General features: G+C 72.8%; 611 protein-coding genes, 9 tRNA genes, 7 pseudogenes and 1 riboswitch (2 of these 628 running past the window's edge). Of the genes and pseudogenes, 259 read left to right on the top strand and 368 right to left on the bottom strand.

All coding sequences use genetic code 11. From position 1 onward, the window contains the following. Positions 1 to 260: the 3' portion of a PTS sugar transporter subunit IIA gene (locus tag CP984_RS35610; protein ID WP_003987090.1), read on the top strand. Its footprint begins 190 nt before the window's first position; the window shows 260 of its 450 coding nt (coding positions 191-450); its start codon lies beyond the left edge, outside the window; its stop codon occupies positions 258 to 260. 76 nt (positions 261 to 336) lie between these two features. Next, positions 337 to 2007, top strand: coding sequence for a phosphoenolpyruvate--protein phosphotransferase (gene ptsP, locus CP984_RS35605; RefSeq protein ID WP_003987089.1), 1671 nt, complete (start codon positions 337 to 339; stop codon positions 2005 to 2007). Positions 2008 to 2127: 120 nt separating this feature from the next. Here the strand turns inward: ptsP and CP984_RS41625 are convergent, their stop codons facing one another. Beyond that, positions 2128 to 3054: a hypothetical protein gene (locus CP984_RS41625; protein ID WP_003987088.1), complete on the bottom strand. Its 927-nt coding sequence runs from the start codon at positions 3052 to 3054 to the stop codon at positions 2128 to 2130. Between the two features lie 141 nt (positions 3055 to 3195). After that, positions 3196 to 5226, bottom strand: a complete 2031-nt coding sequence (locus CP984_RS35595; RefSeq protein WP_030181505.1) for an acetoacetate--CoA ligase — start codon at positions 5224 to 5226, stop codon at positions 3196 to 3198. 310 nt (positions 5227 to 5536) lie between these two features. Here CP984_RS35595 and CP984_RS35590 point away from each other — a divergent pair, with 310 nt between their 5' ends. The 8 genes from CP984_RS35590 to glpK (CP984_RS35555) all read left to right on the top strand — a co-directional run bounded on the left by CP984_RS35590 (position 5537) and on the right by glpK (CP984_RS35555) (position 16386). Then, complete coding sequence (locus tag CP984_RS35590) at positions 5537 to 7948, top strand: glycoside hydrolase family 31 protein (protein WP_030181508.1); 2412 nt, start codon at positions 5537 to 5539, stop codon at positions 7946 to 7948. A gap of 95 nt (positions 7949 to 8043) precedes the next feature. Continuing rightward, positions 8044 to 9042, top strand: a complete 999-nt coding sequence (locus tag CP984_RS35585; protein WP_003986084.1) for a methyltransferase — start codon at positions 8044 to 8046, stop codon at positions 9040 to 9042. Between the two features lie 57 nt (positions 9043 to 9099). Further along, positions 9100 to 9939, top strand: coding sequence for a M15 family metallopeptidase (locus CP984_RS35580; protein WP_003986085.1), 840 nt, complete (start codon positions 9100 to 9102; stop codon positions 9937 to 9939). A gap of 241 nt (positions 9940 to 10180) precedes the next feature. Then, positions 10181 to 10666 carry a Zn-ribbon domain-containing OB-fold protein gene (locus tag CP984_RS35575; protein ID WP_086026285.1) on the top strand — a complete coding sequence of 162 codons (486 nt, stop codon included), beginning with the start codon at positions 10181 to 10183 and terminating at the stop codon, positions 10664 to 10666. Further along, positions 10663 to 11853, top strand: coding sequence for a lipid-transfer protein (locus CP984_RS35570; protein WP_003986087.1), 1191 nt, complete (start codon positions 10663 to 10665; stop codon positions 11851 to 11853). Before CP984_RS35575 ends, CP984_RS35570 begins: the two co-directional genes overlap by 4 nt. Before the next feature lie 227 nt (positions 11854 to 12080). Further along, positions 12081 to 13760 (top strand): GGDEF domain-containing protein, encoded by a 1680-nt coding sequence (locus tag CP984_RS35565; RefSeq protein ID WP_003986088.1) that lies wholly within the window; start codon positions 12081 to 12083, stop codon positions 13758 to 13760. Positions 13761 to 14038: 278 nt separating this feature from the next. Further along, positions 14039 to 14806, top strand: coding sequence for an MIP/aquaporin family protein (locus CP984_RS35560; RefSeq protein WP_003986089.1), 768 nt, complete (start codon positions 14039 to 14041; stop codon positions 14804 to 14806). A 50-nt stretch (positions 14807 to 14856) separates the two neighbouring features. Further along, positions 14857 to 16386, top strand: a complete 1530-nt coding sequence (glpK, locus tag CP984_RS35555; protein ID WP_003986090.1) for a glycerol kinase GlpK — start codon at positions 14857 to 14859, stop codon at positions 16384 to 16386. A gap of 90 nt (positions 16387 to 16476) precedes the next feature. Here glpK (CP984_RS35555) and proS read toward each other — a convergent pair whose 3' ends face one another. The 8 genes and pseudogenes from proS to CP984_RS35510 form a co-directional block, all read right to left on the bottom strand. Beyond that, positions 16477 to 17889: a proline--tRNA ligase gene (gene proS / locus CP984_RS35550; RefSeq protein WP_003986091.1), complete on the bottom strand. Its 1413-nt coding sequence runs from the start codon at positions 17887 to 17889 to the stop codon at positions 16477 to 16479. 158 nt (positions 17890 to 18047) lie between these two features. Then, the gene (locus CP984_RS35545; protein ID WP_003986092.1) at positions 18048 to 18659 is read right to left on the bottom strand and encodes a GTP-binding protein; all 612 of its coding nucleotides are present in this window, start codon (positions 18657 to 18659) and stop codon (positions 18048 to 18050) included. 120 nt (positions 18660 to 18779) lie between these two features. Continuing rightward, the gene (locus tag CP984_RS35540) at positions 18780 to 19190 is read right to left on the bottom strand and encodes a DUF742 domain-containing protein (RefSeq protein ID WP_003986093.1); all 411 of its coding nucleotides are present in this window, start codon (positions 19188 to 19190) and stop codon (positions 18780 to 18782) included. Positions 19191 to 19216: 26 nt separating this feature from the next. Then, positions 19217 to 19666 carry a roadblock/LC7 domain-containing protein gene (locus CP984_RS35535; protein WP_003986094.1) on the bottom strand — a complete coding sequence of 150 codons (450 nt, stop codon included), beginning with the start codon at positions 19664 to 19666 and terminating at the stop codon, positions 19217 to 19219. Beyond that, positions 19663 to 22353, bottom strand: coding sequence for a sensor histidine kinase (locus tag CP984_RS35530; protein WP_030181516.1), 2691 nt, complete (start codon positions 22351 to 22353; stop codon positions 19663 to 19665). The genes CP984_RS35535 and CP984_RS35530 overlap by 4 nt, the downstream gene beginning before the upstream one ends. Before the next feature lie 654 nt (positions 22354 to 23007). After that, entirely contained in the window at positions 23008 to 23385 is a 378-nt protein-coding gene (locus tag CP984_RS42330; protein ID WP_003985852.1) for an oxidoreductase C-terminal domain-containing protein, read from the bottom strand. Positions 23386 to 23410: 25 nt separating this feature from the next. Beyond that, positions 23411 to 24370: pseudogene (locus CP984_RS42325) on the bottom strand (IS481 family transposase). A 150-nt stretch (positions 24371 to 24520) separates the two neighbouring features. Beyond that, a complete protein-coding gene (locus CP984_RS35510; RefSeq protein ID WP_003985854.1) occupies positions 24521 to 25381 on the bottom strand; it encodes an SDR family oxidoreductase in 861 nt (286 codons plus the stop codon). A gap of 88 nt (positions 25382 to 25469) precedes the next feature. On the opposite strand from CP984_RS35510, the gene CP984_RS35505 reads away from it, so the two are divergent. Further along, entirely contained in the window at positions 25470 to 26192 is a 723-nt protein-coding gene (locus CP984_RS35505) for a TetR/AcrR family transcriptional regulator (protein ID WP_030181521.1), read from the top strand. A gap of 61 nt (positions 26193 to 26253) precedes the next feature. On the opposite strand, the pseudogene CP984_RS35500 reads toward CP984_RS35505, so the two are convergent. Next, a pseudogene (locus CP984_RS35500) lies at positions 26254 to 27193 on the bottom strand (NAD(P)/FAD-dependent oxidoreductase); the annotation flags it as partial. Continuing rightward, on the bottom strand, positions 27141 to 27485 hold the full coding sequence (locus CP984_RS35495) for a bifunctional 3-phenylpropionate/cinnamic acid dioxygenase ferredoxin subunit (protein ID WP_003985858.1): 345 nt from the start codon (positions 27483 to 27485) through the stop codon (positions 27141 to 27143). The gene CP984_RS35495 and the pseudogene CP984_RS35500, both read right to left, overlap by 53 nt. 172 nt (positions 27486 to 27657) lie before the next feature. Here CP984_RS35495 and CP984_RS35490 point away from each other — a divergent pair, with 172 nt between their 5' ends. The 5 genes and pseudogenes from CP984_RS35490 to CP984_RS35470 all read left to right on the top strand — a co-directional run. Further along, positions 27658 to 28464, top strand: a complete 807-nt coding sequence (locus CP984_RS35490) for an IclR family transcriptional regulator (RefSeq protein WP_003985859.1) — start codon at positions 27658 to 27660, stop codon at positions 28462 to 28464. A gap of 318 nt (positions 28465 to 28782) precedes the next feature. Beyond that, positions 28783 to 29868, top strand: coding sequence for an S-(hydroxymethyl)mycothiol dehydrogenase (locus CP984_RS35485; RefSeq protein ID WP_003985860.1), 1086 nt, complete (start codon positions 28783 to 28785; stop codon positions 29866 to 29868). Next, the gene (locus tag CP984_RS35480) at positions 29865 to 32321 is read left to right on the top strand and encodes a GcvT family protein (protein WP_003985861.1); all 2457 of its coding nucleotides are present in this window, start codon (positions 29865 to 29867) and stop codon (positions 32319 to 32321) included. Before CP984_RS35485 ends, CP984_RS35480 begins: the two co-directional genes overlap by 4 nt. A 42-nt stretch (positions 32322 to 32363) precedes the next feature. Next, positions 32364 to 33572: an N-methyl-L-tryptophan oxidase gene (solA, locus tag CP984_RS35475; RefSeq protein WP_003985862.1), complete on the top strand. Its 1209-nt coding sequence runs from the start codon at positions 32364 to 32366 to the stop codon at positions 33570 to 33572. Beyond that, positions 33569 to 34708: pseudogene (locus tag CP984_RS35470) on the top strand (aromatic ring-hydroxylating oxygenase subunit alpha); the annotation flags it as partial. The gene solA and the pseudogene CP984_RS35470, both read left to right, overlap by 4 nt. Here CP984_RS35470 and CP984_RS35465 read toward each other — a convergent pair. The 7 genes from CP984_RS35465 to CP984_RS35435 form a co-directional block, all read right to left on the bottom strand. After that, complete coding sequence (locus CP984_RS35465; RefSeq protein ID WP_226048734.1) at positions 34686 to 39422, bottom strand: coiled-coil domain-containing protein; 4737 nt, start codon at positions 39420 to 39422, stop codon at positions 34686 to 34688. The pseudogene CP984_RS35470 and the gene CP984_RS35465 overlap by 23 nt on opposite strands. 81 nt (positions 39423 to 39503) lie before the next feature. Further along, complete coding sequence (locus CP984_RS35460; RefSeq protein ID WP_032921873.1) at positions 39504 to 40400, bottom strand: hypothetical protein; 897 nt, start codon at positions 40398 to 40400, stop codon at positions 39504 to 39506. 130 nt (positions 40401 to 40530) lie between these two features. Then, positions 40531 to 42072 carry a hypothetical protein gene (locus CP984_RS35455; RefSeq protein ID WP_003985615.1) on the bottom strand — a complete coding sequence of 514 codons (1542 nt, stop codon included), beginning with the start codon at positions 42070 to 42072 and terminating at the stop codon, positions 40531 to 40533. Between the two features lie 56 nt (positions 42073 to 42128). Continuing rightward, positions 42129 to 42782: a pyroglutamyl-peptidase I gene (gene pcp / locus CP984_RS35450; RefSeq protein ID WP_003985616.1), complete on the bottom strand. Its 654-nt coding sequence runs from the start codon at positions 42780 to 42782 to the stop codon at positions 42129 to 42131. Positions 42783 to 42856: 74 nt separating this feature from the next. Beyond that, positions 42857 to 43825: a DUF979 domain-containing protein gene (locus CP984_RS35445; protein ID WP_003985617.1), complete on the bottom strand. Its 969-nt coding sequence runs from the start codon at positions 43823 to 43825 to the stop codon at positions 42857 to 42859. Then, positions 43822 to 44532: a DUF969 domain-containing protein gene (locus tag CP984_RS35440; protein ID WP_003985618.1), complete on the bottom strand. Its 711-nt coding sequence runs from the start codon at positions 44530 to 44532 to the stop codon at positions 43822 to 43824. The genes CP984_RS35445 and CP984_RS35440 overlap by 4 nt, the downstream gene beginning before the upstream one ends. Before the next feature lie 121 nt (positions 44533 to 44653). Then, positions 44654 to 45379 (bottom strand): GntR family transcriptional regulator, encoded by a 726-nt coding sequence (locus CP984_RS35435; protein ID WP_003985619.1) that lies wholly within the window; start codon positions 45377 to 45379, stop codon positions 44654 to 44656. A 253-nt stretch (positions 45380 to 45632) separates the two neighbouring features. Between CP984_RS35435 and CP984_RS35430 the strand changes: the two genes are divergently transcribed. Genes CP984_RS35430 through CP984_RS35420 form a run of 3 tightly spaced genes read left to right on the top strand, consistent with a single transcriptional unit; the run spans position 45633 to position 47955 of the window. Further along, the gene (locus tag CP984_RS35430) at positions 45633 to 46409 is read left to right on the top strand and encodes a LamB/YcsF family protein (protein ID WP_003985620.1); all 777 of its coding nucleotides are present in this window, start codon (positions 45633 to 45635) and stop codon (positions 46407 to 46409) included. After that, positions 46406 to 47077 (top strand): 5-oxoprolinase subunit PxpB, encoded by a 672-nt coding sequence (gene pxpB / locus CP984_RS35425; protein WP_003985621.1) that lies wholly within the window; start codon positions 46406 to 46408, stop codon positions 47075 to 47077. Before CP984_RS35430 ends, pxpB begins: the two co-directional genes overlap by 4 nt. Then, positions 47074 to 47955: a 5-oxoprolinase subunit C family protein gene (locus tag CP984_RS35420; RefSeq protein WP_003985622.1), complete on the top strand. Its 882-nt coding sequence runs from the start codon at positions 47074 to 47076 to the stop codon at positions 47953 to 47955. The genes pxpB and CP984_RS35420 overlap by 4 nt, the downstream gene beginning before the upstream one ends. Before the next feature lie 21 nt (positions 47956 to 47976). Here the strand turns inward: CP984_RS35420 and CP984_RS35415 are convergent, their stop codons facing one another. After that, entirely contained in the window at positions 47977 to 51603 is a 3627-nt protein-coding gene (locus CP984_RS35415; RefSeq protein WP_003985623.1) for a hydantoinase B/oxoprolinase family protein, read from the bottom strand. Positions 51604 to 51938: 335 nt separating this feature from the next. Between CP984_RS35415 and CP984_RS35410 the strand changes: the two genes are divergently transcribed. Genes CP984_RS35410 through CP984_RS35400 form a run of 3 tightly spaced genes read left to right on the top strand, consistent with a single transcriptional unit; the run spans position 51939 to position 54314 of the window. Further along, entirely contained in the window at positions 51939 to 52802 is an 864-nt protein-coding gene (locus CP984_RS35410; protein WP_003985624.1) for an isocitrate lyase/PEP mutase family protein, read from the top strand. 14 nt (positions 52803 to 52816) lie between these two features. Beyond that, complete coding sequence (locus tag CP984_RS35405; protein WP_003985625.1) at positions 52817 to 53263, top strand: hypothetical protein; 447 nt, start codon at positions 52817 to 52819, stop codon at positions 53261 to 53263. After that, a complete protein-coding gene (locus CP984_RS35400) occupies positions 53256 to 54314 on the top strand; it encodes a bile acid:sodium symporter family protein (RefSeq protein WP_003985626.1) in 1059 nt (352 codons plus the stop codon). The genes CP984_RS35405 and CP984_RS35400 overlap by 8 nt, the downstream gene beginning before the upstream one ends. On the opposite strand, the gene CP984_RS35395 is transcribed toward CP984_RS35400, so the two are convergent. The 3 genes from CP984_RS35395 to CP984_RS35385 all read right to left on the bottom strand — a co-directional run bounded on the left by CP984_RS35395 (position 54211) and on the right by CP984_RS35385 (position 58159). Further along, complete coding sequence (locus CP984_RS35395; protein WP_078575382.1) at positions 54211 to 55509, bottom strand: glycosyltransferase; 1299 nt, start codon at positions 55507 to 55509, stop codon at positions 54211 to 54213. The genes CP984_RS35400 and CP984_RS35395 overlap by 104 nt on opposite strands. Beyond that, the gene (locus CP984_RS35390; RefSeq protein ID WP_030181540.1) at positions 55506 to 56633 is read right to left on the bottom strand and encodes a glycosyltransferase family 4 protein; all 1128 of its coding nucleotides are present in this window, start codon (positions 56631 to 56633) and stop codon (positions 55506 to 55508) included. The genes CP984_RS35395 and CP984_RS35390 overlap by 4 nt, the downstream gene beginning before the upstream one ends. Positions 56634 to 56734: 101 nt before the next feature. After that, positions 56735 to 58159, bottom strand: coding sequence for a hypothetical protein (locus tag CP984_RS35385; RefSeq protein ID WP_030181543.1), 1425 nt, complete (start codon positions 58157 to 58159; stop codon positions 56735 to 56737). Between the two features lie 323 nt (positions 58160 to 58482). Here CP984_RS35385 and CP984_RS35380 point away from each other — a divergent pair, with 323 nt between their 5' ends. Further along, a complete protein-coding gene (locus CP984_RS35380) occupies positions 58483 to 59943 on the top strand; it encodes a PP2C family protein-serine/threonine phosphatase (RefSeq protein WP_003987065.1) in 1461 nt (486 codons plus the stop codon). 175 nt (positions 59944 to 60118) lie between these two features. Here CP984_RS35380 and CP984_RS35375 read toward each other — a convergent pair whose 3' ends face one another. Continuing rightward, entirely contained in the window at positions 60119 to 61627 is a 1509-nt protein-coding gene (locus tag CP984_RS35375) for a DNA-binding protein NsdB (RefSeq protein ID WP_003987064.1), read from the bottom strand. Between the two features lie 259 nt (positions 61628 to 61886). Between CP984_RS35375 and CP984_RS35370 the strand changes: the two genes are divergently transcribed. Together CP984_RS35370 and CP984_RS35365 are read left to right on the top strand one after the other, a co-directional pair. Beyond that, a complete protein-coding gene (locus CP984_RS35370) occupies positions 61887 to 63020 on the top strand; it encodes an aminoglycoside phosphotransferase family protein (protein ID WP_030181548.1) in 1134 nt (377 codons plus the stop codon). A 257-nt stretch (positions 63021 to 63277) separates the two neighbouring features. Then, complete coding sequence (locus tag CP984_RS35365) at positions 63278 to 65275, top strand: N-acetylmuramoyl-L-alanine amidase (protein WP_030181549.1); 1998 nt, start codon at positions 63278 to 63280, stop codon at positions 65273 to 65275. Positions 65276 to 65373: 98 nt separating this feature from the next. Here the strand turns inward: CP984_RS35365 and CP984_RS35360 are convergent, their stop codons facing one another. From CP984_RS35360 to CP984_RS35340, 5 genes are all read right to left on the bottom strand, one after another. Beyond that, entirely contained in the window at positions 65374 to 65874 is a 501-nt protein-coding gene (locus tag CP984_RS35360) for a hypothetical protein (RefSeq protein ID WP_003982045.1), read from the bottom strand. 42 nt (positions 65875 to 65916) lie between these two features. After that, positions 65917 to 68847 (bottom strand): ATP-binding protein, encoded by a 2931-nt coding sequence (locus CP984_RS35355; RefSeq protein WP_003982044.1) that lies wholly within the window; start codon positions 68845 to 68847, stop codon positions 65917 to 65919. A gap of 262 nt (positions 68848 to 69109) precedes the next feature. Then, the gene (locus CP984_RS35350; RefSeq protein ID WP_003982043.1) at positions 69110 to 70486 is read right to left on the bottom strand and encodes a protoporphyrinogen/coproporphyrinogen oxidase; all 1377 of its coding nucleotides are present in this window, start codon (positions 70484 to 70486) and stop codon (positions 69110 to 69112) included. A 150-nt stretch (positions 70487 to 70636) separates the two neighbouring features. Beyond that, positions 70637 to 71824 carry a terpene synthase family protein gene (locus CP984_RS35345; protein WP_125530634.1) on the bottom strand — a complete coding sequence of 396 codons (1188 nt, stop codon included), beginning with the start codon at positions 71822 to 71824 and terminating at the stop codon, positions 70637 to 70639. Between the two features lie 16 nt (positions 71825 to 71840). Next, the gene (locus tag CP984_RS35340) at positions 71841 to 73358 is read right to left on the bottom strand and encodes a cytochrome P450 (protein WP_003982041.1); all 1518 of its coding nucleotides are present in this window, start codon (positions 73356 to 73358) and stop codon (positions 71841 to 71843) included. Between the two features lie 587 nt (positions 73359 to 73945). Between CP984_RS35340 and CP984_RS35335 the strand changes: the two genes are divergently transcribed. The 5 genes from CP984_RS35335 (at position 73946) to CP984_RS35315 (ending at position 78449) form a co-directional block, all read left to right on the top strand. Further along, on the top strand, positions 73946 to 74197 hold the full coding sequence (locus CP984_RS35335; RefSeq protein ID WP_125520974.1) for a hypothetical protein: 252 nt from the start codon (positions 73946 to 73948) through the stop codon (positions 74195 to 74197). 65 nt (positions 74198 to 74262) lie between these two features. Then, complete coding sequence (locus CP984_RS35330) at positions 74263 to 75054, top strand: DUF2637 domain-containing protein (protein ID WP_003982039.1); 792 nt, start codon at positions 74263 to 74265, stop codon at positions 75052 to 75054. A gap of 429 nt (positions 75055 to 75483) precedes the next feature. Continuing rightward, on the top strand, positions 75484 to 76167 hold the full coding sequence (locus CP984_RS41620; protein ID WP_003982038.1) for a hypothetical protein: 684 nt from the start codon (positions 75484 to 75486) through the stop codon (positions 76165 to 76167). A 249-nt stretch (positions 76168 to 76416) separates the two neighbouring features. Then, entirely contained in the window at positions 76417 to 77631 is a 1215-nt protein-coding gene (locus tag CP984_RS42695) for an RICIN domain-containing protein (protein WP_003982037.1), read from the top strand. 68 nt (positions 77632 to 77699) lie between these two features. Beyond that, a complete protein-coding gene (locus CP984_RS35315) occupies positions 77700 to 78449 on the top strand; it encodes a leucine-rich repeat domain-containing protein (RefSeq protein WP_003982036.1) in 750 nt (249 codons plus the stop codon). Between the two features lie 16 nt (positions 78450 to 78465). Here the strand turns inward: CP984_RS35315 and CP984_RS35310 are convergent, their stop codons facing one another. After that, positions 78466 to 78693, bottom strand: coding sequence for a DUF397 domain-containing protein (locus CP984_RS35310; protein ID WP_032920786.1), 228 nt, complete (start codon positions 78691 to 78693; stop codon positions 78466 to 78468). A gap of 341 nt (positions 78694 to 79034) precedes the next feature. Continuing rightward, positions 79035 to 79772, bottom strand: coding sequence for an SDR family oxidoreductase (locus CP984_RS35305; RefSeq protein ID WP_003982034.1), 738 nt, complete (start codon positions 79770 to 79772; stop codon positions 79035 to 79037). Positions 79773 to 79916: 144 nt separating this feature from the next. Between CP984_RS35305 and CP984_RS35300 the strand changes: the two genes are divergently transcribed. The 3 genes from CP984_RS35300 to CP984_RS35290 all read left to right on the top strand — a co-directional run bounded on the left by CP984_RS35300 (position 79917) and on the right by CP984_RS35290 (position 82471). Then, positions 79917 to 80489, top strand: a complete 573-nt coding sequence (locus tag CP984_RS35300; protein WP_003982033.1) for a TetR/AcrR family transcriptional regulator — start codon at positions 79917 to 79919, stop codon at positions 80487 to 80489. A gap of 390 nt (positions 80490 to 80879) precedes the next feature. Beyond that, positions 80880 to 81632 carry an HNH endonuclease family protein gene (locus CP984_RS35295; protein WP_003982032.1) on the top strand — a complete coding sequence of 251 codons (753 nt, stop codon included), beginning with the start codon at positions 80880 to 80882 and terminating at the stop codon, positions 81630 to 81632. Between the two features lie 305 nt (positions 81633 to 81937). Beyond that, the gene (locus CP984_RS35290) at positions 81938 to 82471 is read left to right on the top strand and encodes a hypothetical protein (RefSeq protein WP_030181559.1); all 534 of its coding nucleotides are present in this window, start codon (positions 81938 to 81940) and stop codon (positions 82469 to 82471) included. 12 nt (positions 82472 to 82483) lie between these two features. Here CP984_RS35290 and CP984_RS35285 read toward each other — a convergent pair. The 5 genes and pseudogenes from CP984_RS35285 to CP984_RS35265 all read right to left on the bottom strand — a co-directional run bounded on the left by CP984_RS35285 (position 82484) and on the right by CP984_RS35265 (position 87329). Then, positions 82484 to 83001: pseudogene (locus CP984_RS35285) on the bottom strand (IS5 family transposase). A gap of 95 nt (positions 83002 to 83096) precedes the next feature. Next, entirely contained in the window at positions 83097 to 84296 is a 1200-nt protein-coding gene (locus tag CP984_RS35280) for a thiolase domain-containing protein (RefSeq protein WP_003982029.1), read from the bottom strand. Further along, complete coding sequence (locus CP984_RS35275; RefSeq protein ID WP_003982028.1) at positions 84293 to 85393, bottom strand: thiolase domain-containing protein; 1101 nt, start codon at positions 85391 to 85393, stop codon at positions 84293 to 84295. The genes CP984_RS35280 and CP984_RS35275 overlap by 4 nt, the downstream gene beginning before the upstream one ends. Next, positions 85393 to 86475 carry an OB-fold nucleic acid binding domain-containing protein gene (locus tag CP984_RS35270; protein ID WP_003982027.1) on the bottom strand — a complete coding sequence of 361 codons (1083 nt, stop codon included), beginning with the start codon at positions 86473 to 86475 and terminating at the stop codon, positions 85393 to 85395. The genes CP984_RS35275 and CP984_RS35270 overlap by 1 nt, the downstream gene beginning before the upstream one ends. A gap of 53 nt (positions 86476 to 86528) precedes the next feature. Next, positions 86529 to 87329 carry a crotonase/enoyl-CoA hydratase family protein gene (locus tag CP984_RS35265; RefSeq protein WP_003982026.1) on the bottom strand — a complete coding sequence of 267 codons (801 nt, stop codon included), beginning with the start codon at positions 87327 to 87329 and terminating at the stop codon, positions 86529 to 86531. 218 nt (positions 87330 to 87547) lie between these two features. Here CP984_RS35265 and CP984_RS35260 point away from each other — a divergent pair, with 218 nt between their 5' ends. Beyond that, entirely contained in the window at positions 87548 to 89182 is a 1635-nt protein-coding gene (locus tag CP984_RS35260; protein WP_003982025.1) for an acyl-CoA synthetase, read from the top strand. A 346-nt stretch (positions 89183 to 89528) separates the two neighbouring features. Beyond that, on the top strand, positions 89529 to 90788 hold the full coding sequence (locus CP984_RS35255; RefSeq protein ID WP_003982024.1) for a cytochrome P450 family protein: 1260 nt from the start codon (positions 89529 to 89531) through the stop codon (positions 90786 to 90788). Here the strand turns inward: CP984_RS35255 and CP984_RS35250 are convergent. The 6 genes from CP984_RS35250 to CP984_RS35225 form a co-directional block, all read right to left on the bottom strand. Further along, entirely contained in the window at positions 90783 to 91400 is a 618-nt protein-coding gene (locus tag CP984_RS35250; protein WP_003982023.1) for a chorismate mutase, read from the bottom strand. The genes CP984_RS35255 and CP984_RS35250 overlap by 6 nt on opposite strands. A gap of 126 nt (positions 91401 to 91526) precedes the next feature. Beyond that, positions 91527 to 93173: an adenosine deaminase family protein gene (locus CP984_RS35245; protein ID WP_003982022.1), complete on the bottom strand. Its 1647-nt coding sequence runs from the start codon at positions 93171 to 93173 to the stop codon at positions 91527 to 91529. 164 nt (positions 93174 to 93337) lie between these two features. Beyond that, positions 93338 to 93772, bottom strand: a complete 435-nt coding sequence (locus CP984_RS35240) for a hypothetical protein (protein ID WP_003982021.1) — start codon at positions 93770 to 93772, stop codon at positions 93338 to 93340. 162 nt (positions 93773 to 93934) lie between these two features. Then, positions 93935 to 95008 (bottom strand): RNA polymerase subunit sigma-70, encoded by a 1074-nt coding sequence (locus tag CP984_RS35235; protein ID WP_226048733.1) that lies wholly within the window; start codon positions 95006 to 95008, stop codon positions 93935 to 93937. A 142-nt stretch (positions 95009 to 95150) separates the two neighbouring features. Next, entirely contained in the window at positions 95151 to 95393 is a 243-nt protein-coding gene (locus CP984_RS35230; protein ID WP_003982019.1) for a hypothetical protein, read from the bottom strand. A gap of 175 nt (positions 95394 to 95568) precedes the next feature. Then, on the bottom strand, positions 95569 to 96267 hold the full coding sequence (locus tag CP984_RS35225) for an alpha/beta fold hydrolase (protein ID WP_003982018.1): 699 nt from the start codon (positions 96265 to 96267) through the stop codon (positions 95569 to 95571). Positions 96268 to 96521: 254 nt separating this feature from the next. Here CP984_RS35225 and paaK point away from each other — a divergent pair, with 254 nt between their 5' ends. Further along, entirely contained in the window at positions 96522 to 97805 is a 1284-nt protein-coding gene (gene paaK / locus CP984_RS35220; protein ID WP_003982017.1) for a phenylacetate--CoA ligase PaaK, read from the top strand. Positions 97806 to 97984: 179 nt separating this feature from the next. On the opposite strand, the gene CP984_RS35215 is transcribed toward paaK, so the two are convergent. The 3 genes from CP984_RS35215 to CP984_RS35205 form a co-directional block, all read right to left on the bottom strand. Then, positions 97985 to 98539, bottom strand: coding sequence for a GNAT family N-acetyltransferase (locus CP984_RS35215; protein ID WP_003982016.1), 555 nt, complete (start codon positions 98537 to 98539; stop codon positions 97985 to 97987). Between the two features lie 153 nt (positions 98540 to 98692). Further along, positions 98693 to 99487: a VOC family protein gene (locus CP984_RS35210; RefSeq protein WP_003982015.1), complete on the bottom strand. Its 795-nt coding sequence runs from the start codon at positions 99485 to 99487 to the stop codon at positions 98693 to 98695. 214 nt (positions 99488 to 99701) lie between these two features. Further along, positions 99702 to 101303 (bottom strand): acyl-CoA synthetase, encoded by a 1602-nt coding sequence (locus tag CP984_RS35205; protein WP_030181581.1) that lies wholly within the window; start codon positions 101301 to 101303, stop codon positions 99702 to 99704. A gap of 213 nt (positions 101304 to 101516) precedes the next feature. On the opposite strand from CP984_RS35205, the gene CP984_RS35200 reads away from it, so the two are divergent. Beyond that, complete coding sequence (locus CP984_RS35200) at positions 101517 to 103931, top strand: penicillin acylase family protein (protein ID WP_003982014.1); 2415 nt, start codon at positions 101517 to 101519, stop codon at positions 103929 to 103931. Between the two features lie 7 nt (positions 103932 to 103938). Here CP984_RS35200 and CP984_RS35195 read toward each other — a convergent pair whose 3' ends face one another. The 3 genes from CP984_RS35195 to CP984_RS35185 form a co-directional block, all read right to left on the bottom strand. Continuing rightward, on the bottom strand, positions 103939 to 105504 hold the full coding sequence (locus tag CP984_RS35195; RefSeq protein ID WP_003982013.1) for an acyl-CoA synthetase: 1566 nt from the start codon (positions 105502 to 105504) through the stop codon (positions 103939 to 103941). Between the two features lie 16 nt (positions 105505 to 105520). Continuing rightward, entirely contained in the window at positions 105521 to 106624 is a 1104-nt protein-coding gene (locus tag CP984_RS35190) for an NAD(P)H-dependent flavin oxidoreductase (RefSeq protein WP_003982012.1), read from the bottom strand. 125 nt (positions 106625 to 106749) lie between these two features. Further along, a complete protein-coding gene (locus CP984_RS35185; protein WP_003982011.1) occupies positions 106750 to 108309 on the bottom strand; it encodes a phytoene desaturase family protein in 1560 nt (519 codons plus the stop codon). A 154-nt stretch (positions 108310 to 108463) separates the two neighbouring features. On the opposite strand from CP984_RS35185, the gene CP984_RS35180 reads away from it, so the two are divergent. Beyond that, the gene (locus CP984_RS35180; RefSeq protein ID WP_003982010.1) at positions 108464 to 109777 is read left to right on the top strand and encodes a glycoside hydrolase family 27 protein; all 1314 of its coding nucleotides are present in this window, start codon (positions 108464 to 108466) and stop codon (positions 109775 to 109777) included. 42 nt (positions 109778 to 109819) lie between these two features. On the opposite strand, the gene CP984_RS35175 is transcribed toward CP984_RS35180, so the two are convergent. From CP984_RS35175 to CP984_RS35160, 4 genes are all read right to left on the bottom strand, one after another. Continuing rightward, positions 109820 to 112063, bottom strand: a complete 2244-nt coding sequence (locus CP984_RS35175) for a serine/threonine-protein kinase (protein WP_003982009.1) — start codon at positions 112061 to 112063, stop codon at positions 109820 to 109822. 126 nt (positions 112064 to 112189) lie between these two features. Further along, positions 112190 to 113404, bottom strand: coding sequence for an acyl-CoA dehydrogenase family protein (locus tag CP984_RS35170; protein ID WP_003982008.1), 1215 nt, complete (start codon positions 113402 to 113404; stop codon positions 112190 to 112192). Positions 113405 to 113624: 220 nt separating this feature from the next. Further along, positions 113625 to 114476, bottom strand: a complete 852-nt coding sequence (locus CP984_RS35165) for an SAM-dependent methyltransferase (protein ID WP_003982007.1) — start codon at positions 114474 to 114476, stop codon at positions 113625 to 113627. 207 nt (positions 114477 to 114683) lie between these two features. Beyond that, the gene (locus CP984_RS35160) at positions 114684 to 115097 is read right to left on the bottom strand and encodes a PPOX class F420-dependent oxidoreductase (protein ID WP_003982006.1); all 414 of its coding nucleotides are present in this window, start codon (positions 115095 to 115097) and stop codon (positions 114684 to 114686) included. 130 nt (positions 115098 to 115227) lie between these two features. Between CP984_RS35160 and CP984_RS35155 the strand changes: the two genes are divergently transcribed. Next, on the top strand, positions 115228 to 115773 hold the full coding sequence (locus tag CP984_RS35155) for a TetR/AcrR family transcriptional regulator (protein WP_003982005.1): 546 nt from the start codon (positions 115228 to 115230) through the stop codon (positions 115771 to 115773). 21 nt (positions 115774 to 115794) lie between these two features. Here CP984_RS35155 and CP984_RS35150 read toward each other — a convergent pair whose 3' ends face one another. The 8 genes from CP984_RS35150 to CP984_RS35115 all read right to left on the bottom strand — a co-directional run bounded on the left by CP984_RS35150 (position 115795) and on the right by CP984_RS35115 (position 124543). Further along, a complete protein-coding gene (locus CP984_RS35150; protein WP_050498879.1) occupies positions 115795 to 116859 on the bottom strand; it encodes a polyprenyl synthetase family protein in 1065 nt (354 codons plus the stop codon). Between the two features lie 142 nt (positions 116860 to 117001). Beyond that, complete coding sequence (locus CP984_RS35145; RefSeq protein ID WP_030183409.1) at positions 117002 to 117430, bottom strand: MarR family winged helix-turn-helix transcriptional regulator; 429 nt, start codon at positions 117428 to 117430, stop codon at positions 117002 to 117004. 30 nt (positions 117431 to 117460) lie between these two features. Next, the gene (asnB, locus tag CP984_RS35140; protein ID WP_003986895.1) at positions 117461 to 119305 is read right to left on the bottom strand and encodes an asparagine synthase (glutamine-hydrolyzing); all 1845 of its coding nucleotides are present in this window, start codon (positions 119303 to 119305) and stop codon (positions 117461 to 117463) included. Positions 119306 to 119665: 360 nt separating this feature from the next. Further along, positions 119666 to 120424, bottom strand: coding sequence for a hypothetical protein (locus CP984_RS35135; RefSeq protein WP_003986896.1), 759 nt, complete (start codon positions 120422 to 120424; stop codon positions 119666 to 119668). Between the two features lie 153 nt (positions 120425 to 120577). Next, complete coding sequence (locus CP984_RS35130; protein ID WP_030183406.1) at positions 120578 to 121090, bottom strand: DinB family protein; 513 nt, start codon at positions 121088 to 121090, stop codon at positions 120578 to 120580. Between the two features lie 80 nt (positions 121091 to 121170). Then, positions 121171 to 121542, bottom strand: coding sequence for a transcriptional regulator (locus CP984_RS35125; protein ID WP_003986898.1), 372 nt, complete (start codon positions 121540 to 121542; stop codon positions 121171 to 121173). Beyond that, positions 121539 to 121958, bottom strand: a complete 420-nt coding sequence (locus CP984_RS35120; protein ID WP_003986900.1) for a hypothetical protein — start codon at positions 121956 to 121958, stop codon at positions 121539 to 121541. Before CP984_RS35120 ends, CP984_RS35125 begins: the two co-directional genes overlap by 4 nt. A 137-nt stretch (positions 121959 to 122095) precedes the next feature. Then, on the bottom strand, positions 122096 to 124543 hold the full coding sequence (locus tag CP984_RS35115) for a SpoIIE family protein phosphatase (RefSeq protein WP_030183401.1): 2448 nt from the start codon (positions 124541 to 124543) through the stop codon (positions 122096 to 122098). Positions 124544 to 125044: 501 nt separating this feature from the next. Here CP984_RS35115 and CP984_RS35110 point away from each other — a divergent pair. Then, entirely contained in the window at positions 125045 to 125872 is an 828-nt protein-coding gene (locus tag CP984_RS35110) for a LolA-like protein (RefSeq protein ID WP_003986191.1), read from the top strand. A gap of 58 nt (positions 125873 to 125930) precedes the next feature. Here CP984_RS35110 and CP984_RS35105 read toward each other — a convergent pair whose 3' ends face one another. Next, positions 125931 to 128537 carry an alpha-L-arabinofuranosidase C-terminal domain-containing protein gene (locus tag CP984_RS35105; protein ID WP_003986190.1) on the bottom strand — a complete coding sequence of 869 codons (2607 nt, stop codon included), beginning with the start codon at positions 128535 to 128537 and terminating at the stop codon, positions 125931 to 125933. A 250-nt stretch (positions 128538 to 128787) separates the two neighbouring features. Between CP984_RS35105 and CP984_RS35100 the strand changes: the two genes are divergently transcribed. From CP984_RS35100 to mmsB, 6 genes are all read left to right on the top strand, one after another. Beyond that, positions 128788 to 129948, top strand: a complete 1161-nt coding sequence (locus tag CP984_RS35100; protein WP_003986189.1) for a mandelate racemase/muconate lactonizing enzyme family protein — start codon at positions 128788 to 128790, stop codon at positions 129946 to 129948. Beyond that, positions 129945 to 130967 carry a zinc-dependent alcohol dehydrogenase gene (locus CP984_RS35095; RefSeq protein WP_003986188.1) on the top strand — a complete coding sequence of 341 codons (1023 nt, stop codon included), beginning with the start codon at positions 129945 to 129947 and terminating at the stop codon, positions 130965 to 130967. The genes CP984_RS35100 and CP984_RS35095 overlap by 4 nt, the downstream gene beginning before the upstream one ends. A gap of 85 nt (positions 130968 to 131052) precedes the next feature. Further along, positions 131053 to 132018 carry a hypothetical protein gene (locus tag CP984_RS35090; protein ID WP_003986187.1) on the top strand — a complete coding sequence of 322 codons (966 nt, stop codon included), beginning with the start codon at positions 131053 to 131055 and terminating at the stop codon, positions 132016 to 132018. Continuing rightward, positions 132015 to 133130: a multiple monosaccharide ABC transporter substrate-binding protein gene (gene chvE / locus CP984_RS35085; RefSeq protein WP_003986186.1), complete on the top strand. Its 1116-nt coding sequence runs from the start codon at positions 132015 to 132017 to the stop codon at positions 133128 to 133130. The genes CP984_RS35090 and chvE overlap by 4 nt, the downstream gene beginning before the upstream one ends. Before the next feature lie 14 nt (positions 133131 to 133144). Next, the gene (locus CP984_RS35080) at positions 133145 to 134737 is read left to right on the top strand and encodes a sugar ABC transporter ATP-binding protein (RefSeq protein WP_050498880.1); all 1593 of its coding nucleotides are present in this window, start codon (positions 133145 to 133147) and stop codon (positions 134735 to 134737) included. Between the two features lie 7 nt (positions 134738 to 134744). Beyond that, on the top strand, positions 134745 to 135986 hold the full coding sequence (mmsB, locus tag CP984_RS35075; protein WP_003986184.1) for a multiple monosaccharide ABC transporter permease: 1242 nt from the start codon (positions 134745 to 134747) through the stop codon (positions 135984 to 135986). Positions 135987 to 136025: 39 nt separating this feature from the next. On the opposite strand, the gene CP984_RS35070 is transcribed toward mmsB, so the two are convergent. The 5 genes from CP984_RS35070 to CP984_RS35050 form a co-directional block, all read right to left on the bottom strand. Further along, complete coding sequence (locus CP984_RS35070) at positions 136026 to 136670, bottom strand: dihydrofolate reductase family protein (RefSeq protein WP_003986183.1); 645 nt, start codon at positions 136668 to 136670, stop codon at positions 136026 to 136028. Positions 136671 to 136859: 189 nt separating this feature from the next. Then, positions 136860 to 137213, bottom strand: coding sequence for a DUF5133 domain-containing protein (locus CP984_RS43070; protein ID WP_030183395.1), 354 nt, complete (start codon positions 137211 to 137213; stop codon positions 136860 to 136862). 101 nt (positions 137214 to 137314) lie between these two features. Continuing rightward, the gene (locus tag CP984_RS35060; RefSeq protein WP_003986039.1) at positions 137315 to 138172 is read right to left on the bottom strand and encodes an SMP-30/gluconolactonase/LRE family protein; all 858 of its coding nucleotides are present in this window, start codon (positions 138170 to 138172) and stop codon (positions 137315 to 137317) included. Next, entirely contained in the window at positions 138169 to 138942 is a 774-nt protein-coding gene (locus CP984_RS35055) for an IclR family transcriptional regulator (RefSeq protein WP_003986040.1), read from the bottom strand. Before CP984_RS35055 ends, CP984_RS35060 begins: the two co-directional genes overlap by 4 nt. Before the next feature lie 158 nt (positions 138943 to 139100). Beyond that, complete coding sequence (locus CP984_RS35050; protein WP_003986041.1) at positions 139101 to 140030, bottom strand: zinc-binding dehydrogenase; 930 nt, start codon at positions 140028 to 140030, stop codon at positions 139101 to 139103. Between the two features lie 112 nt (positions 140031 to 140142). Here CP984_RS35050 and CP984_RS35045 point away from each other — a divergent pair, with 112 nt between their 5' ends. Next, positions 140143 to 140826 (top strand): TetR family transcriptional regulator, encoded by a 684-nt coding sequence (locus tag CP984_RS35045; RefSeq protein WP_003986042.1) that lies wholly within the window; start codon positions 140143 to 140145, stop codon positions 140824 to 140826. Positions 140827 to 140869: 43 nt separating this feature from the next. On the opposite strand, the gene CP984_RS35040 is transcribed toward CP984_RS35045, so the two are convergent. Both CP984_RS35040 and CP984_RS35035 read right to left on the bottom strand, forming a co-directional pair. Next, entirely contained in the window at positions 140870 to 141619 is a 750-nt protein-coding gene (locus CP984_RS35040; protein WP_003986043.1) for an SDR family oxidoreductase, read from the bottom strand. Positions 141620 to 141673: 54 nt separating this feature from the next. Continuing rightward, entirely contained in the window at positions 141674 to 142096 is a 423-nt protein-coding gene (locus CP984_RS35035; RefSeq protein WP_003986044.1) for a cupin domain-containing protein, read from the bottom strand. Positions 142097 to 142729: 633 nt separating this feature from the next. Here CP984_RS35035 and CP984_RS42310 point away from each other — a divergent pair. The 3 genes and pseudogenes from CP984_RS42310 (at position 142730) to CP984_RS35030 (ending at position 150322) form a co-directional block, all read left to right on the top strand. Continuing rightward, positions 142730 to 144340 carry a beta-ketoacyl synthase N-terminal-like domain-containing protein gene (locus CP984_RS42310; RefSeq protein WP_226048732.1) on the top strand — a complete coding sequence of 537 codons (1611 nt, stop codon included), beginning with the start codon at positions 142730 to 142732 and terminating at the stop codon, positions 144338 to 144340. 42 nt (positions 144341 to 144382) lie between these two features. Beyond that, positions 144383 to 145309: pseudogene (locus CP984_RS42690) on the top strand (acyltransferase domain-containing protein); the annotation flags it as partial. Further along, entirely contained in the window at positions 145283 to 150322 is a 5040-nt protein-coding gene (locus CP984_RS35030) for an SDR family NAD(P)-dependent oxidoreductase (RefSeq protein ID WP_255304258.1), read from the top strand. The pseudogene CP984_RS42690 and the gene CP984_RS35030, both read left to right, overlap by 27 nt. On the opposite strand, the gene CP984_RS35025 is transcribed toward CP984_RS35030, so the two are convergent. Continuing rightward, positions 150261 to 151142: an alpha/beta fold hydrolase gene (locus CP984_RS35025; protein ID WP_030183393.1), complete on the bottom strand. Its 882-nt coding sequence runs from the start codon at positions 151140 to 151142 to the stop codon at positions 150261 to 150263. The two genes, CP984_RS35030 and CP984_RS35025, sit on opposite strands and share 62 nt — an antisense overlap. Positions 151143 to 151297: 155 nt before the next feature. Here CP984_RS35025 and CP984_RS35020 point away from each other — a divergent pair, with 155 nt between their 5' ends. After that, positions 151298 to 153331, top strand: coding sequence for an AfsR/SARP family transcriptional regulator (locus CP984_RS35020; RefSeq protein WP_030183391.1), 2034 nt, complete (start codon positions 151298 to 151300; stop codon positions 153329 to 153331). Positions 153332 to 153415: 84 nt separating this feature from the next. Here CP984_RS35020 and CP984_RS35015 read toward each other — a convergent pair whose 3' ends face one another. Beyond that, positions 153416 to 154807 carry a glycosyltransferase family 2 protein gene (locus tag CP984_RS35015; RefSeq protein ID WP_003987186.1) on the bottom strand — a complete coding sequence of 464 codons (1392 nt, stop codon included), beginning with the start codon at positions 154805 to 154807 and terminating at the stop codon, positions 153416 to 153418. A 793-nt stretch (positions 154808 to 155600) separates the two neighbouring features. Between CP984_RS35015 and wecB the strand changes: the two genes are divergently transcribed. Genes wecB through CP984_RS34985 form a run of 5 tightly spaced genes read left to right on the top strand, consistent with a single transcriptional unit; the run spans position 155601 to position 162100 of the window. Continuing rightward, a complete protein-coding gene (wecB, locus tag CP984_RS35010) occupies positions 155601 to 156797 on the top strand; it encodes a non-hydrolyzing UDP-N-acetylglucosamine 2-epimerase (protein WP_003987185.1) in 1197 nt (398 codons plus the stop codon). Continuing rightward, positions 156794 to 157450: a hypothetical protein gene (locus CP984_RS35005; protein ID WP_003987182.1), complete on the top strand. Its 657-nt coding sequence runs from the start codon at positions 156794 to 156796 to the stop codon at positions 157448 to 157450. The genes wecB and CP984_RS35005 overlap by 4 nt, the downstream gene beginning before the upstream one ends. Positions 157451 to 157470: 20 nt before the next feature. After that, the gene (locus tag CP984_RS34995; protein ID WP_226048731.1) at positions 157471 to 159777 is read left to right on the top strand and encodes an NHL repeat-containing protein; all 2307 of its coding nucleotides are present in this window, start codon (positions 157471 to 157473) and stop codon (positions 159775 to 159777) included. A 17-nt stretch (positions 159778 to 159794) separates the two neighbouring features. Beyond that, complete coding sequence (locus CP984_RS42305; RefSeq protein WP_003984751.1) at positions 159795 to 160511, top strand: NHL domain-containing protein; 717 nt, start codon at positions 159795 to 159797, stop codon at positions 160509 to 160511. Further along, the gene (locus tag CP984_RS34985; protein WP_003984753.1) at positions 160445 to 162100 is read left to right on the top strand and encodes an NHL repeat-containing protein; all 1656 of its coding nucleotides are present in this window, start codon (positions 160445 to 160447) and stop codon (positions 162098 to 162100) included. Before CP984_RS42305 ends, CP984_RS34985 begins: the two co-directional genes overlap by 67 nt. Positions 162101 to 162191: 91 nt before the next feature. Here the strand turns inward: CP984_RS34985 and CP984_RS34980 are convergent, their stop codons facing one another. Further along, on the bottom strand, positions 162192 to 162587 hold the full coding sequence (locus tag CP984_RS34980; RefSeq protein ID WP_003984754.1) for a RidA family protein: 396 nt from the start codon (positions 162585 to 162587) through the stop codon (positions 162192 to 162194). 137 nt (positions 162588 to 162724) lie between these two features. On the opposite strand from CP984_RS34980, the gene CP984_RS34975 reads away from it, so the two are divergent. From CP984_RS34975 to dhaM, 4 genes are all read left to right on the top strand, one after another. Next, positions 162725 to 163699, top strand: coding sequence for a helix-turn-helix transcriptional regulator (locus tag CP984_RS34975; protein ID WP_003984756.1), 975 nt, complete (start codon positions 162725 to 162727; stop codon positions 163697 to 163699). A 247-nt stretch (positions 163700 to 163946) separates the two neighbouring features. Then, positions 163947 to 164939, top strand: coding sequence for a dihydroxyacetone kinase subunit DhaK (dhaK, locus tag CP984_RS34970; protein WP_003984757.1), 993 nt, complete (start codon positions 163947 to 163949; stop codon positions 164937 to 164939). 133 nt (positions 164940 to 165072) lie between these two features. Then, a complete protein-coding gene (gene dhaL / locus CP984_RS34965; protein WP_032921742.1) occupies positions 165073 to 165654 on the top strand; it encodes a dihydroxyacetone kinase subunit DhaL in 582 nt (193 codons plus the stop codon). Continuing rightward, the gene (gene dhaM / locus CP984_RS34960) at positions 165651 to 166085 is read left to right on the top strand and encodes a dihydroxyacetone kinase phosphoryl donor subunit DhaM (RefSeq protein WP_003984759.1); all 435 of its coding nucleotides are present in this window, start codon (positions 165651 to 165653) and stop codon (positions 166083 to 166085) included. Before dhaL ends, dhaM begins: the two co-directional genes overlap by 4 nt. 40 nt (positions 166086 to 166125) lie before the next feature. Here dhaM and CP984_RS34955 read toward each other — a convergent pair whose 3' ends face one another. The 7 genes from CP984_RS34955 to CP984_RS34925 all read right to left on the bottom strand — a co-directional run bounded on the left by CP984_RS34955 (position 166126) and on the right by CP984_RS34925 (position 170663). Next, on the bottom strand, positions 166126 to 168060 hold the full coding sequence (locus CP984_RS34955) for a complex I subunit 5 family protein (RefSeq protein ID WP_003984760.1): 1935 nt from the start codon (positions 168058 to 168060) through the stop codon (positions 166126 to 166128). Next, positions 168057 to 168404, bottom strand: a complete 348-nt coding sequence (locus CP984_RS34950; protein WP_003984762.1) for a sodium:proton antiporter — start codon at positions 168402 to 168404, stop codon at positions 168057 to 168059. Before CP984_RS34950 ends, CP984_RS34955 begins: the two co-directional genes overlap by 4 nt. Further along, on the bottom strand, positions 168401 to 169186 hold the full coding sequence (locus CP984_RS34945; RefSeq protein WP_003984763.1) for an MnhB domain-containing protein: 786 nt from the start codon (positions 169184 to 169186) through the stop codon (positions 168401 to 168403). Before CP984_RS34945 ends, CP984_RS34950 begins: the two co-directional genes overlap by 4 nt. Next, on the bottom strand, positions 169183 to 169488 hold the full coding sequence (locus tag CP984_RS34940; protein ID WP_043979764.1) for a Na(+)/H(+) antiporter subunit B: 306 nt from the start codon (positions 169486 to 169488) through the stop codon (positions 169183 to 169185). The genes CP984_RS34945 and CP984_RS34940 overlap by 4 nt, the downstream gene beginning before the upstream one ends. Further along, a complete protein-coding gene (locus CP984_RS34935) occupies positions 169481 to 169969 on the bottom strand; it encodes a monovalent cation/H+ antiporter complex subunit F (RefSeq protein ID WP_032921745.1) in 489 nt (162 codons plus the stop codon). The genes CP984_RS34940 and CP984_RS34935 overlap by 8 nt, the downstream gene beginning before the upstream one ends. Then, the gene (locus tag CP984_RS34930) at positions 169966 to 170181 is read right to left on the bottom strand and encodes a hypothetical protein (RefSeq protein ID WP_003984766.1); all 216 of its coding nucleotides are present in this window, start codon (positions 170179 to 170181) and stop codon (positions 169966 to 169968) included. Before CP984_RS34930 ends, CP984_RS34935 begins: the two co-directional genes overlap by 4 nt. 125 nt (positions 170182 to 170306) lie before the next feature. Beyond that, positions 170307 to 170663 carry an ArsR/SmtB family transcription factor gene (locus tag CP984_RS34925; RefSeq protein ID WP_003984767.1) on the bottom strand — a complete coding sequence of 119 codons (357 nt, stop codon included), beginning with the start codon at positions 170661 to 170663 and terminating at the stop codon, positions 170307 to 170309. Positions 170664 to 170820: 157 nt separating this feature from the next. Here CP984_RS34925 and CP984_RS34920 point away from each other — a divergent pair, with 157 nt between their 5' ends. Further along, positions 170821 to 171207 carry a nuclear transport factor 2 family protein gene (locus CP984_RS34920; RefSeq protein ID WP_003984768.1) on the top strand — a complete coding sequence of 129 codons (387 nt, stop codon included), beginning with the start codon at positions 170821 to 170823 and terminating at the stop codon, positions 171205 to 171207. 25 nt (positions 171208 to 171232) lie between these two features. On the opposite strand, the gene CP984_RS34915 is transcribed toward CP984_RS34920, so the two are convergent. Then, positions 171233 to 172903, bottom strand: coding sequence for a CocE/NonD family hydrolase (locus CP984_RS34915; protein WP_003984769.1), 1671 nt, complete (start codon positions 172901 to 172903; stop codon positions 171233 to 171235). A 179-nt stretch (positions 172904 to 173082) separates the two neighbouring features. Here CP984_RS34915 and CP984_RS34910 point away from each other — a divergent pair, with 179 nt between their 5' ends. Continuing rightward, entirely contained in the window at positions 173083 to 173772 is a 690-nt protein-coding gene (locus CP984_RS34910; RefSeq protein WP_003984770.1) for a TetR/AcrR family transcriptional regulator, read from the top strand. Between the two features lie 154 nt (positions 173773 to 173926). Beyond that, positions 173927 to 174514, top strand: coding sequence for an AAA family ATPase (locus CP984_RS34905; protein WP_078575386.1), 588 nt, complete (start codon positions 173927 to 173929; stop codon positions 174512 to 174514). Positions 174515 to 174529: 15 nt separating this feature from the next. On the opposite strand, the gene CP984_RS34900 is transcribed toward CP984_RS34905, so the two are convergent. Continuing rightward, on the bottom strand, positions 174530 to 174970 hold the full coding sequence (locus CP984_RS34900) for a lysozyme family protein (protein ID WP_003984772.1): 441 nt from the start codon (positions 174968 to 174970) through the stop codon (positions 174530 to 174532). A gap of 249 nt (positions 174971 to 175219) precedes the next feature. On the opposite strand from CP984_RS34900, the gene CP984_RS34895 reads away from it, so the two are divergent. The 3 genes from CP984_RS34895 (at position 175220) to CP984_RS34885 (ending at position 176626) form a co-directional block, all read left to right on the top strand. Beyond that, positions 175220 to 175735 carry a DUF5949 family protein gene (locus tag CP984_RS34895; protein WP_003984773.1) on the top strand — a complete coding sequence of 172 codons (516 nt, stop codon included), beginning with the start codon at positions 175220 to 175222 and terminating at the stop codon, positions 175733 to 175735. Between the two features lie 112 nt (positions 175736 to 175847). Then, the gene (locus CP984_RS34890) at positions 175848 to 176036 is read left to right on the top strand and encodes an antitoxin (RefSeq protein ID WP_003984774.1); all 189 of its coding nucleotides are present in this window, start codon (positions 175848 to 175850) and stop codon (positions 176034 to 176036) included. A 236-nt stretch (positions 176037 to 176272) separates the two neighbouring features. Beyond that, on the top strand, positions 176273 to 176626 hold the full coding sequence (locus tag CP984_RS34885; protein ID WP_003984775.1) for an STAS domain-containing protein: 354 nt from the start codon (positions 176273 to 176275) through the stop codon (positions 176624 to 176626). 11 nt (positions 176627 to 176637) lie between these two features. Here CP984_RS34885 and amaB read toward each other — a convergent pair whose 3' ends face one another. The 5 genes from amaB to CP984_RS34860 all read right to left on the bottom strand — a co-directional run bounded on the left by amaB (position 176638) and on the right by CP984_RS34860 (position 182317). After that, the gene (amaB, locus tag CP984_RS34880; protein WP_003984776.1) at positions 176638 to 178188 is read right to left on the bottom strand and encodes an L-piperidine-6-carboxylate dehydrogenase; all 1551 of its coding nucleotides are present in this window, start codon (positions 178186 to 178188) and stop codon (positions 176638 to 176640) included. Between the two features lie 52 nt (positions 178189 to 178240). Then, complete coding sequence (gene hglS / locus CP984_RS34875; protein WP_003984777.1) at positions 178241 to 179650, bottom strand: 2-oxoadipate dioxygenase/decarboxylase; 1410 nt, start codon at positions 179648 to 179650, stop codon at positions 178241 to 178243. A 24-nt stretch (positions 179651 to 179674) separates the two neighbouring features. Beyond that, positions 179675 to 180892, bottom strand: coding sequence for an NAD(P)/FAD-dependent oxidoreductase (locus CP984_RS34870; protein WP_003984778.1), 1218 nt, complete (start codon positions 180890 to 180892; stop codon positions 179675 to 179677). A gap of 123 nt (positions 180893 to 181015) precedes the next feature. After that, a complete protein-coding gene (locus CP984_RS34865) occupies positions 181016 to 181732 on the bottom strand; it encodes a hypothetical protein (protein WP_003984779.1) in 717 nt (238 codons plus the stop codon). Between the two features lie 3 nt (positions 181733 to 181735). Then, positions 181736 to 182317 (bottom strand): RNA polymerase sigma factor, encoded by a 582-nt coding sequence (locus CP984_RS34860; RefSeq protein ID WP_003984780.1) that lies wholly within the window; start codon positions 182315 to 182317, stop codon positions 181736 to 181738. Between the two features lie 358 nt (positions 182318 to 182675). Between CP984_RS34860 and CP984_RS34855 the strand changes: the two genes are divergently transcribed. Further along, on the top strand, positions 182676 to 183500 hold the full coding sequence (locus tag CP984_RS34855) for an SAM-dependent methyltransferase (RefSeq protein ID WP_003987470.1): 825 nt from the start codon (positions 182676 to 182678) through the stop codon (positions 183498 to 183500). Between the two features lie 12 nt (positions 183501 to 183512). On the opposite strand, the gene CP984_RS34850 is transcribed toward CP984_RS34855, so the two are convergent. Together CP984_RS34850 and CP984_RS34845 are read right to left on the bottom strand one after the other, a co-directional pair. Beyond that, complete coding sequence (locus CP984_RS34850) at positions 183513 to 183713, bottom strand: hypothetical protein (protein ID WP_125521029.1); 201 nt, start codon at positions 183711 to 183713, stop codon at positions 183513 to 183515. 89 nt (positions 183714 to 183802) lie between these two features. Beyond that, entirely contained in the window at positions 183803 to 184003 is a 201-nt protein-coding gene (locus tag CP984_RS34845) for a CsbD family protein (RefSeq protein WP_003987468.1), read from the bottom strand. Positions 184004 to 184216: 213 nt separating this feature from the next. Between CP984_RS34845 and CP984_RS34840 the strand changes: the two genes are divergently transcribed. Next, positions 184217 to 185305 carry a ligand-binding sensor domain-containing protein gene (locus CP984_RS34840; protein ID WP_030183357.1) on the top strand — a complete coding sequence of 363 codons (1089 nt, stop codon included), beginning with the start codon at positions 184217 to 184219 and terminating at the stop codon, positions 185303 to 185305. Positions 185306 to 185458: 153 nt separating this feature from the next. Continuing rightward, entirely contained in the window at positions 185459 to 186046 is a 588-nt protein-coding gene (locus tag CP984_RS34835) for a hypothetical protein (protein WP_003987397.1), read from the top strand. 15 nt (positions 186047 to 186061) lie between these two features. On the opposite strand, the gene CP984_RS34830 is transcribed toward CP984_RS34835, so the two are convergent. The 3 genes from CP984_RS34830 to CP984_RS34820 form a co-directional block, all read right to left on the bottom strand. After that, complete coding sequence (locus CP984_RS34830; RefSeq protein WP_003987398.1) at positions 186062 to 186541, bottom strand: NUDIX hydrolase; 480 nt, start codon at positions 186539 to 186541, stop codon at positions 186062 to 186064. Between the two features lie 86 nt (positions 186542 to 186627). Beyond that, the gene (locus CP984_RS34825; protein WP_003987399.1) at positions 186628 to 187242 is read right to left on the bottom strand and encodes a hypothetical protein; all 615 of its coding nucleotides are present in this window, start codon (positions 187240 to 187242) and stop codon (positions 186628 to 186630) included. Positions 187243 to 187302: 60 nt separating this feature from the next. Continuing rightward, positions 187303 to 188103, bottom strand: coding sequence for a glutamate racemase (locus tag CP984_RS34820; protein ID WP_030183352.1), 801 nt, complete (start codon positions 188101 to 188103; stop codon positions 187303 to 187305). Positions 188104 to 188232: 129 nt separating this feature from the next. On the opposite strand from CP984_RS34820, the gene CP984_RS34815 reads away from it, so the two are divergent. Further along, positions 188233 to 189387, top strand: a complete 1155-nt coding sequence (locus tag CP984_RS34815; RefSeq protein ID WP_003986891.1) for a glycosyltransferase — start codon at positions 188233 to 188235, stop codon at positions 189385 to 189387. A gap of 7 nt (positions 189388 to 189394) precedes the next feature. Here the strand turns inward: CP984_RS34815 and CP984_RS34810 are convergent, their stop codons facing one another. Beyond that, the gene (locus tag CP984_RS34810; RefSeq protein ID WP_003986890.1) at positions 189395 to 190786 is read right to left on the bottom strand and encodes a TerD family protein; all 1392 of its coding nucleotides are present in this window, start codon (positions 190784 to 190786) and stop codon (positions 189395 to 189397) included. Between the two features lie 260 nt (positions 190787 to 191046). Between CP984_RS34810 and CP984_RS34805 the strand changes: the two genes are divergently transcribed. The 4 genes from CP984_RS34805 to CP984_RS34790 all read left to right on the top strand — a co-directional run bounded on the left by CP984_RS34805 (position 191047) and on the right by CP984_RS34790 (position 193935). Further along, positions 191047 to 191502 (top strand): DUF6643 family protein, encoded by a 456-nt coding sequence (locus CP984_RS34805; protein ID WP_003986889.1) that lies wholly within the window; start codon positions 191047 to 191049, stop codon positions 191500 to 191502. Between the two features lie 93 nt (positions 191503 to 191595). Beyond that, the gene (locus CP984_RS34800) at positions 191596 to 192435 is read left to right on the top strand and encodes an MOSC domain-containing protein (protein ID WP_003986888.1); all 840 of its coding nucleotides are present in this window, start codon (positions 191596 to 191598) and stop codon (positions 192433 to 192435) included. A 229-nt stretch (positions 192436 to 192664) separates the two neighbouring features. Next, positions 192665 to 193483: an MEDS domain-containing protein gene (locus tag CP984_RS34795; RefSeq protein ID WP_231512713.1), complete on the top strand. Its 819-nt coding sequence runs from the start codon at positions 192665 to 192667 to the stop codon at positions 193481 to 193483. Positions 193484 to 193497: 14 nt separating this feature from the next. Continuing rightward, complete coding sequence (locus tag CP984_RS34790; RefSeq protein ID WP_043978060.1) at positions 193498 to 193935, top strand: ATP-binding protein; 438 nt, start codon at positions 193498 to 193500, stop codon at positions 193933 to 193935. A gap of 50 nt (positions 193936 to 193985) precedes the next feature. Here CP984_RS34790 and CP984_RS34785 read toward each other — a convergent pair whose 3' ends face one another. Further along, a complete protein-coding gene (locus CP984_RS34785) occupies positions 193986 to 194711 on the bottom strand; it encodes a CBS domain-containing protein (protein WP_003986885.1) in 726 nt (241 codons plus the stop codon). A gap of 242 nt (positions 194712 to 194953) precedes the next feature. Between CP984_RS34785 and CP984_RS34780 the strand changes: the two genes are divergently transcribed. Together CP984_RS34780 and CP984_RS34775 are read left to right on the top strand one after the other, a co-directional pair. Then, positions 194954 to 195559: an Rv1733c family protein gene (locus CP984_RS34780; protein ID WP_191094850.1), complete on the top strand. Its 606-nt coding sequence runs from the start codon at positions 194954 to 194956 to the stop codon at positions 195557 to 195559. A gap of 212 nt (positions 195560 to 195771) precedes the next feature. Continuing rightward, positions 195772 to 198219, top strand: a complete 2448-nt coding sequence (locus CP984_RS34775) for a right-handed parallel beta-helix repeat-containing protein (protein WP_030185601.1) — start codon at positions 195772 to 195774, stop codon at positions 198217 to 198219. A gap of 7 nt (positions 198220 to 198226) precedes the next feature. On the opposite strand, the gene CP984_RS34770 is transcribed toward CP984_RS34775, so the two are convergent. Continuing rightward, entirely contained in the window at positions 198227 to 200680 is a 2454-nt protein-coding gene (locus tag CP984_RS34770; RefSeq protein WP_409350680.1) for a hypothetical protein, read from the bottom strand. A gap of 168 nt (positions 200681 to 200848) precedes the next feature. On the opposite strand from CP984_RS34770, the gene CP984_RS34765 reads away from it, so the two are divergent. Beyond that, complete coding sequence (locus tag CP984_RS34765) at positions 200849 to 201691, top strand: DeoR/GlpR family DNA-binding transcription regulator (protein WP_003984475.1); 843 nt, start codon at positions 200849 to 200851, stop codon at positions 201689 to 201691. 37 nt (positions 201692 to 201728) lie between these two features. Here CP984_RS34765 and CP984_RS34760 read toward each other — a convergent pair whose 3' ends face one another. Next, positions 201729 to 202886: a PLP-dependent cysteine synthase family protein gene (locus CP984_RS34760; RefSeq protein ID WP_030185599.1), complete on the bottom strand. Its 1158-nt coding sequence runs from the start codon at positions 202884 to 202886 to the stop codon at positions 201729 to 201731. A gap of 243 nt (positions 202887 to 203129) precedes the next feature. Here CP984_RS34760 and CP984_RS34755 point away from each other — a divergent pair, with 243 nt between their 5' ends. Both CP984_RS34755 and CP984_RS34750 read left to right on the top strand, forming a co-directional pair. Then, entirely contained in the window at positions 203130 to 203420 is a 291-nt protein-coding gene (locus CP984_RS34755) for a hypothetical protein (RefSeq protein ID WP_003984472.1), read from the top strand. A 171-nt stretch (positions 203421 to 203591) separates the two neighbouring features. Beyond that, complete coding sequence (locus CP984_RS34750; RefSeq protein WP_078575388.1) at positions 203592 to 204140, top strand: ATP-binding protein; 549 nt, start codon at positions 203592 to 203594, stop codon at positions 204138 to 204140. A gap of 70 nt (positions 204141 to 204210) precedes the next feature. Here CP984_RS34750 and CP984_RS34745 read toward each other — a convergent pair whose 3' ends face one another. Further along, positions 204211 to 204525: an SHOCT domain-containing protein gene (locus CP984_RS34745; protein WP_003984470.1), complete on the bottom strand. Its 315-nt coding sequence runs from the start codon at positions 204523 to 204525 to the stop codon at positions 204211 to 204213. Positions 204526 to 204745: 220 nt separating this feature from the next. Between CP984_RS34745 and CP984_RS34740 the strand changes: the two genes are divergently transcribed. From CP984_RS34740 to CP984_RS34720, 5 genes are all read left to right on the top strand, one after another. Then, complete coding sequence (locus CP984_RS34740; RefSeq protein WP_003984469.1) at positions 204746 to 205327, top strand: TetR/AcrR family transcriptional regulator; 582 nt, start codon at positions 204746 to 204748, stop codon at positions 205325 to 205327. A gap of 54 nt (positions 205328 to 205381) precedes the next feature. Continuing rightward, positions 205382 to 205774 (top strand): (R)-mandelonitrile lyase, encoded by a 393-nt coding sequence (locus CP984_RS34735; protein ID WP_003984468.1) that lies wholly within the window; start codon positions 205382 to 205384, stop codon positions 205772 to 205774. A 35-nt stretch (positions 205775 to 205809) separates the two neighbouring features. After that, positions 205810 to 206394, top strand: coding sequence for a DUF4865 family protein (locus CP984_RS34730; RefSeq protein ID WP_003984467.1), 585 nt, complete (start codon positions 205810 to 205812; stop codon positions 206392 to 206394). After that, the gene (locus CP984_RS34725; protein WP_003984466.1) at positions 206388 to 207416 is read left to right on the top strand and encodes a phosphotriesterase family protein; all 1029 of its coding nucleotides are present in this window, start codon (positions 206388 to 206390) and stop codon (positions 207414 to 207416) included. Before CP984_RS34730 ends, CP984_RS34725 begins: the two co-directional genes overlap by 7 nt. 80 nt (positions 207417 to 207496) lie before the next feature. Then, entirely contained in the window at positions 207497 to 208225 is a 729-nt protein-coding gene (locus CP984_RS34720; RefSeq protein ID WP_003984465.1) for an aspartate/glutamate racemase family protein, read from the top strand. A gap of 12 nt (positions 208226 to 208237) precedes the next feature. Here CP984_RS34720 and CP984_RS34715 read toward each other — a convergent pair whose 3' ends face one another. Then, complete coding sequence (locus CP984_RS34715; RefSeq protein WP_003984464.1) at positions 208238 to 209482, bottom strand: ROK family protein; 1245 nt, start codon at positions 209480 to 209482, stop codon at positions 208238 to 208240. Between the two features lie 348 nt (positions 209483 to 209830). Here CP984_RS34715 and CP984_RS34710 point away from each other — a divergent pair, with 348 nt between their 5' ends. The 3 genes from CP984_RS34710 (at position 209831) to CP984_RS34700 (ending at position 211402) form a co-directional block, all read left to right on the top strand. After that, complete coding sequence (locus CP984_RS34710) at positions 209831 to 210214, top strand: SCO4225 family membrane protein (RefSeq protein ID WP_003984463.1); 384 nt, start codon at positions 209831 to 209833, stop codon at positions 210212 to 210214. Next, positions 210201 to 210956, top strand: a complete 756-nt coding sequence (locus CP984_RS34705) for a maleylpyruvate isomerase family mycothiol-dependent enzyme (protein WP_003984462.1) — start codon at positions 210201 to 210203, stop codon at positions 210954 to 210956. Before CP984_RS34710 ends, CP984_RS34705 begins: the two co-directional genes overlap by 14 nt. A gap of 200 nt (positions 210957 to 211156) precedes the next feature. Then, positions 211157 to 211402, top strand: coding sequence for a DUF6332 family protein (locus tag CP984_RS34700; RefSeq protein WP_003984461.1), 246 nt, complete (start codon positions 211157 to 211159; stop codon positions 211400 to 211402). Between the two features lie 133 nt (positions 211403 to 211535). Here the strand turns inward: CP984_RS34700 and CP984_RS34695 are convergent, their stop codons facing one another. The 3 genes from CP984_RS34695 to CP984_RS34685 form a co-directional block, all read right to left on the bottom strand. Further along, positions 211536 to 212201, bottom strand: a complete 666-nt coding sequence (locus CP984_RS34695) for a response regulator transcription factor (protein ID WP_003984460.1) — start codon at positions 212199 to 212201, stop codon at positions 211536 to 211538. Beyond that, positions 212198 to 213577 (bottom strand): sensor histidine kinase, encoded by a 1380-nt coding sequence (locus CP984_RS34690; RefSeq protein WP_003984459.1) that lies wholly within the window; start codon positions 213575 to 213577, stop codon positions 212198 to 212200. Before CP984_RS34690 ends, CP984_RS34695 begins: the two co-directional genes overlap by 4 nt. Before the next feature lie 111 nt (positions 213578 to 213688). Next, positions 213689 to 214894 (bottom strand): geranylgeranyl reductase family protein, encoded by a 1206-nt coding sequence (locus CP984_RS34685; protein ID WP_003984458.1) that lies wholly within the window; start codon positions 214892 to 214894, stop codon positions 213689 to 213691. A gap of 188 nt (positions 214895 to 215082) precedes the next feature. On the opposite strand from CP984_RS34685, the gene CP984_RS34680 reads away from it, so the two are divergent. Beyond that, entirely contained in the window at positions 215083 to 216450 is a 1368-nt protein-coding gene (locus CP984_RS34680; protein ID WP_003984456.1) for a dipeptidase, read from the top strand. Between the two features lie 137 nt (positions 216451 to 216587). On the opposite strand, the gene CP984_RS34675 is transcribed toward CP984_RS34680, so the two are convergent. The 5 genes from CP984_RS34675 to CP984_RS34655 form a co-directional block, all read right to left on the bottom strand. Then, positions 216588 to 217622 carry an NUDIX hydrolase gene (locus tag CP984_RS34675; RefSeq protein WP_003984455.1) on the bottom strand — a complete coding sequence of 345 codons (1035 nt, stop codon included), beginning with the start codon at positions 217620 to 217622 and terminating at the stop codon, positions 216588 to 216590. Positions 217623 to 217695: 73 nt separating this feature from the next. Next, positions 217696 to 217989: a hypothetical protein gene (locus CP984_RS34670; protein ID WP_003984454.1), complete on the bottom strand. Its 294-nt coding sequence runs from the start codon at positions 217987 to 217989 to the stop codon at positions 217696 to 217698. A gap of 121 nt (positions 217990 to 218110) precedes the next feature. Further along, positions 218111 to 219016, bottom strand: a complete 906-nt coding sequence (locus CP984_RS34665; RefSeq protein ID WP_003984453.1) for a carbohydrate ABC transporter permease — start codon at positions 219014 to 219016, stop codon at positions 218111 to 218113. Beyond that, positions 219013 to 219963 carry a carbohydrate ABC transporter permease gene (locus tag CP984_RS34660; protein ID WP_371282356.1) on the bottom strand — a complete coding sequence of 317 codons (951 nt, stop codon included), beginning with the start codon at positions 219961 to 219963 and terminating at the stop codon, positions 219013 to 219015. The genes CP984_RS34665 and CP984_RS34660 overlap by 4 nt, the downstream gene beginning before the upstream one ends. Before the next feature lie 13 nt (positions 219964 to 219976). Next, entirely contained in the window at positions 219977 to 221281 is a 1305-nt protein-coding gene (locus tag CP984_RS34655) for an ABC transporter substrate-binding protein (RefSeq protein ID WP_043978004.1), read from the bottom strand. 212 nt (positions 221282 to 221493) lie between these two features. Between CP984_RS34655 and CP984_RS34650 the strand changes: the two genes are divergently transcribed. Further along, the gene (locus CP984_RS34650; RefSeq protein ID WP_003984450.1) at positions 221494 to 223563 is read left to right on the top strand and encodes an NPCBM/NEW2 domain-containing protein; all 2070 of its coding nucleotides are present in this window, start codon (positions 221494 to 221496) and stop codon (positions 223561 to 223563) included. Between the two features lie 63 nt (positions 223564 to 223626). Here CP984_RS34650 and CP984_RS34645 read toward each other — a convergent pair whose 3' ends face one another. Both CP984_RS34645 and CP984_RS34640 read right to left on the bottom strand, forming a co-directional pair. Beyond that, a complete protein-coding gene (locus CP984_RS34645; RefSeq protein ID WP_371282287.1) occupies positions 223627 to 225450 on the bottom strand; it encodes a serine/threonine-protein kinase in 1824 nt (607 codons plus the stop codon). An 80-nt stretch (positions 225451 to 225530) separates the two neighbouring features. Then, entirely contained in the window at positions 225531 to 226487 is a 957-nt protein-coding gene (locus CP984_RS34640) for an ROK family protein (protein WP_003986230.1), read from the bottom strand. Positions 226488 to 226831: 344 nt separating this feature from the next. Between CP984_RS34640 and CP984_RS34635 the strand changes: the two genes are divergently transcribed. After that, the gene (locus CP984_RS34635; RefSeq protein WP_003986229.1) at positions 226832 to 227875 is read left to right on the top strand and encodes a LacI family DNA-binding transcriptional regulator; all 1044 of its coding nucleotides are present in this window, start codon (positions 226832 to 226834) and stop codon (positions 227873 to 227875) included. A 428-nt stretch (positions 227876 to 228303) separates the two neighbouring features. Here CP984_RS34635 and CP984_RS34630 read toward each other — a convergent pair whose 3' ends face one another. The 4 genes from CP984_RS34630 to helR form a co-directional block, all read right to left on the bottom strand. Next, positions 228304 to 228807, bottom strand: coding sequence for a hypothetical protein (locus CP984_RS34630; protein ID WP_003986228.1), 504 nt, complete (start codon positions 228805 to 228807; stop codon positions 228304 to 228306). Beyond that, positions 228804 to 229547, bottom strand: a complete 744-nt coding sequence (locus CP984_RS34625; RefSeq protein WP_003986227.1) for an alpha/beta fold hydrolase — start codon at positions 229545 to 229547, stop codon at positions 228804 to 228806. Before CP984_RS34625 ends, CP984_RS34630 begins: the two co-directional genes overlap by 4 nt. Positions 229548 to 229608: 61 nt before the next feature. Further along, positions 229609 to 230802, bottom strand: a complete 1194-nt coding sequence (locus CP984_RS34620; RefSeq protein WP_003986226.1) for a TolB-like translocation protein — start codon at positions 230800 to 230802, stop codon at positions 229609 to 229611. Between the two features lie 135 nt (positions 230803 to 230937). Next, positions 230938 to 233109, bottom strand: coding sequence for an RNA polymerase recycling motor ATPase HelR (gene helR, locus CP984_RS34615; protein WP_003986225.1), 2172 nt, complete (start codon positions 233107 to 233109; stop codon positions 230938 to 230940). Positions 233110 to 233336: 227 nt separating this feature from the next. Between helR and CP984_RS34610 the strand changes: the two genes are divergently transcribed. Then, positions 233337 to 234500, top strand: coding sequence for a TolB family protein (locus tag CP984_RS34610; protein ID WP_003986224.1), 1164 nt, complete (start codon positions 233337 to 233339; stop codon positions 234498 to 234500). A gap of 5 nt (positions 234501 to 234505) precedes the next feature. Here CP984_RS34610 and CP984_RS34605 read toward each other — a convergent pair. Beyond that, positions 234506 to 235791: pseudogene (locus tag CP984_RS34605) on the bottom strand (DUF6986 family protein); the annotation flags it as partial. A 308-nt stretch (positions 235792 to 236099) separates the two neighbouring features. Between CP984_RS34605 and CP984_RS34600 the strand changes: the two are divergent. Beyond that, positions 236100 to 239858: an nSTAND1 domain-containing NTPase gene (locus CP984_RS34600; RefSeq protein WP_050498786.1), complete on the top strand. Its 3759-nt coding sequence runs from the start codon at positions 236100 to 236102 to the stop codon at positions 239856 to 239858. Positions 239859 to 239978: 120 nt separating this feature from the next. Next, positions 239979 to 240497, top strand: a complete 519-nt coding sequence (locus CP984_RS34595; protein ID WP_003987324.1) for a DinB family protein — start codon at positions 239979 to 239981, stop codon at positions 240495 to 240497. A 26-nt stretch (positions 240498 to 240523) separates the two neighbouring features. On the opposite strand, the gene CP984_RS34590 is transcribed toward CP984_RS34595, so the two are convergent. The 3 genes from CP984_RS34590 to CP984_RS34580 all read right to left on the bottom strand — a co-directional run bounded on the left by CP984_RS34590 (position 240524) and on the right by CP984_RS34580 (position 242773). Further along, positions 240524 to 241474, bottom strand: a complete 951-nt coding sequence (locus CP984_RS34590) for a PP2C family protein-serine/threonine phosphatase (RefSeq protein ID WP_129820925.1) — start codon at positions 241472 to 241474, stop codon at positions 240524 to 240526. A 61-nt stretch (positions 241475 to 241535) separates the two neighbouring features. After that, on the bottom strand, positions 241536 to 242192 hold the full coding sequence (locus CP984_RS34585) for a hypothetical protein (protein WP_030177975.1): 657 nt from the start codon (positions 242190 to 242192) through the stop codon (positions 241536 to 241538). Next, positions 242111 to 242773 (bottom strand): FUSC family protein, encoded by a 663-nt coding sequence (locus CP984_RS34580; RefSeq protein WP_030177977.1) that lies wholly within the window; start codon positions 242771 to 242773, stop codon positions 242111 to 242113. Before CP984_RS34580 ends, CP984_RS34585 begins: the two co-directional genes overlap by 82 nt. 293 nt (positions 242774 to 243066) lie before the next feature. Here CP984_RS34580 and CP984_RS34575 point away from each other — a divergent pair, with 293 nt between their 5' ends. Beyond that, complete coding sequence (locus CP984_RS34575) at positions 243067 to 243273, top strand: DUF5133 domain-containing protein (protein WP_003986788.1); 207 nt, start codon at positions 243067 to 243069, stop codon at positions 243271 to 243273. Positions 243274 to 243349: 76 nt separating this feature from the next. Here the strand turns inward: CP984_RS34575 and CP984_RS34570 are convergent, their stop codons facing one another. The 6 genes from CP984_RS34570 to CP984_RS34545 form a co-directional block, all read right to left on the bottom strand. Then, on the bottom strand, positions 243350 to 244207 hold the full coding sequence (locus CP984_RS34570; RefSeq protein WP_003986787.1) for a SigB/SigF/SigG family RNA polymerase sigma factor: 858 nt from the start codon (positions 244205 to 244207) through the stop codon (positions 243350 to 243352). Further along, on the bottom strand, positions 244204 to 244539 hold the full coding sequence (locus tag CP984_RS34565; protein ID WP_003986786.1) for an ATP-binding protein: 336 nt from the start codon (positions 244537 to 244539) through the stop codon (positions 244204 to 244206). The genes CP984_RS34570 and CP984_RS34565 overlap by 4 nt, the downstream gene beginning before the upstream one ends. Positions 244540 to 244736: 197 nt before the next feature. Beyond that, positions 244737 to 245699 (bottom strand): electron transfer flavoprotein subunit alpha/FixB family protein, encoded by a 963-nt coding sequence (locus CP984_RS34560; protein ID WP_003986785.1) that lies wholly within the window; start codon positions 245697 to 245699, stop codon positions 244737 to 244739. A gap of 59 nt (positions 245700 to 245758) precedes the next feature. Then, positions 245759 to 246547, bottom strand: a complete 789-nt coding sequence (locus CP984_RS34555; protein WP_003986784.1) for an electron transfer flavoprotein subunit beta/FixA family protein — start codon at positions 246545 to 246547, stop codon at positions 245759 to 245761. Between the two features lie 260 nt (positions 246548 to 246807). After that, positions 246808 to 247332: a flavin reductase family protein gene (locus tag CP984_RS34550; protein ID WP_003986783.1), complete on the bottom strand. Its 525-nt coding sequence runs from the start codon at positions 247330 to 247332 to the stop codon at positions 246808 to 246810. A gap of 210 nt (positions 247333 to 247542) precedes the next feature. Then, positions 247543 to 247833: a thioredoxin family protein gene (locus CP984_RS34545; protein ID WP_003986782.1), complete on the bottom strand. Its 291-nt coding sequence runs from the start codon at positions 247831 to 247833 to the stop codon at positions 247543 to 247545. Positions 247834 to 248173: 340 nt separating this feature from the next. On the opposite strand from CP984_RS34545, the gene CP984_RS34540 reads away from it, so the two are divergent. Further along, entirely contained in the window at positions 248174 to 248887 is a 714-nt protein-coding gene (locus CP984_RS34540) for a lysophospholipid acyltransferase family protein (RefSeq protein WP_003986781.1), read from the top strand. A gap of 18 nt (positions 248888 to 248905) precedes the next feature. Here CP984_RS34540 and CP984_RS34535 read toward each other — a convergent pair whose 3' ends face one another. The 4 genes from CP984_RS34535 to CP984_RS34520 form a co-directional block, all read right to left on the bottom strand. Beyond that, positions 248906 to 249607: a B3/B4 domain-containing protein gene (locus CP984_RS34535; protein WP_003986780.1), complete on the bottom strand. Its 702-nt coding sequence runs from the start codon at positions 249605 to 249607 to the stop codon at positions 248906 to 248908. A 224-nt stretch (positions 249608 to 249831) separates the two neighbouring features. After that, entirely contained in the window at positions 249832 to 250902 is a 1071-nt protein-coding gene (locus CP984_RS34530; RefSeq protein ID WP_003986779.1) for a threonine aldolase family protein, read from the bottom strand. Beyond that, positions 250899 to 251660 carry an SDR family NAD(P)-dependent oxidoreductase gene (locus CP984_RS34525; RefSeq protein WP_030177986.1) on the bottom strand — a complete coding sequence of 254 codons (762 nt, stop codon included), beginning with the start codon at positions 251658 to 251660 and terminating at the stop codon, positions 250899 to 250901. The genes CP984_RS34530 and CP984_RS34525 overlap by 4 nt, the downstream gene beginning before the upstream one ends. A gap of 47 nt (positions 251661 to 251707) precedes the next feature. Beyond that, positions 251708 to 253105: a DUF6421 family protein gene (locus CP984_RS34520; protein ID WP_030177988.1), complete on the bottom strand. Its 1398-nt coding sequence runs from the start codon at positions 253103 to 253105 to the stop codon at positions 251708 to 251710. 741 nt (positions 253106 to 253846) lie between these two features. Here CP984_RS34520 and CP984_RS34515 point away from each other — a divergent pair. Beyond that, a complete protein-coding gene (locus CP984_RS34515) occupies positions 253847 to 254530 on the top strand; it encodes a glycerophosphodiester phosphodiesterase (RefSeq protein ID WP_003985729.1) in 684 nt (227 codons plus the stop codon). A gap of 31 nt (positions 254531 to 254561) precedes the next feature. Here the strand turns inward: CP984_RS34515 and CP984_RS34510 are convergent, their stop codons facing one another. After that, positions 254562 to 255095 carry a GNAT family N-acetyltransferase gene (locus tag CP984_RS34510; protein ID WP_003985730.1) on the bottom strand — a complete coding sequence of 178 codons (534 nt, stop codon included), beginning with the start codon at positions 255093 to 255095 and terminating at the stop codon, positions 254562 to 254564. Positions 255096 to 255290: 195 nt separating this feature from the next. On the opposite strand from CP984_RS34510, the gene CP984_RS34505 reads away from it, so the two are divergent. The 5 genes from CP984_RS34505 to CP984_RS34485 all read left to right on the top strand — a co-directional run bounded on the left by CP984_RS34505 (position 255291) and on the right by CP984_RS34485 (position 259080). Then, a complete protein-coding gene (locus CP984_RS34505) occupies positions 255291 to 255683 on the top strand; it encodes a VOC family protein (protein WP_003985731.1) in 393 nt (130 codons plus the stop codon). Between the two features lie 208 nt (positions 255684 to 255891). Beyond that, positions 255892 to 256479 (top strand): DUF5134 domain-containing protein, encoded by a 588-nt coding sequence (locus CP984_RS34500; protein WP_003985732.1) that lies wholly within the window; start codon positions 255892 to 255894, stop codon positions 256477 to 256479. A gap of 163 nt (positions 256480 to 256642) precedes the next feature. Then, positions 256643 to 257581: a M56 family metallopeptidase gene (locus CP984_RS34495; RefSeq protein ID WP_003985733.1), complete on the top strand. Its 939-nt coding sequence runs from the start codon at positions 256643 to 256645 to the stop codon at positions 257579 to 257581. 88 nt (positions 257582 to 257669) lie between these two features. Next, positions 257670 to 258353, top strand: a complete 684-nt coding sequence (locus CP984_RS34490; RefSeq protein ID WP_003985734.1) for a phosphatase PAP2 family protein — start codon at positions 257670 to 257672, stop codon at positions 258351 to 258353. 31 nt (positions 258354 to 258384) lie between these two features. Then, positions 258385 to 259080, top strand: a complete 696-nt coding sequence (locus CP984_RS34485; RefSeq protein WP_003985735.1) for an HAD family hydrolase — start codon at positions 258385 to 258387, stop codon at positions 259078 to 259080. Positions 259081 to 259086: 6 nt separating this feature from the next. Here CP984_RS34485 and CP984_RS34480 read toward each other — a convergent pair whose 3' ends face one another. Beyond that, entirely contained in the window at positions 259087 to 259605 is a 519-nt protein-coding gene (locus CP984_RS34480) for a hypothetical protein (RefSeq protein WP_003985736.1), read from the bottom strand. 120 nt (positions 259606 to 259725) lie between these two features. After that, positions 259726 to 261084, bottom strand: coding sequence for a peptidase C39 family protein (locus CP984_RS34475; RefSeq protein WP_003985737.1), 1359 nt, complete (start codon positions 261082 to 261084; stop codon positions 259726 to 259728). 295 nt (positions 261085 to 261379) lie between these two features. Between CP984_RS34475 and CP984_RS34470 the strand changes: the two genes are divergently transcribed. Further along, a complete protein-coding gene (locus tag CP984_RS34470; RefSeq protein WP_003985738.1) occupies positions 261380 to 262024 on the top strand; it encodes a uridine kinase family protein in 645 nt (214 codons plus the stop codon). A gap of 455 nt (positions 262025 to 262479) precedes the next feature. After that, positions 262480 to 264387: an AAA family ATPase gene (locus tag CP984_RS34465; RefSeq protein ID WP_003985739.1), complete on the top strand. Its 1908-nt coding sequence runs from the start codon at positions 262480 to 262482 to the stop codon at positions 264385 to 264387. 17 nt (positions 264388 to 264404) lie between these two features. Here CP984_RS34465 and CP984_RS34460 read toward each other — a convergent pair whose 3' ends face one another. Further along, the gene (locus tag CP984_RS34460; RefSeq protein ID WP_003985740.1) at positions 264405 to 265067 is read right to left on the bottom strand and encodes a TetR/AcrR family transcriptional regulator C-terminal domain-containing protein; all 663 of its coding nucleotides are present in this window, start codon (positions 265065 to 265067) and stop codon (positions 264405 to 264407) included. 81 nt (positions 265068 to 265148) lie between these two features. On the opposite strand from CP984_RS34460, the gene CP984_RS34455 reads away from it, so the two are divergent. Then, positions 265149 to 265586, top strand: a complete 438-nt coding sequence (locus tag CP984_RS34455) for an ester cyclase (protein WP_003985741.1) — start codon at positions 265149 to 265151, stop codon at positions 265584 to 265586. Between the two features lie 45 nt (positions 265587 to 265631). Here the strand turns inward: CP984_RS34455 and CP984_RS34450 are convergent, their stop codons facing one another. From CP984_RS34450 to ribD, 10 genes are all read right to left on the bottom strand, one after another. Further along, positions 265632 to 266807 carry a hemolysin family protein gene (locus CP984_RS34450; RefSeq protein WP_003985742.1) on the bottom strand — a complete coding sequence of 392 codons (1176 nt, stop codon included), beginning with the start codon at positions 266805 to 266807 and terminating at the stop codon, positions 265632 to 265634. Continuing rightward, on the bottom strand, positions 266804 to 268150 hold the full coding sequence (locus CP984_RS34445) for a hemolysin family protein (protein ID WP_003985743.1): 1347 nt from the start codon (positions 268148 to 268150) through the stop codon (positions 266804 to 266806). The genes CP984_RS34450 and CP984_RS34445 overlap by 4 nt, the downstream gene beginning before the upstream one ends. 222 nt (positions 268151 to 268372) lie before the next feature. Further along, on the bottom strand, positions 268373 to 268837 hold the full coding sequence (locus CP984_RS34440) for a PH domain-containing protein (RefSeq protein ID WP_030177994.1): 465 nt from the start codon (positions 268835 to 268837) through the stop codon (positions 268373 to 268375). 85 nt (positions 268838 to 268922) lie between these two features. Next, positions 268923 to 269771, bottom strand: coding sequence for an ATP phosphoribosyltransferase (gene hisG, locus CP984_RS34435; protein WP_030177996.1), 849 nt, complete (start codon positions 269769 to 269771; stop codon positions 268923 to 268925). Positions 269772 to 269836: 65 nt separating this feature from the next. Beyond that, positions 269837 to 270106 carry a phosphoribosyl-ATP diphosphatase gene (locus CP984_RS34430; RefSeq protein WP_030177998.1) on the bottom strand — a complete coding sequence of 90 codons (270 nt, stop codon included), beginning with the start codon at positions 270104 to 270106 and terminating at the stop codon, positions 269837 to 269839. 35 nt (positions 270107 to 270141) lie between these two features. Further along, on the bottom strand, positions 270142 to 270627 hold the full coding sequence (gene ribH / locus CP984_RS34425) for a 6,7-dimethyl-8-ribityllumazine synthase (protein ID WP_003986918.1): 486 nt from the start codon (positions 270625 to 270627) through the stop codon (positions 270142 to 270144). 60 nt (positions 270628 to 270687) lie between these two features. Then, a complete protein-coding gene (locus CP984_RS34420; RefSeq protein WP_003986919.1) occupies positions 270688 to 271989 on the bottom strand; it encodes a bifunctional 3,4-dihydroxy-2-butanone-4-phosphate synthase/GTP cyclohydrolase II in 1302 nt (433 codons plus the stop codon). Next, complete coding sequence (locus CP984_RS34415; protein ID WP_003986920.1) at positions 271986 to 272639, bottom strand: nicotinamide mononucleotide transporter family protein; 654 nt, start codon at positions 272637 to 272639, stop codon at positions 271986 to 271988. The genes CP984_RS34420 and CP984_RS34415 overlap by 4 nt, the downstream gene beginning before the upstream one ends. Next, positions 272636 to 273271 carry a riboflavin synthase gene (locus tag CP984_RS34410; RefSeq protein ID WP_003986921.1) on the bottom strand — a complete coding sequence of 212 codons (636 nt, stop codon included), beginning with the start codon at positions 273269 to 273271 and terminating at the stop codon, positions 272636 to 272638. The genes CP984_RS34415 and CP984_RS34410 overlap by 4 nt, the downstream gene beginning before the upstream one ends. A gap of 1 nt (position 273272) precedes the next feature. Next, positions 273273 to 274367 carry a bifunctional diaminohydroxyphosphoribosylaminopyrimidine deaminase/5-amino-6-(5-phosphoribosylamino)uracil reductase RibD gene (gene ribD, locus CP984_RS34405; RefSeq protein WP_030178013.1) on the bottom strand — a complete coding sequence of 365 codons (1095 nt, stop codon included), beginning with the start codon at positions 274365 to 274367 and terminating at the stop codon, positions 273273 to 273275. 189 nt (positions 274368 to 274556) lie between these two features. Further along, positions 274557 to 274687: riboswitch (FMN riboswitch) on the bottom strand. 187 nt (positions 274688 to 274874) lie between these two features. Between ribD and CP984_RS34400 the strand changes: the two genes are divergently transcribed. Continuing rightward, complete coding sequence (locus tag CP984_RS34400; RefSeq protein WP_003986923.1) at positions 274875 to 275663, top strand: SDR family oxidoreductase; 789 nt, start codon at positions 274875 to 274877, stop codon at positions 275661 to 275663. 47 nt (positions 275664 to 275710) lie between these two features. On the opposite strand, the gene CP984_RS34395 is transcribed toward CP984_RS34400, so the two are convergent. Beyond that, complete coding sequence (locus tag CP984_RS34395; RefSeq protein WP_078575390.1) at positions 275711 to 276967, bottom strand: ROK family transcriptional regulator; 1257 nt, start codon at positions 276965 to 276967, stop codon at positions 275711 to 275713. Positions 276968 to 277063: 96 nt separating this feature from the next. Between CP984_RS34395 and CP984_RS34390 the strand changes: the two genes are divergently transcribed. Next, on the top strand, positions 277064 to 278326 hold the full coding sequence (locus CP984_RS34390; RefSeq protein ID WP_003986806.1) for an MFS transporter: 1263 nt from the start codon (positions 277064 to 277066) through the stop codon (positions 278324 to 278326). A gap of 10 nt (positions 278327 to 278336) precedes the next feature. Here the strand turns inward: CP984_RS34390 and CP984_RS34385 are convergent, their stop codons facing one another. Continuing rightward, positions 278337 to 278807 carry an acyl-CoA thioesterase gene (locus CP984_RS34385; protein ID WP_003986805.1) on the bottom strand — a complete coding sequence of 157 codons (471 nt, stop codon included), beginning with the start codon at positions 278805 to 278807 and terminating at the stop codon, positions 278337 to 278339. Positions 278808 to 279058: 251 nt separating this feature from the next. On the opposite strand from CP984_RS34385, the gene CP984_RS34380 reads away from it, so the two are divergent. Beyond that, entirely contained in the window at positions 279059 to 280480 is a 1422-nt protein-coding gene (locus CP984_RS34380) for a uracil-xanthine permease family protein (protein WP_003986804.1), read from the top strand. A gap of 10 nt (positions 280481 to 280490) precedes the next feature. Here CP984_RS34380 and CP984_RS34375 read toward each other — a convergent pair whose 3' ends face one another. Beyond that, entirely contained in the window at positions 280491 to 280943 is a 453-nt protein-coding gene (locus tag CP984_RS34375) for a phospholipase (protein WP_003986803.1), read from the bottom strand. Positions 280944 to 281162: 219 nt separating this feature from the next. Between CP984_RS34375 and CP984_RS34370 the strand changes: the two genes are divergently transcribed. Beyond that, positions 281163 to 281915, top strand: a complete 753-nt coding sequence (locus CP984_RS34370) for a DUF5995 family protein (RefSeq protein ID WP_221773167.1) — start codon at positions 281163 to 281165, stop codon at positions 281913 to 281915. Positions 281916 to 281967: 52 nt separating this feature from the next. Here the strand turns inward: CP984_RS34370 and CP984_RS34365 are convergent, their stop codons facing one another. Both CP984_RS34365 and CP984_RS34360 read right to left on the bottom strand, forming a co-directional pair. Next, positions 281968 to 283653 carry a flavin monoamine oxidase family protein gene (locus CP984_RS34365; RefSeq protein ID WP_003986801.1) on the bottom strand — a complete coding sequence of 562 codons (1686 nt, stop codon included), beginning with the start codon at positions 283651 to 283653 and terminating at the stop codon, positions 281968 to 281970. Between the two features lie 122 nt (positions 283654 to 283775). Next, positions 283776 to 284573 (bottom strand): carbon-nitrogen hydrolase family protein, encoded by a 798-nt coding sequence (locus CP984_RS34360; RefSeq protein ID WP_003986800.1) that lies wholly within the window; start codon positions 284571 to 284573, stop codon positions 283776 to 283778. Between the two features lie 398 nt (positions 284574 to 284971). Here CP984_RS34360 and CP984_RS34355 point away from each other — a divergent pair, with 398 nt between their 5' ends. Together CP984_RS34355 and CP984_RS34350 are read left to right on the top strand one after the other, a co-directional pair. Then, positions 284972 to 285601, top strand: coding sequence for a hypothetical protein (locus tag CP984_RS34355; protein WP_226048729.1), 630 nt, complete (start codon positions 284972 to 284974; stop codon positions 285599 to 285601). 142 nt (positions 285602 to 285743) lie between these two features. Beyond that, complete coding sequence (locus CP984_RS34350) at positions 285744 to 286754, top strand: YdcF family protein (protein WP_003982693.1); 1011 nt, start codon at positions 285744 to 285746, stop codon at positions 286752 to 286754. A 477-nt stretch (positions 286755 to 287231) separates the two neighbouring features. On the opposite strand, the gene CP984_RS34340 is transcribed toward CP984_RS34350, so the two are convergent. The 3 genes from CP984_RS34340 to CP984_RS34330 form a co-directional block, all read right to left on the bottom strand. Next, positions 287232 to 287681 (bottom strand): Lrp/AsnC family transcriptional regulator, encoded by a 450-nt coding sequence (locus tag CP984_RS34340; RefSeq protein ID WP_003982694.1) that lies wholly within the window; start codon positions 287679 to 287681, stop codon positions 287232 to 287234. Between the two features lie 19 nt (positions 287682 to 287700). After that, a complete protein-coding gene (locus CP984_RS34335; RefSeq protein WP_003982695.1) occupies positions 287701 to 289176 on the bottom strand; it encodes an amino acid permease in 1476 nt (491 codons plus the stop codon). A 367-nt stretch (positions 289177 to 289543) separates the two neighbouring features. Continuing rightward, positions 289544 to 290983 (bottom strand): GuaB1 family IMP dehydrogenase-related protein, encoded by a 1440-nt coding sequence (locus CP984_RS34330; protein ID WP_003982696.1) that lies wholly within the window; start codon positions 290981 to 290983, stop codon positions 289544 to 289546. A 484-nt stretch (positions 290984 to 291467) separates the two neighbouring features. Between CP984_RS34330 and CP984_RS34325 the strand changes: the two genes are divergently transcribed. Next, on the top strand, positions 291468 to 292607 hold the full coding sequence (locus CP984_RS34325; protein ID WP_003982697.1) for a PP2C family protein-serine/threonine phosphatase: 1140 nt from the start codon (positions 291468 to 291470) through the stop codon (positions 292605 to 292607). Positions 292608 to 292674: 67 nt separating this feature from the next. Here the strand turns inward: CP984_RS34325 and CP984_RS34320 are convergent, their stop codons facing one another. From CP984_RS34320 to fmt, 9 genes are all read right to left on the bottom strand, one after another. Then, entirely contained in the window at positions 292675 to 293727 is a 1053-nt protein-coding gene (locus tag CP984_RS34320) for a hemolysin family protein (RefSeq protein ID WP_003982698.1), read from the bottom strand. Continuing rightward, the gene (locus CP984_RS34315) at positions 293724 to 295064 is read right to left on the bottom strand and encodes a hemolysin family protein (protein WP_003982699.1); all 1341 of its coding nucleotides are present in this window, start codon (positions 295062 to 295064) and stop codon (positions 293724 to 293726) included. Before CP984_RS34315 ends, CP984_RS34320 begins: the two co-directional genes overlap by 4 nt. A gap of 159 nt (positions 295065 to 295223) precedes the next feature. Continuing rightward, entirely contained in the window at positions 295224 to 295640 is a 417-nt protein-coding gene (locus CP984_RS34310; protein WP_003982700.1) for a ribosomal maturation YjgA family protein, read from the bottom strand. 11 nt (positions 295641 to 295651) lie between these two features. Further along, entirely contained in the window at positions 295652 to 296101 is a 450-nt protein-coding gene (locus CP984_RS34305; protein WP_003982701.1) for a barstar family protein, read from the bottom strand. Then, positions 296098 to 296544 (bottom strand): ribonuclease domain-containing protein, encoded by a 447-nt coding sequence (locus CP984_RS34300; protein WP_003982702.1) that lies wholly within the window; start codon positions 296542 to 296544, stop codon positions 296098 to 296100. The genes CP984_RS34305 and CP984_RS34300 overlap by 4 nt, the downstream gene beginning before the upstream one ends. A 100-nt stretch (positions 296545 to 296644) precedes the next feature. After that, on the bottom strand, positions 296645 to 297634 hold the full coding sequence (locus CP984_RS34295; RefSeq protein WP_003982703.1) for a sugar-binding transcriptional regulator: 990 nt from the start codon (positions 297632 to 297634) through the stop codon (positions 296645 to 296647). A 245-nt stretch (positions 297635 to 297879) separates the two neighbouring features. Continuing rightward, the gene (gene rpe, locus CP984_RS34290) at positions 297880 to 298563 is read right to left on the bottom strand and encodes a ribulose-phosphate 3-epimerase (RefSeq protein WP_003982704.1); all 684 of its coding nucleotides are present in this window, start codon (positions 298561 to 298563) and stop codon (positions 297880 to 297882) included. An 87-nt stretch (positions 298564 to 298650) separates the two neighbouring features. Beyond that, positions 298651 to 300081: an RsmB/NOP family class I SAM-dependent RNA methyltransferase gene (locus CP984_RS34285; protein ID WP_003982705.1), complete on the bottom strand. Its 1431-nt coding sequence runs from the start codon at positions 300079 to 300081 to the stop codon at positions 298651 to 298653. A gap of 252 nt (positions 300082 to 300333) precedes the next feature. Then, positions 300334 to 301266, bottom strand: coding sequence for a methionyl-tRNA formyltransferase (gene fmt / locus CP984_RS34280; RefSeq protein WP_003982706.1), 933 nt, complete (start codon positions 301264 to 301266; stop codon positions 300334 to 300336). A gap of 245 nt (positions 301267 to 301511) precedes the next feature. On the opposite strand from fmt, the gene CP984_RS34275 reads away from it, so the two are divergent. Continuing rightward, on the top strand, positions 301512 to 302054 hold the full coding sequence (locus CP984_RS34275; protein ID WP_003982707.1) for a hypothetical protein: 543 nt from the start codon (positions 301512 to 301514) through the stop codon (positions 302052 to 302054). 276 nt (positions 302055 to 302330) lie between these two features. On the opposite strand, the gene CP984_RS34270 is transcribed toward CP984_RS34275, so the two are convergent. Next, positions 302331 to 304511, bottom strand: coding sequence for a primosomal protein N' (locus tag CP984_RS34270; RefSeq protein ID WP_086026243.1), 2181 nt, complete (start codon positions 304509 to 304511; stop codon positions 302331 to 302333). A gap of 144 nt (positions 304512 to 304655) precedes the next feature. Between CP984_RS34270 and CP984_RS34265 the strand changes: the two genes are divergently transcribed. The 4 genes from CP984_RS34265 to CP984_RS34250 all read left to right on the top strand — a co-directional run bounded on the left by CP984_RS34265 (position 304656) and on the right by CP984_RS34250 (position 309953). Further along, positions 304656 to 305945: a helix-turn-helix domain-containing protein gene (locus CP984_RS34265; RefSeq protein ID WP_003982709.1), complete on the top strand. Its 1290-nt coding sequence runs from the start codon at positions 304656 to 304658 to the stop codon at positions 305943 to 305945. Between the two features lie 75 nt (positions 305946 to 306020). Continuing rightward, complete coding sequence (locus CP984_RS34260) at positions 306021 to 306797, top strand: toll/interleukin-1 receptor domain-containing protein (RefSeq protein WP_003982710.1); 777 nt, start codon at positions 306021 to 306023, stop codon at positions 306795 to 306797. Further along, on the top strand, positions 306794 to 308752 hold the full coding sequence (locus CP984_RS34255) for an nSTAND3 domain-containing NTPase (RefSeq protein ID WP_003982711.1): 1959 nt from the start codon (positions 306794 to 306796) through the stop codon (positions 308750 to 308752). The genes CP984_RS34260 and CP984_RS34255 overlap by 4 nt, the downstream gene beginning before the upstream one ends. A 19-nt stretch (positions 308753 to 308771) precedes the next feature. After that, on the top strand, positions 308772 to 309953 hold the full coding sequence (locus CP984_RS34250; RefSeq protein ID WP_003982712.1) for a hypothetical protein: 1182 nt from the start codon (positions 308772 to 308774) through the stop codon (positions 309951 to 309953). Positions 309954 to 310059: 106 nt separating this feature from the next. On the opposite strand, the gene metK is transcribed toward CP984_RS34250, so the two are convergent. From metK to pyrR, 13 genes are all read right to left on the bottom strand, one after another. Further along, positions 310060 to 311268, bottom strand: a complete 1209-nt coding sequence (gene metK, locus CP984_RS34245) for a methionine adenosyltransferase (RefSeq protein WP_003982713.1) — start codon at positions 311266 to 311268, stop codon at positions 310060 to 310062. Between the two features lie 204 nt (positions 311269 to 311472). After that, positions 311473 to 312756 carry a bifunctional phosphopantothenoylcysteine decarboxylase/phosphopantothenate--cysteine ligase CoaBC gene (coaBC, locus tag CP984_RS34240; RefSeq protein ID WP_003982714.1) on the bottom strand — a complete coding sequence of 428 codons (1284 nt, stop codon included), beginning with the start codon at positions 312754 to 312756 and terminating at the stop codon, positions 311473 to 311475. A gap of 240 nt (positions 312757 to 312996) precedes the next feature. Further along, a complete protein-coding gene (gene rpoZ / locus CP984_RS34235; protein WP_003982715.1) occupies positions 312997 to 313269 on the bottom strand; it encodes a DNA-directed RNA polymerase subunit omega in 273 nt (90 codons plus the stop codon). A 39-nt stretch (positions 313270 to 313308) separates the two neighbouring features. Beyond that, positions 313309 to 313902 carry a guanylate kinase gene (gene gmk, locus CP984_RS34230; protein ID WP_043978020.1) on the bottom strand — a complete coding sequence of 198 codons (594 nt, stop codon included), beginning with the start codon at positions 313900 to 313902 and terminating at the stop codon, positions 313309 to 313311. A gap of 38 nt (positions 313903 to 313940) precedes the next feature. Then, positions 313941 to 314264: an integration host factor gene (locus CP984_RS34225; RefSeq protein WP_003982717.1), complete on the bottom strand. Its 324-nt coding sequence runs from the start codon at positions 314262 to 314264 to the stop codon at positions 313941 to 313943. 192 nt (positions 314265 to 314456) lie between these two features. Further along, on the bottom strand, positions 314457 to 315317 hold the full coding sequence (pyrF, locus tag CP984_RS34220) for an orotidine-5'-phosphate decarboxylase (RefSeq protein ID WP_003982718.1): 861 nt from the start codon (positions 315315 to 315317) through the stop codon (positions 314457 to 314459). Further along, positions 315314 to 316423, bottom strand: coding sequence for a quinone-dependent dihydroorotate dehydrogenase (locus CP984_RS34215; protein ID WP_003982719.1), 1110 nt, complete (start codon positions 316421 to 316423; stop codon positions 315314 to 315316). The genes pyrF and CP984_RS34215 overlap by 4 nt, the downstream gene beginning before the upstream one ends. A gap of 91 nt (positions 316424 to 316514) precedes the next feature. Further along, a complete protein-coding gene (gene carB / locus CP984_RS34210) occupies positions 316515 to 319826 on the bottom strand; it encodes a carbamoyl-phosphate synthase large subunit (RefSeq protein WP_003982720.1) in 3312 nt (1103 codons plus the stop codon). Then, a complete protein-coding gene (gene carA, locus CP984_RS34205; protein WP_003982721.1) occupies positions 319819 to 321000 on the bottom strand; it encodes a glutamine-hydrolyzing carbamoyl-phosphate synthase small subunit in 1182 nt (393 codons plus the stop codon). The genes carB and carA overlap by 8 nt, the downstream gene beginning before the upstream one ends. Beyond that, positions 320997 to 321578, bottom strand: coding sequence for a PH-like domain-containing protein (locus CP984_RS34200; RefSeq protein ID WP_003982722.1), 582 nt, complete (start codon positions 321576 to 321578; stop codon positions 320997 to 320999). The genes carA and CP984_RS34200 overlap by 4 nt, the downstream gene beginning before the upstream one ends. Further along, on the bottom strand, positions 321575 to 322864 hold the full coding sequence (locus CP984_RS34195; RefSeq protein WP_003982723.1) for a dihydroorotase: 1290 nt from the start codon (positions 322862 to 322864) through the stop codon (positions 321575 to 321577). Before CP984_RS34195 ends, CP984_RS34200 begins: the two co-directional genes overlap by 4 nt. Next, a complete protein-coding gene (locus CP984_RS34190; protein WP_003982724.1) occupies positions 322864 to 323850 on the bottom strand; it encodes an aspartate carbamoyltransferase catalytic subunit in 987 nt (328 codons plus the stop codon). Before CP984_RS34190 ends, CP984_RS34195 begins: the two co-directional genes overlap by 1 nt. Positions 323851 to 323944: 94 nt before the next feature. After that, the gene (pyrR, locus tag CP984_RS34185) at positions 323945 to 324520 is read right to left on the bottom strand and encodes a bifunctional pyr operon transcriptional regulator/uracil phosphoribosyltransferase PyrR (RefSeq protein ID WP_003982725.1); all 576 of its coding nucleotides are present in this window, start codon (positions 324518 to 324520) and stop codon (positions 323945 to 323947) included. A 220-nt stretch (positions 324521 to 324740) separates the two neighbouring features. Here pyrR and bldD point away from each other — a divergent pair, with 220 nt between their 5' ends. Beyond that, on the top strand, positions 324741 to 325241 hold the full coding sequence (bldD, locus tag CP984_RS34180; protein WP_003982726.1) for a transcriptional regulator BldD: 501 nt from the start codon (positions 324741 to 324743) through the stop codon (positions 325239 to 325241). Between the two features lie 147 nt (positions 325242 to 325388). Here the strand turns inward: bldD and nusB are convergent, their stop codons facing one another. The 14 genes from nusB to CP984_RS34100 all read right to left on the bottom strand — a co-directional run bounded on the left by nusB (position 325389) and on the right by CP984_RS34100 (position 339325). Further along, the gene (nusB, locus tag CP984_RS34175; protein WP_003982727.1) at positions 325389 to 325823 is read right to left on the bottom strand and encodes a transcription antitermination factor NusB; all 435 of its coding nucleotides are present in this window, start codon (positions 325821 to 325823) and stop codon (positions 325389 to 325391) included. Positions 325824 to 325825: 2 nt separating this feature from the next. Beyond that, a complete protein-coding gene (efp, locus tag CP984_RS34170) occupies positions 325826 to 326392 on the bottom strand; it encodes an elongation factor P (RefSeq protein WP_003982728.1) in 567 nt (188 codons plus the stop codon). A gap of 68 nt (positions 326393 to 326460) precedes the next feature. Continuing rightward, positions 326461 to 327567 (bottom strand): aminopeptidase P family protein, encoded by a 1107-nt coding sequence (locus CP984_RS34165; protein ID WP_003982729.1) that lies wholly within the window; start codon positions 327565 to 327567, stop codon positions 326461 to 326463. A gap of 410 nt (positions 327568 to 327977) precedes the next feature. Then, positions 327978 to 328817 (bottom strand): Pro-rich N-terminal domain-containing protein, encoded by an 840-nt coding sequence (locus tag CP984_RS34155; RefSeq protein WP_030178041.1) that lies wholly within the window; start codon positions 328815 to 328817, stop codon positions 327978 to 327980. A 254-nt stretch (positions 328818 to 329071) separates the two neighbouring features. Beyond that, positions 329072 to 329509 carry a type II 3-dehydroquinate dehydratase gene (gene aroQ, locus CP984_RS34150; RefSeq protein ID WP_003984694.1) on the bottom strand — a complete coding sequence of 146 codons (438 nt, stop codon included), beginning with the start codon at positions 329507 to 329509 and terminating at the stop codon, positions 329072 to 329074. Then, a complete protein-coding gene (gene aroB, locus CP984_RS34145) occupies positions 329506 to 330597 on the bottom strand; it encodes a 3-dehydroquinate synthase (RefSeq protein WP_003984693.1) in 1092 nt (363 codons plus the stop codon). The genes aroQ and aroB overlap by 4 nt, the downstream gene beginning before the upstream one ends. Beyond that, positions 330594 to 331175 carry a shikimate kinase gene (locus tag CP984_RS34140; protein ID WP_003984692.1) on the bottom strand — a complete coding sequence of 194 codons (582 nt, stop codon included), beginning with the start codon at positions 331173 to 331175 and terminating at the stop codon, positions 330594 to 330596. The genes aroB and CP984_RS34140 overlap by 4 nt, the downstream gene beginning before the upstream one ends. Then, positions 331172 to 332356, bottom strand: coding sequence for a chorismate synthase (gene aroC, locus CP984_RS34135; protein WP_003984691.1), 1185 nt, complete (start codon positions 332354 to 332356; stop codon positions 331172 to 331174). Before aroC ends, CP984_RS34140 begins: the two co-directional genes overlap by 4 nt. Before the next feature lie 116 nt (positions 332357 to 332472). Continuing rightward, the gene (locus CP984_RS34130; protein WP_003984690.1) at positions 332473 to 333312 is read right to left on the bottom strand and encodes a shikimate dehydrogenase; all 840 of its coding nucleotides are present in this window, start codon (positions 333310 to 333312) and stop codon (positions 332473 to 332475) included. Positions 333313 to 333414: 102 nt separating this feature from the next. Beyond that, on the bottom strand, positions 333415 to 335256 hold the full coding sequence (gene mltG, locus CP984_RS34125) for an endolytic transglycosylase MltG (protein WP_003984689.1): 1842 nt from the start codon (positions 335254 to 335256) through the stop codon (positions 333415 to 333417). 125 nt (positions 335257 to 335381) lie between these two features. Continuing rightward, positions 335382 to 335846, bottom strand: coding sequence for a Holliday junction resolvase RuvX (gene ruvX, locus CP984_RS34115; RefSeq protein ID WP_003984688.1), 465 nt, complete (start codon positions 335844 to 335846; stop codon positions 335382 to 335384). Positions 335847 to 335859: 13 nt separating this feature from the next. Further along, positions 335860 to 338529, bottom strand: coding sequence for an alanine--tRNA ligase (alaS, locus tag CP984_RS34110; protein WP_003984687.1), 2670 nt, complete (start codon positions 338527 to 338529; stop codon positions 335860 to 335862). After that, positions 338529 to 338882, bottom strand: a complete 354-nt coding sequence (locus tag CP984_RS34105; protein WP_003984686.1) for a DUF6167 family protein — start codon at positions 338880 to 338882, stop codon at positions 338529 to 338531. The genes alaS and CP984_RS34105 overlap by 1 nt, the downstream gene beginning before the upstream one ends. Before the next feature lie 8 nt (positions 338883 to 338890). Then, on the bottom strand, positions 338891 to 339325 hold the full coding sequence (locus CP984_RS34100) for a DUF948 domain-containing protein (protein ID WP_030178044.1): 435 nt from the start codon (positions 339323 to 339325) through the stop codon (positions 338891 to 338893). A gap of 169 nt (positions 339326 to 339494) precedes the next feature. On the opposite strand from CP984_RS34100, the gene CP984_RS34095 reads away from it, so the two are divergent. Beyond that, entirely contained in the window at positions 339495 to 341723 is a 2229-nt protein-coding gene (locus tag CP984_RS34095) for an ATP-binding protein (RefSeq protein WP_003984684.1), read from the top strand. 53 nt (positions 341724 to 341776) lie between these two features. Here CP984_RS34095 and rpsD read toward each other — a convergent pair whose 3' ends face one another. Further along, the gene (gene rpsD / locus CP984_RS34090; protein WP_003984683.1) at positions 341777 to 342388 is read right to left on the bottom strand and encodes a 30S ribosomal protein S4; all 612 of its coding nucleotides are present in this window, start codon (positions 342386 to 342388) and stop codon (positions 341777 to 341779) included. 185 nt (positions 342389 to 342573) lie between these two features. On the opposite strand from rpsD, the gene CP984_RS34085 reads away from it, so the two are divergent. Further along, positions 342574 to 343332 carry a DUF2470 domain-containing protein gene (locus CP984_RS34085; RefSeq protein ID WP_003984682.1) on the top strand — a complete coding sequence of 253 codons (759 nt, stop codon included), beginning with the start codon at positions 342574 to 342576 and terminating at the stop codon, positions 343330 to 343332. Between the two features lie 140 nt (positions 343333 to 343472). Here the strand turns inward: CP984_RS34085 and CP984_RS34080 are convergent, their stop codons facing one another. From CP984_RS34080 to CP984_RS34065, 4 genes are all read right to left on the bottom strand, one after another. After that, positions 343473 to 344828, bottom strand: coding sequence for a replication-associated recombination protein A (locus CP984_RS34080; protein ID WP_003984681.1), 1356 nt, complete (start codon positions 344826 to 344828; stop codon positions 343473 to 343475). Between the two features lie 88 nt (positions 344829 to 344916). Continuing rightward, complete coding sequence (locus tag CP984_RS34075) at positions 344917 to 345561, bottom strand: vitamin K epoxide reductase family protein (RefSeq protein ID WP_030178049.1); 645 nt, start codon at positions 345559 to 345561, stop codon at positions 344917 to 344919. Between the two features lie 209 nt (positions 345562 to 345770). Beyond that, positions 345771 to 347033, bottom strand: coding sequence for a histidine--tRNA ligase (hisS, locus tag CP984_RS34070; protein WP_003984679.1), 1263 nt, complete (start codon positions 347031 to 347033; stop codon positions 345771 to 345773). A gap of 10 nt (positions 347034 to 347043) precedes the next feature. After that, complete coding sequence (locus tag CP984_RS34065; RefSeq protein WP_003984678.1) at positions 347044 to 347763, bottom strand: MBL fold metallo-hydrolase; 720 nt, start codon at positions 347761 to 347763, stop codon at positions 347044 to 347046. Between the two features lie 155 nt (positions 347764 to 347918). Between CP984_RS34065 and CP984_RS34060 the strand changes: the two genes are divergently transcribed. Together CP984_RS34060 and CP984_RS34055 are read left to right on the top strand one after the other, a co-directional pair. Continuing rightward, positions 347919 to 348746 (top strand): peptidylprolyl isomerase, encoded by an 828-nt coding sequence (locus tag CP984_RS34060; protein ID WP_003984677.1) that lies wholly within the window; start codon positions 347919 to 347921, stop codon positions 348744 to 348746. 252 nt (positions 348747 to 348998) lie between these two features. Then, on the top strand, positions 348999 to 350228 hold the full coding sequence (locus tag CP984_RS34055; RefSeq protein WP_003984676.1) for a DUF349 domain-containing protein: 1230 nt from the start codon (positions 348999 to 349001) through the stop codon (positions 350226 to 350228). Positions 350229 to 350288: 60 nt separating this feature from the next. Here the strand turns inward: CP984_RS34055 and CP984_RS34050 are convergent, their stop codons facing one another. From CP984_RS34050 to CP984_RS33995, 12 genes are all read right to left on the bottom strand, one after another. Next, the gene (locus tag CP984_RS34050; RefSeq protein WP_003984675.1) at positions 350289 to 352805 is read right to left on the bottom strand and encodes a RelA/SpoT family protein; all 2517 of its coding nucleotides are present in this window, start codon (positions 352803 to 352805) and stop codon (positions 350289 to 350291) included. Positions 352806 to 353095: 290 nt separating this feature from the next. Then, the gene (locus CP984_RS34045; RefSeq protein WP_030178051.1) at positions 353096 to 353644 is read right to left on the bottom strand and encodes an adenine phosphoribosyltransferase; all 549 of its coding nucleotides are present in this window, start codon (positions 353642 to 353644) and stop codon (positions 353096 to 353098) included. Then, positions 353641 to 354795, bottom strand: coding sequence for a protein translocase subunit SecF (gene secF / locus CP984_RS34040; RefSeq protein ID WP_030178054.1), 1155 nt, complete (start codon positions 354793 to 354795; stop codon positions 353641 to 353643). Before secF ends, CP984_RS34045 begins: the two co-directional genes overlap by 4 nt. Before the next feature lies 1 nt (position 354796). After that, positions 354797 to 356587, bottom strand: coding sequence for a protein translocase subunit SecD (gene secD, locus CP984_RS34035; protein ID WP_030178056.1), 1791 nt, complete (start codon positions 356585 to 356587; stop codon positions 354797 to 354799). Positions 356588 to 356737: 150 nt separating this feature from the next. Continuing rightward, complete coding sequence (gene yajC, locus CP984_RS34030; protein ID WP_003984807.1) at positions 356738 to 357301, bottom strand: preprotein translocase subunit YajC; 564 nt, start codon at positions 357299 to 357301, stop codon at positions 356738 to 356740. A 162-nt stretch (positions 357302 to 357463) separates the two neighbouring features. Next, the gene (gene ruvB / locus CP984_RS34025) at positions 357464 to 358546 is read right to left on the bottom strand and encodes a Holliday junction branch migration DNA helicase RuvB (protein WP_003984808.1); all 1083 of its coding nucleotides are present in this window, start codon (positions 358544 to 358546) and stop codon (positions 357464 to 357466) included. 100 nt (positions 358547 to 358646) lie between these two features. Beyond that, positions 358647 to 359267 (bottom strand): Holliday junction branch migration protein RuvA, encoded by a 621-nt coding sequence (gene ruvA / locus CP984_RS34020; RefSeq protein ID WP_003984809.1) that lies wholly within the window; start codon positions 359265 to 359267, stop codon positions 358647 to 358649. After that, entirely contained in the window at positions 359264 to 359887 is a 624-nt protein-coding gene (gene ruvC / locus CP984_RS34015; RefSeq protein WP_003984810.1) for a crossover junction endodeoxyribonuclease RuvC, read from the bottom strand. The genes ruvA and ruvC overlap by 4 nt, the downstream gene beginning before the upstream one ends. A 152-nt stretch (positions 359888 to 360039) precedes the next feature. Continuing rightward, positions 360040 to 360792: a YebC/PmpR family DNA-binding transcriptional regulator gene (locus CP984_RS34010; protein ID WP_003984811.1), complete on the bottom strand. Its 753-nt coding sequence runs from the start codon at positions 360790 to 360792 to the stop codon at positions 360040 to 360042. 111 nt (positions 360793 to 360903) lie between these two features. Then, the gene (gene pdxT / locus CP984_RS34005; RefSeq protein ID WP_003984812.1) at positions 360904 to 361491 is read right to left on the bottom strand and encodes a pyridoxal 5'-phosphate synthase glutaminase subunit PdxT; all 588 of its coding nucleotides are present in this window, start codon (positions 361489 to 361491) and stop codon (positions 360904 to 360906) included. A gap of 46 nt (positions 361492 to 361537) precedes the next feature. Next, entirely contained in the window at positions 361538 to 362467 is a 930-nt protein-coding gene (pdxS, locus tag CP984_RS34000; protein ID WP_003984813.1) for a pyridoxal 5'-phosphate synthase lyase subunit PdxS, read from the bottom strand. Between the two features lie 111 nt (positions 362468 to 362578). Next, positions 362579 to 363124, bottom strand: a complete 546-nt coding sequence (locus CP984_RS33995; protein ID WP_003984814.1) for a hypothetical protein — start codon at positions 363122 to 363124, stop codon at positions 362579 to 362581. 155 nt (positions 363125 to 363279) lie between these two features. Here CP984_RS33995 and CP984_RS33990 point away from each other — a divergent pair, with 155 nt between their 5' ends. Continuing rightward, positions 363280 to 363984 (top strand): VC0807 family protein, encoded by a 705-nt coding sequence (locus tag CP984_RS33990; protein ID WP_003984815.1) that lies wholly within the window; start codon positions 363280 to 363282, stop codon positions 363982 to 363984. Between the two features lie 34 nt (positions 363985 to 364018). Here CP984_RS33990 and CP984_RS33985 read toward each other — a convergent pair whose 3' ends face one another. From CP984_RS33985 to pgsA, 3 genes are read right to left on the bottom strand one after another with little or no spacing between them, the layout of a single operon-like run. Further along, positions 364019 to 365179, bottom strand: coding sequence for a glycosyltransferase family 4 protein (locus CP984_RS33985; RefSeq protein WP_003984816.1), 1161 nt, complete (start codon positions 365177 to 365179; stop codon positions 364019 to 364021). After that, positions 365176 to 366201, bottom strand: coding sequence for a phosphatidylinositol mannoside acyltransferase (locus CP984_RS33980; RefSeq protein ID WP_003984817.1), 1026 nt, complete (start codon positions 366199 to 366201; stop codon positions 365176 to 365178). The genes CP984_RS33985 and CP984_RS33980 overlap by 4 nt, the downstream gene beginning before the upstream one ends. Continuing rightward, entirely contained in the window at positions 366198 to 366854 is a 657-nt protein-coding gene (gene pgsA, locus CP984_RS33975) for a phosphatidylinositol phosphate synthase (RefSeq protein ID WP_003984818.1), read from the bottom strand. The genes CP984_RS33980 and pgsA overlap by 4 nt, the downstream gene beginning before the upstream one ends. Before the next feature lie 321 nt (positions 366855 to 367175). Between pgsA and CP984_RS33970 the strand changes: the two genes are divergently transcribed. Together CP984_RS33970 and CP984_RS33965 are read left to right on the top strand one after the other, a co-directional pair. Further along, a complete protein-coding gene (locus tag CP984_RS33970; RefSeq protein ID WP_030178061.1) occupies positions 367176 to 369371 on the top strand; it encodes an elongation factor G-like protein EF-G2 in 2196 nt (731 codons plus the stop codon). A gap of 130 nt (positions 369372 to 369501) precedes the next feature. Next, positions 369502 to 371172, top strand: coding sequence for a hypothetical protein (locus CP984_RS33965; protein ID WP_030178063.1), 1671 nt, complete (start codon positions 369502 to 369504; stop codon positions 371170 to 371172). 58 nt (positions 371173 to 371230) lie between these two features. On the opposite strand, the gene CP984_RS33960 is transcribed toward CP984_RS33965, so the two are convergent. The 6 genes from CP984_RS33960 to CP984_RS33935 form a co-directional block, all read right to left on the bottom strand. Next, a complete protein-coding gene (locus CP984_RS33960; protein ID WP_003984821.1) occupies positions 371231 to 372436 on the bottom strand; it encodes a YncE family protein in 1206 nt (401 codons plus the stop codon). Continuing rightward, positions 372436 to 373212 carry a polysaccharide deacetylase family protein gene (locus CP984_RS33955; RefSeq protein ID WP_003984822.1) on the bottom strand — a complete coding sequence of 259 codons (777 nt, stop codon included), beginning with the start codon at positions 373210 to 373212 and terminating at the stop codon, positions 372436 to 372438. The genes CP984_RS33960 and CP984_RS33955 overlap by 1 nt, the downstream gene beginning before the upstream one ends. Before the next feature lie 111 nt (positions 373213 to 373323). Continuing rightward, positions 373324 to 373881, bottom strand: a complete 558-nt coding sequence (locus CP984_RS33950; protein WP_003984823.1) for an HIT family protein — start codon at positions 373879 to 373881, stop codon at positions 373324 to 373326. Positions 373882 to 373970: 89 nt separating this feature from the next. Further along, positions 373971 to 375953, bottom strand: coding sequence for a threonine--tRNA ligase (gene thrS, locus CP984_RS33945; RefSeq protein ID WP_003984824.1), 1983 nt, complete (start codon positions 375951 to 375953; stop codon positions 373971 to 373973). Between the two features lie 157 nt (positions 375954 to 376110). After that, on the bottom strand, positions 376111 to 377301 hold the full coding sequence (locus CP984_RS33940; RefSeq protein ID WP_030178065.1) for a hypothetical protein: 1191 nt from the start codon (positions 377299 to 377301) through the stop codon (positions 376111 to 376113). Continuing rightward, positions 377301 to 377867 carry a DUF4365 domain-containing protein gene (locus tag CP984_RS33935; protein ID WP_030178067.1) on the bottom strand — a complete coding sequence of 189 codons (567 nt, stop codon included), beginning with the start codon at positions 377865 to 377867 and terminating at the stop codon, positions 377301 to 377303. Before CP984_RS33935 ends, CP984_RS33940 begins: the two co-directional genes overlap by 1 nt. Before the next feature lie 186 nt (positions 377868 to 378053). On the opposite strand from CP984_RS33935, the gene CP984_RS33930 reads away from it, so the two are divergent. Further along, positions 378054 to 378779, top strand: a complete 726-nt coding sequence (locus tag CP984_RS33930) for a 3'-5' exonuclease (RefSeq protein WP_003987210.1) — start codon at positions 378054 to 378056, stop codon at positions 378777 to 378779. 74 nt (positions 378780 to 378853) lie between these two features. On the opposite strand, the gene CP984_RS33925 is transcribed toward CP984_RS33930, so the two are convergent. The 4 genes from CP984_RS33925 to CP984_RS33910 all read right to left on the bottom strand — a co-directional run bounded on the left by CP984_RS33925 (position 378854) and on the right by CP984_RS33910 (position 380230). Beyond that, positions 378854 to 378925, bottom strand: a tRNA-Val gene (locus CP984_RS33925). A gap of 131 nt (positions 378926 to 379056) precedes the next feature. Continuing rightward, positions 379057 to 379518, bottom strand: a complete 462-nt coding sequence (locus CP984_RS33920) for an SRPBCC family protein (RefSeq protein WP_003987209.1) — start codon at positions 379516 to 379518, stop codon at positions 379057 to 379059. A 101-nt stretch (positions 379519 to 379619) separates the two neighbouring features. Continuing rightward, positions 379620 to 379691 (bottom strand) — tRNA-Val (locus tag CP984_RS33915). A 74-nt stretch (positions 379692 to 379765) separates the two neighbouring features. Then, positions 379766 to 380230, bottom strand: a complete 465-nt coding sequence (locus CP984_RS33910; protein ID WP_030178069.1) for a TIGR02611 family protein — start codon at positions 380228 to 380230, stop codon at positions 379766 to 379768. A gap of 190 nt (positions 380231 to 380420) precedes the next feature. Here CP984_RS33910 and CP984_RS33905 point away from each other — a divergent pair, with 190 nt between their 5' ends. Both CP984_RS33905 and CP984_RS33900 read left to right on the top strand, forming a co-directional pair. Further along, positions 380421 to 380834 carry an SsgA family sporulation/cell division regulator gene (locus CP984_RS33905; RefSeq protein WP_003987206.1) on the top strand — a complete coding sequence of 138 codons (414 nt, stop codon included), beginning with the start codon at positions 380421 to 380423 and terminating at the stop codon, positions 380832 to 380834. A 237-nt stretch (positions 380835 to 381071) separates the two neighbouring features. Continuing rightward, positions 381072 to 381638: a CGNR zinc finger domain-containing protein gene (locus tag CP984_RS33900; protein WP_030178072.1), complete on the top strand. Its 567-nt coding sequence runs from the start codon at positions 381072 to 381074 to the stop codon at positions 381636 to 381638. Positions 381639 to 381664: 26 nt separating this feature from the next. Here CP984_RS33900 and CP984_RS41615 read toward each other — a convergent pair whose 3' ends face one another. Together CP984_RS41615 and CP984_RS33895 are read right to left on the bottom strand one after the other, a co-directional pair. Then, positions 381665 to 381838 (bottom strand): hypothetical protein, encoded by a 174-nt coding sequence (locus CP984_RS41615; protein WP_003987204.1) that lies wholly within the window; start codon positions 381836 to 381838, stop codon positions 381665 to 381667. A 166-nt stretch (positions 381839 to 382004) separates the two neighbouring features. Next, positions 382005 to 382457, bottom strand: coding sequence for a hypothetical protein (locus tag CP984_RS33895; RefSeq protein WP_030178074.1), 453 nt, complete (start codon positions 382455 to 382457; stop codon positions 382005 to 382007). A gap of 187 nt (positions 382458 to 382644) precedes the next feature. Between CP984_RS33895 and CP984_RS33890 the strand changes: the two genes are divergently transcribed. Next, entirely contained in the window at positions 382645 to 383169 is a 525-nt protein-coding gene (locus CP984_RS33890) for a DsbA family protein (protein ID WP_003986844.1), read from the top strand. Positions 383170 to 383202: 33 nt separating this feature from the next. Here the strand turns inward: CP984_RS33890 and CP984_RS33885 are convergent, their stop codons facing one another. Genes CP984_RS33885 through CP984_RS33875 form a run of 3 tightly spaced genes read right to left on the bottom strand, consistent with a single transcriptional unit; the run spans position 383203 to position 385960 of the window. After that, on the bottom strand, positions 383203 to 384033 hold the full coding sequence (locus tag CP984_RS33885; protein WP_003986845.1) for a GNAT family N-acetyltransferase: 831 nt from the start codon (positions 384031 to 384033) through the stop codon (positions 383203 to 383205). A 35-nt stretch (positions 384034 to 384068) separates the two neighbouring features. Continuing rightward, positions 384069 to 384893, bottom strand: coding sequence for an aminotransferase class IV (locus CP984_RS33880; protein WP_003986846.1), 825 nt, complete (start codon positions 384891 to 384893; stop codon positions 384069 to 384071). Beyond that, on the bottom strand, positions 384890 to 385960 hold the full coding sequence (locus CP984_RS33875; protein ID WP_030178077.1) for a chorismate-binding protein: 1071 nt from the start codon (positions 385958 to 385960) through the stop codon (positions 384890 to 384892). The genes CP984_RS33880 and CP984_RS33875 overlap by 4 nt, the downstream gene beginning before the upstream one ends. Positions 385961 to 386139: 179 nt before the next feature. On the opposite strand from CP984_RS33875, the gene CP984_RS33870 reads away from it, so the two are divergent. From CP984_RS33870 to CP984_RS33850, 5 genes are all read left to right on the top strand, one after another. Further along, positions 386140 to 386212: transfer RNA gene (locus CP984_RS33870), tRNA-Gly, on the top strand. A 35-nt stretch (positions 386213 to 386247) separates the two neighbouring features. After that, positions 386248 to 386321, top strand: a tRNA-Cys gene (locus tag CP984_RS33865). Between the two features lies 1 nt (position 386322). Then, a tRNA-Val gene (locus CP984_RS33860) sits at positions 386323 to 386394 on the top strand. Positions 386395 to 386441: 47 nt separating this feature from the next. After that, positions 386442 to 386513 (top strand) — tRNA-Val (locus CP984_RS33855). Positions 386514 to 386546: 33 nt separating this feature from the next. Next, positions 386547 to 386618, top strand: a tRNA-Val gene (locus tag CP984_RS33850). 71 nt (positions 386619 to 386689) lie between these two features. Here CP984_RS33850 and CP984_RS33845 read toward each other — a convergent pair. The 4 genes from CP984_RS33845 to CP984_RS33825 all read right to left on the bottom strand — a co-directional run bounded on the left by CP984_RS33845 (position 386690) and on the right by CP984_RS33825 (position 389166). Continuing rightward, positions 386690 to 386968: a TFIIB-type zinc ribbon-containing protein gene (locus tag CP984_RS33845; protein WP_003986847.1), complete on the bottom strand. Its 279-nt coding sequence runs from the start codon at positions 386966 to 386968 to the stop codon at positions 386690 to 386692. A 62-nt stretch (positions 386969 to 387030) separates the two neighbouring features. Then, positions 387031 to 388149, bottom strand: coding sequence for a phosphotransferase family protein (locus CP984_RS33840; RefSeq protein WP_078575392.1), 1119 nt, complete (start codon positions 388147 to 388149; stop codon positions 387031 to 387033). A gap of 348 nt (positions 388150 to 388497) precedes the next feature. Beyond that, the gene (locus CP984_RS33830) at positions 388498 to 388707 is read right to left on the bottom strand and encodes a hypothetical protein (RefSeq protein WP_003986849.1); all 210 of its coding nucleotides are present in this window, start codon (positions 388705 to 388707) and stop codon (positions 388498 to 388500) included. A gap of 189 nt (positions 388708 to 388896) precedes the next feature. Next, positions 388897 to 389166: a hypothetical protein gene (locus CP984_RS33825; protein ID WP_003986850.1), complete on the bottom strand. Its 270-nt coding sequence runs from the start codon at positions 389164 to 389166 to the stop codon at positions 388897 to 388899. Positions 389167 to 389369: 203 nt separating this feature from the next. Here CP984_RS33825 and CP984_RS33820 point away from each other — a divergent pair, with 203 nt between their 5' ends. Both CP984_RS33820 and CP984_RS33815 read left to right on the top strand, forming a co-directional pair. Continuing rightward, complete coding sequence (locus CP984_RS33820) at positions 389370 to 390881, top strand: serine/threonine protein kinase (protein WP_050498790.1); 1512 nt, start codon at positions 389370 to 389372, stop codon at positions 390879 to 390881. A gap of 106 nt (positions 390882 to 390987) precedes the next feature. Further along, positions 390988 to 391419: a Cif family virulence factor gene (locus tag CP984_RS33815; RefSeq protein ID WP_003987048.1), complete on the top strand. Its 432-nt coding sequence runs from the start codon at positions 390988 to 390990 to the stop codon at positions 391417 to 391419. Positions 391420 to 391455: 36 nt separating this feature from the next. On the opposite strand, the gene CP984_RS33810 is transcribed toward CP984_RS33815, so the two are convergent. The 9 genes from CP984_RS33810 to CP984_RS33770 all read right to left on the bottom strand — a co-directional run bounded on the left by CP984_RS33810 (position 391456) and on the right by CP984_RS33770 (position 403973). Further along, on the bottom strand, positions 391456 to 392295 hold the full coding sequence (locus CP984_RS33810) for a TrmH family RNA methyltransferase (protein WP_003987051.1): 840 nt from the start codon (positions 392293 to 392295) through the stop codon (positions 391456 to 391458). 54 nt (positions 392296 to 392349) lie between these two features. Further along, positions 392350 to 393573, bottom strand: a complete 1224-nt coding sequence (cobA, locus tag CP984_RS33805; protein ID WP_003987052.1) for a uroporphyrinogen-III C-methyltransferase — start codon at positions 393571 to 393573, stop codon at positions 392350 to 392352. 202 nt (positions 393574 to 393775) lie between these two features. Next, positions 393776 to 397639, bottom strand: coding sequence for a nicotinate-nucleotide--dimethylbenzimidazole phosphoribosyltransferase (cobT, locus tag CP984_RS33800; protein WP_030178087.1), 3864 nt, complete (start codon positions 397637 to 397639; stop codon positions 393776 to 393778). Positions 397640 to 397877: 238 nt separating this feature from the next. After that, positions 397878 to 399092 carry a precorrin-6y C5,15-methyltransferase (decarboxylating) subunit CbiE gene (gene cbiE / locus CP984_RS33795; protein WP_003982538.1) on the bottom strand — a complete coding sequence of 405 codons (1215 nt, stop codon included), beginning with the start codon at positions 399090 to 399092 and terminating at the stop codon, positions 397878 to 397880. A gap of 228 nt (positions 399093 to 399320) precedes the next feature. Next, positions 399321 to 399956 carry a GNAT family N-acetyltransferase gene (locus tag CP984_RS33790; protein ID WP_003982539.1) on the bottom strand — a complete coding sequence of 212 codons (636 nt, stop codon included), beginning with the start codon at positions 399954 to 399956 and terminating at the stop codon, positions 399321 to 399323. 188 nt (positions 399957 to 400144) lie between these two features. After that, a complete protein-coding gene (locus CP984_RS33785) occupies positions 400145 to 401005 on the bottom strand; it encodes a MetQ/NlpA family ABC transporter substrate-binding protein (RefSeq protein WP_003982540.1) in 861 nt (286 codons plus the stop codon). A 104-nt stretch (positions 401006 to 401109) separates the two neighbouring features. Then, positions 401110 to 401880, bottom strand: a complete 771-nt coding sequence (locus CP984_RS33780) for a methionine ABC transporter permease (protein ID WP_003982541.1) — start codon at positions 401878 to 401880, stop codon at positions 401110 to 401112. Beyond that, a complete protein-coding gene (locus tag CP984_RS33775; RefSeq protein WP_003982542.1) occupies positions 401877 to 402938 on the bottom strand; it encodes a methionine ABC transporter ATP-binding protein in 1062 nt (353 codons plus the stop codon). Before CP984_RS33775 ends, CP984_RS33780 begins: the two co-directional genes overlap by 4 nt. A gap of 387 nt (positions 402939 to 403325) precedes the next feature. Further along, a complete protein-coding gene (locus CP984_RS33770) occupies positions 403326 to 403973 on the bottom strand; it encodes an HAD family hydrolase (protein WP_003982543.1) in 648 nt (215 codons plus the stop codon). Positions 403974 to 404132: 159 nt separating this feature from the next. Between CP984_RS33770 and CP984_RS33765 the strand changes: the two genes are divergently transcribed. Beyond that, positions 404133 to 404501 carry a hypothetical protein gene (locus CP984_RS33765; RefSeq protein WP_003982544.1) on the top strand — a complete coding sequence of 123 codons (369 nt, stop codon included), beginning with the start codon at positions 404133 to 404135 and terminating at the stop codon, positions 404499 to 404501. Then, on the top strand, positions 404494 to 404937 hold the full coding sequence (locus tag CP984_RS33760; RefSeq protein ID WP_003982545.1) for a hypothetical protein: 444 nt from the start codon (positions 404494 to 404496) through the stop codon (positions 404935 to 404937). The genes CP984_RS33765 and CP984_RS33760 overlap by 8 nt, the downstream gene beginning before the upstream one ends. 40 nt (positions 404938 to 404977) lie before the next feature. Here the strand turns inward: CP984_RS33760 and CP984_RS33755 are convergent, their stop codons facing one another. Then, positions 404978 to 405496 carry a GNAT family N-acetyltransferase gene (locus CP984_RS33755; RefSeq protein WP_003982546.1) on the bottom strand — a complete coding sequence of 173 codons (519 nt, stop codon included), beginning with the start codon at positions 405494 to 405496 and terminating at the stop codon, positions 404978 to 404980. A gap of 318 nt (positions 405497 to 405814) precedes the next feature. Next, positions 405815 to 406963, bottom strand: coding sequence for a glycerophosphodiester phosphodiesterase (locus CP984_RS33750; protein ID WP_003982547.1), 1149 nt, complete (start codon positions 406961 to 406963; stop codon positions 405815 to 405817). 251 nt (positions 406964 to 407214) lie between these two features. Here CP984_RS33750 and CP984_RS33745 point away from each other — a divergent pair, with 251 nt between their 5' ends. Continuing rightward, entirely contained in the window at positions 407215 to 407883 is a 669-nt protein-coding gene (locus CP984_RS33745; RefSeq protein ID WP_003982548.1) for a lysophospholipid acyltransferase family protein, read from the top strand. Between the two features lie 82 nt (positions 407884 to 407965). Here CP984_RS33745 and CP984_RS33740 read toward each other — a convergent pair whose 3' ends face one another. The 6 genes from CP984_RS33740 to CP984_RS33715 form a co-directional block, all read right to left on the bottom strand. Continuing rightward, a complete protein-coding gene (locus CP984_RS33740) occupies positions 407966 to 409897 on the bottom strand; it encodes a bifunctional metallophosphatase/5'-nucleotidase (protein ID WP_003982549.1) in 1932 nt (643 codons plus the stop codon). A gap of 172 nt (positions 409898 to 410069) precedes the next feature. Beyond that, entirely contained in the window at positions 410070 to 411656 is a 1587-nt protein-coding gene (locus CP984_RS33735; protein WP_003982550.1) for an MFS transporter, read from the bottom strand. Further along, positions 411653 to 412204: a TetR/AcrR family transcriptional regulator gene (locus CP984_RS33730; protein ID WP_003982551.1), complete on the bottom strand. Its 552-nt coding sequence runs from the start codon at positions 412202 to 412204 to the stop codon at positions 411653 to 411655. Before CP984_RS33730 ends, CP984_RS33735 begins: the two co-directional genes overlap by 4 nt. 139 nt (positions 412205 to 412343) lie before the next feature. Beyond that, the gene (gene argH / locus CP984_RS33725; RefSeq protein WP_003982552.1) at positions 412344 to 413771 is read right to left on the bottom strand and encodes an argininosuccinate lyase; all 1428 of its coding nucleotides are present in this window, start codon (positions 413769 to 413771) and stop codon (positions 412344 to 412346) included. Between the two features lie 98 nt (positions 413772 to 413869). Then, positions 413870 to 415063 carry an argininosuccinate synthase gene (locus CP984_RS33720; RefSeq protein ID WP_003982553.1) on the bottom strand — a complete coding sequence of 398 codons (1194 nt, stop codon included), beginning with the start codon at positions 415061 to 415063 and terminating at the stop codon, positions 413870 to 413872. Between the two features lie 112 nt (positions 415064 to 415175). After that, the gene (locus CP984_RS33715) at positions 415176 to 415544 is read right to left on the bottom strand and encodes a DUF488 domain-containing protein (RefSeq protein ID WP_030178094.1); all 369 of its coding nucleotides are present in this window, start codon (positions 415542 to 415544) and stop codon (positions 415176 to 415178) included. Positions 415545 to 415697: 153 nt separating this feature from the next. On the opposite strand from CP984_RS33715, the gene CP984_RS33710 reads away from it, so the two are divergent. Then, a tRNA-Pro gene (locus CP984_RS33710) sits at positions 415698 to 415771 on the top strand. A 158-nt stretch (positions 415772 to 415929) separates the two neighbouring features. Here the strand turns inward: CP984_RS33710 and CP984_RS42300 are convergent. Further along, on the bottom strand, positions 415930 to 416307 hold the full coding sequence (locus tag CP984_RS42300; protein WP_139679704.1) for a hypothetical protein: 378 nt from the start codon (positions 416305 to 416307) through the stop codon (positions 415930 to 415932). A gap of 766 nt (positions 416308 to 417073) precedes the next feature. Between CP984_RS42300 and CP984_RS33705 the strand changes: the two genes are divergently transcribed. From CP984_RS33705 to CP984_RS33685, 5 genes are all read left to right on the top strand, one after another. Beyond that, positions 417074 to 417814, top strand: a complete 741-nt coding sequence (locus tag CP984_RS33705; RefSeq protein ID WP_043978085.1) for a Crp/Fnr family transcriptional regulator — start codon at positions 417074 to 417076, stop codon at positions 417812 to 417814. A gap of 71 nt (positions 417815 to 417885) precedes the next feature. Continuing rightward, a complete protein-coding gene (locus CP984_RS33700) occupies positions 417886 to 418683 on the top strand; it encodes a hypothetical protein (protein ID WP_003982556.1) in 798 nt (265 codons plus the stop codon). Positions 418684 to 418939: 256 nt separating this feature from the next. Further along, a complete protein-coding gene (locus tag CP984_RS33695) occupies positions 418940 to 419695 on the top strand; it encodes a hypothetical protein (protein WP_003982557.1) in 756 nt (251 codons plus the stop codon). Then, complete coding sequence (locus CP984_RS33690; RefSeq protein ID WP_003982558.1) at positions 419692 to 420000, top strand: helix-turn-helix domain-containing protein; 309 nt, start codon at positions 419692 to 419694, stop codon at positions 419998 to 420000. Before CP984_RS33695 ends, CP984_RS33690 begins: the two co-directional genes overlap by 4 nt. A gap of 5 nt (positions 420001 to 420005) precedes the next feature. Next, entirely contained in the window at positions 420006 to 421121 is a 1116-nt protein-coding gene (locus CP984_RS33685) for a hypothetical protein (RefSeq protein ID WP_202480844.1), read from the top strand. 144 nt (positions 421122 to 421265) lie between these two features. On the opposite strand, the gene CP984_RS33680 is transcribed toward CP984_RS33685, so the two are convergent. Further along, on the bottom strand, positions 421266 to 422501 hold the full coding sequence (locus CP984_RS33680) for a helix-turn-helix domain-containing protein (RefSeq protein ID WP_003982560.1): 1236 nt from the start codon (positions 422499 to 422501) through the stop codon (positions 421266 to 421268). Positions 422502 to 422633: 132 nt separating this feature from the next. Between CP984_RS33680 and CP984_RS42860 the strand changes: the two genes are divergently transcribed. Further along, entirely contained in the window at positions 422634 to 423215 is a 582-nt protein-coding gene (locus CP984_RS42860) for an ATP-binding protein (protein ID WP_043978052.1), read from the top strand. Between the two features lie 26 nt (positions 423216 to 423241). Here the strand turns inward: CP984_RS42860 and CP984_RS33670 are convergent, their stop codons facing one another. The 7 genes from CP984_RS33670 to CP984_RS33640 all read right to left on the bottom strand — a co-directional run bounded on the left by CP984_RS33670 (position 423242) and on the right by CP984_RS33640 (position 430331). Then, entirely contained in the window at positions 423242 to 424411 is a 1170-nt protein-coding gene (locus CP984_RS33670; RefSeq protein ID WP_003982562.1) for a metal-dependent hydrolase family protein, read from the bottom strand. Between the two features lie 121 nt (positions 424412 to 424532). Beyond that, the gene (locus CP984_RS33665; protein WP_003982563.1) at positions 424533 to 425075 is read right to left on the bottom strand and encodes an arginine repressor; all 543 of its coding nucleotides are present in this window, start codon (positions 425073 to 425075) and stop codon (positions 424533 to 424535) included. Between the two features lie 8 nt (positions 425076 to 425083). Next, positions 425084 to 426325, bottom strand: a complete 1242-nt coding sequence (locus tag CP984_RS33660) for an acetylornithine transaminase (protein WP_003982564.1) — start codon at positions 426323 to 426325, stop codon at positions 425084 to 425086. After that, positions 426322 to 427284: an acetylglutamate kinase gene (gene argB / locus CP984_RS33655; protein ID WP_003982565.1), complete on the bottom strand. Its 963-nt coding sequence runs from the start codon at positions 427282 to 427284 to the stop codon at positions 426322 to 426324. The genes CP984_RS33660 and argB overlap by 4 nt, the downstream gene beginning before the upstream one ends. Continuing rightward, the gene (gene argJ / locus CP984_RS33650) at positions 427281 to 428435 is read right to left on the bottom strand and encodes a bifunctional glutamate N-acetyltransferase/amino-acid acetyltransferase ArgJ (protein WP_003982566.1); all 1155 of its coding nucleotides are present in this window, start codon (positions 428433 to 428435) and stop codon (positions 427281 to 427283) included. Before argJ ends, argB begins: the two co-directional genes overlap by 4 nt. Next, positions 428432 to 429460, bottom strand: a complete 1029-nt coding sequence (gene argC / locus CP984_RS33645) for an N-acetyl-gamma-glutamyl-phosphate reductase (RefSeq protein WP_003982567.1) — start codon at positions 429458 to 429460, stop codon at positions 428432 to 428434. The genes argJ and argC overlap by 4 nt, the downstream gene beginning before the upstream one ends. A gap of 310 nt (positions 429461 to 429770) precedes the next feature. Next, positions 429771 to 430331: an HD domain-containing protein gene (locus CP984_RS33640; RefSeq protein WP_003982568.1), complete on the bottom strand. Its 561-nt coding sequence runs from the start codon at positions 430329 to 430331 to the stop codon at positions 429771 to 429773. Positions 430332 to 430521: 190 nt separating this feature from the next. Between CP984_RS33640 and CP984_RS33635 the strand changes: the two genes are divergently transcribed. Both CP984_RS33635 and CP984_RS33630 read left to right on the top strand, forming a co-directional pair. Further along, positions 430522 to 431916, top strand: coding sequence for a Fic family protein (locus CP984_RS33635; RefSeq protein WP_030178109.1), 1395 nt, complete (start codon positions 430522 to 430524; stop codon positions 431914 to 431916). 99 nt (positions 431917 to 432015) lie between these two features. After that, entirely contained in the window at positions 432016 to 432651 is a 636-nt protein-coding gene (locus CP984_RS33630) for a class I SAM-dependent methyltransferase (protein ID WP_226048728.1), read from the top strand. A 24-nt stretch (positions 432652 to 432675) separates the two neighbouring features. Here the strand turns inward: CP984_RS33630 and CP984_RS33625 are convergent, their stop codons facing one another. Further along, positions 432676 to 433080, bottom strand: a complete 405-nt coding sequence (locus CP984_RS33625; RefSeq protein WP_030178113.1) for a DUF5997 family protein — start codon at positions 433078 to 433080, stop codon at positions 432676 to 432678. Positions 433081 to 433138: 58 nt separating this feature from the next. Between CP984_RS33625 and CP984_RS33620 the strand changes: the two genes are divergently transcribed. Beyond that, entirely contained in the window at positions 433139 to 433927 is a 789-nt protein-coding gene (locus CP984_RS33620; RefSeq protein WP_078575426.1) for a LysR family transcriptional regulator substrate-binding protein, read from the top strand. 238 nt (positions 433928 to 434165) lie between these two features. On the opposite strand, the gene CP984_RS33610 is transcribed toward CP984_RS33620, so the two are convergent. Both CP984_RS33610 and CP984_RS33605 read right to left on the bottom strand, forming a co-directional pair. Next, positions 434166 to 435287: a hypothetical protein gene (locus tag CP984_RS33610; protein ID WP_003982573.1), complete on the bottom strand. Its 1122-nt coding sequence runs from the start codon at positions 435285 to 435287 to the stop codon at positions 434166 to 434168. A 164-nt stretch (positions 435288 to 435451) separates the two neighbouring features. Next, entirely contained in the window at positions 435452 to 436078 is a 627-nt protein-coding gene (locus tag CP984_RS33605; protein ID WP_003982574.1) for a TetR/AcrR family transcriptional regulator, read from the bottom strand. Between the two features lie 134 nt (positions 436079 to 436212). Here CP984_RS33605 and CP984_RS33600 point away from each other — a divergent pair, with 134 nt between their 5' ends. Beyond that, positions 436213 to 437325, top strand: coding sequence for an FAD-dependent oxidoreductase (locus CP984_RS33600; protein WP_003982575.1), 1113 nt, complete (start codon positions 436213 to 436215; stop codon positions 437323 to 437325). Positions 437326 to 437364: 39 nt separating this feature from the next. On the opposite strand, the gene CP984_RS33595 is transcribed toward CP984_RS33600, so the two are convergent. The 5 genes from CP984_RS33595 to CP984_RS33575 form a co-directional block, all read right to left on the bottom strand. Continuing rightward, positions 437365 to 438039, bottom strand: coding sequence for a response regulator (locus tag CP984_RS33595; RefSeq protein ID WP_003982576.1), 675 nt, complete (start codon positions 438037 to 438039; stop codon positions 437365 to 437367). Then, positions 438036 to 439514 (bottom strand): sensor histidine kinase, encoded by a 1479-nt coding sequence (locus CP984_RS33590; RefSeq protein ID WP_003982577.1) that lies wholly within the window; start codon positions 439512 to 439514, stop codon positions 438036 to 438038. Before CP984_RS33590 ends, CP984_RS33595 begins: the two co-directional genes overlap by 4 nt. A gap of 10 nt (positions 439515 to 439524) precedes the next feature. Continuing rightward, complete coding sequence (locus CP984_RS33585) at positions 439525 to 440727, bottom strand: acyltransferase family protein (protein ID WP_003982578.1); 1203 nt, start codon at positions 440725 to 440727, stop codon at positions 439525 to 439527. Further along, positions 440720 to 441685 carry an alpha/beta hydrolase gene (locus CP984_RS33580; protein WP_030178120.1) on the bottom strand — a complete coding sequence of 322 codons (966 nt, stop codon included), beginning with the start codon at positions 441683 to 441685 and terminating at the stop codon, positions 440720 to 440722. The genes CP984_RS33585 and CP984_RS33580 overlap by 8 nt, the downstream gene beginning before the upstream one ends. Before the next feature lie 232 nt (positions 441686 to 441917). Beyond that, on the bottom strand, positions 441918 to 444140 hold the full coding sequence (locus tag CP984_RS33575; protein ID WP_003985834.1) for an NADP-dependent isocitrate dehydrogenase: 2223 nt from the start codon (positions 444138 to 444140) through the stop codon (positions 441918 to 441920). Between the two features lie 381 nt (positions 444141 to 444521). Here CP984_RS33575 and CP984_RS33570 point away from each other — a divergent pair, with 381 nt between their 5' ends. Next, a complete protein-coding gene (locus CP984_RS33570) occupies positions 444522 to 445736 on the top strand; it encodes a beta-ketoacyl-[acyl-carrier-protein] synthase family protein (protein WP_003985835.1) in 1215 nt (404 codons plus the stop codon). Positions 445737 to 445768: 32 nt separating this feature from the next. Beyond that, positions 445769 to 446113 (top strand): hypothetical protein, encoded by a 345-nt coding sequence (locus CP984_RS33565; protein WP_003985836.1) that lies wholly within the window; start codon positions 445769 to 445771, stop codon positions 446111 to 446113. 55 nt (positions 446114 to 446168) lie between these two features. On the opposite strand, the gene CP984_RS33560 is transcribed toward CP984_RS33565, so the two are convergent. Beyond that, the gene (locus CP984_RS33560; RefSeq protein WP_003985837.1) at positions 446169 to 446762 is read right to left on the bottom strand and encodes a CGNR zinc finger domain-containing protein; all 594 of its coding nucleotides are present in this window, start codon (positions 446760 to 446762) and stop codon (positions 446169 to 446171) included. An 80-nt stretch (positions 446763 to 446842) separates the two neighbouring features. Between CP984_RS33560 and CP984_RS33555 the strand changes: the two genes are divergently transcribed. The 3 genes from CP984_RS33555 to CP984_RS33545 all read left to right on the top strand — a co-directional run bounded on the left by CP984_RS33555 (position 446843) and on the right by CP984_RS33545 (position 449930). Next, the gene (locus tag CP984_RS33555) at positions 446843 to 448273 is read left to right on the top strand and encodes an MFS transporter (RefSeq protein ID WP_078575424.1); all 1431 of its coding nucleotides are present in this window, start codon (positions 446843 to 446845) and stop codon (positions 448271 to 448273) included. 10 nt (positions 448274 to 448283) lie between these two features. Continuing rightward, a complete protein-coding gene (locus CP984_RS33550) occupies positions 448284 to 448913 on the top strand; it encodes an AAA family ATPase (protein ID WP_003985839.1) in 630 nt (209 codons plus the stop codon). A gap of 117 nt (positions 448914 to 449030) precedes the next feature. Further along, positions 449031 to 449930: a sigma-70 family RNA polymerase sigma factor gene (locus CP984_RS33545; protein WP_003985840.1), complete on the top strand. Its 900-nt coding sequence runs from the start codon at positions 449031 to 449033 to the stop codon at positions 449928 to 449930. A gap of 205 nt (positions 449931 to 450135) precedes the next feature. Here CP984_RS33545 and CP984_RS33540 read toward each other — a convergent pair whose 3' ends face one another. After that, positions 450136 to 450543: a VOC family protein gene (locus CP984_RS33540; RefSeq protein ID WP_030178126.1), complete on the bottom strand. Its 408-nt coding sequence runs from the start codon at positions 450541 to 450543 to the stop codon at positions 450136 to 450138. A gap of 150 nt (positions 450544 to 450693) precedes the next feature. Further along, positions 450694 to 451671 carry an AsnC family transcriptional regulator gene (locus CP984_RS33535; RefSeq protein WP_003985842.1) on the bottom strand — a complete coding sequence of 326 codons (978 nt, stop codon included), beginning with the start codon at positions 451669 to 451671 and terminating at the stop codon, positions 450694 to 450696. A gap of 158 nt (positions 451672 to 451829) precedes the next feature. Here CP984_RS33535 and CP984_RS33530 point away from each other — a divergent pair, with 158 nt between their 5' ends. The 10 genes from CP984_RS33530 (at position 451830) to melA (ending at position 461502) form a co-directional block, all read left to right on the top strand. Then, positions 451830 to 452654, top strand: coding sequence for an inositol monophosphatase family protein (locus CP984_RS33530; RefSeq protein ID WP_003985843.1), 825 nt, complete (start codon positions 451830 to 451832; stop codon positions 452652 to 452654). Positions 452655 to 452735: 81 nt separating this feature from the next. After that, positions 452736 to 453593 (top strand): hypothetical protein, encoded by an 858-nt coding sequence (locus CP984_RS33525; RefSeq protein WP_050498787.1) that lies wholly within the window; start codon positions 452736 to 452738, stop codon positions 453591 to 453593. After that, positions 453590 to 453982, top strand: coding sequence for a hypothetical protein (locus CP984_RS42855; protein ID WP_306464371.1), 393 nt, complete (start codon positions 453590 to 453592; stop codon positions 453980 to 453982). Before CP984_RS33525 ends, CP984_RS42855 begins: the two co-directional genes overlap by 4 nt. After that, the gene (locus CP984_RS42850; RefSeq protein ID WP_306464370.1) at positions 453979 to 454410 is read left to right on the top strand and encodes a GNAT family N-acetyltransferase; all 432 of its coding nucleotides are present in this window, start codon (positions 453979 to 453981) and stop codon (positions 454408 to 454410) included. The genes CP984_RS42855 and CP984_RS42850 overlap by 4 nt, the downstream gene beginning before the upstream one ends. Before the next feature lie 20 nt (positions 454411 to 454430). After that, a complete protein-coding gene (locus tag CP984_RS33515) occupies positions 454431 to 455501 on the top strand; it encodes an IPT/TIG domain-containing protein (protein WP_078575423.1) in 1071 nt (356 codons plus the stop codon). Positions 455502 to 455666: 165 nt separating this feature from the next. Next, the gene (locus CP984_RS33510; RefSeq protein ID WP_003985847.1) at positions 455667 to 457067 is read left to right on the top strand and encodes an extracellular solute-binding protein; all 1401 of its coding nucleotides are present in this window, start codon (positions 455667 to 455669) and stop codon (positions 457065 to 457067) included. Between the two features lie 56 nt (positions 457068 to 457123). Continuing rightward, positions 457124 to 458194, top strand: coding sequence for a carbohydrate ABC transporter permease (locus CP984_RS33505; RefSeq protein ID WP_226048726.1), 1071 nt, complete (start codon positions 457124 to 457126; stop codon positions 458192 to 458194). Further along, the gene (locus CP984_RS33500) at positions 458191 to 459084 is read left to right on the top strand and encodes a carbohydrate ABC transporter permease (protein ID WP_030178134.1); all 894 of its coding nucleotides are present in this window, start codon (positions 458191 to 458193) and stop codon (positions 459082 to 459084) included. Before CP984_RS33505 ends, CP984_RS33500 begins: the two co-directional genes overlap by 4 nt. Before the next feature lie 52 nt (positions 459085 to 459136). Next, positions 459137 to 460162, top strand: a complete 1026-nt coding sequence (locus CP984_RS33495; protein ID WP_003987253.1) for a carbohydrate kinase family protein — start codon at positions 459137 to 459139, stop codon at positions 460160 to 460162. Continuing rightward, complete coding sequence (gene melA / locus CP984_RS33490; RefSeq protein WP_003987252.1) at positions 460159 to 461502, top strand: alpha-glucosidase/alpha-galactosidase; 1344 nt, start codon at positions 460159 to 460161, stop codon at positions 461500 to 461502. The genes CP984_RS33495 and melA overlap by 4 nt, the downstream gene beginning before the upstream one ends. A gap of 31 nt (positions 461503 to 461533) precedes the next feature. On the opposite strand, the gene CP984_RS33485 is transcribed toward melA, so the two are convergent. Both CP984_RS33485 and CP984_RS33480 read right to left on the bottom strand, forming a co-directional pair. After that, complete coding sequence (locus CP984_RS33485) at positions 461534 to 462019, bottom strand: GNAT family N-acetyltransferase (protein WP_003987251.1); 486 nt, start codon at positions 462017 to 462019, stop codon at positions 461534 to 461536. 94 nt (positions 462020 to 462113) lie between these two features. Next, a complete protein-coding gene (locus CP984_RS33480) occupies positions 462114 to 463574 on the bottom strand; it encodes an aminotransferase-like domain-containing protein (protein ID WP_030178143.1) in 1461 nt (486 codons plus the stop codon). Between CP984_RS33480 and CP984_RS33475 the strand changes: the two genes are divergently transcribed. Together CP984_RS33475 and CP984_RS33470 are read left to right on the top strand one after the other, a co-directional pair. Next, positions 463573 to 464550 carry a DMT family transporter gene (locus CP984_RS33475; protein ID WP_003985521.1) on the top strand — a complete coding sequence of 326 codons (978 nt, stop codon included), beginning with the start codon at positions 463573 to 463575 and terminating at the stop codon, positions 464548 to 464550. The two genes, CP984_RS33480 and CP984_RS33475, sit on opposite strands and share 2 nt — an antisense overlap. A gap of 121 nt (positions 464551 to 464671) precedes the next feature. After that, positions 464672 to 464875, top strand: a complete 204-nt coding sequence (locus CP984_RS33470; RefSeq protein WP_003985522.1) for a DUF1918 domain-containing protein — start codon at positions 464672 to 464674, stop codon at positions 464873 to 464875. Positions 464876 to 464891: 16 nt separating this feature from the next. On the opposite strand, the gene CP984_RS33465 is transcribed toward CP984_RS33470, so the two are convergent. Then, on the bottom strand, positions 464892 to 466193 hold the full coding sequence (locus CP984_RS33465) for a glycoside hydrolase family 10 protein (RefSeq protein ID WP_030178146.1): 1302 nt from the start codon (positions 466191 to 466193) through the stop codon (positions 464892 to 464894). 178 nt (positions 466194 to 466371) lie between these two features. Between CP984_RS33465 and CP984_RS33460 the strand changes: the two genes are divergently transcribed. Continuing rightward, positions 466372 to 467229, top strand: coding sequence for a 3-hydroxybutyryl-CoA dehydrogenase (locus CP984_RS33460; protein ID WP_003985524.1), 858 nt, complete (start codon positions 466372 to 466374; stop codon positions 467227 to 467229). A 527-nt stretch (positions 467230 to 467756) separates the two neighbouring features. Further along, positions 467757 to 468014 (top strand): hypothetical protein, encoded by a 258-nt coding sequence (locus CP984_RS33455; protein ID WP_003985525.1) that lies wholly within the window; start codon positions 467757 to 467759, stop codon positions 468012 to 468014. A gap of 42 nt (positions 468015 to 468056) precedes the next feature. Here the strand turns inward: CP984_RS33455 and CP984_RS33450 are convergent, their stop codons facing one another. From CP984_RS33450 to infC, 10 genes are all read right to left on the bottom strand, one after another. Next, positions 468057 to 468587: an NUDIX domain-containing protein gene (locus CP984_RS33450; RefSeq protein ID WP_003985526.1), complete on the bottom strand. Its 531-nt coding sequence runs from the start codon at positions 468585 to 468587 to the stop codon at positions 468057 to 468059. Positions 468588 to 468636: 49 nt separating this feature from the next. Further along, positions 468637 to 469974 (bottom strand): hypothetical protein, encoded by a 1338-nt coding sequence (locus tag CP984_RS33445; protein ID WP_003985527.1) that lies wholly within the window; start codon positions 469972 to 469974, stop codon positions 468637 to 468639. 132 nt (positions 469975 to 470106) lie between these two features. Further along, entirely contained in the window at positions 470107 to 471330 is a 1224-nt protein-coding gene (locus CP984_RS33440) for a PP2C family protein-serine/threonine phosphatase (protein WP_003985528.1), read from the bottom strand. A gap of 239 nt (positions 471331 to 471569) precedes the next feature. Further along, entirely contained in the window at positions 471570 to 474098 is a 2529-nt protein-coding gene (pheT, locus tag CP984_RS33435; RefSeq protein ID WP_003985529.1) for a phenylalanine--tRNA ligase subunit beta, read from the bottom strand. Next, a complete protein-coding gene (gene pheS / locus CP984_RS33430) occupies positions 474098 to 475222 on the bottom strand; it encodes a phenylalanine--tRNA ligase subunit alpha (protein ID WP_003985530.1) in 1125 nt (374 codons plus the stop codon). Before pheS ends, pheT begins: the two co-directional genes overlap by 1 nt. Positions 475223 to 475363: 141 nt before the next feature. Beyond that, positions 475364 to 476512: a sensor histidine kinase gene (locus CP984_RS33425; protein ID WP_003985531.1), complete on the bottom strand. Its 1149-nt coding sequence runs from the start codon at positions 476510 to 476512 to the stop codon at positions 475364 to 475366. A gap of 44 nt (positions 476513 to 476556) precedes the next feature. Continuing rightward, the gene (locus CP984_RS33420; RefSeq protein WP_003985532.1) at positions 476557 to 477411 is read right to left on the bottom strand and encodes a TrmH family RNA methyltransferase; all 855 of its coding nucleotides are present in this window, start codon (positions 477409 to 477411) and stop codon (positions 476557 to 476559) included. Positions 477412 to 477524: 113 nt separating this feature from the next. After that, positions 477525 to 477908, bottom strand: coding sequence for a 50S ribosomal protein L20 (gene rplT, locus CP984_RS33415; RefSeq protein WP_003985533.1), 384 nt, complete (start codon positions 477906 to 477908; stop codon positions 477525 to 477527). Positions 477909 to 478012: 104 nt separating this feature from the next. Beyond that, on the bottom strand, positions 478013 to 478207 hold the full coding sequence (gene rpmI, locus CP984_RS33410) for a 50S ribosomal protein L35 (protein WP_003985534.1): 195 nt from the start codon (positions 478205 to 478207) through the stop codon (positions 478013 to 478015). Between the two features lie 121 nt (positions 478208 to 478328). After that, the gene (gene infC / locus CP984_RS33405) at positions 478329 to 479024 is read right to left on the bottom strand and encodes a translation initiation factor IF-3 (RefSeq protein WP_078575433.1); all 696 of its coding nucleotides are present in this window, start codon (positions 479022 to 479024) and stop codon (positions 478329 to 478331) included. Between the two features lie 304 nt (positions 479025 to 479328). Between infC and CP984_RS33400 the strand changes: the two genes are divergently transcribed. Further along, a complete protein-coding gene (locus tag CP984_RS33400) occupies positions 479329 to 479727 on the top strand; it encodes a DUF1844 domain-containing protein (RefSeq protein WP_003985536.1) in 399 nt (132 codons plus the stop codon). A gap of 265 nt (positions 479728 to 479992) precedes the next feature. On the opposite strand, the gene CP984_RS33395 is transcribed toward CP984_RS33400, so the two are convergent. From CP984_RS33395 to CP984_RS41610, 4 genes are all read right to left on the bottom strand, one after another. After that, entirely contained in the window at positions 479993 to 480721 is a 729-nt protein-coding gene (locus CP984_RS33395; protein WP_003985537.1) for an MIP family channel protein, read from the bottom strand. 132 nt (positions 480722 to 480853) lie between these two features. Then, positions 480854 to 481588: an SseB family protein gene (locus CP984_RS33390; RefSeq protein WP_003985538.1), complete on the bottom strand. Its 735-nt coding sequence runs from the start codon at positions 481586 to 481588 to the stop codon at positions 480854 to 480856. Positions 481589 to 481997: 409 nt separating this feature from the next. After that, positions 481998 to 483158, bottom strand: a complete 1161-nt coding sequence (gene mycP, locus CP984_RS33385) for a type VII secretion-associated serine protease mycosin (RefSeq protein WP_003987438.1) — start codon at positions 483156 to 483158, stop codon at positions 481998 to 482000. After that, complete coding sequence (locus tag CP984_RS41610; RefSeq protein WP_094777490.1) at positions 483155 to 484486, bottom strand: hypothetical protein; 1332 nt, start codon at positions 484484 to 484486, stop codon at positions 483155 to 483157. Before CP984_RS41610 ends, mycP begins: the two co-directional genes overlap by 4 nt. Positions 484487 to 484711: 225 nt before the next feature. On the opposite strand from CP984_RS41610, the gene CP984_RS33375 reads away from it, so the two are divergent. Further along, positions 484712 to 485929, top strand: coding sequence for an amino acid deaminase/aldolase (locus tag CP984_RS33375; protein ID WP_003985331.1), 1218 nt, complete (start codon positions 484712 to 484714; stop codon positions 485927 to 485929). A 29-nt stretch (positions 485930 to 485958) separates the two neighbouring features. Here CP984_RS33375 and CP984_RS33370 read toward each other — a convergent pair whose 3' ends face one another. The 4 genes from CP984_RS33370 to CP984_RS33355 form a co-directional block, all read right to left on the bottom strand. Next, positions 485959 to 487260: an HAD family hydrolase gene (locus CP984_RS33370; protein WP_003985330.1), complete on the bottom strand. Its 1302-nt coding sequence runs from the start codon at positions 487258 to 487260 to the stop codon at positions 485959 to 485961. 128 nt (positions 487261 to 487388) lie between these two features. Next, on the bottom strand, positions 487389 to 488174 hold the full coding sequence (locus CP984_RS33365; RefSeq protein ID WP_003985329.1) for a 3-oxoacyl-ACP reductase: 786 nt from the start codon (positions 488172 to 488174) through the stop codon (positions 487389 to 487391). Beyond that, a complete protein-coding gene (locus CP984_RS33360; protein ID WP_030178156.1) occupies positions 488175 to 489542 on the bottom strand; it encodes an aldehyde dehydrogenase family protein in 1368 nt (455 codons plus the stop codon). It lies immediately after the preceding gene. Positions 489543 to 489555: 13 nt separating this feature from the next. After that, on the bottom strand, positions 489556 to 490923 hold the full coding sequence (locus tag CP984_RS33355; protein WP_003985327.1) for a glutamine synthetase family protein: 1368 nt from the start codon (positions 490921 to 490923) through the stop codon (positions 489556 to 489558). Positions 490924 to 490996: 73 nt separating this feature from the next. Between CP984_RS33355 and CP984_RS33350 the strand changes: the two genes are divergently transcribed. From CP984_RS33350 to CP984_RS33340, 3 genes are all read left to right on the top strand, one after another. After that, on the top strand, positions 490997 to 491764 hold the full coding sequence (locus tag CP984_RS33350) for a FadR/GntR family transcriptional regulator (protein ID WP_226048725.1): 768 nt from the start codon (positions 490997 to 490999) through the stop codon (positions 491762 to 491764). Positions 491765 to 491883: 119 nt separating this feature from the next. Continuing rightward, complete coding sequence (gene eat / locus CP984_RS33345) at positions 491884 to 493356, top strand: ethanolamine permease (RefSeq protein WP_003985325.1); 1473 nt, start codon at positions 491884 to 491886, stop codon at positions 493354 to 493356. A 39-nt stretch (positions 493357 to 493395) separates the two neighbouring features. Next, on the top strand, positions 493396 to 494088 hold the full coding sequence (locus CP984_RS33340; RefSeq protein WP_003985324.1) for a gamma-glutamyl-gamma-aminobutyrate hydrolase family protein: 693 nt from the start codon (positions 493396 to 493398) through the stop codon (positions 494086 to 494088). Positions 494089 to 494107: 19 nt separating this feature from the next. On the opposite strand, the gene CP984_RS33335 is transcribed toward CP984_RS33340, so the two are convergent. Beyond that, on the bottom strand, positions 494108 to 495055 hold the full coding sequence (locus CP984_RS33335) for a LysR family transcriptional regulator (RefSeq protein ID WP_003985323.1): 948 nt from the start codon (positions 495053 to 495055) through the stop codon (positions 494108 to 494110). 70 nt (positions 495056 to 495125) lie between these two features. On the opposite strand from CP984_RS33335, the gene CP984_RS33330 reads away from it, so the two are divergent. Beyond that, the gene (locus tag CP984_RS33330) at positions 495126 to 496304 is read left to right on the top strand and encodes a TDT family transporter (protein WP_003985321.1); all 1179 of its coding nucleotides are present in this window, start codon (positions 495126 to 495128) and stop codon (positions 496302 to 496304) included. Here the strand turns inward: CP984_RS33330 and CP984_RS33325 are convergent. The 3 genes from CP984_RS33325 to CP984_RS33315 form a co-directional block, all read right to left on the bottom strand. Beyond that, positions 496276 to 496977: a helical backbone metal receptor gene (locus tag CP984_RS33325; RefSeq protein WP_235209375.1), complete on the bottom strand. Its 702-nt coding sequence runs from the start codon at positions 496975 to 496977 to the stop codon at positions 496276 to 496278. The two genes, CP984_RS33330 and CP984_RS33325, sit on opposite strands and share 29 nt — an antisense overlap. A 138-nt stretch (positions 496978 to 497115) precedes the next feature. Next, entirely contained in the window at positions 497116 to 499713 is a 2598-nt protein-coding gene (locus tag CP984_RS33320; protein WP_003985319.1) for an ABC transporter permease/substrate binding protein, read from the bottom strand. Further along, positions 499706 to 500905: a quaternary amine ABC transporter ATP-binding protein gene (locus CP984_RS33315; RefSeq protein ID WP_003985318.1), complete on the bottom strand. Its 1200-nt coding sequence runs from the start codon at positions 500903 to 500905 to the stop codon at positions 499706 to 499708. Before CP984_RS33315 ends, CP984_RS33320 begins: the two co-directional genes overlap by 8 nt. Before the next feature lie 255 nt (positions 500906 to 501160). On the opposite strand from CP984_RS33315, the gene CP984_RS33310 reads away from it, so the two are divergent. Together CP984_RS33310 and CP984_RS33305 are read left to right on the top strand one after the other, a co-directional pair. Beyond that, positions 501161 to 502084, top strand: a complete 924-nt coding sequence (locus CP984_RS33310) for a 5'-3' exonuclease (RefSeq protein ID WP_003985317.1) — start codon at positions 501161 to 501163, stop codon at positions 502082 to 502084. 69 nt (positions 502085 to 502153) lie between these two features. Continuing rightward, positions 502154 to 503011 (top strand): siderophore-interacting protein, encoded by an 858-nt coding sequence (locus tag CP984_RS33305; RefSeq protein WP_003985316.1) that lies wholly within the window; start codon positions 502154 to 502156, stop codon positions 503009 to 503011. A gap of 611 nt (positions 503012 to 503622) precedes the next feature. Here the strand turns inward: CP984_RS33305 and pdxR are convergent. Further along, positions 503623 to 505164 carry a MocR-like pyridoxine biosynthesis transcription factor PdxR gene (gene pdxR, locus CP984_RS33300; protein ID WP_094777491.1) on the bottom strand — a complete coding sequence of 514 codons (1542 nt, stop codon included), beginning with the start codon at positions 505162 to 505164 and terminating at the stop codon, positions 503623 to 503625. Between pdxR and CP984_RS33295 the strand changes: the two genes are divergently transcribed. Beyond that, positions 505163 to 506077, top strand: a complete 915-nt coding sequence (locus tag CP984_RS33295; protein ID WP_003981620.1) for a methyltransferase domain-containing protein — start codon at positions 505163 to 505165, stop codon at positions 506075 to 506077. The genes pdxR and CP984_RS33295 overlap by 2 nt on opposite strands. An 81-nt stretch (positions 506078 to 506158) precedes the next feature. Here the strand turns inward: CP984_RS33295 and CP984_RS33290 are convergent, their stop codons facing one another. The 11 genes from CP984_RS33290 to CP984_RS33240 all read right to left on the bottom strand — a co-directional run bounded on the left by CP984_RS33290 (position 506159) and on the right by CP984_RS33240 (position 517734). Then, complete coding sequence (locus tag CP984_RS33290; RefSeq protein ID WP_003981619.1) at positions 506159 to 508978, bottom strand: DEAD/DEAH box helicase; 2820 nt, start codon at positions 508976 to 508978, stop codon at positions 506159 to 506161. A gap of 270 nt (positions 508979 to 509248) precedes the next feature. After that, complete coding sequence (gene tatC, locus CP984_RS33285; RefSeq protein ID WP_003981618.1) at positions 509249 to 510172, bottom strand: twin-arginine translocase subunit TatC; 924 nt, start codon at positions 510170 to 510172, stop codon at positions 509249 to 509251. A 112-nt stretch (positions 510173 to 510284) separates the two neighbouring features. Then, positions 510285 to 510569 (bottom strand): Sec-independent protein translocase subunit TatA, encoded by a 285-nt coding sequence (tatA, locus tag CP984_RS33280; RefSeq protein ID WP_003981617.1) that lies wholly within the window; start codon positions 510567 to 510569, stop codon positions 510285 to 510287. Between the two features lie 207 nt (positions 510570 to 510776). Further along, complete coding sequence (locus CP984_RS33275) at positions 510777 to 510980, bottom strand: hypothetical protein (RefSeq protein ID WP_003981616.1); 204 nt, start codon at positions 510978 to 510980, stop codon at positions 510777 to 510779. Positions 510981 to 511073: 93 nt separating this feature from the next. Beyond that, positions 511074 to 511334, bottom strand: coding sequence for a CpXC domain-containing protein (locus CP984_RS33270; protein ID WP_003981615.1), 261 nt, complete (start codon positions 511332 to 511334; stop codon positions 511074 to 511076). 26 nt (positions 511335 to 511360) lie between these two features. Beyond that, positions 511361 to 512311, bottom strand: coding sequence for a helix-turn-helix transcriptional regulator (locus CP984_RS33265; protein ID WP_003981614.1), 951 nt, complete (start codon positions 512309 to 512311; stop codon positions 511361 to 511363). A gap of 21 nt (positions 512312 to 512332) precedes the next feature. Then, positions 512333 to 513322, bottom strand: coding sequence for a helix-turn-helix transcriptional regulator (locus CP984_RS33260; RefSeq protein WP_003981613.1), 990 nt, complete (start codon positions 513320 to 513322; stop codon positions 512333 to 512335). A gap of 182 nt (positions 513323 to 513504) precedes the next feature. After that, a complete protein-coding gene (locus tag CP984_RS33255) occupies positions 513505 to 513879 on the bottom strand; it encodes an FKBP-type peptidyl-prolyl cis-trans isomerase (protein ID WP_003981612.1) in 375 nt (124 codons plus the stop codon). Between the two features lie 57 nt (positions 513880 to 513936). Continuing rightward, on the bottom strand, positions 513937 to 514923 hold the full coding sequence (locus tag CP984_RS33250; protein WP_003981611.1) for an FKBP-type peptidyl-prolyl cis-trans isomerase: 987 nt from the start codon (positions 514921 to 514923) through the stop codon (positions 513937 to 513939). A 171-nt stretch (positions 514924 to 515094) separates the two neighbouring features. Next, positions 515095 to 516456 carry a Pup--protein ligase gene (gene pafA / locus CP984_RS33245; protein WP_003981610.1) on the bottom strand — a complete coding sequence of 454 codons (1362 nt, stop codon included), beginning with the start codon at positions 516454 to 516456 and terminating at the stop codon, positions 515095 to 515097. Between the two features lie 9 nt (positions 516457 to 516465). Continuing rightward, positions 516466 to 517734 (bottom strand): MFS transporter, encoded by a 1269-nt coding sequence (locus tag CP984_RS33240; RefSeq protein ID WP_003981609.1) that lies wholly within the window; start codon positions 517732 to 517734, stop codon positions 516466 to 516468. Positions 517735 to 517862: 128 nt separating this feature from the next. On the opposite strand from CP984_RS33240, the gene CP984_RS33235 reads away from it, so the two are divergent. Continuing rightward, entirely contained in the window at positions 517863 to 518909 is a 1047-nt protein-coding gene (locus CP984_RS33235; protein WP_003981608.1) for a LacI family DNA-binding transcriptional regulator, read from the top strand. Between the two features lie 81 nt (positions 518910 to 518990). On the opposite strand, the gene prcA is transcribed toward CP984_RS33235, so the two are convergent. The 5 genes from prcA to arc all read right to left on the bottom strand — a co-directional run bounded on the left by prcA (position 518991) and on the right by arc (position 525036). Further along, positions 518991 to 519776: a proteasome subunit alpha gene (prcA, locus tag CP984_RS33230; protein ID WP_030178178.1), complete on the bottom strand. Its 786-nt coding sequence runs from the start codon at positions 519774 to 519776 to the stop codon at positions 518991 to 518993. A gap of 64 nt (positions 519777 to 519840) precedes the next feature. Further along, complete coding sequence (gene prcB, locus CP984_RS33225) at positions 519841 to 520686, bottom strand: proteasome subunit beta (RefSeq protein ID WP_003981606.1); 846 nt, start codon at positions 520684 to 520686, stop codon at positions 519841 to 519843. Between the two features lie 399 nt (positions 520687 to 521085). Then, positions 521086 to 521304: a ubiquitin-like protein Pup gene (locus tag CP984_RS33215; RefSeq protein ID WP_003981605.1), complete on the bottom strand. Its 219-nt coding sequence runs from the start codon at positions 521302 to 521304 to the stop codon at positions 521086 to 521088. A 177-nt stretch (positions 521305 to 521481) separates the two neighbouring features. After that, complete coding sequence (gene dop / locus CP984_RS33210) at positions 521482 to 522993, bottom strand: depupylase/deamidase Dop (protein WP_003981604.1); 1512 nt, start codon at positions 522991 to 522993, stop codon at positions 521482 to 521484. A gap of 276 nt (positions 522994 to 523269) precedes the next feature. Further along, entirely contained in the window at positions 523270 to 525036 is a 1767-nt protein-coding gene (arc, locus tag CP984_RS33205; RefSeq protein WP_003981603.1) for a proteasome ATPase, read from the bottom strand. Between the two features lie 241 nt (positions 525037 to 525277). Here arc and CP984_RS33200 point away from each other — a divergent pair, with 241 nt between their 5' ends. Next, positions 525278 to 525565: a ferredoxin gene (locus tag CP984_RS33200; protein WP_003981602.1), complete on the top strand. Its 288-nt coding sequence runs from the start codon at positions 525278 to 525280 to the stop codon at positions 525563 to 525565. Positions 525566 to 525580: 15 nt separating this feature from the next. Here CP984_RS33200 and CP984_RS33195 read toward each other — a convergent pair whose 3' ends face one another. From CP984_RS33195 to CP984_RS33185, 3 genes are all read right to left on the bottom strand, one after another. Next, positions 525581 to 526168, bottom strand: coding sequence for a hypothetical protein (locus CP984_RS33195; RefSeq protein WP_003981601.1), 588 nt, complete (start codon positions 526166 to 526168; stop codon positions 525581 to 525583). Positions 526169 to 526352: 184 nt separating this feature from the next. Then, a complete protein-coding gene (locus tag CP984_RS33190; RefSeq protein WP_003981600.1) occupies positions 526353 to 527261 on the bottom strand; it encodes a tRNA (adenine-N1)-methyltransferase in 909 nt (302 codons plus the stop codon). 566 nt (positions 527262 to 527827) lie between these two features. Next, positions 527828 to 529138, bottom strand: a complete 1311-nt coding sequence (locus CP984_RS33185) for a site-2 protease family protein (protein ID WP_003981599.1) — start codon at positions 529136 to 529138, stop codon at positions 527828 to 527830. 192 nt (positions 529139 to 529330) lie between these two features. On the opposite strand from CP984_RS33185, the gene CP984_RS33180 reads away from it, so the two are divergent. Continuing rightward, on the top strand, positions 529331 to 530476 hold the full coding sequence (locus CP984_RS33180) for a RecB family exonuclease (RefSeq protein WP_165417077.1): 1146 nt from the start codon (positions 529331 to 529333) through the stop codon (positions 530474 to 530476). A 13-nt stretch (positions 530477 to 530489) separates the two neighbouring features. Then, on the top strand, positions 530490 to 531161 hold the full coding sequence (locus CP984_RS33175; protein ID WP_003981597.1) for a response regulator: 672 nt from the start codon (positions 530490 to 530492) through the stop codon (positions 531159 to 531161). A 117-nt stretch (positions 531162 to 531278) separates the two neighbouring features. Here the strand turns inward: CP984_RS33175 and CP984_RS33170 are convergent, their stop codons facing one another. The 4 genes from CP984_RS33170 to metH form a co-directional block, all read right to left on the bottom strand. Then, positions 531279 to 532871: an ABC transporter substrate-binding protein gene (locus tag CP984_RS33170; protein WP_003981596.1), complete on the bottom strand. Its 1593-nt coding sequence runs from the start codon at positions 532869 to 532871 to the stop codon at positions 531279 to 531281. Between the two features lie 158 nt (positions 532872 to 533029). Beyond that, on the bottom strand, positions 533030 to 534640 hold the full coding sequence (locus tag CP984_RS33165; RefSeq protein ID WP_003981595.1) for an ABC transporter substrate-binding protein: 1611 nt from the start codon (positions 534638 to 534640) through the stop codon (positions 533030 to 533032). Between the two features lie 373 nt (positions 534641 to 535013). Beyond that, positions 535014 to 535715, bottom strand: a complete 702-nt coding sequence (locus tag CP984_RS33160; RefSeq protein ID WP_003981594.1) for an HAD family hydrolase — start codon at positions 535713 to 535715, stop codon at positions 535014 to 535016. 160 nt (positions 535716 to 535875) lie between these two features. Next, positions 535876 to 539385: a methionine synthase gene (gene metH / locus CP984_RS33155; protein WP_003981593.1), complete on the bottom strand. Its 3510-nt coding sequence runs from the start codon at positions 539383 to 539385 to the stop codon at positions 535876 to 535878. Between the two features lie 269 nt (positions 539386 to 539654). Between metH and CP984_RS33150 the strand changes: the two genes are divergently transcribed. From CP984_RS33150 to CP984_RS33135, 4 genes are all read left to right on the top strand, one after another. Beyond that, complete coding sequence (locus CP984_RS33150) at positions 539655 to 540428, top strand: IclR family transcriptional regulator (RefSeq protein ID WP_003981592.1); 774 nt, start codon at positions 539655 to 539657, stop codon at positions 540426 to 540428. Positions 540429 to 540655: 227 nt separating this feature from the next. Beyond that, positions 540656 to 541444 carry an MIP/aquaporin family protein gene (locus tag CP984_RS33145; RefSeq protein ID WP_003981591.1) on the top strand — a complete coding sequence of 263 codons (789 nt, stop codon included), beginning with the start codon at positions 540656 to 540658 and terminating at the stop codon, positions 541442 to 541444. Between the two features lie 42 nt (positions 541445 to 541486). After that, positions 541487 to 543028 carry a glycerol kinase GlpK gene (glpK, locus tag CP984_RS33140; protein ID WP_003981590.1) on the top strand — a complete coding sequence of 514 codons (1542 nt, stop codon included), beginning with the start codon at positions 541487 to 541489 and terminating at the stop codon, positions 543026 to 543028. Positions 543029 to 543040: 12 nt separating this feature from the next. After that, complete coding sequence (locus CP984_RS33135; RefSeq protein ID WP_003981589.1) at positions 543041 to 544651, top strand: glycerol-3-phosphate dehydrogenase/oxidase; 1611 nt, start codon at positions 543041 to 543043, stop codon at positions 544649 to 544651. A 74-nt stretch (positions 544652 to 544725) separates the two neighbouring features. Here CP984_RS33135 and CP984_RS33130 read toward each other — a convergent pair whose 3' ends face one another. Beyond that, positions 544726 to 546258 carry a GMC family oxidoreductase gene (locus CP984_RS33130; RefSeq protein WP_129820922.1) on the bottom strand — a complete coding sequence of 511 codons (1533 nt, stop codon included), beginning with the start codon at positions 546256 to 546258 and terminating at the stop codon, positions 544726 to 544728. 165 nt (positions 546259 to 546423) lie between these two features. Between CP984_RS33130 and CP984_RS33125 the strand changes: the two genes are divergently transcribed. The 6 genes and pseudogenes from CP984_RS33125 (at position 546424) to CP984_RS33105 (ending at position 551503) form a co-directional block, all read left to right on the top strand. Then, positions 546424 to 547020 (top strand): 1,2-dihydroxy-3-keto-5-methylthiopentene dioxygenase, encoded by a 597-nt coding sequence (locus tag CP984_RS33125; protein WP_003981587.1) that lies wholly within the window; start codon positions 546424 to 546426, stop codon positions 547018 to 547020. After that, a pseudogene (mtnC, locus tag CP984_RS33120) lies at positions 547017 to 547717 on the top strand (acireductone synthase); the annotation flags it as partial. The gene CP984_RS33125 and the pseudogene mtnC, both read left to right, overlap by 4 nt. Next, positions 547715 to 548362: a methylthioribulose 1-phosphate dehydratase gene (mtnB, locus tag CP984_RS41605; RefSeq protein WP_043978977.1), complete on the top strand. Its 648-nt coding sequence runs from the start codon at positions 547715 to 547717 to the stop codon at positions 548360 to 548362. The pseudogene mtnC and the gene mtnB, both read left to right, overlap by 3 nt. 269 nt (positions 548363 to 548631) lie before the next feature. Then, entirely contained in the window at positions 548632 to 549390 is a 759-nt protein-coding gene (locus tag CP984_RS33115; RefSeq protein WP_003981584.1) for a nucleoside phosphorylase, read from the top strand. After that, positions 549387 to 550715: an amidohydrolase gene (locus CP984_RS33110; RefSeq protein WP_003981583.1), complete on the top strand. Its 1329-nt coding sequence runs from the start codon at positions 549387 to 549389 to the stop codon at positions 550713 to 550715. The genes CP984_RS33115 and CP984_RS33110 overlap by 4 nt, the downstream gene beginning before the upstream one ends. A 116-nt stretch (positions 550716 to 550831) precedes the next feature. After that, positions 550832 to 551503 carry a FadR/GntR family transcriptional regulator gene (locus CP984_RS33105; RefSeq protein ID WP_003981582.1) on the top strand — a complete coding sequence of 224 codons (672 nt, stop codon included), beginning with the start codon at positions 550832 to 550834 and terminating at the stop codon, positions 551501 to 551503. 32 nt (positions 551504 to 551535) lie between these two features. On the opposite strand, the gene CP984_RS33100 is transcribed toward CP984_RS33105, so the two are convergent. The 9 genes from CP984_RS33100 to CP984_RS33060 form a co-directional block, all read right to left on the bottom strand. Continuing rightward, on the bottom strand, positions 551536 to 552282 hold the full coding sequence (locus CP984_RS33100; protein WP_003981581.1) for an SDR family NAD(P)-dependent oxidoreductase: 747 nt from the start codon (positions 552280 to 552282) through the stop codon (positions 551536 to 551538). Between the two features lie 154 nt (positions 552283 to 552436). Next, a complete protein-coding gene (locus CP984_RS33095; RefSeq protein ID WP_003981580.1) occupies positions 552437 to 552832 on the bottom strand; it encodes a hypothetical protein in 396 nt (131 codons plus the stop codon). Between the two features lie 52 nt (positions 552833 to 552884). After that, on the bottom strand, positions 552885 to 553715 hold the full coding sequence (locus CP984_RS33090) for an amidohydrolase family protein (protein ID WP_003981579.1): 831 nt from the start codon (positions 553713 to 553715) through the stop codon (positions 552885 to 552887). Then, entirely contained in the window at positions 553712 to 554728 is a 1017-nt protein-coding gene (locus CP984_RS33085) for an aldo/keto reductase (protein ID WP_003981578.1), read from the bottom strand. Before CP984_RS33085 ends, CP984_RS33090 begins: the two co-directional genes overlap by 4 nt. Before the next feature lie 13 nt (positions 554729 to 554741). Beyond that, entirely contained in the window at positions 554742 to 555773 is a 1032-nt protein-coding gene (locus tag CP984_RS33080) for an ABC transporter permease (protein ID WP_003981577.1), read from the bottom strand. Further along, the gene (locus CP984_RS33075; RefSeq protein WP_106968204.1) at positions 555770 to 557428 is read right to left on the bottom strand and encodes a sugar ABC transporter ATP-binding protein; all 1659 of its coding nucleotides are present in this window, start codon (positions 557426 to 557428) and stop codon (positions 555770 to 555772) included. Before CP984_RS33075 ends, CP984_RS33080 begins: the two co-directional genes overlap by 4 nt. A gap of 11 nt (positions 557429 to 557439) precedes the next feature. After that, a complete protein-coding gene (locus CP984_RS33070; protein ID WP_003981575.1) occupies positions 557440 to 558462 on the bottom strand; it encodes a sugar ABC transporter substrate-binding protein in 1023 nt (340 codons plus the stop codon). 81 nt (positions 558463 to 558543) lie between these two features. Continuing rightward, a complete protein-coding gene (locus CP984_RS33065) occupies positions 558544 to 559329 on the bottom strand; it encodes an SDR family NAD(P)-dependent oxidoreductase (RefSeq protein ID WP_003981574.1) in 786 nt (261 codons plus the stop codon). Continuing rightward, complete coding sequence (locus CP984_RS33060) at positions 559326 to 560702, bottom strand: enolase C-terminal domain-like protein (RefSeq protein ID WP_003981573.1); 1377 nt, start codon at positions 560700 to 560702, stop codon at positions 559326 to 559328. The genes CP984_RS33065 and CP984_RS33060 overlap by 4 nt, the downstream gene beginning before the upstream one ends. A gap of 327 nt (positions 560703 to 561029) precedes the next feature. Here CP984_RS33060 and CP984_RS33055 point away from each other — a divergent pair, with 327 nt between their 5' ends. Together CP984_RS33055 and CP984_RS33050 are read left to right on the top strand one after the other, a co-directional pair. Beyond that, positions 561030 to 562163 (top strand): PAC2 family protein, encoded by a 1134-nt coding sequence (locus tag CP984_RS33055; RefSeq protein WP_003981572.1) that lies wholly within the window; start codon positions 561030 to 561032, stop codon positions 562161 to 562163. A 159-nt stretch (positions 562164 to 562322) separates the two neighbouring features. Beyond that, complete coding sequence (locus tag CP984_RS33050) at positions 562323 to 563492, top strand: serine hydrolase domain-containing protein (protein WP_030184479.1); 1170 nt, start codon at positions 562323 to 562325, stop codon at positions 563490 to 563492. Positions 563493 to 563726: 234 nt separating this feature from the next. Here CP984_RS33050 and CP984_RS33045 read toward each other — a convergent pair whose 3' ends face one another. The 6 genes from CP984_RS33045 to CP984_RS33020 all read right to left on the bottom strand — a co-directional run bounded on the left by CP984_RS33045 (position 563727) and on the right by CP984_RS33020 (position 569569). Then, complete coding sequence (locus CP984_RS33045; RefSeq protein ID WP_003986297.1) at positions 563727 to 564761, bottom strand: NHL repeat-containing protein; 1035 nt, start codon at positions 564759 to 564761, stop codon at positions 563727 to 563729. Continuing rightward, entirely contained in the window at positions 564758 to 565717 is a 960-nt protein-coding gene (locus tag CP984_RS33040) for an SMP-30/gluconolactonase/LRE family protein (RefSeq protein ID WP_003986298.1), read from the bottom strand. Before CP984_RS33040 ends, CP984_RS33045 begins: the two co-directional genes overlap by 4 nt. 149 nt (positions 565718 to 565866) lie before the next feature. Then, a complete protein-coding gene (gene mshC, locus CP984_RS33035; RefSeq protein WP_003986299.1) occupies positions 565867 to 567096 on the bottom strand; it encodes a cysteine--1-D-myo-inosityl 2-amino-2-deoxy-alpha-D-glucopyranoside ligase in 1230 nt (409 codons plus the stop codon). A gap of 122 nt (positions 567097 to 567218) precedes the next feature. After that, positions 567219 to 568154, bottom strand: coding sequence for an SCO1664 family protein (locus CP984_RS33030; RefSeq protein WP_078575429.1), 936 nt, complete (start codon positions 568152 to 568154; stop codon positions 567219 to 567221). Beyond that, the gene (locus tag CP984_RS33025) at positions 568154 to 568744 is read right to left on the bottom strand and encodes a DUF3090 domain-containing protein (protein WP_003986305.1); all 591 of its coding nucleotides are present in this window, start codon (positions 568742 to 568744) and stop codon (positions 568154 to 568156) included. The genes CP984_RS33030 and CP984_RS33025 overlap by 1 nt, the downstream gene beginning before the upstream one ends. 126 nt (positions 568745 to 568870) lie before the next feature. Then, positions 568871 to 569569 (bottom strand): histidine phosphatase family protein, encoded by a 699-nt coding sequence (locus CP984_RS33020; RefSeq protein ID WP_003986306.1) that lies wholly within the window; start codon positions 569567 to 569569, stop codon positions 568871 to 568873. Positions 569570 to 569724: 155 nt separating this feature from the next. Here CP984_RS33020 and corA point away from each other — a divergent pair, with 155 nt between their 5' ends. Continuing rightward, positions 569725 to 570720 carry a magnesium/cobalt transporter CorA gene (gene corA, locus CP984_RS33015; protein WP_003986307.1) on the top strand — a complete coding sequence of 332 codons (996 nt, stop codon included), beginning with the start codon at positions 569725 to 569727 and terminating at the stop codon, positions 570718 to 570720. Positions 570721 to 570780: 60 nt separating this feature from the next. Here the strand turns inward: corA and CP984_RS33010 are convergent, their stop codons facing one another. Further along, positions 570781 to 571569: a hypothetical protein gene (locus CP984_RS33010; RefSeq protein WP_003986308.1), complete on the bottom strand. Its 789-nt coding sequence runs from the start codon at positions 571567 to 571569 to the stop codon at positions 570781 to 570783. A 236-nt stretch (positions 571570 to 571805) separates the two neighbouring features. Next, complete coding sequence (locus CP984_RS33005; protein WP_003986309.1) at positions 571806 to 572861, bottom strand: LLM class F420-dependent oxidoreductase; 1056 nt, start codon at positions 572859 to 572861, stop codon at positions 571806 to 571808. 196 nt (positions 572862 to 573057) lie between these two features. On the opposite strand from CP984_RS33005, the gene CP984_RS33000 reads away from it, so the two are divergent. Next, the gene (locus tag CP984_RS33000) at positions 573058 to 574041 is read left to right on the top strand and encodes an aldo/keto reductase (protein ID WP_003986310.1); all 984 of its coding nucleotides are present in this window, start codon (positions 573058 to 573060) and stop codon (positions 574039 to 574041) included. Next, entirely contained in the window at positions 574038 to 576587 is a 2550-nt protein-coding gene (locus CP984_RS32995; RefSeq protein WP_043978947.1) for a helix-hairpin-helix domain-containing protein, read from the top strand. Before CP984_RS33000 ends, CP984_RS32995 begins: the two co-directional genes overlap by 4 nt. A 296-nt stretch (positions 576588 to 576883) precedes the next feature. Here the strand turns inward: CP984_RS32995 and CP984_RS32990 are convergent, their stop codons facing one another. Further along, a complete protein-coding gene (locus CP984_RS32990) occupies positions 576884 to 577591 on the bottom strand; it encodes a hypothetical protein (protein WP_003986761.1) in 708 nt (235 codons plus the stop codon). Positions 577592 to 577638: 47 nt separating this feature from the next. Between CP984_RS32990 and CP984_RS32985 the strand changes: the two genes are divergently transcribed. Further along, on the top strand, positions 577639 to 577827 hold the full coding sequence (locus tag CP984_RS32985) for a DUF5703 family protein (RefSeq protein ID WP_003986762.1): 189 nt from the start codon (positions 577639 to 577641) through the stop codon (positions 577825 to 577827). Between the two features lie 227 nt (positions 577828 to 578054). On the opposite strand, the gene CP984_RS32980 is transcribed toward CP984_RS32985, so the two are convergent. From CP984_RS32980 to CP984_RS32970, 3 genes are all read right to left on the bottom strand, one after another. After that, on the bottom strand, positions 578055 to 578915 hold the full coding sequence (locus tag CP984_RS32980) for a chaplin (protein WP_030178743.1): 861 nt from the start codon (positions 578913 to 578915) through the stop codon (positions 578055 to 578057). A gap of 145 nt (positions 578916 to 579060) precedes the next feature. Continuing rightward, a complete protein-coding gene (locus CP984_RS32975) occupies positions 579061 to 579294 on the bottom strand; it encodes a chaplin (protein ID WP_003986764.1) in 234 nt (77 codons plus the stop codon). 188 nt (positions 579295 to 579482) lie between these two features. Beyond that, a complete protein-coding gene (locus tag CP984_RS32970; RefSeq protein ID WP_003986765.1) occupies positions 579483 to 580808 on the bottom strand; it encodes a M20/M25/M40 family metallo-hydrolase in 1326 nt (441 codons plus the stop codon). Positions 580809 to 581043: 235 nt separating this feature from the next. On the opposite strand from CP984_RS32970, the gene CP984_RS32965 reads away from it, so the two are divergent. From CP984_RS32965 to CP984_RS32945, 5 genes are all read left to right on the top strand, one after another. After that, positions 581044 to 581128: transfer RNA gene (locus tag CP984_RS32965), tRNA-Leu, on the top strand. A 121-nt stretch (positions 581129 to 581249) separates the two neighbouring features. Beyond that, a complete protein-coding gene (locus CP984_RS32960; protein ID WP_003986766.1) occupies positions 581250 to 582188 on the top strand; it encodes an NAD-dependent epimerase/dehydratase family protein in 939 nt (312 codons plus the stop codon). A 324-nt stretch (positions 582189 to 582512) separates the two neighbouring features. Continuing rightward, positions 582513 to 582953 (top strand): helix-turn-helix transcriptional regulator, encoded by a 441-nt coding sequence (locus tag CP984_RS32955; RefSeq protein ID WP_003986767.1) that lies wholly within the window; start codon positions 582513 to 582515, stop codon positions 582951 to 582953. Between the two features lie 56 nt (positions 582954 to 583009). Beyond that, entirely contained in the window at positions 583010 to 583531 is a 522-nt protein-coding gene (locus tag CP984_RS32950; RefSeq protein WP_003986768.1) for an ImmA/IrrE family metallo-endopeptidase, read from the top strand. Next, the gene (locus tag CP984_RS32945) at positions 583528 to 584736 is read left to right on the top strand and encodes an MAB_1171c family putative transporter (RefSeq protein ID WP_050504573.1); all 1209 of its coding nucleotides are present in this window, start codon (positions 583528 to 583530) and stop codon (positions 584734 to 584736) included. Before CP984_RS32950 ends, CP984_RS32945 begins: the two co-directional genes overlap by 4 nt. 57 nt (positions 584737 to 584793) lie before the next feature. On the opposite strand, the gene CP984_RS32940 is transcribed toward CP984_RS32945, so the two are convergent. From CP984_RS32940 to CP984_RS32920, 5 genes are all read right to left on the bottom strand, one after another. Continuing rightward, positions 584794 to 585645 (bottom strand): SMP-30/gluconolactonase/LRE family protein, encoded by an 852-nt coding sequence (locus CP984_RS32940; protein WP_030178751.1) that lies wholly within the window; start codon positions 585643 to 585645, stop codon positions 584794 to 584796. Positions 585646 to 585709: 64 nt separating this feature from the next. After that, positions 585710 to 586744, bottom strand: a complete 1035-nt coding sequence (locus tag CP984_RS32935; protein WP_030178754.1) for a DUF1611 domain-containing protein — start codon at positions 586742 to 586744, stop codon at positions 585710 to 585712. A gap of 182 nt (positions 586745 to 586926) precedes the next feature. Beyond that, complete coding sequence (locus CP984_RS32930; RefSeq protein ID WP_003982165.1) at positions 586927 to 588387, bottom strand: aldehyde dehydrogenase family protein; 1461 nt, start codon at positions 588385 to 588387, stop codon at positions 586927 to 586929. Between the two features lies 1 nt (position 588388). Continuing rightward, positions 588389 to 589486 carry an acyl-CoA synthetase family protein gene (locus CP984_RS32925; protein ID WP_003982164.1) on the bottom strand — a complete coding sequence of 366 codons (1098 nt, stop codon included), beginning with the start codon at positions 589484 to 589486 and terminating at the stop codon, positions 588389 to 588391. 329 nt (positions 589487 to 589815) lie between these two features. Further along, positions 589816 to 590640 carry a class I SAM-dependent methyltransferase gene (locus CP984_RS32920; RefSeq protein WP_003982163.1) on the bottom strand — a complete coding sequence of 275 codons (825 nt, stop codon included), beginning with the start codon at positions 590638 to 590640 and terminating at the stop codon, positions 589816 to 589818. A 188-nt stretch (positions 590641 to 590828) separates the two neighbouring features. On the opposite strand from CP984_RS32920, the gene CP984_RS32915 reads away from it, so the two are divergent. Continuing rightward, a complete protein-coding gene (locus CP984_RS32915) occupies positions 590829 to 592103 on the top strand; it encodes a DegT/DnrJ/EryC1/StrS family aminotransferase (RefSeq protein WP_003982162.1) in 1275 nt (424 codons plus the stop codon). A 293-nt stretch (positions 592104 to 592396) separates the two neighbouring features. On the opposite strand, the gene CP984_RS32905 is transcribed toward CP984_RS32915, so the two are convergent. Next, positions 592397 to 592588 carry a hypothetical protein gene (locus tag CP984_RS32905; RefSeq protein WP_078575419.1) on the bottom strand — a complete coding sequence of 64 codons (192 nt, stop codon included), beginning with the start codon at positions 592586 to 592588 and terminating at the stop codon, positions 592397 to 592399. A gap of 162 nt (positions 592589 to 592750) precedes the next feature. Between CP984_RS32905 and CP984_RS32900 the strand changes: the two genes are divergently transcribed. The 3 genes from CP984_RS32900 to CP984_RS32890 are packed head-to-tail and all read left to right on the top strand — an operon-like array spanning position 592751 to position 594359. Then, on the top strand, positions 592751 to 593005 hold the full coding sequence (locus CP984_RS32900) for a hypothetical protein (RefSeq protein WP_003982161.1): 255 nt from the start codon (positions 592751 to 592753) through the stop codon (positions 593003 to 593005). Then, positions 592977 to 593492, top strand: a complete 516-nt coding sequence (locus tag CP984_RS32895) for a DUF6879 family protein (protein ID WP_003982160.1) — start codon at positions 592977 to 592979, stop codon at positions 593490 to 593492. The genes CP984_RS32900 and CP984_RS32895 overlap by 29 nt, the downstream gene beginning before the upstream one ends. 15 nt (positions 593493 to 593507) lie before the next feature. Beyond that, positions 593508 to 594359, top strand: coding sequence for a helix-turn-helix domain-containing protein (locus CP984_RS32890; RefSeq protein WP_003982158.1), 852 nt, complete (start codon positions 593508 to 593510; stop codon positions 594357 to 594359). 32 nt (positions 594360 to 594391) lie between these two features. Here CP984_RS32890 and CP984_RS32885 read toward each other — a convergent pair whose 3' ends face one another. Beyond that, entirely contained in the window at positions 594392 to 594880 is a 489-nt protein-coding gene (locus tag CP984_RS32885) for a DUF6314 family protein (protein ID WP_003982156.1), read from the bottom strand. 154 nt (positions 594881 to 595034) lie between these two features. On the opposite strand from CP984_RS32885, the gene CP984_RS32880 reads away from it, so the two are divergent. After that, positions 595035 to 595739, top strand: coding sequence for an HAD family hydrolase (locus tag CP984_RS32880; protein WP_003982155.1), 705 nt, complete (start codon positions 595035 to 595037; stop codon positions 595737 to 595739). Positions 595740 to 595821: 82 nt separating this feature from the next. Then, positions 595822 to 596178: an NUDIX domain-containing protein gene (locus tag CP984_RS32875; protein ID WP_231512706.1), complete on the top strand. Its 357-nt coding sequence runs from the start codon at positions 595822 to 595824 to the stop codon at positions 596176 to 596178. 42 nt (positions 596179 to 596220) lie between these two features. Here CP984_RS32875 and CP984_RS32870 read toward each other — a convergent pair whose 3' ends face one another. Together CP984_RS32870 and CP984_RS32865 are read right to left on the bottom strand one after the other, a co-directional pair. Then, on the bottom strand, positions 596221 to 597846 hold the full coding sequence (locus CP984_RS32870) for an ABC-F family ATP-binding cassette domain-containing protein (protein WP_003982153.1): 1626 nt from the start codon (positions 597844 to 597846) through the stop codon (positions 596221 to 596223). A gap of 393 nt (positions 597847 to 598239) precedes the next feature. Next, positions 598240 to 599613 carry a cytochrome P450 gene (locus CP984_RS32865; RefSeq protein WP_003982152.1) on the bottom strand — a complete coding sequence of 458 codons (1374 nt, stop codon included), beginning with the start codon at positions 599611 to 599613 and terminating at the stop codon, positions 598240 to 598242. Positions 599614 to 599647: 34 nt separating this feature from the next. Here CP984_RS32865 and CP984_RS32860 point away from each other — a divergent pair, with 34 nt between their 5' ends. After that, positions 599648 to 600049 (top strand): hypothetical protein, encoded by a 402-nt coding sequence (locus CP984_RS32860; protein ID WP_003982151.1) that lies wholly within the window; start codon positions 599648 to 599650, stop codon positions 600047 to 600049. 370 nt (positions 600050 to 600419) lie between these two features. Here CP984_RS32860 and CP984_RS32855 read toward each other — a convergent pair whose 3' ends face one another. Next, positions 600420 to 600665: a hypothetical protein gene (locus tag CP984_RS32855; protein ID WP_003982150.1), complete on the bottom strand. Its 246-nt coding sequence runs from the start codon at positions 600663 to 600665 to the stop codon at positions 600420 to 600422. Positions 600666 to 601053: 388 nt separating this feature from the next. Here CP984_RS32855 and CP984_RS32850 point away from each other — a divergent pair, with 388 nt between their 5' ends. The 6 genes from CP984_RS32850 (at position 601054) to CP984_RS32825 (ending at position 606308) form a co-directional block, all read left to right on the top strand. After that, positions 601054 to 601989 carry a hypothetical protein gene (locus CP984_RS32850; RefSeq protein ID WP_003982149.1) on the top strand — a complete coding sequence of 312 codons (936 nt, stop codon included), beginning with the start codon at positions 601054 to 601056 and terminating at the stop codon, positions 601987 to 601989. Positions 601990 to 602096: 107 nt separating this feature from the next. Next, a complete protein-coding gene (locus tag CP984_RS32845) occupies positions 602097 to 602654 on the top strand; it encodes a DM13 domain-containing protein (RefSeq protein ID WP_003982148.1) in 558 nt (185 codons plus the stop codon). 4 nt (positions 602655 to 602658) lie between these two features. Beyond that, complete coding sequence (locus CP984_RS32840; RefSeq protein WP_003982147.1) at positions 602659 to 603477, top strand: response regulator transcription factor; 819 nt, start codon at positions 602659 to 602661, stop codon at positions 603475 to 603477. Continuing rightward, entirely contained in the window at positions 603474 to 604598 is a 1125-nt protein-coding gene (locus CP984_RS32835; RefSeq protein ID WP_003982146.1) for a sensor histidine kinase, read from the top strand. Before CP984_RS32840 ends, CP984_RS32835 begins: the two co-directional genes overlap by 4 nt. 81 nt (positions 604599 to 604679) lie before the next feature. Beyond that, positions 604680 to 605576 carry a phosphotransferase family protein gene (locus CP984_RS32830; RefSeq protein WP_030178782.1) on the top strand — a complete coding sequence of 299 codons (897 nt, stop codon included), beginning with the start codon at positions 604680 to 604682 and terminating at the stop codon, positions 605574 to 605576. Positions 605577 to 605735: 159 nt separating this feature from the next. Beyond that, the gene (locus CP984_RS32825) at positions 605736 to 606308 is read left to right on the top strand and encodes a dihydrofolate reductase family protein (RefSeq protein WP_003982143.1); all 573 of its coding nucleotides are present in this window, start codon (positions 605736 to 605738) and stop codon (positions 606306 to 606308) included. Between the two features lie 19 nt (positions 606309 to 606327). Here CP984_RS32825 and CP984_RS32820 read toward each other — a convergent pair whose 3' ends face one another. The 6 genes from CP984_RS32820 to CP984_RS32795 all read right to left on the bottom strand — a co-directional run bounded on the left by CP984_RS32820 (position 606328) and on the right by CP984_RS32795 (position 614471). After that, entirely contained in the window at positions 606328 to 606969 is a 642-nt protein-coding gene (locus CP984_RS32820) for a cytochrome b/b6 domain-containing protein (RefSeq protein ID WP_003982142.1), read from the bottom strand. A 22-nt stretch (positions 606970 to 606991) separates the two neighbouring features. Beyond that, positions 606992 to 607780 (bottom strand): molybdopterin-dependent oxidoreductase, encoded by a 789-nt coding sequence (locus tag CP984_RS32815; RefSeq protein ID WP_003982141.1) that lies wholly within the window; start codon positions 607778 to 607780, stop codon positions 606992 to 606994. Positions 607781 to 607859: 79 nt separating this feature from the next. Further along, complete coding sequence (locus CP984_RS32810; RefSeq protein WP_003982140.1) at positions 607860 to 609845, bottom strand: primary-amine oxidase; 1986 nt, start codon at positions 609843 to 609845, stop codon at positions 607860 to 607862. A 3-nt stretch (positions 609846 to 609848) separates the two neighbouring features. Further along, complete coding sequence (locus CP984_RS32805; RefSeq protein WP_003982139.1) at positions 609849 to 611435, bottom strand: APC family permease; 1587 nt, start codon at positions 611433 to 611435, stop codon at positions 609849 to 609851. 143 nt (positions 611436 to 611578) lie between these two features. Next, on the bottom strand, positions 611579 to 612532 hold the full coding sequence (locus CP984_RS32800; protein ID WP_003982138.1) for a hypothetical protein: 954 nt from the start codon (positions 612530 to 612532) through the stop codon (positions 611579 to 611581). A 274-nt stretch (positions 612533 to 612806) separates the two neighbouring features. Next, positions 612807 to 614471, bottom strand: a complete 1665-nt coding sequence (locus tag CP984_RS32795) for an FAD-binding dehydrogenase (protein ID WP_003982137.1) — start codon at positions 614469 to 614471, stop codon at positions 612807 to 612809. Positions 614472 to 614691: 220 nt separating this feature from the next. Here CP984_RS32795 and CP984_RS32790 point away from each other — a divergent pair, with 220 nt between their 5' ends. The 10 genes from CP984_RS32790 (at position 614692) to CP984_RS32745 (ending at position 623128) form a co-directional block, all read left to right on the top strand. Continuing rightward, a complete protein-coding gene (locus tag CP984_RS32790) occupies positions 614692 to 615582 on the top strand; it encodes a DMT family transporter (protein ID WP_003982136.1) in 891 nt (296 codons plus the stop codon). A 211-nt stretch (positions 615583 to 615793) separates the two neighbouring features. Beyond that, positions 615794 to 616669, top strand: a complete 876-nt coding sequence (locus CP984_RS32785; protein WP_003982135.1) for an MBL fold metallo-hydrolase — start codon at positions 615794 to 615796, stop codon at positions 616667 to 616669. 62 nt (positions 616670 to 616731) lie between these two features. Next, positions 616732 to 617385, top strand: a complete 654-nt coding sequence (locus tag CP984_RS32780; protein ID WP_003982134.1) for a TetR/AcrR family transcriptional regulator — start codon at positions 616732 to 616734, stop codon at positions 617383 to 617385. Positions 617386 to 617422: 37 nt separating this feature from the next. Further along, on the top strand, positions 617423 to 618205 hold the full coding sequence (locus CP984_RS32775; RefSeq protein WP_003982133.1) for a glucose 1-dehydrogenase: 783 nt from the start codon (positions 617423 to 617425) through the stop codon (positions 618203 to 618205). 73 nt (positions 618206 to 618278) lie between these two features. Further along, positions 618279 to 618812, top strand: a complete 534-nt coding sequence (locus CP984_RS32770; RefSeq protein WP_003982132.1) for an NUDIX hydrolase — start codon at positions 618279 to 618281, stop codon at positions 618810 to 618812. 109 nt (positions 618813 to 618921) lie between these two features. Beyond that, positions 618922 to 619332: a YidH family protein gene (locus tag CP984_RS32765; protein WP_003982131.1), complete on the top strand. Its 411-nt coding sequence runs from the start codon at positions 618922 to 618924 to the stop codon at positions 619330 to 619332. 3 nt (positions 619333 to 619335) lie between these two features. Continuing rightward, positions 619336 to 619764: a DUF202 domain-containing protein gene (locus CP984_RS32760; RefSeq protein WP_003982130.1), complete on the top strand. Its 429-nt coding sequence runs from the start codon at positions 619336 to 619338 to the stop codon at positions 619762 to 619764. A gap of 136 nt (positions 619765 to 619900) precedes the next feature. Continuing rightward, positions 619901 to 620974: a phosphotransferase family protein gene (locus CP984_RS32755; protein ID WP_003982129.1), complete on the top strand. Its 1074-nt coding sequence runs from the start codon at positions 619901 to 619903 to the stop codon at positions 620972 to 620974. Between the two features lie 9 nt (positions 620975 to 620983). Next, positions 620984 to 622198, top strand: coding sequence for an acyl-CoA dehydrogenase family protein (locus tag CP984_RS32750; protein WP_003982128.1), 1215 nt, complete (start codon positions 620984 to 620986; stop codon positions 622196 to 622198). Positions 622199 to 622237: 39 nt separating this feature from the next. Beyond that, positions 622238 to 623128 carry a bifunctional helix-turn-helix transcriptional regulator/GNAT family N-acetyltransferase gene (locus CP984_RS32745; RefSeq protein ID WP_003982127.1) on the top strand — a complete coding sequence of 297 codons (891 nt, stop codon included), beginning with the start codon at positions 622238 to 622240 and terminating at the stop codon, positions 623126 to 623128. A 261-nt stretch (positions 623129 to 623389) separates the two neighbouring features. Here CP984_RS32745 and CP984_RS32740 read toward each other — a convergent pair whose 3' ends face one another. The 3 genes from CP984_RS32740 to CP984_RS32730 form a co-directional block, all read right to left on the bottom strand. Next, positions 623390 to 624022 (bottom strand): TetR/AcrR family transcriptional regulator, encoded by a 633-nt coding sequence (locus CP984_RS32740; RefSeq protein WP_003982126.1) that lies wholly within the window; start codon positions 624020 to 624022, stop codon positions 623390 to 623392. A gap of 63 nt (positions 624023 to 624085) precedes the next feature. Further along, positions 624086 to 625741: a class I adenylate-forming enzyme family protein gene (locus tag CP984_RS32735; protein ID WP_003982125.1), complete on the bottom strand. Its 1656-nt coding sequence runs from the start codon at positions 625739 to 625741 to the stop codon at positions 624086 to 624088. After that, positions 625738 to 626559, bottom strand: coding sequence for an SDR family oxidoreductase (locus CP984_RS32730; protein ID WP_043978939.1), 822 nt, complete (start codon positions 626557 to 626559; stop codon positions 625738 to 625740). Before CP984_RS32730 ends, CP984_RS32735 begins: the two co-directional genes overlap by 4 nt. 208 nt (positions 626560 to 626767) lie before the next feature. Here CP984_RS32730 and CP984_RS32725 point away from each other — a divergent pair, with 208 nt between their 5' ends. From CP984_RS32725 to CP984_RS32700, 7 genes are all read left to right on the top strand, one after another. Next, positions 626768 to 628156, top strand: a complete 1389-nt coding sequence (locus tag CP984_RS32725; RefSeq protein ID WP_003982123.1) for an exo-beta-N-acetylmuramidase NamZ family protein — start codon at positions 626768 to 626770, stop codon at positions 628154 to 628156. Between the two features lie 691 nt (positions 628157 to 628847). Continuing rightward, positions 628848 to 630158, top strand: a complete 1311-nt coding sequence (locus CP984_RS32720; protein ID WP_003982122.1) for an MFS transporter — start codon at positions 628848 to 628850, stop codon at positions 630156 to 630158. 169 nt (positions 630159 to 630327) lie between these two features. Next, a complete protein-coding gene (locus tag CP984_RS32715) occupies positions 630328 to 631644 on the top strand; it encodes a hypothetical protein (RefSeq protein WP_003982121.1) in 1317 nt (438 codons plus the stop codon). Between the two features lie 353 nt (positions 631645 to 631997). Beyond that, entirely contained in the window at positions 631998 to 632615 is a 618-nt protein-coding gene (locus CP984_RS32710; protein ID WP_030178798.1) for a hypothetical protein, read from the top strand. Between the two features lie 94 nt (positions 632616 to 632709). After that, entirely contained in the window at positions 632710 to 634116 is a 1407-nt protein-coding gene (locus tag CP984_RS32705) for an OFA family MFS transporter (protein WP_030178800.1), read from the top strand. Then, positions 634113 to 634226: an MFS transporter small subunit gene (locus CP984_RS43120; RefSeq protein ID WP_003982118.1), complete on the top strand. Its 114-nt coding sequence runs from the start codon at positions 634113 to 634115 to the stop codon at positions 634224 to 634226. Before CP984_RS32705 ends, CP984_RS43120 begins: the two co-directional genes overlap by 4 nt. Before the next feature lie 62 nt (positions 634227 to 634288). Further along, positions 634289 to 635731, top strand: a complete 1443-nt coding sequence (locus CP984_RS32700) for an amidase (protein WP_030178804.1) — start codon at positions 634289 to 634291, stop codon at positions 635729 to 635731. Positions 635732 to 635735: 4 nt separating this feature from the next. Here the strand turns inward: CP984_RS32700 and soxR are convergent, their stop codons facing one another. From soxR to CP984_RS32680, 4 genes are all read right to left on the bottom strand, one after another. Beyond that, positions 635736 to 636269 (bottom strand): redox-sensitive transcriptional activator SoxR, encoded by a 534-nt coding sequence (gene soxR / locus CP984_RS32695; RefSeq protein WP_003985099.1) that lies wholly within the window; start codon positions 636267 to 636269, stop codon positions 635736 to 635738. Between the two features lie 74 nt (positions 636270 to 636343). Further along, positions 636344 to 636805, bottom strand: a complete 462-nt coding sequence (locus CP984_RS32690) for a MaoC family dehydratase (protein ID WP_003985102.1) — start codon at positions 636803 to 636805, stop codon at positions 636344 to 636346. A 110-nt stretch (positions 636806 to 636915) separates the two neighbouring features. Further along, entirely contained in the window at positions 636916 to 637545 is a 630-nt protein-coding gene (locus CP984_RS32685; RefSeq protein WP_003985103.1) for a TetR/AcrR family transcriptional regulator, read from the bottom strand. A gap of 129 nt (positions 637546 to 637674) precedes the next feature. Next, positions 637675 to 638829 (bottom strand): acyl-CoA dehydrogenase family protein, encoded by a 1155-nt coding sequence (locus CP984_RS32680; protein WP_003985104.1) that lies wholly within the window; start codon positions 638827 to 638829, stop codon positions 637675 to 637677. Between the two features lie 106 nt (positions 638830 to 638935). Here CP984_RS32680 and CP984_RS32675 point away from each other — a divergent pair, with 106 nt between their 5' ends. The 6 genes from CP984_RS32675 (at position 638936) to CP984_RS32650 (ending at position 643954) form a co-directional block, all read left to right on the top strand. Next, complete coding sequence (locus tag CP984_RS32675) at positions 638936 to 639580, top strand: TetR/AcrR family transcriptional regulator (RefSeq protein ID WP_030178811.1); 645 nt, start codon at positions 638936 to 638938, stop codon at positions 639578 to 639580. A gap of 84 nt (positions 639581 to 639664) precedes the next feature. Next, positions 639665 to 640642, top strand: a complete 978-nt coding sequence (locus tag CP984_RS32670; RefSeq protein WP_003985106.1) for an urea transporter — start codon at positions 639665 to 639667, stop codon at positions 640640 to 640642. Between the two features lie 288 nt (positions 640643 to 640930). Further along, positions 640931 to 641620, top strand: a complete 690-nt coding sequence (locus CP984_RS32665) for a hypothetical protein (RefSeq protein WP_129820921.1) — start codon at positions 640931 to 640933, stop codon at positions 641618 to 641620. A gap of 8 nt (positions 641621 to 641628) precedes the next feature. Next, positions 641629 to 641928 carry a hypothetical protein gene (locus tag CP984_RS32660; protein ID WP_003985108.1) on the top strand — a complete coding sequence of 100 codons (300 nt, stop codon included), beginning with the start codon at positions 641629 to 641631 and terminating at the stop codon, positions 641926 to 641928. Next, complete coding sequence (locus CP984_RS32655; RefSeq protein WP_003985109.1) at positions 641925 to 643232, top strand: putative T7SS-secreted protein; 1308 nt, start codon at positions 641925 to 641927, stop codon at positions 643230 to 643232. Before CP984_RS32660 ends, CP984_RS32655 begins: the two co-directional genes overlap by 4 nt. Then, positions 643232 to 643954 carry a hypothetical protein gene (locus tag CP984_RS32650; RefSeq protein WP_003985110.1) on the top strand — a complete coding sequence of 241 codons (723 nt, stop codon included), beginning with the start codon at positions 643232 to 643234 and terminating at the stop codon, positions 643952 to 643954. The genes CP984_RS32655 and CP984_RS32650 overlap by 1 nt, the downstream gene beginning before the upstream one ends. Before the next feature lie 86 nt (positions 643955 to 644040). Here CP984_RS32650 and CP984_RS32645 read toward each other — a convergent pair whose 3' ends face one another. The 6 genes from CP984_RS32645 to CP984_RS32620 form a co-directional block, all read right to left on the bottom strand. Continuing rightward, positions 644041 to 645123 carry a Zn-dependent alcohol dehydrogenase gene (locus CP984_RS32645; protein WP_003985111.1) on the bottom strand — a complete coding sequence of 361 codons (1083 nt, stop codon included), beginning with the start codon at positions 645121 to 645123 and terminating at the stop codon, positions 644041 to 644043. A 76-nt stretch (positions 645124 to 645199) separates the two neighbouring features. Continuing rightward, entirely contained in the window at positions 645200 to 646618 is a 1419-nt protein-coding gene (locus tag CP984_RS32640) for an aldehyde dehydrogenase family protein (protein ID WP_003985112.1), read from the bottom strand. Positions 646619 to 647413: 795 nt separating this feature from the next. Then, a complete protein-coding gene (locus tag CP984_RS32635) occupies positions 647414 to 648325 on the bottom strand; it encodes an NAD(P)-dependent oxidoreductase (RefSeq protein WP_003985113.1) in 912 nt (303 codons plus the stop codon). A 137-nt stretch (positions 648326 to 648462) separates the two neighbouring features. Continuing rightward, entirely contained in the window at positions 648463 to 649233 is a 771-nt protein-coding gene (locus CP984_RS32630) for a class I SAM-dependent methyltransferase (RefSeq protein WP_003985114.1), read from the bottom strand. 67 nt (positions 649234 to 649300) lie between these two features. Further along, complete coding sequence (locus CP984_RS32625; protein WP_003985115.1) at positions 649301 to 650593, bottom strand: MFS transporter; 1293 nt, start codon at positions 650591 to 650593, stop codon at positions 649301 to 649303. Between the two features lie 3 nt (positions 650594 to 650596). Next, positions 650597 to 652099, bottom strand: a complete 1503-nt coding sequence (locus CP984_RS32620; RefSeq protein ID WP_003985116.1) for a CitMHS family transporter — start codon at positions 652097 to 652099, stop codon at positions 650597 to 650599. Positions 652100 to 652355: 256 nt separating this feature from the next. On the opposite strand from CP984_RS32620, the gene hmgA reads away from it, so the two are divergent. From hmgA to CP984_RS32605, 3 genes are all read left to right on the top strand, one after another. Then, positions 652356 to 653681: a homogentisate 1,2-dioxygenase gene (gene hmgA / locus CP984_RS32615; RefSeq protein WP_003985117.1), complete on the top strand. Its 1326-nt coding sequence runs from the start codon at positions 652356 to 652358 to the stop codon at positions 653679 to 653681. A 78-nt stretch (positions 653682 to 653759) separates the two neighbouring features. Continuing rightward, a complete protein-coding gene (locus tag CP984_RS32610; RefSeq protein ID WP_003985118.1) occupies positions 653760 to 654509 on the top strand; it encodes a GntR family transcriptional regulator in 750 nt (249 codons plus the stop codon). Positions 654510 to 654578: 69 nt separating this feature from the next. After that, positions 654579 to 655448 (top strand): poly-gamma-glutamate hydrolase family protein, encoded by an 870-nt coding sequence (locus tag CP984_RS32605; protein ID WP_030178821.1) that lies wholly within the window; start codon positions 654579 to 654581, stop codon positions 655446 to 655448. A gap of 51 nt (positions 655449 to 655499) precedes the next feature. On the opposite strand, the gene CP984_RS32600 is transcribed toward CP984_RS32605, so the two are convergent. Further along, on the bottom strand, positions 655500 to 656861 hold the full coding sequence (locus tag CP984_RS32600) for an MFS transporter (protein ID WP_003985120.1): 1362 nt from the start codon (positions 656859 to 656861) through the stop codon (positions 655500 to 655502). Positions 656862 to 657098: 237 nt separating this feature from the next. Here CP984_RS32600 and CP984_RS32595 point away from each other — a divergent pair, with 237 nt between their 5' ends. Beyond that, positions 657099 to 658301 carry a type ISP restriction/modification enzyme gene (locus tag CP984_RS32595; protein WP_226048849.1) on the top strand — a complete coding sequence of 401 codons (1203 nt, stop codon included), beginning with the start codon at positions 657099 to 657101 and terminating at the stop codon, positions 658299 to 658301. 73 nt (positions 658302 to 658374) lie between these two features. Beyond that, complete coding sequence (locus tag CP984_RS32590) at positions 658375 to 659604, top strand: CaiB/BaiF CoA transferase family protein (RefSeq protein ID WP_003987402.1); 1230 nt, start codon at positions 658375 to 658377, stop codon at positions 659602 to 659604. A 24-nt stretch (positions 659605 to 659628) separates the two neighbouring features. Here the strand turns inward: CP984_RS32590 and CP984_RS32585 are convergent, their stop codons facing one another. From CP984_RS32585 to sigK, 3 genes are all read right to left on the bottom strand, one after another. Then, positions 659629 to 659892: a hypothetical protein gene (locus tag CP984_RS32585; protein ID WP_030178836.1), complete on the bottom strand. Its 264-nt coding sequence runs from the start codon at positions 659890 to 659892 to the stop codon at positions 659629 to 659631. A gap of 134 nt (positions 659893 to 660026) precedes the next feature. Continuing rightward, positions 660027 to 660869 (bottom strand): anti-sigma factor, encoded by an 843-nt coding sequence (locus tag CP984_RS32580; protein ID WP_050504572.1) that lies wholly within the window; start codon positions 660867 to 660869, stop codon positions 660027 to 660029. Next, the gene (gene sigK, locus CP984_RS32575; RefSeq protein WP_030178838.1) at positions 660866 to 661432 is read right to left on the bottom strand and encodes an ECF RNA polymerase sigma factor SigK; all 567 of its coding nucleotides are present in this window, start codon (positions 661430 to 661432) and stop codon (positions 660866 to 660868) included. Before sigK ends, CP984_RS32580 begins: the two co-directional genes overlap by 4 nt. A 217-nt stretch (positions 661433 to 661649) precedes the next feature. Here sigK and CP984_RS32570 point away from each other — a divergent pair, with 217 nt between their 5' ends. Genes CP984_RS32570 through CP984_RS32555 form a run of 4 tightly spaced genes read left to right on the top strand, consistent with a single transcriptional unit; the run spans position 661650 to position 667709 of the window. Beyond that, positions 661650 to 663245, top strand: coding sequence for a DUF4331 domain-containing protein (locus CP984_RS32570; RefSeq protein WP_030178841.1), 1596 nt, complete (start codon positions 661650 to 661652; stop codon positions 663243 to 663245). After that, complete coding sequence (locus CP984_RS32565; protein ID WP_030178843.1) at positions 663245 to 664597, top strand: tetratricopeptide repeat protein; 1353 nt, start codon at positions 663245 to 663247, stop codon at positions 664595 to 664597. The genes CP984_RS32570 and CP984_RS32565 overlap by 1 nt, the downstream gene beginning before the upstream one ends. Then, the gene (locus tag CP984_RS32560; protein ID WP_003986771.1) at positions 664594 to 666120 is read left to right on the top strand and encodes a hypothetical protein; all 1527 of its coding nucleotides are present in this window, start codon (positions 664594 to 664596) and stop codon (positions 666118 to 666120) included. The genes CP984_RS32565 and CP984_RS32560 overlap by 4 nt, the downstream gene beginning before the upstream one ends. 44 nt (positions 666121 to 666164) lie before the next feature. Continuing rightward, the gene (locus CP984_RS32555; RefSeq protein WP_003986772.1) at positions 666165 to 667709 is read left to right on the top strand and encodes a serine/threonine-protein kinase; all 1545 of its coding nucleotides are present in this window, start codon (positions 666165 to 666167) and stop codon (positions 667707 to 667709) included. An 8-nt stretch (positions 667710 to 667717) separates the two neighbouring features. Here CP984_RS32555 and CP984_RS32550 read toward each other — a convergent pair whose 3' ends face one another. Beyond that, positions 667718 to 668524, bottom strand: coding sequence for an SGNH/GDSL hydrolase family protein (locus CP984_RS32550; protein ID WP_003986773.1), 807 nt, complete (start codon positions 668522 to 668524; stop codon positions 667718 to 667720). Positions 668525 to 668971: 447 nt separating this feature from the next. Here CP984_RS32550 and CP984_RS32545 point away from each other — a divergent pair, with 447 nt between their 5' ends. The 6 genes from CP984_RS32545 (at position 668972) to CP984_RS32520 (ending at position 677593) form a co-directional block, all read left to right on the top strand. Then, on the top strand, positions 668972 to 669466 hold the full coding sequence (locus CP984_RS32545) for a hypothetical protein (protein ID WP_003986774.1): 495 nt from the start codon (positions 668972 to 668974) through the stop codon (positions 669464 to 669466). Between the two features lies 1 nt (position 669467). Then, positions 669468 to 670562: a GNAT family N-acetyltransferase gene (locus tag CP984_RS32540; protein WP_003986775.1), complete on the top strand. Its 1095-nt coding sequence runs from the start codon at positions 669468 to 669470 to the stop codon at positions 670560 to 670562. Positions 670563 to 670949: 387 nt separating this feature from the next. Further along, positions 670950 to 671765, top strand: coding sequence for a glycosyltransferase family 2 protein (locus CP984_RS32535; protein ID WP_030178849.1), 816 nt, complete (start codon positions 670950 to 670952; stop codon positions 671763 to 671765). Then, the gene (locus CP984_RS32530; protein WP_030178851.1) at positions 671762 to 672901 is read left to right on the top strand and encodes a glycosyltransferase family 2 protein; all 1140 of its coding nucleotides are present in this window, start codon (positions 671762 to 671764) and stop codon (positions 672899 to 672901) included. Before CP984_RS32535 ends, CP984_RS32530 begins: the two co-directional genes overlap by 4 nt. After that, positions 672898 to 673710 (top strand): polysaccharide deacetylase family protein, encoded by an 813-nt coding sequence (locus CP984_RS32525; protein ID WP_030178852.1) that lies wholly within the window; start codon positions 672898 to 672900, stop codon positions 673708 to 673710. Before CP984_RS32530 ends, CP984_RS32525 begins: the two co-directional genes overlap by 4 nt. Further along, positions 673703 to 677593: a lipopolysaccharide biosynthesis protein gene (locus tag CP984_RS32520; protein ID WP_030178856.1), complete on the top strand. Its 3891-nt coding sequence runs from the start codon at positions 673703 to 673705 to the stop codon at positions 677591 to 677593. The genes CP984_RS32525 and CP984_RS32520 overlap by 8 nt, the downstream gene beginning before the upstream one ends. 33 nt (positions 677594 to 677626) lie before the next feature. Here the strand turns inward: CP984_RS32520 and CP984_RS32515 are convergent, their stop codons facing one another. Then, positions 677627 to 678907 carry a GH39 family glycosyl hydrolase gene (locus CP984_RS32515; protein ID WP_106962931.1) on the bottom strand — a complete coding sequence of 427 codons (1281 nt, stop codon included), beginning with the start codon at positions 678905 to 678907 and terminating at the stop codon, positions 677627 to 677629. Positions 678908 to 679232: 325 nt separating this feature from the next. On the opposite strand from CP984_RS32515, the gene CP984_RS32510 reads away from it, so the two are divergent. Continuing rightward, complete coding sequence (locus CP984_RS32510; protein WP_032922011.1) at positions 679233 to 680345, top strand: DUF5925 domain-containing protein; 1113 nt, start codon at positions 679233 to 679235, stop codon at positions 680343 to 680345. Between the two features lie 15 nt (positions 680346 to 680360). Here CP984_RS32510 and ddaH read toward each other — a convergent pair whose 3' ends face one another. The 3 genes from ddaH to CP984_RS32495 are packed head-to-tail and all read right to left on the bottom strand — an operon-like array spanning position 680361 to position 681957. Further along, positions 680361 to 681137, bottom strand: coding sequence for a dimethylargininase (gene ddaH / locus CP984_RS32505; protein WP_003986000.1), 777 nt, complete (start codon positions 681135 to 681137; stop codon positions 680361 to 680363). Further along, positions 681134 to 681562, bottom strand: a complete 429-nt coding sequence (locus CP984_RS32500) for a VOC family protein (RefSeq protein ID WP_003986001.1) — start codon at positions 681560 to 681562, stop codon at positions 681134 to 681136. Before CP984_RS32500 ends, ddaH begins: the two co-directional genes overlap by 4 nt. Next, positions 681559 to 681957: a GntR family transcriptional regulator gene (locus CP984_RS32495; RefSeq protein ID WP_003986002.1), complete on the bottom strand. Its 399-nt coding sequence runs from the start codon at positions 681955 to 681957 to the stop codon at positions 681559 to 681561. Before CP984_RS32495 ends, CP984_RS32500 begins: the two co-directional genes overlap by 4 nt. A 221-nt stretch (positions 681958 to 682178) precedes the next feature. Here CP984_RS32495 and CP984_RS32490 point away from each other — a divergent pair, with 221 nt between their 5' ends. From CP984_RS32490 to CP984_RS32470, 5 genes are all read left to right on the top strand, one after another. Continuing rightward, positions 682179 to 683102 carry a GNAT family N-acetyltransferase gene (locus CP984_RS32490; RefSeq protein ID WP_030178860.1) on the top strand — a complete coding sequence of 308 codons (924 nt, stop codon included), beginning with the start codon at positions 682179 to 682181 and terminating at the stop codon, positions 683100 to 683102. Between the two features lie 200 nt (positions 683103 to 683302). Then, positions 683303 to 683692, top strand: a complete 390-nt coding sequence (locus CP984_RS32485) for a hypothetical protein (protein ID WP_003986004.1) — start codon at positions 683303 to 683305, stop codon at positions 683690 to 683692. Further along, positions 683689 to 684486: a hypothetical protein gene (locus CP984_RS32480; RefSeq protein ID WP_003986005.1), complete on the top strand. Its 798-nt coding sequence runs from the start codon at positions 683689 to 683691 to the stop codon at positions 684484 to 684486. Before CP984_RS32485 ends, CP984_RS32480 begins: the two co-directional genes overlap by 4 nt. Positions 684487 to 684562: 76 nt before the next feature. Next, the gene (locus CP984_RS32475; protein WP_003986006.1) at positions 684563 to 684955 is read left to right on the top strand and encodes a roadblock/LC7 domain-containing protein; all 393 of its coding nucleotides are present in this window, start codon (positions 684563 to 684565) and stop codon (positions 684953 to 684955) included. Positions 684956 to 685010: 55 nt separating this feature from the next. Then, a protein-coding gene (locus CP984_RS32470; RefSeq protein WP_003986007.1) for a hypothetical protein crosses the window boundary here: on the top strand, positions 685011 to 685112 show its 5' portion. 273 nt of this gene lie beyond the right edge of the window; 102 of the gene's 375 nt are visible here — the first part of the coding sequence; the start codon lies at positions 685011 to 685013; its stop codon lies beyond the right edge, outside the window.

Raw genomic sequence — 685112 nt, 5'->3', positions numbered from 1 at the left:
GCGAGGGCCACGGCGTGCTGACGCACCTCGGTATCGACACCGTCCAGCTCAACGGCGAGGGCTTCGAGCTGCTCGTCAACAAGGGCGACACCGTCACCCGCGGCCAGGCCGTCGTGCGCTGGAACCCGGCCGCCGTCGAAGAGGCCGGCAAGTCGCCGGTCTGCCCCGTCGTCGCGCTGGAGGCGACCGCCGACTCCCTCGGCGAGGTCGTCGAGGACGGCGAGGTCAAGGCGGGCGAGCAGCTCTTCAGCTGGCAGTAGGCCCCCGCCGTCCTGACGGCACGTACGACAACCACCGCGGCGGCAGAGACCGCCGCACCAACCGGAGACGGGTGAAATGGAGACAACGCTGCGAGGCGTCGGCGTGAGCCACGGTGTGGCGATCGGCGAGGTGCGGCACATGGGCACGGCGGTGCTGGAGCCGCCGGCCAAGCAGATCCCGGCGGAGGAGGCGGAGCGCGAACAGGGGCGTGCCCGCAAGGCCGTGGAAGCTGTGGCTGCCGATCTGATCGCGCGGGGCAACCTGGCGGGCGGCGAGGCGCAGGCCGTGCTGGAGGCCCAGGCCATGATGGCCCAGGACCCCGAGCTGATGGCCGACGTCGAGCGGCGCATCGCCGTGGGCAGCACCGCCGAGCGCGGTGTGTACGACGCGTTCGCCGCCTACCGGGCGCTGCTGGCGGGTGCCGGTGAGTACCTGGCCGGGCGGGTCGCCGACCTCGACGACGTGCGCAACCGCATCGTCGCGCGCCTGCTGGGCGTGCCGATGCCGGGCGTGCCGGACAGCGACGAGCCGTATGTGCTCATCGCGCGGGACCTGGCGCCCGCCGACACGGCGCTGCTGGACCCGACGCTGGTGCTCGGTTTTGTGACCGAGGAGGGCGGCCCGACCAGCCACAGCGCGATCCTCGCGCGGGCGCTGGGAGTGCCGGCCGTGGTCGCGCTGCCGGGCGCGGGTGAGCTGGTCGAGGGCACCGTCGTCGCCGTCGACGGCAGCACCGGCGAGATCTTCGTGAACCCGAGCGCCGAGAAGCGCGCGGAGCTCGAGCAGGCCGCCGAGGCCCGCAAGGCCGCGCTGGCCGCCTCGACCGGTCCGGGCGCCACCTCGGACGGGCACAAGGTGCCGCTGCTGGCGAACGTCGGCGGTCCCTCGGACGTGCCGGCGGCCGTGGAGGCGGGTGCCGAGGGCGTCGGACTGTTCCGTACGGAGTTCCTCTTCCTCGACGACAGCAAGAAGGCGCCGTCGCAGGAGAAGCAGGCCGAGGCGTACCGCAAGGTACTGGAGGCCTTCCCCGAGGGCCGGGTCGTGGTGCGCGTGCTGGACGCGGGCGCCGACAAGCCGCTGGACTTCCTGACGCCGGGCGACGAGCCGAACCCCGCTCTGGGCGTGCGCGGTCTGCGGACGCTGCTGGACCACCCCGAGGTGCTCCGTACGCAGCTGGCCGCGCTGGCCGAGGCCGCCGCCGGACTGCCGGTCTACCTTGAGGTCATGGCCCCGATGGTGGCCGACCGTACCGACGCGAAGGCTTTCGCCGACGCGTGCCGCGAGGCGGGGCTGCAGGCGAAGTTCGGCGCGATGGTGGAGATCCCGTCCGCCGCGCTGCGCGCCCGGTCGATCCTTCAGGAGGTCGAGTTCCTGTCGCTGGGGACCAACGACCTGGCGCAGTACACCTTCGCCGCCGACCGTCAGGTCGGTGCGGTCTCGCGGCTGCAGGACCCGTGGCAGCCGGCGCTGCTCGACCTGGTGGCGGTCTCGGCCGAGGCCGCGAAGGCCGAGGGCAAGAGCTGTGGTGTCTGTGGCGAGGCGGCCTCCGATCCGCTGCTGGCGTGTGTGCTGACGGGTCTGGGCGTGACGAGCCTGTCCATGGGCGCCGCGTCGATTCCGTATGTGCGCGCGACGCTGGCCAAGCACACGCTGGCGCAGTGCGAGCGTGCGGCGGCCGCGGCGCGGGCCGCGGACACCGCCGAGGACGCGCGCGCCGCCGCGCAGGCGGTGCTTTCCGGAGAGTGATCACCGGACAGCCGCGCGGCTGAGCTGGTACGGACGGCCGTCCCGCCCTTGTGGCGGGGCGGCCGTCCGGCGTTTTCGGCGTGGTGCCGGGAACCGGCCGCCCCTCCCCCGCGGCTGCCGTCACCGGTGGTCGTGGCCTTCTGTCGGTGGTGGGTCGGGCAGGGTGAGCCCCGCGTGGTAGTCGACGCCGTGCTCGGGCGGGACCGGTTCGCCGGAGTCGGCGTCGGTGCAGTAGGCCGTGAAGACCTCGGCGGCGGTGAGCGGGTGCAGCCAGGCGTCGCGCAGGATCCAGCCGCGGACCGCGTCGCGGTCGTCGGTCCTGCTCGTGCGCGACACGATGCCGCCGGGACTGCGCAGGGCGACGCCCACGGCGAGGACCGTGCAGAAGAGCAGTGTCGCGGCCTCGGACAGCTCCAGCCGTCCGTCGTCGTCGGAGGCGGCGTGCAGGACGGCGAGGAGCGGGGCGCCGCTCGCGGGGACACTGCACACCAAGTGGTGGGTGCCGTCGCCGAGCGTGTCCAGCAGCGAGGTGACCGCGCGGGAGGCGCGGGCGAAGGCGGCGCGGGCCAGGTCCTCGCCGCAGTCGGCGCAGGCGCCGGTGCGGGCCAGGAGGCCGGTGGCGCGCTCCCAGGTCGCCTGGCGCTCCGCCTCGTCGATGAGCAGGGGCAGCAGACGGGTCAGGGTTTCGCCGCGATACGGCACGGTGGCGCCCGTGCAGGCCAGTTCGGCCGTGTACCGGGAGCGGCTGTCGGGGCGGTCGGGGTCCAGGTCGGCGTCGGTGCAGAACGTTTCGTACGCGACCGGGTCGAAGAGGGTGACGGTGGTGTGGATGCCCTGGGCGGTCAGGGAGCGCAGCAGGGTCTCCATCTGCTGGAGGTAGGCGGTGTGGTCGTCGAACGGGAAGGTGCGGTAGCGGCGCATGGCCGCGAAGTCCTGCGCGTCCGCCAGGACGGCGGCGGTGCTGGGGACTTCACGGCGCAGCATGCGGCGCGCGGCGGCGGGGCCGCTCGGGTCGGCGGGTGTGGTGTGTCGGGACGGTGCTGCCATGACTCCCCCTCGGTCGGTGCGTGCGACTCGCTCCACGAGCTGCACTGGTGACTGAGAGTAGTCGGGGGGTCTGACAACGGCCGTCCGGGACGGCCCGCTGCGGCTACGTCATGGAGCGGGCGGAACCCTCCACCCGCGCGGCTACCCCTCCTGGGCCGCGGGCCCCGCCGCCCGCTCCGCCGCGATCCGCTCGTAGAACCGCAGCAGTTCGATGTTGTCCACCGACCCCGGGTTGACCGCCTTCTCCAGTGGCGTGCCCTGGAGGAGCCGCTTGACCGGGACCTCGATGCGCTTGCCCGTGAGGGTGTGGGGTACGCCGGGGGCCTCGATGATCTCGTCGGGGACGTGGCGCGGGGAGCACTGTTCGCGCAGGGTGCGCTTGACGCGGTCGCGCAGCGCGTCGTCCAGGACGGCGCCGGGCGCGAGGTGGACGAACAGCGGCATCCAGTAGCCGCCGTCGGGCAGTTCGAGGCCGATGACGAGGGACTCGCGGATCTCGGGGAGGCGTTCGACGGCCTCGTAGATGTCGGCGGAGCCCATCCGTACGCCCTGGCGGTTCAGGGTGGAGTCGGAGCGGCCGTGGATGACGACCGAGTTGCGCGAGGTGAGGGTGATCCAGTCGCCGTGCCGCCAGACGCCGGGGTAGGTGTCGAAGTAACTGTCGTGGTAGCGGGTGCCTTCGGGGTCGTTCCAGAAGCGGACGGGCATGGACGGCATGGGGTTGGTGACGACGAGTTCGCCGACCTCGTCGATGAGCGGCTTGCCGTGCGGGTCCCATGCCTGGAGGTCGGTGCCGAGGCAGGGGGCCTGGAGTTCGCCGATGTGGACGGGCAGGGTCGGCGCGGCGCCGGCGAAGCAGCTGCACACGTCCGTACCGCCGCTGACGGAGGCGATCCACAGGTCGGCGGCCACCTCGTCGTGCAGCCAGCGGAAGCCGTCGGGCGGCAGCGGGGAGCCCGTCGTGGCGACGCATTTGACGGCGGAGAGGTCGAGGTCGCGGCCGGGGTGCACGCCGGCCTTGCGGCAGGCCATCACGTACGCGGCGGAGGTGCCGAAGAGGGTGGTGCCGGTGCGTTCGGCGATGCGCCACTGGGCGGCGGTGTCCGGGTGGCCGGGGCTGCCGTCGTACAGGACGATCGTGGCGCCCACGAGGAGGCCGGAGACGAGGAAGTTCCACATCATCCAGCCGGTGGAGGTGTACCAGAAGAAGCGGTCGTCGGGGCCGAGGTCGCAGTGCAGGCCGGTCTGCTTGAGGTGTTCCAGGAGGATGCCGCCCTGGGACTGGACGATGGCCTTGGGCAGTCCGGTGGTGCCGGAGGAGTACAGGACCCACAGGGGGTGGTCGAAGGGGACCTGTTCGAAGACCGGCTCGGTGGCGGCGGAGGTGAGGTCGGCCCATTCCAGGGCGCCTTCGGGGGCGGGGGTGCCCAGGAGGGGGATGTGCACGACGGCCCTGAGGGTGGGCAGTTCGCGGCGGAGTTCGGCGACGGTGTCGCGGCGGTCGTGTTCCTTGCCGCCGTAGCGGTAGCCGTCGACGGTGAACAGGACGACCGGCTCGACCTGCTGGAAGCGGTCCAGGACGCTGCGGGCGCCGAAGTCGGGCGCGCAGGAGGTCCACACCGCGCCGACGGCGGCGGTGGCCAGGAGGGCCACGACGGCCTGCGGGACGTTGGGGACGTAGCCGCTGACGCGGTCGCCGGGGCGTACGCCGAGGCGGCGCAGTTCGGCGGCGAGGGAGCCGACCTGGGTGCGCAGCGCGGACCAGGTGACGGTGGCCGGTTCGTGGGTCTCGTCCACGTACAGCAGCGCGGGGGCGTCCGCGCGGTCCGGGTCCTCGGCGGCGCGCAGGGCGTGTTCCGCGTAGTTGAGGGTGGCGCCGGGGAACCAGCGGGCGCCGGGCATGGCGCGGTCGGCGAGCACGGTGTCGTACGGGGTGGCGAAGCGGACGTCGAACCAGTCGGCGACGGCCTGCCAGAAACGGGACAGTTCGGTCACCGACCAGCGGTGCAGCGCGGCGTAGTCCGCGACCGGGTCGCCGGAGTCGCGCGCGGGGGCGCCGTGCCTGTCGGCCGCCCAGTCGTGGAAGCGGGTGAGCCGGGCGCCGGCGATGCGGTCCGGGCCGGGCTGCCAGAGGGGTTCCGGCTGCGGGACGGACTGCGGTGCGGTGGTCATGATCGGCTCCCGGCTGTACGCGGCGTTGCGTGGACGCGGTGTGGGCGTGCGGTACGCGGTGGTGTCCCCGTACGGCCGGAGGGTCGCCCCGGCGCAGCGCGGGGGCGCGTGCGTGTGACACGGCTGGGCAGGACGATGCCACGTGATCGACTTGTGCGCCAGGGTCGGCCGCACATTCTGGGCGGCGGCGGGCGGGCCCGGGTGCGCTCCGGCGGCACCGGTGTGCCGTGGGTGGGCTTCCGGTTCTTCCTGGGTGAACGGGAGTTGAACGGTGCCCCCGCGCCGCACCGTCGATGGCAGGCTGAGCAGCATGGACGGGCATGATCAGGTGCGGTCGGTGCGGTGGGACAGGGTGGCCGGCGCGGTCCGGGCCCTCGGCTCGGTACGGGGGCTGCGGACGTGGCGGTGGGCGTGGCGGCGGCGCCGGGCGGACGCGCTGGGGCTGCCGCGGCGCGGCCCGGAGCGGGCGCGGGTGCCGGGCGCGGCGGTGCGCATGGAGCCGCAGCCGGGCGGCGGGGTGATCCATTTCGCGCGTTCGTCGCTGCGGGTGCGGGTGGCGGCGGGCGGCGCGGTGTTCTGCGGCTGGGACGGCGCGGCGCCGGAGCCGTCGTACGCGCTGGCCGGCGGGTGCCCGGAGCCGGACGCCCGGGTGGTGCTGGAGCCCGATACGGAGGGCGGCTGGCGGGTGGTGGCGGAGCGGGTGACGGTGACGGTCTCGCGGCACGGCGCGGTGGACGTCCGGACGCCGGGCGGCGTGGTGCTGCGGCGGGAGCTGCCGCCGCGCTGGTGGGACCGGGTGCCAGGGGACGACGGTGACATGCCGGGCGAGCGGCCCGTGGACTCGCGGTGGGTGCAGCGTGCGGAGGTGGCGGCCGACGCGCGGTTCTTCGGGCTGGGCGGCCGGTCGGCGGGGCCGCGGCTGCGCGCAGGAACGTACCGGCTGTGGAACACCGACCCGGGCGGCGCGTTCGTGCCGGGCGACGATCCGCTGTCCGTCACGATGCCGGTGCAGTTCGTGGTGGCGGACGCCGGTACGCATCTGGTCTTCCACGACAACTCCTGGGACGGCGCGGTGACGCTGCGCGAGGGCGTGGAGGGGGCCGGGTCCGGGCACGACCGGCCGGGCTGCGCCGAGCTGCGGATGGACGGCGGCCCGTTGCGCTACTGGATCCTGGTCGGCACACCGGCCCGTGTCCTGCAGTGCTGGACGGCGCTGACCGGGGCGCCCGCGCTGCCGCCCGGGTGGGCGCTGGGCCCGCAGCACGCCCGGTGGGGTTTCGGCAGCCAGGCGGAGGTGCGGCGGGTGGTCTCCGGCTATCAGGAGCGCGGGCTGCCGCTGTCCGCCGTGCACCTGGACATCGACCACTTCGACGGCCACCGCGTCTTCACCGTGGACCGCACGGCGTTCCCCGACCTGCCCGGCCTGGCGCGCGAGCTGCGCTCGGAGGGCGTGCGGCTGGTGTCCATCGTCGATCCCGGGGTGAAGGCGGAGCCGGGCAACGCGGTGTACGAGGGCGGGGCGGCGGCCGACGCGTACGTACGGGACGCGCGGGGCCGGGAGGTGCGCGGGGTGGTGTGGCCGGGCGAGGCGGTCTTCCCGGACTTCACGGACGCGCGGGTGCGCAAGTGGTGGGGCGGGCTGTACGCGGAGCGGGTGGCGCAGGGCTTCTCCGGGGTGTGGCACGACATGAACGAGCCGGTGTCGTTCGCGGCGTTCGGCGATCCGTCGCTGCCGCGCTCGGCGCGGCACGCGCTGGAGGGCCGGGGCGGCGACCACCGGGAGGCGCACAACGTGTACGGGCTGGCGATGGCGCGCGCCGGGCACGACGGACTGCTGGAACAGCGTCCCGAGGAGCGGCCGTTTCTGTTCTCGCGCTCCGGGTGGGTGGGCATGCAGCGGTACGGGGGCACGTGGTCGGGTGATGTGGCGACCGGCTGGCCGGGGCTGCGGGCGTCGCTGTCGCTGGTGCTGGGGATGGGTCTGTGCGGCGTGCCGTACAGCGGTCCGGACGTCGGCGGGTTCTCGGGGGTGCCGTCGCCGGAGCTGTATCTGCGGTGGTTCCAGATGGCCGCTTTCCTGCCGCTGTTCCGTACGCACTCGGCGATGACCGCGGGGCGGCGGGAGCCGTGGGAGTACGGGCCGGAGGTGCTGGAGCACGCGCGGGCGGCGCTGCTGGAGCGGGTGCGGCTGCTGCCGTATTTCGTGACGCTGGCGCAGTTGGCGCGGCTGGCGGGGGCGCCGTACGTCCGTCCGGTGTGGTGGCACGCGCCGCGCGACCGGAAGCTGCGCGACTGCGAGGACGCCTTCCTGCTGGGGGACGCGCTGCTGGTGGCGCCCGTGCTGGGGCCCGGGGTGACGCGGCGGACGGTGCGGCTGCCGCGCGGCCGCTGGTACGACACGGCGAGCGGGCGCGCCTACGACGGCCCCGGGCAGGTGCTGGTGGACGCCCCGCTGTCCCGGATTCCGGTGCTGGCGCGCGCGGGCGCGGTGCTGCCGGTGGCGGGTGCGGACGGTGCCACGGAGCTGGAGGTGTGGGCGCCGAAGCCCGGCCGGCACGGCGGCGGCCTGGTCGTGCCGGACGCCGGGGACGGCTGGGAGCATCCGGAGGTCGAGCGCTACGAGACACGGCTGGAGGACGGACGGGTGGTGGTCGAGCGGCAAGGTGGCGGTGAGGTGGGCTACCGCGTACGGGTACGCGGTCTGCCCGACGGCACCTCATAGGCCGCTGTTTATTCATTGGTTGATCCGTCGGCCGATTACGTAGATTGCTGCGTTCGCACAGCGGAACCGGAGCGTACGACGGAAGGGCGGACACGATGGCCGATGGCGAAGACCGGGGGATCGGGTCGATCGCGGACCTGGTGACACCGATGGCGGTACGGGTCGCGGCGACGCTGCGGGTGGCCGATCATCTGGCGGGCGGGGTGCGGACGGCGCGGGAGCTGGCCGCGGTCACCGGGGCCGACGCCGGTGTACTGGAGCGGGTCCTGCGGCACCTGGTGACGGTGGACGTGTTCAGCCGGGACGCCCAGGGGCGGTACGGGCTGCTGCCGCGCGGCGAGGAGCTGCGCGACGGCCATCCGTCCGGCGTGCGGCGGCGGCTCGACGCGGAGACCGCGCTCGGCCGGGGCGATCTCGCGTTCGTGGCGCTGCTGCATTCCGTACGGACCGGGGAGGCCGCCTACCCCCGGCACTACGGCCGTTCCTTCTGGGAGGACCTGCGGGCGGACCCGAAGCGGACCGCCGACTACGACGCGGAGATGGGCGCCGACGCGACGGCGTGGGCCGAGGCCGTGGTGCCCGCCTTCGACTGGGGCACGCTCGGGCGGATCATGGATGTCGGTGGTGGCAACGGCACGCTGCTGGCTGCGCTGCTCACGGCGTACCCCGAGATGCGGGGCACCGTGTTCGACCAGCCGGAGACCGTACGGGCGGCGCGCGCCGCACTGGCCGCGGCCGGGCTGGCGGACCGCGGGGACGCCGTGGCGGGCGACTTCTTCGGGGCGCTGCCCTCCGGGGCGGACGGCTACGTCCTGTCGGCGATCCTGCACGACTGGGACGACGACGCGGCGCGCACGATCCTGCGGCGGTGCGCGGAGGCGGCGGGCGCGCACGGCCGGGTGCTGGTCGTGGAACGGGTCGGTGCGGACGGCGAGTCGGTGCACACCGGCATGGACCTGCGGATGCTGGTCTACTTCGGCGCGCGGGAGCGCGGGGTCGCGGAGCTGACGGAACTGGCGGCGGGGGCCGGGCTGCGGGTGGCCGGAGTGCATCAGGCGGGCGATCTGGCCGTGGTGGAGATGGTGGCTGCCTGACCGGGCCGTCCGGCCGGGTCCTTACACGCCGCGCGGTGCCGGTGGTAGACGAGTGGCATGACGAGACTCGCTGCCGCGCTGCGCGGCCTCACCGTCACCGCAGCCGCCGTCGCCCTGACCACCGCCGCCGTTCCGGAGGCGACCGGTACCGTACCGAAGGCCAGCACTGCCGTACGCGGCGCCGCGGAGACGGCGCCGCCGGAGTTCGTCGCGCTGCGCGACGTGGATCCGACGATCCGCCAGGAGATCCGCTACTTCACGCCGCACACCTTCATGGGCGTGCCGGTCACCGGCTACCGGCAGCCGATGTGCATCCTGACCCGGGACGCCGCCCGCGCTCTCCACCGCGCCCAGCTCTCCTTCCTCCGCCGCGGCTACACGCTCAAGGTGTACGACTGCTACCGGCCGCAGCGCGCCGTGAACCACTTCGTGGACTGGGCGAAGGACCTGAAGGACCAGCGGATGAAGGGCGAGTTCTATCCCCGGATCGACAAGTCGACCCTCTTTCGAGACGGCTATATCGCCGAGAAATCCGGGCACAGCCGCGGCAGCACCGTCGATCTGACACTGGTCCGCCTGCCGGGCCCGCCCACCCGTCCGTACATTCCGGGCGAGCCCCTGCGGAAGTGCTACGCGCCGAAGGCGCAGCGCTTCCCCGACAACTCGCTCGACATGGGAACCGGCTTCGACTGCTTCGACACCCTGGCGCACACCCTCGACCCCCGGGTGCAGGGCCGGCAACGCGCGAACCGCCTGCTGTTGAAGCAGGGCCTGGAGAACGCGGGATTCCGCAACTACGACAAGGAGTGGTGGCACTACACCTTCACGCCGGAGACCTTCCCTGACACATATTTCGACTTTCCGGTGTGGCGGCGGGCGCTGAGCGGTGGGCACTGAGCGAGGCACCGCAGAACCGGGGCGCGGAACCACCCCCGTCGGTCCCGCGCCCCGGCTCCGCCTTGGTGGACGCCGTACGGGTGCATCCGGTTCACACGGATTCGGGGGGAAAGGCATGATCCTTTCTGTGCGGTGGGGCGTGGGCGGGTGGGGCGGGGTTCCGTGGCGCGGCTGGGGCGTGGCAAACTCCTGACGGTGCGTCAGTTCGTGTTCTGAGATTGCCTGTTGCCGGGAGGTGCTCGTGGCACGTACGCGCAGGCCGGTGGTGCCGGGGTGGTTCACCGGGGGCGGGGACACGGATGGGGGCGGGCCGGGCGCCGAGAACTTTCGGCTGCTGGGGACCCGGTGCGGTGCCTGTGGGGCGGTGTTCTTCCCGCGGGTGGACTCCTTCTGCCGCAACCCGGGCTGCGCCGGTACGGAGCTGATGGAGGTGCCGCTGTCGCGGCGCGGCACGGTGTGGTCGTACACGGACGGGCGGTACCGGCCGCCGCCGCCGTACGTCTCGGACCCGGAGGTGCCGTGGCAGCCGTACACGCTGGTGGCGGTGGAGCTGGCGGCGGAGCGGATGGTCGTGCTGGGGCAGGCGGCGCCGGGGGTGACGGTCGCGGATCTGCGGGTGGGGATGCCGGTCGAGGTGGTTCCCGGGGTGCTCGGGGAGGACGCGGAGACGGTGTGGACGACGTGGTGGTGGCGGCCGGTGCCACAGGATGACCGGAGGCGGGCGTGACCGCTGATGTCGCGGTGCTCGGGACGGGGATGCACGCCTGGGGCAAGTGGGGCCGCAGTTTCGTCGAGTACGGGACGGTGGCGGCGCGGGCGGCGCTCGCCGACGCGGGCCTGGAGTGGGGCGATGTCCAGTCGGTCGTCGGAGCCGACACCGTGCGCGGCGGCTATCCCGGGTACGTGGCCGGCGCGACGTTCGCGCGGGCGCTGGGCTGGCAGGGCGCGCGGGTGACGAGCGTCTACGCGGCGTGCGCGTCCGGGGCGCAGGCGATCGCCGCGGCGCGGGCGCAGATTCTCGCGGGCCTGGCGGATGTGGTGCTGGTGGTGGGCGCGGACGCGGCGCCCAAGGGTTTCTTCGCCCCGGCGGGCGGCGACCGGCCCGACGACCCGGACTGGCTGCGCTTCCGGCTGCTGGGCGCGACCAACCCCGCGTATTTCGGGCTGTACGCGCGGCGCCGGATGGCGCTGTACGGGGACACGGCCGAGGATTTCGCGCGGGTGAAGGTGAAGAACGCGGCGGCGGGCGCGCTCAATCCGTACGCGCGCTACCGCAAGCCCGTGACGGCGGCGGAGGTCGCCGCGTCGCCCGTGGTCGCCGACCCGCTGCGGCTGCTGGACATCTGCGCCACGTCGGACGGCGCGGCGGCGCTGGTGCTGTGCGGTCCGGAGTACGCGCGCCGTCGCGGGGTGGCCGATCCCGTACGCATCCGGGCGGTCTCCACCGTGACGCCGCGCTATCCCCGTACGGACCTCGACCTGCCGGACATCGCGACCGATTCGGCCGCCGCCGTCCCGGAGCCGCCGGTCGCCTTCCGGCCCTCCATCGCCCGCGCCGCCTACGAGGAGGCGGGGCTCGGGCCGGACGATCTGTCGCTGGCGGAGGTGTACGACCTGTCCACCGCGCTGGAGCTCCAGTGGTACGAGGATCTGGGGCTGTGTGCCGAGGGCGAGGGCGCCAAGCTGCTGCGGGACGGGGCGACCGCGCTCGGCGGGCGGCTGCCGGTGAACCCGAGCGGCGGACTGGCGTCCTTCGGAGAAGCCGTGCCCGCGCAGGCAATCGCGCAGGTCTGCGAGCTGACCCGGCAACTGCGCGGGCAGGCGGGGGCGCGGCAGGTGCCGGGGGCGCGGGCGGGGATCGCGGTGAACCAGGGGCTGTTCGGGCATGGCTCGGCGGTGGTCGCGGTGCGGTGAGGGCGGACTCGGTGACGCGTGGGCGCGGACCGCTGCCCGACGGCTGCGCGGCCAGGCCGGGGCCCAGTAGGTGCCGGACGCGCGGGCATGGCTCGGCGGTGATCGCGCTGCGGTGACGGCAGCCCCCTGACGCGTGGGCGCGGGCCGTCCTCCGAACGTGCCGGAAGCGTGCGTGAACAGTGCGTGAATCGCGCTCCGGTGGTGTTTCCGGTGGGCATGCTGCTGCCGTGCCTGCCTGGACGGACCAGCTCCGATTCGCCTTCCAGCCCGTCGTGAACCTGGCGACCGGCTCGGTCGCCGCCCTGGAGATACTCGCCCGGCCCGAGCGCGGCGACGTGCTGACGGCGGCCCGGCGGTCCGCCGACCTGGATGCCGAGCTGGCCGGGCTCGGTGTACGGGCCGCCGGGCAGCAGGAGACGCTGCTGCCGCTGCACGTCAACGTGTTCGCGGCGACGCTTGCCGAGCAGCCGGGGCTGACCGCGCTGCGCAAGGCCGTACAGGACGTGGGCCGCCGGCCGTGGGAGATCACGGTGGACATCGGCGGGCCGTTCACGCACGTACCGCGGCGGGCGCTGCTGGACGCGGTGGCGGGGCTGCGGCAGGACGGCTACCGCATCTGCGCGGACGGGGTCGGTGACGGCGATCTGCCGCTACGGCTGCTCGGGGACCTCGGTCCCGACCTGGTGAAGCTGGACGCCTCGCTGTGCGCAGAGCCGGCCGAGGACCTGGGCGGGCGGGCCGCCGTGGCGGCGATGCGGCAGTTGTGCGAGGTGCTGGGGAGTCTGCTGGCGGTGGAGGGGGTGGAGACGGAGCGGCAGTACGCGGCGGTGCGCGCGGCGGGCGCGCAGCTGGCGCAGGGGTTCCTGTTCGCACCGCCCGCGCGGCGTGCGGCGGCCGATGTCTTCCTGCCGGAGCCGTCCGACGGGTACGGGCCCGTGCCGAGCGGGTACGCGGGCGGCGCGGCGGCGCTCCTGCCGCCGGCCGGGCCGCCGGTGACGCAGTTCCTGCAGCCCGCCGCGCTGCTGCCGATGTCCGCCTCGGCGGGCGCGGTGCACAGCCATCTGACGGGCTTCCCCGGCGTCTCCGGCGTGCTGCTGGTGGACCCGGACGGCGTGCCCGTACGGGCCATCGACCGCGACCGGTTCCTGCTGTCGCTGTCCGGCCGCTACGGTCACGCGCTGTACGCCGACCGCCCGGCGCTGCGGCTGGCCGACCGGCCGCGGACGGTGGGCGCCGACGCCACCGCCTGGGAGGTGCTGGACGTGGTGACGGACGGCGACCGGGACCGGACCGGGGACGATGTGGCGGTGGTGGACGAGCAGGGCCGGTGCGTGGGCGTCGTCCATCTCGCGGACATTCTGCGGGCGCTGGCCGAGAGCCGGGTGGAGGAGGCCGCGCGGCTCAACCCGCTGACCCGGCTGCCCGGTTCGGACGCGGTGAACGCCGAGGTGGACCGGCGGATCGCGGACGGCCGGGCGTTCGCCCTGAGCTGGCTGGACGTGGACCGGTTCAAGCAGGTCAACGACGGGGCCGGGTTCGCGGCGGGGGACGCGCTGATCCGCGCCGTGGGCCAGGCGCTGGCGCGTACGGCGGCGGAGCTGCCCACGGCGCGGGTGGGGCACATCGGCGGTGACGACTTCCTGGTGCTGGCCGGGCCGGACGAGCTGGAGCCGTTCGCGGCGGCGCTGCTGGACGTGCCGTGGTCGGCGGGCGGGCTGCCGGTGACGCTGTCGCTGGCGACGGTGGTGTGCGCGCCGGGCAGCGTGACCGGGCACGGGCCGGCCGCGGCGGCCCTGGCGCCGCTGAAGAAAGCGGCCAAGTCGTACGCGGGCGTGAGCAGTTGGGTGCTGGGGCGGCCCGGCACGCCGGGTCACGAGGTGCGCCGGGGGCGGCGGCGCGGCGACTGACGTCTCCCGCTCCCGGGTACCTTGACGCCCCGTCACCTGCGGTGAACACTTCCGGGTGTCCGTCGGAACACCGCCGCAGCCGGGGTCCCCGGCCGCGTGGCAGCGCTGCGCGCTGCCCGACTCCCCAGGGGCGGCTCCGGCGCACCGGCACGCTCGACGCGGACGCCGCGCGGGGCACGGCGGCCGAGCGCCCGCCGTCTCCCCGTGGCACGGGAAGTACCCACCCTGCACGGAGGACCGGGGGTTCGCTCCCCCGGGCCGGGGACAAGGAGCCAGCCATGTATTCCAACGGGGACATCTTCGTCGGCGAGGTCATCGGAACGGCCCTGCTGATCCTCTTCGGCGCCGGCGTGTGTGCCGCCGTCACCCTGCATTACTCCAAGGCGCGAGCGGCGGGCTGGGTGGTCATCGCGTTCGGGTGGGGCTTCGGCGTGCTCGCCGGTGCCTACACCGCGGCGCCGCTGTCCGGCGGGCACCTGAACCCGGCGGTGACGCTGGGCTCGGCGGTCGCGGGCGGTACGGAGTGGTCGAAGGTGCCGCTGTACATGGCGGCGCAGATGGTGGGCGCGCTGATCGGCGCCGTTCTGGCGTGGGCGCTGTACTACGCGCAGTTCGCGGCCAACGCGGAGGCGGACAAGGCGCAGCCCACGCTGGGGATCTTCTCGACCGCGCCGGAGGTACGCAACCCGGCCGCCAACCTGGTCACCGAGACCATCGCCACCATGGGGCTGGTGCTGCCGCTGCTGTTCTTCGGCCAGAACCAGGGCATCGGGATCGGGCAGGTGCCGGGCGCCGACGTGGGCGTCTACGGGTCCGGCATCAACGTCCTGCTCGTCGCGCTGCTCGTGGTCGGCATCGGCCTCTCGCTCGGCGGGCCCACCGGCTACGCCATCAATCCGGCCCGCGACCTCGGGCCGCGCATCGCCCACGCACTGCTGCCCATCCCCAACAAGGGCACCTCCGACTGGTCCTACGCCTGGATTCCGGTGGCCGGCCCGCTGCTCGGCGCGGTGCTCTCCGGCCTGGTGTTCAACGCGGTCTTCTGACCGGCCACGGCAGGCGGCCCGGACCGGCAACGACGAGTCAGGAGAGGCACATGACGGACGGCACCGCGCAGAAGTACGTCGCCGCGATCGACCAGGGCACGACCTCCAGCCGCTGCATCGTCTTCAACCAGGACGGCGCGGTCGTCGCCGTCGACCAGCGCGAGCACCGGCAGATCTTCCCCAAGCCCGGCTGGGTGGAGCACGACGCCGAGGAGATCTGGGCGAAGGTGCAGGCGGTGGTGGCGGGCGCGCTCGCCAAGGCGGGGCTGCGCGCCGACCAGCTGGCCGCGCTCGGCATCACCAACCAGCGCGAGACGACGGTGCTGTGGGACCGCGCCACCGGCAGGCCGGTGCACAACGCCATCGTCTGGCAGGACACCCGTACCGCGCGGCTCTGCCACGAGCTGGGCGGCACGGACGGCCAGGACCGCTTCCGCGCGGCCACCGGGCTGCCGCTGGCCAGCTACTTCTCCGGGCCCAAGGCGGCCTGGCTGCTGGACAGCGTGCCGGGTCTGCGGGCGCGGGCCGAGGCCGGGGAGATCGCCTTCGGGACGATCGACTCGTGGCTGATCTGGAAGCTGACGGGCGGTACGGACGGCGGGGTGCACGTCACCGACGTGACCAACGCCGGGCGCACCATGCTGATGAACCTCCACACGCTCCAGTGGGACACCTCGATCCTGTCCGCGATGCGGGTGCCGGAGGCGGTCCTGCCGGAGATCCGGTCCTCGGCGGAGGTGTACGGCACGGCGGTGGGCCAGCTGAACGGGGTGCCGGTGGCCGCGGCGCTGGGCGACCAGCAGGCGGCGGTGTTCGGGCAGACGTGTTACCGGGTCGGCGAGGCCAAGAACACCTACGGCACCGGATCGTTCCTGCTGCTGAACACCGGGCAGCGGCCGGTGCCCTCCAAGAGCGGGCTGCTGACGACGCTGGGCTACCAGCTCGGCGGGGAGGCCCCGGTCTACTGTCTGGAGGGCTCGATCGCCATCACCGGGGCGCTGGTGCAGTGGTTCCGGGACCAGCTGGGCATCATCGGGTCGGCGGACGAGATCGAGGATCTGGCAGCGCAGGTCCCGGACAACGGCGGCGCGTACATCGTCCCGGCGTTCTCCGGGCTGTTCGCGCCGTACTGGCGCTCCGACGCGCGCGGCGTAATCACCGGCCTGACCGGTTACGTCACCAAGGCCCACCTGGCCCGCGCGGTGCTGGAGGCCACCAGCTGGCAGACGCGCGAGGTGGTGGACGCCATGTACCAGGACTCGGGTGTGCAGATCACCGCGCTGAAGGTGGACGGCGGCATGACCGCCAACAACCTGCTGATGCAGCACCAGGCGGACGTGCTGGGCGTACCGGTGATCCGGCCGGTGGTCCCGGAGACGACGTGTCTGGGCGCGGCGTACGCGGCGGGCCTGGCCACCGGCGTGTGGCAGGACCTGGACGAGCTGACGGCGCACTGGAAGCGGGACACGGAGTGGACGCCGCGGATGGACGGGCCGACGCGGGAGCGCGAGTACGGCAACTGGCGCAAGGCGGTGGAGCGGAGCTTCGGGTGGCATGAGGGGGGTGCGGAGGGCGCGTAACGGGGTCCCCGCGTACCGGGGTCGCCGCGTGCCGGGGCCTGGCAGCCGCTGCCGGTGCCAGGCCCCCGCCGGTCAGCGGGACTCCGCCGGTCAGTAGGCGCGCGCCACGACGGCGACGTTGCCCGGCTGGTCGTCGCTCCCGGGGACCGAGCCGTCCGCGGCGACCAGGCAGCGTACGGACACGCCCCGCTCGGCCAGCTTCGCCTCACCCTCCGGGCCCAGCGCGGCCCAGGGGATGCGCGCCCAGCCGGTGCCGGCGGCCTCCACGGCTTCCTCGATCGTGGTCACCTCGGCGGTGCGGTCCTCGCGGTGTGCGCGGGACTGCGCCAGCAGCAGCGCCTGCTCGGCCTCCAGCACTCCGGGCAGCTTTCCGGGCAGCGCCTCGATCGCCGTCGGCTCCTTGCTGCCCGTGGCGCGGCGGACCAGTACGGCGGTGCCGTTCTCCAGGTCGCGGGGTCCGATCTCGATCCGTACGGGCACGCCCTTGAGCTCCCAGTCGACGGCGCGGCGGCCGAACGGCGTGTCCGTACGGTCGTCGACGTGGACGCGGACCCCGGCGGCCGTCAGCCGGTCGCCGATCCCGCGCGCCGTGGCCAGGACCTCCCCGTCGTCCCTGACGGCGACGACCACCGCCTGCACCGCGGCCAGGCGCGGCGGGACGCGCAGGCCGTCGTCGTCCCCGTGCGACATCACCAGCGCGCCGATCATGCGCGTCGTGGAGCCCCAGGAGGTCTGCCAGACGTACTCCTGCCGCCCGTCGCCCGTCAGGTAGCGCGTGCCGAAGGCCCTGGCGAAGTTCTGGCCGAGTTCGTGGCTGGTGGCCAGCTGGAGGGCTTTGCCGTCGCCCATCATCCCTTCCAAGGTGAGCGTGTTGACCGCGCCGGCGAACCGCTCCCCGGCCGTCTTGCGTCCCGGTACGACGTCCATGGCGAGGACGTTCTCCATGAAGTCGGCGTACACGTCCCGGTGGATGCGCGCGGCGTAGTCACGGGCGTCCTCGTAGGTGGCGTGCGCGGTGTGGCCCTCCTGCCACAGGAACTCCGTCGTGCGCAGGAACACGCGGGGGCGCAGTTCCCAGCGCACCACGTTCGCCCACTGGTTGATCAGCAGGGGGAGGTCGCGGTGGCTCTGCACCCACCGGGAGAAGGAGTCGTTGACGATCGTCTCGGAGGTGGGCCGGACGACGACGGGCTCCTCCAGCTCCTTGCCGCCGCCGTGGGTGACGACGGCCAGTTCGGGCGCGAAGCCCTCGACGTGCTCGGCCTCCTTGGTCAGGTAGGACTGCGGGATCAGCAGCGGGAAGTACGCGTTCTGCGCGCCCGCCTCCTTGATCCGGGCGTCCAGCTCCTGCTGCATCCGCTCCCACAGGCCGTAGCCGTACGGTCGGACGACCATGGTGCCCCGCACCGGCCCGTTCTCGGCCAGTTCCGCCTTGCCGATCAGATCCTGGTACCAGCGCGGGAAGTCGTCCGCGCGGGGCGTGAGAACGGGTGTTTTCGCCATGGCGCGCAGGGTAGGGCGCGCGCCCGTGCGCGCGCGACCGGAATTACGCCCTGTTCAAGCCTGTTCGGATCACCGGCGGCGCGCTACACAGCCACGTAGGAGCACGGCCCGTACCCCGGACGGCGGGGTACGGGCCGTGCTCGCATGCGGCGGCTCCGCTACGGAAGGGCCGGCTCGCGTTGGCGGGTGGTGAGGTGCATCGCGTGTTCCACGACGGCGATCAGCACGTCGCGCACGGAGTCCTTCTCGCGGGCGTCGCACAGCATCACCGGTACCTCGGCGTCCAGGTCCAGCGCTTCGCGCACCGTTTCCGCGGGGTAGCGGTCGGCGCCGTCGAAGCAGTTGACGGCGACCATGAACGCGATGCCGCGGCGTTCGAAGTAGTCGATGGCGGCGAAGGAGTCGGCCAGGCGGCGGGTGTCGGCCAGCACGACCGCGCCCAGCGCGCCGCGGGCCAGTTCGTCCCACAGGAACCAGAAGCGGTCCTGACCCGGTGTGCCAAAGAGGTAGAGCACCAGGTCCTCGCGGAGCGTGATGCGCCCGAAGTCCATGGCGACGGTGGTGGTCCGCTTGCCCTCCACGCCCACCAGGTCGTCGACCGGACGGCCCGCCTCGGTCAGCCGCTCCTCGGTACGCAGCGGTTTGATCTCGCTGACCGCGCCCACCAGGGTCGTCTTGCCCACCCCGAAGCCGCCCGCCACCAGGATCTTGAGGGTGACGGGGTCGGGGGCGTCGTGCTTGCGGCGTCGTTCAGAGCGCCCGAAGACCATGGCCGTCTTCTCCCGGTTCGCCGCTGGTGCTGATCTCTCGCATCTCTCGGTCCTTGCCGTTCGTGGGTCCGCGCGGCCCGCCCGGTGACGGGCCGGCGGCGCGCCGTCCTCCGGGTGCCGTCACAGCGCCCGGAGTCCGTCGATCACCTCGCGCAGGATCTTCTCGTCGGGCAGCTCGGCCGGTGGCACGGGCCGGCTCACATGGACCAGCTCCGCGTCCAGCAGATCGCCGATGAGGACCCGTACGACGCCGAGCGGCAGGTCGAGTTCGGCGGCCAGTTCCGCGACGGACAGCGGCGCGTCGCGGCACAGGCCGACGATGTCCACGTGCTCCGGCGACAGGGTCTGGTCGTCGAGTGGCTCCTCCTGCCGGTCCTCGGCGATCACCAGCGCGATCAGGTCGAGCCGCTCCTCGGCCTCGGTGCTGGTGCGCCCGCGGGTCATCGCGTAGGGGCGCACCACCGGGCCCGCGTCGTCGTCGTACCAACTGGTGTCCGGCCGCCCGGTCCGGGCCGGGCCGTCCGTGGTCATGGCGTCACCGTGCCGTCATCCTCCGGTCAGCCGCCGGCGGGCTGCCCGGCCCGGGGCGCGGTGCCCAGGTGGGCGCCCACCCGCTTGACGAGCAGCGTCATCTCGTACGCGACCAGGCCCACGTCGGAGTCGGCGTCGGCGAGGACGGCCAGACAGCTGCCGTCGCCCGCCGCGCTGACGAACAGAAACGCTTCCTCCAGCTCGACCAGTGTCTGCCGCACCCGGCCCGCCTCGAAGTGCCGGCCGACGCCCTTGGCGAGGCTGTGGAAGCCGGAGGCGACCGCCGCGAGGTGTTCGGCGTCCTCCCGGGTGAGGTCCTGGGACGCGCCGGTGGCCAGGCCGTCGCTGGAGAGGATGAGCGCCTTGCGGATGCTGCCCACCCGGTCGACCAGCTCGTCGAGGAGCCAGTTCAGCTCGCCCGACCCCTGCGGGCCCTTCGACTCGGCACTGGCCGCTGCTGCCTTCGGTGCGGTCATCGACCGTCCCCTCCCGATGTGGTTCCTGGTGCTGTGTCCGGGCTGCCGTCCCGCCCGTCGTCCTCGCCGCCCTCCCGGCGGCCGCGCTGCCAGCCGCGCTGGAGCGAGGCCATCCGGGCGCGCACGTCCTCGGCGTCCCGGTCGTCGGCGGGGCCGGCCGGAGCGCCGGGCCCGTCCTCGGCGGCCGGCTCCGCCTTGAGCTGGGGGGCGAGGCTGGCCTGCCGTACGCGGCGGGGCAGTCCGCCCGCCGTCGTCGCGGGCCGGCCGGCCGGGGCGCGGCCCGCGTCCGTCGTCGTACCGGTGTCCATGTCCGCATCCGTGTCGCCGTCGGTTTCCGCGTCGGAGCGTACGTCGGCACGTGCCGTCGCGTCGACCGGCCTGCCGTGGTCGGAGACCAGCACGGGCGGGCGGTGCCGGCGCGGCAGCGGCGCGGGTCCGTCGCCGCCGGGCGCCTGGTCGCGGGTCTGCTGGTGCTGTTCCGGGGCGCCGGGCGACGGTACGGGGGCGACCGGCGCCGCGCCGTCGCGGCGGGGCCGTGCCCGGCCGGTGCCGCGGAAGACGCTGTCCTCGTCGGTGCCGTCGGAGTCCGCCCGCCGTATGCGGTCGGCGGGGGTCAGCGGGGGCTGCGGTTCGGCGGGCCCGTCGATGACCTCGGGACGGCGGTTGTCCGGTTCGGGCAGCGGTACCGGCACCTGGGCCAGCGCGGCCAGTTTGCCGCCGGGCGCCTCGATCTCCCCGGTGCGGCGGCCGTCGATGCGCCGGCCGCCGGTGTCCGGGCCGTCCTCGCGCTCGCCCTCGGTCAGCAGGGCGGAGGGGATGAAGACGACGGCGGTGGTGCCGCCGTACGGGGAGGGCTGGAGCGAGACCCGTACGCCCTGGCGCTGGGCGAGGCGGCTGACCACGAACAGGCCGAGCCGGTCGGTGTCGGACAGTTCGAACTCGGGGGTTTCGGCGAGCCGCAGGTTGGCGTCGAGGAGCACGTCGGGGGCCATGCCCAGGCCCCGGTCGTGGATCTCCAGGGTGAAGCCGTTGGAGACCCGCTCGCCGACCACCTGGACCGCGGTGTGCGGGGGCGAGAAGACGGTGGCGTTCTCCAGGAGTTCGGCGATCAGGTGGGTGAGGTCGGAGACCGCGGGGCCCTGGACGGCCAGCCGCGGCAGCCGGCGCACCTCGATGCGCTCGTAGTCCTCCACCTCGGCGACCGCCGCGCGCACCACGTCCATCAGCTGGATGGGCTTGCGCCACTGCCGCGAGGGGGCGGCGCCGGAGAGGATCACCAGGCCCTCGGCGTGCCGCCGCATGCGGGTGGTGAGGTGGTCGAGGCGGAACAGGTCGGCCAGTTCCTCGGCGTTCTCGGTGCGCCGTTCCATGGCGTCCAGCAGGGTCAGCTGGCGGTGCAGCAGGACCTGGCTGCGGCGGGCGAGGTTGACGAAGACCTCGGAGACGCCGCGGCGCATGTCGGCCTGCTTGACGGCGGCCTCGACGGCGGCCCGCTGGAGGGTGTTGAGCGCCTGGCCGACCTGCTCGGTCTCGCTCTGGCCGAACTCCAGGCGCGGCGCCTCGGCCTCGACGTCGACCTGTTCGCCGGCGGCCAGGCGGCGCATGACGCTGGGCAGCCGGACGCCGGAGACCTCGTGGGCGGCCTTGCGCAGCCGGATCAGGTCCCGTACGTGCTTGCTGCCGATGCGGACGGAGACGATGACCGAGACCAGCAGGGCGACGAAGCCGAGGACGCCCGCGACGCCGGCCTTGAGCAGGACGCTCATGGCGACCGGCTCGACGCGTTCCTTGTAGCGGTCGCCGGCCTCCCGGCCCATGCGCTGGAGGTCGCCGAGGACCTTGCCGGCGGCGGAGTTCCAGCGTTCGGCGTTGACGGCGCGGGGGGCCGCGGCCGGGCCGGCGCCGATGATGCGGTCCTCGTAGGAGGTCAGTTCGACGCCGGGCGCCGAGCGCCAGTAGTCGGCGAAGGTGCTGCGCTCCTCGCCGGGCAGCAGGGGCAGGCTGGTGTCGTACAGCACGCGGCGTTCGGCGACCCGGTCGGAGAAGGCGCGCAGGCCCTCCTTGTCCATGGTGCCGGAGACCAGCGCCGCGGACATCAGCGCGTCCTCGCGGGCGACGGCCTCGCGGGCGCGGGTGACGTTGACCAGGGCGCGGCCCTGCTTGTCCATCTCCACGTTCTCCAGCGCGTGCAGGGCCGCGAGGAATTCGTAGTTGGGGTCGACGAGGTCGTTGTACGCCTCGAACGCCGCGTCGCGGGAGATGGTGTTGTCCTCGATCCGGGCGCGCAGCGAGGAGAGCCGGTTCAGGCCCCGAACGATGTCGTCCATCCGGGCTCCGGCGATGCCGTCGAGATCGTCGCGTACGGCCGGGTCGTCGGCGTTGTCGCGCAGCTTGGCGACGACCTTGTCGGTCTCGCGGGTGCGCTCGCGCAGGGCGGCCAGTGAGTTGGCGCCGCGCCGGTCGGCCAGGAAGACGAGACTTTGCCGGCGCTCCTGCTGGAGCGCCTGGACGGCGTCCTCGGCCGGGTAGCCCAGTTTGGCGACGACGTTGCCGACGCCGAGCAGCTGGTTGGCCTCGCGCCCCGTCAGGTACGTGGCGAAGGCCCACATGGCGGTGAGGGACACCAGCGGCACCAGCAGCAGCGCTGCGATCTTCCGAGTGATCGTCTTCCCTCGAAAGCTGCGCATGGCCTCCCCTACGTCAACCCCGGCGCACGGGGATGGTGTTCCGTCAACAAACGGCGCGAGCCTACTACTGACGAGGGACTGGGCCGAAGTCTTGTCCGGACACCGGATGCGCAGGTCAGGGGCGGATCGTCCGCAGTTGTCGGCTGATTCCCGGACAACCCGCCCGCACATGTGGCCTCGAACACCTCCCCGGCGCACGCGGGTGCGCCGGAGCGGTTGGCCGAAAATCACAGCGGCCGGGAACCTGGCGGCGTTCCCGTTCGTGACCATGGTGGGTGGTGGTGTCGGCGCGGGTGGGGCCACGGCGTGCGGACAGCAGACATGTGCCGGGTGAAAGCCGGGCAGGGACCTGGTGTGACAGGCGGGTACGTGCGGGTACGGGGAGAGTGACGCCGACGATGGATCACGAGGACGGTGGCGTCTACCTGGGCAGCAGGCGCCCGCTGTGGGTCGAGGAGCCGGTGGCCCGGCGCCGGATGCCCGATCCGGTCCGTACGGCCGCGGTGCGCGCCGTCATCATCGCGGCGGTGACGCTCATTCAGGCCATGGTGGCGTTCTTCTGCGCGATGGCCGGTGCCTGGTTCGCCTTCCCCGCGGTGCTCAGCACGGTCGCGAGCACGGTCGTGGCGACCTGGGCGGTGCTCGACGTATGGGTCACGCGCCAGGTGTGGGTGCAGCGCAACGGTGTGCGCTCGCAGCCGAGCAGCACGGCCAGAAGGCTGCGCCGGGAGCGCCGGCAGGCTCGGCGGGCGGCCCGGAGAGCCCGTGCGGCCCGGGAGGGCCCGTCGCGAGTCGGCGGCGCAGCCGCATGAACGGCCGCGGCCGGTCGACGGCGAACACGGCCGTGGTGCGCCCGTCCCGTTCGTAGACGGCCAGGAAGCCGCGGTCGCCGGGGTCGCCCTCGACGACGCGTACGGCGTCCTGCGGCCCGGGCCGGCCGGCGAGCTGGAGGCGCGCTCCGTACTGGTCCGACCAGAAGTACGGCAGCGCCTCGTGCCGCGCGACGGTGCGGCCCGCGAGCAGGTTGCGCACGGCGGTGTCGGGCTGTTCCGTGGCGCTAGTTGTATTGACCCGCTGGGTTGTTGACGCGACTGATGGGTGGTTGGCCGTCGAGTGCGGTGTGGCACCGGTGGCAGTTGAGGTGTGGAGGAAGTCCGTCAGGGCTTCGGTGCGTTCGGCGTTGCTGGAGTACGGGCGCACGTATGCCCATTCGTCGAGCAGGGTGCGATTTAGGCGCTCCACCTTGCCGTTCGTCTGCGGGCGATAGGGGCGCGTGCGCTTATGGACGATGCCGGCGGCGCTGAGAGGCTGGCCGAACAGGTGGGATCTGCAGCAGGAGCCGTTGTCCGTGAGGACGCGCTCGACGTTGATGCCGCGCGCTGCCAGAAGGAGGCCGCGGTCTCTTTGCGTTCGTCGGTCAGAACCTCGCTGTACGCGAGCCGGGAGTGATCGTCTACGGCTGTGTGGACGTGACTGCAGCCGATGACGGGACTGCCGCCCCTGTGCGCATCGGTGGTGGCCTGCCGATTGCCGGCGGCCTGCTGGCGGGGCATGATCCGATGTCCGCCGCCGTCGGGAATGTTGCCGAGCTTCTTGATGTCGACGTGGACCAGTTCGTCGGGACGCGATCGTTCGTAGCGGCGGATGATCTGACCGGTGGGCCGGTTCGTCCAGCGCAGCCGGTTCAGGCCGTGGCGGGTCAGGACGCGGTGGACCGTCGAGCTGGGTGAGCCCAGGTCGGGCCGATCCGTGCAGGGCTGAGCTTGCAGTCGCGCCGTAGTTCGCAGATGCGGTTCTCGACATCGGCAGGGGTTCGGTGCGGTGTCGTCAGGGGGCGACTGGAGCGGTCATGCAGACCCGGATCGCCTTCGGCTCGCCAGCGGCGGACCCCTGTGTGGGCTGTGGTGCGAGAGATGCCCATTTCTTCGGCGACCTGCGCGACGGGTCTGCCGGCACGGACCCGCTCGACGAGGAGCCGTCTGCCGTGGACGGTCAGCCGGGCATGGGGGTGGGGCACGGCAATCCTCCAGGGCGGTGCGGAATTTGATGCGGAGCCTGGGTTTGCGCCCGAGGCCGCCGATCTGGTGAAAGGCGGCCTCGGGCGGCAGAGGACGAGCCTTCGTGGGCGGCGAGCCAGGCCGGGGCCGTCTCCGGGGCCCCACGGGATCTATTCGGCCCAGGCCCGTTCCAGTAGGGCGCCGAAGGTGGCGGGCTCTCGCCCGATCAGCTCGGCCATCGTCGGGTCGACAGCGGTGAACTCGCCATTGCGCGCCGCGGCGAAGATGCTCAGCATCAGGTCGGCGACCGGAGCCGGGGCGCCGTGCGCCAGAGCCTGCTCACGGAAGACGTCGCCGGGGACGACGGTGCGGGTGATGGGCCGCCCGGTGACCTGGGACGCGAGTTCGGCGACGGTGTCGAAGTCGAGCGCCACCGGACCGGTGAGCGGCGGAGTGGGTCCCTCGAAGCGGCCCTCGTCGGCGAGGATCACTGCGGCGGCCTCGGCGAGGTCGTCGTGTCCGGTCCAGGCGACCGGGCCGTCGGCGGGCAGGGCGATGTCGCCGGTGTGCCGGGCGGACTCAAGGAACTGCAGGGCGCTGGCCGCGTAGAAGCCGTTGCGCAGCGCGGTCCAGGGCAGGCCGGTGGCGCGCAGCAGGTCCTCGGTTGCCGCGTGGTCGCGGCACGGCTGGAAGCGGGAGTCGTGGGCGGCGCCCATCTGGCTGGTGTAGAGGATGCGGCCGGCGCCGGCCTGCACGGCGGCGTCGATGGCCGCGCGGTGGCCGCTGACGCACTCCTCGCCCGTGCGGTCGAGCGAGACGAGGAGCAGCTGCTCGGCCCCCTCGAAGGCGTGCACGAGCGAGGCGGGGTCGTCGAAGCTGCCCTGGCGGACGCGGACGCCGCGGTCGGCGAGGTCCTTCGCCGTGCGGGGGTCGCGGACGCTGACGCCGACGCGGTCGGCGGGGACGCGCTCCAGCAGGCGCTCGACGGTGCGGCGGCCGAGCTTGCCGGTGGCTCCGGTCACGATGATCATGGGGTCTCCCAATGCTGCTTCCAGTGGAATCACTATAACGATAACACTGGAAATATCGATGGAATCAAATCTCCGATACCATCGGTTCATGGCTATGCGCGACACCACCGACAGCCCCCGCAACCGCATCGTCGAAGCGGCCGTCGACCTCCTGGAAAAGGGCGGGCCGGACGCGGTGAGCACCCGCGCGGTCGCCGCCGCGGCCGGCATGCAACCACCGGCGATCTACCGCCTCTTCGGCGACAAGGAGGGACTCCTCGAGGCCGTCGCCGAGCACGGCTACACCCAGTTCCTCCAGAGCAAACGCGACCAGCTCGACCCCGACCCGCAGGACCCGGTGGAGGAGCTGCGCCGCGGCTGGGACATGGTGGTGGAATTCGGCATCTCCCGCCCCGAGCTGTTCGCGGTGATGAACCAGGCCACCGGCCGGGGATCGGAGGCAGCACACCGCGCGGGCCTGGAGATCCTCCGTGGGCGGGTGCGCCGGCTGGCGGCCGGCGGGTGGCTACGGGTCGACGAGGAGCTGGCCGCCCAGATCATCCAGGCAACCGGCCGGGGCGCGGTCACCACCTGGCACTCCACCCCCGCGGAGCGCCGCAATCCGGCACTGTTGACCGTCCTGCGCGAATCCATGGTCGCGGCCATCACCCGCGCCGAACCGACACTCCCCGCCGCGGAGTCCGGTCCCGCCGCAGCGGCCCGCGCACTGCGCGCCGCCCTCCCCGACAACGCCGATGTCCTGAGCGACGCCGAGCAGCGCCTGCTGCGCGAGTGGCTCACCCGCCTGGCGGCGGACGGTGACGCGCCTTGATCACGTCTCCGCCGCCCACCGTCGACAACGCTCGTGGTCAATACAGCTAGTCCAGTGCTCGGTTAGTCCAGTGCTCGGTTCGGATGCCCGCGCAGCGGGCCACATCGCCCGCGGCGACGACCTGCGGCACCGTCCGTCACACCGCCCGCGTCGCACACCACCCCGCCCTCCAGGCTCATCCCGGACACGGCCGGCCAGTCGGTGGCAGGGCGCACCCCGATACCGACGATCACGAGGTCCGCGTCCAGCAGCCGCCCATCGGCGAGTTCCACGGCCCGGACGCGGCCCGTGCCGCCGTCGCGCAGCCCGGCGACTCCGGTGCCGCACAGCTGCCGCGCCCCGTGATCCGCGTGCAGGTCCGCGCAGATCCGCGCCAGTTCGGTGCCGAGCTGGGGCGCCGGCGGCAGCGGCGCGGCCTCGACCACCGTCACGGGCAGGCCGAGCGCGGCGCAGGACGAGGCGGCCTCGGCGCCGATGAAGCCGCCACCGATGACGACCACGCGGGGCGTGCCGTCGTGCAGGGCGGTGCGCAGTGCGTAAGCGTCGTCGTAGGTGCGCAGTACGTGTACGCCGGCGAGCGGCGGCCCCGGGAGGGTGCTCGGGACGGCTCCGGTGGCGATGACGACGCCGTCGGTGCGCGGGGCGCGGACCGTACGGCCGTCGTCGACGGTGACCGTGCGGCCCGCGGTGTCCAGTGCGGTGGCCCGGGTGCCGAGGTGTCATTCGGCGGCGAGGGCGTCCTCCTCGTCCCCGTCGCACAGCCGGAGGTCTTCCAACTCCGTTGATGTGGGCGGGCGTCGAGCGAGGAAGCTTTTGGACAGTGGCGGCCGGTCGTACGGGCGGTGGCGCTCGGCTCCGACGATCACCAGCCGGCCGTCGAAGCCTTCGGCGCGCAGCGCCCGCGCCGCGTACAGTCCGGCGAGGGAGGCGCCGACGACGGTGACGCCCTCATGCGTAGGCGTCTTCCCGTACGTCGGTCCCCCGCGCGGCGGGCCGGACATGGATCATGCCGTCCGCCTCGGTGACCTCGTGGGTGCGCACGGGGCGGCGCGCCGGGAGGCAGCTGGGCCGTCCGGTGCGCAGGTCGAACAGGGCGGCGTGCAGCGGGCATTCGACCTGGCAGTCCTCCACCCAGCCCTCGGAGAGTGAGGCGTCCTGGTGGCTGCACCGGTCGTCGAGGGCGTAGAGGGCGCCGTCGCTGCGGAAGACGGCGATGGCGGGTGTGGTGGCGTCGATCTCGATCCGTACGGCCCCGCCTTCGGGCAGGTCCTCGGTGCGGCAGACGGGAATCATCTGGCCCCCTCAGCGGTGATCGGTATCATGGCGTTCTGAATAACGCATCGCGTAGCGCAGTGCGCAACAGAATCCAGTCCGGGGAGTGTGCCGTCAAGGGGCCGCCGACGCTTCTTGTCCGGGCCCCCGCCGACGCGCCCCGCCGGGGCAACGGGTGGTGACGCCAGAACCCATGCCGAAGACGACCGAGGCGGCCGACGACCGGTCCGAGGAGAAGCGGGGAGCGGCCGGATCCGTCCAGTCCGTGGACCGCGCGGTGAGCGTCCTGGAGATCCTGGCCCGCCTCGGCGAGGCCGGAGTCACCGAGATCGCCGAGGAGTTGGGGGTGCACAAGTCCACCGCCTTCCGCATCCTGGGCGTCCTGGAGCACCGCGGACTCGTGGAGCAGGAGCACGAGCGCGGCAAGTACTACCTGGGCGCGGGGGTGCTGCGGCTGGCCGGCGCCGCCGCCATCCGGCTGGACATCTCGCAGGAGGGCCAGCCGGTGTGCCGGGCGCTCGCCGACGACACCGGGGAGACCGCCAACATCGCCGTCCTGGACGGGGACGCGGCGGTCAACATCATGCAGGCGCGCGGCGCCGCGGCGGTCACCGCGTACAACTGGCTGGGCCGGCGGACGCCCCTGCACGCCACCGCGAGCGGCAAGGTGCTGCTCGCACACCTGCCGCGGGAGCGCCGCGAGCGCCTGGTCGAACGCAAGCTGCCCCGCTTCACGCCGAACACCCTGACCGTGCCGGGCGAACTGCGCCGTCAGCTGACCGCCGCGGCCGAGGAGGGTTACGCCTGTTCCTGCGAGGAACTGGAGGTCGGGCTGAACGCGGTGGCGGCGCCGGTGCGGGCGCACGACGGCGCGGTGATCGGCGCGATCGGCGTGTCCGGACCGGCGTACCGGATGGCGCAGGCGCTGCTTCCGGACCTGGCCGGGCGGGCGGTGAAGGCGGCCGCCGAGCTGTCCCGGCGGATGGGTTTCGCGGGGTGAGAGGCCGGCCGGGCGTCCGCCGCCCGGCCGGGGTTCGGACACCGGCTCCGCGGCTACCCGGTCACCCCTTGACGGATCGCCCACGGACTTCCAGCATGTCTCTCATGGCGCAACGTAGCGCGCCATGAGCAACACAGGGGATTCCCAGGGGCGTTGCCCGGCCTCCCGCGGCTCCCTGCGCCTCCCCCGGTTCCCCTTTCGTCCCGTGCGGTCGCCTGCCTCCCGCCGGTCCCGTACGTCGCGCCATCCCCCATAACGGCATCCGTGCCGGCTCCACACACCCGCCCCTGCCCCGCAGGCGCTGTTTAGGAGTGAGTCATGCCGCACGAAGCACGCGCCGTCGTCGCCGCCAAGAAGGGCGCGCCCGTCGAGGTGCTGCCGATCCTCGTCCCCGATCCCGGACCGGGGGAAGTCCTCGTCACCGTGCAGGCATGCGGGGTGTGCCACACCGATCTGCACTACCGCGAGGGCGCGGGCGGCGACGCCTTCCCCTACCCGCTCGGCCACGAGGCCGCCGGCGTCGTCGAGGCCACCGGCCCCGGCGTCACCGGCCTCGCGCCGGGCGACTATGTGGTGCTCGCCTGGCGCGCGCCCTGCGGCCGGTGCCGCTCCTGCCGCCGCGGCCGCCCCTGGTACTGCTTCGACTCGCAGACCGCGGACCGGCCCATGACCCTGCTGGACGGCACCGCCCTGACCCCGGCGCTGGGCATCGGCGCGTTCGCGGACAAGGCCCTGGTCGCCGCCGGGCAGGCGGTCAGGGCCGATCCGGCGGCCCGCCCCGAGGCCGCGGGCCTGATCGGCTGCGGGGTGATGGCCGGGTACGGGGCCGCCGTGCACACCGGGGGCGTGGGCAGCGGCGACACCGTGGCGGTGATCGGCTGCGGCGGCGTGGGCAGCGCCGCCATCGCCGGGGCGTCCCGGGCCGGGGCGCGCCGGGTGATCGCCGTGGACATCGACGACGGCAAGCTGGACGCCGCCGAGCGCTTCGGCGCCACCGACACCGTCAACTCCCGTGGCACCGACCCGGTCGAGGCGGTACGCGCGCTGACCGGCGGGCACGGCGCGGATGTCGTGATCGACGCGGTGGGCCGTCCGGAGACGTTCCGGCAGGGCTTCTACATGCGGGACCTGGCGGGCACCCTGGTCCAGGTCGGTGTCCCGGAGCCGGACCTGAGCATCGAACTGCCGCTGCTCGACGTGTTCGCGCGCGGCGGGTCCCTGAAGTCCTCCTGGTACGGCGACTGTCTGCCCAGCCGGGATTTCCCGGTCCTGATCGACCTGCATCTGAGCGGCAAGCTCAACCTGGACGCGTTCGTCTCCGAGACCGTCGGGCTGGAGGACGTGGAGGAGGCGTTCGCGCGGATGCGGCGCGGTGAGGTGCTGCGTTCGGTGGTGGTCCTGTGACCGGCGCGGGCGGCCCGGCGCGCCGCCGTATCGTGATCATCGGCGCGGGCATCGTCGGCTGCGCGCTCGCCGACGAGCTGACGGCGCGTGGCGCCCTGGACGTCACCGTGCTGGAGCAGGGCCCGCTGCACGCCCCCGGCGGCTCCACCTCGCACGCGCCCGGCCTGGTCTTCCGTACCAACGCGTCGAAAACGCTCAGCGACTTCGCCACGTACACCGTCGAGAAGTTCACCGCGCTCACCGAGGACGGACGGCCGTGCTTCGACGCGGTCGGCGGGCTGGAGCTCGCCGCCACCGAGGAGCAGTGGGCCGAACTGCACCGCAAGGCGGGGCTGGCCGCCTCCTGGGGCATCGAGGGCGAGCTGGTCGACGCGCGCCGGTGCGCCCGGCTGTGGCCGATGCTGGACGCCGCGAAGGTGCTGGGCGGGTTCCACACCCCCGGCGACGGGCTGGCCAGGGCGCTGCCCGCGGCCCGCGCGCAGACCGCACGGGCGCGGACCCGGGGTGCCCGCTTCCTGGAGCGGCACACCGTCACGGGCATCGAACGGGAGGCGGACCGGGTGACGGCGGTCGTCACCGACCGGGGCGCCTTCCCCGCCGACGTGGTGATCTCGGCGGCGGGCTTCTGGGGCCCGGTGATCGGGACGATGGCGGGCGTGTCCGTACCGCTGCTGCCGCTGGCCCACCAGTACGCGCAGACCTCCGTGCTTGCCGGTCCGGACGGCCGGCGGCCCATCCTGCGCTTCCAGGAGCGCGACCTGTACTTCCGCGAACATGGGGAAGCCAGTGCTGACGGCACGGGCCGGATCGGCATCGGGTCGTACGCCCACCGTCCGCTGCCCGTCGACCCGGCCGCCGTGCCCGCCTTCGACGACGCGCCGGTCATGCCCTCCTCCCTTCCCTTCACGTCCGACGACTTCGCCCCGAGCTGGGAGGACAGCCGCCGGCTGCTGCCCGCCCTGCGGGAGGCGCGGATCGAGGAGGGCTTCAACGGGGTCTTCTCCTTCACCCCCGACGGCATGCCGCTGCTCGGCGAGGTGCCCGGGCTGCGCGGCTTCTGGCTGGCCGAGGCGGTGTGGGTGACGCACTCGGCGGGCGTGGCGAAGGCGGTGGCCGAATGGCTCACCGAGGGGCGGACCGCCACCGACGTGCACGAGTGCGCCGTCTCCCGCTTCGAGGAGGCCCAGCTCTCCCCCGCCTATGTCGCCGAGCGCGGCAAGCAGCAGTTCGCCGAGGTCTACGACGTGATCCACCCGCTCCAGCCGCTGCGCCGCCCGCGCCCGCTGCGTGTGAGCCCCTTCCACGAGCGGCAGCGGGAGCTGGGCGCGTACTTCCTCGAAGGCGCGGGCTGGGAGCGCCCGCAGTGGTACGAGGCCAACGCGCCCTTGATGGACGGCCTGGCGCTGCCGGAGCGGGACGCCTGGTCCGCGCGCCACTGGTCGCCCATCGCCGTGGCCGAGGCGCACGCCACCCGTGAGCGGGTCGCGCTGTACGACATGACACCGCTGCGGCGCCTGGAGGTCAGCGGGCCGGGCGCGCTGGACTTCCTCCAGCATCTGACCACCAACCAGCTCGCGAAGAAGCCGGGCTCGGTGACGTACACCCTGATGCTGGACGACGCGGGCGGCATCCGCAGCGATCTGACCGTGGCCCGGCTGGCGGCCGACCGCTTCCAGGTCGGCGTCAACAGCGGCATGGACCTCGACCACCTGACCCGGCACGCCCCCGACGGCGTGCGGGTCCGCGACCTCACGCCCGGCACCTGCTGCATCGGCGTCTGGGGCCCCCGCGCCCGCGATCTCGTCCAGCCGCTGACCCGTACCGACTTCGGGCACCGCGCGTTCGGCTACTTCAAGGCGCGGCAGGCGTTCATCGGCGAGGTGCCGGTGACCGCGCTGCGGTTGTCGTACGTCGGCGAGCTGGGCTGGGAGCTGTACACGAGCGCGGACCTGGGCCTGCGTCTGTGGGACACGCTCTGGGCGGCCGGGCAGCGGTACGGCGTGATCGCGGCCGGGCGCGGCGCGTTCGACAGCCTCCGCCTGGAGAAGGGATACCGCGCCTGGGGGAAGGACATGACCACCGAGCACGACCCGTACGAAGCGGGCCTGGGCTGGGCCGTCCGGAGGGACAAGGGCGACTTCGTGGGGCGCGCGGCCCTGGAGAGGCGGTCGGCGGACACCGCGCGGCGCAGGCTGGTGTGCCTGACGCTGGACGATCCGGCGGCGGTGGTACTGGGCAAGGAGCCGGTGTTCGTGGACGGCGTGCCCGCCGGCTATGTGACGAGCGCCGCTTACGGCTGCTCCGTCGGGCGGACGGTCGCCTACGCATGGCTGCCCCCGCGGGCCGCGGTGCCCGGGACCGCCGTGCACATCGAGTACTTCGGGGAGAAGGCCGCGGCGACGGTGGCCACCGAGCCGCTGTTCGACCCGGCGATGGAACGTATCCGCAGGTAGCCCGCAGCCCGTCGGGTGTTCCCACCGACCCGGGAGGTCCGCTTGTCCCCCACCTATGACGTGATCGTGCTGGGCCTCGGCGGCATGGGCAGCGCCGCGGCCCACCACCTGGCCGCGCGCGGCGCCCGCGTACTGGGCCTGGAGAAGTTCGGGCCGGTGCACACGCACGGCTCCAGCCACGGCGGCTCGCGCATCACGCGCCAGTCGTACTTCGAGGACCCGGCGTACGTACCGCTGCTGCTGCGCGCTCACGAGCTGTACGAGGAACTGGAGCGCGCCACCGGGCGGCGGATCGCCACGCTGTGCGGCGGGGTGATGCTCGGGCGGCCGGAGAGCCGTACCGTCGCCGGGTCGCTGCGCTCCGCCCGCACCTGGGACCTGCCGCACGAGATGCTGGACGCGCGGGAGGTCCGGCGCCGCTTCCCGACGCTGACGCCGGCCGCCGGCGAGGTCGCGCTGTACGAGGCCCGCGCCGGGTTCCTGCGCCCGGAGAACACCGTGGCCGCACAGCTCCAGCTCGCCACCCAGGGCGGTGCCGACCTGCGTTTCCAGGAGCCGGTCACCCGGTGGGAGGCGCTGCCGGGCGGCCGGGGCGTGCGGGTGCACACACCTGAAGGCGCTTACACAGCGGGTCAGTTGGTGATCTGCCCCGGTGCCTGGGCGCCGGAGCTGCTGTCCGGTCTCGGGGTGGCGTTCTCCGTGGAGCGCCAGATCATGCACTGGTTCGAGCCCGCGGGCGGCACCGGCCCGTACGTCCCGGAGCGGCACCCCATCTACATCTGGGAGGACGCCGCGGGCGTACAGATCTACGGCTTTCCCGCGATCGACGGGCCGGGGCGCGGCGCGAAGGTGGCGTTCTTCCGCCGGGGAACGGTCTGCACGCCGGAGACCATCGACCGGACCGTGTACGAGGACGAGGTGCGGGCGATGGCCGGGCAGGCGGCGCGGCTGCTGCCGTCGCTGCCGGGCCGCCACCTGAAGTCCGTCACCTGTATGTACACCAACACCCCCGACGAGCACTTCGTCCTCGCCCGGCATCCCGCGCACCCCGACGCCGTGACCGTGGCCTGCGGCTTCTCCGGGCACGGCTTCAAGTTCGTGCCGGTGGTGGGCGAGATCCTCGCCGATCTGGCGCTGGGCGGGGACACCGCGCACCCGGTCGGCCTGTTCGCGCCCGAGCGCCTGCTCGCCGCCACCCCGGCCACCACCCCTTCCTCTCCCGCACCGTCCGCCCCAGGAGGCGTCCGATGACCCTCGCCCCCGAGACCGCCGGGGACACCCCGGCCGCCGGCCTCACCGCCACCCTGCCCGGCGCCTTCTACACCGACCCGGAAACCTTCCGCCGGGAACAGCGGCACATCTTCGAGTCCCGGTGGTTCTGCGCGGTACGCGCCGCCGACCTGCCACGGCCGGGCGCCTTCCGTACGGTGCAGGTCGGCCGGGAGAGCGTGCTCGTCGTCCGCAACCGGCGCGGCGGCTTCGGCGCGTACCTCAACGTGTGCCGCCACCGGGGCGCCCGGCTGTGCACCGAGGAGTCCGGCGAGGTGCGGCGCAACCTCCAGTGCCCGTACCACGCCTGGACCTACGACCTGGACGGGCGGCTGGTGGCCGCGCCCAACCTCCAGCGGATGCCGGACGTGGACCGCTCCGAGCGCGGGCTGCTGCCGGTCGGGCTGCGGGAGTGGCTGGGGTACGTGTGGGTGTGCCTGGCCGACGAGCCGCCGTCGTTCGAGGAGACGGTGACCGGCGCGGTCGGCGAGCGGCTGGGCGGCGTCGAGGCGATCGAGCGGTACGGGATGGCGGGGCTGGACCTCGGGCGGCGCGTCACCTACGACGTGCGCGCCAACTGGAAGCTGATCGTCGAGAACTTCATGGAGTGCTATCACTGCGCCACCATCCACCCCGAACTGACCGACATGATCCCGGAGTTCGCGGACGGGTACGCCGCGCAGTACTACGTCGGGCACGGCGCGGCGTTCGCGGAGGAGGCCGAGGGGTTCACCGTCGACGGCAGCGGCGGCTTCGCCCGGATCGCGGGGATCGAGGAGAGCCAGGACCGCCGCTACTACGCCATCACCATACGCCCGCAGGTCTTCCTCAACCTGGTGCCCGACCACGTCATCGTGCACCGGATGTTCCCGCTGGCCGCGGACCGCACGGTGGTGGAGTGCGACTGGCTGTACGCCCCCGAGGTGGTGGCCTCGGGGGCCGACCTGTCGCGGTCGGTGGAGCTCTTCCACCGGGTCAACACGCAGGACTTCGCGGCCTGCGAGCGGACCCAGCCCGCGATGGACTCGCGGGCCTACCGGGCCGGCGGGGTGCTCGTCCCGAGCGAGCACCACATCGCCGGCTTCCACCGGTGGGTCATTCGGCTGCTGTCGGAGGCTCCGGATGCTCCCGAGCCTCCTGGTTCTCCTGAGGCTCAGGGGACTCCGGCCGGTCCTGCGCCCGCTCGTCCTCGGGACGGCGGTACATCCGCGTCGCCGTGATCTGCCCGTGCACCGGCTCCGCATCCGGGTCCTGCTGCGGCAGACCGGGGCGCAAGTGCTCCTCGACGCTGATGTACTTCAGCCCGGCCCGCAGGTCCGCGTCGTTGCGCAGGCGGATGACCAGCGGGAACTCGGCAAGTGCGGTGGTGTCGAAGAGGCCGGTGGTGTAGAGCAGCTGGACGCCCAGCGCGTCGGCGACGGCGCGCTGGAGCTCCAGCAGATACGTCGCGTTGGCACGGCCGATGGGGTTGTCCAGGAACAGCGTGCCGGCGTGCCGCTGCTTGTCGCGGCCGCGGTCGTTGCTGCGCAGCGCCGCCATGGTGCAGTACAGGGCGATGGCCGCGGTCAGCAGCTGGCCGCCGGAGAACACGTCGCCCATCTGCCCGACCGGGACGCGCTCGGCGCGCAGCACCGCGTCCGGCTTGAGGATCTCCACCGCCACGCCGCGCGGCTGGAGCGCCGCGCTGACACCGCGCAGCAGCAGGGACATGCCGTCCCGGCGCAGATCGCTGTTCTTCTTGACCGCCGAGCGGGTGGCCTCGTCGATCACCTCGCCCAGCCGCTCGGTGAGCGTGGCCTGGTCCGGGTCGTCGAAGCGGATGCGCAGGAACTCCTGCCCGGACCACTCCCCCAGGCCCCCGGGCAGCTGGGAGAGCCGCTGGGCGGAGCGGAGCGTCGCCAGCGACGATTCCACCAGGCCGCGCAGCCGGTCCACGATGCTGTCGCGGTTGCGCTCCAGCTGCTCCAGCTCGTCGGTGAGCACCCGCAGGCGGGGCGCGAAGGCGTCGGCCCACTTGGCGGCGTGGTCGGGCAGCGCCGCCGCGGGCAGTTCGCGGATCTGCTGCCGGGCGGGCGTGCGGACCTGCTCGTACTTGGTGGAGTTGGCGTGGCGCACGAGCACGTCGCTGGCCTCGCGGACCGCCGACTCGGCCGCCGACAGATCGCTCGCGCAGCCGCGCAGCGAACGGCGGGACTCGGCAGCGGCCTGCCGCGCGTCCTCCAGGCGCCCGGCGTACGGCTCGGGGCGCTCGCCCTCGTCCTCCTGGGTATCGCGCAGCAGATCGCGCAGCATGGCGGCGATCTCGTCGAAGCCGGTGGCGGCGTCCTCGGCGGCGCGGTGGGCGCGCAGCAGCTCGGTGTGGGTGGCGCGGGCGGTCTCCAGCGCGTCGTCGGCGGTGGCCAGTTCGGCGTTCGCGGTGCGCAGCAGTTCCTTGGCGCGGTCCGCGTCGGCGGGGATCATGTCCTCGGGCAGCTCGGTGTGCGCCTCACCGTCGGCCGGGGCGAGCCGCTCGGCCTCGCCGCGCAGGCGGCCGAGCTGTTCGCTGGCGGCCGAGGCGCGCGACTCCAGCCGGGAGACCAGGGCCTCGGCGCGGGCGGCGGCGGCCTGCCGGGACGGGCCGTCGGCGGCGTCCGGACTCTCCAGGAGCTGTTCGGCGCGCGTGCGCACCTTGTTGGTGAGACGGTTCAGCTCGGCCAGCGCGGCGCTCTCGTCGCCTTCCGCGCGGGCCTGTTCGGCGCGCAGGTCGGCGCCGACGCCCACCTTTTCGTAGAGCTGGGAGGCGGCGCGGTACGCCTCGCGGAGCGCGGGCAGGGAGGCGGCGGCGGGCTCGGTGCCGTCCTCGCCGATGTCGTCGGGCACGCCCGCGATCTCGGCGCGCTCGGCGCGCAGCGCGTGGGCCGTGCGCCGGGCGTCGTCGGCGGCGCGCTGGGCGGTGCGGCGGTCCTCGTCGGCGGCCCGCGCCCGGTCCACGCACTCCTCGGCGCGTGCTTCCAACTCGGCACTCTCGTCGGCGAGTTCACGCAGCCGGGCCTGCCAGTTGGCGCGCTCGCGCAGCCGGTGGGCCAGCCCGGCGAGGGCGTCGGCGACCCGGCGGGCGCGCTGCGCGGCCTCCTGCCGCTGGTCGCGCACGCGCGCGGCTTCGGCGGCCTCCTCGTCGGCCTCGGCCCGTACCGCACGCACCTCGGCCAGCTCGGCGGCGGCGGTGTCCGCGGCCGTACGGGCTTCCTCGGCGGCGGTGGCCAGTTCGGCGAGGCGGCCGGGCGGACAGCCCGTACGCCAGGAGGAGAGGCGGGCGGCCAGCGCGCGGTCACCGGCCAGCCGGGCGGCCAGGGCGCGGATCTCCTCGTCGCGCTCTATGGCGCGCGCCCGCAGCGCCTGGCGCTCCTCGTCGGCGGCGGACTCGTCGTGCATGGCCGGGTTCGGCGGGACGAGGAAGACTCCGCTGTCCTGGGCGTCCGGCGCGGGGGTGGGTGCGAGGAGGGCCGCGGCGGTGCCGACGGCGACGGTGGAGCGGGGCAGCAGCGCGGCCTGCGCGAGCACGTCCCGGGCCCGTGCGTGGGTCTCCGGGTCGGTGATGATCACGCCGTCGACCAGCTCGGGGCGGGCTGCCAGCACGCGGTTGTGGTCGGCGGGGTCGACGGACTGGGCCAGATAGCGCCAGCCGGGCAGCGCGGGGACGCCGTGCTCGCCCAGGTACTCGACGGCGGCCAGCACATCGGGACCCGGCGGCAGCAGGCCGCCGTCGCCCAGCGCGCCGAGGATGCGGGCGTCATCGGCGGCGGCGGTGCGCAGGTCGAAGAGCTGGCGCTCGGCGGAGGCCACGCTCTCGTCGAGCAGTTCGCGCAGGTCGTCGGCGTTGCGGTCGAGTTCTTCGGCGGTCAGGGGGCCCTCGGAGGCGGGGCGGCGGACGCGGGATTCCTCCGCGGTGTCCGCGGGCTGTCCCGAACGGGGGCCGGGCACGCCCGCCTTGGGCACCGCCTGCGGCAGTCCCAGCAGGTCGGCGAGCCGCTGCTCGGCGCCGATCGACTCGGCGGCCCGGCGCTCGGCCTCGTACGCCCGCTCCGCGGCCTGGGCGGCGTCCTCGGCGCGGGCCGCGGCCAGTTCGGCGGCGGCGAGCCGGGTGGCGGCCTCCCGGGCCCGGTCGGCGGCGCCGGTCGCGGCCTCGCGCGCCGCGTCCCAGCCCTCGACCGTGGATTTCTCCGCGTCCGCGGCGGCGAGCGCGGCGCGGGCCGGGTCGGCGTCCGGCGCCGAGTCGTCGAGCCAGCCGGCCTTGACGGCCTCGGCGGTCTCCTGCTCGACCTCGGCGAGCCGCTGCTTGAGGTGTTCGGCCTCACTGCGGGCGCGCTGGGCGTGGGTGGCGGCGGCGGTGGCGTCGCGGTGCGCGGTGTCGCTGGTCTCCTGGAGGGCGGCGGAGCGTTCCTCCTGCTCGTTGGCGATGCCCTCGCTGACGTCGGCGGCGGCCTGGAGGGCGCGCACCAGCTCACCGGCGGCCTTCGAACGGGCGGCGAGCGCGGGGGCCGCGTCCCGCTCGGCCTCGCGGATCGCGGCGGCGACACGGGTGGCCCGGTCGGCGGCGACGCGGTGGCGCAGCACCGTTTCGGCGGCCTGCCAGGCGGAGTGCAGCGTACGGGCGTCGTTCAGCTCGCGGCGCTGGGCCGCGGCGCCCTTCTCGGCGGCGGCCAGCGCGAGCGAGGCGTGCCGGTAGGCGATCTCGGCGGAGATCAGGGCGCGGCGCTCGCGCACCCGCTCGGCGTCGGTGACCGCGTGCGCGGCGGTGGCGACCTGCTCGGCGAACTCGGCGGCCCGGCCGCGCTCCTCGGTGCCGCGGGCGTGCAGCCGCTGGGCGAGGGTACGGGTGCGGCGTTCGGCGCCGGCGTGCACGTCACGGGCGGTCTCGCGCTGCTCGGCGGCGTCCGCGATGCGGGACAGCAGGTCCAGCGAGCCGGCGGTGAAGTCGCGCTCGGCGGTCAGCTCGGCGCGGCGGCCCAGCTTGTGCGCGAAGCCGTGCACGAGGTCGGCGAGCCCGTCGGTGTCGCGGGTGTCGGTGACCGCGCGCAGCAGCAGGTCGGTGAAGTCGGAGTCGTTCTTGACCGCGAAGAGGCCGGCCGCCTCGCCCTCGTCGGCGTTCATCTCCCGCTGGTAGCGGAAGAGTTCGGGGTCCAGGCCCAGTTCGCCGAGGTGCTCGTTCCACCGCTCGTGGATCTCGACCCAGGAGACGTCCAGGTTGGGGTAGTTCTTGCCGGCCTCGACCAGGGCGTCGCGGAAGCCCTTCATCGTACGGCGGCGGCCCCGGGCCCCCGAGGCGCCCTCCGCCGGCTCACCGCGCGGCCGTACGACGGTGGCCTCGGCGACCGGCAGCGAGTCCAGGCTCATGCCGGGGCCGGGCCGGAAGCTGTACCACGCCTCGGCGAACTTGCGCGGGTCGTTGGAGACCTGCCGGCCGCGCCACTCGCTGACCTTGCCGACCACGATGGACTCGCCGGTGAGGGTGTGCTGCCACTCCAGGGCGACATGGCCGCAGTCGTCGGCGAGCAGGAACTTGCGCAGCACGCCGGAGCTGGCGCCGCCGAGCGTGTTGCGGTGGCCCGGCAGCATCACCGAGAAGATCAGCTTGAGCAGGACGGACTTGCCGCCGCCGTTCTCCAGGAAGAGGACGCCGGCGGGGGCGGGCCGGCGCGGCGGGCCGACCGGCTCGTCCTCGAAGAAGTCCGCCTGCGCCGGGGCCGGATCGGGCACCGGTGCGCCGACTCCCCGCAGGTCCAGCACGGTGTCGGCGTAGCGCGCACCGGCGGGCCCGATGGAGTAGAGGCGGACCCGGGACAGCTCGTACATGGCGGCGGACTCTCGTTGTGTGGGCGGACGGTGGTCGGTGGACGGGAGGTCGGTGGGGCCGGTGCGCCCGGCCCCGGGCGGTCAGGAGGAGTGGAAGGGCAGTCCCGCGTCGGAGACCAGCTCCAGGTCGTCGGTGTCCTCGGCGGGCAGCAGGGTGGCGCCGCCGTCGCTGACGGGGACCACGCCCAGCTCCAGCAGCTCGGCCATGGCGGCGCTGCCCGCCATGTCGCGCACCTGGAGCTGGTAGCGGGCGGTGGTGCGGTAGGCGCCGCCGGCGTCGTCGCCGGTGCGCTGGAGGAAGCCGGAGTCGACGAGGAAGGCGACGGCCTTGGCGATGATGCCGGTGGTCGAACCGGCGAGCCGTCGCGCGTCCTTGGTGGCACCGGTCGCGCTGCGCCGCGCGTACGTCCGCCAGGCGGCTTCGAGGCCGGGCGCGTCGGTGGCCGGGTCGGTGTTCTCGCCCTGCTCCTCGGCGCGCTCCTCCAGGCGGCGGCACGCCTGCCGGACGAAGGCGTCCACGCCGTTGACGGTGATACGGCCGATGTAGCCGTCGTCGGCGAGGTCCTCGGGGCGGGGGAAGGCCAGCGCGGCGACGGCGAGGTGGGCCAGGCCGTGCAGGAAGCGGTCGGCGGAGTCGGCGGAGGCGCGGCGGGCGTAGTCGCCCATCCGTACGGCGAAGACGGAGTCCTCGTCGGCGGTGACGGCCATGCCGACGCGCGGCGACACCTCCAGGACGACCAGGCCGAGCCCGGTGGCGACGGCGTCGGCCAGGCGCGCGAACGCGGGCTCGTCGCGATACCTGCGGAGCAGTTCGCCGTATTCGGCGTCGCGGGCGGGCAGCAGCTTGGGCTGGAGCCCGAAGGAGACGAGGCGGGCGGCGTCCGCGGCGTCGGCGGGCGTCACGGGTGCGGGGCCCGCGGGCTCGGCCGGGCCGGGTCCGGGCGCGGACCAGGCCGGATGGTCCGCCGCGCCGGTCAGGTCCCCCTGCGCCGGGGCCTCGGCGCCGTCCCCAGCACCGGTTCCGTACTCACTCACGCCCGTACCTCCAAGACAACTTCCTTGTGACGCCCTGCCGTTGACGTCCTGTGCGCGCTCCGCCCGGCCGGCATCACGCCACCTCCGAGCGGTCCGCCGCCATGCCCGCCGCGTCCAGCAGGGCCTTGCCGACGATCAGGTCGGCGCCGCCGAACTCCGGGTCGTCGAGCACGGTGCCGTCGTCGACAGCGAAGAGCAGCTGCTGCTCACCCTGGCGGTAGGCGGTGCCGACCGGCGGGCTCGCCGCGTGCACCGCCATCAGGGCGACCAGATACGGCAGGTCGGGGTCGCTGCGGCGGGCCTCGGCCAGCAGGCCGGACAGCCGGCGCGGCGCGTCGGCGGGCAGGTCGAGCAGCGCGGTGGCCGCTTCGAGCTGCTCCTCGGAGAAGCGGCTGTCGTCCGGGGTGGCGATCAGGTCGGGCTCGGGCATCTCGGCGCCGAGGTGCTCGCGCTCGACGGGCGGCTGGAACAGCAGGCCGACGAGGTCGCCGAGCCGTACGGAAGTGCCCGTACGAAAGCCGGTGCCGCGCGCGAAGAAGGCGTCGGTGACCCGGATCGCCTGCTCCACGGGCAGCGGCAGCACCGGGGCGACCAACTGGCCGTACAGGTCGAGGCCGGAGCGGCCCGCGGGCGGCGCGAACGCCTGGCGGTCCTGCTCGGCGCGGAAGAGCGGGCCGGCCTCCAGCAGCCGGGACTGGAGCTGGGTGTGCCGGCGGATGCAGTCCTTGACGATGTCGACCAGCTCGGCGGCGCGGCGCTTGTGCTCGTGGTCCTCGGCCTCGTCGCGGGCCTTGCGGATGTTGGTGAGGATGGCGTTCTCGTGGCGGTAGCGCTCGGCGACATGGTCGAGGGCTTCGGTGATCATGTCGGGGACGGCGCGCAGCCAGTCCACCGCGCGGACGTTGCGCCGGGTGGCGTCGAGGGTGCGGCGCAGCGTTTCGGCGTACTGCACGGTGCGGTAGCGGGCCTGCTCGGCGGCGAGCTGGGCGTCCGCCAGCCGGCCGCGGCTGATCAGCACCTCCAGCTTGACCTCGGCGGCGATCTGGGCGCTCGTCACGTCCGTGTCCAGCGCGCCGACCAGGACGTTGACGGCCTCGTCGGTCGTACGGAGGTAGACACCGCCGCCGGGCCCGGGGACCTCCTCGATGAGCTTGAAGTCGTAGTCGCGGCGGACGTACTCGCCCTCGGGGCCGAAGGTGCCGTACACGGCGCGGAAGCCGCGGTCGACGCTGCCGACGTTGATGAGGTTCTCCAGCACCCAGCGGGCGACGCGCTCGTGCTCGGCGGCGGGGCGGTGCGGGGCCTGCGCGGCGACGCGCGGCAGCAGCCTGGCCACTATCTGCTCGTGGTCGGCGCCGGTGTCGAAGTCCATGTGCAGGGTGACCAGGTCGATGGCGGCGAGCGCCACCTCCGCCATCGCATACACCCCGTACTCGCCGGCGAGGTTGGCCTTGCGCGTGTCCAGGTCGTGCAGCGGGGCCGTGCACGCGAGGGCGCGCAGCCGGCGGGCCAGGCCCTCGTCGGCGGCCGGGCCCGGCGCGGGCCGGGTGGCGCCTTCGGGCCGGGCCGGGCCGTTGAGCTGGGACGCAGCGGTCCCCGGAGCAGGAAAAGTCACGTCGCACAGAGTAGGCGCTCACACTGACAACGGACGAAACGGCACGGGCTCCGGCGTCAGTGCGTGGCGCCGCCGACGACCTTGATGTCCGTATTTGTGCGCGCGGCGGTGGCAGCGATCACACGCAGCCCCTCGGCGACGGCGCTCACCGGGAGTGAGGGCAGCGACCGGCCGGTGACCTGTCCGGGCGCGTACGGCACGTGCACGAAGCCGCCGCGCAGCGTGGGCCGCTCGATGGCGATCAGGTGCATCAGGTCGTAGAAGACGTGGTTGCAGACGAAGGTGCCGGCGGTGTTGGAGACCGAGGCGGGCAGTCCCGCCTCGCGCACGGCGGCCACGCACGCCTTGACGGGCAGCGCCGCGAAGTACGCGGCGGGGCCGCCGGGGACGACCGGCTCGTCGATGGGCTGGGCGCCGGAGACGTCGGGGATGCGGGCGTCGTCGATGTTGACGGCGATCCGTTCCACGGTCAGGTCGGGGCGCCCGCCCGCCTGTCCGACGCACAGCACCAGGTCGGGGTCGTGCGCCGCGACGGCCTCGCGGAGCGCGGTGCGCGAGCGCCCGAAGACGCAGGGCAGTTCGACGGCGGCCATCTCCAGCCCGTCGGGCGGGGTGGCGGCGGCGTCGCGCACCGCCTCCCAGGAGGGGTTGGTGCGCTCGCCGTCGAAGGGTTCGAATCCGGTGAGCAGGACTCGGGTCGTCCGCGTCATGGGCTGTTCCTGTGGTTCGTGTGTGCGCGCCTGCCAGGAGGTGCGCGCGGTACGGGCGGGGCGGGAGGAGGACGTCAGAAGGCGAACAGGGCCATGACCACGATGTTGCAGCCGAGCAGGATGCCCGCGGTGGGGAGTTGGGCCTTGATCGGGCCGTACTGGTCCTTCAGTTCCAGCAGGGCCGCCGGGACGATGTTGAAGTTGGCCGCCATCGGGGTCACCAGCGTGCCGCAGAACCCGGCGAGCATGCCGATGGCCAGGACGGCGGGCGCGCTGCCGTGGAAGTGCTCGATGAGCACCGGCCAGCCGACGGCCGCGGTCATCACCGGGAAGGCGGCGAACGCGTTGCCCATGATCACGGTGAACAGGGCCATGCCGACGCAGTAGACGATGACCGCGACGTACAGGGAGTCCTTCGGCAGGATCGAGGTGGTCACCTTGCCGACCTGGGTGCCGACGCCGGAGAGCTGGAAGATGGTGCCCAGGGTGGCGAGCAGCTGCGGCAGCAGCATCGCCCAGCCCATCGCCTCCAGCATGGAGCGCCCGGCCTGCACGGGCACCGCTATCCGCTTCTCGCGCAGCATGATCATGCCGACGACGAGGGCGACGACGGCGCCGATGCCGAGCCCGAGGATGGTCTCGCTGCCCTCCTGGAGGATCGGCTCACCGCCGATCGAGAGCTTCTTGACGACGACCGCACACAGCAGCGCGACGACCGGGATGGCCAGCGCGGGCACGAACAGCTTGTTGCCCAGCTTCAGGGCGCTCGCCTCGCGCTGCTCGGGCGTGGTGGTGCGCGGCGTGCCGCGCCCGGTGAACCCGAAGCCGGCCAGCACGATCATGACCAGTACGGCCGCGCCCAGCGGTTCGGCGGGGGCCTTCTTCTCGACCACCCAGCTGCTGTAGATGAAGCCGGCGCCGAGCAGGCCCCAGAAGGCGGTGGTGCCGAAGCGCTTGGGGTTGCTGCGGTCGGTGAGCATCTGGGAGGCCATCACCAGGAAGCTCAGGCCGACGAGCCAGTAGAACCACTCTGCCTTGATCACTTGGCTGCTCCCTCGACGGCGACGGGCTCGATGTTCGCGGCGACCAGCTCGCGTTCCAGGTGCCGGTCCAGGCGCAGCAGCCGCCAGCCGTGCACGGCCAGGGCGCACAGCGCGGTCGGTATGGCCCACAGCGCCAGGTGCAGCGGCTCCAGATGGGTGTTGTACGTGGTGTTGACGAAGCTGGTGATCAGCAGGATGGAGCCGACCGCGAGGAAGACGTCCTCGCCGAAGAACAGCCCCACGTTGTCCGCGCTGGCGGAGAACGAGCGGATCTTCTCCCGGGACTTCTCGGTCAGCCGCCCGTGCTTGCGCTCGGCGGCGCCCTCGGCCATCGGCACGGCCAGCGGGCGCACGGTCTGCGCGTGCCCGAAGACATGGGTCAGGCCGACGGCCGCGCCGATCTGCCGCATGCCCAGGTACAGGGCGAGGAAGCGGCCGGTGGTGAGCTTGGCGAAGCGGGCGATCAGCCGGCGGGCCTGCTCCTGGAGGCCGTAGCGCTCCAGGAGGCCGATCACCGGCAGCGTGATCGCGAAGATCGTCACCGCCCGGCTGCTCGCGAAGCCGGAGCCGAAGGCCGCCAGGACCTCCCGCGGCGACAGGCCGCCGAGCAGGCCGGTGACGATGCCCGCCACGCCCACGACGAGCAGGGCATTGCGTTTGGTGGCGAAGCCGACCACGACCACGAGCACGCCGAGAAGCACGATCATGGGTCCGCCTTCCGCATACGGGACCTCACGCGGACCGTGAGGAGGATGCGAGGAGGCTAGGTTATTGTTCAACGATCCGACAAGGGGTTGACAGGAGCGAAATACGAGGCGTCCGAGCGCCCTATCGAGCGGCGATGCGCTGGGCGTACGCCCCTGACAACTGGGCCCGCGAATCCTCCAGATAGGACTCCAGCAGCCGCTCCGCCTCCGCCGCTTCACCCGCCTCGAGCGCTTCGATGATCTGCCGGTTGCGGGTCAGGTACGGCGCGTGGAAGCGGCGGGGATCGTCCATGACGTGGAAGACCAGACGCAGTTCCGCGAGCACGCCGCGCATCAGCTCATCCATCCGCGGGCTGCCCGCCAGACCCACCACCGCCTGGTGGAAGCGCAGGTTCGCGGTGCCCAGGTCGCGCCAGGCGCGCTCCTCGAAGGCGGTCTCGCCGGCCAGCACGGCGGCCTCCATCGCGCCCACCGGGTACGGCGGCTCGCCCAGGCTGCGGACCGCGGCGCACTCCACGAGCGTACGGACGCGGTAGATGTCGTCCAGGTCGGCCACCGTCACGATGCGCACGAAGACCCCGCGGTTGAGCTGGTGCACCAGCAGGCGTTCGTGCGTGAGCAGCCGGAACGCCTCGCGCAGGGTGTTGCGGGAGACCCCCAGGGCCCCGCCGATGCTCTCCTCGGACAGCCGCGCGCCGGGCGGGAAGTAGCCCTCGGTGATGCGGTCCCGGAGAATGTCGGCGACCCGCTCCGCGGTGCTGGAGCGCCCCAGCAGCACCCGGTCCCCCGCCAGCTCCGAGACCTCGGCGAGCCGCCGCTGATCGTCCTTCGCCACCTTGCCCGCCATCGCCGTCCCCGCCTTCCGCCCCGGTGTGCACCCCGTGTGCCGTGAGCGGCAGTCAATCCCAGATGGCAGAACGAGACAACACACCTCTTGTCGGATCGTTGAACAATCGCCTACGTTGGCCCCATCGCCGGTCGGCCCGAAGTGCCCTCAGGGGGAGAGTCACTACGGATACGGGCCGACCGGTCCCCTCAGTCAGTGACCCGCCGCCCGTGCGCCAGCGCGCGGCCGCTTCCGGAACGGACGTACGACTTACATGAGCGACCCGGTGACCGCCCCCCTCGTCGACCTCAACGCCGATCTCGGGGAAGGCTTCGGACGCTGGCAGCTCACCGACGACGAGGCACTGCTGTCCGTCGTCACCAGCGCCAACGTGGCCTGCGGCTTCCACGCCGGGGACCCGAGCACCATGCGCCGGGTCTGCGAGCTGGCCGCCGGGCGCGGCGTCGTCGTCGGCGCCCAGGTCTCCTACCGCGACCTCGCGGGCTTCGGGCGGCGCGCCATGGACGTGCCGCCGCGCGAGCTGGCCGACGAGATCGCGTACCAGATCGGCGCGTTGGAGGTCTTCGCGCGCGCCGCCGGAACCCGGGTCGGCTACGTCAAGCCGCACGGCGCGCTCTACAACCGCTGCGTGCACGACGAGGCGCAGTCCGCCGCCGTCCTGGAGGGCGTACGCACCGCCGGCACCCCCCTGCCCATCCTCGGCCTGCCCGGCTCCCAGCTGCACGAGGCGGCCCGCCGCGTCGGCCTGCCGGTCATCGGCGAGGCGTTCGCCGACCGCGCCTACACCCCTGAGGGGACGCTGGTCTCGCGCCGCGAACCGGGCGCCGTCATCCACGACCCCGACGAGGTCGTCAAGCGCGCGCTGGGCATGGCGACGGAGGGCACGGTGACGGCCATCGACGGCAGCACCGTACGGATCGAAGCGCGCTCCCTGTGCCTGCACGGCGACACCCCCGGCGCGGCGGACCTCGCCCGGCGGGTGCGCGACGAGCTGACCGCGGCCGGCGTGCGGATCGGCAGCTTCGCATGAGCACCGGCAACGCCGCCCGTACCCGGCTGCCGCTGCGCCCGCTGCCGGTCGGCGACCACGGGCTGCTGGTCGAGCTGGACGACGCGGCGGCCGTCGAGGCGTTCCACGCCGAGCTGCTGCGCCGCGCCGCCGCCGGCACCCTGCCCGCGGTCCGCGAGATCGTCCCGGCCGCGCGCACGGTCCTGCTCGACGGCCTGGCCGACCCCGGGCGGCTGGCCGCCGAACTGCCCGGCTGGGACGTCCCGCCGGCGACCGCCGACGACCGCCCGGCCGTCGAGATCCCGGTGCGCTACGACGGCCCGGACCTCGCCGACGTGGCCGCCCTGTGGGACACCACTCCCGAGGACGTGGTGCGCATCCACTCCGGTACGGAGTTCCATGTGGCCTTCTGCGGGTTCGCGCCCGGCTTCGGCTATCTGACGGGCCTGCCCGAGCGCCACCACGTGCCGCGCCGGGCCACGCCGCGCACCAAGGTCCCGGTCGGCTCGGTCGCGCTGGCGGGCCCGTACACCGGCGTCTATCCGCGCTCCTCCCCCGGCGGCTGGCAGCTCATCGGCACCAGCGATGTCGAGCTGTGGGACCCGGACCGCGAACCGGCGGCGCTGTTCTCCCCCGGCACCCGCGTCCGCTTCATCCCGGTTTCGACGGAATCCCAGGAGGCCCGATGACCGACCGCGCCTTCTGTGTCATACGCGCCGGCGCCCTGACCACCGTCCAGGACCTCGGCCGCGCCGGACACGCCCACCTCGGTGTGCCGCGCGCGGGCGCCCTGGACGAGCCGGCCCACCGGCTGGCCAACCGCCTCGTGGGCAACCCCGAAACGGCCGCGACCCTGGAGACGACCCTGACCGGCTGTGCCGTACGGGTCCGCACGGCCACCGCCGTCGCGGTGACCGGCGCCCCGTGCCCCGTCACGGTGGACGGCCGTCCCGCCCCCTGGGGCGCGCCGGTCCCGGTCCCGGCGGGCGCGGTGATCGACACCGGTCCCGCCACCGCCGGGCTCCGCTCGTACCTCGCCTTCGCCGGCGGCGTCGCGGCGGAGCCGGTGCTCGGCAGCCGCGCCGCCGACCTGCTGTCCGGGCTCGGTCCCGCGCCGCTGTCCGACGGCTGCGTGCTGCCGCTCGGCGACCCGTACGGACCGCCTGCGCGCGTGGACGCCGTCGTACGCGCGAGCCTGCCGACCACGGAGCTGGTACTGCCGTGCGTCCTGGGACCGCGCGACGACTGGTTCACCGAAGCGGGCCTGCGCACCCTGGCCACCGGGCGCTTCCGGGTGTCCTCGGCGAGCAACCGTATCGGGCTGCGTACGGAGGGCCCGCCCCTGGAGCGGTTCAAGGACGGCGAACTGCCCAGCGAGGGCATGCCGCTGGGGGCGCTCCAGGTGCCGCCGAACGGCCTGCCGGTGCTGTTCCTCAACGACCATCCGACGACCGGCGGTTACCCGGTCGTCGGCGTCGTACCGGAGCGGTTCCTCGCCGCGGCGGCGCAGGCCGCACCGGGCACGCCGGTCCGTTTCGTGCCCCGCCGCCCCCGCGCCACCGCCTGAGCCGGGCGGGGAGCCGGAGAGCTACGTCCCGGGCTCCCCGTAGCCCCCGCCCCCCGGCGTCCGGATCACCAGGACGTCCCCGGCGCCGATCTCCGCCACGTCGCAGCCCTGGAGCACTTCCTCCGTGCCGTCCGCCCGGCGGACCAGGTTGGCGCCGGTCGCGCCGGGCCCGCCGCCCGCCATGCCGTACGGCGGCACCCGCCGGTGGTTGGTCAGCAGCGCCACCGTCACCGGCTCCAGGAAGCGCAGCCGGCGTTCGGCGCCCCGGCCGCCGCGCCAGCGCCCGTCGCCGCCGCTGTCCTCCCGTACGGCGAAGCTCTCGACCCGTACGGGATAGCGCCACTCCAGCACCTCGGGGTCGGTCAGCCGGGAGTTGGTCATATGGGTCTGCACGGCGTCCGCGCCGTCGAAGCCGTCGCCCGCGCCCGAGCCGCTGGCGACCGTCTCGTAGTACTGCACCCGGTCGTTGCCGAAGGTGAGGTTGTTCATCGTGCCCGAGCCCTCGGCCTGGACGCCGAGCGCGGCGTAGAGCGCGCCGGTGACCGCCTGCGAGGTCTCCACGTTGCCCGCGACGGTGGCCGCGGGATATTCGGGCGCCAGCATCGAGCCGGGCGGGATGCGGACCTCCACCGGCTTCAGGCAGCCGCTGTTGAGCGGGATGTCCTCGGCGACGAGCGTGCGGAAGACGTAGAGCACCGCGGCCATCACCACCGAACTGGGCGCGTTCGCGTTGCCGGGCAGCTGCGGCGAGGTTCCGGCGAAGTCCAATACCGCGCTGCGCGCTTCGCGGTCCACGGTGAGCGCAACCTGGATCACCGCGCCGCCGTCGGTCTCGTAGCGGTACGCCCCGTCCTCCAGTCGCGCGATGATGCGGCGTACCGATTCCTCGGCGTTGTCCTGGACGTGTCCCATGTAGGCGCGCACCACGTCGAGCCCGAACTCGCCGATCATCTTGCGCAGCTCGCGGATGCCCTTCTCGTTGGCGGCGATCTGGGCGCGCAGGTCGGCGATGTTGGCGTCCGGGGCCCGCGAGGGGTACGGCCCGGCGGCGAGCAGGGCGCGCGTCTCCTCCTCGCGCAGCTTCCCGTCCCGTACCAGCAGCCAGTTGTCGAAGAGGACGCCCTCCTCCTGGATGGTGCGGCTGAAGGCGGGCATGGAGCCCGGGGTGATGCCGCCGATCTCGGCGTGGTGGCCGCGCGAGGCGACCAGGAACAGCAGCTCCCGCCCCGCCTCGTCGAAGACGGGGGTGACGACGGTGACGTCCGGCAGGTGCGTACCGCCGTGGTACGGGTCGTTGACCGCGTACACATCGCCCGGCCGCAGGTCGCCCGTGCCGCGCCGCCGCTTGAGCACCTCCTTGATGGACTCCCCCATCGACCCGAGATGCACGGGAATGTGCGGGGCGTTGGCGATGAGGTTGCCCTCGTGATCGAAGAGGGCACAGGAAAAGTCCAGCCGCTCCTTGATGTTGACCGAGTGGGCGGTGTTCTCCAGGCGCACGCCCATCTGCTCGGCGATCGCCATGAAGAGGCTGTTGAAGACCTCCAGCATGACCGGGTCGGCGTCGGTGCCGACCGCGGGGCCGCCCGCGCGCGGCCGGGTCCGGGTCAGCAGCAGATGGCCGCGCTCGCCCGCGCGCGCCTGCCAGCCCGGGTCGAGGACCGTCGTCGCGTCGTCCTCGGCGATGATCGCGGGGCCGGTGAGCGTGTCACCGGGACGCAGGTCGTCGCGGGCGTACAGCGCGGTGTCCTGCCGGCGCCCCTGCGCGAACATCTGTACGCGCGCGACCGGCGCCAGCTCCCCGGCCCGCTCCCCCGTCGGCATCTCGTGCCCGGCCGTGCCGCCCGGCGCGCCGACCGCCTCGACCGAGACCGCCTCGGCGATCAGCGGCTTGTCCATGGTGAAGGCGTAGCGCGCGCGGTGCGCCCCGACGAACTCGGCGGCCATCGCCCGCGGCGTGTCCAGCGCCACGGCCAGGGCGGAGTCCGTGCCCGCGTAGCGCAGCATGACGCGGGCCCGGGTGGTGATGCTCTCCTCCGGCACGCCGTCGGCGAGCAGGTCGCGGCGCGTCCGCCCGGCGAGCAGGTCGCACACGCCGTGCACCTCGGCGACGGCCGTGGCGCCCGACTCCGGGTCGATCTCCACTTCGACGGCCTGCTCGCGCATGGCCGTCGCGTCGGCGACCCCGATGCCGTACGCGGACAGCACCCCGGCCAGCGGCGGTACGACGACCGTGCCGATGCCCAGCGCGTCGGCGACCGCGCACGCGTGCTGGCCGCCCGCACCGCCGAAGCTGGTGAGGACGTAGCGCGTGACGTCGTAACCACGCTGCACGGAGATCTTCTTGACCGCGTTGGCCATGTTCAGCACGGCGATGTCCAGGAACCCGGCGGCGACCTCCTCGGGGCCGCGCCGGTCGCCGGTGGCCTCGGCCGCCTCCTCGGCCAGCCGGACGAAACGCTCCCGTACCGTCGCGGCGTCCAGCGGCTGGTCGCCGTCCGGGCCGAACACCGCGGGGAAGTGCGCCGGCTGGACGCGGCCGAGCATCACGTTGGCGTCCGTGACGGTCAGCGGGCCGCCGCGGCGGTAGCAGGCGGGCCCCGGCACCGCACCGGCGGAGTCGGGGCCGACCCGGTAGCGCCGCCCGTCGAAGTGCAGGACGGAGCCGCCGCCCGCCGCGACGGTGTGGATGTTCATCATGGGCGCCCGCATCCGTACGCCCGCGACCTCGCTGCCGAAGATCCGCTCGAAGGAGCCCGCGTAGTGCGACACGTCGGTGGAGGTGCCGCCCATGTCGAAGCCGATCACCCGGTCGTAGCCGTCGTCCGCCTCGGCGGAGGAGCGGGCCATGCCGACCACGCCGCCCGCGGGGCCGGAGAGCACCGCGTCCTTGCCGCGGAAGTGCGCCGCCTCCCGCAGCCCGCCGTTGGACTGCATGAACATCAGCCGCACGCCCGGGAGTTGGCGCGCGATACCGTCCACGTACCGGCCGAGGATCGGCGACAGATAGGCGTCCACCACCGTGGTGTCGCCGCGCGGCACCAGCTTCATCAGCGGGCTGACCTCGTGGGAGCAGCTGACCTGCGTGAAGCCCGCCTCCTTGGCGAGGGCGGCCACCGCCTTCTCGTGGTCCGCGTGGCGGTAGCCGTGCAGGAGCACCACCGCCGCGCTCCGCAGCCCGTCGGCGTACGCCCGGGCCAGCTCCGCCCGTACCGCGTCCGTCTCCAGCGGCCGTACCACCGCGCCCCGCGCGTCCACCCGCTCCGGGACCTCGATCACCCGCTCGTACAGCGCATCGGGCAGCACGATGCGGCGGTCGAAGATCCGCGGCCGGTTCTGGTAGGCGATGCGCAGCGCGTCCCGGAAGCCCTCGGTGGTCACCAGCACGGTCGGCTCGCCCGTGCGCTCCAGCAGGGCGTTGGTCGCCACGGTGGTGCCCATCTTGACGACGGCGATCCGCTCGGCGGGTACCGGTGCGCCGGGCGCCAGGCCCAGCATCATCCGGATGCCGGCCACGGCGGCGTCCTCGGCCTCGCCCGGGCGGTGCGAGAGCAGTTTGCCGGTGACCAGTCTTCCGTCGGGCCGCCGGCCCACCACATCCGTGAACGTGCCGCCCCGGTCGATCCAGAACTCCCAGCGTCCCGTCATACCGCCATTGTGGCAGCGGACTTGGCAGGTCCGGCGATTTCCACGCGCCCGCGTGCCCGCCCGGTCCGGCGCGGTGGCGCGCCCGGCACCGGCGGCAGCCTCCGGCGTAATTCATCTCATCTCTTTTACGCCCCCTTGACTTTCCGCGGAAACGTCACTTCAGCAGTGTTTCCATCACTCCATACTAATTCCATAAACAGCGCCATGACCTGCTGCTTTTCCTCGAAAGAGTGCCGCTGCCCGGATTCCTTTTACTCGCTCTTGGTTTCCTGGGACCGTCGGTTCCACGACACCCCAACGGCTCGCGACCGGCGAGTCCGGGAGGCGGGAGAAGCATGCAGTACGGCAGCGTCTTGCGCGAGGCGGTCCGATCGCCTCGTACGACACCGCTCATCGGCATCTACGACATGTATTCGGCTTCCATCGCGGCACAGCACTACGACGGGATGTTCGTCTCGGGGTTCGGCTTCGCCGCTTCCCATTACGGTCTGCCCGACATCGGGTTCATCGCCTGGCCCGACATGGTGCAGTTCGTGGAACGGCTGCGCCTGGCCTTTCCGGCCCACCATCTGCTCGTGGACATCGACGACGGCTATGTGGACCACGAGGTCGCCTGCCACGTGGTCCAGCGCCTGGAGCGCTGCGGCGCCTCCGGAGTGATCCTGGAGGACCAGCGCAGACCGCGCCGGTGCGGTCACGCGGAAGGCAAGCTGATCCTCCCCCTGGAGGAATACCTGGACAAGCTCAACCTGGTGCTCAGCAGCCGCAAGGACCTGGTCGTGGTGGCGCGTACGGACGCCACGGAGGAGTCGGAGATCGTCCGGCGGGCGGCGGCGCTCGCCGAGACCGACGCGGACGTGGTCCTCGTGGACGGGGTGCGCAGCGTGGAGTGGATCGCGAAGATCCGGTCCGTGGTGGGCGGCAAACCCCTGCTGTTCAACCAGATCGCGGGCGGCAAATCACCCCGCCTCTCGCTCACCGAACTGACCGAACTCGGCGTGGACGTGGCGATCTACAGCACCCCGTGCCTGTTCGCCGCGCACGGCGCCATCGAAGGCGCACTGGTCGACCTGAAGGCGGCCGACGGACGGCTGCCGGACACGGGCCACACCGGCAGCGTCGAACTGGCGGCGGCCACCGAGCTGTTGGAGCGCAACATCAGCCGGCGTCGGGCGCACCGCGAACCGACTCCCGTCTGAGACGAGGCTCCCGAATGGCACCGAACCCCTCCCGGGGCGGCGCCGGACGGCTCCGGGACCGTGCCCAGCGGTCCCGGGCCGTGCGCCCGTCCACCCTGGCCCTCGCCGTCGCGGTGGTCACGGGTGTCCTGTGGGGCGGCAGCGCCGCCCAGGCCGCCCAGTCCCCGCCGCACCCGCCCGAGAAGCCGTGCGCCTCCCCCGACGATGACGAGGACGAGCCGCCTCCGCAGCCCCGCGGCGGCACGTCCGTCGGCCTACTGGTGGTCGACAACTCCTCGGCGGACTCCTGGCTGGAGGTCGACCGGACGCTCAACACCCTGCTCGCCGGCAAGGGCACCGCGGGCAGCGACCACGACGGTGGCGGCGGCGCCATCGACGTACGGACCCGCGACGCGACCGGCCCCGGCGCCGACCCTGCTCGCGTCGGGCACCCGCCCTGGCAGACCGGTGACGATGAGTAAGGGGGCGCGAGCCCGCCCGGGGCGGGCGGACCGGCTGCGGCGGGCGGTCGACCCGTATGTCGCCGCCCTCCTCGGCACGGTCCTGCTCGCCACCGTGCTGCCCGCGTCCGGACGCGGCGCCGAGGCCGCCGGCAGCGCCGCCGACCTCGCCATCGGACTGCTGTTCTTCCTCTACGGAGCGCGGCTGTCCACCCGGGAAGCGGTGCTCGGGCTGCGGCAGTGGCGGCTGCACCTGCTGACCGGGGCGAGCACCTTCGTCCTGTTCCCGCTGCTCGGCCTGGCCGCCCACGCTCTCGTCCCGTTCCTCCTCACCGACCGGCTGTACGTGGGACTGCTCTTCCTGTGCGTTGTCCCCTCCACCGTCCAGTCCTCGATCGCCCTGACCTCCACGGCCCGGGGCAACGTCCCGGCCGCCATCTGCGCCGGCACGTACTCCAGCCTGGCCGGCATGGCCGCCACCCCGCTGCTCGCGGCCTGGCTGATCGGCTCGGCCCTCAGCTTCTCGGCGGCCGGGCTGGCGGCCATCGCCACCCAGCTCCTGCTGCCGTTCGCGGCCGGGCAGGTGCTGCGCCGCCGGGTCGGCGGCTTCCTCGCCCGGCACCGCAAACCGCTCGGTCTGCTGGACCGCGCCTCGATCCTGCTCGTCGTCTACACCGCGTTCAGCAAAGGCATGGCCCAGGGCATCTGGCACCAGGTCACCCCCGTCCGGCTGCTGGTCCTGCTGCTCCTGGCGGCGGGCCTGCTGGGCACGGCGCTCGTCACGACCTCGTACGCCGCGCGCCGGCTGGGGTTCCGCTGGGAGGACCGGATCACCATCGTCTTCTGCGGCTCGAACAAGAGCCTGGCCACCGGACTGCCCATGGCGGCGGTGCTGTTCGGCGGCGCGGCGGGCCCGGTGATCCTGCCGCTGATGCTCTACCACCAGCTCCAGCTGATGGTCTGCGCGGTCATCGCCGCCCGCTGGGCCCGACGGCCGGAGGCACCGGCCGTACCGGAACCGTCCCCACGGCTTCCGGTCCGCCCGGTCGGCCCGGAGGAGTCACTGGGGTGACGAGGGGCCGTACGGGCTCCGCCGCGGCGTCGTGCGCCGCGAGGAAGGCCGCGACCGCGGGCTGCCATCCGTACCCTTCCGCGCGCTGCCGGGCCGCCGCCCGGCGGTGCGCCTCGGGGCGGGCGAGGACGCGCAGCACCGCATCGGCATACGAGGCGCCGTCGTCGAGAGCGGTGTCGCCGCGGCCGACCAGGCTGGCGAGGGCCGAGGCGGCGCTGGCGACGACCGGAGTGCCGCAGGCCAGGGCCTCCAGGGCCGCCAGACCGAACGTTTCCGCCGGTCCGGGCGCCAGCGCCACGTCCGCGGCGGCCTGGAGGGCGGCGAGTTCGGCCGGATCGGCGAGGTGCCCCAGGAACACCACGGGCAGCCGCTCGACCCGCGCGCGGGCCGCCAGACGGGACCGCAGCGGCCCGTCCCCGGCCACCACCAGCGCCGCGTCCACACCCCGCCACCGCAGCTCCGCCAGGACGTCCAGCGCGCGTCCCGGCCGCTTCTCCGGCGACAGCCGCGAGCACAGCAGCAGGAGCACACCGGCCCCGCCCGCACACCTGCGCCGCAACTGCACGCTGCGCAGCCCTGGGTGACGGTACGTCAGGTCGACACCGAGCGGGGCACGTACGACATTGCGCGCACCGAGCCGGGCGAACTCGGCCGCGGCCCACTCCGTCGTGCAGACCACCCGGCTGTAGGCGTGCGCGGTCCGGAGGTTGACCCGGTCCGCGGCGGCGCGCGCCGGTCCGCGCGGGACACCCCAGGCCCGCAGCACGCCGTCCACACTTTCGTGGGACACCATCACCGCCGGGACACGGGCCCGCCGCGCCCACTCGCCGGTCCACCGCAGCGTCGTACGGTCCGAGACCTCCAGGCGGTCGGGGGCCAGCACCTCCAGGACGCGCCGTACGCGGCGCCGGTCGGCCAGTACGCGGTAGCCGCCCGTCCCGGGCAGCACCGGGCCGGGCAGGGTGATCACGCGGCCCTGGTCGGTGGTCTCGTCGCGCACGGCGGGGCCGGGGACGACCAGGACCGGTTCGTGGCCCGCGGCGCGGTAGCCGGCGCCCAGGGCGCGCAGAGCCGTGCGCAGCCCGCCCGACTCCGGGGTCACGAAGTTCGCGAGCCGTACGATGCGCAGCCCGGCGCCGGTGCAGCGGGCCTGATCGGGGACGTAGGCCGCGGACGTGGCCGGTCGCGCCGTCATACGGGCACCGCCGTCCGGCGCGCGAGCACGTCCTCGTAGTGGCCCAGCAGCTCGTCGCCGACCGCTTCCCACGTGCGGTGCTCGACCGCCGCACGGCCCGCGGCGCCCAGCCGTGCCCGTGCCGCCGGCTCCCCGGCCAGCAGCCCGACGGCGTCCCGCACCGCCTCCCCGTCGCCCGGCGGCACCAGCAGGCCCGTACGGCCGTGCTCGACGAGGTCCAGCGGGCCGCCCGCGGCCGGGGCCACGACGGGCACCCCGGCCGCCATCGCCTCCTGGACGGTCTGGCAGAACGTGTCGTGGCGGCCCGTGTGCACGAAGACGTCCAGCGAGGCCATCAGGCGGGCCAGCTCGTCACCCGTACGGCGCCCGAGGAAGCGCACCCCGGGCAGCGCGGTGCGCAGGCCGGGGCCGCTGGGCCCGTCCCCGATCACCACGGTGCGTACGCCGGGCAGCCGCGAGACCGGGGCCAGCAGGCGCACCTCCTTCTCCGGCGCGAGCCGCCCGACGTACCCGACCAGGAGCTGCCGGCCGGCGGCGAGCGAACTGCGCAGCACCTCGTCGCGCCGGGCGGGGTGGAACCGCGCGGAGTCCACCCCGCGCGGCCACAGCCGCAGCCGGGGTACGCCGTGCGCGGCGAGATCGCGCAGGGCGGAGCTGGACGGCGCCAGGGTGCGGTCGGCGGCGGCGTGCACGGCCCGCAGGCGCCGCCAGGCCGCGCCGCTGCCGGTGCCCAGGTAGGCGCGGGCGAAGCGGGCGAGATCGGTCTGGTAGACGGCGACGACGGGCACGCCGCGCCGGGCGGCGGCCGTCATGCCGCGCGCGCCGAGGACGAAGGGGCTCGCCAGGTGCACGACATCCGGGCCGTGCCCGTCCAGCGCGGCGGCCAGCCGGCGGCCGGGCAGCGCCACCCGGACCTGCGGATAGCCCGGCAGCGGCACCGAGGGCACCCGGACCACCGGGCAGGGGCCGTCCCGCCCGGCGTCCGGCGCCCCGTCGGCCCCGAGCGGGGCGACGACGAGCAGGTCGTGGCCGCGCCGCACCAGATACCGGGCGGTTTCCAGGGCACAGTGCGCGACGCCGTTGACGTCGGGCGGGAAGGACTCGGTGACGATGACAACACGCATGGACCTTTTGTCGGCCCGCCGGGCGTGGCCCCGGCCACGTGGATCTGTCCAGCCGGGGAACGTCCCATGAGCGTTGGAGCGCGCGCCGGGGCGGCGCCCGCTCAGACCGCCGGCGCGTCCGGCCCGAACCGGGCCCGTACCGCCGTCTGCACCTCGGCCTCCTCGGCCGGATCGGCGGCCAGCCGGCGCAGCTGCTCCACGACCCGGTCGTCACCGGTCGCCGCGTGGCGGGCGGCCAGCTCTCTGGTCGTCTCCTCGCAGTCCCACAGGCACTCGACGGCGAAGCCCGCGGGGAAGCCAGGGTCGGTGACGGCCAGCGCGGCAGCGGCGCGGCCCCGGAGGTGGGACGAGGAGGTCTCGCGGTAAATATGGCGCAATACAGGCGCCGCGCAGACCACGCCCAGGCGGCCCGCCCCGTCGACCAGCTCCCACAGCCCGTCCGCGTCCGGGCCCTCCATACGGACCGTACGGCGCAGCGCGGCCAGGACCAGGTCGGCGTCGGCGCGCCCGCCGCGGCGGGCCAGCATCGTGGCGCCGGCGGCGCCCAGGCGGTCCGGGCGCGGGGCCCACCGGCGGGCCCGCTCGACGGCGGCCACGGCGCGCATCCGCTCGAAGGCGGCGACCGCGGCCTCGGCGAGCGGCCTGCTGGAGAGGGGGTCGGCGGCCGCGGCCTCGATGAGATCGAGGGCCTCGGGGTCGCCGCGTTCGGCGAGGTGGCGCAGGGCGGCGGCGCGGGCGGCGTCCGGTCCCGTACGCGCGGCGCGCAGCAGCTCGGGGCGGTCCTCGGGGCCCGCGACGGCCGCCAGGCAGCGCGCGGCCGGCACCTGCCGCCACTCCTCGGGGTGCAGCTCCAGGCCCTGCTGGGCCCAGTCCAGGATCTCGGTGACGCTCCAGCCGGGACGCGGCACGCTGGGGCGCATCTGGCGCTGCCAGCGGTCGAAGCAGCCCTGCTCCTGGGCGGCGCGGATGCGCTCGCCGTAGCGGGGGTCGTCGGCCCACAGCCGCCACGGGCGGGGCTCGAAGGCGTCCCGGACGGCGGCGGCCAGCTCGGCGTCGCCCTCGGGGGTCTGCGGGAAGCGGGCGAGGACGGCGGGGGCGAGGGTCGCCAGGCCCGCGTCGTCGTCGCGCAGGGCCAGCTCGTCCAGGGCCCAGCGCCAGTTCGTACCGGCCGCGGCGTAGCTGCGCAGCAGCAGGAGGGCGGCGCCCCGGCCGTACGCGGCGAGGTGGCCGAGCACGGCGAGGGCGAGTCCGGTGCGCTCCTCGCCGGGGTCGGTGAGGTCGTCGGGGTGGAAAAGATGCCGTTCGATCTCTTCGAGGCCGCCGTCGAGCTGCATGTACAGGCGTGCGTAGTACAGGGAGCGGTTCTCGACCTGCCAGTCGCGGCGGGGGTCGCGCAGCACACTGTCGTTCAGTGCCGCGAGCGCCTCGGCCCGCGGCGCCGCGAGGGCATGCAGGGTCCCGTCGCCGCGGCCTCGCTGCAGGAGGCCGAGCAGGGTGCCACTGGGCGCTATGTCTGGATCGAACATGAGGTCAGCATCCGGTGCGGGGGACAGGCTGGCAACGGGATTTCCGCTGACCGGCATTCTTGCCGGTGACCACGGGTCGTATGCGTCGTTCCCACCATGGATCGGTGGAGCCCGAGCGCGCTACGGCGGCGGAAGCCTAGCCTGGAACGCTCCATTCCGCCGATTCGGCGGAGGGTTGCTCCAGGGAGGCCGGGGGCATATGCCGAGTGCACCACCGTATCGGGTAATGCCAAATCCCTTACGGGCGGTCGCTGCCTGTGCAACAGTCGTTACCGGCCCTTCCGTCAGACCTGGCCCCGGCGCCGCCTGATATCGGAGTACGTATGCCGTCCCACCTCTTCGCGGACCGTTCAGCCGCCCAGCCCCCCGAGCGCGACGTGGTCGAAGCGCTGATCACGCAAGCCCGCCGGCTGCGCGGCGGTCTGGACGCCGTACGCCGGGAGACTTCGGGGGACGGCGAGGAGCACCCGGACCCGCGGCTGCGCTGGCAGCGGGCGCTGTGCGACCTGGCCGTCCACCACCTCGACGACCTCGGCGGGCACCTGGACCAGCTCCGGGAGGGCCTGCCCGCCGACCCCGACGCCCTGCCGGACGAGGAGCCGCTGCCCGCGGCCCCGCCCGAGCCGGCGGACCACCCGGGCTCGCTGCTCAGCCGGGTCGGCAGCGCCGAGTGGAATCTGCTCACCGACGGGGTGAGCTGGTCGGACGAGCTGTTCGGGATCTTCGGCCGGGACCCGGCCGAGGGCCCGCTGACCCTGGACGAGCTGCCCTCCCTGGTCTTCGCCGAGGACCAGCAGCTGCTGACCACGATGGTCACGGACTGCCTGGTGGACGGCCGGCCGATCGACGGCGAGTTCCGCATCGTACGCGCCGACCAGTGCGTGCGTACGGTGCACATGGTGGGCGAGCCGGTGCTCGACGCGGACGGAAGCACCGCATGCATGTGGGCCGTGCTGCGGGACGTCAGCGAGCTGCGCCGGAGCCAGCGTGCGGTGCGCGAGACCCGTGACTCGCTGCAGCGCCAACGGCACCGGGCGCAGACCGAACACCGGCTTGCGGTCGAACTGCAGGAAGCCGTGCTGCCGCCGTGGCGCGGCTCCCTGCGGTTCCCGCAGGGCGGGCCGGTCGCACTCGACCTGGCCGCCCGCTACCTCCCTTCCGGCACCAGCGCCCTGATCGGCGGCGACTGGTACGACGCCCTGCAACTCCCGGACGGTAAGACGCTGTTGAGCGTCGGCGACCTCACCGGCCACGGCGCCACCGCCACCTCCGGCATGGCCATGGTGCTCGGCGCGCTGCGCGGTATGGCGGTGTCCGGTCAGGAGCCGGGCCCGCTGATGGGCTATCTGAACCAGCTGCTGGACAGCTCCGCGCAGCCCGCCCTGGGCAGCGCGGTGTGCTGCCGCTTCGACCCGGCCACCCGCCAACTGGTCTGGGCGCAGGCCGGGCATCCGGCGCCGCTGCTGTTCCGCGACGGCACCGGCAGCCCGCTGAGCCCGCCGGAGGGCGTGCTGCTCGGCGCCACGACGGGCGCCCACTACACCCAGCGGTGCGAACAGCTGGCGCCCGGCGATCTGCTGGTCCTGCACACCGACGGACTGGTGCCGCGCCGCTCGCACGGCCCGCTGGCCTCCCACGAAGGCTCCGAGCGCCTCCTGTCGCTGGCACCGCGGTTCGCCGCGGCCCGTAACGCGCAGGACTGCGTCCGTATCATCGCGGAAGAGTTCGGCGGCGCCGAGCGCGAGGACGACGCGTGCGTGCTGATCGCCAGGGTGAGCGGCTAGCGGAGCGGCGGCACCGTACGGAGTACGGGGCACCGGACGCCCGCCAGGGGCCCTGGGCATGAACAAGCTGGCTGGGCATGAACAAGCTGGGCATGGGCAACTACGCTTCAGGAGCGTTCCGTTCACGTACACGGGCACCGCGGGGTCCGGGCGGCCCGTGGACGTCACACCGGCATCAGATCCGCACGCTCTTGCCCGCCGGACCCAGTCCCGGCCCCAGCCCCTGGCCCTTGGCCCTGGGCATCACCCGCTGGATCTCCTCCCGCAGATCCTGGATCTTGGCGTAGTCGGAATACTGGTTGGTGAGCCGGTACATCTCGCGCAGCCGGTCCCAGGTGCGGTGGGAGGAGTTCTCCTTGATGGACACCAGCGCCAGCCGGGCGTAGCGGTCGGCCTGTTCGGGGTCGTTGCCGATGAAGCAGGCCGAGGCCATCGAGAGGTAGTCGAAGATCGTCGACCGCTGCCGGCCGGCGTCCCGCAGCCGCAGCGCCTGCTTGGCGTGCACCTGCGCGATCCTGGCCGCCTTCGGGTCGTGCTCGGCGAGCGTACGGAAGGCCAGCGCCTGCATGCCGTGCAGGTCCGCCTCGTCGAACATCTGCATCCAGCTCGGCGGCGGAACGTCTCCCCGGTCGGAGACGAACAGCTCCTCCGCCTCGCCCAGCGTGCGGCGCATGGCCTGGCCCTGGCCCTTGGCCGCCTGGGCCCATGCCTCGATCGTGTAGAGCATGGCGCGGGTGCGCGGCAGGGTCTCGCCGCCGGAGCCGGACTTGGCCAGCTTCATCAGGTCCAGGGCGTCGTCCGGACGTCCCAGGTGCACCATCTGGCGGGCCGCCCTGGAGAGCGCCTCGCCCGCGCGGGGCCGGTCGCCGCCCTCTCGTGCCGCGTGGGCCGCGATCACGAAGTACTTCTGGGCGGTGGGCTCCAGGCCCACGTCGTGGGACATCCAGCCGGCCAGCACGGCGAGGTTCGCCGCCACCCCCCACAGCCTGCGCTGCAGATGATCGGGGTGGCGGTAGGCGAGCATGCCGCCCACCTCGTTGAGCTGGCCCACCACGGCCTTGCGCTGGAGCCCGCCGCCGCGGGCCGCGTCCCAGGCGCGGAAGACCTCGACCGAGCGCTCCAGCGCGTCGATCTCCTGCGACCCCACGGGGGCCGCCTCGTAGCGGTCGAAGCCGATCTGGTCGATGGTGTGGTCGGCGAAGGGGTCGTCGAATCGGGGGGCGTCGGCTGCCAGCGCCGGGTCGGTGTGCAGCCAGTCGTGCATGGCGCTGCTGAGTGCGGAGCCCGCGGCGAGCGCCGCGCCCGCGCCCACCAAGCCGCGTCGGTTGAGCATGAGGTCCATTCCCGTGAATTCCGTGAGGACCGCCGCCGTCCGCTCGGGCGGCCACGGGAGGCCGTCCGTGGCCTGTTTCCGCCCCGCGCGCCCGGAACGATCGAATCCTAGGTCCTCGATGGTTACGACACGGCCGAGACGCTCGGTGAACAGGGCGGCGAGCACCTTGGGCACCGGGTCCCGCGGGGTCTCCCCCGTGTCGATCCAGCGCCGTACCCGCGAGGTGTCGGTCGCCAGCTGCGGATGCCCCATGGCGGCCGCCTGCCGGTTGACCAGTCTCGCGAGTTCGCCCTTGGACCAGCCGGCCAGGCCGAAAAGGTCCGCGAGACGGGTGTTCGGCTCCCTGTCCACGTCAAGCCCCCAGGTTCCTCGACTGGCTTGACAGTAACGGCCCGTCCCGGACGCTTGCGAGCATTCGCCAGGGTTCGCCAGGGTGCGCCAGATGGTCTGCCACCCGCGCCCGCGTGTTCCGTTAGGAGTGCAGCCCCCGGCCCGGTGTCGGTACCGCATTCCCCAGGGTGCGGACACCGGATCCGGGCCCTCGGGCCCGGCCATCCGGGCCGGGAGCCGCACCGCAACTCGTCGGCGCACGAAGGGATCAGTCTCACCCATGTACGCAGCATCGTCCGCCGTGAGCGCCCCGAACCGGCCGTACCGCCCGCAGCCTCCGGGAAGCGGGCCGTATCTGGATCCCTCCCAGTCTCCGGGGGCGGTGTCCGGCCTGGCCGGCGGAAGAAACCGGCGGACGCAGGGGGGAGGCCCCCAACCGCTCAGCGGGAGACTCGACTTGTCCGGCCCCCAGGGCGCCCAGCTGCGCGCCGCGGTCGCCTCCGTGCACCGCATCTGCCCCGAGTTCCATCCGGTCCAGGTGCTCCGCCGCAGCGGCAAGTCCGTCCTGCTGGTGGGCACCACCGGCCGCACGACCGCGGTCGCCAAGTGTTTACTGGACCACTCCCCCGCGTGGACCGAGCGGTTCCGGCACGAAATAGCTGCTTACCGGGCCTTCGTCCGCCACCGCCCGCCGGTACGCGTACCGAGGCTCATCGCCGCGGACCCGGACAACTGCACTCTGGTCGTCGAGCGGATGCCCGGCCGGATCGCCTGCATCCAACGGCATCCCACCGAAGCACCACCCCGCGCGGACGTCCGGGCCGCGCTCGGCGCGATCTGCCGGGTCAACCTCTGGCGGCCGCCGGCCGGGATGTTCGACATGCCGCTGGAGTACGGCAAGCGCATCGCGCACTTCCACGGTCTCGGCCTGCTGACCGACCGGGACCTGGGCGACCTGCAGAAGCTGCTGCACGGCCTGTCCCACACCCAGGGCCAGTTCTGCCACGGTGACGCGCTGCTGAACAACGTCCTGCTGTCCCCCGCCGGGCCGGTGCTGCTCGACTGGGACCACGCCGGCTGGTACCTGCCGGGCTACGACCTCGCCACCCTGTGGTCGGTGCTCGGTGACGCCCCCGTGGCGCGCCGCCAGATCAGCCAGCTCGCGCAGGCCGCCGGGCCGGCCGCGCGGGACGCCTTCCTGGTGAATCTGATGCTGGTGCTCACCCGCGAAATACGGCGTTACGAGACCGCCGTGCAGCGCACGATGCGCGAGCCCACGCCGACGGGCACGCCGGGGCCGGGACACCCCGGTGCGCTGGCGGCGGGTGAGGAGCAGCGGCTGCTGCTGCGCCGGCTGCACGACGACTGCCAGATGGCACGGCGCGCGGTACGGGCGGCGGTCGGCACCCGCTGATCCGTCAAGGGGGGTATGTGAGCGGCACGCCGCACCGGGCGTGCCGCTCACGTGTGTGCGGGCTCCGCCGCGTCCGCTCGTACGGGGTTGCGGCACACGCGCTGACATGCGAAACCCGTGGGGTCCACGGTGATTGACGGATCGTCGGCCAGGCGATAGCTGTATTCGGGTCCCCTCCCGCGCACGCCCGTACGCGCACCGTATGCACACCATCCGCCAGACGCCCCGGCTCGCCCGGTCGGCCCCAGGAGGCTGCATTGCGAGGATCCGACGAGAAGAGAACCCACCGCTCCAGAGCGCGCAGGGCCGCCACCGCCGTCGCGGCGGCGGCCTTGCTGGTGCCCCTGGTCTCCGCAGCGCCGTCCGGCACGGCCGGGCAGCCGCGCGCCGCGACGGCACAGCCCGCCGCCGACGCCCTCCAGCGGGCCTTCGCCGACGCCGCCGCGCAGTACGGCGTACCGCAGAACGTACTGCTGGCCGTCTCCTACCTGGAGTCGCGCTGGGACGGGCACGGCGGCGCGCCCAGCGTCTCCGGCGGCTACGGCCCGATGCACCTGACCGACGCCCGTACGGCGCTCGCCGAACGGCCGCACCACGGCGAGGGTGACGAGGACCCGCGCGGCGACGATTCCCGGGCCCGCAAGCGGGTGCGCGCCCAGTTGCCCGCCCCCGCCGCGCTCCCGGCCCGGCTGCGGACCCTGGACCGGGCGGCGCGGCTGACGGGGCTGCCCGCCGAGCGGCTGCGCCGCGATCCGGCGGCGAACATCCGCGGCGGCGCGGCGCTGCTGGCCGCGGAGCAGCGCCGTCTCGGCCCGCTCTCCGCCGACCCGGCGCGGTGGTACGGCTCCGTGGCGCGCTATTCGGGCGCGGACGACGCCCGTACCGCGGCCGGTTTCGCGGACGACGTGTACGACGTCCTGCGGCAGGGCCAGTCCCGTACGACCGACTCGGGCCAGCGGGTGACGCTGCCCGCTTCCCCCGGGCTGACGGCCGACCGGGCGCAGCTCGGGCGCCTGGGGCTGCGGTCCCCCGCCGCGCCCGCCGGGTCCCGGCTCGAATGCCCGTACACGGTCTCCTGCGTGTCCGTACCGGCGCCGTACGAGGAGTTCGGCGACGGTGACTACGGCAACCACGACAAGGCGGACCGCCCGCGGGACCAGCGGGTGGACGCCATCGTCATCCATGACACCGAGGGGTCGTGGGAGACGACGCTGAAGCTCATCAAGGACCCGACGTATGTGTCGTGGCACTACACGATCCGGTCGGCGGACGGGCTGATCGCCCAGCATGTGCCGACGAAGGACGTCGCCTGGCACGCGGGGAACTGGTATGTGAACGCGCACTCCGTAGGGATCGAGCACGAAGGTTTCCTCGCGGCTCCGGACGCCTGGTACACCGAGGCGATGTACCGGGCCTCGGCGCGGCTGGTGCGCTATCTGGCGCACAAGTACGGCCTGCCGCTGGACCGCCAGCACATCATCGGCCACGACAACGTGCCCGGCACGACACCGGCCACCATCAAGGGCATGCACACCGACCCCGGTCCGTACTGGGACTGGGCGCACTACTTCCGGCTGCTGGGCAGCCCGTTCGTCCGTACGGCGGGCCCCCGGGGCGGCCTGGTCACCATCCGTCCCGACTACGACCGCCACCGGCCCGTCTACACGGACTGCGTCAAGCCGGGCCAGCCGTGCGCGCCGCACGGCTCCACGGCGGTCCGCCTGCACACCGGGCCGAGCGAGAGCGCGCCGCTGGTCCAGGACATCGGCCTGCGGCCGGACGGCGGCCCCTCGACGACCGGCGTGAACGACACCGGCGCCCGCGCCACCACCGGCCAGCGGTACGCGGTCGCGGAGCGCCGCGGCGAGTGGACCGCCATCTGGTACCTCGGCCAGAAGGCGTGGTTCCACAACCCGGCGAAACAGCCCACCGCGGTCGACGCGAAGGGCTTGGTGATCACCCCGAAGGCCGGCCGGACGGACATCCCGGTCTACGGCCGCGCCTACCCCGAACAGGCCGCCTACCCGGCAGGCGTCCCCGTACAGGCCGTCACCCCGCTCCCGTACAAACTCCTGGCGGGCCAGCGCTACGCGGTCGGCAACCGGGTGCGCGGCGAGTACTTCTACGCCCCGACGTACGACGTGTCCAAGCACGCGGTCGTCCGCGGCAAGGACGTGTACTACGAGATCCAGGTGGGGCACCGGGTGGGGTATGTGCGGGCGGCGGATGTGGAGGTGCGGTCCTCGGACGGGTAACGGGGGTGGTGGCGCGAGGTACGCCGCCCTTCAGGACAGGGCGGCGTACAGCGGGACGTCAGCCGGGCGCCGTGCCGGGAACCGGTGCGCCGGACGGCTCACCCCTGCTGGAACATCTCCGCCGGCAGCGGCTTCAGCAGGGCGTAGAGGTCGTCCGTGATCGGGCGGTCCCAGCTGGCGATGGTGACCAGGACGCCGTCGCTGCGGTCGAACTGGGCGCAGGAGATGCGGCCCTCGGAGCACTTGATGCGCTTGACGATCAGCAGGTTGTCGTCGTGCATGACCGGGGTGTCCTCGGTCTCGACGACGGTGACCGGCTCGTCGTTGCCGAGGGCGGCGAGCAGCTGGGCCACCTCGAAGGGGACCTGGTCGTCCGCGAGGTCGCGGGCCGGTGAGCCCTCCGGGAGATTGCCGATGATCATCGCGGGGCCGCGCCCGCCGAACAGGTCGTAGCGCAGGAAGACCCCCTGGCAGCTGCCGTCGGGGGCGGGCAGCAGCCCGGCCCCGAGGTTGCCGGGCCAGTCCCCGGGGTCCATGGCGAGGACGTCGAAGTCAGGCCCGGCGGGCGTGGCTGCGCTGCGGCGGCGGAGGAAGGACATACCGCCATCGTACGTGGCCGCCGGGGGCCGGCGGGCCCGGCGTCAACGCCGCGGCGGCCCGTCCGGCACGGTGGCCGGGTCGGCCGTCTCCAGGAGCCGCGGCAGCCCCGCGTAGTCCGTGCCCATCTTGCGGCAGACGCTGGACAGCAGGCGGGTGACGACCGTCTCCGGGGTGGCCAGCTCCTCGGCGATACGGCCGGTGTCCCAGCCCAGGGCGAGCCGTTCGGCGGCCACCCGCTCCTGGGAGGTGAGCGCGTCGGTGCCGGTGCTGTGGAGCTGCAGCGGGCGCAGGCCGGCCGCGGACAGTTCGTCGCGGGCGCGCTCCGCCAGCGCGTCGGCGCCGCAGTGGACGGCGCCCTCCAGCCCGCGGTACAGGCGCTCGGCGGCGTCCTGCGGCAGGCCGGCCCGGCGCAGGGCGGCGCCGTGGTCGACCAGGGCTTCGGCGAGTGCGTACCCGGCGGGCGAGTGCTCCAGTTCCCGTACGGCCTCGGCGAGCAGTTTCAGGGCCCGGCCGCCGCCGATCACGTTGGCGGCGCAGTGCAGCGCCTCGCCGATCGCCGTGGCGGTGCCGAACCTGCGGGCGCGGCGTACGCCTTCCTCGGCCAGCTCGATGGCGTGCGGGCTGTCGGTGAGCGCGGTGGCGCGGGCGAGGAGCAGCTGCCAGGGGCACCAGGCGGGGTTGCGCATGCCGCGGGCGTCCAGGCGCCTGCCGACCGCCTTGAGGTGGTGTTCGGCGTGCCGGTGCAGGCCGCGGGCCAGCAGCAGTTCGCTGTAGACCGTACGGGAGTCGGGGTAGACCACGGCGTTGGGCACCACTTCGCCGTAGCCGAAGTGGTCGGCGATCTCCTGGGCCTCTTCGATGCGGCCGCGGGCGAGCAGGATCTCGATGAGGATGCCGATGGCGTACCACTGGGCGGGTACCGCGCCGCCGACCCGCTCGGCGATCCGCAGCCCTTCGCGGACCAGCGCCTCGGCCTCGACGAGCGCGCCGCGGCGGTAGCGGATGTAGCCGAGCAGGGCGTGGCCGAAGGCCAGGTGGGCGCCGCGCCAGCCCTTGCGTTCGCACTCGGCCATGCCGCGGGTGAACAGTTCCTCGGCGCGGCCTGGCTGGTCGCAGTACATGAACGTCATGGCGACGGCGACCGGGACCTCGAAGCCGCGGTTGTCCTCCGTCCAGCTCAGCCCGCCGACCAGGGCGTCTTCGGCGTAGCGCAGGGCGGTGGCGGCGGGCTCGCCGTGCACCACGCAGTCCCAGGCGCGCAGGCCGAGGATGTAGCGCTCGGCGGGGCCGTCGCCGGTCAGGTGGTCGGCGAGCCGGGCCAGCCTGCGGGAGCGGGCAGCGGAGTCCGGTTCGTCGGCCCGGAAGGCGCTCCATACGAAGTTCTCGGCCTGCATGCGCAGCCGGGTGGCGGGGAGGCTGGTGCGCCGGGCTTCCTCGGCGGCCACCGCCGCGGCCTCGGCCACCTGGTCGGTGTGGGCGAGGGCCTGGGCCAGCCGGTAGGTGATGGCCTCGCGCAGCTCGGGCTCGACGTCCGGTTCGGCCAGCGCTTCGCGCAGGTAGTTGACGGTGACCTCGGGCGCGGCGAGGAAGGTGGCGGCGCCCAGTTCGAACAGGACGGCGGCGCGGTCCTCGGGCGAGGGCGGTTCGCGCAGGGCGCGGGTCAGGAAGCGGCGGGCGGCGTCGGGGGCTCCGGCGCGTACGTATTCCTGCGCGGCCTGGCGCAGCCGCTGGACGACCCAGTCGTCGCCCTCGCAGGGCACCTCCAGCAGGTGCCGCGCGGCGACCGTCGGCCCGAGCCCGGCTTCCACCACGGCTTCGGCGGCGACGTTGTGCATGCCGACGCGCAGTGCTGTCGGGATCGCCCGGTGGACGGCGGTGGCGATGAGCGGGTGGGCGAACTGCAGGATGCCGTCCGGGCCCTCGTCGGGCGCCAGGATGCGCGCCTCGCGCAGCTGGGCGACGACGTCCACCCCGGACTCGCTGCCGAGCGCGGCGACTCCGGCGGTGACCTCGGGGGTGGCCGAGGTGCCCAGGACGGCGACGGCCCAGGCGAGGCGGACGGCGGCGCCGCCGAGCCGGTCCAGCCGCTCGACCAGGCCCTTGCCCTTGACGGCCGAGCCCAGTTCGCGCAGCGCCGGCAGGTCGTCCCGGCAGCCCTTGAGGCCGCGCTCGCGCAGTCCGGCGGCGAGTTCCACGGCTTCGAAGGGGTTGCCGTCGGTGACCGCCCAGCATTCGGTGCAGAACTTCTCCTCGGCCTCGTCGCCCACCGCGTCGCGGATGATGCTGCTGACCGCGTCGCAGGTGAGCGGGGTGAGGACGTAGGGCCGGGAGGCGTGGCGTTCGGCGGGCTTGCGGAAGGCGGCGGCGCTGCGCGGCAGTTCGTCGGGCCGGTAGGCGACCACCACGAGCATCGGCAGGTCCTCGGCGCGTGGCGCGAAGGCGGTCAGCCAGCTCAGCGACTCCTGGTCGGCCCACTGCGCGTCGTCCATCACCAGTACGGTGGGGGCCTGCTGTACGGCCAGGCGGGTCACCAGCCAGTCCAGGCCGTCGCGTACGCCGGTGGGGTCGGGTGAGCTGCCGCCCGCGTCGGCCACCAGGCCGAGGGCCGGGGCGACGATGTCGTACCAGCTGCCCAGGACGGTGCGGCAGGTGGCCTCGTCGTATCCGGCCAGGACCGGCTGCACGAGCTGGCGTACGACGTGGAAGGCCATGCCGTGTTCCTGCTCGTTGCCGCGTGCGGAGAGCACGGTGCAGCCGTGGGCCGCGGCGCGGGCGCGTACCTCGGCGAGCAGCGCGGTCTTGCCCATCCCGGCGGATCCGGCGAAGGAGAGCAGGCCGCCGCGCTGGGCGGCCACCGGGCCGCCGGCGGTGCCGCGGAGCCGGGACAACGCCCGTTCCAGCGCGTCCAGTTCGGTGTTGCGTTCGAGCAACTCCCGCCGTACGTCGCGTACGTGTTCCCAGCCGTGATTCATGACCGAATCCGTTCGCCGCGCTGCGTCTCCCGCCCGCCGCGAGTGCGGGCCCGTCCGGCCGCACTCTGCCTGCGATAGCGCAGAGCGTACGCCCATACGGACCCGCGGTAACCAGGATGAGTGACTTGTCGCGCGCCGCGGGCCGGAGCGTGCTACGCGCGCCCGTGAATAGCCGTTCCGGCGCGCCCGATCCACCCGTAAGCAGCCACTCTTACGGGTGAATCGGTTGCGAGAGCGGGCAGTTGCGCCGCCGGGGTGCGCATCAGTGGTGCACCGGCGCGAGCGCTCCTTCGCCGCGCAGCCGGGCTAGCAGGTTGCGGGCGGCCCGCTCGCCCGAGCAGACACTGCTGTTGGTGGTCGAGTGCCCCAGGTGGTCGCCGCCGGCGAGCTGGACGCGGCCGCGGGGGTCGAATCCGGCCGCGAACCGTGCGATGGCGCGGTAGTCGCCCGGCCGCCGGCCGATCAGGCACGGCGAGACGCGCCAGACGTGCGTCATCGTGGTGTGGCGCTCCAGCTCGGGCAGGACCCCCAGCCGCCGGACGCCCGCCAGGACGTGGTCCACCACCTTGTCGTCCCCCAGGTCCCAGTTACGGTCCGACCACGCGCCGCGCAGATGCGTCATCACCAGCCCGGTCCCGTCCGGCACACGCTGCGGGGAGAGGTTGTGCTCCAGGACGAACGCGCAGAGGTCGTGGTGTTCTACGCGGGACGCCTGCACCAGCATCGCCCGCTCCCGCGTGGGCCGGTCGAGCCCGAAGGCGACGTGGATGCTGCGGGCGTACGGCGCGTCGTCCAGGAACTCCCGCTGGTCGTGCGTGAGTTGCGCGTACAGCGGCGGTACTTGCGGTGGCGGCACGGCCAGTACGCAGGCCGCCGCCGTCTCGATGCGCTCCGGCTCGCCCGGCCGCTGCCAGGTGACGGCCACCTCGTCCCCGCGGTCCTCGACCGAGGTGACGTGGGCGCGGTACTCGACGGTCAGCTGCCGGGCCAGCCCTTTGGGCAGGAAGCCGACGCCCTCCTTGGACGTGAAGAAGCCGCCGCCGCACAGGATCACGTCGATGAAGACGAACGGCATCGCGGCGGAGACCTCTTCGGGCTCGCCCAGGCAGAGCCCCGAGACGAGCGGGTCGAGCAGGTACTCCAGCGTCTCGGGCCGCAGGCCGCGGCGGGTGGCGTACTGGGTCACGGACTCGAAGTCGGCGGCGGCCATCGGCGACATGTCGTGCGGGGTCAGCAGCGGGCGCATCCGCCGGTAGTCGCGCAGCAGCTTGCCCACGTCGCCGAGGGGGAAGCTGGTCAGCAGGCCGCCGGTGGCCAGCTGGCGGCGCGATCCCAGGCGCACCCGGCGGACCTGCCCGTCGCGTACCAGCCCGAAGAGGTCCGAGCCGGGCACGACCTCGCCCGCCAGGCCGGCCGCGGCGATCAGGCGTATCAGTTCGCGGTAACTGTGGATGAGGATGGTCGCCGCCCGGTTGACGGCGAATCCGGAGACCTCGACGGTGGCCATCCGGCCGCCGATCATCTCCGGCCCGGCACTCTCCAGGACGACGGCGTCGCAGCCGGCCTCCTGGAGCCGGAAGGCCGCGGACAGGCCGGCGATACCGCCGCCCACCACGACGACACGGGGCTGTGCACTCACACTGGTTCACCCTTCCTGCCGGTGCCGGGCCGGGCTGCCACGGGGCGCCCCGGCGCCGGTACCGGAACGTTGCGACAAGAGCGAGAGGCCGAGGGGCCCGCCGGGAACGGGCCCCTCGGTAACCGCGGGCGGGGTGGCGTCACCGCCGCCTCACGCCGCGGGGCTCAGCTGGTCCCACCACCACGCCACCGTGCGCAGCGGCAGCGGTTCGAGACTCCCATCACTGGGCGAGTCCGCCCAGACGCCGAAGGCGGGCGCCGGGTCGGGGGCGGCGCCCGGGTCGTCCCGGTAGCGGGGACTGACGGCGCTGTAGTCCAGGTTGCCGCGGATGAAGTGGTCGAGCTGGCCGAGGTAGCAGCGCACCTCGGGGGTGGCCCGCCGGGCGATCCGCTCCCGCAGCGCGAGATAGAGGCACATCAGCCGGTCGTGCAGCGCCGCCGCCCGGGTCATGGCCTCCTGGGGCGGCACGCGCAGTTCGTGTTCCAGGATGCCGACGAGGTTCGACTCCAGCGACTGCTCCTTGACCTCGCGGTGGTAGGAGTAGACGTCGTTGGCGAAGGTGACCAGGGCGGACGCGACCTGGGTCAGCGCTCGTATTCGGGGTGTCTCCGACTCCTCGCTGGGCAGCGAGGTGCCCTCCGCCATCTCGATGACGGCGATGGACGCCTTGGTGCCGCGGTCCCGCGGGCCGATGACGAAGTACTCCTCCAGGCTCGGCACGGTGCCCGACGCCCGCTGGCCCATGCCGACGCACGCGGCGAGAAACCATTCGGCAACGCCGTCGACCCACCGCCGTACGACCGTGCCGGTGGCGTGCCGCCGGTAGCGGTACGAGACCTCGCCGAACGCCACGGTGTAGGGGTCGGCCTTGCCGCCGTCGGTGGTCTCGGGGTGGTCGGCACCGTGGATGACCTGGACGGCCATCGGGAGGAAACGTTCCGGGTGCCGGCTGAAGAGCCCGCCGTCCAGATAGACGTCGTCCAGCAGCAGGCCCAGGCAGGACCAGTCGGCGCCGATCTGCAGCAGCCGGCTGCTGCCGTCGGGGGCGATCCGGCACGCCCACTCGGCCGTGCGGTTGGCCAGGACCTGGGCATGGTGGAAGTCGTTGTCGCAGAAGCCGAACCGCGCCATCCACTCCACGACGCGCCGCTCGATGCCGGCGGTCTCGTGGTGCGGCGCCGCCGGGATGGGGCAGTACAGCTGGGGGATGACGACGGTGGCGCGCACCGCCATGGCGTCGTCCGCGTCACGCCCCGGGCCGGCGCCCGTTAACGGGTCGTGACCCCAGCGGTCGGCCGGTAGCTCGGATTCGGGGACGCCGTAGCCTGTTGCCTGCATGGTTCTCTCTCCATGATCACGGTGCTTCAGATGGCACGGCCGGCGCTGGGCCGTCCGGTCCGCGGCGTGAGGCGCAGACCATGGGCAGCGGGCCCGGGCTCAGCACGGCCGCCGGGACCGGTCGTACGGTCCTGGGGGACGGCGGGCGCAGGCGCCAGCGCGCGGCGATGGCGGCAAGGACGAGCACGGCTTCGGTCATCGCGAAGTGGTCGCCGATGCACTTGCGGTTGCCGGCGGCGAACGGGAGCATCGCACCGCCCGGAACGCCCCCTGCCCGTTCCGGCAACCATCGGTCGGGGTCGAAACGCTGGGGGTCGGGGAAGGCCACCGGGTCCTGGTGGAGCACGTACGCGCTGTACAGGACGGTGCTTCCCGGTGCCAGCCGGTGGCCGGCCAGCGTGGTCTCGGTGGTGGTCACCCGGGTCAGGGCCCAGCCCGGCGGGTACATGCGCAGGGCTTCGGTGACCACGCGCCGGGCGTGGCCGAGCCGGGGCAGATCGTCCGGCGCGGGCGGCCGGCCGGCGAGCACGGAGTCCACCTCGGCGTGCAGCCGGCGTTCTTCCTCGGGGTGGGCCGCCAGGAGGTGGAGCGTCCAGGCGAGGGCCAGCGCGGTGGTCTCGATGCCGGCCACGAGGAAGGTCATCAACTGGTCGTGCGCCTCTTGGTCGGTGAGCGGTTCCTGATCGTGGGGTGCCTCCTGGGGGGTGGGCGCGGCGGTGGCGTGGGGGCAGTCCTGGGCAAGGCCTTCGGGTACGGCGCGGCCGTCCGGTCCGGGGGCGTCGTCCGTGGCTCCCAGGAGGGTGTCGAGCAGGTCGCCGTGCCGGGCGGTGCTGCCGCGGCGTTCGGCGATGATCCCGTCGATGATGTGGTGCAGCCGGGCGAGAGCCCGGTCGAAGCGGCGGTTGCCGGGCGTGGGGAGTCTGTAGAGCGGGCCGAGCGGGACGACCGCGCGCAGCAGGACGCCGCGCATGACGGTCGACAGGCAGGCGCGTACCTCGGCGGCGAGGCCCGGGTCGAGGGACGTGGACATCAGCACGCCGGTGGTGACCCGGGCCGAGAGGTCCATCATCGCGTCGGTGACGTCCAGCGTCTGTCCGGGCCGCCACTTTCCGACGGCGGCGTCGATCTCGGCGCTCATCACCTGCGCGTAGTCGGCGATCCGGGACGGGCGGAAGCAGGGCTGGGCCAGCCGGCGCTGCCTGCGGTGCACGTCCTGGGTGCAGGTGACCAGCCCGTTGCCGAGCACCATGCGCATGGTGTCGTAGAGCGGACCGCCCTTGTCGTACGTGCGCGGGTCCATGAGGATCTGCTGCACCAGCGCCGGGTCGCAGGCGAGCCACACGCGCTGCGGTCCGAGGCGGATCGCGACCAGGTCGCCGTGCGCGGGCAGCGAGGCGAGGAAGTCCAGCGGGCGCCGCCACAGCGGGAGCGCGTGTCCCAGCAGCGGTACGCCGCCGGGTGCCGTCGACACGGTCCAGCTGTGCGGGGCGGGACCGCGGGCCGCGCGGACGCCCGCCGCACCACGTATACCCATCGGGAATCCCCTCGTCGGGCCGGGGTTCCGGCCACCGCGGAACGGCGTCCGGATACCGGAACGGACAGGTAGGTGAATCGGACCATTACCTACCCGGGCCACCCTGGAGGTCCCGTGGTCACACCTTCTTGAGGGGGCGCGTCGGAGCGGGATTCAGCTCACCGGTGCGCATACGCTGAAACGGTCCGCCGTGCGCCGGAGCCGCTCCCATGGCGGCAGTAACGATTTGCCTCCGAGGTGAGCGCCCTGGGGCGGACAACCGTTCGCGCGAAGGAGGTGGCGGGCCGGACCCGTCCCCGGCAAACTCGCCGCTCGGTGCCGTGGTGACGCGTGGCGGGTGCCGGTGGTATAGGCCCCCGTCCCGGTGACACCGGTCCGTGTACCGGCGGGCGCCCCCGGCAGGACCCGCCCGGCGGCGTCCGCGGGAGCTCACCGGCGCCCCGCGCCGCGCCGCGGGAACGGCCCGCGGAACCGGGCTGATTTTTCCACCTTTCCGATCACCGCCTCTTCGTACCCTCCACCTCTTCTTGAGTTCATTCGCACCCGGTACCCGTCCCCTTGTGTCCGGCCTATTCGTTCCGCAATGTATGCCTGACTCTCCTGTGGAACAGCCGGTACGACGCATCGGCCGGCGCTTCTTCAAGCCCGTTGGCATCCCCGACTCCCCCGCGTCCGACCGGCCGCAGGCCGCACCGGAATGCGAAAGGGAATACTTCCGCCCGGAACTCTCCGCGGACCTGCTGGACCGGCTCGGCGCGGAACTGGACCGGATCAAGGCGACGTTGTGGTCGCAGCAGCACGGCGAAGCCGAATGCGGCGCGGGGCCCCGGCGGTGCTGAAGGCGGCCAGCGCAGCCTGACCGCCAGGGCCCCGACGCCGCCGCCCAGCCCGCAGGGAAGTTGCCGTGTACGATCCTCCCACCCTCCACCTGCTGATGCCGTCCTCCGCTGACGGGTACCGGATCCCCGCCCAAGTCACCACCGAGCCCGACCTGACGGCCGCCTTCGGCCTCGCCGACGGACCGCTCTTCCGCGACCAGCCGGCCCACGAGAGCCTGGCCGACGCCTACGGCCACGACGTGCCGATGCGGGTCCCCGACGACCTCGACGCCGAGCTGGCGCAGCTGCTGGACACCGCCGAACAGCCCGCCGTCGTCGATGAGCTGCCGGCCGACGGGCCGCACAGCCACCGCAAGCCGACCCTCCTGCACCCCGCCCGCGCCGCCAAGGAGGGCGGCACCCGGTCCTGGCGCCGCACCCTCAGCGTGGTCACCGTCGCCCTCACGTCCGTGATCGTGGTGGCGGTCGGCCTGCTCGCCGCGGTGGCGTCCTACCCACCGCTGCGGGCGCTGGCCGGGGAGGCCACGTCGCCGCGCATCGCGCAGCTGTGGCCGCTGCTGGTCTACGGGCCGTGGATGGCCGCCATCCTGTCCATCCTGCGGGCCCGCACCCACCGGCGGCGCACCGCCCACTCCTGGTGCGTGGTGATCTTCTTCGCCGCCGTGGCCACGGTGCTGTGCATCGCCAAGGCCCCCACCACCCCGGCGGGCATCACGGTGGCGGGCCTGCCGCCGGTCACCGCGCTGCTCTGTTTCCACCAGCTCATCCGCCAGCTCGAACCCGGCCCTTCGGTGACGCCCGCCACCCGGCACGCGTACTCGAACCGCGGCGCGCACCGCCACCGTTCCGGCCGCTGAGATCCGGCGGCCTCCCTGCGGCCCCGTCGGCCGGCCCCACAGGGAGGCCGCCGGGCCGCGGCGGTCCCGTTCCGCATCCGGCCCGTTTTCCGGGGCCATCGCCCCGGGCGGCGGACGAATATCCCCGATCCATGGCCGCCGTTTTTCCGGAAGTGCCATTTCCGGAAAAGCTGTTGATCGCCGCACAGGTGAACCGTCAGGGGGATTTTCCGGCGCCGCCGGGCGCATTCGGCGGCGTTTTTCCGCGGCGGCGTACGCAGGTGTGCCGCGACCCCGCCGGGGTATACCCCGAATGCGCCCGGCCGTCCGAAGGAATTTCTTCAGCAGAAACGTTGCTTGACCTTATCGAGCGTATCCGGGAATTCCCTTGTTCGTTGGTGGAGGTGATGTGGCCTTGCGTCCGTGCCCCCGACGAAGGAGTGAGTAGCGATGGCCGTGAGCTGGGCGAAAAGGATCGCCGTCACGGAACCCGCCCCGAAACCCGTCCGCTACGCCCGCTATCTGGCGCCCCACTGGCAGGGGCTGCTCCGGGTGGACAGTGAGAACGGCATCGGCATCGTTCCGGCGGTCGCGTTCTTCGGCGTACTCGCCACGGTTCTCTTCGGCGCGGGCGGCGCGGCCGTGGCGCTGCTGGTCGGCGCGGCCGTGGAGCGCGACCATATGGCGCGCACCTGGCTGACGTTCGACCTCGTGGCGGCCGTGGCGCTGTCCCTCTCGTACTGGCTCGTCGGCCGGTACGGCCTGCGGTTCTACGACACCGACCCGGCCACCAACGACCTGTGGCGGAGCATCACCGTCGCCAACACCGCCTGGCGTTCGCTGCCCCGGGCGCACCGCGCGGCCCAGAAGCCCCGGCTGCGCGCCGTGAACACCGCCGCCCGCATCCTGCTGGCCGATCCGGCGGACACCCGCACCCACCAGATGCTCCACGCCCACGCGGACGTCCTGCGGCACCTGGCGACCACCGTCCTGGCCGATCCCCACCAGGGCCAGCCCGCGGAGCCCGCCACCGCGTACGCGACCCGGGCCGCCGACGCGGGGCTGCGCGCCGAGCACGGCGTCCCGCTGTCGACCTCGCTGGAGCGGGCACCGACCATCCCCAATCAGCAGTGAGGCGCGGCCTGCCGCGCGGGTGACGGCCGCCGTCGCGGCGTGCTGTTCCGGTCGTTGCTGATGCGGGCGGCCGGATCGGCGGAAGGCGCCTGCCGGGAATCCGGCCTTGTGGGCGGTGCGTACCCGGGCCACGGCCGGGACCTGACCTTGGCCGGGTCTGATGGCCGTACCGTCGCGCCCTCGGGAACGGGCTCATAGGGTGAGAACGCCGGAATCGGAAATTCTTCCGAACGTTCCCAGGAGGTTCCCGTGAGCGTCAGCGCCAAGGGCACGTACCTGATCAAGAACGCGAACAGCGGTCTGTACCTGACCGTCAAGGGCCACGCCAAACAGTCCCCCGCGGACATCGTCCAGGACCGGCTGCAGGACTGGCCGCAGCGGGCGGCCCAGGCGTGGCGGCTGGAGTCCGCGCCGGGCGGCGAGCGCACCTTCCGGATCCAGAACCAGCACAGCGGCGGGTACCTCCAGGTCCGCAGGTGGAGCAAGGACAAGGGCGCGCCCCTGGTCCAGGAGCACCTGGAGGAGAACACCCCGGCGTACCGGAGCCAGTCGTGGCAGCTCACCGACGAGGACCCGTACCGCATCTCCAACCTGCACAGCGGCCTGTGGGTGAAGGTCCGCGACCACTCCGCCGCCGCGGGCGCGGTGATCGAGCAGTCGACGGAGAGCACGGGCACCTACCGGGGCGCCGAGCAGTGGACCTTCGAGCCGGTCGAGCCGCGCGGCGGCGACCCGGTCTTCGACGCGCTGTCCGGACTCCTGGTGGAGCCGGGCGGCGGCATCGTCTCCACGGTCACCCATGTCTTCAAGGCGTCGCTGGAGGCCGCCGGCGGAGTCTTCGGCACGTTCGCCAAGTACGTGCCGGGCGACACCACGCCCTTCGTACGGTTCGAGGGCTTCCGCGGCGACGAGGTCATCCGGTTCTCCTCGCGCAACCGCGTCGAGGCGGGGCCGCGCAAGATCAGTACACAGTTCCCGCACCTGCCCAAGGAGTTCCACGGCGGCTTCGACTTCGTCACCCGGGCCCCGCGGCACCGCGAACACACCTACCTGGGTGTGAAGGGCGATCTGACCATCGCCTTCTCCGACAAGGGCAACGGCGGCATCGACCGGTCCGAGGAGTACTTCCCGTCCCGCGAACTGGAGCCGTACGGGCGGGTCCTGGAGGCGGCGCCCGCCCGCCCCGACGACTCGCAGTACCTGCTCTTCTGCGAACAGGCCACGGTGCTGATCGACGGCCGGTTCCGCGCGCCGGACCTGCGCGAGGTGCAGCCGATGCCGCTGGGCCAGCTGCCCAAGGGCTGGGAGAAGCCGGACGCGGTCGCCTCCGCGACGGTGGGCGACGAGGTGCACTTCTTCGCCGTCAAGGGCACCGAGTACACCGTCTTCACCCTGCGCGATCTCGTCCAGGGACCCGCGCCGGTGCTGAACGCCTATCCGTTCCTGCTGGGGCTGTGGGCGTAACGGGGCCGCGCACGGCCGGGTGGCCGGCGGCCGTCTCCGCCGGCCACCCGGCGCCGTAACCTGCGTCCATGACCACCGGCACCGATTCCTCAGCGGCACCGCCCGCCACCCTCGACCTCTGGAAGGCCGGGCTGCGTTCGGTACCCGCCGAGATCTGGACAAGGACCGGGCTACGGACACTGATCCTCGCCGACAACGACCTGGCCTCCGTACCATCCGACATCGCCCGTCTGCGGAATCTGCACACCCTCGATCTCGGCCACAACGCCCTGACCCGGCTACCCGAGCAGATCGGAGACCTCACCGGACTCACCCGCTGCCTCTACCTCCACGACAACCGCCTCACCGAACTCCCCGCCACCCTCGGCAGACTGAACCGCCTCGGCTACCTCAACATCGGCGAGAACCCGCTGGGCCAACTGCCCGAGTCCCTGGGCGCCATGACCGGGCTGCACGAACTCCGCGCCCAGCACGCCGCCCTGACCGGGCTCCCCACTTCCCTCGGCCGCCTCGCGGGCCTGCGGGAACTGTGGCTGCGCGGCAACCAGCTGACCGGCCTGCCCGCCACCGTGAGCGGCCTCCACGCTCTACGAGAGCTGGAACTACGGGAAAACGCCCTGCCCGAGATACCGGACGCCCTGCGCGGCCTCCCCCTGCTGCGCCGGCTCGACCTGCGCGGCAACAAGCTGCACGACGTACCGCACTGGCTGGCCGACCTGCCGGCCTTGGAGAAGCTGGACCTGCGCTGGAACTCCGTGGACCACGACGCGGCGCCGCTACGAGCGCTGCGGGAACGCGGCTGCGTCGTCCTGGCGTGAGGCTCCGGGGGCGACCTCAGGTGAGATCGAACTCCCCGTCACGCGCCCCGAGGACGAACCCCCGCCACTCGGCAGGCGTGAAGACCAGCGCGGGCACCTCCGGCGTACGCCGGTTGCGCATGGCGATCCAGCCCTCGACGAAGGCGACCTGAACGTCCCCCGCCCCCTGACTGCTCGACTGCCACGCGGCCCCCGTCAGATCCAGTTCCGGCCCGGCCCCGCCCGCGACCCGCTGCTCAACCATGCCCTCACTCACGCCACCGCTCCTTCCGGCCCTTGCGATCCCCCTGGTTCGACGTCGCGGTCAGCCTAGCCACCGGGGGCGATGGCGGACAGGGGGCGGTGAGGCGGGGGCGGCTCAGGGCCGGACCCGTAAGGCCCGGCCCTGAGCATGTGCGTCACGACTGTGCGACGGCTTCCAGTGGGCTGAGGGCGGCTGCCCGGCGGGCGGGGACCGCTGCGGCCAGCGTGCCGATGGCCAGGGACACCAGGCAGACGAGGAGCAGCGTGCCCCAGGGCAGTGCGGGGCCTGCTTCGTCGCCGTACGCACGTACCCGCGGAGCGGCCCCTCCGGACCGGCAGCGATCACGCCTGCGCAGTCGGCCGAACGGCGATCTCCCCGACATCAACCCCCTCGGGCTGTTCGATGGCATAGCCGATGGCGGAGGCGACAGCGGAGGGCGGCATGGCGATCTCGTCGCGCTGTTGGATCAGCGCGGCCGCGACCTCCGGGCCGGCGCCCTTGCCGACGCCCTCGGTGTGGGTGAAGCCGGGCGAGACGAGGGTGACGCGCAGGTCGGGTCCGGCTTCCTGGCGCAGGCCCTCGGTGAGGACCTTCACCGCCGTCTTGGTGGCCGCGTAGACCGCCTGCGGGGATTTGACGACGTAGGCCGCGGTGGAGCCGACATTGACGAACTGGCCGGAGCGCTGCCGGCGGAAGACGGGCAGGGCCGCCCCGATGCCGTTGAGGAGGCCGGTGATGTGGGTGGAGACCATGGCGTCCCAGTCGTCCTGGCGCAGCTCGTCGAACGGCGAGACGGCCATCGTGCCCGCGTTGGAGACGAGGACGTCGAGCCGTCCGTACCGGTCGAGGGCCGTGTCCGTCAGACGCTGGAGGTCTTCGCGGCGCGTGACGTCGACGATGACGCCCTCGGCGGCGCCGCCCCTCGCCGTGATGCCGTCCACGACAGTGTTCAGCCTGTCCTCGCGCCGGGCCCCGAGCACGAGCCGGGCGCCCCTTTCGGCGAGGTGGGCCGCGGTCGCCTCCCCGATGCCACTGCTGGCACCGGTGATCGCGATGACTTTGCCCTGAATACCCGACATGATCGGCTTCCTTTCACGGGTGCGCGCAGGTCAGCACGGTGACCTACAGTAAAAGCGGGGATGTCCCCGCTTAACTCCACACTAAGTGGGGGCTCCCCCACTTAACAAGCCCGAGAGGCTTCCGAGAGAGGACGGCGAGCACTGATGACCGACGGAGCGCCGCGGCCGATGCGGGCCGACGCACGGCGCAACAGGGAGAAGATCCTCACGGCCGCGGTACGCGTGTTCACGACAGAAGGGCTGGACGCGCACCTGGAACGCATCGCCAAGGAGGCGGGCGTGGGCAGTGCGACCCTGTACCGCAACTTCCCCACCCGCGAAGCCCTGGTCGAGGCCGTCTACCGCAACGAGGTGGCCCACCTGTGCGACGCCGCCCCCGCCCTCCTCGCACAGAAGCCGCCGACCGAGGCCCTGCGCGCGTGGACCCGCCTCTTCCTGGACTACGTGACCGCCAAATACGGCATGATCGACGCCCTGCGCGCCATCGCCGCGCAGGGAAGCAACCCCTATGGCCACAGCCGGGAAATGATCCAGGCCGCCATCGCCTCACTCATGGACGCCTGCACGGCCGCAGGCGAAATCCGTACCGATATCCGGCCCACCGACCTCAGCGCCGCCCTGGAAGGCATCGCCCTCACCTCGGCAGGCACCGAACACCGCCAGCAAGCGGAGCGCCTGCTCGACCTCACGCTGGATGGCCTTATGGTCCGGCGTTGAGAATTCGCGCGTGGGTCCGTCCCATCGCCAACGGGCCCATTGCACAGACCAAAGACGCGGCAGTGACCCGTTCCCGCACGCAGGCATGCGTCGCCGTACGGGAACGGGCCACACCGCACAACGAGGCTCGAAGAGCACGAGCGTTTCGACAACCGTGGCGGCCATTTTCGTAGCCATGGCGGCCATTTCCGTGCTGCTTCTTCGAAAACGGCCGTGTTACTTCCGTACGCGGAGTGACCGGCCACCTGGGCGAGTGACTTGACCGGAGCAGCCGGCGCAATGGGCCTGCCGTATCCGCACCGGGGCCTTCTGCTCGAAAGCAGGCGGCGCCCTGGCTCCTTGCGGTGTGCGAGCCGATCCGGACCTGTGCCCGTTGCTCCTGGAGTCTCGATGACACGCCTCTTCCTTCGCGCCGGCCGGGCCGTCCCGGCGGCCTGCACGCTCGCGCTGACCACGGGACTGGCCGCGCAGCCGGCCCACGCCTCCCCTCTCGACCATCGCGCACCCACCGCAACAGCGGGCCGGGCAGCCGGGCCGGGCGCACTGCCCGACCTGCCGACGAAAGCCGAGGCCCTGGAGCGGCTCGACTCACTGAAGGTCGACAAGAGCAGAGGCAAGTTCACCGCTTACGACCGCAAGGACTTCGGCATCTGGGGCGAGCACACCGTGAACGGCAAGAAGTGCACCGTTTTCGATGCCGTCGTCCACCGCGACCGCCTCAGCGGCACCCCCAACGGATGCAAGATCGCGGGCGGCACCTGGCCCAACCCCTACAACGCCACCGGCACCATCACATCCGAACGGGTCAGCGTCGATCACATCGTCGCGCTGCGCGACGCCTTCGAATCCGGCGCGAACAAGTGGGGCAAGCCCAGGAAGCGTCAGTTCGGCAACGACCTGTCCCGGCCCCAGCTGCTCGTGGTGGCCCAGGCGGACAACAGCAGCAAGGGCAACAAGAGCCCGGGCGAGTGGCTGGTGCCGAACAACTACGGCGGTTTCGCCTGCGATTACGCGCGCGCCTACGTCCAGGTCAAATACCACTACGGCCTGAGCATCCTGGAGACCGACCCGAAGAACACCAAAATCAAAAAGCAGATCCACGACAAAACCGCACTGCAGAAGGCTTTGAACACCTGCCCCTAGAAGCGGGCAGTGCAACATCGCTCCAGCGAGGCTCGTGGCAGCACGGGCGCGGTGTCCAAATGCTCTGTGCCGTCGCCATGGATGACGACTACAACGTCCTGTACGCCGTGGACGACAGCAGTAACGACAACACCAGAATCCTCATCGCCTCCGTCTTGCGCGCCCGGCCCAACAACTAGGGCGTGTCCGGCAGGTCGTCTTGCCAGGTGATCATCCTTGGGGGTCATGCGCCTCCGCCGCTCGGCTGAGCGGTGCTGCCTCGTTGGAAGGATGTGCCGGCAGGAGCTGTTGGCAAGCATGGAGCGGTGACTGAGCAAGGGAATTTCGCACCAGCTTCCGCTCTCGGATCCCCGTCATTGGACGTGCCGCGCTGGGCGCGGATCGCGGCGCACACGGTGCCGTTCACCATTCTGCCCTCGGGGCTGTGGCGGATGGGCGTGATGCTGGCCGTGCCGGGCTTCGGCACGGCCGAGGCGCGGGAGCAGGGTGCTGGGCTTGATCTGTATCTGATCGTGCTCTTCGCGGTCTCTGAGGGGCTCGGATTGCTCACCTTGGGGTTGATCCAGCCGTGGGGGGAGGTGGTGCCGCGATGGATCCCGTTGCTGGGCGGACGCCCGGTGCGCCCGCTCGCCGCAGTGGTCCCGGCCATGCTGGGTGCCCTCGCCTCGATGGGCGTCGTGTACTACTTCTTCCTCAGCATCCTCTTCGGCGGGTTTCCTCCCGGCCACACGGTGACCGAAGAAGCCGTCCTGACGGCGTGCTACCTGCCGTTGCTCGCCTGGGGGCCGCTGCTGGGGCTGGTGACCTACGCCTACTACCGGCGCCGCACCGGCCGGTGAGAGCCCAACGGGTCACGGGCGGAGCCAGCGGCGAAGTGCGGCGACCGTGACGGTGCCGTGGAAGACGTAGGCCCTCTTGTCGTAACGAGTGTCCATGGCCCGGGAGTTTTTGATCTGTGCCGACGCCGCAGGTAGCGACGGTTGCGGCGGGAGCTGTACGCCTTGTCGCCGCTCAGATGGTCGGGGCAGGTCCGCGGACGGCCGCCTGCGGGGCGGTGCTGCGCAGGCCGGATGCGTGTACGTGGTTTCCGCGGCGCCTTCCTGCGGGCGCCGGCGGCGTGCTGGTGGGCTCGGCAGACGGTGGAGTCCACACTGACCATCGACCAGTCAATGCGGCCCTCCGCCAGCACGGCCCGGAGCATGCGTTCCCAAGTGCCGTCTGCTGACCACCGCCGATGCCTCTCGTACACGGTCTTCCAATTCCCGAACCGGGTCGGCAAGTCTCGCCACGGAATCCCGCCGCGCAGCCGGAAGAGGATTCCGTTGACGACTCGGCGGTGACTCTTCCACCGCCTGCCCCACCCCACCATGACCGGAACGATCCACACCTGGATCCGTCATCGACCTGCCGGATACCCCCTAGCACCCGAGCCATCGTGAGCACCCCAACCAGGCACAGGCCCCCTCAACCAGTAGGCGGTTCGCCACCCACCACCCACATCGAGAAGAACTGCGAGCCGCCCCCGTACGCGTGCCCCAGCGCCCGCCGCGCGCCGGGGACCTGGCGTTCCCCCGCCTCCCCGCGGACCTGAAGTGCCGCCTCCGCGAAGCGGATCATGCCGGAGGCGCCGATGGGGTTGGCGGAGAGTACGCCGCCGGAGGGGTTGACGGGGAGGTCGCCGTCGAGTTCTGTTGCGCCGGATTCGGTGAGTTTCCAGCCCTCGCCAGGGGCGGCGAAGCCCAGGTTCTCCAGCCACATCGGCTCGTACCAGCTGAACGGTACGTACATCTCGACCGCGTCGATCTCCCGGCGCGGATCGGTGATCCCGGCCTGTCGGTAGACCGCCGCCGCGCAGTCCTTGCCCGCCTGCGGGGAGACGAAGTCCTTGCCCGCGAAGAGGGTGGGTTCGCTGCGCATCGCGCCGCCGTGCACCCATGCGGCGGGGCGGGGCGCCCGCCGCGCGCCCGCGCGGTCGGTGAGCACCATGGCGCAGGCGCCGTCGGAGGACGGGCAGGTCTCGGAGTAGCGGACGGGGTCCCAGAGCATCGGGGACGCCTGGACCTTCTCCAGGGTGATGTCGTGTTCGTGGAGGTGGGCGTAGGGGTTCTTCAGCGCGTTGCGGCGGTCCTTGTACGCGACGAGGGAGCCGATCGTGGCGGGCGCGCCCGTACGGCGTATGTAGGCGCGTACGTGCGGGGCGAAGAAGCCGCCCGCCCCGGCCAGCAGCGGCTGCTGGAACGGCACCGGCAGCGACAGTCCCCACATCGCGTTGGACTCGGACTGCTTCTCGAAGGCGAGGGTCAGTACGGTGCGGTGCACGCGGGCGGCGACGAGGTCGGCCGCGACCAGGGCGGTGGAGCCGCCGACCGAGCCGGCGGTGTGCACCCGCAGGAGCGGTTTGCCGACCGCGCCGAGCGCGTCGGCGAGGTACAGCTCGGGCATCATCACGCCCTCGAAGAAGTCGGGGGCCTTGCCGATGACCACCGCGTCAATGTCCTGCCATGCCAACTCGGCGTCTCGCAGAGCCCGGTGGGCGGCCTCGCGGACGAGTCCGGCCATGGAGACGTCGCGGCGTGCCGCGACGTGCCGGGTCTGGCCGATGCCGACGACGGCGACGGGTTCTTTGGCGGTCGCGGCCCTCGGTGTTCCTCCGGTCCTGCTCATCGCGGGTCCCCTTCCAGTACGGCGACCAGGTTCTGCTGGAGGCAGGGCCCCGAGGTGGCGTGGGCCAGCGCCCGTCGCGAGTCGCCGCGCCGGATGCGCTGCGCGGCCTCGCCGATGCGGAGCAGTCCGGTGGCCATCATGGGGTTGGCGGCGAGGGCCCCGCCGGACGGGTTGATCCGTACTCCGTCGTCCAGCCGCAGCGCCCGGCGGAGGATCACCTCCTGGGAGGTGAAGGGCGCGTGCAGTTCGGCGGTGTCCACGGGCCGTTCGAAGACTCCGGCGCGTTCCGCGGCCAGCCGGGCGGACGGTGAGTCGGTGAGGTCCCGTACGCCGAGTCCGTGGGCTTCGGTGCGGTGGTCCATGCCGCGGATCCAGGCGGGCCGGTCGCACAGCCGCCGCGCGGTGTCCCCGGCCGCGAGGATCACGGCGGCGGCACCGTCGGTGACGGGCGGGCAGTCGCCGGTGTGCAGTGGCCGGACGGCGTACGGGCCGTGCGGCACGGAGCCCGTGAGCTGGGCGTACGGGTTGGCCGCCGCGTCGGCGCGGCTGCGTGCCGCGACCCCGGCCAGCGCCGCTTCGTCCGTGGCGCCCGCGTCGATGAGGGCCTGGGCCTGGAGGGCGGCCAGGGCGACCGGGTCGGGCCACAGGGGTGCGACGTAGTACGGGTCGAGCTGGCGGGTGAGCACGTCGCGCACCTCGCCGGACGAGGACTTGCCGTACGCGTACACGAGCGCGGTATCGGCGTCGCCGGTCAGCAGCTTGACCCATGCCTCGTACAGCGCCCAGGCGCCGTCCATCTCGACGTGCGACTCGGCGATGGGCGGCCAGGCGCCGACGCTGTCCAGTGCCATGGTGAAGGAGAAGGCCCGCCCGGCGAGGTAGTCCGACGATCCGGAGCAGGTGAAGTCGATCTCCCCGGCCCGCAGTCCGGCCTGGCCGAGTACGTCCTGGAGGACCGGCAGCAGCAGTTCGGCCTCGGAGACCTCGGCGGAGTCGCGGGTGTGGCGGCTCTGCGCGAAGGCGACGACCGCGACCTCGCGCGCGGGCGGTGCGGCCGGGACCGGCGGCGTCCCGGCGGGATCGGGGGTCGCGGACATCAGATCAGCTCCTTGTAGCTGTCGTAGTCGGCGTCGGGTTCGCCGGTGGGCCGGTAGTGGTCCGGGTAGCGGCTGCCGTCGCGCCATACCGGCTCGACGCGCAGGCCCATCCGTACCCGGTCGTACGGGATGCCGCCGATGCGCGCGTGCAGGGCCAGGTCCGCGCCGTCCAGGGCGATGTGCGCGTACACGTACGGCACCTCGATGTCGAGGTTCTTCGCCTTGATGTTGACGATGCAGAAGGTGGTGACCGTCCCCCTGGGGCCGACCTCCACCTGGTCGCGGGTGGCGACGCCGCAGGTGGGGCAGGCGCCGCGGGGCGGTACGTACACCTTGCGGCAGGACGGGCAGCGCTCGCCGACCGTCCGGCGCTCGGCGAGGGCGGCGAGATAGCGGGACTGGGCGCGGCCGGGCGTGTAGGTGTAGTCGAGGCGGGCAGGGGCGGTGATACCGGTGACGGGGTCGGCGAACTCGCCGCTGTGCGGGACCGGTTCCACAGACCCGCCGCTTTCCGGGGCCGGTTCCGCGGACTCGCTCCTGTGCGGGACCGGTTCCGCGGACGCCCTCCTGCGCGGGGCCGATTCCGTGGACTCGCCGCTGCGCGGCACGGCCTCCCCATCCGCACCGCCCTCGTACGGCTCGAAGCACGCGATGTCCGTGATCGCCCCCGTGCGCTCCCCCGCCCACCGCACGCGCACCCGCATCCCGGTGTGCACCGCGTCCGGACCGGCCGCGTCCAGGGCGTGCAGCAGCGCCGTGTCCGCGCCGTCGAGGCGCACCAGTATCCAGGCGAACGGTGTGTCCAGCGGCTGGCCGCGGCGCGGGGCCGGGTTCCAGGCCCAGGTGGTGACGGTGCCGGTGGTGCCGACCTCGACGAGGTCGCGTATCTCCTCGGCGGTGGCCGGGTCGTACTCGACGGGCGGCACCAGTACCCGCCCGTCCGCGGTCCGCACCCCGAGGACGGTCCGCTCGCGCAGCCCGGTGAGGAAGGCGCTCTGTACGGGCCCGAGCGACCGGGTGAAGGGGAACTCCACGACGAGCGGGGCCGACAGCGCCTCTGGAGTACCGGAGATCGGTGGCATTCGGGCTCCTCGCTTCCGTACGGGTCGGGCGGGGCGGCGATCAAGTGCGGGGCTCAGGCGCGCCGGAAGACCGGCGGGCGCTTCTCGGCGAAGGCCCGGGAGCCCTCCTTGGCGTCGGCGGTGCCGAAGATGGGCCAGCCGCGTTCCAGTTCGGCCTTCAGCCCGTCCTCCTCGGTCATCCCGGCGGTCTCGTAGACGGACGCCTTGACCGCCTCGACGGCAAGCGGGCCGCACGCGTTGATCCGTTCGGCGATCTCCAGCGCCGTGCCGAGCGCGTCACCGTCCGGTACGACATGGCCGATCAGGCCGATACAGGCGGCCTCCTCGGCGGTGTACGGGCGCCCGGTGAGCAGCATCTCCAGGGCGTGGGTGCGCGGGATCTGGCGCGGGAGGCGGACCGTCGAGCCGCCGATGGGGAACAGTCCGCGCCGCACCTCGAACAGCCCGAACGTGGCGCTCTGCCCGGCCACCCGGATGTCGGTGCCCTGGAGGATCTCCGTACCGCCGGCGACGCAGGCGCCCTCGACGGCGGCGATCACGGGCTTGCGCGGGCGGTGGTGGCGCAGCATGGCCTTCCAGTGGAGGTCCGGGTCGGCCGCCAGGCGCTCGCGGTACGGTTCGCCGTCCATGCCGCGGCCGGCCAGCGCCTTGAGGTCCATGCCGGAGCAGAAGGCGCCGCCCGCGCCGGTGAGCACGATGGAGCGCACGCCGTCGTCCTCGTCGGCCTCGGTCCAGCCGTCGTACAGGCCCACCAGCATCGGCAGCGACAGCGCGTTCTTCGCCTCCGGCCGGTTGAGGGTGAGCACCAGGGTCGCGCCGTCGCGTGTCACCGTCAGATGTTCGGTCCCGCCCATGCGTCCTCCCGTCCGTACGGTCGCGTACCGGACCCGTCCGCCGCCGTCCGGCCGGAGCCGGTCCGCCGCGGAACGTAGAACAGGTTGCAGGAGCCCGGGGCCGACTTCAAGAGTTTTCTGACAGGCAGTCAGTTTCCGGTGTCCCGCCCCCTTCCCCCGTACGCCGCGCGGCGCTCTAATGACCGCGGACCGACGCCGCCGCCCGCCCTGGAGGAGACGTGGAATACAACCTCGCCGATCTGTTCGAGTCGGTCGTCGACACGGTTCCCGGCCGGGAGGCGCTGGTCCACCTGGATCATCCGGGTACGGGCGCGGAGCGGCGCCTGACGTACGCGGAGCTGGACCGCGCGGCCAACCGGCTCGCCCACCACCTGCGCGATCACGGGGTCACCCCGGGCTCGCACGTCGGCCTGCACCTCTACAACGGCGTCGAATACCTCCAGGCCCTCTACGCCTGCCTGAAGATCCGCGCCGTCCCCGTGAACGTCAACTACCGCTACGTAGAAGACGAGTTGGCCTACCTCTACCGGGACGCCGATCTGGTCGCGCTGGTCTTCGACGCGGAGTTCACCGGCCGGATCGCCGCCGTCCTGCCGCGTACGGAGCGGCTGCGCCATCTCGTACGGGTGGGCACCCCGCCGCCGGGCGCGCCGGAACCCGCCGTCGCGCCGGTGCCGTTCGAGCAGGCCGAGGCGTCCGGTTCGCCCGACCGGGACTTCGCGCCGCGCTCCGGCGGCGACCGGCTCGTCATCTACACCGGCGGCACCACCGGCATGCCGAAAGGCGTGATGTGGCGGCACGAGGACATCTTCTTCTCCGGCATGGGCGGCGGCGCGCCCACCGGCGAGCCGGTACGGCGCCCGGAGGAACTGGCCGAACGCGTCGCCGCGGGCGGCGAGGGCCTGGTCTTCTTCCCCACTCCCCCGCTGATGCACGGGACCTCCACCCTCACCGCGTTCATCGCCTTCCACTTCGGCCAGAAGGTCGTCCTGCACCGCAAGTACGTGCCGGAGGAGGTGCTGCGCACCATCGAGCGCGAGAAGGTGACCAGCGTCTCGCTGGTCGGCGACGCGATGCTGCGCCCCCTCGCGGACGCGCTGGCGGGCCCGCTGAAGGGCACCGACTGCTCCTCGCTGTTCAGCGTCAGCAGCTCCGGGGCGATCCTGTCGGAAACCGTACGGGCCCAGTTCAGCGCGCTGGTGCCGGGCGCCCTGCTGCTCAACAACTTCGGCTCGTCGGAGTCGGGCTTCAACGGCACCGCCACCGAGGACTCGGGGCCGGACAAGGGGTTCCGGTTACGCGTCAACGCGCACACGGCGGTGGTCGACCCGGCGTCCCCCGTGCACGCCCCGGTGGCGGCCGGCGAGGTCGGGCGGCTCGCGCTGCGCGGGCATGTACCGCTCGGCTACTACAACGACCCGCGCAAGACCGCCGAGACGTTCTTCGAGGCGGACGGCGAGCGGTGGGTGCTGCTCGGTGACATGGCCACCGTCGACGAGGCGGGTATCGTCACCGTCCTCGGGCGCGGCTCGCAGTGCATCAACTCCGGCGGCGAGAAGGTCTATCCGGAGGAGGTCGAGCAGGCGCTGAAGGCGCATCCTGATGTCTACGACGCGCTGGTGGCCGGGGTGCCGGACGCGCGCTGGGGCAGCCGGGTCGCCGCCGTCGTACAGCTGCGGGAGGGTGCCGGGCCGCTGGGCCTTGAGGCGGTGCAGGAGCACTGCCGGGCGCGGCTGGCCGGCTACAAGGTCCCCCGGTCCGTCGTCTTCACCGAGCGCATCCGGCGCTCCCCGAGCGGCAAGGCGGACTACCGGTGGGCGAAGGCGGTGGCGTCCGGCACGGGCACCCCGTAAGTCCGACGCCTCCGGCACGGACCGGGCTCCGGCCGCCGCCCCGACGGCGGCCGGAGCCCCTGACCGGCAGGTTCATCCGGTACGGCGGTGGAGATGGCGCGGCCCACACACCCGGGAACGGATGTGCGCCGCGCCGGGCCGGGGTATGACGGCGAGATTCTTGGCCATAAGGGTTCTCCTGGATGGGAAGAAGGGGACACCCGCACGGTTGCCCACACCGTGCGGCGGGACGTCAACCGGTCCCCACGCTTCACCCGCTTGGCACACGCCGCGCCGCCCGAATGCAGCAAGCCGGGGCCGGTGCCGGGGGCTGGGAAGTCGCCCGGCGGCCCCACTAGGCTGAAGCATGGACATCGATGGCGCGGAGCCCGGCGGCGGCCCTTCCGGTGAGTACGGCTCGTGTGTGCGCCTCGACCCGGAAGCGCGCGATCCCCGCTCCCGCCCGGACCCGCTGTGCGCCGCGGGCCCTGTGGTGCCCGTCCTGCTGCCGGGTGGGGTGACGGCCTGGCTGGTGACCCGGCATCAGGCCGGGAAGGCGGTGCTGGCGGACGGCCGCTTCGTCAAGGACATCGGGGCCTGGCGCGCCTGGCGCGGCGGCGAGGTCCCGCGCTCCTGGCCGCTGGCGCCGCTGCTGACCGTCGCGAACATGACCACCGCGACGGCGGGCGACCACACCCGGCTGCGCGCGCCGCTGGCCCGCGCGTTCACCGCGCGCCGCGTGGCGGGGCTGCGGCCGCGCGTCGAGGAGCTGGCCGGGGAGCTGCTGGACGGCCTCGCCGCCGAGGGGCCGGCGGGCCCCGTCGAGCTGCGGGCCCGCTTCGCCCACCCGCTGCCGATACGGGTCATCTGCGAGCTGTTCGGCGTGTCCGACGACCGCCGTCCCCGGCTGCAGTCGCTGTGCCAGGCCCTGTTCGCCGCCCCGGCGGGCCCGGCCGATGCCCTGGCCACCCACCGCGAGCTGCGGGCCGCGCTCGCCGATCTGCTCCGCGCCAAGCGCGAGGACCCCGGGGACGACCTGACGAGCGCGCTGGTGGCCCCCGGCCACGGCCTCAGCGGGAGCGAACTCGTCGACACGCTGTTGCTGATGATTGTCGCGGGCCATGAGACCACGGTGAACCTGCTGGTCAACGCGGTGTACGCGCTGCTGACCCACCCCGGTCAGCTCACTCTCGTACGCGGCGGGCAGGTGCCCTGGAGCGCGGTGGTCGAGGAGACGCTGCGCTGGGACCCGCCGGTCGCCAACTTCCCGTTCCGCTACGCGCTGTGCGACGTGGACCTGGCCGGCCGGACCATTCGCGCGGGCGATCCGGTGATGCTGTCGTACGCCGCCTTCGGCCGCGACCCGCGGCAGCACGGGCCCGGGGCCGACCGCTTCGACGTCACCCGGCCGCCCACCCGCCATCTGGCCTTCGGGCACGGCATCCACCACTGCCTCGGTGCGCCGCTCGCCCGCCTGGAGGCGGCGGTCGCCCTCCCCGCGCTGTTCGACCGCTTCCCCGGCCTCGCCCTGGACGACCCCGGGCAGCGTCCGCTCCGCCGCCCGTCCATGGTCTTCAACGGCCTGCGGGAGCTGCCGGTCGTCCTCGGCCCGCCCGGCGGTTCATGATGCCGGACGCGCCTCGTCCGCCCCGCACACCGACCGTACGGAACGGGCCAGCGCCACCGTGTGCAGGGTGTCGAGGCCCCGCTCGTGACGTACGTCAGCGGTGTCGTGCACCAGGGAACGGAGGCAGCGCGGCGATGTACGGGCCGCGCCGGAGGCGGCGATCGCCCGTACCAGAGCGTCGTTGACGCGGTTGATCTCCTTGCGCACCTCACCGAGATCCGGGCGCCGGGTGGGTGCCTGCGCCGGGTCGGCGGTCCAGCGGCGGTGCAGCGCGCGCTGCACGGTCTTGTTCGCCTCGATCTGGTCCCGGAAGATCCGCGCGGTCCGCCGCGGATCGGTGCCCAGCTCCGCGGCCTGCCGCGCCACGGCCTCCAGCACCTGCCGCTCGCGCACCGGATCGTCGACCGGGCTGCCGGTCCCCCACTTCGCCGCGGCCACCAGGTCGGCGGTGGCGAGGCGTTGGGCGGACAGGTCGGCGAGGGGGCGCAGGGCGTGCGTCTCGCGGGGTGCCGCCGGGGCCGCGCCGGCCGTCGGGGCGGCGGTGAGAAGAGCGGTGACGGCGGCGCCCGTGGTGAGCAGCCGGCGCAGAGAGGTACGTATGGTGCGTGCCACGATCGGCGCTCCTGTCCCCGGGGGTTGGCCAGGCCGATCGTACTGACGGATGCGGCCGGGGCGGGAGTGCTGGTATCTGCCGCACTCCCGCCCCGGCCTTGCATTCCGCTCCCTCTCAGTTCCCTCTCAGTGCCGCGCCTTCAGGATGCGGTGCTCGAAGCGGGCGAAAGCTTCCTCCTGCTTCCATTCGAGGGCGGCCTTGAGGTCCTTGGCGAGGAACCGTTTGCAGGCCGTGTGCGGCGGGCGCACGCCGGGGCGTTCCGTACGGCACGCGTTCGAAAGCTCGTAGTGGCGCGCCCCGTTGCCCCCGTCGGCCCACAGGCCGCGGCCCGGCAGGAAGGAGTGCTCCAGCGAGGCGCGGGCCAGGTCCTTCAGCTCGCGGTACCGCAGGCCGTACGTGGTGGCCGCATAGCGGTAGTCGGTGCTGATGTCGCTGCGCGAGACGCCCGGGTCGTCGGTGGCGAGCACGACCGGCACCCCGAAGCGCCGGTAGAGCGGGAACGGGTGGTCGGCGCCGGTGACGCCGAGGATCTGCCGGTTGCTCGTGAACGGCACCTCCACGGCGATGTCGCGCTTGGCCATGGTGCGCAGCAGTCCGGCCGCGTTGTCCTCGTGGGCCACGTCCACCCCGTGCCCGATGCGCTCCGCGTGCCCGGTGCGCACCGCCTCGTTGATGTGGAAGCGCAGGTCCTCGGGCTTGACCAGGCCGGGGACGAGTTCCCCGGCGTGCAGGGTGATGTGGGCGCGCGGGTAGACGCGGTGCAGGTAATCCAGCATCCGCATGTGGAGCCGGTAGTTGCGCAGCGCGTTCGCCTCGTCCTCCGGCTGTACGAGGTTGACCGCCACGTACCGGTGGTCGCGTTCGGCGAGGCGCATGGCGAGGGCCATCTGCGTGAAGACGCGTGCGGGCGTGCTGCCGCGCGACACCTGGGAGATGTACCGGATGGTCATCCGGCAGCCGGGGCCCGGCTTGTGGGTGCCGCAGCCCGCCGCCTTGCGGAACTCCGCGTTGCCCTTGTCGGCCTCGCGCCCCGCCTCGCGTACGAGCTTGTCCAGCTTTCCGCCGGCCACCAGCGCGTGGTGCATCCGGCTCAGTTCCGCCTGGTAGCCGACCTGGTCGGCGAGCTTCTTGGCGCCGGACGACGCGGGGGTGAGCATCGTCTCCAGGTAGAACTGGTTCTGCCGGGCCGCCGTGTTGGCCACATCGGCCAGCAGCGTGCCGTTGTGGCGCCAGGTGACCTCCCCGAACTTCCCGAAAGTGGCGAAGAAGTGGTCGTGCCCGGACTCGCCGGAAGCGGACGAGAAGTCCTGCATCGACCACGCGCGCAGGATCTGCCGGTGGAAGGCGCGGTCGGTGCGCGCCTGCGCGGCCGGGCGGGTGCCGGGCCCGCACGGGCCGGTCCTGGCCGTCATCGTCTTCGTCTCGATGCACAGCCCGTCGTCGCCGGCCAGCTTGATCAGCAGCTCGGTCGAGGCCGCGCCGGAGAGGTGGTTGTGGAGGTCGCCGCCCTTGGGCAGGTCACGGAAGAAGGAGCGCAGCGCGGCGGGCCGGTTCCTGATCGCGGTGAGGTAGGCGTCGACCCGGCGTTCGGTGCCGGTGGAGGCGGCGGCCGTACGCTCCGGGGCGGACGTGTCCGCGGTGGCCGTACCCGGACCGGGCGGGGCGGCGAGCGCGGGGGACGGCAGCAGTGACAGTACGGCCAGCAGGCCCGTACCCGCCGCGAGCGGGGCGGACCGGCGATGCCGTCGGCGAGGGCGAGTGTTGGTGATCACGCGCTCATCTTGGCCACTCCGGCGGCCTCCACGGCAACGGCAGGCGGGCCTGCGTCTCCTTGAGTGAACAGGAATCCGCCAACCTGCCGTGGCGGTGCCGTACGGCGGGGACGGGCCCGACGCCCCCGGGGTCCGGTTACCGCGACCGGACCCCGGGCCGCCGGTCACCTCACCCTGGTCATCACGGAGTCGTAGCCCCCGCCGCCCGGGTAGACCCACGCTCCGGAAAGGCTGTTCCCGTCCGCGGCGAAGGTGCCCCTGAAGTACGCGGGCGAGCCCTTCTCACCGCCCCAAATGGTCAGGGTGCCCCCCTCCAGCTCGTACACGTAATCGAACGTCTCCCCCTGGCTCCCGTAAAAACGGGACCTGATCTCGTCCCCCGGTGTTTCCGCCCCGAAGGGCAGTTCCCGGCCGATCACTTCCATGCCGGTGACGCACCGCCCGGACTGCGCCAGATCGACGTCCTGCACGAGGAAGTGGCCCCCGTCCAGCCACCGGTAGGTGACGGTGCCCTCCGTACCGCCCTCGACCCGCCAGTGGCCCACCAGCCGGTCCAGGGCCTTGACCTGCTCGTCCGGACCCACGCTCTGTTCCGTCATGCCGTCTCCGTCTCTCCGTCCGCGCCTGTCGCGGTGCCGCGGCGCGCCGTGACAGTGCGGGCTTCGCGCTCTGCCCGCCACGACGCCTTACGGCACATACGACCGGCGGTCCCTCGAAAAGGAATCGGCGCACAGATGTGACGTGGACCACTCGCCGACGGGTCATCCGTGGACGTCGTCGGGCGCCACGCTGTCCGGGAGCCCGAGGGCGGGCAGCAGGTCCGGCGCGAAGGTGGTGATCTCCGCGATCCGGCCGTCCTCGACGCGCAGCACGTCGATGTTGACCGCGGTGTACGCGGGCGCCCCGGACAGCCGCACGTAGTTCGCCACGGCCGGCTGCCGGTTCACCGCGACCGGTACGGAGTGCCAGTCGCCCCACGCCTGGTCGCCCTCCAGGGCCGCGCGCCACATGGCGATGACGGCCGTACGCCCGTCGAACACGAGGTGGGCGGGCGGCATGGTCTGCCGGACGTCCTCGCGCAACAGGGCGGCCAGTGCGGGGATGTCGGCGGCCTGGGAGGCTGCGACGAACCGCTGGAGGAGCGCGCGTTCGGACTCGCTGGGGCCGGTGGCTCCCCGGCCCCAGTCGGCGCGCCGCTCGGGCAACTGCTCCCGCAGCGTGGCGCGGGCGCGTTGCAGCGCGCTCTTGACCGCGGCGGTGCTCAGATCGAGCATCCCGGCCGTCTCCGCGGCGGGCAGGCCCACGACATCGCGCAGGATCAGCACCGCCCGCTGCCGGGGCGGCAGATGCTGGATCGCCGCCAGGAAGGCCAGCTCGATGGTCTCCCTCGCGATCGCCGCGGCTTGCGGACCGCCGTCGGCCGGTGCGGCCAGGTCCAGCAGGGCGTCCGGATACGGCTGGAGCCAGGTGACCTCGGCCGGTGCGGAGCGCTTCGCCGCGCCCGTACTGTCGACCGCCACCGCGATCTCCCGCGAGCGGGCGGGACCGGCCAGCGCGTCCAGGCAGGCGTTGGTGGCGATCCGGTACAGCCACGCCCGGAACGTCGCCCTCCCCTCGAAGCTCCGCCGCTTGCGCCAGGCCCGCAGCAGCGTCTCCTGCACCAGGTCCTCGGCGTCGGTGAAGGAGCCGAGCATGCGGTAGCAGTGCACCCGCAGTTCATGCCGGTAGCGCTCGGCGAGCCGCGCGAACGCCTCCTCGTCCCCGTCCCGGACCGCGGCCTCCGCCCGCGCGTCCACCCCGCCCGGCCCAGCGCTCCCACGCCCCCTCGTTCCCACGGCTGCCCCCTCCCCGGAACCATGCGCGCACCGCCGCCCGCCCGGTGACCTTACGGCCGGGCGGACGGCGGTGGCAGTGACACCTGGGAGTATCCAGGGCCATGGGGTAGGGGGCGGAGCGGGCCGGTTGCGGCCGGTTCCCTCAAGTACGGTCGGAGACGCTGTTGACGCCTACATTGGCGTTGTTCGGGAGGCCGTCGAGCGGGAAGAGGAACCCGCCCTTCGAGGGGTGTCGGACCTGTCCGTGGCTGCCGACGGCGGGGCGCTCGCCCGGCTCGTCGTCCGATTCGGAGTGGGCCACGGCGGGCAGGACCGCGCCGGACAGGGCCAGGGCGGCGAGGAGACCGAGCGCCGCCCGCGCGGTCGTACGAAGTGATGGACGCATGGTGATCCTTTCGGAGGTTGCGGTCAGCGCACCACGGAAGGACGGCACCGCTGCGCCATTGGGCCGGTCGTGGGCGCGGCGGCCGGCGCCCGGCGCCCGTACGGGAGGGCTGCCCCCGACACCCGTACGGGGCAGGACCGCCTCCGCCCCTGCCCCGCCCCAGGCCCGTCGCGGCTCAGGGTGCGGGGACCAGGAAGGTGCGGACCGCGTCCAGGTACTCCAGCGGGCGTTCCTCGTGGACGAGGTGCCCCGCGCCCTCGACCGTGACGAGGCGGCAGTCCGGGATGCGTTCGGCCATGTCGTGGAGGTGCTGCTGCGGGATGTGACTGGTGGGGCCGCCCGCGATCACCAGGGTCGGTGCGGTGATCTTCGCCAGGGCTTCCCACCACGCCGGGTCCGGCGCGTTGCGCAGCGCCACCACGGCCACCTTCGCCTGCCAGTCGAACGTCTGCGGCCCCGGCGGCGGCTCCGGCACCTCCTGCGGCGGATCGCCCGGCCGGGGCGGCGCCGCTTCCTCCACCACCAGCCGCTCCACGAGCTCCGGCCGGGCGGCGGCCAGCAGCAGCGCGACCATCGCGCCGAGCGAGTGGCCGATGAGCGCCACGGGCCCCAGACGCAGCTCCTGGAGGAACCCGGCCACGTCGTCGCACCAGCTCTCGAAGCCGTACTCCCCCGGCCGGTCGCTGGCGCCGTGCCCGCGCAGATCCAGTGCGTACACCCGGTGGGTGGTGGCGAGCTGGCCGACCACGCCGCGCCAGTCCTCACCGTCCTCGCCGAGGCAGTGCAGCAGCACCGCCGGGGGCGCATCCGCGTCACCCCAGCACCGGTACGCCAAGCGGACGTCGCCGACCTGCACCTTCTGAACGTCACTCATGCGCTCGAAGCTACCCGCGTGCGAACGCGTCACGCCCCTTGACGCGTTCGCCGCCCGCTGATTACTTGGACCGCATTCAGCAACCGAATGATCGGTCGGGACACGGAACGGTGACGGACATGCCGGATGCGGACAGCAGGGGTGAGCGGCGGGGGACGGGGGCGGAGGCGGGGACAGGGGCGGGGACGTCAGCTGAAGTGATCGCTGCCGGTACGGGAACGGTCGGCGGCGGTACAGGATCGGTCGGCGGCGGTATGGAACCGTTCGACGCGGTGCGGCGGCTGTCCGCCGAGGAGCTGCGGGTCCGCCAACTGGAGCGGCTGCGCGCCACGTTGCGGCATGCGTACGAGAACGTACCGTTCTACCGGCGGTCCTTCGACCGGGCCGGGGTCCGCCCCGACGACTGCCGGTCGCTCGGCGACCTCGCGCGTTTCCCGTTCACCGTCAAGGACGACCTGCGGGCCAACTACCCCTTCGGCATGTTCGCCGTCCCCCAGGACGCCGTGCGCCGCATCCACGCCTCCAGCGGCACGACCGGCCGCCCGACGGTCGTCGGCTACACCGAACGCGACCTGTCCGTATGGGCCGACGTCGTGGCGCGCTCGATCCACGCGGCCGGCGGCCGGCCCGGCCACAAGGTGCACATCGCGTACGGCTACGGCCTGTTCACCGGCGGCCTCGGCACGCACTACGGCGCCGAACGCCTCGGCTGTACGGTCGTCCCGGCCTCCGGAGGCATGACCGTCCGGCAGGTGCAGATCATCCGGGACTTCCGGCCCGAGATCATCATGGTGACGCCGTCCTACATGCTCACCCTCCTCGACGAGTTCGAGCGCCAGGGCGTCGATCCCCGTACCACCTCACTCAAGGTCGGGATATTCGGCGCGGAGCCGTGGACGGAGGAGATGCGCCGGGAGATCGAGGAGCGCTTCGCCATCGACGCGGTGGACATCTACGGCCTCTCGGAGGTCATGGGCCCCGGCGTCGCCCAGGAGTGTGTGGAGACCAAGGACGGGCTGCACATCTGGGAGGACCATTTCTATCCGGAGGTGGTCGACCCGGTCACCGGCGAACCGCTGCCGGACGGCGAACACGGGGAACTGGTCTTCACCTCGCTGACCAAGGAGGCCATGCCGGTGGTCCGCTACCGCACCCGGGACCTGACCCGGCTGCTGCCCGGCACCGCCCGCCCCGCCTTCCGCCGGATGGAGAAGGTCACCGGCCGCTGCGACGACATGATCATCCTGCGCGGGGTGAACCTCTTCCCCGCCCAGGTCGAGGAGGTCGTGCTGCGCACCCCGGGCGTCGCACCGCACTTCCAACTACGACTGACCCGCGAAGGCCGGATGGACCACCTGACCGTACGGGCCGAAGCACGCCCCGACGCCACCCCCGAGGCACGCACAGCCGCCATCGCCCACATCGCCCGTGGCGTCAAGGACAGCATCGGCGTCTCCGTAGCCGTCGAAATCGTCAACCCCGAAACCCTTGAACGCTCCGTCGGCAAGCTGAAGCGCATTGTGGATATGCGGACGTGAGGTGGGGGGCAAGGGACTTCCCCGCTCAGGGGGCCGGGGGCTCCCCCGCCGTAAAGCCCCGGGTCCCCGCCAATCGGCCAGAGGGCCCGATGGTGGCTTCCCCCCCCGCCCCGCCCCCACCCCTCCCCCTCTCACCCGGGCCCCAGCACAACGCCGCCCCCCCCACCCATCACCCCCGCTCAAAACCCCCGTCCATCACCCCACCCACCACGCCCCACCCGATACACCACACTCGGCCGCAGCGGGCCCTCCGGCGCAGACGGGTCGTCGAAGTCGTCGGCCGGATTCCTGGTCATGCCGATGCGGCGCATGACGGCCTGGGAGCGGGTGTTGGTGGCGGTCGTCACCGCCAGGATCTCCGGGAGTTCGAGCGTGTCGAAGCCGAAGGCCAGGACCGCCAGGGCCGCCTCGGTGGCGTATCCATGACCCCATGCCGAGCGTGCGAGTCGCCAGCCGATCTCCACCCCCTTGAACGGCATGTCCTCGTCCGTGTCGTCCAGGCCCGCGAAGCCGATGAATTCGCCCGTGGCCCGTACATCGACCGCCCACCATCCGTAGCCGCGCCGGTCGAAGTCGGCCTCGAACCGTCGCACGGAAGCGTCGCTCTGTTCGCGGGTGAGCAGGTCGCCCAGGTGCTCCCGTACTTCGGGGTCGGCGTTCATCGCGGCCCACGGTTCGAGGTCGGACTCCCGCCACCGGCGGAGGACGAGGCGTTCGGTGTGCAGTTCGGCCATGCCGGACAGCCAACGTGAGCGCTGATCCCGAAGCAACTTCTTTACGGCGCGGTCGCTTCAGGGCTCCGGCCCCCCGGCAACCGGGCTGCCCCGTACGGCACCCCGCCCGCCTCACCGACTCCCCCGCCTCATCGCCTCACCGACTCACCCGCCTCACCCCACACTCGGCGTGATCACCGCGAACACCGCCCCGAACGGGTCCCGCAGCATGGCCAGCCTGCCGACGCCCTCGGCGTCCACGGGCGGGTGGATGGCTATCGCGCCGCGTTCCGTGGACTTGGCAACCGTCGCGTCGCAGTCCTCGACGGCGAAGTACGGATGCCATTCCGGCGTGGAGCCGCCGGCGACGTTCTCCGGTGCCATCTGCATGATGCCGGCGTGGCCGGCGTCGCCGTCCGGGTCGGTGCCGGCGGGCGAGGCGATCGTGTAGACCACCTCTCCGCCCATCTGCCTGTCGACCGTCTCCCACGAGAAGACCGAGCGGTAGAACGCCTTCGCGGCGGCCGCGTCGGTGGTGTACAGCTCGGTCCAGCACAGTGCGTGCGTCGCGCCGGCCACCTCCATGCCCGGGTTGTCGCCGGGCTGCCAGGCGGCGAACTCGGCGCCCGCCGGGTCCGTGAACCCGGCCAGCCGGCCGGCGGTGAAGACGTCGCACGGGCCGAAGCGGACCGTGCCGCCGGCCTGCTCGACGGACTTGGCCAGGGCGTCCACGTCCGGTGTGTGGAAGTGGACCGTCCAGGCCGACCGGGCGCCCTCCTCGGTCAGCGGTCCGGCCCCGGCCACGGTCTTCCCGTCGAGCTGGAAGAAGCCGTACCCGCCGGCGTCCGGCCCGGCCGAGCGGAAGGTCCAGCCGAAGACGGCGCCGTAGAACGCGGCGGCCGCTTCCATGTCCGGTGCGCCGAGGTCGAGCCAGTTCGGTGCGCCCGGGACGTACTGGGTGGTGAGCATGTTGATCTCCTTCGGCGTCCTGTCGTCGCTGCTCGTCATCGCACGACGCGGGCGGCCGCCGAGCGAGCACGTACGCCCTCGTCACCAGGGAGGATGCGGTACCGCTCAATGCTTCTCCCCCGGCACTTCCCAGCATGGCAGGGGGGTCTGACAATCGCCCTCGGCGCAGGCCGGGACGGCCCCGCGAACGCCGGCGGGCGGGCCTGGCGGGCCTTCACTCCCGGCCGGACTCGGACCCGTACCGTTCCCGGAGTTCCCGCTTGAGGATCTTGCCGCTGGCATTGCGCGGCAACGCCTCGGCGAACAGCACCCGCTTGGGCACCTGGAACCCGGCCAGCCGCTCCCGCACCGCCGCGATCAGCTCCGCCTCGTCCGGCGCCGCCGTGCCCGCGCGCGGTACGACGACGGCCGTCACCGCCTCGATCCAGCGCTCGTCCGGCAGGCCGATCACCGCCACCTCCGCGACCCCCGGATGTGCGTACAGCGCGTCCTCCACCTGTCGCGGGGCCACCAGCACACCGCCCGAGTTGATGACGTCCTTGACGCGGTCGACGATGGTGAAGTAGCCCGCCGCGTCGCGCACGGCCAGGTCCCCGGAGCGGAACCAGCCGTCCCGGAACGCCGCCGCGGTCTCGTCCGGCTTGTCCCAGTAGCCCGTGCACAGTTGGGGCGAGCGGTAGACGATCTCCCCGCGCTCGCCGTCGGGCACCTCCGTGCCTCCCGGGTCCACCACCCGCGCCTCCACGAACAGCACCGGCCGGCCGCACGAGTCCATCCGCTCCTCGTGTTCGTCCGGCCCCAGGACGGTGGCCAGCGGCCCGATCTCGCTCTGTCCGAAGCAGTTGTAGAAGGCGAGGCCGGGCAACCGGGCGCGCAGCCGTTCCAGGACGGGCACCGGCATGATGGACGCGCCGTAGTACGCCTTGCGGAGGCCGCGGAGGTCGCGGGTGGCGAAGCCGGGGTGCCGGGAGAGGGCGATCCACACGGTGGGCGGCGCGAACAGGCTGTCCGCCCGCCCCGCTTCGACCAGGTCGAAGACCCGGTCCGGGTCGGGCGCGTCGAGGATGACGTTCTCGGCGCCCACGGCGAGGTAGGGCATCAGGAACACGTGCAGTTGCGCCGAGTGGTAGAGCGGCAGGCTGTGTACGGGCCGGTCGGTCGCCTTCAGGTCGAGGGCGACGATGGCCGAGGTGTACGCGTGGACCAGCGCGCCGTGCGTCATCATCGCGCCCTTGGGCAGCCCGGTCGTGCCGGAGGTGTAGAGGAGCTGCACCAGGTCGTCGGAGCCCGAGCCGTACGCGCCATCCGGGTCACCGGCTTCGTGCGCCTCCCCCGACCCACCCTCATCACCTGTCCGGAGGACCGCCGATTTCACCCCCCGCCCTTCCTCCGCCCGCTCCACCAGCGATCCCGCCGCGTCCCGCAGCGGCATCGTCCGGACCCCGGGCGGCAGCCGGTGCTCCAGCGCCGGGTCGGTGAGGACGAGGGTGCTGCCCGACTGCTCGATGATGTAGCGCAGTCCGTCGCCGGTGAGGTGGTGGTTGACGGGTACGTGCACCAGCCCGGCGCGGGCGCAGGCCAGGAAGCCGATCACGTACGCGTCGGAATTGTGGCCGTACGCGGCGACCCGGTCCCCTGGCTCCGCCCCGTTCACCAGCAGGGCGCACATGGCGGCCGTCACCGCGTCGTCCAGTTCGCGGTAGGTCCAGGACCGGTCGCCGTAGCGCACCGCCGTGCGGTCGGGCGTCCGGTGCGCGCTGCGCCGCAGGACCCCGTCGACCGTGTTCGTCCGTACTCCCGCCGTGGCTCCCGTCATGGCGTGATCCTGTGCCCGGCCCCGGGCCCGGTCAAGAGAGCGGGGCGGCCGGGCGCACGGGGCGTTCGCGCCAAAGACCGCGGCGCCGGACCCGTCGCGACCGGTCACGGTTATGCTCAGCCTTCCGCTCACCGCTCAACCTCCTCCCCGTCCCCGCGAGTTGGCACGTGTTCGTGTACCGCACCTTCAGGACTGCAAGGAGGATCACCCGATATGCGCGACCGTTTCAGAAAGCTCGCCGCGGCCGGGATGGTGCTGCTGACCGCGGCGGGGCTGTCGCCCGCCCCGGACGCGGCCGCGGCCAAGGCGTCCCGCCCGTCGGGCGGCGGACTCTCGGCCGACATCCGCTACACCGAGTACGGCATTCCCCACATAATCGCCGACGACTACCCCGACCTGGGTTTCGGCGTGGGCTGGGCGCAGGCCGCCGATCAGGTCTGCACGCTCGCCGACGGCTTCGTCACCCTGCGCGGCGAACGCTCCCGGTACTTCGGCGCCGCGGGACATCCCGACGGCACCCACTCCTCCGCGAGCACCAACCTCGCCAGTGACCTCTTCTTCAAGGGCATACGCCAGACCCGCACCGTCGAGAAGCTGCTGCGGCAGCCCGCTCCGGCCGGGCCGGGTGACGAGGTGAAGGAGCTGATGCGCGGCTGGGCGGCCGGGTACAACGCCTGGCTGGCGCAGCGGAAGATCACCGATCCGGCCTGTGCGGGCAAGGAGTGGGTCAAGCCGGTCACCGCGCTCGACGTGGCGGCCAACGCGTACGCCCTCGTGATCACCGCGGGGCAGGCCGATGTGGTGGACAGCCTCGTCGCGGCCCACCCGCCCACGGCCGGCGCCCCACCCGCCCCCACCGCGCCGCAGAGCCCGCGGAAGTCCGTGGCGTCCGTCCGCTCCCACCTCGCACGCGACGACGGGGGCCTGGGCTCCAACGCCGTCGCCTTCCGCGGTGACACCACCGCCAACGGCCGCGGCCTGCTCCTGGGCAATCCGCACTACCCGTGGTCCGGCGGCCGCCGCTTCTGGCAGGCGCAGGTGACCATCCCCGGCGAACTCGACGTCGCGGGCGGACTGATCCTCGGCTCCCCCACCCCCAACATCGGCCACAACGCCCGCATCGCCTGGAGCCACACGGTCTCCACCGGTGTGCCCATGAACTTCCACCAGCTCACCCTGGACCCGGCGGACCCGACCGCGTACCTGGTGGACGGCAAGCCGGAGCGGATGACGCGCCGGACCGTGACGGTGCCGGTCAAGGACGGTCCGGATGTGGTCCGTACGCAGTGGTGGACGCGCTACGGCCCGGTCGTCACCGAGTACGGCGGCCTCGACCTGGCGTGGACGAGCCGTACGGCGTACGCGCTGGGTGACCCCAACGCGGCGCAGCTGCGGATGTCCGACACCTTCCTGGGCCTGGGCAAGGCCCGGAACGTGGCGGACGTCCGGCGGGTGCTGCGCCGGACGCAGGGCCTGCCCTGGGTGAACACCGTCGCCGCCGACTCGGCCGGCCGCACCCTCTACACCCAGTCGCAGGTGGTGCCGCGCATCACCGACGACCTCGTGGAGCGCTGTTCCACGGGCCTGGGGCGGCTGCTGTACCCGGCGCCCGGCCTGGCCGTACTGGACGGCGCGCGCTCCGGCTGCGCGCCGGGCCGCGACCGGGACGCCGTGCAGCCGGGCATCTTCGGCCCGTCCGCGATGCCCACGCTCACGGACGCCCCGTATGCGGAGAATTCCAACGACAGCGCCTGGCTGGCCAACGCGGACCGGCCGCTGACGGGCTACCCGCGCGTTCTCGGCGACATCGGCACCCCGCGCTCCCTGCGGACGCGCGGCGCCGTCGAGGACGTGTCCGCCCTGGCGGACCGGGGCGATCTGACCCCGGCCGATCTCCAGCGCCAGCAGTTCACCAACCGGGTGCCCGCCGGTGACCTGGCCGCCGCCGACACCGCGCGGGCCTGCGCCGCGCTCCCCGGCGGTACGGCGACCGGGAGCGACGGCAAGGCCATGGACGTCTCGGAGGCGTGCCGGGTGATCGCCGCCTGGAACCGTACGGTACGGACGGACAGCAAGGGCGCACTCCTCTTCGACCGGTTCTGGCGCCGGCTGACCGCCACGGTGCCGCAGACCGATCTTTGGAAGACGCCTTTCGACCCGAATGATCCGGTGCGGACCCCGCGCGCCCTGAACACCGCCGTCCCTGGCCTCGCGACCGCGCTCGCCGACGCCGTGTCCGAGCTGCGCGCCGCGCGCATCCCGCTCGCCGCGCCGCTCGGCGAGCACCAGTTCGTCATACGCAACGGCAAGCGCATCCCGGTCAGCGGGGGCGTGGACGGGCTGGGCGTCTGGAACATGACCGTGGGCCGGTGGAACCCGGCGAGCGGTGGCTACACGGAGGTGCGGCACGGCTCCAGCTACATCCAGGCGGTGAGCTTCGCGGACGACGGCTGCCCGGTGAACGCCCGTACGCTGCTGACGTACTCGCAGTCCTCCAACCCGCGCTCGCCGCACTACAGCGACCAGACCGAGCTGTACTCGGCGGGCCGGATGATCCGGTCCCGCTTCTGCGAGCGCGATGTGCTCGCCTCGCCGCAGCTGCGGGTGGAGCACGTACGCGAGCGGTAGGTAGACCTCACACGGCGCGCTCCCGGCCCGCCCAGTACGGGTCGCGGAGCCGCCGCTTGTAGAGCTTGCCGTTGGGGTCGCGCGGCATGGCCGCGGTGAAGTCGACGGACCTGGGGCGCTTGTAGCCCGCCAGCCGCCGGGCGCAGTGCTCCAGGAGCTCGTCGGCGAGGGCCGGGCCCGCCGGGTAGCCGTCGGCGGGCTCGACGACGGCCTTGACCTGCTCGCCCCAGTCGTCGTGCGGGATGCCGAAGGCGGCCGCGTCGGCGACGGCGGGGTGGGAGAGCAGGACGGACTCGATCTCGGCGGGGTAGATGTTGACCCCGCCCGAGATGATCATGTCGATCTTGCGGTCGCGGAGGAAGAGATACCCGTCCGCGTCCAGGTATCCGAGGTCGCCGACGGTGAAGAAGTCCCCGATGCGGTTCCTGCGGGTCTTGTCCGCGTCCTTGTGGTAGCTGAAGCCGCCGGTGGTCATCTTCATGTAGACGGTGCCCAGTTCGCCGGGCGGCAGCCGGTTGCCGTCGTCGTCGAAGACCGCCAGTTCGCTGATCGGCCAGGCCCGGCCGACCGTACCGGGCTTCTTGAGCCAGTCCTCGGCGGTGGCGAACGCGCCGCCGCCCTCGCTCGCCGCGTAGTACTCCTCCACGCAGCTCCCCCACCAGTCGATCATCGCCCGCTTGACGTGGTCGGGGCAGGGCGCGGCGCCGTGGATGGCGTGCCGCATCGAGGTCACGTCGTAGCGTGCCCGTACCTCCTCCGGGAGGGCGAGCAGCCGGTGGAACTGGGTGGGCACCATGTGCGTATGGGTGCAGCGGTACGTGTCGATCAGCCGCAGCATCTCCTCGGGCGTCCACTTGTCCATCAGGACGACCCGGTGCCCCATGTGCAGGGAAGCGCCCGCGAACTGGAGCACGGCCGTGTGGTAGAGCGGCGAGCACACCAGATGCACGTTGGCGTCGAACGGCCGGATGCCGAAGATGCCGAGGAAGCCGCCGAGGTGGGACTCCTCGGGCGGGCGGCCGGACAGGGGGCGGCGGATGCCGCGGGGGCGTCCGGTGGTGCCGGAGGTGTAGTTCATGACCCAGCCGAGGGTGCGGTCCTCCGGCGGCGTTTCCGGCTGTCCTTCGAGGAGCGCCGCGTACGGCCGGAAGCCGGTCACCGTGCCGACGGCGTACCGCTGTTCCGGCGGCAGCCCCGCCTCGTCGGCGGCGGCGCGGGCGGCGTCGCCGAACCGTTCGTGCGCGATGAGCGCCTTCGCCCCCGAGTCGGCGACGATCCAGGCGATCTCCGGGCCGACGAGGTGGTGGTTGACCGGTACGAGGTACAGGCCCGCCTGGGTGGCGGCGAGGTGGGCGGTGAAGAACTCGACGCCGTTGGGCAGCACCACCGCGAAGGCGTCGCCGCGCTCCAGTCCGGCCGCGCGCAGCCCGTGCACCAGGCGGTTGCAGGCGGCGTGCAGCCGGGCCGCGGTCCACTCCTCGCCGTCCGGGGCGATCAGGACCGTACGTCCCGGATCGGCCGCGGCCTGGGCCCAGAAGCCGTTCGGGGATGGTGACGCCATGGATGCCGACATGTGTGTCCTCCTCGGCTCAGCCGCGTCCGGCGATGCGGTTGATGCGGTCGACGGCCCGCTCGAAGCCGCGGGTGAGGTCGTCGAAGACCGCCCGCACACTGCGTTCCGCGTTCATCTGCCCGACGATCTGGCCGACCGGCGTGCCGAGCAGCGGCTCGACCTCGTACTTCTGGATACGGGAGACGGCCTCGGCGACCAGCAGCCCTTGCAGCGGCATGGGCAGCGGGTCGGGCCCCGACGGGTCGTCCCAGGCGTCCGTCCAGGCCGTACGGAGCTGGCGGGCGGGCTTGCCGGTCAGCGCGCGGGAGCGGACGGTGTCGCCGGGGCCCGCCGCGAGCAGCTTCTCGGTCAGGCGCCTGGAGTGCAGACCGGCCTCCTCGGTGGTCAGCCAGACGGAGCCGAGCCAGACACCCTGGGCGCCCAGGGCCAGCCCGGCGGCGATCTGTTCGCCGGTGCCGATGCCGCCGGCCGCGAGGACCGGCAGCGGGTCCACGGCGCGGACGACCTCGGGGGTGAGCACCATGGTGGCGATCTCCCCGGTGTGGCCGCCGGCCTCGTACCCCTGCGCGACGACGATGTCGATCCCGGCGTCCTTGTGGTGCCGGGCGTGCCGGGGGCTGCCCGCGAGCGCGGCGACGAGGATGCCGTGCGCGTGGGCGCGCTCGACGACGTCGGCGGGCGGTGAGCCGAGCGCGTTGGCCAGCAGTCTGACCGGGAAGTCGAAGGCCACGTCGAGCTGCGCGCGGGCGACCTGCTCCAGCCAGCCCGTGATGCGCCAGCCGGACGCCTCGCCGGGCGGCAGTTCGGGGACCCGGTGCGCGGCGAGGGTCTCGGCGACGAACCGGCGGTGCCCTTCCGGGATCATCGCCTCGATGTCGGCCTCCGTGACGCCTTCGACCTTCTTGGCGGGCATCACCACGTCCAGCCCGTACGGCGCGCCGTCGGTGTGCCGGTCGATCCATTCCAGGTCGCGGGCCAGTTCGTCGGCCGCCGCGTAGCGGACCGCGCCGAGCACGCCGAAGCCGCCGGCCCGGCTGATCGCGGCGGCGACCGCGGGGAACGGGGTGAACCCGAAGACGGCGTGCTCGACTCCCAGCCGGTTGCTCAGCTCCGTCTGCATGGGCGCAGGATGCCGCAGGGCGCCGTACGAGGGAAGAGATTTTCTGATGCCGCGTCAGCGAATGCGCCGGGGACGGCGGGGCCGCCTGGTGCGTACGGCCGTGTACGGAAGTGGCCGCCGGCCGGTCACCCCCGCTCCAGCACCGCCATGGCCGCGTTGTGCCCGGGAATTCCGCTCACCCCGCCGCCCCGGACCGCGCCCGCACCGCACAGCAGCACATTGGCGTGCCCGGTCCCCACGCCCCACCTGGCCGCCGCATCGTCCTCGTCGGCCTCCTCGGTGCCGTACGGGAACGCCAGGTCCCGGTGGAAGATGTGCCCGCCCGGCAGTCCGAGGTCGCGTTCCAGGTCGAGTGGGCTCCTGGCCTCGATGCACGGGCGGCCGTCCGCGTCGGTGGCCAGGCAGTCGGTGAGCGGTTCGGCCAGGACGGCGTCCAGCTGGGCGAGGGTCGCCGCGAGCAGGCGCTCGCGGGTGGCGTCGTGGTCGCCCGTGAAGAGGCGGGCCGGGGTGTGCAGGCCGAAGAGGGTGAGCGTCTGGTAGCCCTGCCGGACCAGGTCGGTGCCGAGGATGGAGGGGTCCGTGAGGGAGTGGCAGTAGATCTCCGAGGGCGGTACGGCGGGCACCTCGCCCGCCGCAGCCTGCCGGTAGGCGGTCTCCAACTGGCCGTAGCCCTCGGCGACATGGAAGGTTCCGGAAAAGGCGAGGCGCGGATCGATGTCCGGGTCGCGCAGCCGGGGCAGCCGCTTCAGCAGCATGTTGACCTTGAGCTGGGCGCCCTCGGCGGGTTCCGGCGGCCGCTCGCCGAGGAGCCCGGCGAGGGTGTGCGGGGCGGCGTTGACCAGTACCTGGCGCGCGCCGACCGTACCCTCGGCGCAGGTCACCTCGGCCGCGCTGCCGTCGGTGGCGATCCCGGTCACCGGGCAGCCGGTGACGATCTCGGCGCCTGCCGCGCGGGCGGCGGCGGCCAGCGCGTCGGTCAGCGCGCCCATGCCGCCGACCGGCACGTCCCAGTCGCCGGTGCCGCCGCCGACGACGTGGTAGAGGAAGCACCGGTTCTGCGCCAGCGACGGGTCGTGGGCGTGCGCGAACGTGCCGATCAGTCCGTCCGTGAGCACCACGCCGCGCACCAGGTCGTCGGCGAACGCGGCCTCGACGCTCTCCCCGAGCGGCCGCTCGAACAGCGCCTCCCAGGCCGCCGCGTCATCGATACGGGCGCGCAGCGCGGCCCGTGTCGGCAGCGGTTCGGTGAGCGTGGGGAAGACCCGCTCCGCGACCCGGCGCGTCATCCCGTAGAAGCGCTGCCAGGCCGCGAACTCCCGGTCCGAGCCGGTGAGCCGGGCGAACGAGGCGCGGGTGGCGCCCTCGTCGGAGCCGACGAACAGGCCCGTGGGACAACCGCCGCGCACGGCCGGGGTGTACGAGGACACCGAGCGCTTGCGGACCGCGAAGCGCAGGCCGAGATCCCGCACGATCTTCGGCGGCAGCAGGCTGACGAGGTAGGAGTAGCGGGACAGCCGCGCGTCCACGCCGGGGAATGCCCGCGTGGAGACCGCGGCGCCGCCGGTGTGGTCCAGCCGCTCCAGTACCAGCACACTGCGCCCCGCGCGCGCGAGATAGGCGGCGGCCACCAGGCCGTTGTGCCCGCCGCCGGCAACGACCACGTCATAGGAAGTCCGTTCGGGCATGGCCCTTTCGTAGCATGCGGTGATCACCGCCGCCAGGTACGGACGGCTGAAATCCGGGAACCGGCGGGCGCGGCTGCTTGCTCCCTTGCTCGTACGTTCCTACGGTCCGACGATGCGTTGTATCGGCCCGTTCTCTCCCCCCACGAGGTGCCCCGTGCACAGTTCGTCGGCCCCGCGTCCCCCGAGACGCACCCTGATCGGTCTGAGCACCGCCGCCCTGTGCGCGGCGGGCGCCCTCTCCGCGACCGCCGCGTTCCCGGCCGCCGCCCTCCCCGCCACGGCAGGCGAGGACGGCGCACGCGCCGCGGCCGCCTACCCGAACCTCGCCCCGAAACCCCCGATGGGCTGGAACAACTGGTCGTACTACATGTGCGACATCAACGAGAAGGTGATCCTCGGCAACGCGCGGGCGCTGGTGAAGTCCGGCCTGGCGGCCAAGGGCTACGACACGGTCACCGTAGACGACTGCTGGATGAGCAAGCAGCGCGACGCCCGGGGCAACCTCGTACCGGACCCGGCGAGGTTCCCGCGCGGCATGGCGTACGTGGGCCGCGAACTGCACCGGATGGGCCTGAAGTTCGGCATCTACGAGGACGTCGGCAACCTGACGTGCGAGAAGTACCCCGGCAGCTTCGGCCACTACCAGCAGGACGCCGACCTCTTCGCCAAGTGGAAGGTCGACTACCTGAAGATGGACGGGTGCAACCTGTCCACCGCCCCCGGCAAGACGAAGGAGCGGACCTACCACGACGCCTACCGGGCGGTCAGCCGGGCCCTGCGCAACACCGGCCGCGACATCGTCTTCTCGGTCTCGGCGCCCGCGTACTTCCAGTACGACGGCGACCAGGTCTGGCACCAGGTGATCCGCTGGTCCTCGCAGGTCGGCAACCTGTGGCGGGAGGGCCGCGACATCGCGGTGGAGAAGCACAGCGGCGCCAAGAAGTGGTCCTCGATCAAGTACAACTACGCGTACAACGCCAAGCTGGCGCCCTTCCAGCGGCCGGGCCGCTGGAACGACCCGGACTTCCTGCTCGCCGGCGACTCCGGACTGTCCACCCGGCAGATGCAGAGCCAGATGTCGCTGTGGGCCGTGATGGCCGCCCCGCTGATCTCCAGCACCGACCTGACGAAGATCTCCCCGGCCGCGCTCAAGGTCCTCGGCAACCGGGACATCATCGCCGTGGACCAGGACCCGAAGGGCGTCCAGGGGCGCGTCGTCCAGCAAGGTACGGGCTACGACGTGCTGTCCAAGCCGCTGCAGGGCGGGGACCACGCGGTCGCCCTCTTCAACTCCGGCGACTCGGCGCAGACACTCACCACCACGGCGAAGGCGGCCGGCCTGCCGCAGGCCCGCGCGTACGAGCTGCGCGATCTGAACACCGGGCGCACGACCCGGACCGCGGGCAAGATCTCGGTACGCGTACCGGCGCACGCGACGGTGCTCTACCGGGTGCACCCGCGGCGGTGAGCGGACGCCGGGCCGGGTGCGCGAGGGACGTTCAGCCCGCCCTCAGCCCCGGCCCGGCGTACGCCGCTGCCGTAGTTCGGCGACTCTCCGGTACAGCGCCACCGCCTCGGCGGAGCGCCCGAGCTGCTCCAGGCACTGGGCCTCGTCGCTGCGGCTGGCCAGAGTGTCGGGATGATCGGCGCCCAGCACCCGTTCGCGGGCCGCGGCCACCTGCCGGTAGACGGCCAGCGCGTCGGGCCAGCGGCCCAGCCAGCCCAGGGCCACGGCGATCTCCCGGCGGCTGACGAGCGTGTCGAGGTGGCCGGTGCCCAGCACCTGTTCCCGGAGCGCGGCCACCGAGCGGGCCTCGGCCAGCGCTTCCTCCCAGCGTCCGAGGCGCCCGAGGTTGACGCCGAGGCCGTGCCGGGCCCGCAGCGTCTCCGGGTCGGCGGGCCCCTGCGCGGCCGTACGGGCCCCGACGAGATCCCGGTACAGCTCCAGCGCCTCCTTGCTGCGCCCGAGCCGCCCGAGGCTTATACCGACCTCGTACCGGGCGGCGAGGGTGTCGGGATGCCCGGGCCCGAGCGCCTGCGCACGGTCGCCGGCCACCTCCCGGTACGTCTGCAACGCCTCCGCCCACCGCCCCAACTGCCCGAGCAGGTACGCGACTTCATACCGGGTGACCAACGTGTCCGGATGCTGCGGCCCCAGCACCCGGGCCCGCGCCGACGCCACGTCCCGCGCCATCCGGTACGCGTCCTCCAGCCGGCCGAGACGGCTCAGGTTGAAGGCGAGGTTGTGCCGGCAGCGCAGCGTGTCCGGGTGCTCGGGGCCCGTCGTGCGCTCCCGGGCCGCGAGGACGGACACATACACCTGGTGCGCCTCGAAGTGCCGCCCGAGCCGCCCCAGCGCGTACGCCGTCTCCTGGCGCGCGGCCAGGGTGTCCACGTGATCGGGCCCCAGGCTGCGTTCCCGCCCGGCGGCGACCCGCTCGTACTCGCGCAGCGCGTCGGCGGGCCGCCCGGACCGGGCGAGGGTGAAGGCCACCTCGAACCGGCTGGCGAGGGTGTCGGGGTGGTCGGGGCCGAGCGCGTGCTCCCGCTCGGCGGCGACCGCGCGGTGCACCTCCCCCGCCTCCGCCCAACGGCCGAGCCGCCCGAGGCTGAGCCCGGCGTTGTGCCGGGCGGCGAGGGCGGCGAGATGTTCGGGCGACGGCGCGGGCCGTTCGGAGACGTACGGCGCCGGGGTGTCGCGGCTGAGCGGCGGCAGCCCGCTGGTCCACGCCCCGGTGAGCCCGGCGGCCCGGTCGGCGCCGCCCGCCCGCCGCGCACGGGGCTCGGCCCGCGACCCGACGGTCATTCCCTGCGTCCAGGACGGCAGGGACCGCACCACCCGCGTCGCCGTCCGCCCGCCCGCCTCGGCGGGGCCGCCCTCGGCCCCGTACGGCGCCCCCTGCGACCGCCGGGCCGAGACAAGTCGTTTCACCAGCTCGGCGGCGTCCCGCGGCCGGTCGTCCGGCACTTTCTCCAGCAGATCCAGCACGATCCGCTCATACGCCTCCGGCAGGTCGGGGCGGCGGGCGCGCGGCGGTTCCGGGGCCGTGTCGCGATGCCCGACCAGCACCGCCCAGGCGTCATCGAGATCGAACGGCGGTGCCCCCGTGACCAGTTCGTACAACACGCACCCCAGCGAATACAGATCGCTGCGGTGATCGACCGTACCGGCGCCGATCTGCTCGGGTGACATGTAGTGCGGTGTGCCCATCGCTATGCCGGTGCCGGTCAGCCGGGCGGTGAACCCGATGTCGTGCCCCAGCCGCGCGATCCCGAAGTCGCAGATCTTCACCGTCCCGTCGGCGACCCGCACGATGTTCGCCGGCTTGAGGTCGCGGTGCACGACGGCCTGCTCGTGGGTGTACGCGAGGGCCGCCGCGACCTGCTCGGCGATGTCGGCGAAGTCCGGCAGGGGCAGCGGGTCGTGCCGGTTGTCCTCCAGCAGCTGACTGAGATTGCGCCCGTCGAGCAGTTCCATCACCAGGAACAGGATTCCGTCGTCCTCACCGAAGTCATGAACGACCGTGATCCCGCGGTGCTGAAGGGCCGCCGCCACCCGCGCCTCCCGCCGGAAGCGCTCCCGCAGCACCCGCATGAACGACGGATCGTGCTGCGGCCCCAGCGGCTTGAGGCACTTGACGGCGACCTGCCGCCCCAGGGACTCGTCGCGCGCCCGCCACACCTCGCCCATGCCGCCGCGCCCGATCAGGTCGAGCAACCGGTAACGCCCCTGCACCAGCCCGCTCTCCGCCATCACCCGCCCGCGCCCCCGTCCCCACCGCGCCCGGCCCCTGCCCCGCCCGAACAGTATGGCGGGGCAGGGGCGGGGGGTGTAGGGCGCTGGAGGGGGCGGTGGGCGGTGGGGTTGGGGCGCCGGACACTACCTCCGCACCCGCGGCATCCCCAGTCCGATCCACGAGATGATCTCGCGCTGGATCTCGTTGTTGCCGCCACCGAACGTGAAGATGACCGCGGAGCGGTAGCCGCGTTCGAGGTCGCCGTGGAGGACCGCGCCCGCCGAGCCGTCCTTCAGGGGGCCGGCGGCGGACAGGATCTCCATCAGCCAGGCGTAGGCGTCGCGGCGGGCCTCGGAGCCGTAGACCTTGACGGCGGAGGCGTCCTGCGGGGTGAGCGTGCCGTGCTGGAGGGCGTCCACCATCTGCCAGTTCAGCAGCTTCATGGCGTCCAGGCGGGTGTGGGTACGGGCGAGCCGGCCGCGGACCCAGCCGAGGTCGATGACGCGCCGGCCGTCGGCCAGCTTCGTCTCCGCGGCCCAGCGCTGGACGTCGTGCAGGGCGCGGATCGCCATCGTGCCGTGGGCGGCCAGGGTGACCCGTTCGTGGTTGAGCTGGTTGGTGATGATCCGCCAGCCCTGGTTCTCCTCGCCGACCCGGCGGGTGACCGGGACGCGGATGTTCTCGTAGTGGCTGGCGGTGGTGTCGTGCGAGGCGAGGGTGTTGATACGGGTGCAGGAGTAGCCGGGCTCGGAGGTCGGTACGAGCAGCAGGCTGATGCCCTTGTGGGGTGGCACGCCGTCCTGGACCGGCGCGGTCCGTACCGCGAGCCAGACCCAGTCGGCCGTGTCGCCGTTGGTGGTCCAGATCTTCTGGCCGTTGACGACGTAGGCGTCACCGTCGCGTACGGCCTTGGTGCGCAGCGACGCGAGGTCCGTACCGGCGTCGGGTTCGCTGTACCCGATCGCGAAGTCGATCTCCCCGGAGAGGATGCGCGGCAGGAAGTACGCCTTCTGTTCGTCGGTGCCGTACCGCATGAGCGTCGGCCCGACGGTGTTCAGCGCCATCAGCGGCAGCGGCACGCCCGCCTGCGCGGCCTCGTCGAAGAAGATGAACTGCTCCATCGGCGTCATCCCCCGCCCGCCGTACTCCTCGGGCCACCCCACCCCCAGCCAGCCGTCCGCGCCGAGCCGGCGGATGGTGGCGCGGTAGAAGCGCTTCTGGGCAGTGGGGCCGTCGCCGTCCGGCGGCCCGTCGGGGCCGCGGAAGCGCGTGTACGCGTCGTCGGGGACCAACGCGGCGAAGTACTCCCGCAGTTCGGCCCGCAGCCGCTGCTGTTCCGGGGTGTATTCGAGGTGCACGGCCCCTCCTGGTCCGACGGCGCCCGACCGGCCCGGGTGGCACCCGCGGTCGGCGCGCGGGGTCGGCCTGCGTTTCTGACGGGCCGTCGGGTCAAGGGTCGTGGGGCACAGTAGAACGTGTTCCATTGATAGGGAAGGGCGCGGACCGGGCGGGCGGCGGCTTCGAGTAGGCCGGCCAAAGTGTGGCTCAGCACGCTGATCAGTGACTGTCAGTGGTGCGTCACTCCTCCCCGGTACGGCGGAAAGCGAGGTGGGCCGCGGAGAGTCGGCCGGTGGTGAACGTCTCGCGTTCCAGGGCGAGGTAGTGAATTGTCGCGTCGTAGGCTTTTGCTCCCCAGCGGGCACTGATGGCCTCGCGGGCGCCGGTCGCCCGCGAGTGCCACGCATCCAGCGTCCGTACCCAGTCCTGCCGGTGGGTCCGCACCGACAGCAATTCCCAGAGCCCCTGCGCGGCAGCGAGGATATTCGGCAGAGCGGGAGGCCTGCCGGAGGACTGTTGCGTCGCCTCCTCCAGCATGTCTCTTCCCTTCTGTTGTGTCGCGGCGTCCAGCCCTTTCGGGCCGATGACGACAACTTCCACAGCGAGCCCCGCGTCCGGCTTCGTCCACTGGTGCGCCCGCAGGAAGAAATCCCTCAGCGCAGTGACTTCTTCGCGCTGCCCCTGCACCCCGGAGCCGGTGACGTATTCGAGCGCGCTGATGCTCACCACCGCGTCGAACCGACGAGTCGGACGGAATGCCGCGTAGGGAAGACAGTCGACACTGACTCCGGGCGTCGCGCGCCGTAGAATCTCACGGCACTGATATCCATCGGGATCGATGCCGTGGGCGGAACGTGCCCCGCCGTGCCGGACAAGATGATCGAGCATGCCCCCGAAACCGCACCCCACGTCCAGGACGTCCATGCCCGGGCGCACACCGGCCAGTTCAGCGATTCGTTCGAGCTTGCGTTCCTGCGCCTTCTCCAGGTCGGCAGTGTCCTGCCAGAGAGCACAGCTCAGGGTGGGCCGGCTGTCGGCCCACGCCCGGAGGTAGTCGACATCTTCCTGAGGCGTTGAGTCGGCCTGAGCCATCGGCGCTCCTTACGGCCTGGCACGTTCTGGCTCTTTCAGCCTTTCCGCGCATGGCCCCGCTATCCCGACTCCGCATTTCCCATATCGTCATAACACCAGCACTCCGGCACGGCACCGAAATACCGGTCGGCGCGTTCGCCGACGCATTACCGAGACCGTCGGTACTGCCAGTGACAACGAGGGCCTTCGTCGTCCGGACTTCCGCGCTCACAGGAACCGGGACGCGATCTTCTCGGGCGTGACACGGACGGTGACCAGATCGGGAAGGGTCGCCGCCGACTCCGGGTGGTGTTCGGCGTACGGCTTGCCGCTGTATTTGACGGCCAGTTCGTCCATCCGGTCGCGGCTTCCCGGGCCTTCGAACCGCGCGGTACCGCTGATCACGGCGTACGCGTACGGCTCGTCCCGCGGGTTGACGGCGATGCTCAGCCGCGGATCGCGCCGCAGGTTGCGGATCTTGAGCTTGTCGACACCCGTCACGAAGAACAGGTCGCCGCCGTCCCGGCCCACCCAGACGACGGACTGGTGCGGACTCCCGTCGGGCCGGAGGGTCGCGACGGTGACGAAGACCGGCGAATCGAGGACATGGCGCAGCTTCTCCGACAGTTCGGCTGTGCGCATGGGGCAGCTCCTGGATGAGGCAGCGAGAGAAGAAGTGACACAACTATGTGACAGTTGAGGCACCAAGCGCAATGGCTCTGGGGCGCAACATTGGCCGTTCGGTCACGGCTCCGCGTATGCTCCGCTCACGATGAGAGCTGACGCGGCACGCAATCTGGACGCCGTCCTGCAGACCGGCGCGCGTCTGCTGGCGCGGGACCCGGGCACGAGCATCGCGGCCATCGCCGCTGCGGCAGGCGTCGACCGGCGCACCGTCTACCGTCGGTTCGACAGCCGCGAGGCGCTGATGGCAGCGGTGTACGTGGCGAAACTGGACGCCTGCGACGAGGTGTTCGCCCAGGCCCGGTTGGCCGAGGCGCCGGTTCCGGTGGCGCTGCACCGGTACGTGGAAGGCACCATCACCGTCAGCCGCCGGTGGCCCGTGGATCTCGGCCGGGCGACCGACGAGACGGCCGCCGCGCGCCTTCGCCACCTCCTCGAACGCCTCGATGAATTCATGGCCCGTGCTGCCCGCGAAGGCTTCGTCCGCCCGGGGCTGCCGGACGGGTGGGCCCGCTCGATGCTCGTCCACCTGACCAACGTCGCGTCCCACGACATGCCGGAACTCACCCCGGCCCAGGGCGCCGATCTCGTCAGCCAGTCCCTGTTCCAGGGTGTGGGGGCCGCGCCCAGGTAGCGCGCCCGGGCGGCGCCGGGGTCAGAAGGCGGTCGACGTGGGGCGGCCCGCCGCGGCCGAGGGGCGGCTCGCCCAGGCCGTTCCCTCCGTGCGTCCGTCGGCCGCCGGGCCCACCGCGGCCGGCCTGGCGGCGGCGTCGGCCAGGGCGCGCAGCGCCGTCGTGTGGTCCGAGGGGACGGCCAGGCGGTCGAGCAGGTCGTGGGCCTGGCGGAGCAGGCTGTCGCGCGTCGCGAGTGTCGCGGCCTGGACGGCGGGGTCCAGGAGCATGGCCTTGATCTCCGCTCGGCTGCCGGGGCTGTCGGCCGCCTCCGCCAGGAGCCGCAGCGCCCGCCGCCGCTCGGTGCCGGTGAGCCGCCGCACGGCGCAGACCAGGCGGTAGGTGGCGGTGCCGGAACGCAGTTCCGCCGCCCGCTCGTCCCGCAGGTCCTCCTCGTCGATACGGAACTGCAGCAGCGTGCCGACCGTGTACCCGAACTCGCGCCACGCCGCGGTCACGGCGTCGGCGCAGCCCGCGATGCGCGCGGTCATGCCGCAGGCCATCGCGTACGCGGAGCCGCCCTTGTGCTCGTACGTCGTCAGCACGGACTGCGGGTCGACCGTCGCCACGGTGTTGACCAGGTCCCTGATCCGGCCGTCGTTGGTCAGGGTCCAGCCGTCGAGGTAGTCGCTGATCAGGCTCTCCCGCAGGGCGGCCGGGAGGTCGAGGGCGGCGAGGGCGCGCAGCGGCAGGCCGTGGCCGCATTCGAGCGCGGCCATCAGGGCGGGCCCGGTGCCGAGGCCGTACAGGGTGGCGTCCGCGTGTCCGTCGGCGATGTCGTCGAAGGCGTTGGCGGCCCGCCACCACAGCAGGTGGGCGGCGGCGACCGGTACGGCCGGCTCGGGGACGCCGGTGATGGCCGCGTGGGTCAGCAACGGCAGCGCGGTCTCGTTGCGTTCGCAACGGCCGCGGTCGATCACCTTCCGTACGGTGGTGCGCAGCGGTCCGCAGGCGTCGGGGTAGTCGTCCAGCTGCCGTTCGATGAACGCGGTCACTTCGGGCAGCAGCCGGGCGGTCGCCTCGTCGGCCCGTACCGTCGTGCTGGACATGCGTACCTCCGGTGCGGCGTTTTCGGAAGGTGCTGTTCCGTCAACTGGGTCAGGATGTGCGCCGCTTGAGTACCTGGGCAGGCGGGGTCCATGCCCGGGTACGTACGCATGTCACCGTGAGCCGCCTGGTGGCGGCAGATCCTCAGTCCGCCGCCTCCGCCAGCCGCCGCAGCAGCGGGCCCGCCTCGGCGAGCCGGCGGATCTCGTCGGGGCGCAGCGAGGCCAGGCGCTTGGCCAGCACCTCGGCCTCGCCGCGTGCGATGTCGGCGAGTGCGGCCGCGCCGCGTTCGGTGGCCAGGATGCGGCTGGCCCGCCCGTCGGTGGGGTCGGGTTCGCGGCGGATCAGCCCGGCCGACTCCAGGCCCAGTACGGCCGAGGTGGCGGTCGGCTGGGAGCAGGGGACCCAGGCCGCGATCTCGCCGATCCGGGAGGGGCCCTGCTGGGTCAGCAGGGCCAGTACCGCGAGCTGGGTCGGCCCGATACCGCCGGCCGCCGCGGCTCTGCGCAGGCTCCGGGTCAGCCGGTGCAGGGAAATCACCAGTTGCAGTGCCGCGTCGTCACCGATTGTCATCGCCCAGCCCATCGCGCCGCCCGGTTCGGGTCAGGAAAGCGTAAGGCGGGGCCGGTACATGTCCAACCACAGGGCCAGGTCCAGCGTCTTTTCGAGGCCCTTGCGGGACGCCTGGGTGATCTGCGGCGCGTCGTGCTCGACCGCCCGCTTGAGCCAGGCACGGTCGACGATGTCGAAGACCGGGTGCGAGGAGCTGGCGAGCAGGTCCTTGGCGTGGTGCTGGAGCGCGATCGCGTACTTGGGGTCCTGCGTGGACGGGTACGGGCTCTTGACCCGGTCGTAGACCGACTTCGGCAGCACATCGGCGGTGGCCTCGCGCAGCAGGCTCTTCTCGCGCCCGTCGAACGACTTCAGCGCCCACGGCGTGTTGTAGACGTACTCCACCAGCCGGTGGTCGCAGAACGGCACCCGCACCTCCAGGCCGACGGCCATGCTCGCGCGGTCCTTGCGGTCGAGCAGGATGCGGACGAACCGGGTCAGGTGCAGGTAGCTGACCTTGCGCATCCGGAACTCGAAGTCGCTCTCCCCGTCCAGGCGCTGTATCTCCTTGACCGCGGTGCGGTAGCCGTCCCGGACGTACGAGCGCAGGTCGAGGGTGTCGGCCAGCGCGGGGATGAGCACGCTGCCGTCGTCACCGAAGTGCTCGGCGAAGCGCACCAGCCACGGGAACGTTTCGGCGCGGCGGGCCTCCTCGTCGAAGAACTGCTTGTAGCCGCCGAAGACCTCGTCGGCCGACTCCCCCGACAGGGCGACGGTGGAGTGCTCGCGGATCGCCTTGAAAAGCAGGTACAGGGAGGCGTCCATGTCGCCGAAGCCCACCGGTATGTCCCGCGCCCGGATGACCTTCGCGCGCACCTCGGGGTCGGCCAGCGAATCCGAGTCCAGGACGATGTCCTGGTGGTCGGTGCCGGAGAGGCGGGCCACGTCGTGGACGTACGGCGTGTCGGGGGTGGCGCGCAGGTCGTCGGCCACGAAGTGCTCGGTCTGGCCGACGAAGTCGACGGCGAAGCTGCGGACCGTCTCCCCCACCTCGCCGAGCTGCCGGGCCGCCAGCGCGGTCATGGCCGAGGAGTCGAGCCCGCCGGAGAGCAGGGTGCAGCGCGGCACGTCGGAGACGAGCTGCCGGCGGACGATGTCGTCGAGCAGCGACCGTACGTGGGCCACGGAGGTGTCCCGGTCGTCCTCGTGGGCCCGGGTCTCCAGCGACCAGTACACGTGCCGGCGCAGCCCGCCGCGGTCGACGGTGACCACCGTGCCGGGCTCGACCTCGTACATGCCGTCCCATACGGCGTGGCCGGGCGTCTTGACGAACGCGAAGAGCTCGCGGACGCCGTCCAGGCCGACGGTGCGCTCGGCGAGCGGGTTGGCGAGGATCGCCTTGGGCTCGGAGCCGAACAGCACGCCGTCGGGCGTCTCGTAGTAGTAGAACGGCTTGATGCCCATCCGGTCGCGGATCATGACGAGCCGCTGGCGCTGCTCGTCCCAGACGGCGAACGCGTACATGCCGTTGAGCCGTTCGGCGACCCCTTCGCCCCACTCCAGGTATCCCCGCAGGACCACCTCGGTGTCGGAGTCGGTGGCGAACCGGTGGCCGCGGCCGGCCAGTTCCTCACGCAGCTCGCCGAAGTTGTACGCCTCGCCCGAGTAGACGATGACGACCGGGCTGCCGTCCTCCCGGTATACGGTCATCGGCTGGCGGCCGCCCGGCAGGTCGATGATCGCGAGACGGCGGTGGCCGAGGGCGGCGGGCCCCTGCACCCACGTACCGCGGTCGTCGGGCCCACGGCAGGACATCGTCTCGGTCATCGCGTCCACGGTCTCCTGCTCGGAGCGCAGGTCACGATCGAAGGAAATCCAGCCGGTGATACCACACATGCCATGTCCTCCTGCTCCGGCCCGGGAAGGCGGTCCGCCGGACACCGGCGCGGCGCGCGCGGGCACGGCGCGGCCCGGCGGCCCGACACCTCCACGGGTCAGTTGTATCGAGCACCTATATAACGAGGGTGTTCCTCGGACGCCGCGCCGTCAACCTGGCCGTAACAGACCGTCGGCGCGCGCAACGGCGCGTGAGGGACCGGGTATTGGGCCGCATTCGGGGCCTTGATCTGCGGATTTGGGAGTGTGGGAGTGCGACCGGGCGCGGGTGTGGATGGGCTGGGGCTTACGGGGATGTGGGGAAGGCTTTACCTGGGGCTGGTGCGGAGGCTCGGGGTGGGTCGGAGGCTGAGTCGCCCCCTATCGCCGCCGGGACATTCCCAAGGCCGCGGCCAGCGTCCTCCCCAGCCGACGGAAGAAACCGCGTCGGCGGCGCGGCAAGGTGATGTCGCCGGCCGCCCGCCAGTCGGCCGTCTGTGCCACCATCGCGGTCAGGCTGCGGTAGAAGGCCGAGGACCGGTCGACTCCGTCCAGGTCGGACCAGGTGAGCACGTGCGAGAGGACGCCGTCGTACTCGTGGTACGGGCGGGCCCGCATGTGGTCGGTCAGTTTGGTGCGTATCGCCCGCTGCCGTTCGGCCGGGAGGCCGGAGCCGCGCAACTCGTCCAGCAGCCGCTGGACGTTGCCGATGACCAGATCGACGTAGGCGTCACGGCGCCGGGCGTCCGCCCGCCGGAGGGCGGCGTTCTGAAAGTCCTCCTCGCGCCCCGGCGTCTCGTCCCGCACCCGGTTCTCCTCCGCCGCGGACAGCGGGGGCACCGGGAAGTTCAGCATGCGCGAGCCGTACGCCTGGTTGACCGCGACGTGGGTCAGCTCGTGGACCAGCACCGCGAGGTGGTCGGCGCGGGTCGTGTCCGGTGTGTAGGCGTAGGAGACGGCGTACTGGCCCTGCCCGAGGTCGCGTGTGTTGCCGCCGCCCGCGCCCGCCGTCCGCTCGAAGCCCGCCCGGTTGACGTGGCCGAGCAGCTCCGCCAAGAGCCGCTGGACGTACGGGTCGCGGGTCTCGCGGGAGTAGTCGTGCAGCAGTTGCCGGTCCTGCGCCGTCGAGTCGTTCGTCACGGTGCCCTCCGCTCGGTGCGGCCTGCGGTGCGGTGACGCGTGCTCCGGCGCCAGTCTGCGTACTGCGGTCCGCCGCGCGGTATACGTAAACCCGCCGCACCGCGCGACTGCCGGACCGCCGGTCTGCGGGACTGCCGGGCCCCCGGACCCGGCTCAGACGCCCGTGCTGCCGTCGATGCGCTCCCGTATCAGGTCGGCCTGGCCGCAGTGGCGGGCGTACTCGGCGGTCATGTGGGTGTAGATCCAGCGCAGGGTGACCGGCCCGCCCCGGTACACGCCGGTGTCCTCCAGCGCGCGGGAAGCGCAGTTCTTCCGGGCGTGCTCGATCTCGGCCTGCCATATGCGCCGGGCGTCCTCGTAGGTGGCCGACTCGTCGAGGTCGAAGCCGCTGTTGGCGGAGCTGGCGTCCGGGTCGGAGCTGAAGAGCGTCGGTGCGTCCTCCTGGACCAGCACCCTGCGGAACCAGAACCGCTCGACCGCCGCCAGGTGCCGGACCAGGCCGAGCAGGGTCAGCGTCGAAGGCGGCGCGGACGCCTCGCGGAGCTGCTGCTCGGTCAGGCCGTCGCACTTCAGGGCGAGGGTGGTGCGGTAGAAGTCGAGCCAACTCTCCAGTGTGGTCCGCTCGTCGGCGTCCATCGGGGGCAAAGTACGTCCAGGTGTGCTCATGTCCCACATCGTGACACGGGGGTCTGACAACGCGCCCGGGCGACGGCCCCGCCCACCACCCACCACGTGCAGACCCCCGCTTACATCCCCTCGTCAGAGCCGCCCCGCACCCGCGCCGCCGCCCCGGCCCCCTCCGCGATCGCCCTCAGCGCCGTCAGGTGCCGCTCGTACACGACCCGCCCCTCGGCCGTGAGCGACAGCCAGGTCCGGGCGCGACGGCCCACCCGGCCCTTGGTGACGGCCACCCAGCCCGCCGCCTCCAGTGCCGCCACCTGCTTGGACAGTACGGAGTCGCTCACCTCGACCAGTTCTCGTACGAGGGCGAATTCGGCCTTCTCGACCGGCGCGAGGGCCGCCACCACGGACAGTCGTACGGGCGAGTTGAGCAGCGGGGCGAGGGCGTGCCGTGGATGGCTGCCCGGAGAGCCGGACGCGGTCCGCTGCGCCGTCACGACGACCGCCGCGTTTCGAGCGACGCGCCCACGGCGAGCGGCAGCGCGCACACTGCAGCCGCCACGACCGCGAAGACCCGGCTGTCCTCGAATGCGGACTTCCCGAGAAAGACCGCGGCGGTGTACAGCACGGCCCAGGCGCCGATCAGCACCCCGTGCCGCGCCCCGAACCCGCGGCGCACGATGCGCTGCCGCGCCGCGTACACCGAGAGCCCGGTGACCAGCCCTCCGTTGACCAGGGTGAAGAGCAGCGCGGCGACCGGTCCGTGCCCCAGCAGGGCGGTCGGCACGAGCACCAGCTGGCCGGCGGCGTACACCCACAGGTACCGGGCGTACCAGCCGCTGCGTAACCGCGCCGCCTTCTCCACCGCGGCGGCCCGCCCCAACGCGTCCACCGGGTCGGTGATGTCCCGCACAGCTCCCCCTCGATCGGCAGTACAGCCGTCAGCGCCACGTCGTCATTGCCAAGATGCCAATCACCTTCCAACTTGGCAAGTAAAAGGGCGGCAGGAGGACGGCATTTGACCATCGCTCGACAAACTGGCTCCCCACCTCACCCACCCTCCCCGCCCACCGCCAACGGCAGCTCCGTCCACACCGTCTTGCCCTCGCGGGTGTGGCGGGCGCCCCAGCGGTCCGTGAGTTGGGCGACCAGGAGGAGGCCGCGGCCGCCCTCGTCGGTGCTGAGGGCGCGTCTGAGGTGGGGGGCGGTGCTGTTGGGGTCGGAGACCTCGCAGATCAGGGTGCGGTCGCGGATGAGACGCAGGGTGATCGGTGTGCCGCCGTACCGGTAGGCGTTGGTGACCAGTTCGCTCACCACCAGTTCGGCGGTGAAGGCCAGTTCCTCCTGGCCCCATTCGGTCAGCGTGGCGGACGTCAGTTCGCGCGCCTCGGCGGCGGCGGTCGGTTCCGCGGGCAGTTCCCAGGTGGCGACCGATTCCGGGGGCAGCGCGCGCGTACGGGCCAGGAGCAGCGCGACATCGTCCTGCGGGTGCACCGGCAATAGCGCCTCCACTGCCGCCTTGCAGCGGTCCTCCAGGCGGCAGGCGGGCTGCTCCAGCGCTCCGCGCAGCAGCGCCAGGCCCTCGTCGAGGTCCCGCCTGTGCACTTCCAGCAGCCCGTCCGTGTAGAGCGCGAGCAGGCTGCCTTCGGTGAGTTCGAGTTCGGCGGACTCGAACGGCAGGCCGCCCAGCCCGAGCGGCGGCCCGGCCGGCAGGTCGGGGAGGGTCATCCGGCCGTCGGGGCCGACCACGGCGGGCGGTACGTGGCCCGCGCGGGCCATGGTGCAGCGGCGGGAGACCGGGTCGTACACCGCGTACAGGCAGGTGGCGCCGATGATCTGGGGGCTTTCCGGGCCGCCGCCGGCCGACTCCTGCTCTTCGGCCAGGCGGTTGACGAGGTCGTCCAGGTGGGAGAGCACTTCGTCGGGGGCGAGGTCGAGATTGGCCAGCGTGTGCACCGCCGTACGCAGCCGCCCCATGGTGGCCGCGGCGTGCAGCCCGTGGCCGACGACGTCGCCGACGACGAGGGCGACGCGGGCGCTGGAGACGGGGATGACGTCGAACCAGTCGCCCCCGACGCCCGCGGCGGGGTCGGCGGGCAGATAGCGGTGGGCGACCTCGACGGCGAGCTGTTCGGGCAGTTCGCGCGGCAGCAGGCTGCGCTGGAGGGTCAGCGCGCCGTAGTGCTCCTGGGTGTAGCGGCGGGCGTTGTCGATGCAGATGGCGGCGCGGGAGACGAACTCCTGGGCCAGGAGGAGGTCGTCCTGCTCGAACGGCTCGGAGCGTTCCGCGCGCCACAGGCTCACCAGGCCGAGCACCAGGCCGCGGGCGGCCAGCGGCACGACGATCAGCGAGTGGGCGCCCAGGCGCAGGGCCTGTTCGGAGCGCTCCGGGTCCTGGATGTGCCAGCCGGTGCTGTGCGCCAGGTCCGGTTCGAGGATCGGCTGCTGCTCGACGAGGCACTGCGCCTGTGGTGTCCCGGGGGCGAAGCGGAACACCTCGCCGACCGGGTACATGACGTCCAGACCCGCCGCCACGACGGACCGTACGGCCGTACGGTGGACGGGCACGTCCGTCCCCCGGGTGGGATCCTGGCCGCGGGTGACCGGCTCCAGCAGGTCGACGGAGACCGCGTCGGCGAGGTCGGGCACCGCGACCTCGGCCAGTTCCCGTGCGGTCTGTGCGACGTCCAGTGTGGTGCCGATGCGGGCGCTCGCCCGGTTAAGGACGGCGAGCCGGTGCTGGGCCCGGTGCCGGTCGGTGACGTCTTCCACCATTTGGGTGACGCCGAGCACCTCCCCGGAGGAGGAGTCCCGCATCCGGAACGCGGACACGGACACGACGCGTTCCCGGCCGGGGTCGATGCGCAGCCGGCACGACTGCTCGGTGAAGATCAGCGGGCGGCCGGTCTCCAGTACCCTGCGCAGCCGCTCCTCGATGGTGGCCACGTCCGGGCCGATGAGGAAGTCCTCCATGCGCAGGCCCCGGTGGGCCGGGGCGGGGCGCCGGCTGATGCTCGCGATGGCCCGGTTGATACGGAGGATGCTCAGGTCGGGGGCGTGTACGGACAGCCCGATGGGAGAGTTGCGGAACAGGCCCTGCAGTACGGAGCGGTCGATCTCCCACTGGGCGACCTCGGCCGCGCGCGCGGCGACGACGAACCACTCGTACGCGTCGTCGCCCCGGACGACGGGCCGGACCCGGAAGCCCAGCTCGACGCGTTGTCCGTCGCGGTGCAGCAGCGGCAGGACGCCGGACCAGCCCCCGTCGCGGCGTGCCGCGGCGGCGGCCTCGGCGGCCGCTGCCCGGTCGTCGTCGTGCAGCAAGAAGGTGTCCGCGCGCCGCCCCAGCACCTCCTGCGGCCGGTAGCCGAGCAGGTCCTCGGCGCATCTGCTCCAGCCCGCGACCGTGCCCCGCTCGTCGAGCACCGCCGAAGCCGCCCGGCGCAGCGCGAACGGGTCCTCCGGGCACTCGGCGAACTCCGGCACCGGTGCGTCCATCGCTTCGCCCCTTCGACTCGCCGACGTGCCCGGGCCGCCGTCCTACGGCGACTCCCGAGGAGGACGACCCGAGCCCCTGACTCGCGCGGCTCTGCCCCAGTATCGTTTCGCCTCGCCCGCCCCGCGCCCCGGGCCGGGGGCGGGAGGCCGGGCACTCGGCCGATTGGGGGCCTCCTGGCCTCGCATGGGCCCTGGCCCCCTCTCGGACGTGCCGAGCCGGCCCGCGAAGCCTTCGTCGCCGCGGTGCGGGAGGAGACCTGCCTGAGTGGGTCCGGAACGACGGTGCTGTGAGCGCACGCGTGAGTACTTCATGCGCGACTACGCAGGCCCCTGACCTGGATGCGCACCGGGCGTGGTGGTCCGCCTGCGCCCGGCCGACCGCCCTGCCCCGGGCCCCGGCGTCCACCCGTCGCACATCCGCTCGATAAGTTGGGCGTAAGGTCCCATTCCCGGCATGAGCGTCATGTCGGAGACTCGGTCATCACCCTTCTCGGAGAAACCATGCGACGTGCCCTCATCCCGCTCGGTGCCGTGGCCCTGCTGTGCGCCGGCTGCTCCGGAGGGACCGCGGATACGGCCGGGCAGTCCCCGAAGGCGTCCGCCTCCGCGTCGGCACCGGACGTCGATCACGGGGCGGCGGTGAAGGCCGCCGTCGCCGCCACCGTCAAGGGCAGCGCCCGGGTCGACGAGACGGTCGAAATGGGCGACGGGACCAAGGCGTACACCCTCACCGTCAAGGGCGACTTCGACTGGGCGGGTGCCAAGGGGCGGCTCAAGACCGGTCTGCACATGGGGCGTGCCTCGGACGCCGCCGCGGGCGGGCCGGAGATGGAGCAGATATTCTCCGGCGGCACCGTCTACATCGGCGGGTTCGCCGACCAGCACGGCGCCTGGGGATCGGTGCGCCGGGACAAGGCGGAGGTCCAGCGGATCCTGCGGGCGCCGCTGAACGACCCCGAGCACGTCCTGAAGCAGGTCTCCCTGATGCGCGGGGCGAAGAAGGCGGGCGAGGAGAAGGTCGGCGGCGCACCGGCCGTGCACTACCGCGGGCGGCTCGACAACGAGACGATCATGCTGCGGATGTCGGAGCGCGGCCGGTCGAAGGTCGCCCAGGTGCGGCAGGCGATCGGTGAGCTGGTCGTGTACGCGGACGCCTGGGTCGGCCGCGACGGCCGGATCGTCCGTACGCGGCTCTCCTGGCCGCTGGGCTCCGGGGGCGGCACGGCGACGATGAACCTCACCGATTTCGGCAAGGCGGTGAAGGTCACCGTCCCCGCGTCCGGCAAGGTCACCCCCATGCCGTCGGCCGACGGTCCGATGCTCAGCTGAGGACGGGTGGCGGGCCCGGCCCGTCGTACGGCCGGGCCCGCCACCGGCCCACCGGGCGTCAGCCGCCGTGCAGCCGCAGCACGGTGACCGAGTACGCCGGGAACGTATACGTGAACCGCGTCCCGAGCCCGTTCAGCGGCACCGACCGGGGCACGACCGCCGTCGGATCGCTGAGCGTGTTGGTCGCTTCCGGGCCGGGCCCGGACAGAATCTCGGCCCGCCCGCTGGGCTCAATGGTCCGGATGCCGTCGATGCGTACCGACGTGGTGCGCGGTGTGCCTCCGGTGTTGACGACGGCGACGTACAGCCGTCCGGTCCGGTGGTCGCGGGTGGTGACGGCGCTCAGGCCGGGCAGGGCGCGGACTTCGGTGGGCAGCACGGTGTCGCCCCGGTGGGAGCGCAGCAGTTGTTGCGCGTAGGAGCTGGGCGAGTGGTAGCTGGTCAGGCCGTCGTACGCGATCAGGTTGGTGGCCCAGATGTTGTCGCGGACGTGGCTGAACAGGGGCGCGTAGCACGACATCACCACGTGGTCGCTGTTGCGGAGGATGCCGGTGAGCCAGGCGGCGTCGCCGAGCGCGGCCCGCAGGTTGGGGGTGGGGCGTCCCTCCTGGGCCGCCCACTCGCCCACGAAGACCTTGGGGGTGGCGCGGTCGCGCCGGTCGTAGAGGTGGGCCCCGGCCGCGAAGGCGGCGGGTGAGCGGTAGTAGTGCTCGTCGATGAGGTCGTAGGGGCGGCTGCGGACGGGGGTGGTGGCGATGAGCTTGAGGTGCGGGTACGTCCGGGTGAGCGCGTCGTGGAAGGCCGCGTAGCGCTCCTCGTACGAGCCGGAGGTGTCGAACCAGTCCTCGTTGCCGACCTCCACGTACGTGAGCGGGTACGGCGCGGGGTGGCCGTCGGCGGCGCGCCGGGCGCCCCAGGGGGAGGTGGCGGGCCCGGTGATGTACTCGATCTGGTCCAGCGCGTCCTGGACGAAGGGGCGCAGGGCCTCGCCGGTGACGTGCTCGCCCTTGAGCGAGTAGCCCGCGTACACGCACAGCACCGGCTCGCAGTCCAGGTCCTCGGCCATCTGGAGGTATTCGGGCAGGCCGAGGCCGTCGGTGGACCAGTAGCCCCAGGCGGAGTTGCGGTGGCCGGGGCGCCGTTCGACGGGGCCGATGGTCTTCTTCCAGTCGAAGCGGTCGGCGATCACGTTGCCTTCGAGGTAGTTGCCGCCGGGAAAGCGCAGGAAGGCGGGGCGCAGCGCGGCGAGCGCGGCCATCAGGTCGGGACGCAGGCCGTTGGGGCGGTTCCGGTAGGTGGGCGGGAAGAGGGAGACCTGGGTTAGCCACAGGGTGCCCGTGGTGCCGGTGGTGCCCGCGGTGGTCACCGTCAGGCGCGCCTCCATGGTCGCCGGGGCGGTGGGCGGGGTGCGCAGGGTCAGGTCGTAGCGGCGCCAGTCGCGGCCCGGGGCCGGTGCGGCGGTCCGTGCGTACACGGTGCCGTCGGTGCCGGTGAGGGCGAGGGTGAGCGGCCCGGTGTGGCCGTCGGCCTTGGCGAAGTACGAGGCGCGGTAGGTGGTGGCGGGGCGTACGGGGATGCCCCAGTAGCCGTCGTTGGCCGCGCCGGAACCGGGGCCGCGCACGGTGATCCGCAGGGACCGGGTGAGCGCTTCGTTGAGGGGCGCGGTGGGGTCCAGGGCGATCGTGGCGCCGCCGAGTGCGCTCCAGTGCAGCGGGGCGCGGGGATCGGCCATGAAGCTGCGGTTGCTGACGAGTTCGGCGTACAGGCCGCCTTCGCCGCTGTGGTTGATGTCCTCGAAGAAGATGCCGCCGAGCCGGGACGGGACGGTGGGGCCGGGGCGGCGGGCGTCGATGGTGAGCAGCGGCGTGGTGTCCCGCTCCGGTACGCCGGCCAGCCGGGCGATCTGCGCGCCGCTCAGGGCGGTGTCGTAGCAGCGTACGTCGTCGATGCCGCCCTGGAAGTGGTCCGCCTCGGCGCCGCCGAACAGGCCGCGTCCGACGGTGGTGGCGCCGGTGGCCCGCCAGCCTCCCGGGGCGGGCACTTCGCCTTCCAGTACGCCGTCGACGTACAGCCGTAAGAGGCCCGCCGCCGCGTCGGCGACGCCCGCGAGGTGGTACCAGCGCCCGGCCTCGGGGGCGAAGCCCGCGCCGGCGATCACGGCGGCCCCGTTGGCGTCGGCGGCGTCCCTCGGCAGCCGGGTGAAGGCGAACGCCCGGGTGTCGTCGCGCAGTTGCAGGTAGCAGGCGCTGACGGCGGTACCGTCGAGGGCGACGGCGGTATGGAAGCCGTCGGTGGCCGTGAGGCGGACCCGGGCGGTGAGGGTGAAGCCGTGCGCGGTGTCGACGGCGGGCCCGGCGGCGGTGGCGCAGGCGCGCCCGGCCAGGGCGAGGCCGTGGCCGGTGTGGCCGTCGCCCCAGGCGGCCCCGCCGCGCAGGGTGAGGGTGCGACCGTGGCCCGAACTGTCGGCGGCGGTGGTGCCGCGGCCTTCCTCGAAGGTCCAGTGGGCGGCGGGGGCGGGCAGCGCGGGGCCCGGTTCCGCGGCGGCGGGCGGCGCCGCGCCGGTGCGCAGCGCTTCGGTCAGGGCCGTCGCGCCCAGTGCGGCGATCACGGTTCTTCGGCCGGGCCCGCCCGGGACCGCTCCCGGGCGCTGGTCGTCGCTCGCCATGAGGTACCCCTCCACTCGGCTGCGTACGGGATATCGAACGCCGTGCGGTATACCGCCCGGCCTCCGAGGGAGGATGCGCCCCGCACGCCGCCGCGTCAACACCCGTCACACACACCGCGCGTGAACCGCCCCGGCCGATCGGCGGCAGCTCACCGCGCCCCCATTGACACCGCCCGGCGGCGCTCATTACGGTCACGCCACCATTTCGGACGCGTGACGAAATATCGAACACGATGGAGGGTCAGCTCCCGTGCGCATCAGCGGTATCAGCACGCATGTCGTCGGCACCCCCTGGCGCAACCTCACCTACGTACAGGTCCACACCGACGAGGGCCTCACCGGCGTCGGCGAGACCCGCATGCTGGGCCGCACCGACGCCCTCCTCGGCTATCTCGCCGAAGCGGCGGACCACCACCTCACCGGCTCCGACCCGTTCGACATCGAAGACCTCGTGCGGCGCATGAAGTACGGCGACTACGGGCGCGCCGGCGAGATCGTGATGTCCGCCGTCGCGTGCGTGGAGACGGCCTGCTGGGACATCAAGGGCAAGGCGCTGGGCGTACCGGTGTGGCAGCTGCTCGGCGGCCGGGTGCGCGATCGCGTCAAGGCGTACGCCAACGGCTGGTACACCACCGAGCGCACACCGGAGGGCTATCACGCCGCCGCCCGCGCCGTGGTCGAACGCGGCTACCAGGCGCTGAAGATAGACCCGTTCGGCACCGGCCACCTCGAACTCGACCCGGCCGGCACCCGCTACGCCGTCTCGCTCATCGAGGCCGTACGGGACGCCATCGGCCCGGACCGGGAGCTGATGGTGGAGATGCACGGGCGGTTCAGCCCCGCCACCGCGGTACGGCTCGCCCGCGAGCTGGCGCCCTTCGACCCGGCGTGGCTGGAGGAACCCGTACCGCCGGAGAACCTGAAGGCGCTGGCCAAGGTCGCCGGCAAGGTGGACACGCCGATCGCGACCGGGGAGCGCATCCACGACCGGATCGAGTTCCGCGAGCTGTTCGAGTCGCAGGCGGCGGACATCGTCCAGCCGGACGTGGGCCACTTCGGCGGCATCCTGGAGACCCGCAAGCTCGCCGCGACCGCCGAGACGCACTACATGATGATCGCGCCGCACAACGTGGGCGGCGGGGTGCTGACCGCCGCCTCCCTGCAACTCGCGGGCTGCACTCCGAACTTCAAGATCCTGGAGCATTTCAACGACTTCGCCGACTCCGAGATCAAGCGGGTGGTCAAGGGCGCGCCCGAGGTCGTGGACGGCTACTTCACCCTGCCCGACGCGCCCGGCCTGGGCGTCGAGCTGGACACCGACGCGGCAGCCGAGTTCCCGCAGCAGCCGGCCCGCTTCGACCTGTGGGCCGAGGGGTGGGAGCGGCGCGAAGCGGGCGGCGGGCACCGGTGACCGCGCCCGCGCGCACCCGGTCCGTCCTGGTCGAAGGCCCAGGACAGCACCGCCTCGTGAGCGCGCCCACCCCCTCACCCGGGCCCGGCGAGGCGCTGGTGCGGGTGGCCGCGGCGGGCCTGTGCGGCAGTGACCGCGAGGTGTACGACGGCGGGCGGCCCGCCCCGTACGTTCGCTACCCGATCGTCCCCGGCCACGAGTGGGCGGGCACGGTCGCCGCGGTCGGTGACGGGGTGCCGGACGCACTGACCGGCCGCAAGGTCGTCGGCGAGAACTTCCGTACCTGTCTGGCCTGCGACCGCTGCCGGGCCGGCGAGACCTCGCTGTGTGCCGCGGCCTACGACGAGACCGGGTTCACCCGCCCCGGCGCATTCGCGGACACCCTGGTCGTGCCCGCCCGGCTGCTGCACCCGCTCCCCGACGACGCGGACCTCGACGCGGCCGCGCTGTTGGAACCGGCCGCGGTCGCCGCCGCTGCCGCGCTGGCCGCCCGCGCGGTGCCCGGCGAGCGGATCGCGGTGCTGGGCGCGGGCACCCTCGGGCTGCTGGTCGTACGGTTCCTGGCCGCCGTCTCCCCCGCCGAGCTGATCGCCGTCGATCCGCGCCGGGCCCGGGCCGAACAGGCCCTGGCAATGGGCGCGACCGGCACCCGCTCCCCCGGTACGGGGCCCGGCGGCTTCGACGTGGTGGTGGAGACCGCGGGCGCGCCGGACACCGCCGCGACGGCGGCGGAACTCGCCCGCCGGGGCGGCCGGGTGGTCCTGACCGGCCTGCCGGGCTCCGGCGCCCGCGGCCTCGACCCGGTACGCCTGGTCACCGACCACCTCACCGTACGCGGCGTCTTCGGCGCGCCGTCCGCCGCCTGGACCCATGCCGTACGGGCCTTCACCACCGGCCTACTGGATCCCGCGCCACTGATCACGCACACGTTTCCGCTGGAGCGCTGGGGCGAGGCCGTGGCGCTGGTGGGCAGCGGCGATCCGGGGGTGGGGAAGGTGCTGGTGCGGCCGGAGGCGTAGGCGCCGCCCGCGCACCACCGAACAGCTCGGCCGCCTCACGACCATCATCCCGAACGTCGTCCGACATCCCGAACAGAGGAGCCCCATGTCCCTCGCCCCTCCCGGTACCGGCCCCCTCCTCCGCCACCCCGCACACCACGCCCTCGCCCCGCTCGGCCACGCCGCCCCCGCCGACGACCCGGCCGACGCCTCCCCGTACGCGTTCCCCGACGGCGGCACCTGGCGGACCGAGATCCCCTCCGTGGAAGGCCCGGAGGTCTTGTCCGCGGTCCTCAAGGAGGCCGTGCGGCTCGGCGTGCCCGTCCACCGCGTCAGCCAGGGCAGCGGTGTCTGGATGCTGACCGACACCGAGATCACCGACATGCTCGACGCGTGCGCCGCGCACGGGGCGGAGCTGTGCCTGTTCACCGGGCCGCGCGGCACCTGGGAAGCCGGCGGTGCCGCCGGGCCGCGCGCCCGGGGCCAGGAGGCGGTGGCCGGCTGCGTCGAGGACGCGCTGCGCGCCACCGACCTGGGCGTGCGCTGTCTGCTCGTCGCCGACGAGGGCGTGCTGTGGCTGCTGCACCGGCTGCGCGCCGCCGGAACCCTGCCCGCCGGCACCACGTTCAAGGTCTCCGCGCTGGTCGGGCCGGTCAACCCGGCCGCGTACGAGATCTTCGAGCGGCTCGGCGCCGATTCCCTCAACGTGCCCAGCGACCTCACCCTGGACCAGCTCACCCAGATCCGCCGCGTCTCCCGCGCCCCGATGGACTTCTACGTCGAGGCGCCCGACGACCTCGGCGGCTATGTGCGGATGTACGACGTGGCGCAGCTCGTACGGCGCGGGGCGCCGCTGTACCTGAAGTTCGGCCTCAGCCGCTCCCCCGCGCTGTACCCGTACGGCGCCCAGCTGCGCGCCGCCGCCCTGGACAGCGCGCGTGAACGGGTGCGGCGGGGCAGGCTGGTGCTGGACCTGCTGGCCCGGCTCGGCGGTGACGGCCGCATGTCGCCGCCCGGTTCCCGGCTGCCGGGCGAGCTGCGCCGCTTCCCCGTACCCGAGGAGGGCCGGTGAGCGGCCCCGCCCACATACCCCGCCGCACCGTCGTCGCGGCGGCACTCGCCCTCGGCCTGACCGCCTGCGGCCAGGAGGCCAAGGGCGGCAGCCGCTACCGCCCCGGCGGCTCCGGAGGCGGCACGGTCGGCATCGCAATGCCGACCAAGGCGTCCGAACGGTGGCTGGCCGACGGCCGCAACATGGTCCGCGAGTTCGCGGCCAAGGGCTACCGCGCGGACCTCCAGTACGGCGACGACCGGGTGGAGAACCAGGTCGCGCAGCTGGAGAACATGGTCGCCAAAGGGCACCGGCTGCTGGTCGTGGCGGCGATCGACGGCTCCGCGCTCACCGATGTGCTGCGCCGCGCGAAGGAGGCGGGCATCGGGGTGATCGCGTACGACCGCCTGGTCCTCGGCACCCCGGACGTCGACTACTACGCCTCCTTCGACAACGCCCGCGTCGGCCGGCTCCAGGGCCGCTACATCGTGGCCAAGCTGCGGCTCGAGGCGCGCGCTGACGAGCGGTTCACCATCGAGCTGTTCGCGGGATCGCCCGACGACAACAACACCCGGTACTTCTGGAACGGCGCGCTGGCCGAGCTACGCCCGTACCTGCGACGCGGGCAGCTCGTCGTCCGCAGTGGCCAGACCGCGCTCAACCAGGCGACCACGCTGCGCTGGGACGGCGGCACGGCGCAGAAGCGGATGGACGACCTGCTCAGCACGTACTACGGGACGGCCCGGCTGGACGCGGTGCTCTCCCCGTACGACGGCATCTCCCTCGGCGTCATCTCGGCCCTGAAGAGCGTCGGTTACGGCGGTGCCGGCCGCCCGTACCCCGTCGTGACCGGGCAGGACGCGGAGCTGGCCGCCGTGAAGTCCATCCTGGCCGGGCAGCAGACGCAGACCGTCTACAAGGACACCCGCAAGCTCGCGCGGCAGGCGGTGCTGATGGGCGACGCCGTGCTGCACGGCAGGAAGCCGCAGGTCAACGACGTGAAGACGTATGACAACGGGGCGCGGGTGGTGCCCGCTTTCCTGCTCGACCCGGTCAGCGTGGACCGCGGCAACGCCCGGATCCTGGTCGAGGAGGGCTATCTGAAGGCCGCGGACCTGGGCGGCGCCCTGTGAGCGGGCTCAAGGTGATGCGTGCGGACACGCCCGTCCTGGAAATGCACGGCATCACCAAGAAGTTCGGCGGCGTCACCGCGCTGGACGGCGTACGGCTGTCGGTGCGCGCCGGGGAGATCCACGCCGTCTGCGGGGAGAACGGCGCGGGCAAGTCGACCCTGATGAAGGTGCTCAGCGGGGTGTATCCGCACGGCAGTTACGCCGGTGAGATCCGCTTCGGCGGTGAGCGCTGTGCGTTTGGGGACGTACGGGCCGGTGAGCGCCGCGGCATCGTCATCGTGCACCAGGAACTGGCACTGGTGCCGTGTCTGTCGGTGGCGGAGAACATCTTCCTCGGCAACGAGCGGGCCCGGCGCGGGGTCATCGGCCGGTACGAGACGCTGCGGCAGGCGTCCGCGCTGCTGGCACGGGTCGGCCTGGCAGAGGACCCGCGCACCCGTGTCGCCGATCTCGGCGTCGGCAAGCAGCAGTTGGTGGAGATCGCCAAGGCGCTGGCCAAGGACGTACGGCTGCTGATCCTCGACGAGCCGACCGCCGCGCTCAACGACGCGGACAGCGACCACCTGCTGGACCTGGTGTGCCGGCTGCGCGACCAGGGCGTGGCCTGCGTACTGATCTCGCACAAGCTGGGCGAGATCCGGCGGGTCGCGGACAGGGTGACCGTGCTGCGCGACGGGCGCACCGTCGAGACGTTCACCGTACGGGACCGGCCCGGCGCCGCGCCGTCCGTCCCCGAGGAGCGCATCATCCGCGCCATGGTCGGCCGCGATCTGGACCACCGTTTCCCGCCGCGGACGCGCTACGAGGGCCCGGACGCGGGCGCACCGGCGCTCGCCGTCGAGCGGTGGACCGTGCGCCACCCCGTCGATCACCGGCGCACGGTGGTGGACGGGGCGTCCCTGCACGTCCGGCGCGGTGAGATCGTCGGCCTCGCGGGGCTGGTGGGCGCGGGCCGCACCGAGCTGGCGATGAGCGTCTTCGGCCGCTCCTACGGGCGGTACGCGGGCGGCACCGTACGGCTCGGGGGCCGGCCGGTCGTGCTGCGCACCGTGCCGCAGGCGGTGGCGAGCGGCCTCGCGTACGTCACGGAGGACCGCAAGACGTACGGCCTGGACCTCCTGGACACCGTGCACCGCAACCTCTCGCTGGCCGCACTGTCCGGGCTCGCCCGGCGCGGGGTGGTCGACCGGCACGCGGAGCGCCGGGCCGCCGAGGAGCTGCGGACCTCACTGGGCATCAGGTCGCGCACCGTCTTCGAGCCCGTCGGGCGGCTCAGCGGCGGCAACCAGCAGAAGGTGCTGCTGGGCAAGTGGCTGCTCGCCGGGCCGGAGGTGCTGATCCTCGACGAGCCGACGCGGGGCGTGGACGTGGGCGCCAAGTACGAGATCCACGCGGTGATCGGGCAGCTGGCCGCGCGCGGCAAGGCGGTGCTGCTGATCTCCTCCGAACTCCCCGAGCTGCTGGGCCTGTGCGACCGCCTCTACACGATGGCGGCCGGGCGGGTGACCGGTGAGCTGCCCCGCGCGCGGGCGTCGCAGGAGGCGCTGATGCGCCTGATGACCGTCGAACCGCCGACCACCCGCCCCTCCCCCACGGACGAGAGCTGAGGCCGCCATGACCACCGCAGTCCAACCGTCCGCCGACCATCCGGCGGGCCCGCCGTCCGGTGACGGGCCCGGCCCGTCGGCCGCCGCCGTGCTGCTGGACGCGGTGCGCGGCAACCTGCGCCAGTACGGCATGATCATCGCGCTGGCGGTCATCGTCGTCCTCTTCCAGATCTGGACCGGCAACGCCCTGCTGCTGCCCAACAACGTCTCCAACATCGTCCAGCAGAACAGCTACATCCTCATCCTCGCCATGGGCATGATGATCGTGATCGTGGCCGGGCACATCGACCTGTCCGTCGGCTCGCTGGCCGCGTTCACCGGCGCCGTGGCGGCCGTCCTGATGGTCCAGCACCATCTGCACTGGCTGCCCGCGCTGCTGCTGTGCCTGCTCATCGGCGCGGCGACGGGCGCCTGGCAGGGCTTCTGGATCGCGTACGTCGGGATACCGTCCTTCATCGTCACCCTGGCCGGGATGCTGCTGTTCCGCGGCGCGACCCAGATCGTCCTGGCGGGGCAGTCCCTCTCCCCGTTCCCCGGGCCGTTCCAGGACCTCGCCCAAGGCTTCCTCCCGGAGGCCGGGCCGTACACCCGCTACCACAACCCGACCCTGCTGATCGGTCTGGTGGTGGTGGCCGGGCTGCTGCTGCGCGAACGGCGCGACCGCCGGAGGCGGGCCGCGCACGGCCTCGAAGTGCTGCCGCGCTCCCTGTGGCTGGCCAAGTGCGCCGCGATCACCGCGGCCGTGGCGGTGTTCACGCTGACCCTGGCCAGCTACCACGGCGTCCCGGTGGTCCTGCTGATCATGTGCGTGCTGCTGCTCGGGCTGGGTTTCGTGATGCGCGACGCGGTCGTCGGCCGCCATGTGTACGCGCTGGGCGGCAACCGGGCGGCGGCCCGCCTGTCCGGGGTGCGGGACGGGCGCGTCACGTTCCTGGTCTTCGTCACGATGGGCGTCCTCGCCGCGCTCGCCGGCTGCGTCTACGCGGCCCGGCTCAACGCGGGCACCCCGCAGGCGGGCATCAACTTCGAACTGGAGGCGATCGCGGCGGCGTTCATCGGCGGCGCCTCCATGAGCGGCGGTATCGGCACCGTGTTCGGCGCCGTGACCGGCGCACTGGTGCTCGGCGTCCTGAACAACGGCATGTCCCTGGTCGGCATCGGCACCGACCACCAGCAGGTCATCAAGGGCCTGGTCCTGCTGGCCGCGGTCGGCTTCGACGTGTGGAACAAGCGGCGGACCGGTACGTAGCGCGGTGGCCGCACCGGTCCGCCGGGGTGGCGCCGCGTGTCACCGCCGCCAGAACAAGTGGTGCACGACGCCGCTCGCGCTGGGCACGACCTCAAGATGGAACCGGTCGAGCAGCTCGTCGGGGGAATCCCACAGCCGTATCCCGGAGCCGAGTTCCACCGGCGCGACCGCCACATGCAGGGTGTCGACGAGGCCGGCGTCCAGGAACTGCCGGACGGTGGTGACCCCGCCGCCGAGCCGGACGTCCTTGCCGCGCGCCGCCTCCCGCGCCCGTTCGAGGACCATGGCCGGGTCGCCGCCGACAAAGTGGAACGTGGTGTCGGAGAGCGTGATCGAAGGGCGTTCGTGGTGCGTCATGACGAACACCGGGGTGTGGAACGGGGGCTCGTCACCCCACCAGCCGCGCCAGTCGTGGTCGCGCCAGGGCCCGCGCTGGGGGCCGAACTTGTTGCGGCCCATGATCTCGGCGCCGATGTTGCGTGCGAAGTCCCGTGTGAAGTAGTCGTCCAGGCCCCGGCTCCCGCCGGGGTCCGTGCGCATCGGCCAGCTCGCCGTGGCGCCAGCCCAGGCGAACAGCCTCTCCGGGTGGGGGAGGCCGAACGGGCTCTCCAGGCTCTGCTGCTCGCCGGCGCCGATGCCGTCCCGTGAGACGTTGAAATTCATGACTCTCAGCAGCTGGTCCACGTGTCTCCTCGTCAGGTCCGATCGCATCCGGTGCGGCGGGATGCCCCGCACCAGGACGTCGAACGGGACGCCGCCGGATCGACAGTGGTCCGCGCTTTTCTTTCAAGACCGCCCATACGCCTGGGCCCCGCCGTCGTCCGGCGGGGCCCGGGCCGGCCGGGGTGCCCGGCGTGGCGCCTCCGTGGGGCGCTACGCGGCGGGCAGCACCGCCCCGTCCCCGGCCGCCGCGGCGGGCAGTACCGCGCCGGCCCGGTCGGCGGGCGCCCCGCCGTCCTCCCCGGCCGCCGCCGGGTGTCCGGTGCCGTCCCGGGCGGGCAGCTCGGCGAGCAGGGAGTCGTCCTCCACCCGGGCGCCCGGCAGCCGGTGCCGGGCCGCGATCAGCGCGGCGTCGACATCACGGGTGCCGGTGGACACGCACAGGGTGTAGGCGACATCGTCCATCCGCTGCCGGACCTCCGGGCTCCCGTTCTCCGCGTCCAGTACGCGCAGCGTCGTGTACTGCTCGACCAGGTCACGCAGTACAGCGGGGTGCGCCAGCAACATCAGGGCCTCCTCGTTCAACACCGTCCGTGAACAACTGCGCTCCGTGTACCCGACGGCCCCACCCGTATGCCCCCCGCTTTTCTTCTCGTCGCGCGCCCGCCTCACCCGGCGAATTCAGGCTGCGCCAGCCCCCGCCCGGCGTCCGGCACCACCAGCAGCGAGCCGCCGAGCGGCGCTGCGCCCGGCCCGCCGCGCGCCGTGGTGACATACAGGTCGGTGAGCGCGGCGCCGCCGAACGCGCAGGCCGTGGGGCGGGCGACCGGCATCGGCAGCACCCGCTCCAGCACCCCGCCGGGCGTGTAGTGCCGTACCTGCGCGCCCTCGAACATCGCCACCCACACACCGCCCTCGGCGTCCACGGCCAGCCCGTCCGGATAGCCCGCCGTCTCCGCGGGCTCCTCGATCTCCACGAAGGGACGGCGGCCGGTCACCAGCCCCTCGTCCGTGACGTCGAAGACATCCACGCGCCGGGTGGGGGTGTCGATGTAGTACATCCGCCGGCCGTCCGGGCTCCAGCCCGTGCCGTTGCTCACCGTGACGTCCGACAGGACACGCGTGGCGCTGCCGTCCGGCGCGATCCGGGTGAGCGTGCCGCGGCCCGGCGCCTCGTCGTACGCCATGGTGCCCGCCCACAGCGCCCCGTCCGGCGCCACGGCCGCGTCGTTGCCGCGCCGCCCCGCCACGGGCTCGCGGTGCAGCCACGCGAACGCGCCGTCCGCGTCGTACGTGCCCACCCCGTCCCGCAGGTTGACGACCAGCCCGCCTCCCCTACGGGGCTTGGCCGCGCCGACGTGCTGTTCGGTGGCCAGCACGGTGCGGCGGCCGGTGGCGGGGTCGACGGTGTGCACGCGGGCGGAGAGGATGTCGACCCAGATCAGCCGCCCGGCGCGGGCGTCCCAGGTCGGCCCCTCGCCGAGCCGCGCCGGCGCGGCGACGGCGACCTCCCAGGCCCGGGTCACGGCTGCCCCCGGTGGCCGAGCCGCGCGGACAGCTCGTCGGCGCCCTTGCGGGCCAGCCCGGCCAGTTCGGCGCACCGCTCCTCGCTCCACCGGATCATCGGCACCGAGACGCTGAGCGCCGCCACGACCCGCCCGGCGCGGTCCCGTACGGGCGCGGCCACGCAGCTCACGTCCGGGTTGGACTCCCGCTGCTCCACCGCCACGCCCCGGTCCCTGATCAGCGCGAGCTGGGTGTGCAGTTCGGCGGGCGAGGTGACGCTGTGCTCCGTCATGGCGGTCAGCTCGCCGTCCGCCGGGATGCGTTCGGCCAGCGCGGCCTCGGGCAGCGAGGCCAGCAGCATCTTGCCGACGGCGGTGCAGTGCGCGGGCAGCCGTCGCCCCGCCGCGGACACCATACGTACCGCGTGGGTGCTGTCCACCTTGGCCACGTAGATCACATCGGTCCCTTCGAGGAGCGCGATGTGCACGGTCTCCCCGCAGGTCTCGGCGACCTCGCGGGCCACCCGCTGCCCCTCGGCCGCCAGGTCGAGCTGTTCGGCGTACCGGCTGCCGAGCTGGTAGGCGCGCACGCCGAGCCGGAAGCGCCCCGGCTGTTCGGGCACGTGGGCGAGGTAGTTGCGCGCGACGAGCGTGCTGACCAGTTCGTGCACGCTGGTGCGCGGCAGGCCGAGCCTGCGGGTGATGTCGGGGGCGGACAGCGTGCCGTCCCCGTCGAGGAAGAGCTCCAGTATGTCCAGCGCCCGCGTCACCGCGGGTACGAGCCGTCCCATGCGCTGCCGCCCCTCATCCGTCACCGGACCGGCCGGCCGGGCCGGTCGTTCGTGATACCGGCCGACCGCCGGTATCACGGACGAACCCTAGTGCGCACCCCCACCGTGGGCAACGGAATCACCGACTACTACCGGCCGCAAGCGCGCGCTGTTCCTCATCAGGTGAGGTCCAGTACGGCCTTCCCGTGCAGGCGCCGCTCCAGCAGAGCGGCCACGGCCTCGGGCGCCTTGTCCCAGCCGCCGCGCCAGGAGATCTGCGGGTCGAGCTCCCCGTCCGCCACACGTGCGGCGAGCCAGGTGAGGTCGGGCGACAGCCCCGGGCATTCCAGCAGGTGGAAGGTGGCCAGTGAACGGCCGTGCCGGCCCTCGTCGCCGTAGAGGGCGCCGACGGGGAAGTGCTCGGGTACGTTCGCGGCGTGGCCGACGGCGACGAGGGTGCCGCCTCCGGCCAGCATGCTGAACGCGTCCACGAGCTGCGGGCCGCCGACCATGTCCAGCACGCCGTGCACGAGCCCGGTGAGCTCGGAGGGGCCCGACAGCACCTGGTGCGCGCCCAGTTCGCGCAGGCCCGGGCCCTGTGTCTCGGGCGAGCCGGTCGTCGCGATGACCTCGGCGCCGCCGCGCCGGGCGAGCTGGACGGCGTACCGGCCGACGCCGCCCGTGGCGCCGGTGATCAGGACGCGGCGGCCCAGGATCGGGCCGAGCGCGTGCAGGGCCCGCAGCGCGCTGGTGGCCGCGACCGGGATGGTGCTGATGGCGCCGAGGTCGGCCCCGTGCGGCACCTCGCCGAGCAAGTCGGTGCTCACGGCGCGCAGTTCCGCCCAGCCGCCGTCGGGGCCGAGCGTGACGACGGGCGTGCCGGCAGCAGGGCCGGAGCCGTCGGCCGCCGCCCGCTCCACGATCCCGGCCGCGTCCCAGCCCAGCACCGCACCGTCGGCGGCGCGCTCGGCCACGACCTTGACCTCCCCGTAGTTCAGCGAGGTCGCCGTCACCCTGACCAGCGCCTGGTGCGGGGCCGGCTCGGGGTCAGGGGCCTCGCCGAGGCGCAGTCCGGAGGGGGTGGAGTGGTCGATGAGCAGCGCGCGCATGGTCGTTCGCCTTTCGTGAGCGGCAACGTACGGCCTCAGAATGCCGGTGACCGGCATTTGCCGTCAACCGGCAAATGCGGTTCGCCAGCGTACGGCTGATACGCTGACCGCCATGGCGGGAACGGTGAAGGCAACGGCGGCGACCACGAATCTGCGCGAGCGCAAGAAGCAGCGCACCCGGCAGCGGCTGATCGACACCGCGCTCGAACTGTTCACGGAACGCGGCTTCGACGCGACCACGCTCGACGACCTCTGCGACGCCGTCGAGATCTCCCAGCGCACCTTCTTCCGCAACTTCGCCGGCAAGGAAGACGTCGCCCTGGCCCCGACCCACGACCTGTGGCTGGCCTGCCTCGACAGCCTGGAGACCCGCCCCCTGGCCCCGCAGGGCACGACCGTGCTGGAGCTCCTGCGGACGGCATTGCTGGACGCGCTGGAGCAGGTGTCCGACGACGGGTGGACGCACCGCGTCGCGCTCAGCCGCCGGCTGGCCGAGAAGACGCCGTCCATGGACGTACGCGGGCGGCAGTTCTGCGACCGCACCAGCCGCTCCATCCTCGACGTCCTGCACCGCCGCCTGGAGCTGCCGCCCTCCACCGACCCCCGTTCCCTGCACGCGCGGCTCGCGCTGGACATGGCGGTCGCGGCCTTCCACCAGGCACTCGGCGACTGGTCGGCCCGCCAGGGACAGCAGGGCACCCCCACTCGCCGTCAGCTCGCCGCCGACCTGCGGACGGCGTTCGCGGCCCTGCCCGAAGCGCTTGCCCTGGAAGCCCGGCCGGTGGCCGAGTCCTAGTACCGCTCATCGCGGCCGGCTCCCGGCCCCGTCCCCCCCGGACTCAGGCCGACGTCCGCAGCCAGTCCTCGAAGCGCGTCGTGGCCAGGCGGGCGTGGCCCTCGGCGGGGACGAGGCTGCGTTCGGACAGTTCGGAGCCGAAGTAGCGGGCGTGCGGGTCGGCGACGACCTTGCGCGGATCGTTCCTGGCACGCAGCGCCCGGGAGACCAGTTCGTCGAAGCGGAACAGCTGGGGGCCGGCCACCTCGGTGGTCCCCTTCAGCGAGGCTTCCACGGCGGTCCCGGCCACCGCCTCGGCGACGTCGTCGGCCGCGATCGGTTGGAAGAGCACGGGCGGTACGCGCACGGTGTCGCCCTCGGTGGCGGTGTCGGCGATGCCCTGGACGAACTCGAAGAACTGCGTCGCCCGGATGATCGAGTACGGGATCGGCCCCTGTTTGATCAGACGCTCCTGGGCCGCCTTCGCCTGGAAGTAGCCGTTGTCGGGGAGGTCGTCGACACCGACGATCGACAGGGCCACATGGTGCGTCACGCCCGCCTTCGCCTCGGCGGCCAGCAGGTTGCGGGTGGAGGTGGTGAAGAAGTCCCGTACCGCCGCCGCCTCGAAGGAGGGCGAGTTGGCCACGTCCACGGCCACCTGGGCTCCCGCCAGCGCGGCGTCGAGGCCCTCTCCGGTGAGCGTGTTCACGCCGGTGCCGGGTGCGGCGGGCACCGCCTTGTGCCCGCGTTCCCGGAGCCTGCCGACCACCTTGCCGCCGATGAGGCCGGTGCCTCCGATGACCACGATCTTCACGTCGGGTACTCCTTGGGTCGCGTACTCCTTGGACCGAGGGCTCCGGGGAACGCGTCAGGACGGCCGGGGCGCCCGCAGGTGGGCGCGCCGTTTCAGCTCGTCCTCGTCGACCGGGACGAGCATGGGCTGTCCCGGAACGCAGAGCATGGTGACGAGGAAGCGCAGGCGCGTGTCGGTGAGGTTGTTGCCGTCCTGGTAGTGGATGACGTCCCCGCCGGGCTCCCAGAACGTCTCCCCGGCGCGGATGATCCGCTCCCCCTCGCCTTCCAGCTCGAAGCGCATCTCACCCTCCAGCACGTACCCGAAGGCCGGGCCGGGGTGGCGGTGCGGCGGTGCGCCCCCGTCTCCGGGCGGGTACTCGATCTGTACGGTCGTCACGTGCGCGCCCTCCGGAATGGCGGGCGGGGCGACTTCCTGCAGCACGGTGAGCGCGGTCTTCCACGCCTCCGAGTGCGGGTGCTCACGGGGGTCCGGCATGACGAGTCCTCCTGCGAAGAGAGGCCCCATTGTGCTCCGGGCCCGGACGTGCCCGGTGAGCGCCGAACCGGACACATCCGGGTACGGCCGTCCGCACGACGGGTCCGTACGGTGGTCCGGCCGGCCCGGCGGAAACTCCCGCTCAGCGGCCTTCCGCGGGGCCTTCCGACGCGCCCGCCACCCTTGCCACCGCACCCACAGCTCGTACGCCCTCCTGAAGGCCGACAAGGCGACCGCCAACAGCAGGGCGGAGAAGAACCGGCTCACCGAACCCCCACGATTTTGCGCAATCACGCCACACGGCGTCCCTTCAGCTTTCCCGTTTTCCGGCCGGGAGAAGAATTCCGGCCCCCGCCCCGGAAAGCGTCCGGGACGGTGTCGTGCAGGTGCGCGGGCGCGCCCCCGGACATCGGAGGCGAGAAGGAATCGGACACACGATCCGAATATCTGTCTAGTCGTGCCGATGTGTAGCTCGTTAGAGGGACGGCGTCCTTGCCGTGCCCCTGGGTTGTGGTCAGGATGCGCTGACGTCGGCCAAGAAGCCCAGAGGGGGCACCGGCACGCGGTGGGCTCTTCTCGGCGCCCGGCGGGTGCGTTGCCGCTGCCCTCGCGTGCACCCGCAGTGAGAGGCCTATGACAGTCAACTCCCCTGCCGTGTCCCCCCTCGACCGGCGCATCGCGGTGATCGGGGCGGCGTGCCGGCTGCCGGGCGGCATCACCGACCTCGGCGGGCTCTGGTCGGCACTGTCGGACGGCGCGGACCGGGTGACGGAAATTCCGGAGAGCCGGTTCGAGGTGGCCAGGTTCGTCGATTCCACCATGCCGCGGCCCGGGAAAAGTTATACGCGTGCGGGTGGTTTCCTGGGAGATGTCAGCACGTTCGACGCCGCCTATTTCGGCATTTCGCCCAAGGAAGCGGCGCAGATGGACCCGCAGCACCGGCTGCTGCTGGAGCTGGCCGTCGAGGCGTGCGACGACGCCGGCGTGGCACCCGCCCGGCTCGCGGGTTCCGACACCGCCGTGTACGTGGGGATCTCGGACCAGTCCTACGGCGCACTGCAGATGACGATGCCGGAGAGCGTCAACGCGTACACCATGTCCGGGTCCGCTTCGTCCATCGCCGCCAACCGGCTGTCGCACTTCTTCGACCTGCACGGTCCGAGCCTGATCGTCGACACCGCGTGCTCGTCGTCGCTGGTCGCCCTGGCGGAGGCGTGCCGGACGCTGCGGGACGGCACCAGCCGCGCCGCCCTGGTGGGCGGCGTCAACCTGCTGCTCAGCCCCTACCACTTCGTGGGCTTCTCGCAGGCGGCGATGCTCTCGCCCAGCGGGCGCTGCCGTTCCTTCTCCGCGGACGCCGACGGCTATGTCCGGGCCGAGGGCGGCGGCATGGTCCTGCTCAAGAGGCTTCCCGACGCGCTGGCCGACGGGGACCGGATCGACGCGCTGCTCGTCGACTGCGCCGCCAACAGCGACGGGCGCACGCCCGGCCTGGCGCTGCCCCGGATGGAGGCCCAGCGCGCTCTGCTGGAGGACGTCTACACCCGCGCCGGGGTGCACGCGGACGACATCGCGTACATCGAGGCGCACGGCACCGGCACTCCTGTGGGGGACCCCATCGAGGCCGAGGCCATCGGGCGGGCGCTGGGCGTCCACCGCACCATCGGCGCGCTGCCGATCGGCTCGGTCAAGTCCAACCTGGGCCATCTGGAGCCCGCTTCGGGCATCGCGGGTCTGCTCAAGGCTCTTCTGGTGCTGCGCCACGACGTCATTCCCCCTTCGCTGCACGCCGCCGCCCTCAACCCGCACATCGACTTCGACCGGCTCCGGCTCCGGCTGGCCGATCGCGCCTGTCCCGCGGGCCTCACGGAGCGCTCGGTGATCGGCGTCAACTCCTTCGGGTTCGGCGGCGCCAACGCCCACGCCGTCCTGGCCCCCGCCCCGGCCATCGACCGGGTGAACGCCGCGCCGCCTGCCGCGGTCCCGCTGCCCGTGGTCGTCTCGGCCCGGTCCAGTAGCGCGCTCGACGAGGCGCTGCTCCGGACCGCCGAGCAGTTGGCGTCAGCCGACGCGCGGCAGTTCTACGACCTCGCGTGGACGTCGGGCAACCGGCGCGGTCTGCATCCTCTGCGCGCGGTGGTGCTGGCATCCTCACCGGACCAGGCCGCGGCCGCACTGTCGCAGCTCGTCGAGAAGCCGGAGGCCGCCCCTCCGCCGGAACCGGCACCGGCGCCGCAGGCATAGCGGGCCGAGGCGGTCCACGACGGGCGTCCGGTCTTCGTCTACTGCGGCAACGGCGCGCAGTGGGCGGGCATGGGCACGGACCTGCTGCACAAGGACGCCACCTTCCGTTCCGCGTTCACCGCCGTGGACGCGGCCTTGCGACCGGAGCTGGGCTGGTCCGTACTGGGCGAGCTACAACTGCCCGCAGCGCAATGGAGTTTGGCGCGGACCGAGGTGGCGCAGCCCCTGCTGTTCGCGGTGCAGATCGCCGTGACGGCGATGCTGCGCCACCAGGGCATCGAGCCCGCGGCCGTACTGGGGCACAGCGTCGGCGAGATCACCGCCGCGTACGTGTCCGGGGCCCTGTCGCTGCCCGAGGCCGCGCGCGTGATCGCCGTCCGCGGACGCGCCCAGGCCGCCACGGCGGGCCAGGGCCGGATGGCGGCCCTCACCCTGTCCGCCGCGCAGGCCCGGGAGTTGCTGGACGGCCGCCCGCAGGTGGAGATCGCCTGTGTGAACACCGCCCGCGACGTGACGGTGGCCGGCCCGGCCGCCGACGTGGAGGCCCTGGTCGGGCACTGCGCCGACCGGAACGTGGCCGCTGTCCTGCTCGACCTGGACTTCGCCTTCCACAGCCGTGCCATGGACCCCGTCCGCGAGCACATCCTGACCGGCCTGGCGGAGCTGCGGCCGCGCAGGACCGGCATCCCGATGATCTCCGCGGTGACCGGGCGGCAGGTGGCGGACGGCGAACTCGACGCCGCGTACTGGTGGCGCAACGTGCGGGACACCGTACGGTTCGAACCCGCGGTGGCGGGCCTGCTGGCCGAAGGCCACGACGTCTTCGTCGATGTCGGGCCCCACCCGATCGTGCAGCCGTACCTGCGGCGTACGGCGGCCGCCGCGCCCGGCCCGGTGGCCGTCGTCCCCACGCTCTTCCGCGACGGCGACGGCATACGGCAGATGCGGGCCGCCACCACCCGCCTGATCGCCGCCGGGGCCCGTACCGATCAGAGCGCGCACTTCCCCGTCCCCGGCACGGTCGCCCGCCTGCCCGCCTACCCCTGGCAGCGCGAGCGCCACTGGCACGGCGAGCGCTGCGCCTGGACCGGCGGCCTCGGAGAGTACGAGCACCCGCTGCTGGGCGTGCGCACCGCCCACGCCGAACCGACCTGGTACGGGACGGTGGAGCCCGCCCTGGTTCCGTGGCTGGCCGATCACCGCCTCGCGGGCGCGGTGCTCCTGCCCGCCACCGGGTACGTGGAACTGGCGCTGGCGGCCGGACGGCGGGTCCTGGACGCCGCCTGCGAGATCGAGAACCTGGAGCTGTACCGGCCGATCGTGGTCCCCTGGGACGACCCGGGCCAGGTGCGCCTGGAGCTCGCCTGGTCCACCGAGGACGGTGTGGTGAGCATCGCCGCCGGTGAGGGGCGGGCGGGGCGCGCGCGTCGGCATGCGCGCGGACGCGTCCGGCAGTTGCTGCGCCGCCCGTGCGCCGATCTCGACGTACCGGCGCTGCGGGCGCGGTGCCCCCAGCACATCGATGCCGGCCGGCACCGCGCCGCCATGTGCGCCGTCGGCCTCGACTACGGTCCCTCCTTCCAGGTGCTGCGGGAACTGCTGGTGGGGGACGGCGAAGTCTTCGCCCGCTACCGCCTGGACGCCGACGCGAGTGCCTACGAGGTGCATCCGGCCCTGTTCGACGGGGCTCTGCAAGCCGGACTGCCCCTGGCCCAGCAGGTACTGGACGAGGAGCGCGACGCGTACCTGCCCGTCGGGTTCGGCGCCGTACGGGTCTGGCGTACTCCCCCGGCCGACGGGCTGGTGCACGTACGTCAGCGCAGTCGTACCGCCACCGAGCTGTGCTGGGATGTCCTGGTCGCCGGTACGGACGGCACGGTGCACGCGCAGCTCGAAGGCTGCCGGCTGCGCCGCTTCGACGGGATGCGCTCCGCCCCGTTGAGCCATCACCGTATGGTGATGCGCGCCGCCCCGCACGTGGACCACGGCGTCGCGCCCAGTCCGCTGCCGCCCACCCCGGACCTGCTGGCAAGCGCGGAGCGGCAGATCACCCCGCTCCTCGCCCACGACCCGAGGACCGCGGCGGCGCTGCGCGGCTTGAAGAACGTTTCGGCCCATGGTGCCGCGGATCTCTACACGGAACTGCTGCCCGATCCGAGCACCCCGTTCACCCTCGATGACCTGGTCACCGCGGGCATGCTGGACCGGCACCGGAAACTGGCCCGGCTGCTGCTCGGCCTCCAGGAGCGGGCGGGCCTCGTGGAACGCCTGGACGGCGAACGGTTCCGGCTGACCACCCCGTGTTCCCGTACCGCGGAGACCCTGCGTTCCCTGATCGACGGCAATGCGGCGGGCCCGGCCCAGACGCTGCTGTACAGCCTGTGCCTGCGGCACGGCCTGGCGCTGCTGCGCGGCGGGAGCGAGCTGCTGGAGAAGGTCGTGGCCGACGGCGCGGCCCCCGCCATCGAGCAGTTCTACGACATCGAGTTCCCCTGCCGCCGCTACAACCGGCTCATGCAGACCGTGGCCGCCCAGCTGGCCGACCGGTGGCCGGCGGACCGTCCGCTGCGCGTCCTGGAGATCGGCGCCGGTACGGGAGGTGCCGCGGCGGCCCTGCTGCCCGTGCTGCCGCCCGACCGTACGCGCTATGTCTTCACCGACATCTCACCGCTGTTCCTGGGCCCCGCGCAGAAGCGCTTCGCGCACTACGACTTCGTGGACTACCGCACCTTCGACCTCAACCAGGACGGCGGCGGCCAAGGCTTCACCGACCACGGCTTCGACCTGGTCATCGCGGCCAACGCCCTGCACACCGCCGCCGAGGTGGCCCCGGCGCTCCGGCGCGTGCGGCGCCTGCTGGGTCCGGGCGGGCGGCTGGTCTGCCTGGAGACGCACGACCTCGAACTGCTGGCTCCGCTGTTCGGAACGCTGGAAGGGTTCTGGAACTTCACCGATCACGAACTGCGCGGCGACTCCGTGCTGCTGCCCGCCGACGCGTGGCTGCGGCTGCTGCCTTCCTGCGGCTTCACCGACGTCACGGCGGTCGGCGGCGCGGGCGAGGGTCCACACGAGGGCTTCTCCGTCTTCGTGGCCACCGCCGACCCGGCCACGCCACCGGCCGCTCCGCCCGTCCTGCCCGCGCCCGATGCCGATACGGCCTGGGTCGTGATCGGCGAGGACGACGGTCCGGGCTCCCTCTCCGCGGCGGTGGCCGACGCACTCGGCACCGCCGGCGCCGCCCCGGTCCACCGGCACGCTGCCGCGGAGGTGGTCGACTCCGTACAGAACCAGCTCTCCCCGCACTCCAAAGTGACTGCCGTGGTGGTGCTGGCAGATCCCGGCACCTTGACCGCAGCAGACGCCCCGGCTGCGTGGGCGGCACAGCATGCGGCCCGGCGCGCGGACTTGCTCCGTTCCGTCGCCGAAGCGTTGGACACGCTCCCCGCCGGAACGGAGCGGACGCTGTGGCTCGTGTCCCGGCCCAGCGGGGCCCTGCCCGCGCCCGAAGCGCCCGCGCATCCGGTGGACGCCGCTGCCTGGGGCGTGGCACGCACCGTGGGAAACGAATATCCGGATCTGGCCGTCAAGCGGCTGTCCCTGCACCGGACCGGGGACACCGCCGTGGACGGGCAACGGGTCGTCCGCGAACTGCTCACCGCGACCGACGAGGACGAACTGGCCCTGACCGCATCCGGCCGTTTCGTTCCGCGTCTGACCGAACTTCCGTCCCCTGTCGGCTGTCGGCCGGGGAGCGACCTTCCCGGTTACGCCCTGGAGGTACGCCATCCAGGGCTCTCCTACGAACTCGCCTGGCAGGAGAGCACGCCACCGCCGGTGGGCGCGGGGCAGGTGGCCATCGCCGTACACGCCGCGGCCCTCAACTACCGGGACATCATGCAGGTGGTCGGTCTGCTGCCCGCCGAGGCGGAGGAAGCCGCCGGCGGGCAGGCCGGGCTGGGCCTGGAATGCGCGGGCGTGGTCACCGCGGTCGGTGACGGGGTTACGTCACTGCGCCCGGGTGACCGGGTCCTGGCCCTCGCTCCCCACTCCCTGGGCACCCACACCGTCACGTCCGAGCACGCGGTGGGCCGCATCCCGGACGGCATGCCGTTCCCGGACGCCGCCACCGCCCCGGTGGCCTTCCTCACCGTCCACTACGGCCTCGGCCGGCTGGCCCGCCTGGCCGTGGGCGAAACCGTACTGGTACACGGCGGCGCCGGGGGCGTGGGACTGGCCGCCGTACAGTTCGCGCAGCGACACGGAGCCCGCGTCATCGCCACCGCCGGGTCCGAGGCCAAGCGCGACCTGCTGCGCCGACTGGGCGTGGAACACGTCCTGGACTCCCGCACCCTGGCCTTCGCCGACGACGTCCGCCACCTGACCGACGAGCGGGGCGTGGACGTCGTCCTCAACTCGCTCGCCGGTGAGGCCGCCGTGCGCAGCCTCGAACTGCTCGCCCACGGCGGCCGCTTCGTGGAACTCGGCAAGCGCGACATCTACGAGAACCGTCCGCTGCTGCTGCGCCCGTTCCGTAAGAACATCGCCTTCTACGGAGTGGACCTCATCGGCCTCCTCCAGGACCCCCGGCTGGCCATGGAACAGTTCGCGGAGGTCGCCGAACTCGTCCGCAACGGGGCCTACCGCCCGTTGCTGCACAGCGTCTACCCGGCCGCCCGCGTCACCGAGGCGTTCCGGCTGCTCCAGCACTCCCGGCACGTCGGCAAGGTCATCGTCACCTTCGATCCTCACGACGAGGCCCCCCGCGTCGAACCGCGCACGCACCGCCCGGCTCTCGGGGCCGGCGCCACGTACCTGGTCACCGGCGGTCTGACCGGCCTGGGAGCACTGACCGCCCGGCATCTGGCCCGGTGCGGGGCGGGCCACCTGGCGCTGGTCGGGCGGCGGGGCGGCGACACACCCGAAGCCGATGCCCTGCTCGCCGGCCTCGCGTCCCAGGGGGTGCGGGTGTCGGTCCACCGCGCGGACGTCAGCGACTTCGAAGCCATGCGGCAGATCGTGTCGCAGGCGGACGCGGCGGGGCGTCCCCTGCGCGGCGTCGTCCACTCGGCCATGCACCTGGACGACGGAGCGCTGGCCGAGCTGACCGAGGAGCGGTTCTCCGCGGTCCTGACCCCCAAGGTGACCGGAGCGGAAGTTCTGCACCGCCTCACCGAGGGCCTGGACCTGGACTTCTTCCTGCTGTACTCGTCGGCCACCGCCACCCTGGGCAACGTTCGCCAGGCGAACTACGTCGCCGCCAACCTCTATCTGGAAGCGCTCGCCCGCCGGCGCCGGGCCATGGGCCTGCCCGCGACAGCACTGGCCTGGGGCGCCCTGGGGGAAACCGGCTATGTCGCCCGGAGCGCCCTCACCGACGCCATGAGCCGCATGGGCATCGAACCGGTCAGCCCCCGCCAGGCCCTGCGCGCCGTCGACGCCGCCCTGACCTCCGGTCCCGACGTTCTCGGGGCTGGCTGCTACAACTGGGGGCGGCTGTCCCGCCTGTTGCCCACGACGATGGCTCCCCGCCTCGCCGGGCTCCTGTCCGTCCCCACCGAGGGCGGCGGTCGGAGCAGGGACGAGCTGGTACGCGAACTGGCCTGTATGGCGCCGGAGGAAGCCCGCGGTGTCATCGCCGAGACCGTCGCCGCACTGTTCGCCGAGGTTCTGTACATGTCACCGGACCAGATCGACCACCACCGGCGGCTGGACGAGTACGGCATGGACTCCCTGATGGGCACCGAACTGCTCGTCACCGTACGGCAGCGCTTCGACCTCGACCTGCCGCCCATGGAACTGCTCAGGTCCGAGGGCACCATCGCCGATATCGCCCGCATCGTGTACGTCCGGCTGGGCCTGTCCCGCCCGGCCGAGGCCGCGCCGGCCCCGGGCGGCCGGGTTCCGCCACCTCGCGACGCCGTCAGCGGCCCACGAGAGCCCGGATCTCAGAGGCGATCAGCCGAGGGTCCTCCTCCGCCATGAAGTGACCGCACGAGACCGTACGGTGCCGCAGGTCCTCGGCCCAGGCGCTCCACAGGCCCTGGGCGTGGTAGCCGAGGGCCGCGCCCCAGTCCTGCTGGAGGACGGTGACCGGCATGGTCAGCCGGTTGCCCGCGTCCCGGTCGGCGGTGTCGTGGTCCACGTCGATCCCGGCGGAGGCGCGGTAGTCGGCGACGATGGAGGGCACGGCCGCGGCGGACGCGGCGAGGTAGTGGGCGCGTACGTCGGCTGGGATCGCGTCCGGGGTGCTGGTCCAGGCGTCGAGGAAGTGGGCGAAGAAGGTGTCGGCGGACGCCTGGATCATCCGTTCCGGCAGGCCCGGCGGCTGGGCCATCAGGTAGAGGTGGAAGCCGACCGCGGCGGACACGCCGTGCAGGGCGTCCCACATGTCCAGGGTCGGCAGGATGTCGAGGAAGAGCGCGTGGGAGACGGTCTCCGGGTGGTCCATCGCGGTACGGAAGGCGACCAGGGCGCCGCGGTCATGACCGGCCAGCGTGAAGCGGTCGTGTCCCAGCGCGGCGGCGAGCCGGACGATGTCCCGGGCCATGGTCCGCTTGGCGTAGACCTCAGGGCCGCTCTCGGCCGGCTTGTCGCTGGCACCGTAGCCGCGCAGGTCGGGGCAGATGACGGTGTGGTCGGCGGCGAGGTCGGACGCGACATGCCGCCACATCACATGGGTCTGCGGGAATCCGTGCAGCAGCACGACCGGGCTGCCGGTGCCGCCGACGGCGGCGTTCAGCGTGACGCCGTCGTCGACCGGCACGCGGTGCTCGGTGAATCCGGGGATGCTCGGGTGTGTCACAGCGGCTCCTGTGGCTCGTGGCAGAGTGGACGGTCCCGGACCCCGCGGTCCGGGTCGTCCGGGGACGTCACCAAGGGTGCGGGCGCCGGATCAGCGATCGATGAGTGACCGCGCGGCACCCCGGGAGACGGCGCCGCCCGCGAAGGGACCGTGCCGTGGGCGTGGAGTTCGGACTGCTGGGACCGGTCGCCGCCTGGGACTCCGACGGCACGCCCCTCCCGCTCGGCGCGCCCCGCCACCGGGAGGTGCTCGGCCGGCTGCTGATCGCCCGCAACCGGGTGGTCCCGGTCGGCCGGCTCGTGGACGACCTGTGGCCGGACGGCCCGCCGGCCGGTGCGGTCGGCGCGGTCCGCACCTTCGTAGCGGCGCTGCGCCGCGCCCTGGAGCCCGGGCGCCCGCCCCGGCAGCCGTCGCGGCTGCTGGTCACCGACGGCCCCGGCTACGTCCTGCGCGCCGGGCGCGACGCGGTGGACGCCTGGCGGTTCGAGGACACGGCCGCGCGGGCCGCCGGGGCGCCGCCGCACGCGGCGGTCGCCCTCTGGGACGAGGCGCTCGCCCGGTGGCGCGGGCCGGTCCTGGCCGACTTCCCCGCCGCCGCGTGGGCCGCCGCCGAACAGGCCCGGCTGGAGGCGCTCCGTCTCGACGCGGTCGAGCGCCGCGCCGACTCCCTGCTGGCCACCGGCGCCGCCCGGGACGCCGTCGCCGATCTGCGGGCCCATGTCGCCGCGCACCCGGGGCGGGAGGACGGCTGGGTGCTGCTGGCGACCGCGCTGGACCGGTCCGGCCGGCACGGCGAGGCCCTGGAGACGCTGCGGCATGCCCGTACGGCCCTCACCAGCGCGTACGGCTCCGGGGCCGGGGCCGCCCTGGCACGCGCCGAGACCCGCATCCGCAGCGGCACCACCGATTACGCTGCCGAGCCGGGCGGGGTGGCGGACGGCGTCTGGGGCCGGGCCGCCGCCGCGTGGGACCGCTCGGTGCCCGCCCGGTCCCGGGCCCGGCTGCACGCCACCGCCGGTCTGCTGCGCGACCTCGCGGTGACCGGCGCCGACGGCCTGGAGGAGGCGCGCGAGCACCGGCGGGAACTGGTCGCGGCGGCCGAGACGACCGGGGACGCCGAGCTGGCCGCCGGGATCATCGGCTCGTACGACGTCCCGGCGGTCTGGACCCGCGCCGACGACCCCGGGAACGCGGGCGAACTCGTCCGGGCCGCCGCCCGCGCCGCCGCCCGGCTCGGCCCCGACGGCCCGCCCGCGCTGCGGGCCCGGCTGCTGTCGGTCATCGCCGTCGAGTCACGCGGCGACGCGGCCGCCGACGCGCCGCTCCCCCGGGCGGCCGGCGCCCCCGCCGCCGAACCGTGGCGGCTGCGCGCCGAACGCGCCGCCGAGGAGGCCGTACGCCTCGCCCGCCGCCTCGCGGACCCCGCGCTGCTCGCGTTCGCCCTCAACGGCGCCTTCATGCAGTCCTTCGCCACCTGCGGATCGGCCGCCCGCCGCGACGCACTCGGCACCGAACTGACCCGGCTGGCCATCGGCCACCACCTTCCCGGCCACGAGGTCCTGGCCCGCCTCATCCGCCTCCAGGCCCTCGCCGGCCTCGGCGACCTCGCGGCGGCGGACGCGGAGGCCGAGGAGATCGACCGGCTGGCGCACCGCAACGAACGGCCGCTCGCCGCGGTGTTCACCTCCTGGTACCGGGCCCTGCGCACCTGCGAGACCGACGGCTGGCCGGCGGCCCGCCCCCAGTACGCGAAGGTCCTCGCGGACACCGCGAACTGCGGCATGCCCGGACTCACCCGGGGAGCGGCCGCCCTCGTCGCGCTCGTCCCCGTCATGCGGGGCAACGCCCTGCCCGACCCGGACGACTTCACCGGCCTCGACACCGGCCCGTACCAGCCGTGGCTGGCCCCGATGCTGCTGGCCGCCTCCGGCGCCACGGAACGGGCCCGGCACGCACTCACCACCGTTCCCCGCCCGCCCCACGACCTCCTGCAAGAGGCACTCTGGTGCGTACTGGCCCGCACGGCCGCCGCCGTGGGACACGAAGGGGTCCTGCGACGCGCCCGCGACGAACTCGCCTGCGCCAAGGGGGAGTTGATCGGCTCCGGGAGCGGACTGATCTCCTTCGGTCCGGTCGCACGCCATCTGGAGGCCGTTGAGGGGGCCCTCGGTGCGGGCGGTCCGTCCTGAGCGGGGGCACCATTCAGATCTACGAACACATCGCCGTGACCGAGGGCGTCTTCGTCCCCGAACTCCGGGAATCACCCACATGCCTCAGGCCGCCGACGGCACACCTCCGGCAGCCACCCCCACCCCCTCCGCCTCGCGGGTCGTCTTGGTCCAGCCCGTCTGTCCGCGCAGCATGCGGAACAGGGCCCGCCAGGCGCAGAGGAACGACATGTAGTTCATGACGACGAAGGAGTGGCCCAGGAGCAGGGCGCGGGGCAGGCCGACGTTCTTGTCGCGGCGCAGGTAGGTCCAGGAGGTGGCCAGGGCGGGGGCGAAGGCCAGCAGGTACCAGGCGAGGAGGTTGAGGGGCAGGCGCAGCCGGGTGCCGTTGACGGCGGCGGCCGGTCTGCCCCGCAGGACCAGCACGTCGGGGCTGCGGAGGAACCAGTACAGGCAGTACTGGAAGAGCAGGGACCAGGGCAGGTCGAGGACCCAGGGCACCAGCAGGTACGCGAACATCTCCAGGGCCGCCAGGTGCCCCATGCGCGGGGCGCGCCAGATCTCGCCCATGCGCCCGATCGCGGTCATGTGGCCCTGGTACCAGCGGGTGCGCTGGCGGATGAGGCGGCGCAGGTCGCTGACGCCCTGCTGGTCGACGGATGCGTGGGCGGTGGTGCGCAGCCGCCGGCCGCGCACGGCGAGGCTGATGGCCAGGTCGAGGTCTTCGGTGAGGGACTGGGACCAGGGGCGTTCGCCGAGGCTGTCGAGGGCGGAGAGGCGGGTGAACTGGCCGTTGCCGCCGAGGCTGACGGTCTTGGTGAGGTTGCGGCCGAACTGGGTGACGGCGGCCATCGCCCAGAACTGGTAGTCCTGGAACCAGGTCAGGAAGTTGGAGCGGCGGTTGCGTATCCGGACGCCGAGCTGGACCCCGCCGACGCGTGGGTCGTCGAAGAGCGGCATGACGTGGGACAGTGCCCGGTCGGAGAGGCGGCCGTCGGCGTCCATCACGCACACCACGGTCTGTGCGGGGTCCTGCCCGCGTGCCGCGACGCGCTCGCGCACCACGCGGATGGCGTGGTTGAGGGCTTCGCCCTTGCCCTGCCGGGCATGGGGCGGCTCCCGCCGGAGCACGGTCACCTCCCCCTGCTGTCCGGCCGCGTGGGCCGCCGCGCCCGCCTGCCCGGCGGCCGCCCTCGTGGTGTCGTCCGAGCCGTCGTCGACGACCACGACGGTGGTGCGCGGGCCCAGGAGGCCGCCGACCGTCGTGCCGATCACCGACTCCTCGTTGAGGCAGGGAACGAGGACGTAGAGGTGGTAGGGGTCGCGGCGGCCGAGGTGCGGGCGGCCGTAGGAGGTGTCGCCCTGGGACCGTAACTTCGCTCTCTGGCGGCGCAGTTCGAGCAGGCCCGCGCCCATGGCCAGGGCGAGGTAGCCGGCGGACAGTCCGATGACGGTGCAGCCGATGGTGTCAACGGTCTTGAGCAGGGCGTTTTTCACCAGGGCGTCCCCCCTTGTGACGTCGGACCCCGGCGGCTCGGGCGGGCACGGAGGGCGCCGGCCGGGTGCGGATCGGCGCGTCCGGGCGGCCCGGGCCGGGCAGGTGCCCGGGCACGGCCCGGCCACCGCGCCCCACCCTGCGCTGGATCTCCCGCCCCAGGACGAACCCCAGCGGCACCACGGCCGCGCCGATGGCGGCTGTGAGGACACCGCGTCCGCCGGATGTTCCGGCGCGTGCCGCCGCCATGCCGCCTGCCAACGGCCAGGTGGGTCCCAGGTACATGGATGGGCGGCACCTCCGGGCGGCAGGACATGAAGTGCGCAGGCCAGCGGGTGCGCAGGGCAGGCAGCGGGTCGAGCGGCGGGGCGGGCAGTGACCACTGTGAACCACCGGGCGGGCGATGGCCAGCCCCCTCCGTGGCGTTCCGGCGGTGCCCGGAGACCGGCGGAGACGGTTTTGCGTCGATGGTCCGGGCACGCGAAATGGCGGGCGCCCGTTTGCACCAGGGCTTTTCCTACCGCTCAGCGGGCACATTGTTCCGATCCGGCCAATCACATGTCCCGGGAACCATTGCCCCCCGTTATGTCCGGCGCCTAGCGTCGGCTGACGCGAGTGATTGCGGGAACATCCCTGCATTCCCTCGCCATCGTCTGCCACAGGTGTCACACGTCGCATGTTCAACGTCTGTGAGCTGTCTCGCCCTTACGCGAACCTGTCGTATACCGACGCGATGAATGGTGTCCCTATGCGCCTGATCCTTTCTCCTGCCCCCGCCACGAAATCGACTCGGCATTGAGCGGCCGGCAGCGCATCGCCATTGTCGTGGGCACGCGCCCGGAAGCCGTCAAACTCGCCCCGGTCGTACGGGAATTACAGCGCACCCGCTGGGCCGAGCCGGCCGTGCTCACCACCGGCCAGCACGGCACGGTGGTACGGAACACCCTCGCCTGCTTCGGACTGCGCGCCGAAGCCGCACTGGACCCTCCCGCCGGTACGGGCGGCACGGCCGCCGCGGGGCCGGTCACCGAGCTGACGGCCGGTCTGCTCAGCGGGCTCGGCAGCCGGCTGAGCGCACCCGACGTACGCGCGGTGCTCGTCCAGGGAGACACCTCGTCCGCGCTGGCCGGGGCGATGGCCGCGTTCTTCGCCAAGATCCCCGTCGTGCACGTGGAGGCCGGGCTGCGCTCCGGCGACGCGCGCAGTCCGTTCCCCGAGGAGGCCCACCGCCGGATGATCGCCGAGCTGAGCGATCTCCATCTGGCGCCCACCCATGCCGCCCGCCGCAACCTGCTCGCCCAGGGGGTGGCGGCCGACCGGATCGTGGTGACCGGGAACACCGTGATCGACGCCGTCGTCGCCGCGAGCCGCGGCCCGCGCCACCGCGCCGTACCCGAACTCCGCGGACTCGAACAGAATTCCGCTCCGCTGGTCGTCGTGACCGCACACCGGCGGGAGAACTGGGGCGAGCCGATCCGGCGGGTGGGCCGGGCGGTGGCGGCACTGAGCCGTCAATACCCCGATGTGACGTTCGTCGTCGCCGCGCATATGAATCCCGCGGTCCGTACCGCGATCGAGGAATCGCTGCGGGGCCGGCCGAATGTCCATCTGCCGGGCCCGATTCCGTATGACGCCTTCGCCCGTCTGCTGTCCCGGTCCGTTCTGGCCATCACCGATTCCGGCGGAATTCAGGAGGAGACGGCGGCCTTCGGACTGCCGATTCTGGTGACCCGGGACAACACCGAGCGGACCGAAGGGATCGATTCCGGTCTGGCCCGGCTCGTCGGTACGGACGAGACGGAGATCGTGGCGGCGGCCGAAAAGGAATTCGCCCGCGAAGGCGTGCTGGACGCCGGGAAGCCGAACCGGGCGTTCCCCCGGCCCAATCCGTACGGCGACGGACGGGCCGCCCGGCGCTGCGCCGCCGCCTGCGGCTGGCTGCTGGGCCTGGCCCCCAGGCCGCCCGACATCACCGGTCAGGAGACGCGATGACCACTCCCGCCACCGTGCCCACCGGCACGATCACCACGGTCGCCGGCACCGGCGCGGCCGGCTTCGACGGGGGCGGCGGGCCTGCTGTCCGGGCCGAGCTCAACGGCCCCCGGATCGCCTTGGACCGGTCCGGGAACCTCTGTGGCTCAGAGACCAACAACCACCGCGTCCGCAAGGTCGGCACCGGCGGCATCGGCCGGCACACCCCCGTACAGATCCCGGCCGAGATCACCGGCGACTCGCAGGACGAGCCGGCGCTGCGCCCGGCCCAGGAGAGCGTGCCCGAGGCGAAGCCGGGCGACAGCGTCTCGTTCAACGTCGAGATCCGCTCGCTGAACAACCAGCCGGTCAACCCGGGCACGCCGGCCCAGCGCTGCACCGCCCCCACCGGCTTCGCGTTCACCGGGGGCGCCTCGTACGGCTACCACCCCGCTGTGACCGGCAATCTGCGGACGCAGCTCGAAGACGGCGGCCGCACAGTGATCATGTCCTCCGATCCGCACGTCAACATGGGCGCCACCGCCCGGACCGCGCTGATCCACACCATCGGCATCCGCGCCCTGCCGGACGCGGCACCCGGCTCGCGGCCCGCCGACGGCAGCGCCGCCATCGGGCGCCCGGCACCCGTACCGCTGTCCGCCCACGTCCTCTGACCACGACAGGAGCAGTGATCATGACCACCGCATCCAGCGCAGGAACCGGCCCGCAGCCCGCAGGCCTGCTCGACGGCTCGATAGCCACCGTCGCGGGCAACGGCGTGGCCGGATTCATCTCCGACGGCGGGCACGGCGCGCTGACCCGGGTCTATTACCCCCAAGGGGTGACCGTCGACAAGAACGGCAACCTCTTCATCGCCGACCGGTACAACCACCGCATCCGCAAGGTCACCCCGAACGGCACCATCACCACCGTCGCGGGGGACGGCAACGCCGGATACATCTCCGACGGCGGCCCCGCGCTCGCCACCCGGCTCCACTACCCCGCGGACGTGGCCGTGGACGACGCGGGCAACCTCTACATCGCGGACACCAACAACCACCGCATCCGCAAGGTCACCCCGAACGGCATCATCACCACCGTCGCGGGCAACGGCGAGGCCGGGTACATCTCCGACGGCGGACCCGCCATCGCCACCCGGCTCCACTATCCGCACGCGCTGACCGTCGACCGCTCGGGCAACCTCTACATCGCGGACCACAACAACCACCGCATCCGCAAGGTCACTCCCAACGGCATCATCACCACCGTCGCGGGCAATGGCGAGGCCGGGTACATCTCCGACGGCGGACCCGCCATCGCCACCCGGCTCTACTACCCCATGGGGCTGGTGGTGGACGCCGAAGGCAGTCTGTACATCGCCGACCGCTACAACCACCGCGTGCGCAAGGTGACCCCCAACGGGCTGATCACCACCGTCGCGGGCAACGGCACCGCCGGATACGTCTCCGACGGCGGGCCCGCCCTCGGCACCCGGCTCCACTACCCGTGGGGCCTGGCGCTGGACGAGGCCGGGAGCCTGTACATCGGCGACGGGCACAACCACCGTATCCGCAAGGTCACGTCGGACGGCATCATCACCACCGTGGCGGGCAACGGCACTGCCGGGTACGTGGACGACGGCGGCCCCGCCGCCGGCACCCGGCTCTACTACCCCTACGGCATCGCGCTGGACCGGGGCGGCAACCTGTACATCGCCGACTGCAACAACCACCGCGTGCGCGGCGTGACGGCCGTGGCGCAGATGACGCCGCCGCCCCCGCCGACCGCCGACCTGTACGGCGAGGTCATCAGCCCCTACCGGGTACAGCGCGACCAGGAATTCGACCTCGGCGCGCGGATCCGCAACCGCGGCCCCAACCCGGCCGACGGGCAGTACGTCACCGTCGTACTGAACCTGGCCGACGGCCTCGTCGGCGGACCCGGCACCAGCGGCCGGCGGCTCACCCGCACCTTCTCCGGACAGCAGCTGCTGCCCCAGCAGGGCACGCTGGACGGCACGTTCCGGGTCAGCGCTCCGGCAAGCACTCCGCCCGGCACCTACCTTTCCACGCTGGAGATCCAGTACGGCGGCGACCTCAACCTGAAGGACAACGCGTACACCCTGCCCGTCACGATCGTGGTGCCCGACCCCGTGGCGGACGAGACGGCCCTGACGGTCCTCCAGGACACCGTCCCGCAGGTCGCGCCGGGCCAGCGCACCTCCTTCAACCTGCGCTACACCTCGCCCACCGGACAGCCGGTCAACCCGGGCACGATCGTCCAGCGCTTCACCGCACCGACCGGGTTCGTCTTCACCGGCCAGCCGACCTACGCGTACTACGAGACCATCCACGGCGTCATCTCCGGAAACCTGAGCCACCGCATCCTGGACGACGGGCGAACGCTGCTCATCACCGCCAACCCGCACGTCAACACCAGCACCAGCGACACCGGTTCGGTGATCTACACCATTCCGCTGGAGGCCCGCACCGACGCCGTGCCGGGACGGTACGACAACGGCTCGGCGAGCATCGGCCGGCGCACCCCGGTCCAGCTCTCCGGCGTCATCTCGGGCACCGCGCAGGACGAGACGGCGCTGCGCGTGGTGCAGGAATCGGTGCCCGCCGCCGCGCCGGGCCAGCACACCACGTTCAACCTGGAGCTGCGGTCGCTGGGCAACCAGCCGGTCAACCCCGGCACCGTCGGGCAGCGCATCACCGCCCCCACCGGCTTCGCCTTCACCGGCAGCGCCTCCTACGGCTACTACTTCGTGACGCCGTACGTGACCGGGAACCTCGACGCCCAGCTGGAGGACGGCGGCAAGACCCTCGTCATCTCCTCCAACCCGCACCTGAACACGGGGACCACCGACAAGACGGCGCTGATCTACACCCTCGGCATCCGCGCCCTGCCCAGCGCGACCCCCGGTACGCAGTCCGACGACGGCCGGGCCGTCATCGGCCGCCTCGCGCCCGTACCGCTGTCCGCCCGCGTGCTCTGACCACGGAAGGAGCTCCCATGACAACCCAGAACAGCCCGGGAAGCGGGCCACAGCCCGCGGGCATCGCGCAAGGCTGCATCGCCACGGTGGCGGGCAACGGCACCGCCGGGTACCTCTCCGACGGCGGGCCCGCGACGCTGACTCAGCTCAACTGGCCGCACGATGTGGCCCTGGACGAGCACGGAAACCTGTACATCGTCTGCCGGAGCAACAACCGGGTACGCAAGGTGACCCCGCAGGGCATCATCACCACCGTCGCGGGCAACGGCATCGCCGGGTATGTCTCCGACGGCGGTCCCGCCACCGCCACCCAGCTCAGCAGCCCGTGCGGGGTGGCGGCCGATGGCGCAGGAAATCTCTACATCGCGGATCTCGGCAACAACCGGGTCCGCAAGGTGGACACCAAGGGGATCATCACCACGGTGGCGGGCAACGGCACCGGCGGGTACGTCTCCGACGGCGGGCCGGCCACCGCCACCCAGCTCAACGGGCCGCACAGCGTGGCGGTGGACCGCGACGGCAATGTGTACATCGCCGACTACCACAATCACCGGGTCCGCAAGGTGGATTCCAAGGGGTTATCACCACCGTCGCCGGCACCGGCCAGGCCGGCTACGTCTCCGACGGCGGCCCCGCTGTCGCGACCAAGCTCTATCACCCGACCGGCGTGGCGGTGGACGCCGCCGGGAACCTCTACATCGCGGACAGCGCCAACCAGCGCGTCCGCAAGGTGACCCCGCAGGGCACCATCACCACCGTCGCGGGCACCGGCACCGCCGGCTACACCTCCGACGGCGGCCCCGCGACGTCCTCGCAGCTCAACACCCCCGCGTACGTCACGCTCGACGACGCGGGCAACCTCTACATCGCGGAGAGCGGCAGCCAGCGCATCCGCAAGGTCACCACGGACGGCATCATCACCACCGTGGCGGGCAACGGCACCGCCGGATATGTGGACGACGGCGGCCCCGCCACCGCCACCCGGCTCTACGGCCCGCGCGGCGTCGCACTGGACCGTGCCGGAAACCTGTACATAGCAGACGGCGACAACAACCGCGTGCGCGGCGTGACCGCCGTCGCCACCATGACACCGCCACCCCCGCCCACCGCCGACCTCTACGGCGAGATCGTCAGCTCCCCCTCCGTCCAGGCGGGCCAGGAGTTCGACCTCGGCGTCCGGATCAAGAACCGCGGCCCCGACCCGGCCGACGGCCGGTACGTCACCGTCGTCCTGACCCTCGCCGACGGGCTGCGCGGCCCCGCGGGCACCACCGGAAGCCGTCTGTCCCGCACGTTCCCCGGGCAGCAGCTCCAGCCCCAGCAGGGTTCGCTGGACGGCGTGTTCCGCGTCACCGTGCCCGGCGACACACCCCCCGGCCAGTACACCTTCACCCTGGAGATCCAGTACGGCGGCGACCTCAACCTCAAGGACAACACCTACACGCTGCCGGTCATCGTCGTCGTCCCGCCGCCGCCCACCGACGAGCGGGCGCTGACCATCACCCAGGACACCGTCCCCCAGGTGGCTCCCGGCCAGCGCACCGCGTTCAACGTGAAGTACGACTCGGCCGGCAGCCAGCCGGTCAACCCCGGCGACATCGTCCAGCGCTTCACCGCCCCGAGCGGCTTCGTCTTCCCCAGCCAGCCCACGTACGCGTACTACAACACCGCCCAGGGCGTGATCTCGGGCAACCTCGACTACCGCATCGAGGACGGCGGCCGGACGCTGATCGTCACCGCCAACCCGCACGTCAACACCACCATCAGCGACACCGGGCCGCTGTACTACACCATCCCGATCCAGGCCCGGCCGGACGCCGCGGCCGGGACCTTCCAGAACGGCTCGGCCAGCGTCGGCAGGCATACGCCCGTCCAGCTCACCGGCACCGTCACCGGTTCCTCGCAGAACGAGACCGCACTGCGCGTCAGCCAGGAGAGCGTGCCGCAGGCAGCGCCCGGCCAGGCCGCCACCTTCAACCTGGAGATCCGCTCGCTGGACAGCCGGCCGGTCAACCCCGGCACCATCGAGCAGCGCGTCACCGCCCCCACCGGCTTCGCGTTCACCGGCGGCGCCTCGTACGGCTACTACTACGTCCAGCCCGCCGTCACCGGGAACCTCGACACCCGTCTGGAAGACGGCGGCCGGACACTGATCATCTCCTCCAACCCGCACGTCAACACCGGAACCACGGACAAGACCGCGCTGATCTACACCATCGGCATCCGTGCCCTGGCCGACGCGAAGCCGGGCACCCGGTCCGACGACGGCAAGATCGCCATCGGCCGCCTGGCGCCCGTACCGCTGAGCGCCCGCGTCAGCTGACCGTCCTGCCACCGCAGCCCAGGGCCCCGACCGAGGCACGGACGGGGCCCTCGGGCCTGCCCGGCGGTCACCGCGAGGCGGCGAGGTCGCGTCACGCCACGGCGGTGCCCTCAAGCTCGACCAGCTGGCCGGGGATCGCCAGTCGCGTCACCCCGAGCATGGTGGTGGTCGGCGCCACCTCGGCGGCGCCCAACCGGGCCGCCAGCACGCCGTAGTGCTGGAAGAGCAGGTCGACGTCGGTCGTGTAGACGTTGAGCCGGACGAGGTTCGCGAGAGTCATGCCGGCCTCGCCGAGCACGGCCTCCACGTTGTCGACGCTCAGCGCCAGCTGCGCCGCCATGTCACCGTCATGCTCCGGCTTGCCGTCGCCGTTCATCGCGGTCTGCCCCGATATGTACAGGGTCCGGGTGTGCCCGGAGACCACCTCGCCCTGGTTGAAGCCCATCTCCACCGACCACGAGACCGGGTTGACCGCCGTTCGCTGCATTGCCACATCGGCTCCATTCGCATCATCGAGAGTACGTACGACCATCGGCTCGGTGGCCACCTTCGGCGACGTCGTCAGGACAAGCCTCCCCGCCAATCACGACACCCTTGGTCATGTATTCCTGTACAACTCTCCGTATGCGCGCCGACCGATTGGTCTCGCTGGTGCTGCTCCTGCGCCGGCGAGGACAGCTCACCTCGACCACGCTGGCCCGTGAGCTGGGGGTTTCCACCCGCACCGTGCTGCGCGACATCGAGGCACTGTCGGCGGCGGGCGTCCCGGTCTACGCCGAGCGCGGCCGGCAGGGCGGTTTCGCGCTGCTGCCCGGATTCCGTACCGAGCTCACGGGGCTGAACCACGACGAGGCCCTGGCCCTGCTGACCGCCGGATCGGGCCACGGCGACCAGGTCTTCGGCCTCGGCTCGGCGCTCGCCTCGGCCATGCGCAAGGTGGTCGACGCGCTGCCCGAAACCCACCGGGCCACCGCGAGCGACGCGGCCCGGCGCTTTCTCGTCGACCCGGAGACCGATCTGCTCTCCCGCCGTCTGGGCGGCGACGAGGTGCTCGGCACCACCATGATCGAGGTACGGCGCGCGGTACTCGCCGGACACCGGCTGCGCATCCACTACGCCGCGACGGACCAGGCCCCGCAGTGGCGCACGGTGGATCCGATCGGCCTCGTCACCGTACGCGGCCGGGTCTACCTGCTGGCCACCAGAGACGGCGCGGACCGCACCTACCGGCTGTCGCGGGTGCTGGCCGCCGAAGAACTCCCCGAAGCGGCGCAGCGGCCGCACCAGGTCGACCTGGACCGGATCTGGCGGGAACGCTCCGCGCGGTTCCTCTCCGGCAGCGACCACATCACCGTGCTGATACGGCTGAACCCGGCGCGGCGGGAAGAACTGCTGGACACCGCGCTGGCCGTCCGCGCGGAAGAACCCGACGCGGACGGCCGGCTCCGGCTGGAGGTGACCTTCCAGGACACCCGGCACGCCGAATGGGCGCTGTGGCAGCTCGGCACGGACGCGGAAGCGCTGGCCCCGAAGTCGTTGCGGATATCCCTGCGGGACCGCGCCGCCGCGATGGCGAAGCGCTACGAAGATCCGGCCTGAGGGCCGGCCGACCTTACTTCCGGCCTTACTTCGGAAACAGGTCCTCGCACTGGACCGACCGCTTCTTCAGCTCGGCCGCATCGTGCGTGTTGTTCTTGCTTCCGCCTCGGCGTCGATTCGACGGAGCGAGGCAGTGACCGTCAACGAAATGCCCTCATGATGGTGAGACCCGGAACCTATCCTGAAGCCGTCACGCTAAGTAACCCACACAGTAGCTGGACGCATCGGCACCATCCGAGGAGCCCTCATGAAGATGCTCATCAACACCCCCGAATCCGTAGTGACCGACGCACTCCGCGGCATGGCGGCGGCCCACCCCGATCTCGTGGTGGATGTGGAGAACCGGGTGATCGTGCGGCGGGATGCGCCGGTTTCGGGAAAGGTGGGGCTGGTTTCGGGGGGTGGCAGTGGGCATGAGCCGTTGCATGGGGGGTTCGTGGGGGCGGGGATGTTGGATGCGGTTTGTCCTGGGGCGGTTTTTACGTCGCCGGTGCCGGATCAGATGGTGCGGGCGGCCACGGCCGTGGACAGTGGTGCGGGGGTGCTGTTCGTCGTCAAGAACTACACCGGTGACGTGCTGAACTTCCGGATGGCCGCGGAGCTGGCGGAGGACGAGGGGGTGCAGGTCGCGACGGTGGTCGTGGACGACGATGTCGCCGTGACGGACTCGCTGCACACCGCCGGGCGCCGCGGAACCGGGGGCACGCTCTTCGTGGAGAAGATCGCGGGTGCGGCGGCCGCCGAGGGGGCGCCGCTGGACCGGGTGGCGGGGCTGGCGCGCCAGGTCGTGGAGTCGTCGCGGAGTTTCGGCGTGGCGCTCAGTTCGTGTACGACCCCGGCCAAGGGCGGTCCGATGTTCGACCTGCCCGCGGGTGAGCTGGAGCTGGGGGTGGGCATCCACGGGGAGCCGGGGCGCGAGCGGCGGCCGATGATGACCGCCGGTGAGATCGCGGACTACGCCGTGGACGCGGTGCTGACGGACCTGCGGCCCCGGCATCCGGTGCTGCTGCTGGTCAACGGGATGGGCGGCACTCCGCTGCTGGAGCTGTACGGGTTCGGTGCCGAGGTGCACCGGGTGCTCGGCGAGCGGGACGTGCCGGTCGCTCGTACGCTGGTCGGCAACTACGTCACCTCGCTCGACATGGCGGGCTGCTCGGTGACGCTGTGCCAGGCGGACGAGGAGCTGCTGCGGCTGTGGGACGCGCCGGTTCGGACGCCCGCACTGCGTTGGGGGTGCTGACCGGGGCCGTCGCCGAAGATTCGCGCGCACCATGGCGGGGACGTTCTCTCGTACACGTATATCCGCACACGTACGACCAGAGGAGCAGTTCGTGTCCGAAACGGCACTGGATGCCGGGTTCTTTCTGCGCTGGATGACGGCGGCCGCCGCCTCCGTCGACCGGGAAGCGGCCCGTCTCACCGACCTCGACTCGGCCATCGGCGACGCCGACCACGGCAGCAACCTCCAGCGCGGCTTCGCGGCCGTCGTCAAGGTGCTCGAAGCGGAGCCGCCGGGGACGCCGGGTGCCGTGCTGACGACGGCGGGGCGGCAGCTGATCTCCACGGTGGGCGGCGCGTCCGGGCCGCTGTACGGGACGCTGCTGCGGCGTACGGGCAAGCAGCTCGGCGACGCGGACCGGGTCACCGCCGACGAGCTGCGCGCGGCGCTGCGCGCCGGGGTGGACGCGGTGGCCCAGCTGGGCGGTTCGGCGCCCGGTGACGCGACGATGCTCGACGCGCTCGATCCGGCCGTCGAGGCGCTGGCCACGTCCTTCCGGGCCGCCGCCGAGGCCGCCGTACAGGGGGCGGAGGCCACCGTTCCGCTCCAGGCCCGCAAGGGCCGGGCGAGCTATCTGGGCGAGCGCAGCATCGGTCACCAGGACCCGGGGGCGACCTCGTCGGCCCTGCTGTTCTCGGCGCTGGCGGAGACGGCGGGCGAGGGGGCGGCGCGGTGAGCGGCGCGGAGACCTCCCACGAGGGGCACGAGGGACATGTGGGCATCGTGCTGGTGTCGCACAGCGGGCCGGTGGCCGAGTCGGTGGCGCGGCTGGCCGTCGGCCTGGCGGGCGGTGACGTCAAGGCGCCGGTGGCGGCCGCGGGCGGCACACCGGACGGCGGTCTCGGGACCAGCGCGGAGCTGATCACGGAAGCGGCGCGGAAGGTGGACGGCGGTGCGGGCGTCGCCGTCCTGGTCGACCTGGGCAGCGCCGTACTGACCGTCAAGGCCCTGCTCGCCGAGGGCGACGAACTGCCCGAGGGCACACGGCTGGTGGACGCGCCGTTCGTCGAAGGCGCGGTGGCGGCCGTGGTCACCGCTTCGACCGGCGCCGACCTGGACGCGGTGGCGGCGGCCGCCGGAGAGGCGTACTCCTATCGGAAGGAGTGACGGAAGGGGGTGACGGGGCTGGTGGCTGCGGGGCGTCCGCTCACCACAGCCCCGGCACGACCAGCCCCGCCACCAGCACCACCCCCGCCAGCACCCACGCGACGTAGTCCCCGATGTGTCCGGAGTGCAGTCGGCGCACCGGCGCTGCCCAGCTGGCGGGTTGGGCCGGGCCGTGGGGACGGCGTACGGCCCACCAGGCCAGGCCGCAGGCGAGGGCGGCGGACAGCAGGCCGAGGGCCACGCCTGCCGCGGTCCAGTGCGGGCCGGGCGTCGGTACGGGTGCGGCCGACGGGGTGTGCAGGACCGCGGCGGCGTAGCCCGCCCGGTCGAGGAAGGCGTCCGCGGCGCGGCCGACCGCGGCGTGCAGGCCCGGTACGACGCCCACGGCCAGCGCGCCCGCCAGCAGTGCGACCGGCACGGCCAGCATGGTGTCCGGGATGCGGCTCAGCTGGCCGGCGGTTTCCGGCTGTTCGTCCTTGCCGCTGGTCTCGTCCGCGCGGTTCGCCGCCTCGTCGGCCGCCTCCGGCCGTACGCCCAGGCCCAGGAAGACCCGCGCCACGGCGCGCAGCACCGCTCCCCCGGTGACCGCCGACACGATCACGAACACGGCGGCGGGCCAGCCTCCGGCCGCCTCCTCGGTGACCGCTTTGCCCAGGCCCGTACCGAACGGCGGCAGCCCGGCCAGCGCCAGTCCGCCCGCCGCGCAGACCACGCCGACCAAGGGCAGTTCCCTGCCGCGCCCGTGCAGTTCGCGTTCGTCGACGCTGCGGAAGCGGTCCAGGAGGATGCCCATGGCGGCGAAGAGCGCGGCCTTCACGCCCGCGTGCCCGAGGATGTACAGGGCCGTGCCGCCCGCGCCGTCCGGTGTCATGGTCGCCAGCCCGATCAGGAACAGGCCGGTGTGCGCGACGGTGGAGAACGCCAGCAGCCGTTTGAGGTGGCGCTGCTGCCAGCACATCAGCGCGCCGACGACGGCGGTGAGCGTGCCGAGGGCGAGCAGTGTGCGGTGCGCGTCGGCGGTCGGGATGCCGCCGGGGCCCGCGAAGACGGTCCAGTAGACGCGGGCCGTGCCGTACACGCCCAGTTCGACCATGACGCCGGACAGCAGCATGCACACGGGGGTGGGCGCGACGGCGTGCGCGTCCGGGAGCCAGAAGTGGAAGGGGACCACGGCGGCCTTGACGAGCAGGCCGGTCAGGACGAGGACGAAGGCGGTGAGGACGAGCAGGTCGGGGCCCTCGGCGAGGCCGGTGGAGGGGCCGGTGGGCGGGCCGGCGGAGGACGCGCCGGGGTGGGTGGCCAGGCGGGCGCCGATCTGGGCGAAGCCGAGTTCCCCGGTGCGCCCGTACAGCAGGCCGACGCCGAGCAGGGTGGCGTAGCCGCCGAGGGAGTTGACGACGCCGAAGGTGAGCGCGCCCTGTACGGCGCGTGCCCCTTCGACGCGGTAGCCGGTGAGCGCGTACGCGACGACGCCCATCAGCTCGAAGAAGACGAACGCGTTGAAGAGGTCGCCGGTGAGCGCGAAGCCGCACATGGCCGCCTGGAAGATCAGGACGAGGGCGGGGAAGGTGCCCGCCTGGCGGTGCGGCGGCTCGTCGAAATAGCGCCAGGCGTACGCGAGGACGGCGACGACCAGGAGCGAGGCGACGGCGGCCAGGCCGACGCCGATCCGGTCGCCGACCAGGACGATGCCGACGCCCACGCCGCCGTGCGGGTGCCAGCCGCCCAGCCATTCGACGGCGCGCCCGCCCGGCCCGCCCGCCGACGCCCCGCGCAGCAGGACGGAGAAGGCGAGGGCGGCGGTGCCCGCCGCGAAGACGGCGCCCACGATCTCGGCGGCCCGGCGCGGCATCCGGCGGCCCGCCGCCACCAGGAACGCGGCCCCGAGCAGCGGGGTGGCCACGATCAGCGGCAGGGTGGCGGCCGGAGTGAGGGTCACGCCCGCGGCGATGGTGAGGGTGTCCGCCGCCGTCACCCGCGCAGCTCCGAGAGTTCGTCGGGGTCGACGGTTCCGTGCCGTTTGCCGACCTGGACGACGAACGCCAGCAACAGGGCGGTGACCGTGGCGCCCACCACCACATCGGTGAGGGTCAGCGCCTGCACCACGGGGTCGACGACCGGCCGGGTGCCGGGTCGCAGGTCGGAGAAGACCGGTGCGGTGCCGCCGTCGCGGTAGCCGACGGCGAGCAGCAGGACGTACGTGGACGCCTGGCAGACGGCGAGGCAGCCGACGGCGTGGATGAGGTTGCGGCTGGTGGCCAGCCCGTAGCAGCCGATCAGGAAGATCCAGCCGGCGACGAGGTAGGGCAGCACGCTCATGTCGGCTTCTCCTCGGGCGGGGTGTGGTGGTCGGGGCTCCGGTCGGAGGTGTCGTCCGCGTCGACGATTTCCACCGCCTGGTCGAGGAAGGAGGCCAGCAGCACGACGACGCCGCTGGCGACCTCCACCCCGACGGCGGCGTTGAGCAGCGGCACGGTGCCGCCGGAGGCGAGGGTGTTGAAGGTGCCGTACGGGAGGACGTTGGCCAGGTAGGCGGTTCCGGCGACCAGGCCGGCGGCGCCCAGCAGCAGGTAGGCGGCCTCCCCCGCCGCGTCCGCCATCGCGTACAGGCCGACGGGCCGGATGCGTTCCAGCGCGCGGTAGTCGACGGCGATGTAGAGCAGGTGCAGGGCCGTCGCGACGACCACTCCGCCCTGGAAGCCGCCGCCGGGGCTGAGCTGGCCGTGGGCGATGACGTACAGGCCGATGAGCAGGGTCACCGGGAGCGCGACGAGCGCGTAGCGGCGTACGGGCGGGGCGACGCGCGCGGGTTCGGGCCGTACGCGGCGCTCGTCGCTGGTCTGGCGGAGCAGGACGACGGTGCCCAGCGCCGCGCAGAACAGGATCGATTCCTCGCCCAGGGTGTCGAAGGCCCGCTGGTCGAAGTTGACCGCCGCGATGACGTTGGAGGTGTGCCGGGCGAGGGCCGCCTCGACGGCCCGGGCGCCGTACGGGTGCCGGTCGCCGCCGAAGCCGGGCAGTTCCAGGCTCGCCGCGAACAGCAGGACGGCCAGGCCCAGGCCGCCGACGGCCAGCACCCACAGCCGGGCGCGCCTGCTCATCGGCGCCCCTCCCGGTCCGTGCTTCCGGGCCGGTTCCCGGTGTTGCGGTGACTGCCGCCCTCCCGGCCCCTGCGCCGTACCTTCCGTACGGAGAGCAGCAGCATCAGCGGGGTGAGGGCGGAGCCGACCGCGAGCTGGGACAGGGCCACGTCCGGCGCCTGGAGGACGGCGAAGAGGAGGGCGAGGCTGAGGCCGAGCAGGGCCAGTACGGTCGATTGCCGGACCGGGTCGCGGGCCAGTACGGCGGCGGTCGAGGACGCCGCGACGAGCGCCAGGGCCAGCACGATCAGCACGTCAGCCACCGGCCGCACCGCCCTCCTGACCGGTGGCGCGCCGGGCGGACAGCGCGCGCGTGGACACGATGTTCCCACCGATCAGCAGCGCCCCGATCACCAGGAGCTTGACCATCGCGCGGCCCGGTCCGGTCGCGACGCACAGCGGCAGCACCACGAGCGGTACGGAGATCGCGGCGAACGGCGTCATGGCGCGGCCGAGGGCGCGGGCGACCGGGTCGCGGGCCGGGCGCTCGGCCAGTTCGTCGGCGAGCAGCCGGGCGTAGACGAGGGTTCCGGCGGGGCCGAGGACCGCGAGGACCAGGGCGAGATCGACGTACGAGGGCCGCGCGTAGCCCTGTGCGAGGAGCAGCAGGACCAGACAGCACGTCAGTGTCGCGAGGTTCTGCGCCATCACCCGGCGCCGTACGGGGCCGCTCGCCGCGCCCCATACGGTGGGCGCGAAGCCGATGACGAGCAGGAGGGCGGCGGCCGGCAGCCAGCCGTTCACCGCGGCCACCCACGGTCGGCATCGCCTGCCGCGGCTCTGCGGGCGGCGCGGGCAGCGAACGCGCCGAGCAGCGCGGCTGCCGCGCCGACCAGATACTCCAGCGTGTCCAGACTGCTGACGAGCACTAGCCACAGGCCGGTCAGCGCGGCCCACCAGACGGCCACTTCGACGGCGGTCGCCGCCGCGCCGGACGGCTTCACGGCACCGGACATCCACTCACCTCCGGCCTCGCCCGTACCCGGCCGTCAGGCTCTCATGCGGCACCGGCCGGACGGCCGAACCGCGCCGGACGTGCCCTCCGGACGGTGCAGCCGCCGGCCCCGGGGCGCCGGGCCGGTCACCCCTGGCGGGCCCCGGCCATCGCCCCGTCGGCCGCCGCCACCTCGGGATCGTCACCGGCGGCGGCCAGCACCACGTCCAGCAGCCCGGGGAAACGCGCCTCAAGGTCCTCGCGCCGCAGGTGCATCATGAGGCGGCGGCCCTCCCGCCGCTGGTGGAGCACACCGCTTTCGCGCAGCACGCGCCAGTGGTGGCTGGCGGTGGACTTCGACACCTCGGGCAGCAGTTCGCCACAGGAGCGCTCGGCTCCGTGGGCGAGACGGTGCACGATGCGCAGCCGGATCGGATGCGCGAACGCTTCCAGCACATCCGCGAGGCGCAGTTCGGCGCGGTCGGGGTGACTCAGTACAGCCATGCTCCGAGCGTACGCGGAGGCACCGACACCCGGGCCGCGTCCCCACCCCCCTCCCCGCGGCCCGACGCATTGATTGCTACTGTTCTAGAACATACGAACTGACACACGGCAGGTCGTTCGAACCGCCCTGCCCGGTCCCTCTCACGAAGGAGTCCCCATGCCCGTCCACCAGGACAACTACTCCCTCGGCAAGCAGTTCCACGCCGCGCTCGTCACCGCCGACTGGGAGGCGATCCGCGCCCTCCTGCACGAGGACGCGGTCTGGGAACTGCCCGGCGACAACGCGATCTCCGGCCCTGCGGAAGGTGCGGACGCGGTCGTCGAGCGCGCCCGCAAGATCGCCGGATACGGCGTGAACTTCACCCTGCTGCACATCCTCGTCAGCCGCCGCAACATGGCGCTGTCCCTGCACAACACCGCACGGCGCGGGGACGTGGTGCTGGACGAGCACCTGTCCACGGTGTGCACGGTGCGTGACGGCAAGATCGCGGCCATCGAGACCTACCTGTCCGACGTGGACGGCATGAACGCCTTCTTCGTCTGAGGTCTCCCGAGCCTCCGAGGGCCCGTCACGGGTTCGTCTGCGGCAGGACCAGCGCCGACGGGTGGTGCACGGTGATCTCCGTCGGCACCAGCCGGGTGGCCGTCGCCGGCGGCTCGCCCGTACCGGTGTTGCGGGCGAAGCGCGGGTGGGCGCCGCCGCTGACCTGGAGGCGGATGCGGTGCCCGGCGGCGAAGGAGTGGGCGGTGGGGCTCATTTCCACCGTCACCTCCGCCGGGCCCGCCGCGGCCGTGGCGGGGTCCAGGCGCCGTATCCCGTCGCAGACGTTGACCGAGCGGCCCCGTTCGTCCACGTCGCAGAGCCGTACGAACACGTCGGCGTGCCCGGTGTCGGTGCCGACCCGCAGGTCCACGCCGACCGTGCCGAGCACGTCGGCCGGTTCGGTGAGCGGCGGGGTGGTGAAGGTCAGCACGTCGCCCCGGGCCTCCAGGGCGGCGTTGTCGCGGGGGCCGGCCGTCCGGGACAGCAAGGGGCCGCCGACGGACGGCGTCGGGTCGGCCGGGTCGTAGCGGAAGGACAGCGGCGGAGCGGCTTCGGGAGCCCGGTCGCTCAGCAGGCCGTCACCCGTCAGGTACCAGCGGCGGTCCGTCGCGGCCGGTGGCCAGTCGGGCAGGTCGCGCCATTCCTGACGGCCGCCTACGTGCACGCGGGCCCGCGCCTCGCGCAGGCCGGACGGGTCGTCGCACAGGTGGGCCCGCAGCCAGGCGAGGCTTTCGGCGAAGACCTCGGGCCAGCCCTGCTGCATCGCGGTGTTGTGCGTCCAGGGGCCGACGAGCAGCGCGGCATCGCAGCCGGCGCGGCGCAGCCGGTCGTACTGCTGCATTGTCTGGTCGAGGCACACGTCGTACCAGCCGGTGATCAGGCTGGTCGGTACGGTCGAACGGACGGCCGCGACGCCCGCGTCGGCGCCCCGCCAGTGGGCGTCGTCCGGGTCGGGCCGGGACAGCGCCTCGTCCAGGAACGGCACCCGGCCGCCCAGCCCGGGCACGTACGCCTCGCCGAGCGGCAGCGTACGGGCGATCCGGGGCAGCTGGCGTTGCAGCCGCAGCGCGGCCCGCACCATGGCCAGGGCGCCGCGTCCGTAGTGCAGCCGCCCGACGGCGGAGACAAGGGAGTTCTCCAGGGCGAACGGGCCCGAGGGATAGAAGAACCCGTGGATGTCGTGCAGCCCGACCTGGACGACCATCGCGCGCAGTTCCGGCGGCGGGTCGGCGGCGAGGGCCCACTGGGCGTAGCCGAGGGCGCTGGGCCCGATCGTCCCGAGGACGCGGGTGAACCAGGGCTGTTCACGCAGCCACGCGACGGCCGCCTGCCCGTCGGCGGCCTCGTGCTGCCACAGGGCGTACTCCCCGCCGGATCCGCCGGTACCGCGGGCGCTCTGCAGGACGACGTGGAAGCCCTGTTCCGCGAAGAGCAGCCCGAACATGGGCGCCCAGGGGATGCCCCGGCCGTACGGGGAGCGGACCAGCAGCGTGGGGAAGTCGCCGTCGGCGCGGGGGAAGTAATGGTCGGTCAGCAGGGGGCTGCCGTCCGCGGCGGGCACCACGAGGCCCCGCTCGCAGAGGACGTCGTACTGCCGGGGCGGCAGGCCGCGCCAGGTGCGCCGCACGGCCCGAGCGAGCAGGGGCGGTTTCTTGGCGGCGGAATGGGCGGAGGTGTGGTGGGTCGCCGTCGTCACGGTGCCTCGATTCCTGGTGCGGACCGGTTCGTTGCCCGGCCCGGCCGTCTCCCGGCCGGGGTGGCGCGCGGCCGGATTATTTCCCGTACGACGTACGACAATAGCGGATGGTTGGATGGAGCGGACAGCGAAGAGAGGTTGCCGTGACCCGTACAGGCACATCAGGCCGGGCTGCCGGGGTGGATCCCGAGGCGCTGTGGGCCCCCGCCGCACGGCCGCGGCGCGGGCGCCCGCCGGCCCACAGCCGGGAAGCGATCACCGCGGCGGCCGTCGCCCTCGCCGACGCCGAAGGGCTCGGCGCCGTCACGATGCGCGCGGTCGCGGCCCGGATCGGAGCCGGCACGATGTCGCTCTACAGCTATGTGCCCAACAAGGAGACACTGCTGGAGCTGATGATCGACGAGGTCAGCGGCGCGCACCGGCTGCCCGAGCCGTCCGGCGACTGGCGCGCGGACCTGCGCCGCCTCTTCCACGAGCAACGCGCGATCATGCGGCGCCACCCCTGGCTGCCCGCCGCGCTGCCCGCGCGGCAGACGTTCGGCCCGAACACCCTCGCCGCCCTGGAGCACGCGCTCACCGTCCTCGCGCCCGCGGGCCTGGACGCCCGCGCCGGGCTGGAGGTCTTCAGCCTGCTCTCCGGTTTCGTGGCCAGCCACGTCACCCACGAACTCGCCCAGGAACAGGCCGCCGACACCACCGGCCGCGCGTTCCACGACGCCCAGACCCGCTACCTGCGCTCCCCCGCCGTCACGGACGCCTACCCGGCCGTCGCCCACGCCCTGACGGAACCGGACGCCGCCACCTCCCCCGACGCCACCTTCGACCGCCTGCTCGACCGTATGATCAACGGCCTTACGGGGGCGGGCTGAGCCGGACAGGCGGCGTATCGGGCGGACGCGGCGGCAGGAGCGCGGGGGCACGGAATTCAGCTGCCCGGCATGATCACCCGACGCTACGATGCTCCGGCAGGCGGCCCCCGCGGCCCCGTCCCGTACCGCCCCTCCTGCGGAAAGGCAGCCGACCATGAGCGCTCACTCCACCGGAACCGGTGCCGTCACTCCTCAGGGGCCGTGGTCGGGCCCGGGGGTCGTGGTGCTGACCGGCATTCAGGCCGCGGGGAAGTCGACCGTGGCGCAGGCGCTCGCGGAGCGGCTGGAGCGGTCGGTGCATCTGCGCGGGGACGCGTTCCGGCGGATGGTCGTGCGGGGGCGGGCGGAGATGACGCCGGACGCCGGGGAGACGGCGCTCGCCCAGCTGCGGCTGCGGCACCGGCTGACGGCCGCCTGTGCCGACCAGTACGCGCAGGCCGGGTTCACCGTGGTCGCGCAGGACATCCTGCTCGGCGAGCACCTGACCGAGATGGCCGAGCACATCAGGACCCGCCCGCTCGCGGTGGTCGTCCTCGCACCCGACGCGTCGGCGGTCGAACGGCGGGAGGCGAACCGGTCCAAGACCGCCTACGGGCCCGACTGGAGCGTGCGCGACCTCGACACCGCGCTGCGCGAGCACACCCCGCCGATCGGGCTGTGGCTGGACACCACGGAGCAGACTGTCGACGAGACCGTGGACGAGATCCTCGCCCGCGCCTGGACGGAAGGCGCCATCACCTAGACGATGGACGGCCCGTCAGTACCCTTTCGGCGGCCGTGTCGGATCGGCCTGCTGCACCCGCTCCGCGAAGTTCGAGCCGGAGGTGTTGACGCCGTAGCGGTCGCGGACGTAGCCGATGGTGGCGCTCATGCACGCGACCACGTCGTACGGGGTGCGGGCGGTGCCGTCGAGGTGGTACGCGGCGAAGGTCGGCGGGATGCACTGGGTGGCGCCGCGCGAGCAGTTGCGCGGGTGGCCGTCCGTCATGACCGGGCCCCAGGCGTTGTCGTCGGTGGTGTTCACCCGCCAGCGCGGGTGGTTGTACGAAGACTCCCGCCGCGCGATGGTGACCAGCGCCGGAATGCCGTACCGCGGGTCCATGCCGGTCAGGCCGCACGCCACCCGGGCGTACTCGCGCATGGCCCCCTTGCCCGACGCGTCGTCGGGGTCGTCGTACTCCACCTCGGAAAGCTCCACCGGCCCACGCTCCCCTCCGCCCCGGCAGGCCACCGGCCCGCCGCAGGTCCTGCCCCCATGGTGCCCGTCCGCCCGGCGCGCGAACCGGCCCACCGCCCCGCCGGCCGCCGCTTCCCCGGTCGTACGGAGCCGGTGCGTTCGCCGTACGGGTGACCGGGCCGGACTCGTTCGGCTGGGATGCCGGCGAGGCTCGTCCGACCGGGTGAAGCCCGCGCACGACGGCCCCCCGAGGTCACTAAGGTGCCCGCCATGACCACATCCCAGACCACCACCGGCACCCCTGCGAACAGTCAGCTGGGCACCCTCATGATGATCGGATGGAGCGGCGCCCACCCCGAGGACGGTCACGATGTGCCCTTCCTGCTCTCCTACTCCCTCGGGGACGGCAAGGACGGCCCGGAGGCCGGGTCGGAGGCCATGGGCAGGATGCTCGGCCAGGCCGGGCTGCTGGTCGGCGGCGAGTTGCAGGACGCCTCCCGTACGCCCAGCCTGCCGCTGACGCTGATCGTCGAGGCCGGGCAGGCGGTGCTGACGATGCCGGTCTTCACGGCGCAGTGCCCGGTGCCGCCGGAGTGGCTGGCGGCGGCCGACCACCGCAAGCAGGTGTACGGCATGTTCGCCACCCGCCCGTGGCCCGAGGCGCGGCCGGGCGGTCCGGTCAGCGAGGACATGCTGCGGGCCTACGCGGGCGACGAGGGTGTGATCAGGAGTTCCGCGCACTGCCTCATCCCGGTACGCACCCTGCGGGGCTCCACCTCGTCCTGAGCCCGCCGCGTCCGGCCCTCCCCCGTACGGCCGCGCGCCATCCCGGATGCGGATCCGTCCGTCGGCGGTGACCCTGGAGACGTGGGGGCGACAGTGGCGAGGAGGACGACTCATGTCCGTGTTGGACAAGCTCAAGCAGATGCTGAAGGGCCACGAGGACCAGGCCGGCAAGGGCGTCGACAAGGCCGGCGACTTCGTCGACGACAGGACCCAGGGCAAGTACAGCGGTCAGGTCGACACGGCCCAGGACAAGCTCAAGGAGCAGTTCGGCCGGGACCAGGACCAGCCGCCGCAGTCCTGAATTCTGATCACGCAACGTCCCGGGCCGGACGCCGCCTGTCAGGGCGTCCGGCCCGGGATGCTTGCCACAGTCCCGCCCGCTCGTCAAGAGCGCGGACACGCCTTCACCCGTTCGAGGGACACAAGCTTGCCTGATCGATTCTCCTCGGGCGCATCCCGCTACCGTTTTTCCGCACCCCGGTCCCCGGTGCCAACAGCGATACGCCGCTCTGCGGCCTGCGCACCGGTGGGGGCGACATGGTGGAACGCACCGTCGACACGGCAATGCACACATACACGGTCGGCGACCAGTTCGTGCTGGCACTGCGCGGCGAGCTGGACCTTGCGCTGGCACTGACCCTGCAGCCCGTCATGGGCGAGGCGCTGCCACCCCGGCCGGGCACGGTCGTCGTCAATCTGTGCCAGGTCTCCTTCATGGACTGCAGCGGCCTGGCCCTGCTGTGCCGCCTCCGCGAGCGGGTGAACGACCGCGGCGGCCGGCTGATGCTGCTGAGCCCGCGGCCCGTGGTCCGCCGTCTGCTGCGCCTGGCGCCGCTCGACGAGCGCTTCGTCGTGATCGACCGGCTGCTGCCCGCACGTACGCTCAACTGACGCGGACGGTCTCAGCCGAACGTCACCCCCTGCGCCAGCGGCAGCGCGTCCGAGTAGTTCACGGTGTTCGTCGCCCGCCGCATGTACGAACGCCAGGCGTCCGAGCCGGATTCGCGGCCGCCGCCGGTCTCCTTCTCCCCGCCGAACGCGCCGCCGATCTCCGCGCCCGAGGTACCGATGTTGACGTTGGCGATGCCGCAGTCGGAGCCGTCCGCGGCCAGGAAGCGTTCCGCCTCGCGCTGGTCGCGGGTGAAGATGCTGGACGACAGGCCCTGCGGAACGCCGTTGTGCAGGGCCAGGGCCTCGTCGAAGGTGCGGTAGGTGAGGACGTACAGGATGGGGGCGAAGGTCTCCGCGCGGACGATGGCGGTCTGCGCCGGCATCCGTACGACCGCCGGGCGCACATAGACGGCGTCCGGCGCCAGGTCGGCGAGCCGGCGGTCGCCGCCGGTCAGTACGGTGCCGCCGTCGGCCCGCGCGGCGTCCAGGGCCTTGTCCATGGCGGCGTGGGCGCCCGGCCCGATGAGCGGGCCGACGAGGGTGGCGGCGTCGAAGGGGTTGCCGACCCGGAGTTGGCCGTAGGCGTGCGCGATCTTCTCGGTCAGCCGGTCCGCGATGTCCTCGTGGACGATGAGGCGGCGCAGGGTCGTACAGCGCTGGCCCGCGGTGCCGGCGGCGGAGAAGACGATGCCGCGTACGGTGAGGTCGAGGTCGGCGGACGGGGTGACCACCGCGGCGTTGTTGCCGCCGAGTTCGAGCAGGCAGCGGCCGAAGCGGGCGGCCACCCGCGGCCCGACCTGGCGCCCCATCCGGACCGATCCGGTGGCGCTGAGGAGCGCGATGCGCGGGTCGTCGGCGAGCAGTTCGCCGATCTCCCGGCCGCCGAGGAGCAGCCGGTGCAGCGCGGCCGGGGCGCCCGTGTCGGCGATCGCGCGGGCCAGCAGGGCGTCGCAGGCCAGGGCGGTCAGCGGGGTCTGTTCGGAGGGCTTCCAGACGACCGGGTCGCCGCAGACCAGGGCCACGGCGGTGTTCCAGGCCCAGACGGCGACGGGGAAGTTGAAGGCGGTCAGCACCCCGGCGACGCCGAGCGGGTGCCAGGTCTCCGCGAGGCGGTGACCGGGGCGTTCGCAGGCCATGGTGCGCCCGTAGAGCTGCCGGGACAGCCCGACCGCGAAGTCGCACATGTCGGTCATCTCGCGTACTTCGCCGAGCGCTTCGGAGCGGATCTTGCCGGCCTCGACGGTGACCAGGTCGGCGAGGTCGTCCTGGTGCTCCGTCAGGAGTTCGCCGAGCCGCTTGACCAGGGCGCCGCGCCGGGGCGCGGGGACGGTGCGCCATTCGCGGAACGCCGCTTCGGCGGCGGTGACGGCGGCGTCGGCCTCCTCGGTGGTGGCGGCGGGCAGCCGGTACAGGACGCCGCCGGTGAGCGGCGTACGGGCGGTGATGCCGGTGCCCTCCGGGGCGGCGTCCTCCCCGATGGTGCCGACGCCGCAGCGGCGCAGCCGGTCGGCGGCCAGGTCACGGAGTTCCTCGGTGCTGGGGAGCTGGGCGGGGGTGCTCACGGCGGGGTGGCTCCTAAGGTCGCGGGCGGTGGGGTGTGGCGGTACGCGGTGGTCAGGAGGGGCACAAGGTGCGCAGGGCGTCGTCCGCGCCCAGTGCCTCCAGTGCGTGCCGCAGCGAGGCGTCCTGCTGGGCCGCGTAGATTTCGAAGGGGTCGTGCACGGGGCGCCCGACGGCTTCGGAGAGCCGGTGTTCGTCGTACGGCGTACCGGTGCGCGTGGCGTCCCTGGTGCCCTGCCCGGTCAGGTTGGAGCGGAAGATCCCGGCGGCCGAGCGGGGCAGGAAGTCCTCGTAGACGATGGGGTGGGCGGTCAGCCAGCCCTGGGCCAGCAGCCCGGCGAGGTCGGCGGGCGGGCGCCTCCTGTCGCGCGGGCGCGTGGGGGACGGTTCGTACGTGAAGTAGCCGAGTCCTTCGGCGGCCAGCCGGTGTTCCGAGCGCGGGAAACCGGCCTCCCAGAGGGCGCGGGCCACGTCCTGCCGCGCGGGGCCGCCGGGCCCGGACGCGGCGAGCCGCCGGTCCGTCTCGGTGGTGAGCGCGTCGTAACGGGCGCGGCCCGCGCGGCTGAGCGCGATGCCGCGCGCTTCGACCTCGCCGAACCGCACGCGCAGGGCGCCGGTGGTGACGCTGCCGTCCGGTTCCCGGAAGGTACGGGCTTCGTCGAGCGCGCGGAAGGAGGTCTGGCGCAGCAGGACGTCGGGCCCGTCCCAGCGGGGCGGCCCCTGGATCTCGTCGATCATGGTGATGCCCCGGTCCGCCATCCGCCGGTAGAGCGCGTCGATGTCCAGCACGCGCGGTGTGAGGTGGTTGATATGGGTGCTGGTGACGCCGCCGATGTCGGCGGCAACGGCGGAGATCCGGGCGAGTTCGGTGTACCAGGCGCGGTCGACCGGCTCCGGGGACAGTTCGAAGGCGGCGACCGCCAGGGTGAGGAGGCGTTCGGCCTCGTCCGGTTCCAGGCCCCGCTCGCGTTCGGCGCGTTCGGCGAGTCTGAGCAGCTCCGGCGGGAAGAGGGTGCGGCGCTCCAGGAAGGTTTCCAGCCGGGTCTGGAGGCCGGCGTCGAAGAACCGGCGGTCGGCGGTGGTGAGCAGGGAGGTGAAGACGCGGAAGGGGTTGCGGGCCAGTTCCTCGGGCTCCACGGGCCGGAAGGCGGTGGAGACCACCGGGACCGCGCTGGTGGTGGCGTCCCGCAGATCGTAGAAGCCCACCGGGCGCATGCCCAGGGCGGCGAAGATCTGTGCGGCCTGGCACAGTTCGCGGGGCGTGCCGACGCGGATGGCGCCGTGCCGCTCCGCGGTGACCCGGGCCAGCGCACCGAGGCGCCCGGCGTCCGGATCGCGGCGCGCCACCTCGTCGTTCACCTCGCCCGCCACCTCCAGGAGCGTGGTGTACGCGGGGACTTCGGCACCGTACATGCCGGACAGCCGGCGGGCGAAGGCGGCGCGCAGCCGCCAGGTGGGGATCATGCGTCCTCCCGACGCGACGGGCGTTCAGATGATGTGGGCCTCGGGGCGGGCACCGGTGTGCCCCGCGCTCCCCTCCTCCTCCGCCGGGCCGTCGAACCGGCTCGCCGCCAGCGGCCCGATGTCGAGGAACGGTTCCCGGCCCAGGTAGAGGTCGCGGACCAGCTCCCCCACAGCGGGTGCCTGGAGGAAGCCGTGGCCGGAGAAGCCGGTGGCGTACAGGAAGCGGCGCACGTCCGGGGCCTCGCCGATGAGGGCGTTGTTGTCGGGGGTGGCCTCGTAGAGCCCGGCCCAGCCGTGGCCGGCCGGGACGGTGGCGAGGGCGGGCGCCCGGCGGGCGACGGCCGCTCGGAAGGGTTCCAGCCACTCCCGGCTGTAGTCCCGGCCGAAGCCGGGTTCCTGGCGCGGGTCCGACAGGCCCAGCAGCAGCCCGTCCGCGCCGTCGTTGTGGAAGTTGGCGGTGGAAGCGAAGTCGAGGGTGAAGGGGATGCGGGGCGGCGGCGGGTCGAGCGGCCCGGTCAGGGCGATCTGGCGGCGCAGCGGGGTGACGGGCAGCCGTACGCCGGCCATCGCGCCGACCTCCCGCGACCAGGCGCCCGCGCAGCAGATCACCGTGCCGGTGCGCACGGTGCCGTACGGCGTACGGACCGCGCCGAGGGCGCCGCCGGAGGTGTCCACGGCGGTGACGGGGCAGTGCGTACGGACGGCCGCGCCGTGCCGGACGGCGGCGTGCAGATAGCCGCGTACGGCCGGCTCCGGGAGCGCGTAGCCGTCGGTGGGGCAGTACGCGGCGGCGATGACGCGGTCCGGGTCCACGTACGGGCAGAGCGCGGCGGCCTCGTCCGGGCGGACGATCCGGCTGGGCACCCCGAGCCCGTTCTGCGTCGCCACGCCCTCCTCGAACAGGGCGAGTTCGGTGGCGTCGCCGAGGAGGAAGAGGTAGCCGACGCCCGCGAAGCCGATGTCGGCGCCGGGGCGTGCGGCGAACGCCCGCCACGCCTCCAGGCTGCGCCGGCCGATCCGGATGTTGAGCGGGTCGGAGAACTGGGCGCGGACGCCGCCGATGGGCTTGCCCGAGGAGCCGGCCGCCGGCCGGTCGCGCTCCAGCAGCAGGACGCCGGGCACCCCGGCCTCCGCGAGGTGGAACGCGATGCTCGCGCCGATGATGCCACCGCCGATGATCACGACCTCGGCGCGGTCGGGGACGGAGACCGTAGCGAAGTCCGTGGCCGTACTGCGCTCCATGCGAGACGCCTTCCGCCGGGGACGGGACGTGTGGTGCCGCTGGTTTTGACGGTGACGGTCATGGTCATGGTGACGCCCATGGGCCGCCGCGTCCATGTGCCGTCCGCCCCGGCGGGCGCCGGATCACTGGCCGAGATCGTCCACGAGCGTCGGCGACGGATGGGGGATCTCGCCGAAGTCCTCGTCGTCGTCGGCGACGGTGAGGCGGTTGATGACGTTCTCCAGGACGGCGGGGAGGGTGGGCGCGAGGCCGCTGTGCCACTGGACGAGCAGGGCGTGCCGGGCGGCGTCCGGCAGCAGCTGCCTGCCGTCGCACGCGGTGGGCGGCGGCGGTTCTTCCTCGGGGTCGTGGGCGGCCTGCGTACGCCAGTAGGCGGCGTCGCGGAACTCACCGTGCCGCCGGTGGGAGAGGTACAGGCAGTACGCCGCGGTACGGCTGCCGCCGCCGGCGCCGAACCGCCACCAGAAGTCGGCGGCCTCGGCGCGCCCGGTGATGTGCAGCAGGCAGGCGAAGACCAGGGCGCCCTCGGGGTCGATCCGGTGGTCGTTGACCAGCCGGGCCAGGCTGTCCGCCGCCGCGGCGGCGTTGACGACCAGGGCACAGGCCAGGTCCAGTTCGTGGGTGGCCTCGTCGTGGGCGCTCGGGTAGGCGGTGGGCGCCGGGGCGCCGGGGCGGGGCGCGGCCGGGTACGCGGCGCCGCTCTCCTCGTACGTGTCACCGGCCAGCCGGTCGCGGGCCGCCGCGGTGTCGTAGGAGCCGTAGGACTCGGCGAGTACGCCCGCGGCGGCGGCCAGCAGGGATTCGACGGTGTCCGGGCCGGCCTGACGGGTGTGCGGCATGGGTCACTTTCCCTTCGTGGGGCACGCGGCGATGCCCAGTGCGGCGGCGAGCCGGCGCTTGCCCCGGCTCGCGTGGGAGCGGACGGTGGCCTCGTCGACACCGAGCAGGGAGGCGATCTGGGCGTCGGAGTAGCCGACGACATGGCGCAGCACGATCACGTCGCACTGCCGCTCGGGCAGCCGGGATATCGCCTCGTACAGGCCCAGCTGGCTTTCCAGCAGCGCGAACTGCTGCTGGCACTCGCGCAGCAGGGCGCGGGTGACGACGGCGAAGGCGGCGCTCTGCGTCAGTGCCGTGACGCGGCCGTTCGCGCTGAGCCAGTCGACCACGGTCTCCTTGAGGACGGCCCACGCGTAGGAGTCCACCGAGGACTGTTTGAGTGCGTACGGCCAGCACAGCCGTAATCTCCGGTAGGCGGCGCAGGTGACCTCCAGGGCCGCCTCCTCGCTGCCGGTGTGGAGGTGGGCGTAGGCCAGCCACTTGCGGTAGTGCGTCTCGTGGAACGCCTCGAAGGCGACGGCCAGCCGCCGGCCGGCCTGCCGCAGCGGATCGCCGGCCGCGGGCGGCAGCCGGTCGCGGGTCATGGGCGCACCTGTGCGCCGGGGCGCCGGGGGCCGAGGGAGCGGGCCGCGGCGGACGGCGGCAGGGGGCTGTCCCGGTACGTGCTCACGTGAGTTCCTCGATCCGTTCACCGCGGTCCGGGGGCCGGGCAGGCCCCGGCATCGGCGGGAGGGCAGAAGCCCTCCCTTCCAATGAACCGGAAAACCCGCCCCGTTGTGGCACCGACCGCCAAGAAATCTCGCGGTACGCGTTCCTGTGATGACGTGAATCCATCAGCGGGACCGGAGCGCCGGGCGTACGGCGCGCCCCGGAGCATGACCGGGATCGTGGCGGGTAGGGCTCCGGCGGCGGCCCGGCGGCCGTACAGGGAGGCGGAGGGCGATGGGTGACGAGCACGGCGAACCGGTGGTGGACCTCCAGCTGGACCGGGCCCACTCGGCCCGCATCTACGACTACATGCTCGGCGGCAAGACCAACTTCCTCGCCGACCGCACAGCCGCGGGCAGCGTGCTCGCCGTCTTCCCCGCGGCGCTGGTCGCCGCCCGGATCAACCGGGAGTTCACCCACCGCTCCACGCGCGACCTCGCGCGCGCCGGGCTGCGCCAGTTCCTGGACATCGGTACGGGCATCCCCACCCCGCCCAACCTCCACGAGATCGCCCAGGGCGTCGCGCCGGACGCCCGTGTGGTCTATACGGACAACGACCCGATCGTGCTGGCCCACGCCGCGGCGCTGCTGCGCAGCACGCCGCAGGGGCGCACCGCCTACCTCCAGGCGGACGTCACCGACCCGGGCGCCATAGTCACCGCGCCCCAGGTCCTGGCGACCCTGGATCTGAGCCGCCCGGTCGCGCTGAGCCTGAACGCGCTGATGCACTTCGTGCCCGACGGGGACCGGAACCGGGCGCACGAAGTGGTCGAGGAGCTCAAGGCCGCGCTGCCCAGCGGCAGCGCGCTGGCCATGAGCCACGCCACGGCCGACTTCTCCCCCGAGGCGATGGCCCGGATCTCGGACATCTACGCGGCGGCGGGCACGACGGTGACCTACCGGACCAAGGCGGAGTTCGCGCGGTTCTTCGACGGCTGGGAACTGTGGCAGCCCGGCATCACCCTGCCGCACCAGTGGCGGCCCGACGACCCGGGCGACGCCACGCATGTGACGGACGCCGAGGCCGCCTGTTACGCGGCCGTGGCGCGCAAGCCCTGACGCCCGCCCCGGCTACCCGGCGTTGCCGTGCTGGACCGTGAAAGCGGGCGGTGGCTCCACGTCGTGGACGTGCGGGAGTTCGGAGACCAGCTCCGAGGTCATCGCGACGGTCGCGGCGAGGGCTTCGGGGACTTCCACGGCCTGCGCGGTGGCCGGGGCGGTGGCGGCGGCCGAGCCCGCCAGCAGGGCCGCGGCGGCAATCTTCTTGATCATGCCCTGCACAACGAGAGTCCCCGCGCACGGGTCACCCCGCCGCCCGCACCGGTGTGCGGACGGCGGGGTGCGGCGGGGATCCGGCCCGGTCAGGTCCGCCGGTCGCCCTTGCCCTTCAGGGAGTCGCGCATCCCCTGGGCGTTCTCCTTGGCCTCGTCCATCGCGCCCTTGGCCTTGCCCTTGGCGCGGTCGGTCTTCCCCTCGCTCTTCATCCGGTCGTCGCCGGTGGCCTTGCCCGCCATCTCCTTGGCCTTGCCCTTGACCTTGTCCATGGCGCTCTCGTCGCCCATGACCTGCTCCCTCGGTCCGGTTGGTGGGACAGCACCACGCTGCCGCAGCCGGGCGGCGGGCGCATCCGGAGGGAACTACCGGTAGTCCCGGCACCGGCCGGTCCCGCGCGCCCGCCCCGCCGCTGCCATTGACCTCTCCGGCGCCCGGCGCCACCGTGTTCCCCCGCCGGTTCCGTCTCCTGCCTTCCCTCACCGACCCCAAGGACGGCACTCATGCGAAGACGCACTTTCGTCAGCGGCCTGGCGGGCACCGCCGCGGGCCTCGGACTGGCCGGTACGGCGCGCCCCGCGGCCGCCGCCCCCACGGCCGCCCCCGGCTGGTCGGCCGTCCCGGTCCCGGACGCGCGGCCGGGCGCCCGGCTGTACGGCGTGGCCGCCGCCCGGCCCGACCTCGCCTGGGCCGTCGGCGTGGAAGGGCTCGGCGGCAGCGGCGACGGGAACGCGGTCGCGCTGCGCTGGGACGGCGCCGCCTGGTCCCGTACGGATCTGGGCGCGCTCTCCTCCGCCGGGCCGCTCACGGCGGTCACCGCGGCCGGCGCCGGGGCCGCCTGGGCGGTCGGCGCGGGCGGCCTGCTGCTGGCCTGGGACGGTACGACCTGGCAGCGGACTCCGTACCCGGGCCACGGCGAGGCCGGGACCACCGTCACCGACGTGGTGGCCACGCACGACGGCCGGGCGTGGGCCAGCGGGCGGCACGACGGCCGCGCCGGGCTCCTGCACCGGGACGGCCGCCGGTGGCGCTGGTGCACCCCGCTGCCGGACGCGGCGGCGCCCACTCCCGGGCACGTCCATGTCACGCCCGGCGGCGAGGTGTGGGTGTACGGCGAGGTCATCGCGCGCTGGGACGGCGCCTGGACCGTGCTCCCGCACAACCCCGGCATCCGCTCGACCGTCTCCGGGCTGCTGCCGGTGGCCCACGACGACATCTGGCTCACCGGATACGGCTACGGGGTCGGCGGCCCGCCCGGGAAGCCGCCCGGCGTCATTCTGGAGCGCTGGAACGGCACCGAGTGGACGTGGGTGAAGGCGCCGTACTCCGTCGGCCTGCTCAGTTCGGTCGCCGGGGACGAGCGGGGCCGCCCCGACCGGATCACCGGCTGGGACTTCTGGGACCATAACCGCTCCCACTACCTGCGCTGGGACGGCACCGCCTGGGTGAGCGAGCGCGGCCCCGAGATGCCGGAGACGGCCCTGATGACGGACCTGACCCGGATACCCGGCACGGCCGGTTACTGGTCGGTCGGCACCACGTCCTTCTCCGCGGGCACCACGGCCCGGATGCACATCGAACGGTACGGGTGAGCCACCGGCTCCCGGCCCCGGGCGGACGGGCCGGGCGGCGGCCCCGCCGTTCACCCGTTCGCCCGTTCCGGATCGCAGCGCGTGCCCGGGGCTCCTAGCGTCCGTACGACGGAGTGTCCCCTCCTGTGCGACCCGCGGCCGAAGGAGTTCGACATGCGCCGGCTCATCGCCGTACCGACCGCACTGCTCGCCCTCGCCGTCGCCGGGTGCGCCGGCGGCGGACCGGACGATCCCACGGAGTCCTCCGCCGCCTCCGGCTCCGCGCCGGGCGCGAGCCCCACGAAGAGCCTGGAGGGAAGCCCGTCCGGGGACCCGGGCCCCAGCGGCGGCGCGAGCCCGTCCGGCTCCGCCGTCCCCGGCCAGCCGCTGGACTGCGGGGCGCTGCCGGACGCGATGGGCGAGGGCCTGACCGCGCGGCTCTTCTCCGGCCCCGGCGCCGGGCCGACCGCGGGCTGCGCGGAGGCCCGCGGCGTGATGGGCGAGTTCTTCCGCAAGGCCACCGCGGACAAGCCGGCGCTGACGGTGCGCGGCTGGGAGTGCCAGTACGAGAACGGGCCCACCGGCACCTGGCTGAGCAGCTGCCGCAAGGACGGCGGCCGGCAGCAGATGCACACCGAGGAGGCGGGCGGGTCCGCGCCCCCGGACGACCCCGGCCAGTCCGAGAAGCCGGAAGGACCCGGGCTGCCCGGCGGGGGCGAGGAGTCGCAGACCTCGATCCACCTCCCGTGGGCCCACGTCTGACGGCGGCCCGCCCCGTTACGCCCGGTCGATCCCCGCGAACCAGGCCGGTCCGTCGTCCAGCGCCATCTTGATCCGCGCCACCGCGAACTCCTCCATCTCCGGCAGCGCGTCCAACGCGAACCAGCCCACCTCCAGCGACTCGTCGTCGTTGACGACGGCGGTGCCGCCGACCGCGCGGCAGCGCAGCGAGATGTCCATGAACTGGCACTGGTCGCCGTTGGGGTAGCGCACCCGCTGGAGGGCCTCGACGAGGATCACGCGCTCGGGGACGACGTGCACCGCCGTCTCCTCGAAGACCTCGCGCACCGCGGTCTCGGCCGGCTGCTCCCCCGGCTCCGGGATGCCGCCGATGATCGACCACATGCCGTTGTCCACTCTGCGGCCGAGCAGCACCCGGCCGCGGTCGTCGAAGACCACGGCGCTCACGCCCGGCAGCCACAGGAGCTGGTGGCCGATGCCGGCCCGGATGTCACGGATGAAGTCGGGTGTCGCCATACCCGCACCCTAACGACCACCGGGTAAGGAGCATGGTGACCGCACCCGTCGTACTCGCGTACGGGACGGTCCGGACGCGGCGCGGCTCAGCGGCCCGCGGCCCGCTTGCGGTTCCGGTCGCACCGGCCGCGGATGCAGCGCACCGCGCTCTCGGCGTCGTCGACCGTGACCGTGAAGCTGCGGCCGTCGCCGAGCCGGAGCACCACGGCCTCGCCGCGGCGTACGACCACGGCCGTGCCCTGCTCGGGGCGCCAGCGGTAGCCCCAGCCGCCCCAGTGGCGCGGGGTGACGCGGGGCGCGAAGTCGGCGCCGACGACGTGGTCCAGGGGGATCCGGCGGCGGGGCAGGCCCATGTGCCCGCAGCGCACCTCCAGGCAGTCCTGGTCGACGCGGACGGCGACGTGCACGAAGGCGAGGGTGCCGAAGAGCACCAGCAGACCGGCCAGGACGCAGCCGACCACCGACATCACCAGCGGCGCCAGCCCGGACGTCCAGGCGCTGTCGACGGCCAGCTCGACGCCGAGCGCCATGCAGGCCGCCCCGGCGCCCGCCAGGAGCCACTGCACGCGGTTGGTCGCGCGGCCGTGCCACACCTCGGGGACGTCCGCGGGGTCCGCATGACTGCCGGAACCCCCGCCGTCACCGACCGGGCCGCCGTGCTCGCCGGGGGCTGTCGCCCCCTCGTGGGGGTGGTCCCTCATGACTCGCAGCGTACGCGCCTTTGCCCGTCCTGGCAGCGTGTCGCGCGTACTCCCGTGGCCTCAGTGACGCACGGTCCCGCCGGCCCGGGCCGGGCCGGCCAGCAGGCGACCCTCGGCGTAGGCGAGCGCGGCCTCGGGCAGGCGCCCCGGGCGGCCGCTGAGCAGGACGGTGACGGTGCCGGTCGGCTCGGCCGAGGGGTCCGGCTCCGCGCCGATGCGGCGCAGCGCCTGGGCGGCGACCGCCTCGGCGGAGCCGAGCAGGACCAGGGCGGGGGCGCCGGGCTGCTGGAGGGCGGCGCGGATACGCTCGGCGACCAGCTCGTAGTGGGTGCAGCCGAGGACGACGGTCCGTACGTCGCGCGGGGTGTGCGCGGCGGCGGCCGCGACGGCGGCGTCGATGGCTGCCTCGTCGGCGCCCTCCACGGCGTCCGCGAGGCCGGGGCACGGCACGCCGGTGACCTCGACGTCCGCGGCGAACTTCGCGATCAGGTCGCGCTGGTAGGGGCTGCCGGTGGTGGCGGGGGTGGCCCAGATGGCGACCGGGCCACCGGTGGCGGCGGCGGGCTTGATGGCCGGGACGGTGCCGATGACCGGCAGTGCGGGCTCCAGCTCGGCGCGCAGCGCGGGCAGCGCGTGCACGGAGGCGGTGTTGCAGGCGACGATCAGGGCGTCCGGGCGGTGCGCGGCCGCGGCGCGTGCGACGGCGAGCGCGTGCGCCGCGATGTCGTGCGGCGGGCGGGGTCCCCAGGGCATGCCGTCCGGGTCGGAGGAGATGACCAGGTCGGCGTCGGGCCGCAGCCGCCGTACCGCGGCCGCCGCCGCGAGCAGGCCGGTTCCGGAGTCCATGAGCGCGATCTTCACCCGGACACTTTACGCCGGGCCGCTCGGTACTTGTCATACCGGCGGGTTCCGTCCGGCGCTCCCCGGGCCGCCTGCGACGGGTTCCGGCCGCGCCGGGTGCCGGTGCGGCAGACTGCGGGCGTGGGAGCGATGGAGTGGATCGGTGCCGGGTCGCTGGCGGCCTGGGTGTGGCTGGCGCTGGCGCAGGGCTTCTTCTGGCGGACGGACGTCCGGCTGCCCGGGCGAACCGACCCGGAGCGGTGGCCGCCGGTCGCCGTCGTGGTCCCGGCGCGGGATGAGGCCGAGGTGCTGCCGGTGAGCCTGCCGTCGCTGCTGGCGCAGAAGTATCCCGGCCGGGCCGAGGTGATCCTCGTCGACGACGGCAGCACGGACGGGACGGGCGGGCTGGCCCGGGAGCTGGCCGCGCGGGGCGGGCTGCCGCTGACCGTCACCGCGCCCGGCGAGCCGGAGCCGGGCTGGACGGGCAAGCTGTGGGCGGTACGGCACGGCATGGCGCTCGTGCGGGAGCGCGGCGACGCGGAATACGTCCTGCTGACGGACGCGGACATCGCCCACGCGCCGGACAGCCTGCGGGAGCTGGTGGCCGCGGCGCACTCCGCGGACCTGGACCTGGTGTCGCAGATGGCGCGGCTGCGGGTGGTGTCGTTCTGGGAGCGGCTGATCGTCCCGGCCTTCGTGTACTTCTTCGCGCAGCTGTACCCGTTCCGGTGGGTCAACCGGCCGGGGGCGCGGACCGCCGCGGCGGCGGGCGGCTGTGTCCTGCTGCGGCGCGCCGTGGCCGAGCGGGCCGGGGTGCCCGACAGCATCCGGCACGCGGTGATCGACGATGTGACGCTGGCCAGGGCGGTGCAACGGGCCGGGGGCCGGATCTGGCTGGGGCTGGGCGACCGGGTGGAGAGCGTGCGTCCGTACGCGGGGCTGGGCACGCTGTGGCGGATGGTCTCGCGCAGCGCGTACGCCCAGCTGCGGCACAACCCGCTGCTGCTGGCGGGGACGGTGGCCGGGCTCGCGCTGGTCTATCTGGCGCCGCCCGTCGCGCTGGCGGCCGGCCTGGCGGCGGGCAGCGCGACGACGGCGGCGCTGGGCGGTGCGGCGTGGGCGGTGATGGCCGGTACGTATCTGCCGATGCTGCGCTACTACCGGCAGCCGCTGTGGCTCGCGCCGCTGCTGCCCGGCACCGCGCTGCTCTATCTGCTGATGACGGTCGACTCCGCCGTCCAGCACTACCGGGGGCGCGGGGCCGCCTGGAAGGGCCGGACGTACGGGGCGCCGGGCGCGTCCTGAGGGTCGCTCACTTGCTGGCCGGGGACCAGTTCAGCCCCCAGCCGTACGCCTCGTCGACGGTGCGCTGCGGGCTGACGCCGGGCGCGGGCACCAGGAAGCGGGACTCGCGCTGCACGACCAGTTCGCTGCCGGTGTTGGTGATCAGGGCGAGGGCGCAGACGTTGGACGGCACGGTGCACTCGTCGAGGGAGAAGTCGACGGGGGCGCCGTACTGGGGCTGGAGGGTGACGGTCGCGTGCAGCCCCTCGAAGCTCCGGGCGCCCGCGTAGACCGTCACGAAGACCAGGATGCGCCGGAAGCGGGCCTGGTGGTCCAGATTGATCGTCAGGTTCTCGCCCGCGGCGACGGCGCCGGTGCGGTCGTCCTGGTCGAGCTGGATGTACGGCGGGGCGTGCAGCGAGCCGAAGTTGCCGCCGATGGGGTGGATGACGCCCGCGCCGCCGTCGGTGAGTTCGTACAGCGCGCACAGGTCGAGGTCCAGGTCGCCGGACTGCGGCAGCAGCGCGCCGCGGGCGCCCAGCGCCTCCATGGTCTTGCGGCCCAGCTTCTTGCCGAGGCGCTTGGCCTGCCCGCCCGCCTGCTGCCAGTTCAGGTTCACCCGCATCGCTCCGGAGGTGCCGCCCTGTTTCGTCAGGGAGACGGCGGGCGCCTCCTTGGTGAGGGTGACCTTGGACAGGCTCACGGGCGGGGCGGGGGCGGGCACGGGTGCGGTGGCGTACGGCTGGGCGGGAGGCGGCGGGTACGCGCCGTAGGGCTGGGCGGGCGGGGCCGGAGGCGGCGGGTACGCGCCGTACGGCTGGGCGGGCGGGGCGGTGGGTGCGGCCGGGGGCGCGGCGGGCGGCGGAGTCGGGGCCGGGGCGGTGGCCGGGGGCTCCTCCTCCACGCTGATGCCGAAGTCCGTGGCGAGTCCGGCCAGCCCGGTGTCGTACCCCTGCCCGACCGCCCGGAACTTCCAGGCGCCCTGCCGCCGGTACAGCTCCCCGAGCACGAAGGCCGTCTCGGCGGTGGCGTCCTGGCTGTCGAAGCGGGCGAGTTCGGCGCCACTGTCGGCGTCGAGCACCCGGATGTGCAGCCCGGCGACCCGGCCGAAGGCGCCCCCGTCGGCCGAGGCGGCGAGCACCACCTTGTCGACGGCGGGCTCCAGCCGGGCCAGGTCGACGGCCAGACTGTCGGTCACCGTGTCACCGGCGGGGCGCTTGCCCTCGTGGCGGACGGCTCCCGAGGCGTGCGCGGGCTGGTTGTAGAAGACGAAGTCCGCGTCGTCGCGGACCTTGCCCGCCGTGGTCAGCAGCAGTGCGGACGCGTCCACGTCCGGAGTGCCGGGCCCGGTGCGCCAGCCCAGTTCCAGCCGTACCGACGTGGCCGGTACCGCGACGTTGCTCCCCTTGGGCATCGACATCGTGGTGCCCTTCCTCTCGCTTCGCTCGCCGGGCCGCTGCGCGGCGCCCCCTTCCGCACGGGGACAGGTTCCAACCTACTTGCCGAAAAATGTCCGCCGTTCGTCTGATGTGGACACGTCCTTTACACGATTCCTACGCGTGTTCGCGACCGATTTTGCCAAGTTCGCTCACATTGCGGATCGCGGGCTTCACGCGACACGTGAAACAACCCTCTTTTCAGGCTCCCCAACCGGCACATCGTGGGCTTAACTTATGAGGTATGACCTCCCCCCGCTCTACCTACGGCGGCGGCTACTACGCTTCGCCGTCCTTCCCGGACACCCCGATCTACGACTCCCTCGTCGCCGAGCGCGGCACGCCGCAGATTGCCCCGATCCGCGTCGAGTTGCCCTACGACTCGGGCTCCTCGTACATGCCGGCCCTCCCGTCGGCCCTGCCCGCGCTGCCCGCCGCGCCGTCCCACCCGCAGCCCGGCCCCGGTTATCCGGGTGCCGCCGCCCAGCCGGTGGCGCCGCTCCAGAGCACCCCGGCGCCGTACATCCCGCAGCAGCAGACGGGCACCCGCGGCTATCCCGCCCAGCAGCAACAGCCCCAGCGCCCCACCGGGAACAACGTCGGCTACGACGCCATGCGCCCGGCCGGCCCGGTCGCGCCCCGGCCCGCGCCGTCCCCGTACGACGACCCGTACGGCCGCCAGTACCCGCGCGGGTACTGACCCGGCCGAACCGTACGCGGGCGGAGAACCGGTCCCGTACCCCGGTACGGGACCGGCCACCGGGGCGCCGGGGGCGGCTGGCAGGATAGGGACGTGCTGAAACCTTTCCTCTGCGCCATCCACCGCTATCCGGTCAAATCCGTGGCGGGGTCCGGCCCCGGCGAAGCGGTCGTGGAACCGTGGGGGATCGCCGGGGACCGCCGCTGGATGCTGGTCGACGCCGCGCACCGGTTCGTCACCCAGCGCGCCCGGCCGCGCCTGGCGACCGTCACCGCAGCGGAACTCCCCGACGGCGCGCTCCGGCTGACCGCGCCGGACATGCCGCCGCTGACCGTCCCGGTACCGCAGCCCGGCGCCACGGTCACGGTCGAAATCTGGCGGGACGAGGTCGAGGCGGTGCCCGCGTCCGGCGCCGCCGCCGAGTGGTTCAGCACGTATCTGGACGTGCCCGTACAGCTGGTCCACCTGGACGATCCGGCCAAGAGGCGGCCGGTGGACCCCGACTACGCGCGCCCCGGCGAGACGGTCGGCTTCGCCGACGGCTTCCCGCTGCTGCTCACCACCACCGCCTCGCTCGACGCCCTCAACTCCCTCGTTGCCCGGGGGCGGCACCCGGACGAGGGTCCGCTGCCGATGGACCGCTTCCGGCCGAACGTCGTGGTGGAGGGCACCGAGCCCTGGGACGAGGACGAGTGGCAGCGGGTACGGATCGGTGAGGTCACCTTCCGCGTGGTGAAGCCGTGCGGCCGGTGCGTCATCACCACCACCGACCAGCGCACCGGGCACCGCGGCAAGGAGCCGCTGCGCACCCTGGCCGGCCACCGCCGCTTCGGTGACCAGCTCGTCTTCGGCCAGAACCTGATCCCGGAGGGCACCGGCACCCTCCGTGTCGGCGATCCCTTCGAGGTGCTCGCCCGCCGCCCGCGCGCCTGAGGGGCCGTCTCCCGCCTCCGCGCGGCGGCCCGCTGACACGTCGTCCGGCCCCGGCGCCCGCCCGCCGATGGTGGCGCGCGGGCCGCATTGCGGGCGCGTGTCCGGCTGCCTACAGTGAGCGCACGGCGATGCCGACAGCGGGAGTGACCAGGTGACGATGCCGTCCTGGGAAGTGCCCGGGGACCATCTCATTCCGGTGCAGCACATGCGTCCCGGGGACCACGCCTTTGTGAGCTACGACGATGACGAGGTGCGCTGGGAGGTCCTGACGGCCTTTGTACGCCTCGGGCTCGCCCGGGGCGAGAAGGTCATCCTCTTCCCCGATCCGTGGGTGCCGGAGGCCGAGGTGCTGGCCCGGCTCGACTTCACCGGACGCAGCACGGTCACCGCCCGTGAGCGGGGGCAGCTGGTGCTGAGCAGCATGCGGGGGCTGATCCGCCCGGACGCCCGGTTCACGCCGAAGCGGCAGCTGGGACGGCTGTCCGCGGAGACCGCGCGCGCCGCCGACGAGGGCTTCACCGGCCTGCGGGCCTTCATCGACATGCGGTGGGTGCCCGATCTGAACGCCGACGTACGGGTGATGATGCACCGTGAAACGCACGCGGACGCCCTGTTCGAGGGCCGTCCGTACAGCGAGATCTGCGCCTACGACCGCCGCTGGTTCGCCCGCGAGGTGCTGTACGCCATGGACCGGGCGCATCCGCGCAGCCTCGTCGAGCGGCTCGGCACCCTGCGGACGGTGCGGAGCGCCGACGGCAGCCTGTGTTTCGTCGGCGAGGCGGACACCGGGGCGCGGGCCGACTTCACCGTCGCGCTGGAGCTGGCCCTGTCCGGCAGCGCCGGCACCCGCCGGCTCACCGTCGACCTGACCCGCCTGCACTTCCTGTCGGTCAGCTGTGCCACCACACTGCTCACGCTCGCCGGACGGGCCACCGGGCACGACCTGGTCGAGATCCGCTGCCATCGGCCGCTGGCGCGCACCCTGCACCGGCTCGGCGCGGGCACGGTGCGGCGGCTGCTCATGACGGAGGTGGTACGCCCGTGCTGACACCGGAACCGGCCATGTCCGAGGATGGCCCCGTGGACACGCGGACCGCCACCCGCCTGCTGCAGCGGCGCTTCACCGCGCGCCTGCTGCCGCAGCTGCGGCTGCTGGTGGAGGAGTGCGCCCTCCGGGAGGGCCTCACGGAGCCGCGGCGCGGCGAGTTCGTGCTGGCCGTCGACGAGATCGCGGGCAACGCGGTCGAGCACGCCGGCGGTTCGGGGCGGCTGGTGCTGCGGCGCATCGGCGACGAACTGGAGTGCCGTATCAGCGATTCCGGCCCCGGTTTCAGCGAGACGGTGATCCCCGAACTGCTGCCGGGGCTCGACGGAGCGCACAACGGGCGCGGGCTGTGGCTCGCGCGCCTGGTGGCGGACCGGTTCACGGTCCGGGCGGGCACCGACGGGACACCGGGCGCCCGGGGCTCGGAGGTCATCCTGGCGGTACGGGTGCGATAGGGCCGCGCGCCCGCCCCGGCCGGGCGCCGGTCAGCGCGTACGAGGCCCGGTCAGATCCGCCGCAGCCACTCCTGCGCCCGGTCCCGCACGGTCTGTTCGCCCTGCTGCTCGGCCGTGTCGTCGTGCTCGTACTCCAGCTCGTCGATCACGGCCACCACCCCGTCGATACGGCCCGCCAGCCGCAGCGCCAGGGGCACCTCGCTGCTGCGCCTCAGCCGCCCGGACAGCGTGACCACCCCCGCCCGCACGGACACGCCGATCGCGCCGGGCCTGAGGGCGAGGGTGCGTACGAGGACCTCGGTGACCAGTTCCTCGCGGATCTCCTCGTCCGGGCGCAGGAAGACCTTCAGCAGGTCGGTGCGGGTCACCAGCCCGCACAGCCGGCCCTCCGCGTCGACGACCGGCAGCCGGTCCAGCTTCCCGGTCACCATCAGCCGGGCCGCCTCGGTGACGCTCTGGTGGGGTCCGATGGTCACCGGTGGCGAGGTCATCAGCTCGCCTGCGCGCAGGCCGCGCTTCCTCGCGCGGGCCGCGCGGGCGCTGCCGGTCAGCCGGCGGCGGTTGTACCAGCGGTTCTGCAGGATGTCCTGGGCGGCCTGGCGGAACATCAGGTCCGTCTCGGAGATCACGCCCAGCACCTTGCCGTCCGCGTCGACGACCGGCAGCCCCGTCTTGCGGTGCCTGCCGAGCAGGTTGACGACCTCCCGGAACGAGGTGCCGGACCGGGCCTTGACGACCTCGGTGTTCATCAGCCGGCCGACCTGTCGGTGATCCATCGCGGGGCCTCCCTCAGGCAGGGATACAGTGTCGGCCGCCGCCCGGGGTCCCTGAAGGTCGCGCACACGGCGATACGGCGCACGCCCGGCAGGTGACGGAGTGCCGTACGGGCCGGTGACCGTACGCGGCCCGCCCCCTCCCCCACGGCGGCCCATTGCGTGCCGAACCGATGATCTGCCGCCCGTTCCGTGCATGACGTGGGCCCGACGAGGTACCTGCGGACAGGGAGAGGGGGTACGAAGTGGTACGTGTCATCGCCGGGCTGTGGCGCTGGCGGCGCAACCCGCTGCGCCGGACGACGGATCTGCTGGAGGCGTGGGTGGCGCTGGCCGCCGTCGCGCTGATGGTGCCGGGCGGCGTCCTCGCCGGCCTGGCCGTGGGCGGCGTCGCGAAGGACGCGCTGCTCAGGTCCGTACGGACGCAGGCGCAGGAGCGGCACCGGGTCTGGGCGACGGCGGACCGGGCCCTCCCCCACGCCTCCCTCGACCCGGACTCCGAGACGTCCTCCGGACGCAACGCGCACCGCAGGGTGGAGGCCCACTGGACCGGGCGGGACGGCAGCGGCCACAGCGGCCGGGTCGCCGCGCCGCACGCCGTGCGCATCGGCGAGCGGTTCCGCATCTGGACCGACGACCGGGGCCGGGTCGTGCCGCGGCCGATGGACGCCGGGACGGCCGGGGCGCACGCGGTGCTCGCCGGGCTCGCCGCGGCGGGCGTCGCGGCGGGCGCGGTCGAGGGCGGCCGGCGGCTGGCCGTACGACGGCTGCTGACCTGCCGGTACCAGCGCTGGGAGCGGGAGTGGGAGCGCGCGGGCCAGGACTGGGGACGGGCCGGAGCGGGCAGCTGAACGGCCGCGGCGGGCACCGGAGCGGGCCGCCGGACGCCCGTCCGGGAGCTGCCGGACATACAGGCTGACCATGTCATCCGGCGCCCGCCGGGCGCGCTACGGTGGAGCGTCCAGCCTCCCGGCTGGGGTCCCGGGCATACGAACGCGGACATACGCGGACGTACAACTGCCGGGCCGGTAACAGCCGCACGAGGTGGGGGCACGACAGCGCCATGGCACAGGGCTCGGTCCAGGTGACGCACACGGGCACATCGCGGTGGCGGCGCCGCACGGGCGAGTACAGCTCGCTGGCCGCGGCCCTGGACGCCGCCGGGGACGGTGACGTGCTGACCGTGGGCGCCGGCACGTACCGCGAGAACCTGGTGCTGGCGCGCGCGGTGACGCTGCGGGGACCGGACGGCGCGCGCGGGTCGGTGCGGATCGCGCCCGCCGACGGCGTCGCGCTGACCGTACGGGCCTCCGCGACGGTCCAGGACATCCAGGTGGAGGGGCAGGACTCCACGGTGCCCGCGGTGCTGGTGGAGGACGGGGCGCCGGAGCTGGACGGGCTGCGGGTGGTGACGCGCTCGGCCTCCGGCATCGAGGTGCGCGGGGGCGCGCGCCCGACCGTGCGCCACTGTTCGGTGGACAACCCGGGCGGCGTGGGCATCAGCGTGCTGGACGGAGCGGGCGGCATCTTCGAGGAGTGCGAGGTGGTGGCCGCCGGGCAGACCGGGATCGCGGTGCGCGGCGGCGCCCATCCGCGGCTGGAGAACTGCCGGGTGCGGCACGCCTCGGGCGCGGGCCTGTCGGTCAACGACGAGGGCAGCGGCGTCGAGGCGGTCGGCTGCGAGCTGTACGAGATCAAGGGCGCGGGCGTGCAGGTGGCCGCGCGGGCGAGCGGCCAGCTGACCGACTGCACGGTGCACCGGACCTCGGCCGACGGCATCACCCTGGACACCGACGCGGTGCTCACGCTCGCCGACTGCGACATCCACGACATCCCGGAGAACGCCGTGGACCTGCGGTCCCGTTCGGTGCTCACGCTGACCCGCAGCACGGTGCGCCGCTTCGGCCGCAACGGGCTGTCGGTGTGGGACCCGGGCACCCGGGTGGACGCCAACCAGTGCGAGATCCACGACAGTACGGGCGACTACCCGGCGGTGTGGGTCAGCGACGGCGCGACCGCCGTGCTGGACGCGACGCGGGTGCACGACGTGCCGGACGCGCTGTTCGTGCTGGACCGGGGCTCGCGCGCGGACGTGGTGGACTCCGACCTGTCGCAGGTGCGCAACACGGCGGTGTCGGTGAGCGACGGGGCGACCGTGCAGCTCGACGACTGCCGCATCCGGGAGGCGGCGACCGGCGCCTGGTTCCGCGACCACGGCAGCGGCGGCACGCTCGCCAACTGCACCATCGACGCGGCGCAGACCGGCGTGATCGTGACCAAGGGCGCCGATCCCACCGTCGAGCGCTGCACGGTCGCCTCGCCGGTCGAGGCGGGCTTCTACGTCTCCGCCGAGGGCCGCGGCACGTTCGACTCCTGCCGGGTGACGGGCAGTTCCGGGTACGGGTTCCACATCATCGACGGGTGCCGCGCGACGCTGACGCGCTGCCGTACGGAGCGGTGCGCGCGCGGCGGGTACGAGTTCGCGGACGGCGGCGCGGGGCACGCGGGCGGGCCGACCGTGCGGGACTGCACCAGCGACGAGAGCCGCGCGGTGGGCGAGCCGCTGGTCCCGGCCCCTGCGGTGCGGGCGCCTGCGGCCGTGCCGGAGACGCGGACGGTGGGGCTGCTGGGGGACGTACCGGTGCGGAGCGCGCAGTCCGCGCCGCCCGCTGCCGAGCCCGCGGCGCCCGCCGCCGGGCACCGGCCCTCCGACGAGGTGCTCGGTGAACTGGACCGGCTGGTCGGCCTGGAGAGCGTCAAACGCGAGGTGCGCAGCCTGATCAACATGATCGAGGTGGGGCGGCGGCGCCAGGAGGCCGGCCTCAAGGCCGCGTCGGTCCGCCGCCACCTGGTCTTCACCGGCTCCCCCGGCACCGGCAAGACCACGGTCGCCCGGCTCTACGGCGAGATCCTGGCCTCGCTGGACGTGCTGGAGCGTGGGCACCTGGTCGAGGTGTCCCGGGTGGACCTGGTCGGCGAGCACATCGGCTCCACGGCGATCCGTACGCAGGAGGCGTTCGACCGGGCGCGCGGCGGGGTGCTGTTCATCGACGAGGCGTACGCGCTCTCGCCGGAGGACTCCGGGCGGGACTTCGGGCGCGAGGCGATCGACACGCTGGTGAAGCTGATGGAGGACCACCGGGAGGCGGTGGTGGTGATCGTGGCCGGGTACACGGCCGAGATGGAGCGCTTCCTCGCCGTCAACCCGGGGGTGGCCTCGCGCTTCTCCCGCACCATCACCTTCGCCGACTACGTGCCGGAGGACCTGCTGCGCATCGTCGAGCAGCAGGGCGAGGAGCATGAGTACCGGCTGGCCGAGGGCGCGGGCGAGGCCCTGCTCAAGTACTTCACCGCGCTGCCCAAGGGGCCGTCGTTCGGCAACGGCCGGACCGCCCGGCAGACGTTCGAGGCGATGGTCGAGCGGCACGCGGGCCGGGTCGCCCTGCTGGCCGACCCGGACACCGACGATCTGACGCTGCTGTACGCGGAGGATCTGCCCGATCTGCCGTGACGGTACGTCAGCAGAGCGCGGTGGCCCCCGGTTCGCCGCGCTGGCGCGGCAGCCCGGACCCGAGCCGGGCGATCAGTTCGGCGCGGGTCTCCTCGAAGACCGGGTCGGACTGGTAGTCGCCGTGGCCCAGGATCTGGGCGGGCAGCGGGTGTTGCAGGGTCCGCCCGAAGGCGAGCGGGTCGCGCATCGGGCCGAGGTCGATGTCAGGCCCGCCGTCGCAGGTGAGCCGGATGGGGCCGCCGATGGGGTCGGTCAGCCGCCACAGGTTGCGCCAGTCGTCCATCTCCCGGTGCAGCCCGGTGAGCGCCTCGGGGCCGAAGCAGGCCGGGAACCACCGTCCGTACAGGCGCTCCAGCGGTGATCCGTAGGTGAGCAGCGCGACCCGGCTGCGGGTGACCAGGTCGAGCTGCCAGACGGCCGCCGCGGCCAGCACGCTGCCCTGGGAGTGGCCGGAGATGACCAGGCGGCCGTCGTTGTTCTCGGTCCAGGTGGCCATCCGCCACGTCAGGTCGGGGACGGCGCGCTCCGCGTAGCAGGGCGGGGCGAAGGGGTGCGCGGCGCGCGGCCAGAAGGTGCCGACGTCCCACAGGATGCCGATGGTGCGGCGGGTGGACCGGTCGCGGTAGGCGCGCCAGCCCATGATGGCGAGCAGCAGCACCCCGGCGCCCATCAGCCAGGAGCCGAGCGATTCGGCGGTCGCGGCGGCCGTGTGGACGAGCACCGGTGTGCCTTCGGTGGCCCGGCCGGGCGCGCGGTCGGTGAGCCAGGCGCCGGCCACAGCTCCGGCGCCCAGCACGAGGGTCACCACGCAGACGGCGCCGACCAGGACGGGCGCGGAGTCGGTGAGCCCGGCCCGCGCGATGGTGCCCGCGATGCGGCGCGCGCGCTGCTCGTCGGGCCGCTCCTGCTTGTCGTACAGCCCGGGGATGTCCGGCTCGACCTTGCGGCGTACGAGCAGGATCTGCACCCCGGCCAGGAGTGCGAACGCCACGACGACCACCAGCAGCACCGGCAGCACCGACGCCTGCCAGGACAGCAGGACGGGCGGGCCCGCGATCGGTGCGCCCGGGCGGCCAGGGGTCGAGCCGCCGTCCAGCCAGTCCGCCAGCCGCTGTGCCGCTCCCCCGGTGAGCACGCCGCCCAGCGCGCACCCCAGCAGCGCGACGGCAGCGCCGTGCAGGCCCTTCAGCGCCGCGCGGCCGTCGCCGTGTCCATGGCGGCGGGCGGCGGCCTGGAGGAGGGCCGCGGTGCCGAGCAGCCCGAGGACCAGCAGGCCCTGGAGGACGGCGATGCCGCCGAAGGCGCCGGTGCCCGGCAGGCGGTTGCCGCTGGTCCAGCCGGGCCGCGCCCAGGCCGTGTGGACGGCGGACAGCAGCAGCGCGCCGAGCGCGGCGAACGGCAGGGCCCTGACGAGGAAGCGGTCGCGGTGTTCGTCCGGTTCGGCCTCGGAGCGGGCGGTGCGGCACACGACGCAGACGGTCACCGCGGCCAGCAGCAGCACCAGGGTGAGCAGGACCCACCCGGCGGCGGACAGGAAGCCGCCGGCGCCCGCCCGCCGGTCGTGGTCCACTGCCGCCGTGAGCAGGGCGGCGGCGATGGTCAGCAGTCCGGCGGCGGTGTGCGCGGCGCGCAGCCGGGCCACCACCCGGCGGCCGTACCAGAATCCGGGGCGGGTCAGCGCGGGACGCTGGTCGGGCGGTACGTCGCGGGAGGTGCCGGGGCGGCGCGGCGGCGGCGAGGCGGATTCGTACGCGCTCCACGTACGGCGGGAGAGCCACCACAGGAAGCCGACGAGCAGCAGCGGGAAGAGGGCGGCGATCACGATGCGGCGGCCCGGTCCGCTCCAGGCGCCGCCCTGGCCGGGACTGAGGAAGCCCATCCAGGACTTGCCCGCCGAACAGGCGGCGCTGCCCGCGCACTGCCAGGCCGTCAGGTCCAGCGCCACCTCGCAGGCGGCGGCGACGAGCAGCACGGTCAGGCTCAGGGCGAGGAGGCGTACGAGGATGTCGTACAGGCGGTGGCCCTTGTGCCGGGAGGGTGCGGCGGGGCGCATCCAGTGGGCGAGGTTGGCGACCATGAAGGGCAGCAGGACGAGCCACAGGGCGCGGGCTCCGTTGCCGGAGGTGAGGTTGCACCAGCAGTACGCCTCGCGGACCGGTTCGGCGCGGTAGTCGTCGGGGCGCTGTTCGGCGTCGGCGTCGACGGCCCGGCGGTACACCGCGGCGGTGTCGTCGCCGGTGACCAGCACGGTGCGCGGGTCGCCGAGCATCTTCTCGGGCGTGGTGCCGCCCACGCCGTGTACGAGGAGTTCCAGGGCCGGTTGCCGCCGCGGCGGCGGCGCCTTTGGCCCCTCCGCGGTGGCCGCGGCGGTATCGCTTCCGCTGTTCACGTGGTCCTTCCCCCGATGCCGTGCGGTGCCGCCCGGCGCCTGCACGGTACCCGGCGGCGAAGCGGCTGTCATGTCATGTTCAAGGGCGCACGAGGACCCGCGTCCGCGGCCCAGGCGTCCCTCGCGCCTGCTTCTTTCCCCCTTCCGCTGCCGCGCACCCCACCCCATCGGGGCTGATGCCCCGCAACCGCGTGCGAGGATGAGGGCGAAACGGCAGCCGGGCGGAAGGGACAGGCCGGGGTGAGCGACAACCAGAACCTCCTCGCGGAGCAGCGTCGCGCTCTGATCCTCGACGAGGTCAGACGGCGCGGGGGCGTCCGCGTGAACGAGCTGACCCGCAGGCTCAACGTCTCGGACATGACGGTCCGGCGCGACCTGGACGCGCTCGCCCGGCAGGGCATGGTCGAGAAGGTGCACGGCGGGGCGGTGCCGGTCAGCGAGCCGAGCAGCCACGAGCCGGGCTTCGAGGCCAAGTCGGGGCTGGAGCTGAGCGCCAAGGAGGACATCGCCAAGGCGGCGGCCCGGATGGCCGCGCCCGGCGGCGCCATCGCCCTGGCGGGCGGCACCACCGCGTTCGCGCTGGCCCAGCAGCTGCTGGAGGTGCCGGACCTGACGGTGGTCACCAACTCGGTGCGGGTGGCCGATGTGTTCTACAACGCGCAGCGGGCCGCGGCCGGCGGCGCGGCGCCCCGGGCGGGTGCGGCGACGGTGGTGCTGACCGGCGGCGTGCGCACCCCCTCGGACACCCTGGTGGGGCCGGTCGCGGACGCCGCGATCCGCTCGCTCCACTTCGACGTGCTGTTCCTGGGCGTGCACGGCATATCCGTGGAGGCCGGGCTGTCCACGCCCAACCTCGCCGAGGCGGAGACCAACCGCCACTTCGTGCGCTCCGCCCGCCGCGTCGTGGTGGTGGCCGACCACACCAAGTGGGGCACGGTCGGGCTCAGTTCCTTCGCCTCGCTGGAGGACGTGGACGTGCTGGTGACGGACCGGGGGCTGTCGGCGCAGGCCCGCGAGGAGATCGCGGAGCTGCCGCCGGAGCTGGTCGTCGCGGGCGAGCCGGGCGACGGTACGGACCTCTGAGGCACCGCCGCCCCGGGCCCCCGCCCCGGGGACCGCCTCAGCCGGGCCAGACGCCGGTCTCCAGGAAGTGGTCGATCGTGGCCGCGTACGGCGCGATGTCCAGGCCCTGGTCGGCCAGCCAGTTGTCCGAGTAGTACTTGTCCAGGTAGCGGTCGCCGGGGTCGCAGAGCAGCGTGACGACCGAGCCGGTGCGCCCCTCGGCGACCATCTCCGCGACGATCTTCAGCGCGCTCCACAGCCCGGTCCCCGTCGAGCCGCCCGCCTTGCGCCCGATGGCCCGCTCCAGGGCCCGTACGGCCGCCACGCTCGCCGCGTCCGGGACCTTCATCATCCGGTCGATGGCGCCGGGCACGAAGCTGGGCTCCATGCGCGGGCGCCCGATGCCCTCGATGCGCGAGGCGGTGGCGCAGTCCGTCTTCGCGTCGCCGGTGCGCCAGCCGTCGAAGAAGCAGGAGTTCTCCGGGTCGGGCACGCAGATGCGGGTGTCGTACTGCATGTAGTGCACATAGCGGGCGATGGTCGCGGAGGTGCCGCCGGTACCGGCCGTGGCGACGATCCAGGCGGGCTCCGGATAGCGCTCCAGCCGCAGCTGCTGGTAGATCGACTCGGCGATGTTGTTGTTGCCGCGCCAGTCCGTCGCCCGTTCGGCGTAGGTGAACTGATCCATGTAGTGCCCGCCGGATTCCGCCGCGAGTTCGGCGGAGACCGCGTAGACGGTCCGCGGATCGTCCACGAGGTGGCAGCGGCCGCCGTGGAACTCGATCAGCCGGGTCTTCTCGCGGCTGGTCGTGGCGGGCATCACCGCGATGAAGGGCACGCCGATCAGGCTCGCGAAGTACGCCTCGGAGACCGCGGTGGAGCCGCTGGAGGACTCGATGACGGGCTTGCCGGGCCGGATCCAGCCGTTGCACAGACCGTAGAGGAACAGCGAGCGGGCCAGCCGGTGCTTGAGGCTGCCGGTGGGATGGGTCGACTCGTCCTTCAGGTACAGGTCGATGCCCCACTCCTCCGGCAGCGGGAAGCGCAGCAAATGGGTGTCCGCCGTCCGGTTGGCGTCCGCCTGGACCTTGCGGACGGCTTCTTTCAGCCAGGACCGGTAGTCCGGATCACTGCGGTCGACGTCCACGGTCGGCATCGGGCAGCCGCTCCCGTGCACCCGCTCCGGGCGGTCGGCTGGTGACTGTGCGGTGCTCATCGGCGTGCTCCCGACGTCGTACGGAGCCCGCGCTGACCGCCGGGCCTGTCCCGACTATAACCACCCGCAACACGCTTCTCACCTGCATAAACAACCCTTTGGGCGACCCCAAGCAGAGCCTGGGGAAAAGCTGGCGGCGAGCTTTGGCCAAGGGGTACTGGTGCGCAGGGCACGACGGAGGCAGACTGCGCACCGAGGGTGCGGGTGCGGACCGCACGCCGTCGTGCCAAGGAGGAGATCGCCATGGCGGAGCCCGAATTCAACGCCACCGGGGTGCGGATAGAGAGAGGGCTGCTCCGGTCGCTCACCCGGGCGGGCCAGGTAGTGATCAAGGACGGCAGGCTGGCCCTGCTCACGAGTTACGGCACCGAGATAGACAGCGCGCCGGTCCAGGCCGTACAGGCGCACAAACCGCTGTTCGCGGCCCGCGACCGGGCACTCGCCATGATGAACGGACACCGTTACTCGCTGACGCTGGGCACCCCGGACCGCTTCCTGGATGCCGTACGCGCGGCGCGCTCCGCGCGCGCCTGACAGGGTCTTTCGGGGGACGGTGCGGTTGCGGGAGCGCACTGGTGGGACGACCCTGGACTCGTATCACTGAGGGTTCACCAGCGGTGACACTGTGGTGGAAGGCGGCATCGCTGGATCCGATCTTCGCCCCCGTCGCACGAGGGCGCCCGACCTCATCAGGGAGTCGCGGTCGTGATCAGGCAGCCCAGCAGACACTGCACGGTGGAGCTACAGGCCCTTCCGGCACGGATCGGCCAGGTGCGCCGCATCGTATCGGCGCAGCTCCGCTACTGGCGTCTAGACGCCTTGATAGACCCGGCCGCGCTCGGGGTGACCGAGCTACTGGCCAATGTGCACCAGCATGCCATGCCCAGCAAGCAGTGCACCGTCGAACTGCTCGTCCTCCTGGATCAGTTGACGGTCTCGGTGCGCGACCTGGATCCGCGGCTGCCCCGGGTACGGACGGCCGGCGCCCTCGACACCGAGGGCCGCGGGCTGTCGCTGATCGCGGCCCTCAGCGAGAGTTGGGGGGTGCGCCCGGACGGCGGCGGCAAGGTCGTGTGGTTCACACTCCCCACGCTCACGCTCGCGCCCGAGGAGTCCGTACGCCGTGCGGCGGCGGGGCGCTCGTCGTGCGCCCGCGGCGCGCTGCCGCGCGAACCGGCGCACTCCCCCGTCGAACCGCCCCTGCGCGCACCGCTGGACACCCGTACGCGGGTACGGGGCGCCGGGGTCGTTTGAAGGGGTCCGGCCACCGGTCCGGTCCGCCGCGCATCGTTGCGGTGCGCGGCCGACCTCCGGGGCGCGGCGCTCACATCGCGCTGCCCTTGCGTCCGGCGCCGAACCGCTCGTCCAGTACGGAGAGCCGGCGCCAGTACTCGTCCTCGTCGATCTCCCCCGTCGCGAAGCGCCGGGCGAGCAGGTCGATCGGCGACGGGTCCGCGCCGCCCGCCGGCCCCGGCGCGGTGCCCCCGGGGCCGCCGAACCGCTGCCAGGGGCCGCGCCCGCGCCACACGGTGCGCCGCAGCAGCGTGATCACGCCGAACACGACGGCCGCCCAGAACAGCGGGAAGAGCAGGAACCAGGGGCCGGGGCCGCCGGTCCACGGGTGTGCCAGTTCGAACATGGGGTCAGCTCCTTCTCGGTAGGTGCCGCGCGCCCGGCGCCCGTCGTGCGCACGGGCCCGGCGCGGTCCGGTGTCGTCCCTGTCGAGCCTGCTCCGCCGGGGGCCGCGGGGCGTCGTACGGCCGACGGCACCGCGTGTACCACCAGGGAAGTACACGCGCGGCGCCTTCCGTCCGGCCCCTCTGTTGATCTCTGTAACTACTGGTATGTACAGTGAGGTCATGACCACCTCCGAACGGCTCATCGAGAGCACCCGGGAGCTCCTGTGGGAGCGCGGTTTCACCGGCACCAGCCCGAAGGCGATCCTGCAGCGCGCGGGCGTCGGCCAGGGCAGCATGTACCACCACTTCGCGGGCAAGTCCGACCTCGCGCTCGCCGCCATCCGCCGGACCGCGCAGACCATGCGGGCCACCGCCGAGACGGCCCTGTCCGGCGAGGGCGGCGCGTACGACCGGGTGCGGGCCTACCTGCTGCGCGAGCGCGACGTGCTGCGCGGCTGCCCGGTGGGCCGGCTGACCATGGACCCCGACGTCATCGCCGACCCGGCGCTGCGGCAGCCGGTGTTCGAGACGCTGGACTGGCTGCGCGGCCGGATCGCCGGAATCCTCCGGGAGGGCCTGGAGCAGGGCGAGTTCGACGCGGAACTGGACCCGGACGGCACGGCCGCGGCCGTGGTCGCCACCGTGCAGGGCGGTTACGTACTGGCCCGCGCCGCGGAGTCGCCCGCCCCCTTCGACACCGCCGTACACGGCGTGCTCGCCCTCCTCACGGCGCGCACCACCCGTACCCCGCACGGCGCCTGACGGCCCGCCGACTCACCGGCTCACCGGCTCACCGAGAACGGAACGACATCACCCATGGAGATCACCCGTAGCCGCCCGGACAGCCGTCCCGGCCCGGCCGAGCACTTCACCGGCACCGTGTGGCTGGACGAACTGGCGGCGCCGCCCGCGCCGTCCCGGCTGCGCATGTTCAGCGTCCATTTCGCGCCCGGCGCCCGTACCGCCTGGCACCGCCACCCGCACGGCCAGGTCCTGTACGTCACCGAGGGCACCGGCCTGGTGCAGCGCCGGGGCGGCCCGGTCGAGGAGATCAGGGCCGGCGACACGGTGTGGACCCCCGCGGGCACCTGGCACTGGCACGGTGCCGCGCCCGGCACGTTCATGACCCACCTCGCCGTGGTCGAGGCGGCGGCCGACGGCACGACCACGGAATGGGGCTGCCTGGTCGACGACGCCCGCCCCGAGTGAAGCCCGCTCTCCCCTGCCCACCTTCAGGAGCTTTCGTGCACGCCTTGCAGTACGCCGTCACCCTGCCCGCCGACTACGACATGGACATCATCCGCGACCGGGTACGCACCCGGGGCCATCTCCTCGACGCCTACGACGGCCTCGGGATCAAGGCGTACGGCATCCGCGAACGCGGGATCGACGGTTCGCCCGTCAATCAATATGCGCCGTTCTACCTCTGGGCCGACGCCCCGGCGATGCACCGCTTCCTCCTCGGTGACGGATTCCGTGGCGTCATCCGCGACTTCGGGCGCCCCGTCGTGCAGCACTGGATGGGCGTCCACCACGAACGCGGCCCGTCGGCCGGGGCGGTCCCCCGCTGCTTCGTACGTCATACGCACACGCTCGCCGAGGGTACGGATCCGGCCACCGCCGTCGAGGAAGCGGTGACCGAGCAGCGGCGGCTGGCCCGTACGGACGGCGTGCACACGACAGCACTGGGGATCGACCCCCGGCACTGGGAACTGGTGCGCTTCACCCTGTGGGAGGACGCCGCCCCCGAGGCGGACGGGGAGCGCTACCAGGTGCTCCACCTGTCCGCGCCCGGCGCCGACCGGCTTCCGGCGGGTACCCAGTGGTGACCGAGCTGCCGGAGAACGCCGGCGCCCGCCCGGAACCCACCGTCCGTACCGTCTCCGGCGACGTCTCCCCCGCCGGCCTCGGCATCTGCGACGCCCACGACCACCTCTTCCTGCGCAGCCCGATGCTCCCCGGCCAGGAACTGGCCGACACCGGCGCGGCGGCGGCCGAGCTGCGCGCCTTCCGGGAGGCGGGCGGCGACACGGTGATCCAGTGGACGCCGTACGGAATGGGGCGGCGCGCCGCGGAACTTCCGCGCCTGGCCGCGGAGTCGGGCGTACGGATCGTCGCCGCGACCGGGATGCACCAGGCGGTGCATTACGCGCCCGAGGTGCTGGAGCGGGTGCGGGGGACGGCGGCCGGTGCTGCCGCACCGGGCGACCTCGCCGAGCTGTTCGTGACGGAGCTGACGGTGGGGATCGGCAGGTGGGGAGGGGGTTCGGGCGGCACCTGGGGTGACGGCCCGGAAACTGCCGACGGGGCTGCCGTGCGGGCCGGCATGATCAAGGTCGCCGGTGGCTTCCACGGCCTGGACGCGCACGCCCGCCACACCATGGCCGCCGCGGCCGAGGCCCACCACGCCACCGGCGCCCCCATCGGCATCCACCTGGAGCTGGGCACCGGCGCGTTGGACGTACTCGACCTGCTGTGCGGCCAGTTGGCGGTGCCGCCGGAGCGCGTGCTCCTGGGCCATCTCAACCGCTCGCCCGACCTCGTCGTCCACCGGCAGGCCGCCGCGGCCGGGGCCTACCTGGCCTTCGACGGGCCCTCGCGCGCCAACCACGCCACGGACTGGCGGCTCCCGGACGCCCTGGCCGCGCTCGCGGACGCCGGGTTCGGGGACCGGCTGCTGATCGGCGGCGACACGACGACCGCGGCGGCCCGCTCGGTGAACGGCGGCCCCGGCATGCCCTACCTGCTGCGCCGGTTGCGTCCCCGGCTCGAACTCGATCTGGACGAGGCGCTGGTACAGCGGATCTTCACGACGAACCCGGCCCGCGCGTTCGCGGTGGCGTGGGAATGAGCGTACGGACGGGGAGTGTCCCGGCGCCGCGTACGGGGTGACAATGGCGGCGGGCACACCCACCGGCCCCGGGAGGCACCGTGCGGCACCTCGGCATCCTCGCGCACAGCACCGAAGGGGCCGCCCTGTGCTTCCGGGCGTTCTGCCAGGAGGGCTTCGCCGAACTGGGCCCGTACGACCATCCGGACGTGACACTGGACTGCATCAGCATGGCCCGCTCCATGCCCGCCTGGCAGGCCGGTGATCACCCCGCGGTCCGCGGGATCCTCCTGGAGAGCGCGGCCCGGCTCGCCCGCGCGGGCGCGGACTTCTTCGTCTGCCCGGACAACACCGCCCACATGGCGCTCGGGCTGCCCGGCGCGGAACTGCCGCTGCCGGGCCTGCACATCGCCGAGGTGGTCGCCGAACGCGCCGCCCATGAGGGCTACCGGCGCGTCGGCGTGCTGGGGACCGCGTACACGATGGAAGGGCCGCTCTACCCGGACGCGCTGGGCGCCCGGGGCATCATCGCCGACGTGCCGGACGAGCGGGACCGCCGCACCGTCCACGAGGTCATCTTCGCCGAGCTGGTGAACGGCGTGTTCTCCGCGGCCGCGCGCGAGGAGTACGGCCGCGTCATCGAGCGGCTGGCGGCGCGCGGCTGCGACGCGGTCGCCCTCGTCTGTACGGAGATTCCGCTGCTGGTGACCCCGGAGGCGGCGCCGCTGCCCACGCTGGACTCGACGCGGCTGCTGGCGCGCGCGGCCTTCGAGACCGCCGTCGGCCGGCGGCCCGCGCCGGTGTGGCGCGGGGGGCCGTCGGGCGGCTGAAGTGCGGGCCGCTCAGCCGTTCCCGGCCCCCGCCTCCTCCCCCTCCAGGACCACCAGCGGATCGTCCAGCACCGGCTGCCAGGCCAGTTCCGCCGCGCCTACCAGGCTGTTGTGGTCGAGCGAGCACGGCAGGATCGGCACGCCGCCGCTGCGCCCCCACAGGCTGCGGTCGGCGACCACGGCCCGCAGCCGCTCCGGCTCGGCCTCCAGGAGTGCGCGGTGCAGGCCGCCGAGGATGATGCGGTCCGGGTTGAGGATGTTGACGAGCCCGGCGATCCCCAGGCCCAGCCGGTCGATCAGCAGGTCGGCGGCGGCCCGTACGGACGGGTCGTGGTACTCCTCGCGCAGCAGGTCGGTGGCCTGGCGCAGCAGCGAACCCTCGGGGCCCGGCGCGCGGCGCGCGGCGCCGAGGAAGGCGAGCGGGTCCGCCTCGACGTCCAGGCAGCCGCGGCTGCCGCAGTGGCAGGGCGCGCCCTCCGGGTTGACGGTCAGGTGGCCGACCTCCAGGGCCAGGCCCGAACTGCCGCTGTGCAGCCGCCCGTCCAGGACCAGCGCGCCGCCGACGCCCCGGTGCCCGGAGGCGACGCACAGCAGGTGGCGGGCGCCGCGGCCGGCGCCGTGCCGGTGTTCGGCCAGGGCGACGAGGTTGACATCGTTGCCCGTGAAGCCGATGCCCGCGGTGACCCCGGGGATACCGGCCTCGGCGAGCGCGCGCCGGAAGAGGCGGCGTACGGGGGCGCCCGTGGGCCAGGCCAGATGCAGCGGGTTGAGCGCCTCGCCGTCGGGTTCGGCGACGGCGGACGGGATGGCGAGCGCGGCGCCCAGGCAGCGCCGCCCGGTCCGTTCGAGCATCCCGGCCCCGGACGCCACGACTTCGGCAAGTACGTGGGCCGGGTCGGCGGGGATGGTGTCGCAGCCGCTCTCGGTGGCCACGATCCGCCCGCCGAGGCCGACCAGCGCGGTGCGGTAGCCGTCGGCGTGGATCTGCGCGGCGAAGACGACGGGGCCGTTCTCGTCGAGGAACAGCCGGTGCGAGGGGCGGCCCTGGGACCCCGCCGAGGCGGTCGGGCGGGAGTCGACGATGATCAGACCGAGCGCTTCCAGCTCCGCCGCCACCGCGCCCGCGGTCGCCCGGGTCACGCCGAGTTCCGAGGTCAGTACGGCACGGGTGGGGGCGCGCCCGGTGTGTACGAGCTCCAGCGCGGGGCCGAGCGCACCGCGGCCCCGCTCCAGCCTGGTTGTCCGAGTGTGGGTCACGCCCCCATTCTGGCTTTGTACCGGCGGTGAACAAAACACGGGCCGCCCTTCCGCGTGCCCGGACGCGGAAGGCCGGGCCGCTCACAGCGGGCGCGGCGGGCATCGCGTACGGCCGGGAGCGGGGCGGCGGGTACCGCCGGGGGCCGGGTACGGCTACCGCACGGTGCGTACCGCCCCGTACGCGGGAGTCGATACGCGGACGCCGGGTACCCGGCCTGCCGAAAGGGACCGACGGCGGACCATAATGGGCTACTTGGTCACGGATTCGGCCAGGGCATCCGGCCGGAGGGCGCCGGCGTGCGCGGCGCGCGCCACCGCCGTCCGGCCACCCCGACACCTGGGGGCGGCATGAACACCACACCCCGGCTGCGCGGCCTCGCGCGGCTGACGTTCGGCAATCCGGTTTCGCTGGTCTACCTGGCCCTGGTGGCCGCGGCGGTGCTCTTCGCCCTGGTGGACCTGGTCTTCGTCGAGCATCAGGACGCCTCCTTCGCAGGCATCTGGGCGGTGCTGCTCACCGCGCCCACGATCTTCCCGCTGTGGTTCGCCGGTGACGCGCTGTGGAGCCGGACCGGCTCGCCGTCGTGGTACCTGGTCCTGACCCTGGTCGTCGCCGCGCTGGTCAACGCGCTGCTCCTCGGGCTGGTCCACCGGGGGCTGCGCGGCCGGCCGGCGCAGCGCGGGGCCGTTGTCAGTGGCGGCTGGCACACTCAGCGGCATGGAGACCACTGACTTCATCGACACGCTCGCGCACGACGGCCAACTCCTCGCCGACGCCGCCGAGAAGGCCGGGGCAAACGCCCCGGTCCCCACCTGTCCCGAGTGGCGGGTGCGCGACCTGCTCGTCCACACGGGCCGGGTGCACCGCTGGGCCACGAACTACGTGGCGAACGCCGTCCAGGAGCGGGTGACGCCGCCCGAGGGCCCGCAGCCGCCCGACGAGGCGCTCGCCGAGTGGGTGCGCGACGGCTGCCGGACGCTGGTGTCGACGCTGCGCGCCGCTCCGGCGGACCTGTCCTGCTGGACCTTCCTGCCCGCCCCGTCCCCACTGCATTTCTGGGCGCGGCGCCAGGCCCACGAGACGGCGATCCACCGCGCCGACGCGGAGTCCGCGCTCGGCGCGGGCATCACCCCCTCCGCGCCCGCCTTCGCCGTGGACGGCATCGACGAACTGCTGATGGGCATGGTCGCGCGCAGGCCCGAAGCGCTGCGGACGGACACGCCGCACACGCTTCGTATACGGGCCACCGGCGAGGCCACCGGGGCCTGGACGATACGCCTGTCGGACGCGCAGCCGCAGGTTGAACGCACGGCGGACGCCCAGGAGTCGACCGCCGCCACACCGGACTGCGAGATCGAGGGCCCGGCACCCGACCTCTACCTGACCCTGTGGAACCGCCGCCCCCTGGACGACCTGACGATCACAGGCGACACCACAGTGGCCCAGCTGTGGAGGGAGCGCTTCACGATCTGAGGAGCGGAGAGGGAAGCACAACCGCCAGGGGTGGGCAGGGCTGCACGGCTGCCGGGGTGGCCGGGGCTGCATGACTGTCGGGGTGGGGTGGGGTGGGGTGGGGTGGGGGGCGGGGGGGAAGGAGGGATCGCAGCCGCGGCCAAGAAAGCCCTCAACCGACCAACCGCCCACCACCCCCCACCGCATGACAAACTGCCACCATGTCTCCGACCCGTTCCCAGGCCGAGCGTGACGCGATGACCGTCGAGATCGGTTTCGCCCTGCTGACCGGCGTGTTCGTGGCCGCTCTCGCCTTCGGTGCCGTGCTGAGCCCGCTGCTGTTCACGGACCCGGGCCGGACCGGGACCGGTGTGCTTCTGGCGGCGGCCGGCAGCGCGGCGGGCGTGGCATTCGTGTGGCGGGTGGTGCGTGTGCTGCGCCGGTTCACCGGGCGCCGGGCCGGATAGCGGGCTGCTGCCCAGCGAGTACGTTCTGTCCGCCGTTTACGCTGCGCCCTGCGGTCACGCCCTCCCCGCGGTCACGACCTCCTCGCCGGTCACGCCCCGCCCGGCGGCCTCGCGGCCCGTTACGCCGGCCGCCCTACCCCAGCCACCCCGGCCGCACCAGCCCCGACTCATAGGCCAGCACGACCAGTTGGGCCCGGTCCCGGGCGCCCAGCTTGGTCATGGTGCGGCTGACGTGGGTCTTGGCGGTCAGCGGGCTGACGACCAGGCGGCGGGCGATCTCCTCGTTGGACATCCCCAGGCCGACCAGCGCCATCACCTCCCGCTCCCGTTCCGTGAGCACGGAGAGCGTGCCGTCCGCGGCCGGTTCCTTGGAGCGGGCGGCGAATTCGGCGATCAGCCGGCGGGTGACGCCCGGTGAGAGCAGCGCGTCGCCGTCGACCACGGCGCGTACGGCCCGTACCAGTTCCTCCGGTTCGGTGTCCTTGACCAGGAAACCGGCGGCGCCCGCGCGGATCGCCTCGAAGACGTACTCGTCCATCTCGAAGGTGGTGAGCATGACGACCTTCACGACGGACAGCCGGGGGTCCTCGGTGATCTGCCGGGTCGCGGCGAGCCCGTCCAGCACCGGCATCCGGATGTCCATCAGCACCACGTCGGGGCGCTGCTCGCGCAGGGCGATCAGTGCTTCTTCCCCGTCCGCCGCCTCGCCGACGACCTCGATGCCGGGCTGGGCGTCCAGCAGGGCCCGGAATCCGGCGCGGACCAGCAGCTGGTCGTCGGCGAGCAGTACCCGGATCACGACTCCTCCTCGATGGCGGTGGGATTCACCGTATCCGCAGCGCGGGCTGAGCCGGTGGCGTCCGGCGCCGGTGTCGCCGTGCGCAGCGGGAGGCGGGCGTGCACCCGGAATCCCCCGTCCGGCCGCGGGCCCGCCTCGACGGTGCCGCCGAGGGCGGCGGCCCGTTCCCGCATCCCGACCAGGCCGTTGCCGCCTCCGGCGACGGCTCCGGCGTCCCCGGTTCCGCGCACGTCCCCGGCGGTCGCGGGCCCGTCGTCGTCGACCGTGATCTCCAGCGTGCCGGGGAGGTGGACGAGCCCGACCCGGGCGGTGCGGGAGCCGGAGTGCCGGACGATGTTGGTCAGCGCTTCCTGGACGATCCGGAAGGCGGCGAGGTCGGCGCCCGGCGAGAGCTTGGGGCGGCGGCCCTGCTCGGTGACCTGCACGGCGAGCCCGGCGTCCTTGGCCTGCCCGCAGAGTTCGGGCAGCCGGTCCAGGCCGGGCGCCGGGGCGCGCGGGGCGTCGCCCGGTGTCCGCAGCGTGGCCAGGACCTGCCGTACCTCGCCCAGTACCTCCTTGCTGGCGGCCTTGATGGTGGTCAGGGCCGTACGCGCCTGCTCGGGGTCCTCGTCCAGCAGGGCGAGCCCGACGCCCGCCTGGACGTTGATGACGGAAATGCTGTGCGCCAGCACGTCGTGCAGTTCGCGGGCGATCCGCAGCCGCTCCTCGTCGGCCCGCCGCCGCGCGGCGGCCGCCCGCTCGGCTCGCATACGCGCGAACTGTTCACGCCGTACGCGCGCCAGCTCGGACACCGCCACGACCGCCACCACCAGGACGGTGACGAACAGCTGCTCTCCCCAGGGTGCGGGCCCGTCGCCCGAGGGCGGCAGCCAGCGGTAGAGCCAGTGGCCTACCAGCAGGTGGCTCGCCCAGACCAGGCCGACGGCCGTCCAGGCCGCCACGCGCTGCCCCGCGACGACGGCCGCGAAGCAGCCGAGGGCGACGGAGAGCAGGAAGGGGCCGTACGGATATCCGGCGGCGAGGTAGACGGCGGTGGCCACCGCGGTACCGAGGGCGACCGTACGCGGGAAGCGGTGCCGCCAGAGCAGCGGCACCGTGCCCGCGAGCAGCAGTGCGTACGCGAGCGCGTCGAGATCAACGCGTTCCGGCTGGTTCCGCCCCGCGAACCGCGTGCCGACCAGCACGAACACGGTGAGGACGGCCGTGGAGGCCCAGGGCAGCCGCGTACCGGCCGGGGAGCCCCGGAACAGCCACGCGCCGAACCGGCCGCCCGGCGGCATGTCACCGTCGTCGTCCCGGGGCCGCCACCGGTCCGGGCCGAGGCCGCGACCGGGGCCGCGGCAGGGCCGCGCCCACGGCGGCCGTCCGTTCTCCATTCCGCCACGCTAGACCGCAACGCCGTACGGGGCGTCAGCCCGGCGCGGTGATCGGACGTACTCCACAGGGAGTAGCCGACGGCGGAGGCACCGCCCCGGGGGCCTGTCCCCTCACGGCCGGTCCATCGCCCCCAGCGCCCGCCGCGCGACCGGATGCGTCCGTACGATCTCGGCCAGCGTCGTCGTGCCCCGGACGATCTTCGCGAAGGCGTGCCAGGCGGGCCGGAAGCCGGTCAGGGCCGCGTGGATCATGCCGGGACGGCGCGAGAAGACGGTGAGCATCCGGCGGCCCACCCCCATCTCCACGCCCAGCCCCGCCTTGATCGCGAAGGCGTAGTTCAGCGCCTGGCGCCGCGCGTCCACCGCGTCGTGGGCCTCCGAGACGCGGACCGCCCACTCCCCCGCGAGCCGCCCGGAGCGCAGCGCGAAGGAGATGCCCTCGCGGGTCCACGGCTCCAGCAGCCCGGCCGCGTCGCCGCACACCAGGACCCGGCCGCGGGAGAGCGGCGAGTCGTCGGCGCGGCAGCGGGTCAGGTGCCCGGAGGAGATGCTCGGCTCGAAGCCCGCCAGGCCGAGCCGGCCGATGAAGTCGTCCAGATAGCGCTTGGTGGCGGCGCCCTCGCCGCGGGCCGAGATCACGCCGACGGTGAGGGTGTCGCCCTTGGGGAAGACCCAGCCGTAGCTGCCCGGGATCGGGCCCCAGTCCACCAGCACCCGCCCGGCCCAGTCCTCGGCGACCGTCGGCGGCACCGGGATCTCCGCCTCCAGGCCCAGGTCGACCTGGTCCATCTTCACTCCGACGTGCGCGCCTATCCGGCCGGCGCTGCCGTCGGCGCCGACCACCGCGCGGGCCAGCACCACCTCGCCGTCGCCCAGCACCACGGCGACGGTCCGCCGGTCGGGCACCGCCGAGCCGTGCTGTTCGACCCGGGAGACCGTGACGCCGGTGCGCAGCTCGGCGCCGGCGTCCTGGGCGGTCTTGACCAGCTGGGCGTCGAACTCGGGGCGGTTGATGAGCCCGAAGAGCATGTGCTTCGAGCGGCGGGTGCGGGTCAGCTTCCCGTTGAGCGAGAAGGTGACCGCGTGCACCCGGTCGCGCAGCGGCAGGTCGAAGCCGGGCGGCAGGGCGTCGCGGGACGGCCCGATGATGCCGCCGCCGCAGGTCTTGTACCGGGGCAGTTCGGCTTTCTCCAGGAGCAGGACGCGGCGTCCCGTACACGCCGCGGCGTAGGCGGCCGAGGCGCCGGCGGGTCCTGCGCCCACCACCACGACGTCCCACACCTGCTGGTTCCCCTCGGCTGCGTTGTCGCTGCTCACCTGTGCTTCTGCTCCCGTTCGATGCCGTGCCGCGTACCGCCCGCATCCTACGGCTCGCCCTCCGGCGAGCGTCCTGTGGGAAGATCGGCCCCACAATCGCCCGTACGTACGGTTGGTCCGGTGCGGCGCGCCGGACGGACCCGCACGTGAACCCACGTGTACAACGCCGCGCCCACAAGGAGCGTTCCATGCCTGACAGCCCGCTCGCGCACACCGTCGCCTCGCTGCAGTCCCGGGCCAGGACCGAGCTGGCCGAACTGGTGGCCTTCAAGTCCGTCGCGGATCCGGCGCAGTTCCCCCGCAGCGAGTGCGAGGCCGCAGCACAGTGGGTGGCGGGCGCGCTGCGGGCCGACGGCTTCACGGACGTGGCGCTGCTGGACACCCCGGACGGCACCCAGTCCGTGTACGGCTATCTGCCGGGCCCGGCGGGCGCACCGACCGTGCTGCTGTACGCCCACTACGACGTGCAGCCGCCGCTGGACGAGACGGCCTGGATATCGCCGCCCTTCGAGCTGACCGAGCGGGACGGCCGCTGGTACGGGCGCGGCGCCGCCGACTGCAAGGGCGGCCTGATCATGCACCTGACGGCGCTGCGGGCGCTCAAGGAGCACGGCGGCATCCCGGTCAACGTCAAGGTGATCGTCGAGGGCTCGGAGGAGCAGGGCACCGGCGGCCTGGAGCGGTACGCCGAGGCCCACCCCGAGCTGCTCACCGCCGACACCATCGTGATCGGCGACACCGGCAACTTCCGCGTCGGCCTGCCGACGGTCACGGCGACGCTGCGCGGTATGACGCTGGTCCGCGTCCAGGTGGACACCCTGGCGGGCAACCTGCACTCCGGCCAGTTCGGCGGCGCCGCCCCGGACGCGCTGGCGGCGCTGATCCGCGTACTGGACTCGCTGCGCGGCGAGGACGGCTCGACGACGATCGACGGGCTGGAGGCCGACGCGACCTGGGAGGGCCTGCAGTACCCGGAGGAGGAGTTCCGCCAGGACGCCAAGGTGCTCGACGGCGTCGGCCTGACCGGCGGCGGCACGGTCGCCGACCGTATCTGGGCCCGCCCGGCCGTCACCGTCCTCGGCATCGACTGCCCGCCCGTGGTCGGCGCCACGCCGTCCGTGCAGGCGGGCGCGCGGGCGCTGGTGAGCCTGCGGATTCCGCCGGGCACCGACGCGGTGAAGGCGACCGAACTGCTCACCGCCCATCTGGAGAACGCCGCCCCCTGGGGTGCGCGGGTCTCGGTCGAGCAGGTCGGTCAGGGCCAGCCGTTCCGCGCGGACACCAACAGCCCGGCGTACGCGTCGATGGCGTCGGCGATGCGCGAGGCGTACGACGGCACGGAGATGCAGACGTCCGGTATGGGCGGGTCGATCCCGCTGTGCAACACCCTGGCGGCGCTCTACCCGGAAGCCGAGATCCTGCTCATCGGTCTCAGCGAGCCGGAGGCGCAGATCCACGCGGTCAACGAGAGCGTCTCGCCCGAGGAGCTGGAGCGCCTCTCGCTCGCCGAGGCGCTGTTCCTCCAGCGGTACGCCGAGCAGTACGCGCAGCGGTAGCAGCCGCCGGCAGCGAAGCCGTACGGCACCGGCAGCCCGTACGGCACCCGTGGCCCGTACGCCACCGGCCGGGAGCCCTCCCTGCCGTCGCCCCGGAACCTGCAGCTGATCCCCGGCCGGGAACCAGCCGCAGGCCCTCATCCCACAGGGACGCCCGCCTCGAGATTGAGCGGGCGCCCCTGTTCGCGTGCGCGCAGGGCCCAGCGGAGCCGGTTCCAGCGCACCGGGGGCAGCATGTCCGCCGCCTCTTCCTCGGTGGCGAACCGCCAGCCGCGCAGTTCCGGTCCCGGCAGGAGCAGGTCGCGGATCTGCTCGCCGGCCAGCCGGCCGCCGTCGAAGAGCATCCGCAGCCCGCCGAAGCCGGGCGGCACGGGCGGTTCCCAGTCGAGCACCAGCAGGCGGGGCGGGCTGTGCAGTTGGATGCCCAGTTCCTCGGTCACCTCGCGGAGCCCGGCGCGGGCCGGCGGTTCGCCGGGCTCCACCACACCGCCCGGGAACTCCCAGCCCGGCTTGTACGTCGGGTCCACCAGCAGCACCCGGTCGGCGTCGTCGAAGAGCAGCACCCCGGCCGCCAGGGTCTCCGCCGTGGGTTCGGGTGTCTGCACGATGTCGCAGGCCCCGGCCCCGGACCGGACCGCCTCCGCGATCCGCTCGGCGGTTTCCCTGGGCGTCAGCCGGGCGGTGTCGATGACGTGCGCGTCCTGCTTGAGCCAGCCGAGCGCGTCCTCGTACGACTCCAGATGGGCCAGGTCCCGGCCGCGCGCGGCCCGGCCGCCGGCGCCGTCCCCGGTGTGGTCCGTACGCCGCGCCAGTCGCTCGCGGAGGATCGTTTCCTCGGCGTGCAGCAGAACGTGGCGCACGGGCACCCGGCGCGAGGCGAGGCCGCCGAATATCTCGTCCCGGTACTCCTGGCGCAGCAGCGGCATCGGCGTGACGAGCGGCCCCGGCACCTCGTGGAGCAGGGCCGCCGCGGTGTCCACGACGAGCCGGCGCCAGGCCGGCAGGTCCTGGTAGTCGCCGATCTCCTCCAGCCGCGCGGCGGGCAGCATCAGCCGCAGTTCACTTCCGACCAGTTCGGGGTCGTAGAGCGTGCTTCCGGGAAGCAGGTCCAGCAGGTACCGGGCCGCGGTGGACTTTCCCGCACCGGACGCGCCGTTCAGCCAGACGATCACATTGCCCCCTTGTCCCTAGACCCCAGTGAGTTGCCCGTAACACCCTGCCACGGAAACTTTTGCGGGGCCCTGCCTAGCCGCGGGCGGCCGGGGACGTGGCCTTTTCCACCTTCGGCGCGATCCCGGCAGGTTTGAAGACGCCCTTGTACGCGCTGATGGCGGCGACGGCGGCGACCAGGATGCTGGTCACCACGTCCTTTCCGGCGAAGTCCCCGGCGAAGAGCGCGCTCCCCAGACCCACCAGCACCGACACCACCACCTGCACCAGCGTTCTGGCGGCCTGCGACCATTCGGGCCGGTTGATGACCGAGATGAGCATGGGCGACGCGAATCCCACGATCAGCGCCCACATCTGTGCGTTCGTCATGACGGTTCCCTTCCCGCTCGGGATGTAGCCGGAGCGTCGCCGCCCCGGGCGCACCCGGCAAGGGCCCGCGCGCGGTTTTCCCCTGCGCGCTGTTTTCCCGTACGCGGGCGCGCCCCTTCCGTCACCCTTTGTTCGCGCCCAGGGTGAGTCCCGCGATGAAGTGCCGTTGCAGAAGGAGGAACACGACGATCGTGGGAAGGGCGACGATGACGGAGCCCGCGGCCAGCAGGTTGTAGTCGGTGAAGAACTGCCCGCGCAGATTGTTCAGGGCCGAGGTGACCGGGAGTTTGTCGCCGGTGGACAGGAAGACCAGACCCCAGAGGAAGTCGTTGTACATCCAGGTGAATTGCAGGGTTCCCAGGGCGGCGAGGGCCGGGCGGCACAGCGGGAGCGTCACGTGCCGGTAGCGTGTCCACACCCCGGCGCCGTCCACGATCGCGGCCTCCAGGATTTCCGGTGGCAGGGTCCGCAGGAAATTCGCGAGCACGAAGACGCAGAAGCCCAGTTGGAAGGCGACCTGTACGGCGAGCACCGCCCACAGCGAGTCGTAGAGCGTCAGCGAGTCGGACATCCAGTACGGCAGCGGCACCTTGTTGAAGAGCACGTAGAGCGGGGTGACGATGACCTGTTGCGGCAGCAGGTTCCCGGCCGTGAAGACCATCAGCAGGAGCAGGGAGCCGCGCAGCCGCAGCCGGGCCACCGCGAAGGCCGTGAACGACGCCAGGAAGAGCGTGATCAGCACGCCCGGCACGGTGATCAGCAGCGAGTTCAGGAAATGCCGTCCCATGCCGGAGTCGGTGAACGCCTGCCGGTAGTAGCCGAGGGAGAGCCGGTCCGGCAGGGAGAAATAGCCGTCCCGGGCGGTCTCCTCGTACGGGCGCAGCGAGGCGTAGACGGCCAGCAGCAGCGGGGCGAGGAAGGCGAGCGAGACGGCGAGCAGAAAGGCGTGCACGCCGAAACGGCCGCGGCGGCCGGGCGGGCCGCCCGGGCGCGCCGGGCGCCGGACGCGTACCGCGGAAACGGTCATCGCCGCTGTTCCCCCCTCAGTTCCTGGACGAGATAGGTGATGATGAATCCGAGGGAGACCAGCAGCAGGACGACGGCGATGGCCGAGCCGAAACCGATCCGGCTCGCCTCGCCGATGATGTTGTCGGTCACCAGCACGGACAGCAGTTCCAGCCCGTTGCGGCCCTTGTTGACGGCGTAGACGATGTCGAAGGCGCGCAGTGCCTCGATGACGGTGATGACGCCGACGATGACATTGACCGGGCGCAGCGCCGGCAGCACGACCCGGAAGAACGCCTGCCGTTCGTTCGCACCGTCGATCGCCGCGGCCTCCTTGAGTTCCGGGTCGACGGATTTCAGCCCGGCGAGATAGAGGATCATCACGTATCCGGTGTGCCGCCAGCAGGCGGCCAGCAGGATCATCCAGATGTTGAGGTCCGGGTCGCCGAGCCAGTCGACGGGATGGTCCTGACGGCCCAGCAGGGCATTCAGCGCGCCCTGGTCGCGGGAGAGGATCAGCTGGGCGATGAAGCCGACGACGGCGAGCGAGAGCACCACCGGCATGTAGAGCGTGGACTGGTAGAGGCGGCTGAACCGCACGCCGCGGTCGATGAGGACGGCGAGCAGCAGCCCGAACGGCGTGGCGAGCAGCCCGAGGGCGGCCAGCCACAGCAGGTTGTTGCGGACCGCCGGCCAGAATTGCGGGTAATCGGCGAAGAGGTCCGCGTAATTGTTGAGGCCCGCCCAGTGGATGTCGCCGACGCCGTCCCAGGTGGTGAAGGACAAAGCGACGGAGGCGAGGGTGGGGCCCCAGACCAGGGCGAGGTCGAGCAGAATCGGCAGGCCCAGGAGGACGCACAGGACGGCGAGGTCGCGGTGGGTGTGGCGGCGCGGGCCCCGGCGCCGTGCGGGGCGCGGCGTCACGGTCTTCGGCGGGGTGGCCGGCCGGGTGCCGGTCGTCCGGTTCACGGTGGTCACGGCGTCAGTCCGCGGCGAATATCTGCTTCTTCTGCCGTTCGATGCCGTTCACCAGCCCGTCGATGTCGTCCGGGTCGCCGATGAACTGCTGGATCGCCTGGATCAGTACGGTCGAGGCGAAATCGGGGCGGGTGTCGCGGTCCATGAACTGCGATATCTGCCGGGCCCCGGACACCAGCCGGACGGCCTTCTTCTGCAGGGCGTCGTAGGAGCCGGTGCCGGCCCCGCTGTTGACCGCCACGTTGTTCGGGTCGCTTTTGAGGTAGATCAGTTCGGCCTGCGGGGTGGCGAGGAATCTCAGCAGGTCCTCGGCCCCGGCCCGGTTGCGTGCCTTCTTCGCCAGGAGGAATCCGTCCACCGGTGCCTCGACCGCCTCCTGGCCGAATGCCGGATCGATCTCGGGGAACGGGAAGAAGTCCAGGTCCGCGCGGTTCTGCACGGTGAACTGCTGGCCCGGGTGCGGCAGTCCGAGCACCGCCATGCCGGTCTTCTTCTGCTGGAGGGACTGCGCCGCCTCCTGCCAGGTCCGCCCGTTCGCGCCTTTCTGGTGGTACGGCAGCAGGCCGCGCCACAGGTCGAAGACCTGCCGTACCTGGGGGCTGGTCCAGGATTTCTCCCCGCGCATCAGCGCGATGTGGAAGTCGTATCCGTTGGCCCGCATGTCCAGGTAGTCGAAGGTGCCCATGGCGGGCCAGCCTTCCTTGTCGCCCAGGGCGAATGGGGTGAGGCCGTCCTTCTGCATCTGCCGGGCGAGTGCGCGGTATTGATCGAAGTTCTTCGGGATCTCATAACCCCGCGTCCGGAAAACGCTCTTACGGTGGAAGACCGCCCACGGGTAATAGTAGTACGGCACGAAGTACTGCTTGCCGTCCTCGCCCGTGGACTGTTTCTTGACCGCGTCGGAGAACCCGTCGAACCCCCTCCAGAGATCACTGATGTCGGCGAGCAGGCCCTTTCGCGCGAAGTACTGCATGCGGTAACCGGCGAACCATGTGAAGACGTCATCGGGCGTGCCCTGGAGGTAGCGGTTGATGTTCTCGTGGTTGACCGTGTTGACCTTCACGTCCTTCTTCGACTTCTTCTCGTACGCCGCGAAGGCGTCGGCGTACGCCCGTTTCGGCACCGCGTCGGAGGCGTTGGACCCCAGGGTGACGCCGCCGCCCGGACCGCTGCCGCACGCGGTGAGCAGCGCGGGTACGGCGACCGCCCCCGCACCGGCTGCCGCGCCGCGCAACAGGGACCGCCGGGTTACCCCGCGTGCCGCCCGGTGCGCGCACCCGCCCGGACCGCTTCCCGGTGAGTGGACCATGTCTCCCCCTCCTCAGCGATGGAACCGAACAGAACCGAACGCGAGTGCTGGGATCTCACTCCCAACGGGTGTATCCGTCAAGGCTTTTGGCGGGCTGCTCCCCGACCGCCGCCTTTTGTCTTCCAACACAGTCCAACAAGCCTTACCGTAAACACTCGCTATTGACCGGTACATGACTTCACTGCTCTCTCCGAGAACGGAGGACGCGCATCATGCACCCGCACACCCCCCTCATCCCTCGGCGCGCCCGGCGAAGAGTCGTCGCGGCACTGTCCGCGGCGTTCCTGTGCACGGCGGGCATGACGGCCCTGCCCGCCGCGGCCCGTACGGGCGACACCGGGGCCGCGCCCGCCACCACGCCCGCCGGAACAGCCGCGTCCGCCGCCCCGCGGCTGCCCGACGGCCTGGCCAGGACGCCTCCGATGGGCTTCAACAACTGGAACTCCACCCACTGCGGAGCCGACTTCAACGAGGCGATGATCAAGGGGATCGCCGACCTCTTCGTCGAGAAGGGCCTCAAAGCCGCGGGCTACGAGTACGTCAACCTCGACGACTGCTGGGCCCAGAAGGACCGGGACGCGAACGGCAAGCTCGTCCCGGACACCACCCGCTTCCCCAACGGCATCAAAGCGGTGGCCGACTACGTCCACTCCAAGGGGCTGAAACTCGGCATCTACACCAGTGCCGGTACCACGACCTGTGCCAGGGCCATGCCCGGCGCGCTGGGCCATGAGTACTCCGACGCCCGGCAGTTCGCCGACTGGGGAGTGGACTACCTGAAATACGACAACTGCAACAACCAGGGGGTGGACGCGAAGCAGCGCTACACCACCATGCGCGACGCCCTGAAGGCGACGGGCCGCCCCATCGTCTACAGCATTTGCGAGTGGGGCGAGAACAAGCCGTGGGAGTGGGCGGCGGACGTCGGGCACCTGTGGCGCACCACCGGCGACATCGGCGACGTGTGGGACAGCGCGGTGGGGATCTTCAAGGAGAACGCGCCGCTGGCCAAGTACGCGGGTCCCGGCCACTGGAACGACCCGGACATGCTGGAGGTCGGCAACGGCGGCATGACGGACACCGAGTACCGCAGCCACTTCTCCCTGTGGTCGATGATGGCCGCGCCGCTGCTGATCGGCACCGACCTGCGCAAGGCGTCCCGGGCCACGTACGACATCCTCGGCAACCGCGAGGTCATCGGGCTCGACCAGGACCCGCTGGGCAAGCAGGCCGAGGTGCTGAAGTCGGACGGCGGCCGGTGGGTGCTGAGCAAGCCGCTGGCCGACGGCGACCGGGCGGTGGCGCTGTTCAACGAGTCCGACCGGCCGCAGCGCATCGCCACCACCGCCAAGGAGGCGGGCCTGCCGCAGGCGAGCGGCTACCGGCTGCGGGACCTGTGGAAGCACGAGGACACCCACACCGCGGGGGAGATCGCCGCGACCGTACCGGCACACGGCACGCTGGTGTACCGCGTCTCCCCCGACCGCCGCTGGGCGCACTACCCGCCGGCCGTCGAGACCGGCGCCGACGGCATCGAGCCGATCGAGGTCGGTGCGGAGGCCCGGGTCGCCACGCTCACCCGCAACCTCGGCCGGACCCCGGCGTTCGACGTCAAGGTCTCCCTCAAGGGCCCGCAGGGCTGGCGCGTCGAGCCGGTCACGTCCACCGGGTCACCCGCCCTGCCGCCGGACAAGGAGCTGGTCACCGCCTGGAAGATCGCACCGCTGGCGGGGACGAAGCCCGGCGCGTACGAACTGGCGCTGACCACCGACTACCGCTCGGCCCGCGGGCAGCAGGTCACGCAGACGCTGCCGCTGCCGGTCTTCGCCGTCCAGGCGCCGCCCGCCGGCACCTCGTACGCCAGCGATCTGACCTGGATCACCGCCACCAACGGCTACGGGCCGGTCGAGCGGGACATGAGCGTGGGCGGGCCGCGGGCCGGTGACGGCACACCGCTCCGTATCGGCGGCGTGACCTACCCCAAGGGCCTGGGCGCCCACGCGCCCAGTGAGATCACGTACTACACGGGCAACAAGTGCTCGGCGTTCAGCGCGCAGGTCGGGGTGGACGACGAGACCGGCGACCAGGGCTCGGTCAGCTTCGAGGTGTGGGCCGATGGGCAGCGGGTCGCCGAGAGCGGCAAGCTGACCGGCAAGGACCCGGCGAAGGCGGTCAGCGCGTCGGTCGCCGGGGCGCGCACCGTACGGCTGGTGGTGCAGGACGTCGGTGACGGGTACCAGTACGACCACGGCGACTGGGCCGACGCCAAGTTCAGCTGCTGACGCGCCGTCACGGCCGGGCGGGCCTCCGGGTCCGCCCGGCCAACGGCGTACAGCCGTCCGGTGTCAGCAGGTCGGCAGCCCGGGCACCGGCCCGTCGTTCTTGCCGCCCTTGACGTAGACGACGCTGACGTAGACGCCCGAGTTGCCGCTGTCGTCGTCCGTCTTCGCCCACCAGGTGTTCGTCCAGCGGCTGAAGGTCTCGCGGCGGCCCAGGTCCGCCTGGCAGTAGAAGTAGTTGGTGCCCGCGTTCAGCGTGCCGACGCGCTGGAAGGAGGCGGTGTACGAGGCGGCGGTGCGCCACACCTGGCAGTCGAACTTGCCCCCGCCGATGGACGCGCACGCGCGGGGCTCGGGCCCGCCGCCTCCGGGGGCGGTGGCGCCGCCGGTACCGCCCGGCCCGGCGGAAGCGCTGCCGCCCGTGCCCTTTCCGGGGCTGCTGCTGTTGCCGCCGGGCTTCTCCGATGCGGCGCCTCGCGTCGGCTTGGCGGAGTCGGCAGGCCCGGCACTCTCCTTCCCCGCACCGCCCCCGGTCGCTTTCCCGTGCCCCTCCGGCTTCGCCTCCCCCGTCTCCTTCGGGGCACCCGACGCACCGGCGCGCCCCGCCTGTTCCTCCGGGGAGCCGGTGGACGGACGCTCGGCGACCGTACGGCCGGAGTCCTGGTTCATCAGGGCGTACGTCACTCCGCCGCCCGCCAGCAGTACGGCGGCCACGGCGGCGGCGAGCACGGCGGGACGGCGCCCGCGCCCGGCCGGACGCGGGCGGTCGCCCGGGGCCGGTACGGCGCTGGTCTCCCGCTCCCCAAAGCCCGCCGCGGCGGACGCCGGTACGCCAACCGGCCCGGTCACTGCGGGACTTGATCCCCCACCGACGGGCGGCGGAGGCGGCGGCGCGGACCGTACGTCCGGCGCGGTCGGCGTCCGCGCGGCGCCCAGCGCCATCGTGTCCCGACCGTCGGCCACCGCCGCCAGCATCGCCCGCGCCTCGGCCGCGCTCGGCCGGACGGCCGGGTCCTTGGCCATCAGCGCGTGCAGCACCGGCGTCAGCGGACCGGCCCGGCGCGGCTCGGGCAGCGGTTCGGAGACGATCGCCGTCAGGGTCGACCACACCGACGTCCGGCGGAACGGCGCGCCGTCGCCCTCCACCGCCGCGTACAGCGTCATGCCCAGCGACCAGATGTCCGAGGCGGGCGACGGCGGCTGCCCCTGGGCCCGCTCCGGCGGCAGATAGTCGAGCGAGCCGACCAGTTCGCCGCTGCGGGTCAGATGGGTGGTCGCCCCGTCGTCCGGCGCCTCGATGCTGGCGATGCCGAAGTCGGTGAGCACCACGCGGCCCACCCCGGCGTCCGGGCGGCCCGCGCGCCGCGCCCAGCCCTCCAGCAGGACGTTGCCGGGCTTGACGTCCCGGTGCAGCACGCCGACCTGGTGCGCGGCGTCCAGCGCGTCCATCACCTTGGCGCCGATGGCGGCGATGTCGCGCGGGCCGATGGCGCCGTACCGGTCGAGGGCGTCGTCCAGCGAGGGGCCGTCGACCAGCTCCATGACGATGACCGGGCGCCCGTCCTCGTCGATCACGTCGTGCACGGTGACCACGCCGGAGTGCCGGACACGGGCCGCGGCGCGCGCCTCGCGCTGCATACGGGTGCGCAGGTCGGCCAGTTCCGGCGCGGACGCGTCGGTGTAGGCGCGCAGCACCTTGACGGCGACCTCCCGGCCCAGCACCTCGTCCACGGCCCGGCACACGACGCCCATGCCGCCGCGTCCGATCTGCCCGGTGACCCGGTAGCGCCCGCCGAGCACCCGCCCGGTCAGGTCCCCGCCGCCGGAGGACCCGCCACGGGCCCCGCCACCCACGTCACCCACGTCACCCGGCTCGTCCACACCGTCCACGCCCCTCGCCCCGTCCGCACCACTCGTCCCCGGTCATGGTCGGCAACAGCCTAGAGGTGGCACCGGGCCGCGCGAACCGTTCAGACCGTGGGGACGAAGGCATCGAGACGGGACTGTTGCGCGGCCGCCGCCGCGGCGCCCACCACCCCGGCGTCCGTCCCCATCTGTGCCGGTACGACGGTGATGCCGCGCACGAAGGAGAGCGTCGCGTAGTCGTCCAGGGCGCGGCGCAGGGGTACGAAGAGGGTGTCGCCGGCGCCGGCCACGCCGCCGCCGATCACCGCGATCTCGATCTCGACGAGCGCCGCGGTGGCCGCGATCCCGGCGGCCAGGGCCTGCGCGGCCCGCTCGAAGGAGTGACGGGCCACCGGGTCGCCGGCGCGGGCCGCCGCGGCCACGGCGGCGGCGCTGGTGTCGCCGCCGAGGCCGGGCCGCCAGCCGTTCTCCAGGGCGCGGCGGGCGATGTTGGGGCCGCTGGCGATGCGTTCGACGCAGCCGCGGGCGCCGCACGGGCACGGGTCGCCGTCGAGGTCCACGCTGATGTGGCCGATGTGCCCGGCGTTCCCGGTCGGGCCGGGGTGCAGCTGGCCGTCCAGCACCAGGCCGCCGCCGACGCCCGTGGAGACCACCATGCACAGGGCGTTGGTGTAGCCGCGGGCGGCGCCCTGCCAGTGTTCGGCGGCGGTCATCGCCACGCCGTCGCCGACCAGGACGACCGGGAGCGCGCCGACCAGCGCCTGGACTTCCGCGACGACCGGGAAGTCACGCCAGCCGGGGATGTTGACCGGGCTGACCGTGCCGCGCCGGGCGTCCACCGGCCCCGCGCTGCCGATGCCGACGGCCGCCACCCCGGCCCACTCGGGGCGCGCGGTCAGGTCCGTCACGACCTCGGCGAGCGCGCGCAGGACGGCGGCGCCGTCCTGGTCGGCGGGGGTGGGTCGGGTGGTGCGTACGAGCAGTGTGCCCCGCTCGTCCACCAGCGCTCCGGCGATCTTGGTGCCGCCGATGTCCAGCGCTGCGCTGAGGTCCGTCTGCATCGGTGTGGAATCTCCTGGTGGCGCGGGGGCCGGGGGGTGTGGGTCCGGCACGGGAACGCCAGTCTCGTCGCGTTTGACAACGTTGTCCAGAGGTTATGCTCGTCGCCGTGCCGCGCACCGTCGCACGGCACCGCCGGGCGCTCCGCCCGGCCGGTCCCACACACCGGCCGCCCGGTCGCGCCCTGTCCCATCATCGGCGTACCGGACCGGGAACCGCCACACCCGCCCCGCCCGTCTCTCCAGCGACAGCCGGAGCGCGTGCCGGAGCCGCCGTGGCCGCACCAGGGCCGGCCGCCGCGCCCGCCCGGCGCCCGCCGCCGCCGACAGAATCAGGACCGCGCACCGTGACCGACACCGCCCGGGGCACTTCCCGCCGCTACGGCAGCCGGCCGACGATGAAGGATGTCGCGGCGCGCGCCGGGGTCGGCCTGAAGACGGTTTCCCGGGTGGTCAACGGCGAACCCGGCGTCACGCCCGACACCGAGCGCCGCGTCCAGGACGCCATCACCGCCCTCGGCTTCCGCCGCAACGACTCGGCCCGCATCCTGCGCAAGGGCCGCACCGCCAGCATCGGCCTGGTCCTGGAGGACCTCGCGGACCCCTTCTACGGGCCGCTGAACCGCGCCGTCGAGGAGGTCGCCCGCGACCACGGCGCGCTGCTGATCAACGGGTCCAGCGCCGAGGATCCCGCGCGCGAACAGGAGCTGGTGCTCGCGCTGTGCGCGCGCCGGGTGGACGGACTGGTGATCATCCCGGCCGCGGACGACCACCGCTATCTGGAGCCGGAGATCGCGGCGGGCGTGGCGACCGTCTTCGTGGACCGCCCGGCGGGCCGGATCGAGGCGGACACGGTGCTCTCCGACAGTTTCGGCGGCGCCCGCGACGCGGTGGCGCACCTGATCGCGCACGGCCACCGCCGCATCGGTTTCCTCGGCGACCAGCCGCGTATCCACACCGCCGCCGAGCGGCTGCGCGGCTACCGCAGCGCGATGGCCGCGGCGGGGCTGCCGGTGGACGAGGCGTGGGTGTCCCTCGGCTCGACCGCGCCGGACCGGGTGCGCTTCGCGGCCACCGCCATGCTCGACGGGCCGCGGCCGGTCACCGCGCTGTTCGCGGGCAACAACCGGGTGACGGTCACCGCGGTCCGGGTGCTCGCCGAACGCCCGCGCCCGGTCGCCCTGGTGGGCTTCGACGACTTCGAGCTGGCCGATCTGATCTCCCCCGCGATCACGGTCGTGGCGCAGGACGCGGCGCGGCTCGGCCGTACCGCCGCCACCATGCTGTTCCGCCGCCTCGACGGCACCGACGGGCCACCGCGGCGCGAGGAAATCCCCACCCGCCTCATCCCACGCGGCTCAGGCGAACTGCCACCCCCGGCAGACAGCTGAGCGGCGCCGCCGCCCGCACCGCCGCCCACGGGCATCAGCCGCCGTCGCCCGGATCATCCCTGGAAGCCCGCCGCCCCCGGGTGAACGCGAGGACGCTGCCGCTCCACCGCCTCGACGGCGACGGGCCACCGCAGCGCGAAGAGATCCCCACCCGCCTCATCCCACGCGGCTCAGGCGAACTACCGCCCCCGGCAGACAGCTGAGCGGCACCGCCGCCCGCGCGCATCAGCCGCCGTCGCCCGGATCATCCCTGGACGCCCGCCGCCCACGGGTGAACGCGAGGACGCTGCCGCTCCACCGCCTCGACGGCGACGGGCCACCGCAGCGCGAAGAGATCCCCACCCGCCTCATCCCACGCGGCTCGGGCGAACTGCCGCCCCCGGCGGACAGCTGAGCGGCGCCGCCGTCCAAGCCGCCGCCCACGAGCGTCAGCCGTCGTCATCCGCATCATCCCTGGAAGCCCGCCGCCCCCGGGTGAACGCGAGGACGCTGCCGACGACGGCGATCAGGGCGATGGCCAGGGCGATGCTGATGCCGCCCTCGGTGTCCCAGTACACGTCCTCCAGGCTGATCAGGAGTGCCGCCTCGTCGACGACCAGGGCCAGGCCCACCCCGTAGGCCAGGCCCAGCCAGGCGCGTGCCCGCGCCGAGCGTTCGGCCAGGCTTGCCGCGCCCACCACCGCGAGCAGCAGGATGCCCCATACGTAGTGGTGCAGGTGTACCCCGCCGGCCTGTACGTCGCCGACCCCGGCCACGTCGATGTGGATGAGCCAGGTCAGCAGGCGCATCCCGCCGAAGGTGAGCGCGAACCCCCACCAGGCCAGGATGAAACCGCGGCGCTTCGGGGAGATGCCGGGCAGCACGCGCAGCCACAGCGAGCGGCGCCGCTTGCGCCCGGACGGTGCCCGGCCGGATGTCTTCGCGGAGTTCATCCGACCCCTCCCACCGTGAACTTCTCGATCAGTGCGGCCATGGCGTCCGGCGCGCCGTAGTGGGCCGCGTGGGCGGTGCCCGGGAGGTCCGTGGCGCGCCCGTCGGCGACCAGGCCCGCCACGCGCCGGGTCCAGGTGCCGGAGGCGATGGTGTCACCCGCTCCCCGTACGACGAGCGTGGGCGCGCGGACGCGGGTGAGGTTCCCCTCGAATGACCCGGCCGCGTCCCGCAGCGCGTGGCGGAAGGAAGCGGCGCAGCGCAGGGGGCCGGTCACCAGGTAGTCGAAGGCGGCCAGGCCGAGCAGGCCGAGGAGCTCCTTGGGGGCGTCCGCGACGAGCCGGGCGAACTGGCGCCACCCGGAGGCCCCCGGTTCGAGCGCCGGACCGACCAGTACGAGACGGCTGACCAGGTGGGGGTGGCGGGCGGCCAGGGAAGCGGCCACCTGGCAGCCGACCGAGTTGGCGACCAGCACACTCGGGCCCGGGAACAGCCGCTGGAGCAGGCGGGCCAGGGCATCGGCGCACTGTGCGACGTCGGGTGCGCGCCGCGCGGCGGCCCGCGAGCGCGCGTTGCCCGGCAGATCCGGCACCAGTACGGTCGCCCCGCCCGCGGCCAGCCGGCGCGCGAGCGGCACGAAGTACCGCCCCGAGAGTCCGAGGCCGTGGACGAGCACCATGGCCGGGCGGTCCTCGCGTGGCGGAGGCCCGTAGCCGCGGATGAAGAAACCGGCGTGAGTCATGTGATCCACATGCCCGCCATCGCCGCCCGTACAACCCGGCTTCAACCGGGCGCAATCACCCTCAACCGCCGGCCCCGGCATCGAACCGCCGTACGAACACGTCGTACGTGCCGTTGGTGTCCCCGGGCACCAGGTCCCGCAGGACCGAGCCGAAGACCACGCTGCGGCCGTCCCGGCTCAGCGCGTGCTGGGCGGCGTGGTTCAGATAGCCGTCCGCGACCGGGTACTGCTCGCCGGTGCGCAGGTCGTGCAGGGTCAGCCGGCCGTCGTAGTTCTCCAGCACGCGCCGCCCGTCGCCGCTGACGGCCGTGGGGAAGCCGCGCTCCCGGCCCACCTGCCGGGTGTGCCGGGCGCGCAGGTCGTGTACGTAGCCGTACCAGCCGGGTGCTCCGGACCGGACCGGTGTGCGCCGGGAGTCCGCGCTGAACGTCACGGCGCGGCCGTTGTCGCTCAACTCGCCGAGCTGCAGGCGCCGTTGGTTCATCTGCGTGCCGTCGGGGTTCAGGTCGGCCCGGCGCACGGTGCCCGTCCGGCGGTCCCGTACGAAGAGGTCCTGCCCGCCGCCCTCCGGCTCGTCGAGCACGTACGCGACCCACCGGCCCGTCCCGCTCAGCGAGACACCCCGCACGATCCCGTACTTGGCGTTGTCGCCCGGCGCCTTGGGGGTGATCAGTTCGGTGCGGCCGGTGAGCGTGTCGTGTACGTAGTCGAGCACCGGGCCGTCCGGTGCGGGGCCGGTGGCCCGGAAGGCGACCGAGCGGCCGTGTGCGCTCAGCGAGGTGACCTCGCCGCTCCCGCCGCCGGCCGGGGAGCCGGGCGGCGGGGTCAGGTGGATGGTGCGGCCGGTGCGGCGGTCGTGCAGGTACGCGGAACGCTGCCCGATGTATCCGGTGGAGTACGCGACGAAGCGGCCGTCGGCGCTGATGCGCGGGACGTTGTCGATCCCGGCCCCGTCCTCGCGCCGTGCGCCCGGTATCCGCCCGACCCGTCCGGTACGCACGTCCTTGACGGCCAGTACGTGGATCGAATCGCCCTCGCCGCCCAGCTCCGGCGCCCCCGTCCAGAAGGCGACGTACCGGCCGTCGGCGCTGATCGAGGCGATGTGTGACGGGCCGGTCAGCTGGCCGCCGTCCGCCGCCGTACTCACCCGTACGACGGTGGACGCGTCCCCCTCACCGGCCCACGCCGCCTCCCCCGACAACAGCATCCCGACCGCGACGGCCACGCTCAGCCCCGTACGTATCCGCTTCGCCATGTTCCCCCCTGGTCTCCGCCACCCCGCCCGTACGGGGTACGCGCATACAAGCGCGCCCTGTGGGACGCCCGCAATCAGCCGTTCTCCGTACAACGTCCGGTACGGGTGGAGCGTCCGCGACCCGGCCGCCCGGCCTCAGGCGCTCGTCAGGATGACGAGCTGCTGCGTCGCGCGGGACATCGCGACATAGCGGTCGACCGCTCCCTGGACGCCGTCGCCGAAGTCGTCCGGATCGACGAGGACGACCAGGTCGAACTCCAGGCCCTTCGCCAGCTCCGGGGACAGCGACCGGACGCGCGGCGTCGCCCGGAACGTGGGGTCGCCGATGACGCAGGCGATGCCGTCGTCGTGGGCGGCGAGCCAGTCGGCGAGGACCTTGTCGCGGTCGGCCACCGGGCCGTGGGTGACGGGGATGCCGCCGCGGCGGATGGAGGTCGGCACGTTGGCGTCCGGGAGCGCGGCCCGGATGACCGGCTCGGCCGCCGCCATGACCTCTTCCGGCGTGCGGTAGTTGATGTTCAGGGAGGCCACCTCGATCCGGTCCAGGCCGATCCGTTCGAGCCGCTCCCGCCACGACTCGGTGAAGCCGTGCCGGGCCTGGGCGCGGTCGCCGACGATGGTGAAGCTGCGGGACGGGCAGCGCGACAGCAGCATCTGCCATTCCGCGTCGGTCAGTTCCTGCGCCTCGTCCACCACGATGTGCGCGAACGGGCCGGCCAGCAGGTCCGGTTCCGCGACGGTCAGTTCGGCCTCGTCCACCAGGCTGACCTGGGCGTCCTGGCCGCGCAGCATCGTCACCAGGCCCTCGCCCTCGTCGAGGTCGGCACCGGAGGCGGCCGCGGCGTCTATCAGGTTGTCGACCACCTGCGTCATGCGCTCACGCTGGGCGGCGAGCATGGCCGCGTGTCGGCGCTTGGTGCGGGCCGCCTCCGGGTCGCCGAGGCGCTGCCGTGCCGCGTCCAGGAGCGGCAGGTCGGACACCGTCCACGCCTGGGGCGCGTCCTTGCGCTGGAGCCTGCGCACCTCGTCGGTGCTGAGCCAGGGGGCGCACAGCCGCAGATAGGCGGGGACCGTCCACAGGTCCGAGACCAGGTCGGTGGCTTCGAGCAGCGGCCAGGCGCGGTGCAGGGTGGTGACCAGTTCCTCGTCGTACCGCAGCGACCGCTCGAAGGCGTGGCCCGGGACGTCGCCGTCGAGCTTGTCCAGCAGGATCGCGACGAGCTCCTCCCAGATCTGCTCGCGCGCCTCGTTGTGCGGAGTGCCCTGGTCCGGTGCCTCGAACGCCTCGGCCCAGTCATCGGCGGTCAGCCGGACGTCGCCCCAGTCGGTCGAGACCGTCATCCCCCTGGTGGGCGGCTCCTCGTAGATGCCGACGGCCTTCTCGATGGCCTTCACCATGCCGGCGGACGCCTTCAGGCGGGCCACCTCCGGGTCGCTCTCGTCCGCCGCCTCGGCCCCCTCGGCGACGAGGTCCCGCACGACGCAGGTCTGCACGCCTTCCTCGCCGAGACTCGGCAGGACGTCGTCCACGTAGGACAGATAGGGCCGGTGCGGGCCGACGAACAGCACGCCGCCGCGGCGGTGGCCGAGGCGCGGGTCGGAGTAGAGGAGGTAGGCGGAGCGGTGGAGGGCGACGACGGTCTTGCCCGTACCGGGGCCGCCGTCGACCACGAGGGCACCGCGGGAGCCCGCCCGGATGATGGCGTCCTGGTCGGCCTGGATGGTGCCGAGCACGTCCCGCATCCGTGCCGAACGGTTGCCGCCCAGGCTGGCGACGAAGGCGGAGTGGTCGTCGAGCGCGGCGTGTCCTTCCAGGCCCTCGGCGGTGAAGACCTCGTCCCAGTAGTCGGTGATCCGGCCGTCGGTCCAGCGGTACCGGCGGCGGCTCGCCAGCCCCATCGGGTCGGCGTGGGTGGCGCCGAAGAACGGCTCGGCGGCGGGGGACCGCCAGTCGACCAGCAGCCGGCGGCCCGTGCTGTCGGTGAGGCCGAGCCGTCCGACGTACACGGGCTCGGCGCCGTCCGCGCCGGCCATGTGGCCGAGGCACAGGTCGAGGCCGAAGCGGCGCAGGGCGCGCAGCCGTCCGGTCAGCCGGTGGACCTCGGCGTCCCGGTCCATCGCCTGCCGGCCGGTGCCGCCGGGTGCCTTGAGTTCGGCGTCGAGGCGGTCGGACAGTTCGGTGATGGTCCGGTCCAGGCTCTCCGCGATGGCCGCGAAGTGCCGTTCGTCGGCCGCCGTCAGCTTCGGGTCGGCCTTGGCGGACAGGCGGTCGGGAAGGTCGAACACGCTGGTGGTCAGGGAATGCATGGTGTCAGCTCCGATCCTGGGCCGCCCTGCGGAGTCCTGCCGCGCGTACGCACGCGCCGCGGCGCGTGCTGCGCGTGTCTCCCGTTACCGCAGGTCCTGGCCTCGGCGAGCGATTGTGCGGCACGACCGGGGCCTTGCCGCAAGCCCCCCTGTGCGCTATACATTGAGAGTGGCAAGGAGTGGGGACTCCTTGCTTTTTCTTTTTGGGGGCGGGCATGGGGTGGGGCATGTCGCGGTCGGTACGTGCGCTCGCCGGAGCCGGTGCGGTGGGCGCTGTCGTGGCGGGGCTGTGCGCCCCGGGCCAGGCGCGGGCCGCCGGGCCCACGACGGCCCGACCCGCGTCCGCGGTCCAGCGGGTCAGCACGGCCTCCGACGGCGCACAGGCCGACGGGGCGTCGGGGCCCGCCGCCGTCAGCGCCGACGGGCGCTACGTCGTCTTCTGGTCGGCCGCACCGAACCTGGGCGCCGGCTACTTTCCCGCGCTGCTGGTCAAGGACACCGTCACCGGGCAGCTCGCGCAAGTGCCGAAGCCGCAGGGCTACGGCGGCGGGCCCCTGGCGATCAGCGCGGACGGCCGCTACGTCGCGTTCTCCACGGGGACGCGCTATCCGCTCCCGTACGTCCACGACCGCCGCACCGGCACGACGGAGCCGGTGCGTCCGAAGGACCCGCCGATCGGCAGCGAGATCAGCGACGTCGCCGGGCTCAGCGCCGACGGGCGGCACCTCGCGTACACGATCACCAACCGGCACGGCAACGCCCCCGTCCTGCTGTACGTCCGCGACCTGGACAGCGGCGCCGACGAACTCCTCACCCCCGCCGGGCCTTCGGGCCATCCGTTCGCGGCCGGTGGCTCGCTCTCCCGGGACGGCCGGGTGGCGGCGTACGGCATCCACCGGCGCGGCGGCAGCGACCCGGACACGGGCGATGTGTTCGTGCGCGACCGGGACACCGGCGAGGTCGAGCAGGCGGACATCACGCACGACGGCTCCCCGGCCGACGGCCCGGCGCGGCTCGCGCAGCTCAGCGCCGACGGCCGGTACGCGGCCTACACGTCCACCGCCACCAACGTCGTGCCCGGCGGCACCGCGCCCGGCTCGCACGCCTACGTCCGCGATCTGCGCGCCGGGCGGACCTGGCGGGTGGCGGGCGACGGCGCGGTGGCGAAGGCGGTCAGCGGGGACGGCCGGTGGGTGCTGGTCGCGGAGGGCGGCCGGCTGGTCCTCGTGCACGCGCGGAGCGGACAGCGCCGGGACGTGGGCCCGGGTGACCGGGCGGACAGCGGGGCGGTGGACGGCGGGGGCCGGGCGGTGGCGTTCAGTTCGGAGGCGGCCGATCTGGTGCCCGGGGACACCAACGCGGCGTACGACGTGTTCGTACGCCGCTGGTGACGGGGCGTCAGGCGGCCGGCGCGGGGCGGCCCGCGAGGGCGTCCAGGTCGGCGCGGGTGAACCCGGTCAGGCGGGCGACCTCGCCCGGGTCCACCGCGCCGCAGTCCAGGCCGCGCAGCAGGTAGCCGCTGAGCGCCTTGGCGGTGGCGGGCTCGTCCAGCACGTCGCCGCCGGCCTTGGAGACGTACGCGGTGAGCCGGGCGGCGGCCTGCTCCAGGCCCCCGCGGTAGAAGGCGTAGACGGCGGCGTAGCGGGTGGGCAGGTGGGCCGGGTGCATGTCCCAGCCCTGGTAGTACGCGCGGGCCAACGAGCGGGTCACCAGGCCGTGGTGCAGCCGCCAGGCGTCGTGCACCCGGGTGGTCGCGCCGACCGGCAGGACGTTGGTCGAGCCGTCGGACAGGCGCACCCCGGTGCCGGCCGCGGCGACCTGCATGACGGCCTTGGCGTGGTCGGCCACCGGGTGGTCGGGGGCCTGGTGGGCGGCGCTGACGCCGCAGGAGGCGCTGTAATCGAAGGTGCCGTAGTGCAGGGAGGTGGCGCGGCCCCCGGCGGCCTCGATCATGCGGGCGACGGTGGCGCGGCCGTCTGCGCCCAGGATCGACTGGGTGGTCTCGATCTGGATCTCGAAGCCGATCCGCCCGGCGGGCAGGCCGTGGGTCTTCTCGAACGCCTCCAGCAGCCGCGCCATGGCGGTGACCTGCTCGGCGTAGCCGACCTTGGGCAGGGTCAGCACCAGGCCGCCGGGGAGGCCGCCGGCCGCCATCAGGCCGGTGAGGAAGATGTCGAGGGTGCGGATGCCGCGGTCGCGGACGGCGGCCTCCATGCACTTCATGCGGATGCCCATGTACGGCGCCGCGGTGCCGTCCTTGTAGGCGGCCGCGACCAGGGCGGCGGCGCGGGCGGCGGCTTCGTCCTCCTCCGCGTCCGGGCGCGGCCCGTAGCCGTCCTCGAAGTCGATGCGCAGGTCCTCGACGGGCTCGCGCTCCAGCTTGGCCCGGACCCGCTCGTACACCGGCTCCGCCAGCTCGTCCGGAAGGCCGAGGACGCCGGCGAACGCCTCGGCGTCCGGTGCGTGCTCGTCGAGCGCGGCGAGGGCGGCGTCGCCCCATTCACGGATGGTGCCGGCGGTGACGGCGTCGCCGGGGACGTAGACGGTGTGGACCGGCTGCCGGGTGCCGGGGTCGCCCGGGTAGCGCCGCGCGAGGTCCGCGTCCACGTCCGCGAGAGCGGTTGATATCTCCTCGCGTACGGTGGGCGCGAGGCTCGTCGCCACCGTCTCGTGCTGCCCCATCCGACACCCTCCCAGTTGTTCGTACCGGCCCGCAGAGTTTCCGCGTTACGGAATCAACAATCCGTATAGCGAAGTTATCCGGGCCGAGATCGCAGGTCAACACCCTCCGGGGGACCGGATCGGGCGGGCCTCACATGGGGAGCGTTCCCCATCGCGCGCGCCGTGCGCCCACGCGCCGGGCATCCCGTTTCATCCCTTTCGGTACTTCTCCGCCGATCCACGACTGAGCCGGAACCGCCGTGCGTAGCCTTCCGGCGCGGTGCGGGCGGCCGGGAAGCCCGGCCCGCCGCACGAGGCATGGGGGGCTGATGCCGGAGGAGTTCGGGGACGCGCTGCGGCGGCTGCGGCGGGAGCGGGAGGTCTCCCTGCGGTCCCTCGCCCAGCTGGTGCACTACAGCAAGGGCTATCTCAGCAAGATCGAGAACGGGGAGAAGCCGCCGACCGCCGACGTGGCCCGCCGCTGCGACGCGGCCCTGGCCGCCGAGGGCGCGCTCAGCCACCTGCTGGCCGCCCGTACCCCCGGCGACCGCTGCCCGTATCCGGGGCTGGCCGCCTACACCGCGGCGGACGCGCCCTGGTTCTTCGGCCGGGAGCGGGCCACCGCCGCCCTGGTCGGCCGTCTCGCCGAACGCATGGACAGCGCGGGCCCGCTGGTCCTCGCGGCCCCGTCCGGCGCCGGGAAGTCCTCGCTGCTGCGGGCCGGACTGCTGCCCGCCCTGCGCGCCGGGGCGCTGCCCGGCTCCCGGCACTGGCCGGTCCGCGTCCTGACGCCCGGCGCGCACCCGCTCACCGAACTGGCCGCGGCGCTGGCCGGACCGGGCACCCCTTGCGCCGCCTCCGCCGAAGAACTGGCCGAGGCCCCCGAGCGCTGCGCCGCCGCCGTCCGCGCCGCGCTCGGCCCCGGTCCGCGCCTGGTCCTCGTCGTCGACCAGTTCGAGGAGGTCTTCACCGCCTGCGAGGACTCCCGCGAGCGGCGCGCCTTCGTCACGGCGCTGTGCACGGCCGCCCGGGACGCCCCGTGCGCCGTGGTCATCGGAGTCCGCGCCGACTTCTACGGCCCGTGCCTGGACCACCCCGCGCTCGCCCCGGCCCTGTCCGCCGGGGTCTTCGCGCTGCGTCCGATGTCCGTACGCGAAGTCCGCGCGGCGATCACCCGCCCCGCGCGGGAGGCCGCGCTGGAGCTGGAGCCGGGCCTCGAAGAGCTGCTGCTGTCCGACCTGGGCATCCACGGGGACGACGAGCCGGTGGCCGGCGGCACGCTGCCGCTGCTGGCGCACGCCCTGCTCGCCACCTGGCAGCAGCGCTCCGGCCGCACCCTCACCGTCGCCGGGTACCGCCTGACCGGTGGCCTGCACGGCGCCGTCGCCACCACCGCGGAGCGGGTGCACGCCGGGCTGGACCCGGCGGAGCGGCGCACGGCGCGGCAGGTGCTGCTGCGGCTGGTCCAGGTCGGTGAGATCGCGGGCGAGACGCGCCGCCGGGTGCCGCACGAGCGCCTGCTGGAGCATCTGCCGGACCCGGAGAAGACCGCCGCCGTGATCGACGTCTTCGTCCGCGCCCGGCTGCTGACCCTCGACGCGGACACCGTGGAGATCACCCATGAGGCGCTGCTGCGGGCCTGGCCGCGGCTGCGCGGCTGGATCCGCGCCGACCGGGCCGGGCTCGTCGTCCACCAGCGGCTCACGGAGGCGGCCGGGGCGTGGAAGCGGGAGGGGCGGGACCCCGCGGCGCTGTACCGGGGCACACGGCTGGCGGTGGCGCGCGAGTGGGCCGGGCAGCAGGGGGAGAACGCCGGTCTCAGTCCACTGGAGGAGGAGTTCCTGCACGCCTCGCAGGAGCGCGAGGCGGCCGCGGCCCGTGCCGACCGCCGCCGGGTGCGGCGGCGCCGCAGGCTCGCGGGCACCCTCGCCGTGCTGCTCGTGCTCGCCGTGTGCGCGGGGGTGCTGGCGGTGCAGCAGTGGCGTACGGCGGAGGCCGGGCGCCGTGACGCGTACGCCGGTGAACTGGCCGCCCGCTCGGCTCAGGTGGCCACCGGGCAGCCCGAGGCGGCCATGCTGCTCGCCGCCGAGGCGTACCGGCTGCACCCTTCCCCCGCCTCCCGCAGCGCGCTGTTGAGCACCCAGGCCCGGCCGTTCGCCGGGCGCCTGACGGGGCATCACGGGCCGGTCAACGGCGTCGCGTTCAGCCCCGACGGCAGGCTCCTGGCGGGCGGCGGTTCGGACGGCACGGTCCGGCTGTGGGACCGGCGCAGCCGCCGCCCGCCGGTCACCGCGCTCGCGTCCGGTGCGCCGCGGATCCGCGGCGTCGCCTTCAGCCCGGACGGCCGTCTTCTGGCCGCGGGCGCGGCGGACGGCTCCGTACGGGTCCGGGACGCCGCCCGCCGTACGCCCGCCGTCACCGTGCCCGGCGGCGGTGACGGCGGCGAGGTGGCCTTCGCGCCCGCGGGCCGGGGCGGTGCGGCCGGTGGCGACGTGCTCGCCGCCACCGGACCCGGCGGCGGCGTGACCCTGTGGGACGCGCCCCGGATGCGGCCGATGGCGCGGCTGCCGGGCCTCGGGGGTGCCGGGACCGGCAAGGTGGCGTTCAGCCCGGACGGCCGGCTGCTCGCCCGCGGGGACGCCAACGGCCGGGTCCGGGTCTGGCGGCTGCCGCCGTCGCTGACCGCGTCCGCCCCCGGAAGTGCCCTGTCCGCCACCGCCCGCCCCGCCGCCCCCAGCGTCCTCGCCGACCGCTCGGGGCACGGCGACGGCGTCGTGGCCGTGGCCTTCAGCCCGGACAGCGCCACGCTGGCCGTCGGCGGCACGGACCGCACGGTCACGCTGTACGACACCCGCCGGATGACCGTCCGCGCCCGGCTCACCGGCCACAACGACGACATCAACGCGCTGGCGTTCTGCCCCGACGGCGACACCCTCGCGTCCGCGTCCGGCGACGGCTCCGCGCGCCTGTGGGAGGTCGCCACCCTCCGTACCGTCGCCGCCTTCACCGGCCACAGCGACTACGTCCTCGCCGTCGCCTTCTCCCCGGACGGCCACACGCTGGCCACCGGCAGCTTCGACCGGACGATCGCCCTGTGGAACCCGGCCGGCGCCGCGCTGACCGCCCGGCCGGTGTCCGGCCGCTCCGCCGTCGCCTTCGCCCCCGGCGGGCGGCGGCTGGCCGCCGCGGGCGTCGACGGCACGGTCCAGCGCTGGGACGTCCGCACCCGTACGCAACTGGGGCCGCCGCTGCGTGCCCACCACGGGCCGGTCCGGGACCTCGCCTACGGCCCGGACGGGCGGACGTTCGCCACCGCGGGCGCCGACGGGAGCGTACGGCTGTGGGACGCGGCGAGCGGTGCCCGTGAACGGCTGCTGACAGGCGCGGGCGGTTCGGTGTTCGGGGTCGCCTTCGCCCCGGGCGGGCGGCTGCTGGCGGGGGCGAGCGAGGACGGCACGGTACGGCTGTGGGACACCGCACGGGGCAGCTCCGCCGTTCTGACCGGCCATGACGACTTCGTCAACGCCGTGGCGTTCAGCCCGGACGGGCGGTTGCTGGCCAGCGCGAGCGACGACCGTACGGTACGGCTGTGGGACGTCGCCACGCACCGTCGGGCCGGGGTGCTGCGCGGGCATTCGGGCGCGGTGTGGGCGGTGGCGTTCAGCGCGGACGGGCGCACGCTCGCCTCGGCGGGCAACGACCGGACGGTGCGCCTGTGGGACGTGCGCAGCCGGCGGGGTACCGGAGTGCTGCGCGGCCACACGGGTTCGGTGCGGGGCATCGCGTTCGCGCCGCGCGGGCGGCAGCTGGCCACGGTCGGCTTCGACAGCACCGTACGGATCTGGGACACCGCCGCCCGTACACAGACCGCCACACTGACCGGGCACACCGACGTGGTGTGGTCGGTGGCCTACGCGGCGGACGGCGGGACGCTGGCGACCACCGGCGCGGACGGCTCGGTGCGCCTGTGGGATCTGGACGCGGGCCGGGTGGCCGGGCGCATCTGCCCGCTGGTGGGCAGGACCGGTCCCGCACGCTGGCGCGAGCTGCTGCCCGATGTGCCGTACGAGCCGATCTGTGACCGCTGAGAGCCCGCGTGCACACCCGGCCAAGGCCCGGTACCCAGGTTGTCGACGCCACGGCAGCCGGGCCGCGCGAAGAGTAAATCTTGTGGCGTCCCCCGCACCTGCCGGGTGACACTCTGCGGCATGACATGGACCGCACCAGAAGTTGACCGCCGCACCGAGCCGTACGTGGCGGACGAACGCACGATGCTCCAGGGCTGGCTGGACCGGCACCGCGACACCCTGCTGAGCAAGTGCGCCGGCCTCACGCCCGAACAGCTCGTCCGGCCGAGCGCCGAACCGTCCAACCTCACGCTGCTCGGCCTCGTCCGGCACATGGCCGAGGTGGAGCGCAGCTGGTTCCGCTTCCGGGTCGCGGGCCAGAAGATCGGGCCCTTGTACTACACCGAGGAGCAGCCGGACGCGGACTTCGAGGTGCTGGACACCGCCACCGCCGAGGACGCGATCGCCACGCTGCGCGCCGAGATCGACGCCGCCGACCAGGCGGTGGCCCACCGCGGCCTGGACGACACCTTCACCACGAAGGACGGCCGGACGATCAGCCTCCGGTGGGTGTACGTCCACATGATCGAGGAGTACGCGCGGCACAACGGCCACGCGGACCTGCTGCGCGAGCGGATCGACGGCGCGACCGGCGACTAGGGCCGGCCCGGCGGGGACGGCGCGGCTCACCGGGGCTCGCGCTCGACGGCGAGCAGCGCCGCGTCGTCCCGCGGCTCCCCGCCCGTGTGCCGGACCAGGTCCGCGCGGAGCCCGTCCACCAGGTCGTCCAGTGGGGCGGCGGCCCGTTCCGCGACCCGCTCGGCGAAGGGCTGGAAGCGCCCCGCCGCGTCGCGCGCCTCGGTGAACCCGTCGGTGTACAGCACCAGCCGGTCCCCCACGCGGAACGGCAGCGTATGGACCGTGTGCCCGGTCCCCACCAGGTCGGCCATGCCGATGGGGGCGCCGGGCCGCTCCGGCGGGCACACCCGTACCAGCCCGTCCCGGATCAGCAGGGGCTCCGGGTGCCCGCAGTGGACCACCCGGGCCACCGGCCCGGACGGGATTTCCACCAGCAGGGCGGTGGCGAACCGTTCCGGCGTCTCCGCGCCCGGCAGCCGCGCGATATGCCGCCGCGCCTCCCCCTCCAGCCGCCGGGCCACCCCGGTCAATGTCTCCTCCTGGTACGCCGCTTCGCGGAACCCGCGCAGGAGTACGGCCGACGCCTCCACCGCGAGCATCCCCTTGGCGCGTACGTCGCCGATGAGCAGTCGGACGCCGTACGGGCCGCGTACCGCGTCGTAGAGATCGCCGCCGCTGCGGGGCGCGGTGCGGGCCGGGAGGTAGGTGCCGCGCAGGCGCAGGTCCCCGATCCGGCCGGGGAGCGGGCGCAGCAGGACCCGCTGCGCGGTCGCGGCCGAGCTGTCCGCCCGGCTCAGAGCGCGCCGCCGCCGCTGCCGTATCGCCTCGCCGACGGCGGCCACCGGCGCGGCGGCCAGTGCCGTGCACACCGCCGCTCGGGACGCCGGCCCGGCCGCGCCCCGGTTCGGCGAGCCGATCGACACGGCCGCGATGGCCAGGACGAACAGGGCGAAGGCGAGGACGAAGAGCGCGCGCGACAGCAGGCGCGCACACCGCACGATCCGGAGGCGTCCGGCCGTGGGTCGTCCGGTCCGGCGGCGCCCCTTCCCGGTGGGACGTTCAGCGGTGCTCGGCGGCGGCTTGGGCATGGGCTTCTTCCCCGGCGACGGCGGTGAGTTCGGTGGTGGCGGTACGGTTCCGGGCAGCCTGCGCCGTACGGTGGCGTCCGCCCGCCACGTGCTGGAGCGACCGGTCGAGGAGCATCAGCAGGCGCCACTCGGCCAGCCGCGCGTCCAGGCTGCCGCGCCGGTCGCCGCAGCGTTCGGTGAGTTCCCGCCACACGCGGCGGGTGGCGGGCAGGACGGGGTGCGGGCTGCCGCCCCGGCAGCCGCGGACGCACAGCGCCAGACAGGTCAGCAGCCGCGCGCAACCGGCCCGGAACTCCCGGTCCCAGGCGTCCGTCTCCGCCGTGCCGTCCGTGTCGTACGCGTCGGGCCGCACGGCGGCCGGGCGCTGCGCCGCGAGGTCGCCGAGCGCGGCGACGACCGCTTCCGTGTCGTGCGCGACGCGCTCCAGGCTTTCCAGGACCCGCCGGTCCAGGTGCCAGACGGTGTGCCGGTCCGGCGCGCGCACGTTCCAGCGCAGACTTTCATGCGCCTGGCCGAGCGCGCCGCGGGCCCGGGCGACGAGATCCGTCAGGCGGTCGCGCCGGCCCGGGTCCAGAACCTCGTCCGGGTGCCGGGCCTCGCGTACCGCGTCGGCCACCCCGTCCAGCACCGCGCCAGTTCCGCGCGCAGCCGGTCGAGGGCGGCCTCGGCGGCGCGCAGCCGCAGCGGCGGGGGCAGCAGGGCGTTGAAGAGCACCGCGACGCAGATGCCCACCCCGATCTGCAGCAGGTGCGGCCCGATCTCCCGCGCGTGGCTCGGTCCGAGCAGCAGGACGAAGACCGCGGTGATCGGTACGTGCAGGCCGTGCGCGCCCAGCCGCTCGTGCCCGGCGGCCAGCAGGGACAGCAGGAGTACGGCGCCCATGCTCAGCCAGGTCGGCCCGACGAGGACCGCGGCGGGCAGCGCGATCAGCGCGCCGAGCGTGCACCCGGCCGCGTACTGGAGGCCCGCCGTGCAGGACCGGAACACCGTCGGGTGGACGACGAGCAGCGCGGCGACGACCGCCGGGGCGGGCCGCGGCGTCCCCCACACGCTGGAGCACAGCTGCCAGGCCAGGGCGGCCGCGACGCTCGCGCGGACCGCGACCAGCCACCGCACGGCCCAGGGCCCGTCCCGCAGGCGCGACGGGCGCACGGCCGCGAGCGCGGCGCACGCGCGGCGCCCGGCCGTCCCCGTGTTCTCCTCACGCACCTGCTCCCCTTCCGTCCATCGCACCGGCTGTTCCGGCCATTCCGGCCTGTGACGGCCGCCAGAATCTTGTGATGTCCGTTACTGACACCGGATATGCGGCCCTAGGTGACGAAATTCGGGCGCGGCGGAAAAAGGGGCCGTTGGACCGTTCCGAACCGGCGGAAGTCCCGTACATCAAAGGCCGTAGATCCCGCCGCTCCCGCATACTGCGGGGCACCGAAAAGGCAGCAGGCGAATGAATCGGCATTCCCCGGCGACGATCACCCGGTTCCCCGCACAGAAAAGGCCACCCCATGCGACTGATCAATTACCAGGTGCTGCGCGACCTCGTCCATGAACACCAGCGCCTCACCCGGAACGGCACCCCGGAAGTCGCCCGCCTCGACGACATCTCCTACACGCTCGGCGTCTACACCGGCCACCGCGATCCGGCCGCCGCTCTCCGCGAGGCCCGCCGTCTGCTGCGCACGCATGACGCGGAGTACCGGCGGGCGGCCTGAACCGACGGCGAAGGCCCGTCTCCCGCCAATCCGCGGAAGACGGGCCTTCGCCGTATCGGGAGGCGCCGCGCTTCTCTCAATTCACCTCCAGCATTCCTTCCCGCAGTTCCGCGAGAATGCGGGTGAGCAGGCGCGACACCTGCATCTGTGAGATGCCCAGGGCCTCGCCGATCTGCGTCTGGGTCATTTCCGCGCCGAAGCGCAGGTGCAGAATCTGCCGGTCCCGCTCTTCCAGGCCGTCCAGCAGCGGTTTGAGCGCCTGGACGTTCTCGGCCTTTTCCAGGTCGGGGTCCTCGCCGCCCAGACGCGCGGCCAGGGCTGCGCCGGCGGTCTGTGCGTGGCCCTCCTCCGGCGGCGCGTCCAGGGAATCGGCGGAGTAGCCGTTTCCGGCGTACAGGCCCTCGATGACGTCTTCCTCGTCCATTTCGAGGTGCCGGGCCAGTTCCGAGGTGGTGGGCGCGCGGTTCAGTTCGTGGGCGAGTTTCTCGCGGGCCCTGGCCAGGTCGATACGGAGTTCCTGGAGGCGGCGCGGGACGTGCACCGCCCAGCTGGTGTCCCGGAAGAAGCGCTTGATCTCGCCGACGATGTACGGGACGGCGAAGGCGCTGAACGGGGTGCCGCGCGCGGGGTCGTACCGGTCGATCGCCTTGATCAGTCCGATGGTGCCCACCTGGACCATGTCCTCCGTCTCCTCGGCCCGGCTGCGGAACCGGCGGACCGCGAAGTGGACCAGGGACAGGTTCATCTCGATCAGGCAGTCGCGCGCGTACCGGCGGGCGGGGTCGCCTTCGGGAAGCCCGGCCAGCCGCTCGAAGAAGAGCCGGGACACCTCGCGGGCGTCCTCCGGGGTGACCGCGCCGGCGTCCTCCAGCAGGGGCAGCCCGGCCGGTCCGGCCCCGGGTCTCTCCCGTACGGACGCGAATCCGGTGTTCACGCGGCCACCTGCCTCTCGGCGGTGTCCGAGCGCGGGTGGCGCACGCGGAACCACACCCACTTCCCGGACCGCGTCCGGTCGAAGCCCCAGCCGTCCGCGAGCGCCCCCAGGACCTCCAGGCCCCGGCCGTCCTCGGCGAAGGGTCCGCCCACGGTGGCGTTGGCCACCACCTCGGACAGGCACGCCCGGCCGTCGCCGAGCGCGTAGCGGTGGGGGTCCAGGACGGCGCTGACCGATTCGCGGGCCGGGCGGGGCTCCCGGGGACTCGTCGGCAGGCGCATCCGCGGGGCACGGACGCAGGGGTCGGTCGGGGCGTGGGGCAGCGGCATCATGGGGGTCTTCCTTCGGTTCCGCGGTCGGGTTCCGGCACCCCCGTTGTGCCCGCCGGGCGACCCGGAACCCGGGGCTTACGTCCCCGCGTGCGGGACGTAAGCCCTCGCGCCCCGGAACAGGCCCAGGGCCCGTACGCGGGTGCGTACGGGCCCTGGGCTCGTCACTGGCGCGGCACGGTCCCGCCGTGCCCGGCGGATCAGCCCTTGCGGGCCTTGACCTCGTCGGTGAGGGCCGGGACGACCTCGAACAGGTCGCCGACCACGCCGTAGTCGACCAGGTCGAAGATCGGAGCCTCGGCGTCCTTGTTGATGGCGACGATGGTCTTCGAGGTCTGCATACCGGCGCGGTGCTGGATCGCGCCGGAGATGCCCGCCGCGATGTACAGCTGCGGGGAGACCGACTTGCCGGTCTGGCCGACCTGGTTGGTGTGCGGGTACCAGCCCGCGTCCACCGCGGCGCGCGAGGCGCCGACGGCCGCGCCGAGCGAGTCGGCGAGGGCCTCGATGACCGGGAAGTTCTCGGCGCCGTTGACGCCGCGGCCACCGGAGACCACGATCGCGGCCTCGGTCAGGTCCGGGCGGCCGGTGGACTCGCGCGGGGTGCGCGAGACGACCTTGGTGCCCTTGGAGGTCTCGGCCACGGTCACCGCGAGCTGCTCGACCGTACCGGCGGCCGGGGCGGCCTCCGGAGCGGCGGAGTTGGGCTTGACGGTGATGACCGGGGTGCCCGTGGTGATGCGGGACTTGGTGGTGTACGAGGCCGCGAAGACGGACTGGGTGGCCACCGGGCCCTCGTCGCCGGCCTCCAGGTCGACGGCGTCGGTGATGATGCCGGAGCCGATGCGGACCGCGAGGCGGGCGCCGATCTCCTTGCCCTCGGTGGAGGACGGCAGCAGCACCGCGGCCGGGGAGACGGCCTCGTAGGCAGCCTGGAGCGCGTCGACCTTCGGCGCGACCAGGTAGTCGGCGAACTCCGGCGCGTCGGCGGTCAGGACCTTGACCGCGCCGTGCTCGGCGAGCGTCGCCGCTGCGGTGTCGGCGCCGGGGCCGAGGTGCACCGCGACCGGCTCGCCGATCCGGCGGGCGAGGGTGAGCAGTTCGAGGGTGGGCTTGCGGACGGCGCCGTCCACGTGGTCGACGTAGACAAGGACTTCAGCCATGGGATTGCTCTCCTGCGGGAAGAATGCGGGCGGGGGAAAAGGACGGGAATCCGCCGGGCTCAGATGAACTTCTGGCCCGCGAGGAACTCGGCGAGCTGCTTGCCGCCCTCGCCCTCGTCCTTGACGATCGTGCCCGCGGTGCGGGCCGGACGCTCGGCCGCCTCGTCGACCTTCGTCCAGGCGCCCGCCAGGCCGACCTCGTCCGCCTCGATGTCCAGGTCGTCCAGGTCCAGGGACTCCACCGGCTTCTTCTTGGCGGCCATGATGCCCTTGAAGGACGGGTAACGGGCCTCGCCGGACTGGTCGGTGACCGACACGACGGCCGGCAGCGACGCCTCCAGCTGCTCGGTGGCGGTGTCGCCGTCCCGGCGGCCCTTGACGGTGCCGCCCTCGACGGAGACCTCGGACAGCTGCGTCACCTGCGGCACACCCAGGCGCTCGGCGAGCAGCGCGGGCAGCACGCCCATCGTGCCGTCGGTGGAGGCCATACCGCAGACGACCAGGTCGTAGCCGGTCTTCTCGATGGCCTTGGCGAGGACCAGGGAGGTGCCGAGCGCGTCGGTGCCGTGCAGGTCGTCGTCCTCGACGTGCACGCCCTTGTCGGCGCCCATCGACAGGGCCTTGCGCAGCGCGTCGCTCGCGTCCTCCGGGCCCACGGTGAGCACCGTGATCTCGGCGTCGTCGTCGGCGGCTTCCTTGATCTGCAGGGCTTGCTCGACCGCGTACTCGTCGAGCTCCGAGAGCAGGCCGTCCACGTCGTCGCGGTCGACGGTCAGGTCCTCGGCGAAGTGCCGGTCGCCGGTGGCGTCGGGCACGTACTTCACACAGACAACGATCCTCAGGCTCACGCCGGCTCTCCTACCTGCTTCGACTCTTCCGAACTGCCTTGTGCTGGCAGCATAGGCGCCTGTTGGGGCGGCATCCGGCCGGATGGGGTTCCCGCGCCGACCGAAATATTACTCGCCAGTACACCCACCCTTTTCCCCGTAAGCAAGGCCGTTGAACTGTGACGTTGCCAACGGATACGGATGGGGCGCGAGAGCCCCCGGCGCGGAACCGGCGGGCCGTGCGAAGCGTTGAATGAGCCGCGTTGCGCAGCCCGGCGGGGTCAGTCGCGCAGCGCGTTGAAGCGGCCCTCGTGGTACAGCAGCGGGCGGCTGCGCCCGGCCGTCCCGGCGTAGCCCTCCGGGTCGCCCTCGACGACCTGACCGAGCACGATCCGGTGATCGCCGGCCGGCACCCGGGCCACCACCTTGCACACCAGCCAGGCCAGCACGCCGTCCAGCAGCGGCACCCCGTGCGGCCCCGGACGCCAGGAGGTCGGCGGCGCGAAGCGGTCGGCGCCGCTGCGGGCGAACGTGGTGGCCAGCTCCTGCTGGTGCTCGCCGAGTATGTGGACGCCGATGTGTCCGGCCTCGGAAACCGCGGGCCAGCAGGAGGAGCCGGTGCTGATGCCGAAGGAGAGCAGCGGCGGGTCGGCGGCGACCGAGGTCAGCGAGGTGGCGGTGAAGCCGGCCGGGCGGGGGCCGGGCGCGGTGATCACGGCGACGCCGGCGGCGTGCTGCCGGAAGACGGAGCGCAGCAGGTCGGGGGTGGCGGCACGGGGCGTACCGAGATCGGTCGGTACCGTCATGGTGGTGTCCTTCTGCCGTGGGGTCCGGGCCGGCGCGGCGCCGTCACCGGCACCGCGGGAGTCGTCGCCGCTCACGTACGGGGACAGCGCTCGCCGGCGGCGTACGGAGGGTCCGCGGGCGCGCGTCCGTGAAGAAGGGGTCCTGGCCGCATGACGTCACCCTGACGATGCGTGTGGCGGGCAGTCAAGTAACGCCGGAAATCTGGGAGATCAATCACGGACGGCGGCCCCCAGCGCGGCGATGACGTCGGCCTTGCGGGGCTGTCCGGCCGCGCGGCGCACCAGCGCGCCGTCGCCGTCGAGCACCAGCACCGTCGGCGTGCGCTCGATGCGCAGCGTCCGTACGAGGTCGAGGTGCGCCTCGGCGTCGATCTCGACGTGGGTCACCCCTTCCACCATGTCCGCCACCTCGGCAAGAGTGCGCCGGGTGGCACGGCAGGGCTGGCAGAAGGCGCTGGAGAACTGCACGAGCGTGGCCCGCTCCCCCAGCTCCGCGCCCATTCCGGCGGCCCCCAGCCGCGTCCCCACGTCCTGCCCTCGCAAACCTCGCCCTCCCGTTCACACCCGGTTCTCTCGCCGACGGGTGCAGCGTCCGCCGGGCCGCAATCATTCCCGCCGCCGGGTGCCCGGTGTACCGCGCGGAGTGCCCGGTGTACCGTCCGCGGTGAGGGGAAATCGCACCGAGTGACCATCACGTGACGAGGATCTCCCGGCGGCGGGGGCCCGTACGGTGGCCCCCGGGCCGCCGATCGGGCACGATCTCCCGAAAGCCGCATACTTACGGCTGCGTAACGTCTTCGCCGGGAGAACCCTCCCCAGGCACAGAAAAGGGGTCCCCGACATGGCAGAGCTCGTCTACCCGCCCGTCATCGGCGCCGCCCGCGCGGCGTTCAAGGCGCTCGACCTGAAGTTCGACATCGCCGGGGCCGACCACATACCCCGGCGCGGCGGCGCGGTCCTGGTGAGCAACCACATCGGATACCTGGACTTCATCTTCTGCGGCCTGGCCGCCCGCCCGGCCAAGCGCCTGGTGCGCTTCATGGCGAAGGAGTCGGTCTTCCGGCACAAGGTGTCGGGCCCGCTGATGCGCGCGATGAAGCACATCCCGGTGGACCGCACGCAGGGCGTCCACGCCTACAAGCACGCGCTGAGCGCGCTGCGCGGCGGGGAGATCATCGGGGTCTTCCCGGAGGCGACGATCTCGGAGTCCTTCACGCTGAAGACCTTCAAGTCGGGCGCGGCCCGGCTGGCGCAGGAGGCGGGTGTGCCGCTGCTGCCGATGGCGCTGTGGGGCACCCAGCGGCTGTGGACCAAGGGCCACAAGCGGGACCTGGGCCGCAACCACTTCCCGATCACCATCCGGGTCGGCGAGCCGGTGGAGGCGTCGCCGGACGAGCAGACCGAGAAGATCACCGACCGGCTGCGCTCCCGTGTGCAGGACCTGCTGGAGGCGGCGCAGCGCGCGTATCCCGTACGCCCCAAGGGCCCCGAGGACACCTGGTGGGTCCCGGCGCACCTCGGCGGCACGGCACCGGCGCCGGGGGCCACGGCCTGACCGGCCGGGAGCCGCGGCTCAGCCGAAGAGCCGCGGCTCCCCCACCTCGATCCGCGCGTCGGGGCAGGTCTTCTCCAGCGTCCCGGCGAGTTCGGCCCCCGCCGCGGTCAGTTCCCCGGCGGTCATCGGCGCCATCCGCTCCAGCAGGAACAGCGCGTTCACGGACGTGTCGGTGAGCCGCGTCCGTACGCCCTGGCGCCAGTTCCAGCGGCGGCAGGTCACGCCCTCGTCGTCGCACCACACCACCTCGCCGGGCTCCGGGTGCTCGGTGACCCGCTCGCCGCCGGCCGCGGTCACGAACGGCTCGGTGCCGGTGGCCCGCACCAGCCGCATGCCGCCCCGGATGTGGTCCAGGTCCTCGCCGCCGACCGGGATCAGGTGGGCCACGCTGATGGCGTTGTAGAGGTCGACGAGGCGGTTGATGCGCGGCAGCCCGCCGTCCGCGAGGGCCCGCTTGGCCAGCGCCTCGGCGGAGTTACGGGTACGGGACGGCTTGGAGCCGAAGGCGGTGTACGCGGCGCGCCAGGCGGCGATGTGCGGGTCGTCCTGGGGCGCCCGGCCGTCCAGCCGCTCCGTGAGCCTGCGGGCGGCGGCGTCCAGGAGGGCCGAGGAGGCTTCGTCGCTGGGCCCGTTGGTCAGGCCGTGCGCCTCGACGGCGAGGTATCCGAAGCCGGGCGCGAGGGCGCGTACCTCGTCGGAGACGTGCAGGGGGAGAGTCATCGTCGCGTGCCTCGGGAATCGTCGGGCGCAAGCGCGGGGCGGCGGGGATGCGGCCGCCACGGGCTTCGGGACCGGTCGGCGGCCTCCGGGGGGCATTGCAGCACAGCGGGCCACGGTTCAGCAAACCGTACCGAGGAGTCCAGCACAGTGCACTGCGCACCGGACGGCAATGCGCCGGGCAGCTGACCGCGGTCAGCTGCCCGGCGCGCCGTTCGTCGTGCGGCCTACCGCCCCATCTCCTCCCGCAGGGCGTCCACCAGCCCGTCCACGTCCTCCACGGTCGTGTCGAAGGAGCACATCCAGCGGACGTCGCCGGCCGCCTCGTCCCAGAAGTAGAAGCGGTAACGCTTCTGCAGACGCTCGGTGACATCGTGCGGCAGACGCGCGAAGACGGCGTTGGCCTGCACCGGGTAGAGGATCTCCACACCGTCGACCGAGCGGACGCCGGCGGCGAGCCGCTTCGCCATCGTGTTGGCGTGCCGGGCGTTGCGCAGCCACAGGTCGCGGGCCAGCAGGGCCTCGAACTGCGCGGATATGAAGCGCATCTTGGAGGCCAGTTGCATGGACATCTTGCGTACGTGCTTCATCGCGCGCACCGCGTCCGGGTTGATGACCACCACGGCCTCGCCGAACAGCGCGCCGTTCTTGGTGCCGCCGAGGGAGAGCACGTCCACACCGACCGCGTTGGTGAACGCCCGCATCGGGACGTCCAGCGACGCGGCGGCGTTGGCGAGCCGCGACCCGTCCAGGTGCACGAGCATGTTGCGCTCGTGGGCGTGCTCGCAGATGGCCCGCACCTCGTCGGGGGTGTAGACCGTGCCCAGCTCGGTGTTCTGGGCGATCGAGACGACCTGCGGCATGGCGCGGTGCTCGTCGTCCCAGCCGTACGCCTGCCGGTCGATCAGCTCGGGCGTGAGCTTGCCGTCCTCGGTCGGCACGGTCAGCAGCTTCAGCCCGCCGACGCGTTCGGGGGCGCCGCACTCGTCGACGTGGATGTGGGCGCTCTCGGCGCAGATCACCGCGCCCCAGCGGTCGGTCATCGCCTGGAGGGCGACCACGTTGGCGCCGGTGCCGTTGAAGACCGGGAACGCCTCGGCGGTCTGCCCGAAGTGGCTGCGGATGACGCGCTGGAGGTGCTCGGTGTACTGGTCCTCGCCGTAGGCGACCTGGTGACCGCCGTTGGCGAGCGCGATGGCCGCCAGCACCTCCGGGTGCACACCCGCGTAGTTGTCGCTGGCGAAACCGCGCACCGTCGGGTCGTGGTGCCGCTGGGCGTCGGTCTTGCGCTCGGTCACGCTTCGGGGGTCAGCCACAGACGCTGTCCATTCACTTCCTGGGCGGGCCGCTCCCAGACGCCGCTGACGGCCTGGGCCAGGTCCTTGACGTCCGTGAAGCCCGCGAACTTGGCATTCGGGCGCTCGGCGCGCATCTGGTCGTTGACGAGCGCCTTGACGACCAGGATGGCAGCCGCCGCCTTGGGCCCCGCCTCGCCCCCGGCCTTGCGGAAGGCGTCGCCGAGGGCCAGCGTCCACGCCTCGGCGGCGGCCTTGGACGCGGCGTACGCGGCGTTACCGGCCGTCGGCTTGCTCGCACCCGCCGCGCTGACCAGCAGGAACCGCCCGTTCCCGGAGCGCTCCAGCGCGGCCTGGAAAGCCAGCGAGGTGTGCTGGACCGTACGGATGAGGAGCTTTTCCAGCACGTCCCAGTCGCCGAGGTCGGTCTCCGCGAACGACGCGGAGCCGCGCCAGCCGCCGACCAGGTGCACCAGCCCGTCGATCCGGCCGAACTCCTTCTCCGTACGGTCGGCCCAGGCGCGTGTCGCGTCGAGGTCCAGCAGGTCGACGGTGTCGCCGGTGACGGTCGCGCCGCCGTGCGCGTACCGCGCGGCGTCCACGGCCTCCGCCAGCCGCGCGGCGTCCGCGTCGGCGGCCACCACGGTCGCGCCCGCCTCGGCCAGCCGCAGCAGCGTCGCCCGCCCGGCGGGCCCCGCCGCCCCGGCCACCGCGATGACCGCGCCTTCCAGTGACCCCTGGCCATTGGTCGCAGTACTCATGTCCCTCGTCTCCTCGTGCTCCGGCCTGCCCTGGGTGCCGCCGGCGCTCACACCGCCACCGGCATGTCGCTGTGGGCCGTGATGCCCTTGGTGGAGGCAATCACGCCGCGCAGTTTCTTGGCGAGGGCCTCGTAGAACATGCTGAGCGGAAATTCGTCCGGCAGGACGTCGTCGACGAGCTTGCGCGGCGGCTTGTCGAGGTCGAGGGCGTCCGGCCCCTTGGCCCAGGTCGAGCCGGGGTGCGGGGCGAGGTAGGTCGAGACGAGATCGTAGGCGGCGAACCAGTGGACCAGCTTGGGCCGGTCGATGCCGTCCCGGTACAGCTTCTCGATCTCGCCGCACAGCTGGTTGGTGACCTGCGGGGCCCGCTCCCAGTCGATGTGCAGGGTGTTGTCCGTCCAGCGTACGACGTCGTGCCGGTGCAGGTAGGCGAAGAGCAGCTGGCCGCCGAGGCCGTCGTAGTTGCGCACCCGGTCACCGGTGACGGGGAAGCGGAACAGCCGGTCGAAGATGACCGCGTACTGGACGTCGCGGGCCTGGCGGACGCCTTCCGCCTCCAGCTTGACGGCCTCCTTGAAGGCGGTCAGGTCGCAGCGCAGCTCTTCCAGGCCGTACATCCAGAACGGCTGCCGCTGCTTGATCATGAAGGGGTCGAAGGGCAGGTCGCCGTGGCTGTGGGTGCGGTCGTGGACCATGTCCCACAGGACGAACGCCTCCTGGCAGCGCTGCTGGTCGGCGAGCATCGCGCGGATGTCGTCGGGCAGTTCGACGCCCAGCGTCGCCACCGCGGCCTCGCTGACCCGGCGGAAGCGGGCGGCCTCGCGGTCGCAGAAGATGCCGCCCCAGGTGAAGCGCTCGGGCGCCTCGCGCACGGCGATGGTCTCGGGGAAGAGGACCGCGGAGTTGGTGTCGTATCCGGAGGTGAAGTCCTCGAAGGTGATGCCGCAGAACATCGGGTTGTCGTAGCGGGTGCGCTCCAGGTCGGCCAGCCAGTCGGGCCAGACCATGCGCAGCACGACCGCCTCGAAGTTGCGGTCCGGGTTGCCGTTCTGCGTGTACATGGGGAAGACGACCAGGTGCTGGAGGCCGTCGGAGCGCTGGCGCGCGGGGTGGAAGGCCAGCAGGGAGTCGAGGAAGTCCGGTACGGCGAAGCCGCCGTCGGCCCAGCGGCGCAGGTCCGCGACGAGCGCCCGGTGGTAGGCGGCGTCGTGCGGGAGCAGCGGCGCCAGCTCTTCGATGGCCGATATCGCGCGCTCGACCTCGTGCCGGACGGTGCCGGCCGCGGGCGCGCCCTCGGCGGTGAAGTCGATCGAGCCGTCCTTGGACTGCCACGGGCGGATGGTCTCGATGGCGTCCTTCAGCACCGGCCACGCCGGATGCCGCACCACACGCTCTGCGGTGGCGGTGGCGCCTGGGGCACCCACAGGCGAAAGAATTTCCGTCATGACTACCCTCCGGCAGGAGATCCTGTTGTGCCGCCACGGTATCCAGGGGGTCTTCGACTTCTCAAGAGCTCCAGAGGAAAATGTTCTGCCCGACCCCCATGGTCACGCACTTTTTTCCTGTCCGTCTGAGAAGATGCGGAAGTTTCTGTCCGGCGGGACCATGCCTGCCGCGCATCCTGCAGCACGTACCCGGAATCGGCCGCCGTATACGGGACGCGGCGTGGCGACTATGGGCGCGGGACGCTCAGCGGTGGTCGGGAAGCGACCGGATCCGGTCGAAATCCGGCCGCCCGACGGGCAGCCGCCCCGGCGCCCGGCTGTTGCCCCTGACCGGTTCCGTGCACCCGGCGACCGGGGAGCCCTCCTGGGGCCGCGACGGCCACACCGTCGTACGGGCGCGTCAGCCCCCGGCGGACGCGCCCACGCACGGGTGACGACGACGCGGCACCGGACACCCCGGACGGATCGGACGGCACCGCCCGCCGAACGGCAGCCGCGGCACCCGAACACCCGTGACCGGCAACGGATTTCCGGCGCTCCCCCGGCACTCGTCCCAGGCGTGGCAAGCCCCCGTTCCGGCCATGTCGCAGGGCTGTCCGACACCGTTCCGGCGCCTTCGGGTGCCCGTTAGGCTGTGCGCCGTTTCGAGAGCAGCCGGTGGTACACGCGCGGCGCAGGCGGGGCAGCCGTGGCCGGCGGGCGGCACCGGTCCGGCAGCACACCGACAGAAACGAGGCAGCCTTGTCCTTTCTCACCATCGGACACCGCGGGATGATGGGCGTCGAGCCGGAGAACACCCTGCGCTCGTTCGTCCGCGCCGAACGCGAAGGTCTCGACGTCATCGAGCTGGACCTGCACCTGAGCAAGGACGGCGCGCTCGTGGTCATGCACGACGCGGACGTGGACCGCACGACCGACGGGACGGGACCGGTCGCCGACCGCACCCTCGCCGAACTGCGCGACCTGGACGCCGGCTACGGCGAGCGGATCCCGGTGTTCGAGGAGATCGTGGACGCGGTGCGGGCGCCGCTCCAGGCGGAGATCAAGGACGTGGCCGCCGCCCGGGCGCTCGTGGACGTGCTGCGCGCCCGCGACCTGACCGCCCGGGTCGAGGTGATCTCCTTCCACGACGCGGCGCTGGCCACGGTCGGCGAGCTGCTGCCCGGCGTACGGACCGCGCTGGTCGCCGAGCACTACGGCACCGACGTGGTGGACCGCGCGCTGGCCGTCGGCGCCTCGGCGCTCTCCCTCGACATCCGCCGGCTCACCCTGGAACTGGTGGAGCGGGCCCACGCGGCGGGCCTGCGCGTCCTGGGCTGGACCGTGAACACCCACGACGAGCTGCGGCTCAGCCGCGGGCTCGGGCTGGACGGCGTGATCACCGACTTCCCCGAGATCCGGCGGGCGGTGCGGTTCACGGCGTGAGACGGGCCGGGCAGCGAACCGCCCGGCAGCTCTAGCCGAGGTCCTTGACCAGCAGCTCGAACTCCAGGTCGGGGCGCCGCGGAATGCCGAACCGCTCGTCGCCGTACGGGAACGGGAACATCGTGCCGGTGCGCCGGTACCCGCGGCGCTCGTACCAGGCGATCAGGTCGGAGCGCTGCCGGATGACGGTCATCCGCATCTCGGCGGCGTTCCACCGGGCGCGCGCGGTGCGTTCCGCCTCGGCCATGACGACCTTGCCGAGGCCGCCGCCCTGGAGGCCGGGACGGACCGCGAACATACCGAAGTACACATGATCGCCGCGGTGTTCGAGCTGGCAGCAGGCCACGATCCCGCCCGCGTTCTCGGCGACCAGCAGCACGCTGTCCGGGGCGCCCACCACCGCGGCGACACCCTCCGGATCGGTGCGCTGCCCCTCCAGCAGGTCCGCCTCGGTGGTCCAGCCCTCCCGGCTCGCGTCGCCGCGGTAGGCGGACTCGATCAGCGCGACGAGCGCCGGGACGTCGGCCTCGGTGGCGGCTCGGTAGGTCAGCTCGACGGTCGTCATGGGCGGGCGTCCTCTCCGGTGGCTCGGCGCGGCGGTACGGACCGGGGTGCGGGGCGGCGCACGCGTACGGCCGTACCGGAGGCTAACAAGACCCACGGGCCCGCCGCGCGGTCCGGTCCGCGTGCGGCGGCTCGGGCGGGCCGGATGCGGCCCCGGGACCCTACGCCGCCCGCCCGGCGGCGTAGGGTCCGCAGCATGGTGCATGTACTGAGCAGCAGGGTGCTGGTGCGGCCGTCCGACCCCGAGCGGTCGCGGGACTTCTACGGGCGCGCGCTGGGCCTGGAGATCTACCGCGAATTCGGTACCGGCCCCGAGCGCGGCACGGTGTACTTCCTCGGCGGCGGCTTCCTGGAGGTCTCCGGCCGCTCCGCAGAGCCCCCGACCGCCACGCTCCAGCTGTGGCTCCAGGTCGCCGATGCCGCAGCCGCGCACGAGGAACTGAAGGCTGACGGCGTGGAGATCCTGCGCCCGCCGGTACAGGAGCCGTGGGGACTGATCGAGATGTGGATCGCGGACCCGGACGGCCACCGGATCGTGCTGACGCAGGTCCCTGCGGACCACCCGCTGCGGTACCGCCCCGGCATCTGAGGGCGCCGAGGGGACCCACCCGTACCCACGGCCCCTCCCCGGCCGCCGTGCTCCCCTCTTGCGCCCGTGCGCTCCCCGTTCCCGGTTTCCGGCGGGGGTTTCCGGGCCGCCCGCGGGGCACCATGCGGCTGTACCGGGCTCCGTGTGACGCCGCGCGCCGTGTGCGTGGTCCGCACGCGACCGCCCTACGGCTTACGGGGAGGACGCCGTGCACGGACCGTCATGGGTCGGCTGGCTGCTGGTGCTGTTGTGCGCCGGGGCGGGCGCGTACTGCCTGTCGAGTGTGCGCCGGGGTACGGCCGCGCAGCGCCGGGAAGCGCGCGGCGAGGCGCTGATGGGGCTCGGCATGGCGGTGATGGCGCTGCCCGCCGCCACGGTGGTGCAGCCGTCCTGGACGCCGTGGGTGTTCGCCGTCGTCTTCGGCGCGGCGGGTCTGTGGGCGCTGCTGCGGCGGCACCCGCACCACGCGGTGGGCGCGGCGGCGATGGTCTACATGGCGCTGGCGATGGTGGCCGTCCCCGGCGGCGGCCCGCTGAGCGGCGGGCACGCAGCGCACACAGGAAGCATGGAGGAGATGGATTCCATGGGGCCTGGCGGGCTGCCGCTGCTCACCGGGCTGCTGCTGGCGTACTACGCGGTATACGTCGTCGCCGCCGGAGTCCGCCTGGCTCCCTCGGCCGCCCCGGGCACGGCGGACACCGAAATCGCGCCCGTGCGGGCCGCGTGGCCGGAGGTGGTGGGCGCGTGCCGGGTGGCGATGGGCATCGGGATGTTCGCGATGCTGTTGACGCTGTGACGTCTCGCTGCCGACTCCGACACCCCGACCCGGCGCGCGCCAGGGCCGGTTGGGCGGCCGTCCGTCCCTCGCGCACCGCCCGCACCACCGGCGCCGGTGGTATACGTCACTTCCGGCGCCGTTCCATACCTGGCGGCAGCCGCGCGCTCATAGGCTGACGTCCATGATGGTCCCCCTCGCGCTGATGATGCTCGGCGCGCTGGCTGCGGCGATGGCGCCGCGCCTGATGGCCCGCGCCGACTGGCCCGACCGCGAACCGGTGCTCGCCCTGTGGGTGTGGCAGTGCGTGGTCGCCGCCGTTCTCCTGTGCTGTGTCCTGGCGATGTCGCTGAGCGGCGCCGCCGCCTGGGAAGCCGTACGCAGCCACCTGTTCGGCCACGCACCGCGCGTCGTCGTCGAGGCGTACGCGCTCAAGGCGTACGGGCCCTGGTCCGGCGTACTGGCCGGAGTACTGGCGGGCGGCGGCGCCTGGACGGCCGTCATGCTCACCCGGGAGGTGCGCGGCGCCCGCGCCCGGCGGCGGCAGGAGCGTACGGACCTGGTGCGGCGCGCTCCGCTGCTGCCCGGCGAGGAGCGGACCGGGGACCGGCTCGTCGTCCTGGAGGGCGACCGCCCCGAGGCGTGGTGGCTGCCCGGCGCCACACCCCAATTGGTCATCACCACCGCCGCGTTGCGCCGCCTGAAGGGCCGTCAGCTCGATGCGCTGATCGCCCACGAGCAGGGCCACGCGCGGGCCCGGCACGACGTCCTGCTGCACTGCGCTTCGGCGCTGGCGGCCGGTTTCCCCCAGGTCCCGGTCTTCGCCGCGTTCCGCGACCAGGTGCACCGGCTGGTCGAGCTGGCCGCCGACGACGTGGCCTCGCGCCGCTTCGGACGGCTGACGATCGCCCTGGCCCTGGTCGAACTCAACGAGGACCGCGGGGTGTTCGGCCCGTGCCCCGCCCATCACACCGAGGTCCCGGACCGCGTGCACCGGCTGCTGGCCCCCGCGCCCCGCTTCACGCCCGGCCGGCGCCTGCGGATGACGGCGATCGCGGCGCTGGTCCCGGCGGTTCCGCTGCTGGTGACGTTCATGCCGGGGCTGAGCGCGCTGACGTACTGAGGGAGGGCGGAGGCGCGCGCGGACGTACGAACGTACCTCCATACGGGGCTCCCTGGCCCTCCCCGCTCCCCTCGGCGAAGATTTCCCCATGCTCTCCAGGCCCGCCCCCGCACCGCCCCGCGCCCTCCCCTTCTCCCCCCTCCTCCCCCTCCTTCTGCTCCTCCCCTTCGCCGCGCTCCTCGCCCTCGTCGCCGCCCGCTGGAGCCCTCTGCTCGCCCTCGACCGGACGCTGGCCACGGCCTTCCACCGCACGGCCGTCGCGGACCCCGGCCTGACGCAGACCAACCGGATCTTCTCCGACTGGGTCTGGGACCCCTGGACCCTGCGCGCCCTCCTGGCCGTCGCGGTCATCGCACTCCTGTGCCGCCGGCAGTGGGTGCTCGGCTGCTGGGTGGCGGCCACGGCGGCCCTGGGCACCGCGCTCCAGCAGACGCTGAAGGCCCTGGTGGACCGGCCCCGCCCGGTGTGGCCGGACCCCGTCGACTCGGCGGGCTACGCGGCCTTCCCCTCGGGCCACGCGATGACGGCGGCGGTCGCGGGCGGCCTCGCCCTGTGGCTGCTGCGGCTGTACGGGGCGCGCCGGGCCTGGCGGCGGGCCGCCGCGGCGCTGATCGCGGTGTCCGTGGCGGGCGTCGGCCTGACCCGGGTGTATCTGGGGGTCCACTGGGCCACGGACGTGCTCGGCGGCTGGCTGCTGGGCGGCGCTTGGGTGGCGGTCGCGGCGCTCGTGTACGTCCGGCGGTACGGAACCCGGCACGAGGCCCGTCGATGACGGCGGGCCGTCGGAACGACAGGATGGCGGTATGACGATCAAGGGTGTGCTCTTTGACTTCTCCGGGACGCTGCTGCGCATCGAATCGCCGGAGAGCTGGCTGCGCGCGGGGCTCGCGGAGACCGGGACGCGGCTCCCGGAGGCGGAGACCGTCCGTCTCGCGGCGGAACTGGGCCGGGCGGGCGCGCTGCCCGGCGGCCCCTCGCCGGAACGGCTGCCGCCCGGCCTGTCCGCCCTGTGGGAGGTCCGGGACCGCAGCGCGGACCGGCACCGCGAGCTGTACACCGGCCTGGCCCGGCAGGTGCCGCTGCCCGACGACAGGCTGTACGACGCGCTGTACGAGCGCCATATGACCGCCGCCGCGTGGGCGCCGTACCCGGACGCCGCCGAGGTCCTGGGCGGACTCCGGCAGCGCGGCATCCGCATCGGCGTGGTCAGCAACATCGGCTGGGACCTGCGCCCGGTGCTCCGCGCCCACGGCCTCGACCGCTTCGTCGACAGCTGCGTCCTGTCGTACGAGCACGGCATGCAGAAGCCGGATCTGCGGCTCTTCGAGATCGCGTGCGAGGAGCTGGGGCTGGCGCCCACGGACGTGCTGATGGTGGGCGACGACCGTACGGCGGACGGCGCGGCGACGGCGCTGGGCTGCGCGTACCTGCCCGTCGACCACGTGCCGGTGACCGAGCGCCCGGACGGCCTGCGTCCCGCGCTCGGCCTGGTCGACTGATCCGCCCTAGGGCCGCACCACGTCCGTGTGGATCGCCAGCTTGAACTGCGCGTGGGTGATCGCGGTGGGGACCTTGGCGTCGCCGTCCCCGCGCGCGGAGATCTTCAGCCCGACCGACGTCCCCCGGTGGACGAACATCTGCCAGACGTACGTCTTGTACTGGCCGCCGCCGGTCTTCCACGTGTCGGTGGTGGCCGTCGAGTCGTAACCGGGCCCGAGCGGATCGCGCACGAACCGGGCCCGGTACTCGTTCGGCCGGTCGTCCGCGTCCCAGAACACCATCGCGGACAGCACGCCCCAGCCCTCGTGGCTCGGCCAGATCAGCCCCGACCGCGCGTCGGGGAACGTGGACGGCGTACTGCCCCCGTTGGCCGGATCGTGCATCTTCCACGGGTCGTAGGACTCGGCTTCCGCCGCGTACGGGAAGCGCACGAGGTGGTACCCGTCGCTGTCGTACGAGATCTTCTGCGTCCCCGCCCCGTGCTTCGCCGCGTCCCAGAGCAGCGAACACACCGCTACGGACATGGGCCCCTCCCCCAACTCGTCACCATCGGGGCCCCGTCGGCCCCGATGGTTCCATTGCGCCACAGGTTCCGCACGATCGGCCAGACGGCGAACACGGGCCGGAGGAGGGGTGCGACGGGATCAGCTGATCCCCACCGCCGCCAAGGCGGCCCGCTGAACAGCGCTGATCTCCCTCGGGAAGTACACGTAACAGATCCCGCCGGTGCCGCTGACGACCTTGCCCTCGGCGTTCTTGCGCTTGGTGCGGAGCCAGATGTTCTCGAACTGGCGGCGTTGGTAGACGCGGCGGACGGCGGCGTTCGTCGGGGAGTTGGGGTCGTTGGCAATCACGTCGCCGGACTTGGTGAAGCCGATGACGGTCATCAGGTGGCCGGCCGTGCCGTAGCCCGCGCCGGTCAGTTCGGTGGCCAGGAAGGACTGCGAGGTGATGACCGGGATGCCGGCCCGGATCAGGGTCTCGGCGTCGGAGAGGGTGCCGAGGCGGGTGACGGCGGCCTCCATGTCGCGGTACGTGGCCGCGTAGGCGGTGTTGAAGGGCCAGTTGCCGCAGCCCTGGTACTGGTAGTCGTAAGTGAAGCGGGCGGCGTGGCAGACCTGGGGGTCGGCGTAGGCCGGGTTGACCCAGGCCAGATCGGCGGCGGTGGGCTTGCGGCCCCAGTACTCGATGATCATCTGGGAGGAGGTGGGGCTGCACCACGCCTCGCCGCCGTTGTCGTACTCCGGGTACTGGCCCTTGTGGATCTCCTGCGAATAGCGCGGCACGGTGAGTTCCCGGCCGGTCGCGACGCCCGGCTTGGAGGCCGGTACGTCGAAGCGGTCGGGGACGGCGGACCCCATCAGGCCCAGGCGCCACACGGTGGGGGTGAGGGTGGTGCCGGGCCTGCGGTGGAGGGTGACGCGCAGTTCGTAGGAGGCCAGCCGCAGGCCGCTCGCCGGGTTGTCGATGGCGAAGGTGTCGGTGGAGATGTTGCTCTTCCCGTCCTTCTGGCCGTCGACGGAGGTACGGCGGATGTCGCCGTCCCCGGCGGCCCAGCGGCCCATCACGTACCACGGGGTGCGCCCGCCGTCGCTGTACGTGCCGCGCATCTCGACGGTGATCCAGGTGCCGGCCGGTGTGTGGGCGTTCCAGGAGACGACGGCTTCCGTGGACGGGACCTTCAGGGTGCGGGCCGGGGACGTCCAGACCGCGTACTCCCAGGTGGCGGTGGTACCGGTGTGCGGATCGCGGTACTCGGCCGAGCCGGCGGGGCGGTCGATGGCCACCCCGGGGCGGCTCCCGTTCACCACGCGGGTGCCGTTCGCGATGCCCTGTTTCCAGTCGGCTGCGGTGTGCCAGGCTCGGTAGTCCACGAGACGCTTCGCCTTCGGTGCGGCGGACGGTTCGGAAGGGGAGGCGGCGTGCGCCAGCGGGGTGGCCGCGCCCGCCGCCACGGCGAGGGCGGCGGCCAGAACGGTACGCCGGGGCGTGGGTCTGTTCATCGGTGGGTCCCCCAGTCGGATGCGATGGAGTGAGCCGGTGGAGCGGGAGGCGGACGGTGCGGTGGGCCGGGCACGGGCGGGTCCGGGAGGCTGCCCGTACAGCGGCCGTGGCTCAACTATTGCCCCGCGCACGCCCTTCGGCCAGCGGTTCGCCGCGCGTCGCGAAAGGGATCATCTGATTGCGGCAGCCGGGGCACACCCGGGGCGGGGTGCGCGGCCGTGACGCCCGCGGGGCCGAAAGCCCCGTAACGGTAATCTTGCCGCGTTCCCCCAGCCCCGTCAGACAGGCAGCAGCGTGAGTCAAGAGCCGATCCGGCCGGTCCCGTCCGGCCCGGCGCCGTCCCGCGCGCCGGACGGGCTGGAGGCCCTCGCCGCCCGGCTGCGCGCGCTGCCCCCGTCCTGCGGTCCGGTGCGCCTGATCGCGGTGGACGGGCACGCCGGGTCCGGCAAGAGCACCTTCGCGCGGCATCTGGCCGCGGCGCTGGACGACGCCCCGGTCGTCCAGCTGGACGACATCGCCACCCACGACGAACTGTTCGCCTGGGCGGACCGGTTCCGGGCCGAGGTCCTGGCGCCGCTGTCGCGCGGGGAGCCCGCCCGGTACCGGGTGTACGACTGGGAGCGCAGGGAGTTCACCGCGCGCCGGGAGCTGGTACCGGCGCACGCCGTCATCGTGGAGGGCGTGGGCGCGGGCCGGCGCGCCCTGCGCCCGTACCTGGCGTGCCTGCTGTGGATGGACCTGACGGCCGGTCACTCCTGGGAACGGGGACGGCTGCGGGACGGACAGGCCCTCGAAGGGTTCTGGGATGACTGGATCCCTGCGGAACGCGGCCATTTCGCGGCGGACCCCACGCGTCCGCACGCCGGCCTGCTGGTACGCGCGAGCACCGAGGGGTACGAGGTGCTGCCGGGGCCGGATGGGACGCACGGTACCCCCTGAATCGTCACCGTCCGTGACGGACCACCGGCGGTACGCAGATCGTCGCCGTGCGCGTACCGCCGACTGCCTCAACTCGGCTTGACCTGGGGGGCGTACAGGACTTACGTTCTCAATGTGCGGTTCTGACGGACCGCCCGCAGACGCGAAGCCCCCGGTTGTTCCCCCGTGATCGGGGGCTTCGTTCTGTGGCCCGCGCTTCCGGCGCGCGTCGACGCCGTCCGTCCCTCACCCTATGTCACCGCTCCCTTCGCGCCGCGGAGCCCCGTCTTCCCCCCTGCCGCCCCCTTCGGGCCGCACCGATACCGCAGGTACGATGCGAGTCCGTGCCACCGAAGGACGCACATCGAAGAGCCCGGACGGCGAGCAACGCCCGTCCACGGTACGACGGTTCGAACACGCTGCGGCCTGGCACTCGCCCGGCGGCACACCACGGGGGACGTTTTGTGGGGGACGTGATGGATTTCGGCACCCAGGGCACACACGCCCCGGCCGAACTCGCCTGGCTGCGCGCGGTGGACGCCTACACGGTGGGCGCGTACCCGCAGGCGGAGGAGGAGTTCCGGGCCGCGGTGCGGATGGATCCGACGATGGCCGACGGCTGGCTCGGCCTGCACGCGCTGCGTGCGGACACCTCGACCGCGCTGCTGCGCATGCACCGGCACCGCGACCGTTTCGGGGAGCAGCGGGCCCGCCACCGGCGCACGCTCAATTCCTGGTACTGGCTCGGATGGTGGGTGCAGCCGGTGCTGGAGACCGGCCGCGACCTGCTGCTGGCGCACGCCTCGCACTGGCTCGACGGCCGCCATGTGGCCGAGCTGGACCAGGCGTTGGCGGGCTGCCCGCCGGTGGACACCGACCCGCAGGTGCGCTTCCTGCACGCCTGCCGCGCCTATCTCGTCAAGGACTGGGACCAGCTCGTGCGACATACCGAGCCGCTGCTGGACGATCCGCTGCTCGGCATCGAGGCCGGGCTGTTCGGCGGCATGGCGCGGGTGCGCCAGGAGATGTACGGCCAGGCCGAGCCGCTGCTGGCGGCCGCCCTGATGCGCTGCCGCAGTGAGCAGCCGCAGCGCAAGGAGCTGCGGTACTGGCTCGCCCGGGCCCACGAGGGCACCGGCCGCAGCGCGGCGGCGCTGCCGCTGTACCGCGCGGTGCACCGCGTCGACCCGGCGTTCATGGACACCTCGGCCCGGCTGGCGGCCATAGCCGAGGGCGACGGCCTGGAGGAGGGCGCGGGCCTGGCGGCCGTGTCCGCCTCCGGCCTCGGCCAGGAGGCGGGCGGCGACCTCGATCCGCTCTCCCCGCTCGACCCGGTGGACGGGCGGGAACTGCTGGCCACGACCGAGCCGGAGGGCCCGGACGGTGATCTGGCGGGCGGCTCGCCGGGGGACGCCGGTCCGGCCGTACGGGAGAAGGCCGCGCTCGGCGGACCGCGCGGCGCCGACCAGCTGCCGGCCGGCCCTTCCGACCCGGTGCTGCTGGAGAAGGCGCTCGCCGAGCTGGAGCGGATGGTCGGGCTGGAGCCGGTGAAGCGTCAGGTCAGGGCGCTGTCGGCGCAGTTGCGGATGGCGCGGCTGCGGGCGGGCCAGGGCCTTCCGGTGCAGCCGCCGAAACGACACTTCGTCTTCTCCGGGCCGTCCGGCACCGGCAAGACCACCGTGGCCCGGATACTCGGCCGGGTGTTCTACGCGCTCGGCCTGCTCGGCGGTGATCACCTGGTCGAGGCGCAACGGGCCGACCTGGTCGGCGAGTTCCTGGGGCAGACCGCCGTGAAGGCGAACGAGCTGATCGACTCGGCGCTGGGCGGGGTGCTGTTCGTGGACGAGGCGTACAGCCTGTCGAACTCGGCGTACACCAAGGGCGACGCGTACGGCGACGAGGCCCTTCAGGTGCTGCTCAAGCGGGCCGAGGACAACCGCGACCGGCTCGTCGTCATCCTCGCCGGTTACCCGGAGGGCATGGACCGCCTGCTGGCCGCCAACCCCGGCCTGTCCTCCCGCTTCACCTCGCGCGTCGACTTCCCGAGCTACCGGCCGCCGGAGCTGACCGCCATCGGCGAGGTGCTGGCCGCCGAGAACGGCGACCACTGGGACGAGGAGTCGCTGGAGGAGCTGCGCAGCATCAGCGCCCACGTCGTCGAGCAGGGCTGGATCGACGAGCTGGGCAACGGCCGCTTCCTGCGCACCCTGTACGAGAAGAGCTGCGCCTACCGGGACCTGCGGCTGTCCACGTGGTCCAGCGCCCCGTCCCGCGACGACCTGGCCACCTTGCGCCTGCCGGATCTGATGCAGGCGTACGGCGAAGTCCTCTCCGGGCGCGGCCCGGCCATCGGACCGGGCCCGGACCTGCCGCCGCCGCTCTGACGGAACGCCCGGCTCCTTCAGGCCCCGCCGTCGAAGCCCGCCAGCAGCGCCCGCACGGCGTGGTCGAAGCGCGCCGCGTCGTCGGCCCCGTGGCCGCCCCGCCCGGCCTCCACGAGCAGCGGGAAGCGGTCCGCGTCCAACTGCGCAAGGTACGCCGTTGAGCCGGGCGCGCCCTGTTCGTTGACGCGGGCGGTGGCCGCTTCGACGGCGGCGTGCCCGATGACGAAGACGGTGAGCGCGTTCAGTACGTCCAGCGCCCGGCCGAGCGGGAAGCCCGCGTCGCGCAGCATCCGCAGGCCGCTCTCCACCGCACCGAGGGTCTGCGGTGTCACCGCGGGGCGGCTCATCGCCAGGGGCAGTACGGCGGGGTGGCGCAGCAGCGTGCGGCGCAGCGACCCGGCGTACCGCTCCAGTGCGGGCCGCCAGCGCGCGCCGTCGGCGGTGAGCGGCGCCGCCTGCTCGAAGACCCGCTCCACCAGGCCGTCCAGCAACGCGTCCTTGTTCGGCACATAGTGATAGAGCGTCATGGCCTCGACGCCGAGGTCGGCGCCCAGCCGGCGCATCGAGAGGGCGGCGAGTCCATCGCGGTCGACCAGCGCGAGCGCCGCGTCCAGCACCCGCTGCCGGGACAGCCCGGCCCGTTCCCCCCGCGCGCGCTTCGGCCCCTTGGTCACGTCCATCCCTCCTTGACTTTCTTACGACGTAAGGCGATTCTACCGGGCAGCCCGCCACTTACACCGTAAGAAAAGAGGAACGGCACCATGGACGCGACCCGCACCGAGCGGAACAAGCAGCTCGTCACCGGCCTGTTCGCGGCGATCAGCGCACGGCGGACGGCGGATCTGCCGAGGTACCTGGCGGCGGACGTGATCGACCACAACAAGATCATCCATGGCGAGCCGGACGCACCGGGCGCCGCCTTCGACGGCTTCCGGCAGCAGCTCGACGCCTTCTCCGAAGCGCGGATGGAGCCGCGCGAGCTGATCGCGGAGGGCGACCGGGTGGTGGCCCGGCTGCTGGTCAGCGGGGTGCACACGGGGGCACATCCGCGGATGCCGCGGCCCACCGGACGGCGGTTCGCGGTGGAGCAGATATGGATCTTCACCGTACGGGCCGGGAAGATCACGGAGATCCGGGCGGTCAGCGACCGGCTGGGCATGTTCGCGCAGCTCGGCTGGGACTGGCCGGAAACGGCGTGAGCCCGCGGACCGGCCGCGGGCTCACCCCATACGTCACGGGCGTTTTCAGCCCGCCAGCGCCCGGTCGTCCCGGGCCGGGCCCGGCTCGCTCCGCGGCCCGGACAGCCGGTCCCCCGGCGTACCGGTGAGCCCCGGCACCTCGGGCACCCGGGTGCCCTGCGCGCCGAACGCCGCCACGGGCACCAGGTCCTCCTGCCGGTGCGCCGGATCGCGCACCTCCCCCACCAGCTTCTCCAGTACGTCCTCCAGCGCCACCAGGCCGAGTACCCGCCCGGTCGCGTCGGCGACGGCGGCCAGGTGGGAGGCGGACCGGCGCATCGCGGTCAGCGCGTCGTCCAGGGGGAGTTCGGCGCGCAGCGTCGTCATCGGGTGCCAGATGTGCTGCGGCACCGCACGGTCGCCCTCCTCCAGGTCCAGTACGTCCTTGACGTGCAGGTAGCCCATGTACGCGCCGCCAGGCGCGGACACCGGGAAGCGGGAGTAGCCGGTCTTGACGGTCAGCTCCTCGACCTGGCGCGGGGTGACCGCCGGATCGACCGTCACCAGCCCGGCCGGATCCAGGAGCACGTCGGTGACCGGGCGGCTGCCCAGCTCCAGCGCGTCGGACAGGCGCTCCTGCTCGGCGGGGGCCAGCAGCCCGGCCTGCTTGGAGTCCTCGACGAGGTGGGTGAGCTGTTCGCTCGTGAAGACCGCCTCGACCTCGTCCTTCGGCTCGACGCGGAACAGCCGCAGCACACCGCGCGCGCACGCCCCGAGCAGGGCGGTGACCGGGCGGCACAGCCGGGCGAAGGCGACCAGGCCCGGGCTGAACCACAGCGCGGTCTTCTCCGGCGCGGCCATCGCCAGGTTCTTCGGCACCATCTCGCCGATGACGAGGTGGAGGAAGACCACCGCGGCCAGGGCGATGACGTAGCCGAGCGGGTGGATCAGCGGCGCGGGCAGATGCGCCGCGTGGAAGAGGGGCTCCAGGAGGCGGGCGACGGTCGGTTCGGCGACCGCGCCGAGCGTCAGGGAGCAGACGGTGATGCCGAACTGGGCCGCCGCCATCATCTGCGGCAGGTTCTCCAGGCCGTGCAGCACCTTGCGGGCCCGCTTGGAGCCCTCGGTGGCCAGCGGCTCGATCTGGCTGCGGCGCACCGAGACGAGCGCGAACTCGGCGCCCACGAAGAAGCCGTTGACCAGGACCAGGAAGGCGGCGAACAGCAGCTGCAGGAAACTCACCGGGCCACCTCCGCGAGCAGCGGGGCGGGGGCGGCGGCGCCGGCCGTCCGTATGATCCGGACCCGTGCGGCACGGTGGTGGGACACCAGCCGCACCCGCAGCCGCCAGCCGTCCAGTTCGGCGGTGTCGCCGGGGGCGGGCACCCGCCCGAGTATGTGCGCGACCAGTCCGGCCACGGTCTCGTACGGGCCGTCCGGCGCGTCCAGGCCGATCCGGCGCAGCGTGTCGACCCGGCAGCCGCCGTCCGCGTCCCAGGACGGGCGGCCGTCCTCGGGCGGCGCCTGCGCCAGCTCGGGCAGGGCCGCCCGGTCGTGCTCGTCGCGGACCTCGCCGACCAGTTCCTCGACGATGTCCTCCAGGGTGACCACGCCCGCCGTGCCGCCGTACTCGTCGACGACCACGGCTATCGGCTGTTCGCTGCGCAGCCGCTCCAGCAGCGGCTGCACCGGCAGTGTCTCGGGCACCAGGAGCGGCGGTACGGCGATCCGTCCGGCCGGGGTGCGCAGCCGCTCGTGCTCGGGCACCGCGAGGGCGTCCTTGAGGTGCACCATGCCCACGACCTCGTCGAGCCGGGTGTGGTAGACGGGGAAGCGGGACAGGCCGGTGGCGCGGGTGAGGTTGAGGACGTCCTCGGCGGTCGCGGACGCCTGGAGGGCGCTGACCCGTACCCGCGGGGTCATCACGTTCTCGGCGGTCAGCCCGCCGAGCGAGAGGGTGCGCACGAACAGGTCGGCGGTGTCCTGCTCGATCACCCCGGCGCGGGCCGAGTGGTGGGCGAGCGAGACCAGTTCGCCGGGGGTGCGGGCGGAGGCCAGCTCGTCGGTCGGCTCCACGCCCAGGGCCCGTACGAGCCGGTTGGCGACCGTGTTCAGCAGGGAGATCACCGGGCGGAAGAACCGCGAGAAGGCGCCCTGCGGGCCGGCCACGAAGCGGGCGACCTGGAGCGGCTTGGAGACCGCCCAGTTCTTGGGCACCAGCTCGCCGAGGACCATCTGCACGGCGGAGGCCAGCAGCATCCCGATGACGACGGCGATGCCCGGTACGGCGCCGGCCGGCAGCCCGAGGGCGGTCAGCGGCCCGGACAGCAGGTGGGCGAGGGCGGGCTCGGCGAGCATGCCGACCACCAGGGAGGTGATGGTGATGCCGAGCTGGGTGCCGGAGAGCTGGAAGGAGAGTTCGCGCAGCGCACAGACGACGGTGCGGGCGCGCCGGTCGCCCGCGGCGGCGGCCCGTTCGGCCTCCGCCTTCTCCACGGTCACCAGGCCGAATTCGGCGGCGACGAAGAAGCCGTTGGCGAGGATCAGGACGAGTGCCGCCGCGAGCAGCAGCAGACTGGCGGTCATGCCGCCGCCTCCGTCAGGAAGGGGAAGTGCCCCGTATGCGGGGGTTCCGAGGAAGGGGCGGCGCAGGTACTACCGGACGATCCGTCCATTGCTGGAGGGAGTCACTCCTCAGGTCGCTGGGGCCCCGGGCCGGGGCGGGGCGCGGGCGCGCCCTGGGCACCAGGGTAATCAGCCGGACCCCGGTGCGGGCAGGTCATCCGCCCGGCTGACTGTGCGGGCAGGTCATTTGCCCGGCTGACTGCCGGTGCCGTGGCTGTCGGCGAGCGCCCGGAGCGTACGGGCGTCCCGGATCGCCTGGTCGCGCGCGATGCCGGGCTGGATGCCCATGGCGGGCAGGCTGGTGCCGTCCGCCAGGTCGAGGTGCACCCACGGGTCGCCCTGGCGCAGATTGACGCGCAGCACCTGGGCCCAGGCCAGCTCGCGCTTCTTGGTGAGGTTGACGACCGTGATGCCGTCCTGGTGGGCGACCACCTTGGGGCGGGCGAGCAGCAGGAGCACGCCGAGCACGATCAGCCCCGTGAACACGAAGCTGATCCGCTCGCCGGGGCCGAGCTTCGGCAGCAGCACGGCGATCACCGTGAGCACGGCGAGCTGGGCGATGCCGACGCCGTACAGCACGGCCCGGGTACGGCCGGGCCGGAACGTCACCGGGAGGGCGGGCAGGGGCGCGGATGCGGGCGCGGACACGTCGCTGGGCTCTTTCGTACGGGCCGCCGGCGCGGGCCGGCGGCGGAGGCGGCCGCCGCCCGTCGGCGGCGGCCGGGCCGCCGGGTCAGAGGCGGCAGGCGTGGATGCCGGTGGTCAGGATGGCGCGGGCGCCGAGCTCGTACAGCTCGTCCATGATGCGCTGGGCGTCCTTGGCGGGGACCATCGAGCGGACCGCGACCCAGCCCTCGTGGTGCAGCGGGGAGACGGTCGGCGACTCCAGGCCCGGGGTGAGCGCCACGGCCTTCTCGACGTGCTCGACGCGGATGTCGTAGTCCATCATCACGTAGCGCCGGGCGACCAGGACGCCCTGCATGCGGCGCAGGAACTGGCGGACCTTCGGGTCGTCCCCGGGCGCGTCCTTGCCGCGGATGACGACCGCCTCGGACTTCAGGATCGGCTCGCCGATGATCTCCAGTCCGGCGTTGCGCAGGGTGGTGCCGGTCTCCACCACATCGGCGATGATCTCGGCGACGCCGAGCTGGATGGCGGTCTCCACCGCGCCGTCCAGGTGGACGACGGAGGCGTTCACGCCGTTGTCGGCGAGGTGCTGGGTGACCAGGCCGGAGAAGGAGGTGGCGACCGTCATGCCGTCGAAGTCGGTGACCTCCTTGGCGGTGCCCGGGCGGGTGGCGTAGCGGAAGGTCGAGCCGGCGAAGCCGAGCTGCATGATCTCCTCGGCCTGCGCGCCGGAGTCCAGCAGCAGGTCCCGGCCGGTGATGCCGATGTCCAGCTTGCCGGAGCCGACGTAGACCGCGATGTCGCGCGGGCGCAGGAAGAAGAACTCGACCTCGTTCTCCGCGTCGACCAGGACCAATTCCCTGCGGTCCTTGCGCTGGCGGTAGCCGGCCTCATGGAGCATCGCCGACGCAGGCTCGGACAGTGAACCCTTGTTCGGGACGGCGATGCGCAGCATGAGAGGTGACTTCCTTCGTACGAGGGATGACAGGGAAAGGGGGTGGTGCGGGCGAGCCGGGCGGCTCAGAGGTGGGCGTAGACGTCGTCGAGGGTCAGGCCCTTGGCGACCATCATCACCTGAAGGTGGTACAGGAGCTGGGAGATCTCCTCGGCGGCGGCCTCGTCGGATTCGTACTCCGCGGCCATCCACACCTCGGCGGCCTCCTCGACGACCTTCTTGCCGATCGCATGGACGCCGGACTGGACCAGTTCGGCGGTGCGGGAGGTGGCGGGGTCGCCGGCGGCCTTCTGCTGGAGCTCGGTGAACAGCTCCTCGAACGTCTTCTTGGACATGATGGGCCCCACCCTACGCGGTCGCGGGGCGCCGCTCAGCGCCAGGGCTCGGCGACGGTGCGCAGCGTCGCGGCGGTGGCGACGGCGGCGGTCACCGCCTCGTGGCCCTTGTCCTCGGTGGAGCCGAAGATTCCGGCCCGGTCCAGTGCCTGCTCCTCGGTGTCGCAGGTCAGCACGCCGAACCCGATCGGTACGCCGGTGTCCACGCTGACCTGCGTCAGGCCCTGGGTGACGCCCTGGCAGACGTAGTCGAAGTGCGGGGTGCCGCCGCGGATGACGACGCCGAGCGCCACGATCGCGTCGTAGCCCCGGCCGGCCAGCACCTTGGCGACCACCGGCAGCTCGAAGCTGCCGGGCACGCGCAGCAGCGTCGGCTCGTCGATGCCCAGCTCGGACAGGGCGCGCAGGGCGCCGTCGACCAGGCCGTCCATCACCTTCTCGTGCCACTGGGCGGCGATGACGGCCACTCTCAGGTCGCCACAGTTCTTCACGGACAGTTCGGGTGCGCCCTTGCCGCTCACGGTTCTCCTCGTGGTGTTCGTGTACGTAACGGGTGGGACGGCCGGGGTCCGGCCGCGGTGCTACTGGTTGCCGCAGGCCGACGCGCGTTCCGCGTCGAGCCAGGGCAGGTCGTGCCCCATCCGGTCCCGCTTGGTGCGCAGGTACCGCAGGTTGTGCTCGCCCGCCTGGACGGGCATCGGCTCGCGGCCGGTGACCTTGAGGCCGTGCCGGACCAGCGCCTCGGTCTTCTCCGGGTTGTTGGTCATCAGGCGCAGCGACCGTACGCCGAGATCGGCCAGCACCTGGGCGCCCGCGCCGTAGTCCCGGGCGTCGGCGGGCAGGCCCAGCTCCAGGTTGGCGTCGAGGGTGTCGCGGCCGCGCTCCTGGAGCTCGTACGCGCGCAGCTTGGACAGCAGCCCGATGCCGCGCCCCTCGTGGCCGCGCAGGTAGATCACCACGCCGCGGCCCGCCTCCTGCACGCGCCGCAGCGACTCCTCCAGCTGAGGGCCGCAGTCGCAGCGCAGCGAGTGGAAGATGTCGCCGGTCAGGCACTCGGAGTGGACCCGTACGAGGACGTCCTCGCCGTCGCCGATCTCCCCGGCCACCAGCGCGACATGCTCGACGCCGTCGACGGTGGAGCGGTAGCCGTACGCGGTGAACTCGCCGTAGCGGGTGGGCAGCCGGGTCGTCGCCTCGCGGCGGACGGTCGGCTCGGAGCTCTTGCGGTAGGCGATCAGGTCCTCGATGGAGATGATCGACAGGCCGTGCTTGCGGGCGAACGGCACCAGCTCGGGCAGCCGCAGCATCGTGCCGTCCTCGCCGGCGATCTCGACGATGGCAGCGGCGGGCCGCAGCCCGGCCAGCCGGGCGAGGTCCACGCCGGCCTCGGTGTGGCCGTTGCGCTCCAGCACGCCGCCGTCGCGGGCGCGCAGCGGGAAGATGTGGCCCGGCCGGACGAAGTCGGCGGGGGCGGCCTCGCCGGAGGCCAGCAGGCGCAGGGTGGTGGCGCGGTCGGCGGCGGAGATGCCGGTGCTGACGCCGTGCGCGGCGCTCGCGTCGACGGAGACGGTGAACGCGGTGCGCATCGACTCGGTGTTCTGCTCGACCATCTGCGGCAGCGCCAGGCGGTCCAGTTCGGCGCCGTCCATGGGGGCGCAGATCAGGCCGCGGCACTCGCTCATCATGAAGGCGAGGATTTCCGGGGTGGCCCGTTCGGCGGCCACCACGAGGTCGCCCTCGTTCTCCCGGCTCTCGTCGTCCACGACCACGACGGGGCGGCCCGCGGCGATGTCCGCGACGGCCTGCTCGATGGGGTCCAGGGCCAGGGCCGCGTCGCGCGCCGCCGTGTCCTCGGAGTCGTACCAGCTCTGCAGTGCGGTCATGCCGCCGCTCCTTCCAGGACGGGCTGCGGGTTCGTACGGGAACGCAGCCACCAGTCGCGCATGCCCCACAGGACGAGGCCGAGATAGACGACGTAGACCAGGCCGGAGAAGGCCAGGCCGCTGCTGAAGGCCAGGGGGACGCCCACGATGTCGACGAGCAGCCAGGCGAACCAGAACTCGACCAGGCCGCGGGCCTGGGCGACCATCGCCGCCAGGGTGCCGACGAAGATGTACGCGTCGGGCCAGGGGTTCCAGGACAGCTGCGGTACGAGGGCGAACAGCGAGCCGACGGCGACGGTGCCGGCGGCGGTGCCCGCGACGAGCAGGGCCCGTTCGCGCCAGGTGGCGAAGCGGACGGCGATGGAGCCGTCCTGGGCCTGCCGCCGCCCGCGCTGCCACTGCCGCCAGCCCCACAGCGCCACGCCGATGACCAGCAGCTGCTTGCCGACGCCGCCGCTGAGGTGGGCGTAGGCGTACGCGGAGACGAGGATCAGACCGGACAGGAACTGGGCGGGCCAGGTCCATATGGAGCGCCGCCAGCCGAAGGCGAGGGCGGCCAGGCCGATGCTGTTGCCGACCATGTCGGACCAGATGACCTGCTGTCCGAAGGCGGTGAACGCCGGGCCGTTGAGCCAGTCGAGGAGGTTCACCGCAGGCTCTCTTCCACGGCAGCGGCGGCCGTCCCGGTGCTCCGGCCCTGGCCCAGCAGCCGCTCCACGTACTTCGCCAGCACATCGACCTCCAGGTTGACCGGGTCGCCGGGCTGCTTGATGCCGAGGGTGGTCAGGGCGAGGGTGGTGGGGATCAGGCTGATGGTGAAGTGGTCGTCGGCCGCGTCGACGACGGTGAGGCTGACGCCGTCGACGGTGATGGAGCCTTTCTCCACAACGTAGCGGGCGAGGTGGGCGGGCAGCGCGATCTTCACGATCTCCCAGTGCTGGCCGGGCGTCCGCGAGACGATCGTGCCGGTGCCGTCCACGTGTCCCTGGACGAGGTGGCCGCCCAGCCGCCCGCCGAGCGCCAACGGGCGTTCGAGGTTGACGCGGGAGCCGGCGGCGAGGGCGCCGAGGCTGGAGCGGTTGAGCGTCTCGGCCATCACATCGGCGGTGAAGGTGCCGTCGCCGGTGTCCACGACGGTCAGGCAGACGCCGTTGACGGCGATCGAGTCGCCGTGCTTCGCGTCCTGGGTGACGAGCGGGCCGCGCAGGGTGAACCGGGAGCTGTCGCCGAGGTGCTCGACGGCAGCGACCTCACCCAGTTCTTCGACGATTCCGGTGAACACGTCAGTTCTCCTCGTTCAGGGCGTGGCGGGCCGGTACGGCGGTGATGCGCAGGTCGGGGCCGAGCCGGTCGGTGGCGGTCACATCGAGGCGCAACGCCTGGTCGATCGTGCCGATTCCGGCGTCGCCGAGGGCGGCGGGACCGGCGCCGAGCAGGACGGGCGCGAGATAGCCGACGACCTTGTCCACGGCGTGCGCGGCCAGGAAGGAACCGGCCAGGGTCGGACCGCCTTCCAGGAGCACGGACCGCACGTCGCGTGCGTACAGGGCGTCGAGCAGGGCGGGAATGTGCAGTCCGGTGCCGGCGGCGGTACGCGGCAGGCGGACGATCGGGGCGAGTCCTTCGAGGTGGCCGGCGTCGGCGTCCTCGGCGACCGCGATCAGGGTGGGCGCGGTGCCGTCCAGGACCCGGGCGCCGGGCTTGACGACGGCGGCGGCGGTGTCGATCACGACCCGCAGCGGCTGGCTGACCTCGGCGTCGGCCAGGCCCGCGATCCTGGCGCCCAGGTGCGGGTCGTCGGCGCGCGCGGTGCCGGAGCCGACGATCACGGCGTCCGCCTGGGCCCGCAGCCGGTGCACATCGGCGCGGGACTCGGCCGAGCTGATCCAGCGGCTGGTGCCGTCGGCGGCGGCGATCCGGCCGTCGAGGGTGGCGGCGTACTTCCACAGGACGAACGGGCGGCGGCGCAGTACGGCGGTCAGCCACGCCTCGTTGCCGGCCGCGGCCTCGTCGGCGAGCAGCCCGCCCTCGACCTCGATCCCGGCCTCGGCGAGGGTGGTGGAGCCGCCGGTGGCGGTGGGGGTCGGGTCCGGGACGGCGTAGTGCACCCGGGCGATGCCCGCCTCGATGAGGGCCTGCGCGCACGGTCCCGTACGGCCGGTGTGGTTGCAGGGTTCCAGGGTGACGAAGGCGGTGCCGCCGCGGGCCCGGTCGCCCGCCTCGCGCAGCGCGTTGACCTCGGCGTGCGGACCGCCGGCCCGCTCGTGCCAGCCCTCCCCCACGGTGTGCCCCGCGGCGTCGAGGATGACACAGCCGACGACGGGATTGGGGCTGGTGTGCCCGAGGCCGTGGGCGGCAAGCTGGATGGCTCGGCGCATCGCCGCGGTCTCGGCGGGAGCTGAGGTGGCCACCGGGTCCTCCTGCCTGTGAAGGCACGGACTCCGGGGCTGTCACGAAGGACAGGAAAACGGGAACGGAACAACGGGGACACCGGTGCCGGAAAGGGGGCCGCCACTCGTGGACACGAGGACGACCGCCGCCGACGGCGGTATACCGCTGCTCGCCCGCCGCGCACTGCCTCCCATCCGGACTTTAACCGTCGGTGCAGGAATTCCACCTGCTCAACCGGCCGCTGGAGGCGGCCGGGTCGCGGACTGTTACCGCCGGTTCGGACTTTCACCGACCCCGGAGTGCGCTGCGTATGTCAATTCAGTACGGCTTCAGTCTGCCACGTCTGATCGTCGGCCATGCGGGCGGCGGCCTGTGGGGTGCCTCACAGGATGCGGCGTGCGTGTCACGTTCCGGCCCGGCGCCCTGTCGATACGGTGCCGGGCCTCCCCGGCCTCGGCCCGGCACCCCTCCCCTACCTGCGAGGACTGATCGCGATGACGACGATTCTGGTGACCGGCGGCACCGGCACGCTCGGCCGCGCCGTGGTCGAACGGCTGCTCGCCGACGGCCATGTCGTGCGCTCCCTCAGCCGTCGTCCGCGCACCGGCGCCGAGCGGCCCCGGCTCAGTTCGTACGCGGTGGACCTGCGCGACGGCTCGGGGCTGGCCCCGGCGCTGGCAGGCGTGCACACCGTGATCCACTGCGCGTCGTCGCCGACCGGCGACACCGAGGCCGCGGGGCGGCTCATCGAGGCGGCGCGGGCGGCCGGGGTGCGGCATCTGGCCTATATCTCCATTGTCGGCGTGGACCGCGTACCGCTGGGCTACTACCGCGCCAAACGCGACGTGGAGCGGCTGATCGCGGACTCCGGGCTGGGCTGGACCGTGCTGCGCACCACCCAGTTCCACGATCTGGTGCTGCGGATGGTCAAGGCCGGGGCGCGACTGCCGGTGGTCCCGGTGCCGGCCGGTGTCCGGCTCCAGCCGGTGGATGTACGCGAGGTCGCCGACCGGCTGGCCGCACTGGCCTGCGGCGAACCGGCGGGCCGGGTCCCGGACATGGGCGGCCCGGAGGTCCGCAGCGCCCACGCCCTCGTACGGGACACCCTGCGGGCCGGCGGGCGGCGGCGCCTGCTCCTGCCGCTGTGGCTGCCGGGCAGGCTGTTCGGCGCCCTGCGGCGGGGCGAGAACCTGGCGCTCGATCATGCGGACGGGACGGTGGGGTACGGGGACTTCCTGGCGGAGCGCGGCGGGAAGACCGGGAAGGCGGCCGCGGGGCGGTAGGCGGGGACCGGTCAGCAGGCGGGGCCGGCGGCGCAGCGGACGGTTGCTCAGCCCGCGGGCCCGAAGAGGTCGTCCTGCGCCGCGTCCATCGCGGCGAGCACCGCGCCGCGCAGCACCGCCCGGCCACCGACCGTCCCCGCGCGCACCTCGGTGTGCAGCGGGGACATCCGGGCGAGGTGGTCGGCGACCCGTTCGGCCAGCGCGTCACCGCCCGCACGGCCGGTCTCGCCGCCGAGGACGACGCAGCCGGGGTCCAGTACGGCGCAGACGGCCGCGACCCCGAGGGCGATACGGGCGGCCAGCGCGTCCAGGAAGGCGGCCCCGGCCTCGCCCGCATGGACGGCGGCGCGGACCAGCGCCTCGGCGGGGGGTGCGCCGGGGTCGGACCCGCCTGGGTCACCCGCCTCGATCCCGTACTCGGCGGCCAGTTCGCACACCGCCGCCGAGCCCGCCAGCGAATGGAAGCCGCCGTCGCAGCCCGCGGCGGTGGGCAGTCCGCCCGTGCCCGGTACGGGCAGGAAGCCGATCTCGCCCGTGCCGCCCGAGGCACCGCGCCGCAGCCTGCCGTCCAGGACGACGGCGGCGCCGGTGCCGTGGCCGAGCCAGAGCAGGACGAAGGTGTCACGGCCGCGCGCGGAGCCGTCACGCTGTTCCGCGATGGCGGCGAGGTTGACCTCGTTCTCCAGCAGGACGGGCGCGGCGGGCAGGGCGCCGAGCGCCGTGACGAGCGCGGCGTGCCAGGCGGGCACCCCCTCGGTGCCGCGGAAGCGCCCGGTGGCCGGGTCCACCAGGCCGGGCGCGCCGACGGCGACGGCGTGCGGCCGGGCCGCCCCGGCCGCGCCGAGCAGTTTCTCCAGGGCGGCGACGCCGTTCGCCGCCGCCTGCGCGGGGTCCGTGTCCGGGCCGACCGGGACGGCGGTCTCGGCCTGCACCCGGCCGAGCAGGTCGGCGACCGCGATCGTGGCACTGTCCGTACGCAGGTCCACGGCGGCCAGGTGGGCCCGGTCGGCGACGATCCCGTACAGCCGGGCGTTGGGTCCGCGCCGCCGCGCGCCGGACTCGCCGACCACCGCGATCAGTCCGGCGGCCTGGAGGCGCTCGACGAGGTCGGCGACGGTCGGCCGGGACAGGCCGGTACCGGTCTTCAGCTCCCCGGCGGTCAACGGGCCCTCGTTCTGGAGGAGTTGGAGGGCCAGCCGGTCGTTGATCGCCCGTGCGGTGCTCGGTGAGGCGGTGCGCGGGGTGGCGCGTGCGGCGGCCGGTGCGGTGGGGCGACCGGGAGCGGTTCCGCGCGTCTCGTCCATGACCGGATCCTTCCAGACCTCTCCGGACGGGCCGCGGCGCGGTGCGCCGGAGAAATCTTCTTTTTATCAGGCAGGGTTCCTGATAATTTAACGCGCATGGATGGCACCGGCGTTCCCGACGCGGCTTCCGCGGCCGCCCCACCCCCCGAACCGGCCTCCGGACAGCGCTTCACCCCGGCCCGGCTGCGCCGCGCCCGCTGGTCCGTGGCCGTGGTCTTCCTCGTCCACGGCTCGGTGGCCGGCAGCTTCGCCACCCGCGTGCCCTGGATTCAGGACCATGCCGGGATCGGCGCGGGCCAGCTGGGCCTGGCCCTCGCCTTCCCGGCGATCGGCGCGTTCCTCGCGATGCCCCTGGCCGGCCGGATCAGCCACCATCTCGGCGCCCGCACCGCACTGCGCCTGCTGCTCGCCCTGTGGACGCTCTCCCTCGCCCTGCCCGCCCTCTCCCCCAACCTGTACGGACTGTGCGGCGCCCTCCTCGTATACGGCGCGACTTCCGGCACGGCGGACGTGGCGATGAACGCGCTGGGGGTGGAGACCGAGAACCGGCTCGGCAAACCGATCATGTCGGGGCTGCACGGCATGTGGAGCGTGGGGGCCCTGCTCGGCTCGGCGGCCGGTACGGCCGCTGCGCACGCCGCCACCGACGCGCGGGTGCACCTGGCCGTCGCCGCGCTGGTCTCCACCACGCTGGGCGCCCTGGCCTGCCGCGGCGTGCTGGACCTGCGCAGCGCCGCCGACGAGCACCCGCCGCCGCGCTTCGCGCTGCCCCCGAAGTCCGCGCTGATCATCGGCGCCATCGGGTTCTGCGCGGTGTTCGCTGAGGGCGCCAGCCTGGACTGGTCGGCGGTCTACCTGCGCGACGTACTGGGTACCGACCCGGGCCTGGCGGCGGCCTCGACCACCGCCCTGACCTGCACCATGGCCGTGGCCCGGCTGGCCGGGGACGCGGTGGTCGCCCGGTTCGGGCCGGTGCGCACCGTACGGGCCGGCGGCGCGCTGGCGACGGCGGGCGGCCTGCTGATCGTGCTGGCCCGGCACCCGGCGATGGCGGTGACCGGCTTCGCGCTGATCGGACTGGGCATCGCGGTCGTGGTGCCGCTGGCGTTCGCCGCGGCGGGACGCAGCGGCCCGGCGCCCAGCCAGGCCATCGCGGGCGTCGCCACCATCACGTACACCTCCAGCCTGATCGCCCCGTCCGCCATCGGCTCGATCGCCCAGGCCACCTCGCTGACCGGCTCGTTCGTGCTGGTCACGGCGCTGGCCTGCGGGCTGGTCCTGGGCGCGGGGGTGCTGCGGGTGCCGGGCCGGGACGCCGCGGGACGCGACGCGGTACCGGCCGGCGACCTGAAGCCGTGACCGGAACGGCTCAGGCGGCCTGCGCCTCCGGGTGCAGCAGCTCGGCGGCTATCTCGCGGGCGCGGTCCGACCAGGGCGTGGGCCGCAGCGCCTGCGGGTCGACGCGCACCAGGACGCGGTGGCCGCGCGCGTAGGTCTGCTCGCCGTCCGCGGAGCAGAGCCGGAAGCCGTACGTCAGGCCGGTCCGGCCCAGGCGCTCGACCCACAGGTGGGCGGCGTAGTAGCCGGGCCGGGTGACCGGCTGCTCGTACGAGACCTTCATCTCCTTGATGACGTTGCACATGTCGCCGGCCGCCGCCCAGTCCCCGTCGAAGCCGAAGCCGCGGGCGTGCCAGAACTCGGCCCAGGCGCGCTCGACGAGCAGCGGGTAGCGGGAGTTGTGGAGCATGCCGAGCGCGTCGAGGTCGTCGAAGTGCACGGTGACGGGGACCAGCTGTCCGTACGGGACGGCGGGGGCGGCCTCAAGGGCTTCGACGCTCACGGGGTGGTGCTCCTGGTTCTGCGGCGGTCGGCGGCGCGGTACGGCGGACGCCGCCCGATGCTGTTGACTGTTCAAGAAGTGGACCCGGCCATCGTAAGCGGCTGCTTAAAATGCTCCGGCCGCCGGGGCGGGCACACCGTCCCACGGGTCGGTCCGCAGGCCGCGAGCGGTCTTATCCCGACTTAACATGGCCCGGCCGGCCCCCGTCCGGCCGATCCCCCCCGCGACGTACGTGAAGAAGTGGAGCACTCATGGGCCTCGGTGTGCGCTGGACCGTGCACGGCGACGGGCGCACCCCCGCCCCCGGAGCCGTCGTCCGCCCGGACGAACGGCTGTCCTGGCCGCGCACCGCCGGCCTGGGCGCGCAGCACGTGGTGGCCATGTTCGGGGCCAGCTTCGTCGCGCCCGTCCTGATGGGCCTGGACCCGAACCTCGCCATCATGATGTCGGGCGTCTCGACCGTCATCTTCCTGCTGGCGACCCGCGGCCGGGTGCCGTCCTACCTCGGCTGCTCGCTGTCCTTCGTCGGCGTCGCGGCCGTCATCCGCGCGCAGGGCGGCAGCAGCGCCACCGTCACCGGCGCGGTCTTCGTCGTCGGCGTCGCGCTCTTCCTCGTGGGCCTCGCGGTCCAGCGGTTCGGCGCGCGGATCATCCACGCGGCGATGCCGCCGGTGGTCACCGGCGCGGTCGTGATGCTCATCGGCTTCAACCTGGCGTCGGTGACGGCCAGCACGTACTGGCCGCAGGACCAGTGGGTGGCGCTGCTGACCATGCTCTTCACCGGCCTGGCCGTGGTCTGCCTGCGCGGCTTCTGGTCGCGCATCGCGATCTTCCTGGGGCTGGTCTTCGGGTACGGCATCTCCTGGGTGTTCGACCTGGTCTTCGGCAAGATCCACGCGGCGGACGGCGCCGGGCGGATCACCGACCACTGGCGCCTGGACCTGTCGGGCGTCGGCAAGGCCGAGTGGATCGGCCTGCCGTCCTTCCACGCGCCGTCCTTCCAGTGGTCCGCCGTCCTGGTCGCGCTGCCCGTGGTGATCGCGCTGGTCGCGGAGAACGCCGGGCACGTCAAGGCGGTCGGCGAGATGACCGGCGACCCGCTCGACGACAAGCTGGGCACCGCGATCTCCGCCGACGGCGCGGGCTCGATGCTCTCCACCGCGCTCGGCGGCCCGCCCAACACCACGTACTCCGAGAACATCGGCGTGATGGCGGCGACCCGCGTCTACTCCACCGCGGCCTACTGGGCGGCGGCCGCTTTCGCCCTGCTCTTCGGCCTGTGCCCGAAGTTCGGCGCGGTGGTGGCCGCGATCCCCGGCGGCGTGCTCGGCGGCATCACCGTCATCCTGTACGGCATGATCGGCCTGCTCGGCGCGCAGATCTGGGCGCACAACAAGGTGGACCTGCGCAATCCGCTGAACCTGGTGCCGGTCGCCGCGGGCGTCATCATCGGCATCGGCGGCGTCAGCCTGAAGATCGGCGACAACTTCGAGCTGGGCGGCATCGCGCTCGGCACGATCGTGGTGCTCTCGGGCTACCACGTACTGCGCGCGCTGGCCCCCGCGCACCTCAAGGGGCAGGAACCCCTGCTCGACGAGGGGACCAGCGCGTACGACGAGGAGGCGGCGCCCCGGAAGCCGGCGGGGCCGCAGAAGCCGGGGACGACCGCCTGAAGCTCCCGGCTCAGCCGAGGTTCTTGACCGCCTCGTAGTAGGTCCACGCGAGCGCGTTGCACGAGGTCTTCTTGGCGCCGGTGTACTTGGCGCAGACCCGCTTGAGGTCCTCGTACAGCGCGCTGTCCAGGCGCGGCTTGTTCGCGGCGAAGGTGCCGGCCTTCTTGTGGTTGCGGTAGCCGAAGTCGTGACGGGCGCAGGACGTCTCGAAGGGGAAGCCGAAGGGATTGTCGGGCGACTTGGAGCAGTAGTCGGTGCTCCAGTCGAACCGGTACGCCGCCCACTTCGCCTGGTTGCCGCGGGCCGCGAGCCAGCTGTCGTAGCTGCCGGCGTCGGTCTGCGTCCAGCCGGCCAGCACCTTCGCCTTGTCGGCGGGGACGGCCTGGGCCGGCGCGGCGGCCGCCACCAGCGCGGTGACGGTCATGGCCGAGGCGGACAGAGCGGCGGCGAGTCTTCGGTACATCCTTCAACCTCCGGGGACACGGCGGCCCTTCGGCAGGATCGGGCCGCTGCTTGAAGGCTGAAAATATTCAATTCGAACGACCGGCGGTGGTGTTTTGGCTGAACAGTGATCAGCGGCCGGGCGGCGCACGGACAAGGGGGCGCGCCGCCGGTTACCCCGATCCGGTCATCCGCCGCCGGGCCGCCTCTGCGGTGGGTACCCGACTGTCACGCTGTGCGCATGACGACGACTCACCAGGCCCCGGGCGGTCCGGCGGTGCGCCCCGACGCGGCCCGGCCGGGCCCGGCCGCCGAGCACGTTCCCGCGCCACCGGCGTCCGTGGCCGCGGTCCTGGCGCGGATGCGCGTACTGGAAGCCACGCTTCCGCCCGCCGACGGCATCGCGGTCTTCAACCGGGTGTACCTGTCCGTCACGGAGGAGATCGCCCGGCGCCTCGGCGCGGGCGGCTTCCAGGACTCCGCGGCGGCGGGCGAGCTGGACGCGGTGTTCGCCCGGCGCTACCTCGCCGCGGTGGACGCGGCCGGCGCCGGCCTGACCGTCCCGGCCTGCTGGCGCCCGCTGTTCCAGCTGCGCCGCCACCCGGGCGTACGGCCCCTGCAGTTCGCGCTGGCCGGGATCAACGCCCACATCGGGCACGACCTGGCGCTGGCCGTGGTGGACACCTGCCGCGCCCTGGACTGCGAACCGGGCGCGCTGGCCGCAGACTTCGACCGCGTGGGCGATCTCCTGACGGGCCTGGAGGAGCGCATCCGGGAGAGCCTGATGCCCGGCCCCGACCTGCTGGACATCGCCGACCCGCTCACCCACCTGGCCGGTTCCTGGAGCCTGGAGATGGCCCGGGACGGCGCCTGGGCGGCGGCCCGGGTGCTGTGGAGCCTGCGCGGCCTGCCGGAGACGGCCGAGGAGTTCACCGAACGGCTCGATTCGGGCGTGGGCCTGGTCGGCCGCTGCCTGCTGACGCCCCTGGGCTGAGGGGCGGTCGCCGCGGGTCCCGTACGGCGCGCCGTACGGGACCCGTTTCCCGTCAGTCCTCCGGCAGCTCGACCGGCGCGATCTCGTCGTACACGTCGCCGGGGCCCGGGTTGGCCGCGTCCGTGCTGCCGCCGAAGTGGGTCATCACGCCCCACACCGCGTTCAGCGCGGTCTGTACGGCGCCCTCGGCCCAGCCGGCCGTCCAGGAGATGTCGTCGCCCGCGAGGAAGAGGCCGCGCTTGTCCTCGGGCAGCCGGTCCTGCATGAAGTGGGTGAACAGGCGCCGCTGGTAGCGGTAGTGGCCGGGCAGGTTGGCCTTGAACGCGCCCATGAAGTACGGCTCGTTCTCCCAGGAGACGGTCACCGGGTTGCCGATGATGTGCTTCCTGATGTCGACCTTCGGATAGATCTCCGAGAGCGACTTGAGCATGACCTCCATACGGTCGTTGGCGTTCAGCGGCAGCCACTTGAGGCTGTCGTCGCACCACGTGTACGAGAGGCAGATGACGGCCGGCTTGTCGGGGCCGTCGTCGAGCAGGTAGGTGCCGCGGGTCATCCGGTCGGTGAGCGTCATGCTCATGACGTCCCGGCCGGTCTCCTCGTCCTTGTCCAGCCAGAACGGCCGGTCCACGGGGACGAACAGCTTGGACGACTCCATGTAGTGGGTGCGCTCCATCGCCGTCCAGTGGTCGATGGGGAACAGCGCGTCGTCACAGGCGATCTTCGACAGCAGCATCCAGGACTGCGCGGTGAAGACGGCCGCCTCGTACGTACGGATGTCGCCGTCGGCGTCGGTGACGGTGATGCGGTTGCCCGCCGTGCGGTGCAGCCGGGTGACCGCCGGGCGCGGCGTACCGTCGTGCAGGGAGGACAGCGAGGTGCCCGGCGCCCAGTGGACGAGCTTCTCCGGCTCGCGCTCCCACAGGCGCAGCGGCAGCTGCTGGCTGCCGCCGACGATGCCGCGGTGGTGGTCGTCGGCCTCGGTGTAGACGACGCGCAGGATCTCCAGGATGGAGTTGGGGAAGTCGGTGTCCCAGCCGCCGGTGCCGAAGCCGACCTGGCCGAAGATCTCGCGGTGCCGGAAGGACTTGAAGGCGGTGGAGTCGCAGAGGTACCCGTAGAAGGTCTGGTTGTCGAGCTTCTCGACCAGGCGCGACCAGATCTCCCGGATGCGCGGCACATCGCGCTCGCGGATGGCGCGGTTCATGTCGGAGAAGTCCGCGCCCTCCTCCAGGCAGGCGTTCCAGGCGTCCATGACCTGGTGGTAGACCTCGGGCAGGTCCTCGACGGTGCGCGCGTAGTGGGTCTCGCCCTTGAGGTCGACGACCGTGGAGGGGGTGTCGGGCGCGAGCGGGTTGGGGAACGGCTTGGTCTTCAGGCCGACGAGGTCGATGTAGTGCTGGAGCGCCGTGGAGGACGGCGGGAAGCGCATCGCGCCCATCTCGGCGGTCAGCTCCGGGTCGCAGCCCTCGAAGCCGACGGTGCGCAGCCGGCCGCCTATCTGGTCCGCCTCGTAGACGACGGGCTTGAGGCCCATCTTCATCAGCTCGTACGCCGTGATGATCCCGGACAGGCCGCCGCCGATGACGGCGACCTCCTTGCCGTGCTCGGTCGCGGGCACCTGGCCGAGGCCCGCCGGGTGGGCGAGGAAGTCGTCGTACGCGTACGGGAAGTCCGGCCCGAACATGGTGATGGGCGGCTGGGCGTCCGCGTGCTGGGCGGCGGTGGGCACGGTCATCGGTACGGGCTCCTTGCAGGCGGGTGCTGAGGGGGGTGTGGGTGCACGCGGGCAGGCGTGGGGGCGGCGCGGTGGCGCCGCTGTGGGGGGCTTTCGTCAGGCCGGTGCCAGAGGCGGCGTGGTCAGGTCAGCGCGCCGTAGAGGCCCGGGCGCCGGTCGGCGAGGTACGGATTGTCCTCCCGCGACCGCTTGAGGAGAGCGGCGTCCACGTCGCCGAACACCAGCTCCTCGCCGCGTCCGGCGCGGGCGCGCACGGTGCCGTCGGGCCCGGCCAGGCAGCTCAGCCCGACGAACTCGAAATCGCCCTCCGGGCCGGTCCGGTTGACGTAGGCGATGTAGAGCTGGCTCTCGAAGGCCCGTACCGGAATGAGCGATTCGGCGACGAACTGGAAGGGGTGCAGCTGGGCGGTGGGCACCAGCAGCAGGTCGGTGCCGGCCAGCGCGTGGGCGCGGACGTTCTCCGGGAATTCCACGTCGTAGCAGATCATCAGGCCGATCCGGAGACCGTCCAGCTCTGCCTGGACGACCGGCTCGTCCCCGGGCGTGAACCACTCGCGCTCGAAGCAGCCGAAGAGGTGGGTCTTGCGGTAGTTGGCCAGCGGCTGCCCATCGGGGCCGATCAGCTGTGCCGAGTTGTAGACCGTCGCGCCGTCGCGCTCCGGGTAGCCGTAGAGCACCGCGATGCCGTGTTCGGCGGCCATTCGGGCCACCGTCCGGGCGGCCGGGCCGTCGGCGGGTTCGGCGAGCCTGTGCAGGTCCTCACCGATGGCGTAGCCGGTCAGGAACAGCTCCGGGCAGACGAGCAGCCCGGCACCGCCCGCCGCCGCCTCGCGCGCCGCGTCCTCGACGGCCCGCAGGTTCCGCGCGACGTCGCCGGGCCGTCCCGAACTCTGGAGCAGGGCGGTGCGCAGCGACGACATGGGACCCCTCGGAGGACACGTGCGGACGAACGGCGGCCGGCCCGGCACCGTTGCGGTGCGGCCGTGGCCCGGCGATCGGCGGGACGCCTAGACGGTACGGTCCGCCGAACCCCCCGTACAAGACGTCACCATTGCGTGCCGATGGCTGTTTCGTTGCGTGTTGTACGGCCGGTACGGCGATTCGTTGCGCCCGGCGCCCCGGGGCGTGCCGCGGGTTGCACGCCGCCGTGCGGAGGGCATCCGCTCCCCCGGTACGCCTCCGGTCGCAGGGCGGTCCCCCGCGCGGCGGAACGGGGATCGCTCCCGGGCCCGATGTGGCGCACCCGGCCGGACGGCATCGTACGAGGCGCCCGGAGAGTCCGGGTGAACGCTCACGATTGCGTCGGGGGAAGATCCTCATGAACCGTTCGGACCGCCGTCACCGCACCCACACCACTCGCAGCACCGCCCGCAGATGTCTCCGGCTCGTCGCCGTTTCGGCGGCGGTCCTGCTGGCCGCGGGGGCGGGCGGCTCCGCGCTCGCCGTACCCCCGCCCGACGCGGCGCACCCGGTGCCGCGCGCCACCGCCGCGCAGAGCGCCGCCCACCAGCCCGCCGACGCGCGGCTGACCGGGTCGGCGAAGCTCCGCCGGGCCGACGGCGACGATGTCCGCTTCTCCTTCGACGCGCGCTTCCGCCAGGACGAGATGCCCGACAAGGCACGTGGCACCTTCGCGTTCCGGCACGTCGGCAAGACGACGAGCGGCTGGGCGAAGGGCCGTATCGACTGCCTGGTGACCGGTGGCAAGGTCGCGGTGGCCAGCGGCATCGTCACCGCGACCGACGTGGCGGGCCTCAAGGGCAAGCGGGTCGGCTTCTCCGTGCACGACCGGGGGCCGGGCCGGGCCGACCGGCTCGGCTACAGCTGGGCGTCCACCAACGATCCGACGGCCACCAAGGATCTCCCCAAGTGCGTCAGTTCGGCGCCGTTCGAGACGGTGGAGCGCGGGGACTTCACGGTCGTGCCGTGGGAGGTGCCGGGGAACTGACCGCGGCCTGCCGCGGGGGCCGGGCACGCCGGCCGGTGCCCGCGGCAGGCGGCACCGGCACCGGCACCGGCACCGGCATCGGCATCGGCATCGGCATCGGCATCGGCATCGGGCCCATGATCGCCCGACTTACGATGTGGCCATGCTCGCGTACGCCCTGCCGGCCCTCTTCTTCGTCCTGTTCCTCGTCGGTGTGCTGCGCGACCGGCGCCGCTTCAGCAACGCCGTCCACTTGGGCCTGACCGTCGTCTTCCTCGTCCCGGCCCTGCTCATACAACTGCGCCACCTGCCGATGCCGGTGGCCGTGGCGGCCGCCGTGCTCATCCTCCTGCTGCCCACGCTCGGCATCCTCGTCCTCGGCGTCTTCCTGATCCTCAACGGCGTGAAGATGGTCCGCAAGGAAGGCCGCAGCCTGGCGAACCTGCTGTCGCTGCTGGCCGGGCTGGGGATCTTCGCGGTGACCGCCCTGCTGATCACGGCCGCCGGCACCGGGTCGCGCACCCTGATCGTGGTCTCCGCCACGACCCTGCTGGTGCTCGGCTACGTCTCCTTCCTCTTCCTGTGCTTCGTCGGCTACGCGTTCCTCTACGGGCGGCTGCGGGTGCGCCGCAACGCGGACTTCGTGGTGGTGCTGGGCTCCGGGCTGATCGGCGGTACGCGCGTACCGCCGCTGCTGGCCAACCGGCTGGAGCGGGCCCGCGCCGTGTACGAGCGCCAGGCGCGGCGCGGCAACCCGCCGCTGCTGCTCACCTCCGGCGGCCAGGGCCCGGACGAACAGCTCCCGGAGTCCCGGGCGATGGCGGCCTACCTGACCGAGCGCGGCTTCCCCGCGGACCGCATCCTGTGCGAGGAGCAGTCCCGCACGACGGAGGAGAACCTGGCGTACAGCAAGGAGATCATGGAACGTACGGTGCCGGACCACCGCTGCGTGATCGTCACGAACAACTACCACGTACTGCGCGCCGCGATCCTGGCCCGCCGCGCCGGCATCAACGGCCAGGTCGTCGGCGCCCCCACCGCCGCCTACTTCTGGCCCAGCGCCACCATCCGCGAATTCGCCGCGGTCTTCCTCTCCTACAAACTCGTCAACCTGGGCATCTGCGCCCTGCTCGTACTGGGCGGGGTGCTGGCGTGGTTGAGCGGGCGGGGGTGAGGATCGGGGCGCAGCCCGGGTGCCACCGGTCGGGGAACGCGGGCTGCCGGCTCACGTCGACGAGTTCGAGGCGGGCTCCGACGCTGTCCATACGGTGATAGGCGAACGGCCGCCCGTACAGACAGCCGGAGAAGTCGACGGGCATGCCTTCTTCCGCCGGCCGCCGTGAGCCGGCCCGCACATCGGCCGTCCAGAATCCGATGTGATCGAATCGCGCCCCCGGAGGCGTCCCAGAGGCTGCCCTGGAGCCCTTCGATGAGTTCGATGAACGGCGGCCCGCCGCTGGTGAAGACGGTACGGAAGTCCCCGCGCCGATCCGGTCGGACACCGGGTCGCGCCACCTGGTCCCGGTCGCGCGGCGGCGGAAGTCCCGCAGGCCCAAGCCCCGGAGCCCGGTTCAGGGGCCCGGAACCGAAAGCCCGGCCCGGGAGCCCGGCCCCGTACCGCCCGCAACCGGTTACGGCAACCGCCGCCCCCTCACCCGGGCGACCCCGAGCTGAACCGCCGCAGCAGTGGTGAGAGGACCAGCACCGACTTGGTGCGTTCCACGAACGGCTCGCCCGCGATGCGTTCCAGTACGCGTTCGAAGTGGCGCATGTCGGAGGCGAAGACCTGGACGATGGCGTCCGCCTCACCGGTGACGGTGGAGGCGGACGCCACTTCCGGGTAGCGCGCCAGACCCCGGTGGATGGCGTCCGGCGAGGTGTTGCGGCGGCAGAACAGCTCGATGAACCCCTCGGTCTCCCAGCCCAGCGCCGCCGGGTCCACCCGGACGGTGAACCCGGTGATGGCGCCCTCGGCCCGCAGCCGGTCCACCCGGCGTTTGACGGCCGGGGCGGAGAGTCCGACCTCCGCCCCGATGTCGGCGTAGGAGCGGCGGGCGTCCTCCGCCAGGGCATGGACGATGCGCTGGTCGAGTTCGTTCATCTGTCGCACTGCGGGTGGATCACTTCTCTGCGGTGGCCAATCGGGAGCGGCGCATGCCGTAGACGAAGTAGACCACGAGCCCGACGACCATCCAGACACCGAAGACCACCCAGGTGACCGGACCGAGGCTGCTCATCATGTACAGGCAGAGCAGGAAACCGATCGCGGGGAAGACCGGCGCCAGCGGTGTGCGGAAGGAGCGCGGCATGTCCGGCTTGGTGAAGCGCAGCACGATCACCGCGATGTTGACCAGCGCGAAGGCGAAGAGGGTGCCGATGCTGGTGGCGTCGGCGAGCTGGCCGAGCGGGATGGCGGCGGCCAGGATGCCGCAGAACAGCGAGACGAGGACGGTGTTGGTGCGCGGCGCGCCGCTCTTCGGGTGGACCTTGGAGAACACCTTCGGCACCAGGCCGTCGCGGGACATCGCGAACAGGATGCGGGTCTGGCCGTAGAGCACCGTCAGGACGACGCTGGCGATGGCGATGACGGCGCCGGCGGCCAGCAGCACGGACCAGAAGCCCTGCCCGGTGACCTCCTTCAGGATGCCGGCGAGCGCGGCCTCCGAGCCCTCGAAGTTCTTCCAGGGGCGGGCGCCCACGGCCACGGCGGCGACCAGGCAGTACAGCGCGGTGACGATGATCAGCGAGAGCATGATCGCGCGCGGCAGGTCGCGCTGCGGGTTCTTGGCCTCCTCGCCCGCGGTGGAGGCGGCGTCGAAGCCGATGTAGGAGAAGAAGAGCGTGGCCCCGGCGCCGCTGACGCCGGCGATGCCCAGCGGCATGAAGTTGGCGTAGTTGCCGGAGCTGATGCCCTGGGCGGCGACGCCGCAGAACAGCAGCAGCGCGACGATCTTGACGGCCACCATGATCGTGTTGGCGCGGGCGCTCTCCTTGGCGCCGCCCAGCAGGAAGACCATGGCCAGCATGACGACGATCAGCGCCGGGAGGTTGAAGATCCCGCCGCCGCCGGGCGGCGCGGACAGCGCCTCGGGGAGGGTGACGCCGATCGTGCCGGACAGCAGCTCGTTGAGGTACTGGCCCCAGCCGACCGCGACGGCCGCGACGGAGACGCCGTACTCCAGGATCAGGCACCAGCCGCAGACCCAGGCGACCAGCTCGCCGAGGGTCGCGTAGGCGTAGGAGTACGACGAGCCGGAGACCGGGATGGAGCCGGCCAGCTCCGCATAGGACAGCGCGGAGAACAGGGCGGTGATGCCGGCGATGACGAACGAGAGGATGACGGCCGGGCCGGCCTTGGGCACCGCGTCGCCCAGGACGACGAAGATGCCGGTGCCCAGCGTGGCACCGATGCTGATCATGGTCAGCTGCCACATGCCCATCGAGCGGCGGAGGGTGCCGCCCTCGCCCTGCCCGCCCTCGGCCACCAGCCGTTCGACGGGCTTGCGCCGCATCAGGCGGGCGCCGAGGCCCCCGGTGGGAACGGGTGGCCGGGGGTCGCTGCCCGCCGCGGGCGGGGCTGCGCCGTGCTCCAACACAGGGGTGGCTCCTTCATCGCTGCCGGTCAAGGTGGCGGACGACCGACAGCGGGCCCCGTGCGCGGGTACGACGAAACAACCCGCGACAAGGAAGGGGGGACCGCCGAGCAGGCGGTCCCCGCCACTCCACGTACAGCGCATGACTGTACGGGGCGGTCATGAGATGCCGTAATGCAGGTTCCTTGCGCAACCGTGAACATTCGTTGCGCACCTGGTCCGCGAGCGGTCGTTCGTTGCACACAAACGACAAATCTCATCGGTTGGACGTTCCCGCACATCCCGCCGCACAAACGCGTCCGGCCCCGCACCGAGGCAATCGGTGCGGGGCCGGACGGCCGTGTCCCCCTGGCTCGGGGGCGGCGGGAGATCAGCTCCAGCTGGCGTGCAGCGGCTTGCCCTCCGCGTAGCCGGCGGCACTCTGTACACCGACGACGGCCTTCTCCGCGAACTCCTCCAGGGAGGCAGCGCCCGCGTACGTGCAGGAGCTGCGCACGCCCGCGATGATCGAGTCGATCAGGTCCTCGACGCCCGGACGGGCCGGGTCGACGAACATCTTCGAGGTGGAGATGCCCTCCTCGAAGAGCGCCTTGCGCGCCCGGTCGTACGCCGATTCCTCACTCGTACGGTTGCGGACCGCACGCGCCGAGGCCATGCCGAAGCTCTCCTTGTACGGACGCCCGTCGGCGGTGTGCTGGAGGTCGCCGGGCGACTCGTACGTACCGGCGAACCAGGAGCCGATCATGACGTTGGAGGCGCCGGCGGCCAGCGCCATCGCCACGTCGCGCGGGTGGCGCACGCCGCCGTCCGCCCAGACGTGCTTGCCGTACTTCTTCGCCTCGGCGGCGCACTCCAGGACGGCGGAGAACTGCGGGCGGCCCACGCCGGTCATCATGCGGGTGGTGCACATGGCACCCGGGCCCACGCCGACCTTGATGATGTCCGCGCCGGCCTCGATGAGGTCGCGCACGCCGTCGGCGGCGACGATGTTGCCGGCGACGATCGGCACCTGCGGGTCCAGCGCCCGTACGGCCTTGACCGCGCTGATCATCGACTCCTGGTGGCCGTGCGCGGTGTCCACCACGAGGGTGTCCACACCGGCCGCCAGCAGGGCCTTCGCCTTGCCGGCCACATCGCCGTTGATGCCCACGGCGGCGGCGATGCGCAGCTTGCCGTCGGCGTCCGTGGCGGGCTTGTACAGCGTCGCGCGGAGGGCGCCCTTGCGGGTCAGGATGCCCGCCAGCATGCCGTCCGCGTCGACCGCGGGGGCCAGCTTGCGGTTGGCGGCGTCGAGCCGGTTGAACGCCTCGCGCGGGTCGATGTCCGCGTCCAGGACCAGCAGGTCCTTGGACATGACCTCGGCGACCTGCGTGAAGCGGTCCACGCCGGTCAGGTCGTGCTCGGTGACGACGCCGACCGGGCGGCCGCCCTCGACGACGATCCCGGCGCCGTGCGCCCGCTTGGGCAGCAGCGCCAGGGCGTCCGCGACGGTGGAGACCGGGGACAGCACGATGGGCGTGTCCAGGACCAGGTGACGGCGCTTGACCCAGCCGACGACCTCGGTGACGACCTCGATCGGGATGTCCTGCGGGATGACGACCAGGCCGCCGCGGCGGGCCACGGTCTCGGCCATCCGGCGTCCGGCGATGGCGGTCATGTTCGCGACCACCAGCGGGATGGTCGTGCCGGTGCCGTCCGGCGAGGCCAGGTCCACGCCCTGGCGGGAGCCGACCGCGGAGCGGCCGGGCACCATGAACACATCGTCGTACGTCAGGTCGTACGGCGGCTTGGCATCGTTCAGAAACTTCATACTGGCTCTCTCACCTGCGGATTCACTGCTCGGGCGGGTGGGGAGTCAGCCAACGGACCGGCACCGGTCAGGCAGCGGCTCCTAGGACATCATCCCTGATGAGTGCGGCTCGGGGCGAACCGGTGTTCCCACCGCCCCGCCCGCCGGCCTCCGCCGGAGCGGCGCCGAAGCCCGCGACGGGAACTCTCACACACCGCGATTTCATTACTCTGCGTAGCGAAGATTGCTGGGGTTCGACGGCGCGGACGGCCGGTCACCTGCGGTTCGACATCGATCCGACCATATGACAGATCCGTAGGTTCTCCCTGGCCAGCAGGTGGGTAGAACCGTGTACAGGCCGCTTCGGGTGTCGATCCGCCGGGGCCACCGGGCCGACGGGAGCCTGGGCGATCACTTCGCAAATGAATACGTACAGTAACCGCGACGCGAGGGAGCGCCGGCCGGCCGAGGCGGGCCCGCCTCGGCCGTGGGGAAAGGGGAGGACATGCGCGAAGTCCGACAGGGCGCCCTGCTGCTGCTCACGGCCCTGGCCGGAGCCGCCGTCGCGGCCGGGGACCTGGCGCTGGGACCGGACATCAGCCTGACCGGGCTGCTGATGATCGGCCCGCTGGTCGCCGCCACCAGACTCGAAGGAGCGTGCACCGCCGCGGTCTCGTTCGCCGCCCTGCTCCTGGGCGTGGCCGTCGCCGCACACGAACACACCCTGAGCCGCACCGACCAGCTGCTGTCCCTGACCGTGCTCGCCGCCGCCGCTGCCTACGCGACCTGGGCCTCCGACCGGCAGGCCGTCCTGGACAGTCAGCTCGCCGGGGTCGCGGCCGCCGCGCAGCGCGCGATCCTGCGGCCCACCTCGTTCCGGGTCAGCGGCGCGTCGGTGTGCGCCCGCTACCGCTCCGCCGCTCCGCGCGCCGTCATCGGCGGCGATCTGTACGCCTTCGCCGACACCCCGAGCGGTCTGCGGGTGCTGATCGGCGATGTACGCGGCAAGGGCCTGGAGGCGGTCCGCCTGTCCGCGGCGGCCATAGGGCACTTCCGCGACTGCGCCTACACCCGCAGCAACCTCGCCGAGGTGGTCGAGGAGGCCGACCGGCGGCTGATCGACGACCTCGGCCCGGAGGACTTCATCACCGCCGTGATCGCCGAGATATCCCCGGGGCGGCTGCGGCTGGTCAACTGCGGCCACCACCCGCCCCTGCACCTGCCCGCCGCCGGCCCGCCGGTCTTACTCACCCCGGCCGAGCCGACCACGCCCATCGGGCTGTATCCGATGCCCCGCGTCCAGGAGGTGGAACTGTCCCCCGGCGACCGCCTGCTGCTCTACACCGACGGCCTCGCCGAGGCCCGGGACCCGCACGGCACGATGATCGATCTGGCCGGCCTGCTGCCGGCCTGCTCGCTGCCCGATCTCAACGACGCGATCGAGGCCGTGCTGTCGACGATGTGCCGGCACACCCACGGCGCCCAGGACGACGATGTCGCCCTCGTCCTGATCGAGCTGGAGCCCAGCCTGCCCCGCCAGCACCACGCCCACACCCCGCCCGCCGTCACGGCCACCAGCGCCGAGCGGCCCGGTGAGCCCCGCGAAACCGCCTGCCCCTCGCCCTCGGCCGCGGTGTCCGACTGACGCCCGGCCGCCGCTCCGCCACCGTGCTCCGCCCATCGATCCGCCCATCGATCCGCCCATCGACCGCTCATTGATCCGCTCCTTCGACCGCGCCCCGGGCCCGGTCCGGGGCGGGCGGGCCCACCAGCTCCCCGAGTACGTCCGTCATCGTGACAAAGCCGAGCACCTCGCCCTGCTCGCCGCCCACCGCGGCCAGCTGGGTGCCGGCCGCCCGCATCGTGGTCAGGGTGTCGTCCAGCGGGGTGTCGCGGTGCACGCGTGGCATGGGGCGCAGCGCCTTCCGGGGGAACGGCCGGTCGCGCTCGACGACGCCGAGGGTGTCCTTGATGTGCAGGTAGCCGAGGACCGTACCGGCCGGGCCGGTGACCGGCAGCCGGGAGAACCCGGCGCGGGCCGCGGTCCGTTCCAGCTCGTCCGGGGTCACACGCTGATCGACGGTGACCATCTCCGACAGCGGTACGAGCAGATCGCCGACCGGCCGCTGCCCAAGCTCCAGCGCGTCCCGCAGCCGCTCGCCGCCGGTGTCGGAGAGCAGCCCGGCGTGCCGGGAGTCCTGCACGATACGGGCGAGTTCCTCGTCCGTGAAGGCGGCGGCGACCTCGTTCGCCGGCTCGATCCGGACGAGCCGCAGCAGCGTGTTGGCCAGGGCGTTGATGCTTACGACGACGGGGCGCAGCGCGCGGGTGAGGGCCACCATCGGCGGCCCCAGCAGCAGCGCGGAGCGTTCGGGCGCGGCCAGCGCGATGTTCTTGGGGACCATCTCCCCTACGAGCATGTGCAGATACGTGGCCAGGGACAGCGCCAGGACGAACGCGACCGGATGCACGAGTCCGTGCGGGACGCGCACCGCCGCGAACAGTGGCTCGGCGAGGTGCGCGATGGCGGGTTCGGCCATCGCGCCGAGCACCAACGAGGAGGCAGTGACGCCCAGTTGGGCGGTGGCGAGCATCTCGGAGAGGTGTTCCAGACCCCACAGCGCCCGTTCGGCCCGGCGGTCCCCGTCTTTGGCACGCGGCTCGATCTGACTGCGCCGTACGGAGATCATCGCGAATTCTCCGCCGACGAAGAAGGCGTTGCTGACCAAAGTCAACGCGGCGACCGCCAGCTGAACCAGCGTCATGCCCGCTCCCTCCCGCCGTCGTCGGCCCGGGCCACCGGCGAGGACGCACCGGCGGGCGCGGTCAGCCGTACCCGCTCGGCCCGGTGCCTGCGCACGTCCAGCACCGTCAGCCGCCAGCCCCCGGCGCACACCTCGTCGCCGGGCTCCGGAATCCGCCCCAGCCGGGTCGCGAGCAGTCCGGCCAGCGTCTCGTACGGCCCGTCGGGCGCCTCCAGGCCGATCCCGGCCAGCCCGTCCAGGCGCAGGGTGCCGTCCGCCTCCCAGGACCGCGCCCCGGTCCGCAGCAGGTCAGGACCCTCCACCGGGTCGTACTCGTCCCGTACGTCGCCGACCATCTCCTCGACGATGTCCTCCAGGGTGACGATCCCGGCCGTACCGCCGTACTCGTCGATCACCACCGCCATCGTCCGGACGGTGCGCAGCCGGTCCAGCAGCCGGTCGACGGGCAGCGACTCCGGCACCCGTACGGGGTCGGTGGCCAGCTGAGCGACCGTGGTGGCGGTCCGCACCGCGGGGTCGAGGGCGAGCACGTCACGGATGTGGACGGTGCCGATCACCTCGTCCAGGCCACCCCGGTACACGGGAAAGCGGGACAGGCCGGTGGCCAGGGTGAGGGTGGCCGCGTCGGCGGCGGTGGCCCGCGCCTCCAGGGCGACCACGTCGACCCGCGGCGTCATGACGCTCTGGGCCGTCAGCTCGCCCAAATGCAGGGTCCGTACGAACAGTTCCGCCGAGTCGGCGGGCAGGGCGCCCTCCTCGGCCGAGTACCGGGCCAGCGCGACCAGTTCGGCCGGGCTGCGGGAGGACGCCAGTTCCTCGGTGGGCTCCAGCCCGAAGCGCCGGACGATCCGGTTGGCGGACCGGTTCAGATGGCGGATGAACGGCGCGAAGACGGCGCTGAAGGCGCGCAGCGGGCCGGCCACCAGCCGGGCCACGGCCAGCGGCCGGGAGATCGCCCAGTTCTTGGGCACGAGTTCGCCGACGACCATCAGCACCACGGTGGACACGCCCACCCCGAGCGCGGACGCGACGCCGGGCACCACCGTGCCCGGCAGTCCGGCCGCCGCCAGCGGGCCGCGCAGCAGCGCCGCCAGCGACGGTTCCGCGAGCATGCCGATGACCAACGAGGTGACGGTGATGCCCAGTTGCGCGCCGGACAGCTGGAACGCGAGCGCGCGCACCGCGCTCAGCACCCCCTCGGCGCCCCGCTCCCCCGCCTCCGCCGCGCGCTCCACCTCGCTGCGCTCGACCGTCGTCAGCGAGAACTCCGCCGCCACGAACACGGCACAGGCCAGCGTGAGCGCCAACGCCACCAGTAGGAGCAGCACCTCGGCCACCGCGTCACCTCCCGCCGCACCTCGGTGCCCGGAGGGGGGCGGGTGAAACATCGGGGGGTGGCGGGGCGGACGGCGGGCTCGGGGGGCGGACGTCCGTAGGTTCAGGCCGCGACTGTACGTCCGTACCAGTTGGGGCCGCGGCCGTACGTCCGCACCGGTTCACCCCACGGCCGTACGGCTCCGCCCCCGCAGCCACCCGTGCACCGCCCAGGCGCACCCGGCGCCCACCGCGTACCAGAACAGATCCGGCGCGTTGAAGGTCGAGCCGAGTACCAGGCGCGCCACCACGCTGCGCCGGGACAGCTCCGCCGGTACGTCGCTGAGCTGCGCGAACTCCACGGCCCAGCTGATGGCCAGGGCCACACCGGCCGCGACCGGCGGCCGGACGCGCGGCGCGGCCAGCACCACCAGCGTCTGCACGAGCACGGTGTAGAGCGCGTCCCCCGCGTACTTGGCGACCTCGGGTCCCAGTCCCGTGCGGGCCGCCCCGGCCCGCACGCCGAGCCCTGCGGCGACGGCCAGCAGCGCCGCGACGCACGCCACCAGGCGCGTACGAGCCACGCCGTACCCCCGCATCCCCCCGTTCGTCACTCCGCCGAAGCCCCCGGCTTCCGACCGCGCGCCATCACGACGGCCAGCCCGGTGTCCGTGTCACGCCAGAAAGCCACCGCGTCCGCGATGACCTCCTCGGCGACACTCCAGTCATCTGGTGCGGCAGCCGCGTACCCCTGCCAGCCGCACACCACCAGCACCCGGCCGCGGTCCGCCGGACACCACGACAGGTCGGTCAGGCAGTCCGCCAGCGCGTCCCAGTTACGGCCGAACCAGTCGGGCAGCCGCAACGCCCGCGCGCAGCGGTCCATGAACTCCGCCTTGTCCGTGACGCCTTCGAGGTCGAGCAGCGCACCGCTCCACCCGGCCGCGCGCGCCGCGTCCAGCGCTTCCTGCGCGGGCCGGTCATGCGGCCAGGGCACCACCCCGGGGGGCGTACCGCCGTCGAGCACCGCCGCGAGCGGCCGGGGCACGGGAGCCGTCATCGGAGCACCGCCTTGAAAGTCCGGTAGTGGTCATCGGTGTAGTACGTCTCGTGGCTGTCGCCGGTCACGATCCGGCGCGCGCCACGGTCCTTCGAGCCCGGGGTGGGAACCGTGTATTCGTGGTAGTAGCCCCGCTTCTGCCGGGGCAGCAGCCGCTCGTTGTTGCCGAAGACCGTGCCGTCCTTCGGATACGGGAACGGGCCCTTCGCGTCGATCAGCCGCAGCGTCTCACGGGCCTGCGCGGGCAGCCGGCCGGCCGGTACGGTCGCCATGCCGCGCGCCCACTCCGGCGCGGTGGCGCTCCCCGAGGGCGCCCCGTGCGTGGGCTTCGCGCTCCCCTGCCCGCCACCGCCTCCGGAACAGCCGGACACCAACAGCAGAACGCAGGCCAGCAGCGCGGCGAGCACGCCGACGGCAGCACGGGGAGCGGAACGGATCACCATGCGCCGATGCTGTCACAGGGCGGCACGGGGTGCGCGCCCGCGTCCGCACAAGATCACGTCTCGCGTCCCTGCAAGATCAGCCAGTGGCCTCCCGCAGGGCTCACGAGCCGTCCGGGTCCGCCCGCTCCAGCGCCGGACGCGGGCCGGGGCCCGTCTCCAGCAGCAGATGATCGGCGGCGGCCGTGTCCGTCACCAGGCTCGTCACCAGCCCGGACCGCAGCACCGCGCCGATCGCCGCCGCCTTGCGTCGGCCGCCCGCGATCGCCACGACCTCGGGGATACGGCGCAGCCGGTCCGCCTCGACGGTGATGCACCGCTCGCCCAGGTCCCGCCCGATCCGGCGCCCCTCGGCGTCGAAGAGGTGCGCGGACATCTCGGCGGCGGCGCCCAGCGAGGCGTAGTGCTCCCGCTCCTGCTCCGTGAGCATGTCGTAGACGGTGGAGATGCCCGGCGCCCAGGAGCCGATGGAGACACAGGCGACGGTGACCTTGTCGAAGTACTCGAACGCGCGGGCGATGCCGGTCTGGCCGCGCAGGGCGGCGGCGGTCGCCGGATCGGGCAGCAGCATCGGCGCGTAGATGGGGTGCGCCTCGCCGCCCGAGACGTCGGCGGCGCGGCGGACCGCCTCGACCGACCCGCGGTCCGCGGTCCCGGCGTCGTACACGCCGGTCAGCTGCACGACCGTGCACGGCGGGAGGCGGTGCAGCGCGGCCGCCATGTGGATGGTGGACCGGCCCCAGGCGAGCCCGAGCACGTCCCCCTCCGTCACCAGTTCCCCCAGCAGGTCGGCCGCGACCTCGCCGAGGTTCTCCGGGTCCGGGGCGTCGTCGGCCGCGTCGGCGGGCGACTCCACCACGACCGCGTGCCGCAGGCCGTAGCGGGCCCGCAGCGCGTCGGACCGTTCGGCGTCCAGCTCCGCCGGGACGCGGATCTCGATCCGTACGAGGTCGCGCTCCAGCGCCGTCTCCAGCACCCGGGCGACCTTGAAGCGGCTGACGCCGAACTCCTCGGCGATCTGGATCTTGGACTTGCCCTCTAGGTAGAAGCGGCGGGCCATGGCCGCGGCCTGCACCAGCTCGGCGGGGCCCATTGCGGACTGCGGGCGGCTGGCAACCACGAGATTCTCCCCTTGTGCGCACCTGATCGAGTCTTTGCTCATCCTTGCAGAAACCCGAGGTGGTCGGGGACCATCACCGCCCTGGTCATCGTGAACGCTCGGTGGCGGTGACACCAAGAAACACCGGCGTGCGGGCCCGTGCGCGGGGCCGGTCACACCACGTGCGGCGCCGGTGCCCGCGGCCGGTCCGCGGGCACCCCTGCGTCGAAGGCGCTACGTCAGTGCGCGCAGGCCCAGCCGGCCCCGGCCGTCGCGGCCTCGGCCTGCGCGCGCAGCTCGCGCACCGCCTTGGCCGGGTCGTCCGCCCCGTACACCGCCGAACCCGCCACGAAGACGTCCGCGCCGGCCTCCGCACACCGCTCGATCGTGGACGCCGAGACCCCGCCGTCCACCTGGAGCCACATCTGCAGGCCGTGCTTGGAGATCAGCTCCCGGGTCCGGCGGATCTTCGGCAGCATGATGTCCAGGAACGCCTGCCCGCCGAAGCCCGGCTCCACGGTCATGATCAGCAGCATGTCCAGCTCGGGCAGCAGATCCTCGTACGGCTCGACCGGCGTGGCCGGCTTGAGCGCCATCGAGGCCCGCGCCCCCTTGGCCCGGATCTCCCGCGCCAGCCGTACGGGCGCGGCCGCCGCCTCCGCGTGAAAGGTCACCGACCCGGCACCCGCCTCGATGTACTGCGGCGCCCACCGGTCCGGGTCCTCGATCATCAGATGCAGATCGAGCGGGGTGTCCGTCGCCTTGCTCAGCGCCTCGACGACCGGAGCACCCAGCGTCAGATTCGGCACGAAGTGGTTGTCCATCACATCGACATGCAGCCAGTCGGCGCCCTCGACGGCCTTCGCCTCCTCGGCGAGCCGGGCGAAGTCTGCGGACAGGATGCTGGGGTTGATCAAGGCCATGCCTCCAGTATGTCCCCTTGCCGACGGGGGGACTAAGGGGGTGGGTGGGGCATACGGCCGTGGCCCGGCCCCCGCCGCCTCGACGCCCTACGCCGTCCGCCGCAACAGCGCCAAGTACATCGCGTCCGTACCGTGCAGATGCGGCCACAGCTGTACGTCCGGGCCGTCGCCCAGAGCGGGTACGCCGGGCAGCAGCGGGCGGGCGTCGATCCACTCCGCGGTCACGTCCGCGCCGCCCCGTGCCTTGAGGACGTCCTCCACCACGGCGCGCGTCTCGGCCAGGTGCGGTGAGCAGGTCGCGTAGCCGACCACGCCGCCGACGCGGACCGAGAGCAGGGCCTGGCGCAGGAGTTCGCGCTGGAGGGGGGCGAAGCCTTCCAGGTCCTCCGGGCGGCGGCGCCAGCGGGCCTCCGGGCGCCGCCGGAGGGCGCCGAGGCCGGTGCACGGGACGTCCATCAGGACGCGGTCGAAGGAGCCGGGGCGCCACGGCGGGCGGGTGCCGTCGGCCGCGATGACCTCGTACGGGCCGGGGTTGCCCGCCAGCGAACGCGCCACCAGGCGGGCACGGTGCGGCTGCTTCTCGGAGGCGAGCAGCCGGGCGCCGCGCTGCGCGGCGAGCGCGCCCAGCAGTGCGGCCTTGCCGCCCGGGCCGGCGCAGCCGTCGAGCCAGGTGCGGTCGGCGCCTTCGAGGGGAGCGTTGGCCAGGGCCACCGCGACGAGCTGGCTGCCCTCGTCCTGGACACCGGCCCGGCCCTCCCGTACGGCGTCCAGGGCGCCGGGCTCGCCGCCCTCGGCGAGCCGTACCGCGTACGGGGACCAGCGGCCGGGCAGGGCGCTCTCCTCCCCCACGGCCTCGATCAGTTCCTCGGGGGTGGACCGCCCGGGCCGGGCCACGAGCGTGACCTCGGGCCGCTCGTTGTCGGCCGCCAGCAGGTCCTCCAGGCCCGCGCGCCCGCCGCCGAGGGAGTCCCAGAGCGCCGAGACGACCCACCGGGGGTGCGCGTGCACGATCCCGAGATGCTCCTCGGGGTCGTCGTCGTACTCCGGCGCGACCCGCTCCAGCCACCCGTTCAGGTCATCCGCGGCGATCTTCCGCAGCACGGCGTTGACGAACTTCGCGCGCCCGTCGCCCAGCACCACGCGGGCCAGCTCGACGCTGGCGCTCACCGCGGCGTGTGTCGGGATGCGCGTGCCGAGCAGCTGGTGAGCGCCGAGCGAGAGCACGTCCAGCACCGGCGGGTCCACCTCGCGCAGCGGCCGGTCCACGCACCGCGCGATGATCGCGTCGTACGTGCCCTGCCACCGCAGCGTGCCGTACACCAGCTCGGTGGCCAGCGCCGCGTCCCGCCCGTCGAAGTCCCCGGTCTCCCGTGCCTTGCGCAGCATCGGCGGGAGCACCAGGTTCGCGTACGCGTCCCGCTCGTCGACGGCCCGCAGCGCCTCGAAGGCGAGTATCCGAACCGGGTCCTTACGGGGGCGGCGATAGGGCTTGCTGGGACGACGCGACTGGCCACTCACGGGAAATGTGCTCCGCTGCTGTACGGGAAGAAGTTCGGGCCCAAGCCTACGTGGCGGAGAGGAGGGGGTGGGGGTGCTGGGCCTGTGACCGGCCGCGACGGCCTCGGGGCCTGGGGACGTGACCTGGGTGCCCGGGTCCGAGCCCCGCGTTCCGGGGCCGAGCCCGGGAGCCCTGAGGCCGAGCCCTGGGGCCCTGGGTTCCTGGGTTCCTGGGTTCCTGGGACCGAGCCCTGGGGCCCTGGAGCCGAGCCCTCAGTCCCCCAACCGCTCCGCGTCCCCGATCCGCACCCCGCGGGCCCAGTCCGCGCCGCGCATCGGCTTCTTGCCCTGCGGCTGGACCCACAGCAGTTCCACCGCGTGGCTGCCCGTACCGGCGTACACCGCCTTCTTGGTGACGGCGAGTTCGCCGGGCGCCAGGTCCGTACGGTCGGCCACCAGACCCACCGACATCAGCTTCAGCCGCTCGCCGCGGAACAGCGTCCACGCGCCGGGCGCGGGCGCGCACCCGCGCACGACCCGGTCCACCCGCAGGGCGGGCGCCGTCCAGTCCACCTTCGCGTCCTCGACCTCCAGTTTCGGCGCGAGGGTGATGCCTTCGCCCGGCTGCGGCACCGGCTGCAGCGTGCCGTCCTCGATGCCGTCCATGGTGGTGGCCAGCAGCCCCGCCCCGGCGAGGGCCAGCCGGGTCAGCAGGTCGCCGCTGGTGTCGGTCGGCCGTACCTCCTCCGTGATCACCCCGAACACCGGCCCGGAGTCCAGCCCTTCCTCGATCTGGAACGTGGAGGCGCCGGTCACCTCGTCACCGGCCAGCACCGCGTGCTGCACCGGCGCCGCGCCACGCCACGCGGGCAGCAGCGAGAAGTGCAGGTTGACCCAGCCGTGCGCGGGGATGTCCAGGGCCGCCTTGGGCAGCAGCGCCCCGTAGGCGACGACCGGGCAGCAGTCCGGCGCGATCTCCCGCAGCCGGGCGAGGAAGTCCTCGTCGCGCGGCTTGGCGGGCTTGAGCACCTCGATGCCGGCCTCCTCGGCGCGCTCGGCGACCGGGCTGGCGACCAGCCGGCGGCCGCGGCCGGCGGGGGCGTCGGGCCGGGTGACGACGGCGACGACCTCGTGCCGGTCCGAGGCGATCAGGGCATCCAGGGCGGGTACGGCGACCTCGGGGGTGCCGGCGAAGACGAGCCTCATGGGTGGCGTACTACCTCTCACACGCTGCGGAACGGCGCACCAGTCTATGGGCCACCCCTTCGAGGGGGCGCGCGAACAGACGCGCGCCCCACATTGGAGCCCGTACGCCCCCATACCGTGACCAGAGCCACTGCTGTTGCGTTGGTCAAGCAGCATTGACCGAGCCGGGCCGCCCTCGCGGCCCGCTCGTTTACCTGCTTGTCACGTTCCTCTGCACATCCAACGCCGGTTCGAGAGGCTTGTTCATGGCCGACCACGCAACCCACGACGCCCAGGCGCGCGCCAGCCTGCACCTACTGGTACGGGACATCGAGCGGGTCCGCCGTCAGGTGGACGCCCTGCGCACCCTGACCGCTCAGCTCGGCAACGTCTACCGGCCGCGGCGCACCGGCCCGTCCGCGGGCTTCGTCGTCTACGGGCGCGCCCCCGCCCCGACCGTACGTCTCGCCCAGGAACTGCGCGACAGCGTCGAAACCCTCGTCACGGCGGCGGTGGACTTCGACCGCTCGCTGGGCTTCTCCTGGGATGCGGTGGGATCGGCCCTCGGCGTCACGAAACAAGCCGTGCACCGCCGTTACGGCGCCCGCCGCTCCACGGCCCAGCCCGGCTCCGAGAACAGCGAGGCCGTCCGAACGGCCGAACCGTCCGGCGCCCGCAGCCTGGCCGTCTCCCCCGGCCTGCCGGCCGCGCCGTCGGTGCCCGCCGCCCGTACGCTCCCGGGCCAGTCCCCGGTCCCGTCCCGCGAAGAGGCCCGCCCCGGCGCCTTCCCCGGCCCCCGCAACGGCTGACCACCCCCACACCCCGCCCCGGCTCCTCCCCCGGGGCGGCTTTTCCTCATCTGCGCTTTCGCCTTTGCCTTGCAGCCCGGCAGGCTTTACCCGGGGCCCGAGCCGCCACTAGAGCCCCGGGCCCCAGCCGAGCTCCTCGGACCCGGGCCCAGGATTGCCGGGCTCCCCCAGACTCCCCGGGTCCCAGCCGAACTCCTCTGACCCGGACCCAGGCTCCCGCACTCTCCCCTCCGCTCCCCCAAGCTTCCCGGCCCCTCCTCCGAACCCCCCAGCCCCTCACCCAAGGTCCGGCGGATCCACCCGCACCCAAACCGCCTCCCCCTCCCGCTTGACCAGCCGCGCAGCCTGCGCCGTCTTGAGCGCCGCCGCCAGCGCGGCACCCTGGCCGGGGCGTACTCGTACCAGCGCCCGGTCCCATTCCTCCCCGGGCGGCGGGTCCCCCGGCCGGCGCGGGCGTCCCGCGTCGGGCGCCGGTACGGGTACGGGTCCCAGCACCTCGGCGCCCTCCGGGAGCGCGGCCGCGGCCAGCATTTCGGCCACGTCCTCGGGGCGGCCGGTCACCGACGCCATCCGGGACACCGGCGGAAAGCCCAGCTCGGCGCGTTCCGCCAGCTCGCGGACCGCGTGCCCGGCGGGGTCCCACCGCACCAGCGCCTGTACGGGGCGCAGCGTCGCCTCCGCGATGACCGCGACCGTGCCGCCCTCGGCGTGGCCCCGTACCAGCGCCGCGGCCTGGAGCCAGCGCCGCAGCGCCTCCTCCCCGGCCCGCAGGTCGGGGCGGCTGAGCAGCGCCCAGCCGTCCAGCAGCAGCGCGGCGGCGTACCCGCCCTCGGCGACCGGCTCCGCGCCCGGCGTACTCACCACCAGGGACGGCACGCCGGGCACCGTGTCCAGCACATGATCGCGCCCCGACGTCCGCACCGGCACGGCCGGAAACGCCCGCCCCAGCTCCTCCGCCGTCCGCCGCGCGCCCACGATCCGGGCCCGCAGCCGCGTGCCCCCGCACTCCCCGCAGTGCCAGTCGCCCTCCTCGCGCCCGCACCAGCCGCACCGCAGCTCGCCCGCGTCGCGCGCCTCCAGCGGACCCGCGCACGCCCGGCACCGCGCCGGCTCCCGGCAGCGCTCACACGCCAGGCGCGGTACGTAACCCCGTCGCGGCACCTGAACCAGCACCGGCCCGTGCTTGAGTCCCTCGCGCACCACCTGCCACGCCAGCGTCGGCAGCCGCGCGGCCCGCGCCGCCGCGTCCCGGGCCTCGTCGGCGTCACCGACCGTACGGACCAGCGGCGCCGCGGCGCGCACCTGCTCACGGTCGGCCGTCAGCGGACGCGCCCAGCCCGTCTCCACCAGCTGCGCCGCCTCGACCGTGCAGCTCAGGCCGCCCAGCAGGAATCCGGCCCGCTCGGTCACGGCCCGCTGCAGCAGCACTTCACGGGCATGAGGGTGCGGCGCGCGCTGATCACTGTGACTGCCGTCCCCGTCGTCCCAGATGACCGCCAGCCCCAGGTCCCGCACCGGCGCGAACATCGCCGCCCGCGTCCCGATCACCGCCCGCACCGCGCCGCGGCTGACCGCCAGCCACCGCCGGTACCGCTCCTCGGGCCCGGCGTCCGCGCTCAGCACCACATGCCGCCCGGCCCCGACCAGCTCCTCCAGCGCAGCGTCCACCCGCGCGGCGGCGCGCCCGTCCGGCAGGACGGCCAGCGCCCCGCGCCCGGACGCCATCACAGCGGCCATCGCCCGCGCCAGCTCCTGCGGCCACTGCGGCCCCGGCAACGCCGTCCACACGGCCCGCGGCGACTCCCCCCGCCCCAACGCCTCCAGGAAGCCGGGACCCGCCGCATATCTTCCCCAACTCCCCACGTCGGGCATCGCGTTCGGCGGCAACGGCGCCCCGGAATCCTTCCCCTCCACCTTCGCCCGCCGCGGCGGCACCGCCAGCTGCACCACATCCGCGAGCGTGCCCGCATACCGGTCGGCAACGGCCCGGCACAGCCCCAGCAGCTCCGGCGTCAGCACCCGCTCGGGCGACAGCACCTGCGCGATCGGCGCGAGCACCCCACGGAACTCGCTCTCCGCCACCCGCTCCACCACGAACCCGTTGACCAGCTTCCCCCCTTCCCGCCGGCCCCCCTTCTCCCCGGCCCCGAACCGCACCCGCACCCGCACCCCGGGCTGCGCCTCAGCGTCCATGGCCGCCGGCACCGCGTAATCGAAATACCGGTCCAGATGCACCAGCCCCTTGTCCACCAGCACCCGAGCCACCGGCAACTCCTCCGCCAACTCGGCCCCCCGCCAAGTCCGCGGCCGCGCCCGCTCCCCCTTCCGCCCCCGCACCACCTCCCGAATCAACGCAAGCTGCTCCGCGCCCGCGCTGTGGTCATCGTCTTTCCTGGTCACGGGTTCAGGTTTAGCAGATGGGGGTGACAGCGGCGCCGGGGCCGGGGCCCGTTCCATGGTCTCGACAGCCGTCGCCCCATCCGGTTCGCTCCCAGGTGGAAACGGGAAACAGCCCTTTTCGCCTTGTTCCGCCGTGCCGCCTGCCGCACGCTGACACGCAACGCTCGCCGGCTGCCCGGACGGACAGTTACGGAGGATCGCATGCTTCCGCAGCAGCCCCACGCGTTCGGACCGGAACTCCGCAGACGCCGCCTGGCAGCGGATCTCTCACTGGACCAGCTGGGCCGACGGGTCCACTACAGCAAAGGGCAGCTGAGCAAGGTGGAACGGGGCCTGAAACTCCCGACTCCGCAGCTCGCCCGGCTCTGCGACGAAGAACTCGGTGCACGAGGGGCGCTGGCCGGCCTGGTGCCGGCGCCCGCACCGGCACAGGGCATTACGCCGACGAGTCACGAAGGTGAGGTATGGCTGATGCACTTGGACAAGGACGGGTCGGGATCGTTCCAGCCGGTGGGCCGCCGGCGCGTGATCAGCGCCGGAGCGGCCTCGGTCCTGGGGATCGGGGTGGGCGGCATGAACGTCACCACCGGTACCGGGGCCTCGACGCTGGTCGACGCTTCACGGGCGCTGTTCGGCCAGTACCGGCGGCTCGGACAGGTCTCGGGCCCCGGCGCGTTATTACCGCAGCTGATCTCCCAGACCCACAGCCTGCAACAACTGGCCGCCCGCAGCGGCACCCGCACCCGTCAGGCACTTCTGGTACTCGCGTCCCGGTTCGCCGAGTACACGGGCTGGATGGCCCAGGAATCGGGGAACGACGATGCCGCACTGTGGTGGACCGACCGCGCCGTGGAACTCGCGGAGGCGGGCAACGACGACAGCCTGGCCGCGTACGCGCTGGCCCGCCGTTCGCTGATCAGCCTCTTCCGGGGAGATACGGACCGCGCCGTCGACCTGGCCACACACGCGCTCGACAGCCAGGCCCCGCCACGGATCAAGGGCCTGGCCGCACAGAAGCTGGCCCAGTGCCAAGCCGTCAAGGGCGACTACGACGCCTGCATGCGCAGTCTCGACCGGTCCCGGAACCTCCTCGCACTCGAACGCCGCGACCCGCACGAACCCGTCATCGGCGCCTCCCACCTGCCCGACGTGGTGGCGATGTTCACCGGCTGGTGCCTCTACGAACTGGGACGGCCGCGGCAGGCCGCGGAAATCCTCGGCAGGGAGACCGCGCGGCTGCCCGGTCACGCACTGCGCACCCGCTCGCGCTACGAACTCCGGCGCGCCCTCGCGCACGCCGCCGCGGGCGAGATCGAACTCGCCTGTGAAGTGACCCGAGGTCTGCTCCCCACCATCAGCCTCGTCCAGTCCGCGACGATCACCGCCGACCTGCGACGGCTGGCCCGCACATTGGGGCGCCACCCCCGCAACGCATCCGTACGGGAACTCAGCCCGGAACTCTCCACGACGCTGGCCGCGGCCCCCCGGTAGGAACCGCCCGCCGCGCCGCGGCCTGCCACACGTCCCCCAGCTCATCCACCTGCAACTCAGGAAGGTCACTCAGCCATGCCCGAAATCTTCATCAACTACCGCACCGGCGACGGCAAGGACACCGCACAACGGCTCAAGGAGGCGCTGTCCGACCGCTTCGGGAAAGACAGCACCTTCCTCGCCGGGGCATCGATCCCTCTCGGCGCGCGCTACGAACGTGACATCATCAACGCCGTCCGGCGCAGCTGCGTCCTCCTCGCTCTCATAGGCGAACGCTGGCTGGACGCCCCCGACCGGCAACGTCCGGACCGGCGGGCGCTGGACAACGAGGACGACTGGGTACGCCGTGAGATCGAGGAGGCACTCACCTGCGGGATCCTGGTCGTGCCGCTGCTGCTGGGCCGGCGTGTGGAACAACTCGACCCCAAGTCACTGCCGCCCTCCCTCGCCGAGCTCGCGGAGTGCCAGTACGAGCGGCTGTGGCTGCGGGACGGCGGTGAGCGGGAGATCGCGCGGCTCGGTGACCGGCTCGTCGCGCAGGTACCCGAGCTGGCGCCGCTGGACACGGCAGCGCCGTCCACGGAGCGCGCCGGCCAGGAATCGCCCCACGAGCCCGTCCCGTCGGTGCGCAACGAGGGACAGCGTGGCGGCATCGGAAACCTTCGCGGCACCGTCGGCACCTTCGTCAACGAGTCCAACGCGCCGATGCACACCGGGTCCGGCGACCAGATCGGCACCGGCGGAACAAAGATCAACGGCGACGGAACGACACAGGTCTCCACTGACTACGCACACATGCCGATCAGCCACCGGTTCGGTCCGTCTCCCCGCCGCCGGGACGGCGAGCGATGACCGAGCGCGTCGCAGGCCATTTCGGCTCCTACGTCCACCAGGCACACGCCCCGCTGAACTCCGGGGACGGCCCCCAGTACAACTTCTACGTTCACGAAGCCGTTTCACGCCTGGCCGCACGGGTGCGGACATCCCTCGCCATCGCGGAGGACGACCGCCGCTGGCTCTACCAACGATTCGTCTATCCGTCTGGATTCCGCCGGGCGCGGAGCCTGTTGCACGACCACGGCACCGTCCTGATAGCCGGGCAGCCCGGCAGCGGCCGGCGGGCCGCCGCGCTGATGCTGCTGCACGAACTCTCCGAGGGCGCGGGCAACTTCCACGAGCTTCCCGACACCCAGGACGACACCACGGACCGGGCTCTCGACACCGCGCTGATCGGCGAGCGCGACCGGATGCTGCTGGATCTGTCGAGCAGCGACGCCGAGCGCTACAACGCCGTACAGGCCGAGCTCTCCGACTTCCGGTCCGTGGTCGCGACCCGCTCGGCACGGCTCGTCGTCGTCCTGCCCCAGCAATTCGACCACCTGCAACGCCAGGACCTGCACTGGCTCACGGCCGAGATCGAACGCCCGAATGGCGGCAGGCTGCTGATGCGGTACCTCCGCCGGGACGGCATCCACCCGGACCCCGCCGACCTCGCCACCCCGCAGTTGACCCAGTACACGGCAGACGCCACGATGGAGGACCTCGCCAAACTCGCCGGTCAGATCCGCCGCGCCCGAGACGCGGATGGCGCGGCCGGCGATTTCCGCCGCTGGTGCGACCGGGCGATGGCCGAGCGGGCCGACAGCCGCAAGCCCCGGGTCGCCGACTTCATGGCCCAACTCACCGGCCGCCAACGCGCCCTCGCCCTCTCCCTGGCGATGTTCCACGGTCGCGACCCCGCCATCGTGCTACGGGCGGCCAACACCCTGCAGGACATCCTCGGCCATCCCGGTGACGACCGCCCCCGCCTCGACCACACCGACCTCGCGGCCGAGTTCAAGGCCGTCGAAGCCGGTACGGGCAAGGACGGCGGTGTCCGGTTCCGCGTCCTGGGATACGACGCGGCGATCCGCGCTCACTTCTGGACGTACTTCTCGGACCTTCGCCAGCAGTTCCGCGACTGGGTGCGTGACTGTGTCGCCTGGCACGAGCTGCCCCAGGAGACCCGGAAGGAGCTGATCGGCTGGTTCGCGGAACAGTGTCTGGCCAGTGGGCGCCCCCAGGATCTGTGGTGGCTGGCCGAGCAGTGGGCCGGGCGCCACGCCGGACGGCTGCTCGCCGACATCTCCCAAGCGCTGACGGAGGGCCTGAATCACGACGGCTTCGGCCGCGCGTTCCGCCAGCGGATCTACGAGTGGTCTCTTGTGGCGGGCCTGCCGAGGGACCTGCGCCAAGCGCTCGTCGTGGTCTGTTCCCAGGTCATGGCCGTGCGGCACCCGGACCAGGCGTTGGTACGGCTGCATCACCTGGCGCGGGCGTCCGGCTCCGGCGACGACCAGGCGTTCGAAGCGCTGCTCGGCCTCGCGCGCAAGGGCGGCCGGCTCTTCCGGATGCTGCTGGGCCGACTGCAGCCGGAACGGTGGCCGACCGACGCGGCGCTCCTGCTGGCCATGGCCGCGGTGGCTGTCCGCACCCGCGGTCTGTTCCGCAGTACGGCGGTCCGGGAACGGCTGACTGCCGGCTGGGCCGCCGTGTTGCGCCATCGTCCGTACGAGGAGTGGCGCGAGCCTCTGGCGGACTGGCTGACGGCGGCGCTGGCCACCGGGCCGCACCTGGAATCACTGCTCGATGTCGTGGTGGACGCCGCCGCCCGGGCTCCGGGCGTCCTCGCCCGCCTGCACACCGTCGCCCGCGACTGGGTTCCGGCCGTGCCCGCCGAGGCGGTGGAGCGCCGGACGCTGTTCGCGGCGCTCGAGTGCCGGATCGACGCCGCGCACGGTATCGAGCCGCCCGTTCCCAGCCTGTGACCCGCTCCCGGAGATCGTCATGAGTTCTGGCCACAAGACCGCCACGGTCTTCCTCACCGTCATCTGCGCTCTGCTCCTGGTCATCGCCGGGCTTAGCCTGCAATGGCCCGTCTGGGCCTGGTCCGCGTCGGCGGCCGTCCTGGTCACCGGCTCGGCCGCGGCCTTCTGGTCCGATTCCCGGCGCCGGCCCTCCGGGCCGTGGGAGTATCCCGCTCACCCGGATCTCCCGGTACCGCCCGTCGAGCGCTGGGAGAGGACCGTGGCGGGGGTGGCGCTCCCCAGCTCCGTACCGGACTACGACTTCCTGTTCTCCGCCACGATCCGCTGGCGTCCGCTCGCCGCCGCGGTGGACGCCCCTCGCGTGAACGCGGGCGGGCTGGCGGTCGACGCCGTCCTCGCCCGGGCGCGAGCCGTCACCGCACGGCAGAATCCGCACCACAGCACGTTGGCCCAGCACCAGCTCGACGGGGCGCTGGGCACCATGGAGCCCGACGTGACGGACCGGGTCGAGGCGATGGCCGAGAACGTCACGCTCCAGCTGTCCGACGCGGACCGGGAACGTCTCACCAAGCTCTCGACGGTCCGCAAGGACGAGGACGTCTGGGAGCACGAACGCAACTACGAACGCAGCAAGCGCACGTATCTGGGCAACGAGGTACTGAAAGACACCGGCAGTGCCGTGGTCTGGTGGATGGCCAAGCACGACGACCGGATCGAGAAGACCGTGGACCTCATAGGTCCGTTGGCGCAACTGTCCTCTGCCGCCAACAACCAGGAGGTGCCGGAGCTGTTCCGGCACCTGGTCGCGCGCCCCGACGCGCCCGGAGAGCGGGTGAACGGGGAGTCGGTGAACGGCAGCACCGCACCGCACGGCGCGTACTTCTCGTCGTTCGCCGCCCCGGACGGGCAGCCGTTCCGGGACGGTGACGGTGAGCGGGAACCGGAGGAGCCGGACGTCCCCACGGTGCTGGGGTCGTTCATGGATGACGCCGGGCTGGCCCGTGACGAGTACGTACGGGCTCTGTTCGCCCGTCGGATCGCGGACTGCCTGGCCGCCGAGGGGTGCGAGGAAGCGGCGTCGGCCATCCGCCGGCGGTTCGACTCCCCCGGGACCGCAGGAGACGAATCCGCCGGAGACTCCGACGAGGAGGCGCCGGGCGAAGCAGGCGGAGCCGGTTACGGGACGTCCGAGGGCGGGTGACGCCCCGGAGTGTGTGGGGGACGCGCTCGCGCGTCGTGCACGCAAACGCCCCGGCCCCGCCCCGCCGAAGCGGGCCGGGGCCGGGGCCTTCAAGCGCAGCGCAGGACTACAGCCCCGCAGCCTTCTTCAGCGCCTCCACCCTATCCGTCCGCTCCCAGGTGAAGTCCTCCAGCTCGCGGCCGAAGTGGCCGTAGGCGGCGGTCTGGGAGTAGATGGGGCGGAGGAGGTCGAGGTCGCGGATGATGGCGGCCGGGCGGAGGTCGAAGACCTCGGTGATGGCGGTTTCGATCTTGTCGACGTCGACCGTGGCAGTGCCGAAGGTCTCGACGAACAGGCCGACCGGCTCGGCCTTGCCGATGGCGTAGGCGACCTGGACCTCGCAGCGGGCGGCCAGCCCGGCCGCTACGACGTTCTTGGCGACCCAGCGCATGGCGTAGGCGGCGGAGCGGTCGACCTTGGACGGGTCCTTGCCGGAGAAGGCGCCGCCGCCGTGGCGGGACATGCCGCCGTAGGTGTCGATGATGATCTTGCGGCCGGTCAGACCGGCGTCGCCCATCGGGCCGCCGATCTCGAAGCGGCCGGTGGGGTTGACCAGCAGGCGGTAGCCGTCGGTGTCCAGCTTGATGCCGTCCTCGACGAGCTGGTTGAGGACGTGCTCGACGACGAACTCGCGGATGTCCGGGGCGAGCAGGGAGTCGAGGTCGATGTCCGAGGCGTGCTGCGAGGAGACCACGACGGTGTCGAGGCGGACGGCCTTGTGGCCGTCGTACTCGATGGTGACCTGGGTCTTGCCGTCGGGGCGCAGGTAGGGGATGGTGCCGTTCTTGCGGACCTCGGACAGGCGCCGGGACAGGCGGTGCGCGAGGTGGATCGGGAGCGGCATCAGCTCCGGGGTCTCGTCGCAGGCGTAGCCGAACATCAGGCCCTGGTCGCCCGCGCCCTGCTTGTCCAGCTCGTCCTCATCGCCCTCGACGCGCTTCTCGTAGGCGGTGTCGACGCCCTGGGCGATGTCCGGGGACTGCGCGCCGATGGAGACCGAGACGCCGCAGGAGGCACCGTCGAAGCCCTTCTTCGACGAGTCGTAGCCGATCTCGAGGACCTTGTTGCGTACGAGGTTGGGGATGTCGGCGTACGCCTTCGTCGTCACCTCGCCGGCCACGTGGACCAGGCCGGTGGTGATCAACGTCTCGACGGCGACCCGGGAGGCCGGGTCCTCCTTCAGGAGGGCGTCGAGGATGGTGTCGCTGATCTGGTCAGCGATCTTGTCGGGGTGACCCTCGGTCACGGACTCCGAGGTGAACAGGCGGCGGGACACATCGCTCCCTGGGGTTGCAGCGGCTGCTGGCTGATCATTGGCGGAAGGGCCGAGAGCTGCGCTCGGCACGATCCGCGGCCAGTTTATCGGTCATGAGAGGCGTTCGGGCACGCAGTCTCGATTTATGGACCCGCCGTGACCTGGGACACCGCGCCGGAGAGAGGAAGATCTCGTTCCGGCGGAGACCGGGGCGGCGGGTTCCGATCATGAGGTAGGAGGGGTGGAAGAGGGCTGCGGGGTGGGCAGGCGGGGGGTCACGAGGTCCCAGACCGTGTCGGCGAGGGCCTCCTTCGGTCCGTACGGTACGGGCGTCTCGGCGCCGTCGGCGGCCAGGATCACCGCCTCGTTCTCCGCCGAGCCGAACGCCTTGTGGTCGCCGACCTCGTTGACGACCAGCAGATCACAACCCTTTCGAGTGAGTTTCGAGCGTCCGTTGGCGAGGACGTCGTCGGTCTCGGCGGCGAAGCCGACGATCACCTGGCCGGGGCGGGGGCGGTCGGCGGAGATCTCGGCGAGGATGTCCGGATTACGGACGAGGGCGACCGGCTCGGGCTCCTGGCCGTCCTTCTTCTTGATCTTTCCGGTGGCGTAGGCGGCGGGCCGGAAGTCGGCCACGGCGGCCGCCATGACCACCGCGTCGGCGTCCGCCGCCGCCTTCAGCACGGCCTCGCGCAGTTGGACGGCCGTACCGATGTGCACCACGTCCACCCCGGCCGGATCGGGCAGCTCGCTGTTGCCGGCGACGAGGGTGACGCGGGCGCCGCGGGCCACGGCGGTGCGGGCGAGCGCGTACCCCTGTTTGCCGGAGGAGCGGTTGCCCAGGAAGCGGACCGGGTCCAGGGGCTCGCGGGTGCCGCCGGCGCTGATGACGACGTGCCGGCCCGCGAGGTCCTGCGTCAGGCCGAGCGGGCCGCGGGCCAGGACGCGGCGGCAGGTCTCGAAGATCTCGGCGGGGTCGGGGAAGCGGCCCTTGCCGGTGTCCACGCCGGTCAGCCGCCCGACGGCGGGCTCGATGACGAGGGCGCCGCGGCGGCGCAGCGTGGCGACGTTCTCCTGGGTGGCCGGGTGCTCCCACATCTCGGTGTGCATCGCCGGGGCGAAGATCACCGGGCAGCGCGCGGTGAGGAGGGTGTTGGTCAGCAGGTCGTCGGCCAGGCCGTGGGCGGCCTTGGCGAGCATGTCGGCCGTACAGGGGGCCACCACGACCAGGTCGGCGGACTGGCCGATGCGGACGTGCGGGACCTCGTGGACCGACTCCCACACCTCGGTGGAGGCCGGGTTGCCGGACAGTGCGGCCCAGGTGGCCTCGCCGATGAAGTGCAGGGACGCCGCGGTCGGCACCACCCGGACGTCGTGCCCCGACTCGGTGAGGCGGCGCAGCAGCTCGCACGCCTTGTACGCGGCGATGCCGCCGCTGACCCCGAGGACGACCCGGGGGCGGCGCGCGGGACCGTTCCCCTCCATCGCCTCGGGCCCGTCCCCCGCCATCCCGGCCGAAGCTCCGCCCGCCGCCTCGACTCCATCCGCCCGCTGCGGCTGTGTCGGCTTGCCCATCGCGTTCTCTCCCCACTCCGTGGGTTCCGCCCCAGGTGGGGTGCGGACCCCGGTCGGCCAGGTCGGCCCGGTCGTTACTCCCCCATGACACACCAAGGGCCCGGCAGCGGCGCTGCCGGGCCCTTGGTCAAGGCGCCGTGCCGGGGTCCTCCAGACGCCGGGGCGCCCGGATGCTCACTGAGCCGGGCCCTCGACGGCCTCGGAGGTCAGCAGACCCGCGTTGATCTCGCGGAGCGCGATCGACAGGGGCTTCTCGTGGACGTGGGTGTCGACCAGCGGGCCGACGTACTCCAGCAGGCCCTCGCCGAGCTGCGAGTAGTACGCGTTGATCTGACGGGCGCGCTTGGCGGCGTAGATCACGAGGCTGTACTTCGAGTCGGTGGCCTCGAGAAGCTCATCAATCGGCGGGTTGATGATGCCCTCGGGCGCGGTGATGGAAGAGGACACTCTCTGCCTTCCGAAGGGGGGTGTAAACAGGTGTAAAGATCAAAGAACCTTCATCAAGGCTAGCAGCTCACGGCTGACGTCCTCGACGGAGGTGTTGACCAGGGTCTCGTCGAACTCGGGCTCGGCGGCCAGCTCGACCTTTGCGGCCGCCAGGCGGCGCTCGATGACCTCGGGCGCCTCGGTGCCGCGGCCGGTGAGCCGGCGGACCAGCTCGTCCCAGCTCGGCGGGGCCAGGAAGACCAGCTGGGCCTCCTTCATGGACTCGCGGACCTGCCGGGCCCCCTGGAGGTCGATCTCCAGCAGGACCGGCTCCCCGGCCTCCAGACGGTCCTGGACGGCCTTGCGGGGGGTGCCGTAGCGGTTGCCCGCGAATTCGGCCCATTCCAGCAGTTCGCCGTTGGCGACGAGCTTGTCGAATTCCTCGTCGTCCACGAAGAAGTACTGGACGCCGTGCCGCTCCCCGGGGCGCGGCTTGCGCGTGGTGGCCGACACCGAGAGCCAGACCTCGGGGTGGACCTTGCGCATATGGGCGACGACCGTGCTCTTGCCGACCCCGGAGGGGCCGGAGAGCACGGTCAGCCGCGGACGGGCGTCCGGGGATACGGGGGACGTCCCCCGGGGTGTTGCAGCCATGCGGCGATTATTCCAGTTCCCCGGCGCTGCCAGGAAACTCAGCCGGCTTTCTCGCCGAACTCGCGCTCCAGGGCGGCGATCTGGTTCGTGCCCAGGCCGCGGACCCGGCGGCTCTCGGAGATACCCAGCCTCTCCATGAGCTGCTTGGCGCGGACCTTGCCGACGCCGGGCAGGGACTCAAGGAGGGCGGAGACCTTCATCTTGCCGATGACGTCGTTCTCCTGGCCCTGCTTGATGACGTCATGAAGGGAGGCGCCGGAATTTTTGAGCCGATTCTTGACCTCGGCGCGCTCCCGGCGAGCCGCGGCGGCCTTCTCGAGCGCGGCTGCGCGCTGTTCAGGGGTAAGGGGCGGAAGAGCCACGCCTACGTCACCTCGGATGTCGAACTGTCGGATACGGACCGGTGTGGAACCTAGTCGCCCCGCACCTGCGGAGCAACGAGCAACGCGCTTACGTGCACTGCTCTCGTCGGAGACTAGCGGCCAAGGCGCTCGGAGTCAGCGAGAACAGACGAAAAGTCCTGGTCAGACTCAGCTGACCAGGACATTTCGGGACTAAAGTCCCCGTCGTTCGACCGCTGTCCGCACCTCGTCGGCACATCGGAGGGCGGCCTCGCGAAGTGCGGCGACGTCCGGACCGTGCCGCAGCACCCCCCGGCTGACGCTCGGCACGACGTTGCGGACGGCGTCCCCGAAGACCCGCGGGAGGTCCGCTGGGGTCGCGCCCTGGGCTCCGATGCCGGGCGCGAGCAGCGGCCCGCCGGTCGCCAGGTCGTACGCGGACAGGTCGCCGAGCGTGGCGCCGACGACGGCCCCGTACGAGCCCAGCTCACCGCGGGCGGCGGCGTCGGCGTTCGCGTCCTTCAGGTGGCCCAGTACGGTCGCGGCGACGGTGCGGCCGTCGGCCCGTACCGCGTGCTGGACCTCCTGACCCTCGGGGTTCGAGGTCAGCGCGAGGGCGAACAGGCCGCAGCCGTTCGCCGCGGCCAGATCGACGGCCGGGGCGAGCGACCCGAAGCCCAGGTACGGGCTGACCGTGACCGCGTCCGAGAACAGCGGCGAGGCCGGGTGCAGGTAGGTGGCGGCGTACGCGGCCATGGTGGAGCCGATGTCGCCGCGCTTGGCGTCCATCAGGACCAGGGCACCGGCCTCCCGGGCCGCCGCGACGGTCTCCTCCAGGACGGCGATGCCGCGCGAGCCGAAGCGCTCGAAGAAGGCGGACTGCGGCTTGAGGACGGCGACACGGTCGGCCAGCGCCTCGACGACGGTCCGGGAGAAGGCCGCCAGGCCCGCCACGTCGTCGCTCAGGCCCCAGTCGGCCAGCAGTGAGGCGTGCGGGTCGATGCCGACGCAGAGCGGGCCACGGGCGTCCATGGCGGCCCTCAGACGGGCACCGAAGGGGGTCGGGGCCGTCATGCGGTCACCTTCTTGTGCTCGGCGCCGACCGCGTCGGCGAGGGTGGCGTACGGGCTGTTGCGCAGGCGCGCGGCGAGGCCCTTGTGGATGGCGCGGGCGTAGAACGGGCCCTCGTAGATGAAGGCGCTGTAGCCCTGCACCAGGGTGGCGCCGGCGAGAATGCGCTGCCAGGCGTCCTCGGCGGTCGCGATGCCGCCGACGCCGATCAGGGTGACCCGGTCGCCGACGCGGGCGTACAGGCGCCGCAGCACCTCCAGGGAGCGTTCCTTGACCGGGGCGCCGGACAGGCCGCCGGTCTCCTGGACCAGGGCCGGGTCGGAGACCAGGCCGAGGCTGTCGCGGGCGATGGTGGTGTTGGTGGCGATGATGCCGTCCAGACCCAGTTCCACGGCGAGGTCGGCGACCGCGTCCACGTCCTCGTCGGCGAGGTCCGGTGCGATCTTGACCAGCAGCGGGACGCGCCGCCCGGTGACGGTGCGGTCGGCCGCCTCGCGGACCGCGCTGAGCAGCGGGCGCAGGTGGTCGACGGCCTGGAGGTTGCGCAGGCCGGGGGTGTTCGGCGAGGAGACGTTGACGACCAGGTAGTCGGCGTGTCCGGCGAGCCGCTCCGTGGAGGCCACGTAGTCGGCGATCGCCTCGTCCTCGGGGACGACCTTGGTCTTGCCGATGTTGACGCCCAGCGTCGTACGGAAGACCGGGTTGCGGGCGGCCAGGCGGGCCGCCACGGCCGCCGAACCGTCGTTGTTGAAGCCCATGCGGTTGATGAGCGCGCGGTCCGGTACGAGGCGGAACAGGCGCTTCTTGGGGTTGCCGGGCTGCGGCTCGGCGGTGACCGTACCGATCTCGACGTGGTCGAAGCCGAGCATGGCCATGCCGTCGATGGCGACGGCGTTCTTGTCGAAGCCGGCGGCCAGTCCGAAGGGGCCGTGCATGCGGCGGCCCAGGGCCTCGACGCGCAGCTCCTTGTAGCGGGGGGCCAGGACGGCCGCGGCGAAGGTGCGCAGCACCGGGATGCGCGCGGCCAGCCGGATCCAGCGGAAGGCCAGGTGGTGGGCCTTCTCGGGGTCCATGCGGCGGAAGATCAGGTTGAAGAAGAGGGAGTACACGAGCGGGCGGGGCCTTCCGCGGGTCGAGGGGACGGAGGAGACGGGGCTCATGAAGAGGGGGACACCGCTGCCGGTGTCCCCCTCAGGGCCCTTACTCCTCGCGGGCCGCGGTCAGCTGCCGCGCGTGTTCCTGGAGGGAGCGCACGCCCACGTCGCCGCGGGACATCGCTTCGATGCCCTGGACCGCGGCGGCCAGCGCCTGGACCGTGGTCAGGCAGGGCACGGCGCGGGCGACGGCGGCGGTGCGGATGTCGTAGCCGTCCAGGCGGCCGCCGGTGCCGTACGGCGTGTTGACGATCAGGTCGACCTCGCCGTCGTGGATGAGCTGGACGATGGTCTTCTCGCCGTTGGGGCCCTCGCCCTCGCTCTTCTTGCGGACGACGGTGGCGTTGATGCCGTTGCGGCGCAGCACCTCGGCGGTGCCGGAGGTGGCCAGCAGCTCGAAGCCGTGGGCGACCAGCTCCCGCGCCGGGAAGATCATCGCGCGCTTGTCGCGGTTGGCGACGGACACGAAAGCGCGGCCCTTGGTGGGCAGCGCGCCGTACGCGCCGGACTGCGACTTGGCGTACGCCGTGCCGAAGACCGAGTCGATGCCCATGACCTCGCCGGTGGAGCGCATCTCCGGGCCCAGCACGGTGTCCACGCCCTGCCCGGTGACGTCGCGGAACCGCGACCAGGGCATCACGGCCTCCTTGACGGAGATCGGCGAGTCCAGCGGCAGGGTGCCGCCGTCGCCGCTCTTCGGCAGCATGCCCTCGGCGCGCAGCTCGGCGACGGTGGCGCCCAGCGAGATACGGGCGGCGGCCTTGGCCAGCGGCACCGCGGTCGCCTTCGAGGTGAAGGGGACCGTACGGGAGGCGCGCGGGTTGGCCTCCAGCACGTACAGGATGTCGCCGGCCATCGCGAACTGGATGTTGATCAGGCCGCGGACGCCGACGCCCTTGGCGATGGCCTCGGTGGAGGCCCGCAGGCGCTTGATGTCGTAGCCGCCGAGGGTGATGGGCGGCAGCGCGCAGGCGGAGTCGCCGGAGTGGATGCCGGCTTCCTCGATGTGCTCCATGACGCCGCCGAGGTAGAGCTCGTGGCCGTCGTAGAGGGCGTCCACGTCGATCTCGATGGCGTCGTCCAGGAAGCGGTCGATGAGGACCGGGTGCTGGTCGATCAGGCCGGCGTGCCGCTCCAGGTACTCGCCCAGCGACGGCTCGTCGTAGACGATCTCCATGCCGCGGCCGCCGAGGACGTAGGACGGCCGGACCATGACCGGGTAGCCGATCTCGGCGGCGATGCCCTTGGCCTCGGCGAAGGAGTAGGCGGTGCCGTACTTGGGGGCGGGCAGGCCCGCCTCGGTCAGCACCTGGCCGAAGGCGCCGCGCTCCTCGGCGAGGTCGATGGCCTCCGGCGAGGTGCCGACGATCGGTACGCCGTTGTCCTTGAGCGCCTGCGCCAGGCCCAGCGGGGTCTGGCCGCCGAGCTGGACGACGACGCCCGCGACCGGGCCCGCGGCCTGCTCGGCGTGCACGATCTCCAGCACGTCTTCGAGCGTCAGCGGCTCGAAGTACAGGCGGTCGGAGGTGTCGTAGTCGGTGGAGACGGTCTCCGGGTTGCAGTTGACCATGACGGTCTCGTAGCCCGCGTCGGAGAGCGCGAAGGAGGCGTGGACGCAGGAGTAGTCGAACTCGATGCCCTGGCCGATGCGGTTCGGGCCGGAGCCCAGGATGATCACCGCGGGCTTCTCGCGGGGCGCGACCTCGCTCTCCTCGTCGTAGGACGAGTAGAAGTACGGGGTCTTCGCGGCGAACTCGGCGGCGCAGGTGTCGACCGTCTTGTAGACCGGGCGGACGCCGAGCGCGTGCCGGACCTCGCGGACGACGTCCTCGGTCAGGCCGCGGATCGCGGCGATCTGGGCGTCGGAGAAGCCGTGCCGCTTGGCGTACGCCAGGACCTCGGGGCCGAGCTGGTCGGCGGCCGCGATCTCGTCGGCGATCTCCTTGACCAGGAAGAGCTGGTCGACGAACCACGGGTCGATCTTCGTGGCGTCGAAGACCTCCTCCGGGGTGGCGCCGGCCCGGATCGCCTGCATGACGGTGTTGATCCGGCCGTCCGTGGGGATCTCGGCCTTGACCAGCAGCTCCGCCTTGTCGCCCGGGTCGCCGGTGAACTCGAACTGGCTGCCCTTCTTCTCCAGCGAGCGCAGCGCCTTGTTCAGCGCCTCGGTGAAGTTGCGGCCGATGGCCATCGCCTCGCCGACCGACTTCATGGTGGTGGTCAGCCGGGCGTCCGCCGCCGGGAACTTCTCGAAGGCGAAGCGCGGGACCTTGACCACGACGTAGTCGAGGGTCGGCTCGAAGGACGCCGGGGTCTGCTCGGTGATGTCGTTGGGGATCTCGTCGAGCGTGTAGCCGACGGCCAGCCGGGCGGCGATCTTCGCGATCGGGAAGCCGGTGGCCTTGGAGGCGAGCGCCGAGGAGCGCGAGACGCGCGGGTTCATCTCGATGACGATGACCCGGCCGTCGACGGGGTTGACGGCGAACTGGATGTTGCAGCCGCCGGTGTCCACGCCGACCTCGCGGATCACGGCGATGCCGATGTCGCGCAGGGTCTGGTACTCGCGGTCGGTGAGCGTCATCGCCGGGGCGACGGTGATGGAGTCACCGGTGTGCACGCCCATCGGGTCGAAGTTCTCGATGGAGCAGACGACCACGACGTTGTCGTTCTTGTCGCGCATCAGCTCCAGCTCGTACTCCTTCCAGCCCAGGATGGACTCCTCCAGGAGCACCTCGGTGGTCGGCGACAGGGCCAGGCCCTGGCCGGCGATGCGGCGCAGCTCCTCCTCGTCGTGGGCGAAGCCGGAGCCGGCGCCGCCCATGGTGAAGGACGGGCGGACGACGACCGGGTAGCCGCCCAGCTCCTCGACGCCCTTCATGACGTCGTCCATGGAGTGGCAGATGTAGGAGCGCGCGGACTCGCCGTGGCCGATCTTGCGGCGGACCGCCTCGACGACCTCCTTGAACAGGTCGCGGTCCTCGCCCTTGTTGATCGCCTCGACGTTGGCGCCGATCAGCTCGACGCCGTACTGCTCCAGGGTGCCGGACGCGTGCAGCGAGATCGCGGTGTTCAGCGCGGTCTGGCCGCCCAGGGTGGGCAGCAGGGCGTCCGGGCGCTCCTTGGCGATGATCTTCTCGACGAATTCCGGGGTGATCGGCTCGACGTAGGTGGCGTCGGCGATCTCCGGGTCGGTCATGATCGTGGCCGGGTTGGAGTTGACCAGGATGACCCGCAGGCCCTCGGCCTTCAGGACCCGGCACGCCTGGGTGCCGGAGTAGTCGAACTCGGCTGCCTGGCCGATGACGATCGGGCCGGAGCCGATGACCAGGACGGACTGGATATCGGTGCGCTTAGGCACGCTGGCCCTCCATGAGCTGGACGAAGCGGTCGAACAGGTAGGCCGCGTCGTGCGGGCCCGCGGCGGCCTCGGGGTGGTACTGGACGCTGAAGGCCGGCCGGTCGAGGAGCTGGAGCCCCTCCACCACGTTGTCGTTCAGGCAGACGTGGGAGACCTCGGCGCGTCCGTAGGGGGTCTCGGAGACCTTGTCGAGCGGGGCGTCGACGGCGAAGCCGTGGTTGTGCGCGGTGACCTCGACCTTGCCGGTCGTACGGTCCTGCACCGGCTGGTTGATGCCGCGGTGCCCGTACTTCAGCTTGTACGTGCCGAAGCCCAGCGCGCGGCCGAGGATCTGGTTGCCGAAGCAGATGCCGAACAGCGGCGTGCCGCGCTCCAGCACCGCCCGCATGACGGAGACCGGGTGGTCGGCGGTGGCCGGGTCGCCCGGACCGTTGGAGAAGAACACCCCGTCCGGGTTGACGGCGTACACATCCTCGGCGGAGGCGGTGGCGGGCAGCACGTGCACCTCGATGCCGCGCTCGGCCATCCGGTACGGGGTCATGCCCTTGATGCCCAGGTCGACGGCGGCGACCGTGAAGCGCTTGGTGCCCTGCGCGGGAACCACGTACGCCTCCTTGGTGGCGACCTCCGCGGACAGGTCGGCGCCCTTCATCTGCGGGGCCGACTGCACCTTGGCCAGCAGCGCCGCCTCGTCGGCGAGGCCGGAGCCGGCCGGGCCGTCGAGCGCCGGGCCCGAGAAGATGCCGACCCGCATCGCGCCGCGCTCGCGCAGGTGGCGGGTGAGCGCGCGGGTGTCGATGCCGCTGATGCCGACGACGCCCTGGGCGGCCAGCTCGTCGTCGAGGGTGCGGGCCGAGCGCCAGTTGGACGGGGTGCGGGCGGGGTCGCGTACGACGAAGCCGGAGACCCAGATGCGGGCGGACTCCGGGTCCTCGTCGTTGACGCCCGTGTTGCCGATGTGCGGGGCGGTCATGACGACCACCTGGCGGTGGTACGAGGGGTCGGTCAGGGTCTCCTGGTAGCCGGTCATGCCGGTGGAGAACACCGCTTCGCCGAAGGTCTCCCCCACGGCCCCGTAAGCACGGCCGCGGAAGGAGCGGCCGTCCTCCAGGACGAGTATGGCGGGAGACGCCGCCCTCCTCTTCGAGGCGTTCCCCTGGATGGAGGTCGTCATCGTGCGCCTTCCGTTTCGGTGGTCTTGCTGTTCTTGCTGGTCAGGTCGGTCAGGGCGGTGACCCAGGCGGTGTGCTCGGCGGCCTGGTCGGACCGGAAGCCGGAGTCCAGCTCCCGGTCGCCGTGCGCCCAGGTGATCACCAGCAGGCCGCCCTCGGGCAGGACCTTGCCGGCGATGCCCTTGTCCAGGCGGGCGCCGCGCAGCGCGGCGGCCGGGACGAAGAAGTCCTCGGCGCCGGGCCGTACGACGTGCACGCCGACGTCGGTCAGGGTCAGCTCGGCGCGGCTGCGGGTGCCCAGACCGCGCGCGACGACGCGGTCCAGCCACTGCCCGGCGGTGGTGGAGCCGTGGTAGCGGCCGGTCATCGTCAGCCGCGGCTCGCCGGCGTCCTCGGGGGCGGCGGGCAGCTCGGGCAGGTCGCCCTGGAGGGTGCCGCGCCACTTCCAGCCCTCGCGCATCAGCCAGTAGAGGAGCGCGACGAACAGGAGCAGTCCGACGACCCAGCCGATCCGGGCCGCCCAGTCGGTGACCTCGGCGGACTTCTGCTCGGCTGCCAGTTGGATGATGGAAGATGTCACGCCAGATTCCCGTCCACGACCGTTGCCCGGCCCCGCAGGAAGGTGTGGGTCACGCGACCCGGCAGCTCACGGCCCTCGTAGGGCGTGTTGCGGCTGCGGGAGGCGAAGCCCGCGGGGTCCACGGGTCCACGGTATGCCGGATCGACCAGCGTGAGGTTGGCGGGCTCGCCAGGCGAGACGGGGCGGCCGTGGCTCTTGAGACGGCCGATCTCCGCGGGGCGGAAGGACATCCGGTCGGCGACGCCGGCCCAGTCGAGCAGGCCGGTGTCGACCATCGTGTGCTGGACGACGGACAGCGCCGTCTCCAGGCCGACCATGCCCATGGCGGCCGCGCCCCACTCGCAGTCCTTGTCCTCGTGCGGGTGCGGGGCGTGGTCGGTGGCGACGCAGTCGATGGTGCCGTCGGCCAGCGCCTCGCGCAGCGCGAGCACGTCGGCCTCCGTACGCAGCGGCGGGTTCACCTTGTAGACGGGGTTGTAGGACCGTACGAGCTCGTCGGTCAGCAGCAGGTGGTGCGGGGTGACCTCGGCGGTGACGTTCCAGCCCTTGGACTTGGCCCAGCGGACGATCTCGACGGAGCCCGCGGTGGACAGATGGCAGATGTGCACCCGCGAACCGACGTGCGCGGCGAGCAGCACGTCCCGCGCGATGATCGACTCCTCGGCCACCGCGGGCCAGCCGGCCAGGCCCAGCTCGGCGGAGACGATGCCCTCGTTCATCTGGGCGCCGGCGGTCAGCCGCGGCTCCTGGGCGTGCTGGGCGATCACGCCGTCGAACGCCTTCACGTACTCCAGCGCGCGCCGCATGATCACCGCGTCGTCCACGCACTTGCCGTCGTCGGAGAAGACCCGTACGCCCGCGGCGGAGTCGTGCATGGCGCCCAGCTCGGCGAGCTTCTTGCCCTCCAGGCCCACGGTCACCGCACCGACCGGCTGCACGTCGCAGTAGCCGGACTCCTTGCCCAGGCGCCACACCTGCTCGACCACGCCGGCGGTGTCCGCGACGGGGAAGGTGTTGGCCATGGCGTGTACGGCGGTGAACCCGCCGACGGCGGCGGCCTTGGTGCCGGTCAGGACCGTCTCGGAGTCCTCACGGCCCGGCTCGCGCAGGTGGGTGTGCAGGTCGACCAGGCCGGGCAGCAGGATCCGGCCCGCGGCCTCGACGACGGTGGCGTCCTCGGTGCCGGTCAGGTCGTTGCCGACGGCGGTGATCACACCGTCGGTGATCAGGACGTCCTGCGCCTCGCCGCCCAGGATCTTCGCCCCGCGGATCAGGGTCTTGCTCATTACTTGCTCTCCTCGGTGCGGGTGCCGGTGGGGGCGGTGGTGGTGACGGCGGGCTCGTTGCCGCCCAGCAGCAGGTACAGGACGGCCATGCGGATGCTGACACCGTTGGCCACCTGCTCGACGGCGGTGCAGCGCGGCGAGTCGGCGACCTCGGCGGTGATCTCCATGCCGCGGTTCATCGGGCCGGGGTGCATCACGATCGCGTGGTCGGGCATCCGGGCCATCCGGTCGCCGTCGAGGCCGTAGCGCCGGGCGTACTCCCGCTCGGTGGGGAAGAAGGCGGCGTTCATCCGCTCGCGCTGGACGCGCAGCATCATGACCGCGTCGGACTTGGTCAGCACCGCGTCGAGGTCGTAGCTGACCTCGCAGGGCCACCGCTCGACGCCGATCGGCACCAGGGTGGGCGGCGCGACCAGCGTCACCTCGGCGCCCAGCGTGGTCAGCAGGTGGACGTTGGAGCGGGCCACCCGGCTGTGCAGGATGTCGCCGACGATGGTGATGTGGCGCCCCGAGAGGTCCTGGCCTGCGCCGTCGGTCAGGTGGCGGCGCATGGTGAAGGCGTCCAGGAGGGCCTGGGTGGGGTGCTCGTGCGTACCGTCACCGGCGTTGACGACCGAGCCGCCGATCCAGCCGGAGGTGGCCAGGCGGTGCGGGGCGCCGGAGTCGCCGTGCCGGATGACGACGGCGTCCGCGCCCATCGCCTCCAGGGTCAGGGCGGTGTCCTTCAGGGACTCGCCCTTGGAGACGGACGAGCCCTTGGCGGAGAAGTTGATGACGTCCGCGGACAGCCGCTTCGCGGCGGCCTCGAAGGAGATGCGGGTGCGCGTGGAGTCCTCGAAGAAGAGGTTGACGACGGTGCGTCCGCGCAGCGTGGGGAGTTTCTTGATCGGCCGGTCCGCCACCCGGGCCATCTCCTCGGCGGTGTCGAGGATCAGGACGGCATCGTCGCGGGTGAGGTCGGCGGCCGAGATGAGATGACGCTTCATCCGGTTTTCTCCGTGATTGATGGAGGTGTACGGGTATGTCCGACGAGCAGGCAGGGGCACGGGCCCGGCGGCACCGGGTCCGTACGGGGGTGTGCTACTGCTCGCCGGCCGGGGCGGCCGGCTTCACGCCGAGCAGCACGGCGTCCCGGCCGTCCTCCTCGGTGAGCTGGACCTTGACCGTCTCCCGCAGCGACGTGGGGAGGTTCTTGCCCACATAGTCGGCGCGGATCGGCAGCTCGCGGTGGCCGCGGTCGACCAGGACGGCGAGCTGCACGGCACGCGGGCGGCCGATGTCGTTCAGAGCGTCGAGGGCGGCACGGATCGTACGGCCGGAGAAGAGCACGTCGTCGACGAGGAGGACCACCCGGCCCTCGATGCCGTCACCGGGGATCTCGGTGCGGGCGAGCGCGCGGGCCGGGCCCAGGCGCAGGTCGTCGCGGTACATGGTGATGTCGAGCGAGCCGACCGGGACCGGGCGGCCGGTGATCTCTTCGAGCTTGGCGGCCAGCCGGCGGGCGAGGAAGACGCCGCGGGTGGGGATGCCGAGGAGCACCACGTCGTCGGCGCCCTTGGCGCGTTCGACGATCTCGTGGGCGATGCGGGTGAGCATGCGCGTGATGTCCGGTCCTTCGAGGACCGGACGCGCAGCGTTGGAGCTGGGGGCGTCCATGACGAACGGACCTCCTTCTCCGCCTCACAGGACGGACTTTAAAGGACGTCGGAATTACGCCGTCCACGGTATCAGCACCCGCGGCGGGGTCCGACAACACCCCTTCGGGACCACCGTGTGACTCATTCGGCTTGACGATGCCGAATTACGCTGCGTAACCTCACAGTGAGTTACCAGCGCGCGGCCGCGCCGCACGCCTACACAGCGTCCGGGGAGCTTTATGTCCAGCGAATACGCCAAACAGCTCGGGGCCAAGCTCCGCGCCATCCGCACCCAGCAGGGCCTCTCTCTCCACGGTGTCGAGGAGAAGTCCCAGGGCCGCTGGAAGGCCGTGGTGGTGGGCTCGTACGAGCGCGGCGACCGTGCCGTGACCGTGCAGCGCCTGGCCGAGCTGGCCGACTTCTACGGCGTGCCGGTGCAGGAACTGCTGCCGGGCACGACCCCGGGCGGTGCCGCCGAGCCGCCGCCGAAGCTGGTCCTGGACCTGGAGCGGCTGGCCCACGTCCCCGCCGAGAAGGCCGGCCCGCTGCAGCGCTACGCCGCCACGATCCAGAGCCAGCGCGGCGACTACAACGGCAAGGTCCTCTCGATCCGCCAGGACGACCTGCGCACCCTCGCGGTGATCTACGACCAGTCGCCCTCCGTGCTGACCGAGCAGCTCATCAGCTGGGGCGTGCTGGACGCCGACGCGCGCCGCGCGGTGCAGCACGAGGACATCTGACCGTACCGGCGTCACCTGCAGAAACGTACCGCCGCTCCGGAGGCTTCCGGGCGGCGGTTTTCTGTGTCCCGCCACCCCCGGGGCGAAGGGGGTGTGCGAAGGGCCCGGAGCGTCCCGCTCCGGGCCCTTTCACGATCCACCGCTGCCTTACCGCGCCTCGCGCCGCAGGCTCGGCTTCAGTTCCTTCAGACGGGCGAGGAGGCCGTTGACGAAGGCCGGCGACTCGTCCGTGGAGAATTCCTTGGCCAGCTGTACCGCTTCGTCGATGGCCACGGCGTCCGGGGTCTCGTCCTCCCAGATCAGCTCGTAGGCGCCGAGCCGCAGGACGTTGCGGTCCACCGTCGGCATCCGGTCCAGCGTCCAGCCGACGGAGTAGGTGGCGAGCAGTTCGTCGATGCGCTCGACGTGCTCCGCGTACCCCTCGACCAGTTGCAGGGTGTACTCGTTGACCGGCGGCTGCCGCGGGTCGGTCCGGGCGTGACGCATCCAGTCCGCCAGCACGGACTGCACGTCGGCACCGCGCTGGTCGGCCTCGAAGAGGATCTGGAAGGCTCGCTTGCGGGCCTTGTTGCGGGCGGCCACGGTTAGCTGTTCACCCGGCCGAGGTACTCACCGGAGCGGGTGTCGACCTTGATCTTCTCGCCGGTCGTGATGAACAGCGGGACCTGGATCTCGTAGCCGGTCTCCAGGGTGGCGGGCTTGGTGCCGCCGGTGGAGCGGTCGCCCTGGACGCCGGGCTCGGTCTCCTTGATGGTCAGCTCGACCGCGGCCGGCAGCTCGACGTAGAGCACCTGGCCCTCGTTCTGCGCCACGACCGCCTCGAAGCCTTCGAGCAGGAAGTTGGCGGCCTCACCGACGGTCTTGCGGTCGATGTGCAGCTGGTCGTAGGTGTCCATGTCCATGAAGACGAAGTAGTCGCCGTCCATGTACGAGAACTGCATGCCGCGCTTGTCGACGTTGGCCGTCTCGACCTTCACACCGGCGTTGAAGGTCTTGTCCACCACCTTGCCGGACAGCACGTTCTTGAGCTTGGTGCGGACGAAGGCCGGGCCCTTGCCGGGCTTGACGTGCTGGAACTCGACGACGGACCAGAGCTGGCCGCCTTCGAGCTTGAGCACCATGCCGTTCTTGAGGTCGTTCGTGGATGCCACGGTTGCGGAATCTCCTGGACTGCAGGTGGTGGGGACCCGGAAGACGCACGCTCCGAGCCCGTCAAGGCTCAGAGGGCGAGCAGCTCCTTGGTCGTGATCGTGAGTAGCTCGGGCCCGCCGTCCGCCTCGGGGCGGACGACGAGTGTGTCGTCGATCCGGACGCCGCCGCGGCCCGGGATATGAACCCCTGGATCGACGGTGACCGGCACGCAAGCGTCCAGTTTACCCATGGCCGCAGGTGACAGCCGAGGGTCCTCGTCGATTTCCAGGCCCACACCGTGTCCGGTACCCGGCCCGAGCCGCTCCCCGTGCCCCGCGCCGACCAGCACCTGACGCGCCGCGCGGTCCACCTCACGGCACTCCACACCGGGCGCCAGCGCCTCCCGCCCGGCCCGCTGGGCTGCGAAAACGAGGTCGTACAGCTCGATCTGCCAGTCCGCCGGCGTGGTGCCGATGACGAATGTACGGCCGATCTCGCAGCGGTAACCCCGGTAGTTCGCACCCAGGTTGACGGAGAGGAAGTCGCCCTCCTCGACGCGCCGGTCGGTGGGCGGATGTCCGGGGCGGCCGGCGTTCGGGCCGGTGCCGACCGAGGTGGGGAAGGCGGGGCCGTCCGCGCCGTGGTCCACCAGGCGGCGCTCCAGCTCCAGGGCCAGGTGCCGTTCCGTACGGCCCACCAGAATCGACTCCAGCAACTCGCCGAGGGCCTGGTCGGTGATCTCGGCTGCGATCCGCAGACAGGAGATCTCCTCGTCGTCCTTGACGACCCGCTGCGCCTCGACGGCGCGGGCCAGGTCGGCGAGCCGCAGGCGCGGGGCGACCTGGGCGAGCGCGCGGTGCCGGGCGACGGTCAGATGGTGCTCCTCGACGGCGAGCGTACCGGCCCCGGCCCGCGCGGCCTCGTCGGCGGCGGCCACGACCGGATCGCCGTCCCGGGTCGGCAGCTCCGAGACCCGCAGGTCCTCCGCCGGACGCCCCTCCGACGGGTCCCCGCTCAGCGGCCCCGCGGTCAGCAGCAGGTCGTCGGCCGGGCCGAGCAGCAGGGCCGCGCCGGGCGGCGCGCACCCGGTGAGGTAGCGGACGTTGGCGGGACGCGAGATCAGCGCCGCGGCGCTTCCGGCGGCGACGCAGCGGTCGCGCACCCGCGTACGCCGGGCCGAGTACAGCTCGGACATGCACCGAGCGTACGGTCCCCGGTCTCCCCCGGCCGGTCGGGCGGGTCCGGCCGGGGGATCACGGGGGTGCTGCCGGCCGGGCGGGCGGAAGGCGGCGGCCCTACAGGGCAAATCGAACGTGATCGTTCCCCCGGCGGGGGGATACCCGGAGGGGGCGGCGGGAACCGTGGGGAGCCGGCGGAATTCGGGGCCTGGCGGGTGCGAGGGGCGCGGGCGGCGCGCTCCGTACGGGCGTCGGGGGTCACGCCCGTACGGGTGTGGGGGGCGGCGCGCCCCGTATGGGTGCGGGGGGCAGCACGCCCCGTACGGGTGCGGGGGCGCAGGGCCGGGGACGGCGCCCCCGTACAGCAAGGCTCTGGCCCGCCTTTCGCCCCGCTCCTCCTGCCGGCCCCTGCCCTCCCCGCCTCCGGCTACCAGCTGGGCGGGCTGGCGATACTCCGGGCCACCACATCATCCAGCAGACGCGCCGTGGTCGGCACATCCTGCGCGGAGTTGTCGATGATCGGCAGGCCGGAGCCGTACCAGCCCGCCATCCGGCCGTGTATCCGGGCGACCTCTTCGTCGGACAGGCGGCGGTTGCCCGTGCGGCGGGCGTTGCGCTCCAGGACTATTTCCAGGCCGGGGAGCAGCACGATCGGCAGCAGGCCGGGGCCCACATGGCGTTTCCAGCCGCCGAGGCCGATGACCGGGCGGTCCGGGAAGACGGCGTCGTCCAGGATGCAGGAGATGCCGTTGGCGAGGAAGTTGCGGGCGGCGAAGCCGCAGGTGCGGCGGGCGAGGCGGTACTGCGCCTCGGAGTGGTCGTTCCAGCCGGTCTGCGGGTCGGCGAAGCCGGACCGTACCCATTCGCGCACGTCGTCGAGGCTGATGTGCGCGGTGGGCACCCGGCGGGTGTCGGCCCAGTGCCGGGCGACGCTGGTCTTGCCGGCCCCGGCCGGGCCGATGAGCAGCACCGCGACGGCGGCGTGCGCGGCGTCCGGCGCGGAGGCTCCGGTGGGTGGGCTGGGCAGCGCCACGGGCGCGCCGGGCGGCAGCTGTACGTGCCCGGTGGCCTCGGCAGGGGGCGGCGCGGTCGGCGCGCCGTGCGGCGGGGCGGTGGGCGGCGGGGCCGTGGGCCAGCCCTGCGCGGGCGGTGCGGCCGGCGGCTGCTGCGGTGGTACGGGGTGGCCCGGGGTCCAGCTCATCGCGGCCACGGGGCCCGGCACCGGTCCGTGAGGCGGTGGCAGCGGCGCCCCCACTGCGTGCTGCATCCGGTGGCTCTCCGTCTCGTGCGGTCGATCTCGTGGGCCGCCCGCGGTGCACGGTGTTCGCCGTACGGGCGGGGCTGTCGTCCGTACGGCGCTCGGGTGCGCGCCGGGCGTCCGGCCCGGGTGGGCCGATTGGTTGTCCGGCGAACGGTACCCGCAGAAGGTGACCGCAGTCCTCCCCCGGCGGGGCGGCCGACGGGCCCGGCCGTCGCCGGGGCGACGGCCGGGAGCGGCGCGGGGTGCGCGGGGTGCGGCGGTCAGCCGGTGGGTTCGGCGGCCAGCGCGCGCAGCGCGAGTTCGTACGAGCCGATGCCGAAGCCCGCCACCGTACCGCTGGCGACCGCCGCGATCACCGAGGTGTGGCGGAACTCCTCGCGGGCGTACGGGTTGGAGATGTGCACCTCGATGAGCGGGGCGGTCCGCTGGGCGGCGGCGTCCCGCATCGCGTACGAGTAGTGGGTGAACGCGCCGGGGTTGATGACCACCGGGATCGAGCCGTCCGCCGCCTCGTGCAGCCAGCGGATCATCTCGCCCTCGTCGTTGGTCTCCCGGACCTCCGCCTCGAACCCCAGCTCCTTGCCGAGCGCGGTGCAGCGTTCGACCAGTCCGGCGTAGGACGTGGAGCCGTACACGTCGGGCTCGCGGGAGCCCAGGCGGCCGAGGTTGGGCCCGTTGAGGACCAGGACGCGCCTCATGCGGCGATCTCCGCGTGCGCGGCGAGCAGCATCGCCGGGTCGGGGCCCTCCAGGACGGTGGGCTTGGCCAGGCCGTCCAGGACGATGAAGCGCAGCCGGTCGCCGCGCGACTTCTTGTCGACCTTCATCGTCTCCAGCAGCTTGGGCCACTGGTCGCCGCGGTAGGTCAGCGGCAGGCCCACCGACGCCAGTACGGCGCGGTGCCGGTCGGCGGTCGCGTCGTCCAGGCGCCCGGCGATGCGGCCCAGTTCGGCGGCGAAGACCATGCCGACGGAGACCGCGGCGCCGTGCCGCCAGTTGTAGCGCTCGTTCTTCTCGATGGCGTGGCCGAGAGTGTGACCGTAGTTGAGGATCTCGCGCAGCCCGGATTCCTTCAGGTCCGCGGAGACCACCTCGGCCTTGACCCGGATGGCCCGCTCGATCAGCTCGGTGGTGTGCGGGCCGTCGGGGCGCTTGGCGCCCTCGGGGTCGGACTCGATCAGCTCCAGGATGGCCGGGTCGGCGATGAAGCCCGCCTTGATGACCTCGGCGAGACCGGAGACGTAGTCGTGGACCGGGAGGGAGTCCAGCGCGGCCAGGTCGCACAGCACACCGGCCGGCGGGTGGAAGGCGCCGACGAGGTTCTTGCCCTCGGCGGTGTTGATGCCGGTCTTGCCGCCGACCGCGGCGTCCACCATGCCGAGCACGGTGGTCGGTACGGCGATCCAGCGCACGCCGCGCAGCCACGTCGCGGCGACGAAGCCCGCCACGTCCGTGGTGGCACCGCCGCCGACGCCGACGATCACGTCGGTGCGGGTGAAGCCGGTCTGGCCCAGCGCCTTCCAGCAGTAGGCCGCGACCTCGGCGGTCTTGGCCTCCTCCGCGTTGGGCAGTTGGACGGCGATGGCCTCGTATCCCTGGCCGGCCAGGTCCTCGCGCAGCGCCTCGCCGGTGGCGGCCAGCGCCTCCGGGTGCAGCACGGCGACCCGCTGGGCCTTCTCGCCGATCAGGCCCGGCAGCTCGCCCAGCAGTTGCCGGCCGACCAGGACCTCGTACGGGTCGGTGCCCGCGGTGCCGCCGACCTGGATTCGGGTGGGCTGCTCCGTCACGGGTGTTCCTCTCTCCCGGGCGTGCCGGGCGCCGCGGCGTCCGCCGTCCGCGCTCCGGCCTCCGGGGGTGTCTGTAGCTGCAATGCGTCCAGTACGGCGTCGGCGACCTCTTCGGGCGTGCGGCCGTCCGTGGCGACCACGGCGCGCGCGACTTCCGTGTACAGCGGGCGGCGCGCCTCCATCAGCTCGCGCCAGCGCTGCCGCGGGTTGACGGCGAGCAGCGGGCGGGGCGCGTCGAGGCCCACGCGCCGTACGGCGTCGGCCAGTTGGACGTCCAGGAAGACGACGGGCAGGCCGGCCAGCAGGGCGCGGGTGCCGTCGTCCATGACCGCGCCGCCGCCGAGCGAGAGCACGCCGGGGTGGGTCTCGACCGCGGCCCGTACGGCCTGCCGCTCCAGTTCGCGGAAGTGCGGCTCGCCCTGGTCGATGAAGATCTCCGGGATCGGCTTGCCCGCGCCCGCCTCGATGTCCGCGTCGGTGTCGCGGTAGCCGGCGCCGAGCCGTTCGGCCAGCAGGGCCCCGACGGTGGACTTCCCCGCGCCCGGGGGGCCCACCAGCACCACGAGCGGCGGCGTCACTTGATCGCCAGGCTGTCGAGGAAGGACCGCACGTTGCGGCGGGTCTCCGGCACGCTGTCGCCGCCGAACTTCTCCGCCACCGCGTCGGCGAGCACCAGCGCGACCATCGCCTCCGCGACGATGCCGGCCGCGGGGACCGCGCACACGTCGGAGCGCTGGTGGTGGGCCTGGGTCGCCTCGCCGGTGGTCACGTCGACGGTGGCCAGGGCGCGCGGCACGGTCGCGATCGGCTTCATCGCGGCCCGTACGCGCAGCAGCTCACCGGTGGTCAGACCGCCCTCGGTGCCGCCGGAGCGGCCCGTGGTGCGGCGGATTCCCTCGTCGGTGGAGACGATCTCGTCGTGCGCCTGGGAGCCGGGCACCCGGGCCAGGCCGAAGCCGTCGCCGACCTCGACGCCCTTGATCGCCTGGATGCCCATGAGGGCACCGGCCAGCCGCGCGTCCAGCCGCCGGTCCCAGTGCACGTGCGAGCCCAGGCCGACGGGCACGCCGTACGCCAGCACCTCGACCACGCCGCCGAGGGTGTCGCCGTCCTTGTGGGCCTGGTCGATCTCGGCGACCATCGCCGCGCTCGCCCCCGGGTCCAGGCAGCGCACCGGGTCGGCGTCCAGCCGCTCCACGTCCGAGGGCTTGGGAACCACGCCGTACGGGGCCTTGGCAGCGGCCAGCTCGACCACGTGCGAGACGATCTCGATGCCGGCCGTCTCCTTGAGGTAGGAGCGGGCGACCGTGCCGAGCGCGACACGCGCCGCGGTCTCGCGGGCGGAGGCGCGCTCCAGGACCGGGCGGGCCTCGTCGAAACCGTACTTCTGCATGCCGGCCAGGTCGGCGTGGCCGGGGCGGGGGCGGGTCAGCGGGGCGTTACGGGCCAGTTCGGCCAGCTCGGCGGGGTCGACCGGGTCGGCCGCCATGACCTTTTCCCACTTGGGCCACTCGGTGTTGCCCACCATGACCGCGACGGGCGAGCCGAGGGTGAGCCCGTGCCGGACACCGCCGAGGAAGGTGACCTCGTCGCGCTCGAACTTCATGCGGGCACCGCGGCCATAGCCGAGCCGGCGACGGGCCAGGGCGTCCGCCACCATGTCCGTGGTGATCGGGACGCCGGCCGGGAGGCCCTCCAGCGTCGCCACGAGTGCGGGGCCGTGCGACTCCCCCGCCGTCAGCCAGCGCAACCTGCTCAACGATGCTCCTCATGTCCTGCTACTGCGCGAACAGTCTTCCCCTGATCCTCCCACGTCCGCCCCGGCGGACCGCTCCCCGTCCAGGAAGCGGACCGGCGGTGGACACACCGGGCGGGTCACCGTCCGCCGAGCGCCGCCTCCCCCGCCGCGCGCATCGCCGCCAGCGGGGCCGGGGAGCGGCCGGTCATCTGCTCCACCTGCAGTACGGCCTGGTGGACGAGGAGGTCCAGGCCGCCCACGACCGCGCCGCCGCGGGTGCTCCAGGCCGCGGCCAGGGCGGTCGGCCACGGCTCGTACAGCACGTCGAAGAGGGTGCCGGGCCGCTCCGGCACGGCGGCGGCCAGCGCGTCGGTGGTTCCGGCCGGGGTGGTGGCGATGACCAGCGGCGCATCGAAGGCCGCGGCCGCCTTCGACCAGTCGGCCGTACGCACGGTGACGCCCAGCCGTTCGCCCCAGCCGCGCATCTCCGCGGCCCGCGCCTCGCTGCGTACGTACGCGGTCACCTCGCCCGTGCAGATCCGGGACAGCGCGGCGAGCGCGGAGGAGGCGGTGGCGCCGGCGCCCAGCACGGCCGCGCCTTCGACCTCGTGGACACCGCGCTCGCGCAGCGCGGCCAGCATGCCGGGGATGTCGGTGTTGTCGCCGGTGCGCCGCCCGTCCTCGGTGAAGACGACGGTGTTCACGGCCTCGACGGAGGCGGCGGTGTCACTGATCGCGTCCAGCAGCGGGATCACCGCCCGCTTGAGCGGCATGGTCAGGGACAGGCCCGCCCATGTGCCGTCCAGCCGCTCCATGAAGCCGGGCAGTGCGGCCTCGTCGATCTCGTGGCGGCCGTACTCCCAGTCGGCCAGGCCCAGTTCGGCATAGGCGGCCCGGTGCAGCACCGGGGACAGGGAGTGGGCGATGGGCGACCCGAGGACCGCCGCCCGGCGGCGGACCTGGACTTCACTGGACATGGTGCTCCTCAGCTCGGACCCGCGAAACGATAGACGAACCGTCCCGCGGCGGCCGGGGCGCCCCGGGCCGGCCGCCGCCCCGCGGCGGCCGGACACCGGGGCCTACGACTGGCGCTTGCGCTTGTTGAACTCCTGGACCAGTTTCTCGTGGTCCTTGAGGTTGGTCGTGAAGTCCGTCTTCTTCCCGTCGATGGAGATGAAGAACAGCCACTTGGCGCTCTGGTCCGGGTCGATCGACGCCTTCAGCGCGTCCTCGCCGGGGTTGCCGATCGGTCCCGGCGGCAGGCCCTTGTAGAAGTACGTGTTGTACGGGTCGTCGTAGTTGCGGATCTCGCGCGTACCGATGTCGATCTTGCTCTGGTTCTTCAGGTAGTTGTACGTCGAGTCGAATTCGAGCTTCTGATTGGTGACCGTGTTGCTCGTCGCGAGCCGGTTGTAGACGACCGCGGCCATCTTGCGGAAGTCGTCGTGGGTGATGCCCTCGGCCTGGGTGAGGCTGGCGACCGTGATGAGGTCCAGCGGCGACTTGAGGCCGAACTTCTTAGCGTTCTCCTCCAGGTCGTACTTGGCGTACTCCCGGTTGGCCCGCGCCACCATCTCCCTGAGGACCTCGGCCGGCTTGGCCTTGCCGCTGACGCTGTACGTGGAGGGGTAGAGGAAGCCCTCCAGCGGGTCCTTGATCTTCGGATTGCTGTTCGCCCAGGAGGGCAGCCCCAGGTTCTTGGCCTCGGAGCGCGCCACGTCCTTGGTCGTACCGGGGTTCAGGTGCAGCTTCTTGTCGATCAGGTCGTAGACGGCGCCGTTGCGCAGGCCCTCGCGGACGGTGAGGCCGTTGCGGCTCTTGGGGTCCAGCATCAGCTTGACCGCGGACGCCGCCGACATCTGCTTGCGCAGCGAGTAGGCGCCGGCCTGGAGCCGCTTGCCCTGGCCGTTCTCGTTCGCCGCCTCGGTGAAGGCGTCGGCGCTCTTGACCACGCCCGCGCTCTTGAGGATCAGGCCCATCTTCATGATGGAGGTGTCCGGCGGGATCTGGACCTGTACGTCCCCGCTGCCCTCGCCCTCGTAGTCGGGGGCCGGGCCGAAGTGGCTCATCAGGAAGTCGTAGCCGAAGTAGGCGACCGCGCCGCCGCCGACGAGGAAGACGCCTGCGACGACCAGGCAGGCCGTACGGCTGCGCTTCTTGCCCTTCTTGCCGCCCTTGCCGCGGCGCTCCCGGCCGGCCCGGCGCTCCTCGCGCGGGTCGTCGTCATCGTCGTCGCCGTCCGGGTCGTCCTTGAAGAACGAGTGCGCCGGGTCCCGGACCTGCTCGTCCTGCTCGGGTCCGGGAGCGGCCCGGAAGTCGTCGCCGGGCGGGGAGGGGTGCGGGGGCTGGCGCAGCTGCTCCGGGCGCACTGCCTCGAACTGCGCCGTCTGGCCGACCTGCTCGCCCTGCTCGCCCTGGCCCTGCGGGTCGTGCTGCCCGCCCTGCTGCCGGCGCAGGTGCTGCGGCTGCGGCGGCGGGTACGCGTCCTGGGTGCCGTAGTAGTCGGGGCTCTGGCCGCTGTACGGGTCGACGGGCGGCTGCTGGCCGTACGGGTCGTACGGGGCACCGCCCTGGGAGGCGTCCCAGCCGCCGTTGTACTGCTGCTGGGCCGGATACGGGCCGGACAGCTCATCCCACTGGGGCTGCTGCTGGCCGTGGGGGTGCTGCCCCTGGTGCCGCTGGCCCTGAGGGTGCTGCCCTTGGTGCTGCTGGCCGTGCGGCTGCTGACCGTAGTGCTGCTGCTGGCCGCCCTGCGGCTGGCCTCCGTAGGCGGCCTGCTGCTGGTGCGGGTCGCCGTACTGCCCTTCGTAGGAACCCTGCTGGGGCCGTTGCGGCCGGCCTCCGTATCGACCCTGGTCTCCGTAGAGAGGGTCGTCCGGATGCCACGGTTCGGAGCCGTAGCCCCGGCCATACTCAGTCATCGATCCCCTAGAGCCGCGAGGCGGTGCGCTCCTGGGTGGCAGCGCCTGCGGTACCGACCGCCTCTTTCTGCACGTGCGGTTGTTCGATCCGCCGCGACGTCGCGCGGAACGTTACCGTACCGCGATCAGATGACCACTTCGACGCTCTCGCCGGGTGGGTGACCGGACACCCGTTCGGTCTCCAGTGCACTCTGGAGAATGACCACCGCAGCGGCCTGATCCACCACGGAGCGGCCCTTCTTGCTGCGCACCCCGGAGGCCCGCAGGCCCTGCGTGGCTGTGACGGTTGTCATGCGCTCATCGACCAGGCGTACCGCCACCGGAGCGATCCCCCGCGCCATCTCCTGCGCGAAGGCCCGCACCTTGGCCGCGGCCGGCCCCTCTCCCCCGTTCAGGGAGCGGGGCAGGCCGACGACGACCTCGATGGGCTCGTACTCCTCGACGATCGCCTTCAGGCGCCGGTGCGCGGCCGGGACGTCCCGGCCCGGCACCGTCTCCACGGGGGTCGCGAGGACCCCGTCGGGGTCGCACGAGGCGACCCCGATCCGGGCGTCACCGACGTCGATGGCGAGGCGCCTGCCGCGCCGCATCTCACTCACGCGCTCAGGCCGCCTCGGCCACGAGGCGCTCGACGGCCTCGATGGCCTCGGGCACCGCGGCGGCGTTCTGGCCGCCGCCCTGGGCCACGTCCGGCTTGCCGCCGCCACCGCCGCCGAGCGTCTTGGCGGCCGTACGGACCAGGTCACCGGCCTTGATGCCGCGCTCGCGGGCGGCCTCGTTGGTGGCGATCACGGTCAGCGGGCGGCCGTTGGCCACGGTGAACAGGGCGACCACGGCCGGGCGGTCGCCCGGGATGCGGCCGCGCACGTCCAGCACCAGCTTGCGCAGGTCGTCGGCGGAGGTGCCGTCGGCGACCTGGGCGGCGGCCAGCGCGACGCCCCGTACGTCCTTGGCCTCCTGGGCCAGCCCGGCGGCGGCCTGGAGGACCTTCTCGGCGCGGTAGCGCTCGATCTCCTTCTCGGCCTCCTTGAGCTTGGCCAGCACGCCGGAGATCTTCTCGGGCAGCTCCTCGGGGCGGCCCTTGACCAGCTCGGTCAGCTGCGAGACGACGGTGTGCTCACGGGCGAGGAAGTTGTACGCGTCCACGCCGACCAGGGCCTCCACGCGGCGTACGCCGGAGCCGATGGAGGACTCGCCGAGCAGCTTGACCAGGCCCAGCTGGGCGGTGTTGGCCACGTGGGTGCCGCCGCACAGCTCCTTGGAGAAGTCGCCGATGGTCACCACGCGCACCCGGTCGCCGTACTTCTCGCCGAACTCGGCGATGGCGCCCTGCTTCTTGGCGTCCTCCATGCTCATGACCTCGGCCTGGACGTCCAGTTCGCGGGAGAGCACCTCGTTGATGCGCTGCTCCACGTCGGTCAGGACCGTGCCGGGCACGGCGGCCGGCGAGCCGAAGTCGAAGCGGAAGCGGCCCGGGGAGTTCTCCGAACCGGCCTGGGCGGCCGTGGGGCCGAGCGCGTCGCGCAGCGCCTGGTGGGTCAGGTGGGTGGCGCTGTGGGCGCGGGCGATGGCCCGGCGGCGCTTGACGTCGATGGTGGCGTACGCGGGCGAGCCGACCACGACCTCGCCGACCTGGACGACGCCCTTGTGCACCGTGACGCCGGGCACCGGCTGCTGCACGTCGCGGACCTCGACGACGGCGCCGGACTCCAGCTTGATCCGGCCGGTGTCGGCGAGCTGGCCGCCGCCCTCGGCGTAGAAGGGGGTGCGGTCCAGGACGACCTCGACCTCGTCGCCCTCCTGGGCCGCGGGGGCCGACACGCCGTTGGCCAGCAGGCCGACGACGGAGGACTCGCCCTCGGTGTGGGTGTAGCCGGTGAAGACGGTGGAGCCGGAGCGGTCGGCCACCTCGCGGTAGGCGGACAGGTCGGCGTGGCCGTGCTTCTTGGCCTGGGCGTCGGCCTTGGCGCGCTCCCGCTGCTCCTTCATCAGCCGGCGGAAGCCGTTCTCGTCCACCGAAAGGCCCTGTTCGGCGGCCATTTCGAGGGTGAGGTCGATGGGGAAGCCCCAGGTGTCGTGGAGCAGGAACGCCTTGTCGCCGGGGAGCACCGTGCTGCCGGCGGCCTTGGTCTCGGTGACGGCGGTGTCGAGGATGTTGGTGCCGGCCTTGAGCGTCTTGAGGAAGGCGGCCTCCTCGGCGAGCGCGACCGTCTCGATGCGCTTGCGGTCCTCCAGAAGCTCCGGGTACTGCTGGCCCATCGTCTTGATGACCACGTCCAGCAGGTCGGCGACGACCGGGCCGGTGGCGCCGAGCAGGCGCATGTTGCGGATGGCGCGGCGCATGATGCGGCGCAGCACATAGCCGCGGCCCTCGTTGCCGGGGGTGACGCCGTCGCCGATGAGCATGGTGGACGTACGCATGTGGTCGGCGACCACGCGCAGCGACACGTCGGTGTCGGCGGCGGCGCCGTAGCTCACGCCGGTCAGGTCGCCGGCCTTGTCGATGACGACGCGCAGCGTGTCGGTCTCGTACATGTTGCGGACGCCCTGGAGGATCATCGCCAGGCGTTCCAGGCCGAGGCCGGTGTCGATGTTCTTGCTCGGCAGTTCACCGAGGATCTCGAAGTCCTCCTTGCCGGTGCCCGCGCCGCGCTCGTACTGCATGAAGACCAGGTTCCAGATCTCCACGTACCGCTCGTCGTTGACGGCCGGGCCGCCCTCGACGCCGAATTCCGGGCCGCGGTCGTAGTTGATCTCGGAGCACGGGCCGCAGGGGCCCGGGACGCCCATGGACCAGTAGTTCTCCTTCTTGCCCAGGCGCTGGATGCGCTCCTTGGGCACCCCGACGACCTCGTGCCAGATGCGCTCGGCCTCGTCGTCGTCCAGGTAGACGGTGATCCAGAGCTTCTCCGGGTCCAGGCCGTAGCCGCCGTCGTCCTGCGAGCTGGTCAGCAGCTCCCAGGCGTACTTGATGGCGCCTTCCTTGAAGTAGTCGCCGAAGGAGAAGTTGCCGCACATCTGGAAGAACGTGCCGTGCCGGGTGGTCTTGCCGACCTCTTCGATGTCCGGCGTGCGCACGCACTTCTGGACGCTGGTGGCGCGCGGCCACGGCGGCTTGACCTCGCCGAGGAAGTACGGCTTGAAGGGCACCATGCCCGCGGGGACCAGCAGCAGCGTCGGGTCGTCCGCGATGAGCGACGCCGACGGCACGACGGTGTGCCCGCGCTCCTCGAAGAAGCGCAGCCAGCGGCGGCGGATTTCAGCCGACTCCATCAGTGGTCCTCTTTTCCGGTCGGTCCGGTCGGGCCGGGGGTAATCGTTCGGTGCTGCGTGATCTGGTACTGCGGCGTTTCGAGTGCGGCGCGGGAGCGCGCGGCGGGCAGCTCGCGTGCGTCGCCCCGGTCCGTCAGGCCCAGGGCTTCGTACAGCTGCCCCTCACGGTCCGACATTCCCGTGCGTACGTCCACTGCAAATTGGCGCAGCCGGTGTCCGGTCTCGACGGCCTTGTCGGCGGCCTGCGCCGCGAGGCTGTCGGGCTGGAGCTTGCGCAGCTTGCGGTTGACCTTGGTGGTGGCCCACACCCCGGCGGCGGCGCCGGTGGTGAACCAGAATGCGCGGCGGAACATCGCGGCGATCAGTCCTTGGAGCGACGGTTGCGGCGCCCGCCGCGGCGGGCGGCGGGCAGGGTACGGCCGACGACGGTGCGCTTCGGCTCGGGCGGTGCGCCCTTCCTGCCGATCGCGCGGCGCACGCCGTAGCCGAACGCCGCGACCTTGACCAGGGGTCCGCCGAACGCGGAGGAGACGGTCGAGGAGAGCGCGGAGGCGTTGGCGGTGACCTCCTGGACGTCGGAGGCGATGGCGTCGACCCGGGCGAGCTGGGTGTGCGCGGAGCGGACGGTCGCGGACGCGTCGGCCAGCAGCGGTACGGCCTGCTCGGACACCTCGGCGACCATCCTGGTCGTCGCCTTGAGCGTCTGTGCGAGCCTCACCAGCACGAGGGCGAGGAAGGACACGAGGATCGCCCAGAAGACGGCCACGAGGATCCCGGCCACCTCTCCACCGGTCACGTTGGCACCACTCTCCGACTGATTCTGTTCCGGTTGCGTCCTGCTCGAACGGCAGGTCCCGAGCCTATCGCGCCGCGGGCGCGCGCCCGTACCGCCTTCCCCGTGCGGCGCGGGGCCCACCGCCGGGCGATTGTACGGTCCGCACACCTACGAGTACGCTCCGTGTCCCATGCGACGCTCCCTGCCCCGTCCTTCCTCCGCGCGCCTGCGGGTGCCCGGCAATCTGCCCGCGGAGCTGACCCGGTTCATCGGCCGCGACGGCGAACTCGCCGCGCTGGCCGGGCATCTGGATTCCGCCCGGCTGGTGACGCTCACCGGGGTCGGCGGCGTGGGGAAGTCCCGGCTCGCCAGGCACGCTGCCACGATCTTGCAGGATCGCTTCTGCGATGGGGTGTGGCTGGCCGAACTGGCCCCGCTGCGCCACGGGCACCTGCTGGACCACGCGGTCGCCGAGGCGCTGGGCCTCGCCGACCACACCGGACGGCCGCCGCGCGCCGCGCTGCGCGACCACCTCGCGGGCCGCGACCTGCTGCTCGTCCTGGACGGCTACGAGCACCTGGTCGACGACTGCGCCGACCTCGCCGCCGACCTGCTGCGGCGCGCGCCCGGCCTGCGCGTACTGGCCGCGGGCCGGCGCCCGCTCGGCCTGCCCGGCGAGCAGAACCTGCCGCTGCCCCCGATGGACGGCCCGGACGCGGCGGACCTGTTCCACGACCGGGCCGCGGCCGTGGTCCCCGGCTTCACCACGGACGCGTCGGGCGAGGCCGCCGTCGCCGAACTGTGCCGCCGCCTGGACGGCATCCCGCTCGCGCTCGAACTGGCCGCCGGGCGGCTGCGGGCCCTGTCGGTGGAACAGGTGCTGGCCCGGCTCGACGACCGCTTCCGGCTGCTGACCGGCGGCTACCCCGGCACCCGCGCGGGCCTCTCGCCCCCGCGGGGCGCGGCCGAGTGCCGCCACCGGACGCTGCGGACGGCCATCGGCTGGAGCCACGAGCTGTGCACGCCCGCCGAGCGCCTGCTGTGGGCACGGCTGTCGGTCTTCGCCGGACAGTTCGACCTGGACGCGGCCGAGTACGTCTGCTCGGGCCCGGACCTGCCCGCGGACGAGCTGGTCGACGTGCTCGGGGAACTGGTGGCCCAGTCGGTCGTCGTACGGGAGGAGACCCCGGCGGGCGTGCGCCACCGGATGCTGGACACCGTCCGGGAGTACGGGGCGGGCTGGCTGGACGCGGCGGGCGACGCCGAGCGGCTGCGCCGGCGGCACCGCGACTGGTACGTGGGCCTGGCGACCTGGTGCGAGCTGGACTGGTTCAGCCCGCGGCAGGCCGAGGTGGCCGCCCGTATCGAGTGCGAACTGCCGAATCTGCGGGTCGCGCTGGAATACAGCCTCGACAGCACCGGGGACGCGCACCTGGGCCAGTACCTGGCGGGCACGCTGTGGTTCTACTGGGTGGGGTGCGGGCGGCTCTCGGAAGGGCGGCACTGGCTCGACCGCTCCCTGGAGCTGGAGGGCGACCACGACGACGCCCGGCTGAAGGCGCTGTGGGTGGCCGGGTACGTGGCGGTGCTCCAGGGCGACGTGGTCGGCGCGACGATCGCCCTCCAGGAGTGCCGCGAGGGCGCGGAGCGCACCGACAACGCCACCGCCGCCGCGTACGCCCTGCACCGCACCGGCTGTCTGGCGCTGGTCCGCGACGACATGCCCCGCGCCGAGCGGCTGCTGCGCGACGCGCTCGGCCGCTACCGGGAGATCGGCGAGCTCAACAGCAACGTGCTGATGGGACAGGTCGAGCTGGCGATGGCGGTGGCGTTCCAGGGCGACCTCGGACAGGCGGTGCGGCTGTGCGAGGACGTACGGCAGGTCTGCGACGACCACGGGGAGCGGTGGACCCTGGCATACGCGCTGTACGTACTGGGCTACGCGGCCTGGAGCCGTGACGATGCGGCGCGGGCCCGTGCCCTGCTGACCGAGTGCCTGGCCATCGACCACGCCTTCCACGACCTGCTGGGCGCGGTGCTGGCCATCGAGCTGCTGGCGCTGGTCACGCTCGGCGAGGGCGATCCGGCGGAGGCGGCGCTGCTCCAGGGGGCCGCCGGGCGGATCTGGCCCTCGGTGGGGCTGCCGCTGTTCGGCTCGCACCATTTCAACCAGCCGCACCGGCTGTGCGAGGAGCGGGCGCGGGAGGCGCTGGGGGCCGAGCGGTACGGGCACTGTCTGCGGGAAGGCGCCCTGCTCGACCTGGACGCGACGGCCGCCCGGATCCTCGGCGGTGACGCGTCGTCCCGGCCGGACGGTCCCGTCTTGGGTCCGCGCTCCGGTACGGGACCGGAACCGCCCCCGGAAACGGACGAACCCGCCGCCTCCCCGTCCGCGAACGGCGGGGAGACGGCGGGCTGAGCACGCGGCCGGCCGCGCGCGGGGCGCGCGGCCGTGCGGTGACTACGCCTGGATCAGCGGGCGTAGTACTCGACGACGAGCTGCTCGTCGCAGATCACCGGGATCTCCTTGCGCTGCGGGTCACGGTCCAGGCGGAAGGCCAGGGCCTTGAGGTTGACCTGCAGGTAGCGGGGGGTCTCGCCCTCGGGGGCGTAGCCACCCTCACGCGCGACCTGGAAGGGGTGCTTCTCGCGGCTGCGCTCGCGGACCATCACGACGTCGTCGGGACGGACGCGGAAGGACGGCTTGTCGACCTTGCGGTCGTTGACCGCGATGTGGCCGTGGACGACCATCTGACGGGCCTGGTAGATCGTCCGGGCGATGCCCGAACGCAGGACGAGCGCGTCCAGACGGCGCTCAAGCTCGATGATCAGCGCTTCGCCTGTCTTGCCTTCGACCTTCCGAGCGCGGTCGTAGGCGCGCACCATCTGACGCTCGCTGATGTCGTACTGAGCGCGCAGACGCTGCTTCTCCAGCAGACGGACCTTGTAGTCACTGTTCTGCTTGCGGCCACGGCCGTGCTCGCCGGGCGGGTAGGGACGGGCCTCGAAGTACTTGACGGCCTTCGGCGTCAGCGCGATGCCGAGCGCGCGCGACTTCTTGACCTTGGGACGCGACTGGTTCACGTGGAACAGACCTCCGTGTAAGTTAGGTTAGGCTTACCTTACTGCGAGGAGAACGCATGTTTCGACCTGGGATCCCCCTCCCCGGTGCTGGTCAGAGCACTGGGATGGGTCAGCCGCGTCCCGTGGAAGACGCCCAGCAACCTACCGCCGCCGAGCGCGTACGAACCCTCGTCGAGTCCAATGGTATGGCCTCGCTCGGCATCCCCGGAATCGAGGACCCCGACGACGCCGGACTCTCCGCACCAGTATGCCGTACGGTCACCGGTGCCGGTGACGTGCTCCTGCTGGTTCCCGGGGACTCCGCGGCCGCCCGGGCCGCCGCACACGCCCAGGACGACGACCTCACCGCCGTGATGGAGATCACCGACGTGGCACCCGTCTCGGTGCCGCACCGCATCCGCGGCCGGGCCTGGATCGCCGGCTGGCTCACCCCCGTACGCAACGACGAGCGCGCCCGCGCCGCGATGCTGCTCGCCGAGCGGCACCCCGTCGGCGAACTGCTCGGCATCGGCGAGGCCCTCCAGCCGGACCCGGCGCCGGGCATGTTCGGGCGGCCCGCCTGGATGATGCTGCGCATGGAGGTCGGCGAGGCCGCCGTGGACGACCTGTGGGGCGCGCAGTCCGTGGAACCGGAGGAGTTCGCCGCGGCCGAGCCGGACCCGCTGGCGGCCCACGAGGCGGAACTGCTCCAGCACCTCCACTCGGCCCACAGCGACCAGGTACGCGGCCTGTGCACCCTGCTCGGCGAGCGCTCCCGGCGCGCCTGGGACTTCCGCGACCGCGCCGTACCGGTGGCCCTGGACCGCTTCGGCCTGCGCGTCCGCTTCACCGACGCCGCCCACCGCTCCTTCGACGCCCGCTTCGACTTCCCGACCCCGGTCCGGGACGTCTCGGAACTGCGCCGCGCGATGCACACGCTGTTCGACGCGGCGGCTTCCGGGTGAACCGTAGATCCGCCATCGCCGGACGGGCTCGGTTCGCCTCGAGCCCGTGCGCCGCCAGCCCGTCCGGCGCTTGAGGACGGCCGTCAGCCGCGACGGGCCCGACGCCCGGCGACGGGCCGAAGCCCCGGGGGCACGGCCGACTACGGCTCCTCGCCGCGCAGGCGGCTCCGCACCCGCTCGGTCACATCGGCGTACCGCGCCTCGGAGCCGTACCGCGTAGGCGTGTAATACCGCTTGCCGTGCACCTCGTCGGGTGCGTACTGCTGGGCCGCGATGCCACCGGGCAGGTCGTGGGGGTACTGATACCCCTTGCCGTGCCCCAGTTTCTCGGCGCCCTTGTAATGGCTGTCGCGCAGGTGCGGCGGCACGGGGCCCGCGAGTCCGGCCCGTACGTCCGCGAGGGCCGCGTCGATCGCCAGATAGGCCGCATTGGACTTGGGGGCCAGCGCCAGCGCGATGGTGGCCTGGCTGAGCGTGATCCGGGCCTCCGGGAAGCCGATCATCGCGACGGCCTGGGCGGCGGCCACCGCGGTCTGCAGCGCCGACGGGTCGGCCAGCCCGATGTCCTCGCTCGCCGAGATCATCAGCCGCCGGGCGATGAACCGCGGGTCCTCCCCCGCCTCGATCATCCGCGCGAGATAGTGCAGCGCCGCGTCCACGTCCGAGCCGCGGATGGACTTGATCAGGGCGCTGGCGACGTCGTAGTGCTGGTCACCGGCCCGGTCGTACTTCACGGCGGCCCGGTCGACGGACTCCTCCAGGGTCTGGAGGGTGATCTCCTTCTCGCCCTTGGAGATCGCGGACCCGGCCCCGGCCTCCAGGGCCGTGAGCGCGCGGCGGGCGTCGCCGCCGGCGATGCGCAGCAGATGCGCCTCGGTGTCCTCGGGCAGCGTGACCGCGCCCGCCAGCCCCCGCGCGTCGGTCAGCGCGCGCTTGAGCAGGCCGCGCAGGTCGTCGTCGGTGAGCGGTTCGAGCGTCAGCAGGAGGGAGCGGGAGAGCAGCGGGGAGATCACCGAGAAGTACGGGTTCTCGGTCGTCGCGGCGATCAGCGTCACCCAGCGGTTCTCGACCGCGGGCAGCAGGGAGTCCTGCTGGGCCTTGCTGAATCGGTGGATCTCGTCGAGGAAGAGGACGGTCTCCTTGCCGTAGCCGCCGGAGGCGCGGCGGGCGCCGTCGATGACGGCGCGCACCTCCTTGACGCCGGCGGTGATCGCCGACAGCTCCACGAAGCGCTTGTTGGTGGCCTGGCTGACCACGTACGCGAGCGTCGTCTTGCCGATGCCGGGCGGGCCCCACAGGAAGACGGAGGACGGTCCGGCGGGGCCGCCGTTGCCCTCGCCGACCAGGCGGCGCAGGGGCGAGCCCGGCTTGAGCAGGTGCTGCTGGCCGACGACCTCGTCGAGGGTGCGCGGACGCATCCGTACGGCGAGGGGCGACCCCGCGGGGTCTTTCTCCTGGCGGTCTTCGGCAGCGGCGGTGAACAGGTCGGGCTCCACGGTTTCAGAGCCTAATCCACCCCACTGACAACGCGGCCGGGGGCCGATCGGCACCCGCGCCGATCGGCCCCCGGCCGCGTGCGGTGGCTCAGATCAGGCTGCTCCAGTAGGACCACCACTTGGTGAGGATCAGCAGCGCGATCACGCCGTACCAGAGCACCGGCACGACCCAGTGGAACTCCAGCACCGCCTTGCGCAGCCCCTCCGGCGCCGGGATGATCCCGTGCTTGAGGTTGTGCACGGTGGTGTACCAGAACATCAGGATCGTGACGCACCAGGTCAGCGTGCACCACAGGCACAGCGAGTTGATCACGTACAGCGACTGCGACATCAGCCACATGCAGAAGACGGAGCCCGCGAGGGTGCCGATGTTCAGGCCGATCCAGTACCAGGCGCGGTAGCGGGCGCCCGCGAGCAGTCCGACACCGATCCCGATGACCACGCCGAAGGCGATGAGGCCGGCGACCGGGTTGGGGAAGCCGAAGACCTCGGCCTGCGGGCTCTGCATCACGCTGCCGCAGGAGACGATCGGGCTCAGGCTGCAGGCCGGCTTGAAGTTCGGGTCCTTCAGCAGCTCGATCTTGTCCAAGGTGATCACCCAGGACGCGAGCAGCCCCAGAGCGCTGGTGACCACCAGCAGCCAGGCCAGCCCCCGTCCCGAACCGGTCGGGCCGCCGCCACGGCGCGGGTGATCGTCGCCGGTGGACACGTCGTCAAGCACTGTCGTCGTCATATCGCCGTTCCGTCGGTGCCTTGGGGAGTGAGCGGAGAGCGCGTTCCAACTGGCGCGCGCCGGGCCCTCATTCTGCCCCAACCGGACACGCGACCACCGTTCGCTGCGCATAAAGGCCCCCTTCCGAGCCACCGCGCGCACAGCGCGGTGGACGGCCGGAAGGGGGCCTCCTACCCGATCACGGGCGCCCCGTACAGAGGCGGACGGGATCAGCCGAGCCGGCGGCGGACCTCTTCCACGACCGCGTCCAGCGCGACCGGGGTCTGCTCGCCGCTCTCCAGGTCCTTGAGCTGGACGACGCCTTCGGCCAGATCGCGCTCACCCGCGACGACCGCGAAGCGGGCGCCCGAGCGGTTCGCCGACTTCATGGCGTTCTTCAGGCCCTTGCCGCCGTACGCGAAGTCGGTGGCGACCCCGGCCCGGCGCAGCTCGGTGACCGTGCCGAACAGCGTCCGGCGGGCCTCCTCGCCGAGCGGCACGGCGAAGACCGCGGTGCTCGCGGGCAGCTCCAGCTCGACGCCCTCGGCCTCCAGCGCGAGGACCGTGCGGTCCACGCCGAGCGCCCAGCCCACCGACGGCAGCGCGGGGCCGCCGATCATCTCGGACAGGCCGTCGTAGCGCCCGCCGCCGCCGACCGCGGACTGCGAGCCCAGGCCGTCGTGGACGAACTCGAAAGTCGTACGGGTGTAGTAGTCCAGCCCGCGCACCAGCTTCGGGTCGTCCTCGTACGCGACGCCCGCCGCGGTCAGCAGCTCGCGCACCTGCTCGTGGTACGCCTTGCACGCCTCGCACAGGTGGTCGCGCAGCAGCGGCGCGCCGACGAGCTGCTTCTGCACGTCCGGGCGCTTGTCGTCCAGCACCCGCAGCGGGTTGATCTCGGCGCGGCGGCGGGTGTCCTCGTCCAGGTCGAGCCCGTACAGGAACTCCTGGAGGGCGGCCCGGTAGACGGGGCGGCACTCCTTGTCGCCGAGCGAGTTCAGCAGGATGCGGAAGTTCTTCAGGCCCAGCGAGCGGTAGGCGTCGTTGGCCAGGATGATCAGCTCGGCGTCCAGCGCCGGGTCCTCGGCGCCGATGGCCTCCGCGCCGACCTGGGAGAAGTGGCGGTAGCGGCCCTTCTGCGGACGCTCGTAGCGGTAGTACGAGCCGGAGTACCAGAGCTTGACGGGGAGGTTGCCCGCCTTGTGGAGGTTGGCCTCCAGCGCGGCGCGCAGGACGGAGGCGGTGCCCTCGGGGCGCAGCGCGAGCCTGTCGCCGCCCTTGGTCTCGAAGGCGTACATCTCCTTGGTCACGATGTCGGTGGACTCGCCGACGCCGCGCGCGAACAGCTCGACGTTCTCGAAGCCGGGCGTCTCGATGTACCCGTACCCGGAGCGCTTGAGAGGTCCGGAGATCGCGTCGCGGACCGCCAGGTAGGTGGCGGACTGCGGCGGGATCAGGTCGTAGGTGCCCTTGGGGGCCTTGAAGGTGCTCACGAAGTTCTCGTCACATTCCTCGTCGCGGAGCCGGGCGGTGCGGTGCGCCGTCTCCGAGGCCGGCGGCCACCTCCCGCAGGAACGGGTTGGTGGCGCGCTCGCGGCCGATGGTGGTCTGGGGGCCGTGGCCGGACAGCACGACGGTCTCGTCCTGGAGCGGCAGGCATACGCGCTCCAGCGACCGCAGAATCTCGGCGTGGTCGCCGCCCGGCAGGTCGGTACGTCCGATGGAGCCGGCGAACAGCAGGTCGCCCGAGAAGAAGACCGGCGGAACGTCCGCCTGCTCGGGCATCCGGAAGGTCACCGACCCCTTGGTATGGCCCGGTGCGTGCGCGACCGAGAACTCCAGCCCGGCCAGCTCCAGCTTCGCGCCGTCGCCCAGCTCCTTGACGTCGTCCGGCTCCCCCACGGTCAGCTCGCCCATGAGCTGCTGCCCGATGGAGGTGCCGAGCGCCTTCTCCGGGTCGCTCATCATGTAGCGGTCCTCGGGGTGGATCCACGCGGGCACGTCGTGCGCGCCGCACACCGGGACGACCGAGGCGACATGGTCGATGTGGCCGTGGGTGAGGACGACGGCGACGGGCTTGAGCCGGTGCTTCTTCAGCGCTTCCTCGACGCCCTGTGCGGCCCGGTGGCCCGGGTCGATGATCACGCACTCCTCACCCGCGGCCGGGGCGACCAGGTAACAGTTGGTCCCCCAGGCCCCGGCGGGGAACCCGGCAATGAGCACGTTCGTCCTCAACATTCGACGGCGGCGGACGGATCGCCCACGGCGATCCGGAAGATTTCGGCTGTTCCAGAGCCTACCGGCGGCACTCCCACCCGGGCGAACCCGTATACGGTACGGCCCACGGCAGACCTCAGCGCACACCTAGGAGACGACCGGTGGTCAGCAGCGATCAACGGCGGCGGCAGCTCGCCCGTGAGAAGTACGAGCGCCAGCAGCAGCGGCGGGACGCGGCCCGGCGCAAGGCCAAGCGCCGCAATGTGATCGTCGCGTCGGCCCTGGCGGTCGCGCTGGCCGCGGGCGCGGCGGCGTACGCCTCGATCGGGCTGGCCGGCGGCGACGGCGGCACCACGGACGCCGCGGCGCCGAGCCCGAGCAAGGCCGCCGACCCGTGCGGCAAGCCGGCCCCGGGCTCCCCCTCCAAGAAGACCTGGAAGAAGGAGCCGGAGATGTCCGTCGACACCTCCGCCGCCTACGCGATGAAGCTGGAGACGACCTGCGGCGACATAGGGATCAAGCTGGACGCCGCGAAGGCGCCGCACACCGTCAACTCCTTCAGTTTCCTGGCGGGCGAGAAGTTCTTCGACCACAGCAAGTGCCACCGCCTGGTCGACGAGGGCATCTACGTCCTGCAGTGCGGTGACCCGACCGGCACCGGCGCGGGCACGCCCGGCTACACGATCCCGGACGAGAACCTGAAGGACCCGAAGCTCAAGGGCGACGTCTATCCGGCGGGCACGGTCGCGATGGCCAACCGCTACGACGGCAAGAGCGACAAGACCCGCAACAGCGGCGGCAGCCAGTTCTTCCTCGTCTACCAGGACAGCAAGCTGCCCCCGAACTACACGCCCTTCGGCACCGTCACCGAGGGCATGGACGTCCTGAAGAAGATCGCCGGGGCGGGCTCGACGCCCGATCCGTCGACGGGCAACACCGCGCCCAACGCGACGGTGGTGATCAACCGGGCGACGGTCGGGAAATCCTGACCGGCGCGCCCCCGGGCACGCCGGAGCCGCCCGCGCGGTGTGGCGAACCGCGAAATTTCGGTCGCGCTGGATGCGGACAGCCGGCCCGCCGGTCGCCTAGATTGGCGTTGTGTAGGGTGCCTGCTCCGACGGCTGCCACCCGCACCCGCAAGACACCCGTCGGACCGGCCGGGGCGCTGCCCCGCCGGACAGAAACTGTGGACGATGCCGGGGGGCGACGCGCTCCCGTCGGCATCATGTGGAGGAGGCGCTGTGAGCAGCGACCCATGGGGCCGCGTCGACGAGACGGGGACCGTGTACGTGCGTACCGCCGACGGCGAGCAGGTCGTCGGATCGTGGCAGGCGGGAACCCCCGAAGAGGCCCTCGCCTACTTCGAGCGCAAGTATGAGGGCCTGGTCGTAGAGATCGGCCTCCTCGAACGGCGGGTCAGGACCACCGATCTGTCCGCCAAGGACGCGATGGCCGCGATCGGCCATCTGCGGCAGCAGATCGACGAGCACCACGCGGTGGGCGACCTCGACGCCCTGCGCAAGCGGCTGGACCAGCTGGTCGCCGATGTCGAGGCGCGCCGCGAGGAACGCAAGGCCCAAAAGGCGCGGCAGAGCGACGAGGCCCGGCAGGCCAAGGAGAAGCTGGTCGCCGAGGCCGAGGAGCTGGCGGCCAGCGAGCAGTGGCGGGCGGCCGGCGAGCGGCTGCGGGCCCTGGTGGACTCCTGGAAGAGCCTGCCGCGCCTGGACCGCAAGTCCGACGACGAGTTGTGGCACCGCTTCTCGCACGCCCGCTCGGCGTTCTCCAAGCGGCGCAAGGCGCACTTCGCCTCGCTGGACGCCCAGCGCGAGGAGGCCCGCAAGACCAAGGAGCGGCTGGTCGCCGAGGCCGAGGCGCTGTCCGGCTCGACGGACTGGGGGCCGACCGCGGCCCGCTACCGCGAGCTGATGGCGGACTGGAAGGCCGCGGGCCGCGCCCAGCGCGAGCACGAGGACGACCTGTGGAACCGCTTCCGCGGCGCCCAGGACATCTTCTTCCAGGCGCGCAGCGAGGTGTTCGCGGAGCGCGACGCCGAGCAGCGGGAGAACCTGACGCGCAAGGAGGAGCTGGTCGCCGAGGCCGAGAAGCTGCTGCCCGTCCAGGATCTGAAGGCGGCGCGGGCCGCGTTCCGTTCGATCAACGAGCGGTGGGAGGCCATCGGCCACGTACCGCGGGACGCCCGTCCGAAGATCGAGGGCCGGATGCACGCCGTCGAGCGGGCCATCCAGGAGTCCGAGGAAGCCGAGTGGCGGCGCACCAACCCGGAGGCGCGGGCGCGTGCGGCGGGTCTGACCGGGCAGCTCCAGGACGCGGTCGACAAGCTGCAGAAGCAGATCGACGCGGCGCGCGCGGCGGGCAACGACGCCAAGGCGGACAAGCTCGCCCGCGAGCTGGAGGGCCGGCAGGCGCTGCTGGACCAGGCCCTGAAGGGTCTTGAGGAGTTCGGCGGCTGACCAGGCCACAGCCGAGGGCCCCGGTACGAACCTTCGTACCGGGGCCCTCGTACGTGATCGTTACGGCCTGCGCGCCGACGTCACCCGGTACACGTCGTACACGCCCTCCACGCTCCGTACCGCCTTCAGGACGTGCCCCAGATGCTTCGGGTCGCCCATCTCGAAGGTGAAGCGGGAGGTGGCCACCCGGTCGCGGGAGGTCTGGACGGCCGCGGACAGGATGTTGACGTGCTGGTCGGAGAGGATGCGCGTGACGTCCGACAGCAGCCGGGAGCGGTCCAGCGCCTCGACCTGGATGGCGACCAGGAAGACCGAGGACTGGGTGGGCGCCCACTCGACGTCGAGGATGCGTTCCGGCTGCTTGGACAGCGAGTCGACGTTGACGCAGTCGGCGCGGTGCACCGAGACGCCGTTGCCGCGGGTGACGAAGCCGATGATCGGGTCGCCCGGCACCGGCGTACAGCAGCGGGCCAGCTTCACCCACACGTCGTCGACGCCCTTGACCACCACGCCCGGGTCGGCGCTGGAGCGCCGCTTGGAGCGCGGGCGGATCGGGGTGGACTCGGCGATGTCCTCGGTCGCCTCGTCCTGCCCGCCGAGCGCCTGGACCAGCTTCTGTACGACGCTCTGCGCCGTGACATGGCCCTCGCCGATGGCGGCGTACAGGGACGAGATGTCCGGGTAGCGCATCTCGTGGGCGAGGGTGACCAGCGAGTCGCCGGTCAGGATGCGCTGGATCGGCAGGTTCTGTTTGCGCATCGCGCGGGCGATGGCGTCCTTGCCCTGCTCGATGGCCTCGTCGCGGCGCTCCTTGGAGAACCACGCGCGGATCTTGTTGCGGGCGCGCGGGGACTTCACGAAGCCCAGCCAGTCGCGGGAGGGTCCCGCGCCGGGCGCCTTGGAGGTGAAGACCTCCACGAGGTCGCCGTTGTCCAGGGTCGATTCGAGCGGGACGAGCCGCCCGTTGACCCGGGCGCCTATCGTCCGGTGGCCGACCTCGGTGTGGACGGCGTACGCGAAGTCCACGGGAGTGGCACCGGCGGGCAGCGCTATGACGTCACCCTTCGGCGTGAAGACGAAGACCTCGTTGCGGGACAGGTCGAAGCGCAGCGACTCCAGGAACTCGCCCGGGTCCTCGGTCTCCTTCTGCCAGTCCAGCAGCTGGCGCAGCCACGCCATGTCGTTGACCGTGTCTTGGCCGTCGGCCTTGTTCTTCGGCACGTCGGTCCGCACCTTGGACGCGCCGGCCACGGCCTCCTGCTTGTACTTCCAGTGCGCGGCGATGCCGTACTCCGCGCGCCGGTGCATGTCGAACGTACGGATCTGCAGCTCGACCGGCTTGCCGCTGGGACCGATCACGGTCGTGTGCAGCGACTGGTACATGTTGAACTTGGGCATCGCGATGTAGTCCTTGAACCGCCCCGGGACCGGGTTCCACCGGGCGTGGACGGTGCCGAGCGCCGCGTAGCAGTCGCGGACGGTGTCGACGAGGACGCGGATGCCCACCAGGTCGTAGATCTCGGCGAAGTCGCGGCCCCGCACGATCATCTTCTGGTAGACGCTGTAGTAGTGCTTGGGCCGCCCGGTGACGGTGGCCTTGATGCGCGCCGCGCGCAGGTCGGCCTGGACCTCGTCGGTCACTATGGCCAGGTACTCGTCCCGCTTGGGGGCGCGCTCGGCTACGAGCCGCACGATCTCGTCGTACATCTTGGGGTAGAGGATCGCGAAGGCGAGGTCCTCCAGCTCCCACTTGATGGTGTTCATGCCCAGGCGGTGCGCCAGCGGAGCGTAGATCTCCAGCGTCTCGCGGGCCTTCTTCTCCTGCTTCTCGCGCTTGAGGTAGCGCATGGTGCGCATGTTGTGCAGCCGGTCGGCCAGCTTGATCACCAGGACCCGCGGGTCCTTGGCCATCGCCACGACCATCTTGCGCACGGTCTCGGCCTGCGCGGCCTCGCCGAACTTGACCTTGTCCAGCTTGGTGACGCCGTCCACCAGCAGCGCGACCTGGTCGCCGAAGTCGCGGCGCAGGGTGTCCAGGCCGTATTCGGTGTCCTCGACGGTGTCGTGCAGCAGGCCCGCCATGAGGGTGGCCGGGTCCATGCCCAGCTCGGCGAGGATCGTGGTGACGGCGAGGGGGTGGGTGATGTACGGGTCGCCGCTCTTGCGCTTCTGGCCGCGGTGCCAGCGCTCGGCGACCTGGTAGGCGCGCTCGACCTGCCGCAGCGTGGCGGCCTCGATCTTGGGGTCGTTGCTGCGCACGATCCGCAGCAGCGGTTCCAGGACGGGGTTGTACGGGCTCTGCCGCTGCACGCCGAGGCGGGCCAGGCGGGCCCGTACCCGGTTCGAGGAGCCCGAGCGGCCGGTGTAGGCGGGCGGGGCGGGCTTGGCCGGTACGGGCGACGCGGCGGGCCGGACGGCGGGCGGCTGGGACCGGGGCACACCGGTGCCGTCGCTCTGCTTCTGCGCCTTCTGCGTTCCCGAGGCAGCCGCGTCCGCGGGGCCGGGCCGGTCCGGGTGGGCGGACTGCGACGCCCCCGGGCGGAGTCCGGGAGAAAGCGGCTGGGCCTCGTCTGGCAAGAGCACTCCTCAAGGCGGTCCGGACCTCAGGACCACGAACCTGGTCAGGGTGCCATGGTAGCGACCTCGGAGCCGTGGCTCCTGGGCAGCCTCCGGATCCTTACATGGCGACAGATCACAACAAAAGGGCATCCGAATTTGTTTCCGAGCGCTCTTTTACCTGTGCGTTACGAAGGACCTCAGCCCGCGATGGACGCCCTTCGGCACCGGACCCGGCGGCTCCGGTTCCCCGTACGCCGAAGCGGGCCCCAGGATGATCCCGGGGCCCGCTTCGCTACGGCGCCGTCACCTCAGACCGTGATCAGGGCCTCCGCCGGAGCGCCCTTCAGGCCCGCCTCCAGCCGCTGCCGCCCGGCCAGGAAGCCCAGCTCCAGCAGGACCGCGACGCCCGCGACCTCGGCCCCGGCCCGGCGGATGAGCTCCAGCGACGCCTCGGCCGTACCGCCGGTGGCCAGCACGTCGTCGATGACCAGCACCCGGTCGCCCGGCTTGAGGGCATCGGCGTGGATCTCGATCTCGGCCGTGCCGTATTCCAGGTCGTACGCCTGCCGGAGCGTCGCCCCGGGCAGCTTGCCCGCCTTGCGTACGGGCACGAAGCCGATGCCGGCCCGTACGGCCACCGGAGCGGCCAGGATGAACCCGCGCGCCTCCAGGCCCACGACCTTGTCGGCCGCGTACCGCTCGCACAGCGCGGCGAACGCGTCGGTCAGCGCGCCGAAGGCGGCCGGGTCGGCGAGCAGCGGCGTGATGTCCTTGAAGACCACGCCGGGCTTCGGATAGTCGGGCACGTCCGCGATACGGCTGAGCAGCAGCTCCCGCAGGCCCTCGGGGGCGCTCACCGGCGCTTGCCCGACGGGCGGCCGCGGCCGCGGCCCCGGGACGCGGGCTGGTGGCGCTGGCCGACCATGCCGCTGCCGGCCGCCGCCGTGTCCTCGGCGTCGTCCGCGTCCTGCGGGCCGTCCTCGTCCACGGCGTCCGCCGCGGCGCCCTCCGGCCGCTCCGCCCCGCCGGCCTTGGCGGCGGCCGCGGCACGCTTCTGGCGCACCCGCTTGGCCAGCGCCTTCATGGCCGGGTCGCGCTCCTTGAGGTCGGCGACCAGCGGGGTCGCGATGAAGATCGAGGAGTACGCGCCGGCCGCCAGGCCGACGAACAGGGCGAGCGAGATGTCGTTGAGCATCCCGGCGCCGAGCAGACCGCCACCGACGAACAGCAGACCGGCGACCGGCAGCAGCGCCACGACCGTGGTGTTGATGGACCGCACCAGGGTCGAGTTGATGCTGCGGTTGGCCAGCTCGCTGTAGGTGAAGCGGGTCTGCTTGGTGGCGTCCCTCGACGCTTCCTTGAGGCTGTCGAAGACCACGACGGTGTCGTAGAGCGAGTAACCGAGGATCGTCAGCAGACCGATGACGGTGCCCGGGGTGACCTCGAAGCCGACCAGCGCGTACACGCCGACGGTGATCGTCAGGTCGTGGATCAGCGCGATCAGGGCCGCCAGCGCCATCCGCCACTCGAAGGCGATGGCCAGGTAGATGACCACGAGGACCATGAAGATCCCCAGGCCCATCCACGCCTTGTTGGCGATCTCCTCGCCCCAGCTGGGGCCGACGAGCTGGGTGTTGATGTCCTTGACCGGGACGTTCAGGTCCTTGGCCAGGGCCTCCTGCACCGGCACGGACTGTTCGGTGTCCAGCTCGCTGATCTGGATGCGCAGACCGCCGTTGCCGAGCTTTTGCACCACGGCCTGGTGGCCCTCGGCCGCGGCCTCGGCCTTGTGCTCCGCCTCGGAGGAGGACACGCTCGTCTTCGGCGTGGTGAAGACCGCGCCGCCGGAGAACTCGATGCCCATGTTCAGGCCGCGCACCGCCAGGCCGACGATGGCCGTGATGGTGATCAGGATCGAGATGCCGTACCAGATCTTCCGCTTGCCGATGAAGTCGTAACCGACCTCACCGCGGTAGAGCCGGGCGCCGATGTTGCCGAGCTTCGACATCTCACGCCTCCTTCGTCTCGGTGGGGGCGGTGGTGCGACGGCGGCGCAGCGGCGGCTTGGCGCCCAGGCGCTTGGGGTCCAGTCCGGACCAGGGGTGGCCGTTGGCGAAGAACTTGCGCCGGGCCAGCAGGGTCATCAGGGGCTTGGTGAAGAAGAAGACCACGACGACGTCCAGGAGGGTGGTCAGGCCCAGCGTGAACGCGAAGCCCTTCACCTTGCCGACGGTGACGATGAACAGCACGAACGCGGCCAGGAACGACACGAAGTCGGAGACCAGGATCGTGCGCCGGGCCCGCGGCCAGCCGCGTTCGACGGCCGGGCGCAGGGTGCGGCCCTCGCGGATCTCGTCCCGGATGCGTTCGAAGTAGACGATGAAGGAGTCGGCGGTGATGCCGATGGCGACGATGGCGCCGCAGACGGCCGGCAGGTTCAGCGCGAAGCCGATGGCCGGGCCCAGCAACGTCATGATCGTGTACGTCAGGATCGCGGAGACCGCGAGGCTCGCCAGCGCGACCAGCGCCAGGCCCCGGTAGTAGGCGACCAGGTAGACGATGACCAGCGCGAGGCCGATGGCGCCCGCGATCAGGCCCGCCTCCAGCTGCTCGCCGCCGAGCGCCGCGGTGACCGTGGTCTCGTCGGCGATCTTGAAGGAGAGCGGCAGGGCACCGTAGGACAGCATGTTCGCCAGGTCCTCGGCGGACTGCTGGGTGAAGCCGCCGGAGATGGTGGCCTGTCCGCCGGGGATGGCCTTGCTGACCGACGGGGCGGAGATGGTCTGGCCGTCGAGCACGATGGCGAACTGGTTCTGCGGCTGCGGCTTGGCGGCGAGCTTGCCGGTGACGTCCGCGAACTTCTTGCCGCCGGCGCCGGTGAAGTCCATCTGGACGATCCAGCCCTGGCCCGACTGGGCCTCGAACACCGCGGAGGCGTCCTTGACGTCGGTGCCCTCGACGGCGACCGGGCCCAGCGCGTACTTCTGTGTGCCGTCCTCCTTGCAGGAGACGACCTGGTCGGTGGGCTTGGCGTTGGCGGCCTTCTCGCTGGCCTGCGAGCGCGCCTGGGGGGTGGAGCAGTCCAGGTCGGCGAGCTGCTTCTGCAGCGCGGCCGGAATCTGGTCCCCGCCGGTGGAGGGCTGCGGCGACGCGGAGTCGCTCGGCTTGGCCGAGGGGCTGCCGGAGGCGCTCGGCGTCTCGGCCGGGCCCTTCTTGAGGGCGCTGGTCACGGCGCGGCCCTGGGTGGTGTTGCTCGCGGACGGCGTCGCGGAGGGCTTGCCTTCCGCCTTCTCGCCGTCCTTCTTGTCGTCCTTCTTGTCGTCCTTCTTGTCGTCGCCCTTCTTGCCGCTGCTCGCGGAGGGGCTCGGGGTGGCCGACGGCGTCTTCGCACCGGTGGTGGCGGTCAGCACCGGCCGGAAGCCGAGCTGAGCGGTGGTACCGACCTGCTGGCGGGCCTGCTTCGCGTCCGTCCCCTTGGGGATGTTGACGACGATGTGGTTGGTGCCCTGGGTCTGGACCTCGGCCTCGGACACACCGAGACCGTTGACCCGCCGCTCCATGATGCCCGCGGCGGTCTTCATGTTGGTCTCGTTGATCGCGTTGGGCTTGCCGGGCTGGTTGCGCGCCTGGAGCGTGAAGCTCGTGCCGCCCGCGAGGTCGATGCCCAGCCTGGGCGTCGAGGTCCCGGAGGCGAACATGCCGCCGACCAGCGCCACCATGGCGATCACGATCAGGACCAGGGTGCGCCCCGGCCTTCCCTGGCCCCCAGGAGACCTGCGGCCCTTTTTCGGTGCTGCCACCTTCTCGTATCTCCCTGTCCAACCGCCCGGCACGGTGCCGTGCCGGGCGGCCACGAAGTGTAGTGGGGACGTGCCCCCGCCGGAGCCTAGACCGTCCGGGAACCGCGGCGCACCGCTCGAACGGCGCGCCGCGGTTCCGTCGGCGCGTGGCTACTTCGCGTCGGCGCCGCCGTCCTTCTTGTCGGCCTTGCCGGCCTGCGTGCCGGTGCCGGCCTCGTCGGCGGCCTCGGTCTTCTCCGCCGGCTCGGCGTCCTGGGCCTTCTCGGCGTCCTTCGCGTCGGCGGCGGGCTCGGACTTGGTGAGGTCGGCCTTCGGCGACTTGTCCAGGTTCGCGGCCTTGTCGTCGGCCTTGTCGTCCGCGGCGGTGGCGGCCGGGGCGGCCTCGGTCAGCGAGGAGGCGTCGTCCGGGACGACCGGGTGGTCCTTGCCCTCGGCGCCGTCGAGGATGCGGTTGTACTCCTCGTCCGCGAGGACGGCGCCGACCGCGTTCTTGGCGTAGAGGGCGTGCACGCCCGGGGCCACCTCAAGGAGGACGGTGTCGTCGTGGATCTCCTTGACGGTGGCGTACATGCCCCCAATCGTCCGGATGCCGGTGCCGGGCTGCATCTCGTCGCGCATCTGCGCCGCCTGCTGCTGCTTCTTCTTGGCGGAGCGGGTCATCAGGAACATGGCCCCGATGAGGACGATGAAGGGGAGGAGAGTCACGATACTCACGGGACGGAAATCCTTCGCACGACCGCGGCGCGGCGGTCTGATATACGGGGGTGGGAATGCCGGACCATACGGTCGGCATCGGCGGAGTCTAAGCGAGTCCGCACCAGTGGAACAACGCCCAGCATGGCACCGCGGTTCCTGACCCGGCGAGTCCCCGCGCCGTCACGCCCCGAAGAGGCCCTGCTGCCCGGTTCCGCCTGCCTGCTGGTGGGGCGGGGTCAGGCCCAGGTGGGTCCAGGCGGCGGGGGTGGCGATGCGGCCCCGGGGGGTGCGGGCGAGCAGGCCCTCCCGTACGAGGAACGGTTCGGCGACCTCCTCGACGGTCTCACGCTCCTCCCCCACCGCGACGGCCAGGGTGGACAGGCCCACCGGGCCGCCGCCGAACAGCTTGAGCAGCACGGTCAGCACCGCCCGGTCCAGGCGGTCCAGGCCGCGGCCGTCGACCTCGTAGACGTCCAGGGCCTGGGCCGCGGTCTCGCGGGTGATCACGCCGTCCGCCTTGACCTGGGCGTAGTCGCGCACGCGGCGCAGCAGGCGGTTGGCGATGCGCGGGGTGCCGCGGGAGCGCCCGGCGATCTCCGCGGCACCCTCGGCTTCTATGTGCACGTCGAGCAGTTCGGCGGAGCGGTGGATGACGCGTTCCAGTTCGCCGGGGGCGTAGAACTCCATGTGGCCGGTGAAGCCGAAGCGGTCGCGCAGCGGCGGGGGCAGCAGCCCGGCCCGGGTGGTGGCGCCGACCAGGGTGAAGGGCGGCAGTTCCAGGGGGATGGCGGTGGCTCCGGGGCCCTTGCCGACGATCACGTCGACGCGGAAGTCCTCCATGGCCATGTAGAGCATTTCCTCGGCGGGCCGGGACATCCGGTGGATCTCGTCGAGGAAGAGCACCTCGCCCTCCTGGAGGGAGGACAGGATGGCGGCCAGGTCGCCGGCGTGCTGGATGGCGGGGCCGGAGGTGATGCGGATCGGGGCGCCCATCTCGGCGGCGATGATCATGGAGAGGGTGGTCTTGCCGAGGCCGGGGGCGCCGGAGAGCAGGACGTGGTCGGCGGTGGCGCCGCGGGCGCGGGCCGCGCGCAGCACCAGGTCGAGCTGTTCGCGCACCCGCTCCTGGCCGACGAACTCCCCCAGGTCCTTGGGGCGCAGGGCGGCCTCGACCGCGGTGTCCTCGCCGTCCGCGTCGGACCCCACCAGCCGGTCGCGCTGCTCCGTACCGCCCTGGAGCTCGGTGGGCTCGTCCCAGTTCACTGCGTCCTGCCTCACGTGGTCGTACCGGCGCGGTCGGCCGGCTTCGCGTCGCGGTTCTTACGGGGGTGGCCGGGGCCGCCGGTCCGGGTTCGCACCGGGCTCACCGGGCCCGGTTCAGCGACTGGAGGGCCGCCTTGAGCAGCTGCGACACCTGCGGCGCCGCGCCCTCGGCGAGCGCCGCCTCGGCCTGCGGCGCGACGGCGGACACCGCTTCGTCGGCCTCGCGGGTGGCGTACCCGAGGCCGATCAGCGCGGCGTGCAGCTGGTCGCTCCACCCCGCCGTCACGGCGCTCCCGACGCCCGCTGCGCCCGTGCCGACGGGGGCGCCGAGCCGGTCCTTCAGCTCCAGCAGCAGCTTCTGGGCGCCCTTCTTGCCGATGCCGGGCACGGCCGTGAGCGTCTTCTCGTCGCCGTTGGCGACGGCGAGGCGCAGCGTGTCCGGGGAGTGCACCGCGAGCATGGCCTGCGCCAGCCGCGGGCCCACGCCGCTGGCGGTCTGCAGCAGCTCGAACGTCTGCCGCTCGTCGTCGTCGGCGAAGCCGTACAGGGTGAGCGAGTCTTCCCGTACGACGAGGGAGGTGGCCAGTTTGGCCTGCTGGCCGACGCGCAGTCCGGACAGGGTGCCGGGGGTGCACTGCACGGCCATGCCGATACCGCCCACCTCCACGACGGCGGTGTCCGGTGCCAGGGCCGCGACCGGGCCGGAGACGAAGGCGATCATCGGGTGCCCTTCTGGGGTGCCTCGGAGCGCGGTCCGAGAGCGCGTGCGGGAGTACGTCGGACGCCGGCCGGCGCCGGGCGGGCCCGGGCGGCGGCCTGGGCCTGCTGGAGGCGGTTGGCCGCGTGGGCCTGCTGGAGGCGGTTGACGGCGGGGGCGCGCCAGATGTGGCAGATGGCCAGCGCGAGCGCGTCCGCAGCGTCGGCCGGCTTGGGGGGCGCGTCCAGCCGGAGCAGCCGGGTGACCATGGCTCCGACCTGCGCCTTGTCGGCGCGGCCCGACCCCGTCACGGCGGCCTTGACCTCACTGGGGGTGTGCAGCGCGACGGGCAGCCCGCGGCGCGCCGCGCACAGCATGGCGACCGCGCTGGCCTGGGCGGTGCCCATGACCGTACGGACGTTGTGCTGGCTGAAGACGCGCTCGACGGCGACGCAGTCGGGACGCTGCTCGTCGAGCCACTCGTCTATGCCGCGCTCGATGAGGACCAGGCGGTGCGCGATGTCGGCGTCGGCGGGCGTCCGTACGACGCCGACGCCGGCCATCGTGAGCGGGCGGCCCGCGACGCCGTCGACCACGCCGACGCCGCAGCGGGTCAGCCCCGGGTCCACCCCCAGCACCTTCATCGGCCCGCTCCCCCACTTCTCCTGTTGGACCAACTGTTCGACTCGGGGCCGTGTCGCCCCTGATCAGCACAGTATCGGCTGCCACTGACAACGCAGAACGGGCCGGCGGGGTGTGTCCCCGCCGGCCCGCCACGTGCGCGGCCGCCCGCCCGTCAGGCGTCGACCTTGGCCATGACCTCGTCCGAGACGTCGAAGTTGGCGAAGACGTTCTGCACGTCGTCGCTGTCCTCCAGCGCGTCGATCAGCTTGAAGATCTTGCGGGCGCCCTCTTCGTCCAGCTCGACCTGCATGGTCGGCACGAAGTTGGTGTCGGCCGAGTCGTAGTCGATGCCCGCCTTCTGGAGCGCGGTGCGGACCGCGACCACGTCGGTGGCCTCGCTGAGCACCTCGAAGGACTCACCGAGGTCGTTGACCTCCTCGGCGCCCGCGTCCAGGACCGCGCCCAGCACGTCGTCCTCGGTCAGCTCGCCCTTGGGGACGATCACCACGCCCTTGCGGTTGAACAGGTACGACACCGAGCCCGGGTCGGCCATCGAACCGCCGTTGCGGGTCATGGCCACGCGGACGTCCGAGGCCGCGCGGTTACGGTTGTCGGTCAGGCACTCGATGAGCACCGCGACACCGTTCGGGCCGTAGCCCTCGTACATGATCGTCTCGTACTCGGCGCCGCCGGCTTCGAGACCGCCGCCGCGCTTGATCGCCGAGTCGATGTTCTTGTTCGGGACCGACTGCTTCTTCGCCTTCTGGACGGCGTCGTAGAGCGTCGGGTTACCGTCCAGGTCGACGCCGCCCATACGGGCCGCGACCTCGATGTTCTTGATCAGCTTCGCGAAGAGCTTGCCGCGCTTGGCGTCGATCACGGCCTTCTTGTGCTTCGTCGTAGCCCATTTAGAGTGGCCGGACATCCGCCTGTCTCCTTCGCGTAACCAGATTGAGAAACGAACGCCACAGATCCTACCGGGACGGGATCGGGCCGCCGCACACACGAGGGCGGCGGCCCGGGCCCCGCGGGACCGTCAGGCGCGGCGCACCATGTCCACGAAGGACGCGTGCACCCGGTGGTCGCCGGTGAGTTCCGGGTGGAAGGACGTGGCGAGGACGTTACCCTGCCGGACCGCCACGGTGTGCCCGTCGTACGTGGCCAGCACCTCGACGGCGGCGCCCGTCGACTCCACCCAGGGCGCCCGGATGAAGACGCCCTCGACCGGCCCGCCCGCGACGCCGGCCATCTCCACGGCCGCCTCGAAGGACTCGTTCTGCCGCCCGAACGCGTTACGGCGCACGATCATGTCGATGCCGCCCAGGGTCTCCTGGTCCGCGCGCCCGTCCAGCAGCTTGTCGGCCAGCATGATCATGCCCGCGCAGGTGCCGTAGACCGGCTTGCCGGAAGCCACGAACTCCCGCAGCGGCTCCAGCATCCCGAAGACGACCGCCAGCTTGGACATGGTCGTCGACTCGCCGCCCGGTATGACCAGGCCGTCGGCCTCGGCCAGCTCCTCCGGCCGGCGCACCGGCCTGGCCAGGGCGTCCGCGGTGGCCAGCGCCGTCAGGTGCTCGCGCACATCGCCCTGGAGGGCCAGCACGCCGATGGTGGGGTTACTCATCCGTCCGTCGCTCTCCCGCTCGCCGTTCCCTCGTGTCCGGGCCCGCTCACCAGCCGCGGTTGGCGTAGCGCTCCGCCTCGGGGAGGGTGTCGCAGTTGATGCCGACCATGGCCTCGCCCAGGTTGCGGGAGACGTCCGCGACGACCTTCGGGTCGTCGTAGAAGGTGGTGGCCTTCACGATGGCGGCGGCGCGCTTGGCCGGGTCGCCGGACTTGAAGATCCCGGAGCCCACGAAGACGCCCTCGGCGCCGAGCTGGCGCATCAGCGCGGCGTCGGCCGGAGTGGCCACACCGCCGGCGGAGAACAGCACGACCGGCAGCTTGCCCAGCTCGGCGACCTCCTTGACCAGCTCGAACGGGGCGCGCAGCTCCTTGGCGGCGGCGTACAGCTCGTTGTTGTCACAGCCGCGCAGCTTGGCGATCTCGCCCTTGATCTGGCGCAGGTGGCGCACCGCCTCGACGACGTTGCCGGTACCGGCCTCGCCCTTGGAACGGATCATGGCAGCGCCCTCGGCGATCCGGCGCAGCGCCTCGCCCAGGTTGGTCGCGCCGCAGACGAACGGGGTGGTGAAGGCCCACTTGTCGGAGTGGTTGACCTCGTCGGCCGGGGTGAGGACCTCGGACTCGTCGATGTAGTCGACACCGAGCGACTGCAGGACCTGGGCCTCCACGAAGTGCCCGATACGCGACTTGGCCATCACGGGGATGGACACCGCCTCGATGATGCCGTCGATCATGTCCGGGTCGGACATACGGGCCACGCCGCCGTCCTTGCGGATGTCCGCGGGGACCCGCTCCAGGGCCATCACCGCGACGGCGCCGGCGTCCTCGGCGATCTTCGCCTCCTCCGGCGTGACGACATCCATGATCACGCCGCCCTTGAGCTGCTCGGCCATGCCGCGCTTGACGCGGGCGGTTCCGGTCTCGGGCGTACCGGCGGCAGCGGTGGCGGACGTGGCGTTGGGCGTGGTGGACACGGTATGACCTCACTCGGTGCAGGCGGATGTACTCCGCCGCCCACACAACCGTTTGCCGGGGGCCACTGAAAAGGGCCAATTACAAGGCGGTGGCTCGTGGCCCGCCCCGGATCACCGGCCCGCCGACCGGTCCCCCAGGACAGCCGGCGGCTCGTCGTCCATCTCGAAGGCCATCGGGAACGGCGCATGGCCCGCGAGCCGGAACCACCGCACCACCCGATGACGGCGCACCGCACGGGCCGCCCGTACGGAGTCGTTGTGGAACCGCCGCGCCATCGGAACCCGCCGCACCGCCGCCGTCAGCTCGGCGACCGTCTGCTCCCCCCCGGGCGCCTCCCGTACGGCCTCCAGCTGCCCCTCGTCGTCGAAGACCGCGCGCAACGCCTGGCTCAGCCCGCTCTCCGCCACCTCCCGCTGCTCCTCGGCCGCCTGCCGCGCCTCGTGCGCCGCCTCGTAGAGCACGATCGACGCGGCCGGGTCGAGCAGCCCCGACGTCCCCAGCTCCTGGGCCACCGAGGCACGGCGCAACAACTGCGCGTCCAGCGCCGCGCGGGCCGCGTCGATGCGCGCGTGCAAACGGTCCAGCCGCCCCGCGGTCCAGCTCAGATAGACGCCGATGACGACGAGGGCCGCCGCGATCCAGATCAAAGTGGTCACGCCGGGTCACAGTACCGGCCGCCCCGCTTCAACCCGTGGGTGGACGCCGGAGGTGGAGACGGGGCCACGGGAACCCACCCGTACTCCGATCCGCCCGGCGCCCCCCGTCCCTAGCGTTTTCGGTACCCGCTCCGCACCGGTCAGGAGGCCGACCCATGACTCAGCCCAGCCGGCGTCGCGGCCCGTGGGGCCCGCTCGCCCGCTCCCTCACCATCAACGCCGTACTGCCACTCGCGCTCTTCTACGTCCTACGCGCGCAAGGAGCCGAGCAGTGGCTGGCCCTACTGCTCAGCAGCGCAGTCCCGGCCCTACGAGTGGTGTGGACCGTAGCCACCGGCCGCCGTACGGACAGCATCGACCTGTTCGTCGCCGGCCTGCTGGCCATATCCGCCGCCACATCACTGATCAGCGGCAGCCCACGCGTACTCCTGCTGAAGGACGTAGGCATGTCGGTGGCCCTGGGCGCCTGGATAACGGGCTCACTGCTCACGCAGCGCCCATTCGCCTACCACTTCGGCATCCGGCTGGGAGGCGAAACAGCAGCCACCGAACGCGACCACCTGTGGCAGACAACCCCCGCCCTACGCAAGGAGCTGCGCAAACTCACCGCACTATGGGGCGGAGGCCAACTCCTCGACGCGACCGTAGGAGTCATCACCGCCCTGACGCTCCCCGTAGACGTGGTCCCGCTGATAGGCCGCTGCCAGACAGCCGTCGTACTGGGCGCCACCGTACTGATCACACTCCGCCGAGCCCGCCGTTTCCGAGCCCGGCACGGCATCTCCCTACTGGGTTCCCGCCCCAGTCACCAGGAGCCCCACCGACCCGCACTCGCCAAACCGACCGGAGGGGGTGTGTAAGGGGACCCTCCCCGCATGCGCGGACCAGGGCCCCCTACTCCCGAGCCAACCCCCACCGCCCCCGAAACCCCACCCGCTCATCCGTAGCCACAGCCGCCGCCCCCGAAGCAACCGTCTCGTACACCGCAAGAATGTCGGCCCCCACAGTCCCCCAGTCGAACCGCCGCACATGCCGGCTCCCCCGCTCCCGCAGCTCCTCCAGACGCGCCGGATCACCGAGAAGACGCACAGCCGCGGCGGCGAGCGCCTCCGCGGACTCATTGGCGAACAGCTCCCCCGCCTCCCCTTGATCCAGAACCTGCGCGAACGCGTCGAGGTCACTGGCAAGCACCGGCGCCCCCGCCGACATCGCCTCGACGAGAATGATCCCGAACGACTCACCCCCGGTGTTGGGCGCGACGTACAGATCCACGCTGCGCAGCAGCCGCGCCTTGTCCTCGTCGCTGACCATCCCCAGGAACTCCACCCGCGACCGCAGCTCGGCGGGCAGTTCCGCGACGGCCTCCTCCTCGTCGCCGCGGCCGGCGACCAGCAGCCGCGCGTCCGGAACCTCGGCGAGGATCCGCGGCAGCGCCCGCATCAGGACGGGCAGCCCCTTGCGGGGCTCGTCGATGCGTCCTATGAAGCCGATCGTGCGGCCCTGCCACTCCGGCCTCGGCTCGGCCCGGGCGAAGAAGTCCACGTCGACGCCGTTGGGGATGACCACCGCGTCGCCCCCGAGGTGCTCGACCAGGGTGCGCCGCGCGTACTCGCTCACCGCAATCCGCGCGCTGATCTTCTCCAGCGCGGGCTGCAGGATCGGATACGCCGCGATCATGACGCGGGAGCGCGGGTTGGAGGTGTGGAAGGTGGCCACGATCGGGCCCTGCGCGGCCCAGCAGGCGAGCAGCCCGACCGACGGCGTGCCGGGTTCGTGGATGTGGATGACGTCGAACGCGCCGTCGTGCAGCCAGCGGCGGACCCGGGCGGCCGACAGGAAGCCGAAGTTGAGCCGGGCGACCGAGCCGTTGTACCGCACGGGTACGGCGCGTCCGGCGGAGACCACGTACGGCGGCAGCGGTGTCTCGTCGTCCGCCGGGGCGAGGACGGACACCTCGTGCCCCAGCCGGATCAGATGCTCGGCCAGGTCCCGTACGTGGAACTGGACGCCACCGGGGACGTCCCACGAATACGGACAGACAATTCCGATCCTCAAGACCGCTCCGTCCGCCGTGCGCCCGCGGGCGCCCCGTCCGTACCCGGCGCGCCGCCGTCCGGCACGTCGGTCCGCCGCGCGGGCTCGCGCGGCTCCAGGTCACCGAGCCACAACCGCTGCAACATGTGCCAGTCCTGAGGATGATCGGCGATGCCGGAGGCGAACGCGTCGGCCATCATCTGCGTCATGGCCGCGGCCTTCTCCGCCCGGGTCCCGGTCTGGGGCACCTCGATCTCCGGGTGCACCCGCCCCCGCATGACCGGGCTCTCGTCGTACCACAGGGTGACCGGCAGCAGCATCGCCCCGGTCTGCACCGCGAGCATCGCGGGTCCGGCCGGCATCTTCGCGGCCTCGCCGAAGAACTTCACCTCGATGCCGGAGGCGGACAGGTCGCGGTCGGCGACCAGGCAGACCAGGCCGCCGGCCCGCAGCCGCCGGGCGAGGATGCCGAACGCGGCGCCGCCGGTGTGCGGCAGCACCTCCATGCCCAGGCCCTCGCGGTAGGCGACGAACCGGTCGTAGAGCGATTCGGGCTTGAGGCGTTCGGCGACGGTGGTGAAGGGCACGCCCAGCTTGGTCGTGACCCAGGCGCCCGCGAGGTCGTAGTTGCCCATGTGCGGCAGGGCGAGGATGACGCCGCGGCCGCTCTTGAGGCCGTCCACCAGGTGGTGCACGTCGGCCGGCGCGAAGCCGCCTCTTATCCGCTCCTTGCTCCAGGCGGGCAGCCGGAAGGACTCCATCCAGTAGCGCAGGTAGGAGCGCATCCCGGCGCGGGAGAGCTGGGCGAGGCGCTGCGGGGTGGCGTCGGGTACGACGCGTGCGAGGTTGGCCTCCAGGCGGAGGATTCCCTTGCCGCGCCGTTTCCAGACGGTGTCGGCGATCCGCCGGCCCAGCGCCTTCGCGGCCGGTTCGGGCAGTTTTCTGACCGCTTTCCAGCCGAGGGCGTATGCCCCGTCGGTCAGCTTCTCGCGGTCGATGATCGTGCGGATACGGTCGGGGACCGTACGAGTCGGGCGCGTCACGCGCTGTTCCCCCCTTGTGCGATGGCGTCGGCCTCGGCGGACTCCCGGCGTACGGTCACCACGCGCTGGGCGAGGGTGACGGCGCTGCCGACGGCCACCACCCACAGCGCGACCGGCAGCAGGTACTGCACGCCGGGTACCCCGAAGGCGTGCAGTCCGGCGAGCCCGGCCGCGACGAGCGTGATGACGAGCCGCTCGGCCCGCTCCACGAGTCCGTTGACGTTGACCGGCAGTCCGATGCTCTCGCCCCGGGCCTTGGTGTACGAGACCACCTGCCCGCTGGCCAGGCAGAAGATCGCCACCGCGCAGAGCCACAGGCTGTCGCCGGCCCCCGCGTACCAGAGCGCCAGTCCGCCGAAGATCGCCGAGTCGGCGACCCGGTCGAGGGTGGAGTCCAGGAAGGCGCCCCAGCGGCTGGACCGGCCCAGCTGCCGCGCCATGTTGCCGTCCACCAGGTCGGAGAAGACGAACAGGGTGATGACGATCGTGCCCCAGAAGAACTCGCCGAGCGGGAAGAAGACCAGGGCCCCCGCCACCACACCCCCCGTGCCGACGAGGGTGACCGCGTCCGGGCTGACCCCGAGGCGGATGAGCAGGGCGGCGAATGGCGTGAGGACACGCGTGAAGAATGCACGCGCGTACGTGTTCAGCATGGCCTTCCCGAAAGGTCGATACGGGCCGCGCGGTCAAGGGGCCACCGGCTGGCCCATCGTAGCCAGGCGGCACCCGCGTACCGCGAACGCACCACGGCCCGGCGCACTGCCGGTGACCGGCCAGGACGGCGCCGCGGCGGCCGTCACACCGCCGGGGTGCGGGGCGTCACACCGCCGGGGCACGGACCGCCGCACCGCCTGAGGCACCCGCTCGGCGCGTCCCGCAAGATCCCTGATCGTCCCTTGTGCGATGTATGGACGTGCCATGACCAGGGTGGAAAGCTCGAACCACCGCAAAGTGTCGACCGGGAGGCGAGGCACATGGGCGAGAAGAGGACACATCCGGGAGCCGCCGGCAGGGCGACATCGGCCGACCAGCCCACGTCCCTGAGGAATGTGGTGCTGGTCGGCCACAGTGGTGCGGGGAAGACGACGCTGGTGGAGGCGCTGGCCCTGGCGACCGGCGCGGTCAACCGGGCGGGCCGGGTGGAGGACGGCGGCTGCCTGTCGGACTACGACGAGATCGAGCACCGGCAGCAGCGGTCGGTACAGCTGTCCCTGGTCCCGGTGGACTGGGGCGGCATCAAGATCAATCTATTGGACACCCCAGGGTACGCCGACTTCGTCGGGGAATTGAGGGCCGGTCTGCGGGCAGCGGACGCGGCCCTCTTCGTCGTTTCGGCGGCGGACGGGGTGGACGGTGCGACCCGTATGGTCTGGGACGAGTGCGCCGCGGTCGGCATGCCGCGCGCGCTGGTCGTCACCCACCTGGAGGCGGCCCGCGCGGACTTCGACCAGATGACCCGGCTGTGCGGCACCACCCTGGGCGGCGACGACCCGGACGCCGTGCTCCCCCTGTACCTGCCGCTGTACGGCGCGGCGGGCGCCGACGGCCATGCCCCCGTGCACGGCCTGATCGGCCTGCTCACCCAGCGGGTCTTCGACTACTCCTCCGGCGAACGCGTCGAGCGCGCGCCGGAGGCCGACGAGCTGCCGCTGATCGAGGAGGCCCGTAACCGGCTCATCGAGGGCATCATCGCCGAGAGCGAGGACGAGTCCCTGATGGACCGCTATCTGGCGGGCGAGGACATCGACCTCAAGACGCTCGTCGGGGACCTGGAGACGGCGGTCGCGCGCGGCACCTTCCACCCCGTGCTCGCCGCGGCGCCGGCCGCGGAGGGCGCCCGGCAGGGGCTGGGCACCATCGAGCTGCTCGACCTGATCGCGCGTGGCTTCCCCACCCCCGCCGAGCGCGAGGCCCCGGCCGTCACCACTCCCGACGGCAAGCCCCGCCCCGCGCTGACCTGCGATCCGGCCGGCCCGCTGGTCGCCGAGGTGGTCAAGACCTCCTCGGACCCGTACGTCGGCCGCCTCTCGCTGGTACGGGTCTTCTCCGGCACCCTGCGCCCGGACGAGACGGTGCACGTGTCCGGGCACGGGCTGCAGGACCGGGGCCACGAGGACCACGACGTGGACGAGCGGATCGGCGCGCTGTCCGCCCCGTTCGGCAAGACGCAGCGCTCGCTGACCAGGGCGATCGCCGGCGACCTGGCCTGTGTGGCGAAGCTGACCCGCGCGGAGACCGGCGACACCCTGTCCGACAAGGACGCGCCGCTCCTGATGGAGCCGTGGTCCATGCCGGACCCGTTGCTGCCGGTCGCCATCCAGGCGCACAGCAAGGCGGACGAGGACAAGCTCTCGCAGGGCCTGTCCCGGCTCGTCGCCGAGGACCCGACGATGCGCCTGGAGCACAACCAGGGCACCCATCAGGTGGTGCTGTGGTGCCTGGGCGAGGCGCATGTGGACGTGGCGCTGGAGCGGCTGCGGTCGCGGTACGGCGTACAGGTCGACACCGTGCCGTACAAGGTCCCGCTCCGCGAGACCTTCGGCGACAAGGCGGCGGGCCGCGGGCGGCATGTGAAGCAGTCCGGCGGGCACGGCCAGTACGCGATCTGCGAGATCGAGGTGGAGCCGCTGCCCGGCGGCAGCGGCATCGAGTTCGTGGACAAGGTGTTGGGCGGCGCGGTGCCCCGGCAGTTCATCCCGTCCGTCGAGAAGGGCGTACGGGCCCAGGCCGCGCGGGGTGTGGCGGCCGGGTATCCGCTGGTCGACGTCCGGGTCACGCTGCTGGACGGCAAGGCCCACTCGGTGGACTCCTCGGACGCCGCGTTCCAGACGGCCGGGGCGCTGGCGCTGCGCGAGGCCGCTTCGGACGCCCGTATCCACCTGCTGGAGCCGGTGGCCGAGGTGACCGTCCTGGTGGCGGACGAGTACGTCGGCGCGGCGATGAGCGATCTGTCCGGGCGGCGTGGCCGGGTGGTGGGCACCGAGCAGGCCGGGCACGGCCGCACCCTCGTAAGGGCCGAGGTGCCGGAGATCGAGATCAGCCGGTACGCCGTGGACCTGCGCTCCCTCTCGCACGGCACCGGGCGCTTCCACCGGTCCTACGCGCGGCACGAGCCGATGCCGCCGCAGCTCGCCGCCCGGCTGCGGGAACAGGAGGACGAGGGTTCGTGAGTCCTGGCCGGCCGGCGGCCCCTCGGCCCTTCCCGGGCGGCCGTCGGCCGGTAGGCTGTGATCGCAGCTCAGAAGGTGTGCGAACGGCGGTAGTTGGGAAGAAGGCCGCAGCAGCGGATGCGTGCGGGTGATGGGGGCGGCAGTGGCAGCAGACGGCTTCGACTTCAGTCCCGGGGCACAGGTCCCGCTGTCCGGCGGTGCCGGGCAGACCGCGGCCACGCAGGCGCTGGCCTCGGCCGCGTACCGGGACAATCCACTCTCGGACATCTCGAAGGCGGACTCCGACACCGCGAAGTCGACCATCAAACCGCCCAAACTGTCCCTGTTCGAGCCGAATCTGGGTGAGGCGTTCTCCCGCGCGCTGCAACTGCGCATGCTCGGCGGGGCCCGTGGCGCGCTCATCCAGTCCTTCGGCATCGAACCGCAGACGGTCGTCGAGCACTGCCTGGCCGCCACCCGCATCCGCAAGATCCGCGACGTCAAACTGACCGTGCTGATGCTGGTCTTCGGGCTGCTCTTCCTGCCCGGCGTGCTGCTGTGGCTGGGCGCCTTCCAGCTCAAGAAGCTGCTCGCCAGGGCGCAGGGCACCGGCACCTCGGCGCTCGGCGTGGCGCTGATGATCGCGATGGCCGGGCTCGCCGTGCTGTTCCTGGTCAAGCTGCCGTTCACCGGCTTCTGGTCGGTGTATCTGCGGGCCATGGTCGTGGTGCCGGTGATCGGCTGGTGGTGGGCGAAGCGGATCAGCGAGGCCACCGCGCGGGACCTGCGGGACGCCTGGAAGGGCCTGCTCGAAGGCGGCGGCGTGGGCGCCAAGATCCCCGAGGCGGTGCCCCGCGACCCGAACGAGACCGCCGCCGAGCAGATGCGCCAGAACCTGGCCAAGCTCACCGCCGAGCAGCAGAGCAACGTCGCCTTCTACGCGGGCCCCAACGGCATACTCGGCATGGGCACCCGCTGGGGCAGCTGGCAGATGGCCGAGGAGCTGCGGCCCGCCGACGAGAACGGCGAGATCAACCCGTTCCGCAGCTACGACGTCATCCGCGTCATCCACGACCGGCTGCGCCTGCTGGAGCGCAGCCCGCTGCACACCGGCGGCTTCAAGGACGCCCCTTCCGTACGCCACTGGATCGTGGTGCCGGTCGGTGAGAAGGCCGGTTCGGTCTCCCGCCCCTCGGGCACGGAGGTGGAGGCGTACCAGGTGCGCGGCCACGAGATAGAGCGGATCTGCAACGAGCAGCAGTTCGGCGCCGGCAGCCGGCACTACCTCGGCGTGCAGTTCGTCCTGTGGGACGGGCAACTGGTGATAACGCTGCTGATCACCGTCACCGTGCTGCACGAGACGCTGCGCGTCGAGGTCACCGGCCACGCCCTCGGCCCGGTCAACCCGCTGTTCACCTCCAAGCCCTCGCCGAAGACCAAGAGCGTCTCCAAGACGGTCAAGTTCTGGGAGACCAAGTCCGTGAACCTGCCGCTGGTCGACGCGAGCGAGGTGGTGCGCCTGGCCGCCCGCGCCCCGCTGACCTGGTTCCCCGGCTTCCTGGAGTTCCTGGGCGGGAAGCTGACCCTGCCGGAGCCGTTCGGCCTGCGGCATGCCTGGGCCGACAAGCCCTGGCGGCACCGCTTCATGGCCGACGACGCGCTGCGCGCCGCGACGCCGGTGCTGCGCGTGGTGCACTCCGCCGCGCTGAGCGTGCTCAAGGAGAACGGCGTGGACACCGCGCGCTTCGACAGCCGTTCGCTGGTGCTGAGCGGCCAGGTGCAGGCCGCGGAGCCGCGTAAGGCGGACGAGTACAACGCGTAGCCGCCGGGTGCGGCGGGCGGCCGAGAATCCCGGCCGGGCCCGCCGCGTACGGAAGCGTCTACCGGAAGATGCCCGTATGCCCCAGTGAATACCGCCCCGGCTGCGGATACACCGCCAGCCCGTGCGGCCCCTCCCCCACCGGGATCTTGGCCAGCGTCTTCCCCGTCCGGGTGTCCATCGCGTAGACCTCGGAGTTGTAGCGGCCGGAGAGCCACAGCACCTTGCCGTCGGCGGAGACCCCGCCCATGTCGGGGCTGCCGCCGCCGGGGATGTGCCACTTGTCCACGAGCTTGCCGCTCTTGAAGTCGAGCAGGGACACCGAGCCCTCGCCGCGGTTGGAGATGTACATCGTCTTGGAGTCGCGGCTGACGTAGAGCCCGTGGGCGCCCTTGCCGGTCGGCATCAGCCGGGGCTGTTCGAACTTGTCGCCGTCCAGCACCCACATGCCGTCGGCCATCATGTCCGCGACGTACCAGGTCCGCCCGTCCGGCGAGATCTTCACGTCCTGCGGCATCGCGCCCCGGAACGGCAGTTTCTGCTGTCCGACGACCTTCATCTTCTCGGTGTCGACCTTCAGCAGCTCGGCGGAGAACTCGCAGGAGACGATGAAGTACTTGCCGTCCGCAGAGAAGTCCGCGTGATTGACGCCCGCGCAGGTCACCGGGACGGTCTTGCGCACCTCCATGGTCTTCGGGTCGCGGAAGACCAGCTCCTTGTCCATCGAGGCCATCACGACCGCGTACTTGCCGTTCGGCGTGAAGTAGAGGTTGTACGGGTCGTGCACGTCCACCGCCCGGCCGGACCTGCCGGTCGCCGGGTCGATCGGCGTCAAGTCGTGGCCGCGGTTGTTGTTGACCCACAGCGTCTTCATGTCCCACGACGGGACGACGTGCTGCGGCTGCACCCCGACCGGGATGGTTTCGATGACCTTGTACGTCTTGGGGTCGATGACGCTCACCGTGTCGGAGCCGGTGTTCGGCACGTACACCCGTGAGGGGAAGTTCTTGACCTGCGGGGCCAGTTTGCCGGGGCGGTCCGCCGCGTACAGGTCGTGCTCGTCCAGGAGCGGCGGCATGCCCGGCAGCAGGGACCTGGCGGCCTTGGCGGGCGGGGCCGGGGCCGAGGCGCCGGGGCTGCGGTGGGCGGCCTTCGTCCCGCCGTCGCTGCACCCGGCCGCCATCAGTGCGCAGGCGACGGCCAGCAGCGCGGCCCGGCGGCCGCCGCGTACACGCTTCGGATCTTGGATACGGGTCCGGTCAGCCATCAGGTCACAAGCTCCGTTGTCGTCACCGCGCGCAGTCCGCGCCGGTGCAGGCCGTCGAGGATCGGGGGCAGCGCGGCAACCGTGCCGGGGTGCCCGAGGTGGAGGCTCACGATGGATCCGGCGCGGGCCCGGTCCAGCACGGTGCGCCGGACGACGGGCGCGCCCGGGTCGTCCGCGTCGAGGGAGTCGACGTCGTAGGAGAGGACGTGGGGGTATCCGGCCCGGCGGGCCAGCCGGATCACCAGGTCGGTGGCGTACTGCGCGCGGGAGGGCCGGAACCAGCTGCCGATGGTGCCGGTGAGCTTGCGCAGCCGCTGTGCGCAGCCGGTGATCTCGGCGTACGCGGCGTCCGCCGGCAGGGCGCAGATGTCGAGGTGGCGCTGGGTGTGGTTGCCCAGCTCATGGCCGCCGTCGAGGATGCGGCGGGCCATCGCGGGCTGCTCGTCGAGCCAGCTGCCGACGGCCAGCACGGTCACCCGGGCGCCGGCCCGCTCGGCCTCGCCGAGCAGCGCGGTGGCCGTCTTCGGGTCGCCCTGGCCGTGGAAGGTGAGGGCGACCGCGCTGCCGCGGGACGGGCCGTGCTGGATCTGTACGGGCTGGCCCGGGGCGCGGGTCGGCGGGCGGGCGGCGCCCGGGGAGCGCGCTCCCGGAGCCGGCGGACCGGTCCCGCCCGGCGGCGGGGAGCCGGAGGCCCGTACGGCGGTGGTGTCCGTACGGGCCGTCGCGCACCCCGTCGCGAGCGCACCGGCGACCGCGGCCGGGGCGGCACGCAGCACGGAGCGACGATGCAGGGAAGTCACCCCACCATTACAGGGCAACCCGTCCGCATTTTGTCTATTTATCCGATTAAACGGAGGACGTGTCTCGGCCGCACTGCGGCGTCCGGGCTACCGCGGCCAGGCGTCGGCCAGCATCTGGCGGGTGTCGGCGAGCAGCTGCGGAAGCACCTTCGTCTGGCCCACCACGGGCATGAAGTTGGTGTCCCCGCCCCACCGCGGCACCACGTGCTGGTGCAGGTGGGCGGCGATGCCGGCCCCGGCGACCGCGCCCTGGTTGAGGCCGATGTTGAAGCCGTGCGCGCCGGAGGCGGTCCGCAGCGCGGTCATCGCCCGCTTGGTGAACTCGGCCAGTTCCAGCGTCTCCGCCTGGTCGAGGTCGGTGTAGTCGGCCACGTGGCGGTACGGGACCGACATCAGGTGGCCGCCGTTGTACGGGTAGAGGTTGAGCACCGCGTAGACGTGCTCACCGCGGGCGATCACCAGCCCGTCCTCGTCCGACTTGGCCGGAATCGTGCAGAAGGGGCAGCCGTCCTCGGCGCCCGGGCCGGTCGGTTTGTTCTCCCCCTGGATGTACGCCATCCGGTGGGGCGTCCACAGTCGCTGGAAGGCGTCCTGTGTCCCGACTCCGATCTGCTGCTCCGGCTCACTCGTCATGCGGGCCAGCATATTCCCCGGCCCGGGCGTACAGACGGCGAGGGGCGGTCCCGGCCGGGACCGCCCCTCGGAGCCTGTGCCCCGCGTGCACGGGGCCCGTCTCACACCTGGACCCGGCGCTCCACCGCGTCCAGCATCTCCTGGATGGCCTGGGCCTTCGGGATGCCGTTCTTCTGCGAGCCGTCGCGGTAGCGGAACGACACCGCGCCGTTGGACACGTCCTCGTCACCCGCGATGATCATGAAGGGGACCTTGGACTTCTGCGCGTTGCGGATCTTCTTCTGCATCCGGTCGGCGGAGGAGTCCACCTCGACGCGCAGACCCGCCTTCTTGGCCTCGGCCGCGAACTCCTGGAGGTAGGGGACGTGGTCGTCGCCGATCGGGATGCCGGTGGCCTGCACGGGGGCCAGCCACACCGGGAAGGCGCCCGCGTAGTGCTCCAGCAGCACCGCGAAGAACCGCTCGATGGAGCCGAACAGCGCGCGGTGGATCATGACCGGCTGCTGCTTGGAGCCGTCCGCCGCGGTGTACTCCAGACCGAAGCGCTTGGGCTGCTGGAAGTCGACCTGGATGGTCGACATCTGCCAGGACCGGCCGATCGCGTCGCGCGCCTGCACGGAGATCTTGGGCCCGTAGTAGGCGGCGCCGCCCGGGTCCGGGACCAGCGGCAGGCCCTGCTTCTCGGCCGCCTGGCGCAGCGCCTCGGTGGCCTCCTCCCACTCCGCGTCCTCGCCGATGAACTTGTCGGACTCGGGGTCGCGGGTGGACAGCTCCAGCTCGAAGTCGTTCAGGCCGTAGTCGCGCAGCAGGTCCAGCACGAAGGTCAGCAGCGAGTCCAGCTCGTCCGCCATCTGCTCCTTGGTGCAGTAGATGTGCGAGTCGTCCTGGGTGAAGCCGCGGGCCCGGGTCAGGCCGTGCACCACGCCGGACTTCTCGTAGCGGTAGACCGTGCCGAACTCGAAGAGGCGCAGCGGCAGTTCGCGGTACGAGCGGCCGCGCGCCTTGAAGATCAGGTTGTGCATGGGGCAGTTCATCGCCTTCAGGCGGTAGTTCTGCCCGTCGAACTCCAGCGGCGGGAACATCGCCTCCGCGTAGTTCGGCAGGTGCCCCGAGGTCTCGAAGAGCCCTTCCTTCGAGATGTGCGGGGTGTTCACGAACTCGTAGTCCGCGTCCTCGTGGCGGCGGCGGGAGTAGTTCTCCATCTCCCGGCGGATGATGCCGCCCTTCGGGTGGAAGACGGCCAGGCCCGAGCCCAGCTCCTCCGGGATGGAGAACAGGTCCAGCTCCGCGCCCAGCTTGCGGTGGTCGCGCTTCTCGGCCTCGGCGAGGAACTCCAGGTACGCCTTCAGCTCGTCCTTGGTCGGCCACGCGGTGCCGTAGATGCGCTGGAGCTGCTTGTTCTTCTCGCTGCCGCGCCAGTAGGCGGCGGCCGAGCGCATCAGCTTGAAGGCCGGGATGACCCGGGTGCTCGGCAGGTGGGGGCCGCGGCACAGGTCCTTCCAGCACAGCTCGCCGCTCTTGGCGTCGAGGTTGTCGTAGATGGTCAGCTCACCGGCGCCGACCTCGGCGGACGCGCCCTCGGCGGCCTCCGCGGCGGAGCCCTTGAGGCCGATCAGCTCCAGCTTGTACGGCTCGCCGGCCAGCTCGGCGCGGGCGTCGTCGTCGCTCACCGGGCGTCGGGCGAACTTCTGCCCGCGCTTCTGGATCTCCTGCATCTTCTTCTCGATGCGCTTGAGGTCCTCGGGGGTGAACGGGGTCTCGACGTCGAAGTCGTAGTAGAAGCCGTCCTTGATGGGCGGGCCGATGCCGAGCTTCGCCTCCGGGAACAGCTCCTGCACGGCCTGCGCCATCACGTGCGCGGTGGAGTGCCGCAGGATGTCCAGGCCGTCCTGGCTGGTGATCTCGACGGGCTCGACCTCGTCGCCCTCGGCGAGCTCGTACGCGAGGTCCTTGAGCTGTCCGGCGACGCGCGCGGCGACGACGGAGCGCTCGCCCTGGAAGAGGTCGGCGGCCGTAGTGCCCGTGGTCACCACGCGTTCTTCCCGCTCGGAATCGCGTTGGATGGTCACACGGACGTCTGACACCGGTCTCTCCTGACTTCTCGGGCGCGACAGCGTTTGCTGCGCAGCCGAATCGTACCGAGCCACCGGTCTTCCTCGCGAAACGGTTGTGCCGTCCGCTCCCCCGGGCGGACGGGCGTACCGGCCGGCGTCCCCTTCCGGCCGGTACGCCCGCGCGCGCTCAGTCGCCCGGCAGCGGCCCGCCGCACGCCTCCTCGAAGAAGTCCAGGTTCTCCTGGAGCGACTTCAGCAGCCGGTCCCGTTCGGCCTCGTCGACCTGTACGGGGGTGACGTCCGACGCGCCCGTGATGCGCCGGAAGCCGCCCCGGCTCTCCAGCCGCCCGCTGACCCGGATGGGCAGGCCCACCAGGTGGGCGTGCCCGGCGATGCGGTAGTCCTCCTCGTCCAGCGCGACCCGTACCTGCATGACGTCGGCCCCGGTCAGCACCCGCAGCCGTACGACGCCGGGGCCGCCGGGCCGCTCGCGCCGCAGGCGTACCACCGCGCCGGTCACCCGCACCGGCAGCGACGGCTCGTCGCGGACGTAGCGCTGGGCGGCCGCCTGGAGCGCGGGCAGGTCGCCGGGCGAGAACTCCACCGGCTCGGGCCGGGCGGCGAACCCGGGCGGCGGGCCCGCCCCCGGCGACCACTCCACCGATATCCGCACCCCCTCCGCCTCCCGCACCAGCGAGATCAGCGCCTCCGCCAGCTCGTGGCACACCCCCAGCTCCACCGCCGCCTCGAACGCCTCCATGCCGCCGGTCGCCCGCTGGTAGTCGGTGGCGTCGCGGGTGGCGTGCAGCGCGCGCTGCAGTCCGGCGACGGCCGCGCGGCCCGCTGCCACCGGGACGTACGCGGTCAGCCGCCGCCCGGCCGGCGCGGGCCCGACCAGCACGTCCGCCATGAACGCCTCGGCCTTGCGCTTGTGCCGCGCGCCGTAATAGCCCGCCCGCCCGTACGTGCCGAGCGCGCCGGCCATCAGCATCGAGCGCGCGGCGGTCCGCAGCTGCTCCTGCGCCACCCACGGCGTGCCGCCCACCCCGTCGTCCGGCACCTCGCGCTCCCAGCGCACCTCGTCGCTGGGCACCGCCAGCGCCGCCAGCACCTCGCGCGCGGACGGCGCGGCGCTGTGCGCGAGGGCGGTCAGCGCCTCCGCGATGAGATCGGTGCTGTCCGGGAACGTCCGGGTCTGGGGTACGAGCAGGCTGGTGCCTCCGGTGGCGCCGCCCGGCGGTGTCCAGCGGGCGTAGTGGCCGGCGGCGCCTCCCCGCCGCCGCCAGCCGTGCCGCGCCAGCAGGGCGCCGAGCACCGCCGGGTCCAGCTGGGCCGGATCCGGGAGCCTCAATTCGTACGCATCGATCGGCCGGTGCATCAGGGTCTCCCTCCCGCCCCGACCCGCGTCATGATCTCGCAGAGCGCGCGGTCGTCGAAGATCCGCGTGGTCGGGATCCGCACGTTGGTCCTGCGCCGGCCGGTCACCCGGTGGCCGGCCAGGTTGATCCAGTAGCAGCAGTGCCGCAGTTCGAGACGGTCGTGGCCGGCCAGCAGCCAGTCCTCCTGGGTCCGCGGCACCAGCATCACGACCAGGATCTTGTGCACCGCCACGGGCGTGCGCGCCAGCTTCGCCAGGTGGTCGTTGTCCAGGGTGAAGGCGAAGCTGGCACCGGGCGGCCGGGGGGCGACCTGGTACGTGCACTTCAACTGCACCTTGATGGTCACTTCGTCGTCGACGGCATGTCCGGGCGCGCCATGGCTGACGTGCCAGTCGATGCCGTTGTCCGGGAAGGGCTGGGCCAGCGAGCAGCCCGACGCGGCGGCCACCGCGTGAAGATAGCCCACCTGGAGCGTCTCCATACAGGCCGTGGTGGCGAGCGCGCCGCGCAGCGAAGCCGTGCGCGCGGGCATGGGTCCTCCCGGTTCTGGCTGCGCGAGCGTCATCGCTCAAGTGCCTTCCGGGCCGGGTCGTTCGAAGGGGCCGTCATCGTGGCGACGGCCCGTTGCTGTGTTCTTGTCCGCCTCAAGTGGTCAACAAACCAGGACGGTTCGACAACCGGAACCCTCGGGTATCACCAGGTCGGGTGGCCCAGTCCGCCACCCACCGCACGAGCGCGAGGAGTTGTGAGAATGCCGTGCTGGTACGACGGTCCGCTGGCCTCCTTCGACACCGAGACGACCGGGATCGACGTGGAGCGAGATCGCATCGTGTCCGCCGCCCTGGTCGTCCAGGAAACCCCGCGCAGCGTGCCCCGCGTCACCCGGTGGCTGGTCAACCCGGGCGTCCCGATCCCCGAAGCGGCCGTCGCCGTGCACGGTCTGACGGCCGAGCACCTGGCGCTCAACGGCCGCTGGCCGTCGCCCGTGATGGAGGAGATAGCCCGGGCGCTGACCGACCAGTCGCTCGCCGGGCGGCCGCTGATCGTGATGAACGCGCCGTTCGACCTGACGCTGCTGGACCGCGAGTTGCGGCGGCACCGCGCCGCCTCGCTCCAGCACTACCTGGGCACCCACCCGCTGTCCGTACTGGACCCACGGGTGCTGGACAAGCACCTGGACCGCTACCGCAAGGGCCGCCGCACCCTGTCCGACCTGTGCGCGGAGTACGGCGTCGAACTGACCGGCGCCCATGACGCCGCGGCCGACGCGGACGCCGCGCTCCAGGTCGTACGGGCGCTGGGGCGCCGGTTCGCGGAGCGGCTGGAGTCGCTGAGCCCGGCCGAGCTGCACACCCGGCAGGCGGTGTGGCACGCGGCGCAGGCGCGCGGCCTGGAGGCGTGGTTCGCGCGCAACGGCACGGAGGAGGCGGTGGACCCGCACTGGCCGATGCGCCCGGACCTCCCGGCCGCGGCCTGACCGGCATCCGCGTCACGTCCCGTACCAACGCCAAGGGCCGGACTGCCTGTTGGCAGTCCGGCCCTTGATCCCGGTGGGCGATACTGGGTTCGAACCAGTGACCTCTTCGGTGTGAACGAAGCGCTCTCCCACTGAGCTAATCGCCCGGGTTTTTGTGTCCCCGGGGTTTCCCCCGCGAACGACCTGAACAATACAGGCCGCCGCGCCTTTCCATCAAATTCCCCGCCACCGCGTTCCCGTTCCGGCGCCGGCCGGCCCGGAAACACCGGCCCCTGGATCATTCACGGGCCAGCCAGGAGACCAGGCCCCGGCGCCCGGCACGCATCATCAGCGAGTGGTTGACGACGAAGAACGGCCGCCCCGGCACCGCCAGCCGGCGCATCGACGGCTTCTGCACCTCGACCTCCTGCTCGAAGACGGCGCGCGTGCCGCCGCCGGCCGCGCCGACCGTCCAGCGCGCGAAGCCCTCCAGGTCCCCGCGCATCGTGATCTCCAGTATCCCGGCCTCCGGATCGCGCCGTGCCTCGGTGGCCGTGACGGTGAGGACGTACGGGAGCAGGGACCGGAAGCACGCGGTGCCGCTGCGCTCGTCCACGCGGGTCACCCGGCGCACCTGGGGCCACCAGTGCGGGTACGTCTCGGCGTCCTCCAGGACGGCGTAGACCGCGGGGGGCGGCGCGGGCAGGCGCCACTCGCTGCGGAAGCGGTAGCGGTGCAGGGCGTACGGCCGGGCGGGCATGACCCGAGTCTGCCGCGCCGGCGGCGCCCGTGAGGAGGGAATGGCGAGAAGGAAACGGAAGACGGCCCGGAGGTCTGGGACCTCCGGGCCGTCGGCCGGTGTGGGCGATACTGGGTTCGAACCAGTGACCTCTTCGGTGTGAACGAAGCGCTCTCCCGCTGAGCTAATCGCCCGGGCGCAGAGAGAACATTACCGCACGTCGGAGGGCACTCACGACCACCCGCGGGGCGGCGCCGCCGGGCGGCGCTCACGCATCGGCGTTCCACGGCAGCACGAAGCCGAACTTCCACAGGTAGACCGCGAGCCCGGCCACGATGATCACCGCGCCGACGCTGGTCAGGATGATGTTGCGGCGCCGCACCTTCGGGTCCAGCGCCTTCTGCGCGGCCTCGGTGACCTTGCGCTTGGTCCAGCGCAGCACCAGCTGCGCCCAGACGAACTCGGTCGCCCAGATCGCCATGCCGGCGAAGATGACCAGCCAGCCGGGACCGGGGAGCGGCAGCATGATGATGCCGCCGACGACCACCGCCAGACCGACGACGAAGATGCCGACCTGCCAGCTCAGGTGCAGCGGGCGGGAGCGCCTGATGAAGTGCGGCGCCCGCGAGCCGAGACGCTGTTCCACCCCCGCAGTCTCCCCCGCGGCGGCCGGATCCGCAGCCGGAGCCGCCGCGTCGGCGATCCCCGACCCCCCGTTACTCTCCGTATTCATACGGCCCAACCTACCCGACGGAAGACGGTCACCGGAATGGCCGCCCAGGAGGATTGGCAACTCCGCCGTAAGAGGTACCGGAAGTCACCCAAAACCCTCAGAGGGGTTTACAACGGCACCGTAGGTGGCATGTCGATTTCGCCGACGTGCGAATCCCCGAGCGCACACTGAGCGAAAGGCCCTGGCGCTTATGAACACCACGGTCAGCTGCGAGCTGCACCTGCGCCTCGTTGTGTCGAGCGAGTCGTCACTGCCTGTACCCGCGGGCCTGCGGTATGACACGGCCGATCCGTATGCCGTGCACGCGACCTTCCACACCGGAGCCGAGGAAACCGTCGAGTGGGTCTTCGCCCGCGACCTCCTCGCCGAGGGCCTGCACCGGCCCACGGGCACCGGAGACGTCCGCGTTTGGCCGTCCCGGAGCCATGGACAGGGCGTCGTCTGCATCGCCCTGAGCTCCCCGGAGGGCGAGGCCCTTCTCGAGGCCCCGGCACGGGCCCTGGAGTCGTTCCTGAAGCGGACCGACGCCGCCGTGCCACCGGGCACGGAACACCGGCACTTCGATCTCGACACCGAGCTCTCCCACATCCTCGCGGAGAACTGAACGACGGCGCGGCGGCCGCCCGCGGCCCCTCACCGCACCGAACCACGCACACCTGCACCGTCCGACTCGGGGCGACGGGACAGGACCGACAAGTTCATACGGCACGAGCCGGCGCCGTCGCCGCGGACCCACCGCGGAGACGGCGCCGAAGCTTGTTGGACGCGCTAGAGTCGGCGACCATTCGGCAAGGACACCGGGGCGGCGCCGTCCGACCCCGCCCGGCCAGGGAGCGAAACCGTGATGATCACCCACGACACCCGGTGCGCGCTCGACGCGGTCGTCGACCTGTTGAACACCGCTCCGGAAGGCGACGCTGCCGGCGCCCCGGACAGCCTCACCGACCTGTCGGCGCTCCAGGCGTTCGTCGCGCGCAACGCGATCAGCGACGTGGGCACGCTCGACGAGCGCGACCTGGCGGCCGTGCGGTCGGTGCGGACGCGGCTCGCGCAGGTCTTCGCCGCGCCGGACGACCGTACGGCCGCCGAGCGGCTCAACGAGCTGGTCGCGGCGGCGGGCACCACCCCGCGGCTGACCGACCACGACGGCTACGACTGGCATGTGCACTACTTCGCGCCGGGCGCCTCGGTCGCCGAGCACCTGGCGGCGGACGGCGGGATGGCGCTGGCGTTCCTGGTCGTGGCCGGGGAGCGGGAGCGGCTGCGGCACTGCGAGGCGCCGGACTGCCGGTTCGCGTTCGTGGACCTGTCCCGCAACCGCTCGCGCCGCTACTGCGACAGCCGTACGTGCGGCAACCGGCTGCACGTCGCCGCGTACCGGGCACGCCGCCGGGAGGCCACGCGCTGACGCCGGCCCGGCGCGCCCCGGAAGCCTCACAGCAGCAGGAGGTCGTGCAAGGCTCCGATGAGCAGGAGAAAGGCGATGAAGGTGAGGAAGAGCATCAGCGGCGGCTGGGACAGCGCGTAAAGGCAGCCGCGCGGTTCGGGGGACGGGGGCTCGGCCGGTGTGACGGCGGGGTCCCGGGGCAGGGCGCACTCGTCGTTCATCTCCCGCCGATGATGGCGCAGGCGATCAGGCCGCGGCGGCCGGATCACCCCTCAGCGCAGGGAGTTCATCCCTTCCCGTGCATTTGCGTGATCGCTACGGTGTCCGAGATGTCACCCACGCGGGCCGTACGGCGGGCCGGGAAGGCGCCGCCACCAGCGGCGCCCCTCAGATGCCGTGCTTCTTCAGGATGGCTTCAATGTCGGAGAAGTCCTCCTGCGGCGCGCCGCCCTTGCCCTGGGCGGCGGGCCGCTTCGCCGGGGCGCCCGCGCCGAGCGACGGCGCGGAGGCCGCCGGCGCCACCGCGGCGGGCCCCCGCTGCCGGGCCGCGGCCCGCCGCTCCTTGCGGCTGCCGCCGGCCTTGAGGGAGTGCCGCTCGGCCACCCTCGCGATCATGAAAAGCACGACGGAGAGGGCCAGTACCCCGAAGCCCGCCCAGACCGTGGGCTTGAAGACCACACCGGTGAGCCAGTCGATCACGCCGGTCATCACCAGGCCCACGGGCACCAGGGAGAACGCCGCGATGCGCGTGGCGGCCAGGAAGCGCTTGCGGTAGGCCGTCAGCGCGGCGATGCCCAGGCCCGCCGCCGACACCGCGGCACAGACGGTCGAGGTCAGCATCCGGTCCTCCTGCCGGTCGATTCCGTACGGCGCGGCGCACACGGCGGCGCCCCCGTTCCTCCTTCCATCCTGCCCTGTCGCGGGCGCCCGGGGCCACGATCGCGGGCGGGCTCAGGGACATCTCGGGGTCGGGCTCCTCCGCAGGTCCCGGTTCGGGCCCGGCCGCGCTTGCTGGGAGACTGGCCCCATGAACGACGCCACGACCTCCGGCCCGGCCCGCCCCGTCGTCCTCGACGTGTGGTGCGAGCTGCAGTGCCCGGACTGCACCGCCGCGCTGGACGACCTGCGGGCCCTGCGCGAGCGCCTCGGGGACCGGCTGGACATCCGGCTGCGCCACTTCCCGCTGTCCAAGCACCAGCACGCGTACGCCGCGGCCCAGGCCGCCGAGGAGGCCGCGGAGCAGGGCAGGGGCTGGCCGTACGTGGAAGCCGTCCTGGCCCGCACGGAAGAGCTCGGCCGCAAGGGCGAGCCGCTGCTGGTCGAGGTGGCCGGTGAACTGGGGCTGGACGCCGAGGAGATGGACACCGCGCTGATCGACGGCCGCCATCTGCTCGCCGTCGACGCGGACCAGGCGGAGGGCAAGGCGATCGGGGTGACCGGCACCCCCACGTACCTGATCGGCGGCGAGCTGCTGGACGGCAGCAAGAGCCAGGAGGGCCTGCGCGAGCGCATCGAGGAGATCGCCGGGCGGCTGCTGGCCGAGCAGGGCTGACGCGGTCCGCCGGAGCGGGCGGGCCGCGCCCGCTCACAGCAGCAGTTTGTGCAGGGAGTAGCCGACCGGGCGGTAGCCCAGCGATTCGTACAGGCCGCGGGCCCGCTGGTTGTCGGCGAAGACGTTGAGGCCCAGCACGTCGCGGCCCGCGGCGAGGGTCTCCCGCTCGGCGACGAGCATGAGCGTACGGCCGTGGCCCCGGCCGCGGTGCTCGGGCGCCACCTGGACGTCCATGACGAAACCGCCGGGTCTGGCCGGGTCGTATGTCGTAACCCAGACGGTGCCGACGTCCGTGCCCTCGTGGGTCAGCACACGCAGCGACTGGTGCGCGCTGGCCGGACCGTCCGGCAGCAGTCGCGCATGGTCCTGCGTCGCCCGCTCCTGCGCCCGCCCGCGCGCCATGCCGTGGGCGACCTGCACGTCGACGTACTCAGTGTGTGCGGCGGCCAGCCAGGCCGGGTACTCCGCCGCGTCCATCGGCCGGTCGGCGCTGCCCGCCGGGAGGCCGGGCCGGGTGGTCAGCTCCTTGCGCATCCGGCGGCTGTGCTCCGTGTAGCCGAGGGCGGCGGCCAGCCGCAGGGCCACATCGGCGTCGGCCGGCACGTCCACCGTGATCCGCCGGCAGCCCCAGCCGCGCAGCACCTCTTCGGCGGCGAGGGCCGCGACCGTGCCGCGGCCGCGGTGCCGGTCGGGTTCGTCGATGCGCAGATCCGCGATACGCCCGGCGGACGGGCCCAGCCCGGCGTCGGTGGCCAGGCTTATCCGGCCCACCGGACGGCTGTTGACGCAGACTTCGTACGTACGGGCCCGGCCGCCGTCGTCGCGTCGTTCTTCGGGCCCGGCGGGGCGCAGCGTAGTGGTCACGCTGGCTTTCTACCCGGTTTCCCGGGCGTCCGTCATCAGCGCGGGTCGAAGTCGGCGGCGGCGCGCTCCGCGAAGAGCCGCATCGCCTCGGCGGTCAACGGGCCCGGCGCGTCACCCAGTTGCCGCCCGTCCACGCGGGTGACGGCCTGTACGTCGCGCAGCGTGGAGGTCAGGAACACCTCGTCGGCGTACTCCAGGACGTCCAGCGGCAGGTCGGTCTCCTTGGCGCCGGTCCACTCCACGGTCAGGGCGCGGGTGATGCCCGCCAGGCAGCCGGAGGACAGCGGCGGGGTGTGCAGCACGCCGTCCAGGGCGACGAAGACGTTGGAGCCGGTGCCCTCGCAGAGCTGGCCGACGGTGTTGCCGAACAGCGCCTCGGAGGCGCCCGCCGCCCGGGCGCGGGCCAGCGCGACGACGTTCTCGCCGTACGACGTGCTCTTCAGGCCCGCCAGCGCGCCGCGCTCGTTTCGGGTCCAGGGGACGGTGACGACCGCGGTGGTGTCGGGGCGGCGGGGGGACTCGCCGAGCGCGACGACCAGGGTGGGGCCCGCCTCGCCCCGGTCCGAGCCGAGCGGCGAGAGGCCGCCGGTGTAGGTGATGCGCAGCCGGCCGAGCGGCAGCGGATTGGCGTCCAGGACGGCCGCGCAGGCGCGCCGTACCTCGTCGAGGTCGGGGGCGGGCAGGCCCAGGCCGCGGGCGGAGGAGGCGAGCCGGTCCAGGTGGCGGGTGAGCGCGAAGGCGCGCCCGTCGACGGTCCGCAGCGTCTCGAAGACCCCGTCGCCGACCGTCAGCCCGTGGTCGAAGACCGAAACCCGGGCGCCGTCCGCGTCCCGCAGCTCCCCGTCGAGCCAGATCTTCATGGTCGTCTCCCTCCAGTCGGCTCGTGCAGGCCCGACGCTACCGCCAGCAGCCTGCGGGCCTTCAGCTCGGTCTCGTCCCACTCCCCCTCGGGGTCCGATCCCCAGGTGATCCCGGCACCGGCGCCGAAACGCAGCACCGGGCCCTCGGCGGCCGTCCGGTCGATCCAGAACGTACGGATGCCCACGGCCAGCTCACCGGTGCCGCGGTCGGCGTCCACCCAGCCGATGCCGCCGCAGTAGGGGCCGCGCGGCGCGGTCTCCAGCTCCTCGATGATCCGCTGGGACGCGAGCTTGGGGGCCCCGGTGATCGAACCGGCCGGGAAGGTGGCGTCGAGGAGGTCCGCCCAGGCCGTCTTCCGGTGCTCCTCGGCCAGCTCGCCGCGCACCGTGGAGACGAGGTGGACCAGACCGGGGTGCGCCTCGACCGCGCACAGTGCCGGGACGGTGACGGAGCCGGTGCGGCAGACCCGCCCGAGATCGTTGCGGACCAGGTCCACGATCATCACGTTCTCCGCCCGGTCCTTGTCCCGCAGGTCCTCGGGGACCCGGCCGGTGCCCTTGATCGGGCCGGACTCGACGATGCTTCCGTAGCGGCGCAGGAAGAGCTCGGGGGAGGCGGTGGCCACCTCGGTACCGTGCGCGGGGAGCCGGACCACGCCCGCGTACGGGGCCGGGTTGCCGCGGGCCAGGACGGCGGACAGCGCCTCCACGTCCGCGCGCGCGGGATCCGGCAGCGGCGCGCTCAGAATGCGGCAGAGATTCACCTGATAGACCTCGCCCGCGGCTATGTACTCGCGTATGCGCCGTACGCCCGCGGTGTAGGCGGCGCGGTCCAGGGAACTGCGCCAGTCCCCGGGGGCCGGGCCCCGCCAGCGGGCGGGGTCGGGCGGGGGCACGGACCCGGTGTCCCGCACGTCGCCGAAGCGCGCGCAGATCACGCCCCCCTCGTAGTCGGCGACGACGGCCCACCAGCCGGCCGAGTCCAGGGCCTCCGGATCACGGGTGACATCGCGCAGGTCAGTGGCTGTACGGCCGCCGAATCGGGCCAGCGGGGGGAGGTCGTTCACGCCATCGAGTCTATGGCTGGGGCCCGCCGGCCGCCCCGATCGGGCGAGCAGCGCAGCACGCTGCACAAACGCGTTTTTGTACTGGCCCGGGAATCCGCTAGAGTTCAACACGTCGCCGGGACGCGGAAGCGAAACGGCAGACGGGGTTCCTCCCCGGACCTGGTCCGGGAAAGGCACCTGCGGACGTAGCTCAGTTGGTAGAGCACCACCTTGCCAAGGTGGATGTCGCGAGTTCGAGTCTCGTCGTCCGCTCGAAGTGGGGGATCTTCCCGAACCCCCGCACTCCTGGTGGAGTGGCCGAGAGGCGAGGCAACGGCCTGCAAAGCCGTCTACACGGGTTCAAATCCCGTCTCCACCTCCAAGGACGATTAGCTCAGCGGGAGAGCGCTTCCCTGACACGGAAGAGGTCACTGGTTCAATCCCAGTATCGTCCACTGGTCCGCAAGGACCGCTCCCCCCGCCTTCGGGCAGGGCGGACCCCGCGCGATTAGCTCAGCGGGAGAGCGCTTCCCTGACACGGAAGAGGTCACTGGTTCAATCCCAGTATCGCGCACGCAGCACCCCGCGGCCCCGGCCGCGGTCCCGAGGACGATTAGCTCAGCGGGAGAGCGCTTCCCTGACACGGAAGAGGTCACTGGTTCAATCCCAGTATCGTCCACACCGTACGGTCGAGGGCCGGAGCAGACGCTCCGGCCCTTCGCCGTTGTGGGTGCGGGTTCGGGCCGCGGCTCAGGAGGAGAACAGCATCCGCCCGAATCCGCGGTGGCCGTGGTGCCCGTGATGGCCGTGGTGCGCGGTGCCCCAGGCCGGGGCGGCCGGGTACGCCATCGGGGCGTGCGGGTACGCCTGCGGCGGGGGCGCCTGGGTGGACCACTGCGCCTCCATACGGGACAGCGCCTCCAGCTCCCCGTAGTCCAGGAAGATCCCCCGGCAGCCGGCGCACTGCTCGATCTGCACGCCATTGCGGTTGTACGTCTGCATCGGGCCGTGACACTTGGGACATTGCATGGCGATCGTCTCCTGACGAGAGGCGGCCCCCGGAGCGGCCGTCCGGTGGTGACGGATTCACCCTACGGCCGCGGGCGGCCCGCCAACTCCCGTAGAACACAAGCCGTTCGGGCCCTGCGCGCCTCGCGGACCATCCGGTCGCAGGCGTCCACGCAAGCCGTCTCGTCGGCGTCCGGCGCGCGGCCGGCGGGCGCGGCCTTGGCGAGGGCGAGGGCTGCCGTCTGGACCGTCAGGGCGCGGGCGGGCACGTCCAGTTCGGGCCAGGGATCGCCGTACGGGCATACGGCGGGTCCGCCCGCCGCCCGGTAGGCGCCGAGAAACCGGGACCAGAGGTCAGGGGCCAGCAGCCCGGTGGCGAACCAGGCGGCGGGGCGGGCCAGGTCCCACGCGGGATCGCCGAGACCCAGGTCGTCGATGTCGATGAGCAGCCAGGGGCCGTCCGGGGCGGGATGCCTGACGAGCTGCCCGAGATGCAGGTCGCCGTGGCACAGGACGTCGGCGCGCGGCGACGGCGCCTCGTCGCGGGCCCATGGGGGCAGCAGCGCCCAGGCGTGTTCGACGGCGAGGACGGCGGCGGGGAAGGGCGGCGCGCCGGATGCGGTGAGCGCGGCGCGCATACGGGTCAGGGCGCGGGCCGCCTTGGCCGGGCCGCGCATCGGCGGCACCGGGCCCGGCAGGCGCGCCGCCGGAACGGAGTGCAGGCGGGCGAGCAGCCGGGCCGTCTCCTCCCACGGGGCGGCGTACGGATCGTCCGGGGATACGGGCCTGCCGTAGGGCCAGCAGGTCGCGGGGCGACCGTCGGCGAGCGGGGCGAGGAGGCCGTCGGGGCCGGTGACCGGGAGCGGTTGCAGCACGGTGCCGCGCAGGTACGGGTGTGCCGCGACCTGGAGCCGGACGGCCAGCCGCTCCGCGTCGCAGTCCGGCGCGTGCGCCTTGGCCACGACACTTCCGCAGCGGAGGAGCGTGGCGTCGGGGCGGTCGGCGAGGAGCGTGGGGCGGAGGGGGGCTTCGGGATGGTCGGGCGACGGGGTGGGGTGGCGGGTGACTTCAGGGTGGGCTGCCGAGGGGATGAGGTGACGGGTGACCTCAGGGCGGTCGGCAGAGGTGGTGGGCCCGTGGGTGGCTTCGGGGGCGGTCCGCCGGGCCAGGGCTGCCAATTGGCTGATGTGGGGTGCGGGCATCGTCCCTCCCCCGGAGCGGAGCGGGCAGGTGAGCGGACGGACGGGCGGACGGTTCGCAGGGATCGTAGGCGGTGGGGCCGGGCCCGCCCAGTCCGCCGACCGGTCCGAACAGACCTCCGGCCGCCCCGCAGAATCCGCCAGGTCCGCCAGGTCCGCCAGGTCCGCCAGGTCCGCCAGGTCCGCCAGGTCCGCCAGGTCCGCCAGGTCCGTCGACCGGCCCATAACAGGCCGATGGCCGGGCATCTCCCCAGATGCCCGGCCATTCTGCCGTCCGCCGCACCCCCGTCCCCACGGGGTTGTAGGCCGGAAGTCCCCCGTCCCGGGCCGCTCTCCCGGGACCGGGGCGCCTCAGCGCCCCAGCATTCCGGCCACGGACGACGCCTGTGTCATGACGGCATCCCAGCCGCCGAACACGACGGCGAGCAGGACCGCCAGCGGCAGCACCATGGCCACCGCGACGAGCGGATGCCGGCGCGTCCCGGAGGTCCGTCCGCCGAACGCCGAGACGACCCTGCGTCCTTGCGTACGGACGGCCGTGCGTCCGAAGAGATCCGACATCGCCCCGCTCCCGTCAGTCTTGGGGCGGCGGGTGTCTGACCTCGGGGGACGAGTGCGTTCACCCGCCGCTTGCAGACAACATTAGGCAGTCGGCGGGCGGCGGGCGTCATGCCGTCGTACCGATTGGGCGGCCTACGCCAGGATGACGGCACGCCGCGGCGCCTACTCCCCTGGGTGGAGATGTCCCCCTCAGGACCTGGGGTCATCCCGGAGGGGACGCTCCCCGGCGGCCTCGGATTCCTCGATTCGCGGCACGGGGTGTTCGACCAGGGCGAGGACCCGGTTGGCCATGAAGCGGGCGGTACGGACCACCGAGCCGCTCCGGGTGACTTCGCTCACTTCCACCACTCCCCTGCGCACCGCCGTCTCGACCCTGCGGCCCGCCCTGCTCGCCACCACTTCATACGCCCGGGTGGTGTCCCCGGCATCCACGACGATCTCGACCCGGTCACCCTTCACCGCGTCAATCCCCCTTCCGCGACGGATCATTGGGCACACGCGCGGGAGGCCGGACCGCGCCGCGTCCGGATTTCCCCCACTCCGTCAGCATCCCACCGGCCACTGACAATCCGGTCGCCGACGCATGCGCGGCCTATCAGCACAGCGAGCCGTCAATCCGTAAGCTGTGCCACGTCAGACGGGACCGGGCAGCGGGGATGGACATGGCGATGATGCGGCTCCGGCGCGAGGACCCGCGTGTCGTCGGTTCGTACCGGCTCCACCGGAGGCTCGGCGCGGGCGGGATGGGCGTGGTCTACCTCGGCTCCGACAAGCGCGGGCAGCGGGTGGCCCTGAAGGTCATCCGCCCCGACCTCGCCGAGGACCAGGAATTCCGCTCGCGGTTCGCCCGCGAGGTGTCGGCCGCGCGGCGCATCCGCGGCGGCTGTACGGCGCGGCTGGTGGCCGCCGACCTGGACGCGGACCGGCCGTGGTTCGCGACGCAGTACGTCCCCGGGCCCTCGCTGCACGACAAGGTCAACGACGAGGGGCCGCTGCACCCGGCGCAGGTCGCCTCGATCGGCGCCGCGCTGTCCGAGGGCCTGCTGGCGGTGCACGACGCCGGCGTGGTCCACCGGGACCTGAAGCCGTCCAATATCCTGCTCTCCCCCAAGGGCCCGCGCATCATCGACTTCGGTATCGCGTGGGCCACCGGGGCGAGCACGCTCACCCACGTCGGTACGGCGGTCGGATCACCCGGGTTCCTCGCGCCGGAGCAGGTGCGGGGCGCGGCCGTGACCCCGGCGACGGACATCTTCGCGCTGGGCGCGACGCTCGCGTACGCGTGCACGGCGGACTCGCCCTTCGGGCAGGGCAGTTCGGAGGTCATGCTCTACCGCGTCGTGCACGAGGAGGCGCAGCTGTCCGGCGTGCCGGACGCGCTGGCCCCGCTGCTCGCGGCGTGCCTGGCGAAGGACCCGGCGGACCGGCCCAGCACCCTGTCGCTGTCGCTGCGGCTGAAGGAGATCGCGGCGCGTGAGGCGCAGGGGCTGTCCATGCCGGGCGGGCCCGGCGGCGAGGTGCCGCCCGGCGGGGCCGGGCGTCTGCGGCCGGGGCGTGGCCCGTCGCCCGAGCGGGGCGCGGGGGCGCCGTCCGAGCGGAGCACTCCGGCCCGGGCGGCCAGGTCCGTACGCCCGCAGGCGGACCGTCCGACCGGCAAGCGCGCGGAGGAGTACGCGCGGCAGCGTACGGAGCGGCGGGCCGCCAACACGCCGACGCCGCGTCCCCAGGCGCCGCGCGCCAGTGGGGCGGGCCGGGGTGCCGCGCCGGTCCGGCCCCAGGGAACGCCGGGTGCTTCGAGCGCTCCGGGTGCGGGCGCCCCGGGCGCGGGGCCTTCGGGAGAAGCCGCGCCGAAGTCCCGCGGCGGCAGGCGACCGTCGGCGCGCCCGTCCGTACCGGGAGCACGCACCCCGGGCCGAAACGGTTCGCGCCCGGCGCGGGTCTCCCGTACGGGATCGCGTACGTCGCCCGGCGCCCGCAGGCCCGGCCCCGACCGGCGGCTGCTGCGTCAGCGGATCATCGTGTTCATCACCGTGACGCTGCTGGTCGCGCTGGGGATCGCGGTGGCACAGGGATGCCAGGGCCCGGCCAGGAGTCTGGGGCCCGAGCGGTCGGCATACGGGGCGGGGCACGTGTCGTCGTCGCCCGCGCTGCCACCGGAGACCGGCCGGAACTGACGGCCCGCCGACGGACGCCCGGCAACCGGCAACCGGCAACCGGCAACCGGCAACGGATTCGAACATTCCGTCCCACACGGCAGCAGGCGGGTGCTACTTTCGCGCCATGTCCAAGATCGAGAACGACCGGGCCGAGAAGACCGACAAGGCCCAGATAGACGCGCTGACCGCCGAGTTCTTCGGCGCCTTCGACAACCGGGGCGGCCGGACCCCCGATGTGGCCGTGATCCGCCGGCTGATGCTTCCGGAGGGCGTGATCGTGGTGACCGGCCCGCAGTTCACGGTCTACTCCGTGGAGGCGTTCATCGAGCCGCGGCAGCGGCTGCTGACCGAGGGCCGGCTGGTCGAGTTCTCCGAATGGGAGACGTCCGAGCGGACCGAGATCGCGGGCGACATCGCGTCGCGGTTCGGCACATACCGCAAGTCCGGTTTCCTGGACGGCGCCCCGTACGAGGGCGAGGGGAGCAAGTCCTTCCAGTTCGTCCGCACCCCGGAAGGCTGGCGGATCGCCGCTTTCGCCTGGTACGACCAGCCCTGACCCGGACCACCGCCCCGCGGCCCGGCCGCCCCGTACTCACCCCTCGGCCGGTCCCCCGTCCCCCCGCCCCGCCGTGACCGCGTAGAAGGCCACCGCCGCCGCTGCCCCCACATTGAGGGAGTCCACGTCGTGGGCCATCGGGATGCGCACCCAGGTGTCGGCGGCGTCCAGGGCGCGCCGGGACAGACCGTCACCTTCGGCGCCGAGCATCAGCGCCGCGCGCTCCATGCGGTGCGGAGCCACCTCGTCCAGCGGAACGGCCCGGGCGTCGGGAGTGAGGGCCAGCAGCGGGAAGCCCGCCTCGCGGACGGTTTCCAGGTCCCGGGGCCAGTTCTCCAGGCGGGCGTAGGGGACGGCGAAGACCGCGCCCATGGAGACCTTCACCGAGCGGCGGTAGAGCGGGTCGGCGCTGTCCGGGGAGAGCAGGACGGCGTCCATGCCGAGGGCGGCGGCGCTGCGGAAGATCGCGCCGATGTTGGTGTGGTCGTTGACCGCTTCCATCACCGCGATCCGGCGGGTGCCGGGCCGGGCCAGGAGTTCGGCGGCCGTCGGCAGCGGCTTGCGGGCCATGGAGGCCAGGGCGCCGCGGTGGACGTGATAGCCCGTCACGCGCTCGGCCAGGGCCGGGTCGACCACGTACACCGGTGCCGTCGCCGCCTCGATGACGTCGCCCATCACCTCGACCCACTTGGCGGACAGGAGCATCGAGCGCATCGCGTAGCCGGCCTGTCCGGCGCGCCGGATGACCTTCTCGCCCTCCGCGATGAACAGGCCCTCGGCCGGTTCGCGGCGGCGGCGCAGCTCCACGTCGGTCAGGCCGGTGTAGTCGCTCAGGCGGGGGTCGTCCGGGTCGTCGACGGTGATGATGTCAGCCACGGGGTGGGTGCCTTGTCGCTGGTGGGTGGGGTGGGGGCGGTGAGGTTCGCGGGGTCAGTCCGTGGGGTTCACGGCCACGACCTCACCGATGACGATGACTGCGGGCGGCCGTACGCCTTCGGCCCGTACCGTCTCGCCGAGCGTGCCGAGCGTGGCGTCCACGCGGCGCTGGGCGGCGGTGGTGCCCTCCTGGACGACGGCCACGGGGGTGTCGGCGCCGCGTCCGTGCGCGATGAGCGTGGCGGCGATGGCGCCGCTGTTCTCGACGCCCATCAGGACGACGAGGGTGCCGCGCAGGCGGGCGAGGGCCGACCAGTCGACCGTGGAGCGCTCGTCGTCGGGCGCGACATGGCCGCTGACGACGGTGAACTCCTGGGCGACCCCGCGGTGGGTGACGGGGATGCCGGCGGCGGAGGGCACGCTGATGGAGCTGGAGATGCCGGGCACGACGGTGCAGGGGATGCCGGCCTCGGCGAGCGCCTGGAGTTCCTCCATGCCGCGGCCGAAGACGTACGGGTCGCCGCCCTTGAGGCGGACCACGGACTTCCCGGCGCGGGCGTGCTCGATCAGGGCGTTGTTGATGGCCTCCTGCGCCATGAACCGGCCGTACGGGATCTTCGCGGCGTCGATGACCTCGACGTGCGGCGGCAGTTCGGCGAGCAGGTCGCGGGGGCCGAGCCGGTCGGCGATGACCACGTCGGCCTCGGCGAGCAGCCGGCGGCCGCGCACGGTGATCAGGTCGGGGTCGCCGGGGCCGCCGCCGACCAGGGCGACGCCGGTGGCGCGGGCGCGGTGGTGCGGGGCCGCGAGGGTGCCGTCGCGCAGGCCCTCGACGATGGCGTCCCGTACGGCGGCGGAGCGGCGCGGGTCGCGGCCGGTGAGGACCGCGACGGTGACGCCCTCGCTGCGGCCGGTGGCCGGCGTCCAGGCGGTGGCGGCCTCCGCGTCGTCGGAGCGCACGCACCACACGCGGCGGTCCTCGGCCTCCTGGGAGGCGGCAGCGTTGGCCTCGGGGTCGTCGGTGGAGATCAGGGCGTACCAGGCGTCGGCGAGGTCGCCGGGCGCGTACCGGCGGCGCTCCCAGCGGATCTCGCCGGTGTCGGCCATCGCCTCGACGGACGGCTTGGCGGACGGGGAGATCAGCAGCACGTCGGCGCCCGCCGCGACCAGGGAGGGCAGGCGGCGCTGGGCGACCTGGCCGCCGCCGAGGACGACCACGCGGCGGCCGGACAGGCGCAGTCCGACGGGGTAGGCGGCGTGTTCGGCGTGCTCGGCCATGGCGGTACGGCTCCTTGTACGGGTGGCGCGGTGGTGCGGGCAGCGCGCGCTGGCGAAGGTGGGGACGCGTCGCCGCTGCGGCACTGGAGCGGCGGTGGGACGGGGCGGCTGCCGCCCCGGGGGCCTGGTGAGAGGGTACGGCCCCGGCCCACAGCCTATGAGGCTGCGGGCCGGGGGTCATGCGCAGGGACCTCCCGCGCGGTCAGCCCTTCTCGGTGACTCCGGCGGAGTCGAAGGTGGCGACCTCGTGCATGGCGCGGGCGGCGCTCTGGACGACGGGCAGCGCCAGCAGGGCGCCGGTGCCCTCGCCGAGCCGCAGGTCGAGGTCGACCAGCGGGCGCAGTCCGAGCTTGTTGAGCGCGGCGACATGGCCGGGCTCGGCGCTGCGGTGGCCCGCGATGCAGGCGGCCAGCGCCTCGGGGGCGATGGCGCGGGCCACCAGGGCGGCGGCCCCGGCGCTGACGCCGTCCAGGATGACCGGCGTACGCAGCGAGGCGCCGCCGAGGATCAGACCGGCCATCGCCGCGTGCTCCAGGCCGCCGACCGCGGCGAGGACGCCGATCGGGTCGGCCGGGTCCGGGCGGTGCAGCTCCAGGGCGCGGCGCACCACGTCGACCTTGCGGGCGTGGGTCTCGTCGTTGATGCCCGTGCCGCGGCCGGTGACCTCGGCGGGGTCGGTCTCGGTGTAGACGGAGATCAGGGCGGCCGAGGTGGTGGTGTTGGCGATGCCCATCTCGCCGGTGATCAGCGCCTTGTTGCCGGCGGCCACCAGGTCGCGGGCGGTCTCGATGCCCACCTCGATGGCGCGCAGCACCTCGTCGTGGCTCATCGCCGGGCCGACGGTGAAGTCGGCGGTGCCCGGCCGGATCTTGCGCGGCAGCAGGCCGGGGGTGGCCGGCAGGTCGGCCGCCACGCCCACGTCCACGACGCAGACCTCGGCGCCCACCTGGTTGGCGAAGGCGTTGCAGACCGCGCCGCCGCCCAGGAAGTTGGCGACCATCTGCGCCGTGACCTCCTGCGGCCAGGGGGTGACGCCCTGGGCGTGCACACCGTGGTCGCCCGCGAAGACGGCGACGGCGGCCGGCTCCGGGATCGGCGGCGGGCACTTGCGGGACAGGCCGCACAGCTGCGCGGAGATGATCTCCAGCATGCCGAGGGCGCCCGCGGGCTTCGTCATCCGCTTCTGCCGCTCCCACGCCTCGCCGAGCGCCTTGGCGTCCAGCGGGCGGATGCCCTGGAGGGTCTCCTGGAGGAGGTTGGCGGGCGCCTCGCCGGGCAGGGCGCGGCGGCCGTACGTCTCCTCGTGGACCACCCAGGACAGCGGGCGGCGCTTGGCCCAGCCGGCCTGCATCAGCTCGGGCTCGTCGGGGAACTCGTCCACGTACCCGACGCAGAGGTACGCGACGACCTCCAGGTGCTCGGGCAGGCCGAGCTCGCGGACCATCTCGCGCTCGTCGAAGAAGCTGACCCAGCCGACGCCCAGGCCCTCGGCGCGGGCCGCCAGCCACAGGTTCTCCACCGCGAGCGCGGAGCTGTAGGGGGCCATCTGGGGCTGGGTGTGGCGGCCGAGGGTGTGCCGGCCGCCGCGGGTGGAGTCGGCGGTCACCACGATGTTGACCGGCGTTTCGAGGATGGCCTCGATCTTCAGCTCGCGGAACTGCTTGGCGCGGGCCTTCGGCAGCGACTTCGCGTACGCCTCGCGCTGCGCCGCGGCGAGCTGGTGCATCCGCTCCCGGGTCTCCTGCGAGCGGATGACGACGAAGTCCCAGGGCTGGGAGTGCCCGACGCTGGGGGCGGTGTGGGCCGCCTCCAGGACGCGCAGCAGCACCTCGTTGGGGATGGGGTCGGAGCGGAAGCCGTTACGGATGTCACGGCGCTCCCGCATGACCCGGTGCACGGCCGCACGCTCGGAGTCGTCGTAACCGGCGGCCGGGGGGCCGAGCGGCTGAGCCGGGATGGCGGGCTGCTGGGGGTCGGCCGGGGGGGTGGTGTCGTCCTGGGGGGCGGTCCCGTCCTGCGGGGCGGTCCCGTCCTGGGGGGCCGGGGCCGGGGCGTCCGCGGGCGTGGGGGTCTCGGTGGACGGTACGGCCTCGGTGGACGGTACGGCCTCGGCGGCGGCCGGGGCGGGCTGCTCCGGGGCGGCTTCGGCGGGGGCGTCCTGCGGGCCCTGGGGGGCCTGCGCGTCCTGCGCGTCCTGCGCGTCCAGGACGACCGGGGCGTCCGGGGCGTCGCCGAGCTGGACCAGCGAGGCGCCGTCCTGCTCCACGACGGGCTGACCGGCGTCGGAGCCGTCTTCGGCCGGGGGCTGCGCGTCGTTCGCCGGGGCGGCGTCCGCCGGGGCAGCGGTCTGCTCGGGAATCTGGGCGGGCTCCTCGACCGGCTGGGCGTTCGGGGCCTCAGGGGTGTTCTGGGCGTCCGCGGGCTGCTGAGGGCCTTCGGTCTGCTGGACGCCCTCGGGGACAGCGGCCTGCTCCGGCTGCGGGGCTACGGCCTGCTCGGCGACGACGACGGCGGCGGGAACAGCGTCCCCGGCCGGGGCCTGCGCATCGGCGGCCGGAGCGGCCGGTGCGGCCTCCGCGGCCGGAGTGGCCTCGACGGCCCCGGACGGCTCCGCCGCCCCGACCTGCTGCTCCGGCCCCTGCTCTACCTGAGCCTGCTCAACCGTGCCCTGCCCGGCCTGAACCACGGCGTCCTGCACCACCTCGGCCGCAGGCACGTCACCCGCAGACGTGTCCCCCGCGGGCTCACCGCCCGCGGCATCGCCCACAGGCGCATCGCCCGAAGCCACAGCACCCTGCCCCTGCTCGGCCACAACAGCCTCCTCCGCCACAGCCCGCTCCGCGCCGGGCACGGCCGCGGCCTCCGCCGGCGCCTCCTGCACAGCCTGCTCCTGCTCAGCGGTTACGGCCCCGTCCTGCCCCGCCGCAGGCGTGTCGGCCGTCTCGACCGGTGCCTCCTCGGCGGCCTGTATGGGCTGCGGTACCTCTACGGGCTGCGCGCCCTCGGCCGTACCGGCGGCAACCGCCTCCTGGGCCGGCTCCGCCGCCACGGCCTGTTCCGCCTGCTGAGCGGCGGCCTCGGCCACCTGCGGCGCGGCCTCGACCGCCTCGGAGGGCACACCCTCCACAGCAGCCTCAGCAGCACCCTCGGACCCGGGCGCCTCGGCAGTCACATCAGCCTCCGCAGCCTCCTCGGCACCGCGATCGACCGTTTCTGCACCCGGGGCCGTCGGTACGGCGGCAGCGGCCTGCCCGGCGGCTGCCGCGGCGACCGGCGCCACGGGGGCGGCCTGCGCCGGGGCGCTGTCCCACGACGGCACCTCGGCGGGGATACCGCCGAGTTGCGGTCCGGGCATCGCCGCGCCAGGGGCCGCGTACTCCTCGGCGACCGCCTGCTGCGCGACGGGGGCGCCGCCGGAGGTGTCCGCCTGCGGCGCGCCCTCCTCGACGTCCAGGTACTCGGGGCCCGGCGCGGGCCGGGCGGGGGTGGCGCGCGGCGGCGCGCCGGCCGGGCCGCGGTCGGCGAGCGAGCGGACCACGCCGCCGCCCGCGTCGGGGACCGGCGGGCCCATGTGGAGCGGGCGGCGCGGCGGCGCGGGGGTCTGGGGCGCGGCCGTCGGCGGGACGCGTACGCCGCTCACATCGACCGAACCGGTGTCACGGCCACCGCTCTCGTGGTCGCCGGTCTCGGGCGGCAGCGGCTCGTACCCCATGGCGCCGAGCGGCGCGGAGTCGTACGGGCCCGCCTGCTCCGGCACGGACTGCTGGGGCGGCGCCTGCTGCGGCTGGGCCTGCTGGGGGAACTGCGGCGGCGTCACCGGCTGGTGGTGCTGCTGCTCGCTGCCCCACGCGCCCTGGGCCCCCGGCATCAGCAGGAGGTCGTCGTCCTCGGCGCCCGCGTCGGCGGGGTCGAGGTAGGTGTAAGCGTCAGGAGCCTGGGGCGTGCCCGGCGCCTGTGTCGGGCCGGCGTCGGCAGGGGAGGGAACGGCCGCCGGCTGCGGCTGTCCGGGCTGTCCGCCTGCGTTCTCCGGCAGCCCCTCGCCCGGGACCTGGCCGGTGTCGGTCATGCGTACCCCTCGCCCATTTGGTAGTGCTCCTTCCAACCGCTCGTGCGACGCGCTCCACCGCGGCACGCCGACCGCCCCGATAGCTAGAACGAGCGAGCGCGCCTCGCGGCACGTCCGCCCTCAAGAGCTTCAATTACGGCCAAAACCACGGCATGTTCCGGATATTGGCGTACGAAACCGAACGCGGGACGGCGGCGCAACGATCCGCCAGCCTACCCCGCGCCGGGGCCGCGCCCGGTCACGGGTGAGCAACCCGATAGCCGCTGAGCAGGAAGACGACGGCCCGCTCCCGCTCGACCCAGGCGGAGGTGTCCAGTTCCACGGACTGCAGCAGCGCGCACTCGGCCTCGTAACCGCCGTCGGTCAGCGCCCGTCCGATCGCCTCGGCCTCGTCGCGGGTGGCCGCGTGCGCGACGATGCGCTCCGGCCGGCGGGCGGCGCAGGCGGTGATCACGGCCGCTCCCCCGCCGCCGACCCGTACGACGTCCGGCTCCGGCAGGTCCTCCAGTACCTGGGGCGCGCGGCCCTGGACGACCTGGAGCTGTACACCGTACCGGCGGGCCACCGCGGCGGTGCGGTCGCAGGCGTCCGGGTCGGCGTCCACCGCGATGACGGCCGCCCCGAAGCGCGCGGCCTCGACGGCGGCGGCGCCGCTGCCCGCGCCGATGTCCCAGACCAGGTCGCCGGGCCGGGGCCCGAGGCAGGCCAGCTGGGCGCTGCGCAGTTGGACGGATTCCCCCTCGCCCAGGACACCGCCGTACGCCTGTGCGGGCAGTCCCCAGCCGCGCGGCGGCGACGGGTAGGTGACGTCCCGGCCCGCCATCCAGCCGCTGCCCTGGGCGGCGGCGCTGGCCCCGCCGACGACGATGACGACGTTGGGGTCGCGCCAGACGTGGTCGGCGGCCTTGTCGGAGGTGAGGACCGTCACCTGCTCGCGGTCGGTGCCCAGTTCCTCGCAGATGACGAAGGTGCGGTGCACGCCGTCCAGCAGCAGGGCGAGTTCGGCGGGCCCGGCGCCGGGTGCGGTCAGGACCGCGACCTTGGTGTGCGCGCGGCAGACGTTCACGGCCCTGCGCAGGTCACGGCTGTGGGCGACGACGATCTGGGCGTCGTCCCAGGGCATGCCGGCGCGGGCGAAGGCCGCGGCGACGGACGAGACGGCGGGCACCACCTCGACCTCCAGGCCGTGCTCCGGCGCGCGCAGGGTCCGTACGACGCCGAAGAAGCCGGGGTCACCGTCGGCGAGCACCACGGCGGTGCCGCGGTGCTGGGCGATGCGGCGGGCGGCCAGGTCCACGCTGCCCAGCCGGATCTGTTCGGCGTGCGGCGGTACTTCGGGGAGGGTGAGGTGGTGGGCGGCGCCGGCCACGAGCGTCGCCGCGCCGAGGGCGGAGCGGGCGGCGGCGGTCAACGGCGAACCGTCCCACCCGATCACCGTGACCCGGTCGGCCATCGTCGTCAGTCTCCTGGGCTTGACTTGCTACGGAACAGGACTGGGCAGTACGGAAGGGCTGCGCCCGCGCAGCACGCCGCGCACGCGCCGGACGGATCGCACGGCGGCGGTCGGCCGGTCTCCGGGCCCGGCGGGCAGGCCGAGACTACCCGCAGAGGTCCGGACCACCGCGCGCGGGCCGCTCCGGATGCGGCCGAAACCGTACGGCCGGTGTCCGGGGGCGGGCCTTCAGTTCCATTCGGGATAGGCGAAGCCGTTGGCGTCGGCCATCCGGCCCGGTACGCCGTCGAGGTCCTCGGGCAGCAGGCTCCATACGATCAGGTCCGTACGGATGTCCGTCCAGCCGCCGTCCTCGGTGCGCGAGCGGGCTATCCAGGCGTTGCGCAGCACGCCCTCGCTGATGCAGCCGACCTTCTGTGCCACCTGCTGGGCGGCGGTGTTGTCGGCGGCGGTGCGCAGTTCCACCCGCTCGAACTTCTGGTCCCTGAAGAGCCACTGGGCGACCGCCAGGACCGATTCGGAGGCGTAGCCCTCGCCGCGGGCCCAGGGCGCGGTGACGTAGGCGATCTCGGTGCTGAGCACCCGCCAGTCGGTGTGGTCGAGCTGGACGGTGCCGACCAGGCGCTGGGTGAGGAACTCGGTGACGGCCAGGGCGATGCCGCGGCCTTCGGTGCGTACCGCGCCGGCCCGGCGGGTGGCCCAGTCGCGGGCGAGGTCGCTGGTGTACGGGTGCGGCAGCGCGGTCCAGGCGGTGGTCAGCTCGTCGTTCATCATCTCCGTGAGCGCGGGCACGTCGGCCTCTTCGAACGGGCGAAGCACCAACCGATCCGTGCTGATGGAGATGTCCGGAAAGGTGGATGTCATGCCGCTGCTCCAACGCCGTTGACCGTGCTGCTCCGAAGTTCGGGCCGGGTTGACCGTCTTTGAGTGCACCAGCATGCAGCATCCGACCGGAGATGTGCCACGCGCGCGGGCCCCGGTGGCGCGGTGCGCGGCCGGGGCCCGTCGTCGAACGGCTCGTACGCCGCTGCGGACGTCAGGTGCGGACGGGGTCAGCTCTTGGGCGTGCCGAAGGCCGGGATGACCGAGCCGTCCTTGTACTTGTCCTCGATGAACTTCTTGACCTCGGGCGAGTTCAGCAACTTCGCCAGCTTCTTGACCCGCGGGTCGTCCTCGTTGCCCTTCTTGACGGCCAGGAAGTTGGCGTACGGGTTGTTCTCCGCCTTCTCCAGGGCCAGCGCGTCGGTGGAGGGCTTGAGCTGGGCGCCGATGGCGAAGTTGCCGTTGATCACGGCGGCGTCCACGTCGGCCAGGCGCGGCGCGATCTGGCCGGCCTCCAGCTCGGTGAGCTTGATGCCCTTGTTGTCCTCGACGTCGGTCAGCTTCGCGTCGGAGCCAACGCCCTTCTTGAGGGTGATGACGCCGTTGTCGGCGAGCAGCTTGAGCGCGCGGCCCTCGTTGGACGGGTCGTTCGGGACGGAGACGGTGTTGCCGGCGGTCAGCTCGGAGAGCTTCTTGACCTTCTTCGAGTACACGCCGAGCGGCTCGATCGCGACGTTGACGACCGGCACGATGTGGGTGCCGTTCTTCTGGTTGTAGGTGTCCAGGAACGGCTTGTGCTGGAAGAAGTTCGCGTCGACCTGGCCGTCCTCGGTGACCTTGTTCGGCAGGTTGTAGTCGTTGAACTCCCGGACCTCCAGCGTCAGGCCCTCCTTCGCCGCGAGCTTGTCCTTGACGAAGTTCAGGATCGCGCCGTGCGGGGTCGGGCTGGCGGCGACGGTCAGCGGTGCGCTGCTGTCCGCCTTCTTGCCGCCGGAGGAGGAGACGTCGGAGGGCGCGCTGCAGGCGCTCGCGCCGAGGGCGACGGCTGCCGCGGCCAGGGCGGCCACGGTGATGTTGCGGGTGGTACGCACGAAGAGTGCCCCTATCTCGTTTCTCGGACGCGCGGGACCGGCGGTCCCGCGCGGGTGCGCCCGGCAAAGGGTCCGGGCTCAAGAGGTCCGGTGCGGACCCGGTCTCAGGCGCCGACGCGCTCCTTGGGGGCGTCGGCGGTGGCGGCCGCGGGCGCTCCGTCGGCGGCGGGGACGGGCGCCTTGCGCAGTCCGACGCGTACGGAGGAGGAGCCGCGGCTGCCGCGGGCGGCCAGGCGGCGCACGATCAGGTCGCCGAGCAGCTGGACGGCGATGACCAGGACGATCAGCAGCACGATGGTGATCACCATCAGGTTGGTCTCGTACTGGAGGTAGCCGTAGGTGTAGGCGAGGTTGCCCAGCCCGCCGCCGCCGACCGCGCCGGCGATGGCGGAGTAGCCGATCAGCGTGATGACGGTGGTGGTGACGGCCGCGACCAGCGCGGGCAGGGCCTGCGGCAGCAGCACCTTGAAGACGATGGTCCAGGTGCCGCCGCCCATCGACTGGACGGCCTCGACCAGGCCGTGGTCGACCTCGCGCAGCGCGGCCTCGACCAGCCGGGCGAAGAACGGGATGGCGGCGATCACCAGGGGCACGACCGCACCGGTGGGGCCGATGGAGACGCCGACGACCAGGCGCGTGAAGGGGATCAGCGCGACCATCAGAATCAGGAAGGGGAAGGACCGGCCGATGTTCACCACCGCGCCGATGATCTTGTTGACCACGACGTTCTGCAGGACGCCGCCGCGGTCGGTCAGGATCAAAAGGACGCCGAGCGGAATGCCGATCAGGACGGCGTAGAACGTCGACCACCACACCATGAAGAGCGTGTCGAGCGTGTTGTTGTACAGCAGCGGCTGCATCTGCGACCAGGTCACTTGGCACCTTCCTTCACCAGCGCGCCGGCGGGCGCCGTCGTCGCGGGGTCGGCCGGGTCGCCGGCCACGTCCACCTGGAGGCCCTGCTCGCGCAGGAAGCCGATGGGCACGACGTTGTCCTCGAAGCGGCCGGGCAGCTCGATGCGCATCCGGCCGATCTGCTTGCCGCCGACGGTGTCCATGGCGGCGCCGAGGATGGAGATGTCCACGTTGTACGTACGGGACAGCTCGGAGATCACCGGGCGGGTGGCGGCCTCGCCGTGGAAGGTGACGTCCACCACCGTGCGGTCCGGGCCCGAGGGCTCGCCGCCGACCGGGAACAGTTCGCGGGCCAGCTCGGAGCCGGGGGTGGCGAGCAGCTCGGCGACGGTGCCCTGCTCGACGACGCGGCCGTTCTTCATCAGCGCGGCCGAGTCGCAGATCGTCTTGACGACGTCCATCTCGTGCGTGATGAGCAGCACGGTCAGGCCGAGCTGGCGGTTGAGGTCGCGCAGCAGCTGGAGGATGGAGCGGGTGGTCTCCGGGTCCAGGGCGCTGGTGGCCTCGTCGGAGAGCAGCACCTTGGGGTCGCCGGCCAGGGCGCGGGCGATGCCGACGCGCTGCTTCTGGCCGCCGGAGAGCTGGGCGGGGTACGCCTTGGCCTTGTCGGCGAGGCCGACCAGGTCGAGCAGTTCCAGGGCCTTGCGGGAGCGCTCGCGGCGGTCGACCTTGAGGATTTCCAGCGGCAGCTCGATGTTGTCCTGGACGGTGCGCGAGGACAGCAGGTTGAAGTGCTGGAAGACCATCCCGATGTGACTGCGGGCGGCGCGCAGCTCGGCGTTGGCGCGCTGTCCCTTTCCGGCCAGCGCGGTCAGCTCCTGTCCGGCGACGGTGACCGTGCCGGAGGTGGGGCGCTCCAGGAGGTTGACGCAGCGGATGAGGGTGGACTTGCCGGCGCCGCTCTGGCCGATGACGCCGTACACCTCGCCCTCGCGGACATGCAGATCGACGCCGTCCAGGGCGGTGACTTCGCGGTCTCCTGAGCGGTAGACCTTGGTCAGGCCCGTTGTGGTGATCACAGGGAATTCCGTCACTGTCGTGTGCCGGGCGGCTCGTCCGCCGGGCACGGGGCATTCATGGCAAAAGTGCGGCAAGGGGGACCCGGAGGGCGTGCTGGCCCGGCTTCGGGTTCCGGTGACGCGGGGCGGCCTGAGGTCGTGGCGTACGGCTGCGTACGGCGGTCACGGCGCAAGGCGGCGGGTCTCGCTTCGGGGCGCGAGGCTCGGCGGGGGCCCTCAGCGGTCACACATTCGACACATGCAACGAGCACCGGGCGTCATGGTCGCCTCGGTCGCAGGGGTGCGGTTGCTCGTCGTGGTCATGTTCGCCAGTAAACCAGACAGGCGTACGGACCGATCAAGCCTGTCCGGATGGCGGACAGGCCCGACCGATGGCTGGACAGCGGGTCAGCCCGCGGTGGTGACCTCCAGGCCGTCCGGCGTGGCCTGCACGGACACCGCCGACAGGTCCTCGACGACCACATCGGCGGCCAGCTCGTCGGCCCGGTGTGTTGTGGTCAACGCCACGGTGGTCATCCCGGCGGCGCGGCCGGACGCGAGCCCGGCGGGGGCGTCCTCGAAGACCACGCAGCGGGCCGGGTCCACGCCCAGCCGCCGGGCGGCCAGCAGGAACGGCTCCGGGTCGGGCTTGCCGCGGGTGATGTCGTCGGCGGCTATCAGCGTCTTCGGGTGGATACCGGCCTCGGCGAGCCGGGCCTCGGCCAGGCGGGCGGTGGCGGAGGTGACCACGGCCCAGCGCTCCGGCGGCAGCCCGGCCAGCAGCGCATGGGTGCCGGGCAGCGGATGCGTGCCGCCCGGCACGTCCTCGTACTCCAGCTGCTCGATCCGGGCCAGCGCCTCCGGCACACGGGCGGCCGGCAGCAGATCGCCGATGATCTCGGCGGCGGGGCGTCCGTGCAGCTCGACCCGGGCGAAGTCGTCCGCCGCGATGCCGTACTCCTCGGCCCACCTCGCCCAGCACCGGTGGACCGAGTCCAGGGAGGAGACGAGCGTCCCGTCGTTGTCGAAAAGCAGCGCGGCTGCGGAGATCTTCATGCTGCGCCAGCGTACGTGACACGGGGTGACCGGCCGCCCCGACCATCGGTGACCGGGGGCGACCGGCGGGGCCGCGCGCCCGGGGCGGCGGCGCGCCGATTAAAGTCGCCTCATGCCCTATATCTCCACCTCGCGCACCCGCGCCGCGCGGAGGTCCCGGTGATCGACGCGCTGACGGTCGCGATCGGCGTGACCGCCCTCGCCCTGGCCGCCTGGTGCGGCTTCGCCGCGTACCGCGACGAGCCGACGAAGGACTGGCACTTCATCGGCATGGCCGTGGTCGCGCTGCTCGCCGTGGTGCAACTGGTCGTGGGCCTGGTGCAGTTGGGCCGCGGCGAGACGGCACGGGACGGTACGGCGATCTTCGTCGCCTATCTGATCGGCGCCGCCGCCTGCGTACCGGCCACCGGGTTCCTGTCGCTCTCGGAGCGCACCCGCTGGGGCTCGGCGACGGTGGCGGCGGGCGCGGTGGTCCTGGCCGTACTGGAAGTGCGGCTGTTCGACATCTGGGGAGGCGGCCATGCCTGAGACATCCGCGGGGTCCCGGACCCCCGAGGCCGCGGCGGGCGGCGCGCGGCGTTCCCTGGGCACCGGCCCGGGCCGGCTGCTGGTGGCGCTGTACGGCGTGTTCACCGTCGCCGCCGCGTCGCGCGCGGCCTACCAGCTGAACGCGCAGTTCGACCGGGCACCGCTGGCGTACATCCTGTCCGCGGTCTCCGCGGTGGTCTACGCCTTCATCCTGTTCTCGCTGGTGCGCGGCGGCGAGGGGGCCCGCAGGGCCGCGGTCGTGTGCTGCGCGCTGGAGCTGATCGGTGTGCTCGGCGTCGGTACGTGGACGCTGGTGGACCGCTCGGCCTTCCCGGACGCCACCGTCTGGTCCGACTTCGGGATGGGCTACCTCTTCATCCCGGTCTTCCTGCCGGTGACCGGACTGCTGTGGCTGCGGCGGGCCCGCCGGGCGTGACGCGTCCCCCGGCGGGCCCCCGCTGCGCGGTTCGGGCCGGTCAGGCGCTCGCCACGTAGCTCTGCGGCGCGCCGTCCGCCGCGGCCGCCTCCTTCTCCAGCGTGATCACGCTGAGCCGGGAGCTGACCTGTTCGGTGCCGACGGACGCGTAGCCGTGGCTGCGGTACAGGCGCAGATTGCCCTCGCTGCGGTGGCCGGTGAGGAGCCGGTAGCGCTTGGCGGAGCGTTCGGCGGTCAGCCGCTCCTCGACGGCGGCCAGCAGCCGTCCGCCGAGGCCGTGGTGCTGCATGCGCGGGTGGACGATGAGCTTGCCGATGGCGGCCGTGCCGTCCGCGTCGACCGTGCCGCGTACCGCCCCGACGACCTCCGTGCCGAGCCGGGCCACCACCGCGCAGGCGTCGCCCAGTTCGGCACGCAGGTCATCCAGGGTCTGGGTGAGCGGTTCGATCGAGTAGTCGTCGTACAGCGCGGCCTCCGGCTGGTAGCAGAGGTACTGGAGTTTGAGGATCTGCTCGGCGTCCTGGTCGGTCGCCGCCGAGATGGTCACGCTCATGCCCATGCGCGTATGCCTCCCCTTATTCGGTTCGGTCGGCCGGGCGTGCAGAGGGTGTGAGGGTGCGCCCGGACCGGTTGCCCTGACTGGCGGAGCCGTGTGGTGCACGCCGCCGCCGTGGCGTGACCGATGCTGCCCCTCCCGGACTCCCCGGTTTCGGGCAGCGGCAATCTCCGCCATGAGCATTCTGCGCAGGCATTCCTGACAACGGGAACGGACCGGCCCCAAGCTCCTCTGTGACATTCCCAACTCAGATGAGAAGTCCCGGTGGTGGGGCCGGCCCGGTCCGGCCGGTGGTGCGCGGCGCCTCGGGGCGGGGCGCCGTCAGTGCCTGCGGAACTCCGCGGCGGCCAGCAGCGCCGTGTCGCAGTTGTCGGAGAACAGGCCGTCGATGCCGGTGGCCAGGCACTTCTTGAAGTAGCCCAGCGCGTCGCCGTACGCGTTCGGGTCGGTGCCGCGGCGGAAGTCCGCGGGCAGGAAGGTGTTCTCGTTGCGCCCGGTGTACGGGTGCAGGACCAGCCCGGCGGCGTGCGCGTCCCGGACGACGGAGGTGGGCTTGCCCAGCTTGTCGTCCTTGGTGCGCGGGAGGATGACGGTCAGGTCCGGGCCGATGCCCTCGGCGAAGCCGGCGATCCACTTCAGGCCCGCGGGCTTGACCAGGTCGGCGGTGGTACGCGGGTCACCGGCCACCTCGAAGTCCCAGGGGCGGTCCTTGAGGGTGCCCAGCAGGACGACCTTCGGGCAGTCCACGAGCTTGCCGAGCCGCTGGATGCTGCTGGGCTCGAAGGACTGCAGGAAGTTCGGCGAGTTCTTCCGGTGCCGTCCGTACGTGCGCAGCAGCCGGGCGAGACGTTCCTCCAGCCCGAGGCCCAGCTTGCGGAAGTAGGTGGGGTGCTTGGTCTCGATGTGCAGCCAGATGCGGCGGCCCCGCTTGCGGCCCTCGCGGTCGGCCCACTTCAGGACCTCCTCGAAGGTCGGAACGTCCCACACGCCGTCATAAAGGGTGTTGTGCTGCCGGGTGCCCGGAATGCGCTCCTTGGCCCGCAGGGTCTTCAGCTCGGCGAGCGTGAAGTCCTCGGTGAACCAGCCGGTGAGCTTGACCCCGTCGACCGTCTTCGTCGTCCTGCGGTCCGCGAACTCCGGGTGCGCCGAGACGTCCGTGGTGGCCGTGATGTCGTTCTCGTGCCGGCAGACGAGGTGGCCGTCCTTGGTGGGCACCACGTCCTGCTCGATGACGTCCGCGCCCATGTCCAGCGCGAGCTGGTAGGAGCCGAAGGTGTGCTCGGGGCGGTAGCCGCTGGCGCCGCGGTGGCCCACGATCAGCGGTACGGGCAGCTCGCCGTGCGCGCCGTGGCCGCGCCCCCGGGAGCTCGCGGCACTCGCCGTACCGGTTCCGCCCCAGACCGCCGCGCCCGCGCCGAGGGCCGCCGCACCCAGTACCGTCCGGCGTCCCGGCAGCTGCCGTTCCTGCATGTTCGCGCTCCTTGCTCCAGGGCACCGGTGAGGGTGTCCGGCACCTGTCAATGGGTCGGGGCGATCCTAGGCACGTACACCTTTCGAAGGGGAGACGTGGTCCGAAACGCCCGGAAAACACGCGTCAACTCTGCGTATCGGTCCCATGAACCCGATGTGCGATCGAGCGCGGCCGACGAGTATCGTCCAGGGCTGCATACCCGTGCACGCCCGCGGCGACCGCCGCACACCACCCACGACCGGAGGGCCCGTTGTCCCGCATTCTGCTGAAGGCGTTTCTCGGATTCGTCATGCGTGTCCTGTTCCGCCCGAAGGTCGAGGGCGCGGAGCGCATTCCCGGCAGCGGACCGGTGATCCTGGCCGGCAACCACGTCACGTTCATCGACTCGCTGTTCCTGACCCTCATCGTCAAGCGGCCGGTGTTCTTCATCGGCAAGGACGAGTACGTCAAGGGCAAGGGCCTCAAGGGCCGCCTGATGGCCTGGTTCTTCACCACCGCCGGCATGATCCCGGTGGACCGGGACGGCGGGCACGGCGGCGTCGCGGCGCTGATGACCGGCCGCCGGGTGCTGGAAGAGGGCCACGCGTTCGGCATCTACCCCGAAGGCACCCGCTCCCCCGACGGCCGGCTGTACCGCGGCCGTACGGGCATCGCCCGCCTCGCGCTGATGACCGGCGCGCCCGTCGTGCCGTTCGCGATGATCGGCACCGACAAGGTGCAGCCCGGCGGCAAGGGCCGTCCGCATCTGGCGCCGGTGACCTGCCGCTTCGGTGAGCCGCTGGACTTCTCGCGCTACGAGGGCATGGACCGCGACCGCTATGTGCTGCGCGCCGTCACCGACGAGGTGATGAGCGACGTGATGCGGCTGTCCGGCCAGGAGTACGTGGACATGTACGCCACCAAGGCCCGCGCGGCCTGATCCCCCGCACTCACGACGCGCCGGTCCCCGTCCGAACTCCGGGCGGGGACCGGCGCGTTGGCGTATCGGAAGGCCGTACGGCTCAGCAGGGCACGCGGAACCCTTCCGCCGTGGGCCGGTTGGCGGCCAGCGCCGCGGCCTCGGCGCGGGGCAGCACCACTCCGGCCGCGCTCCGCAGCCGCTCCGGTGCGTGGATCTCACCGATACGCGCACCCGTGACGCCGCCGTTCTTGACCGTCACCCGGTTCAGCGGCGCGGGCTCGATCCGCCCTCTCTCCTTGACGTACGCGACGAAGCTCTCGAAGTCGCGGTTGTGCCGGAAGGGCTGGGCGAAGCCGGTGAAGGCGGGATATCCGTCCTGGTTGAGCAGCGTGTACGAGGGTGCCGCGATCCGGTACGAGCGGGAGACGTCCAGCGGCCTGCCGTCGATGAGCACATCGGCCGGATCCACCCGGTTGCCCGCCGGACCGGTCGCGTCGAAGCTGTAGCGGACGTTGGCGGAGACCGCCAGCGGCGCGTACTTCAGACCGCCGCCGACCGGTACGGTCCACTGCTGCTCCAGCGCGTCGTGGATCTGCTGCCCGGTGACGGTCGCGGTGACGATCGGGTCGCCGAAGCCGACCGCGTTCCACGCCTTGCCGAACGCCACCGTGCCGTCCGTCGCCGCGTCGTACACCAGGTCCCCGGCGATGATGGCCTGCCCGAGGCGCGGTGCGATGGCGATGACGGCCAGGTCGGCGGGGGTGGGCGGATCGAGGTTCGCGTCGTTCATCGGACCCTGCGGCTGCCGCCCGGCCCACAGCGCCCAGTCGGCCACCAGGTCGCCCATGGTGGACTCGCCGGCCTCGTTGCGGGTCCGGGTGAAGGAGGCGGTCTGCTTGCCGAGGGGCACCGCGGCGCGCCGGGTCCCGTACCCCGCCCAGTACTTGACGACCTCGGCCAGCTCCGGATGCGGGGCCACGTCGCGGGTGTTGGGGTGGTTGGTGGACGTGGTTAGCTCGCGGATCACCTTGCCGGTGGCCGGGTCCAGCCGGAGGTTGATCTCGTTGATGATCTGGCCGTGGCAGCCGGCCTCGACGAACGGGCGGCGCACCCCGTTGGGGTCCGGGACCATCATGTTGAAGGCAGTGTGCCAGTGGCCGCAGACGATGGCGTCGATGTCCGGCGAGCAGCGCAGCGCCAGTTCGTAGGCGGGCCCCGAGGGGTTGGTGCCGCTGTTGAAGTCGCCGCCGGCCACCGCGCCGTCGTGCATGCTCAGCACGATCGCGTTGACGCCGCGGGCCTTGAGTTCGGCGGCGCAGCGGTCGGCGGTGGCCAGCTGGTCCAGGCTGCGCAGCCCCGGCTGGTAGGAGGCGGGCATCAACTCGCTGCCGAGGACGGTCAGATGGATGAAGCCGACCGGCAGGCGGCGGCCGCGCCCGGCGTCCACCCACTCGATGTTGTACGGCGGCAGCACCGTGCGCCCGTCCTTGGCCCACACCATGTTGGCGCTGTAGTAGGCGAAGTTGGCGCCGTGGAAGCGCTGTCCGGCGGAGTCGACGAACGAGTTGTCCCAGTCGACCGTCGGGTACGAGATGCCGTCCACCATGTGCTGCGAGAGGAAGGCGGGCGACTTGTCGAACTCGTGGTTGCCGGCCGACGCGAAGTTCATGCCCATCCGGTTCAGGGCCTCGATGGTCGGCTCGTCGGCGAGCGACTCGGCCGGGAACTCCCAGCCGGAGAAGAGGTCGCCGGGAGCGAAGAACAGCGAGTTGGCACGGCCCGCCCGCAGCCGTTCGAGGTGCGCGGCCATGTAGGCCACGCCGCCCACGGTGTACTTCTTGCCGCCGGCGCCGGTAATCACCGCGTTGCTGGCCGGCGCCGCCTGGAGGTAACCGTGGAGATCGGTGATGTTGAGCAGTTGCACGTCCACGTACTCGTCGGCGGTACGCGCGTCGCGCGCGTGGCCGGAAGCGAAGGCGTGGGTGCCGACCGCGGTGACGGTGGCGAGGGCCCCCGCCGCGGTGAAGAACATGCGTCTGCCGAGCTCTGCCAAGGTCGTCACCCTTCTGAGAGTGCCCGAGTGCGGGGGAACGACTGGAGAGTCAAACGAGCCATGGGAGCCTCCCGGCCCACACGAGGCAACCGGCACGTGAACGGGCGGGGGACAACGGCCGCCCCCGCCCGCTTCTCCAGGTCATTCGCGGTCAGCTCCGCACTGCCTCCTGCTCCGGCTCCGCCTCGGCGGGGCTGTCCGCCAGCCGCTGGCCGCGCAGCAGGAACCACGCGGCGCAGGCGGCGGCGAGCAGCACCGCGGCACCCACCCCGGCGGCCGTGTCCAGGCCGTCGACGAACGCGTGCTGGGCGGCCGTGAGCAGGCTCGATCCGGTGTCGGCCGGGAGGGTGCCGGACGCCTCGACGGCCCCGCCCAGGGACTCCCGCGCCGCGTCGGCGGACGCCTCGGGCACCCCCGCGGGGGTCGTGAAGTCCCGGTAGATGCCGGTGACGATGGAGCCGAGCAGCGCGATGCCGAGGGCGGCGCCCAGTTCGTACGCCGTCTCCGAGACCGCGGAAGCGGCGCCCGCCTGCTCCTTGGGCACGCTGGAGAGGATCACGTCGGCGGTGACGGTGAACGCGAAGCCCGCGCCGATGCCGACGACGAACAGGATCGTGCCGAGCGTGAAGGTGCTGGTGTCCTGGCCCAGGCCGATGCACCCGGCCAGGGCCAGCCCGACCACCCCCAGGCCGCCGGCGACGACGAGCCGTACGGACAGCCGCCGGGCGACGTACCCCGCCGCGAGGCCCGCGCCCACCGCGCCGATCGCCGCCGGCAGTTCCACCAGGCCCGCGTTGAGGGGCGAGCGCAGCTGCACCATCTGGAGGAACTGCGAGAGGAAGAAGACCAGTCCGGACAGGCCCAGGATGGTCAGCAGGTCGGCCAGTACGGCGCCGGAGAAGCCGCGGTTCTTGAAGAGCCGCATGTCCAGCAGCGGTGAGGCGAGCGTCTGCTGGCGGCGTACGAAGGTGACGAGCGCGAGCGCCCCGAGGACGGCGGCCGCCGCGATGTCCCAGCGTATGCCGTGCACCGCCGCTTCCTTGATCGCGTACACGATCGCCACCATGCCCACCAGCGACAGCCCCACACTGATCAGGTCCCACGGGCCCGGGTTCGGGTTACGGGACTCCGGCAGCACCTTGGCGCCGACGAGCACCAGCAGCGCCATCACCGGCAGGTTGATCAGGAAGACCGAGCCCCACCAGAAGTGGCCGAGCAGGAAACCGCCGAGGACCGGGCCGACGGCGGCGCCCGCCGAGGCCATCGCGCCCCAGATGCCGATGGCGAGACTGCGCTCCCTGGGATCGTGGAAGAGGTTGCGGATCAAGGCGAGGGTGGAGGGCATCAGCGTCGCGCCCGCCACGCCCAGCAGGGCGCGCGCCACGATCATCATGGCCGGGCTGCCGGCGTACGCGGCGAGCACCGACATGGCGCCGAACACGACCGAGCCGGTCAGCAGCAGCTTCTTGCGCCCGATGCGGTCGCCGAGGCTGCCCATGGAGACCAGCAGACCGGCGATGACGAACGAGTAGACGTCGCCGATCCACAGCAGCTGCGTGCCGGAGGGACGCAGGTCCTCGCTGAGGAAGGGGGTGGCCAGGCCCAGAACGGTGGCGTCCACGCCGACCAGCAGGACGGCGAGGACCAGGACGGCGAGCGCGAGCCAGCGTCCGGGGCGCGGCTGGTGCTCCGCGGTGGCGCCGGTGTGCTCCGCGGTCTCGTTGGCGGGCTTGCTCATTTCTCCATGCTCCGTCGGATGCCGCCGAGCAGCAGCTCGGCGATCGAATGGGTGAGGTCCTTGGACGCCACGCGCCCCTCGTGCACGGCCCACGCGCCGGCGCCGATCAGTCCGTACAGCGCCTCGGTGAGCCAGACGGGCGTGAGGTCGATACGGAAGGCGCCTTCCTCCTGGCCGCGCCGGAACAGCGCGTGGATTCGGGCGTCGAGCCGGTCCCAGCCCTCGTTGACCTCCTCGCCCTCGAAGAGCTGGTTCTCGGTGTAGAGGAAGGCGAGGAAGCCGGCGACCGGCTCGGACTCGGCGATCAGCCGGCGCAGCGCCGTGACCGCGTCGTCCTCGTCGAGCCGGGCCGCGTCCAGCGCCTCGGTGAACTGCCGGATGCCCAGTTCCTCCAGCGCTTTGATCAGGGCGTCGCGGCCCGCGAAGTGCCGGTGCAGGGTCGCCCGGCTGATCCCCGCGGCCCGCGCGATCTCATCCATCCCGGCGGTCGCCTTACGGGTGAGCAGGCCGGCGGCCTCTCTGAGTACGTGTTCTCGGTCTACGGCCATGAGACACAGGATAACCGAATGAGACATCAACGTCTCATTAGCGTCATGCGAGTCTCACGCACGAGGAGGGCCCGCACACGCAAAAACAGCCCCGGGCCCCTCGCCTACCGCGAGGGGGCCGGGGCTCGAAGGGCTCCGATCAGCTCTTGGCGTCCGCCCACGCCCGCTGCGTCGCCAGGTCCGTCTTGACCTCGGCCAGCTGGACGGCGACGGCGGACGGGGCCGTGCCGCCCCGGCCACTGCGCGAGGCGAGCGCGCCCGGCACGTTCAGCACCGTACGCACCTCCGGCGTCAGATGCGGCGAGATCGCGGCGAACTGCTCATCGCTCAGCTCGTCCAGCTCGATGCCGTGCCGCTCGCACTCCTTGACGCACTCCCCCGCGACCTCGTGCGCGACCCGGAACGGCACACCCTGCCGTACGAGCCACTCGGCGATGTCCGTGGCCAGCGAGAAACCGGCCGGGGCCAGCTCTTCCATCCGCTCCCGGTTGACGGTCAGCGTGGCCATCATCCCGGTGAACGCCGGCAGCAGGATCTCCAGCTGGTCGCAGGAGTCGAAGACCGGCTCCTTGTCCTCCTGGAGGTCCCGGTTGTACGCGAGCGGCAGCGCCTTGAGCGTCGCCAGCAGGCCGGTCAGGTTGCCGATCAGCCGGCCGGACTTGCCGCGCGCCAGCTCCGCGATGTCCGGGTTCTTCTTCTGCGGCATGATCGAGGAGCCGGTGGAGAAGGCGTCGTGCAGCGTCACGAAGGAGAACTCCTTCGTGTTCCAGATGATGACCTCCTCGGCGATCCGGGACAGGTCCACGCCGATCATCGCCGTGATGAAGGCGAACTCGGCGACGAAGTCCCGCGACGCCGTCCCGTCGATGGAGTTGGCCGCGCTGCCGCCCTCGAACCCGAGGTCGGCGGCGACCGCCTCCGGGTCCAGGCCCAGCGAGGACCCGGCCAGCGCCCCCGACCCGTACGGCGAGACGGCCGTCCGCGCATCCCACTGCCGCAGCCGCTCCGCGTTCCGCGACAGCGCCTGGACGTGCGCGAGGACGTGGTGCGCGAACAGCACCGGCTGTGCGTGCTGGAGGTGCGTACGGCCCGGCATCGCGACGTCCGGGTGCGCCTCGGCGAGGCCGACCAGCGCCTCCTGGAGATCCGTGATCAGCCCGCCGATGATCCGGGCGTGGTCGCGCAGATACATCCGGAAGAGCGTGGCGACCTGGTCGTTACGGGACCGCCCGGCCCGCAGCTTGCCCCCGAGGTCCGGGCCGAGCCGCTCCAGCAGGCCCCGCTCCAGCGCGGTGTGCACATCCTCGTCGGCGATGGTCCCGGTGAAGCTGCCGTCGGCCACATCGGCCTCCAGCCGGTCCAGCCCCGCGAGCATCCGCGTCAGCTCGTCCTCGGTGAGCAGCCCCGCCTTCTTCAGGACGCGGGCGTGCGCACGGGAACCGGCGATGTCGTACGGCGCCAGCCGCCAGTCGAAGTGCACGGACGCGGACAGCTTCGCCAGGGCCTCGGCGGGCCCGTCGGCGAACCGCCCGCCCCAGAGCCGGACGTCACCGCTGTTGCTGCTCACTTGCTAGCTCCTCGTGGATGGTGAGGTGAGATGTACGGTCCGGCCCCGGGCGGCCGGACGGACCGGCCCCGGGGACGGAGTGCCGGAGGGGCTCGGCCCTACGCCAGGTCCCGCTTCGCGGCGATCTTCGAGGACATCCCGAAGATCTCGATGAAGCCCTTGGAGAGCGACTGGTCGAAGGTGTCGCCCGTGTCGTAGGTCGCCAGGTTGAAGTCGTACAGCGACTGCCCGGACCGCCGCCCGGTGACCACCGCGCGCCCGCCGTGCAGCGTCATCCGGATGTCACCGGACACCGCCCGGTTCGCCTCCTCGATGAACCCGTCCAGCGCCCGCTTCAGCGGCGAGAACCACAGACCGTCGTAGACCAGCTCGCCCCACCGCTGCTCGACCTGCCGCTTGTAGCGGGCCAGCTCGCGCTCGACGGTGACGTTCTCCAGCTCCTGGTGGGCGGTGATCAGCGCGATGGCGCCGGGCGCCTCGTAGATCTCGCGGGACTTGATGCCGACCAGCCGGTCCTCGACCATGTCGATCCGCCCGACGCCCTGCGCGCCGGCCCGCTCGTTGAGCTGCTGGACGGCCTGGAGCACGGAGACGGCCTTGCCGTCGACGGCGACCGGCACGCCCGCCTCGAACGTGATCACGACCTCGTCGGCCTCGCGCGGCACCGCCGGATCGGCCGTGTAGTCGTACACGTCCTCGATCGGCGCGTTCCAGATGTCCTCCAGGAAGCCGGTCTCCACGGCCCGCCCGAAGACGTTCTGGTCGATCGAGTACGGCGACTTCTTGGAGGTCGCGATCGGCAGGTTCTTGCTCTCACAGAACGCGATCGCCTTGTCCCGGGTCATCGCATAGTCCCGGACCGGGGCGATGCACTTCAGATCAGGCGCCAGCGAGGAGATCCCGGCCTCGAACCGCACCTGGTCGTTGCCCTTGCCGGTGCAGCCGTGCGCGACGGTGGTGGCGCCGTGCTTACGGGCGGCGGCGACCAGGTGCTTGACGATGGTGGGCCGCGACAGCGCGGAGACCAGCGGGTACCGGTCCATGTACAGGGCGTTCGCCTTGATCGCCGGCAGGCAGTACTCATCGGCGAACTCGTCCTTGGCGTCCGCGACCTCGGCCTCGACCGCACCGCAGGCGAGCGCGCGCTTGCGGATGACGTCCAGGTCCTCACCGCCCTGGCCGACATCCACAGCCACGGCGATGACCTCGGCGCCCGTCTCCTCGGCGATCCAGCCGATGGCGACGGAGGTGTCCAGACCGCCCGAGTAGGCGAGTACGACGCGCTCGGTCACGGGATTCTCCTTACGGCGGTGCATTCACTGATAGGCATAACTATGCACTCGGCCGCATGATTCGTCAACGCAGTTCACCCGAACGCCACCCCTGGCTCCGCCCTCGGTCCCCCTACTCCCCCTCCAGCACCTCCGCCAACACCGCCAGATGGCTCTCCTCCACACTCTTGGTCGCGGTCAGCAAGGTCAGCGGCCCGGCCGCCGCATACTCCCGCAGCCGCCCCAGCGCCTCCCGGGCCGGCGACCCGGCCAGCTCGTGCCGGTACCGCCGCGCGAATTCCGCGTACCGCTCGGACCGGTGCCCGTACCAGGTACGCAGCTCCTTGGAAGGCGCCACGTCCTTGCACCACTCGTCCAGGTGAGCCGCCTCCTTCGCCACCCCCCGCGGCCACAGCCGGTCGACGAGCACCCGCGCACCGTCCGCCGCCTCCGGCTCCTCGTACACCCGGCGCTGCCGGATCCCTCCGCGCTGACCACCCATACCGCCATGCAACCACGCACACCCCACCCCGGCGCGGACCCGCCCCATCCCCCCGCGAGCAGCCGAATCGACCCCGCTTTTGGATTCCGGGCCCCGAACAGGGTATTTTTCTTCTGCACGCCGCGACCGGGGAACCCCGGCCGAAGCGAGCACCGGGACGTGGCGCAGCTTGGTAGCGCACTTGACTGGGGGTCAAGGGGTCGCAGGTTCAAATCCTGTCGTCCCGACGGTGCAGAAACGCCCGTTGACCTGGACGTAAGTCCAGGTCAACGGGCGTTTTGGTATGGTCAGCGGGCGATGTGCAGATGTCGGGACTTGATCTCGCTGGGAGCCGCCTGGGGGCTGACCACGCTTCAGCTCGCTACCAGCTGGACACTCAGGGCTACTACGGTCGACTAGAGATCACCTCGTTGCGCTCGTGTTCACAAGAGGCGGTCATGTCGAAGATGCGGTCCGCGACCGTGAGGTGTCCGGCGGTGAGCGGCACAGGGCCGATGCGGCGAAGGTGCAGGGCGGGGGGCAACAACGGGGCAAGTCCATCGACGGGATTCGTCAGCGTCGAATCGCCATCGCCCCGGAGAAGCTCGGATCCACCGAGCACGGGGCGAAGCCACTCACTCTGCACCGGAAAGATCAACAAGGCTTCGACGGCCTTGCCGAAGAGCTCGGTCGGTAACCCAGTGCCATCCGGCCCCGGATCGGCAAAGCCGGGTACTGGAGCAGTTACGACGTGACCAGGACAGGCGTCACTCCGATCACTCACCCGAAGGCTGCTTCCTCAAGCCATCCGCGCGATCCCGTGCCGACCGGGGACTTGCCGGGATCCGCCACGCAATGTATGCAGCCTCACACTCTCAGCTCACCGCGCCGAACCTGCATGTACCGAACCGGCTGCGGCCCGCAAGAACATGCAACCCAACGAGATTGGGGGTGTCAAGGAGGCGCGGTCCAGAACCCGTCGTTCCGACCCGATGGAGTCGCAGTTCAGGGCCGTTTCAAAGCACATCTGGCATGGCTTTGATCATTTCCGGGGCACTGCACGCCAGTGCACTGACTGCACGCCGCAGCTCACCTGCGAAGCGGCTCCCTGGGCGAGTGCCACTACGCGCTCGGAGAGAAACGTGGTGGTCATACGGACGACGACGGTGTTGAGGGCGGTGCCCGACGCCCACCGCATCGGCGAGTTTCTGGACCACGCTGAGGACCAGGGAGCTTCGGCTCACACGTCGATAAAAGATCCTCGACCTGCTGGATCAGCTACCACCCCTGTAGGCCCACGGGCAGCCAAGGCGATCAGCGCCACCGATGGGGCGGGGAGAGCCCCAGTGCCACCCGACACTGAACTGCTCCAGTCGTGTGCCGGGCCCTGAACCCGCTGCACACAATTATCGATTCCCAACGGGGCCCAGCGCATGGGAAATGCGGATGCTTCGACTGTGCGCCGCCGTGCGCCCCGGATTGCGTTCGCCGCATCGACGGACCGGCCAGAAACGCACACCATTCCGTCGGTTGAATGCTCTGCTGTGCACATGAGTCATGACTCGCACTCGGATGATCGCGCGCCGTTTCTCGACACCCTGCCGGATGAGGCCCGCGCAGCCTTCGCACAGTTGGGCAGTCGGCGCCGCTACATCGCGGGGAACGTACTGATCGGTGAGGGCGACCGCGTGCATGAGCTGTTGGTGCTTCATCAGGGAGTCGTCAAAGTCACCGCCCGCCTGGACGGCGACTACGAATCCCTGGTGGACATCGCAATGGCTGGAGACGTCGTAGGTGAAATGGCAGCCATGGGACTCGGGGCAAGAACGGCCACGGTGACCACCTGCGGAGAAGTCGTTGCGACTGTTGTCCCAGAGCACGAGCTCAAACCCTTTCTCGTCGCCAATCCCGAAGTCTGGGCAGCGCTCGACACAGTGCTCTGTGGCCGACTGTACAGAGCGGTCCGTCGGCGCTTGGAGTACCGCGAGTATCCGGTCGTGGTCCGGCTGGCTCGCGTGCTCGTGGAACTCGTTGCCCTATACAGGAGGAAGGGATGGAAAGGAGAGATCATCGACGTAAACCTCTCCCAGTCCGAGTTCGCCGCACTGACGGGCTGTACTACGGAAACTGTGCGCAAGGCGCTCGCCCAACTGCGCGAGAGAGGCTATATCAGCACTGGATCATGCAGAACCGAAGTTTTGCATTTGGACGGGCTGCGAAGAGTCGCCCGGTTGAGTTATGCCGGTCACCCCCAGCCACTGCTACAGAGTGGCATAAATACCGGTTCCTAGCAGGATTCTCTCTCTGACTGCACAGTTGGCATGCACCGCACTCAACAAGCATCGAAAGGTGACGTGTTGTTGTGAACGAGATCTCCTGCCAGCCGCAGGACGTCATCCCGCGCCGGCGGCTGTGCCTGGCGGCGGACATGGAGCAGTACAGCCGCCTCGACACCCGATCCCAGTCGGCCGTCCAGGCCGACCTGGTCCGACTGCTGGACGAGGCAGCGACGATGACCGGACTGGACCGGTCCGCCTGGGCTCGCCAGCCACAAGGCGACCAGGAGTTTGCCGTTCTCCCTGTGGCCACGCCCGATGCCATCGTGCTGGGGCCCTTCGTCCATCACCTGGTCACCCGCCTCAGCGCCCTCAACGCCCGTCTGGATGCCCCGCGCGTCAGGCTGCGGCTGGCCGTCGACACTGGCGTCGCCGTGGACGCCGCTCTCGGCCAGGCCGGACCCGCGCCAGTTGCCGTGGCACGCTACGTGAACGCGCCCCAACTAAGGGCTGCACTTGCCGCTCTCACTTCGGCAGATCTCGCCGTCATCGTGTCAGACCGGCTGTACCAGGATGTCGTGCGGTTCGGGCGACCCGACCTGGATCCGACGCAATACGTCCAGGCTCACGTGCGGGTCAAGGAGTTCGGCGGCTACGGTTGGATCCGTGTGCCGGGCCACGGACCGGATGAGGTGCGGCTGTCTGTGGACGGCACCAGCGGCCCGCAGCCGGCATCGGGTCCCCTCGCCCCGAGCCCGGCAACCGACGTCGCCCTCTCCCAGTACGTTCACCAAGGCGTCGCTGTGGGCCGAGACGTCTCCGGCGGCATCACTGTCGGACTGCCCGTGAACCTTCCGCCCGCCAGCTCTGGCCATGACCGGTGACAGCCTTCGGCGAGGACGGCACGCAGTGGGCGGATTACGGGGTGAACGTCGGCGGCAACGTGCACGGCACCATCAACATCTATACGGCGTCCCCTACAGGCGCAACGGCCAGGCCCCAAGCCGAGCGGGTGCGCCGGGTCTCGGCGACGCGTCACGCATCCGTGCGATCAGCGCTGGCCGCTCTGAAAGGCACCTGCCAGCGGGCAATAGCAGCGCTGAGGGCAGCTGGCCTGCCAAGGGCCGGGCAGGAGGAGTGATGGCATCGACCGAGTATGGGGGCGTCTTCGCCCTGATCGAGAAGAACCTCATCGGAGCGCAGGACGACGTGCGACCTTTTCTCGTCGTGCGTATCGGCGACCGGTCTGTCCGCCTGTCACCCCAAGCGGCCAGGGAGGCGCTGTACAGGCCCGGCCACGACGAAGCCCTGCGAACGGTGCTCTGGCGACAGGCGATCATCGAAGCTCGGCGGGAGCCGAGAGGCGGCAACGGACCGGGGCGCTTGCTGCTCGTCTGGTTGGCGATACCTGGCGTGTACCGGAACCTGTACCGGATTGTGCACCGGTTGCGAGTCGAGCGGATCGACCTTGAGTCGGAGGCTGCTCTGGCCGTGCTCGCCGCCCTCGAAGTGGTGGATCCCGACACCCCGGACCCGGGCGGCCCCCTGGTCAAGGAGGCAGTGAACCGGATGTGGGCCTATGCGAACCGCGTCGTGCGGGAAATTCCCCACGTGGACATCGCTGCCTTCGCCGAAGCTCGCAATGCCACGTCGCTTCCGGAGCAACAACCGTGTCCGGCCGATGGGTGGGAACTGCACCTCACGCCACCGCCCCGTCGCGACGAGCTGGCCGCGACACTTCGCTTCGCCGAGTCCCGCACCCGGCAGGAAGGGGAACGTCTAGGAGCGCTCGCGCACCGCCTGGGCTTGCCCGACTTGGTGTACAGGGCCCGCCGTCACGAGGAGGCAGACCTCATCGGCACGCTGGTGCTGCGCCCCGCGGGAGCCCGGCAGTGAGCGCGAGGTCCGGCCCGCCCTTGGGCTTCGCGGAAGCTTTCGACCTGCCCTTGAGCGTCGACCTGCGCACGGCTGCCCGCGCCTTCGGCGTCTGTCCCGATACGGCGTACAAACTGATCCGCCTCGGTCGCTTCCCTTGTCCCGTACTGCGCGTCGGCAGGCGCTACCGCATCCCCACCGCGTACATGCTCAGGGCCCTCGGTATCGAAGAAAGGCCCGTATACGCGGTCGATCTCGAAGCCGGGGCCGCGCATGCGGCCCAGCACCACCGCATCTCCCATCACGAAACGGAGGCCCCCGAGTGACCGCGATGCTGCCCCGCGTGCAGGAACCCAACCAAAGCTTGACATGCTTCGTCATCGGCCCCATCGGTGATTCGTACGCCACGAACGGAACCGCCGAGCGAGAGGCGTACGAACACCACCTCCGGATCTTTGAGCAGGTGATCGCTCCAGCTTGCCAAAAGTACGGCGTCGTCGCTGAACGCTCGGATTGCATTCCGCACGCTGGCGACATCAACGAGCAGATTTGCCGCCACGTCATCCAGTCCGACTTGGTAATCGCGGATGTCAGTGGTGGCAACCCCAACGTGATGTACGAACTGGGGCTCCGCCACATCACGGGAAAACCGACGGTCCACATCGGAGAGCACGGGCAACTGCCTTTCGACATCGCGTCGATCAGGACCATCCGATACCACGCCTCCCGCAGTGGCCTGGCCGATGCGCGCAGGGACATCGAAAACGCCCTGGAAGTCGGGCTTCGTGACGGGTTCGAGCCTCTTACTCCCGCTCGAGTTCTACGCGGGATCGAGGCAGTGGACGGAGCACCGTCCTCGTCCGAAGACTGCGGGAAGGAAGACGAAGACTCCCCCGGCCTGCTGGACGAGTTCGCTGCGATCGAGGACGGCCTAGGCGAGATGACGGCCGACATGGAAGCGATCAGCAAGACGATCGAGACCATCGGGGCACTCACTGAGCAGTCCAACACTGAACTGGTCGGCCTCACCCAAGCAAACGCTCCGGCGAGCACTCGTCTCGCGGCCGTTGCACGGTACGCTCAGTCGATCAGCGTCCCGGCCGAGGAGTTGAACAGTACCGCGCAGGCATTCGCGGGAAAAATGTCTCCATTGGACAGCGGGGTACGGGCAGCTCTAGGGCTCGTCGAGGCGACCCCTCCCGGCGAGCGCGACGAGGAAGCGGCGGAGTTTCTGGTTCAGCTCATCGACCTGGCCGCGTCCGCCGAAGAGAGCATGGCGCACCTCAGTGGCTTCGGTACAGCAGCAGATGGTCTGGTTGGGGTGAGCCGCTACCTCCGCAGGCCGGTCAGGAACATCACTGCCGCGGTCAAACAAGTAGCTTCCGTCATGACGTGCGTCGAAGACTGGGCTACCAAGGCCCGTGCCCTGACCCTCACTACTGAGTAACGTCCCTTCTCTGCAGAGCCCGGGCCGTTTTGGTCCGGGCCTCTGACTTGGCCAAACCGCACGTAGGTCAGCCCGGCCGCATTGTGACCTTTGCCATCCACGAACTGCTGGTGACGGCGACTTACCTTGAGCAAATGCGGGCGGTCAGTCGTGCTGCCGCAGCGCCTCCACCAGCCTGTGGCCCTCCTTCGCTCCGGAGCGGATCATGGCGGCGGCCGTGGTGTGCAGTTCGTTCCAGGAGTGTGGGCGGCCGATCGTGGCGGCGTCGGGGACCAGTGGGAGGGAGACGGACAGCGCTTCGGCGGGCTCGCCGGACTGCGCGTACGCGTGGGCCAGGCAGCATCCGTACCAGGTGCGGTCGCGCCGGTAGGAGTCCGACAGTCCGGCCAGCCCGGTCCGCAGATGATCGGCGGCGCCGGTCCAGTCGCGCAGATGCATGGCGATCATGCCCCGCTGGAGCGTGAACCACGTGTCGCCGTAGAAGTACATCCACGCGGGCTCGTCCTCCGGGCGCTCGGACGCCCGGTCGATGAGCCTCCGCGCCTCGTCGAGCAGGCGGTGGGCGTCGTCGCCGGCGCCGTTGAGTGCGTGGCCGCGCGCGGCCATCTGCGCCGCCATCCCCCGTACGCCGGGGGACGCGTCCGGTGCCGACCGGCGGGCCGCCTCCGCGAGGCGTACGGCGCGGTCGCCCCGGCCGCCGGACCACGCCATGTGCGCCTTCATGCTCAGCGTCGTGGCGGCCATGTCCGCGTCGCCGGCCTCCAGCGCCCAGTCGTGGCTGCGGTCGTACCAGGTGAGAGCGGCGGCGGTCTGCCCCTGGTCCTGCGCCATCCACGCGAGGAACTGGGCGTGCTCGGAGGCGAGCCGGATCACCCGGTCCGCGAGCGGGCCCCTGGCGCCCGCGAACAGGCCGACGACGGAAGCGAGTTGCTGCCGCATCAGGCCCACCAGCGGACGGGACCCGATCAGGTCCTCGGCGGACCGGTGCTCGGCGAGCAGTCTGTCCAGCCGGTCCAGCGTGGGGGCATCCACCTTGTGAGTGGCGTCGGCCGCGCCGGTGATGCGGGCCAGCAGGTCGTCGTCCGGCCCCGGACCGGGCAGCGCGAGCCCCGCGACGGGCCGGCGTTCCGGGCCCGTGACATGAGGCGGCGCCCCCAGTCCGGTGAGAATGCGCTGCCGCACCTCACTCGACGTCACCCGGCGGCGCCCGCGCTCGATGTCCGACACGTCCGGCTGTACCAGGCCGACGAGTTCGCTGGCCTTGGTCTGCGAGAGCCCGGAGAGCTTGCGGTAGGTGCGCAGGACGCCGCCCCAGTCCTCGGCAGCGAGCGCCGCACGCAGCTCCGGGTGGGACCAGAGGCCGAGACCGGGTGCCGTCATAGGGCGAATATAGGGCGGCCCATAGGGAGGTGGGATGGGGTCGGTACGCGCTCGTCCCGATGATCGGTGCGTAGGGCCCCGGGGCTGCACGGACGCCCCGGGGACGCGACCGACCTGAAAGGGCGAATCGGCATGGTGCACGTTGCCGAAAACCTGCCTCGCGCACCCGAAAGCGCAGCCGCCGCCAGACATCTGGTGAGCGAAGCCCTCTCCGCCTGGGGACTGGCGGAACTGGCCGAGGACGGCGCGCTGATCGTTTCCGAGCTGGTGACCAACGCCGTTCAGCATGCGCGCAGCCGTTCCGTCCGGGTCACGATCACCCGGCTGGAGCCGGCCCGGGTGCGTATCGGAGTCGTGGACAAGTCGGGGAAGGTGCCGTGGCTGCAAGAGCCGGGCGGGGCGGACGAGGGCGGGCGCGGCCTGGTGCTGGTGGCCGGGCTGGCGTGGGAATGGGGCAGCGATCCGTTGCCGTGGGGCAAGCGGGTGTGGGCGGAACTGCACGGAGGCGGGCGGGGGATGCGCGGCGAGCGGAATCCCTGGGTGGGTGACCTGGTTCGGGACGGCGAGACCGGACGGCGGGGCATCGTCACCGACGTTCTCGGTGGCGCCGAGTGGGTGCTTCGGTCGGAGTCGGGACCGGGGCAGCGGAATGCGCGGAGGCCCGAGCGCCTGACCGTGGTCACGCCGCGCGCGTCCGTACGGGACCGCTCGTAGAGGCGCAGGCGGGCCTCATCCCGCCCTCACACCACTCTCCTCCCACTCCGAACCACCGCCACCACCTCTCTCACCACCCCCACATCCGCCAGCGGATCCCCGCCCACCGCGATCAGGTCCGCGTCGTACCCGGCCGCGATCCGCCCCTTCCGCCCACCCACCCCGCACACCACCGCCGCCGTCGATGTCGCCGCCCGCAGGGCCTGTGCCGGGGTGAAGCCGAAGTCGGTCATGGCGGTGATGCCGTACGGGTAGCTGCCGTGGGCCTTGATCGGGAAGATTCCCGAGTCGCTGCCCAGGGCCATGGTCACGCCCGCCTCGCGCAGGGTGGCCAGGCCGGCGACGAGAGCGGGGATGCGGCGGGCGATGTGGGGCGGGGGCGGTGGGCCGCCGGGGAGGGCGCCGAGGGTGAGGGAGGCGGTGACGCCGCGGCGGACCATCTCCTCGATCACCCGGCGGTCGAAGTCGACGCCGGATTCCGTGAGGAAGAAGCAGTGCTCGATGGTGTCGAAGCCGGTCGTCACGGCCTCGCGGATGCCGGTGACGGCGTGGGCGTGAGCGGTCACCGGGAGGCCGTGGCGGTGGGCTTCGTCCACGATGGCGCGCAGTTCGTCGCGGTCGTACTGGACGCTGTACGGGTCCGAGCCGGGCGTGAGGTCGCCGCCGGTCACCATGACCTTGACGACGTCCGCGCCGCGCTCGGCCCGTTCCCGTACGGCCGCGCGGACGCCCGCCACGCCTTCCGCCTGGCCGCCGAGGAACCAGCAGTGGCCGCGGGACGTGGTGAGCGGCGGGCCGGAGGCGATGATGTGCGGGCCGGCGGCCGGGTCCTGTGCGGTCTCCGCGCGCAGGCGCAGGGTCAGGTATCCGCGGTCGCCGAGGTCCCGTACGGTCGTCACCCCGGCGGCCAGCGAGGCCCGCGCCGCGGCCCGGACGCGCTCCAGGAGGGTGGCGTCGTCGGCCTCCGTGAGCCGGCCGATCACGTCGTCGCTCGCGTCGAACGCCAGGTGGGTGTGGGTGTCGATGAAGCCGGGGAGGAGGGTGGCGGTGCCGAGGTCGAGGACCTCGGTGCCGATCAGGGGCACTCCGCCGGGGCTGACCGCCGCGATCCGGCCATTTTCGATCAGTACGGTGGGCCGTTCGACCAGTCCCGGTCCCACCCCGTCGAACAGCGCTCGTGCGCGTACTGCCAGCATCGGGCCTCCCGCATCGGTTCCCGTGCCGCCCGGCCGCCGTGGCCGGTGGGGCGGCGTCCAGTACACCGGACACCGTCCCGGTACAGCGGCCGGACGCGGGCCCCGGCCGGAATTCCGCCCCTCAGCGCGCCTTCTGCGCCAGATTCAGCAAATGATCGGCGAGCGCCTGTCCGCCGGCCGGGTCGCGGCTGATGAGCATCAGGGTGTCGTCGCCGGCGATGGTGCCGAGGATGTCGTGCAGTTCGGCCTGGTCGATGGCGGAGGCCAGGAACTGGGCGGCGCCCGGCGGGGTGCGCAGGACCACGAGGTTGGCGGAGGCTTCGGCGGAGATGAGCAGTTCGCCGGAGAGCCGGCGCATCCGCTCCTCCTTGGCGGACTCCCCCAGCGGCGCCCGCGGCTTGCGGTCGCCGCCCTCGCTCGGTACCGCGTAGATCAGCTCGCCGCCGGTGTTGCGGATCTTCACCGCGCCCAGTTCGTCCAGGTCGCGCGAGAGGGTGGCCTGGGTGACGGACAGGCCGTCGTCGGCGAGCAGCTTGGCGAGCTGGCTCTGGGAGCGGACCGGCTGCCGGTTGAGGATGTCCACGATCCGGCGGTGCCGGGCGGTGCGGGTCTGCGGTACGGCAGGTCCCCCGTGCAGCGTCTCGTTGTCCTGCGCCTCGGTCATCGTTGTCGTCAGTCTCCGGATCGTTGTACCCCGTGTGCCCCCGCGAGGGCCGCGTCGAGGACGGCGGGGAGCTTCCGGAGGAACGTATCCGCTTCGTCGTCCGAGACGATCAGCGGCGGGGCGAGCCGGATGACGTCCGGCGCGACCGCGTTCACCAGGAGGCCCGCGTCCTGAGCCGCTCGCTGCACCTGCGGTGCGACGGGCTCGCACAAGACGATACCCAGGAGCAGGCCCGCACCGCGGACCTGGCCGACGAGCGGGTGCGCCGACGCCTCGATCCCGCCACGCAGCCGCTCGCCGACCCGCTTGACGTGGTCGAGCAGTCCGTCGGCCTCGATGGTGTCCAGGACGGCGAGCGCGCCCGCGCACACGACCGGGTTGCCGCTGAAGGTCGAGCCGTGGGTGCCGGGGGTGAGCAGGCCGGCGGCCGGGCCGAAGGCGAGGGTGGCGCCGATGGGCAGGCCGCCGCCGAGGCCCTTGGCCAGCGTGATCACGTCGGCCTCGACGCCCTGGGCCTGCGACTCCAGCCAGTGGCCCGTACGGCCGATGCCGGTCTGGATCTCGTCCAGGACGAGCAGGGTTCCGGTGGCGGCGGTGATCTCGCGGGCCGCCGCGAGGTAGCCGGGCGGCGGCACGACGACGCCGTTCTCGCCCTGGACGGGCTCGATGATCACCAGGGCGGTGTCGGTGGTGACGGCGGCGCGCAGCGCTTCGGTGTCCCCGTACGGTACGAAGTCGACGTCGCCCGGGAGCGGCCGGAACGGGTCCTGCTTGGCGGGCTGGCCGGTGAGGGCGAGGGCGCCCATGGTGCGGCCGTGGAAGCCGCCGGTCGTGGAGACCATGTGCGTACGCCCGGTCAGCCGGCCGATCTTGAAGGCGGCCTCGTTGGCCTCGGCGCCGGAGTTGGAGAAGTAGACGCGGCCGGGGCGCCCGGCGATCCGCAGCAGCCGTTCGGCGAGCGCGACGGTCGGCTCGGCGACGAAGAAGTTGGAGACGTGCCCGAGGGTGGCGATCTGCCCGGAGACCGCGCGGACGACGGCGGGGTGCGCGTGGCCGAGCGCGTTGACGGCGATGCCGCCGAGGAAGTCCAGGTAGGCGTTGCCGTCCGCGTCCCAGACCTTCGCGCCTTCACCGCGTACGAGGGGGACGCGGGGCGTCCCGAAGTTGTCCATCATGGCGCCCTGCCAGCGCTCGGTGAGCGTGGTGTTGGACGCTGTGATGGGCGCCGTGTCCGTGGCCGCGTCGCTCATGCCGCTCCCGCCTTCTCGCTCTCGCTGCTGCCCTTGATGTCCGCGATGCCGGCGGCGGCCGCCGGCTCGTCCGGCACGACCATCGTGCCGATCCCCTCGTCCGTGAAGATCTCCAGCAGGATCGAGTGCTGGACCCGGCCGTCGATGACCCGGGCGGTGTGCACCCCGTTGCGTACGGCGTGCAGGCAGCCCCGCATCTTCGGCACCATGCCGCTGGCCAGGTCGGGCAGCAGCTTCTCCAGCTCGGTGGCGGTGAGCCGGGAGATCACCTCGTCGCTGTGCGGCCAGTCCTCGTACAGGCCCTCCACGTCGGTGAGGACCATCAGCGTCTCGGCACCGAGGGCCGCGGCCAGGGCCGCCGCCGCGGTGTCCGCGTTGACGTTGAAGACGCCGGTCCCGTCGCCCGCGTCGGCACTGCGCGCGACGGAGGAGATGACCGGGATGCGGCCGTCGTCCAGCAGGGCCCGCACGGCGCCGGTGTCGATCGCGGTGACCTCGCCGACCCGCCCGATGTCCACCCGCTCGCCGTCCACCTCGGCGTAGTGCCGGGTGGCGGTCATCAGGTGGGCGTCCTCGCCGGTCATGCCGACGGCGAGCGGGCCGTGCTGGTTGAGCAGGCCGACCAGCTCCCGCTGCACCTGCCCGGCGAGCACCATCCGTACGACGTCCATCGCCTCGGGCGTGGTGACCCGCAGGCCCGCCTTGAACTCCGACTCCAGGCCCAGCCGCTCCAGCTGGGCGCTGATCTGCGGGCCGCCGCCGTGCACGACGACCGGCCGCAGCCCGGCGTGCCGCAGGAAGACCACGTCCTGCGCGAAGGCGGCCTTCAGCTCCTCGTCGACCATGGCGTTGCCGCCGAACTTGATGACCACGGTCTTGCCGTGGTGCCGGGTCAGCCAGGGCAGCGCCTCGATGAGGGTGCGGGCCTTGGGCAGCGCGGTGTGCTTGCGGGCGCTCATGAGGAGTACGCGCTGTTCTCGTGGACGTAGTCGGCGGTCAGGTCGTTGGCCCAGATGACCGCGGACTCGGTGCCGGCGCTGAGGTCGGCGGTGATCCGTACCTCCCGGTAGCGCATGTCGACCAGGTCCCGGTCCTCGCCCACCGAGCCGTTCTTGCAGACCCATACGTCGTTGATGGCGACGTTCAGCCGGTTCGGGTCGAACACCGCGGAGGTGGTGCCGATCGCGGACAGCACCCGCCCCCAGTTCGGGTCCTCACCATGAATGGCGCACTTCAGCAGGTTGTTACGGGCGATGGACCGGCCCACCTCGACCGCGTCGTCCTCGCTCGCCGCGTTCACGACCTCGATGCGGATGTCCTTGGTCGCGCCCTCCGCGTCCCCGATGAGCTGCCGCGCCAGGTCGTCGCAGACCGTGCGGACCGCGTCCGCGAACGCCTCGTACCCGGGTGTCTCACCGGACGCTCCGGAAGCCAGCAGCAGCACCGTGTCGTTCGTGGACATGCAGCCGTCGGAATCCACCCGGTCGAACGTCGTCCGCGTCGCGTCGCGCAGCGCCCGGTCCAGGACCGGCGCCTCCAGGTCCGCGTCGGTGGTCAGCACGACGAGCATGGTCGCCAGCCCCGGCGCGAGCATCCCCGCGCCCTTGGCCATGCCGCCGACCGTCCAGCCGTCCTTCGAGACGACGGCGGTCTTGTGCACACTGTCGGTGGTCTTGATCGCGATGGCGGCCTTCTCCCCGCCGTGCACGCTCAGCTCGACCGCGGCCTTCTCGATGCCCGGCAGCAGCTTGTCCATCGGCAGCCGTACGCCGATCAGCCCGGTCGAGGCGATGGCCACCTCGCCCGCGCTGTGCCCCTTGAGCACCTCGGCGGCCTTCTCCGCGGTGGCGTGGGTGTCCTGGAAGCCCTCGGGGCCGGTGCAGGCGTTGGCCCCGCCGGAGTTCAGCACCACGGCCGAAACCGTGCCGCCCTTGAGGACCTGCTCGGACCACAGGACCGGAGCGGCCTTGACGCGGTTGCTGGTGAAGACGCCGGCGGCGGCCAGTCGCGGCCCGTTGTTCACCACCAGGGCGAGGTCCGGGTTCCCGTTCTCCTTGATCCCGGCGGCGATGCCCGCCGCCGAGAAACCCTTGGCTGCCGTGACGCTCACGGTGCGACTCCGATCGTGGTAAGCCCCGTGGCCTCATCCAGGCCGAGGGCGATGTTCATGCTCTGCACCGCGCCGCCGGCGGTGCCCTTCGTCAGGTTGTCGATGGCGCTGACCACGACGATCCGGCCGGCCGCCGCGTCCAGGGCGACCTGCACCAGGGCGGTGTTCGCCCCGTACACGGCCGCGGTCGACGGCCACTGCCCCTCCGGCAGCAGCCGTACGAACGGCTCGTCGCCCAGCGCCTTGTCGTACGCGGCCCGCACATCGGCCGCGTCCACGCCCGGCCGGGCCTTGGCCGAGCAGGTGGCGAGGATGCCGCGGGGCATGGGCGCGAGCGTCGGCGTGAAGGAGACGGTGACCGGCTCCCCCGCCGCGGCGCTCAGGTTCTGCGCCATCTCCGGCGTGTGCCGGTGCACCCCGCCCACGCCGTACGGGCTCATCGAGCCCATCACCTCGCTGCCCAGCAGGTGCGGCTTGGGCGCCTTGCCCGCACCGGAGGTGCCGGAGGCGGCGACCACCACGGCCTCCGGCTCGGCCAGCCCCGCCGCGTACGCAGGGAAGAGGGCAAGCGAGACGGCCGTCGGATAGCACCCCGGCACCGCGATACGCCGCGCCCCGCGCAGCGCCTCCCGCGCCCCCGGCAGCTCGGGCAGCCCGTACGGCCAGGTCCCGGCGTGCGGCGAACCGTAGAACTTCTCCCAGGCCGCGGCATCCTCCAGCCGGAAGTCCGCCCCGCAGTCCACCACCAGCACCTCGGGCCCCAGCGCCTCGGCCACCGCGGCGGACTGCCCGTGCGGCAACGCGAGAAACACCACGTCGTGCCCGGCCAGCGCCTCGGCCGTGGTGGCCACCAGCTCCCGCCCGACCAACGGCCCCAGATGCGGCTGCACCGCCCCCAGCCGCTGCCCCGCATTCCCATGCGCGGTCACGGCCCCGATCTCCACCTCCGGATGCCCCAGAAGCAGCCGGAGAACCTCACCTCCGGCATACCCACTCGCTCCGGCCACTGCTGCTCGTACTGGCATGGGTCCTCCTCCTTGGAGGCATGACTATACGGATGGCGGCAGGTTTATGCAATGGGGGGGTGGGGTGGGAGGGGTGCTGCCGCTGATACGTGCACGCTTCAGGCGGCCCCTCAGCGCCTCAGCCGACCCGTGAGCGACTGAGTCCCGCCGAGTCTCCGTCCACCTGGGCTTCGCATCGCAGATCGCCCCTCGACCGCTTTGGCCGGCCGCGAGGAATCTCTCGACCCGCCCTTGTTCGGGCCCTCCTGGCCCTCTTCCGCACGGCGGCGCCATAACCAGCCGATCGCACGAGCCACCTGGCCGCGCGCCGTCAGGCACGCTCCATCGGATTGGCCAGGGTCCTGTCCGGCCACTGTCCGGCCACCAGCTTCGCTGCCGCACACTCCGGCTTGCGCTCGGCCTGGTCGCGGAAGAGATCGACGAAGGACTCGGCGAAGCCCAGGCGGGGGTATGCCGCGACGAGCGCTTCGACGAAGGCGGGGTCGAACGCGTCGAGTCCCGCCCCGGAGACATCCGCGCTCGTCCCCACCTGGAGCAGGCGGCTTTCCGGATCCTGCTCCGGCTCCACATCGTCCCGCATGTGCAGCACGATGAGTTCGGCTGCCCGGTGACGCCGTTCGCGCGGCCAGCCGAGACCGGCCGTGAAGACCCGCGCCAGGTGGCCGCCGGCCTCCTCGAAAGGGAGGGCGTGGCTGTCAAAGGGCGGGGTGAGCGCCAAGTCGTGCAGCATCGCCGAGACGAACAACAGCTCGCTGTCGAAATGGAGGCCGCGAGCCTGCGCCCAGGCCGCGCCGAAGAAGTACGAGCGCATCGAATGGTGGTACAGCGCGTCACCCGCGTACTCCGTACACACCGACTGCGCCAGTTCCATGGCCCGTCCCAAGCGAGCCTGTACCCCCGCGACTTCGATCAGCATTGCCCCGCCCCCATGAGAAAGATCGTCCTCTGAGCGCTCCAGCGTACGGTCGGGCGAGCAGGGCCACGGGCCGAGGGCGGGCCGACGCAGTCGAGGGCCGCAAAAATCCTGATCATCCTCCGGGCGGACATGGCAGGCTGACGCGGTGCTACCCGAACTGGTCCCGCACTTTTTGACCTGGGACGAAGTGGACCCCGCCCGCCACCCCTTCGACAGCGCGTCGGCCGCGCACGTGGTGCGCTCGCTGGGGCCGGCCCGGTGCGTGCCGCGCCGCCCGGACCTGCCGCTCAGCGATATGACACTCATCCGTTGGAGCCATGGTGAAGGCACGCTCTGGGCCGACGCCATGTCGCATGCGCTCGTGGAGCACTACGGGCCTTGGGCCATCGGCTGGCGCTGGGCGCACGACGAAGGGGACTTCGACGGAGGGCCGGTCGGCAGTTGGTGCTGCCCGCGGGACTCGATCGGTACTCCGGAGGAGACGCTCGCCCGGGTGGTCACGGCGCTGGGCGAGTGGCGCGGGTGGCTGGAGACCCTCGTCGGCTGGTTCGAGCGGTACCCGCTGGAACCGGCCGCGATCGAGGATCAGCGGATCCTGTGGGAGCGTGCCGCCCGCAACCTGATCCTCCAGGTGGCCGACCGCACCGGCTGCGGCAGCGGCTGGCACGGGCACTGCCGGCAGGTGCTCACGTGGTTCCTCGGTTACTGGGGGTTCGCGCCCGACGTGGCGCAGGACCTGGTCGAGCAGGCGGTCGGCGGGCGCTTCGAGAGCTGGACCGATCCCGGCCCGGTGCTGGTCGACGATGTCGCGGAGCGGCTCGCGCTGTCGCTGCGGCCGCAGCACGAGGCGTGGTCCGCCGGGCCCGCGCCTGATCACCTGGAACGCTGGCTGGCCGTACGCGGGACCGTGCCGTGGCACAAGGGCCCGGACGGCGGTGTGGACGGGCCGGTGATCCCGTCGCGTGACGGCGCGGCCGAGGACATCCGTTCCTTCGACGCCGCCGTGGACCCCGCCCGCGCCGAAGGTCTGCTCACCGCCCTTGAGTCGCTACGGGCCGACGCGGCGCGCGGCGCCCCGCTCGACTTCGCACTGCTCCGTGGCTGGCAGCAGCATGTCCTGGGCACAGCGGAGCCGCCGCCGTTCCGGAGTTCGCCCGCCTTCGCCAAGAGGGGCCGGGAGCGTTACGGCATCGGCCCGGACACCCGGGCCCGCCTCGACGCCTGCCTGGCCGAGAGCGCGCCCGGCAGCAGCAGCGGGCCGGGCGGCGGGCAACCCCTCTCCCTGATCGCCCGTGCCGCACGCGCCTACCTGGACGTCTGCTTCTTCCACCCCTTCGACGACGGCAACGCCCGGTCGGCCTTCCTCACCCTCGTCTACGTCCTGGCCCGCGAGGGCGTCGCGCTCGACTCGGTGGGCCTGCTCCGTCGCGTCGCCTTCCGGGCCGACGACCCGGAGGACGCGCTGTTCCTCGTCCGGTACCTGGGCGGTCACGTCACAGAATCCCGTAGACGCGCACTTAGCACCCCAGGTGCCCCCTGAGCACCCCCACGCACTCCCCCAACCGCCCCATTTTGCGGTTTCCGCAAAGAACTTTGCCGGTTCGTGGCGGGGAGCGGCAGGTTGACCGCGGAGGTGGTCATGATGACCCAGCATTCCGGGCCCGTCCCCGGGCCGAGCGCCCAGTCGTGGGACGCGATGTACCGCAGCCGCGACCAGGTGTTCAGCGGTGCGCCCAACCCCGTCCTCGTCAGCGAGGTCACCGGCCTGCCGCCCGGGCAGGCGCTCGACGTCGGGTGCGGTGAGGGCGCCGACGCGCTGTGGCTGGCCCGGCGCGGGTGGCAGGTCACCGCGGTCGACATTTCCCAGGTCGCGCTGCGACGCGCCGCCGCGGCGGCCACGGACCTCGCCGGCCGGGTGGCGTGGGCCCGTGCCGACCTGACCACGGCACCGCCCCCGGCCGACGCCTTCGACCTGGTGTCCGTCCAGTACTTCCCGCTCCGGCGCGAGCCGGACCACACCGCGCTACGCGGCCTGCTGGAGGCCGTCGCCCCCGGCGGCACCCTGCTCTTCGTCAGCCACGACCTGAGCGGCCTGACTCCCCGCCCGGAAGACGGCTTCGACCCGGCCGACTATTACGTACCCGACGAGATAGCCCAGCTCCTCGCCCCCGACTGGACCGTCCAATCCAACGAAACCCGCGCCCGAACGACCCCGCCGCCCGCCGGTACCCACCACACCCACGACACGGTGCTGCGGGCCCGACGGGCGCGGTGAGGGGGCCGGGCGAGTCCGGGCCCCTTACTCCCCGCTCTTCTCCCGCTTCTCGCGTTCCTGCTTGTGCTTCTCCTTGATCCGCACGGTTTCCTTGCGGACCTCGGCCTGGGTGGCGCGTTCCTTCTGGAGCCACTCGGGGGACTCGGCCTTCAGGGCGTCGATCTGCTCCGTGGTGAGGGGCTCGGTGATGCCACCGCGGGCGAGGCCCGAGATGGAGACGCCCAGCTTCGCGGCGACGACGGGGCGGGGGTGGGGGCCGTTCTGTCGCAGCTCCCGGAGCCACTCGGGCGGGTCGGTCTGCAGCGCGTTCAGTTCGGCGCGCGAGACGAGGCCCTCCTGGAATTCGGCGGGGGTGGCTTCGAGGTACACACCCAGCTTCTTCGCCGCGGTCGCGGGCTTCATCGTCTGGGTGTTCTGGTGCGACGTCATGATGTCAAGGGTATCGATCGTGTGCGCCACCTCTGACCACGACCGGTAACCTGGCGGAGTGACAGGCTCGGAAGAAACCCCTTCGTTCCGGCTCGCGTACGTCCCGGGGGTGACGCCCACGAAGTGGGTGCGGATCTGGAACGAGCGGCTGCCCGGCATCCCCCTCACGCTCGTCCCGGCGCCCGCCGCCGAGGCGTACGACGTGCTGCGGGGCGGCGGCGCCGACGCGGGTTTCGTACGGCTGCCGGCCGACCGTACGTACTTCAGCGCGATCCCCCTCTACACGGAGACGACCGTGGTCGTCGTCCCGAAGGACCACCTCTTCACGGCGGCCGACGAGATCACCGTCGAGGAACTGGCCGACGAGATCGTGCTGCATCCCCTCGACGACACCCTCGGCTGGGAGCGCCCGCCGGGGCAGCCCGCGTTCGAGCGGCCCGCGACGACGGCGGACGCGATCGAGCTGGTGGCGGCGGGCATCGGGCTGCTGGTCGTCCCGCAGTCGCTGGCGCGGTTGTACCACCGCAAGGACCTCAAGTACCGCACGCTGACGGATGCCCCCCAGTCCCAGGTGGCGCTGGCCTGGCCGGAGGAGCGCACCACCGACCAGGTCGAGGACTTCATCGGCATCGTCCGCGGCCGTACGGTCAACAGCACACGCGGCCGTACGCGGTCCGAGACCACGGACGGTCCGAAGGGCCGGCAGGCCGCGAAGGACGGCGCCCGCCAGAAGACCACGGGCGGCAAGCCGAGGGCCGGTCAGGGCGCCCGGGGCACGCGCGGCGGCTCCGGCTCGGGCAAGTCGGCCAAGCCCGCCCGGCGCGGCAAGCCCCGCCGCCGGTCGTAGGCGGTTTCGTCCGGGTCGGTCGGCCGTCGGTTCGGGTGTGCCGATGGCAGATGGGCAGCGGGCGCGAGTGTGGGCGGCGGTGTGCTGCGGCGGGATCGCCGCCAGGTGATCGGCGCAATCGCCTGCAAGTCCCGGACCGGAAGCCGGTGGGTGCACCTGCTGGAGAGGTACGGCAGCTGGCGCGGTGTCCACAACCCGATTTCTCCGGCCTCAGCCCGATGATCCGACCACAAACCGCCTAGTCACCGCGGTCGTCGCGCAGCGCTCTGCGACGTTCCTGTTCGCGCTTGGAGTAGGCGGCTGCCCGGACCACCTCGTCGTTCTCCAAGCCCGATCCAAGGGCGCCGCCCACGGTGGCGACCGAAGCGACGAACCAGGTCAACGTCCAGTACTCCGTGGCGTGAAGCGGGGCTCGTGTCATGGAAGCGAACACTCCGTCGTTGAGGACGAACAGCGCCCACACCAAGTTGATGAGCATCAGACCCACGTAGCAGACGAGCACCCCGATCGCCACGGTCACGACGGTCGAGGCGTTGTAGAGAGCCGCCCGCTGCCTCGCCTCCGGCGAGCTCTCCGGTGATCGATGCCACAGGTTCGCGTCCACGATCAGCCAGCCGATCATGATCGCGACAGACCCGATCGTGGCGGTCACCAGGCGTGGCGTGCTCAGATACGTGGCCAGGCTCCAGACGGTGGAGTTCACGGTGGCGACCGCTCCCGTGGCGAGTGCGGCCGCCAGGGCCTTCGACAGGCCCGGTACCAACCGCCACGGCCGGTTGGCACGGACCATACCGGCGAGCACCCGCAGGTAACCGCGCGGCCCGCTGACGACGTACCGGACGTCGTCGGTCTCCTTCTCACCGGACCGGTCCGGATGAACAGGCGCGAGACGATGGACGAAGGGCTCCGGAAGCGGCTGACTTCGTGAAGACCCTTCAGCCCCGGTGGTGTGCGGACCCGCCAGGCCAAGCACCGCTTCTTCAACGGCCCACCGGGCCCTCGCCTGCAGCCGCAGGCCCCCCAGCGAAGGAAGCGAGAGCAGCGCCAAGCCGTGGTCGTGATTCAGATCCACAGCGAGCTTGCACCCGTGCGAGTGCAGCGGGAGGTCGGTGAGGGCCACGACGATGTCCCAGTTCTCCGTACTCCCACGGTCCTTGATCCGGCGCATCAAGGTGGGCGGGTCCTCGGTCCCCGAGGTGAAGGGCTCACTGATCACCTCGACGTCGAACCGTCGCCCCTGGCCCGACTTGTCGGCGAGCCGGTCAGGAAGTGTCCGGGCCATGCGCTGAGCGATCTCCGTCGGCGCGTCCGGGTCCGCGAGGAGCGCCACGACCGTAACGTCCTGCGACGTCACCGGCATCGCTGGGCCCTTCCCGTCGGCTGTTCCCGCGATCGAGTGGCCACAGGATGCCCCCGGGATGGCGTCGGCGCCATGTGACACGCCGCCCCCGCCGGCCGGTGCAGGCGGGGCGGCCGGAACTCCTCGTTGCCCCAGTACGGGGCCTGCTCTCACCGACCCCGCCGTCAGCGGTCCGGGTGAGCAGCCGCCCACCCCCGCTCCAGCAGCGCGAACACCTCCTCCGCGGCACGTGCCGGGTCGGCGTGACCGTGCACGAGTTCGCGGGATTCCAGGGCGAAGTGGGCCAGTGCGGCGCAGGTGGCGTCGTCCTCGGGGGCGCCGACCTCCTGGGCGATGGCTCGGGCCAGAGCCGTTTCGTGGCGCATCCACATGCGGTGGGAGTAGTCGCGCAGCGCCGGGGTCTCGCTCACCAGGCGCAGGAACGGGGCGAACTCCGGGTGCCCGACATGGCCGCCCGGATGGATGATGTGGGCGCGCAGGGCCTGGGGGATCGACTGGCCGGGGGCCCGGTCGCGGACGGCGGCGACGAGGCCGGCCTCGATGTCGTCGTCCTGGTCGAAGACGAGCGCTTCCTTGCTGGCGAAGTGCTTGAACAGCGTGGTCACCGACACATCGGCGGCATCGGCGATCTCCTTCACGCCCACCTGGTCGAAGCCGCGTTCGAGGAAGAGTTCCAGCGCGGCGTCGGCCAGGGCCTTGCGGGTCTGGGCCTTCTTGCGTTCACGGCGACCGACGGGTGCGCCGGTCCCGGCGGGGACGGGGATCTTGGGGTGCGGGGCGGGTTCGGTCACGGTGCCAGCTTACGGCAAGGTGCATCGAGTCAGAAGGTTTAGTGATTGCGCTTTTTTAGTGGGTGTGCTTTTTTTGGATACGGCGCCGGGTGCTCGTTCCGGCGTTCCATCCACCCCGGAGGGGAACCGAACCCATGAATCTCACCCAGGACGCCCGCGTGGCGATCGCCGGCGGCGGCCTCGGCGGTCTCGTCTGTGCACGGATCCTTCAGCTCCACGGCCGTTCCGTGACCGTTTTCGAGCGGGAGACGTCCCCCGACGCCCGCTCGCAGGGCAGCACGCTCGACCTCCACCCTGGTACGGGGCAGGCCGCCCTCCGCGCGGCGGGCCTGCTCGACCGGTTCCACGCCCTGTCCCGCCCCGAGGGCCAGGAGTGGCGGAAGGTGGACCACGTCACTGCGGCCGCCCAGGAACAGGAGTGGCCCCCCGGGGACGAGGGCGCGGGTGTGGAGGACCGGCCGGAGATCGACCGCGGGCATCTGCGCGGGCTGCTGCTGGATTCGCTCGCGCCGGGAACGGTCCACTGGGGGCGCGCCGTCGGCGGTGCGACACCGCTCGGCGACGGCACCTGCCGCCTGGAGTTCACGGAGGGCGCCACCGAGGACTTCGACCTGGTCGTCGGCGCCGACGGCGCGTGGTCGCGGGTCCGCCCGGCCGTCTCGGAGGCGTTCCCCGAGTACACGGGCGTCACGCTCATCGAGACCGGCTTCGACGACAGCGACGTGCGCCACCCCGAACTGGCCCGGCTGGTCGGTCCGGGCACGCTGGTGGCGGAGTCCGGCTCGACGATGCTGTTCGCCCAGCGGAACAGCAACGGTCACATCCGCACCTATGTGGCGTTCCGGACTCCGCAGGACTGGCACACGACCGCCGGAGTGGACCTGAACGACAGGGCGGCGATGCGCGCGTACCTCTCGAAGCGGCTCGACGGGTGGGCCGAAGGACTGCGGTACGCCCTGCTCGACGGCGACCACGACTTCGTCAACCGGCCCCTGTTCGCGCTGCCGGTGCCGCACGTCTGGGAGCACGTCCCGGGCGTGACGCTGCTGGGCGACGCCGCGCACCTGATGCCGCCCCTCGGCGTGGGCGCCAACCACGCGCTGCTCGACGGCGCCGACCTGGCCCAGGCGCTGGTCGCCGAGGAGCGGGTGGACGACGCCGTGCGGGCGTACGAGGAGCTGATGCTGCCCCGGTCCTCGGAGCTGGCCAAGCAGTGCGCGGAGGGGCTGAAGCACATGGTGCCGTAGGCAGTGCCCGAAAGGGTGACCGGTCGGCCGCCGGGGCCTTCAGTAGCCGGCCGGCCGTACCAGCCCCGTCTCGTACGCGAAGACCGCCGCCTGGGTCCGGTCGCGCAGGCCCAGCTTGACCAGCATGCGGCTCACGTGGGTCTTCACGGTCTGCTCGGCCACCACCAGGCGCTCGGCGATCTCCGCGTTCGACAGGCCCTGGGCGATCAGGGAGAGGACTTCGGTCTCGCGTTCCGTCAGATCGCCGACGCGCTCCTTGAGGGGCGCCCGGGGCGCGGCGGCCATCCGGGAGAACTCGGCGATCAGGCGTTTGGTGATGTTCGGCGCGAGCAGCGCGTCGCCCGCCGCCACCACCCGTACGGCCTGCGCGAGTTCGGCGGCCGAGGCGTCCTTGAGGAGGAAGCCGGACGCGCCGGCGCGCAGCGCCTCGTACACGTACTCGTCCAGATCGAAGGTGGTCAGGACGAGGACCTTGACGGTCGATCCGGCGGCCTCGGTGAGGCGGCGGGTGGCCTCGATGCCGTTGAGGCCGGGCATGCGGATGTCCATCAGCACGACGTCGGGGGCGAGTTCGGCGGCCTTGTCGAGGGCGTCGAGTCCGTCCACGGCCTGGCCGGCCACCTCGATGCCGGGTTCGGCGTCGAGCAGCACCGTGAAGCCCTGACGGACCATGACCTGGTCGTCGGCGATCAGCACGCGGATGGGGGTCGTCATGGGGTGGTGTCCTCGGTGGGGTCGGCGGGCGGACGGGTCGATGGTGTGGAGGCCGGATCGGGTGCCGTGGCGGGGGCTCCGGTGGGCAGGACGGCGGTCACTTCGTAGCCGCCGTCGGGCGTCGGGCCGGTGGCCAGTTCGCCGCCCAGCATGGCGGTACGTTCGCGCATGCCGAGCAGTCCGTGGCCGGCCCCCGGGGAGGCCGCGGCGGGGCGGTCCGGTGCGGTGTTGGTGACGCGGACGGTGAGGGCGCCCGTGCGGTACGCGATCGCCACCGCGACGCGCGCGCCCGGCGCGTGCCGCATCGCGTTGCTGAGCGCTTCCTGCACGATGCGGAACGCGGACAGTTCGACGCCCGGCGACAGCGGGCGCCGCCTCCCGGTGACGTCGGTGGTGACCGTGACCCCGGCGGCGCGGACGTTGCCGACCAGCTCGTCCAGCCGGTCGAGGGTGGGCTGCGGGGCGTGCGGGGCGGTGCCGTCCCCGGCGTACTCGGGAGTGCCGTACGCCGGTGCCTCCTCCGACCGCAGCACGCCCAGCACGCGGCGCAGTTCGGTCAGTGCCTCCACCGCGTTGGTACGGATGCCCGTGAGGTTCTCCTTCAGCGCGTCGGACGGGTTCTCGGCCAGGTGCGGGGCGACCTGCGCCTGGATGGAGATCACCGACATGTGGTGGGCGACCACGTCGTGCAGTTCCCGGGCGATCCGGTTGCGCTCCTCCAGGAGCGCGCGGCGGGCCCGCTCCTCCGTGGTGATCCCTTCCTGGACGACCAGTTCGGTACGGGCCACCTGTCGGCCGCGGAGGGCGGCGCCGACCACCACGGCGATGGTGAGGACGGCCACGGCGAGGCCGATGCCGGAGGCCCGGAGCGGAGCCCCGGCCTGCGTCGCGCCGGCTCCGCACACCAGGCCGGCGACAAGGGTGACCGCCAGCGCCCCGGCCGCCGCGCGGAAGCGGAGCCGCAGCGCCAGCAGGAGGAGCACAACGGCCTGCGCGGCAAGCCCCGCAGTCGTCCAGGGGTAGAGCCCGCCCCGGTCGACGGGGAACTCCCTGACCGCCGCGGGACCGTCGCCCGGCCATAGGGGCAGCCCATGCGGTGCGGCCACGTATTCCACGCCCGCCACGACGGCGACCATCGCCGCCGTCGCCATCCACCAGGCCACCACCGGCCGGAACGCCGCCACGATGACCGCCAGCGCCTGCACGGAACCGAGCAACAGCGCCAGCCGCATGTCGAGGGTCTGGCGTCCGCCGTGGGCCAGGTCGCTGACGCTCAGCGCGCAGAGGAACGGCGCAGCCGACGCCAGCACCAGCACAATCACCGGCTGCCAGATCAACCACCCCGGCCGCTCCCCCGGCGGCGGCCCCACGGCCCCCGCCACCAGGTCCTCACGCAGCGCGCGCGGCAGCCCCTTGACGGCCGTGACCAGCCGCTTCCTCGCCCGCGTACGGGCGCTCGCCCCGTTCTCCCCCACAAGCTGCACCTTAAGCACCGTGCACCATCTCTTCCCGGGCGGGCCGCCCTTCGTGTACCAACGTCGTTTTGGACGGCTTCCGTCGCTCGTGCGTCTCGTGCGCGCGGAAGGCCGTCCAGCAGATCAGGAGCGCCACCGCGAACACCGGCAGCCAGGCGATCCGGGCCGCCACCCAGACGGCGCCGTCGGGCTCGGTGTGCAGGCCGGGGAGTGGGTGCTCCGCGAGCAGGCCGGTTGCCGTGACCGCCATCAGCGCGGTCTGGTGCCAGAGGAAGACGGTCATCGCGGAGAGGTTGAGCAGCGCGACGGCGGCCCAGGCCGCGGGCCGTGCGAGGAGCCGCCGCAGCGGGTCGCGGAGCAGCAGGGCCGCTCCGCACTGGGCGAGGCCGAACGTTACGGCTGCCAGGGTCGGCGGGTTGAGGTTGGAGACGGCGGCACCCGGTACGCCGACCATCGAGGCCGGGTATCCGGCGTATCCGACGAGGAGCGCGGTGGCGGCCGCTCCCCCGGCCAGCAGCACCCAGCCCGTCGTACGGCCCCGCAGCCCGCCCCGGGCCCACAGCGCGCCCAGGCAGTACGGGACCAGCCAGCCCGCCGCCACATTGACCCAGCCGAGCGCGTCCGGCCCGCCGAGCCCGTACCGGACGATGTCGACCGCCAGGACCACCGCCAGCGGCCACAACGGATGCACCTTCGCGACCAGCGGAGTGGCCGCCGTGAGCGCCGTGAGGACGAGCAGGAACCACAGCGGCGACCAGACCAGCTTGAGCAGGGTCCGTACGGTCGCCAGGTCCGCGCCCGAGGCGAGCATCGCGCCCGCGACCACGGCCCACAGCGCGAGCAGGGCGACGACGGGCCGGTAGAACCGCGCGATACGGGTACCGAGCCACCGCCCGTACGAGACGCCCCGGGCGCGGGCCGCCGCGTAACTCCGTACCGCCACCTGCCCGCCGACGAAGAAGAACACCGCCAGGGTCTGGAACAGCCAGGAAATCGGAGTGAGTTGAGGCAAGTGCTGGAGCGGGCTGGCACCGCGTACGGTTCCGCTGTCGGTGACCAGTGCGGTCACCAGCCAGTGCCCGAGGACGACGCCGAGGATGGCGGCGGCCCGGAGGGCGTCGACGGCGCGGTCGCGGGTCGGCGGGGTGGCGGCGTCGATGCGCCGGGCGAGGCTCCGCAGATCGGCCCCCCGGAGAGCCGGTCTCCTACCCACGGCCGCTCACCGCCGCGTACTCCCCCGCCACAATGCGCGCGAGGTTCCGCAGCGACACCGAACCGGCCTTCAGGTAGTCGCCGTGACCGCCGGAACCGGCGTCGAAGGTCCGGGCGCCGAACGCGCCCGATACCGGGTCCGTCCCGAAGCCGAGGGTCATGAAGGGGAGGCGGATCCGCACGTACGGCACGTGGGCGATCCAGTCCCCGGCGCTCCGGCCCGCCCAGACGGTGGCCCGGGTGTGCAGGTCGCGGACGCTGTCCACACCGGTGCCGGGGCTGCCGTAAACGATGATGCCGGCGACCCGGAGGTCCGGGGCGGCACGGGCGCAGACGACCGAGCCGTAGGAGTGGCAGAGCAGCGAGACGCGGGCAGCAGGCTTGGCAACGGTCAACTCGTCGAGGAAGTCGACCAGTTGAGGGGCCGCCGCTTCGGCGAGTGCCGGGGTCAGGATGTCCGGGCTCGTCAGGCTGGGCGTCGCGTAGCCGAGCCAGGCGACGACGGCCGACCGGCCGCCCAGTTCCCGTTGCAGCGCCACGGCGTCGGCGCGGAAGCGTTCGTACGTGTCGAGGCTGGTGTCCGAGCCCGGTACGAGGACGGCGATGCGCTCGGCCCGCGCCAGGTCGCCGACGACTTCGGCGGTCCGGCCGCCGTCCCTGCCGTCGAAGGAGAGGAACTGCCGCGTGGGCGCCGCCATGGCGCGCAGCGCGGCGGCCCGCGTCCGGTCACCGTGGTGCGCCGCCGCGCGCTCGGCCGCCAGGATGCCGTCGCGGCCGGCGGCGTAGCGTCCGGCGAGGGCGGCCGGGGTCGCGGCGGTGAGCGGCGCGAGGGCGGCGGGTGCGGGGGCCGGTACGGCCGCGGGGCGGGCCGCGCCGGACACCGGCAGCGCCACCGAGGCGGTGACGAGCGCGGCGAGCAGGGCGCGGTGCAGGCGGCGGGCGCGTGGGCGGGTCGCCATGTGGGGTTCCTTCCGTACCGGTGAAGTGCGGGCTGCGGTACGGAATGTATGGATCACGCCGTGTGGTCGGCGTCCCGCCGGGGAGTGCACCTGGCGCGTAGCTCCTGAGTACTACAGGTAGGGGCCGGCCACGGGAAGCGGAACGGGTCCGCCCCGGCCGGCGGAAGTGCCGGCCGGGGCGGACCCGTGCGGGTGGCGCGGCGGACGGGGCGCCCCGTCCGCCGGTGCCGGATCAGCTGCCGAGGGTCGCCAGCGCCTCGTTGAACGTCTGCGACGGGCGCATGACGGCCGCGGCCTTGGCCACCGAGGGCTGGTAGTAGCCGCCGATGTCGACCGGCTTGCCCTGGACGGCGATCAGCTCGTCGACGATCTTCTGCTCCTGCTCGGCCAGCGTCGCCGCGAGGGCCGAGAAGGACTGGGCCAGCTGCGTGTCCTCGGTCTGCTTGGCCAGCTCCTGGGCCCAGTACATGGCCAGGTAGAAGTGGCTGCCGCGGTTGTCGATCCCGCCGAGCTTGCGGCTGGGCGACTTGTTCTCGGCGAGGAACGTGCCGGTCGCGCGGTCGAGGGTGTCCGCGAGGATCTGGGCGCGCGCGTTGCCCGTCTTCTGCGCGAGGTGCTCGAAGCTCACCGCGAGCGCGAGGAACTCGCCCAGGCTGTCCCAGCGCAGGTAGTTCTCCTTGACCAGCTGCTGGACGTGCTTGGGCGCGGAGCCGCCGGCGCCGGTCTCGAAGAGGCCGCCGCCGTTGATGAGCGGCACCACCGAGAGCATCTTGGCGCTGGTGCCCAGCTCCAGGATCGGGAACAGGTCGGTGAGGTAGTCGCGCAGCACGTTGCCGGTGACCGAGATGGTGTTCTCGCCGCGGCGGATGCGCTCGACCGAGAACTTCGTCGCCTCGACCGGGGACATGATCTCGATCTGCAGGCCCTCGGTGTCGTGCTCGGGGAGGTACTGCTTCACCTTGGCGATGAGGTTCGCGTCGTGCGCGCGGTCCTCGTCCAGCCAGAACACCGCCGGGTCGCCGGTCGCGCGGGCGCGGGTGACGGCCAGCTTGACCCAGTCGCGGATCGGGATGTCCTTGGTCTGGCACATGCGGAAGATGTCGCCGGCGCTGACCGTCTGCTCCAGAACGGCGTTGCCGTCCTTGTCGAGGACCCGCACCGTGCCGGTGGCCGGGATCTCGAAGGTCTTGTCGTGGCTGCCGTACTCCTCGGCCTTCTGCGCCATCAGGCCGACGTTCGGCACCGAGCCCATGGTCGACGGGTCGTACGCGCCGTTGGCCTTGCAGTCCTCGATGACGGCCTGGTAGACGCCGGCGTACGAGCTGTCCGGGATGACGGCGAGGGCGTCCTGCTCCTGGTCGTCCTTGTTCCACATGTGGCCGGAGGTACGGATCATGGCCGGCATGGAGGCGTCGACGATGACGTCGCTGGGGACGTGCAGGTTGGTGATGCCGCGGTGCGAGTCGACCATGGCCAGGTCCGGGCCCTCGGCCAGCTCCGCGTCGAAGGACTTCTTGATCTCCTCGCCCTGCGGCAGCGACTCCAGGCCCTTCCAGATGCCGCCCAGACCGTCGTTCGGGGTCAGGCCGGCCTGGGCGAGCACGTCACCGTACGCGGCGAAGGTCTTCGGGAAGAAGGCGCGCACCACGTGGCCGAAGATGATCGGGTCGGAGACCTTCATCATCGTGGCCTTCAGGTGCACCGAGAACAGGATGCCCTCGGCCTTGGCGCGGGCGACCTGCTCCTTGAGGAACTCGCGCAGCGCGGCGACGCGCATGACGGAGGCGTCCACGACCTCGCCGGCGAGCACCGGTACCGACTCGCGCAGCACGGTGGTCGAGCCGTCGTCACCGGCCAGCTCGATGCGCAGCGCGCCGTCCTCGGCGATGACCACGGACTTCTCGGTGGAGCGGAAGTCGTCGCCGGTCATGTGCGCGACATTGGTCTTCGAGTCGGCGGACCAGGCGCCCATCCGGTGCGGGTTGGCCTTGGCGTAGTTCTTCACCGAGGCGGGGGCGCGGCGGTCGGAGTTGCCCTCGCGCAGCACCGGGTTGACGGCGCTGCCCTTGACCTTGTCGTAGCGGGCGCGGATGTCGCGCTCCTGGTCGGTCTTCGGGTCGTCCGGGTAGTCCGGCAGCGCGTAGCCCTGCTCCTGCAGCTCGGCGATGGCCGCCTTCAGCTGCGGGATCGAGGCCGAGATGTTCGGCAGCTTGATGATGTTGGCCTCGGGCGTCTTCGCCAGCTCGCCCAGCTCGGCGAGGGCGTCGTCGATCCGCTGGTCCTCCTGGAGCCACTCCGGGAAACCGGCGATGATGCGGCCCGCCAGGGAGATGTCACGGCTCTCCACCGCGACCCCGGCCGTCGAGGCGTAGGCCTCGATCACCGGCAGGAACGAATACGTCGCCAGGGCCGGGGCCTCGTCAGTGTGGGTGTAGATGATGGTCGAGTCAGTCACCGGTGCTCCGCTCCACGTCTGCAACATTGCTCGACATCAAGATATCTCGTGATCGGGCCCTTCCAGGAAGGGCCCTGCCCGTATGGGGTGGATGAGGTGGGGCGGGCGGGCCGGCGGCCTGCGTGAAGCCGCCGTGGCAAGCCGCCCGACCGCCTCCGTAGTGCGTTCTTCCTGACCGTCGCCCAGGCGCCCGCTCCCCCGCGCGCTCCCCCAACGACTGCCACTGCTTGCAGGAACCTTACAAAATCCAGCGGCCGGACTCCGTCGAGGTTGGCACCTGAATTCGTGACAACCACCTGGAAGAGTCGGTACCAAGTTGATCACTCACCGGCCGCACACGGCTCGGAGAGTTGTATCCGTACGACAAAGGGGGAACTTCCCATGTCCGCTGCCACCGACGCCGTGCTGGTCACCGGACTCGGCGCCACGACGCCGCTCGGCGGGACCGCCACCGCGACCTGGGACGGCATGCTGGCCGGGCGGTCCGGCATCAGCGCCATCGAGGAGGAGTGGGCGGCCTCGCTCCCCGTACGGATCGCGGGCCGGCTCGCGGCCGAACCGACCGAGGTCCTGGAGCGGGTGCAGGCCCGGCGCATGGACCGCTGCGAACAGGTCGCGCTCGTCGCGGCGCGCGAGGCGTGGGCCGACGCGGGTGCGCCCGAGGTCGATCCCGAGCGGCTGGCCGTGGTGATCGGTACGGGTACGGGCGGCGCGCTCACCCTGCTCGGCCAGGACGACGTGCTCGAAACCTCCGGCGTACGGCGGGTGTCCCCGCACACCGTGCCGATGCTGATGGCGAACGGCCCCGCCGCCTGGGTGAGCATCGAGCTGGGCGCGCGCGCCGGCGCCCACACCCCGGTCAGCGCCTGCGCCTCCGGGGCCGAGGCCCTCGCGATGGGCCTGGACCTGATCCGCCTCGGCCGGGCCGACGTGGTGGTGGCGGGCGGTGCGGAGGCATGCCTCCACCCGCTGCCGCTGGCCGGGTTCGCGCAGGCCAGGGCGCACTCGACGCGCAACGACGAGCCGCAGCGGGCGTCCCGCCCGTTCGACGTGGACCGGGACGGCTTCGTGATCGGTGAGGGCGCGGCCGTGGTCGTCCTGGAGCGGGCCGGTTTCCGCGCGGCCCGTGCGCACGCCACCCTCGCGGGTGCGGGCGTCACCTCGGACGCCCACCACATCACGGCCGCCCACCCCGAGGGGCAGGTCCGCGCGATGCGGCTGGCGCTGGCCGCCGCCGGACTGGCCCCGCACGAGGTGGACCACGTACACGCCCACGCGACGTCCACCCCCCTGGGCGACCTCGTGGAGGCCCGGTCGCTCAGGGACGCCATCGGCACCCACCCGTCCGTCACCGCGACCAAGTCGATGACCGGGCACCTCTTCGGGGCGGCCGGAGCGGTCGGCGCGCTCGCCGCGATCCTGGCCGTACGGGACGGCATCGTGCCCGCGACACAGAACGTGGACACCCTCGACCCGGAGATCGGGCTCGACGTCGTCATGGGCGAGCCGCGCAAGGGGGCGGTGTCCGCCGCCCTGACGAACTCCTTCGGCTTCGGCGGGCACAACGCGTCGCTGATCTTCACGGCGGCGCCCTGACGGGGGCGCGGGGCCGTCCGTACGATGGCGCGATGCGCAGCAACAACCGGATCCGGCGGCTGTCCGCCGACGGCACGGACTGGCTGTGGTCGGTACGCCACCGGCACCCCGACTGCCGGGAAGTGCTGTCACTGCACCGGGCGGGCACGCGGGCGACCCTGCGGATCGTCTTCAGGGCCGGGCCCGGCCGGGCCATCGGCGACGGCTACCTGCCCGGCGGCACGGCCGCGACCGGCTCCCACCACCTCAATCTCCACGAGCCCGGGGTGGTCCGCCGGTTCCTCGACGAGGCGGGGGCCCGCGGCCTGCTGCCGGCGGAGCCGGGTGACGTGGAGACCGACGGCTGGGCGCTGTTCGACGCGGTCGTGGCGCGCTGAGAGCGATGTCCGCAGGACGGGCGGGGCAGGCAGGACACGACCGGGCGCGCCCGGTTCACCCCCGCGCCCGCCGGTACGCCGCCACGCGCTCCCGGGTCGCGCAGCGCCGGGAGCAGTAGCGGCGCGGCGGGCCGCTGCCGAGGGTGAGGTAGACGTTGCGGCAGGCGGGGGAGGCGCAGACGCCGCCGGGCGGGCGCTGGTGGTTCCACAGGAGGACCAGCAGGCTCAGGGACGACGAGGCGAGGAACCACTCGCCCCACGGGGCGTCGTCGGCGCTGTCCAAGTGCGGGTGCCAGGGACTCGCGCCGTCGTGCGAGGTGAGGCGCAGCGTGCCGGCGGTGCTCCGGAGGAGGCGGTTCAGCGTCTCCGCCGCGCGGTCGGTGTCGTCGGCCGCGAACACCTCGCGGAGCCGCAGGGCGGCGGACCGCAACTCCGCGAGATCGTCGGCGGACAGCTCGATCGGACCGTCCTCGCCGTGCTCGCGCAGGACCTCCGTGACCGTATCCGCCGACGGCGCCTTGTCCACCAGGGCGTTCACGAGGGCGGCGGTACGCCGGGCGGTGGCCTGCACCGCATGCCGGGTGGTCCATTCGCGGCGCGCGGCGGGTGTCTCGTCGCGGTGTCCGGCGGGCGGGGTCGTGGGCTGCATGTGAGCCGACGGTAGTGCAGCGTCCGGCGGCATGTAACGCATCTGGTCAAGGTTTCCGTTACGTACCTACCGTGGCGCGCATGCGAAAGCGTTACGCGGTGGGATCCGCCCTCACCGGCGCGGCACTGGCACGCGCGGGCGACGAGATGTCGGGGCCCGCCTTGCTGGTGGCCGGGCCGGTGTTCACCGGATCGGCGTCCACGGGCCCGGCGCTGCTGGCCGCGATCACGATCGCGGCGGCGGTCGGCGGCCCGCTCTTCGGTGTCCTGCTCGACCGGTCCGCCAGGCCGGGCCGCCTGCTGGCCGGTGCGCTCGCCGGATACGCCGCGGCCCTGGCCGTCGTCCTGGCGAGTCTGGGACACGTACCGCTCGTCGTCACGCTGCTCGTCGCGCTGGGAGCCGGGCTGCTGGGGCCCGCCCTGTCCGGCGGCTGGACCGCGCAGTTACCGCGCGCCGCGCCGCCCGGACTGCTGCCCCGGGTGACCGCTCTCGACGCCATGACCTTCAACGCCGCTTCGCTGGCAGGGCCGGCACTGGCCGGGCTGGTCGCCGGGGCGGCCGGGGCGTCGGCGGGGGTGCTGGTGGCTGCCGCTTTGATCGTGGTGGCGGTGCCGTGTGCTTATGGGCTGCCTGGGGTGGCGTGTGGGGGTGGGGGGCCTGTGGGGGCGTCCGTACGTGGGGTGCCTGCCGGGCCGTCCGTACGGACACAGCCCGCGGGGGCGCAGTCGCTGGAGCTCGGGGCGCCGAGCGGGGCACGGCCCGGCCCGGAGCCCGGTCCACGGCCCGGCAAGCAGTCCGACCCGTGTGTTCCTGACCGTCCGGCCCGCCGCGCCACCTCCCGCCGGTCCCCGGCGGCCCCCTCCGTCCTGGCCGGTCTCGCGGCCGGGTTCCGGGCCGTCCGCCACACCCCGCCGCTGGCCCGCGCGACCGTGACCTCGGTGGTTTCCTGTACGGGCCAGGGCATGCTGACCGCTTGCAGCCCGTTGCTCGGGGCGCGGTTCCTCGGTGACGCGCGGCATGGCGTGCTTCTGCTGTCCGTCGTCGCCGCCTCCGCCCTCCTCGCCAACACGGCGCTCGCCCGCCGACCCGGACTGCTGCGCCCGGACACCGTCCTCGTGTGCAGCACCGCCGTACTCGCCGTCGCGCTCCTGATGACGGCAGCGGCCGGGCCGCCCGCGCTGCTCCTCGGCGCTGCGGTGCTCGTGGGCCTGGGAGAGGGGCCGCAGCTGACGGCGCTGTTCGCGGTGCGCCACCGTGAGGCGCCGGAGCACCTGCGCGGCCAGATCTTCACCACCGGCGCCAGCCTGAAGATCACCGGGTTCGCCCTCGGCGCGGGTTCCGCCGGGCCGCTCGCCGCCCGGTCGCTGCCCGGCGCCCTGCTGGCCGCCGCCGCGCTCCAGGTCCTCGCCGGACTGCTCTTTCTCGGCTGCACGCTGCTGATGTGCCGTACCGGTACACGTCCCACGAGCGCGGCGCTCCGCCCCTCGCCCCGCCGGGCCCCGGGCTCGTAGGGTGCTGCCCATGCTCCTGTGGATCAACGGCCCTTTCGGCGGCGGCAAGACGCAGACCGCGTACGAGATACGGCGTCGTCTTCCCGGCAGCGTCGTCTGCGACCCCGAACGCGTCGGCTTTGGTCTGCACCGGATGACGCCCCCGGCGCTGCGCGGCGACTTCCAGGACTTCCCGGCGTGGCGGCAGGGCGTCTACGAGGTGCTCGACCTGGTGCTGACCAAGCATCCCGGCACGGTGATCGCGCCGATGACGCTCGTGGAACCGGCGTACTTCCGGGAGACCGTCGGGCGGCTGCGCGAACGCGGCCATGACGTACGGCACTTCGCGCTGCTCGCGGAGCGGCGGACGGTGCTGCGGCGGCTGCGGGAGCGCAACTTCGGGCATGCCGTGGGGTTCGTCGCCGGGCGGGACGCCCCGTTGCGGCGGGAGAGCTTCGCCGTGGCGAAGCTGGACCGCTGTCTGGAGCGGCTGAGCGGCCCGGAGTTCGCCGACCACGTGTGGACCGACCGGCTCACGGTGCCGCAGGTCGCCGACCACATCGCCGCCACGGCCGGGCTGGGCCTGGCCCCCAACACGGACAGCGCGCTCCAGGGCCGGCTGCGCCGCACGTGGACGAGTCTCAAGCACATTCGCCTTTGAGGTGAGAGGGCGGGGGCGTACGAAGCAGGTACTTCCGGTCGTCCGCGGGCTGCGTGTCACATCGGGCGGAAACGGTTCGTCATAGCGGTGACGTAACCCGACGGAAGAATGTGACCGGTGGACGAGAACGATTTTCTGGCGGAGCGCTTCGAGGAGCACCGAGCGCATCTGCGGGCGGTGGCGTACCGCATGCTCGGTTCGCTGAGCGAGGCGGACGACGCCGTGCAGGAGTCCTGGCTGCGGCTGAGCCGGTCCGACGTGAGCGGCGTCGGCAACCTCGGCGGGTGGCTGACGACCGTGGTCGGCCGGGTGTGCCTGGACATGCTGCGTTCGCGTACGGCGCGCGGTGAGGAGTCCCTCGACGTACGCGTACCCGATCCCGTCGTCGGCGGTGGCGCGGACGGGATCGACCCCGAGCACCAGGCGCTGCTGGCCGACTCGGTGGGGCTGGCCCTGCTGGTGGTGCTCCAGACGCTGGCGCCCGCGGAGCGGCTGGCGTTCGTGCTGCACGACATGTTCGCCGTGGCGTTCGAGGAGATCGGGCCGGTGGTCGGGCGCACCCCGGCCGCGGCGCGGCAGCTGGCCAGCCGGGCGCGCCGCCGGGTACGGGGGACGGCCACGCCGGACACCGACCTCGCCCGGCAGCGGGAGGTCGTGGACGCCTTCATGGCCGCGTCGCGCGGCGGTGATTTCGAGGCGCTGGTCGCGGTCCTCGATCCGGACGTGGTGCTCCGCGCCGACACGGGCGCCGGGTTCCCGGGCCTGGCCGCGACGGCCCGCGGGGCGCGGGAGGTCGCCGGACGGGCCTTCATGTTCCGGCGCTTCGCGCACTTCGCCCGGCCCGCGCTGGTGAACGGGGCGATGGGCATCGTGACGGTCGCGGACAGGGGGCCGGTGTCGGTGATGGGCCTGACGATCGCGGGCGGCAAGATCGTCGCGATCGACATCCTGGCGGACCCGGAGCGGTTGCGGGGGCTGGGGTTGGGGCTGGAGGTGGAGAGGGAGGGGCGGGGGTAGCGGAGCGATGATGCGGCCTGGGTGCAGCCTCGGCCGACCCCGCATGCAGAACCCGTACAGCCGGGGGCGATGAGGCCGTGCGGGCGCCCGTGGAGCGATGCCACGGGCGCCCGCCCCCGTCACGTGGTCAGGGGGTGGTGCGGATGCCGGTGCTGTTGCCGGGCCGCCGTCCGGTCTTCCGGCGGGATGGGCTCGGCCGGGACTCTCAGGTGGCGGAGTCCTTTTCCGCGGCACCGCTCCCGTACGGGCGGGTGATCAGTTCCATCCCGTGGCCGGCCGGATCGAAGAAGTAGACGCCGCGCCCACCGTCGTTGTGGTTGATCTCGCCCGGCTGCTTTCCGTGCGGATCGGCGTAATAGGTGAGGCCGGCCTGCTGGATGCGGGCGAAGGCCGCGTCGAATTCCGCTTCGCTGACGAGGAAAGCGTAGTGCTGCATGACGATCGACTCCGCCGGGATGGTGGCGAAGTCCAGGGTGACGCCGTTACTGGTCTCCAGCGGGATGAACGGGCCCCATTCCTCGCCGACTTCGAGTCCGAGGAGGTGCGCCAGGAATTCCGCGGATTCCCGGTTGTCCCGGGAGTGGATGATGGTGTGGTTCAACTGCACTGACACTGAGTCATGCCTCCGTAAGGCAAACTCTCGGGCACCTCCATGCCTCACCCAGCCGGTGACCGACACGCGATGCCGTCGCCGGAGATGGTAGGCGGCGATTCCCGTTCCGTCGAGCGGCTTCGCGGGCACGCGTACCGGCGTCTGCCCCGCTCAGTGGCCCGGGCGCTTGACCGCGTGTCCGACGAGGAGCGTTTCGACGCCGCTGATGCCCAGGCCCGCCAGGTCGTGGGTGATCAGCCGGTAGAGGGCGGCCAGGTCCCGTACCCAGACGGCGGCGTGCAGGTTGGCGGCGCCGGTGGTGGCGAACGCGCCGTGCACGGCGGGGTGCCGGGCCAGGGTGCGGCCGACGGTGTCCAGGTGGTCCGGAGGCACCTGCATCAGCAGGTTCGCGTCGATGAGCAGTCCGAGGCGCTTGGGGTCCACGGCCACGTGGGTGCTCAGCCGGCCGTCCGACATCAGGCGGGCGAGGCGGCGCCGGACGGTGGAGGCGGGGTGCCCGGTACGGGCGGCGATCGCCGCGGCGGGGGTGCGGGCGTCGTCCTGGAGGGCGGCCAAGATGTCACGGTCCACCGGGTCGGGGGCCGGGCTGTCTCCCGCGGGTTCGGATTCCCCCGGCGGCGGGGTCAGGGCGGCGCGTTCCTCGGGGGTGAGGACGTCGTGGCGCCAGTCGGACGCCTCGGCGAAGACGTGGAGCACCGTGGCGGCGGACACGGAAGCCACCGCGGGCGTGGCGGGCAGTTGCCGGAACACCAGGTGGTCGCGGGAGCCCAGTTCGGTCAGCGAGACGGCGGTGATCTCGTCGCCCGAGGCGGACAGGTCGATGAACGGGATGTCCGGGCGGGCGGCCAGGGCCGCGGTGAGAGCGTCCAGCTTGCCCTTGAGCACCTTGATGCGCAGGAACAGCGCGCCGACCGAATCGGGCCGTACGGGCACGGCGACGACCTTGACCGTGCCGTCGCCCGTCAGCGCCCGCCAACGGCGGTGCACCGTACGCGGATTCTCCCCCAGCACCTCGGCGGCCCGCTCGGCGCTGAGCCGCCCGTCGCACTGCAACGCGGCGATCAGCCGTTGGTCGCGGAGGTCAAGGAGGGGGGTGTCACGTACGGACTCGCTCGTTTTCTGCGGCATGAGAGTCAGTTTCGCTCACTTGCGGCGCTTGGGCGGGTCGTTGCGAGCCGTGGCAGCTCAGGATCGGCACATCAAGCGTCCGAAGACGGACAACGCCGAGAAGGCCGCGAAGACCGCGAAGACCGCAAGCACGGAAACACGGAAACACGGAAAAGATCATGACGACATACGCCGCCCTGCTCTCCCCCATGGCCACCGCCGCCCACGAAGTCGGCGCCCTCCTGGTCAAGTCCCCGCGGCGCGCCACCGCCCCATCCCCCGACACCATGGACGAACTGGCCACGGCCTACCTCGCCATCGAAAGCCCGGCCACCGCCGTCATGCGCCGACACCTGGACGCGCTGCTCCCCGGCGTGCCCTGGGCCGAGGAACTGCACGGCGAGCACAGCCTCGGCAGCGGCGCGGACGCCGGGCTGCCGGCGGTCGGTGACGCGTGGATGGTGGACGTGATCGACGGTGCCGTGCAGTACATGCAGGGCCTCCCGCAGTTCTGTGTCAGTCTCGCGCTGGTACGGGACGGCGAGCCGGTGGCCGCCGCGCTGCACGCGCCGCTGCTCGGCGAGACGTACCTCGCCGCGGCCGGGCACGGCGCCACCCGCAACGGGGAACCGGTCGCCCCCTCGCCCCGGACCCGGCTGGAGGCTGCCTTCGTGGGCACCAGCCATCCGCCCTTCATCGCGGAGCAGCCCGCGGCCGCCGCGGCGGCCGGACGGTCGCTCGCCGCGGTCCTGCCCGCCGTGAGCGCCGTCCGCAACCTGGGCCCCACCTCGTGGCAGATAGCCGACACGGCGGCGGGGCGGCTGGACGCGTTCTGGGAGTACGGGCGGGACGACGCGAACCTGCTGCCCGGCGCGCTGGTCGCCCGGGAGGCGGGCGCCGTCGTCACCGACACGGAGGGGCGCCCGTGGCGAGCCGGGGCAACCGGATTCCTGGTGGCGCCGCGCCCGTTGCACGGGGAACTGCTGCAACTGCTGAAGCCGTGATCGGTGGGGCGCGTGCGGGGCGCTCCCGGCACGCAACACAACGCCGTGGAGCGGGCGTTGTCCGCGTGCCATGATCGGCCCATGGACGGAGCAGGGACCACCTCAGCCGTGGCGGACGTGACGGGCCAGGCCACCTGGGTGCGCGCGGCAGCCCGTAACAACGCCGAGTGGTGCGCGGCGGTCTGCCGCGCACACGGCGTCAACGGCGAATTCGGCGATGACGCCTGGACCAGTTCCCGCCGGACGCCCCCGCTCTACCCGGACGCCGTGACGCTCACCGACCGCCTCGCCCCGCCGACGAGCACGGAGCCGGAAAGCGGGCGTTCGGGAACGGTCCGCCCCGGAAGCCTCTCGCCGCTCACCGGCCTGCTGTCCCGGATCGACACGGTGTCCCCGGGCTGCTCGGTCAAGGACAGTTTCGCGTGCCTGGACCTGACCCCGGCGGGCTTCGAGGTGCTCTTCGAAGCCCAGTGGATCCACCGCCCGGCCCCAGCCCCGACGGCCCGGGCTCCGGCCTCCGCGCACACGCCCACGTACCAGATCACCTGGGACGCGCTCACCGCCCCCGACGACCTGCCCGCCTGGACATCGGCCTGGGGCGCCGGACCGGGCGACTGCGGTCCGTTCCGGCCGGAGCTGCTCGCGGACGACGCCACCACGTTCCTGCGCGCGCGGTCCGCCGACGGGCGGGTCGTGGCGGGGGCCGTCGCCACCGTCAGCGCGTCGGTGGTCGGCCTGTCCAACGTCTTCACAGCTCCCGAGGCCGACACCTACGGATACGCCCCGCGGAACACCTGGGCAGCATGCCTCGCCACCGTCGCCGCCCGCTGGCCCCGCCTGCCGGTCGTCGGCTACGAATCCGGCGCCGACCTGGAGGCGGCGGTGGCGAACGGGTGCCGAACGGTCGGGCCGTTGCGGGTGTGGTGGCGGCGAGCGTGACGGCGCCGGACGATGCCGTGCTGCGGCGCGTACGTAATCTGTGGGAGACGGTGAGCGGGGCGGCCGTCACGTTCCCGCCGCCCGGCAGCCCCGCGGCCGTGGTCACCTCCTCCGGCTCCGGGCTGTGCCCGCCCGGATGGGTGGGAATCGTGGCGCTCGGCCGGTCGGCCATCGTGACCGCGCCGGACACCGCCGTCGCCCGCACCCTGCGGCAAGCGTTCAGCACCCTCCCGGCCGACGCGCTGACCTGCGCCGGCCCCGTCCGTTCGGTACTGCCCGTCGCGGAAGTGCTGGGTCCGGCCACCCTTGCGTACGTGACGGATGACGCCTTTCGGCCCGTACCGTACGAGGGTGGTGTGGAGCGCCTTTCGGCCGAACATCCGGCGTGAGAGCCCTTTTGGGGACGGTCGGCCCTGCGGACGCGGAGGAGAGCGGGCTGGCGGAGGTCACCTCGCCCGTCTTCGCCCTCCGTATGCGGGGCGAGACATCGGAAGCCCCCGACCGCCCGACCGACACCGGCCGCCCGGACGCCGGGCCGCCTCTCCTGGCCGCCGCCGGTTATCGCCACTGGCCCCGCGACACCGCGCACCTCTGCGTCCTCACCGCGCCGGAGCGGCGCGGTCAGGGCCTCACCCGCCGCGTAGCATCCGCCGCCACGACACACGCCCTCGCCGCCGCGCTCCTGCCCCAGTGGCGCGCCCGTCCACCAGCCTCGCGGCGCGTGGCACGGGCGCTGGGGTTCCAAGAGCTGGGAAGCCAGTTGAGCGTACGGCCGGATTTCCCCCATCCGGCCACAGGCGTGACGGAAGGGGCGTAACAGGAACACCCGTGCGGGCGATGACGGAGGGCATGACAACTCGATTAGCAGCGGCCTGGTCGGCCCTCGTCCTCGCCGTGACCGCCCTGTTCACGGCGGGCCCCGCCCTCGCGGCGGACGCCGTCCGCCCGGGCGCCACCGCCACCGGCCCGGACGTCGCCGTCTCACAGGCGGGCAACTATCCGACGCAGCCGAACAGTTACGGGAACTTCTCCGTCCAGTGGACCTCGGTCGGTACGGCCGACGCCACCGGGATCACTCATCTGACCGTGGACCTGCCGCCCGGCCTGAGGACCAGTGGCGCGCTGATGTACTCGACGCCGTACGACTACACGTTCAGCGAGCGGGTGTCGCCGGACGGGCGGCATCTGGAGGCGACCTTCCGGGGGACGCGGGTGCCCGGTCGCGGGGACTTCATGAAGGTGCAGGTGTCCTCGGGGGCGGAGCGGCCGTCCGGGGTGATCAGGGCCACCGTCGCCAACCGCGACGACGTGAACCCCGCCAACAACGTGAGCACGTACACGGTCAACGGCCCGCAGCGGCCCGCCGAGGTGCCGGAACGGCCGGTGGTGACCACGATCGACACGGTCACCGGGCCCGGGGCCGGCGGCACCGCCGTCACCCTCACCGGGACCGGTCTGGACACCGGTTTCGTCCTCTTCGGCGGCGAGGAGGCCAAGAACGTCAGCTGCACGGCCACGCGATGCACCGCCACCTCGCCGGGCGGTTCCGGCAGCGTTCCGGTCACGGTCGTGACGCCGGGCGGAGCGGCCGGGGCGCCGAGCGGCTTCGCATACACCGGGCCGCCGCCCGCGCCGCCCGCCGCCCCGGTGGTGACCGGGCTGAGCGTGCGCGGCGGCCCGGCGCGGGGCGGGACTTCGGTGTATGTGCTGGGCTCGAACCTGGCGGGCGGCACGATCGCTTTCGGGGGCGCGCCGGCGGCCCACGTGTCCTGCGGGGATTCGTTCTGCAGCAGCACCTCGCCCGCCGGGTCGGGCACCGTGCACGTCACCGTGACCACGGCGGGCGGCACGAGTGCGACGGTGGACGCGGACCGGTTCACGTACACGGACGCGACACCGCGGCGCTGAGGACGGTGCCCGGCGGCGCCCCAGCCGTCGCGGCAGCACCATTGCACCGATCGGTGCCTGCTGGTTAGCTCTTGAGGGCTCCCGACCGTCCGGCTCGGGGGCCCGGGAGCGGCCGCACACGGTTCTTCGGAACCTCGGACCGGTTCTTCGAGGGGATGGCCGGTGATGGGCGACGCACCGGGCGGGGGCACGGGCAGCGCGGGTACGGATACGACGGGGTTATGGGCACGGGGTGCCCGTAGCTCACCCCGGCACTCCGGCGGGCCCTCCCGCCGCCACCTCCTCCACACCGGCGCCGCCCTCGCCGCGGGGGCGGCAAGCGCGCCGCTGCTCGCCGGCTGCGCCTCCTCGGAGGCCGGCAGTGTCGGTCCCGACGGCCGGATCACCGTCGAGATGTGGCACGGCCAGGCCGACACCGGCCGCAAGGCCATCCAGTCGCTGGTCGACGACTTCAACCGCCGGCAGTCCCGTATCCGCGTGGACGCCGGGGGCGGCGGTGTGGTGGCCGACGCGATGCTCCAGAAGGTGACGGCGGCGCTGGCCGCGGGCTCGTACCCGGACATCGCGCTGATCTTCGGGGCCGACCTGGCGCGGGTGGCCCGCAGTCCGCGCGTCGTCGACCTCACCGACACGCTGCGGGACACCCCGTACTGGCCCCGGTTGTGGGGCTCGGTCCGCGAGGCGGTCACGCTCAACGGCAAGGTGCGGGCCGCGCCCGCCGTCCTGGACACCCTGTGCGTCGTCTACAACCGGAAACTGTTCCGGCAGGCCGGGGTGCCCTACCCGAAGCCCGGCTGGACGTGGGACGACTTCATCCGTACGGCACGCCTGCTGACCGACCCGGGCCGCGGCACGTTCGGCACGAGCTGGCCCGGAACCGGCGACGAGGACACCGTCTGGCGGCTGTGGCCGCTGGTGTGGGACCTCGGCGGCGAGGTGATCGCCCCGGACGGGCACAGCATCGGCTTCAAGGACGTCGGGGAGCGGGCGCTCGCCACGCTGGCGCGGCTCGCCGCCGACAGAAGCGTCTACGTGGACCCCAAGCCGGGCAGCGAGCAGATGCACCAGGTCTTCATCGGCGGCCGGATGGGGATGATGGCCACCGGGCCGTGGGAGCTGCCGGACATCGTGGCGGGCAAGGTCGACTACGACGTGGTGGCGCCGCCGACGTACAGCGGCCGGCCGTGCACGATCTCCGGGCCGGACACCTGGACCGTGTTCGACAACGGCCCGGCCCGGTCGCGTGCGGCGGTCGAGTTCCTGCGCTGGCTGGGCGACCCGGCGCAGGACGTGCGGTGGGCGGTGAACGGCGGCAGTCTGCCGCTGAGCACGGCGACCGCCCGGCGGCCCGAGTGGCGGGGCTACGAGGGGCGGACGACCGGGCTGCCGGTGTTCACCACCGCGCTGAGCACCGCGCGGGTCCGGCCCGTCCACCCGGCGTATCCGCAGATTTCGCAGGCGGTCGGCGAAGCGATCGTCGCCGTGCTGCTGGGCCGCAGCTCCCCCGCCGAGGCGCTGCGCACCTGTGCCGAGAAGGCCGACGCGGCGCTGCTGATTCCCCGATGAGACCGGACGACGCGCACGACGCAGCGGCCGGACACGGCCGGACGGGAGAGGGTGCCATGCCGCCGAGGCCGCGTGCCGACCATCGTGCGAGACCGGAGCGTACGGAACCGGGTGGCCCGCCCCGCCGCACGACTCCCCGGCCCCTGACCCTGGGCCCCGGCCACGACACCCCCGGCCGCCGCCGCGGGAACCGGCATCCGTCCGGCCCCGCCCCCGGCCGCCCCCGCACCCTCGCCGGCCGCGCCCGCCGGGAGAACGCCACCGCCTGGGCGTTCATCAGCCCGTCCGTCCTGATCATCCTCGGTCTGAGCATCGTCCCCGTCGTCTGGTCGCTGCTGCTCTCCTTCCGGGCGGACGACCTGGTCACGCCGGGGCGCTGGGTGGGGCTGGACAACTACCGCGCGCTGGTGCGGGACCCGGGATTCCGTACGGCCGTGGAGAACACCCTTGTCTACGCGGGCCTGTACGTGCCGCTCAGCCTGGCCGGCGGCCTGGTGCTCGCGCTGGCGCTCAACCGCCGCATCCGGCTGATCGGCCTCTACCGGACGCTGATCTTCGTACCGTTCGTGATCTCGGCCGCCGCGCAGGGCGTGCTGTTCTTCTTCATCCTCGACCCGCAGTTCGGCGTGGCCAACTCGCTGCTGCACCACCTGGGCGTGTCCCGGCAGGGCTTCCTCTCCGACCCCGGGCAGGCGCTGTATCTGCTGGTGGCCATCTCGCTGTGGAGCGGCGTCGGCTTCTGCGTCGTCGTCTACCTGGCCGCGCTCCAGGACGTACCACAAGAGCTGATCGAGTCCGCGCGGCTGGACGGCGCGAACCGGCTGCGGGTGCTGTGGCACATCAAGCTGCCTTCCCTGACGCCGGTGACCGTCTTCCTGCTGCTGTGGGAGCTGATCACCGCGCTCCAGGTCTTCGACCTGATCTATGTGACCACGAAGGGCGGCCCGCTCGGGTCGACCACCGTCATCGTCTACTTCGTATGGGAGCAGGCGTTCCAGATGTTCACCGCCGGATACGGGGCCGCCGCCGCGTACGTCCTCGCCGCGGCCCTGCTCGTCGCGGGCGCCGCCCTGCGCCTGTACCGGCGGCGACGGCCGGGCGCCGCGCCGGACGGAGCGGTACGGTGACCGCGCCCGCGGCCGTGCCGCCCGGGACCGCGCGCCCGCGCGGGACCAGCGCGCCACGGCGCCCGGCCCGCCACCGCCGCCTGCCCTTCAGCGCCTGGCACCTGCTGCTCGCGCCGCTGTCGCTGGGCTTCGCGCTGCCGCTGGTGTGGCTGGTGCTCAGTTCGGTGATGACCAACGCGGAGATCAACCGTTTCCCGCCCGCGCTGTGGCCGTCCGGGATCGATCTCGGCGGGTACGACTACGTGCTGGGCAACGCGATGTTCCCGCGGTGGTTCGCCAACTCCTCGATCGTCGCGGTCACGGCGGTCCTCTCCAACCTGCTGCTCGGGTCGCTGGGCGGCTACGCCTTCGCCCGGATGCGGTTCGCCGGGTCCCGGCTGCTGCTCGGGCTGATGCTGGCGACCATGGTCATCCCCTTCCAGCTGACCATGATCCCGACGTTCCTGGTGATGAAGCGGCTGGGGCTGATCGACTCCCTGGGGGCGCTGATCGTGCCATCGCTGGTCACCCCGTTCGCGGTGTTCCTCTTCCGGCAGTTCTTCCTCGCGCTGCCCCGGGAGCTGGAGGAGGCGGCCTGGATCGACGGGTGCTCGCGGCTGCGGGTGCTGTACTCCGTCGTCCTGCCACTGGCCCGCCCGGCGCTGGCGACCGTGGCCGTACTGACCTTCCTGACCACCTGGAACGACCTGACCTGGCCGCTGATCGCGATCAACCACGACACCCAGTACACCCTCCAGCTGGGCCTGACGACCTTTCAGGGGCAGCACCACAACCGGTGGTCGGCGATCATGGCGGGCAATGTGATCACCGTGCTGCCGGTGCTGGTGGCGTTCCTGTTCGCGCAGAAGACCTTCATCCAGTCGCTGACGTCGAGCGGGCTGAAGGGGTAGCCGGCCCCATGCCCCTATCGATTCCGCCACCCGCCCCGTCCCGGAGGTGTCCGTGCCCCGTCCCTTCGATCTCCTCGTGATCGGCGACGCCAACCCCGATGTGGTGGTAGGCCCGGTCCCGCGCACACCGGAGTTCGGGCAGCGTGAGCAACTCGTGGACAGCGGGCGCCTGTTGATGGGCGGGTCGGCCGCGATCACGGCCTGCGGCGCCGCCCGGCTGGGGCTGCGCGTGGCGTTCGCCGGGCGGGTCGGTGACGACGCGGCGGGCGCCTTCGTCCGTACGGCACTGGCCGGGCGCGGCGTCGATGTCTCGGCGCTGGCCACCGACCCGGAGCTGCCCACCCCGCTGACCACCGTCCTCACCCACGGCGCCGACCGCGCGATCCTCACCGCCCCCGGCTGCCTGGCGGCCACCGGGCCGCAGGACGTGCCGGACCGGCTGCTGGCCGGGGCCCGGCACGTACACGCCGGATCGTTCTTCCTGATGCCGCGGCTGGCCCGGTCGCTCGGCGAGATCTTCGCGCGGGCCCGCGGGCACGGCGCGGCCACCTCGCTCGACACGAACGACGACCCCGGGCAGCGCTGGGACGCCGAACTCCTCGGTCCCGTCCTGAAGTCCACCGACTTCCTGCTGCCGAACGCGGCGGAGGCGCGGGCGCTGGCCGCGACGCTGGCACCCGGCTCGGTGGAAGGAGCACCGGAAGGGACAGCAGAAGGGGCGCCAGAAAGCGACGGGCCCGGCACCGGCCCGGCCTCCGCTGCCGCCGCCCTCGCCCGCCTCGGCCCGCTCGTCGTCGTCAAGGACGGGGCGGCCGGCGCGCTCGCCCACGACGGCGAAGTCCTCACCCGTACCCCCGCAGTGCCCGCCGACCCGGTGGACACCGTCGGCGCGGGCGACAGCTTCGACGCCGGCTTCATCGCCGCGGTCCTGCACGGCATGGACCTGCCGGCGGCGCTCTCCTTCGCCGCGGCCTGCGGCGCCCTGTCCACCCGCGCCCACGGCGGTACGGCGGCCCAGCCCACCCGGGACGAGGCCCGCGCCGCCGCCCTCACCACCCGACCAGGGAGCCACGCATGACCAGCACCGCCCCGACCGGCCGCACCGGCACCGGCGCCGTGAAGATCGCGTTCATCGGCGCCGGCAGCGTCGTCTTCACCCAGGGCCTCCTCGCCGACCTGTTCGCCTTCCCCGAGCTGCGGCGCATCCACGTTGCCCTGCACGACATCGACGCCGAACGCCTCGCCACCGCCGAGGGCGCGGCCCGCCACATCGCCGCCGTCCGCGGCGCCGAGCCGCGGATCACCGCGCACCCCGACCGGCGCGCGGCGCTCGACGGCGCGGACTTCGTCATCAACACCGTGCAGGTAGGCATGAACGCGGCCACCCGTACGGACTTCCACCTCCCCGCCCGCTACGGCCTGCGCCAGACCATCGGCGACACCCTCGGCGTCGGCGGCATCTTCCGCGCGCTGCGCACCTTCCCGCTGCTGCGCGCCCTCGCCGACGACATCGCCGAACTCTGCCCGGACGCCTGGCTGCTGAACTACACCAACCCGATGGCGATGAACGTGATGTACCTGGCGCGGGCCACCCCGCTGCGCCGCGTCGTCGGCCTGTGCCACTCGGTTTACTGGACCGTGCGGGACCTCGCCGAGCTGCTGGACGTCCCGTACGAGGAGATCACGTACCTCGCCGCGGGCGTCAACCACCAGGCGTGGGTGCTGCGCTTCGAGCGGGGCGGGCGGAGTCTGTACCCGCTGCTGGACGACGCGATCGCCAAGGACCCGCAACTGCTGCGGCGGGTACGCGTGGACATGTACCGCAGGCTCGGCTACTACCCGACCGAGACCAGCGAGCACTCCTCCGAATACGTGCCCTGGTATCTGCACCACGACAGCGAGGTGGAGCGGCTGCGGCTGCCGATCGGCACGTACCTGGACATCATCGAGGAGAACACCGCCGAGTACGAGAAGACCCGGGACGCCCTCGCCGCCGGCTCGCCGCTGCCGGTGGAGGGCACGATGGAGTACGCGCCGCAGATCATCCACAGCATCGTCTCCGGCACTCCGCGCACGGTCTACGGCAATGTGCCCAACCACGGCCTGGTGGACAACCTGCCCGCCGAGGCGGTGGTGGAGGTGCCGTGCCTGGTGGACTCGCTGGGCGTGCAGCCCACCCGGGTCGGCGCCCTGCCGCCGCAGTGCGCGGCCCTGAACCGGACCTACGTGAGCGCCAACGACCTGGTCGTACGGGCCGCGGTGGAGGGCGAGCCGCGGCACATCCGGCACGCGGCGATGACGGACCCCGCCACCGCCGCCGCGCTCCCGGTCGAACGCATCTGGGACCTGTGCGACGACCTCGTACGCGCCCACGCCGACCTGCTCCAGCCGGAGCTGCGGGAGGTACTGGGGCACTGAGGCGGGGCCCCGCGCGCTACTGGAGTCCCCGTTACCGGAACCCGAGCGCCATCCACTTGCCCGGGTCGGCCAGCGGCTCGAAGCCGACGCGGGCGTAGATCTCGTGGGCGTCGCCGGTCGCCAGCAGGATGCGGCGCAGACCGCACGGCGCCAGGTGGTCGCGGATATGGGTGACGAGGGCCGTGCCCAGGCCCTTGCCCCGGGCCACGGGCGCGATGTACACGTCGCAGAGCCAGGCGAAGGTGGTGTGGTCGGTGACGACCCGGGCGTAGCCGACCTGCCGCGCCGGGCCGCCGCCGGCCGTATCCTTCTCGTACAGACCGAAGTTGAGCGATCCGGCCACCGCCCGGTCCTGGCGCTCGCGGGGGCGGCCGAGCGCCCAGTAGGCGTCGGTGGAGAGCCAGTGGTGGATCAGGGCCAGGTCGAGCCGGTCCGGGTCGGTGGAGACCTCGTAACCGGCGGGGATGCCGTCGGTCACGGGCTCGGGGGCGCGGTCGCCGCGGGTCGTGTCGTTCATGGCGGGAGGCTGGCAGAGGATGCGGCCGGAGTCGAACGGATTACCCGGCGCCCCTGGCCCGCCTCCTCCGCCCCGCCCGCGTCGCCTTTCCACCTCACCTTCCGCCCGTCACTTCCTCGTAGGCCGTACGCAGCCGCCGCACTCCTTCCGCCAGTTCGGCCACCCCCGAAGCCTGCGCGAACGTCAGGCGCACATGCGGGGCCGGGGGCTCGGCGGCGAAGTACGGGCGGCCCGGGGCGACCGCGACGCCCGCGCGCAGGGCCGCGCCGGCGAGCGCCGTCTCGTCCGTGCCGTCGGGCAGCCGCAGCCAGAGGTGGTAGCCGCCGGGCGGGACGACCTGCACGCCGGGGCCCGCGTCCGTATTCCCGAAGTGCAGCCGGAGCGCGGCGACAAGCGCTTCCCTGCGGGCGGCCAGCTGTCCCGCCAAGGCCCTCAGGTGGCGGCTCCACGCCGGCGATCCCACCAGCTCCAGGGCCGTTTCCTGGAGCGGCCTGGGCACGAAGAAGCTGTCCACGACCTGGATGGCGCGCAGCCGGTCCAGGACCGGGCCGCGCGCGGCGAGCGCGCCCACGCGCAGGCTCGGCGACGCGGCCTTGGTCAGTGAGCAGACGTGCACGACCGTGCCGTCCGGGTCGTCGGCGACCAGCGTGGGCGGCGGCGCGGGCGCGTCCTCGTGGACGAGGCGGCGCGCGAAGTCGTCCTCCACCACGAACGCCCCGGCGGCGCGCGCGATCCGCAGCACCTCGGCCCGGCGCCCGGCGGCCAGCACCGCCCCGGTCGGGTTCTGGAAGAGCGGCTGGCAGACGAACAGCCGGGACCCGCTGGCCCGGAACGCGTCGGCCAGCAGATCGGCCCGTACACCGTCCGCGTCCACCGGTACGGGGACCGGCCGCAGCCCGGAGGCGCGGGCCGCGGCCAGCACGCCCGGGTAGGTCGGCGACTCGACGAGCACCGGCGCGCCCGGCGGGGCGAGCGCCCGCAGGGCCGCGGTCAGGGCGCTCTGCCCGCCCGCCGTCACCAGGACGTCGGAGGTCGCGAGCACTCCCCCGGGGCCGCCGATCTCGCGCGCGAACCACGCCCGCAGCTCGGCGACGCCTTCCACCGGCGGCCGTCCCCAGGCGCCCGGCCGCCGTCCGGCCCGCGCGAGCGCGGCGGCCAGCGCGCGCTCCGGCTGGAGGGCGGGGTGCAGATAGCCGCCGTTCAGCTCGATGACGCCGGAGGCGGACTCGGCGAGCGTGGCCAGTACGCCCGAGGCGTCCACGCCGCGCGGCGCGTGGTCGCCCGCCGCCTCGGCGCTCAGCGCGATCTCCTGCCAGGAAGTGTCCACCGGGCGGGCCTGCTGCCGGGCCTCCGCACGGAAGGCCCCGGCGCCGGGCCGGGTGACGACCAGCCCCTCGGCCGCCAGCTCGGCCAGCGCGCGGGAGACCGTCACCGGGCTCACCCGGTGCCGCTCGACCAGGGCCCGGCTGGACGGCAGCTTCTCACCCGGAGAGTAGCGGTTGAGGCCTTCTCGGAGGATGGAAGCCAGTTCGGCGACGCTGCTACGCTCATGCATGAGAGAGCACGATAGCGCTACTACCGGCACCGCGATAGCGGTCAACGCCCCGGCCGCTCCGGCCACCGCCCCCGGGCCCCCGCTCGCCGACCCCTCCATCGCTTCCCCGGCCAACGCCACCGCCGCCCGCGGCACCCTGCTCGCCGCCCTCGGCGTCGCCTCCTTCTCGCTCACCTTTCCCGCCACCGCCTGGGCCCTGGAAGGCATGGGCGCCTGGACGGTGGTGACCCTGCGCAGCGTGCTCGCCGCCGCCATCGCCGGGTGCTGCCTGGCCGCGTTCCGGGTCCGGCCGCCCGAGCGGCGGCACTGGGCGGGCCTGGCCGTCGTGGCGGCCGGCGTCGTCCTCGGCTTCCCGCTGCTGACCACCCTCGCCCTGGAGACCTCCACCACCTCGCACGCGGCGGTCGTCGTGGGTCTGCTGCCGCTGACCACCGCGGTGTTCTCGGCCGTACGGACCGGGGCCCGCCCGTCGAAGGCGTTCTGGGCCGCGGCGCTGGCCGGCGCCGCCGTCGTCATCGGCTTCACCGTCCAGCAGAGCGGCGGCGCGCTGAGCACCGGCGACCTCTACCTCTTCGCCGCGCTCCTGGTGTGCGCTGCGGGCTACACCGAAGGCGGCCGGCTGGCCCGGCACCTGCCCGGCTGGCAGGTGATCGGCTGGGCGCTGGTGCTGGCCGTGCCGGTCACCGTGCCCGGCGCGGTCCTCGCGCTGCTCGCCGAACCGCCGCACTTCACGGGGCACGCGGTGGCGGGCCTGCTGTGGCTGTCTTTCGGCTCGCAGTTCCTCGGGATGGTGGTCTGGTACCGCGGCATGGCCCTCATCGGCGTGTCCAGGGCCAGCCAGCTCCAGCTCGCGCAGCCGCTGCTGACGCTGGTCTGGTCCGTACTGCTGCTGGGCGAGCAGCTGCCGCTGGCCGCCCCGGCCGCCGCCGTCGCCGTCCTGGTCTGCATCGCGGTCACCCAGCGCTCCGGCCGCTGACCGAATGGCCGGTGAACACCGCCCGGCCATCGCTCTCCACGGGTGCAACGGTGGGGCCCGGCCGTACACTTGCCGCCACGAACACACACCCTCCGACCGACTGACGAGGAGGCCGTAGCCGATGCGTGCGAGTGTGGGAGACCGGCTGCTGGTGCACGGCAGGATCGTGGGGCAGCACGACCGGACCGTCGAGATCATCGAAGTGCTGGGCGAGGACGGCACCCCGCCCTACCGCGTCCGTTTCGAGGACGGGCACGAGACCCTGATGTCCCCGGGCCCGGACACCGTCGTACGGCCCTTCTCCACGGCCGAGCCCCGGGAGTAGCCGCCCGGGGCGCCGCTCAGACGGCCCGCGGTGGCACGGCCGGCCCCTGGTAGTGGTCGGCCACCACCCGCGCCATCGCCCCGGTGCGGTCCTCGGCCACCTCCTTCGCCGAGAAGAAGATGTGGCCGTGCACCCTCGGGTAGCGGCGGGCGAAGGTGAGGTGGCGGGAGAGTTCGGCGGGGTCCTGCCAGGCGGGCGGCTGGCCGGGCGCGCCCGCCTTGTAGAGGGCCTCGCCGACGCACAGGTGCACCCGTGTCCCCGCGACCGTCTCCGCCCACCAGGGCACCAGCTTCGCGTAGTCGGCGGCGGGGAACCCGATGTTCCAGTAGACCTGCGGCACGATGTAGTCGATCCACTCCTCGCGCACCCATTTACGGGTGTCGGCGTAGAGGTCGTCGTAGGTCTGCACGCCCGCGCGGGTGTCGGATCCGGCCGGATCGGTGGCCTGGTTGCGCCATATGGCGAAGGGGCTGATGCCGAACCGTACGGGGCGGTGGTGGGTGCGGCGGCGATGCCACCGGCCCCCGCGACGGCCCGGCCCGTGGCCCGGTGACCGCGCCTCGCGCACCCGCTCCGCGGTCTCGCGCACGAGCAGGTCGATGTTGGCGCGCCGCCAGTCCGCGCGGGTCCCGAAGTCTCCGCCGTACTCCTCGTACGCGGCGTCGTCGTCGAAGGTCTGCCCCGCCACCGGGTAGGGGTAGAAGTAGTCGTCGAAGTGGACGCCGTCGATGTCGTAGCGCTCCACCGCGTCGAGGATCGCGTCCTGCACGAAGCCGCGGACCTCGGGCAGGCCCGGGTTGTAGTAGAGCTTGCCGCCGTACGGCACCACCCAGTCCGGGTGCAGCCGCGCCGGGTGGGTGGGCACCAGCCGGGTCGGGTCGGTGTGGTTGGCGATGCGGTACGGGTTGAACCAGGCGTGCAGCTCCAGACCGCGCCGGTGGGCCTCGCGCACGGCGAAGCCGAGGGGGTCCCAGCCCGGGTCGCGGCCCTGCGTCCCGGTCAGGTACTCCGACCAGGGTTCGTACGGGGAGGGCCACAGCGCGTCCGCCGTGGGCCGCACCTGGAAGATCACGGTGTTGAGGCGGCGCGTCACCGCCACGTCCAGATACCGCAGCAGCTCGGCCTGCTGCTGGGCGGGCGGCAGGCCGGGTCGGGAAGGCCAGTCCCGGTTGGCGACCGTCGCCAGCCACATGCCGCGGAACTCCGCCCGTCCGCCGTCCGCACCCCGGCCGCGGGCCGCCGCGCCCCCGGTGCCCGGTACCGCTGCGGCCGTGGTCAGGGCCACGACCGTGAAGGCTCTTCGTGTGATCCGTCTCATGCCGCGCCCCCAAAGTGTCCGGTACGTCCCGTCCTAGGGCACCAGCATGCCCGCCCCTCCCCCCGCCGCACAGCATTCCGCGGAGTAACGTCGGGGCCGAGGCGGACGCCGGGGTCCCTGCCACGAGCACGGGCCCCCGCACGGGCCGCCGGACCCCGAGATCAGCGAAAGGCACGATGTGACCGACATCGAACGCGTCGGAGTGGTGGGCTGCGGCCAGATGGGCGCCGGTATCGCCGAGGTGTGCGCCCGCGCCGGCCTGGACGTGATGGTCGCTGAGACCACCGGCGAGGCGCTGGAGCTGGGCCGTACACGGCTGACCAACTCCCTCGGCAAGGCGGCCGACCGCGGCAAGATCACTGTCGCCGAGCGGGACGCGACGCTCGGCCGGCTCAGCTTCACCACCGACCTCGGCGAGTTCGCCGACCGCGACCTGGTCATCGAGGCCGTCGTGGAGAACGAGCAGGTCAAGACCGAGATCTTCCAGGTCCTCGACCAGGTGGTGACCCGCCCGGACGCGATCCTGGCCTCCAACACCTCCTCGATCCCGCTGGTCAAGCTGGCCGTCGCCACCTCACGCCCCGACCAGGTCATCGGCATCCACTTCTTCAACCCGGCGCCGGTGCAGAAGCTGGTCGAGCTGATCCCCGCGCTGACCACCGGCGAGGAGACGATCAAGCGGGCCGAGCTGCTGGTCCAGGACGTGCTGGGCAAGCACGCGATCCGCGCCCAGGACCGCTCCGGCTTCGTCGTCAACGCGCTGCTGATCCCCTACCTGCTCTCCGCGATCCGGATGTTCGAGTCCGGCATCGCCAGCCGCGAGGACATCGACAACGGCATGGAGCTCGGCTGCGCCCACCCGATGGGCCCGCTCCGGCTCTCCGACCTGATCGGCCTGGACACCGTCGCCTCGGTCGCCGCCTCGATGTACGAGGAGTACAAGGAGCCGCTGTACGCCGCTCCCCCGCTGCTGGCCCGCATGGTCGACGCCGGGCGCCTCGGCCGCAAGACCGGCTCCGGCTTCTACCCGTACTGATCGTCCCGGCGGTGCGGACGGCGGGGCCCGCTCCGGCTCCGGCCCGCACCCCCACGCCACGGCGCGAGGGCCGCTCCCCTGATGGGAAGCGGCCCTCGCGCCGTCCTGCTCCACCCTGCCCCGGGCCGAAAGCCCCGGGCACGGTCGGACGAAAGATCCGCCCGCCGTCCCGCCCCGTGAGTGACGTCCCCCGTTGTGGTCCGCCCGCCGCTCGGGGGAAAGACGGCGGGCGGACAACCGGCCGATGGGCGCCCGTCCACCGGCAGCGGCCCCCGTTGCAGACCAGCTTCGGGCTTCAGGGCCATGGTCGGGACCGTGTGAACGGGGCGGGCGCTGGTGCGCGGTTCACACCCCGTGTGAAGTCCGCACTCCCTCGGGAGCCGTCACGGCGGGTGACTTCACACGGGGTGTGCGCGGCCAACCCGCATATTCGTCCCGCACACGCTCCCGCCGTCCGTACCGAGGTAGTTGACTGATGCGCGGATCGACAACGAAGTCCCGTCCATGGAAGGAATGAGGAGCGGACCGTGACCGCCCACCCTGAACCCGATCTGATCGCCACCGACATGGCGGAGCTCAGACGCTGCCTCGATGTACGGACCGCCCGCGTCGACGGCCAACTGGCGTTGCTCGCCCAGCGTTCCGAACAGACCGAGCGTGACGCGGGCGACTTGCAGGCCCGCGTCACGCGGTTGGAGCACGGCCGCTGGCCGCTGCCCTCCATCGCCGCACTCACGGGGCTCGCGGCGCTGGCGATCGCCGTATGGCAGGCGATGGTGCGCTGAGGCCGGCGGGTACGCGGCAGGTACCGCGCGCCGCTGCCCGGATCACCCCAGCCTGATGTGGTGCAGCAACAGCAGAGCGGCCGCCATATTGGCGGCCGGCACCTCCCCTCGCGCGATCATGTCGGGTACCAGTTTCAAGGGGACCCACTCCCGTTTGTCGGACTCGAAGTCGTCCTCGGGATGGCCCACGAAGGCGCCCTGGTCGGACCAGAAGATGTGGTGCCGGGCGTCGGTGAGGCCGTTGGACGGCTCCACCGAAAGGAGGTGTTCGAGGGGGCCGGGGCGCCACCCGGTCTCCTCCTCCATCTCCCGGGCGGCCGCGGCGGCGATGTCCTCGCCGTCCTCGACCACCCCCGCGGCCAGCTCCCATCCCCAGGTGTCGGTGATGAAGCGGTGCCGCCACAGCAGCAGCACCTCGTTGGCCTCGTTGACCACTGTGGCCACGGCGACGGGCCGCAACCGGATCAGAAAGTGATCCAGATGGCGGCCGTCGGGGAGTTCGACATCGGCGAGGTTGACCCGGAACCAGCGGTTCTCGTAGACGGTCTGCTCACTGAGATTCTTCCATCGCACGTATGTGCCACCTTCCGCCGTTGGGCTGGCAAGGTGACACGGGCCGGCCTCACAGTGGAACGCGCAGCGCCTCGTCGATCAGATCGGCAGCCTGCTCGGTGGCGGTACCTCCGGTTTCGGACAGATGCTCGCGCACCGCCCGCAGCCGGTCCCGTAACCGCTGCGACTCCATTCCCCGCGCCTGTTCGGTCATCTGCGCGGCGTTGGCCACAGCCTGGTCCGCGTCCCCTTGGCGCAGCTCGATATGGGTGAGCATGGCCAGCCGGTGGACCCGGCCCCGGTCGTGCGCGGGGGTGTCGACGGCGGCGTCCGCGTGGGCCCGGGCGGCCCGCAGGTCCCCCAGGCTCAGCAGCGCCTCCGCCACTTGGACGTTCACCAGGCCCGGCTGGACGTAATCCGTTTCGTCGGGTTCCTGACCGGGGCGTATGCGCTCGGCCGCCGCCTCCGCACGCCGGATGCAGGACAGCGCGCTCGCGCCGTCCCCCAGGCGTGCGTACGCCTTGGCCTGCATCGCGTAGAGATCCGCCGCCAGCGCCGGGGTGATCTGCGGCCCCGCCGTGCGCAGGGCCGCCTCCGCGAACGCGACCGCCTGGCGGTACTCCCTGACGAACAGGGACTGGTTGACCAGCAGCGCGATGATGTACGCGCCGAGCCCCCGGTCCCCGCTCGCCTTGGCCAGCCGCAGCGCCTGATGGAAGTAGCGCTGGGCCAGGCCCAGGGCGTCCGAGTCGTACGCACAGATTCCCGCGACGGCCACCAGCCCGCCGGTCGCCCGGTGGAGCTGACGCCCCGTCGCATCGGTGTAGCTGCCGCGCAGCAGCGGTGCCGCCTCGGTGTTGAGGAACCCGACGACCCGCGTTCTCGTCGCGATACCACCCGCCTTCCGGTACATCTGCTCGTAGTGCGTACGCGCCGCGCGGAGCATTTCGATGTCCGCCATGGACACCCGGGTCAGGCCGTCCCTGGACACGTCGGCGTCCTCGGGCGGGTTCTCCCACTCCCATACGGGGATGACCGCGGAGGTGCCGGTGAGGGCGGGCGCGGACAGCACATGCGGCCGCTGCTGTTCGTCGGACCGCCACAGCGCGGTGGCGCGTTCGACGAATCCGGAGAGCGGGGTGTCCGGGACGCGGCGCACTCCCGGCCGGCTCAGTCCGATGTCGTCGAGCCCCACGGCCCGGTGCAGCCGCTCGCTGAGGACTTCGCAGATCAGGTCGGGTACCTGGCCCCGGGGCCGCTGCCCCTTCAGCCAGCGGGCCACCGCCGTGTGCTCGTAGCGCAGCGCCAGACCGCGCTGCCGGCCGAGCTGGTTGACGTGCAGGGCCAGCCCGGCGTGCGAGATTCCGGCCTCGTCGAGAATCGCGTCGAGCAGGCTGTTGGGCTCCATGGCGCCCTCCCGAGGGCGCCGCCCCACCCCCCGGCCGGGGCGACCGCCCATAGATTTGTCGACTCAACTACCCCTTGAGATCAGCGTAATGAAGCGCCCTTCACACGGGGTGTGAACCGGCCGCGCCGTCCTTCACTCCGCTTGGCCCGCCCGGACACGCCCGCGCGCCGAGGGGGCCGCGTCCGCCTGGGCGGGTACCCGCCAGCGGTCGTTGCACAGCACCAGCAGCGCCACATCGTCGGACAGCGGGCCGCCGACGTGCCGCAGCAGCGCGGTGCGTACGCCTTCGACGACGCAGGCGGGGCGGCAGTCGCGGACCGAGCGGACACTGTCGTCCAGCGCCCGCGGCAGCGGGAAGAACGTGCCGTGGGCGTCCCGCGCGTCGGTCGCGCCGTCCGTGTGCAGGAAGATCGCCTGGCCGGGGAGCAGCGGCGGGCAGGCCACCACCGGCAGCTCGGCGGGCAGCGGGAAGAGGCCCAGCGGCGGCATCGGCTCGTCGGGCGCCTCCAGCAGCGCGCCCTGCCGGCTGAGGCGGTACGGCCACGGGTGCCCGCAGTTCAGGGTGCGTACGGCGCCGTCCTGGCCGATCTCCACGAGCAGCACCGTCACGAACTCCTCGGACAGCGGACCATCCGGCTCTGCGCCGCCCGACGCCGGGTGCTCCGCGCGCGCCCGCTCCCGCAGATGCCGCTGCAGGGCGCGCTCCAGACGCCGGAGCACCGCGCCCAGATCCGGTTCGTCGTGCGCCGCCTCGCGGAAACTGCCGAGGACGGCGGCGACCGTGCCCAGCGCGCCGATGCCGTGGCCGCGCACATCGCCGATGACGGCCCGTACGCCGTGGCGCGTCGCCATGACGTCGTACAGATCGCCGCCGACGGTGGCGGCCTCGTCCGCCGTGAGGTGGTCGGCGGCGACCACGATGCCGTCCACGCGCGCGGGCAGCGGGCGCAGCAGCACCCGCTGCGCGGCGGTGGCCACTTCCTTCGTACGCTCCAGCTCCCGCAGCAGGCGCAGCCGACGGCCGGCGGTCAGATAGCTGGCGGCCACGACGACGAGGACGGCGCAGCACGTGCCGATACGGGCGAGGGCGTGGGCGCCCGGGTCCGCGCCCAGGGGCAGCAGCGCGAGCAGCGCGCACAGGCCGCCGAGCACCACGCACTGGCGCCGCCCGGTGCCGGCGCAGGCGATGGCGGGGGCGGCGGCGAGGAGCTGGAGGAACTGGCCGTCGGCGGCGGCGCACCGCTCCCAGAGCAGTACGGCGAGGACCCACAGGCCGGGCAGCACGAGGATGAAGGTCCGCCGGGCTCTTGCGGCACGCGCAGCCGTGCCGCCCCGCCGCGCCCAGGTTCGGATCATGCCGATGCTCCCCCCAGCAACCATCGAGGCGGTCGGCCCGGCCCTCTTTTCCCCGCGGCGGAACCTGTTGTGTGAGCGAGCCGCATCGTCCCGCACGATTCTTGCGACCCCGCGTGGTCAACCGGACACTTTGCGCGCCGATCTCACCCGATCGGGTGACCGCTGGGGAAACACCAAGGGGCCGGGGGACGAACCGTCGGTTCGTCCCCCGGCCCCGGTGGGAGAAGCGGTACGCGTGCTTACGCGCCGCGCAGCACGGCGCCCGTCCGCTCGACCGCGACGGCCACCGCCGCGTCCCGCGCCGCGGACGCCTCGTCGGCGGTCAGCGTGCGGTCGGGCGCCCGGAAGCGCAGCGCGTAGGCCAGGGACTTCTTGCCCTCGCCCACCTGCTCGCCGGTGAACACGTCGAACAGCCGCAGCGATTCGAGCAGCTCGCCAGCGCCGTCGCGGAGCGCGCCCGCCACCTCGGCGGCCGGCACCGACGCGTCCACGATCAGCGCGACGTCCTGGGTGGCGACCGGATAGGTGGAGATCCGCGGCGCCTGGACCACGCCGCCGCCGGCCCGCTGGAGGCGGTCCAGGTCGATCTCCATCGCGCAGGTGCGCTCCGGCAGGCCGAGCGCCTTGATGACGCGCGGGTGCAGCTCACCGGCGTTGCCGACGAGCACCTCCTCGCCGTCGATCACGGCGAGCAGCGCCGCGCAGCGGCCCGGGTGCCAGGGCGCGTGCTGGTCCTGGCGGACGATCAGCTCGACCCCGGCCTCGCGCGCCACGATGCGGCCCGCCTCGATCGCGTCCGCCCAGTCGGCCGGGCGGCCCTTGCCCCACCAGCCGGCCTGCTCGCGGGCGCCGGTGAGCACCACAGCGGCGCGGCGCGGCTGCTCGGGCAGCGCCGCATCCAGCGCGGCGATCTCCTCGTCGGTGGGCCGGCGGTCCACCGGCAGCCGCACCGACGGCTTCTCGTCGCCGGTCGGCCGGAAGACCAGGCCGGTCTCGAAGAGCGCGAGGTCGTGCGAGCCGCGGCCGTCGTTGCGCCGCAGCGCGCCGAGCAGGCCCGGCACCAGCGTCGTACGGAGCGCGGGCTCCTCGTCGGAGAGCGGGTTGACCAGTTTGACGGTCCGGCGGCGCGGGTCGTCCTCCTCCAGGCCGAGCTGGTCGAGGACGGCCTCGCCGAGGAACGGGTAGGTCGGTGCCTCGACGTAGCCGGCGCCGGCCAGCGCGCGGCCGACGCGGCGGTGCAGCCGCTGGCGCTCGGTCAGGCCCCGCCCGGCGGGCGGCCGGGGCAGGGTGAGGGGCAGGTTCTCGTACCCCTCCAGGCGGATGACCTCTTCGGCCAGGTCGTTGGGGTCGGTCAGGTCGGGCCGCCAGGACGGCACCGTCACGACCAGCTCGTCCTGGCCGTACACGTCACAGCCGACCTGCTGGAGGCGGCGGACGACGGTCTCACGGCCGTACGGGACGCCCGCGACGCGGTCCGGGTGGTCCGCGCGCATGGTGATCGTGCGCGGCCCGCTCGGCGAGACGACCTCGGTGACGCCGGCCTCGGCGGTGCCGCCCGCGAGCAGCACCAGCAGGTCGACGGTGCGCTGTGCCGCGGCGGACGCGGCCTGCGGGTCCACGCCGCGCTCGAAGCGCTTGGACGCCTCGGAGGACAGCTTGTGGCGGCGGGCCGTACGGGCCACGGACACCGCGTCGAAGTGCGCCGCCTCGACGACGACCTCGGTGGTGCCGCGCACCTCGCCGGTCTCCGGGTCGGTCTGCGGGTCCGCGATCTCGGTGTTGGCGCCGCCCATCACACCGGCCAGGCCGATCACACCGCGGTTGTCGGTGATGACCAGGTCCTCGGCGTCCAGCACGCGCTGCGCGCCGTCCAGGGTGGTCAGCTTCTCGCCGGCCTCGGCGCGGCGCACGCCGATCGTCCCCTCCACGCGGGAGCGGTCGTAGGCGTGCAGCGGCTGGCCCAGCTCCAGCATCACGTAGTTGGTGACGTCGACGGCGAGCGAGACCGGCCGCATGCCGGCCTTCTGCAGGCGGCGCTGGAGCCAGATCGGGGAGCGCGCCTCCGGGTTCAGGCCGACGACCGTACGGGCGGTGAAGCGGTCGCAGCCGAGCGGGTCGGCGACCTTGACCGGGTAGCCGAAGGAGTTCGGCGGCGGCACGTCCAGCAGCGCCGGGTCGCGCAGCGGCAGCCCGTAGGCGATGGCGGCCTCGCGGGCGATGCCGCGCATGGACAGGCAGTCGCCGCGGTTGGCGGTGACGGCGATGTCCAGGACCTCGTCGACGAGCTGGAGCAGCTCGATGGCGTCGGTGCCGGGCTCGTACTCCGGCGGCAGCACGATGATGCCGCCGGACCCGTCGTCGCCCATGCCCAGCTCGTCGCCCGAGCAGATCATGCCGTGCGAGACCTTGCCGTACGTCTTGCGCGCGGCGATCTTGAAGTCACCGGGCAGCACCGCGCCGGGCAGCACCACGACGACCTTGTCGCCGACGGCGAAGTTGCGCGCGCCGCAGACGATCTCCTGGGGCTCGCCGGTGCCGTTGGCCCGGCCGACATCGACCGTGCAGAAGCGGATCGGCTTCTTGAAGCCCTCCAGCTCCTCGATGGTCAGCACCTGGCCGACGACCAGCGGGCCCTTGAGGCCGGCGCCGAGCTGCTCGACGGTCTCGACCTCCAGGCCGGTGGCGACGAGTTTGGCCTGTACGTCGCGGCCGGACTCACCGGCCGGCAGGTCGACGTATTCCCGCAGCCAAGAAAGCGGGACCCGCATCAGATCTCCATCCCGAAAGGCCGGGTGAACCGGACGTCACCCTCGACCATGTCTCGCATGTCCTCGACGTTGTGGCGGAACATCAGCATCCGCTCGATGCCGAACCCGAAGGCGAAGCCGCTGTACTTCTCCGGGTCGACGCCGCAGGCCGTCAGCACCCGCGGGTTGACCATGCCGCAGCCGCCCAGCTCGATCCAGCCCTCGCTGGAGCAGGTGCGGCACGGGCGCTGCGGGTCGCCGACGGAGGCGCCGCGGCAGACGTAGCAGACCATGTCCAGCTCGGCGGACGGCTCGGTGAACGGGAAGTAGTTCGGCCGCAGCCGCGTCTTGATGTCGTCGCCGAACAGCGCCTTGACCATGTGGTCGAGGGTGCCGCGCAGGTCCGCCATGGTCAGGCCCTCGTCGATGGCGAGCAGCTCGACCTGGTTGAAGACCGGGGTGTGGGTGGCGTCCAGCTCGTCCGTGCGGTAGACGCGGCCCGGGCAGATCACGTACAGCGGCGGCTCGCGGTCGAGCATCGTGCGGATCTGCACCGGCGAGGTGTGGGTGCGCAGCACGACGCCGGACTGGTCCTCACCGGCGGCCTCGTTCTCTACGAAGAACGTGTCCTGCATCGTGCGGGCCGGGTGGTCCGGGGCGATGTTCAGCGCGTCGAAGTTCAGCCACTCCGACTCGACCTCGGGGCCCTCGGCGACCTCGTAGCCCATGGCCACGAAGACGTCCTCGATCCGCTCGGACAGGGTGGTGAGCGGGTGGCGGGCGCCGGGGCGTACCCGGTCGTGCGGCAGCGTGACGTCCACCGCCTCCTCGACCAGCACCCGGGCGTCCCGCTCCGCCTCCAGCTCTTCCTGGCGGGCCTTGAGCGCCTGGCTCACCTGGCCGCGGGCCTGGCCGACGCGCTTGCCCGCGTCCGCCTTCGCCTGCGGCGGCAGCGCGCCGATCTCGCGGTTGGCCAGCGCCAGCGGCGAGGTGCCACCGGTCTGCGCGACCTTCACCTCGTGCAGCTCCTGGAGGTCGCCGGCGGCGGCGATGGCGGCCAGCGCCTCGTCCCGCATGCGGGCGATCTCTTCCGGTTTCAGGGCCTCGACCTCGACAGGGTCGTACGACTTATTGGGTGCGGACATCTCTTCCCGTGCTTCCGATGGGCTTGGCGCGCGGCTTGCCCCCGACGTGTGCAGTGCCAAAGGTGCCAAAGGTGCAGTCTACGGGGCAGGGCGGCCGCGCCTCATCCGAGCCCCGACGGGGGTGGGCCCGCCGGGCGCCGCTCACGCCATGAAGGCGGGCGTCCCGACGGGCAGGCTAAATCGGAACCGGGCGCCGCCGGCCGGGGCGCGGCCGACCGTGATCGTGCCGCCGTGGGCCTCGACGATGCCCTTGACGATATACAGGCCCAGGCCGGTGCCGCCGCGCTTGCTGCCCCGCCAGAAACGGGTGAAGACGCGGCTCATCGACTCCTCGGGGATGCCGGGGCCCTCGTCGCTCACGGTGACACTCGTCCCTTCCGCTCCGGAGACGTCCGATGCCGGTGCCACTTCGATGGTGACGGTTCCCTCGCCGTGGCGCACCGCGTTTTCCAGCAGGTTGCCCAGCACCTGGTCGATCTTGTCCGGGTCCGCCCACAGATCGGGCAGCGGCTCGACCATGCGGATCAGGAAGCGGTCCGGCAGCTGGCCCGCCGTCGTCTGGGCCTGGACGTGCCGGCGTACGGCGGCGACCATGTCCACCCGCTGCCGCCGCACCTCAAGCCGGCCGGAGTCGATACGGGAGATGTCCAGCAGCTCGGCGATCAGGCGGGTAACGCGGTTGGCGTCGGCGTCCACGGTCTCCAGCATCAGGCGCTTCTGGTCGTCGGTGAAGCGCTCCCACTTCTGGAGCAGGGTGGCGGTGAACCCCTTGACGGAGGTCAGCGGCGAGCGCAGCTCGTGGGCGACGGTGGCGATCAGCTCGGCGTGGCTCAGTTCCGTACGGCGCCGCGCCTCGGTGCCGCGCAGCGCGACGACGAGGCGGCGGACCGGGCCGGTGGGACGGCTGCGGACGTAGCGCGCGGAGACCAGCACCTCGCGGCCGCCGAGCAGCAGATTGCGCTCCGGCTGGCCGTTGCGGATCGCCAGACCGCCGTACGGGTCGGTCAGCTGCCACCAGCGGCGGCCCTCGATGTCCTGGAGCGGCAGCGCCTTCTCCAGCGGCCGGCCCAGCGCCTCGTGCGGGGCGATGGCGGTGATCCGGGCCGCGGCGGCGTTGAAGCAGATGACCCGGCCGGTCTCGTCGGCGACGACCAGGCCGTCGGGCAGGTCGTCCGGGTCGAGCCCGGCGCCGGTCAGGTCCGGGGCGCCGGCGGGCACCGGGCCGGGGGCGTCGCCGCCCTCCGGACGGGAACCGGCAGCGACCGTCGTGCTCCGCGCCCTGGACTGCATTCCCGCTACCCCCTCCCCTTCCGGCCCACGGGGTCGCAACACTACTAGCCGCGGGAGCCGGAGCGGCAGCCTCCGGCGGTGCGCTGCGCGCGGGCCGAGGCGTAGAGGCATACGGCGGCGGCGGTGGCCAGGTTGAGGCTCTCGGCCTTGCCGTGGATCGGCACCCGCACCACCGCGTCGGCCAGTGCGCGGGTCTCCTCCGGCAGGCCCCACGCCTCGTTGCCGAAGACCCAGGCGGTGGGGCCGCTCATGGTGCCCGCGTCCAGTTCGGCGTCCAGGTCGGCGGCGCCCGCGCCGTCGGCGGCCACGATCCGTACGCCCGCGCCGCGCAGCCCCGCGACGACCTGCTCGACCGGTACGCCCACGGCCACCGGCAGGTGGAAGAGCGAGCCGACCGAGGCGCGCACCGACTTGGGGTTGTAGAGGTCCACCGAGGCGTCGGTCAGCACCACCGCGTCGGCGCCCGCGGCGTCCGCGCAGCGCAGCACCGTGCCGGCGTTGCCGGGGTCGCGTACGTTGGCGAGCACCGCGACCAGCTTCGGGCGGGCCGCCAGGATCTCCTCGAAGGGCGAGTCCAGGAAGCGGCAGACGCCGACCAGACCCTGCGGGGTGACGGTCTGGGACAGTTCGGCGATGGTCGCGTCGGCGGCGTAGTGCACCGGTACGCCGGCCGCGCGCACCGCGCCGACGATGTCCGCGTGCCGCTCGGCGGCCTCCGGGGTGGCGAACAGCTCGACGAGCGTGCGCTCCCCGGCGAAGCGGTGCGCGACGGCTTCGCGTACGGCCTGCGGGCCCTCGGCGATGAACCGGCGTTCCTTGCCGCGGAAGTTGCGGCGGGCCAGCCGCCGGGCGGCGGCGACACGCGCGGAACGCGGGGAGATCAACTCGGGGGTGCCCATGGGCGGCGGCTCACTTCTTCGGATGTCGTCGGCGTGCGGAAGGGCGTACGGAAAGCGACGGACCCGCAGGCCGGGGGCCTGCGGGTCCGTGCGAGCGTGCCTCAGGCCGTGGTTCAGGCGGCCTTCGGGGCGTTGACGTCGCTCGGCAGCGCCTTCTGGGCCACCTCGACCAGCGCGGCGAACGCGTTGGTGTCGTTGACCGCGAGCTCGGCCAGCATCTTGCGGTCGACCTCGATGTTCGCGGCCTTCAGACCCTGCACGAAGCGGTTGTAGGTCATGCCGTTGGCGCGGGCAGCGGCGTTGATGCGCTGGATCCACAGCTGACGGAAGTCGCCCTTGCGCTTCTTGCGGTCGTTGTAGTTGTAGACGAGGGAGTGGGTGACCTGCTCCTTCGCCTTGCGGTAGAGGCGGGAACGCTGGCCGCGGTAGCCGCTGGCCTGCTCGAGGATCGCCCGGCGCTTCTTGTGGGCGTTGACTGCCCGCTTGACGCGTGCCACTTGTTAACTCCTTGTAGCGGGGCCGCGGTGGTCGTCACGCGGCCCGAATCGACTTCGGTCCCGGTCGGGTCCTGCGTGCCGCGCCTCGCGGCGGGCGGCAGGACTTACTTGCCGAGAAGCTTCTTGACCTTCGCGGCGTCGCCCGGGGCCATCACGGCGTTGCCGGTGAGGCGACGCGTCACGCGGGACGACTTGTGCTCGAGCAGGTGGCGCTTGCCGGCGCGCTCCCGCATCACCTTGCCGGAGCCGGTGATCTTGAAGCGCTTGCTGGCACCGCTGTGCGTCTTGTTCTTCGGCATGCGCCGTTCTCTCCTCTTGAGTGGCGCCCCCACCGGCCTGGGGACCGGCGCCCGGGGGCGTCAGATGTATCGGTTGGAATCCGGGGCGGTCCCCGGCGTTCTCCGGGGCTCGCGCCCTGGATCACGCCTCGGCAGGCTCCTCGGCGCCCTGCTCCGCAGCAGAGCCCTGGCGCTCCGCCTTGCGGGCGGCCTGCGCCTCACGGGCCTCGGCCATCGCCTCGGTCTTCTTCTTGTGCGGACCGAGGACCATGATCATGTTGCGGCCGTCCTGCTTCGGGTTGGACTCGATGAAGCCCAGGTCCTGGACGTCCTCCGCGAGGCGCTGCAGCAGTCGGAAGCCCAGCTCGGGGCGGGACTGCTCGCGACCACGGAACATGATCGTGATCTTGACCTTGTCACCCTGCTTGAGGAACCGGACGACGTGACCCTTCTTGGTGTCGTAGTCGTGCGGGTCGATCTTCGGCCGGAGCTTCATCTCCTTGATGACCGTGTGCGCCTGGTTCTTGCGCGCCTCACGGGCCTTCATGGCCGACTCGTACTTGAACTTTCCGTAGTCCATGAGCTTGCAGACCGGCGGACGGGCGTTCGCCGCCACCTCGACCAGGTCGAGGTCGTACTCCTGCGCAAGCTCCAGGGCCTTGGCAAGCGGCACAATGCCGACCTGCTCGCCACTGGGACCGACGAGTCGCACCTCGGGGACGCGAATCCGGTCGTTGATGCGGGGCTCGGCGCTGATGGATCCTCCTCGGTAGCACCACGCGACGGCCTGGCGGACTGCCGCGTAACGTCTGTTTCGGTATGACCAACCACGCCGCAGCACGAAAAATGCCCCGGACGGGACACAGGCGGGGCTCCTCAATGGATCGGGAGCACCGCCGCGATGTCACCGCGGGGCGCAGCCTGACCGTTGACCCGCCTGCCCGGGGGCTGGTCGGGTGGGAGATCGGAGCCTCCACTTGTGGGCCGGGCACATCGGTGCTCGGCCGGTCGGACTCCCAGGATACACGAGTCAAGGGGCGGGCCCCACTCGTCGGCGGACCTGCCGCGGGGGCGGGCCCCGCGCGCGCACGGGCCCACCATAAGGTGGGGCCGACCCCTGAGCAGGAAGTGAAGCGCGAGCCATGAGTGACCAGACCCCGCAGCAGCCCGGCCCGGCGGAGCCGGCCGGCCCCGCCGCCCCCGCGAACCCGGACTTCGACGCGATGACCCGCGACATCGCGGACGTGCCGGCCGTCGAGGTGATCACCACCGTCGCCGTGCACCTGATGTCCTCCGCGGCGGTCAACCTCGGGCTGGCCGAGGACGGTGCCGAGCACAAGGACCTGGACGAGGCCCGCAAGCTCATCCAGGCGCTGGCCGGACTGGTGACGGCGAGCGCGACGGAGATCGGCTCCTACCACGCGGCGCCGCTGCGGGACGGGCTGAAGTCGCTCCAGCTGGCCTTCCGCGAGGCGAGCGTCGTGCCGGACGAGCCGGGGCAGGGGCCCGGGGAGAAGTTCACGGGGCCGGTGTACGGGTAACCGGGTCCGTCTCGGCGCGCTGGGCGCGCCTTGCGCGTGAGGCGCGTCCTGGGCGCGCGTGGGTGAGGCCGCTCCCGGCCGGTGGTGCCGGGGGCGGCCTCGTCGTTTGTGTGGGGTTCCGTCGCTACGGTGCGGTTGCGTCGATACGGTGACGTCGCATCGATACGGTGCCGACGCGTCGATACGGTTGCGTGGCGTCGCTGCGGTGGCGTTGCGTCGCTACGGTGGCGCGTCGCTACGGTGGCGTTGCGACGATACGCTGCCGTTACGTCGCGGAGCGTTCGTCCGCGACCAGCTTGGGCTCGTTCGGCGGGTGGGTGACCTGGTGCACCACCGCGGCCAGCGCGCCGCCGATCAGCGGCGCCACGATGAACAGCCACAGCTGCGACAGCGCGCCGCCGCCCGCGAACAGGGCCGGGCCGATGCTGCGGGCCGGGTTCACCGACGTACCGGTGAGCGGAATGCCGATGAGGTGCACGGTCGCCAGCGCCAGGCCGATCGGCAGACCGTCGAAGCCGACCACCGCCACCCGGTGGGTGACCGCGAGCACCACGAACACCAGCAGGAACGTCAGCACGATCTCGGCCACGAAGGCGCCGCCGAGATTGATGTGCACCGCCGAACGGTCGCCCCAGCCGTTGGACCCGAATGCCTCGTCGGTCTTCAGGCCCGGCACCTGCTTGGCGACCAGGAACAGCAGCGCCGCGCCGACGATGCCGCCCAGCAGCTGGGCGATCCAGTACTCGATCGCCGTACGGGGCGTGATGCGGTGCGCCAGCAGCATGCCGAGCGTCACCGCCGGGTTGACGTGGCTGCCCGAGATCGGGCCGATCGCGTACGCCAGGGCCAGCAGGGTGAAGCCGAATGCCAGGGCGATGCCGAACGTTCCGATGTACTCGCCGGCCAGCACCGCGGAGCCGACGGCGAAGAACACCAGGAGCAGCGTGCCGAGGAACTCGGATACGACCGTGCGGGTCTCCGTTGTCGTCTCCATGGGGCCTCCTCGCCCGGATCTTGCGCTTTCCTTCGCATTGTGCGGCGGGGGGAGGAGATCCGCCTGTTGAAGGCGGTGCGCCGGTGCAAGGCGGTGCGCCGGTGGTCGGAGGCCGGGGCCCGGGGCGGGAGGTCAGCGGGTGAAGAACGCCCCCGCGGTGTCCGTGCCCGGCGGCAGCAGGGCCAGGTCGAGGCCCCGGATGAGCCGGGAGCGCAGGGTCTCGTCCGCGGCCAGCGCGGGGGCCAGGCGCTGGGCGACGGTGGCGGGCGTGGCGTCCGGGGCGAGCCCGAGGGAGAGGGTCCCGTCGGCCTCCGCCGAGGGGTCCAGACGGGCCACCAGGACGTCCGGCTCGGCGTCCAGCAGAGCGCGCAGCGCGTCGGTGACGGCCGGGTCGGCGAGCGGGTCGGTGCTCTCCCGGCCCTCCGCGAGCGCGCGCAGCGCGGCCCCGGTGAGCTGGTACGTCGCCGGGCCCGCCAGGTCGATGACGACCGTGTCCGCCTTCTCGTGCGCGGCGGCGAGCAGCGCCTGCCGCATCGGAACCGCCACCGGGCGGGCGTCCGGGCGCCAGCGGTGCAGCGTCTCCATCGACGTGAAGGCCGGCAGGGCGCGGCGGCCGTCCGGGGCCTGGAGCGTCGGCACCGCCATGTCGCTCGTCTTCTCCCGCTTGAGGCCGTCCGGGCCGGTCTCCACCTCGCCGAGCACGGCCACGACCGGGACGAGGAGCCGGGCCCGGCTCAGCAGCGGGAGGAGCCGGGTCTCGGTCGCCTCCGTGGGTGCGGCCGCGTGATCCGCCAGTGCGGCGGCCAGTTCCGGGTCGGCGGAGCCGTCGTCTTCGGAGAAGTCGGAGGTGGGGATGTTTTTGAGCACGTTGCCGAGCCTAGCGGTGGGCCCTTTGGGCCCGGGGTTTGGGCCGGTCGGTTCGGTTTCGGCCGCCCCGCTGTACGCGCCTGCGGCGGGCTTGTCGGTGGCGGTTCGGTTTCGGCTGCCCCGCCGTTCGCGCCTGCGGCGGGCTGTGGCCGCGCTGCGCCCCCTGGGCGCGGTTGTCCGGCTCGTCGGTTTCGGTTTCGGCTGCCCCACCGTACGCGCCTGCGGCGGGCTGTGGCCGCTGCGCGGGGCTGTCAAGGTTCGGGGGCGGGCCTGCGCGGCAGGCCGCTCCGGCCCGCCCCCTTCCGTGGGAAGGGTGGTTGAGGGAGGGGGTGGTGGGGGTAGTGGGTGGCTTGGTGCGGCGGCGTTTGGGCGGGGGCGGGTGCGGATCGTGTATGGGCTCGGGTACTGGTCAGGTGCGCTTGCGCCAGAAGATTGCTGATGCCGTGATCAGGGCCATGCCTGCGATCGTTGCCGTCCACGGGAGCCATGTGGGGTCGGCGCTGGGCTGTTCGGCGGCTGGGCCGGGGCCGAAGTAGTGGCTTGTGTGGGCGGCGGGGGCGGGCTTCTGGGGGGTTGGCTTGAGGGCGTTGCCCTCTTTTATCGCGGCGGCCGGGTCGACCATGCCTGCGCCCAGTTCGTCGTTGCGGCCACCTTCGGGGGCGTCCTGGGCGGTGTCGGTGAGGAGCTGTTTGATCTGGGCGGGGCTCAGGTCGGGGTGGGCGGCGCGGATCAGGGCCACCGCGCCGGAGACGAAGGCGGACGCGGCACTGGTGCCCCAGCCCTCGTAGTACTTGCGGTCCGGGTTGGCGATGACTACGCCGACGCCGGGCGCGCAGACCGTGGCGTACCAGCGGCGGGTGGAGAAGTTGGCGCGGGAGCCCCACTGGTCGACGGCGGTCACGGCGATCACGCCGGGGTAGGCGGCGGGGTAGGAGACGTGGTCGCCGTCCTTGCCGCCGTTGCCGGCCGAGGCGATGACGGGGACGCCCTTGCCCAGCGCGTACTGGATGGCGGCGTCCTCGCGGGGCTCGGGGTGCGCGGAGCTGCTGTCGTCGCCGAGGGACAGGTTGATCACGTCGGCGCCGTGGTCGGCGGCCCAGCGTATGCCGTCGGCGAGGGCGCCCGCGCGTTCGGCGCGGGCGCGTTTGCGCTCCGGGTCGCTGTCTTCGAGGATCACCCGGACCGGCAGGATCTTCGCCTCGGGTGCCACACCGACCACGCCGTCGGCCCGGTCGGCGCCGTGGCCGTGGCCGGCGATGATGCCGGACATCGCGGTGCCGTGCTCGGCCCACGCCTTGTCGCCGGGGCTCGCGCCGAAGCCGACCAGGTCGTTGTCGGGCAGTACCTGGCCCTGGAGGTCGGGGTGGCTCGCGTCCACGCCGGTGTCCAGGACGGCGACGGTGATGCCCTCGCCCTTGGTGGTCTCCCAGGCGTCCTGTGTGTTCATGGCCTTGAGCGCCCATTCCTGGGCCCGTATGCCGTCGGCGTGGGCGGGCAGCGCGGGCAGGACGGTCAGCGCGGCGGCGGACAGCGCGACGCCGGCGGCGCGCAGCAGGGGCCTCCTGGTCATTGCGGCTCCGTGGTTCCCTTGGCGGCCTGCTTGCGGAAGGTCTGCTCGATGCGGTCGGTGACGGCTTTCGCGTCGTGGCCGAGCCCGGCTTCGGCGGGGGCGGTGGTGGCGCCGGTACGGGTGGCTTCGGCGGCGGGCTGCGGGTCGTCGACCTTACGGCCGTCGGCGAAGCCGGAGACGCCGTAGACGACGACGGGCAGGTCGTCGAGGACGCGGATGCTCCAGCTGGCGCGCTGGGCGGGCCCGAAGCCGGCGGCGGGGGTGCCCTTGGCGGCGTACGGGCGGGGCATCAGGTCCGTACGGGTGTCCAGGTGCTCCTTGGCGAAGCGGCGGCGCAGGTCCTGCATGCCGGTGCGGTCGGCCTTGGTGGAGACGGCGCCGACGGTGATGACGCTGGTGCGGGTGGCGTCGACGTAGGTGGCGCGCACCAGGCGGTTGCAGCCCACCGGGGCGAGCGCCTTGGTCAGCAGCGGGTCGAAGGCGCCCGCACAGCCGCTGTCGGGCGCGACGGCGATGCGGATCCAGGTGCGGTCCGCGCCACCGGGGCCGGTGCCCAGGCCGTTCAGGGTGGGCGGGAAGAGCGTGTCGACGGGGGCGCTGTGCCAGGTCTCGCGGCCGTGCGCGAAGACCGCCTCGGCGGCGGGGCTGCCGTCGGCGTCGCCGGCGAGCCAGCTGCCTGCGGCGGCGCCCGCGACGAGGCCGACGCCGAGCACCAGTCCGGCGGCGGCCAGCGCGGTGCGCCGCACGGAGTGGTGCGCGGCCGGGGCCGGGGGCGTGTACGGCGGGGTGGCGGGAGGCGGCGGCACGAGCGGGCCGGTGAGGGGGCGGCCGGTCGGGGGCGGCAGGTCGTCGGGGGCGGCCTCGTCTGCCGTACGCGCGGTGCCGGGGCGCTTCGGGTCGCCGTTCCAGAGTGCTCCGCTGTTGGCGAGGTGGAAGGCGGCGGTGTCGCGGGGCGCGGCGGAACGGTCCGTCGCGGGACGGTCCGCCGCGGGACGGTCCGTCGCGGTCTGGGGCAGGACGGACGGGTTGTTCGCGGGCGGCGTCGCGGGGGCGTGGGTGGGGCGGGGCGGGATGTTTTCCGGGGATGGGCCGCCTGCTGCCGCGGCCGGGCCGGTCGGCGCCGCGGCCACGGCGGGTCCGGTCGGCGCCGCGGCAGATCCGGTCGGCGCCGCGGTCGGCATCGGGCCGGGGGCCGGCTTCGCGGGGCGTTCCGGCGGGACGGGGCGCAGCACGGCCGTCTGCGGGTCCTCGGCGGGCGGTGCCGGTGCCTGCGGGGGCAGGGTGCGGGGAAGGCGATGCGCGTCGGCGAAATCGGCTTCGGTGCTCACCCGCGCTCCCCCTCGCGCCCCTGGTCCCGCGCCCGGCCGGCAATCGGGGCAGGGTGGTTCGTATCCGGACATCACACCGCTGACCTGCTGGTTGCGGCGTCCGCTCACTCTACGGGCTGCCGCCGCCGGTGCTCCAACTCGTCCGCTCTCCCCCGGCGTCCGGCGTCCGGTCTGTCGCGTTCCTACCCCCTACCCACCCGTAGGACCTTCTGGCAGGCTGCGGCCATGTCCCCGTATCCGTGCGACACGGCTGCCGACCGGGCCCGTTACGACCGGGCCACCGCGCATCTCGACGCGCCGCTGGCGCTCGTGGACCTCGACGCCTTCGACGCCAACGCCGCGGATCTGGTACGGCGCGCGCAGGGCAAGCCGCTGCGGGTGGCGAGCAAGTCGGTACGCTGCCGGGCCCTGCTGGAACGGGCGCTGGCCCGGGACGGTTTCACGGGCGTCATGAGCTACACCCTGGCCGAGTCGCTGTGGCTGGCGCGGTCCGGGATCGAGGACGTGCTGCTGGCGTATCCGTCGGCGGACCGGGAGGGCTTCGCGGAACTGGCCGCCGATCCGAAGCTGGCGGCTGCGGTGACGGTGATGGTCGACGACGTGGCGCAGCTGGATCTGGTCGACGCCGCTCGCCCTGCCGGGGGCGGCGAGGAGATCCGGGTGTGCCTGGAGTGGGACACCGCGTACCGGCCGCTGGGCGGACGGGTGCGGATCGGCGCGCGCCGGTCGCCGATGAACCGGCCGGACCAGGTGGCCGCGCTGGCCCGCGCGGTGACGCGCCGTCCGGGTTTCCGGGTGGCCGGGCTGATGGCGTACGAGGGCCATGTGGCGGGGGTGGGCGACGCGGTCGCCGGGCATCCGCTGCGCTCCCGTGCCGTACAGGCGATGCAGGCGGCGGCGCGCCGGGACCTGGCGCGGCGGCGCTGGGAGGTCGTACGCGCGGTGCGGGCCGAGGCGCCGGACCTGGAATTCGTCAACGGCGGTGGCACGGGCAGCGTGCAGCACACGGCGGCGGAGGCAGCGGTGACCGAGATCGCGGCCGGGTCGGGGCTGTACGTACCGCGGCTGTTCGACAACTACCGCTCTTTCACGGGCCGTCCGGCGGCGCTGTTCGCCCAACCGGTGGTGCGGCGGCCGGGGAAGGGTGTCGTGACCGTGCTGGGCGGCGGCTATCCGGCGTCCGGGGTCGCGGGCCGGGACCGTTCGCCGGTGCCGTATCTGCCGGAGGGACTGCGGTACGACCCGCAGGAGGAGGCGGGAGAGGTGCAGACCCCGCTGCTGGGGCCCGCCGCCGACGGCCTGCGGCTCGGCGACAAGGTGTGGTTCCGGCACGCGAAGGCCGGTGAGCTGTGCGAACGGTTCGCGGCACTGCACCTGGTCGAGGGCGACCGGGTGGTGGCGACGGTACCGACGTACCGCGGCGAGGGCCGCACCTTCCTGTAGCTGATAAGAAGGCACGGCCCTCGGGCGCATCAGGCGTGAATACGGTCCCGCTGGTCGGCAACGACCGTGCCGTCCGGGCGACGCACCGGGCCGAGGCCGCCGTCGGTGTTGGTGTAACCCGTCGTGGCGCACGGGTACGTACCGGACTTCTGCGGCAGCGGCTCGATGAACATGGGGTTGACCACCCAGCGGCCGTCGGCGTTGTCGTAGCCGCGGCACATCAGTTCCGGCTGGTTGCGGTTGATGGCCAGGTGTACGCCGGTGGCGTCGTTGACGAAGGTGACGTCGGTGTTGGCGTCGCCGCCGCCGAGCGCGATGCGGTGCGCGGGGTCCTGGAAGCGCCATGCCTCGGCGCCCTTGATCTTGAAGATCTCCTGGTTGATCAGGCAGCGCTTGCCGTCCATGTAGGGCAGCACCTCGCCGTGGCCGTCCTTGACGTCGCCGCAGCCGCGGATGCCGGTGGTGAACCGGCCGTACTTCATCAGGCTGCGGACGCCGATGGTGTGGGCGCGGTCGACGCCGACGCCGCCGGACCACGCCTCGGCGATGGTCTCGGAGGACGCGGAGACGATGTAGACCTGGAACCCGGCCGCCTTGAGGGTGCGGATCAGGTCCTTCTGCTGGTCGTAGTAGCGGATGTAGCCGGCCAGCTGGTGGGTGCCGACGGTCTGCTTCGCGCCGATGGGCGCGGCGAGGTTCTCCGCGCGGGCCTGCTTGGCGTACGAGGTGACCTGGGCCGGGGTCAGGCCGGCGAACAGCTGCGGGATCCAGGCGTACTCGGGCTTGGTGCGGCGGTGGTTCCACTCGCCCGCGAAGGCGGCCTTGCCGTCCATGGTGCGGGCCTTGCCGCGGATCTCCATGATCTCGTCGGCGCAGGCGGCGTTCTTCGAGGTGCGCAGCGGGCGGCCGACGGGTACGGAGGTGCCGCACGCCTTGGTCAGGGCGCGGTCGGCGGCGGTGGTCATCCAGGGGCTGGTGAACTTCCAGCTCTTGGGGCGCAGGATCTTGTCGTGCTGGAGCGACCAGGCGAGTGTGGCGTCGGAGATGTCGTTCTTGACGACGGTGTTGTCCCAGTCGAAGGCGGCGACGGGGCGGCCCTCGGGGCCGGGCTTCGGGTGGGAGCAGATGCCGCGCTCGTCGATCATGCGCTGGATCTTGGCGCGGTTGTCGCCGTACCACTTGATGCTCTTGGAGAGCTGCGGACAGCTCGTACGCTCCGGGGCCTTCGCGGGGTGCGCGGGACTCGCGGCGGCGGCGGGGCCGGTGGCCGCCAGGGTCGAGACGGTCGCGGCGGTGGCGAGCCCCAGGGCGAGGGCGTGTCTGGTGCGCATGGTTCTCCGGTGGTAGGGGCGGACGTCGGCTTTGACGTTGCTGCGGGCAGTGGACCTGCGGGACCGGCGCGCCGGGGCACCGGTCCCGTTGGTGATCTTCGGACTGTATCCGTGCGGAAGGCTGTGGCCTACACGGGTGTGACGTACGCCCCTGCGATACCGCCGTCCACCAGGAACTCCGCGGCGTTGACGAAGGAGGAGTCGTCGCTGGCGAGGAAGGCGACCGCGGCGGCGATCTCCTCGGGCTCGGCGAACCGGCCGACGGGCACGTGCACCAGGCGGCGCGCCGCGCGCTCCGGGTCCTTGGCGAACAGCTCCTTCAGGAGCGGGGTGTTCACCGGCCCCGGACACAGCGCGTTCACCCGGATGCCCTCGCGGGCGAACTGCACGCCCAGCTCGCGGGACATCGACAGCACGCCGCCCTTGGAGGCGGTGTAGCTGATCTGCGAGGTGGCGGCGCCCATCACGGCCACGAAGGACGCGGTGTTGATGATGGAGCCCTTGCCCTGGCGCTGCATGTAGGGCAGCGCGTGCTTGCAGCACAGGTAGACGGAGGTGAGGTTGACCTCCTGGACGCGCTTCCAGGCGTCCAGCCCGGTGGTGAGGATCGAGTCGTCGTCGGCGGGCGAGATGCCGGCGTTGTTGAACGCCACGTCCACCGAGCCGTAGGTGTCGTACGCGGCCTTGAACAGCGCCTCGACCTGGTCGGAGTCGGTCACGTCCACCTGGACGAAGGTGCCGCCGACGTCTTCGGCGGCGGCCTTGCCCGCCTTCTCGTCGATGTCGGCGCACACGACGTTGGCGCCCTCGGAGGCCAGGCGGCGGGCGGTGGCCAGGCCGATGCCGCTGCCGGCGCCGGTGATGACGGCGGTGCGGCCGACGAGGCGACGGCACACGGGGGTCTGGTCGGTCACTTAGCTCTCCTCGGTGCTGATGAAGATGTTCTTGGTCTCGGTGAAGGCGGCGAGCGCGTCCGGGCCCAGTTCGCGGCCGAGGCCGGACTGCTTGTAGCCGCCGAACGGGGTCCAGTAGCGGACGCTGCTGTGGGAGTTGACGGAGAGGTTCCCGGCGGCGACCGCGCCCGACACGCGCAGGGCGCGGCCCACGTCGCGGGTCCAGATGGAGCCGGACAGGCCGTAGTCGGTGGCGTTGGCGAGGCGGATCGCGTCGGCCTCGTCGTCGAAGGGGATCACGACGGCGACCGGTCCGAAGATCTCCTCGACGGCGGTACGGTCGTCCGGGCGGCCCTCCAGGACGGTGGCCGGGTACCAGAAGCCCTTGCCCTTGGGGGCCTCGCCGCGGATGGCGGCGGGCGCGTCCTCGGGGACGTAGGACCGTACGCGCTCGCGCTGGGCGGCGGAGATCAGCGGGCCCATCTGCGTGGCGGGGTCGGCCGGGTCGCCCGCGACGAAGGACCGCACGGCGGGCTCCAGCAGCTCCATGAAGCGGTCGTGGACCGAGCGCTGGACGAGGATGCGGCTGCGGGCGCAGCAGTCCTGGCCGGTGTTGTCGAGGAAGGAGCCGGGGGCCGCGGCCGCGGCCCGCTCGATGTCGGCGTCGGCGAAGACGATGTTGGGGCTCTTGCCGCCGAGTTCGAGGGTGAGCCGTTTGGTCTGTGCGGCGCACCGGGCGGCGATGTGCCGGCCGGTGGCGGTGGAGCCGGTGAAGACGACCTTGGCGACGCCGGGGTGTTCGACCAGGGCGTTGCCGGTGACGGCGCCTTCGCCCGGCAGCACCTGGAACAGGTTCTCGGGCAGGCCCGCTTCCAGCGCGTACTCGGCGAGCCGGAGCGCGGTGAGCGGGGTGGTCTCGGCGGGCTTGAGGAGGACGGCGTTCCCGGCCGCCAGGGCCGGGGCGGTGCCCCAGGCGGCGATCGGCATCGGGAAGTTCCACGGCGCGATGACGGCGACGACGCCCAGCGGTTCCTGGACGGTGATGTCGAGCCCGCCGGCGACGGGGATCTGCCGGCCGGTCAGCCGCTCCACTCCCCCGGCGGCGTAGTGCAGCAGGTCGACGACGTTGTTCGCCTCCCACTCGGCGTTGCCCAGGGGGTGCCCGGCCTCCGTCAGTTCGAGCCGGGCGAGCGCGGGGACGTTGTCCCGTACGACCTCGGCGAACCGCCGCAGCAGGCGGGCACGGTCGCCGGGCGGCAGCGCGGCCCACTTCTGCTGTGCGGCAGCGGCCCGCCGGACCGCCTCGTCCACCTCGGCGGGGGTGGTGACGGGGACGACGGCTACCTGCTCCTCGGTCGCCGGGTTGATGATGCGCAGCTCTTGCAACACGTGGCGGTCTTCCTTACATGCGCTCGAAGGAGCGGAAGCGCTCCCAGTCCGTGACGGCGGCGTCGTACGCGTCCTGTTCGACGCGGGCCATGTGGAGGTAGTGCTCGACGACCGCGTCGCCGAATGCCTCGCGGGCGATCGGGCTGGCCTCCCAGAGCGCGGCGGCCTCGCGCAGCGTGGTGGGCACGTGCTCGGCGTCGCCGGTGTAGGCGTTGCCGGTACACGCCTCGGGGAGTTCCAGCTCGTGCTCTATGCCGTACAGGCCCGCCGCGACCATGGCGGCCACCGCGAGGTACGGATTCACGTCGCCGCCGGGCAGCCGGTTCTCCAGGCGGTGGCCGGGGCCGTGGCCGATGACGCGCAGCGCGCAGGTGCGGTTGTCCGGGCCCCAGGCGACGGCGGTGGGGGCGAAGGAGCCGGGCCGGAAGCGCTTGTAGGAGTTGATGTTGGGGGCGTAGAAGAGCGTGAAGTCGCGCAGCGCGGCGAGCTGTCCGGCCAGGAAGTGCCGCATGACCCGCGACATGCCGTACGGCCCCGAGCCGTCCGCGAGGACCGGCTGCCCGGCCTCGTCGCGCAGCGAGAGGTGGATGTGGCAGGAGTTGCCCTCGCGCTCGTTGTACTTGGCCATGAAGGTCAGCGCCATGCCCTCCTGGGCGGCGATCTCCTTGGCGCCGGTCTTGTAGACGGAGTGCTGGTCGCAGGTGGTCAGCGCCTCGTCGTAGCGGAAGGCGATCTCGTGCTGGCCGAGGTTGCACTCGCCCTTGGCGGACTCCACGGTCATCCCGGCGGCGCCCATCTCGTTGCGGATGCGGCGCAGCAGCGGCTCGACGCGGCCGGTGCCGAGGACGGAGTAGTCGGTGTTGTACTGGTTGGCCGGGGTCAGGTCCCGGTAGCCGCGGTTCCAGGCGTCCTCGTAGGTGTCGCGGAAGACGATGAACTCCAGCTCCGTGCCCGCGTACGCGCTCCAGCCGCGCTCGGCGAGCCGGTCGAGCTGGCTGCGCAGGATCTGCCGCGGGGAGGCGGCGACCGGCGAGCCGTCGTGCCAGGCGAGGTCGGCGGTGAGCAGGGCGGTGCCGGGGTTCCACGGGGTGCGGCGCAGGGTGGCCGCGTCGCCGTGCATGGCGAAGTCGCCGTAGCCGTGCTCCCAGGAGGACATCGCGTAGCCCTGGACGGTGTTGACGTCCACGTCCACGGCGAGGAGGTAGTTGCAGCCCTCGGTGCCGTGCTCCAGCACCTCGTCGAGGAAGTGACGGGCGGCGAACCGCTTGCCGGTGAGCCTGCCCTGCATGTCGGTGAAGGCCAGGACGACAGTGTCGATCTCCCCGGCGTCGACGAGCCGTCTCAGCTCCTCGACGGAGAGCGGGGGCGTGCGGTCTGCCACGGTGGGGCCTCCTGTCGCTGCGTCCGGAGGTCATAAGGTAGGGCGACGAACCATTGGTTGGGAAGGGGTTCCGGTGGACGGTGCCAGAGGTGGCGTGGCGGACGGCCGGGGGGAGCGCCCCGCCGACCGGCTGGCGCCCGTACTGCGGCCCGTACGGGCGGGCAACGGCTTCGAGGAGGCGCTGGAGCAGATACTCCAGGTCGTCCGGCTGGGTCTGGTGGCCGCCGGTGAACGGCTGCCCGCGGAGCGGGAGTTGGCGGAGCGGCTGCACATCAGCCGGGTGACGCTGCGCGAGGTGCTCAAGGTCCTTCAGGACGAGGGTCTGGTGGAGAGCCGGCGCGGCCGCTACGGCGGCACCTTCGTGCGGCCGCGCCGGCAGAGCGCGGACGAGGACGAACTGCGGCGCCGCATCGACAAGGTCGATGTCGAGGACACGCTGCGGTTCCGCGAGGTGCTGGAGGTGGGCGCCGCGGGGCTGTGCGCCGCGCACGGCCTGGACGACGCGCAGGCGCGGCGGCTGCGGGAGGCGCTGGCGGCGACCCACGACGCGCCGCTGGCGGACTACCGGCGGCGGGACACGCTGCTGCACCTGACGCTGGCCGAGCTGGCCGGTTCCCCGTCGCTGGCCGCGCAGTACGCCGCGGTGCGGGCGGGCGTGAACGAGCTGCTGGACTGCATCCCGCTGCTGGTACGCAACCTGGAGCACTCGCAGGCGCAGCACACCGCCCTGGTCGAAGCGGTGCTGGAGGGGGACGCCGACGGGGCGCGGGAGGTGATGCGCGAGCACTGCGCGGGTACGGCGGCGCTGCTGCGCGGGTTCTTGACGGCTCCGCCCCCGTAACCAGTCTTTTACGCAGGGGGCTTGCGCCCGGCCGCCTCACGAGGCAAAGGTATGCGGCTAAACCTTTACCGCAGCACTTCCCCCTCAACTCACCCCCCCCCGGCGAGCAGGAGCGGCTCATGGCCGACAGCACCGAATCCCGCACCGCACCGCCCTTCGACACCGCGGCAGGCGACTCCCCGCCCCAGGACGCCTACCTGCAAAAACGCACCCTGCGGCGGGGCAGCGCCGGCCCGCTCCTGCTCACCGGCCTGGGCGTCGCCTACGTCGTCTCCGGCGACTTCTCCGGCTGGAACAACGGCCTCGCGCAGGGCGGCTTCGGCGGTCTGGCCATCGCCGCGCTCCTGATGGGCGTGATGTACACCTGTCTGGTCTTCGCGCTGGCCGAACTGGCCTCGATCCTGCCGACGGCGGGCGGCGGCTACGGCTTCGCGCGGCGCGCGCTGGGCACCTGGGGCGGCTTCCTGACCGGCACGGCCATCCTCATCGAGTACGTGCTCGCGCCCGCCGCGATCTCCATCTTCATCGGCGACTACGTGGAATCCCTCGGCCTGTTCGGCCTGACCTCCAGCTGGCCCGTGTACCTGGCCTGCTTCGTCGTCTTCATCGGCATCCACCTGTGGGGCGTGGGCGAGGCGCTGCGCTTCAGCCTGGCCGTCACCGCCGTCGCGGTCGCCGCGGTCGTGGTCTTCGCGTTCGGGGCGCTCAGCGACTTCCACGTCAGCGCCCTGAACGACATCCCCGCGGACGCGAGCGCCTTCGGCTCCAGCTCCTGGCTCCCCTTCGGCGTGCTCGGCATCTGGGCCGCCTTCCCCTTCGGCATGTGGTTCTTCCTCGGCGTCGAGGGCGTACCGCTGGCCGCCGAGGAGACCAGGGACCCGGCCCGTACGCTGCCGAAGGCGATGGCCGCCGCGATGGGCATCCTGCTGCTGCTCGCGCTGGTCACCTTCGTCGCCGCGACGGGCGCCCGGGGCTCCGCCGCCATCCAGTCCGTCGGCGACCCGCTGGTGCAGGCACTCCAGCCGCACGGCAAACCCACCACCGTCTCCCGCATCGTCAACTACGCGGGCCTCGCGGGCCTGGTGGCGTCCTTCTTCTCCCTCATCTTCGCCGGTTCCCGTCAGCTGTTCGCGCTCTCCCGTGCCGGGTACCTGCCCCGCTTCCTCTCCCTCACCAGCCGCCGCAAGGCCCCCTACCTGGCGCTGCTGGTGCCCGGCGCGCTCGGCTTCGCGCTGGCCGCGGCGACCGGCGACGGCGCCCGTATGCTCAACATCGCCGTCTTCGGGGCCACCATCTCGTACGCCCTGATGTCGCTCTCGCACATCGTGCTGCGCCGCCGCGAGCCGCGGCTGCCCCGCCCGTACCGCACCCCCGGCGGCGTCCTGACCTCCTCCACCGCCTTCGTCCTGGCCTGCTCCGCGCTGGTGGCGACGTTCCTCGTCGACAAGCAGGCCGCCTTCATCGCCCTCGTCGTCTACGGCGTGGCCCTCGCGTACTTCGCGCTCTACTCCCGGCACCGGCTGGTCGCGGCCGCCCCCGAGGAGGAGTTCGCGGCGCTCGCGGAGGCCGAAGCCGAACTGGAACGCGACTGACCACCCATCTGCTGGGGCAGCCCACCCTCCGGAGGACCCGTGTCCGCACAACCCCTCATCGGCATCACCACCTACCTCGCCGACGACGCCCGCTGGGGCGTCTGGGCCCTGCCCGCCGCGCTGCTCCCCGCCGGCTACCACCGCCTCGTCCAGCGCTCCGGCGGCCTCGCCGCCCTGCTGCCGCCCGGCGACCCCGGCACCGCGGCGGAGGTGGTCGCCCGGCTGGACGGCCTGGTGATCGCGGGCGGCCCGGACGTCGAACCCGTACGGTACGGAGCCGACCCCGACCCGCGCACCGGCCCCCCGGCCCGCGACCGGGACATCTGGGAACTGGCGCTGATCGACGCCGCCCTACAGGCGCGCGTGCCGCTGCTCGGCATCTGCCGGGGCATGCAACTGCTGAACGTCGCCCTGGGCGGCACCCTCGTCCAGCACATCGACGGCCACGCGGGCCCCGCGGGCCTCTTCGCCCGCCACGAGGTCAAGCCGGAACCGGGCACCCTGCTCGGCGGCATCCTGCCCGAGGCGGTCTCCGTCCCGACCTACCATCACCAGTCCGTCGACCGCCTCGGCAACGGCCTGCTCCCGTCCGCCCACGCGACGGACGGCACGGTCGAAGCCCTGGAACTCCCCGACGCGGACCACTTCGTGCTGTCGGTGCAGTGGCATCCGGAGGCCGGGGACGATACGCGGGTGATGGAGGCGCTGGTGTCGGCGGCGGGCAGGAACTGAAGGACGCAGGGCCGCTCGGTCATGGCACCGCCCGCGTCAGCCCCAGCAGCTGGCGCGCAGGGCCTGCCGGGCGCTGGCCGGACGGCCAGACCGCCCGCAGGTCGCGGCCGAAGCGGGTGCCGTGGACGGGGATCTCGACCAGCCGCCGGGCGGCCAGTTCTTCTCCCACGGCCAGTTCGCTCAGTACGGAAGGGCCCGCCCCGCTCACCGCCGCCGCCTTGACCGCCGTGGTGGAGGCCAGTTCCAGCAAGGGGGCGGCCAGGCCGCCGTGTCCGGCCAGGGCCGCGTCCAGGACCTGGCGGGTGCCGGAGCCGTGTTCGCGCAGGATCAGCGGGGTGGCGGCCAGTTCGGCGGCCGTCAGGTCCGTACGGCGCCGGGCCCACGGGTGGGTGGGCGCGGCGACCACCACCAGCCGGTCATGGCCGATGACCGCCCCGTCCAGCCCGGCGGGTACGTCCAGCCCCTCCACGAAGCCGAGATCGGCCTCGCCCGCGAGGAGGCGTTCGGCGACCGCGGCGGAGTTCCCGGCCAGCAGCGACACCGCGGTGTCGGGGCGCTGCGCGCGCAGCGCGATGAGCCAGCCGGGCAGCAGATATTCGGCGATGGTCATGCTGGCGGCCACCCTCAGCCGCGAGTCCCGCCGCCCCCGGAGCGCCTGCGCGCCCGCGTCGAAGGCTTCGGCGGCCTCCACCACCCGCCGCGCCCAGTCCGTGACCAGCGCCCCGGCGTCCGTCAGGCGCGAGCCGCGCGGGGAGCGCTCGACGAGGGACACGCCCAGCTGCTGTTCCATCGAGCGGATGCGGCTGCTGGCGGCGGGCTGGCTGATGCCCCGCTCGCGTGCGGCCCGCCCGAGGCTGCCGAGCCGGGCGACGGCGAGCAGCAGCTCCAGCGCGCCGAGGTCCGGCACGCGGTGCGCGAGCGGGGTCACGGGGCCCGTCCCGGGGCGCTCTTCGTTCACGCTGGCCATAACCCCAGCTTATGCCCTCATAAGAACGAGGTCCCTGGTGGGAGGCGGGGCAGGGGATGACGCTGGGAGCATGGCATCCCCGACGCAGTCCCCCGCCCGCACCGGCCCCCGCACCGCCACCCGCTCCCCCGCCGCGCCTCCGGCGGCCCTGCGCCATCTCGGCCCCAACTGGTACGCCGCCGTCATGGGCACCGCCATCGTCGCCAACGCCGGCGCCGCCCTGCCCCACACCCCGCTCCTGCGCGGCGCGTACGTCGCGGTCTGGGCGCTGTCCGCCGCTCTGCTGGTGGTCCTGCTGGCCGCCCGTACCGCCCACTGGCTCCACCACGCCGACCAGGCGCGCCGCCATCTGCTCGACCCGGCGGTGGCCCCGTTCTACGGCTGTCTGTCGATGGCGCTGTTGGCGGTCGGCGGCGGGACGCTCGCCGTCGGCACCGATGTGCTCGGCGAGGGGACCGCGGTCGCGGTGGACGCCGCGCTGTGGTGCGCCGGTACGGCGGTCGGACTCGCGGCGGCCGCGGCGGTCCCGTACCTGATGGTGACCCGGCACCGGATCGAGCCCGGCACCGCCTCGCCCGTGTGGCTGCTGCCGCTGGTCGCGCCGATGGTCTCGGCGGCGCTCGGCCCCGGCCTGGTGCCGCACCTGCCCGCCGGGCAGTGGCAGGAGGCGATGCTCCTCGCCTGCTACGCGCTGTTCGGCATGTCGCTGCTGGCCACGCTGCTGATGCTGCCGCTGGTCGTGACCCGGCTGATCCACCACGGCCCGCTGCCGCTCGCGCTGACCCCGACGCTCTTCCTCGTCCTCGGCCCGCTGGGCCAGTCCACGACCGCGGTCGGCAACCTCGCCGACGCGGCGCCCGGCGCGGTCGGCGCCGGATACGCGCGGGCGATGAGCGGCTTCGCGCTGCTGTACGGCGTGCCGGTCATGGGCTTCGCGCTGCTGTGGCTGGCGCTGGCGGCGGCCCTGGTCGTACGGGCCTTCCGCGCCGGGATGACGTTCTCGATGACCTGGTGGGCGTTCACCTTCCCGGTCGGTACGTGTGTGACGGGCGCGGCCGGGCTGGCCCGGCACACCGGCCTCGCGGCCTTCACCTGGCTCGCGGTGGGGCTGTTCGGCGTGCTGGTGACGGCCTGGCTGGTGGCGGGGGTGCGTACGGCGCGGGGGCTGGCGGGCGGACGGCTGCTGGTTCCCGCACCCGCGGCAGTCCCGGCCGCCCCGGTCACCGGGCCGCGTCCAGCGCGGCCCTGAGCACCGCCGGGGCCTCCGCCAACGACGGCCCGTACCAGGTCAGATGACGCCCGCTGACCAGCGCGGCGGGCAGTCCGGCGAACGCCTCGGGGCCGTCGTCGGCCGTGAAGCGGTACGGCTCGTCCGGCAGCACCACCAGGTCGGCGCCGCGTGCGTTCAGCTCCTCGACCGGGACGCGCGGGTACCGGTCGGCGTGGTCCGCGTACAGGTTCCGCACGCCCAGCCGGGCGAGCAGATCGCCCGCGAAGGTGTCCCGGCCCAGCACCATCCACGGCCGCCGCCAGATCGGCACCACCGCGCCGCGCAGGTCCGCCGCCCCGGCCCGTACGTCCCGCCAGGCGTCCGCCGCGTCGTCCAGCCAGCCGGGCCGGGGCAGCCGGCAGCCGCGCACCAGTACGCGTTCCAGTTCGCGCAGCGCCTGGTCCAGGTCGCGGATCTCGGTGACCAACACGTCCAGCCCGGCGGCCCGCAGCGCCCCGAGGTCCGGCGCCCGGTTCTCCTCCTCGTTGGCCAGCACGAGGTCGGGCGCGAGGGCGGCGATGCGGGCGGTGTCCGGGTTCTTGGTGCCGCCGACGCGCGCGACATCCAGACCGGCGGGGTGGCTGCACCAGTCGGTGGCGCCGATGAGCAGGTCGGGTGCGGTGGCGGCCACGGCCTCGGTGAGCGAGGGCACGAGGGAGACCACCCGGGGGGGCGCTGCGGTGACCGGTCGTCATCACCCCACGGTACGCGGCCGACGCGCCCCGCACGCGCGAAGGCCCCGCCCCGGCAGTACAGCCAGGGGCGGGGCCCACGCGCAGGGTTCAGCGCGTCACTTCACCGGCGCCATCTTGTCCACGATGCCCGGGTGGTCGGCGATCCACTTCTCGACGCCGTCGTTCTCGTGGCCCTTGCCCGCGTCCTGGATGTCCTTCTCCAGGCTCCCCAGCTCGTCGGGCGTCATCTTCCAGTTCTTCAGCCAGCCGTTGAACTCCGGGAACTTCTCCGGGAAGCTCTTGTGGCCGAGCGTCTTGATCTGGTTGTTGTCGCCCCAGGTGTGCTGCGGATCGGCGAGCTTGGTCAGGTCGTACTTGCTGTACGCCCAGTGCGGCGACCACAGCACGACCGCGATCGGCTCCTTCTTGGCGTAGGCCCGGTCCAGCTCGGCCAGCATGGAGCTGGTGCCGGCCTCGGTGACCTGGAAGTCCTCCAGGCCGTACGCGGGCGCGACGGTGCTCTTCAGGCGCTTCATCTCACCGGTGCCCGGCTCGATGCCGATGATCTTGCCCTTGAACTCGTCCCGGTGCTCGCGCAGATCGTCCAGCGTCTTGACGCCCTTGACGTAGGACGGGACCGCGATCTCCAGCGACGTCTTGTCGTACCAGGCGCCCACGTCGACGAGGTCGTCCTTGTACTGGTCCCAGTACTGCTTCTGCGCGACCGGCAGCCAGCCGTCGAACTCGACGTCGATCTGCCCGCTGGACAGACCGGTCCACATCGGGCCGACGTCCAGGTTGCGGACGGTGGGCTTGTAGCCGCGCTTCTCCAGGACGTTCTTCCACAGGTACGTGGTGGCGATGCCCTCGTCCCACGCCGGGTAGCCGATGTTCGGCGCGGCGCCGGCGTCCTTGCCCTTGGCGTACGAGACGTTCGCCGACGGGGCGAACGTGTCGACCAGGCCCGGGTTCTTCTTCAGCCAGGTGCGCACGCCGTCCTGCTCGTGGCCCTCGCCCGCGCTCTTGACGGCGTTCTCCAGGCTGGTGAGCTGCTTCTCGTCCAGGTGGAAGTTCTTCATCCACTTGGCGACCTGCGGCTCGTCCTTCGCGAAGCCCTTGCGGCCGAGCAGGTGCAGGCTGTCGCCCGAGCCGAAGGAGCCCTTGGGGTCCTCCAGCTTGGTGAGGTCGTACTTGTCGTACGCCCAGTGCGGCGACCACAGCGTCACGGCGATCGGCTTCTTCGCCGCGTACGCCCGGTCCAGCTCGGTGAGCATGGACGCGGTGCTGGACTCGGCGACCTTGTACTCGCCGTCCAGGCCGTAGTCCCCGAGGACCTTGCCCTTGAGGATCTTCATCTCGCCGGCGCCCGGCTCGATGCCGGTGATCTTGCCGCCGAACTCGCCGGCCCTGCCCTTGAGGTCGTCCAGGGTCTTGATGTCCTTCATGTACGACGGGACCGCGATCTCCAGCGAGGTCTTGTCGTACCAGGCGCCCAGGTCTTCGAGCTTGTCCTTGTACTTCTTGTAGTACTCGGCGTGCGTGGTGGGCAGCCAGGCGTTGGTCTGCACGTCCACGTCGCCGCGGGCCTGCCCGGTGAACAGCGCCCCGGCCTCCAGGGCCTGCGCCTTCGGCTTGAAGCCGCGCTGTTCGAGGATCTCCTTCCACAGGTACGTGGTGGCCTTGCCCTCGTCCCAGTTGACGTACCCGAGCGTGATCGGCCGGCCGCCGCCGTCGGTCTTCGCGCCGTCCTTGCCGAAGACGTTCAGACCGCCCGCGACCAGCGCGAGCACGACGACACCGGCCATCGCGACGGACGTGGCGGGCTTCCAGTACAGGAACTTCAGGCCGCCCAGCGCGGCCTGCGCCTTGGCCAGCGCGCGGCGGCCCAGCGGCGAGACCCGCTCGTTGAGGGCGCCGGTCATCCGATCCAGGTACATGGCCAGGATGACGACGGCGAGACCGGCCTCGAAGCCGAGGGCGACGTTCACCGAGCTGACCGCGTTGTAGACCGAGGAGCCCAGGCCCTCGGCGCCGACCATGCCGGCGATGACGACCATGGACAGCGCCAGCATGATGACCTGGTTGATACCGGCCATGATGGTGGGCAGCGCCAGCGGCAGCTGCACCCGGAACAGGGTGCGGCGCGGGTGGGTGCCGAACGCCTCGGCCGCCTCGACCAGTTCGCCGTCGACCTGGCGGATGCCCAGCTCGGTCATGCGCACGGCGGGCGGCATCGAGAAGATGATCGTCGCCACCATGCCGGGCATCACGCCGATGCCGAAGAACAGGATGCCGGGGATCAGGTAGACCATCGCGGGCATCGTCTGCATCAGGTCCAGGACCGGGCGCAGGGCGCCGCCGACGGCGCGGTTGCGGGCCGCCCAGATGCCGAGCGGGACCGCCACGACGACGGTGATGATGCAGGCCACCAGCACCAGCGCCAGGGACTGCATGGTGGCTTCCCACTGCTGGATCGAGTCGATCAGCGCGAAACCGGCGAAGGTCAGCACGGCGGCCGGCAGGCCGCGCAGCCACCAGGCGAGCACCGCGAAGATGCCCATGAGCAGCAACGGGTGCGGGGCGGTCAGCACCGCCTCGATGCCGTTGTACATGTCCGTCAGGACATGGGAGACGAAGTCGAAGAGCCAGGTGAGGTGGTGGCGCAGCCACTCGACGCAGGTATCGGCCCAGGAGCCGACGTTGATCCTAGGCACCGGCGGTCACCTTGCCCTCGGGCTTGTCGCCCGCTTCGCCCGCGGGCTCTTCCGCGGCGGCATCGCCGGAGTCCCGGACCGCCGTCCGCGCCGGAGCCGGCGTCACCTTTTGATCCCCGTCCGGCTGCCCGCCGTCGCTGAGCACGGACAGCAGCCGCTGTACGGGCACCGCGCCGACCAGTTCGCCGTCCGCGCCGATCACCGCGACCGGTACGGACCCGGTCGAGCACGGCCCGAACAGCTCCGCGACCGGCGTGTCCCGGTGGACCGTGGCGGGCGCGGCGGCCAGCAGGTCGGCGGCCGTACGCAGTTCCGTACCGTCCTGCGCCGTGCCGCCCAGCACCTCGTCCGCGTCGACCATGATGGCGCCCGCGGTGAGCACGCGGGAGCGGTCGACGTCCTGGATGAAGGACGCGACATAGTCGTTGGCCGGAGTCAGGAGGATGTCCTCGGCGCTGCCGATCTGCACGATGCGGCCGTCGCGCATGACGGCGATCCGGTCGCCGAGGCGCATGGCCTCGTTCAGGTCGTGGGTGATGAAGACGATGGTCTTCTTCAGCGTCTTCTGGAGCTCCAGGAGCTGGTCCTGCATGTCGCGGCGGATCAGCGGGTCCAGGGCGCTGAAGGACTCGTCCATCAGCAGCAGATCGGCGTCGGTGGCCAGCGCGCGGGCCAGGCCCACCCGCTGCTGCATGCCGCCGGACAGCTCGTCGGGCCAGGACTTCTCCCAGCCCTTGAGGCCCGCCAGGTGCAGCGCTTCCGTGGCGCGCTTCTCGCGTTCGGCCCGCGGTACGCCCTGCACCTCCAGCCCGTACGCGGCGTTCTCCAGCACGCTGCGGTGCGGGAAGAGCGCGAAGTGCTGGAAGACCATGGAGATCTTCTCCGAGCGGACCTTGCGCAGTTCCTTGTCGCTGAGCGAGGTCAGGTCCTGGCCGTCGAACCGCACGCTCCCGGCGGTCGGCTCCAGCAGCCCGTTGAGGGTCCGCAGGAGCGTGGACTTGCCGGATCCGGACAGACCCATCACGACGAAGATCTGGCCCTCGTCCACGGAGAAGGACGCGTCGATCACCGCGGCGGTCGTACCGTCGGCCCGCAGTTCATCGCGGCTCGCTCCGTCCTCGAGCCGTCGTACCGCGTCCTCGGGTCGTCTCCCGAACACTTTGTACACGTGCTCGGCTTGCAGCCTGGCCACATACACCTCTCGAATTGACTGAGTACGACCCGTCTCCCCCGTGGACAGGTCGTGGTGCGGTACGGGTCGGGCCCGCCTTAACCGATGGAAAAGTTGAATTTCCACCGGCTCCGCTCCGGCCGCGCGCCTGCCCCCTTTCCGGTATGACAAACGCAACAGTGACCCAGTTCACATGCTCCGCTCCGCCCGGCCCCGCGGCACCGGCCGCGCACGTCAGCGGGGGTACGGCATCATCGGGGTGTGACTCGACGCCTGATGCTCCTCGACACCGCCTCGCTCTATTTCCGGGCCTATTTCGGCGTCCCGGAATCGGTACGGGCCCCGGACGGCACCCCGGTCAACGCGGTGCGCGGGCTGCTGGACTTCATCGCCCGGCTCGTCCAGGACCACCAGCCGGACGACCTGGTGGCCTGCATGGACTTCGACTGGCGCCCGCAGTGGCGAGTCGATCTCATCCCCTCGTACAAGGCGCACCGGGTCGCCGAGGAGGCCCCGGCCGGCTCCCCCGAACCGGACGCGGAGGAGGTGCCGGACACCCTGTCCCCGCAGGTCCCGGTGATCGAGGAGGTGCTCGACGCGATCGGCATCGCCCGGGTCGGCGCCGCGGGGTACGAGGCGGACGACGTCATCGGCACGCTCACCGCCCGCGCCACCGGGCCGGTGGACATCGTCACCGGCGACCGTGACCTGTTCCAGCTGGCCGACGACGGGCGCGGCATCCGCATCCTGTATCCGCTCAAGGGCGTCGGCACACTCCGGACGACCGACGAGGCGCTGCTGCGCGAGAAGTACGGCGTGGACGGGCGCGGCTACGCGGACCTGGCGCTGCTGCGCGGCGACCCCAGCGACGGCCTGCCGGGCGTGCCGGGAATCGGCGAGAAGACCGCCGCCAAATTGCTGGCGACGTACGGCGATCTCGCCGGGATCATGGCAGCGGTGGACGACCCCGCGTCCAAGCTCACCCCGTCGCAGCGCAAGCGCCTGACCGAGGCCCGCCCGTACGTGGAGGTGGCGCCGAAGGTCGTACGGGTCGCCACCGACGTGCCGGTACCGGACTTCGACGCCGCGCTGCCCGGCGAGCCGGCCGATCCGGAGCGGCTGGAGGCGCTGGCGGAGCAGTGGGGACTGGGCGGCTCCTTGCAGCGGCTGCTCGCGACGCTGCGCCCGGCGGGCCGATAAGGCGCGACGCACCGCCCGACGAACTGTTAGGTTAGGTATACCTAACAAATCGTGGCAGGGGAGATCGTCGTGGCAGCAGAGCGTCCGGCCCGCAAAAAGCCCAAGCTCATTTCCGCGCAGGTACTGCGCACCGAACAGCTCACGCCGCACATGGTGCGGGTGATGCTGGGCGGTGACGGCCTGGCGGAGTTCTCGGCGGGCGAGTACACCGACCATTACATCAAGCTCGTCTTCCCGGTCCCCGGCGTCGACTACCCGAAGCCGCTGGACATCGCGGAGATCCGCGCCACGTTCCCGCGCGACCAGTGGCCCAGGACACGCACGTACACGGTGCGCAGCTGGGACCCGGACGCGCGGGAGATGGCGGTCGACTTCGTCGTGCACGGCGACACGGGCCTCGCCGGGCCGTGGGCGATGCGGGCGCGTCCGGGCGACGAGGCGCTGTTCCTGGGCCCCGGTGGCGCGTACGCCCCCGACGCCGAGGCCGGCTGGCACCTGCTCGCCGGTGACGAGAGCGCCCTGCCGGCCATCGCCGCGTCCCTGGCGCGGATGCCCGAGGATGTGCCCGTACACGCGTTCATCGAGGTCGCGGGCCCCGAGGAGGAGCAGAAGCTGGAGGCCCCGGCGGGCGCCGAGATCACCTGGCTGCACCGCGGCGACGCGCCGGTGGGCGAGCTCCTGGTCGAGGCCGTCCGTGCGCTGGTCTTCCCCGCGGGCCGGGTCCAGGCGTTCGTGCACGGCGAGGCGGGCTTCGTGAAGGAGCTGCGCAAGCTGCTGCGCGTCGAGCGCGAGATTCCGCGCGAGGACCTGTCCATCTCCGGTTACTGGCGCCGCGGCCACGACGAGGACGGCTGGCAGGCGTCCAAGAAGGTGTGGAACGAGCAGATCGAGGCCGAGCAGGAGAAGGCCGTCCCCACCGCCTCCTGACCCGTCCCGGCTCTCCCCCGTACGCTCCCCGCCGGAGGGCGCCCGCCGTCACCGGGCGCCCTCCGGAGCGTGGGCGGGGTTGGACGGACGTACGGCGGGTACGTGAACTGCGGGCCCGCCCTTGGGTGTTGACGCCCAGTGGCGGAGGCCCGGTGTCCGCCGAGCCCGGCGCGCCCCGCCCGCGGGCCGCACGCCACGCCGTACGGCCCAGTCGTACGGCACAGTGCGACACGCCGTAACCCGCACAGCGCCCCGGGGCCGACACTCCCGCGCGCCCCGTGACACACACCCGGCGCTCCGGCGCCGCGTCCAGGTGGCCGGAAAGGTTCGAATGACGGTGCGGCGGCGCGTCTCCTTGCGGAGCGGTGGTCTCCGCTCCGCATGACCTCGGAATGCAAGGCGGAACACCCCCCTCCGGCAGCGGTATGCGACCGCCCGGTGGCATGGCGGAGAAGTGCCGGTGGTCCGGTCGGCACTCCAGCACCGCAGGGGTACGCGGCCGAGGGCACGCACGGCGCGTCGGACGGGCGCATGCGCGGCGCGCGACACGCCGTACGGAAGCGGCCCACCGGCCGTACGAACCCACGCGCCGCCGCTCCCCGGCACCCGCCCTACGCCAGCACCTTCCCGATGACCGCCACCCCTTCCTCGATCTCGGTCACCGTGCTGGCCGCGTAGCCCAGCACCAGCCCCGGCCGCCCGGGACGCTGGCAATGCCACGACAGCGGGTGCGCCTTGACCCCCTGGGCGAGTGCCGCGGCCGCCAGGTCCGTGTCGGCGAAGCCCGCGTCGAAGGTGACCGTCAGGTGCAGACCCGCCGCGGCCCCCTGAACGGCGGCGCCCGGAAGGTGCGTGTCGACCGCCCGGATCATCGCGTCGCGACGCGCCCGGTGGCGTCGGCGCACCTGCCGCAGCCGCCGCTCCAGCTCGCCCGTCTCCATCAGCTCCGCGAGCACCAGCTGCGGCAGCGCGGCACTGCCCAGGTCGGTGAACCGCTTGGCGTCGACCAGCGCCCCGTGCAGCTCCGGCGGCGCCACGACCCACCCGGTCCGCAGCGTCGGCGCCAGCAGTTTCGAGACGCTTCCGGCGTAACAGACGTGCTCGGGCAGCATCGCGCGCAGCGCGGGCACCGGCGGCCGGTCGTAGCGGTGCTCCGCGTCGTAGTCGTCCTCGACGATCAGACCGCCCGTATCGGTGGCCCAGCGCATCAGCTCCCGGCGCCGCCCGCCGCCCAGCACCACCCCGGTCGGGAACTGGTGCGCCGGTGTCACCATGACGGCGGGCGCGCCGCGGTCCCGCAGCTCGGTGACCCGGATACCGTCCGCGTCGACCGGGACCGGCGGCGTGCGCAGCCCCCAGTACCGGAGGTGCTGACGGGCCCCGAGCGATCCGGGGTCCTCCACCGCCACCTCGGAGACGCCCCGCCCGCGCAGGACTTGGGCGAGCAGACCGAGCGTCTGCGCGGTGCCGTTGACGATCAGCACCTCGTCCGGGCCGGCCGCGATGCCACGGTTGCGGGCCAGCCACCTGGCGACGGCGCGCCGCAACTCCGGTGTGCCGCGCGGGTCCCCGTACCCCAGGCCGGTGGCGGCCAGCGTGCCGAGCACCCGCCGCTCCGCGCGCAGCCACGCCGTACGCGGGAAGGAGGCCAGGTCGGGCGTGCCGGGGCCGAGGTCGATACGGGCCGGTGCCGCCCGCACCACGTCGAAGACGTCCGCGCCGGGCTCGGCGGTGAACACCGCGCCGGGCTCGGCGGTGAACACCGCGCCGGGCGGCGGCCCGGCGGCCGTACGCGTACGGGCGGGCGCGGGAGCCGGTGCCGCGACGGGCGCGGCGACGACGACCGTACCGGCGCGGCCCCGTCCGGCGGCGTGCCCGTCCTCGATCAGCCGCTGGTACGCCTCGGTCACCACGCCCCGGGAGACCCGCAGTTCCTCGGCCAGCGTGCGGGTGGCGGGCAGCCGGTCGCCGACCGCGAGGCGGCCGTCGGCGATCGCCAGCCGCAGCCGCCGCGCCAGCCAGTCGGACAGCCCGCCCGCGGGCGCGTCGGCCGCGTTGAGCTGGAGGAAGTCGGACCCGGACGGTATGGACCGGTCGGACGGCACGTCTTTGGACCTGGGCACCGGACCATTGTGCGGCCAGAGTGACGACATGAGTACAGCAGCTACGGCGACGGACGGGACCGGCGCCCCCGGGGACCAGCACCCGGCCCCGCTCCAGGACTCCGGTCACGTACACGGCCGTTCGGACCACAGCCCCCGTTACGTACACGGTTATTCGGAGCACGAGACCCGGCGGCTCACCGACCAGGCGGAGACCCTGGCGGCGCTCCTGCACGCGGGCACGGCATACCCGGCGGGCAGCCGGGTCCTGGAGGCAGGGTGCGGGGTCGGCGCCCAGACGGTGCACCTTGCCGCGTCCAGCCCGGGGGCGCACATCACCGCGGTCGACATCTCCGCAGCGTCGCTGGCCCGGGCCCGCGACCGCCTCGCCACACGGCCGCACGCCGCGACGGTGCACTGGCAGCAGGCCGACCTGACCGACCTCCCGTACCCCGACGCCTCCTTCGACCACCTCTTCGTCTGCTTCGTCCTGGAGCACCTGCCCGACCCCGCGCAGGCACTGACGGGCCTGCGGCGCGTGCTGCGGCCGGGCGGCAGCATCACCGTGATCGAAGGGGACCACGGGTCGGCGTTCTTCCACCCCGACAGCGCACACGCCCGCGCGGCCATCGGCCACCAGGTCCGGTTGCAGGCGGCGGCCGGCGGCAACGCGCTGCTCGGCCGGGAGGTGCAGCCCCTGCTGACCGCCGCCGGGTACGCGGACGTCACCGTACGGCCGCGCACGGTCTACGCCGACGCGACCCGGCCCGGCCTGGTCGACGGCTTCACCCGCAACACGTTCATCGCGATGGTCGCGTCCGTACGGGACGACGCCCTGGCCGCCGGGCTGACGACCGAGGCCGAATGGGACCGGGGCATCCGCGATCTACGGCGTACGGCGGAGGAGGGCGGCACGTTCCACTACACGTTCTTCAAGGGAACGGCCGTCAATCCGGCGGGGTGAAGGGCGGGGTGCCGCACGCCCGGACCGCTGGGCCGGACGTGCGGCACCGTGGCGGAAAGCACGGCTCCCCGCGCCTTCACCTCACCCCACCGACGAGTACGCCACCACGCCGCGCAGCACCGCGTCCACGGCCTTGCGGGCGTTGCGCGCCACCTCCGGCGGTGCGGCGGCGGCGAGCTGGCCGAGGATGTCGATCAGCTGCTTGCACCAGCGCACGAAGTCACCGGCCGGCATCTCCGCCTCGCGCAGCACCTCGTCCAGGCCGAAGCCGGAGGCCCAGCGGTACGCGGCCCAGGCGAAGCCGAGGTCAGGCTCGCGCTGGCCGACGCCCTCCGCCTGGTTGATCTTGTGATCCTCCTCCAGGGCGTCCAGCCGGCCCCAGATCCGCACCATCTCGCTGAGCGCGTCCCGCGCCTTGCCCGACGGCAGCTTCGGCGCCACCGCGTCGTCCGCCTGGCGCGACTCGTAGACCAACGCCGAAGCGCAGGCGGCCAGTTCGGCGGGGCCCAGTCCGTTCCAGACGCCGGCGCGCAGGCATTCGCTCGCCAGCAGGTCCAGTTCGCCGTAGAGCCGCGCCAGCCGCCGGCCCTCGTCCGTGACCGTGTCGCCTTCCAGATAGCCGAGTTCGGTCAGCAGACCGCAGATCCGGTCGAAGGTGCGCGCGATGGTGTTCGTACGGCCTTCGATACGGCGCTCCAGCTGCCGGGTGTCCCGCAGCAGCCGGTGGTAGCGCTCGGCCCAGCGCGCGTGGTCCTCGCGCTCGTCGCAGCCGTGGCAGGGATGCGCGCGGATCTCCGTGCGCAGCCGCGCGATCTCGCGGTCGTCGGCCGCCGTCGCCCGCTGCTTGCGGTGCCGCTCCGGCGCGATGTGCCCGGCCTTCGTGCGCAGCGCGGACGCCAGGTCGCGGCGCGACTGCGGGCTGCGCGCATTGAACGTCCGGGGGATGCGCATCCGGTCCAGCGGCGCCACCGGCACCGGGAAGTCGATCGACGCCAGCCGCTTGACCTGCCGCTCGGCGGTCAGCACCAGCGGGCGGGGCCCGTCGTGCGCGTCATGGCCGCGGTGCCCGTTGGTCCGCCCGGACGGCATGCCCGGGTCCAGCACCAGCGCCAGGCCCGCGTACTTCCCCGTCGGTACGTGGATGACGTCGCCCGGCCGCAGCTTCTCCAGCGCGGCAGCGGCGGCGGCCCGGCGCTGCGCCGCGCCCTGCTTGGCCAGCTCCGTCTCGCGGTCCTTGAGCTGCCGGCGCAGCCGCGCATACTCCTCGAAGTCGCCGAGGTGGCAGGTCATGGACTCCTTGTAGCCGTCCAGGCCCTCCTCGTTGCGCTGCACCTGCCGGGAGATCCCGACCACCGACTTGTCCGCCTGGAACTGCGCGAACGACATCTCCAGCAGTTCGCGCGAGCGGTGCCGCCCGAACTGCGAGACGAGGTTGACCGCCATGTTGTACGACGGCTTGAAGGACGAGCGCAGCGGATACGTACGCGTACCGGCGAGGCCCGCCAGGGCGCCCGGGTCCATGCCGCGCTGCCACAGCACCACCGCATGGCCCTCGACGTCGATACCGCGGCGCCCGGCACGGCCGGTGAGCTGGGTGTACTCGCCGGGGGTGATGTCGGCGTGCTGCTCGCCGTTCCACTTGACGAGCTTTTCCAGCACCACCGAACGCGCGGGCATGTTGATGCCCAGCGCCAGCGTCTCCGTCGCGAAGACGGCCTTGACCAGCCCCTTCAGGAACAGCTCCTCGACGACCTCCTTGAAGGTCGGCAGCATGCCCGCGTGGTGCGCGGCGATCCCCCGCTCCAGCCCCTCCAGCCACTCGTAGTAGCCGAGAACATGCAGGTCCTCGTCGGGGATGCCGGCCGTCCGCTCCTCCACGATGGCGCGGACCCTGGCCCGGCCCTCCTGGTCGTTGAGCCGCAGGCCCGAATACAGGCACTGCTGCACGGCGGACTCGCACCCGGCCCGGCTGAAGATGAACGTGATCGCCGGCAGCAGGCCCTCCTGGTCCAGCCGGTCGATCACCTCGGCGCGGCCCGGGGTCCAGATACGGCTGCGCTGGCGCCGCTCGCGCTCCCGGTCCGCCTCGCGCTGGTTGCGGCCCCGGCGCTTGTCGCGGCCGAACGTCGGGCGGCTGTTCTCCAGCCGGGCCAGCCGCTCCAGATCCGGGTTGACCTCGCGGCGCCCGGCCTTGCCCTTCCCCTGGCCCTCGCGCTCCTCGAAGAGGTCGTACATCCGGCGCCCGGCGAGGACGTGCTGCCACAGCGGCACCGGGCGGTGCTCGGAGACGATCACTTCCGTGTCGCCGCGTACGGTGTCCAGCCAGGCGCCAAACTCCTCGGCGTTCGAGACCGTCGCGGACAGCGAGACCAGGGTGACCGACTCGGGCAGGTGAATGATCACCTCTTCCCAGACGGCGCCCCGGAAGCGGTCGGACAGATAGTGCACCTCGTCCATGACCACATAGCCGAGGCCGGCCAGCGACCGGGAGCCCGCGTACAGCATGTTCCGCAGCACCTCGGTGGTCATCACGACCACCGGCGCCTCGGAGTTGACGCTGTTGTCACCCGTCAGCAGCCCGACCCGGTCCGCGCCGTGGCGCCGCACCAGGTCCTGGTACTTCTGGTTGGACAGCGCCTTGATGGGCGTCGTGTAAAAGCATTTGCGGCCCTGCTCCAGGGCCAGGTGGACGGCGAACTCGCCCACGATCGTCTTGCCGGATCCGGTCGGGGCCGCGACCAGCACTCCCTTCCCGGCCTCCAGAGCCTTGCACGCGTCGATCTGGAACGGATCCAGCGCGAAGTCGTACATCTCACGGAAGGGGGCGAGTGCGGTGGCCTGCTCCGCCGCCCGCAGCTTGGCGGCGGCGTAGCGCTCAGCAGGGGACATGTCCTCGGTCATCGTGCTTACGAGCCTACCGGCCACCTCTGACAACGAGCCGATCATTATGGACGGGCTTTACCGGGGGCCACCGGGGAACCGGGCCGACACACTGGGCACCCGGCCGCGCGAGGTTCCCGTAGCCGGCCTCCGGGTAAGCCCCCGCTGGGGGGATGTGCACGTTCGATTTGCCCCGTAGGAGCGCGATCCGAGGCCGGGCACGAGACCCAAGACGCCCCCGGGCGTGACGCGGCCGCGTCACGCCCGGGGGCGTCAGGTCACATCACCGCATCAGGTCACATCGTCGAACCCGTTCCGCCGCGGCGTCCCCTCGCCATGCCCGTCACCGTTGACCTGCCCCGGCAGCATCCGGCTGCCGGACACGGGCTCGGAGCCGGTGATGGCCTCGGGGGTCAGGTCGAGCTCGGATGCCTCGTCGTCGCTCAGTTCGCGGTCGGGGTTGGCGCGCCGGCGACGGCGGTCGTTGAACAGGCAGATCCCCACGGCGCCGAAGTAGAGGACCACGATCGGGGCGGCCACCAGGCCCATGGTCAGCGGGTCGCCGGTGGGCGTGGCGATCGCGGCGAAGATCGTGATGCCCAGCACCATGAAGCGCCACCAGCTCAGCACCCGCCGCCCGGTGATCACGCCGCCGAAGTTCAGCAGGACGAGCAGCAGCGGCAGCTCGAAGCCCAGGCCGAAGACGACGACCATGCGCGTGACGATGTCCAGGAACTCGTCCGCCGGGAAGAGGTTGGACCAGTTGTCGGGGGTCAGACCGACCAGCGCGGCGGCCGTGGTCGGCAGCACCGCGTACGCGAGGTAGGCGCCACCGAGGAACAGCGGGACACCCGCCGCCACGAAGCTGAGGGCGTACTTCTTCTCGGTGCTGTGCAGACCGGGCGCGAGGAACGCCCAGAGCTGGTAGAGCCACACCGGGCTGGCGACCACGACGCCCGTGGTGAGCGACACCTTGAGCAGGATCGTGAAAGGCGCCAGCATGCCCTGCGCCGTGACCTCCGCGCAGGGGTGGCCCGGCGTCGGGGTGCCCGCGGGCGTACCGCGCGGACAGCCGACGGAGTCGATGACCGGGCCGGTGATGAACTGGGCGATGTCCTTGTAATAGAGCATGGCCACGACGGTGACCACGCCGATCGCCAGTACCGACTTCAGCAGCCGGTTGCGCAGCTCACGCAGATGCTCCGCGAGCGGCATGCGCCCCTCGGGATCCCTCTGCTGTTTGCGGGCAGACTTGAGCAACCCACGTCCTCGTCTCGTGCATCTGCCGCCGCCGGCCGACCTGGCCGGCCGGGCTGGTCGGCTCCGGTCAGCTCTGGGTGGTGCGGTTCGGCTCGGCGACGGGGCGCGAGCTGTTCACGTCGCCCGGGGCTGCCTGGATCGTCCGCGGGGCGGCCTGGGAGTCGGCGGAGGCGTCCTTGCCGGGGGCCTCGCCCTCGCCGCCGTCCTTCTTCATCGCCTTGGCCTCGCTCTTGAGGATGCGGGCCGACTTGCCGAGCGAACGTGCCATGTCCGGGAGCTTCTTCGCGCCGAACAGCAGCACAATGACGACGAGGATCAGAATGATCTCGGGGGCCCTGAGGTTGCTGAGCATGTGCGACTACCTTCTCGCCGGGTCGGCGTCTACTTCGGTGCCTGCCGTGGGGGTCGGACTGGCGTGCTAGTGCTGACAGCGATCGTAACGTTCGGCGGTGAACGGGCGGCAATGCGCGTGCATACCGTGGGTTTCCTCCCCCGCCTCGCGGTCGGTACTGCGAACAGCAGCGTACCGCCCGCACACCCGTAGCAGCAGGGTGCGGTATCAGTCCCGCAGGGATTCATGGGCCCGCGCGGCCAGCGGCGTCGCCGCGCGCTCCAGGTCCTGGGCGGCCCGCTGGATGCGCTGCGAGGTCTCCCCCACCTGGCGGGCCAGCCGCCGCACCTCCACGAAGACGCGGACGGCGAGGATGCCCAGGACGGCGATGCCGAGGAATCCGAGGGCGATGGCGATCATGGGCCAGAGCATGGGGCGAAGCCTATCGGGGGCGTGAACGTGACGGATCCCACGAAAAGTGGGACATACTACGGTTCTTCGGAGGCGGAGGCCGCGTCGGCGCGGTCACCCACGGTGCACCCGCAACGTCCGCACCCCGCCCCCCGTGAGCAGTTCGACGATCCGCTCCCCCGCCGGCTTGCGGACGGCGCTGCCGCAGTCCGGGCAGGTGAAGGAGTAGAACGTGGTGCGGCGGGTGGCGCCGATGGCCAGGCGGAGGGCGTCCGAGGAGAGCTCGAAGCTGCCGCGGCAGTCGGGGCAGGCCGCCTTGAAGAGCACCGGGCCGGTCAGGGTCGTGGTCATCGCGCCCGCCGTGGTCGTCGTCATCGTTGCCGCCCGCCCTTTCGCCGTGCCTACTCGCCGTACGCCACTAGGGCCTGCCGGGCCGCCTGCCGCGCGCTGTCCGCGAGTGCCTGGGGCGCGACGATACGGCCGTCCCGGCCCAGGCGCAGCGCGAGCCGCCGCAGCGAGGCGGGGTCGGGGGTGCGCAGGGTGATGCGCAGGCCGCCGTCGGGCAGTTCCTCGGCGCTGTCGTGGGGGTAGTACTCGGCCACCCATCGCCCGCCGGGTCCCACCTCGACGACGACTTCGGGATCTTCGGCGGCCGGCTGCACCAGCCCCTCGGACAGATCGCGCAGCTCGACCGGCGGCGGGTCGGCGGGGGCGTCCAGCAGTTTGATCTCGGCGACCCGGTCGAGCCGGAAGGTGCGGCGCGCCTCCGAGAGCCGGCACCACGCCTCCACGTACGTGTGGCCCACCGCGAACAGCCGGATCGGGTCCACCTCGCGCTCGGTCAGCTCGTCGCGCGCGGGCGAGTAGTAGCGAAGCCACAGCCGGCGCCGCTCGGCGATGGCCCGGTCGACGTCGGCGAAGACGCCGCCCTCGGACTCGAAGGTGACCGAGACGCGGGAGCTGGCGCCGGCCGCCTCGCCCGCCGCGGCCTCCAGCTTGGCGGTGGCGCGCAGCAGCGCCTGCCGGTCGCCCTCGCGCAGACCGGGCAGGGTGGCGACCGCGCGCGCGGCCACGAGCAGGGCGGTGGCCTCGTCGGCGGCCAGGCGCAGCGGTTCGGCGACGTCGTCGGGGTTGTGCCACCAGATGCGGTCGCCGTCGGTGTCGATGTCGAGCAGGTCGCCGCCGCGGAAGCTCGTACCGCACATCGGCAGTACGTCGAGGTCGGCGATCAGCTCGTCCTCGGAGATGCCGAAGGCGCGGGCGACGTCGGAGACCCGGGCGCCGGGGCGCTCGCGCAGGTACGTCACCAGCGACAGCATGCGCCGGGTCTGGTCGATCGCGTTCGTAGCCATGGAGTGTGCGTCCCGTCCCTCTCAGCCCTTGGCCACGGCGCGCAGCCGGTCCACGACGTCGGCCCGCAGTTCGGCGGGTTCCAGCACCACCACGTCGGGGCCGAACTCGACGAGCCAGGCGTCGAGTCCGTGCCCGTAGGGGATTTCCAGCTCGTCCCAGCCGCCGCCCAGCTCGCGGATGGACAGCGCGCGGGCGCGCAGCGGGTAGCCGTGGTCGGCGCGCAGTCTGATGCGGGCGGTGCCGGTGGCGGTCTCGCCCGCCCAGCTCTCCACCGTCTCGCGGACGGTGACGTGGTCGGGCACCTCGGCGGTGAACTTCCCCTGCCGGGAGCGGACCTTGCCGGTGATACGGGAGAGCCGGAAGACGCGTTCGGCCTGGCGGCCGCGGTCCCAGCCGGCCAGGTACCAGTGGCCGCGCCAGCACTCCAGTATCCAGGGCTCGACCTGCCGCTGTTCGGGGCGGGCGGCGTTGGACTTGCGGTAGTCGAAGACCACGGGCCGGCGGTCGCGGCAGGCGAGCATCAGGGGCTCGAAGGCGGCCTCGTGGGCGGGGATACGGGGCTCGAGCGCGCTGTGCGGCTGCTGGGCCTCGAAGGAACCGTCGTCCTCGAAGGGCATGCCGGCCGCGCGGAGCTTCTGCAGGGCGCCGCTGGCGGCGCCGGCCAGCCGGGCCTGCTGCCAGATCTTGGCGGCCAGGCCCAGGGCCGCGGCCTCGGCGGCGTCCAGGGTGATCGGGGGGAGGCGGTTGCTGTCCCGGCGCGCGAGGTAGCCGGTCTCGCCGTCCAGTCCCTCGACGGTCTCGATGACCAGGCCCAGTTCGCGCAGGTCGTCCTTGTCGCGCTCGAACATCCGGTTGAAGGAGTCGTCGCTGCCGGTGCCGCCGTCCCCGGTGCCGAACGCCTCCACGTACGCCTCGATGGAGGCACGCAGTTCACGCTTGGTCAGCGGGCGACGGGTACCCAGAAGGCACAGCGCCAGATTCATCAGCCGCTCGGCCTTGGCAATGGCCATCGACGCCCCTTCTTGTCGGACTCCCGACCGATGACCGTACCGCTCCGGGGACCTGCGGCAAAGCCGAGGGTACCGGGGGCCGGGGGCGGGGGTACGGGCGGCGACGGCCGAGGGCCCGTACCGGACGGTACGGGCCCTCGGTGGGACGGCCGCCGCTGTGCCGCGGCCGGGTGCTGCCGTTCTCAGACGGACATCAGGTCGCAGACGAAGATCAGCGTCTCGCCCGGTGCGATCCGGCCGCCACCGGCGCCCTGGTCGCCGTACGCCAGGTGCGGGGGAATGGTCAGCCGACGGCGGCCGCCGACCTTCATGCCCTGTACGCCCCGGTCCCAGCCGGAGATGACCTGGCCGGCGCCGAGCTGGAACTCCAGCGGCTTGCCACGGTTCCAGCTCGCGTCGAACTCCTCGCCGGAGCTGTAGGCGACCCCGACATAGTGGACCTTGACGAAGTCCCCCGCCTTGGCGACCGGCCCGTCCCCCTCCCACAGGTCCACGATCTCCAGGTCGGTGGGAACCGGGCCCTCGGGGAAGTCGATCTCGGGCTTGTCGATGTTCACGAAAGTGCTCCTACGAAAGAATCTGCACAGCTACGGGCACAGTCTGGCAGATCATGTTCAGACGGTGCCGACGATGTCGACGCTGAAGACGAGGGTGTTCTTGGCCAGCTGGTGCTGCGTGCCGCCGTAGCCCAGGTTCGGCGGCACGACGAGCTCCACCCGGTCCCCGACGTTCTTGCCGACCAGGGCCTGGTCCCAGCCCTTGACGACGGAACCAGTGCCGATCTGGAAGGCGGTGGCCCCGCCGTGGTCCCAGGAGGAGTCGAACTTCTGGCCGTCCTCCCACTTCACGCCCGTGTACTGCGCGATCAGCCCGTCACCGGCCTTGACCTTCGGGCCCTTGCCCTTGACCAGCACCTGCTCCTTGAGCTCGGTGGGCGCCTTCTCCCCCTTGGGGACCGTGATCGTGGCGGCCTTGTCGCCCTCCGCCTTCACCTCGGGCATGCCCTCCTCGGGCTTCGCCTGCTCACCCTCGGCCTTGGCCTTCTTGTCGACCTTCTTCGCGGCGGCGATGTCCACCACCCACACCAGGCCGTCCTCCGGCTTGAGGCCGAGCTGCGGGTTCAGGTTCTCGCCGACCAGCTCCTTCGCGGTGCCCTCGATCTGGACCCGGCTGCCGACCTTCTGACCCGCCACGGCCCCCATCACCTTCGGGGGCAGCTGCGACTGGGCCTGGTCGCTGACCTCGCCGACCACCTGCGTCCGCGGCGCCTTCGCGTCCGCACCGGGCTGCTTCATCCAGGAGCTGCCGAGGTTCTGGCCGGTCTTCATGGCCTGGGCGGCGTAGTCCAGCCGGACGAAGTCGCCCTTGTTGACCGTCGCCCCCTTGCCCTCGATCAGCGTCTTGGTGGCCCGTTCCCCGGGCGCCTTGGCGTCCTTCGGCACGGTGATCTTGGGCTGCTCACCGGCCTTGCCCTCCACCTCGGCGACCGTGGCGGCCGACGAGCCCTTGCCGTCATCGGACCCACAGGCGGCGGTGAACAGCAGGACGGGCACGGCCAGCGCCGCTGCGGCGGCGCGGCGGGTGTTCTTCGTGAGGTTCATGGAGTCCAACTCGGATCGTGGGGCGGATGGGCAATGGCCGTCACTCTACGACCTGACCCGGGGGGCATTTCCCTGTGCAACACCACCGGGCAATACGGCAAAGTGCCGGGAGCGCGGGCGCTCCCGGCACAGCCACGTCCGGCCGTCACCGAATCCGGTGACCCCCTGGACTCACATACCGGCGATCAGCTTCTCCACCCGGTCGTCCACGGACCGGAACGGGTCCTTGCACAGCACCGTGCGCTGTGCCTGGTCGTTGAGCTTCAGATGCACCCAGTCCACCGTGAAATCACGGCGCTGTTCCTGGGCGCGGCGGATGAAGTCGCCGCGCAGCCGGGCCCGGGTGGTCTGCGGCGGCACCGACTTGCCTTCGAAGATCTTCAAGTCGTTGCAGATGCGCGCGGCTTGTCCCTTGCGCTCCAGCAGGTAGTAAAGACCCCGTCGGCGGTGGATGTCGTGATACGCGAGATCTATCTGCGCCACCCGCGGATGCGACATGGTGATGTTGTTCTTCGCGCGGTAGCGCTCGATGAGCTTGTACTTCATCACCCAGTCGATCTCGGTGTCGATCCGGTCGAGATCCTGTTCCCGTACGGCGTCGAGCGTACGGCCCCACAATTCAAGAACCCGCTCGACCATGCCCGTACGGATACCGCGCCGCTCGCAGAAGTCCACCGCCTTTTCGTAGTACTCCTGCTGGACCTCCAGCGCGGACGCCTCCCGCCCGCTGGCCAGCCGCACCTTGCGCTGACCGGTTATGTCGTGGCTGACCTCCCGGATGGCGCGGATCGGGTTCTCCAGGGTCAGGTCGCGCATGACCGTGCCGGCCTCGATCATGCGCAGCACGAGATCGGTGGCGCCGACCTTCAACAGCATCGTCGTTTCCGACATGTTGGAGTCGCCGACGATGACGTGCAGCCGGCGGTAGCGCTCGGCGTCGGCGTGCGGTTCGTCGCGGGTGTTGATGATCGGACGGGAGCGGGTGGTCGCCGAGGAGACGCCCTCCCAGATGTGCTCGGCGCGCTGGCTCACGCAGTAGACGGCCCCGCGCGGCGTCTGCAGGACCTTGCCGGCGCCGCACAGCAGCTGGCGCGTGACCAGGAACGGAATGAGAATGTCCGCGAGCCGGGAGAACTCCCCGTGCCGGGCCACGAGATAGTTTTCGTGGCAACCATAGGAGTTTCCGGCGGAATCGGTGTTGTTCTTGAAGAGATAGACGTCGCCCGCGATTCCCTCCTCGTGCAGGCGGCGCTCGGCGTCGACCAGCAGACCTTCGAGAATGCGCTCACCGGCCTTGTCGTGGGTGACCAGCTCGGTCACGTTGTCGCACTCGGGGGTTGCGTATTCCGGGTGCGAACCCACGTCCAGGTACAGGCGGGCGCCGTTCCGCAGGAAGACATTGCTGCTGCGGCCCCATGACACGACACGGCGGAAGAGGTACCGCGCCACTTCGTCAGGAGACAGTCGGCGCTGTCCCCTGAACGTGCATGTGACGCCGTACTCGTTCTCCAGCCCGAAAATGCGGCGGTCCATGACTGAACATTACGCCTGATGGCCTGCTCTGAAACCGGGTTGGACGGCCTCGTTTCGATCAGTTTCCGCCGTGACCTGCGCGGGCGCGTGCACAGCGGCGTCAGGGACGGGGGAAAGAAAGCGCTTTGTCGACACAAGTACGAGCAACGCGAGCACCCCGCCCGCCCCGGCGACGGCGAACCCCGCGGCCGGGCCGCCCCGCTCCACCGCCGGGCCGACCGCCGTCATCCCCACCGCCGAACCGACCCCGAACGTCGTCACCAGCCAGGAGAACGCCTCGGTGACCGTCCCCCGCGGCGCGTGCCGGTCCACCACCACGAACGCGCACGCCAGCGCGGGCGCCAGGAAGACCCCGGCCAGGCCCGTCAGCAGCGTCATCCCCAGCACGCCCGGCGTCAGCGCCAGCGGTACGTACCCGAGCGCCAGCAGGGTCGCCAGCAGCCGCAGCCGGTTCTCCGGATGGCCGGGCCACTGCCGCGCGCCGTACACGACGCCGCCCAGGAGGGCACCGACGCCGAGCGCGGACAGCAGGTAGCTGGAGACCATGCCGCCGCCGTGCTCGTCGGCGTACGCGACCGCCGCCACCGCGATCGACCCCAGCGCCAGCCCGACGAAGAAGAACGAGGCGATCAGCACCAGCATCCCGGACGAGCGCAGCGCCCCCAGCCAGTGCGCCTCGCGCGGCGCGCTGCGCCACTGCCGGGAGGGCGGCGACACCACCACGGAGAGCGCGCCGAGCACCCCGATCGCATTGATCACCAGCAGCGCCCAGCGCTCCGACCACAGGGCCACGCACGTCGTCACCAGCAACGGCCCGACCGCGAACAGCACTTCCTGCGCCACCGCGTCCAGCGCGTACGCGGCGTGCACCCGGTCCTCGCGCTTGAGCACCGACGGCCACAGCGCCCGCAGCCCGCCCTCCAGGGGCGGCGTGAAGAACCCGGCGACCGCCATGGCCGCGTACACCAGGGCCAGCGGCTCCAGGCCGATGACCGCCGGCAGCCCCATGGCCAGGGCCGAGAGCACCGCCGCCGGCAGCATCACGCGCGGCTGCCCGTACATGTCCACCGCCCGCCCCAGCAGCGGCTGCCCGATCGCGTTGCCCACCCCGTACACGGCGGACAGCACGCCCGCCAGGACATAGCCGCCGCCCTCCGCGCGGGTGAAGAGCACCACGGCCAGCGGCCCGGTCGCGTTCGGCAGCCTGCCGACCAGCGTCCCGGCCAGCAGCCGGGCCGCGTGCCGTGTGCGGAGCAGCTGCGCGTATCCGGCGCTCATGCCCGCCCCTTTCCGTCCGGCACAGCGCCGGCAGCTAGTAATACGTATAACGTGCGGCGTCATACGTATCATGTCCTAGTCTCGCGGGTCCATACCGCGACGACGCCGACGCGAGGAGCCCGACCCCGGTGACCGCCCACGAGCAGCCGACATCCGCACGCCCGCGCACCGCCGCCGGGCCCCGCGTCACCAGCCGCGACGTCGCCCGCGCCGCCGGGGTCTCGCAGGCCGCCGTCTCGCTCGTCCTCGGCGACAAATGGCGCGGCCGGGTCTCGCCGCACAAGGCCGAATCCGTGCGCGCCGCCGCGCGCGACCTCGGCTACCGCCCCAACCTCGCGGCGCGCAGCCTCCGGATGGGCCGCACCCGCACCGCGCTCCTCGTGGTGCCCGCCCTGACCACCGAGTACTTCGCCCGCGTCTACACCGGGGCGGCCCGCGTCGCCGCCGACCACGACTTCGGCGTCGTCCTCTACCCCTCCCCCGAAGGCATCGGCCCGGCGCGCGACCCCTTCGCCTCGGCGCGCTCCGCACTGGACGGCGTGATCGCCGCCGCCATGGCCACCGACGCGCTGGCCGCGCTGCGCGGCGAGGGACTGCCGCTGGTGATGCTCGACAGTGACCCGGACGACCCCGGCGCCACCGCGACCGTCAACCTCGACATCGCCGACGGCGTCCGGCGCCTCGCGGCCCACCTGCTCGGGCTCGGCCACCGCCGCATCACCCACCTCGCCGCCGCCGTCGACTCCTGGACCTTCCACGTACGGTCCGCGACGCTCGCCGAGGCGCTACGGGGCGTCGCGGACGCGGAGGTACGTACGGAGCCCGCCGCGCTGAGCGTCGACGGCGGCCTGCGCGCCGCCCACGCCGCCCTGACCGGGCCGGGCCCGCGCCCGACCGCCCTGCTGTGCGACGACGACCTCGTGGCGGCCGGGGCCTGCAAGGCGGCGCGCCGGCTGGGCCTGCGGGTGCCCGAGGACCTTTCCGTCACCGGCCTCGACGATCTGGCCCTGTCCAGGGCCGTGGAACCGGAGCTGACCACCGTCCGGCTGCCCGCCGAGGAGGTCGGCGCCGCCGGCATGCACGCCCTGATGGCCGCGCTGGAGGGCCGTCCGCCCGCGCCGGTCAGCCTGCCGGTGGAACTGGTCGTACGGGGCTCCACAGGGCCGGTGCCGTAGGGGTACGCCCCGGCCCGCACAACGCGGCGCGCCCCGGCGGGTCGTCCCGCCGGGGCGCGTAGCTGCCCGTGTGCGCCCCGGTTACGAGCTCTCGGAGCCGGACGTGTCCTCGGAGCCCGACGCCTCGTCCGCGGCCCCCTCGGAGCCCTCCGCGGACACCGCGGCGCCGTTCTCCTCCAGCAGCCGGGAGAGCTGACGGCCCAGGATGCGCTTGAACTTGCGCTGCTGCGGGCGCGTGCGGTCGAGGGTGGCGACCTCCAACTGCTCGGCGGTCAGGGTGCGTTCACCGCCGTTGTTGTCGCGCGAGAGCGACTCGACGGCCAGCTTCAGCGCCTCGCCCAGCGTCATGCCGTCGCGGTGCCGCTGATCGAGGTAGCTGCTGATCTGATCGGCGTTGCCGCCGACCGCGACCGAGCCGTGCTCGTCCACGATCGATCCGTCGTGCGGCAGACGGTAGATCTGGTCGTCCTCGGGGGCGTTGCCCACCTCCGCGACGATCAGTTCGACCTCGTACGGCTTCTCGGCGGCGCTGGAGAAGATCGTGCCGAGGGTCTGGGCGTAGACATTGGCGAGGCCGCGCGCGGTCACGTCCGCGCGGTCGTAGGTATAGCCGCGCAGGTCGGCGTAGCGCACGCCGCCGATGCGCAGGTTCTCGAACTCGTTGTACTTGCCGACCGCGGCGAAGGCGATCCGGTCGTAGATCTCGCTGACCTTGTGCAGGGCGCGGGACGGGTTCTCGGCGACGAAGACCACGCCGTCGGCATACTGCAGCACCACGACGCTGCGGCCGCGCGCGATGCCCTTGCGGGCGTACTCGGCGCGGTCGGCCATGGCCTGCTGGGGTGAGACATAGAACGGCGTCGACACCGGCTATCCGTCCCTTTCTGTCAATGACTCTCTCAGTGGCGCATGCATGGCGGACTTCCCGTCCTCAGAGCAGCGCGGCGCGCGGGCCGTCGGGCTCTTCCATCCGGCGCTCGTGGATGGCGCGGGCGATCTCCGACACCTCGGCCTCGGTGAACCGCTTGAAGCCCTCCTCGGTGATGACCGTGACGATCGGGTAGATCCGGCGCGCCAGGTCGGGGCCGCCGGTCGCCGAGTCGTCGTCGGCGGCGTCGTACAGCGCCTGCACGACGGCCGTGGCGGCCTGGTTCTCCGTGAGGTCGTCGCGGTAGAGCTTCTTGAGGGCGCCGCGGGCGAAGAGCGAGCCGGAGCCCGTCGCCGCGAAGCCGTGCTCCTCCGAGCGCCCGCCGGTCACGTCGTACGAGAAGATGCGGCCCTTCGCGCGGTCCACGTCCCAGCCGGCGAACAGCGGCACCACGGCCAGGCCCTGCATGGCCATGCCGAGGTTGCTGCGGATCATCGTCGACAGGCGGTTCGCCTTGCCCTCCAGGGAGAGTTGGGCGCCCTCGACCTTCTCGAAGTGCTCCAGCTCCAGCTGGAAGAGCTTGACCATCTCGACGGCGAGACCGGCCGTACCGGCGATGCCGACGGCCGAGTACTCGTCGGCGGGGAAGACCTTCTCGATGTCGCGCTGCGCGATGACGTTGCCCATCGTCGCGCGGCGGTCACCGGCGAGCACCACGCCGCCGGGGAAGGACGCCGCCACGATCGTCGTGCCGTGCGGCGCCTCGACGGCGCCCTGCACGGGCAGCGGCGGCCGGCGGCCCGGCAGCAGCTCCGGCGAGTGCTCCCCGAGGAAATCCATGAACGACGAGGACCCGGGCGTCAGGAAGGCCGCTGGTAGACGCCCGGTGCTACGAGTGTTGGCTTCCACACGTTTCCTTCCGGATATATCGGCCGCCCGCCCCAAGACGTCCGGCCGATCCTTGAATTGGCCCAGCGCTGCGTTGCAGCTGAAGCACAGTACGTTCCCGGACCTTACCTGTCCTGGGGCCGTGATCCACATGCACGCGGGAACGGACGGGACGACGGCTGCGGCAGCCCTCGCCCCCGGCTCCCCCGCACGTGCGGCCCGCGCCCGGCGCGGCCTGTGCGCACGCGCTCGCCGAGCGCGCTCGAACGGCACCGGAAGCGCGCGGCAGCCTGCGCGGCCACACACTCCCGGGGCCGGGACCGGAGCCCGTCGGGGCGGTTCTCGTACGGGGCGTACGCGGCCGGTGTGCCACCGCGCCCGCGGACCCGCGCCCGTCGCCGACGGAAACCGGCACGTGCCTTACTGTCCGCCCTTTTGCACGAAGCTCCGCACGAAGTCCTCGGCGTTCTCCTCCAGCACGTCGTCGATCTCGTCCAGGACGGAGTCGACGTCGTCCGACAGCTTTTCCTGCCGTTCCTTGAGATCGTCCGCGGCCTGCGCGTCCTGCGACTGCTCCTCGACCTCTTCGGTCGAACGCGTCGCCTTCTGCTGTCCGCCGCCGGTGTCCTTGGTCGCCATGTCCCTCACCCCGCTCGGTTCGCCCCGCTCGATGTGACTGTCAAGATCAGACCCTACAAGCAAGGTCTGACATCGGCCCTGCTCTTCGTCGTCTTCGTGCAACGTCCGGGAGTCACCCCGATGATTCCCGCCAGGGCAACCTTTAGCCCCGGATCGGGTGCCCGATCGGGGCTCCGGTCACCCTCCGGAAAGGACCCGCACCAGGTCCTCGGCCGTACGGCACCGGTCGAGCAGCTCCTTGACGTGATTACGGGTGCCGCGCAGCGGTTCCAGCGTCGGTACCCGTTGCAGAGAGTCACGGCCCGGCAGATCGAAGATCACCGAGTCCCAGGAGGCCGCCGCCACGTCGTCCGCGTACTGCTCCAGGCAGCGGCCGCGGAAGTACGCCCTGGTGTCCTCCGGGGGCGCCTGTGCCGCCCGCGCGACCTCGGCGTCGGTCAGCAGCCGCTTCATCTTGCCGCGGGCCGCCAGCCGGTTGTACAGGCCCTTGTCGGGCCGTACGTCGGCGTACTGCAGGTCGACCAGGTGCAGCCGGGGCGCGTCCCACTCCACGCCGTCCCGGCGCCGGTAGCCCTCCATCAGCTCCCGCTTGGCCACCCAGTCCAGCTCGCCGGACAGGCTCATCGGGTCGTGCTCCAGGCGCCCCAGCACGTCCTCCCAGCGGGCCAGGACGTCCTTGGTCTGCTCGTCGGCGTCCGCGCCGAGCCGGTCCTCCACGTACTTGCGCGCCAGCTCGAAGTACTCCATCTGGAGTTGTACGGCGGTCAGCGTGCGGCCGCTGCGCAGCGTGATCAGGTGCCGCAGCGTCGGGTCGTGGGAGACCTGGTGAAGGGTGCGTACGGGCTGGTCGACGGCGAGGTCCACGGCGATGAAGCCGTCCTCGATCATGGACAGGACCAGTGCCGTGGTGCCCAGCTTGAGATAGGTGGAGATCTCGGAGAGGTTCGCGTCCCCGATGATCACATGCAGCCGGCGGTACTTCTCCGCGTCCGAGTGCGGCTCGTCGCGGGTGTTGATGATGGGGCGCTTGAGCGTGGTCTCCAAGCCGACCTCGACCTCGAAATAGTCGGCGCGCTGACTGATCTGGAAGCCGTGCTCGTGGCCGTCCTGGCCGATGCCGACCCGGCCCGCGCCGGCGAAGACCTGGCGGGAGACGAAGAAGGGCGTCAGGTGGCGCACGATGTCCGAGAACGGCGTCTCCCGCTTCATCAGGTAGTTCTCGTGCGTGCCGTAGGAGGCGCCCTTGTTGTCGGTGTTGTTCTTGTACAGGTGGATGGGCTGGGCGCCGGGGACCTGGGCCGCGCGCTCGGCGGCCTCGGCCATGATGCGCTCACCGGCCTTGTCCCAGAGCACCGCGTCGCGCGGGTTGGTGACCTCCGGCGAGCTGTACTCCGGATGCGCGTGGTCGACGTACAGGCGTGCCCCGTTGGTCAGGATCACGTTGGCCAGCCCGATGTCCTCGTCGGTGAGCTGGCTGGCGTCGGCGTTCTCGCGGGCGAGGTCGAAGCCTCGGGCGTCCCGCAGCGGGTTCTCCTCCTCGAAGTCCCAGCGGGCGCGTCGCGCCCGGTGCATCGCCGCCGCGTAGGCGTTGACGACCTGGGACGAGGTGAGCATGGCATTGGCGTTCGGGTGGCCGGGGACGGAGATCCCGTACTCCGTCTCGATTCCCATTACTCGCCGTACGGTCATGCGGCCCTCCTTGCCCGGCGGCGCCCCCGGATGGGGTCGGCGCTCAAGTACCGCTGCGCTTCCGGTCCGTGTGCGGCCCCCGCTTCCGCAGTGCGCGACGCGGCGGTACCGAAGAGCCTAGAACGCCTTTGCGGCGGTGGGGAGATCATTACAGTCATTGCTCCAGTCCGGTTTTCACCTGCTCCGTCGCCGCCTTCCGGGGATCACCCCCGCGGCCCCGGAAATGCGTCCGGCTGCGGACGCCCCGTGCAGGACATCCGCAGCCGGTCGGCGGTGTTACAGGTATTGGCCGGTATTCGCCACCGTGTCGATGGAGCGGCCGGTGTCCGCGCCCTGCTTGCCGGTGACCAGGGTGCGGATGTAGACGATCCGCTCGCCCTTCTTGCCGGAGATGCGGGCCCAGTCGTCCGGGTTGGTGGTGTTGGGCAGGTCCTCGTTCTCCTTGAACTCGTCCACGCATGCCTGGAGCAGGTGGGAGACGCGCAGACCCTTCTGGTTGTGTTCGAGGAATGCCTTGATGGCCATCTTCTTCGCGCGGCCGACGATGTTTTCGATCATCGCACCGGAGTTGAAGTCCTTGAAATAGAGAACTTCCTTGTCACCGTTGGCGTAGGTGACCTCAAGGAAGCGGTTCTCCTCGGACTCCGCGTACATCTGCTCGACGACCGACTGGATCATCGCGCTGACCGCGGCCGAGCGGACTCCGCCGTGCTCGCCGAGGTCGTCGGCGTGCAGCGGCAGGCGCTCGGTGAGGTACTTCGAGAAGATGTCCTTGGCGGCCTCGGCGTCCGGACGCTCGATCTTGATCTTGACGTCCAGGCGGCCGGGGCGCAGGATCGCCGGGTCGATCATGTCCTCACGGTTGGAGGCGCCGATGACGATGACGTTCTCCAGGCCCTCCACACCGTCGATCTCGGAGAGCAGCTGCGGGACGATGGTGTTCTCCACGTCCGAGCTGACCCCGGATCCGCGGGTGCGGAAGAGGGAGTCCATCTCGTCGAAGAAGACGATGACGGGGGTGCCCTCGCTCGCCTTCTCCCGGGCCCGCTGGAAGACCAGGCGGATGTGCCGCTCGGTCTCGCCGACGTACTTGTTCAGCAGCTCGGGGCCCTTGATGTTGAGGAAGAAGCTCTTCCCCGCGGGCTTGCCGGTCACCTCCGCGACCTTCTTGGCGAGCGAGTTGGCGACCGCCTTGGCGATCAGCGTCTTGCCGCAGCCGGGCGGCCCGTAGAGCAACACACCCTTGGGCGGGCGCAGTTCGTGCTCCTTGAAGAGGTCCGGATACAGATACGGGAGCTCGACCGCGTCGCGGATCAGTTCGATCTGACCGCTCAGACCGCCGATCTTCGTGTAGTCGATGTCCGGGACCTCTTCGAGGACGAGCTCTTCGACCTCGCTCTTCGGGATGACCTCGTAGACGTAGCCGGAGCGCGGCTCCAGGAGCAGGGCGTCGCCGGGGCGGATGGTGATGTCCAGCAGCGGCTCGGCGAGCCTCACCACCCGCTCCTCGTCGGTGTGCCCGATCACCAGGGCGCGCTCGCCGTCCTCCAGGATCTCCTTGAGGGTGACGATGTCCCCGGCGTTCTCGTACTCCATGGCCTCGACCACGTTGAGCGCCTCATTGAGCATGACCTCCTGGCCACGCCGCAGCTCGTCGAGGTCGACGCTCGGGCTGACGTTCACGCGGAGTTTTCGGCCTCCGGTGAAGATGTCGGCCGTGCCGTCCTCGTTCGCTTGCAGGAAGACGCCGAAGCCGGCCGGCGGCTGCGCCAGCCGGTCGACCTCTTCCTTGAGGGCGACGATCTGGTCGCGCGCCTCGCGCAGCGTGTTGGCGAGTCGCTCGTTCTGTGCCGAAACGCCGGCCAGGTTGGTCTGCAGCTCGACGATCCGCTCTTCGAGAATCCTCGTGTGACGCGGAGAGTCGGCGAGCTTGCGTCGCAGGACGGCGATCTCCTGCTCGAGATAGGCAACCTGGCCGGCAGGGTCGTCAGACCCCCGCCCCGGCCGGATGCCGCGGTTGATGTCGTCGTCGTGGGCTGCCACGGTCCTCACCTCCTCCAAGGGGAGCTGGACGCTTCCTGACCCTACCTGGGCCGGTGCAGGTTGAAACCCCTAGATCGAAAAGACTGTCGGGGCGTGTCCGATCTTCACCCTTGCGCACGTCCTCACCTCAGGGGGATACCCACCCAACAACATCAGAAAGCGGACGGTTGTATCGTCGAGACGGTCAACACCCGTCAGGGTGGGCCCCATTTGATTCACGTACGCAGGAACGGCAGGCGAGATGACGGCGCAGGACGAAGCACTGGAGGTCTGGATCGACCAGGACCTCTGCACCGGCGACGGCATCTGTGCGCAGTACGCGCCGGAGGTCTTCGAACTCGACATCGACGGTCTGGCCTATGTGAAGAGCGCCGACGACGAGCTGCTCCAGGAGAAGGGGGCCACCACCCCCGTACCCCTGCCGCTGCTCAATGACGTACGGGACTCCGCGAAGGAGTGCCCGGGCGACTGTATCCACGTACGCCGCGTCTCGGACCGGGTGGAGGTCTACGGACCGGACGCGAAGTAGACGCAGTGTGACCGATCACACACCGGCGGTGTCGGAGGAGGCGGGAAGTTCGCTCTGGACGAACTTCCCGCCTTTCCATTGCCACTTGGTCCGCGCGCGGACGTCCGGGCAGCAGCGCGGCACATCGGTCGTGGAGTAGCCCAGCAGGGTCGCGGTGACCGCACCGCCGCGTACGGCGAAGCCCTCGACGCTGCGCTGCTGTGCGGGCGCCAGGAGGGTCGCGGCGACCCGCGGGGCGCCCTTGCCCGTAGCGGGGCGGGCCAGGACGTACACGCCGCTGGGAGGGGTGCCCGTCTCGGTGTGGCAGCGGACCACGGCGACGGTCTCCGGGCTGCCGTCGCCGTCGAGGTCGCCGGTGGCGCTGTCGACCACGTCGAGGCGGTTGGGGCCGCAGTCGACCGGATACCTGGCGGCGTGCGGATCGGGGGCCGGGCCGACGGCGGCCGCGCGGGCGCCGGAGGCGGCGTCGGTGGTGGCCGTGGCATCGGGCGGCTGGACGAAGGAAGCGGTCGCGACGGCCGCCGCGAGGGCGGCGGCGGTGGCGAGCCAGTGCAGGGCGCGAGTGCGGGTGTGCGGGAGGTCCTGGCCTGCCGAGAGCTGCACGCGGGGTAACTCCTGTGAAGAGCTGTGGCGGTGGGAGTGCCCAGCATCGTTCCACAGGGCGGGGCGCCGGGGAACACCCGGGCGGGGCTTCCGCCCCCTGAACGAAGCGGCGCCGCCGACGGTTCCCATGGGCCGGGAACTCATCGGCGGCGCCGGTTGGTTCGGGTGGTGCGTACGGGGCGCGTCAGCCGCGCTCCGCGCCCCCGCTGGAGCTGCCGGGACCGGAGTAGTCCTCGCCGTACGCGCCCTTCGCCGGGCGGCGCCGGCGCAGCGGCGGCTCGACGCCGTCCGCGAGGCGGCGGGCGGTGAGCAGGAAGCCGGTGTGGCCGATCATGCGGTGGTCGGGGCGGACGGCCAGGCCCTCCACGTGCCAGGTGCGGACCATGGTCTCCCAGGCCGACGGCTCGTTGAAGGTGCCGTGCTCGCGGATGGCCTCGACCGTACGGGCCAGCTGCGTCGTGGTGGCCACGTACGCGCACAGGATGCCGCCCGGGACGAGCGCCTTGGAGACGGCCTCCAGGCACTCCCAGGGGGCGAGCATGTCCAGGATGACCCGGTCCACGTCCGTGTCCGAGAGGTTGTCCTGGAGATCACCGACGGTGAGCGTCCACGCCGGGTGCGGACCGCCGAAGTACCGCTCGACGTTCTGCGTGGCGATCTCGGCGAAGTCGGCGCGCCGCTCGTAGCTGTGCAGCATGCCCTGGTCGCCGATGGCGCGCAGCAGGAAGCTGCTGAGCGACCCGGAACCCACCCCCGCCTCGACGACGCGCGCGCCGGGGAAGATGTCGGCCATCGCCAGGATCTGCCCCGCGTCCTTGGGGTAGACCACGGCGGCGCCGCGGGGCATGGACAGGACGTAGTCGGGGAGCAGCGGGCGCAGCGCGAGGTAGGCGACGTTCCCGGTGGTACGGACAACACTGCCCTCGGGAGCACCGATCAGCTCGTCGTGGGGGAAGGCTCCCTTGTGGGTGTGGAAGCTCTTGCCCTCTTCGAGCGTGAACGTGTAGTGGCGTCCCTTGGGGTCGGTGAGCTGGACCTGGTCCCCGACCTTGAAGGGCCCGCGACGGCGGGCGGCACCGGTCGGTTCGGACATGTGACCAGCCTACCGGGCGCGGGGAGCGGTTCGGACCAGGTGGTGGGACGGGGATGGGTGGGACGAGGGGCGGGCGGGGTGGGCCGGGGCCCCCGGCGCCAAGGCTGGACGGGCGGGCCGGGCGCTGGTGGGCCGGGGCCCGGCGCCAAGGCTGGACGGGCGGGTCGGGTGCTGGTGGGACGGGCGGGCCGGGCCCCGGCTCAGGACCGGGCCGACGGGCGGGCCCAGGCCGGCGGGCACCCTACAGGGCAAATCGAACGTGATCGCTCCCCCAGCGGGGGCTTACCCAGGGGTGGCGGGCGGGAACCGCGTGGGGCCGGGGCGGGGGGGAAGCCGCGTGGGGCCGGGGCGGGTGGGGAGCGTAGCCGGGCTGAGGCCGGGCTCCGGGGCCGGGCGGGGCCGCTCTGGGGCCGAACGCGGAGGCGCCGTGGCCGGGGTCGTGGCCGGGGTCGTGTCCGTGGCCGGGGAAACCCGCGCCCCTACAGGTCCGCAGGTGATCGTCCCCCCGGCGGGGGCTTACCCAGGCGTGGCGCGCCCGAAGCCCGCGGGGGCCGATACCCGCGTCCTCAGGACGGACGCGCCATGGCCGCCACGAACGCGCGTTCCACGTCCGCGGTGGACAGGACGCCGTAGATCTCGCCGGTCTCCTCGACCACCAGGTACTCGGTGGCCGGGGTGGCGCGCAGGTAGTCCAGGAGGTCTTCGCCCGCCAGTTCGGCGGAGACCCGCATGCCGTCCTTGAGGTCCTGCGCCAGGCCGCTGACGGGGACCCAGGGGCGGCGGTGCTCGGGGACGCCGACGATGGCGGTCTCGCGGACGACGGCGGTGGGCCGGCCCGCGCGGTCCACGACGACCAGGGCGCGCGCCCCCGCGTCGTTGGCGCGGCGCAGTGCCTCGGACAGCGGGGTGTCGGCCTCCACGGGGACGGCGCGCCGGGTGAGCGTACGGGCCTGGAGGTCCGGGAGGCGTTCGCGCAGCCGGGCCATGCGCAGGCTGTTGCCCGCGCCGGTCCAGATGATCGCGGCGAGGATCGCGGCGAGCAGCGCGTCGGTGATCGAGTCGGCGCCGCCCAGGTCCGTGGGGGCGTTGCCCAGGGCACCGGTGTGGGTGAGCAGCGGCAGCCCGATCAGGACCGAGATGGCGAGCGCGCGGCCGACCCAGGCGGCGGCGACGGTGCCGGTCATCGGCTTGCCGGTGATCTTCCACACGACGGCGCGGAGCATCCGCCCGCCGTCCAGCGGGAGGCCGGGGAGCAGGTTGAAGACGGCGACGATCAGGTTGGAGATCATCAGACCGGCGAGCAGGACGCCCGGTACGGTACCGGGCTCGACCAGCTCCATGCCGCCGTAGAAGAGCCCCGCCAGGACGAGCGAGAGCAGCGGCCCCACGAAGGCCAGGACGAATTCGCGGCCGGGGGTCTCGGACTCCTTCTCGATCTCCGAGACGCCGCCGAAGAACTGGAGCTGGATGCGGCGTACGGGGAGCTTGAAGCGCAGCGCGGCGACGGTGTGGGCGAGCTCGTGCACGAGTACCGACGCGTAGAAGGCGACGGCGAAGAAGAGCGAGACCAGGTAGCGGCCCGCGCCCAGCTCGGGCAGGACCCGTTCGAGCTGGCCGCCGAAGACCCAGGTGATCAGCGCGGCGACGATGAACCAGCTGGGCGCCACGTAGACCGGTACGCCGAAGGGCCGGCCCATGAGGATGCCGCCGCCGGTGCGTCGCCCCGGCTGGTCCTTGGGCGCCGGCTGCGGGGAGGGGCGGCTTCCGGACGGCCGCGTACGGCCGGCACCGCGGGCCGGGTCGGACGGTCCGGGCGGGTTGGGCGGTTGGGGGTGCGCGGACTCCTCGGGGTCCTGCGGCTTCCCACTCTCGTCCACGGTGTCCCCTCGTCGATTGCGGCCTTCGCTCCTGTCCGTCCGGTTCCGGTCCGGTACGGCCTGTCGATCATGCAGGGCGAAGGGGTCTGGCGTCGATGGTATGCGGAACGCTCCGCGACGCCCCGTCTCGGTCTCCCATTGTGATCCCTCGGTTGCGGGAGCTGTCAGTGGCGGGCCGTAGGGTCGTATGTCATGGGAACGAGCACCGAGAAGGCCGTGCCGGACGCCGCGGGCGGGGACGGCGGGCAGGACGGCACCGGCGGGGCCGGAGCGGCCGGCGGAGCCGCGACGGCCGCTGAGGCCGAGGGGACCCGCGAGGCGGGAACGGCCGAGGTGGTCCACGAGACCGGGACGGCCACACCGGACGCACCGGCCGCACCGGCAGCCCCGGCAGCCCCGGCAGCCCCGGCAGCCCCGGCAGCCCCGGCAGCCAAGGAAACCCCAGCACCCCCACCACCCCCCTCCCCCGCCACCCGCCCCCTCTCCCTCTCCCCGTCGCGGGCGAGCGACTTCATGCAGTGTCCGCTGCTGTACCGCTTCCGGGTGATCGACAAGCTGCCGGAGAAGCCGAGTGCGGCGGCGACGCGCGGCACGGTGGTGCACGCGGTGCTGGAGCGCCTCTTCGACGCCCCGGCGGCGCAGCGTACGGCGGTCGGCGCGCGGGCGATGGTGCCGGGCGAGTGGGAGAAGCTGCTGGCGAAGCGGCCGGAGCTGGCCGAGCTGTTCGTGGACGATCCGGCGGGCGAGCGGCTGGCGGCCTGGCTGGCGGACGCCGAGGCGCTGGTGGAGCGGTGGTTCACGCTGGAGGACCCGACCCGTCTGGAGCCCGCCGACCGCGAGCTGTATGTGGAGACGGTGCTCGACTCGGGCCTCCAGCTGCGCGGTTTCATCGACCGGGTGGACGTGGCGCCCACCGGTGAGGTGCGGCTCGTCGACTACAAGACCGGCAAGGCGCCCCGCCCGGAGTACGCCGACGGCCCGCTGTTCCAGATGAAGTTCTACGCGCTGGTGATGTGGCGGCTGCGTGGCATCGTGCCGCGCCGGCTCCAGCTGGTGTACCTGGGCAGCGGCGACGTGCTGACGTACGACCCGACCGAGGCGGATCTGCGCGGTGTGGAGCGCAAGCTGCTGGCGCTGTGGGACGCCATCCAGCGGGCGGCCGAGACCGGCGACTGGCGCCCGCGCCGTACGAAGCTGTGCGGCTGGTGCGACCACCAGGCGGTGTGCCCGGAATTCGGCGGTACTCCCCCGCCGTATCCGCTGCCGGTGCCCGGCCAGGCGCGGTCGCTCCCTGTGGCGGCGCCCGGAGAGGGGCAGGGCAGAATGGACCTGGTCTAACGAAGGAGTTCCTGTGGCAATCCGCGTCCTGCTGGTCGACGACCAGCCGCTGCTGCGTACCGGCTTCCGGATGATTCTGGAGGCCGAGCAGGATCTCGCGGTCGTCGGCGAGGCCGGGGACGGTCTGCAGGCGCTGGAGCAGGTGCGGGCGCTGCAGCCCGACGTGGTGCTGATGGACATCCGGATGCCGCGGATGGACGGGGTCGAGGCGACCCGGCAGATCACCGGCCCGGCGAAGGACGGTCCGGCGAAGGTGCTGGTGCTGACGACGTTCGACCTGGACGAGTACGTGGTCGAGGCGCTCCGCGCGGGGGCCAGCGGCTTTCTGCTGAAGGACGCGCCGGCCCAGGAGCTGGTGCAGGCGATCCGGGTGGTCGCGGCGGGCGAGGCGATGCTGGCGCCGAGCATCACGCGCCGGCTGCTGGACAAGTACGCGGGCCATCTGCCGTCCGGCGAGGAGCCGGTGCCGGACACGCTGCACACCCTCACCGAGCGTGAGGTGGAGGTGCTGAAGCTGGTGGCGCGCGGGCTGTCGAACGCGGAGATCGCCGCGGACCTGTTCGTGAGCGAGACGACGGTCAAGACGCATGTCGGGCATGTGCTGACGAAGCTGGGGCTGCGCGACCGGGTCCAGGCCGCGGTGTACGCGTACGAGAGCGGCCTGGTGCGCCCCGGCGCCCAGTGAGCCGTACGGCCGTACGAGCGCCCCCGCGCCGGCGGCCCGCCCCACCTCACACAACGGCCCGGCCCGCCCCGCTCCGAAGAGCGGCGGCGGGCCGGGCCGTCGGTGCGTCCGGGGGCGTCACCCCTTGCTGATCTCCCAGAACCGGAACACCGTCGAGGCGTCCAGCGTCCACTGGAGGCCGGCGATGTTCTCGCCGGCGACGGCGTACTGCTTGCCCTGCCAGATCGGTATGACGGGCAGGTCCTCGGCGACGATGTCCTGCATCTCGCGGAAGGCGGGCTTGGTGGCCTGCCGGTCCGGCTGGCCCGCGGTGCCGGGCAGCAGCTTCGAGGTGATGCGCTTGGCGTCGTAGTTGTTGTTGAGGACGTTGCCCTTGCCGAAGAACGGCTGGGTGAAGTTGTCGGGGTCCGGGTAGTCGGGGACCCAGCCCTTGACGTACGCGCCGTACTTCCCGGCCTCGACGCCCTTCTCGAACTCGTCGATGGGCACGCTCTTGACCTGGGCGTCGAAGAGGCCGCTGGCGTTGAGCTGCTGGGCGATCTCCTGGAAGGCCGGGACGGTGCCGGGGCCGTAGCGGACGGGGGTGGCCCAGAGGGTGAGCGGCACCTTCTTGCCGTTGCCGTAGCCGGCCTCGCGCAGGGCGGCGGCGGCCTTGTCGGGCTGCGGCCGGTCGCCGTAGCTGGCGAAGAAGGCCGTGTTGTGGCCGGTGATGCCCGCGGGGACGATCGAGTACAGCGGCTCGGCGGTGCGCTTGTAGACGTCCCGGACCAGCGTGGAGCGGTCCAGGAGGTGGGCGATGGCCTTGCGGACGCCGAGCTTGCCGGCGACCGGGTCGTGCATGTTGAAGACGAGGTGCATGACCTCGGCGCTGTTGCCCTGGACGACCTGGATGCCGTGCTTCTGGGTGGCGGTCGCCTGCTCCAGCGAGGCGATGTCCTTCATGTCCAGACCGCGGTAGGCGAGGTCGATGGAGCCGTCCTGGACCGCCTTCTTGAGCTTGTCGGGGCTCTTGAAGAACTTCATGGTCATGCCGGTGTTCTTGACCTTGGCGGGGCCCTCGTAGGAGCCGTTGACGCCGAAGACCGCCTCGTCCTCGGGGTCGTATTCCTCCAGGGTGTAGGCGCCGGAGCCGACGGCCTTGTTGTCGGTGCGCAGCTTGTCGGCCGCGTACTCGCTGTGGTCGACGATGGAGCCGGCACCGGAGGCGATCTTCATGGGGAAGGTCGCGTCGGCGGACTTGAGGCGGAAGACGACGGTCTTGGCGTCGGGGGCCTCGACCTTGTCGAGCCCGGCGAACATCACGGCCGGACCGCGCTTGTCGTTGATGCGCTTGATCCGGTCGAAGGAGAACTTGACGTCCTCGGAGGTCAGCGCGTGGCCGTTGCTGAACTTCAGGCCGTCCTTGAGGGTGCACTTGTAGACGGTGCTGCCGCCCTCGGCGAAGCCGCAGGACTCGGCGGCCTCGGGTTCCGGTGTCGTGCTGCCCTTGGGGAAGCTGAGCAACGACTGGAAGACGTTGGTGAACAGCACCCACGAGACCGGGTCGTAGCCGCCTGCGGGGTCGATGGACACGATCTTGTCGGTCATGCCCATCACCACCGGGTTGCCGGTCCCGGCGCTCTTGCCGTCACCCGTTCCGCAGCCGCTGAGCAGGGCGGCGACGAGCCCTGCCCCCAGCGGTGCGGCCAGCCACTGGTCGCGTTTCCTCACGTGCGTGTTCCTCACAGTCGTATGGCGGTGAAGCGTTGTGATCCGCGCCGGCGGGTGCCGGAGTCGGGGTGCCGGCGGGTGCCGTCATCGGTTGTGGTGGTGCGCGCCGTCGGGTGCGGCAGCCGGCCGGCGCGCGGGGCGCCGGCCGGAGGTCGTCGTCAGTTGCTGCTCACTCCGCGGGCGAGTTCCCAGATCTGCAGGGCCGAGGACGAGTTCAGCGCCCACTCGGCGCCGGTGATGTCGTCGCGGGCGGCGACGTACTGCTTGCCCTGCCACAGCGGCAGGATCGGCACCTCGTCCGCGATGATGTCCTGGGCCTGCTTGAACTGTTCCGCGGCGGAGTTGCGGTCGGTCTGCTGCCGGGTGCCGGGGATCAGCTGGGACTCGATCTTGTTGTTGCGGTACGGGGAGTTGAGGAAGTTCCCCTTGCCGAAGAACGGCGCGATGTAGTTGTCCGCGTCCGGGAGGTCGGCGAACCAGCCCATGCCGTAGGCGGCGTACTTGCCCTCGGTCTGTTCCTTGCGGAACTGCTGCCAGCTGTCGACGCCCTTGAGGCTCACGTCGAACAGGCCGCCCTGGTTGAGCTGGCTCTGCAGGGTCTTGAACTCCTTGGCGGTGCTGGAGCCGTAGTGGTTCGTGGTGTACGTGAGGGTGAGCTTCACCGGGGTGTTGATGTGTGCCTGCTGGAGGATCTTGCGGGCGGCGGGGACGCTCGGGCTGCCGTACTTGGTGAAGAACGAGTTGATGTGACCGGTGAGGCCCTTGGGGACCATGGAGTACAGCGGGTCACCGGTGTAGGAGTACACGTCGCGTACCAGCGCCGAGCGGTTGATCAGCTGGGCCATGGCCTGCCGGACGGCCTTGTCGGAGACCGACGGGTTGTCGGTGTTGAAGGCGAGGTAGCGGATCTCGGAGCCCGGTACGGCCTGCAACCGGACGTGCTCGTCGCGGGCGTTCTCCAGGCCCTTGATCTGATCGGGCGCCAGGCTGCGGTTCATCAGGTCGATGTCGCCCTTGCGCAGCGCCTTCTCCATGCCTTCGGAGTCGTCGAAGAACTTCATCTCGACGGTGGAGTTCTTCACCTCGATTCCGCCCTTGTACTCGGGATTCTTGGTGAAGACGGCCTTGCTGACGCGCTCTCCGCTGTGTTCGACCTTGACGGTGTACGGGCCGGAGCCGGCCACCTCGAAGCCCTTGTAGAGGCCGTTCTTCGGGTAGACCTCGCTGTCGACGATGGCGGCCGCCGGGGTGGCGAGCTTCTGCGGGAACGTGGCGTCCGGCTTCTTCAGGTGGAAGACCACCTCGGATTCGCTGGGGGTCTCCACCTTGTCGATGTTGTCCACCAGGGAGACGGGGCCGCGGTCGTACTTGATGGCCAGCATCCGGTCGATGGAGAACTTCACGTCCTTGGACGTGAGCGCGTGTCCATTGGTGAACTTCAGACCGTCGCGGAGTTTGCAGCGGTACTGCTCGCTCTGGGTGTCCCGGAATCCGCACGACTCGGCGGCCTCGGGCACCGGCGCGGTGCCGGTACGCGGCAGGCGCATCAGCGTCTGCAGGGTTCCGCGCAGCACGTTCCACGCGTCGACGTCGTACGCCTGGGCGGGGTCGAGCGGGGCGGGCGCGTCCTTGGTTGCCTCCAGCTGGGCGGTGGTGCCGACCTTGATCGGCTTGCCGCCCTCGCCGGAGCCGTCCGAGCTGCCGCACGCGGCGAGCGTGGGGACGAGCAGACCGGCCAGGGCCGGCAGCACCAAGGTCTTGCGATTCATCGTCGGCAGGTTCCTTATCAGCGCAGAGGTGTTGCTCGCGATGACATTAGTAGGAACGGCCAGCGCGTCCGGGACACAACCAAGTTGAACGGATATCACGCCCGGATAACGGCCGCCGGGTGACCGATATCCGGACGCCGGAACGATTCGTACGCGCCTCCACCAATCCGGACACATGCCCCCAAGAAAACCGGGAGAAAGCACCCATGGAACGAGCGCGGGCCGAACTGTCGACGGGCTGACGCGTGAGAAACGTCACTCCAGGATTGGGGAGTTCCCGAGGGCGAATTCGGCCAGTACATTCGTCACGGAAAATGAGCGGCCCGCTGCTCACAGTTTCTTCCCTTTTCGCCGGGCACGCTCGGTGTTCGCGTCACCGGCCGTCCGTGATCAAGGACCGCAGAAATGGGAGATCCACTTCTTCGAGCGATCCGACGACGGTACGGCCGGTGCCGGGGCCGATCGGGCTCACCGACGGCACCGCGACCACCCGGCAGCCGGCCGCCTCCCCGGCCGTCACACCGGTGACGGTGTCCTCCACCACGGCGCAGCGCCGCGGGTCCACCCCGAGCCGGGCGGCGGCGGTCAGATACGGGTCCGGGTGCGGCTTCGTACGGGGCAGGTCGTCGCCGGCCAGCGTCAGGTGGAAGTGCTCCGGACCCAGGGAGGGCAGCATCCGGTCGATGACGGTGCGGTGCGAGGCGGAGACCAGGGCGGTGGGCACGCCGTGCGCGGCCAGTTCCGCCAGCAGCCGGCGGGCGCCGGGCATCAGCGGCACGCCGCGCGCGATGCGCTCCGCGAACCGGGCGTTGAGCAGCACCGTCAGCTCGTCGAGGGCGATGTCGGCGCCGGTCACGCCGATCAGGTACGCGGCGCTGCGCGTCATCGGCCCGCCGACGACGACCTGGCGGTGGTGGTCATCCAGTACGTGGCCCAGCTCGGCGAAGACCGCGGCCTCCGCCTCCCACCAGAAGCCCTCGGTGTCGACGAGGGTGCCGTCCAGGTCGAGGAAGACGGCCTGGAGGGTCGCGCCGTCGGCCGTACGTGTGCCCACCGCGGGGATGCTGCTGGTCATCCGTGCACCTCCGTAGTCGAACGTCCCCGGAGGGACGAAAGGGCCGGCCGCCCTCCCGCGCGGGGAGGACGACCGGCCTCTACCGGACCGACCAGTGTACGTCTGCGTGCGGTGGCCCGCGGTGCGCTCGGTGACTTCCGCGTCTTCGCGGGCCCCGGCGTCACCGTGCGTTGAAGTACTTGGCCTCCGGGTGGTGGATGACGATCGCGTCGGTGGACTGCTCGGGGTGCAACTGGAACTCCTCGGAGAGCTGGACGCCGATACGTTCCGGCCGCAGCAGGTCGGCGATCTTCGCGCGGTCCTCCAGGTCGGGGCAGGCCCCGTAGCCCAGCGAGAAGCGGGCGCCGCGGTACTTCAGCGCGAACATGTCCTCGACGTCGGCCGGGTCCTCGCCGCCGAAGCCCAGCTCGGCGCGGACGCGGGCGTGCCAGTACTCGGCCAGCGCCTCGGCCAGCTGGACGGACAGGCCGTGCAGCTCCAGGTAGTCGCGGTAGGAGTCGGAGGCGAACAGCTCGGCGGTGGCCTCGCCGATCTTCGAGCCGACGGTGACGACCTGGAGGCCGACCACGTCCCGCTCGCCGGACTCCTCCGGCCGGAAGAAGTCCGCCAGGCACAGCCGCCGGCCGCGGCGCTGGCGCGGGAAGGTGAAGCGGGTGCGCTCGGTGCCGTCCTCGTTGAGGAGGATCAGGTCGTCGCCCTTGGAGTAGCAGGGGAAGTACCCGTGGACGACGGCGGCCTCCAGGAGGTTCTCGGTCTGGAGCTTGTCCAGCCAGCCGCGCAGCCGGGGGCGTCCCTCGGTCTCGACCAGTTCCTCGTACGAGGGGCCGTCACCCGTACGGTTCTGCTTGAGGCCCCACTGCCCCTTGAACAGGGCGCCCTCGTCCAGCCAGGACGCGTAGTCGGCGAGCTGGATGCCCTTGACGACGCGGGTGCCCCAGAAGGGCGGGGTGGGGACGGGGTTGTCGGTGGCCACGTCGGAGCGGACGGTGCCCTCCTCCGGCTCCGGCTCCTTGATCTCGATGTCGCGCTTGGGGACGCGGCGCTGCTTGAGCTCGGGCAGGCTGGCGCCGGGCACGCCGCGCTTGACGGCGATCAGGGCGTCCATCAGGCGCAGGCCCTCGAAGGCGTCGCGGGCGTAGCGGACCTCGCCCTCGTAGATCTCGTGGAGGTCCTGCTCGACGTAGGCGCGGGTCAGGGCGGCGCCGCCGAGGATGACGGGGAAGTCGGCCGCCATCTTGCGCTGGTTGAGCTCCTCCAGGTTCTCCTTCATGATCACGGTGGACTTGACCAGCAGGCCGGACATGCCGATGACGTCGGCGCGGTGTTCCTCGGCGGCTTCCAGGATGGCCGAGACGGGCTGCTTGATGCCGAGGTTGACGACGTTGTAGCCGTTGTTGGACAGGATGATGTCGACGAGGTTCTTGCCGATGTCGTGCACGTCGCCGCGCACCGTCGCCAGCACGATGGTGCCCTTGCCCTCGGCGTCGGACTTCTCCATGTGCGGCTCCAGGTAGGCCACCGCGGTCTTCATGACCTCGGCGGACTGGAGCACGAACGGCAGCTGCATCTGGCCGGAGCCGAACAGCTCGCCGACGACCTTCATGCCTTCCAGCAGCGTGTCGTTGACGATCTCCAGGGCCGGGCGCTCGGCGAGCGCCGCGTCCAGGTCGGCTTCCAGGCCGTTCTTCTCGCCGTCGATGATGCGGCGCTGGAGGCGCTCCTCCAGGGGCAGCGCGAGCAGTTCCTCGGCCTTGCCGGCCTTCAGGGACTTCGCGGTGGCGCCCTCGAACAGCTCCAGGAGCTTCTGGAGCGGGTCGTAGCCCTCCTCGCGCCGGTCGTAGATCAGGTCGAGGGCGACCTTGACCTGCTCCTCCTCCAGGCGCGCGATCGGCAGGATCTTGGAGGCGTGCACGATCGCCGAGTCCAGGCCCGCCTTGACGCACTCGTCCAGGAAGACGGAGTTCAGGACGATGCGGGCGGCCGGGTTGAGGCCGAAGGAGATGTTGGACAGGCCCAGCGTGGTCTGTACGTCGGGGTGACGCCGCTTCAGCTCGCGGATCGCCTCGATGGTGTTGACGCCGTCCTTGCGGGACTCCTCCTGGCCGGTGCAGATGGTGAAGGTCAGGCAGTCGATGAGGATGTCCGACTCGCGGATGCCCCAGTTGGACGTCAGGTCCTCGATGATCCGCTCAGCGATGGCGACCTTGTGCTCGGCGGTACGGGCCTGGCCCTCCTCGTCGATGGTCAGCGCCATCAGGGCGGCGCCGTGCTCGCGGGCCAGCGCGGCGACCCGGGCGAACCGCGACTCGGGGCCGTCGCCGTCCTCGTAGTTGACGGAGTTGATGACCGCGCGGCCGCCCAGCTTCTCCAGGCCCGCCTGGATCACCGGGACCTCGGTGGAGTCCAGCACGATGGGCAGGGTGGAGGCGGTGGCGAAGCGGCCGGCCAGCTCCCGCATGTCGGCGACGCCGTCCCGGCCGACGTAGTCCACGCACAGGTCGAGCATGTGCGCGCCCTCGCGGATCTGGTCGCGGGCCATCTCCACACAGTCGTCCCAGCGGCCCTCCAGCATGGCCTCGCGGAACTTCTTGGAGCCGTTGGCGTTGGTGCGCTCGCCGATGGCCAGGTAGGAGGTGTCCTGGCGGAACGGGACGGTCTGGTAGAGCGAGGCGGCGCCGGGCTCGGGGCGCGGGTGACGCTCGGTGGGGGCCACGCCGCGTACCCGCTCGACGACCTGGCGCAGGTGCTCGGGGGTGGTGCCGCAGCAGCCGCCGACGAGCGAGAGCCCGTACTCGGAGACGAAGGTCTCCTGGGCGTCGGCCAGCTCGGCGGGGGTCAGCGGGTAGTGCGCGCCGTCCTTGCCGAGGACGGGCAGACCGGCGTTCGGCATGCACGACAGCGGTACGCGGGCGTTGCGGGCCAGGTAGCGCAGGTGCTCGCTCATCTCGGCGGGGCCGGTGGCGCAGTTCAGGCCGATCATGTCGATGCCCAGCGGCTCCAGCGCGGTCAGCGCGGCGCCGATCTCCGAGCCGAGCAGCATGGTGCCGGTGGTCTCGACGGTCACCGAGCAGATCACCGGCAGGTCGGTGCCGGTGGCGTCCAGGGCGCGGCGGGCGCCGAGGATGGCGGCCTTGGTCTGCAGCAGGTCCTGGGTGGTCTCGACGAGCAGCGCGTCGGCACCGCCGGCGATCATGCCTTCGGCGTTCTTCTGGTAGGCGTCGCGCAGCGTCGCGTAGTCGACGTGGCCGAGGGTCGGCAGCTTGGTGCCGGGGCCCATGGAGCCGAGCACCCAGCGCTGCTGCCCGGTCGAGGCGGTGAACTCGTCGGCGACCTCGCGGGCGATGCGCGCGCCGGACTCGGACAGTTCGAAGACGCGTTCGGGGATGTCGTATTCGGCGAGGGCGGCGTGGTTGGCGCCGAAGGTGTTGGTCTCGACGCAGTCGACACCGACCGCGAAATACGCCTCGTGGACCGAGCGGACGATGTCCGGACGGGTGAGGTTCAGGATCTCGTTGCAGCCTTCCAGCTGCTGGAAGTCCTCCAGTGACGGGTCCTGCGCCTGGAGCATCGTGCCCATCGCCCCGTCGGCCACCACGACGCGGGAGGCGAGGGCCTCGCGGAGGGCCGTGGTACGGGATGTGCTGGCGGACGATGGCGTGTACGAGGCCATGGAGGTGCTCCCCTGGTTGCGACGGCTGTCGGCTTTGCGTCTTCCGGTGGAAGGCGCACCCGGTCAGGGTAGCGGGCGGCGCCGCTGTGGGCTCTGTCGTCCCACGGCGTGGACTTGGTCAAGATCATTGACATGGCTCGGTCGACTGCCGGAGGGTCGGCATTCACCGATATCGTTCAGCATTGCCGAACCGCTCCCGGAGCCGCCCGGCGCTGTTGAACACTGCACCACACCACCCGCTCCACACCGCTCGACCCGGAGGTCTCCCGATGGCACGGAACATCCAGTCACTGGAACGTGCCGCCGCGATGCTGCGGCTGCTGGCCGGTGGTGAGCGGCGGCTGGGGCTCTCCGACATCTCCTCCGCGCTGGGCCTGGCCAAGGGCACCGCGCACGGCATCCTGCGCACCCTCCAGCAGGAGGGCTTCGTCGAGCAGGACCCCGCCTCGGGCCGCTACCAGCTGGGCGCGGAGCTGCTGCGGCTCGGCAACAGCTATCTGGACGTGCACGAGCTGCGCGCCCGCGCGCTCGTATGGACGGACGACCTGGCGCGCTCCAGCGGCGAGAGCGTCTATCTGGGCGTGCTGCACCAGCAGGGCGTGCTGATCGTGCACCACGTCTTCCGGCCCGACGACAGCCGCCAGGTGCTGGAGGTCGGCGCGATGCACCCGCTGCACAGCACGGCGCTGGGCAAGGTGCTGACCGCGTACGACCCGGTGGCACACAGCGAGGCGGCGGAGGCGGAGCGGCAGGCGTTCACGCCGCGTACGGTGACCGCCCTGGACGAGCTGGAAGGCGTACTGGACCTGACCAGGGCGCGGGGCTGGGCGGCCGACGTGGAGGAGACCTGGGAGGGCGTGGCCTCGGTGGCCGCGCCCATTCACGACCGGCGGCGGATGCCGGTGGGCGCGGTGGGTGTGACGGGTGCGGTGGAGCGGGTCTGCCGGGACGGCGAGCCGGGTGAGCTGCGGCCGGAAATCGTCGCGGCTGTGAGGGATTGCGCACGTGCGGTCTCGCGTGACCTGGGCGCAGGGCGATTCTGACCGCTTTTGCCCCTTATCTTCACCTAAGTTTTCAGTCACAGAACCCTTGACGGGGTGCTACGTGTGAAGAAAACTGCCGTTCGTCGGTCGGCATTGTCGAACACCTAACGACAATATTCGTTATGGTGGTCAGTGCCGGAGGCCGACCAACGCCCTCTCGGAGGGCGCGGACCACCGGAGGGACCCGGGGTCCGCCTTCCCCTGGACGAAGGACAAAGGAGTCGCGGGTGTCCAGCTCCGACATCTTCATCAGCGAGACCATCGGTACCGCTGTTCTGATCCTGCTGGGCGGTGGCGTCTGTGCCGCCGTCACGCTCAAGCGCTCAAAGGCGTTCAACTCGGGCTGGGTGGCCATCACCTTCGGGTGGGGCTTCGCCGTACTGACCGGCGCGTACATCGCGACCAAGTCCGGCGCCCACCTGAACCCGGCGGTCACCGTCGGCCTGGCGATCAAGGGCGGTACGCCGTGGAGCGACGTGCCGGTGTACTTCGCCGGTGAGCTCTTCGGCGCCATGATCGGTGCGGTACTCGTGTGGCTCGCGTACTACGGCCACTTCAAGGCCCATCTGACCGACCCCGAGATCGTGGGCGAGCAGAGCGGCCAGGAAGGCATGGTCGACAAGGCGGCGGCCCCCAAGGCCGGCCCGGTTCTCGGGATCTTCTCCACCGGACCCGAGATCCGCAACGCGGTGCAGAACCTGACCACGGAGGTCATCGCCACCATCGTGCTCGTGCTGGCGATCCTCACGCAGGGCCTCAGTGACAACGGCAAGGGCGTCGGTGTCGTCGGAGCACTGCTGACCGCTTTCGTGGTCGTCGGCATCGGTCTGTCGCTGGGCGGCCCGACCGGCTACGCGATCAACCCGGTCCGCGACCTCGGTCCGCGTATCGTCCACTCGCTGCTTCCGCTGCCGAACAAGGGCGGATCGGACTGGGGATACGCCTGGATCCCGGTCGTCGGTCCGCTGCTCGGCGGCGCGATCGCCGGTGGTATCTACAACCTCGCGTTCGCCTGAGCCGCGCCGCCCGCACCGAAGACTTTTGGAGCACAGACACCCATGAGCGACAACCACAGCACCGCCTCGCACGGCCACGGCCCGTTCATCGCGGCCATCGACCAGGGCACCACGTCCAGCCGCTGCATCGTGTTCGACAAGGACGGCCGCATCGTGTCGGTCGACCAGAAGGAGCACGAACAGATCTTCCCCAAGCCCGGCTGGGTCGAGCACGACGCCAAGGAGATCTGGGAGAACGTCCAGCAGGTCGTGGCCGGCGCCGTCGAGAAGGCCGGCATCACCGCCAAGGACGTCAAGGCCATCGGCATCACCAATCAGCGCGAGACCACGCTGATGTGGGACAAGAACACCGGTGAGCCGGTCCACAACGCCATCGTCTGGCAGGACACCCGTACCGACGGGCTCTGCCGCGAGCTGGGCCGCAACGTCGGCAAGGACCGCTTCCGCCGCGAGACCGGCCTGCCGCTGGCCTCCTACTTCGCCGGCCCGAAGATCCGCTGGCTGCTGGACAACGTCGAGGGCCTGCGCGAGCGCGCCGAGGCCGGCGACATCCTCTTCGGCACCATGGACTCCTGGGTCATCTGGAACCTGACCGGCGGCACCGAGGGCGGTGTGCACGTCACCGACGTCACCAACGCCTCGCGCACCCTGCTGATGAACCTGCGCAAGCTGGAGTGGGACGAGAAGATCCTGCACTCCATCGACATCCCGGCGGCGGTGCTGCCGGAGATCCGCTCGTCGGCCGAGGTGTACGGCACCGCGGCCTCGGGCGCGCTGGCCGGCGTGCCGGTCGCCTCGGCACTGGGCGACCAGCAGGCCGCGCTGTTCGGCCAGACCTGTTACGACAAGGGCGAGGCCAAGTCCACGTACGGCACCGGCACCTTCATGCTGATGAACACCGGTGACGAGCCCGTCAACTCCTACAACGGGCTGCTGACCACGGTCGGCTACCGCATCGGCGACCAGGCCCCGGTCTACGCCCTGGAGGGCTCGATCGCCGTCACCGGTTCGCTGGTGCAGTGGATGCGCGACCAGATGGGCCTGATCAACTCGGCCGCCGAGATCGAGACGCTGGCGTCCACCGTCGAGGACAACGGCGGCGCGTACTTCGTCCCGGCCTTCTCCGGCCTGTTCGCCCCCTACTGGCGCTCCGACGCGCGCGGTGTCATCGCGGGCCTGACCCGCTACGTCACCAAGGCGCACATCGCCCGCGCCGTCCTCGAGGCCACCGCCTGGCAGACCCGCGAGATCACCGACGCCATGACCAAGGACTCCGGCGTCGACCTGACCTCCCTGAAGGTCGACGGCGGTATGACCTCCAACAACCTGCTGATGCAGACCATCTCGGACTTCCTGGACGCGCCCGTGGTGCGCCCGATGGTCGCCGAGACGACCTGCCTCGGCGCCGCCTACGCCGCCGGTCTGGCCGTCGGCTTCTGGCCGGACACCGACGCGCTGCGCGCCAACTGGCGCCGGGCCGCCGAGTGGACCCCCCGCATGGACGCGGAGACCCGCGACCGCGAGTACAAGAACTGGCTCAAGGCCGTCGAGCGGACCATGGGCTGGATCGACGACGAGAGCTGACGAGGAGTAATCATGAGCACCCTGCAGAGCGTCCCGGCCCTCGGGACGCACCCGGCCGACGGTTCGAACCCGAGCCGTGCCGAGACTCGGGAGCGGCTTTCCAAGGCGACGTACGACCTCCTGGTGATCGGCGGCGGCATCCTGGGCATCTCCACCGCCTGGCACGCCGCGCAGTCGGGGCTGCGGGTTGCGCTGGTGGACGCCGGCGACTTCGCCGGCGCCACCTCCTCCGCCTCCTCCAAGCTGCTGCACGGCGGCCTGCGCTACCTGCAGACCGGTGCGGTCAAGCTGGTCGCGGAGAACCACTTCGAGCGCCGCGCGGTCTCGCGTGAGGTGGCCCCCCACCTCGCCAACCCGCTGACCTTCTACCTGCCGGTCTACAAGGGCGGCCCGCACGGCGCGGCCAAGCTGGGCGCGGGCGTCTTCGCGTACTCGGCGCTCTCCGCCTTCGGCGACGGCGTCGGCCACGTCATCAGCCCGGCCAAGGCCCAGCGCGACGTGCCGGAGCTGCGTACGGACAACCTGAAGGCCGTGGCCGTCTACGGCGACGACCAGATGAACGACGCGCGGATGGCCCTGATGACGGTCCGCGCGGCGGTCGCAGCGGGCGCCACCGTCCTGAACCACGCCGAGGTCACCGGCCTGCGCTTCACCCAGGGCCGGGTCACCGGTGCCGAGCTGAAGGACGGCACCGACGGCACCGAGTTCGGCGTCAACGCGCGCCTGGTCCTGAACGCGACCGGCCCGTGGGTCGATCACCTGCGCAAGATGGAGAACCCGAACGCGGCGCCCTCCATCCGCCTGTCCAAGGGCGCGCACCTGGTCCTCAAGCGCACCTCCCCCTGGAAGGCGGCGCTGGCCACCCCGATCGACAAGTACCGCATCACCTTCGCCCTCCCCTGGGAGGACATGCTGCTGCTCGGTACGACCGACGAGGAGTACGAGGGCGACCCGGCGGACGTCCGCGTCACCGAGAAGGACACCGCGCAGATCCTGGACGAGGCGGCCTTCTCCGTCCGCGACCAGCAGCTGTCCCGTGACCTGATCACGTACTCCTTCGCCGGCCTGCGGGTGCTGCCGGGCGGCCCCGGCGACACCTCCAAGGCCAAGCGCGAGACCGTCGTGACCGAGGGCGCGGGCGGCATGCTGTCCGTCGCGGGCGGCAAGTGGACCACGTTCCGCCACATCGGCCGTACGGTCATGAACAAGCTGGCGGCGCTGCCCGGCCACCCGCTGGCCGAGGACATGGAGCCGATCTCGCGGCTGCCGAAGAAGCTGCCGCTGCCGGGCATCGCCAACCCGAACGCGGTGGCCCACCGGCTGCTGGTCGACGGTTCGGCCCCCGGCCCGCGCATGGCGCCGGAGACCGCCCGTCACCTGGCCACCCACTACGGCTCGCTGTCCTTCGACATCGCGCGCCTGGCCAACGAGGACCCGGCCCTGGCCGAGCGCATCCACCCGGACGCGCCGGAGATCTGGGCCCAGGTCGTCTACGCCCGGGACCACGAGTGGGCGGAGACGGTGGACGACGTGCTGCGCCGCCGCACCACGCTGACCATCCGCGGCCTGGACACGGAGGACGTCCGGGCGCGGGCCAAGGCGATACTGGAGCAGCGCGGCTGACGTCCCGTCACCCGTTGCCGTCACGAGGGCGGCTCCCCTTCCCGGGGAGCCGCCCTCCGGCGTATCCGCAGCCGTCAGAGCAGCCGCAGGCAGTGCTCGGCGAGGGCCATGGTGGTGAGGTTGGTGTTGGCGGCGGGCAGCGTCGGCATGACGGAGGCGTCGATGACGTCCAGGGCCTCGACGCCGTGGACGGCGCCGGTGGCGGAGACCACGGCGCCGGGGTCCTCCGCCGGTCCCATCCGGCAGGTTCCGGCGGCGTGCTGATAGCCGCTGACCCTCTGCCGTAGCGCCTGCGCCAGCTGGTCATCCGTGGTGACGGCGGGGCCCGGCGCGCGCTCCTCGCCCAGCAGGCCGGACAGTGGAGCCGTACGGGCGAGGGAGCGCGCCAGCCGCATGCCCGCCACCATGCGCCGCCCGTCCTCCGGATCGCGCAGGAACCCGACGTCGATGCGCGGCGCGTCCCGGGGGTCCGCCGAGCGCAGCCACAGCCGGCCGCGGGAGGACGGCCGCAGCAGGGCGACCCAGAAGGTGAGCACCGTGGAGCCGTCCTCGCCGGTCTCCGGCCCCGATGGGAAGACCTGGAGGTCGACCGGGCCGTCCCCGCAGTCGAGGTCGCAGGTCAGAAAGGTTTGCAGCACCGGGTCGCGGGGGCCGGGCGGCGGCGCGTCCGTGGCGTAGGTGAGGGTGACGGCGGGGTGGTCTTGCAGGTTCTCCCCCACTCCGGGCAGGTCGGCCACCACCGGGATGCCGAGGTCGCGCAGGTGGGCGGCCGGGCCGAGGCCGGAGCGCAGCAGGATCGGCGGGCTGCCGTAGGCGCCGGCGGCGAGGACGACGCGGCGGGCGGGCAGGACCGTACGCGCCGGGTCGGCCAGCTGGACGCCCATCGCGCGGCCGTCGCGCAGGACGACCCGGTCCACGAGGACATCGTCGCGCACGGTGAGGTTGGCGCGCTCGCGGGCCCGCGCGAGGTAGGTCAGCGCGGTGCTCTGCCGGACGCCGCCGACGCGGTTGACCGGGACCGGGCCCACGCCGCGCGCGCCGGGGGCGTTGTGGTCCTCGACCGGCGGGTGGCCGAGGGCGGTGCAGGCGTCGTGGAAGGCGCGCTGCCACCGGTTGGTCTCGTCCGGCCCGTACCGCCCCACGGGAACCGGGCCGTCCGTGCCGTGCCAGCGCGTGGCGAGGTCCAGATCCCGTTCGACGCGGCGCAGGCTGGGCAGGAAGTCGGCGAACGACCAGCCCTCGTTGCCCTGGGCGGCCCAGTCGTCGTAGTCCTGCGGGTGGCCGCGCAGTGCGATCGCGGAGTTGATCGCCGAGGAGCCGCCCACGAGCTTGCCGCGCGGCAGCCCCACGGACCGGCCGAGGGCGCCCGGCTCGCTGGCATATCCCCAGTCGTGGCTGTGGGTGGCGGCGGGGCTGGTGGCCACGTCGTCGGGCAGCCCGTCGGGCGAGCTGCCGTAGTCGGGTCCGGCCTCCAGCAGCAGGACGGAGCGTGCGGGGTCCTCGGTCAGCCGGTCGGCCAGTACGCCGCCGGCCGAGCCCGCGCCGACGATGATCACATCCCATGCGTCCATGGCCTGGGCTTTCGCCTCCTTCGGGGTACGGCTCACCTTTCCGGCTGCCTGAGGTACCCGCGGCGCGCGGATCACACACGTCCCCCGGACGGCCCCCTCGCCCCGGGCCCGGCCGGACTAGCATCCGGACAGGGGGCCTGGCCGCCCCTTGCGTCCTCCCCCGTGTGTCTCCATCCCCGTCACCCGACCTTGGAGATTCCCATGACCTTGCTGACCACCTGGTCGGAGAGCGGCCCCGGGACCGTGCTGCGGCGCACGTCCGAGCCCGCGGAGATCGCCGCGGCGCTGGCGCCCGCCGGGGTGCGGTACGAGCAGTGGCCGCTGCGCGCGGGCGTGGCGCCGGACGCGGAGCCGACGGCCGTCCTCGCGGCGTACCGCCCGGAGATCGACCGGCTGACCGCCGAGGAGGGGTTCGTGACGGTGGACGTGGCGTCCCTGCACCCGAGCGAGGCCCCCGGCTGGGCGGAGACGGCCCGCGCGGCGCGGCAGAAGTTCCTCGCCGAGCACACCCACGAGGACGACGACGAGGTGCGGTTCTTCGTCGCCGGGGCCGGGGTGTTCTACCTGCACACGGGCGGCGAGGTGCACGCCGTGCTGTGCGAGGAGGGCGACCTGCTGGGCGTGCCGCGGGGCACCACCCACTGGTTCGACATGGGCACCCGGCCGTCGTTCACCGCCATCCGCTTCTTCCACGAGGAGGACGGCTGGGTCGGCACGTTCACCGGGGACGACATCGCGCTGCGGTTCCCGGACTTCGACACGCTCGTGGCCGGACGGGCGGAACGGGGCACGGCGTGAACCACACCTTCGACGTGGACCACGTGGTGCTCGACATCGAGGGCACCACGAGCGCGACCGGCTTCGTGGTGGACGAGCTGTACCCGTACTCCCGCAAGCGGTTCGGGCGGCTGCTGACCGAGCGGGCCGAGGAGCCGGCGGTACGGCGGGCCGTCGCACAGATCCGGGAGCTGCTGGCCGAGCCGGGCGCCGACGCCGCGCGGATCGAGCGGGCGCTCGGCGCCTGGCTGGACGAGGACCGCAAGGTCACGCCCCTCAAGACGCTCCAGGGCATCGTGTGGGCCGAGGGCTTCGCGAACGGGGAGCTGGTCTCGCACTTCTACCCGGACGTGGTGCCCCGGCTGCGCGCATGGCACGCGGCGGGCGTCCGGCTGCACGTGTACTCGTCGGGCTCGGTGGCCGCGCAGCGGGCGTGGTTCGGGCACAGCCCGGAAGGCGATCTGCGGACGCTGGCCGACCGGTTCTACGACACGGAGAACGCCGGCCCCAAGCTGGTGGCCACGTCGTACGAGACGATCGCCGCCGACCCGGAGCCGCGCCGGACCGGGTGCTGTTCCTGTCCGACCGGCCCGGGGAACTGGACGCGGCACGCGCGGCGGGGTGGCGCACGGCCGGGGTGCGGCGGCCCGGCGAGCCGTACTACGAGAGCGGGGTGGGCGACCATCCCGAGGTGGCGTCGTTCGCGGAGCTGGAGATCGGGGTAGGGGCGGCGGCTGCCGGGCCCGCGAGCGACGAGGAGGTACGGCAGGCCGGGGCCCGGCTGGCGGCCGAGGCCGCGCGGTTCGCGTCGTTCGGCTGGATGCGCGGCACGTCCGGCAACCTGTCGATCGTGCTGGCCCGCGATCCGCTGCGGCTGGCGGTGACCGCGAGCGGACGGGACAAGGGTGAGCTGACCGCCGACGACGTGGTGCTGGTGGACGGCGCGGGCGCCGCCGTAGCGGGCACGGCGACCGGGGCCGGGAAGCCGTCGGCGGAGGCCGGGCTGCACGCGAGGGTGGCACGGCTGACCGGCGCGGGCGCGGTGGTGCACGTCCACACGGTCGCGGCGGTGGCGATGGCGCGGCGCCGGCCGGGCGGGATCGTCTTCCGCGATCTGGAGATGCTCAAAGGTCTGGGCCTGCCCGCGGAAGGGGCAGCGGCGCGCCTGCCGGTCATCACCAACAGCCAGGACATGACCGTACTCGGGGACCGACTGGAGACGGCCCGGGACCCACGGATGCCCGCCGTGATCGTCGCCGGGCACGGTCTGTACGTGTGGGGAGCGGACCTGCTCCAGGCGCGGCATCATGCCGAAGTGGTGCAGTGGTTGCTGGAGTTGGAGATAGAGGCGGGGCGGGGGTGAGCGGGGGGCTGGGCTCCCGTGGCCTGGACGGGGTGGGGCTCTTCTCGCTTGTGGCGGTGGGCATGCCGGGCTGCTGCGGCCGACCAGCCGGACGGCGGGCGCCCGCGCCCTGAACGGGATGCGGCTTTTCCCGCTCGCGGCGACGGGCACACCGGGCCACTCCGGCGGACCACCCGGACCACGTTGCAAGCGCGCCCCTCCCGGCCCGTAGGTTGGGACGGAACCGTCGTCCCGTCCGCGTTGTCCGCGCGAGCCACTGGAGCCGCCCCGTGACCCCAGATCTGTCCCCCATCGCCCGTCTTCCCCGCGGCGGGCTGCCGCCGCAGGCCGTCGTGGTCGGTGATCCGGCCCGTGCGGCGGCCGTCGCCGAGTTGCTCGACGGGGCGGCGGAGATTTCGTACCACCGCGAGTACCGGACGTTCACCGGCAGTTGGAAGGGCGTGCCGGTGGTCGTCGCGTCGCACGGCGTGGGGGCGCCCGGGGCGGTGCTGCTGTTTCAGGAGCTGGCGGACGCGGGCGTGCGGACCTTCGTGCGCTTCGGTACGGCGGGGGCGATACGGGCCGGGGTCGGTGACGGTGACCTGGTGATCGCCGAGGCGGCGGTGCGTGACGACGGGGTGACGCAGCAGCTGGTGCCGCCGGAATACCCCGCCGTGGCCGCGCCGGAAGCGGTGCTGGCGCTCCAGCGCGCGGCGGCGGAGGCCGGGGCGCCGTACCACCGCGGGGTGGTGTGGACGCGTGCCGCGTTCCAGCCGGGCCTGCTGCCGCTGCCGGTCGCGGCGTACACCGCGGCGGACGTGGCGGCGATCGAGATGGAGGCGTCCGCACTGTTCGTGACGGCCTCGCTGCGCGGCCTGGTGGCCGGTGCGGTGCTGGTGATCGACGGGGCGAACGCGGACGAACTTGTCGACGAGACGGCCACCGGCGGCTACGACCCGCACCGGGACGTCGTCGCGGAGGGCGTGGCGCGCGGCGCCGTCGTCGCGTTGGAAGCGCTGCGGGCGCTGGCCGAGGAGGAGATCCGATGAGCACCGTACGGAACACCGAAGCGGCGGGCGCCGACCTGCTGGTGCACGGCGGGACGGTCCTGACCGTCGACGACTCCGGCACCGTGCTGCCCGACGGCGCGGTCGCCGTACGGGACGGGGAGATCATCGCGGTCGGCCCGGCCGACGCGCTGCGCGCCGCCCACCCCGCGGCCGAGGAGATCGACGCCACCGGCTGCCTGGTCCTCCCCGGGCTGGTCAACACCCACACCCACCTGGCGATGACGCTGCTGCGCGGCCACGCCGACGACGTGGACCTCCAGGAATTCCTGGGCAGGGTGGTGCCGCGGGAGAACGCGCTGCTGTCCCCCGAAGCGGTGACCGCGGGCCTGCGGCTGGCCATCGCGGAAAGCGTGCGGGGCGGGGTGACCACCGCGCTGGACATGTACTGGTTCCACGAGGCGGCCGAGCGGGTCGCGCGGGACGCGGGCTGGCGGCTGCTGTCCGGCCCGACGTTCATGGACGTACCGGGGCCGCCCGACCGGATGCCGTACGGGAACCGGATGGACTGGGCGCGCCGCCACCTCGACGGCCTCCGTCCCTCCCCCGGCACCCGGCCGGTGGTCTTCGCGCACAGCGCCTACACCCTGGACGCCGGGCAGCTGACGGACATCGCGGCGCTGGCGAAGGAGTACGGCGCGCTGCTGCACCTGCACGCGGCGGAGAACGCCGCCGAGGTGGCGACGGTGCGCGAGCGGTACGGCAAGCGGCCGGTGGAGCTGCTGGAGTCGCTGGGCCTGCTGGGCCCGGACACGCTGCTGGCGCACGCGGTCGAGCTGACCGACACCGAGATCGCGGCGCTGGCCCGTAGCGGTACGGGCGTCGCGCACTGCCCGGTCTCCAACCTCAAGCTGGGCTGCGGCGTCGCCCGGGTCCCGGAGCTGCTGCGCCAGGGCGTACGGGTCGGGCTGGGCACGGACGGCGCGGTCAGCTCCAACTCCCTGGACATGGTGGGGGCGCTGGGCATGGCGGCGCTGATCCACAAGGCGGGCGGCGACCCGACGGCGGTCGGCGCCGAGCAGGCCGTACGGATGGCGACGATCGAGGGCGCGCGGGCGCTGGGGCTCGGCGGGCACCTCGGTTCGCTGGAGGTGGGCAAGCGGGCGGACCTGGCAGTACTGGACCTGGGCGGTCCGCACCTGGCGCCGCGGCACGACCCGTGGTCGACGCTGGCGTACTCGGCGCGGGCCGGCGACGTCCGGGACACGGTCGTCGACGGCCGGGTCCTGATGCGCGACCGCCGGCTGACGACGCTGGACGAGGCGGCCGTGGCCGGTGCGGCGGAGGCGGTCGTCCGGTCCGTCTGAGGACGGCGGGCAACTCCCCGCTCTCCCTCCCCGCCCCGGGGTTGCGTGGCCATAATGGCGCAGACATCGGATGTCTGCGGGGATCCGGCGGGCGGGCGCGAGCGGGGAGGCCGGGCATGGCGGTCACGGACGAGGCCATAGAGAAGATCAAGTCGATGATCGTCTCCGGCGCGCTGCGGCCCGGCGACCGGCTGCCCAAGGAGAGCGAACTCGCCGCCGACCTGGGGCTGTCCCGCAACTCGCTGCGCGAGGCGGTGCGCGCCCTGTCGCTGATCCGCATCCTGGACGTACGGCAGGGCGACGGCACCTACGTCACCAGCCTGGACCCGAAGCTCCTCCTGGAAGCGCTGAGTTTCGTGGTGGACTTCCACCGCGACGACACGGTCCTGGAGTTCCTGGCCGTACGCCGCATCCTGGAACCGGCCGCCACCGCGATGGCCGCCGGCCGGATCACCGCGGCCGAACTGGACGAACTGGCGCGCCAGTTGGACGCGCTCGGCCCGCACCCCGCGGTGGAAGAGCTGGTCGCCCGCGACCTGGAGTTCCACCGCCGGATCGTGGCCGCGGCCGGCAACACGGTGCTGTGCTCCCTGCTCGACGGCCTGTCCGGGCCGACGACCCGGGCCCGCGTCTGGCGCGGCCTGACACAGAAGGACGCGGTGAGCCGCACCCTCACCGAGCACCGGGCGATCCTCGGTGCCCTCCGCGACCGGGACGCGGAGGCGGCGCGGGCCTGGGCGACGGTGCACATCGCCAGCGTGGAGCAGTGGCTGCGCTCGACGCTGTGAGGAGGGGCGCCGGCCGCGCCCCTCCCCTTACGTCAGACGGCGAACCCGCCGTCCACCGCGATCGACGCGCCCGTCACATACCGGCCGCCCTCGCCCGCGAGGTGCGCCACGGTCGCGGCGATGTCCGCCGGCCGCCCGTAGGACCCGAGCGACGTCAACTGGGCCTGCATCGGCGCGCTCTCGCCGTCGGCCGGGTTCATGTCGGTGTCGATCGGGCCCGGATGGACCAGGTTGGCGGTGATGCCGCGCGGGCCCAGTTCCCTGGCGAGGGTCCTGGTCAGGCCGGTGAGCGCGGCCTTGCTCGTGGCGTACAGCGAGCCACCGGGGAAGGCGACGCGTTCGGCCATGCAGCTGCCGATGCTGATGATGCGCCCGCCCTCGGTCATCCGTCCGGCGGCGGCCTGCGCCGCGATGAAGGGCGCGCGGACGTTGACGGCCAGGACGCGGTCCACGTCCTCCTCGGAGATCCCCTCGATGGGCCCGAGGACGCCGAGCCCGGCGTTGTTGACGAGGATGTCCAGCCGCCCGAAGCGCTCCACGGTGCCGTCCACGGACGCCCGTACCGCCGCGGTGTCCGCGCTGTCGGCCCGCACCGCCCAGGCCCGCCGGCCCAGCTTCTCGATGCGCTCCGCCACGAGCGCCGCCCGCGCCTCCTCACTGCGGTACGTGAACGCCACATCGGCCCCGTCCTCGGCGAGCCGCACCGCAACGGCCTCCCCGATCCCCCGGCTCCCACCGGTCACCAGCGCCACCTTGCCGTCGAGCTGCGCGGTAGTCATGTCCGCCCCTCCGTGTTGCCTGCGCTTGTCGCGCTATGTACTGAGTTCCTGTGATGTGTCGCCCTCGGCGGCACAACTCGATACTCGTGGCCGGCGGTCGGCGCCGCTGGCGGAAACCGGACGGGGAATCACGGGCGTACGGGCCGGACGCGCGTCACCAGACGATCACCCCGCCGCCCGCCTCACGGGCGCGGCGGGCCGCGTCGATGATGTTGTCCAGCCGCCGCCCGAACAGATGGAGCAGTTCCTCGTACGTCTTCGGCCGCTCACCGTCGTCCGCCTCCAGCACGGCCCGGACGACGCGCTCCTGATGCTCCCGGAGCAGCGCGCACTCCGCGGCGAACTCCGCCACCTCGTGCGGCTGCACCACACAGTCCCCATCCGCCAGCCGCGGCAGGAAGCGGGCACCTAGCGAGCGGACGGCCGGTGCGCCCCACACCGTCCGGCGCCAGCTCTCGAAACCCGCGAGGTCCGAGGCGTCCGGCGGCACGTCGAGCAGTTCCCGCGTCCCGTCCGGCCCGATCACGAAGACATCGACCGAAAGACTCATGACCGGATTCGACCACCCTTGCGAGCGGCCCGCGACCCCTTTCCCGCGACCCCTACACCCCATAAACCCCCACCGCATTCCCCCCGAACACCGCCGCCCGCTCATCCGGCGTGAGATGGGCGGTGGCCGTTTCGGTCAGGGTGACGACGGTCTCGTAGGGGGCGGCCAGGGTGCAGACCGGCCAGTCGGAGCCGAAGAGGGTGCGGTGGGGGCCGAAGGTGTCCAGGGCGTGGCGGGCGTACGGGTGGATGTCGGCGGGGCGCCAGGTCGGCCAGTCGGCCTCGGTGACCAGGCCGGAGAGTTTGCAGACGGTGTTGGGGAGGCGGGCGAGGGCGGCCAGGCCGTCGGCCCACGGCTGCCAGGCGCGGGCCGCGATGGCGGGTTTGGCGGCGTGGTCGAGAACGAACGTGAGGGCGGGGAGCGCGCGGGCGGCGGCGAGCGCGGCGGGCAGTTCGCGCGGGGTGACCAGGAGGTCGTAGACGAGACCGGCGTCCGCGACGGCGGCCAGGCCGCGCCGTACGGCGGGGCGGGCGAGCCAGTGCGGGTCGGGTTCGTCCTGGACCTGGTGGCGCAGGCCCACCAGGAGCGGCGGCATCGTGTCCAGGACGCCGGGCAGTCCGGGGTCGGTCAGGTCGGCCCAGCCGACGACGCCGCGGACGACGGGCGAGCGGGCCGCGACCGCGAGCAGTTCGGCGGTTTCGGCACGGGAGGCCGAGGACTGGACGAGGACGGTGCCGTGGATGCCGTGCGCGGCGAGGTGCGGCGCCAGGTCGTCGAGGGTGTACGTACGGCGGATCGGGTCGGCCCAGGCGCCGTCCATCCACGGCTGCGGGCGCCGGGACAGGTCCCAGAGGTGGTGGTGGGCGTCGATACGGCCGGTCACGGGCGGGCCCCCGGGTCGGCGGTGGGAAGCGGCAGGTCGGGGTCGAGGAGCCCGCGGTCGGTGAGGGCGTGCCACAGGGCGTCCGGGATGTCGTACGTGAACAGTTCGGCGTTCTCCCGGGCCTCCTCCGGCGACGCGGCGCCCGCCAGGACCCCGGCCACGGCCGGGTGGCCGAACGGGAAGCGCAGCGCGGCGGCCTTGAGCGGCACGCCGAACTCCGCGCACACGGACGCGAGCCGTCGCGCCCGTTCCACCAGCGGGGCGGGCGCCGGCGCGTAGTCGTACGGGGCGCCGGGCGACGGGTCGGCCAGCAGCCCGGAGTTGTAGACGCCGCCGACGACGACCGACGTACCGCGACGGGCGCAGACCGGCAGCAGGTCGTCGAAGGCGCCGCGGTCGAGCAGGGTCCAGCGCCCGGCGCACAGCACCACGTCCACGTCGAGGTCGGCGACGTACCGGGCCGCCGCGTCGCTGCGGTTCAGCCCGAAGCCGATGGCGCCCACCACGCCTTCCGCGCGCAGTTCGGCAAGGGCGGCGAAGCCGGTCCCGTACACCTCGGGGATGTGCTCCTCGACGTCGTGCAGGTAGACGATGTCCACGGCGGACACGCCCAGGCGCTCCAGGGACGCGGCGAGCGTGCGGCGGATGCCGTCGCGGGACAGGTCCCACACGCGGGCGCGCGCCGGGGTCGCGGTGTAGCCCTGGCCGTCCACCGTCTCGCCGGGCGCGAGGGCCCGCAGCCGCCGTCCGACCTTGGTGGACAGCGTGTACGCGGCGCGGTCGCGCCCGGCCAGCGCCCGCCCCAGCCGTTCTTCGGACAGGCCGAGTCCGTAGTGCGGCGCGGTGTCGAAGTGGCGGGCGCCGGTGTCGAAGGCGGCGTGCACGGTCTGCCGGGCGCGGTCCTCGGGAAGCGGCCGGTACAGGTTGCCGAGGGGCGCGCAGCCCAGGCCGAGGGGCGGCACGGTCACGCGCGTACGGCCCAGCCGCCGTGCCCCGCGCGGTATGTACGGCACCGCGTCCTCCTGCTCAGTCCTGCTGCTCGCCGCCCGCGAACCGGGAGATGACCAGCGCGACGATGATGATCAGGCCGTTGAGGAACTGGGTCCACAGCGGCGGCACCCCGCCCAGCGTCATGACGTTGATGACCAGCTGGAGGGTCAGGACCCCGGTGAGCGCGCCGAAGAGCGTGCCGCGGCCGCCCTTGAGGCTGATGCCGCCGATGACGGCGGCGGCGAAGACCTGGAAGATCCAGCCGTTGCCCTGGCTCGCGGAGACGGCGCCGTAGTGGCCGGTGTAGAGGATGCCCGCGAAGGCGGCCAGCAGACCGCCGACGGCGAGCACGGCCCAGGTGATCCGGTCCACCCGGATACCGGCCGTACGGGCGGCCTCCGGGTTGCCGCCGATCGCGTACAGCGCCCGGCCGTGCCGCAGATACCCGAGGGCCGCGCCGCCGAGCGCGAACAGCGCCAGGCAGATCCAGACGGCGGCCGGGACGCCGAGCCAGGCGGTGCGGCCCAGGTAGGCGAAGGACTCCGGCACATCGCCGATCGACCGGCCCCCGGAGATGCCGAGTTGCAGGCCGCGCAGCATGGTCAGCATGCCGAGGGTGGCGATGAAGCCGTTGACGCGCAGCTTGAGCATCAGGAACCCGTTGGCCGCGCCGACCGCGGCGCCCACGGCCAGGCACAGCGGTACGGCCGTCCACTGCGGCAGCAGTTCCAGCCCGGCGAACCGCCCGCCGTGCGCGGGCATCACCAGCCACAGGGCCAGCACCGGCGCCAGGCCGATGGTGGACTCCAGCGACAGGTCCATCCGCCCGCTGATCAGGATCAGCGCCTCGCCGAGCACCAGCAGGCCGAGTTCGGTGGACTGCTGCACGACGCCGACCAGGTTGTCCCGGGTCAGGAAGGCGGGCGAGACGATGAAGCCGGTGACGCCGAGGACGAGGATCACCGGCACCAGGGACACATCGCGCCAGCGGGCGAGCGCGGGACGCGCCCGGTTGCGCGCCGGCGCGTCCGCCAGGCCGGGCGCCTGCTGCCGTGCGGTGTCGGTCATGGCGGGTCGCCTCCTTGGGAGCCGTGGGGATCCGGGGTGCCGGGAGTGTCAGGAGGGTTGGGGGCACCGCGTGGCTCGGGAGTGCCGGGAGGACCGTCCGTACCGTACGGGCTGATCACGCCCGGCCCCTCCGAGCCCTCCTCCCCCACCACCCCCTCCATCGCCCCCACCAACTCCCCCTCCCGCCACCACCGCCCGAACCGGGCGACCACCCGGCCGTGGGACATCGCCAGGACCCGGTCGCAGATCCGCAGGTCGTCCGGTTCGTCGGAGACGAGGAGGACGCCGCTGCCGGCTGCCGCCACCTCCCGTACGACGCCCAGCAGCGCGTCCTTGGACTTCACGTCCACCCCGTTGGTGGGCCGGACCGCGATCAGCACCGCGGGCTCGCGGGCCAGGGCCCGGGCGACGACGACCTTCTGCTGGTTGCCGCCGGAGAGCCCGGAGACCGGCTGGCCGGGGCCGGTGGTGCGGATGTCCAGGGCGGTGATCATGCGCCGGGCGAACGCGCGGGTACGGGAGGGCAGGACCGTGCCCAGCGGGCCGAGCCGGTCGGTGACGGCCAGCGTGGCGTTCTCGGCGACGCTGCGGCCGGGGACCAGCCCGTCGCGGTGCCGGTCCTCCGGTACGTAGCCGATGCCCGCCTCGATCGCGTGCCGCACGCTGCCGGTCCGTACGGGCCGCCCGCGCACCTCGATCCGCCCGCCGTCCGGAGCGCGTACGCCGGCCAGCGTCTCGCCGACGGCGGTGTTCCCGCCGGCCGCCGCCCCGGCCAGGCCCACCACCTCGCCCGCCCGTACGGTCAGGTCCAGCGGCGCGAACGCCCCGCGCAGCGCCAGCCGTTCGGTGCGCAGCACCACGTCGCCCGCGGGCCGCCGGGCGGCGCTTCCCGGGCCGGAGCGGGCCGCCCGCTCCCCCGTCATCGCCGCCACGAGGTCGTCCTCGGCGAGCCCGGCCACCGGCGCGGTCAGCACCGGGCGGGCGTCGCGCAGGACGGTGACGGTGTCGCACAGGTCGTACACCTCGTGCAGATGGTGCGAGATGAACAGGAACGCGGCACCGGTCGCGCGCAGGGCGCGCAGCTTGGCGAAGAGGCGGGCGATGCCGCCCGCGTCGAGCCGGGCGGTGGGCTCGTCCAGGATGATCAGCCGGGCACCGCCGGACAGCGCGCGGGCGATCTCGACGCACTGCCGCTGCTCGACGCCGAGGTCCTTGATCCGGGCCGCGGGGTCGATGTCGACGCCGTACTCGGCCAGCAGGGCCGCGGCCCGCGCGCGCAGGGCCCGCCACCGGATCACCCGTCCGCCCGGGAACCGGTTCAGGTGGAGGTTCTCCGCGACGGTCAGTTCGGGGACCGTCATCGGTTTCTGGTGGACGCAGGCGACCCGGTGCCGCCAGGCGGCGGCGTCGCCCCAGCGGGGTGCCGGTGCGCCGTCGAAGGCGACCCGTCCGGCGTCCGGCCGGGTCAGGCCGGTCAGTACGGACACCAGGGTGGACTTGCCGGCGCCGTTGCGGCCGACGAGGGCGTGCGCTTCGCCGCGCCGTACGGTCAGCCCGGCGCCGTCCAGGGCCACGGTCGGCCCGTAGCGCTTGACGATGCCCTCGGCCTGTACGGCGGGTGGGCCCGCCCTGCCCTCGTCCGTGTCGTCCCCCACGGTCGCCACCTCTACTCCCCCGCGGGCCGGTTGGCCCACAGTCGCGGATCGTCCACGTTGGCCCGGGTGACGAGCGGGGCCGGCAGCTGGTCCTCCAGCCCGTTCGGAATCTTCACGATCTTCGAACCGTGGTCCGTCGGGCCGGGCGTGAACGTGCGGCCCGCGAGCGCCGCGCGGGCGTAGTGGAGCGCGTACTTCGCGTACAGGTCGGCCGGCTGGGACAGCGTGGCGTCGATCGTCCCGGCGCGGATGGCGGCGAGTTCCTCGGGGATGCCGTCGTTGGAGACGACCGTGATGTGCCCGGCGGTGCCGGCCGGCTTGAGCAGGCCCCGCTGTTCGAGGAGGGCCAGGACGGGCCGGAGGAACGCGCCGCCCGCCTGCATGTAGATGCCGTCGGTGTCCGGGTACCGGCCCAGCAGGCTCTGGAGTTTGGCGGAGGCGACCTCGCCCTTCCAGTCGGTGGGCAGTTCGTGCACGGTGATCCCGGGGTACTTCCGCCGCATGCAGGCGGCGAACGCCTCGGATCTGTCCCGGCCGTTGACGGAGCTGAGGTCGCCCTGAAGCTCCGCGACCCGCCCACGGCCGCCCAGTTCGCGGCCCAGGTAGTCGCAGGACTTCTCGCCGAACGCGCGGTTGTCGGCCCGTACGACCATGGTGACCGGGCCGGCGTCGGGCCGGGTGTCCACGCTGATCACGGGGATCTTCCGGTCCGCGAGCCGGCGCAGCTCGGCGGTGATCGCGCCGGTGTCCTGCGGGGCGATCACCACCGCTCCGGCGCCCTGGGCGGTGAGCGCCTGCACGTTGGAGACGACCTTGGCCACGTCGTTCTGCGAGTTGGACAGCGGCAGCGCCCTGGTCCGGGTCGCAGCCAGCTCCTTTTCCATGTGGTCCTGGTAGGAGCTCCAGAAGTCGGTGTCGGCCCGCGGCAGGTCGATGCCGATCTTCCCGCGGGCGTCACTGCCGCGGTTGCAGCCGGTGAGCGCCGCGGCGAGCAGCAGGGCGCACGCCGCCGCGCCGGTCGTACGCAGTCTCATGGTCCCGTCCCGTCCTAGGTCGAGGTGTACGGCTGTGCTGCGCCGCCCGTCCCGTACGGTCCGCGATGGCCCCGCCGTGACTCAGGTGACGGGGCGCAGCCGCAGTCCCTGCATGCCGCCGTCGACCGCGAGCGCGGTGCCGGTGATGCCGGAGGCGGCCGGGGACGCCAGGTGGGCGATGGCGGCGGCGACCTCGTCGGCGGTGACCATCCGGCCGGTCGGCTGCCGGGCGTTGAGCGCGGCCCGCTCGGCCGCCGGGTCCGGCGCCCGGTCCAGCAGCCGCCCCACCCACGGGGTGTCGGCCGTGCCGGGGTTGACGCAGTTGACGCGGATGCCCTCGCGGACGTGGTCGGCGGCCATGGCGAGGGTGAGGGAGAGCACGGCGCCCTTGCTGGCGCTGTAGAGGGCGCGTTGCGGCAGCCCGGCGGTGGCGGCGATGGAGCAGGTGTGGGTGATCGAGGCGCGGCCGGGGCGGTCGGCGGCGCTGCGCCGCAGGTGCGGCAGGGCGGCCCGCGCGGTGCGCACCAGCCCCAGGACGTTGACGTCCAGGACGTGCCGCCACTCCGCGTCGGCGTTGTCCTCGACCGTGCCGACGGCGCCGATGCCCGCGTTGCCCACGAGGACGTCCAGCCCGCCGAGCGCGTCCACGGCGGTGGCGACCGCGGTCCCTACGGCGTCCGCGTCGGTCACGTCGGCCGTCACGGGCACGGTGCCCGGCGGCGCCCCGGCCGGGTCGCGGTCCAGTACGGCGACCCGGGCGCCACGGCGCAGCAGCAGGGCGGCGGTGGCGGCGCCGATGCCGGAGGCGCCGCCGGTGACGAGCGCCGCCATGCCCGCGAAATCGCGCCCCTCCAAAGCGGTGCTCATTCCGGGACCTCCTGACCACCCGTCGGGTCCGGTTCCGGGTCCAGGCCGGGGTCCAGGTCCGGATCGCCGTCCGGCCCCGCCCGCCACACCGGCCCGTCCGGGAAGCGGTACGCGGCGACCGACAGCGGCTTCATACGGGCGGAGAAGCCCGGGGCGGTGGGCGCGCGGTAGCGGCCGCCGGTGACGACGGCCGGGTCGGTGAAGTGCTCGTGGAGGTGGTCGACGTACTCGATCACCCGGTCCCGCCGGGTGCCGGACACCGCCACGTAGTCGAACATCGCCAGATGCTGCACCAGCTCGCACAGCCCGACGCCGCCCGCGTGCGGGCACACCGGCACGCCGTACTTGGCGGCCAGCAGCAGGATCGCCACGTTCTCGTTCACGCCCGCCACCCGGGCCGCGTCGATCTGCACGAAGTCCACCGCGCCCGCCTGGAGCAGCTGCTTGAACACCACGCGGTTGGCGGCGTGTTCGCCGGTGGCGACCCTGACCGGCTGGCCGGAGCGCACGGCGGCGTGCCCGAGGACGTCGTCGGGGCTGGTCGGCTCCTCGATCCAGTACGGCTCGTACGGTGCGAGCTCGGTCATCCACCGGACCGCGTCCGCCACGTCCCAGCGCTGGTTGGCGTCGACCGCGATCCGCACGCCGGGCCCGACGGTCTCGCGCGCCAGGCGCAGCCGCCGCAGATCGTCGTCCAGGTCGGCGCCCACCTTGAGCTTGATCTGCCGGAAGCCGTCGGCCACCGCCTGCCGGGCCAGCCGGACGAGGGTGGCGTCGTCGTGGCCGAGCCAGCCGGGCGAGGTGGTGTAGGCGGGGTAGCCCTCGGCCTTCAGGCGGGCGGCGCGGGCGGCGCGGCCCGGTTCCGCGGCGCGCAGGATCGCCAGCGCGTCGTCCGGGGTCAGCGCGTCGGACAGGTAGCGGAAGTCGACGAGGGAGACCAGGTCCTCGGGGGACATGGCGGCCAGGAACGCCCAGACCGGCAGGCCGGCGCCGGTGGCGGCCAGGTCCCAGGCGGCGTTGACCAGCGCCCCGGCCGCCATGTGCGCCACGCCCTTCTCGGGGCCGAGCCAGCGCAGCTGCGAGTCGTGCGTCAGGTCGCGGTGCAGGGCGGCCAGATCGGCGGCGGTGGCGGGGGCGGGACGGCCGGTCACGTACGGGGCGAGGGCGCGGACCGCGGCGCAGACGACGTCGTTGCCACGGCCGATGGTGAAGCACAGGCCGTGGCCCCGGCCGCCCGCCGCGGTGCGCAGCACGACGTAGGCGGCGGAGTAGTCCGGGTCCGGGTTCATCGCGTCCGAGCCGGTGAGCTCCCGGGAGGTGGGAAAGCGGACGTCGTGGACCTCCACCCCCGTGACGGTGTCGGTGACGGCCATGCGTACGCCTCCAGGGACGGGCGCGGAGGAACATCGGACCTTTCCCGGACCCCCGATGTATAGCGCCGCGCCGCGGCAGCGTCCAGGGGGCGTGCGGACGGTACGGACCGGTGTCGGTTTTCGGACGCCGGGCGGTGTCGGGCCGGGCGCGGGGCCGGTACGGGGGCGGGGCCGGACGCAATCCGAACACGTCGGATGTATGCACACTCGTTCGTGCACAGGGGCTGCGTGGGGGTACCACGGACGCCGTAGGCTGGGGGCGCACGCAAAGGAACTGCTGCCGGTGGCCGCCCCGAGGAGGCGGCGCCGGTCGGAAGGAGGCGCTGGGTGATCGAGCTCGAGGGGGTTCCCGAGCTGATCGACCCGGTCATGGTGGCCGCGTTCGAGGGCTGGAACGACGCCGGCGACGCCGCCTCCGCCGCGGTCGCGCATCTGGACCGGGAATGGAAGGGCGAGGTGTTCGCCGCGCTGGACGCGGAGGACTACTACGACTTCCAGGTCAACCGCCCGACCGTCTGGCTGGACGGCGGCGTCCGCAAGATCACATGGCCCACGACCCGGCTCTCCGTGGTCCGGATCGCCGACGCGAACGGCAAGGGCAAGCCGCGCGACCTGGTGCTGGTGCGGGGCATCGAGCCCAGCATGCGCTGGCGCTCGTTCTGCAACGAGATCCTGGGCTTCGCGCACGAGTTGGGCGTGGAGATGCTGGTGGTGCTGGGCGCGCTGCTCGGCGACACCCCGCACACCCGGCCGGTGCCGGTCAGCGGCGTCACCTCCGACCCGGACCTGGCGCGCCGGCTGGACCTGGAGGAGACCCGGTACGAGGGCCCGACGGGCATCGTCGGCATCCTCCAGGAGGCGTGCACCCACGCGGGTGTCCCGGCCGTCAGCCTGTGGGCGGCGGTTCCGCACTACGTCTCCCAGCCGCCGAACCCGAAGGCCACCCTGGCGCTCCTGAACCGCCTGGAGGACCTGCTCGACCTGCGCATCCCGCTGGGCGAGCTGAGCGAGGACGCGCGCGCCTGGCAGCTGGGCGTGGACCAGCTGGCGGCCGAGGACAGCGAGGTCGCCGAGTACGTCCAGTCGCTGGAGGAGGCGCGGGACACCGCCGACCTGCCGGAGGCGTCCGGCGAGGCCATCGCCCGCGAGTTCGAGCGCTATCTGCGCCGCCGGGACCCGCAGGCCGGCCCCGGCCTGGCCACCGAGGGCGGCGTCGCCGACGGCCGGGACGGCTCGTACCTGCGCGACACGGCCAGCGGCCGCACCCGCCCGCCGAAGCCCGCTCCGAAGGAGCCGAAGGAGTCCAAGGACCCGGGCCGCGAGCCGGGCGGCCAGGCGGACCCCAAGGGCCCGGACTCGGCAGGCGGCGGCCCGGACTCCCGCAAGCCGGACGCCGAGGACCCGCAGGACAGCCCGACGGACAGCCCGAAGGAGGGCCCGGCGGACGGCTCCGAGGGCTGACCCCACCAGGGGCGGCCCCCGGGGCGGCTCCGGGTCGTCCCCTAAGGCGGTGCGGGCGCATGCTCCTCCTCACCGGCGATCCCTCCCGGGCGCGGGTCCGGAAAGCTGCTCTTCGTCTTCGTACGAACGAGCCGTGGCTCGTCCACCCCTGGAGTCCCCTTGCGTACCCGCGTCGCCACCGCCGCCTTGATCGCCGCACTCGTCACCGGGGCCGCCGTGTGCCCGGCGGCCGCGGCCCCCGCACCGGCCGGGGCGCACCCGGCGGTTTCCCAGCGGCCCGACGGCCCGAACGCCGCGGCGCTCCGGCAGGCGCTCGGCGGGCTGCCGGACCGGAATACGACCGCCGCACTGGTACGGGTCGGCGGACGCGGCAGCTGGCACGGGAGCGCCGGGGTGCGCGACCTGTCCACCGGCCGCGGGCCCCTGGACAATGCGCGGTTCCGCGCGGGCTCGACCACCAAGGTGGTCACCTCGGCCCTCGTCCTCCAGCTCGCGGCGGAGAAGCGGATCGACCTGGACGGCACCGTCCAGCACTACCTCCCCGGCCTGCTGTCGGCGGACTTCGAGCCCATCACCGTACGGCAGTTGCTCACCTTCACCAGCGGGCTCCAGCCGGGGGCTTCACTGGGCCCGGAGAACGCCGAGGGATACGAGAACCGTTTCCGCACCCTCACCCCGCGGGACGTGGTCGCGGCGTCCGTCGCCAAGGGTCCCTACCGCGGGCCCGGTGAGGGGCCGGGCAGGAAGCAGCGTTACGGCAACATCGATTACACCGTGCTCGGCATGCTGATCGAAAGGGCCACCCACGACACGTACGAGCATCAGGCGAAGATCCGGGTCTTCCGGCCGGCCGGCATGACGCACACCTCGTTCCCCGGCGGGCCCGACCCGCGGATCCACGGCCCGCACCACCGGGGCTACCAGCGGCTGACGAGCGGAGCGGTGGTGGACGCGACGGAATGGAACATGTCGGACCGCTGGGCGGTGGGCGACATGATCTCCACCACCGCCGACCTGGAGAAGTTCCTGGTCGCGCTGTTCCGGGGGAAGATCGTGCCGCAACCGTTGCTGGAGCGGGAGATGTTCACGCTGCCGGACGTCGAGGGGGCCACTATGAGCGCGGGCCTCCAGCGCTACGACCTCGGTCACGGGCGGGTCATCTGGGGCAAGAGCGGCGCCCGGCCGGGCTACAACACGCTCATCGCGGCCACCCGGGACCTGTCGCGGACGCTGGTGTACTCCGTCAACGCGGTGGACGCCAAGGGCGAGACGATGAATCCGGTCGCCGCCCGCGTCGTGCGTGCCGCCTTCGCACCGGCAGAAAGCTGAGATCCGTACCGACAGGAGCGGCCGGTCCGGCGCCGGGGACCGGACCGGCCGGCTCCGCTCGTGAACGGGGGCAGGGGACGCGGCGACGACCGGCGGTTTCGCTGTGCCGACCGTGGTGGCCGCCACGCTGGTCGCCACGCTGTCCGTCTGGTTGGCGGGCCGGTTCCGGCGGCGGGCCCGGACGGGCTGGGAGCGGGCCCGGATCGCCCGGGACATGGCCGCCGCGGTGGTGGCTCACGAGGCCGGCATCGTTCCCCCTGCGGGGCCGGGGCCGTTCTGACCCCCCACCGGCAGGGAGAGCGCGGTGTACGAGGTGGTGGGGGTCGGCGGCGTCCCCCGGCGGGTGTTGGGGACGCACAGTTGCGTACGCGACCAGTCCACCGCCGGCTTGCCCGGCACGTCGAGGTCCGGGTCGGTGAGGCGGCCGACGGTCGTGCTGCCGGTGGCCGGGTCGAGGCGCAGCACGTCCACCGCGTTCCGCTCCGGCCGGACGACGTAGAGGCGGCCGCCCAGGGTGCGCAGTCCGTCGGCGCCGCACAGCGACGGGCCGTGGTGGGGGACGTGTACGGCGTCCCCGGTCTTCGGGTCGACCCGGTACAGGGCACCGGCCGCGGAGTTGAGGACGATCAGGCCGCCGTCGTCCGCGTAGGTGATGCCGGTCGCCGTGGGCCCGTCGCCCTGCACCCACTCCCCCGTCAGCGGCAAGGTGACGATGCCGCCGGGCGGGGGCGGGAGGGAGCCGAAAGGGCCGTACGGCAACAGGTGGACACAGGGCCGGGCGGCGTCGGTCACGTAATGCCCGGCGCCGAGCCCGATCAGGTCGCTCGCGTACGCCCCCGTGCCGCCGAGCGGATAGATGCCGCGCACCGCGCCCGTACTTCCCTCGATCACACGCAGTTCGCCGCTCACGCCGCCCGCGATGAACAGGGAGGTCTGCCAGTTGACCTGGAGGGCGACCGCCGGGCCGCCGGTGCCCTGGTGGACGGGGGTGCCCTCCCCGGTGGCCGGGTCGATCCGGTGGACCGAACCGTCGTGGAGCGAGCCGAAGTAGAGGAGGTTGAACCGGCCGTCGCCGACGCAGCCCGGCCGGAAACCGTCGGGCAGCCGGAAGACCGTACGGCCGGGCCCGGCGGCCGTACGGGCGCGGGCCGCGGCGGGCGCGGCGGAGCCGAGTGCCGTGCCCGCTCCCAGGGCGGCGCCGGTGGCGAGCAGTTTCCGGCGGGTCAGGGAGTGCGGCCCGGCCGCGTGTCCTCGGATGCGGCGGGTCATACGCGCTCCACCGCGACCACGGTGTACGTCGTGGTCGGCAGCGGCGGGTCGACGTTCAGGCGGGCGTTGGGCAGGTAGATGCGGTCGCCGCAGACGGCGGCGGTGGTCGGGATGTCGAAGCGCGGGTCGGTGATCCGGGCGACGGCCCGGCCTCGGGTGCCGCTGCCGTTCAGGCACAGCACGTCCACGGCGTTCTGGAACTGCTGCACCACGTACAACTGACGCCCCAGGAGCAGCAGTCCGTCCCCGTTCACGAGCGGCGGGCCGGTGTGCGGCACCTTGCGGGCGTCCCCGGTGCGCGGATCGACGCGGAAGAGCGCCCCGGCCACGACGTTGACGACGAGCAGCGCGGCACCGTCCGGGGTGCGTTCGATGCCGTTAGCCGTGAAGGAGCTCTGGACCCACTCCCCGGTCAGCGGGAGGGTGCGGATGCCGTCGGGGCCGGGCAGCTCGCCGTGCCGGCCGAGGGGCAGCACGAACAGCCGGGCCTGGAAGGAGTCGGTGAAGTAGGCGGCGTCCGGGGTGAGAACGACGTCGTTGACGAGTGTCGGCACGCCGCCGCCGACCTCGTAGGAGGCCAGGACGGCGCCGCTGCGCGCGTCCACGACGCGCACCCTGCCCAGGCCGCCCGCGATGAACAGCCGCCCCCGGGCGTCGAGCTTGAGGCCGACGGACTGCCGGTCCGTACCGAGGCTGCCGGTGATCAGCCGTCCCCGGCCGGTGGTCAGGTCGGCGCGGTAGACCGAGCCGTCGCCGATGGAGCCGAAGTACGCGTACGGGCCGCGGCCGATGGCGATGCCCTCGGGCCGGAATCCGTCGGGCAGGGAGAAGGTGGTGGGCCGGTCGCCGGCCGCGTGCGCGGGCGGGGCGAGGGGGCCGAGCGGTGCCAGGGCGGCTCCGGCGCCCAGGGCCGTACCGGTGGCGAGGAGTCTTCGGCGGGACAGGGAACGGTGCATGGTGCACGTCCTTCCTGCGAGGGTCCTGTGACGCCAGCCCAGCACACTCCGCTGCCCGCCGCCCGCCACAACGGCCGGTCTTCACAAGCGAATCGGGGCGCTCCCTCACGAGAGGGAACGCCCCGAGGGGTGGGAAGCCCGCCGTACGGCTACAGCGCGACGCCGAGCAGCGCGTCCACCGCGCGCGAGACCAGGCCGGGCGCGCCCTCGTCGCTGCCGCCGTCCGCCTGCTGCGCGGCGGCCCAGCGGTCGACCGCGGCGAGCGCGGCCGGCGAGTCCAGGTCGTCGGCGAGCGCCGTACGGATCTCCTCCAGCAGCGCCTCGGCGGGCGGGCCGTCCGGGCGGGAGACCGCGGCACGCCAGCGCGCCAGCCGCTCCACGGCCTCTTCCAGGACCGCGTCGGTCCACTCCCAGTCGGCCCGGTAGTGGTGCGCGAGCAGGGCCAGGCGGATGGCCGCCGGGTCGGTGCCGTCGCGGCGCACCTTGGAGACGAAGACGAGATTGCCCTTGGACTTGGACATCTTCTCGCCGTTCAGGGCGACCATGCCGGCGTGCACATATGCCTGGGCGAAGGGGTGCTCGCCGGTCAGCGCCTGGGCGTGCGAGGCGCCCATCTCGTGGTGCGGGAAGGCGAGGTCGGAGCCGCCGCCCTGCACGTCGAAGCCCATGCCGAGGTACCGCAGGGCGATGGCGACACACTCGATGTGCCAGCCCGGCCGGCCGCGGCCCAGCGAGCCGCCGTCCCAGCTGGGCTCGCCCTCGCGGGCGGCCATCCACAGCATCGGGTCGAGCGGGTTCTTCTTGCCGGGGCGCTCCGGGTCGCCGCCGCGCTCGGCGGACAGCACCCGCATCGCCTCGGCGTCGAGACGGGAGACCTCGCCGAAGTGCCGGTCGGCCTCGACGGAGAAGTAGATGTCGCCTTCGAGCTCATAGGCGGCACCGTTGTCGCGCAGCCGTTCGACCATCGGGACGATCCACGGTATGGCCTCGACGGCGCCGACGTACTCGCGCGGCGGGAGCATCCGCAGGGCGGTCATGTCCTCGCGGAACAGGGCGGTCTCGCGCTCCGCCAGCGCGGTCCAGTCGTCGCCGGTGGCCAGCGCCCGCTCCAGGAGGGGGTCGTCGACGTCGGTGACGTTCTGCACGTAGTGCACCTGGCGCTTCGTGTCGAGCCACACGCGCTGGACCAGGTCGAACGCGTTGTAGGTCGCCGCGTGCCCCATGTGGGTGGCGTCGTACGGCGTGATGCCGCAGACATAGATACGGGCGACGGGACCGGGGTCGAGGGTCACCCGTCCGCCGGTCGCGGTGTCGTGGATCCTCAGGTCGCGGCCCTGACCGGGCAGGGCGGGGACCTCAGAAGCGGGCCATGCATGCATGCCTTGAGCGTAACCGGACGCACGTTCCGCATACGAACCGGATCACGGATCTTGGCCGAATGCGGACTCTTGTGCCGGGTGGCCAAGTGTGCAGTGCGCCCAAAAGGGACCCCGGCCGCCGATCAGACCGGTGGCCAGGGAATCGGCGGCCAGTCGCCGCCGGGCCGCGGATGCACCCCGGTGCGCAGCAGGTCCGCGACGCGTGCGCGCAGCGCCGCCAGCTCGGCGCCGGTGATCAGCGCGGCCAGTCGGGTGGCGAGCGGGGCGCCCTCGGCCAGCGCCGTGGCGAGCCGCTCCAGCACCGTACGGGCCTCCTCGGTCAGCGGCTCGCCCGCCCAGCCCCACAGCAGCGTGCGCAGCTTGTCGTCGGCGTTGAAGGTCACGCCGTGGTCGATGGCGTAGAGCCGGCCGTCGGCGGCGGGCAGCAGGTGGCCGCCCTTGCGGTCGCCGTTGTTGATCACGGCGTCCAGGACGGCGAGCCGGCGCAGCCGCTCGTCGTCGGCGTGTACCAGAAGCGCGGTACGTCCTTCGCCGACCTCGGCGAAACCCACCGGTTTCCAGCCAGGCCCCGGCTCGTCCCGCTCGACCAGCGCCAGCAGCCCGGCGTCCTCCGGCGCGGCCTCGATCCACTCCTGGACCATGCCCTGGCCGTACGGGCCGTCGCGCAGCACCGTGGTGGGGATCAGGTCCCAGCCGGTGGCCCGGGACAGCTCGTAGGCGGCGACCTCGCGCTGGGCGAGCGTGCCGTCGGGGAAGTCCCACAGCGGGCGCTCACCGGCGACGGGCTTGTAGACGCAAGGGCCGGTGGCGCCCTCGTAGGTGATCGTGCAGTACAGGACGGCGTTGGACGCCTCCCGGACCTGTCCGCGTACGGTCAGCTCGCCGCGGGCCAGCGCGTCGGCGGACAGCCGTACGGGGCGCCCGGCTGCGGCCCCGCCGGATATGCCGCCGTCGGCTCCGCCGCGCGTCCCGCCGTCCCGGCTCTCACCCGTCCGGCGGTCCGCCAGCCGGTCGGCCGCCCCGGTGCCGTCGGCCGCCACCGTTTTCTCTCCCGGCATCACGCGTCCCGCCGGTACCCGTTCTGGCGCGGGCACACATGTCCTTCCGGGTCGAGCGGCAGGCTGCACAGCGGGCACGGCGGGCGGCCCGCGTTGACGACCTCCAGGGCCCGCTTGGCGAACGAGCGGGCCATCGCACCGGTGAGGCGGACCCGCAGCATCGGCGGGCCGTTCTCGTCGTCCTGGAGCAGCCGTTCCTCGGCCTCGGCCAGGTCCTCGTCCGTGTCGGCGTCCAGCTCGACCAGCGCCTGGGCCTCGATGATCATGCGCTGTTCGTCGCCGTCCCAGGCCAGCGCCATGGTGCCGACCCGGAACTCCTCCTCCACCGGCGACTCCAGCGGCGCGGTGTCGGCCGGTTCGGCGGGGGCGACCGCGGGGACGGGGGCGTTGCCGCCGCTGCGGCGCACCACCTCGTCCAGCAGCTCGTCGATGCGCTCGGCGAGCGCGGCGACCTGGGTCTTCTCCAGGGCGACACTGGTGGTGCGGCCGGCGGCCGACGCCTGGAGGAAGAAGCTACGGCGGCCAGGCAGCCCGACCGTACCGGCCACGAAGCGGTCCGGCGCGTCGTAGAAGAACACCTGACGGGACAACGTCCTGCTCCGTTTGCTCGACTGCGGGGTAGTGGTCGCTGCGGTTCCTGTGGGTGATGCATGCGGATGCGGTGCGCGGAAGGTGTGGCCGGCAGCGTCGTCGCACCACCCTACTGCGCCCGCTGATCACGGTCCGCCCGCGCCGCCGCCGACGGCCGCGTCCCGGTCGTCCGCCGCCGAGCTGCCGTCCTCCCTCGGTGCCAGTGTGCCGAAGTCACCGGTGTCGCCGAGGCGTACGACATACGGGCGCAGCCGCGTGTAGCGGATCGCGGTCAGCGAACAGGGTTCGACCGAGATCCGCTGGAACAGGTCGAAGTGCAGCCCGAGGGCGTCGGCGACCAGCGACTTGATGATGTCGCCGTGCGAGCACATCGCGTAGACGGCCTCGGGGCCGTGCGCGGCCTCGATCCGGGCGTTCCAGTCGCGGACCGCGTCCACGGCGCGCGCCTGCATGCCGCGCATCGACTCCCCGCCGGGGAAGGCGGCCGCGGACGGGTGCTGCTGGACGACCTCCATCAGCGGCTCGTCGTTCAGCTCGGCCAGCTTGCGGCCCGACCAGTCGCCGTAGTCGCATTCGGTGATGCGGTCCTCGGTGTGCAGCGGCAGGCCGGGGCGGGCGTCGAGCAGGGGCCGCAGGGTCTCCAGGCAGCGTTGCAGCGGGCTGCTCACGGCGGCGGCGAGCGGCAGGTCCGCCAGGCGGCCGGGAAGCGCCGCTGCCTGAGCGGCGCCGCGCTCGTCGAGGGCCACCCCGGGCGTCCGCCCGGCGAGCAGGCCGGACGTGTTGGCGGTGGAGCGGCCGTGCCGTACCAGGATCAGCGTGGGCATGGCAGCCAGCCTACGTTCTTGGCGGCGCAGCACCGGACGGAGGTCCGTAGAGTCCGTACAGCAAGCCGTCGAAGGCGGTTCGGGTCCGTACCCGTACGCCCCGCGCGCCCCGCCCTGCCCTGCGCTCCTGGCATGGTCCGGGAACGCGAGTGACAATGCCCAGTGTGATCGTCGACTGCGCCATCTACCAGGACGGCCGCCGCACCGAAGGGCCGGAGGACTTCTCCGACGCCCTCGAAGCGGCGCGCGCCGAAGGGCACTCCTTCCTGTGGCTCGGGCTGCACGAGCCCACCGAGGAGGAGTTCGAGCGGGTCAGCAGCGAGTTCGGGCTGCACCCGCTCGCCGTGGAGGACGCCCTCAAGGCGCACCAGCGGCCGAAGCTGGAGGTGTACGACGACTCGCTGTTCATGGTGCTCAAGCCGATCACGTACGACGACGCGGCGGGCTCCATCTCCGCCAGCGAGCTGATGATCTTCCTCGGGGACTCCTTCGTGGTCACCGTCCGGCACGGCGAGGCCAGCCCGCTCGCCGCGGTGCGCCGCCGCCTGGAGCACGAGCCGGACGTCCTGCGGCACGGCCCCACCGCGGTGCTGTACGCGGTCGGCGACGCCGTGGTCGACCACTACATCGAGGTGGCCGCGGAACTCCAGGTGGACCTGGAGGAGTTGGAGGCCGAGGTGTTCGCCCCGTCCCGCGGCGGGGACAGCAACAACACGGCGGCGGCGATCTACGCGTTCAAGCGCGAGGTGCTGGGGTTCCGGCGGGCCACCAACCCGTTGGTGGAGCCGATGCTGCGCCTGCAGAACCCGGGGGTGCCCTTCGTGCACGACGAGGCCCGCCCATTCTTCCGGGACGTCGGCGACCACCTCACCCGCGCCAACGAGTCCGTCGAGGGCCTGGACCGGCTGCTGTCGGACATCCTCAGCGCCCATCTGGCGCAGATGGGCGTGCGCCAGAACGACGACATGCGCAAGATCTCCGCCTGGGCGGCGCTGGCGGCCGTACCGACGCTGATCGCCGGTGTGTACGGCATGAACTTCGAGCACATGCCGGAACTGAAGTGGTCCTGGGGCTACTACGGCATCCTGCTGCTCATGGTGATCATCGAGCTGCTGCTGTACCGGACGTTCAAACGCCGCGGCTGGCTGTGAGAGACGGCGCGCACGCGGGCGTAGGGACCGCCGCCGCCCGGGTCACGCGCCCCGTACGCCTCAGACGAACTCCGGCGCCGAGGTGGCCGGACCGCCCAGCGCGTCGCGCCGCTCCGGGAGCCGCAGCGTGACCATCCTGCGCCGGCCGCCGAGCCGCTCGTAGGCGTACACCGCGCGGATACCGGCGGCGAGGACCGCGGATCTGGCCCGCGACCAGCCCAGGATGCGGCCCATGTGGGCCATCACCGCCAGGCTCACGTCCCGGTGGACCTCGATCTCGACGCGCGCGCAGTCCCGCAGCGTGCGCCGGATCACCGGGCCGTGGCCCTGCTCCGCCAGGCGCAGCAGTTCCTCGTGGCAGTAGGCGAGGTGGTTCTCCTCGTCCTGCGCGATCATCCGGATCGCCCGGCCGATCTGCGGGTGCTCGCCGAAGTACCTCTTCAGCAGGTCCATCTGCTCGGCGGCGCGCTGCTCGGTGACCCGGCTGTGCGCGAGATAGACGACGATGTCCCGCTCGGTGAGCGGCTCGTCGCGGCGCAGCTTGTCATGGGCCAGACCGATGCCCCGGCGCTCCAGGAGGGCGGTGTAGTCGGTGGCCTCGGGGACCGGCACCGGGTCCAGGCCGCGCTTGCGCAGCAGGGCGTTGAACAGGCGGCCGTGCTTGTCCTCGTCGGCGCCGTGCCGGGCTATCTTGGGGGCCAGGGCGCGCAGGGACTCGGGGACCAACGCGGCGATCCGGCCGTTCTCCCAGCCGCCCTGTGCCTCGCCACTGGCCGCGATGGAGCAGAAGAGCCGGTAGGACTCGTCGTGGTCGAGAATCTCCTGGAACACGCTTCGCGCCGAGAGCATCGGGCACCTCCGGTACGCCACATCCGCAAAAGAAGAGTAAAGAGCGGTACGTAGGAGGTGGCAACCGATGCGTCGGCCATCTCGTGCATTCGGGTGACCGGCGGGGCGGCCGGAAGGCGGAGCGGCGGCGGTACGGGGCGCCGCCGCGTAACCACGCGGGCCGTACCGGCGTTGTGCCGGGTGACGGCCGTGGCGGGGAAGACCCCCGAGCCCCCACCACGGCCGCAGCCGAAGGCCTACGCCAGCCCCGCGCGCTCCAGGGCCTCGGAGCCCGCCCGCAGCGAGGCGATCCGCTCCTCCAGCGTGAAGCCCGCGGGCGCGAGCGTCAGCGTGGTCACCCCGGCCGCCGCGTACGCCTGCATCCGGTCCGCGATGCGCTCGACGGAGCCCAGCAGCGTGGTCTGGTCGATCAGCCGGTGCGGGATCGCCGCCGCCGCGCCCTCCTTGTCACCGGCCAGGTACTTGTCCTGGATCTCGGTCGCCTCCTTCTCGTAGCCCATGCGCCGCGCGAGCTGGTTGTAGAAGTTCTGCTTGCGGCTGCCCATGCCGCCCACGTAGAGCGCGGTGTACGGGCGGAAGGTGTCGGCGAGCGCGCTGACGTCCTTGTCCGCGCCGACGGCCAGCGGCAGCGTCGGGCAGACGTCGAAGCCCTCCAGCGTCTTGCCGGCCTTCTCGCGGCCCTCCCGGATGTGCGCGATGGCCGTCTCCTCCAGATGGTCGGCGGAGGGGAAGATCAACAGCGCGCCGTCGGCGATCTCGCCGGTCTGGGTGAGGTTCTTGGGGCCGATCGCGGCGATGTACAGCGGGATGTGGGTGCGCTGCGGGTGCACGGTCAGCTTCAGCGGCTTGCCGGGGCCGCCGGGCAGCGGCAGCGTCCAGTGCTGCCCCTCGTAGGACAGCCGCTCACGCGTCATCGCCTTGCGGACGATCTCCACGTACTCGCGGGTCCGGGCCAGCGGCTTGTCGAATTTCACGCCGTACCAGCCCTCGGAGACCTGCGGTCCGGAGACGCCCAGGCCCAGCCGGAAGCGGCCGCCGGACAGGGAGTCGAGGGTGGCGGCGGTCATCGCGGTCATCGCGGGCGTACGCGCCGGGATCTGGAAGATCGCCGAGCCGACGTCGATGCGCTCGGTCTGGGCGGCGACCCAGGAGAGCACGGTGGGCGCGTCGGAGCCGTACGCCTCGGCGGCCCAGCAGACCGCGTAGCCGAGCCGGTCCGCCTCCTGCGCCACGGCCAGATTGTCCGCGTCCATCCCGGCGCCCCAGTAGCCGAGGTTGATCCCGAGCTTCATCGCGCTCCCCTTACTGATCAGTAACGTCGGTGTTCCGGGGACTCTAGCGCGGGGTGGCGCCGGGCGTCACCGGCCGGTGCCGGACGGCGCGGTGCCGGGGCGGGCCGCCGGGTTGTCCACAGGCCGGCGGCGCACCGGCCGACGGTTGTCCACAGGGTCCCCTGGCCCGGCCGACGGGCCAGTAATCTCAAGGTTCATGGAGCAAAGGCACCTCGGCCGTACGGGCCTGCGCGTGTCCCGTCTCGGCCTCGGCACACTGACCTGGGCCCGGGACACCGACGAGCACGACGCCGCCGAACAGCTCAAGGCGTTCTGGGAGGCCGGCGGCACCCTCGTGGACACGGCGGACGTGTACGCGGACGGCGGCGCCGAGTACCTCCTCGGCCGCCTCTGCGAGCAGCTGGTGCCACGCCGGGACCTGGTGATCGCGACGAAGGCGGGCAGCGTCCTGGCCGCCGACCGCCGCGTCGACGGCTCCCGCCGCCACCTGCTGGACGCGCTCGACGCCTCGCTGGAACGTCTCGGCACCGACTACGTCGACCTGTGGCAGCTGCACGCCTTCGACCCGCACACCCCGCTGGAGGAGACCCTTCAGGCGCTCGACATCGCGGTGGCCACCGGCCGCGCGCGCTACGTGGGCGTCTCGAACTTCTCCGGCTGGCAGCTGGCCAAGGCCGCGACCTGGCAGCTGTCCGCACCGACCATACGGACGCGCCTGGCCGGCACCCAGATGGAGTACTCCCTGCTCCAGCGCGGCATCGAGCGGGAACTGCTGCCCGCGGCGCGTGACCTGGGCGTCGGCCTGCTGCCCTCGTCGCCGCTGGGGCGCGGGGTGCTCACCGGCAAGTACCGGCACGCCACCCCCGCCGACTCCCGCGGCGCCTCGGAACAGCTCGCGCCGTTCGTCGCCCCGTATCTGGACGACACCGCGAGCCGGATCGTCGAAGCGGTCACCACGGCCGCCGACGGCCTCGCCGTCACCGCGCTGCAAGTGGCTCTCGCGTGGGTGCGCGACCGCCCCGGAGTCGCCGCGCCGGTCGTCGGCGCACGCACGGCGCAGCAGCTCAGAGCGGCATTGTCAGTGGAGACCCTTAGTCTTCCTGACGAGATCTGCCGGGCCCTGGACGACATCTCGGCCCCGGTGCACCACTACCCCGACCACGACTGGAGCACGCTGTGAGTACCGACCGCCTCTCCGACGAGGCCGCGCCCGAGCCCACCGCGCCCGGCCCGGAGACCACCGAGGGGGAGACCGCCGAGGCGGGCACTTCCGGGGCGGAGGGGCAGGGGGCTCCTGGGGCGGATGCTTCCGGGGTGGATGCTCCTGGGGCACCCGGTGCGGCCGGTTCGGGCGGCGCGGGTGTTGCCGGTGGGGCCGGTGCCGCCGGGCAGGGTGGTGTGCCGACCGCCGCGGCGCTGGCGGCAGCGGTGCGAGCCGTGGAGAGCGGTGAGCGGTCGGCGGACTCGTTCTTCACCGCGCGCTCTCCTCGGGCGGGCAGTACGGGTGCGGCAGCGGGGGGCCGTAAGAACGGCGGCGTTCCGGCTCCGGCGGCCGGGTCCCCGGAGCGTGCCGGTCAGGGCGGGTCGGCGGGCCCGGCGCCGGAGACCGCGGCTGCGGACCGGCCCGGCCCGAGCGATACACGGAGCGGCGCTCCCGGCAGCCTCCAGAACAGTCCCCAAGCCCACACCCACCCGACCCCCAACGGCGACGGCCCGAACCGCCCCGCCCCCGCTGAGCACGCCGCCCCCCACCCGGCCACGACGGCCGACCTGGCCCCCGGGCTCGACGGCGTACGGCAGGTGCTGACGGCGGGCGGCGCCCCCGAGGCGCTGGCCGGGAAGACCGCCGAAACGCTCGGCGAGCGCGCGGCGGAGGCGCTGCGCGAGGACCCCTGGCAGCTGCTCTCCGTACCGGGCGTGCGCCCCGAGCAGGCCGACGGCTTCGCGCGGGCGCTGCTCGGCCCGGCCTGCGGACCGGACGACGAGCGGCGCGCGCAGGCCCTGGTCGGCTGGCTGCTGGAGCAGGCGGCCCTGGCCGGGCACTCCGCGCTGGAAGCGTCCGCGCTGCGCGCCGCGCTCGCCCAGCGCTCCGTACCGGACCCGGACGAGGCGCTGCAGACGGCCATCGCCGAGGGCGCCGTGCTGGTCTTCCAGGACGCCATCGAGACGCCCGGGGCGCGTCCGGCGGCGGACGACGAGGACGAGGAGCAGCCGGTCCGCGTCCTGCTCGGACTCGACCGGTTCGCCATGGCCGAGGAGAGCGTCGCGGACGGCCTGGCCCGGCTGCTCAACACCTTCGAGGAGCCTTCCGACGCGGACGGCGTCGCCCCTGAAAGCGACGAAAAGTCCGCAGACGACGAGGGCGACGCCGGGGACGACGAAGACGGCGGGGACGGCGGTGACCGGCCCGACGCCGGCGCGCCCGAGCCGGACGCCGAGTCCCCCGTACGGCCCGTCCGGCAGCCGAGCCCGGCCCAGTGGGAGGCCGCCGCGACGGCCGCCCCCTCCCCCTCCGCCGCCGAACTGATCCGCGCCGCGGCCCGCAGCGGCCTGGTCGCGCACACCGGCGCCGAGGCCGCCCGCGCCGAGCCCGCCGCGCTGATCGCCGCGGCCCGCGCCCTCGGTCTGCGCGCCTGCGGCGCCACCCACACGGCCGACGGCCGCGCCCGGTTGTCCCAGCAGGTCGCCGAGGCCACCGAGGCGTTCGCGGACCTGGCCGCGGCGCCGGGCGCCCCCGAGGACGCCGCCAAGGCCGCCGTCACGCTCTCCGGGCTGCTGGCCGGCCGTGAAGGGCCCGGCCGGGACGCGGACGGCGCCCTCGCGCTCGACGTCCTGGTCGTGCTGGACGCGCCCCAGCTCGACCTGGAGACCGCCGCGATGCTCGTCGAGTCGCTGACCGACGGCACCCGGCTGGTCCTCAGCGGTGACCCGGGCATGCTGTGGTCGGCGGGTCCAGGACGGCTCTTCGCCGATGTGCTCGCCGCCCGCTGCTGCCCCCAGGTCGCCTCCCGCACCCCCGACTTCGGCCCGGTCGGCGAGCTGGTCTCCGGCATCGGCATCGGCGAGCTGAACCAGGTCGAGGCGCCCGGCAAGGAGGTGGTGATCGTCCCGGCCCGCGACCCGGGCGAGGCGGTGCACCGTACGGTGCAGCTCGTCGCCGACTCGGTGCCCCGCGCGATCGGCATCCCCGCCGAGCAGACCCAGGTCATCACCGTCGGCCACGGCGGCGCCGCGGGCACCCGCGCGCTGAACGCGGCCCTCAAGGAGCGGCTGAACCCCGGCCCCGGCCGGTTCGGCGGCTTCGACCCGGGCGACCGCGTCGCCTACTCCCCCGCCCCCGGCCGCATCGTCCCCGGCACGGTCACCGGCGCCGACGCGGCCGGTCTGCACCTGGAGTGCGCCGGTGCCCCCGTGGTCGTGCCGCGCGAACGGGTCGGCGCCGACACCGTCCGGCACGGCTGGGCGATCACCGCCCACCAGGCGGTCGGGACACGCTGGCCGGCCGCCGTGGTGGTCCTGCCGGGCGACGCCGCCAAGGGCCTCACCCGCGCCTGGGTCTACACGGCCTTCGGCCGCGCCGAGCGCCATCTGTCGGTCGTGCAGGGCGTGGACCAGGCGCTGCCGCGCGCGGTCGCCGAGATCCCGGCGAAGGAGCGCACCACCCGCCTGCGGACGCTGCTCCAGCTGCACACCGTCCAGGCCACGGCGGACGCCCTGGCCGGCTGATCACCCGGCAGGGGCCGGGCGGCGCGCCCGTACGGGACCGGTCGGCACCCGCCCGTACGGGGCCGGGCGACGCTTCCGTACGGAGCCCGGCGGCGCGTCCGTACGAAGCCGGGCGGCGCTTCCCCACGGACACGCGCCGCCCGGCCCCGCCGTCACAGCCCGAGCTACGTCACCGTCCGCCCCGGCCGTAGCGGATCCGACCAAAGACCACCCGGGAAACGGCCGAAGACCGCCCCCGGCCCCGGCCTCCCGGAACTCGGCCGAGCGGGCAGCCGGCCCCTGGGAACGCCCGCCCCTCACCTCTCCCTGTCGAGCCGCTCCAGCACATCGTCGTCGTCCGCGTCGGCTTCCAGGTCCTCGTCGAAGACGGAGCTGACGTCGAAGCGGCACACCACCCGCTGCGGATCGGTCTGGTCGAACGGGGCGGAGAGCCATTCCCCGGGCTCGGGCATCTCATCGGCGGCGACCACCCACAGCGTGGAGTCGCCCTCCTCCAGGCCGAACTCCTTGTGCCGGGTGGCGATCTCGTCCGGTTCGAACTCCCCGAAGAGCACGCCCAGCGCCGCGTGCACGCTGCTGCCGACCACGCCGGCCACCGATCCCGTACCGCCGTTGACCGCCCTGGCCTCGGCCGCGGCGTCGGCGGCCGATTCGGGGTCGAGGTCGGCGATCCGCTGGGCCTGCGCCAGCAGCCGCTGCGGTTCGGCCACCGCGTAGTCCCGCCGGATCAGCACGCTCAGCGCGCTGGGTTCCTCCGGCCCCGCGTAGGCGGGCAGCGTGTCGTTGCCGGGGATCTCGAAGGGAGTGACCTCGTCATAGGTGTCGTACAGCAGCTCGTCGTACGCCTCAGCCGCCGCGGCGAGTTCGTCGAACGCGGCGTAGACGGCGGGGTCGTCCTGGCCCGAGCGGTGTTCGACCGCGTCGAGGTGACGGTCCAGCGCGGCTTTGACCGCCTCGGCGGCGGCACGTACCTCGGCAGCGGAAGGCTGCGCAGCATCAGACATAGTGCAGACGCTATCCGTACCGGGGCCGGTCCCGCACAATAGATGCGATGCCGGAATACGAATTCTGCGATGTGTATGTGCCGCGAGGGGTCTCCCGCAAGGCCGCCACACGCCTGCTGACCGACCATGCCGAGTACGGACACTGGGAGTTGGACCGCCTGCGCCTCAATCCCGACGGCAGCCGCCGGGTGCGGCTGCGCCGCCGGATCATCCGCCAGATCCGCGCGACCTGGTGAGCGGCCACGACCGCCGCGGCACGCGCCGTTCGAGGTGACCGCCGCGCCCGCGGCCCTCGCCCGGACACGGCGGAGCGGGCCCCGCCGACGCGGGGCCCGCTCCGCCGTACCGGTCCGGCGCCGGCGCCGGACCGGTGGAGGACCGGCTGCCCCAGGTCTCGCGGGTGACCGGTCCTGACTGCACATGCCGTACGCGAGCGGGTCCGCTGGGCCCGCTCGCGTGCCCGTCAGCGGCGTGCGGAACGCGCGCGGCGGTAGAGCACGGCACCGCCGATCAGCAGGCCCGCGCTCGCCGGCAGCGCGAGGCCGAGCGCACCAGCGCCGGTCTGGGCGAGGTTCCCCTCCTCCTCGCCCGCCGCCTTGCCCTGCTTGGGCGGGGTGACGATCTGCGTATGCGGGGCGGACTCCTCCAGCTGGGCGCGCGGCCCTCGTTCCTGCACGGCGCCCGCCGTGTCCGTCGTGTGCGGCGCCTGCCGTTCCGACGGGGTCACCGGTTCGCCCGCGCGGTCATCGGCCGGGGTGGCGGGGCCGCCCGGCTTCTGCGGGCCGTCGCCGGACGGCCGCGGGTCCCGCGGGCCCGGGCGGTTCGGCGCCGGGTGGTCGGTACCGGTTCCGGTGCCGTCGCCGGTGCTGCTGCCGTCCGCGGCGCAGCCGTTGGCGTTGACGGGGTTGCCGAGTCCGACAACGTTGACGGAATTCCCGCAGGCGTTGACCGGCGCGTGGATCGGCGCCTGTACCTGGTTGCCCGAGGCGATGCCCGGTGAGCCCTGCGCCGAGCCCTGCGCGCCGGAACCGCCCTGGCCCTTGCCGTGCCGCCGGTCACCGTGCGCGCCGCCATGGGAACCGCCGTCGCCGCCGCACCCGTTCCCCATGGCGGGATTCAGCAGCCCGACGACGTTCGCGGAATTTCCGCAGGCTTGCACCGGGATGTCCACGGGGAGTTGGCCGGTATTTCCTGCCAACACCCCCGGGGAATGCGCCGCATTCCCCTGCGCACCGGCATCCGCGTGCGCGTAGCCGCTCGCGACGGCCAGTACGCCGCTCGCTGCCGCCATCGTGATCAGGCCCTTTTTCCCGACCTGTCGCATAGGTTCGCTCTCCCCTGCCATTGACCTGCCGAATGACCCGCGGAACGCCGGGCGTCCGCGCGCCGGAACAACCGTCGGCTCCGGAGTGCATGGCGCGCACTCCGGAGCCGACCGGGATTACAGCCTTACGGGTTCAGGCACCGCGTCAGTCGTTGACGCAGGTGTTGCCAAAGGCAGGGTTCAGCAGCCCGATGATGTCAATCGTGTTGCCGCACAGGTTGATCGGCACGTGGATCGGGATCTGGACGGCGTTGCCCGAAATGACGCCCGGGGAGTTCAGGGCGGCGCCCTGCGTCCCCGCGTCGGCGACGGCGATGCCCGCGCCGGCGAGCACCAGACCACCGGTGGCAGCCGCGGCGGCGACGACCTTCTTGATCATTATTCCTCCTTGTTGGCAATGCGGTCCCAGCCGCGGACCGCACCCTCTGCAACGAGGAGAAGGTGATGAAGCTACGAGCCTATGACGGCATTCACTCGTTCCGGCTAAATACGCACGCCTGGGCGATTGCCCGGACTGCGTGCGAGGCCGGGCGGGGGAAGTCCCGTGCGCCGGCACGGGAATTCACCTCAGCTCTGCTCGATGAACCGGTCGAGCACGCGCGTCCCGAACTTCAGTCCGTCCACCGGTACCCGCTCGTCCACGCCGTGGAACATTCCGGCGAAGTCCAGCTCCGGCGGGAGCCGCAGCGGCGCGAAACCGAAGCACCGGATTCCGAGGTCGTCGAACGACTTCGCGTCCGTACCGCCGGAGAGCATGTACGGAACGGCCCGCGCGATCGGGTCCTCGGCCTTCAGTGCCGACTGCATGGCGGCCACCAGGGGGCCGTCGAAACCGGTTTCCAGTGCCTTGTCGGCATGAATGTCCTCGCGCTTGACCCGCGGGCCGAGAATTCGGTCCAGATCGGCGAGGAATTCCTCCTCGTGGCCGGGCAGGAACCGGCCGTCGACGGCCGCGGTCGCCTGGCCCGGGATGACGTTGACCTTGTAACCGGCGCCCAGTTGGGTCGGCGCCGCGGTGTTCTGCAGCGTGGCACCGATGATCTTGGCGATGCCGCCCAGCTTGGCGAGGGTCTCCTCCATGTCCTCCGGGTCCAGCTCGGTGCCCAGGGCGTCCGACAGCTCGTCCAGGAAGGACCGTACGGTCTTGGTCACCCGCACCGGGAACTTGTGCCGCCCGAGCCGCCCGACCGCCTCGCACAGCTCGGTGATCGCGTTGTCGCTGTTGGTCATCGAGCCGTGACCGGCGGTGCCGTCCACGGTGAGCCGCATCCAGTGCATGCCCTTCTGGGCCGTCTCGATCAGATACAGCCGCAGGTTCTCGTTGACGGTGAAGGAGAAGCCGCCGACCTCGCCGATGGCCTCCGTCACCCCTTCGAAGATCCCGGGATGCTTGTCGACGAGGTGGCGGGCGCCGTAGACGCCGCCGGCCTCCTCGTCGGCGAGGAAAGCCAGCACGATGTCGCGCGGCGGCTTGCGGCCGGAGCGCAGCCGGTCGCGGACGACCGCGAGCGTCATCGCGTCCATGTCCTTCATGTCGACCGCGCCGCGGCCCCACACGCACCCGTCCGCGATCTCCCCGGAGAAGGGGTGGTGGGTCCAGTCCGCCGCGTTGGCGGGCACCACGTCGGTGTGGCCGTGGATGAGCAGCGCGGGCCGCGACGGGTCCGCGCCCTCGATGCGGGCCACGGTGGAGGCGCGGCCCTTGTGCGACTCGATGATCTGCGGCTCCAGGCCGACCTCGGCGAGCTTCTCCGCCACATACTCGGCGGCGGCCCGCTCACCCGGCCCGGAGTGGTCGCCGTAGTTGCTGGTATCGATCCTGATCAGGTCCCGGCACAGGTCGACGACCTCGTCCTCGCCGGTGACCGTACGGGCCGGCTGCGACTCGCTCACACTGCCTCCTCATGGTTCACGGCCGCGCCGTCCTCCCGAAGGGGGCCCGGACCGCGGCGGGGGTCCACCGCCATCCTCCCCCTCGTCGGCGCTGCGCCCAAGGCCGCAATACTCCCGACACATCCGCTGGTCACGGGCGCACCCCTGGCGCGGTCCGCCCGTGATCGACCACCCCTGAACGTTTGCTATTGTTTTCCATGTCGGAACGGCCGAGGGCCGGACCGGCAGACACCTGGTCCGGGTGGCGGAATGGCAGACGCGCTAGCTTGAGGTGCTAGTGCCCTTTATCGGGCGTGGGGGTTCAAGTCCCCCCTCGGACACAAGACAGAAGACCCCAGCCCACCTGGGGTCTTCCGCGTTTCGCGGGCCCCGTCCCGGCTTGTTCCCCGAACGTGACCGAGATCGCCGTTGGGCGCCCCGTCCGCTCGCTAGCCTTCGCGCATGGGTGTTCACGTCGTCATAGGTTTCGGCCCCGCCGGGGCGGCCACGGCTCGGCTGCTGGTCGAAAAGGGGCATTCTGTACGGGTCGTCACGCGGTCGGGCAGGCCGGCCGAGCCGGGGATCGAGCAGGTCGCGCTGGACGCGGCGGTTCCGGAGCGGCTGGCGGAGGCCGCGCAGGGTGCGACCGCGCTCTACAACTGCGCCTCGCCGCCGTACCACCACTGGGCGCGTGACTGGCCGCCGCTCGCCGCGTCGGTGAACCACGCGGCCGAGCAGACCGGCGCGGTCCTCGTCCTGCTGGGCAATCTGTACGGATACGGACCGGTCCAGGGTGAGCTGACCGAGGATCTGCCCCTGGCCGCGACGGGGACCAAGGGCCGCATCCGGGCCGACATCTGGGAGCAGGCGCTGAGCCTGCACGAGAAGGGCCGCATCCGGGTCGCCGAGGTGCGCGCGTCGGACTTCTTCGGTCCGGGCGTGACCGACGGCGGTCATCTGGCCTCCCGGGTCGTCCCGCGTCTCCTGGAGGGCAAGCCGGTTTCCGTTCTCGGCGATCCGGACGCGCCGCACAGCTGGACCTACCTCCCCGACGTGGCGAGGACGCTGATCGAGGTCGCGGAACGGGAGAGCGCCTGGGGCCGGGCCTGGCACGTGCCGACCGTGCCGCCGCTGTCCATCAGGGAGATGACCGGCAGGCTCGCGGGACAGGCGCGGGTGCGGCCGGTTCCGGTACGGCGGCTGCCGTCGGCGGCGCTGCGCGTGGCGTCGTTCGTATCGCCGCTGCTGCGGGAGCTCCAGGAGGTCCGTTACCAGTTCGACCGGCCGTTCGTGATGGACTCGTCGGCGTACCGCGAGGCGTTCGGCGCGGACGCGACACCGCTCGACCATCAGCTCGCGGCGACGGTGGACTGGTGGCGGGCGCGTCTGGCTCGCGCATGAGCCGACCGCATTTCAGAAGAAAGAAGGAGAAGGGGGAAAAAGAGTGGCTGAGCGGACAACTGCGTACACCCGCAAGGACCGCACGCCGGATCTGTACGTTCCGCGGCTCATCGCGTCGGCGCCGTGCGACCGTGGCGACCGGCCGCCGCCGCGACGAGCTCTCCCTCATGCGGACACCCCCGTCGTCCGCGTGAGTGGACATGGAAACCACTCTGTTCATCTCCGCTAACGCGATCCCGACGTTAAGTGCAAGCCAGGGTCCTGTCAACTAGGATGAGTTGGCACTCCGAGGCAGCTCACCCCGGCGCATGAGAAGGAGCCCCGATGTCGTCACTGGCCGGGAAGGTCGACAAGCTGTTCACCACGATCCGCGCGAACGGCCGCGAATACACCTACGAGGAAGTCGCGCGCGGATGTAGTGAGTTGAGCGGCGGTACGTTCTCCAAGACGTACGTCTGGCAGCTGCGCACCGGCCAGCGCACCAACCCCACCAAGCGCCACCTGGAGGCCCTCGCGGCGTTCTTCCGGGTGCCGGTGGCGTACTTCTTCGACGACGACACCGCCGACCGGGTCGACTCCCAGCTCGCCCTCGCCTCGGCGATGGGCAACGCCGAGGTCCGTGACATCGCGCTGCGCGCCATGAGCATGGACGACTCCGGCCGCAAGTCCCTGGCCCGCATCATCCGCGAGGTCAGCAAGATGCACGCCACCACGGCCGCGGCGCGCGGCCGGCAGCCGAACGAGCCGGTCGACAGCGAGGAGTAGTGCTCCGGATGCCTTTCCCCTGGCGTGGCCGCCACGGCAGAGGGTCTTCTTCCGGGATGAAGGCCCTGCGCCGGCAGTGCCGGGAAAAGCTGGCTTCGTACGGACTCCCGCCCGCGTACGACCTTCCGCTGCTGTGCGACCACCTGGCCCGGGTGCGGGACCGGGAGATCCAGCTGGTGGCCATGCCGATGGGCACCTCGGGGCCGTGCGGGCTGTGGCTGTCCTTCCCGGGCACGGACTACGTCGTCTACGAGGCGCACACCAGCCGGCACCACCAGGAGCACATCATCGCCCACGAGCTGGCCCATATGATCTGCGGCCACCACGGTGTGGGCGTGGCCGGTGAGGACCACGGCACCCAGCTCTTCCCGGACCTCGACCCCACCCTCGTACAGGACCTGCTGTACCGCGAGAACTACTCGGACGCCCAGGAACAGGAAGCCGAGGTCATGGCCTTTCTCCTCGGGGAGCGGCTGCGGGCCGGAACCCGCCGCGGGGGCGCGGACGCGCCGGACCCCAACAGTGTGCTGGGCCGTATCCACGGTTCGCTGAACTGGCGCCGCGAGGACGGTTCATGACCGGCATCACCCACATCCGGTACCCGATCGCCGCGCTCGCCTGCTGGATCGCGTTCGCCTACACCCTCGTGCCCCTGCTGCGCGGGCAGCGCCGCAACGCCGGTCTGATCGCGCTGTGCGCCTCGTTCGGCTGCCAGGGCATGTACCTGTCCATGTCCACCCCGGCCCGCTGGACGGGCACCCTGTTCGGCACCATCACCTGGTACAACGTCTCGGTCCAGCTGTGGATCATCGCCGTGCTGGCCTGTCAGCAGATCCTTCTCATCCACTGGATACATCCCCGGGCCGAGGCGCGTGTGCGGGCCCGGCGGCGGCTGCTGCTCCTCGCGGTGGTGCCGGTGACGATGGTGGTGCTGTTCTTCCTGGCGACCCTCCAGGGGCCGCCCCGCAATGTCTTCACCCACCCCGGCGACCAGCCGTTCTTCGTCGCCTATCAGGCCGCGTACCTCACCGCGTTCGTGGTCGGCAAGGTCCTGGTGGCCCGCGCCTGCTGGCACTTCGCCAAGCTCACCGACCACCGCTGGGTGCGCCGCGGGCTGCGCATCGCGGCGGCCGGCGCGGTCATCGAGCTGGTCTACCCGGCCGGGCGGTACGCCGACGTCTTCCTCGCGCAGTACGGCTGGAACCCGATGCGCTGGTCCGATGTGTCCCGTACGACCCTGACCATCGGCATGGTCCTGAACATCGTCGGCTGGACCGCCCCGCTGTGGGGGCCGCGGGTCTCCGCCGCCCGCAGTTGGCTGGCCGACTACCGCAGTTACCGGCTGCTGCGCCCGCTGTGGCAGGCGCTGCACCAGGCGCATCCGGAGATCTCCCTGCCGTCCAGCACGGGCAGCGACCTGTCGGCCCTGTACGACCTGCGATTCCACCTCCACCGCCGGGTGATCGAGATCCGGGACGGCTGTCTGGCGCTGCGCGGGCACCACGGTGATCCGGGCGCGGTGCTGATGCCGGGGCTGGGGGCCGCGGCGGAGCGGCACGCGGAGGTGGAGGCGGCGCACATCGCGGCGGCGCTGGCGGCCGGGCCGCGGCCGCCGGGGCCCGAGGACGATCCGGCCGCGGCGGAGGGGCCGTCGGGCCCGGACGGGGTGCCGGCGCCCGCCGCGGCGGGCGGCCCGGACTTCTCCGCCGACGTGGCGTGGCTGGTCGAGGTCTCCCGCGCGTTCGCCCGGATGCGGCCCGCGGTGGCACGGGCCGGGCAGTGACCGTACGCGTACGGGCCGGGTGATCACCGTACGGCCGTCCCCGGCCCCACCCGCCCGCTACCCCGCGAACGCCACCCCCGGCAGCCCCTGGCCCACTCCGGGCACCACGAACAGATTGCCCGCTTCCGGCTCGGCGTCGCCCAGGTCGCGGCGGGCCGAGGTGACGTAGAGGTCGGTCAGGTCGGGGCCGCCGAAGCCGCAGGCGGTGGTCAGCGAGGCGGGGAAGGTGATCTCGCGGTCCAGCCGGCCGTCCGGGGCGTAGCGTCGGACCGCTCCCCCGCGGAAGAGCGCCACCCACACGCCGCCGTCGGTGTCGGCGCACATGCCGTCCGGCACGCCGTCGGTACCGGTGATCTCGGCGAACATCCGGCGGTTGGCGGCCTTGCCGGTGTCGAGGTCGTAGTCGAAGACGTCGATGCGGCGGGTCGGGGTGTCGACGTAGTACATACGGGTCGCGTCCGGGCTCCAGGTGATGCCGTTGCTGAGCCGTACGCCGGTGGCCGCGGTGTGCCTCGTGCCGTCGGCGTCGACGCGCGCCAGCCAGCCGGGCGCGGTCTCCCCCGCGATGGTGCCCACCCACAGGCGGCCGCGGCCGTCGATGCTCGCGTCGTTGCCGCGTACGCCCTGCTCCGGCCACTCGGTCAGCCAGCGGCGGGTGCCGTCCTGGCCGGTGACCGCGACGCCGTCGCGCAGGCTCAGGACGAGGCCGCCGTCCGCCCGGGGCAGCGCGGCCGCCACCGGCTGGCCGATCTCGGTGACGGTGTCGGCGCCGTCGGCGGGGTGGTAGCGGTGGATCCCGCCGTTGTTCATGTCCACCCACAGCAGCGTGCCGTCGGCGGCGTCCCAGGTCGGGCATTCGGCAAAGTGCGCCCGTACGGCCAGGGCGACTTCAACACTCACGGTGCACATTCTCCTCGGAACGGGGATCACGGGCCGGGCGCCGCTCCCGGAACCGGCCCGGGAGCGGCCCGGTTCATCCGGACAGTACGGGGCCGAGCGCGTCCATCAGCACCGCCGTGCCGTCCCCGTCGAGCACGTCGACGACGGGCAGGCCCAGGGAGCGCAGGCTGTCGACGTTCTCCCGGCCGCGGGTGGCGACGGCGACGACCGGGGCGCCGCCCAGCTCCTCCACGATGCGGATCTCGCGGCGCGGGTCGTGCACGGGCAGGTGCTCCCAGTGGTAGCGCCGGGAGCGGCGCGGGTCGTGCACGAAGACCACGGCGTCGGGCTGCGAGCCCTGGAGGATCGCGGTGGCCAGGCCGCCGAAGGCCGGGTGGAGCACGGATGCCTGGCCCTTGATGATCAGCAGGTCGTGCCGGGGGTCGGCGCGCTGCACCAGGTGCTCGACGAGTCCGGCCGCCTGGAAGACGGGCGTACGGTCGATGATCGCGCCTTCCGTGCAGCCGGCCAGCAGGCAGGTCTGGCCGGTGCCGACATACCCGGAGTCGATACCGCGCGCCTGTGCCTCCCGGTGCAATTGGAGGGCGACGGTCCGCTTTCCCACGACACAGTCACTGCCCGCCACATGCACCAGTTTGGCGCGGGACCGCTGGAGACGGCCGGAATACTTTGGCAACTCGTCGTACGGGCGGCGGACATCGACCAGCTGCTGGCCCTCCGCCGTCTTATCGGCGAATTCCGTGTGACGCAGCTGGAGGTGGAGGCAGGAAATCACGTGCAGGCCGTTGCGTACGGCGGTGGCGATCTGCTCCCACCAGAATTCCGGGAGGTCTCCGGGCTGCCGCGGCGCGTGCTTCACCTCGCCGTCCACCACCTCGACGTGGTCGGACTCGGTCATCGCGATGACCAGCGCTTCCGGCTGGAAACGCAGGGCCTCCTCCAGCGAGGAGACGACCGGCACGTCGGTGCCGGGCACCACGGAAGCGGTGCTGCCGGAGGTGTGCAGGCGATCGACGACCGCCACCGCTTCGAGAACGGTGCTGTGCCGCAGCACCCCCTGCGCCGTCTTGCCTTCGAGAAGGCCGAAAACTCCGTCGGCGAAGAGCACGGAACGAAGCGGAAGCCGCGGAAACCCGGAAAGGACCATACCCGGAACCCTACCCACCGGAACTTCCGCGGGGAACGCCGAAGGTGTCGCCGGCGAAAGCGGGTTGGTGTCCGGACAAAGGCAAAGAGGCCGCCCGGTCGCCCGCTTTCCGGCGCGGTGTTCCGCATCCCCGTAACGGCCCGTCACCTCACCGGCCCGCGCAGCGCCGCCTCCCCGGCGAAGGTCTTCGACTCCCGCAGGAATTCGGCCAGGGCCCCGTCGTGCGGCAGGCCCGGGCGGGACCAGTGGGTGGGCACGGCGCCCCAGTGGGTGTTGCGGATCAGCGGGCTCGCCACGCACTCGCGTACGAGGTCCGCGTCCTCGCTCAGCACCGTGAGGGCCAGGGTCCGGCCGAACGCGGCGGGGCGCAGCTCCGGTTCCCAGGGTGCCACGGCGGCGTACGGGAAGGGCAGTTCGACGCCGAACCGCGGGTCCCGCGCGCTGTCGAGCGGGACCACGACGGGCCGCAGGACGGCGCTGCCGTCGCCCAGGTCGGCGAGGAACCGGTCGGCGGGGTCCGCGTCCGGTCCCGCCGGGCGCGGGCCGACGCTCTCGTGCAACTGCTCCGCGAGGCGCCGGGCCTCGTCCAGCGGCCGTACGGGCAGGGCCGCGTCGGGGTGGCCCGGCGGCAGCAGCGGGAGGCGGGCGAGCCGTTCGGCCAGGGCGTGCGCGAGGCCCGGCGCGTCGTCCTCGCACAGGACGGCGCTGGCGTTGAGGCACTGCACCCCGGCGTCGGCGGCGACCGAGTCGGCGACGGTGTCCAGGTGGGACCGCCAGGGCACGTCCCGGGTGATCAGGACCTTCGAACGGCCGGGACCCTGCGCCAGCACCCGCCGGCTGTCGGCGTACCGGGCGACGACGGAGTCACCGCCGTAGACCAGGCCGAGGTCGGCCCCGTCCACGAGGGCCTCCGCGTGCGCGTGAGTGGTCGGCAGCAGCGCCACGTACCCGGGCGCGAGACCGGCCTCGCGCAGGGCCCGCACGAGCCGCCGCGGCGTGAACGGGTCGCGCTGGGAGGGGCGTACGGCCACCCGGTAGCCCAGGGCGAGGGCGCCCAGCCACTCCACATGGGTGGCCGGGTGATTGCCGGGCGCCAGGACGCCGAGGACATCGCCCTTGCGTACCCACACCGCCGCCGCCCCGGCACTCGTCCGCCCCGCGGCGGCCAGATCGCCGAAGGACAGGTCCTCGAACGGTACGGCCCCGGAGGGGCGCTGCGCGGTCAGGGTGTCCGCCGCGGCCCGCCCGGCCAGCGCCACCCGGTCCAGGGTGCGGCGGGCGACGGAGGCGGGCAGCCCGGAGACCAGTGCCTGACGGCGGCAGTACATGCCGGGGGTCTCGCCGTCCAGGGTCGCCGTCACGAACAGCTCCCCCGCCCGCGCGAGAGCCGCGAGGCGCTCGTCCGCCGCCTGGCCGGGCGCGGCGCGCATCTCGTTGATCACCTGGCGGATCAGCAGGGGCGGCGCGAGGGAGAGTTCGCCGACCGGGCGGCCGGTGACGTCGGTGAGGGGGGTGCGGTTGGCGGAACGGTACGGTCCCGAGGGCCGCTCGACGCCGATGTCGCAGCCGGTGCCGTCCAAAGTGACCGCCGCGTCGTCCGCCATCTCAGTACACCCCCTCGATGATCTTCGCGCCGCCGTCGGTGAAGGGCCGCACATCGGCCACGCCGTCGCCCGCGTAGCCCGCCACCGGCGCGACCCGGACCGCGATGTCCCGTTCGAGGACGTACGGCAGCAGCAGCTCCGGGCTCAGTTGGCGCATGCACACCCGCCCGTGCTCGCCGTACGCCACCTCGCGCGACAGGTCGTCCGGGTCGAGCAGGGACAGGTGCACGTACGGGTGGAAGGGCTGGAAGACGCACGCATGGGTGTCGCCCGGGACGGTGGGCCGCTGCGGCGCCCCGCCCATCATTGTGTTGCCGTACAGGCCGCCGAAGGCCGCGCCGGGGAAGACCTCGTCGGACAGCAGCCGGAGCGTCTCGGGGTCCATCGAGGTGCCGCCCCACATGATCCCGCGCACCTGGTCGCGGACGAGCCCCGCCAGGCGCGGGCGTTCGGCGATCGCCTCCAGGAGGGGCGGCGTCGCGTACAGCAGGGAGACGTGCTGCGAGGCGAGCACCCGCTCGGCCTGGTCGAGGAGGTGGTCGACGTAGTGCCGGGCGAGGTCGGTGTGGCCGTCCCGCAGACACCGGCGCACCCAGCGCGGGTCGAAGTCGACCGGGAAGAACACCGCGCCGCGCAGCCGGGCGAGTTCGCGCAGCACCTCGGCGACGACATGCGGCCCGGTGGGGCCGAGGAAGAGCAGATTGCCGTCGTGCGAGGGGAAGCCGCGCTGGTCCAGGACCTTTGACCACCAGCGGGTGTTACGGGCCCACTGGCCGAGGTCGACGGTGCGTTTGGGCGCGCCGGTGGTGCCCCCGCTCTCCCAGACGGCGGGCGGCCGGCCGAGGCCGCGCAGGCCGGCGGGCAGCAGATCCTCGACCGGTACGTCCCGCCATTCGTCGCTGACGTCGGGGAAGCGGTTCAGGTCGGCGACGGTGGTGATGTCCTTGCGCGGGTCGAAGGGCAGCGAGGCGGCGCGCTCCACCCAGAACCGGGAGCCGGTGGCGGGGTCGAAGTGCCACTCCATGGCCGCCGCCACGACGGCGTCGGCGGAGGGCAGTTCGTGCCAGGGCGTGCCGAGTACGGCGTCCACGTCGCGCATGCTGGGTCACCTTTCTGCTGGTTTGTACTGGCTTTGCGGCCAACCGCCGGGGGTGGGCGGCGCCCGGCGGACCCGATCCACCGGATCATGGGATGTTTGTCGGCGCAATGCGGCCCTGGGCATTCCGGCTTGAAGCGCGCGGGGGGCTGGCCGGAACCGTATCCCCGCTGCTGAACGGGCGGAATGCGGATCCGCTGCCCCCAGCCCCATGGATTCCGCTTCCGCCGCGCGCTCACACCCGCATACGGCACCGGCCCGTACGACGACCCGGGCCGTACGGCTTCGAGCCGTACGCCGCCCCGAGCCGTACCCCTCAGCCTCTCAGTCCCTCAGCCCTTCACCGCACGCAACGCGAACAGCAGCGGGATGCGCGGCTTCTCCGGCGGCAGCCGCCACCAGCCGTTCTCCGCCTGCTCCATCGCCTCGAAGCGCTTCCAGGGCAGCAGGTCCGTCTCGCGCAGCAGGTCCACCGCCAGCCCCGCGCCGACCAGCGCGCCGACCGTCTCCCCGAGGCCGTGCCGCCACTCGTAACTGGTCGTCGCGCCCTCGACGGGCGGCCCGTCGGTGTACGTGTACGGCGTGTCGCTGCGGATGGCGCCCCGGCCCTCCAGGTAGTCGTGGGCGAGCACCAGTTGCTCGTCGCCGGGCGCGCGTCCCGGGTCGGGAGCGGGCCCCAGGGAGTTGAGCAGCGGGTGGAACTCCACCACGTACAGCATGCCGCCCGGCCGCAGCAGCCCGGCGATCACCTGCGCCCACCGCGAGAGGTCGGGCAGATAGCAGAGCGCGCCCTTACCCGTGTACACCACGTCGAAGCGGCGGCCGTCCAGGACCTCGGCGGCCCGGTACACATCGGCCTGAACGAACTCGATGTCCCGCCCGCTGTCCGCCGCCAGCCGCCGCGCCTGCTCCAGGGCCGCGCCGGAGAAGTCCAGGCCGACGGTGTGCGCCGCGCCCCGCTCGGCGAACGCCTGCGTCTCGGTGCCCAGGTGGCACTGGAGATGCAGGACGTCCCGGCCCGCCAGGGGCCCGAGGTCGTCCCACTCGAACGGTGCGAACCAGTCGTCGGCGGTACGCGTGCCGTCCAGACCGTAGAAAGCGCTGGCCACGTGCACCGGCGTACGGGCGTCCCAGTTCGCCTGATTGGCACGGATCATGGCATCGGTCGCCGGAGAATCCCCGGCCGCGGCGCCGGCCGTCGGGGCGCCGGTCCCGGGAAGAGCACTGTCATCAGTAGTCACAGCGGCCTCTCTACCCCTCCGCGCCCGAACAGATGCCCAATACGGGGCGCTGCGAGTCAGGCACAGGGCGTCGCCGTGCGTCTCTCCTTGTGAGGAGGTGTGCGGTGTATCCACCGAAGAACTTCGACATCGGGTGGCCGGATCTCGCCTACGGGGTGGCGGCCTGCGGACGCGAGGGCGACGCGGACCGGTGGGCGGCGACTGTGGAAAGGCGGTTCGCGGAGGGAGGGGCGGCACGTGCGACAGCGGGCGCCGCCCACCCGGACGGCAAAGGCAGCCCCTCCCCTGGTCGTCCCTGCCCCTGCCTGACCACCCTCTCCGTACGCAGCGCGCTGGACCTGGCCCTGACCGCCGCCTCACTGCCACGCGGCAGTGAGGTGCTGATGTCCGCCGTCACGATCCCCGACATGTGGCGCATCGTCACCGAACACGGACTGGTGCCGGTACCGGTGGACCTCGACGCGGGCACCCTCCTGCCCACCGCCGAGCAGTGGGCGGCGGCCGCCACCGAGCGCACGCGCGCCGTCGTCGTCGCCCACCTCTTCGGCACCCAGGCCCCACTGGGCCCGCTGGCGGAGCTGGCCGCCCGGCACGGCTGGCTGCTGATCGAGGACTGCGCCCAGGCGTACAGCGGTCCGGGCTTCCGGGGCAGCCCGGACGCCGACGTGTCACTGTTCAGCTTCGGCCCGCTCAAGACCGCCACGGCGCTGGGCGGCGCGGTGGCCGTCGTACGGAAGCCGGACCTGCTGGCGGCGATGCGCGCGCTGCACCGGGAGTGGCCGGTGCAGACACGGGACGCGCAGGCCCGCCGGGTCGCCAAGTACGCCCTGCTCGCGCTGCTCACCACACGGCCGGTCTACACCGGCCTGGTCAACGCCACCGGCTTACTGGGACACGACACCGCGAGCGGCCTCCAGGACACGGTCGGCGCCTTCGCCGGTACGGATCTCATGCCGGCGATCCGGCAGCGCCCCGGCCCCGCACTGCTGGACCTCCTGGACCGGCGGCTCAGCGCCCAGGACACCGCGCGGACAGTGGCCGAGCGGGCCGAGGTGGCACGACGCCTGGTGACCCGCCTGCCCGACCCGTCCCCGGTCTACGGCGCGACCGCCCCCGTACACACGTACTGGCTCTGCGCCGTCCCCACGCCCGACCCCGACGCGACCACCGCCCGGCTGCGCTCCGCGGGCTTCGACGCGGCACGCCCCACTTCCCTCGGCGCCGTCCCCGCCCCACCCGACCGCCCCCAGGGCGCCCGAACCGCCGCCCACCTCATACGACACGCCGTCTGCCTCCCCCTACGCCCCACCATGTCGGACCGAACCCTGGACCGCATGGCAGCCGTACTGGATCCGGAGGACTGGGGCGGGGGCCGATGAGGTGCGTCAGCTCAGTCCTTCGGCCTCCGCGGAGGCGCAGGAAAACGACGTCATAGCCACGACGGACCGGGTCTTGGGGCTCGTGGGGCGGGGCGAACCGTTTTTGGGATGTGCGACGCCACGTTCGCGGTGGCACGCGCATCCGCAACGGCGGACCAACAGCAGGCCGTACGAGTGCGGAAGCGGCACGTCGCCCCCGGTCTGCCTGCACTCGCCGTGCAGGTCCTCGTATCCGCGATGTTTCGCCAGCGTGCATTCGGCTGACAGCGTCTCCGTGCCGACGGTGGGCGCGCTCATCGTCCGGCCGCCCGATGGCTGCGCATTTCCACATTGATGTCCGAGATCCTGCTCAGGTTCCCGCTCCGTCGCGCCGCCACCCGCTCCCGGGCCAGCGCCCCGCACACGTCGCATTCCGCGACGGGCGCCGGTTCGGCGGTGGGCAGACCCACGTGAACGGGCTCCGTCATGGTCGTCCTGGCGTTCATGCCGCGACGCTAGGAGGGGTGCGGGTCGATCGGCTACGAACTTGCATGTGCTTGCACGCCAATTCGCCGCATTGCAGGCGTCGTTGACACCATCGGGCCAGGTCGTCACGCTGATGCAAGCATGCGCAAGCACCTGACCACAGAAGATCAGGAGAGACCGCGATGACCGTAGAGTTCATCGGGATCGACCCACACACCGACCGGGATCATTGCCCTACGGTGTGGGCTGACGCCGACGCACAGGAGCTCCTCTTGCAAGGCTGGAAGCCGGACGCCGCGACGCAGACCGCCTGCGAGTCGACCTCCCCGGCACACGGACCGGTGCCGGGCACCGAAGCCATCGTCCGGGTTCCGGCCCGGTTGATCCCGATGATCAGGGAGGCGTGTGATGCCATCGAGCGCGCCCGCGTTCGCTGACCTCCTCGGCAGCTGTAACCACTCGGCCGTTCACCTGGAACTGCGCGACACCTACGCTCCGACCGAACGCTTCGCGTCCTGGCGGCGCGGTGAGCGGATCAACTGGGACGACCGGGGCTCCTGGTGGGATCCCTACCTCCAGACGATCGCGGACGCCGTCGGCCGGGGCGTTGCCGTCCGGCGGGCGCGCGTTGTCTCGGAACCTGTCTCCGAGTACATCCGCTGGGAGCACTACGTCACGCGAGAACTGATAGAGGCAGGGGAGAACGTCCGCTGGCTGCCTCGCCGCCAGACGACGGACCTCTCCCTGCCCGGCAACGACTACTGGCTCTTCGACGCCCGACTGGCCCGTGTGCATCACTTCGATGGCGACGGCGCCGTGATCGAGGACGAGTTCACCGAGGACCCGGCCCTGCTCAAACACCTTTCGGCCGCGTTCGACGCGGTCTGGGAGCGGGCCGTTCCGCACGGCCGCTTCGCCGTCTGACCGGCGCGGGCGCTCATGTCCACCCACCCGTCGCCCGGTGTCCAGCAGGCCCGCGAGGCGCTCGCCGCGCGGCTGGCGGAGGTGCGCAAGGATGCCGGGCTGACCAAGCGTGAGCTGGCCGTGCGCTGTGGCTGGCACGAGTCGAAGAGCAGTCGGATCGAGAATGCGCGGACACCGCCGTCCGACGCCGATGTCCGCGCCTGGTGCGAGGCGTGCGGCGCGGCCGGGCGGGCACCGGATCTGATCGCCGCCAACCGGGCCTCGTCTGAGATGTACGTCGAGTGGCGGCGTCTCCAGCGGACCGGCCTGCGCCGCCTTCAGGAGTCCGGTGCGCCCCTGTACCGGCGCACCCGGCGGTTCCGTGTCTACTGCTCGGATGTCGTCCCCGGCTTTCTCCAGACGCCGGGGTACGCGGCGGCCCTGCTGGGGACGATTGCGGCCTTCCGGGAGACGCCGGATGACGTGAGCGACGCCGTGGACGCGCGGATGCGCCGTAACTCCGTGCTCCGCGAGGGCGATCACCGATTCGCGATGGTGCTGGAGGAGTCCGTCCTGCGCCACCGGATGGGCGACGCCCCCACCATGGCGGCCCAGCTCGGGCATCTGCTCTCCGCGATGGCGCTGCCGTCGGTCTCCCTGGGCGTGATTCCCTTCACCGTCGAGCGGACCATCTGGCCGATGGCGACCTTCACCGTCTTCGACGACGTCCGGGTGCACGCCGACTCCCTCGACGCCGCCGCGACGCTCACGCAACCGAGCCAGGTCGGCCTGTACATCCGCGCCTTCCAGCAGCTCTCCGGCAACGCGGTTTTCGGCGCTGCCGCGCGAGCCCTGGTGACACGGGCCCTCGCGACTCTCGATGGCTAGGTCCGCCGGCGTACCCACCGCTGGCGGCACCATCAGGCCGACGCGCGATCCATCCTCCGATACACCGACCGCAACACCTGCTCCTTCGCCGGACCCCCCACCCTCCACACCAGATGCCACTCCCCCTCCGAAACCACCGTGAATTCGCCCTCGTAGAGGTCGGCGGCGCAGGGGTGGCGGGTGAGCCAGTGGCCGGAGTGGAGGTTCAGGTCGTGGAAGGGGCGGCCGTCGGTGAAGGTGATGGTGGCGGTGCCGTTGGGGTGGGGGTGCAGGTGGAGGGTGCGGGTGGCGGGGGTGGTGGTGCCGTTCCAGGTCAGGTGGCCCTCTTCGGCGTGGAGGAGGGGGGTGCCGCCGGGGGTTTCCGGGTGGAAGTGGGCGGTGCCGTGGAAGGTGCCCCGCGTATCCGTACGGACGTCGAGCACGGTGCGGTCGATGGTCCACCGGCCGGCCAGGTACGCGGCGGCGTCCGGGACCGGGTGGCGGACGCCGGGTGCGGGCGTGCCGTCGTGCTCTGTCGACATGGCGCCATTGTCCCCGGTGGCGGCTCCGGCGCGGCGGGCGGGCCGCCGGAGAATTGCGGTGCGTCCGCGTCCGCCGGGTCAGTAGGGTGCCGCGGGGCCGGGGACCCGGCCCGGGCCGGACGGCGGAGCGTACGAGGAGAACGGTGTGAGCGCAGTGGACGGCGGGGCGCGCCGGGCGCGGCAGGTGCTGGTGTTCGATGCCGACGACACGTTGTGGGAGAACAACGTGATCTTCGAGCGGGTCATCGAGGAGTTCCTGACCTGGCTGGACCACCCGGAGCTGGGGCGGGACGGCGTACGGGCCCTGCTGGACGAGATCGAGGCGGCCAACGCCGCGGTGCACGGCTACGGCAGCAAGGTGTTTCTGCGCAGCCTCGGCGAGTGTGTGCGGCGGGTGCGGCGGCGGGAGGCCGACGAGGGGGAGCTGGCCCGGATCGCGGGCTGGGCGCGGGCCTTCGAGGCGGACGAGGTGGAGCTGATCCCGGGGGTCGCCGAGACGCTGGCGGAGCTGGCCGGGCGGCACCAGTTGCTGATGCTGACCAAGGGCGACGCGGCGGAGCAGCGCCGGAAGGTGGAGGTGTCGCGGCTGGCGCACCACTTCCGTGACGTACGCATCGTGCCCGAGAAGAACGTGGGGACGTATCAGGAGCTGGTGCGGACGTACGCGCTGGCGCCGTCGGCCACCTGGATGATCGGCAATTCCCCGAAGTCGGACATTCTGCCGGCCCGGGAGGCGGGCCTGAACGCGGTGTTCATCCCGAACGACAACACGTGGGTGCTGGAGCACGGTGTGCTCGATCCGGCCGATGAGAAGGTGTTGCGGCTGGATAGGTTCGCGGAGTTGTTGCGGCACTTTTGAGGGGAGAGGGCGGGCGGTGGCGGAGACAACCGGAGGACCGCGGGTCTCGTGTGTGTTCTTGTGTCACGACGGGGGCGGGAAGGTGCTGCTCGCGCGGCGGGGCGCGGGGGCCCGGGACGAGCCGGGGACGTGGGACTGCGGCGCCGGGGCGCTGGAGTTCGGTGAGAGCTTCGAGGCGGCTGTGACGCGTGAGGTGTACGAGGAGTACCGCGCGACGCCGCTGGAGATCGCGCAGCTCGGAGTGCGCAATGTGCTGCGCGGCGACCCGGTGGCGTCGCACTGGGTCGCCATGGTCTTCGCGGTCCGGGTGCGCCCGGACGAGGTGCGGATCGGGGAGCCGCACAAGTTCGACGAGCTGGGCTGGTTCGCGCCCGGCGCGCTGCCGTCGCCGCTGCACTCGCAGTGCACCGGGACGCTGGCGCTCTTCCCGCAGGGGTGAGGGGCGGCGCACGGCGGAGGCCGCGCGCCGCCCAGGGCGTCGTTACATCGGTTCGGTATCGGTCAGTTCGCCGTCCAGGGCGAGCCAGCGGGTGATGCCGATCTCCCGGAGGAACGCCAGGTCGTGGCTGACCACGATCAGCGCGCCCCGGTAGGAGTCCAGCGCCGTGACGAGCCGGCGCACCGACGCCATGTCGAGGTTGTTCGTCGGCTCGTCCAGCATCAGGAGCTGGGGCGCGGGCTCGGCCAGCATCAGCGCCGCGAGGGCGGCCCGGAAACGCTCGCCTCCGGAGAGCGTGCCCGCCCGCTGGTCGGCACGGGCGCCCTTGAAGAGGAACCGCGCCAGACGGGCCCGTATCTGGTTGTTGGTGGCGTCCGGCGCGAACCGTGCGACGTTCTCGACCACGGTCAGCTCGTCGTCGAGGACGTCCAGCCGCTGCGGCAGGTAGCGGTGCGGTACGTACATTCCCGCTGTGCCCTCCTCGGGCGGGATCTCGCCCGCGAGCGTCCGCAGCAGTGTCGTTTTGCCGGAGCCGTTGCGCCCGGTCAGCGCGACCCGCTCCGGACCGCGCAGTTCGAGGTTCGCGTACGCGCCGTAGCGTGCCCGCAGTCCTCGTACGGTCAGTACCTCGCGGCCCGGCGGCACCTCGGTGCGCGGCAGGTCGACGCGGATCTCGTCGTCGTCCCGTACCGCCTCGGCGGCCTCGCCGAGGCGTTCCCTGGCCTCCTTGAGCTTCTCGGCGTGCATCGTGCGGTGTTTGCCGGCGGAGACCTGGGCCGCGGCCTTGCGGCTGTTCATGACGATCTTCGGCTCGCGCTTCTGGGCGTACATCTTGTTGCCGTAGCGGACCCGGCGCGCCAACTTGACCTGCGCGTCGCTCAGTTCGCGCCGCTGCCGCGCCACGTCGGCCTCGGCGACCCGCAGCATGCGCTCGGCCGCTTCCTGCTCCATGGCGAGTGCCTGCTCGTACGCGGTGAAGTTGCCGCCGTACCAGTGGATCTCGCCGCCGCGCAGGTCGGCGATGCGGTCCACCCGGTCGAGCAGTTCGCGGTCGTGGCTGACCACGACCAGGGCGCCGGACCAGCCGTCCACCGCGGCGTAGAGCCGACGGCGGGCGGCCAGGTCCAGGTTGTTGGTCGGCTCGTCCAGCAGGAGCACGTCCGGGCGGCGCAGCAGCAGCGCGGCCAGCCGCAGCAGGACGGACTCGCCGCCGGAGACCTCGCCGACGGTGCGGTCGAGGTCGATGGCGTGCAGGCCGAGCTGGTCGAGGGCGGCGCGGGCGCGTTCCTCGACGTCCCAGTCGTCACCTACGGCGGTGAAGTTGGCCTCGCTGGCATCGCCGTTCTCGATGGCGTGCAGGGCGGCGCGAGTCCCGGCGATGCCGAGGGCCGCGTCCACCCGCGTACGGGTGTCCAGGGCGGCGTTCTGCGGCAGGTAGCCGATCTCGCCGGTGACCTTGACGTCCCCTTCGGCGGGTTGCAGTTCCCCCGCGAAGAGCTTCAACAGGGTTGATTTTCCCGCGCCGTTGAGGCCGATGAGTCCGGTGCGCCCGGGGCCGACGGCCAGGTCGAAGTCCTCCAGGACAGGGGTGCCGTCGGGCCAGGCGAAGCCGAGGCCGGTGCACACGATGGCGGCGGAGGTGGCGGAAGAGGTGGAAGAGGTGGACATACGGGTCTCCTCGGTGCGCGCGGAGGTACGGGGGACGGCGCGGGAGACACCACGGGAAGGTCCACGAGAGCCGGGCCGACGGCACCGAGAGGGGTGCGGGCGGGTCGGGCGGGAGGCGGGCCGGACAGAGCGGATCGCCGAGGTCGTGGACAGGGCCGCACAGCGGGTGCCGGGCGCGCTCTTCGCGCGCTCTCGCACCTCGCGCCGTGGGCGCGGCGTCTCATGACCTCAGACGAGCAACGGCCTTCTCCTGTCGACGGCAATGGGGCCGAGAAGAACGGTACGGGGGCCGCCACGAAAATGCAAACGCTATTTTCGTTGCGTTTGAGGGTGGGGTCGAGGGGCATGCTGACGGAGGGGCGGCGCCCCGCCCCTCCGGTCTCCCGTACGCCCTCAGCCCACTCCCCTCAGCCGCACCCGCGCCGGGCCCGCCGCCTGCAAGGTGATGCCCGCGGTGAGCGGCACCTCCCGGTCGACCGCCGTCAGCTCGTACGAGCGCAGCAGTACCGCTGCCGCCAGCACCGACTCCAGCATCGAGAAGTGCTGCCCGATGCACGCCCGCGGGCCGCCGCCGAACGGGAACCACGCGTAGCGGTGGCGCGCCGCCTCCCGCTCCGGGGTGAACCGCCGCGGATCGAAGCGCTCCGGGTCCTCCCACAGGCCGGGGTGCCGGTGGGTCACCCACGGCGAGACGATCACATCGGCGCCGTCCGGTATCCGGTGGCCGCCGATCTCGGTGGCCGCGACGCCGCGCCGGCTCACCACGGGCGCCGCCGGGTACAGCCGCATGGCCTCCTTGAGGGCCATCGTCAGCCGCGGCAACCGCTCCAGGTCGGCGGCTTCCGGCTCCCGGTCCCCCAGTACGGCGTCGATCTCCTCCCGTACCAGGACCTGTTCCTCCGGATGCCGGGCGAGCAGGTGGAGGGTGAAGGCCAGGGACGTCGCGGTCGTCTCGTGGCCGGCGAGCAGGAAGACCAGGACCTGATCGCGGATCTCGGTGGCGTCCAGGCCGCCGTCCGCCGCGTTGCCCGCGCGGGTGAGCAGGGACAGCAGGTCGGCGCCGTCCTCCAGTGCGCCGGCGGTCTGCCGCCCGGCCACGATCCGGTCGCAGACCGAGTGCAGTTCGGCCGTCGCGGCGGCGGCCCGGCGGTTGGCGGGGGTGGGCCAGTGGCGCGGCGGGTTGCGCGGCGAGAAGCCGCGCCGTACGACATACGAGTTGATCACCGGGAAGCAGCGGTGCACGGTGGCGACCGCGGCCTCCACGTCCGTGCCGAACAGGATGCGGGAGACGGTGCGCAGCGCGAGCCGGTTCATCTCGCCCACCAGGTCGACCGTGCCGCCGGGCGGGGTCCGCCAGCGCTCGGCGACGGCCTGCGCATCCGCGGCCACGGCCGACGCGTAGCCGTCGACCCGGCGCTTGGTGAACAGCGGCCGCACGATCCGCCGCTGGCGGAGATAGTCGTCGTCCTGGCTGGTCAGCAGGCCGTTGCCGAACGACTGCCGGACCTCTTCGTAGAACGGGTGGTCCTTGCGGAAGTTGGCGGCCTCGGAGGCGAGGATCCGCTGACTGCCCTCGGGCGAGAACACGCCGTAGAAGACGCTGCGCAGGCCGGGCGGACCGGCCGTGAAGCGCACCAGGTCGCCGTGGTCACGGCGGGCGCGCGCGAACGTGTCGAGCGTGCTGCGCCGCAGGTCGAACATCGAGCCCAGGAACGGTACGCCCCGGGGGCCCGGTATCGCCGGGCCGGATCGTGTGGTGAGGGTCATGGGGGCGATACCTACCCCGCGTAGCATGGGCCGAATGATCAACAAGCGTGCCGGCCGTCAGCCCGCCGAAGCTCCCTGCCGCGTCACCGTCTGCCGCGGCTGCTGCTGCGGCGACCCGCGCAAGATCCCGGGCGTCGACCACGCGGCGCAGATCCCGCGGCTGCGGGCCGCGCTGGCCGGCGCGGCGGAGGTCCGCGCCTCGGAGTGCCTGGACGTCTGCGACCAGGCCAACGTCGTCGTGGTCCAGCCGTCCCGCGCGGGCCGGGCCGCGGGCGGCCGCCCGGTGTGGCTCGGACTGGTCAACGACGACGCCGCACTGGACGACGTGGCCGCCTGGATACGCGCCGGCGGCCCCGGCCTCGCGGAGCCGCCCGGCGTGCTGGACCTGTACGCGTTCACCGTGTCGCGACGGGTGCGGGAGGCGTTGGAGGGCTGAGCGCCCACCATTCGGGCTCGGCGCGGGCTCGGTTCGGTCCGGTTCCGGGCGGGGCTTGTTCCCTGCCCCCCCTTGGGTAAGCCCCCGCTGGGGGGACGATCACGTTCGATTCGTCTCCAGGAGGCCCGCACCTCGCCCGGCAGGCCCGCCATCCCACCCGGCAGACCCGCCGAACAACACCGCATCCCCCACCCGATCACCCCCAGCAACCAAGCCTGATCCGCACGCTGGGCGCCATCGCTGCCAACACTGACGCGATCGACAGTGCCAGTCACCAGATCGCGGACGAAGACATCATCAGCGCCGTTGGTGTCGCCGGGCACCAAGTCTGTGGCTCGCGAGGCGAAGTACACCTTTCGGTTGTCGGCGCTCATGTAGGCGCCGGTCGCCGAGCTGCCGTCGGTCTGTCCGTCCCGAAGACGTCCGCCTTCTCGTTGGTGTCGTTCTCTACGACGCGCGGCGAGGTGCAGGAAGGCCCGTCGCCGCTGATCCGCCCGTTCTCGACGGGCACGTCGGCCGGCGTACCGTCCTGCGCCACGCTCACCTGCTCGGTACGCGGCTGCCGCTCGTCCGCCTCTGCCGTGGTCAGCGGCAGGGCGATCGCGGAGCCGGCCAATAACGCCGCGGTGACGGCGGCGCTTCTGAGTCGACCGGGTCGACGCGCGGTGGTTCCCCCTCGCGCGTACGGAATACGGGCATATGTGTATCGAGTACGCGAAGGCAGCCAACAGCCCCGTCGGCCCCCGATCAACGAAAAGCAAGGCCGTCTCCGCTACGGATACGGCCGTTGCGGGAGTGCCGGCCTGGACGCGATGGAACGTGACGGGCGGCAGTGCCCGCTCCAAAACCCTGTCCCCAGAAGCACTCCAGCTCTCCATCGCGCATCATCCGGCCGGCCGATGCCCGCTCCCCCTCGGTGACGACCGGGATGCGCCCAGCGATCGACGCCCACGACGACAGGAGCGGACAAGACTCGAACCCCATTGCTCGAAAGAGGGGTTCATGTGGACAGCTGGGACCGGGCCGGGCGGATCGCGGCGTACGGAGCGGCGCTGGCGATGCTGCCGTACTTGCTGATCAAGGTGTCGTGGGTGGCCGGTTCGCTCTTGGGGGCCGGGGGCGGGTCCGGCACCGCGGAGTGGGTGGTGCTCAACAGCGCGACGATCGGTATGGCGGGGGTCGGTATCGCGGTGGCGCTCGCGCTGGTGCGGTCGTGGGGGATGCGCATACCGGGGGCGCCGTTAGTTGTCTGCGCCTGGGTCGGTACGGGGTTCCTCGTTCCGGTGCTGCCGTACGCCCTTCTCGGTTGGCTGCTGGTCCCGGCGGACGGCCGTGGCGGGAGCGGGAGTGACGCGGGCCCGTCGATGCCCGGGTGGGAGGCCGCGCTGATTCAGTTCGGGTTCGTGGGGATGGGGGCGGGGCTGGCCGTCGCACTGCCCGCGTACTTGCGGCGCCGCTGGCCGGAGGCGTTCGCGGGCCGGCTCGGGGACGGTGGCGAGCGCTCGCCCAAGACGCCGCCGTGGACGGCCGTGGTCGGCGCCGCGGTCGGTCTCGTCTGGCTGTACTGGGCGGTGGGCGGCACCACGGGTGTCGCCCACCCCGAGGAGCGGGAGCTCTCCTGGCATCTGCTGTCCGGAGTCTTCGGGTGCTGGGCGCTCGTGGCCGCCGCCGCTTCCTGGGCGGTCGTCCGGGGCCTGCCCGCACGGGCCCGTCGATGGGTACCCATGGTGCTCGGCTGGCTCGGATCGGGCTCGCTGTTCGCCTGGAGCGGCTGGAAGCTTCCCTTCACGCTGTATCTGGCGATCACGCAACCGGCCGGTACCGCCCTGCCGGAAAACCTCGTACTCGCGGCGGTTCTGCACCTGGCAGCGGTGGGCACGGGCGCCGCGATGCTGGGAGCGCTCATCCGTACGCTGCCGTCGGCGGCCCGCTCGCGATAGAAGCCCGCCACCAAGGTGCCCGGACGGCCCGCCCCGGAGGATTACCGGAGTCTTACGGACCGGCTCCACGGCCCCCAGCCGCCCGCTCCGCGCGCTTGGCTGGGCGCATGGAACCCATTGCTCCCCGCCGCTCGCCGCTGCTGCGCCGCGCCGTCGTCGTCCCCGCCCTCCTCGTCGCCGTGGTCGTCGCGGCCGTCGCGCTCTATCTCTTCCAGCCGTGGAAGGCCTTGACGAACACGACCGTGGACGAGGCGGCACCGTCCGCCACCTCCTCCGCCATGGGCAAGATGCACGACACGGACGGCATGAAGAAGCCTGCGGCCGGAGGCTCCTTCGTCTCCCATGAGCACGCCACCAGCGGCACCGCCCGCGCGCTGCGCCTCGCGGACGGCGGCCGGGTGGTGCGGCTGGAGGACCTCAAGACATCCGAGGGGCCGGATGTACGGGTCTATCTGTCGCACCGCAGTGCCGCCGACGCCGAGCACGGGCTGGGCGCGGGCGCCGTCGAGCTGGGCAAGCTCAAGGGCAATCTCGGCAACCAGAACTACGCGGTACCGGCCGGCACCGACCCGGCCGCCTTCCGCAGCGTGGTGATCTGGTGCCACCGCTTCTCCGTCTCCTTCGGCGCCGCCGACCTCCCGGCGGCGGCCGCGATGGCACGCTGATCCCGTGAGCCGAACCACCCCGCCCGCCGCCCCGCCGCCCGCAGCGCCACCCCGGCGCATCCTCGTCGTCGAGGACGACCCGACCGTCGCCGAGGTCGTCACCGGCTATCTGACGCGCGCCGGCTACGTCACCGAACACGTCGCCGACGGCTGGGCGGCCCTCGACCGGGCCGCCGTCTTCCGGCCGCACCTGGTGGTGCTGGACCTGATGCTGCCGGGCCTCGACGGCCTGGAGGTGTGCCGCAGGCTGCGCGGCGCGCACAGCACGGCGCCCGCACCGCCCCCGGTCCCCGTCGTGATGCTCACCGCCCGCGGCGAGGCGCCGGACCGCATCCTGGGCCTGGAACTGGGCGCGGACGACTATGTGACCAAGCCGTTCAGCCCCCGCGAACTGGTGCTGCGCATCGGGTCCGTGCTGCGCCGCGCGGAGGCCGCCCCGCCGGCCGCCACCCCGGTGCCTCCCGTACGGGCCGGCGATCTGACCGCCGAGCCCGCCGCACGCCATGCCGTACGGGCCGGGCGTCCGCTGTCCCTGACCTCCCGCGAGTTCGACCTGCTGCTGTTCCTGATGCGCAACCCGGGGCGGGTGTTCGCCCGGGAGGATCTGCTGCACCAGGTCTGGGGCTGGGAGTTCGGCGATCTGTCCACGGTGACCGTGCACGTACGGCGGTTGCGCGAGAAGATCGAGGACGATCCGGCGGCACCGCGGCTGATCGTCACGGTGTGGGGCGCCGGGTACCGCTTCGACCCGGCAGGCGGTACGGGTGACGGCGACCGTCCGGACCCGGCCTCACCCACTCCCGCCGGAACCCCCCGCCCATGAACGACTTCCTCGTCATCCTCGCGCTGGCCGCCCTCGGCGCCGTCGCGGCCGGGCTGCCGGCCGCCGCTGCCGTGCGGGTGCTGCGCCGCCGCTCCGTCGCGCTGTCGCTGTTCGCCGCGGGGGCGCTGGCGGTCGTCACGATGGCGGCCGGGACGGTCGCGGTGGCCCAGGCGATGTTCCTGTCGGCGCACGACCTGGGCGTGGTGATGGCCGTGGTCGCCGTCTCCGGGCTGGTGTCGCTGGCCGCCGCGCTGCTGTTCGGCCGCCGGATCGCCGCGGGCAGCAGGCAGCTGGCGGAGGCGGCGCGTACGGTCGGCAGCGAGGGCGGGTTCGCCGCGCCCGCCGAGCCGCCGACGGCCGAACTGGCCACGCTGGCCGAGGCGTTGGAGGAGACCAGTGCCCGGCTGGCGCGGGCCAGGGAGCGCGAACGCGCGCTGGACGCCGCGCGGCGCGACCTGATCGCGGGCATCTCCCACGATCTGCGCACACCGCTGGCGGGCCTGCGGGCGATGGCCGAGGCCCTGGAGGACGGCGTGGTGCGGGGCGCGGACGCCGCCCGCTATCACGCCCGTATCCGGGTGGAGGTGGACCGGCTGGCCGGCATGGTCGACGACCTCTTCGAACTGTCCCGCATCCAGGCGGGCGCGCTGACGCTGACGCCGTCCCGGGTGTCGGTGTTCGATCTGGTGGACGACGCGCTCGCGGGCGCCCGGCCGCTGGCCGCCGCGGGCGGGGTGCGCCTGGTGGACGGCGGGGTGGCGGCCGTACCGGTACGGGTGGACGCGCAGCAGATCACCCGCGTGCTGGGGAACCTGCTGGTCAACGCGATCCGGGCGACGCCGGACGGCGGCACGGTCGCGGTGGAGGCACAGCGTGCCGACGGCCGGGTGGTACTCGCGGTGGAGGACGGCTGCGGCGGCATCCCGGAGGCGGACCTGCCGCGCGTCTTCGACACCGGCTGGCGCGGCGCCCCCGCCCGTACGCCGCGCGCGGACGGCGGAAGCGGCGCGGGGCTGGGTCTGGCGATCGTCCGCGGCATCGTCGAGGCACACGCGGGGCGCGCCTCGGTGCGCAACACGGAGCGCGGCTGCCGGTTCGAGGTCGAGCTTCCCGGCGGGTGAGCGGCGCGGGCGCGTACCCGTACGGCCGGATCGGCCTGCCGCCGCCCCATCGCGAGGGCGCCCTGCGGCATGATGGCGATCATGACGGAGGAACGCCTGCCGGACGCGGCAGAAGTGGCCCGGCTGGTCCAGGACGTCGTGCCCGGGGTGCACGCGGCGGACGTCCGGCCCATCGGTGAAGGCGGCGACCACGCGTCCTGGTGGGTGGGGCCGGACCATGTGGCGCGGTGCGCGCTCGACTCCGGCGGTTCGGAGCGCCTGCGCCGGGAGCTCGCGCTGCGCGAGTTGGTCGGCGAGCGGACCGGCATTCCCGTACCGGTGAGTGTGGCGAGCGGGGACTGGGCGCGGGGGCGCGCGTTCACCCTGGACACCCGGCTGGGCGGGGTCTCCGCCGAGCTGCGCGCGGTTCCGGCGGCGGGCGAGGACGATCTCACGCGGCTGCTCGTCCAGCTCGCGCAGGTGCCCGTGGTGGAAGCCGAGGCGCTGGGCGTACCGCCGGAGGCACCGCGCAATATGCCCGGACTGCTCCGCCGGGCCTCGGCGGCGGCGGAAACCGTCGCGGCACGCGGCGAGTTCGACGCCGGGTGGCTGCCGAGGCTGAGTGTACGAGGGGCGGAGGCCGCGACGGCGCCCGCCACCCTGGTGCACAACGACCTCAAGGGCGAGCACCTGCTCGTGGCCGAGGACGGCAGGGTCAGCGGCGTACTGGACTGGACGGACGCGGTGACCGGCGACGCCGCCGAGGATGTCGCCGGGCTCGCGATCTCGGTCGGTGCCGTGGCGGCCGTACGCATCGCGACGGCCGCCGGCTTCGACCGCGGCGCCTGCGCCCGCGCGCTGCAACTGGCCCGCTGCGACACGCTGACGCTGCTTTCCGACCGGCTCGGCGGGCGCGACGACAGCCCGTTGCCGCTGCTGCGCACGCAGCTGCGGCGTGCATGGGAGCCGACCGTTCTGGACGGGCCGGAGGAGAAGTAGGCGGTTTCGTCCGGACGCCGCCCGGACGGACGACGGCCGCCGAGTCGCTCCGGGATCCGCGTTGTCAGTGGTGGCTGGTCTACTACAGCCACGAGGCCGACGCAGCGTGCACCGGCCGAGCGTGCCGAGGCCCGGCCACGAGACCAGCAGGAGCCCCTGATGCGTACTCTGATCAGCACCGCTTTCCTCTCGCTCGACGGCGTCGCGGAGGCGCCGGGCGGCGAGCCCGGTTACCGGAACTCCGGGTGGACCTTCAAGGACGTCGAGTTCCTCCCCGAGGCGTTCGACATCAAGGGCCGGGAGCAGGAGGAAGCCACCGCGATGCTCATGGGCCGGGTCAGCTACGAGGCGTTCAGCCCGGTGTGGCCGGGCATGGAGGACTTCGCCGGTTACAAGGTGATGCCGAAGTACGTCGTCTCGACCACCCTCACCGAGGACAACCTGGTGTCGAACTGGGGCGAGACGACGATCCTGCGCTCGCTCGACGATGTCGCCGCGCTCAAGGAGACCGAGGGCGGGCCGGTCATCGTCCACGGCAGTCTCTCCCTGAATCAGGCTCTGTCGGACGCCGGCCTGATCGACCGTTACCACCTGCTCGTCTTCCCGCTCCTGCTCGGGGCGGGCAAGCGGCTCTTCAGCGCCACGGACAAGGACACCCAGAAGCTGAAGCTCGTCGAGCACGAGGTCTACGCCAACGGCCTGCAGAAGAACGTCTTCGACGTCGTCCGCTGACGAAGCTCCCGTACGCGCCCTACCCCACGCGACGTTCCGGCTCCTCCTCCGGCTCCCACAGCGGATGCTCCCGCCGTGCCCATGCCGCGTCGACGGTCCCGGTCCGCATGCCCCGGCGTGCTTCCGGATCGCCGTACGCCCGCCATACATGGCCCGCGATGACGACGATGAGCGCCAGTGCCAGCCAGTCGTGGACGAAGGTCGCGCCGGTGCGCCAGAGGAGCGGGGCGAGGTGGGTGAACCACATCAGCAGGCCCGTCCCGGCCATGACCAGGACCGCGCCCGCCAGCCAGGCGGCGTAGAGCTTCTGGCCCGCGTTGAACTTGCCCGCCGGCCGGTCGGACCCGCGGCGCAGCGCGGAACGCAGCCAGCGGCGGTCGTGCGGCCCGTACCGGTTCAGGCGGGTCACGTCGGCGCGCAGCGCGCGCGAGGCCAGGCCGAGCAGCAGGGGTGCGGGCAGCAGCAGGCCCGACCACTCGTGGACGGTGGCCATCAGGGCCCGGCGGCCGACGAGTTCGGCGAGGAAGGGGAGGTAGAGGCAGCCCGCGGTCAGCACGCAGACGGCCATGAGGGTGGCGGTGGCGCGGTGCACCCAGCGCTGGGCGGGCGTGAAGCGGCGTACGCGCGCGCTTGCCGCCTCTACCGGCGTCTGCGCCTGCATCTGCCTCCAGCCCCCCGCGCGCTCAGACGGTCGGCGCATCATCGCGTCCGTTCGAGCGGCCGACCCACGCGTCCACGTCGTAGCCGCGCTCCTCCCAGTAGCCCGGTTCGACCCGCTCGGTGACGGTGATGCCGGAGAGCCACTTCGCCGACTTGTAGAAGTACATCGGCGCGGCATACAGCCGCACCGGCCCGCCGTGCGCGTGCGGCAGCGGCTTGTCCTGCATGGTGAGGGCGATCAGCACATCGTCGCGGCGGGCCTGTTCGAGCGTGAGGCTCTCGCTGTACGCGCCGTCGAAGCAGGTGAAGCGGACGGCTTTCGCCCCGGACCGTACCCCTGCCGCGTCCAGGAGGCGGCGCAGGCGTACGCCGGTGAAGGGCGTGGCCGGGACCCGCCAGCCGGTCACGCACTGCACGTCGCGCACCAGGCGCGTCTGCGGCAGCGCGCGCAGGTCGGACAGGCGGTACGTGGTGGGGCGTTCGACCAGGCCGTCCACCGTGAGGCGGTAGGTGCGGACGTCCTTGGACGGTACGGATGCGGTCACCGAGTAGTAGCGGAAGCCGCCGCCCGCCGGGAGCAGCCCGGTCAGGCCGGTGGGGTCGTTCCGGGCGGCGGCGCCGAGCGTGTTGTCGTAGGCCTGTTGCAGGTACGGGGCCGTGGCGATGCCCGCGACGCCGGTGATGAGCATGCCGAGCACCAGGCGGCGGCCGACGGGGGTGCCGTGTCCGTCGGCCGCCGGGCCGGTTCCTGCCGTGCCTTTACCGGTGGCGGGCGCTTCGTCGGGTCGTGGCGCGTTGTCGTACGGGGTCACGCCTCGATTCGAGCACCGCGCCGGGGGCCCGGCCAGCCTTCCGGGCGGGACGTCAGGCTTTCGTCATCTTTCAGGACCTTCACGCGCCCGAGGCGTGACAGTGCCCTCCCCCGCCGCTCTCGCGCGGCAGGTCCAGCGTCGGGTTCCGGTCGAAGAAGCCGGTCGGCCGGAGCGTGAAGCCGCAGCGGTCGACCGGCATGACCGGCCAGTCCTCCAGGCGCGGCAGATGGGTCGGGCCGAAGCAGTGCCAGAGCGTGAGGGCGGTGTTCTCCAGGGACTCGCCGGGGCGCGCCCAGGCGGTGACGCCCGCGCCACCGGGGTGCTGGTTGGGGTAGTCGCCGTCCGGGAAGCGCCGGTCGGCGGCGCTGCGGGTGATCCACAGGTGCTTGGTGGCGTAGGCGACGCGGGCGGCGACCGGGGAGCCCGGCCGGGCGAGCAGGGTGGGGCCGGACGGCTGCGGGGTCAGGGTGTACGCGACGGGCTGTCCGGTGCGGTTGCGTACGGACGGGTTGGTGATCCGCCAGCGGCGCCCGGCGGCCGGGTCGGCCGGCCGTCCCGCCTCGCCGGAGTCGGTGACGGGCGTGGCGCGGATGGTGAAGGCGTTGCCGTTGGGGTTGTCCGGGCCCATGGGGAGCGGAACGACATCGACCTCCTCCACCGTATTGGCGTGGCCGTCCACCGCGGGATCCAGCCGGGCGCAGAAAAGGTGCTGGTGGTACGGCGCCTGAAGGCCGGGGGCGACCTCGGTGGCGTACGGGGAGACGGTGCCCGGCGCGGACGCCGAGGTCTGCACCAGCCCGGTCGCCTTGACCTCGAACTCGATGCCGCCGTCCTGGTAGAGGTACCAGTAGAAGCCGTAGTCGTAGTTGCCGAGGGTGGCGATGTACGAGACGACCAGGCGGCGGGAGCGGCGGCTCTCGGCGGCGAAGTCGTCGAACATGTTGGTGTGCTTCCACAGGAGGCCGTGGTCCTCCTCGTGGATGCAGATGGCGTTGGGCAGCGTCTGCGGCACGCCGTGGTCGTCGGGCACGACGGCGTCGACGTACAGGATCTCGCCGAGGCAGTCGCAGCCCAGCCGGAGCGCGTTGGCGTTGCGGCCGAGGGTGTACTCGCCGACGTCCAGGTAGCAGATCCAGTTGCGGTCGGCGCCGGGGTCGGCGTACGGGACGGCCATCTCGGCGAGCGAGGCGCGGTGCAGCACGGGCCGTACGCGGTCGCCGTCGCGGACGGACAGCTCGTGCAGGACCAGGCCCTCGCGGGCGTTGAAGTCCAGCCGCAGCGACCAGTTCTGCCAGGTGAGGCGGTGTCCGTCGAGGGCGAAGGAGGGGCCGTCGGGCTGGCGGATCTCCAGCGGCTTGAGGTCGGTGCGCGCCGGGCCGTTGAACTCGGCCTCGTAGCGCCCGCATTCGGCGGGGACCGGCACCGCGCCGGTGTCCACGAGCCGTACGACCCGCCGCTCGGTCAGGTCCACGTCGGCGACCAGGCCGCCCACGGGATGCGCGAACGGGTTGTCGCTGGCCTCGCAGCGCAGGAACGTCAGCGAGCGCAGCATACGGCGCCCGGTCTCCTCGGCGCGGCCGAAGTTTCCGGCGGCCAGCGGGGCGCAGACCGCGAGCGCGGTGTCGGTGATGCCGCGCTCGGCCATGGCCTTGCGCCAGCCGGGGTCGGCCTTGACGATCTCGTCGCAGCGCTCGTACTCCTCGAAGAGGACGGGCGGCTGGCCGTCCGCCGCCGGGTCGAGGTCGCGGCGGGCGAGCAGCGTACGGGCCGTTACGTCGACGACCGCCTCGGTACCGGCGCCCGTCGCGGTGTCCAGCAGGGTGACGCGCACCCGGCGGACGACCGGGTCGCCGGGGCGGTGCGCGGCCACGGTGTGCCGGTCCGGCTCGTCCAGCAGGACGAGGGGGAAGCGGGTGGTGTCGCCCACCAGGCCCTCGTCGCTCAGGACCGCGCGGGCGACGGTGATCTCCTCGGCGGTGAGCGGGTCCAGAGGGTGCGGGGCGGGTGTTCCCGGGGCGGTGGTCGCCTTGTCCGCGTCCCGCGGGTCCGTAGCGCTGTGTGCCATCGGTCAGCTCTCCTCACGCAGGGACGACGAGGACGGCACGCTCGCCGCCTTCTCCAACTGGAACGCCTCGTTGCCCAGGCCGATACGGGCGTGCGTCTGCGGACGCCGGGCGCGCAGCACCCGCCCGTGGAGCAGCCCGGCCACGGCCGCCAGGCCGATGACGCCGGGCAGCACCCAGCTCAGCGCCGAGCCCTCGGCGCTGACCAGCACGCCGAAGTCCTTGACCGCGTAGACCAGCACGGTCAGCAGGCCGAGCGCGGCCAGCCCGGCGGCCAGCAGCCGGCCCGCCTGCGCCCGGCCCGCGCCCCGCCGTACGAAGAAGGCGATGACGGCCACGGACGCGGTCGCCATCAGCAGGATCACGCCGAGCGCGCCCACGTTGCCGCCCCAGGTGAACAGCCGCAGCACCGGCGTGGTGGGGTCGCCGGCGGGCATCCGGTCGGTGAGCGCGAAGACGGCCACCACGACGAAGGAGATGACCGACTGGAGCAGCGAGCCGAGCGCGGGCGCGCCGCTGGACCTGGCGGTCCGGCCGAGGGCGGCGGGCAGCAGGCCCTCGCGGCCCATGGCGAAGGCGTAGCGGGCCACCACGTTGTGGAAGCTGAGCATCGAGGCGAAGATGCCGGTCACGAAGAACACGTGCAGGATGTCGGCGAAGGTGGCGCCGAGCCGCGCCCCGGTGAGGGCGAAGATCAGGTTGGGGCCCTCCTTGCCGGCGGTGGCCACGACGTGGTCCGGGCCGGTGGCGACGCCGATCAGCCAGGAGCTGAGCGCGAAGAAGACCGCCACGAAGCCGACGGCCAGGAACATCACCCGGGCCACGACCGTCTGCGGCCGGCTGGTCTCCTCGGCGTAGACGGGGGCCTGTTCGAAGCCGACGAACGCGGCGACGGCGAAGCACAGCGCGGTGCCCAGGCCCGCGCCGCCGAGCGTGGCCGGGTCGAAGGCGTGCAGCGACAGGCCCTGCGGTCCGGGCCGCGAGGCGAAGGCGATGTCGGCGACGACGATCAGGATGACCTCGATGGCGAGCAGCACGCCCAGCACCTTGGCGTTCAGGTCGATCTTCAGCGCGCCGAGCACGCCGACGACCAGCACGCCGAGCAGGGCGGGCACCCACCAGGCGACGGTGACGCCCAGATGCCTGTCGAGCAGCCCGGACACCTCGAAGCCGAAGATGCCGTAGATGCCGAACTGGAGGGCACTGTAGGCGGCGAGAGCGACGAAGGAGGCGCCGGCGCCCGCCGTGCCCCCGAGGCCGCGCGCGATGTACGCGTAGAAGGCGCCGGCGTTGTGGACGTGCCGGCTCATCTCCGCGTAGCCGACGCTGAACAGCGCCATCACCACGCCCAGGATGACGAACAGCAGCGGCTGTCCGACGATGCCCATGACCTGGTACGTGGTGACCATGACGCCGCCGACCACCATCAGGGGCGCGCTGGCGGCCAGCACGGACAGCAGCAGGCCCGGCGTGCCGATGCGGCCGGCGCGCAGGGCCCGCTCCTGACCCTTGAAGGTGCTGATCTCCCCGGGGCCGCCCGGTGTGCCGGCCCGCCTCGGATTGCCCGTGTTTCCCGTACTGCTCGTCAGCATGGCGCGGTGGTGTCCTTTCCGTGGAGCGCGGGCGGGGTGCGCTTCGTGCGGGGGTGCGGTGCGGGTGCTGCGTGCGTGGCGCGTGGTGCTGTGTACGTCGTACGGGCGCCGTGGGCGGCCGGGGCGGCAGCCGGGCGCCGGGGTCAAGCGGTGCTGAAGGCCGTGTCGCGGGCGGCCTTGAAGGCCCTGCGGGCGTCCCGGTCCGGGTAGGACCACGGCGCGGCGGTGACGTGCGGGCCGATGCGGTGGAACAGCGCGGCGGCCTCGGCCATTCTTCCCTCGTAGTACTTGGCGTGGGCGAGGAAGTTGAGGTCCACCTTGCGGCGCGGGTGGTCCTCGCCCTCCCACTCCAGCCACCAGTCGAAGGCCGCCTTCATGACCTGGCGCGCGCGGCGGGTGGACCAGTGCCCGGAGGCCGCCGGGTCCGCCGGTTCGAGTCCGGCGGCGGCCAGCGCGCGGTAGCGCTCCGCGTGCGCCACGACGGGCAGGATCGCCAGCGGTGAATCGGCCGGGGCCTGTTCGGCGGCCCAGTACGCGAAGTCGTAGACCTGGTGCAGCGGGTCGTCGGCGCCGCCCTGCTGCTGCTCGGCCAGGCAGGCGGCCATCAGGTGGTGGGCGTGGTGGTGGTCCGGGTGCCGGGCACGTACCTGGTCGAAGGCGTGCTCGCGTTCGTCGGGGGTGCCGGTGCGGCGGGCGAGGATGAGCATGCCCAGCCAGGGCGTGGGGTCGTGGGGCGCCATGGCGGCGGCGAGGCGGCAGGCTTCGCGCGCCGCGTCCCCGCTGCTCTTGCCGCGCACGGCCTGGAAGACGAGGGCGCAGGCCAGCAGGGTCGCGGCGTCGGCGCTGTCGGGTTCGGCGAGCCGCCAGTCGCCGGCCCAGGCGGCGCTGGCCGGGCCCTCGGCGAGCACCACCAGCCGGTGGCCGCGCAGGTCCCAGTCCGTGCCGGTGTCGGCGAGCAGCGTCCGCACCCGGACCCAGCGGCCGTGCGCCAAGGCGTCGACGGAGGCGGAGAGTTCGGTGTCGTCCAGGGCCGGGTCGAGGAGCAGCGCGTCCTTGCGGCGGGAGCGGCCCAGGGGCGGGGGTGGCGGAGGGGTCACTGGCAGGAACACTCCACGACGCGCTTCACCTCCGGACGCGCCGCTTCCGGACGCGAGTGTGCAGAATCGGTGGACTGATCGGCACCGATTGGTCACGCACAGCAAAGCGGCAGGCACAGCTTCGCGTCAAGGCCGTTCGAAGAATGGCCGGAAAGCCAACTGCCTTGCCCGTCAACACACTTGTCAATAGGCGCGGTACGGGCAGCGGCACACCGGAACGTGACCCACCGGTAATCCCCGCCCCGGCTCGGCCCCCGCGCTCAGCCCGCCGCGCTCACCCCACCGCCTTGGCCGCCGCCCGCCCCGCCGTACGGCCCGAGAAGATGCAGCCGCCCAGGAAGGTGCCCTCCAGCGACCGGTAGCCGTGCACGCCCCCGCCGCCGAAGCCCGCCGCCTCCCCGGCCGCGTACACGCCGGGCAGGGCCTCGCCGCTCTCGGTCAGCACCCGCGAGGACAGGTCCGTCTCCAGGCCGCCGAGCGTCTTGCGGGTCAGGATGCTCAGCCGTACGGCGATCAGCGGACCGGCCTTGGGGTCCAGCAGCCGGTGCGGGGGCGCGGTGCGGATCAGCCGGTCGCCCAGGTACTTGCGGGCGCCTCGCATGGCGGTGACCTGGAGGTCCTTGGTGAAGGAGTTGGCGATCTCGCGGTCCCTGGCGACGATCTCGCGGCGCAGCGCGGCCTCGTCGAGCAGCGGCTCCTTGGTCAGCTGGTTCATCCGGCGTACGAGATCGCCGAGCGAGCGCTCGACGATGAAGTCCGCGCCCCGGTCCATGAACGCCTGGACCGGGCCGGGGGCGCCGGGCAGCGCCCGCCCGAGCACGTCCCGGACGCTGCGCCCGGTCAGGTCCGGGTTCTGCTCGGACCCGGAGAGGGTGAACTCCTTCTCGATGATCTTCCGGGTGAGCACGAACCAGGTGTGGTCGTGGCCGGTGCGCATGATGTGTTCGAGGGTGCCCAGGGTGTCGAAGCCGGGGAAGAGCGGCACCGGCAGCCGCTTGCCGTGCGCGTCCAGCCACAGCGGGGACGGCCCGGACAGGATGCGGATGCCGTGCCGGGGCCAGATCGGGTCCCAGTTGTCGATGCCCTCGGTGTAGTGCCACATACGGTCCCGGTTGATGATCCGGCCGCCGGCCGCCTCCGTGATGCCCAGCATCCGGCCGTCCACATGGGCGGGCACCCCGGACAGCATCCGCTCCGGCGGCCGGCCCAGCCGCTCGGGCCAGTTGGCGCGCACCAGGTCGTGGTTGCCGCCGATACCGCCGGAGGTGACGATCACCGCCTGGGCGCGCAGCTCGAAGGCGCCGGCGACCTCCCGGCCGCTGGGCGTGCCGCGCTCGGCGTCCGACGGCTCCAGGACGTCGCCGGTGACGGTGTCCACGGCGCCCGCGCTGCGCGCCAGGCCGGTCACGCGGTGCCGGAAGCGCAGCTCCACCAGGCCGCGCGCCACTCCGGCCCGCACCCGCCGCGCGAACGGCTCGACCAGGCCGGGGCCGGTGCCCCAGGTGATGTGGAAGCGGGGTACGGAGTTGCCGTGGCCGGTCGCCTCGTAGCCACCGCGCTCGGCCCAGCCGACCACCGGGAAGAGCCGTACGCCCTGCCGGTGCAGCCAGGCGCGCTTCTCCCCCGCCGCGAAGTCCACGTACGCCTCGGCCCACTTGCGCGGCCAGTGGTCCTCGGGGCGGTCGAAGCCGGCCGAGCCGAGCCAGTCCTGCCAGGCCAGCTCGTGGCTGTCGCGGATGCGCAGCCGGCGCTGCTCGGGCGAGTCGACGAGGAAGAGGCCGCCGAAGGACCAGTGCGCCTGGCCGCCGAGACCGCTCGCGGGCTCCTGCTCCAGGAGGATCACCTTGCGGCCGGCCTCGGCGAGCTCCGCGGTGGCCGCGAGACCCGCCAGCCCCGCTCCGATCACGATCACATCAGCGTCGTAGGCGCCACTGGTCATGTCTGCCCGTCTCTTCTCCTCGCCGCGGCACCGGAGGACCCGGCGGCCGTCGTGGCTACCGATCCTCAGCGCGTCCGTACGGCGCGTCAACCGCGTGTTCGGGTGTCGCCCGGACGGGTACCCGAGCGTGCCCGGTGCCCCCGGGCGGGCGGCGGGCCGCCGTACGGCTCGCTATCCTCGGCCAAGTCCCCGCCTTCCCAGTCGACTTGAGGTGCGTGACGTGACGGTGTTCCTGCTGGCCGTGAGCGCGGCCTGCTGCCTGGGGTCCGGATTCGTCCTCCAGCAGGGCGCGGCCCAGCGGGCCCCGATGCAGGACTTCCTCTCCCTGCGGCTGCTGCTCGACCTCGCCCGGATGCCGCGCTGGCTGGCCGGCATCGGCTTCATGGTGGCCGGCATGGCGCTGGGCGCCGCGGCGCTGGGCATGGGCGAGGTCACCCTCGTCGAACCGCTGCTGGCCACGAACCTGCTGTTCGCGATGGCCCTGTCCCGGCGCCTCACCCGGCAGCGGCTGGGCCGCCGGGGCTGGGGCGGTCTGTGGCTGCTGGCGGGTGGCGTGACGGCGTTCATCGTGGCCGGCGAGCCGCACGGCGGCCGGAGCCCGGCCGGTCCGCTGCGGCACTGGCTGCTCATGGGCGCGGTCCTCGGCCTCGCGCTGCTGCTGGCGGCCTGCGCCAGGCGGGCGCGGATGAGCCGAGAGGCGGCGCTGCTGGGCGTAGCGGCCGGGCTGCTGTACGGCCTCCAGGACGCCCTGACCCGGATCAGCGGCGAGCGGTTCGGGCGCGGCGGCTGGGCGGCGCTGCTCACCGGCTGGGAGCCGTACGCGGTGCTGGCGCTGGGCGTCCTCGCGCTCGTACTGGTCCAGAGCGCCTTCGAGACGGCGCCGCTGCGCATGTCGCTGCCCGCCCTGACGGCGGCCCAGCCGCTGGCGGGCATCGCCTGCGGGGTGGGCTTCCTGGGCGACCGGCTGAACGTGACCGGCGGCGCGCTCACGTGGGAGGCGGCCGGGCTGGCGGCGGTCGTGATGGGCATCGTCCTGATCGGCGGCCATCCGGCGATGCCGGCGGGGGTGGCCGGGCGGCCGGAGCGGGTGCCGGTGGTACGGGTGGGGTGAGGGGCTGCGGGTGAGTACGGATGGTCCGCACGGGGGGGCACTTGTCATGCTCGCGACAGGCACACGCCGTACCGAGAGATACGCCTTGACCAGCAGAAACAAGACCCGGCACCCCTTCCACTTCGACAGCCCGGCGCGTTTTCCTCTTCTCACGAACCCCGTACGGCCCCCGCGGGAACCCCCTACGGCCTTCCGAGGAATGAGGCATGCCATGACCGACGCCTGGTACGTCGACGACCGCTGCACCAACTGCGATGTCGCCCGGCAGCTCGCCCCGGCGCTGATCGCCGAGGTCGGCGGACGCTCCGAGATCGTCCGGCAGCCGCGTGACGCGGCGGAGGAACGACTGCTGCACGCCGCCGCGTTCGCCTGCCCCACCCGCTCCATCCGGCACCCGGCCCGCCGGCCGGCCCCGGAGCTCGATCCGTTCCCGATGCGCCTGGGCGACACCGACGTGCTGCTGTGCGGGCACAACTCGCAGCACACCGCCGGGGCCACCTCCTACCTCCTGCGGCGCCCCGGCGGCACGCAGCTGATGGTGGACACACCGCGCTGGAGCGAACCGCTGGCCGCCCGGTACGAGGCGCTGGGGCCGGTCACCGATGTCCTGCTCACCCACCGGGACCATGCGGCGCACGGCCGCCGGTACGCCGACCGGTTCGGGGCCCGGCTGTGGATCCACGAGGGCGACCTGGACGCCGCGCCGGACGCCGACCGCGTACTGCGCGGCACGGAGAGCGCGGAGATCGCCGAGGGTGTGTACGCCCATCCGCTGCCCGGCCACACCCGGGGCAGCGTCCTCTATGTCGCCGACGAGCGGTACTGCTTCAGCGGGGACAGCTTCTACTGGTCGCGCACGACCGGCGACATCGAGGTGGCGGACAGCGTCACCTGGTACTCCATCGAGGAACTGGCCGCCTCCCTGGCCCGTACCGCCGTCGGGCTGCGCTTCGAGTGGCTGCTGCCCGGCCACGGCGACCGCATGCACCTGCCCGCCGCCGACATGGCCGAGCGCGTACGGCGGCTGGCCGAGCGCACGCGGGAACTGCGTCCGCGCCCGGTGGACTTCACGGCCGTGCGCTGGTGAGGCGAGGGAAGCCGCCGCGGGCGGCCTCGACGGCTGATAATGCCCAGCATTAGAGTGCCCGCATGGCGAGAACGTCCGGGGCCGAGACCCGGGAGAAGCTGCTGCGCGCCGCGGAGGAGGTCTTCGCGGCGCACGGTGTCGACGGGGCGCAGACGCGGGACATCGTGCGGCTGGCCGGGCAGAGCAACCCGTCGGCCGTGCAGTACCACTTCGGTTCGCGGGCCGGGCTGCTGGACGCCGTGATGGCGGGACGGCTGGCCCGTACGGAAGCGGTGCTCGCGCCCGCGCTGGCGGCGGTGGAGGCCCGCTCCGGCGCCGCCGGACCCGAACTGAGGGCGCTGATCGGCGTGCTGATCACCGCCGAGGCGACCCAGCTGCGCGACGACCGGGGCCGCCGCTGCCTGCGTATCTCCGCCCAGTTGACCCACGAGAGCGGCGTCCGCACCCGCACCCCGCACCCGACGCTGGCGGGCACCGCGACCTGGCGGCTGATCGGCCTGGCGGAGGACGCGCTCGCCGCCGCGGGCCTGCCCGAGGCGCTGCGCCTGGAGCGGATCGACCTGGCGCTGACGCTGATCGGCGCGGCACTGGCCGACCGGGCCCGGCAGTACCTGGACGGCGTCCGGCCGCTGACGTACGAGGAGTTGTTCCGCGCCGACCTCATCGCCACCACGGAGGCGTTCCTGCTGGCCCCGGCGGCCGCGCCGTACCCGTGACCGCCCCACTCCCCACTCTCCAGGCAAGGAACCGAACATGACCGACGCCCACGCCCAGCACGACCTGCACGGCAAGACCGTCATCATCACCGGCGGCGCCCGCGGACTGGGAGCCGCTGCCGCCGAGCGGGCGGTCGCGGCCGGCGCGCACGTGCTGCTCACCGACGTACTGGAGGAGGAGGGCCGGGCGACGGCGGAACGGCTCGGCGAGCGTGCCCGGTTCCTCGTGCACGACGTGACCTCGGAGGACGGCTGGCAGCGGGCCGCGGACTACGCGACCGAGACGTTCGGCGGCATCGACGGGCTGGTCAACAACGCCGGCATAGCCACCGGCCAGCCGCTGGAGTCGGTCTCCGTGGACTTCTTCCGCAAGGTCCTCGACGTGAACCTGACCGGCGTCTTCATCGGCATGAAGACCGTGATCCCGGCGATGCGCGAGCGCGGCGCGGGCTCGATCGTGAACATCTCCTCCGCCGCCGGCCTCATGGGCCTGGCCCTGACCGGCGGTTACGGCGCCTCCAAGTGGGGCGTACGCGGCCTGACGAAGATCGGCGCGGTGGAGCTGGGCACCGAGCGGATCCGGGTGAACTCGGTGCACCCCGGCATGACGTTCACCCCGATGACCGAGCAGGCGGGCATCGAGCCGGGCGCGGGCAAGTACCCCAACACGCCGATGGGGCGGGTCGGCGAGGCCGAGGAGATCGCGGGGGCGGTGGTCTTCCTGCTGTCCGACGCGGCGTCCTACGTCACCGGGGCCGAACTGGCGGTGGACGGCGGCTGGACCGCCGGGCCGACGGTCCGCTACGTCATGGGGCAGTGACGCGCGGCACGCGGCGGTGACGCGCCGCCGGGCCCGCCGCGCCGCGGTCCGTCCGGGCTGGTTGCATGGGTCCATGGACCCACAGCAAGCACTGAACGCGGACGAGATCGTCGACATCGTCAACGAGAGCGACGAGGTCGTGGGGCAGGCCCGGCGCGGCGACGCCTACGCCCACCGGCTGCGCACCCGCTGCACGTTCATCCTCGCCCGGGACGCCGAGGACCGGATCTTCGTGCACCGGCGCACCCCGCAGAAGCTGGTCTTCCCCTCGCACTACGACATGTTCGTCGGCGGCGTGGTCGGCGCGGGCGAGACGTACGACGGGACGGCGCTGCGCGAGGCGGAGGAGGAGCTGGGCGTCAGCGGCCTGCCGCAGCCGGTCCCGCTGTTCAAGTTCCTGTACGAGACGCCGGAGCACACCTGGTGGTCTGCGGTCTACGAGGTGCGCTGCACGCTGCCCGTACAGCCGCAGGAGTCGGAGGTTGCCTGGCACACCTTCCTCACCGACGCCGAGCTGGCACAGCGCATCCCGCAGTGGGAATGGACGCCGGACGGCATGGCCGCCTACGAACGGCTGCTGGAGTGGCGGGCGGAGCGGGACGGGTAGCCGACGGGCCGTACGGTACGGGCGGCCCGCCGGACGGCACGGCGGGAAGCGCACGGTCGAACGGCACGGAAGGGGCGGCGGACGGACCGCACCGCGTAGGGTTCTGGCCATGATCCTCACCGACAGACTGCGGTCGATCGGCGCGGGCGTCCGGCTGTGGTTCACGCCCGCGCGCGTCCGCGAGGAGGGCACGACCCCCGACTACCGCTTCTCGCTCGCCAACGAACGCACCTTCCTGGCCTGGCTGCGGACCGGGCTGGCGCTGGTGGGCGGCGGGTTCGCGGTGGATCAGTTCCTGCCCCGGCTGCACGATGTGCTGCGGACGACGTGCACCGTCGTCCTGCTGGTGGGCGGCGCGCTGTGCGCGGTGCGGGCGGTCAACCACTGGGTGCGCTGCGAGCGGGCGATGCGGCGCGGCGAGGACCTGCCCGCTTCCCGCTTCCCGGCGGTGCTGGCGGTCGCCGTTGGTCTGCTGGCGGCGGCGATGGTGGTCCTGGTCGCCATCGGCTGGACGCGCTGACCGATGGCCGGTTCGCCGCGTCGGAACCAGGCGCGCCAGGACGAGCCGCGTCGCGACCAAACGCGCCCTGACCAGCCGGGTCGTGACCAGCTGAGACGCGACCAGCCGCGTCATGGCCGGCCGTGCCCCGACCGGGACCCGGGCCTGCAACCGGAGCGCACCCGGCTCGCTTGGCGCCGGACCACCCTGTCCTGCACGGCGGTCGCGATACTGGCGGGCCGCCAGGTGGTGCAGCACCGCGACCCGGGTCCGGTGGTGATCGTGGCGGTCGCGCTGGTCCTGCTGGTGTGGATCGCTTTCGTGGCGGCGGCACACGTACGGATGCGGGCGATGTACGCCGGCCGGCCGCCGGTCCTGTCCGCCCGTACGGCACTGGCCCTGGTGTCCTGCACCTGCGCGCTGGCGGTGCTCGGCGCGGCGATCCTGATCTGAGGCCGGCCGGCCCTTTCGCGCCGGGTGACCCACACCCCACACTCACCCTCTGGACGCCATACCGACTAGTCGGCATGATCGTAGCGGCCCGGTTGCCCGACCGGGCCGACCGCCTCTTTCCGTACGGAGGAGCACGATGAGCGACGGCACCCCTCCCCCGCGGTCCCCGGCGCGGCCGGGTCCACCGGGGCTCGATCTGGAGCGGCTGCGGGACCACCTGGACCGGGAGCGACCCGGCACGGTGCGGGGCCCCCTGAAGGCCGAGCTGATCGAGGGCGGCCGGTCCAACCTCACCTACCGGATCACCGACGGCACCGGCCAGTGGGTGGTCCGCCGCCCGCCGCTCGGCCATGTGCTGGCCACCGCACACGACATGCGGCGCGAGTTCCGGGTGATCAGCGCGCTGCACCCGACGGCGGTGCCGGTGCCGGGGACGCTGCTGCTGTGCGAGGACGAGGCGGTCCTCGGGGCGCCGTTCTACGTGATGGAGCTGGTGGCGGGCACGCCGTACCGTACGGCCGGGCAGCTCGCCGAGCTCGGGCCCGAGCGGACCCGCGGCGTGGTGCTCTCCCTCGTGGACACGCTGGTCGCACTGCACGCCGTGGACCCGGCGGCGGTCGGCCTCGACGACTTCGGGCGGCCGGACGGCTTCCTGGAGCGGCAGCTGCGCCGCTGGGGCAAGCAGCTGGCGGCGTCGCGCAGCCGCGACCTGCCGGGCATCGACGCGCTGCACGAGGCGCTGGCCGGCTCGCTGCCCGCCTCCCCCGCGCCCACCGTCGTGCACGGCGACTACCGGCTCGACAACGTCCTGGTGGGCGCGGACGACCGGATCACGGCGGTACTGGACTGGGAGATGTCCACCCTTGGCGATCCGCTGACCGATCTCGGCCTGCTGGTGATGTACAGCGAGCAGGAGGACGTGCCCGGCTCCCCGATCGCCACCACGCGCGGCGCGCCCGGCCATCCGGAGCCGGCCGAGCTGATCGAGCGGTACGCGGCCGGGTCCGGCCGGGACGTGTCCGGCATCGCCTGGTACACGGCGTTCGCGTACTTCAAACTCGCGGTGATCCTGGAGGGCATCCACTACCGCTACACACTCGGGCAGACCGTCGGCGCGGGCTTCGACCGGATCGGCGAGCTGGTGCCGGTCTTCATCGACCGCGGCCGGGCCACGCTCGACACCCTGACGACGACCGCCGAGGAAGGCTGAGGCACGCCGATGGACTTCGCATTCGACGCCCGTACCGAAGAGCTGCGGAAGAACCTGCTGTCCTTCATGGACGAGCATGTCTACCCGGCCGAGGCCGTCGCCGACGAGCAGCGGGCGGCGCTCGCCTCGCCGTGGGACACCCCGCAGATCGTGGAGGACCTGAAGGCGGAGGCGCGCAGGCGGGGCCTGTGGAACCTGTTCCTGCCGGACGAGGAGTACGGGGCGGGCCTGACCAACCTCCAGTACGCGCCGCTCGCCGAGATCACCGGCCGCAGTCCCCAACTCGCGCCCACCGCGCTGAACTGCGCGGCGCCGGACACCGGGAACATGGAGGTGCTGGCGCAGTTCGGTTCGGAGGCGCAGAAGCAGCAGTGGCTGCGGCCCCTGCTGGCGGGCGAGATCCGGTCGGCGTTCGCTATGACCGAGCCGGACGTGGCCTCCTCGGACGCCACCAACATCGAGACCCGTATCGAGCGGGATGGCGACGAGTACGTCATCAACGGCCGCAAGTGGTACATCTCCGGCGCGATGAACCCGCTGTGCCGGATCTTCATCGTGATGGGCAAGACCGACCCGGACGGTGCGGACGTACGCCGCCAGCAGTCGATGGTGCTGGTCCCGCGCGATACCCCGGGCCTCGAAGTCCGGCGCGCCATGCAGGTGTACGGCTACGAGGACCACTACCACGGCGGCCATGCCGAGGTCGTCTTCCACGACGTACGGGTGCCCGCGGCGAACCTGATCGGCGAGGAGGGCGGCGGCTTCGGCATCGCGCAGGCCCGGCTCGGCCCCGGCCGTATCCACCACTGCATGCGGCTGATCGGGATGGCCGAGCGCGCCATCGAGCTGATGTGCCGCCGCGCCGTGTCCCGTACGGCCTTCGGCAAGCCGCTGGCGCGCCAGGGGGTCGTCCAGCAGTGGATCGCCGACGCGCGGGTGGCCGTGGAGCAGCTGCGGCTGCTGGTGCTGAAGACCGCGTGGCTGATGGACACCATCGGCAACAAGGGCGCGCACACGGAGATCCAGGCCATCAAGATCGCCACACCGCGCACGGTCGTGGACATCCTCGACCGGGCCGTGCAGCTGTACGGCGCGGGCGGGGTGAGCCAGGACTTCCCGCTGGCGGAGCTGTGGGCGGCGGCCCGCACGCTGCGGCTCGCGGACGGGCCGGACGAGGTGCACCAGCGGTCGCTGGCGCGGCGGGAGCTGAAGGCTTACCTGTGACACTGGACCCGCCCCCTATTCTCTGACTAAGGTCAGAGAATGGATGCGGCACAGATCGACCAGGTGCGGCGCTTCAACCGCACCGTCACCGCACGCGTGGGCGTGCTCCACGACCACTACCTCGGCCGCGACCGGCCCATCGGCGAGGCCCGGCTGCTCTGGGAGATCGGCGAACGGGGCCAGGACGTACGGCGACTCCGCGAGCGCCTCGGGCTCGACTCCGGGTACGTCAGCCGCCTGCTGCGTGCCCTGGAGGCCGACGGCCTGGTCACGGTCGAACCGCAGCCCGAGGACCGGCGGGTGCGCACCGTACGGCTCACCGAAGCGGGCCGCGCGGAGCACGCCGCGCTGGACGACCGCAGCGACGAACTGGCCGGCTCCCTGCTGGAACCGCTCAACGCCGGCCAGCGCGCGCGGCTGGTCGCCGCCATGGCCGAGGTCGACCGGCTGCTGACCGCCGCCACGGTCACCCTGGACGTCGTCGACCCGGCCCACCCCGACGCGCAGCACTGCCTGAAGTCCTACTTCACCGAGATGCAGCAAAGCTTCGAGACCGGTTTCGACCCCGCCCGGAGCCTGCTGCCCGACGCGGGCGAACTCCGCCCCCCGCACGGCCTGTTCCTGGTCGCCCGGCTACACGGCACCCCCGTGGGCTGCGCCGGCCTGAAACTCCCGCCCAACGCCCCCGCCGAGGTCAAACGCATGTGGGTGTCCCCCGACGCACGACGCCTCGGCCTCGGCCGCCGCCTGCTGAGCGAGCTGGAGACACGGGCCGTACGGTACGGCCGCTACGCACTGCGCCTGGACACCAACAAGGCCCTCAGCGGCGCGATCGACCTGTACCGCTCGTACGGCTTCGAAGAGGTCCCGGCCTTCAACGACGAGCCGTATGCGCATCATTGGTTCGAGAAGAGGGTGGGTGGGGAGTGAGGGGTCGGCGCCGCCGACGGCGGCCCCTACCCCGGCTACCACCGTCGGCCTCCCCCAACGTCGCTCCAGGGTTGCCGCACGCCGCATGACGTCGACCGGCACGAAACCGCCGCCCACGGGCGGCTGCCCAGTGGTGTACGCCGCCCGGGAGTCGATTCGGCAGGCGCTCCCGACCGGCTCGACGCGGATGAGGCGGCCGGCGGGGAGGAGTTCAACCAGTGGTGCAGGTCCTGCGAGAACTGAGCCCTGCGTCCGGGGCTCTCACGGCCGCAACGCCCGCAGCAGTAGATCGGCGAGGTGGTCGGCGACCTGCTGGGGGGTGAGCGGGCCGTTTTCGCGGTACCAGGTGCCGAGGTGGTGCACCGAACCGAAGTGGTAGTCCACTACCAGGTCGGCGGGGGTGGCGCTGCTGAACACCCCGGTGCGCTGGCCCTCTTCGACCAGCGCGCGGAAGCGCTCGTGGTAGCGCCGCCGTTCGGCCCGTACCTGCTTGTCCTTCTCGGGTGAGAGGTGGTGCATCGAGCGGAAGAAGATCTTCGTGTCGTCGAGGTTCTCGATGGTGGTGACCACGACGTCCGCCGCGGCGTCCCGCAGCCGCCGCTCCACCGGCGCGTCGGCGTCCGCGAAGTGGTCCAGGCGCTCCTGCTGGAGCCGCAGCACCCGGCCGTACACCTCGTGCAGCAGGTCGTCCTTGGAGCCGAAGTAGTGGTACAGGGCGCCCTTCGTGACCCCGGCGGCCTCGACGATCTCCTGGACGGAGGTGCGGTCGTAGCCCCGCTCGGCGAAGAGCCGGGTGGCGGTGGCCAGCAGCCGCTGGGCCACGGGCTTGGTGCTCCCGGTGCCTCCGGTGCTCCCGGTACTCCCGGTACTCCCGCCGTCCGTCGTCCCGGCCATCGCCCTCACCTGTCCCTCGTGCGTCGTGCTTCGTATCGTTGCGTGGTGCCCCCGCGGGCGCGGTCAGCCGCGCCCGCGCAGTTCCCGCCTGAGGATCTTGCCACTGGTCGTCTTCGGCAGCTCGGGCAGGATCTCCACCTGGCGCGGGTACTTGTACGCGGCCAGCCGCTCCTTGCAGTACCCGGCCAGCTCGGCCGGCTCCGCGTGCAGCCCGGGCCGCAGGCTCACATACGCCTTGACCGACTCGCCCCGGTACGCGTCCGGCACGCCGACCACGGCCGCCTCGCGCACCGCGGGGTGGCCGTAGAGCACGTCCTCGACCTCCCGCGGCCACACCTTGAAGCCGGACGCGTTGATCATGTCCTTCTTGCGGTCGACGACGTACAGCCAGCCGCCCAGGTCCATGAAGCCGATGTCGCCGGTGCGCAGTTCGCCGTCCGGCAGGGCTTCGGCGGTGGCGTCCGGGCGGCGCCAGTAGCCGGGCACCACCTGCGGGCCGCGCACCGCGATCTCGCCCTGTTCCCCGAACGGCACGTCCCGGCCCTGGTCGTCGATGATCCGGATGACCGTGTCCGGGCCCGGCACGCCGACGGCGAGGGTGCCGGAGGCCGGGTCGACGGGCGCCTCCCGGCCGGGCGGGACGCTGGCGCAGGGGGCGGTGCACTCGGTCAGCCCGTAGCCGTTGTGCAGGTACGGGCCGAAGTCCGCGCGGAACTTCTCGACCAGCGCGGGCGGCAGCGGCGCCCCGCCCGAGGAGAGGGAGGAGAAGGACGCGAAGTGGTCCCGGGTGACATGGGGCTGGGCCATCAGCGCCATATAGGCGGTGGACGGGCCGACGGTGTAGGCGGGCCGGTGCTCCAGGAACGCGTCGAGGACGACGCCCGGCTCGAAGCGGTAGGCCAGCGCGAGGGTGCCGGCGTTGGTGAAGCAGGCGGCCAGTTCGCACACCATGCCGGTGATGTGGAAGAGCGGGGCCAGCGCGAAGTACGTGGCGCCGTCGGGCAGACCGAGGCCGGTGCGCTGCCGCTCGGCGTTGTAGGCGATGTTGCCGTGGGTGTTGATGGCGCCCTTGGGGGTGCCGCTGGTGCCGGAGGTGTAGCTGATGAGGGCGGTGTCCGCGGCGTCCGGCCAGGCCACGCCGGGCGGCCGTCCCTCGTACGCGCGGGCCGCCGCCAGCAGATCGTCCGCGCCCTCGCACGGCCCGAGCCGCTCGCCGCGCAGCACCCGCGCGTCGTCGCGGGTCTGGAGGTCCCGCTCGCAGGCGGTCAGCGCGATCCGTACGGAGGGCGCCGCGGCGGCCGTCGTCCGCAGGAACGCGTTCCAGGTGTGGTCCGCGCAGACGACGGCGGTGACCTCGGCGTCGGTGAGGATGTGCGTCATCTCGGCGGACTTGTACATCGGGTTGACGGGGACGACGATGCCGCCCGCCTTCCAGACGCCGAGCAGCGCGAGGGCGAAGTGCGGCGTGTTCTGGAGCATGACCGCGGCACGGTCGCCGGGCCGGAAACCGCGCGCCACCAGGTGCCCGGCCACACCGTCGCTGAGCGCGTCGGCCTCGGCGTACGACAGCCGGCCGTCGAAGTAGGCGAGGGCGGTGCGGTCCGGGGCCCGGCGGGCCGCGTCCTGGAAGGCGTGCAGGGCGGAGGGGTGCGGGTGCACGGGGGCGCGCTGGGCGTCGGTGAGCTGGGCCAGCCAGGGCTTGTCCTGGTAGGAGGTCATCGGGCCGCCTCCTCGGCCGCGGCGGCACCGGCCGCGGGCTCCACGACGGCCTCCGGCCGCCCGGCGCCTTCCAGCTTCCGCTGGAGGCGGTTCATGCCGCCCAGCCACCGTTCGGTATCGCCCGCCCGCGCGGTGTAGTACTCCCCGACCTCCGGGTGCGGCAGCACCAGGAACCGCTCCTCCGCCATCGCCGCGAAGAGCGCGTCGGCGACGGCGGCGGGCTCGATCGCCGTCGGGGTCAGCACCAGCTCCCCGGCCGCGCCGGTGGCCGCGAGCATGTCGGTGCGCACCCCCTGCGGGCAGATCGCGTGCACGGCTATCCCGCGGTGCCGGTATGTCAGCGACAGCCACTCGGCGAAGGCGTACGCGCCGTGCTTGGTGACGCTGTACGGGGCCGCGCCCACCATGGTCAGCAGGCCCGCCGCGGACACGGTGGACACGAACCGGCCCGCGCCGCGCTCCAGCCACTCGGGCAGCAGCGCGCGGGCCGCCCGTACGTGCGCCATCACGTTGACGTCCCAGGCCAGCTCCCAGGCGTCGTCCGGCGCCTCGGGGCCGCCGCCGGTGCCGACCCCGGCGTTGGCACAGAAGATGTCGACGGTGCCGCCGAGCGCCTCGCGGGCCGCCGGTACGACGGTGGAGGCGTCACCGGGAACCGCGACGGCGCCGATCTCGCGCGCGGTGGCCTCGGCCTTGGCCGCGTCCAGGTCGTTGACCGCCACCCGCGCCCCTCCGGCGGCGAAGCGGCGGGCGAGCGCGGCGCCGATGCCGCCGCCCGCCCCGGTCACCACGACTGTCCTGTCCCGTACGGCTTCCACCTGCGGTCTCCCTCGGTCGCCCCTGATCGGTCGCCCCTGACACGACTGCCAGGCAGACTAACCAGTCGGTATGGCGAAGCGGAAGGGCGCGGACCCGCCCGTGCGCCGGACGCGGCGACGGCACGCGGCACGCCGTCCGGCGCGTTCCCCCGGAGGCCGCCGGGCGTTAGCGTGCGCACGACACTGGCCTGACGGCGGAGGTGGACGCATGACCGTGTCCAGACGGAAACTGCTGGCCGCTACGGCGGTCACGAGCGCGGCGGGTGCGATGGGTGCGACGGCGATGACGGGCGAGGCGGCTGCGGCGTACGGAGGCACGGGCGCCGGCCGGTCCGCGACGGGAGGCGGCGAAGCGACCGGCACCGATACGTCTGGCACCGATGCAGCCGGGACCGGAGCGGCAGAAGCCTCCGCACAGGGAGCCCGCCCCCGGGTCCGCGCCGGCTTCGACCGCCTCGCCGCCGACGGCTACGCCCTCCTCTCCGGCCGCCGGATCGGCATCGTCACCAACCCCACCGGCGTCACCCCGGACGTACGCCACATCGTGGACGTGATGCACGCCGACAAACGGGTGGACCTGGCCGCCGTCTTCGGCCCCGAGCACGGCTTCCGGGGCACCGCGCAGGCGGGCGGCTCCGAGGGCAGCTACGAGGACCCGGCCACCGGCCTGCCCGTCCACGACACGTACGGCAAGAGCGGCCGGGCGCTGGCGGACATCTTCACCCGGTCCGGCGTGGACACCGTCGTCTTCGACATCCAGGACGTCGGCGCGCGCTTCTACACCTACATCTGGACGCTGTACGACTGCATGGTCGCGTCCGTCCTCGCGGGCAAACACTTCGTCGTCCTGGACCGCCCCAACCCGGTGACGGGCCGCGCCGCCACCGGCCCCGTACTGGACCGTGCCCAAGCCTCGGGCGTGGGCCGTGAACCGATCGCCCTGGCCCACGCCATGACCGTGGCCGAACTCGCCGTCCTCTTCAACGCCGAGTTCGTGCCACGCGTGGCGGGCCGGCCGGCCGAGCTGGAGACCGTCCCGATGAAGGGCTGGCGGCGGTCGGACTTCTTCGACGCGACCGGCCTCCCCTGGGTCCCACCCAGCCCCAACATGCCCACCCCGGACACCGCCCTGGTCTACGCGGGCACCTGCCTCTTCGAGGGCACCAACCTCTCCGAGGGCCGCGGCACCACCCGCCCCTTCGAACTGCTCGGCGCGGACGGCATCGACCGCCGCTGGGCCGCCGCGATCACCGCCCTCGCCACGGACCTCGGCCTCCCCGGCGTCCACTTCCGCGAGGCGCACTTCGCCCCCACCTTCTCCAAGTTCCAGGGCAAGACCATCGGCGGCGTCCAGCTCCACGTCCACGACCGCCGGGCCTTCGACCCGGTCCGCACCGGCATCGCCCTCCTGATCACCGCGAAACGCACCTGGCCCGACTTCGCCTGGCGCCCGGACCACTGGATCGACAAACTCACCGGCACCCCACGCGTCCGCACGATGATCGACGCGGGCGCCGGAGTGGATGAGGTAGCCGGGGCCTGGCAGGAGGACTTGGCGGGCTTCCGGCGGATGCGGAGGGAGTATCTGCGCTACTGATAGCGGGAGGGGGTGCCGGCGACACTGGTAACGGGAGGCGGCCCTCCTCGGCGTCACCGACCACCTGGCCGACGGCCCTCGCACCGCCATGGCCCGCCCCGGCAGCCGCCACCTGGCCGGACACCGGTATGTGGAGGCCGTCCCGCGCCCCGTCGCCGTCGACCACCAGCTCGAAGGTCATGATCTTTCCCGGCCCGGTACCGACCTCGACCTGAATGTCCTGTTCCGCGAGGGAGTTCGTCGCCCTCCCCAGCTTCCACGTGCCCTCGCCGCCGAAGGTGTCTTCCGGGTTGTGGTCCCCGGGGTTGCTCGGCACCTTCGACGCGGTCGCCGACCCGTCCTTGCGCAACGTCACCTGCGCGCCGTGCGGCCCTGTCCAGGCACCGACGACATCGCCCGGCTCCGCCCTTCCCGGCGTCCACCCGACGAACAGGCTGATGTAGACCACGCCGGCCAGCATCAGCACGATGACCACCACCAAGGCCGCGATGGCCACCCGAGCCGCGATCATCATCAGGCCGGAAATCGGCGAACGACGGCCCCTGCCGTCCCGATCACCACCACCTCCCCCGTCTCACCACCCAAGACACCACATCCCACCTATTGACTGCCCCAACAGTCCCGCGTGACAGTGCGGCTCGTGCACAGTGACGCGACATCAGCAGCCGTTCCGGCGGACGGGGTCCCGGGCGTGACGCATACGCCCGCGGGCGAGGACACCGCCGCGCCCGCCGCCCCCGAACGCCTCCGCCGTGTGGCCGTGGCCTCGTTCATCGGGACGGCGATCGAGTTCTACGACTTCTATATCTACGGGACGGCCGCCGCCCTCGTCCTCAACCAGGCGTTCTTTCCGACCCTCGATCCGGTCAACGCCACCCTCGCGTCGTTCTCCACCTACGCGGTGGCGTTCGCGGCGCGGCCGCTCGGGTCGGTGGTGTTCGGGCATTTCGGGGACCGCGTGGGGCGGAAGTCCGTGTTGGTGGCCTCGTTGTTGCTGATGGGGTTGTCGACCGCCCTGGTGGGATTGTTGCCGGGGTACGGGACGCTGGGGATATGGGCGCCGCTGTTGCTGATCGTGCTGCGGTTCCTGCAAGGGATCGGGCTGGGCGGCGAGTGGGGCGGGGCCGCGCTGCTGGCGGTGGAGCACGCGCCGAAGAAGCGGCGCGGGCTGTATGCGGCGTTTCCGCAACTGGGGCCGTCGGTGGGGTTCTTCGCGGCGACGGGCGTGTTCTGGCTGCTGTCGGCGGTGCTGGACGACGGCGCGTTCCGGTCGTGGGGGTGGCGGGTGCCGTTCCTGTTGTCGTTCCTGCTGGTGGCGGTGGGGCTGTTCGTACGGCTGAAGATCAGCGAGACGCCGGTGTTCGCGAAGGTGATGGACGCGCGGGAGGCGAGCAAGGTGCCCGCGCTGGATGTGCTGCGCCGGCATCCGCGTGAACTGCTGCTCGGCGCGGGCGGGATGATCATCGCGTACGGGCTCTTCTACACGGCGACCACGTACTGCCTGGCGTACGCGACCGGCACGCTCGGCGTCTCCCGCAACACCATGCTCGCCCTCTCACTGATCGCCTGCCTCTTCCTGGCCGCCGGCACCTGGCTCGCCGCCACCCGCTCGGACGGCGCGGGGCGGCGCAAGCTGGTGCTGGCCGGGACGGCGGCCGCGGTCGTCTGGGGGCTCGTCCTCTTTCCGCTGCTGGACACCGGACAGCCGGTGCTGATCGCGGTGGCGATCGGGGGCGCGTTGTTCTGCATGGGGGTGGTGTACGGGCCGATGGGCGCCTATCTGCCGGAGCTGTTCGGCACCACCGTGCGGTATTCGGGCGCCTCGCTGGCGTACAACCTGGGCGGGGTACTGGGCGGCGCGGTGTCGCCGCTGGTGGCGACCCGGTTGCAGGCGGCCTTCGGGTCGGGCTCCGTGGGATGGTATGTGACGGCGATGGCGGTCGTGTCGCTGCTGTGCGTACTTGCACTGCCGGAGACGCGGGAGAGGGAGTTGGCGGGCTGAAGAAGCCGCTGGGCCGGGGCTGCTACCGGGTTCCGGCCCCGCCCCCGGATCGCCCCCACCTGACGTATGGCCGGATTCCCCCTTCCGCAGGACGATGCGCTGCACAACGCGGCGCGGCCCGGAAGTCCGGCCCGACAGCGTGGCCCGGCGCGCCGCTCAGGGGGGCGTCATGACGGGTACCGCGGGCAGTTCCGGCGCAGCGGCGGCCGGGGACATCGGCGTACAGCCGTACTGGGAGCTGACGTTCGACGCCGACGGCGACCCGGACGCCGGGCAGCGGGACCGGCTGGTGGCCGGGGCGGCGCGGGAGCGCGTCACCGACCTGCTGGTCTTCGCGCACGGCTGGAACAACGACCGGTCGATGGCCACGAGTCTGTACGGGCGGTTCTTCGCGCCGTTCCCGGCGATGGCGGGGGCCGGGGTGCGCCTCGGGTACGCCGGGGTGATCTGGCCGGCGATGCGGTTCGCGGACGAGCCGATCCCGGACTTCCCTCCGGCACCGGCCGGTCTGCCCACCGTGCCGGCCGGTCCGCCGCTGCTGGAGGACGCGACGCTGCGCGCTCTGGCGCGGTGCTTCCCCGGCCGGGAGCTGACGCTGCGGCGCGTGCAGGAGCTGCTCGCCGGGCGGCCCGAGGCCCGGTCCGCCTTCGACGAGTACGCGCGTCTCGTCCGCGACCTGGTGTCCGTACGCGCGAACAGCCCGGCGGAACGGCTGGCCGAGGACCTGGGCGCCGGCATGCCCGCGATGCTCACCGACGACCCGCTCGGGGTGTGCGAGATCTTCACGGCGGCGCTGGAGAAGTGCGGGCATCAGGAGCTGTTCGGGGACGGTCTGAAGCGGCTGTGGAACGGGGCGAAGGAGTTTTTGCGGCAGTCGAGTTATTACGGGATGAAGCGGCGGTCGGGCGTGGTGGGCCAGCTGGGGCTGGGCCCGGTGCTCGGCGCGCTGGTCGAGAGCGCGCCGGGCGTGCGCATCCACCTGATCGGGCACAGCTTCGGTGCCCGGCTGGTGTCGTACGCGCTGCGCGGCATGCCCGCCGGCGACACCGCGGTGAAGTCCGTGACCCTGCTCCAGGCCGCCTTCTCGCACTACGCCTTCGCCGCCCGGCTGCCGCACGACCCGGACCACGGCGGGGCACTGCAAGGGGTGCAGCAGCGGGTGGACGGCCCGATGGTGGCCTGCTTCTCGGGGCACGACTCGGCGCTGGGCATGCTCTACCCGCTGGCCTCCAAGCTCTCCGGCGACTCGGCGAGCTTCCTGGGTCTGTTCGACCGCTGGGGCGCGATCGGCCATGACGGCATCCAGGCGGTGGACGGCACCCGGAGCGTGCGGCTGGGCGCCGCGGTCCCGGGTGCGGGCTGCGTGAACATCGACGCGTCGTCCGTGGTCCGCGACGGTCCGCCGCCCGCCGGCGCGCACAGTGACATCTGCCACGGGGAGCTGGCGCGGGTGGTGCTGGGGGCCGGGCGGGTCACGAGGGAATAGAGCGGCGCGGACCCTCGTACGGGTCGGGAAAGCGTCAAGTGGCCCGTCTCATGGATCGATCGCCCCGCGTGTGGGTACCAGGAGTCACCGGCGCCCCTTGCGGCGAGGGCGCCGAAACCGCGCCGCAGTCGGAAGGTGGGCAACCTTAACTTTCTCAAATCCCCACAGATGTACGGTGGATGATGCACACGAGGCGCGCCGGGCGCCGCGGGGGACACCGGGAGCGAGGGGCGCGACCGGTGCGGCGCGAGTGCCGCCACCACACACCCGCAAGACAGTTCGATGGATCCGGTGGGCGGTCCGCTACGTCCATTCTCTGTCCAGTCGGGTCCTCCCCACGGAGGTGGGATGAATTGGCCGGTTTCAGAGCTCTCGCAGAACAGGTGCGCAACCCCCGTCTCGTCGCCACCCAGCGGCGTACGGCCCTGCGCAAGTGCCTCGAACGCTTCGCCCCGTACGGGCACCGGGCGACCTGGCACCATCTGTGCACCAGGGCGGGCATCGCGACCGAGGACCGCGAACCCGACCCGGCGCGGCTGGTGGCCGCGCTGGAGGAACTGGAGGAGGCCCGCGCCGTCTGGCTCGGGTACGAGCAGGAGTTCGCGGCCCGCAGGCGCCGCGAGAAGCACGACGGCATCCGGCAGCCCAGTGCGCTCGACGACTGGCACCGGCGTACGTGGGGCGGCTGTGACATCGTGCCGTGCGAAGCGCCCCACCGGCATCCCGCGGCGCCGCTGCCCGCGGTGCTGCGCAGCATGATCCGGGCGATGGAGGCGGGTACGCCGCGGGCGGACTGCCCGGTCTGCGACACGCGGTGGTTCGTCTGGCGCACGGATCTCGAACGCTTTCCGATGGCGGGACCGGTGTGCCAGAAGTGCGGGATCGTGGCGCCGCTGTCGGTGCTGACCAGGGAGACGCTGGCGCAGGCGCGGCAGTCGTCCCGCGAGCGGCGGCTGTCCGTGGCGGCCTGAGGGGCGGCCGGGGCGCGGTGCCGGCGGGTTCGCGGACGCGGGCGCGGCGTGGGCGTACTTCCCGGAGGTGGGTGAACGCTGTACGTTCCGCCTCATGCGTACGTCCGGCCGTTCCCGTCCCCGTACCGTCGTCGCGCCGCCGGGCTGGAGCCGTTGGCTCGTGCCGCCCGCGGCGCTGTCGATCCACCTCGCCATCGGGCAGGCGTACGCGTGGAGCGTGTTCAAACCACCCCTGGAATCCGCGCTGGGCCTGTCCGGGACGGCGTCCGCGCTCCCCTTCCAGCTGGCCATCGTCATGCTGGGGCTGTCCGCCGCGTTCGGCGGCACCCTCGTCGAGCGCAACGGCCCCCGCTGGGCGATGGCCGTCTCGGCGGTCTGCTTCTCCTCGGGCTTCCTGGTGGCGGCGCTCGGCGCGGCCACCCGGCAGTACTGGCTCGTCGTCCTCGGATACGGGGTGATCGGCGGCGTCGGCCTGGGCATCGGCTACATCTCCCCCGTGTCCACGCTCATCAAGTGGTTCCCGGACCGCCCCGGCACGGCCACCGGCATCGCCATCATGGGCTTCGGCGGCGGCGCCCTGATCGCCTCGCCCTGGTCGGCCTGGCTGCTGGGCGTACTGGGCACCAATCCGGCCGGGATCGCCCGGACGTTCCTGGTGATGGGGCTGGCGTACGCGGTCTTCATGACGCTCGGGGTGCTGCTCGTACGGGTGCCGCCCACCGAGGAGGAGGCCCCTGATGCGCAAACCCCCGGCGCGGGCGGCTCCGCCCCACGCCGTACGGCCGCGCCCCGCGCCCCGGTCACCGCGCAGGTCTCCGCCCGTAACGCCCTGCGCACCCCGCAGTTCTGGTGTCTGTGGGTGGTGCTGTGCACGAACGTCACGGCGGGTATCGGCATCCTGGAGAAGGCGGCGCCGATGGTGGCCGACTTCTTCGCGCACAGTGCCGCGCCGGTGAGCGCGTCGGCCGCGGCGGGCTTCGTCGGCCTGCTGTCGCTGGCCAACATGCTCGGCCGGATCGTCTGGTCGGCCACCTCCGACCTGGCCGGGCGGAAGAACGTCTACCGCCTCTACCTGGGCGCCGGCGCGCTGATGTATCTGCTGATCGCGCTGGCGGGCGACGCGTCCAAGCCGCTGTTCATCGGGTGCGCCGCGGTACTGCTCTCGTTCTACGGGGGCGGGTTCGCCACCGTGCCCGCCTACTTGACGGACCTGTTCGGCACGTACCAGGTGGGCGCGATCCACGGCCGGCTGCTCACCGCGTGGTCCACCGCGGGCGTCCTCGGGCCGCTGATCGTCAACGCCATCGCCGACGCCCGCAGGTCCGCCGGGCACACCGGCCCCGAGCTGTACACGACTTCCTTCTTCGTCATGATCGGTCTGCTCGTCGTCGGGTTCGCCGCGAACGAGCTGGTGCGGCCCGTCCACCCGCGGCACCACGAGCCACCGCCGTACGGGGTACGGACCGCCGCCCCCAGCGCCCCGAAGGGAGCCGCCTCGTGACCGCGCGCCGCACCGCCCTGCTCGTCGTGGCCTGGCTGTGGGTCGGCCTCCCGTTCGGGTACGGCCTTTACGAACTGGCCCTGAAACTGAGACAACTCTTCACGGGCTGACACAGCACCGCCGGTCCCGGCCCGCCCGGACCGGACCCCACAGCGCACGAAGGCGGACCCGCATGGCCGAACTGCACGATCTGACCGCTCTGGAGCAGGCCGCCGGGGTACGGACCGGCGAACTGTCCCCCGTCGAGATCACCGAGCACTACCTCGCCCGCGCCGAGGACCTGGACAGCACACTCGGCGCATACCTCACCCGGACCCCCGACGTCGCCCGCAAACAAGCGGCCGCCGCGGAGGACGAGGCCGCCGTGGCACGGCGCGAGGGGCGGGAACTGCCGCCGCTGCACGGGGTTCCGGTGCCGGTCAAGGACCTGACGCAGGTCGCCGGGGTGCGCTGCACGATGGGCTCGCGGGCGTTCGCCGACTATGTGCCGGAGCGGGACGACCATGTCGCCACCAAGCTGCGCCGGGCGGGCGCGATCCTGCTCGGCAAGACCAACACCCCGGAATTCGGCCTGCCCTGCTACACGGAGAACCTCCTCGCGCCGCCCGCCCGCACCCCCTGGGACCTGGAGCGGACGGCGGGCGGTTCGAGCGGCGGGGCCGCCGCGGCGGTGGCCGGCGGGCTGGCCCCCGTGGCGCACGGCAGCGACGGCGGCGGCTCGATCCGTATCCCCGCCTCGCTCTGCGGCCTGTACGGCATCAAACCGAGCCGCGGTCTGATCAGCCCCGGCCCGCTGCAGCACGACGTCTCCGGCCTGGCCACGGCGGGCCCGCTCGCCCGTACGGTCGCGGACGCCGCCACGCTGCTGGACGCGATGGCCGGCCCGATGCCAGGCGACCCGTACGCGGCGCCCGCGCTGCCGCCCGGCGAGACGTACGCGGCCCACGCCCGGCGCGACCCGGGACGGCTGCGCGTCGGCTTCCTGATCGACGTGCCGTTCCCCGGCGTCGAGGTGCACCCGGACTGCCGGGCCGCCGTCACGGAGACGGCCGCGCTCCTCGCGGACCTCGGGCACGACGTGGACGGACTGTCCCTGCCCACCGACGACAGCTACCGCCTGGCCTTCACCCGGGTCTGGTCGGTGATCGCCGCCAACCGCCCGGTGCCGCCGGAGCGCGAGGCGGAGCTGCTGCCGCTGACCCGCTATCTGCGCGGGCGCGGCGCGGAGATCCCCGGGGTCGAGTACGCCCGCGCGCTGTACGCGTTCCGCATGCTGGGGCAGCTGATCGCTGACGGGGTGATGCCGCGCGAGGGCGGGTTCGACGTGGTGCTGACGCCGACGGTAGCGACGCCGCCGCCGCGTGTGGGCGCGCTGCGCAACGACGCCGACCCGCAGGCCGAGTTCGCCGCGGTCGGTGCCTTCACCCCGTACACGCCGCTCTACAACGCCACCGGCCAGCCCGCGGTGAGCGTGCCGCTGCACTGGAACGCGGCCGGTCTGCCGATCGGCGTCATGCTGGGCGGGCGGTACGGGGAGGACGCGACCCTGATCGCGCTCTCGGCGCAGCTGGAGCGGGCCCGGCCGTGGGCGCACCGCAAGCCGGAGGTCTGGTGAGCCCTCAGCAGTTCGTGCTGCATTCGTCCGGCGTCGTGGCACCGGCGCCGGTCGCGCCCGCCGTCCGGGGCGGTCCGCCGCCCCGGTCCACGCGCAGCCGCCGCGCGCCCGGCCCCTGCTCGCCGAGTTCGTCGTACGGGTTGGACAGCGCGCACTTCTGAAGGGAGAGGCAGCCGCAGCCGATGCAGTCGGTCAGCCGGTCGCGCAGCTCCACGAGCTGGCTGATCCGCTCGTCCAGCTCGCCGCGCCAGACCTCGGAGAGCCGGGCCCAGTCCTCCCGGTTGGGGGTGCGCTCGTCGGGCAGCTCGGCGAGCGCGTCGCGGATCACCGCGAGCGGGATGCCGACCCGCTGGGCGGCGCGCACGAAGGCGACCCGGCGCAGCGCGTCGCGGGTGTAGCGGCGCTGGTTGCCGGCCGTACGGGTGCTGCTGATCAGTCCCTTGGACTCGTAGAAGTGCAGCGCGGACACCGCCGCGCCGCTCCGCGCGGAGAGCTGGCCGACCGTGAGCTCGTGGACCTTGAAAGGAAGCTGAGGCACGGGACAACCCTAACCGTGGGCACGCGCGGTGGGCTGCGGGGACGGGCCGTGGACGAGGCAGCGCACGGCGCCCGTCACAGGAGGAAGCGGCTGAGCGTCTCGGCCACGCACACCGGCTTGTCGCCGCCCTCGCGTTCGACCGTCACCGCCGTCGCGAGCTGCACACCGCCGGGCACCTCGGTCACGTCCGCGATCCGGGCGGTGGCCCGCAGCCGGGAGCCGACCGGGACGGGAGCGGGGAAGCGGACCTTGTTGACGCCGTAGTTGATGCCCATCTTGACGTTGTCGACGCGCAGCAGCTGCGGTACGAGCGCGGGCAGCAGCGCCAGCGTCAGGTAGCCGTGCGCGATCGTGGCGCCGAACGGACCGGCCGCGGCCCGCTCCGGGTCGACGTGGATCCACTGGTGATCACCGGTGGCGTCCGCGAACAGGTCGATCCGCTTCTGGTCGATCTCCAGCCAGTCGCTGGTGCCGAGGTCCTCGCCGACCGCGTTCCGCAGCTCGTCGAGCGAGCCGAACACCCGGGGCTGTGCCATGTCCGTATGCCTCCTCAGGCCGCGCGGACGCGGACCGTGACGTCATCGACCAAGCGCTTGCTCAGCATGCTCAGCGGCCCCGGACCTGTCAATGCCCGCCCTGGGCCCGCTCATGGACGGGCCGCGCCCACCATGCGCAGGACGAGGTCGGCGTACAGGTCGCCCACCTCCTCGGGCGTACGGGCGCCCTCGGCGGAGAACCAGCGGGCCACGTCCACGCACAGCGACAGCACGGCGAGGGTGGTGCCCGGCACGTCACCGACGGTGAACTCCCCCGCGTCCGCGCCGTCCTGGAGGATGCCGCGCAGCGAGCGGTCGGTACGGCGCCGCAGGTCGGCGATCTCGGTGTAGTGCTCCTCGCTGAGCGCCTGGAGCTCGTACTGGATGACCCGGGCGGTGGTGTGGTGCCGCGCGTGCCAGCGCGCGAAGGTGCGGACGGCGGCGGCGAGCCGTTCGGTGGGGCCGCCCCCGGCGGCGGCCGCCTCCTCCATGATCCGCAGAGCCTTCTCGTGGCCGACGCCGCTGATCCGGTAGAGCAGCTCTTCCTTGGTCTTGTAGTGGATGTAGAGCGCGGCGGGGCTCATGCCGGCACGGCCCGCGATGTCGCGGGTGGTGGTGGCGTGGTAGCCGCGCTCGGCGAACGCCTGGACGGCGGCACGGACCAGGCGGCGGGCCGCCTCCGGGGACACATCGGCCCAGTCCTCCCCCGAGCCGTCCGTCCGCTCCGCCTCCGTGACCATCGCGCACCCCGATCCTCGGTCCGCCACGGGCTCTCCGCGACGGACCGAACACCTTACCGCGCCGGTGAGCAAGCGCTTAGGGCCACGTGGCGCGGCCCGGCCGTTCCGGAAAGCCGGGTCACGGCCGTCTCAGAACGCCGACACCCCGGTCAGCGCCCGCCCGATGACCAGCTTCTGTATCTGGCTGGTGCCCTCGTACAGCGTCATCACCCGGGCGTCCCGCAGCAGCTTGCCGACCGGGTACTCGTCGATGTAGCCGTAGCCGCCGAAGACCTGGAGCGCGTTGTTCGCGGCGCGCACCGCCGCCTCCGAGGCGAACAGCTTCGCCTTGGACGCCTCGGTGGCGAAGGGCTCGCCGCGGTCGATCAGGTCGGCGACCCGCCAGGTCAGCAGGCGCGCGGCGTCCACGTCCACGGCGATGTCGGTGATCAGTTCCTGTACGAGCTGGTGGTGGGCGATGGTCCGGCCGAACTGCTCGCGCTCGGTGGCGTACCCGACGGCGGCGTCCAGGGCGGCCTGCGCGATGCCCACACAGCCCGCGGCGACCGACATCCGGCCCTTGGCCAGCGCCGACATCGCGACGGAGAACCCCTTCCCCTCCGGGGCCAGCATCGCGTCGGCAGGCACCCGTACATCCTGGAAGACCAGCTCGGCGGTGGCCTGGCCGCGCAGCCCCAGCTTGCCGTGGATCTCGCGGCGCTCCAGGCCGGGCGTGTCCGTGGGGACGAGGAAGGCGCTGACGCCCTTGGGCCCCGGCGCGTCGCCGGTGCGCGCGAAGAGCAGCACCACGTCGGCCCAGGTGCCGTTGGTGATGAACATCTTGGTGCCGTTGACGACGTACGAGCCGTCACCGTCCCGTACGGCGCGGGTCGCCAGGCTGCCCGCGTCCGAGCCGGTGCCGGGCTCGGTGAGACCGAAGCAGCCGATGGCCTCTCCGGAGGTGAGCGGGGGCAGCCAGCGCCGCTTCTGGTCCTCGTCGCCCCAGGCCGCGACGGTCTTGGCGACCAGGCCCAGCGATACGGAGACGATGCCGCGCACGGCGGAGTCGCCGCGCCCCAGCTCCTCGGTCACCAGCGCGTAGGCGAGGTGGTCACCGCCGGAGCCGCCGTACTCCTCGGGAACGGTCAGGCCGAGGAAGCCCAGCTCGCCCAGCTTTTTCACCACGGCCCGGTCGACGCGCTCGGCGCGGTCCCAGGCGGCGGCGTGCGGCACGATCTCGCGGTCGACGAAGTCCTTGGCGAGCTGCCGGACGGCAGCCTGCTCCTCGCTCAGCTCCAGGTTCATGAAGGCCCCTCGCGGCGGAGGACGGCAGCCGGGCCGCCCGGGACAGCCGTCCGCCCCATTAACTATCACTGCTAGTTTTCGGGCGGCAGCCTCTACTATGTGCGGCATGGCCCGACCCCGCAAGCCCCTCCTGAGCCGGGAGCGCATCGTCACCACCGCGCTCGCGCTCATCGACGCGGAGGGCCTGACGGCACTGTCCACCCGGCGCCTCGCCGCCGAGCTGGGCGTCAGCGGGCCGTCCCTGTACAACCACTTCACGACCAAGGACGAGATCCTGGACGCGGTCGCCGACACGGTGATCTCCGAGGTGGACGTGTCGGCCCTCGGCGCGGGCGCCGACTGGCGGACCGGACTGCTGGCCTGGGCCCGCTCCTACCGCGCGGCCCTCGCCGCGCACCCGAACATCGTGCCCTTCCTAGCCCAGGGCCCCGGCCGCCGACCGGCCGGCCTGAAGATGGCCGACGCGGCCTTCGGCGGCATGGTGCGGGCCGGCTGGCCACCCGCCCAGGCCACCCGTATCTGCGCCATGGTCCGCTACTTCGTCGCGGGCTCCGCGCTGGGCTCCTTCGCACGCGGCTTCGTGGCCGACCCGAGCGCGTACGACCCGGCCGACTACCCGCATCTGGGCCAGGCGCACCTGCTGGCGGAACACCAGCAGCGGGTCGACGAGGGGGCGTTCGAGACGGGCCTGCTGGCACTGGTCGACGGGCTGGCGCTGCGGCACCCGGACCCGGCCCCGCCGCAGAAGTAGCTGTAAGGTGCATCCGCCCGGGTGGTCCCGGCGCGGTGCACGCACGGACCGGCGTGCCCCCGCCCGCGAGATGGGGAGGACGACGTGCTCGATCAGATCGCCGCACTACGGAACCGGAGCGCTCCGTGGGCCGCCCGGCACCGCTGGACGCGGCACGCCGTCCACGTCCTGCGCGGCCAGGCCCAGGTCGATTTCCTGCCGAGCGCGGTCACCGGCGCAATTTTCACCGTTGCGCTGTGCGCGGCAGGCTGGGCGTACGGCCTGTACGGACTCCTCGGCACCGCGACCGGCACGGCCACGGCGCACCTGCTCGGCGTGGACCGCGACCGGATCGCGGCGGGCCTGGAAGGCTTCAACGCGTGCCTGGTGGCGGTCGGTTCGGCGGTCTTCCTGGGCCCCGGCCACGTCTCCACCCTGCTGATCGCGGTGGCGGGCAGCGCGGTGGTCACGGTCGTCACCACCGCCGCCGGGCGCGCGCTGAGCACCTGGCAACTCCCCACCCTCACCCTCCCCTTCTGCCTGGTGGCAAGCGCGCTGACACTCGCAGCACCGGGCCTGGCGCGCGTCTGGCACCAGGGCACACCCCCGGCAGCACTACCCGGAACCAGCGGACCACCCCCCGCCCTGTCCTTCACCGACCTGTGGCACGCCCTCTTCGCCAACATCGCCCAGATCTTCTTCATGCCGCAGTGGTACGTAGGCGCCCTCTTCCTCGCCGGAATCTTCGCCGCGAGCCGCACAGCCGGAACAATGGCCTGCCTGGGCAGCCTGACCGGCACCGCCACGGCATGGGCACTGGGCGCCCCGACAGCCCAAATCGCGTCCGGCGCAGCGGGCTACAACGCGGTACTGGTCGCCATGGCACTGTGCGGGGTGTTCCTCCCGACGGGCCGCCGCACCGCCGCATACGCGACGGCAGGCGCGGCGACCGCAACAGCCCTGACTCCCGCGATCACCGCCCTCACGGCGCCGTCCGGGGGGCATGTCTTCACCTGGCCGTTCGTGCTGACGACGTTGGTGTTTTTGGGGGCGGGGCCGGGGTTTTCGCGGCTCCGGCAGTAGCTCAATGCGCTCTGCCGATGGAGCCCCTTGAGCGGTGCGCATGACGCATCGTGTAACTTCGTCATCGGTGTGCCGGGAAGTCTGGTCGGCGAATGGACAGTGCTCTGTTTGTCGGTCAGGGAGAAACGCATGGTCAGTTGCGGTGGCCACCCATGCCGCCTGCCGCTGGCGGCTCCGCCCGGCGCTGACGTCGGGTTCGGATTCCCGTGGTGGGTCTGGCTCGTCACCGGCTTGTTCGCGGTACTCGCTCTGTATGCCGCGTGGGACACCCGACGGCAGCGTACGAAAGTGCCGCGGGCCGAACAGGTTGCGGAGCTGAAGAAGGAGCTGCGTACGGGGGCTCCGAACGCGCGAGGACATGTGCGTGTCACCCCGGGGCGGTTCCCCGCCCTCACCACCGCCGAGGCCGAAAGAGTCGCGAACGAGGTGGGATTCGCCCGGCAGGCCCACGGGACCAAGGGACTGTGGCTCTTCCACCGGGAGGGCACCCGGCCGGGCTCCGCGGAATCCTCGGATGTCCGGGGCGGTCCCCGCCTGGATGAATTGCGGCAGAGCACCGCGGCACGCCGGACAGCCGCGTGGTCGCGCGAGCGTGACGGCTTCGACCCGCTGGACGAAGCGACCCTCAAGGCAGCGGAGGACGGCGTACACAAACTGCGCGCCAAGAGGGACCGGCTCGTCATGGGGGCGGCTCTCGCCCTCTTGGCCGGCGCATTCACCACGGTCGCCGTGGGTGCGGCCTGGCTCAACGGCACGCTGCCCCATGGCTTCACGACGGGAAGCGACTGGTCGGCATACGTGCTGGGGCACATCGTCGCGGCGGGCGGCCTGCTGCTCGGCGGCCACTGGATCCGGCGCGGCAAGCAGGCGATGCGGGAGAGCCGGACCCGTCACCAGCCGGTCATCGCGGCCTACCGGGACGCGGTTCTGGCGCGTGAGGCCGAGTCGGACCACAGGCCCGGCACGGGACAGGAATAGCGGGAGACATGGCCGACTTCACTGTAAGCCTTTCCGAACTGCGCAGACTCAAGAAGAAGCTTGAGGACAGCGAGAAGCAACTCGAAGAGGCGCTGCGCCGGATGCTGGAAACCGGCCCGAAGAACCTGGGCAAGCGCTCGCTCGACAAAGCCTGTGAGGACTTCCACGACGACTGGGAGCACGGGCTGAAAGAGACGAAGAAGCGCCTGAAAACACTGAATGAAGCACTCCCGGCGATCATCAAGGCTTATGAGGAAACCGAGGACGGGATCCAGGAGGGCTTCAAGAAGGCAGGGGGAAAGAAATGAGTGACGACTGGAGCGGGCTCGGCTGGAATCCCACCCCTGGTCATCCGCATCTGGCGACCAACCTGGCCGACAACCTCAAACGGGCCGCCGAAACCCTGCAGAGCACCCACGACCTCCTGGATTCCCTGGACAAGGAGAGCTCCTACTGGAGCGGCGACGCGGCCAGGGCCTTCGCCGAAAAAGTGGCCGACCTCCCCGACTACCTGAAGAAGGCGCACGCCTCCTTGAAGGACGCGGGTGGCGAGCTGGCGAAGTGGAGCGACTCCCTGCACGACATGAAAGTGAAGGCCCGCAACTACGAGGAAGACGCCAAGGACGCCAGAAAGAAGGCCGAACGGGCCGAGCAGGAACACCGGGCCGCACTGGCGAGCCCCGACCTCGGTCTGGCCGGACAGCACTTCGAGACGGAAGCCGAACTCAGCAGCGCCCAGCACCGCCTCGACGCCGCGCAGGGGAAGGTGAACAGCGCGGCCACCACCCTGGACAACGCCCGCGCGAAACTCCAGGATCTGATCGACGACGCCAAGAACCTGGAGAGCCGGCACGGTGAGACGGCCCAGGAACACGCCGACCGGATCCGTAAGTGCGCCAGTGACCACGCTCCCGACGGCGGTCTCTGGTCCGGTCTGAAGGACTGGTGGGACGAACACGGCGGAGATCTGCTCACCATCGCCGCAACCGTGGCCGGGATCGCCGCCATCTTCGTACCCGTACTGGCGCCGGTCGCCATCGGGCTCAGCCTCGCCGCGGCGGCGGTGCACGCCAACCAGTACATCAGGAGCGGCAAGGACATGTGGCCCCCCACCTCGAAGAACCTCGGCGAGTGGGCCACCCTCGGCGGTGACCTCCTCGGTGCCGTGCCCGGTGTCGGCCCGGCCTGCCGTGGGGCGAAGGCCGCCATCACGTCCGGCAGGTCCGCCTTCTCCGCGGCACGCGGTGCGGGCGCCGCGACCCGGAGCGCTTCCGCCGTGTCCCAGGCCGTGCGCACCGGCGGCTCGCACTTCTCGGGTTTCGCCAAAGCCGTCGACCCGTCGAACCGGGTCATCGCCGGCCCCGTGGAGTGGGCGGCCGGGAAGCTCGGCTCCTCCAGTGCCGCGGGAGTCATGGCCGCCGATGTCACGCAGGCCGTCGTCAGCGGAGGTCTCGCGGTCCCCACCGCCATGACCCTCGACATGGGGTGGTCGCACAGCGACGCCACCACGGACGCCGCCACCAAGGGCACCGAGTACAACGACGGGCTGGTCGGTGCGGGCATGGCGGTCGACCCGATCAAGAAGATCTTCTCCGTCGCCAAGGCCCTGTGATGCGGCCCGACCTCCCCGCTTCCGCCCCGGGCGAACCGATTCCCCTGTGGTACGTGCTGCCCGACGGCTTTCATCCGGTCGACCTGGCCGCCGACCCGCAGCCCCGGATGGAGGAGAGTTTCGACCGGCTCTCTGCGGCCCACCCCTCGGCGACGACGGACCAGTTGGTCGCCGGTGTGCTCAGCTTCGAGAGCGCACTGGGCAGGATGGTGGCGGACGGGCTGGTCCACTTCAGCTCCTTCGCCCTGCGCACGGAGGACGACGGCCTGCTGACCGGGCTCTGCCAGATCTTTGTGGTGGACCGCGTTCCGGGAGACCCCAACCTCTACCCCCGCCAGGTCCTCAAGGCGCAGCGAACGGACGATGCGGCCTCCGCGCCGCACCGGGCCATCGTTCCCCTGCCCTGCGGCCCGGCGGCCGTCACGGTCTGCGACCGCGTCGTCCCGGTGCCGGGCGCCTGTTTCGGCGTCGCGGCGGACGGCGCGACGGAAGTGCGTTCCGTCACCTTCGACATCGCTTTCCCCGGGGCTCCGGAGGCTGCGGCTCTCACCCTGACCACCGAGGCCCTGGAGTACGAGGAGGAGTTCCTGGAGATAGCCACCCTAGTCGCCGCGGGCATCTCGTTCACGCCGCCTACGGACGCGCCCTCGCCGGATCTCGACGTATCCGTGGCGACGGGCGGCCCGAACGCCGGGGAAGACATCCGCAGCGTCTTCGGCTGACCCCATCAGCCCCGCCACCACCACCGCACCCCAGCCAGCGACAGCCAAGGCAACATCGCCACCATGGGCGCGATGCCCCGCCCGGCTCAGAAGACAATCAACGCGCGCCCTCCCCTGCCCTCCCGCATCGCCTGGAACGCGGCGGGGATGCCGTCGAGGGTGATGTGCTCGGTGACCATGCCGGACAGGTCGAGGGCGCCGGTGCGTACGTGTTCGGCGATGTGTGGCAGGTCGGTGGCGGGGTTGCTGTTGCCGTAGACGCAGCCGGAGAGTGTGCGGCCGAAGTAGAAGAGTTCCAGGGCGGAAAATGTGACCTGCTGGTCCTGGCCGCCGATGCCGACGACCGTGGTGCGGCCGCCGCGCCGGGTGGACGACCAGGCCGTACGGATCGTGTCCGCGCGGCCTACGCACTCGATCGCCACGTCCGCGCCGTGGCCGCCGGTGAGTTCGCGTATGCGCTTGGCGGTGTCGTCGGAGGCGAGCAGGAATTCGGTGGCGCCCGCCGCGCGGGCCAGTTCCTCCTTCGCCGGGGAGACGTCCACGGCCACGATCGGGCCCGCGCCCGCGATCCGTGCGGCCTGGAGGGTGGCCAGGCCCACGCCGCCCGCGCCGAACACCGCGACCGACTCCCCGGCCCGTACCCGCGCGCTGTGCTGCACGGCGCCCCACCCGGTCAGCACGGCGCAGCCCAGCAGCGCCGCGTCGGTGAGCGGGACGCCGGGCGGCAGCGGCAGTGCGGCGTGGGCGGGGACGACCGTCTCCTCGGCGAAGACGGCGGTGCCCAGGCCCGGGTGGAGGTCGGTACCGTCGGCGGCCAGCTTGGCGTACGGGGTGGCCGCCGCCGCCCCGGAGTTGGCGCACAGCCAGGGCTCGCCCAGACCGCAGAAGTGGCAGTCGCCGCAGGACGGGGCCCAGTTCAGGACGACCTGGTCACCCGGCGCGAGCGTGTCCACGCCCGCGCCGACGGCGGTGACGGTGCCCGCGCCCTCGTGCCCGAGGACGGCGGGCACGGGCTGCCGCAGCGTTCCGTCGGACAGCGACAGGTCGGAGTGGCAGACACCGGCCGCCGCGAGCCGGACGCGCACCTGGCCCGGCCCGGGTCCGGGCAGTTCGATCTCGGCGACCTCCAGGGGGGCGCCCACGGCGGTCAGTACGGCGGCACGAGTCATGCGGTGGTGGCTCCCTGGTCTGTGGGCGGTACGGGTAGGGGTACAGGGCGGTACGGTACGGCCGCGGGGGCCGCGCTCAGAGCTGGAGCGACTTGGTCTGGAGGTATTCGCTCAGGCCGTGCGGGCCCAGTTCCCGGCCGATGCCGGACTGCTTGTAGCCGCCGAACGGGGCGAGCGGGTTGAAGCGCCCGCCGTTGATGTCGACCTGGCCGGTGTCCAGGCGCCGCGCGAAGGCGACCGCCTCGTCCTCGTCGCCGGCCCAGACGGCGCCCGCCAGGCCGTAGACCGTGCCGTTGGCGATCCGTACGGCCTCGTCCTCGTCCCCGTACGGCAGGACCGCGACGACCGGGCCGAAGATCTCCTCCTGCGCGATGGTCATGTCGGGGGTGACGTCGGCGAAGAGCGTCGGGCGGACGTAGTAGCCCAGGGCGCGCCCCTCGGGGGCTTCCGGGCCGCCCGCGACGAGCCGGGCACCCTCCTCGATGCCGCGCTCGATGTAGCCGCGGACGCGGTCGCGCTGGGTGGCGCTGACGACCGGGCCCAGGCGGCTGTCGCCGTCCAGCGGGTCGCCCGGTACGTACTTGGCGATGGCGGCGGCGGCCAGTTCCACGGCCTCGTCGTACCGGTCGGCGGGCACCAGTACGCGGGTCCAGGCGCTGCACGTCTGGCCGGAGTTGGCCATGACGTTGGCGATGCCGACGCCCACCGCCTTGGCCAGGTCGGCGCTGGGCAGTACGACGTTGGCGGACTTGCCGCCGAGTTCGAGGGCGCAGCGCTTGACGGCGGCACCGGCGATGGCGCCGATCTTCTTGCCGACGGCGGTGGAGCCGGTGAAGGAGACCAGGTCCACGTCCGGGTGCTCGGCCAGCGCCTGTCCCGCGACCGGGCCGAGGCCGGTGACCAGGTTGAACACACCGGCCGGCAGGCCCGCCGCGTCCACGCACTCGGCGAAGAGCTGGGCGCTCAGCGGGGTGTTCTCGGCAGGCTTGAGGACGATCGTGCAGCCCGCCGCCAGTGCCGGGGCGACCTTGGCGACGATCTGGTGGAGCGGGTAGTTCCAGGGGGTGATGGCACCGACGACGCCGACCGGTTCGTGCAGGACGGTGGAGGTGCCGATCTTCTCCTCGAAGGGGTGGGTGGCGGCCAGTTCGGCGTACGAGCCGCACACCGCGACCGGGACGGCGGCCTGTACCGCCTTGCTGAACGCCAGCGGCGCGCCCAGCTCGGCGGTGATCGTCTCGGCGATCTCCGCGGCGCGCCCGGCGAGTTGGTCGCGCAGCGCGGTCAGCCGGGCGGCGCGTTCGGCGGGCGCGGTGCGGGACCAGGCGGGCAGGGCGGCACGGGCGGCCCGTACCGCCGCGTCCACGTCCTCGGCGGTGCCGGCCGGGACGGTGGCGATGACCCGCTCGTCGGCCGGGTTGACGACGTCGATGGTGTCCGTCCCGGCGGCGGGCCGCCAGCTCCCGTCGATGTACATAGCGTCGTGCTGCTTCACGTCGTCGCCCTCCCACGCCGGTTGAGGTCCCACGAGCCCCGAAGGTACTCGCCGGCCCCAAACTAGCGGTGGTAGTTTTCCGCCGCCAGCCCCTCCCCGGCCACCCGGCGCCGCGCCGCGATCTCCCCTGTGGACCGCGGCGCGAACCCGGCTTGTGACGGGCGCGAGCGCGGAGCGACGCTGAGCGCATGAGGTGCCGGCCCCGGTTCGCACGGGCCCCCGCCACCCGGTACGCGACGCCGCTCGCCCGGGGCGCAGCGCTGATCGCCTGCGTACTCGCCCTGTTGGTGACGGCGGGGTGCGACTCCGGCGGGGAAGCGGGGAAGGGCGGCGGGGAGCGGCACGGGCGGGTGCCGTCCGGCCGCGTCCCTCCACCCCTACCGGAGCTACGGCGAACTCCGCGCCGAAGGCACCGGCGGCCTGCTGGTATGAGGGCTGGTCTTCGAGGCTTCCCGTACGAGCGGGCCCGCGACGTTCACGACCCGCGACGTACACAAGATCGTCTGGCGGGTGACCGGCAAGGGGCCGCTGCACCTCACCCTCACCGGCCCGGACGGCCGCACCCGGCGCCCCGAGTGGCTCGAACCGCACGGCGCTTCCAGCTACCGGCGCCCCGGCGACGAGTGGGGAAGCGGCCTGCGCTTCCCCGCCCCCCGGCTGCTGGCACATCCGCCTCACCCGCACCACCGGTTCCGCCCCCATCCCGGTGACCGCCGTCCCCTGACCGGCGGCCGGACGCCTCAGGCGTACGCCGCGCGGCTCGGACGTACGTCGGGCACCTCGTACGGCGGCACCTCAGGCGTACGCCCCCCGCATCGCCTCCGTCACCCGTACGAACTCCGACTCCCCGTGTCCGGCGGCGATCGTGCGGTCCATCAGCGCCTTGAGCGCGTCGAGCACATCGGTGTTGACGCCGCGGTCCCGGGACGCCTCGACGATGTGCGCGATGCCCGCCGCCTCCATGACGATGTTGCCCTCCCCCGCGCCGTCGAGCCGCCCGCCGACGAGGTCGTCGGCCATGCCCTTCGCGATCGGCGGGAAGATGCCCGTGATCACGTCCAGGAACGGGGCCAGGTCCGTGGCCGGGACGCCTTCCTCCCCGGCCAGCGTGAAGGCGTGCGCGAGGCCCGCCATGCCGGAGTAGAAGAAGCTGAGCATCGCCAGGTCGTAGACCGCCGCGACGCCGTGGTCCGTGCCGAGGAAGGGCGCCTTGCCGCCCAGCGCCTTCAGCGTCTCCTCGTACGTGTCGAAGGCCCGCCGCGAGCCGCTGTAGAGGACCGTCGCCTCCGGTGTGCCGATGACCGGCGTCGGCACCATGATCGCCCCGTCCAGGTACTCGACGCCGTGCCCGGCGGCCCACTCGGCGGCGCGCCGGGAGCGTACCGGGGTGTCGGAGGTGAGGTTGACCAGCACCCGCCCGGCCAGGTCGGCGCCGACCGGCTCCAGGATGCGGTGGCTGACCTCGTAGTCCACGACGCAGACGACGATCAGCGGACTGGCGGCCACCGCCTCGGCGACGCTCCCGGCCCGTACGGCGCCGCGGGCGACCAGCTCGTCGGCCTTGTGCTCGGAGCGGTTCCATACGGTGGTGGGGTGTCCGGCCTTGAGGAAGGCGCCGGCCAGCGCCCGGCCCATCGCGCCGAGGCCGAGCACGGTCACGGGGGTCTTGCCGGAGTCGGTGGACGGGTTGGTGGGGGTGGCTGCCATGGATGCGCTCCAACGGTTCGGCGGGCCGGCCCGCTGCCGGGCCCGTCTGGTGTCACCACCCTGCCGAGCAGCGCTTATGGATCGCTTCGGGTGTGCTTCGGGTGCGCTTCGGGGACTCCCGGGCGGGCGTCCGCGGCTCAGCACCGCGCCGTCAGCAGCGGCTGGAAGTAGCCGCTGTCCGCCGGTTCGTGCCACGCGAGGCGTTCGAACCCCGCGGCCTCGACGAAGCCGCCGACCTGGTCCCGGGTCAGGGCCCACGAGGTGGTCCGCCGGCTGCGCACCTCCCAGGTGTCGCCGCGCGGCAGCAGCTGGATCAGGTCGAAGTCGTAGTGCTCGCCGTCCTCGTGCCACTCCCACAGTTGCAGCGTGACGGCCCGGCCGCCGTCCGGCAGGCGGGTGACGCGGGCGGGCAGCACCTCGCGGCGCTCGCGGCGGGCGTCCTCGTACGCGCGCATGCCGAGCAGGAGCTGGCCGCCGGGCCGCAGCACCCGCCGCATCGCGGCGAGGGCCGTCCGTACGTCGTCGGGCGTGGTCAGGTGGGCCAGGGAGTTGTCGGCGCACACCACCGCGTCGAACCGGGCGTCGTGGAAGGGCAGCCGGCGCATGTCGGCGGCGGCCGCCGGCAGGGACAGGCCGCGGGCGGCGGCCTCGGCGACGGCGCGGGCCACCGCGACCGGGCTCAGGTCCGTCCCGGTGACGGCGTGCCCGGCCGCCGCGAGGCCGATCGCCTGTGTGCCGATGCCGCAGGCGCAGTCGAGGACGCGGTGCGGCCGGTCGCCGAGCGCGTCCCGTAGGTGTGCGTCGAGGGCGCGGCCCTGCTGGGCCACCGCGGCCGGCCAGTCCGGGTACAGCAGGTCGTAGGTCGCGGCGAGTTGGTCGAAGAACCGGGCGAGCGACGGGTCCGCCATGGGGTCACCGTAGTGCGGCGGACCGCGGCTTTCACCGGGTAGCGCGGGTTCCGCCGCCGGGGGCCGGTCAGGGGCGTTCGGCGGGGGACGGTGCCACCTGTGGCCCGTCGGCGGCCGCGCATCTGGTGCCGTCCCTTTTCGTACGCACCACCCCGCGCCCCTGCGGCCGGACGGCCGTCGCCGCCGAGGCCGGCAGCAGGACGGCCAGCATCGCGAACGGCGCGGCGGTACCGGCCAGTCCGGCCAGCAGGCCCGCCGTGGCGGGGGCCGCGACCTGGCCGAGGCGGTTGCCGGTCAGGCGCAGCGCCAGCGCCGTACTGCGCGCGGCCTCCGGGGCGGCCTGGACGACCGTGGTCATGGACAGGGGCTGGCCGACGCCGAGGCAGAAGCCGAGGACGGCGAGCATCAGCGCCAGCGCCGGGACGGGTACGGGCAGCGCCAGTCCGGCGCAGAGCAGTCCGGCGAGCGCGCAGCTGCCCGCCATCAGGGCGGTACGGCCGAGGAGGCGGATCATCGGCGTCATGACCAGCCGGCAGGCGATGGTGGCCGCCGCGCGCAGGCTGAGCAGCGCCCCGACGGTGGTGGGCGCGATGCCCCGGTCCTCGCCGACGACGGGGAGGTAGGCGGTGAGGATGTCGGTCGCGGAGAGCACCGCCAGGCTCATGAAGATCCCGGCCGGGACGCCGCGGGTGCGCAGGATGGCCCATACGGAGGCACGGGGCGACGCCGCCGTACGGTCCTGGGCGGGCCGCGCGGCCCCGGGGGCCGCCGCACGGGGTTCCGGCCGGTGTTCCAGCCGCCACAGGGACGCGTAGGAGAAGGCGGCGAGGCCACCGGCGGCCAGGAGGGCGGTGGCGCTGGTGGGCCCCATCGCGCCGTCGTGTCCGGAGACCACCAGCCCGGCGGCGGCCGGGCCGACGAGCTGGCCGAGCGAGGCGCCGATGGTGAAGTGGCCGAAGTTGCGGTCGCGTTCGTCGGGGGCGCTGCGGCGCGCGACGATGGACTGGGCGCCGATGACGAAGCACAGGTGGCCCAGGCCCATCACCCCGCTCCAGGCGGCCATCGCGGGCAGCGAGCCCGCCACGCCGCTCAGCGCGCAGCCGCCGGTGATCAGGGCGACGCCCAGGACGAGCAGCGGCGCGCAGCGGCCGTGGTCGGTACGGCGGCCGAGCGGTACGGCCACCAGCAGCGGCAGCAGCGCGTACACCGCCGTGATCACGCCGATGGCCCGCTCGTCGGCGCCCAGCGCCAGCGCCCGGTAGGAGACGGCGGGCCGGGCCATGCTCACCGCCGACTGGGCGCAGGCGAAGGTCAGGACCAGGCGCAGCAGCCAGCCCCGGCCGGGCGTCACGGTGCCCACCGCTCAGATGATCCCGTACAGCAGGCCGGCCGCGAGCACGACCAGGGAGGTCAGCGCCGCCCACTTCACGGTGAACCGGGTGTGGTCGCCGAACTCCACCTTCGCCATGCCGACCAGCACATAGACGGCGGGGACCAGCGGGCTGGACATGTGCAGCGCCTGGCCGACGAGGGAGGCGCGGGCGATCTCCAGGGCGCCCACGCCGTGGGCGGCGCCCGCCTCGGCGAGGATCGGGACGATGCCGAAGTAGAAGCCGTCGTTGGACATGAAGTACGTGAGCGGGATGCTCAGGACGCCGGTGACGAGACCCATGTGCGGACCGAGCCCGTCCGGGATGCCGTCGACCAGCCAGCGGGCCATGTGCTCGACCATGCCGGTGCCGGTCAGGACGCCGGTGAAGACGGCGGCGGCGAAGACCATGCCGGAGACGTTCAGGACGTTCTCGGCGTGCGCGGCGATCCGGGCCTTCTGATCGGCCATGTGCGGGAAGTTGACGGTGAGCGCGAGGGCCGCGCCCAGGAGGAAGAGCACCGGGATGGGCAGCGTCTGGAGGACGAGCAGGACCAGCAGCGCGACGGTGAGCGCGGCGTTGAACCAGTAGAGCCTGGGGCGCAGCGTCGGCCGGTGCGGGTCCAGGCCCTGGAAGTCGTCGGCGGGGGCGGGCTCGGTGGCAGTGGCAGTGGCTCCGGTCCCGGCGTGCGCCGTACCGCCCCCGCCGCCCGCCGTCGCGCCGCGGCCCTTGCCCGTACGGATCGACACCGTACGGAACACACTCGTACGCACCCGGGCTCCGAAGCCCCCGCCCGCGCCGGCGAGCACCGGCTCACCCGCCGCCGGCTCGGGCACCGCCCGCTCCGTAGCGGTCCCGGTCCCGGCCCCGTCCAGCGTGAGCAGCCCCAGCCGCTTGCGCTCGCGGCGCCCGAGGACGTACGCGAGCAGGAAGACCGCGACCAGGCCGGTGGCCAGCGCCGGGACCATGGGGACGAAGATGTCGCCGGCGTCCAGCTTGAGGGCGGTGGCGGCGCGGGCGGTCGGGCCGCCCCAGGGGACGGTGTTCATCACGCCGTTGGCGGTGGCGGCGACGCCCGTCATGACCACCAGGCTCATCTTCAGGCGGCGGTAGAGCGGGTAGAGCGCGGACACCGTGATCATGAAGGTGGTGGAGCCGTCGCCGTCCAGCGAGACGATCGTGGCGAGCAGCGCGGTGCCGACCACGATGCGTACCGGGTCCGCCTTGCAGAACCGCAGGATGCCCCGGACGACCGGGTCGAAGAGCCCTACGTCGATCATCACGCCGAAGTAGATGATGGCGAACATGAGCATCGCGGCGGTCGGCGCCAGGTCGCCCACGCCCTTGAGGACGTATGCGCCGAGGTGCGCCCCCTTGCCCACCAGGACGCAGAACAGCGCGGGAATCAGGATGAGCGCTGCCATCGGCGACATCTTCTTCATCATGATCAGCACCAGGAAGGTGGCGATCATGACGAATCCGAGGATTGTCAGCATGGGGGTACCTCACGTTCGCCCTTGAACACGCCCGGGACGGCGGTGAAGCGACGGTAGGTGGCCGAAACTTTCGTTAACAAGGTCTTGACGCGCGAGCAATACGAGCAAAACACGAGGCAGCGGCGGCGGTGTGCGGCCGGCCCCCGTCCGGCCCGCGCCCGCCGGACGTGGCCGAGAGTCTCCGTTGACGGGCCGGGGCCGCAATCCTAAGGTCCTCCATAGGATTGCTGGATTCCTCGATCGGCGGGAGCGCGCGATGACAGGCACGGGCAGCGAACGGGCGAGAAAGACGGCCGAGGGGCTCGCGTACTCCTCGGGTTTCGGCAACGAGCACAGCTCGGAGGCGGTCACCGGCGCCCTGCCGGTCGGCCGCAACTCCCCCCAGCGCGCGCCCCTGGGGCTGTACGCGGAGCAGCTGAGCGGTTCGGCCTTCACCGAGCCGCGCGCCCACAACCGCCGTACGTGGCTCTACCGCATCCGCCCGTCCGCCGCGCACCCGGCGTTCGAGCGGACGGACAACGGCGCGCTCCGCGGCGCGCCCTTCACCGAGACGGCGCCCGACCCCAACCGGCTGCGCTGGAACCCGTTGCCCGAGCCCGGGGCCCCCACCGACTTCCTGGCCGGACTGTGGACCCTCGGCGGCAACGGCGACGCCACCCAGCGCACCGGAATGGCCATCCACCTCTACCACGCCAACGCCTCCATGGAGCGGCGGGTGTTCAGCGACGCGGACGGCGAGCTGCTGATCGTGCCCGAGCACGGCGGCCTGCTGATCCGCACCGAACTGGGCCTGCTGCGCGCCGAGCCGGGGCATGTCGCGCTGATCCCGCGCGGCGTCCGCTTCCGCGTCGAACTGCTCGACGCCACCGCGCGCGGGTACGTCTGCGAGAACTACGGGCAGCCGTTCCAGCTCCCCGACCTCGGCCCGATCGGCGCCAACGGGCTGGCCAACGCGCGGGACTTCCTCGCGCCGACCGCCGCGTACGAGGACGAGGAGGGCCCCTACGAGGTCGTCAACAAGTTCTGCGGCAACCTCTGGAAGGCGACCTACGGCCACTCGCCGCTGGACGTCGTGGCATGGCACGGCAACCACGTCCCGTACGTCTACGACCTGCGCCGCTTCAACGTCATCGGCTCGATCAGCTATGACCACCCGGACCCGTCGATCTTCACCGTGCTGACCTCGCCGTCCGACACCCCGGGCCTGGCGGGCGTGGACTTCGTGGTCTTCGCGCCGCGCTGGCTGGTCGGCGAGGACACCTTCCGGCCGCCGTACTTCCACCGGAACGTGATGAGCGAGTACATGGGCCTGATCGAGGGCGCCTACGACGCCAAGGCGGAGGGCTTCGTGCCGGGCGGCGGCTCGCTGCACAACATGATGTCCGCGCACGGCCCGGACCGGGAGACCTTCGAGCGGGCGAGCGCGGCCGAGCTGAAGCCGCAGAAGATCGACGACGGGCTGGCGTTCATGTTCGAGACCCGCTGGCCGGTCACCCTCACCGGGCAGGCCGCGGGCGCCGACCACCTGCAGAGCGGCTACGACCGGGTATGGCAAGGTCTTGAGCGCCACTTCCGTCCCTGAGGGCCCGCGTGTCCGGCGCCATACCGCCGGACACAGGCCCTGACCGGAAACCGCCCGGCCCCTGATACGGAGTCGACGTTGACCACCTTCGCCCCCGACTCGCTGGACCTGAACCGCAAGCTGCCGCTGTGGTACCAGGTCTCGCAGTCGCTGCGCGCGTCCATACTCGGCCGCTCCCCCGGCGCCCCGCTGCGCCTGCCGACCGAGGACGCGCTCGCCGCCCACTACGGCGTGAGCGTGCTGACCATGCGCCAGGCGCTCAAGGAGCTGGAGACGGAGGGGCTGATCACGCGGCACCGCAGGCGCGGGACGTTCATCGAGCCGAGCGCGCGGCGCGGGTCGCCCGTGCGGCTGCTCGGTTCGGTGGACGCGATCGTGGCCCAGCAGTCCGGGATGAGCACCGAACTGCTCGGCCACGGCACGGCCGCCGTGCCTGCCGAACTGGCGGAGTACTTCCCCGGCCTGGCGGAGGTCGCCACGTACCGCAGGCTGCGCAGCGACGAGAAGACCGGCGAGCCGACGAACCACGCGGTCAACTTCCTCCACCCGGACGTCGCCGCGCGCGTGGACCTCGCGGACCTGGAGCGCTGGCCGATGACGAAGGTGCTGCGGGACGCGGTGGGCGTGGCCATCAGCCGCATCACCGACACGGTCGAGGCGCGGCTGGCGGACCCGGAGACCGCCCGCCTGCTCCAGGTGCCGCTGCTCAGCCCGATCCTGCACTACACGGGCATCACCTACGACCAGGACGGACGGGTGGTGGACGTGGCCCGCATCCACTACCGGGGGGACCGTTTCTCCTTCACGGTGACGCTGGACGCGCACTGAGCCGGGTCCGGCCCGCGAAGTCCCGCCCCGGTGCGCGCGCTGACGGCGCGACAGGTCAAGATGTGCGGCATGTCACTCATCAACCGGCGTACGGTCCTCACCGCCGCCCTCGGCGCGGCAGCCATCAGCAGCACTCCCCTCGTGACGGGCCTGGGGGCTGCCAAGGCCCATGCCACGTCCGAGGGGGACGTGTACGACTCCAACACAGATCTGTACAAGAAGCTCTCCGGTCAGGAGGGCATCCAGTTCTCGCGCCGGTACAGACGGCATGAGCTGCTCGACAACGAGCGGGGAGAGAGACACCCGTACCACCGCACGACGATCATGGCGCTGCACGGCGGCGGCATCGAGAAGGGCACCTCCGAGCTGTGCCTGGGCATCGCGGGCTACCGGCCCGACACCCTGGCGGCGCTCTTCCCGGGCGAGCCGGTGTACGACTACTGGATGTTCGAGGGACTACGGCTGCCCAGCATGAACCTGGGTTCCAACCGCGAACTGCACGTCACCGCGAAGCACTGCGACGACCACGTCGCGCTCTCCATGGCGGCCTCCAGCCTCAACGTCCTGAGCCTGCACGGGTGCACCGCCGAACAGGCCGGGGTGCGCGGCGGCCAGGACCCCAAGGTGGTCGTGGTCGGCGGCCTGAACGCCGCTTTCAAGAAGCTGCTTCACGAAGAGCTGGGCAAGCACTTCAAGACGGTGGACGGTGACGACTTCCCGGACCTGGCCGGCGTCCACCCCGAGAACCCGTGCAACCGCACCATGCTCGGCAAGGGCGGTCAGCTGGAACTCAGCACCGAACTGCGCGAGTCCTTCTTCGGCAAGGACACGCTGGACGGACGCGCCGGCAGCACCACCGAGGAGTTCAAGGCGTTCGCCGGCGCGTGCCGCAAGGCGATCATCCGCCTGGAGTCCCGCGCCGACCAGGTCATTCTCTGAACACCGCGGGCGGTGACGGTTCGCCGTCCCGCCCGCCTTCAGGACGCCCCCTCAGATCCGCTCCAGGCTCCGTCCCGTACTGCGCGGCCCCAGCAGCGCCACGTCCAGGCACAGCAGCACCATCAGCGCGGCCGAGCCGGTGAAGACCGCGCCCGGTCCCAGGGCGTCCAGCACGGTCAGCGCGACGAACGGCAGTATCACCGAGGTGAGCCGGGACAGTGAGTAGGCGATCCCGATGGCGCTGCTGCGCAGGCCGGTCGGGAAGATCTCGGTCTGGTAGACGTGGAAGGCGTTGGAGAAGACGTTGCTGCACACGGTCAGTGCGAAGCCGGCGCCCACGATCAGCCAGCCCGCGCCGGCGAAGCCGAAGGCCAGGCCGCACGCCGCCATGCCCAGCGCGGAGGCGATGATCAGTGTCTTGCGCTCGATGCGGTCGATGAGCGGTACGGACAGCGCCGAACCGAGCGGATAGCCGCAGAAGCTGAGCGCCGCGTAGCTCAGCGACGCGGTGACGGTGTGACCCTTGGCGGTCAGCACGACCGGCGCCAGCGACCCGAACCCGTAGTAGCCGACGGTCTGCAGGACCTGGAAGATCCACCACATGAGCGTGCGGCGCCGGTGGTCGCCGCGGAACATCTCGCCCAGCGGGACGCGGCGCTGCGGCACCTCCGCCGCCACCGCGACCGACGGCAGCGTCTCGCCGGTCTCCCGCGCGACGCGCTCCTCGATGTCCGTGACGATCTTCGCCGCCTCCTCCTCCCGCCCGTGCACGGCCAGCCAGCGTGGCGATTCGGGCAGCCGGGCGCGCATGAGCTGGATGAACGCCGCCCCCAGCGCGCCCGCCACCAGCAGCCAGCGCCAGCCCTCGACGCCGAACAGCTCGCGGGTGGCGACCAGGCGGGCGCCGACGAAGGCGGCCACGGGCACGCCGAGGAAGCCGAAGGTGTAGGCCCAGGCGATGTACCGGCCGCGTACGGCGCGCGGCAGGAACTCGGCGAGGTAGGTGTCCACGAGGATCAGTTCGGCACCGAGGCCGAGCCCGGCCAGGAAGCGCAGCGCGATCAGCCATTCGGCGTTCGGCGCGAAGGCGCACAGCAGCGAACACAGCGAGTACGCGCCCAGGTTGACCAGGAACATCCGCCGCCGTCCGAACCGGTCCGCGAGCACCGACAGGACGCCCGCGCCCACGAACATGCCCAGGAACCCGGCGGCGATCACCCACGACTTGGTGGTGTGGTCCAGGTGCCACCGCTCGGCGAGCACCGCGGCCAGCACCCCGCCGAGGAAGATCTCGTAGAGGTCGAAGAAGGCGCCGACGCCGACGGTCAGGGTCAGGCGGCGATGCCAGCGCGACGGCGGCAGCCGGTCCAGCCGGGCCCCCGTCCGCGCCCCGGCGAGCTGCGTTGCGGTCATGGCGCTTCCTCCCGGCGGACGGCGGCGGCATGGGCGTGCGGTGGCGGCACGGTCGTACGGCCAGGACCGTACCCGTCGGTGATCACTCGGAAAAGCCCCCCTCCGGCCGCCGCCGTTACGATGCCCCCAGGCAACCGAGCGCACCGAAGGTCCAGGGAGGGCGACCGCGTGACGGTGACACAGGCCACGGGGAGCGGCGGCGGCAGGCTCGCGGCGGCGCCCCGGCTCGATGACCTGATGCCCTGGTCGGTGGCGCCGCTGCGGCTCGGCCGCGGCTGGGTGATGGCCCCGGACGCCGCCTCCCTGCGGGCCCGCTGGGCGGCGCTGCACGAGGCCGGTGACGACGCGCGCGAGCGGCTGTTCCGGCCCAGCCGCGCCCGTACGCTGCGCACCGCCGTGCCGCAGCTCCCCGGCCAGGCCACGCCGACCGGCCGCCTCGCGCACGGCGGCGGCCCGTGCCCCGACCCGGTGCGCGTGCTGCACGGCCCGTACGACCAGCAGTGGCTGCTGCCCGACCACCGGCTGATCGACGCGGCCCGTCCCGAGCTGTGGCGGGTCGCGGACGGGCGGCAGGTGTTCGTGGTGGAGCTGGGGCACGTGCCGCAGACGGAGGGTCCGGCGCTGGTGGCGTCCGCGCTGCTGCCGGACGGCAGGTCGCCCGCCGGGCGGCCCGGCCGTATCCGCCCGCTCTACCGGCGGCCCGGCGGCAGCGAACCCAACCTCGCCCCTGGGCTGACGGAGCTGCTCGCCCGCCGCCTGGACCGGCCGGTCGGCGCCGCGGAGGTGCTGGCCTGGACGGTGGCGAGCGCCCGCCCCACGCCGTCCGGCGCGGTCGTACCGCTGACCGCCGACGCCGGGGTGTGGGAGGACGGCGTCGCGCTGGGCGAGCGGCTGCTGTGGCTCCAGACGAGGGGCGCACGGGGTGAAGGGACGGCGTACGGGGCGCGCGCCGGCGACCGCCCCCGGATGCCCGGCGGCCGGCGGCCCTACGTACGCGCCCCGCTTCCCGCCCACGGGCTGCCCGGCAGCATCGACCACCTGCCGGACGAGGAGGCGCTTCTCCTCGGCCCCGGGCGGATCTCCCCCGTGCCTCCGGCGGCCTGGGAGTTCGAGGCGGGCGGTGTGCGCGTACTGGAGGCGTGGTTCGAGCGCCGGGCCGCCCCGGCGGCCGACCCGGAGGGACTGGAGGCGGTACGGCCCAGCGCCTGGCCCCAGGAGTGGACCACCGAACTGCTGGAGTTGATCACGGTGCTGTCGCTGGTGGGCGAAGTGCGTCCGGCGCAGGAGGCGTTGCACCGGCGTACGGCGGACGGGCCGCGCGTCGAGGCGTCCGAGCTGCGCGCGGCGGGCGTGCTGCCGCCGCCCGCCGCGGCCCGCCGCCCCGCCTCCGTCCTTGATCACCACGAAGAGGGCCCGGAGGGGCAGTTCGCCCTGCTGTGACCGGCCCAGCTGTGACGCGGCCGTGCGGGCCCGCGCGTTGCCCGGCGGGCGGCGGCGGGTAGGTGCTCCGACCATGGACCACACGACGGATCACACCGCCCCGGACCGCACCCCCCAGCCGCCGCCCCTGGAGGGCATCACCGTCGTGGGCGTCGAGCAGGCCGTGGCCGCGCCGTTCGCCACCCGGCAGCTCGCCGACCTCGGCGCCCGGGTGATCAAGGTGGAGCGGCCGGACGGCGGCGACTTCGCCCGTGCCTACGACACCTCGGTACGCGGGCTGGCCTCGCACTTCGTGTGGGCCAACCGCGGCAAGGAGTCCCTGGCGCTGGACCTCAAGGACCCGCGCGGGCGCGAACTGCTGGAGCAACTGCTCTCCGGAGCGGACGTATTCGTGCAGAACCTGGCGCAGGGCGCGGCCGCGCGGCTCGGGCTGGACGCGGCGTCGCTGTGCGCCCGCCACCCGCGCCTGGTCGCCGTGGACATCTCCGGGTACGGCGCCGACGGCCCGTACGCGCACAAGCGGGCCTACGACATGCTCGTCCAGTGCGAGGCCGGGCTGGTCTCGCTGACCGGGACGCCGGAGGCACCCGCGAAGGCCGGGATACCGGCGGCGGACATCGCGGCGGCGATGTACGCCTTCTCCGGTGTGCTGGCCGCGCTGCTGCGCCGCGGCACGACGGGCCGCGGCGGCCCGGTGGAGGTCACGATGCTGGACGCGCTCGCCGAGTGGCTGGGACACCCGCTCTACTTCGGGATGTACGGAGGCACGCCCCCAGCGCGCACGGGTGTCGCGCACGCCGTCATCGCGCCGTACAACGCCTATCCGACGGCGGACGGGCAGCCGGTGCTGCTGTCCGTGCAGAACGACCGGGAGTGGGGGCGGCTGGCGCGGCAGGTGCTGGGGCGGCCCGAACTGGCCGACGATCCGGCGTTCGCGACGAATGTGGCGCGTACCGGCAACCGGGACAAGACGGACCGAGTGGTGGGTGAGGCACTGGCCGGGATGGCGGTGGAGGAGGCCGTACGACGGCTGGAGGAGGCGGGGATCGCCTGTGCGCGGCTGAACGGGGTGACGGAGCTGGCCGGGCATCCGCAGTTCGCGGCGCGCGACCGCTGGCGGGAGGTGGGGTCACCGGTGGGGCCGCTGCGCGCGCTGCTGCCGCCGATCACGCTGCCCGGGAGCGCCGGGCCCGAGCTGGGGAATGTCCCGGCCCTGGGCGAGCACACCGACGCGCTGCTGAGCGCTCTGGGTCTGACGAGCGAGCGGATCGCAGCGCTGCGCCGGGACGGTGTGATCGCCTGAGGGGCCGGGACCGGTGGCCGTGGTTCAGCTGTGACTGCCGAACAGCGACCGGCGCAGCCTGCGCAGCGGGGCGAACAGCGACACCCTGGCGCCGCGGCTCGTCCTCGTGCGCGCGTGGTCACGAGCGGTGAGCTCCTGCATCAACGACGTCGCACCCTCCGACTCGCGCTGCGGGACGGCGGGTCCGCCCAGCACCGCGAGATGACGGTCGAGCCGCGCGCTGGACGCGCCGCTTCCGCAACTGATCGCAGGCACTCGTGGCCTGCTGCGCATTGTTATCTGTTCCATGACACTCCCCACCCGTACGAGGGCACCCGGCCCCGGGCAGGGTAACCCTATCTCTCTCCCGTGGCACGCGCGCGGCCCGGTCACCAGGATTCACCTCCCGCGCACCGACGTTGACGGCACCTTGTGGATCACTGTCAGCCGAGGGCGAGTTGGATGAGTACCGAGGTCGTGGGCCTGACGGAGCCGCCGGCCGGCTCCAGGGTGACCGCGAGCCGGTCCGCGGGGCCGCTGCCGCCGTGCCGAAGATCACGTACGACGGCGGGGCCCGCGGTGCGGGTCCGCGGGTCGTACGACAGCACACCGGCCGAGCGGGCCGTCGGGAGCCCGTCGCGCATGCGCCACAACTGGTACGCGTGCCCGGCGGGCGGCAGGGGCAATCCGGCGGCGTTCACCACGGCCTGGTCCATCTCGGCCGATTCGACCGCGCTCAGCGACCGCCCGCCGATCGGACGGCCGGAGACGGCCAGCGCGTCCGGCGCGGCCAGCACCGCGTTCACGGACCGCGTCACGGCGCGCTGCCGGTCCAGTTCACTGTCCGTACGGATCAGCTGGAAGGCGAGCAGGGCGCTGACGAGCAGGCTCAATGCGGCGACCGCCCCGGCGAGGCGGGTGCCGTACCGGGCGGACAGCCGCGGGCCCCGCGCGCGGGCGGGACGCGGGTCCCCGGGTGCGGGCACCGGCTCGGCGGGCCGCGGGACCACGGCCTCCTGCGGGGTGGCCAGCGCGGCGGTCAGTACGCGGGCGCGCAGACCGGCGGGGGCGGGGCGGGCGGCGGCGCGGGCCAGCCAGGTGGCGTCCTCGGACAGGACGCGGAGCTGGGCCGCGCAGTCCGGGCAGCGGCGCAAGTGCCGTTCGAAGCGGCAGCGTTCGCGCGGGCCGAGGGCGTCGAGGGCGTACGGGGCGGCCAGGGTGTGGGCGCCCCGCCGTCCGGCGCGCAGCGCGTCACGGAGGGCCGCGGGCGGCGGGCGGCGGCTCATCCGGCGGCCGCCAGGCAGTCGCGCAGCCGGGCCAGCCCGTCGCGCAGCCGGGACTTGACCGTGCCGAGCGGTACGGCCAGCCGACGGGCCACCTCGCGGTGGGTGTAGCCGTCGTAGTACGCGAGGGTGACCGACTGGCGCTGCAGAGAGGTGAGCCGTTCCAGGCACCGGCGCACCCACTCGCGTTCGAAGGCCCCCTCGACCTGCTCGGCCACCTCGTCGAAGGCGGTCACCACGGACCGGCGCGCGGCCCGCTCCTCGCGCTCGCTCGCGGCCCGCGCCGAGCGCACCCGGTCCACCGCCCTGCGGTGGGCGAGGGTGAGGATCCACGACAGGCCGCTGCCGCGCCCGGGGTCGTACCGGTGGGCCCGCCGCCAGATCTCCAGCAGCACCTCTTGTGTCACCTCCTCGGCCTGCGCGCTGTCCCGCAGCACCCGCCGGGCCATGCCGAAGACCGGCGCCGACACCAGGTCGTACAGCTCCTCGAAGGCGCCGTGGTCGCCGCGCGCGACCAGCGGCAGCAGCACCTCGGCACCGCGCCCGGCGGCCGTTTCGGACTTCACGCGCCCTCACCCCGTTCCCGTGACGACCGGTCATTGTCCCGCCGTGGTGGGTTCGGGGCGAGACGCGCGGCGGACCGGTCCGGCAGGCGCCCGGTTTCCGCGGACGCGGCACCCATCCGTACGGAACGGGGCCACGAATAGCCGCCACAGCACGGTGCGGCCTCCGCACCGCCGACCCGGCCGGCACCGCCCGGCACACCCGAGAAGGACCGACGCGATGACCGCCAGCACCGAACCCACCGAGAACCGGAAGACCAGGAAGGGCAGGGGCAGCCGCCGGACCGTCGCCGTGCTGGCGTGCGGCTCGCTGGCCGCGGCGGGCGTCGCCGGCGCGGCCGCGGGCCCGCTCGCGGCCCGCCCGGCGCAGGCGTCCAGCCACCGGGAGGCGCCGCAGATCTCCGGGCAGCCGGAGTACGACACCACGGACGTCTACGCCTTCCAGAGCCCCGACAAGCCGGACACCACGACGCTGACGGTGAACTGGTGGCCCTTCGCCGAGCCGGCGGGCGGCCCGAACTTCTACAAGTTCGCCACCGACGCCCAGTACGACGTGCACGTGGACAGCGACGGGGACGGCCAGGGCGATCTGGTCTACCGGTGGACGTTCAAGGACAACTACCGCAGCGGCGACACGTTCCTCTACAACACCGGCCAGGTCACGTCCCTCGACGACAAGGACCTGAACTACTACCAGACGTACGACATCGACCTGCTGCGGCTGAAGGACCAGAAGGTGGTCTCCAGCACGAAGATCGCCGATGATCTGACCGCCGCGCCGTCCAACGTCGGCAAGGCGTCGATGCCCGACTACCAGAAGCTGCGCGACCAGGCGGTACGGCCGGTCGCGGGCGGCGGCTCGACCTTCGCGGGCCAGGCGGACGACCCGTTCTTCCTGGACCTGCGCGCCTTCGACCTGCTGTACGGCGGCGACCTCTCCGAGGTCGGCCGGGACACCCTCAAGGGCTACAACGTGCAGTCGGTGGCCCTCCAGGTGCCGACGAAGGAGCTGCGGCAGTCGGCGCAGCAGCCGGTGATCGGCGTCTGGTCCACCACCCAGCGCAAGAACGCCTCCGGCGGCTGGTCCCAGGTGTCGCGGCTGGGCAACCCGCTGGTCAACGAGCTGGTCGTGCCGGTCAAGGACAAGGACCGCTTCAACGCGTCCGCGCCGTGGAACGACGCGCAGTTCCTCAAGTACGTCACCGACCCCGAGCTGGCCCGGCTGATCGAGAAGATCTACGGGATCAAGGCGCCGGCGCTGCCCCGCAAGGACCTGATCGCGGTGTTCCTGACCGGGGTGGCCAAGCTCAACCAGCCGCCGAACGTGCGCCCCGCGGAAGCGCTGCGGCTGAACACCGCCATCCCGCCCACCGCGCAGCCCAAGCGCCTGGGCGTCCTGGACGGCGACAACGCGGGCTACCCGAACGGCCGGCGGCTCACCGACGACGTCGTGGACATCTCCCTCCAGGTGGTGCAGGGCGAGCTGGTCGGGCAGAAGAACGACCTGGGCGACGCGGTCGACGCCAACGACCAGCCGTTCGGCAAGACCTTCCCGTATCTGGCGCTGCCCGCCTCGGGCTCCCGGGGCCCGGTCGCCAAGAAGGGCGGCGGCGACAGCACGGGCGGGAGCGGCCAGGGCGCGGTGAACCAATCGGCCGGTCTGCGGACCGGGCTGCGTCCGCAGGACAGCGCGACCGGTGACGGCAGCGACACCCTGCTGATCGCCTCCGCCTCGGCGGGCGCCTTCGGGCTGGTGCTGGTCGGCACCGGGCTGCTCTGGCTGCGGTCCAACCGCCGTGCGAAGGCCGGCCGTTGATGTTCTTCCGACTGCCCAGGAGCGTACGCGGCAAGCTCGCCGGCGCCGTCGTGACCGTGCTCCTCGCGTGCGCGGTCACCGCCGGCGGGATCGCCCTGGGCGGAGACGGTGGCCGGGCGCGCGCCCCGGTGCCCGCGCCACCGTCGTCCGACATCCCCGTGGGCCGCGGCGCCGCGGCCGGCCTGTCCGGCACGGTGAGTGCCCTCCAGGTCCGGTTGCGCGCGCAGCCCGGGGACTGGCTCGGCTGGGCGCGGCTCGGCGCCGCCTACGTCGAGCAGGCCCGTACGACCGGCGACCCGACCCGCTACCCGCAGGCCGGGCGCGCCGTCGCCCGCTCGCTGGCGCTGCGCCCGCGCCAGAACGACGCCGGGCTCGCCGCGCGGGCCGCGCTCGCCGCGGCGCGGCACGACTTCCGGGCCGCGCTGCGGGACGCGGATGCCGCGCTCGCGGTCAATCCGTACGGGGAACGGGCGCTGGCGGTCCGCGTGGACGCGCTGGTGGAGCTCGGGCGCTACGCCGAGGCGCTGGCGGCGGCGCGGCACGCCGACGCGGTGCACCCCGGCATTCCGTCCTTCACCCGGCTCGCGTACGTACGGGAACTGCTCGGCGACGCCGACGGTGCCCGCAAGGCGCTGGAGGTCGCCCTGCAGTCCGCCGCCCGGCCCGATGACATCGCGTACGTCGCCACGGCGCTTGGCCAACTGGCGCGCAGCCACGGGCAGTACGCGACCGCGTTCCGGTACTACGCGCTGGCGCTGCGTGCCGCACCAGGCCACCTCCCGGCTCTGGAAGGCCGGGCGCGCGCTTACGCCGCGCGCGGCGAACTGGGTACGGCGGCCCGTGAACTGCGCGAGGTCGTGCGCCGCTACCCGCTGCCGGGGCCCCTGGCCGCGCTCGGCGAGGTCTACGAAGCGCGCGGCGAACGGGCCGCCGCCCGGCGGCAATACGCCCTGGCCGGGGCCTGGGCAGACCTGGCGCGCGCGAACGGCGTGGCCGTGGATCTGGACACCGCACTGATCGAGACCGACCACGGCGACCGGCGCGCCGCCCTGCGCGCGGCCCGCGCCGAGTGGTCCCGCCGCCAGACCGTGCACACGGCCGACGCCCTGGCCTGGACCCTGCACCACACCGGCCAGGACCGGGAGGCCCTGCCGTACGCCGAGCGCGCCGCCGCACCCGGCTTCCGCGACGCGGCATTCCTCTACCACCGCGGCACGATCGAGCGCGCGCTGGGCCGGACCGCCGACGCCCGCCGCGACCTGTCCGCCGCCCTGCGCCTGGACCGCGGCTTCTCGCCCACGGGGGCAGCCGCGGCCCGGTCGGCGCTCAGCGCGCTGGAGGCCGGACGGTGAACACCTTCAAGGGAGTCCTGTCGATACGGAGGCGAACCGTCGCCCTCCTGGTCACCGCACTCACCGCCGTACTACTACTGCTCGCGCCCGCGGGCGCCGCGCACGCGCACCCGCTCGGCAACTTCACCGTCAGCCAGTACGACGGCCTGACCGTCCGGCCCGGCGAACTGCGCGTCGACCACGTCGAAGACCTCGCCGAGATCCCGGCCGCGCAGCAGAAGGACCGTATCGACCGGAACGGGGACGGGACCACGGACCGGGCCGAGCTGGCGGCCTGGGCCCGGGAGCGGTGCGCCACCGCCGCGCGCGGCAGCGGGCTGACCGTGGACGGGCGACGGGAACGGCTGCGGTCAGCGAGCGCCACCGCGGCCACCCGGCCCGGCCAGGCCGGACTGCCGACCCTGCGCCTGGAGTGCCGGATGACCGCGCGCCTGCCGTCGGACGGGCGGGCCGCCCTCCGCTTCCGCGCGGCGGAGGGCGACGGCGCGCCCGGCTGGCGGGAGATCACCGCCCGGGGCGACCGCACCCGGCTCACCGCGTCCGACGCCCCCACAAAATCGGTGTCCCGACGCCTGACCACCTACCCCAGGGACGTACTGGCCTCACCGCCCGCCCGGCGCTCGGCGGCCGTTCGCGCCGTACCGGGCGGCCCCGCGCTCTCCGATGCTGCCGAACGCCCGCCCGCCGGGTCCGTCCTGCCCCGCGGCGCGGACCGCTGGACGCAGGCCCTGACCGGGCTCGTCGCCCGGCACCACCTGACCCCCGCCTTCGCGGCGCTCGCACTCGCCACCGCGCTGCTGCTCGGAGCGCTGCACGCCCTCGCGCCGGGCCACGGCAAGACGATGATGGCCGCTGCAGCGGCGGCGGGCGGCCGGAGTTCGCGGCGGGACGTACTGGCCCTGGGCCTGTCGGTGACTGTGACGCACACCCTGGGCGTCTTCGCGCTGGGGGCGCTGATCGCGGCGGGGTCGGCCGCCGCGCCCTCGGTGGTGGCCTGGCTCGGCGTGGCCAGCGGGGCACTGGTGGCGGGGGCGGGAGCGGTGCTGCTGCGGCGGGCGCTACGGATGCGCCGGAACGGGCACGGGCACGGGCACAGCCATGGCCACAGTCACCCGCACGGCCATGACCACGACCATGACCACGAACATGGTCACGACCACCACCCTCACCACCCGACCCGCCCCGGCCTGCGCGGCATCGTCCTGCTCGGGTTCGCCGGCGGGCTGGTGCCCAGTCCCTCCGCGGTGGTGGTGCTGGTCGGCGCCGCCGCGCTCGGCCAGGCGTGGTTCGGGTTCCTGCTGGTCGTCGCGTACGGCGCGGGGCTGGCCGGGACGCTGGCCGCGGCCGGACTGCTCGCCGTCCGGCTGACCCTGCGGCTCGGGGAGCAACTGGTCAAGGGGCGCGGGGCGGGTGCGCGGTTACTGTCGGCCGCGCACCGGCTGGCGCCCGTCGGCACTGCCGCCGTCGTCCTCCTGCTCGGCTGCGGATTGCTGCTCAAGGGGGCGGCAACCACGCTGGGTTGAGGTACGTTGCCACCGCATCGCTCTACTGCGAGGAGGGCTCGTCCATGAGCGGGGATCCTGGCGGCGACGGAACCGGCGGTCTGCCGGACGGCGCGGAGGGCGGAGACGGCGGACGGCTGCTGGCGGGGCGCTACCGGCTGGGCGCCGAGCTGGGCCGGGGCGGGATGGGCGTGGTGTGGCGGGCCCGGGACGAGCTGCTGGCCCGCGAGGTCGCCGTCAAGGAGGTCCGGGCGCCCCGCGAACTGACCGAGGGTGAACAGGGCCTGCTGTACGCGCGCCTGGAGCGGGAGGGCCGGGCGGCGGCCCGTATCGCGCACCGCAACGTGGTGACCGTCTACGACGTGGTGACCGAGGACGGCCGCCCGTGGATCGTCATGGAACTGGTGCGCGGCCTGTCGCTGGCCGAGGTGCTGGCCGCGGACGGGCCGCTGACGCCGGCCAGGGCCGCGGGCATCGGCTCCCAGGTGCTGGCCGCGCTGCGGGTCGCGCACACCGCGGGCGTGCTGCACCGCGACGTGAAGCCGGGCAACGTCCTGCTGGGCAACGACGGCCGGGTGGTGCTGACCGACTTCGGCATCGCGCGGGTGGCGGGCTCCTCCGCCCTGACGCTGACGGGCGAACTGGTCGGCTCGCCCGAGTTCCTGGCACCGGAACGGGCGCTCGGGCAGCAGGCGGGCCCGGAGTCGGACCTGTGGTCGCTGGGCGTGACGCTGTACGCGGCCGTGGAGGGCCGTTCGCCGTTCCGCCAGGACACACCGCTGTCCACGCTGCGCGCGGTGGTCGACGAGCAGCTGCCGCCGCCCCGCCACGCGGGCCCGCTCACCCCCGTACTGGAAGGGCTGCTGCGCAAGGACCCGCGGGAGCGGCTGGACGGGGCCGAGGTGCAGCGGATGCTGGACGCGGTCGCGGCGGGCGGCGGTGCCACGCCCACGGTGGTGGTGCCGCCGCCCGCCCACGCACCGACGGCCGCCGCCGACCAGGCCCTTGCGGCGTACGGTCCCCCGACGCCGATGCCGGGCCCGGAGACGACCGCGGGGATACCGGCCGCGGACACCACGACCGAGGCCGAGCGGAAGCGCCGGCGGTCGGTCCGGCTGCTGCTGGCCGGCGCGCTGATCGCGGTGCTGGCGGCGGGCGGCGTGGCGTACGCGCTGCTGGCGGACGACGGTTCCCCGGGGCCCACGCCGGGCAGCACCTCGGGCGGCGGTGGTTCCGGAGGCGGCACCGGCGACGGCGGAGGCGGCGGTACGGGCGGCGGGGGCGGCGGCACGCCGGGGCGGACGTCGCCCGGCAGCTCGGCGTCCGCGACCGCCTCACCGGGCGGTACGGCTCCCGGGCGTACGTACCCCGGCAGCACGCCTCCCCACCGTACGTACCCGCAGACCACTCCGCCCCGCTCGACCACCCATCATCCGACGACGTCGTGGCCCACGACCACCGCGCCCACCTCGTCCGCCCCGACGACCGAACCGACCGCGTCCGGGGGCGGCGGCACGTACGGCGGGGCCACCGGCGCGACGGGCGACGGCGGTACGCGCACCTACGGCGAAGCCCCGCCCGGGGGCGGGACTTCGTCAGGGGCGGAGTAGCCGCGAGATCAGGTGGCGGAGTTCAGGACGGGCAGGTAGCCCTTGGACTGTCCGTTGGCCGTGGGGTGGTAGGAGTTCTCCACGGGAAGGGTGACGCTGTGCAGCCAGGGGGCGCCGGAGCACAGCTCGTGCCCGGCGAAGGTCGTGTTGACGTCCCCGAAGGCGAAGCCGTGGTCGGCGGCGCGCTTGGCGGTGACGGCGTTGATGTCGTCGGCGGCGGCGTTGATGGCCGCGCGGGACTTCTCCGAGAGACCGACGGCGCAGCTGCCGCCCAGCTTGTAGAAGCGCGGGTAGCCCAGGACGACGACCTGGGCTGCGGGGGCCCGGCTGTCGATGGCGTCGTAGACCTGGTCCAGCTGGGCGGGCAGCGTCTGCTGGATGTAGGCGCGCGCCTTGGCGATCCGCGCCAGGCACGCGCTCTCGCCCTGGAGGTTGCAGGTGGTCATGGTGTCGGCGAAGCCCGCGTCGTTGCCGCCGATGGTGATGCTGACCAGGTCGGTGCCGGAGTTGACCGGGGTCAGCTGCTTGGCCAGCACGTCTCCTGTGCGGGCGCCCGAACAGGCGGTGAAGTTGAACCGCGTACCGGTGTGCGAGGCGGCCCACAGGGCCGGGTAGGACTTGGTGCTGCGCTTACAGGAGCCACTGCTGCTGTCGTAGCTGCCCGCGCCGACCCCCGAGGAGTAGGAGTCGCCGAGGGCCACGTAGTCGGTGGCCTGGATTCGCGGCGCGGACACGGCGGCGCTCGCGCCGAAGAGCGCGAGCGCCGGGGTGAGGAGGAGCGCGGACGCCGTGGCCGCGCGTCGGGACAGTCTCATGGAACCTCCCTGAGCAGGATCTCTGCCATTTCTGATGTAGCAGGACCCTTTCGTCACGGGAAGGCTTGTCACCCATTCCCACGATCAGGGATGACCCGGATGGCGGTGTCGTGACATCGTTGTGATGAAGGCATGACTGCCCACCAGATGCCGTGCCACCGGCCCGGATTGCCGACCGCAGTGATCGAGCCAGGGCCCGCGGGGCGAAAAGCGACCCTCGCCGGTGACCACGGCGCCCGTGATGGCCGCAGCGCCGTCCGGAGCGTCCGGCAAGCGCCCGAAGGTCGTTTTCGGGCCGTCCACCCCGTCGCCGTGAACCAATGGTTCCGCGCCTCAATAACGCTCTGGACATGGCCCGTTCACGCCTTCTTCCCGTCTTGACGGGCCCGCGCCCGCTGCGCGACATTGAAGCCCGGCATCAGGCGCTTATGGGGGGCAAAGCTGCCAATGCAGACCAAGACCATCAACGGCAACGCGCCGGACGGCGGCAGACCGGACCGCGACGGGCCGGTGCCCGGCGGTCCCGGGGACGCCGGGCCGAACGGCCCGGAGACCGGCACGGCCGGGCGGTGGCGCGCGGACTCGGCACCCGTACTGGCCGGTGCGGCGGTGGCGGTCGGCGGCGTGGGCGCCTTCCTGGCGCTCGCCGACATCGCCTCGCCCGTGCGCGCCCCGTGCACCCTCTTCTTCCTGGTGCTGGCGCCGGCCGCGGCGCTCGCCGCCGCCCTGGGCCGGCTGGACCCGCTCAGCCGGACCGTCGTCGCGGGCGCCGGGGCGGTCGCCCTGGACCTGCTCGTCGCGCAGGCGATGCTCGCCCTGCACCTGTGGTCGGCACGGGGCGGGGTGGTGGCCGTCGCCGTGCTCAGCGGCGGCGTATTCCTAGCGGTCAGCGTGCGGCGCCGGCGATCCGGCGCCCGTGGACGGGGAAGTCGGACGAACTGACGTGGACATCAGCGTGTACCGCCCGGGTGAGCTCAGCGGCGCCGAACGGGCGGCGTGGAGCACCGTGCAGTCCCAGGCGCACCTGCTGGGCACACCCCAGCTGGCGAATCCTTTTCTCGCACCCGAGTTCGCGCTCGCCGTCGGCCGCTGCCGGCGCGGGGTGCGGATCGCGGTGATCCGGGAGGACGGCGAACCGGCCGCCTTCCTGCCGTTCCAGCGCTCGCCGCTGGGCGTCGGGCGGGCGGTCGGGCTGGGGGTCTCGGACGCCCAGGGGCTGGTGCACCGCCCCGGCTTCCAGTGGGACTCCCGTGAGCTGCTGCACGCCTGCGGCCTGTCGGTGCTGGAGTTCGACCACCTGGTGGAGGGCCAGAAGCCCTTCGAGACCGCGCCGCTGCGCAGCCACCCCTCCCCCGTCATCGACGTGGACCAGGGATACGAGGCGTATCTGGAGCGGCTGCGCGGCCAGGCGCCGAAGTTCACCCGCACGACGCTCGCCAAGGAGCGCAAGCTCGGCCGGGACGTGGGTCCGGTGCGCTACGTCCACGACGAGCGGGACCCGGCCGCGCTGCGCCGGCTGATCGACTGGAAGTCGGCGCAGTACCGCCGCACGGGCCGCAGCGACCGCTTCGCGCACGCGTGGATCCTCCAGCTGGTGGACCAGCTCTTCCACACCCGTACGCCGACCTTCGCCGGGCTGCTGTCGGTGCTCTACGCGGGCGATCGGCCGATCGCCGCGCACTTCGGCCTGCGCTCCGAGCGGGTGCTCGGCTGCTGGTTCCCCGCGTACGACACCGCGTACGCGAAGTTCTCCCCCGGCCTGGTGCTGCATCTGCGCATGGCCGAGGGGGCGGCGGCCGACGGGCTGGCCTATCTCGATCTGGGGCGGGGTGAAAAGGAATACAAGAACTCCCTGAAGACCCGGGAACTTTCGGTGTCCGAGGGGTGGGTGTCCCGGCGTCATCCGGTCGCCCTGGCCCATAGGGCACACCGGGCACCGGTACGGGCATTGCGCAACACCGTGCTGGCCCGGCCGGAATTGTTCGAGCCGGCTGATCGACTTCTCAAACGGATGGGCCGAATCCGGTCGGGACGTTGAGGAAGACACCGCTCCATATACGCCAATGACGCAAAACGGGATGCGAGGTCGAGGTATTGCCATAGAGTCCCAGTCATCAATACCGTCGTACACCACCCGCACCGGCCCGTCATGCAAGGCGGCTCAAGGGGAGGGCTCAAGCGCCGCGACAGGGCCCGGGGCGGGGCGCGGTAGGGGGGTGCCGTGTCCGATCTTCACATGACGACAACCGCGTCGATCATCGGAACACGAGCCGCGCGGCCGGAAACACGCATGCCAGCTCACCCTGTTCTCCCGGCGAAAAGATCCATGCCGTCCTGAGCGGGGTGTGAACCCCCCTTTCGAACCGGATACCCATCCGGGCCGCCCGGGGGTGGGCGGCCCACCGGACGAGAGGGAAACAGACTCATGAGTTCATTCCTCCGCTCCGCGGAAACGGATCAGAAGCCGTTGACGCCGGTGAGCGCCGAGGGGCAATACCGTCCCGTTTCCTCGCACCTGGCCATAGCTCCGCCGGTCAGCGTCGTGATACCCGCGATGAACGAGGCGGAGAATCTGCCGTACGTCTTCAAGACACTTCCGGAGTGGATACACGAAGTCGTCCTGGTGGACGGGAATTCCACCGACGACACGGTGGCGGTGGCCCGCGAACTGCGGCCGGACGTCAAGGTCGTCGAACAGCGCGGCAAGGGCAAGGGGGATGCCCTGATCAGCGGGTTCGCGGCCTGCACGGGCGACATCATCGTGATGGTCGACGCGGACGGCTCGGCGGACGGCGCCGAGATCGTCAGCTATGTCTCCGCGCTGGTGGGGGGCGCGGACTTCGCCAAGGGCTCGCGGTTCGCCAACGGCGGCGGCACCGACGACATGACGCCGGTGCGCAAGCTCGGCAACCGGGTGCTGACCACCGTGGTCAACGCCAAGTTCGGCGCCCGTTACACGGATCTGTGCTACGGCTACAACGCCTTCTGGCGGCACTGCCTGGACCAGATCGCCCTGGACTGCAACGGGTTCGAGGTCGAGACGCTGATGAACATCCGCGTGGTCAAGGCCGGTCTGAAGGTCCAGGAGATCCCCAGCCACGAGTACAACCGCATCCACGGCGTGAGCAATCTGCGCGCCGTGCGGGACGGGTTCCGGGTGCTGAAGGTGATACTGCGCGAGCGCAGCACCCGCCACAAGCGCCCCGCCCGCCCGGCCGTGATCACGGGAGAGGCGTCTTGAGCGTCCGCGTCTCCGTGGTGATCTGCGCGTACACCGAGGACCGCTGGGGCGACATTCTCGCCGCGGCGGCCTCGGTGCACGACCAGTCCCTGCCGGCTCACGAGACGCTGCTCGTGGTCGACCACAATCCGGTGCTCCAGGAGCGCCTGAGCGCTCATTTCGCGTCACCCGGCCGCGGCGGCCCGGTGCGCGTCCTGGCCAACGCCGGGCCGCGCGGCCTGTCCGCCGGGCGCAACACCGGCATCGCGGAGTCCACCGGGGAGGTGATCGCCTTCCTGGACGACGACGCGGTGGCCGAGCGCGACTGGCTGCTGCACTTCGCCGAGGGCTACGCCGATCCGCGGGTGCTGGCGGTCGGCGGCCGGACCGAGCCGGTGTGGGCCTCGGGGCGCCGGCCGTCCTGGTTCCCCGAGGAGTTCGACTGGGTGGTGGGCTGCGCGTACCGGGGGCTGTTCCCCGGGGACGACGGCCCCGGCGGGCCGCACACGGTCCGCGTACGCAATGTCCTGGGCGGCAACGCCTCCTTCCGCAGGGAGGCGTTCGAGATCGCCGGCGGGTTCGCCACCGGCATCGGCCGGGACGCCGGGAAGCGGCCGCTGGGCTGCGAGGAGACGGAGCTGTGCATCCGGCTGGCGCGCGCGGTGCCGGACGCGGTGCTGCTGGTCGACGACCGGTCGGTGATCCACCACCGGGTGCCGGGGGACCGCGAGCGCTTCGCGTACTTCCGCTCCCGTACGTACGCGGAGGGCCTGTCCAAGGCGCTGGTGACGCGCAGCGTGGGCACGCGGGACGGGCTGTCGGCGGAGCGGCGTTACACGACCCGGGTGCTGCCCGCCGGGGTGGCGCGCGGCGTGCGCGACGCGCTGCTGCGGCGGCCGGGCGGCGCCGGGCGGGCGGGCGCGATCGTGGCGGGCGTGTCGTCGGCCGCGTTCGGCTACGCGCTCGGCAGCCTGCGGGCGCGCCGCGACCGGCGGACGGTGGGCAGCGGCTTCGTGGTGGTGCCCGTGCCGGACGGGACGGGCGGTACGGGCCGGGAACCGGCCGGCCCGCTCGAACCGGCCAAGGTGCCCGCCCCCGCAACTCCCCCGGCCCGCGGCGAGTCTTCGTCCTCGGGGAGTGAGGGGGCGGTGGCATGACCGAGCCGCGCGTCGTACCGATCCTGATGTACCACGCGGTCGCGCACGCGCCCGCGCGGGCCACGCTGGACCTGTCCGTGACCCCGGAGGCGTTCGCCGAGCAGATGGCGGTACTGGACGACAGCGGGTTCACGCCGCTGACCACCGCCGATCTGGCGGCGGCCTGGCGGCGCGGCGGGCCGCTGCCCGCACGTCCGGTGCTGATCACCTTCGACGACGGTTACGAGGGCGTGCACCGGCACGCCCTGCCCGCCCTGGCCAAGCACGGCTTCGCGGCCACCCTCTTCGTCTCGACGGGCTGGCTGCGCGGCCCGTACGACACCGGAGGCGGTCTGGACACCATGCTCGACTGGGACCAGGCCCGCCAACTGGCCGTCGCCGGGGTGGAGATCGGCGGGCACAGTCACACCCACCCGCAGCTGGACCAGCTCTCGGACGACCGCCTGTGGTTCGAGATCACGCGCTGCAAGCAGATCGTCGCCGACGAACTGGGCGTGCCGCCGGTGTCGTTCGCCTACCCGTACGGCTATTCCAGCCGCCGGGTGCGGCGGGCGGTGCGCGGGGCGGGCTTCCGGCAGGCGCTGGCGGTGGGCAACGCGCTCGCCGCGCCGCGCCAGGGCCCGTACGCGCTGGCGCGGCTGACGGTGCGGCGCAGCACCGGTACGCAGGAGTTCGCACGGCTGGTGGCGGGCCGGGGCATCGGGCGGTTCTTCGCCCGGGACCGGGCGCTCACCAAGGGGTACGCCGTGGTCCGCAGGACCCGTCAGGCAGTCGAGGCAGTGGGGAAGGTGCGCGGAAGCCGTGTCTGACACGACCACCCGGACCGAGGAGCGTACGGACCGGAGCCCGGCCGGGGGCGGGCGGCGACGCCTGTTCGGCGGCCGGGGCGCCGGCGGGAAGGGCGGCGGGGGCAGCCCGCTGTTCCGCAACGCCTATGCGCTGATGCTGAACACCGGCATCTCCGGGCTGCTCGGTCTGGGGTTCTGGCTGGTCGCGGCCCGGTACTACACGGAGTCCGCGGTCGGCCAGGGCTCGGCGGCCATCGCCGCGATGAAGCTGCTGGCGGGGCTGACCTCGCTGACGCTGACCGGGGCGCTGGCCCGCTACATCCCCATCGCGGGGCGCACCACGGGGCGGCTGGTCCGCCGTACCTACCTGGGCAGTTCGGTGATCGTCGCGCTGGCCGCGACGGTCTTCCTGCTGACCCTGGACTTCTGGGGGCCGTCGTACGGCTTCCTGCACGGGCCCGTCCACGGGATCGGCTTTATCGTCGCCGTCGTCGCCTGGTCGCTGCTGACCCTCCAGGACGGGGTGCTGACCGGGCTGCGCAGCGCGATGTGGGTGCCGGTCGGCAACTTCGTCTTCTCGACGGTCAAGCTCGTACTGCTGGTGGCGTTCGCCGCGGCGATCCCGACGGCGGGTGTGTTCGTCTCGTGGGTCGCGGCCATCGCGGTGTCCGTGCTGCCGCTGGGCTGGCTGGTGTTCCGGCGGCTGGTGCCCCGGCACATCCGGGCCACCGAACGCAGCGCCCGGCCGCCGTCGCTGCGCGAGATGGGCCGCTTCCTGGCCGGGGACTACACGGGCTCGCTGTTCTCGCTGGCCGTCGTCTACCTGGTGCCGGTGCTGGTCGCCGCGCAGGTCAGCTCGGCCGACAACGCGTACTTCTACATCACCACCACGATCGGCGGCACGGTCAACCTGCTCGCGATCAACATGGGCGCCTCGCTGACCGTCGAGGGCTCGCACGACCCGGCGCGGCTGGCCGACAACACCCGGGCCGCGCTGCGCCGGATGGCCCGGATCATGATCCCGGTCTGTCTCTTCCTGTTCGTCTGCGCGCCGTACATCCTCGCCGTCTTCGGCAAGGGGTACGCGGACGCCGCCACGCCGCTGCTGCGCTGGTTCGCGGTGGGCGCCGCGCTGCGCGTGGTGATGGAGGTCTACTTCGCGGTGCTGCGGGCGCAGAGCCGTACGTCCGGACTGGCCTACATGCAGGGCCTGCTGTGCGTCCTGGTCCTGGGCCTGACGGTGCTGCTGCTGCCGCGGATGGGGCTGACCGGCGCGGGTGTCGCGGAGATCTCCAGCCTGGCGGTGATCGTCTCCATCGCCTCCGTCAAGCTGTACCGCGTCCTCAAGGGCCGCCCCGCCGCCCCGCTGACGCGCGCGCCCGCCGACGGACTCGCGCCGGACGGCGACCTGGCCGACCTGGCCGTCAACGGCGACCTCGGGGACGCGCGGGCACCCGGCGCCACCGCCCTGCCGCCGGAGCCCGACCGGGCGCGGGAGGCGGCGGGCGACGGGGACGGCGCGGTGCCGCACCGGCCCGGCTGGGCGCAGCGGGCGCTGCGCGACGTGGACACGATGCCGCTCGGGCTGCACGTGGACTTCGACCACATGGAGCGCAGGCCGGACGTACGGCCCGCGCCGTCCTGGGCGCAGGGGGACGGCGACGGGGCCGCGGAGCAGACGGTGCCGCCGGTCTCCGCGAAGGTGTTCCGGGCCGAGCCGGTGACGGAGCGGGTCGCGGAACCCCGGACGGACGGGCCCCCGCCGGACGGCTCCCCGCCGGACCGCTCCGGCCCGGCCCCGGACACCGCCGGTGCCCCCTCCGCCCCCCTCAAGGACCGGCTCGCGGCAGCCGTCCCCTTCGGACCGCGGATCGCGGCAGCCCTCCCCTTCGGGCCGCGGCTGGCCGCCCGGCTGGGCGGGCGCCCCGACATCGGCATCTGGGCGCTGCTGGTCGCCGCGCTCGCGCTCTTCTGGCTGCCGCTGCGCGGCATGGGCGACGCCGACCTGGACCGGATGGGCGGGCTCGGCCTGATCAGCGTGCTGCCCGCGGCGACGCTGCTGGGCGCCGTCCTGCTGGTGCTGGCCTTCGCGTCGGCGCTGTGGCTGTCCCGGCCGCGGCGCGTCCTGCTGGCGGCCGTCCTGGTCCTGACCGTGGTGGCCCTGCACGCGCTGCCCGCCGTCCTGGAGGCCGAACCGCGCTTCGCCACCGCCTGGCAGCACCTGGGCTTCCTGGACCACATCGACCGCACCGGCTCCGCGGTGCCCGACCTGGACGCGCGCTGGAGCTGGCCGGGCTTCTTCGCGGCGGCCCAGTTCGTCGCCGAGGCGTGCGGCGTCACGGACTTCACCGAGGTGCTGCGCTGGTGGCCGCTGACCATCCAGCTGCTGTATCTGGCCCCGGTGTGCCTGCTGGTGAGGTCCGTACGGGCGGGCTGGCGCGCGAAGTGGAGCGCGGTGTGGCTGTTCGCGCTGTGCGGCTGGGTCGGCCAGGACTACTTCTCGCCGCAGGGCTTCACGTATCTGCTCTACCTGGTCTTCGCCGCGATCCTGCTGGTGTGGTTCCGCGATCCGCGGGTGCTGCGCGGCAAGCGCTGGCCCGGCGAGGCGGAGGTCGCGCCGGCCGGGCGGGGGCAGCGGGTGGCGCTGCTGGCCGTGCTGGGCCTGTTGTTCCTGGCGTCCGTGGCGGGCCACCAGCTCACGCCGTTCGTGATGCTGGGCGTGCTGACGTTCCTGGTCCTGGTCCGGCGTACGTCCCTGTACGGGCTGCCGCTGCTGTTCGGCGTGGTGGTCGTGGTGTGGATCGGCTACCTCGCCGAGCCGTACTGGTCGGGCCACTTCGACGAGCTGTTCGGCGGGCTGGGCGGCATCGGCGGAAACGTCTCGTCATCGGTCGCCGGCCGGATCGGCGACGGCGACAGTGTCCACAAACTGGTGCTGTACGCGCGGGTGGCGCTGGCCGGCGGGGTGCTGGCGCTGGCCTGCTGGGGCGTGCTGCAGCGGCGCGCCGCGGGCTTCTCCGAACGCTCGCTGCTGGTGCTGACCTTCGTCCCGTTCCTCGCCTTCGGCATGCAGTCCTACGGCGGCGAGATGGCGCTGCGGGTGTTCATGTTCGCGCTGCCCGGCGCCTGCGTCCTCGGCGCGCTGGCACTCTTCCCGCGCGCCGCGGGCACCCGGCGCGGCCTGGGCCCGTTCGCCGCCCTGCTGACGGGCGTGGTGCTGATCACCGGGTTCCTGGTGGCCCGCTGGGGCAACGAGCCGTTCGAACGCGTCCGGCCGGGCGAGGTGGCCGCGATGGACTACGTCTACGCGCACGACCGGCCCACGGCGCGGCTGCTGTGGCCGTCCAACGACACGGTCAACGACGTGACCCCGGACATACCGTGGGGCGCGAAGGACATGGAGCGGGTGCAGTACAAGCCCGTACTCGCCCCGCGCGACCCGGTCCTGACCGACTCGCTCGTCAACGCGCTGCGCGACGCCGGACCGCGCTCGTACTTCATGCTCAACCGCGCCCAGGCGGAGTCGCTGCGCCTGGGTGCGGGCTACTCCGCCGGCTGGGAGCAGCGGCTGCGTACGGCCCTGGACCAGCGGCCCGAGCTGCGCCGTGTCATGAGCAACAAGGACGCGGCGCTGTACGAGCTGCGGCAGCAGCCGCCGGGGCCGGTGGACGAGCCGGACCCGGGGCCGGTCGGGCCGCGCATCACCTGGACGACATGGTCGGTCGTCGGCGCGCTCGCGGCCGGGGCCCTGATCGTGCTGCTCGCGGCGCGCGAGGTGGTGCGGGTGGCCCTGCCGCCGAGCGTGCGCAAGCTCCGCTGGCTGCAGAGTTCGTTCTGGTTCGCGCTGCCGCTGCTGTTCGTCTTCCTGGTGGCCCTTGTGCAGCGGTTCGTGACGATGTCGTGAGCGGGCGCCCGGCGACGGCCGGGCGCCCGGTTCTCAGGACCGCTTCTCCCAGCGGATCTCGTACGGCTTGAGGGTCAGGCTCCGGCCGTCCACCGTCGTGCGGACGGGGCGGTCGAGCGTGTTGACCACCATGAGGGTCCGGCGGTCGGCCAGGACGCGCAGGTTGGCCCGGTCGCCCGCGGCCACGTCCACCGGTACGAAGGACGTACCGGGCGGAAAGGCGCGGGAGAACCGGGACAGCAGGTCCATCATGGGCAGTTCACCGCCGCCGCCCCGCAGCTGGGTGCTGCGCCACAGACAGCCGGGGCAGCCGGCGCCCTCGCTCTCCGGGTTCCAGTAGAAGCCGCTGGTGGCGCCGCCCTCGGTCATGGAGATCAGCGCGCTCGCCTGGACGGCGGTACGGCGCGGCTCGCTCCAGCCGTTGCGGTCGTCGTTCTCGTCCGCGACCTCGACGTACCACTCCGCCCACCACAGCGGCAGCCCGGTCGTCGCGCGCAGCCAGCGCCCGATGTCGGCGAATTTGCGGGTGGCGGCGAACGCGTCGGGGACGTACCGGCCGTCCTTGGTGTAGCTGGAGCCGTCCACGACGACGAAGTCCGCGCCCGCCTTGTGCGCGTTCCAGTACTCGACGGCGTCGACGGTGCGCTGGTCGAGGCTGCCCCAGGGGCCCTTGACGTCGGACGCCTGCGCGTCGTCGTCGGGCGGGTGGCTGTCCATGACCGCGTACGGGCCGCCCACCTGGTTGTTCTTGTCGATCTTCTTCAGTTCCTTGTAGACGAGGTTGTACAGGCGGGTGTAGCCCTCGTAGTCCCAGCGGTTGCGGGCCTCGTCGTAAAAGCCCTTGAGCTCGTTCCAGACGATGAAGTGGCGGATGTCCGGATAGCGGCGGGCGATCGTGCCGACCAGTTGGGCGAAGTCCGCGTAGTGCTCCGGGCTCGGCGCCTTCTCCAGCGCGCTCCAGTCCGTCTCGCCGGCCTTGCCGCCCTTCATCCAGTCCGGGGCGCAGCACAGCGTCAGGACGGGCGTGCCGCCGGTCCTGCGGATCAGGTCGACGCGGCTGTCCAGCTCCTTGAAGTCGTACTTCCCCGGGCTCGGTTCGGGGTTCTGCGCGCCCCAGCCCATGATGTGCTGGTTCTGCGGCATCGGCTCCGCGGACAGCAGCTCGGAGGCGCTGTGCGTGGCGGCGTCGTTGCCGCGGTCCGCGCTGTACTCGGTGTGTGTGAACCCCCAGCCCACCTGGGCGGCGGGCGAGGCTCCGGAACCCGCGCCGCTGCTCCCGCTCTCCGGCGGGAAGCCGCACATCGCCAGGGCCATGGCCAGCGCCGCCACGCCGATCGCGAGCAGTGCGGTGGCCCGGGGCCGGTTGCGCAGCCTGCGGCCCGGCCCGGATCCCCCGGCCGCCGGCACGTCCGGCGGGCGCGGGCGCCCCGCGGTGTCCGTGCCGCCGTGCCGTTCCCCACCGTGGCGTTCCCCATAACGTCCCACGACGGGCCAGCCTAGCCAGCTTCGGGGGTCGTTCGGCCGGTTTCGCACCAAGTGTTGAGGACCGTTCACCGGGCCGTCCGGTCGCTGTGAAAGTCCCGGGCGACAAGGGAAAATCCGTATACGCCGTGGCCCGCGGTGCCGGATCATGGTGGACATGTGTGCCGACCACGTCCGACCGTCCGCCGCCGAGGAGTCCCTCCCGATCCGCTTGACCATGGACGACAGCGATTCACCCTCCGATGTCGTCGACGCCCTGTTCCTGGGGCGGTTCGCCAGCGGCGAGCAGCCGTACGCGCGCAGCCGCTCGGTGGACCGGGTCAAGGCCGGTCTGACGCTGCTGCCGCCCGGCGCCAAAGTGCTGCGCTCCGCGCGCGACGAGGACCGCAGCGCGACCCTCGCCGAGGGCGACGGCTTCACGCTGCTGGTGTCGCGGTGGAACCGCGGCGCGGACGTGACCGTGACGGCCACCTCCGACGAGCTGGCCGTGAAGGTGCTCGGCCAGTCGGCCGACGGCGCGGAGGACGAGCCGGAGCCGCAGCCGGAGGACGTGTCGATGGGGTTCTGGTACCTCTCCCCGCGGCGCGGCCCGTACCGTACGACCCGCCAGATCTCCGCCGGTACGTGGGAGGAGATCCGCCCCAACTACACCACCCCGGTGGCCGAGGCGCTGGACCGGCTGATGGGGGTGGCGCCGGAGGAGATCGCCGGACGGCTGCTGTTGCTGCACGGCCCGCCCGGTACGGGCAAGACCTCCGCGCTGCGCACCCTCGCCCGCTCGTGGCGCGACTGGTGCCAGGTCGACTGCGTCCTGGACCCGGAGCGCCTCTTCAACGACATCGGCTACCTGATGGACATCGCCATCGGCGAGGACGACGCGGCGGGCAAGGGCCGCTGGCGGCTGCTCCTGCTGGAGGACTGCGACGAGCTGATCCGCGGCGAGGCCCGGCACACGGCGGGGCAGGCGCTGTCCCGGCTGCTGAATCTGACGGACGGGCTGCTGGGCCAGGGCCGCAACGTCCTCGTCGGCGTGACGACCAACGAGGACCTGGAGCGGATGCATCCGGCCGTGGTCCGCCCCGGCCGCTGCCTGGCCCGTATCGAGGTGGGCCCGCTCAGCCGCCCGGAGGCGGTGCGCTGGCTCGGCAGGGAGGACGGCGTCGGCCGCGACGGCGCGACCCTCGCCGAGCTGTACGCGCTGCGCCGCGGCGTCGGCCCCGCGTCGGTACCGGCGCAGGACGCGGGTGCGGATGCGGGGCTGTATCTGTAGGCGTACGGCTGCGGCTTACGCGTACAGCTCCCGCAGCCGTACCGAAAGGCACGTCACGCAGCCTTCCAGCTTCTCGAACTCCGCTATGTCCACCACCACCGGTTCATAGCCGAGGCCGGCGAACAGTTCGGCGCTGCGGGGCGCGCTCGCGCTCATCAGCAGCCGTCCGCCGCCGAGCAGGACGACATGGGCCCCGGCCTCCTCCGGCACCGCGCGGAAGCGGGGGAAGAGGGCGGGGTCGTCGACCAGCGGCGGGTGGCCGATGACGGTGCCGTCGGGCAGGGCGGTGACCGCGGACTTCAGGTGCAGCACCTTTTCGACCGGTACGGCCGTCACCCGGGCCCCCAGCGGTTCGAAGGCGGCCCGGAGTTGGCGCACCCCCTCGGCGTTGGTGCGGCCACCGCGCCCCACGTACACCGTGTCGCCCACCTTCAGGACGTCACCACCGTCGAGCGTGCCGGGCGCGCGGATACGGCCCAGCGAGCAGCCGAGCGCGGCCGCCGCCTCCTCGGCGGCGGCCACTTCCGGGCGGCGGGTCTCGGCCCCGGGCCGGGCCAGCAGCGCGACGTTGCGGAAGACGACCATGGTGTCCTCCACGAACACCGCGTCGGGGCAGTCGTCCGCGGGTGCCACCTCCGTCGTCCGCCAGCCGTGCGCCCGCAGCGCGCCGACGTACTCCTCCCACTGGGCCAGCGCGCGGGCCGGGTCCACCGGCCGCCGCTGGATGTGCGTCGTCAGCCCTTCGGCGAGGCGCGGCCCGGGGCGGCGTATGAGCGCCTCCTTGCTGGTCACACCGTGCCCTCGGGATAGTGCTGCCGGTCTTCGGGGAGTTCCTTGACGAGGCAGAACGGATGGCCCGCGGGGTCCGCGTAGACCCGGAAGCCGCGGGGCTTGGCGTCGTGGGTGGTGTCCAGCAGGGTGCCGCCCGCCTCCAGCACCCGCTGGTGTGCGGCCTCCAGGTCGTCCACGCCGAAGTCGAGGTGGGACTGCTGGGGGTGCGCCGGGTCCGGCCAGCGGGGCGGGCGGTGGTCGGGGACGCGCTGGAAGGCCAGGAGCGTGCCGGTGGGGGTGTGCAGGGTGACCCAGTCGCCGTCGGCGGTCCAGCGGGAGTCGGGGCGGTTGATCTCGCCGCCGAGCAACTCCGCGTAGAAGCGGGCGAGGAGCAGGGGGTCGGGGCAGTCCAGGGCGGTGCACTGGACGCGGGCGAGTGCGGTCATACGTCCTCTCCGTAGGTGGCGCGCAGGGCTTCCAGGACGGCCGCGCGGGCGGCGGCGTGGTCCAGGCCGAGGCGGCGGGCGCGCCGGGCGTAGGAGGCGGCGGCAGCGGCCGCCTCCTTGTCGGCCGCCTCGCCGGCCGCGGCGACGAAGGTGCCGTTGCGTCCCCGCGTCTCGATCACCCCGTCCGTCTCCAGGGCGCGGTACGCCTTGGCGACGGTGTTGGCGGCCAGCCCGAGCTGTTCGGCGAGGCCGCGTACGGTGGGCAGTTTGCGGCCGACCGGCAGCCCGCCCTCACGGGCCTGCCCGGCGATCTGGGACCGGACCTGTTCGAACGGCGCCTCCGCCGCGTCCGGGTCGATGGTCAGCCGCAGGGGCGGCGCTTGCTGGACGGCCACGGTGGCGCTCCTGGTACGGGGGTTGCATGGGACGCAGGGGGTGGGTCGCCCCCATTGTGCGTCAGCGGTGCCCGCCGTGTCCGCAGGTCAACCCATGTCGTGCCGCGGCACCGCGGACCGCCCGGCAGCGCCGGACGGATCTGCCCGGCAGGAGGCGGCCCGGCCCGGGCGATATTCGCAGGCGCCACGCGGCCGGTGGGCGTACCGTCCCGCTGGTGACCATTACTGTGCGTCCGTTCCGTCCCGCCGATGCCCGGGACGTCTGTGAGCTCCGGCGTCGTGTACTGCCCTACGAGATCTCCACTGCGCAGTCGGTCGCCTGGGAGGTCGCCGAGGCACCGGCCGGCAAGAAGCTGCGGGTGTTCGTCGCCGAAACGGGCGGCCGTGTCGTCGGCGTGGTGAAGTCCTCGGTCCGGCATGACAGCAGCACGCCCGGACAGGGCGTCGTCGTGCCGCTGGTGGACCCCGGGTACCGGGGGCGCGGCGCGGGCAGCGCCCTGCTCGCCGTGGCGGAGGAGCACCTGGCCGGGCTGGGCGCCACCCACCTCCACGCCTACCCCCAGGACGACCCGCGCTCGATGTCGTTCGCCCGGCACCGCGGCTACCGGCCTCTGCGCACGGCCCGTTGCCTGCGTCTCGACCTCGTCCGCGCCGCCCTGCCGCCGCTGCCCGCGAGCCTCCCGCCCGGCACGGAGCTGCGCACCGCCGCCGACTTCGGTGCCGATCCCCGGCCGCTGTACGAGGCGGACGCCGAGGTGATGCTGGACGAGCCCGACGATCTGACCGTGGACGCGATGACGTACGAGGACTGGATCACCCAGACCTGGGAACGCCCGAACATCGACCTGGACCTGACGACGGTGGTGACGGTCGGCGGCGAGGTCGCGTCGTTCTGCCTGGCCGGTACGGACGGCTGGGGCCGCTACGGCTCGGGGATGACCGGCACCCGCCGCTCCCACCGGGGCAGGGGCCTGGCCAGGCTCGCCAAGACCGCCTCCCTGCACCGGGCCCGCGAGGCCGGGTGCACCGACGCCTTCACCGTCAACGACGCGGAGAACGGCCCGATGCTCGCCATCAACACCGCGTTCGGCTACCGGCCCTTCGGCGTGGAGTGGCACAGCGTCAGGGACCTGGCGGACGCGTAGGGCGCCCGGCGCCACGGGTGCGGCGCCCTACGGGCCGAATCCTGTCAGGAACCGAACAAGTCCGGGCGGACTCCTGTTGACGCGGGACAAGTCCCAAGGGATTGCGCCAGTTCACCCGGTGGGCACGGCCCGGCTGCGTAGCCTCCTCGTCACCAGGAAAGCGGGGAACGCCGACCAGCGTGCCAGTAGAGGGAGTTCTCGTGCCCGGTATCGATGTGAGCCTGCTGGAGGCCATGAACGTGCCCGGCGCACGGGGCGCCGCGCTGGTGGACTGGACGTGCGGTTTCGCACTGGAGTCGGCCGGTGAGCAGGCGCTGGGCGGACCGGAGGCGACGGCCGCCGAAGCGGCCGAACTGGCCCGGCTGGTGATCGGCGCCTCCATGTTCGCCGAGGGGCCGGTCCCGGTGCCCGCCCCGCCGGTCGAGGACCTGATCGTCACCACCCGCAGCGGGTACCACCTGGTGCGCTTCGTGGACCCCACGGCGGAGCCCAGCGTGCTCCTGCATCTGTGGCTGGACCGCACCTCCGGTAACCTCGCGCTGGCCCGCCTCCGTATGGAGGGTGTGGCAGGACAGCTGGCGTTGACATGAGCACCGCACCGTTCGTGGCGCCGCCCGCCCTGCCGCCGCGCCCCTCGATGCTCTCGCGCCTGGCCGCCGAGCAGGCCACCGGCGCCCTCCAGTGCGGGCCCGGCACGCTCTACCTGGTGGGCGGCCGGGTCGTACACGCCGAGAGCCCGGCGGCCCCCGGGCTGGAGGTCCTGCTCACCGCGGGCGGACGGGTGCCGCAGGCCGTGTGGGACGAGGCGCTCGAACGGGCCGGAGTCCCCGACCACGTGCCCGGCCGCCTGGTCAAGGAGGGCTTCCTGTCCGTGGGACAGGCAGAAGTCTGGTGGCTGACCGCTCTCTTCGACGCGGCGTTCTTCGTACTGGCCCCGCACAACCGCCCGACGCGCTTCCAGCACGGCTTCGTGCGGGAGGGCGGCGGCCATCCGCGCTCCGTCGCGGCGGAGCGGGTACTGCGGGAGACGCGGCGGCGCAGGCAGCTGCTGGACACCCGGTGGCCGGGGCCGGACATCGCCGACGCACCCGTCGTGCGCCGGCCCGCTGCGGGCCTGCGGGTTCCGGCACGCCTGGAAGCCGTGCTGGACCTTGCCGACGGGACGCGCACTCCGGGCACCATCGCCCGGGAACTGGGCCGGCCCGCCTTCCACGTACTCCTGGAGGTGCGGCGCCTCGCCGTCGCCGGCCTGCTCGTCCCCCGCCTGTCGCATCCGCCGCCCGGCGGCTGCCCGGGCGGCGCGCCACGGACCGCGGGCCCTCCGGAGCCGCCCGATGTCGCCCTGCTGCGGCGCGTCCGTGACGCACTGGAGGCCCGTCTGTGAAGTCACCCCGCTCCGTCGCCGGCGGAGCACCGCCGTGAAGCGTGTATCGCGTCGCCTGTTCGGAAGGAAGCACGTCATGGCGACAGAGGCCGAACTCACCAGTGAACTGGAGCGGCTGCGGGCCTGTGTCACCCAGGTCACCGGGGCACTGATCGTGAGTGACGACGGCCGGGTGCTGGCCAGGGACGTATCCGGCGAGCACCCGCAGCACCTGGGGCCCCGCACCGCGGAGGCGCTGCGGGCCGCCCTGCGCCTGGCCGCCGCGGCCGGGCACGGCACCGCCCACGAACTCCTGGTCCGGGCGGACCACGGCTGGGTGGGTGCCTACACCGCGGGCCGGTCGGCCTCGCTGGCCCTGGTGACGGCGCCGCAGGCCAATGTCGGCCGGGTGCGCCTGGAAGCGCGCCGGTCCAGCACGCGCATCAGCGCGCTGCTCGACGGCGCACCGGAACAACAGGAGAACCCCTGACATGAACCGGACCACCCCCCGCTCCCCGCAAGGACGAAAGGCAAGTGCGACTCCCATGATCAACACCGAGACGGCACTCAAAGAAGCGATGACCGGCATCGAGGGCTCCCTGGGCGTGGCCCTGGTCGACTACGGCAGCGGCATGGCGCTCGGCACG

Source organism: Streptomyces rimosus, from assembly GCF_008704655.1.
GTDB lineage: Bacteria > Actinomycetota > Actinomycetes > Streptomycetales > Streptomycetaceae > Streptomyces > Streptomyces rimosus.
The sequence above is the reverse complement of the archived record's forward strand: the minus strand, read 5'-3'. Positions and strand labels throughout refer to the sequence as shown.

What these genes read in the sequence shown, in the direction of transcription:
- ptsP (WP_003987089.1), top strand. Translation starts at nt 337, where the DNA reads ATGGAGACAACGCTGCGAGGCGTCGGCGTGAGCCACGGTGTGGCGATC.
- CP984_RS41625 (WP_003987088.1), bottom strand. Translation starts at nt 3,054, where the DNA reads ATGGCAGCACCGTCCCGACACACCACACCCGCCGACCCGAGCGGCCCC.
- CP984_RS35595 (WP_030181505.1), bottom strand. Translation starts at nt 5,226, where the DNA reads ATGACCACCGCACCGCAGTCCGTCCCGCAGCCGGAACCCCTCTGGCAG.
- CP984_RS35590 (WP_030181508.1), top strand. Translation starts at nt 5,537, where the DNA reads ATGGACGGGCATGATCAGGTGCGGTCGGTGCGGTGGGACAGGGTGGCC.
- CP984_RS35585 (WP_003986084.1), top strand. Translation starts at nt 8,044, where the DNA reads ATGGCCGATGGCGAAGACCGGGGGATCGGGTCGATCGCGGACCTGGTG.
- CP984_RS35580 (WP_003986085.1), top strand. Translation starts at nt 9,100, where the DNA reads ATGACGAGACTCGCTGCCGCGCTGCGCGGCCTCACCGTCACCGCAGCC.
- CP984_RS35560 (WP_003986089.1), top strand. Translation starts at nt 14,039, where the DNA reads ATGTATTCCAACGGGGACATCTTCGTCGGCGAGGTCATCGGAACGGCC.
- glpK (WP_003986090.1), top strand. Translation starts at nt 14,857, where the DNA reads ATGACGGACGGCACCGCGCAGAAGTACGTCGCCGCGATCGACCAGGGC.
- proS (WP_003986091.1), bottom strand. Translation starts at nt 17,889, where the DNA reads ATGGCGAAAACACCCGTTCTCACGCCCCGCGCGGACGACTTCCCGCGC.
- CP984_RS35545 (WP_003986092.1), bottom strand. Translation starts at nt 18,659, where the DNA reads ATGGTCTTCGGGCGCTCTGAACGACGCCGCAAGCACGACGCCCCCGAC.
- CP984_RS35540 (WP_003986093.1), bottom strand. Translation starts at nt 19,190, where the DNA reads ATGACCACGGACGGCCCGGCCCGGACCGGGCGGCCGGACACCAGTTGG.
- CP984_RS35535 (WP_003986094.1), bottom strand. Translation starts at nt 19,666, where the DNA reads ATGACCGCACCGAAGGCAGCAGCGGCCAGTGCCGAGTCGAAGGGCCCG.
- CP984_RS35530 (WP_030181516.1), bottom strand. Translation starts at nt 22,353, where the DNA reads ATGCGCAGCTTTCGAGGGAAGACGATCACTCGGAAGATCGCAGCGCTG.
- CP984_RS35510 (WP_003985854.1), bottom strand. Translation starts at nt 25,381, where the DNA reads ATGATCATCGTGACCGGAGCCACCGGCAAGCTCGGCCGCCGCACCGTC.
- CP984_RS35505 (WP_030181521.1), top strand. Translation starts at nt 25,470, where the DNA reads ATGGCTATGCGCGACACCACCGACAGCCCCCGCAACCGCATCGTCGAA.
- CP984_RS35495 (WP_003985858.1), bottom strand. Translation starts at nt 27,485, where the DNA reads ATGATTCCCGTCTGCCGCACCGAGGACCTGCCCGAAGGCGGGGCCGTA.
- CP984_RS35490 (WP_003985859.1), top strand. Translation starts at nt 27,658, where the DNA reads ATGCCGAAGACGACCGAGGCGGCCGACGACCGGTCCGAGGAGAAGCGG.
- CP984_RS35485 (WP_003985860.1), top strand. Translation starts at nt 28,783, where the DNA reads ATGCCGCACGAAGCACGCGCCGTCGTCGCCGCCAAGAAGGGCGCGCCC.
- CP984_RS35465 (WP_226048734.1), bottom strand. Translation starts at nt 39,422, where the DNA reads ATGTACGAGCTGTCCCGGGTCCGCCTCTACTCCATCGGGCCCGCCGGT.
- pcp (WP_003985616.1), bottom strand. Translation starts at nt 42,782, where the DNA reads ATGACGCGGACGACCCGAGTCCTGCTCACCGGATTCGAACCCTTCGAC.
- CP984_RS35440 (WP_003985618.1), bottom strand. Translation starts at nt 44,532, where the DNA reads ATGATCGTGCTTCTCGGCGTGCTCGTGGTCGTGGTCGGCTTCGCCACC.
- CP984_RS35435 (WP_003985619.1), bottom strand. Translation starts at nt 45,379, where the DNA reads ATGGCGGGCAAGGTGGCGAAGGACGATCAGCGGCGGCTCGCCGAGGTC.
- CP984_RS35430 (WP_003985620.1), top strand. Translation starts at nt 45,633, where the DNA reads ATGAGCGACCCGGTGACCGCCCCCCTCGTCGACCTCAACGCCGATCTC.
- pxpB (WP_003985621.1), top strand. Translation starts at nt 46,406, where the DNA reads ATGAGCACCGGCAACGCCGCCCGTACCCGGCTGCCGCTGCGCCCGCTG.
- CP984_RS35420 (WP_003985622.1), top strand. Translation starts at nt 47,074, where the DNA reads ATGACCGACCGCGCCTTCTGTGTCATACGCGCCGGCGCCCTGACCACC.
- CP984_RS35415 (WP_003985623.1), bottom strand. Translation starts at nt 51,603, where the DNA reads ATGACGGGACGCTGGGAGTTCTGGATCGACCGGGGCGGCACGTTCACG.
- CP984_RS35410 (WP_003985624.1), top strand. Translation starts at nt 51,939, where the DNA reads ATGCAGTACGGCAGCGTCTTGCGCGAGGCGGTCCGATCGCCTCGTACG.
- CP984_RS35405 (WP_003985625.1), top strand. Translation starts at nt 52,817, where the DNA reads ATGGCACCGAACCCCTCCCGGGGCGGCGCCGGACGGCTCCGGGACCGT.
- CP984_RS35400 (WP_003985626.1), top strand. Translation starts at nt 53,256, where the DNA reads ATGAGTAAGGGGGCGCGAGCCCGCCCGGGGCGGGCGGACCGGCTGCGG.
- CP984_RS35395 (WP_078575382.1), bottom strand. Translation starts at nt 55,509, where the DNA reads ATGACGGCGCGACCGGCCACGTCCGCGGCCTACGTCCCCGATCAGGCC.
- CP984_RS35390 (WP_030181540.1), bottom strand. Translation starts at nt 56,633, where the DNA reads ATGCGTGTTGTCATCGTCACCGAGTCCTTCCCGCCCGACGTCAACGGC.
- CP984_RS35385 (WP_030181543.1), bottom strand. Translation starts at nt 58,159, where the DNA reads ATGTTCGATCCAGACATAGCGCCCAGTGGCACCCTGCTCGGCCTCCTG.
- CP984_RS35380 (WP_003987065.1), top strand. Translation starts at nt 58,483, where the DNA reads ATGCCGTCCCACCTCTTCGCGGACCGTTCAGCCGCCCAGCCCCCCGAG.
- CP984_RS35370 (WP_030181548.1), top strand. Translation starts at nt 61,887, where the DNA reads ATGTACGCAGCATCGTCCGCCGTGAGCGCCCCGAACCGGCCGTACCGC.
- CP984_RS35360 (WP_003982045.1), bottom strand. Translation starts at nt 65,874, where the DNA reads ATGTCCTTCCTCCGCCGCCGCAGCGCAGCCACGCCCGCCGGGCCTGAC.
- CP984_RS35355 (WP_003982044.1), bottom strand. Translation starts at nt 68,847, where the DNA reads ATGAATCACGGCTGGGAACACGTACGCGACGTACGGCGGGAGTTGCTC.
- CP984_RS35345 (WP_125530634.1), bottom strand. Translation starts at nt 71,824, where the DNA reads ATGCAGGCAACAGGCTACGGCGTCCCCGAATCCGAGCTACCGGCCGAC.
- CP984_RS35340 (WP_003982041.1), bottom strand. Translation starts at nt 73,358, where the DNA reads ATGGGTATACGTGGTGCGGCGGGCGTCCGCGCGGCCCGCGGTCCCGCC.
- CP984_RS35335 (WP_125520974.1), top strand. Translation starts at nt 73,946, where the DNA reads ATGCCTGACTCTCCTGTGGAACAGCCGGTACGACGCATCGGCCGGCGC.
- CP984_RS41620 (WP_003982038.1), top strand. Translation starts at nt 75,484, where the DNA reads ATGGCCGTGAGCTGGGCGAAAAGGATCGCCGTCACGGAACCCGCCCCG.
- CP984_RS35315 (WP_003982036.1), top strand. Translation starts at nt 77,700, where the DNA reads ATGACCACCGGCACCGATTCCTCAGCGGCACCGCCCGCCACCCTCGAC.
- CP984_RS35310 (WP_032920786.1), bottom strand. Translation starts at nt 78,693, where the DNA reads ATGGTTGAGCAGCGGGTCGCGGGCGGGGCCGGGCCGGAACTGGATCTG.
- CP984_RS35305 (WP_003982034.1), bottom strand. Translation starts at nt 79,772, where the DNA reads ATGTCGGGTATTCAGGGCAAAGTCATCGCGATCACCGGTGCCAGCAGT.
- CP984_RS35300 (WP_003982033.1), top strand. Translation starts at nt 79,917, where the DNA reads ATGACCGACGGAGCGCCGCGGCCGATGCGGGCCGACGCACGGCGCAAC.
- CP984_RS35295 (WP_003982032.1), top strand. Translation starts at nt 80,880, where the DNA reads ATGACACGCCTCTTCCTTCGCGCCGGCCGGGCCGTCCCGGCGGCCTGC.
- CP984_RS35280 (WP_003982029.1), bottom strand. Translation starts at nt 84,296, where the DNA reads ATGAGCAGGACCGGAGGAACACCGAGGGCCGCGACCGCCAAAGAACCC.
- CP984_RS35275 (WP_003982028.1), bottom strand. Translation starts at nt 85,393, where the DNA reads ATGTCCGCGACCCCCGATCCCGCCGGGACGCCGCCGGTCCCGGCCGCA.
- CP984_RS35270 (WP_003982027.1), bottom strand. Translation starts at nt 86,475, where the DNA reads ATGCCACCGATCTCCGGTACTCCAGAGGCGCTGTCGGCCCCGCTCGTC.
- CP984_RS35265 (WP_003982026.1), bottom strand. Translation starts at nt 87,329, where the DNA reads ATGGGCGGGACCGAACATCTGACGGTGACACGCGACGGCGCGACCCTG.
- CP984_RS35255 (WP_003982024.1), top strand. Translation starts at nt 89,529, where the DNA reads ATGGACATCGATGGCGCGGAGCCCGGCGGCGGCCCTTCCGGTGAGTAC.
- CP984_RS35240 (WP_003982021.1), bottom strand. Translation starts at nt 93,772, where the DNA reads ATGACGGAACAGAGCGTGGGTCCGGACGAGCAGGTCAAGGCCCTGGAC.
- CP984_RS35230 (WP_003982019.1), bottom strand. Translation starts at nt 95,393, where the DNA reads ATGCGTCCATCACTTCGTACGACCGCGCGGGCGGCGCTCGGTCTCCTC.
- CP984_RS35225 (WP_003982018.1), bottom strand. Translation starts at nt 96,267, where the DNA reads ATGAGTGACGTTCAGAAGGTGCAGGTCGGCGACGTCCGCTTGGCGTAC.
- paaK (WP_003982017.1), top strand. Translation starts at nt 96,522, where the DNA reads ATGGAACCGTTCGACGCGGTGCGGCGGCTGTCCGCCGAGGAGCTGCGG.
- CP984_RS35215 (WP_003982016.1), bottom strand. Translation starts at nt 98,539, where the DNA reads ATGGCCGAACTGCACACCGAACGCCTCGTCCTCCGCCGGTGGCGGGAG.
- CP984_RS35210 (WP_003982015.1), bottom strand. Translation starts at nt 99,487, where the DNA reads ATGCTCACCACCCAGTACGTCCCGGGCGCACCGAACTGGCTCGACCTC.
- CP984_RS35205 (WP_030181581.1), bottom strand. Translation starts at nt 101,303, where the DNA reads ATGACGGGAGCCACGGCGGGAGTACGGACGAACACGGTCGACGGGGTC.
- CP984_RS35200 (WP_003982014.1), top strand. Translation starts at nt 101,517, where the DNA reads ATGCGCGACCGTTTCAGAAAGCTCGCCGCGGCCGGGATGGTGCTGCTG.
- CP984_RS35195 (WP_003982013.1), bottom strand. Translation starts at nt 105,504, where the DNA reads ATGTCGGCATCCATGGCGTCACCATCCCCGAACGGCTTCTGGGCCCAG.
- CP984_RS35190 (WP_003982012.1), bottom strand. Translation starts at nt 106,624, where the DNA reads ATGCAGACGGAGCTGAGCAACCGGCTGGGAGTCGAGCACGCCGTCTTC.
- CP984_RS35185 (WP_003982011.1), bottom strand. Translation starts at nt 108,309, where the DNA reads ATGCCCGAACGGACTTCCTATGACGTGGTCGTTGCCGGCGGCGGGCAC.
- CP984_RS35175 (WP_003982009.1), bottom strand. Translation starts at nt 112,063, where the DNA reads ATGGCGGAGAGCGGGCTGGTGCAGGGGCGTTACCGGTTGCTCGACCTG.
- CP984_RS35165 (WP_003982007.1), bottom strand. Translation starts at nt 114,476, where the DNA reads ATGGCTCAGGCCGACTCAACGCCTCAGGAAGATGTCGACTACCTCCGG.
- CP984_RS35160 (WP_003982006.1), bottom strand. Translation starts at nt 115,097, where the DNA reads ATGCGCACAGCCGAACTGTCGGAGAAGCTGCGCCATGTCCTCGATTCG.
- CP984_RS35155 (WP_003982005.1), top strand. Translation starts at nt 115,228, where the DNA reads ATGAGAGCTGACGCGGCACGCAATCTGGACGCCGTCCTGCAGACCGGC.
- CP984_RS35150 (WP_050498879.1), bottom strand. Translation starts at nt 116,859, where the DNA reads ATGTCCAGCACGACGGTACGGGCCGACGAGGCGACCGCCCGGCTGCTG.
- CP984_RS35145 (WP_030183409.1), bottom strand. Translation starts at nt 117,430, where the DNA reads ATGACAATCGGTGACGACGCGGCACTGCAACTGGTGATTTCCCTGCAC.
- asnB (WP_003986895.1), bottom strand. Translation starts at nt 119,305, where the DNA reads ATGTGTGGTATCACCGGCTGGATTTCCTTCGATCGTGACCTGCGCTCC.
- CP984_RS35130 (WP_030183406.1), bottom strand. Translation starts at nt 121,090, where the DNA reads ATGAGCACACCTGGACGTACTTTGCCCCCGATGGACGCCGACGAGCGG.
- CP984_RS35115 (WP_030183401.1), bottom strand. Translation starts at nt 124,543, where the DNA reads ATGGACGCACCGGTGCCGGAGTTCGCCGAGTGCCCGGAGGACCCGTTC.
- CP984_RS35110 (WP_003986191.1), top strand. Translation starts at nt 125,045, where the DNA reads ATGCGACGTGCCCTCATCCCGCTCGGTGCCGTGGCCCTGCTGTGCGCC.
- CP984_RS35105 (WP_003986190.1), bottom strand. Translation starts at nt 128,537, where the DNA reads ATGGCGAGCGACGACCAGCGCCCGGGAGCGGTCCCGGGCGGGCCCGGC.
- CP984_RS35090 (WP_003986187.1), top strand. Translation starts at nt 131,053, where the DNA reads ATGTCCCTCGCCCCTCCCGGTACCGGCCCCCTCCTCCGCCACCCCGCA.
- CP984_RS35080 (WP_050498880.1), top strand. Translation starts at nt 133,145, where the DNA reads ATGCGTGCGGACACGCCCGTCCTGGAAATGCACGGCATCACCAAGAAG.
- mmsB (WP_003986184.1), top strand. Translation starts at nt 134,745, where the DNA reads ATGACCACCGCAGTCCAACCGTCCGCCGACCATCCGGCGGGCCCGCCG.
- CP984_RS43070 (WP_030183395.1), bottom strand. Translation starts at nt 137,213, where the DNA reads ATGTTGCTGGCGCACCCCGCTGTACTGCGTGACCTGGTCGAGCAGTAC.
- CP984_RS35055 (WP_003986040.1), bottom strand. Translation starts at nt 138,942, where the DNA reads ATGGGACGGCTCGTACCCGCGGTGACGCGGGCGCTGGACATACTGGAG.
- CP984_RS35050 (WP_003986041.1), bottom strand. Translation starts at nt 140,030, where the DNA reads ATGCGCGCGCTGCTCATCGACCACTCCACCCCCTCCGGACTGCGCCTC.
- CP984_RS35045 (WP_003986042.1), top strand. Translation starts at nt 140,143, where the DNA reads ATGGCGGGAACGGTGAAGGCAACGGCGGCGACCACGAATCTGCGCGAG.
- CP984_RS35035 (WP_003986044.1), bottom strand. Translation starts at nt 142,096, where the DNA reads ATGCCGGACCCCCGTGAGCACCCGCACTCGGAGGCGTGGAAGACCGCG.
- CP984_RS42310 (WP_226048732.1), top strand. Translation starts at nt 142,730, where the DNA reads ATGACAGTCAACTCCCCTGCCGTGTCCCCCCTCGACCGGCGCATCGCG.
- CP984_RS35030 (WP_255304258.1), top strand. Translation starts at nt 145,283, where the DNA reads ATGCGGGCCGCCACCACCCGCCTGATCGCCGCCGGGGCCCGTACCGAT.
- CP984_RS35005 (WP_003987182.1), top strand. Translation starts at nt 156,794, where the DNA reads ATGACCACTCCCGCCACCGTGCCCACCGGCACGATCACCACGGTCGCC.
- CP984_RS34995 (WP_226048731.1), top strand. Translation starts at nt 157,471, where the DNA reads ATGACCACCGCATCCAGCGCAGGAACCGGCCCGCAGCCCGCAGGCCTG.
- CP984_RS42305 (WP_003984751.1), top strand. Translation starts at nt 159,795, where the DNA reads ATGACAACCCAGAACAGCCCGGGAAGCGGGCCACAGCCCGCGGGCATC.
- CP984_RS34980 (WP_003984754.1), bottom strand. Translation starts at nt 162,587, where the DNA reads ATGCAGCGAACGGCGGTCAACCCGGTCTCGTGGTCGGTGGAGATGGGC.
- CP984_RS34975 (WP_003984756.1), top strand. Translation starts at nt 162,725, where the DNA reads ATGCGCGCCGACCGATTGGTCTCGCTGGTGCTGCTCCTGCGCCGGCGA.
- dhaK (WP_003984757.1), top strand. Translation starts at nt 163,947, where the DNA reads ATGAAGATGCTCATCAACACCCCCGAATCCGTAGTGACCGACGCACTC.
- dhaL (WP_032921742.1), top strand. Translation starts at nt 165,073, where the DNA reads ATGACGGCGGCCGCCGCCTCCGTCGACCGGGAAGCGGCCCGTCTCACC.
- CP984_RS34950 (WP_003984762.1), bottom strand. Translation starts at nt 168,404, where the DNA reads ATGAGCGTGCTGCCCTACCTCGTCGCCGGCTGGATCTTCCTGATCGGC.
- CP984_RS34945 (WP_003984763.1), bottom strand. Translation starts at nt 169,186, where the DNA reads ATGAGCAGGCGCGCCCGGCTGTGGGTGCTGGCCGTCGGCGGCCTGGGC.
- CP984_RS34930 (WP_003984766.1), bottom strand. Translation starts at nt 170,181, where the DNA reads ATGTCCGGTGCCGTGAAGCCGTCCGGCGCGGCGGCGACCGCCGTCGAA.
- CP984_RS34925 (WP_003984767.1), bottom strand. Translation starts at nt 170,663, where the DNA reads ATGGCTGTACTGAGTCACCCCGACCGCGCCGAACTGCGCCTCGCGGAT.
- CP984_RS34920 (WP_003984768.1), top strand. Translation starts at nt 170,821, where the DNA reads ATGCCCGTCCACCAGGACAACTACTCCCTCGGCAAGCAGTTCCACGCC.
- CP984_RS34905 (WP_078575386.1), top strand. Translation starts at nt 173,927, where the DNA reads ATGAGCGCTCACTCCACCGGAACCGGTGCCGTCACTCCTCAGGGGCCG.
- CP984_RS34895 (WP_003984773.1), top strand. Translation starts at nt 175,220, where the DNA reads ATGACCACATCCCAGACCACCACCGGCACCCCTGCGAACAGTCAGCTG.
- CP984_RS34890 (WP_003984774.1), top strand. Translation starts at nt 175,848, where the DNA reads ATGTCCGTGTTGGACAAGCTCAAGCAGATGCTGAAGGGCCACGAGGAC.
- CP984_RS34885 (WP_003984775.1), top strand. Translation starts at nt 176,273, where the DNA reads ATGGTGGAACGCACCGTCGACACGGCAATGCACACATACACGGTCGGC.
- hglS (WP_003984777.1), bottom strand. Translation starts at nt 179,650, where the DNA reads ATGATCCCCACCTGGCGGCTGCGCGCCGCCTTCGCCCGCCGGCTGTCC.
- CP984_RS34870 (WP_003984778.1), bottom strand. Translation starts at nt 180,892, where the DNA reads ATGGAGCGCAGTACGGCCACGGACTTCGCTACGGTCTCCGTCCCCGAC.
- CP984_RS34865 (WP_003984779.1), bottom strand. Translation starts at nt 181,732, where the DNA reads ATGCCGCACACCCGTCAGGCCGGCCCGGACACCGTCGAATCCCTGCTG.
- CP984_RS34860 (WP_003984780.1), bottom strand. Translation starts at nt 182,317, where the DNA reads ATGACCCGCGACCGGCTGCCGCCCGCGGCCGGCGATCCGCTGCGGCAG.
- CP984_RS34855 (WP_003987470.1), top strand. Translation starts at nt 182,676, where the DNA reads ATGGGTGACGAGCACGGCGAACCGGTGGTGGACCTCCAGCTGGACCGG.
- CP984_RS34850 (WP_125521029.1), bottom strand. Translation starts at nt 183,713, where the DNA reads ATGATCAAGAAGATTGCCGCCGCGGCCCTGCTGGCGGGCTCGGCCGCC.
- CP984_RS34845 (WP_003987468.1), bottom strand. Translation starts at nt 184,003, where the DNA reads ATGGGCGACGAGAGCGCCATGGACAAGGTCAAGGGCAAGGCCAAGGAG.
- CP984_RS34840 (WP_030183357.1), top strand. Translation starts at nt 184,217, where the DNA reads ATGCGAAGACGCACTTTCGTCAGCGGCCTGGCGGGCACCGCCGCGGGC.
- CP984_RS34835 (WP_003987397.1), top strand. Translation starts at nt 185,459, where the DNA reads ATGCGCCGGCTCATCGCCGTACCGACCGCACTGCTCGCCCTCGCCGTC.
- CP984_RS34830 (WP_003987398.1), bottom strand. Translation starts at nt 186,541, where the DNA reads ATGGCGACACCCGACTTCATCCGTGACATCCGGGCCGGCATCGGCCAC.
- CP984_RS34825 (WP_003987399.1), bottom strand. Translation starts at nt 187,242, where the DNA reads ATGAGGGACCACCCCCACGAGGGGGCGACAGCCCCCGGCGAGCACGGC.
- CP984_RS34815 (WP_003986891.1), top strand. Translation starts at nt 188,233, where the DNA reads ATGGAGTGGATCGGTGCCGGGTCGCTGGCGGCCTGGGTGTGGCTGGCG.
- CP984_RS34810 (WP_003986890.1), bottom strand. Translation starts at nt 190,786, where the DNA reads ATGTCGATGCCCAAGGGGAGCAACGTCGCGGTACCGGCCACGTCGGTA.
- CP984_RS34805 (WP_003986889.1), top strand. Translation starts at nt 191,047, where the DNA reads ATGACCTCCCCCCGCTCTACCTACGGCGGCGGCTACTACGCTTCGCCG.
- CP984_RS34790 (WP_043978060.1), top strand. Translation starts at nt 193,498, where the DNA reads ATGTCCGAGGATGGCCCCGTGGACACGCGGACCGCCACCCGCCTGCTG.
- CP984_RS34785 (WP_003986885.1), bottom strand. Translation starts at nt 194,711, where the DNA reads ATGGATCACCGACAGGTCGGCCGGCTGATGAACACCGAGGTCGTCAAG.
- CP984_RS34775 (WP_030185601.1), top strand. Translation starts at nt 195,772, where the DNA reads ATGGCACAGGGCTCGGTCCAGGTGACGCACACGGGCACATCGCGGTGG.
- CP984_RS34770 (WP_409350680.1), bottom strand. Translation starts at nt 200,680, where the DNA reads ATGACAGCCGCTTCGCCGCCGGGTACCGTGCAGGCGCCGGGCGGCACC.
- CP984_RS34760 (WP_030185599.1), bottom strand. Translation starts at nt 202,886, where the DNA reads ATGAGCACCGCACAGTCACCAGCCGACCGCCCGGAGCGGGTGCACGGG.
- CP984_RS34755 (WP_003984472.1), top strand. Translation starts at nt 203,130, where the DNA reads ATGGCGGAGCCCGAATTCAACGCCACCGGGGTGCGGATAGAGAGAGGG.
- CP984_RS34745 (WP_003984470.1), bottom strand. Translation starts at nt 204,525, where the DNA reads ATGTTCGAACTGGCACACCCGTGGACCGGCGGCCCCGGCCCCTGGTTC.
- CP984_RS34740 (WP_003984469.1), top strand. Translation starts at nt 204,746, where the DNA reads ATGACCACCTCCGAACGGCTCATCGAGAGCACCCGGGAGCTCCTGTGG.
- CP984_RS34735 (WP_003984468.1), top strand. Translation starts at nt 205,382, where the DNA reads ATGGAGATCACCCGTAGCCGCCCGGACAGCCGTCCCGGCCCGGCCGAG.
- CP984_RS34710 (WP_003984463.1), top strand. Translation starts at nt 209,831, where the DNA reads ATGAACACCACACCCCGGCTGCGCGGCCTCGCGCGGCTGACGTTCGGC.
- CP984_RS34705 (WP_003984462.1), top strand. Translation starts at nt 210,201, where the DNA reads ATGGAGACCACTGACTTCATCGACACGCTCGCGCACGACGGCCAACTC.
- CP984_RS34700 (WP_003984461.1), top strand. Translation starts at nt 211,157, where the DNA reads ATGTCTCCGACCCGTTCCCAGGCCGAGCGTGACGCGATGACCGTCGAG.
- CP984_RS34690 (WP_003984459.1), bottom strand. Translation starts at nt 213,577, where the DNA reads ATGGAGAACGGACGGCCGCCGTGGGCGCGGCCCTGCCGCGGCCCCGGT.
- CP984_RS34680 (WP_003984456.1), top strand. Translation starts at nt 215,083, where the DNA reads ATGCCTGACAGCCCGCTCGCGCACACCGTCGCCTCGCTGCAGTCCCGG.
- CP984_RS34670 (WP_003984454.1), bottom strand. Translation starts at nt 217,989, where the DNA reads ATGACGAACGCACAGATGTGGGCGCTGATCGTGGGATTCGCGTCGCCC.
- CP984_RS34665 (WP_003984453.1), bottom strand. Translation starts at nt 219,016, where the DNA reads ATGACCGTTTCCGCGGTACGCGTCCGGCGCCCGGCGCGCCCGGGCGGC.
- CP984_RS34655 (WP_043978004.1), bottom strand. Translation starts at nt 221,281, where the DNA reads ATGGTCCACTCACCGGGAAGCGGTCCGGGCGGGTGCGCGCACCGGGCG.
- CP984_RS34650 (WP_003984450.1), top strand. Translation starts at nt 221,494, where the DNA reads ATGCACCCGCACACCCCCCTCATCCCTCGGCGCGCCCGGCGAAGAGTC.
- CP984_RS34640 (WP_003986230.1), bottom strand. Translation starts at nt 226,487, where the DNA reads ATGCAGACGGACCTCAGCGCAGCGCTGGACATCGGCGGCACCAAGATC.
- CP984_RS34630 (WP_003986228.1), bottom strand. Translation starts at nt 228,807, where the DNA reads ATGAACTCCGCGAAGACATCCGGCCGGGCACCGTCCGGGCGCAAGCGG.
- CP984_RS34625 (WP_003986227.1), bottom strand. Translation starts at nt 229,547, where the DNA reads ATGACTCACGCCGGTTTCTTCATCCGCGGCTACGGGCCTCCGCCACGC.
- CP984_RS34620 (WP_003986226.1), bottom strand. Translation starts at nt 230,802, where the DNA reads ATGGCGAAGCGGATACGTACGGGGCTGAGCGTGGCCGTCGCGGTCGGG.
- helR (WP_003986225.1), bottom strand. Translation starts at nt 233,109, where the DNA reads ATGCATTCCCTGACCACCAGCGTGTTCGACCTTCCCGACCGCCTGTCC.
- CP984_RS34610 (WP_003986224.1), top strand. Translation starts at nt 233,337, where the DNA reads ATGTCGCGGTCGGTACGTGCGCTCGCCGGAGCCGGTGCGGTGGGCGCT.
- CP984_RS34600 (WP_050498786.1), top strand. Translation starts at nt 236,100, where the DNA reads ATGCCGGAGGAGTTCGGGGACGCGCTGCGGCGGCTGCGGCGGGAGCGG.
- CP984_RS34595 (WP_003987324.1), top strand. Translation starts at nt 239,979, where the DNA reads ATGACATGGACCGCACCAGAAGTTGACCGCCGCACCGAGCCGTACGTG.
- CP984_RS34575 (WP_003986788.1), top strand. Translation starts at nt 243,067, where the DNA reads ATGCGACTGATCAATTACCAGGTGCTGCGCGACCTCGTCCATGAACAC.
- CP984_RS34565 (WP_003986786.1), bottom strand. Translation starts at nt 244,539, where the DNA reads ATGATGCCGCTGCCCCACGCCCCGACCGACCCCTGCGTCCGTGCCCCG.
- CP984_RS34560 (WP_003986785.1), bottom strand. Translation starts at nt 245,699, where the DNA reads ATGGCTGAAGTCCTTGTCTACGTCGACCACGTGGACGGCGCCGTCCGC.
- CP984_RS34550 (WP_003986783.1), bottom strand. Translation starts at nt 247,332, where the DNA reads ATGACGGTACCGACCGATCTCGGTACGCCCCGTGCCGCCACCCCCGAC.
- CP984_RS34545 (WP_003986782.1), bottom strand. Translation starts at nt 247,833, where the DNA reads ATGGGCGCGGAGCTGGGGGAGCGGGCCACGCTCGTGCAGTTCTCCAGC.
- CP984_RS34540 (WP_003986781.1), top strand. Translation starts at nt 248,174, where the DNA reads ATGGCAGAGCTCGTCTACCCGCCCGTCATCGGCGCCGCCCGCGCGGCG.
- CP984_RS34535 (WP_003986780.1), bottom strand. Translation starts at nt 249,607, where the DNA reads ATGACTCTCCCCCTGCACGTCTCCGACGAGGTACGCGCCCTCGCGCCC.
- CP984_RS34525 (WP_030177986.1), bottom strand. Translation starts at nt 251,660, where the DNA reads ATGAGTACTGCGACCAATGGCCAGGGGTCACTGGAAGGCGCGGTCATC.
- CP984_RS34520 (WP_030177988.1), bottom strand. Translation starts at nt 253,105, where the DNA reads ATGACGGAAATTCTTTCGCCTGTGGGTGCCCCAGGCGCCACCGCCACC.
- CP984_RS34510 (WP_003985730.1), bottom strand. Translation starts at nt 255,095, where the DNA reads ATGACGACCGTCGAGCTGACCTACCGAGCCGCCACCGAGGCCGACGTC.
- CP984_RS34505 (WP_003985731.1), top strand. Translation starts at nt 255,291, where the DNA reads ATGGTGCATGTACTGAGCAGCAGGGTGCTGGTGCGGCCGTCCGACCCC.
- CP984_RS34495 (WP_003985733.1), top strand. Translation starts at nt 256,643, where the DNA reads ATGATGGTCCCCCTCGCGCTGATGATGCTCGGCGCGCTGGCTGCGGCG.
- CP984_RS34490 (WP_003985734.1), top strand. Translation starts at nt 257,670, where the DNA reads ATGCTCTCCAGGCCCGCCCCCGCACCGCCCCGCGCCCTCCCCTTCTCC.
- CP984_RS34485 (WP_003985735.1), top strand. Translation starts at nt 258,385, where the DNA reads ATGACGATCAAGGGTGTGCTCTTTGACTTCTCCGGGACGCTGCTGCGC.
- CP984_RS34480 (WP_003985736.1), bottom strand. Translation starts at nt 259,605, where the DNA reads ATGTCCGTAGCGGTGTGTTCGCTGCTCTGGGACGCGGCGAAGCACGGG.
- CP984_RS34475 (WP_003985737.1), bottom strand. Translation starts at nt 261,084, where the DNA reads ATGAACAGACCCACGCCCCGGCGTACCGTTCTGGCCGCCGCCCTCGCC.
- CP984_RS34465 (WP_003985739.1), top strand. Translation starts at nt 262,480, where the DNA reads ATGGATTTCGGCACCCAGGGCACACACGCCCCGGCCGAACTCGCCTGG.
- CP984_RS34460 (WP_003985740.1), bottom strand. Translation starts at nt 265,067, where the DNA reads ATGGACGTGACCAAGGGGCCGAAGCGCGCGCGGGGGGAACGGGCCGGG.
- CP984_RS34455 (WP_003985741.1), top strand. Translation starts at nt 265,149, where the DNA reads ATGGACGCGACCCGCACCGAGCGGAACAAGCAGCTCGTCACCGGCCTG.
- CP984_RS34445 (WP_003985743.1), bottom strand. Translation starts at nt 268,150, where the DNA reads ATGACCGCCAGTCTGCTGCTGCTCGCGGCGGCACTCGTCCTGATCCTC.
- hisG (WP_030177996.1), bottom strand. Translation starts at nt 269,771, where the DNA reads ATGCTGCGCATCGCCGTCCCGAACAAGGGTTCACTGTCCGAGCCTGCG.
- CP984_RS34430 (WP_030177998.1), bottom strand. Translation starts at nt 270,106, where the DNA reads ATGTCCAAGAAGACGTTCGAGGAGCTGTTCACCGAGCTCCAGCAGAAG.
- CP984_RS34420 (WP_003986919.1), bottom strand. Translation starts at nt 271,989, where the DNA reads ATGACCGCACTGCAGAGCTGGTACGACTCCGAGGACACGGCGGCGCGC.
- ribD (WP_030178013.1), bottom strand. Translation starts at nt 274,367, where the DNA reads ATGCGCCGAGCCATCCAGCTTGCCGCCCACGGCCTCGGGCACACCAGC.
- CP984_RS34400 (WP_003986923.1), top strand. Translation starts at nt 274,875, where the DNA reads ATGACGACGATTCTGGTGACCGGCGGCACCGGCACGCTCGGCCGCGCC.
- CP984_RS34395 (WP_078575390.1), bottom strand. Translation starts at nt 276,967, where the DNA reads ATGGACGAGACGCGCGGAACCGCTCCCGGTCGCCCCACCGCACCGGCC.
- CP984_RS34390 (WP_003986806.1), top strand. Translation starts at nt 277,064, where the DNA reads ATGGATGGCACCGGCGTTCCCGACGCGGCTTCCGCGGCCGCCCCACCC.
- CP984_RS34380 (WP_003986804.1), top strand. Translation starts at nt 279,059, where the DNA reads ATGGGCCTCGGTGTGCGCTGGACCGTGCACGGCGACGGGCGCACCCCC.
- CP984_RS34375 (WP_003986803.1), bottom strand. Translation starts at nt 280,943, where the DNA reads ATGTACCGAAGACTCGCCGCCGCTCTGTCCGCCTCGGCCATGACCGTC.
- CP984_RS34370 (WP_221773167.1), top strand. Translation starts at nt 281,163, where the DNA reads ATGACGACGACTCACCAGGCCCCGGGCGGTCCGGCGGTGCGCCCCGAC.
- CP984_RS34365 (WP_003986801.1), bottom strand. Translation starts at nt 283,653, where the DNA reads ATGACCGTGCCCACCGCCGCCCAGCACGCGGACGCCCAGCCGCCCATC.
- CP984_RS34360 (WP_003986800.1), bottom strand. Translation starts at nt 284,573, where the DNA reads ATGTCGTCGCTGCGCACCGCCCTGCTCCAGAGTTCGGGACGGCCCGGC.
- CP984_RS34355 (WP_226048729.1), top strand. Translation starts at nt 284,972, where the DNA reads ATGAACCGTTCGGACCGCCGTCACCGCACCCACACCACTCGCAGCACC.
- CP984_RS34350 (WP_003982693.1), top strand. Translation starts at nt 285,744, where the DNA reads ATGCTCGCGTACGCCCTGCCGGCCCTCTTCTTCGTCCTGTTCCTCGTC.
- CP984_RS34340 (WP_003982694.1), bottom strand. Translation starts at nt 287,681, where the DNA reads ATGAACGAACTCGACCAGCGCATCGTCCATGCCCTGGCGGAGGACGCC.
- CP984_RS34330 (WP_003982696.1), bottom strand. Translation starts at nt 290,983, where the DNA reads ATGAAGTTTCTGAACGATGCCAAGCCGCCGTACGACCTGACGTACGAC.
- CP984_RS34325 (WP_003982697.1), top strand. Translation starts at nt 291,468, where the DNA reads ATGCGCGAAGTCCGACAGGGCGCCCTGCTGCTGCTCACGGCCCTGGCC.
- CP984_RS34320 (WP_003982698.1), bottom strand. Translation starts at nt 293,727, where the DNA reads ATGACGCTGGTTCAGCTGGCGGTCGCCGCGTTGACTTTGGTCAGCAAC.
- CP984_RS34310 (WP_003982700.1), bottom strand. Translation starts at nt 295,640, where the DNA reads ATGCGGGGGTACGGCGTGGCTCGTACGCGCCTGGTGGCGTGCGTCGCG.
- CP984_RS34305 (WP_003982701.1), bottom strand. Translation starts at nt 296,101, where the DNA reads ATGACGGCTCCCGTGCCCCGGCCGCTCGCGGCGGTGCTCGACGGCGGT.
- CP984_RS34300 (WP_003982702.1), bottom strand. Translation starts at nt 296,544, where the DNA reads ATGGTGATCCGTTCCGCTCCCCGTGCTGCCGTCGGCGTGCTCGCCGCG.
- CP984_RS34295 (WP_003982703.1), bottom strand. Translation starts at nt 297,634, where the DNA reads ATGGGCCCCGCCGAGCTGGTGCAGGCCGCGGCCATGGCCCGCCGCTTC.
- rpe (WP_003982704.1), bottom strand. Translation starts at nt 298,563, where the DNA reads ATGGCCTTGATCAACCCCAGCATCCTGTCCGCAGACTTCGCCCGGCTC.
- fmt (WP_003982706.1), bottom strand. Translation starts at nt 301,266, where the DNA reads ATGAGGCTCGTCTTCGCCGGCACCCCCGAGGTCGCCGTACCCGCCCTG.
- CP984_RS34275 (WP_003982707.1), top strand. Translation starts at nt 301,512, where the DNA reads ATGGCCGACCACGCAACCCACGACGCCCAGGCGCGCGCCAGCCTGCAC.
- CP984_RS34270 (WP_086026243.1), bottom strand. Translation starts at nt 304,511, where the DNA reads ATGGAACGGGCCCCGGCCCCGGCGCCGCTGTCACCCCCATCTGCTAAA.
- CP984_RS34265 (WP_003982709.1), top strand. Translation starts at nt 304,656, where the DNA reads ATGCTTCCGCAGCAGCCCCACGCGTTCGGACCGGAACTCCGCAGACGC.
- CP984_RS34260 (WP_003982710.1), top strand. Translation starts at nt 306,021, where the DNA reads ATGCCCGAAATCTTCATCAACTACCGCACCGGCGACGGCAAGGACACC.
- CP984_RS34255 (WP_003982711.1), top strand. Translation starts at nt 306,794, where the DNA reads ATGACCGAGCGCGTCGCAGGCCATTTCGGCTCCTACGTCCACCAGGCA.
- CP984_RS34250 (WP_003982712.1), top strand. Translation starts at nt 308,772, where the DNA reads ATGAGTTCTGGCCACAAGACCGCCACGGTCTTCCTCACCGTCATCTGC.
- coaBC (WP_003982714.1), bottom strand. Translation starts at nt 312,756, where the DNA reads ATGGCGGGGGACGGGCCCGAGGCGATGGAGGGGAACGGTCCCGCGCGC.
- gmk (WP_043978020.1), bottom strand. Translation starts at nt 313,902, where the DNA reads ATGGCTGCAACACCCCGGGGGACGTCCCCCGTATCCCCGGACGCCCGT.
- pyrF (WP_003982718.1), bottom strand. Translation starts at nt 315,317, where the DNA reads ATGACGGCCCCGACCCCCTTCGGTGCCCGTCTGAGGGCCGCCATGGAC.
- carA (WP_003982721.1), bottom strand. Translation starts at nt 321,000, where the DNA reads ATGACGACCTCCATCCAGGGGAACGCCTCGAAGAGGAGGGCGGCGTCT.
- CP984_RS34195 (WP_003982723.1), bottom strand. Translation starts at nt 322,864, where the DNA reads ATGAGCAAGACCCTGATCCGCGGGGCGAAGATCCTGGGCGGCGAGGCG.
- CP984_RS34190 (WP_003982724.1), bottom strand. Translation starts at nt 323,850, where the DNA reads ATGAAGCGTCATCTCATCTCGGCCGCCGACCTCACCCGCGACGATGCC.
- pyrR (WP_003982725.1), bottom strand. Translation starts at nt 324,520, where the DNA reads ATGGACGCCCCCAGCTCCAACGCTGCGCGTCCGGTCCTCGAAGGACCG.
- bldD (WP_003982726.1), top strand. Translation starts at nt 324,741, where the DNA reads ATGTCCAGCGAATACGCCAAACAGCTCGGGGCCAAGCTCCGCGCCATC.
- CP984_RS34165 (WP_003982729.1), bottom strand. Translation starts at nt 327,567, where the DNA reads ATGTCCGAGCTGTACTCGGCCCGGCGTACGCGGGTGCGCGACCGCTGC.
- CP984_RS34155 (WP_030178041.1), bottom strand. Translation starts at nt 328,817, where the DNA reads ATGCAGCACGCAGTGGGGGCGCCGCTGCCACCGCCTCACGGACCGGTG.
- aroQ (WP_003984694.1), bottom strand. Translation starts at nt 329,509, where the DNA reads ATGAGGCGCGTCCTGGTCCTCAACGGGCCCAACCTCGGCCGCCTGGGC.
- CP984_RS34130 (WP_003984690.1), bottom strand. Translation starts at nt 333,312, where the DNA reads ATGTCCAGTGAAGTCCAGGTCCGCCGCCGGGCGGCGGTCCTCGGGTCG.
- mltG (WP_003984689.1), bottom strand. Translation starts at nt 335,256, where the DNA reads ATGACTGAGTATGGCCGGGGCTACGGCTCCGAACCGTGGCATCCGGAC.
- ruvX (WP_003984688.1), bottom strand. Translation starts at nt 335,846, where the DNA reads ATGCGGCGCGGCAGGCGCCTCGCCATCGACGTCGGTGACGCCCGGATC.
- alaS (WP_003984687.1), bottom strand. Translation starts at nt 338,529, where the DNA reads ATGGAGTCGGCTGAAATCCGCCGCCGCTGGCTGCGCTTCTTCGAGGAG.
- CP984_RS34105 (WP_003984686.1), bottom strand. Translation starts at nt 338,882, where the DNA reads ATGTTCCGCCGCGCATTCTGGTTCACCACCGGCGCCGCCGCCGGGGTG.
- CP984_RS34095 (WP_003984684.1), top strand. Translation starts at nt 339,495, where the DNA reads ATGCGACGCTCCCTGCCCCGTCCTTCCTCCGCGCGCCTGCGGGTGCCC.
- CP984_RS34085 (WP_003984682.1), top strand. Translation starts at nt 342,574, where the DNA reads ATGGCCTCGCTCGGCATCCCCGGAATCGAGGACCCCGACGACGCCGGA.
- CP984_RS34075 (WP_030178049.1), bottom strand. Translation starts at nt 345,561, where the DNA reads ATGACGACGACAGTGCTTGACGACGTGTCCACCGGCGACGATCACCCG.
- secF (WP_030178054.1), bottom strand. Translation starts at nt 354,795, where the DNA reads ATGTCGAAGCTCGGCAACATCGGCGCCCGGCTCTACCGCGGTGAGGTC.
- ruvA (WP_003984809.1), bottom strand. Translation starts at nt 359,267, where the DNA reads ATGATCGCCTTCGTCTCCGGCCCGGTCGCGGCCCTGGCACCGGACACC.
- ruvC (WP_003984810.1), bottom strand. Translation starts at nt 359,887, where the DNA reads ATGAAGGTGCTGGGGGTGGACCCGGGGCTGACCCGCTGCGGCGTCGGC.
- CP984_RS34010 (WP_003984811.1), bottom strand. Translation starts at nt 360,792, where the DNA reads ATGTCCGGCCACTCTAAATGGGCTACGACGAAGCACAAGAAGGCCGTG.
- pdxT (WP_003984812.1), bottom strand. Translation starts at nt 361,491, where the DNA reads ATGAGTAACCCCACCATCGGCGTGCTGGCCCTCCAGGGCGATGTGCGC.
- CP984_RS33990 (WP_003984815.1), top strand. Translation starts at nt 363,280, where the DNA reads ATGACTCAGCCCAGCCGGCGTCGCGGCCCGTGGGGCCCGCTCGCCCGC.
- pgsA (WP_003984818.1), bottom strand. Translation starts at nt 366,854, where the DNA reads ATGCTGAACACGTACGCGCGTGCATTCTTCACGCGTGTCCTCACGCCA.
- CP984_RS33970 (WP_030178061.1), top strand. Translation starts at nt 367,176, where the DNA reads ATGGGCGAGAAGAGGACACATCCGGGAGCCGCCGGCAGGGCGACATCG.
- CP984_RS33965 (WP_030178063.1), top strand. Translation starts at nt 369,502, where the DNA reads ATGGGGGCGGCAGTGGCAGCAGACGGCTTCGACTTCAGTCCCGGGGCA.
- CP984_RS33960 (WP_003984821.1), bottom strand. Translation starts at nt 372,436, where the DNA reads ATGGCTGACCGGACCCGTATCCAAGATCCGAAGCGTGTACGCGGCGGC.
- CP984_RS33950 (WP_003984823.1), bottom strand. Translation starts at nt 373,881, where the DNA reads ATGCTGGCCCGCATGACGAGTGAGCCGGAGCAGCAGATCGGAGTCGGG.
- CP984_RS33940 (WP_030178065.1), bottom strand. Translation starts at nt 377,301, where the DNA reads ATGCACCGGCCGATCGATGCGTACGAATTGAGGCTCCCGGATCCGGCC.
- CP984_RS33935 (WP_030178067.1), bottom strand. Translation starts at nt 377,867, where the DNA reads ATGACGCTCGCGCAGCCAGAACCGGGAGGACCCATGCCCGCGCGCACG.
- CP984_RS33930 (WP_003987210.1), top strand. Translation starts at nt 378,054, where the DNA reads ATGCCGTGCTGGTACGACGGTCCGCTGGCCTCCTTCGACACCGAGACG.
- CP984_RS33920 (WP_003987209.1), bottom strand. Translation starts at nt 379,518, where the DNA reads ATGCCCGCCCGGCCGTACGCCCTGCACCGCTACCGCTTCCGCAGCGAG.
- CP984_RS33910 (WP_030178069.1), bottom strand. Translation starts at nt 380,230, where the DNA reads ATGAATACGGAGAGTAACGGGGGGTCGGGGATCGCCGACGCGGCGGCT.
- CP984_RS33905 (WP_003987206.1), top strand. Translation starts at nt 380,421, where the DNA reads ATGAACACCACGGTCAGCTGCGAGCTGCACCTGCGCCTCGTTGTGTCG.
- CP984_RS41615 (WP_003987204.1), bottom strand. Translation starts at nt 381,838, where the DNA reads ATGAACGACGAGTGCGCCCTGCCCCGGGACCCCGCCGTCACACCGGCC.
- CP984_RS33895 (WP_030178074.1), bottom strand. Translation starts at nt 382,457, where the DNA reads ATGCTGACCTCGACCGTCTGTGCCGCGGTGTCGGCGGCGGGCCTGGGC.
- CP984_RS33890 (WP_003986844.1), top strand. Translation starts at nt 382,645, where the DNA reads ATGAACGACGCCACGACCTCCGGCCCGGCCCGCCCCGTCGTCCTCGAC.
- CP984_RS33880 (WP_003986846.1), bottom strand. Translation starts at nt 384,893, where the DNA reads ATGAAGATCTGGCTCGACGGGGAGCTGCGGGACGCGGACGGCGCCCGG.
- CP984_RS33845 (WP_003986847.1), bottom strand. Translation starts at nt 386,968, where the DNA reads ATGCAATGTCCCAAGTGTCACGGCCCGATGCAGACGTACAACCGCAAT.
- CP984_RS33840 (WP_078575392.1), bottom strand. Translation starts at nt 388,149, where the DNA reads ATGCCCGCACCCCACATCAGCCAATTGGCAGCCCTGGCCCGGCGGACC.
- CP984_RS33830 (WP_003986849.1), bottom strand. Translation starts at nt 388,707, where the DNA reads ATGTCGGATCTCTTCGGACGCACGGCCGTCCGTACGCAAGGACGCAGG.
- CP984_RS33820 (WP_050498790.1), top strand. Translation starts at nt 389,370, where the DNA reads ATGGCGATGATGCGGCTCCGGCGCGAGGACCCGCGTGTCGTCGGTTCG.
- CP984_RS33815 (WP_003987048.1), top strand. Translation starts at nt 390,988, where the DNA reads ATGTCCAAGATCGAGAACGACCGGGCCGAGAAGACCGACAAGGCCCAG.
- cobA (WP_003987052.1), bottom strand. Translation starts at nt 393,573, where the DNA reads ATGGCCGAGCACGCCGAACACGCCGCCTACCCCGTCGGACTGCGCCTG.
- cobT (WP_030178087.1), bottom strand. Translation starts at nt 397,639, where the DNA reads ATGACCGACACCGGCCAGGTCCCGGGCGAGGGGCTGCCGGAGAACGCA.
- cbiE (WP_003982538.1), bottom strand. Translation starts at nt 399,092, where the DNA reads ATGGCCGACCGGGTCACGGTGATCGGGTGGGACGGTTCGCCGTTGACC.
- CP984_RS33790 (WP_003982539.1), bottom strand. Translation starts at nt 399,956, where the DNA reads ATGACATCCACCTTTCCGGACATCTCCATCAGCACGGATCGGTTGGTG.
- CP984_RS33770 (WP_003982543.1), bottom strand. Translation starts at nt 403,973, where the DNA reads ATGAAGATCTCCGCAGCCGCGCTGCTTTTCGACAACGACGGGACGCTC.
- CP984_RS33760 (WP_003982545.1), top strand. Translation starts at nt 404,494, where the DNA reads ATGCCTGAGACATCCGCGGGGTCCCGGACCCCCGAGGCCGCGGCGGGC.
- CP984_RS33755 (WP_003982546.1), bottom strand. Translation starts at nt 405,496, where the DNA reads ATGGGCATGAGCGTGACCATCTCGGCGGCGACCGACCAGGACGCCGAG.
- CP984_RS33750 (WP_003982547.1), bottom strand. Translation starts at nt 406,963, where the DNA reads ATGCAGGAACGGCAGCTGCCGGGACGCCGGACGGTACTGGGTGCGGCG.
- CP984_RS33740 (WP_003982549.1), bottom strand. Translation starts at nt 409,897, where the DNA reads ATGTTCTTCACCGCGGCGGGGGCCCTCGCCACCGTCACCGCGGTCGGC.
- CP984_RS33735 (WP_003982550.1), bottom strand. Translation starts at nt 411,656, where the DNA reads ATGAGCAAGCCCGCCAACGAGACCGCGGAGCACACCGGCGCCACCGCG.
- CP984_RS33730 (WP_003982551.1), bottom strand. Translation starts at nt 412,204, where the DNA reads ATGGCCGTAGACCGAGAACACGTACTCAGAGAGGCCGCCGGCCTGCTC.
- CP984_RS33715 (WP_030178094.1), bottom strand. Translation starts at nt 415,544, where the DNA reads ATGGGTGGTCAGCGCGGAGGGATCCGGCAGCGCCGGGTGTACGAGGAG.
- CP984_RS33705 (WP_043978085.1), top strand. Translation starts at nt 417,074, where the DNA reads ATGAGTCATGACTCGCACTCGGATGATCGCGCGCCGTTTCTCGACACC.
- CP984_RS33695 (WP_003982557.1), top strand. Translation starts at nt 418,940, where the DNA reads ATGGCATCGACCGAGTATGGGGGCGTCTTCGCCCTGATCGAGAAGAAC.
- CP984_RS33685 (WP_202480844.1), top strand. Translation starts at nt 420,006, where the DNA reads ATGCTGCCCCGCGTGCAGGAACCCAACCAAAGCTTGACATGCTTCGTC.
- CP984_RS33680 (WP_003982560.1), bottom strand. Translation starts at nt 422,501, where the DNA reads ATGACGGCACCCGGTCTCGGCCTCTGGTCCCACCCGGAGCTGCGTGCG.
- CP984_RS42860 (WP_043978052.1), top strand. Translation starts at nt 422,634, where the DNA reads ATGGTGCACGTTGCCGAAAACCTGCCTCGCGCACCCGAAAGCGCAGCC.
- CP984_RS33670 (WP_003982562.1), bottom strand. Translation starts at nt 424,411, where the DNA reads ATGCTGGCAGTACGCGCACGAGCGCTGTTCGACGGGGTGGGACCGGGA.
- CP984_RS33665 (WP_003982563.1), bottom strand. Translation starts at nt 425,075, where the DNA reads ATGACCGAGGCGCAGGACAACGAGACGCTGCACGGGGGACCTGCCGTA.
- CP984_RS33660 (WP_003982564.1), bottom strand. Translation starts at nt 426,325, where the DNA reads ATGAGCGACGCGGCCACGGACACGGCGCCCATCACAGCGTCCAACACC.
- argB (WP_003982565.1), bottom strand. Translation starts at nt 427,284, where the DNA reads ATGAGCGCCCGCAAGCACACCGCGCTGCCCAAGGCCCGCACCCTCATC.
- argC (WP_003982567.1), bottom strand. Translation starts at nt 429,460, where the DNA reads ATGCCAGTACGAGCAGCAGTGGCCGGAGCGAGTGGGTATGCCGGAGGT.
- CP984_RS33640 (WP_003982568.1), bottom strand. Translation starts at nt 430,331, where the DNA reads ATGGAACTGGCGCAGTCGGTGTGTACGGAGTACGCGGGTGACGCGCTG.
- CP984_RS33630 (WP_226048728.1), top strand. Translation starts at nt 432,016, where the DNA reads ATGATGACCCAGCATTCCGGGCCCGTCCCCGGGCCGAGCGCCCAGTCG.
- CP984_RS33625 (WP_030178113.1), bottom strand. Translation starts at nt 433,080, where the DNA reads ATGACGTCGCACCAGAACACCCAGACGATGAAGCCCGCGACCGCGGCG.
- CP984_RS33610 (WP_003982573.1), bottom strand. Translation starts at nt 435,287, where the DNA reads ATGCCGGTGACGTCGCAGGACGTTACGGTCGTGGCGCTCCTCGCGGAC.
- CP984_RS33600 (WP_003982575.1), top strand. Translation starts at nt 436,213, where the DNA reads ATGAATCTCACCCAGGACGCCCGCGTGGCGATCGCCGGCGGCGGCCTC.
- CP984_RS33595 (WP_003982576.1), bottom strand. Translation starts at nt 438,039, where the DNA reads ATGACGACCCCCATCCGCGTGCTGATCGCCGACGACCAGGTCATGGTC.
- CP984_RS33580 (WP_030178120.1), bottom strand. Translation starts at nt 441,685, where the DNA reads ATGGCGACCCGCCCACGCGCCCGCCGCCTGCACCGCGCCCTGCTCGCC.
- CP984_RS33570 (WP_003985835.1), top strand. Translation starts at nt 444,522, where the DNA reads ATGTCCGCTGCCACCGACGCCGTGCTGGTCACCGGACTCGGCGCCACG.
- CP984_RS33565 (WP_003985836.1), top strand. Translation starts at nt 445,769, where the DNA reads ATGCGCAGCAACAACCGGATCCGGCGGCTGTCCGCCGACGGCACGGAC.
- CP984_RS33560 (WP_003985837.1), bottom strand. Translation starts at nt 446,762, where the DNA reads ATGCAGCCCACGACCCCGCCCGCCGGACACCGCGACGAGACACCCGCC.
- CP984_RS33555 (WP_078575424.1), top strand. Translation starts at nt 446,843, where the DNA reads ATGCGAAAGCGTTACGCGGTGGGATCCGCCCTCACCGGCGCGGCACTG.
- CP984_RS33550 (WP_003985839.1), top strand. Translation starts at nt 448,284, where the DNA reads ATGCTCCTGTGGATCAACGGCCCTTTCGGCGGCGGCAAGACGCAGACC.
- CP984_RS33535 (WP_003985842.1), bottom strand. Translation starts at nt 451,671, where the DNA reads ATGCCGCAGAAAACGAGCGAGTCCGTACGTGACACCCCCCTCCTTGAC.
- CP984_RS33530 (WP_003985843.1), top strand. Translation starts at nt 451,830, where the DNA reads ATGACGACATACGCCGCCCTGCTCTCCCCCATGGCCACCGCCGCCCAC.
- CP984_RS33525 (WP_050498787.1), top strand. Translation starts at nt 452,736, where the DNA reads ATGGACGGAGCAGGGACCACCTCAGCCGTGGCGGACGTGACGGGCCAG.
- CP984_RS33515 (WP_078575423.1), top strand. Translation starts at nt 454,431, where the DNA reads ATGACGGAGGGCATGACAACTCGATTAGCAGCGGCCTGGTCGGCCCTC.
- CP984_RS33510 (WP_003985847.1), top strand. Translation starts at nt 455,667, where the DNA reads ATGGGCGACGCACCGGGCGGGGGCACGGGCAGCGCGGGTACGGATACG.
- CP984_RS33505 (WP_226048726.1), top strand. Translation starts at nt 457,124, where the DNA reads ATGCCGCCGAGGCCGCGTGCCGACCATCGTGCGAGACCGGAGCGTACG.
- melA (WP_003987252.1), top strand. Translation starts at nt 460,159, where the DNA reads ATGACCAGCACCGCCCCGACCGGCCGCACCGGCACCGGCGCCGTGAAG.
- CP984_RS33485 (WP_003987251.1), bottom strand. Translation starts at nt 462,019, where the DNA reads ATGAACGACACGACCCGCGGCGACCGCGCCCCCGAGCCCGTGACCGAC.
- CP984_RS33475 (WP_003985521.1), top strand. Translation starts at nt 463,573, where the DNA reads ATGAGAGAGCACGATAGCGCTACTACCGGCACCGCGATAGCGGTCAAC.
- CP984_RS33480 (WP_030178143.1), bottom strand. Translation starts at nt 463,574, where the DNA reads ATGCATGAGCGTAGCAGCGTCGCCGAACTGGCTTCCATCCTCCGAGAA.
- CP984_RS33470 (WP_003985522.1), top strand. Translation starts at nt 464,672, where the DNA reads ATGCGTGCGAGTGTGGGAGACCGGCTGCTGGTGCACGGCAGGATCGTG.
- CP984_RS33465 (WP_030178146.1), bottom strand. Translation starts at nt 466,193, where the DNA reads ATGAGACGGATCACACGAAGAGCCTTCACGGTCGTGGCCCTGACCACG.
- CP984_RS33445 (WP_003985527.1), bottom strand. Translation starts at nt 469,974, where the DNA reads ATGGAGCCCAACAGCCTGCTCGACGCGATTCTCGACGAGGCCGGAATC.
- CP984_RS33440 (WP_003985528.1), bottom strand. Translation starts at nt 471,330, where the DNA reads ATGATCCGAACCTGGGCGCGGCGGGGCGGCACGGCTGCGCGTGCCGCA.
- pheT (WP_003985529.1), bottom strand. Translation starts at nt 474,098, where the DNA reads ATGCGGGTCCCGCTTTCTTGGCTGCGGGAATACGTCGACCTGCCGGCC.
- pheS (WP_003985530.1), bottom strand. Translation starts at nt 475,222, where the DNA reads ATGTCCGCACCCAATAAGTCGTACGACCCTGTCGAGGTCGAGGCCCTG.
- CP984_RS33425 (WP_003985531.1), bottom strand. Translation starts at nt 476,512, where the DNA reads ATGCAGTCCAGGGCGCGGAGCACGACGGTCGCTGCCGGTTCCCGTCCG.
- CP984_RS33420 (WP_003985532.1), bottom strand. Translation starts at nt 477,411, where the DNA reads ATGGGCACCCCCGAGTTGATCTCCCCGCGTTCCGCGCGTGTCGCCGCC.
- rpmI (WP_003985534.1), bottom strand. Translation starts at nt 478,207, where the DNA reads ATGCCGAAGAACAAGACGCACAGCGGTGCCAGCAAGCGCTTCAAGATC.
- CP984_RS33400 (WP_003985536.1), top strand. Translation starts at nt 479,329, where the DNA reads ATGAGTGACCAGACCCCGCAGCAGCCCGGCCCGGCGGAGCCGGCCGGC.
- CP984_RS33395 (WP_003985537.1), bottom strand. Translation starts at nt 480,721, where the DNA reads ATGGAGACGACAACGGAGACCCGCACGGTCGTATCCGAGTTCCTCGGC.
- mycP (WP_003987438.1), bottom strand. Translation starts at nt 483,158, where the DNA reads ATGACCAGGAGGCCCCTGCTGCGCGCCGCCGGCGTCGCGCTGTCCGCC.
- CP984_RS33375 (WP_003985331.1), top strand. Translation starts at nt 484,712, where the DNA reads ATGTCCCCGTATCCGTGCGACACGGCTGCCGACCGGGCCCGTTACGAC.
- CP984_RS33370 (WP_003985330.1), bottom strand. Translation starts at nt 487,260, where the DNA reads ATGCGCACCAGACACGCCCTCGCCCTGGGGCTCGCCACCGCCGCGACC.
- eat (WP_003985325.1), top strand. Translation starts at nt 491,884, where the DNA reads ATGGCCGACAGCACCGAATCCCGCACCGCACCGCCCTTCGACACCGCG.
- CP984_RS33335 (WP_003985323.1), bottom strand. Translation starts at nt 495,055, where the DNA reads ATGGCCAGCGTGAACGAAGAGCGCCCCGGGACGGGCCCCGTGACCCCG.
- CP984_RS33330 (WP_003985321.1), top strand. Translation starts at nt 495,126, where the DNA reads ATGGCATCCCCGACGCAGTCCCCCGCCCGCACCGGCCCCCGCACCGCC.
- CP984_RS33310 (WP_003985317.1), top strand. Translation starts at nt 501,161, where the DNA reads ATGCTCCTCGACACCGCCTCGCTCTATTTCCGGGCCTATTTCGGCGTC.
- CP984_RS33295 (WP_003981620.1), top strand. Translation starts at nt 505,163, where the DNA reads ATGAGTACAGCAGCTACGGCGACGGACGGGACCGGCGCCCCCGGGGAC.
- pdxR (WP_094777491.1), bottom strand. Translation starts at nt 505,164, where the DNA reads ATGTCGTCACTCTGGCCGCACAATGGTCCGGTGCCCAGGTCCAAAGAC.
- CP984_RS33290 (WP_003981619.1), bottom strand. Translation starts at nt 508,978, where the DNA reads ATGACCGAGGACATGTCCCCTGCTGAGCGCTACGCCGCCGCCAAGCTG.
- tatC (WP_003981618.1), bottom strand. Translation starts at nt 510,172, where the DNA reads ATGCCGCTCGCGGAGCATCTGCGTGAGCTGCGCAACCGGCTGCTGAAG.
- tatA (WP_003981617.1), bottom strand. Translation starts at nt 510,569, where the DNA reads ATGCTCAGCAACCTCAGGGCCCCCGAGATCATTCTGATCCTCGTCGTC.
- CP984_RS33275 (WP_003981616.1), bottom strand. Translation starts at nt 510,980, where the DNA reads ATGCTCTGGCCCATGATCGCCATCGCCCTCGGATTCCTCGGCATCGCC.
- CP984_RS33270 (WP_003981615.1), bottom strand. Translation starts at nt 511,334, where the DNA reads ATGACGACGACCACGGCGGGCGCGATGACCACGACCCTGACCGGCCCG.
- CP984_RS33265 (WP_003981614.1), bottom strand. Translation starts at nt 512,311, where the DNA reads ATGGCTACGAACGCGATCGACCAGACCCGGCGCATGCTGTCGCTGGTG.
- CP984_RS33260 (WP_003981613.1), bottom strand. Translation starts at nt 513,322, where the DNA reads ATGGCCATTGCCAAGGCCGAGCGGCTGATGAATCTGGCGCTGTGCCTT.
- CP984_RS33250 (WP_003981611.1), bottom strand. Translation starts at nt 514,923, where the DNA reads ATGAACCTCACGAAGAACACCCGCCGCGCCGCCGCAGCGGCGCTGGCC.
- pafA (WP_003981610.1), bottom strand. Translation starts at nt 516,456, where the DNA reads ATGGACCGCCGCATTTTCGGGCTGGAGAACGAGTACGGCGTCACATGC.
- CP984_RS33240 (WP_003981609.1), bottom strand. Translation starts at nt 517,734, where the DNA reads ATGAGCGCCGGATACGCGCAGCTGCTCCGCACACGGCACGCGGCCCGG.
- CP984_RS33215 (WP_003981605.1), bottom strand. Translation starts at nt 521,304, where the DNA reads ATGGCGACCAAGGACACCGGCGGCGGACAGCAGAAGGCGACGCGTTCG.
- dop (WP_003981604.1), bottom strand. Translation starts at nt 522,993, where the DNA reads ATGACCGTACGGCGAGTAATGGGAATCGAGACGGAGTACGGGATCTCC.
- CP984_RS33200 (WP_003981602.1), top strand. Translation starts at nt 525,278, where the DNA reads ATGACGGCGCAGGACGAAGCACTGGAGGTCTGGATCGACCAGGACCTC.
- CP984_RS33190 (WP_003981600.1), bottom strand. Translation starts at nt 527,261, where the DNA reads ATGTCCGAACCGACCGGTGCCGCCCGCCGTCGCGGGCCCTTCAAGGTC.
- CP984_RS33180 (WP_165417077.1), top strand. Translation starts at nt 529,331, where the DNA reads ATGGGAACGAGCACCGAGAAGGCCGTGCCGGACGCCGCGGGCGGGGAC.
- CP984_RS33165 (WP_003981595.1), bottom strand. Translation starts at nt 534,640, where the DNA reads ATGAATCGCAAGACCTTGGTGCTGCCGGCCCTGGCCGGTCTGCTCGTC.
- CP984_RS33160 (WP_003981594.1), bottom strand. Translation starts at nt 535,715, where the DNA reads ATGACCAGCAGCATCCCCGCGGTGGGCACACGTACGGCCGACGGCGCG.
- metH (WP_003981593.1), bottom strand. Translation starts at nt 539,385, where the DNA reads ATGGCCTCGTACACGCCATCGTCCGCCAGCACATCCCGTACCACGGCC.
- CP984_RS33150 (WP_003981592.1), top strand. Translation starts at nt 539,655, where the DNA reads ATGGCACGGAACATCCAGTCACTGGAACGTGCCGCCGCGATGCTGCGG.
- glpK (WP_003981590.1), top strand. Translation starts at nt 541,487, where the DNA reads ATGAGCGACAACCACAGCACCGCCTCGCACGGCCACGGCCCGTTCATC.
- CP984_RS33135 (WP_003981589.1), top strand. Translation starts at nt 543,041, where the DNA reads ATGAGCACCCTGCAGAGCGTCCCGGCCCTCGGGACGCACCCGGCCGAC.
- CP984_RS33125 (WP_003981587.1), top strand. Translation starts at nt 546,424, where the DNA reads ATGACCTTGCTGACCACCTGGTCGGAGAGCGGCCCCGGGACCGTGCTG.
- CP984_RS33110 (WP_003981583.1), top strand. Translation starts at nt 549,387, where the DNA reads ATGAGCACCGTACGGAACACCGAAGCGGCGGGCGCCGACCTGCTGGTG.
- CP984_RS33105 (WP_003981582.1), top strand. Translation starts at nt 550,832, where the DNA reads ATGGCGGTCACGGACGAGGCCATAGAGAAGATCAAGTCGATGATCGTC.
- CP984_RS33100 (WP_003981581.1), bottom strand. Translation starts at nt 552,282, where the DNA reads ATGACTACCGCGCAGCTCGACGGCAAGGTGGCGCTGGTGACCGGTGGG.
- CP984_RS33095 (WP_003981580.1), bottom strand. Translation starts at nt 552,832, where the DNA reads ATGAGTCTTTCGGTCGATGTCTTCGTGATCGGGCCGGACGGGACGCGG.
- CP984_RS33080 (WP_003981577.1), bottom strand. Translation starts at nt 555,773, where the DNA reads ATGACCGACACCGCACGGCAGCAGGCGCCCGGCCTGGCGGACGCGCCG.
- CP984_RS33070 (WP_003981575.1), bottom strand. Translation starts at nt 558,462, where the DNA reads ATGAGACTGCGTACGACCGGCGCGGCGGCGTGCGCCCTGCTGCTCGCC.
- CP984_RS33065 (WP_003981574.1), bottom strand. Translation starts at nt 559,329, where the DNA reads ATGAGCACCGCTTTGGAGGGGCGCGATTTCGCGGGCATGGCGGCGCTC.
- CP984_RS33060 (WP_003981573.1), bottom strand. Translation starts at nt 560,702, where the DNA reads ATGGCCGTCACCGACACCGTCACGGGGGTGGAGGTCCACGACGTCCGC.
- CP984_RS33045 (WP_003986297.1), bottom strand. Translation starts at nt 564,761, where the DNA reads ATGACCCGCCGCATCCGAGGACACGCGGCCGGGCCGCACTCCCTGACC.
- CP984_RS33040 (WP_003986298.1), bottom strand. Translation starts at nt 565,717, where the DNA reads ATGCACCGTTCCCTGTCCCGCCGAAGACTCCTCGCCACCGGTACGGCC.
- mshC (WP_003986299.1), bottom strand. Translation starts at nt 567,096, where the DNA reads ATGCATGCATGGCCCGCTTCTGAGGTCCCCGCCCTGCCCGGTCAGGGC.
- CP984_RS33030 (WP_078575429.1), bottom strand. Translation starts at nt 568,154, where the DNA reads ATGCCGGGAGAGAAAACGGTGGCGGCCGACGGCACCGGGGCGGCCGAC.
- CP984_RS33020 (WP_003986306.1), bottom strand. Translation starts at nt 569,569, where the DNA reads ATGCCCACGCTGATCCTGGTACGGCACGGCCGCTCCACCGCCAACACG.
- corA (WP_003986307.1), top strand. Translation starts at nt 569,725, where the DNA reads ATGCCCAGTGTGATCGTCGACTGCGCCATCTACCAGGACGGCCGCCGC.
- CP984_RS33010 (WP_003986308.1), bottom strand. Translation starts at nt 571,569, where the DNA reads ATGCTCTCGGCGCGAAGCGTGTTCCAGGAGATTCTCGACCACGACGAG.
- CP984_RS33005 (WP_003986309.1), bottom strand. Translation starts at nt 572,861, where the DNA reads ATGAAGCTCGGGATCAACCTCGGCTACTGGGGCGCCGGGATGGACGCG.
- CP984_RS33000 (WP_003986310.1), top strand. Translation starts at nt 573,058, where the DNA reads ATGGAGCAAAGGCACCTCGGCCGTACGGGCCTGCGCGTGTCCCGTCTC.
- CP984_RS32990 (WP_003986761.1), bottom strand. Translation starts at nt 577,591, where the DNA reads ATGTCTGATGCTGCGCAGCCTTCCGCTGCCGAGGTACGTGCCGCCGCC.
- CP984_RS32985 (WP_003986762.1), top strand. Translation starts at nt 577,639, where the DNA reads ATGCCGGAATACGAATTCTGCGATGTGTATGTGCCGCGAGGGGTCTCC.
- CP984_RS32980 (WP_030178743.1), bottom strand. Translation starts at nt 578,915, where the DNA reads ATGCGACAGGTCGGGAAAAAGGGCCTGATCACGATGGCGGCAGCGAGC.
- CP984_RS32975 (WP_003986764.1), bottom strand. Translation starts at nt 579,294, where the DNA reads ATGATCAAGAAGGTCGTCGCCGCCGCGGCTGCCACCGGTGGTCTGGTG.
- CP984_RS32960 (WP_003986766.1), top strand. Translation starts at nt 581,250, where the DNA reads ATGGGTGTTCACGTCGTCATAGGTTTCGGCCCCGCCGGGGCGGCCACG.
- CP984_RS32955 (WP_003986767.1), top strand. Translation starts at nt 582,513, where the DNA reads ATGTCGTCACTGGCCGGGAAGGTCGACAAGCTGTTCACCACGATCCGC.
- CP984_RS32950 (WP_003986768.1), top strand. Translation starts at nt 583,010, where the DNA reads ATGAAGGCCCTGCGCCGGCAGTGCCGGGAAAAGCTGGCTTCGTACGGA.
- CP984_RS32945 (WP_050504573.1), top strand. Translation starts at nt 583,528, where the DNA reads ATGACCGGCATCACCCACATCCGGTACCCGATCGCCGCGCTCGCCTGC.
- CP984_RS32940 (WP_030178751.1), bottom strand. Translation starts at nt 585,645, where the DNA reads ATGTGCACCGTGAGTGTTGAAGTCGCCCTGGCCGTACGGGCGCACTTT.
- CP984_RS32930 (WP_003982165.1), bottom strand. Translation starts at nt 588,387, where the DNA reads ATGGCGGACGACGCGGCGGTCACTTTGGACGGCACCGGCTGCGACATC.
- CP984_RS32925 (WP_003982164.1), bottom strand. Translation starts at nt 589,486, where the DNA reads ATGCGCGACGTGGACGCCGTACTCGGCACGCCCTGGCACGAACTGCCC.
- CP984_RS32920 (WP_003982163.1), bottom strand. Translation starts at nt 590,640, where the DNA reads ATGATCCGTGCCAATCAGGCGAACTGGGACGCCCGTACGCCGGTGCAC.
- CP984_RS32905 (WP_078575419.1), bottom strand. Translation starts at nt 592,588, where the DNA reads ATGAACGCCAGGACGACCATGACGGAGCCCGTTCACGTGGGTCTGCCC.
- CP984_RS32900 (WP_003982161.1), top strand. Translation starts at nt 592,751, where the DNA reads ATGACCGTAGAGTTCATCGGGATCGACCCACACACCGACCGGGATCAT.
- CP984_RS32895 (WP_003982160.1), top strand. Translation starts at nt 592,977, where the DNA reads ATGCCATCGAGCGCGCCCGCGTTCGCTGACCTCCTCGGCAGCTGTAAC.
- CP984_RS32890 (WP_003982158.1), top strand. Translation starts at nt 593,508, where the DNA reads ATGTCCACCCACCCGTCGCCCGGTGTCCAGCAGGCCCGCGAGGCGCTC.
- CP984_RS32885 (WP_003982156.1), bottom strand. Translation starts at nt 594,880, where the DNA reads ATGTCGACAGAGCACGACGGCACGCCCGCACCCGGCGTCCGCCACCCG.
- CP984_RS32870 (WP_003982153.1), bottom strand. Translation starts at nt 597,846, where the DNA reads ATGTCCACCTCTTCCACCTCTTCCGCCACCTCCGCCGCCATCGTGTGC.
- CP984_RS32865 (WP_003982152.1), bottom strand. Translation starts at nt 599,613, where the DNA reads ATGACCCTCACCACACGATCCGGCCCGGCGATACCGGGCCCCCGGGGC.
- CP984_RS32860 (WP_003982151.1), top strand. Translation starts at nt 599,648, where the DNA reads ATGATCAACAAGCGTGCCGGCCGTCAGCCCGCCGAAGCTCCCTGCCGC.
- CP984_RS32845 (WP_003982148.1), top strand. Translation starts at nt 602,097, where the DNA reads ATGGAACCCATTGCTCCCCGCCGCTCGCCGCTGCTGCGCCGCGCCGTC.
- CP984_RS32835 (WP_003982146.1), top strand. Translation starts at nt 603,474, where the DNA reads ATGAACGACTTCCTCGTCATCCTCGCGCTGGCCGCCCTCGGCGCCGTC.
- CP984_RS32830 (WP_030178782.1), top strand. Translation starts at nt 604,680, where the DNA reads ATGACGGAGGAACGCCTGCCGGACGCGGCAGAAGTGGCCCGGCTGGTC.
- CP984_RS32825 (WP_003982143.1), top strand. Translation starts at nt 605,736, where the DNA reads ATGCGTACTCTGATCAGCACCGCTTTCCTCTCGCTCGACGGCGTCGCG.
- CP984_RS32820 (WP_003982142.1), bottom strand. Translation starts at nt 606,969, where the DNA reads ATGCAGGCGCAGACGCCGGTAGAGGCGGCAAGCGCGCGCGTACGCCGC.
- CP984_RS32810 (WP_003982140.1), bottom strand. Translation starts at nt 609,845, where the DNA reads ATGGCACACAGCGCTACGGACCCGCGGGACGCGGACAAGGCGACCACC.
- CP984_RS32805 (WP_003982139.1), bottom strand. Translation starts at nt 611,435, where the DNA reads ATGCTGACGAGCAGTACGGGAAACACGGGCAATCCGAGGCGGGCCGGC.
- CP984_RS32795 (WP_003982137.1), bottom strand. Translation starts at nt 614,471, where the DNA reads ATGACCAGTGGCGCCTACGACGCTGATGTGATCGTGATCGGAGCGGGG.
- CP984_RS32785 (WP_003982135.1), top strand. Translation starts at nt 615,794, where the DNA reads ATGACCGACGCCTGGTACGTCGACGACCGCTGCACCAACTGCGATGTC.
- CP984_RS32780 (WP_003982134.1), top strand. Translation starts at nt 616,732, where the DNA reads ATGGCGAGAACGTCCGGGGCCGAGACCCGGGAGAAGCTGCTGCGCGCC.
- CP984_RS32775 (WP_003982133.1), top strand. Translation starts at nt 617,423, where the DNA reads ATGACCGACGCCCACGCCCAGCACGACCTGCACGGCAAGACCGTCATC.
- CP984_RS32770 (WP_003982132.1), top strand. Translation starts at nt 618,279, where the DNA reads ATGGACCCACAGCAAGCACTGAACGCGGACGAGATCGTCGACATCGTC.
- CP984_RS32765 (WP_003982131.1), top strand. Translation starts at nt 618,922, where the DNA reads ATGATCCTCACCGACAGACTGCGGTCGATCGGCGCGGGCGTCCGGCTG.
- CP984_RS32760 (WP_003982130.1), top strand. Translation starts at nt 619,336, where the DNA reads ATGGCCGGTTCGCCGCGTCGGAACCAGGCGCGCCAGGACGAGCCGCGT.
- CP984_RS32755 (WP_003982129.1), top strand. Translation starts at nt 619,901, where the DNA reads ATGAGCGACGGCACCCCTCCCCCGCGGTCCCCGGCGCGGCCGGGTCCA.
- CP984_RS32750 (WP_003982128.1), top strand. Translation starts at nt 620,984, where the DNA reads ATGGACTTCGCATTCGACGCCCGTACCGAAGAGCTGCGGAAGAACCTG.
- CP984_RS32745 (WP_003982127.1), top strand. Translation starts at nt 622,238, where the DNA reads ATGGATGCGGCACAGATCGACCAGGTGCGGCGCTTCAACCGCACCGTC.
- CP984_RS32740 (WP_003982126.1), bottom strand. Translation starts at nt 624,022, where the DNA reads ATGGCCGGGACGACGGACGGCGGGAGTACCGGGAGTACCGGGAGCACC.
- CP984_RS32735 (WP_003982125.1), bottom strand. Translation starts at nt 625,741, where the DNA reads ATGACCTCCTACCAGGACAAGCCCTGGCTGGCCCAGCTCACCGACGCC.
- CP984_RS32725 (WP_003982123.1), top strand. Translation starts at nt 626,768, where the DNA reads ATGACCGTGTCCAGACGGAAACTGCTGGCCGCTACGGCGGTCACGAGC.
- CP984_RS32715 (WP_003982121.1), top strand. Translation starts at nt 630,328, where the DNA reads ATGACGGGTACCGCGGGCAGTTCCGGCGCAGCGGCGGCCGGGGACATC.
- CP984_RS32705 (WP_030178800.1), top strand. Translation starts at nt 632,710, where the DNA reads ATGCGTACGTCCGGCCGTTCCCGTCCCCGTACCGTCGTCGCGCCGCCG.
- CP984_RS32700 (WP_030178804.1), top strand. Translation starts at nt 634,289, where the DNA reads ATGGCCGAACTGCACGATCTGACCGCTCTGGAGCAGGCCGCCGGGGTA.
- CP984_RS32690 (WP_003985102.1), bottom strand. Translation starts at nt 636,805, where the DNA reads ATGGCACAGCCCCGGGTGTTCGGCTCGCTCGACGAGCTGCGGAACGCG.
- CP984_RS32685 (WP_003985103.1), bottom strand. Translation starts at nt 637,545, where the DNA reads ATGGTCACGGAGGCGGAGCGGACGGACGGCTCGGGGGAGGACTGGGCC.
- CP984_RS32680 (WP_003985104.1), bottom strand. Translation starts at nt 638,829, where the DNA reads ATGAACCTGGAGCTGAGCGAGGAGCAGGCTGCCGTCCGGCAGCTCGCC.
- CP984_RS32675 (WP_030178811.1), top strand. Translation starts at nt 638,936, where the DNA reads ATGGCCCGACCCCGCAAGCCCCTCCTGAGCCGGGAGCGCATCGTCACC.
- CP984_RS32660 (WP_003985108.1), top strand. Translation starts at nt 641,629, where the DNA reads ATGGCCGACTTCACTGTAAGCCTTTCCGAACTGCGCAGACTCAAGAAG.
- CP984_RS32655 (WP_003985109.1), top strand. Translation starts at nt 641,925, where the DNA reads ATGAGTGACGACTGGAGCGGGCTCGGCTGGAATCCCACCCCTGGTCAT.
- CP984_RS32650 (WP_003985110.1), top strand. Translation starts at nt 643,232, where the DNA reads ATGCGGCCCGACCTCCCCGCTTCCGCCCCGGGCGAACCGATTCCCCTG.
- CP984_RS32645 (WP_003985111.1), bottom strand. Translation starts at nt 645,123, where the DNA reads ATGACTCGTGCCGCCGTACTGACCGCCGTGGGCGCCCCCCTGGAGGTC.
- CP984_RS32635 (WP_003985113.1), bottom strand. Translation starts at nt 648,325, where the DNA reads ATGGCAGCCACCCCCACCAACCCGTCCACCGACTCCGGCAAGACCCCC.
- CP984_RS32630 (WP_003985114.1), bottom strand. Translation starts at nt 649,233, where the DNA reads ATGGCGGACCCGTCGCTCGCCCGGTTCTTCGACCAACTCGCCGCGACC.
- CP984_RS32620 (WP_003985116.1), bottom strand. Translation starts at nt 652,099, where the DNA reads ATGCTGACAATCCTCGGATTCGTCATGATCGCCACCTTCCTGGTGCTG.
- hmgA (WP_003985117.1), top strand. Translation starts at nt 652,356, where the DNA reads ATGACAGGCACGGGCAGCGAACGGGCGAGAAAGACGGCCGAGGGGCTC.
- CP984_RS32605 (WP_030178821.1), top strand. Translation starts at nt 654,579, where the DNA reads ATGTCACTCATCAACCGGCGTACGGTCCTCACCGCCGCCCTCGGCGCG.
- CP984_RS32600 (WP_003985120.1), bottom strand. Translation starts at nt 656,861, where the DNA reads ATGACCGCAACGCAGCTCGCCGGGGCGCGGACGGGGGCCCGGCTGGAC.
- CP984_RS32595 (WP_226048849.1), top strand. Translation starts at nt 657,099, where the DNA reads ATGCCCTGGTCGGTGGCGCCGCTGCGGCTCGGCCGCGGCTGGGTGATG.
- CP984_RS32590 (WP_003987402.1), top strand. Translation starts at nt 658,375, where the DNA reads ATGGACCACACGACGGATCACACCGCCCCGGACCGCACCCCCCAGCCG.
- CP984_RS32585 (WP_030178836.1), bottom strand. Translation starts at nt 659,892, where the DNA reads ATGGAACAGATAACAATGCGCAGCAGGCCACGAGTGCCTGCGATCAGT.
- CP984_RS32580 (WP_050504572.1), bottom strand. Translation starts at nt 660,869, where the DNA reads ATGAGCCGCCGCCCGCCGCCCGCGGCCCTCCGTGACGCGCTGCGCGCC.
- CP984_RS32570 (WP_030178841.1), top strand. Translation starts at nt 661,650, where the DNA reads ATGACCGCCAGCACCGAACCCACCGAGAACCGGAAGACCAGGAAGGGC.
- CP984_RS32565 (WP_030178843.1), top strand. Translation starts at nt 663,245, where the DNA reads ATGTTCTTCCGACTGCCCAGGAGCGTACGCGGCAAGCTCGCCGGCGCC.
- CP984_RS32555 (WP_003986772.1), top strand. Translation starts at nt 666,165, where the DNA reads ATGAGCGGGGATCCTGGCGGCGACGGAACCGGCGGTCTGCCGGACGGC.
- CP984_RS32550 (WP_003986773.1), bottom strand. Translation starts at nt 668,524, where the DNA reads ATGAGACTGTCCCGACGCGCGGCCACGGCGTCCGCGCTCCTCCTCACC.
- CP984_RS32545 (WP_003986774.1), top strand. Translation starts at nt 668,972, where the DNA reads ATGCAGACCAAGACCATCAACGGCAACGCGCCGGACGGCGGCAGACCG.
- CP984_RS32535 (WP_030178849.1), top strand. Translation starts at nt 670,950, where the DNA reads ATGAGTTCATTCCTCCGCTCCGCGGAAACGGATCAGAAGCCGTTGACG.
- CP984_RS32525 (WP_030178852.1), top strand. Translation starts at nt 672,898, where the DNA reads ATGACCGAGCCGCGCGTCGTACCGATCCTGATGTACCACGCGGTCGCG.
- CP984_RS32515 (WP_106962931.1), bottom strand. Translation starts at nt 678,907, where the DNA reads ATGGCCCTGGCGATGTGCGGCTTCCCGCCGGAGAGCGGGAGCAGCGGC.
- CP984_RS32510 (WP_032922011.1), top strand. Translation starts at nt 679,233, where the DNA reads ATGTGTGCCGACCACGTCCGACCGTCCGCCGCCGAGGAGTCCCTCCCG.
- CP984_RS32500 (WP_003986001.1), bottom strand. Translation starts at nt 681,562, where the DNA reads ATGACCGCACTCGCCCGCGTCCAGTGCACCGCCCTGGACTGCCCCGAC.
- CP984_RS32480 (WP_003986005.1), top strand. Translation starts at nt 683,689, where the DNA reads ATGAGCACCGCACCGTTCGTGGCGCCGCCCGCCCTGCCGCCGCGCCCC.
- CP984_RS32475 (WP_003986006.1), top strand. Translation starts at nt 684,563, where the DNA reads ATGGCGACAGAGGCCGAACTCACCAGTGAACTGGAGCGGCTGCGGGCC.